Annotated in this window: 850 protein-coding genes, 27 tRNA genes, 1 other RNA gene, 16 pseudogenes and 1 riboswitch (2 of these 895 running past the window's edge); of the genes and pseudogenes, 396 read left to right on the top strand and 498 right to left on the bottom strand. The window is 66.3% G+C overall.

Annotated features, from left to right (window positions below; all coding sequences use genetic code 11):
* From rplO to JLDANKMP_RS04995, 8 genes are all read left to right on the top strand, one after another.
* Nucleotides 1-6 carry the final stretch of a 50S ribosomal protein L15 gene (gene rplO, locus JLDANKMP_RS05030; protein WP_004154498.1) on the top strand. The gene continues 438 nt to the left of window position 1, outside the view, so only the last 6 of its 444 coding nucleotides appear in the window; its start codon lies off the left edge, out of view; it ends in the stop codon at nt 4-6.
* A gap of 7 nt (nt 7-13) precedes the next feature.
* Nucleotides 14-1,381, top strand: coding sequence for a preprotein translocase subunit SecY (secY, locus tag JLDANKMP_RS05025; protein WP_005408215.1), 1,368 nt, complete (start codon nt 14-16; stop codon nt 1,379-1,381).
* A 347-nt stretch (nt 1,382-1,728) separates the two neighbouring features.
* Nucleotides 1,729-2,085: a 30S ribosomal protein S13 gene (gene rpsM / locus JLDANKMP_RS05020; protein ID WP_004154500.1), complete on the top strand. Its 357-nt coding sequence runs from the start codon at nt 1,729-1,731 to the stop codon at nt 2,083-2,085.
* 11 nt (nt 2,086-2,096) lie between these two features.
* Nucleotides 2,097-2,486, top strand: coding sequence for a 30S ribosomal protein S11 (gene rpsK, locus JLDANKMP_RS05015; protein WP_004145443.1), 390 nt, complete (start codon nt 2,097-2,099; stop codon nt 2,484-2,486).
* 15 nt (nt 2,487-2,501) lie between these two features.
* Nucleotides 2,502-3,131 (top strand): 30S ribosomal protein S4, encoded by a 630-nt coding sequence (gene rpsD / locus JLDANKMP_RS05010; protein ID WP_004145446.1) that lies wholly within the window; start codon nt 2,502-2,504, stop codon nt 3,129-3,131.
* Nucleotides 3,132-3,186: 55 nt separating this feature from the next.
* The gene (gene rpoA, locus JLDANKMP_RS05005; RefSeq protein WP_005408216.1) at nt 3,187-4,185 is read left to right on the top strand and encodes a DNA-directed RNA polymerase subunit alpha; all 999 of its coding nucleotides are present in this window, start codon (nt 3,187-3,189) and stop codon (nt 4,183-4,185) included.
* Between the two features lie 191 nt (nt 4,186-4,376).
* Nucleotides 4,377-4,760 carry a 50S ribosomal protein L17 gene (rplQ, locus tag JLDANKMP_RS05000; RefSeq protein ID WP_005408217.1) on the top strand — a complete coding sequence of 128 codons (384 nt, stop codon included), beginning with the start codon at nt 4,377-4,379 and terminating at the stop codon, nt 4,758-4,760.
* 241 nt (nt 4,761-5,001) lie between these two features.
* The gene (locus tag JLDANKMP_RS04995) at nt 5,002-5,508 is read left to right on the top strand and encodes a disulfide bond formation protein B (protein WP_212560648.1); all 507 of its coding nucleotides are present in this window, start codon (nt 5,002-5,004) and stop codon (nt 5,506-5,508) included.
* 121 nt (nt 5,509-5,629) lie between these two features.
* Here JLDANKMP_RS04995 and JLDANKMP_RS04990 read toward each other — a convergent pair.
* Nucleotides 5,630-7,755: pseudogene (locus JLDANKMP_RS04990) on the bottom strand (TonB-dependent receptor).
* 221 nt (nt 7,756-7,976) lie between these two features.
* On the opposite strand from JLDANKMP_RS04990, the gene JLDANKMP_RS04985 reads away from it, so the two are divergent.
* Nucleotides 7,977-9,368, top strand: a complete 1,392-nt coding sequence (locus tag JLDANKMP_RS04985; protein WP_012479239.1) for a 3-deoxy-7-phosphoheptulonate synthase class II — start codon at nt 7,977-7,979, stop codon at nt 9,366-9,368.
* Between the two features lie 850 nt (nt 9,369-10,218).
* Nucleotides 10,219-11,403 (top strand): mechanosensitive ion channel family protein, encoded by a 1,185-nt coding sequence (locus tag JLDANKMP_RS04980; protein ID WP_219627547.1) that lies wholly within the window; start codon nt 10,219-10,221, stop codon nt 11,401-11,403.
* Nucleotides 11,404-11,494: 91 nt separating this feature from the next.
* On the opposite strand, the gene JLDANKMP_RS04975 is transcribed toward JLDANKMP_RS04980, so the two are convergent.
* From JLDANKMP_RS04975 to typA, 3 genes are read right to left on the bottom strand one after another with little or no spacing between them, the layout of a single operon-like run.
* Entirely contained in the window at nt 11,495-13,117 is a 1,623-nt protein-coding gene (locus JLDANKMP_RS04975; RefSeq protein ID WP_043033752.1) for an amidase, read from the bottom strand.
* A 41-nt stretch (nt 13,118-13,158) separates the two neighbouring features.
* Entirely contained in the window at nt 13,159-13,626 is a 468-nt protein-coding gene (locus tag JLDANKMP_RS04970; protein ID WP_005408223.1) for a DUF2127 domain-containing protein, read from the bottom strand.
* A gap of 11 nt (nt 13,627-13,637) precedes the next feature.
* On the bottom strand, nt 13,638-15,485 hold the full coding sequence (gene typA / locus JLDANKMP_RS04965) for a translational GTPase TypA (protein ID WP_005412346.1): 1,848 nt from the start codon (nt 15,483-15,485) through the stop codon (nt 13,638-13,640).
* A 273-nt stretch (nt 15,486-15,758) separates the two neighbouring features.
* Between typA and JLDANKMP_RS04960 the strand changes: the two genes are divergently transcribed.
* From JLDANKMP_RS04960 to JLDANKMP_RS04935, 6 genes are all read left to right on the top strand, one after another.
* Complete coding sequence (locus tag JLDANKMP_RS04960; protein ID WP_005408225.1) at nt 15,759-16,250, top strand: peptidylprolyl isomerase; 492 nt, start codon at nt 15,759-15,761, stop codon at nt 16,248-16,250.
* Nucleotides 16,251-16,368: 118 nt separating this feature from the next.
* The gene (locus JLDANKMP_RS04955; protein ID WP_004153634.1) at nt 16,369-17,355 is read left to right on the top strand and encodes a malate dehydrogenase; all 987 of its coding nucleotides are present in this window, start codon (nt 16,369-16,371) and stop codon (nt 17,353-17,355) included.
* A gap of 122 nt (nt 17,356-17,477) precedes the next feature.
* On the top strand, nt 17,478-18,092 hold the full coding sequence (locus JLDANKMP_RS04950; protein WP_212560647.1) for an RluA family pseudouridine synthase: 615 nt from the start codon (nt 17,478-17,480) through the stop codon (nt 18,090-18,092).
* Between the two features lie 625 nt (nt 18,093-18,717).
* Nucleotides 18,718-20,598, top strand: a complete 1,881-nt coding sequence (gene prpE / locus JLDANKMP_RS04945) for a propionate--CoA ligase (RefSeq protein WP_043033750.1) — start codon at nt 18,718-18,720, stop codon at nt 20,596-20,598.
* A gap of 215 nt (nt 20,599-20,813) precedes the next feature.
* Complete coding sequence (locus JLDANKMP_RS04940) at nt 20,814-21,317, top strand: hypothetical protein (RefSeq protein ID WP_005408228.1); 504 nt, start codon at nt 20,814-20,816, stop codon at nt 21,315-21,317.
* Between the two features lie 46 nt (nt 21,318-21,363).
* Nucleotides 21,364-22,419, top strand: a complete 1,056-nt coding sequence (locus JLDANKMP_RS04935) for a suppressor of fused domain protein (RefSeq protein ID WP_212560646.1) — start codon at nt 21,364-21,366, stop codon at nt 22,417-22,419.
* 67 nt (nt 22,420-22,486) lie between these two features.
* Here the strand turns inward: JLDANKMP_RS04935 and JLDANKMP_RS04930 are convergent, their stop codons facing one another.
* The 5 genes from JLDANKMP_RS04930 to JLDANKMP_RS04910 form a co-directional block, all read right to left on the bottom strand.
* Entirely contained in the window at nt 22,487-23,098 is a 612-nt protein-coding gene (locus tag JLDANKMP_RS04930) for a glutathione S-transferase N-terminal domain-containing protein (RefSeq protein WP_005408230.1), read from the bottom strand.
* 84 nt (nt 23,099-23,182) lie between these two features.
* Entirely contained in the window at nt 23,183-23,641 is a 459-nt protein-coding gene (locus tag JLDANKMP_RS04925; RefSeq protein WP_004154513.1) for a cell wall hydrolase, read from the bottom strand.
* Between the two features lie 298 nt (nt 23,642-23,939).
* A complete protein-coding gene (locus tag JLDANKMP_RS04920) occupies nt 23,940-25,970 on the bottom strand; it encodes an NADPH-dependent 2,4-dienoyl-CoA reductase (protein WP_212560645.1) in 2,031 nt (676 codons plus the stop codon).
* Nucleotides 25,971-26,209: 239 nt separating this feature from the next.
* On the bottom strand, nt 26,210-26,839 hold the full coding sequence (locus JLDANKMP_RS04915) for a membrane protein (protein WP_005408232.1): 630 nt from the start codon (nt 26,837-26,839) through the stop codon (nt 26,210-26,212).
* 209 nt (nt 26,840-27,048) lie between these two features.
* Nucleotides 27,049-28,068, bottom strand: coding sequence for a zinc-binding alcohol dehydrogenase family protein (locus tag JLDANKMP_RS04910; RefSeq protein WP_088431111.1), 1,020 nt, complete (start codon nt 28,066-28,068; stop codon nt 27,049-27,051).
* Between the two features lie 357 nt (nt 28,069-28,425).
* Between JLDANKMP_RS04910 and JLDANKMP_RS04905 the strand changes: the two genes are divergently transcribed.
* From JLDANKMP_RS04905 to JLDANKMP_RS04890, 4 genes are all read left to right on the top strand, one after another.
* A complete protein-coding gene (locus JLDANKMP_RS04905; RefSeq protein WP_005408234.1) occupies nt 28,426-29,526 on the top strand; it encodes an OmpA family protein in 1,101 nt (366 codons plus the stop codon).
* 219 nt (nt 29,527-29,745) lie between these two features.
* The gene (locus JLDANKMP_RS04900) at nt 29,746-30,252 is read left to right on the top strand and encodes a hypothetical protein (RefSeq protein WP_005408235.1); all 507 of its coding nucleotides are present in this window, start codon (nt 29,746-29,748) and stop codon (nt 30,250-30,252) included.
* A 20-nt stretch (nt 30,253-30,272) separates the two neighbouring features.
* Nucleotides 30,273-31,082, top strand: a complete 810-nt coding sequence (locus JLDANKMP_RS04895) for a pseudouridine synthase (RefSeq protein WP_212560644.1) — start codon at nt 30,273-30,275, stop codon at nt 31,080-31,082.
* An 85-nt stretch (nt 31,083-31,167) separates the two neighbouring features.
* A complete protein-coding gene (locus JLDANKMP_RS04890; protein WP_005412356.1) occupies nt 31,168-31,503 on the top strand; it encodes a hypothetical protein in 336 nt (111 codons plus the stop codon).
* 84 nt (nt 31,504-31,587) lie between these two features.
* Here the strand turns inward: JLDANKMP_RS04890 and kbl are convergent, their stop codons facing one another.
* Nucleotides 31,588-32,796 carry a glycine C-acetyltransferase gene (gene kbl, locus JLDANKMP_RS04885; RefSeq protein ID WP_005408238.1) on the bottom strand — a complete coding sequence of 403 codons (1,209 nt, stop codon included), beginning with the start codon at nt 32,794-32,796 and terminating at the stop codon, nt 31,588-31,590.
* Between the two features lie 198 nt (nt 32,797-32,994).
* On the opposite strand from kbl, the gene JLDANKMP_RS04880 reads away from it, so the two are divergent.
* The gene (locus JLDANKMP_RS04880; protein WP_005412357.1) at nt 32,995-33,690 is read left to right on the top strand and encodes a TorF family putative porin; all 696 of its coding nucleotides are present in this window, start codon (nt 32,995-32,997) and stop codon (nt 33,688-33,690) included.
* A 132-nt stretch (nt 33,691-33,822) separates the two neighbouring features.
* On the opposite strand, the gene tdh is transcribed toward JLDANKMP_RS04880, so the two are convergent.
* Nucleotides 33,823-34,845 (bottom strand): L-threonine 3-dehydrogenase, encoded by a 1,023-nt coding sequence (gene tdh, locus JLDANKMP_RS04875; protein WP_010483949.1) that lies wholly within the window; start codon nt 34,843-34,845, stop codon nt 33,823-33,825.
* A gap of 478 nt (nt 34,846-35,323) precedes the next feature.
* On the opposite strand from tdh, the gene JLDANKMP_RS04870 reads away from it, so the two are divergent.
* Complete coding sequence (locus JLDANKMP_RS04870) at nt 35,324-37,486, top strand: S46 family peptidase (RefSeq protein ID WP_212560643.1); 2,163 nt, start codon at nt 35,324-35,326, stop codon at nt 37,484-37,486.
* 126 nt (nt 37,487-37,612) lie between these two features.
* Here the strand turns inward: JLDANKMP_RS04870 and JLDANKMP_RS04865 are convergent, their stop codons facing one another.
* Nucleotides 37,613-38,236, bottom strand: a complete 624-nt coding sequence (locus tag JLDANKMP_RS04865) for a hypothetical protein (RefSeq protein WP_212560642.1) — start codon at nt 38,234-38,236, stop codon at nt 37,613-37,615.
* 226 nt (nt 38,237-38,462) lie between these two features.
* Between JLDANKMP_RS04865 and JLDANKMP_RS04860 the strand changes: the two genes are divergently transcribed.
* From JLDANKMP_RS04860 to JLDANKMP_RS04835, 6 genes are all read left to right on the top strand, one after another.
* Complete coding sequence (locus tag JLDANKMP_RS04860) at nt 38,463-39,107, top strand: histidine phosphatase family protein (RefSeq protein WP_212560641.1); 645 nt, start codon at nt 38,463-38,465, stop codon at nt 39,105-39,107.
* A gap of 40 nt (nt 39,108-39,147) precedes the next feature.
* A complete protein-coding gene (folC, locus tag JLDANKMP_RS04855) occupies nt 39,148-40,419 on the top strand; it encodes a bifunctional tetrahydrofolate synthase/dihydrofolate synthase (protein WP_059033280.1) in 1,272 nt (423 codons plus the stop codon).
* Nucleotides 40,420-40,500: 81 nt separating this feature from the next.
* Nucleotides 40,501-41,544 carry an SPOR domain-containing protein gene (locus JLDANKMP_RS04850; RefSeq protein ID WP_212560640.1) on the top strand — a complete coding sequence of 348 codons (1,044 nt, stop codon included), beginning with the start codon at nt 40,501-40,503 and terminating at the stop codon, nt 41,542-41,544.
* Between the two features lie 46 nt (nt 41,545-41,590).
* Nucleotides 41,591-42,370 (top strand): CvpA family protein, encoded by a 780-nt coding sequence (locus JLDANKMP_RS04845; RefSeq protein WP_012479253.1) that lies wholly within the window; start codon nt 41,591-41,593, stop codon nt 42,368-42,370.
* A gap of 30 nt (nt 42,371-42,400) precedes the next feature.
* A complete protein-coding gene (purF, locus tag JLDANKMP_RS04840; RefSeq protein ID WP_005408246.1) occupies nt 42,401-43,867 on the top strand; it encodes an amidophosphoribosyltransferase in 1,467 nt (488 codons plus the stop codon).
* A gap of 9 nt (nt 43,868-43,876) precedes the next feature.
* Entirely contained in the window at nt 43,877-44,701 is an 825-nt protein-coding gene (locus tag JLDANKMP_RS04835) for a ferritin-like domain-containing protein (protein WP_212560639.1), read from the top strand.
* A 68-nt stretch (nt 44,702-44,769) separates the two neighbouring features.
* Here JLDANKMP_RS04835 and JLDANKMP_RS04830 read toward each other — a convergent pair whose 3' ends face one another.
* Nucleotides 44,770-46,227, bottom strand: a complete 1,458-nt coding sequence (locus JLDANKMP_RS04830; RefSeq protein WP_212560638.1) for a DUF2235 domain-containing protein — start codon at nt 46,225-46,227, stop codon at nt 44,770-44,772.
* Nucleotides 46,228-46,452: 225 nt separating this feature from the next.
* On the opposite strand from JLDANKMP_RS04830, the gene JLDANKMP_RS04825 reads away from it, so the two are divergent.
* Complete coding sequence (locus JLDANKMP_RS04825) at nt 46,453-47,706, top strand: zinc-dependent metalloprotease (RefSeq protein WP_212560637.1); 1,254 nt, start codon at nt 46,453-46,455, stop codon at nt 47,704-47,706.
* An 87-nt stretch (nt 47,707-47,793) separates the two neighbouring features.
* On the opposite strand, the gene lpxH is transcribed toward JLDANKMP_RS04825, so the two are convergent.
* From lpxH to JLDANKMP_RS04805, 4 genes are all read right to left on the bottom strand, one after another.
* Entirely contained in the window at nt 47,794-48,540 is a 747-nt protein-coding gene (gene lpxH, locus JLDANKMP_RS04820) for a UDP-2,3-diacylglucosamine diphosphatase (RefSeq protein ID WP_005408250.1), read from the bottom strand.
* Between the two features lie 94 nt (nt 48,541-48,634).
* Nucleotides 48,635-49,174: a phosphatase PAP2 family protein gene (locus tag JLDANKMP_RS04815; RefSeq protein ID WP_005408251.1), complete on the bottom strand. Its 540-nt coding sequence runs from the start codon at nt 49,172-49,174 to the stop codon at nt 48,635-48,637.
* Nucleotides 49,155-50,300, bottom strand: a complete 1,146-nt coding sequence (locus JLDANKMP_RS04810) for a glycosyltransferase family 1 protein (RefSeq protein WP_005408252.1) — start codon at nt 50,298-50,300, stop codon at nt 49,155-49,157. Before JLDANKMP_RS04810 ends, JLDANKMP_RS04815 begins: the two co-directional genes overlap by 20 nt.
* Before the next feature lie 142 nt (nt 50,301-50,442).
* On the bottom strand, nt 50,443-53,367 hold the full coding sequence (locus JLDANKMP_RS04805; protein ID WP_212560636.1) for a TonB-dependent receptor: 2,925 nt from the start codon (nt 53,365-53,367) through the stop codon (nt 50,443-50,445).
* Nucleotides 53,368-53,510: 143 nt separating this feature from the next.
* Here JLDANKMP_RS04805 and JLDANKMP_RS04800 point away from each other — a divergent pair, with 143 nt between their 5' ends.
* Entirely contained in the window at nt 53,511-53,684 is a 174-nt protein-coding gene (locus JLDANKMP_RS04800) for a hypothetical protein (protein ID WP_154213985.1), read from the top strand.
* A 77-nt stretch (nt 53,685-53,761) separates the two neighbouring features.
* Here the strand turns inward: JLDANKMP_RS04800 and ppx are convergent, their stop codons facing one another.
* The 5 genes from ppx to JLDANKMP_RS04775 all read right to left on the bottom strand — a co-directional run bounded on the left by ppx (nt 53,762) and on the right by JLDANKMP_RS04775 (nt 61,596).
* On the bottom strand, nt 53,762-55,288 hold the full coding sequence (gene ppx / locus JLDANKMP_RS04795) for an exopolyphosphatase (protein WP_005408255.1): 1,527 nt from the start codon (nt 55,286-55,288) through the stop codon (nt 53,762-53,764).
* A gap of 271 nt (nt 55,289-55,559) precedes the next feature.
* Nucleotides 55,560-57,647, bottom strand: coding sequence for a polyphosphate kinase 1 (gene ppk1 / locus JLDANKMP_RS04790; RefSeq protein ID WP_005408256.1), 2,088 nt, complete (start codon nt 57,645-57,647; stop codon nt 55,560-55,562).
* A gap of 4 nt (nt 57,648-57,651) precedes the next feature.
* A complete protein-coding gene (phoR, locus tag JLDANKMP_RS04785; RefSeq protein ID WP_005408257.1) occupies nt 57,652-58,983 on the bottom strand; it encodes a phosphate regulon sensor histidine kinase PhoR in 1,332 nt (443 codons plus the stop codon).
* A gap of 106 nt (nt 58,984-59,089) precedes the next feature.
* The gene (phoB, locus tag JLDANKMP_RS04780) at nt 59,090-59,779 is read right to left on the bottom strand and encodes a phosphate regulon transcriptional regulator PhoB (protein WP_005408258.1); all 690 of its coding nucleotides are present in this window, start codon (nt 59,777-59,779) and stop codon (nt 59,090-59,092) included.
* Between the two features lie 116 nt (nt 59,780-59,895).
* Entirely contained in the window at nt 59,896-61,596 is a 1,701-nt protein-coding gene (locus tag JLDANKMP_RS04775) for a M48 family metalloprotease (protein ID WP_012479259.1), read from the bottom strand.
* A gap of 88 nt (nt 61,597-61,684) precedes the next feature.
* On the opposite strand from JLDANKMP_RS04775, the gene grxC reads away from it, so the two are divergent.
* The 6 genes from grxC (at nt 61,685) to JLDANKMP_RS04745 (ending at nt 66,416) form a co-directional block, all read left to right on the top strand.
* On the top strand, nt 61,685-61,975 hold the full coding sequence (gene grxC, locus JLDANKMP_RS04770) for a glutaredoxin 3 (RefSeq protein ID WP_004154541.1): 291 nt from the start codon (nt 61,685-61,687) through the stop codon (nt 61,973-61,975).
* Nucleotides 61,972-62,364, top strand: coding sequence for a carboxymuconolactone decarboxylase family protein (locus JLDANKMP_RS04765; protein ID WP_005412372.1), 393 nt, complete (start codon nt 61,972-61,974; stop codon nt 62,362-62,364). The genes grxC and JLDANKMP_RS04765 overlap by 4 nt, the downstream gene beginning before the upstream one ends.
* A gap of 321 nt (nt 62,365-62,685) precedes the next feature.
* Nucleotides 62,686-63,690 (top strand): isocitrate dehydrogenase, encoded by a 1,005-nt coding sequence (locus JLDANKMP_RS04760; RefSeq protein WP_024956065.1) that lies wholly within the window; start codon nt 62,686-62,688, stop codon nt 63,688-63,690.
* A 245-nt stretch (nt 63,691-63,935) separates the two neighbouring features.
* Nucleotides 63,936-64,679, top strand: coding sequence for a cysteine hydrolase (locus JLDANKMP_RS04755; protein ID WP_111117983.1), 744 nt, complete (start codon nt 63,936-63,938; stop codon nt 64,677-64,679).
* 53 nt (nt 64,680-64,732) lie between these two features.
* Nucleotides 64,733-65,641 (top strand): LysR family transcriptional regulator, encoded by a 909-nt coding sequence (locus JLDANKMP_RS04750; protein WP_212560635.1) that lies wholly within the window; start codon nt 64,733-64,735, stop codon nt 65,639-65,641.
* A 25-nt stretch (nt 65,642-65,666) separates the two neighbouring features.
* Complete coding sequence (locus JLDANKMP_RS04745; RefSeq protein ID WP_212560666.1) at nt 65,667-66,416, top strand: sulfite exporter TauE/SafE family protein; 750 nt, start codon at nt 65,667-65,669, stop codon at nt 66,414-66,416.
* A 59-nt stretch (nt 66,417-66,475) separates the two neighbouring features.
* Here JLDANKMP_RS04745 and JLDANKMP_RS04740 read toward each other — a convergent pair whose 3' ends face one another.
* Nucleotides 66,476-67,234, bottom strand: a complete 759-nt coding sequence (locus JLDANKMP_RS04740; RefSeq protein WP_005408265.1) for a Bax inhibitor-1/YccA family protein — start codon at nt 67,232-67,234, stop codon at nt 66,476-66,478.
* 180 nt (nt 67,235-67,414) lie between these two features.
* On the opposite strand from JLDANKMP_RS04740, the gene JLDANKMP_RS04735 reads away from it, so the two are divergent.
* From JLDANKMP_RS04735 to JLDANKMP_RS04715, 5 genes are all read left to right on the top strand, one after another.
* Nucleotides 67,415-67,491, top strand: a tRNA-Pro gene (locus JLDANKMP_RS04735).
* 39 nt (nt 67,492-67,530) lie between these two features.
* Nucleotides 67,531-67,607 (top strand) — tRNA-Arg (locus JLDANKMP_RS04730).
* A 180-nt stretch (nt 67,608-67,787) separates the two neighbouring features.
* On the top strand, nt 67,788-68,519 hold the full coding sequence (locus tag JLDANKMP_RS04725) for a hypothetical protein (protein ID WP_088431033.1): 732 nt from the start codon (nt 67,788-67,790) through the stop codon (nt 68,517-68,519).
* A complete protein-coding gene (locus JLDANKMP_RS04720; RefSeq protein ID WP_141098029.1) occupies nt 68,512-69,036 on the top strand; it encodes a hypothetical protein in 525 nt (174 codons plus the stop codon). The genes JLDANKMP_RS04725 and JLDANKMP_RS04720 overlap by 8 nt, the downstream gene beginning before the upstream one ends.
* Nucleotides 69,037-69,057: 21 nt before the next feature.
* Nucleotides 69,058-70,182, top strand: a complete 1,125-nt coding sequence (locus tag JLDANKMP_RS04715; RefSeq protein WP_141098030.1) for a hypothetical protein — start codon at nt 69,058-69,060, stop codon at nt 70,180-70,182.
* Here the strand turns inward: JLDANKMP_RS04715 and JLDANKMP_RS04710 are convergent.
* From JLDANKMP_RS04710 to JLDANKMP_RS04690, 5 genes are all read right to left on the bottom strand, one after another.
* Entirely contained in the window at nt 70,144-71,355 is a 1,212-nt protein-coding gene (locus JLDANKMP_RS04710; protein WP_249336785.1) for an integrase, read from the bottom strand. The two genes, JLDANKMP_RS04715 and JLDANKMP_RS04710, sit on opposite strands and share 39 nt — an antisense overlap.
* An 18-nt stretch (nt 71,356-71,373) precedes the next feature.
* Nucleotides 71,374-71,595, bottom strand: a complete 222-nt coding sequence (locus JLDANKMP_RS04705; protein ID WP_088431035.1) for a hypothetical protein — start codon at nt 71,593-71,595, stop codon at nt 71,374-71,376.
* A gap of 422 nt (nt 71,596-72,017) precedes the next feature.
* Nucleotides 72,018-72,380 carry a hypothetical protein gene (locus JLDANKMP_RS04700; RefSeq protein ID WP_212560634.1) on the bottom strand — a complete coding sequence of 121 codons (363 nt, stop codon included), beginning with the start codon at nt 72,378-72,380 and terminating at the stop codon, nt 72,018-72,020.
* Nucleotides 72,373-73,197: a hypothetical protein gene (locus tag JLDANKMP_RS04695; protein ID WP_088431043.1), complete on the bottom strand. Its 825-nt coding sequence runs from the start codon at nt 73,195-73,197 to the stop codon at nt 72,373-72,375. The genes JLDANKMP_RS04700 and JLDANKMP_RS04695 overlap by 8 nt, the downstream gene beginning before the upstream one ends.
* Nucleotides 73,194-73,433: a hypothetical protein gene (locus JLDANKMP_RS04690; protein ID WP_043402317.1), complete on the bottom strand. Its 240-nt coding sequence runs from the start codon at nt 73,431-73,433 to the stop codon at nt 73,194-73,196. Before JLDANKMP_RS04690 ends, JLDANKMP_RS04695 begins: the two co-directional genes overlap by 4 nt.
* 12 nt (nt 73,434-73,445) lie before the next feature.
* On the opposite strand from JLDANKMP_RS04690, the gene JLDANKMP_RS22450 reads away from it, so the two are divergent.
* The 3 genes from JLDANKMP_RS22450 (at nt 73,446) to JLDANKMP_RS04680 (ending at nt 74,987) form a co-directional block, all read left to right on the top strand.
* The gene (locus tag JLDANKMP_RS22450) at nt 73,446-73,676 is read left to right on the top strand and encodes a hypothetical protein (protein WP_088431045.1); all 231 of its coding nucleotides are present in this window, start codon (nt 73,446-73,448) and stop codon (nt 73,674-73,676) included.
* 303 nt (nt 73,677-73,979) lie between these two features.
* Nucleotides 73,980-74,717 (top strand): BPL-N domain-containing protein, encoded by a 738-nt coding sequence (locus tag JLDANKMP_RS04685; protein WP_212560633.1) that lies wholly within the window; start codon nt 73,980-73,982, stop codon nt 74,715-74,717.
* 193 nt (nt 74,718-74,910) lie between these two features.
* Nucleotides 74,911-74,987: transfer RNA gene (locus JLDANKMP_RS04680), tRNA-His, on the top strand.
* A gap of 62 nt (nt 74,988-75,049) precedes the next feature.
* Here the strand turns inward: JLDANKMP_RS04680 and JLDANKMP_RS04675 are convergent.
* The 56 genes from JLDANKMP_RS04675 to JLDANKMP_RS04410 all read right to left on the bottom strand — a co-directional run bounded on the left by JLDANKMP_RS04675 (nt 75,050) and on the right by JLDANKMP_RS04410 (nt 117,792).
* Nucleotides 75,050-76,288, bottom strand: coding sequence for a site-specific integrase (locus JLDANKMP_RS04675; protein WP_212560632.1), 1,239 nt, complete (start codon nt 76,286-76,288; stop codon nt 75,050-75,052).
* A gap of 66 nt (nt 76,289-76,354) precedes the next feature.
* Entirely contained in the window at nt 76,355-76,726 is a 372-nt protein-coding gene (locus JLDANKMP_RS04670; protein ID WP_109337022.1) for a hypothetical protein, read from the bottom strand.
* Nucleotides 76,727-77,302: 576 nt separating this feature from the next.
* Nucleotides 77,303-77,431, bottom strand: a complete 129-nt coding sequence (locus JLDANKMP_RS22400; protein WP_283246287.1) for a hypothetical protein — start codon at nt 77,429-77,431, stop codon at nt 77,303-77,305.
* A gap of 149 nt (nt 77,432-77,580) precedes the next feature.
* Entirely contained in the window at nt 77,581-77,718 is a 138-nt protein-coding gene (locus tag JLDANKMP_RS04665) for a hypothetical protein (protein WP_212560631.1), read from the bottom strand.
* The gene (locus JLDANKMP_RS04660) at nt 77,715-77,903 is read right to left on the bottom strand and encodes a hypothetical protein (RefSeq protein WP_212560630.1); all 189 of its coding nucleotides are present in this window, start codon (nt 77,901-77,903) and stop codon (nt 77,715-77,717) included. The genes JLDANKMP_RS04665 and JLDANKMP_RS04660 overlap by 4 nt, the downstream gene beginning before the upstream one ends.
* Nucleotides 77,904-78,038: 135 nt before the next feature.
* Complete coding sequence (locus tag JLDANKMP_RS04655) at nt 78,039-78,542, bottom strand: hypothetical protein (protein WP_212560629.1); 504 nt, start codon at nt 78,540-78,542, stop codon at nt 78,039-78,041.
* Between the two features lie 10 nt (nt 78,543-78,552).
* Entirely contained in the window at nt 78,553-79,020 is a 468-nt protein-coding gene (locus JLDANKMP_RS04650) for a hypothetical protein (RefSeq protein ID WP_212560628.1), read from the bottom strand.
* A gap of 64 nt (nt 79,021-79,084) precedes the next feature.
* A complete protein-coding gene (locus tag JLDANKMP_RS04645) occupies nt 79,085-79,345 on the bottom strand; it encodes a hypothetical protein (protein WP_212560627.1) in 261 nt (86 codons plus the stop codon).
* Nucleotides 79,342-79,524 (bottom strand): hypothetical protein, encoded by a 183-nt coding sequence (locus JLDANKMP_RS04640; protein ID WP_212560626.1) that lies wholly within the window; start codon nt 79,522-79,524, stop codon nt 79,342-79,344. The genes JLDANKMP_RS04645 and JLDANKMP_RS04640 overlap by 4 nt, the downstream gene beginning before the upstream one ends.
* On the bottom strand, nt 79,521-79,961 hold the full coding sequence (locus JLDANKMP_RS04635) for a hypothetical protein (RefSeq protein ID WP_212560625.1): 441 nt from the start codon (nt 79,959-79,961) through the stop codon (nt 79,521-79,523). Before JLDANKMP_RS04635 ends, JLDANKMP_RS04640 begins: the two co-directional genes overlap by 4 nt.
* Nucleotides 79,961-80,284, bottom strand: a complete 324-nt coding sequence (locus JLDANKMP_RS04630; RefSeq protein WP_005412384.1) for a hypothetical protein — start codon at nt 80,282-80,284, stop codon at nt 79,961-79,963. The genes JLDANKMP_RS04635 and JLDANKMP_RS04630 overlap by 1 nt, the downstream gene beginning before the upstream one ends.
* Nucleotides 80,285-80,348: 64 nt before the next feature.
* A complete protein-coding gene (locus tag JLDANKMP_RS04625; RefSeq protein WP_004154558.1) occupies nt 80,349-80,519 on the bottom strand; it encodes a hypothetical protein in 171 nt (56 codons plus the stop codon).
* 68 nt (nt 80,520-80,587) lie between these two features.
* Nucleotides 80,588-80,749, bottom strand: a complete 162-nt coding sequence (locus JLDANKMP_RS04620; RefSeq protein WP_155029018.1) for a hypothetical protein — start codon at nt 80,747-80,749, stop codon at nt 80,588-80,590.
* Nucleotides 80,750-82,208: 1,459 nt separating this feature from the next.
* A complete protein-coding gene (locus JLDANKMP_RS04615; protein ID WP_212560624.1) occupies nt 82,209-82,661 on the bottom strand; it encodes a hypothetical protein in 453 nt (150 codons plus the stop codon).
* Nucleotides 82,658-82,966: a hypothetical protein gene (locus tag JLDANKMP_RS04610; protein WP_111174102.1), complete on the bottom strand. Its 309-nt coding sequence runs from the start codon at nt 82,964-82,966 to the stop codon at nt 82,658-82,660. Before JLDANKMP_RS04610 ends, JLDANKMP_RS04615 begins: the two co-directional genes overlap by 4 nt.
* Nucleotides 82,963-83,373 carry a lysozyme gene (locus JLDANKMP_RS04605; RefSeq protein WP_249336784.1) on the bottom strand — a complete coding sequence of 137 codons (411 nt, stop codon included), beginning with the start codon at nt 83,371-83,373 and terminating at the stop codon, nt 82,963-82,965. Before JLDANKMP_RS04605 ends, JLDANKMP_RS04610 begins: the two co-directional genes overlap by 4 nt.
* Before the next feature lie 32 nt (nt 83,374-83,405).
* On the bottom strand, nt 83,406-83,597 hold the full coding sequence (locus JLDANKMP_RS04600; protein WP_049434054.1) for an LPXTG cell wall anchor domain-containing protein: 192 nt from the start codon (nt 83,595-83,597) through the stop codon (nt 83,406-83,408).
* An 8-nt stretch (nt 83,598-83,605) separates the two neighbouring features.
* A complete protein-coding gene (gene terL / locus JLDANKMP_RS04595; protein ID WP_249336783.1) occupies nt 83,606-85,270 on the bottom strand; it encodes a phage terminase large subunit in 1,665 nt (554 codons plus the stop codon).
* A gap of 8 nt (nt 85,271-85,278) precedes the next feature.
* Nucleotides 85,279-85,503 (bottom strand): hypothetical protein, encoded by a 225-nt coding sequence (locus JLDANKMP_RS04590; protein WP_005412392.1) that lies wholly within the window; start codon nt 85,501-85,503, stop codon nt 85,279-85,281.
* Between the two features lie 17 nt (nt 85,504-85,520).
* The gene (locus JLDANKMP_RS04585; protein ID WP_005412393.1) at nt 85,521-85,790 is read right to left on the bottom strand and encodes a hypothetical protein; all 270 of its coding nucleotides are present in this window, start codon (nt 85,788-85,790) and stop codon (nt 85,521-85,523) included.
* 26 nt (nt 85,791-85,816) lie between these two features.
* Nucleotides 85,817-86,302 carry a hypothetical protein gene (locus JLDANKMP_RS04580; RefSeq protein WP_126411773.1) on the bottom strand — a complete coding sequence of 162 codons (486 nt, stop codon included), beginning with the start codon at nt 86,300-86,302 and terminating at the stop codon, nt 85,817-85,819.
* Entirely contained in the window at nt 86,302-89,106 is a 2,805-nt protein-coding gene (locus JLDANKMP_RS04575; protein WP_212560622.1) for a tail fiber domain-containing protein, read from the bottom strand. Before JLDANKMP_RS04575 ends, JLDANKMP_RS04580 begins: the two co-directional genes overlap by 1 nt.
* A gap of 25 nt (nt 89,107-89,131) precedes the next feature.
* Nucleotides 89,132-91,669 (bottom strand): phage tail fiber protein, encoded by a 2,538-nt coding sequence (locus JLDANKMP_RS04570; protein ID WP_212560621.1) that lies wholly within the window; start codon nt 91,667-91,669, stop codon nt 89,132-89,134.
* A 39-nt stretch (nt 91,670-91,708) separates the two neighbouring features.
* On the bottom strand, nt 91,709-94,810 hold the full coding sequence (locus JLDANKMP_RS04565) for a hypothetical protein (RefSeq protein WP_343237737.1): 3,102 nt from the start codon (nt 94,808-94,810) through the stop codon (nt 91,709-91,711).
* A gap of 69 nt (nt 94,811-94,879) precedes the next feature.
* Nucleotides 94,880-97,054, bottom strand: coding sequence for a hypothetical protein (locus JLDANKMP_RS04560; protein WP_212560619.1), 2,175 nt, complete (start codon nt 97,052-97,054; stop codon nt 94,880-94,882).
* A 3-nt stretch (nt 97,055-97,057) separates the two neighbouring features.
* Complete coding sequence (locus JLDANKMP_RS04555) at nt 97,058-97,456, bottom strand: hypothetical protein (protein ID WP_049397861.1); 399 nt, start codon at nt 97,454-97,456, stop codon at nt 97,058-97,060.
* A gap of 32 nt (nt 97,457-97,488) precedes the next feature.
* On the bottom strand, nt 97,489-97,962 hold the full coding sequence (locus JLDANKMP_RS04550) for a hypothetical protein (RefSeq protein ID WP_212560618.1): 474 nt from the start codon (nt 97,960-97,962) through the stop codon (nt 97,489-97,491).
* Nucleotides 97,959-100,103, bottom strand: coding sequence for a hypothetical protein (locus JLDANKMP_RS04545; protein ID WP_212560617.1), 2,145 nt, complete (start codon nt 100,101-100,103; stop codon nt 97,959-97,961). The genes JLDANKMP_RS04550 and JLDANKMP_RS04545 overlap by 4 nt, the downstream gene beginning before the upstream one ends.
* On the bottom strand, nt 100,091-100,681 hold the full coding sequence (locus JLDANKMP_RS04540) for a hypothetical protein (protein ID WP_005412402.1): 591 nt from the start codon (nt 100,679-100,681) through the stop codon (nt 100,091-100,093). Before JLDANKMP_RS04540 ends, JLDANKMP_RS04545 begins: the two co-directional genes overlap by 13 nt.
* Nucleotides 100,682-100,780: 99 nt before the next feature.
* On the bottom strand, nt 100,781-101,734 hold the full coding sequence (locus JLDANKMP_RS04535; protein WP_088476075.1) for a capsid protein: 954 nt from the start codon (nt 101,732-101,734) through the stop codon (nt 100,781-100,783).
* A gap of 26 nt (nt 101,735-101,760) precedes the next feature.
* Nucleotides 101,761-102,546, bottom strand: a complete 786-nt coding sequence (locus tag JLDANKMP_RS04530; protein WP_212560616.1) for a hypothetical protein — start codon at nt 102,544-102,546, stop codon at nt 101,761-101,763.
* Nucleotides 102,546-102,689, bottom strand: coding sequence for a hypothetical protein (locus tag JLDANKMP_RS04525; protein ID WP_212560615.1), 144 nt, complete (start codon nt 102,687-102,689; stop codon nt 102,546-102,548). Before JLDANKMP_RS04525 ends, JLDANKMP_RS04530 begins: the two co-directional genes overlap by 1 nt.
* Nucleotides 102,690-102,705: 16 nt before the next feature.
* On the bottom strand, nt 102,706-104,262 hold the full coding sequence (locus JLDANKMP_RS04520; RefSeq protein ID WP_212560614.1) for a portal protein: 1,557 nt from the start codon (nt 104,260-104,262) through the stop codon (nt 102,706-102,708).
* Nucleotides 104,255-104,407 carry a hypothetical protein gene (locus tag JLDANKMP_RS04515; RefSeq protein WP_005412406.1) on the bottom strand — a complete coding sequence of 51 codons (153 nt, stop codon included), beginning with the start codon at nt 104,405-104,407 and terminating at the stop codon, nt 104,255-104,257. The genes JLDANKMP_RS04520 and JLDANKMP_RS04515 overlap by 8 nt, the downstream gene beginning before the upstream one ends.
* Before the next feature lie 20 nt (nt 104,408-104,427).
* A complete protein-coding gene (locus JLDANKMP_RS04510; RefSeq protein ID WP_049434071.1) occupies nt 104,428-104,607 on the bottom strand; it encodes a hypothetical protein in 180 nt (59 codons plus the stop codon).
* Between the two features lie 64 nt (nt 104,608-104,671).
* Complete coding sequence (locus JLDANKMP_RS04505) at nt 104,672-105,208, bottom strand: adenylate kinase (protein WP_004154581.1); 537 nt, start codon at nt 105,206-105,208, stop codon at nt 104,672-104,674.
* A gap of 297 nt (nt 105,209-105,505) precedes the next feature.
* Nucleotides 105,506-106,414, bottom strand: a complete 909-nt coding sequence (locus tag JLDANKMP_RS04500; protein WP_249336782.1) for a phage exonuclease — start codon at nt 106,412-106,414, stop codon at nt 105,506-105,508.
* Between the two features lie 205 nt (nt 106,415-106,619).
* On the bottom strand, nt 106,620-106,769 hold the full coding sequence (locus JLDANKMP_RS04495) for a hypothetical protein (RefSeq protein ID WP_212560613.1): 150 nt from the start codon (nt 106,767-106,769) through the stop codon (nt 106,620-106,622).
* Complete coding sequence (locus tag JLDANKMP_RS04490; RefSeq protein WP_212560612.1) at nt 106,766-107,077, bottom strand: hypothetical protein; 312 nt, start codon at nt 107,075-107,077, stop codon at nt 106,766-106,768. The genes JLDANKMP_RS04495 and JLDANKMP_RS04490 overlap by 4 nt, the downstream gene beginning before the upstream one ends.
* The gene (locus JLDANKMP_RS04485; RefSeq protein WP_212560611.1) at nt 107,074-107,298 is read right to left on the bottom strand and encodes a hypothetical protein; all 225 of its coding nucleotides are present in this window, start codon (nt 107,296-107,298) and stop codon (nt 107,074-107,076) included. Before JLDANKMP_RS04485 ends, JLDANKMP_RS04490 begins: the two co-directional genes overlap by 4 nt.
* Nucleotides 107,295-107,420: a hypothetical protein gene (locus tag JLDANKMP_RS22395; RefSeq protein ID WP_275426988.1), complete on the bottom strand. Its 126-nt coding sequence runs from the start codon at nt 107,418-107,420 to the stop codon at nt 107,295-107,297. The genes JLDANKMP_RS04485 and JLDANKMP_RS22395 overlap by 4 nt, the downstream gene beginning before the upstream one ends.
* A gap of 28 nt (nt 107,421-107,448) precedes the next feature.
* Nucleotides 107,449-107,814, bottom strand: a complete 366-nt coding sequence (locus JLDANKMP_RS04480) for a hypothetical protein (RefSeq protein ID WP_212560610.1) — start codon at nt 107,812-107,814, stop codon at nt 107,449-107,451.
* The gene (locus JLDANKMP_RS04475; protein WP_050483582.1) at nt 107,811-108,149 is read right to left on the bottom strand and encodes a hypothetical protein; all 339 of its coding nucleotides are present in this window, start codon (nt 108,147-108,149) and stop codon (nt 107,811-107,813) included. Before JLDANKMP_RS04475 ends, JLDANKMP_RS04480 begins: the two co-directional genes overlap by 4 nt.
* Nucleotides 108,131-110,005 (bottom strand): DNA polymerase, encoded by a 1,875-nt coding sequence (locus JLDANKMP_RS04470; RefSeq protein WP_049417451.1) that lies wholly within the window; start codon nt 110,003-110,005, stop codon nt 108,131-108,133. The genes JLDANKMP_RS04475 and JLDANKMP_RS04470 overlap by 19 nt, the downstream gene beginning before the upstream one ends.
* A gap of 12 nt (nt 110,006-110,017) precedes the next feature.
* The gene (locus JLDANKMP_RS04465) at nt 110,018-110,668 is read right to left on the bottom strand and encodes a hypothetical protein (RefSeq protein ID WP_212560609.1); all 651 of its coding nucleotides are present in this window, start codon (nt 110,666-110,668) and stop codon (nt 110,018-110,020) included.
* A 10-nt stretch (nt 110,669-110,678) separates the two neighbouring features.
* Entirely contained in the window at nt 110,679-110,927 is a 249-nt protein-coding gene (locus tag JLDANKMP_RS04460) for a hypothetical protein (protein WP_005412417.1), read from the bottom strand.
* A 165-nt stretch (nt 110,928-111,092) separates the two neighbouring features.
* On the bottom strand, nt 111,093-112,724 hold the full coding sequence (locus JLDANKMP_RS04455) for a toprim domain-containing protein (protein ID WP_343237736.1): 1,632 nt from the start codon (nt 112,722-112,724) through the stop codon (nt 111,093-111,095).
* Complete coding sequence (locus JLDANKMP_RS04450) at nt 112,711-112,890, bottom strand: hypothetical protein (protein ID WP_004154591.1); 180 nt, start codon at nt 112,888-112,890, stop codon at nt 112,711-112,713. Before JLDANKMP_RS04450 ends, JLDANKMP_RS04455 begins: the two co-directional genes overlap by 14 nt.
* Complete coding sequence (locus JLDANKMP_RS04445; RefSeq protein ID WP_004154592.1) at nt 112,887-113,273, bottom strand: helix-turn-helix domain-containing protein; 387 nt, start codon at nt 113,271-113,273, stop codon at nt 112,887-112,889. Before JLDANKMP_RS04445 ends, JLDANKMP_RS04450 begins: the two co-directional genes overlap by 4 nt.
* Nucleotides 113,274-113,284: 11 nt before the next feature.
* Nucleotides 113,285-113,647, bottom strand: a complete 363-nt coding sequence (locus tag JLDANKMP_RS04440) for an N-acetylmuramoyl-L-alanine amidase (protein ID WP_004154593.1) — start codon at nt 113,645-113,647, stop codon at nt 113,285-113,287.
* The gene (locus tag JLDANKMP_RS04435) at nt 113,648-114,085 is read right to left on the bottom strand and encodes a RusA family crossover junction endodeoxyribonuclease (RefSeq protein ID WP_049444495.1); all 438 of its coding nucleotides are present in this window, start codon (nt 114,083-114,085) and stop codon (nt 113,648-113,650) included.
* On the bottom strand, nt 114,069-114,734 hold the full coding sequence (locus JLDANKMP_RS04430) for a hypothetical protein (RefSeq protein ID WP_004154595.1): 666 nt from the start codon (nt 114,732-114,734) through the stop codon (nt 114,069-114,071). Before JLDANKMP_RS04430 ends, JLDANKMP_RS04435 begins: the two co-directional genes overlap by 17 nt.
* On the bottom strand, nt 114,734-114,892 hold the full coding sequence (locus JLDANKMP_RS04425) for a hypothetical protein (RefSeq protein WP_154267700.1): 159 nt from the start codon (nt 114,890-114,892) through the stop codon (nt 114,734-114,736). Before JLDANKMP_RS04425 ends, JLDANKMP_RS04430 begins: the two co-directional genes overlap by 1 nt.
* Nucleotides 114,892-115,176 (bottom strand): hypothetical protein, encoded by a 285-nt coding sequence (locus JLDANKMP_RS04420; RefSeq protein ID WP_005412421.1) that lies wholly within the window; start codon nt 115,174-115,176, stop codon nt 114,892-114,894. Before JLDANKMP_RS04420 ends, JLDANKMP_RS04425 begins: the two co-directional genes overlap by 1 nt.
* On the bottom strand, nt 115,169-115,312 hold the full coding sequence (locus tag JLDANKMP_RS04415) for a hypothetical protein (protein WP_005412422.1): 144 nt from the start codon (nt 115,310-115,312) through the stop codon (nt 115,169-115,171). Before JLDANKMP_RS04415 ends, JLDANKMP_RS04420 begins: the two co-directional genes overlap by 8 nt.
* A 44-nt stretch (nt 115,313-115,356) precedes the next feature.
* Nucleotides 115,357-117,792 carry a DNA-directed RNA polymerase gene (locus JLDANKMP_RS04410; protein WP_212560608.1) on the bottom strand — a complete coding sequence of 812 codons (2,436 nt, stop codon included), beginning with the start codon at nt 117,790-117,792 and terminating at the stop codon, nt 115,357-115,359.
* Nucleotides 117,793-118,238: 446 nt separating this feature from the next.
* On the opposite strand from JLDANKMP_RS04410, the gene JLDANKMP_RS04405 reads away from it, so the two are divergent.
* The 15 genes from JLDANKMP_RS04405 to JLDANKMP_RS04335 all read left to right on the top strand — a co-directional run bounded on the left by JLDANKMP_RS04405 (nt 118,239) and on the right by JLDANKMP_RS04335 (nt 128,814).
* A tRNA-Lys gene (locus JLDANKMP_RS04405) sits at nt 118,239-118,314 on the top strand.
* A 197-nt stretch (nt 118,315-118,511) separates the two neighbouring features.
* Nucleotides 118,512-118,587 (top strand) — tRNA-Lys (locus JLDANKMP_RS04400).
* Between the two features lie 220 nt (nt 118,588-118,807).
* Nucleotides 118,808-119,107: a hypothetical protein gene (locus tag JLDANKMP_RS04395; RefSeq protein ID WP_033835465.1), complete on the top strand. Its 300-nt coding sequence runs from the start codon at nt 118,808-118,810 to the stop codon at nt 119,105-119,107.
* 139 nt (nt 119,108-119,246) lie between these two features.
* A tRNA-Leu gene (locus tag JLDANKMP_RS04390) sits at nt 119,247-119,331 on the top strand.
* 190 nt (nt 119,332-119,521) lie between these two features.
* Nucleotides 119,522-120,817 carry a trigger factor gene (gene tig, locus JLDANKMP_RS04385; protein ID WP_005408268.1) on the top strand — a complete coding sequence of 432 codons (1,296 nt, stop codon included), beginning with the start codon at nt 119,522-119,524 and terminating at the stop codon, nt 120,815-120,817.
* A 75-nt stretch (nt 120,818-120,892) separates the two neighbouring features.
* Nucleotides 120,893-121,519, top strand: a complete 627-nt coding sequence (clpP, locus tag JLDANKMP_RS04380) for an ATP-dependent Clp endopeptidase proteolytic subunit ClpP (protein ID WP_004146318.1) — start codon at nt 120,893-120,895, stop codon at nt 121,517-121,519.
* A gap of 126 nt (nt 121,520-121,645) precedes the next feature.
* Nucleotides 121,646-122,935 carry an ATP-dependent Clp protease ATP-binding subunit ClpX gene (gene clpX / locus JLDANKMP_RS04375; protein ID WP_004154600.1) on the top strand — a complete coding sequence of 430 codons (1,290 nt, stop codon included), beginning with the start codon at nt 121,646-121,648 and terminating at the stop codon, nt 122,933-122,935.
* Nucleotides 122,936-123,078: 143 nt separating this feature from the next.
* Nucleotides 123,079-125,526, top strand: coding sequence for an endopeptidase La (gene lon / locus JLDANKMP_RS04370; RefSeq protein ID WP_049452184.1), 2,448 nt, complete (start codon nt 123,079-123,081; stop codon nt 125,524-125,526).
* Nucleotides 125,527-125,743: 217 nt separating this feature from the next.
* A complete protein-coding gene (locus tag JLDANKMP_RS04365) occupies nt 125,744-126,016 on the top strand; it encodes an HU family DNA-binding protein (protein ID WP_005408270.1) in 273 nt (90 codons plus the stop codon).
* An 11-nt stretch (nt 126,017-126,027) separates the two neighbouring features.
* Nucleotides 126,028-126,102: transfer RNA gene (locus JLDANKMP_RS04360), tRNA-Val, on the top strand.
* 26 nt (nt 126,103-126,128) lie between these two features.
* Nucleotides 126,129-126,205: transfer RNA gene (locus JLDANKMP_RS04355), tRNA-Asp, on the top strand.
* Nucleotides 126,206-126,289: 84 nt separating this feature from the next.
* Nucleotides 126,290-126,366, top strand: a tRNA-Asp gene (locus JLDANKMP_RS04350).
* Between the two features lie 86 nt (nt 126,367-126,452).
* Nucleotides 126,453-126,529, top strand: a tRNA-Asp gene (locus tag JLDANKMP_RS04345).
* Nucleotides 126,530-126,635: 106 nt separating this feature from the next.
* A tRNA-Asp gene (locus JLDANKMP_RS04340) sits at nt 126,636-126,712 on the top strand.
* A gap of 146 nt (nt 126,713-126,858) precedes the next feature.
* Entirely contained in the window at nt 126,859-128,814 is a 1,956-nt protein-coding gene (locus tag JLDANKMP_RS04335; protein ID WP_005408271.1) for a peptidyl-prolyl cis-trans isomerase, read from the top strand.
* A 211-nt stretch (nt 128,815-129,025) separates the two neighbouring features.
* Here JLDANKMP_RS04335 and JLDANKMP_RS04330 read toward each other — a convergent pair whose 3' ends face one another.
* Nucleotides 129,026-130,225 (bottom strand): lytic transglycosylase domain-containing protein, encoded by a 1,200-nt coding sequence (locus JLDANKMP_RS04330; RefSeq protein ID WP_043033713.1) that lies wholly within the window; start codon nt 130,223-130,225, stop codon nt 129,026-129,028.
* Entirely contained in the window at nt 130,222-130,986 is a 765-nt protein-coding gene (gene gloB, locus JLDANKMP_RS04325) for a hydroxyacylglutathione hydrolase (RefSeq protein WP_005412427.1), read from the bottom strand. The genes JLDANKMP_RS04330 and gloB overlap by 4 nt, the downstream gene beginning before the upstream one ends.
* A gap of 11 nt (nt 130,987-130,997) precedes the next feature.
* Between gloB and JLDANKMP_RS04320 the strand changes: the two genes are divergently transcribed.
* Genes JLDANKMP_RS04320 through dnaQ form a run of 3 tightly spaced genes read left to right on the top strand, consistent with a single transcriptional unit; the run spans nt 130,998 to nt 132,850 of the window.
* Nucleotides 130,998-131,648, top strand: coding sequence for a hypothetical protein (locus tag JLDANKMP_RS04320; RefSeq protein WP_005408274.1), 651 nt, complete (start codon nt 130,998-131,000; stop codon nt 131,646-131,648).
* A 13-nt stretch (nt 131,649-131,661) separates the two neighbouring features.
* Complete coding sequence (gene rnhA, locus JLDANKMP_RS04315) at nt 131,662-132,114, top strand: ribonuclease HI (RefSeq protein WP_005408275.1); 453 nt, start codon at nt 131,662-131,664, stop codon at nt 132,112-132,114.
* A 4-nt stretch (nt 132,115-132,118) separates the two neighbouring features.
* Complete coding sequence (gene dnaQ / locus JLDANKMP_RS04310) at nt 132,119-132,850, top strand: DNA polymerase III subunit epsilon (RefSeq protein WP_005408276.1); 732 nt, start codon at nt 132,119-132,121, stop codon at nt 132,848-132,850.
* A 111-nt stretch (nt 132,851-132,961) separates the two neighbouring features.
* Here the strand turns inward: dnaQ and JLDANKMP_RS04305 are convergent, their stop codons facing one another.
* Nucleotides 132,962-133,666 carry a PP2C family serine/threonine-protein phosphatase gene (locus JLDANKMP_RS04305; RefSeq protein ID WP_005408277.1) on the bottom strand — a complete coding sequence of 235 codons (705 nt, stop codon included), beginning with the start codon at nt 133,664-133,666 and terminating at the stop codon, nt 132,962-132,964.
* Between the two features lie 165 nt (nt 133,667-133,831).
* Here JLDANKMP_RS04305 and JLDANKMP_RS04300 point away from each other — a divergent pair.
* Nucleotides 133,832-133,922 (top strand) — tRNA-Ser (locus tag JLDANKMP_RS04300).
* A gap of 420 nt (nt 133,923-134,342) precedes the next feature.
* Here the strand turns inward: JLDANKMP_RS04300 and JLDANKMP_RS04295 are convergent.
* Nucleotides 134,343-137,357, bottom strand: a complete 3,015-nt coding sequence (locus JLDANKMP_RS04295; protein ID WP_212560607.1) for an autotransporter domain-containing protein — start codon at nt 137,355-137,357, stop codon at nt 134,343-134,345.
* A gap of 290 nt (nt 137,358-137,647) precedes the next feature.
* Here JLDANKMP_RS04295 and JLDANKMP_RS04290 point away from each other — a divergent pair, with 290 nt between their 5' ends.
* Nucleotides 137,648-138,052: a DUF6165 family protein gene (locus JLDANKMP_RS04290; RefSeq protein ID WP_005408281.1), complete on the top strand. Its 405-nt coding sequence runs from the start codon at nt 137,648-137,650 to the stop codon at nt 138,050-138,052.
* A 78-nt stretch (nt 138,053-138,130) separates the two neighbouring features.
* Here JLDANKMP_RS04290 and JLDANKMP_RS04285 read toward each other — a convergent pair whose 3' ends face one another.
* A complete protein-coding gene (locus JLDANKMP_RS04285) occupies nt 138,131-139,177 on the bottom strand; it encodes a glycosyltransferase family 9 protein (protein WP_212560606.1) in 1,047 nt (348 codons plus the stop codon).
* Nucleotides 139,178-139,197: 20 nt separating this feature from the next.
* On the opposite strand from JLDANKMP_RS04285, the gene JLDANKMP_RS04280 reads away from it, so the two are divergent.
* Genes JLDANKMP_RS04280 through JLDANKMP_RS04270 form a run of 3 tightly spaced genes read left to right on the top strand, consistent with a single transcriptional unit; the run spans nt 139,198 to nt 141,100 of the window.
* Nucleotides 139,198-139,947 (top strand): 3-deoxy-D-manno-octulosonic acid kinase, encoded by a 750-nt coding sequence (locus JLDANKMP_RS04280; RefSeq protein WP_012479275.1) that lies wholly within the window; start codon nt 139,198-139,200, stop codon nt 139,945-139,947.
* A complete protein-coding gene (locus JLDANKMP_RS04275) occupies nt 139,947-140,714 on the top strand; it encodes an MBL fold metallo-hydrolase (RefSeq protein WP_212560605.1) in 768 nt (255 codons plus the stop codon). Before JLDANKMP_RS04280 ends, JLDANKMP_RS04275 begins: the two co-directional genes overlap by 1 nt.
* Complete coding sequence (locus JLDANKMP_RS04270) at nt 140,711-141,100, top strand: nuclear transport factor 2 family protein (protein WP_212560604.1); 390 nt, start codon at nt 140,711-140,713, stop codon at nt 141,098-141,100. Before JLDANKMP_RS04275 ends, JLDANKMP_RS04270 begins: the two co-directional genes overlap by 4 nt.
* 75 nt (nt 141,101-141,175) lie before the next feature.
* Here the strand turns inward: JLDANKMP_RS04270 and ffs are convergent.
* Nucleotides 141,176-141,272, bottom strand: an RNA gene (ffs, locus tag JLDANKMP_RS04265) — signal recognition particle sRNA small type.
* Nucleotides 141,273-141,572: 300 nt separating this feature from the next.
* Between ffs and sugE the strand changes: the two genes are divergently transcribed.
* Nucleotides 141,573-141,890, top strand: coding sequence for a quaternary ammonium compound efflux SMR transporter SugE (gene sugE / locus JLDANKMP_RS04260; protein WP_212560603.1), 318 nt, complete (start codon nt 141,573-141,575; stop codon nt 141,888-141,890).
* Between the two features lie 358 nt (nt 141,891-142,248).
* Entirely contained in the window at nt 142,249-153,156 is a 10,908-nt protein-coding gene (locus tag JLDANKMP_RS04255) for an autotransporter-associated beta strand repeat-containing protein (RefSeq protein ID WP_212560602.1), read from the top strand.
* Nucleotides 153,157-153,212: 56 nt separating this feature from the next.
* Here JLDANKMP_RS04255 and JLDANKMP_RS04250 read toward each other — a convergent pair whose 3' ends face one another.
* The 4 genes from JLDANKMP_RS04250 to JLDANKMP_RS04235 form a co-directional block, all read right to left on the bottom strand.
* Nucleotides 153,213-153,656: a GNAT family N-acetyltransferase gene (locus JLDANKMP_RS04250; RefSeq protein ID WP_212560601.1), complete on the bottom strand. Its 444-nt coding sequence runs from the start codon at nt 153,654-153,656 to the stop codon at nt 153,213-153,215.
* A 38-nt stretch (nt 153,657-153,694) separates the two neighbouring features.
* Nucleotides 153,695-154,138, bottom strand: a complete 444-nt coding sequence (locus JLDANKMP_RS04245; RefSeq protein WP_088429185.1) for a hypothetical protein — start codon at nt 154,136-154,138, stop codon at nt 153,695-153,697.
* Between the two features lie 68 nt (nt 154,139-154,206).
* Nucleotides 154,207-155,316 (bottom strand): DUF3667 domain-containing protein, encoded by a 1,110-nt coding sequence (locus JLDANKMP_RS04240; RefSeq protein ID WP_212560600.1) that lies wholly within the window; start codon nt 155,314-155,316, stop codon nt 154,207-154,209.
* A 508-nt stretch (nt 155,317-155,824) separates the two neighbouring features.
* A tRNA-Ser gene (locus tag JLDANKMP_RS04235) sits at nt 155,825-155,917 on the bottom strand.
* A 162-nt stretch (nt 155,918-156,079) separates the two neighbouring features.
* Between JLDANKMP_RS04235 and dnaX the strand changes: the two genes are divergently transcribed.
* The 4 genes from dnaX (at nt 156,080) to JLDANKMP_RS04215 (ending at nt 159,578) form a co-directional block, all read left to right on the top strand.
* Nucleotides 156,080-158,113, top strand: a complete 2,034-nt coding sequence (gene dnaX / locus JLDANKMP_RS04230; protein ID WP_212560599.1) for a DNA polymerase III subunit gamma/tau — start codon at nt 156,080-156,082, stop codon at nt 158,111-158,113.
* 6 nt (nt 158,114-158,119) lie between these two features.
* Nucleotides 158,120-158,440: a YbaB/EbfC family nucleoid-associated protein gene (locus JLDANKMP_RS04225; RefSeq protein ID WP_019659509.1), complete on the top strand. Its 321-nt coding sequence runs from the start codon at nt 158,120-158,122 to the stop codon at nt 158,438-158,440.
* A gap of 111 nt (nt 158,441-158,551) precedes the next feature.
* Complete coding sequence (gene recR / locus JLDANKMP_RS04220) at nt 158,552-159,151, top strand: recombination mediator RecR (RefSeq protein ID WP_212560598.1); 600 nt, start codon at nt 158,552-158,554, stop codon at nt 159,149-159,151.
* Nucleotides 159,152-159,218: 67 nt separating this feature from the next.
* Nucleotides 159,219-159,578 (top strand): histidine triad nucleotide-binding protein, encoded by a 360-nt coding sequence (locus JLDANKMP_RS04215; RefSeq protein ID WP_005408300.1) that lies wholly within the window; start codon nt 159,219-159,221, stop codon nt 159,576-159,578.
* A 77-nt stretch (nt 159,579-159,655) separates the two neighbouring features.
* Here JLDANKMP_RS04215 and JLDANKMP_RS04210 read toward each other — a convergent pair whose 3' ends face one another.
* From JLDANKMP_RS04210 to JLDANKMP_RS04195, 4 genes are read right to left on the bottom strand one after another with little or no spacing between them, the layout of a single operon-like run.
* Complete coding sequence (locus JLDANKMP_RS04210) at nt 159,656-160,183, bottom strand: Slp family lipoprotein (RefSeq protein WP_005408301.1); 528 nt, start codon at nt 160,181-160,183, stop codon at nt 159,656-159,658.
* The gene (locus JLDANKMP_RS04205; RefSeq protein WP_212560597.1) at nt 160,180-162,129 is read right to left on the bottom strand and encodes a DUF3488 and transglutaminase-like domain-containing protein; all 1,950 of its coding nucleotides are present in this window, start codon (nt 162,127-162,129) and stop codon (nt 160,180-160,182) included. The genes JLDANKMP_RS04210 and JLDANKMP_RS04205 overlap by 4 nt, the downstream gene beginning before the upstream one ends.
* On the bottom strand, nt 162,122-163,066 hold the full coding sequence (locus tag JLDANKMP_RS04200) for a DUF58 domain-containing protein (RefSeq protein ID WP_088436032.1): 945 nt from the start codon (nt 163,064-163,066) through the stop codon (nt 162,122-162,124). The genes JLDANKMP_RS04205 and JLDANKMP_RS04200 overlap by 8 nt, the downstream gene beginning before the upstream one ends.
* A gap of 2 nt (nt 163,067-163,068) precedes the next feature.
* Nucleotides 163,069-164,022, bottom strand: a complete 954-nt coding sequence (locus JLDANKMP_RS04195) for an AAA family ATPase (RefSeq protein ID WP_212560663.1) — start codon at nt 164,020-164,022, stop codon at nt 163,069-163,071.
* A 42-nt stretch (nt 164,023-164,064) separates the two neighbouring features.
* Here JLDANKMP_RS04195 and JLDANKMP_RS04190 point away from each other — a divergent pair, with 42 nt between their 5' ends.
* On the top strand, nt 164,065-165,906 hold the full coding sequence (locus tag JLDANKMP_RS04190; RefSeq protein WP_212560596.1) for a glycosyltransferase family 39 protein: 1,842 nt from the start codon (nt 164,065-164,067) through the stop codon (nt 165,904-165,906).
* Between the two features lie 229 nt (nt 165,907-166,135).
* On the opposite strand, the gene JLDANKMP_RS04185 is transcribed toward JLDANKMP_RS04190, so the two are convergent.
* Entirely contained in the window at nt 166,136-166,705 is a 570-nt protein-coding gene (locus JLDANKMP_RS04185) for a Maf family nucleotide pyrophosphatase (RefSeq protein WP_212560595.1), read from the bottom strand.
* Nucleotides 166,706-166,818: 113 nt separating this feature from the next.
* Here JLDANKMP_RS04185 and JLDANKMP_RS04180 point away from each other — a divergent pair, with 113 nt between their 5' ends.
* The 15 genes from JLDANKMP_RS04180 (at nt 166,819) to JLDANKMP_RS04110 (ending at nt 178,964) form a co-directional block, all read left to right on the top strand.
* Nucleotides 166,819-167,328, top strand: a complete 510-nt coding sequence (locus tag JLDANKMP_RS04180) for a YceD family protein (protein ID WP_012479287.1) — start codon at nt 166,819-166,821, stop codon at nt 167,326-167,328.
* Nucleotides 167,329-167,435: 107 nt separating this feature from the next.
* Entirely contained in the window at nt 167,436-167,630 is a 195-nt protein-coding gene (gene rpmF, locus JLDANKMP_RS04175; protein ID WP_005408308.1) for a 50S ribosomal protein L32, read from the top strand.
* A 91-nt stretch (nt 167,631-167,721) separates the two neighbouring features.
* Nucleotides 167,722-168,699: a beta-ketoacyl-ACP synthase III gene (locus JLDANKMP_RS04170; RefSeq protein WP_005408309.1), complete on the top strand. Its 978-nt coding sequence runs from the start codon at nt 167,722-167,724 to the stop codon at nt 168,697-168,699.
* A 78-nt stretch (nt 168,700-168,777) separates the two neighbouring features.
* On the top strand, nt 168,778-169,560 hold the full coding sequence (locus JLDANKMP_RS04165; protein WP_005408310.1) for a hypothetical protein: 783 nt from the start codon (nt 168,778-168,780) through the stop codon (nt 169,558-169,560).
* 256 nt (nt 169,561-169,816) lie between these two features.
* A complete protein-coding gene (gene fabD, locus JLDANKMP_RS04160) occupies nt 169,817-170,761 on the top strand; it encodes an ACP S-malonyltransferase (protein WP_212560594.1) in 945 nt (314 codons plus the stop codon).
* An 82-nt stretch (nt 170,762-170,843) separates the two neighbouring features.
* The gene (fabG, locus tag JLDANKMP_RS04155; protein WP_005408312.1) at nt 170,844-171,587 is read left to right on the top strand and encodes a 3-oxoacyl-ACP reductase FabG; all 744 of its coding nucleotides are present in this window, start codon (nt 170,844-170,846) and stop codon (nt 171,585-171,587) included.
* Between the two features lie 152 nt (nt 171,588-171,739).
* Nucleotides 171,740-171,979 (top strand): acyl carrier protein, encoded by a 240-nt coding sequence (acpP, locus tag JLDANKMP_RS04150; RefSeq protein WP_005408313.1) that lies wholly within the window; start codon nt 171,740-171,742, stop codon nt 171,977-171,979.
* Between the two features lie 143 nt (nt 171,980-172,122).
* Entirely contained in the window at nt 172,123-173,385 is a 1,263-nt protein-coding gene (fabF, locus tag JLDANKMP_RS04145; protein WP_169448897.1) for a beta-ketoacyl-ACP synthase II, read from the top strand.
* Nucleotides 173,386-173,575: 190 nt separating this feature from the next.
* The gene (locus tag JLDANKMP_RS04140) at nt 173,576-174,940 is read left to right on the top strand and encodes an aminodeoxychorismate synthase component I (protein WP_059033320.1); all 1,365 of its coding nucleotides are present in this window, start codon (nt 173,576-173,578) and stop codon (nt 174,938-174,940) included.
* Nucleotides 174,941-175,137: 197 nt separating this feature from the next.
* Nucleotides 175,138-176,199: an endolytic transglycosylase MltG gene (gene mltG / locus JLDANKMP_RS04135; RefSeq protein WP_049431471.1), complete on the top strand. Its 1,062-nt coding sequence runs from the start codon at nt 175,138-175,140 to the stop codon at nt 176,197-176,199.
* On the top strand, nt 176,196-176,861 hold the full coding sequence (tmk, locus tag JLDANKMP_RS04130; RefSeq protein WP_099605028.1) for a dTMP kinase: 666 nt from the start codon (nt 176,196-176,198) through the stop codon (nt 176,859-176,861). Before mltG ends, tmk begins: the two co-directional genes overlap by 4 nt.
* Nucleotides 176,858-177,814, top strand: a complete 957-nt coding sequence (locus tag JLDANKMP_RS04125; protein ID WP_012479293.1) for a DNA polymerase III subunit delta' — start codon at nt 176,858-176,860, stop codon at nt 177,812-177,814. The genes tmk and JLDANKMP_RS04125 overlap by 4 nt, the downstream gene beginning before the upstream one ends.
* A complete protein-coding gene (locus JLDANKMP_RS04120; protein ID WP_005412452.1) occupies nt 177,811-178,164 on the top strand; it encodes a PilZ domain-containing protein in 354 nt (117 codons plus the stop codon). Before JLDANKMP_RS04125 ends, JLDANKMP_RS04120 begins: the two co-directional genes overlap by 4 nt.
* 111 nt (nt 178,165-178,275) lie before the next feature.
* Nucleotides 178,276-178,350: transfer RNA gene (locus JLDANKMP_RS04115), tRNA-Val, on the top strand.
* 233 nt (nt 178,351-178,583) lie between these two features.
* Complete coding sequence (locus JLDANKMP_RS04110; RefSeq protein ID WP_212560593.1) at nt 178,584-178,964, top strand: tautomerase family protein; 381 nt, start codon at nt 178,584-178,586, stop codon at nt 178,962-178,964.
* Between the two features lie 30 nt (nt 178,965-178,994).
* On the opposite strand, the gene JLDANKMP_RS04105 is transcribed toward JLDANKMP_RS04110, so the two are convergent.
* The 23 genes from JLDANKMP_RS04105 to JLDANKMP_RS03995 all read right to left on the bottom strand — a co-directional run bounded on the left by JLDANKMP_RS04105 (nt 178,995) and on the right by JLDANKMP_RS03995 (nt 197,789).
* Nucleotides 178,995-180,068, bottom strand: coding sequence for a contractile injection system protein, VgrG/Pvc8 family (locus JLDANKMP_RS04105; RefSeq protein ID WP_212560592.1), 1,074 nt, complete (start codon nt 180,066-180,068; stop codon nt 178,995-178,997).
* On the bottom strand, nt 180,059-180,274 hold the full coding sequence (locus JLDANKMP_RS04100; RefSeq protein ID WP_049430174.1) for a tail protein X: 216 nt from the start codon (nt 180,272-180,274) through the stop codon (nt 180,059-180,061). The genes JLDANKMP_RS04105 and JLDANKMP_RS04100 overlap by 10 nt, the downstream gene beginning before the upstream one ends.
* Nucleotides 180,258-180,725 carry a phage tail protein gene (locus tag JLDANKMP_RS04095; protein ID WP_212560591.1) on the bottom strand — a complete coding sequence of 156 codons (468 nt, stop codon included), beginning with the start codon at nt 180,723-180,725 and terminating at the stop codon, nt 180,258-180,260. Before JLDANKMP_RS04095 ends, JLDANKMP_RS04100 begins: the two co-directional genes overlap by 17 nt.
* A 2-nt stretch (nt 180,726-180,727) precedes the next feature.
* A complete protein-coding gene (locus JLDANKMP_RS04090) occupies nt 180,728-183,175 on the bottom strand; it encodes a phage tail tape measure protein (protein WP_212560590.1) in 2,448 nt (815 codons plus the stop codon).
* 120 nt (nt 183,176-183,295) lie between these two features.
* On the bottom strand, nt 183,296-183,586 hold the full coding sequence (locus JLDANKMP_RS04085) for a phage tail assembly protein (RefSeq protein ID WP_005412456.1): 291 nt from the start codon (nt 183,584-183,586) through the stop codon (nt 183,296-183,298).
* A gap of 80 nt (nt 183,587-183,666) precedes the next feature.
* Nucleotides 183,667-184,170 (bottom strand): phage major tail tube protein, encoded by a 504-nt coding sequence (locus JLDANKMP_RS04080; protein WP_005412457.1) that lies wholly within the window; start codon nt 184,168-184,170, stop codon nt 183,667-183,669.
* A 2-nt stretch (nt 184,171-184,172) separates the two neighbouring features.
* A complete protein-coding gene (locus JLDANKMP_RS04075; RefSeq protein ID WP_024956112.1) occupies nt 184,173-185,375 on the bottom strand; it encodes a phage tail sheath C-terminal domain-containing protein in 1,203 nt (400 codons plus the stop codon).
* 106 nt (nt 185,376-185,481) lie between these two features.
* Nucleotides 185,482-186,141, bottom strand: a complete 660-nt coding sequence (locus tag JLDANKMP_RS04070) for a hypothetical protein (RefSeq protein WP_111173243.1) — start codon at nt 186,139-186,141, stop codon at nt 185,482-185,484.
* Between the two features lies 1 nt (nt 186,142).
* Complete coding sequence (locus tag JLDANKMP_RS04065) at nt 186,143-188,110, bottom strand: tail fiber domain-containing protein (protein ID WP_212560589.1); 1,968 nt, start codon at nt 188,108-188,110, stop codon at nt 186,143-186,145.
* A 7-nt stretch (nt 188,111-188,117) separates the two neighbouring features.
* Nucleotides 188,118-188,666, bottom strand: a complete 549-nt coding sequence (locus JLDANKMP_RS04060) for a phage tail protein I (RefSeq protein WP_223846484.1) — start codon at nt 188,664-188,666, stop codon at nt 188,118-188,120.
* Between the two features lie 223 nt (nt 188,667-188,889).
* Nucleotides 188,890-189,786 (bottom strand): baseplate J/gp47 family protein, encoded by an 897-nt coding sequence (locus tag JLDANKMP_RS04055; RefSeq protein ID WP_005412462.1) that lies wholly within the window; start codon nt 189,784-189,786, stop codon nt 188,890-188,892.
* A 2-nt stretch (nt 189,787-189,788) separates the two neighbouring features.
* On the bottom strand, nt 189,789-190,127 hold the full coding sequence (locus JLDANKMP_RS04050; RefSeq protein WP_005408332.1) for a GPW/gp25 family protein: 339 nt from the start codon (nt 190,125-190,127) through the stop codon (nt 189,789-189,791).
* A 52-nt stretch (nt 190,128-190,179) separates the two neighbouring features.
* The gene (locus JLDANKMP_RS04045; RefSeq protein WP_212560587.1) at nt 190,180-190,770 is read right to left on the bottom strand and encodes a phage baseplate assembly protein V; all 591 of its coding nucleotides are present in this window, start codon (nt 190,768-190,770) and stop codon (nt 190,180-190,182) included.
* Entirely contained in the window at nt 190,767-191,321 is a 555-nt protein-coding gene (locus JLDANKMP_RS04040; RefSeq protein WP_212560586.1) for a hypothetical protein, read from the bottom strand. The genes JLDANKMP_RS04045 and JLDANKMP_RS04040 overlap by 4 nt, the downstream gene beginning before the upstream one ends.
* A gap of 352 nt (nt 191,322-191,673) precedes the next feature.
* Nucleotides 191,674-192,051, bottom strand: coding sequence for a hypothetical protein (locus JLDANKMP_RS04035; RefSeq protein WP_111188996.1), 378 nt, complete (start codon nt 192,049-192,051; stop codon nt 191,674-191,676).
* Nucleotides 192,048-192,533 (bottom strand): glycoside hydrolase family 104 protein, encoded by a 486-nt coding sequence (locus tag JLDANKMP_RS04030; protein ID WP_212560585.1) that lies wholly within the window; start codon nt 192,531-192,533, stop codon nt 192,048-192,050. The genes JLDANKMP_RS04035 and JLDANKMP_RS04030 overlap by 4 nt, the downstream gene beginning before the upstream one ends.
* Nucleotides 192,530-192,880 carry a hypothetical protein gene (locus tag JLDANKMP_RS04025; RefSeq protein ID WP_005408337.1) on the bottom strand — a complete coding sequence of 117 codons (351 nt, stop codon included), beginning with the start codon at nt 192,878-192,880 and terminating at the stop codon, nt 192,530-192,532. The genes JLDANKMP_RS04030 and JLDANKMP_RS04025 overlap by 4 nt, the downstream gene beginning before the upstream one ends.
* Nucleotides 192,877-193,305: a helix-turn-helix domain-containing protein gene (locus JLDANKMP_RS04020; protein WP_223846372.1), complete on the bottom strand. Its 429-nt coding sequence runs from the start codon at nt 193,303-193,305 to the stop codon at nt 192,877-192,879. The genes JLDANKMP_RS04025 and JLDANKMP_RS04020 overlap by 4 nt, the downstream gene beginning before the upstream one ends.
* A gap of 353 nt (nt 193,306-193,658) precedes the next feature.
* On the bottom strand, nt 193,659-194,042 hold the full coding sequence (locus JLDANKMP_RS04015; protein ID WP_060380095.1) for a hypothetical protein: 384 nt from the start codon (nt 194,040-194,042) through the stop codon (nt 193,659-193,661).
* Between the two features lie 152 nt (nt 194,043-194,194).
* Nucleotides 194,195-194,833, bottom strand: a complete 639-nt coding sequence (locus JLDANKMP_RS04010; protein WP_212560583.1) for a hypothetical protein — start codon at nt 194,831-194,833, stop codon at nt 194,195-194,197.
* 41 nt (nt 194,834-194,874) lie between these two features.
* Nucleotides 194,875-195,102 carry a hypothetical protein gene (locus JLDANKMP_RS04005; RefSeq protein WP_024956102.1) on the bottom strand — a complete coding sequence of 76 codons (228 nt, stop codon included), beginning with the start codon at nt 195,100-195,102 and terminating at the stop codon, nt 194,875-194,877.
* Between the two features lie 74 nt (nt 195,103-195,176).
* Entirely contained in the window at nt 195,177-195,452 is a 276-nt protein-coding gene (locus tag JLDANKMP_RS04000; protein ID WP_212560582.1) for a hypothetical protein, read from the bottom strand.
* On the bottom strand, nt 195,453-197,789 hold the full coding sequence (locus tag JLDANKMP_RS03995; protein ID WP_212560581.1) for a VapE domain-containing protein: 2,337 nt from the start codon (nt 197,787-197,789) through the stop codon (nt 195,453-195,455).
* 486 nt (nt 197,790-198,275) lie between these two features.
* Here JLDANKMP_RS03995 and JLDANKMP_RS03990 point away from each other — a divergent pair, with 486 nt between their 5' ends.
* The 5 genes from JLDANKMP_RS03990 (at nt 198,276) to JLDANKMP_RS03970 (ending at nt 203,147) form a co-directional block, all read left to right on the top strand.
* Complete coding sequence (locus JLDANKMP_RS03990; RefSeq protein ID WP_005408344.1) at nt 198,276-198,500, top strand: hypothetical protein; 225 nt, start codon at nt 198,276-198,278, stop codon at nt 198,498-198,500.
* 11 nt (nt 198,501-198,511) lie between these two features.
* A complete protein-coding gene (locus JLDANKMP_RS03985; RefSeq protein ID WP_012479313.1) occupies nt 198,512-198,766 on the top strand; it encodes a hypothetical protein in 255 nt (84 codons plus the stop codon).
* A gap of 210 nt (nt 198,767-198,976) precedes the next feature.
* The gene (locus JLDANKMP_RS03980; protein ID WP_099527128.1) at nt 198,977-199,363 is read left to right on the top strand and encodes a DUF2946 family protein; all 387 of its coding nucleotides are present in this window, start codon (nt 198,977-198,979) and stop codon (nt 199,361-199,363) included.
* A 128-nt stretch (nt 199,364-199,491) separates the two neighbouring features.
* Nucleotides 199,492-201,630, top strand: coding sequence for a TonB-dependent receptor (locus tag JLDANKMP_RS03975; RefSeq protein ID WP_212560580.1), 2,139 nt, complete (start codon nt 199,492-199,494; stop codon nt 201,628-201,630).
* Between the two features lie 11 nt (nt 201,631-201,641).
* Nucleotides 201,642-203,147 (top strand): PepSY domain-containing protein, encoded by a 1,506-nt coding sequence (locus JLDANKMP_RS03970; RefSeq protein ID WP_212560579.1) that lies wholly within the window; start codon nt 201,642-201,644, stop codon nt 203,145-203,147.
* Nucleotides 203,148-203,156: 9 nt separating this feature from the next.
* On the opposite strand, the gene JLDANKMP_RS03965 is transcribed toward JLDANKMP_RS03970, so the two are convergent.
* The gene (locus JLDANKMP_RS03965) at nt 203,157-204,290 is read right to left on the bottom strand and encodes an MFS transporter (protein ID WP_111108618.1); all 1,134 of its coding nucleotides are present in this window, start codon (nt 204,288-204,290) and stop codon (nt 203,157-203,159) included.
* Nucleotides 204,291-204,301: 11 nt separating this feature from the next.
* The gene (locus JLDANKMP_RS03960) at nt 204,302-205,078 is read right to left on the bottom strand and encodes a DeoR/GlpR family DNA-binding transcription regulator (protein ID WP_012479318.1); all 777 of its coding nucleotides are present in this window, start codon (nt 205,076-205,078) and stop codon (nt 204,302-204,304) included.
* 158 nt (nt 205,079-205,236) lie between these two features.
* Here JLDANKMP_RS03960 and smqnr point away from each other — a divergent pair, with 158 nt between their 5' ends.
* Nucleotides 205,237-205,884, top strand: coding sequence for a SmQnr family pentapeptide repeat protein (smqnr, locus tag JLDANKMP_RS03955; protein WP_044569588.1), 648 nt, complete (start codon nt 205,237-205,239; stop codon nt 205,882-205,884).
* Nucleotides 205,885-205,887: 3 nt separating this feature from the next.
* On the opposite strand, the gene JLDANKMP_RS03950 is transcribed toward smqnr, so the two are convergent.
* Both JLDANKMP_RS03950 and JLDANKMP_RS03945 read right to left on the bottom strand, forming a co-directional pair.
* Nucleotides 205,888-206,562 carry a class I SAM-dependent methyltransferase gene (locus tag JLDANKMP_RS03950; protein WP_212560578.1) on the bottom strand — a complete coding sequence of 225 codons (675 nt, stop codon included), beginning with the start codon at nt 206,560-206,562 and terminating at the stop codon, nt 205,888-205,890.
* 87 nt (nt 206,563-206,649) lie between these two features.
* A complete protein-coding gene (locus JLDANKMP_RS03945; protein WP_212560577.1) occupies nt 206,650-207,348 on the bottom strand; it encodes a glutathione S-transferase family protein in 699 nt (232 codons plus the stop codon).
* Nucleotides 207,349-207,464: 116 nt separating this feature from the next.
* Between JLDANKMP_RS03945 and JLDANKMP_RS03940 the strand changes: the two genes are divergently transcribed.
* On the top strand, nt 207,465-208,409 hold the full coding sequence (locus tag JLDANKMP_RS03940) for a LysR substrate-binding domain-containing protein (RefSeq protein WP_212560576.1): 945 nt from the start codon (nt 207,465-207,467) through the stop codon (nt 208,407-208,409).
* Here the strand turns inward: JLDANKMP_RS03940 and JLDANKMP_RS03935 are convergent.
* The gene (locus JLDANKMP_RS03935) at nt 208,348-209,727 is read right to left on the bottom strand and encodes a PLP-dependent aminotransferase family protein (protein WP_212560575.1); all 1,380 of its coding nucleotides are present in this window, start codon (nt 209,725-209,727) and stop codon (nt 208,348-208,350) included. The two genes, JLDANKMP_RS03940 and JLDANKMP_RS03935, sit on opposite strands and share 62 nt — an antisense overlap.
* A 133-nt stretch (nt 209,728-209,860) precedes the next feature.
* Between JLDANKMP_RS03935 and JLDANKMP_RS03930 the strand changes: the two genes are divergently transcribed.
* Nucleotides 209,861-210,724: a DMT family transporter gene (locus tag JLDANKMP_RS03930; protein WP_005412480.1), complete on the top strand. Its 864-nt coding sequence runs from the start codon at nt 209,861-209,863 to the stop codon at nt 210,722-210,724.
* Between the two features lie 39 nt (nt 210,725-210,763).
* Here the strand turns inward: JLDANKMP_RS03930 and JLDANKMP_RS03925 are convergent, their stop codons facing one another.
* A complete protein-coding gene (locus tag JLDANKMP_RS03925; protein WP_212560574.1) occupies nt 210,764-211,699 on the bottom strand; it encodes a LysR substrate-binding domain-containing protein in 936 nt (311 codons plus the stop codon).
* A gap of 107 nt (nt 211,700-211,806) precedes the next feature.
* Here JLDANKMP_RS03925 and JLDANKMP_RS03920 point away from each other — a divergent pair, with 107 nt between their 5' ends.
* Nucleotides 211,807-213,324 (top strand): MFS transporter, encoded by a 1,518-nt coding sequence (locus tag JLDANKMP_RS03920; protein WP_212560573.1) that lies wholly within the window; start codon nt 211,807-211,809, stop codon nt 213,322-213,324.
* 279 nt (nt 213,325-213,603) lie between these two features.
* On the opposite strand, the gene JLDANKMP_RS03915 is transcribed toward JLDANKMP_RS03920, so the two are convergent.
* Nucleotides 213,604-214,008 (bottom strand): GFA family protein, encoded by a 405-nt coding sequence (locus JLDANKMP_RS03915; protein ID WP_212560572.1) that lies wholly within the window; start codon nt 214,006-214,008, stop codon nt 213,604-213,606.
* Between the two features lie 171 nt (nt 214,009-214,179).
* On the opposite strand from JLDANKMP_RS03915, the gene JLDANKMP_RS03910 reads away from it, so the two are divergent.
* Nucleotides 214,180-215,154, top strand: coding sequence for a DUF4105 domain-containing protein (locus JLDANKMP_RS03910; protein WP_212560662.1), 975 nt, complete (start codon nt 214,180-214,182; stop codon nt 215,152-215,154).
* Nucleotides 215,154-217,175: an alpha/beta hydrolase gene (locus JLDANKMP_RS03905; protein WP_212560571.1), complete on the top strand. Its 2,022-nt coding sequence runs from the start codon at nt 215,154-215,156 to the stop codon at nt 217,173-217,175. The genes JLDANKMP_RS03910 and JLDANKMP_RS03905 overlap by 1 nt, the downstream gene beginning before the upstream one ends.
* Nucleotides 217,176-217,263: 88 nt before the next feature.
* Here JLDANKMP_RS03905 and JLDANKMP_RS03900 read toward each other — a convergent pair whose 3' ends face one another.
* Nucleotides 217,264-218,685 (bottom strand): MFS transporter, encoded by a 1,422-nt coding sequence (locus tag JLDANKMP_RS03900; RefSeq protein ID WP_212560570.1) that lies wholly within the window; start codon nt 218,683-218,685, stop codon nt 217,264-217,266.
* Between the two features lie 29 nt (nt 218,686-218,714).
* Here JLDANKMP_RS03900 and soxR point away from each other — a divergent pair, with 29 nt between their 5' ends.
* The gene (gene soxR / locus JLDANKMP_RS03895; protein WP_012479331.1) at nt 218,715-219,149 is read left to right on the top strand and encodes a redox-sensitive transcriptional activator SoxR; all 435 of its coding nucleotides are present in this window, start codon (nt 218,715-218,717) and stop codon (nt 219,147-219,149) included.
* 72 nt (nt 219,150-219,221) lie between these two features.
* On the opposite strand, the pseudogene JLDANKMP_RS03890 reads toward soxR, so the two are convergent.
* Nucleotides 219,222-219,833 (bottom strand): annotated as a pseudogene (locus tag JLDANKMP_RS03890) (short chain dehydrogenase); the annotation flags it as partial.
* A gap of 89 nt (nt 219,834-219,922) precedes the next feature.
* On the opposite strand from JLDANKMP_RS03890, the gene JLDANKMP_RS03885 reads away from it, so the two are divergent.
* Nucleotides 219,923-220,798 carry a LysR family transcriptional regulator gene (locus tag JLDANKMP_RS03885; RefSeq protein ID WP_212560569.1) on the top strand — a complete coding sequence of 292 codons (876 nt, stop codon included), beginning with the start codon at nt 219,923-219,925 and terminating at the stop codon, nt 220,796-220,798.
* Nucleotides 220,799-220,974: 176 nt separating this feature from the next.
* Here the strand turns inward: JLDANKMP_RS03885 and proC are convergent, their stop codons facing one another.
* The gene (proC, locus tag JLDANKMP_RS03880) at nt 220,975-221,796 is read right to left on the bottom strand and encodes a pyrroline-5-carboxylate reductase (RefSeq protein ID WP_005408367.1); all 822 of its coding nucleotides are present in this window, start codon (nt 221,794-221,796) and stop codon (nt 220,975-220,977) included.
* Between the two features lie 18 nt (nt 221,797-221,814).
* Nucleotides 221,815-222,492: a YggS family pyridoxal phosphate-dependent enzyme gene (locus tag JLDANKMP_RS03875; RefSeq protein ID WP_212560568.1), complete on the bottom strand. Its 678-nt coding sequence runs from the start codon at nt 222,490-222,492 to the stop codon at nt 221,815-221,817.
* Between the two features lie 87 nt (nt 222,493-222,579).
* Between JLDANKMP_RS03875 and JLDANKMP_RS03870 the strand changes: the two genes are divergently transcribed.
* The 3 genes from JLDANKMP_RS03870 (at nt 222,580) to JLDANKMP_RS03860 (ending at nt 226,051) form a co-directional block, all read left to right on the top strand.
* On the top strand, nt 222,580-223,617 hold the full coding sequence (locus JLDANKMP_RS03870) for a type IV pilus twitching motility protein PilT (protein ID WP_004147099.1): 1,038 nt from the start codon (nt 222,580-222,582) through the stop codon (nt 223,615-223,617).
* 100 nt (nt 223,618-223,717) lie between these two features.
* Nucleotides 223,718-224,860 carry a PilT/PilU family type 4a pilus ATPase gene (locus JLDANKMP_RS03865; RefSeq protein ID WP_005408369.1) on the top strand — a complete coding sequence of 381 codons (1,143 nt, stop codon included), beginning with the start codon at nt 223,718-223,720 and terminating at the stop codon, nt 224,858-224,860.
* A gap of 207 nt (nt 224,861-225,067) precedes the next feature.
* On the top strand, nt 225,068-226,051 hold the full coding sequence (locus JLDANKMP_RS03860; RefSeq protein ID WP_212560567.1) for an aldo/keto reductase: 984 nt from the start codon (nt 225,068-225,070) through the stop codon (nt 226,049-226,051).
* Nucleotides 226,052-226,098: 47 nt separating this feature from the next.
* On the opposite strand, the gene JLDANKMP_RS03855 is transcribed toward JLDANKMP_RS03860, so the two are convergent.
* Nucleotides 226,099-226,998: a LysR family transcriptional regulator gene (locus tag JLDANKMP_RS03855; protein WP_212560566.1), complete on the bottom strand. Its 900-nt coding sequence runs from the start codon at nt 226,996-226,998 to the stop codon at nt 226,099-226,101.
* Between the two features lie 328 nt (nt 226,999-227,326).
* On the opposite strand from JLDANKMP_RS03855, the gene JLDANKMP_RS03850 reads away from it, so the two are divergent.
* Both JLDANKMP_RS03850 and JLDANKMP_RS03845 read left to right on the top strand, forming a co-directional pair.
* Nucleotides 227,327-227,539, top strand: a complete 213-nt coding sequence (locus tag JLDANKMP_RS03850; protein ID WP_046429254.1) for a DUF4287 domain-containing protein — start codon at nt 227,327-227,329, stop codon at nt 227,537-227,539.
* Between the two features lie 110 nt (nt 227,540-227,649).
* Complete coding sequence (locus tag JLDANKMP_RS03845) at nt 227,650-228,357, top strand: YitT family protein (RefSeq protein ID WP_014036228.1); 708 nt, start codon at nt 227,650-227,652, stop codon at nt 228,355-228,357.
* Nucleotides 228,358-228,424: 67 nt separating this feature from the next.
* On the opposite strand, the gene JLDANKMP_RS03840 is transcribed toward JLDANKMP_RS03845, so the two are convergent.
* Nucleotides 228,425-228,970: a DNA-3-methyladenine glycosylase I gene (locus JLDANKMP_RS03840; protein WP_212560565.1), complete on the bottom strand. Its 546-nt coding sequence runs from the start codon at nt 228,968-228,970 to the stop codon at nt 228,425-228,427.
* Nucleotides 228,967-230,754: pseudogene (locus JLDANKMP_RS03835) on the bottom strand (DUF4153 domain-containing protein). Before JLDANKMP_RS03835 ends, JLDANKMP_RS03840 begins: the two are co-directional and overlap by 4 nt.
* A gap of 91 nt (nt 230,755-230,845) precedes the next feature.
* Between JLDANKMP_RS03835 and JLDANKMP_RS03830 the strand changes: the two are divergent.
* The 4 genes from JLDANKMP_RS03830 to JLDANKMP_RS03815 all read left to right on the top strand — a co-directional run bounded on the left by JLDANKMP_RS03830 (nt 230,846) and on the right by JLDANKMP_RS03815 (nt 233,704).
* A complete protein-coding gene (locus JLDANKMP_RS03830) occupies nt 230,846-231,412 on the top strand; it encodes a YqgE/AlgH family protein (RefSeq protein ID WP_005408377.1) in 567 nt (188 codons plus the stop codon).
* Nucleotides 231,405-231,899 (top strand): Holliday junction resolvase RuvX, encoded by a 495-nt coding sequence (gene ruvX / locus JLDANKMP_RS03825; protein ID WP_005408378.1) that lies wholly within the window; start codon nt 231,405-231,407, stop codon nt 231,897-231,899. The genes JLDANKMP_RS03830 and ruvX overlap by 8 nt, the downstream gene beginning before the upstream one ends.
* A 15-nt stretch (nt 231,900-231,914) precedes the next feature.
* Nucleotides 231,915-232,865 carry an aspartate carbamoyltransferase catalytic subunit gene (locus JLDANKMP_RS03820; protein ID WP_024956074.1) on the top strand — a complete coding sequence of 317 codons (951 nt, stop codon included), beginning with the start codon at nt 231,915-231,917 and terminating at the stop codon, nt 232,863-232,865.
* 347 nt (nt 232,866-233,212) lie between these two features.
* Nucleotides 233,213-233,704, top strand: coding sequence for a transposase (locus JLDANKMP_RS03815; RefSeq protein ID WP_005408380.1), 492 nt, complete (start codon nt 233,213-233,215; stop codon nt 233,702-233,704).
* Nucleotides 233,705-233,824: 120 nt separating this feature from the next.
* Here the strand turns inward: JLDANKMP_RS03815 and JLDANKMP_RS03810 are convergent, their stop codons facing one another.
* From JLDANKMP_RS03810 to JLDANKMP_RS03735, 16 genes are all read right to left on the bottom strand, one after another.
* Complete coding sequence (locus tag JLDANKMP_RS03810) at nt 233,825-234,622, bottom strand: prolyl oligopeptidase family serine peptidase (RefSeq protein WP_212560564.1); 798 nt, start codon at nt 234,620-234,622, stop codon at nt 233,825-233,827.
* A 70-nt stretch (nt 234,623-234,692) separates the two neighbouring features.
* The gene (locus tag JLDANKMP_RS03805) at nt 234,693-234,959 is read right to left on the bottom strand and encodes a hypothetical protein (RefSeq protein WP_005412494.1); all 267 of its coding nucleotides are present in this window, start codon (nt 234,957-234,959) and stop codon (nt 234,693-234,695) included.
* A gap of 62 nt (nt 234,960-235,021) precedes the next feature.
* The gene (mgtE, locus tag JLDANKMP_RS03800; protein ID WP_005408383.1) at nt 235,022-236,383 is read right to left on the bottom strand and encodes a magnesium transporter; all 1,362 of its coding nucleotides are present in this window, start codon (nt 236,381-236,383) and stop codon (nt 235,022-235,024) included.
* A 194-nt stretch (nt 236,384-236,577) separates the two neighbouring features.
* Complete coding sequence (gene ptsP, locus JLDANKMP_RS03795) at nt 236,578-238,347, bottom strand: phosphoenolpyruvate--protein phosphotransferase (protein ID WP_059033400.1); 1,770 nt, start codon at nt 238,345-238,347, stop codon at nt 236,578-236,580.
* Between the two features lie 2 nt (nt 238,348-238,349).
* Nucleotides 238,350-238,619, bottom strand: coding sequence for an HPr family phosphocarrier protein (locus JLDANKMP_RS03790; RefSeq protein ID WP_005408385.1), 270 nt, complete (start codon nt 238,617-238,619; stop codon nt 238,350-238,352).
* Complete coding sequence (locus tag JLDANKMP_RS03785; protein ID WP_212560563.1) at nt 238,612-239,004, bottom strand: PTS fructose IIA subunit family protein; 393 nt, start codon at nt 239,002-239,004, stop codon at nt 238,612-238,614. The genes JLDANKMP_RS03790 and JLDANKMP_RS03785 overlap by 8 nt, the downstream gene beginning before the upstream one ends.
* Nucleotides 239,005-239,498: 494 nt before the next feature.
* Nucleotides 239,499-240,383 (bottom strand): RNase adapter RapZ, encoded by an 885-nt coding sequence (rapZ, locus tag JLDANKMP_RS03780; RefSeq protein ID WP_212560562.1) that lies wholly within the window; start codon nt 240,381-240,383, stop codon nt 239,499-239,501.
* Between the two features lie 27 nt (nt 240,384-240,410).
* A complete protein-coding gene (hprK, locus tag JLDANKMP_RS03775) occupies nt 240,411-241,361 on the bottom strand; it encodes an HPr(Ser) kinase/phosphatase (protein WP_005408388.1) in 951 nt (316 codons plus the stop codon).
* Nucleotides 241,358-241,810, bottom strand: coding sequence for a PTS sugar transporter subunit IIA (locus JLDANKMP_RS03770; RefSeq protein ID WP_005408389.1), 453 nt, complete (start codon nt 241,808-241,810; stop codon nt 241,358-241,360). The genes hprK and JLDANKMP_RS03770 overlap by 4 nt, the downstream gene beginning before the upstream one ends.
* Before the next feature lie 21 nt (nt 241,811-241,831).
* On the bottom strand, nt 241,832-242,149 hold the full coding sequence (gene raiA / locus JLDANKMP_RS03765; RefSeq protein ID WP_004147311.1) for a ribosome-associated translation inhibitor RaiA: 318 nt from the start codon (nt 242,147-242,149) through the stop codon (nt 241,832-241,834).
* A 58-nt stretch (nt 242,150-242,207) separates the two neighbouring features.
* Nucleotides 242,208-243,629, bottom strand: a complete 1,422-nt coding sequence (locus JLDANKMP_RS03760) for an RNA polymerase factor sigma-54 (RefSeq protein ID WP_212560561.1) — start codon at nt 243,627-243,629, stop codon at nt 242,208-242,210.
* A gap of 39 nt (nt 243,630-243,668) precedes the next feature.
* The gene (gene lptB / locus JLDANKMP_RS03755; protein WP_005408391.1) at nt 243,669-244,388 is read right to left on the bottom strand and encodes an LPS export ABC transporter ATP-binding protein; all 720 of its coding nucleotides are present in this window, start codon (nt 244,386-244,388) and stop codon (nt 243,669-243,671) included.
* Nucleotides 244,388-244,939: a lipopolysaccharide transport periplasmic protein LptA gene (lptA, locus tag JLDANKMP_RS03750; RefSeq protein ID WP_005408392.1), complete on the bottom strand. Its 552-nt coding sequence runs from the start codon at nt 244,937-244,939 to the stop codon at nt 244,388-244,390. The genes lptB and lptA overlap by 1 nt, the downstream gene beginning before the upstream one ends.
* Before the next feature lie 103 nt (nt 244,940-245,042).
* A complete protein-coding gene (lptC, locus tag JLDANKMP_RS03745; RefSeq protein ID WP_012479345.1) occupies nt 245,043-245,618 on the bottom strand; it encodes an LPS export ABC transporter periplasmic protein LptC in 576 nt (191 codons plus the stop codon).
* Nucleotides 245,615-246,163 carry an HAD hydrolase family protein gene (locus JLDANKMP_RS03740; protein ID WP_005408394.1) on the bottom strand — a complete coding sequence of 183 codons (549 nt, stop codon included), beginning with the start codon at nt 246,161-246,163 and terminating at the stop codon, nt 245,615-245,617. Before JLDANKMP_RS03740 ends, lptC begins: the two co-directional genes overlap by 4 nt.
* Before the next feature lie 66 nt (nt 246,164-246,229).
* Nucleotides 246,230-247,231 (bottom strand): KpsF/GutQ family sugar-phosphate isomerase, encoded by a 1,002-nt coding sequence (locus tag JLDANKMP_RS03735; protein WP_212560560.1) that lies wholly within the window; start codon nt 247,229-247,231, stop codon nt 246,230-246,232.
* A 54-nt stretch (nt 247,232-247,285) separates the two neighbouring features.
* Between JLDANKMP_RS03735 and JLDANKMP_RS03730 the strand changes: the two genes are divergently transcribed.
* The 3 genes from JLDANKMP_RS03730 to JLDANKMP_RS03720 are packed head-to-tail and all read left to right on the top strand — an operon-like array spanning nt 247,286 to nt 249,123.
* Nucleotides 247,286-247,516 (top strand): BolA family protein, encoded by a 231-nt coding sequence (locus JLDANKMP_RS03730; protein WP_005408396.1) that lies wholly within the window; start codon nt 247,286-247,288, stop codon nt 247,514-247,516.
* 21 nt (nt 247,517-247,537) lie between these two features.
* Nucleotides 247,538-248,809: a UDP-N-acetylglucosamine 1-carboxyvinyltransferase gene (gene murA / locus JLDANKMP_RS03725; protein WP_212560559.1), complete on the top strand. Its 1,272-nt coding sequence runs from the start codon at nt 247,538-247,540 to the stop codon at nt 248,807-248,809.
* On the top strand, nt 248,806-249,123 hold the full coding sequence (locus JLDANKMP_RS03720) for a hypothetical protein (RefSeq protein WP_005408398.1): 318 nt from the start codon (nt 248,806-248,808) through the stop codon (nt 249,121-249,123). Before murA ends, JLDANKMP_RS03720 begins: the two co-directional genes overlap by 4 nt.
* A gap of 88 nt (nt 249,124-249,211) precedes the next feature.
* Here JLDANKMP_RS03720 and JLDANKMP_RS03715 read toward each other — a convergent pair whose 3' ends face one another.
* From JLDANKMP_RS03715 to purM, 7 genes are all read right to left on the bottom strand, one after another.
* Complete coding sequence (locus tag JLDANKMP_RS03715; protein WP_005408399.1) at nt 249,212-249,895, bottom strand: DUF3108 domain-containing protein; 684 nt, start codon at nt 249,893-249,895, stop codon at nt 249,212-249,214.
* A 2-nt stretch (nt 249,896-249,897) separates the two neighbouring features.
* On the bottom strand, nt 249,898-250,719 hold the full coding sequence (locus JLDANKMP_RS03710; protein WP_005412504.1) for a DUF3108 domain-containing protein: 822 nt from the start codon (nt 250,717-250,719) through the stop codon (nt 249,898-249,900).
* Between the two features lie 67 nt (nt 250,720-250,786).
* Nucleotides 250,787-251,446 carry a phosphoribosylglycinamide formyltransferase gene (purN, locus tag JLDANKMP_RS03705; RefSeq protein WP_012479348.1) on the bottom strand — a complete coding sequence of 220 codons (660 nt, stop codon included), beginning with the start codon at nt 251,444-251,446 and terminating at the stop codon, nt 250,787-250,789.
* The gene (locus JLDANKMP_RS03700) at nt 251,443-252,105 is read right to left on the bottom strand and encodes a DUF2238 domain-containing protein (RefSeq protein ID WP_059033414.1); all 663 of its coding nucleotides are present in this window, start codon (nt 252,103-252,105) and stop codon (nt 251,443-251,445) included. The genes purN and JLDANKMP_RS03700 overlap by 4 nt, the downstream gene beginning before the upstream one ends.
* Nucleotides 252,106-252,146: 41 nt before the next feature.
* Nucleotides 252,147-252,569, bottom strand: coding sequence for a hypothetical protein (locus JLDANKMP_RS03695; RefSeq protein ID WP_005408403.1), 423 nt, complete (start codon nt 252,567-252,569; stop codon nt 252,147-252,149).
* A complete protein-coding gene (locus JLDANKMP_RS03690; RefSeq protein WP_033835548.1) occupies nt 252,566-253,054 on the bottom strand; it encodes a hypothetical protein in 489 nt (162 codons plus the stop codon). Before JLDANKMP_RS03690 ends, JLDANKMP_RS03695 begins: the two co-directional genes overlap by 4 nt.
* Nucleotides 253,055-253,077: 23 nt before the next feature.
* Nucleotides 253,078-254,136 carry a phosphoribosylformylglycinamidine cyclo-ligase gene (purM, locus tag JLDANKMP_RS03685; RefSeq protein ID WP_043034199.1) on the bottom strand — a complete coding sequence of 353 codons (1,059 nt, stop codon included), beginning with the start codon at nt 254,134-254,136 and terminating at the stop codon, nt 253,078-253,080.
* Between the two features lie 99 nt (nt 254,137-254,235).
* Between purM and JLDANKMP_RS03680 the strand changes: the two genes are divergently transcribed.
* The 3 genes from JLDANKMP_RS03680 to hda are packed head-to-tail and all read left to right on the top strand — an operon-like array spanning nt 254,236 to nt 257,248.
* Nucleotides 254,236-255,375, top strand: a complete 1,140-nt coding sequence (locus tag JLDANKMP_RS03680) for a DUF2066 domain-containing protein (RefSeq protein ID WP_005412509.1) — start codon at nt 254,236-254,238, stop codon at nt 255,373-255,375.
* Nucleotides 255,372-256,541, top strand: a complete 1,170-nt coding sequence (locus tag JLDANKMP_RS03675; RefSeq protein WP_005408407.1) for an AI-2E family transporter — start codon at nt 255,372-255,374, stop codon at nt 256,539-256,541. Before JLDANKMP_RS03680 ends, JLDANKMP_RS03675 begins: the two co-directional genes overlap by 4 nt.
* Nucleotides 256,541-257,248 (top strand): DnaA regulatory inactivator Hda, encoded by a 708-nt coding sequence (gene hda / locus JLDANKMP_RS03670; protein WP_005408408.1) that lies wholly within the window; start codon nt 256,541-256,543, stop codon nt 257,246-257,248. Before JLDANKMP_RS03675 ends, hda begins: the two co-directional genes overlap by 1 nt.
* 542 nt (nt 257,249-257,790) lie before the next feature.
* On the opposite strand, the gene murU is transcribed toward hda, so the two are convergent.
* From murU to JLDANKMP_RS03650, 4 genes are all read right to left on the bottom strand, one after another.
* On the bottom strand, nt 257,791-258,501 hold the full coding sequence (gene murU, locus JLDANKMP_RS03665) for an N-acetylmuramate alpha-1-phosphate uridylyltransferase MurU (protein WP_212560558.1): 711 nt from the start codon (nt 258,499-258,501) through the stop codon (nt 257,791-257,793).
* Nucleotides 258,498-259,523: a phosphotransferase gene (locus JLDANKMP_RS03660; RefSeq protein ID WP_212560557.1), complete on the bottom strand. Its 1,026-nt coding sequence runs from the start codon at nt 259,521-259,523 to the stop codon at nt 258,498-258,500. The genes murU and JLDANKMP_RS03660 overlap by 4 nt, the downstream gene beginning before the upstream one ends.
* Before the next feature lie 63 nt (nt 259,524-259,586).
* Entirely contained in the window at nt 259,587-259,856 is a 270-nt protein-coding gene (locus tag JLDANKMP_RS03655; protein WP_005408411.1) for a GlsB/YeaQ/YmgE family stress response membrane protein, read from the bottom strand.
* A gap of 68 nt (nt 259,857-259,924) precedes the next feature.
* Entirely contained in the window at nt 259,925-261,418 is a 1,494-nt protein-coding gene (locus JLDANKMP_RS03650) for a M20 family metallopeptidase (RefSeq protein ID WP_212560661.1), read from the bottom strand.
* A gap of 238 nt (nt 261,419-261,656) precedes the next feature.
* Here JLDANKMP_RS03650 and JLDANKMP_RS03645 point away from each other — a divergent pair, with 238 nt between their 5' ends.
* From JLDANKMP_RS03645 to JLDANKMP_RS03630, 4 genes are all read left to right on the top strand, one after another.
* Nucleotides 261,657-261,944 carry a helix-hairpin-helix domain-containing protein gene (locus JLDANKMP_RS03645; RefSeq protein WP_043034217.1) on the top strand — a complete coding sequence of 96 codons (288 nt, stop codon included), beginning with the start codon at nt 261,657-261,659 and terminating at the stop codon, nt 261,942-261,944.
* A 352-nt stretch (nt 261,945-262,296) separates the two neighbouring features.
* Nucleotides 262,297-263,382, top strand: coding sequence for a L,D-transpeptidase (locus tag JLDANKMP_RS03640; RefSeq protein ID WP_212560556.1), 1,086 nt, complete (start codon nt 262,297-262,299; stop codon nt 263,380-263,382).
* Nucleotides 263,383-263,399: 17 nt separating this feature from the next.
* Nucleotides 263,400-264,125, top strand: coding sequence for a murein L,D-transpeptidase catalytic domain family protein (locus JLDANKMP_RS03635; protein ID WP_212560555.1), 726 nt, complete (start codon nt 263,400-263,402; stop codon nt 264,123-264,125).
* Nucleotides 264,126-264,159: 34 nt separating this feature from the next.
* On the top strand, nt 264,160-264,768 hold the full coding sequence (locus JLDANKMP_RS03630; RefSeq protein WP_212560554.1) for a HutD family protein: 609 nt from the start codon (nt 264,160-264,162) through the stop codon (nt 264,766-264,768).
* A 147-nt stretch (nt 264,769-264,915) separates the two neighbouring features.
* Here the strand turns inward: JLDANKMP_RS03630 and JLDANKMP_RS03625 are convergent, their stop codons facing one another.
* The 13 genes from JLDANKMP_RS03625 to JLDANKMP_RS03565 all read right to left on the bottom strand — a co-directional run bounded on the left by JLDANKMP_RS03625 (nt 264,916) and on the right by JLDANKMP_RS03565 (nt 278,392).
* Nucleotides 264,916-266,520 carry a sulfite reductase subunit alpha gene (locus JLDANKMP_RS03625; protein ID WP_212560553.1) on the bottom strand — a complete coding sequence of 535 codons (1,605 nt, stop codon included), beginning with the start codon at nt 266,518-266,520 and terminating at the stop codon, nt 264,916-264,918.
* On the bottom strand, nt 266,517-267,488 hold the full coding sequence (locus JLDANKMP_RS03620) for an FAD:protein FMN transferase (protein ID WP_212560552.1): 972 nt from the start codon (nt 267,486-267,488) through the stop codon (nt 266,517-266,519). Before JLDANKMP_RS03620 ends, JLDANKMP_RS03625 begins: the two co-directional genes overlap by 4 nt.
* A gap of 53 nt (nt 267,489-267,541) precedes the next feature.
* On the bottom strand, nt 267,542-268,345 hold the full coding sequence (locus JLDANKMP_RS03615) for a DUF4198 domain-containing protein (RefSeq protein WP_005408419.1): 804 nt from the start codon (nt 268,343-268,345) through the stop codon (nt 267,542-267,544).
* A 122-nt stretch (nt 268,346-268,467) separates the two neighbouring features.
* The gene (locus tag JLDANKMP_RS03610; RefSeq protein ID WP_005408420.1) at nt 268,468-268,986 is read right to left on the bottom strand and encodes a DUF2271 domain-containing protein; all 519 of its coding nucleotides are present in this window, start codon (nt 268,984-268,986) and stop codon (nt 268,468-268,470) included.
* A gap of 26 nt (nt 268,987-269,012) precedes the next feature.
* Nucleotides 269,013-269,651: a PepSY-associated TM helix domain-containing protein gene (locus JLDANKMP_RS03605; protein ID WP_032129249.1), complete on the bottom strand. Its 639-nt coding sequence runs from the start codon at nt 269,649-269,651 to the stop codon at nt 269,013-269,015.
* Between the two features lie 199 nt (nt 269,652-269,850).
* Nucleotides 269,851-272,271: a TonB-dependent receptor gene (locus tag JLDANKMP_RS03600; protein WP_212560551.1), complete on the bottom strand. Its 2,421-nt coding sequence runs from the start codon at nt 272,269-272,271 to the stop codon at nt 269,851-269,853.
* A gap of 146 nt (nt 272,272-272,417) precedes the next feature.
* Nucleotides 272,418-272,819: a hypothetical protein gene (locus JLDANKMP_RS03595; RefSeq protein WP_033835559.1), complete on the bottom strand. Its 402-nt coding sequence runs from the start codon at nt 272,817-272,819 to the stop codon at nt 272,418-272,420.
* A 164-nt stretch (nt 272,820-272,983) separates the two neighbouring features.
* Complete coding sequence (locus JLDANKMP_RS03590; RefSeq protein WP_012510312.1) at nt 272,984-273,661, bottom strand: Fe2+-dependent dioxygenase; 678 nt, start codon at nt 273,659-273,661, stop codon at nt 272,984-272,986.
* A 10-nt stretch (nt 273,662-273,671) separates the two neighbouring features.
* Nucleotides 273,672-274,391 carry a tetratricopeptide repeat protein gene (locus tag JLDANKMP_RS03585; RefSeq protein ID WP_212560550.1) on the bottom strand — a complete coding sequence of 240 codons (720 nt, stop codon included), beginning with the start codon at nt 274,389-274,391 and terminating at the stop codon, nt 273,672-273,674.
* Between the two features lie 68 nt (nt 274,392-274,459).
* Nucleotides 274,460-276,766, bottom strand: coding sequence for a TonB-dependent receptor (locus JLDANKMP_RS03580; protein ID WP_212560549.1), 2,307 nt, complete (start codon nt 276,764-276,766; stop codon nt 274,460-274,462).
* A gap of 152 nt (nt 276,767-276,918) precedes the next feature.
* Entirely contained in the window at nt 276,919-277,323 is a 405-nt protein-coding gene (locus tag JLDANKMP_RS03575; protein WP_212560548.1) for a hypothetical protein, read from the bottom strand.
* Nucleotides 277,324-277,523: 200 nt separating this feature from the next.
* The gene (locus JLDANKMP_RS03570) at nt 277,524-277,856 is read right to left on the bottom strand and encodes a non-heme iron oxygenase ferredoxin subunit (protein WP_005412525.1); all 333 of its coding nucleotides are present in this window, start codon (nt 277,854-277,856) and stop codon (nt 277,524-277,526) included.
* Entirely contained in the window at nt 277,853-278,392 is a 540-nt protein-coding gene (locus tag JLDANKMP_RS03565) for a GNAT family N-acetyltransferase (protein WP_005408429.1), read from the bottom strand. Before JLDANKMP_RS03565 ends, JLDANKMP_RS03570 begins: the two co-directional genes overlap by 4 nt.
* Before the next feature lie 103 nt (nt 278,393-278,495).
* Between JLDANKMP_RS03565 and JLDANKMP_RS03560 the strand changes: the two genes are divergently transcribed.
* On the top strand, nt 278,496-279,146 hold the full coding sequence (locus JLDANKMP_RS03560) for a transposase (RefSeq protein WP_212560547.1): 651 nt from the start codon (nt 278,496-278,498) through the stop codon (nt 279,144-279,146).
* A 142-nt stretch (nt 279,147-279,288) separates the two neighbouring features.
* Here JLDANKMP_RS03560 and JLDANKMP_RS03555 read toward each other — a convergent pair whose 3' ends face one another.
* The 6 genes from JLDANKMP_RS03555 to JLDANKMP_RS03530 are packed head-to-tail and all read right to left on the bottom strand — an operon-like array spanning nt 279,289 to nt 284,920.
* Nucleotides 279,289-280,545, bottom strand: coding sequence for a cysteine desulfurase (locus JLDANKMP_RS03555; RefSeq protein WP_010483557.1), 1,257 nt, complete (start codon nt 280,543-280,545; stop codon nt 279,289-279,291).
* A complete protein-coding gene (gene sufD, locus JLDANKMP_RS03550; protein WP_043034185.1) occupies nt 280,542-281,804 on the bottom strand; it encodes a Fe-S cluster assembly protein SufD in 1,263 nt (420 codons plus the stop codon). The genes JLDANKMP_RS03555 and sufD overlap by 4 nt, the downstream gene beginning before the upstream one ends.
* Nucleotides 281,804-282,568, bottom strand: a complete 765-nt coding sequence (gene sufC / locus JLDANKMP_RS03545) for a Fe-S cluster assembly ATPase SufC (protein ID WP_024958766.1) — start codon at nt 282,566-282,568, stop codon at nt 281,804-281,806. Before sufC ends, sufD begins: the two co-directional genes overlap by 1 nt.
* A gap of 2 nt (nt 282,569-282,570) precedes the next feature.
* The gene (locus JLDANKMP_RS03540; protein WP_049403262.1) at nt 282,571-282,975 is read right to left on the bottom strand and encodes a hypothetical protein; all 405 of its coding nucleotides are present in this window, start codon (nt 282,973-282,975) and stop codon (nt 282,571-282,573) included.
* Nucleotides 282,972-284,447 (bottom strand): Fe-S cluster assembly protein SufB, encoded by a 1,476-nt coding sequence (gene sufB, locus JLDANKMP_RS03535; RefSeq protein WP_005408435.1) that lies wholly within the window; start codon nt 284,445-284,447, stop codon nt 282,972-282,974. The genes JLDANKMP_RS03540 and sufB overlap by 4 nt, the downstream gene beginning before the upstream one ends.
* 17 nt (nt 284,448-284,464) lie before the next feature.
* The gene (locus JLDANKMP_RS03530; RefSeq protein ID WP_005408436.1) at nt 284,465-284,920 is read right to left on the bottom strand and encodes an SUF system Fe-S cluster assembly regulator; all 456 of its coding nucleotides are present in this window, start codon (nt 284,918-284,920) and stop codon (nt 284,465-284,467) included.
* Between the two features lie 208 nt (nt 284,921-285,128).
* Here JLDANKMP_RS03530 and JLDANKMP_RS03525 point away from each other — a divergent pair, with 208 nt between their 5' ends.
* Both JLDANKMP_RS03525 and JLDANKMP_RS03520 read left to right on the top strand, forming a co-directional pair.
* On the top strand, nt 285,129-285,596 hold the full coding sequence (locus JLDANKMP_RS03525; RefSeq protein ID WP_012479369.1) for an SET domain-containing protein-lysine N-methyltransferase: 468 nt from the start codon (nt 285,129-285,131) through the stop codon (nt 285,594-285,596).
* Nucleotides 285,597-285,758: 162 nt separating this feature from the next.
* Complete coding sequence (locus tag JLDANKMP_RS03520; RefSeq protein WP_212560546.1) at nt 285,759-286,301, top strand: type 1 glutamine amidotransferase domain-containing protein; 543 nt, start codon at nt 285,759-285,761, stop codon at nt 286,299-286,301.
* A gap of 38 nt (nt 286,302-286,339) precedes the next feature.
* Here JLDANKMP_RS03520 and JLDANKMP_RS03515 read toward each other — a convergent pair whose 3' ends face one another.
* The 4 genes from JLDANKMP_RS03515 to JLDANKMP_RS03500 all read right to left on the bottom strand — a co-directional run bounded on the left by JLDANKMP_RS03515 (nt 286,340) and on the right by JLDANKMP_RS03500 (nt 288,603).
* Nucleotides 286,340-286,936 (bottom strand): DUF1439 domain-containing protein, encoded by a 597-nt coding sequence (locus tag JLDANKMP_RS03515; protein ID WP_005408439.1) that lies wholly within the window; start codon nt 286,934-286,936, stop codon nt 286,340-286,342.
* Between the two features lie 82 nt (nt 286,937-287,018).
* A complete protein-coding gene (locus JLDANKMP_RS03510; protein ID WP_212560545.1) occupies nt 287,019-287,549 on the bottom strand; it encodes a hypothetical protein in 531 nt (176 codons plus the stop codon).
* Nucleotides 287,550-287,600: 51 nt separating this feature from the next.
* A complete protein-coding gene (locus JLDANKMP_RS03505) occupies nt 287,601-287,909 on the bottom strand; it encodes a DUF3861 family protein (protein ID WP_005408441.1) in 309 nt (102 codons plus the stop codon).
* Between the two features lie 295 nt (nt 287,910-288,204).
* Nucleotides 288,205-288,603 carry an HU family DNA-binding protein gene (locus JLDANKMP_RS03500; RefSeq protein ID WP_005408442.1) on the bottom strand — a complete coding sequence of 133 codons (399 nt, stop codon included), beginning with the start codon at nt 288,601-288,603 and terminating at the stop codon, nt 288,205-288,207.
* A 372-nt stretch (nt 288,604-288,975) separates the two neighbouring features.
* On the opposite strand from JLDANKMP_RS03500, the gene JLDANKMP_RS03495 reads away from it, so the two are divergent.
* Nucleotides 288,976-289,407 (top strand): OsmC family protein, encoded by a 432-nt coding sequence (locus JLDANKMP_RS03495; RefSeq protein ID WP_005408443.1) that lies wholly within the window; start codon nt 288,976-288,978, stop codon nt 289,405-289,407.
* A 158-nt stretch (nt 289,408-289,565) separates the two neighbouring features.
* On the opposite strand, the gene JLDANKMP_RS03490 is transcribed toward JLDANKMP_RS03495, so the two are convergent.
* Both JLDANKMP_RS03490 and JLDANKMP_RS03485 read right to left on the bottom strand, forming a co-directional pair.
* Complete coding sequence (locus JLDANKMP_RS03490) at nt 289,566-290,444, bottom strand: PhzF family phenazine biosynthesis protein (protein WP_212560544.1); 879 nt, start codon at nt 290,442-290,444, stop codon at nt 289,566-289,568.
* Between the two features lie 131 nt (nt 290,445-290,575).
* A complete protein-coding gene (locus JLDANKMP_RS03485) occupies nt 290,576-291,448 on the bottom strand; it encodes a PhzF family phenazine biosynthesis protein (RefSeq protein WP_212560543.1) in 873 nt (290 codons plus the stop codon).
* A 75-nt stretch (nt 291,449-291,523) separates the two neighbouring features.
* Between JLDANKMP_RS03485 and JLDANKMP_RS03480 the strand changes: the two genes are divergently transcribed.
* The 3 genes from JLDANKMP_RS03480 (at nt 291,524) to murD (ending at nt 296,937) form a co-directional block, all read left to right on the top strand.
* Nucleotides 291,524-294,118, top strand: coding sequence for a bifunctional aspartate kinase/diaminopimelate decarboxylase (locus tag JLDANKMP_RS03480; protein ID WP_123958292.1), 2,595 nt, complete (start codon nt 291,524-291,526; stop codon nt 294,116-294,118).
* Between the two features lie 76 nt (nt 294,119-294,194).
* Complete coding sequence (gene murL, locus JLDANKMP_RS03475; RefSeq protein WP_043034178.1) at nt 294,195-295,547, top strand: UDP-N-acetyl-alpha-D-muramoyl-L-alanyl-L-glutamate epimerase; 1,353 nt, start codon at nt 294,195-294,197, stop codon at nt 295,545-295,547.
* On the top strand, nt 295,528-296,937 hold the full coding sequence (gene murD / locus JLDANKMP_RS03470; protein WP_212560542.1) for a UDP-N-acetylmuramoyl-L-alanine--D-glutamate ligase: 1,410 nt from the start codon (nt 295,528-295,530) through the stop codon (nt 296,935-296,937). The genes murL and murD overlap by 20 nt, the downstream gene beginning before the upstream one ends.
* A 55-nt stretch (nt 296,938-296,992) precedes the next feature.
* Here murD and JLDANKMP_RS03465 read toward each other — a convergent pair whose 3' ends face one another.
* Complete coding sequence (locus tag JLDANKMP_RS03465; protein ID WP_212560541.1) at nt 296,993-297,586, bottom strand: SMI1/KNR4 family protein; 594 nt, start codon at nt 297,584-297,586, stop codon at nt 296,993-296,995.
* Between the two features lie 132 nt (nt 297,587-297,718).
* Here JLDANKMP_RS03465 and JLDANKMP_RS03460 point away from each other — a divergent pair, with 132 nt between their 5' ends.
* Nucleotides 297,719-298,510: a dienelactone hydrolase family protein gene (locus tag JLDANKMP_RS03460; RefSeq protein WP_212560540.1), complete on the top strand. Its 792-nt coding sequence runs from the start codon at nt 297,719-297,721 to the stop codon at nt 298,508-298,510.
* 188 nt (nt 298,511-298,698) lie between these two features.
* On the opposite strand, the gene JLDANKMP_RS03455 is transcribed toward JLDANKMP_RS03460, so the two are convergent.
* Nucleotides 298,699-299,697 (bottom strand): polyprenyl synthetase family protein, encoded by a 999-nt coding sequence (locus tag JLDANKMP_RS03455; protein ID WP_012479378.1) that lies wholly within the window; start codon nt 299,695-299,697, stop codon nt 298,699-298,701.
* Between the two features lie 214 nt (nt 299,698-299,911).
* Between JLDANKMP_RS03455 and JLDANKMP_RS03450 the strand changes: the two genes are divergently transcribed.
* The gene (locus JLDANKMP_RS03450; protein ID WP_212560539.1) at nt 299,912-301,525 is read left to right on the top strand and encodes an alpha-glucosidase; all 1,614 of its coding nucleotides are present in this window, start codon (nt 299,912-299,914) and stop codon (nt 301,523-301,525) included.
* A gap of 205 nt (nt 301,526-301,730) precedes the next feature.
* On the opposite strand, the gene JLDANKMP_RS03445 is transcribed toward JLDANKMP_RS03450, so the two are convergent.
* Both JLDANKMP_RS03445 and JLDANKMP_RS03440 read right to left on the bottom strand, forming a co-directional pair.
* On the bottom strand, nt 301,731-304,487 hold the full coding sequence (locus tag JLDANKMP_RS03445; RefSeq protein ID WP_212560538.1) for a TonB-dependent receptor: 2,757 nt from the start codon (nt 304,485-304,487) through the stop codon (nt 301,731-301,733).
* A gap of 251 nt (nt 304,488-304,738) precedes the next feature.
* Complete coding sequence (locus JLDANKMP_RS03440) at nt 304,739-306,790, bottom strand: glycoside hydrolase family 97 protein (RefSeq protein WP_212560660.1); 2,052 nt, start codon at nt 306,788-306,790, stop codon at nt 304,739-304,741.
* A gap of 237 nt (nt 306,791-307,027) precedes the next feature.
* Here JLDANKMP_RS03440 and JLDANKMP_RS03435 point away from each other — a divergent pair, with 237 nt between their 5' ends.
* The 6 genes from JLDANKMP_RS03435 to JLDANKMP_RS03410 all read left to right on the top strand — a co-directional run bounded on the left by JLDANKMP_RS03435 (nt 307,028) and on the right by JLDANKMP_RS03410 (nt 313,847).
* Nucleotides 307,028-309,220, top strand: coding sequence for a Six-hairpin glycosidase-like protein (locus JLDANKMP_RS03435; RefSeq protein WP_212560537.1), 2,193 nt, complete (start codon nt 307,028-307,030; stop codon nt 309,218-309,220).
* A complete protein-coding gene (locus tag JLDANKMP_RS03430; RefSeq protein WP_005412548.1) occupies nt 309,217-310,704 on the top strand; it encodes an MFS transporter in 1,488 nt (495 codons plus the stop codon). The genes JLDANKMP_RS03435 and JLDANKMP_RS03430 overlap by 4 nt, the downstream gene beginning before the upstream one ends.
* Nucleotides 310,704-312,419, top strand: a complete 1,716-nt coding sequence (locus JLDANKMP_RS03425; RefSeq protein ID WP_212560536.1) for an alpha-amylase family glycosyl hydrolase — start codon at nt 310,704-310,706, stop codon at nt 312,417-312,419. Before JLDANKMP_RS03430 ends, JLDANKMP_RS03425 begins: the two co-directional genes overlap by 1 nt.
* A 121-nt stretch (nt 312,420-312,540) precedes the next feature.
* The gene (locus tag JLDANKMP_RS03420) at nt 312,541-312,927 is read left to right on the top strand and encodes an SseB family protein (RefSeq protein WP_024956961.1); all 387 of its coding nucleotides are present in this window, start codon (nt 312,541-312,543) and stop codon (nt 312,925-312,927) included.
* Nucleotides 312,928-313,077: 150 nt separating this feature from the next.
* Nucleotides 313,078-313,542 (top strand): GNAT family N-acetyltransferase, encoded by a 465-nt coding sequence (locus JLDANKMP_RS03415; protein ID WP_212560535.1) that lies wholly within the window; start codon nt 313,078-313,080, stop codon nt 313,540-313,542.
* On the top strand, nt 313,539-313,847 hold the full coding sequence (locus JLDANKMP_RS03410; RefSeq protein WP_212560534.1) for a hypothetical protein: 309 nt from the start codon (nt 313,539-313,541) through the stop codon (nt 313,845-313,847). The genes JLDANKMP_RS03415 and JLDANKMP_RS03410 overlap by 4 nt, the downstream gene beginning before the upstream one ends.
* On the opposite strand, the gene JLDANKMP_RS03405 is transcribed toward JLDANKMP_RS03410, so the two are convergent.
* The 4 genes from JLDANKMP_RS03405 to JLDANKMP_RS03390 all read right to left on the bottom strand — a co-directional run bounded on the left by JLDANKMP_RS03405 (nt 313,837) and on the right by JLDANKMP_RS03390 (nt 320,045).
* Nucleotides 313,837-314,238 carry a hypothetical protein gene (locus tag JLDANKMP_RS03405; RefSeq protein ID WP_343237735.1) on the bottom strand — a complete coding sequence of 134 codons (402 nt, stop codon included), beginning with the start codon at nt 314,236-314,238 and terminating at the stop codon, nt 313,837-313,839. The two genes, JLDANKMP_RS03410 and JLDANKMP_RS03405, sit on opposite strands and share 11 nt — an antisense overlap.
* Nucleotides 314,239-314,384: 146 nt before the next feature.
* Nucleotides 314,385-317,969 carry a M1 family aminopeptidase gene (locus JLDANKMP_RS03400; protein ID WP_212560533.1) on the bottom strand — a complete coding sequence of 1,195 codons (3,585 nt, stop codon included), beginning with the start codon at nt 317,967-317,969 and terminating at the stop codon, nt 314,385-314,387.
* A 12-nt stretch (nt 317,970-317,981) separates the two neighbouring features.
* Nucleotides 317,982-318,884: an ABC transporter ATP-binding protein gene (locus JLDANKMP_RS03395; protein WP_049459132.1), complete on the bottom strand. Its 903-nt coding sequence runs from the start codon at nt 318,882-318,884 to the stop codon at nt 317,982-317,984.
* Nucleotides 318,885-319,013: 129 nt separating this feature from the next.
* Entirely contained in the window at nt 319,014-320,045 is a 1,032-nt protein-coding gene (locus JLDANKMP_RS03390) for a LacI family DNA-binding transcriptional regulator (protein WP_012479391.1), read from the bottom strand.
* Between the two features lie 292 nt (nt 320,046-320,337).
* On the opposite strand from JLDANKMP_RS03390, the gene JLDANKMP_RS03385 reads away from it, so the two are divergent.
* The 5 genes from JLDANKMP_RS03385 (at nt 320,338) to JLDANKMP_RS03365 (ending at nt 325,073) form a co-directional block, all read left to right on the top strand.
* Nucleotides 320,338-320,919: a single-stranded DNA-binding protein gene (locus JLDANKMP_RS03385; RefSeq protein ID WP_024956969.1), complete on the top strand. Its 582-nt coding sequence runs from the start codon at nt 320,338-320,340 to the stop codon at nt 320,917-320,919.
* Nucleotides 320,920-321,121: 202 nt separating this feature from the next.
* On the top strand, nt 321,122-322,027 hold the full coding sequence (locus JLDANKMP_RS03380) for a TIM barrel protein (protein ID WP_212560532.1): 906 nt from the start codon (nt 321,122-321,124) through the stop codon (nt 322,025-322,027).
* Between the two features lie 27 nt (nt 322,028-322,054).
* Nucleotides 322,055-323,740 (top strand): GMC family oxidoreductase, encoded by a 1,686-nt coding sequence (locus JLDANKMP_RS03375; protein ID WP_212560531.1) that lies wholly within the window; start codon nt 322,055-322,057, stop codon nt 323,738-323,740.
* Complete coding sequence (locus JLDANKMP_RS03370) at nt 323,740-324,315, top strand: gluconate 2-dehydrogenase subunit 3 family protein (protein WP_212560530.1); 576 nt, start codon at nt 323,740-323,742, stop codon at nt 324,313-324,315. The genes JLDANKMP_RS03375 and JLDANKMP_RS03370 overlap by 1 nt, the downstream gene beginning before the upstream one ends.
* Nucleotides 324,315-325,073: a DUF1080 domain-containing protein gene (locus JLDANKMP_RS03365; RefSeq protein ID WP_212560529.1), complete on the top strand. Its 759-nt coding sequence runs from the start codon at nt 324,315-324,317 to the stop codon at nt 325,071-325,073. Before JLDANKMP_RS03370 ends, JLDANKMP_RS03365 begins: the two co-directional genes overlap by 1 nt.
* 30 nt (nt 325,074-325,103) lie before the next feature.
* Here the strand turns inward: JLDANKMP_RS03365 and JLDANKMP_RS03360 are convergent, their stop codons facing one another.
* Genes JLDANKMP_RS03360 through JLDANKMP_RS03340 form a run of 5 tightly spaced genes read right to left on the bottom strand, consistent with a single transcriptional unit; the run spans nt 325,104 to nt 329,736 of the window.
* Nucleotides 325,104-325,400: a cytochrome c gene (locus JLDANKMP_RS03360; RefSeq protein ID WP_012479397.1), complete on the bottom strand. Its 297-nt coding sequence runs from the start codon at nt 325,398-325,400 to the stop codon at nt 325,104-325,106.
* Between the two features lie 18 nt (nt 325,401-325,418).
* Nucleotides 325,419-326,282 carry a sugar phosphate isomerase/epimerase gene (locus JLDANKMP_RS03355; RefSeq protein ID WP_212560528.1) on the bottom strand — a complete coding sequence of 288 codons (864 nt, stop codon included), beginning with the start codon at nt 326,280-326,282 and terminating at the stop codon, nt 325,419-325,421.
* 19 nt (nt 326,283-326,301) lie between these two features.
* Nucleotides 326,302-327,426 carry a Gfo/Idh/MocA family oxidoreductase gene (locus JLDANKMP_RS03350; protein ID WP_212560527.1) on the bottom strand — a complete coding sequence of 375 codons (1,125 nt, stop codon included), beginning with the start codon at nt 327,424-327,426 and terminating at the stop codon, nt 326,302-326,304.
* A gap of 12 nt (nt 327,427-327,438) precedes the next feature.
* Complete coding sequence (locus JLDANKMP_RS03345) at nt 327,439-328,656, bottom strand: nucleoside permease (protein ID WP_212560526.1); 1,218 nt, start codon at nt 328,654-328,656, stop codon at nt 327,439-327,441.
* A gap of 27 nt (nt 328,657-328,683) precedes the next feature.
* Nucleotides 328,684-329,736 carry a sugar phosphate isomerase/epimerase family protein gene (locus tag JLDANKMP_RS03340; protein ID WP_212560525.1) on the bottom strand — a complete coding sequence of 351 codons (1,053 nt, stop codon included), beginning with the start codon at nt 329,734-329,736 and terminating at the stop codon, nt 328,684-328,686.
* A gap of 95 nt (nt 329,737-329,831) precedes the next feature.
* Here JLDANKMP_RS03340 and JLDANKMP_RS03335 point away from each other — a divergent pair, with 95 nt between their 5' ends.
* The 4 genes from JLDANKMP_RS03335 to JLDANKMP_RS03320 all read left to right on the top strand — a co-directional run bounded on the left by JLDANKMP_RS03335 (nt 329,832) and on the right by JLDANKMP_RS03320 (nt 335,077).
* Nucleotides 329,832-330,839 (top strand): LacI family DNA-binding transcriptional regulator, encoded by a 1,008-nt coding sequence (locus JLDANKMP_RS03335; protein ID WP_212560524.1) that lies wholly within the window; start codon nt 329,832-329,834, stop codon nt 330,837-330,839.
* A 147-nt stretch (nt 330,840-330,986) separates the two neighbouring features.
* A complete protein-coding gene (locus JLDANKMP_RS03330) occupies nt 330,987-332,039 on the top strand; it encodes a sensor domain-containing diguanylate cyclase (protein ID WP_212560523.1) in 1,053 nt (350 codons plus the stop codon).
* Between the two features lie 107 nt (nt 332,040-332,146).
* The gene (locus JLDANKMP_RS03325; protein WP_049448666.1) at nt 332,147-333,172 is read left to right on the top strand and encodes an AI-2E family transporter; all 1,026 of its coding nucleotides are present in this window, start codon (nt 332,147-332,149) and stop codon (nt 333,170-333,172) included.
* A 162-nt stretch (nt 333,173-333,334) separates the two neighbouring features.
* The gene (locus tag JLDANKMP_RS03320) at nt 333,335-335,077 is read left to right on the top strand and encodes a GGDEF domain-containing protein (RefSeq protein ID WP_212560522.1); all 1,743 of its coding nucleotides are present in this window, start codon (nt 333,335-333,337) and stop codon (nt 335,075-335,077) included.
* 9 nt (nt 335,078-335,086) lie between these two features.
* On the opposite strand, the gene JLDANKMP_RS03315 is transcribed toward JLDANKMP_RS03320, so the two are convergent.
* The gene (locus JLDANKMP_RS03315) at nt 335,087-335,593 is read right to left on the bottom strand and encodes a PaaI family thioesterase (RefSeq protein WP_024956981.1); all 507 of its coding nucleotides are present in this window, start codon (nt 335,591-335,593) and stop codon (nt 335,087-335,089) included.
* Nucleotides 335,594-335,628: 35 nt separating this feature from the next.
* Nucleotides 335,629-336,063, bottom strand: a complete 435-nt coding sequence (locus JLDANKMP_RS03310; RefSeq protein WP_005408488.1) for a hypothetical protein — start codon at nt 336,061-336,063, stop codon at nt 335,629-335,631.
* Between the two features lie 284 nt (nt 336,064-336,347).
* Between JLDANKMP_RS03310 and JLDANKMP_RS03305 the strand changes: the two genes are divergently transcribed.
* Nucleotides 336,348-336,779 carry a pyridoxamine 5'-phosphate oxidase family protein gene (locus JLDANKMP_RS03305; protein WP_005412573.1) on the top strand — a complete coding sequence of 144 codons (432 nt, stop codon included), beginning with the start codon at nt 336,348-336,350 and terminating at the stop codon, nt 336,777-336,779.
* Nucleotides 336,780-336,816: 37 nt separating this feature from the next.
* On the opposite strand, the gene JLDANKMP_RS03300 is transcribed toward JLDANKMP_RS03305, so the two are convergent.
* Together JLDANKMP_RS03300 and JLDANKMP_RS03295 are read right to left on the bottom strand one after the other, a co-directional pair.
* Nucleotides 336,817-338,211 carry a DUF2867 domain-containing protein gene (locus JLDANKMP_RS03300; RefSeq protein WP_212560521.1) on the bottom strand — a complete coding sequence of 465 codons (1,395 nt, stop codon included), beginning with the start codon at nt 338,209-338,211 and terminating at the stop codon, nt 336,817-336,819.
* A gap of 24 nt (nt 338,212-338,235) precedes the next feature.
* Nucleotides 338,236-338,547 carry a metalloregulator ArsR/SmtB family transcription factor gene (locus JLDANKMP_RS03295; protein WP_005408491.1) on the bottom strand — a complete coding sequence of 104 codons (312 nt, stop codon included), beginning with the start codon at nt 338,545-338,547 and terminating at the stop codon, nt 338,236-338,238.
* Nucleotides 338,548-338,676: 129 nt separating this feature from the next.
* On the opposite strand from JLDANKMP_RS03295, the gene JLDANKMP_RS03290 reads away from it, so the two are divergent.
* The 5 genes from JLDANKMP_RS03290 (at nt 338,677) to JLDANKMP_RS03270 (ending at nt 342,987) form a co-directional block, all read left to right on the top strand.
* Entirely contained in the window at nt 338,677-339,258 is a 582-nt protein-coding gene (locus JLDANKMP_RS03290) for a hypothetical protein (protein WP_111150155.1), read from the top strand.
* 184 nt (nt 339,259-339,442) lie between these two features.
* Complete coding sequence (locus JLDANKMP_RS03285) at nt 339,443-339,910, top strand: DUF2975 domain-containing protein (RefSeq protein WP_212560658.1); 468 nt, start codon at nt 339,443-339,445, stop codon at nt 339,908-339,910.
* Entirely contained in the window at nt 339,910-340,134 is a 225-nt protein-coding gene (locus JLDANKMP_RS03280) for a helix-turn-helix transcriptional regulator (RefSeq protein ID WP_005408494.1), read from the top strand. The genes JLDANKMP_RS03285 and JLDANKMP_RS03280 overlap by 1 nt, the downstream gene beginning before the upstream one ends.
* A 43-nt stretch (nt 340,135-340,177) precedes the next feature.
* Nucleotides 340,178-341,716: a TerC family protein gene (locus tag JLDANKMP_RS03275; protein ID WP_024956986.1), complete on the top strand. Its 1,539-nt coding sequence runs from the start codon at nt 340,178-340,180 to the stop codon at nt 341,714-341,716.
* 134 nt (nt 341,717-341,850) lie between these two features.
* The gene (locus tag JLDANKMP_RS03270) at nt 341,851-342,987 is read left to right on the top strand and encodes a metallophosphoesterase (protein ID WP_212560520.1); all 1,137 of its coding nucleotides are present in this window, start codon (nt 341,851-341,853) and stop codon (nt 342,985-342,987) included.
* 55 nt (nt 342,988-343,042) lie between these two features.
* On the opposite strand, the gene JLDANKMP_RS03265 is transcribed toward JLDANKMP_RS03270, so the two are convergent.
* The 5 genes from JLDANKMP_RS03265 to JLDANKMP_RS03245 all read right to left on the bottom strand — a co-directional run bounded on the left by JLDANKMP_RS03265 (nt 343,043) and on the right by JLDANKMP_RS03245 (nt 346,642).
* On the bottom strand, nt 343,043-343,681 hold the full coding sequence (locus JLDANKMP_RS03265) for a ferric reductase-like transmembrane domain-containing protein (RefSeq protein WP_212560519.1): 639 nt from the start codon (nt 343,679-343,681) through the stop codon (nt 343,043-343,045).
* Nucleotides 343,682-343,796: 115 nt separating this feature from the next.
* Entirely contained in the window at nt 343,797-344,531 is a 735-nt protein-coding gene (locus JLDANKMP_RS03260) for a putative DNA-binding domain-containing protein (protein WP_212560518.1), read from the bottom strand.
* Nucleotides 344,524-345,369 carry a DUF692 domain-containing protein gene (locus JLDANKMP_RS03255; protein ID WP_212560517.1) on the bottom strand — a complete coding sequence of 282 codons (846 nt, stop codon included), beginning with the start codon at nt 345,367-345,369 and terminating at the stop codon, nt 344,524-344,526. The genes JLDANKMP_RS03260 and JLDANKMP_RS03255 overlap by 8 nt, the downstream gene beginning before the upstream one ends.
* A 56-nt stretch (nt 345,370-345,425) precedes the next feature.
* A complete protein-coding gene (locus tag JLDANKMP_RS03250; RefSeq protein WP_212560516.1) occupies nt 345,426-345,902 on the bottom strand; it encodes an EF-hand domain-containing protein in 477 nt (158 codons plus the stop codon).
* A 95-nt stretch (nt 345,903-345,997) separates the two neighbouring features.
* Entirely contained in the window at nt 345,998-346,642 is a 645-nt protein-coding gene (locus JLDANKMP_RS03245) for a DoxX family protein (protein WP_212560515.1), read from the bottom strand.
* Nucleotides 346,643-346,984: 342 nt separating this feature from the next.
* Here JLDANKMP_RS03245 and JLDANKMP_RS03240 point away from each other — a divergent pair, with 342 nt between their 5' ends.
* The 6 genes from JLDANKMP_RS03240 (at nt 346,985) to JLDANKMP_RS03215 (ending at nt 352,511) form a co-directional block, all read left to right on the top strand.
* The gene (locus JLDANKMP_RS03240; RefSeq protein WP_044569642.1) at nt 346,985-347,779 is read left to right on the top strand and encodes an alpha/beta hydrolase; all 795 of its coding nucleotides are present in this window, start codon (nt 346,985-346,987) and stop codon (nt 347,777-347,779) included.
* Nucleotides 347,780-347,782: 3 nt separating this feature from the next.
* Nucleotides 347,783-348,328: a redoxin domain-containing protein gene (locus JLDANKMP_RS03235; RefSeq protein WP_049460064.1), complete on the top strand. Its 546-nt coding sequence runs from the start codon at nt 347,783-347,785 to the stop codon at nt 348,326-348,328.
* Between the two features lie 57 nt (nt 348,329-348,385).
* Complete coding sequence (locus tag JLDANKMP_RS03230) at nt 348,386-349,126, top strand: response regulator (RefSeq protein WP_212560514.1); 741 nt, start codon at nt 348,386-348,388, stop codon at nt 349,124-349,126.
* Nucleotides 349,123-350,436, top strand: a complete 1,314-nt coding sequence (locus JLDANKMP_RS03225; protein WP_212560513.1) for a HAMP domain-containing sensor histidine kinase — start codon at nt 349,123-349,125, stop codon at nt 350,434-350,436. Before JLDANKMP_RS03230 ends, JLDANKMP_RS03225 begins: the two co-directional genes overlap by 4 nt.
* Nucleotides 350,437-350,561: 125 nt before the next feature.
* Nucleotides 350,562-351,173, top strand: coding sequence for a hypothetical protein (locus tag JLDANKMP_RS03220; RefSeq protein ID WP_212560512.1), 612 nt, complete (start codon nt 350,562-350,564; stop codon nt 351,171-351,173).
* A 78-nt stretch (nt 351,174-351,251) separates the two neighbouring features.
* Nucleotides 351,252-352,511: an MFS transporter gene (locus tag JLDANKMP_RS03215; protein ID WP_212560511.1), complete on the top strand. Its 1,260-nt coding sequence runs from the start codon at nt 351,252-351,254 to the stop codon at nt 352,509-352,511.
* Nucleotides 352,512-352,515: 4 nt separating this feature from the next.
* Here JLDANKMP_RS03215 and JLDANKMP_RS03210 read toward each other — a convergent pair whose 3' ends face one another.
* Nucleotides 352,516-353,463, bottom strand: coding sequence for a nucleoside hydrolase (locus JLDANKMP_RS03210; protein ID WP_024956998.1), 948 nt, complete (start codon nt 353,461-353,463; stop codon nt 352,516-352,518).
* Between the two features lie 151 nt (nt 353,464-353,614).
* On the opposite strand from JLDANKMP_RS03210, the gene JLDANKMP_RS03205 reads away from it, so the two are divergent.
* Entirely contained in the window at nt 353,615-353,947 is a 333-nt protein-coding gene (locus JLDANKMP_RS03205) for a hypothetical protein (RefSeq protein ID WP_043034145.1), read from the top strand.
* A 71-nt stretch (nt 353,948-354,018) separates the two neighbouring features.
* Here JLDANKMP_RS03205 and JLDANKMP_RS03200 read toward each other — a convergent pair whose 3' ends face one another.
* The 14 genes from JLDANKMP_RS03200 to JLDANKMP_RS03135 form a co-directional block, all read right to left on the bottom strand.
* Nucleotides 354,019-354,738: a GntR family transcriptional regulator gene (locus JLDANKMP_RS03200; RefSeq protein ID WP_212560510.1), complete on the bottom strand. Its 720-nt coding sequence runs from the start codon at nt 354,736-354,738 to the stop codon at nt 354,019-354,021.
* Between the two features lie 56 nt (nt 354,739-354,794).
* A complete protein-coding gene (locus JLDANKMP_RS03195) occupies nt 354,795-356,162 on the bottom strand; it encodes an SLC13 family permease (RefSeq protein WP_212560509.1) in 1,368 nt (455 codons plus the stop codon).
* Nucleotides 356,163-356,266: 104 nt separating this feature from the next.
* Entirely contained in the window at nt 356,267-357,187 is a 921-nt protein-coding gene (gene mdcH, locus JLDANKMP_RS03190) for a malonate decarboxylase subunit epsilon (RefSeq protein ID WP_212560508.1), read from the bottom strand.
* Nucleotides 357,184-358,038 (bottom strand): triphosphoribosyl-dephospho-CoA synthase MdcB, encoded by an 855-nt coding sequence (gene mdcB / locus JLDANKMP_RS03185; RefSeq protein ID WP_212560507.1) that lies wholly within the window; start codon nt 358,036-358,038, stop codon nt 357,184-357,186. Before mdcB ends, mdcH begins: the two co-directional genes overlap by 4 nt.
* Complete coding sequence (gene mdcG / locus JLDANKMP_RS03180; protein ID WP_212560506.1) at nt 358,035-358,676, bottom strand: malonate decarboxylase holo-[acyl-carrier-protein] synthase; 642 nt, start codon at nt 358,674-358,676, stop codon at nt 358,035-358,037. Before mdcG ends, mdcB begins: the two co-directional genes overlap by 4 nt.
* A complete protein-coding gene (gene mdcE / locus JLDANKMP_RS03175; RefSeq protein ID WP_212560657.1) occupies nt 358,669-359,373 on the bottom strand; it encodes a biotin-independent malonate decarboxylase subunit gamma in 705 nt (234 codons plus the stop codon). Before mdcE ends, mdcG begins: the two co-directional genes overlap by 8 nt.
* Before the next feature lie 2 nt (nt 359,374-359,375).
* A complete protein-coding gene (locus JLDANKMP_RS03170; RefSeq protein ID WP_212560505.1) occupies nt 359,376-360,284 on the bottom strand; it encodes a biotin-independent malonate decarboxylase subunit beta in 909 nt (302 codons plus the stop codon).
* Nucleotides 360,281-360,601, bottom strand: a complete 321-nt coding sequence (gene mdcC / locus JLDANKMP_RS03165; protein WP_088431594.1) for a malonate decarboxylase acyl carrier protein — start codon at nt 360,599-360,601, stop codon at nt 360,281-360,283. Before mdcC ends, JLDANKMP_RS03170 begins: the two co-directional genes overlap by 4 nt.
* A gap of 10 nt (nt 360,602-360,611) precedes the next feature.
* Nucleotides 360,612-362,255, bottom strand: coding sequence for a malonate decarboxylase subunit alpha (gene mdcA, locus JLDANKMP_RS03160; protein ID WP_212560504.1), 1,644 nt, complete (start codon nt 362,253-362,255; stop codon nt 360,612-360,614).
* A gap of 212 nt (nt 362,256-362,467) precedes the next feature.
* A complete protein-coding gene (locus tag JLDANKMP_RS03155) occupies nt 362,468-364,675 on the bottom strand; it encodes a TonB-dependent siderophore receptor (protein WP_212560503.1) in 2,208 nt (735 codons plus the stop codon).
* Nucleotides 364,676-365,029: 354 nt separating this feature from the next.
* Entirely contained in the window at nt 365,030-366,718 is a 1,689-nt protein-coding gene (mqo, locus tag JLDANKMP_RS03150; protein WP_012479432.1) for a malate dehydrogenase (quinone), read from the bottom strand.
* 229 nt (nt 366,719-366,947) lie between these two features.
* Nucleotides 366,948-367,394 (bottom strand): GNAT family N-acetyltransferase, encoded by a 447-nt coding sequence (locus JLDANKMP_RS03145; protein WP_005408520.1) that lies wholly within the window; start codon nt 367,392-367,394, stop codon nt 366,948-366,950.
* 200 nt (nt 367,395-367,594) lie between these two features.
* Nucleotides 367,595-368,029, bottom strand: coding sequence for a hypothetical protein (locus JLDANKMP_RS03140; RefSeq protein ID WP_012479434.1), 435 nt, complete (start codon nt 368,027-368,029; stop codon nt 367,595-367,597).
* 158 nt (nt 368,030-368,187) lie between these two features.
* Nucleotides 368,188-369,093 carry a LysR family transcriptional regulator ArgP gene (locus JLDANKMP_RS03135; protein ID WP_059033534.1) on the bottom strand — a complete coding sequence of 302 codons (906 nt, stop codon included), beginning with the start codon at nt 369,091-369,093 and terminating at the stop codon, nt 368,188-368,190.
* Nucleotides 369,094-369,231: 138 nt separating this feature from the next.
* Here JLDANKMP_RS03135 and JLDANKMP_RS03130 point away from each other — a divergent pair, with 138 nt between their 5' ends.
* Together JLDANKMP_RS03130 and JLDANKMP_RS03125 are read left to right on the top strand one after the other, a co-directional pair.
* Nucleotides 369,232-369,867, top strand: a complete 636-nt coding sequence (locus JLDANKMP_RS03130; RefSeq protein WP_005408523.1) for a LysE family transporter — start codon at nt 369,232-369,234, stop codon at nt 369,865-369,867.
* A 167-nt stretch (nt 369,868-370,034) separates the two neighbouring features.
* Nucleotides 370,035-372,002 carry a prolyl oligopeptidase family serine peptidase gene (locus tag JLDANKMP_RS03125; protein WP_212560502.1) on the top strand — a complete coding sequence of 656 codons (1,968 nt, stop codon included), beginning with the start codon at nt 370,035-370,037 and terminating at the stop codon, nt 372,000-372,002.
* A gap of 54 nt (nt 372,003-372,056) precedes the next feature.
* On the opposite strand, the gene JLDANKMP_RS03120 is transcribed toward JLDANKMP_RS03125, so the two are convergent.
* The 3 genes from JLDANKMP_RS03120 to JLDANKMP_RS03110 form a co-directional block, all read right to left on the bottom strand.
* Entirely contained in the window at nt 372,057-373,811 is a 1,755-nt protein-coding gene (locus JLDANKMP_RS03120) for an oligopeptide:H+ symporter (protein ID WP_033833344.1), read from the bottom strand.
* A 79-nt stretch (nt 373,812-373,890) separates the two neighbouring features.
* Nucleotides 373,891-375,039, bottom strand: coding sequence for a heparan-alpha-glucosaminide N-acetyltransferase domain-containing protein (locus JLDANKMP_RS03115; RefSeq protein ID WP_212560501.1), 1,149 nt, complete (start codon nt 375,037-375,039; stop codon nt 373,891-373,893).
* Nucleotides 375,040-375,130: 91 nt separating this feature from the next.
* The gene (locus tag JLDANKMP_RS03110; RefSeq protein ID WP_249336779.1) at nt 375,131-375,673 is read right to left on the bottom strand and encodes a hypothetical protein; all 543 of its coding nucleotides are present in this window, start codon (nt 375,671-375,673) and stop codon (nt 375,131-375,133) included.
* Between the two features lie 276 nt (nt 375,674-375,949).
* Between JLDANKMP_RS03110 and JLDANKMP_RS03105 the strand changes: the two genes are divergently transcribed.
* The 3 genes from JLDANKMP_RS03105 to JLDANKMP_RS03095 all read left to right on the top strand — a co-directional run bounded on the left by JLDANKMP_RS03105 (nt 375,950) and on the right by JLDANKMP_RS03095 (nt 381,597).
* Nucleotides 375,950-377,914, top strand: coding sequence for an oligopeptide transporter, OPT family (locus tag JLDANKMP_RS03105; protein WP_005408528.1), 1,965 nt, complete (start codon nt 375,950-375,952; stop codon nt 377,912-377,914).
* A gap of 233 nt (nt 377,915-378,147) precedes the next feature.
* Nucleotides 378,148-380,226 carry a S9 family peptidase gene (locus JLDANKMP_RS03100; protein WP_212560500.1) on the top strand — a complete coding sequence of 693 codons (2,079 nt, stop codon included), beginning with the start codon at nt 378,148-378,150 and terminating at the stop codon, nt 380,224-380,226.
* Nucleotides 380,227-380,367: 141 nt separating this feature from the next.
* Nucleotides 380,368-381,597 (top strand): DUF819 family protein, encoded by a 1,230-nt coding sequence (locus tag JLDANKMP_RS03095; RefSeq protein ID WP_005408530.1) that lies wholly within the window; start codon nt 380,368-380,370, stop codon nt 381,595-381,597.
* Nucleotides 381,598-381,823: 226 nt separating this feature from the next.
* On the opposite strand, the gene JLDANKMP_RS03090 is transcribed toward JLDANKMP_RS03095, so the two are convergent.
* From JLDANKMP_RS03090 to JLDANKMP_RS03070, 5 genes are read right to left on the bottom strand one after another with little or no spacing between them, the layout of a single operon-like run.
* Nucleotides 381,824-382,303 carry a hypothetical protein gene (locus tag JLDANKMP_RS03090; protein WP_044569652.1) on the bottom strand — a complete coding sequence of 160 codons (480 nt, stop codon included), beginning with the start codon at nt 382,301-382,303 and terminating at the stop codon, nt 381,824-381,826.
* A 46-nt stretch (nt 382,304-382,349) separates the two neighbouring features.
* On the bottom strand, nt 382,350-382,610 hold the full coding sequence (gene minE, locus JLDANKMP_RS03085) for a cell division topological specificity factor MinE (RefSeq protein WP_005408532.1): 261 nt from the start codon (nt 382,608-382,610) through the stop codon (nt 382,350-382,352).
* A gap of 2 nt (nt 382,611-382,612) precedes the next feature.
* Nucleotides 382,613-383,422: a septum site-determining protein MinD gene (gene minD / locus JLDANKMP_RS03080; RefSeq protein ID WP_212560499.1), complete on the bottom strand. Its 810-nt coding sequence runs from the start codon at nt 383,420-383,422 to the stop codon at nt 382,613-382,615.
* 37 nt (nt 383,423-383,459) lie between these two features.
* Nucleotides 383,460-384,305 (bottom strand): septum site-determining protein MinC, encoded by an 846-nt coding sequence (gene minC, locus JLDANKMP_RS03075; protein ID WP_043034132.1) that lies wholly within the window; start codon nt 384,303-384,305, stop codon nt 383,460-383,462.
* Entirely contained in the window at nt 384,251-384,847 is a 597-nt protein-coding gene (locus JLDANKMP_RS03070; RefSeq protein WP_005408535.1) for a GNAT family N-acetyltransferase, read from the bottom strand. Before JLDANKMP_RS03070 ends, minC begins: the two co-directional genes overlap by 55 nt.
* A gap of 150 nt (nt 384,848-384,997) precedes the next feature.
* Between JLDANKMP_RS03070 and JLDANKMP_RS03065 the strand changes: the two genes are divergently transcribed.
* From JLDANKMP_RS03065 to JLDANKMP_RS03050, 4 genes are all read left to right on the top strand, one after another.
* Nucleotides 384,998-386,194 carry a sensor histidine kinase gene (locus JLDANKMP_RS03065; protein ID WP_005408536.1) on the top strand — a complete coding sequence of 399 codons (1,197 nt, stop codon included), beginning with the start codon at nt 384,998-385,000 and terminating at the stop codon, nt 386,192-386,194.
* A complete protein-coding gene (locus tag JLDANKMP_RS03060) occupies nt 386,194-386,835 on the top strand; it encodes a response regulator transcription factor (protein WP_005408537.1) in 642 nt (213 codons plus the stop codon). The genes JLDANKMP_RS03065 and JLDANKMP_RS03060 overlap by 1 nt, the downstream gene beginning before the upstream one ends.
* A 234-nt stretch (nt 386,836-387,069) precedes the next feature.
* Nucleotides 387,070-388,143 (top strand): SRPBCC family protein, encoded by a 1,074-nt coding sequence (locus JLDANKMP_RS03055; protein ID WP_005408538.1) that lies wholly within the window; start codon nt 387,070-387,072, stop codon nt 388,141-388,143.
* 103 nt (nt 388,144-388,246) lie between these two features.
* Nucleotides 388,247-388,618, top strand: coding sequence for a DUF423 domain-containing protein (locus tag JLDANKMP_RS03050; protein ID WP_019659313.1), 372 nt, complete (start codon nt 388,247-388,249; stop codon nt 388,616-388,618).
* Nucleotides 388,619-389,012: 394 nt separating this feature from the next.
* On the opposite strand, the gene JLDANKMP_RS03045 is transcribed toward JLDANKMP_RS03050, so the two are convergent.
* Genes JLDANKMP_RS03045 through JLDANKMP_RS03025 form a run of 5 tightly spaced genes read right to left on the bottom strand, consistent with a single transcriptional unit; the run spans nt 389,013 to nt 391,711 of the window.
* Nucleotides 389,013-389,822, bottom strand: a complete 810-nt coding sequence (locus JLDANKMP_RS03045; RefSeq protein WP_212560498.1) for a M15 family metallopeptidase — start codon at nt 389,820-389,822, stop codon at nt 389,013-389,015.
* Nucleotides 389,823-389,831: 9 nt separating this feature from the next.
* Nucleotides 389,832-390,425: a PH domain-containing protein gene (locus tag JLDANKMP_RS03040; RefSeq protein ID WP_212560497.1), complete on the bottom strand. Its 594-nt coding sequence runs from the start codon at nt 390,423-390,425 to the stop codon at nt 389,832-389,834.
* A gap of 3 nt (nt 390,426-390,428) precedes the next feature.
* Nucleotides 390,429-390,608 carry a DUF4177 domain-containing protein gene (locus JLDANKMP_RS03035; RefSeq protein WP_005408542.1) on the bottom strand — a complete coding sequence of 60 codons (180 nt, stop codon included), beginning with the start codon at nt 390,606-390,608 and terminating at the stop codon, nt 390,429-390,431.
* Nucleotides 390,605-390,784: a hypothetical protein gene (locus JLDANKMP_RS03030; RefSeq protein ID WP_005408543.1), complete on the bottom strand. Its 180-nt coding sequence runs from the start codon at nt 390,782-390,784 to the stop codon at nt 390,605-390,607. Before JLDANKMP_RS03030 ends, JLDANKMP_RS03035 begins: the two co-directional genes overlap by 4 nt.
* Before the next feature lie 45 nt (nt 390,785-390,829).
* The gene (locus tag JLDANKMP_RS03025; RefSeq protein WP_005408544.1) at nt 390,830-391,711 is read right to left on the bottom strand and encodes an SPFH domain-containing protein; all 882 of its coding nucleotides are present in this window, start codon (nt 391,709-391,711) and stop codon (nt 390,830-390,832) included.
* A 137-nt stretch (nt 391,712-391,848) separates the two neighbouring features.
* On the opposite strand from JLDANKMP_RS03025, the gene purT reads away from it, so the two are divergent.
* Both purT and JLDANKMP_RS03015 read left to right on the top strand, forming a co-directional pair.
* Nucleotides 391,849-393,036 carry a formate-dependent phosphoribosylglycinamide formyltransferase gene (gene purT, locus JLDANKMP_RS03020; protein ID WP_087802922.1) on the top strand — a complete coding sequence of 396 codons (1,188 nt, stop codon included), beginning with the start codon at nt 391,849-391,851 and terminating at the stop codon, nt 393,034-393,036.
* Between the two features lie 380 nt (nt 393,037-393,416).
* A complete protein-coding gene (locus JLDANKMP_RS03015) occupies nt 393,417-393,827 on the top strand; it encodes an immunity protein YezG family protein (protein WP_181452977.1) in 411 nt (136 codons plus the stop codon).
* A gap of 68 nt (nt 393,828-393,895) precedes the next feature.
* Here JLDANKMP_RS03015 and JLDANKMP_RS03010 read toward each other — a convergent pair whose 3' ends face one another.
* Entirely contained in the window at nt 393,896-395,113 is a 1,218-nt protein-coding gene (locus JLDANKMP_RS03010; RefSeq protein ID WP_212560496.1) for an endonuclease/exonuclease/phosphatase family protein, read from the bottom strand.
* A 38-nt stretch (nt 395,114-395,151) separates the two neighbouring features.
* Nucleotides 395,152-395,907, bottom strand: a complete 756-nt coding sequence (locus tag JLDANKMP_RS03005; RefSeq protein WP_212560495.1) for an arginyltransferase — start codon at nt 395,905-395,907, stop codon at nt 395,152-395,154.
* A 156-nt stretch (nt 395,908-396,063) separates the two neighbouring features.
* Here JLDANKMP_RS03005 and JLDANKMP_RS03000 point away from each other — a divergent pair, with 156 nt between their 5' ends.
* Nucleotides 396,064-396,624 (top strand): EF-hand domain-containing protein, encoded by a 561-nt coding sequence (locus tag JLDANKMP_RS03000; RefSeq protein WP_212560494.1) that lies wholly within the window; start codon nt 396,064-396,066, stop codon nt 396,622-396,624.
* Between the two features lie 51 nt (nt 396,625-396,675).
* Here JLDANKMP_RS03000 and JLDANKMP_RS02995 read toward each other — a convergent pair whose 3' ends face one another.
* The 4 genes from JLDANKMP_RS02995 to JLDANKMP_RS02980 all read right to left on the bottom strand — a co-directional run bounded on the left by JLDANKMP_RS02995 (nt 396,676) and on the right by JLDANKMP_RS02980 (nt 400,442).
* Nucleotides 396,676-397,893, bottom strand: a complete 1,218-nt coding sequence (locus JLDANKMP_RS02995; RefSeq protein WP_212560493.1) for an RNA polymerase sigma factor — start codon at nt 397,891-397,893, stop codon at nt 396,676-396,678.
* 209 nt (nt 397,894-398,102) lie between these two features.
* Nucleotides 398,103-398,612, bottom strand: a complete 510-nt coding sequence (locus JLDANKMP_RS02990) for a pathogenicity-like protein (protein ID WP_212560492.1) — start codon at nt 398,610-398,612, stop codon at nt 398,103-398,105.
* A gap of 4 nt (nt 398,613-398,616) precedes the next feature.
* A complete protein-coding gene (gene tesB, locus JLDANKMP_RS02985; RefSeq protein ID WP_005412623.1) occupies nt 398,617-399,525 on the bottom strand; it encodes an acyl-CoA thioesterase II in 909 nt (302 codons plus the stop codon).
* Nucleotides 399,526-399,665: 140 nt separating this feature from the next.
* On the bottom strand, nt 399,666-400,442 hold the full coding sequence (locus JLDANKMP_RS02980) for an enoyl-CoA hydratase/isomerase family protein (protein ID WP_012479449.1): 777 nt from the start codon (nt 400,440-400,442) through the stop codon (nt 399,666-399,668).
* A gap of 34 nt (nt 400,443-400,476) precedes the next feature.
* Here JLDANKMP_RS02980 and JLDANKMP_RS02975 point away from each other — a divergent pair, with 34 nt between their 5' ends.
* The gene (locus tag JLDANKMP_RS02975; protein WP_212560491.1) at nt 400,477-400,923 is read left to right on the top strand and encodes a copper chaperone PCu(A)C; all 447 of its coding nucleotides are present in this window, start codon (nt 400,477-400,479) and stop codon (nt 400,921-400,923) included.
* Nucleotides 400,924-400,995: 72 nt separating this feature from the next.
* Here JLDANKMP_RS02975 and JLDANKMP_RS02970 read toward each other — a convergent pair whose 3' ends face one another.
* From JLDANKMP_RS02970 to uvrA, 3 genes are all read right to left on the bottom strand, one after another.
* Nucleotides 400,996-401,721, bottom strand: coding sequence for a hypothetical protein (locus JLDANKMP_RS02970; protein ID WP_005412626.1), 726 nt, complete (start codon nt 401,719-401,721; stop codon nt 400,996-400,998).
* A 97-nt stretch (nt 401,722-401,818) separates the two neighbouring features.
* Complete coding sequence (locus JLDANKMP_RS02965; protein ID WP_033833359.1) at nt 401,819-402,226, bottom strand: thioesterase family protein; 408 nt, start codon at nt 402,224-402,226, stop codon at nt 401,819-401,821.
* Nucleotides 402,226-405,219 (bottom strand): excinuclease ABC subunit UvrA, encoded by a 2,994-nt coding sequence (gene uvrA / locus JLDANKMP_RS02960; protein ID WP_024957497.1) that lies wholly within the window; start codon nt 405,217-405,219, stop codon nt 402,226-402,228. Before uvrA ends, JLDANKMP_RS02965 begins: the two co-directional genes overlap by 1 nt.
* 317 nt (nt 405,220-405,536) lie before the next feature.
* Here uvrA and rplU point away from each other — a divergent pair, with 317 nt between their 5' ends.
* From rplU to cgtA, 3 genes are all read left to right on the top strand, one after another.
* The gene (rplU, locus tag JLDANKMP_RS02955; protein ID WP_005408557.1) at nt 405,537-405,845 is read left to right on the top strand and encodes a 50S ribosomal protein L21; all 309 of its coding nucleotides are present in this window, start codon (nt 405,537-405,539) and stop codon (nt 405,843-405,845) included.
* Between the two features lie 18 nt (nt 405,846-405,863).
* Nucleotides 405,864-406,127: a 50S ribosomal protein L27 gene (gene rpmA / locus JLDANKMP_RS02950; protein ID WP_005408558.1), complete on the top strand. Its 264-nt coding sequence runs from the start codon at nt 405,864-405,866 to the stop codon at nt 406,125-406,127.
* A gap of 177 nt (nt 406,128-406,304) precedes the next feature.
* Nucleotides 406,305-407,357, top strand: coding sequence for an Obg family GTPase CgtA (gene cgtA / locus JLDANKMP_RS02945; protein ID WP_005408559.1), 1,053 nt, complete (start codon nt 406,305-406,307; stop codon nt 407,355-407,357).
* Between the two features lie 203 nt (nt 407,358-407,560).
* Here cgtA and rpsT read toward each other — a convergent pair whose 3' ends face one another.
* The gene (rpsT, locus tag JLDANKMP_RS02940; RefSeq protein ID WP_005408560.1) at nt 407,561-407,830 is read right to left on the bottom strand and encodes a 30S ribosomal protein S20; all 270 of its coding nucleotides are present in this window, start codon (nt 407,828-407,830) and stop codon (nt 407,561-407,563) included.
* 117 nt (nt 407,831-407,947) lie between these two features.
* Here rpsT and murJ point away from each other — a divergent pair, with 117 nt between their 5' ends.
* The 7 genes from murJ (at nt 407,948) to JLDANKMP_RS02905 (ending at nt 417,716) form a co-directional block, all read left to right on the top strand.
* Complete coding sequence (gene murJ, locus JLDANKMP_RS02935; protein WP_032965638.1) at nt 407,948-409,552, top strand: murein biosynthesis integral membrane protein MurJ; 1,605 nt, start codon at nt 407,948-407,950, stop codon at nt 409,550-409,552.
* Nucleotides 409,553-409,627: 75 nt separating this feature from the next.
* On the top strand, nt 409,628-410,575 hold the full coding sequence (locus tag JLDANKMP_RS02930; RefSeq protein WP_212560490.1) for a bifunctional riboflavin kinase/FAD synthetase: 948 nt from the start codon (nt 409,628-409,630) through the stop codon (nt 410,573-410,575).
* Entirely contained in the window at nt 410,572-413,403 is a 2,832-nt protein-coding gene (ileS, locus tag JLDANKMP_RS02925) for an isoleucine--tRNA ligase (RefSeq protein WP_212560489.1), read from the top strand. The genes JLDANKMP_RS02930 and ileS overlap by 4 nt, the downstream gene beginning before the upstream one ends.
* Nucleotides 413,403-413,927, top strand: coding sequence for a signal peptidase II (lspA, locus tag JLDANKMP_RS02920; protein WP_005408564.1), 525 nt, complete (start codon nt 413,403-413,405; stop codon nt 413,925-413,927). The genes ileS and lspA (JLDANKMP_RS02920) overlap by 1 nt, the downstream gene beginning before the upstream one ends.
* 27 nt (nt 413,928-413,954) lie before the next feature.
* Complete coding sequence (gene ispH / locus JLDANKMP_RS02915) at nt 413,955-414,905, top strand: 4-hydroxy-3-methylbut-2-enyl diphosphate reductase (protein WP_005408565.1); 951 nt, start codon at nt 413,955-413,957, stop codon at nt 414,903-414,905.
* 265 nt (nt 414,906-415,170) lie between these two features.
* Entirely contained in the window at nt 415,171-417,054 is a 1,884-nt protein-coding gene (locus JLDANKMP_RS02910) for a M61 family metallopeptidase (RefSeq protein WP_212560488.1), read from the top strand.
* Complete coding sequence (locus tag JLDANKMP_RS02905; RefSeq protein ID WP_212560487.1) at nt 417,051-417,716, top strand: lysoplasmalogenase; 666 nt, start codon at nt 417,051-417,053, stop codon at nt 417,714-417,716. Before JLDANKMP_RS02910 ends, JLDANKMP_RS02905 begins: the two co-directional genes overlap by 4 nt.
* Nucleotides 417,717-417,798: 82 nt before the next feature.
* On the opposite strand, the gene JLDANKMP_RS02900 is transcribed toward JLDANKMP_RS02905, so the two are convergent.
* From JLDANKMP_RS02900 to JLDANKMP_RS02880, 5 genes are read right to left on the bottom strand one after another with little or no spacing between them, the layout of a single operon-like run.
* Entirely contained in the window at nt 417,799-418,518 is a 720-nt protein-coding gene (locus tag JLDANKMP_RS02900; RefSeq protein WP_212560486.1) for a hypothetical protein, read from the bottom strand.
* The gene (locus JLDANKMP_RS02895) at nt 418,515-419,471 is read right to left on the bottom strand and encodes a hypothetical protein (protein ID WP_212560485.1); all 957 of its coding nucleotides are present in this window, start codon (nt 419,469-419,471) and stop codon (nt 418,515-418,517) included. The genes JLDANKMP_RS02900 and JLDANKMP_RS02895 overlap by 4 nt, the downstream gene beginning before the upstream one ends.
* A 46-nt stretch (nt 419,472-419,517) precedes the next feature.
* Nucleotides 419,518-422,304, bottom strand: a complete 2,787-nt coding sequence (locus JLDANKMP_RS02890) for a TonB-dependent receptor (RefSeq protein ID WP_212560484.1) — start codon at nt 422,302-422,304, stop codon at nt 419,518-419,520.
* A 14-nt stretch (nt 422,305-422,318) separates the two neighbouring features.
* Complete coding sequence (locus tag JLDANKMP_RS02885) at nt 422,319-423,287, bottom strand: FecR domain-containing protein (protein ID WP_212560483.1); 969 nt, start codon at nt 423,285-423,287, stop codon at nt 422,319-422,321.
* Nucleotides 423,284-423,793: an RNA polymerase sigma factor gene (locus tag JLDANKMP_RS02880; RefSeq protein ID WP_080052359.1), complete on the bottom strand. Its 510-nt coding sequence runs from the start codon at nt 423,791-423,793 to the stop codon at nt 423,284-423,286. The genes JLDANKMP_RS02885 and JLDANKMP_RS02880 overlap by 4 nt, the downstream gene beginning before the upstream one ends.
* Before the next feature lie 255 nt (nt 423,794-424,048).
* Here JLDANKMP_RS02880 and JLDANKMP_RS02875 point away from each other — a divergent pair, with 255 nt between their 5' ends.
* From JLDANKMP_RS02875 to JLDANKMP_RS02845, 7 genes are all read left to right on the top strand, one after another.
* Nucleotides 424,049-426,919 (top strand): autotransporter outer membrane beta-barrel domain-containing protein, encoded by a 2,871-nt coding sequence (locus tag JLDANKMP_RS02875; protein ID WP_212560482.1) that lies wholly within the window; start codon nt 424,049-424,051, stop codon nt 426,917-426,919.
* A 97-nt stretch (nt 426,920-427,016) separates the two neighbouring features.
* Entirely contained in the window at nt 427,017-428,021 is a 1,005-nt protein-coding gene (locus tag JLDANKMP_RS02870; RefSeq protein WP_012479515.1) for a 2-hydroxyacid dehydrogenase, read from the top strand.
* A 50-nt stretch (nt 428,022-428,071) separates the two neighbouring features.
* Nucleotides 428,072-428,147, top strand: a tRNA-Thr gene (locus JLDANKMP_RS02865).
* Nucleotides 428,148-428,693: 546 nt separating this feature from the next.
* Nucleotides 428,694-429,248: a hypothetical protein gene (locus tag JLDANKMP_RS02860; RefSeq protein ID WP_212560481.1), complete on the top strand. Its 555-nt coding sequence runs from the start codon at nt 428,694-428,696 to the stop codon at nt 429,246-429,248.
* Nucleotides 429,249-429,591: 343 nt separating this feature from the next.
* Nucleotides 429,592-430,026 carry a lipoprotein gene (locus JLDANKMP_RS02855; RefSeq protein WP_212560480.1) on the top strand — a complete coding sequence of 145 codons (435 nt, stop codon included), beginning with the start codon at nt 429,592-429,594 and terminating at the stop codon, nt 430,024-430,026.
* A 214-nt stretch (nt 430,027-430,240) separates the two neighbouring features.
* The gene (locus JLDANKMP_RS22245; protein ID WP_249336778.1) at nt 430,241-431,254 is read left to right on the top strand and encodes an RHS repeat-associated core domain-containing protein; all 1,014 of its coding nucleotides are present in this window, start codon (nt 430,241-430,243) and stop codon (nt 431,252-431,254) included.
* Nucleotides 431,251-431,769, top strand: coding sequence for a hypothetical protein (locus tag JLDANKMP_RS02845; RefSeq protein ID WP_212560479.1), 519 nt, complete (start codon nt 431,251-431,253; stop codon nt 431,767-431,769). The genes JLDANKMP_RS22245 and JLDANKMP_RS02845 overlap by 4 nt, the downstream gene beginning before the upstream one ends.
* A gap of 26 nt (nt 431,770-431,795) precedes the next feature.
* Here the strand turns inward: JLDANKMP_RS02845 and JLDANKMP_RS02840 are convergent, their stop codons facing one another.
* The 3 genes from JLDANKMP_RS02840 to JLDANKMP_RS02830 are packed head-to-tail and all read right to left on the bottom strand — an operon-like array spanning nt 431,796 to nt 433,142.
* Nucleotides 431,796-432,122 carry a hypothetical protein gene (locus JLDANKMP_RS02840; RefSeq protein ID WP_212560478.1) on the bottom strand — a complete coding sequence of 109 codons (327 nt, stop codon included), beginning with the start codon at nt 432,120-432,122 and terminating at the stop codon, nt 431,796-431,798.
* A gap of 23 nt (nt 432,123-432,145) precedes the next feature.
* Nucleotides 432,146-432,490, bottom strand: coding sequence for a hypothetical protein (locus JLDANKMP_RS02835; RefSeq protein WP_212560477.1), 345 nt, complete (start codon nt 432,488-432,490; stop codon nt 432,146-432,148).
* Nucleotides 432,491-432,530: 40 nt separating this feature from the next.
* Nucleotides 432,531-433,142 (bottom strand): GyrI-like domain-containing protein, encoded by a 612-nt coding sequence (locus tag JLDANKMP_RS02830; protein WP_043034112.1) that lies wholly within the window; start codon nt 433,140-433,142, stop codon nt 432,531-432,533.
* 353 nt (nt 433,143-433,495) lie between these two features.
* Between JLDANKMP_RS02830 and cyoA the strand changes: the two genes are divergently transcribed.
* The 4 genes from cyoA to cyoD are packed head-to-tail and all read left to right on the top strand — an operon-like array spanning nt 433,496 to nt 437,512.
* Nucleotides 433,496-434,536, top strand: a complete 1,041-nt coding sequence (gene cyoA / locus JLDANKMP_RS02825) for a ubiquinol oxidase subunit II (RefSeq protein WP_005408581.1) — start codon at nt 433,496-433,498, stop codon at nt 434,534-434,536.
* Between the two features lie 2 nt (nt 434,537-434,538).
* On the top strand, nt 434,539-436,536 hold the full coding sequence (gene cyoB, locus JLDANKMP_RS02820) for a cytochrome o ubiquinol oxidase subunit I (protein WP_005408582.1): 1,998 nt from the start codon (nt 434,539-434,541) through the stop codon (nt 436,534-436,536).
* Entirely contained in the window at nt 436,533-437,171 is a 639-nt protein-coding gene (gene cyoC / locus JLDANKMP_RS02815; RefSeq protein ID WP_005408583.1) for a cytochrome o ubiquinol oxidase subunit III, read from the top strand. The genes cyoB and cyoC overlap by 4 nt, the downstream gene beginning before the upstream one ends.
* Nucleotides 437,171-437,512, top strand: coding sequence for a cytochrome o ubiquinol oxidase subunit IV (cyoD, locus tag JLDANKMP_RS02810; protein ID WP_005408584.1), 342 nt, complete (start codon nt 437,171-437,173; stop codon nt 437,510-437,512). Before cyoC ends, cyoD begins: the two co-directional genes overlap by 1 nt.
* A gap of 494 nt (nt 437,513-438,006) precedes the next feature.
* Here cyoD and JLDANKMP_RS02805 read toward each other — a convergent pair whose 3' ends face one another.
* Nucleotides 438,007-440,064, bottom strand: coding sequence for a bifunctional diguanylate cyclase/phosphodiesterase (locus tag JLDANKMP_RS02805; protein WP_005412645.1), 2,058 nt, complete (start codon nt 440,062-440,064; stop codon nt 438,007-438,009).
* Nucleotides 440,065-440,214: 150 nt separating this feature from the next.
* On the opposite strand from JLDANKMP_RS02805, the gene radA reads away from it, so the two are divergent.
* The 4 genes from radA to JLDANKMP_RS02785 all read left to right on the top strand — a co-directional run bounded on the left by radA (nt 440,215) and on the right by JLDANKMP_RS02785 (nt 446,481).
* Nucleotides 440,215-441,591: a DNA repair protein RadA gene (radA, locus tag JLDANKMP_RS02800; RefSeq protein ID WP_212560476.1), complete on the top strand. Its 1,377-nt coding sequence runs from the start codon at nt 440,215-440,217 to the stop codon at nt 441,589-441,591.
* 121 nt (nt 441,592-441,712) lie between these two features.
* Nucleotides 441,713-443,569: an ATP-binding protein gene (locus tag JLDANKMP_RS02795; RefSeq protein ID WP_012479525.1), complete on the top strand. Its 1,857-nt coding sequence runs from the start codon at nt 441,713-441,715 to the stop codon at nt 443,567-443,569.
* A gap of 48 nt (nt 443,570-443,617) precedes the next feature.
* Complete coding sequence (locus tag JLDANKMP_RS02790; RefSeq protein WP_212560475.1) at nt 443,618-445,924, top strand: tetratricopeptide repeat protein; 2,307 nt, start codon at nt 443,618-443,620, stop codon at nt 445,922-445,924.
* A 92-nt stretch (nt 445,925-446,016) separates the two neighbouring features.
* Entirely contained in the window at nt 446,017-446,481 is a 465-nt protein-coding gene (locus JLDANKMP_RS02785) for a hypothetical protein (RefSeq protein ID WP_005412649.1), read from the top strand.
* 99 nt (nt 446,482-446,580) lie between these two features.
* On the opposite strand, the gene ccsA is transcribed toward JLDANKMP_RS02785, so the two are convergent.
* Nucleotides 446,581-447,375 carry a cytochrome c biogenesis protein CcsA gene (gene ccsA / locus JLDANKMP_RS02780; RefSeq protein WP_005408590.1) on the bottom strand — a complete coding sequence of 265 codons (795 nt, stop codon included), beginning with the start codon at nt 447,373-447,375 and terminating at the stop codon, nt 446,581-446,583.
* A gap of 122 nt (nt 447,376-447,497) precedes the next feature.
* Between ccsA and ffh the strand changes: the two genes are divergently transcribed.
* The 11 genes from ffh to JLDANKMP_RS02725 all read left to right on the top strand — a co-directional run bounded on the left by ffh (nt 447,498) and on the right by JLDANKMP_RS02725 (nt 455,301).
* Nucleotides 447,498-448,874 (top strand): signal recognition particle protein, encoded by a 1,377-nt coding sequence (gene ffh, locus JLDANKMP_RS02775; RefSeq protein WP_005408591.1) that lies wholly within the window; start codon nt 447,498-447,500, stop codon nt 448,872-448,874.
* Nucleotides 448,875-448,965: 91 nt separating this feature from the next.
* The gene (locus tag JLDANKMP_RS02770; protein ID WP_111109002.1) at nt 448,966-450,042 is read left to right on the top strand and encodes a nitronate monooxygenase; all 1,077 of its coding nucleotides are present in this window, start codon (nt 448,966-448,968) and stop codon (nt 450,040-450,042) included.
* Nucleotides 450,039-450,821 carry an aminotransferase class IV family protein gene (locus tag JLDANKMP_RS02765; protein WP_212560474.1) on the top strand — a complete coding sequence of 261 codons (783 nt, stop codon included), beginning with the start codon at nt 450,039-450,041 and terminating at the stop codon, nt 450,819-450,821. Before JLDANKMP_RS02770 ends, JLDANKMP_RS02765 begins: the two co-directional genes overlap by 4 nt.
* Nucleotides 450,822-450,948: 127 nt before the next feature.
* On the top strand, nt 450,949-451,551 hold the full coding sequence (locus JLDANKMP_RS02760) for a suppressor of fused domain protein (protein ID WP_212560473.1): 603 nt from the start codon (nt 450,949-450,951) through the stop codon (nt 451,549-451,551).
* Nucleotides 451,552-451,737: 186 nt separating this feature from the next.
* Nucleotides 451,738-451,998, top strand: a complete 261-nt coding sequence (gene rpsP / locus JLDANKMP_RS02755; protein ID WP_005408594.1) for a 30S ribosomal protein S16 — start codon at nt 451,738-451,740, stop codon at nt 451,996-451,998.
* Between the two features lie 44 nt (nt 451,999-452,042).
* Nucleotides 452,043-452,555 (top strand): ribosome maturation factor RimM, encoded by a 513-nt coding sequence (rimM, locus tag JLDANKMP_RS02750; RefSeq protein ID WP_005408595.1) that lies wholly within the window; start codon nt 452,043-452,045, stop codon nt 452,553-452,555.
* 8 nt (nt 452,556-452,563) lie between these two features.
* Nucleotides 452,564-453,322: a tRNA (guanosine(37)-N1)-methyltransferase TrmD gene (trmD, locus tag JLDANKMP_RS02745; protein WP_123958335.1), complete on the top strand. Its 759-nt coding sequence runs from the start codon at nt 452,564-452,566 to the stop codon at nt 453,320-453,322.
* A gap of 154 nt (nt 453,323-453,476) precedes the next feature.
* Nucleotides 453,477-453,878, top strand: a complete 402-nt coding sequence (gene rplS, locus JLDANKMP_RS02740) for a 50S ribosomal protein L19 (protein WP_005408597.1) — start codon at nt 453,477-453,479, stop codon at nt 453,876-453,878.
* 82 nt (nt 453,879-453,960) lie between these two features.
* Nucleotides 453,961-454,341, top strand: coding sequence for a DUF6404 family protein (locus JLDANKMP_RS02735; protein ID WP_212560472.1), 381 nt, complete (start codon nt 453,961-453,963; stop codon nt 454,339-454,341).
* A gap of 79 nt (nt 454,342-454,420) precedes the next feature.
* Nucleotides 454,421-454,855: a DUF1801 domain-containing protein gene (locus JLDANKMP_RS02730; protein ID WP_005408599.1), complete on the top strand. Its 435-nt coding sequence runs from the start codon at nt 454,421-454,423 to the stop codon at nt 454,853-454,855.
* A gap of 38 nt (nt 454,856-454,893) precedes the next feature.
* Nucleotides 454,894-455,301, top strand: a complete 408-nt coding sequence (locus JLDANKMP_RS02725) for a DUF1801 domain-containing protein (protein ID WP_024956745.1) — start codon at nt 454,894-454,896, stop codon at nt 455,299-455,301.
* Between the two features lie 117 nt (nt 455,302-455,418).
* Here JLDANKMP_RS02725 and JLDANKMP_RS02720 read toward each other — a convergent pair whose 3' ends face one another.
* Nucleotides 455,419-456,879 (bottom strand): MATE family efflux transporter, encoded by a 1,461-nt coding sequence (locus JLDANKMP_RS02720; protein WP_212560471.1) that lies wholly within the window; start codon nt 456,877-456,879, stop codon nt 455,419-455,421.
* 62 nt (nt 456,880-456,941) lie between these two features.
* On the opposite strand from JLDANKMP_RS02720, the gene JLDANKMP_RS02715 reads away from it, so the two are divergent.
* Both JLDANKMP_RS02715 and JLDANKMP_RS02710 read left to right on the top strand, forming a co-directional pair.
* Nucleotides 456,942-457,181 carry a hypothetical protein gene (locus tag JLDANKMP_RS02715; RefSeq protein ID WP_005408602.1) on the top strand — a complete coding sequence of 80 codons (240 nt, stop codon included), beginning with the start codon at nt 456,942-456,944 and terminating at the stop codon, nt 457,179-457,181.
* Between the two features lie 9 nt (nt 457,182-457,190).
* Nucleotides 457,191-457,598 (top strand): RNA-binding S4 domain-containing protein, encoded by a 408-nt coding sequence (locus JLDANKMP_RS02710; RefSeq protein WP_111687015.1) that lies wholly within the window; start codon nt 457,191-457,193, stop codon nt 457,596-457,598.
* 38 nt (nt 457,599-457,636) lie between these two features.
* Here the strand turns inward: JLDANKMP_RS02710 and JLDANKMP_RS02705 are convergent, their stop codons facing one another.
* The 3 genes from JLDANKMP_RS02705 to mutS all read right to left on the bottom strand — a co-directional run bounded on the left by JLDANKMP_RS02705 (nt 457,637) and on the right by mutS (nt 462,736).
* Entirely contained in the window at nt 457,637-458,239 is a 603-nt protein-coding gene (locus JLDANKMP_RS02705) for a DUF937 domain-containing protein (RefSeq protein ID WP_005408604.1), read from the bottom strand.
* 108 nt (nt 458,240-458,347) lie between these two features.
* Nucleotides 458,348-459,859, bottom strand: a complete 1,512-nt coding sequence (locus JLDANKMP_RS02700) for a catalase (RefSeq protein ID WP_012479536.1) — start codon at nt 459,857-459,859, stop codon at nt 458,348-458,350.
* Nucleotides 459,860-460,180: 321 nt separating this feature from the next.
* Nucleotides 460,181-462,736: a DNA mismatch repair protein MutS gene (gene mutS, locus JLDANKMP_RS02695; RefSeq protein ID WP_005408607.1), complete on the bottom strand. Its 2,556-nt coding sequence runs from the start codon at nt 462,734-462,736 to the stop codon at nt 460,181-460,183.
* 202 nt (nt 462,737-462,938) lie between these two features.
* Between mutS and JLDANKMP_RS02690 the strand changes: the two genes are divergently transcribed.
* The 4 genes from JLDANKMP_RS02690 to JLDANKMP_RS02675 all read left to right on the top strand — a co-directional run bounded on the left by JLDANKMP_RS02690 (nt 462,939) and on the right by JLDANKMP_RS02675 (nt 467,029).
* Nucleotides 462,939-464,834: an integrase gene (locus tag JLDANKMP_RS02690; RefSeq protein WP_249336777.1), complete on the top strand. Its 1,896-nt coding sequence runs from the start codon at nt 462,939-462,941 to the stop codon at nt 464,832-464,834.
* Nucleotides 464,835-464,845: 11 nt separating this feature from the next.
* Entirely contained in the window at nt 464,846-465,619 is a 774-nt protein-coding gene (locus JLDANKMP_RS02685; protein ID WP_212560469.1) for a nucleotide-binding protein, read from the top strand.
* Between the two features lie 133 nt (nt 465,620-465,752).
* Nucleotides 465,753-466,193: a hypothetical protein gene (locus JLDANKMP_RS02680; RefSeq protein ID WP_212560468.1), complete on the top strand. Its 441-nt coding sequence runs from the start codon at nt 465,753-465,755 to the stop codon at nt 466,191-466,193.
* 374 nt (nt 466,194-466,567) lie between these two features.
* Nucleotides 466,568-467,029 (top strand): hypothetical protein, encoded by a 462-nt coding sequence (locus tag JLDANKMP_RS02675; protein ID WP_212560467.1) that lies wholly within the window; start codon nt 466,568-466,570, stop codon nt 467,027-467,029.
* Between the two features lie 2 nt (nt 467,030-467,031).
* On the opposite strand, the gene JLDANKMP_RS02670 is transcribed toward JLDANKMP_RS02675, so the two are convergent.
* Complete coding sequence (locus JLDANKMP_RS02670) at nt 467,032-467,211, bottom strand: hypothetical protein (protein WP_143566637.1); 180 nt, start codon at nt 467,209-467,211, stop codon at nt 467,032-467,034.
* 605 nt (nt 467,212-467,816) lie between these two features.
* On the bottom strand, nt 467,817-468,152 hold the full coding sequence (locus tag JLDANKMP_RS02660; RefSeq protein ID WP_249336803.1) for a helix-turn-helix transcriptional regulator: 336 nt from the start codon (nt 468,150-468,152) through the stop codon (nt 467,817-467,819).
* 159 nt (nt 468,153-468,311) lie between these two features.
* Here JLDANKMP_RS02660 and JLDANKMP_RS02655 point away from each other — a divergent pair, with 159 nt between their 5' ends.
* The 3 genes from JLDANKMP_RS02655 to JLDANKMP_RS02645 are packed head-to-tail and all read left to right on the top strand — an operon-like array spanning nt 468,312 to nt 470,074.
* Nucleotides 468,312-469,175 carry a hypothetical protein gene (locus tag JLDANKMP_RS02655; protein ID WP_212560465.1) on the top strand — a complete coding sequence of 288 codons (864 nt, stop codon included), beginning with the start codon at nt 468,312-468,314 and terminating at the stop codon, nt 469,173-469,175.
* The gene (locus JLDANKMP_RS02650) at nt 469,172-469,534 is read left to right on the top strand and encodes a hypothetical protein (RefSeq protein ID WP_212560464.1); all 363 of its coding nucleotides are present in this window, start codon (nt 469,172-469,174) and stop codon (nt 469,532-469,534) included. Before JLDANKMP_RS02655 ends, JLDANKMP_RS02650 begins: the two co-directional genes overlap by 4 nt.
* A gap of 45 nt (nt 469,535-469,579) precedes the next feature.
* Nucleotides 469,580-470,074, top strand: coding sequence for an ABC transporter permease (locus JLDANKMP_RS02645; RefSeq protein ID WP_249336776.1), 495 nt, complete (start codon nt 469,580-469,582; stop codon nt 470,072-470,074).
* Between the two features lie 85 nt (nt 470,075-470,159).
* Here the strand turns inward: JLDANKMP_RS02645 and JLDANKMP_RS02640 are convergent, their stop codons facing one another.
* The 7 genes from JLDANKMP_RS02640 to JLDANKMP_RS02610 all read right to left on the bottom strand — a co-directional run bounded on the left by JLDANKMP_RS02640 (nt 470,160) and on the right by JLDANKMP_RS02610 (nt 476,185).
* Nucleotides 470,160-470,363, bottom strand: a complete 204-nt coding sequence (locus tag JLDANKMP_RS02640) for a hypothetical protein (protein WP_057502558.1) — start codon at nt 470,361-470,363, stop codon at nt 470,160-470,162.
* Nucleotides 470,364-470,554: 191 nt separating this feature from the next.
* Nucleotides 470,555-471,226 (bottom strand): His-Xaa-Ser repeat protein HxsA, encoded by a 672-nt coding sequence (hxsA, locus tag JLDANKMP_RS02635; protein ID WP_212560463.1) that lies wholly within the window; start codon nt 471,224-471,226, stop codon nt 470,555-470,557.
* 2 nt (nt 471,227-471,228) lie between these two features.
* A complete protein-coding gene (hxsC, locus tag JLDANKMP_RS02630) occupies nt 471,229-472,398 on the bottom strand; it encodes a His-Xaa-Ser system radical SAM maturase HxsC (RefSeq protein WP_212560462.1) in 1,170 nt (389 codons plus the stop codon).
* Nucleotides 472,385-473,881: a His-Xaa-Ser system radical SAM maturase HxsB gene (gene hxsB / locus JLDANKMP_RS02625; RefSeq protein WP_212560461.1), complete on the bottom strand. Its 1,497-nt coding sequence runs from the start codon at nt 473,879-473,881 to the stop codon at nt 472,385-472,387. Before hxsB ends, hxsC begins: the two co-directional genes overlap by 14 nt.
* The gene (locus JLDANKMP_RS02620) at nt 473,868-474,173 is read right to left on the bottom strand and encodes a hypothetical protein (RefSeq protein ID WP_212560460.1); all 306 of its coding nucleotides are present in this window, start codon (nt 474,171-474,173) and stop codon (nt 473,868-473,870) included. The genes hxsB and JLDANKMP_RS02620 overlap by 14 nt, the downstream gene beginning before the upstream one ends.
* 124 nt (nt 474,174-474,297) lie before the next feature.
* The gene (locus tag JLDANKMP_RS02615) at nt 474,298-474,666 is read right to left on the bottom strand and encodes an H-NS histone family protein (RefSeq protein WP_212560459.1); all 369 of its coding nucleotides are present in this window, start codon (nt 474,664-474,666) and stop codon (nt 474,298-474,300) included.
* Nucleotides 474,667-474,787: 121 nt separating this feature from the next.
* Nucleotides 474,788-476,185, bottom strand: coding sequence for a site-specific integrase (locus tag JLDANKMP_RS02610; protein WP_212560458.1), 1,398 nt, complete (start codon nt 476,183-476,185; stop codon nt 474,788-474,790).
* Between the two features lie 357 nt (nt 476,186-476,542).
* Here JLDANKMP_RS02610 and JLDANKMP_RS02605 point away from each other — a divergent pair, with 357 nt between their 5' ends.
* The 4 genes from JLDANKMP_RS02605 (at nt 476,543) to JLDANKMP_RS02590 (ending at nt 481,432) form a co-directional block, all read left to right on the top strand.
* Complete coding sequence (locus JLDANKMP_RS02605) at nt 476,543-476,908, top strand: DUF6624 domain-containing protein (RefSeq protein WP_212560457.1); 366 nt, start codon at nt 476,543-476,545, stop codon at nt 476,906-476,908.
* Between the two features lie 647 nt (nt 476,909-477,555).
* A complete protein-coding gene (locus JLDANKMP_RS02600) occupies nt 477,556-479,199 on the top strand; it encodes a DUF6119 family protein (protein WP_212560456.1) in 1,644 nt (547 codons plus the stop codon).
* 65 nt (nt 479,200-479,264) lie between these two features.
* On the top strand, nt 479,265-479,999 hold the full coding sequence (locus JLDANKMP_RS02595; protein WP_212560455.1) for a uracil-DNA glycosylase family protein: 735 nt from the start codon (nt 479,265-479,267) through the stop codon (nt 479,997-479,999).
* A gap of 971 nt (nt 480,000-480,970) precedes the next feature.
* Complete coding sequence (locus JLDANKMP_RS02590; protein WP_212560454.1) at nt 480,971-481,432, top strand: hypothetical protein; 462 nt, start codon at nt 480,971-480,973, stop codon at nt 481,430-481,432.
* A gap of 80 nt (nt 481,433-481,512) precedes the next feature.
* Here the strand turns inward: JLDANKMP_RS02590 and JLDANKMP_RS02585 are convergent, their stop codons facing one another.
* The 4 genes from JLDANKMP_RS02585 to JLDANKMP_RS02570 all read right to left on the bottom strand — a co-directional run bounded on the left by JLDANKMP_RS02585 (nt 481,513) and on the right by JLDANKMP_RS02570 (nt 488,410).
* Nucleotides 481,513-483,693 carry a DEAD/DEAH box helicase gene (locus JLDANKMP_RS02585; RefSeq protein WP_212560453.1) on the bottom strand — a complete coding sequence of 727 codons (2,181 nt, stop codon included), beginning with the start codon at nt 483,691-483,693 and terminating at the stop codon, nt 481,513-481,515.
* 2 nt (nt 483,694-483,695) lie between these two features.
* The gene (locus JLDANKMP_RS02580) at nt 483,696-484,994 is read right to left on the bottom strand and encodes an ATP-binding protein (protein WP_212560452.1); all 1,299 of its coding nucleotides are present in this window, start codon (nt 484,992-484,994) and stop codon (nt 483,696-483,698) included.
* Nucleotides 484,991-487,954, bottom strand: coding sequence for a TerB N-terminal domain-containing protein (locus JLDANKMP_RS02575; RefSeq protein ID WP_212560451.1), 2,964 nt, complete (start codon nt 487,952-487,954; stop codon nt 484,991-484,993). Before JLDANKMP_RS02575 ends, JLDANKMP_RS02580 begins: the two co-directional genes overlap by 4 nt.
* 189 nt (nt 487,955-488,143) lie before the next feature.
* Nucleotides 488,144-488,410, bottom strand: a complete 267-nt coding sequence (locus JLDANKMP_RS02570; protein ID WP_212560450.1) for a hypothetical protein — start codon at nt 488,408-488,410, stop codon at nt 488,144-488,146.
* A 259-nt stretch (nt 488,411-488,669) separates the two neighbouring features.
* Here JLDANKMP_RS02570 and mobQ point away from each other — a divergent pair, with 259 nt between their 5' ends.
* The 3 genes from mobQ (at nt 488,670) to JLDANKMP_RS02555 (ending at nt 491,863) form a co-directional block, all read left to right on the top strand.
* Nucleotides 488,670-490,193: a MobQ family relaxase gene (gene mobQ / locus JLDANKMP_RS02565; protein WP_212560449.1), complete on the top strand. Its 1,524-nt coding sequence runs from the start codon at nt 488,670-488,672 to the stop codon at nt 490,191-490,193.
* Nucleotides 490,194-490,237: 44 nt separating this feature from the next.
* Nucleotides 490,238-490,474, top strand: a complete 237-nt coding sequence (locus JLDANKMP_RS02560) for a hypothetical protein (protein WP_065183082.1) — start codon at nt 490,238-490,240, stop codon at nt 490,472-490,474.
* Nucleotides 490,475-491,149: 675 nt separating this feature from the next.
* On the top strand, nt 491,150-491,863 hold the full coding sequence (locus JLDANKMP_RS02555; protein WP_212560448.1) for a hypothetical protein: 714 nt from the start codon (nt 491,150-491,152) through the stop codon (nt 491,861-491,863).
* A gap of 31 nt (nt 491,864-491,894) precedes the next feature.
* Here JLDANKMP_RS02555 and JLDANKMP_RS02550 read toward each other — a convergent pair whose 3' ends face one another.
* The 3 genes from JLDANKMP_RS02550 to JLDANKMP_RS02540 form a co-directional block, all read right to left on the bottom strand.
* Nucleotides 491,895-492,314 (bottom strand): hypothetical protein, encoded by a 420-nt coding sequence (locus JLDANKMP_RS02550; protein WP_249336774.1) that lies wholly within the window; start codon nt 492,312-492,314, stop codon nt 491,895-491,897.
* A gap of 246 nt (nt 492,315-492,560) precedes the next feature.
* The gene (locus tag JLDANKMP_RS02545; protein ID WP_212560446.1) at nt 492,561-493,109 is read right to left on the bottom strand and encodes a GNAT family N-acetyltransferase; all 549 of its coding nucleotides are present in this window, start codon (nt 493,107-493,109) and stop codon (nt 492,561-492,563) included.
* A 702-nt stretch (nt 493,110-493,811) separates the two neighbouring features.
* Nucleotides 493,812-494,816, bottom strand: a complete 1,005-nt coding sequence (locus tag JLDANKMP_RS02540) for a reverse transcriptase family protein (RefSeq protein WP_212560445.1) — start codon at nt 494,814-494,816, stop codon at nt 493,812-493,814.
* Between the two features lie 1,268 nt (nt 494,817-496,084).
* Here JLDANKMP_RS02540 and JLDANKMP_RS02530 point away from each other — a divergent pair.
* Both JLDANKMP_RS02530 and JLDANKMP_RS02525 read left to right on the top strand, forming a co-directional pair.
* Nucleotides 496,085-497,362 carry an O-antigen ligase family protein gene (locus JLDANKMP_RS02530; RefSeq protein WP_212560443.1) on the top strand — a complete coding sequence of 426 codons (1,278 nt, stop codon included), beginning with the start codon at nt 496,085-496,087 and terminating at the stop codon, nt 497,360-497,362.
* The gene (locus JLDANKMP_RS02525; protein ID WP_212560442.1) at nt 497,362-498,354 is read left to right on the top strand and encodes a glycosyltransferase; all 993 of its coding nucleotides are present in this window, start codon (nt 497,362-497,364) and stop codon (nt 498,352-498,354) included. Before JLDANKMP_RS02530 ends, JLDANKMP_RS02525 begins: the two co-directional genes overlap by 1 nt.
* A 29-nt stretch (nt 498,355-498,383) precedes the next feature.
* On the opposite strand, the pseudogene JLDANKMP_RS02520 reads toward JLDANKMP_RS02525, so the two are convergent.
* A pseudogene (locus tag JLDANKMP_RS02520) lies at nt 498,384-498,775 on the bottom strand (ribonuclease inhibitor).
* Nucleotides 498,776-499,055: 280 nt separating this feature from the next.
* On the opposite strand from JLDANKMP_RS02520, the gene JLDANKMP_RS02515 reads away from it, so the two are divergent.
* Together JLDANKMP_RS02515 and JLDANKMP_RS02510 are read left to right on the top strand one after the other, a co-directional pair.
* Nucleotides 499,056-501,278: a methyl-accepting chemotaxis protein gene (locus JLDANKMP_RS02515; RefSeq protein WP_212560655.1), complete on the top strand. Its 2,223-nt coding sequence runs from the start codon at nt 499,056-499,058 to the stop codon at nt 501,276-501,278.
* Between the two features lie 166 nt (nt 501,279-501,444).
* Nucleotides 501,445-501,813: a glycine zipper 2TM domain-containing protein gene (locus JLDANKMP_RS02510; RefSeq protein WP_032965667.1), complete on the top strand. Its 369-nt coding sequence runs from the start codon at nt 501,445-501,447 to the stop codon at nt 501,811-501,813.
* A 128-nt stretch (nt 501,814-501,941) separates the two neighbouring features.
* On the opposite strand, the gene JLDANKMP_RS02505 is transcribed toward JLDANKMP_RS02510, so the two are convergent.
* The 5 genes from JLDANKMP_RS02505 to JLDANKMP_RS02485 all read right to left on the bottom strand — a co-directional run bounded on the left by JLDANKMP_RS02505 (nt 501,942) and on the right by JLDANKMP_RS02485 (nt 507,619).
* Nucleotides 501,942-503,069 (bottom strand): ABC transporter permease, encoded by a 1,128-nt coding sequence (locus tag JLDANKMP_RS02505; protein ID WP_212560441.1) that lies wholly within the window; start codon nt 503,067-503,069, stop codon nt 501,942-501,944.
* A complete protein-coding gene (locus JLDANKMP_RS02500) occupies nt 503,066-504,253 on the bottom strand; it encodes an ABC transporter permease (RefSeq protein ID WP_212560440.1) in 1,188 nt (395 codons plus the stop codon). The genes JLDANKMP_RS02505 and JLDANKMP_RS02500 overlap by 4 nt, the downstream gene beginning before the upstream one ends.
* Complete coding sequence (locus JLDANKMP_RS02495) at nt 504,238-505,251, bottom strand: efflux RND transporter periplasmic adaptor subunit (protein WP_005412687.1); 1,014 nt, start codon at nt 505,249-505,251, stop codon at nt 504,238-504,240. The genes JLDANKMP_RS02500 and JLDANKMP_RS02495 overlap by 16 nt, the downstream gene beginning before the upstream one ends.
* Complete coding sequence (locus JLDANKMP_RS02490; RefSeq protein ID WP_212560654.1) at nt 505,244-506,644, bottom strand: TolC family protein; 1,401 nt, start codon at nt 506,642-506,644, stop codon at nt 505,244-505,246. Before JLDANKMP_RS02490 ends, JLDANKMP_RS02495 begins: the two co-directional genes overlap by 8 nt.
* Before the next feature lie 78 nt (nt 506,645-506,722).
* The gene (locus tag JLDANKMP_RS02485; protein ID WP_212560439.1) at nt 506,723-507,619 is read right to left on the bottom strand and encodes a LysR family transcriptional regulator ArgP; all 897 of its coding nucleotides are present in this window, start codon (nt 507,617-507,619) and stop codon (nt 506,723-506,725) included.
* A 106-nt stretch (nt 507,620-507,725) separates the two neighbouring features.
* Here JLDANKMP_RS02485 and JLDANKMP_RS02480 point away from each other — a divergent pair, with 106 nt between their 5' ends.
* On the top strand, nt 507,726-508,340 hold the full coding sequence (locus tag JLDANKMP_RS02480) for a LysE/ArgO family amino acid transporter (protein WP_212560438.1): 615 nt from the start codon (nt 507,726-507,728) through the stop codon (nt 508,338-508,340).
* On the opposite strand, the gene map (JLDANKMP_RS02475) is transcribed toward JLDANKMP_RS02480, so the two are convergent.
* The 15 genes from map (JLDANKMP_RS02475) to JLDANKMP_RS02405 form a co-directional block, all read right to left on the bottom strand.
* Complete coding sequence (gene map / locus JLDANKMP_RS02475; protein ID WP_212560653.1) at nt 508,337-509,119, bottom strand: type I methionyl aminopeptidase; 783 nt, start codon at nt 509,117-509,119, stop codon at nt 508,337-508,339. The genes JLDANKMP_RS02480 and map (JLDANKMP_RS02475) overlap by 4 nt on opposite strands.
* A 10-nt stretch (nt 509,120-509,129) precedes the next feature.
* Nucleotides 509,130-509,342: a ParD-like family protein gene (locus JLDANKMP_RS02470; RefSeq protein ID WP_005412680.1), complete on the bottom strand. Its 213-nt coding sequence runs from the start codon at nt 509,340-509,342 to the stop codon at nt 509,130-509,132.
* 67 nt (nt 509,343-509,409) lie between these two features.
* Nucleotides 509,410-509,769 (bottom strand): VOC family protein, encoded by a 360-nt coding sequence (locus JLDANKMP_RS02465; protein ID WP_212560437.1) that lies wholly within the window; start codon nt 509,767-509,769, stop codon nt 509,410-509,412.
* 269 nt (nt 509,770-510,038) lie between these two features.
* Nucleotides 510,039-510,923: an arginase family protein gene (locus tag JLDANKMP_RS02460; protein WP_212560436.1), complete on the bottom strand. Its 885-nt coding sequence runs from the start codon at nt 510,921-510,923 to the stop codon at nt 510,039-510,041.
* A 3-nt stretch (nt 510,924-510,926) separates the two neighbouring features.
* A complete protein-coding gene (locus tag JLDANKMP_RS02455) occupies nt 510,927-511,991 on the bottom strand; it encodes a GNAT family N-acetyltransferase (protein ID WP_212560435.1) in 1,065 nt (354 codons plus the stop codon).
* A 29-nt stretch (nt 511,992-512,020) separates the two neighbouring features.
* On the bottom strand, nt 512,021-513,421 hold the full coding sequence (locus JLDANKMP_RS02450) for an aminotransferase class III-fold pyridoxal phosphate-dependent enzyme (protein WP_005408663.1): 1,401 nt from the start codon (nt 513,419-513,421) through the stop codon (nt 512,021-512,023).
* A 63-nt stretch (nt 513,422-513,484) separates the two neighbouring features.
* Nucleotides 513,485-514,201 carry an MtnX-like HAD-IB family phosphatase gene (locus tag JLDANKMP_RS02445; protein WP_005408664.1) on the bottom strand — a complete coding sequence of 239 codons (717 nt, stop codon included), beginning with the start codon at nt 514,199-514,201 and terminating at the stop codon, nt 513,485-513,487.
* A 174-nt stretch (nt 514,202-514,375) separates the two neighbouring features.
* Nucleotides 514,376-515,578: a DegT/DnrJ/EryC1/StrS family aminotransferase gene (locus tag JLDANKMP_RS02440; protein ID WP_212560434.1), complete on the bottom strand. Its 1,203-nt coding sequence runs from the start codon at nt 515,576-515,578 to the stop codon at nt 514,376-514,378.
* A gap of 10 nt (nt 515,579-515,588) precedes the next feature.
* Nucleotides 515,589-515,987: a DMT family transporter gene (locus JLDANKMP_RS02435; RefSeq protein ID WP_005408666.1), complete on the bottom strand. Its 399-nt coding sequence runs from the start codon at nt 515,985-515,987 to the stop codon at nt 515,589-515,591.
* Entirely contained in the window at nt 515,984-516,343 is a 360-nt protein-coding gene (locus JLDANKMP_RS02430) for an EamA family transporter (RefSeq protein WP_012479558.1), read from the bottom strand. Before JLDANKMP_RS02430 ends, JLDANKMP_RS02435 begins: the two co-directional genes overlap by 4 nt.
* Before the next feature lies 1 nt (nt 516,344).
* Nucleotides 516,345-517,181 (bottom strand): alpha/beta fold hydrolase, encoded by an 837-nt coding sequence (locus JLDANKMP_RS02425; protein WP_005412675.1) that lies wholly within the window; start codon nt 517,179-517,181, stop codon nt 516,345-516,347.
* 79 nt (nt 517,182-517,260) lie between these two features.
* Entirely contained in the window at nt 517,261-518,640 is a 1,380-nt protein-coding gene (locus tag JLDANKMP_RS02420) for a sensor histidine kinase (RefSeq protein ID WP_005412674.1), read from the bottom strand.
* Complete coding sequence (locus JLDANKMP_RS02415; RefSeq protein WP_005408670.1) at nt 518,637-519,320, bottom strand: response regulator; 684 nt, start codon at nt 519,318-519,320, stop codon at nt 518,637-518,639. The genes JLDANKMP_RS02420 and JLDANKMP_RS02415 overlap by 4 nt, the downstream gene beginning before the upstream one ends.
* Before the next feature lie 131 nt (nt 519,321-519,451).
* Nucleotides 519,452-520,579: a metallophosphoesterase gene (locus JLDANKMP_RS02410; protein ID WP_212560433.1), complete on the bottom strand. Its 1,128-nt coding sequence runs from the start codon at nt 520,577-520,579 to the stop codon at nt 519,452-519,454.
* Between the two features lie 73 nt (nt 520,580-520,652).
* Nucleotides 520,653-521,102 (bottom strand): helix-turn-helix domain-containing protein, encoded by a 450-nt coding sequence (locus JLDANKMP_RS02405; RefSeq protein ID WP_005408672.1) that lies wholly within the window; start codon nt 521,100-521,102, stop codon nt 520,653-520,655.
* A gap of 78 nt (nt 521,103-521,180) precedes the next feature.
* Here JLDANKMP_RS02405 and JLDANKMP_RS02400 point away from each other — a divergent pair.
* Nucleotides 521,181-522,399, top strand: a pseudogene (locus JLDANKMP_RS02400) (MFS transporter).
* 95 nt (nt 522,400-522,494) lie between these two features.
* Here JLDANKMP_RS02400 and JLDANKMP_RS02395 read toward each other — a convergent pair.
* Nucleotides 522,495-523,910, bottom strand: a complete 1,416-nt coding sequence (locus JLDANKMP_RS02395) for a GGDEF domain-containing protein (protein ID WP_212560431.1) — start codon at nt 523,908-523,910, stop codon at nt 522,495-522,497.
* A gap of 287 nt (nt 523,911-524,197) precedes the next feature.
* Between JLDANKMP_RS02395 and JLDANKMP_RS02390 the strand changes: the two genes are divergently transcribed.
* A complete protein-coding gene (locus JLDANKMP_RS02390; protein WP_212560430.1) occupies nt 524,198-526,447 on the top strand; it encodes a TonB-dependent siderophore receptor in 2,250 nt (749 codons plus the stop codon).
* A 45-nt stretch (nt 526,448-526,492) separates the two neighbouring features.
* Here the strand turns inward: JLDANKMP_RS02390 and JLDANKMP_RS02385 are convergent, their stop codons facing one another.
* Nucleotides 526,493-527,419 (bottom strand): hypothetical protein, encoded by a 927-nt coding sequence (locus JLDANKMP_RS02385; protein ID WP_212560429.1) that lies wholly within the window; start codon nt 527,417-527,419, stop codon nt 526,493-526,495.
* Between the two features lie 221 nt (nt 527,420-527,640).
* Here JLDANKMP_RS02385 and JLDANKMP_RS02380 point away from each other — a divergent pair, with 221 nt between their 5' ends.
* Nucleotides 527,641-528,621 carry a cation diffusion facilitator family transporter gene (locus tag JLDANKMP_RS02380; protein ID WP_212560428.1) on the top strand — a complete coding sequence of 327 codons (981 nt, stop codon included), beginning with the start codon at nt 527,641-527,643 and terminating at the stop codon, nt 528,619-528,621.
* A gap of 38 nt (nt 528,622-528,659) precedes the next feature.
* On the opposite strand, the gene nfi is transcribed toward JLDANKMP_RS02380, so the two are convergent.
* Nucleotides 528,660-529,334, bottom strand: coding sequence for a deoxyribonuclease V (gene nfi, locus JLDANKMP_RS02375; protein ID WP_212560427.1), 675 nt, complete (start codon nt 529,332-529,334; stop codon nt 528,660-528,662).
* 94 nt (nt 529,335-529,428) lie between these two features.
* Here nfi and gpmA point away from each other — a divergent pair, with 94 nt between their 5' ends.
* Together gpmA and JLDANKMP_RS02365 are read left to right on the top strand one after the other, a co-directional pair.
* Entirely contained in the window at nt 529,429-530,178 is a 750-nt protein-coding gene (gene gpmA, locus JLDANKMP_RS02370) for a 2,3-diphosphoglycerate-dependent phosphoglycerate mutase (RefSeq protein WP_005408679.1), read from the top strand.
* 161 nt (nt 530,179-530,339) lie between these two features.
* A complete protein-coding gene (locus JLDANKMP_RS02365) occupies nt 530,340-532,433 on the top strand; it encodes a M13 family metallopeptidase (RefSeq protein WP_212560426.1) in 2,094 nt (697 codons plus the stop codon).
* Nucleotides 532,434-532,628: 195 nt separating this feature from the next.
* Here the strand turns inward: JLDANKMP_RS02365 and JLDANKMP_RS02360 are convergent, their stop codons facing one another.
* From JLDANKMP_RS02360 to rlmJ, 4 genes are all read right to left on the bottom strand, one after another.
* Nucleotides 532,629-533,246 carry an HD domain-containing phosphohydrolase gene (locus JLDANKMP_RS02360; protein ID WP_212560425.1) on the bottom strand — a complete coding sequence of 206 codons (618 nt, stop codon included), beginning with the start codon at nt 533,244-533,246 and terminating at the stop codon, nt 532,629-532,631.
* A 44-nt stretch (nt 533,247-533,290) separates the two neighbouring features.
* The gene (mfd, locus tag JLDANKMP_RS02355) at nt 533,291-536,755 is read right to left on the bottom strand and encodes a transcription-repair coupling factor (RefSeq protein ID WP_212560424.1); all 3,465 of its coding nucleotides are present in this window, start codon (nt 536,753-536,755) and stop codon (nt 533,291-533,293) included.
* Between the two features lie 149 nt (nt 536,756-536,904).
* The gene (locus JLDANKMP_RS02350; RefSeq protein WP_004150340.1) at nt 536,905-537,450 is read right to left on the bottom strand and encodes a GNAT family N-acetyltransferase; all 546 of its coding nucleotides are present in this window, start codon (nt 537,448-537,450) and stop codon (nt 536,905-536,907) included.
* 95 nt (nt 537,451-537,545) lie between these two features.
* Nucleotides 537,546-538,403: a 23S rRNA (adenine(2030)-N(6))-methyltransferase RlmJ gene (rlmJ, locus tag JLDANKMP_RS02345; RefSeq protein WP_005408683.1), complete on the bottom strand. Its 858-nt coding sequence runs from the start codon at nt 538,401-538,403 to the stop codon at nt 537,546-537,548.
* 35 nt (nt 538,404-538,438) lie between these two features.
* On the opposite strand from rlmJ, the gene creB reads away from it, so the two are divergent.
* From creB to JLDANKMP_RS02310, 7 genes are all read left to right on the top strand, one after another.
* A complete protein-coding gene (gene creB, locus JLDANKMP_RS02340) occupies nt 538,439-539,164 on the top strand; it encodes a two-component system response regulator CreB (protein ID WP_080047689.1) in 726 nt (241 codons plus the stop codon).
* 3 nt (nt 539,165-539,167) lie between these two features.
* A complete protein-coding gene (gene creC / locus JLDANKMP_RS02335) occupies nt 539,168-540,628 on the top strand; it encodes a two-component system sensor histidine kinase CreC (protein ID WP_212560423.1) in 1,461 nt (486 codons plus the stop codon).
* Between the two features lie 81 nt (nt 540,629-540,709).
* Nucleotides 540,710-542,029, top strand: coding sequence for a cell envelope integrity protein CreD (creD, locus tag JLDANKMP_RS02330; RefSeq protein WP_049397509.1), 1,320 nt, complete (start codon nt 540,710-540,712; stop codon nt 542,027-542,029).
* Nucleotides 542,030-542,039: 10 nt separating this feature from the next.
* Nucleotides 542,040-542,450 (top strand): hypothetical protein, encoded by a 411-nt coding sequence (locus tag JLDANKMP_RS02325; protein WP_012479575.1) that lies wholly within the window; start codon nt 542,040-542,042, stop codon nt 542,448-542,450.
* Between the two features lie 170 nt (nt 542,451-542,620).
* Nucleotides 542,621-544,198 carry a M20/M25/M40 family metallo-hydrolase gene (locus JLDANKMP_RS02320; protein ID WP_212560422.1) on the top strand — a complete coding sequence of 526 codons (1,578 nt, stop codon included), beginning with the start codon at nt 542,621-542,623 and terminating at the stop codon, nt 544,196-544,198.
* A gap of 154 nt (nt 544,199-544,352) precedes the next feature.
* Nucleotides 544,353-545,756 carry a glutamate--tRNA ligase gene (gltX, locus tag JLDANKMP_RS02315; protein ID WP_099479451.1) on the top strand — a complete coding sequence of 468 codons (1,404 nt, stop codon included), beginning with the start codon at nt 544,353-544,355 and terminating at the stop codon, nt 545,754-545,756.
* 34 nt (nt 545,757-545,790) lie between these two features.
* Complete coding sequence (locus JLDANKMP_RS02310; RefSeq protein ID WP_004150412.1) at nt 545,791-546,282, top strand: Fur family transcriptional regulator; 492 nt, start codon at nt 545,791-545,793, stop codon at nt 546,280-546,282.
* Between the two features lie 139 nt (nt 546,283-546,421).
* Here JLDANKMP_RS02310 and JLDANKMP_RS02305 read toward each other — a convergent pair whose 3' ends face one another.
* The 4 genes from JLDANKMP_RS02305 to JLDANKMP_RS02290 all read right to left on the bottom strand — a co-directional run bounded on the left by JLDANKMP_RS02305 (nt 546,422) and on the right by JLDANKMP_RS02290 (nt 552,233).
* Nucleotides 546,422-547,576, bottom strand: coding sequence for an HlyD family secretion protein (locus tag JLDANKMP_RS02305; RefSeq protein WP_212560421.1), 1,155 nt, complete (start codon nt 547,574-547,576; stop codon nt 546,422-546,424).
* A gap of 10 nt (nt 547,577-547,586) precedes the next feature.
* Complete coding sequence (locus tag JLDANKMP_RS02300) at nt 547,587-549,260, bottom strand: MFS transporter (protein ID WP_005408691.1); 1,674 nt, start codon at nt 549,258-549,260, stop codon at nt 547,587-547,589.
* Nucleotides 549,260-549,826 carry a TetR/AcrR family transcriptional regulator gene (locus JLDANKMP_RS02295; RefSeq protein ID WP_062607472.1) on the bottom strand — a complete coding sequence of 189 codons (567 nt, stop codon included), beginning with the start codon at nt 549,824-549,826 and terminating at the stop codon, nt 549,260-549,262. Before JLDANKMP_RS02295 ends, JLDANKMP_RS02300 begins: the two co-directional genes overlap by 1 nt.
* A 199-nt stretch (nt 549,827-550,025) precedes the next feature.
* Nucleotides 550,026-552,233 carry a TonB-dependent receptor gene (locus tag JLDANKMP_RS02290; protein WP_212560420.1) on the bottom strand — a complete coding sequence of 736 codons (2,208 nt, stop codon included), beginning with the start codon at nt 552,231-552,233 and terminating at the stop codon, nt 550,026-550,028.
* A gap of 135 nt (nt 552,234-552,368) precedes the next feature.
* On the opposite strand from JLDANKMP_RS02290, the gene JLDANKMP_RS02285 reads away from it, so the two are divergent.
* Nucleotides 552,369-552,782 (top strand): MerC domain-containing protein, encoded by a 414-nt coding sequence (locus JLDANKMP_RS02285; protein ID WP_060380373.1) that lies wholly within the window; start codon nt 552,369-552,371, stop codon nt 552,780-552,782.
* A 110-nt stretch (nt 552,783-552,892) separates the two neighbouring features.
* Nucleotides 552,893-553,072, top strand: coding sequence for a 30S ribosomal protein THX (locus JLDANKMP_RS02280; RefSeq protein WP_004150462.1), 180 nt, complete (start codon nt 552,893-552,895; stop codon nt 553,070-553,072).
* 100 nt (nt 553,073-553,172) lie between these two features.
* On the opposite strand, the gene JLDANKMP_RS02275 is transcribed toward JLDANKMP_RS02280, so the two are convergent.
* From JLDANKMP_RS02275 to JLDANKMP_RS02265, 3 genes are all read right to left on the bottom strand, one after another.
* Nucleotides 553,173-554,423: an ectonucleotide pyrophosphatase/phosphodiesterase gene (locus JLDANKMP_RS02275; RefSeq protein ID WP_024958164.1), complete on the bottom strand. Its 1,251-nt coding sequence runs from the start codon at nt 554,421-554,423 to the stop codon at nt 553,173-553,175.
* Between the two features lie 425 nt (nt 554,424-554,848).
* Complete coding sequence (locus JLDANKMP_RS02270; RefSeq protein WP_212560419.1) at nt 554,849-555,340, bottom strand: methylated-DNA--[protein]-cysteine S-methyltransferase; 492 nt, start codon at nt 555,338-555,340, stop codon at nt 554,849-554,851.
* Nucleotides 555,337-556,815 carry a DNA-3-methyladenine glycosylase 2 gene (locus tag JLDANKMP_RS02265; protein WP_049395330.1) on the bottom strand — a complete coding sequence of 493 codons (1,479 nt, stop codon included), beginning with the start codon at nt 556,813-556,815 and terminating at the stop codon, nt 555,337-555,339. Before JLDANKMP_RS02265 ends, JLDANKMP_RS02270 begins: the two co-directional genes overlap by 4 nt.
* 582 nt (nt 556,816-557,397) lie before the next feature.
* Here JLDANKMP_RS02265 and JLDANKMP_RS02260 point away from each other — a divergent pair.
* From JLDANKMP_RS02260 to ubiM, 4 genes are all read left to right on the top strand, one after another.
* A complete protein-coding gene (locus tag JLDANKMP_RS02260) occupies nt 557,398-558,561 on the top strand; it encodes a hypothetical protein (RefSeq protein WP_049454703.1) in 1,164 nt (387 codons plus the stop codon).
* 58 nt (nt 558,562-558,619) lie between these two features.
* Complete coding sequence (locus tag JLDANKMP_RS02255) at nt 558,620-559,165, top strand: DUF4019 domain-containing protein (RefSeq protein WP_005408699.1); 546 nt, start codon at nt 558,620-558,622, stop codon at nt 559,163-559,165.
* 11 nt (nt 559,166-559,176) lie between these two features.
* Nucleotides 559,177-559,566, top strand: a complete 390-nt coding sequence (locus JLDANKMP_RS02250) for an MAPEG family protein (protein ID WP_049397503.1) — start codon at nt 559,177-559,179, stop codon at nt 559,564-559,566.
* Nucleotides 559,567-559,645: 79 nt separating this feature from the next.
* A complete protein-coding gene (gene ubiM, locus JLDANKMP_RS02245) occupies nt 559,646-560,824 on the top strand; it encodes a 5-demethoxyubiquinol-8 5-hydroxylase UbiM (protein WP_212560418.1) in 1,179 nt (392 codons plus the stop codon).
* An 11-nt stretch (nt 560,825-560,835) separates the two neighbouring features.
* Here ubiM and JLDANKMP_RS02240 read toward each other — a convergent pair whose 3' ends face one another.
* Entirely contained in the window at nt 560,836-561,057 is a 222-nt protein-coding gene (locus JLDANKMP_RS02240) for an RNA-binding S4 domain-containing protein (protein ID WP_005408703.1), read from the bottom strand.
* 268 nt (nt 561,058-561,325) lie between these two features.
* Here JLDANKMP_RS02240 and JLDANKMP_RS02235 point away from each other — a divergent pair, with 268 nt between their 5' ends.
* From JLDANKMP_RS02235 to JLDANKMP_RS02210, 6 genes are all read left to right on the top strand, one after another.
* Nucleotides 561,326-563,272, top strand: a complete 1,947-nt coding sequence (locus tag JLDANKMP_RS02235) for a DEAD/DEAH box helicase (RefSeq protein WP_212560417.1) — start codon at nt 561,326-561,328, stop codon at nt 563,270-563,272.
* A gap of 218 nt (nt 563,273-563,490) precedes the next feature.
* Nucleotides 563,491-565,914, top strand: a complete 2,424-nt coding sequence (locus JLDANKMP_RS02230) for an EAL domain-containing protein (protein WP_005412713.1) — start codon at nt 563,491-563,493, stop codon at nt 565,912-565,914.
* Nucleotides 565,915-566,023: 109 nt separating this feature from the next.
* The gene (locus JLDANKMP_RS02225) at nt 566,024-567,688 is read left to right on the top strand and encodes a diguanylate cyclase (protein WP_212560416.1); all 1,665 of its coding nucleotides are present in this window, start codon (nt 566,024-566,026) and stop codon (nt 567,686-567,688) included.
* A 34-nt stretch (nt 567,689-567,722) separates the two neighbouring features.
* Complete coding sequence (locus JLDANKMP_RS02220) at nt 567,723-568,445, top strand: pseudouridine synthase (RefSeq protein WP_005408708.1); 723 nt, start codon at nt 567,723-567,725, stop codon at nt 568,443-568,445.
* A 144-nt stretch (nt 568,446-568,589) separates the two neighbouring features.
* Entirely contained in the window at nt 568,590-569,660 is a 1,071-nt protein-coding gene (locus JLDANKMP_RS02215; RefSeq protein ID WP_212560415.1) for a sensor domain-containing diguanylate cyclase, read from the top strand.
* Between the two features lie 164 nt (nt 569,661-569,824).
* Nucleotides 569,825-570,985 (top strand): AAA family ATPase, encoded by a 1,161-nt coding sequence (locus JLDANKMP_RS02210; RefSeq protein WP_024956273.1) that lies wholly within the window; start codon nt 569,825-569,827, stop codon nt 570,983-570,985.
* Between the two features lie 45 nt (nt 570,986-571,030).
* Here JLDANKMP_RS02210 and JLDANKMP_RS02205 read toward each other — a convergent pair whose 3' ends face one another.
* The 3 genes from JLDANKMP_RS02205 to JLDANKMP_RS02195 are packed head-to-tail and all read right to left on the bottom strand — an operon-like array spanning nt 571,031 to nt 573,271.
* On the bottom strand, nt 571,031-571,978 hold the full coding sequence (locus JLDANKMP_RS02205) for a DMT family transporter (RefSeq protein ID WP_005412717.1): 948 nt from the start codon (nt 571,976-571,978) through the stop codon (nt 571,031-571,033).
* 34 nt (nt 571,979-572,012) lie between these two features.
* Nucleotides 572,013-572,831 carry a DUF72 domain-containing protein gene (locus JLDANKMP_RS02200; RefSeq protein ID WP_212560414.1) on the bottom strand — a complete coding sequence of 273 codons (819 nt, stop codon included), beginning with the start codon at nt 572,829-572,831 and terminating at the stop codon, nt 572,013-572,015.
* Entirely contained in the window at nt 572,828-573,271 is a 444-nt protein-coding gene (locus JLDANKMP_RS02195; protein WP_005408713.1) for a VOC family protein, read from the bottom strand. The genes JLDANKMP_RS02200 and JLDANKMP_RS02195 overlap by 4 nt, the downstream gene beginning before the upstream one ends.
* 110 nt (nt 573,272-573,381) lie before the next feature.
* On the opposite strand from JLDANKMP_RS02195, the gene JLDANKMP_RS02190 reads away from it, so the two are divergent.
* From JLDANKMP_RS02190 to agp, 3 genes are all read left to right on the top strand, one after another.
* Nucleotides 573,382-574,941, top strand: coding sequence for a serine hydrolase (locus JLDANKMP_RS02190; RefSeq protein ID WP_212560413.1), 1,560 nt, complete (start codon nt 573,382-573,384; stop codon nt 574,939-574,941).
* Nucleotides 574,942-575,146: 205 nt separating this feature from the next.
* Complete coding sequence (gene smrA, locus JLDANKMP_RS02185; protein ID WP_212560412.1) at nt 575,147-576,979, top strand: multidrug efflux ABC transporter SmrA; 1,833 nt, start codon at nt 575,147-575,149, stop codon at nt 576,977-576,979.
* Between the two features lie 67 nt (nt 576,980-577,046).
* Nucleotides 577,047-578,279, top strand: coding sequence for a bifunctional glucose-1-phosphatase/inositol phosphatase (gene agp, locus JLDANKMP_RS02180; protein WP_212560411.1), 1,233 nt, complete (start codon nt 577,047-577,049; stop codon nt 578,277-578,279).
* A 9-nt stretch (nt 578,280-578,288) separates the two neighbouring features.
* On the opposite strand, the gene JLDANKMP_RS02175 is transcribed toward agp, so the two are convergent.
* Nucleotides 578,289-579,284: a polysaccharide lyase gene (locus tag JLDANKMP_RS02175; RefSeq protein WP_183153856.1), complete on the bottom strand. Its 996-nt coding sequence runs from the start codon at nt 579,282-579,284 to the stop codon at nt 578,289-578,291.
* 145 nt (nt 579,285-579,429) lie between these two features.
* A complete protein-coding gene (locus JLDANKMP_RS02170) occupies nt 579,430-581,238 on the bottom strand; it encodes a DUF885 domain-containing protein (RefSeq protein ID WP_005408718.1) in 1,809 nt (602 codons plus the stop codon).
* Between the two features lie 112 nt (nt 581,239-581,350).
* Between JLDANKMP_RS02170 and JLDANKMP_RS02165 the strand changes: the two genes are divergently transcribed.
* Together JLDANKMP_RS02165 and JLDANKMP_RS02160 are read left to right on the top strand one after the other, a co-directional pair.
* The gene (locus JLDANKMP_RS02165) at nt 581,351-581,707 is read left to right on the top strand and encodes a GFA family protein (protein WP_005412725.1); all 357 of its coding nucleotides are present in this window, start codon (nt 581,351-581,353) and stop codon (nt 581,705-581,707) included.
* 23 nt (nt 581,708-581,730) lie between these two features.
* A complete protein-coding gene (locus tag JLDANKMP_RS02160) occupies nt 581,731-582,519 on the top strand; it encodes a DUF4349 domain-containing protein (protein ID WP_005412726.1) in 789 nt (262 codons plus the stop codon).
* 31 nt (nt 582,520-582,550) lie between these two features.
* Here the strand turns inward: JLDANKMP_RS02160 and JLDANKMP_RS02155 are convergent, their stop codons facing one another.
* A complete protein-coding gene (locus tag JLDANKMP_RS02155; protein ID WP_005408721.1) occupies nt 582,551-582,844 on the bottom strand; it encodes a hypothetical protein in 294 nt (97 codons plus the stop codon).
* 68 nt (nt 582,845-582,912) lie between these two features.
* Entirely contained in the window at nt 582,913-583,857 is a 945-nt protein-coding gene (locus JLDANKMP_RS02150) for a LysR substrate-binding domain-containing protein (protein ID WP_197596043.1), read from the bottom strand.
* Nucleotides 583,858-583,972: 115 nt separating this feature from the next.
* Between JLDANKMP_RS02150 and JLDANKMP_RS02145 the strand changes: the two genes are divergently transcribed.
* Together JLDANKMP_RS02145 and JLDANKMP_RS02140 are read left to right on the top strand one after the other, a co-directional pair.
* Complete coding sequence (locus JLDANKMP_RS02145; protein ID WP_099490393.1) at nt 583,973-584,845, top strand: DMT family transporter; 873 nt, start codon at nt 583,973-583,975, stop codon at nt 584,843-584,845.
* 387 nt (nt 584,846-585,232) lie between these two features.
* A complete protein-coding gene (locus JLDANKMP_RS02140; protein ID WP_158488646.1) occupies nt 585,233-585,388 on the top strand; it encodes a hypothetical protein in 156 nt (51 codons plus the stop codon).
* Between the two features lie 33 nt (nt 585,389-585,421).
* On the opposite strand, the gene JLDANKMP_RS02135 is transcribed toward JLDANKMP_RS02140, so the two are convergent.
* Nucleotides 585,422-586,324 carry a peptidylprolyl isomerase gene (locus JLDANKMP_RS02135; protein ID WP_212560410.1) on the bottom strand — a complete coding sequence of 301 codons (903 nt, stop codon included), beginning with the start codon at nt 586,322-586,324 and terminating at the stop codon, nt 585,422-585,424.
* 136 nt (nt 586,325-586,460) lie between these two features.
* Here JLDANKMP_RS02135 and JLDANKMP_RS02130 point away from each other — a divergent pair, with 136 nt between their 5' ends.
* On the top strand, nt 586,461-586,826 hold the full coding sequence (locus tag JLDANKMP_RS02130) for a PadR family transcriptional regulator (protein ID WP_212560409.1): 366 nt from the start codon (nt 586,461-586,463) through the stop codon (nt 586,824-586,826).
* Nucleotides 586,823-587,812: a sensor domain-containing protein gene (locus tag JLDANKMP_RS02125; protein WP_212560408.1), complete on the top strand. Its 990-nt coding sequence runs from the start codon at nt 586,823-586,825 to the stop codon at nt 587,810-587,812. Before JLDANKMP_RS02130 ends, JLDANKMP_RS02125 begins: the two co-directional genes overlap by 4 nt.
* A 109-nt stretch (nt 587,813-587,921) precedes the next feature.
* Here the strand turns inward: JLDANKMP_RS02125 and phaZ are convergent, their stop codons facing one another.
* A complete protein-coding gene (gene phaZ / locus JLDANKMP_RS02120; protein WP_212560407.1) occupies nt 587,922-589,229 on the bottom strand; it encodes a polyhydroxyalkanoate depolymerase in 1,308 nt (435 codons plus the stop codon).
* Between the two features lie 93 nt (nt 589,230-589,322).
* Nucleotides 589,323-589,913 carry a class I SAM-dependent methyltransferase gene (locus tag JLDANKMP_RS02115; protein ID WP_005408729.1) on the bottom strand — a complete coding sequence of 197 codons (591 nt, stop codon included), beginning with the start codon at nt 589,911-589,913 and terminating at the stop codon, nt 589,323-589,325.
* A 187-nt stretch (nt 589,914-590,100) separates the two neighbouring features.
* Here JLDANKMP_RS02115 and JLDANKMP_RS02110 point away from each other — a divergent pair, with 187 nt between their 5' ends.
* Nucleotides 590,101-590,556 (top strand): CopD family protein, encoded by a 456-nt coding sequence (locus tag JLDANKMP_RS02110; RefSeq protein ID WP_005408730.1) that lies wholly within the window; start codon nt 590,101-590,103, stop codon nt 590,554-590,556.
* Nucleotides 590,557-590,729: 173 nt separating this feature from the next.
* Here the strand turns inward: JLDANKMP_RS02110 and JLDANKMP_RS02105 are convergent, their stop codons facing one another.
* From JLDANKMP_RS02105 to JLDANKMP_RS01990, 24 genes and pseudogenes are all read right to left on the bottom strand, one after another.
* Nucleotides 590,730-591,689 (bottom strand): acetyl-CoA carboxylase carboxyltransferase subunit alpha, encoded by a 960-nt coding sequence (locus JLDANKMP_RS02105; RefSeq protein ID WP_005408731.1) that lies wholly within the window; start codon nt 591,687-591,689, stop codon nt 590,730-590,732.
* Between the two features lie 113 nt (nt 591,690-591,802).
* Complete coding sequence (locus JLDANKMP_RS02100; RefSeq protein WP_212560406.1) at nt 591,803-592,672, bottom strand: hypothetical protein; 870 nt, start codon at nt 592,670-592,672, stop codon at nt 591,803-591,805.
* A 56-nt stretch (nt 592,673-592,728) separates the two neighbouring features.
* On the bottom strand, nt 592,729-596,319 hold the full coding sequence (gene dnaE / locus JLDANKMP_RS02095) for a DNA polymerase III subunit alpha (RefSeq protein WP_005412734.1): 3,591 nt from the start codon (nt 596,317-596,319) through the stop codon (nt 592,729-592,731).
* Between the two features lie 228 nt (nt 596,320-596,547).
* The gene (locus JLDANKMP_RS02090) at nt 596,548-597,219 is read right to left on the bottom strand and encodes a ribonuclease HII (RefSeq protein ID WP_005412735.1); all 672 of its coding nucleotides are present in this window, start codon (nt 597,217-597,219) and stop codon (nt 596,548-596,550) included.
* Nucleotides 597,216-598,379 (bottom strand): annotated as a pseudogene (gene lpxB / locus JLDANKMP_RS02085) (lipid-A-disaccharide synthase); the annotation flags it as partial. The pseudogene lpxB and the gene JLDANKMP_RS02090, both read right to left, overlap by 4 nt.
* A 92-nt stretch (nt 598,380-598,471) precedes the next feature.
* The gene (lpxA, locus tag JLDANKMP_RS02080) at nt 598,472-599,263 is read right to left on the bottom strand and encodes an acyl-ACP--UDP-N-acetylglucosamine O-acyltransferase (RefSeq protein ID WP_005412736.1); all 792 of its coding nucleotides are present in this window, start codon (nt 599,261-599,263) and stop codon (nt 598,472-598,474) included.
* A gap of 16 nt (nt 599,264-599,279) precedes the next feature.
* On the bottom strand, nt 599,280-599,738 hold the full coding sequence (gene fabZ, locus JLDANKMP_RS02075) for a 3-hydroxyacyl-ACP dehydratase FabZ (RefSeq protein WP_005408737.1): 459 nt from the start codon (nt 599,736-599,738) through the stop codon (nt 599,280-599,282).
* Nucleotides 599,735-600,757, bottom strand: coding sequence for a UDP-3-O-(3-hydroxymyristoyl)glucosamine N-acyltransferase (lpxD, locus tag JLDANKMP_RS02070; protein WP_212560404.1), 1,023 nt, complete (start codon nt 600,755-600,757; stop codon nt 599,735-599,737). The genes fabZ and lpxD overlap by 4 nt, the downstream gene beginning before the upstream one ends.
* Before the next feature lie 380 nt (nt 600,758-601,137).
* Nucleotides 601,138-603,501 carry an outer membrane protein assembly factor BamA gene (bamA, locus tag JLDANKMP_RS02065; protein WP_005408739.1) on the bottom strand — a complete coding sequence of 788 codons (2,364 nt, stop codon included), beginning with the start codon at nt 603,499-603,501 and terminating at the stop codon, nt 601,138-601,140.
* 74 nt (nt 603,502-603,575) lie between these two features.
* The gene (rseP, locus tag JLDANKMP_RS02060) at nt 603,576-604,934 is read right to left on the bottom strand and encodes an RIP metalloprotease RseP (protein WP_212560403.1); all 1,359 of its coding nucleotides are present in this window, start codon (nt 604,932-604,934) and stop codon (nt 603,576-603,578) included.
* Nucleotides 604,935-604,986: 52 nt separating this feature from the next.
* A complete protein-coding gene (locus JLDANKMP_RS02055; protein WP_062607490.1) occupies nt 604,987-606,177 on the bottom strand; it encodes a 1-deoxy-D-xylulose-5-phosphate reductoisomerase in 1,191 nt (396 codons plus the stop codon).
* 2 nt (nt 606,178-606,179) lie between these two features.
* Nucleotides 606,180-607,016 carry a phosphatidate cytidylyltransferase gene (locus JLDANKMP_RS02050; RefSeq protein ID WP_005408742.1) on the bottom strand — a complete coding sequence of 279 codons (837 nt, stop codon included), beginning with the start codon at nt 607,014-607,016 and terminating at the stop codon, nt 606,180-606,182.
* Nucleotides 607,013-607,780, bottom strand: a complete 768-nt coding sequence (gene uppS / locus JLDANKMP_RS02045; RefSeq protein WP_005408743.1) for a polyprenyl diphosphate synthase — start codon at nt 607,778-607,780, stop codon at nt 607,013-607,015. The genes JLDANKMP_RS02050 and uppS overlap by 4 nt, the downstream gene beginning before the upstream one ends.
* Before the next feature lie 5 nt (nt 607,781-607,785).
* Nucleotides 607,786-608,340 (bottom strand): ribosome recycling factor, encoded by a 555-nt coding sequence (gene frr, locus JLDANKMP_RS02040; RefSeq protein ID WP_005408744.1) that lies wholly within the window; start codon nt 608,338-608,340, stop codon nt 607,786-607,788.
* A gap of 96 nt (nt 608,341-608,436) precedes the next feature.
* On the bottom strand, nt 608,437-609,165 hold the full coding sequence (pyrH, locus tag JLDANKMP_RS02035; RefSeq protein ID WP_005408745.1) for a UMP kinase: 729 nt from the start codon (nt 609,163-609,165) through the stop codon (nt 608,437-608,439).
* 121 nt (nt 609,166-609,286) lie between these two features.
* The gene (locus tag JLDANKMP_RS02030; protein WP_005412741.1) at nt 609,287-610,825 is read right to left on the bottom strand and encodes a GGDEF domain-containing protein; all 1,539 of its coding nucleotides are present in this window, start codon (nt 610,823-610,825) and stop codon (nt 609,287-609,289) included.
* Between the two features lie 224 nt (nt 610,826-611,049).
* Entirely contained in the window at nt 611,050-611,925 is an 876-nt protein-coding gene (gene tsf / locus JLDANKMP_RS02025) for a translation elongation factor Ts (RefSeq protein WP_005408747.1), read from the bottom strand.
* Between the two features lie 125 nt (nt 611,926-612,050).
* Nucleotides 612,051-612,857: a 30S ribosomal protein S2 gene (rpsB, locus tag JLDANKMP_RS02020; protein ID WP_005408748.1), complete on the bottom strand. Its 807-nt coding sequence runs from the start codon at nt 612,855-612,857 to the stop codon at nt 612,051-612,053.
* Between the two features lie 220 nt (nt 612,858-613,077).
* On the bottom strand, nt 613,078-613,776 hold the full coding sequence (locus JLDANKMP_RS02015; RefSeq protein ID WP_212560402.1) for a molecular chaperone: 699 nt from the start codon (nt 613,774-613,776) through the stop codon (nt 613,078-613,080).
* Complete coding sequence (locus JLDANKMP_RS02010; protein WP_005412744.1) at nt 613,776-614,021, bottom strand: hypothetical protein; 246 nt, start codon at nt 614,019-614,021, stop codon at nt 613,776-613,778. Before JLDANKMP_RS02010 ends, JLDANKMP_RS02015 begins: the two co-directional genes overlap by 1 nt.
* A 171-nt stretch (nt 614,022-614,192) precedes the next feature.
* Nucleotides 614,193-615,227, bottom strand: coding sequence for a spore coat U domain-containing protein (locus JLDANKMP_RS02005; protein WP_212560401.1), 1,035 nt, complete (start codon nt 615,225-615,227; stop codon nt 614,193-614,195).
* Entirely contained in the window at nt 615,224-617,602 is a 2,379-nt protein-coding gene (locus JLDANKMP_RS02000) for a fimbria/pilus outer membrane usher protein (RefSeq protein WP_212560400.1), read from the bottom strand. Before JLDANKMP_RS02000 ends, JLDANKMP_RS02005 begins: the two co-directional genes overlap by 4 nt.
* A gap of 7 nt (nt 617,603-617,609) precedes the next feature.
* Nucleotides 617,610-618,359, bottom strand: coding sequence for a molecular chaperone (locus JLDANKMP_RS01995; RefSeq protein ID WP_212560399.1), 750 nt, complete (start codon nt 618,357-618,359; stop codon nt 617,610-617,612).
* Nucleotides 618,359-618,889, bottom strand: a complete 531-nt coding sequence (locus tag JLDANKMP_RS01990; RefSeq protein ID WP_005412747.1) for a spore coat U domain-containing protein — start codon at nt 618,887-618,889, stop codon at nt 618,359-618,361. The genes JLDANKMP_RS01995 and JLDANKMP_RS01990 overlap by 1 nt, the downstream gene beginning before the upstream one ends.
* 240 nt (nt 618,890-619,129) lie before the next feature.
* Between JLDANKMP_RS01990 and map (JLDANKMP_RS01985) the strand changes: the two genes are divergently transcribed.
* The 8 genes from map (JLDANKMP_RS01985) (at nt 619,130) to JLDANKMP_RS01950 (ending at nt 629,242) form a co-directional block, all read left to right on the top strand.
* On the top strand, nt 619,130-619,906 hold the full coding sequence (gene map / locus JLDANKMP_RS01985) for a type I methionyl aminopeptidase (RefSeq protein ID WP_010486307.1): 777 nt from the start codon (nt 619,130-619,132) through the stop codon (nt 619,904-619,906).
* A gap of 2 nt (nt 619,907-619,908) precedes the next feature.
* Nucleotides 619,909-622,536: a [protein-PII] uridylyltransferase gene (locus tag JLDANKMP_RS01980; protein ID WP_212560398.1), complete on the top strand. Its 2,628-nt coding sequence runs from the start codon at nt 619,909-619,911 to the stop codon at nt 622,534-622,536.
* The gene (gene dapD, locus JLDANKMP_RS01975; protein ID WP_005408756.1) at nt 622,536-623,597 is read left to right on the top strand and encodes a 2,3,4,5-tetrahydropyridine-2,6-dicarboxylate N-succinyltransferase; all 1,062 of its coding nucleotides are present in this window, start codon (nt 622,536-622,538) and stop codon (nt 623,595-623,597) included. The genes JLDANKMP_RS01980 and dapD overlap by 1 nt, the downstream gene beginning before the upstream one ends.
* On the top strand, nt 623,539-624,000 hold the full coding sequence (locus JLDANKMP_RS01970; RefSeq protein WP_227832916.1) for a hypothetical protein: 462 nt from the start codon (nt 623,539-623,541) through the stop codon (nt 623,998-624,000). The genes dapD and JLDANKMP_RS01970 overlap by 59 nt, the downstream gene beginning before the upstream one ends.
* Before the next feature lie 31 nt (nt 624,001-624,031).
* A complete protein-coding gene (locus tag JLDANKMP_RS01965) occupies nt 624,032-624,403 on the top strand; it encodes an arsenate reductase (RefSeq protein ID WP_005412750.1) in 372 nt (123 codons plus the stop codon).
* Complete coding sequence (gene dapE / locus JLDANKMP_RS01960; protein ID WP_099479633.1) at nt 624,400-625,527, top strand: succinyl-diaminopimelate desuccinylase; 1,128 nt, start codon at nt 624,400-624,402, stop codon at nt 625,525-625,527. The genes JLDANKMP_RS01965 and dapE overlap by 4 nt, the downstream gene beginning before the upstream one ends.
* A 535-nt stretch (nt 625,528-626,062) precedes the next feature.
* The gene (asnB, locus tag JLDANKMP_RS01955; RefSeq protein WP_099497543.1) at nt 626,063-627,754 is read left to right on the top strand and encodes an asparagine synthase B; all 1,692 of its coding nucleotides are present in this window, start codon (nt 626,063-626,065) and stop codon (nt 627,752-627,754) included.
* A gap of 99 nt (nt 627,755-627,853) precedes the next feature.
* Nucleotides 627,854-629,242: a cation:proton antiporter gene (locus tag JLDANKMP_RS01950; protein ID WP_212560397.1), complete on the top strand. Its 1,389-nt coding sequence runs from the start codon at nt 627,854-627,856 to the stop codon at nt 629,240-629,242.
* 82 nt (nt 629,243-629,324) lie between these two features.
* Here JLDANKMP_RS01950 and JLDANKMP_RS01945 read toward each other — a convergent pair whose 3' ends face one another.
* Nucleotides 629,325-631,652, bottom strand: coding sequence for a penicillin acylase family protein (locus JLDANKMP_RS01945; RefSeq protein WP_212560396.1), 2,328 nt, complete (start codon nt 631,650-631,652; stop codon nt 629,325-629,327).
* 123 nt (nt 631,653-631,775) lie between these two features.
* Here JLDANKMP_RS01945 and bfr point away from each other — a divergent pair, with 123 nt between their 5' ends.
* Nucleotides 631,776-632,264, top strand: a complete 489-nt coding sequence (bfr, locus tag JLDANKMP_RS01940; protein ID WP_005408763.1) for a bacterioferritin — start codon at nt 631,776-631,778, stop codon at nt 632,262-632,264.
* Between the two features lie 516 nt (nt 632,265-632,780).
* Here the strand turns inward: bfr and parC are convergent.
* Together parC and JLDANKMP_RS01930 are read right to left on the bottom strand one after the other, a co-directional pair.
* Nucleotides 632,781-635,024, bottom strand: a complete 2,244-nt coding sequence (parC, locus tag JLDANKMP_RS01935) for a DNA topoisomerase IV subunit A (protein ID WP_005408764.1) — start codon at nt 635,022-635,024, stop codon at nt 632,781-632,783.
* Between the two features lie 59 nt (nt 635,025-635,083).
* Entirely contained in the window at nt 635,084-635,965 is an 882-nt protein-coding gene (locus tag JLDANKMP_RS01930; protein WP_005408765.1) for a helix-turn-helix transcriptional regulator, read from the bottom strand.
* A 172-nt stretch (nt 635,966-636,137) separates the two neighbouring features.
* On the opposite strand from JLDANKMP_RS01930, the gene emrR reads away from it, so the two are divergent.
* Genes emrR through emrB form a run of 4 tightly spaced genes read left to right on the top strand, consistent with a single transcriptional unit; the run spans nt 636,138 to nt 640,858 of the window.
* Nucleotides 636,138-636,581 (top strand): multidrug efflux system transcriptional regulator EmrR, encoded by a 444-nt coding sequence (gene emrR / locus JLDANKMP_RS01925; RefSeq protein ID WP_005408766.1) that lies wholly within the window; start codon nt 636,138-636,140, stop codon nt 636,579-636,581.
* Nucleotides 636,578-638,071 carry a multidrug efflux transporter outer membrane subunit EmrC gene (gene emrC / locus JLDANKMP_RS01920; RefSeq protein WP_212560395.1) on the top strand — a complete coding sequence of 498 codons (1,494 nt, stop codon included), beginning with the start codon at nt 636,578-636,580 and terminating at the stop codon, nt 638,069-638,071. Before emrR ends, emrC begins: the two co-directional genes overlap by 4 nt.
* Nucleotides 638,072-638,082: 11 nt before the next feature.
* Complete coding sequence (emrA, locus tag JLDANKMP_RS01915) at nt 638,083-639,264, top strand: multidrug efflux MFS transporter periplasmic adaptor subunit EmrA (protein WP_005408768.1); 1,182 nt, start codon at nt 638,083-638,085, stop codon at nt 639,262-639,264.
* A gap of 7 nt (nt 639,265-639,271) precedes the next feature.
* A complete protein-coding gene (gene emrB / locus JLDANKMP_RS01910) occupies nt 639,272-640,858 on the top strand; it encodes a multidrug efflux MFS transporter permease subunit EmrB (protein WP_005408769.1) in 1,587 nt (528 codons plus the stop codon).
* Between the two features lie 111 nt (nt 640,859-640,969).
* On the opposite strand, the gene JLDANKMP_RS22235 is transcribed toward emrB, so the two are convergent.
* The 3 genes from JLDANKMP_RS22235 to JLDANKMP_RS01895 all read right to left on the bottom strand — a co-directional run bounded on the left by JLDANKMP_RS22235 (nt 640,970) and on the right by JLDANKMP_RS01895 (nt 642,607).
* Entirely contained in the window at nt 640,970-641,137 is a 168-nt protein-coding gene (locus tag JLDANKMP_RS22235; protein ID WP_185812461.1) for a hypothetical protein, read from the bottom strand.
* 435 nt (nt 641,138-641,572) lie between these two features.
* Nucleotides 641,573-641,657: transfer RNA gene (locus JLDANKMP_RS01900), tRNA-Leu, on the bottom strand.
* 50 nt (nt 641,658-641,707) lie between these two features.
* On the bottom strand, nt 641,708-642,607 hold the full coding sequence (locus JLDANKMP_RS01895) for a LysR family transcriptional regulator (protein ID WP_212560393.1): 900 nt from the start codon (nt 642,605-642,607) through the stop codon (nt 641,708-641,710).
* Nucleotides 642,608-642,706: 99 nt separating this feature from the next.
* Here JLDANKMP_RS01895 and JLDANKMP_RS01890 point away from each other — a divergent pair, with 99 nt between their 5' ends.
* Nucleotides 642,707-643,453, top strand: a complete 747-nt coding sequence (locus tag JLDANKMP_RS01890; protein ID WP_087803314.1) for a sulfite exporter TauE/SafE family protein — start codon at nt 642,707-642,709, stop codon at nt 643,451-643,453.
* Nucleotides 643,454-643,509: 56 nt separating this feature from the next.
* On the opposite strand, the gene JLDANKMP_RS01885 is transcribed toward JLDANKMP_RS01890, so the two are convergent.
* Together JLDANKMP_RS01885 and JLDANKMP_RS01880 are read right to left on the bottom strand one after the other, a co-directional pair.
* Nucleotides 643,510-643,594, bottom strand: a tRNA-Leu gene (locus JLDANKMP_RS01885).
* 206 nt (nt 643,595-643,800) lie between these two features.
* Nucleotides 643,801-643,885, bottom strand: a tRNA-Leu gene (locus JLDANKMP_RS01880).
* Between the two features lie 359 nt (nt 643,886-644,244).
* On the opposite strand from JLDANKMP_RS01880, the pseudogene rnr reads away from it, so the two are divergent.
* From rnr to rlmB, 3 genes and pseudogenes are all read left to right on the top strand, one after another.
* Nucleotides 644,245-646,473: pseudogene (gene rnr / locus JLDANKMP_RS01875) on the top strand (ribonuclease R); the annotation flags it as partial.
* Between the two features lie 104 nt (nt 646,474-646,577).
* On the top strand, nt 646,578-647,060 hold the full coding sequence (locus JLDANKMP_RS01870) for a GFA family protein (protein WP_005408774.1): 483 nt from the start codon (nt 646,578-646,580) through the stop codon (nt 647,058-647,060).
* A 151-nt stretch (nt 647,061-647,211) separates the two neighbouring features.
* Nucleotides 647,212-647,955, top strand: coding sequence for a 23S rRNA (guanosine(2251)-2'-O)-methyltransferase RlmB (gene rlmB / locus JLDANKMP_RS01865; RefSeq protein ID WP_005408775.1), 744 nt, complete (start codon nt 647,212-647,214; stop codon nt 647,953-647,955).
* A gap of 127 nt (nt 647,956-648,082) precedes the next feature.
* Here rlmB and JLDANKMP_RS01860 read toward each other — a convergent pair whose 3' ends face one another.
* From JLDANKMP_RS01860 to JLDANKMP_RS01850, 3 genes are read right to left on the bottom strand one after another with little or no spacing between them, the layout of a single operon-like run.
* Entirely contained in the window at nt 648,083-649,522 is a 1,440-nt protein-coding gene (locus tag JLDANKMP_RS01860; RefSeq protein WP_212560391.1) for a TolC family protein, read from the bottom strand.
* A complete protein-coding gene (locus JLDANKMP_RS01855) occupies nt 649,519-651,477 on the bottom strand; it encodes a MacB family efflux pump subunit (RefSeq protein ID WP_212560390.1) in 1,959 nt (652 codons plus the stop codon). The genes JLDANKMP_RS01860 and JLDANKMP_RS01855 overlap by 4 nt, the downstream gene beginning before the upstream one ends.
* Entirely contained in the window at nt 651,474-652,718 is a 1,245-nt protein-coding gene (locus JLDANKMP_RS01850; protein WP_005408778.1) for an efflux RND transporter periplasmic adaptor subunit, read from the bottom strand. The genes JLDANKMP_RS01855 and JLDANKMP_RS01850 overlap by 4 nt, the downstream gene beginning before the upstream one ends.
* A gap of 204 nt (nt 652,719-652,922) precedes the next feature.
* Here JLDANKMP_RS01850 and JLDANKMP_RS01845 point away from each other — a divergent pair, with 204 nt between their 5' ends.
* From JLDANKMP_RS01845 to JLDANKMP_RS01835, 3 genes and pseudogenes are all read left to right on the top strand, one after another.
* Nucleotides 652,923-653,651: a response regulator gene (locus JLDANKMP_RS01845; protein ID WP_005408779.1), complete on the top strand. Its 729-nt coding sequence runs from the start codon at nt 652,923-652,925 to the stop codon at nt 653,649-653,651.
* A gap of 6 nt (nt 653,652-653,657) precedes the next feature.
* A complete protein-coding gene (locus JLDANKMP_RS01840; protein ID WP_005408780.1) occupies nt 653,658-655,067 on the top strand; it encodes an ATP-binding protein in 1,410 nt (469 codons plus the stop codon).
* Between the two features lie 176 nt (nt 655,068-655,243).
* Nucleotides 655,244-658,188 (top strand): annotated as a pseudogene (locus tag JLDANKMP_RS01835) (two-component regulator propeller domain-containing protein).
* Between the two features lie 340 nt (nt 658,189-658,528).
* Here JLDANKMP_RS01835 and rnt read toward each other — a convergent pair.
* From rnt to JLDANKMP_RS01760, 15 genes are all read right to left on the bottom strand, one after another.
* The gene (rnt, locus tag JLDANKMP_RS01830) at nt 658,529-659,113 is read right to left on the bottom strand and encodes a ribonuclease T (protein WP_005408782.1); all 585 of its coding nucleotides are present in this window, start codon (nt 659,111-659,113) and stop codon (nt 658,529-658,531) included.
* Nucleotides 659,114-659,348: 235 nt separating this feature from the next.
* Entirely contained in the window at nt 659,349-659,870 is a 522-nt protein-coding gene (locus JLDANKMP_RS01825) for a DoxX family protein (RefSeq protein ID WP_059033839.1), read from the bottom strand.
* 26 nt (nt 659,871-659,896) lie between these two features.
* A complete protein-coding gene (locus tag JLDANKMP_RS01820; protein ID WP_212560389.1) occupies nt 659,897-660,652 on the bottom strand; it encodes a putative DNA-binding domain-containing protein in 756 nt (251 codons plus the stop codon).
* The gene (locus JLDANKMP_RS01815) at nt 660,645-661,520 is read right to left on the bottom strand and encodes a DUF692 domain-containing protein (RefSeq protein ID WP_111117838.1); all 876 of its coding nucleotides are present in this window, start codon (nt 661,518-661,520) and stop codon (nt 660,645-660,647) included. The genes JLDANKMP_RS01820 and JLDANKMP_RS01815 overlap by 8 nt, the downstream gene beginning before the upstream one ends.
* Nucleotides 661,507-661,863 (bottom strand): hypothetical protein, encoded by a 357-nt coding sequence (locus tag JLDANKMP_RS01810; protein WP_005408786.1) that lies wholly within the window; start codon nt 661,861-661,863, stop codon nt 661,507-661,509. Before JLDANKMP_RS01810 ends, JLDANKMP_RS01815 begins: the two co-directional genes overlap by 14 nt.
* 258 nt (nt 661,864-662,121) lie before the next feature.
* Nucleotides 662,122-662,829 (bottom strand): phosphate signaling complex protein PhoU, encoded by a 708-nt coding sequence (gene phoU, locus JLDANKMP_RS01805; protein WP_005408787.1) that lies wholly within the window; start codon nt 662,827-662,829, stop codon nt 662,122-662,124.
* Between the two features lie 65 nt (nt 662,830-662,894).
* The gene (gene pstB / locus JLDANKMP_RS01800; protein WP_005408788.1) at nt 662,895-663,725 is read right to left on the bottom strand and encodes a phosphate ABC transporter ATP-binding protein PstB; all 831 of its coding nucleotides are present in this window, start codon (nt 663,723-663,725) and stop codon (nt 662,895-662,897) included.
* Nucleotides 663,726-663,744: 19 nt separating this feature from the next.
* Nucleotides 663,745-664,608: a phosphate ABC transporter permease PstA gene (pstA, locus tag JLDANKMP_RS01795; RefSeq protein ID WP_005408789.1), complete on the bottom strand. Its 864-nt coding sequence runs from the start codon at nt 664,606-664,608 to the stop codon at nt 663,745-663,747.
* The gene (gene pstC / locus JLDANKMP_RS01790; protein ID WP_005412771.1) at nt 664,608-665,576 is read right to left on the bottom strand and encodes a phosphate ABC transporter permease subunit PstC; all 969 of its coding nucleotides are present in this window, start codon (nt 665,574-665,576) and stop codon (nt 664,608-664,610) included. Before pstC ends, pstA begins: the two co-directional genes overlap by 1 nt.
* Before the next feature lie 82 nt (nt 665,577-665,658).
* Nucleotides 665,659-666,747, bottom strand: a complete 1,089-nt coding sequence (gene pstS / locus JLDANKMP_RS01785) for a phosphate ABC transporter substrate-binding protein PstS (protein ID WP_005408791.1) — start codon at nt 666,745-666,747, stop codon at nt 665,659-665,661.
* Nucleotides 666,748-667,438: 691 nt separating this feature from the next.
* Nucleotides 667,439-668,455 carry a phosphate ABC transporter substrate-binding protein PstS gene (gene pstS / locus JLDANKMP_RS01780; protein WP_005408792.1) on the bottom strand — a complete coding sequence of 339 codons (1,017 nt, stop codon included), beginning with the start codon at nt 668,453-668,455 and terminating at the stop codon, nt 667,439-667,441.
* Nucleotides 668,456-668,677: 222 nt separating this feature from the next.
* Nucleotides 668,678-669,889 (bottom strand): OprO/OprP family phosphate-selective porin, encoded by a 1,212-nt coding sequence (locus JLDANKMP_RS01775; protein ID WP_212560388.1) that lies wholly within the window; start codon nt 669,887-669,889, stop codon nt 668,678-668,680.
* A 196-nt stretch (nt 669,890-670,085) separates the two neighbouring features.
* Complete coding sequence (gene nth / locus JLDANKMP_RS01770) at nt 670,086-670,775, bottom strand: endonuclease III (protein WP_012479638.1); 690 nt, start codon at nt 670,773-670,775, stop codon at nt 670,086-670,088.
* Nucleotides 670,775-671,128 (bottom strand): hypothetical protein, encoded by a 354-nt coding sequence (locus tag JLDANKMP_RS01765; RefSeq protein WP_212560387.1) that lies wholly within the window; start codon nt 671,126-671,128, stop codon nt 670,775-670,777. The genes nth and JLDANKMP_RS01765 overlap by 1 nt, the downstream gene beginning before the upstream one ends.
* 4 nt (nt 671,129-671,132) lie before the next feature.
* Nucleotides 671,133-671,915 (bottom strand): enoyl-CoA hydratase-related protein, encoded by a 783-nt coding sequence (locus JLDANKMP_RS01760; RefSeq protein ID WP_012479639.1) that lies wholly within the window; start codon nt 671,913-671,915, stop codon nt 671,133-671,135.
* A gap of 167 nt (nt 671,916-672,082) precedes the next feature.
* Here JLDANKMP_RS01760 and JLDANKMP_RS01755 point away from each other — a divergent pair, with 167 nt between their 5' ends.
* The 3 genes from JLDANKMP_RS01755 (at nt 672,083) to JLDANKMP_RS01745 (ending at nt 674,701) form a co-directional block, all read left to right on the top strand.
* Nucleotides 672,083-672,784 carry an FKBP-type peptidyl-prolyl cis-trans isomerase N-terminal domain-containing protein gene (locus JLDANKMP_RS01755; RefSeq protein WP_005408797.1) on the top strand — a complete coding sequence of 234 codons (702 nt, stop codon included), beginning with the start codon at nt 672,083-672,085 and terminating at the stop codon, nt 672,782-672,784.
* Nucleotides 672,785-672,998: 214 nt separating this feature from the next.
* Complete coding sequence (locus JLDANKMP_RS01750; protein WP_024957875.1) at nt 672,999-673,802, top strand: CoA pyrophosphatase; 804 nt, start codon at nt 672,999-673,001, stop codon at nt 673,800-673,802.
* Entirely contained in the window at nt 673,799-674,701 is a 903-nt protein-coding gene (locus JLDANKMP_RS01745; protein ID WP_212560386.1) for a sulfurtransferase, read from the top strand. Before JLDANKMP_RS01750 ends, JLDANKMP_RS01745 begins: the two co-directional genes overlap by 4 nt.
* Nucleotides 674,702-675,206: 505 nt before the next feature.
* Here JLDANKMP_RS01745 and JLDANKMP_RS01740 read toward each other — a convergent pair.
* Nucleotides 675,207-675,773 carry an N-acetylmuramoyl-L-alanine amidase gene (locus tag JLDANKMP_RS01740; protein WP_005412776.1) on the bottom strand — a complete coding sequence of 189 codons (567 nt, stop codon included), beginning with the start codon at nt 675,771-675,773 and terminating at the stop codon, nt 675,207-675,209.
* Nucleotides 675,774-675,845: 72 nt separating this feature from the next.
* Between JLDANKMP_RS01740 and JLDANKMP_RS01735 the strand changes: the two genes are divergently transcribed.
* Complete coding sequence (locus JLDANKMP_RS01735; protein ID WP_024958728.1) at nt 675,846-676,373, top strand: alpha/beta hydrolase; 528 nt, start codon at nt 675,846-675,848, stop codon at nt 676,371-676,373.
* Between the two features lie 145 nt (nt 676,374-676,518).
* Nucleotides 676,519-678,657: a bifunctional 23S rRNA (guanine(2069)-N(7))-methyltransferase RlmK/23S rRNA (guanine(2445)-N(2))-methyltransferase RlmL gene (rlmKL, locus tag JLDANKMP_RS01730; RefSeq protein WP_212560385.1), complete on the top strand. Its 2,139-nt coding sequence runs from the start codon at nt 676,519-676,521 to the stop codon at nt 678,655-678,657.
* 61 nt (nt 678,658-678,718) lie between these two features.
* Here the strand turns inward: rlmKL and JLDANKMP_RS01725 are convergent, their stop codons facing one another.
* The 6 genes from JLDANKMP_RS01725 to JLDANKMP_RS01700 all read right to left on the bottom strand — a co-directional run bounded on the left by JLDANKMP_RS01725 (nt 678,719) and on the right by JLDANKMP_RS01700 (nt 684,939).
* Complete coding sequence (locus JLDANKMP_RS01725) at nt 678,719-679,048, bottom strand: DUF3325 domain-containing protein (protein ID WP_099474821.1); 330 nt, start codon at nt 679,046-679,048, stop codon at nt 678,719-678,721.
* Nucleotides 679,045-680,682: a PepSY-associated TM helix domain-containing protein gene (locus tag JLDANKMP_RS01720; RefSeq protein WP_212560384.1), complete on the bottom strand. Its 1,638-nt coding sequence runs from the start codon at nt 680,680-680,682 to the stop codon at nt 679,045-679,047. The genes JLDANKMP_RS01725 and JLDANKMP_RS01720 overlap by 4 nt, the downstream gene beginning before the upstream one ends.
* Complete coding sequence (locus JLDANKMP_RS01715; protein WP_005412781.1) at nt 680,679-680,993, bottom strand: DUF3649 domain-containing protein; 315 nt, start codon at nt 680,991-680,993, stop codon at nt 680,679-680,681. Before JLDANKMP_RS01715 ends, JLDANKMP_RS01720 begins: the two co-directional genes overlap by 4 nt.
* Before the next feature lie 246 nt (nt 680,994-681,239).
* Nucleotides 681,240-682,526 carry a DUF445 family protein gene (locus tag JLDANKMP_RS01710; protein ID WP_024958724.1) on the bottom strand — a complete coding sequence of 429 codons (1,287 nt, stop codon included), beginning with the start codon at nt 682,524-682,526 and terminating at the stop codon, nt 681,240-681,242.
* 118 nt (nt 682,527-682,644) lie between these two features.
* On the bottom strand, nt 682,645-683,523 hold the full coding sequence (locus tag JLDANKMP_RS01705) for a hypothetical protein (protein WP_043034392.1): 879 nt from the start codon (nt 683,521-683,523) through the stop codon (nt 682,645-682,647).
* A 63-nt stretch (nt 683,524-683,586) separates the two neighbouring features.
* Complete coding sequence (locus tag JLDANKMP_RS01700) at nt 683,587-684,939, bottom strand: aspartate aminotransferase family protein (RefSeq protein WP_212560383.1); 1,353 nt, start codon at nt 684,937-684,939, stop codon at nt 683,587-683,589.
* Between the two features lie 103 nt (nt 684,940-685,042).
* Here JLDANKMP_RS01700 and JLDANKMP_RS01695 point away from each other — a divergent pair, with 103 nt between their 5' ends.
* On the top strand, nt 685,043-686,539 hold the full coding sequence (locus JLDANKMP_RS01695; RefSeq protein WP_111118094.1) for an aldehyde dehydrogenase: 1,497 nt from the start codon (nt 685,043-685,045) through the stop codon (nt 686,537-686,539).
* A 126-nt stretch (nt 686,540-686,665) separates the two neighbouring features.
* On the opposite strand, the pseudogene JLDANKMP_RS01690 reads toward JLDANKMP_RS01695, so the two are convergent.
* Nucleotides 686,666-687,096, bottom strand: a pseudogene (locus JLDANKMP_RS01690) (hypothetical protein); the annotation flags it as partial.
* 156 nt (nt 687,097-687,252) lie between these two features.
* Between JLDANKMP_RS01690 and JLDANKMP_RS01685 the strand changes: the two are divergent.
* On the top strand, nt 687,253-688,545 hold the full coding sequence (locus JLDANKMP_RS01685; protein ID WP_212560652.1) for an MFS transporter: 1,293 nt from the start codon (nt 687,253-687,255) through the stop codon (nt 688,543-688,545).
* On the opposite strand, the gene JLDANKMP_RS01680 is transcribed toward JLDANKMP_RS01685, so the two are convergent.
* From JLDANKMP_RS01680 to JLDANKMP_RS01660, 5 genes are all read right to left on the bottom strand, one after another.
* On the bottom strand, nt 688,526-688,987 hold the full coding sequence (locus JLDANKMP_RS01680) for a bacteriohemerythrin (RefSeq protein WP_004151683.1): 462 nt from the start codon (nt 688,985-688,987) through the stop codon (nt 688,526-688,528). The genes JLDANKMP_RS01685 and JLDANKMP_RS01680 overlap by 20 nt on opposite strands.
* A gap of 85 nt (nt 688,988-689,072) precedes the next feature.
* On the bottom strand, nt 689,073-690,416 hold the full coding sequence (locus tag JLDANKMP_RS01675; RefSeq protein ID WP_005408813.1) for a diguanylate cyclase: 1,344 nt from the start codon (nt 690,414-690,416) through the stop codon (nt 689,073-689,075).
* Between the two features lie 96 nt (nt 690,417-690,512).
* A complete protein-coding gene (locus JLDANKMP_RS01670; protein WP_212560382.1) occupies nt 690,513-692,066 on the bottom strand; it encodes an MASE1 domain-containing protein in 1,554 nt (517 codons plus the stop codon).
* A 198-nt stretch (nt 692,067-692,264) separates the two neighbouring features.
* Complete coding sequence (locus tag JLDANKMP_RS01665; protein WP_212560381.1) at nt 692,265-693,869, bottom strand: MASE1 domain-containing protein; 1,605 nt, start codon at nt 693,867-693,869, stop codon at nt 692,265-692,267.
* A 50-nt stretch (nt 693,870-693,919) separates the two neighbouring features.
* A complete protein-coding gene (locus tag JLDANKMP_RS01660; protein ID WP_212560380.1) occupies nt 693,920-695,197 on the bottom strand; it encodes an FAD-binding oxidoreductase in 1,278 nt (425 codons plus the stop codon).
* 161 nt (nt 695,198-695,358) lie between these two features.
* On the opposite strand from JLDANKMP_RS01660, the gene JLDANKMP_RS01655 reads away from it, so the two are divergent.
* From JLDANKMP_RS01655 to JLDANKMP_RS01645, 3 genes are all read left to right on the top strand, one after another.
* Entirely contained in the window at nt 695,359-696,120 is a 762-nt protein-coding gene (locus tag JLDANKMP_RS01655; protein ID WP_212560379.1) for a gamma-glutamyl-gamma-aminobutyrate hydrolase family protein, read from the top strand.
* Nucleotides 696,117-697,514 (top strand): glutamine synthetase family protein, encoded by a 1,398-nt coding sequence (locus JLDANKMP_RS01650; protein WP_005408818.1) that lies wholly within the window; start codon nt 696,117-696,119, stop codon nt 697,512-697,514. The genes JLDANKMP_RS01655 and JLDANKMP_RS01650 overlap by 4 nt, the downstream gene beginning before the upstream one ends.
* A 91-nt stretch (nt 697,515-697,605) precedes the next feature.
* Nucleotides 697,606-698,715: a polyamine ABC transporter substrate-binding protein gene (locus tag JLDANKMP_RS01645; protein WP_005408819.1), complete on the top strand. Its 1,110-nt coding sequence runs from the start codon at nt 697,606-697,608 to the stop codon at nt 698,713-698,715.
* Nucleotides 698,716-698,753: 38 nt separating this feature from the next.
* On the opposite strand, the gene JLDANKMP_RS01640 is transcribed toward JLDANKMP_RS01645, so the two are convergent.
* Nucleotides 698,754-700,154 carry an NAD(P)-binding domain-containing protein gene (locus JLDANKMP_RS01640; RefSeq protein WP_212560378.1) on the bottom strand — a complete coding sequence of 467 codons (1,401 nt, stop codon included), beginning with the start codon at nt 700,152-700,154 and terminating at the stop codon, nt 698,754-698,756.
* Between the two features lie 273 nt (nt 700,155-700,427).
* Between JLDANKMP_RS01640 and potA the strand changes: the two genes are divergently transcribed.
* The 4 genes from potA to JLDANKMP_RS01620 all read left to right on the top strand — a co-directional run bounded on the left by potA (nt 700,428) and on the right by JLDANKMP_RS01620 (nt 704,780).
* Entirely contained in the window at nt 700,428-701,564 is a 1,137-nt protein-coding gene (gene potA, locus JLDANKMP_RS01635) for a polyamine ABC transporter ATP-binding protein (protein ID WP_212560377.1), read from the top strand.
* Nucleotides 701,561-702,493 (top strand): ABC transporter permease subunit, encoded by a 933-nt coding sequence (locus JLDANKMP_RS01630; RefSeq protein ID WP_111687069.1) that lies wholly within the window; start codon nt 701,561-701,563, stop codon nt 702,491-702,493. Before potA ends, JLDANKMP_RS01630 begins: the two co-directional genes overlap by 4 nt.
* The gene (locus JLDANKMP_RS01625) at nt 702,490-703,332 is read left to right on the top strand and encodes an ABC transporter permease subunit (RefSeq protein ID WP_212560376.1); all 843 of its coding nucleotides are present in this window, start codon (nt 702,490-702,492) and stop codon (nt 703,330-703,332) included. The genes JLDANKMP_RS01630 and JLDANKMP_RS01625 overlap by 4 nt, the downstream gene beginning before the upstream one ends.
* Nucleotides 703,333-703,415: 83 nt before the next feature.
* Nucleotides 703,416-704,780 (top strand): NAD-dependent succinate-semialdehyde dehydrogenase, encoded by a 1,365-nt coding sequence (locus JLDANKMP_RS01620; RefSeq protein WP_212560375.1) that lies wholly within the window; start codon nt 703,416-703,418, stop codon nt 704,778-704,780.
* Between the two features lie 207 nt (nt 704,781-704,987).
* Here JLDANKMP_RS01620 and JLDANKMP_RS01615 read toward each other — a convergent pair whose 3' ends face one another.
* From JLDANKMP_RS01615 to JLDANKMP_RS01580, 8 genes are all read right to left on the bottom strand, one after another.
* Entirely contained in the window at nt 704,988-706,016 is a 1,029-nt protein-coding gene (locus JLDANKMP_RS01615) for a magnesium and cobalt transport protein CorA (RefSeq protein WP_049396223.1), read from the bottom strand.
* Between the two features lie 6 nt (nt 706,017-706,022).
* The gene (locus JLDANKMP_RS01610) at nt 706,023-707,273 is read right to left on the bottom strand and encodes a DUF4105 domain-containing protein (protein ID WP_012479659.1); all 1,251 of its coding nucleotides are present in this window, start codon (nt 707,271-707,273) and stop codon (nt 706,023-706,025) included.
* A complete protein-coding gene (locus JLDANKMP_RS01605; RefSeq protein ID WP_005408827.1) occupies nt 707,270-708,151 on the bottom strand; it encodes a transporter associated domain-containing protein in 882 nt (293 codons plus the stop codon). The genes JLDANKMP_RS01610 and JLDANKMP_RS01605 overlap by 4 nt, the downstream gene beginning before the upstream one ends.
* 64 nt (nt 708,152-708,215) lie before the next feature.
* Complete coding sequence (locus tag JLDANKMP_RS01600) at nt 708,216-708,803, bottom strand: hypothetical protein (protein WP_171974396.1); 588 nt, start codon at nt 708,801-708,803, stop codon at nt 708,216-708,218.
* Complete coding sequence (locus JLDANKMP_RS01595; RefSeq protein ID WP_212560374.1) at nt 708,803-709,411, bottom strand: hypothetical protein; 609 nt, start codon at nt 709,409-709,411, stop codon at nt 708,803-708,805. The genes JLDANKMP_RS01600 and JLDANKMP_RS01595 overlap by 1 nt, the downstream gene beginning before the upstream one ends.
* 74 nt (nt 709,412-709,485) lie before the next feature.
* A complete protein-coding gene (locus JLDANKMP_RS01590) occupies nt 709,486-710,094 on the bottom strand; it encodes a hypothetical protein (RefSeq protein ID WP_212560373.1) in 609 nt (202 codons plus the stop codon).
* 48 nt (nt 710,095-710,142) lie between these two features.
* Complete coding sequence (gene ybeY, locus JLDANKMP_RS01585) at nt 710,143-710,628, bottom strand: rRNA maturation RNase YbeY (RefSeq protein WP_005408831.1); 486 nt, start codon at nt 710,626-710,628, stop codon at nt 710,143-710,145.
* Nucleotides 710,625-711,611: a PhoH family protein gene (locus tag JLDANKMP_RS01580; protein ID WP_033834734.1), complete on the bottom strand. Its 987-nt coding sequence runs from the start codon at nt 711,609-711,611 to the stop codon at nt 710,625-710,627. Before JLDANKMP_RS01580 ends, ybeY begins: the two co-directional genes overlap by 4 nt.
* Nucleotides 711,612-712,092: 481 nt before the next feature.
* On the opposite strand from JLDANKMP_RS01580, the gene JLDANKMP_RS01575 reads away from it, so the two are divergent.
* From JLDANKMP_RS01575 to JLDANKMP_RS01565, 3 genes are read left to right on the top strand one after another with little or no spacing between them, the layout of a single operon-like run.
* Nucleotides 712,093-713,049: an HlyD family efflux transporter periplasmic adaptor subunit gene (locus JLDANKMP_RS01575; RefSeq protein WP_212560372.1), complete on the top strand. Its 957-nt coding sequence runs from the start codon at nt 712,093-712,095 to the stop codon at nt 713,047-713,049.
* A gap of 20 nt (nt 713,050-713,069) precedes the next feature.
* Entirely contained in the window at nt 713,070-713,993 is a 924-nt protein-coding gene (locus JLDANKMP_RS01570) for an ABC transporter ATP-binding protein (protein ID WP_212560371.1), read from the top strand.
* Complete coding sequence (locus JLDANKMP_RS01565) at nt 713,990-715,102, top strand: ABC transporter permease (protein WP_005408835.1); 1,113 nt, start codon at nt 713,990-713,992, stop codon at nt 715,100-715,102. The genes JLDANKMP_RS01570 and JLDANKMP_RS01565 overlap by 4 nt, the downstream gene beginning before the upstream one ends.
* Nucleotides 715,103-715,326: 224 nt before the next feature.
* Here JLDANKMP_RS01565 and miaB read toward each other — a convergent pair whose 3' ends face one another.
* Nucleotides 715,327-716,745 (bottom strand): tRNA (N6-isopentenyl adenosine(37)-C2)-methylthiotransferase MiaB, encoded by a 1,419-nt coding sequence (miaB, locus tag JLDANKMP_RS01560; protein ID WP_212560370.1) that lies wholly within the window; start codon nt 716,743-716,745, stop codon nt 715,327-715,329.
* A gap of 165 nt (nt 716,746-716,910) precedes the next feature.
* Nucleotides 716,911-717,531 (bottom strand): glutathione S-transferase, encoded by a 621-nt coding sequence (locus JLDANKMP_RS01555; protein WP_012479667.1) that lies wholly within the window; start codon nt 717,529-717,531, stop codon nt 716,911-716,913.
* 80 nt (nt 717,532-717,611) lie between these two features.
* Between JLDANKMP_RS01555 and JLDANKMP_RS01550 the strand changes: the two genes are divergently transcribed.
* From JLDANKMP_RS01550 to JLDANKMP_RS01520, 7 genes are all read left to right on the top strand, one after another.
* Nucleotides 717,612-718,580, top strand: coding sequence for a WYL domain-containing protein (locus tag JLDANKMP_RS01550; RefSeq protein WP_212560369.1), 969 nt, complete (start codon nt 717,612-717,614; stop codon nt 718,578-718,580).
* 46 nt (nt 718,581-718,626) lie between these two features.
* Entirely contained in the window at nt 718,627-719,547 is a 921-nt protein-coding gene (locus JLDANKMP_RS01545) for a lytic transglycosylase domain-containing protein (protein WP_005412804.1), read from the top strand.
* Between the two features lie 229 nt (nt 719,548-719,776).
* Entirely contained in the window at nt 719,777-720,397 is a 621-nt protein-coding gene (petA, locus tag JLDANKMP_RS01540; protein WP_004151998.1) for a ubiquinol-cytochrome c reductase iron-sulfur subunit, read from the top strand.
* Nucleotides 720,397-721,656, top strand: a complete 1,260-nt coding sequence (locus tag JLDANKMP_RS01535; RefSeq protein WP_088430147.1) for a cytochrome bc complex cytochrome b subunit — start codon at nt 720,397-720,399, stop codon at nt 721,654-721,656. Before petA ends, JLDANKMP_RS01535 begins: the two co-directional genes overlap by 1 nt.
* Nucleotides 721,649-722,398, top strand: a complete 750-nt coding sequence (locus JLDANKMP_RS01530) for a cytochrome c1 (RefSeq protein ID WP_212560368.1) — start codon at nt 721,649-721,651, stop codon at nt 722,396-722,398. The genes JLDANKMP_RS01535 and JLDANKMP_RS01530 overlap by 8 nt, the downstream gene beginning before the upstream one ends.
* 134 nt (nt 722,399-722,532) lie before the next feature.
* Nucleotides 722,533-723,168, top strand: coding sequence for a glutathione S-transferase N-terminal domain-containing protein (locus tag JLDANKMP_RS01525; RefSeq protein ID WP_005408842.1), 636 nt, complete (start codon nt 722,533-722,535; stop codon nt 723,166-723,168).
* Nucleotides 723,169-723,252: 84 nt separating this feature from the next.
* Entirely contained in the window at nt 723,253-723,705 is a 453-nt protein-coding gene (locus JLDANKMP_RS01520) for a ClpXP protease specificity-enhancing factor (protein ID WP_005412806.1), read from the top strand.
* A 46-nt stretch (nt 723,706-723,751) separates the two neighbouring features.
* On the opposite strand, the gene JLDANKMP_RS01515 is transcribed toward JLDANKMP_RS01520, so the two are convergent.
* The 4 genes from JLDANKMP_RS01515 to JLDANKMP_RS01500 all read right to left on the bottom strand — a co-directional run bounded on the left by JLDANKMP_RS01515 (nt 723,752) and on the right by JLDANKMP_RS01500 (nt 726,403).
* Entirely contained in the window at nt 723,752-724,102 is a 351-nt protein-coding gene (locus JLDANKMP_RS01515; RefSeq protein WP_005408844.1) for a DUF3301 domain-containing protein, read from the bottom strand.
* A 67-nt stretch (nt 724,103-724,169) separates the two neighbouring features.
* On the bottom strand, nt 724,170-725,171 hold the full coding sequence (locus tag JLDANKMP_RS01510; protein WP_212560367.1) for a DUF2272 domain-containing protein: 1,002 nt from the start codon (nt 725,169-725,171) through the stop codon (nt 724,170-724,172).
* 114 nt (nt 725,172-725,285) lie between these two features.
* Nucleotides 725,286-726,137 (bottom strand): carboxylating nicotinate-nucleotide diphosphorylase, encoded by an 852-nt coding sequence (gene nadC, locus JLDANKMP_RS01505; RefSeq protein WP_005408846.1) that lies wholly within the window; start codon nt 726,135-726,137, stop codon nt 725,286-725,288.
* On the bottom strand, nt 726,134-726,403 hold the full coding sequence (locus JLDANKMP_RS01500; protein ID WP_005408847.1) for a Trm112 family protein: 270 nt from the start codon (nt 726,401-726,403) through the stop codon (nt 726,134-726,136). Before JLDANKMP_RS01500 ends, nadC begins: the two co-directional genes overlap by 4 nt.
* Nucleotides 726,404-726,461: 58 nt before the next feature.
* Between JLDANKMP_RS01500 and purE the strand changes: the two genes are divergently transcribed.
* The 3 genes from purE (at nt 726,462) to JLDANKMP_RS01485 (ending at nt 728,564) form a co-directional block, all read left to right on the top strand.
* The gene (gene purE / locus JLDANKMP_RS01495; protein WP_005412808.1) at nt 726,462-726,965 is read left to right on the top strand and encodes a 5-(carboxyamino)imidazole ribonucleotide mutase; all 504 of its coding nucleotides are present in this window, start codon (nt 726,462-726,464) and stop codon (nt 726,963-726,965) included.
* Nucleotides 726,962-728,110, top strand: a complete 1,149-nt coding sequence (locus tag JLDANKMP_RS01490) for a 5-(carboxyamino)imidazole ribonucleotide synthase (RefSeq protein ID WP_212560366.1) — start codon at nt 726,962-726,964, stop codon at nt 728,108-728,110. Before purE ends, JLDANKMP_RS01490 begins: the two co-directional genes overlap by 4 nt.
* 112 nt (nt 728,111-728,222) lie before the next feature.
* Nucleotides 728,223-728,564, top strand: a complete 342-nt coding sequence (locus tag JLDANKMP_RS01485) for a carboxymuconolactone decarboxylase family protein (RefSeq protein WP_005408850.1) — start codon at nt 728,223-728,225, stop codon at nt 728,562-728,564.
* A 115-nt stretch (nt 728,565-728,679) separates the two neighbouring features.
* On the opposite strand, the gene JLDANKMP_RS01480 is transcribed toward JLDANKMP_RS01485, so the two are convergent.
* Entirely contained in the window at nt 728,680-729,258 is a 579-nt protein-coding gene (locus JLDANKMP_RS01480; RefSeq protein WP_032966020.1) for a superoxide dismutase, read from the bottom strand.
* Between the two features lie 121 nt (nt 729,259-729,379).
* On the opposite strand from JLDANKMP_RS01480, the gene grxD reads away from it, so the two are divergent.
* From grxD to JLDANKMP_RS01425, 11 genes are all read left to right on the top strand, one after another.
* On the top strand, nt 729,380-729,700 hold the full coding sequence (grxD, locus tag JLDANKMP_RS01475) for a Grx4 family monothiol glutaredoxin (protein WP_005408852.1): 321 nt from the start codon (nt 729,380-729,382) through the stop codon (nt 729,698-729,700).
* Nucleotides 729,697-730,473: an SDR family NAD(P)-dependent oxidoreductase gene (locus JLDANKMP_RS01470; RefSeq protein ID WP_212560365.1), complete on the top strand. Its 777-nt coding sequence runs from the start codon at nt 729,697-729,699 to the stop codon at nt 730,471-730,473. The genes grxD and JLDANKMP_RS01470 overlap by 4 nt, the downstream gene beginning before the upstream one ends.
* A gap of 232 nt (nt 730,474-730,705) precedes the next feature.
* The gene (locus JLDANKMP_RS01465) at nt 730,706-733,954 is read left to right on the top strand and encodes a carboxypeptidase regulatory-like domain-containing protein (RefSeq protein ID WP_212560364.1); all 3,249 of its coding nucleotides are present in this window, start codon (nt 730,706-730,708) and stop codon (nt 733,952-733,954) included.
* Between the two features lie 252 nt (nt 733,955-734,206).
* Nucleotides 734,207-735,595 carry a nucleotide 5'-monophosphate nucleosidase PpnN gene (gene ppnN, locus JLDANKMP_RS01460; protein WP_005408855.1) on the top strand — a complete coding sequence of 463 codons (1,389 nt, stop codon included), beginning with the start codon at nt 734,207-734,209 and terminating at the stop codon, nt 735,593-735,595.
* Between the two features lie 161 nt (nt 735,596-735,756).
* Nucleotides 735,757-736,272: a Tfp pilus assembly protein FimT/FimU gene (locus JLDANKMP_RS01455; RefSeq protein ID WP_005408856.1), complete on the top strand. Its 516-nt coding sequence runs from the start codon at nt 735,757-735,759 to the stop codon at nt 736,270-736,272.
* Nucleotides 736,269-736,766: a type IV pilus modification protein PilV gene (gene pilV, locus JLDANKMP_RS01450; protein ID WP_212560363.1), complete on the top strand. Its 498-nt coding sequence runs from the start codon at nt 736,269-736,271 to the stop codon at nt 736,764-736,766. Before JLDANKMP_RS01455 ends, pilV begins: the two co-directional genes overlap by 4 nt.
* Complete coding sequence (locus tag JLDANKMP_RS01445) at nt 736,763-737,932, top strand: PilW family protein (RefSeq protein ID WP_212560362.1); 1,170 nt, start codon at nt 736,763-736,765, stop codon at nt 737,930-737,932. Before pilV ends, JLDANKMP_RS01445 begins: the two co-directional genes overlap by 4 nt.
* A gap of 3 nt (nt 737,933-737,935) precedes the next feature.
* The gene (locus JLDANKMP_RS01440; RefSeq protein ID WP_005408859.1) at nt 737,936-738,457 is read left to right on the top strand and encodes a PilX N-terminal domain-containing pilus assembly protein; all 522 of its coding nucleotides are present in this window, start codon (nt 737,936-737,938) and stop codon (nt 738,455-738,457) included.
* An 11-nt stretch (nt 738,458-738,468) separates the two neighbouring features.
* Complete coding sequence (locus tag JLDANKMP_RS01435) at nt 738,469-742,257, top strand: PilC/PilY family type IV pilus protein (protein ID WP_212560361.1); 3,789 nt, start codon at nt 738,469-738,471, stop codon at nt 742,255-742,257.
* 13 nt (nt 742,258-742,270) lie between these two features.
* Nucleotides 742,271-742,696 carry a type IV pilin protein gene (locus JLDANKMP_RS01430; RefSeq protein WP_212560360.1) on the top strand — a complete coding sequence of 142 codons (426 nt, stop codon included), beginning with the start codon at nt 742,271-742,273 and terminating at the stop codon, nt 742,694-742,696.
* 47 nt (nt 742,697-742,743) lie between these two features.
* Nucleotides 742,744-742,820, top strand: a tRNA-Asn gene (locus tag JLDANKMP_RS01425).
* A 48-nt stretch (nt 742,821-742,868) separates the two neighbouring features.
* Here JLDANKMP_RS01425 and JLDANKMP_RS01420 read toward each other — a convergent pair.
* Nucleotides 742,869-743,405 (bottom strand): GspH/FimT family pseudopilin, encoded by a 537-nt coding sequence (locus tag JLDANKMP_RS01420; RefSeq protein WP_005408862.1) that lies wholly within the window; start codon nt 743,403-743,405, stop codon nt 742,869-742,871.
* Between the two features lie 129 nt (nt 743,406-743,534).
* Between JLDANKMP_RS01420 and uvrB the strand changes: the two genes are divergently transcribed.
* The 3 genes from uvrB (at nt 743,535) to JLDANKMP_RS01405 (ending at nt 745,914) form a co-directional block, all read left to right on the top strand.
* Nucleotides 743,535-745,559: an excinuclease ABC subunit UvrB gene (uvrB, locus tag JLDANKMP_RS01415; protein ID WP_059033897.1), complete on the top strand. Its 2,025-nt coding sequence runs from the start codon at nt 743,535-743,537 to the stop codon at nt 745,557-745,559.
* A gap of 107 nt (nt 745,560-745,666) precedes the next feature.
* Nucleotides 745,667-745,741, top strand: a tRNA-Val gene (locus JLDANKMP_RS01410).
* A gap of 98 nt (nt 745,742-745,839) precedes the next feature.
* Nucleotides 745,840-745,914: transfer RNA gene (locus JLDANKMP_RS01405), tRNA-Val, on the top strand.
* Between the two features lie 94 nt (nt 745,915-746,008).
* On the opposite strand, the gene JLDANKMP_RS01400 is transcribed toward JLDANKMP_RS01405, so the two are convergent.
* The 3 genes from JLDANKMP_RS01400 to JLDANKMP_RS01390 form a co-directional block, all read right to left on the bottom strand.
* Nucleotides 746,009-746,341 carry a hypothetical protein gene (locus tag JLDANKMP_RS01400; protein WP_212560359.1) on the bottom strand — a complete coding sequence of 111 codons (333 nt, stop codon included), beginning with the start codon at nt 746,339-746,341 and terminating at the stop codon, nt 746,009-746,011.
* Between the two features lie 257 nt (nt 746,342-746,598).
* Nucleotides 746,599-746,787: a hypothetical protein gene (locus tag JLDANKMP_RS01395; protein ID WP_005408865.1), complete on the bottom strand. Its 189-nt coding sequence runs from the start codon at nt 746,785-746,787 to the stop codon at nt 746,599-746,601.
* Nucleotides 746,788-746,899: 112 nt separating this feature from the next.
* Complete coding sequence (locus JLDANKMP_RS01390; protein WP_212560358.1) at nt 746,900-747,469, bottom strand: TlpA disulfide reductase family protein; 570 nt, start codon at nt 747,467-747,469, stop codon at nt 746,900-746,902.
* Nucleotides 747,470-747,631: 162 nt separating this feature from the next.
* Between JLDANKMP_RS01390 and JLDANKMP_RS01385 the strand changes: the two genes are divergently transcribed.
* Complete coding sequence (locus tag JLDANKMP_RS01385; protein ID WP_005408867.1) at nt 747,632-747,772, top strand: hypothetical protein; 141 nt, start codon at nt 747,632-747,634, stop codon at nt 747,770-747,772.
* Between the two features lie 42 nt (nt 747,773-747,814).
* Here JLDANKMP_RS01385 and JLDANKMP_RS01380 read toward each other — a convergent pair whose 3' ends face one another.
* Nucleotides 747,815-748,099: a hypothetical protein gene (locus JLDANKMP_RS01380; protein ID WP_005408868.1), complete on the bottom strand. Its 285-nt coding sequence runs from the start codon at nt 748,097-748,099 to the stop codon at nt 747,815-747,817.
* A 30-nt stretch (nt 748,100-748,129) separates the two neighbouring features.
* A complete protein-coding gene (locus tag JLDANKMP_RS01375) occupies nt 748,130-748,897 on the bottom strand; it encodes a MipA/OmpV family protein (RefSeq protein WP_212560357.1) in 768 nt (255 codons plus the stop codon).
* A 145-nt stretch (nt 748,898-749,042) separates the two neighbouring features.
* Between JLDANKMP_RS01375 and JLDANKMP_RS01370 the strand changes: the two genes are divergently transcribed.
* The 19 genes from JLDANKMP_RS01370 (at nt 749,043) to JLDANKMP_RS01280 (ending at nt 768,973) form a co-directional block, all read left to right on the top strand.
* A complete protein-coding gene (locus JLDANKMP_RS01370; protein ID WP_005408870.1) occupies nt 749,043-749,714 on the top strand; it encodes a response regulator transcription factor in 672 nt (223 codons plus the stop codon).
* Nucleotide 749,715: 1 nt separating this feature from the next.
* The gene (locus tag JLDANKMP_RS01365) at nt 749,716-751,059 is read left to right on the top strand and encodes a HAMP domain-containing sensor histidine kinase (RefSeq protein WP_212560356.1); all 1,344 of its coding nucleotides are present in this window, start codon (nt 749,716-749,718) and stop codon (nt 751,057-751,059) included.
* A gap of 59 nt (nt 751,060-751,118) precedes the next feature.
* Entirely contained in the window at nt 751,119-753,518 is a 2,400-nt protein-coding gene (locus tag JLDANKMP_RS01360; protein ID WP_212560355.1) for a DNA internalization-related competence protein ComEC/Rec2, read from the top strand.
* A gap of 3 nt (nt 753,519-753,521) precedes the next feature.
* Nucleotides 753,522-754,184, top strand: a complete 663-nt coding sequence (locus tag JLDANKMP_RS01355) for a MotA/TolQ/ExbB proton channel family protein (protein ID WP_005412819.1) — start codon at nt 753,522-753,524, stop codon at nt 754,182-754,184.
* A gap of 3 nt (nt 754,185-754,187) precedes the next feature.
* Nucleotides 754,188-754,610 (top strand): biopolymer transporter ExbD, encoded by a 423-nt coding sequence (locus JLDANKMP_RS01350; RefSeq protein ID WP_004152323.1) that lies wholly within the window; start codon nt 754,188-754,190, stop codon nt 754,608-754,610.
* Nucleotides 754,607-756,355: a lipid A export permease/ATP-binding protein MsbA gene (gene msbA / locus JLDANKMP_RS01345; protein ID WP_212560354.1), complete on the top strand. Its 1,749-nt coding sequence runs from the start codon at nt 754,607-754,609 to the stop codon at nt 756,353-756,355. The genes JLDANKMP_RS01350 and msbA overlap by 4 nt, the downstream gene beginning before the upstream one ends.
* On the top strand, nt 756,355-757,374 hold the full coding sequence (lpxK, locus tag JLDANKMP_RS01340) for a tetraacyldisaccharide 4'-kinase (protein WP_212560353.1): 1,020 nt from the start codon (nt 756,355-756,357) through the stop codon (nt 757,372-757,374). The genes msbA and lpxK overlap by 1 nt, the downstream gene beginning before the upstream one ends.
* A gap of 74 nt (nt 757,375-757,448) precedes the next feature.
* The gene (kdsB, locus tag JLDANKMP_RS01335; RefSeq protein WP_212560352.1) at nt 757,449-758,222 is read left to right on the top strand and encodes a 3-deoxy-manno-octulosonate cytidylyltransferase; all 774 of its coding nucleotides are present in this window, start codon (nt 757,449-757,451) and stop codon (nt 758,220-758,222) included.
* A complete protein-coding gene (locus JLDANKMP_RS01330) occupies nt 758,219-758,707 on the top strand; it encodes a low molecular weight protein-tyrosine-phosphatase (RefSeq protein ID WP_005408877.1) in 489 nt (162 codons plus the stop codon). The genes kdsB and JLDANKMP_RS01330 overlap by 4 nt, the downstream gene beginning before the upstream one ends.
* Nucleotides 758,704-760,116 carry a hypothetical protein gene (locus JLDANKMP_RS01325; protein WP_212560351.1) on the top strand — a complete coding sequence of 471 codons (1,413 nt, stop codon included), beginning with the start codon at nt 758,704-758,706 and terminating at the stop codon, nt 760,114-760,116. Before JLDANKMP_RS01330 ends, JLDANKMP_RS01325 begins: the two co-directional genes overlap by 4 nt.
* Nucleotides 760,113-761,957: an excinuclease ABC subunit UvrC gene (gene uvrC / locus JLDANKMP_RS01320; RefSeq protein WP_099552679.1), complete on the top strand. Its 1,845-nt coding sequence runs from the start codon at nt 760,113-760,115 to the stop codon at nt 761,955-761,957. Before JLDANKMP_RS01325 ends, uvrC begins: the two co-directional genes overlap by 4 nt.
* A gap of 18 nt (nt 761,958-761,975) precedes the next feature.
* On the top strand, nt 761,976-762,602 hold the full coding sequence (pgsA, locus tag JLDANKMP_RS01315) for a CDP-diacylglycerol--glycerol-3-phosphate 3-phosphatidyltransferase (protein WP_012510614.1): 627 nt from the start codon (nt 761,976-761,978) through the stop codon (nt 762,600-762,602).
* 235 nt (nt 762,603-762,837) lie between these two features.
* A tRNA-Gly gene (locus tag JLDANKMP_RS01310) sits at nt 762,838-762,913 on the top strand.
* A 137-nt stretch (nt 762,914-763,050) separates the two neighbouring features.
* Entirely contained in the window at nt 763,051-764,157 is a 1,107-nt protein-coding gene (locus JLDANKMP_RS01305; protein ID WP_212560350.1) for an NAD(P)/FAD-dependent oxidoreductase, read from the top strand.
* Between the two features lie 115 nt (nt 764,158-764,272).
* Nucleotides 764,273-764,348: transfer RNA gene (locus tag JLDANKMP_RS01300), tRNA-Gly, on the top strand.
* A gap of 369 nt (nt 764,349-764,717) precedes the next feature.
* Nucleotides 764,718-766,181 (top strand): efflux transporter outer membrane subunit, encoded by a 1,464-nt coding sequence (locus JLDANKMP_RS01295; RefSeq protein WP_212560349.1) that lies wholly within the window; start codon nt 764,718-764,720, stop codon nt 766,179-766,181.
* Nucleotides 766,178-767,317, top strand: a complete 1,140-nt coding sequence (locus JLDANKMP_RS01290; protein WP_005412828.1) for an ABC transporter permease — start codon at nt 766,178-766,180, stop codon at nt 767,315-767,317. The genes JLDANKMP_RS01295 and JLDANKMP_RS01290 overlap by 4 nt, the downstream gene beginning before the upstream one ends.
* A gap of 10 nt (nt 767,318-767,327) precedes the next feature.
* A complete protein-coding gene (locus JLDANKMP_RS01285; protein ID WP_012479691.1) occupies nt 767,328-768,056 on the top strand; it encodes an ABC transporter ATP-binding protein in 729 nt (242 codons plus the stop codon).
* Nucleotides 768,053-768,973, top strand: coding sequence for an HlyD family efflux transporter periplasmic adaptor subunit (locus JLDANKMP_RS01280; protein ID WP_212560348.1), 921 nt, complete (start codon nt 768,053-768,055; stop codon nt 768,971-768,973). The genes JLDANKMP_RS01285 and JLDANKMP_RS01280 overlap by 4 nt, the downstream gene beginning before the upstream one ends.
* Before the next feature lie 2 nt (nt 768,974-768,975).
* Here the strand turns inward: JLDANKMP_RS01280 and JLDANKMP_RS01275 are convergent, their stop codons facing one another.
* Together JLDANKMP_RS01275 and JLDANKMP_RS01270 are read right to left on the bottom strand one after the other, a co-directional pair.
* A complete protein-coding gene (locus JLDANKMP_RS01275; RefSeq protein WP_212560347.1) occupies nt 768,976-769,425 on the bottom strand; it encodes a hypothetical protein in 450 nt (149 codons plus the stop codon).
* Entirely contained in the window at nt 769,418-769,819 is a 402-nt protein-coding gene (locus JLDANKMP_RS01270; RefSeq protein ID WP_212560346.1) for a hypothetical protein, read from the bottom strand. Before JLDANKMP_RS01270 ends, JLDANKMP_RS01275 begins: the two co-directional genes overlap by 8 nt.
* Before the next feature lie 130 nt (nt 769,820-769,949).
* On the opposite strand from JLDANKMP_RS01270, the gene JLDANKMP_RS01265 reads away from it, so the two are divergent.
* The 3 genes from JLDANKMP_RS01265 to JLDANKMP_RS01255 all read left to right on the top strand — a co-directional run bounded on the left by JLDANKMP_RS01265 (nt 769,950) and on the right by JLDANKMP_RS01255 (nt 772,405).
* Nucleotides 769,950-770,025 (top strand) — tRNA-Gly (locus tag JLDANKMP_RS01265).
* A 142-nt stretch (nt 770,026-770,167) separates the two neighbouring features.
* Nucleotides 770,168-770,243: transfer RNA gene (locus JLDANKMP_RS01260), tRNA-Gly, on the top strand.
* Between the two features lie 227 nt (nt 770,244-770,470).
* Complete coding sequence (locus tag JLDANKMP_RS01255) at nt 770,471-772,405, top strand: integrase arm-type DNA-binding domain-containing protein (protein WP_196630777.1); 1,935 nt, start codon at nt 770,471-770,473, stop codon at nt 772,403-772,405.
* 139 nt (nt 772,406-772,544) lie between these two features.
* Here JLDANKMP_RS01255 and JLDANKMP_RS01250 read toward each other — a convergent pair whose 3' ends face one another.
* Entirely contained in the window at nt 772,545-773,852 is a 1,308-nt protein-coding gene (locus tag JLDANKMP_RS01250; protein WP_003097539.1) for a TolC family protein, read from the bottom strand.
* 206 nt (nt 773,853-774,058) lie between these two features.
* On the opposite strand from JLDANKMP_RS01250, the gene JLDANKMP_RS01245 reads away from it, so the two are divergent.
* Nucleotides 774,059-774,851, top strand: a protein-coding gene (locus JLDANKMP_RS01245; protein WP_086009121.1) for an IS5-like element ISStma16 family transposase whose coding sequence is annotated in 2 segments (ribosomal slippage) — nt 774,059-774,318 and nt 774,317-774,851 — 795 coding nt in all. Because the reading frame shifts where the segments join, the coding sequence is not laid out codon by codon here.
* Nucleotides 774,852-775,374: 523 nt separating this feature from the next.
* Here JLDANKMP_RS01245 and JLDANKMP_RS01240 read toward each other — a convergent pair.
* On the bottom strand, nt 775,375-776,016 hold the full coding sequence (locus tag JLDANKMP_RS01240; RefSeq protein WP_023657317.1) for a LysR substrate-binding domain-containing protein: 642 nt from the start codon (nt 776,014-776,016) through the stop codon (nt 775,375-775,377).
* Between the two features lie 107 nt (nt 776,017-776,123).
* On the opposite strand from JLDANKMP_RS01240, the gene JLDANKMP_RS01235 reads away from it, so the two are divergent.
* Nucleotides 776,124-776,429 (top strand): helix-turn-helix transcriptional regulator, encoded by a 306-nt coding sequence (locus tag JLDANKMP_RS01235; RefSeq protein ID WP_003097526.1) that lies wholly within the window; start codon nt 776,124-776,126, stop codon nt 776,427-776,429.
* 4 nt (nt 776,430-776,433) lie between these two features.
* Here the strand turns inward: JLDANKMP_RS01235 and JLDANKMP_RS01230 are convergent, their stop codons facing one another.
* The 9 genes from JLDANKMP_RS01230 to JLDANKMP_RS01190 form a co-directional block, all read right to left on the bottom strand.
* A complete protein-coding gene (locus JLDANKMP_RS01230; RefSeq protein ID WP_023087256.1) occupies nt 776,434-777,324 on the bottom strand; it encodes a LysR family transcriptional regulator in 891 nt (296 codons plus the stop codon).
* Nucleotides 777,325-777,555: 231 nt separating this feature from the next.
* Nucleotides 777,556-777,840 (bottom strand): CopK family periplasmic copper-binding protein, encoded by a 285-nt coding sequence (locus JLDANKMP_RS01225; RefSeq protein ID WP_003090336.1) that lies wholly within the window; start codon nt 777,838-777,840, stop codon nt 777,556-777,558.
* A gap of 128 nt (nt 777,841-777,968) precedes the next feature.
* The gene (gene copD / locus JLDANKMP_RS01220; protein WP_003097522.1) at nt 777,969-778,895 is read right to left on the bottom strand and encodes a copper homeostasis membrane protein CopD; all 927 of its coding nucleotides are present in this window, start codon (nt 778,893-778,895) and stop codon (nt 777,969-777,971) included.
* Between the two features lie 4 nt (nt 778,896-778,899).
* The gene (gene copC, locus JLDANKMP_RS01215; protein ID WP_003090319.1) at nt 778,900-779,286 is read right to left on the bottom strand and encodes a copper homeostasis periplasmic binding protein CopC; all 387 of its coding nucleotides are present in this window, start codon (nt 779,284-779,286) and stop codon (nt 778,900-778,902) included.
* A gap of 141 nt (nt 779,287-779,427) precedes the next feature.
* Complete coding sequence (locus tag JLDANKMP_RS01210) at nt 779,428-781,734, bottom strand: heavy metal translocating P-type ATPase (protein ID WP_228777907.1); 2,307 nt, start codon at nt 781,732-781,734, stop codon at nt 779,428-779,430.
* Between the two features lie 287 nt (nt 781,735-782,021).
* Nucleotides 782,022-782,294: a DUF2933 domain-containing protein gene (locus JLDANKMP_RS01205; RefSeq protein ID WP_003097518.1), complete on the bottom strand. Its 273-nt coding sequence runs from the start codon at nt 782,292-782,294 to the stop codon at nt 782,022-782,024.
* Nucleotides 782,295-782,327: 33 nt separating this feature from the next.
* Nucleotides 782,328-782,813 (bottom strand): DUF411 domain-containing protein, encoded by a 486-nt coding sequence (locus JLDANKMP_RS01200; RefSeq protein WP_003090303.1) that lies wholly within the window; start codon nt 782,811-782,813, stop codon nt 782,328-782,330.
* Nucleotides 782,814-782,850: 37 nt separating this feature from the next.
* Nucleotides 782,851-783,831, bottom strand: coding sequence for a copper resistance protein B (locus tag JLDANKMP_RS01195; protein WP_005408883.1), 981 nt, complete (start codon nt 783,829-783,831; stop codon nt 782,851-782,853).
* Nucleotides 783,832-783,856: 25 nt separating this feature from the next.
* Entirely contained in the window at nt 783,857-785,758 is a 1,902-nt protein-coding gene (locus tag JLDANKMP_RS01190) for a copper resistance system multicopper oxidase (protein ID WP_003097515.1), read from the bottom strand.
* A gap of 254 nt (nt 785,759-786,012) precedes the next feature.
* On the opposite strand from JLDANKMP_RS01190, the gene JLDANKMP_RS01185 reads away from it, so the two are divergent.
* The 10 genes from JLDANKMP_RS01185 (at nt 786,013) to JLDANKMP_RS01140 (ending at nt 794,080) form a co-directional block, all read left to right on the top strand.
* Complete coding sequence (locus JLDANKMP_RS01185; RefSeq protein ID WP_003097513.1) at nt 786,013-786,705, top strand: heavy metal response regulator transcription factor; 693 nt, start codon at nt 786,013-786,015, stop codon at nt 786,703-786,705.
* Nucleotides 786,677-788,113: a Cu(+)/Ag(+) sensor histidine kinase gene (locus tag JLDANKMP_RS01180; protein ID WP_003097498.1), complete on the top strand. Its 1,437-nt coding sequence runs from the start codon at nt 786,677-786,679 to the stop codon at nt 788,111-788,113. The genes JLDANKMP_RS01185 and JLDANKMP_RS01180 overlap by 29 nt, the downstream gene beginning before the upstream one ends.
* Before the next feature lie 947 nt (nt 788,114-789,060).
* Nucleotides 789,061-789,390 carry a helix-turn-helix domain-containing protein gene (locus JLDANKMP_RS01175; protein ID WP_003116799.1) on the top strand — a complete coding sequence of 110 codons (330 nt, stop codon included), beginning with the start codon at nt 789,061-789,063 and terminating at the stop codon, nt 789,388-789,390.
* Nucleotides 789,391-789,403: 13 nt separating this feature from the next.
* Entirely contained in the window at nt 789,404-789,874 is a 471-nt protein-coding gene (locus tag JLDANKMP_RS01170) for an ArsI/CadI family heavy metal resistance metalloenzyme (protein ID WP_003107243.1), read from the top strand.
* A gap of 12 nt (nt 789,875-789,886) precedes the next feature.
* Nucleotides 789,887-790,384 (top strand): arsenate reductase ArsC, encoded by a 498-nt coding sequence (locus JLDANKMP_RS01165; RefSeq protein WP_003107241.1) that lies wholly within the window; start codon nt 789,887-789,889, stop codon nt 790,382-790,384.
* A gap of 10 nt (nt 790,385-790,394) precedes the next feature.
* The gene (gene arsB, locus JLDANKMP_RS01160) at nt 790,395-791,480 is read left to right on the top strand and encodes an ACR3 family arsenite efflux transporter (protein WP_003109696.1); all 1,086 of its coding nucleotides are present in this window, start codon (nt 790,395-790,397) and stop codon (nt 791,478-791,480) included.
* 14 nt (nt 791,481-791,494) lie between these two features.
* Nucleotides 791,495-791,917 carry an arsenate reductase (glutaredoxin) gene (arsC, locus tag JLDANKMP_RS01155; protein WP_003107236.1) on the top strand — a complete coding sequence of 141 codons (423 nt, stop codon included), beginning with the start codon at nt 791,495-791,497 and terminating at the stop codon, nt 791,915-791,917.
* Between the two features lie 98 nt (nt 791,918-792,015).
* The gene (locus tag JLDANKMP_RS01150) at nt 792,016-792,318 is read left to right on the top strand and encodes a PadR family transcriptional regulator (protein WP_003107234.1); all 303 of its coding nucleotides are present in this window, start codon (nt 792,016-792,018) and stop codon (nt 792,316-792,318) included.
* The gene (gene chrA / locus JLDANKMP_RS01145) at nt 792,315-793,544 is read left to right on the top strand and encodes a chromate efflux transporter (RefSeq protein WP_003107233.1); all 1,230 of its coding nucleotides are present in this window, start codon (nt 792,315-792,317) and stop codon (nt 793,542-793,544) included. Before JLDANKMP_RS01150 ends, chrA begins: the two co-directional genes overlap by 4 nt.
* A 5-nt stretch (nt 793,545-793,549) precedes the next feature.
* The gene (locus tag JLDANKMP_RS01140) at nt 793,550-794,080 is read left to right on the top strand and encodes an N-acetyltransferase (RefSeq protein WP_003107230.1); all 531 of its coding nucleotides are present in this window, start codon (nt 793,550-793,552) and stop codon (nt 794,078-794,080) included.
* A gap of 207 nt (nt 794,081-794,287) precedes the next feature.
* On the opposite strand, the pseudogene JLDANKMP_RS01135 reads toward JLDANKMP_RS01140, so the two are convergent.
* From JLDANKMP_RS01135 to mobH, 4 genes and pseudogenes are all read right to left on the bottom strand, one after another.
* A pseudogene (locus JLDANKMP_RS01135) lies at nt 794,288-795,751 on the bottom strand (chromosome partitioning protein ParB); the annotation flags it as partial.
* Nucleotides 795,752-796,033: 282 nt separating this feature from the next.
* Nucleotides 796,034-796,479 (bottom strand): annotated as a pseudogene (locus tag JLDANKMP_RS01130) (efflux RND transporter permease subunit); the annotation flags it as partial.
* A gap of 92 nt (nt 796,480-796,571) precedes the next feature.
* Nucleotides 796,572-797,768 (bottom strand): annotated as a pseudogene (locus JLDANKMP_RS01125) (efflux RND transporter periplasmic adaptor subunit).
* A gap of 293 nt (nt 797,769-798,061) precedes the next feature.
* Nucleotides 798,062-799,909: a MobH family relaxase gene (mobH, locus tag JLDANKMP_RS01120; protein ID WP_003109768.1), complete on the bottom strand. Its 1,848-nt coding sequence runs from the start codon at nt 799,907-799,909 to the stop codon at nt 798,062-798,064.
* 315 nt (nt 799,910-800,224) lie between these two features.
* On the opposite strand from mobH, the gene JLDANKMP_RS01115 reads away from it, so the two are divergent.
* From JLDANKMP_RS01115 to JLDANKMP_RS01105, 3 genes are all read left to right on the top strand, one after another.
* Nucleotides 800,225-800,851, top strand: a complete 627-nt coding sequence (locus JLDANKMP_RS01115) for a hypothetical protein (protein WP_003109769.1) — start codon at nt 800,225-800,227, stop codon at nt 800,849-800,851.
* Between the two features lie 12 nt (nt 800,852-800,863).
* Nucleotides 800,864-801,496: an RES family NAD+ phosphorylase gene (locus tag JLDANKMP_RS01110; protein WP_003090219.1), complete on the top strand. Its 633-nt coding sequence runs from the start codon at nt 800,864-800,866 to the stop codon at nt 801,494-801,496.
* Between the two features lie 84 nt (nt 801,497-801,580).
* Nucleotides 801,581-801,946 (top strand): DUF3742 family protein, encoded by a 366-nt coding sequence (locus JLDANKMP_RS01105; protein WP_003090216.1) that lies wholly within the window; start codon nt 801,581-801,583, stop codon nt 801,944-801,946.
* Nucleotides 801,947-801,957: 11 nt separating this feature from the next.
* On the opposite strand, the gene JLDANKMP_RS01100 is transcribed toward JLDANKMP_RS01105, so the two are convergent.
* The 16 genes from JLDANKMP_RS01100 to JLDANKMP_RS01025 all read right to left on the bottom strand — a co-directional run bounded on the left by JLDANKMP_RS01100 (nt 801,958) and on the right by JLDANKMP_RS01025 (nt 815,997).
* The gene (locus JLDANKMP_RS01100) at nt 801,958-803,478 is read right to left on the bottom strand and encodes a conjugal transfer protein TraG N-terminal domain-containing protein (RefSeq protein ID WP_003090214.1); all 1,521 of its coding nucleotides are present in this window, start codon (nt 803,476-803,478) and stop codon (nt 801,958-801,960) included.
* Nucleotides 803,479-803,491: 13 nt separating this feature from the next.
* Nucleotides 803,492-803,851 carry a hypothetical protein gene (locus tag JLDANKMP_RS01095; RefSeq protein ID WP_003090212.1) on the bottom strand — a complete coding sequence of 120 codons (360 nt, stop codon included), beginning with the start codon at nt 803,849-803,851 and terminating at the stop codon, nt 803,492-803,494.
* The gene (locus JLDANKMP_RS01090; protein WP_003109770.1) at nt 803,848-805,242 is read right to left on the bottom strand and encodes an integrating conjugative element protein; all 1,395 of its coding nucleotides are present in this window, start codon (nt 805,240-805,242) and stop codon (nt 803,848-803,850) included. Before JLDANKMP_RS01090 ends, JLDANKMP_RS01095 begins: the two co-directional genes overlap by 4 nt.
* 9 nt (nt 805,243-805,251) lie before the next feature.
* On the bottom strand, nt 805,252-806,202 hold the full coding sequence (locus JLDANKMP_RS01085; protein ID WP_003109771.1) for a TIGR03756 family integrating conjugative element protein: 951 nt from the start codon (nt 806,200-806,202) through the stop codon (nt 805,252-805,254).
* A complete protein-coding gene (locus JLDANKMP_RS01080; RefSeq protein ID WP_003109772.1) occupies nt 806,199-806,645 on the bottom strand; it encodes a TIGR03757 family integrating conjugative element protein in 447 nt (148 codons plus the stop codon). The genes JLDANKMP_RS01085 and JLDANKMP_RS01080 overlap by 4 nt, the downstream gene beginning before the upstream one ends.
* 164 nt (nt 806,646-806,809) lie before the next feature.
* Nucleotides 806,810-807,304, bottom strand: a complete 495-nt coding sequence (locus JLDANKMP_RS01075) for a JAB domain-containing protein (protein ID WP_003090203.1) — start codon at nt 807,302-807,304, stop codon at nt 806,810-806,812.
* Nucleotides 807,305-807,479: 175 nt separating this feature from the next.
* Entirely contained in the window at nt 807,480-808,247 is a 768-nt protein-coding gene (locus tag JLDANKMP_RS01070) for a thioredoxin domain-containing protein (protein ID WP_003090202.1), read from the bottom strand.
* 24 nt (nt 808,248-808,271) lie between these two features.
* Nucleotides 808,272-811,163, bottom strand: a complete 2,892-nt coding sequence (locus tag JLDANKMP_RS01065) for a conjugative transfer ATPase (RefSeq protein ID WP_003105079.1) — start codon at nt 811,161-811,163, stop codon at nt 808,272-808,274.
* Nucleotides 811,163-811,612, bottom strand: a complete 450-nt coding sequence (locus JLDANKMP_RS01060) for a TIGR03751 family conjugal transfer lipoprotein (protein WP_003109775.1) — start codon at nt 811,610-811,612, stop codon at nt 811,163-811,165. Before JLDANKMP_RS01060 ends, JLDANKMP_RS01065 begins: the two co-directional genes overlap by 1 nt.
* Nucleotides 811,593-813,011 (bottom strand): TIGR03752 family integrating conjugative element protein, encoded by a 1,419-nt coding sequence (locus tag JLDANKMP_RS01055; protein WP_003109776.1) that lies wholly within the window; start codon nt 813,009-813,011, stop codon nt 811,593-811,595. Before JLDANKMP_RS01055 ends, JLDANKMP_RS01060 begins: the two co-directional genes overlap by 20 nt.
* Nucleotides 813,001-813,912, bottom strand: a complete 912-nt coding sequence (locus tag JLDANKMP_RS01050) for a TIGR03749 family integrating conjugative element protein (RefSeq protein ID WP_003105643.1) — start codon at nt 813,910-813,912, stop codon at nt 813,001-813,003. The genes JLDANKMP_RS01055 and JLDANKMP_RS01050 overlap by 11 nt, the downstream gene beginning before the upstream one ends.
* Nucleotides 813,909-814,601 (bottom strand): PFL_4703 family integrating conjugative element protein, encoded by a 693-nt coding sequence (locus JLDANKMP_RS01045; RefSeq protein ID WP_003105641.1) that lies wholly within the window; start codon nt 814,599-814,601, stop codon nt 813,909-813,911. Before JLDANKMP_RS01045 ends, JLDANKMP_RS01050 begins: the two co-directional genes overlap by 4 nt.
* A complete protein-coding gene (locus tag JLDANKMP_RS01040) occupies nt 814,598-814,996 on the bottom strand; it encodes a TIGR03750 family conjugal transfer protein (protein WP_003105639.1) in 399 nt (132 codons plus the stop codon). The genes JLDANKMP_RS01045 and JLDANKMP_RS01040 overlap by 4 nt, the downstream gene beginning before the upstream one ends.
* A gap of 11 nt (nt 814,997-815,007) precedes the next feature.
* The gene (locus JLDANKMP_RS01035) at nt 815,008-815,367 is read right to left on the bottom strand and encodes a TIGR03745 family integrating conjugative element membrane protein (protein WP_003090173.1); all 360 of its coding nucleotides are present in this window, start codon (nt 815,365-815,367) and stop codon (nt 815,008-815,010) included.
* Nucleotides 815,368-815,383: 16 nt separating this feature from the next.
* Nucleotides 815,384-815,617 carry a TIGR03758 family integrating conjugative element protein gene (locus JLDANKMP_RS01030; RefSeq protein ID WP_003050225.1) on the bottom strand — a complete coding sequence of 78 codons (234 nt, stop codon included), beginning with the start codon at nt 815,615-815,617 and terminating at the stop codon, nt 815,384-815,386.
* Nucleotides 815,614-815,997 carry an RAQPRD family integrative conjugative element protein gene (locus JLDANKMP_RS01025; protein WP_003105635.1) on the bottom strand — a complete coding sequence of 128 codons (384 nt, stop codon included), beginning with the start codon at nt 815,995-815,997 and terminating at the stop codon, nt 815,614-815,616. Before JLDANKMP_RS01025 ends, JLDANKMP_RS01030 begins: the two co-directional genes overlap by 4 nt.
* Before the next feature lie 203 nt (nt 815,998-816,200).
* Here JLDANKMP_RS01025 and JLDANKMP_RS01020 point away from each other — a divergent pair, with 203 nt between their 5' ends.
* From JLDANKMP_RS01020 to JLDANKMP_RS00985, 8 genes are read left to right on the top strand one after another with little or no spacing between them, the layout of a single operon-like run.
* Entirely contained in the window at nt 816,201-816,671 is a 471-nt protein-coding gene (locus JLDANKMP_RS01020; protein WP_003050245.1) for a helix-turn-helix domain-containing protein, read from the top strand.
* On the top strand, nt 816,668-817,243 hold the full coding sequence (locus tag JLDANKMP_RS01015; RefSeq protein ID WP_003109777.1) for a PIN domain-containing protein: 576 nt from the start codon (nt 816,668-816,670) through the stop codon (nt 817,241-817,243). The genes JLDANKMP_RS01020 and JLDANKMP_RS01015 overlap by 4 nt, the downstream gene beginning before the upstream one ends.
* A 17-nt stretch (nt 817,244-817,260) precedes the next feature.
* A complete protein-coding gene (locus JLDANKMP_RS01010) occupies nt 817,261-818,175 on the top strand; it encodes an AAA family ATPase (RefSeq protein ID WP_003105629.1) in 915 nt (304 codons plus the stop codon).
* The gene (cap8, locus tag JLDANKMP_RS01005) at nt 818,172-818,642 is read left to right on the top strand and encodes a type III CBASS phage resistance system CD-NTase-associated protein Cap8 (RefSeq protein WP_003105626.1); all 471 of its coding nucleotides are present in this window, start codon (nt 818,172-818,174) and stop codon (nt 818,640-818,642) included. The genes JLDANKMP_RS01010 and cap8 overlap by 4 nt, the downstream gene beginning before the upstream one ends.
* The gene (gene cap7, locus JLDANKMP_RS01000; protein WP_003090159.1) at nt 818,639-819,139 is read left to right on the top strand and encodes a type III CBASS phage resistance system CD-NTase-associated protein Cap7; all 501 of its coding nucleotides are present in this window, start codon (nt 818,639-818,641) and stop codon (nt 819,137-819,139) included. The genes cap8 and cap7 overlap by 4 nt, the downstream gene beginning before the upstream one ends.
* Entirely contained in the window at nt 819,139-820,041 is a 903-nt protein-coding gene (locus tag JLDANKMP_RS00995) for a CBASS oligonucleotide cyclase (RefSeq protein WP_003105624.1), read from the top strand. Before cap7 ends, JLDANKMP_RS00995 begins: the two co-directional genes overlap by 1 nt.
* 38 nt (nt 820,042-820,079) lie before the next feature.
* Complete coding sequence (gene nucC / locus JLDANKMP_RS00990) at nt 820,080-820,805, top strand: CBASS effector endonuclease NucC (RefSeq protein ID WP_003050273.1); 726 nt, start codon at nt 820,080-820,082, stop codon at nt 820,803-820,805.
* A 9-nt stretch (nt 820,806-820,814) separates the two neighbouring features.
* Nucleotides 820,815-823,439, top strand: a complete 2,625-nt coding sequence (locus JLDANKMP_RS00985) for an AAA family ATPase (RefSeq protein ID WP_003116812.1) — start codon at nt 820,815-820,817, stop codon at nt 823,437-823,439.
* Between the two features lie 40 nt (nt 823,440-823,479).
* Here JLDANKMP_RS00985 and JLDANKMP_RS00980 read toward each other — a convergent pair whose 3' ends face one another.
* The 24 genes and pseudogenes from JLDANKMP_RS00980 to merT form a co-directional block, all read right to left on the bottom strand.
* Nucleotides 823,480-824,229 carry a TIGR03747 family integrating conjugative element membrane protein gene (locus JLDANKMP_RS00980; protein ID WP_003105620.1) on the bottom strand — a complete coding sequence of 250 codons (750 nt, stop codon included), beginning with the start codon at nt 824,227-824,229 and terminating at the stop codon, nt 823,480-823,482.
* A complete protein-coding gene (traD, locus tag JLDANKMP_RS00975; protein ID WP_003116813.1) occupies nt 824,226-826,418 on the bottom strand; it encodes a type IV conjugative transfer system coupling protein TraD in 2,193 nt (730 codons plus the stop codon). The genes JLDANKMP_RS00980 and traD overlap by 4 nt, the downstream gene beginning before the upstream one ends.
* A 4-nt stretch (nt 826,419-826,422) precedes the next feature.
* Entirely contained in the window at nt 826,423-826,971 is a 549-nt protein-coding gene (locus JLDANKMP_RS00970) for an integrating conjugative element protein (RefSeq protein ID WP_212560345.1), read from the bottom strand.
* Entirely contained in the window at nt 826,968-827,558 is a 591-nt protein-coding gene (locus JLDANKMP_RS00965) for a transglycosylase SLT domain-containing protein (protein WP_003109780.1), read from the bottom strand. The genes JLDANKMP_RS00970 and JLDANKMP_RS00965 overlap by 4 nt, the downstream gene beginning before the upstream one ends.
* Nucleotides 827,540-828,277 carry a TIGR03759 family integrating conjugative element protein gene (locus JLDANKMP_RS00960; protein WP_003098886.1) on the bottom strand — a complete coding sequence of 246 codons (738 nt, stop codon included), beginning with the start codon at nt 828,275-828,277 and terminating at the stop codon, nt 827,540-827,542. The genes JLDANKMP_RS00965 and JLDANKMP_RS00960 overlap by 19 nt, the downstream gene beginning before the upstream one ends.
* A gap of 12 nt (nt 828,278-828,289) precedes the next feature.
* The gene (locus tag JLDANKMP_RS00955; RefSeq protein ID WP_003098888.1) at nt 828,290-828,934 is read right to left on the bottom strand and encodes a hypothetical protein; all 645 of its coding nucleotides are present in this window, start codon (nt 828,932-828,934) and stop codon (nt 828,290-828,292) included.
* The gene (locus JLDANKMP_RS00950; RefSeq protein WP_003098890.1) at nt 828,931-829,530 is read right to left on the bottom strand and encodes a PilL N-terminal domain-containing protein; all 600 of its coding nucleotides are present in this window, start codon (nt 829,528-829,530) and stop codon (nt 828,931-828,933) included. Before JLDANKMP_RS00950 ends, JLDANKMP_RS00955 begins: the two co-directional genes overlap by 4 nt.
* 138 nt (nt 829,531-829,668) lie before the next feature.
* On the bottom strand, nt 829,669-831,825 hold the full coding sequence (locus JLDANKMP_RS00945; RefSeq protein ID WP_249336793.1) for a helicase-related protein: 2,157 nt from the start codon (nt 831,823-831,825) through the stop codon (nt 829,669-829,671).
* Between the two features lie 259 nt (nt 831,826-832,084).
* Complete coding sequence (locus JLDANKMP_RS00940; RefSeq protein WP_003098895.1) at nt 832,085-832,390, bottom strand: hypothetical protein; 306 nt, start codon at nt 832,388-832,390, stop codon at nt 832,085-832,087.
* Nucleotides 832,391-832,479: 89 nt separating this feature from the next.
* Nucleotides 832,480-832,800: a hypothetical protein gene (locus JLDANKMP_RS00935; protein WP_003098896.1), complete on the bottom strand. Its 321-nt coding sequence runs from the start codon at nt 832,798-832,800 to the stop codon at nt 832,480-832,482.
* A 50-nt stretch (nt 832,801-832,850) separates the two neighbouring features.
* Nucleotides 832,851-833,984, bottom strand: coding sequence for a DUF6094 domain-containing protein (locus JLDANKMP_RS00930; RefSeq protein WP_254917107.1), 1,134 nt, complete (start codon nt 833,982-833,984; stop codon nt 832,851-832,853).
* A 40-nt stretch (nt 833,985-834,024) separates the two neighbouring features.
* The gene (locus JLDANKMP_RS00925; protein WP_003098901.1) at nt 834,025-834,672 is read right to left on the bottom strand and encodes a hypothetical protein; all 648 of its coding nucleotides are present in this window, start codon (nt 834,670-834,672) and stop codon (nt 834,025-834,027) included.
* A gap of 76 nt (nt 834,673-834,748) precedes the next feature.
* Nucleotides 834,749-835,009 carry a hypothetical protein gene (locus JLDANKMP_RS00920; RefSeq protein WP_003098905.1) on the bottom strand — a complete coding sequence of 87 codons (261 nt, stop codon included), beginning with the start codon at nt 835,007-835,009 and terminating at the stop codon, nt 834,749-834,751.
* 16 nt (nt 835,010-835,025) lie between these two features.
* Nucleotides 835,026-835,433, bottom strand: coding sequence for a hypothetical protein (locus JLDANKMP_RS00915; protein WP_003098908.1), 408 nt, complete (start codon nt 835,431-835,433; stop codon nt 835,026-835,028).
* A 106-nt stretch (nt 835,434-835,539) separates the two neighbouring features.
* Nucleotides 835,540-835,878: pseudogene (locus JLDANKMP_RS00910) on the bottom strand (hypothetical protein).
* A gap of 94 nt (nt 835,879-835,972) precedes the next feature.
* Nucleotides 835,973-836,662 carry a DUF3275 family protein gene (locus JLDANKMP_RS00905; RefSeq protein ID WP_003098913.1) on the bottom strand — a complete coding sequence of 230 codons (690 nt, stop codon included), beginning with the start codon at nt 836,660-836,662 and terminating at the stop codon, nt 835,973-835,975.
* A 94-nt stretch (nt 836,663-836,756) separates the two neighbouring features.
* Nucleotides 836,757-837,584 (bottom strand): DUF932 domain-containing protein, encoded by an 828-nt coding sequence (locus JLDANKMP_RS00900; RefSeq protein ID WP_003098915.1) that lies wholly within the window; start codon nt 837,582-837,584, stop codon nt 836,757-836,759.
* Between the two features lie 145 nt (nt 837,585-837,729).
* The gene (locus JLDANKMP_RS00895) at nt 837,730-838,635 is read right to left on the bottom strand and encodes a DUF3577 domain-containing protein (RefSeq protein WP_003098919.1); all 906 of its coding nucleotides are present in this window, start codon (nt 838,633-838,635) and stop codon (nt 837,730-837,732) included.
* A gap of 310 nt (nt 838,636-838,945) precedes the next feature.
* Nucleotides 838,946-839,396: pseudogene (locus JLDANKMP_RS22445) on the bottom strand (XF1762 family protein).
* Nucleotides 839,397-839,537: 141 nt separating this feature from the next.
* Nucleotides 839,538-839,822 carry a DUF3085 domain-containing protein gene (locus JLDANKMP_RS00885; RefSeq protein WP_031629745.1) on the bottom strand — a complete coding sequence of 95 codons (285 nt, stop codon included), beginning with the start codon at nt 839,820-839,822 and terminating at the stop codon, nt 839,538-839,540.
* 45 nt (nt 839,823-839,867) lie between these two features.
* Nucleotides 839,868-840,859 (bottom strand): annotated as a pseudogene (locus JLDANKMP_RS00880) (Tn3 family transposase); the annotation flags it as partial.
* 24 nt (nt 840,860-840,883) lie between these two features.
* The gene (gene merA, locus JLDANKMP_RS00875) at nt 840,884-842,572 is read right to left on the bottom strand and encodes a mercury(II) reductase (RefSeq protein ID WP_003098932.1); all 1,689 of its coding nucleotides are present in this window, start codon (nt 842,570-842,572) and stop codon (nt 840,884-840,886) included.
* 10 nt (nt 842,573-842,582) lie between these two features.
* A complete protein-coding gene (gene merP, locus JLDANKMP_RS00870) occupies nt 842,583-842,888 on the bottom strand; it encodes a mercury resistance system periplasmic binding protein MerP (RefSeq protein WP_003098934.1) in 306 nt (101 codons plus the stop codon).
* Nucleotides 842,889-842,900: 12 nt separating this feature from the next.
* Nucleotides 842,901-843,251, bottom strand: a complete 351-nt coding sequence (gene merT / locus JLDANKMP_RS00865; RefSeq protein WP_003098936.1) for a mercuric ion transporter MerT — start codon at nt 843,249-843,251, stop codon at nt 842,901-842,903.
* A 71-nt stretch (nt 843,252-843,322) separates the two neighbouring features.
* On the opposite strand from merT, the gene merR reads away from it, so the two are divergent.
* A complete protein-coding gene (gene merR / locus JLDANKMP_RS00860) occupies nt 843,323-843,730 on the top strand; it encodes an Hg(II)-responsive transcriptional regulator (RefSeq protein ID WP_003098939.1) in 408 nt (135 codons plus the stop codon).
* Between the two features lie 261 nt (nt 843,731-843,991).
* Here merR and JLDANKMP_RS00850 read toward each other — a convergent pair whose 3' ends face one another.
* The 8 genes and pseudogenes from JLDANKMP_RS00850 to JLDANKMP_RS00815 all read right to left on the bottom strand — a co-directional run bounded on the left by JLDANKMP_RS00850 (nt 843,992) and on the right by JLDANKMP_RS00815 (nt 851,459).
* Complete coding sequence (locus JLDANKMP_RS00850; protein WP_003098941.1) at nt 843,992-844,816, bottom strand: hypothetical protein; 825 nt, start codon at nt 844,814-844,816, stop codon at nt 843,992-843,994.
* 288 nt (nt 844,817-845,104) lie between these two features.
* A complete protein-coding gene (locus tag JLDANKMP_RS00845) occupies nt 845,105-845,383 on the bottom strand; it encodes a hypothetical protein (RefSeq protein WP_003098943.1) in 279 nt (92 codons plus the stop codon).
* A 96-nt stretch (nt 845,384-845,479) separates the two neighbouring features.
* The gene (locus JLDANKMP_RS00840; RefSeq protein ID WP_003098947.1) at nt 845,480-846,217 is read right to left on the bottom strand and encodes a hypothetical protein; all 738 of its coding nucleotides are present in this window, start codon (nt 846,215-846,217) and stop codon (nt 845,480-845,482) included.
* Nucleotides 846,218-846,430: 213 nt separating this feature from the next.
* Nucleotides 846,431-846,823, bottom strand: a complete 393-nt coding sequence (locus JLDANKMP_RS00835) for a hypothetical protein (RefSeq protein WP_003098949.1) — start codon at nt 846,821-846,823, stop codon at nt 846,431-846,433.
* A 21-nt stretch (nt 846,824-846,844) separates the two neighbouring features.
* A complete protein-coding gene (locus tag JLDANKMP_RS00830; protein ID WP_005408894.1) occupies nt 846,845-847,096 on the bottom strand; it encodes a hypothetical protein in 252 nt (83 codons plus the stop codon).
* A 298-nt stretch (nt 847,097-847,394) separates the two neighbouring features.
* Nucleotides 847,395-847,577 (bottom strand): annotated as a pseudogene (locus JLDANKMP_RS22440) (hypothetical protein); the annotation flags it as partial.
* A gap of 465 nt (nt 847,578-848,042) precedes the next feature.
* Nucleotides 848,043-848,543 (bottom strand): signal peptidase II, encoded by a 501-nt coding sequence (gene lspA / locus JLDANKMP_RS00820; protein ID WP_003098955.1) that lies wholly within the window; start codon nt 848,541-848,543, stop codon nt 848,043-848,045.
* Between the two features lie 3 nt (nt 848,544-848,546).
* Entirely contained in the window at nt 848,547-851,459 is a 2,913-nt protein-coding gene (locus tag JLDANKMP_RS00815; protein ID WP_212560344.1) for a heavy metal translocating P-type ATPase, read from the bottom strand.
* Between the two features lie 92 nt (nt 851,460-851,551).
* Between JLDANKMP_RS00815 and cadR the strand changes: the two genes are divergently transcribed.
* The gene (gene cadR / locus JLDANKMP_RS00810) at nt 851,552-851,950 is read left to right on the top strand and encodes a Cd(II)/Pb(II)-responsive transcriptional regulator (protein WP_003098965.1); all 399 of its coding nucleotides are present in this window, start codon (nt 851,552-851,554) and stop codon (nt 851,948-851,950) included.
* Nucleotides 851,951-852,404: 454 nt separating this feature from the next.
* Here the strand turns inward: cadR and JLDANKMP_RS00800 are convergent, their stop codons facing one another.
* Nucleotides 852,405-852,641 (bottom strand): hypothetical protein, encoded by a 237-nt coding sequence (locus tag JLDANKMP_RS00800; RefSeq protein WP_003098970.1) that lies wholly within the window; start codon nt 852,639-852,641, stop codon nt 852,405-852,407.
* 384 nt (nt 852,642-853,025) lie between these two features.
* Between JLDANKMP_RS00800 and JLDANKMP_RS00795 the strand changes: the two genes are divergently transcribed.
* Nucleotides 853,026-853,661 (top strand): cation transporter, encoded by a 636-nt coding sequence (locus JLDANKMP_RS00795; protein ID WP_003098972.1) that lies wholly within the window; start codon nt 853,026-853,028, stop codon nt 853,659-853,661.
* Nucleotides 853,662-854,384: 723 nt separating this feature from the next.
* On the opposite strand, the gene JLDANKMP_RS00790 is transcribed toward JLDANKMP_RS00795, so the two are convergent.
* The 11 genes from JLDANKMP_RS00790 to JLDANKMP_RS00740 all read right to left on the bottom strand — a co-directional run bounded on the left by JLDANKMP_RS00790 (nt 854,385) and on the right by JLDANKMP_RS00740 (nt 864,695).
* Nucleotides 854,385-856,415, bottom strand: a complete 2,031-nt coding sequence (locus JLDANKMP_RS00790; protein ID WP_003098974.1) for a DNA topoisomerase III — start codon at nt 856,413-856,415, stop codon at nt 854,385-854,387.
* A gap of 283 nt (nt 856,416-856,698) precedes the next feature.
* A complete protein-coding gene (locus tag JLDANKMP_RS00785; RefSeq protein ID WP_003098976.1) occupies nt 856,699-857,139 on the bottom strand; it encodes a single-stranded DNA-binding protein in 441 nt (146 codons plus the stop codon).
* A gap of 73 nt (nt 857,140-857,212) precedes the next feature.
* Nucleotides 857,213-857,740: a DUF3158 family protein gene (locus JLDANKMP_RS00780; protein ID WP_003098978.1), complete on the bottom strand. Its 528-nt coding sequence runs from the start codon at nt 857,738-857,740 to the stop codon at nt 857,213-857,215.
* On the bottom strand, nt 857,737-858,528 hold the full coding sequence (locus JLDANKMP_RS00775) for a PFL_4669 family integrating conjugative element protein (protein WP_003098981.1): 792 nt from the start codon (nt 858,526-858,528) through the stop codon (nt 857,737-857,739). Before JLDANKMP_RS00775 ends, JLDANKMP_RS00780 begins: the two co-directional genes overlap by 4 nt.
* Before the next feature lie 429 nt (nt 858,529-858,957).
* On the bottom strand, nt 858,958-860,196 hold the full coding sequence (locus tag JLDANKMP_RS00770) for an STY4528 family pathogenicity island replication protein (RefSeq protein WP_005408896.1): 1,239 nt from the start codon (nt 860,194-860,196) through the stop codon (nt 858,958-858,960).
* Nucleotides 860,197-860,199: 3 nt separating this feature from the next.
* Nucleotides 860,200-860,760: a DUF2857 domain-containing protein gene (locus JLDANKMP_RS00765; protein WP_003090097.1), complete on the bottom strand. Its 561-nt coding sequence runs from the start codon at nt 860,758-860,760 to the stop codon at nt 860,200-860,202.
* Between the two features lie 14 nt (nt 860,761-860,774).
* Nucleotides 860,775-862,454, bottom strand: coding sequence for a ParB family protein (locus JLDANKMP_RS00760; protein ID WP_003098985.1), 1,680 nt, complete (start codon nt 862,452-862,454; stop codon nt 860,775-860,777).
* Nucleotides 862,447-862,716, bottom strand: coding sequence for a hypothetical protein (locus JLDANKMP_RS00755; RefSeq protein WP_003050422.1), 270 nt, complete (start codon nt 862,714-862,716; stop codon nt 862,447-862,449). Before JLDANKMP_RS00755 ends, JLDANKMP_RS00760 begins: the two co-directional genes overlap by 8 nt.
* Nucleotides 862,700-863,575 carry a ParA family protein gene (locus tag JLDANKMP_RS00750; protein WP_003098988.1) on the bottom strand — a complete coding sequence of 292 codons (876 nt, stop codon included), beginning with the start codon at nt 863,573-863,575 and terminating at the stop codon, nt 862,700-862,702. The genes JLDANKMP_RS00755 and JLDANKMP_RS00750 overlap by 17 nt, the downstream gene beginning before the upstream one ends.
* Before the next feature lie 42 nt (nt 863,576-863,617).
* Nucleotides 863,618-863,830, bottom strand: coding sequence for an AlpA family transcriptional regulator (locus JLDANKMP_RS00745; protein ID WP_003090093.1), 213 nt, complete (start codon nt 863,828-863,830; stop codon nt 863,618-863,620).
* A 118-nt stretch (nt 863,831-863,948) separates the two neighbouring features.
* Complete coding sequence (locus tag JLDANKMP_RS00740; protein ID WP_003098991.1) at nt 863,949-864,695, bottom strand: hypothetical protein; 747 nt, start codon at nt 864,693-864,695, stop codon at nt 863,949-863,951.
* A gap of 450 nt (nt 864,696-865,145) precedes the next feature.
* Between JLDANKMP_RS00740 and JLDANKMP_RS00735 the strand changes: the two genes are divergently transcribed.
* The 3 genes from JLDANKMP_RS00735 to JLDANKMP_RS00725 all read left to right on the top strand — a co-directional run bounded on the left by JLDANKMP_RS00735 (nt 865,146) and on the right by JLDANKMP_RS00725 (nt 866,649).
* Nucleotides 865,146-865,646 carry a DUF305 domain-containing protein gene (locus tag JLDANKMP_RS00735; protein ID WP_003098996.1) on the top strand — a complete coding sequence of 167 codons (501 nt, stop codon included), beginning with the start codon at nt 865,146-865,148 and terminating at the stop codon, nt 865,644-865,646.
* Nucleotides 865,647-866,117: 471 nt separating this feature from the next.
* Nucleotides 866,118-866,191, top strand: a tRNA-Cys gene (locus tag JLDANKMP_RS00730).
* 104 nt (nt 866,192-866,295) lie between these two features.
* A complete protein-coding gene (locus tag JLDANKMP_RS00725; protein ID WP_212560343.1) occupies nt 866,296-866,649 on the top strand; it encodes a nuclear transport factor 2 family protein in 354 nt (117 codons plus the stop codon).
* 48 nt (nt 866,650-866,697) lie between these two features.
* Here JLDANKMP_RS00725 and JLDANKMP_RS00720 read toward each other — a convergent pair whose 3' ends face one another.
* A complete protein-coding gene (locus tag JLDANKMP_RS00720; RefSeq protein WP_212560342.1) occupies nt 866,698-867,102 on the bottom strand; it encodes an NUDIX domain-containing protein in 405 nt (134 codons plus the stop codon).
* Nucleotides 867,103-867,206: 104 nt separating this feature from the next.
* On the opposite strand from JLDANKMP_RS00720, the gene JLDANKMP_RS00715 reads away from it, so the two are divergent.
* The 3 genes from JLDANKMP_RS00715 to JLDANKMP_RS00705 all read left to right on the top strand — a co-directional run bounded on the left by JLDANKMP_RS00715 (nt 867,207) and on the right by JLDANKMP_RS00705 (nt 868,916).
* The gene (locus JLDANKMP_RS00715) at nt 867,207-867,704 is read left to right on the top strand and encodes a GNAT family N-acetyltransferase (RefSeq protein ID WP_049452812.1); all 498 of its coding nucleotides are present in this window, start codon (nt 867,207-867,209) and stop codon (nt 867,702-867,704) included.
* Between the two features lie 43 nt (nt 867,705-867,747).
* A complete protein-coding gene (locus JLDANKMP_RS00710; protein ID WP_108270453.1) occupies nt 867,748-868,296 on the top strand; it encodes a GNAT family N-acetyltransferase in 549 nt (182 codons plus the stop codon).
* Between the two features lie 74 nt (nt 868,297-868,370).
* On the top strand, nt 868,371-868,916 hold the full coding sequence (locus JLDANKMP_RS00705; RefSeq protein ID WP_049404158.1) for a DUF4124 domain-containing protein: 546 nt from the start codon (nt 868,371-868,373) through the stop codon (nt 868,914-868,916).
* 10 nt (nt 868,917-868,926) lie between these two features.
* On the opposite strand, the gene JLDANKMP_RS00700 is transcribed toward JLDANKMP_RS00705, so the two are convergent.
* Nucleotides 868,927-869,568, bottom strand: a complete 642-nt coding sequence (locus JLDANKMP_RS00700) for a flavin reductase (RefSeq protein WP_212560341.1) — start codon at nt 869,566-869,568, stop codon at nt 868,927-868,929.
* A 103-nt stretch (nt 869,569-869,671) separates the two neighbouring features.
* On the opposite strand from JLDANKMP_RS00700, the gene JLDANKMP_RS00695 reads away from it, so the two are divergent.
* Together JLDANKMP_RS00695 and JLDANKMP_RS00690 are read left to right on the top strand one after the other, a co-directional pair.
* The gene (locus JLDANKMP_RS00695; protein WP_212560340.1) at nt 869,672-870,376 is read left to right on the top strand and encodes a winged helix-turn-helix domain-containing protein; all 705 of its coding nucleotides are present in this window, start codon (nt 869,672-869,674) and stop codon (nt 870,374-870,376) included.
* A 124-nt stretch (nt 870,377-870,500) separates the two neighbouring features.
* Nucleotides 870,501-870,770: a hypothetical protein gene (locus JLDANKMP_RS00690; protein ID WP_005408911.1), complete on the top strand. Its 270-nt coding sequence runs from the start codon at nt 870,501-870,503 to the stop codon at nt 870,768-870,770.
* Nucleotides 870,771-871,029: 259 nt separating this feature from the next.
* On the opposite strand, the gene JLDANKMP_RS00685 is transcribed toward JLDANKMP_RS00690, so the two are convergent.
* Nucleotides 871,030-872,106, bottom strand: coding sequence for a hypothetical protein (locus JLDANKMP_RS00685; RefSeq protein ID WP_212560339.1), 1,077 nt, complete (start codon nt 872,104-872,106; stop codon nt 871,030-871,032).
* Nucleotides 872,107-872,367: 261 nt separating this feature from the next.
* Here JLDANKMP_RS00685 and JLDANKMP_RS00680 point away from each other — a divergent pair, with 261 nt between their 5' ends.
* On the top strand, nt 872,368-872,886 hold the full coding sequence (locus tag JLDANKMP_RS00680; RefSeq protein ID WP_212560338.1) for an ATP-binding protein: 519 nt from the start codon (nt 872,368-872,370) through the stop codon (nt 872,884-872,886).
* A 10-nt stretch (nt 872,887-872,896) separates the two neighbouring features.
* Here JLDANKMP_RS00680 and JLDANKMP_RS00675 read toward each other — a convergent pair whose 3' ends face one another.
* Nucleotides 872,897-873,814, bottom strand: a complete 918-nt coding sequence (locus tag JLDANKMP_RS00675; RefSeq protein ID WP_005412840.1) for a LysR family transcriptional regulator — start codon at nt 873,812-873,814, stop codon at nt 872,897-872,899.
* A gap of 103 nt (nt 873,815-873,917) precedes the next feature.
* Here JLDANKMP_RS00675 and JLDANKMP_RS00670 point away from each other — a divergent pair, with 103 nt between their 5' ends.
* Nucleotides 873,918-874,937 (top strand): aldo/keto reductase, encoded by a 1,020-nt coding sequence (locus JLDANKMP_RS00670; protein WP_049449138.1) that lies wholly within the window; start codon nt 873,918-873,920, stop codon nt 874,935-874,937.
* Nucleotides 874,938-874,957: 20 nt separating this feature from the next.
* Nucleotides 874,958-875,368 (top strand): SRPBCC family protein, encoded by a 411-nt coding sequence (locus JLDANKMP_RS00665; RefSeq protein ID WP_212560337.1) that lies wholly within the window; start codon nt 874,958-874,960, stop codon nt 875,366-875,368.
* 58 nt (nt 875,369-875,426) lie between these two features.
* On the opposite strand, the gene JLDANKMP_RS00660 is transcribed toward JLDANKMP_RS00665, so the two are convergent.
* On the bottom strand, nt 875,427-875,921 hold the full coding sequence (locus JLDANKMP_RS00660; RefSeq protein ID WP_212560336.1) for a DUF6265 family protein: 495 nt from the start codon (nt 875,919-875,921) through the stop codon (nt 875,427-875,429).
* Nucleotides 875,922-876,055: 134 nt separating this feature from the next.
* Between JLDANKMP_RS00660 and JLDANKMP_RS00655 the strand changes: the two genes are divergently transcribed.
* A complete protein-coding gene (locus tag JLDANKMP_RS00655) occupies nt 876,056-876,889 on the top strand; it encodes an AraC family transcriptional regulator (RefSeq protein ID WP_212560335.1) in 834 nt (277 codons plus the stop codon).
* Nucleotides 876,890-876,892: 3 nt separating this feature from the next.
* Here the strand turns inward: JLDANKMP_RS00655 and crcB are convergent, their stop codons facing one another.
* Together crcB and JLDANKMP_RS00645 are read right to left on the bottom strand one after the other, a co-directional pair.
* The gene (gene crcB / locus JLDANKMP_RS00650) at nt 876,893-877,285 is read right to left on the bottom strand and encodes a fluoride efflux transporter CrcB (RefSeq protein ID WP_005412844.1); all 393 of its coding nucleotides are present in this window, start codon (nt 877,283-877,285) and stop codon (nt 876,893-876,895) included.
* An 82-nt stretch (nt 877,286-877,367) separates the two neighbouring features.
* Nucleotides 877,368-877,431: riboswitch (Fluoride riboswitch) on the bottom strand.
* 22 nt (nt 877,432-877,453) lie between these two features.
* Nucleotides 877,454-877,855, bottom strand: a complete 402-nt coding sequence (locus JLDANKMP_RS00645; RefSeq protein WP_005408921.1) for a transcriptional regulator — start codon at nt 877,853-877,855, stop codon at nt 877,454-877,456.
* A 111-nt stretch (nt 877,856-877,966) separates the two neighbouring features.
* Between JLDANKMP_RS00645 and JLDANKMP_RS00640 the strand changes: the two genes are divergently transcribed.
* Together JLDANKMP_RS00640 and JLDANKMP_RS00635 are read left to right on the top strand one after the other, a co-directional pair.
* A complete protein-coding gene (locus JLDANKMP_RS00640) occupies nt 877,967-878,176 on the top strand; it encodes a hypothetical protein (protein WP_212560334.1) in 210 nt (69 codons plus the stop codon).
* A gap of 352 nt (nt 878,177-878,528) precedes the next feature.
* Nucleotides 878,529-878,765 (top strand): hypothetical protein, encoded by a 237-nt coding sequence (locus tag JLDANKMP_RS00635; protein ID WP_005408923.1) that lies wholly within the window; start codon nt 878,529-878,531, stop codon nt 878,763-878,765.
* Between the two features lies 1 nt (nt 878,766).
* On the opposite strand, the gene JLDANKMP_RS00630 is transcribed toward JLDANKMP_RS00635, so the two are convergent.
* Entirely contained in the window at nt 878,767-879,810 is a 1,044-nt protein-coding gene (locus JLDANKMP_RS00630; protein WP_212560333.1) for a 4Fe-4S dicluster domain-containing protein, read from the bottom strand.
* Nucleotides 879,807-880,094, bottom strand: coding sequence for a hypothetical protein (locus JLDANKMP_RS00625; protein ID WP_005408925.1), 288 nt, complete (start codon nt 880,092-880,094; stop codon nt 879,807-879,809). The genes JLDANKMP_RS00630 and JLDANKMP_RS00625 overlap by 4 nt, the downstream gene beginning before the upstream one ends.
* Before the next feature lie 178 nt (nt 880,095-880,272).
* Between JLDANKMP_RS00625 and JLDANKMP_RS00620 the strand changes: the two genes are divergently transcribed.
* Together JLDANKMP_RS00620 and hemN are read left to right on the top strand one after the other, a co-directional pair.
* On the top strand, nt 880,273-880,710 hold the full coding sequence (locus JLDANKMP_RS00620) for a group III truncated hemoglobin (RefSeq protein WP_049459683.1): 438 nt from the start codon (nt 880,273-880,275) through the stop codon (nt 880,708-880,710).
* A 44-nt stretch (nt 880,711-880,754) separates the two neighbouring features.
* Nucleotides 880,755-882,164, top strand: a complete 1,410-nt coding sequence (gene hemN, locus JLDANKMP_RS00615) for an oxygen-independent coproporphyrinogen III oxidase (protein ID WP_043034401.1) — start codon at nt 880,755-880,757, stop codon at nt 882,162-882,164.
* 23 nt (nt 882,165-882,187) lie between these two features.
* Here hemN and JLDANKMP_RS00610 read toward each other — a convergent pair.
* Nucleotides 882,188-882,274: transfer RNA gene (locus tag JLDANKMP_RS00610), tRNA-Leu, on the bottom strand.
* A 128-nt stretch (nt 882,275-882,402) separates the two neighbouring features.
* On the opposite strand from JLDANKMP_RS00610, the gene JLDANKMP_RS00605 reads away from it, so the two are divergent.
* The 4 genes from JLDANKMP_RS00605 (at nt 882,403) to JLDANKMP_RS00590 (ending at nt 886,532) form a co-directional block, all read left to right on the top strand.
* Nucleotides 882,403-882,837: a BLUF domain-containing protein gene (locus tag JLDANKMP_RS00605; RefSeq protein ID WP_005408981.1), complete on the top strand. Its 435-nt coding sequence runs from the start codon at nt 882,403-882,405 to the stop codon at nt 882,835-882,837.
* A gap of 142 nt (nt 882,838-882,979) precedes the next feature.
* Nucleotides 882,980-884,266, top strand: coding sequence for a nucleotide sugar dehydrogenase (locus JLDANKMP_RS00600; protein ID WP_005408982.1), 1,287 nt, complete (start codon nt 882,980-882,982; stop codon nt 884,264-884,266).
* A gap of 55 nt (nt 884,267-884,321) precedes the next feature.
* Complete coding sequence (locus tag JLDANKMP_RS00595; protein ID WP_005412910.1) at nt 884,322-885,944, top strand: FMN-binding glutamate synthase family protein; 1,623 nt, start codon at nt 884,322-884,324, stop codon at nt 885,942-885,944.
* Between the two features lie 126 nt (nt 885,945-886,070).
* Nucleotides 886,071-886,532 (top strand): GNAT family N-acetyltransferase, encoded by a 462-nt coding sequence (locus JLDANKMP_RS00590; RefSeq protein WP_024956617.1) that lies wholly within the window; start codon nt 886,071-886,073, stop codon nt 886,530-886,532.
* Nucleotides 886,533-886,585: 53 nt separating this feature from the next.
* On the opposite strand, the gene JLDANKMP_RS00585 is transcribed toward JLDANKMP_RS00590, so the two are convergent.
* Together JLDANKMP_RS00585 and JLDANKMP_RS00580 are read right to left on the bottom strand one after the other, a co-directional pair.
* A complete protein-coding gene (locus JLDANKMP_RS00585; RefSeq protein WP_111108377.1) occupies nt 886,586-887,833 on the bottom strand; it encodes a TIGR03862 family flavoprotein in 1,248 nt (415 codons plus the stop codon).
* Nucleotides 887,820-888,254: an FKBP-type peptidyl-prolyl cis-trans isomerase gene (locus JLDANKMP_RS00580; RefSeq protein WP_005408986.1), complete on the bottom strand. Its 435-nt coding sequence runs from the start codon at nt 888,252-888,254 to the stop codon at nt 887,820-887,822. Before JLDANKMP_RS00580 ends, JLDANKMP_RS00585 begins: the two co-directional genes overlap by 14 nt.
* Before the next feature lie 70 nt (nt 888,255-888,324).
* Here JLDANKMP_RS00580 and JLDANKMP_RS00575 point away from each other — a divergent pair, with 70 nt between their 5' ends.
* The 4 genes from JLDANKMP_RS00575 to JLDANKMP_RS00560 all read left to right on the top strand — a co-directional run.
* Complete coding sequence (locus JLDANKMP_RS00575; protein WP_212560332.1) at nt 888,325-888,690, top strand: DUF6164 family protein; 366 nt, start codon at nt 888,325-888,327, stop codon at nt 888,688-888,690.
* Nucleotides 888,691-889,064: 374 nt separating this feature from the next.
* The gene (locus JLDANKMP_RS00570) at nt 889,065-889,832 is read left to right on the top strand and encodes a sulfurtransferase (RefSeq protein WP_005408988.1); all 768 of its coding nucleotides are present in this window, start codon (nt 889,065-889,067) and stop codon (nt 889,830-889,832) included.
* A 223-nt stretch (nt 889,833-890,055) separates the two neighbouring features.
* A complete protein-coding gene (locus JLDANKMP_RS00565) occupies nt 890,056-891,051 on the top strand; it encodes an LLM class flavin-dependent oxidoreductase (protein ID WP_049449161.1) in 996 nt (331 codons plus the stop codon).
* Nucleotides 891,052-891,118: 67 nt separating this feature from the next.
* Nucleotides 891,119-891,152: the 5' portion of a pyridoxamine 5'-phosphate oxidase family protein gene (locus tag JLDANKMP_RS00560; RefSeq protein WP_212560331.1), read on the top strand. 464 nt of this gene lie beyond the right edge of the window; 34 of the gene's 498 nt are visible here — the first part of the coding sequence; the start codon lies at nt 891,119-891,121; its stop codon lies off the right edge, out of view.

Genomic DNA, 891,152 nt, shown 5'->3' with positions numbered 1-891,152 from the left:
GAGTAAGAAAATCATGGCGCAAGCTGGCATCGGTAACCTCGCGGGCGGAATGGGCAAGTTCACTGAACTTCGCCAACGTTTGCTGTTCGTCGTCGGGGCTTTGATCGTCTATCGCATCGGCTGCTACGTGCCGGTGCCGGGCGTCAATCCCGATGCCATGCTTGCCATGATGCAACAGCAGGGCGGCGGCATCGTGGACATGTTCAACATGTTCTCGGGCGGCGCCCTGCACCGTTTCAGCATCTTCGCGCTGAACGTGATGCCGTACATCTCGGCATCGATCGTGATGCAGCTGGCCGTGCACATCTTCCCCGCCCTGAAGGCGATGCAGAAGGAAGGTGAGTCCGGCCGCCGCAAGATCACCCAGTATTCGCGCATCGGCGCCGTGCTGCTGGCAGTGGTGCAGGGCGGCTCGATCGCGCTGGCCCTGCAGGGCCAGGTCTCGCCGTCGGGCGCTCCGGTCGTGTACGCGCCGGGCATGGGCTTCGTGCTCACCGCCGTGGTCGCGCTGACCGCCGGCACCATGTTCCTGATGTGGGTCGGTGAGCAGGTCACCGAGCGCGGCATCGGCAACGGCGTGTCGCTGATCATCTTCGCCGGTATCGTCGCAGGCCTGCCGGGTGCGATCATTCACACCTTCGACGCCTACCGCGACGGCAACATCCAGTTCATCCAGCTGCTGCTGATCGCCATCGTCGTGCTCGCCTTCACCTTCTTCGTGGTGTTCGTCGAGCGTGGCCAGCGCCGGATCACGGTCAACTACGCGCGCCGCCAGGGCGGTCGCAACGCGTACATGAACCAGACCTCGTTCCTGCCGCTGAAGCTCAACATGGCCGGCGTCATCCCGGCGATCTTCGCCTCGAGCCTGCTGGCCTTCCCGGCCACCCTGGCCATGTGGTCCGGCCAGGCTGCCAACCAGAGCAGCTTCGGCCAGGTCCTGCAGAAGGTCGCCAATGCCCTCGGCCCGGGCGAGCCGCTGCACATGATCGTGTTCGCTGCGCTGATCACCGGTTTCGCGTTCTTCTATACCGCGCTGGTGTTCAACTCGCAGGAAACCGCCGACAACCTGAAGAAGTCGGGCGCGCTGATTCCGGGCATCCGTCCGGGCAAGGCCACCGCCGATTACATCGACGGCGTGCTGACCCGCCTGACCGCAGCCGGCTCGGCCTACCTGGTGATCGTCTGCCTGCTGCCGGAACTGATGCGCACGCAGCTGAACGCCTCGTTCTACTTCGGTGGTACTTCGCTGCTGATCGTGGTGGTGGTGGTGATGGACTTCATCGCCCAGGTGCAGGCGCACCTGATGTCCCACCAGTACGAGAGCCTGCTGAAGAAGGCCAACCTGAAGGGCGGCAACCGCGGCGGTTTTGCCCGCGGCTGATTGGCCTGTTATACTTTCGTCTTCCTGACGTGATGGTCCCTCCGCTTCGCGGACTCCGGCCACACAAACGAAGGGCGGCCCCCGCAGCGGTTCCGGGTGGGGGTGTGATGAGGTGGTCCCGCGCTGGAGTAGCGCGGGCGGCCCCGGGGGAAACCCCAGGTCCAACCCCATCCGGCGCCGGAGCCTGGGCACACTCCCCAGGCCGGGTTCATGAAACCAATGGTTTCACGGGCTTCCATGTAAACCGGAACCTTGTTAGTATCGCTAGTTCACTTTTTTGATCCATCCTGCCGGATTGGCGTGCCCGAGGCGCGCTGTCGGCCATCACTCAGCTGGAGAACCGCGTCATGGCGCGTATTGCAGGCGTCAACCTGCCAGCCCAGAAGCATGTCTGGGTCGGGTTGCAAAGCATTTACGGCATCGGCCGTACCCGTTCGAAGAAGGTCTGCGAAGTCGCAGGCGTTGCTTCGACCACCAAGATCCGCGATCTGTCGGAGCCGGAAATCGAGCGCCTGCGCGCCGAAGTCGGCAAGTACATCGTGGAAGGCGATCTGCGCCGTGAGATCGGCATCGCGATCAAGCGCCTGATGGACCTGGGCTGCTACCGCGGCCTGCGTCACCGTCGTGGCCTCCCGCTGCGTGGCCAGCGCACCCGTACCAACGCCCGCACCCGCAAGGGTCCGCGCAAGGCGATCAAGAAGTAAGGGACTGAGAAATGGCTAAGCCCGCTGCTAAGACCAAGAAGAAGATCAAGCGCGTCGTCACCGACGGCGTTGCCCACGTCCACGCTTCGTTCAACAACACCATCGTCACCATCACCGACCGTCAGGGCAACGCTCTGTCGTGGGCGACCTCCGGTGGCGCTGGCTTCCGCGGTTCGCGCAAGTCGACCCCGTTCGCTGCCCAGGTGGCCGCTGAAAAGGCCGGTCGTGCTGCGCTGGACTACGGCGTGAAGTCGCTGGAAGTCCGCATCAAGGGCCCGGGTCCGGGCCGTGAGTCGGCCGTGCGTTCGTTGAACAACGTCGGCTACAAGATCACCAACATCATCGACGTGACGCCTATCCCGCACAACGGGTGCCGTCCGCCGAAGAAGCGTCGCGTCTAAAGGGAGCGATAAGAAATGGCTCGTTATATCGGTCCTACCTGTAAGCTCGCCCGTCGCGAAGGCGCCGACCTGTCCCTGAAGAGCCCGGCGCGTGCGCTGGATTCGAAGTGCAAGCTGGAGCAGAAGCCCGGCCAGCACGGCGCCACTGCCCGCAAGGGCAAGCTGTCCGACTACGCCACCCAGCTGCGTGAAAAGCAGAAGGTCAAGCGTATCTACGGCCTGCTGGAGCGTCAGTTCCGCAACTACTACAAGAAGGCCTCGACCAAGAAGGGCAACACCGGCGAGAACCTGCTGCAGCTGCTGGAAACCCGCCTGGACAACGTCGTCTACCGCATGGGCTTCGCCGTGACCCGTCCGGCTGCCCGTCAGCTGGTGTCGCACCGCGGCGTCACCGTGAATGGCAAGTCGGTCAACCTGGCTTCGTACCAGGTCAAGGCTGGCGACGCCATCGCTCTGTCTGAAAAGGCTGCCAAGCAGCTGCGCGTCCAGGAAGCCCTGACCGTCGCCGCCCAGCATGACCTGAGCCCGTCGTGGGTTGAAGTGGATTCCGGCAAGTTCACCGGCATCTTCAAGGCTGTTCCGGATCGTTCGGATCTGCCTGCGGACATCAACGAAGCGCTGATCGTCGAGCTGTATTCGAAGTAATTCACATTGGAGAGCCCCCGGCGACGGCCGGGGGTTCACTAGGAGAACCCGCAACATGACGGTTACCGCCAACCAGGTTCTGCGTCCTCGCGGTCCGCAGATCGAACGCCTTACCGACACCCGTGCAAAGGTCGTTATCGAACCTTTGGAGCGGGGTTACGGGCATACGCTGGGTAATGCCCTGCGTCGCGTGCTGCTGTCGTCCATCCCGGGCTTCGCCATCACGGAAGTCGAAATCGACGGCGTGTTGCATGAGTACACCACGGTCGAAGGTCTGCAGGAGGACGTCCTCGAAGTCCTGCTGAACCTCAAGGACGTGGCCATCCGTATGCACTCCGGCGACAGCGCCACCCTGTCCCTGTCCAAGCAGGGCCCGGGCGTTGTCACCGCTGCCGACATCAAGGTCGACCACAATGTGGAGATCCTGAACGGCGACCATGTGATCTGCCACCTGACCAAGGACACGGCAATCAACATGCGTCTGAAGATCGAACGTGGTTTCGGCTACCAGCCGGCTGCCGCGCGTCGTCGTCCGGACGAAGAAACCCGTGCCATCGGCCGCCTGGTCCTGGATGCCTCGTTCTCGCCGGTCCGCCGCGTCGCCTATGCCGTGGAAGCGGCCCGCGTCGAACAGCGTACCGACCTGGACAAGCTGGTCATCGATATCGAGACCAACGGCACCATCGACGCCGAGGAAGCCGTGCGCACCGCCGCCGACATCCTCAGCGACCAGCTGTCGGTGTTCGGTGACTTCACCCACCGCGACCGCGGTGCGGCCAAGCCGGCAAACAACGGCGTGGATCCGGTGCTGCTGCGCCCGATCGACGATCTGGAGCTGACCGTGCGTTCGGCCAACTGCCTGAAGGCTGAAAGCATCTACTACATCGGCGATCTGATCCAGAAGACCGAAGTGGAGCTGCTGAAGACCCCGAACCTGGGCAAGAAGTCGCTCACCGAGATCAAGGAAGTGCTGGCTCAGCGCGGCCTGTCGCTCGGCATGAAGCTGGAGAACTGGCCGCCGGCCGGTGTCGCCAGCCACGGCATGCTGGGCTGATATCGGTAATGCCTGAAGGCTCCACCGTTCGCGGTGGGGCCTTCAACGCAACACAACATGCCATGACGAACCGCAGGTTCGCGCGGCAGGTCGTCCAGGACGGGCGGCCAGGACCATCCGCAGTCCGCGCAGCAACGCCAGGATGGCGACAACGATCCACACAGCCACATCATTAACCAAGGAATATCACCATGCGTCACCAGAAGTCTGGCCGTAAGTTCAGCCGCACCAGCGCCCACCGCGAAGCGATGTTCAAGAACATGGCCGCCTCGCTGTTCAAGCACGAGCTGATCAAGACCACCCTGCCGAAGGCCAAGGAACTGCGCCGCGTTGCCGAGCCGCTGATCACCCTGGCCAAGGTCGACTCCGTCGCCAACCGCCGTCTGGCCTTCGCCCGCCTGCGCGACAACGAAGCCGTGGGCAACCTGTTCACCATCCTGGGCCCGCGCTACGCGAACCGTCCGGGCGGCTACCTGCGCCTGCTGAAGTGCGGCTTCCGCGCCGGCGACAACGCGCCGATGGCCTACGTCGAGCTGGTTGACCGTCCGGTCGTGGCCGAGGAAGTGGCCGAGTAATCGGACCGCTCCAACGCGACACAGCGAAAGCCCGGCCTCTGCCGGGCTTTTGCGTTTTCGGTGGGCGGATTCCTTTCAGCAGGAAAGGGCCCTGACCCCGGGCAGGCGGCACCGCGGGCCAGAGCCCTTTGCATTCGCACTGGGATCTGACCCGCACCGTTCCGACAGGCGTCACCTGTGGCGGTTCGAATGGCACGCACTCTCGGTTACGCTTGGCGCCTGATCCATTTGAGCGTTGACGATGAATCCACTGCGCTGGCCCTTCCGCGCCCAGTTCTTCCTGGGCTTCCTGATCTGCGCGGGCCTGCTTGGCTACGCGATCTTCCTGCAGTTGAAGATGGGCCTGGAGCCGTGTCCGCTGTGCATCTTCCAGCGCCTGGCCTTTGCCGCGCTCGGCCTGCTGTTCCTGATCGGTGCGCTGCACGGGCCCTCCAACCGCCCGGGACGCGCGACCTATGGCGTGCTGGCGTTCATTGCCGCCGCAGTGGGTGCCGGCATCGCCGCGCGCCACGTCTACGTGCAGATGCTGCCGCCGGAAATGGGTTCCACCTGTGGCCCGCCGCTGGCGTTCCTGAGCGAGACCATGGGACCGCTGGAAGTATTCCGCACGGTACTGACCGGTACCGGCAACTGCGGCAACATCGACTGGACCTTCCTGGGCCTGACCATGCCGATGTGGTCGGGCGGGTGGTTCGTGCTGCTGGCGTTGTGGGCGCTGGTGGTGTCGCTGGGCAAGGTCAAGCGCTGAAAGCGAAACGGGGTCGGGTCCCTTGGCATCGCAAAGGGCTCTGACCCCAATCGTTGACGAAGGGTAGTGCCGACCGCTGGCCGGCACACCGTGAGGATGCCGGCCAGCGGCCGGCGCTACCTCAGAAGTCCTGCTGCAGGCTCAGGTAAGCACCTCGGCGCGGTCCCCACTGCGGGGCGAAGACGCCGACACCGCCACCGTCGCGCAGCTGGTAGCTGCGATCCAGTGCGTTGATCACGGCCAGTTGGACGTGCAACGGATGGCCGCTGTCGGCATTGAAGTCGTGCCCGGCGCTGAGGTTCACCTGCAGGTACGACGGCAGCTCGCCGCCGTTGGGTACGCCTTCGATGTCCGAACGCAGGCCGCTGCCGAACACGTAGTTGGCACCGATCCGGTTGTGTCCGGCGAAGGCGTAGCTGAGACCACCCGATGATGTCAGCTTCTGGTCGTGGTCGAGGTGGATCCAGTGGTTGGCCACATAGGCCAGCGCTTCCGGGTCGAGGTTGTACTGGCTGGTGATGACGTCGGTACCGATGGCCTTGTTCAGCGCGGCGTTGAAGTAGGCACTGAACGGACCGTTGCTGTAGTCGGCGCTGAACTCCAGGCCGCGGATGTGGCCACGGCGGTAGTTGAAGGTCGAATAGATGTAGGCAGCGCCGAACTGGCCTTCGTCCTGCAGGCGTGCGACGCGTCGGTCATACGCGTCCAGGCCCAGGGTCAGGTGCTCGCCCAGTTGCTGCGAGACGCCGATGTCGTAGTAGTCGCTGCGCTCGGCCAGCGGCGTGTTGTTGCCGCCGCTGGGCTGCTGGTTGGTGGTGCCGTCGTACAGCGCGATGTCGCTGCTGGCAATCAACTCGCTGGCCGGTGGCGTGAAGTAGCGCGAATAGCCGGCGTGCACGGTGGTGCTGTCGCTGGCATTCCAGACCACGCCCACGCGCGGGCTGAGCTGGCCTTCGGTGCGGCCGAAGGCCTTGTAGCGGTCGCCACGCAGGCCGTAGTTCACGGTCCAGTCGTCGCCGATCTTCCACTCGTCCTGTACGTACAGTGCCAGCGTACTGGCGTGGAACGCGCTGCGGTCGGGGATCAACAGCGGTGTGGTGCCGGACTGCTGGCCGCCGTCATCAACCGGGAACACCCAGCTGTTGCTGCTGGCCCGCGCGTTCTCGTAATTGCCGTACAGGCCATAGCGCAGCGTGTGGTCGTTGCCCAACGGCGTTGAGAAGTCGGCCTGCAGGGTATTGGCGCGGTTGCTGCGCTGGACCTGCGAGGCGACGCCGCTGAACACCAGGTCGCCCACCACGTCCGGGTTGAACGCCACGTCGCTGTAGCGCTGTCCGACCGATAGCTGGTACGCGGTGCTGCCCAGCGTGCCCTGCAGCACCAGCATGCCGAAGCGGGTGGTCTCGCGCTGGGTCTCATCCAGCTGGCTGGAGTCGAAGGTGGTGGTGTCCAGATATCCGAACTGTGGCGTCTGGCCCGGGTTCACCGGGATCTGGAAGCGGTTGTTGGCGAAACCGGCGAACACACTCAGGCGGGTGTTGTCGTTGACCAGGTAGGTGAGGTCGGCGAAGGCCTTTCCCTGGTGAGATCGTCGTGCAGCGGCTTGCGCGAGTTGGTGGGGTTCTCCAGGCCGACCTCATGCTGGTCGTAGTTGCCGGTCAGGAACCAGCTCCAGCGCCCCTGGTTGCCCCACCAGGAGGCGTTCGGATTGATCTTGCCGAACGAGCCGGTGGTCAGCCCCGCGCTGCCGCCATTGCCCAGCTCGGCACCGTTGCGGGTGGTGATGTCGACCACCGCTGCGGTGCGCTCGCCGAACTGCGCCGGCAGTGCGCCGTCCATCAGGCGGATGCTCTTGATGGTGCGCGCGTCCAGGGTCTGGCCGAAGCCGGAGATCGATTCGGGCAGCAGCACGCCGTTGATGCGGTACTGCAGGTTGGCGTGGTCGCCACGCACATGCACGCCGCCATAGGAGTCCTGGACCACGCCAGGGGCCTGCAGCAGTACTTGGCTGAGTGGCGCGGAGGCAGCCAGCGGCTGCTTCTGGATGTCCTCGGCGGTGATCCGGTACTGGCTGCTGCCGATGTCCGGCGACAGCGTGTTGCGGGCCTGGTCGAGCTGGGCGTGGACGGTGACCGCATCCAGATCCTTGACGGACGAAGCGGGGGCGTCGGCTGCCGAGGCGAAGGCGGGCAGGCTGGCCAGGGCCAGGGCGAAGGTGATGCCGGTAGCGAGGGGCGAGGGCTTCATGGTGGGAGAGGTGGCGGCTGGATGTGGAAGGGGCCGGTCCATGACATTGAAGTGTTACTCCGTAACAAATCATGCGCCTGTCCCGGGCGACTGACCATGCAGGATCTGGCCGCTGGCGTCGGCCTTTCTCTGCCGTTCAGGCGAGCCGGTAGGCCGGACCGGCCCTTTGCGTCAGCGGCCGGCTCTGCGACCATGACCGCCCCCCATCCCGGAAGTCTGCAATGAGCCTGTCCGCCGTTCCGCCCGTGCCCGATCCCGCCGCGACCGCCGCCGGTGCTGCCTGGTCGCCGGAGAGCTGGCGGGGCAAGACCGCGCTGCAGATGCCGACCTATCCCGACCCGGTAGCACTGGAGGCGGCCCTGCACGAGCTTAAGCGGCTGCCACCGCTGGTCACCTCATGGGAGATCCTGGCGCTGAAGCAGCAGCTGGCCGAGGCCCAGGAAGGCAAGCGCTTCCTGCTGCAGGGCGGCGACTGCGCCGAGAACTTCAGCGACTGCGAATCGGGCACCATCTCCAACCGGCTGAAGGTACTGCTGCAGATGAGCCTGGTGCTGGTGCACGGCCTGCGCCAGCCGGTGATCCGCGTTGGCCGCTTTGCCGGCCAGTACGCCAAGCCGCGTTCGGCCGATACCGAGACCCGCGACGGCGTGACCCTGCCGAGCTACCGCGGCGATGTGATCAACGCCCCCGCTTTCACTGAAGCAGCGCGTCTGCCGGACCCGAAGCGGATGCTGCAGGCCCATGCGCATTCGGCGATGACGATGAACTTCGTGCGTGCGCTGATCGACGGTGGTTTCGCCGACCTGCACCACCCCGAATACTGGAACCTGGAGTGGGTAAGCCACTCGCCGCTGGCGGCCGAGTACCAGAAGATGGTGGCCTCGATCGGCGATGCGGTGCACTTCATGGAGACCCTGGCCGGGGCCCGCGTGCACAACCTCAACCGCATCGACTTCTACACCTCGCATGAAGCACTGCTGCTGCCCTACGAGCAGGCGCTGACCCGCCAGGTGCCGCGCCAGCAGGGCTGGTTGAACCTGAGCACGCATTACCCGTGGATCGGCATGCGCACGGCTGCGCTCGATGGCGCGCACGTGGAATACCTGCGTGGCGTGCGCAATCCGATTGCGATCAAGGTCGGCCCGTCGGTGACGCCGGACCAGCTGCTGCGCCTGATTGATGTGCTCAACCCGCATGACGAGCCGGGTCGACTGAGCTTCATCCACCGCATGGGTGCGGCGCAGATCGCCGAGAAGCTGCCGCCGCTGCTGGATGCCGTCAAGCGTGATGGCCGCCGCGTGCTGTGGGTGTGCGATGCGATGCATGGCAACACCGAAAGCACTGCCAATGGCTTCAAGACGCGTCGCTTCGACAACGTGCGTGGCGAAGTGGAGATGTCGTTTGATCTGCATGCGGCCGCGGGCACGCGCCTGGGTGGCGTGCACCTGGAGCTGACCGGCGAGGACGTGACCGAATGCACCGGTGGTGCGCGCGAACTGACCGAGCGTGACCTGGAGCGTGCGTATCGCTCAACGGTGGACCCGCGGTTGAACTACGAGCAGTCGCTGGAGATCGCGATGGCGATCGTGCGCAAGCAGGAGCAAGTGCGGTAAGGGTTTTTCGGCAGGGCTTGCAGCCCTGCACCTGCTGCAATCAACGTCAACGGCAAAAGCCGAAGCAGCGGCAACAGCATGCATTCCGTGGGCTGGCGGGGCGGTGTCGGAGTGCGGGGACGCTGCAAGTACGTCCCTGTAAGCTTGGCAGCCGCATCCATGCGGCTGACACCCCGCACTCCGACACCGCCCCACCTTCGACAGGTTCAGGTCGCTATTGGTGGGTGCCGACCGTTGGTCGGCACATCTGTCAGATGTCGCATGAATCATCCACGCATGGCGTGGATCTACTGGTAACTGCGGCGATTGGCATGCGCGGCTGTTGGTAGGTGTCGACCGTTGGTCGACACGATTTTTCTGTCAGATAGCAGTATTCAAAATGGGCTCCGACCCCGTGCCGACCAACGGTCGGCACCCACCATCAGCAGCAGGTTCCGACAGATCGCAGAAAACTGTCGAAGGCGGGGTGGGTCCGGTTGCGGGGGCGTGAGCCGCATGGGCCCGAGGCATGCCTCGGGCGGGTTGGGCAGGACGCCCAACCCCGGTCTTGCCGTGTGCGCAGGACAGCGCACACGAGCAAGCGGCGACCGAGCTTACATGGGTGAGGGCGCTTTGCTTGCGAAGCACTGCTTTGCAAGCGCCCGAACGCACAGCCGCCGGCGGCTGGGCCGGGCCCCGGAGGGGGACTTGCAGCGCCGCCCGCAACCGGACCCACCCCGCCATCCCACGGAATACCCGCTTCTGCTGTTGCTGTTGCTTCGGCCGTTGCCGTTGCGTCCGCAGGTGCAGGGCTGCAAGCCCTGCCGACCAACACCCTGCTTACGAACGGCTGACGTGACGCTCATGCGCCATGCGCGAGGCTGTCCACCTGGTTGTTCGACTGGAGGTGGCAACGGTGCACTGGCAGAGCGCACAGGCCTACGCATGGCCGTTGGGATTGGCCGTAGTGGTGGGCGGCATCGGCGCGTGGCTGATCCTGTGGATCTATCATCGATTGAAAGGGCGTGATCGCCGACGTGCGCGTATCGGTCGAGTACTCGGGTTGCCGCTGGCCACCGCGTGGCCGCTGCTGCTGCTGATTCCCGCCTTGCAGGCGACGCCGCTGCAGGATCCGTTGCTGGGCCATCTGCAGCACGGACTGCACATTGCATTGATGGCCTGCTTCGTCTGGCTGCTGGTACGCGCGGTGGCGGCGGGCGAGCGCGCGATCCTGCGCAGCCATCCCATCGATGTCTCCGACAACCTGGAGGCACGCCGCATCCAGACCCAGACGCGCGTGCTCAGCAGGGTGTTGATGGGCGGCATCATCGTGCTCGGTGCGTCGCTGGTGCTGTTGACCTTCCCGATGGTGCAGAAGATCGGCACGGCGCTGCTGGCGTCGGCAGGCCTGATCGGGCTGGTGGCGGGCATCGCCGCCAAGCCGGTGTTCGGCAACCTCATCGCCGGCCTGCAGATCGCACTGACGCAGCCGATCCGCCTGGACGACGTGGTGATCGTCGAAGGCGAGTGGGGACGCATCGAGGAGATCGGCAGCAGCTACGTGGTCGTGCGGATCTGGGATGAGCGGCGGATGGTGGTGCCCTTGACCTGGTTCATCGAGAACCCGTTCCAGAACTGGACGCGGCGTAGCGCCGATCTGCTCGGCACTGCGTTTCTGTGGCTGGACTATCGGGCACCGATCGCGGCGATCCGTGCCGAGCTGGAGCGCATCTGCCATGGCCAGGCGCTATGGGATGGGCGCGTCTGCGTGACCCAGGTGACCGAAACCAACGAGCGCGCGATCCAGGTGCGCCTGCTGGTCAGCGCGCGCAGTTCCGGTGATGCCTTTGATCTTCGCTGCCTGGTGCGCGAACGCATGCTCGATTTCCTCGCACGTGAGCATCCGCAGTCGTTGCCGCAGGTGCGTGCGCGGCTGCAACACGAAGATGAGCTGGATATGCCGCGTGGTCCACGTGCACGCACTGCGGATGTGCGTTCGCCAGGTGCTGAAGATGGTGAGGCCGCGATCGTGCCGGAGGAGCCACAGGATCGGTAGTGCCGGCCGCTGGCCGGCAACGCCGGAGCGATCGAGCTGCCGGCCAGCGGCCGGCACTACCGGAAGCAAGATGTCGCGGCGTCACCGGAGCTCAGGGTTCGCCGGCGTCGATCAGCGCATCGGTATCAAAGTGTGGCGGCCGCCGCGCACGGGTGCGCTGCTCGTAGGCGTAGGCCATTTCGATCAGCTTCGGCTCGCTCCAGGCGGTGCCCATGAACAGCAGGCCGACGGGAAGGCCGTTGATCTGGCCCATCGGCACGGTCAGGCTGGGGTAACCGGCCACGGCAGCGGCGCTGTAGCTCTCGCCGGGAAAGTCGTCGCCTTCGCTGCGGATCGGCCACGCCACACCGGTGGTCGGCGCCACCAGCGCATCGAGCTGATGGGCGGCGAGGGCTGCATCGATGCCTTCCGGGCCGGCCAACCGGCGCGCATCACTGCGCGCGCGGATGTAGGCAGGGTCTGCCAGGCCGGTGGTGGCATCGGCCTCCACCAGCAGCTCCTGGCCGAACAGGCCCAGTTCCTGCTTGCTGTGCGCCTGGTTGAAGGCGATCAGTTCGGCCAGGCTGCGCAGTGGCGCGCGGTGGGTGCTGAAGTAGCGCTCCAGCCCGGCCTTGAATTCGTACAGCAGCAGCGTGCGCTCAGCCTCGGCCCACGCACCCTGGTTGGGCAGCTCCACCGGCACCACCACGGCGCCGGCCCGACGCAGCTCGGTCGCTGCCTGATCGATCAGCGGCGGCATGCCGCGGTACTTCAGCAGCGGCGTCTGCAGCAGACCGATGCGTTTGCCGCGCAGGCCCTGCGGGTCCAGGCGCGCGGTGTAATCGTAGACCGCACGGCCGGGCATGGTCGCGGTGGCGGGATCGGCGTCATCGCGACCGGCGATCGCAGTCAGCACGGCGGCAGCATCGGCGACGCTGCGGGTCATCGGGCCGGCGGTGTCCTGGCTGAAGGAGATCGGCACGATGCCATCACGACTGACCAGCCCGACCGTCGGCTTCAGACCGACCACGCCGTTGATCGCGGCCGGGCAGACGATGCTGCCGTCGGTTTCGGTGCCGATCGCCACGCTGGCCAGGTTGGCGGCCACGGCCACCGCGCTGCCGCTGCTGGAACCGCACGGTGAATGGCTGATGCGGTAGGGGTTGCGGGTCTGGCCGCCGCGCGCGCTCCAGCCGGAGATGGAGTCATTGCCGCGGAAGTTGGCCCACTCGCTGAGGTTGGTCTTGCCCAGCACTACGGCGCCAGCCTCACGCAGCCGGCGGACCAGGTAGGCATCGTCCGGACGGAAGCCCTGCAGGGCCAGTGAGCCGGCACTGGTGACCATCGGTGCGGCGTTGATGTTGTCCTTCAGCAGCAGGGGGATGCCATGCAGCGGTCCACGCAGGCGCCCTTCGCGGCGCTCGCGGTCGCGTGCGGCGGCTTCCTTCAGGGCGTCGGGGTTGAGCTCGATCACCGCGCGCAGGCGGGGCCCGGTGCGGTCCAGGGCGGCGATACGCTGCAGGTAGGCCTGGGTCAGGGTGGTGCTGTCCAGATCTCCGGCAGTCATCCGCGCCTGCAGGTCGGCGACATCGGTTTCGGCGTACGGGAACGGCACGTTGCGGCTCGCAGGTTCGGCCGCATGCGCGCTGGGCGTGGCCGGGCTGCAGCCAGCCGAAAGCAGCGCCGGAAGCGCGGCGAGCAGGCAGGTCAGCAGAGGCGGCAAGGACGGGCGCATGGGGCGGCTTGGTCGGCTCCAATCCCCAGTGTAGCCGGTGCTCAGCGGTGGCGCTTGCGCAGGTCGCGGGCGAGGACGTAGACCACGATCAGGTTGATCGCCAGGATCGTCCATGACGGCCAGCCGGGATGGCGGATGATCGCGAAGATGTCGAAAGGCAGGTACAGGGCGGCGGTCAGGCAGCCCAGCCAGGACGCCCAGGCCTTGGCCCGCCACAGGCCCCAGGCTTCGACCAGGTGCAGCAGGCCGTAGCCGATCATCCCCGCCGCGGCCAGGTGGACCGCGTCGGGACTGATCATGTGCAGCAGCGAGGGCAGGGTGCCATGGTCCGGATCCAGGCTGAAACGCCGGATCAGGGCCATGATGCCGTGCCGCAGTGGCTGCGGTCCGAGCACTTCCAGCCCGGTGGCGGCCAACAGCGCCAGCATCGCCTTGCTCGCTTCGAGCAGGGCGATGACGTGCAGACCCGGATGCCGGTGTGGATCCGGGTTGTAGCCGCTCTGGTTCACGGGGTGCTGGCTCAGCCGCCGCGCGAAGCCTTCTTGCGATCGCTCTCGGTCAGGAACTTCTTGCGCAGGCGGATCTCCTTCGGGGTGATCTCGACCAGCTCGTCGTCTTCGATGAAGTCCAGGGCCTGTTCCAGCGAGTACTTGATCGCCGGGGTCAGCTGGATCGCATCGTCCTTGCCCGAAGCGCGCATGTTGGTCAGCGGCTTGGTCTTGATCGCGTTGACGGTCAGGTCGTTGTCCTTGGAGTGGATGCCGACCAGCTGACCTTCATACACGTTGTCGCCTTCAGCAGCGAACAGCTTGCCGCGCTCCTGCAGCGGGCCCAGCGAGTAGGCCGGCGTGGTGCCCGGTGCATTGGCGATCATCACGCCGTTGATGCGCTTGGCAATCGCGCCCTGTTCCTTCGGACCGTAGTGGTCGAACACGTGGAACAGCAGGCCCGAACCCTGGGTCAGGGTCTTGAACTCGTTCTGGAAACCGATCAGGCCACGGGCCGGGATCTGGTACTCCAGGCGCACGCGGCCCTTGCCGTCCGATTCCATGTTCTTCAGCTGGCCCTTGCGGGTGCCCAGCTTTTCCATCACGCCGCCCTGGTGGATTTCTTCGATGTCCACCACCAGCTGCTCGATCGGCTCCATCAGCTGGCCGTCGATTTCCTTGATGATCACTTCCGGGCGCGACACGGCCAGCTCGTAGCCTTCGCGGCGCATGTTCTCGATCAGCACCGACAGGTGCAGTTCGCCACGGCCGGAGACCAGGAACTTGTCGGCGTCTTCCAGCTGCTCGACCTTCAGGGCCACGTTGTGGACCTTTTCACGGTCCAGGCGGTCCTTGATCTGGCGGCTGGTCAGGAACTTGCCACCGGACAGGTCCTTGTTGCCGGCGAACGGCGAGTTGTTGACCTGGAAGGTCATCGAGATGGTCGGCTCGTCGACGGTCAGCGCCGGCAGCGCTTCCGGGAAGTCCGGTGCGCAGATGGTGTCGGAGATGGTCAGCTCCTGGATGCCGGAGATGGCCACGATGTCGCCGGCCTCGGCCGAATCCTGCTCGATGCGCTCCAGGCCCATGAAGCCCAGCACCTGCAGCACCTTGCCGTTGCGCTTCTTGCCTTCACGGTCGATGACCGCGACCTGCATGTTCTTCTTCAGGGTGCCGCGCTGGATGCGGCCGATGCCGATCACGCCCACGAAGTTGTTGTAGTCCAGCTGGCTGATGCGCATCTGGAACGGGCCTTCCGGATCCACTTCCGGCTTCGGCGCGTGCTGCATGATCGCTTCGTACAGCGGGGTCATGTCGCCGTCGCGCACGGTGTCTTCCAGGCCGGCATAGCCGTTCAGGCCCGAGGCGTAGACGATCGGGAAGTCCAGCTGCTCGTTGGTGGCGCCGAGCTTGTCGAACAGGTCGAAGACCTGGTCGATCACCCATTCCGGACGGGCGCCCGGACGGTCGACCTTGTTGACCACGACGATCGGCTTGAAGCCCATCGCGAAGGCCTTCTGGGTCACGAAGCGGGTCTGCGGCATCGGGCCGTCCATCGCGTCGACCAGGATCAGCACGGTATCGACCATCGACAGCACGCGCTCGACCTCACCACCGAAGTCGGCGTGGCCGGGGGTGTCGACGATGTTGATCCGGTTCTTGATGCCGGTCTTCTTGTCTTCCCAGGTGATGGCGGTGTTCTTGGCCAGGATGGTGATGCCGCGTTCCTTTTCCTGGTCGTTGCTGTCCATCACGCGCTCGGCGAGGACGGTGCGCTCGGACAGGGTGCCGGACTGCTTCAGCAGCTGGTCGACCAGGGTGGTCTTGCCATGGTCGACGTGGGCGACGATGGCGATGTTGCGAAGATTTTCGATGGACATACGAAAGGGGGCCAGTCGGCGCCGGATTTGGAAAAAGAAGTCCAACATTATACGTCGAACTTGACGATTCGCGAAAAGGTGGATTTCACATCGGTCGCGGGGCCCATTCAGCTGGCTGTCCGCCGCGTCGGCCGGGGCCGCCAGCGCCCGGAGACGCGGCTTCCCGTCCACGGGCTGAAGCCGGGTTCTTCACCGATGGTCGAAGCCGCCGCCGCCACGAGGCAGGTGTAAACTAGGTGGCTAGACGCGTTCCCCTCTGCATCAAGGATCTTCATGTCCCTCATCGCCACTTTCGACACCACCCAGGGCCCGATCAAGGTCGAGCTGTTCGCCGACAAGGCGCCGCTGACCGTGGCCAACTTCGTGAACCTGGTCAAGCACGGCTTCTATGACGGCCTGATCTTCCACCGCGTGATCGCCGACTTCATGATCCAGGGCGGCTGCCCGCAGGGTCGTGGCACCGGCGGCCCGGGCTACAAGTTCGAAGACGAGAAGAACGGCGTGAAGCATGAGGTCGGCTCGCTGTCGATGGCCAACGCCGGCCCGAACACCAACGGCAGCCAGTTCTTCATCACCCACATCAAGACCGACTGGCTGGACGGCCGCCACACCGTCTTCGGCAAGGTCCTGGAAGGCCAGGCCATCGTTGATTCGGTCAAGCAGGGCGACGTGATCCATTCGATCACCCTGGAAGGCGACGTCGACGCCGTGCTGGCCGCCCAGGCCGACCGCGTCGCGGAGTGGAACAAGCACCTCGCCGCCTGATCCCCCTTCGAAACGGCCACCCATGGGTGGCCGTTTCCCTGTTCCCCGCCGCTCGCCTGGCCTGCGTGGCTCTGCCCGCGGCGTCCCATCAAACGCTTGCAAGCAAGAGGAAACCCCCATGAAAGCACCCGTTCGTGTTGCCGTGACCGGCGCCGCCGGCCAGATCGGTTATGCCCTGCTGTTCCGCATCGCCTCCGGCGAAATGCTGGGCAAGGACCAGCCGGTCATCCTGCAGCTGCTGGAACTGCCGGTGGACAAGGCCCAGGCCGCCCTGAAGGGCGTGATGATGGAGCTGGAAGACTGTGCCTTCCCGCTGCTGGCCGGCATGGTCGGCACCGATGACGCCGAAGTCGCGTTCAAGGACGCCGACATCGCCCTGCTGGTCGGCGCACGTCCGCGCGGCCCGGGCATGGAGCGCAAGGACCTGCTGCTGGAGAACGCCAAGATCTTCACCGCCCAGGGTGCAGCGCTGAACAAGGTCGCCAGCCGTGACGTGAAGGTGCTGGTGGTCGGCAACCCGGCCAACACCAACGCCTACATCGCGATGAAGTCGGCCCCGGACCTGAAGCCGGAAAACTTCACCGCCATGCTGCGCCTGGACCACAACCGCGCGCTGAGCCAGCTGTCGACCAAGCTCGGCAAGCCGGTCGGTGGCATGGAGAAGCTGGTGGTGTGGGGCAACCACAGCCCGACCATGTACCCGGACTACCGTTTCGCCACCGCCGATGGTGCGTCGATCGCCGATGCGATCAACGACCAGGAGTGGAACGCCAACACCTTCATCCCGACCGTCGGCAAGCGCGGCGCGGCGATCATCGAAGCCCGTGGCTCGTCCTCGGCTGCTTCGGCCGCCAACGCAGCGATCGACCACGTGCGTGACTGGGTGCTGGGCAGCAACGGCAAGTGGGTCACCATGGGCGTGCCGTCCGACGGTTCCTACGGCATTCCGGAAGGCGTGATCTTCGGCTTCGCGGTGACCACCGAGAACGGCAAGTACACCCTGGTCAAGGACCTGCCGATCGACGACTTCAGCCAGAAGTACATCGACAAGACCCTGGCCGAGCTGGAAGAAGAGCGCGCCGGCGTCGCCCACCTGCTGGGCTGATGCAGGCGGTACCGGCTCCGGCCGGTACGTCTTCCATCAAGGTAGGTACCGACCGTTGGTTGGTACGCAGAAAACGGGGAGGCTTCGGCTTCCCCGTTTTCATTTGGAATTCCTGGAACCGCATGATCCACCTGCACTACATCGATGACGCACTGCTGGTGGCCGAGAAGCCGGCTGGCCTGTTGTCCGTACCCGGCCGCAGCGCCGAGAACCAGGACTGCGTGGTCGCGCGCCTGCAGGCGCTGTATCCGGATGCGTTGACCGTGCACCGGCTGGACCAGGTGACCTCCGGCCTGCTGCTGCACGCGCGCGGCAAGGAGACGCAGGCCGCATTGTCGAAGCAGTTCGAGCAGCGCCAGGTTGGCAAGCGGTATGAAGCGGTGGTGCAGGGGCTGCTCGAGGGTGATTCCGGCGAAGTGGACCTGCCGTTGATCGTTGACTGGCCGAACCGGCCGAAGCAGATGGTCGACCATGAGCGCGGCAAGCCGGCGCTGACGCATTGGCGCGTGTTGGCTCGTGATGTTGAAGCGCAGCGCACGCGCGTGGAACTGGAACCGATCACTGGCCGCAGCCATCAGCTGCGGTTGCACATGGCCACTATTGGCCATCCGATTGTTGGCGACGTGCTGTATGACGCGGCACCGGCGCACCGCGTGCATCTGCATGCGTGCAGCCTGCGGTTCACGCATCCGCTGACGGGCGAGGCGCTCGCGTTCGAGTCCGCGGCTCCGTTCTAGAGGGCCGGCAGGGCTTGCAGCCCTGCACCTGCCGAAGCTTTCAGGCAACAGCAACAGCAACGTCAAAAACTAAAGCGGCATTCCGCGGGATGGCGGGGCACTGTGGGTGTGCGGGGACGCCGTGAACCCATCCATGGGGGCTTGGTCGCGGCATCCATGCCGCTCACACCCCGCACACCCACAGTGCCCCGCCTTCGACAGATTTCCGTGGTCGTTGGTAGGTGTCGACCTTGGTCGACACATCTGTCAGAAATCGAATCGAATGGAATTCATCCGCGCATGGCGTGGATCGAGCGTGTCGACCAAGGTCGACACCCACCAAGAGCAGGCAATGCCAGCCCGAAAGATTGCGGGGAACTGTCGAAGGCGGGGTGGGTCCGGTTGCGGGGGCGTGAGCGCCATGGATGGCGCGACCGAGCCTCCATGGACGGATTCACGGCGTCCCCCGCAACCGGACCCAGCCCGCCAACCCTCAGGAAACCCGCTTCTGCTGTTGCTTCGGCTTCTGCGGGTGCAGGGCTGCAAAGCCCTGCAGAACAAACCCACCCCCTACCAAGGTAGGGCGGCCCGCGCGGCAGCGCCGGACTATCCTCGAACCCATGACTTTGTCTGGGAGGGCTGCGTCATGAACTACGAGGAAACCTACCGTCGCTCGATCGACGAGCCGGAGGCCTTCTGGGGCGAGGAAGCCAAGCGCATCCATTGGCATAAACCGCCGCAGCAGGTGCTCGACTACAGCAACCCGCCGTTCCGGCGCTGGTTCGTCGGCGGCGAAACCAATCTCTGCTACAACGCCGTCGACCGCCACCTGGCCGAGCGCGCCGACCAGCTCGCACTGGTCGCCATCTCCACCGAAACCAACAGCACGCGCGAGATCACCTATCGCCAGCTGTACCGCGAAGTGAACGACTTCGCCGCGGTACTCAAGCACCTCGGCGTCGGCCACGGTGACCGTGTGGTGATCTACATGCCGAACATGGCCGAGGCGGTGTTTGCGATGCTGGCCTGCGCGCGCATCGGTGCGGTGCACTCGGTGGTGTTCGGTGGCTTCGCCGCGCACAACCTGGCGCTGCGCATCGACGATGCCAAGCCCAAGCTGCTGATCGCCGCCGACGCCGGTATGCGCGGTGGCAAGCTGATTCCGTACAAGCCGATGGTCGACGCCGCCTGCGCCGAAGCGGCGTCGCCGCCACCGCATGTGCTGATCGTGTCGCGTGGGCTGGATGCCGCCGAACCCCGCGTGCCGGGCCGTGACGTGGACTACGCCACGCTGCGTGCGCAGATCGGTGAAGTCGACGTGCCGGTGCAGTGGCTGGAAGCGAGCGAGCCGAGCTACCTGCTGTACACCTCCGGCACTACCGGCAAGCCGAAGGGCGTGCAGCGCGATGTGGGCGGCTATGCAGTGGCGATGGCGCAGTCGATGGAGACCGTGTTCGACTGCAAGCCAGGCCAGGTGATGTTCTCCACCTCCGATGTCGGCTGGGCGGTGGGCCACTCCTACAATGTGTACGGCCCGCTGATCGGTGGCTGCACCTCGCTGCTGTACGAAGGGCTGCCGACCAACCCGGACCCGGGCATCTGGTGGGCGCTGTGCGAGCAGTACAACGTGCGCACGATGTTCTCCTCGCCCACCGCCATCCGCGTGCTGAAGAAGCACGACGCGGACTTCATCCATCGCCACGACCTGCGCGCGCTGAAGTACCTGTTCCTGGCCGGCGAGCCGCTCGACGAGCCGACCGCGCACTGGATCAGCGAAGCGCTCGGCAAGCCGATCATCGACAACTACTGGCAGACCGAAACCGGCTGGCCGGCACTGACCCTGTTGCCGGGCCTGGAGATGAAGCCGGTGCGTTTCGGCTCGCCCGGGTTCCCCAATCTCGGTTACCGGATGAAGGTGATCGACGAGAACACCGGCGAGGAAGTCGCACCGGGGCAGAAGGGCGTGCTGGTGGTGTCGCCACCGCTGCCACCGGGTTGCATGAGCACCGTGTGGAATGATGACAGCCGCTTCCTGCAGAGCTACTTCAGCCACTTCAAGGAACTGCTGTACAGCTCGCTGGACTGGGCGATCCGCGACGACGATGGCTACACCTTCATCCTCGGTCGCACCGATGATGTCATCAATGTAGCCGGGCACCGTCTGGGCACGCGCGAGATCGAGGAGGCCATTTCCAGCCATCCGCGGGTGGCCGAGGCCGCCGTGATCGGGGTCAAGGATGAACTGAAGGGGCAGGTGCCGCTGGTGTTCGTCACCCTCAAGCAGGGTCTGGATGGCGAGGATCCGGCGCCGGTGGTGGCCGAGATGATGGCGACGGTGACCACCTCGCTCGGCGCGGTCGCACGCCCGGCGCACGTACACGTGGTCAATGCACTGCCCAAGACCCGCTCCGGCAAGCTGCTGCGGCGCTCGCTGCAGGCGCTGGCCGAACAGCGTGATCCGGGCGACCTGTCGACGCTGGACGACCCCAGCGCGCTGGAGGAGATCCGCCGCGCGCTGGGCCGTTGATCCGGTAGTGCCGGCCGCTGGCCGGCACCCCCATCAATCCCGAGGTTGCCGGCCAGCGGCCGGCACTACCCGCGGCACTTGCGCTAAGCTCGGCCTGTCATCGACCTGCAATACGCGGCGCGCGCCGGGGAAGGCGCGTGCCGTCCGGGGATGGCACACAGGGGGGCGTGCCCGTCAGGGCGCGCCGGCATTGCGCATCGAGGGAGGGGGAGGCAATGGCATTGCTGCACGCCAAGACGGCTGCTGGCCGTCAGGAAATCGAAGACCGTGGCCGGCGCCTGCCGGCGGCACTGCGTTCGATCCTGCTGATGGTCGACGGCCATCGCGATGACACCGAACTGCGTGGCCTGTTCGAAGGCCTGCGCGCGCCGGCCGATGCACTGGAGCAGCTGGAAGCGCAGGGCCTGATCGAAGTGATCGGTGGCAATGCCGAGGTGGCACCGGTACGTGGCATCAGCACCGGCCGCGAACAGGATCCGGCGTTGTACCAGCAGCTGTACGACGCGATGAGCGAGGCGGTGCGGCGCCACCTGGGATTGAAGGGCTACTTCATGCAGTTGAAGATTGAACGCTGCACCGATGCACTTGCACTGGAACGCCTGTGCCCGGAACTGCTGGCGGCGGTGGGCAAGGCGCGCAGCCCGGCGCTGGCGCAGCGCTGGTGGCAGGAAACCCAGGCCGCCGTGGTCAATGGTGGCGGCGAGGTCGTGCAGGCCTGAGCCACCGCGTAAAGTGATCGGTTCACTTCCCCACAAGGAGTCCCGCGTGCAGGACGACCACGACGACACCGACACCCCAGGCTGGGACGCGATCAATGCGGCGCTGGCGCCGCTGTATGCCGGCCAGGAACCCCGTCACTACGGTACGGCGTTGCCGTACACGCTGGGTGGCCAGGATCCACTGGATGGCATCAGCGTGTACTGGGTGGATGCACCGGTACCGCATTGGCACTACATCACCTACGGCTTCTCCGAGCTGTACGCCAAGGAGAGCAGCGATGCCGCCGCCAGCGGCTATGGTTTCGAGCTGACCTTCCGCCTGGCTGCTGAAGCCGGTGAGCACGCCGGCAGTACCCCGCCGGTGTGGCCGATGAACCTGTTGCAGAACCTGGCGCGCTACGTGTTTGGCAGCGGCAACGTGTTCGAGGATGGTCACCATCTGAACGCCAACGGCCCGATCGCGCTGGAGACCGGCACGCGTCTGTGCCACCTGGCCTTCATCGCCGATCCGCAGTTGCCTGCGCGCGACACCGCCAATGGCCACCTGCAGTTCCTGCAGCTGGTCGGGCTGACCGATGAGGAGATGGAAGCGGTCAAGCGCTGGTCGACGCGCGGCGTGCTGCAGGCGCTGCAACCGGCGATGCCGCTGTGGATCAGTGACCTGCATCGCGGCAACCTGTTGGAGGATCCGACACTCGCCGCACAGGTGCGGGCCGGCAGCGAGCGCGAGGGCTCCAGCACCGGCATGTTGTTCATCGAGACACTGGATTGGCGGCAGGAGGCGGGCGTCACCACCCTGGTGCTCGGCGCCGGCCAGGTGGCCAGTGTGTGCGAGCTGTTGCCATTGCGCCTGCGCCACGGCAAATCGCTGGAACTGGCCAGCCGCGAGCGGCAGTGGGAATTCATTCCGGCAGCGCGCGGTGAAACCGGCGAGGTATCGGCCGACAGCGCGCGCTGGGCACTGGACGGGACGGGGCTGCAGGCCCTGGCGGGCGTGCGTGCCGAACGTGGCATCTACCCGGTGGCGGGAGCGCTGCGCATTGAAGTGGTGCCGACCTACCTGCGCGATGCCAACGGTGAAGTGATCCGCCAGATCGGCTGAGTGTGGTGATGGCGCCGGTGGGGTCAGAGCCGCCTGCTGTGCAGACGGATCCGACCCCGGGTCAGGCTCAGGCCAGGCCTTCGGCCTTCAGTGCGGCCTGCACGCCGGCATCGGCGTCCATGCGTGCCTTGTAGGCGGCCAGGTTGTCCAGGCCCGACAGGTCGACCTTGGTGCCGGCGGCCCAACGCAGGGTGATGTAGAAGTACGGGTCGGCGAAACTGCGGAAGCCGGCCAGCCAGGGCTTGTCGGCCAGCTGCCTGTCAGCGGTCTCGAACAGGCCACGCAGGCGCTTGTGTGCGGCGGCGCGGATCGCGTCGAACTGGCTTTCGTCGGCGATGAACTTGCCCGGTGCGAACAGCGGCGAGAAGGCCGGATGCACGTCGGAATTGACGAAGGCCAGCCAGCGAGTGGCTTCGGCACGCTGGCGCGCGCTGCCATCGCCGCCGAGGCCGGCCTGCGGGTAGGTGTCGGCGATATAGCCCATGATCGCGGCGTTCTGCAGCAGCACGAAGTCGCCATCGACCAGCGCGGGAACGGCGCCGGCCGGATTGATCTTGAGGAATTCCGGACCCTTGAGGGTGTCCTTGTTCAGCAGTTCGACCTCGAACGGCTGGCCGGTCCACTGCAGGGCGATGTGGTCGGCGGTGGAACAGGCACCGGGCTTGCTGTACAGCTTCATGGGAACTCCAGGTGATGCGGGCGGGAAACGCCCACTATCCCAGAGCCTGCCAGCGGGCGGCAACGCTGCCGCCAGCACGGATCGTTACGACTGCCGCGGCTTGAGGTTCTGCACCTTATAGAAGGTGTGATCGCCGATGGTGGCCACCTGGTAGGCGTTGCGCCAGTTCGGGCTGGCGATGGACAACGCGGCGAAGTGGCTGGCACCGGGCACGATCTCGCGGCGCTCGCCGGCCGGCAGCGCCCAGTTGCGCTCGGCGTCGAAGGCCACGTTCATTGCCTCGCTCCAGGCCGCGTCATTGCCCAGCTGGGTGCCGGGGGAGACGATGGTCGGCGCGAACTGCTTGCGCGCGGTGACCACCTGGCACATCGAGTCGCCCCACAGGCCACTGTCGAGGCGGCGCAGGGCGACCTCGGCAACGGCTTGCTGGCCGCGCAGGGTCTGGTCGCGGGCTTCCAGGTAAACGGTGGTGCTCAGACACAGTGAATCAGCGGCCGGCTGCGGCAACAACTGCGACAGCCAGAGAATCCAGGCCAGTTTCATATAACTCCTTGCTCCGTATGGGCCGCACTCTCCGCTTCCAGTCGCGGGGGCGACAGGATGCGGGGTACGACTTGGCGTCATGGGGAGGCGGCCATCGGGGCCGCCCCGTGGGCAGCCCCAAAAGAAACGACCAGTACCGATCGTGGGGGCTGCGCCGGCTCACCGGAAACTGGCTGGTGAGCGGAAAGATGGCGCAAGGTAGGGGGGCGTAGCCGAACGCATCGTGAACCGTCCGGCTTGACATTCAGGTTCGGGAGGGGTGACGGAAATCACATTCCGTCCCCCATTCAGGCGCTCATCAGAGCGCGGCGGCCACCCGGCTGCCCTGGTCGATGGCCCGCTTGGCGTCCAGTTCGGCCGCTACATCGGCACCGCCGATCAGCTGCGCGTTGATGCCGGCGGCCTGCAGCTCGGCCTGCAATGCGCGGTTCGGTTCCTGCCCGGCGCAGATCACCACATGGTCGACCGGCAGCAGCTGTTCGCTGCCTTCCACGCGGATGCGCAGGCCTTCGTCGTCCACGCCCAGGTACTCGACGCCGCCGAGCATGCGCACGCCCTTGGCCTTCAGCGTGGCGCGGTGGATCCAGCCGGTGGTCTTGCCCAGCCGCGCGCCGGGCTTGCCGGGGCTGCGCTGCAGCAGCCACAGCCGCCGCGGCGATGCCTCGGCCTGCGGCCTGGCCAGCGAGCCGCGGGCCTCGAATGTGCTGTCCACGCCCCATTCGGCCATCCAGCGCTGTGGGTCCAGCGAGGGGGACTCACCAGTGTGGCTGAGGAACTCGCCGACATCGAAGCCGATGCCGCCGGCGCCGATGATCGCCGCACTGGCGCCCACTTCGACCCGGCCCAGCAGCACGTCCAGGTAGCTGACCACCTTGGCGTGGTTGGCGCCGGGGAAGTCGACCTTGCGCGGCGTGATGCCGGTGGCCAGCACCACCTCGTCGAAGCCGGCCAGGCTGGCCGCGTCTGCTCGCGTGCCCAGGCGTAGCTGCACGCCGGTTTCAGCCAGCTTGTGGCGGAAATAGCGCAGGGTCTCGTGGAACTCTTCCTTGCCGGGGATGCGCTTGGCCACGTTGAACTGGCCACCGATCTCGTCGTTGGCATCGAACAGGGTGACTTGGTGGCCGCGCTCGGCGGCCACCGTGGCGCAAGCCAGGCCGGCCGGACCTGCGCCGACCACCGCCACCTTTTTCGGCGTGGCAGCCGGGCGGTAGACCAGCTCGGTCTCGTGTGCGGCACGCGGATTGACCAGGCAGCTGGCCAGCTTGTTCTCGAACACGTGGTCCAGGCAGGCCTGGTTGCAGGCGATGCAGGTGTTGATCGCCTCGGCGCGGCCGGCGCGGGCCTTGTTGGGCCATTGCGGGTCGGCCAGCAGCGGGCGCGCCAGCGACACCATGTCGGCGCCGCCGCTGGCAAGGATGCGCTCGGCGACGTCGGGCATGTTGATGCGGTTGGTCGCCACCAGCGGCACCGTTACATGCGGCTTGAGCTTGGCGGTGACACCGGCGAAGGCGGCGCGCGGCACCGAGGTGGCAATGGTCGGGATGCGCGCTTCGTGCCAGCCGATGCCGGAATTGATGATCGTCGCGCCAGCCGCCTCGATGGCCTGGGCCTGCTGCACGATCTCTTCCCAGTTGCTGCCGTCGTCAACCAGATCCACCAGTGACAGGCGGTAGATGATGATGAAGTCCGGGCCGCAGGCCTCGCGGATGCGGCGCACGATCTCCACTGCAAAACGCATGCGTTGGTTGGCGTCGCCACCCCAGCGGTCGGAGCGCTTGTTGGTGCGCGGGGCGATGAACTCGTTGATGAGGTAGCCCTCCGAGCCCATTACTTCGACGCCATCGTAGCCGGCTTCGCGGGCCAGCTTTGCGCTGCGTGCGTAGTCGGCGATATGCCGCTCGACGCCGCTGGCCGACAGCGCACGGGGGGTGAACGGGTTGATCGGCGCCTTCAGCTTCGACGGTGCCACCGACAGGGGATGGTAGGCATAGCGGCCGGCATGCAGCAGCTGCAGGCAGATCTTCGCGCCGTGCTGGTGCGCGGCGGCGGTGAGCTGCCGGTGCGGGCGCACTTCCCAGGGCCAGGACAGCTTTCCGCCAAAGGGCTTCAGCCAGCCGACCACGTTCGGCGCGAAGCCACCGGTGACGATCAGGCCGACGCCACCTTCGGCGCGTTCGGCGAAGTAGGCGGCCAGGCGTGGGAAGTCGCGGGCGCGATCTTCCAGGCCGGTGTGCATCGAACCCATCAGCACGCGGTTGCGCAGCTGGGTGAAGCCCAGGTCCAGCGGGGCGAACAGGTGGGGATAGGCGCTTTCGTTGGCTGGCGACATGATCGATACGCTTGCGTACGGAAGCGCGAAGCGTGCCGGGAAACGGCGGCTGGGGCAAGGGGCGCGGGCGGTAGTGCCGGCCGCTGGCCGGGTACGCTCGGCACATGCGTGCTGTCGCTCCCGCATTTCGCTGCGCGAACCGCGGGCCCCACTTACCGGCCTCCACCCCCCGCGCCTGCGGCGCTCCCCCCGAACTCCGGGGGCGGTAGTGCCGGCCGCTGGCCGGCATCCCGATCAGCTCAGGGTGATTGCGGTTGCCGGCCAGCGGCCGGCACTACCGGGGGACGCCCAATCCCGAACCAGCCCAGCGTTACTCCGCACAGGGGGCCGATCAGCAGGGCGAAGGCGAGGGTGCCGACACCGACGTTGCCGCCGAGCCACCAACCCAGCAGCAGCACGCTGCCCTCGATCAGGCTGCGCACCTTCCAGATCGGCCAGCCGGTGCGGGCATGCAGGCCGGTCATCAGGCCGTCGCGCGGGCCGGGCCCGAGCTTGGCGCCGATGTACAGGCCGGTGGCCAGGGCGACCAGCAGCATGCCGGCGCAGAACATCGCCAGCTGCCAGCCAAGGCCGACCGCCGGGGGAAGCAACCACAGACCGAACTGCGCGGATGGGCCGATCAACATCACGTTGAGCACGGTGCCGACGCCCGGCTTCTGTCGCAATGGCCACCACAGCAGCAGCACCAGGGCACCGATCACATTGGTGGCCAGGCCGAACGATAGCGGCGTCTGTGCGGCGATGCCCTGCGACAACACGTCCCAGGGGGCCACGCCGATCGCTGCACGGATCATCAGCGAGGCGCCGAAGCCGTACAGGAACAGGCCGATGATCAGTTGCAGCAGACGCAGGGGCAGGGCGGTGGGCATGACGGCGCTCGGGGAGAGGGGAGGGATCTGTTTCCACCGTAATCCCGATTCAGTCACTCCCATAGATACAGATGCCGGCCGATCCGCCGCTACAGGAGTCGTCGATCCTGCGTATGGGCCGTTCTGTGGAGCTGGGCCATGCTCCGGCTGCTTTGCCTGGCACCGCCAGCCGAACATGGCTCGGTACTGCACCGGCGTTCCAGCCTGGCTCAGTCGCCCCAGCCGGCCAGCGCCAGCTTGCCCACCGTGCGCCCGCTGGCCAAGCGCTGATGCGCGATGTCCAGATTCGCCGCATTGATCGCGCCCAGCGTCTCGCTGAGGGTGCCGCGCAGCTGGCCAGCGTCGATCATGCTGGCCGCGCGGCTGAGGATGCGGTGCTGTTCGATGCGGTCCGCCGTGGCGAAGCGCGAACGCGCGAACATGAACTCCCAGTGGATGCCGATGCACTTGGCCTTGTAGGGATCACCGATGCGCAGCGCGCCGCGCGGTTCGACGATGAGGCCGACATGGCCCTGTGGCGCCAGCAGCTGACCCAACGCATCCCAGTAATGGTCGGTGTCGGCCAGGTTGAGCGCGACCTGTACTGCGTCGATGCCCAATGCCTGCAGCTGGGGCAGCAGCGGCTGCCGGTGGTCGATTACATGCTGGGCACCCATCTGCCGGCACCAGTCGATCGACGATTCACGCGAGGCGGTGGCGATCACCTCGAATCCAGCATGCCGGCCCAGCTGGATCGCCATCGATCCAACACCGCCTGCTCCGCCGATCACCAGCAGGTGCTGGCCGGCATGGCGGCGATCATCCAGCTGCAATGGCATGCGCTGGAACAGCAGTTCCCATGCGGTGAGCGTGGTCAGTGGCAGTGCGGCCGCTTCGGCGAAGTCGAGCGTGGTCGGCTTGCGCGCTACCAGCCGTTCGTCCACAAGATGGAACTGCGCATTGCAGCCCGGCCGGGTGACATCACCGGCGTAGTAGACCTCGTCGCCGGACGCGAACAGGCTGGCGTCCTCGCCGATCGCTTCGACCACACCGGCGGCGTCCCAGCCGAGTACGCGGGGTGCTTCGAGCGTGGCCGGATCGGTGGCCGCCCGCTGCTTGCCGTCGACCGGGTTCACCGAGACGGCCTCGACCCGGATCAGCAGGTCGCGGCCACCCGGAGGCAGCGGCGGGGGCAGGCGGATATCGCAGAGGGCGGGGGCGGATTCACGACTCAGGGCGACGGCTTTCATCTCGGCTCCGGCTGGGTACGTGGCTCCATCATAGAGTTCCTCACGTTTCAGCAGATACGCTGAATCGGGTGGCGCAAGCTGTTGCGCAATATGTCGTATTCCGCACTTAAACCCCGTCAAACCCTTGCAGCGTGAGGGTCTTGCGGATTTTCATCATCCTGTATAGGGTTTCAACGTCGGACCGGTGGAGGGTCGGGCGCGATACTTCACATGTTACGGGACTGTTAACATGACCTTCACCCGCCTGAGCATAATGTTCGCGGCGGTGGCGTGCTGAATCGGCTGTCGAACATCGACGCACTAGTGCTGGCCCATGCCTCTACCGGTTTCATACCCCCGAAATAGGAGCTGTACTCAATGAACAAGAAGATCCTTACTGCCGCGCTGCTGGGTGGTCTGGCTTTCGCCCAGGCTGCGTCCGCGCAGGAGTTCGATGACCGCTGGTACCTGACCGGTTCGGCCGGCTTCAACTTCCAGGACAGCGACCGCCTGACCAATGACGCTCCGTTCGTCACCCTGGGCCTGGGCAAGTTCATCAGCCCGAACTGGTCGCTGGACGGTGAGCTGAACTACCAGAACCCGAACTTCGACGCCAACAAGGACATGAACTGGTCGCAGTACGGCGTCTCGCTGGACCTGCGTCGCCACTTCATCAAGGAAGGCCGCGGCTGGAACCCGTACCTGCTGGCCGGCCTGGGCTACCAGAAGTCGGAAGAAGAGTACAACCCGATCAGCGGTGGCCTGGCTGACCGCAAGGACGGCAACTTTGCCGCCAAGGTCGGCGTCGGTCTGCAGACCACCTTCGAGAAGCGCGTCGCTGTCCGTGCCGAAGTCGCCTACCGCGCTGATTTCGACGACCAGAGCGTGAACCCGAAGCGTGCCGGCAACGATGAAAGCTGGTTCGGCGACGTGCTGGCTTCGGTCGGCGTCGTGATCCCGCTGGGCCCGGCTCCGGTCGCGGCTGCTCCGGCTCCGGCTCCGGTTGCCCCGAGCTGCGCCGACCTGGATGACGACGGTGACGGCGTCAACAACTGCGACGACAAGTGCCCGAACTCGCAGCCGGGTCAGACCATCGGTCCGGACGGTTGCCCGGTGCCGGTCTCCATCGACCTGAAGGGCGTCAACTTCGACTTCGACAAGTCGAACCTGCGTCCGGACGCCGTGGCGATCCTGAGCGAAGCCACCGAGATCCTGAAGCGTTACCCGGATCTGCGCGTTGAAGTCGCCGGTCACACCGACTCGAAGGGTACCGACGCTTACAACCAGAAGCTGTCGGAGCGTCGTGCTACCGCCGTGTACAACTACCTGACCAAGAACGGCGTTGACGCCGGTCGCCTGGTCGGCCCGATCGGCTACGGCGAGAGCCGTCCGATTGCTCCGAACACCAACCCGGATGGTTCGGACAACCCGGAAGGTCGCGCCAAGAACCGTCGTACCGAGCTGAACGTCCAGAACTAAGTTCTGACGCTCTGCCAGTAGGACACAGCAGGACCCGGCTTCGGCCGGGTCTTGTTGTTTCTGCGGCCCGGAATCCGGTGCCTGCCGCTCCGGGGGTAACCGTTCGTCGGGTTTTTGTCCGTAAAACCAATGGGTTGCCGTATTCATTGAAAGTGGCGCTTGAAAGCTGTCGCGGCATTGCTAAACTCGCCGCGTCACTTCCTTTCCTGGATGCCCTTCATGCTGCGCTCTGCATCGGCCGCCGTTCTGGCGCTGGCCCTGGTTCCCGCCGCCCACGCTGCGGTCGATTGCTCGGTCAACACCAGCGCCTCGCCGCTGCCGTTGCCGGCCACGACCATCGCGCCAGTGGCCGACGAGCTCTACATCCGTGGCAACCAGCTGGGCATGCCGGCCGGCGTGCTGAGCAGCAACTACGATCCGTCGCAGTCGCTGGACCAGGTGCTGCAGCGCCTGCGCATCGATGGCTGCCAGAACATCGCCAAGGCCATTCCGAGCGCACCGGCGGTGAAGCCGAACGATCCGGCGGCCTACAAGCCGCAGACCGAATTCGACAACACGCCCTGGCGCTTCGACATGAGCCAGAACGGCAAGCGCATGACCGCCGAAGAGTTCGACGCCTGGATGAAGGCGCGTGGCGTGCGTGTGGTCAAGGCGCGTCCGGCTCCGGCCGCCACTCCGGCCCCGGCCGAAGCACCGGCTGAGACCAAGCCGGTCGACAAGAAGTAAGCGCCGCGGGGAGCAGAGGCTTGCGCACGCGCCGCCCACCTGCCGCCCCCGCCGCCCGCTCCCACGCATCGCGTGGGCGTGCGACTCCCGCTGCCACAGCCGCCGGTGTCCGTCATGGCCTGGCGCGCGTGCTGTCCAAGGCCGGCGTCTGCTCGCGCAGCGAGGCCGCGCGCTGGATTGCCGAGGGCCGCGTACGCGTCTCCGGCCGCATCGTGCGGGATCCCGAGTTCCCGATTGGCCAGCCGGCGCCGCCGATCGAGGTCGATGGCCAGCCGATGGGCGCGCCGCAGCGCCTTTACCTGATGCTCAACAAGCCACGCGGGGTGGTGACCACCGCGCAGGACGAGCGTGGCCGCGACACCGTCTACCGCTGTTTCGATGGTGCAGGGCTGCCGTGGATCGCGCCGGTCGGGCGCCTGGACAAGGCCAGTGAAGGGCTGTTGCTGTTCAGCAACGATCCGCAGTGGGCGGCGCGCCTGACCGATCCGGAAACGGGTCCGCAGAAGACGTACCACGTGCAGGTCGACCGCCTGCCAGATGACGCCACGCTGGCGGCCCTGCAGGCTGGCGTGGATGACGAGGGCGAGTTCCTCGTGGCCCAGGCCGTGCGCGTGCTGCGCAGCGGCGACAAGACCGCGTGGCTGGAGGTGGTCCTCGACGAGGGCCGCAACCGCCACATCCGCCGCCTGCTGGCGGCCTTCGACCTGCAGGTGCTGCGCCTGGTCCGGGTTGCGATCGGCGGGCTGCAGCTCGGCGATCTCGGCAAGGGCCAGTGGCGGATGCTGGAGGTCAATGACCAGCAGCGGCTGGGGGCCGCTGCACCGGGCTGATCATCGCCCGCGGCCGGCGGTTGCCGGCCACCGTTCCAGGCGTAGGGGGCGCCTGGTTGCTGAACTTCCCGAACGGAGCCTGCCCATGTACCACCCGACCCTCAACCAAACCCTGCGCTGCGCAGGCCTGCTGCTGCCGATGGTGCTACTGACCGCCTGTGGTGGCCACAAGAAGGTGGCCAAGGCAGAAACGCCGGCCGAAACCCCGGTGGTGGAAGTGAAGACCCCGGAGCTGGATGGCCGCGGCAGCTACCGCTTCCTGATGAGCAACGGCGACAAGAAGATGACCGCCGATGAGTTCGATGCCTGGATGAAGGCCAACGGCATCCGCGTTGCCAAGGGCAACGGCCAGGACGCTGCCGCCAAGCCGGTGGTGGTGGCCAGCAAGGACGAGCCGAAGGGCAAGAAGAAAAAGAAGTGATGCCGGGAAGGTGCCGACCTCGGTCGGCACGCCCTCAAGCTCCGGTAGGTGCCGACCTTGGTCGGCACGCTTTGACCGCTGGGATCAACCCTTGATCACGCCCAGCTCGACGCCAATGCGGGTGAACGCATCGATCGCGCGGTCCAGGTGCTCGCGGCTGTGCGCAGCGCTGATCTGGGTGCGGATGCGCGCCTGGCCCTTGGGCACCACCGGGAAGAAGAAGCCGATCGCGTAGATGCCTTCTTCCAGCAGGCGCTCGGCGAACTTCTGCGCCAGCGGCGCGTCGTACAGCATCACCGGGCTGATCGGGTGCACGCCCGGCTTCACGTCGAAACCGGCGGCGACCATCTTTTCGCGGAAGTAGCGGGTGTTCTCCACCAGGGTGTCGCGCAGGTCGTCAGCGGCGGCCAGCATCTCGAATGCCTTGATGCCGGCGGCCACCACATGCGGCGGCAGCGAGTTGGAGAACAGGTACGGCCGCGAACGCTGGCGCAGCAGCTCGATCACCTCGGCGCTGGCGCAGGTGAAGCCGCCCAGTGCGCCGCCCATGGCCTTGCCCAGGGTGCCGGTGATGATGTCGATCTTCTCCAGCACGCCCTTCACTTCGGCCGAGCCACGGCCGGTGGCGCCGAGGAAGCCGGTGGCGTGGCACTCATCGATGTGCACCAGCGCGTTGTACTTCTTCGCCAGCGCGGTGATCTCGTCCAGCGGGGCAATGAAGCCGTCCATCGAGAACACGCCGTCGGTGGTGATCAGCTTGGTCTTGCAGCCGGCGGCATCGGCGGCCTGCAGCTGGGCTTCCAGGTCGGCCATGTCGCAGTTGGCGTAGCGGAAGCGCTTGGCCTTGCACAGGCGCACGCCGTCGATGATCGAGGCGTGGTTCAGTGCATCGGAAATGATCGCGTCGTTCTCACCGAGCAGCGGTTCGAACAGGCCGCCGTTGGCGTCGAAACAGGCGGCGTACAGAATGGTGTCCTGCTTGCCGAAGAAGTCGGCGATCTGCTTCTCCAGCTGCTTGTGCAGGTCCTGGGTACCGCAGATGAAGCGCACCGAGGCCATGCCGAAGCCGTGGGTATCCAGCGCATCCTTGGCGGCCTGGATCAGGTCCGGATGGTCGGCCAGGCCCAGGTAGTTGTTGGCACAGAAGTTCAGCACCTTGCGGCCATCCTCGAGGGTGATCTCGGCCGACTGCGGGCTGGTGATGATCCGCTCGGACTTGAACAGGCCCTGGGCGCGGATGGCGTCCAGTTCCTCGGCGTAGTGGCGGGTCAGGGCGGAGGAGGCGTCGGTCATGGCGTGGGCACGGCTCTGAACGGGGAAACCGTTGATTCTACCGGGCTACGACGGCCTTCGACCGGGCCGGGCAGGGCACCGCCACGGGTGGCACATGTTGCATCGCAATAGCAAACGGGTTAAAAATTCGTGAACCGCGCCTGTCTGGCGCCGGTTGCCCGCTCCCCCTTCCCGCCCCCGCCACCCTCGGAGACGCCCATGAAGCACGCCCGTGCCTGCCTCGCCATTGCCGCTGCCCTGACCCTGGCCGCCCCGTTCGCCGCCAGCGCTCAGGAAAACGAATCGCCGTACAGCTGGAACGTCACCGCTGTTTCCGATTACCTGTTCCGTGGTGTGTCGCAGACCGACGAGGATCCGACCCTGCAGGCCGGTTTCACCTACACCAGCCCGGTTGGCCTGTACGCAGGCGTGTGGGGCTCGGGCGTGGATTTTGGTGCGGGTGACCCGAAGACCGAGGTCGACTACCTGATCGGCTACGGCGTGGACGTCACCGAGCGCGTCAACTTCGACGTGCTGCTGAACCGCTACACCTACCTGAAGTCCAGCCACCAGAACTACAACGAGCTGATCACCACCACCACGCTGGATGACACCTACAAGCTGACGGTGGCCTACACCAACGATGTCTGGAACAGCAGCACCGATGGCTGGTACTTCGGCCTGGGCGGCAGCTGGGGCCTGCCGAAGGACTTCACCTTGAATGCCAACGTCGGTCGCAGCACCTTCGAGGACGGCATCGCCAAGGACTACACCGACTGGAACGTCGGCGTCGCGCGCCAGTTCGGCCTGTTCAACGTCGGCCTGGGCTACTACGGCACCGACGGCAACGGCCGTGACAATTCCGGCAAGCTGGCCCACAGCCGGGTGATGCTGAGCGTCGCCGTCGGCAAGTAACGCCGCAGGCGTTACGGGTAGTGCCGGCCGCTGGCCGGCAACACCAAAGAAAAAGGCGCCCATCGGGCGCCTTTTTCAATTTCAAGGTGTGCCGAGCAAGCTCGGCACCCACCCATCGCGCACGGCGAAGGGTCAATTCCAGCTCAAAACAACCTTGCCGGCCTTGCCTTCTTCCATCAGGTCGAAGCCCTTCTGGAAGTCGTCGATCGGCAGCTGGTGGGTCATCACCTTGCCGAGCGGGAAGCCGGACAGCACCAGCTGGGTCATCTTGTACCAGGTCTCGTACATCTTGCGGCCGTAGATGCCCTGCACGGTCAGGCCCTTGAAGATGATCTTGTCCCAGTCGCAGCCGGCGCCCTTGGGCATGATGCCGAGCATGGCGATCTTGCCGCCGTGGTACATGCAGTCGAGCATGTCGTTGAACGCACGCGGGTTGCCGCTCATTTCCAGGCCCACGTCGAAGCCCTCCATGTGCAGTTCCTTCATCACGTCCTTCAGCGACTGGTTGGCCACGTTGACCACGCGGGTGGCGCCCATGTCGGCGGCCAGCTTCAGGCGGAAATCATTGACGTCGGTCACCACCACGTTGCGTGCACCGATGTGCTTGCAGATGCCGGCGGCGATGATGCCGATCGGGCCGGCACCGGTGATCAGCACGTCCTCGCCGATCACGTTGAACTCCAGCGCACAGTGCGCGGCATTGCCGTACGGGTCGAAGAACGCAGCCAGCTCCGACGGGATCTGGTCCGGGATCGGCCACAGGTTGCTGGCCGGCATCACCATGTATTCGGCGAAGGCGCCGTTGACGTTGACGCCGATGCCGACGGTGTTCGGGCACAGGTGCGGGCGGCCGCCACGGCAGTTGCGGCAGTGGCCGCAGACGATGTGGCCTTCGGCCGAGACGCGCTGGCCGATTTCATAGCCGGTCACGGCCGAGCCGAGTGCGGCGACGCGACCGACGAATTCGTGGCCGATGGTCAGGCCCGGCTTGATGGTGCGCTGGCTCCACTCGTCCCACAGGTAGATGTGCAGGTCGGTACCGCAGATCGCGGTCTTCTCCAGCTTGATCAGGACCTCGTTCGGGCCCGGGGTCGGCACCGGAACTTCTTCCAGCCAGATGCCCTTGGCCGCTTCGCGCTTGACCAGGGCCTTCATCGTTTGCTGCGCCATCGGGGTGGAACTCATCAGGGGGAAAGCGCGGATTATAGGGTGCCGCGCGGATTTCCCATGTTGCGCTGCGGGTTCAGTGGCGGAACGAAAGGCGTGCGCCGGCGGGCGTTTCGAACGTGCCGCAAACAGCAGCGCCTCCTTGATTCCGGGGGAGGGGGCGTGGTCACCCAGGCCGGGACACGCAAAAGCCCATCCATGGTGCTCGATGGCGCCTTGCTCGTGCGCGCTGTCCTGCGCACACGGCAAGACCGGGGTTGGGCGTCCTGCCCAACCCGCCAGTCGCATGCGCCCGGCCCATGGCGCCAACGGTCCCGGCCAGGGTGACCACGCCCCCTCTGGACGATTCCATGTGCGCGGCCGACGTGCGCATGGCAGCGCGAGAAGTAGGCCCATGACTTCCGGGGTTCGGGGCGGGGCAGGGCGGCGGGCTACAATCGAGGGTTCCACTACCAGGGGCCGCTCCATGCGCTCGAACCTGCTTGCATTCTCCATCGTCGCCAGCCTCGGGCTGGCCCAGGTCGCCCATGCCGCTGAAGGCATGTGGGTGCCGCAGCAGCTGCCGGAAATCGCCGGCCCGCTGCAGAAGGCCGGCCTGAAGCTGTCCCCGGAACAGCTGTCCAACCTGACCGGCGACCCGATGGGCGCGGTCGTCGCCCTCGGCGGCTGCACCGCCAGCTTCGTCTCGCCGCAGGGCCTGGTGGTCACCAACCACCACTGCGCTTATGGCGCCATCCAGCTGAATTCGACCGCGCAGAAGAACCTGATCAAGGACGGCTTCAACGCGCCGACCCTGACGGACGAACTGAGCGCCGGCCCGAACGCCCGCGTGTTCGTGCTCGACCAGATCACCGACGTCACCACCCAGGCCAAGGCCGCCATCGCTGCCGCCGGCAACGACCCGCTGGCCCGCAGCCGCGCGCTGGACGCCTTCGACAAGGCCCAGGTCGCCGCCTGTGAAGCCGATGCCGGCTTCCGCTGCCGCCTGTACAGCTTCTCCGGCGGCAACACCTACCGCCTGTTCCGCAACATGGAAATCAAGGACGTGCGCCTGGTCTACGCGCCCCCGGGCAGCGTCGGCAAGTTCGGCGGCGACGTCGACAACTGGATGTGGCCGCGCCACACCGGCGATTTCTCGTTCTACCGCGCCTACGTCGGCAAGGACGGCAAGCCGGCCGCCTTCGCCGCCGACAACGTGCCGTACCAGCCCAAGCACTTCCTGAAGTTCGCCGACCAGCCGCTGGGTGCCGACGACTTCGTGATGGTGGCGGGCTACCCGGGCCGCACCAACCGCTATGCACTGGCCGGTGAATTCAACGAAACCGCCAGCTTCACCTACCCGACCATCGCCAAGCACTACAACGCCGTGCTGAAGATGATCGCCGACGCCGGCAAGGCCGACGCCGACGTCAAGGTGAAGTACGCCGCCACCGCCGCCAGCATGAACAACGTGGCCAAGAACTACCTGGGCCAGCTGGAAGGCTTCAAGCGCATCGACGCCGCTGGCCAGAAGCAGGCTGAAGAAGCCGCGGTGCTGGCGTGGCTGAAGAAGCAGGGCGCTGCCGGCAAGCCGGCGCTGGCCGCACACGCACAGCTGCTCAAGCATCTGGATACCAGCAAGTCGACCCGCGAACGCGACCTGTTCGTCGGTCAGTTCAACAACACCTCGGCCGTTGGCGCGGCGATCACCCTGTACCGCCTGTCGATCGAGCGCAGCAAGCCGGATGCCGAGCGCGAAGCCGGTTACCAGGAACGCGACCTGACCACCATCGAAGGTGGCCTGAAGCAGATGGACCGCCGCTACGTGGCGAAGATGGACCAGCAGCTGCAGGCCTACTGGCTGGACCAGTACGTGGCCCTGCCGGCCGCACAGCGCGACAACGAAGTGCTGAACAAGTGGCTGGCCGGCAGCGATGCCGCTGCGGTGAAGTCGCTGGTGGGCAAGCTGTCGGGCACCGAGCTGGGCAGCCTGGACGCACGCTTGAAATGGTTCAAGGCCGACCGCGCCGCGTTTGAGGCCAGCAATGATCCGGCCATCCAGTACGCCGTGGCCGTCATGCCGGCGCTGCTGAAGCAGGAAGAGCAGAAGAAGATCCGCGAAGGCGAATCGCTGACCGCGCGCCCGCTGTACCTGCAGGCCGTGGCCGACTACAAGAAGAGCCAGGGTGAGTTCGTCTACCCGGACGCCAACCTGTCGCTGCGCATCACCTTCGGCAACGTCATGGGCTATGGCAAGGACGGCGTGAAGTACACCCCGTTCACCACCCTGGAAGGCGTGGCGGCGAAGGAAACCGGTGAGGATCCGTTCGATTCGCCGAAGGCGCTGCTCGATGCGGTCAAGGCCAAGCGTTACGGCGGCCTGGAAGACAAGCGCATTGGTTCGGTGCCGGTGAACTTCCTGTCCAACCTGGACATCACCGGTGGCAACTCGGGTTCGCCGGTGCTGGACGCCAACGGCAAGCTGGTCGGCCTGGCCTTCGATGGCAACTGGGAATCGGTCAGCTCCAACTGGGTGTTCGACCCGGTGATGACCCGCATGATCGCCGTCGACAGCCGCTACATGCAGTGGATCATGCAGGAAGTGGCGCCGGCGCCGCAGCTGCTGAAGGAACTGAACCTGGCGAAGTGAGGTAGTGCCGGCCGCTGGCCGGCAGCACCTGCAGATACTGCCGGGCGGTGCATCCACACATGGCGTGGATCTACTGCAAATCCTGAAACCCCGCGACGTCTGTCGCGGGGTTTTTTGTCAGCAGCCTTAAGCGGTTTCCCAGGGAACCGGGCGCCCCATTCCCGACACATCGCTGCCCGCTCCGAGCACCCGACAGTGATTCCAGTAGTCATCTTCCGAGCCCTCAAGGCTGTCGAGATGCAGGCGGACGGATGGGATAGGCCAGCTGTGTTCCATTGCAGCCAGCGCGATCAGCTGTTCGCAAACGTCTTCGTCCGGTGCATCCAATCCGGACAACAAGCGCTTGAACGCTTCATAGAACTCTTCCTCTGGATCGTTCAGGGCGGCAATTTCGTCCATTTCGATTGAAATGAACTCATACGGTGCGTCTTCAATCACCCGCTCGAGCATGTTCACGTACGGAGCAAGATCACCGATACCCTTAAGTGCCTGGACGACGCCTGTGCGGCGGCGCCGAAGGGTTTCGAGCACTTTCTGTTTGGGTGCCGAAGGTGCCTGTCCGATCACAACTTCGCCATCGACTTCGAAATCAGCCCGCTGGAAATCCTCGGGCGTGAAAAGCGCAGGCCACAGCAGCGGTATGCAGTAGACATCATTTGCCAGCGTCTGCAAGTCGGAATCGTAGTCGTCGGCAAAACTGGGATAGATGCCCGGCAAGGGGCTGCAGCACAGGTAGGAGCGATTGGACATGGATGGGCCCGCAAAAGCCCAGAGCATGGACATCGGTTGCCAGCAATACCATCAGATTGGTTGCAAATTGAGAAGTGAACGTGGCTGTCCGTTTCGACCTCGTTGGTCGCACTGTGCGCTTGGCTGACCGGCCCGGTGCGCCGAACAGGTATCATCCCTGTTCCGCGTACTTCACAGGATGTGAACGAAACGCGGAAACCTCCTCCCCCCAGGACCCCTTGCACGCATGCGCATCCTGCTTGCCCGCCACGGCGAAACGCCGTGGAACGCCGAAGGCCGCTACCAGGGCCAGATCGATATTCCGCTTTCGCCGATCGGTGAAGCCCAGGCCCAGGCACTGGGTGCCCGCCTGGCCTCGGTGGACATCACCCGTGCCGTTGCCTCGCCGCTGTCGCGCGCGCAGCGCACCGCGCAGCTGGCGCTTGGCGCCGCCCGCGCCGACATGCTGCTGACCGAGCCCGAGCTGCAGGAAATCGCCCACGGTGAATGGGAAGGGTTGCTGGCGAGCGAGATCCACGAGAAGGATCCGTCGCGCCTGCAGGCCTGGCGCGAGGAGCCGGATACGGTGTTGATGCCCGGCGGCGAATCGCTGCGCCTGGTGCTGGAGCGCAGCTGGCGTGGGCTGGCGCGTGCCACCGAAGGCCTCGGCGAGCACGACACTCTGCTGGTGGTTGCGCACGATGCGGTCAACCGCGTGATCCTGTGCAAGGTGCTGGGCCTGCCGCTTTCCCGCCTGTGGACCTTCCGCCAGGCACCGACCACGCTCAACCTGCTCGAAGGCGCCGACCTGGACAGCCTGGAAGTGGTGCGCCTGAACGACTGCGCCCACCAGACGCCGTTCTTCGGCGAAGCCAAGCACCGCGCCCTCTGATCCATCCCCCGCATCAACTGCTTCTGCTGGAACCGCTGCCGTGACGAACACCCCGACCACCCTGGCCGACTGGCTGGACTACATTGAACGCCAGCACCCGGCGAGCATCGACATGGGCCTGGAGCGCGTGCGCGCCGTGGCCGCAGCGATGGGCCTGGGCGCGCCGGCCAAGCGCACCATCGTGGTCGGTGGCACCAACGGCAAGGGCTCAACCGTGGCTTTCATCGAAGCCATTGCACGCGCCGCCGGCTGGAAGGTCGGTGCCTACACCTCGCCGCACCTGCTGCGCTACAACGAGCGCGTGCGCATCGACGGCCAGGACGTGGACGATGCCGCGCTGGTCGCCGCGTTCAATACCATCGAAGCCGTGCGTGGCGAGATCACGCTGACCTATTTCGAGTACGGCACGCTGGCCGCGCTGCAGCTGTTCGCCGACGCCGGGCTGGACCTGGCGGTACTGGAAGTGGGCCTGGGCGGCCGCCTCGATGCGGTCAACATCGTCGATGCTGACGTGGCGGTGATCACGACCGTGGACATCGACCATGCCGAGTGGCTGGGCGAGGATCGCGAGGCGATCGGGACCGAGAAGGCCGGCATCATCCGCGGCTGGAAGCCGGTGATCCTGGGCGAGACCGATCCGCCGTCGAGCGTGCTGCGCCGTGCCTACCTGGTTGGCGCCAATGCGATCCGTGGTGGCAGCGACTATTTCTACGAGCCGATCGATGCGCAGCGTTGGCGCTGGCGCGATGTCGGCCTGCGCATGGAACTGCCGACCCCGGCGCTGGCCGGCCCGATCCAGCTGGCCAATGCGGGTGCCGCCATCGCCGCGCTGCGCGCGCTGGACAAGCCGGTGCCGCGTGCGGCGTGGGCCGCCGGTGTCGCAGCGGCACGCATTTCCGGCCGGCTGCAGGCATTCGAGCGCGATGGCGTGCAAATCCGCGTCGACGTCGGCCACAACCCGCAGGCGGCGGGCCAGCTGGCGCGTGCGCTGAAGGCCGAGGTCTCTGCCGGGCGCACCCTGGCGGTGTACGCCGCGCTGCAGGACAAGGACGCAGCGGGGGTGGTGCAGGCGCTGGAGGACGTAGTGGGCGAGTGGACCCTGGCCGGGCTGGAAGGCCCGCGCGGGCAGAGCGCCGCCCAGCTGCAGGCACGCCTGGCCGGCACCGCCGCCGCCACGGCGCTGCTGGCTGACAGCGTCGAACAGGCACTGGCGCAGGTGCTGGCCCAGGCCGAGCGCGGTGACCGCGTGCTGGTGTTCGGCTCCTTCCATACCGCTGCCGCCGCCCTGCAATGGCTGCAGGGCGATGCCTGATACGCGTTCAGCCAACGCCGACGCCGTCCGGTCCGGCACCCGTATAATCGATGCCAATCTCCGGACAGTTGCCTGCCTCACGTGGATACGCCTCTGAAACAGCGTCTGATTGGTGCCATCGTGCTGGTGGCACTGGCCGTGATTTTCCTGCCGATGCTGGTCAAGGGACCCGCACCGGACAGCGGCGTGGCCAATGTGCCGATCGCCGCGCCGGATGCACCGGCCGATGGCCAGTTCGAAACCCGTGAGCTGCCCCTGGTCGCCCCGGCCGGTGGCGCCACCGGCCTGCAGACCGGGCAGGCCAAGCCGCTGCAGGACGCCGCCACGCCGGCCACTCCGCCGACCGTGGATACCTCGCCGACGGTCGCCGCCGGCAACTATGCGGTTACCTTCGGTGCCTACGGCAGCAAGGCCGACGCCGATGCGGTGATCGCCTACCTGCAGCGCTCGCAGCTGCCGGGCTTCGCCGAAACGGCGACCATCAACGGCCGCCAGGCATGGCGCGTGCGCGTGGGGCCGTACGCCGACCGTGCACAGGCCGAGGCCGCCCGCCTGCAGGCGGTGAAGATCCGTGCCGATGTGAAGGCCGAAGTGATCACCCTGGATGCCGCAGCGGACAGCAGCGCCCCGGTGGCAGCCACCCCGGCACCGGCTACGCCGAGCGCCAGTACCCCATCCGCCGCCACCGCGCCGTCGGCCAGCAGCAACCCGGTGCGCAGTGAAAACCTGCCGCCGAGTACGCCGACTGCAACGACCACTCCGGCGGCCAAGCCCGAGCCGCCGAAGCCGGCGCCGAAGCCCGAAACCCCGAAGCCCGAGCCGAAGCCGGAGGCCACCGCCAGCAACCCGGCAACGGCCCCGGCCACGCCGGCAGCACCGGCCGCCAGCGGCGTCGGCTTTGCCGTGCAGCTGGGCGCGTTCGGCCAGGCCAACGATGCCAACGCCCTGCGCGACAAGGTCCGCGCCGCCGGCTTCAGTGCTTTTGTCGAGCAGGTGCGCACCGAAAAGGGCACCCTGCATCGCGTCCGCGTCGGGCCGGTGGCCAACCGTGGCGATGCCGAGCAGCTGAAGGCGCAGGTTGCCGCCAAGGTCGGCGTGGCCGGCATGGTCCGACCGCACCCATGACCCACGCGCAGCCTCGTTGCCAGCGCCGCCGAAGGAGCGGGGCGCCATGATCGACGTGGTGCTGCTGATCGTGATCGCCGCCTCCACCCTGCTGGGGATGCTGCGCGGCTTCGTGGGAATCGTCATCGGCACCCTGTCGTGGCTGCTGGCCGCGTGGGCGGCCTTCGCCTTCGGCAATGACGCCGCCCATTGGTGGGCCGCCCCGGCGGCCCCCGGTGGCGAACACTTCGTCGGTGGCTACCTGGGGGTTGGCATCGGCGTGATGATCGTGGTTGCGGTGATCGGCATGGTCATCAAGGCTCTGGTCCACCGCAGCATGCTGACCAGCCTGGACCGCCTGCTGGGCGGGGTGCTGGGCGCCGTGCGGGGCGGCCTGATCGCCGCGATCCTGCTGCTGCTGGGCAGTTTCACCCCGCTGACTGCCGAGCCCTCCTGGCAGCGCTCTGCGGTGCGCCCGCTGCTGAACCCCACCGTTGCCTGGATGAACAGCAAGCTGCCGCACTGGGAGGTTCCCGGGGCCGATCTGCTGCCCAAGGCCTTGCCGACCGACGCGCTGTCCCCATCTGCATTGATGGAGTTGGGCAAGAACGCGGGCGCCGGGTTGGGAAAGCCGGGCGCGGCAGGCGATAATGGCATCCTCAACCAGGTAGTGGCAGGCAGCGGATGGCTGCGGCCTGCGAAAGCGGAACAGGGCGATTCCTACGATCCGGCCGAAGTGCGTCCGGACGCCCCAGCACTGCCGGACAGTATCGAGCCGGGCGATCCGGCCAATGTCGACCGCAGGCGCGGCGACCACCGCGGCCAGGTACGGCCACCTTCCTTGTAACTGGGCACAGCCCAGCGGAGACCTCGCACCATGTGTGGCATCGTCGGAATCGTCGGCAACCAGAACGTCGCCGGGCAGTTGTATGACGGCTTGACCGTCCTCCAGCACCGTGGCCAGGACGCGGCGGGCATCGCCACCGCCAACGGCAGCCGCCTGCGCGTGCAGAAGGCCACCGGCCTGGTCCGCGATGTGTTCGATGCCCGCACCATGTCCACCCTGGAAGGCAGCGTCGGCATCGCCCACGTGCGTTACCCGACTGCCGGTTCGGAAGGCATGGACGAGGCGCAGCCGTTCTACGTCAATTCGCCGTACGGCATCGCGCTGGCCCACAACGGCAACCTGATCAATACCGAGGCGCTGCGCCAGCAGGTGTTCGAACAGGACCGCCGCAACGTCAACACCGATTCGGACAGCGAAGTGCTGCTGAACGTGTTCGCCTACGAACTGGAACAGCAGCGCCAGCTCAGCCCGGAAGCGGCCATCCGCGCGGTGGCTGGCGTGCACCGCCGCTGCAAGGGTGGCTATGCAGTGGTCAGCGTGGTGCTGGGCCTGGGCCTGGTCGCCTTCCGCGACCCGCATGGCATCCGTCCGCTGGTGCTGGGCAAGCGCAGCCATGCCGAGGGCGACGAGTACATCGTGGCGTCCGAGTCGGCCGCGCTGGACGTGCTGGGCTTCCAGCGCGTGCGCGATGTGCAGCCAGGCGAAGCGCTGGTGATCACCGCGCGTGGCGAGCTGTTCTCGGAGATCTGCGCCGAGCCGGCCGAGCACACCCCGTGCATCTTCGAATACGTGTATTTCGCACGCCCGGATTCGATGATCGACAACGTGTCGGTGCACAAGGCGCGCATGCGCATGGGCATCAAGCTGGGCGAGAAGATCCTGCGCCTGCGCCCGGACCACGACATCGACACCATCATCCCGATCCCGGATACCTCGCGCGACGCTGCGCTTGAGATCTCCAACGTGCTCGGCGTGAAGTACCGCGAAGGCTTCATCAAGAACCGCTACATCGGCCGTACCTTCATCATGCCGGGGCAGGGCGAACGCGTGAAGTCGGTGCGTCGCAAGCTCAACCCGATCCACCTGGAGTTCCGCAACCGCGTGGTGCTGCTGGTGGACGATTCGATCGTGCGTGGCACCACCAGCCAGCAGATCGTGCAGATGGCCCGTGACGCGGGCGCGCGCAAGGTCTACCTGGCCAGCGCCGCGCCGCCGGTGCGCTACCCGAACATCTACGGCATCGACATGCCGGCGGCCGAGGAACTGGTCGCGCACAACCGCACCGTGGAAGAGATCGAAGCCCACCTGGGCTGCGACTGGCTGATCTACCAGGACCTGGAAGACATGGAAGCGGCAGTGAGCGAGGGCAATCCGGCGCTGCGCAACTTCGATTCGTCCTGCTTCAACGGCCACTACCCGACCGGCATTGAACCGGGCTACTTCGAGCGCATCCAGCAGCTGCGTTCGGACGACGCCAAGCACAAGCGCCGCGCCTGAGGTCCAGGCGTGGTTGACGTGCCCGACGTTGCTGGCGACCTGCTGCGCGCAGCGCAGCAGTGCCTGGCCGAAGCCGACCCGCTGCGCAAGGTGGCGCTGACCCAGGCCTACGCCGCTGCGTTCCGTGCCGGCCGCCTGAAGGTGGCTGCCGACGCGCCACCGCCAGAGCCGATCCGCATGCCGGGCCGGCCGGCGCAGCTGGTGCTGGTGCATCCGCGCGAAGTGCCGCGGCGCGGACTGGGCGGTGTGGAAGGACGGGCTGCCTTCATCCACGCCATCGCGCATATCGAACTCAACGCGATCGACCTGGCCTGGGACGCGGTGTACCGCTTCCGCGGCCTGCCGCCGGCGTTCCATGCCGACTGGGTCAGCTGTGCCGACGACGAATCGCGGCACTTCATGCTGCTGCGGGAGCGCCTGCAGGTGCATGGCCACGACTACGCCGACTTCCCCGCGCACAACGGCCTGTGGGAAATGTGCGAAAAGACCGCGCACGATGGCCTGGCACGCATGGCGCTGGTGCCGCGCGTGCTGGAAGCGCGCGGCCTGGACGTGACGCCCGGCATGATCGGGAAACTGCGCAATGTCGGCGATGGCGAGACCGCAGATGTGCTGGAAGTGATCCTGCGCGAGGAAGTGGCACATGTGGCTGCCGGTTCGCGCTGGTACCGCTGGTACTGCGACCGCGCCGGCGTCGAACCGCGTGCACGTTTCAATGAACTGCTGGTGGAGTACGCCGGCGGCTACCTGCACGGACCGTTCAACGTGGAAGCGCGCCTGCTGGCCGGTTTCGATGCGGATGAGCTCGCCAACCTGGTCGAACAGGCCGGTTGAAGAAAAGGGGACGGAGGGGATCAAGTCGTTTGTGGCACAAACGACTTGATCCCCTCCGTCCCCTTTTTTCAGGCGTTCGGCAATACCACGCGCTTGCCATCCACCGTCGGCCGGTTGATGTAGAACAGGCCGGGACCCGGCCGGTAGGGTAGTTCGCTGACGCCGGCATCGGCGGCGTAGGTCAGTGCGGTGTCGCCCAGTGCATCGAAGTTCCAGTGCGCCGACTGCATCAGGTAACGCCGGCGCAGCAGCGCCTCCTGTGTCTGCGTCAGCGGCTGTCCGGCCACCAGGCGCCGTGCGATCGGCTGCAGGGCGGACGGCAGCTCCCAGCCAGGAACCTCGGCGGCATTGGCGGTCCATTGCACGCCGGCGTCGATGGCCTGCTGCTGCATCACCTGCAGTGCGATCAGCTGGTAACGCCAGTCGATGCGCCGACGCAGCACCACCGCGGCGGTCACATACAGCACCGGTGACAACAGCACGCTGCGGCTGCCGGCGCGACGCTGCTGCTGCCACTGGTGCCAGACATCCACCCAGACCTCCTTCTCACCCACGCCCAGCTGCTGGCGCCAGCGTTCGGCATCGGCCTGCGTTTCAGCGTAGACCGTGGTGGCCCGCAGCAACGCCAGTGGAGGGACCTGGTAGTCGGCAACCGCGGGGCGGCGCAACTGTTGCCGGCGCGGGCGGCTGAGCAGCTTGGGACCTTCTTCCAGCTGGTTGTAGCCACCGCCGATATTCGCGTGTACGCCGGGTAGGGCGATCTCGGCAAACGGCGGTGCCACGCTGGTCAACGGATAGTGCTGGCGATGTTCATCGCGTGCAGTGAGCTGCACGACGCGACCGGCGATGCCGCTGTGCAGGGCCAGCTGCGGCCGCTCATCGGCGCGGCCGCCATTGACTGCGACAACGGTGTCGAACAGCCCGATGAAGCGCAGCACCGGCGTGGCCGGGGCGAAGTTCGCAGTGCAGGACAGGCCGGCGGCCTGCAGCAGCTGGCGCCAGCGCACGCTGTCCCAGCCCTGCAGTTGGTTGGCGATGTCACGTGCGGCAGCAGCACCGCGTGAATAACCGAACAGGTCCAGCTGCACGCCATGCAGCGGTCGCTGCCAGCGTGCGGATAGTCCCGACAGTGCGGCCGGCAGCAGCACCTGCAGCGCGCGCTGCACTTTCGCGCGAACGCCACTGGCACCGATGCCGAAGGCCAGCCCGATCAGATCGTCGTCGGCATCATCGCGGGTACCCACGCCTTCGACATAGATCGACAGCGAGGGAGCGGCCAGCGCATCACGGCGGCTGTCCGGATACAGCTGCTGCAGGCGCGCGATGTTGGTCAGGCCATTGTCGTAGCTGCTGGTCAGCCGGCTCTGGTAGGTCGAATCATCGTCCGCGCGCAGCTGCGCCGGTCGAGGCTGCGGAACCTGCGGACGGCCGCGCGCCAGGTTGTGTGCGTTGTTGCGGGTGCCGTCGAAGAACAGGCCGATCCGCAGCAAGCCGACATCTTCGTCCGTGTCCTTCGCTGGTGCCATGTGCATTCCCCGTCGTGGCCGCGTCACGGTAGCGCGAAAGCGGTGTATTGGCGAAGTGTAGTGACGCTTTTGACCTTACTTAACGCAGATGCGGTCGATCACAGTTCCTGATTTTCATTCCCATCTTCTATTGAATTCACACGACCCGCGCAGGCCATATGGCCAAACCCGGCAAACCCGGGCGTGCTGCATCAACGCTGTTCACATCATTCAAGGAGCGACGCAATGTTGTCCAGATCGATTGGCAAAGCGGCAGGTGGCCTGGTGTTGGGTTTGTCGGTGGCGGCAGCCGCGCATGCGGCACCGTTGTTCGAACCGGTGACGGTCATCAGCCGGGCATCGGCCAACAGCGAGCCTGCACTCGGCAAGCTGCTGGCCACCCCGTCCACGGCGACGGTGCAGGAAGTGCGTGTCGACGCGGCGGCTACGGCGCAGCCGCAGCTGGAATTCGAGCTGCTCGGCAAACGGGTGCAGGCGGTGCGCAGCAAGGTCGAGGCGCTGCCCGATGGTGGCAGCATCTGGTACGGCCAGTTCCGTTCGCCGTCCGACCGGTTGACCGCCGCCACCTCCAGCGGCCAGGACGATCCGGGCAATTCGTTGATCCTGGTACGTTCGGGCGACACCATCACCGGTTCGATCCGCAAGGACGGCAAGCTTTATCGCCTGCGTCCACTGGGTAACCGCCACGTGCTGGTCGAAGTCGACGAATCGAGGATGCCAGCCGATCATCCGGCTGACTACAACCAGCTGCCTAAGATCCCGATGGCCGACAACGACCACATCGGCACCGCGCAGGCCTCGTCCGGTAGCCCGGCCACCATCCGCGTGCTGGTGGTGGCGACCAATGCGGCGGTCACTGCCTATGGCGGCAACATGCAGTCGCTGGTGCAGCTGGCGGTGGCCGAGTCCAACCAGGGTTACGTCAACAGCAACGTTGGAATCACCATGCAGCTGGCCGGTTACGAGACCACCAGTTACACCGAGTCCGGCAGCTTCGATACCGATCTGGCGCGCTTCCGCGGCACCAGTGATGGCTACATGGACAGCATCCACACCAGCCGCAACACCACCGCGGCCGACGTCGGCGTGCTGCTCATCAACAACAGTGCCTACTGCGGCCTGGCCTCGGGCATCGGCTCGACCGCGTCGACCGCTTTCGCGGCGGTGTACTGGGATTGCGCGACCGGCTACTACTCCTTCGCACACGAGATCGGCCACCTGCAGAGCGCGCGGCATGATATCGCGACCGACTCGAGCACCTCGCCGTACGCCTATGGCCATGGCTATCGCTATGAACCGTCCACCGGCACCGGCTGGCGCACGATCATGGCCTACAACTGCACCCGCAGCTGCCCGCGCCTGAACTACTGGTCGAACCCGAACATCAGCTACAACGGCATCCCGATGGGCAATGCCAGTACCGCCGACAACCAGCGCGTGCTGGTCAATACCAAAGCGACCATCGCGGCCTTCCGCTGAGGCCAGGCGCCGACCAGGCGCGGCGTCTACCCGGGCACGTGCACCTGCCCGGGTAGATGCCAACCTTGGTTGGCACCTTCGGACCCATCATTCGCGCGCGAGCGTATCCAGCGACCAGCCGCCGGCATCCACGCGCAGCACCGATCCCTGCTCGTACCAGTCACCCAGCACGATGCGGGTGCAGGCACGGCCACCGGCCTGCAGCGAATGGATCGCCGGGCGGTGGGTGTGGCCATGGATCATCGTGTCCACGCCATGGCGCGCGAACGTGGCATCGACTTCGGACGGCGCCACGTCGGTGACGGTCTCGAACTGCGCGCGATCACCCTGCTTCATTTCCGACTGGCGGGCCTGGCTGGCTTCGCGCGCCTTCTGCGCGAACGCGATACGCGCTGCCAGCGGCTGTGACAGGAACTGTGCCTGGAACACCGGGTCACGCGTCTGTGCACGGAACTGCTGGTAGGGAATGTCATCGGTGCACAGCAGGTCACCGTGCTGCAGCAGCACCGGGCGACCGTAGAGGTCGATCATGCACGGGTCGGGCAGGATGCGCAGGCCGGCACGGCGCGCGTAGTCCTCGCCAAGCAGGAAGTCACGGTTGCCGCGGATGAAGTACACCGGCACGCCGCTGTCGGACAGCACCTTCAGTGCATCGGCCACCGCGTCGGCGGCGGGCGAGGGCGTGTCGTCACCGATCCAGGCTTCGAACAGGTCGCCGAGGATGTACAGCGCATCGGCGCCGGGCGCCTGCTCGCGCAGGAAGCGCAGGAACAGGTCGGTGATCTCCGGACGGCTGGGGTCCAGGTGCAGGTCGGAAATGAACAACGTGGTCATGCGGGCATTCTAGGGCATCAACGATGACGGTAGCGCCGCCGGCATCGTGGGGATCAGATCCCTCTCCGAAGGAAAACGGATCTGACCCCGGGGGCTACACCGGCAACGGCAACCAGGCCAGGCTGGCCGAGGCCAGCCCGATGGCGATGCCGGTGGCGGCCAGCACGTCGGACGGGTAGTGCAGGCCGAGTACCACCCGCGACAGCGCCACGCCCGCCGTGAACGGCACCAGCAGTGGCGCCAGCCACGGGTAATAGGCCAGCGCCACGATGGTGAACGACACCGCGTGCAGGGTATGCCCGGAGGGAAAGCTGAACTCGTCCAGCGGTGCCACCCAGGCACGGATGCGCAGGTCGGCGGCATACGGGCGCGGGCGCCGGGTCCAGCGCTTGAGGCCCTTGTACAGCAACAGCGCGGCCAGGCCGGTGGCGGCCATGTGCACCGATGCGCGCAGGCCATCGAAGCCATCAAGCAGCACCAGGGCGCCCATCAGCACATACCAGAACACGCCATCACCGAGCCGGCTGATGACCGCGAACAGGCGGCGCACACGGCGGCGGCGGCAGTAGTGGTTGGCCCGCCGGCACAGGCGCGCTTCGCGGTCGGCCAGCAGTTCAAGCCGCGTTGTGCGCATGGCCGGTCCTCCGCGACTGGGCCAGTTCGGCCAGCAGGGCGTCGAATTCCGCCACCACCTGCTGCGGATGCAGGCGCTTCATGGCGCGTGCGGCGTTGCTGCCCAGCACGTGGCGCTGCGCGTCATCCGCGGCCAGTTGCACGGCCGCGTCGATGAACTGCTCGTCGTTGTCCACTGCGGCGCCATTCTCGCCATTGCGCAGGTACTCGCGCGCCGCGCCGTAGTCGAAGGCCACCGTTGCCACGCCGCTGGCCATGCTTTCAAGGGTCACGTTGCCGAAGGTCTCGCTGCGGCTGGGGAACAGGAACAGATCGCCGCTGGCAAAATGACGTGCAAGCGCATCGCCACGCTGGACGCCGCAGAAAATGAAGTCGGGATTTTCATGCGCCAGCTTTTCGCGGGCCGGGCCATCGCCCACCCACACGAAGCGGGCCTTCGGACGGATCTGCTGCAACCGGCGGAAGGCCTTCACCGCCAGGCCGAGGTTCTTTTCCGCGGCGATGCGGCCGACGTAGATCGCCACCAGGCCGTTGCCGTCCACGCCCCACTCTTCGCGCAGGGCAGGGTCACGGCGGTTCGGATCGAACTGCTGGCTGTCGACCGCGCGCGCCAGCAGGCGCACGCGTTCGAAGCCCTGTTCGCCGAGGAACTGCTGCAGTTCGCGGGTAGGTACCAGGGTTGCATCGGCCTGGTTGTGGAAGCGGCGCATCCAGCGCATCGCGGCGGCCTGCAGCCAGGCCACGCCGTAGTCGGGCAGGTACTCGTCGAAGCGGGTGTGGAAGCCACTGGCCACCGGGATGCCGAGGCGCCGTGCGGTGCGCACCGCCGACCAGCCCAGTGGGCCTTCGGTGGCGACATAGACGGCATCCGGGCGTTGCTGCTGCCAATGGCGACCGAGCCGGATCGGTGCCGGCATGCCGAAGCGCAGGCCGGGGTAGCGCGGCAGGGCGGCGCCGGGAACCAACAGGGTGCCCGGTGCGGAGTCCAGCGCTTCGTTGGCCTGGCGGGGCCGGATCAGGTCGATCTCATGGCCGGAATTGCGCAGTCCCTGCTCCAACCCCTGCACGGTGAGGGCAACGCCGTTCACTTCCGGCGGATAGGTCTCGGTGACGATGGCATAGCGCATGGCGGGCCTCCGGGTTTCCGGCATGCTCGGGCCTGGCGATGTAGCCGATGTGACCGCTTTGCGACCGGCAGATGACGCGGCCGGAAGCGTACGCCATCACGGCCCCGAAGGGCCGTGGTGGGCACCGTGCGTGGTGCGTGGATCAGAAGCGCTGCTGGTATTTCATGTAGATGAAACGGCCGATGTCGAAGCCACCGTAGTAGGAGAAGTTGGCACTCGGCTGGCTGTACATGGCCGGGCCCTGGCGGCCAAAGACGTTGTTGGCGCCGATTGAAACGGTGGCGTCCCACGGCAGGCTGTAGCGCGCCTGCACGTCATGGAAGGTGACCGATCCACGACGGTTGTAGTCGCGCGTACCGCTGAACCACGGCGCGCGCTGGTCGGGGTGGGAACACTCGTTCGGATAATCCTCCGCACCCAGGCAGCGTTCCTTGACGGCGGAGAAGTAACGCAGGCCCCAGGTCAGGCCGAGGTTGCCATGCTCCCAGCCCAGCGACGCGTTGGAGCGCACGCGGAAGCCGATGCCGCCGTTGGTGGCAATGCCATTGCTGGGGATGGCCGGTACGCCGGCTTCGTTGGTGGTTTTCTCTTCGGCGTTGACCACATAGGTGGACTTCCAGTCAGCGCTCAACCTGCCCCAGCGGGTTTCGACCTTGTGGCCGATCTCCAGGTCGTAGCCTTCTGCCTGGCGGAAGCCGCTGTTGCGGTTGCCGAAGTTGAGTTTGTTGACGATGCCCAGCTCCGGGTCGCGGGTGAAGCTGCTGCAGCGCTCGGCAATACCCAGCTCGTAACAGTCGCGAAGGATGTCGTTGGGATGGTCGGAGACGATGGTGTTGTCGATGCGGATCTTCCACCAGTCCAGTGCGATGTGAAGCCCTTCGGCGAACGTCGGGCTCCAGACCAGGCCCAGAGTGCGGCTGGTCGAAGTTTCCGGCTGCAGGTCGGGATTGGAGCCGTTGGTGAAGGGCAGGGGAGTCTGCCCACTGCTGCCGGTGATGGGTTCATTGCCCTGGCCGAGCTGGCGGTAGGTGTCGGCGTTGGCGATGTCGGCAGCACAGCGCGCGCGGACCTCGGCACTGCTTGCGGCTGCGCCATGGACCGTATCGCAGGGATCGCGGAAGCCGGTGGTGAACGTCTCCGAGCCGCCGCCGTACAGGTTGGCGATGGTCGGCGCACGGAAGCCCTGTGCCCAGGTGCCGCGGACCAGCAGCTGATCGATCGGCTTCCAGGTGAAGCCGAACTTGCTGTTGAGGGTTCCGCCGAAGGTGGAGTAGTCCGAGTACCGCGTCGCCGCGCTGAGGGTCAGCTCCCGGGCACCGGCGAGGTCGCGCAGCACCGGCACGCTCAGTTCCAGGTAGGCCTCATCGACGCGGTAGCCGCCACCGGTGGGGCCTGCCGCCAGGTTGGTGGTGGCACCGGTCTGCGCAAGCGCATCGGGGATGAAGCGGCCGTCCTCGCGGCGGCTCTCGGCCCCCACGGCGAAGCCCAGCTCACCGGCGGGCAGGCTGGCAAGGCTGCCGCTGAGGTTGGCGAACAGGTTGCGGGTGGTGGTGCGGCCGCGGGTGAGTTCTTCCGGGAACAGCCAATCCTGGAGCTCCGTGTTGCCGGTCAGGCCATAGGGATCGTCCTGGCCATACGGAACCAGCGGGTTCCAGGGTTTGCAGCCTGCGATCGGCGCATCCGGCGTTCCGCATTCGACCTTGCCGGTTGCCGGGTTGTAGAACGAAGGACCGGTGGCATCGGCCACGCGCTGCTTGTGCAGGTTGCCAGTGGCACGTTGGGTCAGCTCACTGCGGTTGTACTGGTAACCCGCTTCCCAGTCGAAGTCGCGACCGCCGAATTCGAAGTTGCCCTCGAGTGCCGCGACGGCCTGCCAAGTGGTCAGATCGCTGGTGCTGACGCGAGGAATCTCCCAGGTACGACGGTTCCAGTGCACATCGCTGGGCGTGTCGTAGCCGTGATGGCTGCCGAACGGATTGAACCAGCTGTCGGCCGACATCGGGGTGATGCCGGCTGGGACGGACTGGAAGGGATAGCCGGCAATCTGGCGCGTGGTGGTGCGCCGGTTGTAGGCCAGCTGGGTGTTGAAACGGACCTGGTCGTTCAACTCCACGCGCGCATCGACGAAGATCGAATCGCGCTTGATCGGCGTCTGCAGATGCATCTGCTCGTTGCTGTTGCTGACATCGCCGGTGAACGGTGTGTTGTCGCTGAGGTGGAAGCTGTCCGGCCCGCCCGGCTGGCTGCCACGGTCGAGCGAATAGCTGCAGCCCCGGCTGTTGCTGCAGCCGGGGCCCTTGAAGCCGGTGATGCGACCCCACTGGCCGACCGTGGTCCAGCCGTCATCCGCGTGGCCGTCGGTATAGGTATAGGCACTGAAGCCGCGGTCCCTGGCCCAGACGCCCTTTTCTTCGACATGCTCGGCAGCAACGCTGATGGAAGCACGGTCATTGGACCAGCCGGCAACCACGTCGTACTGGGTACGGGCACCGTCGCCTTCACTGTATTGGCCGTGATAGACGTTGGCGGTTACACCCTGAATGTTGCGCCGGGTGATGATGTTCACCACGCCGGCCATCGCGTCGGACCCGTAGATGGCCGAGGCACCGTCCTTGAGCACTTCCATGCGTTCCACCGCAGCGGCAGGAATGCTGGAGATGTCCTGAAAACCCGAAGTGGTCATGCCCAGCCGCTTGCCGTTGACCAGCACCAGGGTGCGCTGCGCACCGAGGCCACGCATGTTCACGTAGCTGCCGCCGGCGGCTTCGCCGGCGCTCAACGGGCTGGCGCGGCTCAATGCCGGGCTGCCGGTCGCGGTCAGGTTCTGCAGGATGTCGGCAACGGAGTTGAAGCCCTGTCGCTCGATGTCGGCGCGGCTGACGGTCAGCACCGGCTGTGCGGTTTCCAGGTCGACCTGGCGGATGCGTGAGCCGGTGATTTCGATGCGGTCCAGCGTGGTGGCTTCCGGTGCCTGCTGCGCGAGCGCTGGAACGGCCAGGGTTGTGGTCGCCGTGATTGCAAGCGCACGACGGATCGCCAGCCCCAGTGCGGGAATACGGATGGTCATGGGTGTCTCTCTCTCAGTCTTCGAAGTCTTCGGTGCGCAGCCAAGCGGGCCGCGCCAACGCCACCGCAGGCGGTGGTTGTTCGAACCTAGTGAAGGAGGAGAGGGAGAGGTATGGGGAAAGGACGAAATCGCCATGGAGCGGCATGACGCTTCCGCACAAACCGGAAGTGAATCAATCGATTGATCTGATCGACGGCGGAGCGATGGACGATGCACCCTCGCCCCGACTCTGGACCGAAAGCGTCATGGCAATTGCAGGCAGCGACAACCTGCGCGGAAACAGAAAAGACCACGGCTCCGAAGGGCCGTGGTCGTAGAGCTTCAACAGCTTGTCGAACACGCGCGGAAGAGGCCTATGGCGACGCGTCATGACGTGCCGCCCTGGCCGTAGGGATCAGGCCACGAATGGCCGGAACTGGATGCCCAGCCCGGCGATGCCGTCGGTCTCGCCGATCAGGTCGGCGCGGAGCAGCGGGCGCGCATCGATGAAGGCCTGCGGCACGATCAGCGACAGGCGGTTGTCGTCCGCGGTCAATTCCAATGCCGGCAGCGGATCGTCCTCGTGGGCGCGGTTGAGCAGTACCGCCAGGCGCAGCAGGGCGGCCAACCGGCGTGCGGTCAGCAGCAGGCGCTCGGGCAGGGCGTCGAACGCGGTCTTGGTCACGCTGCGGCGATGGCTGCGTACCAGTGCGGCCAGCATCTGCTGCTCCTGCCGCGAGAAGCCGGCGATGTCCGAGTGTTCCAGCACGTAGCTGCCATGCACGTGGTAGCCGCTGTGGGCAATCATCAGGCCCAGCTCGTGCAGGCGCGCGGCCCAGCCGAGCATGCGTGCGTCGTCGGCATCGAGTTTCCAGCGCTCCTGCACCTGCTCCAGCAGCGACAGCGCGGTGTCCTGCACGCGGTCGGCCTGTACCGTATCGATGCCGTAGCGCTGGCTGAGCGCGGCCACCGATTCGTCGCGCAGGTCGTTCTCACCGGCACGGCCGACGATGTCGTACAGGATGCCTTCGCGCATCGCCGCCTTGCTGACCAGCAGCTTCTGCAGGCCCAGGGCCTGGAAGGCGGCCTCCAGCACCAGGATGCCGCCGGCGATGATCGGGCGGCGGTCGCTGGACAGGCCCGGCAACTGGATGTCGTCGATCTTCTTGGCCTTCAGCAGCTCGTCGCGCAGCTGGGGCAGGGCCTCGGCGGTGATCGCGCCCTTGCTCAGCTTCATCGTCGCGCAGATCTCGCTGATTGCCTTGTGCGTGCCCGAAGATCCGAGCGCTTCCTGCCAGCCCAGTGCGCGGTACTTGCTGGCGAAGGGCTGGAACTCGCGGCCGATCTCGGCCAGCGCGTCCTTCCAGCGCTTCTTGCTCAGCTTGCCGCCGGGGAAGAAGCGGCGGGTGCTGGCGATGCAGCCGGCCTGCAGGCTTTCACGCTCCAGGGTCTGCATGCCCATGCCGATGATGAATTCGGTGGAGCCGCCGCCGATGTCGATGACCAGCCGGCGCTGGCCGGGCTTGGGCGGTTGCGCGTGGGCCACGCCGAGGTAGATCAGGCGCGCTTCTTCGCGGCCACTGACCACTTCGATGGCATGCCCCAGCGCGGTTTCGGCCGGGACCAGGAACGACTGCGGCGAGCGCAGCTGGCGTACGGTGTTGGTGGCCAGCGCGCGTACCCGGTGCGGCGGCACATTGCGGATGCGCTGGCCGAAGCGGGCCAGGCATTCCAGCGCGCGCTGCCGTGCGGCGGAAGAGAGCCCACCTTTGCCATCCAGGCCATCGGCCATGCGCACGGTCTCGCGCAGCCGGTCGATCACCCGCAGCTGGCCGAGCGTGTAGCGCGCGATGACCATGTGGAAACTATTGGAGCCAAGGTCGATGGCGGCCAGCAGGTCGCCATCCTGCAATGCGGGCGGAGTCGTGGTGGTATGCGGCATGGGCGAATGTTAGCCGAAGGGGCGGTGTGCTCGTCACCGCGCGGCCTTCACATTTTGGAAGAGGGGAGTGCGGCAGGGCTGCGCCCTGCACCCGCCGAATCAACGGCAACAGCAAAAGCGAGCTATCCGTGGGTTGGCGGACCCACCCCGCCTTCGACAGATTTCTGCGATCTGATGGTGGGTGCCGACCGTTGGTCGGCACTGATCCTATCCCGCCCCAAATCGGTGCCTACTGCTCTTGGTAGGTGTCGACCTTGGTCGACACACCGGATCAGAGCCCCTGCATCAATGCCATCTGCGCGGAATGCGGGGCTTCGTCGTGCGCCGGGGCACGCTTGTGGTAGATGCCGTCGGCATCCAGTTCCCAGGCGTTGAGGTTGTCGTCCAGGTAGTTCTGCAGCACCTCGCGGTAGACCCGCTTGGCCAGCTCCGGGTCGAGAATCGGGAAGCAGGTCTCGACCCGGCGCAGCAGGTTGCGCTCCAGCCAGTCGGCGCTGGCGCAGTACATCTCCGGTGCGCCGTCGTTGCCGAACCAGTAGACGCGGCTGTGCTCCAGGAAGCGGCCGACGATCGAGCGCACGCGGATGTTGTCCGAGATGCCCGGCACACCCGGGCGCAGGGTGCAGGCGCCGCGGATGATCAGGTCGATCTGCACGCCGGCCTGCGAGGCGGCGTACAGCGCGCGCACCACCTGCGGTTCGTTCAACGCGTTCATCTTGGCGATGATCCGCGCGGGGCGGCCGGCGGCGGCGATGCGCGTTTCGCGCTCGATGCGACCGAGGATGCCGGTGTGCAGGGTGAAGGGCGACTGCAGCAGGCGCTTGAGCTTCATCTTCGAGGCCAGCCCGGACAGCTGCTGGAACAGCAGGTGCACGTCGTTGCCGATGTCCGCATCGGCGGTGATCAGGCTGATGTCGGTGTACGCGCGGGCGGTGCCGCTGTGGTAGTTGCCGGTGCCCAGGTGTACATAGCGGCGCAGCTTGCGGCCCTCGCGGCGCACGATCAGCAGCATCTTGGCGTGGGTCTTGTAGCCGACCACGCCGTACACCACCTGCACGCCCGCTTCCTGCAGGCGATCGGCCAGGCCCAGGTTTGCCTCTTCGTCGAAGCGTGCGCGCAGTTCAACGACCACGGTCACGTCCTTGCCGTTGCGCGCGGCCTGGATCAGCGCATCGACAATCAGCGAATCCTTGCCGGTGCGGTACAGGGTCTGCTTGATCGCCAGCACGTTGGGGTCGATCGCCGCCTGCCGGATCAGGTCCAGCACCGCGGTGAAAGCATCGAACGGGTGGTGCAGCAGCAGGTCCTGGCGCGCCGCGGTCTCGAAGATGCCGTCGCTGTCGCGCAGCGTGCGCGGGGTCATTGGCGGGTACTTCAGGTCCGGCTGTGCGATCAGGTCGTACAACTGGATGATGCGGTTGAGGTTGACCGGGCCGTCGATGCGGTACACCGCGTTCTCGGTCAGGCCGAAGTTCTGCAGCAGGGTGCGCACGATCTCGCGCGGCATGTCCTGCGCGATTTCCAGCCGCACCGCCGGCCGGTAGCCGCGATCGACCAGTTCGTCGCGCAGTGCCAGCGCCAGGTTCTCCACCTCCTCCTCGTCCACCACCAGCTCGGAGTTGCGGGTGACGCGGAACTGGTAGGCCCCCTGGACTTCCATGCCCGGGAACAGCTCATCGACGAAGGTGGACAGCACCGAGGACAGGAACACGAAATTCTGCGACCCGCCGAGCTTCTCCGGCAGCTGGATGATGCGCGGCAGCGAGCGCGGCGCACGCACGATGGCCAGATGGCCGGCGCGGCCGAATGCGTCGGTGCCCTTCAGCACCACCACGATGTTCAGCGACTTGTTGAGGATCTTCGGGAACGGGTGCACCGGGTCCAGGCCCAGCGGCGACAGCACCGGCATGATCTCGTTGCGGAAATAGGCGCGCAGCCAGCGCCTCTGCCGATCGGTCCAGGAGTGGCGGCCGAGCACGCCGATGCCGGCCTCCATCAGCGCCGGGCGCAGCGTCTCGTTCCAGCAGCGGTACTGCTGGTCGACCAGTTGAGCCGCGCGGTCGTGGATGGCGTTGAGGATGGCCTGCGGGCTCATCCCGTCCGGTGCCGGTGGCAGGCCGAATTCCTGCGCGTGGCGGACGGCGGCGGCGCGGATCTCGAAGAACTCGTCCAGGTTGGTGCAGGAGATGCACATGAAGCGCAGGCGCTCCAGCAGCGGCACCTGCGGATCCATCGCCTGCGCCAGCACGCGGAAGTTGAAATCCAGCTGCGACAGCTCGCGGTTGATGTAGAGCGCCGGGTCGCGCAACGGATCATTGTCCGGGCTCACGGGGAGGGGGAGGGATCCGAGGCTGCTCATGGCGTCATTCTTCGATGGAAGTCAGGGGGGCGGACTCGCGCGGGCGCACGTGGTCGGCATCGAAATGGCAGGAGAACACCGAGCCCTTGCCGACCTCGCTTTCAATCTCCAGCCGCGCGTGGTGCAGGCCGAGGATGTGCTTGACGATGGACAGGCCCAGGCCGGTACCGCCGCTTTCGCGGGAGCGGCTGCTGGAGACGCGGTAGAAACGTTCGGTCAGGCGTGGCAGGTGGGAAGCCGGGATGCCGTAACCGGAATCGCGCACCGCCAGCACCGCGCCCTCGCCTTCGCGGCGGAACTCCACGGCGATGCGGCCACCGGCCGGCGTATAGCGCACCGCATTGGTGACCAGGTTGGAGAAGGCGCTGTGCAGCTCCTTGGTGGAACCCTGCAGGTCGACGCCGGCCAGATCGTCGATGCTGATCTGGTGGCGGCCCTGGCTGTGCGCTTCGGCCTCGCGGCGTAGTGTGGCCAGCATCGGCTGCATGGCGACGGTCTCTTCCTCGCTGTGCTCCTGCGATTCCAGCCGCGACAGGGTCAGCAGGTCTTCCACCAGCTGGGCCATGCGCTGGCTCTGCTTGCGCATTTCTTCCAGCATCGGACCGGTGCCCGGGAAATCCTCCGGGTCCATCATGTCCAGGTAACCGTGGACCACGGTGAGCGGCGTGCGCAGTTCGTGTGAAACGTTGGCGACGAAGTCGCGGCGCACCTGTTCCAGGCGCAGCAGCTTGCTGACGTCGCGGGCGATCAGCAGCCAGTAGTCCGAAGAATACGGAATCAGTCGCAGGTTCAGGCGGATCGCAGGATCGACCGGTGAGGGCACGTCCAGGATCGGCTCGGCGTTGCGGCCGCCGGCCAGCCAGTGCGCCAGCGGCATCGGCTGCAGGCGTTCGACCAGCGCCTCGCCGAGGTCGCCCGGATGATGCAGGCCAAGCAGGGCGGTGGCCGCTTCGTTGAACCACTGCACGCGCTGGCTGTTGCGGTCCAGCACCACCACGGCATCGGGCAGCGCGGCGGCCGCGGCGCGGTAGCTGCGCAGCATGTCGAGCAGGCGGCGCTTGCGAACGCGCATTTCCACCTGGTTGCGGTACAGCAGGCGGTCCAGCTCGTTCCAGACGCCGGTGCCTTCCTCGGCGGTGTCCCAGCGCTGGCGCGCGGTCAGCCGGCGCAGCACGCTGCGCAGCCGCCAGTAATGCCAGGCCAGGGTGGCCAGCGCGCCCAGTGCGATGCACAGCCACAGGTGACCCGTGAACCACCCCACCAGTCCGGAGAACAGCAGTACCGCGGCAACGGTGGCCAGGGTCTTCAACCAGGCAGAGCGGATGTGGCGGGGCATTGCGATCTCGTCGTTGAAGTGCGGCGGTTCACTGGGGTGAACCGAGGGTTATAGCAGAGTTGCCGGCGCCGGCACCCGCGGGTGCGCGGCGTCGGCACGACGAGACTCAGGTCGCGGTGGAGAAGCGGTAGCCGGCGCCGCGCACGGTCTGCACCATGTTCTCGGCGTTGAACGGTTCCAGCGTCTTGCGCAGGCGGCGGATGTGCACGTCGATGGTGCGCTCCTCCACGTACACGCTGCCGCCCCACACATGGTCCAGCAGCTGGGCGCGGGTGTAGACGCGCTCGGGGTGGGTCATGAAGAAGTGCAGCAGGCGGTACTCGGTCGGGCCGATCGGCACCGGCTGGTCGTTGGCGAACACGCGATGGGCGGCGCCGTCGATGCGGATCGGGCCGACGGCCACGCTGCCGTCCTCGTCGTCCTCGCGGGCGCGGCGCATGACCGCACGGATGCGGGCCAGCAGTTCGCGCGCCGAGAACGGCTTGACCACATAGTCGTCGACGCCGGCTTCAAGGCCACCTACGCGGTCGTTCTCTTCACCGCGGGCGGTCAGCATGATGATCGGCACTTCGCGGGTCAGCGTTTCCTTGCGCCAGCGGCGGGCCAGGTCCAGGCCGCTGGTGCCGGGCAGCATCCAGTCCAGCAGGATCAGGTCGGGGACGCGGTCGGCGATGGCGGTCTGGGCCTCACGGGCATCGCCGGCGTGGACCGGTTCGTAATCGCCCTTGCGCAGGGCGAAGGCGACCATTTCACGGATCGCGGGCTCGTCATCGACGATCAGGATGCGTTTCTGCACGAGGACACCGTAGGGCTCGGTTACTGGAGTGGTGCCAGTAGACTACGGTTTGATGACATGTTTGTGACTACCTGGCCGGAACCGGTCGGGATTGCCATCGACCGGTCACGCAGCACTCAGCGGCGGTCCAGGTCCGGGTCCTGCACGCCCTGGCGGCGCAGCTCCAGCACGGTGGGGGTGATCGCCTCGATGCGCGCATCCACCCGCGCCCGGCCCACGTAGTCCAGCGCCGGGTTGCGCTTGAGGGCCTGCAGCTGCATCAGCGATTGCTCCGGGCGGCCGCTGAGGAAGGCGGCCTCGGCATAGGCCTCGCTGGCGCGCACGCTGTCACCGGCCAGCTCGCTGGCGCGGGCGTATCGCTGCTGGAAGACCGGATCGTTACCACTTTGCGACAGCAGGGGCCGCAGCATGGCCTGCGCGCGCTGGCCCGCCTCGCGGGTGCCCTGTTCGTTCAGGATCTCGGCGTAGGTCAGGGCCACGGGCCGGCTGTTGGGGTGCTCGCGCAGCAGCTGCTCGAAACGGGTGTTGGCCTGCGCGCCCAGCCCGGCACGCGATTCGGCCTCGCCCAGCCCCAGTGCCAGCCACAGGTTGTCCGGGCGGGTCTGCAGCAGGCTGGCCAGGGTCTGCCGGGCCTGCGTGGCACCGCTGCGGCCCCCGCGCATGACCGCCAGCGCCTGGCCATAGCGCTGGGCGTCGTTGAGACCGTCCTTCTGCCGCTTGGCCATGTCCGCGTATTCGCGCTCCAGCTCGGCGGTGGAATCGGCGCTCAGCACGCGCAGGCGCTCGCGTGCCCACTCGAAGTCGCCGCTGGCGCCACGGGCCAGCTGGCCGACCGGAACGCGCAGCACGCTGCTGGGCAGCAAGGGGTTGTTTCCGCGCAGCAGGGGCTCGGCCAGGCCCGGGTCGGCCGGATTCACACGCTCCCTGCGCTCGCCGCTGGGGGTGCTGGTGGTCAGCAGCACCGTGTCCTTCTTCATCTGCTCGGCGCGGGCCTTGGCCTCGCTGATGCGGGTGATGTTGACCGGATGGGTGCGCAGGAACTCGGGCACGCTGTAGCCGCCCTCGTTGCCGCGCATCGCCGCCGACATGCGCTCGAAGAAGCCGGCCATGGCATCCACGTCGTAGCCGCTGCGCGACAGGGTGCGGATGCCGAGGCGGTCGGCCTCCGATTCGTTGGAGCGGGTGTAGTTGATCTGCCGCTGCTGCATCAGGCCCATGCCGGAGCTGATCGCGGCCATCGTCGCGTTGCCGGAGGAGGTGCTGTTGCTGGCCTGCGCGGCCACCACCGCCGCCAGCATGCCGAGCAGGATCGGTATCTGGTCGCGCTGGGCGCGTTCGACCCCGCGCAGCACGTGCTGCTGGGTGACGTGGGCGATTTCGTGCGACAGCACTGCAGCCACCTCGTCCTCGCGCTCGGCGGTCAGCACCAGGCCGGCATTGACCCCGATATAGCCGCCCAGCGTGGCGAAGGCGTTGATCTGGCGGTCCTTCATCACGAAGAACGTGTAGGGCTGGCGCGGCTGGTCGCTGTTGGAGCCAAGCCGGGTGCCCATGGTCTGCAGCCAGTCGTTCACCAGCGGGTCGTCCAGCAGGTAGCCGTAGTTGCGCAGCTCGCGCAGCATCATCGCGCCGTACTCGGCCTGGCGCGCCGGGGTCAGCAGCTCGCCGGCCGAGGAGCCGATGTCGGGCAGCTTCTCCTGGGCCTGGGCCAGCGGCATGGCCAGGGCCAGGGTAACGGCGGTAGTCAGCAGCAGGGCTCGCAAGCGGAAGGTCCTCGGGCAGGGCGCGCCAAGCGTGGCAGGGCAGGGGGCAACCATTCGTTAACCCACAGTGTTGCGGCGGTGGCGTGGAATTTCCAGCGCACCGGTACCATATGTAGACCGTCGATCCATCGTGGAGTTTCCCGTGACAGCCCAGACCGCCGGCGGCGCCCCCGCCATCACCATCTATTCCACCGCCGTCTGCCCGTACTGCGTGGCCGCCAAGAACTTCCTGAAGAGCAAGGGCCAGCAGTGGACCGAGGTCCGCATCGACCTGGACCCGGCCGAGCGCGAGAAGATGATGGCACTGACCCGCCGCACCAGCGTGCCGCAGATCTTCGTCGGCGACGTCCACGTGGGCGGCTACGACGACATGATGGCCCTGCACCGTGAAGGCAAGCTCGAGCCGCTGCTGGCCGGGCAGGGCCAGGCATGAGCGCGGCCGACGACGGCAGCAAGGACCGCATCGCCGAATTCACCGACTTCCGCAAGCGCATGAACGAACGCATCCTGGGCGAACCGAACCAGGTGGTGCGGCGCTTCTTCGCACTGGACACGCAGACCTACCAGGCCGGCGCGCTGGACGTGAAGACCAAGGAACTGCTGGGCCTGGTGGCCTCGATGGTGCTGCGCTGCGACGACTGCATCAGCTACCACGTGGCCCAGTGCAAGGACGCCGGGGTAACCCGTGAAGAGTTCTTCGAGACCTTCTCGGTCGGCCTGGTGGTGGGCGGTTCCATCGTGATCCCCCACCTGCGCCGCGCGGTCGACTTCCTCGACCAGCTTGAAGGCGGCGCCAGCGCTCCGGCAGCGCACGAGCACTAAGGGTAGTGCCGGCCGCTGGCCGGCATCGCCTGAACTTGACCTGGCCGAGGTTGCCGGCCAGCGGCCGGCACTACCGGGCCCGCGAGGGGGCCTGTCCCGCGATCCAACAGCCCAGGAGCCCCTTCTTGTTGAAGGGGCGCGCCGACAGGCGGGGGTAGAGGAAGAATGCGCGGGCAATTATGCCTGAGCCGGGCACTGGGACCATGGTCTATTTGGGACCTCGGCCCCGTCTCAGGCATAATTGCCGGTGAAACTTCCTTTGCGCCGGCGTTTCCGGGCACGTCCGGACGGCGTTTTTCCCCCTGTTCGGAACATCGATCAATGACGCAGAAAATTACGGTCATCCGCGGCGACGGCATTGGCCCGGAAATCATGGACGCCACCCTGTTCGTGCTCGACCAGCTCAAGACTGGCCTGGAGTACGAAGACGCCGACGCCGGCCTGGTGGCCCTGGAAAAGCACGGCGACCTGATGCCGGCGGTGACCCTGGAATCGATCGCGCGCAACAAGGTCGCGCTGAAGAGCCCGCTGACCACCCCGGTCGGTGGTGGCTTCACCTCGATCAACGTCAGCCTGCGCCGCCATTTCGACCTGTACGCCAACGTGCGTCCGGCCCACACCTTCCCGAACACCAAGTCGCGTTTCGACAACGTCGACCTGATCACCGTTCGTGAGAACACCGAGGGTGCCTACCTGGCCGAAGGCCAGGAAGTGTCGGCCGACGGCGAGACCGCCTTCTCCGGCACCCGCATCACCCGCAAGGGCTCCGAGCGCATCGTGCGCTACGCCTTCGAGCTGGCCAAGAGCACCGGCCGCAAGAAGGTCACCGCTGTGCACAAGGCCAACATCATCAAGTCGACCTCGGGCCTGTTCCTGAACGTCGCCCGTGAAGTGGCCGCGCAGTACCCGGAGATCGAGTTCCAGGAAATGATCGTCGACAACTGCTGCATGCAGCTGGTGATGCGTCCGGAACAGTTCGACGTGATCGTTACGACCAACCTGTTCGGCGACATCATCTCCGACCTGTGCGCCGGCCTCGTCGGCGGCCTGGGCCTGGCTCCGGGTGCCAACATCGGCAAGGAGGCGGCGATCTTCGAAGCCGTGCACGGCACCGCGCCGGACATCGCCGGCCAGGGCAAGGCCAATCCGTGCGCGCTGCTGCTGGCAGCCGCGCAGATGCTGGACCATATCGGCCAGCCGGAAAACGCCGAGCGCCTGCGCAAGGCCATCGTGGCCACCATGGAAGCCAAGGATTCGCTGACCGGCGACCTGGGCGGTACCGGCACCACCATGAGCTTTGCCCAAGCCATCGCCAGCCGCCTGTAAGCGGCCGGTCGACCTCGGTTGGATCCACAGCGGGGCGCCTTCGGGCGCCCCGTTGCGTTGTGGGCTGACTCGTAGATCCACGCCATGCGTGGATGGCGTGGCTTTGGTCCGCAGCCACCCATGGGGTGGCTCTACAGGGGGTTGTCTGTGCGTATCTCGCACAGATCATGTGCTGTTGCACGGCTGGTTCGTGCGCCATCCGCTCCGCATCCTGTGCCCACTTTCCACTGCACAGGAGTCGCTCCATGAATCTCACCGCCTTCGGCCTGGCCAGCCTGATCGGCATGGCTGCCACCGCCCCGGTCGCCGCTGCCGAACCGTCTCATCCCACCATCCGCCACATGGCCGGCGCGCCGGTCGCGACCTCGCTGGATGCGGCGAAGACCGCCGTGCTGGTGATCGACTTCCAGAACGAGTACTTCGATGCCAAGGCCGCGCCGGGCTTTGCCGGTGGCCGCATGGTCATTCCCGATGGCGTGGCCGCACTGCGCCAGGCCAAGCGGGTGGTCGCGTTCGCCGATGCCCACGGCATCCGCGTGATCCACGTGCAGCACGTGTTGCCGGCCGGTGCACCGCTGTTCGCGCAGGGCAGCGTCAATGCCGACTTCCATCGCGACCTGCAGCCGCGCAAGGGCGAGACGGTCGTGCAGAAGGACAACGTCAGTGTGTTCGCTGGCAACTCGGCCGCGGTGCTCGACACGGTGCTGAAGGATGCCGGCATCGACACCCTGATCGTCACCGGCCTGCAGACCCATGCCTGTGTGGCCGGTGCCGCGCGCGACGCGGCGGCCGCACCCCGTGGTTACCGGGTGATCGTGTCGTCCGATGCCAGCGCCAGCCGTGACCTGGACCTGGCCGGTGGCCAGCGCATCGATCATCGCGCGCTGCACGATGCCTCGCTGGCGCAGATCGAAGACGCCTTCGGTGATGTCATGAGTACCGACGCGATCCTGGCGTTGCCGGTGCGCAAGGCCGGCGACGGCGCTTGATAAGCTGGCGGGGCCCGCATGCCGAGGGCCCCGCCACATGGAGCTGCCCGCCGATGGATCACTTCGCCGCCCTGCGTGCGCTGCGCGCCATCGTTGACGCGGGCAGTTTCACCGCGGCCGCTGAACGCCTGGGGACTACCCACTCGGCGATGTCACGGCAACTGCGCCAGCTGGAAGAGCATCTGCAGGTTCGCTTGCTCGATCGCAACAGCCGCAGGCTGTCATTGACCGAGGCCGGGCGCGACTACTACCGCGAGGCGGCAACGCTGCTGGACCGCCTGCAGGAGGCGGACGACCGTGCCCGCGCCGGGCAGGCGCAACCCAGTGGCAGCGTACGCATCAGCGTGCCGCAGGTCGTGGCCAGCCAGGAGTTGCCGCATTGGTTGCCGTCGTTCCTGCAGCGTTACCCGCACGTCTCCTTGGATCTGTCGGCCGATGATCAGCTGGTCGATGTCGTCGGTGGTGGGTTTGACCTGGCCCTGCGCATCGCGCATGCGTTGCCGGACAGCCAGCTGGTCGCACATGAACTGGCCAGCTGCCCTCGCATCCTGGTGGCCGCGCCAGCCTACCTGGCGCGTCATGGCCTGCCGCGTCAGGCATCGGATCTCGCGCAGCACACGCTGCTGGGCTTCAGTCCCACGCCGTCAATGCCGCCTTGGCAGCTGCAGGGGCCGCGTGGTGCCAGTGCGAGCGTCGAGGCCGGGCAACGCCTGCGCGTGGATGCGACGCCAGCGTTGTACGCCGCCGCGCTGGCTGGCATGGGCATCAGCCTGTTTACTGCGCTGACCGTGCAGGAGGACCTGCGTGCCGGCCGCCTGATCCGTGTGCTGCCTGCCTGGCACGCCGGACAGCGGCGCTACTTCGCGCTGTATCCGCATGCACGTGCGCTGGCGCCGAAAGTGCGCGCGCTGGTCGAGCACCTTGCGGCGCACTACGCTGCACAGGTGGGCGCGGCAGGGTAGTCGCGCGGTGGCAGCCGAGGTGGTGATGGAGTCGGTGTATCTGCTGGTCGCACTGGGCGCGATCGTCGCCGGATTCGTGCAGGGCCTGTCCGGCTTCGCCTTTGGCATGGTGGCGATGTCGTTCTGGGCATGGGGGCTGGAGCCGCGACTGGCGGCCACGCTGTCGGTGTTCGGCGCGCTGGTCGGCCAGCTGGTCGCGGTGTTCACCGTGCGCCGCGGATTCAACCTGCGCCTGCTGCTGCCGTTCGTGCTGGGCGGGTTGGCCGGCATTCCGCTGGGCGTGATGGTGCTGCCGCAGCTGGACATGGACTGGTTCAAGGCGCTTTTGGGCGGCTTCCTGGCGTTGTGGTGCCCGGTGATGCTGATGGCGCGCTCGTTGCCTGCGGTCCGCGTCGGCGGCCGTATCGGTGATGCGATTGCTGGCATGGCCGGTGGCGTGCTCAGCGGCATCGGCGGCTTCGCCGGGCCGGTGCCGACGTTGTGGAGCACGCTGCGCGGCTTCGGCAAGGACGAGCAGCGCGCGGTCATCCAGAACTTCAATCTGGCCATGCTGGCGGTGACCATGGCCACCTATGTCGGCAGTGGCCTGGTGAGCCGGCAGATGCCCCCGTACTTCGCCATCGTGGCGCCAGCCATGCTGGTGCCGACCCTGCTGGGCGCGCGCGTCTACATCGGCATCAGCGAGCTGCGCTTCAGGCAGGTCGTACTGGGCCTGCTGACCGCATCAGGCATTGCGTTGCTGGCCTCGTCGCTGCCGACGCTGCTGGCGCGCTGAGGGAGGAACGAAAAGGGCGCCACGAGAGGCGCCCTTTGTCGTCTATGGCATGTTCCGATTCAGCGCTGCTGGATCTTCGACAGCAGGCGCAGGAACTCCACATACAGCCAGACCAGGGTCACCATCAGGCCGAATGCGCCATACCACTCCATGTACTTCGGCGCGCGCTGGGCCACGCCGGTCTCGATGAAGTCGAAGTCCAGTACAAGGTTCAATGCAGCCACGACCACCACGAACAGGCTGAAAGCGATGCCCAGCCAGCTGGAGTCATGGATCACCGGCACGTTGATGTTGAAAAAGCCCAGCACGAACGATGCCAGGTAGAGCAGGGCAATGCCGCCGGTGGCGGCGACCACGCCCATCTTGAAGTTCTCGGTGGCCTTGATCACGCCGCTGCGGTATGCGACCAGGAGGGCGGCCAGGGTGCCGAAGGTCAGCAGTACGGCCTGGAACACGATACCCGGGTACTTCATGTTGAACAGCGCCGACACGGCGCCCAGGAACAGGCCTTCGACCAGCGCGTACATCGGCGCGGTGACCGGCGACCATTCCTTCTTGAAGATGGTGATCAACGCCAGCACCAGGCCGCCGATCGCGCCACCGATGGCATACAGGCTCGCGCTGCCGGAAATCTGGCCGTACTCGTCGACCGCCTGGCTCCAGGCGAACGCCGCGGTCAGCACGGTCAACAACAGCAGGATGCCGGTCTTGTTGGCGGTGCCGTTGAGGGTCATCACCTGGTCGGGGCTGGTCACCACCGAGCCGCTGGCGAGGTCGAGGAAGGTCGACTCGGAAAGAGCCGGGTTGCCGCTGCGCATGCGTGTTCTCCGTGCGGATGAGGGGCTGGACGGCCATCCGGCCGATGACCGGGAGCATAGCCGATGGCTGCACGTGGTGCCGTGCCAGGCGTCGGGTTCGAGTCGCCCGCGTTGACAGTTCATGATGCGCTTGGCCACAATGACCAGCTCCCCGGGCCTGGCTCGAGGGGATTGCAAGACCGGGGTATAGCGCAGTCTGGTAGCGCGCCTGCTTTGGGAGCAGGATGTCGGGGGTTCGAATCCCTCTACCCCGACCAATCCCACATCACGTCGGATTGGACGCCGTTCCGGTTCGGGCGCCCGTAGCTCAACTGGATAGAGCACCGGCCTTCTAAGCCGGCGGTTACAGGTTCGATTCCTGTCGGGCGCGCCATTTAAATCAACGGCTTACGCCAAAATTTACTTGAGCTCCTCAAATCGTTCCTCAAAAGTGGATCCTTCGCCAGCCACCGAATTGCTGGAGTACACGTCTTTGTCAAGCCACTGGTGCTAGCATAGACGGCCAACCCACAACCGCTGGCTGCCCGTGGCCGTTCACCAAGTTATATGCCGTTTGGATTTCAACCTCCGCCCGAAGCTGATGGATCGGCCAGGCGAGCTGTGTGAGGCGCTCGGCATGGCGAATACTTGGGAGCTAATCCGTGAAGCGTCCTCTAAGCGACAATTCAGCCTAAGTTCCAAGCCCAAACCGGGGTTTAGCAAAAATTTTACATTTGCCCCTGAGTTTGCAGTCTTTGGCGCGACTTGGGTCGACGGCGTGGAACTTTCCGCATTGTCGGAAGATCCAACGCTTAGAGATCTCTTCGCTTGCCTGGATACCGTGAGGGAGTTTGGCGATATAAAGGAACTGCGTAGATGTGGTCTGCGGTTCATCGCCTTGGATGCAGCAAGGCAGCAAGACGTTGCGGTCGATGGTGATGCTGGTCTGGTGCTGTTGGATCAGTTTCTTGAACGATCCTGCGAGTCGGTGTCAGGAGGAATCCGCAAGACCGCCGGCGATATCACTGATGCAAGTGTAAAAATCGTGGGGAAGCACAAAGACGAGATGCATTACACCATCTCTTACGGTCCGTTTGGTGATTTCGAAGCCCCTAAATTTTTCTCGGATGTTGCCGATAATTGGCCAGAAGCTAGCGGTTACGACCTTCTCTGCGATGCGGATTTCTGGGAAGCTAATTTTGCAATGACCACCTCGGCGCGGAAGTGGGCGCTACCGGTGATGAGTCGGTTTAGAGAGGTCGCGACTTCGGTGTCTAACGGAATTAGGGGGAATGGTAATGGCTGAGACAGCACTCGTCTTTTTCGGCGATGACCGGAATGTTGACCGTTATGCGTTCGGTAGTCATGGAGAGCCAGTTCGTAGCACCTTTGCTCGCCGAGAAAGCTTCGATTCTTTGACCGACGCCACGGTGGTAGATGGTGAAGCCGAGGTCTACCGGCCCTCAGCGGCTCCGCCAGAGACAGCGAAGCAAGCGATTCAGCGAATGATCGGTGCACCTCGCCGAGACTTTGTTCGCGTCGACGTTCGAGACCTGGTTGGCGCAGCTGTGGTCTGCCAGATTCCAGAATTGGGCGGAAACGACGTGGTGATCGAACTGCCATTTGGGTTGTTTCCTCCTTCGCCTCAAGGCCGCGAACCTTTCATTGGCGCCTCGTATGAGCTCAAGATGGAGGAATCTGAAGGATTTCGGCGTCCTGTACTTACTTGGTTTGAAGGCGCAGCCGGTGAAGCTCGGGATCTAAAAGAAAAAATTAACGCTAAGGTCGAGGCTTTTAAGCGTCGAGCCGAACAAAGAGCCTAGTCATTACAGGGATGGTACGGGTTGCTCAAGTTCCACTTTCTAAATGTTGGGCACGGTAACTCGACTGTTATTGAGTACACGTCGCTCAATGGTCATCGACATTTTGGGGTGATCGATTCGAATCGACGCGGCCAGGAACAGCCTGCGGCGCTGAGGCGTCTCGCCGAACTCGATGCCGGTCACCTGGCTTTCGTTGCACTTACTCATCCGCATGCTGACCACTACAAGGGATTGGCTGCCGTCATGGCGGCCTATGCGGGCAGGGTTGATAGATTCTTCTCTTTTCCGCTGGATCGAGATGTGCACCGTCTCACTAAGTGGCTCACCAATTTCCAAGACCTTGCCCTTGGCGTAACCAGCCGGGAGGTGCTCGGAGAAATAGATGAGCTTCTTGATGTGGTCCTTGGTTTTGATAACGCTGCGGATGATTGGGAGCCTTTGAGCAACTATGAGTCAGTTGCCTATGTGCCAGGGATGAGCGATGAAATGCGCATTTCTGTGCTGCTCCCCCCTGCTAAGGTTAAGGGGCCATTTTTCGAGCGCATCGCAAACAATGAATCTGCATATAAATGCCACAAGGACAACGCGTTAAGTTTGGCCTTCAAGTTTGAATATGCGGGCCGAGTAGTTGTGGTTGGAGGCGATGGCACTTGGGAAAACTGGGTTTACATCAGGCAGAGAACTCGCAAAGCGGCCTCTGCCGATGAGTTTGGTTCATTGCACGCAGATGTCGCTTGCTTGCCACATCATGGTTCTGCTAAAGATTCGGGGCCAGATGTGTTGGATTTCATATTCGGCACGGCGGCCCCGTCAGACGGGGCCAACAAAATTGCAGTTATATCTGCTGACGGTAGAAGTCACCCCGCTCCTGAGGTGCTGAAACATTTGCGCCTGCGTGGTGTGCATCCGTATTGCACTGGCCTTTCTAAGGTGTGCTCTCACGCTCAACCGCTGCCTACCGCAGATAGCAATGTTTTGGATCCTGTTCTTATGCGATACATAGCGACGAACGCAATTCCGAATGGTCGTCCCGCGCTCTGTCAGGGAAATGTAACCGTTGGTATATCTCCAGCTGGAGAGATCTCTGTTCTAAGGCAGTTTAACAATCTATGTCCCCTTAGAGGCGACCTCGATTTTGTCGCTTGATTGCTGAGTTTGATTCACAGTGGGGATTTCGTGGTCGTACAGATGCAACATTGCATTAGTTTTGTGCCCGCTTGCTAGGCGCTTGTCACCTTTAGTATCTGTCACGCCCCGGTGCTTTAAGCTATGTAGCCCAAAGCGATCCTCCTGGCACAAAATGCCATCCTTTACCGCGTTTCGCATCATGCGTCCCCAGGCAGTCTGCCAACCATCCTCGGTCAACCGCTCGCCGTCCTCGCTGACGAAGAGATAGCGGTCCTCGGCCCGGATCGGAATCACTCCCCCGTTCTTCTCCCATATCGCCGCGCGCCGTGCCCGCAGCATTGCGATGGCCGCCTCGGTCTCGGCGCCCTTGCGCACCAGGTTGTCGCGACTGCCCTTACGGCGGTTCGTCCGCAGCACCTCGCCATCCACGTGGGCGTCAGTCAGCGTGAGAACCGCGATGCCGCGCAGGCGCGCTTGGTAGGCCAACTCCATGGCTGCCCATAGGTACGCCGGCACGGCACCCTTCGCCCGGGCGCCGCGCGCGCTGCATTCCTTCGCATAGGCCTGAACCTTGCGGAATACATCGACCGCCGGCATGCGGTGGGCGCCCCTCTCCTTCACCTGCTTGATACCGGTCGCCGGGTTCGTGGTGACGTGGTCATGCTCCCGTGCCCAGCCGAACACGCGGCGCAAGTATCGCAGCCAGTGGTTGGCCTTCGTAGGGTAGCCAGGGATGGCCGGATCGCTCGGCTTCTGGCCGGGTCTACCTTGAGCGATCACATCGATCAGCCGCCGTATAAGGCCAGGAGAAAGGCGATCCACTACCGCAGCGCCTAGGGTGGTTCCGTTCTTTAGCGGATAGGCCTTGATGGCCTTGGCATAGTCGCGGTAGTGCTGCTGGGTCGACGGCTGCAGCTGGGTGAACGCAAGGCTCTTGGCATGCTGATCGATCACGTACGCGATAGTTCCGCGCTGCGCCTCGCCGCGCCGGCCCTCGGCGATGGCATGCAGGTCAGACAGGCGGGCATTCGGCCCGGCAACCGTCTTCCTCTTGAAACCGTGCCCGTCCGGGTGCGGATCCTGTACGCACCATCTGCCACGGCCGGTGCGATCCCAGTAGATACCGGGAGGCACCAAGCCGTAGTCGATGTGCGCTGGAAGGTTGGGCGGGGCCTTGCGAGGACGTGCCATGTTTCGTAGCTGTTTCCGTTAGAGCAAGTCGGTGGAATAGGTGTCGCCATTGCTGGCGGGTGCAGTCAGGCCGAGGGCCTCGTTCAATGCTGTCGTGGTGGTCCAGATTCCGCCGCAGGCGTCGTACTGAAAGCGGATGTGGCGATCGCGCGCCCAGCGCTCGACCGTTGCCAGTCGCGGGCGCTTCCCGGGCTGGCAGAGTTCCTGCAGGTCGCGAAATTGGAGGATCTCGCCGATCAAGACGTGGCTCCTTCGACCGCCCGGAATCGAGACGGCGACCAGTCACAGCTTTCGTCTGCAGGGATGTGGCCGAACATGGCGGTGCAGCGCCGGCAATGCACGCAGTCGCCGCAGTTCTTGCCCTCGGGCAGATCCATATCGTTGCCAGTGCGGCCGTACGGGTTTCGCTCAACCATGGGTGGGCTCCTTCTTGCATTGGTTGCACGGGGCACTGTGGGGCGCCCGAATCGAGAACCTGGTGCCACGCACGTGCTCCCCGGGGCGGATGACGATGTGGCCGCAATCCAGTTCACATTGGAAGTGACCCTCAAGCACGGACACTCCGGGGCTCGCGATGAACTTTGCGTTCACCACGGCGCGAATGGGACTCACGGTGAGCAGCTGGTCAGCCATGGGCGTCGCCGAGTCGGTGCTAATCGCCTTCATCGCCAGCCCCTCAGATATTCGCCGAACGTCACGCCACCGTCGTAGCGCAGGAACTGCTGGTAGCGCTGCTGCGACCTGGTCAGTTTCGGCAGCGGCGGCGTGTGTTCCTGCGCTGCGGCTCGGCCGGCCTGGGTGACGTTGAACAGGTCGCTGCCGCCGGTGATCGCGTTGCCCGCGCGCCGAACCATGAACCCGCGAGCGACCAGCGCCATGCAGTGCTGGTGGTCGGCGCCGCCAGGGCCGGTGACGAAGTGACTGCGGTAGCTGCGCTCCAAGCCGCCTTCGCCGACGCCCAGGGCGTGGCGAAGGATCTGCAGCTCGGCATCCGGCAGAGCGCCGGCGGTCGTCTGATCAGCCATTGCCCACCGCCTGGCTGTTGACCTTGGCAAGAGCATCGGCAAACTGCTGCCTCATCGCACGGCCACTGGCAGCCACCTCGTCTCGGGAGTAGCCATCGATCGCGGTGCAGATGGTTGCAAGCCCCTCAGCGGCCTGCAGGGCCTCGCGTACCGCACCCAGGTCCACGGCCTGCGCGGGCGGGGCGGCGTAGACCTCGCCCGATCCGTCTTCATCGGTTATTGCTCGGTCGGACACCATGAGCACGTCACCGACCTGCAGTTCGCCGATGCCGTTCTCCAGAAGCCAGTTGATGCTCAGCCCGTACTCTGGATGGTTGAAGATCTCGGCCACCACTTCGACCGTGATCGGCTCCCCCACCGGCTGGCGGGCGGCGAGGGAATCGCGCAGCAGGCGCTCCAGCACCTCGACGCCTTTGGCCCAGCCATTGATCCCTGCGGTCGGCAGCGCATCCTGCAGGCGCTGCAGCACTGCGCGGTCGTCGTCGCTGATGGACACGCCGACACCCTGACCACCCGGGGAGGGCTGGGCGGAGAGGGCGGCATTCTCCAGATTCAGCCTTTTGGCCTCGGCCCAACCCTCGCGCGCCCACGTTTCCCACGTCACAGGCCAGAGCGGACCGCAGCCATTCGGGCACGGCTCCGTCTTGCTGTCACCAGCACCGACAGTCCCGCTTTGCAGATACAGGTTCGTGCGGTGCAGTTGGAAAGAGCATTTCGCACAGCGCACGATGCCCGGAACCAGGTCGGAACGCTGATCCCCCAGCCTCACCCTCCCACCGGGCTGCAAGTCCGCCAGGGTCGTCTTGTCGTTGCTCATGCCTGCATGTCCTTGCTGTTGGCGGGAAGGCGCGCCAGGCGCAGCGATTCCCAGGTGAGGGGATAGGGGCCACGCTTCACCCGCGTGTCTGCAGTGGTCATCGACACGCCTAGTTCGTCTGCAATCTGGCGCATCGTGTAACGCTTGTTCTCGACCACGCGGGCGTAAAGCGCGGCCTTTGTTCTGCCAGCCTTGACGCGGTATCGGTGGTGCCGCTCGCTCAGCGTCGGGTCCATTAGGCTGCCCGGCTGACCGACAGCACGCCGATCCAATTGCCCCCGCCACTGCCTGGTCTACCGCCAACCCGCGAGCAGCAGCAACAGGCTCGGCGCCTGGCTGAGGCCGGAGCGCAGGAGGTCGAGCGGATCAAGGCAGCACTCGAACCGCGCAAGCCGCCGGCAGAGACGAAACCCCGAGCGAGGGACATCCGCAGCAAGACATGGGTGAGGGCAGGGCTTCGCGATCTACGCGGTTGGTGACGGGGGAGGTTCCCGAATACACCATGCCTGCCCCTTGCGGGACTAGGCGCTTTCCCGATGGCCTCCTGAATTGAACTCAATCTAAGTCGTTGACTACAATGCACAGTCCGCCAGCCTTCTAAGCCGGCGGTTACAGGTTCGATTCCTGTCGGGCGCGCCATTTCACCCATCTCCTGCAGGTCCTGTTGTTACCGGCCTCTGCCTGGTCCTGCGCTGTGTTGGCGCGCATTCAATCTGGTCCGTCGTGGCCGAGGCATAGTCGGCCTGCCCCATGCCGGGGTGACTGCGCTGAGCCATCCCTTGATGAACACCGTTGCGCGATCGCGCTGTCTGCTGCTGGCGATGGGCCTGGGGCTTGCCGTGCAGGCGTCCGCCAATGCCCCCGTGATTGCGGTCTACCGCGGCGAGGCCGGTTGCCCAGGGTGTTCGGAGGCCGTCGAACAGGCCATCCATCGTTCGCGTCCGGACTATCACGTGGTGTTCGTCGGCCCGGGCGAGGCCGTCGATGTCGATTCGCTGGCCACGTCGCGCTACCGGGCCTATGTGCAGCCGGGGGGCGGGCAGGACATCGACGCCGCGATGGCGGCGGTGGGCGAAGATGGGGCGGCAGTCATCCGTCGTTTCGTCGATGCAGGCGGAACCTACATCGGCCTGTGCATGGGGGCCTACCTGGCCGGTGCATCGCATCTGGGCCTGCTGGCGCAGGACCTGGACGCCGAGGCCGGCAGGCCGGGATTCCCGGTACAGGATGAAGACGATGCCGTGATTCCCGTCGTCTGGGACGGGCGTCGCCAGACGGTGTACTTCCAGGACGGTCCCTACCTGCCCAAGGCGCCACGCGACCAAGGGTTCAAGGTGATTTCCCGCTACACCAATGGCGACATTGCGGCTGCGTCGTATCGCCACGGGAAGGGCAGGGTGGTGCTGTCGGGACCCCATCCGGAAGCGCCGACGCAGTGGTTCAAGATGGCGGAAATCCCGCTTTCGCAGATGCCGTCGGCCGATCTGTTCAAGTCACTGCTGGATGAGGATCGGCGCTGAGGCGGGCGCGTGCGCAGCGCGACGCGGGCCGGAATGGCGACCGGCACATCAATGTGAAGAAATGCTTGCAATTCCTTCGCGACTCCCGGAAAATGCCGGACTCGCTTCAGGGGACGGCCTTCTGGTCCCACCCGGTCGCAACGCATCAGGTTCCATTGCTGGCAGCATCGGCAGGGGAGCAGAAGTTTCAGTGGTGGCTGTAGCTCAGTTGGTTAGAGTACCGGATTGTGATTCCGGTGGTCGGGGGTTCGAATCCCCTCAGCCACCCCACTGTTTTCTTACTACCGTCGCTAAGTTACTGAAAAGTAAGCTGGCGACGGTCAGTTTTGGTACTACAATCCCCCGTTGGCAATCAATCCCTGTCTCGGAACGTCACCTGGGGGCGTCACCTGCGGCGCAGCCCGCAATTGCTCCAGCGCAGACTTGCCGATGAGCGCCTGCTCGGCCAGCACCTTCGCGTAGGTCTCCGACGTGGTGCGGATGTCCCGATGCCCCAGCCACTCCTGCACGAGCTTGATGTTGCCGGTCGCCAGCAGCAGCCGGGTGGCGCAGGTGTGCCGCAGCGAGTGGATCACGCACTCCTTCTCCTTGGCGAGATGCGTCCCCTTTCGCGCACGATTCCAGAGCTTGTTGGCGCGGGTCTTGTTGAGCGTCGAGAAGGGGCCGGTCTGCTCCTTGCCTGCCGCCCTGCGCCGCCGCTGGACCACTTCCGACGCGCGGAAGGTCAACGGGATGGTGCGCTGCCGGCCACCTTTCAGTTCCCCGTGACGCCAGAAGCGCACGGCGGTGGGCGGGGTGCCCACCAGGTCGCTCCATCGCAGGTTGAACGCTTGGCTCAGGCGGCAGCCCACGTCGGCCAGGAACACGAACAGGTCGTGGTAGTCCTTACCGTCGCGCGTCCGCGGCCGACCGCCGTACTCGGGGTCGGGCAGGATGTCCCACGCGAGCACGCGGGAGAGGATCAGCTCCTCGTCCTCGATGGTCAGGGTGAACTGGCGCGCGTTGTCGCGCTCGTCGCTCGGCCGATACTCCGGGATGGCGGCCAGCATGCGCCCGGCCTTCGCCTCGCGGCGCAGGACGGCCATCAGGGCGTGCATCTTGCGGTTGATGGTCGCCGGGGCAGCTCCCTCGGCCTCCATCTTGGTCACCATCGCGTCCACGGCGGCCTGGGTGATGTAGTTGATGGGCGTGTCCTCGCCCAGGAAGCCCTGGACGATCTTGCAGTTGGTGCGAACGGTCTCGATGGACTTGAGCTTGCCCCAAAAGTTGCGGTCCTCCAGGGCGTCATCCATCGCGTCCTTGAGGGTGCGCTGCCGGGCCTTGGCTTTCGCCACGGCCATCTGCGCCGACCGGGACTTGCCCCGGATGAGTTCGCGCAGCACGTCCTCGGAAACGTCGGGGTCATCGCGCAGGGCGTCGAGGACCGCCTGCTCCTTGCGCTCGGCGGCCACGCGGTCACGGGTGCCGGTGGACAGGCGCACGCGGCGGTATCCCTCCTGCACGTCGAGCATGTAGTAGCGCTTATCGGGCGCGCCCGGCTTGGGCGCGGTCCCTTTGAGGCGAAGGGCCATGTGTATCTCCAGAAAAAGAAAAGGCCCGCACTAGGCGGGCCTCGGGCAATACTGCTGCTGTTGGTCTTACGCGGCGAACTTGGCCGCCATCTTCCTGCTCACCCTCTCCGCGAGAGTGGTCAGCCAATGAAGTGCCTTGGTCGTTGGGAAGATGAGGTTGCGCTTGCGATAAGCGGGGTCAGGGCGCTGCTCCAAGAAGTCAGGGCCAGGCTCACGGTTCCGCTTGATCTGCGACAGGTCGAGCACGTTCCGGCTCACAGCCGATGGAGAGAGTCCGCCGAGCACTCGCTCCAGGTCCACCTGTTGAATCCCTGGCTCATCCACAACGGCGAGCAGAGTCAGGATACGGGTGGCCGTAATGTCCTCGTCGATCTCCTCTCGAAATGCTGACAATGCGGTGGTCAGGATGACCGTCAGTTCTTTCTGCGAGAGATTCATGGCTTCTCAATTTCCAAAGGGGGATGGTTCCCACTAGGGAGCCATCAAGTTCTATCTTGACAACGCAGCGTAAGGATTACAACCCCGAGGCCGATGTTGATGGCGTTTTTGCCGATTTTGTCGATCCAGAAACCCCTCTGCCAGGGGGCGGGGCACAGGTCGAGGTCGATTTCATATCCGAATGCGTTCACGTACAGGTCCAGGCACTTCTTCCGCCCACGAGGGCTGTCCTGTCCCCCGGCAACGGCTCCGCTATGACGCCGCCATGTCCCCGGCTGCGCTCCACAAAATATTCCATTAATCAACTACTTAAAGCGGGCAGAACAAGCATTACCCCAATCGTCACGAGTGCCCCAATCACCGCGACATAGAACATCGCTTGCCCGGCTCGCACCGCGGCGGATGTCATTCTCTTTCTCCAGTCTCTCATAGGCTGAGACTGCTCCTGTCGTTAGGTGGCGGGGGTGGCGGACAGCGACCACCCACCGTCTAGCGTGCTGCGGCCGAGGACCAGCGGTCGGCCATAGAAATCACGTACCAGAACTGAGATTGATCCCACGTCCGACATTGAATTGTTCATGATTCCGCGCTCTCGTCGGGCAGCTCGTGGGCGTGCGCGGCCAGGACTTCAACCTCCTCGCGGATGACGAGGAACGGGCCGATCTGGTGTGCGCGGAAGGCCAGGTTGACGATGATGATTTTCATGATGGTTTCCTTTGGCGTGGATCAAGCGCCGCGACGGGCGAGGTAGTAGTTGGCCTGACGCATCAGGCGGTGGAACTCGGCGGCATCGGCCGGGGACAACGGCCGGGCCACCCGGATGGCTTGGGGGCGCTTAGGAGCGCGGAGGCGGATCACGGTGCGCGCCCTCCCGACAGCGCGACCCACAAGGTCACGCACGGCAGGACGTTGATGCACCAGCGGCGGTTGTAGGGCGACCAGTGCGCGCCAATCCACGCGCTGCCCCAGCGGAACAGGAGACCGGCCCTCATCGCACAGCCCTCGGTTCCAAGGGCCGCACGCGGCAGTAGTCGCTCCACCTGTCGGCCGCAGTCGCCATGCGTTCCAGTTCCTTGATGGCGAGGTGGCGACCTTCGGCGGTGCCGTGCTGGACTACGGCCAGCAGGGGCATCAGAACCTCACGCCAGCTCGGCGTCACGGTGATTTCGGTGGTCATGTGGTCAGTCCTCGGGCATGCACGCCGGGCAGGCGTTGCAGGACCAGCAGTAGCGGCAGCCACAACCGTGGCCGCCGCAGTCGCAGCAGGTGAAAGCGTCGCTGCACGGGAAGTCGGGGGTCTCGCAGGGGGCGCTCATGCGGCCACCTTCGGAGCGCGCAGGACGATGGTGCGCGCGGGCACCTCGATCACGTCGTCCCAATTGACGCGAGCGCCGATGGTCAGGGCCAGGTCATTAGCGATGACGTTGGCATGGTCGCCGTTGTCCTCCACGCCCCAGCAGGAATCGCTGTAGTCGGTTGGGTTGCCCTCGGCGTCCAGCAGCGTCACCGTGACCCCGATGTAGTTCCACTCGTCCCGACACCAGCCGCGCAGCCAATCGCACTCGCGCCTTGCCGCTTCCGCTGCGCGCTCGCCCGGCAACCCTTCTGCTCGCGCCTTAGCGACCGCTCCGGCGAAGTCGTAGAAGCGACGCCAGCCGCTCCTGTCGTGGTTGATGACGATCTCGCCAGGACGCTTGCTGCGGTTGCCGTCATCCACGCTGCCCAGCAGGTCGCATTGGTCCCAGGGAGCAGCGGCGTCGAAGTCCGGGTGATGCTCCACTTTGAAGGTCAGTCGGTGCAGCTCGAAGGTATACATGCTCGTCTCCTCAGCGGAACCAGCGCTGCGCCACACCGCGGCCCAGCTCGCGGCGCGCGGTTGCGCGGATGTGATTGCCCCAGCTCCCGTCGTGCCGCTCGCGCAGCTCGGCGGGCGAGTTCTCGCGCCAGTAGTCCCACAGCAGTTGCGAGAGCACGCGGCAGACGCCCGCGCGGAACTCGGTCGGCCAATACTGGCCGGTGCAGTAGTCCAGGCGGCCGTCGTCGCGCAGTTGCAGCCGCCCCGAGGTTTGCAGCGCCTTGCGGATGTCGTGCGCGGTGATCGACTCGCGCCAGCCAATCGCGGCCAGCATTTCCAGTGCGTCGCTGCGCTGCCGCTGGGCGGTGCGCTGGTCGCTGCGGTAGCTCGATGCGTCGCCGTAGTTGCACGGGTCGAAGCCGGGGCGCTGATTGACGAAAGCGGTCAGCATCGCCATCAGTTCCTCGCGGGTCAGCAGTGCGGCAGGCTTGCGTGCCATGTAAGTGCTCCAGAAATGCGAAGGCCCGCACTAGGCGGGCCTCGGGATCAGCGGTGGTTGTCGGTCAGTGCGCCCAATCGGGCTTGACGTTCAGCAGGTAGGCGGCGGCCACTGCGCGGGCGGTGTCCTCGTCGGCCACGTCGGCAATCCACCACCATCGGTCCTTACCGGCCCAGCGGTAGACGCCCCAAAACTGCGTGGCCATCGGTGCGCAAGGCTCGACGCTTCCATCGAACTCTTGGCGGGGACCGTAGGAGACCGATCGGTCGCCCAGGGTGACCAGCTTGTCACCGGCAGGTACAGCCAGCTCGTTGTCGTTGCTCATTGCGACAGGCCCTTTGCGTGCTCGATGGCGCGATCCAGCGCGCCGGGGATGTTGTGAAAAATGCCGTGGCGTGTCGAGTGGGTGAGGCCGATTTTGTAGACCTCAAAATGGTTCGGTCCCTTGCGCAGCACCCATGCCTTTTCGGCCTCGAACACGATGTCCTCCTCGCGGTAGCTCATCGCGCGGCTCCCATGCCCTCGGCGATCCATGCGCGGGCCTGCTGTTCGGCGCGGGCCACGCCATCGGTGGTCTCGTGGTTGATGCCGTTCCTCGACAGCCACCCGCCCAGCGGGTCGGCGATGTCGTAGGCCCAAACGCCGCTCCACTGCTCGCCGACCTCCTGCCAGAGGCGGTGCAGCATGCGCGCCACCTCGACAAGAAATTCGGAGTCCTCAATGCCCAGCGGCGCGGTGTTCATCGGCTCGGGCCACGTCCACCCGCTCGCCAACTGTGCGAGGTCGATGGGGTCGAAGTCGGTATCCCTGATTGCGCGGTTGACCACGGTGGCGAACTCCTCGGCTTGCTGCGGCGTCATCGCGGTCGCCGCCAGTTGTTCGTGATAGCGCCCCGGCTGTGCCAGGAACACGTTGCGGGTTCCGTAGGTGCGCAGTTCCATCACAGCACCCCCAGCCCGCGCAGCACCGGCATCACCAGCGCGTTGGTCTCGTCGTTGTCGCTCCAGTCGCTCGCGGCGTCGTCCCCGTTCTCCCAAATCAGGAGCACAAACCCCGCCTTTGTTGCGTCCGGGCGGTAGAACCGCAGGTGATCGTGGTCGGTAGAGGCGAGGGCCTCCAATACTTCTTGCCGGTCGCGGCTGTGCCGCACCGTGGTTTCTTCGCCGTCGTAGACGCCGAGCGAGTAACCAGCGGCGAGGGCGGCATCCACCAGCGCCACGGCTATGCGCTTCGCGCTCTCGGGGGCGTAGTTGTCGAGGTTCATGGCTTTCTCCGGGCAACAAAAAAGCCGCCTTGCGGCGGCTTCGGGGGATTGGGGTAGGGCGCGGTTAGAGGAACAACTTGGTCAGCGTGACGATGCCAGCCACAAAGGCCGTGGCGACCACCAGCGGATACCACCGGGTCTCCATCATCAGCTTGTCGCTCTCGCGGTTGATCTTGCGAATCTCAGCGGTGAGCTTGCGCACTTGCAAGTCCTCCAGTGGTCCATTGGTGCTCATGGTAGCTCCAAAAAAGACCCGCCGTCACACGTCGGCGGGGTGTGGAAAACCGGGTTGACGAAAGGGGATCAGATGACAACGGGGGATGGACAAGGCGCAACTTGGGTGCGGTTCTTGTTCGCCTGGCGCTCCCGCTCGTTGAGTCGGGCGCGGTGCTCGCGGATGCCGCGGCGGATGCAACCGGCCACGTAGTAGTCGCGGGCGGTCATATCAAACGGGATCATCGTCATGGGTTGCTCTCCAGTGAATCGGACCACCAAAACGCCCCATCACAACGGTAGGGACGCTTTGGCGGTCAGACTCATGCTTGTAAGGCATGGAATCTGACCGTCGCCAGCTTCCGGGAGCGCCTCCAGCTCGCCTAGGAATCCCGTACAGATGGCCCCGCTGTTTCTGGCGGTGACCCGGTATCCGTGGCGGCCTTCATCGGCCCTTACACTTCCCGGCGCGGCTAGTGTTCCCAGCTCCCCGCGTTCTGCCGTGGGCGGCGCTCCTGCCTGCCCCTTTCCTACTGTCCCGACCGCACCCTGCGACCGTTGTTCGATGGTGGGCATTATGCCCGTTTGCTCCCGGTTTGTCAATCACTCCCCGTAGGGGGATGGTTGAGCCGGACGTTACCTGCGGTGCGCTCAGGGGCCTTTGGGGCTAGTCCTCAGTGCTGGCGGGATAAGCTCTAGGTGCTGTCGATCCATCGGTCGCACGTCTGTCGCCGCCTTTTCCGCTGCCGCCGTGTTGCTGGCGACGGGTATAGATTAGATCAATCCCCGCATGGCTGTCAATACCCCGATGGCAACGATGTTGGATGGTCGCAGGGAGCGCCTAGCGCGCGCGTGGGGAGCTTCTATAGGCGGGGCGGTAGGGATGCCCGTGGCGGGCCTTGCGTGGGCCGTGGTGGCGCATTGGCTGGCCGTGGTGGGCGGCAGGTGGGCATAGGCCGGGGCAGGGTGCGCCGAGGTGGTCGGCAGGTGTGCCGAGGTGGTGCCGAGGTGGGCGCGTGGCGGTCAGGGCAAAAAGACAGATAGGGACAGACAGAGGCGCGAACGTTTGAGCGCGGATGTCCGCAGGTTGCCCAGGTATCGCACGGGATTACCTAGGCACTGGATACCTAATCCGGTGGTTCACCTTTGGAATCAGCAGGTTAGCCGAGGCGGTGACGCCGCAGGTGACGCGAAGGGGGCGCATCGTGCCTTTGCGCTACAGGGGGCGACCCCCTACGGGGGGTGATCGCGCGGTTCCAAGTAGTTGGATACCCCTTCGGAAATTTGCCGCAAACCTTTCGACCCCCTCAGTCGCGCGAGGAGGGAGCCTCAGTCACACCGGAGCGCTTCCGCGTCGCCACGACAGCGAACCAGGCGAGCGACCCAAGTCCCCATAGGACGCACACGGGCACGGCCCAGGTCATCCCTCGGTTGTACGCGAGGATCGCCAGGAGCGGGTTGATGGGCGTGACGCCCGCGATGAGCAGGATCAGGAGAAGTCGGTGCATGGGAGTTCCGCCGCAGTGGCACCCAAGGAGGACAGAGGAACACCCCAGGAGTGCATAGGAGGACTGTAGTTCTACTTGGTGGTTAATACCAATGAATAGAACTCTACAGTCCCACTATAGTAATACTTAGGTCTTACTATGATACCACGCTTGTCAAGGGGGCAGGGACAGGGTGGTCTCCCACCGCCGTCCCCTTCCTGGTTTCACGTCCTCAGCTTGAGGAAGGACCGCCGCTTGGTGTCGTAGGTCTGCACCGGAGCACCGCTGTAGAGGTCCGTCGAGCAGGCCATGAGGACTGCTTCGGTCGCGTTGTGGCCTGCCTTCATGGCGGCCAGGGCAATCGCACCACCACTACCGGCGACGAGGAAGTCGCGCCGGAGGTCGAGAGGGAGACCGTCGTGATAGAAGGCCACCGGGTTGTCCCGCAGGCCGACCACGAGGATCGTGTACTCGCCCTTGGTCAGTTCGTCGAATCCCTCCGACAGCTCGCGCACGGCTCGCTGGATGTGGGAAGTGGTGCCCGCGCCGAACACCACCAGGTCGCGCCCGGTGGTGTCGGTGGTGCGGTAGAACTTCTCCTCCTCGTACCGCAGATCACCAGCGGTGACCTGCGAGTCGATAGCAACGAGCCGGCCGTCAAAGGCCAGCGTGGTCACTGCTTGATGTGCTCTCGCCAGTAGCTCGGGGTGAACGCAGCCCACTCGATGTCGCTCACGTCATCCCACAGGCGCTCCGCGGCATTCCGCAGGTGCTCCCACAGGCCGCCGAGGACGACGTAGGGCAGCGCCAGGAACACCGCGACGAACAGCCAGCCGGTGTAGGTGCGACGGGAGGTCTCGCGCAGGCTCTCCAGGAGCCACTGCGAGGCGAGGGCAATGCGCAGCGCTACGTACCCCTTGGCGCGCTCGTAGGCGCGCACCAGGCGCTCGCTGGCGCGGTTGTAGATGGTCTTGATGGTCACTTGGAGTTCCAGAGTTTGGCTTCCGCCTCGCGGCGGTCGATGAGGCCGGGCAGGTCCGTCAGCACGCCCTTGACGCGACCCTTGGTCCATCGGCGGAGCTGTGCGGGCACCGCCGCGTAGTCGCCCGCGTTGAGCATGCGGAGCAGGGTGGAGCTGGCGAAGTTGCCCTCGCCAAGGTTGAACACGAAGTCGATCAGAGCGGCTTCCTGCGGCGCGCTGAGGGGCACGCGCACGTATCGACGGACGACCGTAGCGGCCTTGGAGAGGTCAGCCTCCAGCAGCTCCACAGCGCGTTCCTCGGTGATGCGGAGGCCGGGCCTCACGTCGCTGCCGGTGTGGCCGTAGCCGATGGTCCACTTGTCTGCGGGGCACAGGTAGGCCACCAGGCGCAGACCCTCCGACTTCATCGTCAGAGGGCGCGCGAGCTGGACAGCCTGGCTCACACCGGGGCGTAGGGGTTCGACTGGCCGCCCTGGGTGTGGCAGCACGGAGCGTGGTTGCAGTCGCACGGCGTTACCGGCGCGGGTGCGCTCGGGCCGTCGTTGTCGTCGTCGTTCTTGCGGCGCAGGAACAGGTACAGCAGGGCAGCGGCGGCGAGCGCCATCAGCCACGCAGCGAGCGTGTTGGACATTGGGTCTCCTACAGGATGTCGAGGTAGTTGTCGGGTGACGGCGTGCGGCCGGTCACGGACTGGATGAAGGAGGCGTACTCGCGGTCGAGCAGCTCCTCCAGGTAGCGCTGCTCCTCCTTGGACACGTCTCGGGAGAGCTGGTCGGCCCAATACTTCACGGCCATCGCCAGCGCTTCGAGGCGGTCGTCGTGGCGCAGTGCGCCGCGGTCGCGCGTGATGCGCGTGAGCTGGTAGAACAGTTGGTACTTCTGTTCGGACTTCTGATCGGCGCGGATGATCGAGGCATCGACCACCAGGCGATGCTGGTTCAGCACCGGCTCCAGCACGTCGATGATTCGGTTCTCCTTCGAGGTGCCGTAGTGCTTCACCTCCTCGATGGAGCACGGGTACACGCGCGCCAGGACGCCGGAGAGCATCTTGGCGAACATGCCGTCACCGAAGTTGGCCTCGATGAGGACTGCGGAGACCTTCTCGGCGCGCGCGATGTGCGCCAGGGTCTCCAGCGTGTCGTCGTCGTAGCCGCCCTTGGTCGCACCAGCACGGCGCGCGTAGAGCATGCCGCGAAGCATGCCGACGACCGCGTAGCCTGTTTCGTCGCCGCCTCGGCCCGAGGGGTCGATGGCGAGCACCTTGCCGGTGAACTCCTCCATTTCCGAGGCGAGGTACATGGGCCGGTACAGGCGGTCGCCGGTGAAGCCCACGGACGGGATGTCGCTGACGATGTACTCCGGGCCGCTGCTGTAGACCACGCGGATCGGGGCGACCTCGCGGTCCACGTCCATCACGATCAGGTCGGACAGCTTGAGCGGGTACTTCTCGGCGTCGGACAGCGACGCATCGAGCATGAACTGGAGCATGAAGCCGGAGCGTCCGTAGGACGCCTCGCGCTCCATCAAGTCCTCATCGGAGAAGCGGACGCTCTCGCAGTTCTTCCAGGCGAGCTTGGGGTTCGCGTCGAACGCATCGGCGATCATCGGCGCGAGACGGTCGCCGTACACCTGGCGGTGCTTGGTGTCCTTCGGGTAGCGCGCAGGCCAGATGCGGATGACGTAGCCGCGCTCGGGCAGCTTGTTGTAGAGCGACTCCTCGGTCTGCGGAGTGCCGAGGTAGATGATCTCGCCGCCCGGCTTGAGCACCGCGTCGAACTCCTTGACCAGCTCGGCGAGCTTCTCGCGCTGCACGACGGTCATGGAGTTCTTCGGGACTTCGATGTCGTCCGCGATGATGGTGTCGGCGCGGGAGCCGGTGAGCTGGCCGTTGATACCGACCGACTTCACCGAGGGCGACTGATCGGGCTGCGCGGGGCCGACATCGAACGCCAGGTTCGAGTTGCGCTGGTCGGGACGCGGGCGCAGGTGTTGCAGCTCAGGCAGGGTTTCGATCAGGCGCTTGACGAACACCGAGAACGCATCGGCGCGTTCCTTCGATGCCGAGACCACCATGATCTTGTGCTGGGGGTCTTTCCAGAGGAGCCAGCAGACGTAGGCGGCCGTCACCCAGGACTTGCCGACGCCGCGATACGCCATGATGACGCGACGGCGCGGGCCGGTTTTCAGGAACTCGCAGATGTCGTACTGGATCGGAGTGGGGCTTGGTAGCCCCAGCTCCTTCCAGACGTACCAGGCGAAGTTGCGGAAGTCCTCGAAAGGGTGACGAACGTGGAGGCTCGTCATGCCCTCCATCAGTTCAGCCGCCCATCCTCAGCGGGATCGAACGGGAACTCGGACACCTTGTCGGCCAGCTTGCCCAGCGGTGAGCCGGGCGGGGTGGCTGCAACGTCGATGCCGTTGTCCTTGAGAAACTGCCGGGCCACGTTGAGGATCGAGGCCAGGCCCTTCGCGTCCGACTCCATCGAGTCGATGGTGTCGGCGAGCTTGTCCGCGACTGCGGCGTGCAGTCGCTCCAAGGCATCCTTCGGGGCGGTCACTTGTTGACGACGCGGTTCAGTACGGTCTCCAGCGCAGACGTGCCGAGCGACGCCAGAATGCACGCGAGCGCGACCTGGGCGACGAAGGAGACGCCGGGGATGAAAATGACGATGGCACCAGCGGCAAGGCCGGTAGCGCCAGAGAGGATTGCGCGGCCGAGCGCCTGCTTCCAGGTGATCGGGTCGTTCGACGTGAGCATCTTTGCGATGCCCACGATGAGGCCGACGCCCGCGAGAGCGCCGACCAGCTTCACTTCATCGTGCATTAGGTCTCTTGTAGGTGGTGGATGCGTTAGAGCGGACGACCGAAGCTGTACTCGTAGTTGCCGGTCAGGGTGATCTGCGTGACACCATCGGTGACGACGACAGTGAACTGCCCCATGCGGGAGGTGTTCCGCCCCGAGGCGGTCACAGTGCCGCCGAGGCCGCTGCCGGAGATCGACGCGCCGCCTGTGACGGAGCGGGAGACCACAGAGTAGTTGCCGGTGCCGCCCGAGCAATAGACGCTGAACGACTCGCTGACCGTGCCGTTGGTGGACTGAGGCCAGTTACCCATCAGGTAGCTCGGCGACAGCGATGCTTGGAACGGCGTCGCCTTGACCGCGTTGTAGAACTGCGAGGCGTAGATCGGGCCGCTCGTGGGGACGCCGTAGTTGGCCGGAACGTCGGGCACCAATCCACGTCCTCGGTAATACTGGTCCGCGTAGATCGGGTAGCCGCCGCCGAACTCGGCGCGGATCATTTCCCAGGAGATCGGGCCGGAGCCGGGGAGGGCCATTAGGCACCTCCCCCAAGGTCGGCAACCCGCTTGCGCAGTGCCTGCACCTCAGCGATCAGGAAGGGAACAGCCTTCTCCCACTGGATCGTCTTGATGCCGTTCGCGTGCGTGGCAACCATCAGCGAGTAGACCTCCTCGGCCTCCTGCGCGATACCGCCGACCTCGTGATCCGCGCTCGGGTGGAAGGTGGGATTCAGCTCGGCGATTGCCTCGTCGTCCCAATCGAACTCTCGCACGCGGAAGCGGTCGAAGAAGTCAGCCACCTTGGATGCCGAGGCATCCACGATGTTCTTCTTGAGACGCGCATCGGACGCATAGGCAACGATGTTGCCCGTGGCGACCCAATTGTTGCTTGCGTCGCGGTAGGCGCACCACGAGAAGGCGTTGCTGGCGAGGAAGCCGTGATTGTTGTCGTTGCAGTGGAGCCAGTGCATCGTGCCCTGATCGGTGTCGTAGCAGGCGATGGTCGGGGCGTAGCTTTCCAGACGGAGGTCGCCTTCTGAGCCGCCGCCCGCCGAGATCAACACGCGCTTACTGCCGTAGCTGCGGATGTACGTGTTGTCCTGCATGAACCAGCCTCCGCCATGCGGCTCGGAGTACCAGCCGGTGCCGGATTGCTGGGAGCGGAACCAGCCCGCGTTGAGGTAAATCTGATCGCCAGCCGTCAGGCGGCCCGCGATATTCGCAGCGCCGTTCCAGTACAGGTTGTACCAGCTGTTCGTGTTCACGCGGGTGATCGAGCAAACGTCGTCGCCAGCGCCGTTCGTTCCGTGGATGTACGCGGTTCCCGCTGCACCCATGCCGGTCAACCGCAGCGGCGCGGCGTAGGCCAGAGTGACCTGCCCGGTGAAGGTTGCGCCGCCCAGGCTCGCCTTGCCGTCCAGTGCGGACTGGAGGCCGCTGACGTTTGCGATGGTGTGCGTGTGACCGGCGTCGGCCTTTCCTGCCGGGTTGAAGTTCGCCGAGGTCCAGATGGCGCCGCTGGCGTTGAGAGTAGCGACGCCTGCCGTGCCATCGCCGAATCGGAACTCCAGCGAGTTTGCGGCCGGGGGAACGTAGACGTAGCGGTCGAGCGCGCCCAGGTACATGACGCCGGACGTATCATTGCCGCCGAACCCCTGGGCGCGAATCTGCCCGGAGGTGAACGTCTTGACGCCGCCGACAGGCTGATCGTCGGTCACGTTGACTACATTGGCGATGTCGGTGGAGTTGTGCGTGTGTCCCACAGCCGACTTACCATCGAGAGCCGATTGCAGGCCGGTGACGTTTGCGATGGTATGAGAGTGGGATGCCGCCGCTTTACCGTCGAGCGCGGACTGGAGGCCGGTCACGTTGGCGATGGCGTGCGTGTGCGACGCCGCCGCCTTGCCGTCGAGCGCCGTCTGCGTCGCGGTGCTGATCGGCTTGTCGAGGTCGGCGGTGTTGTCCACCTTGTCGAGGCCGACCTGCGCCTTGGTGTGCGTGTGCGTGCTCGGCGGGTAGGTCGTCGGCTTGCCGGTGACGTGGGTGTTGAAGTCCACGTCGTTGCGGGTCGCCAGCGCGCCCAGCCCGCCGATGTCGCCAGCCACGAGGGTCACGTCGCCCTGCTTCCCGGCGACGCTGGTTACCTGATCGGTGTTGTCGATCTTCTCCCAGGTAGCGCCGTAGAGCGCCTGGTCGCCGACGCGCCAGTGGACGTCGCCCACAGTGCCTTCGCCGACCACCTTGTAGAAGTGGCCCTTCACCGGGTTGGCCGGGAACGCACCAGTGCCGGCATCCCACGATCCCATGTAGACCAGCGAGCCGGTGACGGCAGCCTGCGCCTGGGCGGCCCAATGCTTCGCCGAGAACTCGCCCGGCGATACCTCGGTGCCCTGTGGCGCGTTCGCGTACAGGCCAGCCTTGTCGCGGGCAGCCTCGGCAGCGGCCTTGGCCGACGACGCGGTCTGCGCCGAGGTCGAGGCGGCCGACGCCGAGCCGGACGCAGCGGAGGCATGACCGGCCGCGGTGGTCGCCGAGCCAGCAGCCTCGCCAGCCTTGGTCGCCGCGGCGGACGCCTGGGCTTCCGCCCGGTTGGCCTGGGTGGAAGCCTGGGTGACCGAGGTCGCTGCGGCGGTCGCGCTGTCGGCGGCTGCGGCAGCCGATGCTGCGGCAGCGGTGGCGTCAGCTTCCGCGCGGTCGGCCGCGTCGGTCGCATAGCCCAGGATGGTCTGCGCCTGATCCCGTGACGTGGCCGCAGCAGTCGCCGCTGCCTGCGCGTCGGAACGCGCCTGACCCGCTGCGGTGGCCGACGTGCCCGCCTGGCCTGCGGAGCCAGCCGAAGCCAGCGCCGAGGTGGCCGAGGCGCTTGCCGAAGCGGCGGCCTCCACTGCGGAGCTTGCCGCCTCGGTGGCGCTGTCGGCAGCCTCAGCCGCCTTGGCAGCAGCGAAGGTCGCCGCGTCGGCGGTGGCCTGCACGTCGTCGTCGATGCTCGCGGCGGATTCCGCAGCGCGCACGGCGGATGCTTCGGCAGCGTCGGCGAAGCCAGAGGCGTCATCTGCGGACGCCTGCGCGGCGTTCGCCATGCCGGTTGCCACGGACACCAGGTCGCGCACCTGCACGACCGATCCGGTCAGCTCGTCGGTCAGCCCGGCCACGTCCTTCTGGAGCTGCGGGAACGAGGGGAGGGTGTGGTTGTTGCCCAGGCCGTCCGTCACGACGACGGTGCCTTCCTCCTGAGTCAGCAGCGCGATCATCTGATTCTCGCGCCGGTTCCAGCGGTCTACCAGCGTCGAGAGGCGCGAGGCCAGCTCGGCGTTGGAGACGTAGCCGGGGGTAGTGCTCATGCGGTGGTTGGGTTCTCTCTGAGGGTTATCGGATGCCGAAGGCGAAGCCGCCAATCGACGTGATGAGGTAGTTCGGGTAGGCCGGGGCGTCGTAGCCGTGGACCTGCGGAGGCGGGCTGGACGCGCGGCAACGCACGCGGAATGCGCGGGCACCACCTGTCCACGCGCCGGACGCGGAGAGCGTCACCGACTGCTCGTAGGTGAAGAAGTTGGACGCGGTGAAGGTGTTGCCGTCGCCACCCATCTGCTGAATCAACGCGCGGTACATCGGCGGCTCGTGCGAGGCGATGACGACCCACACGGAGTCGCGCAGCTCTTCCAGGATGACGTGCAGCCCGTAGACGCGCGTGTTCGCTGTGACGGTCACCGACACGGAGGGCGTGTGACCCTCACCAGCCAGCACAGGAGCGCCGAGCCAGAACTCATGGATCGCCACCCAATCGCCGAGCGGGATGAAGTTGTTGCCTGCCTGGTAGCAGAGGCTCGTTGCCCCGGTCCACCACACGCCGGTCGCCGACTGGAACTGTCCGACGATGTTGGGCGCATTGACACGGCCACGGAAGAACGCGCCGCCGTTGCGGTCCACGTAGAACACCGCGTTGTTGGCGTTCTTCGCACCGGAGCCGACCCACAGGGGCCAGTCGCCGATGTTGGACATTTCCACGCGGAACTCGGCGGCGTTGACGATGTTGCCGTTGCCGTCGAGGGTGTGGGTCTTGAACGTGCCGCCGTTGATCGTGCCCGCGTTCGCCGTGAGCGCGGCCAGGGAGTTCACCCTGATCTTGTCCGCAGTGATCGTCCCGTCCACCACCAGCGCACCTTGGATACCCACGGTGGACTGGCCGCCGACCGTACCGATCACGAACGGATACTTGATGCTCGCCAGGGTGCCGCCCGAGGTGTACTGCGGGTGGACGAAGGCGAAGCGATCTGCGGTGACGATGAAGTCGCTGCCGGTCTGAGGGTTGGCGGAGAGGGCGATACCGGCGACCACGGGGACGCCGTTGATGGTGCCCGCGTTGATCTTGACCGAGTAGCTGGCCTGCCACTGCCCGTACATGCCGGAGTGCTGCCCGGCGACCACGTTGAACTCCTGCCGGATGGCGGCGAAGTCGCCGTCCTTGAACGCCTGCACCTGCGTGGCCGCGATGGCCTGTGCCTGCTCGGCAGTGATCTTGGTGGTGTTGAGCTGCTGCACCAGCGCGCCGGTCGGAGAGGTGACATCCAGGTCGGCCTTGCGCCAGCCGGTGCCATCCCAAATCTGCGTCAGGTACGCCCCGGTCTGCCCGGTCTTGACCCAAAAGGTCGGAACCTTGAAGCCGCCAGCGGGCGGGGAGGGCTGCGCGTCCGAGAAGATCGTCGGCGCGGTGCTGGTCTCCAGCGTGGATACCTGGGAAGCCAGGGCTTCGCGTGCGGACGCTTCGGTATCGATGCGCTGCTCGAAGGCAGCCGAAACCGCTGACACCTGGCCGTCGATCTCGTTGGCGATCCCCTGCGGCACGTTCGCGCCGTAGCTCGCCGCCATCTGCTGCCGGAATGCCGTGTTGGCACCCTCGGCGTCCGTCAGGGCTTCCGTGGTCTCGGCCAGGCCCGCGATGTTCTCGCCGTGGCGAACCACAGCCGTCTCAACGTCGGACACGCGGGCCTTGGTTGCGTCAACCTCGGCCATGACCGCGGTGCGGACCTGCGCCGCGCTGTCCTCGATCTCTGCGCCGAGGCGCTGCTCGGTGGCCGCACGCGCCGCTTCGGTGGTGCTCTCCACCTCGTCGATGCGCTGGTTGAGCGCAGCGGAGATCGTCTTGCCGTTCTCTACCACCTGGCCTTGCAGCTCAGTGATCGCCTCGACGCGCGCAGAGTGCTCGTCGGCGATGGCACGGTTGACCTCCAGGAAGCGGGCCTGGTTGCTTTGCTCACCGCGATCCACCCGCGCGAACAGGTCGATGATCTGCTGCGCGATGACCTTGTTGCCTTCGGTCAGCAGCCCGATCTCATGAGTGGCCGTGCTGATCTTGTCGCCGTAGTCGCGCTGCACGTCGAAGAACTCGTGCGAGCGCATGATCTCCTCCAGGATCGCCTCGGCGTTCACGTCGATGAGGTCGATGCGGGTCAGCAGGTCTTGCAGTGCTGGCGAGCGGAGGAGCTGCTCGATGATTGCATTGAGGTCCGGGTTGCCACCGGGGTTACCGGGGCCGCCACCGGGGAGGCCGCTGCCGCCACCGAACTCGGCGAGTTCCTGGTGTGCGTACAGCAATTGGCGGAACGACTTGGACAAGTCGCGCGCCGGGAGGTTTGCGCCTTCCTTGTAGTTGACCAGGAGGGCGTCAATCGGCGTGAATCGCCGGATGGTCACAGTGTAGGGTGCGTCGAGCACGCCATCCTGCGACGGAATCTCGATGGTGCTGGCGTCCACCCACGACACGGAGACAGCGCGGGCCGCGTCCGGTTCACCGACGAACGCCCGGATGTGCTCGCGGGCGATGTACGGGAACGGCACGGTGAACCGCGTAGGGCCTCCCTCGTAGGTGTAGAGCACGAAGGAAAGGCCGCGCGATAGTTCGATCATGCGTCCTCAAAAAGGTGGAGGCCCCGAAGGGCCTCCTGGTTACGGTCGATCAGTCCCGTCCTTGCGGTCGGGGAACTGCTGTAGGGCTTGATCCGCGATGTTGCGGACGCCCGTCATGTTGTTGAACCACCAAATCTTCCAGAAGTCGCGCATCTGCTTCTCGGTGATCTCCTCGTCGTCGCGGATGGCCGAACCGATCATCCGCGTGCTGCCGTAGACCTTGTTGAACAGGTCGATGGACGGGATGCCCATCACGCCGTTCTCCAGGCCGGTCGAGCGGTTGTTGGCGAACACCGGATCGTTGCCCAAGGCGTCCGCCCACACGGCGTCGGTGACCGCGGGGATCACGTTTGACCAGCTCGATTGCGCGACAGCGTTCTTGTAGAAGTTCGCCTGGGTCAGTTGCTTCTTCCGCTGCTCGGGATTGCCAGCGGTGTTGATGTACGTGCGAGCCGCCCAGCCCATCCCTGCTGCCGAGGTGGACAGCACGACCATCGCGTAGGTGCGCCAGTCGTCGTAGTGGTGGACCGAGTTCAGGAAATGGCGGGTGTAGCTGTTGACCATGAAGCTGCGGAACTGCGTGACGATGCGGCCGGTGGTGGAGTGCATCAGCTCGATGCTGTCCGAGGCGTCACCTTCGAGAACCTGGTGTCGCGTCACGCGGAACAGGAAGGCCGCCATGCGCTCGCGCGTCTGGAACGGCAGCTTGTCCGGGTCGATCTGCTCGATCTGCCGCTTGCCTTTGAGGTAGCCGAACACGTCGGCCTGGGCCTTCTCGTCGAGGCCCCAGGTGCGCAGGCGGGCCACTTCGGCGTCCGACAGCTTCTTGGCGTTCGCCATGTCCAGCAGCCGCAGCAGCGTGGCACGACCGGCGATGCGTTGGAGCATCGTGTTGATCGGGGCCATGCCGGACGCGACCGAGGTGACGTGCGTCGCCATGTTCATCGCGTTGTCGATCTTCTCGCCGTGCTTGACGTTGAACGTCTGCGGCACGAGCGCGTCCTCGTCCAGGCGCAGGAACGGTGGGTTGCGCAGCCAGTCGGTGCCGGGTGCGAACAGCCGCTCCATCACGCGCGCCTCCTGCGAGGACAGCTTGCCGTCAGCGCCGCGCACCAGGAAGTCGCGCGCGGCACCCACGGAGTTCCAGAAGTTGCGGAGACCGGCATGCGCGATGGTCGGGCCAAGCTCGGCGAACAGCGAGAAGCCGACCTGGTTCATCACGCGGGCGAAGTTCCAGTTGCGCAGGAACCGCGCGTAGCGTGCGCCACGGCTGGCGGGATCGAGTTCGGTGCTGCGGCCGAAGGTGGACTTGAGGCCGATGTCGATCAGGCGCTCGATGTCCTTCACGTCGTCGCCGGACTTGCGAGCGTCGCTCTTGAGCTTCGACACGAAGCGGTCGAGCTGCGCGCGGTTCTTGATGCCAGCCTTCGACGACAGCGCCGACCAGCCGGTGATCTCGCGCATGTAGCGGGTCATCACCGAGTCCACGTCGTTGTCGAACAGGTCGGCCATCGAGACCTGAACGTCCTCGCCAGCCTCGTTGCGGATGGTGGTGGAGTAGGTCTCGTCGAGGTCGATGCGCTTCTTTGCGCGGTCGAGCTTGCCCGACTCGTAGGTCTTGCGCTCCAGCTTGGACAGCAGCTCTTGCGACCGCACGGGCGAGACGCCCGCCTCGGTCAGCATGTTGCCGATCTCCTCGACCGAATCGCTGTCCAGCGGACGGACCAGCAGGTCCATCCCGTCGCCCTCGAAGTTCGCCTGAGCGCGCTTGAGGTAGGAGCGCGCAACCGCACCGAGCAGCTCGTCGTCGATCTCGTCGCCTTCGTCGGCGGCGGCCTCCCATGCGCGACGCATGGCGGGCTTGATGAGCTGGTCGATCACGTCGTCCTGGTGGAGCTGCATTTCGCCGAACAGGCGCTTGAAGCCCTTGCCGCTCCAGTAGCGCGGCAGGTAGTTGCCGTTCTTCGTCACGTTGGCGAAGCCGTCGAGGTTGCTGTCCTGCGCGAGCTTGAGCGCATCCCGCATCGCCTTGGCGACGCTTCCGGCAGCTTTGGCTGCTTCCGGTGACACGTCAGGCGCACCGCGCACGGCGCGGCCGACCTCCTCGTTGAACTTGGCGCGCTCGGAGAAGTTCCACCAGTGCGTGCCCGTCCGCTGCTTGTAGGCGTCCCACGCGGCGTTCACTCCGCTCCGCCATTCCGTCTCCATGACGGCCAGGTGGCGCTTGGCGAACTCGCTGGTGGACTCCTGGACAGCGACGGAGCGATCGGTGTAGCCGACGCCATCGCGGAACAGCAGACGGCCCGCCTCGCGCACCAGCGGCGACTTGGCGCTACCCATGCGGGCAGCAAGGTCGCGGCGGACGGTGGCGAAGTGGGGCGTGATGTGCGCGTTGACCAGCGCCTTGTCGGTGAACTCCTGCTCGAATGCGCTCTCGTTGCGCAGCGGGAGGACGCCTGGCGTGGGGTCGTTGGCGGCGGTACCTGCCACGCGGGCGGCGGACAGCGAGTCGTCACCGGCCAGCCGCTTCACCACGTCAGGCTTCACGTCGCCATCGAACAGGGCACCCCGGCGAGCGCCGAGGGCACCACCGAACGCGAACGACAGGGCGGCGCTCTGCACGCCATCCGCGAGCGTCTGCTCGGGGTCGTAGGTGGAGGTTGCGGCCGACATCAGCGCGGAGGTGCCCGCTGCCTGTAGACCGGAGCGCACCGCGTTGGCGAGGCGTCCGGCCTTGGCTGCGTACCCCAGGCCGCCCGTGGCGAGATCGAGGCCGGTTGCCACCGGGTCGGTGAAGCCGAGGGCGATCTGTCCGCCCAGGCCGAACTGCGCCAGGTCGTCGTCCGCCATCTGATTCATAAAGGCCACGGATTCCAGATAGGAGAGGTGCTCGTCGGACGTGGCCCGGCCGAACAGCTCCCACTGCTCCGGGCGCAGGCCCATCGACTCCCAGCGCTTGCGCGCGTCTGCGGGAATGCGATAGCCCTGCTGCGGCTCGTAGCCCAGCTCGGTGATGAAGCGGTCGATGAAGCCGATGCCGCCCTTTGCCTGGGCAGCGCCCCATCCGTCCCATACGGTCGTCTGATCCTTCCGGCGCTGCGCGGCCTCTCGCTGCTCCTTGCGCTCGCGCACGGCTTGCACGATGGGCTGCTGTGTTGCCGGCTTGACGATGTTCTCGTCTGCGCCGGGTAGGGATTCAAACATGCGGTCTTACTTCCTCGTCAGGTACTCCAGGAAGTCCTCGGGGACTGCCGGGGTGGTGGTGGTTTGCTTGGTGCCCGCGTTGGGGACCAGCGGCTTGGTGAGGTCGAACTTGGGCAGGTCGAAGGCGGGAGCCTCGGCTGCGCTGGCGTCGCGCTTGGCGATGGCCGCGGGGACTTCCGTGGTCGCCGACTGCGAGCGCAGGTCGCGGATGTTCCGGGACTGGTCCGCCCAGGTGGTGCGCTGCTCGACCCGACGACGCGCCTGGGATTCCGCAAGGTCTCCCTTCCAGCGCTGGTGCTGTGCTGCGATGGCACGCGGGTCGAAACCGATGGCGCGGCCGGTGTCAGGGTCAGGGATCAGCCAGTTGTCGGGGCCGACGATCTGCCACTGCCCCGGATTGCGGGGATTCGGTAGGGCCGACAGCTCATCCGGGTCGCGGCCGAGCTTGCGCGCGACCGTCTGGATCAGCTCGTCTACCGCTGGCTCGGCACCCTGCGGCATGCCGATGTTCGGCACGCGGCGGCCGTTGACGGTCGTGCGCTGGGCGTCGATCTGACCGACCGCTGCACGGATGGCAGCTTCGCCGGACACGCCACCGCGCGAGGCGATGCGCTCAGCTTCCTGGCGGATGCGATGCAGCTCACGCGGGTCACGCGGCTTGCCGTCGATCTCCAGGTAGTCCTTGATGCCGGACTTCCAAGTGTCGTTGATGACCGAGCGGGCCTCCTCGACTTCGCGCTTCGGTTGCGTCAGGACGCGAGCGGCCTCCTGGTGAGACTGACCGCTGCGCCGGGTGTCGTAGAGGTACTGGTCCAGCATTGCGGCAGCCTCGCCGCCAGCGACCGTATCGGCGTACTTGGGCGAGACCTTGCGGAGCTGTTCGTACAGCGTCGCGGCGTTCTGGAAGTTCTCCTGGAACGCCGGGTCAGCGCGCTTGAGGATGCGTTCGAGCTGGGGGATGACGATGCCCTGCCGTGCCCACTTCTGGAGCACCTGGCCGCGTGCGGCCTGCGGGGTTTCCTCCCACTCCTTACCTGCCTGCTTCTTGAGGTCGGCGTCGCTGATCTCGTAGGGATTGCCTCCGGCTACCAGCTTGCGGATGCGCTGCTCTCGGGCGCGCTCCTTCGCTTCCTGCTCCCAGCGTCGAAGCGTCTGCTCCTGCTGGTTGTTCCAGTAGCGCTTGAAGGACTGGAGGTCGCCGCCGCTCAGGCCGAACTTGCTGGCCCAGGTGTCGATGGTCTTGTGGGTGAGCTGGCCGCGATCCGCGAGGCCCTGGAGCGTCCACTCCGCCTCGGCCATCGCCTGCTTGCGTGCCTCGTCCTCGCGGTGTGCGATTACGCGGGCACCAGCGGCAGCCGCCGCGCGCAGCTCGTCGCCGTGCTCGGTGTTCATCAAGCCGGGCTGGCCGTCGCCGCGGTCCTTCTCCAGGAACGCCAGGATCGACTGAGGATCGCGGTTGCCCGCAGCCAGCTCCTCCTTGGCGGCTTCTACGTAGAGTTCGTCCACGTCGCGCTTGTTGAGGTAGGCGTACTCCTCCTGGTCCAGCATCGCGTACAGGCCGTTCATGCCCTCGGAGGTGAGGAACGTGCCGCCCTTGATGCCGTCGCGGATGATCGCGGTTAGCGACTCCTTCTGCCGGATCAGCATTTCCCGCATCGAGTCGGCCTGCCACTGCTGGCGGACCTGCTGCGCGGCGCGCATGGCGACCGGCATCAGGGCCTTGCGGACCTGCGGGTCTTGGAACTCGGGGTTCTGCGTCAGCGCCGCCATGCGCTCCTTGATGAGCGGCTCGATGTCGGTGCCGGGTTCGGCCTTGGCGATCTCCTTGGCCGCTTCGATCTGCCAGTCGCGGACGCGGATGATGCCGTCAGCCTTGAGGTAGCCGCGACGCCATGACTCCGACTGCTGGGCAACGAAGTCCTCGGCCTGCCGGGGCGTACCCTCGGCGTCCTCCTGCATACGTTGGGTCGCCGCGGCGCTGTATTGCTCGCGGCTGTTGGAGATCATCTGCGAGTTGACGGAATCCGAGACGCGCGTCAGCACCGCCGCTGCGGTGCGAGAGAGGGCACCGGCACCAGCGGAGGACGCCTGGTCAGCCTGCACCGCCAGGACGGGGCGCTCGGCGAGACGCTGCGGCACCTGCGCGCGGCGGATGATCTCTTGGGGTTTCGTGCGAGCCACGGGTTACTCGTCTCCGGGAATGGAATAGCGCTTGTAGGTTTGGATGTTGCTGTAGGCGTTCGCGCCTGACTGCATCACGCCACCCAGCGCCTCGGCATTGCCGGTGCGGATACGAGCGCGTGCTTCGGAGCCGCTTTCGACGACTCCGTTCCTGCGGTTCTTCTCGATGAGGGCCACGTCACGGCCAGCCTGGGCCATGATGTCGTTCGCCAGCAGCTCGACCGAGTTGCCGGACACTGCCGCTTCTGCTGCGGAGGCGCGCATCGCGGATCGCAGTGCGCGGGCCTCCTCCATGCGCTGTTGGGTGCGCTCGGCGGCCTGGTCGTTGATCTGCTCCTGCTGACGCTCCGCGGCTTCCTCGATGGCCTTGTTGTTCTGATTCTGGCCGTACATGGTCGCCATCGCGCTGACTGCGGCGATACCGACCTGGACTGCTACGGGGTTGCACATGGGGTCTTGGTTACTCGGACGAAGGGTGTCTTGGCGAAGCCGTAGGCGGACTCGACGCCGCTCTCGCGGAAGCCAAGCCAGCCGAGCCATCGCCGCGTGGTGACGGCGTGGACATCGACGAAGTTGAAGATGGTGCCGAAGGTGGCCGCCCACTCGTCGCTGATCCGCCGAGCTTCTCGGAGGAACGTGCGGCGGAACGGGGGAGCCACCAGGGCGTCGGTGCCCAGCAGCCAAACCGAGGCGATACCCTCGGCGTGCTGGGTGAAGCCGAAGATGCACACGGGAGAACCGTCGTGCATCGCGGCGAAACTGCGGTCGCTCGCGGTGACTGCGTATGCGAGCGCTTGGAGCGGGGTGTGACCATGCGAAGCCGCCACCTCCAGGATGTCCTCCTGCCGCATGTTCTCGGCGACGTGGAGGATGTCGCTGGCGGTGGGGCTTCGATAGGTCAGGGTCATACTCGGCTGCGGGAGACGAACATGCCGCGCCACTGTGCTGACTGGAACCAGCACTGGAACGGCAGGCGGTTGACGAGGTGCATGCGGACGCTGTTGGCGTCGCCCAGCACGGGGAACCGGCGAGAGCCGGAGTGGAACGTCGGGGCGCTGGTGCGGAACACCGAGTCGTTGAGGACGCGCGCGGTGTACGCACCGGAGTGCGACGCCACGTAGGTCTCGACTCGGCCGTTGCCGTGTTGCTCGACCTCCAGCTCGAAGTAAGCGCCGTCCTTGTAGGCGACCTCGATGTCACGCACCTGCGTGCGGCCCACCAGCACGGCCTGGTTCTGCCCGCCGCGAACGATGGGCTTGGTCAGCGTGAGGCGGTGCTCGTAGTCCATGCCGACGACCACGCGGCCCTCGGTGTGGTTACCGGGGAGCGCGAGGCGGGTGCGGGCGTTGTCCCAGCGCGCCTTGGTGATGTCGAGGTACGCGCCGGGGTCTTGCCAGTCGTCCGTCTTGAGGACGGTGACCGTCATGCCATCGGGCACGATGTAGGGCAGGTCGATCCAGGTCTCGTTGCCGAACTGCTGATAGGTGGGCTGCACCACCAGCATGCGGTCGAGCAGGAAGTTGTAGTCGCCCGTGGCATCCGCGTCGTGCTGGTTGAGCACCATACGGAACTTGAGCAGCTCGCAGCCGCCGCCCGGAGCTTCCGCGACGGCGTACAGCACGTCGTTGATGGCGTGCATGTGGACGATGCGGCCGACGCCGGAGATTGACCAGCGCGTCCATGCGGACTGCTGCTTCTCGTCGCCAATCCAGCGGACGAAGTAGACGTAGAGCTGCGCGTCGGTCGGCTCGTCAGGAGCGAAGAACACGCAGTCGGCACCACTTGCGCTCGCCATCGCTCGCATGCGGCCCGGCATCAGCTTGGGCACATGCGCGGTCACGTCGGCGGCGTCGCCGGTCACCGACAGGTCGTCGATGAAGTATTCGCGCACGCTGGCGTATGCGCCGCTGTCCTCGGTGAAGTACAGCGACTCGCCCATCAGCTTCGGCCGGATGTACGGCGAGCTGCTGTAGCTGTTGACCGGATCGCTCTTGACGTTCTTGGCGGCCAGGTACGGCTCGGCGGTCAGGAGGAACTGGCCGCCTGCAGCGGCAAGGAACAGGGCCGACTGGAACGGGACTGCGTGGTAGAGCGTGGTGACGCCGTTCGACCCGCTGACGCTCACGTCGATGGGGTCGGCGTCGAGCACCTGGGTCACCGAAGTGCGCCAGAGGTTGAACGGATCGGAGACCTCGGACATCAGCACGTTCTCCCCGGCCAGGAAGCCCAGGCGGTCCCGGTGCTTGAACACCTCGCGGATGCGCTGACCGTCGATGGACGGGAACGGGTTGCTTTGCTCGTCACCCGCGAGGCGCGCGGTCCACTCAGGTCCACCGAAGGAGAACCAAAAGCCGTCCGCATGCACCGGATCAGGGATGCGCTTGAGGATGTGCGGCATCGTCTTGGCATCGAAGCGGTGCTTGATGCCTGGCCGGGCGACCTCCAGGTAGACCGAGGAGGACTGCTTCTGGACGTAGTAGTCGTCGAACTGCGATTCGGACGAGCCGATGATGTTGTAGACCGCGCCGGTCGGCACAACGGCCGAGCCTTTGTCACCGGGCTTCGGCAGGTCGGACATCGTTTGCGCCGATCCGTACAGCGAACCGGGCGACAGCTCATCGCTCTGCTTCACGTCTACCAGCCGGTTGACGATGAAGGTGGTGTCGGAGAACGTCGCCAGCGCGAAGCACGACCACGCACGCTGTCCCTGGGTGTCCAGGTAGTTGAGCGCGTCGCCCGTGGCGTTGACGGTGTATTCCTTGCCGGTCTCGTGGTCGAACACGCGGATGCTGCGGTGACCCACGGCGACGATGTAGCGCTCGTTCTCATCGCGGACGATGGAGTGGAAGGCGCAGTCGTGATCGAGGGTTACGCCAAGGCCAGCAACGAACTCGGCGGGCGGGCGCTTGCCAGCGCCCATTGCGGCATGCAGCCAGGCGTTGATCGCCTTCGTGAGCTGGTTCGGCGAGCGGACGGTATCGTCCTGCTGCGACTCGCCTCCCAGGAACGAGGGATAGTCCCCCGTGATTAGCGGCATCAGCGGTCCCAAATATCAGACACGTCCGTCGAGCCACTGAGGAAGTTGTGGCCGCGGGCGTAGGTGAAGTCGGCGTGCTCCTGCGCGAAGATGAGGTATGCCTCCTCCTCGTGCTTCTCAGTGAACACGTAGAGCTGGTCGCTACCCAGCACGCTCGTCTGGAACAGACGCGCAGCGCGCACGGCGATGTAGCGGCGGGCCGACTCGGGCAGCTCCTCGTAGGCGAGGAACCAGGTCACGAAGTCGGCGGTGGGTGCCGACGAGAACGTGTCGGCGAGGGTGAGCGGGTTGATGAGGCGCGTGCCTCGGATCACCAGCGGCTCGCTTCCGCGTGCGGGGACGAGCTTGAGGATCGACTGCGGCGGCAGCACCTTGCCTTCCGCGTTGAGCGTGAAGGTGAACGACTCGCTGGTGTTGAACCACCAGCCAGCGGTTTGGACCTCGCGGCTCACCGCGCGGAGGGTGTCGCGCGCCTGCGAGGCGTACAGGTTGCCGAGCGCTTCGAGGTCGCTGATCGGCGCTTCGCCGATAGCACCGAGCAGCACATTGACAGCTTCGAGTTCCGTGGTCGGAGTGAGTTCGAGGTTCATGGATTCGGGGCAAAAAAACGGGGGACACCCATGTGGATGTCCCCCGTAGATGGAGAGAGATTGAAGCGCCGCGGGATTTGCCCAACGGCGCTGTGTTGCTTACGGGGCCTTCGACAGCTCGATGGCACCGCGCGGAGCCAGGATGCCGTGACCCAGCGCGTACTTCGCCAGCATCAGGGTGCCCTGCTTCTCGCCCTGGTACACGTCCTCCAGGGACAGGTCCAGCAGCTTGAGGGTGCCGACCGCCGAGCGGTGGAAGATCACGCCAACGGTGTCCGCGAAGTTGCCGCGGTACTTGGCCGGGATCGAGGCCAGGGACGACTCATCGACACGCGGCATCGCGTTGATCTTCACCAGCGGGATGCGGGCGACCGAGGAAATGATCGCCTGGCCGTAGGAGCCGTTCGATTCCGCGTTGATGTCGCGGTCGATCAAGTCCTTGTTCTCGGTCAGCAGATACCACTGAGCCGGGGCCAGTGCGCCAGTGAACTCCTGCGGGTTGTCCGGCAGCAGCTTCTCGTCGAACAGCATGCGGGCGTTGCGGAACGCATCGGCCAGCACGGTCGGATCAGAGGCCATCGTGGCGGCCTTGATGATGGCACCACCCGGCTGGCCTTCGACCTTGCCTTCGGTGGTACGAGCGGCCAGGATCGCGCAGCGCAGCTCGTTCTGCATGCGCTTGAGCGCCAGCTCCGCACCCTGCTGACGGGTGTACTCGGAACGCACGTCGTAGTGGTTCATCGCCTCGTCGATGTTGGCGATGAAGGCGTGCGAGATCAGCATCGGATCGAGGGTGATGATGGTCTCGTTGTGCTCGACCACCAAGCCCTTGATCTCGGTGCCCGGCACATGGTACTCGGAGCCGATGGTGCCGACGTTCGGGAACGAGGCGGACTTGCCGCTCTCGATATTGCGCACCGACACGCGGCCGTCCAGCTTGTAGTTCTCGACGAAGCTGGTGATGGTTTCAGCAGTGTAGTTCTGCTTGAACAGCGCCCAGGCGTCGCCGTTGGCCTGGGCTTGACCCAGGCGGGAGGGGATTGCGTCCGACATTTAGTCCTTGCTTGAGGTTGAGTGGATTACTTGAACAGCGGCGACACGGCCAGGCGGGCGGAGACTTCCGCGCGGTAAGCCGGATCACGGTGGTAGCGCACATCGCGCATCGCTTCGACGACCTGCGCCTGCGACTGGAACGGCTTGGGACCAGCATCGGCGTTCGCCGCGGTCTTGCCGTTCAGAAGGCGGCCGTTGCCGCCACGGAGGGCGACGAGGCCCTGGACTGCCAGCGCTGCGCGGCCGGCGTCGCCGGACTGCACCGCTTCGTTGAACGCCCGCTTCTGCTCGGCGCTCAGGTTGGTCTTGGCCCACTGGACCAGGCCGTCGTAACCGGCCTTGCCACCTGCTGGCGAGTAGACGGCGTTCTCGTAGGTCTGCACGCGAGCGCGCAGGCCATCGACGTACACGTCCACCAGCTCCTTCGGATAGCCCGCATCCTGGAGCTTCTTGTAGCTCTCCTCGGACAGCGAGCCGTTCGAGTTGAACTCGGTGGCGAAGTCGTCCAGGTTCAGGCCAGCCCGCGCCAAGGCGTCACGCGCATCATCCGCGGTGGCGTCGTCGATGGTCGCGGGGCCGCCCTTGCCACCCTTGTCGTCGGCTGGCGTGCTCAGTTCTGCGTAGGCGGCTTCCAGCTCCTCCACGGTCTTGTACTTGCCGCCGAACAGGCGCTCGCCATCGGTGCCACCCTGCGCGCCCGTTGCGGGCTGCTGGGTGTCCTGGGAGTTCTGCGGCGGCTGCTGACCTGGGGTCGGCTGGCCGTTGATGCCGTCAAGGCTGACGATCACTTCGGACTTGCCCGGCTGCGACATTACTTGTCCTCGGGCTTGTAGTTGACGATGACCAGGCCGTTCGTCTTGCGGGTGATCTCGGCCTTGCCCTTACGCTCGACGCTCGGAGCCTTCGGGGCTTCCTTGGTCGGCTTGGCGGGCTTCTCGGTGGGTTCGTTCGACATTGCGTCCTTCTCGGGGTTACGGGGTTTGGGTCATCGCTGAGGCGATATTCGGAGCGGCACGGACCATCGCCTCCTGCGCCGAGGCGTCCTGCTGCTCGGCAGCAAGCTCGTCGTCGGAGCGGATCAGGCCCTTGGTGGAAATGTCGGAAGCGGCGGCCAGTCGGGAGATCGCCTCGCCACTGTTGAGGCGGCGTGCCTTCTCCTCTGCGCCGACAAGCGCATCCACTGCCTGACCGAACTCGATCAGCTTGTTCAGGTCGTGACCGCGGCCGAGGGCGGCGATGCCAACGGTGATGCGCGGCTTGATGAGTTCCTGCGGCAGCTCGGGCAGGCGACCCTGCTTCTGGAGCTTGTGAAGGCGGCGGCGGATCAGCGGCAGCAAGAGCTGCTCGCCCGACATCGCCATGAAGCCGCTGAGGGCGTCGTCGAGTTCCTGGGTGAGCACCCGGATTTCGTAGGCGGTCACACGCTCGCCGGGGCGCTGCACGGCGGACTTCACGCCGAAGATCAGCTCCAGCGAGTTCGCCAGCCCTTCGGCCTCCTGACGCACGAAGTTCAGGTCGTAGGCTTTCTGGAGCTGGAGCGTGGTCACGTCGCTGGCCTCGCCACGCAGCACCGCGCCGGATTCGGCCTCGGTGAGCTGGCGCTCGCGGATCGTCGAGGTCGGCTTGAGGAACATGATGATCTTCGCCAGCGCGGCGGCACCCTTGCGGATTGCCTTGCGCAGCGCCTCCAGCGACTCGAACGCGCCCACGTAGTCGTAGACCAAGCCCTCGCCGTAGTCGTCCACGAGGGACGGCGGGGCGCACAGGGGAATCCACGGGCAGGCGTCGATGGGGTAGGTGCCCACGGTTTCGGGGACTTCGACGCCCTCGACCTCCTGGACCACTTCCCACTGCTTGCCATCTTCCGAGCGACGCACCCAGGTGTAGAGGTTCACGTCGTCGTTCTTGGTCTTTTCGTCGCGTTCCTGGGCGAGCTTCTGCATCACCGCCGCGCGGATCGAGTCCGGCAGCATGGCCGGGGCGATCTTGTCGAGCGTGATGATCTCCAGAACGTTGCCCAGGCCATCGCGGTCGGTCACGTAGGAGGTCAGCGGGTACAGCTTCGGCTTGCCCTCGTCGGGGTCGTAGAGCAGGAAGTTGCCGAGGACGATGGCGTGCTTGGCTGCCTCGCTGAGGACCGGGCGGACGCCGCTGGTCTCCAGGTCGTTGACGATGACCCGCTCCACGTCCACCAGCGCGGCCTCCAGCTCGGAGGTCTCCACGCCAGCCTGCTCGGCGATGTTCTCGGCGACGGCCTGGTCAGGCGCGAGCTTGAATACCGAGGCGTTCGGTGGGAGCCAGGCCAGCACGATCTTCGAGGCCAGGGCGTTGACGCACTTCGGGCCGGTGTCGATATAGGCGGAACCGGGGGTGCGCGATTTCGCGCCCTCGTCCACCCACAGGCGGGGCAGGGTGACCTTGGCGCAGCGCTTGGCGCGCGTCTCGGCTTCTTTGCGGTTGGACTTGAGATCGCCGTAGCGCTTCGCGGCCGTCTGCTTCTCGGCCGAGGTCTGCTTGGCGTCAGCCATTCGGAATGGTCAGTCCTTGGTACTGCGTTGCGTTGTTCAGGTCCAGGCGGACCTTGGATTTACGCCGCTGATCGGCCGCGTGGCCGGTCGGCTGGGTGTCCTGGCGGGTCAGCAGGATCGGGTCTTTCTCCTGCTGGTCCGGCATGTTGGGCTTGCTGCACATGGTTAGCGGGCGCGGTGATCCATCTGCTCGACCTTCCGCAGCGCCTTGAGCCGCAGGATCAGGCGACGCTCGCCCTGCCGGAGCAGGAACTCCTCCTTCGGCTGGGCGGGGTCGTAGATCACTTCGGGGTGCAGTTCGTCCAGGAGGTCGATCAGGTCGTAGGAGTGCAGAGGGATTTGCATAGAACTCCTGGGTTATGAATAGGTGGGGAAACTGTCGTTTCCCCCGATGATGACCACTAAACCCTTAGAGTCGGGCCAGCGATTCCGCGACCATCCGCAGGCGGTGGATCGGGCCGTTGTTGTCGATCACGGTGTCGATCAGGTCGCCGTGGACGCCTGCCTCGGAGGCATGCGCCGAGACCGGGGCCGCGCTGTCGCGGAGCACCTGGACCACCTGGCCGCCCCACTCACGGATGAACTGCGCCTCGTTGTCGAAGCGAACGTCCGACACCACGACGCCAGCAGCGCCGTCGCGGCGGGCCTGACGGATCTTCTGCGCGACCACCTTGACCCACAGGTCGCGGTCGATCATTTCGCGGCCCCACTCGGTGCCCACGGTCTGCATCAGGCGGCGCGGGGTCTGCCCGTTGAGCCAGTCGAGCGGCTCCTCCTTGAGCGGGCCGTCCTCCATCGCGGACACCGGCAGGCCGGTGATGTCCGCCACGAAGGCGCGGATCGGGGCCGCGAAGGACAGCTTCACGAAGCCGTGGTCGCTGACCAGGAACTCGGCCAGGGTGTCTTTGCCGCTACGGGCGCGGCCGGTGATTCCGATGATCTTCATGGGGACTCCAGAAAAGGAAAGGCCCGCACGAGGCGGGCCGGAGGGCGATGTTGCTGAGATTGGATAAGTTTGTTCATCTTTCGCACATTGCCGATTCCCTGACGTGCGTCCGTTCGGACATAATCGCCACGGCACCGGAATGCCGGGGTCACAACCAACAAGGAGAAAAGCAAATGGCTGACGAAAAGCGTCGCGTCGAGATCAAGTACGTCCACAAGACCGAGAAGGGGACATTCGTCGAGTGGGGCCGCGACGTCACCTACGACGAGGGCAACAACGCAATTCCTGTAACCCGCGCTATCGTTGAGTTGGATAACGGTCAGGTGATCCTCGCCGAGCCGCCGCAGATTTGCTTCTTGGACCGGAAGTAACCGGGGGCGACCACAGCCTCACTGTTCGATTGGAGGGGCTGTAGTCGCCGTAGCGCAGGATGCGCGCGAGGCGCGCCTGCACCAAGGCGTCATGCTCCGTCAGCGGCTCGGTGCCGCTGCGGGGGATGCGGGTGGTGTAGGTGGTGACGACGGTGTTCCACAGCGCGCCGAGGTGCTCCTCGACGGACGAATCGCGGTACGCCTCGTGGATTGGCATGAGCAGCTCGTCCGCGCCCTTGTGGCCGATGCCGGGGAAGCCGGGGTAGTTGTCCACCTGGTCGCCCGTGAGCACCTGCTTCATCCAGAACAGGTCAGCGTCGTGAGCCGAGATCGGCCGGACGCCAACGTCGGGACGGTTGGGGTTGTAGAGACGGATGCCGGGGATCGTCTGCATGTCCTTGTCGATGGACACGACGATGCGGCTGCCTGGCGCGCGCTTCGGATTCGGGTGCGAGGCCAGCAGGCCAAGCACGTCGTCACCTTCCAGGTTCTCGATCTCCACGATCTTGTCGCCGAACTCGTCGTATACGAACTCGTCGAGCACGTACCACAGGGCAGGCTTGTCCTTGCTGGCACGGTTGAGCTTGTAGGTCGGGTCGATGTCCTTGCGGAAGTTGTGTTTCTTGCAGGACAGGGCCAGCAGGTAATCACGCGCGCCGAACTTCTCGACGATCTCGTCGATGTAGTCCTCCAGCTTCGCCTTCGCGCGCTCGGGCTGGATCGCTTCGACCTTGTTGCCGTCGCCGTTCCAGTCGATGTTCGCGGTGTTCGAGAACGCGAGCTGGTAGCGCAGCACGTCGGCGTCGATCAGCAGCAGGGGGCCGCGCTTGTTCATCGGCGGCTCACCCACTCGTTGCACGTCCCCATCTTCTTCACGGCGAATCCGCCCTTGCTGCAACGCAGACGGGATTCATGGGTGTACGTTCCGTATGCCGTCTCCTCCTCACGCACCTGCGAGCTATAGAAGGCGCAGTTCCTACACACGGTGGGTGTGTGCTTGGGGGTATACCCTTGAGCCTCTCGGGCTTCGGCCTGGCGACTCATGCGTCCACCCACTGCCATCCCAGGAACGCCAGCGCGAACCAGCGGTGCAGCCAGTTCGGACGCTCCCCGACCTGCACGAAGAAGTTGCCGCCGATGGCCCAGGAACCGGCCGCCTGCGGTGGCCGATAGGTGACGTAGGAAGTCACGGCCGCTCCTCCGGGTGGCGCTCGTACCACGCCTGTAGCTCGGCGGCGTAGCGCTTCATTCCGGCCTGGTACTCCGGGCCGTCGCCGAGCGGGTACTCATGCTCGTCGCACACGAAGTCGGTGGTCGGGATGGTGTACGGAATCTGCGTGCAGGAGTTCCCCGCACACATCGACTGCCACGTGATGATGTAGGAGTACTCGCTGTGCCCTTTCAGGCACGAGCCAAAGTCCTCGCGCGGCGGCCAGGGCTTCATGTCGCACGCAGCGAGGCCAGCGCACAGCGCCAAGATCAGAAGTGCGCGCTTCATGCCATGCTCTCGTGGATGCCGACGACGCAGTTGCGGCCGACTTGGCGGATGACGTAGGTGTGGACCTTGGCAAGCACGCGGTCGGGCGTGATTTCACCCTGCCGCCACATTTCCAGCTCGGGCGCCTCAGCGACGCGGAAGCAGCCAGAGCAATCACGGACGAGGTGCTTCTGCCCGTCAGCGGGACCGCCGACAAGGTGAAGGGTGTAGGGACGGGTCACTTTCGGTTCTCCTTGAGGACTTCCAGGGCGCTCGCCTTGTCGGCGTTGCAGCGCAGGAGGCCGTCCTCGGCGTTGCCGCCGAAGCGGTAGAGGTCGTAGGTGGTGGTGGTCGGGTCAGCCATCACGGCGTCGAGTGAGGAGTGCGTGCCCTCAATGACGGTCGGCTGGAGGAACTGCTCCGGCACGACTTTCGAGGTGCGCGCGGCGCAGCTCGTCAGGAATGCGGCGAGACAGGTAATCGCCAGTTTCCGGGTCAGCATTTGCTGCAATCTCCACAGAGCGGTGGGTGGTGGCGCGGGCGTTCCGCAGCGCTGCATCGAAGGCAGAGCGGCGCACGGCTTCGCGGTTGAGGGTCTCGACGGTCTGCTTGAGGTCGGCCAGTTCCTTTGCCGACTCCTCCAGCTCCGTCACGCGCTGGGCCATTGCGGTGTACTTCCAGGCTGCGAAGCCGCCAGCCGCGAGCGCGGCAACGACCAGCAGCGCCGCGAGGGCGCGCAGGATGTTGGTTGGGTTCATCGGTTCTCTTGGACGTAACAGGCGACTCGCAGAAGCTCCGAGGGAGTCGCGTCGGACTTGATCTGATTCGCGCGTGCGGAGATCACGCGCACGTTGCCCCGGACGTAGCCGAGGTCAGGTTCGATGCGGTCGAGCGTGGGTGAGTTGGGGCCTTGGGCCTTGCGCCCGACAGCGCGATACAGCGGGATGCCCAGCGCCGGGCAGAAGTCGGGGACCACGATGTCGTCCGACGTGAGGTCGAACGGCAGTCCCTTCCTTGCTGCCCGGCGTTTCGCTTGGCGCACCAGGGCGAGTGCAATGTCCCGCTTGCCGCGGGTCAGTGCGTCTCGGCCCAATTCCTTCCGATCTTGAACTCGCCATCGAGTGGACAGCGGAAGCCGAAGTAATCGCCAGCCTTGCGGATGGCAGCCTGGGCGGTCTTGCCCACAAACTCGGCCTTGTCCTCGTCCACTTCGATCTGCCACTCGTCATGGACGTTGGCGAGGAACTCGTAGTGGACGCCCGGCACCAACCCTGCGGCTTGCAGGTCGGCGTCGAGGATCACCAGGGCTTTCTTCATCACCAGCGCACCGGCCGACTGGAGCAGGGTGTTGAGCGCGGCGTGGTCGCTGCGGATGTGCAGCTTCCGGCCGTCGAGACCGATCAGGTATCCCTTCTCGGCCGCGCGCTTCTTGACCCCGCGTACCAGCTTCTCCAGCGCAGGCAGCCCGGCCAGGAACTTCGAGCGGAGCTTCGCCCCGGCCTGGCGACCCTTACCCACGATGGAGCCGAGCTTCGCGTCGCCTGCCCCGTAGAGGAAGGCGTAGATGAAGGTCTTGGCGTTGTCGCGGGTGGGCAGTCCTGCCGCCGATTGGTTGACGGAGTGGATGTCTCCTTCGAGGATGACCTTGGCGTACTCGCCGCCGTCGTGCTTTGCCATGAAGTGCGCCAGGCAGCGCAGCTCCAATCCCGAGGCGTCCGCGCCGACCTGGAGCTTCCCTGTTGGGACGCAGAACAACGAGCGGCACTCGAATCCGTAGCCGCCTTCCTGACCTTTGAGGATTCCCTTCTCCTTCGAGTGCTGGACCTTCGGCACCTGAGCGATGTTCGGCTTCGAGTGCGTCATGCGGCCGGTCACCGCTGCGTTCTGATTCACGCTGCCGTGGATGCGGCCGTCCTTCTTGATGGCCTTGAGCCACGCCTCGTCGCCTTCGGCGAGCTGGCCGAGGCGCTTGTTGACGATGAAGTGCTCCAGCAGGAGCGGGATGATCGGGAACTTGAGCGCGCCCAGGACTTCTTCGTCGATCTTCGGCTGGCCCTTCTCGGTGAACTCCTGGGGCTGCCAGCCGTACATTGCAGTCAAGCGGTCAGCGATGTGCTGGCGGCTTGCCGGGTTGAACACCACGTCCTTGTAGGTCGTGACCTCCACGCCCTTGACGTAACCGCGGCGCTTGTCGTCGCGCTTCGGTACGAACTTGCGCTTCACCACCTTCCACGGCGGAATGACCTTGCGCAACTCGGCCTCCAGCGCAGTGCGCCGGGACACGAGGATGCACTCCAGCTCACGCGCCTTCTCCTGATCGAACAGGTAGCCGTAGCGCTGCTGACGCGAGAGGATCGGCGCGACGGCCTGCTCCAGCTCGATGGCCTCGGTAGGGAGGCCCTTGCTCATCAGCAACGCGAACAGCGCTTGCGTGACCGCAACGTCCTGGTCGCAGTAGTCGTCCATTTCCTGAGACCACTGTGCCCAGGGATCGAGGCCGCGTGCGGCCATCTGCGCCGCGTAGTCGCCTTTCCAGCGACCGAGGCGGTAGCCCCACGCTTCGAGTGCGTGGCGGCCAATCAGCTTGCCCGGCAACACCGGGTTCGCTCCCTGCTTCTTGCGGGCCTTGAAGTCGCGGTCCTTGAGGTCCGGGTAGACCAGCGTGGACATCAGCAGCGTGTCGAAGTACGCCTGGACCTTGAAGTCCGGGAACACCTTGGCGATGGCCGGAATGTCGAATCCGGCGATGTTGTGGCCGACAACGCGCTTGGCCTTCTTGAGCCTCTCGACCGCCTGACGGACTGTCATTTCGCCCGTGCCGTGATCGTTGGCGGACAGGATGGGACCGCGCGGTGCGCCGGTCTCATCTACCTCTTGGAGGGAAATGCAGTGGATCGTGTCAAGTTCGTCGAGGAGGCCATTGGTCTCGCAGTCGAATACGAGGATCAACGGCGGTCCTCCTTACGGGTAGCCGTGGTTGGTTACGGGGATTGCGCGGACGCGGCGACGGGCGCGGAGGATGTACTCCGGCTCGGGGGCCTTCGGCGGCGTGCGGACGCCCTGCGGCGCGTGGCCGGGGAAGTCGTCGTCCTCGAACAGTTCGTCCTGCTCGGGCTGGTCGGGATGCAGCGTGTAGCCGTAGTCCTCGACGTAGTGCGTGATGCGGCGGATGGTGCGCTCGGTGCCGTTGTTGTTCAGCACGAAAAGCAGCTTCTCCGATGCGTCGGCAACCGCGCCTTCGAGGGATACGACCACCACCTCGTCGGTGCTGGGTTCGTAGATGGCGACATGGGCGCAGCACCGCAGATCGAACCGGGCGCAGTGCTCGTGCTGCGTGCCGAACTCGAAGCCGATCAGGCTCACGAGGTGACCCTCGGGCGAGCGGAAGTTGCGGATGCCGTTTGGGGCGGCCTCGCTGGTCCAGTCGCTGCGGCCGCTCAGGTACGCGGCCACGTAGGTGTAGCTCGCAAGTGACACGAAGAAGCAGTCGATGTCCTTGATTTCGGTCCCGTCGTAGAACGCGCGCAGGCTTCCGCCACCCAGGATCACCAGGTGGCGGACTTCGGCCGGCAACACGTCGAACAGGGACCGAGCGTGTTGCTCGGCAGTCATGGTTGGTCCCTTAGCGGATCAGGTTGGTGAAGCGCTCGGCGACGCGCAGGGCGCGCTCGGCTTCTTCCTCGTGCTCGTCGGCCTGCGAGTGCAGGACATCGGCCTTGTCGCGCAGCGTCGAGGCGGTGGCGATGCGGTCGGCGCTGATCTTGAACAGCTTGTCCACCTGGCCCTCCAGCACCTTCACCACGTCGGTCACGGTGTCCTTGCGGAACGGAGCGGTCAGCAGGTCGATTGCGATGGCGACGATCTCTTTCATTGGGGTAGTTCCTCGGCTTTGATGTGGATGACCACGCGCCGCCCAGGCTTGCCGTACATGACACGGCAGGCTTGGTCGGAGCGCGGGAGTTGGTAGGGGAGAACGAGGCTCTCAGCGAAGGAGAGCGGCGCATCAGATGGGATGAAGCCGACGACCGAGCGGCCGTCAGTAGTCGGAGGTGGATACATCGGATGACTCGTCGGCGAAGTCGCCGTATTCGCCCGGAGCATCTGCATTGAGCAGACGGCCGGATGCGTGGTCGTAGCTGTAGTAGAGAACCTGGCCGTTCGACTGGCCGGTGAAGCGATCCTTGAGGACGCGGAAGGTCGTGCAGTTGCGCTCGGCCTCGTTCTCGGCCTGCGTGTTGCGCTCCAGCCCGAACGCAAAGTGCGTCCAGAAGCCAATCGCGCGGCTGCCCTTGAAGTGACGGAGCATCACGCGCCCGCCTTCCTCGTGGGGCTTGCCTTCCGGCGTGGCGAGGTGCGAGACCAGGTAGATGCAGATGAGGTGGCGCTGCGCGAACTGCGCGATCTTCGCCATCGTGTCCTCCAGCATCTTCCGCTCGTCCTCGGCACCGGCCGCAAACGACGTGAGGTTGTCGAGGACGATGTGCTTGACGCCCTCGGCGACGACCATGTGGGCCATCTTGGCTTCGATCACGTCCCACTCGGACGAGCCGAAGTGGTCGTAGATGAACACCTGGCCCTTGTCGAGAATCTCGAACGCGGCTTCCAGTTCCTCCTGCGTCCAGCTTCCATCGGGGACGTGGAATCGGCGGCCTGCGACCTTGCCTGCCATGCGCTTCGCCGTCTCGACCGGCTGCTGCTCCAGGAAGAACAGGCCAACGAGGTCGCCGGTTTCCTGCGCGATGAAGGCTGCTTCCTCCATCAGCCAGTCGGTCTTGCCGATGCCGGTGCCCGCGCCGAAGGTGTAGACCTCGCCGTACCGCTTGCCGTAGGTCAGCGCGGTGAGGCGCGGGTCGTGCCAAGGCATGCCCATCGAGACCGGCTTGAGTGCCTTCTCCTTGAGGGAGCCGAACGTCACCACGCCATCGGGGCGCTTGGTCTGCGCTTCGTAGATGGCGCGAGTGATCGCCTCGGCATCGCCACGCTGGAGCAGCTCGTTCGGGTCTTTCGCCGGGAGCTGTGCGATCTTGGCCTTGCCGGGAGTCAGCAGCAGCGCCACTTCCTGCGCGGCGGCCTGGCCCGGTTCGTCCATATCGAACATGAGCACAACCTCGTCGAAGCCGTTGACCCACTCCAGCTCGCGCTTGATGGACTTGGCCGCGCCTTGCGCCCCGTTCGGGACGGACACCACCGGCCAGCGGAGGCCGAGTGCCTGCGCCACGGAGAGCGCGTCGATCTCGCCTTCGGTGATGACGAGGCGTCGCCCCGGTTCGTAGAGGTGCTGGCCGAACAGCCCGCACGCCTTCGAGTCGCCGATGAACGAGAACTTCTTGTCGGGGTAGCGGAGCTTCTGCGCGACGATGCCGCCATCGCGCTTGTAGTTGGCGATCTGCACGGTCTTGCCGTGCTTGTCCTTGCCGATCCAGTAGCCGTACTTACGGCATGCTTCCTCAGTGATACCGCGCTTCGCCAGGGCTTGCGGTTCACCCTTCGCAAAGTCGCTCATGGTTTTCCTGCTGGTGGGTTGAGAGACCTCCTCGCCTTCGGCTGGCTCGTAGTGACCGCAGCCGAAGCAGTAGCCGTGCCCGTCGCTGTAGCGCGCAAGGTTGTCCTTGCTGCCGCAGTTCGGGCACGGCTCTTTGTGGAGGTATTCGGAGTCAGCGCTTTGCACGCTCCACGGACCACATGCGCTTGCGGTAGGAAATGCCGAGGCGACGATTCAGCGCACCCTTGACGGTGCGGCCCAGGCCGCGGAACGGCTTGTCGGCGCGCGCCCATGCGCGCTCGAAAGCCAGGCGCATCGCGGACGGAATGACGGTGGTGGCGGTGTTGGTCATGCGTTCTTCTCCAGCAGGAACTTGGTGAATGCAGCGACTTCTTCGGTCGCATCGTTGGCGTCGAGGCCCAGCTCGTCGGTGCAGTAGTTGCGATAGAGCTGGAGCAGCGCATCGACGCGGTACTGCTTCGGAGCGCGGCGCGCTTCCAGGAGCGGAGCCTTGCTGCGGCGCTGACGGCGCGACAGGCGATAGCGCGTGTACCGCTGCCCCGAGGCGTCCTCGCAGGTCTGCGTTTCGATCTCGAAGCCAGCAGCGCGCAGCTCATCGACGCGCGAGGCGAGGCGGCGGATGCGGTAGACGCCTTCGGCCTGCCACGAGGTCAGGTGCGAGTGGCGACGCAGGTGATCCAGGACGACCTGGGTTTGCGGGGGCAGCGGTTTCACGTTGGGTTCTCCTATCGAGGGAAGTCAGGTGCCCACACGACGGGCTTGCCGTAGGCGGCGAGCAGGCGTCGCAGCGCGGCGTGTTGGGCTTCGGTGAAGTTGTCCTCGGGCTGCATGGCGTCGTTGACGCCGCCCAGGAGGCAGACTTGGTATGCGGATTGGTTGTGCTTACCGGCGAGAGCGCCGGGCTGATTCAGCGGGCGACCGTCGTAGATCGAGCCGTCACGTTCGATGACGAAGTGGACGGCGATCTTCGAGTAGCCCTGCGAGCGGTGCAGGCGTGCGAGTTCTTCGCCGGTCGTGACCTGCTCGGGGCGGGTCATGCTGGCGAGGACGAACAGCGCCTCTACCGATTCCAGAGGTTTGAGGCGCACTTAGAGTTTGTAGAGGTGGACTTCGGTGCGTGGTTCTTCGTCCGGCTGCGCCCAGCGCTTACCGGAGAGCAGCCACATGACTTGCTTGTCGTCGGCCCAATAGCCGGTGGCTTTGGTCACAACGTCCATCGGCCCCTTGGCGAGGTTGTCCACGTCGCCCTTGGGAAACGCGGCCTTCGAGGTCTTGGCGCGTTTGCATACCGCGATGATGACCACTAAAACCGGATCGGTCGGCGACAGGTCCAGGTCACCGGCCGGCAGATGCTTCTCTGCCGCTTCCTTCCAGGTCTTGTAGGTCTTGCCGTAGTAGACGCCCCAGCGCGAAACCTTTGGGCGCGAGGCGGGCACCGGGTCAAACGGGAACGTGAGGGAGGCCAAATGCTTGGCCCCCCTCGCGGTGTCCACGATGACCGACAGCGGATCAGTAGTCGCCGTCATCGCCCTCGTCGTCGGAGTCGCTGTCGTCGTCCGAGTCGTCATCGCTGTCGCTGAACGGCGCGCTGTCGGCGGCCTCGTAGCCGTCCTCCTCGCCGAAGCCGTAGTCCTTGGCGTTGCGCTGGCCGAACTCGACCAGCTCGATCACCTGGACGGCGACCATGTAGCAGGTCAGGTAGAACTTCTTGGCCGATTCGACGAACGAGCCGCCGATCTCGTAGGAGACCTTGAGTTCGCTGCCGCCGCCGATCTGCGGCGGGTTGTCGATCTTCTTGCCGCGGGCGTCGAAGATGTCCGGGCGCATGGTGAACTTCTTGCCGGTGCGCTTGCTGACGCCGCTGGCCTTCATCTTGAACTTCACCAGCACGCGGCCGGTGTCATCGCCGTTCTCGTCGGTTTCTTCGGTGAACACCGGGGCCACTTCGGCACCCTTCTTCTTCTTCGGGTTCTCGCTCAGGAACTCCTGGAACAGCTCGTCGCGCCGGGTTTCCAGCTTCTTCGCCAGGGCCTTGAAGTCCTTGTCGTTCGGGTCGAACGCCAGGCTCACGGTGTATTCGCCTTCCGGCTTGAACTTGGTGTCCGGTTCGTTCAGGCGCGGCCACACGGCGGTGCCCTTGGGGGAGACGAATCGTTCGCGCTTCTTGGTTGCCATCAGTTGTCGGTCTCGTAGTTGGTCGGGAGATAGATGCCCGCGCGCCACAGGTCAGCGGCGGCGGTCAGCGGGGTGTCGGCGGAAATGCCGAAGGCTTCGTCGATGTCGAAGCCGATGAGCGCCTCGTCGATGAAGGCGTCGGTGATCGGGTCACGCATCACGGGTAGTGCGGTTTCAGCTCGCGCTCCGCGTAGCGGCGCACGGCGTTGAGGGTGTTGACCTGCCGGTAGCGGCAGTCCTGCTCCATGCGCGAGACGACCCGCAGCACTTCCATCGGATCGAGGCCGAGCACTTCGCAGAAGTTCTTGAAGGCGCACGCCAAGCCGATCACCTGATCGGCCGGGTGGCCGAGGGACTGCACGCTGTCGATCACGACGAAAGCGCCGCGTGCGGCGCTCTCGGCAGAACGTGAGTGCAGTCCGTCGATGACGCGATCACGCACCTGCGTGCAGCTCCGTCATGCGGTGCTTGAACTCCTCGACCGTGCCGTGTTCGGCCGGGTTGTAGATGCCGAGGACCACACCGAAGTGGTCCTGGGCAACGTAGGTGTTCAGTGCGTGCTGGTAGTTGATGCTCATGTTGATGTTCTCGCTTGGGGTATCAATTGCCAAAGGGGGATGGACTAGGCAAAGAAATAGCGCGACTCCAGCACCAGGCTGAGGTCCAGGTCGCCATGCGGCGGGAGGGGTGGGAGTTTCTCTGCCGCTTCTGGCGGGAGCTGCTCGACGAGTTGCTGTCGGAAGTCGGCCAGTACGTCGCCGCTGTACTGATCGACGAACGCCTGTCGGAGTGCGGCGGCGAGGATTGCTGCCTGGCCCGCGTGCGTACCGTAGGAGTCGTGGATCATTGCGAACGACTCGATGCCGTTCTCTGCCGCGAGGCAGGTGGTCAGCATCATGTGGCTGGCGTCGCAGGAGTGAACGAAGTTCGGGCTGATCCCGAGGGTCTGCCTGCGACGGTCGAGCTTAGTACCGCCGATGTTGACCACTAAATTCACCTCGCGGCCTCCGACGTGCGGCCGGATGCGGACGCCCTCCTCCTCGCGGTACTCCTGGAGGACCGGGAAGCCAGCGGGGGTTGTCCAGCTCACCGGCAGGTCGGCCGACGAGGCGACCTTGGAGGCGTCACGGAGCCAGTCCATTGCCGCGCGGGCTGCGATCACCACCTCGCCGATGCACTCCCACAGCAGGGTCGCCAGGTACTCGGCGGTTTCCCAATCGTCCTCCATGCCCAGCTTCTTGAACTTGGAGAGCACCTGAGCACGCATGCCCGACTTCGTGACGCCGTAGGGCAGCGTCATCACCGGCTGCTTCACGATGTCGCGGGTGAGCTGGCCGTCCAGCTTGATCGCCAACGGGTCGCCGCTCTCGGCACGGGCGCGCAGCTTCTCCTGGGCCACGTCCTTCACTCGCGAATAGATGTCGGCGGGCTTCGGCTGCGGGATCAGGTTGGTGGCTGCGCCGCCCACGGAGTCGCGCAGCATGGCCGAGAAGTTCTGGAGGCCGTTGCAGGAGCCGTCGAGCGCGATGGGGAGATGGGAGACGTGATCGCGGCCGTTGAGGCTGTAGCCGAGCCACTCGAAGCACGCGGCCAGCGCGCAGAACGGGCTGTCGGCGTCCATCCAGAAGCGTTGGCCGTCCAGCGGATCGAGGGCGCTGTCGAGAATCTGCTCCTCGTGCTCGCGCACCCAGGCCACGCGCTCCTCGAACGACACCTTGTCCACGCCGAAGCAGTTGGCGACGTGGATGGCGAGCCAGTAGGCACCGTCCTCGCCGAGCGGCACGCCTTGGGCGAACGTCAGCAGGCCCTTGGCCGCATCATCACCCTGCGGGGTCAGCGTCGGTGGCAGGGGGTAGCACCGGCCGCGGAAGTCGAGGTTGTGCGGGAAGTAGATCGCGGGGTACTCGGCGAACTTCTCCGCCAAGGCGATCTTCTGCGCGGCGGCGAGGCGGGTGGACACGCTGCGCGCGTTGGCCTCGTAGACCTTGGCGCGGTCGCGCTTCCATTCCTTGAACTCGTCGGCGTGGTGCTCCTTGAAGTAGTCCGGGTCGGTCTCCAGTAGGGCAGGGCGGCTCGGCAGGTCCAGCAGCTCGCGCTCCGGCAGCCCAGCGACACCGCCGCCTGCGTTCCACAGCTCGCGCATGACCTCCAGGACGGGCACGTTCACCTTCCAGGCGGTTGCCTGGATGGCGTTGAGGGCCTGGTAGACGTTGGGCATATCGACCAGCGCCAGCTCGCGCTTGTAGGCGCGGTTGCGGGTACGCACGAGGTCAGCCCGGCCGCCGATGTCGGTCAGGTAGCCGCCGTCGCGGGGCGTGGTCCACGGACGCGGCGGGACGACCATCGGCATCAGCACCGGCTGGTACAGGGCGGCGCTGTCGTGGGCCTTGGTCAGCCAGTCGAGCACCTTCTGATTCCCGGCGATGAGCAGGTGGCGCTTGCCGCGCTCGGCCACGGTGACCAGCTCGACCAGCCCGGTCGCCTCGACGAACAGCTCGATGAGCTTCATGCCCACCAGCAGCGCGTCCTTGTCGGACAGGTAGAGGCGCTTGTCGTCCTCGGGGGCGAACTCGGCGTCGGCGATGACGTGCCGCATGACGGCGGTGGAGTGCCGGGCCGAGGTGGACTTCTTGAGCTGCTCCTGGACCACCCGGTACAGGCCGGGGTGCTTCTCGCGGAGCAGGGAGAAATTGATCTCGTTGGCGACCTCGTGGCCCAGGGTGATCGCCACGGACACCGCCTTGCGGTGATCGGCGACCAGCGCGTTGACGCAGGTGAAGCTGGTCAGATAGGCGAGGGCGTGGGGGTTCAGGTGGCGGATGAATTTGAGGGCGGCGTGGCGCTTGCCCGGCTTGCCGGTGTCGGCTTCGGCCACGAACGCCATGATCGCGGCGGCGGTGGCGTCGATGCTCTCCATGACCAGCTTGCGGCCGGGGCCGGTCTCGGCCTCCTGGCGCTGCTCCCTGATCTTCTCGTAGCGGGCAATGCCCAGGCTGGTGCTTTCCTTCTCCAGTTCGAGCTGGGCGGCGTGCAGGTCGTTCTCTTGCCAAGTCGTCATCGTTTGCCCTCGGGGGATGCAAAAGTCAAAACGGGAGGACCGCACCGGGGGCTGCCCGGTACGGTCCTGAGTGGTTCGGTTGTTGGTCCTGGGTGGACCTATGTGGAACTGTAGTAGTCCTCGGTGGTGAACAGCAATGAGTAGTTCTGAATGGTTGTCCTAGGGGGGAGGTCCGCCGAAGATGACCACTTTATTCGGCGTCACCTCGCGTCACCTGTGACGGCACTAGGCGTCACCTAGTTGTCACCCGTGATGTCACCTGTTACGATGTGCGTCTCGTAAGTGCTTGCACTTGCTGGGGTTCAAGATCAGCGGAATCAGATTGTGATTCCGGTGGTCGGGGGTTCGAATCCCCTCAGCCACCCCACTGTTTCAACCGTATCGGCGCAGCCGGAGCGGTATTGCAATAAACAGAATGCACGTTACAATGTGCGTCTGAGTTTCACGGGCCGTTAGCTCAGTTGGTAGAGCAGTTGACTCTTAATCAATAGGTCCAAGGTTCGAATCCTTGACGGCCCACCAAGACAGAAGCCACCTGGTACGCCAGGTGGCTTTTTTCTTATAAGTGTGACCCCGTCATTTCGATGGATCACACGCTGAAGCGCTCCGCCTGGCGGGGTTCTGCAGCGGCAGCGGGACTGCGGCGCTGGTTTCAACGATGTTGAAAAAAGTGCTTGCACCCACCGAGCGGATCGGGTCATAATTCGCGCCCCGATTTCGGGCTGTTAGCTCAGTTGGTAGAGCAGTTGACTCTTAATCAATAGGTCCAAGGTTCGAATCCTTGACAGCCCACCAGACGAAAGCCACTTGGTTCGCCAAGTGGCTTTTTTCTTGCCTGTTTGCCGGGTTGCGCTTCATCCACGCATGGCGCGGATCTACTGAAGCGGTGCTGAAACCAGGGGCATGTGCGTCATCAGTGTTCTCAATGCTGTGCGCTGCTTCTCACCGCATTGCCTCTTTCATCGCACCCAATGGATCTTCCGCGCCGAGGGCGCATGTACGAAGGAAGAAGCTGATGACCGATATCAACCGACTGTCCCGGATGGCGTGGGTTCCTTTCGCGTTGCTGGCGCTGGTGGCCTGCGCACCTGGCAGTGACCCGGCGAAGACGGTCGAGCGCGATGCGGGCACCGGGGCCGTTCCGGCGCGCCCGATCGCCGGAGTCGCGCAGCCGGCATCGCTGGCGGAGGGTGGGGCCGCCAGCGAGGCTGTGGACCTGCGTCGCACCGATGATGGTGGCGTGGACAGCCGCAAGGTGGATGCGGCTGGGCAGGGCGCTGACGCATCTGCGCCTCCTGCCGCGGCGAAACACTGAGTCGCTGCCGTCCCGAACGGTCGCCTGACTTTCGGGACGGCCTTTGGCGCGGACGATGTGCCCGCCTGTCATGTTCAGTTTTGTGCAGGCCTTCCGATTCGAGCCGGCGCCTGCGACAATGAACGCCTGTGCCGGCCACGCGAAAGTGGCGGAATTGGTAGACGCCCTGGATTTAGGTTCCAGTGCCGCAAGGCGTGGGGGTTCGAGTCCCCCCTTTCGCACCAGTGCCGGCCTGTCCCCCGCCCTGATCAGGCCCCGCTGCCCCCCTTGACCGGCACGCGCTGGCAGTGCAGGCCGAATTGGGCGAAACTAAAGGGCTGCGGCAAGCAGGCGCGTCCCAGACGTCGTGTCCTTACAACCGTTTCATCCCAATCATCGAGCCGGGGGCGTGGGCCACCGGTGGCAGGAGTCAACATGCAAGCTTCGATCGAATCCACCGGCAACCTGGAACGCCGCCTGAGCTTCTCGCTGCCGGAAGACCGTCTGCAGAGCCACATCGTCGGCCGCCTGGGCGAAATCGCCCGTACCACCCGCATCAAGGGTTTCCGTCCGGGCAAGGTGCCGGCCAAGGTGATCGAGCAGCGCTTCGGCGCGCAGGTCCGTGGCGAGGCGCTGGACGGCCTGCTGCGCGAAACCTTCGACGCGGCTGTGCGCGAGCACGATCTGCGCATCGTCGGCAGCCCGCGCATCGACAAGGGCGACGAGGGTGAATTCTCCTTCGTGGCCACCGTGGAAGTGGTGCCGGACTTCGGCGACATCGACGTCAGCAAGCTGACTGTCGTGCGCCACACCGCCGAGATCACCGACGCCGACATCGACCAGATGATCGAGAACCTGCAGAACCAGCGTCGTACCTGGGCCCCGGTCAGCCGTGGCGCGCAGGACGGTGACCTGGTCGCGGTGGAAACCTGGTCGCAGGCCGGTGAAGAGCGCCTGCCGGCCGAAGGCACCGAGAAGGGTTCGATCGTGCTCGGCCAGGGCATGATGTTCGAGACCATTGAAAAGGGCCTGGTCGGCCTGGCCAAGGGCGAAGAGAAGACCCTGGACGTCGAGTTCCCGGCTGACTGGCGCGTGCCGGTGCTGGCCGGCAAGACCGTGCAGGTCACCGTCAAGGTCGCCGAAGTGTCCGAGCCGGTCGTGCCGGCGGTCGACGAAGCCTTCATCAAGAGCTTTGGCGTGAAGGGCGGCGACGTGGAGCAGTTCCGCAGCGACATCCGCGCCAACCTGGAGCGCGAGCTGAAGGGCGCGCTGATGAACCGCCTGCGCCGCGAAGTGGGCGAGCAGCTGATCGCCGCCTATTCCTCGGTGGAAATGCCGCCGCGCCTGGTCGAGAACGAAGCCCGTGCCATGCTGGCCCAGCAGGTCGAGCAGATCCGCCGCAACGGCCAGAACGTCGGCGAGATCCCGGCCGATGCCCACGAAGGCTTCAAGGAAGCGGCCGCCAAGCGCGTGCTGGTCGGCCTGCTGGTCGGTGAAGTGGCCCGCATCAACGACCTGCGCCTGGAAGCCAAGCGCCTGAACGAAACGATGCGTCTGATCGCTTCGACCTACGAAGAGCCGGAGCAGGTCATTGAGATGTACCGCAACGACCCCCAGCTGATGTCTGGCCTGCAGAACCGTGTGATGGAAGAGCAGGTGATCGACTGGATCGCCGAGCGTGCCCAGCACACCGAAGAGAAGCTGTCGTTCCAGGACGCGATCCGCCAGTAAGCCGGGCGGATCACCGGATGCCCCGCGCCTTTGCCGGCGCGGGGTTGTTGCCCCCCAAGATAGGTACCTCACGTAATGGACAACCGAACCAAAGCCCTGAACCTGGTTCCGATGGTGGTCGAGCAGACCAGCCGCGGCGAGCGTGCCTACGACATCTATTCGCGCCTGTTGAAGGAGCGCCTGATCTTCCTCGTGGGCCCGATCGACGATCACATGGCCAACGTGGTGGTGGCGCAGTTGCTGTTCCTGGAATCGGAAAACCCGGAAAAGGACATCAACATCTACATCAACTCGCCGGGTGGCGTGGTCACCGCCGGCATGGCGATCTACGACACCATGCAGTACATCAAGCCGAATGTGAGCACTACCTGCATCGGCCAGGCTGCCTCGATGGGTGCCCTGCTGCTGGCCGCGGGCGAAGCCGGCAAGCGCTATGCGCTGCCGAACTCGCGCGTGATGATCCACCAGCCGCTGGGTGGCTACCAGGGCCAGGCCACCGACATCGACATCCACGCGCGTGAGATCCTGACCCTGCGTTCGCGCCTGAACGAGGTGCTGGCCAAGCACACCGGCCAGTCGCTGGAGACGATCGCCCGCGACACCGAGCGCGACAACTTCAAGAGCGCCTTCGAGGCGCAGGCCTACGGTCTGGTCGACCAGGTCCTGGAGCGTCGTCCGGATGAGTCGATCCAGGCCGGTTGACCGGCCTTCACGGGGCCATGGAGGCCTCGTTCCTGCAGGGTCGGGCGGGACTGGTGTCCCCTCGGCCCTGTGCTATTCTCGAATCGAACCCCCGTTCAGCGGGTGGGGTAACTGGGTAAGCGAAGCATGAGCGAAGACCGCCAAGGTCGTTCCACGGACACCGGCAAGATCCTCTACTGCTCTTTCTGCGGCAAGAGCCAGCATGAAGTGCGCAAGCTGATTGCGGGTCCGAGCGTGTTCATCTGTGATGAATGCGTGGAGCTGTGCAACGACATCATCCGCGAGGAGCTTGAGGAAAAGGCGCAGTCGGCGCGCAGTTCGCTGCCGAAGCCGCGCGAGATCCTCGAGGTGCTCGACCAGTACGTGATCGGCCAGAACCGCGCCAAGCGCACCCTGGCCGTGGCCGTGTACAACCACTACAAGCGCATCGAGAGCCGGCAGAAGAACGACGACGTCGAACTGGCGAAGTCGAACATCCTGCTGGTCGGCCCGACCGGTTCGGGCAAGACCCTGCTGGCCGAGACCCTGGCCCGCCTGCTCAACGTGCCGTTCACCATGGCCGACGCCACCACGCTGACCGAAGCCGGTTACGTGGGCGAGGACGTGGAGAACATCATCCAGAAGCTGCTGCAGAAGTGCGACTACGACGTCGAGAAGGCGCAGCAGGGCATCGTCTACATCGATGAAATCGACAAGATCTCGCGCAAGAGCGAGAACCCGTCGATCACCCGCGATGTGTCCGGCGAAGGCGTGCAGCAGGCGCTGCTGAAGCTGATCGAAGGCACCGTGGCCAGCGTTCCGCCGCAGGGCGGCCGCAAGCACCCGCAGCAGGAATTCCTGCAGGTGGACACCAAGAACATCCTGTTCATCTGCGGCGGCGCGTTCGCCGGGCTGGACAAGGTGATCCAGGCCCGTTCCACCGACGTCGGCAGCATCGGCTTCGGCGCCAAGGTGAAGAGCAGCGAGCGCAAGCAGGAAGTGGGCAAGGTGCTGGCCGAAGTCGAGCCGGAAGACCTGATCAAGTTCGGCTTGATTCCCGAGTTCGTCGGCCGCCTGCCGGTGGTGGCGACCCTGGAGGAGCTGGACGAGCCGGCCCTGATCAAGATCCTGACCGAGCCGAAGAACGCCATCACCAAGCAGTTCAAGAAGCTGTTCGAGATGGAGAACGTCGAGCTGGAGTTCCGCCCGGACGCGTTGTCGGCCATTGCCCGCAAGGCGCTCAAGCGCAAGACCGGTGCCCGCGGCCTGCGCACCATCGTCGAATCGGTCCTGCTGGACACCATGTACGACCTGCCGTCGCAGGAAAACGTCAGCAAGGTGGTGGTGGACGAGTCGGTGATCGAGCACAAGTCAGAGCCGTACCTGATCTACCAGACCCCGGCGGCCCCTGAACAGAAGGCCGCAGGCGCCGAGTGATCCTTCCAGGTTGTTGATTGGAAAGGATTTTCAAGGAATGCCTTGCATCTGAAAGCCGATGGCCCCATAACGGGGCCATCGGCTTTTTTTGTCTCCGGAAGATGCCCTCCCGGAGGCGGTTTTCCCCCTTCCCTGGAGCCCCCATGGCCCGTTCCCCAAGTGAAACCCTCGACCTGCCGGTCCTGCCGCTGCGCGACGTAGTGGTGTTCCCGCACATGGTCATCCCGCTGTTCGTCGGCCGTGACAAGTCCATGCACGCGCTCGAACAGGCAATGGAGGCGGACAAGCGCATCCTGCTGCTGGCGCAGAAGTCGGCCGAAACCGACGACCCGCATGCGGCCGACCTCTACCAGGTCGGTACGCTGGCGCAGGTGCTGCAGCTGCTGAAGCTGCCCGACGGCACCATCAAGGTGCTGGTCGAAGGACTGTCGCGCGTGCAGGTCACCCACGTCGACGAGCGCAACGGCTCGCTGCACGGCCAGGCGGTGGAGATCGACGCCACTGACGAGCGCGAAGCGCGCGAGGTCGAGGCCATCGCCCGCTCGCTGATGTCGCTGTTTGAGCAGTACGTCAAGACCAACCGCAAGCTGCCGCCGGAGCTGTTGCAGACGTTATCGGGCATTGATGAGCCGGCGCGCCTGGCCGACACCATCGCCGCGCACATCAGCGTGCGCCTGGCCGACAAGCAGCGCCTGCTGGAAACCTTGGCCGTGGGCGACCGCCTGGAAATGCTGGTCGGCCTGGTCGACGGCGAGATCGACGTGCAGCAGATGGAGAAGCGCATCCGCGGCCGCGTGAAGTCGCAGATGGAGAAGAGCCAGCGCGAGTACTACCTCAACGAACAGATGAAGGCCATCCAGAAGGAACTGGGTGACCTGGACGACGCACCGGGCGAGCTGGAAGAACTGGCCCGCAAGATCGCCGAAGCCGGCATGCCGAAGGCCGTTGAAGCCAAGGCGCGCAACGAACTGAACAAGCTCAAGCAGATGTCGCCGATGTCGGCCGAAGCCGCTGTGGTGCGCAACTACCTGGAGTGGCTGCTGGGCGTGCCGTGGAAGAAGCGCAGCAAGGTGCGCAAGGACCTGAAGGCTGCGCAGGACACCCTCGACGCCGATCACTACGGCCTGGAGAAGGTCAAGGAACGCATCCTTGAATACCTGGCGGTACAGTCGCGCGTGAAGCAGATGAAGGGACCGATCCTGTGCCTGGTCGGGCCGCCGGGCGTGGGCAAGACCTCGCTGGGCCAGTCCATCGCCAAGGCCACCAACCGCAAGTTCGTGCGCATGTCGCTGGGCGGCGTGCGCGACGAGGCCGAGATCCGTGGCCACCGTCGTACCTACGTCGGTTCGATGCCGGGCCGCATCGTGCAGAACCTCAACAAGGTCGGCAGCAAGAACCCGCTGTTCGTGCTCGACGAGATCGACAAGATGTCGATGGACTTCCGTGGCGATCCGTCTTCGGCGCTGCTGGAAGTGCTCGACCCGGAGCAGAACAACGCGTTCAACGACCATTACCTGGAAGTGGACCTGGACCTGTCCGAAGTGATGTTCGTGGCCACCTCGAACTCGCTCAACATTCCCGGCCCGCTGCTGGACCGCATGGAAGTGATCCGCATCCCCGGCTACACCGAGGATGAGAAGCTCAACATCGCCACCCGCTACCTGGTGCCCAAGCAGGTCAAGGCCAACGGCCTGCAGCCGGAAGAGCTGGAGATCGGCAGCGATGCCATCCAGGACATCGTGCGCTACTACACGCGCGAATCGGGCGTGCGCAACCTGGAACGCGAGATCGCCAAGATCTGCCGCAAGGTGGTGAAGGAGATCGCGCTGGCCGGCCCGCAGCCGGTGAAGGCGAAGAAGGGCGCGAAGAAGAAGGCGCTGGTGAGCGTGTCCAGCAAGAACCTGGACAAGTACCTGGGCGTGCGTCGCTTCGACTTCGGCCGTGCGGAGGAAGAGAACGAGATCGGCCTGGTCACCGGCCTGGCCTGGACCGAGGTGGGCGGCGACCTGCTGCAGATCGAATCGACGCTGGTGCCGGGCAAGGGCCAGCTGATCCTGACCGGCCAGCTCGGCAACGTGATGAAGGAATCGGCTTCAGCGGCGCTGTCGGTGGTGCGTTCGCGCGCGGTCGGCTTCGGTATCGACAGCGACTTCCTGCAGAAGCACGACGTGCACCTGCACGTGCCCGATGGCGCCACCCCGAAGGACGGCCCGAGCGCCGGTGCGGCAATGGTCACCTCGCTGGTGTCGATGCTGACCAGGGTGCCGGTGCGTGCCGATGTGGCGATGACCGGCGAGATCACCCTGCGTGGTCGCGTCACCGCCATCGGTGGCCTGAAGGAAAAGCTGCTGGCGGCACTGCGTGGCGGCATCCGCACGGTCATCATCCCGGAAGAGAACCGCAAGGACCTGGCCGACATTCCGGCCAACGTCACCCGCGATCTGAAGATCGTCCCGGTGAAGTACATCGAAGAGGTCCTGGACCTGGCGCTGGAGCGTCCGTTGGCACCGAAGAAGGCGCGCAAGAGTGCGCAGCGTGTCACGGTGCGCAGCAAGGCCAAACCGAGTGGAAGCGCGCGCGTCAAGCATTGACGCGCGCTGTCCAATGGCCCGAAACCCGCGTCATTGCTGGCTTTCCAGCTTGCGTGGGGGTAGGGCCACTGGTATAAAAGCAGCACTCGCGAATGAGTGATCGCTGTCAGCGATGACTGAATCGGCGAACCGTTTCCACATGGTGGCCGCATGCAGAAGGCATGCGGTTGCTTCCCTGTCGAATAAGCGGAACCCACCGCCAAAGGAGTTGTAGAGAATGAACAAGACCGAATTGATCGATGCCGTTGCTGAAGCTGCCGACCTGACCAAGGCCGAGTCCAGCCGCGCTGTCGATGCCGTCGTTGCTGCCATCACCAAGGCGCTGAAGGACGGCGATGCGGTCACCCTGGTTGGCTTCGGTACCTTCCAGGTCCGCGACCGTGCTGCACGCACCGGCCGCAACCCGAAGACCGGCGACACCATCAAGATCGCTGCTTCGAAGAATCCGTCGTTCAAGGCTGGCAAGGCCCTGAAGGATGCTGTAAACTAAGCGGCTCGCTGGGGTGCTTAGCTCAGCGGTAGAGCGTCTCCTTTACACGGAGAGGGTCGGGGGTTCGAAACCCTCAGCACCCACCACAGCACCGCGGTAAAAGTTTGAGTGTGGAGCGGTAGTTCAGCTGGTTAGAATGCTGGCCTGTCACGCCGGAGGTCGCGGGTTCGAGTCCCGTCCGCTCCGCCATTCAACGAGGCCTCCGGCCAAAAGCTGGAGGCTTTGTTTTCTTCCCGGTCCAGGCCGGCTGGAAAGCAAAAAAAGCAACAATGCGGAGCGGTAGTTCAGCTGGTTAGAATGCTGGCCTGTCACGCCGGAGGTCGCGGGTTCGAGTCCCGTCCGCTCCGCCACTACATCGAGGCCCCCGGCCTGAAGCCGGGGGCCTTGTCTTCTCCCCGGAAGGCTCGGGAAGAAGGCGAAAGGTTTTTGCAAGAACGGAGCGGTAGTTCAGCTGGTTAGAATGCTGGCCTGTCACGCCGGAGGTCGCGGGTTCGAGTCCCGTCCGCTCCGCCATTGCAGAATTCTTAAGTCCCTGTGAAAAAACTTTGAAAAAAGTGTTCATCGGGCTGGGTTTCCAGGGAGTCTTCGGATATACTGGGCGCCTGCAAAGTTTCAGCGCGGAGCGGTAGTTCAGCTGGTTAGAATGCTGGCCTGTCACGCCGGAGGTCGCGGGTTCGAGTCCCGTCCGCTCCGCCAACTCTAAAAGCCCTCGGCGCAAGCCGGGGGCTTTTTCTTTGTGCCGTCGGAAGCGGTGCGCAGGCCACGCCGGTGCTGCTTTTGGTCCCTGCGACGAAGCGGGTTACACTGCCGGGCTCGCCAATCAGGCCTTGTGATTCCTCACCATGCTGCAGAAACTCCGCGACAAGACCTCAGGCTGGATCGTCACCGTGATCCTGGGGCTGCTGATGATTCCGTTCCTGTTCGTGATCGACAACAGCTACCTCGGTGGCGTTGGCGCACAGAACGTGGCCAAGGTTTCCGCGCCGCCGACCTGGTGGCGTTCGGCACCGTCGTGGTGGCCGGTGCGCATGCTGTGGCAGCATCATGAGATCAGCGCGCAGGATTTCCGCACCCGCTTCGAGCAGGAGCGCATGCGTGAGCGCCAGCAGCAGGGCGAGAATTTCGACCCGCGCGCGTTTGAAAGCACCGAAAACAAGCTGGCCGTGCTCGATCAGCTGATCGACGAACAGGTCGTGCGCCTGGTCGGCGAGCAGGCCGGTGTCGTGATCGGCGATGGCGCGGTGCGCGAGTACATCGCCACCATCCCGGCCTTCCTCGATTCGAACGGCAAGTTCAACGAGAACAACTACCGCCTGGCGCTTGCCGGTGGCAATCCGCCGCGCACGCCGACCCAGTTCCAGGAACTGGTGCGTGAGAGCCTGCAGCAGTCGGTGATCCCGTCGGGCCTGCAGAACTCGGGCTTCGTTACCCAGTCCGAGACCGAGCGCCTGCTGAAGCTGCTGGGCGAGACCCGCGATGTCGAACTGGCCGCGCTGCCGGAAGTGCCGGCCGATACCGCGCCGGTGACCGACGCGCAGATCAAGCAGTGGTACGACAGCCATGGCAAGGACTTCCGCCAGGCCGAGAGCGTTTCGCTCGAGTACGTCGAGATCAATGGTGCGAACCTGCCGGCACCGACCGCCGCCGACGAAGCCACCCTGCGCAAGCGCTATGAAGACGAGAAGGCGAAGTTCACCACGCCGGAGCAGCGCCAGGCCTCGCATATCCTGATCACCGGCGACGGTGCCGAAGCCAAGGCGAACAAGATTGCCGCCGAAGCCAAGGCCGCCGGCGCCGACTTCGCTGCACTGGCCAAGGCCAACTCGGAAGACCCGGGTTCGAAGGGCCAGGGTGGTGACCTGGGTTGGGTCGAACGCGGCGCGATGGTCAAGCCGTTCGAAGATGCGCTGTTCGCTGCCAAGGCCGGTGACGTGATTGGTCCGGTCAAGACCGAGTTCGGCTATCACATCATCAAGGTTGCTGCGGTTCGTGGCGGCCAGGGCAAGTCCTTCGAGGAAGTGCGTGACACGCTGGCTGCCGAGCAGCTGAAGGCCGACGGCGAGCGCGGCTTCAACGAACTGGCCGGCCGTCTGGTCGACGCCATCAACAAGAGCCCGAGCGATCTGGCTGCCGCGGCCAAGGAAGTGAACCTGCCGCTGCAGACGCTGGGCCCGATCACCCGTGCCACCGCCAGCGGCATCGCCGCTGACCCGGGCGTGCTGCGTGCCGCCTTCTCCGACGTGCTGGTGCAGGACGGGACCGCCAGCGACCCGATCGCGCTGGGCGGCGCGACCAACCACAGTGTGGTCATCCGCGTGGCCGCGCACACCCCGGAACAGGCCATGCCGCTGGACAAGGCGCGCGAGCAGGTGATCGCCGCGATCCGTGCCGACCGTCAGCGCCAGGCCAGCGACAAGGCGGCCGATGCCGTGCTGGCCAAGCTGAAGGCGGGCGCCACCCTGCAGTCGCTGGCGGCCAGCGAGAAGCTGCAGCTGAGCCCGATGCCCGGCCTGCCGCGCAGCCAGCCAGTGCCGACCCCGGAAATCAACCGCGCGATCTTCAGCGCGCCGGTGCCGGCCGATGGCAAGCCGAGCTACGGCAAGGTCGATGTCAACGGCCATGCGTTGCTGTTCGCGGTGAACAAGGTGAACCCGGGCGACGTGAAGGAAGTGACCGCCGAGCAGCAGAAGCAGCTGAAGGACCAGCTGAGCCAGATCGATGGCATGGCTGCGGCCAAGGCCTATGTCGAGGCGATGCGCAAGAAGTTCGTGATCCAGACCACCGAAGCGAACCTGTAAGCCTCGCGGCGTGCAGGATCGAAGAAGGCCCGGCAATGCCGGGCCTTTTTTGTCTTCGCGTCGTTTGTGGCGCGCTTGGCCTCTGGTAGTGGTCGAGCTTGCTCGACCGCCTTTTGTAAGGTCGAGTCGTGCTCGACTGCATCCGCTGGGCGCAGGCATGAAAAAGCCGAGCATGGGCTCGGCTCTATACGGGAGGCGCTTGGCCTGTGCGTCAATCCTCGACGCGCAGCACCGCGCCAGGCTTCAGCACGCTGCTGCCGCTCAGGCCGTTCAGCGACAGCAGGGCCTTGACCGGCATGCCGTAGCGGCGGGCGATGGTCCAGGCCGACTCGCCATCACGCACGGTGTGGCGGCGGCTGCGCGGACGGTCGGCGATCGCGGCGACGGTTCTGGTGACCTGCGGCGTCGGTACAGCGGCCGCCACCGGTGCGGTGGTGGCGACCAGCGCGGTCGCTGCCTCCGCTACCGTCGCATTTGCGGCCGAGACCGGCGCCAGCACGCGGGTGGTACCCGAGGGGCGGCCACCGGAGGCCAGGGCCGGGTTGAGGCGGGCGATCCTGGCAGGGTCCAGGGCGCGCTGTGCGGCCCACTGCTGCACGCTGGTGCCCGCAGGCAGGGTGTGGTCCTTCAGCACCGGCACGGTGCGGTCCAGCGAGGCCATCACGCCAGGCTGGTCTTCCACGTCTTCCAGCACGCAGGCCAGGGCATGCAGCTTCTCGACGTAGGCATGGGTGACCGGCGACAGGCCGGGCAGCGCTGAAGGCTTGGCGTTCTGCGCGTTCATGCCAGCCTTGCGCATGGACTGCAGCACGCGGTACTCGCCGGCGTTGTAGGCCATGGTGGCCAGGCGCCAGTCGCCGCCGAACATGCCGTGCAGGGTCTTCAGGTAGCGCACTGCGGCCTGGGTCGAATCGACCGCCGACAGGCGGCCGTCATAGCCGTTGGTCATCGGCACGCGGTGGTTGCGCGCGGTGGTGGCGATGAACTGCCACAGGCCGGTCGGGCCGCTGCCATTGCGGGCATTGGGCCGGTAGCCGCTTTCCACGAAGGGAATCAGCGCGAACTCGGTGGGCAGGTCGGCCTTGCGCAGCTCTTCGACCACGTAGCCGAACAGCACCAGCGCATCGTCATCCTGGTTGGCCAGGCGCGAGGGGGCGTGGGCGAACTGCTTCTGCCAGCGCGGGCTGGTGGCCTCGGCGTCGCAGCTGGGTTCGGCCAGGCCGTCGCGGAAGCTGGTGAAGATCTCCTGGCCGTTACGCACCGAGGCTGCTGGCAGCGCGGACGGATCCAGCGGCAGGGCCGCGGCAGCGGTCAGGTTCTGGCTGATGCCGGCGCCCAGCGACTGCGCGCCCGCGGTTCCGGCCAGCCCCAGGGCAAGGCCCAGGGCCAGCGGCAGACTTCGGCGCATCATGCGCGGAAGCCGTCTTTCCAGTGCCGGAGACCGGCCATCACGTCGACGTCGTCAACGACGTCACGGCCCAGGTGTGCCGAGACCGACGCACGGATCGGCGCCGCGTGCACACGCAGGAAGGGATTGCAGTCGAATTCGTTGGCCAGGGTTACCGGCAGGGTGGAACGGTCATCGCGGCGCATGGCCAAAGCCTCCTCTTGGCGCTGCCACAGGGCAGCGTTGGCGGGGTCGACATGCCGCGCGAAGACGGCATTTGACACGGTGTACTCATGAGCGCAACAAAGCAGCAGTTGCGCGGGCAAGGTACCCAGCTTGCGCATCGATGCCAGCAGCTGGGACGGCGTACCTTCGAACAGACGTCCACAGCCCAGGCTGAACAACGAATCTCCGCTGAAAAGATGTTCAGCAGTGTGAAACGCGATGTGGCTGCGGGTATGCCCGGGCACGGATAGTACGTGGAACGTCCGGCCCAGTGCCTGAACGCGTTCACCTTCGCCGACGCGTTCGGTGGCCGTGGGGATGCGCTCTTCGACCGGCGCGATGACCCGTACACCGGGAAAACGAGCCTGCAGTGCGGGCACGCCACCGATGTGGTCGTCGTGGTGGTGGGTGAGCAGGATCGTGTCCACGCGCAGGCCCTGATCGGCCAGTGCGAGCACTGGCGCGGCATCGCCGGGGTCGACGACCACGGCAGTGCCATCGTCGGCGATCAGCGTCCAGATGTAGTTATCCGCAAATGCGGGCAGGGCAGTCAGTCGCATAGAATTGGACCATGCCCGCGCTGCAGAGCACCCGTCAAGCGAGCCAGACCCCGTGGTTCGACAGTGAGCCGGCGGCGGCGCTGCGCGTTCTGGAACGGCAGTTGCTGCTTCCGCAGCTGTCGGCGCTGCCCGCGCAGCCCTGGCTGTGGATCGCGCCGAGTGCGGCCTGGCTGGAGGATGCGCAGCTGGGTGGGCGCGGCCTGCGCCTGTACCGGCAGGGGGCGGGGCCGGGCTATGACGGCGATACCCGCTGCGGGCTGCCCTTGCCCCTGGCCAACGAGAGCGTCAATGCGATCGTGCTGCAGCATGTCACCACCGGCGATGCCGACCTGCTGCTCGACGAGTGCGAGCGCGTATTGATGCCGGGCGGCCATCTGTGGCTGAGCAGCCTCAATCCGTTCAGCCCCTACCGCACGCACTGGCGGCAGCATGGGCTGGTGGTGCGTACGCCGCAGCGGATCCGCCTGCTGCTCGGCCGCCATGGCCTGGAGTGCGACGATATGCGCTACCTCGGCCCGCTCTGGCGCGGTGCCGGCAGCCGTCGCCCGGGGGGCTGGGCGCCATTGCGCGCGGCCTGCCTGTTCCATGCGGAGAAACGCACGCTGGCCCTGCCCGGGCCGAAACCGCTGCCGGTGCGCTGGCACGGCACCGTTGCTACCTGATTCTGGAGCTGTATTGAAAACCATCGAAATCCACACCGACGGATCCTGCCTCGGCAATCCCGGCCCCGGCGGCTGGGCTGCGTTGCTGCGCTACAAGGGCCACGAGCGCGAGCTCAGTGGCGGTGAAGCGCACACCACCAACAACCGGATGGAGCTGATGGCGGCCATTTCCGGGCTGGAGACGCTGACCGAGCCGTGCAACATCGTGCTCTACACCGACTCGCAGTACGTGCGGCAGGGCCTGACCCAGTGGATGCCCGGCTGGATCCGCAAGAACTGGAAGACCGCTGGCGGTGATCCGGTGAAGAACCGCGAGCTGTGGGAGCGCCTGCACGCGGCCACGCTGCGGCACCAGATCGACTGGCGTTGGGTGAAGGGCCACTCCGGCGACCCGGACAATGAGCGGGTGGATACCCTGGCCCGCAACGCGGCGATCCAGATCCGCGACGCCAGCCCGGTAAACTGAGCCCATGCGTCAGATCATCCTCGATACCGAAACCACCGGCCTGGAGTGGAAGAAGGGCAACCGCATCGTCGAAATCGGCTGCGTGGAGCTGTTCAAGCGCCGCCCGACCGGCAACAACTACCACCAGTACATCAAGCCGGACTGCGAGTTCGAACAGGGCGCGCAGGAAGTCACCGGCCTGACCCTGGAGTTCCTCGATGACAAGCCTGAATTCGCGCAGATCGCCGATGAGTTCCTGGCGTTCATCGATGGCGCCGAGCTGATCATCCACAACGCGGCGTTCGACCTTGGCTTCCTCGACAACGAGTTGTCGCTGCTGGGGCCGCAGTACGGAAAGATCGCCGACCGCTGCACGGTCATCGATACCCTGGCGATGGCGCGTGAGCGCTTCCCGGGCCAGCGCAACTCGCTGGATGCGCTGTGCAAGCGGCTGGGCGTGGACAACTCGCACCGTGCGCTGCATGGCGGCCTGCTCGATGCGCAGATCCTCGGCGATGTCTATATCGCACTGACCTCGGGCCAGGAAGAGATCGGCTTCGGCTTGGGCGATGACGATGGCGGCGGTGCCGGCGCGGCGTTGCAGGCTTTCGATACCAGCAAGCTGCTGCCGCGTCCGCGCGTGGTGGCTACGCCGTCGGAACTGGAAGCGCACGCTGCGCGGCTGGAGCGGCTGCGCAAGAAGGCCGGCCACGCGCTGTGGGATGGCCCGAAGGTGGAAGAGCCCGCCAGCGCGTAATACATCGAGGTAGTGCCGGCCGCTGGCCGGCATCGTCGTGATACGAGGTTCCCCGGGTGAGCCGGCCAGCGGCCGGCACTACCGCCTCCACGCATGGCGTGGCTCTACCGGTTAATGGCAGCGCACCAGGATCACGCTGATGTTGTCACGACCACCGCCGTCGAGTGCGGCGGCGACCAGCGTATCCACGCATTCCTGCGCGCTGGCATCTTCGAATGCCAGGGTGCGGGCGATGCCGCGGTCATCCACTTCCTCGGTGAGACCGTCACTGCACAGCAGCAGCTGCATGCCCGGACGCAGCTCCCCACTGGTGGTGGCCACGTTCAGGTGGGCTGGATCGGTCACGCCCAGTGCCTGGGTGACCACGTTGCGATGCGGATGCGCGCGTGCCTGTTCGGCGGTCAGGTTGCCCTGCGCGACCAGTTCCTGCACCACGCTGTGGTCCTGGCTGAGCTGCGCCAGCTGGCCGTCGCGCCACAGGTAGGCGCGGCTGTCGCCGACCCAGGCCACTTCATAGCGGTTGCCCTGCACGCGCGCGGCGACCACGGTGGTGCCCATCGGCAACGTGTCGTTGCGCCGGCGCGAGGCGCGGATGATCTCTTCGTCGGCAGTGCGGATGGCCTGTGCCAGCGGTGCGCCGCGGCGGATCTCGCGCACGATGGTTTCGCGTGCCAGTGCACTGGCCACTTCGCCGCAGGCATGCCCGCCCATGCCGTCGGCCACCAGCCACAGGGCCAGCTCGCTGTCACCGTAGTAGGTGTCCTCGTTGAGCTCGCGGCGCATGCCGGGGTGGGTGAGGTGTCCGAATTCGATCATGGTAGGCAGGGCGGGGTATTGCCGGGGGAGACAGGCATCATCGGGTGGCCGCAGGCATCCGGCAAGGCATGCGCCCAGGAAATTTTCAGTTCGTTGGCCGGAATGACTTGTCGTCGGCCTCACTTCCTCGTATGATGCGCGTCCCCGGTCCGCCGGGGACCACCCGGAGAGGTGGCAGAGTGGTTGAATGTACCTGACTCGAAATCAGGCAGGCGTTTATAGCGCCTCGGGGGTTCGAATCCCCCCCTCTCCGCCAGATAAAAGAAAAGGGCTGCCGAAAGGCAGCCCTTTTCTTTTATCTGGCGCGGGACACGACGCGCGTTTCGCGCGCCGCCCCACACGTTGCGTGGCAACGCGTGGGCCCCTCCCTTTGCCTGCCTCTCCCCGCCCCTGTCGGGGCAGCCCCTCAACAGAGGGGCTTGTTTCACCCGGCGATTCCCTGTGTGGCGGATGCAAGTCATTGCTTGGATGAGTTCGGTGATCATCCCCTCGACTGGATAGGGCTGCCGAAAGGCAGCCTTTCTTCTTCCATCAGGCGCGGGAACGCGACGCGCGTTTCGCGCGTCGCCCGAGACGTTGCGCCGCTCGTTGCCCGCTGGGTGCATCCACGCACGGCGTGGAAGGCAAGGCCATTCGCACAGGGTGGGGACCGATGCCCTGTGCGAATGGCGTGTGCTCAGAACGTGTAGCCCAGCCCCAGCTGTATGCCGTTCTGGGTCTGGCCGTCGCGCCGCTCGCCCACGTAATCAACCATCACCGACAGGCGCTTGCTGGCACGGCTGGTCACGCCCAGGTTCCAGGCCAGGACCTGCTCACCGACGGGCTGGCTGCTGGCACTGAACAGCAGGTCCGGGGCGGCGGCGAAGCCGTTGCTGTAGCGGGCCTGGGTATCGCCCAGCTCCTTCTGCCAGACCACGCGGGCCCGCGGGGTGATGCGCTCGCCGTTGTTGCCGTCGAAGGTCTTGAACAACTGCAGGCCGGCGCCTACGCGGATGCTCTCCAGGCTGCCACTGCGGCCGATGAGTGCGGCTGCGTCCTGGCCTTCGTTGAAGTGCGTGGCCGAGGTGCGCATGTAGTCGATCACCGGCAGCAGCGGCTGTATCACCACGCCGTTGCCGGTGGTGAACGAGAACGCATGCTCCACGCGCGCGGAGATCGCGTCGTTGCTGTACTTCGCGCGCAGCGGTGCCTGCAGGCCCTCGATCCCCTCGATGCTGCGACGGGTGTCGTGGCGAAGATCGGTGTAGCGGACAGCGGCGGACAGGTAGCCACGCGAATAGAGCGCGTCCACGTAGCCGCCGATATCCAGCGCGCGGACATCGCCGCTGAATCCTGCACCTTCACTGGACCGGGTCGACATGTCGGCCGCGGCAAGGCTCACGCCCAGTGTCACGCGGTCGTCTGCCAGACGGGTATCGGCACCAAGCGCGATGCCGCCGATGGTGTGGTTCAGGCCGGCGACGCCCGCACCACCCTCGATACGGCCATGGCTGCCGAACCCGCGTGCCCAGAAGCTGCGGTTGTGTCCGGCGTCGCCCGCATCACTGCCCGCATCTGCCGGTGCGACCAGGTGCATCGCCAGCTGGTTGAACAGGCGACTGCCGGTCGTTACCGATTGCGCCGAGGCGGTCTGTGCGGCCTGTGCAGCCAGGCCGTCCGCATCGCCACCGCTGCGTGATGCTGCCTGGTGCTGCTGCACGACGTTGCCGATGCTGCCGACCAGTGCGGAATCGGCCAGGCGCAGGCTGGCATGCGCGTCGCCGCGCAATGCTCCCGCCTGGCGCGCGATGTCATCGCGGTCAGCGAACTGCAGGGCACCCAGCAGTCCGCTCATCGAGGAGGTGCGCTGCGCAGCGGCCTGTTGCAGTGCGATGCCCAGACCGTCGCCGGATGCGGCGTTGCCGAACAGGCGTGTGTCGTCGAAGGACGGATTGGCGGTCAGCCACAGGCCGCTGCCGGTCTGGTTAACGGTGAAGCTGAGCAGTGAATTGTGGCGAGGGCGGAACACGGCGCCGGGAGCGGTGAGGTCCACTGCGCTGCCGGCCTCGCCACTGCGCTCGACGTACTGGAAGCGCCCTTCGATGAAGTCCGACACCGGCGCCGCGCGGGTCAGGGTATCGGGCGTGGCGGTGCGGCACCACAGGCCAGCGTACTCACCGTTCGACGGGCTGCAGGGGGCGATGGGCAGCTGCAGGGCGCTGGCTTCCACCTGGGTCCCCACCAGGTGGTTCTGCTGCCCAGCCGGGAAGAACGCCTGCTTGACGTCCAGCGTCAGCCTGGCGGTGGGGGCAATGCTCAGCACGGCGCGGTTGATGTTGCCGAACAGGTTGTAGTCACCCGCCTGCCGGTCCTCATCGACCAGGAAGTAGCGGGCTTCTTCCAGCGTCAGTGCCGGTGCAGTGCGCTGGCTGTCGACCTGGAAGGCCAGGTTCGCACCGTCATTGAGGTTGATGTAGCGACCCTTGCCGATCCGGAAGCGCTCGCTGGTGAACACGTCGTCGCCACCCGGCGCGAGTGCTTCCAGCGAGTAGGGGCGCATGACGATGCCGGACGGCGCGAGCGTTCCGCCCTCGTTGATGTCGATCGTGGCATTCAATGAACCGTGCCCGGTCAGCACGCCGCCGCGTTCGATCACGGTCAGGCTGCGCAGTGCGCCCTGCTGCAGTTCGATGCGCCCGCCATTGCGGGCGCCGATGGCTTCGGCGTGGTGGATCCAGCCATTCTGCTGCAGGCGCAGGGTGCCGCCATCGGCCACCACATACTGGGCGGCGGAGGCGGTATCCAGTGACCAGACACCGCCCTTGCCGATGCGGATCACACCGAAGGCGTCGTCCAGCCGGATGTCCGGGGCCGATTGCTGGAAGTAGCGCAGGTTGGCCAGCGCATTGGTGTAGCGCCCGCGCACGGCCAGGTTCGGATTGAGGTCTCCGCTCACTTCCTTGTCGACGGAAAGCACGTCGCCAGGCTGGACGTAACCGGCTTCGGTAACGACGCGATCACTGTAGAAGGTGACACCGGGATACGCGGTGCAGTTGCCTGCCGCGCTCTGGTCGCGGGTCGGGCAGAAGCGCGTGGCCACGGCCGCCACGTTCGGGTCGAAGTAGCGCAGGAAGCCCGACTGCTGGGTCAGTTCATAGTGCGCCTGGACGATGCGCGCTTCGATGACCGCGAAGTCGGTCGGGCCGAACATGTCCCGGTAATACTTGATGTACTTGTCCTGCCCCGGGTAGGGGGTAGGACCGTTCGGGCCGGATTCGCCATGGATGCCCAGCACCGTCTCCGTGTAGTTGCCGTGCGTCGGCAGCAGGCCGAACTGCGTGACCTTGCGCTTCACGCCGGCAACGAAGGCGTCGGCGCAGGCCGAGTAGCAGCCGCCGTCCAGTACGGTATCCAGCCCGTGCTGGCGGATGATGGCACCCATGCCCACGCCACCGGAGGCGGCCCCGCCGGGCGAGTTGCGGAACACCACCTGGCGGAGCGGCGTACCCCGGGCCTGCGCGGCCAGGATGTAGACCTCCAGCGTCTGCGGATCGGTCGCCAGTACATTGCCGGTGTAGTAGAGCGTGTCTCCATTCACGTGGAAGGCACTGGCATGGGCCTGCGGTGAGGCAGCGATGCCGAGAAGTGCTGCAACAAGGGCACTGCCGAGGACGGTGGCGCGACGGGTGGGGAGGGCGGGATATCGATGCATGCGGAGTTCCACGGAAAGGAGTGAAGTGCGGATGCCGCCCCTTCTTCGCTGCATGAACACGCTGATGCGGCGTGGTTTCGACACGTTGCAGCGTGGGCAGGGCGGGTCGCGCGCGCTCGGCCGTTGGACTGGCCGGGCGAGGAGGCGACAGGCCGCCTCTCCAGACCGCTAACGCAGCTGCGGGGGGATCTCCCCCAGTCATCGCGCTCGGCTGACCCTGCGGGCGACGCGGCGCAGCGTTTGCGCCGCGCGGGTTACCATGTATGCATCACCTGCTGGAGCCTTCCCCCATGAGCGCTGAAATCCTTGTCCCCGTGTCCTTCGGCGAGCTGCTGGACAAGATCTCGATCCTGCAGATCAAGTCCGAGCGCATCAGCGACGAGGGCAAGCTGGCCAACGTGCGCAGGGAGCTGTCGGCGCTGGAGCAGACCTGGATGGCGCACCCGGCGGCGGTGAAGGACATCGCCAAGCTGCGTGCCGAGCTGAAGGCGGTCAACGAGCAGCTGTGGGACATCGAGGACGACATCCGCCTGAAGGAAAAGGCGCAGGCGTTCGACCAGGGCTTCGTCGACCTGGCGCGCAGCGTCTACCTGCGCAACGACGAGCGTGCGCGCATCAAGAAGGCGATCAACCTGGCGCTGGGCTCGGCATACGTGGAAGAGAAGTCCTACCAGGATTACGCGCAGCGCGCGTAATCCCGGCGGCCAAAAGGGGGAGGTCCACGCCACGCGTGGATGAAACCGCAGGGCGCAGGCCAACGCCCGGCCGGCCCATCACCCCAGATGATCGGCCACGTAACGCTCGAAAGCCGTGATGCCGTCTTCGACAGTGATCAGTTCCATCACATCGTCGAACTCGATCTTGGTGCCCCATTTCAGATCGGCAGCCTGCTTGGCCAGGTACTTGCGTGCGGCGTCGTCGTAACGGTCCACGCAGTAGCGGCGGTCCGAGTACGGTCCGCTGCGGTTCGGGTTGCTGGCCGCATGCAGGCCCAGCACCTTGGCGCCCATCGCGTTGGCGATGTGCATCGGGCCCGAGTCCGGAGTCATCACCAGGTTGGCGCGGGCAAGCAGGGCAGGCAGCTGCTTCAAGGTGTCCTTCCCGACCAGGTCCAGCGCCGGCGTGAGTAGTTGTGCCTGGATGGCATCGGCCATGCTGCGCTCCAGTTCGCTGCGGCCACCGCACAGCACCACCTGCCAACCACGCTGCGCGGCGTGGTTGGCCACGGCTGCATAGCGGTCTGCATACCAGTTGCGGCGCACGTGGCTGGAACAGGGCGAGATCATCAGCACCGGGCGCCCATCGTCCTGCCATTGCGCAGCGGCCCAGTCATATGCGGACTGGGGCACGGCCAGGTCCCAGCTGACCTCGGTCTGGCGCAGGCCCAGCGGCTCGCAGAAGCTGCCGATGGCATCCAGCACATGGACGCCGGGGCGGTCTGGAATGCGCTCGTTGATGAAGAGCCCGTGCAGGTCCTTGGAACGGCTGCGGTCGTAGCCGATGCGGCGCTCGGCGGGAATGAACGCCGACAGCAGGTTGGCGCGGAACGCCACCTGCATCTGCAGCAGCGCTGCAAAACGCCCCGGTGGCAGCTGTTTGCGCAGCTCCTTGACCCCTGCCATGCCGCTCTTCTTGTCGTAGGCGTGGAAGGTGACGCCGGGCAGGCCATCGAGCAGTTTGTGGCCGACCTTGTCGATGATCCAGTGGATCGGCGTGTCCGGACGCGCAGCCTGCAGGGTGCGCACCAGGGGCACCACGTGGGTGACATCGCCGAGTGCGGACAGGCGCAGGAGGCACAAGGAGGAGGACGCTGATGCCATGTGTTGTTAGACTCAATGAAATGGTCGCATTCGACGCCAATGAAGCGCTGACGCCATGCCGCGAGGGTCGCGGCATCGGGGCCATTCTGTTCGACCGCGAGCGGCTGCGGCAAGCCGAGGTTGGCCTGTTCTCGCCCCAGCACTGGGGCAGCAAGGCCCGGCCGGTCGGCGAGGGCGGCCGCGGCAGCGCCTGGTTCATCGATGCGCCGTTCGGCGCCAGCGTGCTGCGCCACTACCTGCGCGGCGGCCTGGCAGCGAAGATCAGCCATGACCAGTACCTCTGGCGCGGGTCGGACCGGACCCGGAGCTTTGCCGAATTCCGCCTGATGCGCGCCCTGCGCGAGAAGAAGCTGCCGGTGCCCCGGCCGATCGCCGCGTACTACATGCGCGAAGGCCTGCGCTACCGGGCGGCAATCCTGATGGAGCGGATCGAGGGCGTGCGCTCGCTGGCCGACCGTGCGCTGGTCGCCGGACGGGGCGCGCCCTGGGAAGAGACCGGGCGGCTGATCGCCCGCTTCCACCGTGCCGGCCTGGACCATGCCGACCTCAACGCGCACAACATCCTGTTCGATGGCAACGGCCATGGCTGGCTGATCGACTTCGACCGCGGGGTGATCCGCATTCCGGCCACCGCCTGGCGCGAACGCAACCTCAAGCGCCTGCTGCGCTCGCTGATCAAGCTGCGCGGCGAGCGCAGCGTGGAGGACGTGCAGAAGGACTACGCGCGGCTGAGGCGCGCCTATGACATGGCCTGGAACCGGGGCACCTGATGGGCTGGTCGTTGCGCTTCCTCGGCGTCGGCAACGCGTCGGCGGTCGAGCTGGGGTCGCCGATGTCGGTGATCGAGCGGGACGGGCGGCCATGGCTGACGATCGACTGCGGCGGCGAAGGCCTGACCGCGTTCAAGGCGCACTACGGGCACATGCCGCAGGCACTGTTCGTCACCCATGTGCACCTGGATCACGTGGCCGGTTTCGAGCGGCTGTTCGTCGATACCTTCTTCAGCACGCAGCGCCGCGGCAAGGTGCGCCTGTATGTGCCTGCCAGCGTGGTGCCGCTGCTGCACAAGCGCATCGGTGACTACCCGAACGTGCTGGCCGAGGGCGGTGCCAACTTCTGGGATGCGTTCCAGTTGATCGTGGTGGGCGAGGCGTTCTGGCACGAGGGCGTGCGCCTGGAAGTATTCCCGGTACGCCACCACTGGCCGGAAACGGCGTACGGCCTGCGCCTGCAGGGCGCGCTGACCTGGAGTGGTGATACCCGGCCGATTCCGGAGATGCTGGCCCGCTTCGCCAATGACAACGAACTGATCGCCCACGACTGCGGCCTGCACGGCAATCCGTCGCATACCGGTGTGGACGACCTGGAGCGCGAGTACAGCGCGGAACTGCAGGCGCGGATGATGCTCTACCACTACGCCAGCGTGGCTGATGGCGTGGCGCTGGCCGCGCGCGGCCACCGCGTGGCGCAGCCGGGGCAGTGCGTGCCGCTGGCGACCCCCACTGCACCGCACGTGCTGGTGCAGGATCCGCCGTGAGCGGTGCCGGCCTGCCCGCCGACGCGGCGCTGGCCGCCGGACTGGAGGTGCTGGAGCGCGCGCTGCATGCGCCTGCGGTGCGGGCCGATCCTGAGCGCCTTGACGCATTGCTGGACGAGGATTTCAGCGAGATCGGCAGTTCCGGGCAATGCTACGGCCGTGATGCAGCCTTGCAGGAGATCCCGTTGGAGCGCGCGCAGGTGCTGATCGAATCGGAACAGTACGCGGTGTGGTTGTTGGCCGAGGGTCTGGCCCAGGTGCGTTATCGCAGCCGCCATTACCTCGACGGCCAGCCGCAAGGCTGGGTGCTGCGCAGCTCGCTGTGGCGCCGGCACGGGGATGGATGGCGGATGCTGTTCCACCAGGGCACGCCCGAGGCACGGTAGGACCGGGCCATGTCCGGCGAAGGGCGCCAACCAGGGTTGGCACCTGCCAGGGGGGCGTCGCCGGAAAAGGCGATGGCCCCGCCGGCTGACCTCGGCGCCCGCGTCGATCGATACCGTTGCTGCCTTCCGGCCCTGGCGGGGTTTTCGACCTAGCGTCGCGAGGGGCCGACGGGGCCACCATAGAGACGTCGGCCGCCCGGAGGGCAGCCAGTTCACGGACCAGGGGAAGCAGCGCGCGATGCGCCAGAGACCACAGCCGGACTGCGCATCGGCTGGCCGATGGCAGACGCGTAGTCTAGCGCAGGCAGGTGCATCGACGCCAGCTTCACGCGCTGAATCCGCTGTAACCCGTTCCCGCCCATGGCGGCCCGGGCCACCCGCCGTTGCTAGAATGCCGGCCAGGAGGAACGGCCTCCCCCACATCGGGAATCAAAGACCAGGACGGCCTGGCCCTACCAAGAGGAGGGCCGTCATGGCCTGGATCTATCTGTTGTTCGCCGGCCTGCTGGAAATCGTCTGGGCCGTGTCCATGAAGCAGTCCGAAGGCTTCACCAAGCTCACCCCCACCGTGGTCACGATCGTCGGCATGATCGCCAGCTTCTGGTTGCTGGCGGTGGCCATGCGCAGCCTGCCGCTGGGCACCGCCTATACGATCTGGACCGGCATCGGCGCGGTCGGTGCGTTCGTGGTTGGCATCGTGTTCCTCGGCGAGCAGGTCAGCCCGATGCGGATCGGTGCAGCGGTGCTGATCGTTTCCGGCCTGGTGCTGATGAAAATCTCGAGCAGCTGAATGATTTACTTATGGCGGGGAAAGGAATCTCCGCTTCCAGCAGGTATATGCATTTTCGGCAAGACCATTTTGTCCGCCCGTTTTATTTGACGTACGTCATGAAAATAACGAGCGTGATTCACATGCCGCTGGCACCGACGGTCGCACAGTGCCGCCATTCGTCGGGCGAAACCGGGGAGTTTTCGCCTTGAGGGACACGCTGTCGTACCTGTCGCCGGGTGCGACCGCGTGAAGATGTGAAGATTTTCAGGAGTTAATGCCTTCGAACCTTGTTTCCACATCGGGAGCCGGGGTGGGCCGCATTGTCTCCAAAAAACCTGCCAGCTGTGCCATCCGGTCTTTTCATGGAGATTTACCGATGAACCGCATTTACCGTCTGGTTTTCAATCGTGCCCTTGGGGTAATGCAGGTTGCTTCGGAGGTCGCCCGGAATCCCGGCGGAAGCGCGGTCAGCGCAGGGCGGGTGCCGCGATTGCGGGCGCACCAACTGGCGGTGGCTTTGGCCGCCACACTGGCCAGCGGATCGGCGTTTGCGGCCTGCACTACCGCAGGTACGACGGTGACCTGCGCCACCGGCTCCAATACCAATTCGCTGACCAACAGCATCAACGGCGTGACGCTGAATATCCAGACCGGCGCCGAGCTCAGCGTGCCGCCGATCGTTGGCGGAAGTGCAGTGAATTTGAGTGGTAACGGCATAACCGTGAACAACCAGGGCACGGTCGATCCCACCATCAACGGTGGCCTGAGCCTGGCAGCGTCGGGCATGGTGCTGGGCAACAATACCGTCGGTGGAAACACCATCAGCGTCAACAATCAGGCAGGCGGGGCGATCAAAGGCCTGGTCAACATCGGCTCCATCCTCGGTTTCGGCGGACAGGCGCTGGTGGTGCAGAACGCTTCCGGCGGTGTCAGCAACATCGTCAATGCCGGTAATGTGGACATGTCGATCTTTGGTGCAGGCCTGTTGACCACGGCCGATGCGGCATCGATCGTAAGCTACGGTGGTGCGCAGACCACTCTCAACAACACCGGCACCATTACCGGCCGCATAGGGTTCCAGGGTTCGGCCACGGCGGGGGCCGGCAATACCTTCCTCAACGCGGGAACCATCAACGGCAGTGTGAACCTGGGCAGTTCGGTCGCCGGCAACACCTTCACCGCCGTGTCTGGTTCCAGCGTCAATACCGCCGGTATCGGCGTGGCCGGGCAGGTCGGCGCGCTTGCGGTGAATCTGGCCGCGGCCGGCATCGTCGACGGTGGCTCGGCGTCCAACAACAGCCTGGTGCTGCAGAACAGCGCCACCGGCCCGGGCAGCGGTACCGGCGGAGCGGTAACCACGCTGGGCTGGAACCAGTACATCAACTTCCAGAGGCTCACCGTCAACAGCGGTACCTGGAACCTGCAGGGTGCGTGGGCGGGTGCGGGCACGACCACGCTCAACGATGGCCTGGTCAATTTCAGTAATGCCGGTTCCTTCGGCACAGGGCTGTTCACCGCCAACGGCGGTGCCATCGCCTCCGCCACGGCCGGTCTGAACCTGGCCAACCCTTTCAGCCTTGGTGGCAATCTGTCCCTGGCAGGGACCAATGCGTTCAGCCTGGGGGGCTTGCTGTCCGGTACTGGCGGGCTGACGGTCAACAACACCGGCATCGTCACGCTCGGCGGCGCAAACCTGTTCTCCGGCGGCGTCAACCTCAATGCCGGCGGCCTGCTGCTGGGCAATGCCGGTGCACTGGGCAGCGGCAACCTGACCGTGGGTGGCAGCGCTTCACTGGATACGACGGCGGGCTTCACCCTGGGCAACAATCTGGTGATCAATGGCGGGGGCTCGCTGAACCTGCTGGGCAGCAATGCGTTGTCATTGAACGGTTCGATCTCCGGTGCCGGCAACCTGACCAAGAGCGGCGCCGGCACCCTCACCTTGAACGGCGCCAATGCGCTGACCGGCAGTTTCAACCTGGCCGGAGGCGCGTTGGCGCTGGGCGCGGGCGGCAGCCTGTCACCCACCGGCGCGATCACGGTCGGCGTCGGTACCACCCTGGACCTGTCGGCGGCCGCCAACCAGACCATCGGTTCGCTGGCGGGCCTCGGCGGTTCGGTCAACCTGGGCAGCCACACGCTCACCCTCGCGGGGCTGGGCGATACCAGCTACAGCGGTACGTTCGCCGCAGGCACGGGTGGCCTGGTCAAGCTGGGCACCGGCGTGCAGACCTTGTCGGGCGTGAACAACCTCAGTGGCGGCGTGGCACTCAACGGCGGTGGCCTGCTGCTGGGCAATGCTGCTGCGCTGGGCAGCGGTGCGCTCAGTGTCGGCGGCAACGTGACGCTCGATGGAACCACGGGGGCGCTTGCACTGGCCAACGCGGTCAACCTCGGTTCGGGTGCCAGCCTCAATCTGCTCGGCAACCAGGCGTTGACGTTCAACGGCGTGATCGGTGGCGCCGGTGGCCTGGTCAAGAGCGGTGCGTCGTCGCTGACGCTCAATGGCGCCAATACCTTCGGCGGCGGCGTGGTGTTCAATGCCGGCAGCCTGGTGCTGGGCAACGGTGGAGCACTGGGAACCGGTGCGCTGAATGTTGGTGGCGTGGTGTCGCTCGACGCCAGCGCCGGCCTCACCGTGGGCAATGGCATCACGCTTGGCGCCGGTGGTTCGCTCGATGTGCTGGGCTCGAATGCGCTGACGCTGGGCGGTGTCATCGGCGGGAGCGGCAGCCTGGTCAAGAACGGCGCCTCCACGCTGACGCTGGGCGGCGCGAACACGTTCACCGGTGGGCTGGCGGTGAATGCCGGAACGGTGTCATTGGCCAGTGGTGGCAGCCTGGCGGCGACCGGCGCAGTCAGCCTGGCCGGCGCTGGCAGCGCACTGGATATCTCGCTGGGTGGCAACCAGACCATCGGTGCGTTGTCCGGCGTGGCTGGCAGCACCCTGGCGCTGGGCAGCAGCACGCTGACCTTCGGTGATGCCACCAACCAGACCTTCGCCGGCGTGATCGGCGGCACCGGTGGCCTGATCAAGCAGGGCACCGGCGTGCAGACGCTGACCAGCGCCAGCACCTTCAGCGGTGGGGTGAATCTTGCCGCCGGTGGCCTGGTGCTGGGCAACGCCGGTGCGCTGGGAGGCGGTGCGCTGACCGTCAGTGGCAACGGTTCGCTGGACGCCACTGCTGCGCTGAACCTGGGCAATGCGATCAACCTCGGCGCGGCGTTGACCCTGCCGGGCAGCCAGAACCTGGCCCTGGCCGGCAACATCACCGGCACCGGCAGCCTGGTCAAGAATGGCGCGTCGACACTGACCTTGAACGGTACCAACACCTTCAGCGGTGGACTGAGCGCAAACGCCGGCAGTCTGCTGCTGGGCAACAGTGGCGCACTCGGTACGGGAGTATTGGGCATTGGCGGCAGCGTCTCGCTCGATGGCGGCGCCCCGCTGAACCTGGCCAACAATGTGTCCCTGGGCGCGGGTGCCGCGCTGTCGCTGCCGGGCTCGCAGGCGATCACGCTGGGTGGCGTGGTGTCCGGTGCCGGCAGGCTGGTGAAGAATGGTGCCACCACGTTGACCCTCAACGGCGCCAACAGCTTCGGTGGTGGGCTGACCGTCAACGGCGGCGGCGTGTTCCTGGGGAACGCCGGCGCACTGGGCACCGGTGCACTGTCGGTGGGCGCCAATGCCACGCTGGACAGTTCGGTAGCGCTGAACCTCGCCAACGACCTCAACCTTGGGGCAGGCGCGGCGCTGGATCTGCTGGGCAGCCAGAACGTGTCGCTGGGCGGTCTCATCAGTGGTACTGGCAGCCTGGTCAAGAACGGTACGGCGACGCTGGCGTTGAACGGCGCCAATACGTTCAGCGGGGGCGTCGGCCTCAACGCGGGCCTGCTGCAGCTGGGCAATGCGCAGGCGCTGGGTACCGGCCAGCTGGACGTGGGCGGCAACGCTTCGCTGGAGGCCACAACGGCGCTGGCGCTGGGCAACAACATCGGTCTCGCTGCCGGTGCCAACCTTTCCGTGCTGGGCAGCAATGACCTGACGCTGGCCGGTCCGGTATTCGGTGCCGGTGGGCTGATCAAGGACGGCACGGCGCGGTTGACGTTGTCGGGCGCCAATACCTACAACGGCGGCACCACCATCAACGCCGGCACGCTGGCGCTGGGCGCAGGCGGCAGTCTCGCCGCAGCCGGTACGGTGAATCTTGCCGGTGCGGGCGCGACACTGGACATCTCCGCCGCCGGTGCGGCACAGACCATCGGCGCGTTGAATGGCGTGGCGGGCAGCCAGCTGGCGCTGGGCGCGCAGTCGCTGACCTTTGGCGGTGCCAGCAATGGCAGCTTTGCCGGTGTGATCGGTGGTACCGGTGGCCTGGTCAAGACCGGCACGGGCGTGCAGACGCTGTCCGGTGCAAACACGTTCAGTGGTGGCCTTGCGCTCAACGCGGGCGGGTTGGTGCTGGGCGATGCAGGTGCGCTTGGTACCGGTGCGCTGGGTATTGGCGGCACCACCACGCTGGACAGCACGGTGGCATTGAATCTGGCCAACGCGGTGAACTTCGGTGCCGGCACCCAGCTCACCCTGGGCGGAACCAGTGACGTTGCATTCGGAGGCGTGCTGAGCGGCAACGGCAGCCTGGTCAAGAATGGTGCGGGCCTGCTGACCCTCAACAACACCAATACCTTCGGTGGCGGCCTGACCTTGAACGGTGGTGGCCTGGTGGTCGGCGCGAATGGTGCGCTCGGTACCGGTGCGCTGGCGGTCAATGCCAGCACCACGCTGGATGCGGGCACTGCAGTGACACTCGGCAATGCGGTCACGCTGGGCTCGGGCGTCGCACTCACGCTGCCCGGCAGCAATGCGCTGACGCTGTCCGGCGTGGTCGGCGGCAATGGCAGCCTGATCAAGAATGGCGGCACCACGCTGACGCTGTCCGGTGCCAACACCTACACCGGCGGTACCACCATCAACGCCGGCACGCTGGCGTTGGGCACGGGTGGCAGTCTCGCCGCAGTCGGTGATGTCACGTTGGGCGCAGGCGCAGGCTTCGATATCTCCGGTGCCGGCGGCAACCAGACCATCGGCGCGCTCAACGGTGCGGGCGACAGCACGCTGACGCTGGGCGGCAATTCGTTGACCTTCGGTACCGCTGGCAACGCCGCGTTCGATGGCGTGATCAGCGGCGGCGGTGGCCTGGTCAAGGTGGGCGCGGGCGTACAGACCTTGTCCGGCGCCAATACCTTCGGTGGCGGCGTGACGCTCAATGCAGGCGGACTGGTGCTCGGCAATGACGCAGCGCTGGGCACGGGCGCATTGACCGTCGGTGGTGCTGCCACGCTGGATACCACCGGCCTGGCAACGCTGGCCAACAACATCGCGCTCAATGCCGGGCTGACCGTAATCGGGACCAATGCACTGACGCTCAACGGCGTCCTTTCCGGGGCCGGCAGCCTGACCAAGAATGGCAGCGCGACGCTGACGTTGAATGGCGCCAACACCTACACCGGTGGCACCAACATCAACGCCGGCACGCTGGCGCTGGGGGCCGGTGCCAGTCTGGCCGCTAGCGGTACCGTCAATCTTGCCACCGGCGCCACGCTGGACCTGTCGGCCGGCAGTGGCACGCAGCAGTTCGGCACGCTGGTCGGCAACGGTACGGTGAACCTCGGTGCCAACTCGATCGAAGTGGGCGGCGCCACCGATGGCACCTTCAGTGGCTCGATCGCAGGCACCGGTGGCCTGACCAAGGTCGGTGCCGGCATCGAGACGCTGACCGGTGCCAACACCTACACCGGCGGCACTTTCATCAACGCCGGTACCCTGGCGATCGGCCCCGGCGGCAGTCTGGCCGCGACCGGTGCGGTGACGCTCACTGCGGCAGGCACGGGCTTCGATATCTCCGCTGCCGGCGCCAACCAGACCATCGGCTCTTTGAACGGCGTGGCGGGTTCGACGGTGAGCCTGGGGGCACAGACCCTGACACTCGGTGGTGTGGGCAACAGCCTCTTCGATGGCGCGATTTCCGGCACCGGTGGCCTGGTCAAGAATGGCGCCGGCATCCTCACGCTGGGCGGTGCCAATCTGTTCAGTGGTGGCGTTGCACTCAACGGCGGTGGCCTGGTGGTCGGCAACAATGCTGCGCTCGGCAGCGGTGCGCTGACGGTGGGAAGCAACGCGACGCTGGATGCATCCACCGGCGTCAGCCTGGCCAACAACATCAACCTCGCATCGGGTGCCAACCTCGATCTGCTCGGCAGTCAGGCGCTGACCCTGGGCGGCGTAATCTCCGGCACGGGCGGGCTGATCAAGGACGGTGCGGCCACGGTGACCCTGAGCGGCGCCAACACCTACACCGGTGGCACCACCATCAACAGCGGCACGCTGGCGATCGGCGCTGGTGGCAGCCTCGCCGCGGCCGGCGCAGTGAACCTGGCCGGTGCCGGCACGTTCGACATTTCGGCGGGCAACCAGGCCATCGGTTCGCTGGCCGGCGTCGCCGGCAGTACGGTGGCGCTGGGCGGCAGCACGCTGACCCTGGGCGGCACCGTGGACAGCACCTTCAGCGGTGCGATCAGTGGCAACGGCGGCCTGGTCAAGAACGGCGCAGGCGTGCAGACGCTCAACGGCGGCAGTACCTTCAGCGGCGGCGTGGCGCTCAACGCCGGTGGCCTGGTGGTCGGCAACAATGCTGCGCTGGGCACCGGTACGGTGACGGTCGGAGGCGCTGCCACGCTCGATTCGAACACTGCGGTCACCCTCGCCAACAACTTCATCCTCAACAACGCATTGACCGTCCTCGGCAGCAACAACCTCACCCTCAATGGCAACCTGAGCGGTACCGGCAGTCTGACCAAGGAGGGTGCAGCGACGCTGACCCTGAACGGCACCAACACCTACACCGGTGGCACCAACATCAATGCCGGTACGTTGGCACTGGGTGCTGGCGCGAGCCTGCACGCCAGTGGCATCGTCAACCTGGCCTCGGGTGCGACCTTCGATCTGTCGGCGGGCAGCGGCACGCAGCAGTTCGGTACCCTGATCGGCAACGGTACGGTGAATCTGGGCGCCAACACGCTGACGATCGGAGACGCCACCAATGGCACGTTCAGTGGTTCGGTGGCCGGCTCCGGTGGCCTGATCAAGGAAGGTTCGGGAACGCAGACGCTGACCGGTACCAACACCTTCACCGGTGGCACCACCATCAACGCCGGCACGCTGGCGATCGGTGCCGGCGGCAGCCTTGCAGCGACCGGTGCGGTCACCCTGGCCAACGCCGGTACCACCTTCGACATCAGCGCGGGTGGTGCGCAGGCGATCGGTTCGCTGGCAGGCGTGGCAGGTTCGACCGTGGCGCTGGGCGGCAGCACGCTGACCCTCAATGGCGTGGGCAATACCACGTTCGCCGGCACCATCGGAGGGGCCGGTGGCCTGGTAAAGAACGGCGCAGGCATCCAGGGCTTGACGGGCGTCAACGTCTTCACGGGCGGCGTGACTCTCAATGCCGGTGGCCTGCTGCTGGGCAACGGCGGTTCGCTGGGCATCGGCGCGCTGACCGTAGGCGGCAACGCCAGCCTGGATGGCACCAGTGCGCTGACTCTGGCCAACACCGTGCAGTTGGCCAGCGGCACGCTAACTCTGGCCGGCAGCAACGCGCTGACCTTGAACGGACCGATCAGCGGTGCCGGTGGCCTGCTGAAGGATGGCGCGGCGACGGTCACCCTGGGCGGTGCCAGCAGCTATACCGGCACCACCACCATCAACAGCGGCACGCTGGCGGTAGCAGCCGGCGGCAGCCTGTCCGGTGCCAGCACGGTCAACCTGGCCGGTGCTGGCACACTGGATATCAGCGCCGGTGGCAACCAGAGCATCGGCGGCCTGGCCGGTGTGGCCGGCAGCACGGTGGCGCTGGGAGGCGCAACGCTGACTACCGGCGGCAACAACGCCAGCACCGTGTTCGCTGGCGTCCTCAGTGGCACCGGCGGCCTGGTGCAGGGAGGTACCGGTACGCTGACCCTGAGCGGCGACAACACCTATACCGGCGGTACCACCATCAACGGTGGCAGCACCCTGCAGATCGGCAACGGTGGCAGCACCGGTTCGGTGCTGGGCGACATCACCAACAATGGCAGCCTGGTCTACAACCTCGGCACCACGGCAACCGTGGGTGCGGTGGTCAGTGGCAATGGCGGTCTGACCCAGGCCGGCAGCGGCACGCTGGTGCTGACCGGCAACAACACCTACACCGGAGGGACCACCATCAATGCCGGCGGCACGCTGCAGATCGGCAACGGTGGTGCGACCGGTGCGATCGTCGGCGACATCACCAACAACGGCGCGCTGGTGTCCAACGTGGCCGGCAACACCACGCTCGGTGGCACCATCAGCGGTAGTGGCGGCCTGACCCAGGCCGGCAGCGGCGTGCTGGTGCTGACCGGCAACAACACCTATACCGGCGGCACCACCGTCAATGCCGGTGGCACCCTGCAGGTGGGCAATGGCGGTGCGACCGGTGCGATCACCGGCAACGTTGCCAACAACGGCAGCCTGGTATTCAACGTGGGCGGCAACACCACCGTCGGTGGCGCGATCAGCGGCAGCGGTGGCCTGACCCAGGCCGGCAGCGGCGTGCTGACCCTGGTCGGCAACAACACCTATACCGGTGGCACCACGATCAATACCGGCGGTACGCTGCAGGTCGGCAACGGCGGGGCAACCGGCGCCATCGCTGGAGACATCACCAACAATGGCGCGTTGATCTCCAACGTGGCCGGCAACACGCAGCTGGGCGGCACCATCAGCGGTACGGGGGGCCTGACCCAGGCGGGCAGTGGGTCGCTGGTGCTGACCGGCACCAACACCTACACCGGGGGTACCACCATCAACGCCGGCGGCACGCTGCAGCTGGGCAATGGCGGCGCGACCGGCTCGATCATTGGCGATGTCACCAACAACGGCACGCTGCTGTCCAACGTGGCCGGCAACACCACGCTGGGTGGCACCATCAGCGGCAGCGGCGGCCTGACCCAGGCCGGCAGCGGCACTCTGACCGTGACCGGCAACAACACCTACACCGGGCCGACCACGATCAATGCAGGCGGCACGCTGCAGGTCGGCAACGGCGGTGCGACCGGCGCGATCGGTGGCAACGTCACCAACAACGGCAACCTGGTGTTCAACGTGGCCGGCAATACCACGGTCGGTGGCGCCATCAGCGGCAGCGGTGGCCTGACCCAGGCCGGCAGCGGCACGTTGATCCTGGGCGGCAACAACACCTATACCGGTGGCACCACCATCAACACCGGCGGCACGTTGCAGGTTGGCAACGGCGGCGCCAGCGGTGCGATCGCCGGCAACGTCAGCAACAACGGCAGCCTGGTGTTCAACGTGGGCGGCAACACCACCGTCGGAGGCACCATCAGCGGCAGTGGTGGCCTGACCCAGGCCGGCACCGGAACGGTCACCCTGACCGGCAACAACACCTACACCGGCGGCACCACCATCAATGCCGGCGGCACCGTGCAGGTCGGCAATGGCGGCGCCAGCGGCTCGATCACCGGCAACATCACCAACAACGGTGGCCTGGTCATCAACACCGGCGGCACCACCACGCTGGGCGGCACCATCAGCGGTGGTGGCAGCATCGTGCAGGCAGGCCCGGGCGGCCTGAACCTGGGCGGCAACAGCGGCGGCTTCAGCGGCACCGGCCAGGTCACCGGCGGTGGCCTGAATGTCACCGGCAACATCGGTGGCCAGTGGACCATCGGCAGCGGTACCACGCTGTCCGGTACCGGGACCATCGGTGGCACGGGTGGCGGCGTGACGGTGTCCAGCGGCGGCGTGCTGTCGCCGGGCAATGGCCCGGGCAACGGCAGTGGTGCGGGCAATGGCACCGGCACGATCACGGTGGGCGGCAACCTGACGTTGTCGCCGGGCAGCACGCTGGGCGTCGATCTGGGTGCCACCGGCAGCGATACGGTACAGGTGGGCGGCAGCGCCAACGTGGGTGGCAGCATCGTCAAGGTGAATACCATCTCGCCGAACACCAGCTACCAGCAGGGCCAGCAGTACACCGTGATCAACGCGGGTGGTGGCGTCAGCGGGCAGTTCGCTTCGGCGACCTCGCCGTCGGCCTTCCTGACCATCACCCCGGTCTATACCGCCAACACGGCCAACCTGCAGATCGACGTAGCGCAGACCGCGGCATTCACCACGGCGGCGAAGACGCGCAACCAGTACAACACCGCTGCAGCGCTGGACAGCCTGCCGCAGAGTGGTCCGGCACTGGGCCTGTACAACACGCTGCTGATGTATGACGCGGGTACCGCGCGTGCGGCGTTCGACCAGTTGTCCGGCGAGGTACATGCGGCCAGCCGTGCGGTGCTGCTGTACGACAACTACCTGGAAGAGGGCATCCGCCAGCGTCTCGGCAGCGAACTGCCGACCGTGCGTGGCGAGCGTGCCTCGGCCTGGCTGGCCGGCAGCGGCAAGGTGTTCCGCCAGGACAGTGACGGCAACGGCGACGACATCCGCTCCAACCGCAATGCACTGATGGCGGGCGTGGACTGGCAGCTGGGCGAACACGTGGTGCTGGGTGCGGCCGCAGGCAACGAGCGGCTGGATACGCGTCTGTACGATCGCAGCTCGCGGGCCCGCCTGCGCGGCAACACGTTCGGCCTGTATGCGCAGGGCCAGTGGAATAACGGCTTTGCGGTCGGTGGCAGCGTATCGCGCGGTGACTACCGCACGCGTACCACGCGTGAGGTGCCGCTGCTGGGCCAGACCCTGTACAGCCGCCAGGATTCGGATGTGACCATCGCGCAGGTGGAGGGCAGCTGGACCTGGACCCATGGCAGGACCCAACTGCAGCCGTATGTGCAGTTCACCAGGCACTGGGTCGACAGCGATCGTGCGGTGGAGCAGGGCGGCACGGCTGCGCTGGTGCTGGAAGGCGGCAAGGACACGCTCAATGTCAGCACCGTGGGCGTGCGCGGCCGTTGGGATGTGGGCAGCGGCGAGCGCTTCCCGGCGCAGCTGACGGTTGGCCTGGGCTGGCAGCATGCATCGGGTGATACCGATGTGGCCAGCCGCAACCGCTTCGCGGTGGGCGGCAATGCCTTCGACGTCTACAGCGCGGTGATGGCACGCAATGCGCTGGTCAGTCAGGTGGGCGTGGCGGTGGGCCTCGGCCGCAACAGCCAGCTGTCGATGTTCGTGCAGGGCCAGCACGGCGATGGCCGCCGCGACGTGGGCGGGCAGATCAACCTGCGTGTGGGCTTCTGAGGAGAGTGGGGCGACGTTGGATCCACGCCTGCGTGGATCCAGGGCGGTGCGGAGGGCTAGACCCTCCGCTCCATCTCCACGGCATCGATCCCGGCGCCGTGGCCATTGGAAACGATCCGCGTCACCTGGAAGCCCAGGCCAGCATAGAAGCCCTGGGTGTGCTGGCTGGTACTGAGCGTGATGCGCTTGATCGAGGGATCCGCTTCGGCCTGGCGCAGGCGTGCCAGCGCCAGTTCCCGGCCCAGTCCATGCCGGTGCAGCGCGCGCTGTACCATGCCCCAGCAGAAACCGGCACTGCCGTCGCCGCGTCGCGACAGGCCGCCGCACGCCACGATGCTGCCATCTCGCTCGATGACCTGGAATGCACAGTCCATGGCCTGTTCGCGCAGGAAGCGTTCGAAGTCGCTGCGCTCTTCGGGCGCGAAGTAGGTGGGCACGTTGCTGTCGAAAATCGACAGGCAAGCGCTGGCATCGGCGGGGCGGTAGAGGCGGAGGTTCATGGGGCTGTGTTTCTCAATCCGGGGCCCAAAGGCGTAAATCAGGTGTCATAGATTCCGCTGTCCCACGGCTCGAAGAAAGCCATGTAGTTGCCCGGCTGCATTTCAACCGCCCAGATGTCGTCCTTCTCAACGGGGTGTCGCACTACGAGGCCGAAGGTAGTGCCAAAGCGTTCCAGAGCAAATGGAGCGACGTTGATCCTCTGATAGGTGACTTCGCCCAGCTCAAGCAGGCGCGCCTCGTACAGGCGCCTGCGTTCTGCCCGGTCCATGGTTGCACGCTGGCCAAGTTCGTCGATGCGGGCCTCAAGCAGGGTTCCAGCGTTGTCGAACAAATAGAGCGCAATGTACTCGCCGCCGCCTTCGCTGGAGCTGGGGACGAAGGGGGTCGTCAGGAAGAACTGCTTTCCGTCAGCGGTCTGTCCGACGTGTTCTGCATGGTAGTCGTCATGCTCAATTGCGATCAGGTCTGGGCGTTGGCTCATGGCGGCTTCCTTCAGGGGAGCGCAATTGAATACCAGCCGCTGATGTAGCTCAAGGTCGTTCGCGACATTCAGGCCGAAATTCCCGCCAGTACCGCATACATGACCACGAAGCTCACCAGGAACAGGTAGACGCCGCCGATGGCCAGGTAGCGAATTATGGTCAGCGCCTTGTTGCCGCCATACACGCGTTGCTGCATCCACAGCAGATAGACCGGGACTGACAGCCACAGCAGTGCATACAGCCATTGGCTGACGGCGCCGAATGCGGGTGATGCGAGCGCGCTGCTGATGCCGGCGACGAGGAAGGTTGCCAGCAGCACCATCATCAGCCAGCAATGGCTGTACAGCGCCACCACCAGGTGTTCCAGATACCCCATCGCCCGCGGAATGTAGGCGACGCGCAGTACCAGTGCGAACACTGGCATCAGGAAAAACAGGGCGCCGGGCAATGCGGTCAGGATCGCCTGCATGTACAGATCGGTCTTGCTTCCCATGCGCTGGATGTTGGCGTTGCCGTTGTGCAGGCGCTTGTTGAGCCAGTTGTTGGCGAACCGGGGCCAGCCGGCCACCACGATGGGGTTGGTGTCAGCGTCCCACGGTTTGCCGTTGACGGTGTGGTTGAAGAAAGTGCCGTTTTCCGTCGTGGCGGCCTCCTTGCCGGCACCGGTGAGCTCGGCGTTGCGCTGCGCGGCTGCGGCATTCACTGCAGCCCTGGCCATGGCGAAGCCGGCGTTGCCGGTGGCGGGTGAGTTGGCCTGCTGGCGATCGATCGTCGCGAGCTGTTCCGCGCGCGCTGCTTCGACCTGCTCCACGGTTGTGGCCCTGGTATACGCCGAACCGCTGCTGCCGCCCATGTCGATGTCGTCGACATGCACGAACAGCTTGCCGATGAAGAAGGTAAACAGAGTGAGGATGACGAACAGCCGCAGGGGCTGTACGTATCCCACGCGACGCCCATTGAGGTAGTTCAGTGTGATACGGCCGGGAACCCAGAGGTCGCGCAGCGTGCGGAAGATGCGCCCGTCCAGGTGCCAGAAGGATTCGAACACTTCTTCAATGGCGTGGCCCACGTGCTTGAGCGGGTTGTGCGCCGATTGCCCGCAGCGATGGCAGTAGTGGCCCTGCAGGGCGGTGTTGCAGTTCTCGCAGGCGGCGTGAGCGCTGTCGGTCGAGCTCATGGGCAATGGGCCAGGCGTCGGTTGAAGGCGCCTACCATAGCGAAATTTCAGGTTTCGTTCAGTTTTGTTTCAGGGTGCCCGGAGCGTGCGGAAGGCGACCAAGAGCATCCACGCATGGCGTGGATCTACTGATGGATCTGGAGGAACAAGCCCCTCTGCTGAGGGGCTGCCCCGACAGGAGCGGGGAGAGGCCGGCAAGGGGAGGGGCCCGAACGTTGCGCAGCAACGTTTGGGGCGAAGCGCGCGCAGCGCACTTCGCGTTCCCAGCCAGCGGCTTCTGCGAGGTACAGCCGATCAGGTATCCCCGCGTGGCGGAAACCCATTGATGGATCTGGAGCAACAAGCCCCTCTGTTGAGGGGCTGCCCCGACAGGGGCGGGGAGAGGTCGGCAAGGGGAGGGGCCCGAACGTTGCGCAGCAACGTTTGGGGCGAAGCGCGCGCAGCGCACTTCGCGTCCCCAGCCAGATAACTGAAAAAGGCTGCCCGAAGGCAGCCTTTTTCAGTTATCTGGCGGAGAGAGGGGGATTCGAACCCCCGAAGCGCGGTTTAGACGCTTACACACTTTCCAGGCGTGCTCCTTCAACCACTCGGACACCTCTCCGGATCCCTGCCATCGGCAAACGCCTCAGCAGGGGCGCAGATTCTAGCGGGCTGCGCGGCACTTCACAAGCACCCCGGCCAGGAACCCGCGAAAGATGTGCCGGAGGCGAGGGGGCTGGACAGGCATGGCACAATGGAACATCCGATGGAAAACGGTGGCCTGATGTCCTATCTCGTCCTTGCCCGCAAGTGGCGTCCAAAGCGTTTTGCCGAGCTGGTGGGCCAGGAACACGTGGTCCGTGCGCTCAGCAACGCACTGGACAGCGGCCGGGTCCACCATGCGTTCCTGTTCACCGGCACCCGCGGCGTGGGCAAGACCACCATCGCGCGCATCTTCGCCAAGTCGCTGAACTGCGAACAGGGCACCAGTGCCGATCCCTGCGGACAGTGTGCAGCCTGCCTGGATATCGACGCCGGCCGCTACATCGACCTGCTGGAAATCGACGCCGCGTCCAACACCGGCGTGGACGACGTGCGCGAGGTGATCGAGAACGCGCAGTACATGCCTTCGCGTGGCAAGTACAAGGTCTACCTGATCGACGAAGTGCACATGCTGTCCAAGGCGGCGTTCAATGCGCTGCTGAAGACGCTGGAAGAGCCGCCGGAGCACGTGAAGTTCCTGCTGGCCACCACCGATCCGCAGAAGCTGCCGGTCACCGTGCTCAGCCGCTGCCTGCAGTTCAACCTCAAGCGCCTGGACGAGGACCAGATCCAGGGCCAGATGACCCGCATCCTGGCGGCCGAGGAGATCGAGGCCGACGGCAGTGCCATCGTGCAGCTGGCCAAGGCCGCTGATGGCAGTCTGCGGGATGGCCTGTCGCTGCTGGACCAGGCGATTGCCTATGCGGGCGGCGCGCTGCGCGAGGACGTGGTGCGTACCATGCTGGGCACGGTCGACCGCACCCAGGTGGCGGCGATGCTCGATGCGCTGGCTGACGGCGATGGCCCGCGCCTGCTGCAGGTGGTGGCCGCGCTGGCCGAATTCTCGCCGGACTGGAGTGGCGTGCTGGAAGCGCTGGCCGAAGGCCTGCACCGCATCCAGGTGCAGCAGCTGGTACCGGGTGCGGCCGTTGCCGAAGGCCTGGATGCCGCCGCATTCGCCGAGCGCCTGCGCCCGGAAGTGGTGCAGCTCTGGTACCAGATGGCCTTGAACGGCCGTCGTGACCTGCCGATGGCGCCGAGCCCGCGCGCGGGCTTCGAGATGGCCGTGCTGCGCATGCTGGCGTTCCGCCCGGCCGCGGCGGTCCCGCCGGTGCCGAAGTCGGTGGAGGGGGCAGGCAATGTGCCGGGTGGCAATGCTGCCGGTGGTGGCACCGGTGGGGGTACCCACGAAGCGACGCCGGCGACTGCCGCCGCTTCGGCAAGCCCGGCCGTGGTGGCGCAGGTGGCCGCTCCGGTGCAGGCCGCGCCGCGCGAACCTGAACCCGAACCTGAGCCGGCCCCGCAACCCGAACCGGACCCGACGCCGGAGCCCGAGCCGGTTCCGGTGGAAGAGCCGGTGTCGCCGCCGCCGGTGAAGGCCGAAGCAGCGGCGCCGCCGTCCGTTGAAACAGAAGCGGGCGACGACCTGCCGCCGTGGGCCACCGACGAAGCCGAGGCACGTGACGAGGCGCTGGCGGCCGAGATGGCTGGGCCGGAAGCTGCCATGGTGGCGCCCTGGCATGAGCCGCCGGCTCCCGTCGCGGCTCCCAGCGAGCCTGCACCGCCCGAGCGCCCGTTCCGCACTGAAGGCATTGCCATCGCGCCGGTCGAGCCGGCGCCAGTGCAGGAGAATGCGCCGCTGGAAGGTGTGAGCGACCTGGCCAGCGCCGAGGACTGGCTGGATCTGGTCGCCAGCAGTGGCCTGAGCGGCCCGTCGCGGCAGCTGGCCGCCAACGCTGCCTTCATCAGTTGCCAGCACGGGACCTTGAAACTGGGCCTTTCGCCCGGATTTGAATACCTGCGCTCGGAGCGCGCGCTGGCCGCCCTGGGCGAGATGCTGGAGAAGGCCCTCGGCCAGGCGCCGAAGATCGTGGTCGAGACCGTGGAAACCGAACACGTTCCGGCCGAGACCCTGCACCAGCGTGCCGACCGCCAGCGTAGTGAGCGGCAGCAGGTGGCAGAGGCCGTTTTCATGGACGACCCGGAAGTGCAGGTGCTGATCCAACAGCACGGTGCCCGGGTTGTTTCCGATTCCATCCGTTCTTTTGACGAGTAAGACACCATGCGCGGAAACATCGCACAACTGATGCAGCAGGCCCAGAAAATGCAGGAAAACCTGCAGAAGGCCCAGGAAGAAATCGCCAGGATCGAAGTGACCGGCAGCGCCGGCGGCGGCATGGTCAGCGTGACCCTGACCGGTGCCAAGGAATGCCGCAAGGTGCGCATCGACCCGTCGCTGACCAGCGACCCGGAGATGCTGGAAGACCTGATCGCCGCCGCCTTCAATGATGCCTCGAACAAGATCGATGCCGAGTCGAAGTCGAAGATGGGGTCGGCCACCGCCGGCATGCAGCTGCCGCCGGGCATGAAGCTGCCGTTCTGATTTCCCAGGGGGCGCCTGCCGCTGCAGGTGCCCGCTCCAACCCTCGGTCGAGCATGTCTCGACTCTACAGACAGCTGTCGAGCGTGCTCGACGCCATGAAAGCATGCCGCCGTGTCCGCACCCTTGCTTGAACAATTGATCGACGCGTTGCGGGTGCTGCCTGGCGTCGGCCAGAAAACTGCGCAGCGCATGGCCTATCACCTGCTCGAGCGCGAGCGCGAAGGTGGCCAACGTCTGGCCGAGACACTGGCATTGGCGGTGGAGCGAATCGGCCACTGCGTGCAGTGCCGCGATTTCAGCGAAACCGAGCTGTGCCCGACCTGTGCCAACGGCAGCCGCGAGCGCAGCCAGCTGTGCGTGGTCGAATCGCCGGCCGACCGCCTGGCCATCGAGAACGCCACCGGCTTCCGCGGTGTCTACTTCGTGCTGCAGGGGCGGCTGTCGCCGCTCGATGGCATCGGCCCGCGCGAGCTGGGCCTGGAGCAATTGGAGCGACGGTTGGCCGAAGGCGAGGTGCAGGAGCTGATCATCGCCACCAGCGCCACTGTCGAGGGCGAGGCCACCGCGCACTACCTGGCGCAGCTGGCGCGCGCACGCAAGGTGCAGCCGAGCCGTTTGGCGCAGGGCCTGCCACTTGGCGGTGAACTCGAACACGTCGATCGCGGCACGCTCTCGCACGCGTTCGGAACGCGCAGCGAATTCCGCGATTGAATGCCGGCCGGGCATCCCCCGGCGCGGCCGGCCTACAATGCGGATGACATCCCCGCCGAGGCCGACCATGAGCAACGAAACCCTCTTCAGCAAGATCATCCGTCGCGAGATCCCGGCCACCATCGTCTACGAGGATGACGAGGTGCTGGGCTTCAAGGACATCGCACCGCAGGCACCGGTGCACGTGCTGTTCATTCCGAAGAACGAGATCATTCCGACCCTGGATGACCTGCAGCCGTCGCAGGCGCACCTGATCGGCAAGCTGGCGCTGGCTGCCGCCGAGTACGCGCGCCGCGAGGGCTTCGCACAGGACGGCTACCGCATCGTGATGAACTGCCGCGAGCATGCCGGGCAGACCGTATTCCATATCCACATGCACCTGCTGGCCGGTGCGCCGCTGGGGCATTTCGGTGCGCCTGGGCGTTGAAGCCCCTGTCCACGCCATGCGCGGATGAAAAAGGCCGCCCGAGGGCGGCCTTTTCCGTCATGCCTGTGCGGTGACGATCACCACCAGCCCCAGCGACCATAGCCGCCCCAGTACGGACCATACGGGCCCGGGCCCCACGGGCCATAGGGGTAGGGCACCACGTCGACCTGGCGCTGTTCCGGCCACAGGTAGATCACATCGGCCGACAGCTTGGGCAGGCGGTAGTCGTACTCGCCGATGCGGGTGTTCTGGTAGCCGTCGATCTTGCCGATGAAAGTCACGTCACGACCGGCTTCGAACACGGCCGGGTCGTAGAAGCCGGCACGGCAGGCGATGAAGCGGCCGTCGCTGGCGTCGGACGAGGTGGTGTTCGGACGGCCACTGCCATTGAGCGGGCGCGAGATGATCTGGAAGCAGGTCTCGCCCTGGCCGGGCTTGGTTTCGATGATGCGACCGCCCCAACGGACCGGCGTGCCGACCTGCTGGGTAGCGACCGAGTCGCGCGGGGAGACCAGGCTGAACTGTCCCTGCAGCGGCTTGGGGGCCGTGGCGCAGGCCGACAGGGCCAGCGTGGCCACAGCGGTGAGAAGGAACTTGGTGTTCATGGGGAGGCTCCGGAAGTCGGGCGATGCCTGCGCAGGTCCCGCAATAATGAAGCGAGGTCGGTGCAAGTTCCAGCGTAACGCGCGTCGGCGAAACGCTGGCTGAGTGCGAGCAGGGCCGGGTCAGGGCGCTGCCGGTGCACCCGCTGGGCCCAGTCCTGTGCGGTTTCGTGCGGTTCACGGGCCAGGCCGAGGCGGGCGTAGCGCCGTCCGAGCCGGTGCCAGGCGCGCAGCAGCGGGTCGCGTTCGCGCTCGCCACGGGCCAGCAGCCAGGCCATCCACGCCAAGGCCAGCATCGTTGCCACCACGAAGCCAGCGACAAGTTGCGTGGGGCCCAGATCATCCAGCCCGAACGGCGTGAGCAGTTGCTGCTGGCGGCGTGCATCGAACGAGAGCACCAGGTCGTTCCAGCCGCGGCGCAGCCAGTCGCCCATCTGCCCCAGCTGCTGCCAGCGTTGCTGCAGTGGCGTGTCCGTACCGGCCTGCAGGCGGTCGTCCAGTGTGTCCAGAATGCGTTCCGGTGCCACGGCTGCGGTCGGGTCGACCCTTACCCAGCCGCGCTGCGGCAGCCATACCTCGGCCCAGGCATGGGCGTCCATCCGCCGCACGACCCAGTAGTCGCCAAGGCGGTTGTAGGTGCCGCCGGCAAAGCCGGTCACCACCCGTGCCGGGACGCCGGCGTTGCGCATCAACACCACGAAGGCCGAGCTGAAGTGTTCACAGAAGCCGGCCTTGTAGCCGAACAGGAACTCGTCGATCGGGTCGCGCCCTGCCGCAGGGGTGTCCAGCGTGTACGAGAAGTCGGTGGTGATCCACTGCAGCGCGCGGCGCACGATGGCCTCGTCATCGCTGCCAGCCTGCTGCCGCCATTGCTGCGCCAACGTGGCGGTGCGCGGGTTGAAGCCACTGGGCAACTGCAGCGCGGCCCGTCGCAGATAGGGTGACAGCGTGCTGTCGAAGCGTTGTGGTGGCGCCGAATGCAACCGCCAGCGGCTCAGCGACGCCAGTGACCGCTCGCTGCTCAGGCTCATGTCCGCATCCAGCGTGCTGCCTGCAGGCGCGCGGCTGGGCAGGTCCAGTGCCACCAGCTGGCGGCGGTCGGTGGGTTCGTAGTCGATCTGGTAGTCCCAGCCCTGCGTGCCGGCCTCGACCACGGCCGCCGGCCGTCGCTCGCTGGCGCGGTCACGTGTCCAGCGCCGGCCATCGAAGGCGGTCAGTACCGGTCCTCGCCAGTAGCGTTGCATCGGCTCGGGTACCGCGCCGAAGAACTGCACGCGCAGCGCCGGGCTGTCGTCGGCCATCAGGTCCAGCCACTGGCCGGGCTCCATGCTGTCGGACAACCCCGGCGTACCCACGGCGCGCTCGGGAACACCCCACAGTGGCGTGGCCAGGCGCGGGAACAGCCAGAAGCAGGCCAATGCCAGCGGCAGGCCGATCGCCAGCAGGCGGCCAACGCCGCGCAGCTGCCCTCGCAAGGGCAGCTGCGCGGCGTGGCCTTCATCCCCGGCCAGCCGTTGCAGGGCGAGCAGCGCGCTGATCCCCGCCAGTGCGGCCAACACCGTGGTCAGTGGTCCTTGGTCGAGCAGGAACGCCGCAAACGGGGAAAACAGCGCGAACCCGAGCAAGCTGCGGGCATCGCGCCGGCTGCGCAGTTCGCTGGACTTGATCGCCAGCATCGCTGCCAGCAGGGCGCAACCGGTATCGCGCCCAGGTCGGACCATCCCCATCTGCCAGGCGATGGCACCGAGCATGGCCAGCACCAGCAGCAGGCGCACCGGCATGGGCAGCACCTTCCGCCACGACAGGACCGCAGTCACGAGCGCTGCGGCCGCGATCACGCCCGCCAGCAGGGGCGGCAACTGCAGCAGCAACGGCAACAGCGCCAACGCCGCGCTGGCCAGGGTCCAGTTGCGGGCATTGCGGTCGAGCGCGGGCGTGGTCTCAGTCATGCGGCATCAATGCCAGTGCACGCAGGCACAGGTGGTGGTGGCTGGCGCCCTGGCCTGGCCCGAATGGCGGGTGTGCAGGCAGCAGCAGGGTGTAGCGGCGGCCTTCGCGCTCGGCCATGTCGACCCATCGCGCCAAACGCGCGATGCGTGCTTCATGGCCCAGCGGAGACAGCGTGCGCCAATCGAGGATGACTTCGATGCCAACCGGCTTTTCGTACTCGCGCACCAGTAGGCTGTCGCGGCGTGCCGAGTGCTTCCAGGAAATGCTGCGTGGCGCATCGCCCGCACGATAGGGCCGTAGCTGATGCAGTTCCTCGCCGCTGGCGTGGGCCCGGGTATGCAGCGGATCGTTGCCGCTTTCCGGCAGTGCAGGGGCCAGCGCCTCGGGTTGCGGATAGACCAGCAGCGGTTGTTCCGGCCACACCCACGACCATGCCCGCACCAGGCCCAGTGGCTGGGTGGTGGAGAGGCGGATGCGCGGGAGCTCCAGCCAGCCGCGGCGTTCGCTGGGAACCTGCAGCTCCACTTCACCGCGGCCGTGTGCAGGCAGCGAGGTCCAGGCTTCGCTGTCACCCAGCTGCAGGTGCAGGCCGTGGCGTGCGCGCGGATCACGCAGTGACAGGTCCACGCGCAGGCGCAGTGGTTGCCCGGCAGGAACCGGCTCGGCGGAGATCGCGTCGATCTGTACGCCGGACAGCTGCAGGTGCGCGGCGATGGCGCTGGCGATCGCCGCTGCCGCCAGCAGCAGGGCCAGCAGCAACGCCGGGTTGTTGTTGTAGTTCAGTGCGCCCAGCAGCATCGCCGCCAGCAGCGCGGCGACGAACAGGCCGAAACGGGTGGGCAGCACGTAGATGCGATGGCGGTCCAGGCGCTGCGGCAGTGCTTCAGGCCTGCGCGGGCGTGCCAGCAGTTGCAGTCGTGCCCAGCGCGTGGCCACCCTCAATCCACCGCAACGGTCTGCAGGATGGCCCGTGCCAGTGCCGGCCCCGAGCTGGACTCGGCTTCGGCCACGAGGCGATGACCGGCCACCGCCACGAACAGGGTCTGCACGTCCTCGGGCACCACGTGGCCGCGGCCCAGCAGAAGTGCATGCGCCCTGGCCGCGCGCAGCAGCGCAAGGCCGGCACGCGGTGACAGGCCCACGCGCACGCCGGCGTGCTGGCGGCTGCGGGTCAGCAGGGCCTGCACGTAGTCGACCAGTGCATCGCTGGCATGGACCTGGCTGACGGCTTCACGCAGCGCGCGTACCTGGGTGTCATCCAGCTTCGGTACGGCACGTGCGATCAGGTCGCGGCGGTCTGTACCACGCAGCAGTTCGCGTTCGGCCTGCGCACCGGGGTAGCCCATCGCCAGGCGCAGCAGGAAACGATCCAGCTGCGAATCCGGCAGCGGGAAGGTACCGGACAGGTCCACCGGGTTCTGCGTGGCGATCACGAAGAACGGATCGGGCAGGGGATGGGTCTGCCCATCCAGGGTGACCTGCTGTTCGGCCATGGCCTCCAGCAGCGCGCTCTGCGTGCGCGGCGGCGCACGGTTGATCTCATCGGCCAGCAGCACGTGGGTGAACACCGGCCCCGGGTGGAACTGGAACTGGCGGCTGCCGGCCTCGTATACCGAAACGCCCAGTACATCGGCGGGCAGCAGGTCGGAGGTGAACTGCACGCGCTGGAAACTGAGGCCCAGGCTGCTGGCCAACGCATGCGCCAGCGTGGTCTTGCCCAGGCCGGGCAGATCCTCGATCAGCAGATGTCCACCGGAAAGCAGGGCGACGAAAGCCAGCCTGACTTCCGGCACCTTGCCCAGCACCAGTGCGTTTACCTGATCCTGTGCCTCCCGCAGGGCCTGGCGCAGTTGATCGGTTAGCATGCTGGGATTGGGGGACGAGGCTGGCATGATCGTCTCAGGTCTGGAATCCATTCGATTATCCATAGAGCAATGCAGGGCGAACAGCGCGCGCGGACAATATTTCTCTGGTTATGGACGCTGGTCACAGCGGCCAAGCTGGTAGTGGCTGCGCGGCTGCCACTGTTTGTTGACGAGGCGTTCTATTGGCAGGAAGGCCAGCATCTGGCCGCTGCGTATTCGGACCTTCCCGGACTGACCGCGTGGTTGGCGCGCCTGGGTGTGGAGATCGGTGGCCACCATGTGCTCGCGTTGCGCCTGCCGTTCCTGGCCATCGGCGCGCTGCTGCCGTTGCTGGTGGTGCGCACGGCCACGCGCTGGTTCGGCAATGTGGCCGGTTGGCAAGCGGGCAGCCTCACGCTGTTGATGCCGTTGTCGGCGACGCTGGGCCTGCTGGCGGTGCCGGATGTGCCCATGGCATTGGCCGCGGTGATCTGCCTGCACGCCGGTGCGCGGCTGCTGCACAACGTTGATGCATCGTCGGCGATGAAGCTTGCGCTGGGCCTGTCGATCGGTGCGCTCAGTCACTACCGGTTCATCGGTGTCATCGGCGTTGGCTTCATCGCGTTGCTGGCGCTGCCGCAGGGGCGGCGCATGCTGGCCGATCCGCGCGTATGGGTCGCGCTGGCGGTGGGCGTGCTGGCGTGGCTGCCGTTGCTGGCATGGAACGCGGACAACCACGACGCCGGCCTGAAGTTCCAGGTGGTCGAGCGCCATCCCTGGACGTTCGAATGGAACGGGCTGTGGTTCCTGGTGATCCAGCCCATGCTGGTCACCCCGATCCTGTGCATGGCGATGTGGAAGGTGGCGCTGGCCGGTACCCGCAGGGGCGGCGGCACGCGCGTGCAGTGGCGCTACTTCGGCCTGGTCGGGGGCGTATCCACGCTGGGCATCTTCCTGCTGGGCTTCTTCACCGACGTCGAGCGGATCAGTTTCCATTGGCCGCTGCCGGGCTATCTGGCCCTGCTGGTGGCGGTGCCGGTGGTGCTCAACGGCTGGCCACGCTGGCTGCGGCGCACCGGCTGGTGGCTGGCGGGCGCAGGCATGGTGCTGGCGTTCGGCTATTACCTGATGGCCTCCACGCCTGCGTTGCGTGAGCAGCTGGCAGGCAGCAAGTACTACCCGCGCAATTTCGCTGGCTGGCAGCCGTTGGCGATGACGGTGCGCGAAGAGTTGCAGCAGATGCCGGCGGGCACGCGGGTGCTGGCGGGGAACTTCAAGGTTGGCGCCGAGCTGGGCTTCCAGCTCGGCAATGGCGATATCGAAGTGCTGCCGCATCCGCTCAACGACAAGCATGGGCGCACCGCGCAGCTGGCGCAGTGGGAACTGCTGCATGAGGGCAAGCGCTCGACGCCGATGCTGCTGGTGCTTTCACCCAGTGACCAGCGTTACCGCGATCTGCTGGCGCGCTATCACGCCATCTGCGGACAGGTGGGGCCGCTGCCGGCGCCGCGGGTGGTCAGCAGTGACCATGGTTTCCAGCGTTTCCTGCTGTTCCGGCTGCCGGCGCAGCGCGCGCCGGGGGCGTGCGTGACTCCGGCAATGGCGTGGCTGGATACGCCTTCCAACGGCGAAAAGGTGTCTGGCACGCTGGCGATCAAGGGATGGGCGTTCAAGGATGGTGTCGGCCTGGCACGGGTTGAGGTGCTGGTCGATGGCCGCTCGATGGGGGATGCGCGCTATGGCCGCGCATTCGACGTGCGCCAGACCTGGCCGGACAGCACCGATCCGCGGCATCCTGCGGTGGGCTTCGATGCTTCATTGGACACGAGCACGCTGGCGCCGGGACGGCATTGGCTGGGCCTGCGCCTGCACGGTCGCGATGGCAGCGTGGAGGAATGGCAGGAGCAGCCGTTCGAGGTTCGCGGGCGCTGAGGCGGAGCGCGGTCCAGGTGGTCGCGCGCCAGGTTGGTTGCGTGCTCCAGGTTGGTCGGGTGCTCCACGTTGGTAGAGTCGACTGTTAGTCGACTGCTCTTCCAGCCGCCGGCAAAACCCCGCGCTGGGCGCGATGGTCGACTGACAGTCGACGTTACCCGGCTCAGGTCCTACCCGGCCCATGTCCGGCCTGTTTCCGCGATCGGTGCCGGCAGTCAGTGTGTCGCCTTCAGGGCACCGCGAACCCTGCCTGGCGCAGCAACCCGCACAGCGCGATCAGCGGCAGGCCGATCAGCGCGGTCGGGTCGCGGTTGTCGATCGCTTCGAACAGGCTGATGCCCAGGCCCTCGCACTTGAAGCTGCCGGCGCAGTCCAGGGGCTGTTCGGTGGCCACGTAGCGTGCGATCTCCTCATGGCCCAGCGCGCGGAAACGGACCTCGGTCAGATCCACGGCACTGAATGATTCTCCGTCTCGCGTGAGACTGATGGCGGTATGGAAGCGTACTGTCTGCCCGGACATCGCCGCCAGCTGCGCGCAGGCCGCCCCGGCCGTGCCCGGTTTACCCAGCGGCTGCCCGTTCAGGTCCGCCACCTGGTCCGAGCCGATCACCCAGGCGCCGGGGTGGCGGGCGGCGACTTCGGTTGCCTTGGCCGTGGCCAGGCGCGTTGCAAGGGCCAGCGGCATCTCACCGTTCAACGGGGTTTCATCCACCTCCGGGCGCGCGCAGTCGAAGGGCAGGCCCAGCCGCTGCAGCAACTCGCGGCGGTAGCGGGAGGTGGAGGCCAGGACCAGTGACATGCGAGAATACCGGGGCAGGGTGCGGCAGTCTGGCCTGTGCGCAGCGCCAGCGGCAAGTGCTGTATGGCGGGCATTTGACAGCGCGCCCCCCGATCCTTAGTATTCAGCGGCTTATGTCCGCGAACGTGCCCGAATCGCTGGATGCTTGGCGGATGGTCGTAGCGCGAAGGCGCTTCGACGGCCAGGTCTCCCTGGCTGAATTGACCCGCCTGCAGGGGCTGGTCGCAGATACCGACGGCGAGTGTTCCTACTCGCTTGAATTCGGTCGCGACGAAGTCCTGCGGGTATCCTATGTGGAACTGACCATCGACACCGCGTTGCCGCTGACCTGTCAGCGCAGCATGCAGCGATTCCTGTTGCCGGTGAAGGTGACCCAGAGGCTTGGCCTGATCCGCGACGAGGACGAGGAATCGTCCCTGCCGGAGGAGTACGAGGCGTTGCTGGTGCCGGAAGACGGCCAGCTGCGTCCGCTGGACCTGGTCGAAGACGAGTTGGTGCTGGCGGTGCCTGTGGTTCCGCTGTCGCCCGACGGTGAAGCAGTCGACAAGGACTGGGCGCCGAGCGAAGAAGAAACAAAGAAGGCCAATCCGTTCGCGGCATTGGCGGCATTGAAGAAACAATAGCAGCCGGATTGTCGTCGGCGGCTGCGGCGAAAGCGAAAGTGTGCTGGGCGCTGGCGTCCTGCGCGACGATACGACGAAGCAAAACGAACCGAGTTTGGAGCAATCCCATGGCTGTGCAGAAATCCCGTGTTACCCCGTCCCGCCGCGGCCAGCGCCGTTCGCATGACGCCCTGAGCGCCAAGCAGCTGTCGACCGACCCGACCACCGGCGAAGTGCACCTGCGTCACCACATCACTGCCGACGGTTTCTACCGCGGCAAGAAGGTCATCCAGACCAAGACCTCGGCCGTCGAAGAAGATTGATGTGCCGGGAAGGCCGCTGCCCCCGGGCAGCGGCCTTTGCCTTCTTTCCCGGGCGTGCCGGTGATCGGCGGCCCGCGCAACAGGAAACATGATGAGCAAGCGGATCTACTCGAGGATCGCGGGCACCGGTAGCTATTTGCCGGAAAAAGTCCTGACCAACGCCGACCTGGAAAAAATGGTCGAAACCTCGGATGAGTGGATCCAGTCGCGCACCGGAATTCGTGAACGGCACATCGCGGCCGAAGGCGAAACCACCAGCGACCTCGGCTACCAGGCCGCGTTGCGCGCACTTGAAGCGGCCGGTATCGACGCTTCGCAGCTCGACATGATCGTGGTCGGTACGACCACGCCCGACCTCATTTTCCCCTCCACCGCGTGCCTGATCCAGGCCAAGCTCGGTGTTGCGGGGTGCCCTGCCTTTGACGTCAACGCCGCCTGCTCGGGCTTCGTGTTCGCGCTGGGCGTGGCCGACAAGTTCATCCGTTCCGGCGACTGCAGGCACGTGCTGGTGATCGGCACCGAAACGCTGACCCGCATGGTCGACTGGAACGATCGCACCACCTGCGTGCTGTTCGGCGATGGCGCCGGCGCCGTCGTGCTCAAGGCCGACGAGGAAACCGGCATCCTCAGTACCCACCTGCATGCCGACGGCAGCAAGAAGGAGCTGCTGTGGAACCCGGTGGGCGTCTCGACCGGCTTCAAGGACGGTGCCAACGGTGGCGGCACCATCAACATGAAGGGCAACGACGTGTTCAAGTACGCCGTCAAGGCGCTGGACTCGGTCGTGGACGAGACCCTGGCCGCCAATGGCCTGGACAAGTCCGACCTCGATTGGCTGATTCCGCACCAGGCCAACCTGCGCATCATCGAAGCCACCGCCAAGCGCCTGGACATGTCGATGGACCAGGTGGTGGTGACGGTCGACAAGCACGGCAACACCTCGTCCGGCTCGGTGCCGCTGGCGCTGGACGCCGCGGTGCGTTCGGGCCGCGTCGAGCGCGGCCAGCTGCTGCTGCTGGAAGCCTTCGGCGGCGGCTTCACGTGGGGTTCGGCCCTGCTGCGCTATTGATAGTGCAAGTTACGACAATGTGAAGTTTTGTCGTTACGGCCCCTCTGGGGCCGTAACGCGTTTAAAGGAGTACACGTCATGGTTGAGCCCATCGTCATCGAAGGGCAGCGCGCCTGGCTGAAGCAGTACGGCAAGGGAAGCCGCGCAGTGGCCCTGGGCCTGCTCAATTTCGTTGCCCGCCGTTTCCATCTGGACGCCCTGCGACCACCGCCGCACCGTGGTGGTGATGCCGCGCGAGAAACCGAAGCCCGTCGCCTGGGAGAACTGCAGGCGCAGGGCGTGAACGTGCCCGACGTGCTGGGCAGCGGCCACGCCGCGCTGGTGATCGGTGACAACGGCAGCTCGTTCAATACCTGCCTGCGCCAGGCCGACGAGGCCGGCCGCGACCGGCTGGTGATGGCGGCCATGCAGGCCATCGCCGAAGCGCATGCGCGCGGCGCCTATTTCGGCCAGCCGCTGCCGCGCAACCTCACCTGGGATGGGCAGAAGGTGGGCTTCATCGACTTCGAGGAAGATCCGCTGGAAGTGATGGATCTGTCCGAAGCGCAGGCCCGCGACTGGCTGATGTTCGGTTACGGCGTGGCCAAGTACTACGCCGACCGCCCCGAGCAGCTGCAGGCGATGATGGCCGAGGCGATGGGCGAGGCCCAGGCGCCTGTGCGTGAACACGTGCACGCGGTCAGCGGCCGCCTGCGCAGCCTGGCCCGGGTCTGCATGAAGCTGGGCCGTTCAGCGCGCGCGCTGGCGCATTCGATCTTCATCGCCCATGGCGCCAGCACGGCGGGCGTGCTGATGCTGGTGGGCCTGTGCGTGGACTTCCTCGCCGACGGCGACCTGGACGTGCTGCAGCTGTTCTGCTGATGGCAGGTTCGCGCTGCTGGCAGGTTGGCGCTGCGGTAGAGTCGACTGTCAGTCGACTTCCGCGCGCAGCGCGGGTTTTCAGCGGCTGATCGAAGGGCAGTCGACTGACAGTCGACTCTACCTGAGCGGGGCACCGCACCGGATGCCGGGTTGTCCCGCGGCGGCGCTCCATACGCCTGCATACGCGCACGTACAGACGACACAGCGGATTCGCCCTTATCATGGCCCGCTTCGATTGCAACAAGCGGATGACCGCGTGACCGTATCCACCCTCGCTTTTGTCTTCCCCGGCCAGGGCTCGCAGTCTGTGGGCATGGTGGCCGAGCTGGCCGAACTGCACCCGCAGGTGCGTGAAGCCTTCACCGAAGCATCCGATGGTGCCGGCGTCGACCTGTGGGCGCTGTCCCAGGGTGGCCCGGAGGAAATGCTCAACCGTACCGAATACACCCAGCCGGCCCTGCTGGCCGCGAGCATCGGCGTGTGGCGCGCCTGGAACGCCGTGGGCGGTCCGCGCCCGTCGGTGCTGGCCGGCCACAGCCTGGGCGAGTACACCGCCCTGGTCGCCGCTGGCGCGCTGAGCCTGCATGACGGTGCGCACCTGGTGCGCCTGCGCGGCCAGCTGATGCAGGAAGCCGCACCGGCCGGTGTCGGCGCCATGGCCGCCGTGCTCGGCGCTGAAGACCAGCTGGTGCTGGACGTCTGCGCCGAAGCCGCGGGCAGCCAGGTGGTGGTGCCGGCCAACTTCAATTCGCCGGGTCAGATCGTGATCGGCGGCGACACAGATGCGGTTGACCGCGCGCTGGCGCTGCTGGCCGGGAAGGGCGTGCGCAAGGCCGTCAAGCTGGCCGTGAGCGTGCCCTCGCACACCCCGCTGATGCGCGAAGCCGCCAACCGTCTCGCCGAAGTGATGGCCGGCCTGTCCTGGCAGGCGCCGCAGCTGCCGGTGGTGCAGAACGTAGATGCCCAGGTGCATGACGGTATCGACGCGATCCGTACCGCGCTGGTCCAGCAGCTGTACCAGCCGGTGCAGTGGACCGGGTGCGTGCAGGCGCTGGCCGGCCGTGGCATCACCCGGATCGCCGAGTGCGGCCCGGGCAAGGTGCTGACCGGCCTGGTCAAGCGCATCGACAAGGCCATCGACGGCCGTTCACTGGCCACCCCGGGCGACTTCGAAGCCGCCCGCGAGGCATGGTCGGCCTGACTCCCCCTGTTCCTGCCGACCGTACCGGTGGCCGCTGCACGCGGTACGGGTACGGCGGCCGCCCCAGCCTGAGGAAAACATCATGAGCAAGCCCCTGCAGGGTGAAATCGCACTGGTCACCGGCGCCAGCCGTGGCATTGGTGCCGCCATCGCCGATCTGCTGGCCGCCCAGGGCGCCACCGTCATCGGCACCGCCACCACCGAATCCGGCGCTGCCGCGATCGGTGAGCGCCTGGCCGCCCACGGCGGCCACGGCCGTGCACTGAACGTGACCGACGCTGCCGCGCTGGACAGCGTGCTGGACGGCATCGCCAAGGAGTTCGGCCCGATCTCGATCCTGGTCAACAATGCCGGCATCACCCGCGACAACCTGCTGATGCGCATGAAGGACGAGGACTGGGCGTCGATCATCGACACCAACCTGACCAGCGTGTTCCGCACCAGCAAGGCGGTGATGCGCGGCATGATGAAGGCACGCAAGGGCCGCATCATCAACATCGCATCGGTGGTGGGCGTGACAGGCAATGCCGGCCAGGCCAACTACGCGGCCGCCAAGGCCGGCATCATCGGCTTCAGCAAGTCGCTGGCCAAGGAAATCGGTTCGCGCGGTGTCACCGTCAATGTGGTTGCTCCCGGCTTCATCGACACCGACATGACCAAGGCGTTGCCGGAAGAAGCGCGCACCGCGCTGATCAACGACATCGCCCTCGAACGCCTGGGTTCGCCGGAGGACATCGCCCATGCGGTGGCCTTCCTGGCCAGCCCGGCTGCCGGTTACATCACCGGCGAAACCCTCCATGTGAACGGTGGCATGTACATGCCGTAAGCAAGGGGCGCAGGGATTGCGCCGCAAGTGGTTGATCTGCTGAGGTTTTTGCTGCGATGCAAGGCCGCGCCGGTTTCCACTACACTATCCCACGGCCATCGCCTTTGATGGCGACCACTTTTGAACCACAACTCCATCTGGAGCGAGATCCCATGAGCACCATCGAAGAACGCGTCAAGAAAATCGTCGTCGAACAGCTTGGCGTCAAGGAAGAAGAAGTCACCAACAGCGCATCGTTCGTCGATGACCTGGGCGCTGACTCGCTGGACACCGTCGAGCTGGTGATGGCCCTGGAAGAAGAATTCGAGTGCGAGATCCCGGACGAAGAAGCCGAGAAGATCAGCACCGTGCAGGCCGCCATCGACTACGTCAAGGCCCACGTCAAGGCCTGATGTCAGACGGCAGTGCGCGTGCAGGTATTTCCTTGCCGCGCACCGCACCCCATGGGGCCGCTGTTGCGGCCCCGTGTGTTTGGGCATCACATCGAAGCAAACCGAGTTACCCGTAGAAATCATCCGGGTCAGGAGAAACAGCAATGAAGCGTCGCGTCGTCGTAACCGGCCTGGGTATCGTCTCGCCGTTGGGCAATGATCTGGCCAGCAGCTGGGAAGGCATCACCCACGGTCGTTCGGGCATCGGTCCGCTGACCAACGTTGCTGATGCCTACGTGGATCGGTTCACCACCAAGATTGCAGGTGAGGTCAAGGGATTCGACATCACCGCCGACAATGAACTGTTCGGCAAGTTCCGGGTCAGCGGCAAGGATGCCAAGAAGATGGACCCGTTCATCCATTACGGCCTCGGTGCCTCGTTCATGGCCCTGCATGATTCGGGCCTGGAGATCACCGACGCCAATGCCGAGCGCATCGGCGCCATCGTCGGCGCCGGCATCGGCGGCCTGCTCGGCATCGAAGAGCAGACCATCGAGTTCCACGAGGGCAAGAAGATCTCGCCCTTCTACGTACCCAAGACCATCATCAACATGCTGCCGGGCCAGCTGAGCATCATCACCGGCCTGAAGGGTCCGTCGTTCTCGGCGGTCTCGGCGTGCGCGACCTCGAACCACTCGATCGGTACCGCGATGCGCATGATCCAGTATGGCGATGCCGACGTGATGGTGGTCGGCGGTGCCGAGCGTGGCTCGTCGCCGACCGCGCTGGGCGGCTTCTGCGCGATGAAGGCCATGAGCACCCGCAACGATGCCCCGGAACAGGCTTCGCGCCCGTGGGACAAGGACCGTGACGGCTTCGTGCTGGGCGACGGCGCCGGCATCCTGATCCTGGAAGAGTACGAGCACGCCAAGGCCCGTGGTGCGAAGATCTATTGCGAACTGGCTGGCTTCGGCGCCAGCTCCGACGCGTACCACATGACCGCACCGAGCGAGAACGGCGAAGGCGCCGCGCGCTGCATGGTCATGGCCATGAAGGACGCCGGCGTGAGCCCAGAACAGGTGGGTTACCTCAACGCGCACGGCACCTCCACGCCGCTGGGCGACCTGGGCGAGACCATGGCGATGAAGACCGCCTTCGGCGACCACGCCTACAAGATGATGGTCAGCTCCACCAAGTCGATGACCGGCCACCTGCTGGGCGCTGCCGGCGGCGTGGAAGCGATCTTCTCGGTGATGGCGCTGCAGGACAACGTCATTCCGCCGACCATCAACCTCCAGCAGCCGGGCGAAGGCTGCGACCTGGACTACGTGCCGAACGAAGCACGCCAGGCCAAGGTGGACGTGGTGATGTCCAATGGCTTCGGCTTCGGCGGCACCAACGGCACGCTGATCTTCAAGCGCGTCTGACCGGTGCGGTAGGTTGTAGAGTCGACTGTCAGTCGACTGCCTTTCGATCCGCCGCGGTGATCGTTGATGGGAAAGCAGTCGACTGACAGTCAACTCTACCCATCGGCAATCCGACAAACGGATCAACGCCGTGCACCACGGAGCCGCCGCAAGGCGGCTTCCGTGCATCTGAATTCCCGAACTGGCTGCCATGACCCACGCACCGCTGATCCACCCGCTGCCGCACCCGATCGATCTGCTGGCCCTGCAGCAGCACGACCCGGCGCGCTTCCCGCTGCTGATGGAATCCACCGCCTCGGGCACCGCCCAGGGCCGCTGGAGCCTGCTGCTGGTCGCGCAGGGCGATGGCCTGCGGCTGGATGCCGACGGCCAGGTGCGCGACCAGCACGACGTGGTGCAGCCCGGCACGTTCCTGCAGGCACTGGATCGCGCCTGGCAGCTTGAGCGCCTGCCGCATGACGGCAGCCACAGCCTGCCGTTCCGCGGCGGTTGGGCGTTGATGCTCGATTACGAAGTGGCCAGCCAGATCGAACCAGTGCTGCCGGCGCGTGCTCGCGGGGATGGTCGCCCGACCGCGCTGGCGCTGCGCTGCCCGGCCGCGGTGCTGCATGACCATCACAACGATGCCAGCTTCGTCATCGCCGAAGCCGGCGAGCAGGCGTTGCTGGATGCGCTGGTGGCACTGGCCTCGGCCGCGCTGCCCGAAGCCGGGCAGGGCTGGCAGCCACCGCAGGCGGTCGACGAGGACGCGCCGCAGCGTTTCACCGATGGCGTGCGCCGGGTGATCGAGTATCTGCGCGCCGGCGACGTGTTCCAGGTGAACCTGTCGCGGCGCTGGAACGCGCAGTTCGCTGCGCCGGTCAGCCCGCAGGCGCTGTACGCACAGCTGCGTCGTGCCAACCCGGCGCCGTTTGCCGGCCTGTTTAGCGCGCACGGCCGCCATGTGGTCAGTTCCTCGCCGGAGCGGCTGGTGTCGGTGCACGCCGGCCATGCGCAGACCCGTCCGATTGCCGGTACCCGTCCACGCTTCGAAGGCGACGACGATGCCGCGCGCATCCAGGAACTGGTCGGTCACCCCAAGGAGCGCGCCGAGCACGTGATGCTGATCGACCTGGAGCGCAACGACCTGGGCCGCATCTGCCTGCCGGGCACCGTGGTGGTCGATGAGCTGATGACCGTGGAGAGCTACGCGCACGTGCACCACATCGTCAGCAACGTCAGCGGCCACCTGCGCCCGGAGGTCACGCCCGGCGAGGTGATCGCCGCCACGTTCCCGGGTGGCACCATCACCGGCTGCCCGAAGGTGCGCTGCATGCAGATCATCAGCGAGCTGGAGCAGGTGCCGCGTGGTGCCTACACCGGCGCGTTCGGCTGGCTGAACCGCGATGGCGACCTGGACCTGAACATTCTGATCCGTACCGCCGAAGTGGATGGCCACGAGGTGAGCTTCCGCACCGGCGCCGGCATCGTGGTCGATTCGGACCCGGACAAGGAGCTGGACGAGACCCGCGCCAAGGCCCGCGGCCTGCTGCGCGCACTGGGCCAGCAGGGGTAGTGCCGGCCGCTGGCCGGCAACCTCATTCATCCACGATCCACGCGATTGTCGGCCAGCGGCCGGCACTACCGGTACCGGCGGGTGCCGTTGTTCCGGTGGGTGCCGACCGTTGGTCGGCACGGCTGCGTGGCCCCGGTCATGACCCCAATCCACCGGCACGGTATCCTGCACGACGGAATCGAGTTCAGAGGTAGTCCATGGCGGGAGCCAAGCGCGGGTGTCTGTTCGTGGTAACGCTGGTGGTGGTGCTGGGAGCCGTCGTGGCCGGCGTGGGCGCGTGGTTCTTCTACCAGCAGACGCGTTTCGCCGATGCCCCGATCACCCCGACTGCCGAGAGCATGGTCATCGCCAGCGGCGATGGCATGAACAGCGTGCTGCGCAAGCTGCGCGATGCCGGCGTGGACGAGGGCCAGGACACCCAGTGGCAGCTGCTGGCGCGCCAGCTTGATGCCGCCGGCAAGCTGAAGGTGGGCGAGTACGCGCTCAATGGCGAGCTGACCCCGCGCGAGCTGCTGCTGCGCATGCGCGCCGGCAAGGTGCTGCAGCACCGCGTCACCATCGTCGAGGGCTGGAATATCCGCCAGCTGCGCGCCGCGCTCAAGCGCGCCGAGCCGCTGCTGCACACCACCGACAATCTTGATGATGCCGCGCTGATGCAGCGCCTCGGCTTCGGTGGCCAGCATCCGGAAGGCCGCTTCCTGCCGGAGACCTATGTCTACCAGCGTGGCGACAGCGATCTGGACGTGCTCAAGCGCGCCCATGCCGCAATGGAAAAGGCGCTGGACGAAGCGTGGGAAAGCCGCGCGCCGGACCTGCCGATCAACACGCCCTACGAACTGCTGACGATGGCCTCGATCATCGAGAAGGAAACTGCGCTGGCCAGCGAACGCCCGCAGATTGCCGGCGTGTTCATGCGCCGCCTGAAGATCGGCATGCGCCTGCAGACCGACCCGACCGTGATCTACGGCCTCGGTGCCGCGTATGACGGCAACATCCGCCGTCGCGACCTGACCACCGATACGCCGTACAACACCTATACCCGTGCCGGCCTGACCCCGACCCCGATCGCGATGCCCAGCCGCGACGCGCTGATGGCGGCCGCGCAACCCGCGGCGGGCGACGCGCTGTACTTCGTCGCCGTGGGCGATGGCAGCGGCGCGCACGTGTTCTCGCCCAGCCTGGACCAGCACAACGCCGCAGTCGCCCGCTACCTGCAGCAGCTGCGCCAGCAACGTACCCAGGAGACCCCGGCGCAATGAGTCCCGCGCTGCTTCGCCACCCGCGTTTCGTCAGCCTGGAAGGCGGCGAGGGCGCGGGCAAGACCACCGCCATCAATGCCATCCGTGACTGCCTGCGCAGCCACGGTCATGAGGTGGTACTGACCCGCGAGCCGGGCGGTACGCCGCTGGCCGAGCGCATCCGTGGCCTGGTGCTGAAGCCCGATGCCGAGATCGCCGCCGAACCGCTCAGCGCCGAAGCCGAGCTGCTGCTGGTGTTCGCCGCGCGCGCGCAGCATGTGCGCCAGGTGATCCAGCCGGCGCTGCAGCGCGGTGCCTATGTGCTGAGCGATCGTTTCACCGATTCCAGCTATGCCTACCAGGGCGGTGGCCGTGGCCTCGACCCGCAGTGGATTGCCGATCTGGAGCGCCGCGCGGTGGGCCTGCTGCCGGGCCTGACCCTGCTGCTGGACGTGGACGTGGCCGTCGGCCGGGCACGCGCCAATGGCCGTGACCTGTGGCCGGACCGCATCGAGAGCGAACAGGATGATTTCTTCCAGCGCGTGCGTGAAGTATTCCGCAGCCGTGCGCAGCAGGATCCGCAGCGCTTTGCGTTGATTGATGCGGGCCAGGAGCAGGCGCGCGTCGCCGCCGATGTGGTCGCATGTGTCGAGCGCTGGCTGCAGGACGGGGAGGGCGCATGAGCACGTTCTCGCCATGGCAGCAGCGCGCGTTCGACCAGACCGTGGCCGCGCTCGATGCCGGTCGCCTCGGCCATGGCCTGCTGATCTGCGGGCCGGCCGGGCTGGGCAAGCGTGAGGTGGCGCTGGCATTGGCCGACCACGTGCTGGCGCGCGGTGATGCCGCGCATGCCACGCGCACGCGCCAGCTGATCACCGCCGGTACCCATCCGGACCTGCAGCTGGTCAGCTTCATTCCGAACAAGAGCGGCGACAAGCTGCGCACCGAGATCGTCATCGAGCAGGTGCGTGAGATCACCGACAAGCTGGCGCTGACCCCGCAGTACGGCGTGGCGCAGGTGGTGATCGTGGACCCGGCCGATGCGATCAACCGCTCGGCGGCCAACGCGCTGCTGAAGACGCTGGAAGAGCCGCAGCCCGGCCGCTACCTGTGGCTGATCAGCAGCGACCCGGCGCGCCTGCCGCAGACCATCCGCAGCCGTTGCCAACGCCTGGAATTCAAGCTGCCGCCGCAGCACGAAGCGCTGGCCTGGCTGCAGCAGCAGGGCCACAGCGAAGCATCGGCGCGCGAAGCGCTGGAGGCCGCCCGCGGCCATCCCGGCCAGGCCGACAACTGGCTGCGCGAAGACGGCCTGAGCCTGCGCCGCGAAGTCGGTCGAGATCTGGAACAGCTGGCCGCCGGCAAGACCGGCGCGGTGGAGCTGGCGCAGAAGTGGTGTGGTGACGACAACGCGGCGCTGCGCCTGCGCTTTGCCGCCGACCTGGCGCTGGCCCAGGCCAGCACCGATGCCTTGACCACGCCGGAGCGATTGCACAAGCTTGCAGCCTGGTTCGATGCGGCCAACCGCACCCGCGACCTGCTGCGCACCACGGTGCGTGCAGACCTTGCGGTGGTCGAGTTGCTGCTGGCCTGGAACAAGGTGAACGAGCGGCCTGCCGCAAGGGGAAATCGATGAGTGCCAGCAACGCCCGCCAGGGCATCCTGTCCCTGGCCGTGAAGGACAAAGCCGCGCTGTACAGCGCGTACATGCCGTTCGTGAAGAACGGCGGCATCTTCGTGCCCACGCCCAAGCGCTACTTCCTGGGCGACGAGGTGTTCCTGCTGCTGACCCTGCCCGATTCCAGCGAGCGCCTGCCGGTGGCCGGCAAGGTGATCTGGGTGACCCCGGCCGGCGCGCAGGGTAACCGCACCGCCGGCATTGGCGTGCAGCTCGCCGACGGTGCCGAAGGCGAGGGCGTGCGCCACAAGATCGAGACTCTGCTGGCCGGGCTTACCGGCTCGGACAAGCCGACCCACACGATGTGAGGTAGCGCCGGGCCATGCGGCTGCATGCCTCGAAACGCCCGTGAACACGAATGTGAAAAAGTGTTGACGGCCTCTGAAAAGCCCCTATAATGAGCGGCTCAGCAACACACCGGGCGGTTAGCTCAGCGGTAGAGCATTGCCTTCACACGGCAAGGGTCACAGGTTCGATCCCTGTACCGCCCACCATGTTGCAGAACGAAAGAAGCCTCCAGAAATGGGGGCTTTTTTGTTGCCTGACCATCAGCGCGGCTTTCCGGCATCGTTGGCAGCGCGACTCACCGGCTCCCTCAACCGCGCGAAGCGCTCGGGGGACGCACTTCACCGATGCGGGCACAGGATTCCATCCATGCGCTGTTCCGTGGTTCACGGCCGGCGTACTCTCAAGGCAGTGCCGTGCCCCCATTCCCTGGAGTGCCACCATGCCGCTCGCCCGCATCGATCTTCGCAAAGGTAAATCCGCCGACTACCTGCAACGTGTCGGCGAAGCCATCTACCAGGCCATGCGCGCGGTGGGCGTGCCGGAGAACGACCGCTTCCAGATCTTCCAGCAGCACGACGCCGGCACGCTGATCCACGACCCCGGCTATCTGGGCGTGGACCGCACCGACGATTTCATCTGCATCCAGATCACCTGGAACGAAGGGCGTGCGCTGGAGCAGAAGAAGGCGTTGTACGCCGGCATCGCCGATGGACTGCACGCGGCGGTGGGCATCCGCCGCGAGGATGTGTTCATCAATCTTGTTGAAGTAAAGAAGGAGAACTGGTCGTTCGGTAATGGCGTGGCGCAGTACGTGAGTTGATGCGCGGAAAGCACTACGCATGGCGTGAATCTACACCTCGCTGCCGACCTGTTCGCCTTCGCTGGCCGGGGCATTGCTGGCCGCTTTCACTGCGTCGGCGCTGTTGGGTTGTTCGCATTCGATGCGGGTGACATAGCCCTCGCTGCCGATGCTGTGCTCGGCACGCTTGACCAACCACTGGCCATCCACGCCCTCGCGGAACCCCTGCATCACCACGGTGGCTTCGGCCATCAGTGTTTCGCGGCCGGGCAGGGTGTAGCTGAGCGTCCGCGTCTGCCGTGCCTGTTCGCGATGCTTGGCGCGCGCCGCCGCCTCTGCGCTCTCCCGGTCGGCATAGGCCATGCGCAGGCGCATGATCGGTTCACCGCTGCCGACCTTCACTTCCTGGCGCTTGGCACTGCGCACGTCGCGGTAGTACGCAATGGTGGTACCGGCATCTTCGCGTGCGGCGAGGGTTACCCGATAGTCGCTGCCATCGGCCGGGGTGAGGGTGACATCGGGAATGCGCTCGCCGCTGGCGCTGGTGGATTCGCCCCGCTTCACGAACACCAGGCGCCCGCCTCCGGGCTTGGCGATGGCATCGTGCTGTTTGGCCAGGCGCAGCAGCAGGTTCATGTCCGACTCCTGCGACTGCACCGTCAGCGGCAGCACGATGGACGCCAGCGATGCGCTCACCGCTGCGTTCAGCCCATGCTCGCCGGCCATGCGTCGCACCATGTCGCCGATCGTGGTGCCCTTCTTCCAGGTGCGTGTCTTCTGCGTCTGCAGGTCGCTCTTGCCCCCCTTGCTGGTCTCGAACGGTGCCGCCCGGGCGCGCAGCGTCATGCTGCCGGGAAAGCCGGAGATCTCCACCTCGTCGCAGATGTACAGGCCTACGCGCCGCACTTCGCCGTCATAGCCGATGAAGGCCTCCAGTTCCGCGCCAACCGGTGGCAGCTGGATCGGATCGGACGGATCGTGGTCGGCCAGCTGCAGTTCCAGCGTGTCGGACGTGTTGCCGGTCTCGTCGGTGATCCGCAGCGACTTGAAGCGCGACCTGATGGTGTCGGTGATGTCCTGGTTGTTGGCCACCACGCGGAATGCCGGTGTGATGTTCAGTCCCACAGGGCCACTCCCTTGCGCTCGTTTGCAGGGCGCTGCACATCCGGCAGGGTGATCGCCATGCCCGCAGGCAGTACCGCGCCGCGTGCGGCAAGGCCCGGGTTGGCGTCGAAGACCGCGCGCAGGATGGCCGGTGATTGTTCGCCATAGTGCGTGTACGCGATGCGGTCGACGACGTCGCCGTCGCGGGTGTTATACGTTCGTGCCATCGCTGTGCTTCCGCAGGGAGAGGGTGAATTCGTGCCGTTGGATTCCGGCATCGGCAGTGAAACCGGAGGCGGTGGCGTCGATCTTGTCGATGACCCACAGCCCCAGGTTCCCGCCCTTGCCGGTCAGCAACCGCTGTGGCTTGCCCTGCGCGGCCATCTTGCGCAGCTGCGAGAGCTCATTGCCGGCACCGCGGAACGCATAGTGGATGACGCCAGGCAGCGTCATGCTGGCCTTGCCGGGGCCGGTGTACTGCAGCGCAGCCATCTGGCCGATGCGTTCCTGCGCTGCCCAGCCATACTCGTTGCTCTGCTGGATGTCCTGGAACACGGCGGTGTTGAGGCTGAACTTGAAGCCGCCCAGCATCAGCAGCACCGGAGCGTTGCCGGAATCGTTGGCTTTGAACTGCGACAGCAGCTTGTCCACTGTGCCGGTTACGAACTCGCGCTTCATGCTCAATTCCTGTCTGCAAGGCCACCACGGGCGGCAACGGCGTTGCGACGCTGCAGTTCGTCGGCGGTGCGACGTGCTACGGATTCGCTGGATTCACCTGGTTGCTGGTGGATGGTGATGTTGTTGGTCTGTTGTTGCTGCACGGTGGTGGGTGCACGGGTGGTGGGCGAGGGCATGGCCGGCGCAGCGCGTCCCTGCGCACCGCTCAGCTCAGCCATGCGCCGGTTCAAGCCATCGTTGCTGTCGGTGCCGACGGCATATGCGATCCGTGCCATGTCACCAATGCCACCACCGCCGCGCGCCTTCATGCCGCTGTAGATGTTGGCGGCGCCCACTGCGGTCTGCAGCCCGCCCTCGGCGACCTCCAGCGCTTTGTCGTTGGCAGCCCCTACGCCACCACCAAGCTTGTCCATGAACCAGCCGACGCCTTCGATGACTGGCTTGAGCTTTTCCAGGATGCGGTCGAACGCTGCGGTCGCCTTCTGGCTGATCGACTCCCAGATGTTGCCAAGGGTTTCGTTGATGAAGCCGGCGACGGTGCCGAGCATCTCGCCCAGCCACACCACCGCCTCCACCACGCCGCCGATGACCTGGATCACCAGCCGGAAGTTGGTCAGCAGCGCCTCACCCACCAGCGAGCCGATCTGGGCGACGCGTGACAATTCATTGCCGGTGTACTGCGCCGGTTCCAGCATCTTCGACAGCCAGTCCCAGGCCTGGCCGATCAGCCCGCTCATGACTTCCCAGGCGGGGCGCAGTGGTTCAACCGCGCGCATCAGTTCACCCATCGCTGCGGTGCCTGCACCGCTCAGGCCTTCCCAGACGCCGCCCAGGAATGCCTTGATCGGTTCCCAGTACTTGCGCACCAGCAGGGCGCCGGCGGTGATGGCGGCGACCGCAACGGCGATGGGGCCACCGCCGATGGCACCAATGGCAGTTGCGACGATGCGGAAACCCGATGCCAGGCGCATGGCCATCGGCCCGAAGCGTCCCATCTGGGCCAGCAGGCTGCCGCCCCGGAACAGTTCGAAGGCCTTCTGCGCAGCCAGGATCGGGCCCTGCAGGAAGGTCCAGGCGTAGCGTGCGCCGAGCACCGCGGTGCGCATGCCCAGCATGCCGACCACGATCTGCGTGGTGTTGGCGATCAGCTTCGGGTTTTCCTGCACGAACGAGGTGACCCCGTTCAGCAGTTCGGTCAGCTTGACCGCGGCCTCGCCCACCGCGGGCAGCAGCGCGGCACCGAAGGCCTTGGACAGGTTGTCCACGGCGATCTTGGCGCCCTCGATCTTCTGCGGGTCGGTCTGCATCGCATCGGCATAGGCTGCATCGGTGGTGCCCGCCGATCCATTCAGCGCTTTGTCGCGGGCTCGAACATAGGTGTCCCAGTTCTCGATCATCGGCTGGACGAAGTTCTTCGCCTGGGCATCGCCGAACAGTGCGCCGATCTTCTTCTGGTCGCCCGCAGTGGCCTGGATGATTCCCTGCATGGCGGCATCGAAGGGATTGCCGCCGCTGGTCTGTGCATCGCCGATGATCTTGCGCAGATCCAGGTTCAGGCTCTTCTTGGCCTTCTCCTGAATGTCCGGCGAGAGCACCTCGGACATGAAGCTCTTCATGTTGCTGGCGGCCTTGTCGGCGCCACCTGCCGAGTCCAGCGTGGCTTCCAGTGCCGCACCCAGCGTAGCCGCCGCCGATGTGCCCTGCAGCTTCATCGCCTCGAACGAGGAACCCAGCACCGGCAGCACCTGGGCCATGTCCTTCAGGCCCAGGCTGCCCTGCTGGCTGTTCACCACCAGCACGTCCAGCGCGTTCTGCATGCGCGAGGGATCGATATCGAACGACTGCTGCAGGGCGGCCGCAGCTTGGGCCACATCATCGATGCTGGCACCGGTGACAGTGGTGGTCCGTCCAACGGCGCCGAGGCTGGCCTGCGCGGACTGTGCGTCCATGCCGGCCGCGACCATCAGTTTGATCGACCGCTGCAGATTGTCGGCGCCCTGGTTGGTTGCGCGCGATTGTTCCAGGATCGCTTGGCCAAGTGCGCTGACCTGCGCGCGGCTGAGGTTGGCTGCCACGCCGATCTGCTGGTTCTGGCGGGCGAAGCCGGAGGCGTTCTCGACCGGCTTGGCCAGTGCGGTGACGGCGGTGCCGAGTGTGCCGCGCGCTGCCTTGAACGAGGCGCCGAGTTTCTCGCGCTTCTCCAGGTTGGCGGTGCGCTTGGCTTCGACACGCTCCAGCGCTTCCTGTGAGGCGCGCAGCGCATCGGCCTGCGCGCGCAGGCGGGTGTATGCGGTGCCCGACTTCTTCATCGCGGCGAGCTTGAGCTCCAGCTTGCCGGCTTCATCACCGAGGCGCTTCACGCCATCATTGGCGAAGGACAATGCGTCCTTCAGCGACTTGGACACCTCACCGCCGATCGTGATCGTTGTCGTTTGAACGTTACTGGCCATGTACCGGCAATCCCTGAATCCACCAGATGAACTTCGACACCCGCAGTGTCATGATTTCGCGCAGGCCCCAGCCGGTATGACCGGCCAGAGCAAGCACTCCCTGCCTGATCTGTGGCAGGGTCAGGTGGTAAAAAGCGCGACGCCTGCCTGCAGTCGTGCGTAGTCGCGCAACGGCATCTTGCGCACGTCGTCCGGCGAGATCTCGCACAGGTTGGCGATCATCCGCACCTCACGCTGGGCGTCGCTGCCCTTGTCGTCCTGGTAGCGCTCCATGTCTTCCACGGTCGGCTCGCGCATACGCAGCACGGCGGTTTCCATGCCATTGACCTGGCGCGGACGGGTGAGGGTGATCTCGGCAAAGCCATCGCGCTCGATGACGGTGTCGGTGGGGGTCTTGGTCTTGCTGGACATGGATGCGTTCCTGGAATGCGATGCGGTGCGATGGATGCGGGGGCGCGAGGCGCCCCCGGGTTCTTCGGTGCGGCGTGGGCTCAGATGCCCAGCGCGCCGCGGATGCCGGCCAGGACGTCGACGCCACCCTGGCGGGCGATCATGTTGACCACGTCGATCTCCTGCACTACCTGGGCACCATGGGTCAGCTTGTAGTAGCTCAGCGCCAGGCTGACCTTGATCGTGCCCTTCTCGCCGACCTTGGTTTCGCCACGGTCCAGCAGCTTCACCTTGCCACGCATGTTGTGCACGACCTGGGTCACTTCGCCGTCGTCGCCTTCCAGTGCCTCGCGGGCGGTGAAGCCGTATTCCTTGCTTTCGATGACGTGGAACTTGCTCATGATCTCCGCGTCGTCGGAGGCGAACTCCACATCGGCGGTCAGCTTTTCATGGCCGAGCACGATCTCGGTCGGGGCCAGCATGCCGCCGGCCTGGAAGTCCTCGGTCTTCAGCGACAGCTTGGGGGCGGTGAAGGACATCACGCTGCCGGCATAACCCTTGCCGTCGACGTAGAAGTTGAAGTTTTTTCGGATCTTGCGCGCCATGCTTAGAAGATCTCCGAGACGTAGTTGTTGTTCATGTGCATGCGGAAGGTCAGCTGCTCACCCGGGTAGGTCGGAGTGAAGTCGAAGTCCCAGTAGAAGCGGCCCTGGGCCACGCTGTCCGCTGCGTTCAGTTCCGGGTCGATCCAGCAGTTGCCACCGAGGATCGCGCCCTGGGTCTTCAGGCCGCGCAGGAAGGCATTGACGCCCTCGCGCACGTCATCGACGTAGGTCTTGCTGATGCCGCGGTCGACGGCCCACAGGTGGGCGGCTTCCAGGCTGTCGGCGATGATGTCGGCGGTGCGCACCACGCACAGGAACTGCCACTTCGGATCGATGCTGGTGGTGCGGTTGCCCCACAGGCGGAAGCCCCCTTCGCGGATGACCGTGGCCACGTTGGCCTGGTTCAGCAGGTTGGCGCGGCTGGTGGCATCGGACAGGCCGAAGTCGATCGCACGCGCGGTACCGACCACGCCGTTGAGTTCCAGGTTCGACGGCGACGCCCACCAGCCGCGCTCGTTGTCGCTGCGGGCGATGGCACCGGCCACGGCACCGGAGGCATGGCGGGTGACGATGGCATCACCGGACTGCACCAGCAGCGCGGGGTCGACTACGTAGACACGCTTGGAGCCGGTCAGGGCGGCGGTGGACTTGGCAGCGTCGTCGTTGCTGTTCGGGCCATCCTTGATGATCACCGCGCGCAGCTTGTCGGCGATGCCGAGCAGCTCGGCCACGACCGGGTTGGCCAGCACGGCCTCCGGCTTGGCCGGATCGGCCGGGTGCACATGGGTGAAGCCGGGTGCGACCAGGATGCGCGGCTTGACGCCGACGATGGACTTGGCGGCCAGCAGCGCATGCACGCCTTCGTAGGCGCCGGTCTGGGCGTTCACGCCGCCCAGCACGTTGGCCAGGGTGGCGCTTTCATTGGCGCCCTTCTCGACGCGGACGACGACGACGACGGCACTGGACTGGTCGAAGATCGTGTCGAGCGCACCGGGCAGGGTGCCGGCATCGGTGCCGGTGGTGGCCGACAGCTTGGCGGCCTGCGACGGCGAGGTCACCAGCACGGGCGTGTTGATGGGGAACGCTTCGGTGTCGGCCAGCGGTGCGGTGCCGACGATGCCGATCACGCTGCTGGAGGCGATGGCAATCGATCGGGCACCGGTATCGATGTTGACGACCTGTACGCCATGGAGAAATTCGGTCATTCGGGATTCTTCCTCGGTGTGGGTGTGTGCCGGCTTGTGCAGGCGACGGGGTAATGTTCGGAGAATGTGGCGGTCGCGATAATTGCAGCGGTGGCCCGCTGACCGATCAGACCCAGCCGGAGGCGCTGACGCTTGCGCTGAAGGTGGAAACCTGGGCGATACCTCCGGCACGGCGCAGCGCGACGGAAATGCTGATGCTGTCCGATTCGTAACTGGCGGACCTGGCGGGGACACTGATCGACACGCCTGCCGACGGTGCCGCCGATGCCGGCACAAACGAGGGAGCACTCGTGCTGAAGGAGGCTTTAGCGGGCGAGGAGCCGGTGATCTGCACTTCGTACTCGGAAACGCTTGCACCTGCCGGAAGCCACTGGCCCGACGCTGCTACTGAGCTTCCTCCATTGCCGCCACCGGCGACGCCCGTGCGGATGGCATAGGTGCCGTCGGCATAGATCAGAATCGAGACGGTAGCCGACACGGAGCCGGTGGAGTTGGTCTTGGCGCCATTGCTTGCCGAGTAGCCCTTGCCATGGAACGGCAGCCTGTAGGTGGCGCTGCCGCGGGCCGCCCACAGGTTGGACACGTCCATGCCGTTGATGCGATGGCCTACGTCGGCACGCTTGCTGCCGTACTGGATGTGGGCATAGCGGCGGCTCAGGTCGCCGCCGCCGATACGGCGGCCCGAATCCTGCGCCAGTGGACCTTCAACGTACGGATCGAACAGGTCGTCAAAGTCGACACCGGAAGAGCGATATCCGCTGGGCATGTCAGCGCTCCGCTTTCAGTGCGCGCACTTCGGCGGCCAGTTCCTGGATGGCCTTGGCCATGACCGGCAGCAGCTGGTCGAGCTTGACCGATGCCACGCGCTCACCCTGGAACTCGACGCCTTCCAGGTCGACCGCTTCCGGCACCAGTTCGGCCAGCTGCTCGGCGACAAAGAACAGGCGACGGCGACCGTCGTCGTTGTACTCGGGTTTGTAGTGGCCGGCTGCAAGTTCCATCTGTTCGACAGCTGCCAGGCCATAGGGAAGTGCGCCTTCGATGTTTTTCAGCTTGCGCGAAGAGCCAGTATCGAAGCCGCCGGCCGTCCAGAGAGCCCCCGCAGCATTCAGTTGCAGTCGATCCACTTGCGCAGTGGACGACCAGATCCGGAACACGTTGTCCGTGTTGTAGATGTGGAACTCTTGATTCGCGTTCCCACGGTCCTTGATGATGAATGCGGCATTGCCACCTGCGGAAGTGACGCCGCCGACGAATGTGTTCTCCCGGTACTGGACATTGCTGAAGCTCGCGCGCTGCGTCGGAGTTCCTCCATTGAAGTCGTAGGAGTAAAGCGAAAGTGTGGCGTCGCTCTCCATGGCTGTCGCCCATCGGGTCACGTTGTTGCCCCAGCCGAACCGTTGGTGCACGACCTGGGTGCTGCCTTGACCCACATACATGTTCAGCGTGCCGTTCATGATGTCGCCGGCTTTGTTGATCTTCCCGCCGGGATCGAAGTTACCGCTGGTCCAGATGTTCCCGCCTGCGCTGAGCGTTGCGCTATAGGCACCCTCCACATTGCGGAAGGTGAAGGAGGAACCTGACTTGAAAATGTAGCTGTCACCGGTGCCGAAGTAGATGACACCATCGGTCAGCGTGCTGCCCCAGCCGGACAGGCGCAGCGAGTTGTTGGAGATGGAAACCGCGCCAGTGAACGTCCCGCCACTCTTGTCCATCTTCGCTTCAGGCGCGAAGTTCCCGGCATGCCACATCACCGATCCATTCCAGCGCGGGCCATCACCATGCTTGATGGTGATTTCGCTGCTGGCACTGCGGTCCGCGCTCCATACGCGCCACAGGCTGGAATTTCCCCAGCCGCCAATGAAGGACTGCTCGGCACCGGCGGCACCGAAGCCCAGCAACGGATACGTGCCGCTGATGAACTGCTGGTCGGTGAACGTGTTGCCGCCCCTGGACGCCTTGCCATCCAGTGCCGACTGCAGCCCGGTCACATCGGCAATCACATGCTTGTGGCCCACGGTGGCGAAGTCACCGGCCAGGGCGAACTCGGAGGCGTGCTTGCCGTCCAGGGTGTCGGCGTCCAGGCCGTTGCCTTGCCCGGTGTCCTTCAGTGCGGCGCTCTTCAGTTCCAGCGCAGTGCGCGCCGCCGCGGTGTTCGCCGCAGACAGCAGTGTCTTCGCCAGCGCGGTCGGGGCGCTGGCGCCGAAGCGCTTGTCGGTGTAAGCGCGCACGCCACGCGGGGTAACTGCGCGCTGGGTGTCGGTCGCATCTTCGGCTTCGGTGCTGGTGGCCAGCTCGACCACGCCGACGACCTCGGTGGTGGCCGGTGGATAGAGGAAGCCGGCATCGCCGAACTGGATCTGCGTCGTGTCGATCCCGCTGAAGCGGGTATCGGTGGCCAGCAGCAGCATCGATGCGGCCGACTTCTCCATGATCGGATCGGCCTGGCCGTAGCTGGCAAACAGGGTGCCGTCGGCCAGGTACAGGCCGAAACCGCGCAGCGTGTAGGAGGTGGCGCTGTCATCGCGGATGGTGACGTGCACGGTGTCATCGCCCACGGCCTGGCCGCCGAAGGTGGCGACGCGCTTGATCTCGCCGGGCAGTGCGGCGAGCCCCGCCGACGGCACGAAGGCAGTCGAGGTCAGGCCGATCTGGGTGATCAGGACGGCGTTGGTGCCGGTGTTCGGCGGATTGACCAGCTTGGCGAAGCCGGCATCGGTGATTTTCAGGCGCATGCGGGGGTTACTCTCCGATCAGTTGAAGGCGGCGGAAGGCCGTGGCGTGGGCGGCTGCAAGTGCGCCGACGGCGGCGTCGGCCTGCATGCCCTGGGTAAAGGTGAAGTGCGAGCGCACCGGCTTGGTCCGGGTGATTTCGCCGATGACGTCCTCCACGAACATCGCCGTGGCGGACTGGCCATCCTGGTTGGCGATGGTCATCACCGCTTCGAAGGTGTGCGGCGCGCCCCTGGGCTGCAGCTGCCACCACTCGCGGATCAGCACCGAGCCGCCGAAGGCGGCCACCACGTCGCGCACGCTGCCGGCGGTGCCCTTGCGGCGCTGGATGGCGATGGCCGTGCGCACCCGTGCGCGTTTCACCGCTTCGGGCCAGTAGGCCTTCCATTCGTCCACCGACAGTGCCCAGGCCAGCCAGGGCAGCAGTGCGGTCGGACAGCGGTCGGCATCCCACAGCGCGGTGATGTCCACCGGCAACGGACGCGCAACGATGGCGCGGGCAAGCGCGCGCTCGGCGTGGGTGGCGTTGGCGGGCAGCAGGTTCGCCGCCGAGGGCATCACCACCTGGGCGTCACCATCGATGACCTCGCCGGGCGCCGGTGCAGCGGCCAGGGTGACCCTGCTGCCGTCGATGACGGCGCCCTGCAGCAGTTGCCGGCTGTGCGCATCGGTGCGGAATACCGACTGCAGGCTCGCCAGCGCGCCGCCGGGGTGGCGGAAGGTGCGGTTGCGGCCATCGATCGCGCCGCGCAGGCGCGCGTTGATCAGGCGCGTGCTCGGCTCATTCATCGGTGCCGCCGTGGGTCAGGGTCACGCCGGCGCAGTGGGTGGCCTGGGTTCGGTCCACCACCACATCTGCAGCCGGATGGACGATCTCCACGCGCTGCACGCCCTCGGCATGCAATGCGGCGAACAACCCCGAACGGGTGACATCGCGGCCGAGGCGATGTGACTCGCTGATGTAGCGGTCCAGGCGGGTGCGCGCTTCGGCAAGCACGACCTGCGAATCCGGGCCGGCAAAGGTGAACAGCGTGGCGTCGACCGAGTAGGTGACGATCGTGGCCGGCTTCACCAGCACGTGGTCGGTCAGCGGTCGCACGTCATCGGCGCTCAGCTTCGCCTCGACGATGTCGAGCAGGCCCTGGGTGGCGGTTCCATCCGCTTCGCGCGACAGCACCGAGACCACCACTTCGCCCGGGGCGGGACTGGTCGCACTGGCGTCGAGCACGCGCGGGTCCGCGCTCAGCGCATGGAATACATAGGCACCTTCCGGCCCCGCCACGCTGAACCCTTCCGGGCCCAGCTGGATGCGGCGGCGGAAGTCCTCATCGCTCTCATATCGCGGTGGAATGCCTTCCTGCGGCCTGCCCGGGTCGAGCACCTGGCGGGCGACGCCGAAGATCGCGGCGAGGTGGTCCAGGTCGCTGCCACCGGCATAGGCCAGCATCACGCCACGCGCGGCGTCGTTGACACGCTGGCGATCAAGCAGGCGCAGGTAGGTGCAGACCTCCAGGATCTTGAAGGCCGGGTCCGACGGCAGCAGCGCGTCGAAGGTGGGATCCAGGGCCTGCAGTGCGGTCAGCGATTCATCGAACATGGCTTCGAAATCGAGCACTTCGATGACCGCCGGTGCAGGCAGCTGGGACAGATTGACACTGGTGAACGAGCCGGATGCCACGGTTAGCGAACCTCGATTCCTTCGATGGTGATGGCCTCGCCATCCGGCAGGTGGATCCCGGTCACTGCCAGGATCATCACGCCGGGGGCGGGGAGGGAGACGTCGACGTTCTCGACGTGGAGACGCGGTTCCCATCGCGCCAGCGCGTCGACGGTGGCCGCGATCAGGTCCATGCGCAGCGAGCGGTTGGTCGGCGCATCGATCAGTTCGAATACGCGTGAACCGTATTCGCGGCGCAGTACGCGGGAGCCAAGGGGCGTGGTGAGAATGTCACGCACGGACTGGTGGAGATGGGCGAGCCCATCCAGTGATTTGCCGGTGTTGGCGTCGATTCCTCGCATGGCCTCTATCGTCGTGGAGTGCGGTTTTTCAGGGCATTGCAGGCGTGGCCGCTCAGGCCTGGGCCGGCGTGGTCGGGGCGGTTGGGCCCTGTGCGGTGTGCGTGTGTGCCTTCAGGCCGATGGCACCGGCCTTGACCTCGCCCGGTGTGCTGATGTCCTTGCCGGCGCTGATCGCGCCGCTGACATCCAGATCGCCGGTCGCCTTGATCGAGGGTGTATCGAGCATGATCGATTCGCTGGCGATCACCTGTGCATTTGCGCAGGTGACGATGACCTTGCCGCTGCCGACATGGACGTTGAGCGTGGTGGTTTCCTGGTCGTACTCGACGCTGCTGCCGTCGGCGAACTCGATGCGCTGCCGCAGGCGCGAGTCGGCCGGCGGCGGAAAGCGGTCCTGGTACAGGCTGCCGAGTACCAGCGCCTGGCCCGGGTCGCCATAGGGGCACGCCAGTACGACCTGCTCGCCGGGTTCGGGTGCGCACCAGGTGCGTACGCCCGGTCCCGCGCCGCGTTCCAGCCAGGGAATCCAGTCGGTAAGCATGCCGTCGGCATCGACGCGAACGCGTCCGTTTGCCTCGTCCAGCTCGCGTACCACACCGATCATCAGCAGGTTGCCGATCAACCGCGCGTGTTCGGCGCTCATGGTGCGGGCTCCGGCAATGGCTGGTAGCGGGACTCATGGACGCGGCCGATCTCCGGCGCGAAGCTGTAGGACGCCTGCGGCACCACGCCACCGGCGTCGTCCCACGGGTTGTCGCCCAGCGCGACCGGCAGTGACCACTCGACGATCCAGATGCGCAGGCCCGGCTGTGCTGCTGCTGGGTCTTCGGGCAATGCCGCGATCACATCGATCGCGCCGCTGGCAACGCCGGGAAAGCGGCCGAGCTGGTGCAGCCAGGTCGCCAGGGCGAGGGCCGCGTTTCGCAGCCGCAGCGCTGTGCTTGCATCGGTTGCCGGCAGCGCAATGCGCGCTTCGAAGCGCAGCGTGGCCTGCAGCAGGCCACTGCCATCATTGTTGTCCCTGCTGCGGTCACAGCGGGTCATCGCCAGCAGGCAGGCCGGCAGGGGCATCCCCTCAGCGTTGGCGTCGCGATGGAATTCGACGCTTGCAAACCCGGGAAAGCGTGCGCGGATCGCGGCTTCGATCGCGGCAATCAGCGGATCGAGCGTGGGAGGGAAGGAATCGTTCGCCATGTCAGCTCATGCAGGGAAGGGAAGAAGGGCGTGGCCCGTGCGGCGCGCGCGGTCTGCAGCCAGTGTTGCCATCACCGCAGTGGGGTGGCATTGCAGGCGTGGCCGTATCTGGCAGGCTCAGTGCGTGGGAGTGGCACTGCTGCCGCAGTCGGCGGGTGCTGCCGGCACGGCGCCATTGATGGTGATGCCGCGCTGGCTGCCGAGGCTGCACAGCAGCGCACTCAGCTGGTCGGCCAGCGCGTGGTACTGCTGTGCGACCGCAACGTGATTGCGCAGCAGCGCGTCATCGCTGGCTGCGTGCAGGTCCGGCAGGCGGGGTGGGGGAAGCAGCTGGGCAGGTGCGATGCTGAGGTCAGCGCGGCAGGGCGTGTCCGGCGTTGGCCTCGCGCCAGATGCGCACGAACTCAGCGTCAGCGTCGCCGCGATCACGACCAGGAGTCTTGGCATGGGTCTCGATGTCCCGTTGCAGGGTGTTGAACTGTTCGGTGTGCCGGGCCTGGTGGGCCAGGCGCTGTGATTCGGCCTGCGCGCCTGCGGCGCTGTTGGCGAGGGCCTGCTGGTGCGCGCGCTGGACTGCATCGGTGCGGGCCTCCTGCTGCGCTGCCCGGGTGGTGGCAACGGCAAGGTCCGCAGTGCGGTCGCGCAGGGTCCATCCCAGCCAGGCGCAGCTCGCGTGGCTACCGGCAAGGACCAGCAGCCCGATGCCCAACCTCAGTGCCGCGGGCGTCACTGCAGGGCTCCGCCGGCGGCACGGTACGCCGCGCGCAGTGTTTCCAGCGCGTGCTCCTTCTGGCCGTAGCCGGCGCCCGGCAGCGATGCCCAGATGCGCCGGGCCGCAGTGACGGCGGCATCGAAGCGGCCCAGCCGGATCAACTCGTAGGCACCGCATTGCTTGAGCAGCGCCACGGCCGCGCGGTCCTGCGAAACCGGGCCGAAGTCAGGCAGGCCCAGTCGCGCGCGCAGGTCATCCCAGGTGCTGCGCAGGAACTGGTAGCGGCCTGCGGCGCTGGATTTGATGCCGTAGCGCGGCAGCGACACCAGCACGCGGGGATGGTCGCGGTAGTCGGTGAACAGCTGGCCACCGACGATGACGTCGTAGCCGCGGTCACGTGAGCGCTGGTTCGAAATGTCGGTGCCTTCGGATACCGCCAGCATGTCCAGGAATGCGGCGACGTTGGCGCCACCGAGGGCGCTGGCTGCAGCGGCGGTCATGCGGCGGCCCCCGGCTGCTTGCGCACCAGGTTCAACAGAGCGTCTATCTGTACGCTCTGCTGGGCGATCTGTGCACGCAGGGCGCTGACTTCACCGCGCAGCTGCCCGATCTCCTGGGCCATTGCCTCGCGCTCGTGCATCAGCCCATCGGCGCGTGTACGTTCGGCCGCGAGCTGTTCCTGAAGGGTGCGCAGGGTGTTGCTGGTGGCTTCATCGGCGGTGCGGTCGACCTTGGCCGATGACAGCCACTGGCGCAGCCACAGCGACACCGCGATCAGCACGCCCGAGGTCCCGCCCAGGTACTTGGCCCAATCCGGCACGCCGGCCAGCAGGTCGCTCTCGTTCATGCGCGTGCGTATCCCTTGAGCAGGGCCGGGTGGACAGCCGGTGGCAACGCGGTGCGCGCACCGCGCAGGGCGCGCTTGATGGTGGTCTGTGAGACGCCGAACTCACGCGCGACATGGTCGCGTGGCATGCCGCTGGCGACCGCGCGGGCAATCTGCTCGCGGCGTTCGTGCGCGCCGGCAGCGAAGCAGGATGCCAGGAACAACAGTTCGCCGCCGAAGTGCGCGACCAGCCGCTGGGCGACGTCGTGGCCAAGGATGTCGATCAGCCGGTGCTGGTCGGGCAGGGTGGAGGGTACGTAGACGATGACGCGGTGGCGGCCGGTGGTGCTGGAGGTGGTCGGCGGCCAGGCACGCACCAGCGTGAGGGCTGCGGATTCGCCGATGACCTCGGCCAGGGTCTGGATGCTGTCGGGCAGGGCGTTCATGGAGGATGTGTTCAGTGGCATTGATCTCCACTGTTGCCATCCCGCCTGTCCAGTCAACACCTTTCATCTACTTTTATATCCGCGCGCTGAAGACGTTCAGTCGTGCGTGAGGAGGGGAGGAGCACGACACGCCTGCTTGCAGTGATCCGAATCCGCTTGCTCTGGCCGCTGGTGTTTTCCTGTACAACCGTACTCGTTGTCCTCACCTGGCAGGAACAGAGGCAGATCAAGGGGATGGGGCAGGTACAGGGTGAGGACGGCCACCTGCCACACAGCCTCATGCGCCGTGTACTGGCCGGAAACGAAAAAGCCCCGGACGATGCCGGGACTTCAGGACTGCAGGGGGCGCTGGATCAAAGATCGAACACCAGGTTGCCGCCGGTCTTGCGGGGGATGTACCCGGCGTCGCGCAGCCAGCGTGCCGCGTTGACCTGGTCCATGCGCTTGACCGGGAAGCGGTTGGCGAACATCAGGAAGCGCGCCACGGTGATCGACTCGCCCTTGCCCTTCAGGGCCGCAAGGGTTTCGACGAACCATGGCGCGGGCGGTTGCTGGCTGCCCGGGCGGGCCACGGTACGCGCCTGCTGGGCGCTGCCTGCGCCTGCCCGGGCAGTGGCCAGCGTGCACAGCGAGATGAAGATCGCATCCAGGCTCACGATGTCCTTGCTGCCCTTGGGCTGGGACTTGAACAACTCGATGGCCTTCAGGCGCGTCGACGTGAACTGTTCGACCTCCATGGCGTTTCCTCTTTGCGAAATGGGTTGGGGATGCAGGGTGACGACAGGTGTCGTCGGTGATGGGGGATGACCTTACATCATTTTCGCCGATGATGGGTCGGGGCCTGCGCTGGGTTCGGGGGATGGACCGGATGGCGGGCCGGCATTCCGGATCAGATCACACCGCGCGAACGCAGCTGGTCCAGCGATCTGCGGACCAGATCGGCCGGGGTGCTGTCATTGTCGACTTCGATGTCGACCAGCTCATGCGGCAGCGGCTGCTCGCTGGCATGAGGGTCGCTGCTGCGATGGCCTGGGCGATTGACGCGGATCACGACACCACCACGACGCCGGATCGCGCGGGCCTCATTGGCGAAGCGGACATCGGGTACCAGCCCGCCCTCGGGCAGGCGTGCGAACAGCGAGCGTACCCACAGCTCGGGATGGACGCGGTCACGCCCCCACTCGGTACCGGCGGTCTGCATCAGGTGGCGCGGGGTGAGTTCGGCCAGCCAGTCGATGGCGTCCTCCTTGCGGCTGTCCAGTTCGTGCAGGGAAAGCCCGAGGAGGGAGGCGACCAATTGCCGCAGCGGGGCCGCGAAGCTGTCGCATGGCAGTGACAACGCCGACGCCAGTCCATTGGCGAGTGTGTCCTTGCCCGAGCGCTTGCTGCCGGCGATGCCGATGTAGAGCGGCACACGAGAGCGTGGCGCCGGCCGCAGGGCAACGCTGCCCAGTGCAGGGCCGGCACGGAACGCGGCCAGTGTGTCGGCAATCAGGCGATGACCGCTGTCGAGGGAGGCGGGAATCATGCGGAATCTACTCCTGGAGAAATGCGGCAGGTGCCGGAGGATCAGGAATCGCGACCGACAACGCTGCGGGCGCGGAGGATGCGCTGGGTGATGCGCCCGCCCCGGGCCGCTGCGGCGATCGGGTCAAAGCACAACATGGCGGTGCGGGTACGCCGGCCGGCAGCAAGGTGGTCGCGGATGGTCCGCTCGGACAGCACCGGTACCCGCTGGTGGATCTGCTGCACGGTCAGCTGCTCACCTTCAAAGGCATGCAGTCGGGGACGGGACATGGCGGAAGCGCTCCTGGAAGGTGGCGGGCCGATACCTGCATCTTGCCCCTGTAGATGCTCCTAGTCAACACCTTTCATCTACTTGCGTCATGGTGCGGTTGGGCGGGCGGGCTGGCGATCCACAGCCGCAATGCCGCTGCTGCCAGACGCTCACGCTCAACCGGGCCGCGTGCGGCCAGGACACCCTCGAGATACTGTTGGCGGTGCTGGCGCGGACTGACCGTCGTCCAGCGCCCGTCGGTGCCCATGCGCCGGTAGCCGTCCAGTTGCAGCAGGCGACGTGCTTCGCAGTGCAGGCGCCAGTCGTCGCTGCTGCTGTCAACGTCGCGGCCATCATGGATGCGTGGCATCTAGAACGGGCCTGCCGCATGCTCGGCGAGAGTGCGTCTGCGCTCTGGCATCAGCCAGACTTTGGCGCGTTCCTTGCCCACCACGCGGGTGCGTACGCCATGGCGTTTGACCACGTAGGCGGCGGCCTCGTTCACCTCGCGACGGTTGGGCTTGTCGATGCCCACCGCGATGACGATCTCTGTGGCGCGGTAATGCGCGCTCCACTGTTCGGCAGGGAGCGACCAGTCGAAATGGCGATCGATCAGTTCGGCGATCGGCGAGATGGGTTCGTGTTCGCTGTTGGTTGCATTCAGCGCATCCAGTTCCTCGGCACTCAAGTGCCAGGTCTCGCCGCTGCAGTACAACGCATGGGCCTCTGCCCAGACCTGCTGCATGTCGATCCGCGCCGGTTCGCCCAACGCTACGGCGTGCACGGTCCACCAGCGGGTGTTGCCGGTGGCATCGCGGAGGAAGCGTTCGTCGTTGACACTGGCAAACAGGATGGTGCGCCGCGCATAGCGGGATTCGGTGCGCGCGTAGGGGCGACGGATCTCGTCATGGCTGCGCGAGATGAATGATTTCAGCGCCGCGATATCGGTACGGCGGAAGGTGGCATCGACTTCGCCCAGTTCGACGATCCACTTGGAGATGACCTGCTTGACGCTGTCCTTGTTGGCCGGATCGAGCACCACCCCGTCAGCGATCAGTTGCAGCTCCGCCGGCGCCAGTTGCCGTGCCCAGCGTGTCTTCCCCAGGTTCTGTTTCGAGACGAACGTCAGTACGCCGCGCGCGACCACGCCATCGGGCTCAAAGGCGGCCGCCACGCCGGAGATCAGCCAGCGCCGCATCAGGACTTCCTTCAGCACGCGGCCGTCGGCCATGTGCGTGGGCTTGGCTTCCAGCACGGTATCGAAGAACGCCTGCAGGCGGGACTGGCCATCCCACGGCCGTGAGGTGATCCAGCTGGCGACCGGGTTGTAGGGATTGGCTTCGGCCACCTGGCACAGGTTGGTCTCGAAGCTGGCGGTGGCCATGCCGGCGCGGTGCATGCAATCCATCACTTCGCCCGCCGCGACCTCCTTGGCGTTGTCCACGGTCGTCTGCAGCCCAGGGACCAGAATCTCCAGATCCTTGCGGATGACGTTGTAGCGCACGGTCACACCGGTACGACGGCACAGCTCGGCCAGGTTGCGGGCGGTTGGCAACGGCCGCCCGCGCGCGTTGGTATCGGGAAACGGGGTGAAGGCATCGAATGCGGACAGGTTGCCAGGCACCTGGTAGCGCGCGCTGGCCGATGACGGCGCATCGTCCAGTGCCACGTCGTCGCCCCCTGCCGGCGGCATGGGGGGCAACAACTGGGCACGCACGGTGTCCAGCCCCTCGCGCAGATGCAGGTTGTTGAAGTCGGTAGGGCGGTCATCGTCGCCATGCAGCGTGGCGAACTCGGGCCAGACCACGCGGGCATTGATGTCCGCGGCAGCCTGCGTGGCCAGGGTGACGCCAGGGTTGTCCAGCGGCTGCCGCGTCCACTGATCGTTGTCGGCACACAGCACGAATGACGCGTCCGGCATGGCGCCGCGCCAGGCTCGGGCGACCGCGCCAAGGTTGCCTGCATCCCAGGCCACCACCACGCACCAGCCCGTGGCCTGGTGGATGGATCCGGCGGTGGCATAGCCCTCTGCAATGGCGATCGGCTGGCCGGTAATCGGCTTGCCGATGACATGGAAGCAGCCCTGCTTGCGGCCACCGGAAAGGAAGTCCTTGTCGCGGCCAAGTGCTGGATCCACGCGGGGAAAGATCGCCTGCAACGAGACGATACGGCCCGCGCTGTTCATTACCGGTACCAGCAGGGCGTTGTCGATGTGGCGGAAGACAAGGCCATCGCTGTTGCGCACCGGCCATGGCGCCACACGCAGGCCATGTGCATGGATGCCCTTGCGTACGAGATAGGGGTGGTGGGCATCGGCAGGAATGGCTCGGTTCCACAGCACGTTGGCCGCCTTGGCGGCGGCGTCCTCGCGTTCGCGCTGATGCCGTTCGCGCTCGCTGCGGGCCGCCTCCTGGCGTTGCCTGATGGCACGCTGCTCGGCGGCGCTCAACGCGGTCGGCGATTTCGCGCACCAGGCATGGCGGGTGCCGGTCCGCCAGCTGCCGAACTCGCCGGCCGGCACGTGGTCTCCAAACAACACCGCCCAACCATTGCGCGTGCCACGACGGTCGCCTTCCACATGGAAGCGCACCAGCGTGCCATCGGCGTTGAGCGCGTCGCGGCCGCGCGCGTCCGGCACGATGCCGTGCGCGTGCATGGCCTGCAGGAACGCGGGAACGATGTCCTGCGTGGGATGCGGTGTGTGCATTCGACAAGGCCCCTGGGAACGTGGATCGGTCCACGGCGGCCGATGGCGGCCAACGTGCTGTGCAGTGTCCGGCGTGCGCAGGTCACGCAGCGGCCGACCGACGCAGTGTGGTCAGGATGTGATGGGAGTGGTGATACGGTCATGGTGTCGGAACGGGGCTTCATTTGCAACACCTTCCAGTACCTTGCATCCCTGACCGCGATGGCGCCGCCCAGTACGCGTTGGATCTGCGATGGCGTTCGCAGATCACTGTGATCGTGCCGATGCGTCGCAGTTGGCGAGAACCGGTTTTCGGATGATGCGATCGCCGTCAACGACGGCCCATCGTTTCTCTCCATCGCGCCTTCGGGCGCCCGTGCACAAGGAGCCTGCATGCCTGAAATCCACTGCAACCACGAACGCCGATCCGCCGCGGAATCCGCGTCGTTGACCGTCGTTGCGACGTTCTCAACCGGTGCGACCACCCCTCGATAAAATACAACCCGCATGACGGACACCATCGACGAAGCGCAGGAAATGGAAGCGCGCCACCTGCAACGCGCCCTGGCCCAGCACGCAACGCGGGCCAGCAACGTTGCCCCTCTCACTCCCATGGGGGAATGCCACAACCCGGACTGCAGCGAGGACTTCGACAACGATCCGGCAAGACTGTTCTGCGGGCCTGCCTGTGCCGAGCGTTTCGAAGCCATCCATCAACACCGCAACGCATAGGAACAGGGGACATGTCTCTGAACAGCAACGACGCTGGCTTCACCGAACGCATCGCCGGTTTATCGGCCGAGCTCGCCGTGCTGGTGAGCCTGGTGGAGAACCACATCCATCTGCAGCTGGCTGATCTGGCCGACTCGGGTGATGTGGATGCACAGGAGCGATTTGCGGTAGCCGATCCGGAGCGCTGGTTGGAGAACGCCCGCAACAGCCTGCAGGCGGGTTTCATGTTCCTGGAGCGCGCGGTGCAGCAACCGGCGCGGTTCTAGTCATCCGGTGCGGGGGCGGAAGGGGCCGGCCAGGCTGCCTTCCGTCCCCCTCGGGCAGTGGACGATCCCCTGCGCTGGAGGCTGCGTCATAACGTCGCACTGGCCGCCGGGCAACCCTGAACGTGGTCCAAGGTTGACCGCAGGCCGTAGAATGGCCGGGTGCGTCGTTCTGTCCTCCACCGCCGGTTCCAGGCCTTGGCATGGCTAGCCATGCTGCTGGTGCTGCTTGCCCCGCTGGTGAGCCGCTGGCTGGCGCATGGTCACGTTGCAGCGGCTGTGCCGGTAGCGGCGATGGACCATTCCCAGCATGCGCAGCATGCGATGGAGGGCCATCACGACCACCACGCGATGGCGATGCAGCAGGGCGAGGTCTCAAAGAAGCCGCCCGCCGATCCACACGCCGCGCATGAGATGGGCGTGGACTGCGACTACTGCCTGATCGCCGCGCGGCTGATCACCCTGCTGGTGGCGGCATTGCTGCTGTTGGCACCGATGGTATCGATATGCCGTGCGCTGCGTGGTGCAGTGCAGGCGTTGCCGCAGCGGGTCAGCGGCACATTGGGAGCGCGCGGGCCACCGGCCTTCATGGCTGCCTGAGCCACACGCGCGGTGCATTGATCTTTTTTCATGAGGTTGCCGGCCACGGCCGGTGCCCGCACGCGCGTGTCTGTCCCTTTCTGATTGCTGCCCTGCCATTGCAGGGTGGCCTTGCATGCCGTGAACAGATGAAAACGAACCCCAACTCCGCGCGCCTGCGCCGGGCGACGCTGCCTGCCATGTGCGCGTTGCTCCTGCACACCGCCTCTGTACTTGCCGCCGATGCGGCACCCCCGACCACGCTGGATACCGTGCGCGTGGTCGATACCCGCAGCGGCGAGCTGTCTTCCACCTCCAGCGCAGGCTCTGCGTTGGGCCTGAGCGTGCTGCAGACACCGGCCAGCCTGACGGTGATTTCGCGCGAGCAGCTGGAACAGCGCGGCGACACCAACCTCAATGATGCGATCAGCCGGGCAGGCGCGATCAGCGCCATGCCGCACCCAGGCAATGGTCTGAGTGCGCTGTCCAGCCGTGGCTTCACCGATGGCGCTTCCGTGATGCGCCTGTATGACGGGCTGCGCCAGTATGGCGGCGTGGGCATCACCTTTCCGTTCGATACCTGGTCCATCGAGCGCATCGAAGTGCTGCGCGGTCCGGCCTCGGTCATCCATGGCGATGGTGCCATTGGCGGGGTCATCAACATCGTGCCGAAGAAGCCGACGCGCGGTGCCATCGAGAACGAGATCAGCGTGACCGCGGGCAGCGAGGACACCGCACGTCTGGGCTTCGGCAGTGGCGGCGCGCTGACGCCCGAGCTGGCCTACCGGCTGGATGTGAGTGGCAACTACAGCGGTGGCTGGGTTGATCGCGGGCGCAGTAGTGATGCCACCTTCTCCGGCGCACTGCTGTGGCAACCGCGTGCGGATCTGCAGCTGTCGCTCACCCATGCGGAAGGCTATCAGCAACCGATGCGCTACTTCGGCACGCCACTGGTGGATGGCCGCCAGCTGGAGGCGCTGCGCCACCGCAACTACAACGTGGAAGACAGCGACATCCGCTACCGCGACCGCTGGACCCAGCTCGATGCGCTGTGGACGCCAAACGCAAGCGTCGAATGGCGCACGCGCCTCTACCAGATCGACAGCCAGCGCGATTGGCGCAATGCCGAAGCCTACGTCTACAACCGCGCTACCGGCTTGATCGATCGCTCAGGCAATACCGAGATCACCCACGACCAGGACCAGACCGGGTTGACCTCGACGCTGAGGGTACAGGGGAACATTGCGGGCCTGGCCAACAGCTTCGCCGTGGGCCTCGATGCCAACCGCGCGCACTTCAAGCACACCAACAACACCTATGCCGGCAGCTCGGGCCCGGTCGATCCGTTCGATCCGGTGCCGGGCCAGTTCACCAGCGACGCGCCGAACCTGCCGCGCTACCGTAATCGTGCCGAGCAGTACGCGCTGTTCGTGGAAGACCGCTTGGCGCTGAGCGAGCGCTGGTCGGTGCTGGGTGGGCTGCGCCACGACCGCGCGCGCATTGATCGTACCGATCTGATCAGCGGCCAGAACGCGTTCTCGAAGACCTACCGCAGCACAGGCTGGCGTGCAGGCACGGTGTTCGCGTTGCGGCCGACGCTGAGCCTGTATGCGCAGTACTCGCAGGCGGCGGACCCGGTCAGTGGCCTGTTGATGATCAGCCCGGCCAACGGTGTCTTCGACCTGGCCAAGGGCCGGCAGATCGAGGTGGGCCTGAAGCAGGCCTTCGATGGCGGCGAGTGGACGCTGGCGGCGTACCGCATCCGCAAGACCGGGCTGCTCAGCCGCGATCCGCTGGTGCCGGATCGCCGCGTGCAGGTGGGCGCACAGACCTCGCGTGGCATTGAGGCGTCCTTGAACTGGAACTTCGCGCCGCGCTGGTCGCTCGATGCCAATGCCACGGTGCTGAAGGCCGAGTTCGAGGACTTCCTGGAAACCACCGGTTCGCCGGCGGTGCTGGTGTCGCGTGATGGCAACGTGCCACCGAACGTGGCCGAGCGCCTGGCCAATGTGTGGCTGAGCTGGCAGTTCGCACCGGACTGGAGTGCGGCGGGTGGCGTGCGTTACGTCGGCAAGCGCTACGCCGACAACGCCAACACCTTGGAGCTGCCCGGCTACAGCACCACCGACCTGGCACTGACCTGGCAGGCGGCACCGCGCACGCGGCTGTCGGCGCGGCTGTTCGACGTGTTCGACAAGGCGTACTACGCCACCGCGTACTACACCAGCACGCAGTGGCTGCTGGGTGCGGACCGGCGCGTCGAATTCACCGTCGACCATCGCTTCTGAGCAGGCTGGCGATGACGTTGCGATCCACCGCCAAGCGCTGGACCTACCTGGTGCACCGCTGGCTGGGCATCGGCGGATGCCTGCTGATGTTGCTGTGGTTTGTCAGCGGCATGGTGATGCTGTTCATTGGTTACCCGAAGCTGACACCCGGTGAGCGGCTGGCGGCGTTGCCGGTGCTGGGGGATGCAAGGGATTGGCGAGGACTGTCGGCGCTGCCGGATGCTGTACAGGCCGAGCCGGAAGCCGTGGCCCTGACCACGGTAGGCGGTGAAGCGGCGTATGTGGTGCGCAGCGGCAGCAACGTCGGTGCGTGGTCGGTACGGAACGGCCAGGCGCTGCTGCCGATTTCCGCCCAGCGCGCCGAAGCGGCGGCCGCGCAGTTCGCCGGTGGGCAGGCCTTCGTTGGTGCGATGCGCGTGGATGAGGACCGCTGGACCCATTCGCGCGCGCTGGATGCGCATCGGCCGCTGTACCGGGTTGAAGTGGGCGGTGCGCAGCCGGGGGATGTGTATGTGTCCTCGCACACCGGCGAAGTGGTGCTGGACGCGCCGCGCGTGCAGCAGCGCTGGAATTACGTGGGTGCGTGGCTGCACTGGCTGTACTTCCTGCGCATGCAGTCGGTCGATCCGGTGTGGACGTGGATGGTGATCGTGCTCTCAGCGTTGTGCACGGTGGCGGCAATCAGCGGCATCGTGGTGGGTGTGTGGCGCTGGCGCTTCCGTGGGCACTACCGCACTGGCGCGAAGACGCCGTATGTCGAGCCCTGGATGCGCTGGCACCACCTGATCGGGTTGGTGGCAGCGGCATTCGTGTTCACCTGGATCTTCAGCGGCCTGATGTCGATGAATCCATTGGGCGTCTTCAGCAGCACGCGCGAGGCGATTGACAGCGGACGCTATCGTGGCGGCGCGGTAGCGGTGGATGGCGCGCTGGGTGAACCGGCGGCGCTGCTGGCGGCCGTCGACGACGCGCGCTTCAAGCCGGTGGAGATCCAGTGGCGACGCATCGGTGGTGAGCTGTTCGCGGTGTTGCTGGATGGACGGGGCGATACCCGCATCGTGTCCAGTGCAGATGGAGAGCTGCGGGTCCTGCGGCAACTGCCTGTGGACTGGCTGCAGCAGAGGGCGCGTGCCATGTCCGATGCGCCGATGCAGGCGTTCGCGGTTCAGCAGGGGCCGGACGCGTACTTCTACCCGCGCGCACCCGAAGCGATGCACGGTGCAGCCGTACGCCGCTTCCCGGTGGCGGTGGCGGACTTCGGTGATGCCGAGGCGACGCGTGTCTATCTCGACCTGGCCACCGGCGATCCGCTGCTGACGATGGGACATCGCGAGCGCGTGGGTCGCTGGCTGTTCTACTTCCTGCACAGCTGGGACCTGCCGGCGATGCTGCGTCAGGACATCGCCCGGCTGGCGGTGTTGCTGCTGCTGAGCCTGGCTGGCGCTGCGTTGTGTGCAACGGCCACGGTGATCGGCTACCGCCGGTTGCGGATGAAGCTGCGGCGCAGGCGGCGCTGATGCCTTGGACTAAACCCGCAGCCAACGTGTGGACACGGCCACCAGCAACAAGGCCGTGGCCACACCGATGAACGCAGCAATCAGACCGAAATGATTGGCGGCAAAGCCGATCAACGCCGGTCCGGCAAGGATGCCGGCAAAGCCCAGCGTGGAAACGGCGGTGATGGCCAGCGCGCCGGGCATGCGGGTCTGGTGGCCGGCCAGCGAGAACAGCGCCGGCGCGATGTTGGCGCAACCGAGGCCGACCAGCACATAGCCCGCCAATGATGCCTGCCACGGCGTGACCAGGGTCAGCACCAGCACGCCGGCAGCGGCGAGCAGCGCGCCGAACACGATCGCGCGCTGGCGGCCAACGCGTGCCACCAGTGCATCGCCGAACAGGCGCGCGACCGTCATGGTCAGGGTGAAGGTCACATAGCCGACGCCGGCGAGGCTGGCATCGACGCGACGTACGTCGCTGAGGAACACCGCGCTCCAGTCGAGCATCGCACCTTCGCCGAGGAAGGCGACGAACGCCAGCACGCCGATGAACAGCACGATGCCATGCGGCAGGGCCAGCATCGGTGTGTCGTGTGGCATGCGTTCGCTGTGCCAGTAGGTCGCCGACAACAGCATCACCAGCAGCATGGTGCCGACACCGATCAGCACCGATGCCAAGGGCGGCAACTGTGCGGACAGCAGCACGGTCATGGTGGCCGCGCCGAGGAAGCCGCCAATGCTGAAGAAAGCATGGAAGCCAGACATCATCACCCGCCGTGCTTCGCGCTCGACGATGACGGCCTGCACGTTCATCGTGCAGTCCATCGCGCCCACGGCCGCACCGAACACGAACAGCACCACGCCCAGCGTCCAGGCCGAACCCGCCAGTGCCAGGCCGGGCACGGTCAGGCAGATCAGCAGGCTGCTGGCCACCATCACCCGGCGGCAACCGAGGCGTGCGGCCAGCACCCCGGACAAGGGCATCGCCAGCAGCGAGCCGGCACCGAGGCAGAGCAGCACCAGTCCCAGCGTGGCGTCATTGATCCCGGTGCGCGCTTTGGCGAATGGCACCAGGGTGGCCCACAACGCGGTGGCGAAGCCGGGAATGAAGAACGCAGCGCGGGTCGCGTGCTGTTCGGCACGCGCGCGGTTGGCAAGGGACATGAGCGGTACGGTCAGGGAGGCGTGGGGTGCACCGCGATACCGGCGGCGTGGAAGCGAGCCGCCAAGGCGGGCGGTGCGGTGGTGGTCAGCACCAGGTCGTCGATCTCGTCCAGGCTGGCGATCTGCCAGTTGCCGCGGGCACCGAGCTTTTCAGTGGTGGCGGCGACGATGACGCGGCTGCTGCAGGCCACCATCGCGCGCTTCAGCGTGGCTTCTTCCGAATCCATTGCCCACACACCGGTGTCGCCGTCCACCGCGCAGGGGCCGGGCAGGTACACGTCGGCACGCAGGCGCTGCACCTGGGCCAACGCCTCGGCACCGACCGCACCGCCACCGCTGGCCAGGCGCCCGCCGATCAGCTGCACTGAAGTGCCTTCGAGCATGCTGGCGGCGGTGGCGATCTGCGGGGCGTTGGTGATCACCGTCAGCCCGAGAGCGGCCGGCAGCTGCTGGGCGATCGCCAGATTGGTCGAACCGGCATCGAGCAGTACCACCTGGCCGGGTTGCAGCAGCGCGCAGACGCGGGCGGCCAGCTCGGCCTTGTCGCCGCGGTCGCGGGTCAGGCGCTCGCGCAGCGGCCGTTCCTTGGGCGGCGGCAGCACGGCGCCGCCGTAGACGCGCTGGCACAGGCCCTGGGCGGCGAGCTCGCGCAGGTCGCGGCGGATCGAATCTTCGGAGACGGCATAACGGCGCGCCAGTTCGGCGGCGACCACGCGGCCCTGCTGGCGCAGCTCCTCGAGGATCTGCCGGGTGCGCTGGGCGGGTAGGGGGCTGGGGTCGGCGCTCATGCCGCAAGTCTGCACGTTCGTGCATAATCGTGCAACAACATGCATTGGTCGGTAGGGCACAGGGCGGCTGGACTGCCGGTGAACCCGCCCGCCCCCGGGGTCTATGGATCGGCCTCGCGGCCCGGCATCATGGCGGGGCACTTGGCATGGAATCCCTGATGTCTCCCACCGTTCACCGCAAGCTGCGCATCGGCGCGGACCAGTACACCGGCCAGAAAGTGGTCGACCAGCAGTTCCACGAGTGCGATTTCTCCGGTGCGGACCTGACCGGCACCGAGTTCATCAACTGCAGTTTCTACGATGCCGACAGCCGCGCCGGCTGCCGCTTCAATGGCGCCACGCTGAAGGAAGCCAGTTTCCGCAGCTGCGATATCAGCATGTGCCATTTCAATTTCATCAAGGCGCTGGGCCTGGAGATCAGCGAGTGCCGTGCGCAGGGCGCGGATTTCAGCAACGCCAGCTTCATGAACCAGATCACCACGCGCAGCTGGTTCTGCAGCGCGTTCATCAAGAAGTCGAACCTGCGCTATGCCAATTTTTCGCGGGTAACGCTGGAAAAGTGCGAGCTGTGGGAAAACCGATGGGATGGCGCGAATGTGAGTGGCGCCAGCTTCGCCGGCTCGGACCTGTCCGGCGGCCAGTTCGAGGGCATCGACTGGAACAGCGCCAACTTCACCGACTGCGACCTGACCAACTCGGAGCTGGGTGAGCTGGACCTGCGCAGCACCAACCTGCGTGGTGCCACGCTGGACGTGCAGCAGGTGGCGCTGTTGATGCAGCGCATCGGCATCACCGTGGTGCCGTAGGCATCACCCGGCGTACGCCACCCAGCCCTTGAAGCTGAAGCCTGCGTAGAACAGCTCCACGCCGTCGAAGCCGGCCTCCTGCAGCAGCGCCACTTCCTGTTCGGGGGCCAGCAGCGGCAGCCGCTCGGCAATGGCCTCGATCGCGCGCTGTGCATCGGCGTGGGCAACGCCCGAGGCTTCGGCGAACGCTGCGTAGCGCTGCAACCAGCGCAGCTTGCCGGCGGGTTCCTGCGGCACGCTGTGGTGGGCCACCACCAGCGGCGCGCCGGGTTGCAAGCGCCTGTGCAGCTCGCGCAGCGTGTGCAGGCGCTGCGCGGCATCGAGGAAGTGCAGGGTCAGCAGGCAGCTGGCCCCATCGAAGCGCAGATCGGGCGCATCGTCGATGTAGCCTTCCAGCAGTCGCACGCGCGGCATCAGCGGACCCAGTGTCTGCTCGGCCAGGGCCAGCATCGGCGCGGCCGGATCCACGCCCAGCAGCTGCCAGCCCGGCTGCGCCTCGGCAAAAGCCTTCAGCTCCAGCCCGCCACCGGCGCCCAGCACCAGCACACGGCCCTGCGCGGGAACGCGTTCGGCCAGCAGCAGGCGGCTCATCTGCTGCAGGGCGAGGAAGCCGGGCACCTGGCGCAGCGGCGCTTCGGCATAGCGGGCCACCGCCTGCGGGTCGGAGAACGTGGACATGCGCGGATTCCTGCGGCGGGGGCCATACCACTGTAGCGCGGCGCGCAAGAGGCATTGCGCGCCGCTGCCACACGGGCAGGACAGGGCTCAGGCCGCTGCTGCCTCAAGCACGTCTTCCAGCCGCACCTCGCCGAGGAAGCCACCGCTGCTGGTTGCCGGCTGCTGCGCTTCGATGGCGTGGGCGAACTGCACGCCGGCGTCGTCCTGCAGGCGCTCGAACAGCTGCTGCACCCTGGGAAACTCGCGACGATCGACCACCTGGTGATAGTCATTCCAGCGCGCGATGCCGGCGAAGTAGGCATCGGCGAAGCTGCGCTGTTCGCCCAGCAGCCACGGGCCCGTGCCGATCATCTGCTCCAGCGCCTGGTGGGCGTGGCGCACCTTGGTGGTGCCATAGGCACGCAGCGCCTCGCCGTCATCGCCTTGCGCATGCTCCAGTGCGTGCCAGAGCGGCGCATAAGCACCGAAGAAGCTGGTGTTGAGATAGGCCAGCCGGTGGTTGAGGCGATCGAAGCCGGACGTGCCCTGTGCGAAGCCCAGTCCCTGCGCGATACCCAGCGCGGCCAGGTGGTTGAGGATGGCCAGGCTCTCGCTGAGCTGTTCGCCCTGCGCAGTGCGCAGGGTCGGTGTTTCGCCCAGCGGATTGAGACGGCGGTAGTCTTCGCCCTGCACCTGGCCGGGCATGTCGATGCGGCACAGGTGATACGGCTGGCGCAGCCATTCCAGGGCGACGATGGAGCCGAACGAGCAGCCCGAGGGCACGCCGTAGAAGAGGATCGGGGTCATGGCAGATTTCCGGTTCAAGCCGCGATGCGGCGGGTGAGGGAAGCGTGCCTTGCGTGGACATTGCCCCGGAAGCCGCTTGAATGGCATCCTGAAGTCCACATCTGTGGACGTTGCGCATGCTCAACCTCAACGATCTGGCCCTGTTCGTGACTGCGGTGGAGCAGGGCGGCTTCGCTGCAGGCGGGCGCCATCTGGGCCTGCCGCGCTCGACCCTGAGCAAGCGCGTGGCCCTGCTGGAAGAGCAGCTCCAGGTGCGGCTGCTGCAGCGCAGTTCGCGCCGCTTCGCATTGACCGAGGTCGGCCAGGAGTTCTTCGAGCGCGCACGCGCAGCGTTGTCTGAGGTCGAGGCCGCCGAGGCCATCGTCCGCGACCGCCAGGCCGAACCCAGCGGCACCGTGCGGATCAGCGCTTCGATTCCGGTGGTGCAGGGTGAGCTCGCCGCGTGCCTGCCCGCGTTGGCCCGCCGCTATCCACGGCTGCGCATCGAAGTTGAAGTGAGTGATCGTTTCATCGACCTGGCACAGGAAGGCATCGACATCGCCCTGCGCAGCCACTTCGGTCCGCTACCCGATTCCGGGTTGGTGCAACGCATGCTCGGTAGCGAGCGTATCGTGCTGGTGGCGTCCCCTGGCTATCTGGCAGCCGCGCCGGCAGTGGATACGCCCGAGCAGCTGCGCGCGCATGCCGGCCTGCTGACCGCGCGCCATGCAACGCGCTGGACGCTGCACAGCGCCGACGCCCGCACTGTGCAGGTGGAGCCACAGGTGGCGCTGGTCGGCAATGAATCGCAGCTGCTGATCGCGGCGGCAGAAGCGGGTCTTGGCATCACCGTGCTGCCACACAGCCTGTGTGCTGCGGCCATCGCCGCCGGCCGCCTGCAGCAGGTGCTGCCGGCGTGGCATGCCGGCGAAGTCACCACCAGCGTGTTGCTGCCGCATCGTCGCGGCCAGTTGCCGGGCGTCCGCGTGGTGGTGGATGCGCTGGTCGCGCATTACCAGCTCAACGCAGCGCGCGCGCCAGTACCTGCCAGATCTTCGGGTCCTGGCACTGCGAAACGTTGAAACGGACATAGTCGGCCGCGCGCTGCGACTGGCTGAACGCGTTGCCCGGCGCCAGCACGATGCCCTCGCGCAGGCATTGCCGTGCCAGTGCGGCGGCGTCGCGGCCATCGGGCAGCTGGCACCACAGGAACAGGCCGGCTTCCGGCTGCAGCCACGGCGTGATGCCCAGCATCTGCAGCTTCCGCAGCGTGTGCCGGCGTGCATCGGCCAGGCGCGAACGTATCGACTGCATGTGGCGGCGGTAACCGCTGTCGGTCAGTGCGATGTGCATCAACTGTGCGGCCAGATGGCCACCGCCGAAGCTGGTCGCCAGCTTCAGGTCGGTCAGTGCCTCGATCCAGTCGTGGCGCGCAGCGATGTAGCCGCAGCGCGACGCTGCCGACAGCGTCTTGGAGAAGCTGCCGACGTGGATCACCCGTGACAGTCCATCGAGCGCGGCCAGTCGCGGTGCAGGCTGCAGTTCAAAGTCGGCGAAGATGTCATCCTCGACGATGATCAGTTCGCTGCGTTCGGCCAGGCCCAGCAGGCGGTGTGCGGTGCTCGCGGAAAGCACCGCGCCGGTCGGGTTGTGCAATCCGGAATTGGTGATGTACAGCCGCGGCGAATGTGCCTGCAGGGCCTGCGCGAACGCCTCCAGGTCCGGGCCGCTGTGCGTGTACGGCACGCCGATGGCCTGCACCTGGTGCGCCTTGAGCAGCGCGTGGTAGTTGAAGTAGCTCGGGTCATCGACCAGCACGCAGTCGCCGGGCTTGAGCAGGAAACGACAGAGCAGATCGACCGCGTGCGTACCGGATTCGGTCAACAGGATCTGCTCCACCGGTGCATCGATGCCAAGCATGGCGCTGCGCCTTTGCAGCAGCTGGCGCAACGCGGGCAGCCCGAGCGGGGCGGCGTAGTCCACCAGTTGCATGGCATCGGCACGCGCCAGCCGGCGCAGGCCGCGGCGCACGCCATCGTGATACAGCCAGTCACTGGGCATCCAGCCGCACCCTGGCTTGAGGTCGCCCGCAGGCGTTTCCAGCGATTGCCGTGATACCCACAGCGGATCCACCGCGCGATCCAGCCGTGGCTCCAGTTCGGCCAGCGCCAGCGGTGCGGCCGGGCCACTGACGTAGAAGCCCGAGCCTGCGCGCGCACTGATCAGGCCTTCGGCCGCCAGGCGCTCGTAGGCTTCGACCACGGTGGAGACCGAAACCCCCATCGTCGCAGCCTGCGCACGTACCGAAGGCAGGCGGGAGCCGGGGCCATCCACCCGTGCACTGATGCGGGTGCGGACGGTCTGGATGACCGATTCGATGCGGGTAAGCGGGCGCGGCATGGTGGAACCGTAGTGGAAGTGTGGGCAGTACAGTTACTTGCGACTGTACTGGATTGTAGCTGGGGTCTTCCCGCGCCGGATGCTTCCATGCAGGTCCAGCCGGGCATCGTCCGGCACCTTCAGGAGTACAGGCGTGGAACGGTCGGCGAGTGGTTGGATCAATGGCTTCATCGGTGTGGTGATCTTCGCCGGCTCCCTGCCGGCCACCCGCTTGGCGGTGCTGCAGCTGGACGCCGGATTCGTCACCGCTGCACGCGCGACCATTGCCGCCGTGCTCGGCCTCGGCCTGCTCCTTCTGCTGCGCCAGCCGTGGCCGCGGCGCAGTGACCTGCCAGGCCTGGCAGTGGTCAGCCTCGGGGTGGTAGTCGGCTTTCCGTTGTTGACCGCACTCGCGCTGCGCCACGCATCGTCGGCGCACACCATCGTGTTTCTCGGCCTGCTGCCGTTGAGCACTGCGGTATTCGGCGTGCTGCGCGGTGGCGATCGGCCGCGCCCGGCGTTCTGGCTGTTTTCGTTGCTGGGCAGTGCCTGCGTGGTCGGCTATGCGGTGCGCAACGGCATCGAGGCGTCGTTGCAGGCCGACCTGCTGATGCTGGCGGCGATCGTGGTGTGCGGGCTGGGCTATGCCGAAGGTGGCCGGCTCGCCCGTCATCTCGGCGGCTGGCAGGTGATCAGTTGGGCGTTGCTGCTGGCCTTGCCGGTGATGCTGCCGCTGACGGTGCTTATGCGCCCGGCCTCGTTCACTGCGGTCGGTGCCTCGGCGTGGTGGGCGCTGGGCTATGTGGCAGTGTTCAGCATGCTGATCGGCTTCCTGTTCTGGTACCGCGGGCTGGCGCAGGGCGGCATCGCCGCCGTCGGCCAGTTGCAGTTGCTGCAACCGTTCTTCGGCCTCGCCCTGGCTGCGCTGCTGCTGCATGAATCGGTCAGCCTCAGCATGGTGCTGGTGACCGTGGTCGCGGTGATCTGCGTCGCCGGCGCGCGCCGCTTCAGCCGCTGAGCGAAAAAGGGGACGGAGGGGATTAAGTCGTAATCGGTCCTACTGTGCCTGAAACGACTTAATCCCCTCCGTCCCCTTTTCCGGGGCGCCCTGGAACAGATGCGCAACGGCGTAGTCGATGAACACCCGCAGGCGTGCACTGGGATGGCGCCCACCGGGCCATAGCAACGAGAACTGCCCCTGGTGCGTGGGCAGTGCTGGCAGCACCCGTTGCAGGCGGCCATCGGCCAGCGCGTCGGCTGCGAGGAAGTCAGGCATCCAGGCCAGGCCCATGCAACCGATCGCAGCGGCAAGCACGGCCTCCATGTTGTTGCAGGTCATCGCCGTGGGAAGGCGTGCCCCCGCATCGCCTTCGATGCCCGGCAGCTGCCACGGATGCAGCTTTCCGGTGGTGGGGTAACGGAAACGCAGCGCGGTATGCAGGCGCAGCTCGCCCACATCGCCGGGCGTGCCATGCGCCTGCAGATAGCCCGGCGCCGCACAGAGGATGAAACGAAAGCCGCCCAGTCGCCGTGCGGTCAGGCTGGAATCGGCCAGTTCACCACTGCGTATCACCGCGTCCAGGCCTTCGCTGACCACATCGACGATGCGGTCGTTGAAGTCCAGTTCCAGCTGCACCTGCGGATAGCGTTGCTGGAAGCCGGGCAGCACCGGCAGCAGGAAGCGGTACCCGATGGTGGGCAGGCCGATGCGCAGCAGCCCGCTGGGGGCGTGCTGTCGCTGCGCCAGGTCCGCCTGTGCTTCGGAAAGCTCGTCCAGTGCACGCCGGCAGCGCTGCAGCAGCAGTTCGCCTTCGTCGGTGAGATGCACGCGGCGGGTGGTGCGTTGGAACAGGCGGGTGCCGAGCTCCTGTTCAAGACGGGCGATGCGCTTGCCGACCGCCGACGCGGACAGGCCAAGTACACGCGCAGCGCCGACGATGCTGCCAGCCTCCGCGGTGCGGACGAAGGCGAGCAGGGCAGAAATGGAGTCCATGCGGGGCATGATTACGGAACAGTGGGACGCAATCAACGTCCATCGAGCCTGTTTTTCAGGGATAGCGGCCTGTCCATCATCAGTGCCCCTGATGGATGGAGGCCCGCATGGCCCCGGTTTCGATGCTCCCTGTACCTGTCCAGACGCAGCAGCGCTGGACCCTGCTTGCCGTCTGCCTGGCCGCACTTGCGTTGCCGTTGTCCTTCTCGGCCGGTGCGGTCGCGGTGCCCGCGCTGGCCCGTTCCGTGGCGTCGTCGCCGAGCGTGCTGGCCTGGGTGACCAACGCCTTCATGCTCACCTTCGGCAGCCTGCTGCTCGCTGCCGGTGGCCTGGCCGACCGCTATGGCCGGCGGCGGTTGTTCCTGCTGGGCACAGCAGGCTTCACCGTCGCCACGATCGTCGTCTGCCTCGCGCCCACGCTGCTGTGGCTGGATCTGGCGCGCGGGCTGCAGGGCGTTGCCGCCGCAGCGGCGTTGGCATCGGGCACGGCTGCGCTCGCGCATGCCTGGCAGGGGCCGATGCGTGGCCGTGTGTTCGCCCTGCTGGGCGCCACATTCGGTGCGGGGTTGGCGCTGGGGCCGCTGCTTGCGGGTCTGCTGCTGCAGGCATTGGGATGGCGCAGTGTGTTCGCCGTCGGCGGCGTGCTGACATTCGCCGCCTTCGTACTGGGCGCGCGTGTGTTGCCCGAAAGCCACGGTGAACGCGGGCGGCTGGATGTCGGCGGCATGCTGGGCTTCAGCCTGATGCTGGCAGCGTTGACCCTGGCCCTGCTGTGGCTGGGCGAGTTCGGCCTGCATACCGTGCGCGTGCAACTGGCGCTGTTGGCGACGCTGCTGCTGGGCGCAGCGTTCATCTGCATCGAACGACTGCACCGCTCACCCCTGCTGGACCTCTCGTTGTTCTCGCAACCGGCGTTCCTCGGTGTCCAGCTGCTGCCGGTCGCAACCTGCTTCGGCTACGTGGTGCTGCTGGTGGTATTGCCGCTTCAGTTGATGGGCGTGCACGGCCAGAGCGCGACCCTGGTGGGGCTGCAGATGCTGGCCCTGTCCGCGCCGATGCTGGTGCTGCCGATGCTGGCCGCGCGCTGGGCGGAGCGCGTGGGAAGTGCGCGGCTGTGCACGCTGGGACTGCTGGTCTGTGCCTCTGGCCTGTACCTGTTGTCGCGCCATGCATCGCAGCCGTCGCCTTCGCAGTGGGTGCCGTGGCTGATGCTGGTCGGTGCAGGGACGGCCTTGCCATGGGGGCTGATGGATGGGCTGTCGGTCAGCATGGTGCCGGTACAGCGTGCGGGCATGGCCGCCGGCATCTTCGGGACCGTGCGTGTAGCCGGTAAAGGCATCGCATTGGCCGCAGTCACTGCCTTGCTTGCGCTGCTGATCGGCCATCAGCTGCAGGGCGCGTCGCCGGCATCGCTGGCGCGTGCCGGTGCCTATCTGGCCACGGGGGCGCGGGAACAGGCGCAGGCACTGCTACCGGCGATGAGTCGCATGCAGCTGCAGCACGTCAGTAGTGAGGCGCTGGCAACACTGCTGCGTGTACTGGCGCTGCTGACCGCCGCATGTGCTGCGTTGTTGCACCTGTTGCTGCGGAAACGTAAAGACGCGTTGGTCGGGCGTACTGCGTAGCAGGCTCATCGCCCGCCTTCGCCGTCATCCCGTTGTCGTGTCCCGCTCACGCTGCCTATGCCCAACCGGGCCTAGGCTTGGTCGTCCCCGTCCCCCACGGAGACCTGCCATGTGGCTGCTCGATCATCTCTGGCCTGGCCGCCGACCGCTTCCTCCCCCGGCCGCGGATGCGCCACCGGCACCGCCGCGCCGGCCCTGGCTGAAACGACCCGCGCGGGCGGGGCGCAGCGGCATGGCGCCCTGGCAGAAGATCGCCACGCCACCGCGGCGCACGCGCCACTAGTCGCTGCGGTCTGACGGGTGATTGATCCCGTCGCTGACCGGGATCACCCCCAACGCGAACGGGTCGATGCCTTCCAGGCAGGCCACGTTGTAGCCGTACTGGTCGGGGTTGGAGCGGCGCCGGTGATGGGTGTAGATGCCGCACACGCCACAGAAGTAGTGCTCGGCCACATGGGTGTTGAACTGGTACTTCTGCAGGTGGTTCTGCCCGCGCAGCACCTGCAGGCCCTGGCGGGGGACGCTGGCGGCGATGGCGCCCCGGCGCCGGCACATCGAGCAGTCGCAGCGGCGGGGATCGACGATGCCGTCCGGCAGGTCCAGCAGCAGCTCGACGGTGCCGCAGTGGCAGGTTGCGCGGTGCTGGGGTTGGACCGGAACGCCGGCCACGGAAGTGATGCCCATCATTGCTCCTGTGTGATCCGTCTGGCCGCGGGGGCCGCCGCAGACGGTGCGCCGGTGTGCCTGAACGGGCCGTAGATGCCACGATGAACCCGCTTGTGGCTAACTATGCGGCTTCAGGACCGCGACAGGATGCCAGTGAAAGCCGCAGGACGATGGATGACAGGAAGTGCCATGGCGCTGCTGGCGCTGTGGGTGACCGGGCTGCTGGCCTATCAGTTGCCGGGGCCGGGCTGGCTGGCTACCGGCGTCGCCGGGCTGTGGCTGCTGGTAGCGCTGTGGGTGTCGTGGCGGGTCGCGCGTGGCCGTGCCTCGCGCCGCCTGGGCCTGGCGTTCGGGGCATCGCTGGCGCTGGCCGGCCTGTGGTGGCTGCTGCTGACCCCGCGCCAGGACCGCGTGTGGGCCGATGACGTGGCCCAGCGCCTGCACGTGGTGTCCTTCGATGGCCGCCACGTCGTGCTGGACAACGTGCGTGACTTCAGCTGGCGCAGCGAAACCGACTACGACGCCCGCTGGGTGCGCCGCGAGTACGACCTGGACCAGTTGCGCTCGGCCGATCTGGTGCTGTCGTACTGGATGGGCCCGGCCATCGCCCACACCCTGATCTCGTTTGGTTTCGAGGACGGTCGCCACGTGGTGTTCTCGCTGGAGATCCGCAAGGAGCGCGGTGAATCGTTCTCGGCGCTGGGGGGCTTCTTCCGCAAGTTCGAGATGACCCTGGTAGCTTCGGAGGAGACCGACATCATCCGCACCCGCACCAACGCGCGCGGCGAGGACGTCTATCTCTACCGCCTGCATGGCATGGACCGTGCGCAGCTGAAGGAGCTGTTCGCAGCGTACATCGCGCAGGCCCGCGAACTGGATGCCAAGCCCGGCTTCTACAACACGCTGACCAGCAACTGCACCACCATCGTCTTCGACCTGGCCCGGCACATCGCACCGCGCCTGCCGCTGGATTACCGCCTGCTGCTGTCCGGTTACCTGGCCGAGTACGCGCAGGAGGTCGGCGCGCTCGCTCCAGGTGTGCCGTACGCCGAGCTGCATGACAAGGGCCGCATCACCGAGCGTGCGCTGGACCTGGGCAGCGGCGACCACTTCTCCACCGTAATCCGCCAGGGCGTGCCCGGCACCGAGCAGGACCCGCAGTAATGACCCGATTCCTCCCAAGCCGCTGGCAGCGCCTGCTGCCGGTGTTGTTCGCTGCCTTCCTGCTGCTGGGTAGCAGCGGTTGCGCGATGGTTACCGTCAAGCAGGTCAAGTCCAGCGATTCGCTGGTCAACAAGCGTGCCGACGTGCTCAACACGGGCAAGCTCAGTCCGGCCGCGCGCGAAACGCTCAGCGCGGCAGGCCTGGACGAGTCGCAGTGCGAAAAGGACTTCCTGGTCTGCCGCAGCACGCTGCTGATGACCGACGACCTCAATGTCGAGCAGCGGTTGTCGGCGCTGTCCGAACTGTGGGTGAAGGCCGCGCTGGCGATGACGCCGAAGAAGACGGCTGCCGGCGATCCGCCGATGAGCGATGCGGCATTGGATGCCTGGTTGGAAGCCGCGCGTTACGCCTATGCGTACCTGTTCTACAGCGGCCGCTCGCCGTCCGACCGTGCCTTCGAGGATCGGCAGACGCAGGTGCGCGACTACTACAACTACGCCGCCGAGAAGGCGGCAGTGGTGCTGTTCGTGCGCGCACGCGCCGCTGCGCTGGCCGGCGAGGACTACACGAAGCCGCTCACGGTCGGCAGCTGGTCGCTGGCCTCCAATTACCAGCAGCTGAACCTGAAGAGCATTCCCGCGCAGCTGGTGCCGGCCGGCACGGTCAGCTTTGTCGGCCTGCGCAGTACCTATCGCCGCGATGGCTTCGGTGCTGAGCTGGTGATGGTGATGGACCCGCCGAAGCTGGTTGCACCGGTGATCGCACCCGAGGGCCCCAAGGCCGAGGCGCCGCAGGAGGATGAGGACGACGCACGCCGTGGCCGCCGTCATCGCCATGACGATTCGGTGCCCGAGTTCAGCGAGATGTCCTCGATCAACGTCACCGCACTGCTGCGCTTCGAGGGCAGCAACCTGGACGATGTGATGCGTACGCGCCGGGTCGAGCTGGACGCTTACTCGCCCGAAGCCACCGAGCGCATCACCCTGCATGGCGAGCAGGTGCCGCTGGCCGGCAACTTCACCGCCGCCTATGGCCTGTGGCTGGCGCAGAGCGGTTTCGCCCGGCAATCGCTGCGCACCCTGTTCGGCATGAGCGAGGGCATCGGCGAACCGCACATCTACCTGATGCAGCCGTGGGACCCGAATCGTCGCATCATCTTCATGCTGCACGGCCTGGCCAGCAGCCCGGAAGCCTGGGTGAACCTGGCCAACGAGATCATGGGCGACCCCGAGCTGCGCCAGCAGTTCCAGGTGTGGCAGGTCTACTACCCGACCAATGCGCCGATCGCGTTGAACCGCTACGAGATCGCCAATGCGTTCAACGACACGCTGAAGCACTTCGATCCCAACGGCAGCACGCGTGCATCGGAGGACATGGTCTACATCGGCCACAGTATGGGCGGCGTGCTGGCGCGCCTGCTGGTCAGTGACTCGGGCGACGTACTGTGGAATGACCTGCTGGCCAACTACGACCTGAAGGGCGAGCGCCTGAAGCGGGTGCAGAACAAGCTGGGGCCGCTGCTGCATTTCAAGGCGCAGCCGAACGTGGAACGCGCGATCTTCATCGCCGCGCCGCACCAGGGCACCGACATTGCCGGCAACAAGGTCGGGCGCCTGATCGGTCGCCTGGTACGCCTGCCGCTGACCATCCTCGGCAAATTCGAGGATGTGTTCCTGGCACTGGCGCAGGCCGAACAGCAGGTCGATGGCACGGCCAAGCCGAAGATTCCGAACAGCATCGACAACCTCAAGGCCAGCGATCCGTTCGTGAAGGCCGCCGCACAGCTGCCGATCGAAGCGGGCCTGAAGTACCACTCGATCATCGCCCAACGCAAACCGGAACTGCCGGTGGACAAATCCGATGACGGGCTGGTGCCGTACTGGAGTGCGCACCTGCCGGGTGCATTGTCCGAGAAGGTGATCATCTCCGGCCACAGCGTGCAGGAGACCCCGCAGGCGGTGCTGGAAGTGCGGCGCATCCTGCATCGGGACATCGATGATGTGGGGGCCGGTACGCGGTAATGCCGGTCCCTGGCCGTCATCATCTGGACATTCCAGCGTTCGTGAGGTTGCCGGCCAGCGGCCGGCACTACCGCGATGCGCGGCGGCGCTACACCCGTCGCGCGATCACCGTGGCCAACAGCGCAAGGCCGAAGGTGATGGCCAGGCACAGCAGGTAGCCGGTGTGCGGGGTGCTTTCCACGAACAACGCGAACAATGCGCCGGAGACCGCCAGCGCGGTGGTCACCGACAGGGCCTCGCTCAGCTGCAGTGCCGAGGTGTTGGCACCCTGCTCCCGCGGCGCCGACAACGACAGCGTCAACACCGACAGGCTTGCGTAGATCATGCCCATGCCGAAGCCGGTCACGGCCCAGCCGAGCAGCGACACCGGCAGTGGCATGCCGTTGAACAGCACGGCCAGCGTGGCGGCGATGCCGGCCGTCATCATCATCGTGCCGGCGCGCAGCAGCTGCTGGCGTGACCAGCCACGCTGCTGGTGGCCCTGCAGCCACGAGCCGGCGAACCAGCCCAGCGCACCGAGACTGAGTACGGCACCGGCCCAGCTAGGCGAAAGGCCACGTTCGCGCTGCAGCAGCAGTGGCAGGTAGGCCTCGCAGGCGAAGAAGGCGGCTGCCGCGATGCCACGCAGCGCGATTACGCTGGGCAGGCCACGGCGCAGGATCAGTGTTCCGGGCGGAAGCAGTCGATGTACGCAGAACAGCAGCGCCAGCACCGCCACACCGATGCAGAGCAGGGCAGGCAGGCCCGGTTGCTGACCGCCGAAGTACAGCAGCAACGCGGCCAGCGAGGCGCCGCTGGCCCAGCGCACCACCTTGCCGCGTCCATCGTCGGCGGTGCTGGGGGGACTGGGCTGCATGCGTGCCAGCGCGGGGCGCAGCAGCAGGCCTGCCGGAACCGCCAGCAATGGCACCGCCAGGAACACCCAGCGCCAGCCCAGGTGCTGCACGATCAGGCCGCTCAACGCCGGGCCGACCATCGAAGGCACCACCCAGCCGGCCGAGAAGGCGGCGAACACCTTCGGCCGCAGGTGCTCCGGGTAGCTGCGGCCGACCATCACGTACAGCAAGACCGAGATCGCACCCGCACCCAGGCCCTGCAGCAGGCGTCCCGCCACCAGCATGCCCATGCGCATCGCAAAGCCGGCCAGCAACAGGCCCAGCACGAAGCAGGCCAATCCGTACCAGAGCGGCCGTGCCGGACCATGGTGATCGGCCCGGCGCCCGGCCAGGGTCATGCCGATCACGCTGGTGGCCAGGGTACCGCCGAAGGCCAGTGCGTACAGGCGCAGGCCATCCAGCGCCTCGGCCACGGTGGGCATCGCGGCCGCAACGGCCAATGCCTCGAAGGCGTGCAGCGCGACCAGCGCGACCATGCCGAGGGTGGTCGCGCGATAGCGTGCGGACAGGATCGAGGTGTCAGCCGGCAGGTGGGCGGCGGCGGGCGAGAGGGTCGGGGGCATACGGGTCAGATGCGGGCCGCGCTTGTCAACCGGCGGCGAAGATAGCAGCATGACACCTCAACTGCAGTTGAGGTCAAGCAATGGTGTCCCAGGAACTGAGCGTTGGCGAAGTCTCCCAGCGCAGTGGCGTGGCGGTTTCGGCGCTGCACTTCTACGAGCGCAAGGGGCTGATCAGCAGCCTGCGCACTTCGGGTAACCAGCGCCGCTATAGCCGCGACGTGCTGCGCCGGCTGGCGGTGATCCGCGTCGCGCAACGCGTGGGCATGCCGTTGGAAGCGGTCGGCCGTGCCTTCGAAAGCCTGCCCGAGGGCCGCGCCCCGACCAAGGCCGACTGGGCCAGGCTGTCCGCGCGCTGGCGCACCGAGCTGGAAGAACGCATCCACATGCTGCAACTGCTGCGCGATGAGCTCACCGGCTGCATCGGCTGCGGCTGCCTGTCGCTGCAGCGCTGCCGCCTGGCCAACCCGGGGGATGTGCTTGGCGAACGCGGCGACGGCCCGATGCGCTGGGAGTGAACCGCGAAAAGGGGACGGAGGGGATTATGTCGTTTGTGCATTGACGACTTGATCCCCTCCGTCCCTTCTTTCTTACCAGACCGTGATCGTCTCGCCGCTCTGGATGCCTTCCACTGCACGCTGGAAGGCCAGCGCCGCGCGCTGCGCGCTCACCGCTTCAAAGCCCGGGAAGTAGGGTCCGTAGGCCGCCATCGATTCGATCAGCACGTTCGGGCTGACCACGTTGATGCGCAGGCCACGCGGCAGCAGTTCCAACGCGGCGGCACGCACGAAGCCTTCCAGCGCGGCATTCACCGAGGTGGCGTTGACGCCATCGCGGATCGGCTGTGCACTGACGATGCCGCTGGTCAGGGTGATCGAGCCGCCGGCGTTGAGATGGTGCTGCGCCGCCAGTGCCAGCCGCACCTGGCCCAGCAGCTTGTCCTGCAGGCCGAGGTTGAACTGCGCCGGCGTCATGTCCTGCAGCGGACCGAAGTGCAGCTTGCCGGCGGTGGAAATCACCGCATCAACCGGGCCGGTACGCGAGAACAGTTCGGCGACGCTGGCGTCGTCGGTCAGGTCCACCCGCAGTTCGCCGCTGCTGCGGCCGGCGGCGAGAATCTGATGCTGTTGGCCGAGCTGGCGGGCGACTGCCTGGCCGAGGGTGCCGCTGGCACCAACGAGGAGGATCTTCATGGCCGTTCCTTGCGTGAGGGAGTAAGCGCAGTCTGCGCCGTCACAGTGGGGTTAGGTAAGCGGCGTATGCTTTGCGGATTCCTAACTCTGGATTAGCAATGGATACCCTTCGCTGCATGCAGGCTTTCGTCGCGGTAGCCGAGTGCGGCAGCTTTGCAGGGGCCGCTGAACAGTTGCAGGTCTCGGCGGTGATGGTCGGCAAGTACATCCAGCAGCTGGAGGCGCACCTGGGCACCGCGGTGCTGCAACGGAACACCCGCCGTCAGCGCCTGACCGAAGCCGGCAGCGCCTACCTGGCCGGGTGCCGGCAGGTGCTGGAGCAGGTGCAGCAGGCCGAGGCCGACGTGGCCGGCCTGCAGGTGCAACCGCGCGGGCTGCTGCGGGTCAGCGCACCCACCACCTGGGGCAGCTGCGTGCTGGCGCCACAACTGGCCGGCCTGCTGCGCGCGCAGCCGCAGCTGAACGTTGAACTGGATCTGAGCAACCGCCGTGTGGATCTGATCGAGGACGGCTTCGACGTGGCGATCCGGGTCGGGCCACTGCCGTCGCAGGAGGTGGTGGCGCGGCCGCTGCCACCGTATGCGATGAGCCTGTGCGCGGCGCCGTCCTACCTGCGCCGGCGCGGCACGCCGCGTACGCCCGCCGATCTGAAAGGGCATGACTGCCTGAGCCATCTGGCCTGGCGCGGTGGCCACGGCTGGCAGCTGGCCAACGGTGAACAGGTGGACTGGGAAGCGCGCCTGACCTGCAATGATGGTGTTGCACTGCGCGAAGCCGCGGTGGCCGGGGCAGGGCTGGTGCTGCAGCCGACCGCACTGCTGGCCGGGGAGATTGCAGCCGGGCGGTTGAAGCCGCTGCTGCGCGACTACCTGCCCGAACCGCGGCCGATGCACCTGATCTACCTGCCCGACCGCAGACCGCGCCCGCGGTTGCAGTGCTTCGTCGATTTCGTCATGACCACGTTGGGGCAATGAGCATCCACGCCATGCGTGGATGATGGTAGGTGTCGACCGTTGGTCGGCACACATCGGGATCAATCATTCACCGCAGACAGCAGAGCACCGTGCATTCCAGCGGCGACAGGTATCAATAGATCCACGCCATGCGTGGATGATGGTAGGTGCCGACCGTTGGTCGGCACACATCGGGATCAATCATTCGCCGCAGACAGTTCCTGCCCACGCACCTGCGCAGCGCGCAGTGCCGTATCCACCAGGGCCTCGAAGCCACCGGCCTGGAAGCTCTCGATCGCGGCCTGGGTGGTTCCGTTCGGCGAGGTCACGCGGCGGCGCAGTTCCGCCGGGCTTTCACCAGCCTCATCCAGCATGCGCGAGGCGCCCAGCAGGGTCTGCACCACCAGCGTGCGCGCGGCGTCGGCCGGCAGGCCCTGGGCAATACCCGCCGCTTCCATGGCTTCGGCCAGCAGGAACACATAGGCCGGGCCGCTGCCGGAAACGGCAGTCACTGAATCCATCAGCCCCTCGCTGTCGATCCACACCGTGCGCCCGGCACTGGCCAGCACCTGCTCGGCCCGCGCGTGCTGCTGCGTGTCCACCGACGGTGTGGCGAACAGGCCGGTCACACCTGCGCCGAGCAGGGCAGGCGTGTTCGGCATCGCGCGCACCACTGCCAGGTCGCCCCCCAACCAACGCTGCAGCTGCGCACTGGTGATGCCGGCGGCAATCGACACCACCAGCGGTCGGCTCGCCTGTGCCAGCGCCTGCAGAGACTGGCAGACTTCGCGCAGCACCTGCGGCTTCACCGCCAGCAGCCAGGTGCCACCCTGCGCGGCGGCATCGCTCGCGTTGTCATGCACCTGCACGCCGAAGTCGGCGGCCAGCGCCTGGCGCAGTTCGGCCACCGGTTCGGCGACGTGGATGTGCGCGGCCGGCACGCCCTGGCGGATCAGGCCGGCGATCAGGCTGCGCGCCATGTTGCCGCCGCCGATGAAGGTGATGGAATCAGCTGCCATGGAAATCTCCTTGAAAAATCAGGCCGGGCGCGGGCGCGCGCCGAACAGGGCGGTGCCGATGCGCACCAGGGTGGCGCCCTCGGCGATGGCTTCGGCGTAGTCGCTGCTCATGCCCATCGACAGCGTGTCGATCTGCGCGTGCTGGGCAGCCAGCGACTGGCAAAGTGTGCGCATGCGCACGAATGCATCCCGACGGCGCTCGGCTTCGGGCCATGGCGCGGGAATCGCCATCAGTCCGCGCAGGCGCAGGGTGGGTTCGGCGGCAATCGCTGCGGCCAGTGCATCCACTTCTTCCGGTGCACAGCCATGCTTGCTGGATTCGTCGTCGATGTTGACCTGGATCAGCACGTTCAGCGGGCCTCGCGCGGCCGGGCGATGGCGTGCCAGCGCGGTCACCAGCTTGGGGCGGTCCACGCTCTGCACCCAGTCGAAATGGCTGGCCACGGCCTCGGCCTTGTTCGACTGCAGGTGGCCGATCAGGTGCCATTCCAGCGCCAGGTGCTGCAGCGCCTGCATCTTGGCCAGTGCTTCCTGCACGTAGTTCTCGCCGAAGGCGTGCTGGCCCTGCGCGGCCAGCGCGGCCACGGCCTCGGCCGGCTGGGTCTTGGACACCGCCAGCAGGCGTGGGTCGGGCCTGCCAGCGGCCTCGGCGGCGGCATGCAGGTTGCTCAGGATCTGGGGCAGGGAAGTGGCCACGTAACGCGTTCCGTTGAATCAGGAGGCTATACTGCCGCCCGGGGAAAGATCCTTCCAGTCGAAGCCGTTATTGGGGAGTAGCCGCTCATGGATATCGCCGAACTGCTGGCGTTTTCCGTAAAGAACAAAGCGTCCGACCTGCACCTGTCCGCAGGCCTGCCGCCGATGATCCGCGTCGACGGCGACGTTCGCCGGATCAACATCCCAGCCCTGGACCACAAGCAGGTCCATGCGCTGGTGTACGACATCATGTCCGACAAGCAGCGCCGCGATTACGAGGAATTCCTCGAAGTGGACTTCTCCTTCGAGATTCCATCGCTGGCGCGCTTCCGAGTGAACGCGTTCAACCAGAACCGCGGTGCCGGTGCGGTGTTCCGTACCATTCCGTCCGAGGTGCTCACCCTCGAGGACCTGGCCTGCCCGCCGCTGTTCCGCGAAGTGATCCAGCAGCCGCAGGGCCTGATCCTGGTGACCGGCCCGACCGGTTCGGGCAAGTCGACCACGCTGGCGGCGATGATCGACTACATCAACAAGAACGAATACGGCCACATCCTCACCGTCGAGGATCCGATCGAATTCGTGCATACCTCGCAGAAGTGCCTGATCAACCAGCGCGAAGTGCACCGCGACACGCATGGCTTCAATGAAGCACTGCGCTCGGCGCTGCGTGAGGACCCGGACATCATCCTGGTGGGCGAACTTCGTGACCTGGAAACCATCCGCCTGGCACTGACCGCAGCGGAAACCGGCCACCTGGTGTTCGGCACCCTGCATACCAGCTCGGCGGCCAAGACCATCGACCGCATCATCGATGTGTTCCCGGCCGGCGAAAAGCCGATGGTGCGCTCGATGCTGTCCGAGTCGTTGCGTGCGGTCATTTCGCAGGCGCTGCTGAAGAAGGTTGGCGGCGGCCGTACCGCAGCGTGGGAAATCATGGTCGGCACCCCGGCCATCCGCAACCTGATCCGCGAGGACAAGGTGGCGCAGATGTATTCGGCCATCCAGACTGGCCAGCAGTACGGCATGATGACCCTGGACCAGCACCTGCAGGACCTGGTCAAGCGCAGCCTGATCACCCGAAACCAGGCCCGTGAGTACGCCAAGGACAAGCGCCTGTTCGAGTAAGGCGGGGCAGTAGCGGGGCAGCGTGCGCCAGTGCGCTGCTGTTCCCGTGTTGTTTCCTCCACCGACCGTTACCTGGTAAACCGCTTTCCGGGAGCCTGCCGTGAACACCACCGCGACCACCATCGATTTCACTTCGTTCCTCAAACTGATGGCGCACCAGCGCGCCTCGGACCTGTTCATCACTGCGGGCATGCCGCCGGCGATGAAGGTCAACGGCAAGATCTCGCCGATCACGCAGACCCCGCTCACGCCGCAGCAGAGCCGCGACCTGGTCCTCAACGTGATGACCCCGGCGCAGCGCGAGGAATTCGAGAAGACCCACGAATGCAACTTCGCCATCGGCCTGTCCGGTGTCGGCCGCTTCCGCGTCAGCTGCTTCTACCAGCGCAACCAGGTCGGCATGGTGCTGCGTCGCATCGAGACGCGCATTCCGACGGTGGAAGAACTGAGCCTGCCGCCGATCATCAAGACGCTGGCGATGACCAAGCGCGGCATCATCCTGTTCGTCGGCGCCACCGGCACCGGTAAATCGACGTCGCTGGCAGCGATGATCGGTTACCGCAACCAGAACTCGACCGGCCACATCATCACCATCGAAGATCCGATCGAGTTCGTGCACAAGCACGAGGGCTGCATCATCACCCAGCGCGAAGTCGGCATCGATACCGACAGCTGGGAAGCCGCGCTGAAGAACACCCTGCGCCAGGCGCCGGACGTGATCATGATCGGTGAGGTGCGTACCCGCGAAGGCATGGACCACGCCATCGCGTTCGCCGAAACCGGCCACCTGGTGCTGTGCACCCTGCATGCCAACAACGCCAACCAGGCGATGGACCGCATCGTCAATTTCTTCCCGGAAGACCGCCGCAACCAGCTGCTGATGGACCTGTCGCTGAATCTCAAGGGCGTGGTCGCGCAGCAGCTGGTGCCGTCGCCCGATGGCCGCTCGCGCAAGGTGGCGATGGAGATCCTGCTGGGCACGCCGCTGGTGCAGGACTACATCCGCGACGGCGAGATCCACAAGCTGAAGGAAGTGATGAAGGACTCGGTCCAGCTGGGCATGAAGACCTTCGACCAGAGCCTGTTCGAGCTGTACCAGGCCGGCGAGATCAGCTACGAGGACGCGCTGCGTTACGCCGATTCGCAGAACGAAGTGCGCCTGCGCATCAAGCTCAGCCAGGGCGGCGACGCACGCACGCTGTCACAGGGCCTGGATGGCGTGGAGATCTCCGAGATCCGGTGACCTGCGACTCTGTAGAGTCGACTGTCAGTCGACTCTCGCGCGCAGCGCGGGATTTTCCCGGCCGGTGAAAGAGCAGTCGACTAACAGTCGACTCTACCGGGCGCGTTGGCGATTGATGAATTCCAGTCATGACCAACTGCAATGCTGCCCATTCAATCGGCGGCCCCTGCAGGCGTATCGTCAGCGTTCCCCCTCTGGAGCACCACGATGCAGACACGTGAACTCGGCCGCAGCGGCCTGAAGGTTTCCGCCCTGGGCCTGGGCTGCATGGGCCTGACCCATGCCTATGGCCAGCCGGTCGAGCGCAGCCAGGGCATCGCCCTGCTGCACGCTGCCGTTGAACGCGGCGTGACCTTCTTCGACACCGCCGAAGTGTACGGCCCGTACACCAATGAAGACCTGCTCGGCGAGGCCCTGGCGCCTTACCGCGACAAACTGGTGATCGCCACCAAGTTCGGTTTCGAGGACGCGCGCACCGATACCGGCCTGGACAGCCGCCCGGAGAACATCCGCGCGGTGGCCGAAGCCAGCCTCAAGCGTTTGCGCACCGACCATATCGACCTGTTCTACCAGCACCGTGTCGATCCGAACGTGCCCATCGAGGATGTGGCCGGCACCGTGCGCGACCTGATCGCCGAGGGCAAGGTCGGCCACTTCGGCCTGTCCGAGGCCAGCGCCACCACCGTGCGCCGTGCGCACGCGGTGCAGCCGGTGGCTGCCGTGCAGAGCGAGTATTCGCTGTGGTGGCGTGAACCGGAGCGCGAACTGCTGCCGGCCCTGCAGGAACTGGGCATCGGCTTCGTGCCGTTCAGTCCGCTCGGCCGTGGCTTCCTGACCGGCGCGATCAACGCCGACACCACCTTCGACGCCAACGATTTCCGCAATACCGTGCCGCGTTTCGAAGTGGAGGCGCGCCGCGCCAACCAGGCACTGGTTGATCGCATCAGCACGATTGCTGCCGCACGTGGCGCGACCCCGGCGCAGGTGGCGCTGGCCTGGCTGCTGGCGCAGGCGCCGTGGATCGTGCCGATTCCGGGCACCACCAAGATCCACCGCCTGGAAGAGAACCTGGGCGCGGCTGACCTGCAGCTGGCGCCGGAGGAACTGCAGCGCATCGCGCAGGCGCTGGATGAAGTGTCGATCGTCGGTGAGCGCTACAACGCCCAGCGTGCGGCCCAGGCCAAGGGCTGATCACCGGGTGCGGACCGAGGTGGGTGCGGACCGTTGGTCCGCACACCTCATCCAGCCATCGGCCCGCGCAGCGCATCCAGCACCGTGCGCATCGCCACGGTCACATGGCGGCGCGACGGGTAGTACGCGTAGTAGCCATCGAAGTGCGGGCACCAGTCGTCCAGCACCGACTGCAGGCGGCCATCGTCCAGCATCGGCTGCACCTGGTCTTCCGGCAGCCAGGCCAGTCCGCTGCCGGCCAGCGCAGCGGCGCGGGTCATGCCCATGGTGTTGAAGGTCCACTGGCCGCTCACGCGCACGCTCAGTTCGTTGCCGTCCTGGCCGAAATCCCACGGCATCAGCCCGCCATGCGTGGGCAGGCGCAGGGTCACGCAGTTGTGGCCTGCCAGCTCGTCCGGATGGCGTGGGACCACGTGCTGGTGGAAGTAGCTGGGTGCACCGACCACGCGCATGCGCAGCGGCGGGCTGATCGGCACGGCGACCATGTCGCGCGCCAGGCGCTCGCCGAGGCGGATGCCGATGTCGTAGCGCTCGGCCACGATGTCGGCCAGCCCGTAGTCGGCGGCCAGTTCCACCTTCAAATCCGGATACTGCTGCAGCAGCGGCGCCAGCCGTGGCCACGCGATGTACTCGGCGGCATGGCCGGTGGCATTGATGCGGATGGTACCGGCCGGGCGTTCACGGTATTCGGCCAGCGCGGCCAGTCCGTCCTCGATCTCGGCCAGGCGCGGGCCCAGGGTGTCGAGCAGGCGGGCACCGGCTTCGGTGGTGGACACGCTGCGGGTGGTGCGGGTCAGCAGGCGCACGCCCAGGCGCTGTTCCAGGCCGCGCATGGCATGGCTGAGCGCGGACTGGGACACGCCCAGCTGGGCGGCGGCCTTGGTGAAGCTGCCCTCGCGGGCAACGTGGACGAAGGCCTGCAGGTCGTTGAGGTTTTCGCGGGGCATGCTGGGATGATACGGCCGGGCTGCGCCCGGCACCTGCTTCAAGCCAAGGCAACGTCAACGTCAGATGCGTGCATTCCGTGGGATGGCGGGGTGGGTCCGGTTGAGGGGGACGCCGTAAATACCTCCATGTAGGCTCGGTCGCCGCATCCATGCGGCTCACGCCCCCTCAACCGGACCCACCCCACCTCCGACAGTTTCCCGTGAGCTGTTGGAACGGCATTCTGCTTTGGTGGGTGCCGACCGTTGGTCGGCACTGGGTCGGACGTGTGGGTATGTCGATTTCTGCGTCTGTGGTTCGTCGAATGAACGACTTCAACGGGAGCTGCACATGAGCACTGACACCAAGCCGAAAGGCCCGGCCTCGTATTTCCCCTCCATCGAGAAGACCTACGGGCAGCCGGTGGCGCACTGGTTCGGGCTGCTGGCCGGGAAGAAGGGCCTGAAACACATGGAACTGGTCAGCTTCCTGAAAAGTGAGCATGGGCTGGGCCATGGCCATGCCAACGCGCTGGTGGCGCACCATCTGGCCGGCAGGGGCTGAGCAGCGGCGGGCCGGAGATCGGGCGGGGCGCATTCAGCTGAACGATTTCATCTGCAACTGTCATGCAGATCGTGTCTAATACCGCTCCCCACCTGCTGTTCCCCACCCGTATGTCCCTTCCCTCCCATGGCCCCGCGCCGTGCGACGACGCTGACGGCCACCTGGTCACCGCCGGTCCGCTGACCCCGCCGCCCGACAGCGCCGGCACCACCGCCGACGAAAAAGCGCTGCGCCACTCGATCGCCGAGGACGTGCAGGGCATGGTGCTGGCCACGATGGTGGCCTCGCTGGGCCTGGCCATCTTCGCCAAGGGCGGGCTGATGATCGGCGGCATGGCCGGCATGGCGTTCCTGCTGCACTACGCGATGGGCTGGAACTTCGGCCTGGTGTTCGTGCTGGTCAATCTGCCGTTCTACTGGGTGGCGCTGCGGCGCATGGGTTGGGAATTCACCCTGAAGACCTTCGCCGCGGTCACCGCCTGTGGCGTGCTGACCGACCTGCTGCCGCGCTGGATCGACTTCTCGCACATCAACCCGCTGTATTCGGCGATCGTCGGCGGTGCGTTGTCCGGCCTGGGCATCCTGTTCTTCATCCGCCATCGTGCCAGTCTCGGCGGCATCGGCATCCTGGCGGTGTACCTGCAGCGCACCCGCGGCTGGAGCGCGGGCAAGGTGCAGATGTCCTACGACGCCTGCCTGATGGTGGCCGCGTTCTTCGTGTTGTCGCCGTCGAAGGTGCTGTATTCGGCCATCGGCGCGGTGGTGCTCAGCCTGGTGCTGATGTTCAACCACCGCCCCGGCCGTTACATGGGCGTATGACGATTCGACGGCCGGCCCCGCCGGAACCCACGCGTGATGACGCCGGGCCATGCCCGGCGGAGATGCGTCAGCGGGCGGCGGCCTGCAACCAGGGCGGCGACAGTGTCAGCAGCCGCGCATGCACCGGGCAATCCTCGGCGTGCGCGCCGGGCAGGTAGCCCAGGCTCATCAGGAATTCGCCGGTGATCTCGCCGCCGGTGAAGCGGAACGTCTTCTTGAAAAGCTTCACCCAGTCGGCCTTGCTGCGTGGGTGGTGCGCATCCAGCCACGCCGCGAAGCTGCCATGGCTGGCCCGCAGCTGCTGGATCACCTGCGCGTTGTGGATCGCCGCCAGCACCTTCAGGCGGTTGCGGATGATGCCCGCGTCCGACAGCAGGCGTTCGATGTCCTGCTCGGCATATGCGGCCACGCGGTCCACATTGAAGCCGTCGTAGGCCGCGCGGAAGCCCTCGCGCTTCTTCAGGATCGTTTCCCAGCTCAGCCCGGCCTGGTTGATTTCCAGTACCAGCCGCTCGAACAGTTCACGCTCATCGCGCTGCGGGAAGCCGTACTCGTTGGCGTGGTAGTAGTCGTGCACCGGATGGCCCGGGGCGATGAGGCAGTAGCCGCTCATGGGGAAGACTCGGTGGATTCGGATTCGGGATCGATGGCCAGCGCAGGGCGCCCGCCGATGGACAGCATCGGCCAGCGCGGTGGCACGAGAGTGAGTTCGCCACCACGCAGGGCCTGGTTGATCGCCTCGGCCTGGCCGCTGACGGTGCCGAACAGCGAACCGGCCCGGCGCCAGTGGGCATCCCTGCCACGTGCGTACAGCACGCAGTCCGGCCCACGGTGGGTGTACAGCTCGCACAGCAGCACTTCGCCAGTGCCATCGCCGTCCAGGTCGCGATGCACGATCAGGCAGTCGCGCTCGCTCTGGGCGCAGGATTCGCCATCGATCGCGCGCGTGGCCAGTGCCTGCCACCAATCGTCCGGTGGCGAGCTGGATCCCTTGGCCAGCTTCAACGCGCGCTGCAGGGCGACGACGTCCTGCGGCCCCTTGTCGAGGCGGTGGCCGTCATCCCAGCGCGAGGTACGTGCCAGCGCGGCAGCGATCACCTGTGGCGCGTTGGCATCGGCGGTGATGGCTGGATCACGCTGCAGCTCGCGCAGCGCCCGCACGCCGCGGTGGCCAAGATCGAAGCGCAGCACGTTGACGTCACTGCTGGTGATTGCAGGCGGGTCCGCACGCAGGCGCGCCAGCTGGCTGGACAGGGTCAGCCGCACCGGGTCCAGCAGCGGCGAGTTGCCCAGCAATGCCAGTGCCAGCACCGCCCAGCACATTCAGCGGTTGACCGGCTCCAGCATCTGCAACCAGCGGCGTTGCCGGCGCAGCACCGCCAGCGCGTAGCCCGCGGCATAGCCGGCCACGGCCACTGCGACGAGTACCGCCCAGAACCGGTCCACGGTCCAGCCGTACTGCACCACGCGCAGCCCCAGTGCGTACAGCGCCAGTGCGGCGTAGACCGGCAGCGCCAGCAGGCTGGCTTCAACCAGCCGGCGCAGCAGCAGCGGGTAGGGGGCGCTCTCTTCCCCCTGCTGGTAGACCGCGTTGGTGAACGTCACCAGCAGCAGCGACAGCACCAGCAGCAGGCCGGCGGCCGAGCGGGTCTTCCACAACGGTTCCAGCCCGGTAAGCGGCAGGCTCAGCACGAACAATACGGCGATGAACGAGAGCAGCGGCAACAGCCCACGGCAGATCGCGAACAGCACCTGGCGGGTGATCTGGATGGCGCGGTGCTGGGTGCGCCCGATCAGTACGCCGAACCCGGCCAGGCTGCCGGTGGCCAGTGCGATGAACGCGTCCTGCCGGAACAGGTCGCGGAAGACGGTCACGTCGAGCAGCTGGAACAGCGCCGACCACAGCCACAACAGCAGCCAGGTCAGCCCGGTGAACAGTGCCGCCAGGGCCAGGGTCAAACCATTCTGCCAGGCGCGCTCGAACAGCTCGGGGTAACTGGCACGCCAGTGCCCGTGCTGCAGCTGGAACTGCCACCAGGGCAGGACCACGAACACCGCAACGGCAATGCCCAGGGTCAACGGAAGCTGCAACGCGCCCGATTCCAGTGAGGTCTCGCCAGTGAGGTTCCAGCCGATCCAGGCGGCCAGCGCCAGCACCACCGTCGAGCCGAGCACGGCCTGCAGCCACAGGCGGCGCTGGCCCAGCTCCACCAGGCTCAGCGCCACCGCGCTGGGAATGGCCAGCACCCAGGCGTACCAGCAGTAGCGCCAGCCGATATCGCGGAACGGCCACGCATCGGACAGTTCCTGCGCGGCATACAGCATCAGGCCCTGCAGCAGGGCAAGCAGGACGATGGCGCTGCGTGCCGGCAGGGTCAGGGGCGTTGAAGACTGCATCGATGACCTTCCATGGCAAAGCACCATCCTAGCCCATCGCTGTTCGACGCCATCGCGCGACCATCCCGCCCCCAGCAGGTAGAATAGGACCATGCCTGTAACGCCGACCTCCCTTGCCGATCACCTGCTCGTCGCGCTGCCGTCGCTGCTCGACGCGACCTTCGCCCGCAGCGTCGCGCTGATCTGCCAGCACGACGAGAACGGGGCGATGGGCGTGCTGGTCAACCAGCCTTCCGAGTACACGCTGGGTGAAGTGCTTGCACAGATGGACATCACCACCGGTGATGGCGACCTGCAGGCGCGCATGGTGCTCAACGGCGGCCCGGTGCATCCCGAGCGCGGCTTTGTCATCCATGACGACGCGCGGGCGTGGGATTCCAGCCTGACCGTGGGCGACGGCCTGTACCTGACCACCTCGCGCGACATCCTCGAAGCGATGGCGCGCGGCGAAGGCCCGGCCAATGCCGTGGTCACCCTCGGCTGTGCCGGTTGGGGCGCCGGGCAGCTGGAAAGCGAGCTGTCCGAGAACAGCTGGCTGACCGTGCCGGCCGATGCCGAGCTGGTGTTCCAGCTGCCGCTGGAGCAGCGCTGGCAGGGTGCGGCCTCGCGCATCGGCGTGGACCTGTTCCGGCTGACCGACTACAGCGGCCATGTCTGAGCCCATCACGCCCGCGCCGGATTCTGCTGCCCCGGCGATCCGCCGTGATGGCACCGTTCTGGGTTTCGATGTCGGCTCGCGACGGATCGGCGTGGCCATCGGCAGTGCCTTCGCCGCGCATGCGCGCGCGGTGGCCGTGGTCGATGTGCACGGCAACGGCCCGGACTGGACCGCGATCGAACGCCTGCTCAAGGAATGGAAGCCCGACGGCCTGGTGGTCGGCGACCCGCTGACCCTGGACGGCCAGGACCAGCCCAACCGCAAGCGCGCGCAGGGCTTCGCCCGCCAGCTGCGGGAGCGCTTCAAGCTGCCGGTGGTGATGATCGACGAGCGTTCCAGCTCGGTCGAGGCCGCACGCCGCTTCGCCGTCGAGCGCGCCGAAGGGCGCAAGCGCCGCCGTGATGCGGCTGCCCTCGATGCCGTCGCCGCAGCGGTGATCATCGATCGCTGGCTGTCGTCGCCGGACGACGCCACCCCCATTCCCTGACTGCCCGACACCGCCATGACCGCCCAGCAAATCGATGCCTCCGGACGCCTGCGCCACCTGCTGACCCTGGAGGGCCTGCCGCGCGAAACGCTGCTGCAGCTGCTCGACCGCGCAGGGCAGATCCGCGATGCCGCAGTCGGCCGCGTCGGCAACAAGCGCCACGTGCTGGCCGGTTCGGCGGTGTGCACGCTGTTCTTCGAACCGTCCACGCGCACCCGCAGTTCGTTCCAGCTGGCCGCGCAGCGGCTGGGGGCGGACGTGCTGAATTTCGACGCCTCGACCTCCTCTACCCGCAAGGGTGAGACCGCCTGCGACACGCTGCGCAACCTGGAAGCGATGGGCGTGCGCGGCTTCGTGGTGCGCCACCCCGATGACGGCGCCGTGGCCGCACTGGCCGATGCGGCAGGCGAGGGCACCGCGCTGATCAATGCCGGTGACGGCCGCAGTTCGCACCCGACCCAGGGCCTGCTGGACATGCTGACCCTGCGCCAGGCCAAGGGCCCGGATTTCTCGAAACTGAAAGTCGTGATCGTCGGCGACGTGAAGCACTCGCGCGTGGCCCGTACCGACCTGCATGCGCTGCGCACGCTGGGCGTGGGCGAGATCCGCGTGTGTGGCCCGCAGTCGCTGCTGCCGGACGACGAGACCCTGAAGGGCTGCGTGGTCGGCGATGATTTCGACGCGATGCTGGAAGGCGTCGATGCGCTGATGATGCTGCGCCTGCAGCGCGAGCGCATGGAAGAAGGCCTGGTGCCGTCGCTGGAGCAGTACCACGCGCAGTACGGCCTGACCAGCGAACGCCTGGCGCGCGCGGGCAAGGATGCAGCGGTGCTGCACCCGGGCCCGATCAACCGCGGCGTGGAAGTGACCGACGAGGTGGCCGACGGCCCGCAGTCGTGGGTGCTGCGCCAGGTCGCCAACGGCGTCGCCGTGCGCATGGCCGTGCTGGAAACCCTGCTGGGCTGACCTGCCCTGGTGGGTGCCGACCGTTGGTCGGCACGGTTGATCTGTCCTTATCCGATCCGGTGGGTACCGACCGTTGGTCGGCACGGTTGATCTGTCCTTATCCGATCCGGTGGGTGCCGACCGTTGGTCGGCACGGTTGATCTGTCCTTATCCGATCCGGTGGGTGCCGACCGTTGGTCGGCATGGTTGATCTGTCCTTATCCGATCCGGTGGGTGCCGACCGTTGGTCGGCACTGAACCGTCAGTGCGGTGAAGTGCGGGCCTAGCCATTGAATGGTTCCGGGCCTATCTTTACTGACGTGATTGCCCGATAGAACAGGGGCGGCGGCAGGCGCACGCTTGGGCCCATGAGCCGCGCACGCCTACGCCTTGGCCGCCATTCCCGGATCGGACAATCCTACATCCTGACCACCGTCATCCAGGAGCGTCGACGCTACTTCGATGATGCCACTGCGGCACAGGAGGTGATGGATGTGTTCCGTCGCATTGATGCTGAGGGCCTGACGCACTCACTTGCCTATGTGGTCATGCCGGACCACATCCATTGGCTTGTGGAGATCCGTGCGTTCTCGCTGGACTACATCATGCAACGCTTCAAATCGAGCAGTGCATTGCGGATCAACCGCATGCTGGGTAGGACAGGACCATTCTGGCAATCGAGCTATCACGATCACGCCATTCGTTCTGAAGAATCACTGTTTCGCCATGCGATGTACATCGTCGCCAACCCGGTCAGGGCGAACTTGGCGAGCTGCGTGGGAGAGTATCCGTATGCCTGGTGCCGATGGGAGATCGATGAGAGGTACCAGGCAATGGATTACCCCGAAGCGGAGAGGTAGTGCCGACCAACGGTCGGCACCCACCCATACCCAAGCCGACCAACGGTCGGCACCCACCAATACCCAAGCCGACCAACGGTAGGCATCCACCAACAGGTGTTTCCCAGCAGAAGCTGCGGTTCAGCGCTTCTGCGCGAACAGCCATTCCCACATTGCCGGGGCGGCGTAGGTGGCGTCCCAGGCATTGTGGTTGCCTTCCGGGTATTCGGTGTAGCGCACGTCGCGTGCGGCGGCGCGCTGGAATGCGGCATGCAGTCTGCGGTCGTCGTCCGGCGGCACCACGTCATCCAGTGCGCCGTGGAAGATCCAGATCGGCGTGTGCTGCAGGCGCTGGGCAATCACCGCGTACGGGTCCGCTTCGTGCGCGACCTGCTCGACGAACAGGGTCGGGCGTACCGCACGCGGGGCGAGCACCGCGCCGCACACGGGGACGATCGCGGCAAAGCGGCGTGGGTCATCCAATGCGATGTTCCAGCTGCCATAGCCGCCCATCGACATGCCGGTCAGGTATTGCCGCGCCGGGTCGGCGCCGAATTCGGCGATCGTCGCGTCCAGCGCGGCCACTGCCGCACGGTTGTTGCGGCCGCTCCATTCCTCGTGGCCCGGTACCTGCGGGAACACCACCAGGGCCGGGAAATCGGGATGCGCGCGCAGGTAAGGCCCCAGCCCGGCGTGGGTCTGCTTGACGCCATCGGCGCCGCGCTCGCCCGAGCCGTGCAGGAACAGGACGACCGGAAGGTGGGTGGGAGCGGCGGCCTGCACGCCGGCCGGAATGAACACCTGGTAGTAAGCCGTTTGCCCGTCCACCTTCACCGCACGTGCTTCGAAGCGGCCACGCGCGCTGTCCGGCAGCGAAGTGCAACCGCTCATCATCAGAAGGGCCAGCAGTGGCAGCCAGCGCGACAGCAAACGGACCATGGGATTTTCCGAAGCGGCGAGATCGCCTGCATCGTAGTCCGCCGACGTCGGCCCGGCATCGTGCGCCGCGTCACTGCGGGCGCGGGAAGCTGGCGATGATCTCCAACTGCTCCTGTGCCTCGGCATTGCCTTCGGCGGCGGCGGCCTGCACCTGCGCAATGTCCGGGTGCAGGACCACCAGCAGTGGGTTCTCGCAGACCGGGCAGTCGTACTCGGTGGCGTCCTCGTCCAGCTCCATCTCCATGGCACGCGAGCTGCCCTTCCATTCGCAGGCCGGGCAGGTGTGCTGCTGGTCGCGCCAGCCGGGCTGGAAGTAGTTTTCGATTGTCGTTGCCATGGGGGGATCCAGTTGGGATCGGGTCAGAGCGCCGCGCAGTGGGGATCCGACCGTCGAGATGGTCAGTGCAGCAGCACCAGGGTGGCCAGGCCGAGGAAGGTGAAGAAGCCCATCGAATCGGTCACGGCGGTCAGGAAGATGCCGCTGGCCAGCGCCGGGTCGAAGCCGAAGCGCTTCAACGTCAACGGCACCAGCACGCCGGCCAACGCAGCAAACAACAGGTTGCAGGTCAACGCGATGGCGATCACTGCCGACAACCCGGGCGAGTGGAACCAGGCGAGCACGATCAGGCCCAGCACGGAACCCAGCATCACGCCGTTCAACAGCGCGACCCGAACTTCCTTCCACAGCAGGGTGCGGGCGTTGGAGGCGCCCACCTGGCCCAGCGCCAGGCCGCGCACCATCAGTGCCAGCACCTGGGTACCGGCGTTGCCGCCGAGGCCGGCGACGATCGGCATCAGCACCGCCAGCGCCACCAGTTTGTCGATGGTGCCTTCGAAGTGGCCGACCACGCTGGAGGCCAGGAAGGCCGTGCACAGGTTCACCGACAGCCACATCAGGCGGCGGCGCATCGCGCGCCAGACCGGGCTGAACAGATCTTCGTCCTCGTCCAGACCGGCGGCGCCCAGCGCCTGGTGCTCGGCCTGGCCGCGGATGATGTCGACCACGTCATCGATGGTGATGCGACCGATCAGGATGTTGTTGTCATCCACCACTGGCGCGGAGATCCAGTCATGGTCGGAGAACTGGCGGGCGACTTCCTGGTCGCTCTCGCCGACGTCGATGGCTGGCTGCTCGTCGTCGATCAGGCGATTGATCGGGGTGGTGTCCTCGTGGGTCACCAGTGCCGCCAGCGACACGCGGCCAAGGTACTGATGGCGGCGGCTGACCACGAACAGGTGGTCGGTGTGGTCGGGCAGTTCACCGCGCAGGCGCAGGTAGCGCAGCACGACGTCGACATTGACGTCGGCGCGCACGGTCACCACGTCCGGATTCATCAGGCGACCGGCGCTGTCCTCGGGATAGGACAGGACCTGTTCCAGGCGCTCGCGGTTCTCGCGGTCCATCGACTTGAGGACTTCGTCGATGACCGTGTCCGGCAGGTCTTCGACCAGGTCGGCCAGATCGTCGATGTCCAGGTCTTCGACCGCGGCGATGATCTCGTCCGGGTCCATGTCCGCGAGCAGGCTTTCGCGCACGTCGTCGCCGACGTGGACCAGCACCTCGCCGTCGTCTTCCGGATCAACCAGTCCCCACACCACCTCGCGCTTGCCCGGCGGTAACGATTCGAGCAGGTTGCCGATCTCGGCCGGGGCCAGGGTGTTGACCAGGCGACGTACCGGGCCCAGCCGGCCGCTGTCCAGTGCATCGGACAGCATCCGCAGTTGGCGCGCAGTCTTGTCGTGGCGTACAGCTTCAGCCATCGCAGCTCCCGCGGGGATAAGAAAAGCCGCGATCCCGGCAAGGATGCGGCAACAGGGGTGTTCAGCGCGTCATTATCGCAAGGCGATGTTTCAACGCATAGCCGCCGGGTGGCGGTAGTGCCGGCCGCTGGCCGGCAACCACTTGGTCTTCGATGGGGAGGCTGCCGGCCAGCGGCCGGCACCACCCTTGGCGCTCAGGGCGTATCCGCCACCAGTGCCAGCCAGCGTTCGATCGCGCGGCGGTCGCGCGCGGCCAGCAGCTTCGGTGCGCGCGCGCGCAGCATGGCCAGGTCGGCCTCGCGGACCGCGCGGCGTACTTCCAGCAGCGTGCCCGGGTGCAGGCTGAACTCGGTCAGGCCCAGTGCCAGCAGCAGCGGGGTCATCCGCGCATCGCCGGCCATCTCGCCACAGACCGCCACCGGGATGCGGTGGCGCGCGCCGGTCTCGATCACCATCTGCAGCAGCCGCAGCACCGCCGGGTGCAACGGCGAATACAGCTCGCCCAGTGCTTCATTGTTGCGGTCGGCCGCCAGCAGGTACTGCACCAGGTCGTTGGTGCCGATCGACAGGAAATCGACCAGGTCGATGAAGCTCTCCAGCGCCAGCGCCGCAGCAGGGACTTCGATCATCGCGCCCAGTGGCACGTGGTCGGACACCATGTGGCCTTCGCCGCGCAGCTGTTCGGTCAGCTTGAGCATGCGGCGGCGCACCGCCAGCAGTTCCTCCCGGGTGCTGACCATCGGCACCAGCACCCGCAGCTTGCCGTAGGCCGAGGCGCGCAGGATCGCGCGCAGCTGGGTGTCGGCTACCTTCGGCCGTGCCAGCGACAGGCGTACGCCGCGGAGGCCGAGCGCCGGGTTTTCTTCGTTGCTCAGGGTCAGGCCGGTGCGGTCGGCCTTGTCCGCGCCCAGATCGAGGGTGCGGATGGTCACCGGTCGCCCGCTCATGCCCAGTGCCGCATCGCGGTAGGTCTGGAACTGTTCTTCTTCATCCGGCAGCTCGTTGCGCTGCAGGAACAGGAATTCGGTGCGGTACAGGCCCAGGCCGTGGGCGCCCAGCGCATGCGCCTGGGTCACGTCCTCCAGCGACTCGGCATTGGCCAGCAGGGCAATGTCGACCTGGTCGCGGGTGCGGCTGGGCTTGCTGCGCAGGCGGCCGAGCTCGCGCTGTTCGCGCGCGTGTTCCTTCAGTCGTGCGCGGTAGTCGCGCAGATTGTCGGCCTGTGGATTGGCGGTGATGCTGCCGTCGGCGCCGTCGATGATCAGCACGTCGCCATCGGCGATGCGGCTGAGCAGCTGCGGCACGTTGACGATCAAGGGCAGGTGCAGGCTGCGCGCAAGGATCGCGCTGTGCGAGAGCGCGCTGCCGGCGGCGGTGACGATGCCGACCACGCCTTGCGCCTGCAGCTGTGCCAGTTCGGAGGGCGCGATGTTGTCGCAGACCAGGATCTCGCCGGCCAAGCCTTTCACCGCTGGCGGGCGTTCGGGCTGCAGGAAGGCATGGATGCGGCCGATCACATGGTCGAGGTCGTCCATGCGGCTCTTCAGGTAAGCATCGTCCATGCCGTCGAAGACCTTGGCCAGGCGGTCGCGCTGCAGGCGCAACGCATAGCCGGCGCTGTACGGTCCGCTGCGGATCAGTTCGTCCAGTCCATACAGCAGCTCGGGATCGTCCAGCAGCAGCGCATGCAGGTCGAGGAACTCACCCACTTCCTGGTTCAGCGCTCCATGCAGGCGCTGGCGCAGCTCGTGCATCTCCGAGCGCGCGGCGTCCACCGCGCGATGCAGGCACGCCAGCTCGGCCTCGACCTGGTGGGCGGCAACGCGCTGCTCGGCCACTTCCAGTGCATGCGGCAGGCGCACGCGGGCGCGGCCCATTGCCGTGCCGCGGGCGGCACCATGCCCGGCCAGCAGCAGTACCGGCCGCTGGCCGGAAGGGGGTTGGCCGGCGCGTGCGCGTGGCACGCTCAGCTGTCCTCGTCGAAACGGCGTTCGAACAGGCCGACCACCGCCTCCATCGCGGCGGCTTCGTCCTCGCCGTTGATCCGCACGGTGACCGGGGTGCCCTGGCCGGCGGCCAGCAGCATCACGCCCATGATGCTCTTGGCGTTGATCTCACGGCCTTTGGCGGCCATGGTCACGTTGCAGCGGAACGGCGCCAGGGTCTGCACCAGCTTGGCGGTGGCCCGGGCATGCAGGCCCAGGCGGTTGCTCACGGTGAGTTCTCGTTCAAGCATCGTCGACTATCGCTCCATTACGGGTACCCGCCGCGGCTGTGGCGGGCAGTTGATCCAGTCCCTGTTCCGGATAATTCATCACCCGCAGCAACATCGGCAGGCTCAGCGCCGACACCCGGCGAACCGGGGTCCCCAGCCGGGCCAGCTGCCCGGAAAGGTTGGCAGGGCTGGCGCCGTACAGGTCGGTCAGGATCAGCACACCATCACCCCCGTCAACCCGCCGCAGGGCGGCCGAGGCGAGCGGGAGCAGGGCGTCCAGGTCTGCGTCGAACGGTACTTCGAAAGCTTCGGTTTTCAGCGGCAACTGCCGCAGGAGCCGGGTCGCCACGTCAAGCAGGGCGGTCCCGACCCCGGGATGTGTTACGAGGAGAATGCCACAGGTCATTACTGCACGTTAACAGGTCAAGGTGAATTGGCGATAGCAGCAGGAGAGGGGCACTGTGTCCCGTATTCAGCGTTGCTCCCAGGGGAGGCCTTTTCCGTTGAGAGAGAGATCCGACCCCATCCGTTTTTCGATGCCTGACAGCGATTCATCCACGCATGGCGTGGATCCATCGTGTCGACCAGGGTCGACACCCACCGCAGCAGAAATCTGTCAGAGATGGGGCGGTGTGGGTCTGCAGGACCGTTGGCGCCATGGATGGCGCCATCGAGCCCCCAGGGGTGAGGGCGCTTTGCTTGCGAAGCACTGCTTCGCAAGCGCCCGAACGCCCAGCCGCCAGCGGCTGGGCCGGACCGCAGAGCGGGGTTCACGGCGTGTCCTGCAGACCCACACCGCCCCGCCATCCCACGAAATCCCGCTTCTGCTGTTGCTGTTGCTGTTGCCGGCCAGCGGCCGGCACTACCGGCGGGTGCCGGGCGCAGCCCGGCCGACCCCCCTCAATCCTGTTCGCGGTGGTACGTCGCCACGTCTTCCCAGCCCATCTCGCGGGCATGCCGGGCCAGACGCTCGGCCAGGAACACCGACCGGTGCTTGCCGCCGGTGCAGCCGAACGCCACGGTCACATAGCTGCGGGTGCCATCGCCCAGCTTCGGCAGCCAGGTATCGAGGAAGTCCATCAGCTGGGCCAGGTAGCGCTGCACGTCCGGCTGCGCTTCCAGGTAGTCGCGTACATCCGGTTCGCGACCGCTGAGCGCGCGCAGGTCCGGGTCCCAGTGCGGATTGGGCAGCACCCGCGCATCGAACACGAAGTCCGCCTCGGCCGGCACGCCGCGCTTGTAGGCGAACGATTCGAACAGCAGCGACAGGCCGGTGGCATGGTCCATCGTGAACTCGGTGATGATCCGCCGCCGCAGCTGATGCACGTTGAGGCTGCTGGTGTCGATCACCGCATCGGCCTCGCGGCGCAGCGGTGCGGTCAACTCGCGTTCGCGGGCGATGGCTTCAGGCAGCGACAGGCCCAGCTGGCTCAGCGGATGGCGGCGGCGGGTGTCGGCGTAGCGCTTGAGCACGGCCTCGTCGCTGGCCTCGAAGAACAGCACCTTCACGTCCACGCCGGCGTCGGCCGCCAGCTGCCGCCAGTCGCCCAGCTGGCTCAGGTCGGCCTGGCCGCGAACGTCGATGCCTACGGCCAGACGCCGTGGTGCGCTGCCGTCGTGGTTGGTCAGCAGGCTGCGCACGAAGTCGGGCAGCAGATTGATCGGCAGGTTGTCCGAGCAGTAGTAATCCTGGTCCTCGAAGGTCTTCAGGGCGACGGATTTACCCGAGCCGGACAGGCCGCTGACGATGATCAGGGTCGGGGCGGAGGGGGTGACGGTGCTCATGGACAGGCTCTTCGAAGGGCAGGGAAATCAGGGTGTTCGCCGTTCCAGCAGGTTGCTGTGGCGGGCGATGAACATGGCTGCCGGGTCGATGCCCTTGGTGCGCAGGATGTGCAGGCGGGTGGCCGCCTCGGTCAGCACGGCCAGGTTGCGGCCGGGCATCACCGGCAGGGTGATCAGCGGTACGTCCAGGTCCAGCACATGGCGGGTGCCCGAATCGCCGGTCAGGCGCTCGTAGCCATGCGGGGTGGGTTCGGTCATCGGCTTGGTCAGGTGGACGATCAGCCGAAGGTACTTGTTCTTCTTTACAGCCGTGTCGCCGAACATCTCGCGCACGTTCAACACGCCCAGGCCGCGCACTTCCAGCAGGTCCTGCAGCAGCTCCGGGCAGGTGCCATCGAGTACATCGGGTGCGATCTGGGTGAATTCGGGGGCATCGTCGGCCACCAGGCGATGGCCACGGCTGAGCAGTTCCAGCGCCAGTTCGCTCTTGCCGGATCCCGCTTCGCCGGTGATCAGCACGCCGATGGAGTAGATCTCCATGAACACGCCGTGCAGGATCACCCGCGGCGCCAGCGTACGCGCCAGGTGGTAGGACAGGTGGTTGAGCAGTTCGTGGCCGCGCTTGGGCGACAGCCACAGCGGCGTGCCGGATTCGTCCGCGGCAGCGCGTAGGTCTTCCGGGCAGGCCTGGTTGCGGGTCAGCACCAGCGCCAGCGGGTGCGACTGCATGATCTTTTCGATGGTCTCCCAACGCTGGCGCGGTTCCAGCGCATCCAGCCAGGACAGTTCCTCGGTGCCCAGGATCTGCACCTTGTTGGGATAGATGGCATTGAGGTAGCCGGCCAGCGAGGGGCGCCGCGAGACCGTGTTGCCGGCCTCCAGCTCGCGCTTCTCGCCGGACTTGCCGGCAGCCCAGCGCAGCCCCAGCCGCTCGCGCTGCTGTTCGAACAGTTCACGGGCGGTGATGCTGGTATTCATGCGGCACTCGCAGGTGGGGTCATGTCCAGCGCCTCGCGCAGCGCCCGGGCATCGCCCGCTTCGCGCAGGGCCTGGCGGATGTCCGGCGCCGAGAACAGCTCGGCCAGCTCGGACAGCAGCATCAGGTGCTGGTGGGTGTAGTGGGCGGGGACAGCCATCGCGAACACCAGGTCCACCGGCTCCTCGCCACCGAAATCGACCGGGGTGGCCAACCGCAGCAGGGCGCCGCGGGGGCGGTCCAGGGTTGGCGCGCGGCCGTGGGGAATGGCGATGCCGTGGCCGATGGCGGTGCTGCCCAGCGCTTCGCGCTGGCACAGGTTCAGATAGATCTGTTCGGCGTTGGCCTGGCGGCAGGCCAGCAACCCGGCGGCGGCCTGCAGGACGCTGTCACGGTCGGTGGCCGTACAGAGCTGGGTCTGCACGGCCGCCAGGAGGTCAGTCAGGGGCATGTCTGCGGGGAACGGTGGCGATCAGCCACCATTGTCGCCCACCGGCAGCGGTGCGTGCTGCTGTTTTTTCTCCTTGTGCTTGATCACCAGACGGTCAAGCTTGTCCGCAAGCAGGTCGATCGCGGCATACATGGTCTGGGCATTGGCCTCGGCGTGCAGGGTCTGGCCGGGAATGTTGAGGCTGGCGTCGACGTGGTGTTCGGTCTTCTGCAGCTTGAGGGTCACCCGCGCTTCGCAGTGCTGGTCGAAGTGCTTTCCGATCCGGGCCAGCTTCTCCTCAACATAGGACTGCAGGGCCGGGGTGACTTCGACATCTTTGCCAAACGTTTCGATGCGCATCGGGTTTCTCCTGTGTTCGGATGTGCCAATGAACCTCTCCGCCGGGCGCGGCGGCGCGTCAAGCGATTCTGACCCTTTCGTGCGAGGCGGAAATGTTCATGGCTTCACGATACTTCGCCACGGTGCGTCGCGCTACTGGAATTCCCGACGATTTGAGCAGGTCAGCCAGCTTGGCGTCAGAAAGCGGCTTGCGCGGGTTCTCGTCGTCGATCAGGCGCCGGATCATCGCCTGGATGGCGGTGCTGGACGCCTCGCCACCGCTCTCGGTATCGATGCCCGAGGCGAAGAAGGCGCGCAGCGGCAGGGTGCCTCGCGGGGTACGCACGTGCTTGCGGGCGATCGCGCGCGAGACCGTGGATTCGTGCAGGCCGAGCTCGGCGGCGATCTCGCGCAGGGTCAGTGGACGCAGCGCCTGCTCGCCGAATTCGAGGAAGCCGGCCTGCTGCAGGATCAGGCTGCGCACGACGCGCAGCAGGGTGTCACCACGCTGCTGCAGCCCTTTCAGCAGCCAGCGCGCTTCCTGCAGCTGGGCACGCAGGTAGCCGGCATCGGCGTCGCCACAACGTCGGATCAGCTGTTCGTAGCCGCGGTGGATCACCACCTTCGGCCCGGCATGCGCGGCCAGCGCTGCGCGCCATACGCCGTTCTGCCGCCACACCACCACATCCGGCACCACATAGGTGTCCTGCGACAGCGGCGCGATCTGCGTGCCCGGGCGCGGGTCCAGCGAACGCAGCAGCGCCACGGCAGTCTCGACCTCGTCCAGCGGCAGCTTCAACTCATGGGCGAGCCCGGCGACGCCGCTGCGCGGCAAACGTTCCAGGGGGCCTGCGGCAATCTGTCGCGCCAGCAGCAGGCCGGGCGTGTCGCCGGCCAGCACATCCAGCTGCAGCAGCAGGCATTCGCCCAGCGTGCGTGCAGCCACACCCACCGGATCGAAGCGCTGGATGCGATGCAGCACGGCGAGGATCTCGTCCTCGTCGGCGTGGATCGCCGGCAACAGGGTTTCAGCGATGGTGGCCAGCGGCTCGCGCAGGTAACCATCGTCGTCCAGTGCATCGATCAGCGCGGCACCGATGCTGCGATCACGCGAGGACAGATGCGACAGATGCAGCTGCCACAGCAGATGGTCGGCCAGTGTTTCGGTTTCGGCTACGCGCTCGGCAGCGCTGCCGTTGTCGTCGTCATCATCGAAGCTGCCACCGCTGCCGGTCGTCGTCGAGTCCAGTTCGGTCGGCGCCCAGTCGTCGCCCTCATCGCTGCGCTCTGCAGGCGCTTCGTTGTCGTTGCCATCGCTGCCTTCGTTGGCGGCGCTGCTGTCGTTGCTGTCGGCCCAGTCCAGCAGTGGGTTGCTTTCCACTGCCTGCGCGATCTCCAGCTCCAGTTCGGTGGCCGACATCTGCAGCAGCTTGATCGCCTGCTGCAACTGGGGCGTGAGCACCAGTTGCTGTCCCAACGATGTCTGCAGCCGAGTCTTCATGCCTGTGCCGAAAGGAAGGAAAGGGACCCGGCGACTGCTTCACAGCTTGAAGGAATCCCCGAGGTAGACGCGACGTACATCGGCGTTGTCCAGGATCGCCTCCGGCGAACCCTGGGCCAGCACGCTGCCCTCGGCGAGGATATACGCGCGGTCGCAGATACCCAAGGTCTCGCGCACGTTGTGGTCGGTGATCAGCACGCCGATGCCACGCTGCTTGAGGTGGGTGACGATGCGCTGGATCTCGCCGACCGAAATCGGGTCGACACCGGCGAACGGTTCGTCGAGCAGGATCAGGCGCGGTTGTGCGGCCAGTGCGCGGGCGATCTCGCAGCGGCGGCGTTCGCCACCGGACAGGCTGGCGCCGAGCTGGTCGGCGACATGGCCCAGCTGCAGTTCGTCGAGCAGGCCGTTCAATTCGCGCTCGCGGCCGGCCGAGTCCAGGTCCTCGCGCAGTTCCAGCACCAGGCGGATGTTGTCGGCCACGGTAAGCTTGCGGAACACCGACGGTTCCTGCGGCAGGTAGCCCACCCCCTGCTTGGCGCGGGTGTACATCGGGTCGCCGGTGATGTCCTTGCCGTCGAGCACGATGCTGCCGGCATCGGCGGCCACCAGACCGACGATCATGTAGAAACAGGTGGTCTTGCCGGCACCGTTGGGGCCGAGCAGGCCGACCACTTCACCCGCATCGAGGGTCAGGCCGAAGTCCTTGACCACTTCGCGCTGCTTGTACTTTTTGCGCAGGCCCTTGGCGACGAGCATTACTTCCTGCTCCCGGCCGGCTGTGCCGGCGTGGTGGCCTTGGGCTGTGCCGCAGGCGCGGCCGGGGTCTTGTTCTTCGGCGGGATGACGGTACGCACGCGGCTGCCGTCACCACCGGAGTTCATCTCGCCGGTGCGGGTGTTGTAGACCATGCGCTGGCCGGCGTTGGTGCCGCGCGCGCTGGTGACCTTGTAGTTGCCGGTCAGGGTGATGATCTCGGTCTTGATGTCGTAGTCGATGCGATCAGCCAGCGCATCCATCCAGGTGCCGTCATCAAGCTGCTGCTTCATCTTGGCCTGCTTGCCGGTGAACACCACGCGCACGGCCTCGCCGTCCTTGAGGTAGATCTCGGCCTCGGACGAACGCAGGTCCAGCGTGCCCTGGGTGATGATCACGCCCTGCGACAGCACGGTCTTGCCGTCGCCGGTGAGCATGCCGGACTGGGCGCCGGAATCGATGTGCATGTCTTCGTTGCGGTCGGTGGACTTGGCGAAGGCGGCGCTGGGGACAAGAAGACCGAGCGCGAGTACGGCGGCAAAGGGAATCTTCATCGGGGTCCGTTCTACCGGTGGGGGCCTGCCGGGCGGGCCGGGGGCGGAGGGTGGGGCTGCCGGCCCTGCGCCTGTCCGGAGACGTCGCGGGCTGGCGGCGGAATCAGCGTCTGGGCGTGTAACGGCCCTTGGACTGGCTGAGGAAATGATACGTGTTGTTCTTCGAATCCACTTCGAAGCCGACGCCGGACTGTTCCATGCCCGGGCGGGTCATTGTCACCAGGGCGTCGGTACGGGCGCGGTTCTCCTTCGGGAATACGTCCAGGTGGTCGGTGCGGAAGGTGGTCGGCACCACGCCCGGGCCCGCCGGGCTGTCGCCGGCGACCTTGCCGCGCAGCTTCATCTCGTCGCCCTTGGCGCTGAGCCAGCCGGTCTCGGCACGCAGCGTCCAGTGCTTGCCATCCTTGTCCGGCATCTCGAACAGCGGGGTGGCGATGTTGATGGTCTGGTCGCCGCGCTGGCGCTCCAGCCGCGGTGCGCGCAGGGTGGTCGATTCCTTGCCGTGCTCATCCAGGGCAACGATCTGGAAGTCATGCAGGATGTAATCCACGCCGATTTCCTGGCCCCCCGTGGCTGGACCCTTGTCGCGGTTGCGCAGCGCCGCCCAGCTGCTCAGCAGGGCGGCCAGCAGCAGGCTGATGCCGAGCACGGTGCGCCAGTTCAAGGTGGGCAGGTTCATGCGCCAAACCTCGCCAGCACCGCATCCGCGCGGCCCTGGGCGGCCAGCAGGATGTCGCACAGCTCGCGCGCGGCGCCACGGCCACCCTCGGCGCGGGTCTGCCAATGCACGCGTTCGGCGATCCACGGATGGGCATTGGCCGGGGCCACCGCAAGGCCGACCGCACCCAGCGGCGCCAGATCGGGCAGGTCATCGCCCATGAACGCCACCTGTTCCAGGCCGATCCCGTGCTGCGCGCACAGCGCCTGCACGCTGGCCAGCTTGTCGCCCACGGCGATCTGCGTATCGATGCCGAGGTCGGCGCCGCGCTTGAGCGCGGACTGGCTGTTGCGCGCGGTGATCAGCACGGGGTGGATACCGTGCTGCTGCAGCAGTTTCAGGCCCAGGCCATCCTGCACGAAGTACGCCTTGCTCTCGTTGCCGTCCTTGTCGTAGTACAGCCGACCATCGGTGAGGGTGCCGTCCACGTCGAAGCAGGCCAGGCGGATCTGGGCCGCAGCGGCATGCAGGTGGGCGGGGAAGGCGGGCAGGGGGGACCAGGGCATCAGGGCGGCAGGCTCGTTATGGGCAGGTGCGGCGTTACAGACTGAATGGGGTCTACGGACTGTCGGTTAAACCACCCGGGCCCGCAACAGGTCATGAATGTTCAGCGCGCCAACCGCGCGGCCCTGGCCATCAACCACGATCAGGCCGGTGATCTTGTGGGTCTCCATCAGGCGGGCGGCCTCGACCGCCAGCTGGTCGGCGCCGATGGTGCGCGGGTTGCGGGTCATCACGTCGGCGATCTTCGCCGTGCGCACATCCAGCGCGCTGTCCAGCGCACGGCGCAGGTCGCCATCGGTGAACAGGCCGATCAGCACGCCGTCGGCGTCAACCACGGCGGTCATGCCCAGCCGCTTGCGGCTCATTTCCACCAGCGCCTCGCTGAGGCTGGCGTCGGCGCCCACGCTGGGCAGGTCGTCGCCGGTGTGCATGACGTCGGTGATGTGCAGCAGCAGGCGACGGCCGAGGCTGCCGGCCGGGTGCGAGCGGGCGAAGTCATCGGCGGTGAAGCCACGTGCCTCGAGCAGGGCCACGGCCAGTGCATCGCCCATCGCCAGCGAGGCGGTGGTGCTGGAAGTCGGTGCCAGCGCCAGCGGGCAGGCCTCGGCCGGCACGCTCACGTCCAGATGGATGTCGGCGGCGGTGGCCAGGCTGGACTGCGGGCGGCCGGTCATGGAGATCAGCAGGTTGCCCTGGCGCTTGAGCACCGGCAGCAGCATCAGCACCTCGTCCGATTCGCCCGAGTAGGACAGGGCCAGCACGACGTCGTCCTCGGTGATCATGCCCAGGTCGCCGTGGCCGGCTTCACCGGGGTGCACGTAGAACGCCGGCGTACCGGTAGAGGCCAGGGTGGCGGCGATCTTGCGCGCGATATGCCCGGACTTGCCCATGCCGGTGGCAACCACCCGCCCGCGGCTGGCCAGGATCGCCTGGCAGGCCTGCTGGAAGGCCTCGCCGAGGCGGTCGGCCACGGCATCCAGGGCCTGCCGCTCGATCTCGAACACGCGGCGGCCACTGGCAACCAGACCGGCAGGGTCGACGGAACGGGGGGGCAACAGGGATTCGGCCATGCGGACGCCACGCAGCGGAAGTAGAATGGACCCACATTTTATTAGGAAAGCCCGTTGGACGCCGACACCATCCGCAATCTGATCGAAACCGGCCTGCCCGGCGCCCGCGCCGACGTGCAGGGCGACGATGGCGTGCATTTCGAAGCGACCGTGGTCTGCGAGGCCTTCGCCGGCAAGATGCCGCTGGCCCGCCACCGCATGGTGTACGCCACCCTGGGCGACCTGATGGGCGGCGCGATCCACGCGCTGGCGCTGAAAACCGTGACCCCGGCCGAAGCCGGCTGAACCGCAGAAGATCCCGAATACATGGCCAAGATCGTTGTGACCGGCGGCGCTGCGCTGCACGGTGAAGTGAGCATCTCCGGCGCCAAGAACGCCGTCCTCCCCATTCTCTGCGCGACCCTGCTGGCCGATGCGCCGGTGGAGATCACCAACGTGCCGCACCTGCACGACGTGGTCACCACGGTGAAGCTGCTGGGCGAGCTGGGCGCCAATGTCACCATCGACCAGGGCACGCTGTCGCGCGGCAGCGCGATCGTGGTCGACCCGCGTCCGGTCAACCAGCACGTCGCACCGTATGAGCTGGTCAAGACCATGCGCGCCTCGATCCTGGTGCTGGGCCCGCTGCTGGCCCGCTTCGGCGCCGCCGAAGTGTCGCTGCCGGGCGGCTGCGCGATCGGCTCGCGACCGGTCGACCAGCACATCAAGGGCCTGCAGGCGCTGGGCGCCGAGATCGTGGTCGAGAACGGCTTCATCAAGGCCACCGCAAAGCGCCTGAAGGGTGGCCATTTCACCTTCGACATGGTCAGTGTCACCGGCACCGAGAACGTGCTGATGGGCGCGGTGCTGGCTGAAGGCACCACCATCCTCGACAACTGCGCGATGGAACCGGAAGTGACCGACCTGGCGCACTGCCTGATCGCGCTGGGCGCGAAGATCGAAGGCCTGGGCACCGCCCGCCTGGTGATCGAGGGCGTCGAGCGCCTGTCCGGTGGCCGCCACGAAGTGCTGCCCGACCGCATCGAGACCGGCACCTTCCTGGTGGCCGCAGCGATGACCGGTGGCAAGGTCACGGTCAACCGTGCGCGCCCGAACACCATGGACGCGGTGCTGTCCAAGCTGGTCGAGGCCGGTGCGAAGATCGAGACCACCGACGACACCATCACCCTGGACATGCAGGGCAGGCGGCCGAAGGCGGTCAACCTGACCACCGCGCCGTACCCGGCATTCCCGACCGACATGCAGGCGCAGTTCATGGCGCTCAACTGCGTGGCCGATGGCGTGGGCGTGATCAACGAAACGATCTTCGAGAACCGTTTCATGCACGTCAACGAACTGCTGCGCCTGGGCGCGGACATCCAGGTTGAAGGCCACACCGCCATCGTGCGTGGCAGCGAGCACCTGAGCGGCGCACCGGTGATGGCGACCGACCTGCGTGCGTCGGCCTCGCTGATCCTGGCCGGCCTGATGGCCAGCGGCGATACCACCATCGACCGCATCTACCACCTTGATCGTGGCTACGAGAACATCGAAGAGAAGCTGTCTTCACTCGGCGCCACCATCCGGCGCGTGCCATGATCCTGCGCGGCAAGTTCAGCCCGCGTCGCAAGGCGCTGCTGGCCCTGGTGCTGATCGTGCTGGCGTGGCTGGGCTATGCCTGGTACGCCAACATCGCCATCACCCAGGGCATCGAGCAGAAGGACATGGACTGGAACGGCGACGGCACGGTCACGCGTGACGAGATCATCGAGTCGTTCTATGCGGTCGCGGTGAACGACAGCCAGGACGGCAACCGTCATTGCCGCACCTTTGTCTGGCGCAGCACCGGTGAGCAGATCCGCGTGGACTGCCGCACCGAGTTCAAGCCGGCGGCGGCCGAGGAAAAGAAGTAAGAAAAACGCCCGCGAAAGCGGGCGTTTTCTTTTCGCGGGGCCCGGGGTCAGAGCCCATCCCCGAGGGGATGGGATCCGACCCCGGCACTCAGTTCATCGCCTTGATGGTCAGGTCCAGCGCATCGCGGCCGCTCTCACGCTGCAGCATGCGCGCCGGCACCGGGAAGTCCGGCACGATCCAGGCGATCAGCTCCTTGTTGCCATCGGCGCGCGAGACCTTGGTCGCCTCGTAACTCTTGCCGGCCACGGTGATCGATTCCTTGCCGATCACGCGGTAGGTCATGTTCTTGATCCGGCCTTCGTCCACCATGCGATAGGTCAGCGGCTTGCCGGCGGCCAGGTCACGGGCGATCGCCAGGTTGATCAGCAGCGCGTCCATGTCGCCTGCTTTCAGCGCGATGGGGCCCGCACGGTCCGGCTTGATGTCGCCGGTCCAGGTGGCCTGGTTGCTGGTCCAGTTGTAGTTGGCCTGCACGTTGCGCTTCTTCACCAGCAGTGCCGAACGATCCTGGCTGCTGAGCGGGCGCAGCTGGCCACGCACTTCCTCGAACACCGTGCTCTGGCTGAGGTCGGCCAGCTGGTTCTTCACCTGCAGGCTGTAGCGCCATTTGTTGCTGCCTTCGCTGGCCAGGGTCATGGTGCCGTTGGCCTGCATGCCCATGTAGCTGGCCAGGTAATCCGCCTTGAACGGTTCCAGCGCCATGGCCGGCAGGCTGGCCACGGTCAGGGCAGCGGCTGCGATCCAGGTGAGGGGGCGGGTCAGGGTATTCATGCTCAGACTCCTTGGTATTCGATCAGGCGCAGGTCGACGCGGTCTTCGCCGTCTTCGCGTTGCAGGATGCGCACCGGGGTGGGGACACCGTTGGCGATCCAGAGAATGGTTTCGTTTCTGCCACCGTTGGTCCGGTAGACCCGCAGCGCGTTGTAGGACAGGTCGCCGACCTCGACGTTCTCGGTCTGCGGCGCGGCCTGGTAGTCGTGTTCGCGGACCTTGCCCATGTCCACGTAGCGGTAATGCATGGTGGCGCCCGGACGCGCATCGCGCATGATCGCCAGGTTGATCAGCAGCGCGCTCTGGTCGCCGGCCCGCAGCGGGATCGGCTGCGCGCGCTCCTTCTTGACGTCGCCGGTCCATTGCGCGGTGCCGGCCTGCCAGTTGTAAGTGCCCACGGCCTTCTTGCCCAGGAACAGGCCCTTGCGCACCGTGCTCTGGCTGAGCGGTGCGTAGACGCCACTGCGCTCCTCGAACACCGTGCTCTGCTCGATGTTCAGGCCGAGCACGCTGGCAAAGCCGCGGCGGCCGACCACCTGCATGTCCACGCGCCACTGGCTGCCGCCGGTGTGGGTGACCTGCATGCTGGCATCACCCGCTTCCTTGCCCTTGTAGAAGGCCTGGTAGGTGGCGGTGAACGGCTGCAGCGGCGGCGGCTCCCAGGCCAGTGCCGGCAACAGCGGCACACTGGGCTCGTTCGGTGGCAGCGCAGCGGGTGTGGGCGGCGGGGAAGCCGCAGGCGGCTGCGCCTGGCCCCAGCCCACAGCGGGAAGCACGGCAAGCGACAACAGCAGTGAAGTGGACAGCAGCGTCGTGGTCTTCATGGAGGACAGGAACCGCGGGAGGGGGCAGGATGCCAGCCCCGCAGTCAGCGGGGCGTGTGCAAGAGCGTTACCGGTTCAGGTTTCCGGCGGAATCTAGGGCCAAGGGGCTAAACAGGGGGTGACCGTCCAGCCAGGGCTGACCCTCCCGTTCAGCCAGGCGGCCCTCGCACAGCAGCTGCAGTGTGGCGATCAGCAGCGGATGCTCCACCGCAAGCACGCGTGCGGCCAGCGCCTGCGCGTCATCGCCGGGCCGCACCGGCACGCGGGCCTGCGCCAGCACCGCGCCGGCATCCAGTTCGGGGACCACCAGGTGCACGCTGGCGCCATGCTCGGCGTCACCGGCCTGCAGCGCCCGCGCGTGGGTGTCCAGGCCCTTGTGCAGCGGCAGCAGCGACGGGTGGATGTTGACCAGGCGGCCATCGAAACGCTGCACGAAGGCCGGACCAAGGATGCGCATGTAGCCGGCACAGACGATCCAGTCCGGCTGTACCGCGGCAAGCGCATCGCCGAGCGCCTGCTCGTAGCTGGCGCGGTCGCTGAATTCCTTCGGTGCATGCGCCCAGCGCAGGCCGGCATCGACACGCAGCAGGGCCTCTGCGGCGGGGCGGTCGGAGAACACGCCGACCACCGCGGCCGACAGGCGGCCGCTGCCGATCGCGTCGAGGATGGCCTGCAGGTTGCTGCCGCGGCCCGAGGCGAGCACGGCGATGCGGGTTGGGGCGGTCATTGCAGGGAACTCCGGCGGATCAGAGGCCAGGTCAGCAGGCTGCCGACGGTCGCCATCAGCATGTCGGCATGCGCATCCCACATGTCACCCTGCTGGCCGTTGTAGGCTTCGGCGGCATCCGGCGACAGCGCCAGCGCGATGGCCCATTCGAACCATTCGTAGACCAGGCTGGCACACATCACCGTCATCACTGCCAGGGTGAAGGCCTGGCCCAGGCGCAGCGCCGGCCACGCGTGACGGGCCAGCTGCAGCAGTGCGGGAGTGAAGCAGACGCCGAACAGGAAGTGGATGAGGCGGTCGAAATGGTTGCGCTGCCAGCCGAAGGCCGCATTCGGCGACCAGCCGGTCAGCATCTGCGCCCAGGCGTCGTAGGGCACGTTGGAATACAGCCAGCGCGCCGCCACGCAGTGCAGGGCGATGAAGCCGCAGATGGCGATGAAGGCGCCGTTGCCCAGCCAGCCGCCGCGGCGGTCGACCCACAGCAGGGCGGCCAGACCGACCACGGTCAGCGTGCTGTGCAGGGCCTGCTCGATGGGCCACAGCGGGTGGATCCAGCTGATCGCGAAGACCGCCAGTACGGCAGCGAAAGCCCACTTCTTCGGGCCCTGGAAGCGGCGGGTGGTGGGCGAATCAGACGTCGGGAGGGCAGGCGCGGACATGGGAAATCGATCAGGATAGGGCGCGGCGTCTGCCGCCAGGTTCAGGCACTGAGGTGATCACCGCGGTCGAACAGCGCAGCCATTTCCGGCTTGGACAGGAACACCCAGGCATAGGCGGCCAACGCCATGCCCAGTGGCCCAGCCAGCACGCCCAGCCACGCCGCGCGCTGGCACCAGGCCAGCCCGGTGCGATGTGACAGCTGGCGCGCGGTGTGCAGCTGCACGAACCCCAGCACGGCGGCCAGCACGGCGATGGACGCATAGACCGTGGTCAGCATCCAGGCATCCTCCAACCCGCGCGACTGGGCCACCCAGCCGCTGAGGCCGAGGAACGCCACTGTGGCGACCCAGTGGAAACCGGCCAGGGCGTAGAACAGCACTCTCAGTGTCTGCAGATGGCTGGTCAGCTGCAGCTGTGCCAGGGTCTGATGCGGCAGCGGCGGTGGATTGCCGGAGGCGGTCATGCGGTCGCGGCGGGAAGGTCGAAGGCGGCCTTGACCTGCGGGCGCAGCAGGGTGATCAGGCTGAACACCCCCAGCACCGTGCCGACCGGCGTGAACAGGCAAGCCAGGCCAGCCGCGATCAGGCACAGCAGATGGCGACGGCGGCGGGACAGGCAGCGGCCGGCATAGGCCACGAACGCGCCCAGCGTGATGCCACCGAACACGACGACGCAGCCGAGAACGGTGAACACCCAGCCCATCAGGCGCTGTTCCTCCAGCGAGGAGGGCTCGCCGCCGGACTTCATCGGCAGGCTGCCGGTCAACGCGGCGATGCCGATCACGATGTGCAGGATGAAGATCAGCGAGAACAGCACGATCAGGCCACCGACCACGTAGTGTGCGATGGCCAGCATGCGCAGGTGGTCGGCATCCTGCGCGCTGAACGGCGGTACCGCCGCCAGCGGCGGCGGCACGGGGGCGGGCGACAAAGGGGGCGTTGCGTCCATGCGGGGCTCCTGGGTTGCCGGCGTCAGCCGATGTGGACGCGTTCGGCGCCTTCGGCGGTGACCACCTGGCCGATGGTCCAGTGCTCCAGGCCCTGCGCCTTGACTGCATCGGAAACGGCAGCCACCTGGTCCGCTGCGACGATCAGCACGAAGCCGATGCCGCAGTTGAAGGTGCGCCACATCTCGCTGTCGGCCACCGCGCCTTCCTTCTGCAGCCACTGGAACACCGGCGGTAGGGCCCATGACGACGCCTGGATGTCCAGGCCGAGGCCGTCGGGCACTACGCGGATGATGTTCTCGGTCAGGCCGCCGCCGGTGATGTGGGCCATGCCATGGATGGCCTCGCCGTGCGACTTCAGCAGCGACAGGATCGGCTTCACATAGAGGCGGGTCGGTGCCATCAGCGCATCGACCAGCTTCACGCCGCCTTCCAGCTCCAGATCGGCCGGGCGACCGGCGCGGTCGTAGATGCGGCGCACCAGCGAGTAGCCGTTGGAGTGCGGGCCGGAGGAGGCGATGCCGATCAGCACGTCGCCGGCGGCCACGCTGGCGCCGTCCTTCAGCTCGCTCTTCTCCACCGCGGCGACCGTGAAGCCGGCCAAGTCGTATTCGCCGGGGGCGTACATGTCGGGCATTTCAGCGGTTTCGCCGCCGATCAGCGCACAGCCGGCCTCGGTGCAGCCGTTGGCGATGCCGCCCACGACCGCTGCGGCGGTGTCGATGTCCAGCTTGCCGGTGGCGAAGTAGTCCAGGAAGAACAGCGGTTCGGCGCCCTGCACCAGCACGTCGTTCACGCACATGGCGACCAGGTCGATGCCGATCGTATCGTGGCGGTTCAGCTGGTGGGCCAGCTTCAGCTTGGTGCCCACGCCGTCGGTACCCGACACCAGCACCGGCTCGCGGTACTTGTTGGACAGGTCGAACAGGGCACCGAAGCCACCCAGGCCGCCCATCACTTCCGGGCGGAAGCTGCGCTTGACCAGGGGCTTGATCCGCTCGACCAGCGCATTGCCGGCGTCGATGTCGACCCCCGCGTCACGGTAGGTGAGGGGGGAGGGGGCGGAAGACGGGGTGTTGGTCACGGGCGTCGGCGCTGGCAGGGGTTGAACGGGCGATTTTAACAGGCCGCATTGGCGCAAAGGCCGTATTCGGGCAACAATTCCCCCGGATACGTCGAGCCAATGGATGTCCTGATGCGCCGCAGCCTGATTCTGACCCTGCTCCTTGCGCTGAGCCTGCCGGTGGCCACGATGGCCCAGAGCGGCCTTCGCACCGAGGGTGATGTCGCCACCGCCAGTGGCGCGTACGAGGCCGAAGTGCCCGTCAACAGCCAAGCCGAGGCCGATCGCAACGGCGCCCTGGCCCGCGCCCTGAGCGTGGTACTGGGCAAGCTGTCCGGCGACCGCAGCGTGATGTCCCGCCCCGGCGTGGTGCAGGCGCTGCGCAACGCCAAGGACTACGTGGCCAGCTACGACTACAAGCAGGACCAGAGCGTGGGCGCCAGTGGCGCCCCCAGCTTCCGTACCCTGCTGGTGGCCCGCTTCCGCGAGGATGATGTCGACTCGCTGGTGTCGGCGTTGGGCCTGCCGCTGTGGCCGCAGCCGCGACCGAAGCCGGTGCTGTGGCTGGCCGTCGACGATGGCAGTGGCCCGCGCCTGGTCAGCGTGCAGCAGGCCAACGCCGCCCGGCCGTTGCTGAACCGCGCCATCGAGCGCGGCTACAAGCTGGGCCTGCCCAGTGGTGGCGCCGCCGAACAGGCGCTGGCGGGTGCGATCTGGCGCCAGGACAGTGCCGCCGTGGCCCGTGCCTCCTCGCGCTACTCGCCGCCGATGCAGCTGATCGGCAAGTTGTACCGCGCCAATGGCGGCTGGCAGGCGGACTGGGTGTTCGTCGACAACGGCCGTGAACTGAACAAGTGGACCAGCAAGGACGCCAACGCCATGCGCGCGATGGCGGCCGGTGCCGACGGCGCCGCCGATGCGCTGGTCAAACGCTATGCCAAGGCCGGCGCCGCCGTCGGTCAGGCCGGGACCTACCGTGTGGTGGTCACCGGCATCAACAGCGCCGACGACTACCTGCGTCTGGCCGCCGGCCTGCGCGAGGTGCCGGTGGTGCGCAATGTCACCCCGCTGCATGCCTCGGCTGGCCAGCTGGAGCTGAACCTGGAGATGACCACCGGCCTGGCCGGCTTCAACCGCATGCTGGGCGACAACGGCGTGCTGGCGCCGAGCGCTCCGCTGCCGGCCCTGCCCGCTCCGATCGACGACACCACCGGTACTCCGGTGGCCGCCCCGGTCAGCAACGAGTACCGCCTGCGATGACTCTGACCCCGGAAGCGGAAATCGCGCAGTTCCTGCGCCGCCTGAAATACATCCTGTTCGCCGGCCTGATCGGCTGGGTGGTGTGGCTGCTGGCGCCGATCCTGACCCCGTTCGTGCTGGCGCTGGCGCTGGCCTGGCTGGGTGACCCGCTGGTGGACCGCATCGAGGCCACCGGCCGCTCGCGCATGACGGGCGTGGTGCTGGTGTTTGCGGCGATGGTGCTGGTGATCGTGGCGCTGCTGCTGGTGCTGGTACCGATGATCGAGCGCCAGATCACCACCCTGATCGCGGTTGCCCCGCAGGCACAGGCGTGGCTGATGGAGAAGGGGATTCCCTGGTTCGAGCAGAAGACCGGCCTGGAAGTGATGCAGTGGCTGGACCCGGACCGCCTGATCGAATGGGTGCGCAGCCACTGGCAGCAGGCCGGCGGCTTCGCCACCACGTTCATGGGCTACGTCTCGCGCTCCGGCTTCGCGATGGTGACCTGGGTGGTCAACATCCTGCTGCTGCCGATCCTGGCGTTCTACTTCCTGCGTGATTGGGACAAGCTGGTCGAGCGCGTGGCCTCGGTGATTCCGCGCAACCACATTGGCACCATCAGCGCGTTGGCGCGTGAGTCCAACGAGGTGCTGGGTGCGTTCATCCGCGGCCAGTTCCTGGTGATGCTGGCACTGGGCGTGATCTATGCCGGCGGCCTGTCGCTGGTCGGCCTCAAGCTGGGCCTGCTGATCGGCCTGATTGCCGGTCTGATCAGTTTCATCCCGTACCTGGGCGCGACCACCGGCGTGCTGATGGCGGTGATCGCCGCGCTGGTGCAGGCACAGGGCTTCGACCTGAAGCTGCTGATCCTGGTCGGCGTGGTGTTCACCGTGGGCCAGCTGCTGGAGAGCTACGTACTGACCCCACGCATCGTCGGTGACAAGATCGGCCTGCACCCGGTGGCGGTGATCTTCGCGGTGATGGCCGGCGGCCAGCTGTTCGGCTTCCTCGGCATGCTGCTGGCGCTGCCGGTGGCGGCGGTGACCAACGTGCTGCTGCGCTACGCGCACCAGCGTTACCGCCAGAGCGAGCTGTACGTGGGCGAGAAGCCGGCGATCGTGCTTGACGGCGTGGTCGATGCGCCCCATATCATCGTTCCGAACGAAAAAGGCCCCGACCTGAAGTGATGGGTGTGCCGCAACTGCCGCTGGCCCTGCATTACCCGCGGGACCAGCGCCTGGAGACCTTCATCGGCGCGCCGGATGGCGCGCTGGCGCAGCTGCGCGCGATCGCGGTGGGTGCCAGCCACGATTGGGTCTACCTGGAAGGTGCGGCGGGCACGGGCAAGACCCACCAGGCGCTGGCGATGTGTTCCAGCGCCGAGCAGGCAGGGCGCCTGCCGACCTATGTGCCGCTGGCCAGTGCCGCCGGCCGCGTGCGTGCGGCGCTGGATGGGCTGGAGGCGCGTGAACTGGTGGCGCTGGACGGCCTGGACGAGGTTGCCGGCAACCGCGACGACGAGATCGCGCTGTTCGATTTCCACAACCGCGCGCGCGCTGCAGGCGTGACCGTGCTGTACACGGCGCAGAAGGCCCCGGAAGCGCTGGGCCTGGTGCTGCCGGACCTGCGTTCACGGCTGGGCCAGTGCGTGCGCGTGCTGCTGCAGCCGCTGGATGAGGAGGGGCGGGCAGCGGTGCTGCGCGAGCGCGCGCTGCGACGCGGCCTGGCGATCGACGAGGCATCCATCGAGTGGCTGCTGTCGCATACCGGGCGCGAACTGGGTGGGTTGATCACGCTGCTGGACTGGCTGGACCGCGAGTCGCTGGCGGCGAAGCGGCGGATCACCGTGCCGTTCCTGCGCCAGGTGCTGGAAGAAGGCCGGCCCCGCTACTGAGGGTGGGGTTTGTTTGCAGGGCTGCGCCCTGCACCCGCCGAATCAACGTCAACGTCAAAAGCTGGCTATCCGTGGGATGGCGGGGTGGGTCCGGTTGCGGGGGACGCTGCAAGTACGTCCATGTAAGCTCGGTCGCCGCATCCATGCGGCTCACGCCCCCGCAACCGGACCCACCCCGCCTTCGACAGTTGGCCGCGATCTGCCGGGACTGCGTACTGCACTGCTGACTGCTGACTGCTGACTGCTGACTGCTGTTGGTGGGTGTCGACCTTGGTCGACACGTGTCTTGCTTGTGGTGGGTGACGACCGTTGGTCGTCACCAGAGCAAGCGCAGCGACGCGACCCGCTTTTGCTTTTCTTTCTTTCTTCCGTGGCTGGACGCGCACGGAAACTGTCAGAGGCCGGGCGGGTGGGCCATGCAGGGGCGTTGGCGCCATGGATGGCGCCATCGAGCTTACAGGGACGTACTTGCAGCGTCCCCTGCATGGCCCACCCGCCCGGCCAAGCACGCGATCCGCTCTACGCGACCAGCCACGAGGGGCTCAGCCGTTCGCCGCCAACTCCACATCCAGCGCGCGCAGGCGATCCACAGTGCCGACATCGGTCCAGCGCCCGCGATGGTGCTGCCCCGTCATCAACCCCTGCGCCATGAAGTGCTTCTGCAGCGGCACCACCGAGAACTTCGGCGGCAGCCGCTCGCTGCCCGGCGCCTCGCCGATCACCGTGCGCCAGTCGGCCACGATCGAAGGACGGTACACGCCGATGCCGGCATAGGTCAGGCACGGGCCTTCGCGATCGTGGTGCAGCACCCCCTGCGTATCGAGGCGGTAGTCACCGTGCGGGTGCTGAACCGGATTGTCGACCAGCACCAGGTGCGCCTGGCCCTGCGGCTCGCGCGGCAGCGTGGCGAAATCGAAATCGGTCCAGATGTCGCCGTTCACCACCAGGAACGGGGCATCGCCCAGCACCGGCAGGGCGTTGAGGATGCCACCGCCGGTCTCCAGCGGGGTCGCTCCTTCGTACAGGAAATGCAGGTGCAGGCCCCATTGGCTGCCATCGCCCAGCGTCGCCGGGAACTGTTCGGCCAGCCATGCGGTGTTGACCACCACCTCGCGCACGCCGAGTGCGGCCAGGCGTTCCAGGTGCCAGACGATCAACGGCTTGCCAGCCACTTCCAGCAGCGGCTTGGGCGTGTGCAGGGTCAGCGGGCGCATGCGCTCGCCGAGGCCGGCGGCAAAGACCAGCGCCTTCATCGGGCCACGCGCATTGGTGCACCCAGCTCGGCCAGCGCCGGCTTGATGCGCTCGTCCAGCAGCTGCTGCAGCGGTGCCAGTTCCCGATAGCGCGGCAGCACTTCATCCAGATAGGTGATGAAGCGCGGTGCGTCGTCGAGGTAATGGCCCTTGTTGTCGCGGTAACGCAGCCGGCAGAACAGGCCCAGGATCTTCACGTGGCGCTGGATGCCCATCCAGTCGGCATCGCGCAGGAAGGTGGCGCGGTCGGGCACCGGCAGGCCGGCGTCGCGGGCGCGCTCGTGATACTGCGCTAGCCACTCGTCCACGCGTTGCAGCGGCCAGCTCAGGAAGGCGTCCTTGAACAGGCTCATCGCGTCGTAGGCGATCGGGCCGCGTACCAGGTCCTGGAAATCCAGCACTGCGGGACCATTTTCGACCGGCATCAGATTGCGCGGCATGTAATCGCGGTGGGTCATCAGCTGGGCCTGGCCCAGCGCGTTGTCCATCAAGCGGCGGTGTACCAGCTGCAGCCCTTCGATCTCGCCGCAGTCCAGCTCCAGGTTCAGGTGGCGCTGCAGGAACCATTCGTCGAACAGGCCGGCATCGCGCTGCAGCAGTGCTTCGCCGAACTGGCCGAAGTCGGTCGGCACCGGGATCGCCTGCAGACGCAGCAGCTGTTCGATCGAACGGCCGAACCAGTCGTCAGCGTTGCGCTCATCGAGGATCTTCGCCAGGGTCGGGCCACCGAGATCTTCCAGCAGCAGGAAACCGGCATCCAGATCCTGCGCGAGCAGGGCCGGCACACGCAGGCCGTGGTCGTGCAGCAGGCCGCGCATGCGCAGCCACGGCCGCGGATCTTCCAGTCCCGGCGGGGCATCCATCACGATGTGGCTGCCACCGGTGCTGGTGGTGCGCCAGTAGCTGCGCATGCCGGCATCGACCGAGGCGCGTTCGACCACCGCGTTGGCATCATCGAGCTGGGTACGGGCCCACTGCAGGCGCTGCGCGCTGCGCTGGGGATCGGAGGCGGGTTCGGTCATGCAGGCATATCCGGGCGCGCCGGGCGCGCCAACGTCGGGAACAGGAAGGGAAGGGGAGCGGGGTCAGCGACGGCCGCTGAACAGGCGCAGCACGGCCAGCACGGCCACCGCACCCACTACCGCACCGAGGAAACCGGCCGGCTCACCGGGGGCGTACCAGCCCATGTACTGGCCGAACCAGCCGGCCACCAGGGCGCCAAGGATGCCCAGCACGATGGTCAGCAGGCAGCCCATGCGGTTGTTGCCGGGCATGAAGAAACGCCCGAGCAGGCCGACGAAGAATCCGACCAGGATGATGTAGAGCCAGCTGCTGCTGCCGAACAGACCATTCATGCGCGCGATTTCCGCCAAGGGTGGACGCAGCCTAGCAAGGCCAGGCTGCGTCCGTCACGGGTGCCGGATCAGCAGCAGCCGTGGTCGCCGTGGCGGGTGCCGCTGTCGGCAGCCACCGGCGAACCGCTGGTCTCGCCGCGCAGGCTGGCCGCGTAGTGCTCGCTGATCACCTTGGACACGCAGGCGGTGACCTTCTTGCCCATCGGGATGTGCAGGAACTCGTTCGGGCCGTGCGCATTGGAGTGCGGGCCGAGCACGCCGGTGATCATGAACTGCGCGCCCGGGAACTTCTCGCCCAGCATGCCCATGAACGGGATCGAGCCGCCTTCGCCCATGTACATCGCCGGCTTGCCGAAGAAGGCCTGGCTGGCGTCGTCGATGGCCTGGGTCAGCCACGGCGCCATCGCCGGGGCGTTCCAGCCGGTGGAGGCCTTTTCCAGGTCCAGGCTGACCTGCGCGCCATTCGGCGGGTCGCGCAGCAGCGCTTCCTTCAGCAGCTCGCCGCAGGTCTTGCCATCGGCCGTCGGCGGCAGGCGCAGCGACAGCTTCACCGAGGTCTGCGGGCGCAGCACGTTGCCGGCCGATTCCAGCGGCGGCATGCCACCGACGCCGGTGACCGACAGCGCCGGGCGCCAGGTGCGGTTGAGCACCAGCTCGGTCAGGTCCTCGTTCATCGGGCGCAGGCCGTCGACCATCGGGAACTTCTCGAAGATCTCGGTATCCACCACTTCGGCGGCGCGCTTGGCCTGTTCCAGGCGTTCGGCCGGGATCTCGACGTTCATGCCGTCGATCAGGATGCGGCCGGTCTCCTGGTCTTCGATGCGCGAAAGGATCTGGCGCAGCAGGCGGAAGCTGGACGGGATCACGCCGGAGGCATCGCCGGAATGCACGCCTTCGTTGAGCACCTTCACGGTGAAATTGCCGCCGGTCAGGCCGCGCAGCGAGGTGGTGCACCACAACTGGTCGTAGTTGGCGCAGCCCGAATCCAGGCAGACCACCAGCGACGGCTTGCCGATGCGGTCGGCGAGGTGGTCGACATAGGCTGGCAGGTCGTAGCTGCCAGACTCTTCACAGGCTTCGATCAGCACCACGCAGCGCGCGTGCGGCAGGCCCTGGGCCTGCAACGCCAGCACGGCGGCCAGCGAGCCGAAGATGGCGTAGCCGTCATCGGCGCCGCCGCGGCCATACAGCTTGTCGCCGCGCAGGACCGGGGTCCACGGGCCGAGGTCGTCGTCCCAGCCGGTCATTTCCGGCTGCTTGTCCAGGTGGCCGTAGAGCAGGATGGTGTCGTCGCCGGTCTCGGCGCCGGTGGCCGGAATTTCCAGGAAGATCAGCGGGGTACGGCCTTCCAGGCGCACCACTTCAACCTTCAGGCCGGGCAGCTGCTGGGCCCTGGCCCAGTTCTCCATCAGCGTGACCGCCTGTTCCATGTAGCCGTTCTGCACCCAATTGGCGTCGAACATCGGCGACTTGTTGGGAATGCGGATGTAGTCGACCAACTGCGGGACGATCTCGCTGTCCCACTTGTCATTGACGAATTGGCCGAGCTTGGCGCTGTCCATCTGAAACTCCGGTTGCATGGGCTGATCCGGCCATTCTACGCCTGTGCCACGGGTAGGGTTTTTCCTACATCACGTCGGGTATTTGGCTGGCTTACGGAAATCCGGGAAACCGATAGGCTGTGTGCATGTGGTGACGGACACTGTTCCTACCGACGGGATTGCCGGTCGGGGCGGCCAGAATCACAGGGAGATACACGTTGTGCCTTGGTTTGTCGTGTTGAGGGCACTGGTGCTGGTCATGGGGATCGCTGGGGCGCATGCCGCCGAACCGATCGACATCAACCGCGCCGATGCCCAGGCGCTGCAGCAGGGATTGACGATGGTCGGAGCCGCCAAGGCCGAGGCGATCGTCGAGCACCGGCGCAGACACGGCCCGTTTCATCGCGTCGAGGACCTGACGCAGGTGAAGGGGATAGGGAAAGCAATCGTCGAACGGAATCGACAGCGGATCACCGTAGGCAACAGGTTGTTGCCGGCGGATCCGGTACCCGGATCGGTACCGGTGCGAACCGTACCGAGGCGCTGACAGCAGGAATCGTCGGAACCGGCAGGAAGCTGGTTCAGCGGTCACGGACAGGACGGCCGTGACCACCGACCGCCGCAGGACGCGGCACCAATCACCAGGATGGTGGCATCACAGACCTGTGGAAGGGGCTGAGATACAAACAGGACAGACGCGGCCGCGTGCAGGATGCAACGCTACCCCCACAGCGCAGGATGCGAGGGGGCGGCAGCAGGCCGACAAGGACGTAACGATTGCCCGGTACGACACATGGCTGTGTCGCCGGGCAGTTTCATTTCCGGCGCCTGGTTTTGCCGCGGCCACCACGGGCCGATGGTGTACGGTGGCCGCACCGCATGGAAAGGACCCCCGCTGGATGCTCCCGCTCCGCCCCACCACCCTGATGCTCGCCCTTGCACTGGCCCTGCCGCTGCTGGCCCATGCCGCTGCGCCGACAGCGGCTGCCAAGCCCACGGCTGCCGCAGCCAGCAGCGCTGAAGTGCGCGGGCCGACCGACCTCAAGCCGGGCGAATACCTCTGGCATCCGGAAATCTCGCCGACCGGCCCGATCGTGCTGGTGGTCAGCCTCGATGAGCAGCGCGCCTACGTCTACCGCAACGGCATTGCCATCGGCCTGACCACGATCAGCTCGGGCAAGGCCGGGCACGAGACGCCAACCGGCGTGTTCACCATCCTGCAGAAGGACAAGGACCACAGGTCCAACCTCTACAACAGCGCGCCGATGCCGTACATGCAGCGGCTGACCTGGGACGGCATCGCCCTGCATGGCGGCAGCCTGCCCGGGCATCCCGCCTCGCACGGCTGCGTGCGCCTGCCGCAGGCCTTCGCGCAGAAGCTGTTCAGCGAAACCCAGCGCGGCGATACCGTGGTCGTGGCCGATGCCAAGAGCTCACCGATGACCCTGGCCTATCCGTCGGTGCTGGCGCCGGTGAACGCGCGCGGCCAGGCCCTGCCGGAGGCCGAGGGCGGAGCCCCGGCACAGGCCTGGTGGGACGACAGCGCGGCGCCGGCCGGGCAGGTCGGCATCCTGGTCAGCCTGCACGACCAGCGCCTGTACGTGCTGCGCGATGGCGTGATGATCGGCGAGTCGCCGCTGAAGGCTGACGCCCTGCCGGCGTTCCAGGGCACCACGCTGTTCGTGATGGGGCAGGGTTACAGCGACACCCCCAGCCCGCTGGACGTGAACCAGCGCCTGCACCAGTGGACGGCCTACCCGTTGCTGGGCCAGGACCGTGCCCAGGCCACGCCGGACCTGCTGGCCACGCCCTCGCTGCCGATGGCGCTGCCGGCCGATTTCGCCCGCCAGCTGTACCAGGTGCTGGTGCCGGGCACGACCCTGCTGGTGACCTCGCTGCCGGCGGTCCGCCCAAGCCCGGCTGAATCCGGAATGCAGCCGGTCTTGGAATCCGAGCCGCCAGGGTCCACCCTCAAGGGCAACTGAGTGCCCTCGTTGTGCCCATGACTGCATCCCGCCTGTGCCGGCTGGCCGCGTTCGGCCTGCTGGCGACCTCGGCCAGCGCCCCGGCGCTGGCACAGACGCCCGCCCTTGCCACCGGCGCCGATGATCTGGCTGCCCTGCTGTCGCGCAGTGCGCCCAAGGCCGACCGCCACGTGTTGCAGCTGGCGGCGCACGCCATGCGCTGTGCGCTGCAGCGGCCGGAACTGGGCATCAATGGTGATCGCCTCAGCGTGATCGACTATTCGCGCCCGTCCACCGAGCCGCGCCTGTGGGTGTTCGACCTGGCCCACCAGCGCCTGCTGTTCGAGGAGTGGGTGGCGCATGGCCGCAACAGTGGCGAGAACCGCACCGAGCACTTCTCCAACCGCGATGGCAGTTTCATGTCCAGTCTCGGCGCGTTCACCGCGCAGGAGACCTACATGGGTGGCAATGGATATTCGCTGCGCCTGGCCGGGCTGGAACCGGGCTTCAACGACCGCGCGCGTGACCGAGCCATCGTCATCCATGGTGCGCCATACGTGAACCCGGCTGCCGCGCAGCTGCAGGGGCGGCTGGGCCGCAGCCTGGGTTGCCCGGCGGTGCGCCTGTCGGTGGCCAGGCCGCTGATCGATGCGTTGCGTGGCGGCACGATGGTGTTTGCTTACTACCCCGACCAGGATTGGCTGAAGCACTCGCAGCTGCTGGCCGGCGGGTGCGGTGGCCAGGGCACGCTCGCCACGCGGTGATGCACGACGGCGCGCGGCATGATGCAATGCGCCGATGAACATCGACTCCCTGCTGCACACTCCGAGCCAGGTGATCTCCAGCCTGGACTACCGCCGCGAACGTTGGCGCAACGGCCTGGGCTGGACCCGCGAGATCCTGCGCCTGCCCGCGCAGGGGGATGACTGGGCGCTGCGCCTGTCGGTGGCCGAAATCGAGCAGGATGCCGCGTTCTCTGCCTTCCCCGGCGTGGAGCGCGAACTGGTGTTGCTGCAGGGCAATGGCGTGCGTCTGCGCTTCGACGATGGCCGCGTGGCCGAAGTGTTGCCACCGCATGGGCGGGTGCGCTTTGCGGGCGAGGAAACATTGCACGGCGAACTGGTGGACGGCATCACCCACGACTTCAACCTGATGTGGAAGCGCGAGCTGCTGCAGGCCGAACTGCTGCACCGGCCGCTGGTGGGCGCGATGTTCTTCTTCTGCGAACCGGGCGTGGCCTGGGCGCTGCATCTGCTGGCCGGTCAGGCGGAGTTTGGTGCCGACAGCGGGCTGCCGGCGCTGCAGGCGGGCGATACCGCATGGTTGGCGGCCGGCGAACGTCAGCGGCACGCGTTGCAGGGCGGTGGCGAGTTGCTGGCGATACGGGTCAGTGCAGCAGCGGGATGATTCCTGGGCGCCGGTGGGCGCCATCCACGCATGGCGTGGATCTACAGCTGTGCGGTTGTCACCATGCCTGGGCACGCCGTCATGGTGCGGCTGTGATTGGGGTCAGAGCCCTTTCCTGCGGAAAGGACTCCGACCCCGATGGTTCGTTCAATACACATCGCGCCGGTAACGACCGGCCAGCAACAGCGCTTCCTTGCCCGCAGTACCCAACACCTGCTCGATCACCGCATCCACCGCCGGGGCCATGCCCTGCAGGCTGCCGCAGACCAGGATCGTCGTGCCTTCATCCACCCACTGCCGCAGCGTTGCCGCTTCGGCCAGCAGCCGGTCCTGCACATAGCGATGCGCGCCGCCATCTCGGCTGAACACCGCATCCAGCCGCGCCAGCGTGCCGTCGGCCAGCATCGCCTGCAGTTCTTCACCGAAATGGAAGTCGTGCGCGGCGGTGCGCTCACCAAACAGCAGCCAGGTGCGGCGCGCGCCACTCCGGGCACGTTCGTGCAGATGCGCGCGCAGGCCGGCGATGCCGGTGCCGTTGCCGATCAGCAGCAGCGGCACATCGGCGGGCACGCCATGGAAATTGTCGTTGCGGCGCAGACGCAGCTGCACCGGTTCGTCGATGGCCGCGTGGTCGCACAGCCAGCCACTGCCGATGCCCGGTGTTCCATCGGCGCGCAGTTGGCGGCGCAGCAGCAGCTCCACCGCACCGTCGGCCATCACCGAGGCGATCGAGTACTCGCGGTGCGGCAGCGGCTGCAGGGTCGCCAGCAATGCAGGCAGATCACCCGGGGGAACCAATGAGGGCAGGTGCGAGCGCGCGACGCGTGCCAGCAACGTCTGTCCGTCATCCAGCACGATGTCCGCGTCAAAGCGTTGTGTGTCCAGCCAGGCACGCACGGTGTGCGATGCGTGCTGTGGGCCGATCTCGGCGATGTCACCGGCCTGCCATTGCGCCTCTGCATCGGCTGGGGGCTGCAGGCGCAACCAATACACGGGGCCGCCGGGGCTGCCCGGGTTCAGATGCTCGCGTTGCAGCAGCGTCCACGGCTGGTACTCGGCCGGACTCCAGTCGGGCAGTTCGCTGGCGCTATCGCCGAGTTGTCCCAGCAGCTGTTGCCAATGACGCAGCGCTGCCGGATCGGCGTTGTCGACTTCGATTGCATCGAACAGTGGATGCGCGCCGTGCTGGCGCAGCCATTGGTCGAGCTGGTGACCGAATCCGCAGAAGTGGCCATAGCTGCGGTCGCCCAGTGCGAGCACGCCGTAGTGCAGATGCTGCAGGGAGGGCGGCGTGGCCATCACCCCGCGCAGGAACGGCAGGGCGTGGTCGGGCGGATCACCTTCGCCGGTGGTGCTGGCGATGAACAGCGCGCGCTGGCTGCCGGCCAGCAACACGGCGTCGACCTCATGCAGTCCGCGCACGCGCACGGGCACGCCGGCACCGCGCAGGGCCTCGGCACTGCGTTCGGCCAGTTCGCGGGCGAAGCCGGTCTGGCTGGACCAGACCAGCAGGATGGGCGCGGTGTCTCCGCTTGCGGCATCGTCGCGCGGGCGCCCACGCCACCACAATGCAGCGCAGGCCAGCGCGTACAGCACCGTGGAGAGCACCGCGATCTGCGACTGCCGCGCCGGTGGCGCGCCCTGCCACCAGGCCTCACCGAGGTGCAGGCGCAGCAGCGCCCAGCCGATCAGCGCCAGCAGAAGCAGGACCAGCGCGTTGCCGAGCCACGCGCGCGACGGCCGGGTACTCATGGGCTCTGCTCGTCGAGCAGGCGCTGGAAGGCGCTGCTGAGGAATTCCTGCGGGCCGTCTGCTGCACGCTGCAGGTAGCGTGCAGCCAGGCCTTCGCGTTCGGCCAGCGCCATGCCCTGTTCGCGGCCCAGCACGGTCAACGCAGTGGCCCAGGCATCAGCATGCATCGCGTCATCGGCAACCACCGTCACTGCCGCCGCAACCTGGCGCACCGGTCTGCCCGAACGCGGGTCCAGGCTGTGACTGTAGGCCTCGCCATCGACCTGGTACTGGTGCCAGCGATCGCCGGAGGTGGCCACCGCCTTGCCCTCCAGCGCCAGCACCCGCGGCGGGGTATTGGTGTGCGCATCTTCTTCCGGAGCGGACTCCACCAGCACGCGCCACGGCTGGCCGTCCGGTTTGCGGCCGTAGCCGGCCAGTTCGCCGCCGACTTCGACCAGCGCGGCAGTGATGCCCTGTGTGCGCAGCCACGCAGCGACATGGTCGACGCCAAAGCCCTTGGCGATCGCGGAGAGATCCAGTTCCAGCCCACCCGGTTGCAGCAGCGCATCGTCCTGCCATTGCAGGCGCTGCCAACCGCAGCGATCGCGCGTGGCCTGCAGGGTAGCGTCGTCGGGCTGGCGGCGCTCACCGGCATGTGCACCGAAGCCCCACAGGGCAACCAGCGGACCGACGGTGGGATCGAAGGCGCCGCCACTGGTGGACGCGATCGCCTGTGCGCAGGCCACAACGTGGCGGGTCTCGGCCGGCAGCACGCACCATTGGCCCGCGTCGGTGCGGTTGTAGCGGCTCAGGTCCGAACCGGGCTCCCAGGTACTCATCTGCGCGACCACTTCGTCCAGCCGCGCCTGGATGCCGGCGTGCAGCGGGTGCAGGTCGCGCTGGCGCGGCGCGACCAGCGACACGCTCCAGGTGGTGCCCATGGTGGTGCCGCCGAGGCGGGCGATGTCGAGCAGGGAGTCGGTCATTGTGATGCGTTGCGGGTGCGATGCCGGGCTGCCCGGCATCGCGGTCCACGTCATTACTGCGGCAGCACTTCCAGCGTGGCGACGTAGCTCAGGCGGCGCTTGGCGGCCTGCTTCACCGACGTCTTGTTGTCCTCGGTGCCGGTTTCCAGCCAGTACATGCCGGCTTCCGGCCAGGTCACCTTGATCTCGCCCTTGGCATCGCTGGTGACCTTCAGCTCGTCCTGCGCGTTGCGGTAGCGGGTGGCACCACGCACGATCTCGAATTCCAGGCCGGCGGCCGGCTTGCCGTCGACCAGCACGCGGAAGGTGGCTTCCTCGCCGGCGAACAGATCGTTCGGGTGGCCGACGGCGACCAGCTCGATGCCACGGTTGGTCGGCTTCAGCGCGGTATCGTTCGGCGCGCCGTTGGTGACGAAGGTCTCCACGCGGCCGACCGACTGGCTCACTTCCAGCTTCTTCGCGTCCTTGGGCAGTTCGCCGAAGGTGGCAACGCTGCCGCGCCAGCGCTTGCGCTCGCCGTTCTGCTCGTAGGTGGCGAACAGGCCATCGTTGACCGACGCGATGCGGTAGGTGCCCGGCTGCTTCAGTTCGATGTCGAACACGCTGCGGTACTTGCCGGTCGACGCGTTCTGCGGCTGCACGGTGCTGCCGTCCGGTGCGGTGATCACCAGCGATTCCAGGCGCAGCGGCACGTGGTTGAAGTAGAACAGATCGTTGGAGACCGCACCGTCGACGGTGATCCACGGCGCGTTGCCGGCGATCACGGTCTGCGAGGGCAGCAGCCAGGCCTTGTGGGCCAGGGCGGAGAAGGGAAGGGCAGCGGCCAGGGCGGCGGCGAGGACGAGCGTGCGCTTCATGCGGAAGACTCCAGTTGGAAGGGGTCGGATCCCTTTCCAACGGAAAGGGCTCTGACCCCGGGGGACAGGGCGATGGGGTCAGAGCCCTTCCTGCGGAAGGGACTCGACCCCGGCTCAGGCGATTACGGTTTGACGGCGAGGGTGACCTGGCCCAGTTCGGTGGCGCCCTGCGCCTTGCCGTTCTGCGCGGCGGTGGCCGGCCAGGTGAAGGGGATCTTCAGCAGTTCGCGGCCGCCGACTTCGCGCACCGCTTCCACCACCAGGGTGTAGTTGCCCGGGGCCAGCTGCTTCAGTGCCGGCTGCCTGTCATTGAACGACAGCGCGTGCTTGCCGGCCGGGCGGGTCGGACCGGTCACGCCGTCCACCGGCACCTGCAGGGTGCGGCCGCTCTTGCGCCACCACTGGCGCAGGTCGGGCAGCCACTTGGTGCCGTGGCCTTCGCTGTTGCTGGTCTGCTGGTACCAGACCGAGAGGTTGGCCGCGACCTTCTGGTCGGCGCCTTCCAGCCACACGGCCACATACGGGCGGTGGTATTCGGCCACGTTGAGCTTGGGCACTTCGACGTTGATGTCGAGGGTGGTGGCATAGGCCGGCGAGGTGGCCAGCAGGCCGCTGAGGGCGATGGTCAGGGTGACGCGCATGGGGCGGCTCCGGAAACGGGGAAAAGTCAGTGGATCAGCAGCAGGGCGATCAGCAGCGGGATCATCAGGCCGAGGCCGACCAGCGGCCAGGTCATGCGCCGCTGCCGCGCGTGCAGGTGCAGCAGGAACAGGCCGGTGATGCAGAACACCAGGCAGGCCACGGCGAACAGGTCCAGGAACCAGCCCCACGCCGGGCCCGCGTTGCGGCCCTTGTGCAGGTCGTTGAGGTAGGACACCGCGCCGCGCGAGGTCGATTCGTATTCCACCGCGCCGGTCTCGCGATCGATGCTCAACCAGGCGTCGCCACCCGGTCGTGGCAGCGACAGGTAGATCTCTTCGGCCGACCACTCGGCCGGTCGCCCGCCGATGGCGATGCCCAGCTGCGTGTCCAGCCATTGCCGGGCAGGGCGCGGAATCGGTGCGTTGCCGTCTTCGCGCGTGCCGAGCTGTCCAAGCAGCGCGGCCGGCAGTTCCAGATGCTGGTTCTGCACCTCGGGCTTGGCCTCGATCTTCGCGGCATGGTTGAGGGTCAGGCCGGTCACCGCGAACAGCAGCATGCCGATCAGGCACACCGCCGAGCTGATCCAGTGCCACTGGTGCAGCGTCCGCAGCCAGAAGCCACGGTTCTGTTGCTGCTGCACGGTGGAAGAGGCAGGACGGCTCACGGCAGGGTTCGAGGCGGACGGGGACTGCCCATTACATCATTGATGAGAATAGCTCGCAATTGCGTGTCGTTCTGTATCCCGGGAGCAGGTATTACGGGTTGCCGGCCAGCGGCCGGCACTACCGATCAGTAGATCCACGCCATGCGTGGATGAAGCGGTGCCGACCAAGGTCGGCACCCACCGGGGCCGGGCGCGGCGATCAGAACTTCGCGTTCAACGAAATCCAGTAGCTGCGGCGCTGGTCCTTGGTCGCGTAGTCGTCCACGCAGCTGAACTCACTGGGATTGAGCAGCAGGCACGACTGCGAAACGAAGTCCTTGTCGAACAGGTTGTTGACCCGTGCGTTGACCGTCAGCCACGGCGTGGCCTTCCAGCTGCCGCCCAGGTGGAAGATCGTGTAGTCGTCGTAATAGCGCACGTGGCGGGCGCCGGCACTGTCGATGAGGGTGTCGCGATAGCGGTCGTAGCGGCCTTCGCCGATCAGCGACAGGCTGATCGCTTCGTTGATCTGCCAGTTGAGGCTGGCGTTGGCCATGTGCTTTGCGGGCGTGGTGCCTGAGATCGGGCGTCCCTTGTCGGGGCCGCTGGTCTGCTCGCTCCTGGTCCAGGTGTAGTTGCCGCGCAGCTGCAGGGTGTCGAGCAGGTCGACATGACCGGCCAGTTCCGCGCCGCGGGTCTCGGCCTTGTCGATGTTCACGCTCTGGGTGAAGGTGCTGTAGCCCAGTGCTGCCCAGCCTGGGCCGATGTCCACGCAGTAGCCGCTGCCGGCGCGCGCCACTTCGCAGTTCGGGAACGTTCCGCCGCTGGCGATCTTGTCTTCGAACGTGTTGAAGAAGCCGGTGACGTTGAAGCCCCAGCGCTGGCCTTCGTAGTAGGCGGCCAGCTCGTAGTTGGTGCTGGTTTCAGGCTTGAGGTTCGGGGAACCGACCAGCGGCAGCACGCCCTGGCCACCAAAGCCGGTGATGCCCGGGAACAACTGGTCCGGTCGCGGGGTCTTGTAGCCGGTGCTGACGCCACCCTTGAAGGTCCACGCATCGCTGGCGTTCCACACCAGGTAGCCACGCGGACTGACGTGGCTGCCGAACACGTTGTGGTCGTCGTAGCGCAGGCCGAAGGTAGCGGTGAGGGTATCGGTCAGCGCCCAGTTGTCCTCGGCGAACAGCGCCCACATGCGGTGCTTCTGCCTGGTGTTGCTGCGATAACCGGCGCCATCCATGCCGAACACGCCGTCGATCATGTCGGTGTCGTTGTACTGGCCGCCGACGGTCAGCTTGTGCGCGCCGAAGTCGAGGTCGAGCATCGTGTCGAGCACGTAGCCTTCCAGTTCCATGGTGCGCAGCGGACGCGGCAGGAACGCCTGCAGGCGCGCCATCTCGCCCGGGTTGAGCGCGGCCAGGGCATTGCCACGGCCGGCCGCACAGTTGTTGGCGGCACCGGTGCGGCGGCAGACGTCATTCCACAGCGTCTGCAGGTTGGCGCGCTCGTCCAGGGTCAGCGGCAGCGAACGACCCAGGTTGCTGCTCTTGCTGTGGGTCAGTGAGGTCTGCCAGGTGCCGAAGCTGTAGCGGCCCTGGTGGGTCAGCGACAGCTGATCGCGCTCGTAGCGCTGGTAGGCGGTGTAGCCGACGCGCGGCTGTACCACGCGGCGGGTGACGGTGCCGCTGCCGTTCGGGTTGGGGATGACCGCATTGCCGACGCGCCACAGGCTGGCCAGGCTGTCCAGCGTGCCGGTCTGGCCTTCGCTGTTGTCGTACTTCTGCCGCGATACGTCGTGATCCAGCCACAGTTCGTGGTCATCGTTGACCCGGAAGTCCAGGCGCACGCCGGTATTCCAGTTGGTGTTGGCCACCGACTTGCCACCGCCGCCGAAGCCGATGCTGCGCTCCCACAGGCTGCCGTCGGGCAGGGTCAGTGCGTCCCACTCCGGATTGGAGGCCTTGGCGTCATAGTAGCTGCCGCGCACCGCCAGGCTGAGGCGGTCCTTCAGCAGCGGGCCGCTGAGATACAGGTCGGTGGTGCGCGCATCACCGAACTGGTCGTCCTGCTGCACGGTGAAGCCCTGGGTCACGGTGCCGTGCCAGCGGTCCTGGTTGCGTCGGGTGATGATGTTGATGACGCCACCCATCGCGTCCGAGCCATACAGCGTGGACATCGGGCCGCGCACGACTTCGATGCGCTCGATCGCGTCCAGCGGCGGCAGGTAGGCGAACTGGCCGCCACCGAAATTGTTCGGGTACAGCTGGCCGACATTGCTCTGGCGGCGGCCGTCGATCAGCACCAGGGTGTATTCGGACGGCAGGCCGCGCATGGAGATGGTGGCGCGGCCGTTCTTGTCGGTGGCCTCCAGGCCGACGTCGATGCCCTCGACGTCGCGCAGCGCGTCGACCAGGTTGGTGTACGGGCGCTTGCTGAGTTCTTCGCGGCTGACCACGCTGATGCTGGCCGGTGCATCGATCACCTTCTGCTCGAAGCCGGAGGCGGTGACCACCACCTTGTCCAGCGTCTGTGGCGCGCCGGAAGCGTCACCGTGGGCGAAGGCTGGGGCGGTCATGGCCGCCAGCACGGCGCTGGTCAGCAGGGTACGGGACAGGGACGAACGGACACGATGGCGCTGGGCCATGGCAGTAACCTCGAAGGATGCAGGGTGGTGCGATGCCAGGCGCGAACGGCGCGGCATGCACGGGGAGGCCCGGTCAGGGGCGGCAGGGATGAAGCAGGCAGCGGCGCGCGGGCGCGACCGCGCAGGCGGTCACGCTGGGCCGTGAATCAGGCGAGCGGCGGCGCCTGGCCGCGTTGCTGGCGGCGCCCGGGCGCATCGGCCCAGGGCGTGTCCGGAGCGGCCAGCGGCCAGTCCGGGCGCACGCCGGGCATGGCCGGCGTGGCGGGTACGAGTTCAAGCTCGGTGCGCAGCCATTGGCTGGCCAGCAGCAACGGCGGGCGTGCCTTCTCGGCTGATTTCACCGGAGCGGCAGCACAGCGGCGCAGCTTGGCCGGTGCCTCTTCCTGCAAGGCGCCTTCGCCGCCGCGCTCTTCCAGCGGCATCTGCACGGCCATTCCGGCCTGGCCGTGTGGCAGCAGCGGCAGGGTGCCCAGCAGCAGGGCCAGCATCGCCACCCACGCCAGCAGGCTGGCCAGCGCAGGACGCTGGCCGCGCATGGCGGTGCCCATCTTGCGATGGATGAGTGGACGAGGGCGAAGCGGGCGCAGCAAGCAGGGGTCCCCAGGGCTCTGCCGGCAGCGGCCGGCATCAACGGGGCGTGATTGTAATGAGAGCTGTTAGCTGTTGCAAATGAGAATGATTGCCAAAACGTCTCAGGCTGGCCGATTGAGGCTCAGACCTCGCTCCAGCGCCGCAGCAGGTTGTGGTACACGCCGGTCAGCTGCAGCACCGCCTCGGCGTCGCCGCCGGTCTGCCGCAGGCGCTCGATCGAGCCGTCCATTTCCCATAGCAGGCGGCGCTGCACATCGTCGCGGACCATGCTCTGCACCCAGAAGAACGAGGCCACGCGCGCGCCGGCGGTGACGGGGCGCACCTGGTGCAGGCTGCTGGACGGGTACACGATCAGGTCGCCGGCCGGCAGCTTCACTTCGTGCTCGCCGTAGGTGTCGCTGATGATCAGTTCGCCGCCCTCGTACTCGTCCGGCGCCGACAGGAACAGGGTGCAGGAAATGTCCGAACGCAGCTGTTCGCCGTTGGCCAGGTTCATCACCGCGCCATCAACATGGAAGCCATAGGTGCCGCCACCGCTGTAGCGGTTGAAGCGCGGCGGCAGGTATTTCAGCGGCAGCGCGGCGCTGAAGAACAGCGGGTGCCGGGCCAGCGCGACGAGGATGATCTCGCCCAGTTCGCGGCGCAGCGGTGAGGCCTCGGGCAGCTGCTGGTTGTGCTTGGCCTGCGCGCCCAGATGGCCGACGGTTTCGCGGCCATCGGTCCAGTCGGCGGCATCGAGTCGGCGGCGAAAGTCGGCCACCTGGTCGGCGCTGAGAATGTCGGGGATGTGCAGCAGCATGCGGGACTCCTCAGAGGGACGGCGGCGCGACCAGGGCGCGGACCTGTGGATGCGGCGACGCGGCCAGTTCCGGCGCGATGTGCGCCATGAACGCCGGGCTGCCGTGGGCCAGTGCGAGCCGCAGCCAGTGCACGGCCTGCTCGACCTGTCCGGCCTGCAGCAGGATAGAGGCGTAGTTCGCCTGGCCGCGGAAATCACCGGCTTCGGCCGCGCGCTGGTACCAGGCCAGCGCTGCCTGCGGATCGCGCTCGATCTCCAGGCCGTCTTCGAGGTGGCGGGCCAGCAGGTTCATCGATTTGGCATGGCCCAGGTGTGCGGCACGGGTGTACAGGGCCAGTGCCTGCGCGCGGTCCTCGGGCACGCCGCGGCCGGTGGCCAGCAGGTTGGCCAGGTTGTACAGGCCCCAGTCCAGGCCGGTGTCGGCCGCGCGCCGGTACCACACCGCGGCGAGTGTCGGGTCGGGGGCGGTGCCCTGGCCCAGTTCGTGGCAGCGGCCCAGCATGTTCATCGCCATCGGCGCGCCGTTGTTGGCGGCGGTCTCGTACCAGAGCCGTGCCGCCGAGGCGTCCTGTGCGGTGCCTTTGCCTTCCATGTGCATCTGCGCGAGCAGCAGTTGTGCCTCGACCTGTCCGGCCTGCGCGGCGTCGCGCACGCGTGCGAAGGCAGCCTGCGGATCGTGCTGCAGCAGCTCGGCCAGAGCATCGCTGTCGATGGGGGTACGGGTTGCCATGGGGTGAGTATCGCCGGAAACAAAAACGGCGGCAGGAGAGCCTGCCGCCGTGGTGGAGCGCAGTTACATCAGAACTTCACGTTCAGTGCCAGGGTGGCCGAGCGACCCGGGGCGATGCTCGCGTAGTGCGAGGCATAGGCCTTGGTGAAGTAGGTCTTGTCGGTCAGGTTCTGCACGTTGAGCTGCAGGCTGATGTTGTCCTGGATCGCGTAGCTGGCCATCGCGTCGAAGCGGGTGTAGCTGGCAATCCACTTGGTGTTGGCGACGTCACCGTACTGCTTGTCCGAGTAGAACGCACCGGCGCCGATGGTCAGGCCGATCGGGAAGCGGTAGGTGGTCCACAGGTTGGCGCTGTGCTTGGCGGTGTTCGGGAACACGTTGCCGTTGTTCGGCGACGGCACGTAGACGTTGGACGGGCAGGTGCGGCCCACCGGTGCGCCACAGACGAAACCGTTGTCCTTCAGTTCCGAGTCCAGGTAGGTGTAGCCGCCGTACAGGCTCCAGGCATCGGTCAGCTGGCCGGTGAAGCCCAGCTCGAAGCCGTTGATTTCCTTCTTGCCGGCGTTCTGGCTGGTGCCGTTGTCGATGGTCACGCGTGCGTTGTTCATCACGGTGTGGAAGATCGCGGCAGTCAGGTTCAGGCGCTTGTCGAACAGGTCCCACTTGGTGCCCAGTTCGAGGTTCCTGGTGTCCTGCGGCTTGAGGTCGGCCACGGCGGCGCTCAGGCCGTCCGAACCGTCGCCACCGTCCATGCCCGGCGGGGTCGAGGAGGTGCCCCAGGACAGGTAGATGCTGCCGTTGGCGGCCGGCTTGAACACCACGCCGGCCTGGTAGTTCAGGAAGTCGTTGCTGTTGCGCACGCGGGTCGGTGCCTTGCCGGCCACCGGAGTGGTCAGGGTGGTACGGAAGTCGTCGTAGCGCAGGCCGAGGTTGATCATCCACTGCTCATTGAGCTCGATGGTGTCGAACACGTAGGCCGAGGTGGTCTTGGTGCGCTGCTCGACGTCCAGTGCCTTGTCGCTGCGATAGACGATCTGACCGGCCGCCCACGGATCGTTCGGGTTCGGATTGTTGAAGTCGGTGCAGTTGTAGCCGGTGGCCGCGCCGGACACCTGGCAGCGAGTGCTGTTGGCGCTGTTTTCAAGGGGATTGGCGGTGCCCGGCGACATCAGGTAGCTGCCACGGGTCATCTTCTCGTCGCTGTACTCCACGCCCGCGCTGTAGCTGTGCTTGAGCGCGCCGGTCTGGAACGCACCGGTCAGGCCCAGCTGGTCGGCGAAGCTCTTGACGTCGACCGCACGGGTGTTGGTGCGACGCCACAAGGTGCCGTACAGGTTGGGGTTGCCCTTGCTGTCGTCCGGCTGGGTCCACAGGTAGTCGTTGCTGGTGTTGCCCAGGCGCGCGATGTTGCGCAGCTTGTGGCCACCGAAGTCGTAGCTGGCATCCAGGGTGCTGATGTCGGCGCGGGTGCGCTGGAAATCACGGTCGACCAGGCCGTAGTAGTTGTTGCGGTCCGGCACCATCGGCCGGCCATCGCCGTTCTTGGCCACGTTCGGGCCGCTGGAGAACGGATTGCTGTAGGGGAAGCCACCCGCGTCCGGCAGGTCATCGCTCTGCATGTGGTAGTGGCTGGCGATCAGCTGCGCCGGTCCGTTCAGGCCGAACGCGATCGACGGCGCGATGCCCCAGCGGCTGACGTTGGCGGCGTCGCGGCCGGCGATGTCCGATTCGTGCTTCATCAGGTTCAGGCGGGCGGCGATGCCATCCCCCAGCACGTAGTTGGCGTCCACGATGCCGCGCGCGTAGCTGTCGGTACCGATGCCCATGCTGGCGCTGGTCTCGTTCTTCAGCTTCGGCGTCTTGCTCACCAGGTTCAGGCTGCCACCACCGGAGTCACGGCCGCCGTAGGCCGAGCTCGGGCCCTTGACCACTTCCACCTGCTCCAGGTCGAAGATCTCCCGGGTCTGCGAGCCGACGTCGCGCAGTCCGTCGACGAACACGTTGCTCTGCGAATCGAAGCCACGGATGAAGGGGCGGTCACCGGTCGGGTTGCCGCCTTCGCCGGCACCGAAGGTGATGCCCGGCACCATGCGCAGCGCATCCTGCAGGTTGGTCGCACCGGTTTCGGCGATCAGCTTCTCCGACACGATCGACACCGACTTCGGGGTGTCCAGCAGCTCGGCGGTGAACTTCGGCGAGGACGGGTTGAACCAGCTGCCGCGCACCTGCACCTTGTCCAGCTCGGTGGCGTTGCGGGAACCGGCGTCGGCGCCGTCGGCAGCCTGCGCAGCCAGCGGAGCAAAGCCCGCGGCCAGGGTGGCGGTGGCGAGCAGGGAAACGCGCGGGGCGTGCTTGCGGGACGTGATGTGGGTCATGACTGTGGGTAGTGGCTTGGATCGGGAAAGGGCGAGCGCGAGCCGGCGCAGATGGGCATGCGGCGACAGGCGGGAAGTGGGTGCTGTAGAGCCGAGCCAGGCTCGGCTGGCGGGAAACGCAATCAGGCGCACGGCAACGGCCGCAGGGCGCCTCAGCTGGCGTGCGGTGCGGGCGGTGCGTGGCCGGGGTTCAACCGCAGCGCGGGATCATGCAACTGCCAGCGCAGGGCATCGGAGCGCCACAGCGGGATACGCGCGACCAGAGCGGCGCGTGCAGGGACCAGACCGGTGCAGGGCGAGGTGCCCTCGCCATCGAACGGAGGCTCCGGTGCTGGTGCGGGGTGCTGCGGGCATTCGTCGGCTGGCGGTTGCGGCAGCGGCATCGCCTGCAGCAGATCTTCAGCGTGTGCCTGCCAGCCGTGCGCGGCCGGATCGCCGCCACGCCCTTCGTGCAAGGCCGACCAGCCCAGCAGCAACGTCAGCAGCACGGCCACGAGCAGTGGCCACCCTTGGCGGGCGAGCTGGCACAGCGTGGCGGTGGGCGCGGGCGAAGCCATGGCGCAGGAGCGATGTCGTTACGAAGATGTTACGTAGAATAACATCAACGATAATGATTCGCATATGCGCAATCCGGCGGGCGGTCCGGATGGTCTGGAAGGGCCCTGGAAGGCCCCTCAGTGCACTCCAGTGGATCACCCCATGGGTGGATGCTCTCCCGCGAGGCGCCCTCTGGGGGCTCTCCGGGCCGAGCGCCGCCTCAATCCCGGTCGTCGCGGGTCCAGACCGCGTCGTGCTCGCGCTTCACCGGGAACTTGGGCACAGGGCTGTAGGCCGGGGCGCACAGGGCGCGGCCATCGCGCACGTCGAAGCGCGCGCCGTGCAGCACGCACTCCACGCTGCCTTCGGTCGTGTTGAACTCGCCCGAGGACAGTTCGAACTCTTCATGCGTGCACTGGTCTTCCAGTGCGTACAGCTCGCCGTCGAGGTTGAATACCACGATCGGCGTGCCGGTCACTTCGTCGAACACGCTCTTCATTTCACCCGGCAGCAGCTCGTTGCCGGCACAGACAAAGGTCCAGGCCTCACTCACGCGGCGGCTCCGTTCAGCGGCTTTTCCAGGATCTCGAAGCGCAGGTCGTCGCGCTTCGGGATGCCGAAGCGTTCGTCGCCATACGGGAACGGCTTCTTGATGCCGGTACGGCTGTAGCCGCGGCGCTCGTAGAAGGCGATCAGCTCGTCGCGCACGTCGATGACGGTCATCTGCATCACCGGTACGTTCCATTCGCGCGCGGCGTGTGCTTCGGCGGCATCCATCAGCTGCTTGCCGACGCCGCCGCCCTGCTGGGCCGGATCGACCGAGAACATGCCGAAGTAGCCCTTGCCGTCGACATCGGCGACGTGGGCGCAGGCCACCAGCTGGTCCCCGCGCTCGGCCAGCAGGATGGTCGAGCGCGGGCGGTCGAGGTCGGCCTGGATGCCTTCGGCGTCGATGCGGGCGCCATCCAGCAGGTCGGCTTCGGTGGTCCAGCCGACGCGGCTGGCGTCGCCACGGTAGGCCGAGGTGACGAGGGCGATCAGGGCGGGGATGTCGGCCGGCGTGGCGGCGCGGAAGGTCAGGGTGCTCATGGCCCCATTCTAGGTGGGGCGTGGGCGGGCGCAAATGGGGGGAGGGGTCAGATCCCTTTCGCAACGCGGAAGGGATCTGACCCCCTGTTACCAGGAGCTGCCCATGCCGAGGCCACGACGGGTCGATGCGCCCGGATACCCGCAACATGTCGTCCAGCGCGGCAACAATCGCCAGCCCGTGTTCTTCACCGATGGCGACCGCGCCGCCTGCCTTCGCCTGCTGTGTCATCACGCGCACCAGCAGCATTGCCGGGTTCACGCCTATGTGTTGATGGGCAACCACGTCCATCTTCTGGCAACGCCTGATGTCTGCGGCGGGCTGTCACGGATGATGCAGGCCGTGAGCCGGACCTACGTACGTCGGGTGAATGATCGGCAGGGCCGCATCGGCACGTTATGGGAGGGGCGCTTCCACTCCACGGTGGTGGATTCGGATCGCTATCTGCTGGCCTGCCAGCGCTACATAGAGCTCAACCCGGTTCGGGCGGGGAAGGTGGCGCATCCCGGCGACTATCGTTGGTCCAGCTATCGCGCCAATGCGCGTGGCAGGCCCAATGCGCTGCTCGAGCCGCATTCGGCATTCGAGCTGATGGGTTCTGATGCGGATGAACGGCGCAGGCGCTATGTGGAGTTCATCGAGGCGGGCATTCCGGCGGGGGATCTGCTGGCAATCCGGCGGGCATTGCAGTCGCAACGGCGGCTGTCGGGAATGCTGATGGGGTCAGAGCCCTTTCGCGTCGCGAAAGGGATCTGACCCCGGTGTGCTACGGGCGGTATGCCGGGTTCATCTGGTCGCGATCCGGCGGGCATTGCAGTCGCAACGGCGGCTGTCGGGAATGCTGGTGGGGTCAGAGCCCTTTCGCATCGCGAAAGGGATCTGACCCCGGTGTGCCGGCTCAGCCCAACAGCTTCCGTACCTTGGTCAGCGCGGTCATGAAGCGCTCGATCTCGGCGTGGGTGTTGTAGAACGCCAGCGAGGCACGGCAGGTTGCCGCGACGCCGAAGTACTGCAGCAGCGGGTGCGCGCAGTGCTGGCCGGAGCGCACCGCCACGCCCTCCAGGTCGAGCAGGGTTGCCAGGTCGTGGGCATGCGCGCCGTCGATCAGGAACGAGACCACGGCGGCCTTCTCCGGTGCTTCGCCGATGATGCGCAGACCGTCGACGCGGCGCAGCTCTTCGGTGAAATGCGCCAGCAGTTCAGCCTCGCGTGCTTCCACGTTCTCCTGGCCAAGCTGCTGCAGGTAGTCGGCGGCCACGCCCAGGCCGATGAAGCCGGCGATGTTCGGGGTGCCGGCTTCGAACTTGTGCGGGGCATCGTTGAACACGGTGCCGTCGAAGCTGACTTCCTTGATCATCTCGCCGCCGCCAAGGAACGGCGGCATCGCATCCAGGTGCTCGCGGCGGGCCCACAGCGCACCGGTGCCGGTCGGACCACACATTTTGTGGCCGGTGATGGCGTAGAAGTCACAGCCGATCGCGGCCACGTCGACCTTGCGGTGTGGCACGGCCTGCGAGCCGTCGACCACGGTGATGATGCCGCGCTTGCGCGCTTCACGGCAGATCTCGCGCACCGGGTTGACCGTGCCCAGCACGTTGGAGACATGGGTGACCGCCAGCAGCTTGACCTCCGGGGTCATCGCCGCGCGCAGCGCATCCAGATCGAGTGCGCCGTCAGGCGTGATCTCGGCCACGCGGATGGTGGCGCCGGTACGCTGTGCGACCAGCTGCCACGGCACGATGTTGGCGTGGTGTTCCATGCGCGTGATCAGGATCACGTCGCCGGCCTTCAATCGCGGCAGGGCCCACGAATACGCCACCAGGTTGATGGCGAAGGTAGTGCCGCTGCACAGCACCAGGTCGCTGGGGCGCACGTTGAGGAAGCGTGCCAGCGTGTTGCGCGCGCCTTCGTAGGCGTCGGTGGCTTCGCTGCCCAGTGCATGCACCGCGCGGCTGACGTTGGCGTTGTAACGGCGGTAGAACTCGTCCACCGCGCCGATCACCTGCACCGGCTTCTGGCCGGTGTTGGCATTGTCGAAATAGACCAGCGGCTTGCCGTGCACTTCACGCATCAGCAGCGGGAAGTCGAGGCGGACGCGATCCCAATCGGGCGCGCCGGTGCGTTCTTCGATCGGGCGCGGGGTGGACAGGTTCATGCCACACCCGCCTCGGCCAGGGCCTTGTCCAAACGGCGTGCCAGCTGCTCGCGCAGGGCTTCCGGCAGGATCTTCAGCGGCTCGTGGCAGAACGCGGCGCTCAGCAGTGCCTGCGCCTGTGCCTGCGGCAGGCCGCGCGAGCGCAGGTAGAACAGCGCGTTGGCATCGAGCTGGCCGACAGTGGCACCATGCGCGGCCTTCACTTCATCGGCGTCGATGACCAGCGTCGGCTGGGTATCGATCTCGGCGTCGGCCGACAGCAGCAGGTTCTTGTTGGACAGGTTCGCATCGGTGCCGTCGGCGCCTTCGCGGATCTGGATGCCACCATGGAACACCACGCGGCTGCGGTTGGCGGCAACGCCACGCCACAGCAGCTCGCAACTCGTATCGCGTGCGATGTGGTCGATGCCCAGGCGGGTTTCGACGTGGCGGCGGCCATTGCCGAGCAGCACGCCGTTGGCGGTCAGCTGGGCATTGTCGCCTTCCAGGCGCACGTTCAGTTCATGGCGGCTGAGCGCGGCGCCCAGTTCCAGATCGACGCGGTGGTACTGCGCGTCGCGGGCCAGCACGGCGTCGGTGCGCAGGAAGCTGGTCTGGCGCGCGCTGCCGGCCTGCACGCGGGCGTGCTTGAGCACGGCATCGCGGGCGACATGGGCGTGAAGCACGGTGTTGTCCAGGTGCGCCGAATCGCCGACGCTGAGGCGGTGCTCGACCACGCCCAGGCTGGCGCCGGCACGCAGTTCGATCAGGTGGCGGTGGTGCCAGGCCAGGTCGGTATCGCCGGCGACGCTGGCGAACACCAGCTGCAGCGGCGCTTCGACCTGCACGCCTTCGTCCACGCGCAGCACCACGCCTTCATCGGCCAGCGCGGCATTCAGGCGGGCGAAGATCTCTTCGCTGCGCTCGTAGCGGCGGCCAAGGAAACGCACGGCGTCTTCGCCGGAGGCCAGTGCGGCCGACAGCGGCTGCAGCTGCACGCCGTCCGGCAGGACCTGCACGTCGCTCAGCGCGGCATCCAGGCGGCCGTTGACGAACACCAGGCGCGGTGCCGGGATGTCCTCCAGCAGCGCGGCGTCCAGCGCCGGGCCCTGCAGCGGTGCAGCCGCGAACGCACGGCGCTCCAGCTGGCGCAGCGAGGTGTACTTCCAGGCTTCGTTGCGGGCGGCAGGCAGGCCGTCACGCAGGGCCGCGTCCAGCACTTCGCGGCGCGCGTCGCTGCCGCAGAAGGCCTGGGCCATGGAGTCGAGCAGGGCGCTCATCAGACCGCCGCCTCGCGCACCACGCGATCCTTGAGGAAATCGTAGCCGTGCGCTTCCAGTTCCAGCGCCAGTTCCGGGCCACCGGTCTTGACGATGCGGCCATCGGCCAGCACGTGCACCACGTCCGGCTTGATGTAGTCCAGCAGGCGCTGGTAGTGGGTGATGACCAGGAACGAACGGTCAGCGGCACGCAGCGCATTGACGCCGTCGGCCACGCTCTTCAGCGCGTCGATGTCCAGGCCCGAATCGGTTTCGTCCAGGATCGCCAGCTTCGGCTCGAGCACGGCCAGCTGGAAGATCTCGTTGCGCTTCTTCTCGCCACCGGAGAAGCCTTCGTTGACGCCACGGTGCAGCAGTTCGTCCTTCAGGTGCAGCACGGCCAGCTTCTGGCGCACCAGCTTGAGGAACTGCATGGAATCGAGTTCCTCCTCACCGCGTGCCTTGCGCTGGGCGTTCAGTGCCGCGCGCAGGAAGTAGGTGTTGTTCACGCCCGGGATCTCCACCGGGTACTGGAACGCCAGGAACAGGCCGGCAGCGGCGCGCGCTTCCGGGTCCTGCTCCAGCAGGTCGACGCCGTCGAACTGCACGCTGCCTTCGGTCACTTCATAGCCGTCGCGGCCGGCCAGGACATTGCCCAGGGTGGACTTGCCGGCGCCGTTGGGGCCCATGATGGCGTGCACCTGGCCGGGCTTAACATCCAGCGACAGGCCCTTGAGGATTTCCTTGTCGCCGATGCGGGCGTGGAGGTTTTCGATCTTCAGCATGGTCATGGCTTGGTAGGTTTCGGGGCTGCGGGGTCGATGCGGACGATCTGCACCGTGCCGTTGCCGGGCTGCCCAGGTTGAGCGGGAAGGGCGGAGAAAACCACGATGATCTCTTCACCGGGTTCTTGCAGGCAGGAGACTGCGAGGGAGGCCTGTCGGATGGATTCGGCAGCGGCGCGATCCAGCTCACGGTTGCCCGAGCTCAGGCGAGCCCGGATCGCGCCGAAGCTGCCGTCCTGCCCCGTTGTCAGCACTATCGAGAATTCTTTCGGCGCGGAGATGACCGTGCTGGCGGGCAATCTGACCGGGGTGGCACCCACCAGGTCTTCGGGGGTGCAGGACGCGTTGGCCAGGGCCCAGGGCGAAAGGCCCAGCAGCAACAGTGCGGGCAAAGACGTACGCATCATCCGACGCTTCCTTCCAGCGAGACTTCCAGCAGCTTCTTGGCCTCCACCGCGAACTCCATCGGCAGTTCGCGGAACACCTGCTTGCAGAAGCCGTCGACGATCATCGACACCGCGTCTTCCTGGCTGATGCCACGGGCGCGGCAGTAGAACAGCTGGTCGTCGGAAATCTTCGAGGTGGTGGCCTCGTGTTCGACGGTGGCGCCCGGGTTCTTCACCTCGATGTAGGGGAAGGTGTGCGCGCCACACTGCTTGCCGATCAGCAGCGAATCGCACTGGGTGTAGTTGCGCGCGCCATCGGCGTTGCGGTCCACCCGCACCAGGCCGCGGTAGGTGTTCTGGCCACGGCCGGCACTGATGCCCTTGCTGACGATCTTGCTCTTGGTGCGCTTGCCGACGTGGATCATCTTGGTGCCGGTGTCCGCCTGCTGGCGGTGATGGGTCAGCGCCACGGAGTGGAACTCACCGACCGAGTCGTCGCCGAGCAGCACGCAGGACGGGTACTTCCAGGTGATCGCCGAGCCGGTTTCGACCTGGGTCCAGGTGACCTTGCTGCGCGCGCCACGGCATTCGGCACGCTTGGTGACGAAGTTGTAGATGCCGCCGACGCCGTTCTCGTCGCCCGGGTACCAGTTCTGCACGGTGGAGTACTTGATCTCCGCGTCTTCCAGCGCGACCAGCTCGACCACCGCCGCGTGCAGCTGGTTCTCGTCGCGCATCGGCGCGGTGCAGCCTTCCAGGTAGGACACGTAGGCCTTGTCCTCGCACACGATCAGGGTGCGCTCGAACTGGCCGGTGTGGCCGGCATTGATGCGGAAGTAGGTGCTCAGTTCCATCGGGCAACGCACGCCCTTGGGAATGAACACGAAGCTGCCATCGGAGAACACCGCCGAATTGAGCGCGGCGAAGTAGTTGTCGCCTACCGGCACCACGGTGCCCAGGTACTGGCGGACCAGTTCCGGATGTTCCTTGATGGCCTCGGACATCGAGCAGAAGATGATGCCCTTCTCGGCCAGTTCCTTGCGGAACGTGGTACCGACGGACACCGAGTCGAACACCGCGTCCACCGCCACGCCTGCCAGCTTGGCACGCTCGTGCAGCGGCACGCCCAGCTTGTCGTAGGTGTCGAGCAGTTCCTTTGGCACGTCATCCAGCGAGGCGTACTTCGGGCCCTTGGGCGCGGAGTAGTAGCTGAGCGCCTGCAGGTCGATCGGCGCGATCTCCAGCTTGGCCCAGTCCGGCATCGGCATGGTCAGGAAGTGGCGGTAGGCGTCCAGGCGCCACTGCGTCATCCACTCCGGCTCGTCCTTCTTGGCCGACAGGGCACGGATGGTGTCCTCGTCCAGGCCCGGCGGCAGGGAGTCCGATTCGATCTCGGTGATGAAGCCGGCCGAATACTTGCGGCCGAGCTGCTCGTGGATCTCGCGGTTGGGGGTGTCGTCGTGGGCGACGTTTTCGATGGTTTCGGTGGCCATGGGGGGCTGCCTGTGGATCAGGAGACGACGTCGACAGCGATGGTGCGGCGCTGTTCGTCATCGGCAAGGGGAAGAGGGGGCAGGATCTGGGCGAGGGTGACATCGCGCAGGGCCTCGGAGACCACGTCGTTGATCAGCCGCCAGCTGCTGCGCGCGCCGCACTTGGGCGCCATGCCGCACTGGTGGTGGTCGTGGCTGCATTCGGTCAGGGCCAATGGCCCTTCCATCGCTTCGACCACTTCGAACAGCGAGATCTCGATGGCCGGGCGGGTCAGGCGGTAGCCGCCACGGACACCGCGCAGGCCTTCGACCAGGCCGGCCTGCGCCAGCGGCTTGAGCACCTTGCTGACGGTGGGCGGCTCCAGGCCGGTGAATTCGGCCAGCTCAGTGGCACTGAGCACCTCGCCCGGACGGGCGGCAAGCACGGTCAGCACCACGGTGGCGTAATCGGTGAGCTTGGTGACACGCAACATGGGAATGCGAGCGGTTCTTAAAGCGGACTGAAATTGTACGCTTTTATTCGCCGGCATCCAACCCGGGCATTCAGCCGGCGCTGGGACGGACCGGGACGACGCACCGGGGCCACCGCCGGGGCGCCATGCTGCGCCAACGGGGTGATTTTCGCAATCACCCGGAATGGGCGAGAATCCCGGTTCCATCCGCTGCAAACAGCCCGTGCCGATGCCGAAGAAGATCCAAGCCCGCAAGTCCGCCATCCATGGCAACGGCGTGTTCGCCGTGGCCCCGATCAAGCAGGGCGAGCGCGTGATCCAGTACAAGGGCCTGCTGCGCAGCCACGGCGACGTTGATGCCGATGACAGCGGCGACGTTGAAAGCGGCCATACCTTCCTGTTCACCCTCAACGATGACTGGGTGATCGATGCCAACTACAAGGGCAACGATGCGCGCTGGATCAACCACAGCTGCGACCCGAACTGCGAGGCGGTGATCGAGGAAGACGAGGACGGTGACAGCCGTGGCGACAAGGTGTTCATCGAGGCGCTGCGTGACATCAAGGCCGGCGAAGAGCTGACCTACAACTACGGAATCACCCTGGCCGAGCGTCACACCGCCAAGCTGAAGAAGATCTGGGAGTGCCGCTGCGGCTCGCCCAAGTGCACCGGCACCATGCTGCAGCCCAAGCGCTGACCGGTACCGGGTAGTGCCGGCCGCTGGCCGGCAAGGCGCAATCCAGGTGCCGGCCAGCGGCCGGCACCACCCGGAGGCTCTCCACCTGCCGTGCACGGCAGGGTCACCGCCGTGCAAGGGCCGTTCTTCCATTCTGTCGGCACCCCCAACCGGAGTGCACCCATGGCAGAACGATTGAAGGGCAAGCAGATTGCCATCCTTGCCACCCACGGCTTTGAACAGTCCGAACTGACCGAACCCAAGCGTCTGCTGGAAGCCGAAGGCGCGCGCGTCAGCGTCGTGTCGCCTGCAAAGGAGGCGACGATCAAGGGCTGGAAAGAGAAGAACTGGGGCGACGCCGTTGCAGTGGATATTCCGCTGGATGAGGCCGATCCGGTCAGCTTCGATGCCCTGGTGCTGCCGGGAGGGGTCATCAATCCGGACACGCTGCGTACCGACGAGGCTGTACTCGGCTTCGTCCGCGCAGTAGACGAAGCCGGCAAGCCTGTGGCGGCGATCTGCCATGGCCCGTGGCTGCTGATCAACAGTGGCCTCGCCGATGGCCGCGAGCTGACGTCCTGGCCGTCCCTGCAGCAGGATCTGACCAATGCGGGGGCGAAGTGGCGCGATGCCGAGGTCGTGGTCGACGGCAACGTGATCACCAGCCGCAAGCCGGACGACATCCCAGCCTTCAGTGAGGCGGTGGTCAAGGCACTCGCCGCCTGATGCGCTGCCGGTAGTGCCGGCCGCTGGCCGGCACCACCTTACTTGCCCAGCACGCCTGCCGGCACCAGGTTGCCCAGGTTCTGGTTGAAGGTGACCACCAGCTTGCCGTTCTTCACCTGTGCCGATTGCACCTGCAGCGCGCCAAGAACGCCGGCCACGGCCGGGTCCAGCTTGTAGATCGGCTCCCGCTGGGCGTAGTCGCTCAGCCAGGCGTTGAGCAGGCCACGGGTACGGGAGTCGAGACGACCGCCCTGGTTGGCCGGTGTGAAGTCATCCACGCTCGGCTGCTGCAGGTGGAATCCCTGGGTCTGCGCGTCGTAGCGCAGGCCGCTGCTGAGCTTCACCGTACCCAGTTTGGCCGGATTGCCACCGGCAGTGGCCAGTGCCACGTCCATGCCAAGGTTCAAGCGCTCGCCGGCCGGGAGGCTCAGCTGGGGGTGGCTCATGGTGAGGGCGATCAGTCCGCCCAACGCGTCCTGGGTGCGCGGGAAGCTGCCATCGAGATACTGCTGCACATCGCTGGCGCCGACCGACAGTTCGCGGCCGGAAATGGATGGGGCGGCCTGCGCGCCGATCGCGGCGGCGATCAGCACGGTGGAGGCGGCGAGGCGGGTCATCAGGGAACGCAGGCGCATGGCGGTGACCGCTGGACTGGGAAAGGATGGAGGAAAGAGTAGCCGGGACGGCTGAATCGCGCGTGCATGCCGCTGCAATGGTTCAGTCCAGCGTTGGCCGCAGTTGCGCCGACTGGATCTGCCAGCCGCGGCCATCAGCACTGGGCTGCACGCGGTACCAGCCGCCGAAGCGGAAGGTCCCTTGGGTGGTGACCGCGCGGATCCGCACCGGCACCTCCAGCAGCTGGGGAGGATGCTGGCCGTCGCGTGCCACCGGGGGCTCGCTGTCCAGCCGCAGCGTACGCACGCCCTGCAGCTGGCGTATGGCAGCGTCATCTGCGCGGTGCGGGTCGGCCGGTGGAATCGCCCATGCCGCGTCGCTGGCGCTGCGGTTGCGGTTGAGCAGCGCGATCACGTAGCGGTTCAGCATCACCGATGGTGGCTGGGCGTCGGCAGAGACCGCAGCGAACAGCGGATCGATCGCCGGTGTCTGCAGGGACGCCGCTTCGGTGCCGGCGATGCCCTGCGTTCCGGCGCTGGCGACAGCCGGCGCTGGCGCAACATCGGGCGCTGCCGCAGGCCTGGAGCAGCCGAGCAGCGCCAGGGGCACGATCAGGAAAAGCGTCCTGCGCATGCCTCCTCCCCGAGGCGATGTGGGGGAGACAGTGTATCGGCTGCGCGGGAATCAGCGGGAGGAGGGCAACTGCTCCAGCGCATCCAGTGCCGGCAGCACCTGCCCGGCGATGGCGGCCAACGCATGTCCATCGGTCTCTGCGTGGCGCTGCACGATGTCGCGCAGCAGCTGGGTGGCGATCACCAGGGTCGCGCGTTCATCACCGCTGATGCCAGCGGTGCGTGGCGCCGCTTCCAGCAGGCGCATCAGGTCGCGGCTGGCGCGATGTTCCAGTTCGATGGTGCAGCGCCCGGTGCACTGCAACCCGTCCTTTTCGATGGGGGTCACCGAGATCCGGTAGCGGGTGGAGGGGCTGGCCATGAGGGGATGCTCGCCGTAGCTGTGGAGGATGTGCCCACCTTAGGCAAGGCCGTGCCCGGCGGCGATGGCCGGGGCTGCACGCAGTGTTCCACCCGGTACGTTCCAGGGCCTGCCCAGGCCGCGCATGGCTAATGGCGACGGGCTTGAACGGGGATTTTCCAGTATGCGGCAACGCTGTGTTGCGGATGCCCCGGGGCGGCGCATCCACCCGTGGCGTGGACCTGCTGCCGGGAACGTGCAAAAGAAAACGGGACGGCCAGAGCCGTCCCGTCGGAATCCGCGTTGGGGCGCGCGCTTACAGCGCGGCGTCCTTCAGCTTCTTCAGCGGACGCACCTTCAGCTTGGTGGTGGCCGGCTTGGCAGCGAACCACTGCTCTTCCTTGGTGAACGGGTTGATGCCCTTGCGCTTCGGCTTGGCCGGCACATTGACGGTGGTGATCTTCAGCAGGCCCGGCAGGGTGAAGGAGCCAGCGCCCTTCTTGTGCACCGAGGAGGCAACGGCGCTTTCCAGCGAGGCCAGCACAGCGCGGACGTCCTTGGCGACGACGCCGGAGGCTTCAGCGATGTGTGCAACCAGGCCGGACTTGGTCAGCACTTCCTTGATCGGCTTCGGAGCGGCCGGCTTGGCGGCTGCCTTCGTCGCGACTTTCTTCACTGCCTTCTTCGGGGCAGCCTTCTTAGCGGTCTTTGCCATGGTTTCCTGTTCCGTGAACGGTTGGTTGTTTGGTCGGCGCCGAACCCCGTCGGCAAGCGCAATGTAGGGCAACTCTTGGGCGCCGCCAATAGCCCGAAGCGCGGAAAGTGCATGTTTTTTCATATCCAGGCCGATTCAGTACATGGCGCGCAGTGGGGGACGGGGGTGTGGCAGCGCGCGCGACGGCCCACGCCCGCCCATCGGCGGAATGCGCGAAACCACTGAAAACAAGAGAAAAATGCGTTTCCGGCTGGTGAGAAAGTGTCCACGCGCCGGGTTCGGAAGGCGACCTGCGGCGTGCGGCGGAGCGACGCAGGGCTAACGCCTCCCGTGCGAGGGTGACCGTTCATCACCGTCACGCAGGAGCAGCACATGGGAATCTCGCGACACGCCACCGCGCACTGGGAAGGCGATCTGAAGTCGGGCAAGGGGCAGCTGAGCACGCCGCAGAGCGGGCTGCTGGACAAGACACGCTACGGCTTCAACAGCCGTTTCGGCGACGAAAAGGGCACCAATCCGGAAGAGCTCATCGCTGCTGCGCACGCCGGTTGCTTCACCATGGCGCTGTCGGCCAAGCTCGGCGAAGCCGGCTTTACCCCGACCTCGCTGGATACCGAAGCCAAGGTCGATCTGTCATTGGAGGGCGGCCCGCAGCTGTCGCAGATCCGGCTGAAGGTGAAGGCAGTGGTGCCGGGTATCGACGCGACGCAGTTCCGTGCGATTGCCGATGACGCCAAGCAGAACTGCCCGGTGTCCAAGGCGCTGAGCGCGGTGCCGATCAGCCTGGAAGCCGAGCTGGGCTGAGGGTAGTGCCGGCCGCTGGCCGGCAACCGCATGATGTCGAGGTCCAGGTAACAGCCGGCCAGCATTATGGCGGCCTTCCTGGCCGCCACCCTCCGGGCCGTCGCGTCCGACGTTGGCAGCGGCTCCTGCCGCTGCCTTCGGCTCCACCTCGATGGTGTTTACCAGTCGATGGTGCCGCTGATCACCGTCTGCACCTGGCCGCCCGACCAGACCTCGTCGTCCTGGTCGACCAGCAGGGTCAGGCGCGCGTCATGGCCGACTTCGCGGCCCTGGCTGACTTCAAACGGCGTCCGTCCACGCGGCAGCGCGTCACGCAGGTCCAGCCACGCGGCCAGCACCGCATTGGCCGCACCCGAGGCGGCGTCCTCGAAGCGGCGTCCATTGCCGACGAAGGCACGTACGGCCAGGTCGAAACCCTCGCTGCCATCGCTGAAGGCATAGGCGAACACGCCCATGCTGTCGGTGGATTCAGCCAGTGCGGCCACTGCATCCCAGTCTGGCTGCAGCGCGCGCAATGCGGCCTCGTCGGCCACCTGCACCACCCACCAGCTGCGGCCGCCCTGCATGCGTGCCGGCGGCAGTGTGCCCAGCGGCCAGTCCTTCAGCGCGGCCTGCAGGCGCGGATCGGTGGCCTCAGCGGTTTCGGCCAGCTGCGCGCGCGGGGTGCGGATGGCGATGCGCTGCTGCGTACCCTCACCGCTGACGCGCAGCGGCAGCGCGCCGGCAATGCCGTCCTGCACCAGCACGCCGTCGACCGCTGCGGCCAGGCCCGCCTGCAGCACCGCGTGCGCGGTACCGACGCTGGGATGGCCCGCGAACGGTACTTCCTTCTGCGGGCTGAACATGCGCAATCGATAGCTGGCGCCCGGCACCTGCGGCGGGAACACGAAGGTGGTTTCGGGCAGGCGCGTCCAGCGCGCGATGGCCTGCATGCTGGCGTCGTCCAGGCCCTCGGCATCGAGTACCACGGCCAGCGGATTGCCAGCGCCGGCGCGCGGGGAGAACACGTCCAGCTGCAGGAAACGGCGGGTGGTCATCAGGCGGCACTCCAGTAAACAGGCCGCATAGCGTAGCGCGGGGCACCAAAAAGGGGACGGAGGGAATTAAGTCGCTTTTGCCCCATGTGCCATAAGCGACTTAATTCCCTCCGTCCCCTTTTTTCCGTGGGCTACCAGCGGATGCTGCCGTCGATCACGCACTGCACCTGGCCGCCGATCCACACCGTGCCCTGCGCATCGACCTGCACCTGCACGCGACCATCGCGACCGACTTCGCGGCCCTGGCTGGCGACGTAGCGGCCCTCGCGGCCGGGCAGGGCATTGCGCTGGCGCAGCCAGGCACCGATCAGCGCATTGGCGCTGCCGGTCACCGGATCTTCGGGCACGGCGGCCGCATCAGCGGGGCAGAAGGCGCGCACCACCCGGGTGTGGTCGTCGCCGGCCTCGTCGGCGAACACGGCCACACCGGTCGCGTTGGTGGCGAGGCTCCAGTCGGCCAGCGTGGCCATGTCCGGCACAAGGTTGCGTACGGCGGCGGCGTCGCGCAGCGGCAACAGCCACCAGCGTGCGCCGTTGTCCCACAGTTCGGGCACGTGCCCGCTGTCGGCCAGCGCCAGCAGCGCTTCGGGCGCTCCGTCGGCCGCTGTGTCCAGTTGCCGCGCCGGTGGGCTGGCCAGCTGGATCTGCAGTGCCTCGGCCGGGCCGCTCACCCGTACCGGCAGCAACCCCGCCGCGCATTGCTGCAGCAGGGCACCGTCGTGCGGTTGCGCCAGGCCGCAGGTCACCGCCGCCCAGGCGGCGCCGACGCTGGGGTGGCCGGCGAAGGCCAGCTCGCGGGTCGGGGTGAAGATGCGGATGTGGTAGTCGGCGCCCGGCGTGCTGGGGCGCAGGAAGAACACCGTCTCGGACAGATTCAGCCAGGCGGCCAGAGCCTGCATCTGGCTGCTGGAGAGCCCGTCGGCGTCCAGGATGACGCCCAGCGGGTTGCCGGTGCCGGGGTGGGGGGCGAAGACATCGAGCTGCAGGTAACGGAGGACGGCCATCTACGGGGATATTGCGCTTAGAATCAAAGGTTCCGCCCCCGAGGGCGGCTTCCCCACATTCTACATAGCCAATCCATGTCAGCTTCCCCCCTTGTCGATCGTTGGATCGTACTGAAGTTCGGCGGCACCTCGGTGTCGCGTCGTCACCGCTGGGACACGATCGGGAAGCTGGCGAAAAAACGCGCGGAAGAGACCGGCTCGCGCGTGCTGGTGGTGGTGTCGGCGCTGTCCGGGGTCACCAACGAACTGACCGCGATCGCCGATGGCGCGCCCGACAGCCGGGACCGCGTGGCGGCGCTGGTCGAACGCCACGAGGCCTTCCTGGTTGAACTCGGCCTGGGCCGCGAGGTGCTGGCCGATCGCCTCGCCGCGCTGCAGGGCCTGCTCGACGACACGCGTGCAGCCACCCGTCCGCTCGACTGGCAGGCCGAAGTGCTGGGCCAGGGCGAGCTGCTGTCCTCCACCCTGGGTGCGGCCTACCTGCGCGCGTCGGGCCTGGACATGGGCTGGATGGATGCCCGCCAGTGGCTGGACGCGATGCCGCCGCAGCCGAACCAGAGCGACTGGTCGCAGCGCCTGTCGGTGAACTGCCAGTGGCGTGCCGACGCGGAATGGATGCAGCGCTTCCGTGCGCAGCCGACCCGCCTGCTGATCACCCAGGGCTTCATCTCGCGGCATGCCGATGGCGGTACCGCCATCCTCGGCCGCGGCGGCTCGGATACCTCGGCGGCGTACTTCGGTGCGCTGCTCGGTGCCAGCCGCGTGGAGATCTGGACCGATGTGCCGGGCATGTTCAGTGCCAACCCGAAGGATGTGCCGGACGCGCGCCTGCTGACCCGCCTGGACTATTACGAGGCGCAGGAAATCGCCACCACCGGCGCCAAGGTGCTGCACCCGCGCTCGATCAAGCCGTGCCGCGATGCCGGCGTACCGATGGCCATCCTCGATACCGAGCGCCCGGAACTGCCGGGCACCAGCATCGACGGCAGCGCCGCGCCGGTACCAGGGGTGAAGGCGATCAGCCGCCGCAACGGCATCGTGCTGGTGTCGATGGAAGGCATCGGCATGTGGCAGCAGGTCGGCTTCCTGGCCGATGTGTTCAATCTGTTCAAGAAGCACGGCCTGTCGGTGGACCTGATCGGTTCGGCCGAAACCAACGTCACCGTGTCGCTGGATCCGTCCGAGAACCTGGTCAACACCGATGTGCTGGCCGCGCTGTCGGCCGACCTGTCGCAGATCTGCAAGGTGAAGGTGATCGTGCCGTGTGCGGCGATCACCCTGGTGGGCCGTGGCATGCGTTCGCTGCTGCACAAGCTGTCGGACGTGTGGGCCACCTTCGGCCGCGAACGCGTGCACATGATCTCGCAGTCGTCCAATGACCTGAACCTGACCTTCGTCATCGACGAGGCCGATGCCGATGGCCTGCTGCCGGTGCTGCACGCCGAGCTGATCGACAGCGGCGCGATGCCGGTGGAAGAGACCGAAGTGTTCGGCCCGCGCTGGCGCGAGATCGCCGGCACCGTGCGCCCCCGTGGCACGCCGTGGTGGCGCGGCCAGCGTGCGCACCTGCTGCAGCTGGCCGATGCCGGTACGCCGCGCTACGTCTACCACCTGCCGACCGTGCGCGCCCGCGCCCGCGCGCTGGCCGCGATCAAGCCGATCGACCAGCGCTACTACGCGATCAAGGCCAACAGCCACCCGGCCATCCTGCAGCTGCTGGAAGCCGAGGGCTTCGGCCTGGAATGCGTGTCGCATGGCGAGCTGAAGCACGTGTTCCAGCACCTGCCGGAACTCTCGCCCAAGCGCGTGCTGTTCACCCCCAGCTTCTGCCCGCGCAGTGAATACGAAGCCGCATTCGCGCTGGGCGTGACGGTGACGGTCGACAACGTCGAGGCACTGCAGCGCTGGCCGGACCTGTTCCGCAACCGCGAGCTGTGGCTGCGCGTCGACCTGGGCCGTGGCGAAGGCCACCACGCCAAGGTCCGTACCGGTGGCAAGGAGTCCAAGTTCGGCCTGCCGATCGCCCGTGTCGACGAGTTCGTGCGCGCAGCCACCGATCTGGGCAGCCGCGTGGTCGGCCTGCATGCGCACCTGGGCAGCGGCGTAGAGACCGCGCAGCACTGGCGCCTGATGTGCGATGAGCTGGCCGGTTTCGCCCGCCGCATCGGCAGCGTGCAGACCATCGACATCGGCGGCGGCCTGCCGATTCCGTATTCCGCCGAGGACGAGCCGTTCGACCTGGATGCCTGGGCCGAAGGCCTGGCTGAGGTCAAGGCGCTGCATCCGGCGTTCCGCCTGGCGATCGAGCCGGGCCGCTACCTGGTGGCCGAATCCGGCGTGCTGCTGACCCACGCCACCCAGGTGGTGGAAAAGGACGGCGTGCGCCGCGTCGGCCTGGATGCCGGCATGAACGCACTGATGCGCCCGGCGCTGTACGACGCCTGGCACGACATCGAGAACCTAAGCCGCCAGGGTGGGTATGCCGAGGCGGCGTTCGATGTGGTCGGCCCGATCTGCGAATCCAGCGATGTGTTCGGCAAGCGCCGCAAGCTGCCGGTGTCGACCGCGCCGGACGACGTGATGCTGATCGCCGATGCCGGCGCCTACGGCTATTCGATGGCCAACACCTACAACCAGCGGATGCTGCCGCGCGAAGACGTGATCGAATGATTGCCACGCGCGCCCCGCACCCGCCCACCGACACGCCCCGCGCCATCGCGCGGGCCCGTGCCTGACCGGATACACCATGACCGCTTTCGATAAACACCAGGTTTCCCGCTTCCGCTTCGTCCGCTGCGAATTCGCCGCGGAGACCGGCGTGGCCAGGCTGGTCTATGCCTTTGATGACGGCCCGGAGATGGTGGAAACCATCACCGTGCCCGGCGCCCCTTTCGTGCTGGACGAGGCGCGTGCCGCCGCCGTGCAGCGTGCGCTGCAGCTGCTGCACCTGATCGCCGGTGTCAGCTACTACAAGGCGGGCGTGCCGGAGACGGTCAGCATCGACAGCTACAGCATCGATGCCGATACCGCCGCACTGGTGGAGACCATTTACCTCAACGGCCTGGGCGAATTCGCCTACCGCAATGGCCTGAACCTGCGCGGCCGCTTCCGGTTGCCGGTGCAGGGCGAGGCCGTGCAGGCGCCGTCGCTGGGCCTGCAGCCGCACGCGCTGGTGGCCATCGGCGGCGGCAAGGATTCGCTGGTCAGCATCGAAGCGCTGCGCCGTGCCGGCGTGGACGAGACCGTGACCTGGATCGGTGGCTCGCAGCTGATCCGTGCGTGCGCCGAGCGCACCGGCCTGCCGACATTGAACCTGGGCCGCACGCTGGCACCTGAACTGTTCGAGTTGAATCGCCAGGGCGCATGGAACGGCCATATCCCGGTGACGGTGGTGAACTCGGCGATCATGGTGCTGGCCGCGTTGCTGCACGGCGTGGACCAGGTGGTGTTCTCCAACGAGCGCTCGGCCAGCTACGGCAGCCAGATTCCGGGCACCGGCGAAGTGAATCATCAGTGGTCCAAGGGCTGGGCCTGCGAGCAGGCGTTCGGCAGCCATGTGCAGAAGTACGTGGCGGCGGACCTGCAGTACTACTCGCTGCTGCGCCCGATGTCCGAGCTGGCGGTGGCCCGCCAGTTCGCCAAGAGTGACTTCTACGACGCGCATTTCTCCAGCTGCAACCGCAACTTCCACATCCTCGGCGAGCGCCCGGTGAACCGCTGGTGCGGCGTCTGCCCGAAGTGCCATTTCGTGTTCCTGGCACTGGCCCCGTTCATGCCCAAGACGCGCCTGGTGCGCATCTTCGGCCGCAACCTGCTGGATGATGCCGAGCAGGCCGGTGGCTTCGATGCGCTGCTGGAATTCCAGGACCACAAGCCGTTCGAGTGCGTGGGCGAAGGCCGCGAATCGCGTGCGGCGATGGCGACCCTGGCGCAACGCCCGGAGTGGAAGGAAGACGTGCTGGTGAAGCGCTTCTGCAACGAGATCCAGCCGCAGCTGGATGCCGCCGAACTGGAACTGGCACCGCTGCTGCAGCTGCAGGGCGAGCACCGGGTTCCGGCTGCGCTGTGGGAACGGGTGCGTGAAGATTTCGAAGCTTGACGGAAAGCGCGTTGCGCTGTGGGGCTGGGGCCGTGAGGGCCGCGCCGCGTTTGCGGTGCTGCGTGAGCGCCTGCCCACGCTGCCGCTGAGCCTGTTCTGCCCGGCGGCTGAAGTCGAGGCCGCGCGTGCGGAAACGCAGGGCGTGCTGGACGTGCGTGGCGAGCCTTCTGCTGAAGCGCTGGCCGCGTTTGACGTGGTGATCAAGTCTCCCGGCATCAGCCCCTACCAGCCAATCGCGCTGGCGGCGGAAGGGCAGGGCACCCGCTTCATTGGTGGCACCGCGCTGTGGTTCGCCGAACACGCGGCCGACGATGGCATCGTGCACGACACCGTGTGCGTGACCGGTACCAAGGGCAAGAGCACCACCACCGCGCTGGTCGCGCACCTGCTGCGTGCCGCCGGCCACCGTACCGGCCTGGTCGGCAACATCGGCCTGCCGCTGCTGGAAGTGCTGGATCCGCAGCCCGCGCCCGAGTACTGGGCGGTGGAACTGTCCAGCTACCAGACCGGTGAAGTGGCACGCAGTGGCGCCCGCCCGCAGGTGGCGGTGGTGCTGAACCTGTTCCCGGAACACCTGGATTGGCACGGCAGCGAACAGCGTTACATCGAAGACAAGCTGCGGCTGGTGACCGAAGCTGCGCCGCGCATCGCCGTGCTCAATGCCGCCGATCCGCATCTTGCCGCGCTGTCGTTGCCTGACAGCGAGGTGGTCTGGTTCAACCAGCCGCAGGGCTGGCACATGCGCGGTGACATCGTGCACCGTGGCGAACAGCCGGTGTTCGATACCCGCGACACGCCGCTGCCGGGCCGCCACAATCGCGGCAACCTGTGCGCGGTGCTGGCCGCGCTGGAAGCGCTGGGGCTGGACGCGGTGGTGCTGGCGCCGGCGGTGCAGCACTTCCGTCCGCTGCCGAACCGCCTGCAGCGCATCGGCGTGGCCGATGGCCTGACCTACGTCAACGATTCGATCAGCACCACGCCGCATGCCAGCCTGGCTGCGCTGGAGTGCTTCGCCGGCCAGCGCATCGCGCTGCTGGTGGGCGGGCACGACCGTGGCCTGGACTGGACCGATTTCATGCAGCACATGGCCCACGATGTGCCGCCGGTGGAGATCGTGACCATGGGCAGCAACGGCCCGCGCATCCACGCCATGCTTCAGCCGCTGGCCGATGCCGGTCGCTTCGGTCTGCATGCTGCGGGCGATCTTGCCGAGGCGATGGCGCTGGCGCGCGCCGCGCTGGGGGAGCAGGGGGGGGTGGTGCTGCTGTCGCCGGGCGCGCCGAGCTTTGGTGCGTACCGCGATTACGTGGCGCGTGGCCGTCATTTCGCCGAGCTGGCCGGATTCGACCCGGACAGCATCAGCGCGATTCCGGGCCTGGGCATCGGGTAGTGCCGGCCGCTGGCCGGCAACCCTCCGGAGAAATCCATCCACGCATGGCGTGGATCTACTGTTCCTCGTCGATGAACGCGTAGCCGCCGTCGATCAATTGCTGCAGATACGCATCGAAGCTGGGCGCGATCACTGCGTAGCTGTCCGGGTCGTGCAGGTAGCGCACCACCTGGCCGACCGTGCCGCCCGGTGCAGGGTTGAAATCCAGGTAAAGCATCGACGTGCCGCCGTTGTTCATGCAGTGCGAGAAGCACAGGCGGCGGTTCATCGGCAGATCCGCGTCGATGCCTTCACCCAGAATCTCCGGCTCGTCATCCAGCCACTCTTCGTAGATGGAACGGATGCTGTCGTCCCATTGCTGCTGGTCCTCGAAGACCTGCGCGACCGAACGCAGGTAGTACGGGTAGCCGCCGTCTTCCACGTCCGACCCGAGCATCAGCACGCAGACCCCGCCGCCGGGGTACTCGCGGAAGTGGGTGCCATCGACGCGGGACAACAGTTCCACCAGGCTGTCAGGCACCTGCGGCCATTGCATGCGCAGGCGCTGCAGGTCTTCTGCGCTGGCGCCCTGGACGTGAGCCCATTGCGGGGCATCGTCGGCAGGCAGGCGTGGGATCAGGCCAGACAGAAAGCGGTCAACAAGGTTCATGCGAAAAAGGGGACGGAGGGGATTAAGTCGTATCCAACCACACCTGCGTCACGTCGCCAATGCAGAATGCGACGCGGGAGGGGCGAATACGGCTTAATCCCCTCCGTCCCCTTTTTCTTGCGGAGCAGGCGCATGAATCGTTGGCGATGCGGTGTGGCGGTGATGCTGGGGCTGGCGGCGATGCCGGCGTGGGCGGCGATGAAGACGCAGCCGGTGGAGTGGAAACACCAGCGCACGACCTTCAGTGGCGTGCTGGTCTATGACGACGGCGACAACGACAAGCGCCCGGGCCTGGTGATGGTGCCGAACTGGAAGGGTGTGAACGAATCGGCCATCGAGAAGGCCAAGCAGCTGGCCGGCGATGACTACGTGGTGCTGGTGGCCGATGTGTACGGCAAGGGCGTGCGGCCGAAGACCGATGCCGAGGCCGGGCCGGTGGCGACCAAGCTGCGCAACGACCGGCCGTTGCTGCGGGCACGTGCGCTGGAAGCGGTGAACGTGCTCAAGGCGCAGGCCGGCAAGGTGCCGCTCGATGCCAGCCGGATCGGTGCGGTGGGCTTCTGCTTTGGCGGCACCACGGTGCTGGAGCTGGCCCGTGCAGGTGCGCCGTTGGCCGGTGTGGTCAGCCTGCACGGCGGGCTGGGTTCGCCGCTGCCGGCGCAGGCCGGTGGCAGTCACCCGTCGGTGCTGGTGCTCAACGGTGCCGACGACAGGAGCGTGACCGCCGAGGATATCGCCGGTTTCCAGAGGGAAATGAACGCGGCCAAGGTCGACTGGGAGTTCACCAACTACAGCGGGGCGGTGCACTGCTTCGCCGAGCGCGATGCCAACAGTCCGCCGGGGTGCCAGTACAACGAGCGGGCGGCCAAGCGCGCGTGGAAGGCGCTGGATGAGTTCTTCGAGGAGCGCTTCGAGAAACGTTGATCCGCGCAGCGGTAGTGCCGGCCGCTGGCCGGCAACCTCATGATGCTACGGATGTCATCGGGAATGCCGGCCAGCGGCCGGCACTACCGGATGCGGTCAATGCGGGCGTTTCCGTGCCGACCAACGGTCGGCACCCACCGGAATGCCGGTGGGTGGGTGCCGACCGTTGGTCGGCACACCTCAACCCATCAATGCGAACGCTGCACCGCGTAACGCGCCAGGCCACGCAGGGCCGCTACGGCATCGTTGTCGCCCAGGCCATCGAGCGCGCGCTCGGCGGCTTCGGCATATTCCTCGGCACGCGCGCGGCTGTACTCCAGGCCGCCGGTGGAGCGGATCGCGGCCAGTACTTCCGGCATCGCCGAGGCGTCGCCGTCCTGCACGATGGTGCGCAGGCGTTCGCGGGTAGCGTCGTCGGAGTGGGCCATCGCGTGGATCAGCGGCAGCGTGGCCTTGCCCTCGGCGAGGTCGTCGCCCAGGTTCTTGCCCAGTTCCTCGGCATTGGCCGAGTAGTCCAGCACGTCGTCGGCGATCTGGAACGCATAGCCCAGGTGCATGCCGTAGTCGAACAGGGCCTGCTGGGTGGCTTCGTCCACGCCGCTGGCCAGCGCACCCAAGCGGGTGCCGGCGGCGAACAGAACCGCGGTCTTGCGCTCGATCACACGCAGGTAGGCGGCTTCGTCGGTATCCGGGTTGTGCACGTGCAGCAGCTGCAGCACTTCACCCTCGGCGATGCGGTTGGTGGCGTCGGCCAGGATCTGCATCACCGGCATGCGCTCCAGCTCGACCATCAGCTGGAAGCTGCGCGAGTACAGGAAGTCGCCGACCAGCACGCTGGGCGCGTTGCCCCACAGCGCGTTGGCGGTGCTGCGGCCACGGCGCAGGCTGGATTCGTCCACCACGTCATCGTGCAGCAGGGTCGAGGTATGGATGAACTCGATGATCGCCGCCAACTGGTGGTGCTCCGGACCGGCCTGGCCGACCGCGTGGCCGGCCAGCATCACCAGCATCGGGCGCAGGCGCTTGCCGCCGGCGGAAATGATGTGGTCGGCGATCTGGTTGATCAGCACGACGTCCGAGGACAGGCGGCGCCGGATCAGGGCGTCGACGGCGGCCATGTCGGCCGCGGCAAGCGACTGGATCTGGGGCAGGCCCAGGGCGGGACGGGTGTCTTCGGTGATGGTCATGCGATCAGGCTTTCAGGCTCACCACCGATTATAGGCGCTGGCCGTGAATTCGGGCGCAAACGGGGCTGGCCGGCGTTCCCGGCCCCGCAAACGCTGCCGCCTGCGTGAATACGTATGCAGGTTGCGCCATGCCCGCGAGGCCGCCGCTAAGCTTGCCGGAACAGGATTTCGGCCCGCTTCTGGCGGGTCCCGCATGCCCGGAGGGGGGCTGTCGATGTCGCACTATCCATGGTGGCGCGGAGCCGTCATCTACCAGATCTACCCGCGCAGCTACCTCGATGCCAACGGCGATGGCGTGGGCGACCTGCCGGGCATCATCCAGCGCCTGGACCATATTGCCGCGCTGGGCGTGGACGCGATCTGGATCTCGCCGTTCTTCAAGTCGCCGATGGCCGACTTCGGCTACGACATCGCCGACTACCGCGACGTCGACCCGCTGTTCGGCAGCCTGGACGACTTCGACCGCCTGCTGGCCAAGGCGCACGACCTGGGCCTGAAGGTGATGATCGACCAGGTGTTGAGCCATACCTCGATCGAGCACGCCTGGTTCCGCGAGAGCCGCCAGGACCGCGGCAATCCGAAGGCCGACTGGTACGTCTGGGCCGACCCGCGCGAGGACGGCACCCCGCCCAACAACTGGCTGTCGCTGTTCGGCGGCGGCGCCTGGCAGTGGGAACCGCGCCGTGAGCAGTACTACCTGCACAACTTCCTGGTCGACCAGCCGGACCTGAACTTCCACAACCCGGACGTGCAGCAGGCCACCCTGGACAATGTGCGGTTCTGGCTGGACCGCGGCGTGGACGGCTTCCGCCTGGATGCGATCAACTTCTGCTTCCACGACGCGCAGCTGCGCGATAACCCGCCCAAGCCGGCGGACAAGCGCGTGGGCCGCGGCTTCAGTCCGGACAACCCGTACGCCTACCAGTACCACTTCTACAACAACACCCGACCGGAGAACCTGCCATTCCTGGAGCAGCTGCGCGCGCTGCTGGATGAGTATCCGGGCGCGGTGAGCCTGGGCGAGATCTCGTCGGAAGACTCGCTGGCCACCACCGCCGAGTACACCCAGGACGGCCGCCTGCACATGGGCTACAGCTTCGAGCTGCTGGTGGACGACTACAGCGCGGCCTACATCCGCGACACGGTCTCGCGGCTGGAAGCGGCGATGACCGAAGGCTGGCCGTGCTGGGCGGTTTCGAATCACGATGTGGAACGCGCGGTCAGCCGCTGGGGCGGCTATCCGGCCGATCCGCGCCTGGCGCGGATGCTGGTGGCGATGCTGTGCTCGCTGCGCGGCTCGGTGTGCCTGTACCAGGGCGAGGAGCTGGGCCTGGCCGAGGCCGAGGTGCCGTTCGAGGCGCTGCAGGACCCGTATGGCATCACCTTCTGGCCGAATTTCAAGGGCCGCGACGGTTGCCGTACCCCGCTGCCGTGGACCGACGCTCCGCTGGCTGGCTTTACCTCCGGCACGCCCTGGCTACCGATCCCGGCCGAGCACCGGGCGGCGGCGGTGGCCGTGCAGGAGCGCGACCCGCACTCGGTCCTGGCGGCGTTCCGCGCCTTCCTGGCCTGGCGGCGTAGCCAGCCGGCGCTCCTGCATGGCAGCATCCGGTTCATCGAAAGCGCCGAGCCAGTGCTGCTGTTCGAGCGTATGCTTGCAGATGAAACCCTCCTGCTGGCCTTCAACCTGTCGGCCGAAGCGGTGAGCCATCCGCTGCCGCCGGGCAACTGGCAGCAGGTGGCGGTGCCGGGCCCGGATGCGGGCACGGTGCAGGGCAATGAACTCCAGCTGCCGCCGCGCGCGGTGTATTGCGCCCGACGCAGCTGACCGTTTTCTCCGGTGGCGGTACTTGCGGGGACGGGGCCGAAGCGCCCCGTCCCTTTTTTGTGGGTGGGATTGCGGTGAAGGGCATCCACGCAAAAGAAAACCCGCTGCCTGCGCAGCGGGTTTCCGGTCCTGCTCCCTGTTATCTGTTGCCGGCCAGCGGCCGGCACTACCGGGTCCGGGCTGCCGGGCAGGGCCCGGCGCTACCTCAGAACTTGTAGTTCACGCCCAGCATGTAGGTGCGGCCCCATTCGATGTACTCCAGCGGGCGGTCCTTGCTGCCGGCGTAGGTGCGGTACGGCTCGTTGGTCAGGTTGCTGCCCTGCAGCAGCAGGGTGAGACCGCGCAGGGTGCTGCTGTCGCTGAAGGTGTAGCTGATCTGCGCGTCGGTCACGTTTTCGCCCACCACGTAGCGCAGGCTGCGGTTGCCGTTGAAGTTGCCGATCTCGCCGATGAAGTCCGAACGGCGGCGCTGGCTGACGCGTGCTTCAAAGCCACTGCGCTCGTAGTAGGCGGTGAAGTTGTACACGCGCTTGGACAGGCCCGGCAGGCTGATCGGGTCACTGCCCACGCTGGACGCGCTTTCCGGATCCAGGATGGTGATGTCGCTCTTGTTGAAGGTCGCGCTGGCCTGCACGCCGAAGCCACGCAGGCTGTCGGTCAGCATGTCCAGCGGGAACGATGCGGTCAGCTCCAGGCCCTTCAGCGTGCCGCCCTTGCCGTTCTGCGGCGCGGAGAAGGTGCCGGTGGTCAGCACCGGTGCGGTCATGCCCGGCGGCGGTACGTAGCTGCCCAGCAGCGCGGTGAAGTCGTAGTTGTCCACCGACTGGGTGTAGACGTAGCTCTTCAGGTCCTTGTAGAAGATCGCGGCGGCCACGTAGGCCTTCTCGCCGAAGTACTTCTCATAGGACAGGTCCAGTGCGGTGGCGCGCCACGGGTCCAGCAAAGGGTTGCCGCCACTGCCACCGGGGCGGCCGGTGCCGGTATCCACGCCGAACTCCAGGCCGGCACGCATCTGGTCCACGCGCGGCCGCGCAACCTGCTTGGCGGCGGCAAAGCGCAGCGTCTGCTGGTGCGGGAACATGAAGGCCAGGTTCAAGCTCGGCAGCCAGTCGTTGTACTTGCGGCCTGCGGAGTAGGGCTGGATGTTGCTGCCAGCCGGCTGCGAGCTGTCCCAGTAGCGCGAATCCGAGCTCTGGTCGGTGTGCTGCATCTGCACGCCGATGTTGCCGCGCACGCCTACCACGCCGATGTCGGTGTTGATGTTCAGGCGCGCCCACGCGGTGGTGATCTTTTCCTGCACCGTCCACGACTTGGGAATCAGGTAGTCCAGGTTGTCGACCGGGTTGAAGGTCATGTAGCGACCGACCGCGGCCGGCACGTTCCAGGCCGGGATGGTGCCGAGGCCGGCGAAGCTCAGGTCGACCGGGCGGTACTGCAGGTCCGAGGCGATGTTGGCATCACCCTGTGCACCGAGCAGGATGTTGCCTTCGGACTGGGTCTTCACCTTGCGGCGGTCGGCATAGTTCACGCCGATGTCGAGGTCTGGCGCCCACGAGGCAATGGCCTCGGGCAGCGCAATCGTCGCGGCCAGCTTGCCGCCCTTCAGGCGGTCTTCCACCTGCGGCACCTTGCCGTAGCCGGAACCGTAGATGGTGTTGGTCAGGAACAGCGCGTCGGGATTGGAGTAGTTCAGGCCCGGGCTGATCTGCGAGAAGCCGTTCTGACGGATCGACACGCCGACCGTGTCCAGCTGCGGCATCGGGGTCAGCTGCAGGTTGTTTTCCAGGTTCAGCTCAGCGCGCGTGGCCTTGGAGTAGTTCAGGTCGGCGACCAGCTTGACGCCGCCGAAGTTGAACTCGTTGTTCCAGCCGAACGCATCGATCTTGTCCTTGCGCTTGTTGTACATGCCGCGCACCAGCGGATACACGCCGCTGGCGGTGCCGCCGGTGAACGAGCCGTTGGCGTTGATCTGCGGGTTGCTGACCAGCAGGCCCGGGGTGTAGTTGCCGTTGTAGTTGCTGAGGTTCAGCTCGAACTGGTTGGCGGTGTCGATCTGCTCGGCTTCGGTGTGGAACGCATCGAAGGTGCTGGTCCAGCTGTTGTTCGGCCGGAACTGGATCGTGGCCATCACGCCGTCGCGCTTGTTGTTGCCGGTGCGGCGCAGCGCCTTGATGCCATCGGAGAAGTAGGTGCCGGCGCCCACGCCCGGGCGCTCGCCCTTGTCGGTGTGTTCGGTGGTCCACGGTTCGTACAGGCCGACCTGGTTCTCCTGGATCGGCATGTCGCTGTGCGCGTAGCCGATGGCAATGCCCAGGGTCTTGTCCAGGAACTGGTCGATGTAGCTGGCGCTGAAGCGGTTGCCGTACGGATCGACGTTGGCGGCGCGGCCCAGCGAACTCTTCTGGTAGCGGCCGCTGACCGCGATCACGCGCTCGCCAAAGCTGAGCGGGCGTGCAGTCTGCATGTCGATGGTGCCCGACAGGCCCTGGCCGACCAGCGCCGCGTCCGGGGTCTTGTAGACGGTCACGCCGTTGACCAGCTCGGACGGGTACTGGTCGAACTCGACACCGCGGTTGTCGCCGGTGCTGACCACTTCACGGCCATTGAGCAGGGTGGTGGCGAAGTCCGGCGACAGGCCGCGCACGCTGATCACCTGCGCACGGCCGGCCACGCGCTGGGCGGCCAGGCCGGGCAGGCGCGAGATGGATTCGGCGATGCTGACGTCGGGCAGCTTGCCGATGTCTTCGGCGGAAATCGCCTCGACCACCGAGGTGGCGTCCTGCTTGACCGCGATCGCGTTCTCGATGCCGCGGCGGATGCCGGTGACCTGCACCGTATCCAGGTTGGTGGCGGCGGTGGTGGCCGGCGTGGTGGTGCTCTGCGTGGACTGTGCCGACGCCAGCGTTGGCGCCAGCACAACGGCCAGCGCGAGACTCAGCGCACTGCGCTTGTGGTTCAACATTTTCCCCTCCCAGGCAATGTTGCAGATCGATTCGTGAACGTCCCGGCGGTGCCGTGAACGTGCGACGCGGTGGCCGCTGTCGTCGCCGCTATGGTAGGCAGCGCATTCTTCGCGGGAATCACCCTGCATACGTATTCAATGGCGTTTGCAGGGGTGTAATCGCTTTCAGATCCTGCTTGCGGTGGTGCCGGCCAGCGGCCGGCAATCACGTTCACCGGCTTGCCGGCCAGCGGCCGGCACTACCGGGGCATTCAAAGCGGTGTGAAACGAATGGCCTGCCCACCGCCCGGTGCCAGCACCAGCGTCAGTGCATCGGCGCTGGTCACCTCGCGGGTTTCGCGCGCGAACGCGAACGGATTGCTGCGGAAATCGGCGCCTTCGCCATCGCGGTAGATCTCGGCGCGATAGCGCACGCCTGGCTCCAGGAAGCCCAGCGATACCGGCAGCACGCGGCCGTGTTCGTCGGTGATGCTGCCGAGGAACCAGTCGCGGCTGTTGCGGTCACGGCGCACGATCGTCACGTAGTCGCCCACTTCGCCATCGAGCACGCGGCTCTGCTCCCAGTCCACCGCCACGTCCTCGATGAAGCGGAACGCCTCGCGGCGCTGCAGGTAGTGCTCGGGCAGGTCGGCGGCCATCTGGATCGGGCTGTACAGCACCACGTACAGCGCCAGCTGGCGGGCCAGCGTGCTGGGGATGGCCTGGCCGTGGCGGCCCTTCAGGCTGAGGATGCCGGGGGTGTAATCCATCGGCCCGGCCAGCATGCGGGTGAACACCAGGTTGACCTCGTGCTCCGGCGGGTTCGGCGGCTGGCCCCAGGCGTTGTACTCCATGCCGCGCGCGCCTTCGCGCGAGATCCAGTTGGGGTAGGTGCGGCGCAGGCCGGTGTCCTTGATCGGCTCATGCGGGTTCACCGACAGGTGCCGGCGCGCAGCCTCCTGCACCACCTTCAGGTGATGGCGGGCCATGAACTGCCCGTCGTGCCACTCGCGCCACAGTGGGCCCCCCGTGGGATTGCGGCGGTCGACCTGGCCATCGTCGCAGACGTAGCCGGTCTTGAACTGGTCCACGCCCAGCCGTGCGTACAGGTCCAGCGCGGCGCCCAGCTGGTCCTCGTAGTGCTCGATGGCGCAGCCGGTTTCATGGTGGCCGATCAGGTGCACACCCTTTTTCAGGCCATATGCCGACAGCGCTTCAATGTCGAAATCGGGCGTGGCCCGGGTGAAATCGAAGTCGTAGCCGTTGCCCACCCACATGCCGTCCCACCCCGGGTTCCAGCCCTCCACCAGCACGCCGCGGAAGCCATGCGCGGCGGCGAAGTCGATCACCTTCTTCGTCTTGGCGGTGGTGGCCGCGTGCTTCGGCCCTGTCGCCCAGCTCTCGTTGTCCAGGTGCATCGACCACCACACGCCGAGGTACTTGGCCGGCTTCACCCAGCTCACATCACCCAGCGCATTGGGTTCGTTGAGGTTGAGGATCAGGTCCGATTCGACCAGGCCACCGGCACGGTCGGCGATCTGCAGCGTGCGCCACGGCGTGGCGAAGGGCAGGGTGCGGCGCACCTTCCAGCCTTCGGCCGAGGGCGACAGCTGTGCGCGCAGGCGCTGGCCTTCGGTACGGCGCAGCCACATGCCGGCGTAGTCCACCAATGCGGCCTCGTGGATCGCCAGGTGCAGGCCATCGCGACTGCGCAGGGTCATCGGCGTATGCACCAGCGGCACCTCGCGCAGCGGGGTGCGCTGGTACAGGTATTCGTAGTGGATCGGCTCGCCGGCGGGAATCCACCAGGCGGTTGATTCGGGCGCGATGGCGAACTCGGTCAGTTCGTCTTCGATGATCGCCTCGTGCAGGTTCGGCTGTTCGGGGAACACATAGCGGAAGCCGAGGCCATCGTCGTAGACGCGGAACACCACATCCAGCCGCCGCTTGCTGCCGGTGGTTTCGGCCAGCTGCACGGTCAGCTCGTTGAAGTGGTTGCGGGTGAGCCGGCGCTCGCCCCACGGCTGCTCCCAGCGGTCATCGACGCTGCGCCGCTGCTGGCCCAGCAAGGCGAAATCGCGGTCCAGGCGACCGTCACGCAGGGCGAAGCCGAGCTTCGAATCCTCCACCACGGGCTCGCCGAAACGCTCGACGCGATAGCGGGCGGTGCCGCCGTCCAGCACGAGGCTGACCTTGAGTATCTTGCCCGGTGACTCGACGCTGGCCACCTGTGGCGCGGCCTGTGCCAGCGTGGCCAAGGCCAGCAGGGCCAGGCCGAGCAGGTGCGCGATTGCCGCGCGTACAGCAGTGGGTGACATCGGCAGTTCCCCTCCCAAGGCGCCGTTGGCAGACCCGGACCATAAGCCAGTGCGGCAGGCGCGCTACCGCGTGGCGCCATGAATACGTATGCAGCTGGACGCAGCCGACAGCCCCGCGTCTACCATGGGGCCAAGGCACCTTGAGGGAGGGGCCGCGCCCGCCCGCCGGCAACGACGGTGCGGACCTACAACGCGTGCAGAGAGGGAGGGAGGCCGACGGGCGCAAGCCGGTCCGCCGCTTCGATGCTGAAGATCATTTGCCTGACCGCTGCCCTGGGGGCAGCGCTGGGATCGACCGCGCAGGCGGCCGACCTGCAATTCGACGGCCGCCATGCGCGCGCCGAAGCCGCTGCCAACGGCGGCTTTGTTCTGCATGCGCCGAAGGGCGCAGTGCAGATCGCAGCCGCACCGATGCGCAGCCAGACCGGCAGCGTGATGTTCGACGCGTTGTTCGCGCTGGCCCAGCAGGAGATGGACCAGGACCGCGTGGACGCGATTCGCGATCCCGCATTCGACGAAGGCCGACCGGTGCCGTGCGAGTGCTTCCAGACCGGCGCGCGCTGGCCCTATGTGTGGACCCGCGATGTCAGCTTCGCCGCCGATCTGGCGCTGGCGCGGCTGGACCCGGAGCGCACCCGGCAGTCGCTGCAGTTCAAGCTGTCGGCGGCGCGCGACGGGCACACGCCCGGCCTGTTCGTGGCGCAGGACACCGGTTCCGGTGGCAGCTGGCCGATCAGCAGCGATCGCGTGGTGTGGTTCCTGGCGGCACGTCATCTGCTGGAGGATCGCGCGTTTGCCGACCAGGTCTGGCAGGCGTTGCAGGGCACGCTGGCGCAGGACCGCGCAATGGTGTTCGACGCGCAGGTGGGCCTGTACCGTGGCGAGACCTCCTTCCTGGACTGGCGCGAGCAGACCTATCCGGACTGGACCCGCGAGGACGTGCGCTTCATCGGTGATTCCTACGCACTGTCCACCAACGTGCTGCACTACCAGGCACTGCGCCTGGCCGAACGCCTGGCCGGCCAGCACGGCGACGCCCGCGCGGCCGACTACAAGGCGTGGGCCGATGCGTTGGCGCAGCAGATCGATGCGCGCTTCTGGCGCGAGGATATCGGCCAGTACATGAGCTACATCGGCGAAGCCGCGCACCCGGTGCCGTACGCCAAGGTCGATCTGCTTGGCCTGTCGCTGGGCATCCTCGCCGGGGTGCTGCCGCCCGAGCGCGCGCGGCGTGCACTGGCTGCCTACCCGATGGGGCCGGCCGGCAGCCCGGTGGTGTGGCCGCAGGAAGCGCAGCAGCCGATCTACCACAACCGCGCGATCTGGCCGTTTGTCAGCGCCTACTCGCTGCGTGCGGCGCGGCAGCTGGACGATGCGCCGCGCATCGCCGCCGAGATCCGCTCGCTGATGCAGGGCGCCGCGCTGGCCGGTTCCAACATGGAGAACTACGAGCTGGTCAGCCAGGCGGTGCATGTCGAGGAAGGTGCGCTGAGCGGCCCGGTGGTCAATTCCGAACGCCAGCTGTGGTCGGTGGCCGGCTATCTGTCGATGGTGGTCGAGGGTGTATTCGGCGTGCAGGATGATGGCCGCGTGCAGCCCAAGCTGCCGGCCGCGCTGGTGCCCGAACTGTTCGGCACGCAGCGCAGCATCAGCCTGGAAGTCACTGGCAAGCGCTATGTGCTGGAGCGTCCGCAGAGCGTGGGCGATGGCTTGCTGGTGGCGGGCAGGACCACCACGCGCGGCACGACCACCACGGTGCAGCTGGTGACTGCCCCGGCAGCAACAGGCTTCGCTGCCACGACTGCGGATGCCAACGCGCGTGCGCCCGCAACACCGGCGGCACCGCAGGCCCTGCGCAGGGGCACGGGTTGGAACGTTCCGGTGCAAGCCGGGCAGGTGCTGTGGAAGGACGGCAGGGCCGTCGTCGCCAGCAATGGCCAGGTGCAGATCAGCGACGATGGGCTGCAGCATTGCCTCAGCCTGACCCGACGCGAAGGCGCGTTGGAATCGCTGCACAGCCCAATGGTCTGCGTCGGTCCGCAGCAGGTGCTGAAGGGTGCGCAGCGCTGGCAGTTCGCTTCGGCCAAGGCCGGGCAGGTGCGCCTGCGCCTGCAATATCGAAACCCGAACGGGCCGATCAACACGGGTGTGACCACCGCGGTGAAGCGGCTGGTGCTGCAGTGCCCGGGCCAGCCGTTGCAGCGGCATACGGTCACGCTGCCGCACAGCGTGGCCGTGCAGGACTCGACCTCGACAACATTCATGGTGCCAAAGGGGCAGTGCACGGTCGCGCTTGAAGAGGGCTTCAACATGAGCGCGCTTGAACATTTCGCGCACTACACCGGTGGCAAGGGCGGCCGCGAGGGCGTGCTCAACCAGGCCCAGGTGCAGGCGCTGACGGTGGCGCCGGTGGCGATGGAAGAGGGTGCACGATGAATCGTCCCGCCAAACCGCAGCTGTCGTTCTGGCAGATCTGGAACATGTGTTTCGGCTTCCTCGGCATCCAGTTCGGGTTCGCCCTGCAGAACGCCAACGCCAGCCGCATCTTCGAGACGCTGGGTGCGGACATCGACGCGGTACCAGGGCTGTGGATTGCTGCGCCGCTGACCGGCCTGCTGGTGCAACCGGTGATCGGTTACCTGTCCGACCGCACCTGGACCCGCTGGGGTCGTCGTCGTCCGTACTTCATGATCGGTGCGGTGTTGACCACGCTGGCGCTGCTGGTGATGCCGAACTCGCCGACGCTGTGGATCGCGGCCGGCACGCTGTGGGTGCTGGACGCTTCGATCAACGTATCGATGGAACCGTTCCGTGCCTTCGTCGGCGACCAGCTGGCGCCACGCCAGCGTCCGGCCGGCTACGCGATGCAGAGCTTCTTCATCGGCGTGGGCGCCATCGTCGCCAGCTTCCTGCCATTCATCCTGGCCCACTTCGGCGTTGCCAACACCGCGTCCGCCGGGGAAGTGCCCGACACTGTGCGTTATGCGTTCTACTTCGGCGCGGTGGTGCTGCTCGCGGCGATCACCTGGACGGTGGTCAGCACCCGCGAATATTCACCGGCGGAGCTGGCCGGGTTCGATGATGCCGAGCCACCGGAACATCACGCGGCGGCCGCGATCAACGGCCCGGCTTCATGGACGCGGGTGACCCTGTGGCTTGGGTTGGGTGTGTTGTTGGCGCTGCTGATCACCTGGCGGCAAGGCGACAGGATGCTGTACGTGCTGGCCGGCCTGTGCGCCGGCTACGGCCTGCTGCTGGCGGCGGCGCGCGCGCTGCCGGCCACGCATATGCTGGCCGCCATCGTCGGCGACCTGCGCGCGATGCCGGTCACCATGCGCCGCCTGGCGTGGGTGCAGTTCTTCTCGTGGTTCGCGCTGTTCGCCATGTGGATCTACACCACCGCTGCGGTGGCCGGTACCCACTTCGGTTCGACCGATCCACAGTCGGCCGCCTACAACGAAGGTGCCAACTGGGTGGGCGTGCTGTTTGGCGCCTACAACGGCTTCGCTGCGCTGGCGGCGGTGCTGATTCCGCCGATGGTGCGTGCGATCGGCCTGCGCTGGAGCCACCTGGTCAACCTGTGGCTGGGCGGTGCCGGCCTGGTCTCGCTGATGTTCATCCGCGACCCGCACTGGCTGCTGCTGTCGATGGTGGGTGTGGGCTTTGCCTGGGCCTCGATCCTGTCGTTGCCGTATGCACTGCTGTCCGACAGCGTGCCGGCGTCGAAGATGGGTGTGTACATGGGCATCTTCAATTTCTTCATCGTGATTCCGCAGCTGGTGGCGGCCAGTGCGCTTGGCTTTGCCCTGCGCGCATGGCTGGGTGGCCAGCCGATGCATGTGCTGGTGCTGGGCGGCTGCAGCCTGTTCCTGGCCGGCCTGTGCGTGCTGCGGGTTCCGTCCCGTCCGGAGGTGGTGTGATGCGTGGTGTCCTGGCTGTTGCTGTTTCCCTTGCCCTGTTCGCCGGCGAGGCCGCGGCCGCGCCGCGCCCGGACTACGTCGGCACCACCGAGCCGTTCGCCAGCGATGCGGTGTACTTCGTGGTCACCGACCGCTTTGTCAACGGTGATCCGTCCAACGACCATCGTGACCAGGGTGGCGCGCACCGCACCTTCGATATCCCGGTGCCGTGCCCGGACAAGGTGGACGGCAACATCGGCTATCTCGGCGGCGACTTCCGTGGCGTGCTCGACAATGCGCAGTACATCCGCAACCTGGGCTTCGGTGCGGTGTGGATCACGCCCATCGTCGACAACCCGGACGAGGCCTTTACCGGCAGCAAGCCGATCAGCTGCACCAGCACGCTGACCGACCGCGGCAAGACCGGTTACCACGGCTACTGGGGCATCAATTTCTACAAGCTCGACGAGCATCTGCCGAGCAGGGACCTGGACTTCGCCGGGCTGACCAAGGGCCTGCACGGTGCTGGCCTGAAGGTGGTGCTGGATATCGTAGGCAACCACGGTTCGCCGGCCTGGACCATGCCGACACGGCAGCCGCAGTTCGGGCAGATCTTCGACAAGGACGGAAAACTGATTGCCGACCACCAGAACCTGCCGCCGCAGAAACTGGATCCGAAGCACAACCCGTTGCACGCGTTCTACAACAACATCGGTCCGGTCGACAGCAAGGACGGCTCGATCTTCGACGGCAACCTGGCCGAGCTGTCGGACTTCAACCAGGACAATCCGGCGGTGATGGACTACCTGGTCGGCGCCTACCTGCAGTGGACCGCGCAGGGCGTGGACGCGTTGCGCATCGACACCATCGGCTGGCTGCCACACCCGTGGTGGCATGAATTCGTCAAGCGCATCCGCGCCGAGCATCCGGGCATGTTCATGTTCGGCGAAGCGTTCGACTACGATGCCGCGCGCATCGCCGAGCACACCTGGCCCGCCAACGCGAACGTGAGCGTGCTCGATTTCCCATTGCGCGGCGCGCTGGAGCAGACCTTCGGCACCGCCGCCAAGGGCTTCGAAACCCTGGCCGAGCCGCTGCACCTGAGCGGCGGACCGTACGCCAACCCGTACGAGCTGATGAGCTTCTACGACAACCACGACATGCCGCGCCTGCAGGCCAGCGACGATGGCTTCATCGATGCGCACAACTGGCTGTTCACCGCGCGCGGCATTCCGGTGGTCTATTACGGTTCGGAGACGGGCTTCATGCGTGGCCGTGCCGAGCATGCCGGCAATCGTGCGTACTTCGGCCAGCCGCGTGTGGATGCGGCGCCGAAGAGCCCGATCTTCGTGCCGCTGCAGCGTATCGCCAGGCTGCGCGAAGCCACCCCGGCGCTGCAGCGCGGCCTGCAGGTGAACGAGCGCCTGCAGGGCGATGAGGCAGTGTTCTTCCGCGTGCTGCAGCATGGCGAGGTGGCGCAGACCGCGCTGGTGCTGCTGAACAAGGGCGACCAGGCCAGGACTCTCACCGTGGCGCGTTTCGTCCAGTCCGGCCGCTGGCGCGATGCGCTGGACGGCGGTTCGTTGCAGGTGAACGGTCCGCTGAAGGCCGACGTGCCCGCGCACGGCGTGAAGGTCTATGTGCTGGACGCTGCCGTGCAGCAGCCGGCGCTGCAGGCCGAGCTGGACAAGGCGATGGCCGACCAGAAGGCGCGGGACCAGCGTCTGGGGCGGTAGTGCCGGCCGCTGGCCGGCAGCCCCGGATTCCGGGTATCTGCAGGTGCCGGCCAGTGGCCGGCACTACCGGGTTTGGCCGCATCCGGCACAATAGGCACCCCTCACGCCCCGCCGTATCGCCATGACCGACCTCGCCCCGCAGACCCCGATCGAAACCCTGCTGAAGGCGGCGATGGACGGGGCGGTGCCGATCCGCGCCTTCATGGAGGCCTTCGTCGCTTCCGAGGTAGTGCTGCTGACCGGCAGCCTGGTCACCCCGGACGGCAGCGGCTTCGACCCGCTGCTGTTCGACAAGCAGGGCACCCTGCATGTGGCGGTGTTCACCGAGCCGTCGCGGGTGGGCGTCTACAGCCAGCAGGCCGAACACCAGATCCGCTGGCTGATGCTGGACGTGCTGCGCCGCGTGCCGGGTGGCTACGGCGTGGTGATCAACCCGGGTACTTCGCTGGGCTTTGAGATCTCGCCCAGCGGCGTTGGCGAGATCCTGAAGGACTTCGCCCAGGGCTGAGTTGCCGTCGCGCCATTTGTAGCGTCGAGCCATGCTCGACTGCCTTTCGCGCATGGCCTGATGTGTCGAGCATGGCTCGACTTTACAGAAGGCTTCCCTTCGGGCGCCGTCCATGATCCCCTTGGGTGACATCGGGATCGAGGCATTGCCATGGAATTCAGGGGACTACCCGCCGACGCACCGGAACGGCAGCAATTGGCCCAGTGGTACCACGCGGAATGGGGCCAGGACGCCGGCCTGACAGTGGAACAGGAACTGCAGCGGCTCAATCCGCCACAGGATGCCGAAGGTTTCCCGCACCTGATCGCCGCATTCGATGACGGTCAGGTGGTTGGCGCAGTCCAGCTCAAGCGGCGGGAAATGCAGGCGTTCCCACAGTACGAACATTGGCTGGGCAGCGTGTTCGTGGCCGACAGCCATCGCGGGCGTGGGCTGGCTGGCGCGCTGGTGGAGCAAGCAGCGGCGCAGGCGGTGCGGATGGGGGTTTCCGATCTCTACCTGCAGACCGAGGCCCTGGATGGTGGGCTGTACGCGCGGCTGGGCTGGAAGCCGCTGCAGGAAGCCGACAACCGCAGCTATCGCGTGCTGGTGATGGTGCGCAGGTTGGCCGCATGAGCGTATCCACGGCACGCCATTCCCGCTCGGCCCTGATCTTCCTGATCGCGGCGATCGCTGCCGCGCTGGTGTCCATGCCCCTGCTGCGCGCGGTGGGCATGGTGCTATGGCCGGTGTTCGTCATTGCCTGGCTGATCAACCTGGGCGCGGCCTGGCATCTGGCCAAGTGGGCGCGCCAGCAGCGCCGTTCGGCATGGGCGTTCGGGTTGCCGGCGGCGCTCGGTACCGTCGCCTCGATCGTGGTCTTCGTGCTGCTGGCGTTGCTGGGGCCGAAGGCCAGGCCTCAGCCGGAAATCACCGGCTGAGTGCTTCGTTCCACTCGTTCCACAGGACACCATCCACGGCGGTGAGCAATGTCTGCTGGACCTCGATCAGCGTGTTCATCTCATCCAACACCGCCTCCAGGTCGGTGATTGAGATCTCGAATCTGGCCGCGCACTGGCTCATGGCATGTACGTGTTCGGTGCCATGCGCTAGCTCGATGGCTTCCTGGAGGACATGGGGCGCGTCGTTGAGAGAGAGCCGCAGGCGAACGTCTTCATCGCCCGTAATGAGAACACTGTTCCCACCCAGCTCCAATTCGAGCTCAAGACCACAGTCGGCCAATACCTCGGCTGCCCAGTTCAGTGATGCGGAGATTCCGTGTGCGGCGAAGTAGATATGGCTGGATGTCATCGCGGCCTCTCGAAGGTTCACGGAGAGTATCGCTTGCCTTGAAATGGAATCTGGTGGTGTCCCTGCATCTCTGGCCAATCAGGACTTTAAATGACGCAATTGGGCGTGGCATGTCGTTTCTGTCTGCAGCAGTGATGCCAGCCATTTGACCGGCACCACCGCATACCTCACATCGTTACCTTGCGCCGGTTGTCATCGCTCACCCGGTCGATCAGCTTGTTGTACGGGTCGAAGCCCGCTTCATCCGGCTTTTCGTCCACCGTTACCGTGATCTTCGGATCGGCGCTGGTGATGTGGTGGCGCTGCAGGTACAGCACCTTCTGGTCGCGCTCCTTGCCGGACGGCCCATTGGCGAACACGCCGACCTCGACCCAGTCATCCATCTTTCCGTCGCTCTCCTTGCCCTTGCCGTCGGCGTACTGCTTGGCGGCGTGCAGGTCCAGGGTCACGTCGTAGCGGCCGTCATCGCGCTTGCGGGCGCTGGCGGCCATCACGCGGTTGTCGTAGAAGCTGATCTTCTCGAACAGGTCGGTGACCAGCTGCTGGCGGTCGGCCGGGGTCTCGGCACGGAGGTAGTCCAGCAGCTCGCGTGAGGTGGTGTACGGCGGTTGCTGGTACCCCTTGTCCTGCAGGAAGCGCTTCAATGCGCGGTTAAGCGCCTGCTCGCCGATCTCCTCGCGCAACCGGTAGAACACCAGCGAACCCTTCTGGTAGTGGATGTACTGCTGGTTCTCCACACGTTCCAGCGGCTGTTCCTCGATGGCCTCGCCGCCGCGGCCGGACAGGTAGCCGTCCAGCTCGCGCTTGAGGAACTGGCGCATGTGCTGGCGGCCGTACTCCTGCTCCATCACCATCAGTGCCGAATACTGCGACAGCGATTCGGACAGCACCGTCGCGCCCTGCACGTTGGCACCGATCACCTGGTGCGCCCACCACTGGTGTGCGATCTCGTGCGCGGTTACGTAGAAAACGTAGTCCACCTTGTCCGGGTCACGCAGGTCGGCGATGAAACCGATGGCCTCGGAGTAGGGGATGGTGTTGGCGAACGACTGCGCGAAGCGCGCATAGCCCGGGAACTCGATGATGCGCACCTGGCGATGCTGGTACGGGGTGAAGTTCGCTTCGTAGTAGGTCAGCGACTTCTGCACCGCTTCGATCATACGGTCCACGTTGTAGCCGTGCGCCGGGTCGAAGTAGACCTCCACCGGGATGTTCTTGTACTTCGCCCTGCGCACCTCCCAGCGTGCCGACAGGTAGGCGTAGAAGTTCAGCATTGGCCGGTCCATGGCGTAGCTGAAGCAGCGCCGGCCATTTACCGTGGTCTCCTTCAGAAGGTAGCCCGGCGCCAACGCCACCTGGTCCGGTGCCGTGCAGACCGTGGTGCGGAAGTCGAGCCAGTCAGCATCGTTGGCTATGTACGTGTTGGCACGCGCGGCTTCGTCTTCCAGCTTGGGAATGCGCCGCGGCTCACCCAGGTTGCGCTTGCGCCGCTCGTTGCGGTCGCTGATCTCGGCGCCTTCGTTGTAGCCGAACGACGGCAGTACACGGCTGTTGAAGAAGGTGCCGTTGTCGACGATGTTGCTTGGTGCCTGGCCCGCGGTGATGCCGTTGGGCTTCTGCACCACCCGGAAATGCACGCTGCGGGTTTCACCCGGTTGCAGCGGTTTCTGCAGGCGGTAGATGCGGTAGCCGAGATCGGCGTCATGCATCGAAAGTGTCTGCCCACCCAGGTCGACCGCGACCAGCTGCTTGTCATCGCCCATCGAGACGTGCACGTCCTGGATCGGCGTGGCTTGGGTATTGCGCACCGTCCAGTTCGCATCGATCACCATCGACTGCGATTCGGGGAACAGGTCCACGCGGTTGTCCACGGCGACGATGCGCGGCTGCGGCAGGTTGCGGTACTTCGACAGCTCGCGCTCGTAGCGGGCCTGCAGGTCCAGCTGTTGATCCGGGGAAAGGAACTCGTTGCGGATGTTGGTGCTCCAGTACAGCCAGCCGCCCACGCCGACGAACGCCACTGCTGCCAGCGCTGCAAAGGCACCGGTCGGGCCGCGCAGGCGACGGCCGGCCAGGGCCAGGCGCTGGCGCAGGCTCTGGCTGACACCTCGTACCCAGAAGGCCGACGCCAGGCACATCAAGGTCAGCAGGAACAGCGCCCAGTAGCCCTGGAACGCCAGCTGCCCGGTCAGGAAGTGGCCGTAGCCGTTCATGTCCGAATAGGGCGCGTTGGGCCAGCTGCCGAAGTTGTACAGGTTCTGCGTGTAGTCGAGCAGGCCGAGCACGCCCTGGCCGATCATCACCACGATCAGCAGCGCATAACCGACGAACTTGTTGTTGGTGAGCACCTGCAGCACCAGCGCCAGGCCCCCCATCAGGATGTAGACCACCGAATCCAGCGCCAGGCTGCGCAGGTAGAGCAGCGGCTCCAGATGCGTGTAGCCCTTGGCCAGCTGCACGCCCATTGCCGCCAGCGCGCCGGCGGCCTGGAAGCAGACGATTACCGCCAGCAGTGCGGTGAACTTGGCCAGCAGCGGCACCCAGTTCGGCACCGGCATGGCATCGGTCACTTCATTGATGCGCGCACTGCGTTCCTTCCAGACCAGCTCACCGGCGAAGAACAGCACGATGATCACCAGCAGCCAGCTGAAGGCCCCCTGCAGGCCCATGATCATCTGCGAGGTGACCGGCCAGATCGAGGTGCCGTACAGGGTCTGCCGGAACAGCGCGCTGGGCAGGAAGTTGGCCAGGCCCAGTACCAGCAGCACGATGAACGGCACGCTTCGCAGGACGCCGCGTGTATCGAAGCGGACCTGGCGCAGGAACTGCTGCCACGCGGTGGCGGCAGTGAACGCCGGTACCACGCGCGGCAGTGTCGCGCGGCTGGGGCGGACCACGCTGGCATCGGCAGCCGGTTGCGCCTGTCTGCGGCCCCAGCGCCGACGGCCACTGCCGCTGCGTTCGGTGCGGAACAGCGCGAAGGTGGCGGCGAACAGTACGGCAGCCACGCCCAACCACAGGGCGCGGTTGGCCAGCAGGTAACCGGCCAGCTCGGGAATCCCGTTGTTGCGCTCGGCGGTGGACCAGTAGCGGATCGTGCGGCCCAGTGCCCGCATGCCCAGCGGTTCGCTCAGCACCGCGATCCACGTGTTGTCGATGTCGCGCAGCAGGGCCGCGCTGGCGCCATACAGCACCAGGTAGGCCACCAGGCCGATGTAGACCCACAGGATCGAGCGGGTCAGCGCCGCCAGCAGCGACAGCAGCGCGGTGGTGAACAACAGGTTGGGAATGACGATGACTGCGAACGTCCACGCATAGCCCTGCCAGCTGATCGGGCCCATGCGCTCGGGATCGACCCAGGGCATGAACGGCGCCAGCCACAGGCCGAACGCGATCAGGATGTAGACCAGCAGCCCGGCCGCCAGGGCGGCAGCGATGCGCCCGGCCAGGTAATCGCGGCGCTTCACCGGGCTGGCGAAGATCAGTTCGGCAGTGCCGAGTTCGAAGTCACGCAACAGCGCGTTGCTGACGAACAGCGCGGTGACCAGCATGCCGAGCAGGGTGAAGATGCCCAGCATCTGCGCGATCACGGTGGGCGCGTTGCTGTGCACGTTGCCGGTGCCGCCACCGATCTGCACGGCGTCGCTGGACGCGGCGGCGAAGGCAAGCAGGGCGAACAGCCCGGCCAGCAGCCACAGCAGCGGGGATCGCAGCTGCTCGCGCAGCTCGAAGCGGAAGAAATTGAAGATCATGGCGTGCTCCGCTCAGGCTGCCGCGCGGGCACGGGCCTGCAGGCGCAGGCGCTGGAAGTACACATCCTCGAGGTCGGGAGCCACGGCCGCGAAGCCGTCGCCAGGGTCGTTGGCGCTGTGCACGTGGATCACCGGGCGACCACCGACCAGGCGGGTGGACAGCACCACGTAGCGTGCCTCGTGGTCGGCCAGTTCCGAAGGATCAACCTGCTTGCGCCAGACCTGCTGCTGCAGGGCGTCGATGGCATCGGCCGGGCGCCCGGTCAGCAGCACCTGGCCTTTGTTCATGATCGCCATCGTCGGGCACAGGTCGGTCACGTCCTCGACGATGTGGGTGGAGAGGATCACCGCCACGTTCTCGCCGATCGCCGCCAACAGGTTGAGGAAGCGGTTGCGTTCTTCCGGGTCGAGGCCGGCGGTGGGTTCATCGACGATCACCAGCCGCGGGTCGCCCAGCAACGCCTGGGCAATGCCGAAGCGCTGGCGCATGCCACCGGAGTAGGTGCCCAGCTTGCGCTTGCGCGCGTCCCACAGGTTCACCTGCTGCAGCAGCCCATCGACCACCTCGCGGCGCTGCGCGCGCTGGGTCAGGCCCTTGAGCACGGCGAAATGTTCCAGCAGGTCCAGCGCGCTGACTTTCGGGTACACGCCGAAATCCTGCGGCAGGTAGCCCAGCCGGCGGCGCACCGCGTCCTTGTCGCGCAGCACGTCGATCGGCGCCTCGCCTGGAATGCTGAGCGTGGCCGTTCCGCTGTCGGCCTCCTGCAGGGTGGACAGCGTGCGCATCAGCGACGACTTGCCGGCGCCGTTGGGGCCGAGCAGGCCGAACATGCCGCGCGGGATATCCAGGTTGACGTTGTTGAGCGCATGCACGCCGTTGGCGTACGTCTTGGACAGCGAATCGATCTTCAGCATGTGACGTACACCTTTCCATGGGCGATGTCTGCGCGTTATCCGCGCATCAGCCTCCGTGCGCATCCGCCGTTGGTCATGGGGGGAGAATCCGGCCGTCGTGCGTTGGTAGGGGCGCCGGCCCTGCGGTGCCTACCCGCGCAGCGACGATTCCCGCACCACCAGCTTCACCGGGATGCTCTGGCTCTCCACCGGCTGCCGGCCGATCAGCGCCAACAGGCGTTCCACCAGCAGCTGCCCAGCCTGCTTGGTGTCCTGCTGCACGGTGGTCAGCGCCGGGGACACCGAAGCCGCCAGCGGGATGTCGTCAAAGCCGGTCACCGCCACGTCCTGCGGCACCCGCAGGCCGGCCTCGCGCAGGGCGCGCATCGCGCCGATGGCGATCAGGTCGCTGGCGGCGCAGATCGCATCGATCGGTTCACCGCGTGCCAGCAGCGCCTGGCAGGCTTCCTGGCCCGACGCCTCGGTGGTGATCGCATCGTGCTGCAGTGCCGGTTCGGCGGCCAGGCCGTGGTCCTGCAGGGCCGCGACATGGCCGCGGTAGCGCTCCTGGAATTCGGGGTAATGGCTGGAGGCATGGCCGAGGAAGGCGATGCGGCGGCAGCCCTGCTGTAACAGGTGGGTGGTGATGTCATGCCCGCCCTGGAAGTTGTCGCTGCCGATCGACACGCCCGGCTGGCCGGGCAGGGCGGCGCCCCAGCGCACGAAATGCGTGCCCTGTTCAACCAGCCGCTGCAGGCGATCGCGCGATTCGTGGTAGTCGCCGTAGCCGAGCAGGATGATGCCGTCGGCTTTGTTGCTGTCCTCGTAATCGGCCTGCCAGTCGGTGGACAGCTGCTGGAACGAGACCAGCAGGTCCTGCCCGTGCAGGGCGCAGGCGCGGGTGATCGAGCCGAGCATCGAATGGAAGAACGGGTTGATCAGCGAGTCGTCGTTGGTCGGGTCCTCGAAGAACAGCAGGGCCAGGGTGCCGGCATTGCGCAGGCGCAGGCTGGAGGCGTTCTTGTCGACCTTGTAGTTCAGCTCGCGGGCGATGCGCAGGATGCGCTCGCGGGTCTCGGCGTTGACCATCGGGCTGCCACGCAGGGCCCGCGACACGGTCGGCTGGGAGACCCCGGCCAGGTGGGCGATGTCCAGGGAGGTGGCTTTGCCTTTGATCGTCATGGGAACGCGGGAGGGGGCAGGGGGAGGAGCTTGGGCATGATGCCATGGGCAGACGCCAATGCCCCTCCGGATGTCCACCGAAGCGAGGGTAAGTCATTGCCGGACAAGGAAATCAGTTCAATCCTCCTGCGCGGCCGGGGTCTTCTGACCGGGCGGATGGCGGCGGCAATGCTAAGATGCATCGTTCTCGCATTCCCCCAAATTTCAACAGGGGCGGCCTCGCCTACTGCACCCCCGCCCGGGGCTGTGCTATCACTGGCGGTCTGCCCCTGGACAACGGACGAAGGTACCTATGGCGCGCGGCATCAACAAAGTCATCCTGGTCGGCAATCTCGGCAACGACCCGGACGTGAAGTACACCCAGGGCGGCATGGCGATCACCCGCATCAGCCTGGCCACCACCAGCGTCCGCAAGGACAAGGATGGCAACCAGCAGGAGCGCACCGAATGGCACCGCGTGGTGTTCTTCGGCAAGCTCGGCGAGATCGCCGGCGAGTACCTGCGCAAGGGCAGCTCGGTCTACGTCGAAGGCAGCCTGCGCTACGACAAGTACACCGGCCAGGACGGCGTGGAGAAGTACTCCACCGACATCATTGCCGATGAAATGCAGATGCTGGGCGGCCGCGGTGAAGGCGGTGGCGGCGGCGGTGGTGGCAACTACGGCGGCGATCGTCCGCAGCGCCAGCAGGCTCCGCGCCAGGAGTATGGCGGCGGTGGTGGCGGTGGCGGCCAGCGTGGTGGCCAGGGCGGTGGCTATGGCAACCAGGGCGGCAACCAGGGCGGCGGTTACGGCAACCAGGGTGGCAACCAGCGTCCGCAGCCGCAGCAGGCGCCGCCGATGGATGACTTCGCTGACGACGATATTCCGTTCTGATCGAACGCTCGTTCGCAGCAGAAAAGAAAGCCCCGCTCATGCGGGGCTTTTCTTTTTGCGCGATGCCATCTGCGTTGTGCCTCGCACCATCAGTTTTTCGTGCACCGCGACTTGCAAACAGACAATTTCCTCCCCTATGGTGCAATCGATTGCATTGCTGTGAATCGTTGCGTTTGATACCGGTTGGGAGGCCGGAAGGTGGATGTCCATCCATTCGATCAGACCGGCTCCTTCGAGGGGGCTCACGCGGCGCGATGCGCTGCGCATCGCAGTTGCCGGCAGCATTGGCCTGGGGGCCGCGACAATCGCGGGCGCATTGCCCGCATTCGCCGCCACGGCGCCACTCAAGGGCAACCTGAAGCATTCCGTCGCACGCTGGACCTTCCCGCAGCTGTCCGTTGCCCAGCTCTGCACGACGGTGAAGGACATCGGCTTTGCCGCGATCGACCTGGTCGGCCCGGAAGACTGGCCCACGCTGAAGGCGAATGGCGTGTACAGTTCGATGTGCAACGGCGCGGAACTGGGCCTGACCAAGGGCTTTGCCGGCCGCGAGTTCCACGACCAGCTGGTGGAACGCTACACGCGGCACATCGATCTGGTCGCCGATGCCGGCTATCGAAACCTCATCTGCTTTTCCGGCAACCGCAACGGTATGGACCCGCAGGACGGCATGGCCAATGCCGAGGCCGGGCTCAAGCGCATCCTCGGGCATGCAGAGAAGCGCGGCGTGGTGCTGGTGATGGAGCTGCTCAACTCCAAGGTCGATCATCGCGACTACCTGTGCGACCACTCCGCGTGGGGTGTGGAGCTGTGCCAGCGGCTCGGCTCGGACAATTTCGGCCTGCTCTACGACGTCTACCACATGCAGATCATGGAGGGCGACATCATCGCCACCATCGGCAAGCATCACGCCTGCTTCAAGCACTACCACACCGCAGGCGTGCCCGGCCGGAACGAGATCGGAGACCAGCAGGAGCTCCACTATCCAGCCATCTGTCGCGCGATCCGCGACACCGGTTTCAAGGGGTATCTGGCGCAGGAGTTCACGCCTGCAGCGCCCGATCCCGTTGCCTCATTGCGCGAGGCGATCCGCCTCTGCGACGTCTGAAACGATATCCACCCAGGTGAGAAACCCATGGCAGATAATCACTACGACGCCATTGTTGTTGGCTCGGGAATCAGTGGCGGTTGGGCGGCGAAGGAGCTGACCGAGAAGGGCCTGAAGGTCCTGATGCTGGAACGCGGGCGCAACATCGAGCACGTCAAGGACTACGTCAACGCGATGAAGGAGGCGTGGGATTTCCCGCACCGCAACCGGCCAACGCAGGCGATGAAGGCCGCCTTCCCGGTGCTGATGCGCGACTACGGCCTGGCCGAGAACCTGGAAGGGATGTGGGCCAACGAGCAGGACTCACCCTACATCGAGACCAAGCGCTTCGACTGGTTCCGTGGCTACCACGTCGGTGGTCGTTCCTTGATGTGGGGGCGGCAGAGCTATCGCTTCTCCGATCTGGATTTCGAGGCCAACCTCAAGGACGGCATCGCCACCGACTGGCCGATCCGCTATGCCGACATCGCGCCGTGGTACGACCATGTAGAGAGGTTCGCCGGCATCGCCGGCACGCGCGAAGGACTGGACGTGCTGCCGGACGGCGAGTTCCTGCCGCCGATTCCCTTGAACATCGTCGAGAAGGACGTGGCCGCGCGCATCAAGAAGGCCTTTGGCGGAACGCGGCACATGATCCACTCGCGCACCGCCAACATCACCCAGCCGATGCCCGAGCAGGGGCGCGTGAACTGCCAGTACCGCAACAAGTGCATCCTGGGCTGTCCCTTCGGTGCCTATTTCTCGACCCAGGCGGCGACGCTGCCAGCGGCGATGAAGACCGGCAACCTGACCTTGCGGCCGTTCTCGATCGTCAAGGAAGTGCTCTACGACAAGGATCGCAAGCGTGCGCGCGGCGTGGAGGTCATCGATGCCGAGACTGGGCAGACCTACCAGTACACCGCCAAGGTCATCTTCCTCAATGCATCGTCGTTCAACTCGACCTGGCTGCTGATGAATTCGGCCACCGACGTCTGGGACGGCGGGCTGGGCTCTTCGTCCGGCGAGTTGGGGCACAACGTGATGGACCATCATTTCGGTGCGGGCGCCTCGGGCCGGGTCGAGGGCTACGAAGACAAGTACTACTTCGGCCGCCGTCCGTGCGGTTTCTACATTCCGCGCTTCCGCAACGTCGCGGCCGACAAGCGCGGCTACCTGCGCGGTTTCGGTTACCAGGGCGGTGCCAGCCGCACCGGCTGGTCGCGCGAGATCGCCGAGCTCAACATCGGCGCCGATCTGAAGGAGGCACTGACCGTGCCGGGTGACTGGCGCATCGGCATGACCGGGTTCGGTGAAATGCTGCCGCACCACGACAACACGATCCGCCTGGACCACGACCGCAAGGACAAATGGGGACTGCCGGTGCTGGCGATGGACGTGTCCATGCGCGCCAATGAACTGGCGATGCGCAAGGACATGGCCGCCGACGCGGCCGAGATGCTGGAGGCGGCCGGCGTCAAGGACGTAAAGATGCACGACAACGACTATGCCCCGGGCAAGGGCATCCACGAGATGGGGACCGCACGCATGGGACGTGATCGGAAAAGCTCGGTATTGAATGCGCACAACCAGGTCTGGGATGCACCCAATGTCTATGTGACCGACGGTGCCTGCATGACCTCCAGCGCCTGCGTGAATCCCTCGCTGACCTATATGGCGCTGACCGCGCGCGCGGCCGACCATGCGGTACGCGAACTGAAAGCGGGGAACCTCTGATGGATCGCCGCGAACTGTTGAAGATGATCGTTGCCGCTACCGGAGCGGCCATGGTTGGCCTGCCTGCGCTGGTGCATGGCAAGGTGCCGGCTGCCGGGGCGATGCCCGCGTTCTCCGATGCCGACATCGGCATGCTGGACGAGATCGCCGAAACCATCCTGCCGCGGACAAGGACGCCCGGGGCCAAGGACGCGGGTGCCGGTGCGTTCATGGCGACGTTCGTCAGCGACTGCTACACCGCCCGGCAGCAGGCGACGTTCCGCGCCGGCCTGGCCGACATCGACACGCGCGCCGGTGGCCGTTTCGTATCGCTCACGCCGGAAGCCCGCACCGGGTTGCTGCGAACGCTGGACGCCGAAGCCAAGGCACGCAATGCCGACGTGACCGAGACCGGCACTCCCGAGGAAGGCGAGGCCATGCCGCATTACTTCACGATGATCAAGCAGCTGGCCATCTTCGGCTTCTTCACTTCAAAGGTCGGGGCGACCGGTGTGCTGCAGTACGTCGCCGTGCCGGGCCGCTACGATGGTGACCTGTCCTATGTCCCCGGTACGCCCGCGTGGGGGACCAGCTGATGGACGCCACCCTGATGATCCGCCCTGCGTTGATCACGGCCGGCCTGCTGGCCGCTGCATCTGCATTCGCTCAGGACGGCGCCGACGCTGCGCGTGACCCGAAGAAGACCGAAGTGTGGACGCCCGTGCCCGCAGTCGTGGCCACGCCGGCAGGCAAGGCGCCGTCCGACGCCATCGTGCTGTTCGATGGCCAGGATGTCTCGGCGTGGGAGGCAGAGCAGGGCGGGCGCGTGCCCTGGACGGTTGCCGATGGCGCCATGACCGTCGTTCCGGGCAGCAAGGGCATCCGCACCCGGCAACGCTTCTGCGATGTCCAGCTGCATGTCGAATGGCGTACCCCCACCGAGACGAAGGGCTTCGACGGCCAGAACCGGGGCAACAGCGGCATCTTCCTGCAGGAACTGTATGAGCTGCAGGTGCTCGACAGTTACAACAACCCGACGTATGCCAACGGCCAGGCGGGTTCGATCTACAAGCAGGCCATGCCACGGGTGAACGCCTCGCGCGCACCGGGCCAGTGGCAGGTCTACGACATCATCTGGAAGGCACCGCGCTTCTCGCAGGGCGGCGGCCTGACGTCGCCCGCGCGCATCACCGTGCTGCACAACGGCGTACTCGTGCAGGACGACACCGTGCTGGCAGGCAGGACCGAGTACATCGGTGCGCCTTCGTACGCACCCCATGCGTGCGCGCCGCTCTATCTGCAGGAGCATGACTCCAGAGTCAGCTACCGCAACATCTGGGTGCGCGAACTGTAGCGGCACGCGGCCGGCGTGGTCGCCGGCCGCCTACTTCGCCAGATAGCTGGCGAGGTCGTCGATCTCCTGCTGCGACAGCTGGGCAAAGGGCGGCATCAATCCTCCGCCCTTCCTGATCTTGTCCTTGACCTGGGCGGGCTGAAGCCGCTTGCCGACGTCGGTGAGCGCCGGGAAGGTAGGCGGTACGCCGGCGCGTTCAGCACCGTGGCAGGCAGTGCAGTGCTGGGCATAGAGTTTCGCGCCGGCGGCAGGATCGTCCTTGGCCCGGGCTGCCGTTGAAGTGCTCATGCCGCCCAGAGCCAGGGCCAGGGCCAGGATCATCTTCATGTGGGGCTCCTTGATGCGTCAGCGCCGTGCACGGGTGGGCACGTTGGCGGGCAGGTGTTCACGCAGGTAGTCCGCGCCGGTCTGGATGACCTTGGCCGGGTCGCGTGGCTGGTCGTGTTCGACGATGTACCACTGCACCTTGGCCGCCGCAGCGGCGGGCAGGATCGCGTTCCAGTCCAGCACGCCCTGGCCCACCGCGGCGAATCCGCCTTCATCCTGGGCCTGGCCCTTCGGCGCATTGTCCTTGGCGTGCACCGCAAACACGCGTCCACGGAATTTTCCCAGCATCACCGCCGGGTCCAGGCCCGCGCGTGCAACCCAGGCCAGGTCCAGCTCGGTCTGCAGGTCGGGCCCGGCCGCTGCGAACAGCAGCTCCAGCCCGGTCTGACCGTCGAAGTCGGCCAGCTCGAAATCGTGGTTGTGATAGGCCAGGCGCATGCCCTTGCCGCGCACCTGCTTGGCGATGCGGCCCAGCTCCTTGCCCAATGCGGTCCAACCCGCGGCATCGGTTGGGCGGTCCTTCTGGTCCAGGTAAGGCACCACCAGCGTGCTGTTGCCGATCGAGCGGTTGAAGGCCACCACGCCATCCAGGTTGTCGCGCAGCTCGGCCAGTGGCACGTGCGACGAAACCGCCTTGATCGAATACCGGTCCAGCAGCTGCTTGAGTTCGGTGGCGCTGGTGTTCTGCGTACCGACCGTTTCCACCGCACGGACGCCCGCGTCGTGGACGATCTTCAACTGCTGATCGAGCGAGCCTGCATTGCGCAGGGTGTACATCTGCACCGCGATCGGCTTCTGCGTGGTGGCGGCTTCGCTCGCGAAGGCGGGCAGGGCAGCGAGCAGCAGGATGAGACTTGCACTTCTACGGAAAAGAGCTTTCATCAACAGATCCTCCCGGAATTCAACCGATGGTGGTCCAGGCACGTGACCTGGCTGATGCAATGACGCGATCGACGATCCGTGCCGAGCGCAGGCCGTCTTCGAAGGTAGGCAGGCCCTGCGGCCGCTCGCCTTCAATGGCGCGATAGGTGTCGGCCACAAACGCCTCGAAACACTGGGCGTAGCCCTGTGCATGCCCGGCCGGCAGCACGGAAAGGCGGCGTTGTTCGGCGCTGCCGGCACCGGGGCCGCGCATGAAGGTTTCCTCGCGCTGATCGGGCAGGCCGATCCAGAGTCGTTCGGCATCCTCCTGGTTGAAGACCACGCTGGCCTTGGCGCCATCGATCTCGAACCAGAGGCGGTTGTGGCGTCCGGCCGAGACCTGGCTGACCGTCAATGACGCCAGCGTGCCGGCGCCGGTCCTGAACATCGCTGCGGCCACGTCTTCGCTGGTGACAGCCTGCATCGCGCTGGCGGCCGTTGGCGTGCTGAAGCTCTGCCCGCTGACGGCGCCACGCTCGGCGATTACCGTGGAGAACGCCGCGTTCACTTCGGCGAAGCCCTCGCCACTGACCCATTCGACCAGGTCGCACCAGTGCGAACCGATGTCGGCGAACACGCGCGACGTGCCTCCCAGCGCGGGGTCCACGCGCCAGTTGTTGCTGGCCGGATCCAGCAGCCAGTCCTGCAGGTAGCTGCCGTGGATCAGGTGCAACGGCCCCAGATCGCCCTGGGCGATGCGTGCGCGCGCCTCTCGGACCACTGGGTGGTAGCGGTAGACGAAGGGCACCGTGGCAACCAATCCGGTCGATGCGGCCAGCGCCGCCAGCGCCTGTGCATCGTCCAGCGTCGTCGCCAGCGGTTTCTCGCAGATCACGTGCTTGCCGGCTTCCAGCGCAGCCTGTGCCATGGCGCGGTGCAGATGGTTGGGCGTGCACACGTGCACCACCTGTACCTGCGGATCGGCGATCACCTCCTCGATATCCCGGTAGGCGCGCGGGACATTCCAGGACTGCGCGGTCTCATGCGCGCGCTGCGGTGACGAGGCGGCTACGCCGCGCACCTCGGCACCGGCCAGCAGTGCGGCACGACGATGCACTGCACCGATCATGCCAGCGCCGACGATGGCGATTCCAAGCTTGGGCATCGACGGGGATCCTCAGGGTGTGGAGGGCGCGGCCGTGACCGTCGGCCGGTCGCGGAACAGCAGCAGGAAGGCGATCAACACCACCAGTGCAACGCCGGCCGGGAACAGCCAGATCTGCTGCCAGTCGGGGCCGGCCTCGGTGGTGAAGTGCTCCACCACCGCGCCGGACAGGAAGGTGCCGATCAGCATTCCGACGCCGTAGGTAGCCAGGGTGATGAAGCCCTGCGCGCTGCTGCGCGCGGCGGGGCCGGCATGCGCATCGGTGTAGATCTGGCCGGTGACGAAGAAGAAGTCGTAGCAGATGCCGTGCAGCACGATGCCGATCACCAGCAGCGAGAAGCCGCTGCCCGCATCGCCGAAGGCGAACATGGCGTAGCGCACCACCCAGGCGGCCATGCCGACCGCCAGCATGGTCTTCACCCCCAGCCGCACGAACAGGAACGGCATGGCCAGCATCAGCAGCACTTCGGAGACCTGGCCCAGCGACTGCAGGCCTGCTGCGCCGCGCACGCCCAGGTCGTTGAGATACGGATTGGTGAAGTTGTAGTAGAACGACAGCGGGATGCAGATGGCGATGGACGCCAGGAAAAACACCAGGTAGGCGCGCGACTTCAGCAGTCGCAACGAATCCAGCCCCAGGATCTGCCCCAGTCCGGCATCGCGCTGCTGCGCCAGCGGTGGCGTGTGCGGCAGGGTGAATGCATACAGGCCCAGCACCAGCGATGCCAGCGCGGCCATGCGGAAGGTGAGTTCAAGCCGATGGGCCTGTTCCCAGCCCAGCCAGCCGATCAGCACGCCTGCGACGATCCAGCCGATGCTACCGGCCACGCGTACCAGCGGGAACTGTTTCTCGGGCGACTGCATGTGCCGCATCGCCACGCTGTTGGCCAGTGCCAATGTCGGCATGAACAGCAGCATGTAGCCCATCACGCAGGCGGAGAACATGCTGAAGCTGGTGGCGGTGGACGCCAGCCACATCAGCACCGCCCCGGCCAGGTGCAGCACCGCGAGGATGCGCTGCGCCGCGAAGTAGCGGTCGGCGATCAGCCCGACCAGGAACGGCGCCACGATGGCGCCGATGGACTGGCTGAGGAAGGCGGTGGCCACCTGGCTGGCGCTGGCCTGCAGCGGGCCCTGCACCAGGTAGGTTCCGAGGGTGACGAACCACGCCCCCCAGATGAAGAACTGCAGAAACATCATCGCGCCCAGGCGCGACATGGCGTGCGTCATGGCTTGCCCTCCCGGGGCGGTCTTGGCTCAAATTCCCAGCATGCGGTGCAGTGATGCGGCGTCCGTGCCACTGTCGGCAAAGTCGTCGAAGTCGCGTTCGGTCACGCGGATGATGTGGTCGCGGATGAAGGCGGCACCCTCGCGTGCGCCGTCCTCGGGGTGCTTCAGGCAGCATTCCCATTCCAGTACCGCCCAGCCGGGGAAGTCGTATTGGGCGAACTTCGAGAAGATCGCCTTGAAGTCGATCTGGCCATCACCGAGCGAACGGAAGCGGCCCGGACGCTCGATCCAGTCCTGGTAGCCGCCATACACGCCGCTGCTTGCGCTGGGGCGATACTCCGCGTCCTTGACGTGGAAGATGCCGATGCGCGCGTGGTAGCGGTCGATGAAACCCAGGTAGTCCATCTGCTGCAGCAGCAGGTGGCTGGGGTCGTACAGGATCTTGGCGCGGGGGTGATGATCCACCACATCGAGGAAGCGTTCGAAGGTCGCGCCATCGTGCAGGTCCTCGCCCGGGTGGATCTCGAAGCAGAGATCCACGCCGCAGGCATCGAAGGCATCGAGGATCGGGCGCCAGCGGCGGCCGAGTTCGGCGAAGGCTTCTTCCACCAGTCCCGGTGGGCGCTGCGGCCAGGGATAGAAATAGGGCCAGGCCAATGCGCCGGAGAACGTGGCATGCGCGGTCAGCCCCAGCCGCTGGCTGGCTTTGGCGGCCAACAGAAGCTGCTCCACCGCCCAGGCCTGGCGGGCCGTGGGATCGCCACGTTTGTCCGCGGGTGCGAATCCGTCGAACAGGCTGTCGTAGGCCGGATGGACCGCGACCAGCTGCCCCTGCAGATGGGTGGACAGCTCGGTGATCTGCACGCCATGACCGGCCAGCATGCCGGCGAGGTCGTCGCAGTACGCCTGGCTGCGCGCGGCCTCGGCCAGATCGAACAGGTGGGGCGCGGAGGTGGGGACTTGTACGCCAGAATAGCCCAGACCCGCGGCCCATCCGGCCAGCGTGTCCAGCCGATCAAAAGGAGCCGTGTCGCCGATGAACTGCGCCAGGAACAGCGCTGGACCCTTGAGCGTCTTCAACGTGATTCGCCCTCGATGCAATCGATTGCATTATCCTAGCAGGGGCTTACGCAGGACCTGTTGTGCAGTGCACAGCGGGCGGGAGAACTAACGCCATGGCCACCATCTACGACATCGCAAAGCACGTCGGCGTCTCCGCCGGCACCGTGTCGCGTGCACTGTCGCGGCCGGACAAAGTGCTGCCGGCCACGCGCACGCGCATCGAGCAGGCCGCCGCGGCGTTGGGCTACGTGCCCAACACGGTCGCCCGCACGCTCAAGACCCAGCGCAGCGGCAAGATCCTGGTCACGGTGCCGGATATCGCCAACCCGTTCTTCGCGCAGATCCTGCAGGGCGCGGAAGACGCCGCGCAGGCTGTCGGCTATGCGGTGCTGCTGGGCGATACGCAGGACCAACCCGACCGCGAGGAGCGCTACGCGCAGATGCTCCGGCGCAACGAGGCCGACGGCATGATCGTGCTTGGCCATCGCCTGCCACCGACGGCGTGCGAGATTGTCCAGCAGAGGGGGGCTGCCGCGCCGGTGGTCAACGGCTGCGAGTTCGATCCCGCGCTGGGCCTGCCCAGTGTGCACATCGACAATACCGCCGCCGCACGCGCCGTCATGGAGCACTTGTACGCACTGGGCCATGAACGGATCGCCGTGGTCGGTGGGCCGCCGGACAATCCCCTGCACCAGCAGCGCCTGGAAGGGGTGCGGGCGGCCGGCAAGGCGCGCGGCCGCCTGCGCCAGCTGAGCATCGTGCCCGGGGATTTTTCAGTGGAATCCGGCCATGCAGCTGCCATGGCGCTGCTGGACGGCACGTCCGCACCAACGGCGATCTTCTGCTTCAGCGACCAGATGGCGCTGGGCACCCTGGCGGCCTGCCGGGAGCTGGGCATCCGCGTGCCGGAAGACCTGTCCATCGTCGGCTTTGATGATCTGGCGTCTTCCCGCTACCTCACGCCGCCATTGACGACCATCCGGCAGCCGATGCGGGAAATCGGCGCGCGCGCGGTCAACCTGCTGCTCGCCATCATCGAACAGGTGGATGTTCCGCTTCAACAGACGCTGGATTTCAGCCTGATGGTGCGGGGATCGACGGCTGCGCCCCGACGCAGGTGACCACGGGGTGGGGCCGCGGGAGGGTGGCAGCCGGCCCGCGCGATATCGTGCAACCTTGATCCCGAATTGACGCAAAGCTGTCAGACTCATCGCAGGCAGCCCGGCAAGGGCCGTAGCAGCAGGTGCGATCGCGCAAGGGGGGCGGCAATGCCATTCTTCACCGATTCGGCGGAAGGCGCGGTCGAAGGCATTGGCGCGGCACGTCGCATCGGCTGGATGCGTTTCGTCGGCAATGGACTGGGAGCGATCCCCATCGCCTCGATCATGCTTGAACGCCAGGATGGCGGGCTGGCGTGGGTCCTGCTGCTGCTCAACGCGCTGGCGTGGCCGGCACTGGCATTGCTGCTGACCCAGCGCTCCCGCCAGCCGGCGGTCGTCCAGTTCCGCTGCATGGTGGCCGACTCCTTCTTCGGCGGTGGCTGGATCGCCTTCATGGCGTTGAGCGCGGTGCCCAGCGCACTGTTCGCCGCGCTGCTGGTGGCCGACAAGATCGCCGCCGGTGGCGTGCGCCTGGCGATGCGCGCCACGCTGGCCCTGCTGCTGGGCTTCGCACTCACCTGGTGGCTGCTCGGCTTCCCTTACCAGCCGGTCACCTCGCAGCGCACGATCGTGCTGAGTGTCCCGTTCCTGTTCGTGTATGGCATCGGCCTCAGCATTCTCAGCTGGCAGCTGGCGCGCCGGGTCAAATCGCAGAACCGTCAGCTGCAGCGGCTCAGCCGGATGGACCCGCTGGTCGAGCTGGCCAACCGTGGCTTCCTGATCCTGCGTGCGCAGCAGGCGCTGGACAAGGCACAAGGGCAGGGCAGCTTTGCCTGCCTGCTGATGCTCGATGTGGATGATTTCAAGCGCATCAATGACTCGCATGGCCACCGCGCCGGTGATGAGGTGCTGCGGCATATTGCGGCGACATTGCGCACCTTTGCCCGGCCCGGTGATACGCCCGCGCGGCTGGGGGGCGATGAGTTCGTGGTGCTGCTGCGCGACTGCGCGCCCATCGATGCGATGCATGTGGCCGAGCGGGTGCGCCTGCACCTGCTGGAGGCCGCGCGGCAGGCCACGCCGGGCGTGGAGTTCAGCGTGAGTATCGGCATTGCCGCGACGCCGCGTGGCGGTAGTGTCGAGGACTGGTTGGCACTGGCCGACCGCGCGCTCTACCACGCCAAGCGGCAGGGCAAGAACACAGCCAGCTACGGCGAGTGAGTGCGGCACGGCTGCCGCCGAACGAGGCCGAAACGCCCGTTCATCCTGCACGCGGAATCGGCACGCCAATCCTCTACCATGGGCCACCCCGCCCGGACGCGCCGCCCATGCAAGACGCCCTCGTTGCCCAGCCCAAGCCCCCCGTTGCGAGGATCGCGGCCTGGCTGATGATGCTGTTGGGCATGTGGCTGGCGCTGAAGCTCGGCCTGGTGGTGACGCTTCTGTCGGGCCTGCTGGTGTTCCAGCTGACCCATGTGCTGGCGTCCACCGTGGAAGGCAAGCTGCCGCCGGGACGGGCGCGGGCGATCGCGGTGATCGTGCTGTCGGCGATCATCATCAGCGCGCTGGTGCTGGCCGGCATCGGCGTGGCCTCGTTCTTCCGCAACGAGACCGGTGGGCCGGACGCGCTGCTGGCACGGCTGATGGATATCCTCAATTCGTCGCGCCACCAGGTTCCAGCGCTGCTGCAGCCGTATATCCCCGAGGACATGCCGGCGCTGCGTGCGGCGCTGAATGACTGGGCCGCCGAGCACCAGCGCCAGCTGGGCGTGGCCGGTACCTCGGTGGTTCAGGTGGGTGTACGCGTACTGATCGGCATGGTGCTGGGCGCGATGATTGCGCTGTACGACGAACTGCCGCTGCCGACGATGGGGCCGCTGGCGCAGGAGCTGATCGGGCGCACCAGCCGCCTGGCCACCGCGTTCCGCCAGGTGGTGTTCGCGCAGGTGAAGATCTCCCTGCTCAACACTATTTTCACCGCCATCTTCCTGCTGGGCGTGCTGCCGTTGTTCGGCGTGCACCTGCCCCTTTCCAAGACGCTGGTGCTGATCACCTTCATCGCCGGCCTGCTGCCGGTGGTGGGCAACATCATCTCCAACACCATCATCAGCATCGTCGCGTTGTCGGTCTCGTTCTATGTGGCTGTGGCCGCGCTGTTGTACCTGATCGTGATCCACAAGCTGGAGTACTTCCTCAATGCGCGCATCGTCGGTGGCGAGATCCAGGCGCGTGCCTGGGAGCTGCTGCTGGCCATGCTGGTGATGGAGGCGGCCTTCGGCCTGCCGGGCCTGGTCGCCGCGCCGGTGTTCTATGCCTACGTGAAGCGCGAACTGGTCGACCAGCGCTGGATCTGACGCGGCTGGGCATGACGTATTTGTCCCGGTTCGAATGTTCGCGCGGCCTTGTCGGTGCGTTCGCGGTCGGCAGGGTATACCCACCGCCACGGTTGGCCCGCGAGTGGCTTGGCGCCTGTGTAGCCGGCCGTTACAGTGTTCGGCACTACAGGGGAAATGTGCATGGCCCGCAAGGCGTCGCCCATCGGATTGCGGACCTGGGTCTGGATCCTGGCTGGGCTGTTCGTAGTCTGTACGCTGCCGCTGATGGCCATCGCACTGGTGCAGGGCACGCTGCGCTTCACGGCCGCCGAGGACAACCTGGCCAGCCTGCGCCAGCTGCGGCAGACCTTCGACCTGGCCAACCTGGTGTCGGCCGAACGCGGCCCCGGCAACAGCCTGCTGGGGGCCGACCCGGCCGATGCGGCCGAGCAGGCACGGCTGGCCGCGCAGCTGGCGGCCGCGCGCAAGCGGGTCGACGCTGCCCTGCTGCAGCTGGACACCGTGTTCAAGGCTGATCCGGGAGTGGTCGACGAGCAAGGGCTGCTGGCCGACGCGCAACGTCGCCTGCAATCGGCGCGGGCTGCGGTCGACCGGGTCGTGGCGCAACCCCATGACGCACGCCGCGTGGAGGAGGTGGAGCGTGCGATCAGTGGCATGTTCGCCGTGGTCGATCGCCTGCACCTGCTGACCTCGGCACAGATCAACGTGCTGGTCAGCGCCGACCGTGAAGCAGCGATTCCGGCGATGCAGGGCCAGGTGCTGATCGATCTTCGCGAGCATGGTGGCCGCCTGGCCTCGAATGTGATGGCGCCGGTGGCGGTGCCAGGGGCATGGCGGGAGGAACAGGTACGCGCTGCACTGCAGACCGAGGGTCGCCTGTTGGAGCTGTGGCGGTTGGCGGGCAGCCACGAGTCGGTGTTCCGCAGTGACCCGGAATTGTCATGGCACTGGGACATGGCGCGTCGGCAGTTCTTCGGCGAATCGCTGCCGATGATCGAGCAGTTGATCGAAGATGGCCGCCGAGGCCTGCCGCCGCCATGGACCGCCGCCGAATTCACCACGCGCTACGTGCCGACCCTGCAGTCGCTTGAGGCGCTGCGTGATGGCTACCTGAGCGTGTCCATCGCCCGCTTTGAACGCACCCGCAATCGCGAGGCCATGCGCCTGGCCGTGCTGGTGGCGACCGCGCTGGGCACACTGGTGGTGCTGGGCGTGGCATTGCGCATTGCCCATCGGCAGATCCTGCAGCCGTTGCTGCAGGCGCAGGCGCAGGTGATCCAGCTTGCGTCGGATGCACCCGGTCCGGAGCAGCATGTCACCCACCCGCTGGCCGAGATGCAGCGCTTGTTCGACGCCATCGAAGTACTGCGTGGGAAATCGCGCGAGCGCTCGGCACTGACCAGCGAGCTGCGCCAGCTCGCTGGCACCGACGAGCTGACCGGATTGTTGAACCGGCGCGCGCTGGATGAGGTGGTGCAGCAGAGACACGCGGGGGGCGATGCAAGCGCCGTGGTGATCCTGCTGGACGTGGATCGCTTCAAGGCGATCAACGATGGCCATGGTCATGATGCCGGCGACGAAGTGCTGGTGCGGGTGGCGCAGTTGTTGCGGCATCAGCTGCGCCGCAGCGACAGCATCGCCCGTTATGGCGGCGAGGAATTCCTGGTGCTGCTGGCCGACGGTGATCTGGCCGGTGGCCGCCAGCTGGCCGAGTCATTGCGATTGGCCCTGCAGCAGATGGACATCGCGCTGGCCGGCGGCACCGTGCTGCGGGTGACCGCCAGTTTCGGCGTGGCCGAGGGCGGCACCGACGCGCTGGGCTGGCGCACCCTGCTGCGTGCCGCCGATGCGGCCATGTACCGGGCCAAGGCGCAGGGGCGTGATCGGGTACGGGTGGCGGGTGGCGGTCGCATCACGCGCTGATGGCACGCCTCAGCCGATGCGTGCATGCACCCGCCGCAGCGTCCGCGCGATCATCCGGCGCGCGATCGGACGTGGTACCGATAAGCCACGCCAGCGCAGCGCACCCACCCGGAAGGTGGCGGTGGCGGTGGCCAGTACGTTGCCTGCCGGGTCAGTCAGCCAGCCACGCGTGAAGGCGATGCTCCCCTTGCTGTGCTCGACTTCGCCCCAACCGATGATGCGCCCGGGTCGTGCCGGACTGACGAAACTGGTCTTGGATTCCACCGTGACCGCGATGCGGTTGGCGGGCAGTGTGGCGTAGATCGCCGGCCCCATGCAGTCATCCAGCATCGCCGACAGGAAGCCTCCCTGCACGTTGCCCATCGGGTTGGTCAGCATCGGCCCGGCGTCGAACTCGACATGGATGCGGCGCAGTGCGTCGTCGTAGTCGACGAATCGCCAGCCGAGCAGGGTGCCCGCCTGGGAGGGCGGCAGATCACCGTTGACCACGCTGTAGAAGATCGATTCGGGATTCATGGGAGCCTCGATGGAGGGGGAGGAGGGAGCACGCATCAGGACAGTGCCAACAGGGACAGCACGAATCCGATGACCGACAGCAGCACCACCGCGGCGCCGGCGGGCACCGGTGTACGCGCACCGGTGCGTCGCCGCACGCCGGAAGCGACCAGTACCGGCGGCACGGTGGCGACCAGGCAGAACAACTGGAAGGCCAGCAGTTGCGGCAGCGCGAAGTGTCCGCCGAAGAAGATCAGCCAGGCCAGCATCACGCCGGCGCCGGCCAGTGCGATCCAACCGGCGCCGACCACGCGGATGAGTGCCATCAGCAGCAACTGCATGCGCGGTTCGACCTCCTTCCATGGCAGGCCCACGGCCTGGCCGTGGTAGGGCATGAAGTCGGAGCGTTTCAGGTAGGCCGCAGCAAACAGCGAGACAATGAAGAACGCCAACAGGTAGCAGCCGAACGCGAGCCAGGCGAACAGGTCCATGTGGGGGCCATGCGGTTGCGGAGGGGAGCCCCGGTGATGCCGGCGGCCATGCCGGATGCATCGCGAGGTTGCGCGATTCTCGGGCAATGCCCTGTTAGAGGCGTGTCGCGGCGTGGAGGACCGTTCCTCCATCCGCTTTTAACGCGGGTGTGGTGGTGAGGAATGCGTCACACACGTGCCATGCGCCCTATCGCGTTTTCTGTGAAGAGGTCGCAACTGCCCATCCACGCTTCGGTCACCGCCCTGCGCAGACGCTGGGATTCCATCCGACGAGGGACGACGACATGACCCAGCTCACCCTGCCTGAACTGTCCAGGAAAATGGCCGGCATCGATTTCACGATGCTGCAGACCCACGCCGGCGGAGAGATTGCCGGTCGTCCGATGAGCAACAACGGCGACGTGGACTATGACGGTGACAGCTGGTTCTTCACCACCGAAGACACCGACATGGTGCGCGAGATTGAAGCTGACCCCGCCGTCGCGTTGGGTTTTTCCGGCAGCAAGTCGCTGCTGGGCAAGCCACCGTTGTTCGTCCACGTGCAGGGCAGGGCAGCGCTGGTGCGCGACCGGGCCACGATGAGCCAGCACTGGGTGAAGGACCTGGAGCGATGGTTCGAACAGGGCGTGGATACACCGGGACTGGTGTTGATTCACGTGCGCGCCAGCCGCATCCACTACTGGGATGGCGAGGACGAGGGCGAAATCGTGATCTGAGCGGAACCGTGCAGCGCCCGGCCATCGTGTTCCAGGGTCAGCAGTGCGCAGGGTGTGCTGCCGGATCCCCAACATTGGCCAGCTCCGGTGCCAAGGCGTGTTCCACCGCACGCCGCAACAGTGCCGGCGCGACATAGTGCCGGTGCCCGGCGTCGATCAGTGCCATGTACATGCTGCCGAACGCATTGAGGGTCTGCACGCGAGAGCCCAGGCTGATCTCGACATGTCCATCGCTACGCCGCTGCACACGCACGCTGCTGCGGAAACGCAGGTGCCGATCGTCGGCGCCGAGCAGGACTTCGGCGTCGTTGTCCTGCGTATCGATGTGCGAATCCAGCACCGGAAATCGACCAGCGAACAACCGGCTGCGATCGGTGGACAGCAGTGACGACACCGGGCATCCCAGCGGCGACGTGCGCAACCGCAACGGCGCCACCAGTCGGTTTCGCAGCGCCATCAGATGGCCTACGCCGCTGGGCGGATTGCGCAGGAAGCCGTCCAGTACATCGGCCAGCAGTGCCGACGCGGAACGGTGGACCACCTGCGAGGGGTCCAGGCACAGGGTGGTCAGGTCCTGGTAGTGGCTGTGCGGCAGCGCTGTGGGCAGCATGCCATCGGTGGCGGCGGGCCGCGAACGGATGGGATAGGCCGGTGTGGCACGTTCGACGAACCCGCGCAGCGGCCGCATGGGGATGCGGCGCAGCGGGCCGAGCAGGGCACGGGTACGCGCGCAGAGGTGTGCGCACAGGCTGGGAGGCGCCGCCTGCAGCGACAGTTGCAACAGCGGTGCCGCCGCAAGCGAAGTGCCCGAAGGCCAGTGCGATTCCGGAAGCACCTCGGTCAGGCTGGGGATATCGGCGGCATTGCGTTGCACCTGTGCACGCGCCTGCTCGCTCATCGCGCCGGCCAGTTCATTGCTGTGGCAGGACAACGCGAACAGCGCTGGATGTGCAGGATGGTTCGACGCGAACTGGTGCCAGGTGCCGCCGCCGAAGCGCACGGTAAACAGGCAGTCCGGTGGGATGCGGATGCGCCGAAGCGTGCGCGCGAAGGCACCGGGATCTGCCGCCAGCTGCGTGTCGGAGGCGGTGGCGAAACGCAGCTCGGCTCCCGCGCTGCCGGCGATGGCGGTGAACATGCGCGGGCCTGCATGGCGATGAAACGGGTGGCCATCGGCACCGACGGTGAAGCTGTACAGCGAGGAGGCATCCCCGTGCTGCAGGTGCATGCCACCCAGTCGCGCCGAAGGTTCATCCAACGCATCGATGAACGCCGGGTGGTGGCGCTGACGCTGGCCGGCGTCACTCACCAGCGCGTCACCGGCACCGATGCCGAGCTGCGCGATCAGGGTGACTTCGGTCGGACTGCCGCCGTCCTGTGCCGGAAGCTGCACTGCTGGAAACGAACGGCGATCGCGGGTCGAACCAGGCATCGTCATGCTCCTTGGCGGGGCGGATCAGCGGGCGGGGGCCTTGCGACGGGCGCGGGCTTCACGCTTGAGCGGGCCGCCTACCGGGCAGACTTCGGCCGCCCACGAGAACAACGTGTTGGCCAAACGGTCGGGTACCTGCCTGAAGTACACGAACTGGCCGCGTTTTTCGCGTTCGATCAGTCCGGCTTCCTCGAGGATGCGCAGGTGGCTGGACAACGCCGGCTTGCTGAAGTCGAAGCGCTCGGCCAGCTCGCCCGCGCTGAGTTCGCCGGCGCTGAGATAGGCCAGGATCTGCCGGCGGGCGGTGGAGGCAAGGGCTTCGAAGATGCGGTCCATGGCGAGCTAATTAACTAATTCGTTAACTGATACTCCTCCCGCCGGTGGCGGCTGTCAAGCCATGACCCATTGCGCGGCGCGCCCGGGCTTTGCCATCCTCCCTGCTGTTCTCCGTAGCGTGGAATCCCGATGCGTCCTGCGTTCTGGCTGGCTTTGGCCCTGCTGCCCACCCTGGCGGCGGCGCAACCCGCGCGCACGCCCAAGGCCAAGGCTCCGGCGCAGGATCCCTTCAGCGAGTTGTTCGATACCGCCTGCATGCAGCACATCGGGGCCCCGGCGCGGTTGCAGTCGCTGATGGAATCCAATGGGCTGTCGCCGCTGCAGCCCGCCGAAGCCGCCACGCTGTTGCAGGGGCAATCGGGTGTGGCCTGGATGGTGCCCCTGGCCAGTGGCCGTTATGCGGTGAGCTGGGCTGACGATGGCACGTGCACGGTCTACGCCGAGAAGGCCGACGCGGCGGTCGTGCAGAAGGGATTCGCCCGGTTGGTGCAGGCCGCGCCGATGCCGTTGCAGGTGCGCTCGCTGCCGGGACGTGGGCCGCTCTCGGCCGATCAGGTGGCCATCCAGTACGGCTGGGCCACCCCGGGGCAGGGCAAGCTGCAGGTGCGCTTCCGCCTGGTCACGCGGCAGGCCGCCGATGCCGGCGTGCAGGCGATGGCCTCTGCGACGCCGGGTGAAGCGATGCTGGAGCGGGACGCGCCCGGGCCCTGACAGGAGCCACGCCTGCGGTTCAGCCTTTCACGGGGCGTGTGATATATCGTTTATCGATAAATCCATCCCGGGGCGGCGCGTCCACCCCAACACCGGAGGCCGCTTGACCGCTCGTCCCGCCCGCGCCAGACCCGCGCGAGGCCTGTTTGCCCTGGCCCAGGCCGCCGTACAGGCCGTCCGGGCGATGTGCTGGCTGGGCATCCTGGCCGCACTGCTGGCGGTGCCGCTGGTCGCCCACAACCGTCGCTGGCTGCTCGACAGCGTGCATGACGCCGAGGCCGCTGCCGCGCACGGCAATGATCTGTTCCTGCACTTCTGCCTGGGCCTGGGCGCGATCATCGCGCTGCTGGTGCTGTGCCTGCTGTTCCTGCGCCATCTGCTGAGGCTGCTGAAGTCGGCGGCGCGCGAGCGGCCGTTCACCCACGCCAATGCACGGCGGCTGCAGCGCATGGCCTGGCTGATGCTGGCAATGGAACTGCTGTCGATCCTGATCGGTGCCTATTCGGCCTGGATGGGCCCGGATTTCACCTGGATGGAGGTCGGCGGTGGCATGTCGATCACTGGCCTGGTGGCCGTGCTGATGCTGTTCGTGCTGGCGCGCGTGTTCGCCGTGGGCGCAGCGATGCGCGACGACCTCGACGGTGTCATCTGATGGCGATCGTCATCACCCTGGACCGCATGCTGCAGGAACGCGGCATGACCTTGTCCGAGCTGGCCGGGCGCATCGACATCACCCTGGCCAATCTGTCGATCCTGAAGACCGGCAAGGCGCGCGCCATCCGCTTTTCCACCCTTGATGCGATCTGCCGCGAGCTGCAGTGCACGCCCGGCGACCTGCTCGGGCACGACCCGGCGCAGGCACAGGACGCTGACTGAGCGGTCGCTCTTTTCCCTTACCTACTGACGAAACGGACCTGAAATGGAATGGTTGGCTGACCCCTCGATCTGGATGGGCCTTGCAACCCTGGTCGTGCTGGAGATCGTTCTCGGCATCGACAACCTGGTGTTCATCGCGATCCTTGCCGACAAGTTACCGCCGCACCAGCGTGACCGCGCGCGGGTAATCGGCCTGGCGCTGGCCTTGCTGATGCGGCTGGTGCTGCTGGCGGCGTTGGCGTGGATCATGAAACTGACCGAGCCGCTGCTGACGCTGTTCGACCACAGCTTCTCCGGGCGTGACCTGATCCTGTTGGGCGGTGGCCTGTTCCTGCTGTTCAAGGGCACCATGGAGCTGCACGAACGGCTGGAAGGCCGCGAACACCACGAGGATGGCAAGAAGGTCTACGCCAGCTTCGCAATGGTGGTGGCACAGATCGTGGTGCTCGACGCGGTGTTCTCGCTGGACTCGGTGATCACCGCGGTGGGCATGGTCGACAACCTGGGCGTGATGTATGCCGCCGTGACCATCGCGATGGCGCTGATGCTGTTGGCCAGCAAGCCCCTGACGCGCTTCGTCAACAAGCATCCCACGGTGGTGGTGCTGTGCCTGGGCTTCCTGCTGATGATCGGTTTCAGCCTGGTGGCCGAGGGCCTGGGCTACAAGATTCCGAAGGGTTACCTGTACGCGGCGATTGCCTTCTCGATCCTGGTCGAGGCGTTCAACCAGTGGGTGCGTTTCAACCGTGAGCGCAACGAACGCCGCCAGCCGTTCCGCCAGCGCACCGCCGACGCCGTGCTGCGCATGCTGGGCGCGCGCCCGGCCAATGGCCACGACGACGAAAGCGCGGACGAACACGTCGATGCCGAAGAGCGCCTGCAGCCGGCGGAGCACGAGATGATCCGCAGCGTGCTGGGGCTGGCCGATCGCCCGGTGTCGAGCGTGATGACGGTGCGTGCCGACGTGCAGTGGATCGACCTGGCCCGTGGGCAGGAGGATGTGGTGGCACGCCTGGTGGCGTCGCCGCACACCCGCCTGCTGGTGGGTGATGGCGACCTGGACAGCCTGCGCGGCGTGGTGCAGAGCCGCGACCTGCTGGCCGACCTGTTGCAGGGCAGGCCGCTGCAGCTGGAAGGCAACCTGCGCGAGCCGCAGTACGTGCTGTCCAGTGCCAGCGCGCTGCAGGCGCTGGAACTGATCCGCCAGCACCCGGTGCCGTTGGCGGTGGCGGTGGACGAGTACGGCAGCGTGGAAGGCCTGGTGACCGCCAATGACCTGCTGGCGGCCATTGCCGGTGACCTGGTCGATACCCAGGACGAGCGCTATGGCGTAGTCGCGCAGGGCGAGGACCAGTGGGAGGCCGATGGTGCGCTGACTCTGGACGACCTGCAGCGGCTGGCCGGCGTATCGCTGCCGCGCAGTGCCGACTACATGACCATCTCCGGCCTGGTGCTGGAGCGTCTGGGGCGCCTGCCGGACATCGGTGACGCGGTGGAGATTGCGGATGTTCGCATCACCGTACTGGCGATGGAGAAGCGTCGCATCGCCCGCCTGCGGGTGGAGCGCCTGGGGCATCCGTAGCGTCGAGCCATGCGCGATCGGGGTTCTGTAGCGTCGAGCCATGCTCGACGGCTTCCTGAGCAGCCGGGCATGGGCCCGGCTCTACACAACACGACCCGCAGCCGTCACCATGGCGGGCCCGATTTCTGTCATGGATGGTTGCAGTGCTGAGTACGATCGGTTTGTTGATGGGCCTGTATGTGGCCTGGCGCCTGTTCTGGCCACTGCGCATGCCCATCTGGATGAAGGTCGTGCTGTCGTTGCTGCTGGTGGGCGTGGCCGTGCAGCTGCGCATCGTCGCCACCTTCTGGGGCACGATGGCCTCGCCAGAGATCCCGAAGCTGGCCATCGCCGTTCTGGCCACCGGCTCCACGGCGGTACTGCTGCTCGCCTTGATGATGCTGGTACTGGATGCCGGCCTGCTGCTTTCGCGCCTGCTGCGTTGGCCGCGCATCGTATCGGTCCTGCGCGCCTCGAAGCTGCGGCCGTTGGCCGGCCTGCTGGCGCTGCTTGTGAGTGGCTATGGCATCAGCCAGGGCATGGCCGTGCCCCAGCCTCGGCAGATCGACGTGGCGATCAAGGATCTGCCTGCTGCATTCGACGGCTATCGCGTGCTGCAGCTGACCGACATCCATGCCAGCCGCCTGCTGACCGGCGACTGGGTGCGCAGGGTTGTGGACGAGAGCAACGCACTGACACCGGACCTGATCGTGATCACTGGCGATCTGATCGACGGCAGTGTCGAGGCCCGCCGTGACGACGCGCGCCCGCTCGCGGACCTGCGGGCGCCGGACGGCGTCGTCGCCATCACCGGCAACCACGAGTACTACGCGCAGTACCAGGCGTGGATGCAGGCGTTCCGCGCGCTGCACATGCAGGTGCTGGAGAACAGCCACCTGCAGGTGCGGCGCGGCGATGCTGCGCTGACCATCGCCGGCGTCACCGATCCGGTGGCGGCACGCTATGGCCTGCCGCTGCCGGATCTGGAGACCGCGCTGGCCGGTGCCGATCCGTCTGCACCGGTGATCCTGCTCGATCACCGCCCGCGCAATGCGCGCGAGGCGGCCGCGCGCGGCGTGAAGATGCAATTGTCCGGGCATACCCACGGCGGGCAGATCTTTGGTATGGACCAGCTGGTGAAACGAGCCAACGGCGGCTATGTCTCCGGCCGCTACGACGTGGACGGGATGACACTGTACGTGAGCAACGGTGCCGGTCTATGGGCAGGTTTCCCGGCGCGCATCGGTGTGCCGTCGGAGATCACCCTGATCACGCTGCGCCGCGCGCCTTGACCTGAAGTGGGGTCAGATCCCATTCCCGCAGGTAAAGGCATCTGGCGCCAGCCCCTCAGGCCGCCCGCAGCGGGGGCCGCACATGCACACTTCGGCGCAGCGCCTGCGCCCGCTTGGCGATCCAGCGCACCACGAAGGCGGTGAACAGCAGCGCCGACGGCACCGCATACCAGAAGTTGCCCGGAACGCGCTTGAAGTACGAGTAGGTAAACACCGCCGCAATGATCCACATACCGGTGACGTGCAGGCGACGCCAGGCGGTGGGTCCCATGCGCCGGGCGAGCCCCCGGTGCGAGGTGATGGCCATCGCCAGGATGGCAATGTAGCCCACCGTGCCCGGGAGGTTGGCCAGCGCGGATCGTGCTGGCCAGAACGCCGGGTTGAGGACGCCGAAACTGGTGATCGCGACTGCATGCAACAGGTGCGAGAACGCGAAGGACAGGCCGATGATGCGCCGTTCGCGCAGCAGGAAGCGGGTGAACGGGCCGGGCAGAAGGCTGGCGAACGACGATGCCGTGAACGCTGCCAGGAACAGCAGGAACGATGTGCGCGCAGTGACCCGGATCGCGGCTCGGCTGCCTTCGGCTGCATCGGGATACAGGGCGAAGGCCGCCAGCGCGAAGGCGATCAGGACCACGGCGATGGCCACGAACAGGCGCCAGCCGTGCAGGAAGGGAGTATTGGATGCAGCCATGGTGAGACCTCGAAGTAGGGGGCGGGTCGTGCCGGCCGCCGGCCGGCCAAGGAACGGGTAGTGCCGGCCGCTGGCCGGCCAAGGAACGGGTAGTGCCGGCCGCTGGCCGGCAACCTCAGAAATCAGGCAATGCAACCAGCACGCCCGCCGCGCACAGCTCGCCCAGAACAGGCACGCAGGCCATGCGCAATGCGTCCGCTGCCACGCCATGTGTTTCGGACAGCAGCTGCAGTGCTTCATCCACCGACGCGCTGTCGTCACCGAACACCGACAGCAGCGCGTAGGCCAGCGGTGACAGTTCCTCGGTCTGCAGGCTGAAATCGGCGAGGCGCCGGATCACCAGCAGCGTGGGAGCCGTGCTCAACACCGGCTCCAGCGCCCCGTCCTCATGTACTGGCCACTGGTAGCCAAGCACCCGCACCAACGGCGAAACCGCCAGCACATCATTGCCTGCGGGAGCGCGCTGCAGCGGCCGCCCGCCGTCACGCGCTTCAATGTGCAGCGACTGCTGCGTGCTCTCGTAGTGCGCCAGTTCCGCTGCCCAGCCCGGCAGCGCCAGCGTGTCCTGCACCGCCAGCCAGGCCGCGAACTCGCCCGCGATCTGCGGGAACAACGGCGTGCGGCAGGCGTGCCTCGCGTAGTAGTGCTCGACGGTGTTGCGCCAGCAGGCATCGCCCAGCTGCGACTTCAGCCGCGGCAGGCTGCCCGCCAGCAGGCTGTCCAGACTGTCAATGCACAGGCGGCAGTAGACCGCCATCCGCCGCGCCTCGATGCCATCGGGTGCGGTCTTTGCAGGGTCGCGCACATGATCGGCCCAGCGCCGTTGCAGGGTCGCCAGCGACTCAGCCATGGGTCACCTCGGGCCAACGTGCCTCGGCCTGCGCCTGGCGGATCTGCCCGACCTCGGCCAGCAATTCGGCAAGCGGGGGGAAGTTGAAGTCGCGTTCGAGCAGCGTGGGGCGCACGCCCACCCGCTCATAGGCCTCGCGCAACAGTGCCCAGACCACGCCTTTCACCGGTGCACCATGGGTATCGATCTTGAAGCCATCGTCTTCATCGAAGTGGCCCGCGACGTGCAGCGAGGCGACGCGGTGGGCCGGCACGCGGGCCAGGAATTCGAAGGCGTCGTAGCCGTTGTTGCAGGCGTTGACGAAGACGTTGTTGACGTCCAGCAGCAGGTCGCAGTCGGCTTCGGCGAGCACGGCGTTGATGAAGTCGATCTCGCTCATGTCCGCGCCGGCAACGGCGTAGTAGGAGATGTTCTCCACGGCGATGCGTCGGCCCAGCATCTCCTGCACCTGGGCGATGCGACCGGCGACATGGTGAACGGCCTCGGCGGTGAACGGCAGCGGCAGCAGGTCGTAGACATGGCCGCCGGCGGCGCAGTAGCTCAGGTGTTCGCTGTACAGCTGCACCTGGTGCAGGTCGAGGAAGGCACGGGTCTGTGCCAGCAGGGTGCGGTCCAGCGGATCAGGACCGCCCAGCGACAGCGACAGGCCATGGCAGGTCAGGGGGTGGCGTTCGCTGAGTTGGCGCAGCGCAGCGCCGTGTGCACCGCCGACGCCGATCCAGTTGTCAGGGGAGACTTCGAGAAAGTCGATGGCTCCGGCCGGCATGGCCAGCAGTTCGTCGATCAGCCCACGGCGCAGGCCAAGACCGGCGGCATGGGTGGGCAGGGGCAGGGACATGGCGGATGCTCCAGAGAGAGGGCGCCGCCTTGAAGGCGGCGCCGGGTGAACGTCGATCAATCGGCAACGCGGGAGAACAGGCCCTTCGGCATCGGCTTGCCGTTGGCGGTGTAGACGCTGCGCAGGTAGTCGTGCGCTTCCTGCTCGCTGATGTAACCGTCGTGGTCGGTGTCGATGCGGTCGAACTCGGCGGCGCGCTTGGCGGCCACAGCGTTGAACTCGGCGCGCGAGACCTTGCCGTCGTGGTCACGGTCGGTGCGGGCAAACGAGGCGTCGCCGCACTTGCCTTCGCCACACTGGCCCTCGGCCACCTTGGCCTTGCTGGCGGGCGTGCCGGTGGTGGCCTTGTTGGCCCCGCACTTGCCTTCACCGCACTTGCCTTCGGCGGCGGCGCTCATGGCCGCCGCGCTGATCGCCAGCGGTTGGATCGCGGCGGCCTGGCCGGCCAGCAGCAGGCCACCGGCCAGGGCGACGCCGATGGCACCGATGCGCGGCAGGCGGGAGGAGGGGGTGTTCTTGGTCGAGACGGACATGGTGGTGACTCCTTGGGAAAGCACGCGGGGCGTGCGGGATGGACGCCGCCGAAGAGGCGACGGAAAGAAAAACGCTCGGGAACAGGGGAATCGGCTCAGGCCGCGCGGCGACGACGCAGCAGATAGCCCAGCAGCAGCACGCCGCCGAGCAGGGCACCGCCGAAGCCGATGCCGGGCAGCAGCGCGGCAACCGGCAGCAGCAGGGCGATCAGGCTGACGCCCCAGCCCAGGCCGTCATTGCCGACAGGGGCATGCTGTGAGCCGGCCAACAGCCGGTCCACGCTAAGCGCGCCACCACCGTTGAGGATCAGCGGCAGCAACATGGCCAGGAACAGCAGCGGCAGCTTGAAGTTGCCGTAGCCCTGGTCGGTGATCGCGTAGCCCTGCCAGAGTTCACCCAGGCCGTTCCATTGGTCGGGCCAGTGCACGGCGGCGATGGCAACGATGGTGAGGACCCAGAAGACGTAGGCCACCGAGCGCGTGGCCAGGCCGAGCAGCAGCATCACCGCGCCCACCAGTTCCAGCCAGGTCGCCAGCTGCCAGTTCAGCGACGCGGGCAGGGCGGAGAACGGGAACGGGAAGCGGCCTTCCAGGTCGGCGAACCAGTTCTGGCCGCCCAGCTTCTCGCGGCCGGATTCAAAGAACTCCCAGGCCAGCAGGGTGCGCAGCGCCAATGGCGAGAGCCAGCGGCCGACGGCGTCCAGGCGGGGGGTATACACGGAAGAGGCGGTGCTGATCATGGTGGTGTCCTGCGGGCCAGTGGTCGATGGAGGCCATTCCAGGCGGCGCAGGTATCGGCAACGTGTGCCGTTGCCCGGGGTTTTGTCAGCGACTGTGGTCGCGGCCGGGGTTTCGTACAGTCAGATACAAAGACGATGCGTTGACGCACATCGGGGCGTTGCGCGCCCGCGTGCGGGGAGCGATATCCACCCGGTAGCGCCCAGCCAGGACCGGCGCGCGAATGTATCCCACTGTAGAAACCCGCCTGCGCCCTACAGTCCGGTACAACTCCGCGCAGCGGAGAAACAGCGGTGATACACCGGCAGGCGGAAATGGCCATTCCCAACACCGGAGTGCCACCCATGATCCGTACCTCGTTGCTTGCCGCTGCTCTCGCCCTTGCCGGCGCAGCCGTCCCCGCCTTCGCTAGCCAGGTCGATACCGCTGCACCGCCCACCGTCATCCTGGTGCACGGCGCCTTCGCCGATGGCTCCAGCTGGAGCAAGGTCATCAGTACCCTGCATGACTGGAAGCTGCCGGCGGTGGCCGTACAGAATCCGCTCACCTCGTTGGCCGACGACGTCGCCGCCACCCGTCGTGCGATTGCCGCTGCGCCTGGCAAGGTGGTGCTGGTCGGCCACAGCTGGGGTGGCACGGTCATCACCGAAGCGGGCAATGACCCGAAGGTGCAGGCGCTGGTGTACGTGGCGGCGTTCGCACCGGATGCAGGGCAATCTTCGGCGCAACAGGGCGAAGGTTTCCCGGTCGGTCCGGGTCTGGCCCGACTGCAGGAAAGGGACGGCTACCTGACCTTGCCGGCTGATGCCATCGCCCAGGACTTCGCGCCGGACGTGATGAAAAAATCGGCCGCACTGCTGTACAGCACGCAGGTCCCGTTGAAGGCCAGCGCTCTGGGCGAGGTGGTGAACGTTGCGGCGTGGCGCAGCAAGCCGAGCTGGTACGTGCTCAGCCGCGATGACCGCATGCTGTCGCCGCAGCTGCAGGCCGCGACCGCACGTCGCATTGGCGCGCAGCTGCAATCGATCGGCAGCAGCCATGTGTCGCTGCTTTCGCATCCGGCGCAGGTGGCCGACAGCATCCTGGAAGCGGCGGGGGTGAAGCCGGCGGAACTGCCGCTGGCCGAGCAGGGGGGCTGAGCGATGGCCGCACTGCGAGGGTACGCATTGCCGCTGTTGCTGGCCCTGCTGGGCGGAGCGGCGTTGTTGCTGGCATGGCCCGGCGCGGATGCCGGCGCGCAACCGCTCGATGCAGAACCGATGGCCGGGTTCGACGGTGGCGGGCCCTGGCACAACAGCCCACCGCTCACACTGAAGCAGTTGCGGGGGCAGGTGGTGCTGGTCGAGTTCTGGACCTACACCTGCCGCAACTGCCTCAACGTTGCGCCGCATGTCCACCAGTGGCATGCACGCTACGCGTCGCAAGGCCTGAGGGTGATCGGCGTGCATACGCCGGAGTTCGCCTATGAAGGGTTGCCCGGCAACGTGCGCAAGGCCATCGCACGGTTGGACATCACCTGGCCGGTGGTGCAGGACAACCAGTACCGGATCTGGAACGCCTGGCGCAACCGCTTCTGGCCCGCGCTGTACCTGCTCGACCGTCAGGGGCGGGTGGTCTACCGCCATTACGGCGAGGGCGACTACGCACGTACCGAAAGCGAGATCCAGCGCCTGCTGGCCAACCCCTGAGCCGCGCTACCATGGCCGCGCAGCGCGGCCCTGACCTCCGTCTTCATCGAGAACGCAATGAACCACGTACCGCATATCCTGGTCGTCGACGATGACAGCGAGATCCGCCAGATGCTGGCCGATTACCTGCAGCGCAACGGCCTGCGCGTGAGCCAGGCCGACGGTGGCCGGGCCATGCGCGCGCTGATGGATACCCATGCCGTGGATCTGGTGGTGCTGGACGTGATGATGCCGGGCGAGGACGGCCTGAGCCTGTGCCGCAACCTGCGCGCCGGCAAGCATCGCGCGGTGCCGGTGGTGCTGCTGACCGCCCGCGACGACGAGACCGACCGCATCATCGGCCTGGAACTGGGCGCTGATGACTATGTGACCAAGCCCTTCTCTTCGCGCGAACTGCTGGCACGCATCAATGCGGTGATCCGCCGCACGCAGATGCTGCCGCCGAATCTGCAGGTGAGCGAAGCAGGTCGCCAGCTGGCCTTCGGCGAGTGGCGCCTGGACACCACCGCACGCCATCTGCTGGATGCGCAGGACACCGCGCATCCGCTCAGTGGCGCCGAGTTTCGCCTGTTGCGCGTGTTCCTCGATCACGCCAATCGGGTGCTCAGCCGTGACCAGCTGCTCAGCCTCACCCAGGGCCGCGATGCCGAACTGTTCGACCGCTCGATCGATCTGCTGGTCAGCCGCGTGCGGCAGCGCCTGGGTGACGACGCACGCGAGCCGACCTACATCAAGACCGTGCGCAGCGAAGGCTATGTGTTCAGCGAGCCGGTGCAGTTGCTGGGGCCGGACGAATGAACACCGGCGCACGCCGTCCACGCTGGCCGCGCACGCTGTCGGCGCGGCTGCTGCTGGTGCTGCTGGGTGGATTGGCGCTGGCCCACGCACTGTCTTTCGGTTTGCTGTTCTTCGAACGCTACCAGTCCACGCGCAGCATGATGCTGCGCAACCTGGACGAAGACGTGGCCGTGAGTGTCGCGCTGCTGGAACACCTGCCCGCAGGCCAGCGCGCAGCCTGGGTGCCGCGGCTGGAGCGGCGCACCTACCGTTACCTGTTGCGCCCGGTCGCCGCAGGCCCCGGGCTGCAGACCGATCGTGCACGCCAGGTCACGGCGATCATCGACGACAGCCTGCAGCACCGCTATCCGTTGCAGGCACGCCAGGTGGCTCGCCTGCCGGAGCGGTTCGAGGTGGAACTGCGCCTGCACGACGGCACCCCCTTGACCATCGAAGTCACCCCGTCGGGCCTGCCGCTGGCGCGCTGGCTGCCCGCCGTGTTGCTGGTGCAGCTGGCGCTGCTGCTGGTGTGCGCGTGGCTGGCGGTGCGCCTGGCCATGCGCCCGCTGCAGCAGCTGTCGCATGCGGTGGAGCATCTGCAGCCGGGCAAGGACGGGCCCGAACTGCCTGAAGATGGCCCGGCGGAAGTGGGCGGCGCGGCGGCCGCGCTCAACGCACTGCAGGCACGCATTCGCGGCCATGTCAGTGAGCGTCTGCAGATCCTGGCCGCGATCTCGCATGACCTGCAGACCCCCATCACGCGCATGAAGCTTCGGGTGGAGACCCTGCCTGAAGACAGCACTCAGCAGCGGTTGCTGGACGACCTCGACCACCTGGGTCAACTGGTGCGTGAGGGCGTGGCCTATGCGCGCAGCAGCCACGTCGCCAGTGGCGCACCGGTGTCGATGGACCTGGGCGCGTTCCTGGCCAGTGTGGTCGGCGATTACGAGGATATGGGCAAGCCGGTCAGTGGTGGTGCGCCGGCTGGACTGGTCGTGCAGACCTGGCCGCAGCCGCTGCGCCGGGTGGTCGGCAATCTGGTCGACAACGCGTTGCGTTACGCGGGTGCCGCCGAGGTCGAGGCGGGCCGTGATGACGCCGGCAGAGTGTGGATCAGCATTTCCGACCGTGGCCCTGGCATTCCCGAGGGCCAGCTGCAGGCAGTGCTGGCGCCGTTCCATCGGCTGGAAAGCTCGCGCAACCGCGATACCGGCGGCACTGGCCTGGGCCTGGCCATCGCGGTGCAGCTGGCACAGTCGCTGGGCGGCTCGCTGAGGTTGCACAACCGCGAGGGCGGCGGCCTGCGGGCGGAACTGCAGCTGCCGGGGTAACGGGCGGGGTCGGATCCCTTTGCGGGAGCGAAGGGCGCTGACCCCGATGTGGGATCTGCGACGTTCCTGCACGGCCTCGGGATCGGCGATCATCTGCAGGGAGTGTCGAAACCAGGAAACACGCAATGCAGGGAACGCAGCATTCAATCCGGCGCCCGCGCCACGTCGCGCTGCTGGTCGGTCTACTCGCGCTGGCGGCCTGCCAGCGCGCACCAGACGTACCGGCCGACGCGCCCGCAGTGGGCACACCGATTGCCGCACCGGCCAGCCACGACGTGGACAGTGAGGGAAGCATCAGCTATTCCGGCATGAACCTGCCCTACGACCACGACGGGTGCAGCTACCGCTACAGCTCGGTCGACTTCTGCGATGCGCGGCACCGCGGAGCCATCGAAGATGCCCTCCAGCATCAGAAACCCAATTTCAACAAGCACTACCTGCTGGTGCAGGTCGATGATCGACCCGAGTACTTCCAGCGCACGCTGGTGCTGGTCGACACCCGCACCGGACGCGCCACGCCATTGCCGATCGATGCCTTCACCGGCCCGGCGGGGAAGGGCGGAGAGGCCACCGGCTACGGGACACTGGAGACGAGCGTGGACCAGCAGCAGTTCTGCCTCAATGGTGCGCTGCTGGTCTACCGCGTGTTCGAGGAAGGCCGCTTCTGCTTCGGCTTTGACGGTGAGCGCTTCACCGGCCATGAAACCCAGTACATGCAGGCAGAGGACAGCCGATGACCGGTATTTCACCCCGGCCATGACATCCTGCCCCGAACCTGTGAAACCGGGATCGAGGCTGTTGAAGGCGAATACGCAATGACCGCGGCGCGGCAGCGCTCGATGTGGGTGGCGGGCCTGTCCACGGTAGTGGAGTGGTACGACTTCACCCTGTACCTGTATTTCGCCACGGTGCTGTCGCGGGTGTTCTTCGGCGGCGGCGAACAGGCGCTGCTGGTCACGCTGGCAGGCTTCGCGGTGTCCTACCTGATGCGCCCGCTGGGCGCGCTGTGCTTCGGCCACCTTGGCGACCGCCTGGGCCGGCGCTGGATGCTGCTGGCTTCGATGGCGTTGATGGCGGCGGCAATGCTGGCCACCGCGCTGCTGCCAACCGCGGCCACCGCAGGCACCACGGCGGGCGTGCTGCTGCTGGTACTGCGCTGCGTGATGGCGTTTTCGGTGGGCGGTGAGTACACCGGGGTGGTGGCGTACCTGCTGGAAAGCGCACCGGCGCAGCGACGTGGCCTGGTGACCTCGCTGGCGTCCGCAGCCAGCGAGGTGGGTGCGCTGCTGGCGGTGGCGATCTCTGCGGTTACCGTGGCGCTGCTCGCGCCCGCGCAGCTGGACAGCTGGGGCTGGCGTATTCCGTTCTTCGTTGGCGCGGCGCTGGCACTGGTGATCCTGGTCGCGCGCTCGGGCATGCACGAGTCGCCGGAGTTCGAGCGGCAGCGCCGCGAGGGCAGCATTCCCGCGACGCCGCTGAAGCATGTGCTGCGCAACCATCCGCTGGCGGTGGCGCGCACGTTCGCGATCTCGGCGCTGGGCTCGATTACTTACTACGTCGGCATCACCTATGTGCCCGCATTCCTGCATGCGCGGGGCCACGATGAGGGCGATGCGCTGTGGCTGTCGACGATTGCGGCCGTGGCGGTGATCGCGATCACGCCCCTGTGCGGCGCATTGTCCGACCGTGTCGGACGACGGCCGGTGCTGTTGGGCCTGACCGTGCTGGCAGCGCTGCTGCCGCTGTCCTTGTTCGCGTGGATGGCGCAGGCGACGCCGCTGGGCATCGCGCTGGCCGCGGTGTTGCTGGCCTGCGTGGCCGGTGGCGTGAGCGCGGTGGCGGCCCCGGCCACGGCCGAGCAGTTCCCCGGCGAAGGGCGGGTGAGTGGGCTGGCACTGGGCGTGACCATGGCCACGGCCTTCTTCGGCGGGGCAACGCCATGGCTGGCGCAATGGTGGGTGGAACGCAGCGGCTGGGCGGCGGCGCCGGGCGCGATGATCGCGCTGGTGGCGGTGCTGGTGCTGCCGGTGCTGTGGACCCTGCCCGAGACGGTCCCGGGCAGGGCCAAGCGCTAGCGGGTCAGACCTTCAGGGTCTGCTCGATGTCGGCCAGCACGGCGGCCGCATCCACGCCGATGGCAATCGACTGCACCACGTGGCCGTCCCACACGCTGGGGCCGAACGCCAGGCCTTCCGGCTTGGGAATGGTCATGCCGCGGGCGACGCCGTCGGTGGCCACGCGCACGCTGGCGCGCTCGAACTGGAACAGCTCCGGACGGGTCAGCGCGATGCAGGCGCAGCAGTCGTGCACGACCATGCCCTTGTGGCCGGCCTGCAGGTAGAAGTCCACGTAATCCTGCGACAGCGCACGCACCAGTTCGGCATCGGCACCGCCGATCGCAGCCAGCTTGTCCAGGCCGTCACGGTCCATTTCCACGCGGGTGGTCACGTCCAGGCCGATGGCGGTGACCGGCCAGCTGGCGGTGAACACCACGTCGGCCGCTTCGGCGTCGCCCCAGATGTTGGCCTCGGCGGCCGGGGTGATGTTGCCGTTGACGTGGAAGGCGCCGCCCATGATCACCACGCCGCGCACCAGGCCGGCGATGTCCGGCGCCTGCTGCAGGGCAAGGGCCAGGTTGGTCATGCGGCCGACCGCGACCAGGGTCACCTCGCCCGGATGGGCGCGGACCAGGTCGATGATCAGCTGGTGGGCGGGGCGCGCGTCGGCGGCCACGTCCAGTTCGGCCGGTACCGGGTGGTTGCCCAGGCCGTTGTGGCCATGGATGTGAACCGGCCAGGCTTCCGGGGTGGCTTCCGGCTGCAGCGGGCCGCCGGCACCGCGTGCGACCGGAGCGGCAAAGCCCCAGGCCTGCTTCAGGTACAGCGCATTGTGCGTGGTCGACTCCACCGAGGCGTTGCCGAAGGTGGTGGTGACGCCGATCAGGTCGATCTGGGCGTGCTTGTGCAGGTACAGCAGGGCCAGGGCGTCGTCGACGCCCGGGTCGGTATCGAAAATGACTTTCAGCATGTTGTTGTTCTTCTTCTTCCGTGTGGTGCGGGGGGCGCCGGCGGCCCGGAAGCAGGCCGGCGCGCCCTACATTGTCCCATCTTCATGACAGGCAGGGCCATTGCCGGGGAGGCAGGCCATAATGCCCCCAGTCCAGGCACGGAACCGCCGAATGCTGATCGTTGCCCTTCTGCTGGTCCTGCTGGTGCTGGGCCTGAACGTGGTGGCTACCGTGGTGATCGTCAGGCGCGATGGCCTCTCGGCAGGCGGCCGGACGGTGCAGTTGCTGCTGGTCTGGCTGCTGCCGCTGGTCGGCGCCATCCTGTGCATGGCGGTGGCCACGGCCGATGGCTCGGGCAGCCGGGGGGATGGCGGCGGAAGCCATGACACCTCCGTTGGCTATTCCAGTGACAACCACAGCCATCACAGCTACAGCAGCTCCGACTGCGGAAGCGGCGACAGCGGTGGGGGTGGTGACGGCGGCAGCTGCGGTGGTGGCGATTGACGAGACGTTCCGGGGTGCCGGCCAAGGTCGCGTCCTGGTAGTGCCGGCCGCTGGCCGGCAACCTCATCCGCTCAACCGCCGCCTTCGGTGGGCAAGGGCGCCGGCACGTTCAACAGCCCGCCTGCTGCCACATAGGCGGCCAGAGCCTGGCCCTGGCTGAGCAGATGGCGCTCCATGGTGCGTTCGGCAGCCTGCGCGTCGCGGCGGCGGAAGCACTCCATCAGTTCGCGGTGCTCGGCCAGCGACTGCGCGGTGCGGCCCGGGGTCAGCAACTGGCGGCCGCGATGCATCTTCAGGATGCGGTGCAGGTCGTGGGTGATGCGGATCAGCCACGGGTTGCCGGCGTAGTGCTGCACGGTTTCGTGGATCAGGTAGTTGTTGCGGTAGTACTCGGCAATGTTGCCCTCGGCCGCCGCGGTTTCCATCGCCGCATGCAGGTCTTCCAGCTGCTGCACGCCGGCATCGTCGATGTGCCTGACCGCCTCGTGCGCACAGCGGCCTTCCAGCATGGCCATCACCGGGAACAGTTGGTTGAGGTCTTCCAGCGTCAACCGGGTGACCCGGCAGCCACGACCGGCGTCGATCTGCACCAGGCCTTCGGCAGCCAGCAGCTTCAGGGCCTCGCGCAGCGGCGTACGGCTGATGCCCAGTTCTTCGCACAGCGCGGGCTCGTCGATCCACTCACCCGGGGGCAGGCGGTAGTCGTAGATCCGCTCGCGCACATGTTCGGCCACCTCTTCGTACAGAGGGGCACGCTTCTTCGGTGTACGTGGAGCGGGAGCGATGGCCATGCGCAGAGTGTAACGCCAGGTCGTGCCGACCAGTGGCCGGCACGACCGTTCGGCGGTTACATCCAGCCCGGCACCACGAACACCAGCCAAGCCAACAGCGGGCCGAATGCCACCACCAGGCCGCTGTAGACCAGGAAGCGGCGGAACAGCGTTTCGCGCTCTTCCTTCGCGGCCGAGGCCACCACCAGCGCGCCGTTGGTCGAGAACGGACTGACATCGACGATGGTGGAGGAAACAGCCAGCGCGCAGATCACGCCGGCCGCGCTGAGGTGACCCTGCATCAGGAACGGCACCGCCAGCGGAATCGTGGCGCCCAGCACCGCAGCCGACGAGGCGAATGCGGAGACAATGCCGCCGACGTAGCAGACCAGCAGCGCGCCGAGCAGCGGAATGCCGATGTCGGACACGCCATTGCCGATGAAGTCCACCGCGCCGGCATGTTCCAGCACGCCGATGTAGGTCACCACACCGCAGATCAGCAGCACGGTGGACCAGCTGATGCCATCCACCGCGCCCTTCTGGCTTTGTGGCGACAGCAGTGCCAGCGCGACAGCCACGGTGATCGAGACCAGGCCGACGTTGAGGTTGTAGATCAGCGCGGCCACGCCCAGGCCGAGCAGGCCGATCAGGGTGAACAACCGCTCGCGGGTCAGGCTCACCGCATCCAGTGCTGCCGGATCATTGCTGAGCGTGCCACCGCCCGCCGCGACCAGCGCACCATGGCCTTCGATCGCGAACTGGCGCGACGACGCCTGCGGGCCACCGGCCATTGCCAGCTCCGCATTGCCGATCGTTCCGGTTGCGGTGATCGAGCCGCGGCGAAGCAGGGCGATGCCACCGAAGGCGAAGAAGCAGATCGTCGCCATCATGAAGTTGAAGCCCAGACTGGTCAGGAACACCGCCATTTCGGTTACTTCCAGCCCGGCCTTCTGCACCACGCCATTGGTGATGCTGCCGTACACGCTGATAGGCGAAAAGCCGCCCGCCTGGGCGCCATGGATGACCAGCAGGCCCATCATCAGTGGATTGATGTTGTACTGCTTGGCAAAGCGCAGCGCGACCGGACCGATGATCGCAACCGCCGCCGGGCCCAGCGCACCGAACGCGGTGAGGACCGCGGTGATCACGAACATTACCCATGGAATGGCCACGATATGGCCACGCACCGCTTTCACTGCCCAATGCACCAGCAGGTCGATGGTGCCGTTCTTCTGCGCGATGGCGAACAGGTAGGTGATGCCGACCAGGGTCAGGAACAGATCGCCGGGAAAGCCGGCCAGGACCTCCTTGCCGCCCATGTCGACCCACAGCCCGCCGATGATGAAGGCCAGCGCGAAGGCGACGGCACCCATGTTGATTGGCATCGCCGTGGCAACAATGAACATGATCACCAGACCGATGATCGTTGCGATTTGTGGACTCATGCGCCCTCCCAGACACGTGACTCACGTACAGCGCGGATGGAGACCCGCCATCCCGGGGTAAGGCGACGTACTGCGTGTTGCGTGATACGTACTGCTCGAACCCGTTACTGCAGCCGCTCCAGCGCGCTGCGGACCCAGGCCGCGGCGCCTTCAAGGCTCTGGAACTCTTCCACCGCGCGCACCTCGCAGCACGGGTAGGCCGGCGCGACCATGCGCGCCAGCGCGTTGCCCGGGCCCAGCTGCAGGAACACCCGCGCGCCGCGCTCGAAGGCCTGGCGCATCACCTGCGCCCATTCGATGGTCTGCGCGAGCTGCGCCGACAGCGTGTGGACCGCCGTTGCGCGATCCCGCACCGGTCGCGCATCGATGCCGGCCAGCAGCGGCAGGCGTGGGGCCTGCAGTAGCGAGGCATCGAGTGCGGCAGCGAACGGTGCGACCGCCGCCGCCAGCAATGGTGTGTGTGCGGGCACGCGCACCGGCAGCAGACGGATGTCCGCGCCCTGCGCCCGCGCTGCATCGGCCAGCCGCTGCAACGAGGCGTGCGTGCCGCCCACGATGAAATGGTCCTGCCCGTTGGCGATGGCCACGTGCGCACCGTGCAGATCACAGAGCGGCTGCAGGACATGGCGTTCCAGGCCAAGCACCGCCTGCAGGCCTGCATCGGCGGGGCTGGCGCTGTCCATCAACTGCGCACGCTGCGCAGCCAGGGCCAGGCAGGTGGTGGCATCGAAGCTGCCGGCGATGGCATGCGCGGCGAGCTCGCCGATGCTGTAGCCGGCCACCAGCACCGGTGCAGGCACCGCTTCGCGAAGTCCCTGCCAGTGCGCAAGGCTGGCTGCAGACAGCAAGGGCTGCGCCACAACATTGTCGAAGCGCGATTCGTCAGCAGCTGCCGCGAACACGTCGCGTCCAAGCACTGCGCTGGCGGTCTCCAGTACGTCGCGCACGGCGGGCAGATCGCGTACGCGGTCGAACATCGCCGCATGCTGCGCACCTTGGCCGGGGCAGAGCAGGGCAAGGCTCATGCGACCTCCTGCTGCAGCAGGAACCAGGCACAGGCCAGCAGGTCGGCACTGCCGCCGGGGCTCAGCCGGCGTGCGACGAATCCATTACCGATGCTGTGCAGGCGTGCCTGCCAGCCGGGTACGAAGACGCCGCCGGCATCGAGGAAGCCTCGCGCCTGTTGCTGGGCCCAGCGCAGGCCGTTGGCGCCGCCACGGTGCAGCAGGTTGAGGTCATCCACGCACGCGATCAGCTGCATCAGCGTCTGGCACATCGCGGCCTCGCGTGGCAGGTCGCTGGCCAGCGCGTGGCGCAGGGTAGGCAGTGCCACCTCGCGCAGCAGCGGGTAGCCGGCGGCCGCTTGTTCGCGCACACCCTGCACGCCGTGCCGTGCGCGCGCGCGCTGGCCAGGGCTGTTCGCATCCAGCGGTGCGCCGGCGAGCTCGGCAGCCCATCGGCGCGCTTCCTGGCAGACCTGCTCGGCTGCGATGGCACCGCCCGCGCGGCCCCGACAGGCAGCGGAAGCCGCCACCAGCAGGCCAAGGCTGAAGATCGCGCCGCGATGAGTGTTGATGCCGGCGGTCGCGCGCAGCATCGCGATTTCGGCGGAGATGCCACACCGGCGCAAGGCATTGAAGTCCGTCTCGGCTGCACCGAGGCAGGCCACGGCGATGAAGTAGTGGCGCAGCGTGAACAGGCTGCGCAGGAACGTGCCGGCGTCCATGTCGTGGTGGCTGCCGCTGTCGAAGGGGGTGACCAACCCTGGCTTGGGTGCAAGGGCCAGTTCGGCGTGCAGGCTGGCGATGGCGAGGCGCCCCAGACGCGCGCTGTCCACGGCAGCTGGCCTGACCGCCGGTTGCACGACGGCGTTCATGCGCTCACCCCGGTGGAGGCGAGCAACGCATCACGTAGTTCCAGTGCGGCACCATCGAGGCGCTTGACCAGTACCTCGCGGCTGCTCCCGGCGTATTCGCGCCAGTTCACCGCGCCACCATCCACCAGGCACAGTTCGCCATCGACCCGATGCCCGAAGGCGCTTTCCCAGTGCTGCAGGCGCTCGACCAGCAGGTCGGCCTGGCGTGCGTCACCCACCTGCCACAGCAGGTCGATGTCCGAGCGTGCGTGCACATAGGGCAGGCCGCTGAGGTGCTGCCAGGCGAAGGCGCCGAACACGCGGGCCGGTGCAAGCCGCAGCATTGCCTGCAGTGCCGCCTGCCAATCAGCCGGAACGCCGCCGGCGAGAATCTCATCCAGGGCAGGGGGAGGCTGCAGGTGCTGGATGTCCTGCAGGGCCACGCGCAGCGCCAGCCGTTGCTTGCCTTCGCCTGGCGGCAGCGGCACCCCCAGGCGCAGCCGCGGGTCGGGATCATCCGCCGCACTGCGTGCCACCATGGCTGGCAGGCCCTGTGCGAACCATGCTGCCAGGCGCGGTTCGTGTGCAGTCACATCAGCCCGCCAGTCGGCATCGGCCGACAGCCAGGCCAACGTGTGGCGGGCAGGCCGCTCAGGCATCGCCGTGGGCCACCGCAGTCGAAACCCCTGCCGCCAGGGCGCGGCCGCCACGCTGTGCGCCGCGTGCGGCACGCAGGTCGCCTTTGGCGGGCGTGCGCAGGGCCTGCAGCAGGTGCTGGGAAAGATCGCCCTCCCACAACGAGTCCACCGCACCCATCGCCACGTAGTTGGCGACGCCCGGCGCGAATACCGGCGAGCTCTGGCTGAGCGCCTGCAGCTTCTCCAGCGGTTGCTTGGTCACCCGCGCCATTGCGCGCAGGTCCATCACCCGCACCTGTGCATCGGGCAGGGCGTGGATGTGGTCGGCCATCAGGCCGAATGAGAGGAAGCCGCCACTGACGGATTCGCCGTAGACCAGGGTGATCAGGCGCGCACCACGGCGGCGTGCCAGATCGAGCGTCTGCGCGAGATGCGCAAAGTAACCATTGATGCCCAACAGTTCGTCGCGCCGCGCCAGGCGCTGTCCGGAGGTATCCACCAGCATCACGATCGGTTGCTGCGGATGCGCGGCGGTGCTGGCCAGCACCGTTTCGGCCAGTACCAGTACGTGGTCCACGCCCACCTCGAGCCTGTCGGCGGTGCCGATCAAGGTCACGTCGCCGTCGTCGGTGGTGGCGCTGCCGGTCAGCACCGAATCGTTCACCGCAACGGCATGCCCATGCGGGAACAACGCATCGAGCAGGGTCTGCAGCGGCATGCTCATGGCAGGCTCCGGTCGGCGGTGGCGATGAGGAACTCATCGGTGTCGAGCAGCGGTAGTCGCTCGGGGGCTGCGATGCCTTGGCGGGCCCAGATCTCCAGGCCATCGCGGCAATCGCCCCAGGCCTGCACGCGCGCCTTCAATGCCGCATGGCGTTCCTGCAGTGCAGCCAGTGCAGTATCCGGATCGGTGCTGCTGGTCTCGGGCTGCAGCGCGTTGCTGGCCGCCTGCGCGAAGGCCTCGATGGCATCGGGCACCAGCACCTGTGCCTGGTCGATCAGGTAGCGGTGCTTGCCTCCCGTTACGCGCCAGACCAGCGCGCGATCGCGGGAATCGAACTCTTCCACGCCGCGCACGGTCTCGATCACTTCCGGGCCGGACAGCGACAGGCGCCCCTCTTCGGACATGATGACCGTGCTGCAGCAGCGGGCGACGATGCCCATGCCGCCGAAGGCGCCGTTGCCGCTGCCGATCAGCGCGATCACCGGCACACCCGCTGCACGCGCGTCCAGGGTGGCGCGCATGATCTCGGAAATGGCGATGAGCCCTGCATTGGCTTCGTGCAGGCGCACACCACCGGTGTCCAGCAGCAGAAGCACGCCTTCGGGATGTGTTTCGGCTGCGCGGCGCAGCAGCCCGGTCAGTTTGGCACCGTGCACTTCGCCCACGCCGCCGCCCATGAACTCACCCTGCTGCGCGGCCAGCAGCACGCGTCGGCCACGCAGCGTGGCTTCGCCGACAACGATGCCGTCGTCGAACGCCGCGGGCTGGTCGAGCTGTGCCAGGTGCGGGCTCATCATCCGCCGCGCCGGGCCGAGGAATTCCCTGAAGGAACCGGCATCGACCAAGCTGGCGATACGCTCGCGCGCATCGGCTTCGTAGTAGCTGTAGCGCTGCGTCCGGTTCATCGTGGTTCTCCAGCACGCAGGGTTTCCACGGCCTGGTCCAGGCGCAGGCTGACTACCGCCGGGGTCGCACCGGCATCGTTGATCGAGATGCGTACATCGCGCAGCGGATGACGCTGTGCGAAGTCGCTGATCACCGCTTGCCACACGCTGCCGAAGCCCTTCGCGGCGGTGATGATGCGCACCGTCATCGCGCCGTCCAGTGCGGCCGGCTCCAGCAGGATTTCCAGGTTGCCCGAGGCCAGCACGCCGACCAGCACCGCATCGCGCGGAAACTGCACCGCAGTGTGTCCTTCGAATCGATAGTCGAGGGTTTCCATGCTCAGCCCCTTACCAGTTGCGGAAGCGCTTGGGCGGGTCGTACAGGCCGCCGGACCAGCGCACCAGGTCTTTCACCGAACGCGCCGCCAGCAGGTCGCGGCTGGCATCGCGCACGGAGATGCCGAGGTCATCGGGACGGCGGATCACGCCGCGGTCGCGCAGGTTCTCCACCATCGCGCGGTCGCGCCCCATGCCCACGGCGGTATAGCCGGCCACGCCACGGATCGCCTGTTCGCGCTCCTCAGGGGTTCGGCACAGCAGCAGGTTGGCAATGCCTTCCTCGGTCAGCACATGGCTGACGTCGTCGCCGTAGATCATCACCGGCGGCAGCGGCATGTTCGCGCGGTCGGCCAGGTCCCAGGCATCGAGGCGATCGACGAAGGCCGGCGCCATGTGCTCGCGGAAGGTTTCCACCATCTGCACCACCAGCTTGCGCCCACGCGGCATCTCACCCGGGCGCGCGGCCTGCTGGCCGGCCTTGATCCAGGCCTCGCTGGCATGGCGCCGGCCGCGTGCGTCCGAGCCCATGTTCGGTGCGCCACCGAAGCCGGCAATGCGGTCGCGGGTGGCGGTGGAGCTGTTGCCCTGCAGGTCGATCTGCAATGTGGAACCGATGAACATGTCGCAGGCATACAGGCCGGCGGTCTGCGAGAAGGCGCGGTTGGAACGCATCGAGCCATCGGCGCCGGTGAAGAACACATCGCCTCGCGCGGCGATGTACTTCTCCATGCCCAGTTCCGAACCGAACGAATGCACCGATCTGACGAAGCCCGATTCGATTGCCGGAATCAGTGCCGGGTGGGGGTTCAACGCCCAGTGCTGGCAGATCTTTCCCTTCAGGCCGAGCGATTCGGCGTAGGTGGGGAGCAGCAGTTCGATGGCCGCCGTGTCGAAGCCGATGCCATGGTTGAGGCGGTTCACGCCGTACTCGGCGTAGATGCCCTTGATCGCCATCATCGCCATCAACACCTGGATCTCGGAGATCTGCGCCGGGTCACGGGTGAACAGCGGTTCGATATGGTTCGGCTTCGGCGCCTGCACCACGAAGTTGACCCAGTCAGCGGGAATGTCGACGCGGGGGAGGGTGTCGACGATCTCGTTGACCTGGGCGATGACGATGCCGCCACCGAAGGCGGTGGCTTCGACGATCACCGGCGTGTCTTCGGTGTTCGGCCCGGTGTACAGGTTGCCGTGCCGGTCTGCGGCCTGCGCGGCGACCAGGGCCACGCGCGGAGTCAGGTCGATGAAGTAGCGGCCGAACAGTTCCAGGTAGGTGTGGATGGCACCGATCTGGATGCGCCCTTCAGCCACCAGGTTGGCCAACCGCACCGACTGCGGGCCGGAGAACGAGAAGTCCAGCTTCGACGCGATGCCACGCTCGAATACATCCAGGTGCGACGGCAGCGACAGCACCGACTGCACCATGTGCAGGTCGTGCACGCGGGCCGGGTCAAGATCGGCCAGGGCCTGGGCGAGGAAATCGGCCTGCTTCTGGTTGTTGCCCTCCAGGCAGACCTTGTCGCCTGGCTCCAGCAGTGCATGCAGCAGCTCGCCTACGTCGCCGGCGGCGACCTCGCGTCCCCGGGCCCACGGCGCGGCACGTTCCAGGCGGGCCTGGCGGCTGCGTTCCAACGTATCCCAGCTCGGGTTCATCGACCGGCTTCCGATTGGTGTCGATGTAATTACGGCATAATTACGAAGGGCGCCGCAACCTGCAGTGCAGCAAAAGGAAGGGCCCGCGCGGAGGCGGGCCCATTCAGGTAGGCCGCGACGGTGGGTCGTCGCTGAGGACGTGCCGACCAACGGTCGGCACCCACCAGGCACCCACCAGGCACCCACCAGGCACCCACCGGTTCGCGGGTTGCTCAGAACTTCCAGCGCAGGCTGGCCGACACGAAGCGCGGTTCGCCGTAGTTGTTGTAGTCCAGATTCGCCCAATAGGTCTTGTCCAGTGCGTTGCGCACGCTCAGCGTTGCGGTCCAGCTGTCGCTGATGCGGTAGTTGGCATTGAACTGCACCAGCATGTAGGCCGGCTGGTTCACCGTCACCGTGCCGCCCAGCGGGTAGGCGATGTTGTAGCCCTGCACCTTGCTCTGCCACTGCACGCCACCGCCAACGCTCAGGCGTTCCAGCGCGCCGCGCAGCTGCAGCTGGGTGTTGAGCTGCAACAGGTCCTTCGGCGGGTTGGCGTACAGCAGGTCGGTAGCCGCGCGGGTGACCTTGACGTGGGTGTAGCCGGCATTGACCGTCCAGCCCGGCAGGATCTCGCCGTTGACGTCCACTTCCCAGCCGCGTGCCTTGGTGCCGTTGACGCCGATGTAGGCGGAGGTGCCATCGCTCAGCGAACCTTCCGGCACGCCCATGTCGCGCACGGCGTAGTTGTCCTGCTTGGCCTCGAACACGGCGGCGTTGGCGGTCAGGCGGCCGTCCAGCCACTGGGTCTTGATGCCCGCTTCCAGGTTCGAACCCTGCACCGGTGCCAGCAGGTTCTCGTTGCGGTCCTTGAAGTTCTGCGGGTTGAAGATCTCGGTGTAGCTGGCATAGGCCGACACGTTCGGGGTGATGTCGTAGACCAGGCCCACGTAGGGAGTGACTTCATCGCTCACCTTGTATGCGCCGCTGGTGCCGGTGTAGGCGCCAGCGGCGTTGTAGGAGCGGGTGAGGGTTTCCCAGCGGCTCAGGCGTGCGCCGGCAATCAGCGACAGCGGATCGGCCAGGCGCAGGCGGGTGGCCAGGTAGACGCCACTCTGCGTGGTCTTGGCCACGCGGCGCGCGCCGGTGCGGCGGTAGGTCACCTCGGAGATGTCGCCGTTCCAGTTGTACACGTTGGGAATGTAGTAGCAGCGCTCGCGTGCACCCGTGGCGCTGACACACGTTGCCCAGTCGCTCGGGAAGTTCAGTGCCAGGGTATTCGTCGTGCCTTCCAGGTCCGACCACTGTGCGCCGAGGGTCACGTCGTGGTCGCGGCCGAACAGATCGAAACTGCCGGTCAGGTAGGCATCGACGTTGCGCCGGGTGTCCTTCGAATCACCGGCGGCCGCGCGCAGGTAGATGCCCGCGCCGGTCACCGGGTCCGGGTTGCCGGTGCCGTACAGGCGCACGTTCTGCACGTTGCCGCGGGTGTAGGCGGTATTGATCTTCAGCAGCCAGTTGTCGCCGAAACGCTGTTCCAGGTTGGCGAAGGCGGTGTTGCTCTCGCGCTTCCAGTAGCTCCATTTCGGCGACAGGTTGGTCGAGCGCGGCAAGTGCGCGAAATGGCCCTGGTTGTCGAAGAACGGCACGGTGCCCCAGGTCGAGCCGGTGGGGTTGTTGTCCTGGCTCTGGTAACCGAGGGTGATCGTGGTGCTGTCGGTGACGTCGCCTTCCAGCACCGCCATGCCGGCCATCTTGTTCTCGTCGTAGCGGTCGTAATACAGGCCACGATCGGTGTAGGCGGCGACCACGCGGCTGCGGAAGCGGCCGTCGGCGGTCAGCGGCGCGGTCACGTCGGCTTCCATGCGACGGTAGTCCCAGCTGCCGGCGCTGACCGCGAACGACGCATCGAATTCCTTGCCCGGGCGCTTGCGCAGCAGGTTGACCGTGGCCGACGGCACGCCGGCGCCGCTGAGCAGGCCGTTGGCGCCGCGGATCACTTCGATACGGTCGTAGAAGGCGGTGTCGTACTCCTGGTTGGTGGAGCCGCTGTAGGTGGGAATGCCATCGACCTGGAAGTCGGTGATGGCGAAGCCGCGCGCGTAGTACAGCGGGCGCTGCGTGTCATAGAAGGACACGCTCACGCCGGTTACATTGCGCATCACATCGTTGATGCTGAACAGTGATTCGTCCTGCAGGCGCTGCAGGCTGATGGCGGTGGCGGACTGCGGGGTCTCCTGCAGGGTGATCGGCAGGCGCGTGGTGCTCGACGGTGGTGCGGACTGTTCGGCGCGGACGCTGACCCGGTCCAGGGTCTTGGCATCGGCAGTGCCATCGGCGGCGGCGAACGCGCTGGGCGCGGCCAGCAGGGTCAGCGACGAAAGCAGGGCAGCCGGCAGCAACGCGCGGCGGGGCAGGCGGTTACGGAGGATCAGGGACATGGTGGGCTCGAGGCTCGGAAGCGGGGAAGGGCGGCAACAGTCGTCCAGCACCCGGGGCGGCGGCTTCGGGCGCGGTCAGGTCCATCTGGGGAGGTGCGATCACTGCACAGGACGCAAATGTAAATAATTCTTAACAACATTACAATTCGCGTCATTCGCAGGGGCTTTCCGGCGCAGAGCAGTGGCGGGCCGGGGTCGGATCCTGTTGCCGCAGGCAATGGGCTCTGACCCCATCATCGGCGCCCAGGTGCAGGTCAGAGCCCTCCCGTGCGGGAGGGATCCGACCCACCTCGCACAAAAACAAACGGCCACCCGAAGGTGGCCGTCCGTCTGCATCGAAAGCAAACTGCGGGCTTACAGCGCCTGCAGTTCCTCGTTGGCGTTGCGCTTTTCCTTGGCCGCTGCCGGCACTGCAGCCGCAGCGGGCGATGCCGCGTTCGCATCCACCGGCACCTCCAGATACGGCAGATGCAGGGTCTGGCTGGTCAGCGTACGGATCTCGTTGACCAGCGCGGCGCTGTCGTTGAGCTTGCGCCCGTACGACGGCACGATCTCGCGCAGGCGGGCTTCCCAGCCGGCCTTCATCTGGTCCGGGAAGGCCTTGGCCATCAGGTCCAGCATGATCGGCGGCGAGGTCGACGCACCCGGCGAAGCGCCGAGCAGGGCGGCGAGGGTGTGGTCCTTGTCGGTCACGATCTCGGTACCGAACTGCAGCACCGGGCCCTTCAGCGGATCACGCTTGATGATCTGCACGCGCTGGCCGGCGGTCACCAGCTTCCAGTCACCGGGCTTGGCAGTGGGGAAGTACTTGACCAGCTCGGCCTGGCGGTCGGCATCGTTCAGGCGCGCCTGGCCCATCAGGTACTGCACCAGGTCCAGGTTGTCCTTGCCCACTTCCAGCATCGGGCCGACGTTGTTGTGGTTCACCGACGAGTACAGGTCCCACCACGAGCCGTGCTTGAGGAACTTGGTGCTGTACAGCGCGAACGGCCCGAACAGGACCACCGGCTTGCCGTCCAGCTTGCGCGCATCCAGGTGCGGCACCGACATCGGCGGCGAGCCGGTCTCGGCCATGCCGTAGGCCTTCACGCCGTGGCGCGAGGTCACGTCCTGGCCCTGGAAGGCGAGGAACTGGCCACCGACCGGGAAGCCGGCGTAGTCCTTCGATTCCGGAATGCCGGACATCTGCAGCAGCTTCAGTGCAGCGCCACCGGCACCGATGAACACGAAGCGGGCGTGGGTGGTGGACTCGGTGCCGGCCTTGAGGTCCTTCACCGTCACGTTCCAGCTCTTGTCGGCGTTCTGCCGCAGCGCGCTCACTTCGTGGTTGAGGTGCAGGCTGAAGTTCGGGCTGCGCTGCAGGCCGGCGGTCAGCTGGCGGGTGATCACGCCGAAATTGACGTCGGTGCCCAGCGGCATCCAGGTCGCGGCAACCTTCTGCTTCGGGTCACGGCCTTCCATCAGCAGCGGGGCCCACTGCTTGATCTGAGCCGGATCCTCGGAGTACTGCATGCCATAGAACAGCGGATTCTTCACCAGGGCCTGCTGGCGCTTGTGCAGGTAGGCAATGTTGTCATCGCCCCAGACGAAGCTCATGTGCGGGGTCGGGTTGATGAAGTCGCTGGGCTGGCTCAGCCGGCCTTCCTTCACCTGGTGCGACCAGAACTGGCGCGAGACCTCGAACGATTCGGCGATGCCGACCGCGCGCTTGGTCTCGATGCTGCCGTCGGGCAGTTCCGGGGTGTAGTTCAGTTCGGCGAAGGCCGAGTGGCCGGTGCCGGCGTTGTTCCAGCCGTCGGAGCTTTCACCGGCGACGCCGTCGAGGCGTTCGTAGACCTGGATGTTCCAGTCCGGCTGCAGTTCCTGCAGGTAGGTGGCCAGGGTGATGCTCATGATGCCGGCGCCGACCAGCACAACGTCGACGGGCTTGTCGTTGCTGGCGGCGGGCACCGAGCGCTGGGTCAGCGGCCAGTACAGGAACAGCGCGGCGGCCAGCAACAGCAGCACGAGCAGGGCGAGAAGAGCCTTGCCAAATTTCTTCATGGGGGCGGGATCGTTGGCGGAGGGGAAGGGGTCAGGATGCGCGTGGGACAGGGAAAGGGCGTGAAGAAACAACGCCTTGCAGCATCCGTATGCGATTCTAACCGGATCCGGTCTGTTTTTGATGCAACGCAGCATCCGGCGTTTCGCGCCATCCTCACCCGCTAGCGCCGGGTGATACCCGGCGAACGAAGCCTTGCCAGCGTCAGGCCATCCCTGGCGACAGCTTCACTCAGACCAGCTCAAGAATCTCGTCACCGGCCTCGTCGACCTGCCCGGTCGGGCGCCAGCCCAGGCGCCGGTAGAAGCCATGCGAGCGCGAGCGTGGGTCGGCCGAACAGGCCAGGAACAGGCGTTGGTGGCCGGCATCGCGGGTCAGGCTGACCACGTCCTGTAGCAGCTGGCGACCGATGCCGCGGCCTTCATACTCGGGCAGCAGGGCCAGCACCAGCACTTCGCCGCTGTCGCGGTCGGCGAAGCAGTAGCCGGCCATGCGCTCGCCCTCCCAGGCGACGCGGCCGATCGAATCGCCCTGGGCGATGCCGGCCGCCCAGCTGTCCTCGGTGATGCCCAGCTCTGCCAACTGCGCGGCGCTGAAGGCGTTTTCGCGGGTGCGCCCGCGCAGGTCGATGCAGGCGGCGGCATCTTCGGGGCGCGCATCGCGCACGGCTATCGGCATACCGGACACCCTTGTAGTGATTGGCCCGCCAGTATCCGCATCACGCATGGACCCGGTGTGGAGGGTTGATGGAGATTGGATGGAGCAAAAAGGGGACGGAGGGGATTAAGTCGCTTTCGACCCGACTTCTCCATGGCCCGGGCTCGACAACTCCTGACTACCAAGCGATGCATTCCGAACGCTTGGCTGCCCTGGTGGTATCAGGTCGCAGTGAGGCCCTCCTGTCGCAGCAAGGCAAGGTACCTTCCACCTTCATCGTCAGCGTCGAATATGTCCTCGCCATCCAATGCATACGCCCTGAGCAGGTACTCAAGGGCCCGATCCCGCTGCCCCAGAAGTTCGTTGCATTGGCCAACGCGATACAGGATGAAGGGATTGGTATGCCCGTCCGGACCATTCAATGCATCCATGAAGTACTTCAGGGCGGTCACTACGTCACCAGAAAGAAAGCTCGCGTCTCCAAGTGAAGCACAGAGCCACGTGTAGGCCTCCCAATCCTTGGCAGGAGCTGGCAACGCTTCTAAAGCCTGCAGCCAACACCGAGTCGCGCCAGCATGGTCATCGGCATCCATGAGGACGTTTCCCTGCTCTGAGAGGTCAGTGACCCGCTCATAGATTTCGTCAGGAAGTTCCATTCGGTTTGACTCACAATTGGCAAGCTTTCCAGCCTACGTAAAACAAGTACATCTGTCGGCTGGCAATTGAGCTATTCGGTGTCGCAATTGCCTCGAATTTTGGCCGCGTGAGCCGAAAGCGGGTGCCGACCAAGATCTACATCCCCTGGGAGGCCAGCTCAGCGCTTGCGCCGGATCAGTGACGAGGAGGCATCCAGCACCGCGCGGGTCAGCAAGGCCATGGTCTGCACGTCGCCCTTCCAATGCTGCCAGTACAGCGGCACGTCTTCCCACGCGCGCTGGCGCACGTAGACCAGGCGGCCCGCGTCCAGGTGCCGCTTGACCAGCGGCAACGGATTCATCGTCCAGCCCATGCCGCCAAGGTTGGCCTGCACGAAGGCGCGCGTGGACGGAATCCACCAGGTCGGCGCGGTGCTGGGCAGGTCGTCGCCGGCCATGCGCCGGGCGAAGCGCGACTGCATGTCGTCCTTGCGGTTGAACACCAGCACCGGGGCCTGCGCCAGCGCCTGCGCGGTCACGCCCTTGGCGAAATGACGCTCGCGGAACTCGGGGGTACAGGTGGCGGCGTAGCGGATGCTGCCCAGCGCATGGATCTGGCAGCCCTGCACCGGCTCGTCCAGGGTGGTCACCGCGCCCAGCACCGTGCCCTGGCGCAGCAGCTCCACGGTGTGGTCCTGGTCCTCCACGCGCAGGTCCAGCGTAGTGCCGGTGGTCTGCGCGAACTGGTAGGCCGCCTGCGGGAACCAGGTTTCCAGGCTGTCGTGGTTCACCGCCACCGGAATACTGGCTTGCGGCAGGTCCTCATCGGCCAGGCCCATCCGGTGCAGCGCATCGTGCTCGAGCAGGGCGGTCTGCTCGGCCAGCTGCACCAGCAACTGCCCCTCGGCGGTGGCGGTGGCCGGGGTGCCGCGCTTGACCAGCAGCCGGCCGATCCGGTCCTCCAGCGCCTTGACCCGCTGCGAGATGGCGGACGGGGTGACATTCAGCGACTGCGCGGCGCGGTCGAAGCTGCCTTCGCGGATCACTGCGGCCAGGGCACGCAGCTGGGCATGGTCGATACGCATCGAATTAAGTTCCGCTAATGTTGGTTTAGGAAGTTTAGCTCGTCTTTTTCATGTTGCGGCGCGACAATGGCGCCCGTTCCGGTGCTGTCCGCCTTCGCGAGGCACCGTCCCCCCAAGCAAGTAAAGGCAGTGAATCCCATGTTCTCGGTCATCTCCGCCAGCACCGGCCTCGGTGCCTGGTTCTCTGGTGCAGCTACCGGCATCGGCCTGTTCGCCGTGGTCGGCGCCCAGAGCGCCTTCATCCTGCGCCAGGGCATCCTGCGCAAGCACATCGTGCCGGTGGTCGCCACCTGTGCGGCCATCGATGCGATCTTCATCTTTGCCAGCGTGGCCGGCCTGCGCACGCTCACTTCGGCGCTGCCGTGGCTGACCACCGCCGTGCTGTGGACCGGCGTGGCGTTCCTGGCCTGGTACGCGATGAAGTCGGCGCGCCGCGCGATCGCCGGTGGCGGCGGCATGGGCGAGGCTGACAGCGACGACGGCAGCCGCCGCGCGGTGCTGATGGCCGCAGTCGGTTTCTCGCTGATCAACCCGCACTTCTGGCTGGACATGATGGTGATCGGTTCGATCGCCGAGAACTTCGGCAACGCCCGCATGGCCTTCGCTGCCGGTGTGGTCACCGCCAGTTGCCTGTGGCTGACCGCGCAGGGCCTGGGCGCGCGCCTGCTGGCGCCGCTGTTCACCAAGCCCAGCACCTGGCGCGTGCTCGACGGCACCATCGCGGTGATCCTCAGCATCCTGGCCCTCACGTTGGCGGTGCGCGGGGTCCACTGACCCGGCGCACGCCCCCCGAACCCACGTCCTGACTCTCTCTCCAAGGTAGTGGTAACGACGGCACCGGCAACGGTGCCGTCGTTTTTTGTGCGCCACTGGCGGGCCGGACACTGGCCTGCCTAGAATCGGCCAGCCGGGACAAGGGGTCCAGGCAGGGGGAGAGAAGGATGCACAAGCGCTGGCTGGCCGCCATCATCGTGGCGGGATTGTGGTGTGGAACCGCTGCTGCGATCGATCTGGGCGCCTATGTGCGAGCGGACAAGTTCGGCGATGTCATGCTGTCTCCCGGGGGCGATTATCTGGCCGCGACCGTGCCTGCGGACGGCTTCACCGCTGTGATCATCCTTCGTACGGACGACAACACGCCGGTGGGCAACCTGCGCCCACCACTCAATTCGCATGTCTTCGGCCTGCACTGGGTCAACAACGATCAGGTGATGTTCGGTCTGGCGCAGAAGTTCGGTACCCGCGACGCGCCGTGGGCCACCGGCGAGCTGCTGACACTGGATGCACGCACCGGACGACCGGAACTACTGGTGGGCTACCGCGACCTTGGCCTGCGCGTGCGGCCCAAGTACCGGACGTCGGCCGCGGCGTTCCTCAGTGACGCCCTGCCTGGCGACGATGCGCACGTGGTCATCGCGGTAGGCGGATCGCGGCTGGATGCCAACGGTTATGCGGCCCAGCTGGAACTGGCAAGCGGCAAGCAGCGGCTGCTGGCCCGCGCGCCGATGCCGGGTGCCTCCTATGTGGTGGATGCCCGCGGCGACGTACGTTTCGTACAGGGCGCCGGTACTGACAACGTCCATCGGCTCTACCACCGCAACGGTGGCGACTGGGCGCTGGTCAACGATGAGAAACGGAGTGGTCGCAGCGAGGCGGCGCTGGGCTTTTCCGCCGACGGCCAGCTGGCCTACCTGCTCAGCGAGCAGCCCAGCGGCCCCGATGCCATCGTCAGCTGGAACCCGGCCACGCAGGAGCGCAAGGTCGTGCTGCGCGATGAGGTTGTCGATCCGGCGCGACTGATCCGCAGCCCGGGCAGCACCGTGCCGGTCGGCGCGCTGTTCCTGGGAAACACGCCGCATACCCGGTTCTTCGACGAAAGCTCGGACGAGGCACGGTTGTACCGCAGCCTGGAGGCGGCCTTCCCCGGGCGTGCAGTATTCATCACCTCCAGTACCCGCGACGGTCGCCGGCTGCTGGTGGAAACCGGGTCCGGTTCCAATCCGGGCGAGTTCTACCTCTACGACCGCGACCGCAACCAGGCGCGCTTCCTGATGGCGCGCAGCGAATGGATTGATCCGGAGACCACTGCGTCGGTGCGGCCGGTCCTGCTGAAGGCGCGTGACGGGCTGGAGCTCCATGGATTCCTGACAGTCCCGCATGGCAGCACTGGCCGTGACCTGCCGATGGTGGTGGTGCCGCATGGTGGGCCGATCGGGATATTCGACAACGGCAGTTTCGATCACGAGAACCAGTTGCTGGCCGCTGCCGGCTACGCCGTGCTGCAGATCAATTTCCGCGGCTCGGGCAACTACGGCCGTGCCCACAGCCGGGCAGCACTGAAACAGTGGGGGCGCGCGATGCAGGACGACGTGACCGACGCCACGCGCTGGGCGATCAGCGAAGGCATCGCCGATGCCCGGCGCATCTGCATCTACGGTGCCAGCTACGGCGCCTACTCGGCGATGATGGGCGCCGCGCGCGAACCGGGGCTGTACCAGTGCGCGGCCGGCTATGTGGGCGTCTACGACCTGCCGCTGATGTTTACTGGCGGCGATATCCAGGACCGCGATTCCGGAATGAGCTACCTGCGCGAGTGGCTGGGTGATCCGGCCACGCTGGGCGCGGTCTCGCCGGTCAACCTGGCCGAGCGGATCAGGGTGCCGGTGTTCCTGGCGGCCGGTGGTCAGGACAAGCGCGCCCCGATCCAGCACACCGAGCGCATGGAAGCGGCGCTCAAGCGTGCCGGTACGCCGGTGGAAAGCCTGTACTACAAGACCGAAGGGCACGGCTTCTATACCCAGGCCCATCGCAGCGAGTACTACGGCAAGCTGCTGGCGTTCCTGTCGCGCAGCCTGGGTGGCAAGACCGCCACGACTGCGGCTGCGGACGGCAAGGGCAGGGCGCCGTAACGCAAGGGCGGCGGATGATCCAACCGCCGCCCCGGTTCCTGCCTGTGCGTGGGCTTACTTCACCCCGTGCATCATCTTCTTCAACAGTGGCGCGGCAATGAAAGCGGCCAGCGCACAGCCCAGGCCGATCCACATCAGCAGCCAGAACAGGTGCGCATAGGCACCGGCGGCGGCCACCATGTCCAGCGATTCGCCTTCCGGCACCTCGATCGCGGCCAGCTTGCCGAACAGCGCGGCCAGCGTCTCCGAGAAGGCGGTGGCCAGAAACCAGGTGCCCATCATCAGGCTCATCACCCGCGGCACGGCCAACTGGGTCACCGCCGACAGGCCGACCGGCGACAGGCACATCTCGCCACTGGCCAGCAGGAAGTAGGCCAGCACCAGCCACCACACGCTGGCCATCTCGCCGGTGGCGCCAACCTGCTGCGCGGCCAGTGCCAGCGGCACGAACGACAGTGCGCCGATCACCAGGCCCCAGGCTGATTTGACCGGCTTGCCCGGTTCCCAGCCGCGGCGGTCCATCCACGTCCACAGTGCGGCGAAGGCCGGTGCCAGCAGCACCAGGAACAGGCCGCCGAGATAGGTGAGCGAGCCGGCGGTCTGCGGAATCACCAGGCAGTCGCGCACCAGCAACACCAGCATCAGCACGACGATGGCGGCGAAGAACGTGCGCGGCGCAGCCGAACCCGGACGACGCTCGGACAACCGTGCGCTGACCACGAAGCCCAGCGGAGCCAGCAGCAGCGAGAGGATCGACCACGGCAGCGGCGTACCGCCGGTGATCACCAGCGAGGGCACGATGTCCTTGGTCAGCAGCCGGTCGGTGAAGGTCACCCACGAGCCGTAGGACTGCTCGTACATGGTGAAGAACACCAGCGCCATGAAGATCAGCACCATCAGCGCGATCATCTGCTGGCGCTGTACCGGCGTGCACTTGCTGCCGGTGAACCAGGCGAACCAGACCAGCACGCCGCCCAGCACCACCACCATCAACATCAGTGCCAGGCTGATTTCACCGCCCAGCGCGAACGCGCCGTTGCCGGCCGCCCACATCAGCCACGCCACCGGCAACACACCGAGCACCGCGCACAGATAGATGAGCCATTCGCGCGGCAGGCCCAGCACCTTCTGCTTCAACGCCGCCGGTTGCGGCGGCTCGGCGTGGCCCTGCAGGTACTTCTGGCCCCACAGGAACATGGCCAGGCCGGCCAGCATGCCGATGCCGGCCGCACCGAAACCGTACTTCCAGCCGTAGGCCTCGCCGAGGAAGCCGCACACCAGCGATGAGAACAGCGCGCCGAGGTTGATGCCGGCGTAGAACAGCGAGAAACCCGAATCGCGGCGCGGATCGTCCTTGGCGTACAGCTTGCCGACAATGGTGGAGATGTTCGGCTTGAGGAAGCCGACGCCCATGATGATCAGCGCCAGCGACAGGTAGGTCACCGCCAGTGCCGAGGTGTCGCGCACCACTTCGCCGTTCACCCGGTACGCAGCGTGGCCTTCGAAGGCCATGCCGAGGTGGCCGAGTACCAGCAGGATGCCGCCGAACAGCACGGCCCGGCGCATGCCCAGCCAGCGGTCGGCCAGCATGCCGCCGAATACAGGGATGCAGTACACCAGGCCACCGTAGGCGCCGAGCAGGTCCAGGCCGGCCTTGTCGCCGAACAGGTGGTACTTGGTCAGGTACAGCAGCAACAGCGCCTTCATGCCGTAGAAGGAGAAGCGCTCCCACATTTCGGTGAAGAAGCAGACATAGACGCCCTTGGGGTGACCCAGGAAGTCGTCGGAAGCGATAGCGGTGGAATTCATCGCGGAATTATAGGCCTGTGGCCCGATCCGCTTTCAGTAGATCCACGCCATGCGTGGATTGCCGGACTGGCCTGGGCGATCACAGGTACCGCAACCACGCCAGGTCGCGCCTTCGCGCCTTGAACCGCGCGAATGCCCGGGTCGGCGGGTACAGCACCACCGCCAGCGCACAGGCCACCAGCAGCAGGCCGCTGACCGAATCCAGGGCATACAACTCGCCATGGGTAGGCCCCCAGGCCGCCAGCGCGCCCAGGTACAGCGCCTTCAGCACATACAGGTGCAGCAGGTAGAAGAACATCGGCGCGGCGCCGATATCGGCCAGCGGGCGCAGCGCACGCGCCAGTGGCGGCCATTCGTACAGGCGCAGCAGCAACAACCCCACGCCCAGGGTCAACAGCAGGAACTGCAGCGACGGCGGGTACTTGGTGATGTTGAGGATGCTCAGCCAGGTGCGCAGTGCTGTGGTCTGGTACTGCCAAGGGGCATCCCCGTACTCGTTGGCGAATCGCAGTAAGGCGAACAGGGCCAGCGCGCCGACGCCTGCCCACAGCAGCCAGTGATGACGCTGCGCCGGCGCGCGCTCGCGGGCGAACCAGGGCCCCATCAGATAACCCACGGCGATCACCCCGATCCACGGCAGCACCGGATAGGAGGTGCGCAGGCGCAGCGCGCCGGCCTCGATCCAGTCGCGCTGGTGCAGCACTTTCCACAGCACCGCCAGCAGGCCATTGCCTTGCACCCGTAAGCCGTCGAACAGGTTGTGCCCGGCCACCACCGCGATTGCCAGCACCAGCAGGGCCGGGCGTGGCAGCCAAAGCAGCCCGGCCAGCGCGATCATGCTCAGCCCGATGGCCCAGATCACCTGCAGGTACAGGGTTTCCGGCGGCAGCTGGAAGGTCCAGGCGAAATTCACCAGGGTCAGTTCCAGCACGACCAGGAACAGCCCGCGCTTGAGCAGGAACGCGGCCGTGGCCCGGCGCGGATCCGCCTGGCGCTGGCCGTACAGCCAGGCCGACAGGCCGGTCAACAGGACGAACACGGGTGCGCACAGGTGGGCCAGCAGACGGCAGGCGAACAGCGCGGGGGAGACCGTCGCCGCGTCCATCGGGTCGCTCACCTGGTGCTGCAGGAAGAAGGTCTCGCGCACGTGGTCGAGCAACATCAACAGCATCACGGTGCCGCGCAGCTGGTCGATGGAGGCCAGGCGGGTAGTGGGGGAAGGGGCCACGTACGAGGTTCGGTCGGCGTGACAGGATATAACATTACAATTACGTCTTTCCAGCATGTGCTGGGCGGTTCCGACGAGCGCGCGCGTCGGCTCAGGGCAGGCAAACCGAGGGGCTCCAGCCCAGCGCCTCGTCGTAGTGGACCTGGATCGCTCGCAGGCTCCCGTCGGGGTTGGCCTTCAAGCAGAATCGGGCGCTGTGGTGTTGCGTGGCGCCGGTCCTGGTGGCCGACAGCGAAACGTCGTACAGGCGTCCGGGCTGCAGCGGCATCGCCGTCTGCCTTGAAATGGCGTTGGCTGGCACTTCTCCGTAGACCACGCAGGCTCCGGGTGGAAGTGGGATTGATGCGGGATGGGCAAAGTAGAACGACCATTGCCGCCGCAGCGGTGGAGTAATTGCGTCATGCACCTCCACACCAAACACCTCCGGAGTTTTACCGATACGCTTGCGCTCCTTCCTGGGTAGTCCGAAACAAGGTTTGCCGGCGTGGTCGGTGATCTCGACTGCGCCAATGCGGCTCCAGGCAGATGCGTAATCGCAAAGCGGCATCAGGCAGGTCAGGGTCACGACAGCCACGACCGATGATTTGATCGGGCGGATCTGCAGTGGGTTGTTCATCGGGCGGCTCAGCGTCATCGGTTCAGATCATGAACACGATGCACGGGGCGTTGAGGCACTTCAAACGATGATGGCTGGAATGCTGCAGTACTGGTTGGCCTGGCCCCTGCAGGACATGAGACAGCGAGGCCCGGCAGCCGTCCGGGATGTGCCCCATGCGCTTGATGCGTTGGCCGAGTTTGGCCGGAAGCGACTATCTCACTGCCGACCTGGCCGCAACCCTCCCGAACCGCACTGGACTTGCCGCCTCCTGAACGCTAGCGTGCAAGGGATTTTTTGCCAGCAGGGGCTTCCATGAACCACGACGCTGCGCCCAAGCAGCTCACCTTCCGCGCAGTGGCCCTGGCCATCGTGCTGGCGGTGGTGCTGTCGGCCGCAAACGCCTACCTCGGTCTGTTCGCAGGCCTGACCATCGCCACCGCCATTCCCGCCGCGGTGATTTCCATGGGCGTGCTGCGCCTGCTGGGCGGTGGCTCCATCCTTGAAAACAACATCGTGCAGACCGGCGCATCGGCCGGTTCGTCGATCGCCGCTGGTGTGATCTTCACCATCCCGGCGCTGGTGATCATGGGCTACTGGCCGGACTTCAAGTACTGGTGGGTGCTGGGCATCGCCGGCCTCGGCGGCCTGCTGGGCGTGTTGTTCTCGGTGCCGCTGCGTCGTTCGATGATCGTCGAAGACCCGCTTCCGTTCCCGGAAGGCAAGGCTGCGGCCGAAGTGCTCAAGGCCGGTGAGAATCCGGGCCCGGGCCTGAAGATCCTCGGCCTGTCGGCGGTGATCGGTGCCTTCGTCAAGCTGGCCGCGGAAAGCGGCATGCGCCTGATCCCGGACGCCTGGGCCACCTCGGCCTACGTCGGCAGCTCCAAGGTCACCGCCTTCATCGGTACCAACCTGTCGCCGGCACTGCTGGGCGTGGGCTACATCGTCGGCCTCAACGTCGGCATCGTGGTGGTGTCCGGTTCGATCCTGACCTGGCACATCGCCATTCCGATCTACCAGGCGTTCTTCATGAACACCGATCCGGCACTGGCCGCGTCGGTTGCCGCGGCTTCGTCCACCGAGGCAGCGTTCGCCATCTGGGGCGCGAAGATGCGCTACCTGGGTGTCGGCGCGATGCTGATCGGTGGCATCTGGACGCTGATCTCGCTGCGCAAGTCGCTGCTCAACGGCGTCAAGAGCGGCTTTGCCGCCGCCCGCAAGAGCGGTGGCCCGGTGCTGGCGCACACCGAGCGCGACCTGCCGATGAAGTGGATGCTGGTGGCCCTGGTGGTCTTCGTGCTGCCGCTGCTGGCCCTGTACCAGGCCATCGTCGGCCAGTGGCACGTGTCGATCCCGATGACCCTCATCATGATCGTCGCCGGCTTCCTGTTCGTGTCGGTCTCGGCCTACCTGGCCGGCCTGATCGGTTCGTCCAACAACCCGGTCTCGGGCATCACCATCTCCACCATCCTGTTCGCCTCGGCCGTGCTGGTCGTGCTGCTGGGCGCCGACGGCCTGAAGCCGGTCGGTGCCGGCGGCGCGCCGCTGGGCGCCGTGGCCGCCATCATGATCGGCGCGGTGGTGTGCTGCGCCGCTGCGGTTGGTGGTGACAACCTGCAGGACCTCAAGGCCGGCTACATCGTCGGCGCCACCCCGTGGAAGCAGCAGCTGATGCTGGGCATCGGTGCCTTCTCGTGTGCGCTGATCATGGCGCCGGTGCTGAACCTGCTGGCCACCGCCTACGGCATCGGCGTGAAGTCCGAGCTGCACCCGAACGCGCTGGCCGCACCGCAGGCCAACCTGATGGCCTCGGTGGCCAAGGGCCTGTTCGGTGGTGAACTGCCGTGGACCTTCATCGGCATCGGTGCCGTGGTCGGTGCCGCCATCATCGCCTTCGACAGCTGGCTGAAGGCGCGCAACGCCCGCTTCCGCGTGCCGGTGCTGGCCGCCGCCATCGGCATCTACCTGCCGCTGGAGCTGATGGTGCCGATCTTCCTCGGCGGCCTGATCGCCCACCTGGTCGAGCGCTTCCACAAGGTGCGCGCCGATGACGAAGAAGGCCGCGACCGCGTGCACAAGCCGGGCGTGCTGTTCGCCGCGGGCCTGATCACCGGCGAAGCGCTGATGGGCATCGCCATCGCGATTCCGATCGTGGTCAGCAGCCGCGCCGACGTGCTGGCCGTGCCGTTCCACCTGCCGGGCGCGCAGTGGATCGGCCTGGCCGTGCTGTTCCTGGTCGGCTGGCTGATCTACCGCACCGGCAAGTACGCCAAGGCGTAAGGGGGCTCTGCCCCTGGGTTCAACGGGTAGTGCCGGCCGCTGGCCGGCAATCCCGGAATCCCGTGATACCCCTGGTTGCCGGCCAGCGGCCGGCACTACCGCAGACCGCGCTACGGCGCGGTTTGCTGTTTCTGGCGACGGGGCCAACCCCGCAGGCAGCCATGACCGATGGCCTTGGCAGCCCCGGCCGCACGGGCCTACCATCGGTTTTTTGCCGTCCTGCGGAGACCCCGATGAAACTGCGTCATGCCCTGCTGCCACTGAGCCTGCTGGCCGCCCTGCCCAGCGTCGCCGCTGCCCGTGGCCTGGAAGTCCGCGACATGGTGGCCATGGACCGCGTCTCCGCGCCGGTGCTGACCGCTGACGGTGGCACCGTGGTGTTCGCCAAGCGCAGCGTCGATGCCAACCTGAAGGCCTCCACCGCGCTGTTCGCGCGCAACCTGCGTACCCGCGATGCGGCGCCGCCGAAGCAGATCACCCCGGCCGGCTGGAACGTCAATTCCGCTTCGCTGTCGGCCGATGGCCAGACCGTGTATTTCCTCAGTGCCAGGAACGGCAGCCAGCAGCTGTACGCGCAGCCGATCAGCGGCGGTGCTCCGCGCCAGCTGACCGACTTCCCGGTCGACGTGGACAGCTACCACGTGTCGCCGCAGGACGACCGCGTGCTGTTCAGCGCCGGCGTGTTCCAGGACTGTGCCTCGGACCTGGCCTGCACCGAGAAGAAGCTGAAGGAAAAGAAGGACGCCAAGGCTAGCGGCCAGGTGTGGGATTCGCTGTTCGTGCGCCACTGGGACACCTGGAACGACGGTCGCCGCAACACCCTGTTCGTCGCTCCGCTGCCGACGGCCAAGGCCGGTGCGGTCAAGGGCGCGTCGGCGCTGAGCGCGACCATCGATGGTGATGCGCCGTCCAAGCCGTTCGGCGGCAATGATGACTTCGCGTGGTCGCCGGACGGCGCCAGCGTGGTGGCCAGCATCCGCGTGGCCGGCAAGCAGGAGCCCTGGTCGACCAACTTCGACCTGTACCGCTTCGACGCCGCCGGCAAGCAGGCACCGGTCAACCTGACCGCCTCCAACCCGGCCTGGGATGCCGGCCCGGTGTTCAGCGCCGACGGCAAGACCCTGTTCTACCGTGCGATGAAGCGCCCGGGCTTCGAGGCCGACCGCTTCGGCCTGATGGCGATGGACCTGGCCAGCGGCAAGACCCGCGAAATCGCGCCGCAGTGGGATCGCTCGGCGGGCGGCATCACCCTGTCCGCCGATGGTGCCAGCATCTACACCACGGCCGATGACCTTGGCGAACACCCGCTGTTCCAGATCGACGTGGCCAGCGGCAAGGCCACCAAGCTGATCGGCGACGGCAGCGTGACTGCGGTGGATGTGGCCGGCAACAGCGTGGCGATCACCCGCAACAGCCTGAAGAGCAACGACCAGGTGCTGGTCGGCCTGCTGCCGGCTGCCGGCCAGCCGATCGGCGAACTGCGCGCGCTGACCCCGGCCGCTGGTGAGGTGCTGAAGGAGGTCAGCTTCGGCGACTACGAGCAGTTCGAGTTCAAGGGCTGGAACAACGACACCGTGCATGGCTATGTGGTCAAGCCGCACAACTACCAGGAAGGCAAGTCCTACCCGGTCGCGTTCCTGATCCACGGTGGCCCGCAGGGCAGCTTCGGCAATGGCTGGAGCTACCGTTGGAATCCGCAGACCTACGCGGGCCAGGGCTACGCCGTGGTGATGATCGACTTCCACGGTTCCACCGGCTACGGCCAGGCCTTCACCGATGCGATCAGCCAGCACTGGGGCGACCGCCCGCTTGAAGACCTGCAGAAGGGCTGGGACGCGGCGCTGAAGAAGTATTCCTTCCTCAACGGTGACAAGGCCTGTGCGCTGGGCGCCAGCTACGGCGGCTTCATGGTCAACTGGATCGCTGGCAACTGGAACAGCCCGTTCAAGTGCCTGGTCAACCACGACGGCGTGTTCGACCAGCGCATGATGGGCTACGCCACCGAAGAGCTGTGGTTCACCGAGTGGGAGCAGGGCGGCACGCCGTACCAGAAGGCCGCGAACTACGAGAAGTTCAACCCGGTCAACCACGTGGCGGACTGGAAGAAGCCGATCCTGGTCATCCACGGCCAGCAGGACTTCCGCATTCCTGTCGAGCAGGGCCTGGCCGCGTTCACCGCTGCCCAGCGCCAGGGCATCGAATCGAAGTTCCTGTACTTCCCGGATGAAAACCACTGGGTGCTGAAGCCGAACAACAGCATCCTGTGGCATGACACCGTCAATGCCTGGCTGAAGCAGCACATCGGCAACTGATGACTGCAGCGCCGCCCTTCGGGGCGGCGCTTTTGTTTCACCATCTGCTTTACCGGTGGGGGCCGACCGTTGGTCGGCACACCCTCATGATCCGCCGCCAACAGCAGCCGGCCAGCGGCCGGCTCTACCCAGAGCACCTGCATGATCCAGAACGACATCGTCGTCTTCGGTTTGATCGCCGCCACCCTTGGCGCCGTGTTCTGGACCGCCTCGCGCGAGCAGGGGCTGTGGAAGCGCTTCTATACGTTCGTGCCAGCGCTGCTGCTGTGCTACCTGATTCCCGGCATCTACAACACCGTCGGCCTGATCGATGGGCAGAACACCAAGCTCTACAACCCGATCGCCCGCGACATCCTGCTGCCGGCAGCGTTGATCCTGTTGACCCTGGCGGTGGACATCAAGGGCATCCTGCGGCTCGGCCCGAAGCTGGTGCTGATGTACCTGGGCGCCTCGGCCAGCATCATGCTCGGTGCGGTGGTGGCGTTCCTGGCGATGCGCGCGCTGCATCCGGAAACCGTGGCCGGTGACACCTGGGCCGGCATGGCCGCATTGGCAGGCAGCTGGATCGGTGGCGGTGCCAACATGCTGGCAATGCGCGAAGTATTCGACGTCAATGCGACCACGTTCGGCCAGTTCGCGGTGGTCGATGTCGGTGTCGGCTACGTGTGGATGGCCGCGCTGATCTTCCTGGCGGGGCGGGCAGCGAAGATCGACGCGCGCAGTGGCGCCGATACCTCGGCCATCGATGAACTGAAGGAGCGCATCGCGCGCTTCCAGGCCGAACACGAGCGCATTCCCAGCCTCACCGACCTGATGCTGATCGTGGCGGTGGCCTTCGGCGGCGTGGGCCTCTCGCACGCCATCGGCGCGCCGCTGGCAGCATGGTTCAAGGCCAACGTCAGCTGGGCCTCGCAGTTCAGCCTGGACGCGCCGTTCGTGTGGGTGGTGGTGCTGTCGACCACGCTGGGCCTGAGCCTGAGCTTCACCCGTGCGCGCACGCTGGAAGGCGCGGGCGCATCGCGCCTGGGCTCGCTGCTGCTGTACTTCCTGATTGCCTGCATCGGCATGCAGATGGATCTGCTGGCGCTGCTGGATCGCCCGTGGCTGTTCCTGCTCGGCCTGATCTGGATTGCCGTGCACATCGTGCTGCTGTGGTGCCTGGGCAAGCTGCTGAAGGTGCCGTTCTTCTATTTCGCCATCGGTTCGCAGTCGAACATCGGTGGCCCGGCCTCGGCGCCGGTGGTGGCCGCGGCGTTCCATCCGGCACTGGCGCCGGTGGGGGTGCTGCTGGGCACGATGGGCTACGCCACCGGCACGTACCTGGCCTACATCGTCGGCATCACCCTGCGCGCGCTGGCAGGGCAGGGCTGATGGGGTAGTGCCGGCCGCTGGCCGGCAACCCGGTGATGCTTCACGGGTTCATGAGGTTGCCGGCCAGCGGCCGGCACTACCGATGCGTTACGCCACCGGCAACCCGCGTTCGACCAGCCACGCCTTCGCGTCTTCGGCGTCCTGCTCGAACCGCGCCGAGTGAAAAGAGGGGCGCCGCAAGGTCCGACGCGTCGCCACGCGCCCGTGGCCAACCGCGCCCGCGGCTTTACGCAACCGGCAAGCCGCGTTCGACCAGCCACGCCTTCGCGTCTTCGGCGTCCTGCTCAAACCACGCCTGTGTCGACCCCAGCCGATACGTGTACCCCCAGGCATCCATGTCGGCCATCAACCGCGCACTGCCGACACCAGGCAAACGCCCAGCCAGCACGATCTGCAGGTAGCAGGTGGCATCTTCCTCGGCCACCGAATCGGTGGCGTCGGTGTGCACCTGCGCGCGCCGCTCCGGCGGCAATACGATCAGGTGGCAGGCTTCATGCAGCATCGAATGCACCGGGGTGTCATCGCGCACATAGACATTGCTGGCGATGATGCCCGCCTCGGGCTCGCCCCAGTAGCTGCCGGGAATCGGTTCGCCTGCGGCCACGTGGTGCAGGCGAAGGCCATGCGCGGCGAGCAGGCACTGCGCGTCGGCGAAGGCGATGTCGCCCACGCAGGTGATGTCCACGGCGGTTGTCGTATCGGTCATGCAGGTCACGCGGCCCCGCCCATGCAGGCACGGGCGGGGCGGGGCATCAGGGTTTGTCCGGGCCTTCAGGCAGCGCCACGGAGATGTCCAGCACATCGTGCTGGCCATCCTTCACCAGGTCGACCTTGACCGCATCGACGTCGATGTTCACGTACTTCTTGATCACTTCCAGCAGCTCGCGCTGCAGCAGCGGCAGGTAGTCCGGGCCACCGCGGTGGCTGCGTTCCTGCGCGATGATGATCTGCAGGCGGTTCTTTGCGGTTTCGGCGGTGGTCTTCTTCGCTTTGAGGAAATCGAACAGGCCCATGCTTACCCTCCGAACAGCTTGCTGAAGAAGCCCTTCTTCTCGACGCTGGTGAAGCGCATCGGGCGATCTTCGCCGAGGATGCGCGCGACGGCGTCGTCATACGCCTGGCCGGCAGCGGATTCGACATCCAGGATCACCGGTTCGCCCTTGTTGGACGCATTGAGCACGTCGCCCGATTCGGGGATCACGCCGATGGCCTTCAGCCCCAGCACTTCCTCGACGTCGGCGATGCTGAGCATCTCGCCGGTTTCCACGCGCAGCGGGGTGTAGCGGGTCAGCAGCAGGAAGGCAGGCACGTTCTGGCCGGATTCGGCCTTGTGGGTCTTCGAGTCCAGCAGCCCGATGATGCGGTCGGAGTCGCGCACCGAGGACACTTCCGGGTTCACCACCACCACGGCGCGGTCGGCGAAGTACATCGCCAGGAATGCTCCCTTTTCGATGCCGGCCGGCGAGTCGCAGATGATGTAATCGAAGCCATCGGTGGCCAGGTCCTTCAGGACCTTGCCCACGCCTTCCTGGGTCAGTGCGTCCTTGTCGCGGGTCTGCGAGGCGGCCAACACATACAGGTTGTCGAAGCGCTTGTCCTTGATCAGGGCCTGCTTGAGGGTGGCTTCGCCATGCACGACGTTGACGAAGTCGTACACCACGCGGCGTTCGCACCCCATGATCAGGTCGAGGTTGCGCAGGCCGACGTCGAAGTCGATCACCGCCACCTTCTTGCCGCGCCGCGCCAGGCCACAGGCCAGGCTCGCGCTGGAAGTGGTCTTGCCCACGCCGCCCTTGCCGGAGGTGACTACGATGATTTCAGCCAAAGGACTTCTCCTGGTTCTGCATTAGTTTGGGGCTGCGTCAGTCCAGCGCAGCGATCTTGATCTGGTCCTGTTCCAGCCACACCTGCACGGCCTTGCCGCGCAGGTTGTCCGGAACATCGTCCAGTACCTTGTAGTGGCCTGCAATGGCCACCAGTTCCGCATGGAAATCACGGCAGAAGATGCGTGCCGCGGTGTTGCCCTGGGCCCCAGCCAGCGCACGGCCGCGCAGGGTGCCGTAGATATGGATGCTGCCATCGGCGATGACCTCGGCGCCGGCGCCGACGGTGGCCATCACGGTCAGGTCGCAGTTCTCCGCGTACAGCTGCTGGCCCGAACGCACGTTGCCCAGCTGCATGCGGCCTGGCTGCGGCGCGGCTGCATCGGCGATCTTGGCCACCGGTGCGGCCGGGGCTGGCTTCGGTTCGGCGCGCGCGGCGCGGCGCGGTTCCGGTGCGGGCGGCGGCGGAGCCGCTTCGGCCTCGGCACGTTCGTACTGGGCGCGGAACTTGGCCAGCAGCGGCAGGCCAAGCTGCTGCGAGAGCAGGTCGACCGCGCTGGTGCCATAGGCCAGCGCCACCGGCAGCACGCCGGCGCTGCGCAGGCCATCGACCAGCGCCTGCGCGGTGGCCACGTCCGGAACCTGGCTCAGGCCGCCGAAATCGAGGATCACCGCCGCGCGGCCGAACAGCTTCGGCGCACGGGTCACGCGCTCGCGCATTTCCTGCACGAGGCGTTCGACATCAAGGGTACGGATGCGAAGGTTGGCGATGCCCACCTGGCCGATCTTCAGTTCACCGGCCTGTTCGTAATCGAAATTCACCGCCACGCTCAGGTCCCCGTCGGCCGCTGTGCCTGCGCCGGCAGCTGCCGGGCGCGTGTCCATGCCACATCCGGCAGCTTGCCGCCGTAGGTCTCCTGGACCCACGGGTAGCTGCACAGTTCCTTGGCCAGCATGCTGGCACGCACATCGACCTGGGCCATGGTGTTCTGGCCCAGCTCGCGGAAGCCGAAGCTGCCGTGGAAGAGCAGGGCGGCATCGGCGCCGTGGTCGAGGAAGACTTCGCAGGTCATCTGCGGGTAGCGCAGCTCGGCAAAGCTCTGCGCGTCGGCATAGAACGCACGGCCGACGCCACCGCCGCGGCGGCGGCTGGCGACCACAATGCGGTCGATGTAGAAGAAGGGGGTGTCCAGCTGCTGCTTGAACCAGGCGAAGTTGCTGCTGTCGTGCTGGCTGTCGCTGCCGAAGCCGATCAGGAAGCCGGCCAGGTTGCCGTCGCGCTCGGCGACGCGGAAATACTCAGCGGTTTCATAGAACAGGCGCAGGCGGGCCGCATCCAGGGGAAGGATGGCCAGGCCAGCGTTGTTGTTCAAAGCCAGGACGGAATCGAGCTCGTGCTCGCGCACGTCGCGGATGACAATCGACATTGTGACTCCGTGGGGTAACGCGGTTGGTCCATCAAGGGACCCTGCGCACGATTATTGCATGCCCGGGGTGGGCTGCGGCATGAACAGGCGACCGGGCAGGCATGACTTCCGTGGGGTGCGGTGTGCAGGCCGGGCCCGTAGAGTGCTGGCATGTTGGGAGTCCTCAGCCATACCCGCGTCCTTCGCCTGGCCGGCCTGTTCACCTGGGTCATGGTCGGTCTGCCCTTGGCGTACTCGCAGTTCGAGAACCTGCACAGCCGCGGTGACATGGGCGGCTGGGCGGTCCTGCTGTTCGTCGCCTACCTGTCCTTCGGCACCTCCTATTACTGGCTGACCCGCATCCTGCGCAGCGACAGCCCCACCAGCTGGCTGGACCGCGGCCTGCTGCTGCTGCTGACGATTTCGGCGCTGGGCGTCAGCTTCCTCAGCGGCTCGGGCCTGGGCAGCATCCTGATGATGGTGGCCGCCGGGGTCATTCCGTGGATGCTGTCGGTGCGGCTGGGCGTGCTGTGGCTGCTGGTCAGCCAACTGGCGGTGGCCCCGGTCTACTACTTGCTGCTGCGCTTCCCGTTGTTCGAAGCGGTGATGCAGTCGCTGCTGTACGGCGGCTTTTCCATGTTCATCTTCGTGACCAGCCTGGTTGCCCGGCAGCAGACCGAGGCGCGCGACGAACAGCGCCGGCTCAATTCAGAGCTGCGTGCCACCCGCGCCTTGCTTGCCGAGAGTGCCCGCGTCAATGAGCGCACCCGCATCTCGCGCGAGCTGCATGACCTGCTGGGCCACCAGCTGACCGCGCTGACTCTGAACCTGGAAGTGGCCGGGCACCTGGCCGAAGGGCAGGCGCTGGAGCACGTGAAGCGCTCCCACACCTTGGCCAAACTGCTGCTGGGCAACGTGCGCGAGGTGGTCAGCCAGCTGCGCGAGACCGGCGCGATCGACCTGGCCGCGGCGCTGCGCCCGCTGACCGAGAACGTGCCCTCGCTGGACATCCAGCTGGAGATCGAGGATCCGCTGAACGTGGAAGATCCCCAGCGGGCCCACGTCCTGCTGCGCTGCACGCAGGAGATCATCACCAACGCGGTGCGCCACGCCGGTGCGCGCCACCTGTGGATCAAGGTGTACCGTGAAGCCCCGGACCGGGTGGTGGTGGAGGCCCGCGACGACGGTGTCGGCGCGGACATGGTCAATGTGGGCAATGGCTTGCGCGGCATGCGCGAGCGCCTGCAACAATGTGGTGGCCAGCTGCAGATCGAGACCCGTCCCGGTGAAGGCTTCCGCCTGCGGGCAACGGTGCCGGCAACGGTGCTGGTGGCCGCCCTTACCAAGGTTCCTGAAGGAGTACGTTGATGATTCGCGTCTGCCTGGTCGATGACCAAACCCTGGTGCGGCAGGGAATCCGCTCCCTGCTGGCGCTCGACGATGGCATCGAGGTGGTGGCCGAGGCCGGCGATGGCCGGCAGGCGGTCGAGCTGATCCCGCAGGTGCGCCCCGACGTGGTCCTGATGGACATGCGCATGCCGGTGATGTCCGGACTGGAAGCGCTGCAGGTGCTGTCGCGGCAGGAACAGCTGCCGCCGACCATCATCCTCACCACCTTCGATGACGATCAGCTGGTGCTGGCTGGCCTCAAGGCCGGTGCCAAGGGTTACCTGCTCAAGGATGTGACCCTGGCACAGCTGGTCGGTGCCATCCGTACCGTGGCCGAGGGTGGTTCGCTGGTACAGCCGGCGGTGACCCAGCGCCTGTTGTCGGGCCTGGAGCACATGCGCAACGAGTTCGTCAGCCTGGACCGCCCGGACCCGCTGACCGACCGCGAGACCGAGATCCTGCGGCTGATGGCCAGCGGCTTCTCCAACAAGGAGATCGCCAACTCGCTGGGCGTGGCCGAGGGCACCATCAAGAACCACGTGTCCAACATCCTCTCCAAGCTGGGTGTGCGCGACCGTACGCGCGCGGTACTGAAGGCGTTCGAACTCCAGCTGGTCTGAGGAAAATCGTTTCGGTACAAAGACTTGGGTGGCGGAAGGGGGTTCCGGCCAAGGTGCCCCCCTACTTGCCGGGCAGCGGTATGCGTTACCCTTCGAATTCTTTGTCCATACAAATACGCAGCCGGCAGGGAAACCGGTGCGCCAATCCCGATAAACAATGCCCGCGAAGCCTGCTAGGATTGGCGCTTCGCTTCAATCAACCCGGCCGTGGGATCGGCCCCGGAGACTCTCTGAATGACCCGTATTATCGAGTTCCTGATCGCCTTGGGGATCGTGGCTGGCCTGTTCGTCATCATTGGCGTATGTCTGCCGGGCGAGCGTCACATCACCGAAAGCATCGAGACCAACCGCAAGATGACGATCGTGTACGACACGGTCAGCAGCCTGCGCCGCTTCAAGGACTGGAACCCGCTGGTACTGCGCGATCCCGCCGTTGAACTGAAGCTGTCCGGCCCGGCCTCCGGCAAGGGGGCCACCCTGGACTTCACCTCCAAGGACCTGGGCACCGGCTCCTGGAAGATCACCGACGCCGAAGAGAACAAGCGCGTTGCGATCGCCATCGAAGACGCCACCAAGGGTCACGACAAGGTCACCACCTTCACCCTGGAGCCGACCGGCAAGGGTGGCCGCAACGTGAAGATCACCCAGGACTACTCGGTGAAGTACGGCTTCGACCTGTTCGGCCGTTATGCAGGCCTGTATGTCAGCCGCCAGATCGGCGACGACATCAAGATGGGCCTGTCGCGCATGGCCAACATGCTGGCTACCGTCCCGAACGTCGACTACCGCACGCCGGAAGCCCCGCTGACCGATCTGGCCATCGTCGATGTGCCGGCTGAGGATCTGCTGGTCGTCAACGCCGGTAACGTGGACCGCGGTCAGGACACGATCACCAAGTCCATCAAGGACAACCAGGAGTGGATCAAGCGCGTGATGGAGGCCAATGGCCTTGAAGCCGCCGGTCCGTTCCGCATCATCACCACCGACTTCGGCCAGGAGAAGTACGCCTTCGACATCGCCCAGCCGGTGAAGAAGAAGGGTGCTGAAGGTGCCACCGCTGAGGCCCTGACCGTCAAGATCGATGGTGGCGCTCCGGTGAAGTACGTGCACGTGGCTCCGCACCGCTCGGCACATGCGGCCTACACCGGCCACATGGCGGGTCTGGACGTTGCCCGCAACGGCCTGCGCGCCTGGGCTGTGACCTCCGGCAACGAAGTGATCGACCGTCCGTACGAAACCTGGAAGGATGGCATCGACAAGTCGTTCACCCCGGAAGGTACCTACGACATTTACTGGGCCGTCAAGTAAGCCTCGGCTGACCCATGTAGTGTTGGACACGAAAACGCGCCGCTCATTGCGGCGCGTTTTTTTTCATCTGGCGCCCGGAAAGGGCGCTGTGCAAGGAGCCCCCATGTTCAACCTGGAACGTCGCGCACGTAAGCCTTCCCTGCTGGCCTGCCTTGGTGCGCTGCTGGCGGCGGCCTCGATCGGCCTGTCCGCCTACGCATCGCACGGTGTGGCCGACCCGCTGGCGCAGCAGCACCTGAACATGGCGGCACTGTATGCGTTCGCGCATGGCGCGGTGCTGGTGGCGCTTGGCCCGCGTGCGCAAGGGGCGATCGCGCACCTGGCGCTGTACGTGCTGCTGCTGGGCGTGTTGCTGTTTTCCGGCAGCCTGGTGGGTGGTGCGTTGTGGCAGTGGCCGACGCGGATGGCGCCGATCGGGGGCACCAGCATGATGGCCGGATGGGTGTTGCTGGCGATCAATGCGTTGAGGCGGTGACTGAGTCCAGGTTGTTTCTTCGATCCATGCTGATGCGATCTGCACCGTCCATGGGCGTTACTTTTCTTTTCGCGCGAAAAGAAAAGTAACCAAAAGAAACGCGCCGCCGGCCGCGAGCCGGTGCTGCGCACCGGTCCCCTGCGCTCCTCGGCCCGTCGAGGGGCGGTGCGGGAACTCGCTGCGCTCAGACACCCGCACCTCTTCGCCCTCGCCGGACCTGCGGTGCTCGGCTCGCTTGAAGGCGGACCCAACAGCCGCGCGCTGATCCGTTATAGAGGCTTCGAGCGAAGCGACCGGCTTCTGTCTTTGCCTTCTTGTTCCATCTCGTGGTGGGCGCGCGCGGAATCCGCCCGGACAGCTCCATGAATTTCGCCCTGCGGCCGCCACGAGGGGCTCAGCCGTTGGCCGGTCTCCAGCACCAGTGCCACGGTTCGTAGACGATGCCGTGCGGGTTGTCGCGCGGGTAACTCAGATGGAAGCCGTGCCCGCCGGCATGCGCCTGCAGCCACGCGAACGCGTTGGTGGCTTCGAACGATTCTTCAGCCGGCGCGTCGCCCGGTGTGCCGATGTCCAGCGCGTGGCCGCTGTGGTGTTCGCTGAAACCCGGTGCGGCATTCACCTTCAGGATCTCGGCCACGCTCAAGCCGCGCGCCAGCTTCCGTTCGAAGATGCCCAACTGGTAGGCATGGCTGCGGAAGCCGGAGATTGCGTCCAGCGCAATTCCATCCTGTGACGCGTGCAGTCGCATCCGCCGCCAGCCCTGCGCGGCGCCACGGCGCAGCCACAACGGGCGTGCGAAGCGGTCGGGACCGGCGAAGTGCAGCAGGCACGGCTCGGATTCCAGCGGCAGGCAGCTGTCGTCGGCATAGCGCTGTGCATCCAGGCCAAGCTGCTGCAGGCGCTGCTGCAACCCGGCCAGCGGCAGCCACTGATCTTCCAGTCCGGCGCCGAAGGGCCGTGCAGCCGCGGCATCCAGCAGTGCCAATGCTTCCTCGACCCCGGGTTCGCGCGGCAGGCGCGGCACCATGGCGTGCACACCCTGCGCCAGTACCACCGCCAGATAGCGGCCATCACGCTTGCGCCGCAGCACCCACTGCGCCTGCGACAGCAGGCGTGCATCCAGGTTGCTGCGTGCGCGCAACAGGTGGGCGGGCCACAGCTCGATGGCCTCGGTATTGATCAGCAGGGGGGCGCGTCGTTGCATCGCCGCAGCTTACTGCCGTGGCGCCGACGCGGCTACCTTGCGCAGCGCATCGAGCAGCGCCTGCGGCCGGTCCACACTGAGCAGCAGCGTGCTGGCATCACTGACCGGCAGGGCGAGCACACGCGCACGGTCGGTGACCAGGGCGAAGCCCTTGCCGCCTCCCTGCAGGCGAAAGTGGCCCGAGTAGAAGCCCGGCATTGAATAGCCATTGGTTTTGACACGAATGCCGTAGCGGCGGTCACGCTGCAGGTCGACCACCTCGGCCTGGTCCAGCCGCAACTGCGCCACCGGCACCCGCCGCCGGTACATCGTTGAACGGACGTCCAGCACATCGCCGGCCAGTTCCACCCGGCGGCGGAAGAAGGCCGTGCCCAGTCCAATGCCCAGCAGGGCAATCACCAGCAGGCTCCATGCCGCACTGCCGCCCATCCGGAACCAGGGCGGCGACAGCGTTACTTCGATCCAGGGTGCGCTCGCCGGTGCCTTGTACAGCTGTGCATACAGGCAGGCCACGAAGGCAGCCAGCAGCGGCAGCACGATCCAGAGCACGCGCAGCGGCGAGCTCTCGGCCACGTCAAAGGGTTTCGGGTCGCTGCCGCCCATGGTTCAGGCCTCCTTCTTGAACACCAGCATCGCCGGGCGCATCGGCGCCGGGATGATGATGTTGACCAGTTCCCAGCCCAGTTGGCCCTGGCGGCTGAGTTCGGCCTGGACGTCCTCGGGCTTGAGTACACCCATCATGGACGTCTTGACCTCGATGGTCTGGTAGCTCCAGCGCTTGCTCATTCCTTGTCCTCCGGCGATGGCGTGGGTTTCGGCAGGCGTCCTGCCTTGCGCAGGGCGTCGCGCAGTACGTATTCGATCTGCGCGTTGAGGCTGCGCAGCTCGTCGTCAGCCCAGCGCTGTGCCGCGGCCAGGACCTCGGCATTGATGCGCAGCGGATAGGCTTTCTTCTCACTCATGAAAACTCCTGGCGGGGCGGTGGGGCGCCCCGTTGCGAGGATGGCTCAGTAAAGCGAACCGGCGTTGACGATCGGTTGGGTGCCGCGGTCCGAGCACAGCACGGTCAGCAGGTTGCTGACCATGTGCGCCTTGCGTTCCTCGTCCAGTTCAACCACGCCATTCTTCTGCAGTTCGGCCAGGGCCATTTCGACCATGCCGACTGCACCGGCCACGATGCGCGTTCGAGCGGCGATCACCGCGTTGGCCTGCTGACGCTGCAGCATGGCCTGTGCAATTTCAGCGGCGTAGGCCAGGTGGCTGATGCGTGCGTCGATCACCTGCACGCCGGCGTCGGCCAGACGCTCGGCCAGCTCGTTCTTCAGGTGCTGGGAAATCTCGCTGGCGTGGCTGCGCAGGGCCAGCTGGCCATCCTCGTGCTGGTCGTAGGGGTAGCTGGTGGCCATCGCGCGCAGCGCGGATTCGGACTGGATGTGCACGAAGCTCTCGTAGTCGTCCACGTTGTAGACCGCTTCGGAGGCGTCGACCACCTGCCAGACGATCACTGCGGCAATCTCGATCGGGCTGCCGTCCAGCTCGTTGACCTTCAGCTTGCCGCTCTCGAAGTTGCGCACGCGCTGGCTGACCCGGCGCTTGGCATAGAAGGGGTTGTTCCAGCGCAGGCCGTTGTCCTTGACCGTGCCCACGTACTTGCCGAACAGGCTCAGCACGGCGGCCTGGTTGGGCTGGATGGTGTACAGGCCTGCCAGGATGAACACGCCCAGCGCCACCAGCAGGGCGCCTAGCAGCATCAGCAACAGATTGGGCGAGCCGGCACTGGCCTTGGCTGCCACTCCCAGTACGAACAGGGCGGCGCCAGCGAGGGCGACGAGCAGGGCGCCGGCCAGCGTGCCGAGGCCGTTGAGGGAAGACAGCGACTTCTCTTTCATGGCGGTACGTCCTTGAGGGTTCGGAATGAAGATATCAAAGTGATATCACTTGTCGGCTACCGTTCGTCGGATGCCATGGCCGGGGTGCCCGGCCAGCTAGAATGCCCACCCGCCTTCACATCGCTGCTGGAACCGCCATGGCCAAGCTTGGAACTCCGTTGTCCCCCTCCGCCACCCGCGTGCTGCTGCTGGGCTCGGGCGAACTCGGCAAGGAGGTGGCCATCGAGCTGCAGCGGCTGGGCGTGGAGGTGATCGCCGCCGATCGCTATGCCGATGCGCCGGCCATGCAGGTCGCGCACCGTTCGCACGTGATCGACATGCTCGACGCGATGGCCCTGCGTGCGCTGATCGCCCAGGAGCAGCCGCACCTGGTGGTGCCGGAGATCGAGGCCATCCACACCGAAACCCTGGTCCAGCTGGAACAGGAACAGGGCCTGCGGGTGATCCCGACCGCGCGTGCCGCACGCCTGACCATGGACCGCGAGGGCATCCGCCGCCTGGCCGCCGAGACCCTGGGCCTGCCGACCTCGCCGTACCGCTTCGTTGATACCGAAGCCGAATACCGTGCTGCCGTGGCCGCCATCGGCCTGCCGTGCGTGGTCAAGCCGGTGATGTCATCCTCGGGCAAGGGCCAGAGCACCCTGCGCAGCGAGGCGGACATCGCCCCGGCGTGGGAGTACGCGCAGACCGGTGGCCGTGCCGGTGCCGGCCGCTGCATTGTCGAAGGCTTCATCGATTTCGATTACGAGATCACCCTGCTGACCGTGCGCCATGCCGGCGGCACCTCGTTCTGCGCGCCGATCGGCCATCTGCAGAAAGATGGTGATTACCGCGAAAGCTGGCAGCCGCAGCCGATGTCGAGTGCTGCGTTGGCGCGTGCCGAAGAGATCTCGCGCGCGATCACCGACGACCTTGGCGGCTGGGGCCTGTTCGGCGTCGAGCTGTTCGTGAAGGGTGATGAGGTGTGGTTCAGCGAAGTGTCGCCGCGCCCGCACGACACCGGCCTGGTGACGCTGGTATCGCAGGAACTGAGCGAATTCGCGCTGCATGCGCGCGCCATCCTTGGCCTGCCGATTCCGGTGATCCGCCAGAGCGGCCCGTCGGCATCGTGCGCGCTGCTGGCGCACGGCGAGGGCGTGCCGTACTTCAACAACGTCGCCGCCGCGCTGCAGGTGCCGGACACCGCCGTGCGCCTGTTCGGCAAGCCGAGCGTGCATGGCCACCGCCGCGTGGGCGTGACCCTGGCGCGCGCGGAAAGCATCGACGAAGCACGCGCCATCGCGCGTGATGCCGCCGACGCCATCGGCGTCGAACTGCGCCCCTGAAAAAGGAGCGACGACCAACGGTCGTCGCCTACCGAAACCCGGTGGGTACCGACCGTTGGTCGGTACAGATTTCTGTGCGGTAGCGCCAGGCTGCACCCGCCGGCTTGCCATGAGCTGTGTGAGTCTTCTGTAGAGCCGAGCCCACGCTCGGCTGCTTTTCCATGTGACGCTTTCAGCCCGACAATGGATTCACATCTTCAGTCATGCGCGACGGCCTGCTGGGGCTATTGAGTGCCAGATGCTGCCGTTAGAGGGTTTGCTGCAAAGACGTAGAGCGCTAGGCCGCAATTGCGAGCTGAAAGCGACATCTGGTTGAGCGTCAAAATCCTGCGTGTTTTATCTTCTGACGGATGAATGCCAAAGACACCTCAGGAGAAGGCTTGGACGAGCGGCTTACATCAGCGCTACCTGCCTTGCATCACCGAATTGGCCAATCACTGATTGATGCCGTGCCTACCGACCAATGCGGGATCTGGCTGAACTTCGAGATCATCAAGAATGCCTGGTCGGGTTGGGCGTTCTACCGCAAGCCGTCAGGCTCATACGGCTATCTAGAAATTCCAGATGATGCGGAAGCAGCGCTTCTGGAGATGCATCAGCTCTTTGCGCAATGGCACCATGCACTCTGGACGAGTTTGACGTTTCATCTGGATCCAGAGAACAAGATGGAAATCGAGCTCGGATATGAGCAGCTTTCCGAGGATGAGTTCATCGATTCCCTGGGCCGGGAGCAGGCTTGGCAGGACCGGTATCTCGGGGCTGACGCTCAGATTGACTGGCAGAGCTACTAAGCTTGGTTGGTTGCAGTAGCCGAGCATGGGCTCGGCTCTACAACATCTTCAGCAATCGGCCATTCCGGTTACTGCTTCACGTCCACCCACACCAGGTGGTGATCGCTGCCGTTGGCGATCTTTGCTTCCGGGCTTTCATTGGCTGGCCAGAAGATGCCGCTGCCGACGTATTCGAAACCGGTCGAGGGCAGTACGTAGTCCAGGCGCATGGTGCCGGACTTCGGGCCGAAGTCGCCGGTGGCGTGGAACGGTGCGCCCTTGCGCTCGATGCCCTTGGCCGCATAGGCCAGGCTGGTCTGCTCGCCGCCGACGCTGCGCGGGGTGGGGTAGCGCAGCACGCGGGCGTTCTCGATCAGTTCGACGATCGCCTCATGGCGGCCATCGCCATCGACCGGGTCGTTGTTGAGGTCGCCGAGGATCACGAAGCGCGCGTCCTGTGCCAGGCCGCCGCACTGGCCCTTGTCGTCGCACAGCCACGGCTTGTCACCCTTGGACAGGTATTCCTGCCACAGGCGCAGTTCGTCGTGATTGCGCGCTGCGTTGCGCTTCTCCGGACCGTCGAACACCGGCGGGGTCGGGTGCGAGACCAGCGCATGCACCACGCCGGCCGGGGTCTTCACCGGCACGTCCCAATGCGACTTCGACGACAGGCGCAGCTGCGACCACACGTGGTCGTTGTAGAAGCTCTGGCCGGTACGTGGATCGACCGGGCGGATCGCGCCGGGCATCGCGCTCCACTTCAACAGCTGGAAGCTGCGCACCTTGGCTTCGTCGATCGGATAGCGCGACAGCACCAGCATGCCGTACTGGCCCGGGTGCAGGCCGTAGCCCCACGCGTCATTGCCACGGCTGCGGCCTTCGCCACCGACCACGCCGTTGTTGTCCAGGTCCAGCCCGCTGGGCACGCCGGTATTGACCGGTGCCAGGTAACGGTAGGCGAAGTGCAGCGGCTTGCCGCCGCCAGGCTGGGCCACTTCCAGGTAGCGCTTCTGGAACAGGTCGGCGGCGCGATGGGCGTCGTCGAAGTCGAACTCATTCAGCAGCACCAGGTCCGGGCGCACCTGCTGCAGCACCGCGGCGATCTTGCGCGCGTGCTCGCTGTCGCCTTCCAGCTCCTTGATCAGGCCGCCGGCGTCATCGGAGTACAGCGAGGTGTTGTAGGTGGCCAGGCGCAGCGCAGCGGACGGCTTTTCGGTCATCGCAGGGGACGTGGCGAAGGCGGGGGCCGTGGCGCCGCAGAGCAGGGCCAGGGCGAGGATCAGGGAATGGCGGCGGGTCATGTTCATGGGCCGTATTGTGCACCCGGCCCGGTGTCAGCGGTTTGTCAGCGCCCGCCCAGATCGTTGTCGAAATCATGCCAGCGGCGGCCATCGTAGGCTTCCAGCGGATGGAAGCGACGCTTGTAGTCCATCTTCTGGTGGCCGCGGATCCAGTAGCCCAGATACACGTGCGGCAGCCCCTCGCGGCGCGCCCATTCGATCTGCTGCAGGATCGCGAAGGTGCCCAGCCCGCGCGCGGCGTGGTCCGGGTCGAAGAAGGTGTAGACCGCCGACAGCCCGTGCTCGGTGACGTCGGTCACCGCCACCCCCAGCAGCTGGCTGGGCTGGCCGTCGTGGCCGGGCAGGCGCATTTCCATGAAGCGGGTGTGCGACCAGCTGCCGATCAGGAACTGCTCGAACTCGTGCGGTCCATGGTCGTCCATGCCGCCGTTAGCGTGGCGGTGGGTGAGGTAGCGGTGGTACAGCGCGAACAGGTCGTCGCGGGCGGTGGCGGCGGTGATCCGCACCTCCAGGTCGGCATTGCGGGCGGCGCAGCGGCGCTGGCTGCGGTCCGGAGCGAAGCGCGCCACCGGGATGCGCACGGCCACGCAGGCCTGGCAGTGCGCGCAATGCGGCCGGTAGACCAGGTCGCCGCTGCGGCGGAAGCCCCAGCTCAGTGCCAGCGGATAGAGCGCACCGAGGCGGCGGTCGTTCGGGTCCAGCACCAGGTCGCGTGCCACCCGGTCCGACCAGTACCCGCAGGGGTGCTCGCCGGTCTGGAAAAGTCGCAGTTCGTCGTCTCTGTCGCCATGTATCGCCATGGGCACAGCATAGCCCCAGGTTGTCGCAGTGGCGGCGACTGTCCGGCGGATGAATGGAATCGGCAGTAGCGTCAACCGACGTCGCGCCCGGGCGTTGTTGTCCCCCGAGGGTGAAGTGATCACCCCGACGCTGTTCCCATCCCCAGGAGTGACCTCATGATCCGTACCCCCCTGCTGCTGGCCCTGCTGCTGGGCGCCTCCGCTTCCGGTATCGCGCTCGCGGCCGACACCCCGACCACGCCCGCGCCGCGCCCGGCCAGGCTGGACACCAACGGCGACGGCGTCATCGACCGCAGCGAGGCCGCCGCCAACCCGCGCCTGGCCGCGAAGTTCGACGAGCTGGACAAGAACAAGGACGGCAAGCTCTCGCGCGATGAGCTGCCGCGCTGGCAGCATGGGCGACGTGGCCACGGCGGTGAGCGCTGGGCCAAGCTGGACGTCAACAAGGACGGCCGCATCAGCCGCGAGGAAGCCAAGGCCGATCCGCGCCTGGCCGCGCGCTTCGACCAGCTTGATCTGAACAAGGACGGCTACCTGGACAAGGCCGACCGCGAGCTGCGCATGAAGCAGCATCGTGATGCCTGGTTCGCTGCCGCCGACACCAACAAGGACGGCCAGCTGAGCAAGGCCGAGTTCGACGCCGCCAAGGGCCCGATGCACGGTGGCCCGCGCCATGGCGGTCCGCGTGATGGCGCTGCGCCGAAGCCGCAGCGCTGAGGTTCAACGCAGTGAATGACGACAACGCCGGCAGGCTGCCGGCGTTGTCCGTTACACGTTTCCGTTGCGCATCAGCGCATATACCACCAGGCCGATCACGAATACGTTCGCCCCGATGATGCCGGTGCGCCCGTACACGGATTCGTATTTCCAGTTGGTTCCGCTGCGGCCGCGCCGCGCTGAATCGCGCGCGATCATGGGTGCCATCACGCGCTGCAGCGGCACCAGGCACTGGTAGTTCACCGTACCCAGGCCGATGACGAGAATCGCAAGTTGCAGCCAGATTGGCACCTGCAGCATCAGCGAGATCAGCAGGCTGGTGCAGACGACCATCGCGGTGAACGTATTGAGGTGCACGAAGCGTCGCACTGCTGTTCGTTCCTGCTGGGTGTCTGCGAAGCGCAGCAGGAAGCGGCCACCCAGGTAGCTGCCGATGATGCCGCCGACGACGCCACCGGCAACGGTGGCCCAGTCGCTGGCGGGTATCAGGTGCAGCTGGCTGGCGGCGGCCGTCAGTGAACCCATGGCAGCCCCGCCTGCGGCACTGACGCCGCCCAGGCCCAGCTTGCTGCCGCCCACGCCGACACCGGTGCCGAGCAGGATCGCTGCGCTGGCCGTGCCGGGCGCGGCCACCAGTACCATCGAAGCCACCGCCGTGGCGAATGCGGCGCTCGGCGCGCTGCTGCGCGCGAACTCACCGAAGCGCTGCAGCAGGCCGTCGCGCACCAGGGCACGTGCACGTGACAGGCGCTTGCGCACGGCTGCGTCGCTGAGCCCGAGCAGGTCGGCCACCTGCTGCGAGCGTTGGCCTTCGCGGTAGTACAGCAACAGCACCTCGCGGCTGTCGGCGGGCAAGGCGGAAATGATGTCCTCGGCGGCGATCTCTTCCTCCACCCGCTGCAGGCGGTCAGCCGCGTCCGGCGACGGGTCGGCGGCCATGCCCATCGCTACCTCGGCCGCCTCGCCGGTCAGCGGCCGCCCACGCTGGGCACGCAGCCAATCGCGGGCCAGGTTGCGGGTGATCTGTCGAAGCCAGGGCAGGAAGCTGGTCGCGCTGCGCAGCTGGTGCAGCTGCTGCCAGCCCTTGACGAAGGCTTCCTGGGCGATGTCCTCGCTGGCCTGGCGGTCGCGGGTGATGGCCAGAGCGATGGCGGTGACCGTGTTCTGGCAGGCCAGCACGATACGGCCATAGGCGTGCTGGCAACCGCTGGCGGCGGCCGGCAGTTCGCGTTCCAGGGTCTGGTCGATCGATGTGGCGAACGTCGTCATGGCGGCGGCTCTCCTGCTGGGATTGTGTCCCATGACGGAGCCGCGCGCCCAATGTGACCGACTTTCTGTGCGGTAGTGCCGGCCGCTGGCCGGCATCCTCATGACAAAAAAGGGGACGGAGGGGATCAAGTCGTTTGAGGCACAAACGACTTGATCCCCTCCGTCCCCTTTTTTGCGGCTGCCGGCCAGCGGCCGGCACTACCCGTGCGTCATTTCGACGGCTGGATGCGGACCCGCACTTCTTCCTCTTCCGGCGCGGCCTGCGGTGCCGGCTGTACCTGCTGCGGCTGGGCCTGCGGGGCAGGGGCCGGTGCGACCGGTGCCGGGGCACCACGATGGCGCAGGCCGATCACCAACGCCACGCCGGCGATCACCACCAGCAGGGCGATGCGGATGCGCCAGGCCCAGCTGCGGCCGTCGCTGCCCGGTTCCGGCGCGTCGCGGAAGGCGAACTCGGCGGTCGGGTGGTCGCGACGGGTGGTGTCGAGCAGGCGCGCCTCGCGCAGGATTTCACGCGCGCGCGGCTGGTCGTCGGCGCGTACGATCCACACCGCCGGATAGGCGTTGGCGTTGCCCAGGTCGGTATAGCTGAACTGACCGCGGCGGCGGGTCTTGTACGAGCGCCCGTTGGTCACCTTGACGTCGATGCCATGCTCGCGCAGGAGCTCGGCCACGCCTTCGACGGTTTCCACGCGCTGGCTGCTGAAGATCTGGCGCATGGGGTTACTCCTTGGCTGGCACGGCAGCGGCCGCGGCCTGGTCGGGAACGACGCGGATCAGGCCTTCCTGCGCGGTGCTGGCCACCAGCACGCCATTGCGGGTGAAGAACTGGCCGCGGGCCAGGCCGCGCGAATCCTGCGCGCTGGGGCTGTCCAGCGAATACAGCAGCCAGTCGTCGGCACGGAACGGGCGGTGGAACCAGATCGCGTGGTCGAGCGAGGCCATCTGCACGTGCGGGTGGTAGTAGCTGATACCGTGCGGGAAGGTCGCCGTGCCCAGCAGGTGGAAGTCGGAGGCGTAGGCCAGCAGCGCCTGGTGCAGCTCCGGCGCATCGCCCACCGGTTCGCTCAGGCGCAGCCACACCTGGTGGTAGGGCGGGCGCTTGGGTGGGTTCAGTTCGTCGCGCGGGTACACGTGGCGGAACTCGAACGGGCCACCGCGCGACAGCCAGCGCTGCACCTTGATCGGCAGGCGTTCGAGCACTTCCGCCGGCAGCGGACGATTCGGCTCGATGTCTTCCGGCTGTGGCACTTCGGGCATCTTGTGCTGGTGCTCGGCGCCGGTCTCGGCCTGCTGGAACGAGGCTGCGCAGAAGAAGATCACCTTGCCGTGCTGGATCGCGGTGACCCGGCGCACCGAGAAGCTGCCGCCATCGCGGGTGCGGTCCACGTCGTAGACGATCGGGTGGTCGATGTTGCCAGCGCGCAGGAAATAGGCGTGCAGCGAGTGCACGTGGCGGCCATTGTCGACCGTGGCCTGCGCTGCGGCCAGCGCCTGGCCCAGCACCTGCCCGCCGAACACGTACTTGGTGCCGATGTCGCGGCTCTGCCCGCGGAACAGGTTGTCCTCCAGCCGCTCCAGCGTGAGCAGGTCGATCAGCTCGGAGACGACGGGTTCGGGCGTGTCGTTCAAGGGGGGCGGCCACAGCAGTGAAGAGGCCCCGATTATACCGGTGCAGGCCAGCCCATCATCGGTAGTGCCGGCCGCTGGCCGGCAGCCACAGGCGTCCCGGAAGGATTGCCTGGTTGCCGGCCAGCGGCCGGCACTACCGTTTACTTGCCCAGCCGGGCTACCAGGGCCTGCAGGGCGTTCTGTGCGTCCGGGGCGAACCAGGCCTCGACGAAGCGGTCCAGCTGGATCAGGTCCGGGTGCAGCGCCTCATGCAGGTCGGCACGGGCAATCGCGCGGGTCAGCAGCATCGGCTGGCGCGGCTGCTTGAGCAGGTTCTGCAGCCAGGCAATGGCGCGTGCCACCACCAGGTCTCCCTCGGCCAGCTCATCCACCAGGCCGATCTGCAGCGCCTGTTCGGCCGGCACCAGCGAACCGGTGGTCAGCAGCACACCGGCGCGGTGCACGCCCACCGCACGGCGCAGCAGGCGCTGGATGCCCTCCGGCGCAATCAGGCCGACCTGCACCTCGTTCAGGCCGATGGCATACGGCCGCGACGGATCGGCGCTGCGCGCCATCACCCGGTAGTCGCAGCACAGGGCCAGCACGCAGCCACCCGCCGGGGCGTGGCCGGTGATCGCCGCGACCACCGGAATGCGGCTCTCGGCCAGCGTGCGCACGGCGCCAAAGAAGGCGTTCCAGGTGTCCAACAACTTGTGCTTGTCATCGCCATGCGAGAGCAGGTGCGGCACGTCCATGCCGCCGGTGAAGACGCGCTCGCTGCCCGACAGCACGATGCCATGCGCGTCTTCGGCCATGGCCAGCTCGATGGCATGGATCAACTGCCGGCACAGTTCGGTGTCCAGTGCGTTGACCGGCGGCCGTGCCAGGCGCAGTTCGCGGATGGGGCCATGGTTGATCACCTCGATGAGCGTCGTCATGCTGCGGTCTCGTTGCGAAGAAGGAACCTGGGCGATGATAACCAAACCATTCGTTGGCGTACTGTGGGTCCTGTGTGCGACCGCAGCATCGGCCTCGGCCGCCGAACCGGCGTGCGTCACGGTGGAGCAGGGCTGGGCGCGGTTGCCTCCGAATCCGGCAATGCCGATGACCGCCGGCTACGGCGTCATCCACAATCGCTGCAGCAAGGCGGTGGCGATCACCGGCGCGGCCAGCAGCAGCTTCGGTGATGTGTCGCTGCACGAGACCACGATTGTCGACGGGGTCAGCCGGATGCGCGCGATCGAGCGCCTGCCGCTGGCAGCCGGCGCGCGTGCCGAGCTCAAGCCCGGCGGCCTGCACCTGATGCTGATGCAGGGCAAGGGCGCGCTGAAGGAAGGGCAGGTGCTGCCGCTGCGGCTGCAGCTGGAAGGGGGTAGCGAAGCGAGTGCGACGTTGACCGTGCGCAAGGCCGCGAAATGACGGTCGGGTAGTGCCGGCCGCTGGCCGGCAGCACGGGCAATGCCGGCCAGCGGCCGGCACTACCAAACAGGCTTACGACCAGTCGTACGAGAACAGCACCGTGCGGCTGACCGGCTCGTACAGCATCACGATCGCGTCGGCACCGGTGGCGCACCAGTTGTAGCCGGCTACGTCGGCCACGGCGAAGAATTTGTTGCCATTGCGGGTGATGATCACCGTTTCGGCATCGTCCGCAGCATTGGGGTCATCGGCCGCCTCGGTGAAGCCCAGTTCGAAGGCTGCGGGAATCTCCGCGGTCTCGGTCCAGTTGCCGAAACCAATGGGGCCACCCAGCGTATCCAGATAATCGCGCTCGCTGGCCTCACCCTTGCCGTAGCGCGAGTAGCAGGCGAGGCGGCCGTGCGTGGCATGGTAGTCGCGGGCCTTGGCGTAGCTCTCGCGCATCTGCGCGATGTGTTCCTGTGCGTCCTTGTCCTGTACCGCATCGCCGATGAAATAGCCCTCGTTGCCGAGGAAGCGCATCTGGTTGCCGGCGGTCAGTTCGAAGGCGATCCAGTTGGTGCCGGTGAAATCGTTGTGGTGTTCTTCGGTGGTCTCGCCGATGCAGCCGTCGTACGGCTCGATCGGGCACAGCATCGTTGCCACCTGGCCAGCCAGTTCCGGGCGCAGCACGCCCAGGTCGATCTTCAGCAGCGGCAGCAGGTGCTGGCCGAGCCAGGCCTGGTCGGCGGGAAAGACGTCGGTGGGGAAGGGGACCATGCCGGGCAGCAGGTCGCGCAGTTCGGTCTTGTGGATCATGTCAGTCCTTTGATCAGTGTCGGTCGTGCCGGCCGCTGGCCGGCAACCTCATTGCAGCCAAAGCGTGCCGACCAAGGTCGGCACCCACCAGGGCGCGTCAGGTGGAAGCGCTGCGGATCGCCTCCGGCAGCGGTGCGCTCTTGCCGGTCTGGGTATCCATCCAGACCACCACCACGTTGCCATCGGAATACAGCTTCGAATCGTCCTGCTGGTCGACGATGCGGTGGCCGATGGTCACGCTGCTGTTGCCCAGGCGCTCGACGAACAGTTCGACCACGATGTCGTTGGGCCACACGATCGGCAGCCGGTAATTGACGTTGGTCGCGGCCACCACCGGTGCGATGCGGTCGGTCATCGATACGCCGTCCACGCCCAGCATCCAGCGCACGCGCGCTTCCTCCAGGTAGGAAATGTACTTGGCGTTGTTGACGTGACCCATGCTGTCCATGTCACGCCAGCGCACGCTGATCGGGATGCGGGCCAGGATCTTGTGTTCGCTGCTCATCAGGCGTCCTTCTTCTTGGTCGTGCTCTTGCTGGCCTTGCCGGTGCTCTTGGCAGCCACCGCCTTCTTCGCCACCTTGGCCGGCTTCTCAGGCTTCACCTTGCGCGGCGGGCGGGCATCGGGCTTGTTGGCCACGGCGGCCGGCTGTTCCGGGCGCGCGCTGGTGGATGGCAGCATGCGGGCCAGGAACTGGCCGGTGTACGACTGCGGGCAGGCCGCCACGTCTTCCGGCGTGCCGGTGACCAGGATGGTGCCACCGCGATGCCCGCCTTCCGGGCCCAGATCGACGATCCAGTCGGCGGTCTTGATCACGTCCAGGTTGTGCTCGATCACCACCACCGTGTTGCCCTCGTCGCGCAGCTTGTGCAGCACGCCCAGCAGCGCTTCGATGTCGTGGAAGTGCAGGCCGGTGGTCGGCTCGTCGAGGATGTACAGGGTGCGGCCGGTATCGCGGCGCGACAGTTCCTTGGACAGCTTCACGCGCTGCGCTTCACCACCAGACAGCGTGGTCGCGCTCTGGCCCAGCTTGATGTAGCTCAGGCCGACGTCGACCAGCGTTTCCAGCTTGCGCGCGATCGACGGCACCGGCTCGAACAGCTTCAGCGCATCCTCGACGGTCATTTCCAGCACGTCGTTGATGTTGAAGCCCTTGTACAGGATCTCCAGCGTTTCGCGGTTGTAGCGCTTGCCATGGCAGACATCGCACGGCACGTACACGTCCGGCAGGAAGTGCATCTCGACCTTGATCAGGCCGTCGCCCTGGCAGGCTTCGCAGCGGCCGCCGCGCACGTTGAAGCTGAAGCGGCCCGGCGAATAGCCACGCGCGCGCGCTTCAGGCACCTGTGCGAACAGTTCGCGCAGTGGAGTGAACAGGCCGGTGTAAGTGGCCGGGTTGGAACGCGGGGTGCGGCCGATCGGCGACTGGTCGATGTCCACCACCTTGTCGAAGAGGTCCAGGCCATCGATCTCCTTGTACGGGGCGATCGGGTGCGAGGAACCGTTGATCTCGTTGGCGGCCAGCGAGAACAGGGTGTCGTTGATCAGGGTCGACTTGCCCGAGCCGGACACGCCGGTCACGCAGGTCAGCAGGCCCGACGGAATCGCCAGGTCCACGCCCTTCAGGTTGTTGCCGCTGGCCCCGCGCAGGTGCAGGGTCATCTTCGGGTTCGGTTTGTGCCGGCGCGCCGGAATCTCGATCGCGCGCTTGCCGGACAGGTACTGGCCGGTCAGCGAGCGCGGGGCTTCCAGGATGTCCTGCAGGGTGCCCTGGCCGACGATCTCGCCGCCGTGCACGCCCGCGCCCGGGCCGATGTCCAGCACGTAGTCGGCCAGGCGGATCGCATCCTCGTCATGCTCCACCACGATCACCGTGTTGCCCAGGTCGCGCAGGCGGGTGAGGGTGCCGAGCAGGCGTTCGTTGTCGCGCTGGTGCAGGCCGATGGACGGCTCGTCGAGCACGTACATCACGCCGACCAGGCCGGCGCCGATCTGGCTGGCCAGGCGGATGCGCTGTGCCTCACCACCGGACAGGGTGTCGGCCTTGCGCTCCAGGGTCAGGTAATCCAGGCCCACATCGACCAGGAAGCCGAGGCGTTCGCCGATTTCCTTGACGATCTTCGCGGCGATCTCGCCACGCCAGCCCGGCAGGCTCAGTTCGCTGAAGAACTTCAGCGCCTCGTCGATCGGCAGCACCACCAGGTCCGGCAGCGGGCGGTCGGCCACGAACACGTTGCGAGCCGCCTTGTTCAGGCGCGCGCCGTGGCATTCCGGGCACGGCTGCTCGCTGATGTACTTGGACAGTTCTTCGCGCACCGCCGGCGACTCGGTTTCCTTGTAGCGGCGTTCGAGGTTGGGAATGATGCCCTCGAAGCGGTGCTTGCGCTGGGTGCGGCCACCGGCTTCGGTGAAGTAGGTGAAGGTGATCGCTTCGTCGCCGCTGCCGTACAGCACGGCCTGCTGCACCTTGGCCGGCAGCGAGTTCCACGCCGCGTCGACGTCGAACCGGTAGTGCTTGGCCAGCGAAGCGATCAGCTGGAAGTAGTAGGCGTTGCGGCGGTCCCAGCCGCGCACCGCACCGGCGGCCAGCGACAGTTCGGGATGCACCACCACGCGCGAGGGGTCGAAGAACTCGGCCATGCCCAGGCCATCGCAGCCGGGGCAGGCGCCCATCGGTGCGTTGAACGAGAACAGGCGCGGTTCCAGCTCCGGCAGCGAGTAATCGCAGACCGGGCAGGAATACTTGGAGGAGAACAGCGTCGGCGCGGTTTCGGTGTTGTCCAGGCTCTGCACCGAGGCCATGCCGTCGCCCAGCTTCAGCGCGGTCTCGAAGCTCTCGGCCAGGCGCTGCTTGATGTCCTCGCGCGGGCGGAAGCGGTCGATCACCGCCTCGATGGTGTGCTTCTGGCGCAGTGCCAGCGGCGGCACCGCGTCGATTTCATGCAGCTCGCCGTCCACGCGCACACGGACGAAGCCCTGCGCACGCAGCTGGTCGAACACCTGCGCATGCTCGCCCTTGCGGTCGCGGATGACCGGCGCCAGCAGCATGTAGCGCTGCTCCGGGTCCAGCGTCAGCACCTGGTCGACCATCTGGCTGACCGTCTGCGCTTCCAGCGGGTAGCCATGGTCCGGGCAGCGCGGGGTGCCGACGCGGGCGTACAGCAGGCGCAGGTAGTCGTAGATCTCGGTGATCGTGCCGACGGTCGAACGCGGGTTGTGCGAGGTCGACTTCTGCTCGATCGAGATGGCCGGGGACAGGCCTTCGATGTGGTCCAGGTCCGGCTTTTCCATCACGCTCAGGAACTGGCGCGCATAGGCCGACAACGACTCGACATAGCGGCGCTGGCCTTCTGCATAGATGGTGTCGAACGCCAGCGAGGACTTGCCCGAGCCGGACAGGCCGGTGATCACGATCAGCTTGTCGCGGGGCAGGTCGAGGTCGAGGTTCTTCAGGTTGTGCGTCCGCGCGCCGCGGATGCGGATGAAATCCATCGCCATGGGGGATCCGGTTGTGGGGGCGTTGGCTGGGTGCCGGGCCAGCAGGGAACGGCAATCGGTCAGCCTACCGAGGTGACCAGATGGGGGCAATGGGCGACAATGCCAGCCCGGCGTCTCACCTTGTGAGACAGGCCGTCATCCAGGGGTCAGATCCCTTTTCACGGCGTGAAAATGCTTCTGACCCCTTTCCGGTGCCGTCTCCTTCGACGTTCAGGGGTTGACTTGACCCGCGCCCGCTGATCTGCGTACAATTCCGCTCCTGTCCGCCCTCGATGGCGGCAGCTCAGACCACAATAACTACAGAGGAAGGCCTGGTCATGTACGCAGTACTGGTCACCGGCGGTAAGCAATACCGCGTGGCGCAGGGCGAAAAGCTCCGCATTGAAAAGCTCGAAGTCGAAGTCGGCAGCGAGATCAAGTTTGACAACATCCTGATGCTGGGTGACAGCGACGGCGTGAAGCTGGGCGATGCGCTGAAGGGCGCTGCCGTCACCGCCAAGGTCCTGTCCCAGGGTCGTGCTGACAAGGTCCGGATCATCAAGTTCCGTCGCCGCAAGCACCACATGAAGCGTCAGGGTCACCGTCAGTACTACACCGAAATCGAGATCACCGGCATCGCCGGCTAAGCATCAGGAGAAGCAGTCATGGCACATAAAAAGGGCGTAGGCTCCTCGCGCAACGGTCGCGACTCCAACCCGAAGTACCTGGGCGTCAAGATCTTCGGCGGCCAGGCCATCGAAGCCGGCAACATCATCGTGCGTCAGCGCGGCACCCAGTTCCACCCGGGCACCGGCGTTGGCCTGGGTCGTGACCACACCCTGTTCGCCCTCGTGGACGGCAAGGTGGAGTTCTCGGTCAAGGGCGCCAAGAAGCGTCGCACCGTCAGCATCGTCTCGGCCGACGCCTGATCCAGGCATCGCCGGCGCCCGTGCCTCGGCATGGGGGTGCTGCATGAAGAGCCCCGCTTCGGCGGGGCTTTTCGTTAGAGTTGAAGCAAGACCGGCAAGGCCGGGCTGCCGGCCATCGGCAGGCATAACATTCAAGGTGACGGCCGGCAGGCCGCGCCCATCGCAGGCATCGAAACAATGAAACTGGTAGACGAAGCAGAAATCGAAGTGTTCGCCGGCAACGGCGGCAACGGCTGCATTGGCTTCCGTCGCGAGAAGTTCATTCCGCTCGGCGGCCCGGACGGCGGCGACGGCGGTGCGGGCGGCAGCGTGTACATCCGCGCCGACGAAAACCTGAATACCCTGGTCGACTTCCGCCATGACCGCATCTTCAAGGCGCAGCGTGGCGAGAACGGCATGGGCCGCCAGGCCTACGGCAAGGGCGGCGAAGACCTGACCATCACCGTGCCGGTCGGCACCGTGGTGATCAACGTTGCCACCGATGAAGTCATCGGCGACCTGACCCAGCACGGCGACCGCCTGCTGGTGGCCAAGGGCGGCCGCGGTGGCCTGGGCAACATGCACTTCAAGAGCTCGACCAACCGCTCGCCGCGCCAGGCGCTGCCGGGCGAGCCGGGTGAGGAGCGCACGCTGAAGCTGGAGCTGAAGCTGCTGGCCGACGTCGGCCTGCTGGGCTTCCCCAACGCCGGCAAGAGCACCCTGATCCGTGCCGTTTCGGCGGCGACGCCGAAGGTGGCCGATTACCCGTTCACCACGCTGTACCCGAACCTGGGTGTGGTGAAGGTGGAAAACTACCGCAGCTTCGTGATTGCCGACATCCCGGGCCTGATCGAAGGCGCGGCCGACGGTGCCGGCCTGGGTGCGCAGTTCCTGCGCCACCTGCAGCGCACCCGCCTGCTGCTGCACCTGGTGGACATCTCGCCGATGGAGGGTGGGGTGGAAGGCATTTCTCCGGTCGAGCAGGTGCGCGCCATCGAGCGCGAGCTGGAAAAGCACGATCCGGAACTGCTGCAGAAGCCGCGCTGGCTGGTGCTGAACAAGGCTGACCTGATGTTCGAGGATGAAGCGAAGGCTGCGGCCGAGCAGATCGTCGCCGAGCTGGGCTGGAAGGAGCCGTGGTTCCTGGTCTCCGCGCTGGGTCGCGAAGGCACCTTCCCGATCATGAGCCGGATCATGGCCTTCTTCGATCGCCAGAAGGAAGAAGAGCAGGAAGCCCGTAACGCGCAGTAGAGTCGACTGTCAGTCGACTGGCGTTGGCAAAAACCCGGCTTCGGCCGGGTTTTTCATTTTCCGGTAGTGCCGGCCGCTGGCCGGCATTCCTCGGGGTTGCCGGCCAGCGGCCGGCACTACCGGACCGCAGGCAACAAAAAACCCGGCCGGGGCCGGGTTCTTGTCTGCTGCCCGGCCCCTAAGGGCAGGGCGGCAACGCCGGATCAGGCGGCCTTGAGGGCCTTGATGCGGTCGTTCAGGCGGCTCTTGTGGCGAGCAGCCTTGTTCTTGTGGATCAGGCCACGCGCGCTGAAGCGATCCAGGATCGGCTGGGCAACGGCGAAGGCGGCTTCGGCGCCGGCGGCATCGTTGGCGTCCAGCGCCTTGATCACTTTCTTGACAGCGGTGCGCAGCATCGAGCGCTGAGCCACGTTGCGCGCGTTGCGCACGACGGTCTGCTTGGCGCGCTTCTTGGCGGACTTGATATTGGCCACGGTGGTGGTTTCCTGAAAAAATCGGTGTTATGGGAACAGCAAGCTAGCTAGTATGATGGCGTAAGAAATGCACGTCAAGTCGATTGTCAAGAGGGACGCTGAGTGAGTTCACCCAAGTTGTTGCGGGGCCTGCTGTCGTTCAGCAGCATGACCATGGTCTCGCGCGTTCTCGGACTTGTCCGGGACTTCGTGGTGACCACCACGTTCGGCACCAACGCCATCACTGATGCTTTCTGGGTCGCCTTCAGGGTACCCAATTTCCTGCGGCGTTTGTTCGCCGAAGGCTCTTTCGCCACTGCTTTCGTGCCCGTGTTCACGGAAGTGAAGGAGACCCGCAGCCACGCCGAGCTGCGTGAACTGATGGCCCGCACCGCCGGCACCCTGGGCGGGGTGCTGATGCTGGTCACTGCGCTGGCGCTGATCTTTGCGCCGCAGCTGGCCTCGGTCTTCTCCAGTGGCGTTGATACCGATCCGGTCAAGCAGGGCCTGCTGGTCGACCTGTTCCGCCTGACCTTCCCGTTCCTGTTGTTCGTGTCGCTGACCGCCCTGGCCGGCGGCGCGCTGAACAGCTTCCAGCGCTTCGCCATGCCGGCGCTGACCCCGGTCATCCTCAACCTGTGCATGATCGCCGGTGCACTGTGGCTGGCCCCGCGGCTGGGCGGCACCCCGGAGAAACAGATCCTGGCGCTGGGCTGGGCGGTACTGGCTGCCGGCATCCTGCAGCTGCTGTTCCAGCTGCCCTCGCTGAAGGGCATCAACCTGCTGACCCTGCCGCGCTGGGGCTGGAGCCATCCGGGCGTGCGCAAGGTGATGACGCTGATGGTGCCGACCCTGTTCGGCTCCTCGGTGGCGCAGATCAACCTGCTGCTGGACACCGTCATCGCGGCCAAGCTGACCGATGGCTCGCAGTCCTGGCTGTCGCTGGCCGACCGCTTCCTGGAGCTGCCGCTGGGCGTGTTCGGCGTGGCGCTGGGCACGGTGATCCTGCCGGCGCTGGCCCGTCACCACGTCAGCACCGACCGCGAGGGCTTCTCGCGCTCGCTGGACTGGGGCCTGCGCATGACCCTGCTGATCTCGGTGCCGGCCATGCTGGGCCTGCTGCTGCTGGCCGAACCGCTGATCGCGACCATCTTCCAGCACGGCCAGTTCAGTGCCTTCGATACCCGCATGACCGCGCTGTCGGTGTACGGCCTGAGCTTCGGCCTGCCGGCGTTCGCCCTGCTGAAAGTGGTGTTGCCGGCGTTCTACGCACGCCAGGACACCAAGACCCCGGTGCGCGCGGGTGTGGCCGCGCTGGTGGCCAACATGGTGTTCAACTTCGCCCTGCTGGCGGTGCTGTACCAGGTCATGGTGCCGGACGAGCTGAAGGCGCAGGGCGTGATGGCGGCCATCGGCAAGCAGCCGGGCCTGCATCTGGCGCTGGGCATTGCCAGTGCACTGTCCAGTTACCTGAACCTGGGCCTGCTGTGGTACTGGCTGGGCAAGACCGACGTCTACCAGCGCCGGCCGGGCTGGGGCGGCTATCTGCTGCGACTGCTGCTTGCCTGTGCGGCCATGGTTGGTGTGCTGCTGGCCCTGCTGCACTGGCTGCCAGGCTTCTCGGCGATGAGCGTGTGGGAGCGGATCGGCAGCCTGTCGCTGCTGGTCGGCGGTGGCGGTGCCACCTACGCGGTAGCCATGCTGGCGATGGGCTTCCGCCCGCGCGATCTGCGTGGGCATTGATCGCGGCTTGTGGCGGCTATACTTCAGGGTTACACCATTGAAGCGGCGGCCCCGGTCGGGCCGGAACGAGAGTTGATGAGCAGGCTGTTCAGAAGCGTCGAGGGCGGGGAGCTGTTCCCCAACGGAAGCGTGGTCTGTATCGGTGCATTCGACGGCCTCCACCTGGGCCATCGTGCGCTGGTCCGCCATGCGGTTGCCCGCGCGCGCGCCTTGGGCGTGGCCGCCGTGGCCGTGGCGTTCGAGCCGCTGCCGCGTGAGTTCTTCGCCCAGGGCACACCGCCGCCGCGGCTGACCCTGGCGCGCAGCAAGGTCGAGATCCTGCGCGAGCTCGGTGTCGATGCGGTCGGCCTGCTGCGATTCGACGCGGCGATGGCAGCGATGCCGGCCGAGACCTTCGTGCGCCAGTTGCTGGTCAAGCGCCTGAGTGCGCGTGAGGTCTGGATCGGCCCGGAGTTCTGCTTCGGCAACCGCCGTCGCGGCGATCTGGCCCTGTTGCAGCAGCTCGGTGCCGAGCTCGGCTTCAGCGCCGACCAGATCGAAGCGGTCGACCTGCATGGCGAGCGCATTTCCAGTACCCGCATTCGCCAGCTGCTGCAGGAGGGTGACTTCGCTCGCGCCGGTGACCTGCTCGGGCGTCCGTACGCGATCAGCGGGCGGGTGGTGCGCGGGCGCCAGCTCGGCCGTACGCTGGGCTTCCCCACCGCCAACCTGCGTTTCCCCAAGACCCCGGCGCTGTCGGGCATCTACGCGACCTGGGTGCATGGCGTGTTCGACCAACCGTGGCCGTCGGTGTCCAGCTTCGGCACCCGCCCGACGGTGGAGGGCGTGGAGCCGCTGCTGGAAGCCCACCTGTTCGATTTCCAGGGCGACCTGTACGGGCGCCACATCGATGTGGAGTTCGTCGCCAAGCTGCGCGACGAAGAGAAATTCAATGATCTGGCGGCGCTGACCGACCAGATGCACCGCGACGCCGAACAGGCGCGCGCCATCCTTTCCGAACATAGATTGCGAGCCACTGCGTGAGCCAGGACTACAAGACCACCCTGAACCTGCCAGCCACCGAATTCCCGATGCGCGGCGATCTGCCCAAGCGCGAGCCGGGCATTCTGGCGCGGTGGGAAGCGCAGGGGCTCTACCAGCAGCTGCGCGACAACGCCGCCGGCCGCCCGCTGTTCGTGCTGCACGATGGCCCGCCGTACGCCAACGGCCGCATCCACCTGGGCCACGCGGTCAACAAGATCCTGAAGGACATCATCGTCAAGTCGCGCTATCTGGCCGGCTTCGATGCGCCCTACGTGCCGGGCTGGGATTGCCATGGCCTGCCGATCGAGATCGCGGTGGAAAAGAAGTGGGGCAAGGTGGGCGTGAAGCTCGACGCCGTCGAATTCCGCCAGAAGTGCCGCGAGTTCGCCGAAGAGCAGATCAACATCCAGCGCGTGGACTTCAAGCGCCTGGGCGTGACCGGTGACTGGGACAACCCGTACAAGACCCTGAGCTTCGACTTCGAAGCCAACGAGATCCGTGCGCTGGCCAAGATCGTGGCCAACGGTCACCTGGTGCGCGGCGCCAAGCCGGTGTACTGGTGCTTCGACTGCGGTTCGGCGCTGGCCGAGGCGGAAATCGAGTACCACGAAAAGGAATCGCCGGCGATCGACGTGGCCTACGCCGCGCGTGACGCGCAGGCCATCGGCCAGGCGTTCGGCGTGAGCGTGCCGGCTGACGTCGAGGTGGCGGTGCCGATCTGGACCACCACCCCGTGGACGCTGCCGGCCTCGCTGGCGGTGTCGCTGGGTGCGGAGATCAACTATGTGCTGGCCGAAGGCCCGGCCCACAACGGCAAGCGCCGTTGGCTGGTGCTGGCCGCGGCCCTGGCCGAGCGCGCGCTGCAGCGCTATGGCGTGGACGAGGTGGTGCTGCACGGTGAAATCACCGGTGCGGCGCTGGAAAACCAGCTGCTGGCGCATCCGTTCTACCCGGAACGCGAGATCCTGGTGCTCAACGGCGACCATGTGTCCGACGAGGACGGTACCGGTGCGGTGCACACCGCCCCCGGCCACGGCCAGGAAGACTTCGTGGTCAGCCAGAAGTACGGCCTGCTGGACAAGTACAACGCCGGCCAGATCACCCCGATCGACGGCCGTGGCGTATACCTGGAATCGACCCCGCCGGCCGGTGACGTGGTGCTGGCTGGCCAACATCTATGGCAGGCGCAGGAGGCAATCGTCGGCGTGCTGCGTGACAACGGTGCGCTGCTGGCCTTCCATCCGATCCGCCACAGCTACCCGCACTGCTGGCGTCACAAGAAGCCGGTGGTGTTCCGCGCCACCCCGCAGTGGTTCATCTCGATGGACAAGGCCAACCTGCGCAACGATGCGCTGGCCGCCATCGACACCGTCGGCTGGTTCCCGAGCTGGGGCAAGGCGCGCATCCAGAGCATGGTCGACGGTCGCCCGGACTGGACGATCTCGCGCCAGCGCACCTGGGGCGTGCCGATCGCACTGTTCACCCATCGCCAGACCGGCGAGATCCACCCGCGCTCGGTGGAGCTGATGCAGCAGGTCGCCGACCGTGTCGAAGCCGAGGGCATCGACGTGTGGTACTCGCTGGATGCCGCCGAACTGCTGGGCGCCGAAGCGGCCGACTACGAGAAGGTCACCGACATCCTCGACGTCTGGTTCGACTCGGGCGTGACCCATGAGGGCGTGCTTGCCGCGCGTGGCTTCGGCAAGCCGGCCGACCTGTACCTGGAAGGTTCCGACCAGCATCGCGGCTGGTTCCAGTCCTCGCTGCTGACCGGCGTGGCGATCGACAAGCGCGCGCCGTACAAGCAGTGCCTGACCCACGGCTTCACCGTGGACGAGCAGGGCCGCAAGATGTCCAAGTCGCTGGGCAACGGCATCGAGCCGCAGGACATCATGAACAAGCTGGGCGCGGACATCCTGCGCCTGTGGATCGCCTCGGCCGACTACAGCAACGAGATGTCGCTGTCGCAGGAGATCCTCAAGCGCAACGCCGATGCCTACCGCCGCCTGCGCAACACCGCACGCTTCCTGCTCGGCAACCTGGACGGTTTCGATCCGGCCCAGCACCTGCGTCCGCTCGACCAGATGGTCGCGCTGGACCGCTGGATCGTGCATCGCGCGTGGGAGCTGCAGGAGAAGATCAAGGCGGCCTACGACGGCTACAACATGGCCGAGATAGTGCAGTTGCTGCTGAACTTCTGCAGCGTGGACCTGGGCTCGCTGTACCTGGACGTGACCAAGGACCGCCTGTACACGATGCCGACCGATTCGCACGGTCGCCGTTCGGCACAGAGCGCGATGTACCACATCGCCGAAGCGTTCACCCGCTGGGTTGCGCCGATCCTGACCTTCACCGCCGACGAGCTGTGGGGCTACCTGCCGGGCGAACACGCCGGCCACGTGCTGTTCACCACCTGGTACGACGGCCTGGCGCCGCTGCCGGCCGATGCCCAGCTCAACGCCACCGACTTCGACCAGTTGCTGGCTGTGCGCGAGCAGGTGGCCAAGGTGCTCGAGCCGATGCGTGCCAACGGCGCCATCGGTGCCGCGCTGGAAGCGGAGATCACCATTGCCGCCAAGGAGGAGCAGGCCGCGAAGTGGCAGCCGCTGGCCGATGAACTGCGCTTCCTGTTCATCAGTGGCGACGTGCAGGTGCGCCCGGCGACCACCGACGAGGTGTTCGTCAGCGCCCAGCCGACCACCAAGGCCAAGTGCGTGCGCTGCTGGCACCACCGCGCCGACGTCGGCAGCAACGCCGATCATCCGGAACTGTGCGGCCGTTGCGTGAGCAACGTGACCGGCGCCGGCGAAGTGCGGAGCTGGTTCTGATGGCCGCGCCCCGTCCGCATCCGAACGCCCTGGTCTGGCTGCTGCTGTCGGCCGCCATCATCGGCCTGGACCAGTGGTCCAAGGCCTGGGTGCTGTCGAGCCTGCCGGAGTTCCAGCCGGTGGTGGTCATCGACGGCTTCTGGAACTGGTACCGCACCTACAACACCGGCGCCGCGTTCAGTTTCCTGAGCGACGCCGGTGGCTGGCAGAAGTACTTCTTCACCGCGCTGGCGATCGCCATCAGCGGCCTGATGGCGTGGTGGCTGCGCGGCACCGCGCGCGGCAACTGGAAGGCTGCGGTGCCGTATGCGCTCATCATCGGCGGCGCCATCGGCAACGTGATCGACCGCCAGGTGCACGGCCATGTGGTCGATTTCATCCAGTGGTACGTGGGCAGCTACACCTGGCCCTCGTTCAACATCGCCGACTCGGCCATCGTGGTGGGTGCCATCGGCATCGCCCTGTTTGGCCTGTTCGACGGCAAGTCCGCCAAAAAGGCGGATAATGCCAATCCGAAACCGTAAGCCGGCCGCTGCCGGGAGATTGAACTGATGGATGTGCTGCTCGCCAACCCGCGTGGTTTCTGTGCCGGTGTCGATCGTGCGATCGAGATCGTCAAGCGCGCGATCGAAACGCTGGGCGCGCCCATCTACGTTCGCCATGAAGTGGTGCACAACCGCTTCGTGGTCGACGACCTGAAGCAGCGCGGGGCGATCTTCGTCGAGGAACTCGACGAAGTGCCGGACAACAACACGGTGATCTTCAGCGCCCATGGCGTGTCCCAGGCCGTGCGCCAGGAAGCCGAGCGCCGTGGCCTGAAGGTGTTCGACGCCACCTGCCCGCTGGTGACCAAGGTCCACTTCGAAGTCGCCCGCCACTGCCGTGCCGGCCGTGACGTGGTGCTGATCGGCCACGCCGGTCACCCGGAAGTGGAAGGCACCATGGGCCAGTGGAACCGCGAAGCCGGCACCGGCCAGATCTACCTGGTGGAAGACGTGGAGCAGGTTGCCACGCTGCAGATCAACCAGCCGGAAAACTTCGCCTACACCACCCAGACCACGCTGTCGGTGGATGACACGCGCGGCATCATCGATGCGCTGCGCGAGCGTTTCCCGGCGATGCAGGGCCCGAAGAACGACGACATTTGCTACGCCACGCAGAACCGCCAGGATGCCGTGCGCGATCTGGCCAAGCGCTGCGACCTGGTGCTGGTGGTCGGTTCGCCGAACAGCTCCAACTCCAACCGCTTGAGCGAGCTGGCCCGCCGTGAGGGCGTGGAGTCGTACCTGATCGACGGCGCGCACGAGATCGACCCGGCATGGGTGGCAGGCAAGCAGCACATCGGCGTGACCGCCGGCGCCTCTGCACCGCAGGTGCTGGTCGATGGCGTGCTGGCGCGCCTGGCCGAACTGGGCGCCACCGGCGTGGGCGAGCTGGACGGCGAACCGGAATCGATGGTGTTCGCGCTGCCGAAGGAACTGCGCCTGCGCCTGGTCGACTGACCGGGAAGCGCCTCATCCACGCATGGCGTGGATCTACTGGAACTGCTCTGGCGGGTGCGAACCTGCACACGGTGGGTGCGAACCAGCACAAGGTGGGTGCGAACCAGCACAAGGTAGGTGCGAGCCGGCACAAGGTGGGTGCGAACCTTGGTTCGCACGCTTTTTCGCACGCAAGGATGGGCGGCCCGCCCATGACCTTTGGCCATGGGGCAGGGCACGTTACAGGCCTAGCATCGGAAGATTCTCCGCTGTTGGAACCTGCCCGATGAAGACCCGAGCCTTGGCGATGTCGTTGCTGTTCGCGCTGGCGGCCACGCCTGCACTGGCGCAGACCTCGCCACCGGCGAACGCGGTGGCCCCCGGCCTGCTGCGCATCGATGTCGACGCGCGCGATCTGGCCCGGCGCATCTTCAAGGTGACCGCTACGGTGCCGGCCAAGCCCGGCCCGATGACCCTGCTGTACCCGCAGTGGATTCCCGGCAACCATTCGCCCACCGGCCCGATCGACAAGTTGGCCGGCCTGCGCGTGACCGCCAACGGCAAACCGCTGGCCTGGCAGCGTGACCAGTTCAACGTCTATGCGTTCAAGGTGAACGTGCCCGAGGGCGTGAGCGAGATTGTCGCCCACTTCGACTTCCTGTCCTCGCAGGGCGGCAGCCAGGGCCGGGTGGTGATGACCCCGGAAATGCTCAACCTGCAGTGGAACGCCAATTCGCTGTATCCGGCCGGCGTCGATGCGCGCAACCTGCAGGCGCAGGCCAGCGTGACCCTGCCCAAGGGCTGGTCGTTCGCAACCGCGCTGGAAACCGCGCGGCGCGACGGTGACACCGTGGTGTTCAAGCCGATCTCGTATGACCATCTGGTCGATTCGCCGTTGTTCGCCGGCGAGCACTACCAGCGCATCGATCTCGATCCGGGCGCGAAGGTGCCGGTGCACCTCAATGTGTTTGCCGACGACGCCAAGTCGCTGAAGCCGAGCGAGGCACAGATCACCATGCATCGCGCGCTGGTGCAGCAGGCCGACAAGCTTTACGGTGCGCGCCACTACAACCACTATGAGTTCCTGCTGGCATTGACCGACCGCCTCGGTGGCATCGGCCTGGAGCATCACCGTTCCAGCGAGAACAGCGCCGATCCGGGCTACTTCACCGAGTGGGACAGCAACGCGTGGATGCGCGATCTGCTGCCGCACGAGTACACCCATTCCTGGAATGGCAAGTACCGTCGCGGCGCCGACCTGGCCACCGCCAACTTCAACGTGCCGATGGGCGACAGCCTGCTGTGGGTGTACGAGGGCCAGACCCAGTTCTGGGGCCAGGTGCTGGCGGCGCGTTCGGGGCTGTGGTCGACCGCGCAGGCGCGCGACATGCTGGCCAATGTGGCCGCGACCTACGACCGTGGCCGACCGGGCCTGGCCTGGCGGCCGCTGCAGGACACCACCAACGATCCGACCATCGCCCAGCGCCGCACGCTGCCCTACCGCAACTACCAGATGAGCGAGGACTACTACTCCGGCGGCCAGATGCTGTGGCTGGAAGTGGAGGGCAAGCTGCGCGAACTGAGCGGCAACCGCCGCAGCCTGGACGACTTCGCGCGTGCGTTCTTCGGCGTCGGCAATGGCGACTGGGACGTCAACCCGTACACCTTCGATGATGTGGTCGCGACCTTGAACGGCATCGCGCCGTACGACTGGGCGATGTTCCTGCGCGGGCGCCTGGACGGCCACGGTTCGTTGACCGGCGGCCTGGAGCTGGCGGGCTGGAAGCTGGTTTACCGCGATACCCCGAACGACGCCTACAAGGCGCAGGAAAAACGCGCCAAGGCGGCATTGCTGGCCTATTCGCTGGGCGCGACCGTGCTCGACAGCGGTACGGTCGGCGATGTGATCTGGGACAGCCCGGCGTTCAACGCCGGTCTTGCACCGGGCATGAAGGTGATCGCGGTTGGCGGCCGTGAGTACAGCAGCCAGCGCTTGAAGGACGCGGTGGCTGCGGCAGCGAAGGACAAGGCGCCGATCGTGCTGCTGGTGAAGCAGTTCGACCGCATCGAAACGATGAGCATCGCCTACCACGGTGGCCTGCAGTACCCGGTGCTGGAGCGTATCGCCGGCAAGCCTGACCGCCTCGCAGAATTGTGGAAGGCGCGATGAAGCCGCGCGCCCGCGATGGCGTGATCCTGCTGATGGCGATCCTGGCCATCATCGGTGCCTTCCTGCACGGTGACGGGCGCTGGCTGCATTGGCTGGCCAAGCCGACCACCATGCTGCTGATCGCTGCCATCGTCTGGCGCGTGCATGATCCCGCGCAGCCGTTCTATCGACGCGCGGTGCTGGCCGGCATGCTGCTGTCGTGCGTGGGTGACATCGCGTTGATGCTGCCGATGGATGCGTTCGTGCCGGGCCTGGTCGCGTTCCTGCTGGCCCACCTCTGCTACATCGTGGCCTTCCACGACGGCCTGCGTGCGGGGCGTGGGCTGTTGGCGGCCAGCGTCCTGCTGGCGACGTTTGCCGTGCTCAACGTACTTGGCCTGTGGCCGCACTTGCCCGCACCGATGCGCATTCCGGTGCTGGCGTATGTGGTGGTGCTGGCCTCGATGGCGGTGCTGGCACTGGCACGCCAGTGGCGCCGGCCACAGCCCGCTGCCGTGGAAGCCGACAGCGCGCGCTGGGCTGCCGCCGGTGCGCTGCTGTTCGTCGCCAGCGATTCACTGCTGGCCTGGGACCGCTTCGCCGGCGGTCTGCCGCTGGCCAGCGTGCTGGTGCTGTCCACGTACTACGCTGCGCAGTACGCCATCGCCCGCTCGGTGAAATAGAAAAAGGGGACGGAGGGGATTAAGTCGCAATCCGCACCAAGGCACGTACGACTTAATCCCCTCCGTCCCCTTTTTGTGTGGCCTATCGGCGGTTCACGCCGCGCAGGGTGCCCTGCGCATCGAACTGCAGGCGCACGGATTCGCGGTCACCGGCGACGTCATCCGGCAGCCACACCAGCTTGCCGCCTTTGCGCACGATCACGTAGACGTGGCCGACTTCGGATGCGGGGTTCTGCAGCGCGTTGCGTTGTTCCTGCAGTGCCTGCGCCACGCGCGGCACGGCCTCGAAATCGATGCTGGCCAGGGGTGTGCTGCTGCGCTGCAGGCTGATGGTCGGCGCGAACTGCTGCGGGTTCACCGGATTGCCCTTGCGCCACTGGCCACGTTCGAAGTGGTAGCTGTCGACGTGGCCCGGCTGTTGCGGGTCGACCAGATCGAGGTTGATGCGGCCATCATCATAGAAGTGGATGCTATGGAAGACCGTCAGCCTCTGGCCGGCCAGTGCCGGCAGCTGCCCCAGTGCCTGGCGCGCAGCCTGCAGGTAGTCCGCATCGAACAGGCGATTGTTGCGCTCGGGTGCCGCAGCGGTACTCGCCGCGGGGAAGGCGGCCGGGGACGGCACAAGCGATACAGGTTGTTCGCGCGGCGACTGTGACGAGACGGAGAGTGGCAACCGGTCCGGCTGTACCGAATGCCCCAGCGTTTCGCTGATGGTCTGCAGGGCGCCGCCGGCAACGGCCACGCCCGCCAGAACCAGCAGCAGTACGAGGAACACGGCGCGGGTAGAGGGCGGCTGTTTCATACGCCCTCCAGGCGCACGTTGCCACGGTCATCCGGGTCGTACAGCAGGGTCACGTTTTCGTGCGGGATGTTGGCTAGATCGATCAGCGGGATGAAGCGGCGCACGCTCACCTGCTGTACGCGGCCGTCGCGATCGGTGTACTCCAGCTGGAACTCCACCTGCGGCTGTTCGTTGAGGTAGGTGCCGGTCTGACGCACCTTCAGCACCCTGGCCTCCACGCCGATGCCGCGGTACTTCAACGCCTCGCCGCGCGCATCAGCCTGCAGCAGGCGGCCAAGCAGGCGCAGCCCCAACATGTACCCACACAGCACCAGCGGGCACACCAGCAGCGGGTGGCCGAAGGACAGGAAGGTCCAGCCAAGGCCCTCGCTCTGCAGCCGGTAGGCCGCCACATAGGCAGCGGCTACCAGGACGATGCCGAGCGCTGCGCCGATGCTTCGCCGCCACAGGCTGGCGACATCCAGTTCGGGCTGGGCACCGTCCAGTACCACGTTCGGGAACGCGCCCGGCACCCGGCTCAGGCGTGCATCGACGTGCCTGCCGACGCCGAAGCGCTGCAGTTGCGGCTTGCTGTCGACCACCAGCAGCTGTTCGCGGATCGGCGTGCCGGACAGGTTCTTGAAGGACAGCTGCAGTTTCCATTGCGCGAAGCCACGCACCTGTACGCCGGTCTGTTCAGCGTGTTCGATCAGCGCATCGCGCGGTTCGCCATCGGCGAGGATCGAGCGGACGCGATGCAGGGCGCGCGGTGGGCCGAGCAGCAGGAAATGCAGGAACGCGAACAGCAGAGAGAGCCATGCAGCCAGCGACAGCACAAGCAGCAGCAGGGACAGCCATGGCGCGCTGCGATCAGCCAGCGCCACCGGCCAGGAGGTTCCGAAATAGAGGATGCAGGGGAAGGGCAACGCGAAGAACAGCAGGAACGCGCCCCAGAACCAGAGATAGGCTTTCATGGGGAAGGTGGCAGACCGGTGGAACAGGCCGCGTAGCGTACTACGCTCAGCGGAACTGCAGGGTAAGCAGGTAGTAGCGACCCAGTGGATCGTCCAGCCCCGGCATCTGCCCGCCATTGCCGACCAGGTAGTTCACCGGTTGCGCATCAAGCACGTTGTGCACGTCCAGCGCCGCGATGACGCGTATGCCCAGGCGGCGCGCCAGGTGCAGGTTCCAGCGCAGCTGGCGCGGATTCATGCAGTGGTTCTGTTCGATCTGCCGCTGCGGGCACTCGGCGCCGGGCAGCCATGCGCGGGTGCGGCCCACCTGGTTGCCGCGCAGGGCGATGTCCCAGTTGCTGTTCTGCCATTGCACGTTGAGGACCGCCGCCATCTCGGGCGTGACATGCCCGCGCAGGTCGATCGCCGGCTCGTGGTCCCGACGGCGGCGCAGCTCCTGCTGCTTCAGCGCGTCCAGCGAGAACAACCACTGGCCGGTGCTGCCGGTGTCGATCCGGTATTCGCCACGCAGCACCCAGTTGCGGGAAGTGGTGCGGCCGATATTGTCGAACGACAGGCGGAGGCTGCTCAGGTTGCCATTCTCATCCAACTGCCAGGTGTCACGGTTCCACACGGCATCGGCCGGCTGCAGCGCGAGGATCTCGTTGCGCAGCTCGACGATGTTGTGGGTCAGCGAAAGCGAGAACGCATCGCTGGGTGACCAGGTCGCCGCCAGCGAATGGCTGCGTGAGCTCTCGGCCTTGAGCGCGTTGTTCTCCTCCACATCCGCAGTGACCACGCAGCGGCCGTCCGGCTCGCTCTGTGCACAAGGTGGCAGTGCGCTTGAGACGGGCAGGGTAAGGGTGCCGAACTGTCCTGGCGGGCGGCGCTGTTCGAACAGGCTGGGCGCGCGATAGCCGCGGCCGCTGGCCAGCAGGAACGACCAGTGCGGTGTTGGCGTCCAGCGCAGGCCGGCACGGGGCGAGAATGCCGTGTAGTCGCCGTCGTAGTCCCAGCGCGCGGCCAGGTCCATGCGCAGTTCCGACGTGAGCGGCAGGCCCAGTTCCGCATACGCACCGCCACTCTGCCGCGACAGGCGCCGCTGCTGCTGCGGCAGCCCCAGTGCCAGATCGCCCTGGCTCAGCAGGGTGTCCGGGTGCGACGTCCAGCGTTCATGGCGCAGATCGATGCCGGTAGCCAGCTGCGCATTGCCGCCCCGCATCGGCATCAATGCGCGTTGTATGCCCCACCAGCCCTGCCACTGCTCGGTAAGTCCACGGTTGCGGATCGATGGGAACAGCGAGGTGGCTTCATCGGCGGGCAATGCATCGAAGCCTGGCAGGAACCTGAGCGACTGCGCCGCCTCGATGAACCGTTCGGCGCGCACGGTGCCCGGCGTGGCCAGGGTGACGTCGCTGCGCTGCGCGCTGATGCCGGCGTCCCAGCTGTGGCTGCCCTGGTCCCGGCCGATGCCCAGGGTGAGATCGGCGTCGGTGGCACGGACCTGGGGACGCACATTGCCGGCTTCGCGCAGGACACTGTTGAAGGTGTAGCCGTACAGGCCGAGGGCGACGGCGGTCGGGCCCAGGTCAAAACGCTGCCGGTTGTGGCTGGCGCGGGCTTCGGCATAGACGTAGCGTCCCTGGCCACGCTCATGCCGGTAGCGCAGATAGGCCGAGGCGGTATCGGAGGCCGGTTGAAGCGAACGAGGGCGCGAACTGTCGAACCAGCAGGCGCCATTGCGTCGTTTCAATGGTCCGTCGCAGCGCGTAGCGGGCCAGTAGTCGCCATCGCGGAAGGCGCCGATCAGGTACTGCGACGTCTCGGCGTGCCAGTCACGCTGGTCCCCCGCCAGGTGATCGACGCGATGCAGGTCGATGCCTGCGAACCAGCGGTCGCCGCTCCCGCGCAGGCCTCCGGTGGCGGCCTGCACGCGGTACTGGCCGGCGTCGCCACGACTGCTCAGACCGGTCTGCAGCGTTGCCTCCGGGCCGTCGGCCTGGTCGCGGAGGATGATGTTGACCACGCCGGACATGGCATCGGCACCGTAGATGGCCGAAGCACCGCCGCGCACCAGTTCGATGCGTTCGACAAAGCTGAGTGGAATGCCGCCCAGGTCGGTGAGCCCGCCCTGTTCCAGGGACACCATCGGATAACGGGGCAGGCGCCGGCCATTGACCAGGAACAGGGTGGCGCGCGGTCCCATGCCATCCAGGCTGGTGGTGGCGGCTGCACCGACAGGCAGGTACTGCGAATCGCCACTGCGTGCGCTGCTCATCGCTGGCAGCCCGTTCATGCCGGGCAGGTGTCGCAGCAGGTCGAACAGGCTGCCGTAGCCACTGCGCAGGATGTCTGCGCGATCGATCGTGGTCACCGGCAGGGTGGTCTGCACGGAGGTGCGCGGCAACCGGCTGCCGGTGACATGGATCGGCGCCAGGTCCACCTGGGGGGGCGACTGCGGGGGCATGCGCGGGCGCGGCGTCACCGTTGCCGGAACCGGCGGCGCGACGGCGGGCGCGACGCGGATGCGGCGGACCACGAAGCCACCGGACGGTGTTCGAAGGATGGTCACCGGCATGCCGGCGACCAGCTGTTTCAGGGCCGATGCTGGATCGGCCCGGCCATGGGTGTCGTTGGCATGGAGCCCCGCCAGTTCCCGGGCATCGAACACCAGAGCGATGCCGCTTTGCCGTGCCCATTGCTGCAATGCCGAGGGCAACGGGCCAGCGTTGATGCGGTAGTCGTGGGTGGCAGCCGGATCGCCTGCGAGGGCGGCAGGCGGCGCGGCGACCAGCAGCGCCAGGCACAGCAGGGGGCGGAGCAGCCCCCACTGCAGCGCGCCTGGTCCTGCCATCACCGCAGGCCTCCTCAGTACGTGCGGCGCAGTTCCAGCGCGCCATCCGGGCGCGTCTGGCCAGCAATGGACCAGCCAAGTTCCAGCGCGGACAGCAACTCCTGTGCGTCGCCTGCGCGGAACGTGCCGCTGACTGCCAGATCGGTGATCTCCGGGTCGGCGATCACCAGCGGTGCATGGCCATAGCGGTTCATGCGTTCGACCACGATCGACAGCGGGGTGGCATCGAAGATCAGCTGCCCATGCAGCCAGCCCTCGGCGGCTGCCGTGGAGGACAGCGCTGGACCGGGCTGGATGCGCCCGGAGGGGAGTACCTGCAGTTGCTGGCCAGGGGCCAGGGTGTGCTGGGCGGCGCCGTTGCTGACTTCCACCGCACCCTCCAGCAGCGCGACCTCGACCAGGCCGTCGTGCAGGCGCTCGACCTGGAAGGTGGTGCCGATATCGCGGATGGTGCTGGTGCCGGCGCGCAGCTGCAGTGCTTTGTTCGATGGCGCGACCTGCAACTGCAGGCGGCCGCGTTCGAGGTCCAGCTCGCGGTGGCGCCAGCCAAAGCGTGCGTGCAGCGTCGTGCCGGCATCGAGCATGGCTACGCTGCCATCGGGCAGGGTCAGCCGCTGCGCCTGATGCGTGTCATTGGCAAAGCGCTGCGGGGCTGGGTTGCCATCCACCGCTACCATCCAGCCCACGCCGATGGCCAGGCAGATACCAGCGGCCGCGGCCGCGGCAGGCAGCCAGCGGCGTCGGGCAGGCCGTGCCGCACGCGCCGCAGCCGTCCGCAGCCATGGGTCCGCAGCCAGGCCCTGGCCCTGCTGGAAAAGATCTTCGGCCTGCGCCCAGGCTTTGACATGGGCAGGGTCTTCAGCCAGCCAGTCTTCGAACGACTCGCGTTCGGCAGGGGTGCAGTCCGGGGCCTCCAGCCGCGCCACCCAGGCGCTGGCGCGTGCGAACAGCGAGGCGTCTTCCGTGTGCCGGTGGCTGTTCATTCGGTATCCCCGTCGTTGTGCAGCGGATCCGGTCCCAACTCCTGGCGCAGGCCCTGCAGGGCGCGGGCGATGTGTTTTTCCACGGTCTTGGCTGTAATTCCACAGTGCCGCGCGATCTGCGTATAGCTCATGCCGGTGATCCGGTTGAGCAGGTACACCTCGCGCGCGCGCTCGGGCAATTTGAAAAGGGCCTGCCGCAGCAGGGACAACATCTGCCCGGACTCTGCCTGGCGCAAGGGGTCCGGCGACGGGCTGGTGGGCTCGTCGTGACCATCATGCTCGGCCAGTGACAGGTGCGGTCGCGACTGCGGCGATCGGCCGCGATCGGCCAGGCGATTGCGCGCGATACGATACAGCAGCAGGCGCAGTTCGTCGGTGCCGTGCGCGCGATAGCGGATCAGCCGCTCCATGCAGTCCTGCGCGATGTCCTCTGCATCCTCCGGCCCGACGCCCCGTGTGCGCAGGAACGCGCACAGTGGCGCGCGTTCCTCGCGTACGAACGCGATGAAGGCGTCCGCAGGCGCGGGTGGCTCCGGCGCGTGGTGGATCAGGGGGGACGGAACGGACAGGGCTGGCCTCGGCTGACGTTGGCGGGTGCGCCTTCGAGTTTTACGCGACGATGACCGGATGGGGAAGAGTGTGTGGTGCCCCTCTCTCATTGTGAATGCATTCATTTTTTCCGGCCGACCGGGCTGGGGGAGATTCCGGCGCTTTGCCGTTTGACTCCTTACCCGCGTGTTGCGGGTGGAGAGAGAGAACGTATGAAGCATTCGAAGTTGAGCCTGGCCCTGGCCGGGCTGATCGCCGTTGGCGCCATCGCGGCGGCTGATGACGTCATGGCAATGAGTTATCACGTGCAGGGGGATCGCATCTTCCTGAGCGGCGGGGTGACCTACGCCGATGTGGTGTCGTTGCCCGCGTTGCTGGCCAAGGCACAGGCCGAGGGCCGGCCGATCCGCGAAGTGGTGCTGCGCACCTCCAATGGTGGCGCGCTGATCGCCGGCGAGTGGCTGCAGGGCGTGATCCGCACGTCCGGCCTGAACACCATCGTGTCCGGCCACTGCATTTCGTCCTGCTCGATCATGCAGTCCGGTGGCGTCGAACGCTATCTGGCCGGTGATCTGCCGATCGTCGATTCGGTACAGATCCACGCGGCCAGCAACAGCGGCAAGGTGATCTACACGCCGTCGCCGCGGATGACCCAGATCTATACCGGCAACTACGGCGGTGGCATCGATGCCGGGCTGCTGCACAAGGCCATGTATGAAGTCGTGCAGCCCAACGGCCTGCTGGTGTTCCGCGATCCGGCGCGCACCACGGGTGCCTCGGTCACTTTCGATCCTGATGGCAGCGGCAGCAAGCTGGAGTCGTTCCCGGGCCAGGACATCTACAGCAACAGGGTCATCACCGCCAAGGGCTACCGCGATCCGGGCGATACGTTGAATGTCACGGCCAACGTGAGCGGCGACATCAACCCGGGCTACCTGCGCACCGGTCGCCAGCTGCAGACCTTCGTCGATGATGACTTCGCGCGCTGGAACACCAACTGGCAGTCCAGCTACATCAACCTGGCGCAGAGCATCTACAACGCGTCCAGCAATGGTCCGCAGGGCATCGGCGCGAACTCGGTACAGGACTACCAGAACGATCCGTACTACAAGGCCCTGCTGCTGTCGAAGCTGCGCCTGGGTGACCTGGATGTGTCCACGCTGGACAACTCCATGGGCGTGATCCGCGTGACCAACGGCGCGACATGGCGGACCTCCGCGACCACCGGTGCCGACTTCATGCTGGTCGACAACGGCACCATCGCGCTGGAAGGCGGCGCCCTGCGCGCTTCGGAGGTGCGGGTAATGGCCGCAGGCATGCTGGTCGGCAATGGTGACGTGGCCGGCACCGCTATGGATCTCAGTGCGTTGGCCAGCGGTACCCGCCCGTCCTGGCGCGAGGATGGCTTCAATCGCCTGCGCGTGTACGGGACCCTGATGCCGCGCGGCGGCGATCTGGTCACCCATGGCTACGTCAACATCATGCCGGGCGGGAAGGTGCTGTTCGATGTGACCGAAAACGGCGGGGCTGGCAGTGGCCGCCTGCGTGTAGGCAGTTTCTTCGACAGCAAGCAGACCGACGGCGCGCTGGTGATCTCCAAAGGGGCCTTCCTCGAACTGAACGTGGCGCAGGGTTACTACGGCCAGGACTTCCGCCGTGACCTGGTGCAGGGCCCGATCTACCAGGGCGGCTTCGAAGAGGTCGTGCGCCTGGGTGACACCGGCTACAGCGCCAGCATCACCGGCGGCGAAGTGTTCCGCCCGCGCCACAACTCGCTGCTGAGTTTCAACGTGAAGCAGGCCGCTGACGGCCTGTGGCTGACCGCCAACCCGGGTTTCGACCAGCTGGGCCTGTTCACCAACGGCACTTCCGGCGATGGCTTGGGCCGCGCGCTGGAGACTGCTTCCGATCGCAGGGATGGTGGCCTGCAGTCGCTGCTCGGCGCCCTGCAGTTCGCCGACCGTGATGTAATCGCACAGCAGGCCGGTGCCCTGCGCGGTGACGCGCACGCGACCCTGCGCCTGGCCGACAACGCATTGGTGGGCAGCATCGGCAACGTGGTGCAGCAGCACCAGGCCGCGATGCGCAGTGGCGGTGATGCCGACGGCCTGGCCTCGCAGGCCGCGCAATCGGTGTCGGCGCAGCCGGGCATGCGCCACGGCAGCCTGTTCAACCAACTGGCCATGCATCTGGTCGAGCCGGCGGCGGGTGGCGGTGAAGGCAGTGGCTTTGGTCGCAACCACGGCCTGTGGGCGCGCGGTTTCGCCAGCCACGGCCGCATCGATGCCGACGGTGGCGTGGCAGGCTTGAGCCATAACATCGGCGGCATCGTCGTCGGCGCCGATACCCGCGTTGCCGATGACCGCGTCACCCTGGGCGTCAGCGTGGCAGCGGCGGATATGTCGACCAAGGGCCGCGACGGCTCCGACTTCAGTGGTGACGTGCGCGCGCTGGACGTGGGCGGCTACCTGGACGCGACCTATTCGCGCGGCTATCTCTCGGCGGCGGTGCGCTACACAGACCTGCGTCACGACACCCGCCGCAGCGTCAGCGGTATCGATGGCCTGCAGCAGCCGCTGCGTGCCAAGTACAGCAACGATGCGATCTCCGCGCGGGTGGAGCACGCGTTCTCATTCACCACGGGCAAGGGCCTGGTGATCCAGCCGCTGTTGCCGGTGGTGGACTACGCGCGTACCTCGGCCACGCGCTTCAATGAAGGGCAGGGCGCGGGTGCACTGGTCGGTCGCAGCGGCAGCCTGGAGAGCATCCGCGTGGGCGCCGGCCTGCAGCTGTTCAGGACCTTCGAAGGCAACAACGGCGAGCGCATTACCCCGCGTGCCCGCGTGGTCTGGCAGAAGGAACTGGGCGACTCGCAGGCGCGCTACAGCACCGGCTTCGCCGCAGCACCGGATCTGGTGTTCGGGGCAAGCAGCCAGGCCGTGGGCGAGCAGGTGCTGGCCTGGAACCTGGGCGTGACCAGCCGCGCCAGCGAACGCCTGTCGATCATGGCCGACTACGTGGGCGAGCGTCGTGACGGGCAGATCCAGAACGGCGTGATGCTGGGGCTGGGTTACAAGTTCTGAGTGGCACAGGGCACCGGCGATGTTCGCATCGCCGGTGCCATCCCCACGGATGCGTGGCTGCGGTATGGTCGGCATGGCATTCAATCCAGGTTCTTCCATGCAGATCGCCGTCTTCAGCGCCCGACCCTACGACCGTCGCTTCCTGGACGAAGCCAACCTGCGTGAGGCGGCGGGGCAGGGTTACACGTTCGTCTACTTCGATGCCGCGCTGGATGTGCATACCGCAGCGCTGGCACAGGACTGCGCCGCGGTCTGCGTGTTCGTCAACGATCGGCTGGATGCGCAGGTGCTGCGCGCGCTGCACGCGTTGGGTGTGCGTGCCGTGCTGTTGCGCTGTGCGGGCTTCAACAATGTGGACCTGGCCGCTGCGAAAGCGCTGGACCTGTTCGTCGCCCGGGTGCCTGCGTATTCGCCCGAGGCCGTGGCCGAGCACGCGCTGGCGCTGGTGATGACCCTCAACCGGCAGACCCATCGCGCCTACAACCGGGTGCGCGAAGGCAACTTCATGCTCGATGGCCTGCTCGGGCGCACCCTGCATGGACGCACGGTCGGCATCGTCGGCACCGGCAAGATCGGCCTGGCCACCGCGCGCATCTTCAAGGGTATGGGCTGCACGGTGCTGGGGCACGACCCGTACCCGTCGCCGGCCTTCGCGGGTATCGGCGAGATGGTGGCGCTGGATGAACTGCTGGCGCGCGCTGACATCGTCTCGCTGCACTGCCCGCTGACGCCCGATACCCAGCACCTGATCAATGACGCCTCGCTGGCGCGGATGAAGCCGGGCGCGATGCTGGTCAACACCTCGCGCGGCGGATTGGTGGATACCCATGCAGTGATCCGTGGGCTGAAGTCGCGGCGACTCGGCCACCTGGCCATCGACGTGTACGAGCAGGAAAGCGCGCTGTTCTTCCAGGACCTGTCCGGCGAGATCATCGACGACGAGGCCTTCCAGCGCCTGATGACCTTCCCCAACGTGCTGGTGACCGGCCACCAGGGCTTCTTCACCGTGGAGGCGCTGCAGGAGATCTCGGCGATCACGCTGGGGAACCTGCAGGATTTCGCGGCTGGGCGGGTGTGTGCCAACCGGGTAGAGGCGGACTGAGCCGGGTGGATTGACCGCCGGGGCGCCCAGCCCGTAAAATCGCGGGCTCCGCCGGAATAGCTCAGTTGGTAGAGCGGCGCATTCGTAATGCGTAGGTCGCAGGTTCGACTCCTGTTTCCGGCACCAGCTGTAATGAAAAGCCCCGGCCTTGGCCGGGGCTTTTTTGTGCTCTGGTAGTGCCGGCCGCTGGCCGGCAACCCCAGGAGTGCCAGCCCATGGCTGGCAGGTCGCGATTTCCAAATCTCGGGATCAGCTCGCCCCTCCAGCGTCCCAGGTGCTTAACTCCTCGCGACCTCATACGAATAGTCGGAAGGAACCCGGGGGAGTATGAGGGGGCAGCAAGCACCTTGGAGGTAGCCCTGACCTTGCCAGAGGCATCACTCGTGCGGCTGATGCGGAGAGCGCCCACATGCATCACCATTCTGGCCTCGCTCTGTGGTTTTCCCAGCCAAGCCCTCGGGTGACACGGCGTGGCGCAACGAACAACTAGGCCAGGTTTCGCCGATGTTCCGCGAAAAGGGGCTTTTGCCGAGGAGTGAGCCGGCCCTTGATCCTCATCTTCCTGTTGATGCCCAGGGCAGATAGTTCATCGTCGAGCGTATTGGATATCAGGATCAGGCCGTCCCGTTGAAGGAAACAAGATGTCGATCAAACAGGGCATCGAGCGTTGCAGTGAGTGGCAATCCGTTCTCGGGGGCCAGTCGCTCCCGATCGTCGCATACGCCACGGCTTGATGTGGGATGCCCTGAGGGCCTCAAGGGCGGTGCATCCGGTTACTGCACACCCCTGATTCCATCGCTTGAGAACGCCCCTGCGGAATCGACCCTGGCCGATCCTGGCTTCGATGAGCGCTTTGCGCTTGGTGGCCGGAAGATGCGTGGAGGACAGGATGTCGTTGATGTCCTTTTCGATACTCTTCGCTGGGCCACTCCCCCTGAGGGCATGCACGGGATCCCGCAGCTTCTTCTCTACGACCTGGAAGCCCAGTGCTTTGAATCTTCTGTGCCACAGTCCGTCCTTTGCGCCGGCAAATTCGGAAGTCGGGAGGTATTGGCCCGTTGCGAGGCCATGGGCACAGCTGGCAATTGCCTTCGGAGGATAGGGGCGCCCTCCAATCAGGACATCAAAATGATTCGAATTCCTGAAATTGTGCTTGAAGAACGGGTGATCGCTGCCGCCATGCGCATGGCGCGTGTCCCATATGCCCGCTGCTTCGAGAACATGTGACAATCCCGTACGCCCATGTGAGTCATCATCCTTGTGAACTTGGAGCGTGGAGCCCCGGCATCTGCCTATCGGCATGAGCTGGAAAAGGTTGAGCACCAGGAACGTGATTCGACCGCAATGTGCGTGTCGGCCTCATCAGGCTCTGGACGATGGGCATCCATGTATCGCTATCTGCGGAGATCTACCGCCTGTGGTGCCCGTAGCAATGAACGCGGGCGCAGGCGCGGGGATGGCTTGATCAACGCACGGGCCATATACGTACCCTGCCGGGGTTATTACCATTGCTGCGCGGGATGCATGCTGTCTTCGGCAAGAGCGCCTGCTTCAATCAACAGGGGATGCAATGAAGAAGATCCTGATGTATCTGGTTGCGACCATCGTCCTTGCCGGTTGCGCGACCCGCCAGATCAGCGCCGACCAGGCGCAGCCGGTGCCTACCGACCGCGTGTTTGCGTTCAACACAGCCGGGGGCAGTGCTTCCGGACAGGTAGTGGTGACGCGGGACGTCGGCGCGATCGGTGGCGCATGCCCGCTGGCACTGTATATCGATGGCACCTTGGCAGCGCATCTGCGGCGAGGTGAGTCGGTGACGTTGACCGTTCCCGCCGGGAATCGAATCGTCAGCGCAAGTTTTGCTGGCAAGGGGCTCTGCAAGTGGGGCGATGAGTCGGCTCACAGGCGCGAGATTTCCCACATGGTGGCCGCAGGCAGCAAAACCAGCATCCGCCTCGCTCTGGCCCATGACGGACTTATCCAGGTCAGCCCGACCGCGTTCTAGCGCGTTATGGGCGGATCTTCTCTGGTCATCGGCGGCTCAGTATCGCTCAGCTCGCACTTCATGTTTCAGTTGAAGGCGCGCCAGGCTTCAGTGCATGGGGCTTGGGTGAACAGCTGCCCTTCGATCTCAAGACTTGGGGGGTCGATTTCCCAGGCATCCTTCCTGTGCTATCAATACCCGGCCTTGCTTCAAGGCACTTTCAGGAATTGCGGGGATGCGCAGGTTCGGGGGAACAGGCGGTGTGTCGATGCGCATCGGAGGACTTGAAGTTTGGATTCGAATGCAGAGTGTGGCAGGCATCTGGCCGTGCTGCGTGCTGCTGATCGGGCTTGGCCTCTCACCAATTGCAATCGCCCAGACGACCATCACGTACATCCATACCGATGCCCTGGGATCGGTCGTGGCTGAAACAGATGCCAGCGGCAACGTGACCAGGCGCAATGACTACGAGCCCTATGGAGCCGTGGTCGGTGGTCAGGTCACGGACGGGCCGGGGTATACCGGGCATGTGAGCGACTCGGCTACCGGGCTGAGTTACATGCAGCAGCGGTACATGGACCCGCAGTTGGGGGTGTTCCTGTCGGTGGATCCGGTAACGGCGCAAGAGCAGCAGGTTGGGCAGTTCAACCGGTACCGGTATGCCAATGGGAATCCTTACAGATTCACGGATCCGGATGGGCGAGTGGCTTACCAGGCCGGTAGTACCGTCTACATTCCCATCTACTATCAGGGCGCAGGGGCGACCCCCGACTTCATCGCTGGCCAGGTGAAGGCGGCCGCCGGTTTGGTTACTGAAGACGGTACCCGGTTCGTCATCGTTCCGCTTCGCAATAACATGTATCCCCGTGGCAACATCATGGACGTATCGCCAGGACAGAATTCAAATACGATCCGTGGCGAAGGCATCGTGAGGGGATACAACGGATCGGTGGCCCATATCGACTCCACCCGCAGTGATGCCAAGGGGGCGACCCTGCATGACTCTCTGCACTTTGTGCCGGGTTTGGGGGATGGTCGGAAGTCCGATGGCTACCTTGAGGCGGCGGGCAAGGGCGGGGGGCGTGAATTCACTGGTTACAAGCCTGGATTCGGCAAGGACCAGATCATGGCCAATACCGGTGGCAACCTGCTGAAGTCGTTTGAAACAAGCTTCATGAACCACGTATACAACGGCAACGGTAGCGAGCAGCAGTTCAAGACGCTCGTTGAGGATGACAAGAGAAAATGATCGCGCGGATTGCTTCTTCGGGTGTCGTGCTAATCGCCTTGTTCCCGGCGGTGGCATCCGCTGCGCCGCCGCCCTCTGTACCGCAGGCCTGCGCGCCGACCTACTGCATTGAGGTCGGCGCCACGTTGCCCGACCGGCCGGTGACGATCCGGGTTGAATCGACGGTTCCCGCAGACGCCTCGACGACAACGGTGGACATGGGGCGTGGATTTTCAATTGCCTTCCATTCCCGGTATGTCGAATGGAAAGCCGGGCGAATGGGCCTTCCGCCCGCGCGATGGACACCAGGCAAAGCCAAGGCGAGCGCGGCAGCTTGCCTGAAGTGTGGCGCGCCGGGCTGGAATGAAGTCATGGGCATTGCCATGACCGGCATCCCCGAAGACTATGGCAATGACCTTTCCGGTATCAGTGTCTGCTTTTGGCCGCTTGATCGTTCATCGGCAGGGCACGGGGATGGCAAGTCCCTGCGCCTTGGGGAGAAGGTCTGCATCGCAGATCCAGCCCCGAAGCGCTGAGCAGCACGTCTGCGCGGAGTGCCGCCTTAATAAGCAAGATCGAAATAGTAGATCTTCTTTGCTCCGAACACGCCGCAACCTTCGCTGGTGAGTGCGTGGAAGCCGATCGGTGTCCGCGATGACGCCGCCGACAGGATGGCCGCGTACTTTTCCCGTCCGGATTTGTCGCTGGTCAGATCGATTGTCCAGCGCCCGTCGGAAGCACACTCGTTGTTGGTGGGCTGGCCTTCCAGCCATACGGAAACGAACGTGGATTCGACAACCAGTTTGGTGATTTTTCCGGTCTGGTGTGTATCGGCCCATGCGCTGCCGGACAGCAGCAGTGCACCGAGCGTGATAGCGAGCTGTTTCATGTCTTCCCTGCAGGCCCGGAGGATCAAGCCCTATATATAGCGCAGCAGGTGCCGGATCTGATGAGCACGAGCATCACCAGTTGCCGCAGATAGCCGCCGATCACCCCGGCCAGCACCCCGACCGTGATCCGCATGGCCAGCCGGAACCATCGCCCGGTGCGTTCCCGCAGCCAGGGCAGTACCACCGTTACCTGTGCGGCCAGCAGCAACACCACCACATCCATCCCCAGTGCATCGATCAGCGACAGCAGCGGCAGCAGGTCGGGATTGCAGGCCAGTACAAGCAACAACTCGCTGCACAGCAGCGCGAAGGCGCGGCGCCCGGTGGGCAGGGTGGTCCAGCGCAGTAAACGATCAATCAGGGGCATGAATCTTCTGCTCCCTTGTCAGAGCGGTGCTCGCAGGCGGTCATTCCGCGCGGACGGGCTGCCGCAGCACAGTCTTCAACCGCGTCGCGTCGGTCCTGCGCGGGTCGCTCAGGTAGATCTCATGATGGGGGCCGGCAAAGGTGTAACCCAGTGCGGGCATCAGTTCGTCGTGCAGATGGGCCAGGGCCGGACCCTCGTCATCGTAGGCGCCCACGTGAAGCGTCTGCAGGCAGAGGCCCTCTTCAAGAATGTCGTGGCGAAGGCTGGCCGGAACGTCGCCCAGTTTCTTCGCCGCCTTGGCAATGGCAGCCTCCAACTGCGCTGGACGGATCCCATCCGGCGTGCGGATCATCGCCGTCCACCTCCACTCATCCTTGCGGCGTGCCACAAAGCTCGACGGATCCTCGGCGGTCCAAAGCGCTTCCAGCGGTGGCACCACGTAGTCCTGGCCCCCGGCCTTCAGGGCGAACTTCAGTGCATAGCTCACCGAGTACAGCCATTGCACCGCCTGCAGGTAGGCCGGGGCGGTGTTCGGGTCGCCGCGACCATCGACCATCAGGTAGGGCAGGGGCGGTACATCGACCGGTACGAACTGGCCGGCGGGCGGGTGATAGAGTGCCCGGTCGCGCTTCTTGAAGTCGATCTTGTCCATCGGGGTCTTCCTCCTGTGCCGAGCATCCCATGCCAGGCACCCGTCAGCACGCCTGAACCGATTCAGGTGACTTTGCCGAACGAGGGCGAACGGCCCGCGAACGTCCAGGGCCGGAATGCCGCCCTGGGCCATGCGTCCCGTCACGCCCGCGCGGTGCGACAACGTGTCGCAGCCAGAATCGGGCCTTTCCTGCGCTCGATCAATGTCAATGCCTTTCTTAAATGGTGGGTGACGGCCTAAAATTGAAAGGCTGACTCGACCCACCTCCCTACCTGTCTTCCGGACCGGTGGGACCGGCTTTGGCCGGAACAGGCAGGACGGGGAACGGCATTCCCTCGCAATTGGATCGACCGATGATTCCGTTGAAAACCCTTGGGCGCTGGTTGCGCCCGGGCCTGCTGCTGTCGTTGCTGGTGATGCTCACCGGCTGCGATGCCGTGGCCATCCTCAGTCCGAAGGGCCAGATCGGCCAGGATGAGAAGACCCTGCTGATCACGGCCACCGTGCTCATGCTGCTGGTCGTCATCCCGGTCATCATCATGACCCTGACCTTCGCGTGGAAGTATCGCGCCTCCAACACCAAGGCCCGTTACGAGCCGAAGTGGTCCCACTCGACGGCGATCGAGGTGGTGGTGTGGTCCATTCCCTGCATGATCGTGCTGGTGCTGGCGGTCCTGACCTGGCGTTCGTCGCACGCGCTGGACCCGTATCGTCCGCTGGAATCGGACGTCAAGCCGGTCACCATCGAGGCGATCTCGCTGGACTGGAAGTGGCTGTTCATCTATCCGGAAGAGAAGGTGGCGGTCGTCAACGAAATCAAGTTCCCGGTCAACACGCCGCTGAACTTCAAGATCACGTCCGATTCGGTGATGAATGCCTTCTTCATCCCGCACCTGGGCAGCATGATCTACTCGATGGCTGCGATGGAGACCAAGCTCCACCTGATCGCCAACGAGACCGGTGAATTCCCGGGCATGTCCTCGCACTACAGTGGCGCAGGCTTTGCCAAGATGCACTTCACCGCCTACTCGGTCACCGATGCCGAATACCGCCAGTGGCTGGACCAGGTCCGTGCCGGTGAGCAGACCCTGGACAAGGCCTCGTTCAAGGCCCTGGGTGAAGCACGCAACGCCGAGTGGTATCCGGTCACCTACTTCGGCAAGACCGAAGAAGGCCTGTTCGACTGGGTCATCGCCAAGCACATGGGCGACAACAAGCATTACGGCATGAAGCACTCGCACGCCGGTGCCGCCGCTGCCGATGCCGCCAGCCATGAAGCGCACGAGGGGCATGCCCCCAGTGACGCGCATGATTCCAAGGAATCGGGTGAAAACCTGGATGCCACCGAACACGAACACGCTGGCCATGCTGGCCACGCGGGTTCGGGAGAATGAACATGTTGGGAAAACTCTCTCTTGAGTCGATCCCCCACGATCCGATCGTGCTGACCACCCTGGTCGGCGCGGTGCTGGGTGGCCTGGGCGTCATGGCCCTGATCACCAAGTTCAAGCTGTGGGGCTATCTGTGGAAGGAGTGGTTCACCTCGGTGGATCACAAGAAGATCGGCGTGATGTACCTCATCGTCGCCTTCGTCATGCTGCTGCGCGGCTTCTCCGACGCGATCATGATGCGTACCCAGCAGGCGCTCGCCGTCGGCGGGTCCGAGGGTTACCTGCCGCCGCACCACTACGACCAGATCTTCACCGCCCACGGCGTGATCATGATCTTCTTCGTGGCGATGCCGCTGATCACCGGCCTGATGAACCTAGCCGTGCCGCTGCAGATCGGTGCGCGCGACGTCGCGTTCCCGTTCGTCAACTCGCTCAGCTTCTGGCTGTTCGTGTCGGGCGCTGTGCTGATCATGCTGTCGCTGTGGATCGGTGAGTTCGCTGCCACCGGCTGGCTGGCGTTCCCGCCGTTGTCGGGCATCGAATACAGTCCAAGCGTCGGCATGGACTACTACATCTGGGGTCTACAGGTCGCAGGCCTGGGTACCACGCTGAGCGGTATCAATTTCTTCATCACCATCCTGAAGATGCGTACCCCCAGCATGAAGCTGATGCAGATGCCGGTGTTCACCTGGACCGCCCTGGTGACCAACGTGCTGATCGTCGCTGCCTTCCCGGTGCTGACCATCACCCTGGTGCTGCTGACCCTGGACCGTTACCTGGGTACGCACTTCTTCACCAATGACGGTGGCGGCAACGCCATGCTGTACATCAACCTGATCTGGATCTGGGGTCACCCGGAGGTGTACATCCTGGTCCTGCCGGCGTTCGGTGTGTTCTCCGAAGTCATCGCGACCTTCTCGCGCAAGGCGCTGTTCGGCTACAAGGGCATGGTCTACGCCACCGCCTGCATCGGCGTGCTGTCGTTCATCGTGTGGCTGCACCACTTCTTCACCATGGGCTCGGGTGCCAACGTCAATGCCTTCTTCGGCATCACGACGATGATCATCTCGATCCCGACCGGCGTGAAGATCTTCAACTGGCTGTTCACCATGTTCCGCGGCCGCGTGCACTTCACCACCCCGGTGCTGTGGACCATCGGCTTCATGGTCACCTTCGTCATCGGCGGCATGACCGGCGTGATGCTGGCGATCCCGGCCATCGACTTCGTGCTGCACAACAGCCTGTTCCTGATCGCCCACTTCCACAACGTCATCATCGGCGGCGTGGTGTTCGGCATGTTCGCCGGCATCACCTACTGGTGGCCGAAGATGTTCGGCTTCCGCCTCAACGAGTTCTGGGGCAAGTGCGCGTTCTGGTGCTGGTTCATCGGCTTCTACGTGACCTTCATGCCGATGTACGTGCTGGGCTTCATGGGCATGACCCGTCGCCTGCAGAGCACCGTCAACCCGGCCTACGAGCCGCTGCTGCTGATCGCCGCCGCAGGTGCCTTCATCGTGGGTGCCGGCATCCTGTGCCAGATCATCCAGGTGGCCGTGTCGATCCGCGACCGCAAGAAGACCGTCGACCTGACCGGCGACCCGTGGGATGCCCGTACGCTGGAGTGGGAAACCTCTTCGCCGCCGGCCTTCTACAACTTCGGCACCCTGCCGGAAGTCACCGAACTGGACGATTTCTGGGAGCGCAAGCAGCGTGGTGAAGCCTGGCCGAAGCCGGCCAAGTACACCGACATCCACATGCCGCGCAACACCGGCACGGGCGTTGTCATCGGTGCCTTCAGCCTGGTGTTCGGCTTCGCGATGATCTGGCACATCTGGTGGCTGGCCATCGTCGGCTTCGTCGGCATGATCGCCACGTTCATCTACCGCACCTTCGACCAGGACGTGGACTACTGGGTCCCGGCCGCCGAGGTGGAACGCATCGAGAACGAACACCGCAAGCACCTGGAAGCCCAGGGCCTGGTGAAGTCGGAGCTGAAGGCATGAGCACCAATACCTCGACCCTGAGCCACGGGCACGCCGCGCATGCGGCGGCCCATGGCCATGACGACCACGAGCACCACGACACCGGCGGCAACACCGTCTTCGGTTTCTGGGTGTACCTGATGAGCGACTGCCTCATCTTCGCCTCGCTGTTCGCCACCTACGTGGTGCTGGCAGGCGGCACCGATGGTGGCCCCACCGCGAAGGACCTGTTCGAACTGCCGTTCGTGGCATGGGAAACCGCGCTGCTGCTGACCTCGTCGCTGACCTTCGGCCTGGGCATGATCGCCATGCACCGCAAGCAGATGGGCCAGATGTACCTGTGGCTGGGCATCACCTGGCTGCTGGGCTTCGGCTTCATGTGCATGGAAGTGTGGGAGTTCCAGCACCTGATCCACCAGGGCTACGGTCCGGACCGCAGTGCCTTCCTGTCGGCGTTCTTCGCCCTGGTCGGTACCCACGGCCTGCACGTCAGCGCCGGCCTGCTGTGGCTGCTGGTGATGTTCGTGCAGCTGAAGAAGTACGGCCTGACCCCGACCAACAAGACCCGCATGGCGTGCCTGAGCCTGTTCTGGCACTTCCTGGACCTGATCTGGATCGGCGTGTTCTCCGTCGTCTACCTCAATGGAGCGCTGTAATGGCACATGACAACCATGCACACGACCACGGCACCGGCGGCGAAAGCCATGGCACCGTGAAGTCGTACCTGATCGGCTTCGTGCTGGCGGTGGTGCTGACCGTCATCCCGTTCTGGATGGTGATGTCGGGTGATTTCTCGCGCACCGTCAACGGTGTGGTGATCGCGATCACGGCAGTGCTGCAGATGCTGGTCCACCTGGTGTTCTTCCTGCACCTGGACCGTTCTTCGGAAAGCCGCTGGAACGTCAACGCTGCGGCCTTCACCGTGGTGGTGATCGGCATCATCGTGGTCGGTACCCTGTGGGTCATGCACAACATGAACGTGCACATGATGCACTGACGTCCGCGCGACGTTGCCACGCAGAAAGGCCGCCCTCGGGCGGCCTTTTTTTGTCGCGCCCACCGGGAATGGCACGCGCGGTGGTAGTGCCGGCCGCTGGCCGGCAATTGCGGGAAGCCGGCCAGCGGCCGGCCCTACCAGGAGATCCACGCTGTACGGGGATGGGGTCAGAGCCCTTGCCTGCGGCCAGGGATCCGACCCCAAAGCCATCGGCCTTATCCCACCTGGCATGGCTGGCACAGGGGGTAGTGCCGGCCGCTGGCCGGCAGTTGCGGGAAGCCGGCCAGCGGCCGGCTCTACCAGGAGATCCACGCCATGCGTGGATGGGGTCTGAATCCTTGCCTGCAGCAAGGGATCCGACCCCAAAGCCATCGGCCTCATCCCAACTGGCATGGCCGGCACAGGGGGGTAGTGCCGGCCGCTGGCCGGCAATTGCGGGAAGCCGGCCAGCGGCCGGCTCTACCAGGAGATCCACGCCATGCGTGGATGGGGTCTCACCCCACCCGGCGCAGGAACTCCTCGGCGTCCATTGGTCGGCCCAGGTGGTAACCCTGCAATTGATCACACCCCAGTTCGCTCAGGTACTCGCGCTGTGCCTGCGTCTCCACACCCTCTGCCACCACCTGCAGCTGCAGGGTGCGCCCCAGCGCGATGATCGACGAGACGATGGCGGCATCCTCTTCATTGCATTCCAGATCGTGCACGAACGCGCGGTCGATCTTCAGTTCGGTGGCGGGCATGCGCTTCAGGTAGAGCAGGCTGGAATAGCCCGTGCCGAAGTCGTCGATGGCAATGTGCACGCCCATCGCGGTCAGGTCGTTGAGAATCGCCAGGCTGGCGTCCACGTCCTTCATCGCCGTGGTCTCGGTGATCTCCAGGGTCAGGCACGCCGGCTCGATGCGGTGCCGTTGCAGCACCTCGCGCACACTGTCCAGCAGCGCCGGCGAGGCGAACTGCAACGGTGACAGGTTCACCGCCATCGACCATTCGGAATGTCCGGCATCGTGCCACGCGCGCAGCTGTGCACAGGCACGGTCCAGTACCCAGTCACCGATCGGCAGGATCAGACCGCTGCGTTCGGCGATGGGAATGAACACATCCGGCGCCAGCAGGCCCAGCTCGGGATGCTGCCAGCGCAGCAGCGCTTCGGCGCCGGTGGCCGGTGCGCCGGCGGCAGGGAACTTGGGCTGGTAGTGCAGCACCAGCTCGTCGCGGGCGATGGCCTTGCGCAGGTCCTGCAGCAGGCGCAGCTGGCGGTTGGCACTGAGCTGCATCGAGGGGGTGAAGAACGTATAGCCGTTCCGGCCGGTCTCCTTGGTGTGGTACATCGCCGCATCGGCGTGTGCCATCAGCTCGCGCTCGTTGCCGGCATCAGCCGGATACAGGGCGATGCCCAGGCTGGCGCTGACCTGCAGCTCGGCTGCATCCAGCAGGAACGGTTCGCCCGCCGCCGCGATGATCCGCTCGGCGACCACCACTGCATCGTCGGGAACATCGATGGCCAGCACGATCACGAACTCGTCGCCGCCGAGGCGGGCGAAGGTGTCCTGTGGCCGCAGCAGGCCGCCGATACGCTGCGCCACCGCCACCAGCAGGCGATCTCCCAGCTGGTGTCCGTACGCATCATTGACCGCCTTGAAGCCGTCCAGGTCGCAGAACATCACCGCCACCGCCTGGTTGCGCCGCCGCGCCTTCTCGATGGCCTGCTCGATGCGGTCCTGCAGCAGCATGCGGTTGGGCAGCTGGGTCAGCGGGTCGTGCAGGGCGGCCTGGATCAGCCTGTCGTTGGCGTGTGCCAGTGAATCGGCCAGCAGCCCGGTGCGCACGCGCATCTGCCGGTCGAACAGCGAGGCCACCAGGGCGATGCCCAGGGTCGCCACCGTGGTGACGATCACCAGCACCGCCAGCCAACGCGTGTCGATGCCGCCGCTGCCGACCGCGCCGCAGATGCTGCCCTCCGGGAAGCGCGCCGCGGCCATGCCGGTGTAGTGCATGCCGACGATGGCCAGGCCCATCACCAGTGAGGCGAGCAGGCGCAGGCGCGTGGTGTTGCGCTGCTCGGCACGCAGGCGGAAGGCAATCCACAGCGCCGCACCGGCGGCGCCGATGGCAACCGCGATGGAGGCAGCGAACCAGCCCGGGTGATAGTCGATGCCCGGCTGCATGCGCATCGCGGCCATGCCCAGGTAGTGCATGGTGGCAATGCCCAGGCCCATCAGCACGGCGCCGGCCAGCAGACGTCGCCAGGGCAGGCTGGACCGCGACACCAGCCACAGCGCATAGGCCGAGGCGCCGATCGACACGGCCAGCGAGTACAAGGTGATGCCGAGGTCGTAGCCGACCGGAATCGGCAGGTCGAAGGCCAGCATGCCGATGAAATGCATCGACCAGATACCCAGGCCCATCGCCGCCGCGCCGCCGGCCAGCCACCAGCGGGCCACGCGGCCTTCGGCGGTGGCCAGGCGGCCGGCCATGTCCAGCGCCGTGTACGAAGCAAGAATGGCCACCAGCAGGGAGATGGCGACCAGGCTCTGACTGTAACTGCCAGTCATGTTGAATCCAGAGGGGGAGGGAGGGGGCGCCCGCAAGGCGCACGCCCGCGACAGCTATCGGCGCGGGCAGGCGGGACTTGAGCGGTCGCAGCACCTGCGACCCGGCTCGGCTATCCTGCCACGCCTGTTCCCGTTGCTGGAAATCATCCGATGGCCAAAGCCCGCACCGCCTACGTCTGCAATGAATGCGGCGCCGAATTCAGCAAGTGGCAGGGCCAGTGCACCGAGTGCAACGCCTGGAACTCGCTGTCGGAAATCGTGCTGGAGAGCGCGGCGGCGGCCAAGGCGCCGGCGTCGCGCTGGGCGGGTTGGGCGGGCAAGATCGATCCGCCGAAGATCACCGCGCTGAAGGACGTGGAGCAGACCGAGCACCGCCGGGTCAGCACCGGCATCGGCGAGTTCGACCGCGTGCTCGGCGGTGGCCTGGTCGAGGGCGCGGTGGTGCTGGTCGGCGGTGACCCGGGCATCGGCAAGTCGACCCTGCTGCTGCAGGCAGTGGCGAAGATGGCGGCCGAACTGCCGGTGCTGTACGTCACCGGCGAGGAGTCGCTGGCTCAGGTGGCCGGTCGTGCGCACCGGCTGGAACTGCCACTGGATGGGGTCAACGCGCTGGCCGAGACCGGCGTCGAGTCGATCCTGCAGCATGCCTCCAGGGCGGGCCCGCGGCTGATCGTGGCCGATTCGGTGCAGACCCTGTGGACCGAGAGCCTGACCGCCGCACCGGGTTCGGTCAGCCAGGTGCGCGAGAGCGCAGCGCGGCTGGTGCGTTTCGCCAAGGAGACCGGCACCGCCGTGTTCCTGGTCGGCCACGTGACCAAGGAGGGCGGCATCGCCGGCCCGCGCGTGCTCGAACACATGGTCGATGCGGTGCTGTACTTCGAAGGCGAGAGCGGCAGCCGCTTCCGTTTGCTGCGCGCGTTCAAGAACCGCTTCGGTGCGGTCAACGAACTGGGCGTGTTCGCGATGGGGGACAAGGGCCTGAAGGAAGTCTCCAATCCATCGGCCATCTTCCTGTCCGGCGGCAGCACCCATCAGCCGGGCAGCTGCGTGATGGTCACCCGCGAGGGCACGAGGCCCCTGCTGGTGGAGGTGCAGGCACTGGTCGATGCATCGCCGCTGTCGAACCCGCGCCGTGTCGCGGTCGGCCTGGAGCAGAACCGCCTGGCCATGTTGCTGGCCGTGCTGCACCGTCACGGCGGCGTGCTGGTCGGCGACCAGGACGTGTTCGTCAATGTGGTCGGGGGTATCCGCGTACAGGAGACCGCGGCCGACCTGCCGGTGCTGCTGGCGGTGCTGTCCTCGCTGCAGGACCGGCCGCTTGCGGAAAAGACGATTGCCTTTGGCGAGGTTGGCCTGTCCGGCGAGATCCGCCCGGTGCCCAACGGCGAGGACCGCCTGCGCGAGGCGGCCACCCATGGTTTCAAGCGCGCCATCGTGCCCAAGGCCAACGCGCCCAAGGGCGGCTCGGTGAAGGGCATGGAAGTGATCGCGGTGGAGCGCCTGTCCGAGGCCATCGACGCGGCGTGATGCGCGCGGCCCTGCCTCTACAAACGTCGTATACGGCAACGGTCAGCCTGCCTGTGCTAGTTTTTCCCGCTCGACGAAGGCGCCCTCTGGCGTCTTTCCGTGCCCAGGAGTAAACGATTACATGCAGGACACCACGCTCACCGCCCCCAACGCCGAAATCCGTCGCGCAGGGGTCGATCTCAATGGATTGATGACGGTGCTGGGCAAGCACCTGTATTCCACCCCGGTGGTGGCGCTGCGTGAGCTGGTGCAGAACGCGCATGACTCGATCATCCGTCGCCGCATCGAGCAGCCTGGCATCGAAGTGCCGTCGCGCATCTCGGTGCAGGTCGATGCCGCTGCCGGCGTGCTGCGCATCACCGATACCGGTGCCGGCCTGACCCGCCAGGAAATCCATGACTACCTGGCTACCGTGGGCGTCGGCTACACCCGGGGCCTGCGCCAGGGCGGGGAGGACGATGAAGGCCTGATCGGCATGTTCGGCCTCGGGTTCCTGTCGGCCTTCGTGCTGGCGCGCAGGGTCAGCGTGCGTACCACCTCGTACCAGACGCCGGAACTGGGTCATCTGTACGTGTCCAGCAATGCCGAGCAGTACACCGTCAGCGAAATGCCGGCGCGCGCGGTTGGCACCGAGGTGGAACTGGAGCTGCATCCGGATTTCCTGCCGCTGGCCAACGAGGCGCGCCTGCACGAGGTGCTGGGCCGCTATTGCGCGCTGCTGTCCGAGCCGATCTTCATCGGTGCTGCGGCCGAGGCGCTCAACCCCGAGCCGCCGCCATGGCGCAGCCAGGGTGACGTCGTCGTGCATCCGGTGCAGGCGCGTCGCCAGGCGCTGCAGTTCGCTGCGCGCTTCGAGCACGATTTCGAGCCGATCGTCACCGTGCCACTGCGCGCGGATGGCGACAGCGATGCCACCGGCCTGTTGTGGGTCCAGGACGGCGCTACCTACGGCACCAGTGACAACCGCAATCTTTCGGTGTTCGTGCGCGGCATGCTGCTGGATGACGATGCGCGCGACCTGCTGCCGCCGTGGGCCGGTTTCATCGGCGGGGTGATCGAATCCTCGCGGCTGACGCCCACCGCCAGCCGCGAAGACCTGCAGCGCGATGACCAGTACCGGGCCGTGCAGCACGCGCTGCTGGAGGCGCTGATTGATGGCCTGGCCGACGTCGCACGGCAGCAGCCGGAAGCCTGGCGACGCGTTCTCACGCGCCATAATGAGGCCTTGCTGGGCGCGGCGCTGTGCGATGACCGCCTGTTCGACCTGCTGCTGGAGCACGTGCGCGTGCCGACTTCGCAGGGCGACCTGCCGGCCAGTGCGCTGCCGGCGCGTGGTGCCGTGCATGTGATTCTCGACAATGGCGGTGGCTTCGAGGAGATGCTGTTCCGCGCGATGGGGGTACCGGTCGCGCATGGCCACCGCTATGCAGTCGTGCCGTTCCTGCGTCGCTGGGCCCAGGCCAAGGGACTGCGCCTGGTTGAACTGGGGACCGAGCAGGGTAACCGTGCACTGTTCCGAAGCGATGACAGCCTCGACGAGGCGCAGCTGGCATGGCTGCGCGAGCAGCTGGGCGACGGCGAGCAGTTGCTGCCGGCACGCTTCAGCCCCGAGTCGCTGCCGGTGGTGGTGGTGCCCGACCGCGAAGCCGAGCTGAAGCAGCGCCTGGAAGACGACGAGAACGACAAGCGCGTGTCGATGGCCGCGCTGCGCCTGGCCCGGCAGTTCACCGCACGCATCGAGTCGCGCGCGCCGTCGCGGCTGTACCTCAATCTCGACAACCCGGCAGTGCAGGCGCTGCTGCGCGCCCAGCGCGAGGGGCATCCACAGGCCGAAGCCGCAGCCCGTCTGCTGCGCTCACTGAAGATCATCGTCGCCGCGCAGGGCCGCCCGCTGGCACGCGCGAACGCTACGCCCGGCCCGGATCTCAACGGTGCCTTTACCGATATTGCCGGTGCCCTGCAGCAGATGCTGCGCTGAGCACCGTACCTTCTCATCCAGCCTTCGCTAGACAGGAGCACTTACCCCATGGACATCTGGAACTGGGTCGAAAAACTGCAGGGTGACCTGCGCCAGGCCGGCCAGGCGCAGAACGCGCACCTGCTGAACCGTCTCGCCGACGAGGTGAGTGAACTGCAGATCGACCGCGTCGATGCATTGCTGCCCGAAGCGCGTGCGCTGGGCAAGGCGCTGGACAACCCGTGGGTCGACGTCTATGTCGGCCACTGGGCGCTGCGCAACCGCGTCGGCAACCGCGTCGAAGGCGAGAGCGCGCTGGGCGAAGCGGTGGCGCTGTTCGAACGTGCGCACCGTGAGGACACGCTGGAATGCCCGCAGTCGATCTGCGTGACCCAGGATCTGGCTGCCTGCTATGGCAACATCGATGGCCCGGGCTGGGTGCCCGAGCGCATCGAGGTCTGCGATGAAACACTGGGTCGCATCGACCCGAGCTGGGCCTGTTTCCAGTGCCTGAGCTGCGAGAAGGCCGATGCGCTGCTCGATGATGGTCGTGGCCAGGCGGCGCTGGATTACCTGCAGGCGCAGGCCGATGCCGTGGAGGCCTGTGGCAAGGAAGTGTTCGACAGCTTCCCGGAGATGCAGATCAAGATCCTGCTGGGAATGGGCCGTGCCGATGAGGCACTGGCGCTGATCGAAAAGCGGGAGGCCGAAGTTGCTGCGTCCGGAGAGTACGAACCGGCCAACTGCACGGTGCCGCGCCGCCTGTCCAAGGCCTGGGCGCTGGCCCAGCTGGGCCGCGACGAAGAGGCGCTGCAGCAGCTGGTGCCGTGGAGCGAGCTGACTCCGAACTACTGGCGCCTGTGGGCCAACACCGCCGCCGCGCTCTGCCAGCGGGATCCTGCGCGCAACACCTGGGATCTGGGCACGCGATTCAACACGATCATCGAGCACTTTGCCCGGATCGGATCGCATCGCCTGCTGATCGAAGTGGCAGCGCTGAGCCTGGAGCTGGCACTGCAGCGTGGCTCGCGCTGGGTGGCACTGCGGCAGCTGGAACTGGCCCGCACCCATCTGGCGCAGCTGCGCCAGGATCGTGGTGCTGCGGCGCTGGTGGCCGGCCTGGCCGCGCGCATCGACGCGTTGCCGGATGTCGCACCGCTGCCGGCGCCGGCGGGCGAGCTGCTGGCATGGCTGGACGCGCAGGGCGAACAGAACCAGTCGCGCGATCCCGAGCGCGAAGCGCAGTGGTTGCTGCAGGCGCATGCCGAGTTGCCCGATGACGAGGCGCTGGCCGAGATGGCGGCCAGCGCACTCAATGCCTGCGGCGCGCAGCCCGAGGCGCGCGCGCTGCTGTGGCGGTTCGTACGCGGCCATGCGCAGCACGATGGTCCCGCGGCCTACACGCTGATGCGCTGGCTGGCCGAGCAGGGCGACGACGATGGCCTGCGCCAGCTGGCCGATCTCTACCGTGGCAGCGTGCCGGTGTTCGCGCACTGGTGCGAGGTGCAGCGTGCCCGCCGCGTGTCCGACTGGCCGGCGCTGGAGCAGGCGGCCCGATCCCTGCTGGAGCTGTCTCCCGGCTCGCACGGCGCGCGCGGCACGCTGGCGCGCATGTACATGGAAACCGGCCGCTTCAGCGAAGCACAGGCCTGCTATGCGCAGCTGGTTGAATTGCTGGAAGAGCCGAATGCCGCGCATTGGGACCACATGAGTGCCGCCAGCGCGGCGCGGGATTGGGACGCCGTGCGTCGCTCGGCGAAGGCGATCGGCATGGAGCTGTCCAGCCAGGGAGGCGTGGTCGAAGAGCCGTGGGGCTGGGTGATCATCCGCAGCGAAGAGAACGGTGAGCCGATGGAGTACTACGCCCGTCGCAGCGGGCCGGTGACCGCGCGTATCGTCGAGAACGCGCCGTCCAACCGCGCCCAGCAGGTGGGCGACTGGGTGGTGTTCGATGCCGCGCTGGTGCATCCGGCACCCGAGGAGGAGGAAGCACGCGAGCATTTCATCCCGACCTATGCGCAGGTGCATGTGCTGGAACGCGGCGGCTACGCCCGCAGCTGGATGATCGATGGCGCGCACCCGGGCGAAGAGGCCTGGAATGCCTTCGTCGAGGCGGCCGAAGCACAGGGCTGGAAGGTGTGGTCACATAGCCGGCCGGACTACACCGTCACCGACCCCGATGTGGAAGAGGGTACGCTGCCCGGCCTGCTGTTCACCGTGGCCCAGCCGCAGGACCATGCACCGCTGGCGCTGCACCGCTTCCTCCAGCAGCAGACCGAGACGTGGCCGCATCCGCATTGCTGGCTGCGCCTGGCCGAAGCCTGCGACCAGGATCGCCAGTCGCACCTGGACGTGATCGAGCGTTACGGGTTGTAAGCCGGGTATCGGGTAGTGCCGGCCGCTGGCCGGCAGCGCCGGGATATCCTGTAGTGCCGGCCAGCGGCCGGCACTCCCTCAAGGAGAAATACATGCGAAAGACAGGGATGTTCGTGATCGCCGGGCTGCTGCTGGCCCCCACCGTGCAGGCTGCTCCCGCCTGCCGGGAGCCTGCGGCTGTGGCCCGCGCCTTCTACGAGGCGACGACCGGCAACGGTGATCTACTGGATCCGCCGGCCGCGCTGGTCAGCGCGGCCTTCGGCAAGGCGCTGCGTGATGAGCGTGCCTGCCAGCAGCGCGAGGAGGGCATCTGCACGATCGATTCCGATCCGTGGCTGGATGCGCAGGATGGCGACATCGACAGCCCCGTGCGTTACAGCTGGAAAGAGGCCTCGGCGACCACTGGCCAGGTAGAAATGCGCTATTTGGTCTGGAAAAAGGCCTACGTGACCCGGTTGCCGATGGTGCGCCAGGGCCAGGGCTGCTGGCAGGTCGATGACATCCTCACCAACAGCGGCCGTTCGGTGCGGAAGATCCTGGCCCAGCCGGTGCCCTGACCGGCGGCAGCATCCACGCAGGGTGCGGTCCAGTTGCCGGCCAGCGGCCGGCACTACCAGGTGATGTTGGGTGGGTGCCGACCGTTGGGCGGCACGCTTCTATCGCGTATGCCCGAACACCAGTTCGATCACGAACTGGCTGCCGAAGAACGCCAGCAGCAGCAACAGCATTGCCGCCAGCGTCCAGTGCACCGCCTTCATGCCGCGCCAGCCGTAGCGGCGGCGGCCGACCAGCAGCACGCCGAACACGACCCACGACAGCACGCTCAGCACAGTCTTGTGCACCAGCTTCTGTGCCAGCAGGTCATCGACGAACAGCACACCGGTGACCAGGGTCAGGGTCAGCAGCGCGAAGCCGACGGTGATCACCCGGAACAGCAGTGATTCCAGGTCGGCCAGCGGCGGCAGCGCCCGCAGCCACGGCCGGAACTCGCGGCGACGCAGTGCGCGTTCCTGCAGCCACAGCATGATTGCCAGCAGCGCGGCGATGCTCAGCGTGGCGTAGGCCAGCAGCGCCAGCCAGGCGTGGCTGGCCAGGCGCCAGCCCAGCACTTTGCTCGGTTCGTGGCCGTAGCCGTGGTAGGCCAGCAGCAGCACGGCAGCCAGCGGGAACACCACCACGCCCAGCGCCGACATCCGCCCGCGTGCGCCGACCAGCGAGGTCAGCCAGGCCATGCCCAGGCCGACCAGCGACAGCGCGGCGAAAAAGTGCATGTCCGGCCCGCCGTTGGTGCGCATCGCCACCATCACGTGGTAGCTGCCATGCAGCAGCATCGCCGGCAGGGCCGGCCACAGCCAGGTGGGCGAGCCGGTGGTTTCATCGCGGCCGAGCGCGCGCACCAGCAGGGCACTGGCAGCCAGGTAGAGCAGGACGGCGATGAGAACGATTGTCATCGTTGCAGTTTCGCACACCCCTGCGGTGGTGGCGACGGCCTCGTGGTCGCAGCCCGGGCAGACAGCCGGACCCGTTATACTGTCTGCCTTATTGTCCCCCGCTTTCAGACAGGTTGCGCCGCATGTTCGAGTCCCTGACCCAGCGCCTTTCCGGCACCATCGAGCGCCTGCGTGGCCGTGGCCGCCTGACCGAGGAGAACATCCGCGAAGCGACCCGCGAGGTGCGCATCGCGCTGCTCGAAGCCGACGTCGCGCTGCCGGTGGTGCAGGCCCTGATCGAGCGCATCAAGGTGCGCGCGGTCGGCCAGGAAGTGCTGAAGTCGCTGACCCCGGGCCAGGCGCTGATCAAGGTCGTGCGCGACGAGCTGACCGCGGTGATGGGCGCCGAAGCCAGCGACCTGAACCTCAATGTGCCTGCTCCGGCCATCATCCTGATGGCGGGCCTGCAGGGCGCCGGCAAGACCACCACGGTGGGCAAGCTGGCCAAGCACCTGAAGGAAAAGCGCAAGAAGAAGGTGATGGTGGTCTCGGCCGACGTCTACCGTCCGGCCGCGATCGAGCAGCTGAAGACCCTGGCCGAGCAGGTGGGCGTGCTGTTTTTCCCGTCCAGCGCCGACCAGAAGCCGGAGGCCATCGTCCGCGCCGCCATCGACGATGCACGCAAGTCGTTCGTCGACGTGCTGCTGGTCGATACCGCCGGTCGCCTGGCCATCGACGAAGCGATGATGGCCGAGATCAAGGCCCTGCACGCGGCGGTGAACCCGGCCGAAACCCTGTTCGTGGTCGACGCCATGACCGGCCAGGACGCGGCCAATACCGCCAAGGCCTTCGGCGACGCCCTGCCGCTGACCGGCGTGGTGCTGACCAAGACCGACGGTGACGCCCGTGGCGGTGCCGCACTGAGCGTGCGCTACATCACCGGCAAGCCGATCAAGTTCGTCGGTGTCAGCGAAAAGCCGGAAGGCCTGGACGTGTTCCACCCGGACCGTATCGCCAGCCGCATCCTCGACATGGGCGACGTGCTGTCGCTGGTCGAGCAGGTCGAGCAGCAGGTCGACAAGGACAAGGCGGCCAAGCTGGCCGAGAAGGTCGCCAAGGGCAAGAAGTTCGACCTGAACGACATGCGTGACCAGCTCGAGCAGATGCAGAACATGGGCGGCATCGGCGGCCTGATGGACAAGCTGCCGGGCCTGGGCAACATCCCCGACCATCTGAAGCAGCAGGTCAGCCAGGGCAAGGAAGTGCCGCGCATGATCGCCATCATCAGCTCGATGACCAAGAAGGAACGGCGCAACCCGAACCTGCTGAACGGCTCGCGCCGCGCGCGCATCGCCAAGGGCTCGGGCGTGACTCCGGCTGACGTCAACAAGCTGATGAAGCAGTACATGCAGATGGAAAAGATGATGAGCAAGATGGCCGGCGGCGGCATGAAGGGCATGCTGCGCAGCATGAAGGGCATGATGGGCGCCATGGGCGGCCGCGGCATGCCGTTCCGTTGATGCAGCGACGGGGCCGGCGCGCATTGCGACGCGGGCCCGGTCACAATGACTGGCGTATGCTGGATGGCGACTTCTCCAACAGGTATGTCGCGTGAATGCATCGCCGATTCTTGAACGCGCCGACACCTTCTGTCGGCGTTTTTCATTGCAGCTTCCGATCCTGCTGGCACCGATGGCCGGTGCCTGCCCGGTGCCGCTGTCGGCTGCGCTGGCCAATGCCGGCAGCATGGGCGCGATGGGCGCGGTGCTGTCGCCGGCCGCCGATATCGGCCGCTGGATGGATGACTTCCGCGCCGCTTCCAATGGCCCGGCGCAGGTGAACCTGTGGGTGCCGGATCCGGTGCCGACCCGTGACGTTGCCGCCGAGGCTGCCAGCCGCGCCTTCCTGGCGCAGTGGGGCCCGGACGTGCCGGCCAGCGCCGCCGATGCCACGCCCGCCGACTTCGAAGAACAGTTCGCCGCACTGCTGGCCGCACGCCCGGCGGTGGCCTCGACCATCATGGGTGTGTTGCTGCCGCGCCACGTGCAGCAGTTGAAGGATGCCGGCATTGCCTGGATCGCCTGCGCGACCACCTTGTCCGAAGCGCGTGCAGCACAGGACGCCGGTGCCGATGCGGTGGTGGCGCAGGGCATGGAAGCGGGCGGCCATCGCGGTGCGTTCGATCCGGCGATGGCCGAGCGCCAGCTGGTCGGCCTGTTCGCGCTGCTGCCGCGCCTGGCCGATCACCTGCAGATCCCGGTGATTGCCGCCGGCGGTATCGCCGATGGCCGCGGTATCGCGGCCGCGCTCACGCTGGGGGCCAGCGCGGTGCAGATCGGCACCGCGTTCCTGCGCACGCCCGAAGCCGCGATCGCCTCGGCGTGGGCCGATGGGCTGGCCGCCAGCGAACCGGAAGACACCTGGCCGACCCGCGCTTTCAGCGGCCGCCTGGGCCGCGGCCTGGCGACCGCCTATGTGCGCGCCGCTGCCGCAGAAGGCGCCCCGCCGCCACGTCCGTATCCGGTGCAGCGCGGCCTGACCGCGCCGATGCGCAAGCAGGCCGCGCAGGAAAACCGCCTGGCGGCGATGCAGGCCTGGGCCGGGCAGTCGGCGTGGATGGCGCCGGCACAGCCGGCCGCCGACGTGCTGCGCGGCATGTGGAGCCAGGCGCAGGCGCTGCTGCGATGACGGTGACCTGCAACGGCCTGCCGGCACAGGTCGAGGATCTGCTGCCGACGCTGGTCAACTACGGCCATTTCACCTCGCTGCAGGTGCGCGACCACGCGGTGCAGGGACTGGACCTGCATCTGGCGCGGCTGTCACAGGCGACGCGTGAACTGTTCGGCAGCGAGCTGGATACGGTGCAGGTACAGACCTGGATGGCACAGGCCCTGCAACAGGCCGGCCTGGCCGATGCCTCGCTGCGGGTGACGGTGTACTCGCGCCGGTTCGATTTCCGCAACCCGCTGGCGGCGGTGCCGGTGGACGTGCTGGTGGCAGTATCAGCGCCGGTGGCCCTGGTCGCGCCCAAGCGCGTGCGCAGCGTGGTATGGCAGCGCGAAATGCCGCAGATCAAGCACGTGGGCACGTTTGGCCTGTTCGCCGAGCGCCGCGCGGCGATGGCCGAAGGATTCGACGATGTGCTGTTCGTGACCGCTGATGGCGACGTGAGTGAAGGCAGCACCTGGAACCTGGCCGTGCACGATGGTGAACGGCTGCTCTGGCCGCAGGCGCCGGCCCTGCGCGGTACGGCCGAAGCGCTGCTGAAGCGGCATTGGCCCGATGCGCAGTTGACGCGGCCGTTGGCGCTGACTGAACTGAGTAGTGTGAAGGCCGCTTTTGCCTGCAACGCCAGCGGCCTGTGGGCGCTGGAGGCCATCGACGGGCATCTCCTGCCAAGCTCGCAGGCGCTGGCTGAACAGGGCAGGGCGGTGCTGGCGGCGGTGGCTTGGCAGGGGCTTTCCTGAACGAGGCGCGTGGTTGCCGATCGCTGGGCATGGCCGGACGCTACCTTGAAGCGTTGCAGCCGGTAGCGCCGGGCCATGCCCGGCGGATGCGTCCGCAGCGAACAACACTCAGGAGTTCCAATCAGATATGGGTACGGTCACCGAGCGGCATCGCGCGGTAGCGATGCACGCAATCAAGGTCATGGGCGCTGAGGGGCGGCCCAAGGTCCAGGCCTTTCACGATGATCATCGCCTACGTTCGGTCGATATCCTCACGACGTTCAGCTCTCCGGAAGCAGGGCTGAAGTCCATCTCGTCCATCGGCCTATCGGATTCTGTGTTACGTCATGCGGAGGGGCACGAACTGGAAACGCGCGTCGAGCTGTGTGCGTGCGCAGAACAGGACGCGCTGCATTGGGACAACGTCGTCGCCTCGACGGCTTTCGCGATCATGCGCGATCGTGCGGCGGTGCAGCCCGGTAGCGTGATTCCCGACATCCTGCGGGACTACTTCCCGTCGACCCGGCTGCCGCACGTCTATCTGGTGCCGCCCTTCTTCTGGAATGACGCCAGGTTCCCGGGGCTGCAGTTCCCGCCGGTGGCCATCAACTGGCTGCAGTGCATCGCCATCCACGAATCCGAGCGGCAACTTGTCGAGCGGATTGGCGGCGATGCATTTGACGACCTGCTGCAGCGGCACGAGGTAGATGTGCTGGACATGCATCGGGCGCCGGTAGCTGGAGCGCTCTGACGCTATCGCCCCGGGACTCTTGGAGGGGCGGTCGGAGGTTGATCACTTTGCTGAACGAAAGTGGCGAGGCATAGCACTGCGCTACCGTGAAGATGGATACAGCCCGGGGTTGGCTCGGCCGGGCTCTGCCGCTATAATCGCCCGCTTACCTCGCCATCCTGGCGACTGGGCAATAGGAAAAACACCATGGTCAAGATTCGACTGACCCGCGGCGGCGCCAAGAAGCGTCCGTTCTACCACATCATCGTCACCGACGTGCGCAGTGCGCGCGACGGCCGCAACATCGAGCGCGTTGGTTTCTACAACCCGGTCGCCCAGGGCGGCGAGAAGCGCATCGAGCTGGACCTGGCCCGCGTTGACCATTGGGTCAAGAACGGCGCCCAGCCGACCGACAAGGTCCGCAACCTGATCAAGGAAGCGACCAAGTCCCAGGCCGCTGCGGCCTGATCCTGACGGGCCACGCTTCGGCGTGGCCCTCTTGGTTGAAGCAGATGAAAGATATCGAGCGCCGCATCCTGCTGGGCAGGGTTGTCGGCGCTTTTGGTGTGCGCGGCGAGATCAAGCTCGAGTCCTGGACCGAGCCACGTTCCGCCATTTTCCGTTACCAGCCGTGGATCGTGCGCAGCCCGTCCGGCGTGGAAACCACGATTGAAGGTGTGCGTGGCCGCGACAGTGGCAAGCACCTGGTCGCCCGTTTCCCCGGCGTCGAGGACCGCGATACCGTCGAAGCGATGCGCGGCACCGAGATCTACGTGGCCCGCAGTGCCCTGCCACCGCCGAAGCCCGATGAGTATTACTGGGTGGACCTGGAAGGCCTGGACGTGAAGACCACCGAGGGCGTTGCCCTGGGCCAGGTCTCGCACCTGTTCAGCACCGGCGCCAACGACGTGGTGGTGGTCCGGGGTGACCGCGAGCGGATGATCCCGTTCGTGCAGCCGGACTTCGTCAAGTCGGTCGATTTCGAGGCCAACCTGGTCGTGGTCGACTGGGATCCCGAGTTCTGAGTGTGAGCATGCGTTTCGACGTCATCACCCTGTTCCCCGAGTTCCTCGCCCAGTCCGCTGGACTGGGCGTGGTCGGGCGCGCACAGGAGAAGGGGTTGTTCAGCCTGCATGGCTGGAATCCCCGTGATTACGCCGAAGGCAACTACCGCCGGGTGGACGACCGTCCGTTCGGTGGCGGCCCGGGCATGGTGATGCTGATCGAGCCGTTGCAGGCCTGCCTGCAGGCGATCCGCGATGCTGATCCGACCCCGGCGCGGGTGATCTACCTCAGCCCGCAGGGGGCGCCGTTGACCCAGGCCAAGGTGCGGGAACTGGCGGCATTGCCGCGCATGGTCCTGCTCTGTGGCCGCTACGAGGGCATCGACGAGCGTTTCCTGGAAGCCAATGTCGACGAGGAAATCTCCCTCGGCGACTATGTGTTGTCGGGTGGCGAGCTGGGTGCGGCGGTCATCATCGACGCCGTGGCCCGCCTGCAGGACGGGGCCCTGAATGACGCTGAATCAGCGGCCCAGGACAGCTTCGAAGGTGATCTGGGCCTGCTCGACTGCCCGCACTACAGCCAGCCGGCCCAGCACCCTCTGGGCGACGTGCCGGACGTGCTGCGCTCAGGCAACCATGCGGCCATCGCCGCGTGGCGCCGCCAGCAGTCGCTGGTCCGTACCGCCCAGCGGCGCCCGGACCTGCTGGATGAACAGGCGCTGGGCAAGGCCGACCGCGCGCTGCTGGAACAGGGCCGTCAGGCCCAGAAACAGAAGGCCGACCCCTAGCGCAGGGCCGGCTTTATCGGCTATCATGGCCAATTACCGCCAGCCCAGGCCGGCGCGCGCAGTACCCACAACAAACGTGCAGCACAGTCCGGTGACTGCATGAGCCCACGTTGTCTACATGACACGCCCACCCGAACAAGAATCGGTGTAACCCATGAGCAAGCTGAACAAGTCCATCGTCGCGGAATTCGAATCCGCCCAGATCACCCGTGAACTGCCGAAGTTCAGCCAGGGCGACACCGTTGTCGTCAACGTGAAGGTGAAGGAAGGCAGCCGCGAGCGCGTGCAGGCCTACGAAGGCGTCGTCATCGCCACCAAGAACGCCGGCCTGAACTCCTCGTTCACCGTGCGCAAGATCTCGCACGGCTACGGCGTCGAGCGCGTGTTCCAGACCCACAGCGCCATCATCGACTCGGTCGAAGTGAAGCGTCGTGGTAAGGTCCGCGCCGGCAAGCTGTACTACCTGCGTGGCCTGGAAGGCAAGGCTGCCCGCATCAAGGAAGACTTGGCTGCCGCTGCTGCCGCCAAGGCTGCCCGTCTGGCCGAAAAGGCCTGATAAACAACTTCGGTTGTTGCCGCGACGGCCACCTTCGGGTGGCCGTTTGCGTTTCCGGCATCGCATCGGCCACGATCAGGTGATGAACGACATCAACCCGCGCTATCCCGCCGTGATCCAGTCGGCGTTGCGCTTTCTCGACGGCAAGGGGCTGGCGCGTGTGCAGTCGGCGCCGTTGCTGCATCGCCTGCTGTGGCGCGTGGGCATCGCACTGCCACCGCCGATCCTGGCCGGCTTCGGTACCAATGCGCTGGTGCAGGGCCTGTTGTTCGGGCTGTTCTGGACCGCGCTGATGTGGCTGATGCTGTGGCAGGGCAGTGAGCGTCCGCTGGCGCTGCTGCTGGTGGCCGGGCTGTTGGCCGGAGCGCTGTTCGGCATGGTGATGGCGGCGCTGATGCGCTCGCTGCGCCGTCACCGCAAATTGCCGGAGTGGCGCCAGTTCCGCGCGGGGCAGGCGGACTGAGCCGATGGCGCACTGCGCCGTGACCGCCCGGCACAGGCCGCGGTAGGCTGCAGTGTCATCCCGATGGACGTGCCGTGCGATGCCTGCCAAGCGAACCGCACCTTCCGCTGCGCCCAAACTGTTGTCAGGCGGCAATCCGCAGATCGCCAAGGGCGAGGGCGATGCCACGGTACAGGCCTATATCGCGGCGATGCCGGACTGGAAGCGGCCGATCGGCGCACGGCTGGATGCGCTGGTCGAACAGGCCGTACCCGGGGTGCACAAGGCGGTGAAGTGGAACTCGCCGATGTATGCGGTGGCCGCGGGCGAAGGCTGGTTCCTCAGCTTCCATTGCTTCACCCGCTATATCAAGGTGGCGTTCTTCCGCGGCACTGCGCTGAAACCGGTGCCGCCGGAGCCGTCCAGGAGTGCCGATACGCGCTACCTGCACATTGCACAGGATGGCGTACTGGATGAAGCCCGGTTTCTTGACTGGGTGCGCCAGGCCGCGGCATTGCCCGGCGAACACATGTAAGCCCACCGTTCTGATCTCCTTGCCGACGAGAGCCGCTGATGGCCACGCATGCACCCAACCCGGCTGATGCCGGAACCCCGGCCGCCGAACTGATCGATGCGCGCATCGCCGAACTGGGCGACTGGCGTGGCGAAGCGCTGGCACGCGTGCGTGCGTTGATCCATGAGGCGCTGCCCGACGTGCAGGAAACCTGGAAATGGCGGGGTACACCGGTGTGGGAGCACAACGGCATCCTGTGCACCGGCGAGACCTACAAGCAGGCGGTGAAGCTGACGTTTGCCAATGGCGCGACGCTGGCCGACCCCAAAGGCCTGTTCAACGCCAGCTTGGAGGGCAACACGCGGCGCGCGATCGATATCCATGAAGGCGCGATGCCGGATGCCGCCGCGTTCAAGGCGTTGATGCGCGCGGCGGCCATGTTCAACGCGGCGAAGAAGAAGCGGTAGAGCCGGCCGCTGGCCGGCTGTGCCGCGATGCTGCTGGAGAGGTGTGAGGTTGCCGGCCAGCGGCCGGCACTACCGTGGCGTTCACTGGCCCATGAGGTTGCCGGCCAGCGGCCGGCACTACCGCAGCGGTGCGGCATCCGGGTCGGCCACCGGCGACGGCGGGCAGGCTGGAATTTCCGACGGCGTGGCCAGTTCCTCGGCGTGCGAGGGCTTGCTGATCATCTTCGCCTTGCGCCAGCCGCCCCAGCGGTAGTACGCCAGCGACAGCAGCATCGACACCAGCGAGCTGACCGGGAAACTCCACCAGATCGCATCGGCGCCCCAATACGGCTGCAGCAGCTCGGCGAACGGCACGCGAACGCCCCACAGCGAACCCGCCAGGATCAGCAGCGGCGGGATCACCGCACCGGTGGAGCGCACCACGCCGGAGATCACGAAGCTGACGCCGAAGAACAGGAACGAGCCGATCACCACGTGGTTGAGGTGACGGGCAATGTCCAGCGCCTGGCTGGCCGGCGGCAGGAACAGGGCCAGCAGCTGGCGATCGAACAGCACCAGCGGCAGGATCAGCGCGCCGGTCAGCAGGAAATTGAACAGCACGCCCTGGCGTGCGGTGCCGCGTACGCGGTCCCAGCGCTGCGCGCCGACGTTCTGCGCCGCCATCGAAGAGCACGCCGCACCGATCGCCATCGCTGGCATCTGCAGGTAGTTCCACAACTGCAGGGAAGCGCCGTAACCGGCGGCGGTGTCGGTGCCGTACTGGTTGACCATGGTCATCAGCAGGATCACCGACAGCGAGATCAGCACCATCTGCAGACCCATCGGCACGCCCTTGACCACCAGCGCCTTCAGGATGGTCAGGTCGAGCTTGAACAGGCGCATGTCGGCGCGGCCCAGCCACAACGTGTGGCGCTTGTGCCGCATGTACAGCAGCAGGCCGGCCAGCGACAGCGTCTGCGCGACGAGCGTGGCCCAGGCCGAGCCGGCGATGCCCAGCGCGGGGAACGGCCCCATGCCGAAGATCAGCACCGGGTTCAGCACGATGTCCAGTGCCACCGACACCATCAGGAAACGGAACGGCGTGCGCGAGTCACCGGCACCGCGCAGCGCGGCGGTGAGGAAGGCGAACGCATACAGCGTCGGCATCGCCAGGAAGATGATCTGCAGGTAGGCCTCGGCCAATGGCAGCGAGGCGGCCGGCGTGCCCATCGCCGCCAGCAGCGGATGGGCCATGAACCAGCCGGCGATGGCGATGATCACCGACAGGCCGATGAAGAAGGTGGCGCTGGTACCCACCACGCGCCGCGCCTGCGGGATGTCGCGCGCGCCGATCGCCTGGCCGATCAGGATGGTCGAGGCCATGCCGAAGCCGAACACCGAGCCGATCAGGAAGAACATGATGTTGTTGGCGTTCGCGGTGGCGGTCAGTGCCGCCTCGCCGAGGAAGCGCCCGACCCAGACCGCATTCACCGAACCGTTCAGCGACTGCGCGATGTTGCCGGCCAGGATCGGCAGGGAAAACAACAGGAGATTGCGGCCGATCGGGCCGGAGGTCAGGTCAAGCGGCGCCTTGGCCATGGAGTGGTGATCGAATCCCGGGAGGCGCACACTAGCACCAAGCCGGTTTGCGGGATGTGGCAATGCGTCAACGACTGCAGGTGAAGCGAAGGCTGGCGCTGGCCTTGATCGGCGCCGCGCTGGCCGCATGTTCGACAGGTGACCGGCTGGGCGATACCCAGGTGCGGCCAACCGACCGCCCCGAGTGCCTGGTCGGCAGCCAGCGCCAGGATCTTTCCGCCGGCGTTCCCACCCTGATCGGGGGCAGTGGCTGCCGCACCGACCCCGACAACCCGCGTCCCCTGAACAAGCGAACGGAGTAGTCCCTGCCGATGACCGAGCTTTCCCCGCTGTCGCCCAGTGTCCGCCTGGACATCTGGCTGTGGGCGGCCCGTTTCTTCAAGACCCGCAGCCTGGCCAAGCAGGCCATCGAAACCGGCAAGGTCAGCGTCGCCGGGCAGCGCCCGAAATCCTCACGCGCAGTGCGCGTCGGTGAGCAGCTGCAGGTCGACCGCGGCGAGGAGCATTTCGAGATCCAGGTGCTGGGCCTGAGCGACCAGCGCGGGCCGGCGCCGACGGTGCAGCAGTTGTATGCCGAGAGTGAGGCCTCCAAGGCGCGCCGTGCCGAACAGCGCGCGTTGCGCATCGCGGCGCGCGATGGTTTCCAGCCGCCGGAGCACAAGCCGGACAAGCGCGCACGGCGGTTGATCCGCGCGCTCGGCGATATCGACGCGTTGTAAGCAGCAGGGCGCCAGACCGGATCCGGCGCCCCCTTGGCTCAGCGCTTGCCGCCCAGCAGGCTGCCGCCGATCTTCAGCAGATCGCCCACGCCGAGCTGGCCGTCACCATCCTGGTCCAGCAGGCTGCCGAGCAGGCCGCCGGCAAGACCGCCCTGCTGCTGCACCTGCTGCTTTTCCTGGCCGAGTGCCTGGCTGAGCGAGCCGGCATCGGCCTGGCCGCCACCGAGGCGCTGGGCGAGGAAAGCCATCACGATCGGTGCGAGGATCTGCAGCAGCTGGCTGGTGCGGCCACTGTCGAGCTGGGTGGCCTGGGCCAGGCCCGTTTCCACCTTCTGCTGGTTGCCGCCGAAGATGTGGCCGAGGATGCCGGCGCCATCGCTGGCGGCACCACCGCCACCGCCGCCCAGTACCGAACCGAGCACGCTGCCCAGGTCCAGCCCACTGTGGTTGTTCTGCAGCGCGCCGAGCAGCGCCTGCGCGCCCTGCGGCTGCGAGGCGTTGTTGCCCAGCGCGCCCATCAGCACCGGCAGCGCGGCACTGATCGCACCGGAAGCCTGGGTGTCGCTGATGCCGAGCTGCTGCGACACCTGCTGCAGCGGGGCGCCCTGCAGTTTGGCGAGAAGTTCGTCGGTGAGGCTCATCTGCGGAATCCTTGATTGGGGTGGGGCGTGCAGAAGGTACGACGCGGACCGTTAAAACGGCGACGCCGCCTCACGGGGAGGCGGCGTGCTGTTCACGGGGCAGGGCGATCAGAGCTCGATGTCTTCGGCGCCCGGGGTCGCGGTGGGGAAGTCCGCTTCCGGCTGCGCCGGCTTGAACGGATCCGACGGCTGGCTGGCCAGCGCCTTCAGCGCTGCGGCAACGCCAGCGCCATAGGCCGGGTCGGCCTTGCTGCAGTTGTCGATGTGGCGCTGCTTGATGAAGTCCGGCGCATCGCCCAGGGCGCGGGCGGTGTTGGCGAACAGGCGGTCCTTCTGTGCCTGGTTGTAGCTGCGGAACAGGGCCCCGGGCTGGCTGAAGTAGTCGGCGTCGTCCTCACGGAAATTCCAGAAGTCGGCGTCACCGCGGATCTTCATCGGCGGCTCGCGGTACTGCGGCTGTTCCTGCCACTGGCCGTAGCTGTTCGGCTCGTAGTGCGGCAGGCCGCCGTAGTTGCCGTCCACGCGCATCGCACCGTCGCGGTGGTTGCTGTGCACCGGGCAGCGTGCGGCGTTCACCGGAATCTGGTGGTGGTTCACGCCCAGGCGGTAGCGCTGCGCATCGGAATAGGCGAACAGGCGTGCCTGCAGCATCTTGTCCGGCGACGGGCCGATGCCCGGCACCAGGTTGCTCGGTGCGAACGCAGACTGCTCCACGTCCTGGTACCAGTTGACCGGGTTGCGGTTCAGTTCGAACTGGCCGACTTCGATCAGCGGGTAGTCGCTCTTCGGCCACACCTTGGTCAGGTCGAACGGATGGATGCGGTAGGTTTCCGCCTCCAGCTCGGGCATGACCTGGATGAACAGCTTCCACTTCGGGAAGTCGCCCTTCTCGATTGCGGCGAACAGGTCGCGGCCGTGGCTTTCGCGGTCATGGCCGACCAGGATCTGCGCCTGCGCGTCGGTCAGCGATTCGATGCCCTGCTGGCTGACGAAGTGGAACTTCACCCAGAAGCGCTCGCTGTCGGCGTTGGTGAAGCTGTAGGTGTGCGAGCCGAAGCCGTGCATGTGGCGGAAGCTGCGCGGGATGCCGCGGTCGCTCATCACCACGGTCACCTGCAGCAGGGCTTCGGGCAGTAGCGTCCAGAAATCCCAGTTGTTGCGCGCGCTGCGCAGGTTGGTATGCGGGTCGCGTTTCACGGCCTTGTTGAGGTCGGCGAACTTGCGCGGGTCGCGCAGGAAGAACACCGGCGTGTTGTTGCCGACCAGGTCCCAGTTGCCTTCTTCGGTGTAGAACTTCAGCGCGAAGCCGCGGATGTCACGCTCGGCGTCGGCGGCGCCACGCTCGCCGGCCACCGTGGTGAAGCGCGCGAACATCTCGGTCTGCTTGCCGACCTTCTCGAACAGCTTGGCACGGGTGTACTTGCTGATGTCGTGGGTGACGGTGAAAGTACCGAACGCGCCCGAGCCCTTGGCGTGCATGCGGCGCTCGGGAATGATCTCGCGGTTGAGGTTGGCCAGCTTCTCCAGCAGCCAGACGTCTTCCATCAGCAGCGGGCCACGTGGGCCGGCGGTCTTGCTGTTCTGGTTGTCCACCACCGGTGCGCCGAAGGCCGTGGTCATCGGCGTGACCGGATCATCGCCGTGCTTCTGCTTGGGCGTGGTGCTCAGTTCACGCTGCTGCTGGGCGCCTTCCGCAGGCGACGGCGCGGTGTGATACGGGCACTTGGGGCTGTTGTTATCGGACTGGCTCATGGCTGGCTCCTGCGGGTGAAGACGGGGTGGAACATCTTCACTCGACTTTAGCTATGGCCAGATGAAATGAATAATCGAATGATCCATTCAGGTTGATAGTTTCTGTCAATTGAAACGTGGAATAAGATTTGCGGGACCTTTCGATGGGCCTCCCGCATGGCGACGGGAAGCCACGGGTCCGCTCTGCGGTTACAGCAGCGTTTTCAGCCGGTACAGCGCTTCCAGCGCCTGCTTCGGCGTCAGTTCGTCCGGATCGATCGCCGCCAGCGCTTCCTGCGCCTTGCTGGACGGTGCCGCGAACAGCCCGAACTGCTGCGGGGCATCCAGCGCCTGCGGCGCCAGCTCGGCGGCGTGGCTTTCAGCGCCGCGCTGTTCCAGCTCGGCCAGGCGACGCCGTGCCTGCGCCACAGTGGCGCGCGGCAGGCCGGCCAGTGCGGCCACCTGCAGGCCAAAGCTGCGGTTGGCCGGGCCGTCCTTCACTGCGTGCATGAACACCAGCGCTTCGCCGTGCTCGACCGCGTCCAGGTGCACGTTGGCGATGCCGCTGCGGCCGCCCTCGTGCTGTTCGTCGGCCAGCGCGGTCAGCTCGAAGTAGTGGGTGGCGAACAGCGTGTAGCAGCGGTTCTGGTAGGCCAGGTGGCGGGCCACCGCGTCGGCCAGCGCCAGGCCATCGTAGGTGGAGGTGCCACGGCCGATCTCGTCCATCAGCACCAGCGAATGGGCGGTGGCGTGGTGCAGGATGTAGCTGGTCTCGGCCATCTCGACCATGAAGGTTGACTGCCCGCGGGCGAGGTCGTCGCCGGCGCCGATGCGGGTCAGGATGCGGTCGATCGGGCCGATCACCGCCCGGCTGGCCGGCACGAAGCTGCCGATGTGGGCCAGCAGCACGATCAGCGCGTTCTGCCGCATGTAGGTCGATTTACCGCCCATGTTCGGGCCGGTGATGACCAGCATGCGACGGTCCGGATGCAGGTCCAGGTCATTGGGTTCGAACGGCTGTTCGCGTACCGCTTCGACCACTGGATGGCGGCCGCGTTCGATCTTCAGGCACGGCTCGGCCTGCAGCTCCGGGCGCGCCCAGTCCAGCGCCTGCGCGCGTTCGGCGAAGGCGGCCAGCACGTCCAGTTCGCTCAGCGCAGCGGCACACTGCTTCAGCGGTTCCAGCTGGTCGCCAAGGGTGTCCAGCAGCTGCTCGTACAGGTACTTCTCGCGCGACAGCGAACGGTCGCGCGCGGACAGCACCTTGTCCTCGAATGCCTTCAGTTCTTCGGTGATGTAGCGCTCGGCATTGGTCAGCGTCTGGCGGCGGGTGTAGTGCACCGGCGCACGATCGGACTGGCCCTTGCTGATTTCGATGTAGTAGCCGTGAACGCGGTTGTAGCCCACCTTCAGGGTGGGAATACCGCTGCTCTCGCGCTCGCGCAGTTCCAGGTCGACCAGGAACTGGTCGGCATGGGTGGACAGCCGGCGCAGCTCGTCCAGCTCTTCATCGAAGCCATCGGCCAGCACGCCGCCGTCGCTCAGCTTCAGCGGCGGCATCTCGGCGATGGCGCTGGCCAGCAGCTGCGCGCACGCGTCGTGTTCGCCCAGCGCCGCATGCAGGGCCTGCAGGCGCGGCGAGTCCAGCGGGGCCAGCACTTCGCGCACCGCCGGCAGCAGGCCCAGGCCGTCACGCAGGGTTGAGAAATCGCGCGGACGCGCCGAGCGCAGCGCGACGCGGGTGAGGATGCGTTCCAGATCGCCGAGGCGGCGGAACTGCTCGCGGATGTCGGCGTCCGCACCGCGATCGATCAGGGTTTCCACCGCGTGGTGGCGCTGCACCAGCACCTCGCGCAGGCGCAGCGGGCGGTGCAGCCAGCGGCGCAGCAGGCGCCCACCCATGGGTGTCACCGTGCTGTCGAGCACGCCCAGCAGAGTATTGCGGGTATCACCGTCGACACGCGTGTCCAATTCCAGGTGGCGGCGGGTGGCGGCGTTCATCGCGATCGCCTCGCCGGCGGTTTCCATCGCGATCGAAGTCAGGTGCGGCAGGCGCTGCTTCTGGGTTTCCTCGACATAGCCGAGCAGGGCGCCGGCGGCGGCGGTGGCACGGGGCTTGTCATCGATACCGAAGCCGCTCAGATCGTGCAGCTTGAAGAAGTTCAGCAGCTGGCGGCGGCCGCTGTCCGCGTCGAACAGCCAAGGCGCACGGCGGCGCACGCCGGTGCGCTGGCGCAGGAACTCCGGCCAGTTCTCCTCGTCGGGCACCAGCAGCTCGGCCGGCTCCAGCCGTGCCAGCTCGGCTTCCAGGGCGTCGTCGGTCTCCACTTCGTTGACCAGGAAGCGGCCACCGGCCAGATCGGCCCAAGCCAGGCCGTAGCCCTGCTTGCTGCGCGACAACGCCATCAGCAGGGTGTCGCGGCGCTCGTCCAGCAGCGCTTCGTCGGTGACCGTGCCGGGGGTGACGATGCGCACCACCTTGCGTTCGACCAGGCCCTTGGCGAGCGCCGGGTCGCCGATCTGCTCGCAGATCGCCACCGACTCGCCCAGCGCCACCAGCCGTGCCAGGTAGCCTTCGTAGGCATGCACCGGCACGCCGGCCATCGGGATCGGTGCGCCGCCGGAGCTGCCACGCTGGGTCAGGGTGATGTCGAGCAGCCGCGCGGCCTTGCGCGCGTCGTCGTAGAACAGCTCGTAGAAGTCGCCCATGCGGAAGAACAGCAGCAGGTCCGGGTAGTCGGACTTGGCTGCGAAGAACTGCTTCATGAGGGGCGTGTGCTCTGCGCTGGACTTCGACGCAGACGGTTTCGCTTTTGAATCAGTGGTTTGCAAGAGAACTTCCTACGGTTTGTAGCGGTCGATCCCGGCGGCTGACGGCGAGTAACGGGGTTCTTGGTTGCGCCGCGGTTGCGCTGATCAATCAAAGAGGATCAAATCGATGTTGCGACGGACAGACGGCGGATCGACCATGGATACGGTTGTTGCGGCGCAGGCAGAAGCCCCGCGCCGCCGAGGCACCAAGTTTAAGCTGACCTACCGCCAAATCTGCGAACTGAGCGTGGCCAAGGGCCCGGTCGAAGGCAAGCAGGGCAGGGTGGTCATTGCCCCACGCCCGTCGGCAGACGCCGGCAAGCCTTACCGCGTCTTGGACGGCAACCAAGGTGCTCCGACGGGGTTCGGGTTTTACGTGGGCACCACCCGCACCACCTACGAAGTCGTGGTCCGTGGCCCAGCCGGTGTTCGTCGATTCTCCCTGGGCAGCGTCACCGACATCGGCCCGGAGCAAGCCTACGAGCTGGCCCGGCGGAAGTTGGCCGTGGTCCGAGAAACGGGCGAGCATCCTTCGAAGGAAGAGGCCCGCGCCGAGCAGCTGGTGGAGCTGAAGGGGCTCACGCTGGCGGACTGCTTTGCGGCCTACGTTGAGGACCTGCAGAAGCGCGTTCGCAACAAGAAAGCCGAGCCCGCCAGCATCCGGGCGATCCAGGACAGCTTGGCGCGGTTCGCTCGCCCGGAAGTCGGGCTGGCGGACAAGCCGATCCTTCAGCTGTTGGACAAGGACATCCACCGTGCGTTCGACAGCTTGCGGCGATCGTCCATGGTGCGCTCCAACCGGATCCCCACCCCGATGCGCCAAGCGCTGGCTGATCAGCCGGATTGGGCCGCACTTTCCACGCAACAGCTCGAGGCGTTGGGCGTGACCGGGAAGTACATCCAGCGAGTCAAAGCGGCGGGTCTAGCATCGACCGAGCACGCGTTTACGGACGCCAAGAGAGCGATCGACCTGGTGCTGAAGCGGGAACGCAAAGCGGCGGCTCAGCAGCAGCGGGAGCCGATGCTGCGTTACAACCCGTTCCAAGTCATCCACGACGACGACATGCTGCGGGACTCGCAAGCACTTCGCCGGCACTACGAGCGCGCGGAAGTGCGCAATCCGTTGGGGGACGAGACGCTGCCCACGGTCCTCAAGGTGATCTTGGCGCGACGGGACGAGCAAGGCGGCTTGAACGCGACCGGCGCGGACTACTTGCTGCTGACCTTGCTCTGGGGCACCCGCCGCGGCGAGGCCGCTCCCCTGCGCTGGTTTGACCGGTGCTCCCCGGGCGAGCTGCGCCAGTCGGAAGTGTCCTGGGTCTGGTTGGCCGGGCGGGATGAGGTCAACCCTTACACGAGGCGAGCGGGCTCTCAAGTCTACCTGTTTGACACCAAGAACGGCGAGGAGCGCTACCTGCCGGTCGCTTACTTTGCTGAAAAGATTTTGCAGCGGCGTTACGACGAACGCGCGGACGAAACTAAGCTCAAGCAAGACTTGGCGGACGCGGAAGAAGTGTTGGGCGCAGCTCGAGCCAGGCGTGCACGCCGGGATCTGCTGGACCGGCTGGAGAAGGAAGCAGAGCGGGCACGCCGCGCGCTGGCCAAAACCATGTTCGTTTTCCCCGCCCGATCGGACCGAAGCACGACGGGGCATTACTCGGACAGCAAGAGCATCGTGGCAAACGTGCGCCGGGACGCGGGGTTGCTCGATCTGCGGGCAGAGGTCGACATTGGTCTGACCCTCCACGACCTGCGCCGGACGCTCGGCCGTTACGCCGCCCTCCTGTTCGGCGAAAGCCGAATCGTGTCCCAACTGCTCCACCACAGAACGTTGGGGCGAGGCGAGGATCGAATGGCCGCTGTCTCGGAGCGCTACACCGAGCAGGAGTGGTCCAAGCTCCGCGAGGCCATGGGCCGGGTTGAAGAGCACATGGTGGCCACGAGTCCCCGTGTTTGGAATCGATTGAAAGGCACGGACAAGCCCCGGCTGGACGAGTCCGGCGATGCCCCAGTCTCCATTTTCTCAGCAAGAAACCGACGCGACGCCCAGTAAGGAGCGACCCAATGGAATGCCAGCGTAAAGAAGAGGACTACCTGGAGCAGCGCTCTGCGGCACTGGATGCTGAGCTGAACAAAGCCGCCGCGGGCCTCCCGCCTCCGACCATCAGCAGCAAGGCAGCGGCGCGTTACCTGGGAGTGCACTTCGACACGCTGGGGGAGTGGCGCCGTCGAACGCCTCCGGCCGGGCCGCCTTTCGTCAAAGGTGCCGGCCGCGCTGCTGGAGGAGCCAACGAGCACGTTCGTTACCCTTACATCGAACTCGTTGCTTGGCAGGCTTCACGCGTGGGGCGCAGCGTCAAAGAGCGTCGCCTTATCGACGAACTGGACGCAGCCCACCAACGGGTCCGCGAGCTCGAAATCGAGTTGGCCCTGCGGCAGGCGCGGGACGACGCAAGCCGGCTGCAGAAGAAGTTGGGCCGCATCGCATCGCTGGCCACGCTCGATGACATAGCCGGGTTGTCTCACGAGTGGGTGCTGGTGGATGGCCGGGTGGCTGGGCATGTCCTGGTGGTGAGCGACGACGTGCTCAGCAGTGCGCTTGAACGGGGTGACGTGTGGGATGCCACTATCGAGGTGGCCCTGCAGGTGCCCTGGGTCGACGGGGAGACGCGTGAGCCCTACCACGCCGCTTACGAAAGGGTGTTGCAGGTGGCAATGCATGAACTCTGCGAAGCGCAAGCCGCCCAGCGAGCCAATGATCTGGAGGCCCGTTGGGCGCTAGGGGATGCGATGCGTGTGTCCGTGCGGCCTTTTGCCCGAGACGAAGAAGTGTCGTGACGCGGCAGACGGGCCCGGGGGAGGCGACTACGGGCATGTTTTACAGACAGCGCGCAGTTGGTTCTAGCGGATGTCGCAGCGTGTAGCACCTGCTTGGATAGGTGATGGTCCTACAAACTCAGGGGGAAAAGATGTGAACAAGAGCATTGCAGCGGCCATGGGCTTCGACGACCTCTACGGGGCCGGTGAGGCCTTCCGTGAGCGCTTCGATGAGATGCTGGACGCGGTGAAGGCGCTGCCAGAAGGCCTGCAGGAGCGGGGGCGGTCACTGATGTATCCCCAACTACACAACGCTTGCGTGATGGGGGATGTCGAACTGTTGACGGCGCTCTTAGCTACCGGCCTGGACCCCGATGCGTATACCTACACAAACGACGATGAGGATCAGCCTCCATTGGTCTGGCTGGCCCGTGACTTGGAGCTCGATTTCGAGGTTAAGTGTCAGGTCGCCGAGGCACTGCTTGGTGCAGGGGCGAGCGTGGAAGAGGGGGATCCAGAAGAGGAGGCTAAGGACGTTGGCGACGACGATTTCGCCAGTTTCTTGCATGCGCGGAGTCTGTCTGGCCTGAGCTAGTGCGTCGCTATCAGCCTTGCCGCCCGCCGTCATTGCTCACGCTTACTGAATCGTTCCAGCGGAGAGAGGGGGATCGGATAGACCCGAACCTAACCTCTTGACCCTGCAACAGATCGCAAACCAGGATGTGTCCTGTGTTGTCTCCGGCCATTGTAGCGGGTCTGTAGACGTATAGAGTAGCTTTGCGCATAGGAGGCGGTCGTAGACGCGTCGTCGGGGCGGGAGGCTGCGCCAACGAAAAGACCGCATTTGTTGGCCGGTTGAGTTCTTCAATTGGCATGTTGTATGGCGTCAAACTTGGAAGCGAGGCACCTTAGCTGGCAGCAACATACTCCATTAGGAGCTGGTCATTAAATGAGAACGAGGTGAGATCAGTGCAAGATATCGACCTAAAAGACAGAGAAGTGATTCTGGTGCAGCTTGTGTATTTCACTACGGCCACACGTGCGTCTGAGTTCCGCTTCTTCGCTCCTTCAGACGGATGGATGTCTGATGGTTTCCGAAGCATTGGCAGGCTGGTAGCAAAAATTCCTGACGGCGAGCCTCTAGTTCCTATCCCTGATCGGAAGAAGTGGTCGCAAGCGACGCGAATCGGTCAGGTTAGTCTCGACGCTGAAAAATTGGATATCGTCCGCGCGGTTGTTTGGACGGCGCCTAGCCAAGGGTTTTCCAGATGCGATGAACTCCTTGCACTGGAACCATACGAGGATAAAAAGCAGTTGCTTGAGCCATTTTGGCTGGTAGACAGGGGGACGAGCTACGTTCTCGCATCTGCCGACAGCCTGGATGACATAAGAGCCGAATTCAATGACGAGATTGAGCGACTGAAGATGTGATGTCAGAAGATCTTCTGATCTTTCCAGCGGACCACCTTGCTGGAAATGGACTTGCTTCTCGCCAATTCAAAGTGCTTTTTACAAAGTTCAGTAGCCTTGTCTGCCTCTAGCTTTGCTTCCTCAGCGGGAAGCCTAGCTAATGCGGATAGGAAGGCCTTAGTCCAAAATTTTTTGTTTTTCATGATTTGGCTCTTGCATGGCGGCTCTTATTAGCATCGAGCGAGGGATTGTCAACACCAGGCGGCAATTGTGTCTGGAACAACTTTATGGGCTCGCCGACTAAGCTCACCGTGCTCCTTCGAGAAAAGGTCGATAATTAACGAGCAAACCCACCCTAGACTCGATCGCCACCGCCACCGCCACCGCCACCGCCACCGCCACCGCCAAGGCCAAGCTAGAGGAAGAGCTCCGGCAGCTCGAGGAGCAAAATAGCCAACTCCGCCAGCAACAGGTAGCCGATGCCTTCGCCGAGGTCATGAACTTGCTCGGCCAATACGGTCAGCACTTCAGCACTTCAGCGCTAAGCAGAAAGCGGAGCTCGTGACGGCCGCGGGGGCCAGTAGCCCGATCTGTGTCAAGGCGCCGGCAGCGACCGAAAAGAAGGAAGTCGCTCCCAAGTATTGGCTCCCCCACTCTGGCGAGACCTGGGCGGGGCGTCGTAGCCATCGGCCACGAACAGCAGGCCGCATAATCCAAGGTCCCAGCAGATTGCTGGCGTCCTTCGACGACCTGCATCCTCGGCGCCCCAGCCTCGGCCGCCTGCTCCCGGCAGGATGACTGCGATCGCCTATTCGCGATGCGCCAAGAGACGCTCAATGGCTTGCTTCCGCTTGGCCGGTGGGAGCGCGACCAGACCTTCAAGGGCTTGAGAAAGCTTGGCCTGCTGGGCCTCGCTTTGAACGCCCAACGCCAAAATGGCGTCCGCCATTGCTGGTGTTGTCGCTAGCAGGTAGGCCGGCGGCACGTCCAGTGCTTGCGCCAGCTCGAACAGTGCTTCCAGGCTCACCGTCATCGATTCGCTCTCGTAGCGACTGATGCGAGCCGATGCGGTGTCTTTGTCCAGGCCCATCCTGACCCCCACTTCGCGCTGGCTAAAGCCTCGAAGGATCCTGGCTTGGCGCAAGCGCGCGGCCACGATCGCTCGCGGAGTTGTCGGCGTAGTCACGGGCTGAACGGATGCAGTGCAGGCATGCACCGATGATGACCCAAGCCCTACGTCACGGGTAGACTCTACGTGCCACGTAAGCATGTGGCAAGTCCATCCAAAGGAACGAGGGGCTGTATGAAGAACGGGGCAGTTCTGGCTGGCGCGCTCGCGCTGGCCGTATCGACGGGCGCCAGCGCCCAATCCATGACCCCATCGGGTTTGCTACGGCAGATTGGAGGGGCCCTTTCTGGAAAGTCCGGATCACAGGCCAAGGTATCCCATCCCCTGTACGCCGAGCCGGCCGGCATCTACTGGGACCTGGACGGGGACACCCTTGAGGGTGCTCAGCACCTGCGCGAAGGGCTGTCCTCCACGGGCGCGCAAGGGATCGACATGTGCGACATGGGCCTGCTGGCCATGGCCCATTCCGCCTACCAGTTGCGGCCTGACAAACGGCAGTGGTGCTTGCGGCAAGCGTGGGTGGCCGCAAAGAGGACGACGGGTAGCAAAGTGGCGGAGCCCTCTGCGGCGGTGATCGAGCAGCGCTTCGGGCCTGCTTTCGACGCCCGGCTGGAGCGGTTCAAAGGGATTCGGCGGTATGCCGTCCGCCCGAACTTCAAAGCGCTGGGTGGGGTCAGTTACAACCCGGATCGGGGCGTCATGGAAGTGTTCGTGCCGATGCCGCAGATCTCGGTTGCTGGCTTGAGTGTCACCGGAAAGAACTTCGTCCCCTGGATCCATAAGACGCCCATCGGCGTGTCCAGCCCTCCGAACGCGGGGCGCTACCGGTTGCTGATCCGGATGGACCCCGCTGAAGCAGCCAACCTCGCGCGGCAAGGGCGCTCTTTCCAGGACGACCGCGTGGTGTTCTCGGTCAATCGGGTTTGGGTCGACGGCACGGAGCCCAAGATGGACGTGACCGTTGAGAGGGTGAGCTTGGGCTACCGGAACGAAACGATCGAAGTGGACGTCACCAAGAACCAAGGAGAAGGTGCATGAAGCGTGGAATCGTGGCCGCTGCAGTAGCCGCTGTCGTCTTAGCTGCATGCAGCAAGGCCGACCAGGGGCCGTCGGTGGAGCAGGTGGCGAAGGGTTATGAGCAGTATTTGAAAGCGAACTTGGTGGCCGAGCTGGGGCAGCGCGTGGAAGTGCGTGGCTGGGATGACCTGAACGTCGATTGCAATCAGAGCGGGCCCGAGCGAACGACGTGCGTCACCCGCGGCACCCTCGATGTGATCGGTTTCCAAGGCGGTCGCCAACTGAAGGAGGCTCCTACACCTGTGCCTGCCCGGGCAGATCTGGTGTTTGAAAAGCGGGCAGCGCAGTGGGTGCTCATCGACGCTCAGAAGAAGCCTTAACCGGCCCCTGCAACCCGCCCAAGGTCTCGCTCATTTGGAGGTTCCATGAATGCCCATGCCCGCTCTCACTCAACCACGTCCCATATGCAGTGGGGCTTGCTCGCACCCGCAACGGTCCTCCTGGGCGGCGCTGGCCTCCTCGCCTTCGCAGGCGGTGCAGAAATTTCTGGAGAGCTGGGGCTTGCTTGGCAGGCTGTGGCGGCGTTCTCGGCTGGCGTTGGCGTGCTGGCGCTCCTCCTGCTGCTTTACGTGCTGAACTGGCGGGCGGCGCGCGTTAGGGCAGCCAGGGCGGCCAACCCCTTCCTGGAACCGAAGCGCGGGGGCTTTTGGAAGGGGGCATTGATGGGCACGTTGGTTGTGGTGGCCGTGCAGATCGGAAGCATCGGGGTGGGGATCTTCTACCCTGGTCTGATTGAATCGGAACGCAATTTCTTCGTTTCCGTCCCGCCGCTGGCGTTGGCCGCCCTCTACACCGTCTTCCCGATTGCGCCACTGGTGGGCGGGTTGATCGGGCGCGTGTGGCGCGCCACCAGCCTGTAGGGCGGGCCGGGAGCTCCTGACAACCATCAAAGGGGGCAAGTTCCCCTTTCAGCGGTTCGCGAAAGATGCCGGCGACGATGGCCGCCTACGTCCTACGATGCTCGATCAAAGCCGTCCGGTAGTTCTCGCAAGCGTCCCGGAGGCCCGTTTTGGCCGCAGCGATCAACGCATCGGTGCTCATGATGGAAGCTTGGTTCCGTTCGACGATCAAAATCGGAAGGGCATCGATGGCCTGTTGCCAGTCGTGCTCCGAGCCTCTGTGCTGCTTGTTGTTGTAATTGTGGTCCATGGTCTCTGCTCCCCTTAAAGATGGAAGCATCTAACCATGTGCGCAAAGCTGCGCAAGTTCTACATAGGAGCGGATCTACAGATGTGTCGAGCCGTTCGCGATTCGGTCCTTAAATGCCACGGGTGTCTCACTCTTCTGGAGGCCGGTCGCTTTTTGGCCTCCCGCAGTCGCGGGATTAAAGGTGTTGAGGGCTAGATCCGCACGCCAAGCGCGTCCAGGGTGGGAGTCGTCATCGTTCCGGTCGCCCGGATGCCGTGGGCCAATTGGAACATTCGCAGCGCCGATTGGGTCTCAGGAGTGAGGACCCCGTCGATGGCACCTGGATCGTAGCCCTTGGAATAGAGCGCTGCCTGGACACGCATGATCAGCAGCTTGAGCGCATCGGCGTCCCGTCCCTCCGTGACCGGCTTGTCGTATGTGCCGGGCTCCAAGGTCAGGTTGTTCGTGGATCTCGAGTTTGCTCGGGTGGCTGGATCCAGATTCTGGGTCGGGTAGCTATTCAAATGGCTGCCGCCACTGCTGCCCGTGCCAGTGGTTCGCGGGGCTGCTGGGGCAACCGGTGCTGCTGGCGCGGTGTAGCGGGTGGGCGGTGGGGTATAGGTCGCCGGTGGCGGGGTGTAGGAGCGATACGAGCTTCCCGACCCGGACGAATGGGATCGATGGGAACTGTGTGATCGGTGAGAGCTGTGGCTGCGGTGCCCTGCATACAGGTTGTGCCGGCCTGCATTCAACGAGGTGCTCAGGACGGTCGCGTATTTCCCGTCCAACTCGGAGAGCCTGGAAAGTTCGGACTGGCCCTTGGGCGGCTCCGTGCCCAGGGTTCCCAAGGTGGCGGCGCCGACGATCATAAGTGCGTTGGACATGATCAGGTTTCCAGGACAGGAGAGATGGACCGGCTGGTCCAAGCCGGTGTGACCCACGAGAAGAAGCCGCCGCACCGCTGTCGAACCGAGCAGGTTTCGCAGGCGGGTAGGTAGTCGTTCTTCCAAGGCGAAATGCTCTGCACGGCGTAGGGCCAAAGCGATCGGTCCAACGCGCACAAGGGCAGGTTGTAGAGCGAGACCGGAATTCCGCCCTCGGCCAGCAGCCCTACCGCTTCGGACAGGACGTCACCGTAGTCCGCTGGATCGGCCCAAAGCTCACGCTGATGCGCTTTGGCAAAGCCGATGGGCTCGATGCCCATCAGTGCGACGTGTTCGACGAAGGGTAGGTTGCGCCAGATGTAGCGCGCCAGCTGGATCAACCGCTCCACCGTGGGTTTGACCAACACGACTCGGATCTCCACCCGCTGCTGGGCGGCTTCCAATGCGTAAAGTCCACGAAGGGTCTGAGCGAACGCCCCCTCGCTTTGCACCACGTAGTCGTGCAGGGCATAGCGGTCGCCGTAAAGCGGAATGCCCCAGCTCAGGTTGGGATGGAGGCCCGCAAATTTCGCGTGCAGGCCGGGCTCACGCAGTCGGCCGTTGGACAGGATGTGCAGGTGGGTGTTGGGCAGCACTTGCGCGCATTTGGCCACCACGTCGACCAACCCGTCACCCAGCAGGGTCGGTTCCCCGCCGCTGATCGCCAGCGAAGGTTCCTCCGGATCGATGAGGTCGATCAGGTCCAGGAGGTGCCTCACCCGCCAATCGTCTTGAACGTCTCGGGGCGGCTGAGAGCACATCAGGCAGTAGCTGTTGCAGCGCTCGGTGGCGAACAACACATTGCCGGTGTCTCCACGCCGATATCGGATCGCCACCTTCTTCTGCAGGGGATTGAGCTCCACCACGTCTCCAGGCTTGCAAACACCCAGCGGACCTTCCAAGTGAACGAGAGGGGCCTTACCGGGTGAGCGCAACCCGCTCGAGGGCAAGACTGCACCCCAAGGCAGGTTTAGCAGCTCATTGCTGGCGTGGTCCGCTGGGACGTCCCGCAGGTCCAGGGCCAAGCGCTCGAAGGGAAGTGCTGATTGGGCAAACTCTGCCAGCGACACGACCTTGAGCAGGCTGGCCTTCGCCGACGGAGCCAGCTCGGCTCTGGTTTCAAGCGGCAGCATGGACGGCGTCCTCTACCGATGGCTTCGGATTGGCCCAAGAGCGCATCAACGCTTGGATGTTCCGGTCAGCCTTCTCGTATCGTTCCAGCAGAAAATCAAAGAGCCCCATGTTCCGTTGGCAGAAGTCGCTGCTGGGCCGATGGCCGATGGGATCCCCCTGGCGGGCGTAGTGCTCGATCGGATCGGCGCCGCACATCGGCACAAACGCGCAGTCGGAGCACGTGGGTAGGGCCTCGGCGACCCCGGCGTCCAGCAAGCGGGCCATGGCGGGCGAGGACAGCCATTGGCTGACCGGTTGGCTGACGTGGCCCAAGGCAAAGGCATCGTCCCCCATTGCGGCCAGCATGCGTGCCTCGTCCGACGGATAGACCCGCCCGTCGTGGTCGTAGATGACGGCGCCCAACCCGGCTCCGGAGGGCGATCGGAGATCGACGTAGCCGTGCCCGAAGGACGTGAAGAGCTGGGAGAGGAGGAGAGACGCGTAGGACTCTTCCATGGCGTAGCCGGCCAGGTTCACCGACAGCAAGTGGTCGAATGCGCGTCGGTAGAAGGCCAGGAAGTCTTCCGTGGGGTAGCCGGTGCGGCGGGCCGTCTTGGTGGCGAACCCGTAGGGGCTTAATGGACGCAAGGAGATGCTGTGGAAACCCAGCTTCCGGTATTCGTCGATGATGGCCTCAGGAACCTCGAGGCTCTGGCGGGTCAGCGTCGTCAGCGCCGAGACGCCATCGTCTCCGAGCCAACGGCGCCCGCGTTCAATCCCCTCCACAGTCCGCCGGTAGCTGTCGCGGCCGGGCCGGGGGCGGTTGGCGTTGTGAAGCCATTCGGGACCGTCCAGTGACGTAGACAGCTTGAAGCGATGTTCGGTCAGAAACGCCAGCTGGTCGTCGGTGAGGTCATGCAGAGTGGATGCCAGCACGAAGCGCAGGGTGCGTCGGGCGCTCCGATTGCGCTCGACGATCCGCCGGGTGATGGCCTTCACTTGCTCAAAATTCAGCAGGGGCTCACCCCCTTGGAACTCGATCGTCAGTTCTTGGCTCGGCCATTCGAACAACCGTTCCACCGCCTGTTCGGCATGCGCACGTTCCATGTCGAACGCCGTGGCGCTCGTTTCCTGCCGGGACACTTGGCAATAGTTGCAGGTGTGGTGGCAACGCAGCGACACCACGAAGATGTGGAGAGCGGGTCCCCCCATCAGGTAGGACTTTCGGCTGCGAATTTGACTAAGTAGGGGCGCCAAGCTGCTTCGGTCGGTCCCGGCGATGGCCAGGTGCCGGGCTTCCAAATCTGCAAAGAGGGCTGAGTTGGTCGGCAACTGGTGGGCCACCAGGCACTGTACGTCCTCCATCTGCATCAGGAGCCAGTCGCCCGCCATGGAGGAGACAAATGCCCGGTCGTGATCCCAAGGCAGGCGCCGGAACCGTAGGGGCAGCAATTGGTAAGCCGATGGGCCGGCGAAAGCCTCCGCGGACCTAAACCTCGACATGGGAGACCAGCGGCTGTGCCTGGTTTAGCGCTGCGCGAAGCAGCTCCTGCTGCAGCCCGCTCGTCTCTGCTCGGACAGCCGCCCGCAGGCGTTCGTCCAGCAAGTCTCGGGAAAACCGGGGCCAGAGGTTCTCTGGCAGGTCGGAGCCGTCCAGAGACCAAAAGCCAACGGTGAGGCTGGCGCCTTGGCTGCGCACCTCCACACCAAGCTCGCCGGTATGGCGATGCACGGCCCGAGCCACGACGTCGTCTGAATACAGTGCGCGATCAATAGTGAATTGCGAGCGTTCCATTGCTCATCCCCCCCTGGATGAGTGAACTTTGCTCCTGAGTAGCCCATGTTGCAAGTCGCCAGAAGTCGAAATTCTCCTCTGACTCGAGCCTGCCTTGAGTGCGTTCGGAGCCCGACGCTGTCGACTATTTGATCAGGAATTCACTGGGCTCTTTGCCCTTCTGCACCAGTGCAGCCAGCCACCTTGGTTGGCGGCCACGGCCGGACCATGTTTCGCTAGGGTTGGCCGGATTGCGGTACTTGGGAGCGACCTTGCTTCCGGCCGACTTTGTGGATTTGCGGCCGGCGCGCTTTTTGGAGGTCTCGGAAGAGGCCGTTGGAACCGCTCCGTAAAGCTCCTCAATCGTGTATCCGTGGTCTTTGACATACTGATCGATCTTGGCTCGCATCGCGGCAGCCTTGGGGCGGCTCAGAACCTTGGTTTGTTGCTTTTCTGCCTGAGCAATCAGGGCTTTAAGTTCTTTGGCCGACAGGCCGCTGACATCAATGGTCATCTGTTAGGTCCGAGCGGTGAGGGCTTTAGGGTAATTCCAAATGGAATCCGATGCGAACGCTCGCTGGGGAGCCCAAGCCCTCCTTCAAAATTCGGTAAGGCCCAGGCAACAGCTGCCGATCTTACGGGTAGAACTTGCCTGGGTCGCTTAGTTGTTTCGCAAACTGTCCCCGCTGGTAACGCGGCAGCTCCACCGGTGGTGCGTAGCGGCCCAAGAGATCGATCTGCTTCTTTCTGGCAAGCTCTGGCTTCTTGTGGAAGTAAGCCTCATGCAGCACCGGGACCCTTTTGCTGATGCTGTGGCCGGTCAGCAAGGCAATGTCTTCGTCGGGCACGCCTTTGTGATGGAGCTCTGTGGCGATAGTGTGCCGGAACGCGTGCAGCCCGATTCCCTTTCCGAAACCGAGGCTCTTCAGGTAGGCGCTGAACTGGTTGAGCGCCGCTTGGCTGTAGCGCTGGTTCGATTCACCCGTCTTGCGGTTCACGCCGGCGGTGAGGTGGGGGAACAATCGAGGATGGCCGCACGCGCGAATATCTGCCACAAAATCTAGGAAGCCTGCGTCGACCACCGGGGCGGGGATGGGGAGGGTCCGAATGGCTGCCTTTCCCTTCAGGCGTTGCCGGCTCCGATCGCGGGTCTTGTGCGCAAGGTCGGGATCGACAGTCTTCTGGATCCGGATGCACCAGACGCCGGCCTCCTGCACCACGTCCGCCAGTTTGAGCTGGGCGATCTCGTTGATGCGTGCTCCCGTGCAGAGGCCAAGGATGGGAATCCACCAGCGGTGAGGGTACTTGCTAGCCCAAGGAACATATGTCTCCAGGTCGAAGATGCGCCTGAGTTCTGCATCGTCAAAAAGGCGCTCGGGCTTGTTCGGATCCACGACCAAGTCTTTCTTGATCTCGTCGAAGGCGACCATCGGCGAGGCGCCGATGGCCTTCGATTTCTCAAGCTTTTTGAAGAAGGTCGATAGGAAGCGCCGGTGCTTCTCAAGCGTGGCTGGGGCGGGCGGAGACACGTTGAGTTGCTTCCCGCGCGCGACCGCTTGGTCGTAGGTAAACCTGCGGTACTCAGGGTCGGACAGCAGACGGTCTGGGGCCCAGCGAATGAGGTCCCACAACTTGTAGATATGAGCGTGGTCGATGCGGGTGACAGGGATGTCACCGCACGTCATTAGAAGCAGCCGTAGGGTTCGAGAGGTCGCGTCGACCGTTTCTCTGGCCAGGCAGCTGTAGTCGCCTCGATTGCGGATGTAGTCGTCAATCTCTACGGAGAGTGACCGTCCGGGTGTGGCGACAGGCAGCGGCTCGGGATATCGGGTGCCATTGTTCGTGGAGCGTGCGCGGCGGGTGCGCTCATACGCGGCATTGAGAATCTCTTGGGCCTGAATCGCGGCCTCTCGGTTGGTGACCACCAGCTTTCCGATCCGAAACCTGCCGATGCGAATGTCGGACATCTCCAGCGAGCCGCTGGGGTCGTCCAAGTAGGATTGGAGGGGGTTAGAGGGCTGAGTCGGCGGCATTGCGGGTTTCCATCGTTTCGATGGAAGTACAGATAAACCAGCCTCAGCAATCGTCAATGGAAATGGGTCGGCTGCGTACCGACCGTAGGCATCTATTGTGAGCGCCCATTACTGCTTCTTCAGGAAAAGAAAATTACGCAGGAAGTTGCGTGCTTTAGTTCTTGAAAATCAATGGTTTGCGTGGATATAAGTAGTGTTGAATTGCAGTCATTACTGTACTGTTTAATTTCTACAAGCTAACAGCTCCCTCTGAGAGGTTAGTTTAGTTCTGTACGGCTGTTAAACGGTGCGGCCAATTGATGGCTGAGAAATTACCTTGGAAGTGGAGCTGTGGCGCGACGACTCTGTCCATTGTTAGTGATTGCGATCCTCTTCGCGCCGCTGGCTGCCAGCGGTGGGACGCCCACTGACCCCGAGCTGCGCGGTCAGCTCCTGCGGATGAAGGATTCCGATCAGGCGGTGCGGGACCTCCCGCTGACCACCGAGGGTGAGGAGAGGGTGCTCAGTGCTGTCGATGCGGTACACACCGCTCGGCTGAAGGCGATCGTTGCGGCCCATGGCTGGCCGACCGTGGCGCAGGTGGGCCAGGACGGGGCGGACGCGGCCTGGCTGATGGCCCAGCATGCCGAGAAGGATCTGGCGTTCCAGCGCTCTGTTGCGGAAGCCATGGAGCCCTTGGTAGCCACTGGGCAGATCAAAGCGTCCAGTTGCGCCTACCTTTAGGACCGCACCCACGACCTCCAGCGCTATGGAACGCAGGGGCGTTGTGCGGATAAGGGGCGTTGGGTGCCCGCACGGTCGAGGCACCTGAGAAACTTGAGGAACGTTGTGCTCAAATGGGCCTGACGCCTATGGCGGAGTATCAAGCGATGGTCTCCAAGCACTGCGAGCAGTTTGGGCGTTAAGATCGAGTCAGCAGCTGCTGCGCTGCACGGGGAAAGGCAGGGGTGAGGCCGGTTCTCCGGCATGTGGTGTTGAGAGTCACAAGCAGTCCCGGCGGGCGGCAGACGCCATGGCGGAGATTCAGCGCGGGATTGCGAGGTCCGCCGGCAGGTTGACGTGGGTCGTGGTTGGGGACTTGTCCCGTGTCGAGGTGTCAGTGCGTGCCTTGGGGCTGGGAGAGGTGATCGTGATTGATTCGCAAGGTGCGCCCCTGCAAAAACGGGAAGCCCCGGTCGCGCGGGAGTGGAGTGAACTAGGCGTGGCAATCGGGTCTAGATCGCTTGCAAAGCTCTCAGGTAAGAAGATTTGTGTGTAACGCGTCTTAAGTGTTCCGGCGGGCGAATGGGCTGATCTAAGTAATCAGTGACATTGGTCGCCTGGCCACGAGTGGTGGCACGAAAGTCGAATTGTTTGTCCAAGGGAGGGGTATGAACAATTACACGGTCTACTTGCTGCGTGAGGACATCAAGACGGACTGCGATGCGATCGCCGTCCAGGTCGCTGGCATTCCTATAGTCGATGGTGCGTCCCACTACGGGACACTGTTCGTAAAGCCGACGGCACCACGGGAGCCGAAGTGGTCTCCTTTGTTCACGCCCTTTGTGGACAAGAAGAAGCTTGGACATGTCCAGTCCTCCGCAGCGGTCCTCATCGTCCCCGTGGACAAGCGCCTTTTCGCCGTTACGTTTGGTCAAGGAAGGCATCTACTAAAGCCCGAGGCTTTTGAAGAGCGGTTTGGGCTGCTCGTAACACTGAACTCCGTGCGGCAGGATGCTCTACGTAGTGTGGATAAGCGCGCCTTCGTGGATGACCAAAACAGCCGTGTGCAAACCAGTCAGGCATCTGCTGCGTTGGAGTTCGGCATCGATATCGAACGCGACCTTATTCGGGGCATCGTTGGCTATCCCGATGCGCCTGAGATGGGGCGCCGGTTGTCCGGATCGGATGCCCTCAACTTCACCAGCAAAGCGGATATCCCGGAGCTGAGAAGGCAGCTGCGCCGCTATCTACGGGCCTACTCTTCCACCGATTACAAGGAGAAGTTTCCTTGGGTTGATCAGGTTCGCCAGCTAAGGCCCAAGGGTCAACGTGCAGTCGAGCTAGATGCCCTGCTGGTGGAGAAGCTAAAGATCGCTTGGCAGCAAGGTGGGCGGGTAGAGGGTTGTTGGCTTGCTATTCCGGATGTGGTGGACTGGACCCGCATCGCAGGCTTCAAGTTCACCCGCAAGAAGAACGAAGGCATGTCTTCGGATCTCCAGCTGCCTGGCCTCGTGCAAGCATATCCGGATGCAGAGCCGAACATTGAGTTCTTGCGATCCCGGCAGGCATTCGCGGTGGATGAGGAGCAATGGACCGTAGAGGACTGGCAAATCTACCGTTGCATCCACTGTGAGCTGGAGGATGGTGGGAAATCTTACGTCCTATCCGCAGGGAACTGGTTTGAGGTCCATGATGATTTTGCCGCAAGCATCGAAGAATTCTATGCGAACATCGCCAAGTTCCCCTTAGAGCTGCCGATCTACAACCACGACGATGAGGCGGCTTACAACCAGGCCCTTGTAGACGAGGGCAATGGGGCCTGGTGTTTGATGGACCGCAAGCTTCTAAATGTGGGCGGGGTGCACGACAAGGTTGAGTTCTGCGATGTCTATGGGGCTAAGACTCTATTGCACATAAAGCACTACGGCAGCTCCAGCGTGCTCGGTCACCTGTTCAATCAGGGATTGGTGTCAGCCGAGTTGCTTAAGTCAGACAAGAGCTTCGTGCAACTCGCCAACGAGAAGATCGATCCGGCTCATGCGCTTGACCTTCCGTTTGACGTCCCGCGTGACGTCACAGATTACAAGGTGGTGTTCGGTGTGATAAGCCAGTCTGAAGCGCCAGGACTGCATCTGCCATTTTTCGCCAAGGTTGTGCTCAAGTCTGTATGCACGCGCATCCTCGAGCGTGGCTTTGGAGAGGTCATGCTTGCCAAGATCTCCGTCGATCAAGACAAAGTTAAGGTGAAGAAACTGCCGCCAGGTAAGAAGCCAGCGAAGCGCGGGCAAAGGATGGCACGGGGCGGCCACTGAGTCGCTTCAGCTGCCAGTGTTGCCCTGTTCGGGCCTATTCGGAGTGCATTGTTCGAGGAGCGATTATGACCAGGGGAAACCAAGCTGTGCAGAGGTATACCGGCCCACCTGAAACGAATCTCGAGGGCCATCAATGGCCCGATGAAGTCCGTTTCATCCCGTATTGGGGTGACCTCTACTGGGGCGGGCTGGGTGGCCGGCGGGTGCTCTTGCTTGGCGAGTCGCACTATCGGAGGGAGGGGGCGAGCGATTCGCTGGAAGTGACCCGTCCTTTCACTCAAGACCATTTCCGAGAGATGGCCTTGCCCGCCCGGAACGGTCGCGACGGACCCTTCTTCAAGGCGCTCGATCTGATCCTTACCGGGCGGCAGGACTTCCGACTCCAAGATGCCGCCGAGACTTGGAGACGAGTGGCATTCCTGAACCTTTCCCAGGCGTTCGCAGGTTCCCAGGCAAATCACCGGCCGCGAAATCAGGCGCTGCGCGACGGCGGGGACGTATTGGTTCGAGACATTCTGCCGGCGCTTCGGCCGGATGTGGTGCTAGTGCTCGGTCGCACCGCTTGGCGGTTCTTTCGTCACGGCGAACCGCGACCGGGCTTGGAGCCCTTCATCGCCCAACAGGTGAATCGAGGGGCGGGCAAGCGACGCTACATTGAATCTCGGGAAGTCTGGTCGCTGGACTACACGGGAGGGTCTGTCCTGATGACGTGGGTCTACCATCCATCGTGGAACGTGGATACGTGGCAGGATCGGGCGCGTGCGCTGCGCCACCTCATCTCACTTGCGAAACAGAACTGAGGCTGTCGGGCCTCTCTGGGCAGAATAGGGAAGGGCAGGCAACGGCAATCTCGAATGAGTTATTTTATCTCGTTAGGGTGTATTGACAGTTGTGGTGCGATGCTGCAGCTTTGTGTGGCTGTTCCCTCTTAATGAAGGAGTCAAGTTATGTCGATAAAGCCTGGCCCGAAGCCAATAGCTCCGTCCACCGGAGAACCGGATAAGCGTCGACGGGATAACAAGGATACCCCAGGGAATACTCCGGGCTTGAAGCCTCACAAGCATAAGCCCGGCAAATGACTTAAAGCGGAGCTGTTCTTGGGGCAAGAAAGCAACAGGACAGAAACGTGACATAACGGCCGACGCCGCTGTGGCGTCGGCTTTTATCACTGCGGCCGGATTCGTCGAACTGGATAGCCGAGCTGATCAGAGCTGCGCGGCGATCTCTGCGTGCAAAGGATGCCATTAGGTTGCCCGAGCCTTCTGGTAATCGACGAGGGCTTGGAGAAAGCGCTCAGTGGCACTGACACGGTGCACGCCACTGATGCGACAAAAAATGCGCGAATGGGGACGCTAGTCTGTTGGTGTGTGAGCTCCGAGCCCGGCACCAGGTAGAGGTGCGCCGGAACCTAAGCTGGTGGCGAGCGGGACGAAAGGGCCGTCTGGGTCTTCGTGGAAGGGACTGATACGTTCCGGCGAACGGCTAGGGAAGTGCGGCGATGGACGTGGCATTGTGCGGCGAAGTCCTAGAGGAGACGCAGCCTTTCAGCGTCCGGCTCCTAGGGTCAACCTTGAAGGTACTAAATTTTCTCCGACACCCGCCGCTCTGTTAGAAATGGGCATCGACTTTCAACGAGGCTAAAGGCTCCTTGCGCCCGCGAACAGGGACGCTGGGGGCTGGCATAGTTGTGGCCAAGCATTGCACGGATCGAACTATAATCCGGAGCATCAGGTGCCCATAGCCCACCCACACTCTATGAATGAGACAAAGTATGGAAAACTGGCTGGCACAGGGGCTCGCTGTTGTTGTCATCTCGAGCATCGTTACGTCACTAGCGAAATGGGCCTATGCCAAGGCCGGCTTCTGGAATGAGAAGTTAGGTCTTGCTATGAACAGGGCCGAGCTGAGGAAGGTTCAGCACCTAGCTTCGGACAGGTCGAATCTCCTGCAATTCTTGCTGACCCAGCTTCTGTGGTGCTTCTGCTTCCTGGCAATTGCCGCGATGGTTGCGCCATTGGCCTATGCGACCGGCGGGCTTCACTGGTTGGGTGTGGTTGTCACAATTGGGGCTCTTGCGATCTACGGTTGCGTGATCTTTCCGTTGGGTATGATTGTTCGCATTCGCAAGGGAGATTCGTATATTCAGCGGCAGATAGCGCGGATTGAGCGTGGCGAAAAATTCTTTGAGACAAGAGGGTCGAGTCATAGGTCATCAGATGACTCCACAACCTAGTCTCTGAGCCGGCCTAACAACGGAAGGGCGCGTGCGGGGCGAGTAGGCGCCAATGCGGAAGCTTCGCTAGAACTGGAACACTATCCGAACCTGAGAGCGAGCCAAGCGGTAGCCTCTTCCAGGTCCAGCTTTAACGATGCATAGGAGCGTCGCAAAAGGCGTGGAGGAAGGAGGCCGTCCCACTTCTGCGTGACCAAGTTGTTTGCAGAGTGAAGAAGAGTCTCTGGCGATGGCAATGGCATCTTTGCCACCCGCCCGAGCACCTTGATCACGTCATCGAGACTTCTAGTCCCCCTGGAGATTTCCACGCCCAGCCTACCGGCCTGAGAAGTGAATCCCTGAGCGTTTAGGAGGCAGGCGATGGCTTCATTTGAAGAGTCTCCCAGCCACGTCAGCAGCAAGGCATCGCTGCCCTGGTCGAGGAGAACCTTCCCGTCCAGGCTCAATTGACGGTAGGCGCTCTGCGCCTCCTGCAGGAAGCGAGAGGCAGTGGGATCCAAGAAGTCTGGTTTGATCTCTTGCTGATACAGCCCACGCATCTTTTGACGGACCTGGGTGTGGACCTGCCCGCCTGTTCCATTGAAAAGAGGCGGGGTGCCGCCCTTCGCTGCGGCCACGTAGATCGTCTTTTGGGCGTCGTCGATCTGCTCGACAAGCCAAGTGCGGCCGCCAAACAATATTCGCTGGCCGACGGTCAGCAGTTGGGAAACGGGGAGCGTGCCTAGTGCCTTGCCGGCGGCCACGATCCGGAACTCTTCGTCGACGCTGAAAGCGGCGTAGAAGGTGTAGTGGTTGACCAACTTGTCGCCGACCGGGCCGTGGAGCAGCAAGCCGGAGCCATCCTGAATTAGCACCTGTTCTTGGCCGAGGTGGCGAAGCAACTCTGCGAACGCGTCTTGGGACAGGCCGTGGAACGGTCCTTGATCTGCGCAGAGCAGCTGATACGCTTGAGCTGCCTTAAGCCCGCCGTATTGGGCAATGGAAGAAAGCAACTGCTGGACGAGCGTTGAAAGGTGTAGGCCGTTGACCGAAGGCGGTTCAAACCACCTCTCCAGCAATAGCAGCACGCAAGCAGTGGACTGAACTGTGTCCAGTCGAAGCCTTGTCTTCAACGTCGACTCAGCGTCGATTGAGTCCTCGATAACGTAGCCGCGCAACACCGCTGGCTCTCCACGGCGGCGCCCGGAGCGACCAAGGCGTTGGCGAAGGCTAGCCACGGAAGGTGGTGGGCCAATTTGCGCGATGCTCTTCACCGCTCCGATATCGATGCCCAGTTCCAGGGTGTTCGTGCAAATTGCGCTCGCTGGACGACCCTTTTGTTTCAGGGCCGCTTCCGTGTTCGAGCGTATTTCCTTGGACAGGCTCCCATGGTGTGGCCAGAACTCTCTCGGCCGGCCGTCCTGCTCGCTCAGCAGGTTGAGGAGGTGCGTGTAGCGTTCAACCTCCCTTCGGCTATTGGGGAAGATCAGGTTGTTTGTCCCTGAAAGCACCCGGTAGAGGTGCTCGGCCACCGCAGCGGGAGCCGCGGGATTCTCGTCGGACCCGGCGTCAGGTGCGGGTTGTTCGTAGCCTTTGATGATCAGTTGGAGATCATTTCCGGCTGATGAGGCGTTGACCAACGCGGGGGCAGCTCCAACACCCGGGCGTAGGAAGGCCCCGGCGCTCGAAAAGTCACCCAAGGTTGCCGACAGGCCCAGGCGGGGAGTCCGCCGCCGTAATAGCACGTCCATCCGGTGCATCAACGATTGAAGCTGCTTCCCGCGCTCGCTTCCAATGAACGCATGGAGTTCGTCCACGACAACGTAGAGGAGCTTTGAGAACGCTGCCGCAACGGATGTCCCGCGGTTGCAGAGCATCGCCTCCAAGGACTCCGGCGTGATCAGGAGTACGCCACGGGGGTGCTTAAAGAATCGCTGCTTCGTCGAGCCCGATATGTCTCCGTGCCAAGGCCACACGGAGACTTCAAGGTCCTCGCAAAGCCGTTGCAGCCGTTCAAACTGGTCGTTGATGAGCGCCTTTAGGGGGCTGATGTAGACAATCAGGCCCTCTTCGTCGGTGTTCAGAAGGTGCGTGAGCGCAGGAAGAAAAGCGGCCTCGGTTTTTCCCGAGGCGGTGCTGGCGGCGATGATCACGTCCCGGTCGGCGCTCAGGACGAGGGGAATCGCCAATTCCTGGACCTCACGCAGCGCCTCCCACTGTTCGGTCCAGAGGTAGCGCTGGATTCGAGGGTGCAGCGATTGGAAGGCGCTGGAGGCAGTCATCGTTAGAGCCTGAACGACGCCAGCTCGTCGTCCTCTTGCACGACCAATTCGCCGTCGCCCCCGTGGTCAGCTGCCACCTCGACCGATCCAATCAGGTCCTGCCAGTCCACGCCCGGGTTCTGCTCCAAGACGGCCAAGAGGTTGATAAAGGCGGTGATCGTCGTGCGCGGGGTGCGGAAGAAGCTGTCGCCGATTCGATTGGCGCAATGGGTCATGAACTGGTGAATGGCATCGTCGGGCAAGAGATACTTGCCCGCGTCGCCGGCAGCGTAGACATGGCGAATCTTGGTGAGCAGGACGTAGAAATCTTCGGCTGTCAGGCTCGACAGTCGAACCACAGGACCGCTGAAGTCCACCAGTCCGTTGGTGGCAAAGGTATTCTGAGCCAGGCGGCTCTGAAGAGCTTCATAGCTGTAGACGCCGCGGCGGGTATCCATCAGGAAATCCGGGGTGCCGCCCAGAACAAAACCAAGGCCAACCGCAGTGCCCTGCAGGGAGTCATTGAGCATGCGCAGGAGCTGCTCGTAGTTTGCATTCCGGGCCTGGGCGTTGGCCAACTTGTAGAGGTTGACCAGTTCGTCCAGGCACACCAGCAGGCCGCTATAGCCCGCCAGCCGAACAAAGCGGCCCATGAGCTTGAGCTGGTCGTAGACCGATGCGTCGTCCACGATGGTCCGGACGCCCAGCGCTGCACGCGCATCCGTCCGGGTGGCAAATTCGCCACGCAACCAACGAATGGCATCGGACTTGAGCTGCTCGTTGCCTTGCTCGAACCCTCTCCAATAAGCGGCGATCACGTCGGCAAAGTCATAGCCGTTCACCAGTTCGCTCAGCTGCTCGAGCTTCGCGCGAATGACCTGCTCGGTGGATACGCCTTGCGACTTGGACTCGGCCACTGCGGTCGAAATGAACTTCTCGACCACCCCGGGCAGGGCGCCTCCGTCGGGCTTGGTCCGAGTGGCCAAGTTCCGCATGAGCTCCGCGTAGAGCGACCGGGCCTGCCCCCCTGAAGCATGCAACCGCCTGTCGGGATTCAGATCCGCGCTGGCCACGACGAGCTTCCGCTCCATTGCAATGGCGCGAACGAGGTTCAAGAAAAAGGTCTTGCCTGCGCCGTACTCACCCACCACTAAGCGGAAGGACGAGCCGCCATCGGCGAGCCGATCGATGTCACTGACAAGGGTTTGCACTTCACGGGCGCGCCCGACCTGGATCAAATGCTGACCGGCGCGTGGAACGACGCCGGCGCGCAGCGACTGGATCACCGCATCGCGGTCCTTGGAACGGATTGGGCTGCTCATTGCTCGATCTTCTCAATGAATTCGGGGTTGATCTCCAACGGGTCGTCGCCGTCGGAAAATGGGATGTCGTAAGCGTCGAACGACGCATCGTTGATTTGTTCAAGCGCGCCGTCGAGCATCAGCTCCATGTCTGCCGCGCCATCTTCCAGTTCCGCACGGGTCCAGACGGGGCGCGACAGCATTAGCCGCAGCAACGCGCTGTGTGCCTGATCAAGCCCGAGCAACTGACCAGCACTCTCCACCTCGGCACTCACCGCTTCCGCCGGCGCAAGATCAGGGGGACTCGCTTCCTCGTCGGTGAAAATGTTGGCGAGCAACGCGGAGACTTGAGCTGTGTCCCGCTGAAGAGCAGCGATCCGGTCGGGATCGAGTTGGAATGCGCCAGACGCAGCCTTGGGCAATGCGCTTGGGGCTTTGGCCGGGCGTGGGGCATGGACGTCGCTGAACACACGAGTGGGATCCACGCCCAGCGCTTTGTAGACGCGCTCCAAGAACCGGACCTCCTCTGGAGAGACCATCCCGTCGACCTGGGCGAGGGTGGCCATGGACCCGGCGATGGCGTCCTTGATGTCCTCGCTGAGCGGATCCAGCTTCTTGCGCAACGTAGGCAAGGAAAGCGGTGCCATCGCCAAGAGATCAAGGTGCGCGCGCAGCCGCCGTCGGTCACCCTCGCTCAGATGCGTCCAGCTTTCGATTTCGCGTGAAAGGTGCTCAACTTCGTGGGCGCTGAACGTGCCATCAGACTGAGCGACCGTCGAGGCGAGTTGCAGGGTCAACTGGGCCGTTTGATAGGCCTGAGCGTCGGTTCGATGGGTTTGGTCGGGAAGCAGGGGGAAGAGAACGATCGGGTCGTTCTCGCCAGGCACCCGCGCGCCTTCGAGCACATTGGGTTCCATGCCGACCTTGGACTGCTCCAGTGCTCGTGCGAGTTCCCGAATTTTGTCCTTGCCCAAGGTGGTTCCGACTGCCCCAAGCCTTCCCAATAGGTCGGTCAGCTTGATCGACAAATTGGCGGTTTGAACATCCGAAGCGACTTCGGCCAATGCGGTCCGGGTGGCCAGCGGCCAGATCTCTGACGGAAGCAGCAAGGTGCCCTCAATGGATTGGCGGGCCTCAGGGTTCTTGCCCACGAGCCGGCTGAAGGCTCCGAGGTCCTCCGTGCACTGAGAAACAAGTTCCTGCAGCGCCTTTAGGGGCGCTCGCAATGCGGTGACATCGGGAATGTCACCGAAAGTCCTGGTGCCGGCGTCAGTTCGGTCCAGGGCCGGGTTAAAGGGGCGGCGGGTGAACTTAAGCTTGGTGCGGTTTTTGGGCAGCACCATTCCAGGGCCGAACGTTTCTTGATACCGCAGAGCGAAAAGGCGATCGAACTCTTCCGTGCAACGCGTTGCGGCGGTTCGCAGAGGAATCTCTGGATTGAGTCGCACCCACGCCGTGGCCAGCGCGGGGGGCACGGGGACTCGATCCAAGGAGCATTGCCCCAGGGCCAAGCGGATGTAGAAAGGAAGTTCGTAAGTTCGTTCGAACGCTGGAAGAGGCGCGTTGTAAAGCTGTTCGCCTGCTTCGGTCAGAGCCATCCAGTCGAGCAGGCTGTTGACATGACCGTGGACGTTCGGAAGCACAGCAGCATAAGCAGACGACAAACGGCGGAGCATCGCCTTGATAGCGGGCCAGTCTTGCTTGGAATCCGGATCGTTCACCGAATCCAGCAAGATGCGACGCTCCAATCCAAACAGGAACAATCGAACATACTGGATTGCGCAGCCGGGATCGGTACGGTCCGAAGCGAGCCACTTCAGATAGGCGTGGCGTTCAGCGGGTTCAAAGTCTGCGTAGCCTCCCCAGTAGCGCGTCGTGGACCGGTAATCCCCGTATCGCCCAACGGCAAGAACGCCATTGACCAAGCTGGGCTCGTTCTCACGCGTGCCAGGGGTGGCCAGCCGCGGGCCTGTGTAGAACAGGCCGCCCCGGATAACGATGCCCCCGATCTCGATCTCGTCCTGAGCGCCAAGCCAGCGGGTTTTGTCCCAGCCCTCGGGCGGTCGGGGCACTGTGTACTGCTTTGCCGGCTTTTCGGAGTCCATGGTCACCTGCCGGAGCTCATCGGGCAGGGAGGGAGGCGAAGGCCGCGATGGAAGCGGGGGCGGCGGCGTCATTGCACCTGCGTCGCGGGTTCCGTTCGTGTGGGGAGGGTTAGTCTGCTCCGCGGCTCTTGAGTCCGAGTGCGCTCGCCCATCTGTGGTGCCCGTCAAGGTTTCTCCCGAGGCTGTATCCGCGTTTGTGGCGGACTGGATCAGAGGCTCGACCAGCTCATCTTGCGAAGTCGCGGCCAAGCGCTGGGTCACGGCAAGTTTCGCCGCAGAGAGGTTGCCCGGGCGCGCGCGCTCAATGTGTTCCTCGTGAGGTTGGTAGGGGTAGGGGGTAGAAGTGTTCGCGGAGCCCACGGCCGTCAGCACCCGTGCGGCGGACTCAATGGCAAGGCGCATACTCACCGCGGCCTTGGCCTCTTCCAAATTGCCAGGACGGGGCGGCGAAAGAGTCTCTGGGGGCGCTCTGCTCGGGGCCTGCGCCGCAGGCAGCGCCGAGCGACCCTCAGAGCCGACCGGGCGCGCATCTTCTGACACGGCAGCGCCGACCGATCCCGAGGACGTGCCCGATTCAATATTCGCGGGTCTCGCCGGTTGGGCAGCTTCTGGGCGGGGCTGTCTCTGTGCCGCCTGTTCAGATGGAAGAGCGGATGCCTTGATCAACTCGGCCAAGGTCGGCTCTGGAGCGGGGACCGGCTTGGCGGGAGAGGGTGTCCTTTTCGGGCGCATTGCCTGCCACTTCGCCCAGAGCCAAACGGCGGTGGTCACCGCAAGGACGATCCCCAATCCGATCCAGACTTCCTTTGGTACCAATGCTATGACGACCAGGATTGCGACGATCCAGCCGCCTGCGGTTTGCTTCCTTCTCGCCATATGGCCCCCTGCCTTTGGCGCTTCCTTTGGGGCATTGTAGCTCGCCAGCCCCACGTGAGACGCGCATGGCGAGGACGGGGCGAGGCTCTGGGATGGCCAGGGTTTCACCCATTCAGCATTGGCGTTCAGGGCACTGGAGTGCATGCCCCAGCCCTTGACGTTGATGGCCGTACGAGTGAGCTGGGATGATCAGTGGGGCGGTGAGAGGCGTGTTTCGTTCACCGTAAGCATATGCCGCTGCAGGGCTGCGACGATCTCGTTGTCTGGCAGGTTCTGGGCTCCGGCCAGGAAAACGAGTTCGGCCACTTGTCGTCTGCGCTTGGCGTCGTCGCGGCGCTTGATGGCCTTCTCCCTGGCATCCTGCCGCTGATGCGCCAGAAGCTCCCTGGCTTGAAGCTGGGCCAACCGATGGGTGGCCCGTTGGATCTGATCGCGGTAGTGATTGGTGGACGACATGCTCTTCTCCTTGTGAAGTCCTTTTCAGTGAAGCAATGATTTCTCGTTCGTCAACCTTCTGATGGCGACGTCGTTTCCGCGCTTCAAGAGCGTCAGAAAACCAGAAAGAAAGATGCGGAAGCGAAGAGCAAAAAGCGCACTTAGGCATCACAAGTGATGCGTGCGCAAAGGGCTTCGCCCCTTGAACCCCAAGCCGCTTTGCGACTTGCCAACGGCAAATTCAAAGGCATAAAGAGCCCAAAGAACTAGAGCTCTCTGCATGGCGATCTACCACACCCGCGTCAAAACTTTCTCCCGTGCCAAAGGCCATTCGGCCGTTGCCGCCGCGGCCTACCGGGCCGGACTGTCGCTCGTCGACGAGCGTACGGGAGCGCGACACGACTACTCCCGCAGAGGGGGCGTGGTCGAGAGCCGGTGGGTGGTGCCCTTGAAGGCGCCCGACTGGTCGCTCGACGCCGCAAAGCTCTGGCAAGCGGCCGAGGCGGCAGAGAAGCGAAAAGACGCGACCGTGGCCCGCGAGTTTGAGATTGCACTTCCGCATGAGCTTAACGGGCCGCAGCGCTCGGCCCTGACGGCGGACATCGCCCGGGCATTGGTTGATCGCTATGGCTTTGCAGTTCAAGCCAGCATTCACTCGCCGGGCAGCAACGACGGACTGAATTGGCACGTGCACATCCTGGCTACAACGCGCCGCTTGGACGCCGAAGGGCTTGCGGAAAAAACGCGCGAGCTCGACGGTGGACCCTCTGGACGTAGCGAAGTGGAGTGGCTCCGAGCGATGGTGGCCCAGCTGACAAACCAGCACCTGGCCGCTGCCGAGATCCCAGTGTCCGTCGATCATCGAAGTTTGGAAGCGCAAGCGGAGGACGCGCTCGAGCGCGGCGACATCGTCGAAGCTGCGGTTCTCGGGCGGCGCCCAACGATCCACTTAGGCCAGCAGGCCTCAGCGCTCGAACGGCGGGGAGTGGAGACCGATGTCGGGAAGGTTCTGGCCAACATCGTTGCGGACAACCAGGGTGCTGTGCATCAGGCAGCGATACGGTTTGAGAGGGCAGCGACGGATACAGACCGTGCCCGCGGACATGCATCGATGCCGCCGAACCGTGTCGAGCTGGGGGCGAAATCAGGTGAAAGCTACATCGAGGACGTAAAGGGATTCGGTCGGCGAGGAGTTCTGGCCATTCGCACTCTTCCCGACACACCAGAACCATCGCTGCGATCGCTGATGGAGAGCGCGTGGGGACTTTGGCGTGACGTGGCGGCGGCCGGTCTCGAGGGCGCGCTTCGGTCCACGCGCCTGCTTCTAGGTCGCCTGGACTTGGCCGTTAGCAACGGGAGCGTGGCGACAAGGGTGCGCAAGGATATCCACCGAGCGCTAAGGGGATTGGCCGCAGTGAGGCGACGAGCGACGGAGTGGCTGCGACGGGTGGAGGCAGAACGACGGGCTGCATCGCTTCTGACGCGCGCGGAGCGGTCGTTGGAGGACTTCATCGAACAGCAGCCCCGGCCGGCAGGCGCTGCACTGGTGGCCTGGGCCCGGCGTCGCGGACGTCGCTTGGCCGCAATCGAGCAGCGTTTGGATGCCCTGAGAAAAGCTCGTACAAAGATCGAGGACGGTCAGGAAGAGGCCTGTGCGAATCAGCTGTCAGCCGCCGTGGCAGAGTTGGAAGCCGGCAGCAGGGTAGCCCTGGATCAGTTGGAGGATCCGCTTCACGAAACGGGAGACCCCGCAAAGCTGACTGTATCCATGCCGCAGGCCACGCCTCGGCCAGGGCTTCACTGACAGCAATGAAGAGCCCCCGCTGTGGCGGGGGCTCTGGACGTTCAATGAAGCGTTGGCCGCTTGGTCGTTGGCCGCTTGGCCGGGGGCCTGATTCCCCGCCGATCAGCGAGCAGTTGGTCCAACGGAGCCAGATCCTCTTTTACCTCGACGCGTTCCTTGGTTGTAGGAGCGGGCCGTGGCTGAAGGTGAGGCCTGTCATGAATGAGGTCGACTGGGTTTCCGCCTGCGCGCTGGCGCAAAACCTCGGCGGCGATCTCCAAGGCCACTCGAACATCTTCTGAGCGCTCTTGCTGTGTACGGCGGGCCGCTCGTTCGATGGTGCCGCTTAAAACCAGCGCGGCGATTCTGGTTTGTGGATCAGTCATGGTTCCTCCGTCGTTGGTGTGTGCCCGTCGTCGGTCAACTGAGCATCGATGGGTTGGATCGGACTTTTTCCTGAAGACCTGCCCAGGACGCGCTCCGCGAGCTCCAGAGCGGCTTGAATGTCTTTCAAGCGCTCTTCGCGAGTGCGATGGACGGTGGGATTGAAGCTGCCGCTCAGAAGTAGCGCGGCGACTTGGTTTCGTGGATGTAGCAATGTGCGTCCTCGGTTGGTGTGTGATCGTAGCCAACCAGTTAAGTGAAAATTAGCAAGGGCACGTAGCAGGGAATCGCGCACAGAATTGCTAGTTAGTCGGAAAGAATTTCCTGGCGGGGAAGCGACCCCTGGAAAGTCACGTGCAGTCGCGCAATCGGCCCCAAAAGCGGGGCTGACTCCGCCGGCGTTGGATGACGATGGCCCCAAGTTAGCTCTCTAAAGAAATTCGCAACGGGGTCGATAGCCGCATAATGGGGAGTTTCCCAACCTTTGCGACGAGGACAGGATGTCAATGAAAAAAATGGTTCTAAGCAGTGCGTTCTTGCTTCCTGCGCTCGTAGGATGCGGGAAGGCCGGAGCGCCGGAGTGCGGCGATGAGATGACCCTGGACCTGGTTCGCAGCATCATCCAGCGGGAGCTGGGGGCGGCAAGTGCTGCTGCCAACTTGAGCGCAGAGCAGCTTCGCAGTGTTCTTCCCATCTCTTTGGCTCATCCGACGAGCTTTGATGAGAAGATCAGCCGCTACAGTTGCGAAGCTGACCTGGCCGCGCCATTCAACAACCCTGGGCAGGACGTTTACAAGCTACGGCTTGAATACACCTCTCAGGCGGTCAATGGACAACACTTGGCCGAGGTCCAGGTGCTTCCTGGAGATCTTATTGGCATCGGAGCGGCTATCAGCTCCAATGTCCGGAGCCAAACACAAGCCATGGCTCCCGCAGCTGCGGCCCCAGTGGAAGAGTCACAGGCAGTGGACGTTGATGCTGCTTATGATTCAGCGATGTCGACGAAGGCGGACGATTACCAAGAGCCCAACTCGGACGAGCCGCTGGCGGATGGCGCTTCGACTGGGCCCAGCTTTGACTGTGGGAATGCGTCGTCGGCCGTAGAGCAAATGATCTGTGCCGATCCGGACCTGGCCCGGTTGGACAAGCAAACTGCAGAGGCGTTTGGTGTCTTCCGGACCCGCTCGATGGACCCGGGCCAGGTTACGGCGAGTCAAGGACGGTGGCGCAGGACAGTACGGGATATATGTGCCGACCAAGCCTGTATAGAGCAGGCCTACCAGACGCGATTGGCTGAGTTGAACTGACCCCTGGGATGTCGCTTCGAGCCAATCCTGCTCAGGGCAGGGGCCGGAGCCTTCCATTCACGACCAGATCAAGAACGCCCCGGGCGACATCGGTTGCGGCCGATATCCACTCGTTGTCATCGCCCGGAAACGCCTCTTCAAGTGGATCTTCCTTCCCTCCGTGAAAGAGGTTGTTACGAAGCCGGCGGGCGGCTTGCATCAGCGCCCTCGGGTCTGACGCGCTCAGGGCTTCGGCCCGGAAGGAGGCGATGTTGTGGCCTCCGTGCACGATCACCATCTGGACCATGGGACGATCCCGGTTCCCGCCCAGGATCTTCTGCTTGGTCGCCTCAGACACCGTCGACGTGAGTAGCTCTGGTTGCATCACTTCGAGTGCAGCGTCTACGCCTTGCCAATTCACCTTGGCGGATCCGTTTGAGTAAGCGCCGGTAAACTCGGGGACTTGTTTCAATGCGAACTCAAGCGCACCAAACGCTCGGAGCAGGCGAAAGGCACGGAGTGGGGAGGCGGGCATGTTGGACCTATTTTGACGGGCTACTTGGAATCGCCGAAGACAGGGCCGGGCGCTAGGCCAATCGACCAATTTCCGCCCGGCTCCTGCTGCGCGTGACAAAGTTGTGCGGCGCCTTCGAGGCAACTTCTCGAATAGCTACGCCGAGTCGTAGGGCGCCGTCGCCGAATCGCACAGAAGAAGCGATCATCCCCTATCGCTCCCTGTTTCGTATTTGCGGAGATATTGGAGGGCTGGCTTTCCCGAGGCTTGATCTGTGACGCGCTTTGGCTCAACCGCCAGGACAGCTGACGCAACATGCTGCGAAGCAACGTTGTCTAGGTCGATGATTGCCTCAACAAAGAAGGGCGGATGACCTCTTAGCCCGTTTCTAAGCTCTTCAATGCCTGCTGCGAAAATCTTCTTCGCCAACCCCTTGCCCCGGTGCTTCACCGGGACGGCGTAGCCTGCGGCAAAGACCGGCGAACCGTCCTCATACTCATAGGGGATTAAGCAGAGGTAGGCGTTCAGCTCTCCGGATTCCAGATACGTATACACGAACCTAGGTGCGCCAGTTTCCCTGTCGGAATAGAAGGAGACATTAGGGTCCACACGACCTTGCTGCACCTGTAGCCCATCGCGGAGCACCTTTTGAAATGATTCCATTGCAGGTGTCGGATCTACGAAATCTGGCACGTCACACCTAACCTTTGCTACGCGGGATCTGAAGTGATATTGGCGCATTTTGATCAACATTTCACCTGGCTGGCATCTGGTGCTGACGGTATGCTGCCCTGTCGCGTGGAGGCTACACTCAGTTGAATCGGAACGCCGCATGAGCAATAACCTCCACAGATTTTAAAGATGGTGAATTCTTCCTCTAGGAGGGGGCACTTGCCCGGCGAACGGCGTGGTCTTCGAGAGCCTGGATCGATTGCTTTCCACGGCTTGATCCAAGCCATAAGTTGGCGGGTCTCCCACTCGCTTGGCCGACCAGACGCGCCCCACCAAGTCCGGCCCGAACGCGGCGTTAGCCCGTTGCATGACCTTCGGGGGTGTCTCAGGGCCGGGATCAACGCAAGCGAACAGGTCGCCTTGTCGGACTCAACGTATTGCCGTGGCCAGCAAGCCGATTCCTGCCCTCTTGTAGAGGTGGCTGTGCCGCCGCATCGTCTTAGTCAAGCCTTGGACTGTAACCGGCGCCTCGCGCGTGTCCATCGTCGGACAGAGAAGCTGAGCGCTTTGCTGGGGTGGCATTAGGCCGGTCTTAGTCTGAAAGTGGGTGCTTCCAGAAACACCCAGAGCCTGTGGCGGGAGGGAGAGCGCTCACGCAGCTTCTCCGCCACCTGCGGCGCTGGAAAAAGATGTCCACGACCTGCTGGACCTTTTACGGTATCGTGACTTTCGTGCCAACCCTCCGGGACACGGTGATATTTTGACGTTCCCGCGCGCTTTACTTTATGCTTTTTCTGCCGCGGAAATAGCGGTCGGCAGAGCGGCCGATCGGCGACGGCGTCGTGCGGGAGGGAGAGTGCTTCGTAGCTTCTGAGCTTCCGCTTTCAGGGCCTTGCCGCGCTGCTGGTCCAGATTGCCAATGTTCTCAAGTTGGCCAACCAACCCGCGTTTGACCTTGGTGCTGGCACTGGTCCCTTTAACCAGATTTCGAGACTCGTGCATCTCCTTGTGTTTCCTGTTGGGCGCCCTGCTGATCCCATCGCGAAAGGCTCGTCCGGTAACCACTTTGGCGCTCGCCTTCCTAAAGACTTTTGCTTTCTCCACTTTCGAGGCAAAGCCGAACCTTCTTAGGACACGATCCAGCCACCGAACGTCACCGTGTCCGATGGTGTTGCCTGTGATTGCAACGTCATCCACATAGAGCGAGAACGTGCCTCCTTGGTCCGCAACACGCTTGGCGATCAGGTCGAACATGTCACGGCAGGCCCAAAATGACAGCAGTACACTGGCAGGGGAGCCGGTCGCTAGCTTTCCGTTGTAGCAGACCAAGTCGGCCATCGCATCAGCAATATCCCCAGGGCATTGGAATACGTTTCTGAAAAGCTTGAAGACGCGTTGGCGCGTGATGCTAGGGTAAAAATCGGAGACATCCACAGTCACCGTTGCGCCTTCCGCAAGCATGTGGCATTCGGAATTGGTGAGGTGAGAGCGCTTCGGGATACCAGAGTGCAGATAGTCCGGAACGCAGATCTGCTTGAGCAGTACGTTAAGTCGCTTCTGAAGCGGCTTAACGACCGCGTTTGGAGCCTGAATTAGACGTTTTTTACCGGTCCGGCGATGAGTTTGGTAGAACTCGCTGAAGTTATCGGGCCGTTTGCACAGTGCTCGCAGGGCGCTTGGGGTTCCATCCCATTGAAGCACACGCGCGAGTGCTTTTAAGGTCGGTAGCCGAAAGAACGCGGACGACGTGATGTCATAGCGGTTAGCGCTTTTTCGGGGGAGCGTCATCGTTAGAATCCAGTGTCCATTCCAAGATTTTCATCAGCCTCTTGGCGTTCTTCTGACGTCGCTCCGAGGAGCCTTCAAGGGCTTCGGCGAAGCTTAGGAACGTTGAAGGCGGCACATCGAATACTTCTGCGAACTTGTGTAGAAGCTCGACTGACGCAGCCTTCTTTCCTGACTCGATCTCAGATAGATGAGAGCGTGATATGCCTAGGCGCTCCGCCAGCTCACCTTGTTGCATTCGGTGAACCTCGCGGACCGTCTTTAAAGCCTTGTGAAGCATTTCCTCTCTTCCTGCATGTGTAGATAAAAAGGAGGGTGCTACTGATGAGTCTTAGAGTCCGAATGTCCTGCGCCGTGCTTAGCGGTCAAAGTGGTCATACAACTTCCACACGACCATCAAGAGACGGAACAACCAAGGACCACCAAAAACTCGTTTGAACCATTTCAGCAGCAGCTGGCGCTTGTCATCTTTCCTGTCAACAGGTGAGACCATGTTGGTGTCCTCGATGCACCTTTCCGGGATTGGAAAGGCTCCGTTGCTACATCGAGAATGGGGAACGCCAGTTACTACCCTCCTCCAATCTATGGCTGCGAGCCGTTGCCGCAGCCACCTGACCCTTCCCGATGGTCCCGGCCGTGGCCGGCCGCTGACGCGTCGCTCGGGGTGTTTTGGGCTATTCGCCCTCGAGTAGTCGCCCACTCACACCATGGCACGGATTGTTGCTCCCCGCGATGACGACATCAGCCTAACAGCTAAGCACCCGTTTTGTCGCTCAGAGCGACATCGTTTCGCTATCTGGCGTTCAGTTATTGGTCATAGACCTGTTGCGGCGATGTTGCGTCGGAGCATGGGTCTCGCGGGTGATGCCGAAGATCCTTGCAGCACAAGGTTCTTGGTGATTACGATCTTCTTTTAGCCGTTTTGCTTCATCAGCGGGGTGTGATCCTTGGACGCCTTGGCGTTGCTGGCGTTGTCTTTTGTATCAGTCACTTGGGGCGTTTCGCGTCTTGGGCAGGGCGTCGGGGCGTGACCACGCGCAGGCATGGCCGGAGAGGTCATTAGTGTAGCGACCTGGGGCGGTCGATGATCCGCGGCACCCGCGCTGGGCCCGGAGGCTGTCCGTGTGCCAACGCCTGCGCCTCTGCCCCGGCACTTTGGTTGATTTCCCCCGGGTCCCACGGTAGTGTCAGCCCCGGCGATCTCCGCCAAGCGGCCTCCATGGAAAACGGGGCGACTTGTCCCCGGGTGGGCGTTGATGGAAAGAACAAGCATGACTGCAGCCTGCATGGCCGCCGAACCTAGTTACACTTGGCGTGCCGTCCTGCTGAGCATCCTGGTCGCCATCGTTCCGCTTGCCGGCTCCGCACCCAACACCTTGCTGAAGGCGGTGCTGCTGCTGGCCCTGCTGGTCACCGGCGTGGTTCTGATTCGCCGCCAGCCCGATGTCCGCCTGCGCTACCGCATCGCCCGGTTCATCGTGATCGTCTGCTTCCTGCGCCTGGCCTATGCCTTCTACAGCATCCTCTGGCACGGGCTGCGCTGGAACGAGCTGGATCTGCCGGCGCAGACACTGCTCTACCTGGGTACCGCTGCTGTGTTCGCCACTGCGCTGGACTGGCGCCTGATCTGGAAGATCTTCGCCGTGTCCACCCTGGTCTTCGGCGGGTCGTGCATCGTGCAGCACCACGTGATGGGTCTTGAACGCGCGCACGGTTTCAGTGGCGGCGAATGGACGGCCATCGAGTTCACCATGGTGACGCTGTGCATGGCGTTGTTCTCGGTCATCCGGTTGATCCAGCCCAATGTGCATCCGGCCGAACGCTGGCTGCACGGCGTGGCCATCGCCGTCGGCGTCTACGGCTCGATCCTGGCGCAGAGTCGCGGGCCGATCCTGGCGTTCATTCCCGCCATGCTGATGGTGATTGTGGTGCACGTCCGGCGAACCCGGCGCTGGCGGGGGGCACTGGTCTTCGTCGGTGCCTTGGCCATCGGCGTGGTCGGCGCCACCTCGGTGCTGAACCACGAGGTGATCCAGCGCTTCGGTGAGGTCAGTGGCGAGATCTCCGGCTTCAACCAGGAAAACGAGGTCGGCTCGGTCCGCGAGCGCATCGCCATGTGGGGCGTGGCGGTCGACGCCTTCGCCGAGCATCCCGTGGCGGGGGTGGGCCTGAACCAGTTCGGTACCTATGCACGTGAGGGCATCGCCCGCGGCGAGGTGTCCGAGTCGATCTTCCGCTACAACCACCCGCACAACGAGTACCTGGAAGCGGCGGTGACCGGTGGCGTGCCGTTGCTGCTGATCATGCTGCTGGTCTTCATCCTGCCCGGCATTCATTTCGTGCGGCGCCTCGGCCACGCCGACGACATCACCGCGACGATCGCCATCGCCGGACTTGCCGTGGTCATCGTCTATGCGCTTTCGGCGTTCACGGACAACGTGTTCTACCGGGCGATGCCGCATTCGTTCTATTTCTACCTGGTGCTGGGCTTCATGATGGCGACCGCCTTGCCGGCGCGTAACCTGCATCGGCCAGGGAGTCCGTCCTGATGGCGCATATCCATCTACTGGCCGCCGACAACCAGCGTGGCCTGTCCCATGACATCCAGGTGATCGAGCGCTCATTGCAGCAGCTCGGGCACACGGTGACGGTTAGCCGTCTGGACGCGGTGCGCAATGGTGGTGCCTGGAAACTGCGCGGGATGCGCCTGCGCAGGCTGCTGGCCTCGTGGCTCAGCTTGGGGCGCACGCCGGCCCGGTTCGACATCAACATCTCGCTGGAGCATGTCCGGCCGGCAAGCTTCGGACTGGCCGAGGTCAATCTGTTGATTCCGAATCCGGAATGGGTGTCCGCACGCAGCCTGCGGATCCTGCCGCGGTTCGATGCGTTGTTGACCAAGACCGAAGAAGCCACGCGCATCTTCAACGCACTGGGCATGCGCGCGCTGGAAGTCGGTTTCTGCAGCCGTGACCGCTACGACCCAGCGGTGCCGCGCAGACCGCGCAGCTTCCTGCATGCGGCCGGTACCAGTCGCATGAAGGGGACGGCTGCACTCGTCAATGTCTGGAAGCGGCACCCTGAGTGGCCCTTGCTGACCATCCTGCGCGGCGGCCCTTCGGACGAAGATGAGGGCGGGGCCGCGAACCTGCGGATCGTCCGCGAGCGGCTGCCCGACCAGGAGGTGCAGCGCCTGCAGAACGAACATGCGTTTCACCTGTGCCTGTCGCAGACCGAAGGCTGGGGCCATTACCTGGTGGAAGCGATGAGCTGCGGCGCGGTGGTGATCACCTGCGACGGCGCGCCGATGAACCAGATGATCGACGACAGCCGCGGTATCCTGGTCGCCGCGCACGAGGGCGAGCCCTGCCATCTGTCCAGAATCTGGCATGTGGATGAGAAGGCGCTGGAACAGGCCGTCGAGCGTGCGCTGGCGATGGATGAGGCCGAGTGGACCCGGCTGGGCGCCAATGCACGCGCATGGCACCTGGCCAGCGAAGTGGCGTTCCCACGCCGTCTGGGCGAGGCCCTGGCCAAGCTTTGAGCTGATGGGGTCTAGTTGCTGCAGAGTGCTCAGCCTGGCACCAGGGTGATCTGCGGACGGCTGCCGAAGATCTCCATGACGATCTCGAAGTAGGTCTGTCCCTGGCCAATCGACAGTGCCGTCAACTGAGGCCGGATGACCGGACCGTTGAACCTGCCGTCCTGATCGAGTTTGGACCGCAGCCAAGCGCGCGTGGTCTCGCGGCCAGTGCCTCGCGGCTGTGGGCGATGTCACGCCACACCACCGTGGTGGCGGCATGACCGGCGAGCGCGCCGTAGCTGCCGTGCAGCGGGTCATCAAGCGCGTCCAAGCTTCCGCCCAGCTGTCAGTCTTCGTCGGCCATGAACACGCGATTGATTTCCACGTAGACGCTGGCGATGTCGTTGATGGACGCGCCTTCGATGTGCAGGATCCGTGTCATCTGCAGACTGTAGCCCGCCCGGGCGACGGTTGTGTCCGGCGCAGATAATCCGGGTCGCCTTGGATGGGGCAGGCGTGATTATGGTGTCAATCTGTGTAATTTTCATCGGGCGCTGGCGTGTCAGTGGCATTCGGTAATGATGTGGCGCCATTATTGGTCGCTGCATTTTCTGACTGCCTGCACAGTTCCATATATTTGGATCGGTCCATATATAAAGTTCCGTAAAGTTTCCCTCCGCTGCGCCGCCATCGATCATACGGCCATGATCAAGGGAATTGAGATGCTCGCCTTACGCAACCTTCGAGTGGGATCCCGGCTGGGTGCCGGGTTCGGTTTGCTGCTGCTGTTCATCGTGGCCATCGTTGGCCTCGTGCTGTACGGAAACCACCTGAAGTCCGCCCAGTTCGAGAAAGTGGTGGACGTCAACATGGTGAAGATGCGGCTGTTGAACGACATGCTGGATACCAACAACGCGGTGTTGATGCATCGCCGGCTGATGGTGATCAAGCGCGGCGAGGATTTCGACAAGGATTATCAGAAGGCGCAGGAGCTGTCGCAGACCTACGACGGTATCTGGGCCAAGTACATCAAGATTCCGCGCGACGCCACTGGTGATGCCCTGGTGGCGAAAATCGACGCGGCACGCAAGGCCACCGACGCCTCCACCCAGCATCTGCACGAGCGCATGAAGGCCGGTGATTTCGACGGCGCGGCCAAGGAACTGCTCGCCGAGCACGGCTTGGCCACCGCATGGAATGAGGCGATCTCGACCCTGCTGCGGCATCAGGAGACACTGACCGAGCGCAGCCGCGAGGAATACCGTTCAACCGAATCCTGGACCGGCACGTTGTCGATCGTGTTCGGCGCGTTGAGCCTGCTACTGGGCTCGCTGGCCGCGTGGGCCATCACCCGCAGCCTGACCCGCCCGCTGGAAGGTGCGGTGAAGCTGGCCGACGGCATCGCCAACGGGCGGCTGGACAACAGCATCGACGCGTCCGGCAACGATGAGGTGACGCAGCTGCTCAGGTCGATGCAGCGCATGCAGGCGCAGTTGCAGTCGGTGATGGCGGCGCAGGGCGAGCTGGCCCGCCAGCACGACGCGGGCAGCCTCAGCTATCGCATGGACGAGAGTGCTTTTCCTGGCGACTACGGGCGCATGGTGCACGAGACCAATGCGCTGGTCGGCTCGCATGTGCAGGTGCAGAACCGGCTGATCGAAGTAATGAAGCATTACGCCCGCGGTGATCTGTCAGTGGACATGGATCCGTTGCCGGGCGAGAAGGCCGCAATCTCCCAGGCCATGGACGAAACCAAGACCAGCCTGTCGGCGATCAACGGTGAGATCCGCCGCCTGGCGACGGCCGCAGCCGCCGGCGACTTCAGCCTGCGCGGCGATGAAGATCGCTTCGCCTATGATTTCCGCGACATGGTGGCCGGGCTCAATCGCCTGATGCAGACCACCGACGAGAACCTGGTGCAGGTGTCGACCCTGCTGCAGGCGATCTCGCGCGGTGACCTCACTGTACGCATGCAGGGCGACTTCCACGGCGTGTTCGCCCGCATGCGTGATGACTGCAACGCCACCGTCGATCAGCTCAAGCAGATTGTCGGCCGTATCCAGTCCAGCGCGTCCAGCATCAACCTGGCGGCAGGCGAGATCGCTTCGGGCAACACCGATCTGTCGCGGCGCACCGAGCAGCAGGCGGCGAACCTGGAAGAGACGGCTGCGTCGATGGAGGAACTGACCTCCACCGTGAAACAGAACGCCGAGCACGCACGCCAGGCCAACCAGCTTGCCATCGGTGCGCATGGCGTCGCCTCACAGGGCGGCGAGGTGGTCGGCCAGGTGGTCACCACGATGTCGGCCATCGAAGCCTCGTCGAAGAAGATCGCCGAGATCATCAGCGTCATCGACGGCATCGCGTTCCAGACCAACATCCTGGCCTTGAACGCGGCGGTGGAAGCTGCTCGTGCCGGCGAGCAGGGCAGGGGCTTTGCGGTGGTGGCCAGTGAGGTGCGCACGCTGGCGCAGCGCTCGGCCGGTGCGGCCAAGGAGATCAAGGGCCTGATCGAGGATTCGGTCGGCAAGGTCGCCGATGGATCGGCGCTGGTTCGTCAGGCCGGCACCACGATGGGCGAGATCGTGGCCTCGGTGCAGCGCGTGACCGACATCATGGCCGATATCTCTGCCGCCTCGCAGGAGCAGAGCTCGGGTATCGAACAGGTGAACCAGGCGGTGGTGCAGATGGACGAGACCACGCAGCAGAATGCGGCGCTGGTGGAAGAAGCCAGCGCGGCGGCACGCTCCATGGAGGAGCAGGCCAACCTGCTGGCCGAAGCGGTGTCGGTGTTCCGCACCGGTGCAGCCGCGGCAGCCGTATCGGTCCCGCGCGCGCTTGCGGCGGTAGCGGCCTCGGTCACGCCGGTGAGACGCCCGGCGGTGCTGTCACCGCGCATCGAGCCGACGTTGGCTGCCAATGCGGGTGGCTGGGAAGAGTTCTAGCAAGGCAGCACGCCGGTAGGGAGACGGCGCCCATCACGATGGCTGATCGTGATGGGCGCGGATTCTCTTCCTGAACGCGCGATGGCCGATGAGGCGGCGGACACGCGCATTTCACTTCCGGTTGCCAACCGCAGGAGGACACTTGCGCCATACCGGAACTCAGGAGATGGCCATGAAGACCTCGACCCGATTGCTTGTGCTGGGCACGCTGCTGGCGGCTTCGTCGGTGGCCGGTGCGCAGACGTATGGGCCGCGCGATGAGGGACGCAAGTTCAATGACGGCAGTCGCGTGGTCTGCAAGAACGTGGAAGTGCAGCGCAACTCGCGCGATCCGAACCGCATCACGGGTACCGCCACCGGCGCAGTGATCGGCGGCCTGCTGGGCAACCAGGTGGGCGGCGGTAACGGCAAGAAGCTTGCAACGGTGGCCGGCGCTGTGGCCGGTGGTGCGGCCGGCCGCCAGATCCAAGGCAACCAGCAGCAGAAGAACGGTGACCGCGTGGTTGAACGTCGCTGCGAACGCGTCTACCGGTGATCGGTCACAGCCAGACCTCGTTTCCCCTTCCACACCGCAGTACCCGAACGCCGGCCCCACGCCGGCGTTCTTCGTTGCAGGAAAAAGGGGACGGAGGGAATTAAGTCGCAATCCCCCAAGCCGGCCGTTTACGACTTAATCCCCTCCGTCCCCTTTTTTGCGAGGAGGCGCCAGGTGGCGAGGCTGCCGTAGAGCAGCAGCAGGACGGTGAGGGTGATCAGTTCGTGGCTGACGTCGGCCAGGCTGGCGTCCATCTGGTTCAGGCGCACCATCAGGTTGATGCCGGAGGTGGTAGGCAGCAGCTGCGCCAGCCAGACCAGCGGTTGCGGCGTCATCACTGCCGGCCACGACAGGTTGGCCAGGAAAAACAGCGGGATCGAGGTGGCGATGATGTACTGGAAGGCGCGTTCGCGGGTGCGGAAGAAGCTGCCGACGAACAGGCCGAAAACCACGGTAGCGGCGATGAACAAGGTGCCGCCCAGCAGCTGCCCCAGCGGATTGCCGCCGCGCGGGTAGTCCTGTACCCAGGCGGTGAAGCCGGCGTAATAGAACAGGCCGAACAGGCCGATCAGGCCGAAGCCCATCGCCATGCCGGCCAGGGTCGGGAGGTCGAAGCGCAGGCGCCGGCCGAGTGCAAGACGACGACCACCGAGCAGCACGCCGATGCCCATCAGCAGGGTCTGGTGCACGATCAGCTCGGCCACGCCGGGCACGATGGCGCTGCCATAGCCTTCCTGGGTGTTGTACAGCGGGCGCTGCACCAGGGTGACCGGCGGCGCCTGTGGCGCGCCCATGAAGGCGGCCTGGCCGACCACGGCGTCACGCCCGAACGCGCCCAGTGCATCGGCCACGCTGCCCAGCACCCAGCTGGCACGGCCCAGGTAGGCGCCGTTGCCGAGCAGCACCAGTTTGGCCGGGTGGCCGCGCAGGATGTCGCGCTCCAGGTTGGCCGGGATCAGCACGATGCCTTCGGCATGGCCGGCTTCCAGCTGCTGACGCGCACTGTCGATGTCCGCCGGTTGCCCGACCACGCGTGCAACGCGGAGCGCATCGAGCTTGCGCAGCAGCTCGCGGCTGGTCGCGCTGTGGTCTTCGTCCACCACCAGCACCGGCAGGTTGCCGGCCACCTGGTGACGGTACGCGGCCGGGTAGAAGAACGAATACAGGATCACCGCGCCGACCATCACCACGATCGCGTAGCGGTCGCACAGCACCGCCATCAGGGTCTGCCGCAGGCTGCGCCACAGTGCGCTCATGCGTCGGCTCCCTCAGGCTGCGCGGCTTCCGGCGTACGCGCGAAGGCGATCAGGCGCAGGCCGCCAATGCCTCCTGCCACCACCGCCATCAGCAGCAATGTGGCCAACGGCCACACCGAAACCTGCAGCGGCGAACCGATGAACTGCTGCTGGGTCTGCAGTTTGATGTAGGCGCTGAGTGGCAGCAGCTGATGCCAGATGCGGGTGAACAGGGGGCCATCCAGCACCGGGAAGGTAGCGCTGGAGAACGCCAGTGCGGTGCCGATGCTGAGGCCGACCGCGGACAGCGCGGTACCCATATCGCGGGTGACGCCGACGAAGAACAACGCGTAGGCGGCCGTGGCCAGGTAGAACAGTGGCTGTGCGAGCAGCAGCAGGAGCACGCTGCCGGCCACACCATCGCCGCGCAGCCAGGCCAGGTAACCGATGCCGAGCGCGCCATACAGCGAAAACAGCAGGATGTACGGCGCGACCTTGCCGGCAATCGCCGACCACGGCGTTCGACCCAGCCAGGCGGGCAGGGTGCCGTCGCGGATCTCGCGGCCGAGGCTGCCGGCGACCGCAAGTGCCAGTACCAGCGACAGCACGGCAGGGAAGATCAGCGGCAGCAGGAACAACTCGTAGCTGCGCGCAGGGTTGTACAGGATGTCCGACTGCACCGCGATCGGTGCCGCACGCAGCTTGCCGGGGCCGACCTGCAGGCCGATGCGTTCGCGCAGCAGGCGTGCGTTCCAGGCCGAGACTGCGTCGGCGATATCGCGCGACGCAGATTGGCCGGTGGTCATGTAGGTGGCGTTGTAATAGGCGAACACCGTGCCCTGGCGTCCACGCAGCGCCTGCCGGGTGACATCGCGCGGCACCAGTACGATGGCAAACACGTCCAGCCTGCGCAGCTGCGAACGCGCGTCCTCCAGGTCCGCCGGCTGGCTGGCGATGCGTACGCCGGGACTGGCATCGAGCATGCGCAGCAGCAGGCGGCTGTCACTGCTGTGGTCGAGGTCGACCACGGCAATGGGGATGTCGCGCATCACCGACGGCGAGAACATCCACGCCATCACCGCCAGCATCAGCAGGGGCAGCACGGTGACCAGCAGCAGGTCGGCACGGTTGCCGCGCAGCGACTGCAGCTCGCGCCGCCACGAAGCAGCGAAGCCGTTGCGGTCCGGGCTCAGTGCTGGGGCCATGCGAACAGCACGCTCATGCCGGGGCGGAAGCCCTCGATGCGGCGTACCGGGCGCACCCGCACCTCGAAACTGCGGACGTCGTAGCCGGACGACTGGCGGGTGGTACGCCAGGTCGCATAGTCGCCGGCAGGGTTGATGAAGTAGACCTCGAACTCGCCGTCCAGGCCGAGTGCCGGCACGTTGCCCTGCAGCTTGCTGCCGACCTTCAGGCCCTGCATCTGTGATTCGCGCAGGTTCATCGCCACCCACATGCGATCGATGTCGACCAGGGTGAATACCGGGTAGCCGGCCGGCACCAGCTCGCCCGGGTCGGCCATACGCTTGTTGATCTCGCCCGCCACCGGCGCGCGTCCTTCGACTTCGGCACGGGCGGCGTTGACTTCGGCCACCGCGCCCTGCGCCTGCTGCACCTGGCCCTGCGCGGCACGCTTGTCCTGCTCGCGTGCGCCGGCCAACGCCATGTCGTACTGCGCGCGCGCGGCACGGGCCAGTTCGCGCGAACTGGTGGCCTGGGCATGCGCTTCATCGCGCTTCTGCCGGGTCATCACCCCTTCGTTGAACAGGTTCTGCACGCGCTGGTAGGTGGCTTCGGCCAGCGTTGCACCGGCTTCGGCGCGCTTCCAGTTCGCTTCGGCGGCGCGGATGTCTTCGCTGCGCGCGCCTTCGTCGGCCTTGTCGGCCACCGCCTGTGCGGCGGCCAACGCGCCGTGGGCCTGCTGTTCCTTGGCGGCCACTTCGGGGCTGTCGAGCAGGAACAGCACCTGCCCGGGCTGCACGCGGTCGCCCTCGCGCGCCTTCAACTCCGCCACGCGCGCGGTGATCTTGGCGGCCACGTTGATGGTGTCCGCGTCGGCCATGCCCTGGATCTGGTCGGCCGGGCTGCGCCAGGCCAGCCACAGGCCGAGCACCACCGCGACCAGCAGCACCACTACCAGGATCGGGCCCAGGCGGCGCTTGGCCGGGGGTGTTGTCGCATCGTCGTGCAGCACATCACTCATGGTCGATCACCTCGTCCGCACGGCGCCGGAATTCTTCAAAACGGTCCATCTGTCCACTGACCTCCAGCAACTGTGCCAGCGCAATATCGTATTGGTAGGCGGCCTGTGCGCGCTCTACACGGGCACCGCCCAGGCCGAGCCGCGCGTCGATCACATCCAGCGAGGTGGCCTGGCCCTCGCGGAACGCCAGCTCCTGCAGGCGCAGGTTTTCCTGTGCCTGGGCAATGCTGCTGTCGAGCAGCACGTACTGCTGGCGAGCGGTTTCCAGTTCGTTCCAGGCCTTGCGCACGCCCAGCGCGACCTGGTTCTCGGCCTCGCGCAGGCCCGCTTCGGCCTGGTCCTGCTGCGCACGCGCGGCGCTGATCTGCGCCGGCCGCGAGTTCGGCGACAGGAAGGTGTACTTCAGGCCGACGCCAAACGCCCAGTCCGGATCGGTCAGCATTTCGTCTCGGCGGCGGAAGTCGTACTGGCCGAAGGCAAAGATCTGCGGTTTCAGCTTGGCCTGCTGCACGCGCACGCCCTGTTCGGCCTGCGCCACCATGGCCCGCAGGCGTGCGATCTGCGGCTGGCGCGCCTGCGCAGTACGCTCGAAGCTGGCCACCGGTTCCAGCGGCACGCGCTGCACGAACAGCGGCGAAACCGGCTGCACCTCGCCACCACTGCGCAGCAGCGTGGCCAGCGCGGCCTTCAGCGTGGCCAGGTCATTCACCGTCTTCTGGTATTCGCGCTCGGCCTTGTCGCGGGCCACGGTGGCCTGCAGGCGCTGGGCGCGGGTGGCGAAACCCTCGCGTTCCAGCTTCTCTGCATCGGACAGGTGGCGGTTGAGGCCATCGCGCACGTCACGGCGCACGTCCACCGCCTGCTCGGCCAGGCGCTGCCCGAAGTAGGCCTGGGCCAGCTGCACGGTCAGCGATTGACGTTGTGCTTCGCGCTCGGCGCTGGCCTGTTCGTGGGCGGCACTGGCCGCACGCTGCGCGGCCGGAATCACGCCGCCGGTGTACAGCGGCAGCACCGCAGTGACCACTGGACGGGTGCGCCAGTCGCGCTCGGTGAACGACAGCGGCGAATCGATGCCGAAGGCTTCAGCCACCGGCGCCAGTGAGCCCAGCGGCAGAGTGAGCGTCTTCTGGAACTGCAGGCGGCGCACTTCGCCGGTGATCTCCGGCAGGCGCAGCAGCCGGGTGGCGTCCTGCAGGTCCTGCTTGTTGCGAACGGCTGCATCGGCAGCGGCCAGCGCATCGGAGACCTGCTCCAGGCGTTGCCGCGCCTGTTCCCAGTCCAGTGCGGGTGCATCGGCACTGCTCTGCGCTGCCGCCGCAAGCGGCAGCCAGGCTGCCAGGGCCAACGCGACTTTCGCGCGGTGCATCCTTGTACGTCGGCCGATCACGCCCATGCCGTCCCAGTGGTAAAGAAGTGCGCAAACGGTAGTGCGCATGGTGTGAAGCCCGGGTCTGCGGTCATCGGTCTTTCCTCAACGAAGGGTGCCGCTGGCCGCAGTACGCAGCGCCTGGGTGATGTGCTGCAGCGTGCTTGAGCGCACCGCGGCATGCTGCCAGTACAACGGCACATCGAGCCAGCGGCGGGGTTCCAGTACCACCACGCGGCCGGCGCGCACAGCGGGCGCGGCCAGGGTTTCCGGGGCCAGGCCCCAGCCGAGTCCGCACGCGGCGGCTTCGACGAAACCGGTGGAGGAGGGCAGGTAGTGTAGCGGCGGCTGCAGCCTCGCGCGGGTCAGGCGACGCACGAAGCGCCACTGCAGTTCATCTTTGCGGTTGAACACCAGCATCGGCGCGCGTGCCAGTGCTGTGGCGTCCATGCCATCGCTGAAGTACTGGCGGGCGAAGCCGGGCGAAGCAATCGCTTGGTAGCGCATGGCGCCGAGCGGATGCACGTTGCAGCCCTTCACCGGCTGGCTTTCGGCGGTGACCGCACCCAGCACGCTGCCGTCGCGCAGCAACCGCAGGGTGTGGTCCTGGTCGTCCATGCGCAGGTCGAACAGGTAGCCATGGCGCTGGTGCAGGTCGGCGATGGCCGGCACGAACCACGTATCGAGCGAATCATCATTGACCGCCAGTGGGATCGGGGTGCGCGCAGCGTCGCTGCTGCCACGCTCGGGTAGCAGCTCGGCCAATGCCTCGGCCTCCAGCGCCTGCATCGGTCGCACCCGGCGCAGCAGCGCCTCACCGGCGGCGATGGGGCGGCACGGCGCCTGGCGCACCACCAGCACCTGCCCGAGCCGGTCTTCCAGAGCCTTGATCCGCTGCGACAGTGCTGATGGGCTGATCGACAGGCGGCGTGCCGCAGCCTCGAAGCTGCCTTCCTCCAGCACCGCGGCAAACGCGGCCAGTTGCGGGTGTACCAGGTCCATGCCGGTGCCTCTTCAGTTTTCCTGCACAGGATAAAGAAAAATCAGTTTGTCTAAACAAGGCTGTTGGCCGCACCCTGCGCGTCCCCTCGCTGCCTGGCCTGTCCCGATGTGGATTGCCGCTACCGTCGCCGGCCTCTTCGCGGGCGCCGGCCTGATCATCGCCATCGGCGCACAGAATGCCTTCGTGCTGCGCCAGGGCCTGCAGCAGCGCCATGTGGGGAGGGTAGTGCTGGCCTGCGCAGGTGCGGACATCGCGCTGATCCTTGCCGGCGTTGGCGGCATGGGCGCGCTGGTGCTGCAGTGGCCGTTGCTGCTGCAGGTGCTGCGCATCGGTGGTGCGGTCTTCCTGCTCTGGTATGGCCTGCAGGCCGGGATGCGTGCGTGGCGCGGTGGCAGTGCACTGGCGGCGGGGGACGTGGACGGTGGCGATCGACGGCAGGTGCTGCTGACCTGTCTGGCCTTCACTCTGCTCAATCCGCACGTTTACCTGGATACGGTGGTGCTGCTGGGCAGCCTGTCCACGCGCTACGCGGGCGATCTGCGCTGGGCGTTTGCCGCCGGCGCCTGCGCAGCCAGCGTGATCTGGTTCTGTGCACTGGGCTATGGCGCGCGGCTGCTGCAGCCGGTGTTCCGCAGGCCGTCTGCGTGGCGGGTGCTGGATGCAGGCGTGGCGATGTTCATGCTCTGCCTTGCCATGCTGTTGCTGTTGCGCCCGCTCTAGGCGGCATCCACCGCGCACAACGGTGTTTCGCCCGGGCGCAGGGTCAGCACGCGCACGCCGCTGCCGGTGACCGCCACGGTGTGCTCGAACTGCGCCGACAGCTTGCCATCGCGGGTGTAGACCGGCCATTCGTCCGGCTGCTGGCGGATGGCCGGCTTGCCCTGGTTGAGCATCGGCTCGATGGTGAACACCATGCCTTCTTCCAGCACCATGCCGGTGTTGGGATGGCCGTAGTGCAGGATCTGCGGTTCCTCGTGCATCTCCTGGCCGATGCCGTGGCCGCAGTACTCCTTCACCACGCTGTAGCCGTGGCTGCGCGCGTGGCGGGCGATGGCGTGGCCGATGTCACCAAGGCGCGCGCCGGGGCGGACCGCAGCGATGCCTTTCCACATCGCCTGGTAGGTGGCCTGCACCAGCCTGCGCGCGGCGTAGTCGACCTCACCGACCAGGTAGGTAGTGCTGGAGTCGGCGATGTAGCCGTTCTTTTCCAGGGTGATATCGAGGTTGACGATCTGGCCGTTGCGCAGCACGTCGGTGGTGCTGGGAACGCCGTGGCAGATCACGTTGTCGATCGAGGTGTTGAGCACATACGGGAAGCCGTACTGGCCCTTGCTGGCCGGCCGCGCCTGCAGCTCATCGACGATCATGCGTTCGACGAAATCGTTGATCTCCATCGTGCTGCGGCCCTGCAGCGGCAGCCGGTCGAGCGCGGCGAACACCTGCGCAAGCAGGCGGCCGGATTCGGCCATCAACGCGATTTCGTCGGGACGCTTGATGATGCCCATCGGCTCAGACCTGGCCCGGGGGCAGCAGGGGCGGCTGCACACCGGCCGCGCGCAGCTCGCTGGCGACGATGTCCTGGAAGCTCAGCGTGGGGTTCAGCTCGCAGAGCATGCCGACCCGGATCCAGAAGTTGGCCTGGGCGTTGATCGAGCGGCTGGAGACGGTGCAGGCACGGCGCAGTTGGTCGTGCAGGGTGTCATCGATGTTGACGATGCCCATGGATGGCCTCGAAGTGTGAATATACGAATCGTATATGTTTCGTATATCCATCTCAAGCCGACGTCATTCAGTCCGTGTGGGTGGCGAAGCGCAGCCGGTTGCCATCCGGGTCGCGCAGCAGCATTTCCCGGCTGCCCCATTCGGTGTCATGCGGAGGCTGCTCGATTGGGACGTTGGCGGCACCGAAGGCGCGGTGCAGGTTGTCGACGTCGTCGACGATGAAGTACACCGCGCCGCCGACCTCGCAGTCGCCGCTGTGTTCGGTGAGGAAGATCGTCTGGCCGTCGCGGGTGAGCTGGGCGAACAGCGGGAAGCCGGGTTCGAAGCGGTGTTCCCAGTCGACCACGAAACCCAGCCCCTGCACGTAGAACGGCAGGGTGGTATCGGCGTGGCGCATGCGCAGCTGCGGGATGACGGTCTGGGGCATGGCGAGGGCTCCGGGACGGGTGCCCAGTGTAGTGCCGGCCGCTGGCCGGCATTGGTCTGGTAGATGCCAACCTCGGTTGGCATTGCCGGCCAGCGGCCGGCACTACCGAAGCCACGCCGGCCAGCGGCCGGCACTACCGAAGCCACGCCGGCCAGCGGCCGGCACTACCGAAGCCACGCCGGCCAGCGGCCGGCACTACCGAAGCCACGCCGGCCAGCGGCCGGCACTACCGAAGCCACGCCGGCCCGCGGCCGGCATTACCGACGCGGTCAGCAGGCCGTCGGTACGGCGGCCATCGCCGCCAGCAGTTCGCGATTCACCTGCTGGTGACGCGCCTGCCAGGCAGGAAGATCTTCGGCGCTGATGTCCGGTTGGCCATCCAGCGACGACAACCAGCGCTTGAAGCGGCTCTGGTAATTGGCCAGCGACACTTCCCCGGTGATGTCACTGCCGACCAGGCCGCCGGCACGCAGCGCTTCGATCACCACCAGCGCGTCTTCCAGCTGGAAACGGCCCTGGTCCCAGTTGCTGCGGGCGACGTCCTCGGCAAACACATCCTTGTCGATCGACAGGTAGGTGGGTTGTGGCGACTTGGCCTGTTCGGCAGCGAACGCAGCCACCAGCGCTTCGGGGTGCTCGAAGCGGCGGAACGCGTGGCCCATGCCGAGGCGATGGCCCCAGCCGACATCCACGTCCATGCACCAGTACGTCAGGCGGCCGCCCAGCAGCGGGCGCCAGTGGTTCTCCCAGGCATGGCCGAGGCCGATGTCGCTGGAGGTGATGCCGAGCACATGAATGTGCGAGATCTGCGGCAGCTTGCTGGCGGCATTCACCCATGAACCGCAATGCATGCCGAACGGAAAACGCATGTTGTCCGGATGGTTGTCCAGCACCACCAGCTGGAACGGCGCCTGTGCACGCATGCGGCGCAGCAGCGGCAGGCTGAGATGGTGGAAGTCACCACTGCCGAGCATGACCGTGCCGGGTTGCGCGGGCAGCGACGTGAGCACTTCGGCGCCGAAGCGATCCAGGGTGCTGTTGCTGCAGGCGAAGCGCAGCGGGTCGTGCCACTGCGGCAGCGCCAGGGTCTGTGCCTGGGGCAGTGGCAGCACACCACCGTCCAGGTCGAGGATCAGCGGGGAACGCAACGGCATCGCTCAGCCGCCTCCATCAGGTTCGCCCTGCAGGTACGGGGCCAGGCGGCGCAGGGCGGCACGCAGCAGCGGGGAGCGTGCGTGGATCGCGTGCCGGGTGGAGGTGAAGCGGGCGCCCAGCTCGGCTTTGATCCGCGAGTCAGTCCAGCCGGCCACATAGTGGCTCAGGCCGTGCTGCAGCGCGTACTCAAGGTTGTGCATCCAGCTGACCGCGTACAGGTTGTGCTCGCGCGACTGCGGATAGGCCAGCCCGATGTACTTGTCCACCAGCTTTCCGGCGTGGATGTAGCACAGGTTCCAGCCGATCAGCTGGCCCTGGTGGCGATACAGGAACATCCGTCCCTGGCCCTGGCTGTCGGCCAGCAGGTACTGGAAGTAGGGCAGGCCGAGCTGGTCGAAATGCACCGCGCTCTGCGCGAACACGCCCAGGTACAGCGCATGCAGTTCGGCCTGCAGCTGCGGGTCGGCCAGGGCCGGATCACCGGTGGCGATGCAGTCGATCTGCAGGTCATCACGCGAACGGAGCTTGCGCCGGATGTTCTTGCGGCGCGAGGACGACAGGCGGCCGAGGTAGCCATCGAGCGAATCGAAATCGATCGCCACCCAGGCAAGCGGCATGCCTTCCAGTTCAACGAAGCCGCGCGCCAGCAAGGCCTGCAGGAACGCCGCGCTGTGCGCGTTGGCCGCGTCGTCCAGCAGCGGTGAATCGATGGCCAGGTCCTTGACCACCAGCAGGCGCGTATCGCCGATCGCGTGACGCGTCACGTCCTCGGCCAACGCCTCCGGCGCCACGTGCGCCGGCAGCGGGGTGTACTCGGTGCTGGTGGCACCGATGAAACGGGTCTTCCAGGTGATCCATGGCCGCCACAGGCGCGACAGCGGCAGGCCGACCAACTTGCCGCGCAGCCCGTCATCCATCGTCGTGGTCAGGTCCAGCGGCGCACGGAAGGTCGGTAGGCCGCTGGGAAGGCGGCCTGCCTCGAATCCGAGCGGCGGGTGGGCCAGGAAGCCCTCCAGCAGCGCGGCCGGTTCCAGCGCGGTGCTGGATGCACGTGACGTCATGTCCATCGGCACGGGAACCGGCAGCGCATCCAACCTCAGCCCTTGGCCTTGGTCAGTGCCTGGTCGAGCAGGGTGATCGCCAGGTCGATCTCTTCGTAGCTGATGTCCAGCGACGGCGCGAAGGTGATCACGTTCTTGTACCAGCCACCCACGTCGAGCACGAGGCCCATGCGCTTGCCGTCGTGCAGGAGGTCACCGGCCAGGCCGATGTCGACCATGCGGTCCAGCAGTTCCTTGTTCGGGGTGTAGCCGTCGGCCTGGCAGATTTCGGCGCGCAGGGCCAGGCCCAGGCCGTCGACGTCGCCGATTTCCGGGTGGCGCTTCTGCAGGCCACGCAGGCCGTCGAGGAAGTACGCGCCCTTTTCCGGTACGGTGCGCTCGTAGTCCATTTCCTTGCCCAGCTTCAACACTTCCAGGCCCAGGCGGGTGCCCAGCGGGTTGGAGTTGAAGGTGGAGTGGGTGGAACCCGGCGGGAACACGGTCGGGTTGATCAGCTCTTCGCGTGCCCACAGGCCGGACAGCGGGTTCAGGCCGTTGGTCAGCGCCTTGCCGAACACCAGCACGTCCGGGGTCACGCCGAAATGCTCGATCGACCACAGCTTGCCGGTACGCCAGAAGCCCATCTGGATTTCATCGACGACCATCAGGATGCCGTACTTGTCCAGCACGCGCTTGAGGCCGGTGAAGAAGTTGCGCGGCGGGATGACATAGCCGCCGGTGCCCTGGATCGGCTCGACGTAGAACGCAGCGTACTCGGCTTGGCCGACCTTGGGATCCCACACGCCGTTGTATTCGCTTTCGAACAGGCGTTCGAACTGCCATACGCAGTGGTCGGAGTATTCGTCCGGGGTCATGCCCTTCGGGCGACGGAAGGGGTACGGGAACGGGATGAACATCGCGCGCTCGCCGAAGTGGCCGTAGCGGCGGCGGTAGCGGTAGCTGGAGGTGATCGACGAGGCACCCAGGGTACGGCCGTGGTAGCCGCCTTCGAAGGCGAACATCAGGCTCTTGCCGCCGCGCGCGTTGCGCACGATCTTCAGCGAGTCTTCAATGGCCTGCGCGCCGCCGACATTGAAATGCACGCGACCGTCGAGGCCGAACTTCTCGTGCATGTCTACGGCAATGGTCTTGGCCAGCTGCACGCGGGTCGGATGCAGGTACTGGCTGGCGACCTGCGGCAGGGTGTCGATCTGGTCCTTCAGCGCGTCATTCAGGCGCTTGTTGCTGTAGCCGAAGTTGCAGGCCGAGTACCACATCTGCAGATCGAGGTAGGGCACGCCCGCACCGTCGAACATGTAGCTGCCTTCGCCGCGCTGGAAGATCTTCGGCGGGTCGACGTAGTGGACGGTATCGCCGAAGGAGCTGTAGCGGGCTTCGTCGGCCAGCAGCTGCGCGTCGGAGGCAGCGGCGTCGGCGTTCTTGTCAAAAATGTTCATGCAGTTCGGTTCCGTGAAGGACGTTCGAAAGGGGCGACGGGGGAGCGTGCCTGGAGGGAGTGCTCAGGCGGTGGCCAGCAGCGGGGGCAGTGCGGCGGGCTGCGGGCGGGCGTCGATGCGACGTGGCTGCAGCAGGCTGCCATCGAGCAGGCGCGGCAACAGTGCGACTGCATCGTGGAAGGTGTCGATGGCGGCATGCTCGATGCCGGCATTCGTGCAATGGGTAATCAGGCGGCGCTTGGCGAACACGAAGTCGGCGTCTTCGGACACGCAGAAATCCGAGCTGCCGTCACCGATCATCAGCACGCGCGGTGCTTCGTTGGCGCGCGCCTGCGCGGCGCAGGTGCACTTGCAGGTGCCACTGCGGCAGCCTTCGGCCTGGTAGGGCGACTCCAGTTCCCAATGGTCTTCGCACCAGCGCAGGTGGTTGGCCACCACCGGCAGCTGCGACAGGCCGTGGTTGGCCAGGATGCGGTGGATCGCATAGTCCAGGCCGTCACTGACGATGCGCAGCGGCAGGCCCAGCTGTTCGGCACGGCTGACAAAGGCGGCGAAGCCCGGATCGATCTGTACCTGGTCCAGATGGGCGTCGAGCGTGGCCGGGTCCAGCTTCAGCAGCCGCACCTGGCCCTGCATGCATTCACGCGAGCCGATCTTTCCCGCTTTCCACTGGTCTTCCAGTTCCTGCCAGCCCGGCTGGCCGTACTTTTCCAGCAGCGAGTCGATGACATCTTCGAGGCTGATGGTGCCGTCGAAGTCACACAGGATGCTCCAGTGCATGGGCAGGTCCGTCGATGAAAGAAACGCCCGGCCCGATGCCGGGGCAGGCTCAATGTAGGCAGGCCGCCTTTCTCGTTCCTTTCCTGTTGAAAGGCTCTTCTGACAGGCTGGGAAAACGTTCAGGAAGGTGCTCGGATGAATGCGCGGAGGGCAGGCCACGCGTGCACGTTCGGGTCAGGCGCGGGCCAGGACCTGCAGTATTTCGGCAGTCTCTTCGCGGGTCTGCCAGGCGCTGTTGCCAAGGGTCAGCATGCGTGCGGCGAAGTCGCGTGCATTCGGCATGTCGTCCTGCGGCACGATGCCGCGCAGGTACGCGTAGCCGGGCAGGGCATGGATGAACATGCGGCTGGCGCCGAGACCGCGTGGCCACAGGTCCTTCAGCACGGCATCGCGGGCGCGCTGGCTGGGCAGCAGCAGCATCAGCAGTGGCCAGGTGCCACCGCTGCCGGCGAGGCCGTCGACCACCTCAACGGCTGGCAGCTGTGCCAGCTGCACGCGCAGCTGCAACGCACGCAGGCGACCGGCCTGCAGGAACGCCGGCAAGCGCCGCGCGGCATGCGCGCCGATGTTCTGCCGCCAGTGGCTGACCCGGTGCTGCGATATATCAAGCGGGAAAATGTCACCGACCGCTTCTTCCAGATCGTCGCGTTGAAGCGCACTGCGCAATGGATTGCCATACACCAGCGACAGCAGCGAAGGGCGATAGCAGGCAGCAAGGCCGATCAACTGCACGCTGCGCAGCAGCTCCCAGCGCAGGCTGGAGCGAACGTGCTGGACGGCATGTTCGGCCAGCCCAGCACGCAGTTCGTCGTCACGGCTGACCAGCAGGCCGCCTTCATGCAGGCTCAGGCCCTTGCCAGCAGCCAGGCTGAAGAATCCGATATCGCCACGCAGGCCGACACTGCTGTTGCCGACCCGTGCGCCGAGTGCCTGTGCGGCGTCCTCGATCACCCAGGCGCCGGCGTTGCGGGCGACTTCGCAGGCCAGTTCGACATCGGCGATGCGCCCGCCCAGGTGGGTCGGCAGGATCGCCAGCGTGCGCGCATCGGCCAGACGCCTGAGCTGGCCGGGATCAAAGTCGAAGTGGCCACGACGGGTATCGCACAGTTGCACGCGCAGGCCCAGGCTGTGCACCGCGATCGGCACCAGCGGGCAGGTATAGGCCGGCATGATCACGGTGTCGCGCCTTGGCGCGCGCTTGCGCAGCGTACGCAGCGCGATCAGCAGTGCGTGCGTGCCGGAACAGGTCAGCTGCAGTGGCGGTGTGCCGAGCTGGCTGGCCAGGACTTCGCGCAGGTCGCCACCACCGGGCAGGAAATCGCTGGCCTGAATCGGCAGGCCAGCGGTAGGTGGCAGTTCGCGCGCGAACAGGCTCATCGCAGCCCGCTCACGACGCGCTTTCGGCGGGACTGTGCGGGTCGTCCGCTTCAGCGCGGCCGAGGCAGACGATGCCGGCCACGATCAGTACCGCACCGAGCAGATGGTGCAGGGTCAGTGGCTCGTTCAACAGCCACGCCGACAGCAGCAGCACGCTGATCACTTCCAGGTGCGAGGCCGCGAACGCCGGGCCGATCGGCGCATGGCGCAGCAGGCTCATCCAGGTGAAGAACGCACCCACGTAGCCGAGGATGGCGCCATACACCCACGGCTGCGACAGCACGCGCAGCAGCCAGGCGGTGTTGGCCTCGACCGGCAGCGCGGCGTCACCGGCGTACTTGAAGCACAGCTGGGCCAGCGTGTCGAAGGCCATCAGCAGCGGGAAACCGATCACATACAGGCGCCTCATGAGCCGGCCCCCACCACCGCCACGCCCGCCGTGACCAGCAGCATGCCGGTCACCCGCAGCGGCGTGAGCTTCTCGCGGAACAGGAAACGACCGGCGATCATCAACGCAACGATGTTGATCGAGCCCAGCAGCACGCCCTTGGACAGCGGCACCAGCGACAGGAACGCAATCCAGGCCACGAACTCGAGCACGTAGCAGGCGATGCCGATCCACAGCCAAGGGCGGCTGAGCATGTGTTTCCAGCGTTGCAGTCCTTCGCCTTCCTGCGGATCGCTGGCGGCGGCCTTGAAGGCGAGCTGGCCACCGGTATCGAGTACCACATTGGCCAGCCACAGCAGGGTGGCGAGTGCCCCCATCTCAGGCCACCGCCTTGAGCACGCCCGTGCGTTCACCGATCTCGGTGAAAAAACGCGCGCTGCGACGGATCACATCGCGGCGTTCGCGATCGATGGTGATCATGTGGTAGCTGTCTTCCAGCACCACCAGTTCCTTCGGGCCGCTGACCCGCGACATCACCAGCTCGGCGTTGCCCATGCTGGCCACATCGTCTTCGCGGGCGTGCATCACCAGGCACGGTGCGGTGACCTGATGCAGGTGGCGGCGGGTCCAGTTGCTCAGCGCACGCATCTCGGCCAGCGCATGCCAGGGATTGCCCGGCAGGCCGGCGGCGGCGCTGTCGCCGGACAGCATGGCCGCGCTGACCTGCGCGCGCAGGCGCTCGTCGCGCAGGCCGTACGGCGGTTCTTCCATGAACATGCGGTCGCGGCCGATGTTGAAGCGCTTGAACCACGGCAGGAGGAACGAGAAGCGGGCCACGGCGGGAATGTTCCAGCCGTCGTAACGGAAAGTGGCGCCGTACACGCCCACGCCGGACACCCACTCGGGGCGGCGCGCAGCCAGCGCCAGTGACAGTACCGCGCCCATAGACAGGCCACCCACGAACAGCTGGTCGACCTTGCCGCGCAGGGCGGCCGCCGCATCTTCCACGCCCTGGTACCACTGTTCCCAGGTGGTCGCCAGCAGGTCATCCACGGTGCCGCAATGGCCGGGCAGCTGCACGCCGTGGACGGTGAAGCCGGCATTGTTCAGCCCCTTGCCCAGCATGCGCATTTCCGCCGGGGTGCCGGTCAGGCCATGGACCAGCAGCACGCCCTGGGGGCCACCGGGGAGGAAGAAGTCGTGCGATTCGGTCACCTGGCGGCTCCGGGACGGCAGTGGGGATGGCAGGATCGCAAGCGCGATTTTCACCAGCCTTTCAGCGCGCCGGGCCGGGTCAGGGGGCCTTCAGCAGCGGCAGCGTGATGGCGACCTTGAGCCCCCCGCCCGGGCGGTTGAGGAAGCTCAGGCGGCCGCCGAAGTGCTCTACCGCCTCGTGCGCGATGGCCAGGCCGAGGCCGGTGCCGCTGGCAGCGGTGCCCGGCGCCCGGAAGAAGCGCTCGCCCAGCCGTGGCATCACGTCGTCGGGCACGCCGGGGCCGTTGTCTTCCACATAGAGTTCGACATCATTGTCGTCCAGCGCGTGCACGCCCACCGTGACGGTGGCATTGCGGCCGGCATAACGCAGGGCGTTGTCGATCAGGTTGTCCAGGGCCTCCTGCAGCATGGCGCCGTTGCCGAGCACACGCAGCGGATGGGGGCTGCCGCGGTAGCCGAGGTCGATGCCATCGCGGATCGCCTCCGGCACGCGCATGCCAACCCACTGCGGCACCAGCTCGCACAGGTCCAGTGCTTCCACGGTATCGGGCACGGTCTGCGCCCGGCTCAGCGCCAGCAGCTGGGTGCTGACCCGGGCAGTGCGCTGGTTGAGCCGGCGGATGTGCTGCAGCGCCTCGCGCACCGTATCGGGGTCACCGTGTGCCAGCGCCTGGTCCACGTGCAGGGCCATGCCCGCCAGCGGCGAACGCAGCTGGTGCGCGGCATCGGCGATGAAGCGGTTCTGCAGGGTGATCATTTCCGCCTGGCGGGCAAACAGATCGTCGATGGTGCTGATCAGTGGCTGGATCTCCTCCGGTACGTCGGCATCGGAAATCGGTGCCAGTTCGCCACGGCGCTGCGCCAGGCGGGTCCTGAGCGGCGTGAGGATGCGCAGGCCGTAGGTCACGCCGAACCAGACCAGTGCTGCGGTGCCCAGCGCCAGCATGGTCATCAGCGGGATGATGATCATCAGGATCTCGCGCGCGCGCTGTCGGCGGTCGGCCATGCTCTCGGCCACGGTCACCGCCAGCTGGTCCTGCGGATCGTTCATCGCCTGCGTGCAGACCGTGGCCATACGCACCTGCTGGCCATTGAGGTTGCCGTCGTACAGCGCCGGATGCACGCCGGTGCAGTCCTGCGAAGGGGCATACGGGCTGAAGTCGGCATTGCCGCTGAGCGTACCCATGCGGCTGCTGTCGACGTTGAAGTAGCGATGGCCGTCGGGGTCGTACTCGATCAGGAAGCGCGCCTGCGGCGACAGGTCGCTGGTCACCGGCATGGTGCTCAGCATCTGCGCGAACGAATGCGTGTCGTCGATCAGGTTGCGGTCGTGGATGCGGTTGGAATAGTCCAGCGCAACGTAGTAGGCCAGGATCGTGTTGAAGGTGAGCAGACCCAGCATCGGCAGCGCCAGGAAGGCGAGCAGGCGCCGGCGCAGGCTGGGCGGTCCACTGATCACGGGGTGCTGTCGTCCTGCGCGTCTTCCAGCATGTAGCCCAGCCCGCGCACGGTGCGGATGCCCATGCCGCCGGGCTGCAGCTTGCGGCGCAGGCGGTGCAGGGCGATGTCCAGGCCGTTGTCGGTCAGGTCCTGGCCCCAGTCGCACAGCGCTTCCACCAACTGCGCGCGTGACACGATGCGCTCGGCGCGCACTGCCAGTGCCGACAGCAGGCCGAACTCGCGTGCGGTCAGTTCCAGCGACTGGTCGTCGATCCACACCCGATGCCCGGCCAGGTCGATGCGAAGGCGGCCGATGCGCAGGTCCGGGTTGCCATTGCTGGTGACCCGGCGCAGCTGGGCCCGCACGCGCGCTTCGAACTCGTCCAGCGCGAACGGCTTGACCAGGTAGTCATCGGCACCCAGGTCGAGCACACGCACGCGCTCGGCCAGGCCGTCACGGGCGGTCACCACCAGCACTGCGAGGCCATCACCGCGCTGGCGCAGGCGCTGCAGCACGTCGCGGCCATCCAGCTGCGGCAGCCCCAGGTCCAGTACCAGCAGCGCGTACTGCGTCGAGCCCAGTGCAGCATCGGCGTGCGCACCGTTGTCGACGTGGTCGACCACGTGCCCCTGCCGGCGCAGCGAGGCGCACAGGCCAGAGGCGATATCCGGGTCGTCTTCAGCAATCAGAACGCGCATGCGCGGGGCTCCTGTAACGGTCAGGCCCACCGGATGGACGGGGTGGGCCTCTCGGCTGCCGAGGGTAGCCGCAAACCGGCTGCAGGTGGAGCGCGCCGGCACCTCCCGGCACCGTCGCGCTGTCCCTCCATTCAGTCCTGCAGGCCCGGCTCACCCAGCGCCAGCGGCACCCGCGAACCATCCAGCAGGCCACGGCTGAGCTTGCCATCCTCGATGAACAGCAGTTCGCCGTTCTCGCCGTTCTTGATGCTGCTGTCGATGGCGATCACGCGGTCGCCGTGGAAGCTGCTGACGTGCGGCATCGAGGTATGGCCAACCACGATGCGCTTGAGCTGCAGGCGGTCGAGCACAGCCTGCACACCCGCGGTGTCGAGGCGGCCATCGAAATAGCCGCGGTACCAGATCGGGCTGGTCTTGCCGTCATACAGCGGTGCGGTGGCCGGGTCGGCCTTCACTTCGGCCTTGGGCAGGCCCAGCGAGGCCTGGTAGGCCGCGTTGGTGCGTGCCGGGTCCAGCGCCAGCTGCACCGCCTCGGGCGAGATGCCGCCGTGCAGGAACAGGGTGTCGCCGATCTTCAGCAGCACCGGGCGGGTGCGCAGCCACTGCCCGATCACCGAATCGGCACCGTACAGCTGCGGGTAGCTGCGGCCGAGCAGCTGGGCGCTGCGCAGGTACTTCGGGTTGACGTAGCGCAGGTCGTCGTACAGCACCATGGTTTCGTGGTTGCCGAGCACGAAGTGCACTGCGCCACCGGCGGCGGCCGCCTGCTGCTGCAGGCCGTACAGCAGCCAGAAGGCTTCGGTCACCTGCGGGCCGCGGTCGAATACATCGCCGGCGATGACCAGGGTGTCCTTGCCCAGCGCCCAGCGGTCCTGTGCGTCGATGACCTGGTGGGCGCGCAGCAGGCGCACCAGCAGCCCGTACTGGCCGTGGATGTCGGACAGCGCCACGATGCGCGGCACGGCCGGCAGCACGGAGACCGACGGAGCATTCGGGGCGGCCACGTGCACGCTGTGTTCGTAGCCGCAACGCGGGGCGATGTCGGTGCCTGCGGCCTGCGTGGCAAGTGTGTGCGACTCGACCTTGTCGTCGCAGATCCATCTGGCCTGCAGCTGGTTGCCCTGGCGGAACACATAGGGTCCATCGGCCTGTACGTGGTCGGCGGGCGCGGCAACCTCACGGGCCTGCGTGCCTGCTGTGGCGCAGGCCAGCAGCGGTAACAGCAGGGCGGTCAGCAGGGAAGGGCGACAGCGCGACATCGGCGGCATCCAGCGGCGGAAAGATCCGATGCTAACCGGCGCGGGCGTCCGTCGGTGTGCGCGAATGGGCGGATCAGGTGTCGCGCCCGTCGTCCTTGAGCTTGCGCACGCGGGTGGCAGTGGGCTGAAGCGGCTGGCCATCGCGCCCGCGCGGCTGCATGTAGGGCAGCGGCCGCCGCGTCGCCAATTCGATCAGCTGCGAATGGGCTTCGCCTGCACCGAAGCGATGGCGCTCCCCCCACTGGCGCAGTGCGACCAGCAGCGGGAACAGTTCCAGGCCTGCGGCGGTGAGCACGTACTCCTGGTAGGCCGATCCATCGGAGGCTGGCTGCAGCTGCAGGATGCCGGCCTCGACCAGCCGGCGCAGGCGGTCGCTGAGGATGTTGCGCGCCGCGCCGAGGCTGCGCTGGAAATCACCGAAGCGGGTGATGCCGTCGAACGCGTCGCGGATCACCAGCAATGCCCAGCGGTCACCGAGCAGGTCGGCACTGCGGGCTACAGGGCAGGGGCTGTCGGCGTGCATGCTGGGTATCTCCGAATGTGGTTGCAGTTTAAAACCAATGGCGATAGCCTGCATCTGGTTTCAAATTGCAACCATATGATGAGTGCCACATCGCTTCCCCGCCCGCTGCTGGTCCTGCTTGCGGCTGCCGCCGGCGCCAGCGTCGCCAACGTCTACTACGCGCAGCCGCTGCTGGATCAGCTTGCACGCGCCTTTGCGCTGGACCGGGCCGTGGCCGGCGCAGTGCTGGCTGCCACCCAGGCCGGCAGCGTGCTGGCGTTGCTTGGCCTGCTGCCGCTGGCGGACCGCGGCGACCGGCGACGCCTGCTGCGGCTGCAGTTGATCGCGCTGGTGCTGGCCCTGTTGTGGCTGGCGGCGTCACGCACGGCGAGCTGGCTGTTGTCGGGCATGCTGCTGGCAGGCTTGCTGGGCACCGCGCTGACCCAGGGCCTGATTGCCTATACCGCCATGCTGGCACCGCCCGAGCAGCGCGGTCGCGTGGTTGGTGTGGTGCAGGGCGGCGTGTTCATCGGCCTGCTGCTGGCGCGCGTGGTGTCCGGTACGGTGGCGGCGGCCTTTGGCTGGCAGAGGGTCTACCTGCTGTCAGCGGTGGTGATGGCGGCGTTGGCGGCGCTGCTGTGGCGGCGCCTGCCCGCAGTACCGGTGCCGTCGGTCCCTCCACGCTGGCGCGAGCTGCTGGGCTCGATGCTGGGCATGCTGCGCCGCGATCGAACGCTGCGCGAGCGCGGGCCGCTGGCATTGCTGCTGTTTGCCGGCCTCAATGTGTTCTGGGCGGCGGCACCCTTGCCGCTGTCGGCACCGCCGCTGCACTGGTCGACCGCAGCCATCGGCGCGCTCGGCCTGGCCGGCGTGGTCGGTGCGCTGATGGCGGCGCGGGTCGGACACTGGATGGACCGTGGTTTCGCGCATCGGGTCAGCCTCGGCGGGCTGTTGTTGATGCTGGTCGCGTGGTGGCCGCTGCTGGGCCTGCCGCATTCGCTGTCCCTGCTGTTGCTGGGTGTGGTCGTGCTCGACCTGGGCGGCCAGGCACTCCATGTCTCGAACCAGGCATCGTTGCTGCGTGCACCGGCAGAACAGCATGGGCGCCTGGTGGCGTTGTACATGCTGTTCTATGCGGTGGGCAGCGGTGCGGGAGCGGCGGCGGGGCCCTGGACGCAGGTGCGGCATGGCTGGCCCGCTGTGTGCCTGCTGGGGGCTGGCATCGCGTTGCTGGCGCTGCTGTGGTGGGCAGCGTGGCGGGTGGGGGCGGTGAAAGCAGCGGCTGGGCGCGCGAACCGGTAGAGTCGACTGTCGGTAGAGTCGACTGTCAGTCGACTGCTCTTCGCCCCGCGTGCGAAAAATCCCGCGCTGCGCGCGATAGTCGACCAGCGGTCGACTCTACCTGTCCTGCCGTCATCGCTGCAGTGCACGCCGCCCCGGGGCTTCCTGCAGGTCCGCGCTGGCGACCACCACGCGGTTGCGGCCGCTGCGCTTGGCCTCGTACATCGCGGCGTCGGCACGTGCCATCAACCGCTCGTAGTCCGGATGACCATCGTGACCGGCCACGCCGATGCTGGCGGTCAGCTCCAGCACCTGGCCGTTGGCCAATGCCACCGGCGACTGCGCGATCTGCCGGCGCAGGCTCTCGGCGATCACCGCGGCCTGTGATTCGCTGGCCGCGACCAGCACCACCACGAACTCCTCGCCGCCATAGCGGAACAGGTAATCACTGCCGCGGGTCAGCTGGCCGAGCAGGCCGGCGACGTGCTGCAACGCGCGGTCGCCGGCATCGTGGCCGTGGCCGTCGTTGATTGCCTTGAAATGATCCAGGTCGAGCAGCAGCAGCGAGAACGGCGTGCGGTTGCGTGTGGCCAGCTCGATTTCCCGGCGCAGCACGGTGGGCAGGAAGCGGCGGTTGAGCAGGTTGGTCAGCGCGTCGCTGCCGGCATCCAGTTCGCCGATGCGCTCGAACAGCAGCGTCATCAGGGTGCGGATGGCGGCCAGGTCCTCGCGGATGGCCGGCAGCACCGCCAGTCGCTGTGCCGGAACATCGTTGCTTGCCCGCTGCAGGTTGCTGTCGATGCGGGCCATCAACTGGCCGACCTGCTGGGTCTCGCTGCTCTCGCCGAAGCTGGGGATGCCCTTGTGGGTGAACCACAGGCCGAACTCGGAAGTGGCCAGGCTGGCGCTGTCGCTGGCCTGCACGTGGCCAGCGAGCGCGTAGAGCAGGGCGTTCTCCCAGTCCAGCAGCAGCGCGCGCTGGCGCTCGCGTTCGGTGCCGACGTTCTGCACCAGCGAGAACAGCCGGTACGCAGCATCGGCACGGGTGGAGCGCTCGCGTGCATGGGTGTAGGCCAGGGTCATGCCTTCCATGGCGATGTCCATGATCGCGCTGAGGCAGTCGATGGCGGCGAACGCAGTGGCACTGTCGGGCGCGTCGTCGCGCAGGCGCACGAACAGTTCGTGCTTGAGCACGCGCGCGCCGCGGGTGACCAGGTCGACCGGAATGCCGACCCGGGCATGCACATCGCCGATCACCCGTTGCGAGGCGACGGTGGCGGCAATGCCGTCGGTATCGGTGGTCAGCAGCTGCGCCAGCCAGCGCTGCATGGCCGGCTGCAGGCGCTGCTTGACCTGGTCATGGGACAGGAAGCGACGTGCACGCGCGTCCTGCAGCAGTACTTCGTAGAAGCGTTGGGCCAGCGCCGGCGGGGCATCGGCGGCGGCGGCATGCAGCAGCGCGGTGGCGGCAGTGCCGGCCTGTTGCAGGCAGTGCTGCCAGGCCTCGGCCAGCGGCTGGCTGGCATCGTCCAGTTGGGGTGGTTCCACGTCGATCTCTGACTGCGTACGGCAAACCACGGGTATCGGCCGCGGCGGCATACGGTTGATGGCGGGGTAGCCGGCCAGTTTACGCGCGGTGCAGGCTTGCACGGTGCGCAAAGCACATCGACGCCGCTGCGGCAATGAGTGAACGCATTTGAGAATCACTCGCATTGATGGGAGAATGCGCGCACGGAGCGGGCTGCAGGTGCCTGCAGGACGGCTCCGCCTCCCCCCTCGTCGTTGCCTCAAGCCCTTTGCCAGAGGCCCCGCAGCCCTGCCAGAAGGTCCTGATCATGTCTCCTGCCGTTGTCCATTCGCCGCGCCCGCTGGCGCTTGCCGTTGCCGCCCTGCTGGCGGGCAGCGCCCTGACCGCCCAGGCCGAAACCGACGCCACCGATATCGACACGGTGCACGTCACCGCCTCGCAGATCGCGCGCCAGGCACTGGGTACCTCGACCATCACCGCCGAGGATATCGCCCGGCGCCCGCCAGCCAACGACATCGCCGAGCTGTTGCGGACCATGCCGGGCGTCAACCTGACCGGCAACAGCGCCTCGGGCCAGTACGGCAACAACCGCCAGATCGACCTGCGTGGCATGGGCCCGGAAAACACCCTGATCCTGGTCGATGGCAAGCGCATCGGCGCACGCGATGCCGTGCGCATGGGACGCAGCGGCGAGCGCAATACCCGCGGTGACACCAACTGGGTGCCGGCGGAAATGATCGAGCGCATCGAAGTGCTGCGCGGCCCGGCGGCGGCACGCTATGGCTCCGGTGCCTCCGGCGGCGTGGTCAACATCATCACCAAGCGCCCGACCGGCGACCTGACCGGTGCGGTGGACCTGTATGGGCTGGTGCCCGAACACAGCGCCGAAGGTGGCAGCGAACGCGTCGGCCTGCAGCTGAGTGGGCCGATGACCGACACCCTGTCGTTCCGCCTGTACGGCAATCTCAACAAGACCGACGCGGACTCGCTGGAGCTCAACCGCCAGTACGCTACCAACCCCAACGCGGTGCCACCGGCCGGCCGCGAGGGCGTCAAGAACCGCGATGTCAACGCGCTGCTGCGCTGGGACGTGACCGCCAACCAGGTGGTGGAGTTCGAAGCCGGCACCAGCCGCCAGGGCAACATCTACGCTGGCGACCGCGCGGTCAGCACCACCGGTACATCGACCGGCGTTGACCTGGCGGCACTGGCCGAGGGCGAAGCGGAGACCAACCGCATGTACCGCAACACCGGCGCGATCACCCATCGTGGCCGCTGGGGCGATGTGACCTCGCGGGTGACGGCCGCGGTGGAGGCGGTCAACAACTCGCGCATCAACGAAGGCCTGGCCGGTGGCCCGGAGGGCAGCTTCAACGGCACCGACTGGTCGACCTCGCGCCTGCGCAACTACCAGCTGGATGGCGAAGTGAGTTTCCCGACCACGCTGGGCGGCGCCGAGAACATCTGGACGCTTGGCTTTGAATACCTGGACAGCCGCCTGACCGACCCGTACTCGATGAGCCAGTCCAGCAGCAGCGGCGGCGGCATCCCGGAGCTGTCGGCCGATCGTGCGCGGGGCAAGGCCGATGCGCAGACCACCGCCGTGTTCGTCGAAGACAACATCTACCTGGGTGAGCGCTGGATCGTTACCCCGGGCCTGCGCTTCGACCACCACAGCCAGTTCGGCAACAACACCAGCCCCAGCCTCAACGCGCAGTTCCGCATCAACGGCGACTGGGTGGTGAAGGGCGGCATCGCCCGGGCGTTCAAGGCGCCGAACCTGTACCAGTCGAATCCGGACTATCTGTATTACACCCGTGGCAATGGCTGCCCGAATGCATTGCCGAGCCTGGGCGCCGGCTGCTACATGCGCGGCAATGCGGACCTGAAGGCGGAAACCAGCCTGAACAAGGAACTCGGCATCGAGTGGGCACCGCAGAGCGGCTGGCAGGCCTCGTTGACGTACTTCCATAACGACTACAAGGACAAGATCCAGGCCGGCTACACCCAGATCGGCCTGACTGCCGACACCAGGGGCCGCATCTTCCGCTGGGAGAACGCGCCGAAGGCGATCGTGCAGGGACTGGAAGGCAACCTGGTGATCCCGCTGCTGGGCGAGCAGGGCAACCGCCTGAAGTGGAGCAACAACTTCACCTACATGGTGCAGAACGAGAACAAGCGCACCGGCCAGCCGCTGTCGGTGATTCCGAAGTACACCGTCAACACGATGCTGGACTGGCAGGCCACCGACAAGCTGTCGCTGCTGCTGACCGGCACGTTCTACGGCAAGCAGAAGCCGGCCACCACCAACATCAACAATGATCCGCGCTGCACCGGCACCTGCGACCCATCGATCGCACTGCAGGATCGCGCTGCGTACAACATCTGGGGCGTGAGCGCGCGCTACAGGGTGACCGAGACGGTCAGCTTCGGCTTCGGCGTGAACAACCTGGCCGACAAGCGCCTGTTCCGCGAGGCCAACAGCAGCGATGCCGGCGCGGCGACCTACAACGAGCCGGGCCGCGCGTACTGGGCCAGCCTGCGCTTCGGGTTCTGACCCGATGAGGCCTGCGCCGGGGCGTTCCCCGGCGCAGCCTGAAGGCTACTTCACCTGCCGGCAATCGCGCAGGTGGACGCCACCGGTGTCCATCTTGTCGACCACGCCTTCCAATTTCACCCAGTCGTTCTCGCGCAGGGTGGCGCCCAGCGCCATCTGATCCGGCGCGAGCGCACAGTGCACAGTGAAGTTGGCGTTGTTGTCGTCGTTCGACTGGCGCCCGCCGATGCCACCGATGCCCTTCATCTTGGTGACCAGATAGCCCACCTCGAAGGTCTTGGCAAAGCGGTTGGGCTGGGCGGTGTAGACCTGGCCATCGATGATGAAACGACGGCCGAAATACTTGACGAGCAACGGCTGGTACATCGCATCGGTATCCGGCGGGGTGCTGGTGCCGGAGAACAGCGCCCTGAGCGGTGCGGTGTTGATTTCCCGCTGCAGCCGCTTGGCGTCCTTGCCCATTTCGGCGGACATGCCGACCGCAGTGGCCTGGATCGGCTTGTCGAAACCGCTGGAGACACGCATGGCTTCCGCGATCGCCTCGCCTTCGGGGCCGGTCTTGAGCTTGTCCAGCCAGCCACACAGCGCGCTGCGTGCGTCCTCTTCCTTGGCGGTCTGCCCGCGTGACAGCTTGGTGCCGACCACCACGTTGCCGCCATTGGAGGCGGTGATGATGCTGACCAGCGGCATCTTGGTGTCGGTCTGCAGCACGTACATCTGGCCTTCGGTCTCGGTGATGACATCTCCGCTGACGAAGTTGTTGCCCTCATCAAGCGCTGCCTTGCGCAGCTGGCCCAGGGCGCTGCGGGGCTTCAGGCCGGGGAGGGTGACTTCGGAGGTGAAGAACTGGCCATTGCGGGGATCGCCTACCGCCTGGAAATTCTGCTGGCAGGTCTTGGCCGAGGCGCTTGCGGCCGTGCCCAGCGCGCAGGCCACGGCGACGGCGACCCAGGGGGTCTTGGTAGTCCACATGTTCCGGATTCCTTGTGCTTGGGTGTCCATTGCGGGCAGCAACGCCGAAGCGATCCGGCTGCCCGTTCCCCATCCAGAGGGGATGCGGTCATCATAGTGTGGCCCGGCACGGGCGCAAGCTGCGGCGAGCCGCGACGTGCAGTCTGCAATGTTATAAACACCGTGATAGTTTCCCCACGGCCGCCGGCGTAGCCTGCCTCCATCGCAAAGGAGCTGTTGCCATGGGCCACGACCACGATCACCTGCCATCCGAGATCCGCCACGAGAAACCCTTGTGGTGGGCGCTCGGCCTGACCTCCACCTTCCTCGTCGTCGAAGTGGTGGGCGCGTTCTGGACCAACAGCCTGGCGCTGTTGTCCGACGCGGCACACATGGCCACCGACGCGCTGGCCCTGATGATCGCGCTGGTCGCGGTGCGGCTGAGCCGGCGCCCGCCGGATGCGCGTCGCACCTACGGCTATGCGCGCCTGGAAGCGCTGGGCGCAATGATCAACGGCGCGATGCTGTTCGTGGTTGCCGGCTACATCCTGTGGGAAGCCGTCGGGCGCTTCAGCAAGCCGCAGGAGATCGCCTCCACCGGCATGCTGGTGATCGCCTCGGCCGGCCTGGTCATCAACCTGATCTCGATGCGCCTGCTGCAGGCCGGCAGCGGCGAGAGCCTCAACGTGAAGGGCGCCTACCTGGAAGTATGGGCGGACATGCTCGGCTCGGTGGCGGTGATTGCGGGTGCGGTGCTGATCCAGTTCACCGGCTGGAAGCCGATCGATCCGATCCTGGCGGTGCTGATCGGCCTGTGGGTGTTGCCGCGCACCTGGGTGTTGATGCGCGAAGCGATCAACGTGCTGCTGGAAGGCGTGCCCAAGGGCATGGACGTGGCCAAGGTGCGCGACAGCCTGTCCAGCCATGCCGCAGTGCTGGACGTGCATGACCTGCACGTGTGGGCGCTGGCCTCCAGCACGCCGGCGCTGACCGCGCATGTCGTGATGCGCGACGGCACCGAAGCCGATGCGCTGCGCCGTGAGCTGAGCGGGCGCCTGCACGATGACTTCGGCATCGAGCACGTGACGCTGCAGCTTGAAGCGGACCACTGCGGCGAAGCCTGTGGTGAGCCGGCGCCGGTGAAGGGCGGCGAGCACGAGGCCCATGAACGCCATGACCACGGCGAGGACGCGCAGGGCCATCGCGGTCACGTGCATCGCTGATCGAAGATGACGCGCGTGCCGGGAGATGCCCGGCGCAGCTATTCGTCCCGACGTGAAGCCAGCCGATCCGCCAGCCGGGTCGGCTCCGGCAGCCGGTAACCGCGCAGGGTGCGCTGCACCCAGTCCAGCGCGGTATCGGCACTGACCCGATGGCCACCGGCCACGAACAGCGGCTTGCAGCGCAGCTTGCTGCGCAGCACCCAACCCAATTGCTCATCGCCATCGAGCAGCGGCGTATGCGCGCCGGCCTCGGCGCCCGGTTCGACGAACCGGCCCACCAGTTTCGACTTGGCCACGCCGATGCTCGGCAGGTCGGTGACCACGCCCAGATGCGCGGCCACGCCCAGTCTGCGCGGATGGCTGATGCCGTGGCCATCGACGAACACCAGTTCCGGCGTGCGTGGCAGCAGCGCCAGTGCGGCCAGCAGAGCTGGCAACTCCCGGAAGCTGAGCAGGCCGGGGATGTACGGCATCACCGTGGGAATGCGCGCTATTTCCTGCGCCACGGGCTGCAATGTCTTCGCATCCAGCAGGACCGCTGCGGCGCGGGTGGTGGCACCGTTGTCCTCAAAGCCCACATCCAGCCCGACCAGCCAGCGCACGTTGCGTGGCAGGCGGTTCTGGCGTTCCACGCGGCCGGCCAGTTGCAGCTGTTGCGCGCGGGCGGCGGTGACGCTGCCTTCCCAGCGCCCGGGGTCGATCACCGTATTCATTGGCTGCAGCATCGCATGCGCGGCGCCACGGCACGGTGAGCGGCCGCCGGGGCTACAATGGCGGCCTGCCTTTCCTCGCGTTGGAGACCCTGCAGTGACCCGTAAACTCGTACTGTTGCGCCATGGCCAGAGCCAGTGGAACCTGGACAACCGCTTCACCGGCTGGGTCGATGTCGACCTGACCGAGCAGGGACGCCGGGAAGCGGCCGCCGCCGGTCGCCTGATGCGCGAGGAAGGCCTGCAGTTCGACGTCGCCCACACCTCCGTGCTCAAGCGTGCCATCCACACCCTGCAGGGTGCGCTGGCCGAGCTGGAGCAGGACTGGCTGCCGGTGAACAAGTCCTGGCGCCTCAACGAGCGGCACTACGGCGGCCTGCAGGGGCTGGACAAGGCCGAGACCGCGGCCAAGCACGGCGAAGAGCAGGTCAAGGTCTGGCGTCGTTCGTACGACATCCCGCCGCCGCCGATGGAACTGGAAGATCCGGGCCACCCGATCCATGACCGCCGCTACGCCGGCCTGGACCGCAACGCGCTGCCGGGCACCGAGTCGCTGGCCACCACCCTGGACCGCGTGCTGCCGTACTGGCACGACGCCATTGCGCCGCAGCTGAAGGACGGCAAGACCGTGCTGGTCACCGCCCACGGCAACTCGCTGCGCGCGCTGTACAAGTACCTCAACAACGTCTCGCGCGAGGAAATCCTCGAGCTGAACATCCCGACCGGCATCCCGCTGCTGTTCGAACTGAACGATGACCTGACCGTGCAGTCGTTCCGCTACCTGGGCGACCCGGAAGCGGCGCGCAAGGCTGCTGAAGCCGTGGCCAACCAGGGCAAGGCGAAATAAGTAGATACCCACCGTTGGTGGGTATTCTTCTGCTGGGTGTGTGCGGACCAACGGTCCGCACACACCCGCTTGCGACCACGGGCGTTCCCCCTGTGACCTTTGGCCGGTCCCTGTGGAGGGCCTCCCCGGCTACCCTGTGAAATTACCCGCAGGAGAGCCTCATGAACGTCCGCAACCTGGTCCCGCTGGGCCTGACCATCGCCATCGCTGCCTCGCTGGCGGCCTGTGGCAAGAACGAAACCGCACCGGCGGCCGGTGCCGACGCCAAACCGGCCTTCGACCTGTCGCAGGTCAAGACGCCGCTGATCTCGCTCAACAGCGCCGACCTCGATCCGGCCATCTCGGCCTGTACCGACCTCAATGGCTTCGTCAACAGCAAGTGGCTGAAGGCCAACCCGGTGCCGGGTGACCAGACCACCTGGGGCAGCTTCGAGATCCTGCGCGAGCGCTCGCTGGAAGTGCAGCACGCGCTGGTGCAGCAGGCCGCCGCCAGCCAGGCCAAGGCCGGCTCGGTGGAAGCCAAGATCGGTGACATCTGGAAGACCGGCAACGACGAGGCCAAGATCGAAGCCGCCGGCCTCGCGCCGCTGCAGCCGCAGCTGGACAAGATCACCGCGCTGAACGATACCGCCGCCATCACCCAGTACCTGCGCGACAGCCAGGCCGAGGGCAAGGGCGTGCTGTTCTCGCTGTTTGCCAATGCTGATTACAAGGATTCGGCCAACGTCATCGCCTACGTCGGCCAGGGCGGCCTGGGCCTGCCGGAGAAGGGCTACTACTTCGACGATGCGCAGGCCAAGATCCGCGACGCCTACATGGCCTACATCGCGCAGGTGCTGACTCTGTCCGGCGTGGACGCCGCGCAGGCCGCCGAGCAGGCCAAGGCCGTGATGGCCTTTGAAACCCGCCTGGCCAAGGCCTCGATGTCGCGCATCGAAATGCGTGACCCGGCCAAGCGCTACAACCCGCTCAGCGCCGCAGACGCCGACAAGCTGACCCCGAACTTCAGCTGGACCGCGCTGTTCGACACCCTGAAAGTGCCGGCCGCGCAGAAGTTCTCGCTGGCCCAGCCGGGCTTCTTCGGTGAAATGGACAAGATGCTGGCCGATGTGCCGGCCAGCACCTGGCAGGCCTACCTGCGCTTCCACACCATCGACGACGCCTCGCCGTACCTGAGCAGCCAGTTCGAGAAGGCCAACTTCGAGTTCTATGGCAAGACCCTGCGCGGCCAGCAGGAAATGCAGCCGCGCTGGAAGCGCGTGCTGGAGTCGGTCAACGGTGGCATGGGTGAAGCCCTTGGCCAGCTGTACGTCGACGCCGTGTTCCCGGCCGAGTCGAAGGTGGCCATGCAGCACCTGGTGGAGAACCTGTCGCAGGCATTGAAGGCGCGTCTGGAGCAGCTGCCGTGGATGGGCGAGGAAACGAAGAAGAAGGCACTGGAAAAGTGGGCCAGCTTCACCCCGAAGATCGGCTACCCGGACAAGTGGCGTGACTGGGCGGGCCTGCAGACCAACGGCGACAGCTACCTCGGCAACATGCAGGCAGCGCGTGCGTTCAACTACCGCTACATGCTGGACAAGATCGGCAAGCCGGTGGACAAGACCGAGTGGGGCATGACCCCGCAGACGGTCAACGCCTACTACAACGCCACCAAGAACGAGATCGTGTTCCCGGCGGCGATCCTGCAGGCGCCGTTCTTCGACGCCAAGGCCGATCCGGCGCTGAACTACGGCGGCATCGGTGCGGTCATCGGCCACGAAATGATGCACGGCTACGACGACTCGGGCAGCCAGTTCGCCGCCAACGGCAATTTCGACAACTGGTGGACCGACGCCGACCGCAAGGCCTTCACCGAGCGTACCGACCAGCTGGTTGCACAGTTCGATGGCTACGAGTCGGTGCCGGGCGTGTTCGTGAAGGGCAAGCTGACCCTGGGCGAGAACATCGGCGACCTGGGTGGCCTGACCGTGGCCTACGACGCACTGCAGATGGCGCTGAAGGAAGACCCGAAGGCGAATGTGGAAGTGGATGGCCACAGCCAGGACCAGCGCTTCTTCATGAACTGGGCCACCGTGTGGCGCCGCAACTTCACCGACGGTGAGCTGCGCGTACGCCTGAACACCGACCCGCATGCGCCGGCCAACTTCCGAGCCAACGGTGCACCGTCGAACATGCCGTCCTTCGCTGCGGCGTTCCAGTGCAAGGCCGGCGACGCGATGGTGCGTGCCAACGACAAGCGCGTGGTGATCTGGTAACCGATCACCCGTGATGCGTGATGCGAAAGGCCCGGCGAACGCCGGGCCTTTTGTTTGCCGGCACGATGACACCGGATCGGTAGAGTCGACTGTCAGTCGACTATCGCGCGCAGCGCGGGAATTTCGCGATCTGGTCGAAGAGCAGTCGACTGACAGTCGACTCTACCGGCGGGTCGTTTCGCGTGCGGGAAGATCTCAGGCCAGCTCAGGTTCCTGCGCCAGCAGGCGATGGAAGCGTTGCAGAACGTAAGGATCGATCAGGCCACCGGATTGCTCGTCGATGATGCGCAGTGCCGTCTCGTGTTCCATCGCGGCACGGTAGGGACGCACGCTGGTCATCGCGTCATAGGCATCCGCAACGGTGACGATGCGTGAGCCCAACGGAATGCTCTCGCCGCGCAGCCCATCGGGATAGCCACTGCCATCGAACGCCTCGTGATGGGCGCGGATCAGCCGCGCAACCGGTGCCGCGTCGCTGCGGCCGGTGGCCAGGAAGATGTGTTCACCGCGCACCGGATGCTCGCGCATGATCGCGCGCTCCTCATCCGTATGCCGGCGCGGGGCCAGCAGCACCTCATCGGGAATGCCGATCTTGCCGATGTCATGGAAGCGTGCGGCCAGGCCGATCTGCGCACTGGCCTCGTCATCCAGATCGCAGTGCGTGGCCAGGCGCTGCGCGAGCAGGCCAACGCGGTCGCAATGGTGGCGGGTGTAAGCGTCGCGCATCTGCAGCGACATCGAGAGGGCATCGATCAGGCAGGCCTGTGCATGCAGCAGGTCGGGGGCGGGTGCGGCGTCAGGAAACATGGTCATCCGCCCGCACCGGGTGGGGACCGGTGCGGGGTGTTCGGGGGCGATCAACCCGGGGCGAGGGTGGTCAGAAGGGCGCGGGCCGCGTTGAAGCGGTCCTCCGGCAACGGCAGCGGATGCTTGATGCGAAGCTTGTCGGGCCCTTCCATGGCATAGAAGTTTGGCTGTTTCTGGATCAGCTGGATCACCGCCATCGGATCGATGTTCGGCTTGGACTCGAACACGATGCGGCCACCGTTCTCACCCAGGTCCAGCTTGCGGATGCCCAGCGCGTTGGCTTTCAGCTTCAGCTCGGCGATGGCGAACAGGTGCTTGGCCGCATCCGGCAGCAGGCCGAAGCGATCGATCATCTCCACCTGCAGTTCGCGCAGCGCATCGCTGTCGCGCGCGCTGGAAATACGCTTGTACAGGGTCAGGCGGGTATGCACGTCCGGCAGGTAGTCTTCCGGGATCAGTGCCGGCACATGCAGCTCGACCTCGGCACCACGCACTTCCTCGCCGGCATCCAGGTCGGGCAGCTTGCCCTGCTTGATGCTGCGTACCGCGCGCTCCAGAAGCTCGGTGTACAGGCTGAAGCCGACCTCGGCCATCTGCCCGCTCTGGTCCTCGCCGAGCAGTTCGCCGGCACCGCGGATCTCCAGATCGTGCGTGGCCAGGGTGAAGCCGGCGCCCAGTTCGTCCATCGAGGCGATCGCTTCCAGGCGCTTCTCAGCGTCGGGGGTGATCGCACGGCGGTCGGGCGTGATCAGGTAGGCGTAGGCACGGTGGTGCGAACGGCCCACGCGCCCACGCAGCTGGTGCAGCTGGGCCAGGCCGAAGCGGTCGGCGCGGTTGATGATGATGGTGTTGGCATTGGGGATGTCGATGCCCGATTCGATGATCGTGGTCGACAGCAGCACGTTGAAGCGCTGCTTCTGGAAGTCCAGCATCACCTTTTCCAGCTCGCGCTCGGGCATCTGCCCGTGGGCGATACCGATGCGCGCTTCCGGCACCAGCTCGGACAGCTCGCGCTGCATGCGGCCGATGCTTTCCACGTCGTTGTGCAGGAAGTACAGCTGGCCACCGCGTGCCAGCTCGCGCTGGAAGGCTTCGCGCAGCAGCGCGTTGTCCCACTGGGTGATGAAGGTCTGCACCGCCAGCCGGTTCGGCGGCGGCGTGGCGATGATCGACAGGTCGCGCAGGCCGGCCATGGCCATGTTCAAGGTGCGCGGGATCGGCGTGGCGGTCAGGGTCAGCAGGTGCACGTTGGCGCGCAGCGCCTTCAGGGCTTCCTTCTGGCGCACGCCGAAACGCTGCTCTTCGTCGACGATGACCATGCCCAGGTCCTTGAACTTCACGTCGGGCTGCAGCAGGCGATGGGTGCCGACGATGACGTCGATGGTGCCGGCAGCGACCTTTTCCAGCTCGGCCTTGATCTCCTTGGTGCTCTTGAAGCGCGACAGCACCTCGACCTTCAGCGGGTAATCGGCGAAGCGGTCGCGGAAGTTGCGGTAATGCTGTTCGGCCAGCAGCGTGGTCGGCACCAGCACGGCCACCTGCTTGCCGGCACTGGCGGCGGCGAATGCCGCACGCACCGCCACCTCGGTCTTGCCGAAGCCGACGTCGCCGCAGACCACACGGTCCATCGGCTGGCTGCTGGCGAGGTCGCGCAGGGTGGCGTCGATGGCGGCCAGCTGATCGGGGGTTTCCTCGAACGGGAATCCGGCTGCGAACGGCTCGTACATCGCACGGTCCACCTGCAGTGCCAGGCCGGCACGCGCCTGGCGACGGGCCTGGATCTCCAGCAGTTCGGCAGCGACGTCGCGCACCTTTTCGGCAGCCTTGCGCTTGGCCTTGCTCCACTGCTCGCCACCGAGCGAATGCAGCGGCGCGGTTTCCGCTGAAGCGCCGGAGTAGCGGCTGATCAGGTGCAGCTGGGCGACCGGCACATACAGGCGGTCGCCCTTGGCGTATTCGATTTCGAGGAACTCGCCGGGCATGCCGCCGACGTCCATTGCGATCAGGCCACGGTAGCGGCCGACGCCATGGTCCTCGTGCACGATCGGTGCACCCTCGGTCAGTTCGCCGAGGTCGCGGATGATCGCTTCCGGCTCGCGGCCGGCACGGCGCGTGCGGCGGGTGCTGCCGGCGCGCTCGGGGAACAGCTGGCGCTCGGTCAGCACCGCGATGCGCGGATCGTCCAGTGCGAAGCCATCTTCCAGCGGTGCCACCGCGATCGCGAAGCGCGCATCCTCGGCGAGGAAGCTGGGCAGGTCGGCCACCACCGGCGGCTTCAGCTCGGCGGCCTGCAGCACTTCCAGCAGGGCCTCGCGACGCCCGGGCGAATCGGCGGCGATCAGTACCCGGCCCGGATAGTGGCCGAGGAAGGATTTCAGCGCGTCGCCAGCGGGGGCCTCGCGCGCGGCCACCGGCAGCGGCGGCAGCGGCTGGTCACCCAGCGCATGGGCATCGGCGATGCGCGCGTGGTCAGCCGACCACACCTCGATGCGCGGGGCATCGTTCAGGCGCTCGCGCAGCAGCTCCGGCGACAGGTACAACGCCGAAGGCGGCAGCAGCGGGCGCTCCACATCATGGCGGCGCTGCTCATAGCGGTCCGCGGTCTGCGCCCAGAACGCGACGGACGCTTCATACGCACCGGTACAGACCACCGGCAGGCTGCCGTCGGGCAGGTAGTCGAACAGGGTTGCGGTGCGTTCGAAGAACAGCGGCAGGTAGTACTCGACGCCGGCCGGGGCCAGCCCGGACTTCAGATCCTGGTACAGCGAACTGCGCCGGGTATCCACATCGAAACGCTCGCGCAGCGTGGCCAGCACGCGTGCGATGCTGGCCTCGTCCATCGGCACTTCGCGGCCGGGCAGCATGTGCACCGCCTCGACCTTGTCCAGCGAACGCTGGCTTTCCGGATCGAAGGCACGGATCGAGTCGATGTCCTCGTCCAGTAGTTCTACCCGCAGCGGCTCGTCGGCGCCCATCGGGAACACGTCGAGCAGGCCGCCGCGCACCGCGAAGTCACCCGGGTCCATCACCTGCGGCACGTTGCGGTAGCCGGCGCTTTCCAGGCGACGCTTCTCGGCTTCCAGGTCCAGGCGCTGGCCGACTTTCAGGTCGAAGCTGCCACCGATCACATAGCTGCGCGGGGCCAGCTGCTGCAGCAGGGTCTGCACCGGCACGATCACCAGGCCGCGCTTCAGCGCCGGCAGGCGGTGCAGGGCGGACAGGCGCTGCGAGATGATGTCCGGATGCGGGCTGAAGCGGTCGTACGGCAGGGTTTCCCAGTCCGGGAAGGCGACCACCGGCAGGGCCGGGTCACCGCCAAGCAGGGTCTGCAGGTCGGCTTCGAGCTGGTTGGCACCGTGGTTGTCACGGGCGATCACCAGCAGCGGGGCGTCATGCGCACGCGCGGCCTGGGCCAGGTACCAGGCCAGGGCGGTCGGCGAGGCGGGGGCGCGCCACCAGGCGCGGAGCTGGCCGGCGCGCGGCAGCGGCGGGGCGGGGTATGAGGTACGCGACATGGACCCCGGATTTTAGCAGAACCCCGATCGAAGCCCGGTGGGTCGTGCCGGCCGTTTGCCGACGGCCTCACGTGCCGTTGGGGGAACACAATGCCGGCCAGCGGCCGGCACTACCGGGAGGCATGGCCGGGCAGGGCCCGGCGCATCCGTCAGTTGTCCAGCTCCAGCACCATCCGCACCAGGCCTTCGGCACCGGTCGGGTGCGGCACCGGCTTGAAGCCCAGCGAGGCGGCCAGCTGCTTCATCGGCTCGTTCTCGGCGGCAACGTCGCCGTACAGGCGGTCGAGGTACTTGCCGCGGCCCCACTTCACCAGCTTGCGCATCAGCTGCCGGCCCAGGCCCTGGCCAATGAGGAAGCGGCTGATCAGGATCGCGTACTCGGCTTCACGGGTACCAGGGATGATCGAGGCCCGGGCGACCGCGCCGACCACCGCTTCGCCAGCGGGCAGGGATTCGGCTGCGACCAGGGTGATCTCGGTCTTGGGATTGGGGTGGGTCAGGCGCTGGGTGGTTTCCGGCGACAGCTCGGTCACCGCCTGCAGGAAACGATCACGGATTTCTTCCGGCCCGAACAGGCTGAACGCCGCTTGCAGCGGTGCGCCATCTTCCGGGCGGATGGGGCGGATCAGCAGCTCGTGGCCGCTGGGAGCCTTGAAGATCTCATGCCAGGGCGGCATGCGGTTGCGAGTGGCCATACCGGGTGATTCCTTGGTGGTCCATCGATTGTGGCATCACCGGGGCTGCATTCCGTGAACGAAAGGCTCACGGCGGTACAGCCTCGTGAAGGCCGTTATTCGGGGGCTTTGAGCCAATCCAGGCGGGTGCTGGCCCCCGGTTCGCCCAGGTGCTGGCGCAGCGCCGGCAGGGCCGGGCCGACCACCCGGTCGAACTGCCACGGCGGGTTGAGCAGCAGCATGCCGCTGCCGTTGAGGCGCAGCGGCGAGTCGTCCGGACGCACCAGGAACTCGATCGTCATCGCCGACTTGACCGGCAGGGCAGTGGCCTTGCGCAGGAAATGCAGGATGGTGCGGCGCTGCTTGATCGGGAACCAGACCGCACAGGTGGCCTGCGGCCAGCGTGCCAGGGTCTCGGCCAGGGCAGCCAGGATGTTCTGGTATTCGGCGTCCTGCGCCTCGTACGGCGGATCGATCAGCACCAGGCCACGACCGATCTTGCTGCCGTTGAACTTCGGCGGCAGCAGCGAGCGCAGCAGGGCATAGCCATCGCCAGCGCGCACATCGACGCGGCTGTCATGGGCGAACAGGGCCTTCAGCGTGGCCGTTTCGGCTTCCTGCAGCTCACAGACCGCCATCCGGTCCTGCGCGCGCATCGCCTGTGCGCTCAGCAGCGGCGAGCCCGGGTAGTTGGTCAGCGCGCCGACCGGGTTGTCGGCCTGGACCGCCTTCAGGTAGCGCTCGACCACCTCCGGCAGCTTGGGCTGGGCCATCAGCCGCATGATCCCGGATTCGGCCTCGAGGGTCTTGCGGCTCTCTTCGCTGGCCAGCAGGTAGCGGCCGGCACCGCCGTGGGTGTCGAGCACGAAGAACGGGCTGTCCTTGCGCTTGAAGCTGTCGATCAGGGCCAGCTGCACGATGTGCTTGAGCACATCGGCGTGGTTGCCGGCATGGAAGGCGTGGCGATAGTTCATGGCCGGCAGTGTACGGGGCGGCGGCCGCAGCGGCTATGCTGCGCGCCATGACAGCTCCCGTTGCCCATGTCCTGGTAGTCGAGGACGAAGCCGCCATCGCCGAAACCGTGCTCTATGCGCTGCGCAGCGAGGGCTATGCCGCCAGCCACTGCCTGTTGGGCGGGGAGGCGCTGCAGCGGCTGCAGGCCGGGGATATCGACGTGGTGGTGCTGGACGTGGGCCTGCCCGACCTGGGCGGCTTCGAGGTCTGCCGGCGGCTGCGCGCGCAGCCCGGGCCGGTGGCGCAGCTGCCGGTGATCTTCCTGACCGCCCGCAACGATGAAGTGGACCGGGTGCTCGGCCTGGAACTGGGCGCCGACGACTACATGACCAAGCCGTTCTCGCCGCGCGAGCTGGTGGCGCGGGTGCGTGCACGCCTGCGCCGTGCGGCGCCGGTCATCGCAGCGCCCAGCGCCGATGCAGGCTGGCAGGAACATGGCGCGTTCGCCATCGACCGCGAAGGCCGGCGCATCCGCTTCCGTGGCCAGGCACTGGATCTGACCCGCTACGAGTACGCGCTGCTGGAGGCGCTGCTGCAGCGACCCGGTGCCATCCTCAGCCGTGCCCAGCTGATGGACCGTGGCTGGGACAGCAGCGCCGACAGTGCCGACCGCACCGTCGATACCCATGTAAAGACGCTGCGTGCCAAGCTGCGCGCGGCCGGTGCCAGCGACGACCCGATCCGCACCCACCGTGGCCTTGGCTACGCGCTGGAGGTCTAGCCGATGCGCCTGGTGCTGAAGCTGTTCCTGGGCTTCTTCCTGATCACCGGCATCGCGGCCTTCTTCGTGATGCGCGTGTTCGTCAACGAAGTGAAGCCGGGTGTGCGCCAGGCGATGGAATCGACCCTGGTCGATGCGGCCAACGTGCTGGCCGAGATGGCCGCCGCCGACGTCAAGGACGGCACCATCCGCAGCGGCAGTTTCACCCGCAACCTGGCCAAGGCACGGCAGCGCGACCTGAAGGCAATGGTCTGGCGGTTCCCGAAGCGCTCGCTGGATTACCGGGTGACCATCACCGATGCCAAGGGCATCGTCATCTACGACTCGCTGGGCCGTGACCTTGGCCGCGACAATTCGCGCTGGAATGATGTCTACCGCACCCTGCGTGGCGAATACGGTGCCCGTTCCAGCCCCGAGATTCCGGGCGAGGAAGGCGATACGGTGATGCATGTGGCGGCGCCGGTATACGACCCGGCCGATGGCCGCACCCTGATCGGCGTGCTCAGCCTGGCCCAGCCCAACCGCAGCATCGATCCGTTCATCGCCGCCAGCCAGCGCGCCATCATCGAGCGCGGTGCCTGGCTCATCGGATTGTCGGCGCTGGTCGGCGTGCTGGTGACGATGTGGCTGACCACTGGCCTCGGCCAGCTCAGCCGCTATGCACGTGCGGTCAGCGCGGGCGAACCGGTGCCGCCGCCACGGCGTCGTCGTGACGAGATCGGCGATCTCGGCCAGGCGCTGGAAACGATGCGCCGCAAGCTCGAAGGCAAGGCCTACGTCGAGCAGTACGTGCAGTCGCTGACGCACGAGATGAAGAGCCCGCTGGCGGCGATCCGCGGTGCCGCCGAACTGCTGCAGGAGCCGCTGCCCGAAGCGGACCGCGTGCATTTCGCGCGCAGCATTGTCGATCAGCAGGAACGGCTGACCGAGACCATCGACAAGCTGCTGGCGCTGGCCGAAGTGGAACAGCACGGCTGGCTGCAGACCCGCGATCCGATCGCGCTGCAGGCATTGCTGGCCGATGCGGCCTCGGCCGCGCAGGTGCGCGCGCAGGCGGCCGGTGTGCGGGTCCACATCGGCAACGTGCCCGACCTGCGGGTGCAGGGCGACGGCTACCTGCTGCGGCAGGCGCTGCACAACCTGATCGACAACGCGATTGCCTTCTCGCCGTCCGGCGCGGAGATCGCGCTGCAGGCCGAGGTGGACGGGCAGGGCGTGCGCCTGCAGGTGGCCGACCGCGGCGCCGGCATCCCGGACTATGCGCGCGAACGGGTGTTCGAACGCTTCTATTCGCTGGCGCGGCCCGGCAGCGGGCGGCGCAGTTCCGGCCTGGGCCTGCCATTCGTGCAGGAAGTCGCGCGGCTGCACGATGGACGCGCCAGTGTCGACGTCCGCGAGGGCGGCGGCACCGTGGCCAGCCTGTGGCTGCCATCGGGTGCGCCGGGCCAGCGCCCGCGCCGCTGACTTCACACTCGCTTCAAATTCGCCACAAACCCTGCTCACCCCAGCGGTCCATCCTGCAGCCCTCTCCAACGAGGATGGACCATGAAATCCCTGAAGATGCTGCTGAGGTTCGCCATTGTCGGCGGGCTGATCCTGCTGCTGCTGGTGCCGCTGACCATGATCCGCGGGGTCATCAACGAGCGCAGCGCATACCGCGACGAGGCGTTCTCGCGGGTGGCCGACAGCCGCGCCGGTGCACAGCAGCTGGTGGGCCCGGTGCGGGTGGTGCCATGGGTGGAACGCAAGCAGGTTGAACTGGTCGACCCGCTGGGCGTCAAGAAGACCGAGATACAGGTCACCGAGGGGCACTGGCTGCAGATGCCGGCGTCGCTGGAGGTGGGCGGCGAGATGCTGCCGAGCCAGCGCGAAGTGGGCCTGTTCAAGGTGCCGGTGTACAGCTGGAACGGCCAGATGAAGGCGACCTTCGCCGCAGACGACTATCCGGTGAAGGCCGGCCGCAGTTACGGCCAGCCGTATGTCGCGGTTGGTGTATCCGATGTGCGGGGCCTGGTGGGTACGCCGAACCTGCGCGTGGATGGCAAGCAGCTGCGGTTGCTGCCGGGCGTTGGCGCGGCCAGCGAGGTGGGGCGAGGCCTGCACGCACCGGTGGCCGGTTTCGCTGCGGATCAGGGCGGCACGCTGGCTGCCAGCACGGTTGAACTGGAGCTGCGCCTGGATGGCAGCCGCATGCTGTCGGTGGTGCCGGTGGGCGATGACACCCACATCGCGCTGCGTTCGAGCTGGCCGCATCCGTCGTTCAGCGGTGCGTTCCTGCCCAATGAGCGACGCGTCGATGCGCAGGGCTTCGATGCACGCTGGGCGGTGTCCTCGCTGGCCTCCGATGCCCAGCGCCAGCTGCGCAATGATGGTGCGGTCGAATCGCAGGCGGTGACGGTGTCGCTGGTCGATCCGGTCGATACCTACACCCAGGCCGACCGTGCCTCGAAATACGGCGTGCTGTTCGTGCTGCTCACCTTCGTCGGCTTCATCCTGTTCGAGCTGATCAAGTCGCTGCGCATCCACCCGTTGCAGTACCTGATGGTGGGCCTGGCGCTGGCGATCTTCTTCCTGCTGCTGATCAGCCTGTCCGAGCACATCGCGTTCTGGAAGGCCTACCTGGTATCGGCCGTGGCCTGTATCGGCCTGCAGGCGGTGTACCTGGCCAATGTGCTGGGCCACTGGAAGCGCGGCCTCGGCTTCGCTGCGCTGCTGACCGTGCTGTACGGCGCGCTGTATGGCCTGCTGGTGTCGGAGAACAACGCGCTGTTGATGGGTTCGCTGCTGCTGTTCGTGATCCTGGCGCTGGCGATGTGGGTGACCCGCCGGGTCGACTGGTACGCGCTCGGCGCGGAACTGAAGTAAGGAGCAGGCCATGGGCTGGCGCCAGGGATTGCGGCAACGGGCACGGCAGGGCATTCCGGCCCTGCTGGAAGTGGATGCGCTGCTGCAGGCACATGGCGTGCTGGCGGCCCTGCCGGGGGCACGGATCGCCCCCGGCCTGGTCCGCTTCCAGCTGGCGGCGGTGACCTGCGAAGGATTGCAGGGGCAGGGATTGCGCTGGCTGCAGGGCGCGCGGCAGGGACGCGGCGCGGTGGCTGGCCGGGTGCCGCGCTACCGGCCATGGAAGGCCGGGGCGGAGGCGCTGGCCGAGATCGGTATCGGTGGCCTTCCGGATGACTGGCCGGCACACGCGGCGGTGTACGGCTGCAGCAGCATCGACCGGCGGCACTGGTTGCTGCTGCTGCCCGAGCGGGCGCAGTTGTGGCTGGGATGGAGTGGGTGATGTGGCGTGGCAGGTGCGAACCAACCACTCTCCTGTGGGTGCGAACCTTGGTTCGCACGCTTCCATCCCGCCCATGACCGATGGGACGGTATCCCCGCGCCCCCGCTGGCTAGACTCGACGAGTTGATGATCGAGCCGAAGGGCAGGGGTGCGATGTGTTGAAGTGGGGCATGCTGGCCGCAGCGCTGGCGATGGGTGGCAACGCAGGAGCGCAGCAGCGCGAGACGGTGGACCTGGACATGGTCAGCCGCATCCGCCAGGAGGCCTTCCACCGTTCGCAGGTGATGGACACCTTCAGCTATCTCACCGAGCGCATCGGCCCGCGCCTGACCAACTCGCCGGCCATGGGTCGCGCCAACGCCTGGACCCGCGGCAAGTTCAACGAATGGAAGCTGGACAACGTCCACGACGAGGCCTTCGACGACTTCGGGCGCGGCTGGGAGTTCACTTCGGCGAGCGTGGAGATGCTGGGCGACCGCGTGCAGCCGCTGCATGCACTGCCCAAGGCCTGGACGCCGGGCACCAAGGGGCCGGTTGAAGGCGAGCTGGTCCAGGTCGAGATCAAGAAGCCCGAAGACATCGAGAAGTACCGCGGCAAGCTGCGCGGCAAGATCCTGCTGCAGGGCGAGGCCCGCGAGTACAAGCGCGGCACCGAGGCGGATTCGCATCGCCACGACGCCACCTCGCTGGAAGGCCTGCAGGAGTTCACCCTGCCCAAGGACAAGGACGCCACCGCCGAGCGTGCCAAGCGGGTCAAGGAGTACCAGGAACGCCAGCAGCTGGCGACCAAGGTCAATGCGTTCTTCGTGGAAGAGGGCGCGCTGGCCTCGATCAGCATCAGCAGCTGGGACAACGGCATCATCCGGGTTGCCGGTGGTGGTTCGCGCAAGGCCGGTGAGTCGGTGGGCATCCCCGAGCTGGCGATGATCAGCGAACACTTCAACCCGCTGGTGCGCGCGCTGGAGGCCAAGCAGACGGTGCGCCTGCGCGTGGATGTGGCAGCACGCTTCACCGATGAGGCCGACCAGCCCGGTTACAACACGCTGGCCGAGATCCGTGGCAGCAGCAAGCCCGATGAAGTGGTGATGATCGGCGCGCACCTGGATTCCTGGCACAGCGGTACCGGTGCGGCCGACAACGCGGCTGGCGTGGCGGTGATGATGGAGGCGATGCGCATCCTCAAGGCCACCGGCGCCAAGCCCAGGCGCACCATCCGCGTGGCGCTGTGGAGCGGTGAGGAACAGGGCCTGATCGGCTCGCAGGCTTATGTGGCCAAGCACTTCGGTCGTTTCCCGGAACCCACCGACCCGGCGCAGAAGGCGCTGCCTGCCTCGCTGCGCGAGCCCACCGGCGCGCTGCAGAAGACCCGCGATTACAGCAGGTTCCAGGTCTACTTCAACATGGACAACGGCTCGGGCCGCTTCCGCGGCATCTATGCGCAGGAAAACCTGGCGGCGATGCCGATCTTCGAAGCCTGGCTGGCGCCGTTCCATGACGTGGGCGCCACCACCGTGGCCACCCGCAACACCGGCAGCACCGACCACATCAGCTTCGACCGCATCGGCCTGCCGGGCTTCCAGTTCATCCAGGACCGGCTGGACTACTTCACCAATGTCCACCACAGCCACCTGGACACCTGGGACCACGCCGAACCGGAAGACCTGAAGCAGGCCGCAGCCATCGTCGCCTCGTTCGCCTACAACGCCGCGATGCGCGAGCAGCCGTTCCCGCGCAAGGTGGAACCGTAAAAGGGGACGGAGGGGATTAAGTCGTTTCTCCCCTCCGTTTCCCGGTTGCAGGCCCAGCGGCTGGGCAATCGCGACTTAATCCCCTCCGTCCCCTTTTTTCCGTCGGGGGCGGCGGGCTGGTAAAATCGGGGGATTCCCGTTCCTCGAGCCGTCCATGACCTGCCGCACCCGCTTCGCCCCCAGTCCCACCGGCTACCTGCACATCGGTGGTGCCCGCACTGCGCTGTACTGCTGGCTGGAGGCCCGCCACCGTGGCGGCGAGTTCGTGCTGCGCATCGAGGACACCGACCGTGAGCGCAGCACCCAGGGCGCGATCGACGCCATCCTGGAGGCGATGGAGTGGCTGGGTCTGGACTATGACGAAGGCCCGATCTACCAGACCGACCGCGTCGCCCGTTACCTGGAAGTGGCCGAACAGCTGGTGGCCGACGGCAAGGCGTATTACGCATACGAGACCCGCGAAGAGCTGGACGCGATGCGCGAGGCCGCCATGGCCAGGCAGGAAAAGCCGCGCTACAACGGAGCCGCGCGTGACCTGGGCCTGCCGCGCAGGGATGATCCGAACCGCGTCATCCGCTTCAAGAACCCGCTGGAAGGTACGGTGGTGTTCGACGACCTGATCAAGGGCCGCATCGAGATCGCCAACAGCGAGCTGGATGACATGGTCATCTTCCGCCCGGACGGCTACCCCACCTACAACTTCGCGGTGGTGGTGGACGACTGGGACATGGGCATCACCGAGGTCATCCGCGGCGACGACCACATCAACAACACCCCGCGCCAGATCAACCTGTACGAAGGCATCGGCGCGCCGGTGCCGAAGTTCGGCCACATGCCGATGATCCTGGACGAGCAGGGCGCCAAGCTGTCCAAGCGCACCGGCGCGGCCGACGTGATGCAGTACAAGGACGCCGGCTACCTGCCGGACGCACTGCTGAGCTATTTGGCCCGCCTGGGCTGGTCGCACGGTGACCAGGAGCTGTTCAGCCGCCAGGAACTGATCGATCTGTTCGACGTGAAGGACTGCAATTCCAAGGCCTCGCGCCTGGACATGGCCAAGCTGGGCTGGGTCAACCAGCACTTCCTGAAGACCGAGGACGTGTCCGCGATCGTGCCGCACCTGGTCTACCAGCTGCAGAAGCTGGGCCTGGACGTGGCCGCTGGCCCGGCCCCGGAGGACGTGGTGATCGCCCTGCGTGAACGCGTGCAGACCCTGAAGGAAATGGCCGAGAAGGCCGTGGTCTGGTACCAGCCGCTGACCGAGTACGACGAAGCAGCGGTGGCCAAGCACTTCAAGGCCGGTGCCGAGGTGGCGCTGGGCAAGGCCCGCGAGCTGCTGGCCGCCCTGCCGGAATGGACCGCCGAGTCGGTGGGCGTCGCCCTGCACGACGCGGCCGCAGCGCTGGAAATCGGCATGGGCAAGGTTGCCCAGCCGCTGCGCGTGGCCATCACCGGCACCCAGGTCAGTCCTGACATTTCCCATACCGTATACCTGGCCGGCCGCGAGCAGGCCTTGAAACGCATTGATGTGGCCATCACCAAGGTAGCAACGGCCTGAGGCATCCTTGCCAGGCCCGAACCGGAGAACACGCATGCCCGCCAAGACCGCCACTGCCTGTACCGCCCCGCACCACCACGTCCACGACGCATCGGATTTCGTGGCGGTGGTCGAGCGCGTCTCGCGCGAACGCGGGCTGCGCCTGACCCCGATCCGCGCCAACGTGCTGAAGCTGATCGCCGAGGCCGGCAAGCCGGTCAAGGCCTACGAGCTGCTGGAGTGGGTGCGCAACGGCAAGGGCGTGGGTGCTGACGCCCCGCCCACCGTGTACCGCGCCCTCGACTTCCTGATGGCCAATGGCTTCGTGCACAAGCTGGAATCGGTGAATGCCTTCGTGGCCTGCCACCATCCCAGCAGCGCCGCGCATTCGGTGCCGTTCCTGATCTGCAACAGCTGCCACAGCGCGGTGGAGCTGGAAGACCGCGAGATCGTCACCCAGCTGGAGAAGCGCGCCAAGGAGCTGGGTTTCCAGCCGCAGGCGCAGACCCTGGAAGTGCACGGGCTCTGCGCGCGCTGCGCGGGTTGATCGTGTCGGCGGTAGAGTCGGTCGGCGGTAGAGTCGACTGTTAGTCGACTGCTCTTCCGTGAAGCCCACGAGTACCCCGCGCTGCGCGATAGTCGACTAACAGTCGACTCTACCCAGCCGAGTCCTGCAGGGTCGCGCCCTAGTCCATGGGCTTGCTTGCCGTATCCACCCGCACAATCACCGACATGCCGGGCCGCAGCTGCTTTGCCAGCTTCTGATCCCTGTTGATCGATATCCGCACCGGCAGCCGCTGCACCACCTTGGTGAAATTGCCGCTGGCGTTGTCCGGGCGCAGCACGCTGAACTCCGACCCGGTGGCGGGCGCGATCTCCTGCACGCGGCCCCGCAGCACCTGGCCCTGGAACGCGTCCACCGAGAACGTGGCCGGCTGGCCGATCGCCATCCCCCAGGTCTGGCCTTCCTTGTAGTTGGCCACCACCCACAGCGTGTCAGGTACCAGGAACAGCAGCTGCGAACCGGCGGCAACGTACTGGCCCACGCGTACGCTGGCTTCGCTGATCTGGCCGTCGCGTGGTGCGTGGATCACCGTGTTGGCCAGATCGATGCGCGCCAGTTCCAGCTGCGCCTGCGCGCTCTCCACCTGGGCCTCGAGGCTCTTGCGCGCTACCTGGGTCGATACCAGGGTCTCCTCGGCGATGCGGATCTGCGCCTGCGACTGCTGTACGCTGGCCTGCGCCGAGGCCTGCGCGGTGCGGAACTTGTCGCGATCGTTGATCGATACCAGCTGCTGCGCGGCCAGTTCCTCGTAGCGCTTGGTCTCGTTGCGTGAGCGTTGCAGCTCCGCCTGCCCGGCCGACAACGTGGCGCGGGCGGAGGCAATCTGCGCACGGTTCTGCGCCTGCGACTGGTCCGAGTTGGCAAGGGCCGCGCGTGCGCTGTCCAGCGTCGCCTGCGCCTGGGCGACCCGCTGCGCATAGATGCGGTCATCGATGCGCAGCAGCGGCTCGCCTTCCTTCACGTGCTGGAAGTCCTTCACCAGCACCTCGGTCACATAGCCGTTGACCTGTGGCGCCATCACCGTGATCTGTCCGCGCACATACGCGTTGTCGGTCACCATCACGCTGCTGGTGAACGGCCACAGGTGCCAGGCGCGCAGGATCAGCGCAATGCCCAGCAGGGCCACCACCACCATCACCACTACGCTGCGCGCGCTGGGCTTGAGGTACTTCGGCGCGACAGCGGGTTCTACCGGCGTAGGGGCAGGCGCCGCGTCGGTCGGCGGCGGTGGGGTTACGTTGTCGGCGTCGTCGGGTCGGGGCGGGACGGGAGGCATGGTCGAGAACTCAGCGGGGCGCGGCCGGCGTGGCCACAGCGGGGGAAGTGGGGTGGCGCTTGCGCCATTGCTTGAGCACGGCGGTGCGCAGCGACAGCAGCAGCAACCAGCACAGGAAGCCGATGGCCAACCAACCGCTCAGCGTGAACACATCATTGAAGCCGCGTACGTTGGCTTCGCGGCGCGTCGTCTGCGCCAACTGCGCGCTGCCCTGCGCGCTGCGCAGCACCGGATCGGTGATCTGGGCGACGTACAGCTGCTGTTGGATGCGCAGGCGCTGTGCCACCACCGGGTCGGCTGGGTCGAGCTGGCTGGTCAGCGCGCTGGAATACAGCTGCTCGCGATGCAGCTGGAAGGTCCCCAGCACGGCCGAGCCGGCCAGGCCGCCCAGCGTCTGCGTGATCGACAGCGTCACCAGGAAGGTGATCATGTGGTCCACGCCCTGTTTCAGCGCGGCGGAAATGCCGAGCATGATCAACGGGCCCATGAACATGCCGGCACCGACCGAGGCCAGGAACTGGCTGGCGTAGAAGTCGTGCGGCCGATCCATGCTGGTGCGGTGCTGGTCGAAGAACGCGGCGGCGCCCAGCAGCAGGATCGCCATCAGCAGCTGCGGGATCAGCCGTTTGGGCCCGAAGGTCAGTGCAGTGCCGGCGATACCGGTGATCACGCCGGCAAGAATCACCACGAACAGCGGCCGCAACTGATCAGGGCCCATGCCGAGCGTGCGCATCAGGTTGACCACGCCGTAGGACTGCTCGGTGGTCAGGAAGCGGATCAGGAAGGCGCCGACGATGAAATGCAGTACGGGCAGGCTGGCCAGCCAGCGTGTCTGCAGCAGCGGATTGCGCCGGTAGTGCTCGATGATGAAGGCGGTGGTGGACAGCACGATCGAGGCGACCAGGGCCCAGCCCAGCCACGGCGTGTTGAGCCACCAGCGGGTGTAGCCCTGCGCCAGCACGATCACCAGCAGCGCGACGGCCGGTGCGAGCAGGGCAAAGGTGAGGAAGTCCAGCGGTTCGAAGGCCTTCACCTGGATGCCGGGCGGCAGCTTCAGCACCACCACTGCCGCGAACGCGCACAGTGCCAGCCCGGCTTCGAATGAGTAGAGCTGATGCCATTGGCCGGTATCGACCAGGCCTGGTGAAACGATCCAGGCGATCGGCACCGCCAGCTGCGAGAGGCCGACGCCGACCACCAGCAGGTTGCCGGTAAAGCGGCGCGGCAGCGCCTGCAGCATGTACAGCGTGCCCAGTGTCGAACAGGCCGCACCCGCGAAGCCGCTGGCGGCGCGGGTCAGCATCGTGGTCTCGAAGCTGCCGACGAACAGGTGCAGTACCGCCAGCGCTGCGTACAGGCCCAGCCCGATCTCGGCGAACAGGCGGATGCCGTACTGCTGGCGGAACTTGAAGGCCAACAGGTTGGCGGTGACATTCACCATCGCATATGCGGCCACCAGCCAGCTGCCCTGGGTCGGGGTCAGTGCCAGCTGGCCCTGCAGGAACGGCAGGTTGGCGGTGACCAGCGCATTGCCGAGGCCGCCGGTGATCGCCACCAGCAGTGATACCAGCGCATAGGCCGCGCGCCGATACGGCGGGTGCCAGGGCATCGATGCCGAACCGGGCATGGTCGGCTTTTCGTGCTCCTCCCAATCCGGAACCGGCTTCAGATACGGCTGGACCATCAACGGGCCTCGTTGGCAGCTCCCTGGAGACCCCCACGCAGCAGCTGCAGGGCGCGCCCGGCCAACTGAGCACGCTCGTCGCGGGTCTTGCCGCGCAGGGCCGCACCCAGCATGCCCGAGATCAGTGAAATATCCGTCTTTTCCAGGTCGGCACGGCACAGCCCGGCGGCCTTGGCGCGCGCGATCGGTTCCTCCAGCAGGTCGCGCACGGTCTCGCGCGCGGCGCGCATGGACGGCACGTCCGAATCGACCGCACGCCAGTAATCGGCCAATGCCGGCGAATCAATGATGCGCTGGGCCATGCCTTCGAACACCTCGAACAGGGCGTCGTCGCGGTCACCGAGCTGTTCGACCTGGCGCCGGATGCGGTCGACCGTGCGCTGCAGCAGCGCCTGGATCAGTGCGGTGCGGTCGGGGAAGTTGCGGTACAGGGTGGCGCGGCCTACCTGGGCGCGTTCGACCACCAGGTCCAGCGGGGCGGTGACACCGTGTTGGCCGAACACATGATCGGCGGCGTCGAGGATGAGGGCACGGCGGGCGGCGGCATCGGCACGTTGGGCAGTCATGGAATTATTTTCGGACAAAAATGTCCGATTGGCGAGACATTGGGTGACGGGATTGTCCGCTTGTTGTGGTACGCACATCTTTGTGACGAATGTGTGATGGCGTGGGTCGAAATGAAAACGGGGCCCGAAGGCCCCCGTGGAATGGCGTGGGGGGCAGAGCCCTTTCCTTCGAAGAGGGCTGCGACCCCGCCGTGCGTGATCAGAAGAACGCGCGGATGCCGAATGCGACACCACGGCCTGGCAGCGGCGAGTAGTCGCGCAGCAGCGAGGTATGCGGACGCACTTCGCGGTTGGTCAGGTTGCTGCCATCCAGGAACACCTCGTAGCTGTTGCTGGCGTTGCGATCCCAGCGGTAGGCCAGGTGCGCGTCGACCAGGGTGTAGCCGTCGCTCGGGGCTTCGTTCTGGGCGACGTCCTTCTGGCGGCTGTAGCGCACCGCACCGACCGAGGCGCGCCAGCCGTCCTTCGACCAGCGCAGGTCGGCGCCGACGCGGGCCGGGGCAATACGCGGCAGGTAGCCGGTGTTGGCCAGTTCCACGTTGTAATTGTGGTTGTGGTCGCCGTGCGGCACGGCGATGTCGAGGTTGCGGCTGCCGCTGCCATCCAGCTTGGCCTTCACGTAGTCACCGAACAGGCGCAGATCCCAGTCACCGGCGCCACCCTCGAACAGGTGCACCAGCGCTTCGGCCTCGGCACCGCGGAACACCGCGTCCTGCTGGGTCCAGGTGCGCACCGGCAGGCCCTCGGTGATGCCGGTGTCGGCCAGGTAGATGAAGTCCTTGAACCTGGTCTGGTAGACCGACGCGGAGAAGTCCAGGCGCTCGCTGTGGGTGTGGATACCCAGTTCCACGCGCTGGCCGCGCTCGGTCTTCAGGTTGGCGTCGCCGATTTCCAGCGAACGGGTGGCGATGTGCGCGCCGGCGGCATACAGCTCTTCGTTGGTCGGTGCACGCTCGGAGCTGTCCACGCCGATGCGCAGGTCAACGGCATCGTTGAGCTTCCAGATACCAGCGGCAGACAGGTTGGTGGCGCCGAACGTGCGGCGGCGGTAGTCACCGCTCGGGTCCAGCTTGACCTGATCGTGGCGGCCGCCCAGTTCCAGCTTGAACGGGCCGAACTGCTTTTCCTGCAGCACGAACAGGCCGATGTTCTTCGTGCCGGTATCCGGAACGAACGCCTCTTCGCCCTTGGCACCGAAATCACTGTTGCCGAACTGCAGGCCGAAGGCGCCGTCCCAGCCGCCGATCTGCTGCTGCACCGCTTCCAGGCGCGCTTCGATGCCGCGGTTGGTGAAGCGGGTGGACGGCGTGCCGGCCTCCAGCTCTACGTGCTCGTAGTCGGTGTAGGCCACGCGTGCGTTGATGTTCTTCAGGAACGAGACCGGGTTGTAGATGCCGGCCTTGGTTTCGAAGCGGTTCTGCACCATGTCGATGCGCACGTCGTGCTCGTCGCCGCCTTCCTCTTCGTCGCCATGGTCGTGACCGTGGTCATGGCCATGATCGTCACCATCGGCGTGCACGTGCGCGCCATTGGGAATGCCGTAGTTGGTGCGGTAGGTACTGGCCGATACGCCGAAGTAGCCGCCGTCGCCCAGCCACGTTGCGCCGACGCCACCGGCGCGGGTGCGGATCGAGCTGTTGTCGAGGCGGCCGCGGCGCGGTTCTTCGCCTTCCTCGCTCGCGTGGTCATGGTCGTGGTCGTCGTGGTGGTCTTCAAGGCTGTCGATCACCGCGTAACCGGGAATGCGGTAGTCGTCGCCGTTGCGGACCAGGCCATCCACATGCAGCACGACGTTGCCGCTGACGCCATCGAGGCGGAACATGCCGCTGCGCTCGTTGTTCACCGAATTGCCGCGCAGTTCGGCACGACCGCTGAGCGGCCGCTCAGGCAGCTCGCGCGCGATGCGCCCGTCGACCACATTGACCGCACCACCAATGGCGCCGCTGCCGAACAGCAGCGTGGCCGGGCCCTTCAGTACTTCGATCTGGTCGGCCAGGAACGGTTCGATGCTGGTGGCGTGGTCGGCGCTGACCGTGGACGCATCCATGTTGCCCATGCCGTTGGACAGCACGGCCACGCGCGGGCCTTCCTGGCCACGGATGATCGGGCGGCCGACGCCGGGGCCGAAGAAGGTGCTCTGCACGCCGGGCAGCTTGGCCACGGTATCGCCGAGGGTGCCAGCCTTCTGCTCGTCCAGGCGTTCACCGGCCAGCACCTCCACCGGGCGCGCCAGCGATTCGGCATCACCCTGCAATGGCGACGCGGTGACCTGCACCGACGACAGCTCGGTCAGGTGGCGGTCACGATGGGCGGTGTCCTGGCCGGCTGCAAAGGCGACGGACGGCAGCAGGGCGGCGAGCGCCAGGGCCAGGGAATGCGGCTTGAGCCGAGGGATGTGGGCGGGCATGGACGGGTCCTTTGTTACAATGTATCAATCGCGGGGCGCACGAATCCCGTCGATGGGACAGGGGGAGGGAAACCGTGCGGGTCGGAGAGGGATGTTATATTATTCCATAACGATTCGCCGACCCTGCTGGAAGTCATGTCCCTGTCCTCACGCCTGCGCCACCTGCTCGACCGTTTCGGCGCCACTGGTTCGATGCTGTGCGCGGTGCACTGCGCGGTGATCCCGGTGCTGCTGGCCGCAGCGCCTTCATTGGGTCTGTCGTTCTGGCTGAGCGACGGCGTGGAACAGGCGCTGGTGGTGTTCGTGACCCTGCTGGGGTTGTTCAGCCTGGTCTGGGGCTACCGCCGGCACGGTGCGCTGCGTGCGCTGGGCTTCCTGGTTCCCGGCCTGGTCGCGTTGTGGGCCGGCGTGCTGTATGACCCGCTGCACCACAATGCGGTGCCGCACGCGGTGGTGATGACCATCGGTGGCCTGCTGGTGGGTGTGGCCCATCTGGTCAACCTGCGCCTCAACCACGGTCACGTGCACGACGCCAGCTGCGCGCACTAGGCGCTCCGTGATAGGATTTTCGATCGTGCGCGGGGGCGCCCAGCAAGGCGGCCCCGCCGAACCCGTGTCAGTACGGGGTAACCAGATTTCACATTTGAGGAGTTGAAGACATGGGTAAGGGTGACCGCAAGACCGCCAAGGGCAAGCGCTACAACGCCAGCTATGGCAACGCCCGTTCGCACACCGCCAGCAAGGTCGCCGTAGGCGCCGCCGCTCCGGTTGCCAAGAAGACCGTGGCCAAGGCTCCGGCGAAGAAGGCTGTGGCGAAGAAGGCCGTCGCCAAGGCCTGATCCGGTCGAGCGACCGGTTCAATGAAAAACGCGGCGCCTGGCGCCGCGTTTTTTTATGCCTGTCCGGTGAGCCGAGCGTGGGTTCGGCTCTACAACCGCATCAGCGCAGTGTCTTCTTCAGCGTTTCCGGATTGCCATCGTTCGGCGCGGCCGGTACCTGCAGCAGGTGGGCCAGCAGCGGATAGACATCGACGTTGTCGAAGCCATCGATCACCAGGCCCTGGCGGAACGACGGACCGCCGGCCACGAACACTGCGCGCATGGAAGGCAGTGCGTTGTCGTAGCCATGCGAACCTCGATCCTGCTTCGCACGCTTGGCGATCTTTTCCTGGTGCAGGGCATCCCAGCCTTCATCCATGACACAGACGATGGCCGGAACCCGCGGATGCGTGCCGTAGTGCCAGCGTGCCGGCAGGTTCTCCTTCTTCCAGCATTCGTAGTGCGCGTGGCGTCCGAGCAGGGCGCGTTCGGCTTCCGCTTCGCGGCCGGCGACCGGCGCAAAACCCACTGACTGGCCTTGGCTGATATTGCGTGCAATGGCCGGGTCGGCCATCGACTCGGTGGCGATCACGTTGCCGTCGGCGACGCTGGCCATGCCGTGGTCGGACACGACGATCACGTTGGTGGTCTTGGCTAGATCGCGCTGCTGCAGCCCGTCGAGCACCTGGCCGACGATCTGGTCGGCGCGCACGATGGCGTCGGCGTACTGCTTCGACCCGGGGCCGTAGTTGTGGCCGGCCTTGTCCACGTGTTCCATGTACAGCGTGGTGAGGCGCGGTGCATCAGCATCGGTCCGCGCCAGCCAGTCGAGCACGATGCCGGCCCGCTGCTCCAGCGGTTCCTTGCCGTCGTATACGCGCCACTTGCTGGGGCGCACGCCGCGGATTTCAGACTCACTGCCCGGCCACGCCGTGGTGGCCGAACGTACGCCAGCGTTCTCGGCACTGACCCAGATCGGTTCGCCACCCCACCAGCCGCTGGTGGTGACCGCGTCGCGGTTGCTCAGTTCGAAACGGCCCAGGGTTGCATCGTCCATGCTGTTGTTGACGATGCCGTGGTGGTCCGGACGAAGGCCGGTGACGATGGTGTAGTGGTTGGGGAAGGTCAGCGACGGATAGGACGGCGTCATCCAGCGTGCACGCACGCCGCCGTCGATCAGTCGCTGCAGGTTCGGAGTGAGCCCACGGTCCAGCGCATCGGCGCGCAGGCCGTCGATGGAGATCAGCAGCAGCTTCGGAGGCGAAGCCGCAGCGGCGGAACCGGGAACGGAGGCGGAAGGGGCGGGCGCGGTGGTGCAGGCCGCCAATGGCAGCAACAGCGCCAGCGCGCAGGTCAGGCGTACGGAAGTCATCCACGCATGATAAGCCCGCGCAATGACGCGCCCAAGACACGGCGCGCTATCGCGCGCCGTGTCCGCGCATTTTTCCTTATCCCCGCGCCTGTCGGCGCGCCCCCTTCAACAGGAAGGGGGCTTTTCTCCAGACATGTCCCTGATGATTCCATCCACGCATGGCGTGGATCTACCGTGTCGACCAAGGTCGACACCTACCAACAGTTGCGCAGTGCGCCGTCCCGACAGATCGCAGGAATCTGTCGAAGGCGGGGTGGGTCCGGTTGCGGGGGTGTCCGCGGCATGGATGCCGCGGCCAAGCCCCCAAGGACGGGTTGACGGCGTCCCCCGCAGCTGGACCCACCACGCCATGCTTCGGAATGTTGCTGTTGCTTCGGCCGTTGCGGTTGCCTCTGCGGGTGCCGGGCGCAGCCCGGCCAGCCCTCTCAGGTGAACAGCGGGGCCTGGCGTTGTTCCAGCCGCAGCAGCGCGGCCTTGGTTTCCAGCCCGCCGCCGAAACCGGTCAATGCGCCGTTGCTGCCGATCACGCGATGGCAGGGCAGGATGATCGGCAGCGGATTGCGCCCGTTGGCCGCGCCGACCGCGCGGGTCGCACTGGGCTGGCCAAGGTGCTGCGCCAGCTGCAGGTAACTCCAGGTCTGGCCGAACGGAATCAGTGCCAGCGCCTGCCATACGCGCAGCTGGAACGGCGTGCCACGTGGCGCCAGCACAAGGTCGAAGCTGTTGCGCTCGCCGCGCAGGAACTGCAGCAGCTGTTCGCGTGCTTCCGGCAGGGCATCCGGTGCGTAGTGCCAGTCGTCGCGTCCGCGTGCCGGATGGCGATTTTCCGGGAACAGCACATGTGACAGGCCACGCTCATCACCGGCGATGGTCAGCACGCCGATGGGGCTGTCGAAGCGATCAAACAACAGGGTCATGTCGGTTCTCCAACGAACGTGCCGGACAGGTGCCACAGGTGCAGCACGGCGTAGGCGCGCCACGGGCGCCACGGTTGCGAGCGCGCTTCAGTTGCACGTTCGCTCAGGCGCTGGCCCTGTGCGTGGCCGAGCACCTGCTGCAGCACCAGGTCGCCGGCGGGGAAGGCATCGGGCTGGCCGAGCCCGCGCAGGGCGATGTACTGCGCGGTCCACGGGCCGATGCCGGGCAATGCCACGCAGCGCGCAACAAAGTCTTCCAGGGCCTGCCCGGGTCCGAAGTCGAGCTGGCCGCTGGCACATGCAGCAGCCAGCGCACGCACCGTGGCGGCGCGGCTGCGCGGCAGGCCGATCGATTCCAGCGGCGCCTCGGCCAGCACCTCGGGCGCTGGGAACTGGCGATCGAACTCGGACGGCATGCCCGGCAGATGCGCCCCATACGCATCCACCAGACGCCGCGCAAAGGTAGTGGCGGCGGCGACGCTGACCTGCTGGCCGAGCACGGCGCGTACGCCGACCTCGAAGCCATCCCAGCCGCCCGGAACGCGCAGCCCCGGGCGTTCGGCGATTCCGCGTGCCAGCAGCGGTTCCTCGCCCAGGGCGGCATGGACCTGTTGCAGGTCGGCGTCCAGATCGAACACACGACGCACACGGCGCACGATGTCGGGGATCAGGCGCGGGTCGACCGCACCCAGCTGCAGACGCAGTTCCGGGCGCTTCGGGTCGGCGGTGACGCGCAGCAGGGTGGGGCGCTCGGGTGTGCCGAGCACGCGCTGGTAGCTGTCTTCGCCGATCAGTTCGATGCCAGGCAGGCTGCGCTTGCGCAGGAAGGCCAGCATGCGCGGGAAGTCCAACGGTGGGCGGTACACGAGCCGCAGTACCAGGCCGCCGTCATCGGCGGCAAGCGGCTGGTGCTGGCGACGCAGCGCCGTCGGTGCCATGCCGCAGCCCTGCAGGAAGGCGGTATTGAAGCGGCGCAGACTGTTGTAGCCGGCGGCCAGCGCAACATCGGTCACCGGCAGCGTGGTTTCGGTCAGCAGTTGCTTGGCCAGCAGCAGGCGGTGGGTGGCATGGATCTGCCCGGGTGTTGCGCCGAGATGTTCGACGAACAGGCGCTGCAGCTGGCGCGCGCTGAGGCCGATCTTCTGCGCGAGGTCTGCAACGGGCTGCTCCTGCAGGAAGCCGCCGTGGATGATGGCGAGGGCGCGCTGCACGGTCTGCCCGGCCAGTGCCTGCTGGGCCTGCGGTGCCAGTTCGGGGCGGCAGCGCAGGCACGGCCGGTAGCCGGCGGCGGCGGCTGCAGCGGCGGTCGGGTAGTAGGTGATGTTGCGTGGCTTCGGCGGCGGCGCCGGGCAGACGGGGCGGCAATAGATGCCGGTGCTGCGCACGGCGGTGAAGAAAACGCCGTCGAAGCGTGCGTCACGGGCCAGGCGGGCGCGGTCGCAGGCGGCGGTGTCGAGGGCGAGGGCGGTGTCCATGGCGCCAGTCTAGGCCTCTGGCGACGGCGATACTCGCCACATTCGGACATGGATGCTGAAGGGGGTTGGGCAGGGCTGCGCCCGGCACCCGTGGTAGTGCCGGCCGCTGGCCGGCAACGGCAACAGCAGAAGCTGGTTTCCTGCGGCAGGGCGGGGCGGGTCCGGTTGCAGGGGACGCTGCAGGTACCCCTCCGGGGCCCGGCCCAGCCGCTGGCGGCTGTGCGTTCGGGCGCTTGCGAAGCAGTGCTTCGCAAGCAAAGCGCCCTCACCCATGTAAGCTCGGTCGCCGCTTGCTCGTGTGCGCTGTCCTGCGCACACGGCAAGACCGGGGTTGGGCGTCCTGCCCAACCCGCCCGAGGCATGCCTCGGGCCCATGGCGCTCACGCCCCTGCAACCGGACCCACCCCGCCTTCGAGAGGTTCCTGCGACATGTCTTGCGGGCGTTCTGCGCTGCTGTTGGTGGGTGTCGACCTTGGTCGACACGCTTTTCCCAAGGGTCAGAAGGGGTTCAGTGCCACGCGCTGAATGCGTGCCCCGGACGGGTAGACTGTGACTCTTGCTCACGTGAAGACTGGTTGCCCGATGTCCGCCAAACTCCGCTGGTTGCCCCTGTTGTGCCTGGCCCTGGCGGGCTGCAGCCAGCTGGAGAATCCGGGCAATGTGACCGCCGCCGACAAGGCCGCGCGGGCGCCGGCCAGCGATGGCGAGAACATGGTGTCGATCAATGCGGCTGACGCACCGCCACCGCCGGCGCCGCCGCGCAGCCGGGCGGATCGGCCGTGGCCGCAGGCGCAGTTGGAGAATGGCCGCGCCTGGGTCAGCTGCAGTACCGAGTACGCCGGTGAGGCGGGCGATGGCGTCGAGCTGGAGGGCCTGCAGCGCGAACAGATCACCCAGGCGCTGACGCCGTGTGCGGAACGTGGCCTGATGCGCGTGCGTTACGCCGGCAAGATCAATCCGGGCTTTGCCGAGATGATGTGGCGGTTGGCCGTGGTCGCTGACGAGCAGAAGATCCACAAGCGCATCCTCGATCTGGATTCCAGCGGCGGCCAGGTGGAATCGGCGATCGTCGCCGGTGACAGCATCGGTGAGTCCGGCTGGACCATCTGGGTGCGCGAAGGCTCGATCTGCCACAGCGCCTGCGTGTTCGTGCTGGCCGCCGGTGACAACCGCCTGCTGTCGGGCAAGGTCGGCATCCACCGCATGATGCGGATCAGCTCCAAGGCCACCTCGCGCGCGGAACTCAACCGCGAGCTGCACGAGGTCTACGACAACGTGAAGGACTACCTGCAGCGCAACGGCGTGGCGGTGGGTGTGGCCGATCTGATGATGACCGTGCCCAACCGCAGCCTGCGCCTGCTGACGCAGGATGAGCTGCGCCAGTACGGCCTGGACGGCACCAACGCGGTGCAGGACGATCTGGAACGGATCAAGCAGATGCGGGCCTGTGGTGATGACTTCGTGCAACGCAAGGACGCGTTCCTGATTGCCTTCGACCAGCAGTGCAAGCGCGAAGGCGCCGACATGGAATCGATCAACAGCTGCGGCCAGGCGCTGAAGCAGCGCTTCGGTTTCCCGGACGCGGTGTGCCCGGAAGAAAGCCCACTGTCGGAGATCGATGTGGCAACGCTGCCACCGGCACCGTCGGAGCCGCCGCCGGTGGCCGAACAGGCGCCAGTGAACACCGCCGCGCCCGCCGCGCAGGCTGATGCGGCTGCGGTGGAGGGCAACGCCCCGGCACGCTGACGGCATAGTCACCGCGCTGGCGTAGACTGCGGTTCTCTCCAGAAAACCGGCGGTGTCCATGAAGCGTGTGCTCCTGCTGCTGTCCCTGCTGCCCCTGACCGCATTGGCGCAGGCACCTGCGCCGGCCACGCCTGCACCGGCTCCGGCACGCCCGGCCCCGGCCTCGCCAGCGGCTGCGAAGCCAGCCACCGCCGGTGCCCCGGCGTTGACTGCTGCACAGCAGGCCCAGGTGCAGAAACAGGATGCCGAGATGGGCGCTGCTGCACTGAAAGCCGCGCAGCTGGTCGATGCCAACCGCGCCGGCGAACTGTGGGATGGCGCCTCCGCCGTCGCGCGCCGTGCAGTACCGAAGGCCGCATTCGTCAGCCAGCTGACCACCGAGCGCACGCGCCTGGGTGCGCTGGCCGGGCGTGGCCAGCCCACCATCACCCGGGTCAAGTACAGCGCAGGTGCCGCAGTGCCGGAAGGGCTGTACATCAACGTCAGTTTCCCGACCCGTTTCGCCAACAGCGCGCAGCCGGTGCGCGAGCTGGTCTCGTTCCGTTTCGACGAGGACCAGGTGTGGCGTCTGGCCGGTTACAGCCTGCGTGCGTCGGCACCCTGAGGAGATGAATGATGGCAACTGAATTGACGATGCTGGCCTGGTCGACCGTGCTCGGCTTCGTTTACATCTTCGCTACCTCCACCGTGGTCACCCGCGAGCGCGGGATGAAGTGGAATGCCTCGGCACGCGATGGCGACGCAAAGCCGGTCAGCCCACTGGCCGGGCGCCTGCAGCGTGCGCAGGCCAATTTCCTGGAGACGTTCCCGTTCTTCGCCGCCGCCGCCATCGCGGTGGTCGTGGCCGGTCGCGGCAACGACACCACTGCACTGGCGGCGCAGGCCTACTTCTGGGCGCGTGTGGTCTATCTGCCCCTGTACGCCGCAGGCGTGCCCTACGTGCGCAGCCTGGTGTGGCTGGTGTCGCTGCTGTCGATCCTGGCGCTGGTGTTCGCACTTCTGTAAGTCGGCCTGATCCAGATCAAGGCCGCTCAGGTGCGCGGCGCTATGCTGGCGCGGACTGAATCAACGGCAGGAGGCGCGCATGCGCAGGATGGACGTGGTGGTGGTCGGCGCCGGACCGGCAGGTCTGTGCTTCGCGCGCGCGCTGGCCGGCAGCGGGCTGCAGGTCGGGCTGGTCGAAGTGCAGCCGCGCCAGGCCCTGGCCGAGGCCGCCTTCGATGGCAGGGAGATCGCGTTGACCCATGCCTCCCGGCAGAGCATGGAGCAGCTGGGTCTGTGGCAGCGCCTGCCGCAGGCCGAAGTCGCTGAACTGCGCGATGCCAAGGTGATGAACGGCGGCTCGCCGTTCGCGCTGACCTTCGCCAGCAGCCAGGTCGACGGCCAGCCGCTGGGCTGGCTGGTACCCAACCATCTGATCCGCCGTGCCGCATGGGATGCGGTGCAGGGCCAGGACGGCGTGGAACTGTTCGACGGGCGCAAGGTGCAGGGCGTGCAAGCCGATGCACAGGGCCATGTGGTCAAACTCGATGACGGCAGCCAACTGCATGCGCGGCTGCTGGTGGCCGCTGACAGCCGCTTCTCCGCCACCCGCCGCATGCTCGGCATCGGTGCGCAGATGCGCGACTTCGGCAAGTCGATGCTGGTGTGCCGCATGCAGGTCGAGCGCGACCATCGCCACACTGCCTGGGAATGGTTCGGCTACGGCCGCACGATGGCGCTGCTGCCGCTCAACGAGGGCCAGGCATCGGCGGTGATCACGCTGCCGCCGCGGCAGATCGAGGCGCTGCTGGCGATGGACGAGGTGGCCTTCGGCGAGGCCATCAGTGCTTGCTTCGAACATCGGCTGGGCCGGATGCAGCCGGTGGCCACGCCGCAGGCGTATCCGCTGGTGGGTGTGTACGCGCACCGTTTTGTTGGCGAGCGTTCGGCGCTGATCGGCGATGCCGCCGTCGGCATGCACCCGGTCACCGCGCATGGATTCAACCTGGGCCTGGCCAGCGCACAGCGGCTGGCGCAGGGCCTCGTCGCGCAGCAGCGTCGCGGTGCCGACATTGCCGCCGCCGGCATGCTGGCCGGCTACCAGCGGGGTCATCGGCTGGCGTCGCGGCCGCTGTACGAGGCCACCAATGCGATCGCCAGCCTGTACACCGACGATCGCCGCCCCGCGCGGCTGCTGCGGGCGGCCGGCCTGCGCCTGGCGCAGGGGGTGGCACCGTTCAGGCAGCTGATTGCCTCGCACCTGACCCAGCGCGTAGCCTGAGCAGCCTCACATCAGCCGGCGGCCAGCACCCGGATCTGGCTGTCGGCGAACTCGACCACCTGGCCTGCGCGGATCTTGCAGGCCTTGCGCAGTTCGACTTCGCCGTCGACCCGCACCAGGCCTTCGCTGATGACCATCTTGGCTTCGCCGCCGCTGGTGACCAGGTCGGCCAGCTTGAGCAGCTGCTTGAGTTCGACGTAGTCGCCGTCGAGGTCGAATTCGAGAATCTGCATGGAGCGGGGTTCCTGGGAAGAGGGGCGCAGGCCAGCGGCCGGGCCGGGAAGAGGGCGCGTATTGTGCGCCAGCACGGGGCATGACGGCACGCGCACGGAAAGCTGTACGCCTCGTTCAGGATCAATGCGGTATCATCCCGCTCTGAGCGAGTGAAATCTCCTCCGACCGAGCAGCGCCAGGGCACGCGATAAGAAGGGCGCCCAAAGCGCGGACCATCCCTTTTTTTATCGCACTGCCAGGAAGACGGCAGTGCCTTCGGAGTTCCCCATGTCCCAAGATTCCCAAGCGCCGCTGCAGTTCGCGCAGCTCGGCCTGTCCGAGCCCGTGATGCAGGCGGTCACCGCCATCGGCTACGAAACCCCATCGCCGATCCAGGCCGCCACCATCCCGGCGATGCTGGAAGGCCGCGACGTGCTGGGCCAGGCCCAGACCGGTACCGGCAAGACCGCCGCGTTCGCGCTGCCGGTACTGTCCAACATCGACCTGCAGCAGATCAAGCCTCAGGCCCTGATCCTGGCGCCGACCCGCGAACTGGCCATCCAGGTCGCCGAGGCGTTCCAGTCCTATTCGTCGAAGATCCCGGGCTTCCGCGTGCTGCCGGTGTACGGCGGCCAGCCTTACGGGCAGCAGCTGTCGGCGCTGCGCCGTGGCGTGCATATCGTGGTCGGTACCCCCGGTCGCGTGATCGACCACCTGGACCGCAGCACCCTGGACCTGTCCGAGCTGAAGACCCTGGTGCTGGACGAAGCCGATGAAATGCTGCGCATGGGCTTCATCGACGACGTTGAAGCGGTGCTGAAGAAGCTGCCGGAGCAGCGCCAGGTGGCCCTTTTCTCGGCCACCATGCCGCCGCAGATCCGCCGCATCGCGCAGACCTACCTGCAGGACCCGGTGGAAGTGACCATCGCGGCCAAGACCACCACCTCGGCCAACATCCGCCAGCGTTACTGGTGGGTGAGCGGCATGCACAAGCTGGATGCGCTGACCCGCATCCTGGAAGTCGAGCCGTTCGACGCGATGATCATCTTCGCGCGCACCAAGGCCGGCACCGAAGAACTGGCCAGCAAGCTGCAGGCCCGTGGCCTGGCCGCTGCCGCCATCAACGGCGACATGCAGCAGGCCCAGCGTGAGCGCACCATCGCCATGCTGAAGGAAGGCAAGCTGGACATCCTGGTCGCCACCGACGTGGCTGCGCGCGGCCTGGACGTGGAGCGCATCAGCCACGTGCTGAACTACGACATTCCGTACGACACCGAAAGCTACGTGCACCGCATCGGCCGTACCGGTCGTGCCGGCCGCAGCGGCGAGGCGATCCTGTTCGCCACCCCGCGCGAGAAGGGCATGCTGCGCCAGATCGAGCGCGCCACCCGCCAGCCGATCGAAGAGATGCAGCTGCCGAGCGTGGAAGCGGTCAACGACAACCGCATCAACAAGTTCACCACGCGCATCAGCGAAACCCTCGGTGCCGGCGGCCTGGACTTCTACCGCCAGCTGCTGGAGCGCTTCGAGAACGAGCAGAACGTGCCGGCCATCGAGATCGCCGCCGCGCTGGCCAAGATGCTGCAGGGTGACACCCCGTTCCTGCTGCAGCCGCCGGTGCGTGCCCCGCGTGAAGAGCGCGCCCCGCGCGAGCGTTTCGACCGTGGCGACCGTCCGGAGCGTGGCGATCGCTTCGACCGCAACGAGCGCGGTCCGCGCTTCGAGCGTGGCCCGCGTCGCGACGACGCCGAAGGTGGTTTCGAGCAGCGTCCGCGCCGTGAGGTTCCGCCGCGTGGTGCACCGGAGCAGGGCATGGAGACCTACCGCATTTCGGTGGGCCACCAGCATGGCGTGAAGCCGGCCAACATCGTCGGCGCCATCGCCAACGAAGCGGGCCTGGAAAGCCGCTTCATCGGCCGCATCGACATCCACGACGACTTCTCGCTGCTGGACCTGCCGGCACAGATGCCGCCGGACGTGCTGTCGCACCTGCAGAAGGTGTGGGTGTCCGGCCAGCAGCTGCAGATGCGTGCGCTGGCTCCGGGTGAAGACAGCAGCCCGGCCCCGCGTCCGTTCAAGCCGCGCTTCGACAAGCGTGGCCCGGGCGGCCCGGGTGGTCCGCGTCGTGGTGGCCCGGGTGGTCCGGGTGGCCATGGTGGCGACCGCGGCGGTGACCGCGACAGCCGGCCGCCGCGTCGTGACGGCTTCAAGCCGCGCGGCCCGCGCAGCTTCTAAGCCGCACCTGCAGCCGTCCATAACAACGCCAGCCCCCGGGCTGGCGTACAGGAAAAGGGGACGGAGGGGATTAAGTCGTAAATGGCAGGCCATGCGCTTATGCCGAAAACGACTTAATCCCCTCCGTCCCCTTTTTCGCATGGCCCACACATTGCCGGTCATAGGCTGGGCCGGTTCCAAGGCAGGTTGTCACCGCAGCACATTCGGGGGGATCCGGGATGGGTAGAAGTGGCACGGACCAGCAGAGCCGGCGGGTGCCGATGACCCGTGGGCTGGGATTGCGCTTTGCGTTGTTGACGGGCATGGCGATCGGGTTGGTCGCGTTGTCCGCGTTGATCCAGGAACTGCAGGCAGCCTCGACGGCCTGGATTGCCGGCCAGGGGTACTGGTCACGAGGGCAGCAGGATGCAACCGCTGCGCTGAGCCGCTACCTGGCGCGTGGCCATGCCCAGGACCTGGATGACGCGCGCCAGGCGCTGCGGATTCCATTGGGCGATCTGCAGGCCCGGCTGGCGCTGGAACAGGCGGTACCGGACGAGGAAAAGGCCAGGCAGGGCTTCCTGCAGGGTGGCAACGCGCGCGCCGATATCCCGCGCCTGGTGTTCTCGTTCCGCTATGCACGCGACATCGGTGCATTCCGGGAAGCAACCACGCTGTGGCGACAGACCGACGATGATCTGTTGGCCGTGCAGCGGCTGGTTGCCGAGCTGCAGTCGGGGCACGCCCAGGGCGTGCTGCCAGCGGCGGACCGCGACCGGTACCTGCAACAACTGCGTGATCTGGACCGGCGGCTGCAGGTGCAGGCGCAGGCATTTTCGCAAGCGTTGCTGCGCATGGCCACGATGGTACGGATCGCCACGCTTGTGGTCGGCGGGTTGTCGGTGCTGGCGATCAGCCTGATGGCGGTGGCCCTCGCGCGCCGCGTCGGCAAGGACCTGACCGAGCATGAAAGCCGCTTCCGTGCGGCCTTCTACCAGGCCAATGTCGGCATGCTCAAGCTCGACACCGACGGCAAGGTGATCGAAGCCAACCAGGCGATGGCCGACATCCTCGACTACCGACGCGACGTGCTGCTGCAGATGTCGCTCGGTGATCTGTTGATGGAAGGCGAACTGGTCATCGATGGCGTCGGCCGCATCGACTGGGACCGGCAGCTGCGGCCGAGTGAACTGCGCTTCTGCCGCCGCGATGGCAGCCTGGTGTGGGGGCGCTGGAGTGGCACCGGCGTGCGCAGCGCGGGAGGCGGCCTGTCGGTGTTTGCGATCATCGAGGATGTCAGCCAGAACCATGCATTGGCACGTGAGATCGAGCATCACGCCAGCCACGATCCGCTGACCGGCCTGATCAACCGCCGCGAGATCGAGCGGCTGCTGGAGCGTGCGCTGCTGCAGGTGCGCAGTGATGGCGGTACGCATGCGCTGTGCTACATCAACCTGGACCACTTCAAACTGGTCAACGACAGCTTCGGCCATGCCGCCGGTGACCAGATGCTGCGCAGTTTCGCCGACTATCTGGTGGCGGCCGTGCGTGACGGTGACTGGGTCGGCCGCCTGGGCGCCGACGAGTTCGCCGTGTTCCTCGCCCATGCCGGGCAGGACGAAGCCAAGCGGGTGCTGCAGCGGGTGATCCGCAACCTGGGCCAGGCCACGTTTCCGATCAGCGAGGGCAGCCCGCAGCTGAGCTGCAGCATCGGCGTGGTCGAGGTCAGTGCAGATGCGCCGGACGTGAACTGGTTGATGAGTGCTGCCGACAGCGCCTGCTATGCCGCCAAGCAGGCCGGGCGCAACCGCGTGCACTGCTTCAATGAGAACCGCATGGCGCTGGAGGAGCGGCGGCAGGAGGCCGAGCGCCTGCAGGGCGTCAGCCTGGCGATGGCCGAGAATCGCATGCTGCTGTATGCGCAGCGCATCGCCCGCGTGGGCGATCCGTCCTACCTGCACTACGAGGTGCTGGTGCGCATGCGTGGTACCGATGGCAGCCTGCATCTGCCCGGCCAGTTCATGCCGGCGGTGGAGCGCTATGGCATGGCAGTGGCGCTGGACCGGCACGTGCTCGGGCTGCTGTTCCGCCACCTGCAGGTGTGCCCGGCGCACGTGCGCCAGCTGGGCCTGTGCAACGTCAACGTGTCCGCGCAGTCGATCGCCGAGCCGGGATTCCTCGCCTTCGTCTGCGACCTGCTCGAGCGCAACCGCGCGCTGGCCTCCAAGTTGTGCTTCGAGATCACCGAGACTGCGGCGATCAGCAACCTCAGCCAGGCCCGCGCCTTCATCGATGCAGTGAAGGCACGGGGGTGCCGGATGGCGCTGGATGACTTCGGCTCCGGCCTGTCTTCCTTCGGCTACCTGCGCCAGTTGCCGGCGGACATCCTGAAGATCGACGGCGCCTTCGTGCGCGACATGGATACCGACCCGGTCAGCCACGCCACGGTGCGCGCGATCAGCGAGCTCGGGCGCGAGCTGCAGATGGAAGTGGTGGCCGAGTGGGTGGAGACCGCCGAGGTTGCCGGTGCGCTGACCCGGCTTGGCGTGCAGGGGCTGCAGGGCTATGCCATCGAACGGCCGCAGCCGCTGGAGCGGCTGACCCTGGTCGATCTGCGCCCGGTACGGCTGGTCGCGGTGAAGGGGCCGCCGGCGGCTGGCTGAACCGCGGGCGCCGACTTTGGTCTACACATGCGTGGCGTGCCCGGCTGCGATAATGCGCGCCAGGGGCGGCGCGCAGTGGGCGCGGACGTAAGCAGGAACAGGACGTGGCGTGGGCGGCAGGCAGTGGCGGTATGGAACAGGAGCGGTGCTGGCCGTCCTGATGGTGTGGTTGGCGTTGCCGTGGCCGCTTCAGGCTGCAGAGGCCGTGTCGGGCCATGATTATCTCCTGGTCGGCGGCGCTACCGACGAGCCGACGCCGCACCGCGCATGCACGCCGCAGATGCTGTCCGGCGCCCGCCAGCAGGTGCTGGTACCGGCTCCGCCGCAGGGCTGGTCAGGGCAACCGCAGGCGCTGGACGTGTTCAACGTCTTTGCCGGTGAAGTGCGCGTCCAGCACGGCGACCGCGAGATCTGCGGCAACATGCACGACGCGCGCACCCGCGATTCACGTTTCCGGGCTGGCATCGGCCTGGTGGCGGTACCGCCGGCCGGCAGCCATGAGCCGTTCCTGGTCTCCTGGCAGACACCGCTGAAGACACGTTGGGTACCGACCCTGCGGCTGGGCGCGCCCAGCCCGGTGCAGCAGAACGACACCGCCCGCCTGCTGGTGCGTGCGGCCTGCATCGCGGTGGCGATCGCGCTGGCGCTGTCGGCGTTGATGGCCTTCCTGACCACCCGGGACCGCAGTTTCCTGGTCTACATCGCCGGCACCACCGTGATGGTGCTGTGGCAGGCCATCCTCGGCGGGCTCAGCGGCTATCCGGAACCCTGGCTGCCGGTGGGCGAGCACGGCGCCTGGTGGCTGCTGGCGCTGACCGCTGCGACCCAGGCACTGGTGCTGCCGGCGCTGTGGCGGCTGAACGGAGGCGATCGCGTGCTGCCTCGATCGCGCCCGGCCCAGCTGGCGGTGTTGTGGGCCCTGATGGCGCTGGCCGTGCTGGTGCCGTGGCTGCGCTGGGAGCATCTGGCCTGGGTCGCGAAGGGCTTGCAGGTGTCCTATCTGTCCGGATGTGGCCTGGCACTGATGGTCGGCGTCTGGGCACGCTGGCGCGGCGACCGTTGGGCACAGGCGGGTCTGGCCGCGCTGGCACCGATGCTGGTACTGATCATCGCCGATGCCTGTGGTGCGGCGTGGCTGCTGGAATACCGGGTGGAGGCGCTGCAGCTGGCGGTGACCTGGCTGTTGATGATGGCCGCGTATGCGTTGAACCAGCGGCTGGGCCGGCTGCGCCAGCAGCGTGATGAACTTCGCCAGCTGGCCGAGACCGATGGCCTGACCGGGCTTCCCAACCGTCGCGCCGGACTGCAGCAGCTGGCCCGCCATCTGGAACGGGTGGACCGTGAGCGCGGCCCGTTGGTGATCGGCTTCCTCGACATCGACCTGTTCAAGGACATCAACGACCGCCACGGCCACGCAGTGGGCGACCAGGTGCTGGTGGCGGTGGCGCGTGCCCTGCGCGCGGCGGTGCGCAGCCAGGACGAAGTGGTGCGGATGGGCGGCGAAGAGTTCCTGCTGCTGATGCCCGGCATGCCGCGCGAGGCGGCGTCGGCGCGGCTGGACCGCCTGCGCCAGCGCATCACCGAGGCTGGCCAGGCCCTGCAGGTGCCGGGGCTGGAGGTGACCGCCAGCATCGGCCTGGCGCAGTGGCGACCGGGCGAGGACGATCTGGCCGGGCTGCTGCGGCGCGCCGACCATGCCATGTACGTGGCAAAGCGGGCGGGCCGCAACCGGGTCTTCGACGGCGAGGAGCTCGATCCGCCCGCCCTGGCATGAAGCGCAGCGGGCGGCGATGCCGGATAATGGGCCGATGACCACCCGACTCAACAAACATATCGCCGACACCGGCTTCTGCTCCCGCCGCGAGGCCGATCGCCTGATCGCCGCGCGCCGCGTTACCGTCAACGGCCATCCGGCCGGTACCGGCGCGGTGGTGGGCGAGGAAGACCAGGTGCTGGTCGACGGCCAGCCGCTGCGCGCCCGCGTGGCACGCAAGCCCGGCGCCCGCCGCCACGTCTACATCGCACTGAACAAGCCGGTAGGCGTCACCTGCACGACCGAAACTTCGGTCAAGGGCAACATCGTCGACTTCGTCGGCCACGAACAGCGCATCTTCCCGATCGGCCGCCTGGACAAGGAATCCGAGGGGTTGATCCTGATGACCAGCAACGGCGACATCGTCAACCAGATCCTGCGCGCCGAAAACGGCCACCAGAAGGAATATCTGGTGGCGGTGAACAAGCCGGTCACCGATGAGTTCCTGCGCGGCATGGCGCGCGGCGTGCGCATCCACGACCAGATGACGCTGCCGTGCAAGACCTCGCGCATCGCCAAGTTCGGCTTCCGTATCACCCTGCAGCAGGGCCTGAACCGGCAGATCCGCCTGATGGCCGCCGAATTCGGCTATCGCGTGACCCAGCTGCGCCGCGTGCGCATCGACAACATCAAGATCGGCGCGCTGAAGCCGGGCCAGTGGCGCAACCTGACCGAGCAGGAACTGCAGGGCCTCCTGCCGAAGCAGCTGGACTGGTAACGCGCGGTAGTGCCTGCCGCTGGCCGGCTGCTCCAGGCATCGAATGAGTGCGGGATGCCGGCCAGCGGCCGGCACTACCCGTTGTGCGGATTACGCGCGGGCATCAGCTAGACTTTGCAGTGACCTGCCGGAACGTGACGCTGCATGATCAAGCCCGACAAGCCTGCCAACGAAGCCCTTCGGCTCGAGGCGCTGTACCGCTACCGGATCCTTGATTCGCAGCGCGAGAAGTCATTCGACGACCTGGTGGCGATCGCCAAGGCGGTCTGCGGTACCTCGATGGCAGCGGTGACCCTGATTGACGTCGAACGGCAATGGTTCAAGTCGATCCAGGGCATCGACGCGGCGGAAAACCTGCGCAGCGAATCGATGTGTGGCCACGCCATCCTGCAGCCGCACGAAATCATGGTGGTCGAGGATGCGTTGCAGGACATCCGCTTCCATGACAACCCGGTGGTGACCGGCGACCCGCACATCCGCTTCTACGCCGGTGCGCCGCTGATCAGTTCCGATGGCCTGCCGCTGGGTACGCTATGCGTGTTCGATGCACAGCCGCAGCACCTGCCCAGCGACAAGGCCGAGGCGCTGGCCGCGCTTTCACGGCAGGTGATGCTGGTGATGGAGCTGCGTCGTTTCGCGCTCGACATCCAGAAGCACATGCTGGAACGCGATGACTACGAGCGCCTGCTGTCGGAGTACCAGGACGTGCTGCTGGCGCAGAATGCCGACCTGGCCGAACAGAGCCGCACCGATGCGCTGACCGGCCTGCCCAACCGCCGCGCGATGGCAGCGGCACTGGAAGAGGCGGTTGCGGAGATCGATGGGCAACCGGGAGTAGCCTGCGTGGCCCTGCTGGACATCGATCATTTCAAGCACATCAATGACTTCCAGGGCCACGCCACCGGCGACCGGGTACTGGCCGAGCTGGGCGTGCTGCTGCGTTCGCATTTTGCCGGCCGTGGCATGGCCGCGCGCTATGGCGGCGAGGAGTTCGTGGCGGTGATGCCGGGCACTGATCTGCGCACGGCCGAACTGCAATGCGAGTTCCTGCGCCTGGCCGTGGCGGATCTGCCGCTGGGATTCCCGGTCACGATCAGCATTGGTGTGGCCCAGCACCAGCCCGGTGAAAGCGTGGATGAGATGCTGGCGCGCGCCGACAAGGCGCTGTACCGGGCCAAGGGCAACGGTCGCAACCGGGTGGAGCTGGCGGGCTGAAACACCGGCGGTTCGCGCGCTGAATGCATGCGACGCGTGGATGATTCGATGCCGCTCCAGTAGATCCACGCCATGCGTGGATGCTCTTCCCGTTTCACTTGGCGTCGCAGCTCCTGCGATCAGAACCGGCCAGCATGACGTCCTTGTTTCCACGGACACCAGCCATGCTGCAGACCCTGGCCATCGCCCACTATCGCTCGCTGCACGGGCTGGTACTGCCGCTGCAGCCGTTGAACGTGGTCACCGGCGACAACGGCAGTGGCAAATCCAGCCTGTACCGCGCGCTGCGCCTGCTGGCGGAAACCGCCCAGGGCGGCGTCGCGGCGGTGCTGGCCCGTGAAGGGGGACTTGGTTCGGCGCTGTGGGCCGGCCCCGAATCCATCGATCGCCGGGTCGCGGCCGGCGAGATCCCGCTGCAGGGCGGGCCCCGGCAGGCGTCAGTGGGGCTGAAGCTGGGATTCACCACCGACGAGTTCGGCTATGCCATCGACCTGGGCTACCCGCCACCCAGCCGTTCCGCGTTTGCGCTGGATCCGCAGATCAAGGCGGAGGCGATCTGGGCCGGGCCGTTCCTGCGCAGCGCCAACCTGCTGGTCGATCGCCGTGGGGCAATGGTTCGGCAACGCCATGCGCACGGCTGGGATCTCGTGGATGACCGGTTGTCACTGTTCGACAGCCTGTTCACCCAGGTCGGCGATCCGCAGCGCATGCCGGAAACCATCGCCCTGCGTGAGTACATCCGTCGCTGGCGCTTCTACGATCATTTCCGCAGCGACGCCGATGCCCCGGCGCGACAACCGGCGATGGCAACGCGCACGCCGGTGCTGCATCACGACGGACGGGATCTGGCGGCGGCCTGGGTGACCATTCTCGAGATCGGAGATCCGGTTGCGTTGGCACGCAGTGTCGATGATGCCTTCCCCGGCGCCACGGTCGGCTTCGAAGAGCTGGACGGTCGACTGGCCCTGCGATTCCACCAGCCCGGGCTGCTGCGGCCGTTGTCGATGGCCGAATTGTCTGACGGTACCTTGCGATTCCTGCTGCTGGCCGCGGCACTGCACACGCCGCGGCCACCGCCGCTGCTGGTGCTGAACGAGCCGGAGACCAGCCTGCATCCGGACCTGCTGCCGGCGCTGGCGCGGCTGATCATCGCCGCCAGTGCGCGCAGCCAGGTGTGGGTGGTGTCACACGCCAGCCGGCTGATCGCGGCGTTGGAGCAGGCGCCGGGCTGCCACTCGCTGCATCTGCACAAGGAACAGGGCCGCACGCTGCTGAGCGGGCAGGGCCTGCTGGATGCGCCGGCCTGGCATTGGCCGCAGCGTTGAGACATCGATCCGGATCCGGCAGATCCACGCCATGCGCGGATGCACTCAATCGGCGATGTTGCGTGCTTCGGCCGTGCCAAGGATTTCCGGGTGCTGCACCGGCTTGCGGCGATTCAGCAGCGGATGCAGGAACACCGCGCCGACGATGATCGCCACGCCCAGGTAGAACCACGGGGTGACCTCGTGCTGCTCGCGCAGCAGCACCACCGCCAGCACCACCGCATAGACCGGCTCCAGGTTGGTCACCAACTGCACCGTATAGGCGCTCAGGTGGCGCAGTGCGACCAGGGCCAGGGCGAACGGCAGCAGCGTGCAGAACCCGGCCAGCACCAGCAGCAGGATGCCGTCGTGCAGATTCGGGAGCACCCACAGCGGGCTGGCCAGTGCTGGCAGCAGGTAGGGCATCAGCGGTGCCAGCAGGGTCAGGGTGAGGGTGCCGGCCCCCAGCTCCAGTGCGGTGACCGTGAGCGGGTCGGCGTGGCTGACCATGCGCTTGTTGAGCGAGCCGAACACCGCCACCAGCAGCGCCGATATCGCCCCGATCAAGACACCCAGGCGCATGCCATCGGGCACGCCACCGACCACCAGCGCAACACCCGGCAGCACCGCCAGGCCGAACGCCAGTTCACGTAGCTGGAACGGCCGCTTGGCGACCCAGGGTTCGATGATCGAGGTGAACACCGGGGCCAGTGCAATGCAGGTGGCGGCCACCGAGGCATTGGCCAGTTTCACCGCGCCGTAGAAGGTCAGCCAGTGCAGGGCGACCAGCGCACCGATGCCGGCGTAACCGGCCACCAGCCGCAGGGGCAGGGTGCGCAGCCCGCGCCAGACCCGCGGCAGCAGGGCCAGCATCGCCGTCACCAGCAGCATGCGCCACCACACCAGCGGCAATGCGGGCAGGGTGATCAGCTTGCCGAGGATGGCGGTGACGCCCCACAGCAGGACACAGAAGTGGATCTGCCACAGCGCTTTGCGGGTGTCGGGTGTGCTCATCCGCCTATTGTGAGGCAAGGCGAACGTCGCAGCGCTACCCGCGTGTGGGATCGCTGCCCTGGTCAACCCGCCGCTGCAGTGCCATCGCCGCCGCCGGGTTGCGTGCCTTGCCCGCGCCGATGCACAGCAGGTAGACCTCGCGCGGGGTTTCCGGAGCTGGCGCGGCCAGGCAGGGCAGGTCATCCACCGGTTCGCCGCGTGACCAGCGGCGTGCGCGTTCGGCCCAGCGCTGCTGCACGGGCGCCGGCAGGCCCTCGTTCAAGCGGGCCTGGCTGCGCTTGATCCGCGCATAGACGAAGCCGGCACCGACATCGCCGTGCAATGGCGCCTCGTCGCTGTCCTCGATCACCAGCGCCACGCCGTGGCGGCGGGCGGCGTCGACCAGTGCCGGGCCATGTGCCTCGGCGTTGCGGACCTCCAGCGCATGCTGCAGCGGCACCCCGTCCAGCTGCTTCGGCAGCTGTGCCATCAGCCGTTCCAGTGCTTCGGCGCCGGCCGGATGCCGTGGATCGAACTGCCACAGCAGCGGGCCCAGCCGGTCACCGAGCGCGGTCGCCGCCTGAAGGAAGGGCGCGGCCGCCTCGACCGTGCTGGACAGGTCGCGGCGCTGCACCAGGTAGCGTGGCGCCTTCATCGAGAACCGGAAGCCTTCCGGCGTCTGTGCGGCCCACTGCTCGCACTGCGCCGCAGTGGGCGTGCGGTAGAAGGTGCCGTTGATTTCGATGCAACGCAGCGCACGGCTGGCGTGGGCCAGTTCTTCACGCTGTGGCAGGCCCACGGGGTAGAAAACGCCGCCGCGCCATTCGGGAAACACCCAGCCACCGATGCCGCAGCGGATCGCTCCGGCGGTCACTGGCCGTGGTCCGCGCGCCACGGGTCGTAGCTGCCGAACCACCACAGGTAGCCTTCCGGGTCGGCGCAGGCATAGCCACGGCCGCCGTAGTCCTGGTCGGCGATGTCGATGACGATTCGGGCACCGGCGGCCTTGGCCCGGGCGTAGTGCGCGTCGGCATCGGTGACGATCACGCAGGCACTCTGCGTCTGGCGGCCGCCGACCTCATCAGGCATCGCCGCATGCTCGCTCCACGCGCTCTGGTTGCTGGCCGAGCCCAGCATGATCATGCCGGTGCCGAAGGTCAGCTGCGCATGGAACACCGTATCGCCATCGGCGTAGACGGCCTGGGCATGGAAGCCGAAGGCGCGCTGCAGCCAGTCGATGGCAGCCTGCGCATCGCGGTAGCGCAGGCACGGAATGATGGTGGAGCCGCTGCTCGGTTGGCCGTTCTCGCCCATGACACCCCTCCTATGGCACAGGGCAGGGTGCAACGCAGAACGTTACCATCCCGCGAAACCCCGGTGACGGCCTGCACATGGCCGCCACCCCTGTTCGGAGATCGTGCTGGATGAAACCCTGGATTGGAGGAGCCGTGCTGCTGGCGTGCACGACCATGGCGAGCGCTGCCACCCCGGCGCAGCTGCAGGAGCTGGATGCAACCGTCGAGCGCGTGCGCGCGCAGTTCGACGTGCCCGGTGTTGCGGTGGCGGTGGTCAAGGATGGCGAGGTGGTGCTGGAGCGCGGCTGGGGCGTGCGCGAGCAGGGCAAGCCGGAACCGGTGCAGGCCGATACGCTGTTTGCCATTGCGTCCAACACCAAGGCGTTCACCGCCACCTCGCTGAACCTGCTGGCCGAGGACGGCAAGCTGAAGATGGACGACAAGGTGATCGACCACCTGCCGTCGTTCCGCATGTCCGATCCGTTCGTGACCGGCCAGATGACGATCCGCGACCTGCTGTCGCATCGCAGCGGACTGAGCCTGGGCGCCGGTGACCTGTTGTTCTGGCCGACCACCTCCTACAGCAATGCCGAAGTGGTGGAACGGCTGGGCAAGGTGCCGCTGAAGGGCGGATTCCGCGAGGGCTATGCGTACGACAACATCCTGTACGCGGTCGCCCAGCAGGTGATCGAGCATGTTTCCGGCATGAGTTACCAGCAGTTCCTGCAGACCCGCATCTTCGACAAGGTGGGCATGGCCGGCACGCGCTACAACGCCGATCACCTGAAGCCGGGCGACAAGGCCGCGGTCGGCCACGCCAAGTACGATTTCAAGGACCTGCGCACCGTCGCGCCGCTGACCTGGTCGAACAATGCCGGCGCCGGCGGCATCTATTCCAGCGCGCACGACATGGCGCGCTGGATGCAGGTGCAGCTGGCCGAAGGCAAACTGGCCGACGGCACGCCGTTGTTCACCGAGAAGAGCCAGCAGCAGATGTGGCGGATGATCACGCCGCAGTCGATCCCGGCGCCGAGCGTGCCGGAGCTGGCACCGGCGCGGGCCAACTTCGCCGGCTATGGCGAAGGCTGGAGCCTGAGCGACTACCGCGGGCAGAAGCTGGTCTGGCACACCGGTGGCTGGCCGGGCATGGTTTCGCGGCTGACCCTGGTACCGGGAGAGAAACTGGGCGTGGTGGTGCTGACCAATCAGGAAGTGGGCGCGGCGTTCAATGCGATCACCCTGAGTGTGCTCGATGCCTACCTGGGCGGTGAAAGGCACGACTGGGTGGATGCCTATGCCAAGGCCGTGGCCAAGGGACAGGACAAGGCCGACGAGGCGTGGGCCAAGCACCAGAGCGCGCGCGACAAGGGCAGCAGGCCGTCGCTGGCGCTGGCCGGCTATACAGGCACGTTCCGCGACCGCTGGTATGGCGACATGCAGGTCAGTGCCGAGGGCAAGGGACTGCGCCTGCGCTTTGCCAAGACCGCGCAGCTGAGCGGACGCCTGGAGCACTGGCAGCACGACACCTTCATCGTGCGCTGGGACGACCGTTCGCTCAACGCCGACGCGTTCGTGAACTTCAGCCTGGACCCGGATGGCAAGGTGCGCGAGGTGCGCATGCAGCCGATTTCCGACCTGACCGATTTCAGTTTCGATTTCCAGGACCTGCTGTTCACCCCAGTGAAATGACGCCGCCGAGCGTGGCCCGGCGCTGACGTTTGACGAATCCGATGGGTCGTGCCGGCCGCTGGCCGGCAACCTCATGATCCCCGGATGCGTCGCAAGGGTGCCGGCCAGCGGCCGGCACGACCGCAGCCGCAGCCGCAGCGATCGTCGGCCGGCGTACACATGCGGCATGGGATACTCCGCCAGCTAAAGATGGCGAGGGAATGCGATGTTCCGTTGGTTTGAATCCCTGATTCCGGTGTTCCCGCCCGTGGACGGGCGGATGCCTCCGCGCAAGGTGCTGCCGTTCTACCTGCACTACCTGCGCCCGGTGTGGCCGGTGCTGCTGGCCACGCTCATCGCCGGCCTGCTGCTGGCGCTGGTGGAAGTGGCGATGTTCGATTACCTGGGCCGCATCGTCGACATGGTCGCCGAGCAGCCCGGTGCCGACTTCTTCAAGCGCCATGCCAACGACCTGGGCTGGATGCTGTTCATCACGGTCATCGCGCGTCCGATCCTGGTCGGCCTGCACAACCTGCTGGTCAACCAGGCCATCGTGCCCGGCCTGAGCAACCGCTCGCGCTGGTTGATGCACAACTATGTGGTGCGGCAGAGCCTGAGCTTCTTCCAGAACGACTTCGCCGGCAGCGTCGCCAACCGGGTGATGCAGACCGGTACCTCGCTGCGCGAGTCGGCGGTGCAGATGGTCGATTCGCTCTGGTACATCGTGGTCTATACCGGCACCGCGCTGTACCTGTTCGCGCAGGCCGACTGGCGGCTGATGGTGCCGCTGATCCTGTGGCTGCTGGCCTATGCGGTGATCATGGTCTACTTCGTGCCGCGCGCGAAGGAACGGGCCTGGATTGCGTCCGAAGCGCGTTCCAAGGCGATGGGCCGCATCGTCGATGGCTACACCAACATTCCCACGCTGAAGCTGTTCGCCCATGGCGGGCGCGAGCAGGCCTACGTGGCCGAGTCGATCCAGGAACTGGCGGTCAAGCACCGCGCGCAGACCCGGGTGACCACCGGCATGGACCTGACCATCGCCATCGTCAACGGTTTCCTGATCGCCGGTACCTGTGGGCTGGCGCTGTGGCTGTGGAATGGCGGCCACATCACCGTCGGTGCGATCACGCTGGCGACCGGCCTGGTGATCCGCATCCACAACATGTCCGGCTGGATCATGTGGACCATCAACGGCATCTTCGAGGACATCGGCACGGTGCAGGATGGCATCACCACCATCGCCCAGCCGCTGACCGTGCAGGACCGCGAGGATGCAGTGCCGTTGCAAGTGACCCGTGGCGGCGTGCATTTCCAGGACATCCACTTCCACTACGGCAAGAAGGGTGGCGTGATCGCAGGCCTGGACCTGGTGGTGAAGCCGGGCGAGAAGATCGGCCTGGTCGGCCCTTCGGGGGCCGGCAAGTCGACCCTGGTCAATGTGCTGCTGCGCCTGTACGACCTGGAAAGCGGCCGCATCCTGATCGACGGCCAGGACATTGCCTGCGTCACCCAGGAAAGCCTGCGCCAGCAGATCGGTGTGGTCACCCAGGACACCTCGCTGCTGCACCGCTCGATCCGCGACAACCTGCTGTACGGCCGTCCAGACGCAACCGATGAGCAGCTGCGCGCTGCGGTGGCCAAGGCACGTGCCGAAGCCTTCATCGATACGCTGGTGGACGGGCAGGGGCGTCGTGGCTACGACGCACATGTCGGCGAGCGCGGCGTGAAGCTGTCCGGTGGCCAGCGCCAACGCATCGCCATTGCCCGCGTGCTGCTGAAGGACGCTCCGATCCTGGTGCTGGACGAAGCAACCTCGGCACTGGACTCGGAAGTGGAAGCGGCCATCCAGGACAGCCTGGATGAGCTGATGGGCGGCAAGACGGTGATCGCGATCGCGCACCGGCTGTCGACCATCGCGCGCATGGACCGGCTGGTGGTGATGGACCAGGGACGCATCGTGGAGACCGGCACCCATGCCGAGCTGATTGCGGCCGGTGGCCTGTACGCACGGTTGTGGGCGCGGCAGACCGGTGGATTTGTTGCTGCCGATCAATGATCGCTTCGGGGTCGGATCCCTTTCCGCAGGAAAGGGCTCTGACCCCAGCGTGTTTCCGGAGACCTGCATGATCCGCCCCCTGCGCTCCCTGTTGCTGGCACTCAGCCTGGTTGCCACGGTTGCCACGGTTGCCACGGCTGCGCCGGCACCCATGGACGGCGACCAGCTCGAGCAGGTCGTCCTGCTCAGCCGTCACAACCTGCGCGCGCCGGTGGTAGCCTCCGGCGCGCTCGCCAACGCGACGCCCGAGACCTGGCCGCGCTGGGAGGTGGCACCGGGCGAGCTGACTACCAAGGGAGGCGTGCTGGAGGTCTACATGGGCCGCTACATCGCCCAGTGGCTGCGCCAGGCGCAGCTGTTGCCGGTGTCGGGTTGCCCGCAGGAGGATGACTTCCACGCGTACGCCAACAGCCTGCAGCGCACCCAGGCCACCGCGCAGTTCTTCGTTGCCGGTGCTTTCCCGGGCTGCCATGTTTCGGTCGAACAGCGCATGCCGCTGGGCTCGATGGATCCGTTGTTCGATCCGGTGATCCACAACGGTGACACGACCTTCCGCACGCGCGCGCTGGAATCAATGCAGCGAGCGCTGGCCGCAGCGGACCTGGCACCGGCTCTGTCCGTGGTGGAAGAGATCACCCGCTATCCGCAGTCGGCGGCATGCAAGGGGCACAGCGACTGCCATCTGGCGCTGGCCGATACCACCTTCAGTACGGAACCGGGCAAGGAGCCTCGCGCATCCGGATCACTGGCGCTGGCCAGCGGGCTGGTCGATGCCTTGTTGATGGAGCACTACCAGGGCAGTGGCATCCCCCGCGAAGGCTGGGGCCGGTTGACCACCGAGGCGCAGTGGCAGGCGTTGGCGCAGATCCGCAACCGCTACCAGGACATCCTGTTCGGAACGCCCGAGGTGGCGCGGGATGTGGCCGCTCCGCTGCTGACAAGAGTGAATGCGTTGTTCGACGACCCGGCGTCGCCGAAGGTGACCCTGCTGGTCGGTCACGATTCCAACATCGGCTCGGTGCTGGCGGCGTTGGGAATCAGCGACTACAGCCTGCCGGGGCAGTACGAGAAGACACCGATCGGTGGCCTGCTGCAGTTCGAACGCTGGCGTGATCGCCACAGCGGGGTGGAACGGATCCGCCTGGCCTACGTCTACCCGACCACCGCGCAGCTGCGCGATGCGCTGCCGCTGGCCAACGCGCAGCCGCCGGGCCGCGTCGTGCTGCGTGTGCCGGGGTGCGCGGCTCAGGGGTGCACCGTCGCCGAGTTCCAGCGCCTGCTGCATCCGAAAGCCCGCTGAGGCGCGCTGCTAACGCAGCGGCGTGCGCACGATGCCATGCGTGGCCATCAGCGTAAGGTCGCCGCCCAGCCGTGGCGAGTGGAACGGTCCGCGCGCATGCGCGGCGTCGAACACGCCGCCGTCAGGTGAGCGCAGGCGGTAGAACTCGACCCAGCCGCTGGCCTGCAGGGGCAACTGGGCAACGCCGGTGTGCTGGTTGAACCATGCAGGGTCCCTGCTGCCTTCGATGACCCGCCGCGCCAGGCGGTCGATCGCGTGGTTCCTGCTGGCATACCAGTCCTGGCCGCGCAGACGCGCCAGCTCGGCCATCATCACCAGTGGCGCCAATGCGTAGTCGTGGTAGTGCAGGGCCCGTTGCCCGCGGGCCATCTCCAGCGGCAGGCTGCCATCGTCCTGGATGTCATCGATGCCCTTCTGGAACGCGGCGTGGCCGGCCTGCCACAGGGCATCGTCGTCGGTGGTCAGGCCGGTGGCCAGCACGCCCAGCCCGCCCCAGTAGTAGTGGTTGTTGCGGCGCCGTTTCGGATTGTCCCAGTACGCCAGATTGGCCCGTGCCAGCTTCTGCAGCCACGGATCGATACGCGCACGCTGCTGCGGGTTGGCCTGGTCATGCACTTTCAGGTAGGCCATGGCTACCGCATCGAGCATCCACTGCCGCATGTAGAACGACTGATCGTTATTGACCCGGATCATCTGCCCGAGCATGGCGCCGTCGTCGGCCCACGCACCCAACCAGCTCAGCGTGCACTGTGCCGCTGCCGGGTCACCGTTGCGCAGGTAGTCATCGCTCATGCGCGCCACGTCGGCGGCATAGCGGTCCAGCGGTGCAGTGGCGTCCTTGTTCTGCTGCTGCAGTGCCGGGTCGATCACCGAGCCGACCTTGTCGGTGTAGTAGCCAATCGCGCGGATGTCCGGCTGGCCGGGCGGCGGCGCGGGGCAGGCGGCGAAGGCACCCGCACTGGCCAGCAGCGTGGGCAGCAGGGCGAGGCGCAAGGGGAGAGACATTGGAAACCGGCGGAAGGGGGAATCCGGCGAACGATGCGCCTGGCCATGTTGCCGGCATGTGATGCGGAGATGGCTTGGCGATCCCCCACATACAGATCGGCCCGGGTTTCCCCGGGCCGCTCCGCTTCAACTCACACCACCCCGATCACTCGATCGGCTGGTCCAGCATCAGCTGGCGTGCGAAACGCACCGGGGGTGCGCCGTAGGACAGTACCTGGTCGTGGTACGCCTTCAGGTTGAACTTGTCGCCCAGCTTCTCCTGCACCGCCTTGCGGGTGTCGAAGTGTTCCTGCGCACCGACGAAGTAGGTCGGTAGCTGCGCCGAGGTCAGCTGTGCACGCACCCACTTGCCCGCCGCTTCGCTTTCCTGCTGGAACGCGTCGTGGGTCATCAGGTGCATTGCCTTCTCGCGATCCCAGTTGTCCACGTGCACGCCCTGGTCGAGGATCGCGTTGGAGATCGTGCGCAGGTAGAACTTCAGCTGCACCAGGTGGAACAGCGGGTCGTTGTTGAGGTAACCCTGCTCCTGCATCATGCGCTCGGTGTAGACCGCCCAGCCTTCGGCGAACAGGCCCGAACGCAGCACCGCACGCAGGGTGGAGGGGAACTTGGCCGAATGCCAGCCTTCCAGGTAGTGGCCCGGGGTGCCTTCGTGGATGCTCAGCAGGTGGATCATGCGTGAGTTGTACTCACGGAGGAACGAGTCGACCTGCTTGTCGTTCCAGTCGTCTGGAATCGGCGACACGGCGTAGAAGGTCTTCAGATTCTTGTCCAGCGGACCCGGTGAATCACAGTAGGCCACGGCCACGCCACGCTGGAATTCCGGCATCAGGATGATGTCCACCGGCGCGTCGGGCAGCGTCATCAGATCGTGCTCGCGCACGAACGCAGTGGACTGCTCCAGTGCGGCCTTGGCATCGTCGACGACCTTGTCGCGTGCCGGCTTGTCGGCGTAGGCCAGTTCCAGCGCAGCTTCGATGGCCTTCTGCTGCTGCTCGTCGGTCGGCTGGGCCGGCATCTCCGGCGCACCCGGCTTGTCCTTCAGCACGGTCTGCGCGATGCCGTACATGTCTTCGCGCACGCGCTTGAGTTCGGCGCGTGCACGCTCACCGATCTCCTGGCGCGACAGCGAGGAGCTCAGCGCGAACTTCAGCTTCTGGTCGTACTTTTCCGCACCGATGCGGAAGTCGCCCTTGGCATTCGGCACCAGGGTCTTGTCCAGCCAGGTCTGCTGCTCGTCCACCGCCTTCTTCAGGCCGTCGATGGCGGCCTGCAGGCGCTGCTGGTCGGCCTGCGGCAGTTCACCGATGTGCGGGGTGATGAAGGTATCGACGATGCTGAGGATGCCCTTGTTCTGCTTGGCCACCGTTTCGGCGTGGATCTTCGGCACCCGTGCCGGATCCAGGTTCTCGCGGGCCTGGGCGAAGATCGCCGGCAGCTTTTCCATGCGCGCGGTGGCCGACTTCAGGCGCTCCGGCAGCGGCGCGAACTCGCGCGCCATCAGGCCGTAGATCGCGCTGCCGGCAATGCCGTTGTACAGCTGCGGATCCCACTTGCCGGACTGCAGCACTTCGGCGTTCCATATTTCCGACTGCAGCTGGTTGCGCAGGATCGCCGCGTCTACCTGGTTCTCGCGGCCCAGCTTTGCCACCTCGATCTTGTCCAGCTCGCCCAGCAGCGCCTTGTAGGCTGCCAGGGTCTTCTGCTGGCCGGCGGCACTGAGGTCGTCCAGCTCGCTGTCGTAGCGGTGGTCACCGATCTGGGTAGCGCTGACCGGCGACAGCTGCATCCAGGTGTCCAGGGCGCGCTTGGACAGGTCGGCGAAGGCGGCATCGACCGCCGCGTCACCGGCCTGCTGGCTGGTGGCCGGGGTGGAAGCGTTGGTCGGGGCGTCGGCCGGCTGGCAACCGGCCAGCGCGGCGACCAGGGCGAGGGCAAGAAGATGCGGGCGCATCGGCGTTCCTGTACGGGGTCAAACCCTGAGCATAGGGCCGCGTGGCTGCTTTGTCCCCGTGCCATAGGATTACCATGGGCGCAGACAAGGACCCTCCAAAGGAGCGCAGAACATGGAATACCAGGGAAGCTGCCATTGCGGCAGGATCGCATTCACCGTACAGGCCGGGGCGCCGATCAGCGACGTCATCGACTGCAACTGCTCGATGTGCCGCCGCCGTGGCAGCCTGCTGTGGTTCGCCCCGCGCGAAGCGTTCCAGCTGAGCACCGATCCGGCGGACGTGGCCACCTACCACTTCAACAAGGCCCACATCGACCATCACCATTGCCGCGAATGCGGCATTGCCCCCTACAGCGAGGCGGTGGATCCGCGCAGCGGTGTGCCGATGGTGGCGGTGAACGTGCGCTGCGTGCCTGCAGTGGATCTGGCCACGCTGGCGGTGACCTCCTACGACGGGGCCGCACTGTGAGGCCGGTGCGCGCGTGGACGTGCATGGCAGCAATGCCGGTGCTGCTGCTGGCGCTGGGCGCCTGCGCCAAGCAGGGCGACATGGCGGCGGATGCGGGCGCCACGGCGGCCGAGGCTGCCATCGCTTCACCGGAAGGCGCATTCCTCGCCTACGAACACGACGTGCAGGTGCAACTGGAAGCGGCGCAGATCGCACCGCGCATCCAGCAGGTGGCACAGGCCTGCCAGAGCGCGAAGTTCGGTGACTGCGCGGTGCTGCAGGTAGACCAGCGCAGTGGCGAGCAGCCCAGCGGCGAGGTCAAGGTGCGGATTGCACCGAAGGGCACCGAGCCGTTGATCGCGTTGGCCGGTGAGGGCGGCACGCTGCAGTCGCGCAACACGCGTGCCGAGGACCTCGCGCAGGCCGTGGCCGACACCGCGCTGACCAAGGCGCGGCTGGAAAAGGAACACGCGCGGCTGCTGGCCTACCAGGACCGCAAGGACCTGAAGATCGAGGACCTGATGGCGATCACCACGCGGCTGTCCGAGATCGAGGCGGGTGTCGAGCAGGCCAGCAAGGATGCCGCGCAGCAGCGCCGGCGCATCGATACCCAGCTGGTGACGATCCATTTCGATACCACGTCCGGCCAGCGCAGCCGCAGCGAGATCGGCGAGGCGCTGAGCGAGTCGGGCAGCATCCTCAGCACCAGCGTTGCGTTCCTGATCCGAGCCGTTGCCGCGCTGCTGCCGGTGGCGGTGCTGGCCTTGATCGCGGCCTGGGGTGTGCGGGCATGGTGGCGCCGCCGCCGTCGCAAGCTGCCGCCCAACCTCTGAGGTGGAGGCTGATGCCGGCAGCCCGCCGGCATCAGCCCTCGTCGGTCTCGTACTCGACGAACACATCCAGCTCCAGCGCCAGTTCCTGCACTGCGTCGCGCACCTTCTGCGCGGTGCTTTCATTGCCGACTTCCACTTCCAGCTCATGGATGCCCGGGCCGATGTCGTCGGACAGCCCGGCCGAGCTGGAATCGTCGTCGTCCATGTGCGGCATCAGATCGTCGGTTTCCTCGACATGCTCGATGCCCTCCAGGCCGAGCAGCAGGTCGCTGATGGCACGGGCGTCGTCTTCAGTTCCGGTGATGCGCAGTCGCAGCATGGCCATGGCGTAGGTACGTTGTGGAGTTGCCTGCAGCCTAGCCAGCGCCGGGCAAAGAACGGGTGAGGGTGCAGTCAGGCGCGTGTGGCCGGACGCCCGAGCAGGCTGTCCGGCAATGCGGGAATCGGTGTGCGTTCGTCCTGCGCCTGCTCCAGCAGCCAATCGATGAACAGGCGTGCGGCCGGGCTGGGCGGTTGTCCTTCGGCATGCACTACGTGATACGCATAGCGCGCCTTCAGCGCCGGGCCGGGCAGGCGCACCACCTCGTAGCGCTGCAGATAGGGCTGGGCGATGTGGGTGCGCGCCAGCACCGCGCCCATGCCATACACCGCTGCACGCATCGCATCGGTGCTGTCGGCGAAGGTGTGCATCGGCGGCAGCGGCGACGGTGGGCGTACACCCGCGTGGCGGAACCAGTCGCGCCAGCCCTGCGGCGACAGGTCGGTGAGCAGCGGCAGGTCGGCGATGCGCGCCGGATCGACCAGCGTTTCGACCCCGGCCAGTGCCGGTGAGGCGACCGGGAACAGGTAGTCATCCATCAGGTGCTGCGCACGCAGGCCGGGCCATTGGCCCAGGCCGTAGCGGATGCCCACTTCCGGGCCGTTGTCGTCATAGCGATCCAGCCCGCTGCCGGTATGCAGTTCGATGCGGATGTGCGGATAGGCCTGGGTGAAGCGTGGCAGCCGAGGCAGCAGCCAGCAGTAGGAGAGCGAGCGCAGCGTGGTGATACGCAACGGTACGCTGTCGGCATCCGGCTGCAGGTGATGGGCGACGGCCGCGACATCGGTGAAGGCAGCGCTGGCGGCGTCGGCCAGCTGCCGGCCCTCAGCGGTCAGGCGCACCCCGCGGGCGTGGCGCAGGAACAGGCGCACCTCGAGCACCTCTTCCAGGCGGCGCACGTGGTGGCTGACCGCGCTGGCGGTCAGGTGCAGCTCCTGCGCGGCCTGGGCGAAGTTCTGGTGGCGCGCGGCGACCGCGAACACGGCCAGTGCGGGTAGCAGGGAAGGGCGTAGCAGCATGTCGAGCCTCAAACCATATTTGTGGCTGGCAGCGATACTACGCGCTTGTGCGGCGGGCGTCTGCGCCTGATCCTATCCGCCTTGGCGAGGAATTGACGATGTACGGAGGCAAGGCATGAATGCGGTCCCACAGGCGGCCGAGCGCGATTGGCGCACGCCGCTGGAATTGACCCTGTTGGGCGCCATCTGGGGCTGCTCGTTCCTGTTCATGCGGGTGGCGGTGCCGTCGTTCGGCCCGTTCGCGCTGGTCGAGGTGCGACTGGTGCTGGGCGCGCTGGTGCTGCTGCCGTTTCTGTGGCGCGCCCGCGCGCAGTTCCCGCCGCGGCGCTGGCTGTGGCTGGCACCGATCGGCCTGATCAACTCGGCGTTGCCGTTCGTGCTGTTCGCCTATGCAGCGGAACAGGCGCCGGCGGCGATCGGCGCGATCTGCAATGCGATGACCGTGCTGTTCGCCGCGCTGATCGCCTTCCTGTTCTTCGGCGAGAAGATCGGCATGCGCCGCGCCGGTGCCTTGCTGGTTGGCTTCGCTGGCGTAGTGGTGCTGGCCACCGCCAAGGTTTCCGGCCTGAGCATCGGCACCGCGGTGCTGGCCGGTGCGGCGGCTTCGCTGCTGTACGGCCTGGGCGTGAACCTGGTGAAGCGGCACATGACCGGCCTGCCGTCGGCGGCAGCGGCGGCGGCAACGCTGTCGTGTGCCTCGCTGTGGATGCTGCCGATGGCGGTGAGCCACTGGCCGCAGGCGGCGATTCCGCTGAAGGCCTGGGGCGCGGCCGTCGCACTGGGCGTGGCCTGCACCGGGCTGGCGTTCCTGATGTTCTACCGCCTGATCGGCCGTATCGGCCCGTCACGGGCGTCGACGGTGACCTACCTGATTCCGCTGTTCGGCGCGGCGTTTGCGTGGTTGTTCCTGGGGGAGGCGGTGACGGTGCAGATGTTGATTGCGGGTGTGTTGATTCTGGGCAGCGTGGCGGTGAGCCAGAAGGGCTGAGGAATTGGCGTTTTGCGCGTTGCGCGTGCTGAAGGTGCTTCACTGTTCATGGGCGTTACTTTTCTTTGTACGCAAAGAAAAGTAACCAAAAGAAACGTTCCGCCGGCCGCGAGCCGGTGCTGCGCACCGGTGCCCTGCGCTCCTCGGCCCGTCGAGGGACGGCGCGGGAACTCGCTGCGCTCAGACACCCGCGCCTCTTCGCCCTCGCCGGACCTGCGATGCTCGGCTCGCTCAAGGCGGATCCAAGATCAAAGGCAGAAGCGGTCGCTTCGCTCGCCGGGCCCGGCCCGGCACTACCATGCATCGTCGTGCAGCTGTGGCTCTTGACCTTGGGTCCGCCTTGAGTGAGCCGAGCATCGCAGGGGAATCAGGGGCGAAGAGGTGCCGATGTCTGAGCGCAGCGAGTTCGGCACCGTCCCCCTGATTCACCGAGAAGCGCAGGGGACCGACGTGCGAAGCACGGCGGCTCGCGACCTGGCGGCGCGTTTCTTTTGGTTACTTTTCTTTTCGCGCGAAAAGAAAAGTGACGCCCATGAACAATGAAGCGCCTTCAGCACGCGTAACGTGCGGAAACCATCACCGCACCGGCACCGGAATATTGCAAAGATCGATATGCCCCGCCGGGCGCTTGTAGAAATCATCCACGCGATTGCGGCGTGCCTCCACCGTATCGGCGAAGGTCTTCGAATCGGTACGCAGCACCTGGATCGGCGTGCGGTCTGCGGCCGGCAGGTCGCTGGCACGGCGGATCGACATGATCGGCGTGCGCAGCTTCGGGTCGGTGTAGAAGCCCATCGGCGCCGGGCCGCGGGGCGTCGCGCTGAGCAGCTCCATGCCCTTCAGCACGCGGCCGACGAGGGTGATGTTGCGGTCCAGCTGGCGCGGCGACTGGCCGGTCACCACGTACAGTTCGGCGCCGATGCTGCTGTCTTCCTCGTTGCTGCGGCCGGCGCCGAGCATGCCGTAGCAGTGCGCCAGCCAGGCCTTGCCGGCCTGCGGGTCCTGGCCGATCGGGAAGCCATCGACGAAACCGGTCTGCGCAGCCCAGCCATCGCGGTCCGGCAGCACGCTGACCTTCAGGCCGGCGCTGGCGCGTTCGAACTCGGCCGGCAGCTTGCGCGCGGCGCTGCCGAACGGCTTGGCCTTGGCTGCGTCATCGGCGTCTGCATCGCCGAACTGCACCACGAAGTTGTCCTGTGAGCGGTAGATGCTGGTGCCGTCCCAGAAGTGCTCATGGGCGAAGGTCTGGATGTTGGCGACATGGCGCGGGGCGAACTGCGGCGCCAGCTCGATGATCACCCGTCCAGCCGGCAGGTCCATGTACAGCAGGTTGGCCGGGTCCGGGGTACGCCAGTCGCTGGCCGCGGAGGCATCAAGGATCTGCTGCGGGCTGCGGTAGGGCGTTGCCGCGCTGGCCAGCGAGGGCAGCAGGCAGGCCAGGGCGAGGGCGGTCAGGGCAAGGCGACGACGGTGCGGCATGGGAACCCCGGAACATGAACGAGGCCTCGATTCTGCGCGAGCGGCCCGGCCACGCCAACCGGCACGATGACTAACGACACATTCGCTATACCGGACTTCGCACTACTGTGGACTTCAACGTAGTGGAGGGCCGGTCATGTCCGAGGACGATGTCCAGCTGAAGAAGTTCCAGAAGGAGCTCAGCGCCGGAACGGTGTCGCTGGCCCTGCTGGCGGTGCTGGCCCGGGCCGGGGAGCCGCTGTACGGCTACCTCATTGCCAAGGAGCTGGAACGGGTGGGCGAGGGCGTGCTGAGCGGCAAGCAGAGCGCGCTGTACCCGGTGCTGCGCAACTTGGAGGGCGCCGGCCTGCTGGAAAGCCACGTGGAGCCGTCCCGCAGCGGGCCACCGCGGCGCTACTACCGCATCAACGAACGTGGCCGCGAGGTGCTGGCGCAATGGCGCCAGGCCTGGCAGGCCACCCGCGATTCCGTCGATTCCGTGTTGGAGGGGGTACCGCAATGAACGACCCGAGCCTGGCAGGCCGAGCCCTGCCCACGACCATCCCGCAGTACCTGGCGCAGCTGCGTGTGGCGCTGGAAGGTGCCGACCCGGCGATGGTGCAGGACGCCCTGTACGACGCCGAGGAATACCTGCGCTCGGAGCTGGCGGCGCAGCCCGGCCGCAGCGAGGCCGAGGTGATCGCCGACGTCGCTGGCAGCTATGGCGCCCCGGACGAAGTGGCCGAGATCTATCGCGAGACCGAAGTGGCGGTGAACCGCGCGCTGCGTACGCCACGTGCAGATACCGCGCCGGTGCTGCGCGCGGCGGCGGAAGCCAGTGGCGTCGAGCCGGCCGCACCGCCGCCGGCGCCGGTGCAGCGTTCGCTGCTGGCGCGCTTCTTCGGTGTGGTGACCGATCCGCACACCTACGGTGCGCTGTTCTACATGCTGCTGTCGCTGGCCACCGGCATCTTCTTCTTCACCTGGGTGGTGACCGGCCTGTCGCTGTCGCTGGGCCTGCTGATCCTGATCGTGGGCATTCCGCTGACCGTGCTGTTCTTCGGCTCGGTGCGCGGGCTGGCGCTGCTGGAAGGGCGGCTGGTGGAAGCGCTGCTGGGAGAACGCATGCCGCGCCGTCCGCGTTACACCGATCGCAGCCGCACCTGGCTGCAGCGCATCGGCGACATGTTCACCGATGGCCGCACCTGGCTGACCCTGCTGTACTTCGTGCTGATGCTGCCGCTGGGCGTCATCTACTTCACCCTCGCGGTGACGCTGCTGTCGTTGTCGCTGAGCCTGATCTGGGCGCCGGTCGCGGCGATCTTCAGTGGCGACATTCCGGGCGTGTACGTCGATGGCGTGAATGTACTGCCGATGGCTGCATCGCCGCTGGTGGCGATCACGGTTGCTGCGGCGGGCGCGCTGCTGCTGCTGCTGACGATGCATCTGGCACGCGGCATCGGCAAGCTGCACGGGCTGATCGCCAAGAACCTGCTGGTGCGGTTGTAACAGGCCAGGGGTCGGATCCCTGTTCGCAGAACAGGGCTCTGACCCCGGATCCCATCATGCTGGGGTCAGAGCCCTTTCCGTTGCAAAGGGATCCGACCCCTGCCGGGAATCAGCCCGCCTTTCGCCGCAACGGGGTGACGTTGCTCTTCTTCTTCGTGGCCTTCGCCGCCGGTGCTTCGGCATGCGCGGCGAAGAAGTTGCGCACCTTCGGGTACACCACTTCGCGCCAGCGACGGCCGCTGAAGATGCCGTAGTGGCCGGCACCTTCGACGATGAAATGCTCACGGCGGTCCGCAGTGATGCCGGTGCACAGCGCCTGTGCGGCTTCGGTCTGGCCGAGGCCGGCGATATCGTCCAGCTCGCCCTCGATGCTCAGCAGCGCGGTATCGCGGATCGCCGACGGATCGACCTTCTCGCCGTTGACCACCCACTCACCACGCGGCAGCAGGAAGTCCTGGAACACCACGCGGATCGTATCCAGGTAGTACCTGGCCGGCATGTCCAGCACCGCGTTGTACTCGTCGTAGAAACGACGGTGCGCGTCGGCGTCTTCCAGGTCGCCCTTGACCAGGTCGGTATAGAAATCCCAGTGCGAACTGAAGTGGCGGCTCGGGTTCATCGACAGGAAGCCGGCGTGCTGCAGGAAGCCCGGGTACACGCGGCGACCGGCGCCGGGATAGCTGGCCGGCACGGTGTGGATGACGTTGTTCTCGAACCACGACAGCGGGTTCTGCGTGGCCAGGTTGTTCACTGCGGTCGGGCTGCATCGCGCATCGATCGGGCCACCCATCATCACCAGCGTGCGCGGCGTCGGTTCGCCACGGCTGGCCATCAGCGAAACCGCGGCCAGCACCGGTACGGTCGGCTGGCACACGCTCACCACGTGCAGGCGCTCCACGCCGAGGTGGCGGATGAATTCCTGGATGTAGGCGATGTAGTCGTCCAGGCCGAATTCGCCTTCGCTGGCCGGCACCATGCGCGCGTCCACCCAGTCGGTGACGTACACGCGGTGGTCGCGCAGCAGCGTGCGCACGGTATCGCGCAGCAGCGTGGCATGGTGGCCTGACAGCGGCGCAACGACCAGCACGAACGGCTGGTTGAGCATCGTGTGCAGCTGGTCGGCTTCATTGCTGTGGCGCTTGAAGCGCAGCAGCTTGCAGAACGGCTTGCTTACTTCTTCGTGCACGACGATCGGCACGCGTTCGCCATCGACGTCGATTTCGTTGATGCCCCACTCGGGCTTCTCGTAATCCTTGCCGATGCGGTGGAAGAGTTCATTGACCGCCGCCAGGCGATCAGCGCCGGGCATCTGCGACCACCAGTGGCCCTGGTTGGCGAAGAACCTGGCGTTTGCCTGGGCCTGGTGCACCCAGGGGGCGAGCAGGTTGCGGGTCAGTTCGTGCAGTTGATAGAGCATGACGACCGAATATGTATGGTCATATGTTGCCGCGCAGCATATCCCATCCGGGTGTCCCGCAGGTTAAGTCGGCTGAAAATAATGAATCTGGATTCACATCCGTTCCAGCGCCGCCGCATCGCCTGCCAGGGCGGGGCCGAGCCAGCAGTGCGACCCCACCGGCTGCAGGCCATGCCGGGCCAGCGTGCGGCGGTACCAACGCGCTGGGCGCGCCTGGAAGCCGTCGTGGTCGCCTTCGAACGCGTCCTCGGCGGCGAAGGTCTCCAGGAAGGCCACGCCGCCCGTCAGCTCTGCCACGCCGGCCAGTCCGGCGCGCAGCTCGCGGTCGGGCACGTAGTGCATCACGTCCGAGCAGACCAGCAGGTCGACCGGGGCACAGGGCCGCAGCCAGGCGAAATCGCCGAAGCGGGCCATGTGCAGGTTGCGGGTCCTGCCGTAGCGGCGCACAGCGTACTCGCTGCTGTCGAAGCCGAGGTATTCGACCTTCGGACGCAGCTTCAGCAGCGGTGCGCGCCAGGCGCCTTCGCCGCAGCCGATGTCCAGCACGCTGCGGATCGGTCGTTCCAGGTAGTACTCGGCACTGGCCACGGCCAGGGCGACCTTTCGCGCCAGGCGGGCGCTGCCGCCGATGTCGGCACGGCGGTACCAGCGTTGGAAATAGGCGGCGTCGTAGGTCTTGTCCATGGGGCGGTGCGTGATCGGGGAAAACGGCGCCTATCGTACGGTGTTGCGCCCCCGGGTGTGGCGGACCTGCAGTAGAGCCACGCCATGGGTGGCTGCCATGCTGCGGCGATTGGACGCGGCAGCCACCCATGGGGTGGCTCTACTGCGACAATAGGTACCCATCTACGCCAGCCGCCGGAGCGAGCGCATGCAGAGCTACTACTGGGTCAAGACCTTCCACATCGTGTTCGTGGTGGCGTGGATGGCCACGGTGTTCTACCTGCCGCGCATCCTGGTGAACCTGGCCGAGACTGCGGGCCAGCCGGCGGTGACCGAGCGCCTGCAGCTGATGGGCCTGCGCCTGTACCGCTTCGGCCACTCGATGTTCGGCCTGGCGTTCCTGCTGGGCCTGGTGCTGTGGCTGGGCTACAAGGTGATTCCCGATTTCCCGACCATGGTCGCGCCTGGCGGCGCCGGCTGGCTGCATGCCAAGCTGGGGCTGGTGGTGCTGCTGCTGGTGTACTTCGGCTGGATCGGCCGCCTGCTCAAGGGCGTGGCCAAGGGCAGGGCGCTGCCGTCGTCGCGCGCGCTGCGCTGGATCAACGAGATCCCGCTGCTGGCCTTCATTCCGATCGTGTGGCTGGTGCTGGCCAAGCCGTTCTGAGGCGGGGGCATCTGCACCCGGTAGATCCACGCCATGCGTGGATGCCGTCAGGGCGCAAACGAAAGCGCCGGGCATTTGCCCGGCGCTTTCGTTTCTGCAATCACCTGCGTGTTGCCGGCCAGCGGCCGGCACTACCAGGCCTACCTGCATGCCGGCCAGCGGCCGGCACTACGTCAGGCTGCTTCGTACGTGCCGTAGCTGCGCAGGCGCGCGTAGCGCTGTTCCAGCAGCTGTTCGGTGGACAGCTTGTCCAGCGCATCCAGCTCGTTCAGCAGCACCGCCTTCAGGCGCTTGGCCATCTGCGTCGGGTTGCGGTGGGCGCCGCCGGTGGGCTCGCGCACGACCTTGTCGACCAGGCCCAGGCTCTTCAGGCGCGGGGCGGTCAGGCCCAGCTGTTCGGCCGCGTCCTTGGCCTTGCCGGCGTCCTTCCACAGGATCGAGGCGCAGCCTTCCGGGGTGATGGTCGAGTACACCGCGTATTCCAGCATCACGGTGCGGTCGCCCACGCCCAGCGCCAGCGCGCCGCCTGAGCCGCCTTCACCGATCACGGTGCAGATGATCGGCACCTTCAGTTCGGCCATCTCGATCAGGTTGCGCGCGATCGCTTCGGACTGGCCGCGCGATTCGGCATCGATGCCCGGCCAGGCGCCAGCGGTGTCGATCAGGGTCAGCACCGGCAGGCCGAAGCGCTCGGCCATCTTCATCAGGCGCAGGGCCTTGCGGTACCCCTCCGGCTTGGGCATGCCGAAGTTGCGCTTGATCTTCTCCTTGGTGTCACGGCCCTTCTGGTGGCCGATCACCATCACTGCACGGCCGTTGATGCGGGCCAGGCCACCCATGATCGCCTTGTCGTCGGCGAAGGCACGGTCGCCGGCCAGCTCCTGGAACTCATCGAACATGACGCGGAGGTAGTCGGCGGTGTACGGGCGCGACGGATGACGGGCCAGCTGCAGCACCTGCCACGAGGTCAGGTTGCGGAAGATCTGCGCGGTGCGCATGCGCAGCTTGTCCTGCAGCGCGTGCACTTCCGCCTCGACATTGACCGCCGGCCCGGCACTGGCGTTGCGCAGTTCCTGGATCTTGGCTTCCAGGTCGGCGATGGGTTGCTCGAAGTCGAGGTAGTTCGGATTCATCGGAAGCCGTCGTGTAAAGAAGAGGGGAATTCTAGCCGAATGCGCGCAAACCACCCGTACGCCTTCGTCTGGAAGGCGACGGTAGCGCAGCCGGGCGGGGCGCGCCAGTCAGCTCAGGGCACCACCAGGGCGCTGCGGCCCATCAGCTGGCTGCGCTGGGAAACGAAGTCGTTGTAGGCCTCGTTGGCGTCACGGCCCAGCCCGCTGCCCAGCGTGGCGGTGGCCGAGGTGAAGGCCATCTGCGCGGCGAAGTCCTGCTTGCGCAGGGCCTTCTGTTCATCGGCGGTGGTAGCCTTCAGCCAGCGCGAATAGACCTCGCGCAGCGGCGCGGCGTGGGCCTCGAAGGCCGGCACCAGCGCCGGCAGGCTGGCCGGGGCCGGTTCCAGGCTGAACGCCGGGGCCACGTAGCCGGCCGGCTGCTCGCGCTTGAACGCGCCGGGCTCGCCCATGCCTTCTTCCACGTATGCGATGAAGTCTGGCGCGGTGAACACCTTGGCCACGATCTGGCCACCGCTGGCGTCGACGTGGGCCACCACCTTTTCCTTCGGGAAGGGTTCGCGCACGCCGTAGGTCCAGGTCTTGTCGATGAACAGGTCGTGGCTCTTTTCGAACGGGCCTTCGAAGTCGACCCCGCCAAGTTCGATGCCGGCCTTGCCGGTGCCGAAGTTCTTCAGCTTGCTCTCGTCGGTGACATAGACCTCGCGGGCGATCACGTACTCGCTCAGGGTCGGGTTGATCAGGCCGCCACGGCCATCGACGTAGACGATGAAGCGCACGTCGCCCAGCTTGTCGGTGTGCAGGCGGTGCTCACCGACAGCGAGCGAGATCGGGCGCGAGCCCTGTGCGGCCACCGGCAGGTCCTTGCCATCGATGCTCAGGGCCAGCGGCGCATCGGTCGGGTTGTCGATCTGGAACTCGACCTTCGATGGCGAGCAGGCGGCCAGGGCCAGCGCGGCGGCGAACGGGAACAGCAGGGTCTTCATTGGCAATCGTCCTTGATGACTGGAACGGGAAAAACAGGAATACGGAGGAGCCGACCTCAGCTGGCCCACGGTGGGCTGTAGCGCACTTTCAGCGTGCGCACGGCGGGGTCGGCGCGCAGCGCCTCCATCAACTTGGAATCGATGCGCACCGCGCTCTGCCCGGAAACATCGAGCATGCCGGCGACGCCGCCGTGCGGGCCCTTCAGCAGCAGGTCCAGGCGCAGCGGCGTGCGCCCCGGGCGATGGCGGTCCAGCAGCGCATTGACGCGCTCCCAGACCGGGCGCTGCTGGCGCAGGTCCAGGCGCAGCGACAGCCGCGTGGCGTAGTTGGCGCAGACTTCGTCGAAGTCCCAGCACTGGCGGATGCGCAATGCGTAGCCGCCGTTGAACTCGTCCTCGCGCAGGCCGCCCTTGACCACCAGGATGCGGTCCTTGGTCATCAGGTGCCCGAACTCGGCCATCGCGTCGGAGAAGGCGCTGCACTCGACGCGGCCGCGGCCATCTTCCAGCTGGATGAAGATCTGGCTCTCGCCCTTGCGACGCACACCGACCACCTGGCCGGCCAGCACGGTCTGTACTTCCGGGCGCCAGCGCTTTTCGCCGCCGCCGCCACCACCGCTGTTGGCGCTCCAGATCTTCTCCACCGAACCCAGGTCGTTGCCGACCAGATCGCGTACATCGTCGCGCCATGGATCGAACGGGTGGCCACTGAGATAGAAGCCCAGTGTGTCGCGCTCGCCGTTGAGGCGCTGCAGCAGCGGCCATTCTTCGGCTTCGGGCAGGTCCAGCTGGATCGTGGTCGCGCTCGGGTCCGGGCCACCGAACAGCGAGTTCTGTCCCGAAGCGCGCTCGCGGGCCATCTGGTCGGTAGCCTTGATCACCTCCGGCAGCTGCAGCATCAGCGAGGCACGGTTGCGGCCAAGCTCGTCCAACGCACCACAGTTGATCATCGCTTCCAGCGTGCGCCGGTTGAGCTTGGCCGAGCCGACGCGGGTGCAGAAGTCGAGCAGGTCCTTGAACGGGCCGCCCTTCAGCCGCTCCTCGACCACCGCCTCGCAGGCACCCTGGCCGACGCCCTTGATCGCACCGAGGCCGTACTGGATGGTGTCCGGGGTCACCGCTTCGAACATGAAGGCCGACTGGTTCACCTTGGGCGGCAGCACGGTCAGGCCGAGGTTGCGCACCTCGTCGAGGAAGCCGACCACCTTGTCGGTGTTGTCCAGATCGGACGACAGCGTGGCCGCCATGAACTCGGCCGGGTAATGGCGTTTCAGCCATGCGGTCTGGTAACTGACCAGTGCGTAGGCGGCGGCGTGCGACTTGTTGAAGCCGTAGCCGGCGAACTTCTCCATCAGGTCGAAGATCGCGTCGGCCTTGGCTTCGTCCACGCCGTCCTTGGCCGCACCTTCGCGGAAGATCTCGCGGTGCTTGGCCATTTCTGCCGGCACCTTCTTGCCCATCGCACGGCGCAGCAGGTCGGCGCCGCCCAGCGAGTAGCCGCCGACGATCTGCGCCATCTGCATCACCTGCTCCTGGTACACCATGATGCCGTAGGTGTCCTTCAGGATGGCTTCGGTGCGCGGATCGGGATAGATGATTTCTTCCTGGCCGTGCTTACGCGCATTGAAGGAGGGAATCAGGTCCATCGGGCCGGGGCGGTACAGCGACACCAGCGCGATCAGGTCTTCGAAACGGTCGGGGCGCGCGTCCTTCAGCAGGCGGCGCATGCCCGAGGATTCGAACTGGAACACTGCGCCCGTATTGCCGTTGGCGAAGATGTCCTTGTAGGTGGGCGTGTCGTCCAGCGGAATCGCGGCGATGTCCACCGGCGGGATGCCGGCGCGCTCATGGCGCTTGTTGATCGCCTTCACCGCCCAGTCGATGATGGTCAGCGTGCGCAGGCCGAGGAAGTCGAACTTCACCAGGCCCACTTCTTCCACGTCGTTCTTGTCGAACTGGGTGACCGGGTTCTTGCCGAGGCCGTTCTCGTCGTGTTCGGCGTACAGCGGGCAGAACTCGCTCAGCGGCTCGGGCCCGATCACCACGCCACCAGCGTGCTTGCCGGCGTTGCGGGTCAGGTCTTCCAGCTGCAGCGCCAGGTCGATCAGGTCGCGGACATCGTCCTCGGTCTCGTAGCGCTGGATCAGTTCCGGCGACGCCATTTCCGAGCTGGGGCCTTCCTTGCCCTTGCCCAGTGCATCCTTCAGGTGGATGCCGAGGATGTTCGGGATCAGCTTGGAAACACCGTCGACCAGGCCGTACGGGAAGCCGAGCACGCGGCCGGAGTCGCGCACCACCGCCTTGGCGGCCATGGTGCCGTAGGTGATGATCTGGCTGACGCGCTCGCGCCCGTACTTGCGCGCGACGTAGTCGATCACCTCGTCGCGGCGGTCCATGCAGAAGTCGATGTCGAAGTCGGGCATCGACACGCGTTCCGGGTTCAGGAAGCGCTCGAACAGCAGGTTGTACGGCAGTGGGTCCAGATCGGTGATCTTCAGCGCCCACGCCACCAGCGAACCGGCACCCGAACCACGGCCCGGGCCGATCGGGATGCCCTGGTTCTTGCCCCACTGGATGAAGTCGGCCACGATCAGGAAGTAGCCGGGGAAACCCATCTTGATGATGGTGTTGAGCTCGAACTCCAGGCGCTCGAAATAATCTTCGCGGGTCTTGCCCGGCGCCAGCGGATTCTTCTCCAGGCGCTCTTCCAGGCCGTCGCGCGACATCTTCTGGATCCAGGTGTCCAGGGTCTCGTCGTCGGGCACCGGGTAATTGGGCAGGAAGTAGGTGCCCAGCCGCATCTCGATGTTGCAGCGCTCGGCCAGCGCCAGCGTGTTATCGATGGCATCGGGAATGTCGGCGAACAGCGCACACATCTCTTCGGCCGATTTCAGGTACTGCTGGTCGCTGTACTCGCGCGGGCGCTTGGGGTCGTCCAGCACGCGGCCGGTGGAAATGCACACGCGCGCTTCGTGCGCGCTGAAATCGGTGGGCGCCAGGAAGCGCACATCATTGCTGGCCACCACCGGCAGGCCACGCTGGCCGGCGGCCATCAGCGCGAACTGGTTGAAGGTTTCCTCGCCCTCGCGGCCGGTGCGGGTCAGCTCCAGGTGCAGGCCATCGCCGAACACGCGCTGCCAATCGGCCAGCTGCTGCTCGGCCAGTTCATGCTTGCCGTCCAGCGCCAGGCGCCCGGCCAGGCTCTGCCGGCCGGCCAGCGCGAACAGGTTGGCGTTGCCGGCCTTCAGCCAGTCCGGATGGATGGCCACGCCGCCTTCGGGGCGATGGCCTTCCATCCACGCGCGGGTCAGCAGCCGCGACAGGCTCAGGTAGCCCTCGCGGTCGCGGCACAGCAGGGTCATCCGCCACGGATCCTGCCCTTCCTCGGCGATCAGCACGTCGGCGCCGGCGATAGGCTTGATGCCCACGCCTTCGGCCGCCTTGTAGAACTTGACCAGGGCGAACAGGTTGTTGAGGTCGGTCACCGCCAGCGCGGGCAGGCCGAGTTCGACCGAGCGTGACAGCAGGTTGGCCTGCTTGGCCTTCTTCGGGTCCGCCTGGTCCGGCTTGGCCGGCACACGGATGGTGGAGTCCGCCAGCGAGAACTCGGTGTGGACGTGGAGATGTACGAAGCGGGAGTTGGACATGCCGGACCAGGTTGGAGCGCGCGGGCCCCGGGTGCTGACGGGGGAATCGTCGCCGGGGTCGGGAAGCGCTGGAGTGCCCGGTCAGGGTAGCGAGGGCTGGAGGGCGCGACAAGCTCTTGACGGCATGCGATATCGCATCCGCGCTATCGCTCCCCACGGTTCGCTGGCAAACCGCGGGCCCCGCCTGACCCTGCTTTCGCAGCCGGGTGCAGCGACCGTTCAGGCGACTCAGGCGATTGCGATGTCTGCTGTCACAGCTGCCGGGTTTTCCAGGCACTCGCGCACCGGGGCGAAGCTGCGCCGGTGCTCCATGCAGGGGCCGTGCTCGCGCAGGGCGGCCAGATGGGCCGGGGTGCCGTAGCCCTTGTGCTGCTCGAAGCCGTATTGCGGGTGGCGGGCATGCACGTCCTGCATGTAGCGGTCGCGCGAGACCTTGGCCAGGATCGAGGCGGCCATGATCGCGCGGTCGATGCCATCACCGCCGACCAGCGCCTGCGCCGGCAGTACCAGGCCCTTGGGCACCACGTTGCCGTCGATGCGGGCGAAGCCGGCCACGTGGGCGACCGCTGCAACGACGTCACGCATGCCCTGCAGGGTGGCCTGGTAGATGTTCAGGCGGTCGATGGTGTCCACGTCCACGAGCACCACGTGCCAGGCCAGGGCACGTTCGATGATGCGGTCATGCAGTTGCTCGCGGCGGGCTGCGGTGAGTTGCTTGGAATCGTCCAGGCCGTTGATGCGTGGCCGTGCCGGGTCGAACACCACCGCCGCCACCGCGACCGGTCCGGCCAGCGGACCGCGGCCGGCTTCGTCGACGCCGGCGACCAGACGCTCCGGCTCGACCACGGCAGCACCGTCGAACAGGGCCAGGCTGGCCGCTGCGGCATGGCGGCGGCTCATGCCTGGGCCTGGTCGCGCATCAACAGCTCGCCCACAGCGTCGGCCGCGCGGGCCGAGGCATTGCGGCGCAGTCGTTGATGCAGGCGGGCATAGGTGTCCTGCAGGTCGGTCACCCGCTGCGGGTGGTCGAACCATTGCTGGATGGCCGCCGCCAGCTTGTCCGGCGTGCAGTCGTGCTGCATCAGTTCCGGTGCCAGGTCCTGGCCCGCCAGGATGTTGGGCAGGGCAAAGCGGTCGACCTTGATCAGGCCCAGCGCCTTGACCAGGCGGTAGGTCAGCTCGTTGACGCGGTAACCGACCACCATCGGCCGCTTGACCAGCATCGCCTCCAGCGTCGCGGTGCCCGAGGCCAGCACCACCACATCGGCGGCGATCATGGCGTTGCGCGCCTCACCGTCGAGTACATGCGAGAAGGCTACCGGCAGCGCCGAGCGTGACAGCTGTTCTTCGATCAGGCGCTTGCAGGCCGGGTTGGCGGCAGGCACTACCACGTGCAGGCCGGGGATGCGCTCGGAGACCTGCCAGGCGGCCTCGAAGAACGGTTCACCGAGGCGCGAGATTTCGCCCAGGCGGCTGCCTGGCAGCACCGCCAGCACCTTGGCCGAGGTCGGCAGCCCAAGCGCGGCGCGCGCTTCCTCACGGTTGCCCTGCAGGGGGATGTCATCGGCCATCGGATGGCCAACGAAGCGCGCGTCGATGCCGTGCCTGGCATAGATCGGGGGTTCCATCGGGAACAGGCACAGCACCAGGTCGGCGCTGCTGCCGATCTTCTCGGCGCGCTTCTCGCGCCAGGCCCAGACCGAGGGGCTGACGTAGTGCACGGTGCGCACGCCGCGGTGCTTCAGCCAGCGTTCGATGCCCAGGTTGAAGTCGGGCGCGTCGATGCCGATGAACACGTCCGGCTGCCATTCCAGTGCACGCTGGCGGAACGCGGAACGCAGTTTCAGCAGGCGTGGCAGGTGGCGCAGCACTTCGGTCAGGCCCATCACCGCCAGCTCGCTGGCATCGTGCCAGGTCAGGCAGCCGGCGCTGCGCATGGCATCGCCACCGATGCCGGCGAATTCGGCATTCGGAAAGCGTGCCTTCAGCTCGCGCACCAGGCCCGCACCCAGCAGGTCACCGGAGGCCTCACCGGCCACCAGAGCGATCCGCAACGGGCGCTCGCTGAGCACCCGCTGCGCGGGGACGCTGCCGGCCATCGAGGCCAGCGGAATCACGGCGGCGCCGGCCGGCGCCTGGCCGGTCGTGCTGCTCATCGCAGCAAGGGCCTCTCAGCGTGCTCGATGAAGTCCAGCATGGCCTTCACGTCATCGCTGTCGCGTGCCTGTTCGGTCAGCTGCACCTTGGCTTCGGCCAGCGGCAGGCCCGCCACGTACAGGGTGCGGTAGGCGCGCTTGATGGCGGAGATGCGCTCGGCGTCGAAGCCACGACGCTTCAGCCCTTCGCTGTTGATGCCGCGCGGGCGGCCCAGCGAATCGGTGCCGACCATGGTGAACGGCGGAACGTCGCCGTTGGTCAGCGCGCCCATGCCGAGGAAGGCGTGGGCACCGATGCGGCAGAACTGGTGGGCACCGGCGAAGCCGCTGATGATCACGTAGTCGCCCACGGTCACGTGGCCGGCCAGGGTGGTGTTGTTGGAGAACACGCAGAAGTTGCCGACATGGCAGTCGTGCGCCACGTGCGTGTAGGCCAGCATCCAGTTGTCGTTGCCGATCGTGGTGATGCCGCCGCCGCCGCCGGTGCCACGGTTCAGGGTGACGAACTCGCGGAACACGTTGCGGTCGCCGATCACCAGTTCGGTGCGCTCGCCGGCAAACTTCTTGTCCTGCGGCTCGCCACCGATCGCGGCGTGGCCGATGAAGCGGTTGTCACGGCCGATCCTGGTCGGGCCGTGGATGCTGCAATGGGGGCCGACCACTGTGCCGGCGCCGATTTCCACATCGGCACCGATCAGGGTGAACGCGCCGACCTGGACGTCGTCGGCCAGGCGCGCGGCCGGATCGATGACGGCAGTCGGGTGGATCCGTGGTGCGTTGTCAGTCATTGCTGCCTCCCGTGGATCAGCCCTTGGCACCGGCGCACATGACCTCGGCCGAGGCAACGACTTCACCGTTGACCTTGGCCTCGCCGTAGTACCAGCCCATGTTGCGGATCAGGCGCTTCATCTGCACATCCAGCATCAGCACGTCGCCGGGCACGACCTGCTTGTTGAAGCGGGCGTTTTCCACCTTGACCATGTAGAACAGCTTGGACTGCGCATCGCGGCCAAGCGTCAGCTGGGTCATCACGCCACCGGCCTGGGCCAGCGCTTCGATGATCAGCACGCCGGGCATGATCGGGCGGCCCGGGAAGTGACCCTGGAAGAACGGCTCGTTGATGCTGACGTTCTTCTGCGCCAGGATGCGCTTGGCGTCGATGTCGAGCTCAAGCACCCGGTCCACCAGCAGGAACGGGTAGCGGTGCGGGAGCAGTTCCTGGATCTGGCAGACGTCGATCGGAAGCTGCAGCGTGTCGTTCATTCTTTCTCCTTGCCAGCAGCCAGGACGCGGCGAGCCAATGCGTCCAGCTGCTTGAAGCGCGCGGCGTTCTTGCGCCACGTGCGGTTGTCGGTCAACGGGGTGCCGGACGAGTACTCGCCCGGCTCATGGATGGAATTGCGGACCACCGACTTGCCGGTGATCACGACCTTGTCGCAGATCTCGAGGTGGCCGACCACGCCGACGTGGCCACCGAGCAGGCAGTAGCGGCCGATCCTGGCGCTGCCGGCGATGCCGGTGCAGCCGGCGATGGCCGAGTGCGCGCCGATCTGCACGTTGTGCGCGATCTGTACCAGGTTGTCCAGGCGCACGTCTTCGTCCAGCACGGTGTCTTCCAGTGCACCACGGTCGACGCAGGTGTTGGCGCCGATTTCGCAATCGTCGCCGATGCGCACGCCGCCGAGCTGCGGCACCTTGATCCACTTGCCGGCGTCCATCGCCAGGCCGAAGCCATCGGCACCGAGCACGGCACCGGGGTGCACGCGCACGCGCTTGCCGAGCTTGACCCGGGTGACCAGGGTGACCCGGGCGATCAGTTCGCAGCCGCTGTCCAGGCTGCAGTCTTCGCCGATCACGCTGCCGGTGCCGATGATGCAGTTCTCGCCGACCACGCTGCACGCGCCGATGGAGACGAAGGGACCGATGTGGGCGCTGGCGGCGACCTGGGCGCTGGGATCGATGACGGCGCTGGGGTGGATGCCCGGTGGGCGCGTGGGCGCGATGTCGAACAGCGCGGCGATCTTGGCGAAGGTGGTGTACGGATCCTTGGCCACGAGCGCGGCGCCGGGGGCGGCCTCGGCGTCGTCGGCGCGCAGCACGACCAGCGAGGCCTGGCTGTCGGCCAGCTGGGCGCGGTAGCGTGGATTGGCGAGGAAGGTCAGCTGGCCAGGACCGGCATGGGCGAGGGTGGCCACGCCATGGATGGCGGTGGCGGGGTCGCCATGGACCTGCAGGCCGAACTGCTCGGCGAGTTGCTGGGCGGTGTAGGTGGGAGTATTCACGGCGGGAGTTTAACGTGTGACGCCATTGCGGTCATGCGGGGTCAAAAGCGGCGCCTGCCTGATGTCCCGGGGTGATGGCGCAGGGGGCTGCCCAGGACACGCCGTAGACCCATCCCTGGGGGCTCGATGGCGCCATCCATGGCGCCAACGGTCCTGGTCAGCCCCCTGCGCCATCACCAGATGATTTCACGCGAGCGCGGGAAGTAACGGTGGTGAGCAAGTAAAACGAAAACGCCGGGCAGAGCCCGGCGATTCGCACCCCGTCTGGTGGAGAGCCCCCCTTCTGTTAAGGGGGGCGCGCCAATGGCGCGGGGGACAGGAGGTAGGTCGGGACCCGCTGCTTGCGCAGCAAGCCGTGGCGCACCTTCGGTGGTCAGTTCTTAGAACTGACCGCCGAAGGTGAATTGCAGGCGTTCGATCTTGTCGCCGTCTTCCTTCTTCAGCGGGAACGCGTAGCTGATCGAGATCGGGCCGACCGGGGCGCGCCACAGCAGGGCGACACCGGTGGAGACGCGCAGTTCGTTGGCCTTGAAGTTCTTGGTGCCGTTGTAGACGTTGCCGAAGTCGACGAAGGCCGACACGCGTGCAGACGGGCTGTCGAACAGGCGCGGGAAGTAGGCTTCGACCGAACCGACGGTCTTCAGCGAACCACCCAGCGGCTGGCCTTCCGGGTAACCGTCGGTGGCTTCGCGCGGGCCGAGGGTGTTGTCCTCGAAGCCGCGTACCGAGTTGGTACCACCGGCATAGAAGTTTTCGAAGAACGGCAGGCCGCTGGCGGTGACGGTACGGGTGGTGCCATCGGCATTGGTGATCGTACGGGTGTAGTCCTTGCCGTAGGCGTCGCCGTAGCCCACTTCGGCGCGGGTGTTGATCACCAGCGACGGCATGATCGGCCAGTACTTGCTGATCTGGTAGTTCAGCTTGTAGTACTCGATGGTCGAACCCGGCAGGGTGGTTTCCAGGCCGACGCGCTGGTAGGTGCCGCGGGTCGGCATGAAGTAGTCGTTGCGCGAGTCGCGCGCCCAGCCCAGTTCCGTGCGCCAGGCATGGAAGGTGCGCGAACCGACCGCATCGATGTAATCGATGATCGAGGGCGGGGTCGAGCCACGGTAGGTCGTGATCTGGTTGCTGTCGATGCCGAACATCAGCGAGACGGTGTCGGTCTCGGTCAGCGGCACGCCGAATACCACCTGCGCAGAACCATTGGTGCTGTTGTACTGCGCGGTGTTGAAGTCGGAGTAGTCCAGTTCACGCCAGGACAGGTTGTAGCCCAGCGAAACGCCGTCGTCGGTGAAGTACGGGTTGGTGTAGCTGAAGCCGTAGCGCTGCAGGTAGCTGCTGCGCGAGGCTTCGACCGACACGCGGTTGCCGCCGCCGAGGAAGTTGTTCTGCGACAGCTGCACCGAGGTGGTCATGCCGTAGGACTGCGAATAGCCCAGGCCGAACACGAAGCTGCCGGAGGTGGTTTCCTTGACGTTGTAGACGACGTCGACCTGGTCGTTGCTGCCGCTGACGGCCGGGGTCTCGACGTCCACCGACTCGAAGTAGCCCAGGCGCTGCAGGCGGATCTTGGAGCGGTCGATCGCGGCCTGCGAGTACCAGCTGTTCTCGAACTGGCGCATTTCGCGACGCATCACTTCGTCGGAGGTGCGGGTGTTGCCACGGAACAGGATGCGGCGCACCGACACGCGCGGGCCGGGCACGACCTGCATGTTGATCCCTACCGTCTGTTCGGCACGGTTGGTGGTCGGGATCGGGTTCACCTTGGCGAACGCGTAGCCGATGTTGGACAGCGAGTTGGTGATGGTGTCCGAGCTGAATTCCAGCAGGGCACGCGAGAACGTGTCGCCCGGCTTCTGGATCACCATGCGCTCGACGTCCTCCTGCGGAAGGATGGTGTCGCCGCTGACCTTGATCTCGGAGATCTTGTACTGCGCACCCTCGGTCACGCCCGCGGTGAGGAACATGTCGCGCTTGTCGGGGCTGATCGAAACCTGGGTGGAATCGATGCTGAAGTCGACGTAGCCGCGGTCCAGGTACCACGAGTTGAGCTTTTCCAGGTCGCCGGACAGCTTTTCCTTGGAGTACTGGTCGTCACGGCGGTACCACGACGCCCAGTTGTGCTCCTTGGACTCCCAGGTCTCCAGGATGTCCTTGCTCTCGAACTTCTCGGTGCCGACCAGGTTGACGTGGCGGATCTTGGCCGCCTTGCCTTCCTTGATGGCGATCGCGATGTCCACGCGGTTGCGGTCCAGCGGGCTCACGGTCGGGGTGATCTCGACGGTGTACTTGCCGCGGTCGTTGTACTGGCGGCGCAGTTCCTGGGTCACGCGGTCCAGGCTCAGGCGGTCGAAGGTGCCACCCTCGGTCAGGCCGATGTCGGACAGACCCTTGAGCAGCTGCTCGGACTTGATGTCCTTGTTGCCGGTCACGGTCAGCTTGTTGATCGCCGGGCGTTCCTTGACGGTCACCACCAGGATGCTGCCCTGGCGGTCCAGCTGCACGTCTTCGAAGAAGCCGGTCTTGTACAGCGCGCGGATGGTCTCGCCGACCTTGTTGTCAGTGATGGTCTCGCCCCGTTCCACCGGCAGGTAGGTGAACACCGTGCCCGAGCTGATGCGCTGCAGGCCATCGACGCGGATGTCGCTGACAGTGAAGGGCTCGGCTGCCTGGGCCAGGGCGGGAGCGCCGGTGACGGCGGCGAGGGCGAGGGCCAGCAGGCGGCGATTGGGGAGTCGCGTCATGTCACGTCCGGTAGGAAGGTCGATTTCATTGGTGCGGGATGCCGACGCTGTAGACGGCAACAACGTGGAAAAGTTCATCGCGGGACCAGGCCGAGGATGTCGTTGTAGAACGCCAACCCCATCAGCCCGGCCAGCAACGCCAGGCCGATGTATTGGCCGGCGGCGATGGCACGCTCGCTCAGCGGGCTGCCCTTGACCAACTCGATAAGGTAATACAGCAGGTGCCCGCCGTCCAAGATCGGGATCGGCAACAGGTTGATGATGCACAGGCTGAGTGACAGCAGGGCAAGGAACTGCAGGAACCAGTCGAGGCCGCGTTTGGCCGAGACATTGGCCACGCGGGCGATGGTGACCGGCCCGGAAACGTTCTGCAGCGAGGCTTTGCCGGTGACGATGCGGGCCATCATGCCCAGCGAATCGGCGGCAAGCCGGCCGGTTTCACGTACGGCGACGGTCACTGCATCCAGCGGCCCATAGCGCAGCAGGGTGTCGTAGGAGGGGCTGTAGGTGGTGGGGAAGCCGACGCCGATCTGCCAGACCGGGTTGCCCTTGCCATCCTTGCCCTGGCGGGGCGTGACTTCCAGTGCAAGGCGTTCACCGCCTCGCAGGACCTCGATCATGCCGGGGCCTCCGGCACGGCCGAGGGCCTGGATCTCGCCGATCACCTGGTCGACGCTGTCGATGCGCTGGCCGTCGATCGCCACGATCAGGTCGCCCGGCTGCAGCAGCCCGGTGACCACCGAATCGGCGGTGAGCGAGTCGACCAGTGCCGGCTGCAGCCACGATTGCCAGTACAGGCCGGCCAGGATCGGTACCCGTCGTTCATCGAAGCCGGCGGGCAGCTGCGACAGCGGCAGGGTGCGCACGCGCACCTGGTCCGCAGGGTCGAGTACCTCAAGCGTGACGTCGCGGCGATCCATCGCGGCGGCGGTCAGCGCCATGCTGGCCTCGCCCAGGGTGGCGACGTGGCGCTCATCCACCCGCAGAACGCGGTCACCGCTGAGCAGTCCGGCGCTGGCGGCGATGCCGTCAACCCGGCCGATCGTCGGCGAGTAGTCCTGCTTGCCGATCACGAACATCGCCCACAGCAGCAGGATGCACAGCAGCAGATTGGCGATCGGCCCTGCAGCAACAATGGCGATGCGCTGCCACACGGTCTTGTGGTTGAAGGCCTGGCCGCGCTCGTGGGGATGGACCTCGACCTCACGTTCGTCGAGGAACTTCACGTAGCCACCCAGCGGGATGGCGGCAATGGCGAACTCGGTGCCGTGCCTGTCGCGGCGCGACCACAGCGGACGGCCGAAGCCGACCGAGAAGCGCAGGATCTTGACCCCGCAGAGGCGGCCGACCCAGTAATGCCCGAACTCGTGGAACGTGACCAGCAGCCCGAGGCTGACAATCATCCACCAGACCGATCCGAGGAAGTCAGTCATGCAGGCTCACAGTGGCGGGCAGGGGCGGCGTCATGCTGGGCGAGGCGGTCGTTCAGGCGGCGTCGATGGCGTTCAGGGTGAGCTGGCGTGCCCGCTGGTCGGCGGACAACAGGACCTCCAGTGTATCGGCTGGCTGGGTCGGCAGTGTTGAAAGAGCGTTAGCAACCAGCTCCGGGATGGTCAGGAAACCGATCCGGCCCTGAAGAAATGCTGAAACCGCCTCTTCATTGGCGGCGTTCAGCACCGCCGGGGCAGTACCGCCGGCCTGCATGGCCTGCCAGGCCAGCGCCAGGCAGGGGAAGGCGTCGGTGTCAGGCGCCTCGAAATCCAGCCGGCCCTGCGCCAGCAGGTCCAGCCCGGCCACGCCCGATTCGATGCGCTGCGGCCAGCCCAGGCCGACCGCCAGGGTGGTGCGCATGTCCGGCAGGCCCATCTGGGCCAGGGTCGAGCCGTCGACGAATTCGACCAGCGAATGGACCAGGCTCTGCGGGTGCACCAGCACCTCGATGCGCTCGCCGGGCACCGAGAACAGATGGTGCGCCTCGATGACTTCCAGGCCCTTGTTCATCAACGTCGCCGAATCGACCGAGATCTTCGGGCCCATCGACCACTTCGGGTGAGCCACGGCCTGGGCCGGGGTGACCTCGGCCAGCTCGGCGCGGCTGCGGCCGCGGAACGGGCCGCCCGACGCGGTCAGCAGGATCCGGCGCACGCCGGCGCCGTCGATGCTGGCGTCGCGCGAACGCAGGCACTGGAAGATCGCGCTGTGCTCGCTGTCGATCGGAATGATCTCGGCGCCGGCGCGCTCGGCGGTGCGGGTCAGCAGCTCGCCGGCCAGTACCAGCGATTCCTTGTTGGCCAGCAGGATGCGCTTGCCGGCCGCAGCGGCGGCGAGGGTCGAGGACAGCCCTGCAGCACCGACAATGGCCGCGACGACCGTGTCGCAGGCATCGCTTGCTGCCAGCTGGTCCAGTGCGGCATGACCGGCGTGGGCCTCGGTCGACAGCCCGGCATCGCGCAGGCCGTCGCGCAGTTCGGTGAACAGCGCTTCGTCGGCGATGACCGCGTGCGCCGGCTCGTGTTGGCGGCACAGGGCCAGCAGTGCCTGCACCTGGCGGCCGGCGGCCAGCACCGTGGCCTGGTAGCGCTGCGGGTGGCGGGCGATGACGTCCAGCGTGGAGGCACCGATCGAGCCGGTGGCGCCGTATACGGCGACCCGGCGCAGGTCTGCGACAGCATTCATGGTCAGAACCCGAAGATTTCCTTGCCCAGCGCGAACACCGGCACGGCGGCGAGGACGCCGTCGACGCGGTCGAGCACGCCACCATGGCCCGGAATCAGGTTGCCCGAGTCCTTGGCACCGGCGTGGCGCTTGATCAGGCTTTCGAACAGGTCACCCAGCACCGACGCGAATACGGCCACCACCGAGGTGATCAGCAGGCCCGGCAGGTGCGCGATGTCGATGCCGGCCAGCCAGCCCAGTCCGAGGGCCACGGCGACACCGGCCAGCAGGCCGCCGAACAGGCCTTCCCAGGTCTTGTTGGGGCTGATCCGCGGCGCCAGCTTGTGCTTGCCGAAGTGACGGCCGGCGAAATAGGCGCCCGAATCGGCTGCCCAGACCAGTGCCAGTGCCGCCAGCAGCCACAGGTGGCCCTGCTTGCCTGGCGGGTCACCGCCAGCGTGGATCAGCACCAGCGCTGCCCAGGCAGGAACGATCGCCAGGGTGCCGGCCAGCATCTTCACGATCCGGGAGGGGGCCGTCGGCTGGGCGCCAAAGTTGAAGAAGCGCAGCCAGGCCAGCGCCGCCAGCCACCAGGCAACACCCGCCAGTGTGGTGATCTGGAACAGCACCAGCGTGCTGCCATCGGCCCACACCAGCAGCACCATCAGCAGCAGGTTCAGCACCAGCAGCACGGTGCGCGCGAGGGTGTCTTCGATGCCGGCCAGCTTCAGCCATTCCCACAGGCCGATCAGCAGCACGGCGGCGGCGGCGGCGGCCAGCCATTGCGTCGGCAGCAGCAGGATCGCGGCAATGGCGAGCGGCGCCATGATCAGCGCGGCGAGGACTCGGGTCTTGGTCATGGGCTGGAGGTCTCGGTGGCCAGTGCGGCGATCTGGGCGCTGGTCAGACCGAAACGACGCTCGCGGCTGCCATAGGCATCCAGCGCCTGCTGCAGCAGGGCGGCATCGAAGTCCGGCCACAGCGCCTCGGTGAACCACAGCTCGGTGTAGGCCAGTTGCCACAGCAGGAAGTTGCTGATGCGGGTGTCGCCACCGGTGCGGATGAACAGATCCGGCGGCGGCAGGTCGGCCAGGGCGACCTGGCTGCCCAGCAGCGATTCGTCGATCTGTTCGGGCAGCAGGCGTCCTGCGGCGACTTCAGCGGCCAGCGCGCGCGCGGCGCGGGCGATGTCCTGGCGACCGCCGTAACTGGCGGCGATCGACAGGGTCAGGGTGGTGTTGTCGGCGGTCCGCTGCTCGGCCAGCTGCATGCGGCTGACCAGGCCGGCACCAAAGCGCTCGCGTTCGCCGATGAAGCGTACGCGCACGCCGCGTCGGTGCAGTTCGTCCACTTCGCGGTCGAGCGCGCCGAGGAACAGCTTCATCAGGGCGTCGACTTCTTCCTGCGGCCGGCCCCAGTTCTCGCTGGAAAACGCGAACAGGGTCAGCGCCGGAATGCCCAGTTCAAGGCAGCGCTCGATGGTGCGGTTGACCGCGCGCGCGCCGGCACGATGGCCGATCACGCGCGGGCGGCGGCGCTGCTGTGCCCAGCGCCCGTTGCCATCCATGATGATGGCGACGTGGCGGGGCAGGGTGGCCGGCAACGGAGGCGGGACTGAAGGCATCGACTTCAGACCGACAGCAGTTCTTTTTCCTTGTCGGCAACGACCTTGTCGACGTCCTTGATGTTGGTGTCGGTCAACTTCTGGATGTCGTCCTCACCGCGCTTCTTCTCGTCCTCGCTGATCGCCTTGTCCTTGACCAGCTTGGCGATTTCCTTGTTCGCGTCCTGACGGATGTTGCGGATCGCGATCTTGGCGCCTTCGCCTTCCTTCTGCACCTGCTTGACCAGCTCCTTGCGGCGCTCTTCGGTCGGCGGCGGCATGTTGATGCGGATCGCGGTGCCCAGCGTGTTCGGGGTGAACTCGGCGTTGTAGAGACCCTTCTCGATCTCCTTGATCATGCCCTTGTCGAACGGGGTGACCAGCAGCGAGTGCGCATCGGCGTTGGAGATCGAGGCAACCTGGTTCAGCGGGGTGCTGGCGTTGCCGTAGGCATTGACCGTCACGCGGTCCAGCAGGGCCGGCGTGGCACGCCCGGTCCGGATGGAGGTGAGGGTGTGCTTCAGAGCGTCGATGCTCTTGGCCATGCGCGTCTGCGCGTTGTTCTTGATGTCGTTGAGCATCGCCCGGTCCTGGATGTATCTGGAATCGGGCGATTATAGGCGAATACGGGACGCTGCCGGGCCTGAATCGGCCCGGTTGTCGCCGCGCGCTCAGGCTCAGGCCGGATCGCGGCCCTGGACCAGGGTGCCGATGTTCTCGCCGTTGAGGATCTTCAGCAGCTCGCCCGGCTGGCCCATGTCGAACACGCGCATCGGCAGGTCGCTGTCGCGGGCCAGTGCGAAGGCGGCGGTATCCATCACTTCCAGGCCGCGGCGGATCACTTCGTCATAGCTCAGGCTGTCGAAGCGGACCGCATCGCTGTGCTTGTTCGGGTCCTTGTCGTACACGCCATCGACCTTGGTGGCCTTCAGCAGCAGGTCGGCACCGATCTCGATCGCGCGCAGGGCGGCGCCGGAGTCGGTGGTGAAGAACGGGCTGCCGACGCCGGCGGCGAAGATCACCAGGCGGCCCTTTTCCAGGTGGCGGATGGCGCGGCGGCGGATGTAGTCCTCGCACACGTCGTTGATCTTGATCGCGCTCATCACGCGCGCCTTGGCGCCCAGCTTCTCCAGGGCGTCCTGCATGGCCAGGGCGTTGATGACCGTGGCCAGCATGCCCATCTGGTCGCCGGTGACCCGGTCCATGCCGCCTGCGGCCAGGCCGGCGCCGCGGAAGATGTTGCCGCCGCCGATCACCAGGGCCACTTCGGCACCGGCCTGCTGGGCTTCGATGACCTCACGGGCCAGGCGGTTGATGATCTTCGGGTCGATGCCGTAGTCCTCATCTCCCATCAGCGCCTCCCCGGACAGTTTCAGAAGGATGCGGCGATAGGCGAGCTTGGACATGGGGACCTCGGGTGCGTGGAAATCGCGGGCGATTCTACGCGCATGCGGCGTCGGGCCATAGTGTTTTGTGCACTGCGGCGTAAAATCCTGGCGTTCGCCCCGGTCATCCGGGGCTTCCGGTTCAGCCCAGCTCGGCGCCCGCGGTCGCTGACAGCTCGTCGTGGCCGAGGGCGCCGGGGGAGCGCGCGATCACCCGGTTGCGGCCGAGGTTCTTGGAGCGGTACAGCACGTCGTCGGCGGCGCGCAGCAGGTCCTGCACGTCGGCGAAGCGTTCGTAGCCGCCCTGGGTGGCCACGCCGGCGGAGAAGGTGACGAACAGCGGGCCGCCTTCCAGTTCGGCCATCGGCGTGGCAACGATGTTGGCCAGCACCCGGCGGATCACGTCCAGTGCTACCGTTTCGCTGGTGTTGGGCAGCAGCGCGACGAACTCCTCGCCGCCGAAGCGGGCCACGGTGTCGCTGTGGCGCAGCTGGCCCTGCAGTTTGCCGGCAAAGGCCCGCAACACCTCGTCACCGGTCAGGTGGCCATGGGCGTCGTTGATCTTCTTGAAGTCGTCCAGGTCGATGAAGGCCACCGACAGCGGCCAGCCCTGGCGGCCGGCGCGCAGGAATTCCTGCTCCAGCACGGCTTCCAGCTGGCGCCGGTTGAGCACGCCGGTGAGGGCATCTCGATGGGCCTGGTCGGCCAGGCGCTTGGCCCGGGCTTCGAATTCGTCGGCGCGGCGACGGGCCTGGTCGGCATCCTGCAGTTCGCGCAGGTTGCGCAGGGTGGCCAGCTCCTGCGCGTGGTCGATCAGCTCGCGCACCCGCGAGGGGGAATTCAGGCCGGCCTCGAACAGGCTGGCGATGTCCGGCAGGGCCTCGCTGATGCGGGTCAGGACCTGGTCGAAACGGGCGCTGTCCAGTTCAAGGCGGTCATGCACCTGCTGCAGGGCGCGCTCGCGGGCGGCATCGGCGTCATCGTCCAGCCAGATGTCGGCCACGGCACCGGACAGCTGCACGCAGGCCTGGAACGGCGATTCCGCGGCGTCCAGGTCTTCGCTGTGGCTGATGCTCTCCACCAGGTAGCGCGGCAGGCCCCACTGCTCGGCCACCCAGGCGCCGACCTCGGCGTGGCTGCAGCCCAGCTCGTCGCGCTCGCGCGCGACCAGGTCGATGTTGTCGCGTGCTTCGCGCAGCAGCGGCAGGTAGCGCTCCGATTCGGCCTGGGCCAGGCACAGTACGCCCAGGTCCTGCAGCAGGCCGGCCAGCATCAGTTCTTCCAGCCGGCGCAGGCCGCGGGCCTGGCCTAGCTGGCTGGCAGCCAGCGCGCTGAGGATGCTGCGCTTCCAGGCGCGTTGGCGCAGGTCGTGGTCGGCGCCGGTGCCGCCGGTCAGCCCCTGGGTGACGGTGAAGCCGAGGGCCAGGCTGATCGTGGCATTCAGGCCGAGCATGGTCAGTGCCTGGCCGAGGTTCTCGATCCGGCGGCGGCTGGCGTACAGCGGCGAATTGGCGATGCGCAGCATGCGAGCGCTCAGCGCCATGTCGATGGCGATGATGTCGGCGGCGGTGGCGATATCCGCTTCCGGGTCCTGTGCCAGTTCGATGATGCGCAGGGCAATACCGGGTGGCGAGGGCAGGTTGCGGCAGAGCGCCAGGGCAGCTGTCAGCTCGGGAGGCATGTCGGGTCGTTCAATTCCATTGGGACAAGAATACCTAGGAATGCATCACAGTCCGCGATTTTCGTTCCTGCTAAATGACTGTTGATTCCCTGTGCCGAGTATCGGCTTGATTCGCGCGCAACGCAAAGGTGCCGCTGTGCGCACCCCACAGGGCCGCCGGCATAAAAAAAGAGCCGCGGTCTCCCGCGGCTCCTTCTGGTTGCTTCACAGCCGGAAGGCTGGAATCAGACCTGCATCGCCTTGGCAACTTCGGCGGCGTAGTCTTCCACCACCTTCTCGATGCCTTCGCCGACGATCAGCAGCTTGAAGCCAGCAACATCGGCGCCAGCGGCCTTGACCACCTGCTCGACGGTGGTGTCGCCCAGCACGTAGGTCTGGCCGTACAGGGTCACGTCGCTGACGATCTTGTTGATCTTGCCGCTGATGATCTTTTCCAGGATGTCGGCCGGCTTGGCCTTGTCCTTTTCGGACATCTTGGCCAGCTCGATTTCCTTTTCCTTCTCGACGAAGTCGGCCGGAACGTCCGCAGCCTTGTTGTGCGGCGGCTTCAGCGCAGCCACGTGCATGGCCAGGCCACGGGCCAGCTCGACGTCGCCGCCGATCAGATCGACCAGCACGCCGACCTTGCCGTTGGTGTGGACATACGCACCGATGTTGCCGGTGGTGTCGACATTCACCATGCGACGGATCTGGATGTTCTCACCCAGGGTCTGCACGGCGGTGGCGCGGGCTTCTTCAACGGTGCGGCCATCGGCCAGCTTGGCAGCCTTCACGGCTTCGACGTCGGTGGCGCCCGATGCCAGGGCGGCAGCGGCAACGGCATTGACGAAGGACTTGAAGTTGTCATCGTTGGCGACGAAGTCGGTTTCCGAGTTGACTTCGACCAGCACGGCCTTGCCGCCATCCTGGGCCAGGCCCAGACGGCCTTCGGCGGCCACGCGGTCAGCCTTCTTGTCGGCCTTGGCGGCGCCGGACTTGCGCATGGCTTCAGCAGCAGCGTCGATGTCGCCGTTGGCTTCGGTGAGCGCCTTCTTGCATTCCATCATGCCGGCGCCGGTGCGCTCGCGCAGTTCCTTGACCAGGGAAGCAGTGATTTCCACGGGATTACCTCACGAAAGAAAGGGGTTGGGCCGGCATGGTGGCCGGCCCGTGTGACACGGTCCTGTCACGCGCCAAAGGCTGCGCGCAGGGAGGGTGGACGCCGGGCGTCCACCCCGGGCCTGGATCAGGCCTGGGCGTCGTCGCCCTTCTTGGCAGCCTTCTTGGCCGGAGCGCGGCGGGCCGGCTTCTCTTCGCCTTCAGCAGCGGCTTCAGCGAACTCTTCCTCACGCACCGAAGCAGCATGCGGAGCAGCAGCCTTGCCTTCCAGCACGGCGTCGGCAGCGGCGCGGGCGTACAGCTGCACAGCGCGGATGGCGTCGTCGTTGCCCGGGATGGCGTAGTCCACCAGTTCCGGGTTGTAGTTGGTGTCGACCACGGCGATGACCGGGATGCCCAGCTTCTTGGCTTCCTTGATCGCGATGTCTTCGTGGCCGATGTCGATCACGAAGATGGCGTCCGGCAGGCGGTTCATGTCCTTGATGCCGCCCAGCGAGGCTTCCAGCTTGTCGCGCTCGCGACGCAGGCCCAGCACTTCGTGCTTGACCAGCTTCTCGAAGGTGCCGTCGGTTTCACCGGCTTCCAGTTCCTTCAGGCGGGCAACCGACTGCTTGACGGTACGGAAGTTGGTCAGGGTGCCGCCCAGCCAGCGCTGGTTCATGAACGGCATGCCGCAACGCTCGGCTTCTTCCTTGATGGTTTCGCGGGCGCTGCGCTTGGTGCCCAGGAACAGGACGGTGCCGCGCTTCTGGGCAACCGACGAGATGAAGTTCATCGCATCGTTGAACAGCGGGACGGTCTTTTCCAGGTTGATGATGTGGATCTTGCCGCGGGCGCCGAAGATGTACGGAGCCATCTTGGGGTTCCAGTAGCGGGTCTGGTGGCCGAAGTGGACGCCGGCTTCCAGCATCTGACGCATGGTGACCTGGGGCATTGCAATACTCCTGATATGGAACCAGCGATTCCGCCCGCGGGGATAGGTATGCGGGACGCGTGGAAGCGCGATCGGTTCCGGGGTTGGGCTTCCCTGTTGCCTCCGTGGCCGAACTCCTTGCGGAGCACCCCGGCACGGATGGGGGCAGCAGGTGTGGATTCACCGGTGACGTCCGGTGTGGACGGGTTCCCGCGCACGCAGGCGGCAGGAATCCGGTCGATTATAGCCCGCTCGGTGCGCTGGCTGCAATTGCCGGGCCTGGAGCGACCAGATCGACCATCCGGCCATCCTGCAGCCGGGCCTGGAAATGACCGCCGGCGTAGCCATCAGCGCGGGCGGGCAGGGCCCAGCGGCGCTCATGGCCGGCCAGCAGATACCCGGCCAGACCGGGCAGCAGCAGGATGCGCTGACCGCCGCTGGTGATGTACGCGAGATCGTTCAGGCGTGCGTGCAGGGTACCGGTGTTGCTCAGTCGCAGGAAGGTATGTGACTGGCCGGGTTCGATCCCTGCATGCAGCCGCGATTGGGCCATTGGTGTGGCGTGCCCGCGGAACAACGGCAGCGAATAGCGCTGCAGGCCTGGCGTAGCGGGGGCCAGGACGACCCGATAGGCCTGTTCGCCGACAGCGGATGCCGGCTGGCGTGGCAGCAGCCAGATGCGCTGTCGGACGCCTGGCGGGATGTCGAGCAGGGTGGGGCTGGCGAGCACCTGGTCGGTGGGACGCAGCACGTCGGCGTCGGTCTGCTGGTCCCACGACAGGATCTGTACCCGGCCCTGCCAGCGGCCGGGGCCGGGGTTGAAGAGCCAAAGTTCGCCCTGGCCACCTTCGGCGGGCAGCTGCAATGTGGTCGGCAACAGGTCCAATGCCGCGGCAGGCAACGCCAGCAGCATCGCCAGCAGGGTCAGCAGTGCCCGCATCAGTAGATGACGGTCACCGCGGACGTTGTGTCTTCGCCGTCGGCGGGAGGCGCGAGCTCGCGGACCTGGGGCGGAAGTTGCGGTGTGTCGCTGCGCTGGTGGGGGGCGGGGCAGTGGGTGCTGCCGGGGTCATCGCGGCAGGCTTCGACCACGGTCAGGCGGATCTGCAGGTTGCTGGGGCCGGGTTCGGCCCACGCCGATGTGCTGGCGAACAGTATCGCCCCGATCAGAAATGCGCGAGCCACCTGGCAACCACCGTGCTGAAAGATCTCGCTGCGCGGTATCGGCTGGATCGGCCGAATCTGTAGCGTCGATTGTCAGTCGACTGCTCCTGGCACAGGAATGATGCGCGCATCCACGCATGACGTGGATCTGCCGAAACCCCGGTGGGTGCCGACCGTTGGTCGGCCCGCCGGTCAATAGGTGATGGTCACCTGCACCACATCGTTGTAGATGCCGGCCGGGGGCTGGCCGGTGACCGGCGGCACCCGGCCATAGATGGTCAGCTGCTGCGCGCTGCCACTTCCGGTGCCGCCAACGGTATCGACGTTGAGGGTGTTGCCCCAGCGCAGGCTGCGCGCGGCATCGCGGTACAGCTCGTAGGTGAGGTAGTAGGTGCTGCCGCCGATGGTGGTGGCCATGCGCCGCGTGCTGGTGGCGGAGGGGTTGTTCTGGCCGTTGTTGAGGCTGACCTGGTAGGCCGTGTTCTTCAGGCAGGTCAGGGTCAGGGTGGCGGTCCGGTCGATGTTGGCGGGAATGCCGCCGGTGACGTTGCCGAAGTCCATGTTGGTGGTGACGTAGCTGCCGCACTGCGGCAGCACGTTGGCGGTGGCGGTGAAGCTGAAGGCGTTGCTGATGCTGTCGGTGCCGGTGGCGCCGCCGTTGCAGTTGGCGGGCACCGTGGCATTGCCGAGCAGGACCTCGTTCCAGGCCCAGGTCAGCACCACGTTGGCGCCGTTGAAGGTGCTGCTGTAGGCGCCTGACGCCAGGATCTGATTGGCGGGGATCTGTGCGGACAGCTGCGTGGTCTGCGTGCCGCTGCCGCCGGTCAGGGGCACGTTGTAGGTCAGGGTCAGCTCCTGCGCCGGCGGCGAGCCGCGCGGGGTCAACCCGGTTACCTGGCTGAAGTTGGAGGTGTTGTAGAGCTGGAAGTTCATGCTGTCGCTGGTGCTGGTCTTCATCGTCCGCCAGCTGGAGCTGCTGCCGCCGCCGCTGCCGGCGCCGATGCCCACGCAGACCCGCACGCCGGTAGTGGCCAGCACGCTCAGCGCGGCAGTGGTGCAGGTCACGGTGATGTTGAGCGTGCCGGTGGTTGCACCGGGGGCATTGCTGTTGACGTTGCCAAACGGCAGCGTCGGGTCGGCGACGGCGACGCACACCGCGACGGCGCGGGCCGGTGCCGCCGCCAGCAGGCCGGCGACCAGCAGCAGGCCGAGCAGCAACGTCCTCATGGCGCTACCTCCGGGATGCACGCCAGCGGTGCCGGCTTCGGCCGCGCGCCGGAAGCCACCACCTTGGGCACGTCCGGTACCTTCACCCTGCATTGCCCGCGGCTGGTGGTGATGTACAGCACGCTGCCGGCGGACACGTCTTCCAGGTACAGCAGCCCGTCATAGCCCACCAGCGCCTGTCGCCCGTCCGGCAGCTGCACCTCGCTGCCGACCTCCAGCGGTTGCCCGTCCATGCCGTGCAGGGTCAGGTTCAACGACGGCCGCGAACGCAGCGCGAAGGTCACGCGGGTGCCGGCGCGTTGGCGGGGTGTCACCCAGTCTTCGATGCGATCGGCGCGCATGTCCTCGGGCAGGTCCAGGGTGTCGATGGAGACGCGGTTGCGCTGCCAGGACAGCAGTGGGCTGACCAGCAGCAGGCCGCGATCATCGGTCACGCCGATCAGCCGGTTTTCCAGCCGCACCGGCACGCCGCCCACGCCGTTGGTGCTGATGACTGCGAACGCGTCGGAGACTTCGCGGGTGGCGAAGGCATGCCCGCCCATCCACACCAGGCTGCCACTGGCGCTGGCGTAGGCATAGTTCAGGCCGCCCTGGCGCGAGGCGCCGAATGAGTAGCGACCGACGTCATTGAGGATGCCGACTTCGGCCAGGCCGCCATTGCCGTCCTCGCCATGGCGCACCTGCGCGCGCCAACCGACGCCGCCGGCGCTGCCGTCGCCGGGTACCGGCTGGGTCACGTCCGCTACCCAGCTCTGGCTGTCGCCGTTGCGCTGGCTGGAGAGGCTGGCCTGGCGGTTGTTGCCCAGGCTGGCGGTGACCGACAGGTAGATGCTGCGGTCATCGCTCTTGTCCAGGTTCTGGTTCACCGACAGGTAGGCCGACCACCGCTGGCTCCAGGTGCGTGACCAGAACAGGCTGGCGTAGCGGTTGTCGTCTCCGTCGGGATAGCGCAGGCGCAGGTAGCTGGCGCTGAGCGTGCCCAGCCGCAGCAGATCGGCGCCGACCGTGGCCTGTTCACTGATGCTCGGCGGCAGGTTGCCCTGCAGTGCGCCCAGGTCGCGGTAATCGCCATGGCTGCGCACGCTGCGCAGATTGAAGTTGAGTCGGCGGTTGTTCCAGCTGTAGCCCAGTGCCCATTGCCCGCCCTGCAGGCCGTGATAGTCACTGTGCGCATAGGCGGCGTTGAACACGCCCGCGCCGCCGAGCAGCCACCAGCCGCCGATGCCGGCCTGGGCCAGGCCGCCGCCGCCTTCGGCATGTGCTTCGCCGGTAAATGTGTCGCTGATACCGCCTCGCCAGCTGGCACTGGCCACGGTGCGATCGTCGTAGGCGAAGGAACGCTGGCCGAAATCCTCACGCAGGCGGCCAACGCCGGCCGACCAGTCCGACAGGCCCTTGGCCAGCAGCTGCTGGGTGCCATAGAAACTGAAATCCAGCGTCTGCATGCGCCCGAATGCATCGGTCACCACCACCTGTGCGCTGCCGGTGCCGCTGATGCCGGGTTGCGCGGCCAGCTGGAACGGACCGACCGGCACCTGCCCGCTGTACTGGCGCAGGCCATCAACGTACAGCTCGACCGTGGACGGCACCACCGCCTGGCCGAGGAAGCTGGGCGTGGGGGTGAGTACGCGATACGGCTGCAGGCCGTAGTTGCGGCCGATCTGCAGGCCACCCAGGCGCACCGGACGGGTCCAGTCGACGAAGCCGCTGTAGAAATCGCCGACCTCCAGCGTCATCGCCTTGTCGGGGAAATCCAGGCTCCAGCGCGTATCCAGACGCACGCTCTCACCGCGCCAGCGACGGTCGCCGGGCTGCTGGTAGCGCCGGCTGATCGCTGTGTTCTCGACGGTGCCGTTGCCGATCCCGAACAGGCGCAGCTCCGAGCTGAGGCTGAGGTTGCCGAGCATGTCGACCCGGCTGCCATACAGGTCGTAGTTCAGCAGCAGGCCGGGCGAGGCGGTGCTGGCCGGTGCCCGGGTCTGCGGCTGGCTGAGCACGGTGGTCGGCAGGGTCAGCTGGTCCAGCGGCACGTCCAGGGCCAGGGTCTGCATATGCGCGTCGTAGCGCACAACGGCCCCGCTGATCTGGTCCAGATAGACCGGCGCATCGCCGCGGGCGCTGAAGCCGAGCTGGCGCAGCACTTCCGGACTGGCCTGCAGCCGGCCAAGGGTTTCAGTGAATGGCAGCAGGCCGCGGGGCGTGCTGTTGAGCGAGACGTCCAGGTACAGGGTCTGGCTGGCGGTCAGGGGCGTGGGGGCGGGCAGGATCGCGTCGGCCGACACCCCGGAGACGTCCGCAGCCCCGGCGGCAGCCACGCCGGACACATCGGCGGCTTCGGTCGCCGCAGGAGCCAGGGCAGCAAACAGCGCGCCCATCAACGCCTCAGCGAGCCGGTGGCGGCGACAGCGGCGTCTGTTCCGACTCGCCATTGAGCTTGGCCGTGATCTGGTCGTTGTCGCGGTCGATGGCCGTGCGCTCGATCGGCCAGCGCATCACCTGCCCGGGCAGTACATAGCCCAGCAGACCGGGGTGCACGATGCGCGGGCGCTGGACGCTGCCCAGCGCCAGGTCGGCGATCTGTGCATAGCTGTTGCCGGTGTTGGCCACCTCCACGCCGTTGCGTCCGTCCTGCAGCCGCACCAGGCTGGCCTGCAGGCGCGGCGCCAGCTTGCCGCCCGAGGGTTGCACGAACACCGGTATCGAATAGCGCAGCACGAACTGCATGCCGTTGGCGCGGGTCGCCAGATCAGGCACCTCGTCGACGATCAGCCGGTAGTACTGCTGTGCCGCAGGCGGTTCGTGGTTCGGGCGCATGACCCGCACCAGCTGCTGCTGGCCCGCCCCCAGTTCCTGCATCGGAGGGGTGGCCAGCAGTTCCTCGGTGGGCAGCAGTTGTTCCTGGCCATCCTGCTGTACCCAGCGGAAGACCCGCACCTGCAGCGTGACCGGCGAGGTGCCACTGTTGGTCAGCCACAGTTCGCAGGCGCGCTGGCGGGCCTCAAGCTGCAGGCTGGTGGGGGCGACCTGGAGGCTGGTGGCACCGGCAGGGGCTGCGGCCAGCAGGGAGAGGGCGAGCAGCGCCACGCCGGTGGCGCGCCACGGGCGGGGTCCGGCCATGCGGGCGTGCTCCATCAATAGGTGATCGTGGCGGTGACCGTATCCAGGTAGTTGCCGGTGGCCGGGTTGTTGGTGCTCAGGTTCAGGATCTGGCCGTAGACGATGTAGGGCACGGCCAGGCCAGTGCCGATGCCGGCCTGGGTGTTGGTGCCCGAGGTCGCACCCCAGACCAGGGTATGAGCGGCGTCCTGGTAGAGCTGGTAGCCAACGAAGTTGTTGGCGGTCACCGCGGCGTTGGTGTTCTTCATCCGGCGGGTGGTGACGTCGTTGGCGGTGCTGGCATTGGCGCCCGCGTTCAGCGAAATCGTGTACGGGGTCAGGGCCGAGCATTGGGCGGTCACCGTGCCCTGGCCCAGGGTGGGGGTCGCCGTGGTCGAGGCCGCCGTGCCGAAGTCAACGTTGGTGGCCGCCGCCGCCGTGATGGTGCAGGCCTTGGTGACCACCAGGGTCACGTTGAAGGTCGTGGTGTCGGCGGCCAGTGCGGGGCCGGCCAGCAACAGTCCGGTCAGGACCCAGGCGAGCGGTGAGCGGAACGTGGATCGCATGGACAACCTCCCTGACCCGAAGGTCTGTTGAACAAGGCGAAGGCGGCAGGTTCGGGGCCGCTTTGACAACGGTCGTGGCCAGCTTCTGCGGGTAAGTGTCTGTAATCCGTGATAAACAGGCGTGCGAAAGGGTGGAGATCGTCACGCTTTCACTTTCCTTGCCGGAACCGTGCATGCCCCCGGATCGCCAGTTGGGTGGCGTTCGTTCAGATTGCAGCGGGATCGGCGATAATGGGCGCCATGAGCGTGAATCTGAAAACCCCGCAGGAAATCGAGATGATGCGCATCGCCGGCCGCCTGGCCAGCGAAGTGCTCGACATCGTCACCCCCCACGTCAAGCCCGGTGTCACCACCGAGGAGCTGGACCGCATCTGCCACGACCACATCGTGAACGTGCAGGGCGCGATTCCGGCCAACGTCGGCTACCGCGGCTTCCCGAAGACCGTGTGCACCTCGGTCAACAACGTCATCTGCCACGGTATTCCCAGCGAAGGGAAGGTGCTGAAGGATGGCGACATCATCAATATCGACGTTACCGTCATCAAGGACGGCTGGCACGGCGACACCAGCCGCATGTACTTCGTCGGCACGCCGTCGGTGATGGCCCGCCGCCTGGTGGAAACCACCTACGAAGCGATGTGGCGCGGCATCCGTGCGGTGCGTCCGGGCGCAACCCTGGGCGACATCGGCCATGCCATCCAGAGCTATGCCGAAGGCGAGCGTTTCAGCGTGGTGCGCGAGTACTGCGGCCACGGCATCGGCAAGGTCTACCACGACGAGCCGCAGGTGGTGCATTACGGCCGCCCGGGCCAGGGCCTGGTGCTGCAGCCGGGCATGACCTTCACCATCGAACCGATGATCAACGAGGGCACCCGTTACAACAAGGTGCTGCCGGATGGCTGGACCGTGGTGACCAAGGACCGCAAGCTGTCGGCGCAGTGGGAGCACATGATCGCGGTCACCGAGACCGGCGTCGACGTGCTGACGCTGTCGCCGGGCGAGTCGCAGGTCTCCTGAGGATGCTGCCGGCGAGTTCGCTGCTGGACACGCCGGCCGCGTCGCTCAACGACCCGGACTGGGCTGCTGCCGCGCGCCAGGCGCTGCAGCAGGCTGACGCGCGCCTGTACCGCCGTTTCGACCAGGGCGACAACATCGAGCGCCTGCTGGCGTTGCGCGCGCGTGCCGCCGACCATCTGATCCGCCTGGCGTGGCAGCGCTGCCTGCCAGTCGATAGTGGCCTGTCGCTGTTCGCGGTGGGCGGCTATGGGCGCGGTGAGCTGTTCCCGCGCTCGGACATCGACCTGCTGGTGTTCGGCGGCCCGTCGGCACAGCTGGCGCACGAAGCGGCACTGGCGCGCCTGTTTGCGCTGCTGTGGGATTGCGGTCTGGCGGTCAGCCATGCGGTGCGTTCTGCATCCCAGTGCCGCGAGGCGGCGACGGACCAGACCGTGCTGACCGCGCTGATCGAGGCGCGCCCGATCCTGGCCGATGATGCGGCGCGCCGCGCGCTGCGCGAGGCCATCGACGACCGCGAACTGTGGCCGGCACGCGCGTTCTTCCTGGCCAAGCTGGAAGAGCTGCGCAACCGGCACCAGCGTTTCGGCGATACCGCCGACAACCTGGAGCCGGACCTGAAGGATGGCCCCGGTGGCCTGCGCGATCTCAACACGCTGGGCTGGATGGCTCTGCGTGCCTTTGGCGTGCGCGACCTGGAAGCCCTGGTCGGGCTAGGCCATCTGGGTGCCGACGAAGCCGCGGCGCTCAAGCGCGAACGTGCGGTGCTGGCGCGGTTGCGCTTCGGCCTGCACCTGGTAGCACGTCGCCCGGAAGAGCGCCTGCGTTTCGATTACCAGAAGACCCTGGCCGCGCGCCTGGGCTTCGAAGACGATTCCGAGAACCTCGGTGTCGAGAAAATGATGCAGGGCTTCTACCGCGCCGCGCTGGTGGTGCGCCGGATCAGCGACCGCCTGCTGCAGCGCTTCGAGGAACAGTTTGATGGCGAAGCGCAGCCGGAACCGCTGACCGTGGGCTTCTCGCTGCGCCGCGGCTACCTGGCCGCCAACGAGGCCGACTGGCCGCGTGGCGATATCGGCCAGGTGTTTGCGCTGTTCTCCAGCTGGGCCAACAATCCGCAGGTACGCGGCCTGCATTCGCTGACCGCGCGCGCGCTGGCCGAAGCGCTGCCGCTGCTGCCGGCCTACGACCAGGCCGACACCGACGCGCGCGAGCAGTTCATGACCCTGCTGCGTGGCCAACGCCCGGTCGATACGCTTTCGCGCATGGCGCGGCTGGGCGTGCTCGGCCAGTGGATTCCCGCGTTCGCCCAGGTCAGCGGGCGCATGCAGTTCGACCTGTTCCATGTCTATACCGTCGACCAGCACACGCTGATGGTCCTGCGCAACATCGGCCTGTTCGCCAGCAGCCGTGCCGACGAACGCTTCTCGATCGCCCATGAAGTCTGGCCGCGCCTGCGCAAGCCGGAACTGCTGCTGCTGGCCGGCCTGTTCCATGACATCGCCAAGGGCCGCGGCGGCGACCATTCCGAACTGGGCGCGGTCGATGCGCGCGCGTTCTGCCAGGCGCATGCGCTGAGCACGTCCGATACCGAACTGGTGGCGTGGCTGGTCGAACAGCACCTGCGCATGTCGGTGACCGCGCAGAAGCAGGACATCGCCGACCCGGTGGTGATCCATCGCTTCGCCACCCTGGTGGGCAGCCGCGACCGCCTCGACTATCTGTACCTGCTGACCTGCGCTGATATCGCCGGCACCAGTCCGAAGCTGTGGAACGCGTGGAAGGACCGCCTGCTGGCCGATCTGTATTTCGCCACCCGGCGCGCGCTGCGCGAAGGGCTCGAGCATCCGGTACCGGCGGCCGAGCGCGTGGCAGAGGCGCGCGACAGCGTGCGCGCACTGGTGCGCGAGCAGGGTTACGACGACGCCACCATCGACCGCCAGTTCGCCGTGATGCCGGATGAGGGCTTCATTCGCCTGCGCCCTGAGCAGCTGGCCTGGCAGGCCGCCGCGCTGGTACCGGTGAAACAGGGCCAGACGCTGGTGAAGGTGCGCCGCATCAGTGTCGACGACCCGGCACTGGAAGTGTTCGTGCATTCGCCGGACCGCGACGGCCTGTTTGCCGCCATCGTGATGACCCTGGACCGCAAGGGCTACGGGATCCATCGCGCGCGCGTGCTGGATGGCCCGGCCGACACCATTTTCGATACCTTCGAAGTGAACCCGGCCGACAGCTTCGCCGATGGCAGCAGCGCCAACCTGGAGGCCGCGCTGCGCGAGGCGCTCAGTGGTGACCTGTCGCGCCTGCGCCCGTCGCGTCGGGTGGTGCCACGCCAGCTGCGCCATTTCCGCTTCGCGCCGCGCATCGAGTTCCGCGATGAACCGGGCGCAACCCGTTTTGCCCTGGTCGCACCCGACCGCCCCGGCCTGCTGGCCGACGTGGCGTTCGTGCTGCGCAACCAGGGCCTGCGCGTGCATGATGCACGCATTGCCACATTCGGCGAACGCGCCGAAGACACCTTCGTGATCAGTGACGAACACGACCTCCCCCTGACTGAACCTGCCCGGCAGCAGCTGCATGACGCGATGCTGGCCTGCCTGGACCCTGATCGAAACGCCGGAGACCCCGCCTGATGGCCACCAAGCCTGTTAAGAAGACTGCTGCCACCGCCAAGAGCGCAGCGGCCAAGAAAACTGCCGCCGTGCCGGCCGCGAAGAAGGCTGCCGCGCCGAAGAAAGCCGCGGTGGTGAAGGCGCCGGCGAAGAAGGTGGCGGCACCGAAGAAGGCCCCGGCCAAGAGCGCAGAAGCCGCACGCGCCGAAACCATCGCCCGCAAGTCGCTGCGCAAGCCGGCCGCGCCGGGCGTGGAAGAACTGAAGTTCGGCATCGAAAGTGCCTTCGAACGCCGCGCCACGCTGACCCTTCACGAACTGGAAGGCTCGACCAGGCCGCTGGTCAACCGTGTGATCGATGGCCTGGAAAGCGGCGAATTCCGCGTTGCCGAACCGGACGGCCACGGTGGCTGGAAGGTCAACGAGTGGCTGAAGAAGGCCGTGCTGTTGTACTTCCGCGTCAACGACATGGCCGTGGTCGACGCACGTCCGGCGCCGTTCTGGGACAAGGTCGAATCGCGTTTTGCCGGTTATGACGAAGCGAAGTTCCGCCGTGGTGGCGTGCGCGTGGTGCCGGGCGCGATTGCCCGCCGCGGTACGTACTTCGGCAAGGACGTGGTGCTGATGCCGAGCTTCACCAACATCGGTGCCTATGTCGGTGAAGGCACCATGGTCGATACCTGGGCCACCGTGGGTTCGTGCGCGCAGATCGGCCAGCACTGCCACCTGTCCGGCGGTGCCGGCATTGGCGGCGTGCTGGAACCCCTGCAGGCCAGCCCGACCATCATTGAAGACCACTGCTTCATCGGTGCGCGTTCGGAAGTGGTGGAAGGCGTGGTGGTCGGACACCACAGCGTGATCGGCATGGGCGTGTTCCTCAGCCAGAGCACCCGCATCTACAACCGTGCCACCGGCGAGATCACCTACGGCTACATCCCGCCGTACAGCGTGGTGGTGTCCGGCTCGCTGCCGAGCAAGGACGGTACGCATTCGCTGTACTGCGCGGTGATCGTCAAGCAGGTTGATGCCAGGACCCGCAGCAAGACCAGCGTCAACGACCTGCTGCGCGGCCTGGCCGACTGAAGGTGGCTGCGCCGGAGGATCTGGCGCAGTCCGCGATCTACCGGCATCCGTCCGACACCCTGTTGGGGCGGATGCTGCCGCGCCCGCTGCACGCCATGCGCTGGACCCGACTGCGCCGCGCACTGTCGCGGCGCTGGCCGATGCCGGCGCCGCCTTCGGTGGCCATCAGGCCCTCCTGCGTTTCCTCACCTGCCAGGACGAGGCCATCGCCCGCACCTGCGACTGTCGCTGGGCCAGCACCCGCGTCGCGCTGCCGGTAGACCTCGACAACCTGCAGCCGCTGCGCCTGGAACGCGAGCTGCAGTGCCCGCGCCTGCAGGCGATGGGCGTGGCGCTTGCATCGGGCCTGGCCTTCCGCTTGCCGAGAGTGCCGTTCCGGGTCGTGTCCGAGCGCCTGTTGTGAGATTCTGGCCCTCTGTTTTCCAGCATCACAGATGGCCATGAGCACCACTGTCTACGGTTTGAAGAACTGCGATACCTGCAAGAAGGCGACCAAGTGGCTGGACCGCTTCGGCGTGCCGTACACCTTCGTCGACTACCGCGAGAACAAACCCAGCCCGGAAATGCTGCTGGAATGGGCCGCGCAGCTGGGGGGGCTGGCGGCGATGGTCAACAAGTCCTCCACCACCTGGCGGCAGCTGCCGGACAACCGCAAGGCTGCGGACTCCGAGGCCGAATGGAAGCTGCTGCTGCGCGAGTATCCGCAGCTGATCAAGCGCCCACTGGTGGTCACCGCCGATGGCAAAGCCAGCCAGGGTTTCAGTGACAATGGTTTCAAGGCACGCTTCGGCGTGGGCGACGCATGAGCGCGGTCCTCGACCTGACCTGCGAGCTGATTGCGCGACCTTCGGTAACGCCGGACGATGCTGGTTGCCAGGCGCTGTTGGCGGCGCGGCTGAAGCAGGCCGGATTCCAGTGCGATCATCTGCGCCTGGGCGACGTTGACAATCTGTGGGCGACCCATGGCCAGGGCGCGCCGGTGCTGGTTCTGCTGGGCCACACTGACGTGGTGCCCACCGGCCCGCGCGAGTCCTGGACCAGCGACCCGTTCACCCCACAGATCCGCGATGGCGTGCTGTATGGGCGCGGTGCCGCCGACATGAAAGGCAGCGTGGCGGCGTTCGTGGTGGCCGCCGAGCAGTTCGTCGCCGACCATCCCGACCATCCCGGCACGCTGGCGGTACTGCTGACAAGCGACGAGGAGGGCGATGCCATCGATGGCGTGCGCCACGTTGCACGCCTGTTCGCCGCACGCGGGCAGCGCATCGACTGGTGCATCACCGGTGAGCCGTCGTCGACCGCGACGCTGGGCGATCTGCTGCGCGTGGGACGTCGCGGCAGCCTGTCGGCCAAACTGCGCGTCCAAGGCGTGCAGGGCCACGTGGCGTATCCGGAAAAGGCACGCAACCCGATTCACCAGGCGGCGCCGGCCCTGGCAGAACTATGCGCGCGGCGCTGGGACGAAGGCTACGAGAGTTTCCCGCCGACCAGCCTGCAGATCTCCAACATCCACGCCGGCACCGGTGCCAACAACGTGATTCCCGGTGAGCTCGACGTGGATTTCAACATCCGCTACAACCCGCACTGGGATGCGCCGAAGCTGGAGGCGGAGATCACCGCACTGCTGGAACGGCATGGCCTGCAGTACACGCTGAAGTGGCATCGCAGCGGCGAGCCGTTCTACACCCCGGAAGGCACGCTGCGCGCCGCCGCGCGTGCGGTGCTGGCCGAGCACATCGGCCGCGCGCCAGAAGAAAGCACCGGCGGCGGCACCTCCGATGCACGCTTCATCGCGCCATTGGGCGCGCAATGCATCGAAGTAGGCCCGGTCAATGCCAGCATCCACCAAGTGGACGAGAACGTGCGCGTGGACGATCTGGAAGCGTTGCCGGGGCTGTACCAGCGGCTGGTGGAACGGCTGCTGGTGTGAGGAGGGTGGATGCCGATCGTCGGTCGGCACACCTTCCGCAGGACTGCAGCCGGGCCCTGGTCCGAAAAGATGAGTAACGGCGGCATGATCGCCTTTTCCCAGTAGCTTGGCGCGGCCATGTAGAAGCGCTGCGCCTGGGGCCTGGCGAACAAGCCGGCCGCCGCTGGCAGGGCCGAAGGCGGGTGAGGGTCTGGCAGGCGCCAGGCCCAGGCAGGGCAGGGCAACCAGTGCCCTGGTGCCTCGGTTGCCGCCGCAACTGTTGCGCCGCGCTGGAAACCGGGGTAGGGTCGATGCCATGTCGATCCGCCTGGCCACCGCCGTCAACAACAACAACCGCAATAATCTGCGCGCGAATAATCGTGCGCGGCCGATGCGGGACTGCGCCCTGGGTAGATAGACAGCAACACACGCCCGGACACCAGAAAACCCGCATCAGCCGATGCGGGTTTTTTTGTGCCCGGGCGCAGCCTACCCGGGCCTGGATGGCCGGTCGAACACCTTCCCACCCGTGAAATTCCCCAACAGGAGCTCCCCCATGTGTTCGATCTTCGGAATCTTCGGCCTGCAGGCCGGTGACGATCTTCCCACCCTGCGCCGCCACGCGCTGGAACTGTCGCAACGCCAGCGCCACCGTGGCCCGGATTGGAGCGGCGTGTACCTCGACGAAGGTGCGCTGCTGGTCCATGAACGGCTGGCCATCGTCGATCCGGCCGGTGGTTCGCAGCCGCTGCTGTCGGCCGATGGCCAGCTGGCGCTGGCGGTGAACGGCGAGATCTACAACCACCAGGCGTTGAAGGCGGCGCTGACCACCACCTACGACTTCCAGACCGGCTCGGACTGCGAGGTGATCAACGCGCTCTACCGCCAGGGCGGCGCGCCGGCGCAGTGGCTGGAACAGCTCAACGGCATCTTCGCCTTCGCGCTGTGGGACCGTGACAGTGGACGCGTGCTGGTGGCGCGCGACCCGGTCGGTGTGGTGCCGCTGTACTGGGGCCACGACGCCCAGGGGCGCTTGCGCGTGGCCTCGGAAATGAAGGCGCTGGTCGATACCTGTGCCGATGTCGCGCAGTTCCCGCCGGGCCACTATTTCGACAGTGCCAGCGGTGAGCTGGTGCGTTACTACCAGCAACCGTGGCGCGACTATGCCGACGTGCAGGGTCGCCAGGCCGATCTGGCCGAACTGCGCCAGGCCTTCGAGCACGCGGTGGAACGCCAGTTGATGAGCGACGTGCCGTACGGCGTGCTGCTGTCCGGTGGCCTGGACTCGTCGCTGGTGGCGGCGGTAGCCGCGCGCTATGCACGTCGCCGCATCGAGGATGGCGGGCAGACCGAAGCCTGGTGGCCGCGCCTGCATTCGTTCGCGATCGGCTTGAAGGGCTCGCCCGATCTGGCTGCCGCTGCCATTGCTGCCGAAGCGCTGGGCACCGTGCATCACGGCTTCGAATACACCTTCGAGGAAGGCCTCGATGCACTGCCGGAAGTGATCCGCCACATCGAGACCTATGACGTCACCACCATCCGCGCCTCGACGCCGATGTTCCTGCTGGCGCGGCGGATCAAGGCGATGGGGGTGAAGATGGTGCTCTCCGGCGAGGGCAGCGACGAGATCTTTGGTGGCTACCTGTATTTCCACAAGGCACCGGATGCGCGTGAATTCCACGAGGAGCTGGTGCGCAAGCTCGACGCGCTGCACAACTACGACTGCCTGCGTGCCAACAAGTCGATGATGGCCTGGGGCGTGGAGCCGCGCGTGCCGTTCCTGGATCGTGAATTCCTCGACGTGGCGATGCGCTTCGATGCTGCGCACAAGATGGTCGGTGCCGGGTTCGGTGGCCGTCGCATCGAGAAGGCGGTGCTGCGCGAGGCATTCGACGGCTACCTGCCGGACAGCATCCTGTGGCGTCAGAAGGAGCAGTTCAGCGATGGCGTCGGCTATGGATGGATCGACGGCCTGAAGGCGCATGCCGAGGGGCAGGTGAGTGACCGCGTGCTGGCGGCGGCCGACAAGCGCTTCCCGCACAACCCGCCGCAGACTAAGGAGGCGTATTACTACCGCCACCTGTTCGAGCAGTTCTTCCCCAGCCGTGCGGCCGCGGAGACCGTGCCGGGCGGCAAGTCCATCGCCTGCTCCTCGCCGGCGGCCATTGCCTGGGACGCCAGCTTCGCCGCCGCTGCCGACCCTTCGGGACGCGCGATCGCCGGCGTGCACGAGCAGGCACTGGCCTAAGCCCCAAAAAGGGGACGGAGGGGATTAAGTCGTAAGTGGCATAAACGACTTAATCCCCTCCGTCCCCTTTTTGTATGATCGCCCCCTGCGCATTGGGGAATGTTCATGGACGTACAGGCAGGCGGCAACGCGCCGCCCACGAAATGGGGATGGCGTTATCTGGCGTGGGCCGGGGTGCCGTTGCTGGCCGGGGTGCTGCTGGCGCGGTATGCCGGGCCGGCGGCCCCCGAGATGGTCGCCCGTGCCACGGTTGCTGCCGAAGGCAGCTGGGCGCAGCATCTGGCGTCTCCGCTGGGCCTGTTCCTGCTGCAGCTGCTGGTACTGCTGCTGGTAGCCAAGGGCGCCGGTGCGCTGCTCAAGCGCTTTGGACAACCGGCGGTGATTGGCGAGATGGCGGCCGGCCTGATGATGGGCCCGCTGGTGCTCGGCAGCCTGCTGCCGCAGTTGCATGGTGCGTTGTTCCCGGCCAGCTCGTTGGGGCCGCTGGGCATGCTCAGCCAGCTTGGCGTGCTGATGTTCCTGCTGGTGGCCGGTGCCGAGCTGGACCTGGCGGCACTGCGCGGCCGCCGGCGTTTCGCCTTCACGGTCAGCCATGCCGGCATCGCGGTGCCGTTCGTGCTCGGCGTCGCGTTGGCGATCTGGCTGTATCCGCAGCACGGCCCGCAGGGCGTGGGCTTCACTGCCTTCGCACTTTTCGTCGGCATCTCGATGAGCATCACCGCGTTCCCGGTGCTGCTGCGCATCCTTGCCGACCGCGGCATCGCGCAGACGTCGCTGGGGCAGACCGCCATCGCGTGCGCGGCATTGGGCGATGCCACCGCATGGTGCCTGCTGGCACTGATCGTGGCGGCTGCACAGGCCAGTGGATGGCTGTCGGCCAGCCTCAACCTGCTGTGCGTGGTTGCCTTCGTGGCGCTGATGCTGGGGCTGGTGAAGCCGTGGTTCGCCCGCCAGCAGATCGCGCCGGGCCGTGAGGGGCGCTGGCTGCTCGGCATCCTGCTGCTGTCGTTGGGTAGTGCCCTGATCACCGAAATGCTGGGCATCCACGCGCTGTTCGGTGCCTTCGCTGCGGGCGTCGCGGTATCGTCCAACGTGCAGCTGCGCGACCTGTTGATGGCCCGCGTCGAACCGTTTGCGGTGACCCTGCTGCTGCCGTTGTTCTTCGCCATGACCGGCCTGCGCATGCGTGCCGATTCGCTGCAGGCCAGCGACATCGTGTTGTGCGGGGTGGTGATCGTGGTGGCTACGGCCGGCAAGCTGCTGGGCACCTTCAGTGCTGCACGCAGTGCCGGCATGCCCACGCGCGAGGCGTGGCGGTTGGGCGCGTTGATGAACACCCGTGGCCTGATGGAGCTGATCGTGCTCAACCTGGGTTACGAGCTGGGCCTGCTCGGCGACCGCCTGTTCGCGGTGCTGGTGGTCATGGCGCTGGTGACCACGGCGATGACCGGGCCGCTGCTGAACCTGATCGAGCGTCGCAGGGCTTGAGCGTTGAACGGTGGTGCCGGCCGCTGGCCGGCATCCACGCAGGTGTGCTCAGCAGCAAGAGGTTGCCGGCCAGCGGCCGGCACTACCGCGCCGGCACCAGTGTCATCACGTGCTGTGCCTTGCCAGGCAGGAAGGGCGTCGGCCGTCCATGCACCCAGTCCTCGTGGCCGGCGCCCCAGTAGGGTGACAGTGGATGGCCGCTCTGGCCGCCCGGCATGTGCACGATGCCGTCGGCCTCGTGGCCGGGCGAGACCACCATGCGCTCGGAAGCACCGAAGTTCGGCGTCTGCACGCGTGGCATGTCACGGTCGCCGGGCAGCTGGTCGGCGGGCATGCACAGCCAGCGCTTGGCGATGCCCGGCAGCGCCCGTGCGATGGGGTGGCAGATCGCCGCAGTGTTGCGTTCGCCCCAGGTGCGCTTGGACAGCGGTCCCTGCTTGGCCAGCTCGCTCTCGGTACGGCGTGCCGCGTCGATCAGCAGCGCATCCCAGCTGTCGAAGGCCGGTGGCAGCAGATGGGCCGGACGCTGTTGCAGCATCGGCCAGGCCACGCCTTCCAGCTGCGCCAGTCGCGGGTCGAGGTAGTCATCACCCAGCTGCGCATTGGCCGGTGCCAGCAGTGCATCGGACAACGTCTCCATCACCTGGGTGCGGAATTCACGTACTACCCGGTAGCTGACCGAACTGGCCGCGGCACGACCGCCCCATTGATGGCTGACTTCCTTCAAACGCTTCAGTGCAGGGTCGTCACTGCGCTCGATGACGTCGTGCAGCAGGGCCCACCAGCGCTGCAGGAACACCGCGCGATCGTCGAGCTGGATCGCCAGCAGATCGTGCTCGTCGAAACGGTCCTGGATGGCGAGCAGATCGCGGATCTGCCGCGCGCGGGCGCCAAGGTCATAACCACCGTTGCCGACATTGGCCAGTGCCTCGCCGTCGAGGACGCGGCCGTTGGCGGTCCACAGGCGATGGTTCGGTGGGTCGATCAATGCCGGCGATGCGTCGCTGCGGATCGGCCAGGGGGCGCAGTCCTGGTTGTTGGCGGCGGTGAAGCCGGCCGGTGCACAGCCCGGACCGCGGTCGGGGCGGGCGCCGATCAGGCGCCAGGCGATGCGTCCGCTGCGGTCGCCGACCACCAGGTTCTGTGCGGGGATGCCGGCGTGGTCGGCGAATTGCAGGGCACTGTCCAGGTCACCGGCGCGGGCCAGGTCACCGAAGTCCAGGCGCACCGCGCCGGGCAGGTGGGCGACCCAGCGCAGCGCATCGCCACTGCCATCGGCATGCGTGTGCAGGATCGGCCCCCAGGCGGTTTCGCGTACCGGGAACCGCACATCGCCCTGGCCGGCCACGGCGATGCGTTCTTCATGCACGGTCACCGTGGCGTTGGCCGGTTCAGTGCGGTAGTCCGCGGTGTCGATATAGCTGTTGGTGAAACCCCAGGCGACGTGCCCGTTGCTGCCGACGATCACCGCCGGCAGGCCAGGCAGCGAGAAACCGGTGACGTCGACCTGGCCGCCAGCGGCCTGTGGATCGGGGTAGCGCAGGCGCACACGGAACCACAGGCCCGGCGCGCGCAGGCCAAGGTGCATGTCGTCGGCGACGATCGCGCGACCGTCGGCGGTGAGCGCGCCGGCCACGGCGAAGTTGTTGCTGCCGATGACATCGGCCTCTTCCTGCTCGGTGCCCGGTTTCGCCTGCAATGTGCGCAGATCCAGCTGGCTGGCATCGGGCAGGGCAGCGTTGCCGGTGGGTTCGCCGAACAGCGGTGAATCCCATTCGGTGCCGTCGTGGGCGATCAATGCGTACAGCGCCGGCGGCACCACTGCGCGGATGCGGCTCAGTGCAAGCTCGGTCTGGTTGCCGGGGTCCTGCAGGTCGGCGTATATGGCCAGCCCGGTCAGCACGCTGTCGCTGGCCTGCCACGGTTGCGGCGACTGCCGCAGCAGCAGGTAGGCCCATGGCCGCACGGAGAGGCCGGCCAGGCCCTCATTGACCCCACCGACATAGGCGCTCACGGCTTCGACGTTGTCGCCCAGCGCAGCCTGCATGTTCGCCTCGGTGCGCGCGCGCAGCCGATGCACGCGCATGCGCTTGTCGGCATCGATCGCCTTCGGGCCAAACAGTGCGGACAGTTCGCCGGCGGCGCTACGGCGCATCAGGTCCATCTCGAAATAGCGTTCCTGCGCATGCACGCGGCCCAATGCGCGCATCGCGTCGGCCTGGCTGGTGGCGGTGATGGTGACCACGCCCAGCGCATCGCGCTCGATGGTGACCGGCCTGGCCAGGCCGGGCAGCGCATGCTCGCCGTCCAGGTCGGCCAGGCTGCCGCGCAGCAGCAGCCACAGGACCAGTGCGGTGACCAGCACGATGGCGACCAACACGCCCAGCACCCAACGCCATGTACGTCGCATCGCACGTCCTTTCCGAACTCGTGGGCCGATTGTAGCCGCAGGCGCAACTGCGACTGATTCCGATTAGATCACCGTATTTTGAAATGCGGCACCCTATGCCGCATCGATTCACAGGAGCCCCCCATGAAAGGCAACCCGGACGTCATCGCCTGCCTGAAGGAACTGCTGCGCGGCGAGCTTGCTGCCCGCGACCAGTACTTCATCCATTCCCGCCGCTACGAGGACCAGGGCCTGTTCGCGCTGTACGAACGCCTGAACCACGAGATGGAAGAGGAAACCCAGCACGCCGATGCGCTGCTGCGCCGGATCCTGTTCCTGGGCGGCGACCCGGACATGCGCCCGCATGCCACCGAGCCGGGCAAGACCGTGGAAGAGATGCTGCAGAAGGATCTCGACACTGAATACGCGGTTCGGAACAATCTCGCCGCCGGCATGAAGCTGTGCGAGGAGAAGGGTGACTACGTGAGCCGCGACATCCTGTTGGCCCAGCTGAAGGACACCGAGGAAGACCACGCCTGGTGGCTGGAGCAGCAGCTGGGCCTGATCAAGCGCATCGGCCTGGAGCTGTACCAGCTGAGCAAGATCGACGGCAACGGCGCCCCGGCGCACTGAGCCGGCACCGCGCTTCGGTAGAGCCGACCCGGTAGAGCCAACTCGGTAGAGCCGACTGTTAGTCGGCTGCCTTTCGGCAGAGCAGCCGACTAACAGTCGGCTCTACCAGGAGCAAAAGAGCAGCCGACTAACAGTCGGCTCTACCAGGAGCAAAAGAGCAGCCGACTAACAGTCGGCTCTACCAGGAGCAAAGGAGCAGCCGACTGACAGTCGGCTCTACCAGGAGCAAAAGGCAGCCGACCAGCGGTCGGCTCTACCAGGCGCACAAAGCAATGTCGCCCGCCAGCACCGGAGCACCGCCAGCCAGCCTTCGCCAGCCAGCTGCTCCACCGCCCGCCAGCCGACAACGAAAAAGCCGGGGAATTCCCCGGCTTTTTCGTGTCCGGGGTCGGATCCGTTTTCAACGAAAACGGCTCTGACCCCATTGGGATCGAAAACGCCAACCGAGGTTGGCGTTTGCCGGGGGTAATGCGTGTCAACCAAGGTTGACACCCACCAGGGGCAGGGCCCCAGCCCTCATTCCACCGACAACCCTTCCACCTTCTGCCAGCCGCGCGGCAGCAGGTGGCCGCGGGTGGCGCGGGCGCCGAGGTAGGCGTCGAGCTCGTTGAACTTCAGCCCCATCGTGCGCTGACCGCTGCGCACCTGCAGGGTCTGCCCCGGGCTGATCGCCACGATGGCGACCACGCGTTCAGTGGCGAGCTTGGCCTTCGGGATCTCGATGATCTTGTTGCCCTTGCCCTTGTCCAGTTCCGGCAGGTCGTTGGCGGCGATCGCCAGCAGGTTGCCGGAACTGGTCACCGCCACGATGCGGTCGGTGGCCACGTTGGCGACCATCGACGGGGTGAGCACCGACGAGCCGGACGACAGGTTCAGCATCGCCTTGCCGGCCTTGTTGCGACCGATCAGGTTCTCGAAGCGGGTGACGAAGCCGTAGCCATGGCTGGAGGCCAGCACGAAGCGGGCATCCGGCTCGGCACTGGCCAGGGTCACGAAGCTGGTACCCGCTGCCGGCGAGAAGCGGCCGGTCAGCGGCTCGCCGTTGCCACGCGCGGAGGGCAGGGTGTGCACCGGCGTCGAGTAGGCGCGGCCCTCGCTGTCGAGGAACGCGACCTGCTGGGTGCTGCGCGCACGCACCGCGCCCTGCAGGGCATCACCGTCGCGGTAGGAGAGGGCGGACGCATCGACGTCATGGCCCTTGGCGGCACGGATCCAGCCCTTTTCCGACAGCACCACGGTCATCGGCTCGCTCGGCACCAGCTCGGTCTCGTCGATGGCCTGCGCGGCCTGGCGCTGCACCAGCGGCGAACGGCGCGCGTCGCCGAACTTCTTGGCGTCGGCCGTCAGTTCGTCGCGGATCAGCTTCTTCAGCTTGGCCTTGCTGTCGAGGATGCCGAGGATCTTCTCACGTTCCTTGGCCAGCTCGTCCTGCTCGCCGCGGATCTTCATCTCCTCCAGGCGGGCCAGCTGCTTCAGCTTGGTTTCCAGGATGTACTCGGCCTGTTCCTCGGACAGGCCGAAGCGCGCGATCAGCGCCGCCTTCGGTTCGTCCTCGGTACGGATGATGTGGATCACCTCGTCCAGATTGAGGAAGGCGACCAGCAGGCCTTCCAGCAGGTGCAGGCGGCGCTCGACCTTCTGCAGGCGGTGCTGCAGGCGGCGGGTGACGGTGTTGCTGCGGAAGGTCAGCCATTCGCTGAGCAGCATCTTCAGGTTCTTCACCTGCGGACGGCCGTCCAGCCCGATCACGTTGAGGTTGACGCGGTAGCTGCGCTCCAGGTCCGTGGTCGCGAACAGGTGGCCCATCAGCTGGTCGGCGTCGACGCGGTTGGAACGTGGCACCAGCACCACGCGCACCGGGTTGGCGTGGTCGGATTCGTCGCGGATGTCTTCCAGCCACGGCAGCTTCTTGGCGCGCATCTGCGCGGCGATCTGCTCGATCACCTTCGACGGCGACACCTGGAACGGCAGCGCCGTCACCACGATGTTGTTGGCTTCCTTGTTGAAGGTCGCACGCGCACGCACGCTGCCGTTGCCGGTCTCGTAGATGTTCCGCAGATCGTTGGCGGCGGTGATGATCTCGGCGCTGGACGGGTAGTCCGGGCCCTGCACGTGCTCGCACAGGTCGCGCACGGTCGCATCGGGGTTGTCCAGCAGGTGCAGCAGTGCGCTGACGATCTCGTTGAGATTGTGCGGCGGCACGTCGGTGGCCATGCCCACGGCGATGCCGGTGGTGCCGTTCAGCAGCAGGTGCGGCAGCCGCGCTGGCATCCAGGTCGGTTCCTGCAGGGTGCCGTCGAAGTTCGGTGCCCAGTCGGTGGTGCCCTGGCCCAGTTCGCCCAGCAGTACTTCGGCGATCGGGGTCAGCTTGGATTCGGTGTAACGCATCGCCGCGAATGACTTCGGGTCATCGCTGGAGCCGAAGTTGCCCTGGCCCTCGATCAGCGGGTAGCGGTACGAGAACGGCTGCGCCATCAGCACCAGCGCCTCGTAGCACGCGCTGTCGCCGTGCGGGTGGTACTTACCGATGACGTCACCGACGGTGCGCGCGGACTTCTTCGGCTTGGACGCAGCATTCAGGCCTAGCTCGCTCATCGAATAGATGATGCGGCGCTGCACCGGCTTCAGGCCGTCGCCGATGAACGGCAGGGCGCGGTCCAGGACCACGTACATCGAGTAGTCGAGGTAGGCGCGTTCGGCGTACTCGCGCAGCGGCAGTTGTTCGAATCCGTGGAACACGGGGCGGGCAAGTTCGGTCATGCGGCGTTGTTACCTATGTCGGGAGGCGGCGACGGCGGTCGCCGCTCGCAATCCTGTGATTATCCGGATGCGGCGGGGGATGCCAAGCCACGTGCAGGGTCCAGCCCGGTTTCCAGGCCGTGGCCGGCCCGCGCCAGGTAGCGCCCCGGTGGCAGCCCGAAGTGGCGGCGGAACACGGTGACGAAGGCACTGGCGCTGCTGAAGCCCAGTGCATGGGCGATGTCGGCCACGCTGCGGCCATCGGTCAGCTGGCGCAGGGCTTCGGACAGGCGGGCCTGTTGCCGCCACTGGGCGAAGCTGAGCGTGGTCTCGTCGCGGAAGTGACGGGTCAGGCTGCGCGGCGACAGGCCGGCCCAATGCGCCCATTCGGCCAGGCTGCGCTCGTCGGACGGGTCGGCCAGCAGCTGCGAGGCGATCTTCAGCAGGCGCCGGTCGTGCGGCATCGGCAGGTGCATGCGCTGGCGCGGCGCGGTGCGGATCTCGTCCAGCAGCACCTCGATGATGTGCTGGCGCTCGGGCGTGGTGTCATAGCCCAGCGGCCATTCGCAGATGCGGTCGGCCAGCGCCTGCGCCAGCTTGGACAGGCCCAGTACGCAGGGATCGGCGGGCAGGGTGGCGCAGGCCGGCGCGGCCAGCGCCATGCCCCAGCCGCGCAGCGGACCGTCCAGGGTCACCGTATGCGGCTCCAGCGGCGGCATCCAGCCGGCCGAACCCGGCGCCAGCGACCACGTCCCGTGCGAGGTGCGGGTGGTCAGCAGGCCACGCTCGACACAGATCAGCTGGGCGCGCTGGTGGTGGTGCCAGTCCACTTCCCGGACCAGCCCCTGCGGGCTGTCGAAGCGGAAAGCGACCACCGGTGGGCCATCGTTGCGCTCGAACCAATCCAGTGCGTCGTCCCTGAGCAGGCGCTTGGGAGCGGGAATTTCTGCCTTGTTCATCATGTCCGCTGGCTGAAATGTGTCATCCATTGGCTGAATTGTACTACCGGGCCACCTGACCAGATCATTAAGGTAGGCGCCTTCATTGATCCAGCCCACTGCTGCAACACAGCATTCGATGCCAGATCGAATATTTCCATTGAGAAATATTTTTTTTGGAAGAGAATGCTCCCCCATGATCTGTCCTGCAACCACTCCCCCCAGTTTCGGCCTGCTGCTGCGCCAGGTGCGCGACGGCCTGGTCCGGCAACTCGACGCGTCCATGGCTGAAGAAGACCTGGGTATCGGCTTCACCCACTACATCGGGTTGAAGGTGCTCTCGCACATGGCCCCGTGCACGGCCAACGAACTGGCCCAGGCCATCGACCAGGTACCCAGCGCAGTCACCCGCCTGCTGGACAAGCTCGAGGCACTGGGCTGCGTCCGCCGCGAACCGCATGCGCAGGACCGGCGTGCGCTGCAGATCGTGCTGACCGATGAAGGCCGCGCATTGTGGGCGCGGTTGAAGCTGCGTGGCGACGCGGTGATGGATTACGCCCTGCGTGATCTTTCCGCCGACGAGCGCACGCTGCTGCTGTCCCTCCTTACCCGAATCCGCGATTCCCTGACGACCCCATGAACCCGATCCCGCATTCCACTCTCCGCCGGTCCGGGCGCGCGCTGCTGGTGTCAGCGCTGGCCCTGGCCCTGGCCGCCTGCGCCAGCAGTCGTGGCCTCAACCCGCAGGGCCACGTGCTTGACGTGGACAGTCTGCACAGCGAACGCACCCTGGCCGACACCGACCTGAGCGCCACCGGCTTCCCGGCGCAGGACTGGTGGAAGGCGCTCGGCGATGCGCAGCTGGACGCGCTGGTCGCCGAGGGCCTGGCCGGCCACCCGAGCCTGGACGCCGCCGACGCGCGCCTGCGCCAGGCCCAGGCCCAGGTCGGCACCGCACGTGCCGATGAGCTGCCCAGCCTGTCGGTGTCGGGTGGCTATACCGGGCTGCGCCTGCCTGAGTCGATGGCAGGCAGCGAGATCGGTGGCCATTACGCCGGCAGCAGCCAGGTCGCCTTCGACTTCAGCTATGGCGTGGACCTGTGGGGCGGCAAGCGCGCCGCTTGGGAAGCGGCGGTGGACGGCGCGCACGCCGCCACCGTTGAAGCGCAGGCCGCGCGCCTGAACCTGTCCACCGGCATCACCCAGGCCTATGCCGACCTGGCCTACGCGTGGCAGCTCAACGACGTGGCCGAGGAAGAGCTGAGCCGCTCGCAGAAGTCACTGGAACTGACCCGCCAGCGCCGGCGCGCCGGCATCGACAGTGACCTGCAGGTGCGCCAGGCCGAGGCCCGCGTGCCGGCCGCCCAGCAGCAGGTGCAGGCTGCGCAGCAGCGCATCGATGCGGCGCGCACCGCGCTGGCCGCGCTGGTCGGCAAGGGTCCGGACCGCGGCCTGTCGATCCAGCGCCCGCAGCCGCTGAACCCGCTGGCGCTGCAGCTGCCGGGCGTGCTGCCCAGCGAACTGCTGGGCCGTCGCCCCGACATCGTTGCCGCACGCTGGCGCGTTGAAGCGGCCGACAAGCAGATCAAGGTTGCCAAGACCAGGTTCTACCCGAGCTTCAACCTGACCGCGCTGGCCGGCGTGGTCGCCCCGAACGTGGGTGACCTGCTGAAGAGCAGCTCCACCTTCGCCTACATCGGCCCGGCGCTGAGCCTGCCGATCTTCGAAGGTGGCAAGCTGCGCGCCAACCTGGCCAACACTGATGCGCAGTACGACCTGGCGGTGGCCAACTACAACCAGACCGTGCTCGACGCACTGCGCGACGTCGCCGACCAGGTCAACGCGGTGCGCTCGCTGGCGCAGCAGGCGCACTCGCAGCAGCAGGCGGTGGATACCGCACGCTCGGCCTTCGACCTGGCCCAGCAGCGTTACCGCGCCGGCATCGGCAGCTACCTGGACGTGCTGGCCGCGCAGTCCACCCTGCTGCAGTCGCAGCAGCAGCTGGCCGGCCTGCAGTCGCAGCAGGTGCAGTCCTCGGTGCGCCTGAGCAAGGCGCTGGGCGGTGGTTTCCAGCCCGCTGACGCCGACCGCGCACCGATCGCCTCCCATTCCGATTCCTCGCATTCCTGAAGACGCCCGCCATGAGCCAGACCCAAGACACCGCGGCCCCGGCCGCCCCCAACCGCCGCGGCAACCTGCTGCGCGGCCTGTTCGTGATCGTCGTGCTGCTGCTTGCCGCACTGGCGCTGTGGTACTTCATGTTCGGCCGTTGGTTCGAAGAGACCGACGATGCCTACGTGCAGGGCAACCAGGTGCAGATCACCCCGCTGGTGGCCGGTACCGTGGTCGCCATCAACGCCGATGACGGCATGCGCGTGGAGCGCGGCCAGCTGCTGGTGCAGCTGGACCCGTCCGACACCGCGGTGGCACTGCAGCAGGCCGAAGCCAACCTGGCCAAGACGGTACGCCAGACCCGCGGTCTGTACCGCAGCGTGGAAGGCGCCCAGGCGGACTTGAACGCCCGCCAGGTGACCCTGAAGCGCGTGCGCGAAGACTTCGCCCGCCGCAAGGACCTGGCCGCCACCGGCGCCATCTCCAACGAAGAACTGGCCCACGCCCGTGACGAGCTGGCTGCCGCCGAAGCGGCCGTGGCCGGCTCGCGCGAGACCGTCGAGCGCAACCGCGCGCTGGTCGACGACACCGTGATCGCCACCCAGCCGGACGTGCAGGCGGCTGCCGCGCAGCTGCGCCAGGCCTTCCTCAACAACGCCCGCGCCGGCATCGTCGCGCCGGTCACCGGCTACGTCGCCCGTCGTTCGGTGCAGGTCGGCCAGCGCGTGCAGCCGGGCAATGCCCTGATGGCCGTGGTGCCGACCGAGCAGATGTGGGTCGAGGCCAACTTCAAGGAAACCCAGCTGCGCCACATGCGCCTGGGCCAGGAAGTGGAGCTGAAGTCGGACCTGTACGCCGGTGACGTGAAGTACAAGGGCCGCATCCAGAGCCTTGGCCTGGGCACCGGCTCCGCGTTCTCGCTGCTGCCGGCGCAGAACGCCAGCGGCAACTGGATCAAGATCGTGCAGCGCGTGCCGGTGCGCATCGCCATCGATGCCAAGCAGCTGGCCGAACACCCGCTGCGCATCGGCCTGTCGATGAAGGCTGAAGTGAGCCTGCGCGACCAGAAGGGCGAAGTGCTGCCGAGCACTCCGGCCAAGGGCACGGTGTTCGACACCGACGTGTATGCCAAGCAGCTGCATGATGCCGACGAGGTGATCCACACGATCATCCAGGGCAACCTGCCGCAGCAGCAGGCGAAGGTGGGCTGAGGTCGCCATGTCCGCACAAGCTCCAGCCGCGCCCGGCGCTCCGGGCGCACCGGCGGCGCCGGGTGCGGCCTCCGGGTTCCTGCCGCCCAGCGTCGCACTGTGCACCGTGGGCCTGGCGATGGCCTCGTTCATGCAGGTGCTCGACACCACCATCGCCAACGTCTCGCTGCCGACCATCGCCGGCAATCTCGGCGCCAGTTCGCAGCAGGCGACCTGGGTCATCACCTCGTTCGCGGTCAGCACGGCCATCGCGCTGCCGCTGACCGGCTGGCTCAGCCGCCGTTTCGGCGAACGCAAGCTGTTCGTCTGGGCCACGCTGGCCTTTGTCATCACCTCGCTGCTGTGCGGCCTGGCGCAGAGCATGGGCATGCTGGTGCTGTCGCGTGCGCTGCAGGGTTTCGTGGCCGGCCCGATGTACCCGATCACGCAGTCGCTGCTGGTCTCGATCTATCCACGTGAGAAGCGCGGGCAGGCATTGGCACTGCTGGCGATGATCACGGTGGTTGCGCCGATCTGTGGCCCGATCCTCGGTGGCTGGATCACCGACAACTACAGCTGGGAGTGGATCTTCCTGATCAACGTGCCGCTGGGCATCTTCGCTGCGCTGGTGGTGGGCAACCAGCTGAAGGGCCGCCCGGAGCAGATCGAGAAGCCGAAGATGGACTACGTCGGCCTGGTCACCCTGGTGATCGGCGTCGGTGCGCTTCAGCTGGTCCTCGACCTGGGCAACGACGAGGACTGGTTCTCGTCGATGAAGATCGTGGTGCTGGCCTGCGTAGCGGTGGTGACGCTGACGGTGTTCCTGATCTGGGAGCTGACCGACAAGGATCCGATCGTTGACCTGAAGCTGTTCCGGCACCGCAACTTCCGCGCCGGTACGCTGGCGATGGTGGTGGCCTACGCGGCGTTCTTCAGCGTGGCGCTGCTGATCCCGCAGTGGCTGCAGCGTGACATGGGCTACACCGCGATCTGGGCGGGCCTGGCGACGGCGCCGATCGGCATCCTGCCGGTGATCATGACCCCGTTCGTGGGCAAGTATGCGTCGCGCTTCGATATGCGCATGCTGGCCACGGTCGCGTTCATCGTGTTGTCGATGACCAGCTTCCTGCGATCGAACTTCAACCTGCAGGTGGACTACATGCACGTGGCCGGCGTACAGCTGATCATGGGCATCGGCGTCGCGCTGTTCTTCATGCCGGTGCTGCAGATCCTGCTGTCGGACCTGGATGGACGCGAGATCGCGGCGGGCTCCGGCCTGGCCACGTTCCTGCGTACGCTGGGTGGCAGTTTCGCGGCGTCGCTGACGACGTGGCTGTGGGCGCGGCGCACCCAGGTGCACCATGCCGACCTGACCGAGCATATCTCGGCCTATCAGCCGGGCATGCAGGACCAGGTCACGGCGATGGGGCAGGGCGACCTGCAGCACGGCGCAGCGGTACTGAACAACATGATCAACCACCAGGCATCGCAGATGGGCTTCAACGACATCTTCTTCCTGCTGGGCTGGATCTTCCTGGCGATCATCACGTTCCTGTGGCTGGCCAAGCCGCCATTCGGCGCAGGCGCAGGTGCGGCCGCCGGTGGTGGACACTGAAACTCCCTGGAAACACCGTGCTGTATTTTGACCCCGCCGCGAGGCGGGGTTTTTGTTGGGGCGACGCTGGTCGCGCGGGCATTGCCATCAGGGTGGTGCAACGGCGCAGGTTCAGCGCGTGCGATAGACGCGTTTGAACACCACCCGGTCGGAAGACAATCGGGAAATGGCCCAGATCCCCGCCACAAGTACGGCGCCGCATGCGAGCCAGCCGGCAGTGGCCTGAAGTCGGCTGCCGACAAGTGCGCCGCAGATGATGGCGGCGACAAAGACAAGCATTACGGCCTCCTTTGATGGGCCGTAGTGGACCTCGGCCTGGCATCCCACGCATACGCTTACGCCGTGGTTCGAGCCGGTATGGCAGTGTGGGCAGATGATGCTGCGCTGCATTGGTGCGTCCTTTTGGGGAGAGGAGGGGCGCTGGTCAGGTCGTGGCGATACACCTGCAACCGGCTCCCGCAAATCTGCCTCCCACCGAAAAGGAATCGGGTGGATCTCGACTAGGAAAAGTACGAATTGAACGGGGAACGTGAAATGCGCCCCAAAAGGGGGCCGTTCAAGGTCTGGTGACGACGCGCCGGGAGGAGGTATGCACCCGCAGACGACGCCCGGGCGGTGCGAGATACGACAGTCCGAGTGGCGGTTGCGATGCCAGGATCGCCAAACCCCGGAAACGAAAAAACCCGCTTTCGCGGGTTTGATCATCTTGAGTCGTGGTGCCCAGGAGAGGACTCGAACCTCCACGGTTTTACCCGCTAGTACCTGAAACTAGTGCGTCTACCAATTCCGCCACCTGGGCGACTCAGGAGATGAATTGTGCGGGACGGCAGAGAGTGTGTCAACAACATTTCACACATTTTTCTGCGGCTGCACGCCCAGGTGAAGCAGCAGGCTGCGCATCGCCGGTGACAGCTGCGCCCATTCGGCGAAACAGGCGCACAGGCGGCGCTGTGCCCACGCATCTGCAAGCGGAACCGCAACAGTACGGGTATTGCGTCGATGCTGGCGGGCGATGGTACGCGGCACGATGCCGACACCAATGCCGTGGCCGACCATGATGCACACGCCTTCGAACGTCTTCATGCGGATGCGCACGTCCAGGCGTCGCCCGAGGTCGCGTGCCTGGTCTTCGATGTAGGCCTGCAGTGCATTGCCGTCGGCCAGCGCGACGAAGGTCTCGCCGGCAACATCGGCGAAGGCCACGCTGCGCCGCGATGCGAAGCGGTGTTCCGCGGGCAGCAGCATCACCAGTGGATCTTCGGCGACCACGTGCTGCTGCAGGCCGGCAGCGTCGACCGCATCACTGATGATGCCGGCTTCGGCCTGGCCAGCATTGATCGCACGCACGACTTCGGGGCTGGTGCGCTCCAGCAGTTCCACGTGCAGGCGCGGGCGTTCGGCCAGCCACGGTGCCAGCCGCGAAGGCAGGTAGTTGGTCAGTGCTGCGGTGTTGGCATACAGATGCAGTGTGCCGCGCGCGCCGTGCGCGAACGCCTGCAGTTCACCGCGCAGCTGCGCCTGCTGCTGCAGGATCAATCGTGCATGGTGGGCGAGGGCGGCGCCGGCTTCGGTCAGGCTGACGCCGCGGGGGTGCCGGTTCACCAACGCGGTGCCGGCATCGGCTTCGATCGTGCGCAGGCGTTCGCTGGCCGACGCCAGTGCCAGGTTTGCCTGCGCTGCGCCGGCCGTGATGCTGCCCGCCTCGGCAATCGCCAGGAACAGGCGCAGGTCGGCGATATCCATCCGCATGTGATGCCCTCATCGCAACGGCTGCGCCTTCGGGTCAGCCGAAGGCAAGGCCGGAAACACCGCATTGTGCGCCGAGCGGCCGGCCGATCCAATGAAGGCATGAATGAATCGATGTACTTCTACGTGCTGCTGGTGGTGGTGTTCGTGCTGGCCGGTGTGGTCAAGGGTGTGACTGGGATGGGGTTGCCGACGGTGGCGATGGGGCTGCTGGGCAGCACACTGTCGCCGGTGTCGGCGGCGTCGATGCTGTTCATTCCCACTTTCGTCACCAATGCGTGGCAGCTGTTGTCCGGGCCGTCACTGGACCGCATCGTGCGGCGCCTGTGGCCGATGATGCTGGCCGTGGTGGTGGTGACGCTGGGCTCGGCGGCGCTGCTGGTGCGGGTCGATCGCACCTGGTCGCGCGTTGCGCTGGGCGTGGCATTGGTGGTCTATGCCGCCTATGCGTTGCTTGCGCCGGTGTTCCGCGTGCAGCAGCGGCGCGAGCGTTGGCTGGGGCCGCTGGTGGGGGCGTTGTCGGGCGTGGTGACCGGCGCCACCGGCGTGTTCGTGATGCCGGCGGTGCCGTACCTGCAGTCGCTGGGGTTGCAGCGCGAGGAGCTGGTGCAGGCGCTGGGGCTGGCGTTCACGGTGTCAACGATTTCGCTGACCGCCGGCCTGGTGCTGCACGGCGCATTCGGCATCCAGCAGCTGGGGCTGAGTGCGCTGGCGGTGCTGCCGGCATTGCTGGGCATGTGGCTGGGGCAGGTGATCCGGCAGCGCATCAGTGCGCGGGTGTTCCGGGGCTGCTTCCTGGGTTTCCTGCTGCTGCTCGGGCTGGAACTGGTGCTGCGGCCGCTGCTCTGATGCCGGATTCCGGGCATGAAAAAACCCGCTCTCGCGGGTTTTTCTCATTCTCGACGTGGTGCCCAGGAGAGGACTCGAACCTCCACGGTTTTACCCGCTAGTACCTGAAACTAGTGCGTCTACCAATTCCGCCACCTGGGCGTCGAGGAGCGAGATTATGGGGTGTTGTTACGGGGGTGTCAAACACTTTTTCTGGATCCGGTGTCGGACCTCGTTTCGCGTGCGGAGCGGGCTCTGACCCCATCTCACTCGCTTGGGGTCGGAGCCCTTTCCTTCGGAAAGGAATTCGGCCCCGTTGCTGGATTGCAGGCAAAAAAAATCCCCGCCGAAGCGAGGAGTTTTTTCGTTGGTGCCCAGGAGAGGACTCGAACCTCCACGGTTTTACCCGCTAGTACCTGAAACTAGTGCGTCTACCAATTCCGCCACCTGGGCGTTCCAGAGGCGCAATTGTGAAGATGAATCCGCAGGCTGTCAACGACTTCCTGAATATTTTTCACGCAAGGCCGTCAAGACGGCCACTGACCCGTTCTGCACGCCGTCAACGGCTACCATGGAGGGCGATGACTACCAAAAAACCAAGCAAGGGCGGGAGCACCTCCCGCGGCCAGGCCCCGAAGAAGGGCGCCAAGGCGGGCACGGCCCGCACCACCAAGCCGGGCAAGCCGTTGCCGGGCTGGTTCCCCGAATTGAATGAAGGCGGCGCACCGCCGCGTGGCCGCAAGGTCCGCAGCAGCGACGCACCGGGCCCGGCCCCGGGCCGCAAGTTGCCGCCGACCGGCAAGGTGATCGACGATCCCTATGCCGCCCGCGAAGCAGAGAAGTACGAACAGCCCATCGCCAGCCGCGAAGCCATCCTGGCCCTGCTGGAGCGTTGCGAAGGGCCGCAGACGGCAGAGGAACTGGGCGCACGCCTGGGCCTGACCGCCCCGGACCGTGCCGAAGCACTGTCGCGCCGGCTCGGCGCCATGGTCCGCGACGGCCAGCTGGTGCAGAACCGCCGCGGCGGCTTCGCCCCGATCCAGACCCTGAACCTGGTCACCGGCGTGGTGATCGCCAACCCGGAGGGGTTCGGCTTCCTGCGCCCGGTCGAGGGCGGCGACGACCTGTTCCTGCCGCCGTATGAAATGCGCAAGGTCATGCACGGCGACAAGGTGCTGGCCCGCGTGACCGGCATCGACCACCGTGGTCGCCGCGAAGGCAGCATCGCCCGCGTGCTGGAGCGCGGCATGACCCGCCTGATCGGTCGCTTCAGCATCGAGATGGGCATCAATTACGTGGTGCCCGACGACAAGCGCGTGCAGCGCAACGTGCAGGTGCCGCCGGACCAGACCGGCGGCGCGCGTGACGGCCAGCTGGTGGTCTGCGAGCTGACCCAGGCGCCGGACAGCCGCCGCCCGCCGATCGGCCGCATCATCGCCGTGCTCGGCGACAAGCTGACCGCCTCGCTGGTGGTGGAGACCGCCATCCACGGCCACGAACTGCCGTTCGAGTTCCCGCAGGAGGTGCTGGACGAAGCCGCCTCGGTGCCGCTGGTGGTCGAGCCGGCGATGATCGGCGGCCGCGTCGACCTGCGCAGCACGCCGCTGGTCACCATCGATGGCGAAGATGCCAAGGACTTCGACGACGCGGTGTACTGCGAGCCGAACGCCGATGGCTTCCGGCTGGTGGTGGCGATTGCCGATGTCTCCAACTACGTCCGGCCCGGCACGCCACTGGACGAAGAGGCGCAGAAGCGTGCCACCTCGGTGTACTTCCCGGGCTTCGTGGTGCCGATGCTGCCGGAGACGCTGTCCAACGGCATCTGTTCGCTGATGCCGAAGGTCGACCGCATGTGCTTCGTCTGCGACATGCAGATCGACCGCGACGGTCTGGTCACGCATTCGCGCTTCTACGAAGCGGTGATGAACTCGCATGCGCGCCTGACCTACACCCAGGTGTGGAAGGCGGTGGGCGAGGACGATGCCGATACCAAGGCCTGGATGGGCGACCTGCTGCCGCAGGTGCAGCGCCTGCACCAGCTGTACAAGGTCCTGTCCAAGGCGCGTGCCAAGCGTGGCGCCATCGAGTTCGAAAGCAGCGAAGTGCGCTTCGTGCTGGACAACCGCGGTGAAGTGACCCAGGCCGGCATGCTGGTGCGCAACGACGCGCACAAGCTGATCGAGGAATGCATGATCGCGGCCAATGTGGAGGCGGCGAAGTACCTGCTGTCGCGCCATGTGCCGGCCCCGTACCGCATCCACGAGAAGCCGCCGGAAACCAAGTACGCCGACCTGCTGGAATTCCTCAAGGAGTTCAAGCTGAGCCTGCCGCCATGGTCGAAGGTGCGCCCGGGCGATTACACCAAGCTGCTGAAGAAGATCCGCGACCGCCCCGATGCCACGCTGCTGGAATCGGTGCTGCTGCGCAGCCAGAGCCTGGCGATCTACAGCCCGGAAAACCACGGTCATTTCGGTCTGGCACTGGAGGCGTACGCGCACTTCACCTCGCCGATCCGTCGTTACCCCGACCTGCTGGTACACCGCGCGATCAAGCACGCGTTGTCCGGCAAGCCGCTGGACAAGTTCACCTACAACGCGCGCGAAATGGCTGCGCTGGCGCTGCAGTGCTCCGAGCGCGAGCGCCGTGCCGATGAAGCCGAGCGCGAGGTCGACGAGCGTTACCGCGCGGCGTGGATGGAAAAGCACGTGGGTGGCCAGTTCGATGGCGTGATCAGCGGCGTGACCAGCTTCGGCCTGTTCGTGGAGCTGGATGAGTCGAAGGTGCAGGGCCTGGTGCACGTGACCCAGCTGCCGCAGGACTATTACAAGTTCGACGCCACGCGCAAGACGCTGACCGGCGAGCGCCGCGGCAGCAGCTACCGGCTGGGTGACCGCGTGCGGATCCTGGTACTGAAGGCCAGCATGGAAGAGCGCAAGATCGACTTCCGCCTGGTCGAACACAAGGGCGAGGACGAAGGCGATGGCCTGCCGCCGCTGCCCGAGCGTGGCAAGCCGGCCAAGCGCACCAAGAAGCAGTATTGAAAGACGTGCCGACCAACGGTCGGCACCCACCTTACCCGGTCGGCACCCACCTCACCCGGTAGGTGCCAACCTTGGTTGGCACGACGTTCCGGAGGAACCCCAGCATGCAAGGCCAACCCGAATACAGCGGCGGCTGCCAGTGCGGCGCGATCCGCTTCCAGGTGCGTGGCGCGCTGACCGACAGTTCGATCTGTCATTGCCGGATGTGCCAGAAGGCCTTCGGTGCCTACTACGCACCGCTGGTGTCGGTGCGTGGCGTGCAGTTCAGCTGGACCCGTGGCCAGCCGCGCTATTTCCAGTCCTCCAACGTGGTGCGCCGGGGCTTCTGTGCCGACTGCGGTACGCCGCTGAGCTACGAGGCGCCGGACGGCGTGGCGGTGGCGGCCGGCGCCTTTGACGAACCCGAGCGCCTGCCGCCGACGATCCAGTACGGGGTCGAGCGCAAGCTGCCGTTCGTCGATACGCTGGCCAGCCTGCCGGCCCGTCGTACCGAGGAAGACATCGCGGCGCTGGAGTTCCTGGCCACCATCGTGTCCCATCAGCACCCGGACCACGACACGCCGCACTGGCCGCCGCGCAGCCGGTAACGCCCCTGTAGCGCCGAGCCCAGGCTCGGCTGGCAGGTCGCCGCGGCCTCAGCCCGGCAGCGAGCGCAGGCTCGGCTCAACAGGGGCCCCGCCGCAGCGCCCGGCCCGCCGATGCTCTACCATAGCCACCCCCTTTCCGGTCCCCGCCCGCATGAGCAAGAACAGCCAGTGGATCGTCGGCGTCAACGCCGTCGCCTCCTCCATCGAGAACGACGCCGAGAACGTCCGCGAAGTGCTGGTCGAGGCCGGTGCGAAGAACCCGCGCCTGACCGAGATCGAGGAAAACGCCCGCCGCAAGGGCATCGACGTGCGCAAGGTGAACAGCCAGGCGCTGGACGGTGTCGGCGGTTCGGTACGCCACCAGGGCGTGGCCGCTCGCTATGCCGCCGCCCGCACTTACAGCGAGAACGAGCTGGAGGGCCTGGTCACCGCAGCCGAGGGCAAGGCCCTGCTGCTGGTGCTGGACGAAGTGCAGGACCCGCACAACCTGGGCGCTTGCCTGCGCTCGGCGGCTGCCGCAGGCGCCACTGCCGTGATCATCCCCAAGGACAAGTCGGCCACGGTGAACGCGACCGTGCGCAAGACCTCGGCCGGTGCCGCCGATCTGATCCCGGTGGTGGCGGTGACCAACCTGTCGCGCTGCCTGAAGGACCTGCAGAAGCAGGGCGTGTGGATCTACGGCCTGGCCGGCGAAGCCACCGCTTCGCTCTACCAGCTGGACCTGAAGGGCAACATTGCCCTGGTGCTGGGTGGCGAGGCCGATGGCCTGCGCCGCCTGACCCGCGAGAACTGCGATGGCCTCGTCAAGATCCCGATGCCGGGCGAGATCGAGAGCCTGAACGTCTCCGTTGCCGCCGGCGTCAGCCTGTTCGAGGCCGTGCGCCAGCGCGGTTGATTTCGGGGTCGGATCCCTTTTCCATGTGCCGTGTCGACCAAGGTCGACACCTACCGGGCCGTTGCCGTGTCGACCAAGGTCGACACCCACCGGGCAGTCGCCAACCTGGGTTGGCGCCCTTGCCGCCTCACCCCGCGCTGCCGCCCAGCGCCTTGAACAGGGTGACGTCGTTGTTCAGCTGGCCCTGGCGCACGCGCGCCAGCGACAGCTCGGCATCACGCCGGGTCTGCTGCGCTTCCAGCCAGGTGCGCAGGTCGGTGGCACCTACGCGGTAGCGCACTTCCTGCGCGCGCTCCACTTCCACTGCTTCGTCGTACGACGCCTGCGAGGCCGCCACCTGGCGCGCCAGCTGCTCGCGTGCCGACAGCGCGTTGTCCACTTCCGACAGCGCGGTGTACAGCGTCTTGCGGAAATTGGTCGCGGCGATCTGATAGCTGGTGCCGGCGATGTCGGTATCCAGCTGCGCGCGCTGCAGGTTGAGGAACGGCAGCGACAGGCCGGCGCCCAGCGTGGCCACCGGGTTGCGCAGCACGTCACCCAGCGACGTTGCACTGGAGCCGAGGCTGCCGGTCAGGCTCAGCGCCGGGTAGTACTGGGTAGCGGTCACCTTGATGGTCTTCAGGCTGTTGCGCAGGCGAAGTTCGGCCGCGCGCAGGTCGGGACGGCGGCCGAGCAGCTCGGCCGGCAGGCCTTCGTTGATCCCGGGGCTGCGTGCGCCCAGCAGGTCCTGCGGTTCGTCCTGCTGCGGCCAGGGCGTGCCGTCCAGCAGCACGGTCAATGCATTGCGCACCTCCACCCGCTGCTGTTCCAGCGCGCTCTGCGAGGAACGCTGCGACTGCAGGTTCTGCAGCGCCTGGCGCACTTCCAGGCGCGATACCGCACCAGCGTCGAAGCGGGCCTGCACCAGGTCGCGGGTGCGCTCCAGCCGCTCCAGGTTGGCCTGGCCGGTGGCGATGGACTGGTTGAGATAGGCCAGGTTCCAGTACTGGGTGATGGTGTCGCCGATCACCAGCAGCGCGGTGTTCTGCCGGTCTTCCTCGCTGGCCTCGGCTTCCCAGCGGGCGATGTCGCGCTGGGTGCGCAGACGGCCCCACAGATCGACCTCCCAGCCCAGCGAGACGCCGGTGGAATAGCTGCGGCGCCAGTCGTCGGCCTGATCGGTGGCGCGGCTGGCATTGCCGCTGACGCCGGACGACGAAGGCTGCGGCCACAGCGCATTGCTGGCCAGGCCGGCCTGCAGGCGCGACCGCTGCACGGCCAGGCCAGCGGCGGCCAGATCGCTGTTGGCGGCCAGCGCCTGCGCCACCAGGCGATTCAGTCGTTCATCGCCGAAGCCCGTCCACCAGCTGTCCTGGCGGATGTCGCGGCCCAGTGTATCCAGGCTGCTGCGCGGGTCGTCGGCCGGTGCGTTGAGGGTGGCATCGCCACGGCCGTAGCTGGCCGCCACGTCGGGGGCCTGCACCGGGTAGCGGCCCACCGAGGCACAGCCTGAGAGGGCAAGCAGAACAGCGCCCACCAGCAGCAGGCGCGAGGGAGCAGGGAAGGGCAGTCGGGTCATCATCTTCATTCGCGGGCCAGGGCCTCCACCGGGTCCAGCTGCGCGGCGTTGCGCGCGGGCAGGAAGCCGAATGCCACGCCGATCAGGGTCGAGCAGGCGAACGCGGCAACGATCGAGGCGGTGGAGAACAGCACCTGGAAGTCACTGGCGAAGCGGCCGATCATCGAGCCCAGCAGCAGGGCCAGGCCGATGCCGAGCAGACCACCGAGCAGGCACACCAGCACCGCTTCGATCAGGAACTGCTGGCGGATGTCACTCTGCCGTGCCCCCACCGCCATGCGCACGCCGATTTCGCGGGTGCGCTCGGTCACCGAGACCAGCATGATGTTCATCACGCCGATGCCGCCGACCAGCAGCGCGATGGCGGCGATGGCGCCGATCAGCAGGGTCATCGTGCGCGTGGTCTGCTCGATGGTCTGGCGGATCTCTGCGCTGTTGCTGAGGAAGAAGTCCTCGGTGCCGTGGCGCAGGGTCAGCAGGCGGGTGATCGCTTCCTGCGCCGCATCCATCGGCGTGTCGTCGTCCACGCGCACGGTGATGCTGGAAACGTGGCTCTGGCCGAGCATGCGCGACATCACCGTGGTGTAGGGCACCCAAACGCTGAGGCTGGTGCTGCCACCAAAGCCGAAGCTCTGGCGCTTGGCCACGCCGACCACGCGTGCCGGTACGTTGCCGAGCAGGATCACCTGGCCGACCGGATCGACATCGGGGAAGAACTGGGTCTGGGTATTCTCGTCGATCACCGCCACCTGGCCGAGGCCCTTCACCGCGTCGGTATCGAAGAAGCTGCCGCTGAGCAGGGTCACGCCCTTGACCCGGAAGAACTGCTCGCCGACGCCACTGACCTGGGCGGTGGAGGACTGGTTGCGGTAACGCGCGGTGACCGAGGTCGACACGCTGGGGGTGGCGCTGTCCACGTAGCTCTGCTTTGACAGTGCATCGGCATCGCTGGCCTTGAGCGTCTGTACCCGCGCCGAGCGCATGTCACCGAAACCACGGCCGGGATAGACGTCGATGGTGTTGGTGCCGAGCGCGCTGATGTTCTGCAGGATCTGCTGCTGCGAGCCATTGCCCAGCGCCACCACCGAGACCACCGAGGCGATGCCGATGATGATGCCGAGCATGGTCAGGAAGGTGCGCAGCCGATGTGCGTTCATCGCCAGCAGGGCCATGCGGAACGCTTCGGTGAAGCGGTCACGGGCCGCCCGCCAGCTGTTGCCGCGGGCCACGCCGGTGCTGGCCTCGCGCTGCGCGCGGTAGGTCGGTGCGTTCGGATTGGTGCGGTCGGCGATGATCTCGCCATCGCGGATTTCGATGATGCGCTGCGCGTGTTCGGCCACGCTCATGTCGTGGGTGACGATGATGATGGTGTGGCCTTCGGCGTGCAGCTCGCCGAGGATCGCCATCACTTCCTCGCCGGATTTCGTGTCGAGCGCGCCGGTCGGTTCGTCGGCCAGGATCACCTCGCCGCCGTTCATCAGCGCACGTGCGATCGACACGCGCTGCTGCTGGCCACCGGACAGCTGGCCCGGCTTGTGGTGCATGCGGTCGCCCAGGCCCAGCCGCTGCAGCAGCTGCTCGGCACGCGCGTTACGCACCGGGCCGGGGCTGCCGGCATACACCGCCGGCACCTCCACGTTGCCGCGCGCATCCAGGTCGCCCAGCAGGTGGTAGCGCTGGAAGATGAAGCCGAAATGCTCGCGGCGCAGTTCGGCCAGTTCATCCGGCGCCATCCTGCCGGTTTCGCGGCCGGCCACCTGGTAGCTGCCGCGGGTAGGGCGATCGAGGCAGCCGAGGATGTTCATCAGCGTCGACTTGCCCGAGCCGGACTGGCCGACGATCGCCACCATCTCGCCGGCGTGGATATCCAGGTTGACGTCGCGCAGGACGGCGATCACATCATCGCCCGCCGGGAATTCGCGTCGCAGGTCGCGCAGGCGCAGCAGCGGCGCCTTCGTGCTCATCGGCGCGGACCCATGCCCGGGCCGCCGACCCGCATCTGCATGCCGCCGCGGTTGCCGCCGCCGGCGCTGGCACCGGCCGCACCGGCTTCGCCCACCACCACGCGTTCGCCTTCCTTCAGCCCGGACAGGATTTCGGCCGAGGCGCCGTTGTTGATGCCCACGGTGACCTTGCGCGGTTGCGGCTGGCCCTTGTCGTCCAGCACCCGCACCATGCGCTCGTCGCCGCGGCGCTTCGGTCCCAGCGCCACCGCCGGCACCATCAGCACGTCCTTGGCCTGCTTGAGCAGTACCGAGACCTGCGCGGTCATGTCGATGCGCAGGGTGCCGTCCGGGTTTTCCACGTCGAACAGCGCGTTGTAGTAGACCGCGCTGCTGGAACTGGAGCTGGACGAACTGCTGGAGCTGGACGAGTTCTCGTTGGCGATCGAAGCCGGCGCCGGATTGATCTGGCGCAGCGTGGCGTGGTACTTGCGGTCGGGGTCACCCAGGGTGGTGAAGTACACCGGCATGCCGGCCTTGATCTTGACCACGTCGGCCTCGGAGATCTCGGCGTTGACCGTGACCACGTCCAGCCGCGCCAGCATCACGATGGTGGGCGCGGTCTGGTTGGCGTTCACGGTGCGGCCTTCCTCGGCCACCACCGCCACCACGGTGCCATCCATCGGCGCGGTGATGCGGGTGTAGGCCAGGTTGGCGCGGGCGGTGCCCAGCTCGGTCTGGCGGCCCTTGATCTGCGCCTCGTAGGACTGCAGCTGGGCGCGGGCAGTTTTCAGCTGTGCTTCGGCGGCATCGTATTCCTGGCGCGAGGTGGCCTCGGCCGCCAGCATCTGCTGCTGGCGCGCGAACTCCAGTTCGGCCTGGCGCAGGGTGGCCTGCTGCACGGCGCGCTGGGCGGTGACCTGGTCCAGCGAAGCCTGCGCGTTGAGCACCTGGTTCTGCTGGGTGGTGGCATCGATCTCGGCGATCAGGTCGCCTTCCTTCACGGTATCGCCCAGCTGTACCTTCAGCGACTTGATCTGGCCCGAGGCCTGCGCGCCGACGCTGACCAGCTTGTAGGCGTCGATCACGCCGGTGGCTTCCACGGTCTGCTCGATGTCGCCGCGGCTGACCGGAGTGGTCGCCACCGCCGGGGCGGCGGGTTTGCGCAGCAGCCACCAGGCGGCGACGGCCACGATCAGGGCGAGCAGGGCGATCAGTATCAGGCGACCACGGCGGGTCGCGGGCAACAGGCGGAACGTCACGTCGTGGCTTCACTCTCGGGGCCGCGGCGGCGGCGTTGGTGGGCATTGTGAAGACCGGGCGACAGGCGGCTCAATCCTCGGGGTATGTCTCTATGTAACACTGTCGGTGAATACGCGTAACCACAGGTATCCCGCTCATGGCTGGATACACTGGTACGCATTGCCCCGGATGCGGTTCAGCTGCCGACACGGGATGATCGCGACATGGAGACTGAAAACACGATGCATCGATTGCTGATCGTCGACGACGACAACGACATCCGCACCCTGCTGGCCGAGCAGCTCGGCCGCGCCGGCTACCAGGTGAGCACGGCCGCAGACGGCACTGCCATGCGCCAGCTGCTGGACCGCGAACACGTGGACCTGATCGTGCTCGACCTCAACCTGCCGCGCGAGGATGGCCTGACCCTGTGCCGCGACCTGCGGGCGCGCTCGAACACCCCGGTGATCATGCTGACCGCGCGCGCCGAGCCGATCGACCGCGTGCTCGGCCTGGAAATGGGCGCCGACGACTACCTGGCCAAGCCGTTCGAACCGCGCGAGCTGCTGGCGCGCATCCGCAACGTGCTGCGCCGGACCGAGGCGCTGCCGGCCAACCTGGAGCCGCTGGCGGTGCGCCGTGCGCGTTTCTCGCGCTGGGTGTTCGACCTGGAGCATCGCCACCTGGTCGATCCGGACGATCGCGTGGTGGTGCTGTCCGGTGCCGAGTTCCGCCTGCTGCGCGTGTTCATCGCCCATGCCAACAAGGTGCTGTCGCGCGAACAGCTGGTCGCGCTCAGCAGCGGCCGCAACTACGAGGCGCAGGATCGCGCGATCGACCTGCAGGTCAGCCGCCTGCGCAACAAGCTGGGCGATGACGGTGGGCCGGATGGCCTGATCAAGACCGTGCGCAACGAAGGCTACGTGCTGGCCTCCTCGGTGAACCTGGAATAAGCCGTCATGAAGCGCCTGCGCCATTTCCTGTCCTCGATGGTCGGGCGGTTGTTCGTCATCCTGCTGTTGGGCATGAGCGTGGCTGCGATCGGCGCGACCATGCTGGCCACCTCCAAACGCCAGCAGGAGTTCGAGCGGCAGAACCTGAACCGCATCGCCGACCGCCTGCAGGGCTACGTCAACCTGCTCGATGGCAATCCCGAACTGCGCGAGCGACTGCTTGAGATCGGTGGGCCCAGCGTGCGTGCGCTGCAGCCCGGCGCGCGTCTGGGGCGGGCGGATACCGCACTGATGGAAGTCCTGGATGACCGGCCCGGCCCGGTGTCGCGCGCGCATGTGCATTTCACCTCGTTCCGTTCCTGCATTCCCAAGCTGCAGGATCTGCTGCCGCCACCGCCGCCGGGGCACCGACGGCATCCGCGTGAGCGCGATCCGGCCTTCATTCCGCCCAAGTGCCGCGCGGTCGATGTGACGCTCAACGACGGTACGCTGCTGAAGCTGGCGCTGGATTCGCCAGCAGTGGCCCACAACGGCATTCTGGCCGTGGACCCGTGGTTCCTGACCCTGCTGGTGCTGGCCATCGCGGTGCTGGCCTACATCGTCGCGCGCATGGCCAGTGCGCCGCTGCAGGAGCTGGCGGCAGCCGCGGAGGATCTCGGCGACGATCTGCAGCGCGATCCACTGCCGTTGCGCGGGCCGCGCGAGGTGCAGCGCGCCGCCGAGGCCTTCAATGCCATGCAGCACCGCCTGCAGCGGCACCTGGCCGAACGCACGCAGATGCTGGCGGCGATCACCCATGACCTGCAGACCCCGTTGACCCGCCTGCGCCTGCGCCTGGAGAACGTCAGCGACGAGGTGCTGCGCGAGCGCCTGATCGGCGATCTGGCGGCGATGCAGGCACTGGTGCGCGAAGGCCTGGAGCTGGCCCGCAGTGCCGAGAGCGCCGAGCAGCGCGCCGCGCTGGATCTGGATTCGCTGCTGGAAAGCATCGTGGAAGACGCCGCAGAGGGTGGTGCCGACGTGGTCTTCGAGGGCGGCACCGGTGCGGTGCTGATGTTGCGCCCGCTGGCCATGCACCGTCTGTTCTCCAACCTGGTGGATAACGCCGTGATGTATGCCCACCGCGTGCGCGTGCGGGTGGAGCGCAGCGGCGGCACGATCACGGCGATGGTGTCCGACGATGGCCCGGGCCTGGCGGAAGACCAGCTGGAGGCCGTGTTCGACCCGTTCGTGCGGGTGGAAACCTCGCGTTCGCGGGAAACCGGCGGCGCCGGGCTGGGCCTGACCATCGCGCGCGCCCTGGCCGAGAAGGATGGCGCGCGGCTGTGGCTGCGCAACCGTGCCGAGGGCGGTCTGGAGGCGGTGGTGCAGTGGCCGGCCAGTGCGCAGGTGGTGCCGCCTGGCCGGCCCGGCTGACCCCGCCGTCCGCACGCGATGACGCCGGGGCCAGGGTTTGGCCTATCATCTGCGCATCTCCCCAGTTTCTCCCCGATGAGTCAGCCCGTTCCTGACGGCACGCCGTTCCGCGTTGCCCGGTCGTTCCCGCTTGCCGCCATGCCCTGCAGCCGCTACCGGCCACTGCCGCCGAGCTGATGGGCAGGTCAGGGGACAACGGGTGCTGGGTGGAGCGCCGCGTTTCGAAGGCCAGGCAGGCACTGCAGCGCGGTCTGCTGTGGCTGTTGCTGGTGCTGGCGCTGCCGCTGGCCGCGCAGGAGGGCGCGCCGCCGCTGCGCGACTACGCCATCGACGTGTGGACCTCGCGCAATGGCCTGCCGCACAACTCGCTGCGCGATATCGCGCAGACTCCCGAGGGGCACCTGTGGTTTGCCACCTGGGAAGGCCTGGTCCGCTACAACGGCCTGGATTTCACCGTGTTCGACCGCAGCACCCGCCCGGGGCTGCGCGACAACGGCATCGGCGCACTGCTGGTCGATCGGCAGGGAGGGCTGTGGATCAGTGATTCGCGCGGTAACGTCAGCCATCGTGGCAACGACGGCCAGTGGCGGGTCTGGGAGCATCAGGCCGACACCCCGCAGGTGCTGATCCAGTCCATGCAGATGGACAGCCAGGGGCGCCTGTGGCTGCTGTACGAAGGCAAGGGCATCGGCTATCTCACGCCGGACAAGGGCATCGTCTACCAGGCGCCGGCGGCCGACCTGCCGATGGCGATGAGCTTCACCAAGCTGGTGGTCGATGCGCAGGACCGGGTCTGGGTTGGCACGCTTGACGGGCTGGTGCTGCGCGACAACGACGGCGTGCTCAAGCGCGCGCCCGCGGCGTGGGGCCTGGGGGCCGGCACCGGCCTGTCCTGGCCGTACCGGGCTCCTGATGGCGCGCTGTGGATCGTCGCTGGCGAGCGCCTGTACCGCGTGGAGGACGATCAGCTGGTGCTGGTGCACCGGCTGCCGGGACAGCTGCACATGACCTCGATGCTGCAGGACCGGCACGGCGACCTGTGGCTGGGAACCGAGAACCAGGGCCTGCTGCGGATCTCGGCGCATGGCCTGGAACGATTGCCGGCCGGCCTGAACCTGCCGGGCGGGCGCGTGGTCAGCCTGCGCGAGGATGCCGAAGGCAGCATCTGGGTGGGGGCCAACGGTGGCCTGTATCGCCTGCGCGAAACACTGTTCAGCAGCTACACCGAGCGCGATGGCCTCAGTGGCGACTATGTGCGCACGGTGCTGGAGGACCGCGACCGCCAGTTGTGGGTCGGTAGTGCCAGTGGTCTCGATCTGCAGACACCCGATGGCCGCTTCCGCGCGGTTCCGCTGCACAACCGCGGCGGCAAGGCGCCATCGGTATTGAGTCTGGCGCAGGGGCCGGACGGCGACCTGTGGGTCGGTACGTTCGGCGACGGCGTTTACCGGCTGGACCGCGATGGCAGTCTCCGCCACAACTATGCGGCAGCCGACGGCATGCCGGGTGGCAACATCCGCGCGATCAGTGTCGATCCGCAGGGCAGGGTCTGGGCGGGTACGCAGAAGGGCGTGGTACGCATCGACGGCGACCGGGTGCAGGTGTCGACTGCCCCGGGCACGCCCGGTGGCCTCATCACCGCACTCGAGCATGACCACCAGGGCAACCTGTGGATCGGCACCATCGAGGGCATCCGCGTGCTGCGTGGCGACCACGTGCAGTCGATCGACCTGGCACCGATGGGCGGGGGCCGCAGTGTGTTCGGTTTCCACCAGCTGGGCGACGCGATGTGGATCAGCAGCGACCGCGGCCTGTACCGTTGGCTGGACGGAAAGCTGGCGCGCGTCGGCCTGGAGCAGGGCATGCCGGTGGATGCGGTGTTCCAGCTGGTGCCGGACCGTCTTGGCAACGTGTGGATCAGCAGCAACCGCGGCGTGCTGCGCACCGACATGGCGACCCTCAATGCCGTGGCCGATGGCCGCGCACCACGAGTGGTGGTGGAGCGCTACAACGAGATCGACGGCATGGCCAACGCGCAGGCCAACGGCAGCTCCGGGCCATCGGCCATCCTGCGCCAGGACGGCACCTTCTGGGTGGTCACCGCCGGAGGCCTGAGCACCGTCGACCCGCAACGCCTGCAGCGCTTCCGCGAGCGCCCATCACCGCCGGCAGCGATCGAGAGCGTGCAGGTGGATGGCGCACCCGTGCATTGGGGATCCGCTATCGCACGCGGCTGGATGGCCTGGACACCGGCTGGGTCGAGCGCGGCCCGCAGCGCAGCGTCGAGTTCGTCGGCCTGCCTCCGGGTGACTACACCCTGCACGTGTCGGCGGCGCATCCAGGCGGGGCCTGGGGCCAGCAGGAAGCCGTGTGGAGCTTCACGGTGGAGCCGTTCTGGTGGCAACGCCGCAGCGTGCAGCTGCTGGGCGGGTTGTTGCTGCTGGCTGGGCTGGTGGTGCTGTACCGCCTGCTGCTGCAGCAGCTGAAGGCCAGCAACCTGCGCCTGGCACGGCGCGTGGACGAGGCAACCTTCGACCTGCAGGCCAAGACCGTGCACCTGCAGGCGCTGAACCAGGAAAAGACCGAGCTGGCCGAGCGCCTTGCACGGCAGGCCGAGGCCTTTGAACGGCAGGCGCGCGAGGATGCGCTGACCGCGCTGGCCAATCGCCGTGCCTTCGATGAAACGCTGGCGCGCGACTTCGCCCGTTCACAGCGCAGCGGCCACCCGCTGTGCCTGGTGGTGCTGGACATCGACCACTTCAAGGACGTCAACGACCGCCACAGCCACAGCATCGGCGATGCGGTGCTGGTGCAGGTGGCCAGGCTGATCGCCGCGGCCTGCCGCGATTCGGACCTGCCCGCGCGTACCGGTGGCGAGGAGTTCGCGCTGCTGCTCAACGACACCCGCCTGGAAGAAGCCGCGCAGCTGTGCGCGCGCCTGCGCGGCCTGTTCCATGACCACCCCGACTGGGCCGGTGTAGCGGGCCTGCGCGTGACCTTCAGCGCAGGCCTGGTGGAACTGGATGCCGATGACCGCACCCCGGCGCTGCTGTACCAGCGCGCCGACCGCGCGCTGTACCGCGCCAAGAGCGACGGCCGCGATCGTACGAGTATTGGTTGATCGCATCCACGCATGGCGTGGATCTACTGGTGTTGCCGTACCAACCGGCGGTGCCGACCAACGGTCGGCACCCACCAGAGAAGTGATCCACCCCAGAGGTGATCGGCAGCCCCCAACGAGCGCAGCGACCCGCTGTTGCTCCCGCTTTTCTGATCTTCCCGTGGCGCTCGCTGGAAACTGTCCGTGGCCGGGCGGGTGGGCTGCGCAGGGGCGTGAGCCGCATGGATGCGGCGACCGAGCTTACAGGGACGTACTTGCAGCGTCCCCTGCGCAGTCCACCCGCCCGGCCCTACCAGGAATCGCTGTCAGCCCGCCACGAGGGGCTCCGCCGTTGGCCGCGTCACCGCGGCCAGGCGTTGGCAATGGTGCAGAACAGCCGTGCGGTCTGTTCGGTGTCATACACCGCGCTGTGTGCTTCGTTCGCATCCCAGCCCAACCCGGCGGCCGTGGCCGCACGCGCCAGCACCGTCTGCCCGTAGGCGATGCCGGCCAGGGTGACGGTGTCGAACACGCTGAACGGATGGAACGGATTGCGCTTGTGGCCGGTCCGGGCCACGGCGGCGTTGACGAAGCCCAGGTCGAAATGGGCGTTGTGGCCGACCAGGATCGCGCGCTGGCAGCCGTACTTCTTCATCGCCGCGCGTACCGGGGTGAAGATGTGGTCCAGTGCGGCCTTCTCTTCCTTGGCCAGCCGGAACGGGTGGTCGAGGATGATGCCGGTCACTTCCAGCGACTTCGGGTCGATCTCCAGGCCCTCGGCCGGCACCACATGGGCACTGGCGGTCTGGCCGGGGTAGAGCAGGCCGTTCTCGTCCATCTCGATCGGCACCGCGGCGATTTCCAGCAGGGCGTTGCGCTGGCTGTCGAAGCCGCCGGTTTCCACGTCCACCACCACCGGCAGGAAGCCGCGGAAGCGTTGTGACATCGCGCGCTGCGCCTGGGGGATTGCGGAATCGGAGGCGGCGGCAGGTGCGGGAGTGGGGTCATTCATGCGTGAATTCTATCAGAGCGACCCTGAGCGCCCGGCCAGCCTGTGGCGCACGGGTTCCCTGCGCAGGAGCGTGTCGACCAAGGTCGACACCCACCGGTGCACCGCGCGCCCAGGATTCCGGTAGGTGCCAACCTGGGTTGGCACGGTGCGCGCCGACCAGGGTCGCCATCTACCGGACTGCGGGCCGTGCCGTCGTGCCCGATGGCTGCCACCGTGCCAACCACGCATCCACGCTCAGCCTGCCGGCGCCGCTGAAAATCAACGGCAGCAGCATCGCCATGAACAGCACCGGCAGCTTGAAGTTGCCGAAGCCCTGGTCAGTGATCGCATAGCCCATCGCGAGGTCGCCCAGCGAGTCCCATTGCATCGGCCAGTGCACGGCGTAGGTGGCCACCACGGTCAATACCAGCAGGCTGGCGGCGGCGAAACGCGTACCGAAACCCAACAGCAGGCAGGCCGCGCCGACCAGTTCGAACCAGGTCGCCAGCTGCCAGTTCAGCGTGCTCGGCAGCTGATCGAACGGGAACGGAAAGGCATCCTGCAGGTCGGCGAACCAGTTCTGGCCGTGCAGCTTCTCGCGGCCGGATTCGAAGTATTCCCAGGCCAGCAGCAGGCGCAGGCCGAGCGGGGCCAACCAGGGGGCGAGACGGTCCAGCTGGCCACGCGCGGTGGCCAAGGTCGGAAGGTTCATCAGGGGGTCTCCGCGAATGATGTGTGTCAGGGAGGGGGTGTGAGCGGGCCGATCACGCCGGCCTGCAGGAACTGCCGCAGCAGCGCGGCGCCGGGTCCGGCCAGCGCGTCCTCGGCCAGGCCGTGCGCGGCGGCCAGACGCTGCAGGTAGGCCTGACCATCAAGGCCAGGCTGTTCGCCGATGCTGGACAGCAGGAACACCGCCAGAGGGCTGAGCGCGGCGAATCGCACCTCGCCGTCGGCATCGCGGCGCACCAGAAGGCCAGTCGGCTCGGCCGGCGGCTCGGTCGGTGCGTCCTCGGCGCCGAGCCTGTGCACGGGCCACTGGTACAGCAGCGGCCATGCCAACGGCGAGCGCTGCAGCGGTAGCCGCAGCGGGTCAGTGTCGTCCTGCGCCGGCAGCGGTTCGGCATCCAGCTGGTACAGCGCGGTTTCCACCCACTCGTAGTGGGCCAGTTCGGCCAACGCCGGATGCGGCAGCTGTGGCTGCGCCTGCAGCCACTGCACGAATTCGGCGGCCAGTTCGGTGAACAGCGGTGTCTGGCAGCGATGGGTCGCGAAGTACTGGCGCACCAGTCCGCTCCAGGTCGGTTCGCCGAGCAGGCGCACGCAGACCGGGAAGCCGTTGCTCAACAGGCCGAGCAGGTTGTTGAACAGCAGTCGTTGGTATACCGCGACCCGGCGTGATTCCAGCCCGGCCGGTGGCGGCACGCCCTGTGGATCACGCAGATGGGCAGTGAATGCGTGCTGCTGCGCGCGTAGCGTGTCGGGAGCATCAGCCATGTGCGCCCCCGGCGTGCGTCGCCTGCAGGCGCCGGATGGTCTGCAGCTCGCCCTGCAGTTCGGCGTAGGGTGGGAAGTTGAAATCGCGCTCAAGCAGGGTGGGGCGCGGGCCGATGCGCGCATAGGTGCGTGCCAGCAGCGCCCAGACCGGGTCGATCACCGCACTGCCATGGGTATCGATCTTCAGGTCCGGTGCCTCGTCCAGGTGCCCGGCCACGTGCAGGCAGACGATGCGATCTGCGGGCAGCCCGGCAATGAAGGTGTCGGCGTCGTAGCCGTGGTTGCAGGCGTTGACGTAGACGTTGTTGACGTCCAGCAGCAGGTCGCAGTCGGCCTCGGCGAGCACGGCGTTGGTGAAGGCCAGCTCGTCCATCGCCGGCTCCGGCGCCAAGTAGTAGGACACGTTCTCCACTGCGATGCGGCGACCCAGCAGGTCCTGCACACGGGCGATGCGTGCGGCGGTATGGCGCACCGCTTCGTCGGTAAATGGAATCGGCAGCAGGTCGTACAGGTGGCCGTCGTCGCTGCAGTAGCTCAGGTGCTCGCTGTACAGCGGCACGCGGTGCTTTTCCAGGAACTGGCCGACCTGTTCCAGCAGCCGGGTATCCAGCGGCGCACTGCCGCCCAGCGACAGGGACAGGCCGTGGCAGCTCAGCGGATGGCGCTGTGCCAGCTCGGTCAGTGCATCCCCGGCAGGACCACCGACATGGATCCAGTTCTCCGGTGCGCATTCGAGGAAATCGAAGTCGCCCGCCGGTGCATCACGCAGCTCCTGCAGCAGCGCCCGGCGCAGCCCCAACCCGGCGGCCGCCGCACGAAGCGGCGACCGCGGGCTGACGACGCTGGCGCGGACGTCAGTGCTTGCCACCGCACTTGCCTTCGCCACACTTGCCTTCGGCCGCCTTCTTGTCGCCGGACGTGGCCTTGGCGCCTGCCGCAGCGCCGGCAGCCTTGCCCTTGTCGGCGCCGCACTTGCCTTCGGCGGTCTTGCCGTCGGCGCCACACTTGCCTTCGGCATGCTTGGTCGCGTCAGCGGCCATCTTGGTGTCTGCGGCCTTGGCGTCGGTACTGGCCTTGGCTGCCTGCCCGGCAACCAGGTAGCCCTGGGCGAGGTCGCTCATGCTCAGGGCCGAGGCACTGGCGGTCATGCCCAGGCCGGCGGCCAGGGCGGTAGCAGTCAGCAGGGACAGGGTCTTGTTGGAACTGCTCATCGGTCGTGCTCCTGGGTGGTGTGGGCGGGTGCCCGGATGGCCGGCAGGGATGCCGGTGGAAACGATGGTGCAGCGATCCTACTCAACGAATCCTCGCCAAGAACTCAAATTTTCGTGAGGTTTGTTACAGAAGCATCCGGAAGGTTCGCACCGGGCACGCCCGGCGCCCACAACGCGGGTGGAACACCCCAAAAAAGAAGGCCGCTGTCACCAGGACAGCGGCCACCTTGGAGTCAACTCCGGTGTTGCAGTGCAGCGTCAGGGCTGGCCGGTGCTGGAGGTCTCGTCGCGCTTCTCGCGCGGCGGCAGCGGCTGCTCCCCGTGCACCAGGAACCATACGTTCTCGGCGATGTTGGTGGCGTGGTCGCCCACGCGCTCCAGGTTCTTGGCCATGAACAGCAGGTGCGTGCACGGGGTGATGTTGCGCGGGTCTTCCATCATGTAGGTCAGCAGCTCGCGGAACAGCGCGGTGTACTGCGCGTCCAGGCGAGCGTCGTCCTCGCGCAGTTCCAGTGCGGCGTCGGCGTCGTTGTCGCGGTAGGCGGCAATGGCACGACGGACCTGCTGCGCGGCCAGGCGGCCCAGCGCACGCAGGCCCTGGATCTGCGGCAGCGGCGGCACCTTGCCCAGCGCGATCGAACGCTTGGCGACGTTGGCCGCGTAGTCGCCGATACGCTCGATGTCGGCCGGGATGCGCAGGCCGGCGAGGATCTCGCGCAGGTCGCGCGCCATCGGGCCGCGCAGGGCCAGGCGCATCACGTCATGGCTGATCTGCTGCTCCAGCGCATCAATGGCTTCGTCGTTGGCGATGATGCGATGGGCGGCGTTCTCGTCGCGCTTCTCGATCACGTCCATCGACGCTTCGAGCTGGGCGACGGCCATCTCGCCCATGCGCACGATCTCGGCCACCAGGCGCTGCTGCTCTTCGTCGTAGCTCTTGACGATGTGGTCGTTGGGAAGGTTCATGGTCTGCAATCCGGGTAGAGCCAGGCCGTGCCTGGCTGGGACATGTGGCGAAGGATCAGCGTCGATCAGCCGAAGCGACCGGTGATGTAGTCCTCGGTCTGCCGCTGCGACGGCTGCGAGAAGATCACTTCGGTGCGGTCGTGCTCGATCAGGTCGCCCAGGTACATGAAGGCGGTGTAGTCGGAAACGCGCGCGGCCTGCTGCATGTTGTGGGTGACGATGACGATGGTGTACTCGTGCTTGAGCTCCTCCACCAGCTGCTCGATGCGGCTGGTCGAGATCGGATCCAGCGCCGAGGTCGGCTCGTCCAGCAGCAGCACCGACGGGCGCAGCGCCACGGCACGGGCGATGCACAGGCGCTGCTGCTGGCCACCGGACAGGCCCAGCGCGCTCTGCCCCAGCTTGTCCTTCACTTCGTCCCACAGTGCGCCCTGGCGCAGTGCCTGCTCGACGCGGTCGGCCATGTCGGCCTTGCTCAGTTTCTCGTGGTGGCGGATGCCGTAGGCCACGTTCTCGAAGATGGTCATCGGGAACGGCACCGGCTTCTGGAACACCATGCCGACCTTGCTGCGCAGGCGGTTCATCGGGTACTTCGGCGACAGGATGTTCTCGCCGTCCAGCAGCACTTCACCGCGCGCTTCCAGCTTCGGGTACAGCGCGTAAATGCGGTTGAAGATGCGCAGCAGGGTCGACTTGCCGCAACCGGAGGGACCGATCAGCGCGGTCACGCGCTTTTCCGGAATCTCCAGGTTGATGCCCTTCAGGGCGTGGAACTTGTCGTAGTAGAAGTCCAGTCCACGCGCAGCCAGCTTCACCGGCGACGGCGTGTGCAGGCTCTCGTGCGAGGACGGCACGGCGATGCGCTGCATCGGCACGGCGTTGGAAAGGTCGTTCATGGCGTTGTCCACGGAAAGGTCAGTCATGGGAGATACGGTTGCGCAGCAGGATGCCGCGGGCGGCAAGGCTGACCAGCAACACGAAGACAGTCAGCACCAGGGCACCGGCCCAGGCCAGCACCTGCCAGGATTCATACGGGCTGCCGGCGAACTGGTTCATCACCACCGGCACCGAGGCCATCGGCTGGAAGATGTTGTTGTTCCAGTACTGGTTGCCGAAAGCGGTGAACAGCAGCGGAGCGGTCTCGCCGGAGATGCGGGCCAGCGCCAGCAGGATGCCGGTGATGATGCCGGCCGACGCGCTGCGGTACAGCACCTGCACGATCACCTTCCACTGCGGGATGCCCAGCGACAGGGCCGCTTCGCGCATCTGCGAGGGCACCAGCCGCAGCATCTCGTCGGTGGTGCGCACCACCACCGGTAGCACGATGAAGGCCAGCGACAGGGCACCGGCGAACGCCGAGAAGTTGCCGCCGGTCTGCATCACGTACAGGGTGTAGACGAACAGGCCCAGCACGATCGACGGTGCCGACAGCAGGATGTCATTGACGAAGCGGACCACGGTGCCGGCCTTGCGGGCGTTGCCGTACTCGGCCAGCCAAGTACCGGCCAGCACGCCCAGCGGCGTGCCGATGCCGATCGCCAGCGCACACATCACGGCACTGCCGAAGAAGGCGTTGGCGAGGCCACCGTCCTGCATCGGCGGCGGCGTCATCTTGGTGAACAGGTCCCAGTTGATGCCGGCCAGGCCTTTCGAGGCCAGGGTGAACAGGATCCAGCCCAGGAAGAACAGGCCGAACAGCGCGGTGGCGCAGGAGGCGGTGATCGCAACGACGTTGCCGATGCGGCGGCGCAGGTACAACGAATCAGCGGTGGTGGACATCAGTTGCCCTCCTTGCGGGACAGGCGCATCAGCATCAGGCGGGCGATGGCCAGCACCACGAAGGTGACGATGAAGAGGACGAAGCCGAGCAGCAGCAGGGCCGAACGGTAGGTTTCAGTGGCTTCGCCGAAATCGTTGGCGATCAGCGCGGCGATGGTGGTGCCCGGCTCCAGCAGCGACGGCGACAGGCGCACGCTGTTGCCGATCACGAAGGCCACCGCCATCGTCTCGCCCAGGGCGCGGCCGAGGCCGAGGAAGATGCCGCCGATCACTGCCGAGCGGGTGTAGGGCAGGACGATGTCCCAGCTCACTTCCCACTTGGTGGAGCCCAGCGCGTACGCCGACTCCTTCAGGCGGGTCGGCACGGTCAGGAACACTTCGCGCATCACCGAGGAGATGAACGGAATGACCATGATGGCCAGCACGAAACCGGCGGTGAGCATGCCGATGCCCAGCGGCGGGCCCTGGAACATCGGGCCGATGATCGGCCATTCGCCCAGGGTCTCGTTGAGGAACGGGGTGACGTACTCGGTCATCACCGGCACCAGCACGAACAGGCCCCACATGCCGTAGATGATCGAGGGAATGCCGGCCAGCAGTTCGATGGCGGTACCGACCGGGCCACGCAGCCAGCGCGGCGCGACTTCGGTGAGGAAGAAGGCGATACCGAAGCTGACCGGCACGGCGATGACCATCGCGATGACGGCGGTGACCAGGGTGCCGTAGATCGGGGCGAGCGCACCGAACTTGTTTTCGACCGGATTCCAGTCGGCGGAGAAGAAGAAGCTCAGGCCCTGCATCTGCAGGGCATGGCGGCCGCCCCACAGCATCGACAGCGCGGCGCAGGCCAGGGCGATCAGGACGAAGATGACGGTGCCGACCAGCACCCATCGGAACAGTTTGTCGTTGCGGGCATCACGCGCATCACGCGTGGACGGGGCGGCTACAGGCTGGGCGATGGCATTCATGGGGACGGCAGGGCCAGGAAGGGGCGGGGCGGCACGGCGTGGAAGAAGCGGTGCCCGCGTGGGGCGGGCACCGTCGTGTCCATCACTTCAGGTCGGTCGCCCAGTAGGCCTCGATCTGCTTGACCAGTTCGGCCGGCAGCGGCACGTAGTGCAGCTCGTTGGCCTGCGCCTGGCCGTTTTCGAAGGCCCACTTGAAGAAGGCCAGGGTGTCCTGGTTGCGCTTGGCGTCCTTCGGCTTCTTCTGCATCAGCATGAAGTTGGTGGCGGTGATCGGCCACGCCTGCTCGCCCGGAGCGTTGGTGATGACCAGGTTGAAGTCCTTGGCGCTGGCCCAGTCGGCGCTGGCGGCCGCGGCGGCGAAGGTTTCCGCGCTCGGCTCGACCCAGTTGCCGGCCGCGTTCTGCATGGCGGTGTACGGCATGCCGTTCTGCAGCGCGTAAGCCAGTTCGACGTAGCCGATCGAGCCCTTGATCTGCTTCACGTAGGAAGCGACGCCTTCATTGCCCTTGCCACCGACGCCGTCCGGCCACTGCACCGAGGTGCCTTCGCCGACCTTGCTCTTCCACTCCGGGCTGACCTTGGACAGGTAGTTGGAGAAGTTGAAGGTGGTGCCCGAACCGTCCGAACGGTGGACCAGGGTGATCTTGCCGTCCGGCAGCTTCACGCCCGGGTTGGCGGCGACGATGGCCGGGTCGTTCCAGGTCTTGACCTTGCCCAGGAAGATGTCGGCCAGCAGGGCGCCGCTCAGGCGCAGCTTGCCGGCTTCCAGGCCTTCGATGTTGACCACCGGCACCACGCCGCCGATGGCGGACGGGAACTGCGCCAGGCCGGCCTGGGCCAGCTCTTCGCTGCTCAGCGGCTTGTCGGAGGAACCGAAGTCGACGGTGCCGGCCTTGATCTGGGCAATACCGCCGCCGGAGCCGATCGACTGGTAGTTGATCTTGGCGCCGGTGCTGGTGTTGTAGTCAGCCGACCACTTGGAGACCAGCGGGAAGATGAAGGACGCGCCCGCGCCGGACACTTCGGCGGTCACCTTGGCACCGGCAGCGGCCGGGGCGGCGGCGCCGTCGGCAGCCGGCTGCTGCGCGGCCTGCTTGTCGCCACCGCAGGCCGACAGGCCCAGGGCGATGGCCAGGGAAAGGGCGGCGAGGCCGGCCGAGTGCAGTTTCATGGTCACTCCATAGCGGGGAAGAGCCGACGTGGTCGGCGGATGCGGCTATGAAATGATGTTTTTGTTACAGCCGTATTACGACCATGACAGGGGTGTCCTGGATCACGTTCTGACAAGGGTTTCACAGGATTGGCGCCGATCCGGCAGGTGCCCGGAAACCCCCGATCTGCGCACCGATATGACGGTCGGTTGGCCCTTGTAGAGTTGAGCCATGCTCGACTGCTCCCTGCTCTCGGTAGGTGCGGACCGTTGGTCCGCACGCTCCAGCACCCAGCCGAGCGTGGGCTCGTCTCTACAAACGCTCCTGCCTTTGCTCCTGCCTTCCATGACCCCACCGCGCCCCCGATGAACAGTCGAGAGGCGGTGGGCTAGGGCGTGCAGGACCGTCCACGGCATGGATGCCGTGGACGAGCCCCCAAGGGTGAGGGCGGTTTGCCTGCGAGGCACTGCCTCGCAAGCGCCCGAACGCACAGCCGCCAGCGGCTGGGCCGGACCGCGGAGCGGGGTTTACGGCGTGTCCTGCACGCACTGGCCCACCGACTCCCCCATGGATCAGCGAAGGCGCAGCGCTCTTCACGACCCATCCCCCAAAAACAAGAAGAGCGCGAGATCTCGAGGATCTCGCGCCCGGGTGGGAGCGGCGGGGGAGAGAGGACCCGCCGCCCCCGTTCCTGCGGGGGAACGCGCTTGCTTACTTCAGGTTCTGCGACCAGTAGGTCTCGATCTGGCGGACCAGGCTGTCCGGCAGCGGCACGTAGTCCAGCTGGCGGGCCTGGGCGTCGCCATTCTTGTAGACCCAGCGGAAGAACTCCTGGGTCGCCTTGCCATTGGCAGCATTCTTCGGCGTCTTCTGCACCAGGATGAAGTTGGTGGCGGTGATCGGCCAGGACTCGGCGCCCGGCGCGTTGGTCATCACCAGGTAGAAGTCGCGGGCGTTGGCCCAGTCGGCGCTGGCGGCAGCGGCTGCGAACGAGGTGTCGCTCGGCTGCACGAACTTGCCGGCGGCATTCTTCATCGCGGTGTAGGAGAGCTTGTTCTGCAGCGCGTAGGACAGTTCGACATAGCCGATGCCGCCCTTGATCTGCTTCACATAGGCGGCAACACCTTCGTTGCCCTTGCCGCCGATGCCGGCCGGCCACTGCACCGAGGTGCCTTCACCGACCGAGCTCTTCCACTCCGGGCTGACCTTGGACAGGTAATTGACGAAGTTGAAGGTGGTGCCCGAGCCGTCCGAACGATGCACGACGGTGACCTTGGCGTTGGGCAGGGTCACGCCCGGGTTCAGCGCGGCGATGGCCGGGTCGTTCCAGGTCTTGATCTTGCCCAGGAAGATGTTGGCCAGCACCGCGCCGTCCAGCTTCAGCGCGCCCGGCGCGATGCCGGCCACGTTGACCACCGGCACCACGCCGCCGATCACCGACGGGAACTGCGCCAGGCCCGCAGCAGCCAGGTCTTCCGGCTTCAGCGGCGCGTCGGAGGAGCCGAAATCAACGGTCTTGGCCTTGATCTGGGCAATGCCGCCGCCGGAACCGATGGACTGGTAGTTGACCTTGTTGCCGGTTGCGGTGCTGTAGTCGGCCGACCACTTGGACATGACCGGGTAGATGAACGATGCGCCCGCGCCGGTGATATCGGCGGCGTTGGCGGCGAACACGGACGATGCGGCCAGGATGGCGACAGCGGCGCGCGACTTGAAGGCGTGGATCACGGGGAGACTCCTGGGGTGGTGGTCGAAGGGCGGTTGCCCGACGTTTCGGTGCACATTCCATAACGGTTGCGTGACACCCCCGCGTCTGTCATATGACGCGGGCGTGACACGCGTCATTAGCGATGTCACGTCCGCTGCGCCGGCAGGGCAGCGCGGCTACCGATGCAACGACGAAGGCACGGCCGGGGCCGTGCCTTCGCGGGTCAACGCAGGGGGCTGGACTTACCAGAAGAACTGCGCGCGGGCTTCCAGGATGTTGGGATCGTCGTTGACGAAACCGCGCGCCGTGGAGCTGTACTTCTTGCTGTCGACCATCACGTAGTTGAGCATCAGCTTGAAGTTGGAACGCAGGTACCAGTTGGCGCCCACGGTCCAGATGTCCATCTTGCCACCCAGCACGCCATCGACGATCGGCGGGCGACCGGCAACCGGGTTGGCGGCGAGGTTGCCGTCATTGAGGTCCATGTGGTCGTAGCGCACGCCCAGCTGCCACTGCCCGCCGGCCGGGTTGTTCGGCAGGCCGGTGCCCGGGGTGCCGCCCTTGTAGCTCCAGGTCTCGCCGGTGACGTTCCACACGCCGCTGATGTAATAGCCGTCGCTGGTGTAGTTGTCGTGGTCGTAGCGCTTGGCCTTGCTGGTGTAGTACTCGGCCTGGGCCTTGAACGGGCCCTGGAAGTACATCGCTTCGGCACCGATGGTGCTGACGCGGTCGGTGTCGGTCAGGTTGCCGCTGTCGACCAGGCGGGCCGTGGCGAGGTCGGCATTCGGACGTGCACGCACGCGCAGGGTGTCGGCGTCGGTGTCGTAGTTGACGTAGCTCAGGCCGAAGTGCAGGACCTGGCCCTTTTCATTGATCGGGGCCCAGGTGCCACGCGCGCCGTAGCCGCTGCCGTGGGCCAGGTTGCGGGTCAGCTCGCGGCCGAAGGCGCTGGCAGTCACCGACCAGTTGTCCTGGCCGTAGCTGTACGCGCCGCCCAGGCGGCGGGCGATGGCATAGGTGTTGGTGACCGCTGCCTTGGAAATGAAATCGTTGTTCTTGGTGCTGGACAGTTCTTCCAGGCTGTTGGGCTGCTTGAACTGGCCCAGCTGCAGGAAGTGGTTGGCGTTGCCCAGCAGCTTGTACTTCACGTTGGTGTCGAGGAACTTGTCGGCCTTGGCGTCATAGCCGACCACCCACTCCACGTTGCCCGGGCCCTTGCCCTTCAGCACCAGCTCGGCGCGACGCAGTTCGAATTCGCTGTTCTTGCCATTGCCGGCGTCGCCACCGTTGAGGTCGGCCACATCGTTGTGGAACCAGTTGCCATCGGCCTGGACCAGGCCTTCGAAGGTGATTTCCGAACCGCCGATCACGTCGATGGCGACTTCGGCGTGTGCAGCCGGCACATACAGCGCAGCAGCCACGGCCACCGTCAGGAGTTGGTGATGCAGTTTCATGGAGAGGAGCCTTGCAGGCAGGTGGGAAGATGCGCGCAGGCTAGAAGGTAAAGATTGCGTAAATGTGACAGTTCACGCGCGGCAGACATCCACCGCAGGCCCCGTCACGGCAGGGCCTGCCATTGAACCCGCTTGCGTATGACGCCCGGATTGCGCCTTGGTTGCAGTCGATCCACGCCCTGCATGGATGCGGCCGTCACTCGGCCGGGGTCTTATCCTTGAACCGGCACAGATCGGCGATCACGCATCCCGGGCAATCCGGCTTGCGCGCCTTGCACACATAACGTCCGTGCAGGATCAGCCAGTGATGCGCGTCGAGCAGGAATTCGGCGGGGATCACCTTCACCAGCTTGTCTTCCACTTCGCGCACATTCTTTCCCGGGGCCAGGCCGGTACGGTTGGAGACGCGGAAGATATGCGTGTCCACCGCCATCACCGGCTCGCCGAAGGCGGTGTTGAGCACCACGTTTGCGGTCTTGCGGCCCACGCCCGGCAGTGCTTCCAGCGCATCGCGATCGCGCGGCACTTCACCGCCATGCTTTTCCAGCAGGATCGCGCAGGTGGCGATCACGTTTTTCGCCTTGGCGTTGAACAGGCCGATGGTGGCGATGTACTGCTTCAGTCCTTCTTCGCCAAGCGCGAGGATCTTCGCCGGGGTGTTGGCGACCGGGAACAACCGGCGCGTGGCCTTGTTGACGCCGACGTCGGTGGCCTGCGCCGACAGCGCCACCGCCACCAGCAGCTCGAACGGCGAGCTGTACTCCAGTTCGGTCTTCGGGTGCGGGTTGAGTTCGCGCAGGCGAGTGAACATTTCCACCACGTCGGCGCGCGGCATCGTGCCGCCACGCCGCGCCGGGGCGCGTGCGGTTTTCTTCGTGGTCGCCATTACTGCTCCTTGCCGCTGGCGCGGGCCTTGGCCCGGGCGAGGATGGCGGCCGCTGCGGCGGGCAGGGCGGGCTTCACGTCCGGCGCCGGGGCGGGCGTGCGCCGCGCGTCGCGTTCGGCTTCGCGGCGGGCCAGTCGCACCGCACGCGCGCGGTAGCGTTCGCGTGCCGCCCAGGCGGCCTGAAGCTGCTGCTGGGCCTGCTGCAACCGCTGCGGGAGTTCCGGGTGGCCGGGCAGCAACTGCGCGTCGTCGGCGCCGGCGACATAGTCCATCAGCCCGGCCTGCAGGGCGCCGTCGAGATCGTCTGCCTGGACCCGGGCAAACAGCTGCGCGGGGTTGGGTCGGGATGCCATGGCGTCAGCGGTTCTGGAAGGCCGGCGGGCGGCGCTGCAGGAAGGCGCTGGTTCCCTCGCGCATGTCCTCGGTGGCGAACAGCAGGCCGAACTGTGCGCTTTCGTATTCCAGCCCGGCTTCCAGGCTGCATTCGCCGCCCACGTGCACCGCATCGAGCAGGCCGCGCAGGGCCAGCGGCGCCGAGCGTGCCAGCTGCCGGGCGATGTCCTGCACGCGGTTGTCCAGCGCGTCGGCCGGTACCACCTCGTTGACGATCCCCAGTTCCAGCGCACGTGCGGCATTGATCGGTGCACCCAGCAGGCATAACTCCAGGGTGGCGGCGCGGCCGCACAGGCGCAGCAGGCGCTGGCTGCCGCCGAAGCCGGGAATCAGCCCGAGATTGATTTCCGGTTGGCCGACTTTGGCGGTATCGGCGGCAATGCGCAGGTGGCAGGCCATGGCCAGTTCCAGGCCGCCGCCCAGGGCAAAACCGTTGACGCGGGCGATGACCGGTTTGGGCATGCGCTCGATCTGGCGCATCAGGGCCTGGCCCAGCAGCGAGAAATCACGTCCCTGAACCGCGCTGAGTGTGTTCATCTCGGCGATGTCAGCGCCAGCCACGAACGCCTTCGGGCCGGCACCGGTCAGCACCACCACGCGGATCTCCGGGTCTGCGGCGGCGGCGCTGAAGGCCTCGGCCAGGGCCTGCAGGGTCGCGGCGTTCAGGGCGTTGAGCTTGTCCGGGCGCTGGACGGTCACGGTGCGGATGGCGCCGTCGTCGGTGACAGCGATCAGGGCATCGGCCACGGGGAAACTCCTGGAACGTTAAAAAAAAGTGATATTGAACTCCGCGAACGCAGACGGGTCATAGCCTGCATCGTGAGTAGCGGTTACACGTTGCGCCCGTTATCCTAACCCGTCGCCTCAGGGCGGCGCAGAACGTCCCTGAGTTACCACCCCTGGAGAACTGTTTGATGAAGTTGCGTTCTATCGCGGTCGCCGTCGCGGCCCTGGCCCTGACGGGCAATGCCTTCGCCCAGGACGTCTCGTCCGAAAAGGGCAAGCTGAGCTACTACTTCGGTTACGACTACGGCAACAACCTGGCGGAGCTGACCGGTCGTGGTGAGCAGCTGGACATCAACTCGGTGGTGAAGGGCCTGCAGGATGCCTACGCCAAGAAGCAGCCGGCGATCACCGCCGAGCAGCTGAAGCCGGCCGTTGAAGCGTTCCAGAAGCGCGAGCAGGGCCGTGCCCAGGCTGCCAAGGCCGAGTACGAGAAGGCTGCTGCCGAAAACAAGACCAAGAGCGATCAGTTCATCGCGGCGAACAAGGCCAAGGCCGGCGTGCAGTCGCTGCCGAGCGGCGTCCAGTACCGCGTGATCGAAGCCGGCAAGGGTGCCAAGCCGACCCAGGCCAGCACCGTGCAGCTGGAAGTGGCCGGCCCGTTCCCGTACGGCCAGCGCCCGACCGAAGCCCGCCCGGCCCAGCAGATCCCGTCGATCAAGGTCAGCGAAGTCGAAATGAAGGCCATGCGCGAGACCCTGCTGCAGATGCCGGCCGGCTCGAAGTGGGAAGTCACCCTGCCGCCGGACCAGGCCTACGGTGCGGACCCGCGCACCCCGTTCCCGCCGAACGTGGCTGTGCAGTTCGAGATCAAGCTGGTCAGCGTCAAGTAAATCGAAGCAGTAAACCAAACGCGCCGGTGATTCCACCGGCGCGTTTTTGTTTGCGCAGTGCCTGACGGTAGAGTCGACTGTCGGTCGACTGCTCTTGGGTCACATCGGGAAACGCCCGCGCTGCGCGCGAGTCGACTGACAGTCGACTCTACCGTCCGACCGGCCCACCCGCGCAAATTCAGCCCGTTCGCGCTACTGTTGCCGGGTGCAAACAATGGAAGAAACGGCGCGTGTTGTCGCAAGTCCCTGCATCGGCGTGTGCACGCTGGATCCGCACCGGCAGTGCACCGGCTGCGGGCGTCATATCGATGAAATCGCACGGTGGTCGTCGATGAGCAACGACGAACGCAGTCGCATCCTGCATCGCGTGCAGCCTTTGCGGGCGCAGCTCCAGCAATCACTGCGCGGCTCGCTGGCCGACCACGAACGTTTGATGCGCGCGCTGCATCCGTTGGCCGATCCGCCGGCCGGCGATGGCTGGAACCGCAGCGAACTGATCGATCTGCTGCCGCCCGGGCCTCCGGTGGAAGCGGCCGTGCTCGCGGGAATCGTGCCGCGCGCCAGTGGCGCGCAGGTGATCCTCACCCGTCGCACCGAAACCCTGCGCACGCACGGTGGCCAGGTCGGATTCCCCGGCGGCCGCACCGAGCCCGACGACCGCGACGCCCTGGCGGCAGCATTGCGCGAGAGCCAGGAAGAAATCGCCTTGGCTCCGGGCCAGGTGCAGGCGCTGGGCTATCTCGATCCCTTCGTGACGATCACCGGCTATCGGGTCACCCCGGTGGTGGCGGTGGTCGATCCGGACTTCGTGCCGGTGCCGCAGCCCAGCGAAGTGGCCGAGGTGTTCGAGGTGCCGCTGGACTACCTGATGGCGGCGGACAACCTGCGCCAGGTCGAAATCAACCATCGCGGCCGCATCCGTCACGTCCTTGAGTACAGCTGGCCCGGCCAGCGCATCTGGGGTGCCACCGCGGCCATTCTCTACAACCTGCGTCGCCGCCTGGAGCAAGTGCAATGAACCCGATCGATCCGCCGTGGACCACCCTGGTCGATGTCGCCACCCTGGCTGCCGCGTTGGGCGAGGGCATCCGCGTGGTCGACGCACGCGCCACCGCCAGCACCGCGGTGCGCGTGGTTGATGCGCGTTCCTCGCTGGCCGATCCGCAGGCGGGTAGCGGCCAGTACCTGGCAGGTCATATCCCGGGTGCGGTGTATGCCGATCTGAATCGTGACCTGTCCGATCTGTCGCGCGTCGGCCATGGTCGCCATCCGCTGCCGGACAGCGATGCCTTCGCCGCGAAGCTCGGCCAGTGGGGTATCGGTCCTGACACGCAGGTGGTGGTCTACGACGGCAGCGACGGCAGCATGGCCGCCTCGCGCCTGTGGTGGCTGCTGCGCCTGATCGGGCACAGCAAGGTGGCTGTGCTCGATGGTGGTATCGCCGCGTGGCAGGCGGCTGGTCATCCGCTGGCAACCGGGCAGGGCGAAGTCACCGCGCTGCCAACTTACCCGGGCCGTTTTGACACCACCCAGATCGCCAATGCCGAGGAGATCAGCGCACGCCTGAAGCACGCGCCGGGCTGGCTGGTCGACGCACGCGCGAGTGAACGCTTCCGTGGCGAAGTGGAGCCGCTGGACCCGGTCGCCGGCCACGTACCCGGCGCGGTCAACCGTCCGTTTGCGTTGAACGTCGCCGACGGCCGGCTGCGCGATGCACAGGAACTGCGCGCCGAACTGCAGGGTGTGATCGGCAACCGTGATCCGCAGCAGGTGGTGCTGATGTGCGGCTCCGGCGTGACCGCCTGCCACCTGCTGCTGGCGATGGAAAGCGCAGGCCTGAGCGGCGCACGCATCTACGCCGACTCCTGGAGCGGTTGGGTGAGCGACAGCAGCCGCCCGGTGGCGACCGGCACCTGAGAAGCGCGGGGTCGGATCTGTTTTCCAACGGAAAACGGCTCTGACCCCATCGAGCGTAAATCGGGGCCAGAGTCCGTTGCGTCGCCATGGGATCGACTCCGTGCCGACCAACGGTCGGCACCCACCAATTCGTGGAGCGGGTGGGTGAGCGACAGCAGCCGCCCGGTGGCGACCGGCGCCTGAGAAGCGCGGGGTCGGATCCGTTTTCCAACGGGAAACGGCTCTGACCCTATCGAGCGTAAATCGGGGTCAGAGCCCGTTGCGTGGCAACGGGATCCGACTCCGTGCCGACTAAGGTCGGCACCCACCAACAGCGGCAGAAATCTGTCGAAGGCGGGGTGGGGCCGGTTGCGGGGGTGTCCGCGGCATGGATGCCGCGGCCAAGCCCCCATGGACGGGTTTACGGCGTCCCCCGCAACCGGGCCCACCCCGCCATCCCCGGAATGCCAGCTCTTGACGTTGCCGTTGACGTTGCTTCTGCGGGTGCAGGGCGCAGCCCTGCCACTTACCCAACCGGCTGCAGTGGCACCTTCGCCAGCACCCGCGCCCACGGGAACAACGGCCCCGGATCACGCTTGCGCGCCACCATCAGCGTCGGATCATCGCTGGCCGGCACCTGCTCCCGATCCAGCTGGTCATGCCCGGCAATCCGCTGCAGCGACGGATAGCGTGCCACCAGCGCCAGCAGCAGCTGCTCCAGCGCTTCCAGCTGCGCCTCGGTGTAGGCCTCGTCCATCGCCTGGTGACGGCTGTCGAACCAGTGCGGGTAGCGCCCGGTATTGACCAGTTCGATACCCAGCGTATGCGCGTTCATGCCGCGCACGTGGTGGGCCACCCGTTCCGGTGCCACGTACTGCACCACGCTGCCATCGCGGTCGATGTAGAAATGCCCGCTGTTGCCGGCACCACTGTCGTACAGCACACGCTCGCCGTACTCGCGGGCCATCGCCAGGTCGGGCAGCTCGGTGCAGTGGATCACCACCATCTCCAGCGTGGCCGGGTCGCGCAGTGGCAGGCGGTCTTCGTAGGGCAGGGGCTGCAGCTGCAGGCCGGGCAGGAGCGGGTTGGGCATCCGGCGATGCTAGCATTGCGGCATGAACCTGCCTTCCCTTTCCTTGTCGGCCCGTTCGTGCGTAGCGCACGCATGAGCCGCGGCCACTGCATCCTGTCCCACGGCTTCGAGAGCGGCCCGGAAGCGACCAAGGTCACCGCGCTGGCCGAGGTGGCACAGCGCCTGGGCTGGACCCACGAGCGCCCCGACTACACCGACCTGGACGCGATGAGCGAGGTCAGCCGGGTGGGCGACGTGCCGACCCGCCTGCGCCGCCTGGTCGAGCGCGCCGCCATCGCTGCCCGGCAGGGGCCGGTGGTGCTGGCCGGCTCCAGCCTGGGCGCCTACATCTCCGCCATCGCCTCGTTGCAGGTGCCGGTGGCCGGCCTGTTCCTGATGGTGCCGCCGACCACCATGGGCCCGATGCCGGCGCTGGATGCCGCCGCCGTGCCGACCACCGTGGTGCAGGCCTGGCATGACGATGTGGTCCCGGCCGCCGGGGTCATCGCCTGGGCGCAGGCGCGTTCGGCGCAGCTGCTGCTGGTCGACGACGGCCACCGCCTGGAACGCCACGTGGAGGCCTCCGCGCAGGCCTTTGAGCGCCTGTTGCGGCAACTGTGAAGCCCGGGCGCACGGCGCGCCCGCCCGCATTGACTACAATGGCAGCCCTGCCGCCCCCGGCGCGGGCCTGCCGGCCGTGCCTACGGCCCTCCTTTCCGACCGGCCCGGCCCCTGTGCCGCGCCCGACCACCTGCGAACCGACCCCGTGAAATTCTTCGTCTCCTGCGCCAAGGGCCTGGAATACCTGCTTGCCGATGAACTGTCGGCCCTGGGCCTTGGCAAGGCCACTGCCACCATTGCCGGCGTCAACGCCGAGGGCGAACTGGAGCAGGCGCTGCGGATCGTGATGTGGTCGCGCCTGGCCAGCCGCGTGCTGTGGCCGATCGACGAGTTCGACTGCCCGGACGAGCAGGCTCTGTACGACGGCGTGCGTGCGCTGCCGTGGCATGAGCACATCAAGCCGGAGATGACCCTGGCGGTGGACGCACACGTGTCCGGCGACAAGATCACCCATGCCCGCTTCGCCGCGCAGCGGATCAAGGACGCCATCGTCGATCGCATGCGCGATGAAGGCCTGGAGCGTCCCTCGGTCAACACCGACCTGCCTGATGTGCGCGTCAACCTGTCGCTGCGCAAGGGCCGCGCCTCGCTGTCGATCGACCTCGGCGGTGGCCCGCTGCACCGCCGTGGCTGGCGCGGTGCTGCCCACGAGGCACCGCTGAAGGAGAACCTGGCCGCCGCGCTGCTGCTGCGCGCGCAGTGGCCGCGCCTGCATGCCGCCGGTGGCGGCCTGCTGGACCCGATGTGCGGCAGCGGCACGCTGCTGATCGAAGGCGCGCTGATGGCCGCCGACGTCGCCCCGGGCCTGATGCGCCATGGCAGCCTGCCGCCGAGCCGCTGGCTGGGCTTCGACAAGGCGGCCTGGAAGACTATCCAGAGCGAAGCGCGCGATCGCGAGGCCGCTGGCCTGGCCGCGCTGAAGCCGGTCATCCACGGCAGCGACATCGACCCGACCGCGATCCAGGCGGCACGCGAGAATGCCGAGGTCGCGGGCGTCGCCCACGCGATCCGTTTCACCCGTGCCGACGTTGCCGACCTGGCCGCGCCCGAACAGGAGATCGGTGCGGTGGTCTGCAACCCGCCGTACGACGAGCGCCTGGCCGCCGATCCGGCGCTGTACCGCGCACTGGGCAACGCCCTGCAGAAGGCGGTGCCGCAGTGGCGTGCCAGCCTGCTGTGCGGCAACGACGAGCTGGCCTTCGCCACCGGCCTGCGCGCGGGCAAGAAGTACCAGATGTTCAATGGTGCGCTGGAATGTGCGCTGATCGTCTGCGACCCGATCGCCGTGCCGGGCCGTGATCCGGCACAGCTGCGCGAGCTGAGGGAAGGCGCGCAGATGGTGGCCAACCGCCTGCGCAAGAACCTGAAGAAGTTCAAGAGCTGGCGTGCCCGCGAAGACATCACCTGCTTCCGCGCCTATGACGCCGACCTGCCGGAGTACGCGGCCGCCATCGACGTCTACGAGGAAGACGGCGGCAAGCGCCGTACCTTCCTGCACGTGCAGGAATACGCCGCACCGGCCGCGATTCCGGAGAACGACGTGCGCCGCCGCCGCAACGAGCTGCTGGCTGCCGCGCGCGAAGTGTTCGGCGTGCCGCCGGAACAGGTCTCGATGAAGTCGCGCGAGCGCGGCAAGGGCGGCAGCAAGTACGGCCGCTTCGAGCAGCGAGATGAGTTCATCGTAGTGCGCGAGAACAACGCACTGCTGCAGGTGAACCTGTTCGACTACCTCGATACCGGCCTGTTTCTCGACCATCGTCCGCTGCGCCGGATGATGGCCGAGCAGGTGCGTGGCAAGCGTTTCCTCAACCTGTTCTGCTACACCGGCGTGGCCAGCGTGCAGGCCGCCGTGGCTGGTGCCGCCAGCACCACCAGCGTCGACCTGTCGGCCACTTACCTGCAGTGGTGCTACGACAACCTGGCGTTGAACGGGCAGGGCGGCAACCAGCACCTTCTGGTGCAGGCCGATGCGATGGCCTGGCTGGAAGGTGACCGTGGCCAGTACGACGTGATCTTCTGTGACCCGCCGACCTTCTCCAACTCCGCGCGTGCCGATGACTTCGACGTGCAGCGCGAACAGCTGAAGCTGCTGCGTGCGGCGGTGGCGCGGCTGGCCCCGGGCGGCGTGCTGTATTTCTCCAACAACTTCCGCCGCTTCAAGCTGGAAGAGAACGCCATCGCCGAATTCGCCCAGTGCCGCGAGATCACCGCACGCACCATCGGCCCGGACTTCGAACGCAACGCGCGCATCCATCGCGCGTGGGAGCTGAAGCGGTTGGGGTAACGCGACGCCCGGGGTCGGAGCCCTTGCGCTTCGCGAAAGGGATCCGACCCCGGTGGCCCGGTTACAGCAACGCCACCACCAGCCCCAACACCGGCAGCGCGATCGCCAGTGGCACGATCCACTTCGGCTGGTACGGATACAACCCGAACGACAGCGCCAGACCGCCCAGTGTCATCGTTCCCAGCCACAGCACCGGGCCAATCGCCCAGCCGTGGTCGGCCACGCACAGTGCGAACGCTACCGCCAGCAGTACCCAGCCCAGTACCCGCCAATGCGTGCGCCGTGCCGGGGGGGCTGCAGCCTTGCCGTGCAGATCGTGCTGGTGCTTTTCCATCGCCAGCGACAACGCGGTGAACGCAGAGAACGACAGCGCCAGTGCCAGCAGCATCATGCGCTGGCCTCCGCTTCGGCCGCGTCTGCAGTGTTCACCGATGCCTTCGGCGCAGCCGCAGTGGCTGCACGCTTCTTCTTCTCGGCCGCACTCAGCGGTGGCGTCCAGCGCTGCATGCGCCAACCGCACAGCGCCAGCATCGCGCCGAACGCGATCATCGACAGATCGAAGCCAGCCAATACCCAGTCGCCGTTGCGCAGGGTGTTGCCCAGGTGCGCATGCGTGGTCAGCGCATTGACCACCGGTACCAGTGCGAACGCGGCCGCGCCCAGGTAGAGCTGCCACGCCCACATCGTCCGCTTCGGCCAGATGAAGGCGGCCAGCAGCGCGCCGGCCCAGGCGTAGAAGAACACGTTGGCCTCCGCACTCGAGCGCTCGGCGATGTCCAGCGGCAGCAGGCGGTTGCCCCAGAAGTAGGCGGCGAAGGCGATCGGCAGGCCGGCCACGGTGCCGATGTTCAGCGCATCGACCAGGCGCAGGCCGAAGCCGGTGCGGCCACTCTTGGCGTGCCTGGGCCGTTCCTTCACCGCCCACAGCACCACGCCGCTGGCCACCATCAGGCAGCCGACCAGGCCGGACAGGAAGAACAGTGCACGCAGGCCCCAGTCGGCAAAACGCGCCAGGTGCAGGCCGTACAGCACGCCGCGGGTGGCGGTGGCACCGCCGGAAGGCGGCGTTTCCTCAAGCAGAGCACCGCTGACCATGTCGTAACGCACGGCCGGGGTGTCGATGGACAGGCGCTTGCCGTCGCGCTGGCGGATGTCGATCACCGCATTGGCCGCGCCCGGATTGGACACGGTGAAGCCGGCCACCTCCACGCCGTGCCAATGCGCGCGCGCGCTGTCCAGCAGTTGTGCGATCGGCAACGGCGTGGCGTGGCCCTCGGCGGGCGCGGTCACTTCCGGGAGGCCGCCGAAGGCCTCGAAGAAGAACGCGTCCTCGTCCTGCGGGTAGGCCACCTTCACCCCCCACGGCAGGTACATGATCATCAACGTCACAATGCCGGTGTAGGTGATCATCGCGTGGTAGGGCAGGGCCATCACCGCGCTGACGTTGTGGAAATCAAGCCAGGAACGCAGGCCCTTGTCCTTGCGGAAGGTGAAGAAGTCCTTGAAGATTTTCTTGTGGGTGATGACGCCGGTGATGATCGCCACCAGCATGAACATCGCGCAGAAGCCGACCAGATAGCGTGCCCACAGCACCGGGATGTAGTGCAGGTCGAAGTGCAGGCGGTAGAAGAAGTCGCCGCCGCGGGTCTCGCGCGCCTTCAATGCCTGGCCGGTGTTGGGGTCCAGCGTGGCGTCGCCGAAGCCACCGCGGCGGCCACGGCTGGGATCGGCCAGTTCCGGCGGCAACCGCCAGAACATCTGCATGGCCGGGTTGCGCGGCTGCGGCAGTGTGACGAACCAGGTTTCGGCCTGCGCGGCGTTGGCCTGCAGGTAGTCCACCGCGCGCTGTGCGGCGACGTCGATTCTGACGTTGCTGGACGGCAGTTCCGGCCGCATCCAGCGGCTGATTTCCTCGCGGTAGTAGCTGGCCGTGCCAGCCATGAAGATCAGCAGCAGCAACCAGCCAACCAGCAGCCCGGTCCAGGTGTGCAGCCAGGCCATCGACTGGCGGAATCCGTTCTTCATGCCCAGGCCCCCATCAGGCGCGCAATGGCGGCCATCAGCAGCGCGGGCGCGAGGATGCCGACCCAGGCGCGCAGCGCGCTGCGGGTGGCGAATGCCCACAGTGCCGCACAGGCGGCGACCAGGATGGCCAGCAGCATGCCGGTCAGCACGGTCTGGCCACGTGCGCCGGGCAGGGCCACGGCGCAGAACACGCTGGTCATCGAGGCCAGTGCGTAACCGCCGAAGATCGCGGCCAACGAGCGTGACAGCACGCCCCAGCGCGGGTTGGAAAAGAAGGTGCGGGGGCTGGCGGTTGCGGGCGAGCGGTCCACGGCATTCCTGCAGGTAGGAGAGGGGATGGAACGCGTCCGCGGCCCCCTTGCGCCCTGCGCATGTCGCCCAGCGTGTCCCATCGACAAAGCACGGCCCGCGCAGACGGGCAGTTCAGAGGTCGGGGATGTACACGGGCGATGGGTGCGTCTTCCGCACCCGATTGGCTAAGCGTACAACCGATCAGTAAATGATAGGCATTCGCATTTCATGAATCAAGCGTGATGACCCGAGGGGCGCGTTGAGGCCTAGAACCTGAACACCACTGTCGCCGCATGCAGCAGCAGGCCGATCAGGCCACCCACCAGGGTGCCGTTGAAGCGGATGAACTGCAGGTCGCGGCCCACGCTCAGTTCCAGCTGTTCCACCAGATGGCGCTCGTCCCAGCCCTTCACGGTCTGCGCGATATGCGTGGTCACGCCTTCGCGCAGGCGGCCGGTCAGGCGTTGCGCGCCTTCCAGCAGGTGCTGGTTGAGGGCCTCGCGCAGCGCCGGGTCGGCCTGCAGGCTGGCACCGAGCGAACCCAGGCTGCGCTGCAGGTGGCCAACCAGCGCCGAGTCCTCGCGCTGCAGGTCCGCGCGCAGGCTGGCGTGGATGCGCGCCCACAACCCCTGCACGTAGTCCTGCAGGGCCGGATGGTCGATCATTTCCTGCTTGAGCTGTTCGATGCGCTCGGCCAGGGCCGGGTCCTCGCGCAGGCGCTGCACGTAATTCTGCAGCCAGCTCTCGTAGTCCTGGCGCAGCGGATGCTGCGGCTCGGCCAGTACCTGCTGCAGCTCTTCCAGTACCGCGCGGGCCAGGCGCTCGGCCAGGCTGTCGCCGATCTCGTCAATCGGCTTGACCCAGTTCACCGTGCTCGACAGCGTCGGCCATTCGCGCTGGATGTAACGCACGATCAGCTGCGAGGCGCGTTCTTTCACCTCGGGCTGCTCGAGCCAGCGGCCCAGCCGCTGCAGGCCTTCGTCCAGCACGCGTTGATGGCGACCATCGGCGGTCAGCAGGGCCAGCAGTTCACCGGCAGTGGCAGCGGCATTCCACTGCCGCAACTGCTGCACAACGAAGCCGTGCAGTTGCCGGCGCACGGCGGTTTCGTCGAAGAAATCCAGTGCCTGCAGCGCCCAGCCGCGGGCCATGTCGGCCAGCATGCGCGAGCGTGCCGGGTCGGCCAGCCAGCTGCCGAGGCGGCTGGCCGGATCGAACACCTGCAGCTTGGCCAGCAGCACGCCCGGCTCCAGGAACTGGTCGCGCACGAACAGCGCAAGGCTGTCGCCGATGCGTTCCTTGCTGCGCGGGATGATCGCGGTGTGCGGGATCGGCAGGCCCATCGGCCGCCGGAACAGCGCGACCACGGCGAACCAATCGGCCAGTGCGCCCACGGCTGCGGCCTCGCAGAACGCCGAAACCCAGGCCCAGATGCCGCGCTCGCCCTGCCAGTGGCTGACCGCGAAACCGGCCAGCATCAACAGCAGCAGGCCCAGCGCGAGGGCTTTCAGGCGCCGCAGCTGAGCGCGGCGCGGATCGTTGGCAGACGTCATGCCGGAAGTCTAACCGGCACGGCATGAGCATCTGGTAGTGCCGGCCGCTGGCCGGCGTCCTCAACGCACCCGATACGTTCATGGCGTTGCCGGCCAGCGGCCGGCACTACCCCTTGGTTCAGAGCGCTTCCAGTTGCTTGCGCAGCGCGGCCAGTTGCGCGCGCAGGGTGTCGTTCTCGCGGGTCAGCGCGACCACCCGACGGCGCAGCGCCGGTGCGTCCTCGCCCAGCTGCTCCAGCGCCGACAGCACCTCGGCATCGCGGCTGGCGATCTCGTCCTCATTTGCCTCCTCGAAATCCATCTCGGCTGCTTCCGGCTTCGGCGCACGCGGCTTGCGCTTGGACTCGCGCACGCGCTTGGCGGCCTGCTTCAGCTCGTCCTTGCCACCGGCGGCGGCGGCGCGCTGCTCTTCTTCCGGCAGGTCAGCCACGGCGGCGGCGGCGCTGATCGAGATCACGCCGGCCTTGACCGCTTCCACCACCTCGGCCGCGGCCTGGGCGTGGATGCGCTCGATCATGCCAACCTGGCTGGTGCTCAGCTTGGCTTCGCGGGCCAGTTCGGCGCGGCTGATCTTCGGCGCCGGTTCCCACGGCGGGCTGTCTTCACCGGCCTCATCGGTGACGTCGGCAGTGCCATCGCTCTCGCGCTGCAGCTGCGCCTGCTCGATCTGCTTGCGGGCGGCCAGGATGTCGCGCTTGCGCAGCGCCAGCACGCCGCGCTGGAAGTCGGACACGCTGCGACGGCCCAGGTGCTGCTCGATCATCCACAGGTGCACGTCTTCCATGCTCTGGAAGCGGGTGTTCTGTACGGTGTTGAAGGGCAGGCCATGCTTCTGGCAGATGCCGAAGCGGTTGTGGCCGTCGACCAGTACGTTGCCCCACAGGACCAGCGCGTCACGACAGCCCTCGGCCAGGATGCTGCGCTCCAGCGCGTCATGTTCGTCCGCAGTCAGCGGGTCGATATAGGCCTTGAGTTCTTCTTTGACGACGATATCCATGGGCACGGCAGCGAGCAGGAGCGGAACCGCCCATTGTACCCGCTCGCCGCCGCCGGCCAGGGCTCAGGCAGTGGCCCGGATCATCTCGCCCAGCGTGCCGGTGATCTGGTCGATCTGCGCCTTGTCCACGATCAGCGGGGGCGACAGCGCGATGATGTCACCGGTACAGCGCACCAGCAGCCCGCCGTCGTGGAAGCAGCGCCGATAGACCTCGTAGCCCCGGCTGCCCGGCGCATCGCGGCGAGGCGCCAGCTCGACCGCGCCGACCAGACCGAAGTTGCGGATGTCGATCACGTTGGGGAGGCCCTGCAGCGCATGCAGCCGTTCCTGCCAGTACTCGCCCAGCTCGATGGCGCGCTCGAAAAGGCGCTCCTCGGCGTAGAGCTCCAGCGTGGCCAGTGCGGCCGCGCAGGCCAGCGGATGCCCCGAATAGGTATAGCCATGGAACAGCTCGATGGCCTGTGGCGGTGCCTGCATCAGGGTTGCATGCACGGCGTCGCTGGCCAGCACGCCGCCCAGCGGCACTGCGCCGTTGCTGACCGCCTTGGCGAAGGTCAGCAGGTCGGGGGTGACCCCGAAGCGCTGTGCGGCGAATGGCATGCCGACCCTGCCGAAACCGGTGATGACCTCATCGAACACCAGCAGGATGCCGTGGTGGTCGCACAGCTCGCGCAGGCGCTGCAGGTAGCCCGGCGCCGGCAGAATCACCCCGGCGGAACCGGCAATGGGTTCGACGAAGACCGCCGCGATGGTTGAGGCGTCATGCAGTGCGATCAGTCGTTCCAGGTCATCGGCCAGCTCGGCGCCCTGGCGCGGCAGGCCTTTGCTGAACGCATTGCGCTGCAGGTCCAGGGTGTGGCGCAGGTAGTCCACGCCGCCCAGCTGCAGGCCGAACGCCCTGCGGTTGTTGGGCAAGCCGCCCAGCGCCATGCCGCCGAAGCCCACGCCGTGGTAGGCCTTCTCGCGGCTGATGAAACGCGTGCGCTGGCCCTCGCCACGCTGGCGGTGGTAGGCCAGCACGATCTTCATCGCGGTATCCACCGCCTCCGAGCCGGAGCTGGTGAAGAACACATGGTTCAGTGGCGTCGGCGCCAATGCGGCCAGTCGCTGCGCCAGCACGAAGGCCGGCGGTGAGCCCATCTGGAAGGCCGGCGAGTAGTCGAGCGTGCGTGCCTGCTCGACGATGGCCTCGACGATGCGTGGGCGGGCATGGCCCGCGTTGCAGCACCAGAGGCCGGCGGTGCCATCGAGGATCTGGCGACCGTCGACGTCCTCGTAGTGCATGCCTTCGGCGCGTACCAGCATGCGCGGCGCGGCCTTGAACTGGCGGTTGGCGGTGAACGGCATCCAGTACGCCTCCAATGACTCCGGGCGTTGGGTAGCCAGATCGTGCAGGTCGCTCGCGGGACGTTTCATGCCAGCTCCATCGGGTCCGATGGGGGAAATGTAGCGCAGCCACGTCACGGCGGAGTCGCGGCCGCGCCGGTATAACCGGGGAAACTGTTCCGAGGAGCCCGACATGGCCGACTTTCCCGACCGCAGCCACTGGCAGGTGCTGGCCCAGCAGCTTTCGATACCCGCACAGGCCTTCATTGATGGTCGTTACACCGACGCTGCCAGCGGCGCGCGCTTCGACTGCATCAGCCCGATTGATGGGCGCGTGCTGGGGGTGGTCGCCGACTGCGATGCAGAGGACGTGGAGCGCGCAGTGCGGTCGGCGCGGCGTGCCTTCGATGCGGGCCACTGGTCAGAGGCCAGCCCGGCCCATCGCAAGCGGGTGTTGCTGGCCTTGGCGGCATTGGTGGAAAAGCACGCTGATGAGTTGGCCCTGCTGGAAACCCTGGACATGGGCAAGCCGGTGCGCGACGCACGCCGTATCGACCTGCCCGGCGTGGTGCGCTGCCTGCGCTGGACCGCCGAAGCGGTGGACAAGCTGTACGGCGAAGTCGCACCGACTGGCCCACACGAGCTGGGCCTGGTCACGCGCGAGCCAGCCGGCGTGGTCGCAGCGATCGTGCCATGGAACTTTCCGTTGCTGATGGCCTGCTGGAAGATCGCGCCTGCGCTGGCCATGGGCAATTCGGTGGTGCTCAAGCCTTCCGAGCGGTCGCCCTTGAGTGCGTTGCGATTGGCCGCGCTGGCCGCTGAGGCGGGCCTGCCGGACGGCGTGCTGAACGTATTGCCAGGCCACGGTACGCGCGTCGGTGAACCGTTGGCGCTGCACATGGATGTGGACGTGCTGGCCTTCACCGGTTCCACCGCCACCGGCGCGAAGCTGCTGGAGCATGCGGGACGGTCCAACCTCAAGCGGGTCTGGCTGGAATGCGGTGGCAAAAGCCCGCACCTGGTGTTCGCCGACGCACCGGACCTGGACGTAGCAGCCAAGGCCGTGGCGCAGGGCATCTTCTTCAACCAGGGCGAAGTCTGCACCGCCGGCTCGCGGCTGCTGGTGCAGCGCTCGATCCGTGAGGACTTCGTGCACCAGGTGATTGCCTACGGCCAGCATATGCAGCCGCAGCATCCACTGGAGGCCGATGCACCGATGGGCGCGCTGGTCGATGCCGCGCACGTGGACAAGGTGCTGGCCGATATCGCACGGGCCGAAGGCGAGGGCGCCCGCCTGCTGCTCGGCGGCCATCGGGCCGAGGTGGAGGCCGGCGGCTGCTATGTGCAGCCCACGGTGTTCGACCAGGTGCGTCCGGACCACGCGTTGGCACGCGAGGAGGTGTTCGGCCCGGTGCTGGCGGTACTTGGTTTCGAGGATGAAGCGGAGGCAGTGCGCGTGGCCAATGACAGCCGCTATGGGTTGGCGGCGGGCCTGTGGACACGCGACCTCGGCCGCGCCCATCGTGTCGCACGCCAGCTGCGCGCCGGCAGCGTGTGGGTGAACGGCTGGGATGGTGGCGACATGACCGCACCGTTCGGTGGCTACAAGCAGTCCGGCAATGGGCGCGACAAGTCACTGCATGCGTTCGACAAGTACAGCGAGATCAAGGCCACCTGGATCCAGCTGTAACGACGTGGCTGCTTGACCGCTGTTCGCTCTTTGTAGCGTCGAGCCCTGCTCGACTGCTTCTCGCGAAGAGCAGTCGAGCCTTGCTCGACTCTACAGAAGGCAGACAGCCATCGAGCTACCGGCAGCACGGCGAGGCCCGAACGCAGGATGGACCTCGCGCCGACCGATCAGGCGCGGCGCCACGCCCGCTGCGCTGATGCCGTCACCACCGTCGATGCTGCCCGCAGGCTCAGGATCAGTGGCGCCACTGCAGCCACGTTCCCCGCGGCAGGCAGGGCGCTCTCTGCCTGTGCAACCGGGGCAGGGCGGGGCATCATCGATGCGGCCGGACGCGTCATCTTTGCGGAGGGCAAGGCGGGCTGTTGAGGTACCGGCGCCGGCGGTTCCGGTGGCAGCCAATGCAGCGAGATCCGCGGGCCCTCACCGCTACGCAGTTCGATCCGGCCGCTGTCCAGCAGCCACAGAGCGAGCCCGCCATGCACCAGCAGTACCACCAGCCATGCCGCCATCCGCGGCAGCTGCGGCGAATCGGAGCATGACAACGCAACTGCAGCCATGGGCAAGGCATCCATGCAGGGACCGGTGGCGCAGCCTAGCCGGCGGCCGGAAAAATTCCGTTGGCATCGGTGTCGGCTGAAACCATCGTCCCGTGCGGCCATCGGCCCGTGGCAGAATCGGGCGATCCGCCGTTACCCGTGTTGCCGATGTCGACGATCACTGCTGCCGCGCCGCCCGTGAATTCCCCCCGTCGTGTCCTGCTGGCCAGCCTGATCGGCACCACCATCGAATTCTTCGATTTCTATATCTACGCCACGGCCGCCGTGCTGGTGTTCCCGCACCTGTTCTTTCCGGACAGTAGTGAGCAGGCGGCCCTGCTGCAGTCACTGGCGACCTTCGCGGTGGCGTTCATCGCGCGTCCGGTCGGCTCGGCGGTGTTCGGCCATTTCGGCGACCGCATCGGCCGCAAGGCCACCCTGGTCGCCGCGCTGCTGACCATGGGCCTGTCCACGGTGCTGATCGGCCTGCTGCCGACCCATGCGCAGATCGGGCTGTGGGCGCCGGCGCTGCTGGCGCTGTGCCGTTTCGGCCAGGGCCTGGGGCTGGGCGGCGAGTGGGGTGGGGCGGTGCTGCTGGCCACCGAGAATGCGCCGCCGGGCAAGCGCGCCTGGTACGGCATGTTCCCGCAGCTGGGCGCACCGCTCGGCTTCCTGCTGTCGGCCGGCATCTTCCTCGTGCTCGGCCGCTGCCTGAGCCAGAACGACTTCCTGCAGTGGGGCTGGCGCATTCCGTTCGTGGCCAGCGCGCTGCTGGTCGGCCTTGGCCTGTGGGTGCGCCTGAACATCCACGAGACGCCGGTCTTCAAGAAGGCGCTGGAGCGCAAGGCGCCGGTGCGGTTGCCGATGTGGACGGTACTGCGTGACCACCCGGTACCGATGCTGCTCGGCACGCTGGGCGCCTTCGCCACCTTCGTGCTGTTCTACCTGATGACGGTGTTCAGTCTCGGTCATGGCACCGCGGTGCTGGGCTACAGCCGCGAGCAGTTCCTGCTGATGCAGATGGCCGGCATGCTGTTCTTCGCGCTGGGCATCCCGCTGTCGGCGCGCTATGGCGACCGTTGGGGCACGCGGCGCACGATGATTGTCGCCAGCGTACTGATCGTCGGCTTCGGTGTGCTGTTCGCACCGCTGTTCCAGCCGCACAGCCCGTGGCTGGTCACCGCCTTCCTGTGCCTGGGCCTGTTCCTGATGGGGCTGACCTATGGCCCCTGCGGCACCTTCCTGGCCGAGATCTACCCGGTGGAAGTGCGCTACACCGGTGCTTCGCTGTCCTTCAATCTGGCCGGCATTCTCGGTGCGGCACCGGCGCCGTACCTGGCCACCTGGCTGGCCGAGCGCTTCGGCCTGGTTGCGGTGGGTTACTACCTGTGCCTGACCGCGGTGGCGACCCTGTGCGCGCTGGTGGCACTGCACCGGCGCGCGCTGCGGCTCAACCAAAGAAGCGCTTGAGCGTGCGACCCAGCCAGCCGCCGCCCTGGTGTTCGCGGGCGAACTGGTTCAGGTGCGCCTTGACCTGTTCAGCATAGGCCTGGTCGTCGCCACGGATGTGGTTGAACAGCCAGCGCGAGAGCATGGTGCGCAGCTCGTCACTGATGTCCTCGCCGGCCTGGAAGCGCATGCGGTACTCCGAGACACGCTTGATGAAGACCTCATGCACGCGTTTGTGCGCGGCACAGAACGGGTAGCCCGCTTCCTCCATCAGCTCTTCCTCAAACGCGAAGTGCGACATGGTGTAGTCCACCACCTCGTCGATCACTTCACCCACTGCGGCACGCTGCATGCTGGCCTGGGCCACGTGCAGGTGGTTGAGCATTTCGATGATGCGGCGGTGTTGTTGGTCGATCACATCGATGCCGATGTTCAGATCGTCCTGCCAGACCAGTAGTGCCATCCCCGGCTCCCCTTCATGCGTATGTCGGGGCCGACTGTAGAGCCGCCCGGCGCGGGCGGCGTTGATCTGGATCAAAGCGTACCGGTCAGGGCAGCGCCGGTTCGCGTGGGCGCAGCGGGCTGGCGACCGTGGTGCAGCTGACCCGGTTGCGGCCACCGGCCTTGGCCAGGTACAGCTGGCGGTCGGCTTCGGAGATCAGCCGGTGCAGTGCATCGCGCTGCGGGCGCAGGCAGCACAGCCCGATGCTGACCGTCATGCGCAGCGTGGCGGTGCCGATGTCCACCTCCAGCGCGGCGATGCGCTGGCGCAGCTCCTCGAAGTACAGCAGCGCCTCGTCCTGCTCCATGTCCGGCACCAGCAGGCAGAATTCCTCGCCGCCGAAGCGCGCGATCAGGTCGTGGCTGCGTGCATGCGTGGCCACCGCGCCGGCCACCGCGCGCAGCGCATCGTCGCCGGCTTCGTGGCCATGGGTGTCATTGATGTGCTTGAAGTGGTCGATGTCGATCATCGCCACCGCCACGCACTGGCCGTGCAGCTGCAGCTGCGGCAGCTGGCGCTGGCTCTGCTCCAGGAAGCAGCGGCGGTTGGGCAGGCCGGTGAGGAAATCGCGGGTGGCCAGGTCCTGCAGGGTGCCGATCAGCTCCAGCTGGTCCACATTCTGCGAGACCCGGCAGAAGAATTCCTCGCGCGAGAACGGCTTGCGCAGGAAATCGTTGGCGCCGTTCTTCAGGAAGCGCGGAATCAACGATGCATCGGTATTGCCGGAGATGCCGATCACCGCCACCTTGTCGCGCGAGCGCAGGGTGCGCAGGCGGCGGGTGAACTCCACGCCCTGCATGCCCGGCATTTCCTGGTCGACCACGGCGAGGCGGATTGCCGGATGCGCCTCGATCGCGGCCAGGCCTTCGTTGCCATCGGCCGCTTCGTGCACCTCATGGCCGTACATGCGCAGCAAGGCTGCGGCGTAACCGCGCGCGGACGGTGAGTCGTCCACCACCAGCGCGGCGATGCGCCGGTTGCGCTCCAGCCGCTGCACCAGCCACACCAGGTAATCGATGCTGCCGGGAGTGTTCTTCAGCACGTAGTCGATGATCTGCTGCTGCAGCACGCGCTTGCGCAGGTCCTCGTCGTAGACGCCGCTGACCACCACGGTGGGCAGGTCGCGCTTGAGGAAGAACTCGACCACCGCGTCGCGGTCGCCATCGGCCAGGACCAGCCCGGTCAGTACCAGGAACCAGCCGCCACCTTCGCTCAGTAGGCGGTCGGCCTCGGCCAGGGTGGAGGCGATCACCACCGGCAGTTCCAGGCGCTGCTCGATGGCCTCGCGCAGCATGCCGGTGAAGGCGCGGGAGTTTTCGACCAGCAGGATCCGCTGCGGCAGCGGATCGGCCAGGTCGCCATCGACGGCGGCCTGCGGCAGGACGGGCATGATGCGGTGGCTCACAAGGGAGGGGCTCGGCACGGATAACGGCGGTTTCGGGTGTAACTTTAGCGGCGAACGTTGCGCGCCGGGCCAGATTCCGCGTCAGGCCGCCGCTGGCGACGCGTGGGTGATCGGTTCATGCAGGACCAGCCGCAGCCGATTGCCGCGGCAGTGGACCGTTCCGCCGTAGGCAAGCATCCGTCCGGCCAGGCGCTCGACGGCCTGTTGGGTGGTACGCGTGGAAAGCGGGCAACCACGGTCGAGCAGGCTCACCACGGCAACAATGCCGCGATGCTTGCCTGCCCGACCGCTTCGGGCGCGCACGCAGACCTGCCCGGTTTCCAGCTCCAGCAGAAGGGAAACCGCCTCGATCAGCGAGCGATAGATGGCCAGTTGCAGATCCACGGTCAGCAGGCAGGGATTGCCCGCCAGCCTGGGTGGAATGACGCGATCCGTGTTGTTCCAGATTTCGCATGCACCGCCGGCTTGCAGCGCGATGTAGAGCCCGACCTGCTCCAGTCCGGTGGGATAGACCAGGCTGGCCTGTTCGCGAAACAGCCGTGAATGTACCGACGACGCGTGCTGCAGGCTGTTTGCGACCGCATGGTGGCCTTGGGACTTCAGCCAGCTGACCATCTCGCTGAGCGAATTGTCCATGCCCTCGCCCAGGTGCTTCAGGTGGACGGCCCGTTCATGCAGCTCACGCTCGCTGGTCTGAAGCGAGCCGCGTGCCAGGCGCAGCGTGGTTGCCTCGGCCAGGCCGCGGGACCGGGCGCGCTGATGGTGATAGCTGATGCTGGAACCGAGTGCCAGCAGTGCGACACTCATCACCGCCATGTTCTGTTGGGTGGCGAACGTGCCCAGGTCGAACGAGGAAGGCAGGCCAGTGCTGGGCGTTGCGCCGTGCAGGGGGAGGTTCAACAACGGAATCGCGATGGCTGCGCCGCGCCACCCGTGCATGAAGGTCAGGGCGATGGCGGGCAGGGCGGCCAGCAGCACCATGTGTGTCCGCGTCGTGTGGGCGTCGGCGCGTGTCAATTGCATGCACAGGCCCAGCACCAGCATCACCAGGATCGCCGAGGCGGTAGGGGCGACGAAACGGTCTGTCCAACCGGGGTCGGCCTGCCGCCGCGACCAGAGGAATGCCAACGGCACCAGGGTGATGATGGCGGCGAAGTGGCCAAAGATCGTCCGGTCGACCGCGTCCAGCAGGTTGCTGGGTGGTGGGTTCGACCATAGGACATATGAAATGCCCAGGTTGAGACCCGGCACGAACAACGCTGTGCAGAACGACAGCGACAGCAGCCACAGACCGGTGGCTGCTTCGGACGGCATTCTCATCCGATGCAGGTAGACCACCAGCATCGCCATCGGCATCAGCAGCGTCGAAGCCAGGATGACCCAATCCAGGCCGTAGGTGTCGATCATGGGGATGCGCAGCGTTGCAAAGTACGCGTACTCGCCCAGCAGCAGGTAGGGCCACAGGCGGGTCGGGACGATCAGCAGTGCCGCTGCGCGGATGCCCGCCGGCAGGAAGAACTGATCCAGCGAAAACTGACGCGAGCCGAGACAGCTCAGCGCATAGACGGCCGCGAGTGCGATGCCGGCTGGCCGGATACGGAAGCTCAGTTCAACCGCCTTCTTGAATCGGTCCAAACCCGAGCCTCCCTTGCTCGTGACATGGCAGCGGCCGTGCGGGTTGCTTGAACGCGCCATGACGCGCCATTGGATGACAGTATCGATGGAAGCAGGGGGGCGCAATTGCACGCCGGCGCCAGATCCTGACGGGGTGGGTTCGGCGCCGACCAAAGATCACTTTCGCGCAATGATCTGCAGCTCCTTTCACGGGGATAGTCAGATCGCGGCCCGGGGGGCGCCAGTGTCCATGGAGCGTGTGCTTTCCCTCAAGGCTTCAGTAGTGCCTGCCTGGCGGGGAGCGTCCCGTGCTTCGGTCAACACCATCCTGAGCCTGTTGCCACTCAGGTCCATGTGGCCAGCGTGTGCGAGCACTCGGCCCAGCAGCTGCTCGTTTGCCAGCGCCTTTGCACGGCTTCCCAGTGATGCGTGGCGGTCCAGAAGAGCCACGCAGATGAAGGCACCACGCTTCCGGATGGAGCTTCCGCAGCGGATACTGACCGAGATCTGTCCACACTCGCACTTCAATAGAAGCGAGACCGCATCGACCACGAGTCGATAGGCAGCAAGCTGCAGGCCGACCCCGAGTGCACAGGGGTCACCCGTCAACCTCGGCTGGCCGATGCGATGCGTAGCATTCCATGCCTCGCGCACCCCGCCAGCCTGCAACGCCACGTACAGGCCCAGCTGTTCCAGGGCGGCGGGATAGATCATGCTGGCCTGGGCCCGGAACAGGCGCGAATGCACCTCCGAGGTATGCCGCAGGCTGTCGGCCACGGCGTGATGACCCTGCGCATGCAGCCAGTTCACCATTTCGTTCAGCGACAGGTCCATGCCATCGCCCAGTTGGCGCAGGTGTGCCGCCCGTTCGCGCAGGTCCATCTCGCTGGCCAGGTGTGAACTCCGCGCAAGCTGCAGGGCCGCTCTGCCATCTTCCTCGCGCAACCGGTGCTGGTTCTGGAAGTGGGTGATGCGCGCGCCCAGCAACAGCAGGGCGATGCTGGCGATGGCCATGGCCTGCTGGGTAGCGAAGGTAGCCGGGTCGAATGCCGTCGGATGGTCGGCGGGGGTGCTGAGGCCAAGAATCATGTTGACGGCGGCGACACCGATGGCCGCACCGCGCCATCCCAGCAGGCAGGTCAGGGCGATCGCGGGAATAGGCAGGATCAACAGCAGCTGCAGCGAGCTGGGGGCCGTGATCGAGGCCGGTACCGGCGTCGCCTGCAGGCCAATGACCAGCATGGCGCCGAGTGCTGCGACCGTGGCCGCGACAGACCCGGTTGTCCATTTTTCCTCGGCGCGGCGGATCCACAGCAATGCCAGGGGTGCCAGGATCAGGATGCCGGTGAAGTCGCCCAGCGCATAGCGCAATACGTTGGTGATGAATGACGCGTTCTGCAACGGCTCCCAGAGCAGGTACGAGATTCCCAGGTTGAGCAGACTGATGACCGTCGCGGCGCATACCGCAATGGAGATCACGCCGACGATCGTGGTGCGTGCCAGCAGTTTCCGGTGCAGGCGCACGATCAGCATCACGGCAGGCATCAGGAACACCGAGGCCAGGATTACCCAGGTCAGGTTGTATTTGCTGATCAGTGGGATGCGCAGATGCGCGAAGTAGGCGTATTCACCCATCAGCAGGTAGGGCCAAAGACGGGGCGGGCACAGCAACAGCGCGGCCACCCGCACGCCGGCAGGCAGGAAGAACTGGTCCAGTGACAGCTTGCGCGCACCCCAGCAGGCGAGGGCATAGAGCAGCGCCAGCGCCAGCCCTTCGGGGCTGACCCGTATCCTCACCAGCAGGCCGTCCTTCCACCACTGCATCCACGTGCTCCCCAGCTCCTGCGCCGATTATGTGGCTGGGAAGGGCCCCGCTACCACAACGCATCCCGCAGCTTGTACCACGACATCGCCGCCACCAGCAGGGGCGTGCGCAGCAGCCGGCCGCCGGGGAAGGGTGCATGCCGCAGGCGCTGGAACACGTCCAGGCGCTCGCTCTGGCCGGCGATGGCGGCGGCGATCACCTCGCCGGCCAGTCCGGCGGCGGCCACCCCATGGCCGGAGAATCCCTGCGCGAAGTACAGGTTGCCGTCCAGCCGGCCCCAGTGCGGGGCGCGGTTGCGGGTGATGTCCACGTAGCCACCCCAGACCTGGTCCAGCACCACGTCGGCCAGCTGCGGGAAGACGTCGTGCATGCGTCGCTGCATCACCCCGCGCAGGCCGGGCGGGGGCAGTGCCGAGTAGCTGGCGCGGCCGCCGAACAGCAGGCGGTGGTCGTGGCTGAGGCGGAAGTAGTCCAGTGCCCAGGCGGTGTCGGCCACGGCCATGTTGTTGCCGATCAGGGCGCGGGCACGTTCTGCGCCCAGTGGCTCACTGGCACCGATATAGGTGCCCACCGGCATGATCCGCCGTTCCAGCTCGGGCAGCAGGCCCTGCAGCCAGGCATTGCCGGCCACCACCAGATGCGTGGCGCACACGCTGCCCTGGGCAGTGTGCAGGCTCGGCCGTGGCCCGCGCTGGATGCGCACGACGGGCGAATCCTCGTGGATGACCACACCTGCCGCGCGCGCTGCATCGGCCAGACCGCGTGCATACGCCAGCGGGTGCAGGTGTGCGCTGAGCGGGTCGAACATCGCGGCGCGGTAGCGCGGGCTGTCCAGCTGCGCGCGCAGAGCGTCACGGCCCCACCACTGCATGGGGTAGTCGTAGTGGCGTTGCAGGTGCTCGCAGTTGGCGCGCAGGCCACGCTCGTGGCGTTCTCGGATGGCCACGCTGGCGTGGCCTTCAACCCAATGGCAGTCGATGCGGTGGCGATCGATGCGCGTGCGCATCGCCTGCACCGCGTCGCGCGACCAGTCGAACAGGTGGCGTGCATCATCACGACCCAGCTGACGCTCCAGTTCGTCCACCTCGCAGCCGTAGCCGACCAGCGCCTGGCCACCATTGCGGCCGGACGCGCCCCAACCGATCCGCTGCGCCTCCAGCACCACCACGCGCTGGCCACGTGAGGCCAGTTCCAGGGCCGCGGTCAGGCCGGTGTAGCCCGCACCAAGCACTGCGACATCGGCCTGAACCTCGCCCTGCAGCGGGGGCAGCGCGGGTGGTTCGGGCAGGCTGGCGGCATACCAGCTGGGCGGGAACGCGGCACTCACCGCAGGCCTCGCGGGCGCAGTGCGGTGGAGGAGAGCGGGGGAGGACGATCAGCATTCACCCGAGTAGTTTCGCCGATGCGTGACAGCCATGGTGTGACGGCGACGACTTGCCGCCTTCGCCGGACGGCGGGTAACGTGTCGGCACGCCAAGGAGTTTTCCCATGCGCCGCCTGCCCTGGGTGGGCCTGCCCACCGACAGCACCGTGCTCGGCCATCACCGTTTCGCGGTGGCCGGCGAGAAGTACGTGCGCGCGCTGGCCGAGGCCGCCGAGGTGACCCCGGTACTGTTGCCGAGCATGCAGCCGCCGCTGCCGGCCGGCGACTGGCTGCAGGGGCTCGATGGCCTGCTGTTGACCGGTGCGGTCAGCAACATCGAACCGCAGCATTACGACGGCGGTCGCAGCTGGCCGGGCAATCCGCATGACCCGGCCCGTGACGCCAACGCGTTCGCGCTGCTGCACGAGGCGCTGGCGCTGGACCTGCCGGTGCTGGCGATCTGCCGCGGCCTGCAGGAGCTGAACGTTGCGCTGGGTGGCACGTTGCATCCGCAGGTGCACGCGGCGCCCGGTCTTTCGGATCATCGTGAAGACCCGAAGGCGCCGGTTGATGTGCAGTACGGGCCGGCCCATGCGGTCGCCCTGGCGGCGGATGGCTGGCTGGCGCAGTGGCAAGGCGGTGACCGCGCACAGGTCAATTCGGTTCACGGGCAGGGCATCGACCGACTGGCACACGGGCTGCAGGTCGAGGCCGTGGCCGATGATGGACTGGTCGAGGCAGCGCGCAGCCCACGCCATCGTTTCGTGCTCGGCGTACAGTGGCACCCGGAGTGGCGTGTCATGGACTCGCCGTTCTATCACGCTATTTTCCGTGCGTTCGGCCAAGCTTGCCGGCAGCACCAACAGAACCGACTGGATTCCCGATGAGTTCCCGAACGCGCCCGCGCAAGACGGCTACGCCCCCCGCACCGCAGGAAAGCAGCCTGCTGCGCTGGCTGAAGGAGCGGCGCATCACCGAGGTCGAATGCCTGGTCCCGGACATCACCGGCAACGCGCGCGGCAAGATCATTCCCGCCGACAAGTTCTCGCATGATTACGGTACGCGGCTGCCCGAAGGCATTTTCGCCACCACCGTCACCGGCGAGTTCCCTGATGACTACTACGAGCTGACCTCGCCGTCGGACTCGGACATGATGCTGCGTCCCGATCCGGACACGGTGCGCATGGTGCCGTGGGCGGCCGACGCCACCGCGCAGGTCATCCACGACTGTTACACCAAGAACGGTGAGCCGCACGAGCTGGCGCCACGCAACGTACTGCGCCGCGTGCTGGCGGCCTACGCCGAGCTGGGCCTGCGCCCGGTGGTGGCGCCGGAGCTTGAGTTCTTCCTGGTGCAGAAGAACACCGACCCGGACTTCCCGCTGCTGCCACCGGCCGGCCGCTCCGGGCGCCCGGAAACCGCGCGGCAGTCGTACTCGATCGATGCGGTCAACGAATTCGACCCGATCCTCGACCTGATGTACGACTACGCCGATGCGATGAAGCTGGATGTGGACACGCTGATCCACGAATCCGGTGCGGCGCAGCTGGAGGTCAACTTCACCCATGCCGATGCGATGGACCTGGCCGACCAGGTGTTCCTGTTCAAGCGCACCATGCGCGAGGCGGCGATGCGCCACGGCGTGTATGCCACCTTCCTGGCCAAGCCGATGGAGAACGAGCCGGGCAGTGCCATGCACATCCACCAGAGCCTGGTGCGGGTGAGCGACGGCAGCAATGTGTTCGCTGGCGATACCGATGCCGAAGGCGAGTTCAGCCCGGTGTTCGGCCACTATCTGGGCGGCCTGCAGAAGTACGCGCCGCAGGCGATGGCGTTCTTCGCGCCGAACGTGAATTCCTACCGCCGGCTGGTGTTCGGCGAAGTCTCGCCGAGCAACGTGCACTGGGGCTTCGACAACCGCACCTGTGGCCTGCGCGTGCCGCTGGACACGCCGGAAAACATGCGCGTGGAGAGCCGCTTCGCCGGTTCCGACGCCAACCCCTACCTGGCGATGGCGGCGACCCTGGCCTGCGGCCTGCTGGGCATCCGCGAGCGGTTGGCACCGGATGCGCCGGTGACCGGCAGCGCCAAGGAGCTGGGCTACAACCTGCCGCGCTCGCTGGGCGAAGCGCTGGATGGGCTGGAGCAGTGCAGCGAACTGCAGGCCCTGCTGGGCGAGCGCTTCTGCCGCGCCTATATCTCGGTGAAGCGCAAGGAATACGAGACCTTTTTCCGTGTCATCAGCTCGTGGGAGCGCGAGTTCCTGCTGCTGAACGTCTGAGCATCCGGAATAGAAAAATCCGCCGCCGGGGGGTAGGCTGGCACCCGTCGCCGGCCCCGCCGGCCCCCCTTCCCGCATTCTGGAGCACCCGATGAAGCTGCGTATCCTCACGCTCGGCCTGGCCTCCGCCATGCTCGCCGCCTGTGGCGGTGGCAATGGCGGCGCGCAGGACAGCCAGGTCCTGAACGTCTACAACTACAGCGATTACATCGCCGAGGACACCATCCCGACCTTCGAGAAGGAGAGCGGCATCAAGGTGACCTACGATGTGTTCGACAGCGATGAGATGGTCGAGACCAAGCTGCTGGCCGGCAACAGCGGCTACGACGTGGTGGTGCCGACCCTGAACTTCTTCGGTCGCCAGATCCAGGCCGGTGTGTTCCTGCCGCTGGACAAGAGCAAGATCCCGAACCTGGCCAATCTCGATCCGGCGGTGATGAAGCGCATCGCCACCCAGGACCCGGGCAACCAGTACGGCGTGCCGTACATGATCGGCACCACCGGCATCGGCTACAACGTGGAGATGCTGAAGCAGCGTTTCGGTGGCAGCACCGACATCGCCAACAGCTGGGATCTGGTGTTCAAGCCGGAGAACATCAGCAAGATGAAGGACTGCGGCGTGACCATCCTGGACACGCCGGCCGACATGATCCCGATCGCGCTGCATTACCTGGGCCTGGACCCGCACAGCGGTGACCCGGCCGAGCTGCAGAAGGCGGCCGACCTGCTGAAGTCGATCCGACCGTACGTGCAGAATTTCCACTCCTCGCAGTACGTGGGTTCGCTGGCCAATGGCGGCACCTGCCTGGTGGTCGGCTGGTCGGGTGACATCATCCAGGCCCGCGACCGCGCCGAGGAAGCCAGCAATGGCGTGCACGTGGCCTATTCGATCCCGAAGGAAGGCGCCCCGCAGTGGTTCGACATGCTGGCGATCCCGAAGGACGCCAAGCATCCGGAGGCCGCTTACGCCTTCATCAATTACCTGCTGCAGCCGAAGGTTGCCGCAGCCAACACCAACTTCATCCACTACGCCAACCCGGTGCCGACTGCGACCCCGCTGGTGGATGAGGCGATCCGTACCGACCCGACCATCTACCCGCCGGCCGACGTGGCCGCGAAGATGTTCACGTACTCGATCAACACGCCGGAGACCGACAAGCTCTACACCCGGCTGTGGACCGAGGTGAAGACCGGCCGTTGAGCCGGCCTGGTGCCGTCGGGTCATGCCCGGCGGCTGCCTTACCCAGGGTCGATGCCGGTACTCCCGCTTCGGCCCAGGTGCCGCAGGATGGCAGGCAGCAGGTCGCGTGCATCGCGACCGCCGTTGCACAGGAACGATGAACTCATCCGCTGCAGGTTGTGCATGCCGATGAAGAACAGCCCCGGTTGCGGGGAAACACCGAAGTCGCCGAGCGGGTAGCCATGTGCATCCAGCGCGCCCGGTACGTCGAGCCAGGGCCATTCGGCGACGAAGCCGGTGGCCAGCACCACCGAGCGGATGCCTTCCGCCTGCAGATCCAGTTCGTGCGGGGATGCGTCCGGTTCCCAGTGCAGATAGACCTCCTCCGGAATGTAGCGGGCATCGTCGGTGCGTGGTTCGGGACGCGTGGCGTAGTACGCGCTGGCCAGCGAATCAAGATAGGCGTACTCGGCCTGCGTGGCCTCGATCGCGGTACGCAGCTGCGGGCGCACATCGGCGAAGCGGGCGACGTTTCCATCGAAGCCCTGCAACCGGCCCAGCAGCCTGATGCCCGCGCGGTGCATCGCCAGCAGGCTGATCGAGCTGCCCAGGCCACCGTTTCCCTTGCCGGAAATAAGCGGGAACTCCGCGGTGCGGGCCTTGCGCAGTGCATCCGGTTCTCCGGCCAGTACGGCGGCCGCTTCACTCACATGCTGGTGGATGCGCCCGGCCATGTCCCACCAGGTCATCGAGTCCTTGCCGCGCAGCCGGCGGGTATGCGAATGACGCTGGGCCAGTGACCAGTGCACGCTGCGACCGCTGTCGCGCAGGTCCTGGGCGATCTGCGCGCCGGACTGCCCACCCCCGATGACCAGCACGGCGCCATCGGGCAGCTGGCGGGCACTGCGGTAGTCGCCCGAGTGCAGCACGGTCAGGCCTGGCGCGGGCGCGAACGGGACCCGGGGCATCCGTGCGCGGCGGTATTCACCGGTGGCGACCACCACCGCGCGGGCATGGATCAGCCCTTGGCTGCTGTGGATGGCGTAGCCACCGGGCCCAGGCCCAACCCGATGCACCCCGCATCCCTCGTTGATCGGCAGGGAACGCTCGTGGGCATAGTCGCGGAGGTGCCGGATCACCTCCGGGGCGCCCATGAAGCCATCCGGGTCATCGCCGGAATAGGCATGACCATGCAGGGCCATCGTCGCGTTGGCGGTGTTGGTCTGGAACGACTCCCAGCGCCGCTGCCAGCTGGCGCCCACGGTTTCGGCCTCCAGCACGCGATGCTCGACGCCGGTCTCCTGCAGGAGCGCGCTGAGCGACAACCCGGCCTGGCCGGCACCGATGATGACCAGCGGCAGCCTTGCAGGCAGGGAGCCCGGCAGGCGGGGCGGGAATGGGGAGGGGCTGTCCGGGGAAATCACCAGTGTGGGTCCATGCAAGGCCTTGATCCGGGGCATTGCGCGGGTAATGGCCCGAGCCTTCAACAGATCCGGTTCTGAAAAGCGTTGCAGATCGGGCCGTCGCCCGCGGTGTCTGGCCGGGACGACCGCAGGGTCGTCCAGGGGAGCCCGGGCCTTTGCGCGGACAGGCCACCATGGTGGGGGAAAACCGACACCGCTCCGGGCCCAGGGGCTGGCCAGCGGCGGCTTCCGCCTGTCGCCGTCATATCCCCTGCGGCCCCCGGCCGTTAGAATGGCGGCCGCTGTCCACCGCCCGCTCCCGGAGCCCCCATGCCCGTTGAAGCCCAGCCGGTAGCCACCGTCGTCGACACGACCGGTGCGCCCGGCTATCTCTCCATTCGTGACCTGCGCAAGGAATTCGACGGTTTCGTCGCCGTCGACGACGTCAACCTGGACGTGCGCAAGGGCGAGATCTTTGCCCTGCTTGGTGGCTCCGGCAGTGGCAAATCGACCCTGCTGCGCTGCCTGGGCGGCTTCGAGACGCCCACCAAGGGCAGCATCACCCTCGATGGCCAGCGCCTGGACGCGCTGCCGCCGTACCAGCGGCCGGTCAACATGATGTTCCAGTCCTATGCGCTGTTCCCGCACATGACGGTCGAGCAGAACATTGCCTTCGGCCTGAAGCAGGATGGCCTGGACAAGGACGCGATCGGCAAGCGCGTCGGCGAGATGCTCGACCTGGTGCAGATGGGCCACCTGGGCAAGCGCAAGCCGCACCAGCTGTCCGGCGGCCAGCAGCAGCGCGTGGCGCTGGCGCGGTCGCTGGCCAAGGGGCCGAAGCTGCTGCTGCTGGACGAGCCGATGGGCGCGCTGGACAAGAAGCTGCGCTCGCAGATGCAGCTGGAACTGGTCAGCATCATCGAATCGTCGGGCGTGACCTGCGTGATGGTCACCCACGACCAGGAAGAAGCGATGACCATGGCCACCCGCATCGCGGTGATGGATGCCGGCTGGATCCAGCAGGTCGGCAAGCCGGACGAGGTCTACGAGCAGCCGGCCAACCGCTTCGTCGCCGAGTTCATCGGTTCGGTCAACCTGTTCGACGGGGTGATCGACGAGGACCTGCCGGAGTACGTGACCGTACGCTCGCCGCTGTTCCCGGCGCCGATCTACATCGCCCATGGCATCACCGGTTATGAAGGGCAGCCGGTCGCGTTCGCGCTGCGCCCGGAGAAGGTGATGATCGGCAAGGATGAACCGGAAGGGCACACCAACAAGGCCCAGGGTGTGATCGAGGACATCGCCTACTTCGGCAGCCATTCGGTCTACCACGTGCGCCTGCCCAGCGGCGCCAAGGTACTGGCCAACTTCGCCAATTCGCAGCGCTGGGCCAGTGATGGCCTCACCTGGGGCGACGAGGTGTGGGTGCACTGGCGCGACAACGACGGCGTGGTGCTCACCTCATGAGCACCGCCGGCCTGAAGCGCTGGCTGCCGGGGCTGCGTGCCACGGTGATCGGCATTCCGTACCTGTGGCTGCTGCTGTTCTTTGCAGTGCCGTTCCTGATCGTGCTGATGATCAGCTTCTCGCTCAGCCGGGTCGGCTCGCCGCCGTACACCTGGCTGCTGCAGTACGCCGACGGCGGTTTCTCGCTGAAGCTGAACCTGGAAAACTACCTGGCGCTGTTCCGCGATTCGATCTATGCCCAGGCGTTCCTGAGCTCGATCAGGATCGCGGCGATCTCGACCTTCCTGACTCTGCTGATCGGCTATCCGATGGCCTATGCCATCGCGCGCCTGTCGCCCGCCGCGCGCAACGTGGCGATGATGCTGGTGGTGCTGCCGTCGTGGACCTCGTTCCTGATCCGCGTGTATGCATGGAAGGCGATCCTGGACCGCAACGGCCTGCTCGACCAGTTCCTGCAGTTCACCGGCCTGCAATCGCTGATGACCAGCATGGGCCTGCCCAAGCTGCAGCTGATCGACACCCCGACCGCCGCCTACATCGGCATCGTCTACTGCTACCTGCCGTTCATGGTGCTGCCGCTGTACGCCAATCTGGTCAAGCATGACCACCGCCTGCTGGAAGCGGCCTACGACCTCGGTGCCAGGCCGTGGCAGGCGTTCCTGCGCATCACCCTGCCGTTGTCCAAAGCGGGCATCATCGCCGGCTGCATGCTGGTGATGATTCCGGCCATTGGTGAATTCGTGATCCCGGAAATGTTGGGTGGCTCGGAGACGCTGATGGTGGGCCGCCAGCTGTGGAACGAGTTCTTCAACAACCGCAACTGGCCGGGCGCCTCGGCGATGGCGGTGGCGATGATCCTGTTGCTGCTGGTGCCGATCCTGCTGTTCAACCGTTCCCAGCAGCGCCTGCTGGAAGGGAAGCAGGCATGAGCCCGCGTAGCGCAAAGGGCCTGGGGCTGGGCGTGCTGCTGCTCGGCTTCGCCTTCCTGTACCTGCCGATCCTGCTGTTGATGTTCTATTCGTTCAACAGCTCGCGGCTGGCGATGGTCTGGGCCGGGTTCTCCACCCGTGCCTACAGCGACCTTTTCGCCGACCGCGCGCTGATGGATGCGATGTGGACCAGCCTGGTGGTGGCGTTCTGGACCGCCTGTACCGCCACCGTGCTGGGTACGCTGGCGGCGATGGTGATGACGCGCTTCAAGCGCTTCCGCGGCAAGCCGCTGTTCGGCGCGCTGGTGACCGCGCCGCTGGTGATGCCGGATGTGATCCTGGGCTTCTCGCTGATGGCGCTGCTGGCCTCGATGGGCGCGATTCCCGGCTTCCCGGCACGCGGCCTGGCCACCATCTGGATCGCCCACGTCACCTTCACCCTGTGCTTCGTCACCGTGGTGGTGTCCTCGCGGCTGCAGGAGATGGATCTGTCGCTGGAAGAAGCGGCGATGGACCTGGGTGCCAGCCGGCTGACCGTGTTCTGCCGCATCACCCTGCCGATCATCGCGCCGGCGCTGGTGGCGGGCTGGCTGCTGGCTTTCACCCTGTCGCTGGATGACGTGGTGGTGGCCAGCTTTGTCGCCACGCCGGGCTCGACCACGCTGCCGATGAAGGTGTTCGCCTCGGTGCGCATGGGCATCAGCCCGAAGATCAACGCGTTGGCCACGCTGCTGGTGTCGGCGGTGTCGATCGCCGCGGTGATCGGCTGGTACATCAACGCCCGCGCCGAGAAGCGGCGCCAGCGCGACCTGCAGCTGGCGCGGCAGGACAACGGCTGAGCACACGGTCTGCCGACAACGCCGGCAACACCCGGCTCACAGCCTGCGGCGCACAATGGGGGTCTTCCAGATGGAGATCCCTCATGACCGTCGAGATCGTCGACCCGGCCACCGGACAGGTGACCTACCGCCATGAACTGATGGGCGCAGCCGACATCGAGCAGCGCCTGCAGGCCGCTGCCGATGCGTTTCCGGGCTGGGCAGATCGCTCGCTGCAGGACCGCGGCGCCATCCTTCGCCAGATCGCCGCGCAGCTGCGCACGCGTCGCGACGACCTGCAGCAGGCGATGACCCACGAGATGGGCAAGCTCAAGGCCGAGGCGCTGGCCGAGGTCGACAAGTGCGCTGCCGCCTGCGAGTACTATGCCGACCACGCGGTCGACTATCTCAAGCCGCAGCTGATCGATACCGAAGCCCAGCGCAGCTACGTGCGCTACGAGCCGATCGGCTGCGTGTTCGCGGTGATGCCGTGGAATTTCCCGATCTGGCAGGTGTTCCGTTTCCTCGCCCCGGCGTTCATGGCTGGCAACGTCGCCCTGCTCAAGCACGCCAGCAACGTGCCGCAGTGCGCCGACCTGATCCTGGCGGTGTGCCGTGACGGCGGCCTGCCTGATGGCGTGTTCGACGTGCTGCACATCGACAACGACCAGGCCGCCGACGTGCTGCGCGACGCACGGGTGAAGGCGGTGACGCTGACCGGCAGCGAGCGGGCAGGGCGCTCGATCGCCTCCAATGCCGGCAGCCAGCTGAAGAAGTCGGTGATGGAGCTGGGTGGCAGCGATGCCTTCGTGGTGCTCGACGATGCCGACCTCGACAAGACCGTGGCCGCGGCAGTGAAGTCGCGCTTCGACAACAGCGGGCAGACCTGCATCGCGGCCAAGCGCTTCATCGTGGTCGAGGCGGTGGCCGATGAATTCACCCGTCGCTTTGTGCAGGCGGCGGGCGAGCGCCAGTATGGCGATCCCGATGAGCGGGGCACCACGCTGGCGCCGATGGCTCGCGCCGACCTGCGTGACGAACTGCACAAGCAGGTGCAGGCCAGCGTGGCCAAGGGCGCTCGGGTGCTGATCGGTGGTGAGCCGATTGCCGGCACCCATGCCGGCTATCCGGCCACGGTGCTCGACCAGGTCGGCCCGGGCATGCCAGCGTATGACGAGGAGCTGTTCGGGCCGGTGGCCGCGGTGATCCGGGTCAAGGATGAGGCCGAGGCACTGCGCGTGGCCAACGACACCCGCTTCGGCCTGGGCGGCAGCGTGTGGACCGGCGATCCGGTACGCGGCGAGCGCTTCGCGCAGCGCATGGAATGCGGTGCGGCGTTCGTCAACGCCATCGTCAAGAGCGACGCGCGGCTGCCGTTCGGCGGCAGCAAGCAGTCAGGCTTTGGTCGGGAGCTGGCTGACCATGGCATCCATGAGTTCATGAACATCAAGACCGTCTACGTGGCTTGATCCCGAACGGTAGTGCCGGCCGTTGGCGGGCATTGCCGGGTTGCCGGGTTGCCGGGTTGCCGGCCAGCGGCCGGCACTACCAGAAGCGGGGCATGTGCCACGACCAACGGTCGTGGCCTACCGGATTGCAGGGTATCGACGCCCCCCGTGCATGGTGGGTATCGACGCCCACGTGCATGGTGGGTATCGACCGTTGGTCGATACGCGCTACAACCACTTCGCGCGCTTGAACAACCGATACAGCCCCACGCACACACCGCCCACGCCAACGATCATCAGCGGGTACGACCAGGGTTCGCTCAGCTCCGGCATGTGACTGAAGTTCATGCCGTACCAGCTGGTGATCAGCGTCGGCGCGGCGAGCAGGGCAGCCCAGGCGCCCAGCCGCTTGACCGTCTCGCCCTGCGCCAGTGTCACCAGCGAAAGGTTCACGCTCAGCGCGGTGCCCAGCATCTCGCGCAGGGTGTCGATCACATCGCTGATGCGCACCGCATGGTCATGCACGTCACGCACGTAGAGCTTCACTTCATCGGGAATCAGTTCGCCCTGGTAGCGGCGCAGCTGCGCCAGCACGTCCTGCAACGGCGCCACCGCCATCCGCATCTTGTTCAGTTCGCGCTTGAGCTCGTACAGCCGCACCACCGTGCTGCGCTTGTAGGTGTCGGCGAAGATGTCCTTTTCCAGCAGGTCCAGGGTGTCGCGGAAGCGGTGCACGATCGGCAGGTAGTTGTCGACCACGAAGTCGGTCACCGCGTACAGGCAGTACGACGGGCCCATCTTCAGCAGCTGCGGCTCGCGCTCGACGCGTGCGCGCACCGGCGCGTAGGAAAGCGAGGCGCCGTGGCGGACCGTCACCAGGAAGCGCGGGCCGAGGAAGGCATGGGTTTCGCCATACTGGATGCGTTCGTCGACCATCTGCGCGGTGGTCACCACCACGAACAACGAGTTGCCATAGGTCTCGACCTTGGGCCGCTGGTGCGCGTTGCGCGCATCCTCGATGGCCAGGTCGTGCAGGCAGAATTCTTCCTGCAGTTTCAGCAGCACGTCTTCGTTGGGGTCGTACAGGCCGACCCAGACGAAGCCGTTGCCGCTGGCAATGACATCGCTGATGGCATCCAGGCTGATGTCGTGGCGCTTGCCCTCGTCATCGTAGTGGACGCAGTTGATGACGCAGGTAGGGTTGGCCGAAGCGGGGGCGGAAGCGGAGGCGGAGGCGGGCAATGACATGCCCGCCATCGTGCGTCAGGGCCGTGTTTCGGACAAGTGAGGACGACGCGCCAGCACCCACGCCAGTGCCATGTGCACCGGCAGCAGCAGCACGATCCACTGCACGTTGTACTGCGCCTGCAGGCTCAGCCAGTGCAGCACCAGCGCGGCCACCGCCTGTACCGCCAGCAGCCACAGCACGATCCTGAACATGCGTCCCGGCACGCGCCGGCGCAGCAGTGCGATCGCGCCCGGCAGCAGCAGCACGGCCAGTGGCGAAAGCAGCAGCAGGTTGCGGTTGGCCCATGCGGCGTAGTGGATGCTGAAGCCCCACAGGAACACCAGCACGCCACCGAACAGGGCGCACAGCAGCCAGAACGGCAGGGCCAGCCCGGCCAGCAGGCGCGGGCGGTTGCGCAGCGCCAGCACGCCAGCGGCGATCACCAGGCCACACAGCAGCCACGGCCACCAGCGGCGTGCGAACTCCTTCGGCTCCGGATCGATACGGTGCGGCAACAGTTCCTGTTCGGACTGCACCAGCGGCCGGCCATCGCTGTTGCGTGCCTGGCGCAGGGCATCGGCCAGGCGCATCGGCACGAACGCTTCCTGCCAGCGCGACAGCGGCTGGTCGGCGAACGGTCCGAGGCCTACATCGAAGCCCAGCCACATCCACGGTGCCGGCGAGGCCAGACGGACCGATTCACTTCGATAGGTGTTGCCACGCGAGCGCCCCGACAGCTGCGACTGCAGGCCGCCGCCGAGCGCCTTGTCCAGCGTGTCGCGCACCATCGTGGCGCAGTTGGCGGTGTAGTAATCGTAGTGGTAACGCGCGTTTTCCGGCTTGGCCCGCTCGGCCAGGCCGGCGGCCAGCGAGCGCGCCTGGTCCGGGCGCAGGTCCAGCCATTGCACGCTGGCGCCACGGCCGGTCTCGTCGTAGTACGACAGGTCCTGCTGCAGCGGCAGCGCCACCAGGTAGTACATCATGTCGCCGCGCGCGAAGCGGCTGATGAAATCGTCCTCGGACGGATCGAAGTAGCCGAAGTTGTACGAGGTCGCTTCACCGCTGAGCGGATCGACCACCACGATGGCGTCATGGCCGAAGCGTTCGAAGAACACCGTGCCCGGCTGCATGGTCACCACGCCGATGCGCGGAGCAGGGGCTTCAGCGCTGGCCGCGGGCACGGCAGGTGTGGCCGGCGCCGGCTGCGCGAAGGCGGCCAGCGGCAGGGCCATGGCCAGCACGTAGAGTGCCAGCCACACCATGAGGATCAGGCCGCGGCGCTTCAAGCGTCGTCCTGCGCGTCCGGCGGCAGCACGGTCACGTGGAAGGCCTGTACCCGGCGCGCATCGGCGCGGGCCACGCGGAACATGAAACGGTCCAGCGCCAGTTCGTCACCGACTTCCGGCAGGTGGCCCACGGCCTCGGTGACCAGGCCGCCGATGGTGTCGTAGTCCTCGTCGGAGAACGTCGCGCCGAAACGCTCGTTGAAGTCGCCGATCGGGGTCAGCGCGTCGACCACGTACTGGCCGTCGGACTGGATCGCGATCTGCGCCGAGGGATCCTCGGCCTCGTCATGCTCATCGTCGATCTCGCCGACGATCTGTTCCAGCACGTCCTCGATGGTGACCAGGCCGGCGACACCGCCGTACTCGTCCACCACGATGGCCATGTGGTTGCGCGACAGGCGGAATTCCTTCAGCAGCACGTTGAGCTTCTTCGCTTCCGGGATCAGGACCGCCGGGCGCAGCAGCTCGCGCACGTTGGCCGGACCGTTGTCGGCGACCACGCCGCGCAGCAGGTCCTTGGCCAGCAGGATGCCAAGGATGTCGTCCTTGTTCTCGCCGTGCACCGGGAAGCGTGAATGGCCGGATTCGACCACCTGCTTCATCAGTTCCAGGAAGGGCGCTTCAACCGGCAGCGAGACCATCTGCGAGCGCGAGATCATCACGTCGCCCACGGTCAGCTCGGCCACCGAAATGGCGCCTTCCATCATCTTCAGGGTATCGGCGGCGATCAGACCCTCTTCCTGCGCGGTGTGCAGGACAGCGACCAGCTCGTCGCGGGTATGGGGTTCGCCGGAGAAGGCGGAGGTCAGGCGTTCAAGCCAGCCGCGCTTCTTTTCACTGTGCTCCGCAGGGGAGCTACTACTGTCGTCTTCTGACATCTCTGGAAAAAAGGCACCCGGCAGGCCGGGCGTTGACCCAAGTCTAGCAGGATGTGACGGCCTGTCAGTGACTGCCGGTGACCGGGGCTGGGGCGGCCGCGGCCGGCTTCTCTTCGGGCAGGTCCAGGCTGTAGGTGCAGCCGGCCAGGGTCTTGCCCGGGTGGGAGGCCACGGTGGAGACGCTGAGGATGATCGACTCGATCTGGGCCTCGCCGGTCTTCGGGTCGGTCACGTCGCGGCTGACCAGCTCGCGGCCGGCCATGAACTTGCCGTCCTGGTCGTAGCCGGTCTCCAATTCCAGCCGTTTGGCCAGCGGGCGTGGGTCGGCCTGGTCGAGGACGGCCATGACGCTGGCGCCGGCCACCGCCACCCGATCGGTCTGTTGGCCGAAGACGGTGATCGGGCTGGCCAGCCGGAACTCGCTCATGAACTGGTTGCCCTGCGGCAGCGGCTGCAGGCCCTGGGCCACGGCCTTCAGCGGATCGGCCAGCAGCGGCGCCAGCGCGGCCTGCTCGGCCACGCCCTGGCGGCATTCGATCAGGGCCGGCAGGTCCAGGCGGGTGGCGAAGGCGGAGGGAGCGGCGAGGGCACAGAGCAGGGGCAGACAGCAGCGCAGTGACACGGTCGGTTTCCGCAGGCGAGGGGCAGCCATCATAGCCCCGGCGAGCGTCGGAACAGCCCGCTGAGAAGGCGCAGGAAACCGGTCATCGCCAGCCGTACGACCATCAGTGAGAGAGTCAGCACGACCGCAAGCATGGCGACCTGCATCGATTGCCCCGCGATGCGCACCACCGCCGGCCACAGGCCCGGGCTGGTCAGCCAGGGCATCAGTTCCGCCGCGGTTGTCCTGGCCACTTTCATGTACATCACGGCCAGCACGAACAGCACCAGCAGCGAGGTGCGGCTGGCGTGGAAGAACGGGAGTGCATTGGCCGGCCTGCCAAGCCACTGCTGCAGCAGCGTTCGCCACAGCACTGGCAGGGTCAAGGCACCGACCAGTATCAGCACCATCGACGTTTCCGACAGCCCGGGCAGGTGGGCGGGTTCCGCTCTACCTGTGAGGTGCGGGCCGATCATGCCGATCGCCAGCCCGGCCAGCAGGCACACGGGCGACAGCAGGGCCAGGCTGCGCGGCAGCCAGTGCCTGCCGCCGGGGTCGCGGGCGCTGATGCGGCGCACGGTGTGAGCGCCCAGCACCAGCAGGCCCGCGAGCAGGCCGGCGGCCATCGCAAACGTCGTGAAGCTGTTCCCTGGGTTCATCCTTTTTCCTTCCGCGTCCTGGCCGGTGTTGAACAGTAGCTCAGCGCATGGCTGGCACTCCAGCCGTGGTGCAGTCAGGGCGGACTCCAGCGCGTGGCCGCTGGGTACCAGCGCAGCCTGACCGGGTAGCCCAGTCGCGCCTGCAGGTGGTCACGCACGGCCGCCGCCGTCCCGCGGTTGGCTGGGGTATCCCGCAGCTCCACCTCCAGCTCCCCGGTCTTGACATCCAGGCCATGGCCGAACAGGTCGGGCAGCTGGGCCCGCAGCCAGTCCTGCTGTGCGTGCAGGCGGCGCGTCATCTCCGCTTCGGTCATCGCGGCGCCGGTGATGTAGCGCACACGTTGCGGGCCATCCGCCCCTGGATGTGTCTCATCGGCCTCGGGTGCGGCGCCTGTCAGTCGCACGACAACGTTCCAGCCCCTCGCATTGTCCACCCAGATGCCGGCCAGACGTGCCGCGTGCCGCGCTTCCAGGCGCTCGATCAGTGCCCGTTGCTGGGCAGTGGCGACGATGTTGCGGGTGTCGCGCTCGCTGCTGCCGAAGAACGCCCGTAGTTCGGCGATCTTTGCGGCGATGTCGGCCTCGCTGTCGCTGGCGGGGAACGGCGAGGGACGGTCAGGATCGGGCATCAGGCCTGCCCCGGACCGCAGTAGCGCGGCAAGCACAAGTGCGGGCAGGGTCATGCTGCGCTCCTCTTCCGTGAGTGCGTGGGCTCGGAACAGGGCCCGATGTCAGCGCTCGCCCGCGTAGGGGTCGTCGATGCCCAGCTCGGCCAGGATCTCCCGTTCCAGCTGTTCCATCGCTTCGGCTTCCTTGTCGTCCTCGTGGTCCCAGCCGAGCAGGTGCAGCACGCCGTGCACGGTCAGGTGCGCGTAGTGGGCGTTGAGCGCCTTGCCCTGTTCGTCGGCCTCCCGCGCTACGACCGGTGCACAGATCACCAGATCGCCGAGCAGCGGGAACTTGACGCCCTTGGGCAGGCCTTCGGGCACTTCGGCCGGGAAGCTGAGCACGTTGGTGGCGTAGTCCTTGCCACGGTAGTGGCGGTTCAACGACTGGCCTTCCTTGGCGTCGACCACGCGGATGGCCAGGTCGGCCTCGCGGATGCGGCCCTTCAGCGCGGCAGCCACCCACTTGCGGAAGCTCACTGCCGCCGGCAGGCCGGCACGCGGCAGGGCATAACTGACGGCGACGTCCAGTCGCACGGGACCACGGGTCATGGAGTTGCTCCAGGTTGGATCTGATGCAGGTCGCGGCGGTCGTAGGCGCTGACGATACGCGCCACCAGCGGGTGGCGGACCACGTCGCGGGATTCGAAGAAGGTGAAGCTGACACCCTCCACGTCGCGCAGCACATCGATGGCATCGCGCAGGCCCGACTTCACGTGCTTGGGCAGGTCGGTCTGGGTCAGGTCACCGGTGACCACCGCGGTGGAGCCGTAGCCGAGGCGGGTCAGGAACATCTTCATCTGCTCGATGGTGGTGTTCTGTGCTTCGTCCAGGATCACGAACGCATCGTTGAGCGTGCGGCCGCGCATATAGGCCAGCGGCGCGATCTCGATGACGTTCCTTTCCAGCAGCTTGACCACCTTTTCCACGCCCATCATCTCGTACAGGGCGTCGTACAGCGGTCGCAGATAGGGATCGACCTTCTGGCTCAGGTCGCCGGGCAGGAAGCCCAGCTTCTCGCCGGCTTCCACCGCGGGACGGACCAGGATCAGCCGCTGCACCCGCGATTCGTTCAGTGCTTCGACCGCGCTGGCCACGGCCAGGAAGGTCTTGCCGGTGCCGGCCGGCCCGATACCGAAGTTGATGTCGTGGGTTGCGATCTGGTGCAGGTAGCGGGCCTGGTTGGCACCGCGCCCGCGTACCGTACCGCGCTTGACCTTGATCGCCACTTCCTGCGCTTCGTAGGAGCGCTCGGCGATCTGCTCGACATTGGCCTGCGCCAGGCGCAGGTGGATGGCGTGGTTGTCGAAGGTCGTTTCGCCGGCTTCGGCGTACAGCGCTTCAACCAGCTTCTGCGCCTCGACGATGGCTTCGTTCGGCCCGCTGATGCGGAACACGAAGCCACGGTTGGCGATTTCCACGCCGAGTTTCAGTTCGATCTGCCGCAGGTGCCCGTCGAACGGGCCACACAGGTTGGCCAGCCGTTCGTTGTCTTCCGGCGACAGGGTGAAGTCTCGATGCTCGATGCTTTTCATTGCTTCGGGTGGGGCGGACGCCTTCCACCGCAGTGTATTCAGGGGAGACAAGGGTAGCGCGCGTGCGGGGCACACGGCCAGCAGACGGTCGATACAGCGTTTTCCACACCCGGTGTGGACGGGGGGCGCGAAAACCTGTGGATAGACCTTCGCAATGCTTGTGCCACAAGGCCCATGAGGTCCTGGTGAAAAAAACGTCATGGTCGCTCGTCGCTTCGGCAGCACTGCCACGGGGGCCTGCACGGGGGCATTCATCGTGACGACAGTGCAGGTTTCGTTGCCGGGCGAGCAACAAAGCCGCGCGCTGGCGGATTTCCACAACGGTTGTGGAATGATGCCGAATCAACCTGTGGATAGGTGGTGCGGAGCCTTGCAGCAAAAGGCGTGCCGGCGCGTGGCGAAAAAACCGCCAGGGCTGATCGGAATCATTGAGGGTGCACGGGGCACATGGCACCGTGTCGCCGTCGCAGGAGGGGATGGCATGGGCATCGGCAACGGGATGCGAGGAATCGGGCTGGCGGGCATCGGCCTGCTGGCCGGGTGTGGGCAGTCAACACCGACTGCACTGGGCACGCTGGAGTGGGACCGGATCACGGTGCCGGCGCCGGCGGCCGAAGTGATCGCCACGGTGGAGGTGCGCGAGGGACAGCAGGTCAAGGCCGGCGCCGTGCTGATGCAGCTCGACCCGGCCCGCGGCGACGCGCAGTTCGCCGCAGCGCAGGCTGATACGGCGCGTGCGCAGGCGCAGCTGGAAGAACTGAAGATTGGCCCACGCCAGGAGCAGATCGCGCAGGCCCAGGCGCAACTGGCCGCGCTGCGCGCACAGGCTGCCGAAGCAAGTGCCTATTACCGACGGGTCCAGCCGTTGGCACAGCAGCGCTTGATTGCCGCCGCTGAGCTGGATCGTGCACGTGCCGCCGCCGGCAATGCCGAGGCCAGCGTGCGTGCTGCCGAGCAGGCCTGGCTGGAGCGGGTGCACGGCAGCCGTGTGCAGGATATCGCCCAGGGCCAGGCCGCCGCCGATGCCGCGCAGGCGCAACAGGCAGTGCAGGCCGTGAGCCTGCAGAAGCTGCAATTGCGTGCGCCGCGCGACGGCGTGGTCGATGCCTTGCCTTACCGGCAGGGCGACCAGGCGCCGGTCGGCGCGCCGCTGGCGGTGATGCTGGTCGGCGAGCGCCCCTATGCGCGCGTCTACCTGCCGCAGCCATTGCGGTTGCAGGTCAAGGTCGGGCAGGTCGCGCAGGTGCACCTGGAAGGGCAAGGCGCTGCGTTGAAGGGGCATGTGCGCTCGATCCGCAGCGAGCCTTCATTTACTCCGTACTACGCACTGACCGGTGACGACGTCGCGCGCCTGAGCTACCTCGCCGAGATCGAAGTGGACGCTCCCTCCGACATGCAGAAGCTGCCGGCGGGAATGCCGGTGCAGGTGAGCTTCTGAACACCGGCAACGACATCGCGGTGCATGCCCAGGGCCTGACCCGCCGCTTCGGCGATCTGCTGGCCGTGGACAATGTCGACCTGACCGTGCCGCGTGGCCAGGTCTATGGCTTCCTGGGCCCGAACGGGTCGGGCAAGTCGACCACCATCCGCATGCTGTGCGGCCTGCTGGAACCGAGCGCCGGCCAGATCGAGGTGCTCGGCCTGGCCGTGCCGGAGCAGGCCGAGGCACTGCGCCGGCGCATCGGATACATGACCCAGCGCTTCTCGTTGTATGAAGACCTTTCGGTGCGCGAGAACCTGGAATTCCTCGCCGCCATCCAGGACCTGCCGCGTACGCGGGCCCGGCAGCGGGTCGACGAACTGCTGCAGCAGTACCGTCTCCTGGACCGGCAGCCGCAGCTGGCCGGCACCCTCAGTGGTGGCCAGAAGCAGCGCCTGGCGCTGGCCGGCGCCGTCGTGCACGCGCCCGAGCTGTTGTTCCTGGACGAGCCGACCAGCGCGGTCGACCCGGAGTCACGCCGCGATTTCTGGGAGGCCCTGTTTGAACTTGCCGACGCCGGTACCACCGTGCTGGTATCGACCCACTACATGGACGAAGCCGAGCGCTGCCACCGGCTGGCGATCCTCGATCGAGGCGCGCTGGTCGCCGATGGCACGCCGGCCGAACTGTGTGCACGGCTGGACGGCCGCACGCTGCAGGTCACGTCGGCGCAGCCGCGGCAGGCCAGCCGCGCGTTGTCTGAGCTGCCCGGCGTGCTGAGCGTGGCACAGATCGGCACGCAGCTGCGCGTGCTGTGCAGCGAGGCGGCCGGCGATACGCCAGCGTTGCGGCGCGCGCTGGCCAGCGCCGATCCGCAGGCCCGCATCGAGGCGGTGGCGCCGAACCTGGAAGACGTCTTCGTCGCCGCCACCCGCGGCCGTGGCCGGGAGCCAGCGGCATGAACCTGCGCCGGCTGTGGGCGATCATGCTCAAGGAATTGCGCCAGCTGCGCCGCGACCGCATCACGCTGGCGATGATCGTCGGCATTCCGGTGATGCAGCTGCTGCTGTTCGGCTACGCGATCAATCTCAACCTGCGCCACCTCGACGCCGGTGTCGCCGACCAGGCCAACAGTGCGGCGTCACGCGCGCTGGTGCAGGACATGGTCGCCACCGGCGTGATCACGCCGCGCAGCGAAGCCTATACGCCCGACCAGTTGATGCAGGCGCTGCGCCGTGGCGAGATCAGTGTCGGCATCGTGGTGCCGGCCGACTTCGAGCGCCGTCGCTTCGATGGACGCGAGGCGGTGCAGGTGCTGGTTGATGGCAGCGACACCGTGGTGCAGAGCGCGGCGATCCAGCTGGCGCAGGTGCCGCTGGAGACGCGACCGACCAGCAACACGCGGCCGCTGCGCGAAGGCAGCATCGCCGGTGGTCCAATCAGCGTGACCAGCTTCTACAACCCGCAGCGGCGTTCGGCGGTGAACATCGTGCCAGGCCTGATCGGGGTGATCCTGACCATGACCCTGGTGATGTTCACGGCGGTGGCGGTGGTGCGTGAACGCGAGCGCGGCAACATGGAGCTGCTGATCGCCACGCCGGTGTCGCGCAGCGAACTGATGGTGGGCAAGGTGCTGCCCTATGCAGCCATCGGCCTGCTGCAGACCACGCTGGTGCTGGTGCTGGGCACCTGGCTGTTCCAGGTGCCGATCCGCGGCAGCCTGCTCGATATCTACCTGGCCGCGGTGCTGCTGGTGCTGGCCAACCTCGCACTGGGGCTGCTGATTTCCACGCGCGCGCGCTCGCAGTTCCAGGCGATGCAGATGACCCTGTTCCTGTTCCTGCCGTCGATCCTGCTGTCGGGCTTCATGTTCCCGTTCGCGGGCATGCCGCGGCCGGTGCAATGGCTGGCCGAAGTACTGCCGCTGACCCACTTCCTGCGCCTGGTGCGCGGCATCATGCTGCGCGGCGCCTCGCTGTGGGAGCTGTGGCACGACGCGCTGGCGCTGCTGGCCTTCATCGCGGTGATGATGACCCTGGCGATCCTGCGTTTCCGCAAGCGTTTGGATTGAGGCATGCCGACCAACGGTCGGCATCCACCCCGGCAGGTGCCGGCTGCCGGCCGGCATCAATTCCGGCAGGTGCCGGCCACTGGCCGGCATCAACTCCGGTGGGTGCCGACCGTTGGCCGGCATCAACTCCGGTGGGTGCCGACCGTTGGCCGGCATCAACTCCGGTGGGTGCCGACCGTTGGTCGGCATCAATTCGGTGGGTGCCGACCGTTGGTCGGCGCACCTTATTCCGCCACCACGCGCGCGCGCAGCGAATTGGTCAGCGCCTCGGTGATCACCACATCCACGAACTGGCCGATCAGCCGCGCCGGCGCCGGGAAGTTCACCGAACGCATGTTCTCGGTCTTGCCGGTCAGTTCGTTCGGGTTCTTGCGCGAAGGGCCTTCCACCAGCACGGTCTGCACGGTGCCGACCATCTTCGCGGAGATGCCGGCGGCGTGCGCATTGATGCGCTCCTGCAGGCGCGACAGGCGCGCGTGCTTCTCGGCATCGCTGATCGTGTCCTCCAGGTCGGCCGCCGGGGTGCCCGGGCGGCGCGAATAGATGAAGGAGAAGCTGTGGTCGAAGCCGATGTCCTCGATCAGCTTCATGGTCTTCTCGAAATCGGCATCGGTTTCGCCGGGGAAGCCGACGATGAAGTCCGAGCTGATCGAGATGTCCGGGCGCACCGCGCGCAGCTTGCGGATCTTCGACTTGAATTCCAGCGCGGTATAGCCGCGCTTCATCGCCGACAGTACGCGGTCGCTGCCGGCCTGCACCGGCAGGTGCAGGAAGTTGGCCAGCTGCGGCACGTCGCGGAACGCATCGATCAGCGAGTCGCTGAACTCCAGCGGGTGCGAGGTGGTGAAGCGGATGCGGCCGACGCCGTCGATCTCGGCGATGGTCCGGATCAGCAGGCCGAGATCGGCGAACTCGCCATCTCCATAGGGGCCGCGATAGGCATTGACGTTCTGCCCGAGCAGGTTGATTTCGCGCACGCCCTGCGCGGCCAGCTGCGCCACTTCCACCACCACGTCCTCGAACGGGCGGCTGACTTCGGTGCCGCGGGTGTAGGGCACCACGCAGAACGAGCAGTACTTGGAGCAGCCTTCCATGATCGACACGAACGCCGAAGCGCCTTCGGCGCGCGGCTCGGGCAGGCGGTCGAACTTCTCGATCTCGGGGAAGCTGATGTCCACCTGCGGGCGCTTCTGCTCGCGGCGTGCGCGGATCAGTTCCGGCAGCCGGTGCAGGGTCTGCGGGCCGAACACCAGGTCCACGAACGGGGCGCGCTTGATGATCGCTTCGCCTTCCTGCGAGGCGACGCAGCCGCCGACGCCGATGATGACTTCGCGGCCCTTGTTCTTCAGGCCCTTCCACACGCCGAGCTGGCTGAACACCTTCTCCTGCGCCTTCTCGCGGATGGAGCAGGTGTTGACCAGGATGACGTCGGCGTCTTCCGGGGTATCGGTCAGTTCCAGGCCATCGCTGGCGGCGAGCACGTCGGCCATCTTGGCCGAGTCGTACTCGTTCATCTGGCAACCGTGGGTCTTGATGTACAGCTTGCCTTTCACCTGGTCGGGCTTGCGCGGACCGGCGGGCAGGGCAACGAGCGGGGCACCGCCCGGCGGGGCGGGCGGAAAGACGTCTGGCGTCCCGGTCATGGCGCTTAATCCATTCGGGTGGCGGGAAAGCCGGCAATTCTACCTGCATCCCGGCGCGTACGCCGGCCCAGTAGAGCCAGGCCATGCCTGGCTGTATTCATCCACCCATGGCGTGGATCTACTGGAACTGCGGGTCCGCCCCCCGGCCGCGCCCGGCGGCACGCCTCAGGCCGCCACCAGCTCCGCATCGATCTGCCGCGAACGGTCGAACGCGGTCATCGCGCTCATCCGTGCGATGTAGTCAGCCGTGGCCGGCGCCGGCTGTACCAGGCCAAAGGCCGTGGTCCACGCCAGTGCATTGCCCCACAGCACGTCGGCGGCGCTCATGACCTCGCCCAGCAGGTACGGGCCCTGCGCCAGCTGGGCTTCGACCACCTGCAGCACGGTCTCGGCATCGTTGTACGGCGACATCAGGCGCGGCGGCGGCTCGCGGTGCATCGCCTTGTCGATCATCGCCGGCTCGAAACAGGCGCCATAGAAGGCCATCCAGCGCAGATAGGGCCCGCGCAGGGCGTCACCGATCGGCGGCGCCAGCCCGGCTTCCGGATACAGGTCGGCCAGGTACAGGTAGATCGCCACCTGCTCGGTCACCAGTGCGCCGTTGTGGACGATGGCCGGCACCTTGCCCATCGGGTTGATGGCCAGGTAGGCCGGGGCCAGGTTGGCGCCGGCTTTCAGGTCCAGCACCTGCATGCGGTAGTCGGCACCCAGCGCTTCGAGCAGGGCCACGGCGCCGCTCGAGCGGGAACGGGCGGCGTGGTACAGGGTGATCTGGCGTGAATTCATGGCATTGCTCCTTGCGGTGCGTGGTGAACTGGAGGCCATCCTGGGGCACTATTGCGGACGACTTCTGTCCTCGATCCTTCATGCGCCATACCGCCCATCGTCTGCTGCGCCTGATCGCCCTGCTGCAGGCCCGCCGCCAGTGGTCCGGGGCCGAGCTCGCCGAGCGCATGGGCGTGGACCGGCGCAGCATCCGCCGTGATATCGAGCGCCTGCGCGAGCTGGGCTATCCGGTGCAGGCCTCGTCCGGGGTCGGCGGCGGCTACCAGTTGGGGGCCGGGGCCCCGGTGCTGCCGATGCTGCTGGACGAGGAGGAGGCGACCACCCTGGCCATCGCCCTGCGCGCAGCCTCGGCCACCGTTGCCGGGATCGACGACACCGCGCGTGGCCTGTTGTCCAAGCTCGATCCGCTGGTGCCGACCCGTCGTCGCCAGCAGGCCGGCGAGGTGCATGCAGCGACGGCCACCCTGTCCGACCTTCCGTCCACCGACGCACGCCTGCTCGGGCGGCTGGCCCAGCACTGCCGACAGGCGTCACGGCTGGCCTTCGAGTACCGCAGCGCGCAGGAAGCCGTCACCCAGCGCGAGGTCGAGGCCCAGCACCTGGTCAATTACGGGCGACGCTGGTATCTGCTTGCCTGGGACCTGGGGCGGCAGGACTGGCGCACCCTGCGCGTGGACCGGATGGGCGCGGTGCGCGAATGCACCGAGCCGGGCCTGCATCGGCGCACGCCAGCGCCCCCGGACGTGATGGTGCGGCAGGCGGTCAGCCAGGCGCCGTTCGCGCTGCAGGCCATCCTCCGCCTGGCCGGCAGCCATTCCGAGCTGGAAGGCCGCATCCCGCCGTGGTGTGGAGTGCTGGAAGCGGATGGCCCCGACCACTGCCTGCTGCGCATGGGCGCCGAGAGCCGCGGCATGATGCTGGCGCAGATTCTCAGCCTGGACCGCCTGCCCGTGGCGCTTTGGACCACCCCGCCGGGCCTGCGCGACGAGCTGGCACAGCGCCTGGCGGGCCTCGGCCAGCTGCTGGCTGTGCCGCCGGTCACAGGCTGAGCCACATCGCTTGGCAAGCCCCGGCGAAGCTGGGACACTCGCCGCCATGAAGGGGATACTGGGGACAACGGCGATCATCATCGCTGCGCTGACCGCTGCGCCGGCCAGCGCTGGAACCCTGTACAAGTGCCAGGGGCCTGATGGCGTCACCAGTTATGTGAGCAAGCGGGTGGCGGGTGCGCGCTGCAGCACCATCAGCTACACCCGTGACACCCGCCCGGCACCTCGACCGGTGGTGGCCGCGCCCAGGCCGGCACCCACCACGGTGGCCAGCATCGAACGCAACCCGGTGGCCGTTGCTGCGAGTGCCGCAGCGCCGGCAACGGTCGCGCCTGCGTCCGTGCCGGCATCCGGTCCCGCACAGCCGGTCGCCTCGCGCAGCGGGCGCATGGTCAGTGGCCAGGTGTATTCCTTCATGAAGGATGGCGTGCGCCACTACACCAGTGCACGCCCGACACAGGTGGCCAACCTCGGCCCGGTCCGGACCATCCGCTACAGCTTCATGGAACGTTGCTATGCCTGTGGGGTCAATCCACGCGTGGACTTCGGCACCGTGCGCCTGAACACCTCGGCCTTCCAGGCCGAGATCACCTCGGCCGCGCGCGAGTTCGGCGTGGAGGAGGCGGTGGTGCGCGCCATCATCCATGCCGAGTCGGCCTACAACCCGACCGCGCTCAGCCGTGCTGGCGCGCAGGGCCTGATGCAGCTGATGCCGCCGACCGCCGCGCGCTTCGGCGTAAGCGATTCCTATGACGCCGGGCAGAACATCCGTGGCGGCGTGCAGTATCTTGCGTGGTTGCTGAAACGCTTCAATGGCGACCTGACCCTTGCCGCAGCCGGCTACAACGCTGGCGAAGGCGCGGTCGACCGCCACGGTGGCGTGCCGCCCTACAGCGAGACCCAGTACTACGTGCGCCGGGTCGGGCAACTGGCCGAGCGTTACCGCACCGCTCTGAGTCACCAGTAGGTGCCGACCATTGGCCGGTACTCCTTGAACGGTAGGTGCCGACCGTTGGTCGGCACTCCTTTGAAAGGTAGTGCCGGCCGCCGGCCGGCAACCCCGCAATCAATGTTGTTGCAATGCGTTGTGTGGCGCGCGACGGTTCCGCTACACTCGACCGTGATTCAATGCGGCTCTGGCCCCCACCGGATCCGCTGGCAGCCTTAAAGCTACCTAATCAATATCGGAGTGCCGGATGGCCAACGATGGGGTACACGATCCAGTCAACACCGGACGTCGGCGTTTTCTTTCTGCCACCACAGCCGTGGTGGGCGCCGTCGGCGTCGGATTCACCGCAGTTCCTTTCATCAAATCCTGGAACCCCAGTGCCCGCGCCAAGCTTGCCGGCGCACCGGTGGTGGCCGACATCAGCGCCCTGCAGGAAGGCCAACGCCTGATCGTGGAATGGCGTGGCCAGCCGATCTGGATCGTCAAGCGGTCCAAGGCCATCCTCGATGCGCTGCACGGGCTGGACGGCCGTCTCAAGGACCCCGAGTCCGGCGAGAAGGACCAGCAGCCGGACTACGTGCTGAAGCAGAACCCCGAACTGCGCTCGATCAAGCCGGATATCTCCGTACTGGTCGGCCTGTGCACGCACCTGGGCTGCTCGCCGGAAATGGTCGCCGAAATCCGGCCTGAGCCCTACGATCCGCAGTGGAAGGGCGGCTACTTCTGCCCGTGCCACAAGTCGCGCTTCGACATGTCCGGACGCGTCTTCAAGGACGTGCCGGCGCCGATCAACCTGAAGGTGCCCGCGCACCATTACCAGGACGATAACACCATCATCATCGGTGTCGATCCGCAGGGGGCTGCCTGATGGCCAATATCCTCAGCCGTACCGCCAGCGGCGTGGCCGACTGGGTCAACGCCCGCGCGCCCGGCCTGATGCCGGTCTACCGGAAGCACGTCAGCGAGTACTACGCGCCGAAGAACTTCAACATCTGGTACTACTTCGGTTCGCTGGCACTGCTGGTGCTGGTCAACCAGATCGTCACCGGCATCTTCCTGACGATGCACTACAAGACCAGCGCCGCCGAGGCGTTCGGCTCCATCGAATACATCATGCGCGATGTGGAGTGGGGCTGGCTGATCCGCTACATGCACTCCACCGGTGCCTCGCTGTTCTTCATCGTGGTCTACCTGCACATGTTCCGTGGCCTGCTGTACGGCAGTTACCAGAAGCCGCGCGAGCTGGTGTGGATCCTCGGCATGCTGATCTACCTGGTGTTGATGGCCGAAGCCTTCATGGGCTACGTGCTGCCGTGGGGCCAGATGTCGTTCTGGGGCGCCAAGGTGATCATCTCGCTGTTCGGCGCGATACCGGTCATCGGCAACGGCCTGACCGAATGGATCATGGGCGATTACCTGCCCAGTGACGCCACGCTCAACCGCTTCTTCGCGCTGCATGTCATCGCCCTGCCGCTGGTGCTGTTGCTGCTGGTGGTACTGCACCTGGGCGCGCTGCACGAAGTGGGTTCGAACAACCCCGATGGCGTGGAGATCAAGAAGGGGCCGAAGGGCAACCGCTGGTCGCCGAACGCACCGGCCGATGGCATTCCGTTCCACCCGTACTACACGCTCAAGGATGGCGTCGGCGCCGGTTTCCTGCTGATCATCGCCGCCTTCATCATCTTCTTCGCGCCCGGTTTCGGCGGCCTGTTCCTGGAGCACGACAACTTCACCGAGGCCAACCGCCTGGTGACCCCGGAACACATCAAGCCGGTCTGGTACTACACGCCTTACTACGCGATGTTGCGCGTGGTGCCGAACAAGCTCGGTGGCGTGGTGGTGATGTTCTCGGCCATTGCGATCCTGTTCCTGGTGCCGTGGCTGGACAAGGCCAGGGTGAAGTCGGTGCGCTACCGCGGCTGGATCTCGAAGGTGATGCTGGGCGTGCTGGCGGTGTGCTTCGTGTGGCTGGGCGTGATTGGTTCCGGCCCGGGCACCGACGTGCACGAGACCTACATCGGGCGGGTGCTGACCTTCCTGTACTTCGCGTTCTTCATCACCATGCCGCTATGGACACGGTTGGACAAGACCAAGCCGGTACCGGAGAGGGTGACCACCCATGACTGATCGCTGGATGGTCCGGTTGGCCCTGATGGCCACCCTGATGCTGGGCAGTTTCCTGGCCTCCGCCGCCGAAGGTGGCACCAAGCTGCTGCAGGCCGGCAACGATCTGGGCGACCGCGCTTCGCTGCAGCGCGGCGCGCAGCTGTACATGAACTACTGCTCCGGCTGCCACGCGCTGAAGTACCTGCGCTATTCGCGGATGGCGCAGGACCTGGGCCTGACCGAGGAAGAGGTGATGAACAACCTCAACTTCACCGGCTCGGCGATCGGCGACCCGATCCCGGTGGCGATGCCCAAGGAGAACGCGGAGAAGTGGTTCGGCAAGATGCCGCCCGATCTCAGCCTGATCGCGCGCGTGCGGGGCAGTGACTGGGTCTACACCTACCTCAAGTCGTTCTATCTGGACAGCAGCCGGCCGCTGGGCTGGAACAACGCGCTGTTCGCCAATGCCTCCATGCCCAACCCGCTGTGGGAGATGCAGGGCCTGCAGCATGCGGTCCATGGCAAGGCGGAAGCGCCCGGCATGGACCCGCCGGTGACCGGCCTGAAGATCGAAACGCCCGGGTCGGTCGATGCCGGCCAGTACGACCAGGCGGTGCGGGACATCACCAACTTCCTCGAGTATGCCGGTGAACCGGCCGCGCTCAAGCGCCAGCAGCTGGGCGTGTGGGTGATCCTGTTCCTGGCCCTGCTCACCTTCCTGCTGTACCTGCTGAAGAAGGAATACTGGAAGGACGTTCACTGAATCTGCCGCCGGCCATCGCACGGGCCTATTGGCTTTTGTGATGGTCGGTTGCACACTCGGGGAGGAGTCGACCGCCGGCACGGTGCCGGCGGCGCCGATGCGGCAGGCGGTCTCCTGTCGTGGGAGAGCCTTTGATGGCGGCGAGCGTACGCATGCGCAATACACTGACGCTGTTTTCCTCGAACGACGATGTACTGTGCCACCGTGTACGCCTGGTGCTGGCGGCCAAGGGTGTGACCTTCGACTTCGTTCCGGTCGATCCACAGAACCCGCCTGAAGACCTGATCGACCTCAATCCGTATCACTCGGTGCCGACCCTGGTCGAACGCGAGCTGGTGCTGTACGCCGCATCAGTGGTCAGCGAGTACCTGGACGAGCGTTATCCGCATCCGCCGCTGATGCCGGTCGATCCGCTCTCGCGTGCGCGCATCCGCCTGGCGATGCTGCGCATCGAGCACGACTGGGTGCCACAGGTGCAGGCCATCCAGCTCGGCAACAAGACCCAGGCCGAGGCTGGCCGCAAGCGCCTGAAGGAGCTGCTGACCGCCTCGCTGCCGCTGTTCAAGGCCAGCAAGTTCTTCCTCAACCCGGAAATGAGCCTGGCCGACTGCGCGATGGCGCCGATCATCTGGCGCCTGCAGTCGCTGGACGTACCGCTGCCGAAGGACGGCAAGGCGATCGAGGACTACGGCAACCGCATCTTCCGCCACCCCGGTTTCGTCCGCAGCCTGACCGATCAGGAAAAGAAGCTGCGCGATCTGCCGGTCTGATCCGGGCCTGAGTTACCCGTCTGCACGCCGACCGGCGTGCAGGTGATCCGCCCCGGCGGGGCGCCGGGCGCGTACACTTCACGCATGACCGAAGACTTTTTCCACATGACCAGCCACCGCCCGTACCTGCTGCGGGCGCTGGTGGAATGGATCAACGACAACCAGCTGACCCCGCACATCCTGGTCGACGCCGGCGTTCCCGGCGTGCAGGTCCCGCCTTCGGCGGTCAAGGATGGCCGGGTCGTGCTCAACATCGCCGAACGTGCTGTCGTGCGGCTGATGATCGACAACGAGATGGTGAGCTTCTCTGCGCGCTTCTCCGGTACCAGCTACCCGGTGCAGGTGCCGATCAGCGCCGTGCTGGCCGTCTACGCCCGCGAGACCGGGCAGGGCATGGCGCTACCGGATGACATCCCGGGCAACGAGACCGCTCCGACCAGCGATGAGCTGCTGCACGAGGAAGGCACGCCGCCGGACGATACGCCGCCAGCCAGCCCGCCGCCGAAGGGGCGCCCGAACCTGCGCGTGGTCAAGTAACCAGGTAACGGTGGGTGCCGACCGTTGGTCGGCACGCCTTCAGCCCTTACACATCCTCGGCATCGTCCACATCCGCGCGGATCTGGCTGATCCGCGCCGCGCCCGGACCAGTGAATGAGATCAGCTGGTCGCCGCGCAGCACCATGCGGCCCACGTGGCGATCGATGCCGTCGTAGGAATACTCGAACTTGAAGGTACGTTCGAAGCCGAGCCGGCCATCTTCGCCGCGCGACAGGCGCAGGCCGGTGGCGTGCACCGCCTGATCCAGCCATTGCACGTCGGCAGCACGGCAGGCATTGCGCCCCAGTTCGACCGCGCGCTCGGCGGCCGAACGCGCCGCGTTCCAGAAGAAATAGATGATTCCGCCGGCAATCAGCAACAGCAGGAGGGTGGGCATGGCGTCAGCCGTCAGGGGTCGATCCCGCAAAGATGGCGGCGAACGCGCGCTGGATCAAGCGCTGCACTCACCGCCGCGGCTGCGGTTCGCTGGACATCGGCTGCGTGGGTACGATGACCGGTTGCGGTGCCGGAGTGGGCTGCATCGGCGTCGCAGTGGGCGAAGGCATCACCAGCGGTGAGGTTGCAGTCAGCTGCAGCAGCGCTGCCCAGTCCTGCCGGTTGAAGCTGCATTCGTCCTCGCGACCTGGTGTGCAGCTGGGGTCGATGCCGGTGCTGTTGCGTTCGCGTGCCGGAGGCAGCTTGATCAGCCCCGTACGATCCAGCTGCAGCAACCGCATCGCTACGGTGTTCATCACGTTGCCACCGACCAGGTACAGGGTCTGGTCGCCGCCGAGGTTGGCCGCCACCACCACTTCGCAATGCGATTTCCAGTGGCCCACCGAGCCATTGCCCAGTGCCTGCACCAGCCCGCTGTAGCTGAGCGTGGTGCTGCGGTCGCGCAGGAAGCACAGCAGGTCGCCCGGTGCGGGTTTGGCCGTGGCCGGGTCGACCAGCCGGTACGGCACGCCCGAGGGGCCGCCCTGGTAGGCGGCGCGGATGTAGTCGATGTGGCGTGGCGACGTATTGAAGCCAGGAACGCCGGACTGCACCATCACCCAGGAAATGAACGCGGCCGACCACGGGTTGTCGATCAGGAAGGCGCGGCAGTCGCTGTCGGTGTAGCGCGTGCCCAACGGCGCCAGGCAGCTGCTGGCGCCCGCGATGCTGCCCATCGCATTGAGCGTGCCGCTGTTGCGCCAGTAGCCGGCCACGCGCTGCCAGGCGATCAGGCCATTGTCTGCCAGGTGATCGCTTTCGGCTTCGGTGACGCTGAGGCTGGCGGCACGGCCTTCACGATCAATGAAGGGCCGGTACCAGAGCCGATGCTCATTGCAGGCGGTGTTGCGGATGGCCACCGCCAACGGACTCAGGCCGAAGCGGGGCGGAACATCGCAGGCTTCGGCGGCCGCTGCGGACAACGGTGCCGCGGCCAGCAGCAGGCAGGCAGGCAAGAGCATCCGGCGCATGCGCGGCTCCTGTGGGGGATACCTCAGCGTCGCAGCGCTGTCGTGAACGCCGGGTGTGAGAACGGGGTCAGATCCCTTTTCCCATGGACAACGGATCGGCCCCCACGCCAGGCCTCAACCCGGCGGCGGGCCCAGCTTCAGCGACAGATCGATGGCCTGCACGTGCTTGGTCAGTCCACCGATGGAGATGCAGTCAACGCCGTCCTCGGCGATCGAACGCAGGCCGCCCAGGCCCACGCTGCCTGACACTTCCAGCGGAATGCGGCCGGCCGTGATGCGCACTGCCTCGCGGCGCAGGTCGGGGCTGAAGTCATCCAGCAGGATGCGCTCGCAACCGGCTTCCAGCGCCTGGCGCAGCTGGGCCAGGTCCTCGACCTCGACCACCAGCGGCAGCGCGGGCCATTGCCGGCGCGCGGCGGCCACCGCCGCGGCCAGCGAACCGGCGGCACGGATGTGGTTTTCCTTCAGCATCACCGTGTCATAGAGGCCGAAGCGGTGGTTGTCGCCGCCGCCACAGCGCACTGCGTACTTCTGCGCCAAGCGCAGGCCAGGCAGAGTCTTGCGGGTGTCGAGGATGCGCGTGCCGGTACCGGCCACCGCCGCCACGTAGCGGGCAGTGGTGGTGGCGGTGCCAGACAGCGTCTGCAGGAAGTTCAGCGAGGTGCGCTCGGCGCTGACCAGGCTGCGGCTGCGCCCGTGCAGCAGGGCCAGCACGGTGCCTGCGGTGACCGCATCACCTTCGGAGACACGCCATTCGATGCGCACGTCCGGGTCGAGTGCGCGGTGGGTGGCGTCGAACCACGGACGGCCGGCAATCACCCCGTCCTGCTTGCACAGCAGGTAAGCGCTGTCGGCCTGGTCGGGCAGCAGGGCGGCGGTGACGTCGCCGCTGCCCAGGTCCTCGGCCAGCGCCCGCGCGACATCGGCGGCGACAACGGCCGCATCCGGCGTCGGCAGCGCGCTCATGCGGCCGGGAAGTCGGCGATCTGGGCGGTCGGAATGGCTTCCTCGGCCAGCAGCACCGGGATGCCGTCGTCAACGCGGAACACCTGCTTGCGGTCGCGGGTGACCAGCGCTTCGCGCAGCGGCTGCGCCAGCGGGTTGCCATCGGCCTTGTTCACCGCGCCGGCGGAAATGGCCTTGTTGAGGGCTTCCAGGCCCTTGCCATCCAGCAGGGACAGGGGCTGGCGGGTGTCCGGCGACACCAGCAGGTCGAGCAGCTTGCGATCCATGGTTCTTCGTCTTGCGTGGAAGATGGCTAGAATACGTCTTTAAGGCAGGTGACGGCCAATGACCCCCAATCCGATCGCGCCGCTTGTCGGCATCGTCATGGGTTCCCGTTCCGACTGGGAAACCATGCAGCACGCCGCCCAGAAGCTTGAAGCCCTGGGTGTTCCGTTCGAAGTGAAGGTGGTGTCCGCGCATCGGACGCCGGATGTGTTGTTCAGTTACGCCGAGCAGGCGGGCCCGCGTGGCCTGCGCGCGATCATCGCCGGTGCCGGCGGTGCCGCGCACCTTCCGGGCATGATCGCCGCCAAGACCGCCGTGCCGGTGCTGGGCGTGCCGGTGCAGTCCAAGGCCCTCAACGGCATGGATTCGCTGCTGTCGATCGTGCAGATGCCGGCCGGCATCCCGGTCGCCACCTTCGCCATCGGCAATGCTGGCGCGTCCAACGCGGCGCTGTTCGCTGCTGCGATGCTGGCCAGCGACCAGCCGGCGATCGGCCAGGCGCTCGACGCCTTCCGTGCACGCCAGACCGAAGACGTGATGGCCCACGACGATCCGCGCCAATGAGCCTGACCGTCGGCATCCTGGGCGGCGGCCAGCTCGCCCGCATGATGGTCCTGGCCGGTGCGCCGCTGGGACTGCGCTTCCAGCTGTACGACCCGGCGGCCGACGCCTGCAGTGGCCCGCTGGCGCCGCTCACCGTCGGTGCCTTCGATGACCGCCACGCGCTGGTGGACTTCGCCGCCAAGGTCGATGTGGTCACTTTCGATTTCGAGAACGTGCCCGCAGACAGCGCGCAGTTCCTGGCCGACCGCGTGCCGGTCTATCCGCCGCCGGCCGCGCTGGCGGTGGCCCAGGACCGGTTGAGCGAGAAGACCCTTTTCCAGCAGTTGGGCATCCCGCTGCCGGCCTTCGCTGATATCCGCAGCCGTGACGAGCTGGCTTCGAAGGCGGCTGAGTTTGGCCTGCCGTGCATCCTCAAGACCCGCCGCCTTGGTTATGACGGCAAGGGCCAGTTCCGCCTGCGCAGCGAGGCCGACATCGACGCCGCGTGGGATGCACTGGGCGCGCAGGTCGAGCGTACCGGCCTGATCCTGGAAGGCTTCGTGGCGTTCCAGCGCGAGGTCAGCGTGGTCGCCGTGCGTGGCCGCGATGGCAGCTTCGAAGCCTGGCCGGTCACCGGCAACTGGCATGTCGACGGCGTGCTGTCGGCCAGCGTTGCACCGGCTGTGCTGTCCGATGCCGAGCAGCAGGCCGCGATCGGCTATGCCCGCCGTGTCGCCGAGCACCTGCAGTACGTCGGCGTGTTCGCGCTGGAGCTGTTCTGTCGCGATGGCGAACTGTTGGCCAACGAGATGGCGCCGCGCGTACACAACTCCGGCCACTGGACCATCGAGGGCAGCGAGACCTCGCAGTTCGAGAACCATCTGCGTGCCGTGCTGGGCCTGCCGCTGGGCAGCACCCGCATGCTCGGCCACGCCTGCATGCTGAACTGGCTGGGCGCGATGCCGGACCCGGCACCGGTGCTGGGCCAGGCCAGCGGCCATTGGCACGACTATGGCAAGGAGCCGCGCGAAGGCCGCAAGGTCGGCCATGCCACGTTGCGCGATGACGATGCTGCCGCGTTGGCCGATGCGCTGGAGCAGGTCGGCCTGGAGCTGGATCGCCAGGCCCAGGTGGCGCCGGCGGTGCACGCGCTGCGCAATCGCTGAGCCCGGTAGTGCCGGCCGCTGGCCGGCAGTGCAACGCTGTGAAGCGCCCGTGCGGGCATCGGCGCAACATTCCCGGTGGTAGCGTGGAGCTCCTTTCACAGGAGTCACCCCCATGCTCGACTGGAATGCCTACCGCAAGGAACTGAAGGGCCGTATCGGTGAGATCGGCAAGCTCTCACCGGATACGGTCAAGGGCTACGCCACCCTGGCCAACGCTGGCGCGCAGACCAACCACCTCGATGCGAAGACCCGGGAGCTGATCGCGCTGGCGGTGGCGGTCACCACCCGCTGCGACGGCTGCATCACCGTGCACGTGGATGCCGCGCTGAAGCACGGTGCCAACCGCGAGGAAATCGCCGAGGCGCTGGGCGTGGCGGTGTCGCTCAACGCCGGCGCCGCGCTGGTGTACTCGGCGCGGGTGATGGATGCGGTGGCCGCGCACGAGAACGCGTGAAGCCACGCTCTGCTTTCCGGTAGTGCCGGCCGCTGGCCGGCAGATTCGCCATCTCTTGTACACCGATGGGGATGCCGGCCAACGGCCGGCACTACCCCGGGGCGGAGCCGTTGCCTCAGCGTAGCTGGCTCTCAGCGAATTCCCAGTTGACCATCTGCCAGAACGCGTCCAGATAGCGCGCGCGATCATTCTGGTAGTCGGTGTAGTAGGCGTGCTCCCAGACATCGCAGCACAGCAGCGGCGTGCTTTCACCCGTCAGCGGCGTGCCGGCATTGCGGGTCGCCTGGATGCCCAGCTGTCCGCCCGGATGCTGCACCAGCCACACCCAGCCGGAGCCGAACAGGCCCAGCGCGGTGCGGTTGAATTCCTCGCGCAGGCGCTGCACGTCGCCGAACTGGCGCTTCACCAGCTCGCCCAGGCGACCCTGCGGTTCGCCACCGCCACGCGGCCGCAGGCACTGCCAGTAGAAACCGTGGTTCCACGCCTGGGCGGCCGCATCGAACAGCTTGCCCTGGGCCTGGCGGACGATCTCTTCCAGTGACGCGTCTTCCCACTCGGTGCCGAGGATGCCGGCATTGACCGCATCCACGTAGGCGCGATGGTGGCGGCCGTGGTGCAGCTCCAGGGTCTGTGCGGACAGGTGCGGCTGCAGGGAGCCGGAAAGGTAGGGCAGGGCAGGCAATTCGACAGGCATGGACAGGTTCGTGGCCAGAGGGGCGGCGGCAGCCGGTTCCATCCGCTTACAATGGCGGCTACCGTGGGCAGTCTAGCCGACCACCGCGGTCGGTTTGTCCGGCGAAGCAAGGAGTGAGGTTGTGGCGGTAATGCAGCAAATCCAGGCCGAGGTCGATCGTTACCCGCTCGTGCTGTTCATGAAGGGCACCCCGCAATACCCGATGTGCGGTTTCTCCAGCCGCGCCGTACAGGCGTTGATGGCAGCCGGCGCGGTCACCCTGCGCACCGTCAACGTGCTGGAAGAACCCGAGATCCGCGCCAACCTGCCGCGGTTCTCCAACCTGCCGACCTTCCCGCAGCTGTTCATCAATGGAGAGCTGATCGGCGGCTGCGACATCGTCCTGGAACTGTTTGAAGCCGGCGAGCTCAAGCGCATCGTCGAAGAGGCGACCCAGGGATGAGTGCCTGGCCATCGACGTCACCGACCAACGGGGCGCTCGATGGTCGCCCGTTGCAGGATCGCGTGGTGCTGGTTGCCGGCGCCGGCGGTGGGCTGGGCAGTGCGGCGGCCGTTGCCGCCGCCGCCGCCGGGGCCACCGTGGTCCTGCTGGGCCGCAAGCCGCGCCGCCTGGACCGTGTCTATGCCCAGGTCCAGGCCGTCGGCCCGGAACCGCTGCTGTATCCGCTGGATCTGGAGGGTGCGGGCCCCGACGACTATGCCGAACTGGCCCAGGCCCTGCAGCGCGAGCTGGGGCGCCTGGATGGAGTGCTGGTCTGTGCCGCCCATTTCCCCGGATTGACCCCGTTCGAACTGGCCGACCCGGCCAGTTTCGCCCGTGCGGTGCATGTCACCCTCACTGCCCCGGCGTGGCTGGCCCAGGCCTGCCTGCCGCTGCTGCGGCTGCGCGAGGACGCGGCCCTGGTGTTTGCGGTCGATGCCTCCGAACGGGTGGGGCAGGCCTATTGGGGTGGATACGGTGTGGCCCAGCATGGCCTGCGCGGGCTGATCACCAGCCTGCATGACGAACTCGGCCGCAGCCCGGTGCGGGTCAGCGGCCTGTATCCGGGCCCCCTGCGCACGGCGCTGCGCGCCAGGGCCTATTCCGTCGACCAGGACCCGGCCGCCCGGGGCCCGGAGGCCGCCGCTGCGGCGGCCGTGACCCTGCTGTCCAGCGCTGGGCTTGCCTGGCGGGGCCGGATTCTCGACGCCAGTGAGGCGCCCCTGCCGGAATGAGGCCGGGGGAAAGGCGGAGTGAAGAACCCGTCACGATTGCGTTGCGATCCGGTGCCGTTTGTCGCACAACCGTCACATTGATGGCGTAGCGTGTTAATCTAGTGTTAACCGTTGTGGCTGCCTTCAGCCAAGCGGTAGGGAACCCCAGATAAATCTCCGACCAGCCACCCGCAGGGCTGTTTGGATGCGCTTTTTTTCCGCCATCGCCAACTCGCATCGAGGCTACCGAAAAATGACCCACCCACTCCGGATGTCCAAGCTCACCCTTGGTCTCGTGGCCGCACTTGCCGCCGCTCCCGCCTTTGCCCAGAGCACCTCTGCAGGTGTCGGTGGCCAGGTGATGTCCGCCGCAGGCCAGCCTGTCGCCGGCGCTGAAGTCACCATCACCCACACCGAGTCGGGCACCGTTTCGCGTGCCACCACCGATGCGTCGGGTCGATACAACGCGCGCGGCCTGCGCGTGGGTGGTCCGTACACCATCACCATCACCAAGTCCGGTGAAGGTACCAAGACCGAAGAGGGTGTCTTCCTGAACCTGAATCAGGTCAACACCGTCAACGCCAGCCTCGGCGGTGACCTGGCTGCGACCAACCTGGACGCGGTGAACGTCGTCGCCACCGCAGGTGGCCTGGACCTGTTCAGCGCCACCAAGATGGGCAGCGGCAGCAACGTGACCCGCGAAACGATGGATGCGCTGCCGTCGGCCAACCGCAACATCCAGGACTACATCCGCCTGGACCCGCGCATCTCGCAGGTCAGCAAGGCTGACGGCGCGATCTCGGCCGGTGGCCAGAACACCCGCTACAACGCCATCCGCATCGACGGCATCAGCGCCTCCGATCCGTTCGGCCTGGGCTCCAACAACCTGCCGACCGAGCGTCAGCCGGTGTCGATGGACGCCATCCAGGAAATCAACATCGACCTGGCCAACTACGACACCACCATCGCCGGTGGTACCGGTGCGGTGATCAACGCCGTGACCAAGTCGGGTACCAATGAATTCCACGGCACCGTGTACGGTTCGTACCGCGACAAGGACATGGTCCGTTCGCGCCTGGAAGGCGACAAGTCGGACTTCAATGGCTTCAAGGACGAGAAGACCTATGGCATGACCTTCGGCGGTCCGATCGTCAAGGACAAGCTGTTCTTCTTCACCAACTATGAAAAGTACGAGCGTAGTGGTGGCGGTGTCAGCCTGAGCGACAGCCCGTACAACAAGGATCCGTCCAAGGGCGGTATCAGTGATGCCGACATTTCGGCTGTGCAGAAGCGCATGGCGGAATTGGGCCACCCGGTGGGCGGCGTCAGTGACTTGAACAACAAGACCGAGATCGAAGAGTACGCCGTCAAGCTGGACTGGAACATCAACGAGAACCACCGTGCGGCCCTGCGCTACAACAAGATGAAGCAGGACGTCGTCCGCTTCCCGCAGGTCAGCAGCAGCGCACTCTCGCTGAGTGACTTCTGGTACACCCAGCCGACCCAGTACGAAACCTGGATGGGTGAACTGTTCAGCGACTGGTCCGAAAACTTCTCGACCGAGTTCAAGGTCTCGCACAAGGACTACTCGTCCAACCGTGTCGCAGCCTCGCACCTGCCGCAGATGCGCGTCCGCTTCGGCAACAACTCGCTGTACCTGGGTACCGAGCAGAACACCCACACCAATCTGGTTGAGTCGAAGGAACTGAGCGCCTTCGGTGCCGGTACCTGGTACATCGGTGACCACACCGTCAAGTTCGGTTTCGATTACACCGACAATGACCTGATGAACTTCTACGGCCGTAACCTGTACGGCGCATATGACTTCCGTGACCTGGCCTCCTTCCTGACGGGCACCGCGAACGGCTACCAGCTGCGCGTTCCGCGCCCGGGCGGCAGCTTGGATGACATTCCTGCCAAGTTCCACCTGAAGAACACCGGTCTGTTCATCCAGGATACCTGGGCGGTCAACTACAACCTGAGCCTGATGTTCGGCGTCCGCGTGGACATTCCGGACTTCACCAGCCAGACCAAGTACAACGCCGACATCCAGGCTCGTTACGGCTACGACAACACCAAGCTGGTCGACAAGAGCCTGATCCAGCCGCGCGTTGGCTTCAACTACACCTTCGACAGCGATCGCCCGACCCAGCTGCGCGGTGGCGTGGGCCTGTTCGGCGGTGCTGCGCCCAATGTGTGGCTGGCAGGTGCTTACCAGAACACCGGCCTGAACTACGTCGAGTACAACGTTCCGGGTAATCCGGGTGGCTTCAGCGTCGATGCCGATAATCCGTTCATTCCGGACCCGTCGCGTATCGTTGCGCGCCAGAACGTCGACATCATCAACCCGGGCACCCGCCTGCCGTCGGTGTGGAAGGCGAACCTGGCCTTCGATCATGAACTGCCGTGGTACGGCATCGTGGCGTCGGCCGAACTGCTGTTCACCAAGGTCAAGGATGGCCTGTACTTTGAGCGCCTGGACCTGACCAATGGCAAGGGCAATGGCCCGACCTTCGTGTCTGCACAGGACGGTCGTGAGATCTACTGGAACGACAAGGGCCTGAACCAGGCCAACAGCAAGATCGACACCCGCACCGGCGACAACCTGGGCATGGAGAACGGCACCAACGGCGTGCTGAATCGCAACTACCGCCCGAACAACATCGGCGATGTGCTGCTCCTGCGCAACACCGACAAGGGTCGTGGCAGCCAGGCTACCTTCTCGCTGGCCAAGCCGCTGACCGAGAACTGGGGCTGGTCGCTGGGTTACACCTACACCCAGTCGAAGGAAGTGAGCCCGCTGACCAGCTCGCAGAACACCTCGAACTGGAACAACACCCAGATCCTGAACGCCAACGAGAACATCGCGTACAACTCGCGCTATGCGATCAAGGACCGCATCACCGGCACTCTGGAGTGGAAGCACAACTTCTTCGGTGACAATGCTACCCGTGTCGGCCTGTTCTACGAGGGTCGCTCGGGCCGTCCGTACAGCTACGTGTTCTACAACGATGCCAACGGCGACAGCGCCATCGGCAACGATCTGTTCTACGTGCCGAAGGGTGTGGGCGACGTGCTGTTCACTGGCGGCGCAACGATGGAGAAGAAGTTCTTCGATTGGCTGGCGCAGAACCCGGAACTCGAGGCCTACCGTGGCAGCGTGGTCCCGGCCAACTCGCACCGCGCCAAGTGGGTCAACAGCTTCGACGTTCGTATCAGCCAGGAATTCCCAGGCTTCGTGAAGGGTCACAAGGGTGAAGTCGCCCTGGACATCATGAATGTCGGCAACCTGCTGAACAAGAAGTGGGGCCTCATTGACGACTACGGCTTCTATGCAACCCGCCGCGTGGGCAACTTCGCAGGTATCGATCCGGCCACCGGGAAGTATGTGTACTCGTTCACCGGTGCGGATGATTCCTCGATCCAGGAAAACAACAATGACAAGGGCAACACTGCCGTGTCGCGTTGGTCCATGCAGCTGACTGTGAAGTACAAGTTCTGATCCGTCAGAGCTTGATGATGTAAGCGGAAACGGCCGGGGAAACCCGGCCGTTTTCCGTTCAGGCGAAAGTCCTTGCAGGCCACTCTGCATCGGCGTAGCATCCAGAAATGTGCGCGGTGCCAACGCCGCCGATGCGGTCCCGGAAAGGCGAACGCGGGGAGCACACATCCAACGGTCGGGCTTCCCGGCCGTTTTGCTTTTTAAGGGGGCGGCAGTACAGTCGGAAACCTTGAAGGAAGCAAAAAATTGGACATGACCACGAACGAAAAATCAGCCCGCGCACTGCCGGTGCAGGACGCGCGGATCTACCCGCGCGGTGGGCTGGATGTGCTGTCGCGGGCCGAAGTGGCCCGCCTGCGCGATGCCTCTGCTGGCGGCATGCACGAGCTGCTGCGCCGCTGCGCGCTGGCCGTGCTGACCAGCGGCAGTGCCTCTGACGATCCGCGGGCGGCGCGCGATCTGTATCCCGATTTCGACATCCAGGTAGCGCAGCAGGATCGCGGCGTGCGCATCGACCTGGTCAACGCACCGGCCATGGCCTTCGTCGATGGCGAGATCATCCGCGGTGTTGCCGAACTGCTGTTCGCCGTGGTGCGTGACCTGGCCTACATGGCCATCGAGATGGGCCCTGCCTACGCGGCCGAGCTGGAGTCGTCCGAGGGCATCACCAACGCGGTGTTCGGCCTGCTGCGCAATGCGCGCATCCTCAACCCGGGTGACCCGAACCTGGTGGTGTGCTGGGGCGGCCACTCGATCTCGCGCGACGAGTATCTGTACACCAAGCAGGTGGGCTATGAACTGGGCCTGCGCGGCCTGGACATCTGCACCGGCTGCGGCCCGGGCGCGATGAAGGGTCCGATGAAGGGTGCCACGATCGCCCATGCCAAGCAGCGCCGTACCGTGACGCGCTACATCGGCCTGACCGAGCCGGGCATCATCGCCGCCGAGTCGCCGAACCCGATCGTCAACCACCTAGTGATCATGCCGGACATCGAGAAGCGCCTGGAGGCCTTCGTCCGCATCGGCCACGGCATCATTGTGTTCGCCGGTGGCGTCGGTACCGCCGAGGAGATCCTGTACCTGCTCGGCATCCTGCTGCGCGAGGAAAACAAGGACCTGCCGTTCCCGCTGATCCTGACCGGACCGACCGTGGCGGCGCCGTACTTCGAGCAGATCGACCGCTTCATCCGCCTGACCCTGGGTGACGCGGCCGCCGAGCGCTACGAGATCATCATCGGCGACCCGGTGGCGGTGGCGAAGAAGATGGCCAATGGCATCAAGCGCGTGCGCGAGCACCGCCTGGCGCAGAAGGACTCGTTCTTCTTCAACTGGTCGATCGAGATTCCGTGGGAGTACCAGCAGCCGTTCGTGCCCACCCACGAGGCGATGGCCGCATTGGACCTGCACCACGGGCGTGCGCCGCATGCGCTGGCGGCCGACCTGCGCCGCGCGTTCTCGGGCATCGTCGCCGGCAACGTGAAGGAAGACGGCATGCGTCGCATCGAACAGTTCGGACCGTTCCAGATCCATGGCGACCCGGACATGATGCAGGCGCTGGACGCGTTGCTGCGCGCTTTCGTCGAGCAGCGCCGGATGAAGATCTCCGGCGAATACCAGCCCTGCTACCAGGTGCTGGCCTGAGCCCGGGCCGGTGCGATGGGGATCGCGCCGGCCGGGGTGGGAAGGTGCGGGTCGTCAAGGCTTTGACGCCCATCGCCCTGGATTGACCGTTCATCCTGCCGCCGCTTGCCGGTGGCGGGACGATGGCCCATCGTGGCCATCAACACGCTGGGGAGCGTCCAATGTCTTTGCGCCGGCAAAACGGCTTCACGCTGGTCGAGTTGATGATCACGCTGGTCATCCTGGTCATTCTGGCCAGCATCTCCTATCCCAGCTTCCGCACCGCGATGCGCTCGAACCGGCTGACCACCACCAACAACGAGGTGATCGGTCTGTTGTCGCTCGCTCGCAGCGAGGCCATCCGCAACCGCCATGGTGGCGGGGTGTGCGGCAGCAGCAACGGCACGTCCTGCGATGGTGAGTGGAGCAAGGGCATGCTGGCCTGGGGCGACGCCGATGGCGATGGCTCCGTCAGCGGCAGCGAAAGCGTGCTGCGCTTCTCCAAGGGCAGCAGCAGCCTGGCGGTCGAGGCTCCCAGCCCAACCGTCATCACCTTCGATTCCCAGGGACGCCGCCGCGCGTCCGCCGACCAGGTCGTGAGCCTGGTGCCGCAAGGCTGCAAGACGGGTGACCCCATGCGGACCCTGACCGTCCTGTTCTCCGGCCAGGTCCGCTCCACCGCAGGAACCTGCAAATGAAACGTCGTTCCGGCATGGGCGGGCCTGCCCGCAGTCGTGGCTTCAGCCTGATCGAGGTGCTGATCGCGCTGCTGGTGCTGGCGTTCGGCCTGCTTGGCTTTGCGCTGCTGCAGACCATGAACGTGCGGTTCGTGCAGAGCGCCAGCCAGCGCACCCAGGCCACCAGCCTGGCCTACGATCTGATCGAGCTGATGCGCGTGCAGCGCAGCGAAACCCTCAACGGTGGCGAATACACCAAGGCCTCCTTCACTGCCGGCTCGGTCACCGCGCCGGCTGGCCCCTGCACCTGGCCCAACAGTGCCGACGTGACAGCCTCCAAGGCGAACGTGGCGCGCTGGCAATGCCAGGTCGTCAAGGTGCTGGGAGGCAAGGCCAGCGCCAACGTGACCGTCAATGATGGTCTGGTCACGGTGGGCATCGGCTGGGGAGACGAGCGATGGAACGCAGCCAATCCCGACAGCATCACCACGTTCACCCTGGTTACCCGTCTATGAAGCGCGCGCCTTCCGCTGCCAGCCATGCGGCTGGCCTCTCGCTGGTTGAACTGCTGATCTCGCTGGTCATCGGCCTGGTGCTGATGCTGGGCGTGACCCAGATCTTCATGGCTTCGCGGGCGGCCTCGCAGCTGTCCGAAGGTGTCGCGCGCACCCAGGAGAACGCCCGATTCGCGTTGGAGTTCCTCGAGCGCGACATCCGGATGGCCGGGCACATGGGGTGCGTGAATGACCAGGCGCACCTGGTGCGCGCCCAGGACAGTGTCAAGGTCAACATTGCCGGCGTGAAGTCGGGTGATGGCAGCCCGATGGACTTCTCGGTGCCGATCCAGGGTTACGAGGCGCAGGGCACCGCGCCTGGCAACAAGCTGACCCTCGGCGCAAGCTGGGGGGCTGCCGGCAGCACGCCGTCGGCGATCACCAATCTGAAGCCCAAACCGCTTGGCGGCAGCGACATCATCGTGATGCGCTACCTGTCGCCGGAAGGCTCGCCGGTGCTGTCCATCGGCTCCGGTACTTCGCCGGACATCACGATCGCCAGTGACGCGGCGGCCCGCCTGTCGGCCGGTGCCGTCACCACGCCCTCGGCGTTTGCCGTGGCCGATTGCAGCAAGGTGGACGTGTTTGCCGGAAAAATCGCCGGCAGCACGATCACAGCCAGCAAAGCCGATCTCTCGGCGTATTCGGCCAACAACGCGGTGACCATGGTCTATCGGGTGGAATCGATGGCGTACTACGTGGCAACCAATACCGCCGGCGAACCCGCGCTGTACCGCGCGCGTGGCGCTGGCGACAACACGTTCGCCACCGGTGAGGAGCTGGTGGAGGGCATTGAGAGCCTGCAGTTCCTCTACGGCCAGGATACCGAGACGGCGATCAGCAGCACCGCGCCGCCGACCGGGGTAATCGCCTTCCAGAAGACTGCCAGCGGGGTCAGTACCGGTACCGATGCCGCCGCTGTCGCTGCGTGGCGACGGGTTGGCCTGGTGCAGTTTGGACTGCTGGTGCGCAGCCCGCAGCGCGCCGCGGCCGAGCAGGCCAATACGGCCGTGGCCCAGCTGGGCGTGCTCGGCGTTGGCTTCAATCCGCCCACGACCTACGACGATCGCTACCGTGCCTCCTACGAGGTGTCCGTGGCACTGCGCAACCGACTGTTCGGGAACTGACCCATGAAGCCCTCCGTCTCCCGCCGATTCCAGGGGCGTACTCAGCAGCGCGGTGCGGTGCTGTACGTGGCCCTGATGCTGTTGATCCTGCTGTCGCTGATCGGCGTGGTCGGCATGCAGGTGGCGAGCATGCAGGAGCGCATGTCCTCCAATTACCGGGCCGCCAACGTGGCGTTCCAGGCCAGCGAGCGGGCGGTCCGTGACGCCGAGCGGTCGATCGAGGAGATCGACAACAATACCGGCGATGGCGGCTCGTTGAAGGCTGACGCCATCAAGCGCATCTGCGATGACGGCTTCGATCCCACCCGCTGGGTGGGTGAGCAGAAACTGTCGGCGGCGCCGGTGGTCAGCGTGCGCCGCATCGACGCCTGCATCCAGGGCGAATCGACGCTGGGCATGGGCACGCCGGAAAGCGAAGAGCCCACCCGCGTCTACCAGATCACCGCGTTCGGCTCCGATCGCGATGCCGCCACCAGCAACGAGGGTACTTCCTCGGCGGCGGTCGACACTGTTTTCAAGCTTTGAGGAACCCGGTCATGGCGACCCGAAAGATCAAGATCCTGGCCGGCTCCGGGCTGTTGCTGGCGGTGGCTGGCGGCACCTGGCTTGCGATGAACCTGTTCGCGGCGCAGGCGCAGGGCACATTGTCGCAGCACCCGATGAACCTGAAGGTCTCCGCGCCGCCGTCATTCATCATGGCGGTGGACGATTCGGGTTCGATGACCTTCCAGACCCAGTTCCCAGGGCAGGATGGAACGGCGTGCTGGCACTACGGGAGGAAGAGTTTCTTCCGGTCGGCCGGTGTTCTCAACACGCCCGATGACGTACTCCCCACCTATGATCGGTGGGGCAATGCCATCCAGACCGGCGAGTGCAGCTATTTCTACGTGTTGCCGGGCGCCCGGATCAACAACTACAACGGCATCCCCGCTCTGGATGTCTTCGGGTTCGCACGATCAGCGGCCTACAATCCAACCTACTACGACCCCGCAATCAAGTACGAGCCCTGGTTGCGGATCGTAAATGAAGAGGTGCAGTCGTATCCGGACGCGAGCACGTCGGCCACCCTCATCGATCCTCGTGAGACAGATACACTCGCGATCGCCAGCAGCTATCTGGGTACTTCGTCCTGGGACGTCCAGAGGATGCAGGAAGGGATGACGGTACCGGCCGGGCAGTCCTACAGGACTGCAAGCAGGGCCAATGGTAATTTTGGCAACGAGAACGCCAATACGAGAGGCACGACCTGGAGCTCGGCGGGCTATGCGTCGCTGCGCTATGTGCCCGCAACGTTCTACATGCCGTACACCAGCGATGGTGACGCCTATCCGCAGTTGCCAGGCACTGCCAATGCGTATGCAGGTATCCAGCGAACCAAGGTCACCGGCGCCTGCGGTTCCGGATGTGACATGTGGAAGTACGTCATCGGGACCGGTGATGCTGCCGCATTGCAGAACTTCGCCAACTGGTACTCGTACTACGGTAACCGCAACCGGGCGATGATCGCCGGCATGACGCGCGCATTGAATGTCAATGACATGTATGTCGGGTATTTCCGGATCAACGATTTCCAGAATTACAACAGTTCGACAGACTCCAACAAACGGCTTGCGATCCGGGACATGAGCGTGATCGGGCAGAAGTCCGCGCTCTACAGCAGCATGATCGCGCTGACGGCCAGTGGTGGCACGCCGAATCGACATGCCGTCAACGCTGCGGGCCTGCAGTTCATGCGGACCGATGACAATGCCCCCATCAAGCTGTCCTGCCAGAAGAATGCGGTGATGCTGTTCACCGACGGCTACAGCAACAATGGCAACAACCTTTCGTCATCCCTCGCACCTGCCCCGGGCAACGTGGACGGGGACATGGGGACTCCCTTCTCGGATGGCAATTCCAACACCATGGGTGATATTGCCGCGTACTACTACGTGAACCCGTTGCGAACCGATGATCGGATGCCCCGGGGACAGGTGCCGGTGCCGGAGCAATGTGCGACCAGCACTGACAAGTCGCTGGACTGCAAGAAGGACCTGCATATCAACTTCTACGGGATCACGCTGGGCGCGCGTGGCAATCTGTTCGATCCGAACAAGCAACAGAACCCGTATACCGATTCGGCGGTCTACAGCAACTGGCCAAGTCGCCAGAACGACAACCCCAGCACCGTGGATGACATCTGGCACGCCGCGACCAATACCCGCGGTGAGTACATCAACGCGCGTACTCCGGCAGACATCACCACGGCCATGCGCCGGGTGCTCTCGTCGGTCACCTCCGGGCCAGCGCCTTCGGGCAGCCAGGGTCTGACCGGCGCGCGTATCGGTACCGGGTCGCTGGCGGTCACGCCCCAGTTCGAAGTGGCCAACGAGGAAACCGATTGGTTCAGTCGCCTGAAGGCATCCAAGCTTGCGGTGAACGACAAGACGCAGCAGACCGAGTACACGCAGGTGTGGGAAGCGGCGGAGAAACTGGGGGCGCAGCGTTCGCGCACCATCGTTGCCACCAAGGGTAATGCTGCAGTTGACTTCAGCAGCACCAACATCGCGTTCACCGACCTCTGCAACAAGGATGAGAAGCAGTATCCGGGCATTGCGCGCTGTTCCGCGACCGAGGCTGAAAAGCTGGGCGGCGACATCGCCACGGCCATGGCTTATCTGCGCGGCGACGCATCGCGCGAAGTACGCAACTCGGGGGGCATCTATCGCACCCGTACCACCGTGCTGGGTGACATCGTCAATTCCAGCCCGGTGATCAGTTCGCCCCGCGACGACTATGGCTACCAGCGCATCAGCACCGCTATGGCGACCTCGTATGCCACGTATCTGACCCGCAAGCGCGACAATGGCCGCTACATGGTCTATGTCGGTGCCAATGACGGCATGCTGCATGCCTTCGACGGTGGCATGAACGGCAACGGCGTGAGTGACAGTGCCGGAGGCAGCGAGACCTTCGCCTACATCCCTGGAACCGCGCTGGGGCACATGGCCAACCTGCTGTATCCCTACGTGGCGGCCAACAAGTCCGACCAGCGCTTCCGTCATCGCTACTACGTGGATGGACCGATCGCGGTGGCGGACGCGCAGATCGGTGGCAACTGGGCCACGGCACTGGTCGGTACGGCCGGCGCCGGTGGGCGCTCGGTGTTCGCGCTGGATGTAACCACGCCGTCCAGCTTCGGCACCGGCAATCGCCTGTGGGAAATCAGTGACGTGGCGCCGGGGCTCGACAGCACCATCAAGGCGAACATCGGCCATGTCCTTGGCAAGCCGGTGATCGTGCCGGTGAAGGAAGGGACCGGGGTGGCGTGGAAAGCGATCTTCGGCAACGGTTACAACAGCCTCAGCCGCAAGGCCGTGCTGTTCGTGGTCGACCTGGGATCGGGCGCGGTGCGGATGATCACTGCTACCGAGGCCGCAGCAACCGCACCCGCCGGTGACAATGGCCTGGGCAACATCGTGGCTGTCGACCGTTGGCGCGCCGACAGCGCCGGTGGGACGGGGCGTGTACGTGGCCGTGACGGCCTGGCGGACACGATCTATGCGGCCGACCAGCGCGGCGCGCTGTGGAAGTTCGACCTGGAAAGCACGGCAACCTCGGTCACCACGCCGGTGTTCACCACGGCGCGCCAGACCAACAACAACAACCAGGTGTATCGCCAGCCGATTACCGGTGGCATGACCGCCGTGACCGGACCCGGTGGTGGCGTGATGCTGGTGCTGGGTACCGGCAGCTTCTCCTTCGACAATGACCCTCAGGATCTCACCGCGCAGTCGCTGTACGGTGTCAACGACACCAGCAAGGACCAGCCGGAGGCCACGATCGTGCCCGCCAATCTGGTGGCCTATACAGTGACCACCACCAACAAGTTGCGCACGGTCACGGCCACACCCTTCTCCGGGGCGGCGCGCGGATGGAGCATTGCACTGCCCGGCGCAGGTGAACGCTTTGTTGGTAATCCTGCCGTGGCGTCGGGAACGGTGTTCATGCCGACCTACATGCCCACCGCGGGTGGCCGTGGCTGTTCGACCGAGGGAAGCAACTGGCTGTTCGGCCTCAATCCGATCTCGGGTGTTGCATCGCTGGAGCAGGCGCGGGTCGGGTCCATTACCGGCACGCCCTACGGAGCGGGCACGGCTGGCGTGAGTCTCGACACCGGCGGCACCGCACCGGTGAAGGACGTCAATGTCTCGGTGATGCCGCGCCTGGCAAAGGGTGCCGATCGAGGCGGACGTGCCTGCTGGATGGCGGTCAACGTGGCGGGTGCTCCGACGATGTACGTGCCTTATCCCTGCGGTCGCCAATCCTGGCGCCAGATCCAGTAACGAAGACATGCCCATGAGCCTGAACACTCTTTCCCGTACCCTGCGTCGTCCCGGCAACCAGCACGGTTTCTCCCTCATCGAACTGATGATCGTGGTGATCGTGCTCGGTATCCTGGCCGCGATTGTCGTTCCGTCGTACCAGCAGTACATCCGCCAGTCGCACCGGGGCGTGGCCAAGGCGGACCTGGTGGAATACGCGCAGCGTGCTGAGCGCTACTACTCGGTGAACAACACCTACTCGGGCTTCGCGCTGCCCAGCAAGGTGTCGCCGCGCGAGGGCGGGACCACACGGTACGCGATCACGTTCGATGGCAAGGCGTCCTCGTTCACGCTGACTGCGACGCCCCAGGGCAACCAGACCAAGGACAGCTGCGGGACGCTGAGCGTGGACCAGGCCAACCGCAAAACGGCCAGCGGCACGGTTTCCGATTGCTGGTAAATCAGGTGTTGATCTTCCTCTGAACGCCCAGTACAATGCGCCTCCCCGCCCGAATAGCTCAGCCGGTTAGAGCACTTGACTGTTAATCAGGGGGTCGTTGGTTCGAGTCCAACTTCGGGCGCCAGATACTGCAAAAGCCGCGAGAAATCGCGGCTTTTGTCGTTTTGGCCCGTCAGCAGGGAAGGGTGCGGTCGACACGCTCGCTGCGGATGCGGCCGCCGTTGTTGATGACCAACCTGCCATGCAGCCGGTCTCCTGCGCAGATGCGCAGCGTCAGATTGGCACCGGGACTGCGCCCGTCAGGCTGGAAGAACAGCAGCGGCCGTCCGCCGCTGGCCTGGGCGACGATGGCGATGTCGGTCCGGCCTTGATGGTGGATCAGGATGTCCTGGGCGGATGCTGGTGTCCCCCGGTGCCTGCCGCTGCGATAGATGATCCACCCTGCGCTCCAGTCGCGGGAGCACTGCTCACCGTCGTCGCTGGCGCACAGCCCGATCAGTTCGCGGCGCTTCAGGGCCTCGCTTCTGGCGCTGGAAAGACTGGCATGCAGGGTCAGCTGCAGGGCGTCGGCGCGTTGCCGCAACAGCACCGGGCGCAGGGCCGGCCAGCCCACGGCCAGCAGAACGGAAAGGATGGCGATCACCACCAGCATCTCGACCAGATGCACGCCGCGTGATGCTGAACGACAGTGGGCGGGAGTGCGATGCATGGCATCAAGCCTCGCGCCGCAGCGGGACGGCCGCCATCAGGCACTGCCGCGCCCGCCTGCCCGGAAAGCCCTCAGCCGGCCGTCACCCCTTGCCCCGTATACTTGTCCTTCCCGGGAACTGGCAACACCATGAGCGACCGTTTCGAACTCGTCTCGCCGTATTCGCCGGCGGGCGACCAGCCTGATGCCATCGCGAAGCTGACCAGCAACTTCGAGGCGGGCATCGCCAAGCAGACCCTGCTGGGCGTCACCGGCTCGGGCAAGACCTACACCATCGCCAACGTCATCCAGAACGTGCAGAAACCGACGCTGATCATGGCGCCGAACAAGACGCTGGCGGCGCAGCTGTATGGTGAGTTCAAGGCGTTCTTCCCGCACAACGCGGTCGAGTATTTCGTCAGCTACTACGACTACTACCAGCCGGAGGCCTACGTGCCTTCGTCGGACACCTTCATCGAGAAGGACAGTTCGATCAACGAGCACATCGAGCAGATGCGGCTGGCCGCGACCAAGACCCTGCTGTCGCGCCCGGATGCGATCGTGGTGGCCACGGTGTCGGCGATCTATGGCCTGGGTGCGCCGGAGGACTACCTGTCGCTGCGCCTGATCCTGTCCAAGGGTGAGCGCATCGACCAGCGCGACCTGATCAATCACCTGACCCAGCTGCAGTACACGCGCAATGAGTACGAGCTGCAGCGCGGCACGTTCCGCGTGCGTGGCGAAGTGATCGACGTGTTCCCGGCCGAGTCGGACAGCGAAGCGCTGCGCATCGAGCTGTTCGACGGCGAGGTCGAGAAGATCACCCTGTTCGACCCGCTCACCGGTGAGACGGTGCGCAACATGCAGCGTTTCACCGTCTACCCCAAGACCCACTACGCCACTACCCGCGAACGCGTGCTGGCCGCGGTGGAAACGATCAAGGTGGAGTTGAAGGAGCGGCTTGAGCAGCTGTACGCGGAAAACAAGCTGGTGGAGGCGCAGCGCCTGGCACAGCGCACCCAGTTCGACATCGAGATGATGGCCGAGGTCGGGTTCTGCAACGGTATCGAGAACTACTCGCGGCACCTGACCGGCAAGAACGCCGGCGAGCCGCCACCGACGCTGTTCGACTACCTGCCGCCGGACGCGCTGCTGGTCATCGACGAATCGCACGTGACCATTCCGCAGATCGGCGCCATGTTCAAGGGCGATCGCTCGCGCAAGGAGACCCTGGTCGAGTTCGGATTCCGCCTGCCGTCGGCACTGGACAACCGACCGCTGCGTTTCGAGGAATGGGAGGCGCGTTGCCCGCGCGCGATCTACGTGTCCGCCACGCCGGGCCCGTATGAGTACCGCGAGGCCGGCGACGAGATCACCGAGCTGGTGGTGCGCCCGACAGGCCTGATCGATCCGGTGGTGGAGATCCGCCCGGTGGGCACCCAGGTCGACGATCTGATGAGCGAGGCCAACGCGCGCATCAAGGCCGGTGACCGAGTGCTGGTCACCACGCTGACCAAGCGCATGGCCGAGAACCTCACCGAATACCTGACCGAACACGGTATCCGCGTGCGTTACCTGCACTCGGACGTGGATACGGTCGAGCGCGTGGAGATCATCCGCGACCTGCGCCTGGGCAAGTTCGATGTGCTGGTGGGCATCAACCTGCTGCGCGAAGGCCTGGACATGCCCGAGGTGTCGCTGGTGGCGATCCTCGACGCCGACAAGGAAGGCTTCCTGCGCTCCACCGGTTCGCTGATCCAGACCATCGGCCGCGCCGCCCGCAATGTGCGCGGCAAGGCGATCCTGTATGCGGACAAGGTGACCCGCTCGATGCAGGCAGCGATCGACGAGACCGACCGCCGCCGCGCCAAGCAGGTCGAGTACAACGAAGAACATGGCATCGTGCCGCGCTCGGTGGCGCGCCCGATCGTCGACGTCCTCGAAGGTGCGCGTTCGGATGCGGCGGAGAAGGAAGCCAAGAAGGGCAAGGGCAAGGGCAGGGCGGGTGTTGCCGAGGACGGAGCCGATTACCGTTCGCTCGGTCCGGCCCAGCTGGCGGCGCGTCTCAAGGCGCTCGAACAGCAGATGTACCAGCACGCCAAGGACCTGGAATTCGAGGATGCCGCACGGGTGCGTGACCAGATCCGGCAGCTGAAGGAAGCGAGTCTGGGCTGAACGCGGCGGTGCAGCATCTTCTTCACAAAAGTGTTGCGCTTCACGGCCGGCATCCGTAATATACGCGGCCTGCACCGACGCAATCGCGGACGTTCAGAAGCAAAAACGGGCGGTTAGCTCAGCGGTAGAGCACTACCTTGACATGGTAGGGGTCACAGGTTCGAACCCTGTACCGCCCACCACGAAGTCTCCGGAAGGGGGCTGTCGTGAACTGAAGAGCCCGGCCCTGGCGCCGGGTTTTTACGTAGCAAGGCCAGCTTTCGGGCGGCAGGAACAAGATGGGCGGTTAGCTCAGCGGTAGAGCACTACCTTGACATGGTAGGGGTCACAGGTTCGAACCCTGTACCGCCCACCACCTGGCTCCCGGCATTGCCGGTGCAGCGGTGGATCACGATGAAAGCCGGCCCTGGGCCGGCTTTTTCGTTTACGACGGTTGCCGGTGTCGAGCGTCAGCGCTGGGCAACCCATTCGTCGATGCTGATCATGCGCTGCAGCCGCCAGTGCCCGTCCACGCGTTCCCAGACCTGCGCGAAGCGCGCCGAGCCGGCTTGCCGCTTAGGGGCGTCGGCCTGTGGCGGCTGATTGCCCACGCGCAATACGCGATCCTGGCGTAGCCGGTACAACTGCAGGGTGGCCGGGGCCGCTTTCCGATCCGGCACCGACGATGTTTCTGCCTGCCCGGCGTCGGCCTGCAGGATCTGGCTGCGCAGGGAGGCATCCCCGGCGTCGGCATCGCGGCCGAACAGGCCAGCGCACAACAGCAGCAGGGCAAGCATCGGCATGGCACGGTGCTCCGGAGAAGGGAGTCCAGCGTGGCACTGCCCCCTGCGCTGTGAAACCGGTATGCGACGAAAGCCGGAAAAGCGCCCGCCAAGTCGCTGCGGGAAGGATGAATCCGGGCCAGGAAGTGCCGGGCCGCGCTTCAAGGCGGCCCGGCGTGGTGGGCCACTGCGGGGTGGCCCGGTCATGGCCGCGGCGCTGGCTCAGCTCCGCGGCGGGTGTGGCAGGTCAGCGATGCCGACCCCATGCACGGATCCGGTTACAACGGATCGCAGCACAGCAGCTGGCCGTGCTTGCCCGCGTTGCCGAACGGGCACTGCGGGTGTGGTTCGCAGCCCGGTGCATATCCGGTCTTGGGCGAGACGGCGAAGGCCTGGCTGGCGCCGAAGGCCATGGCCGCGACAACGACGATACCGGCGACGGACGAAAGCACTTTCTTTCCGATCATGTGTATCTCCTTGGTTGGCGTTGTGGAGTTGCAGTTGCCGAAGGCACGGGAGTGCCGGTTGTGGCGCGAATGCGGTAACAGGGGGCCGCGACGTGATGCGCGGCACGCGGGATCAGGGCAGCGCCGGCTTCGGTGCGAGCGACGCGACGGCAGCCTGCACGACCTGGGCGTCGAGCTGGCCGACATGCTTGTAGGCAACGCGGCCATCGGCAGCCAGCACCATCAGCATCGGCGTGACGGTGGCGCGATAGCGCGTGGACGCGGCGGCTTCGTTGTCGATGGCGATCGGGAAGCGCAGTGCATGTTTGCCGGCGTACTCCGCCAGCTGGTCGTATGGCGGCATGCCGACACCGACCAGTTCGCTGTTGCCGCGGGCCGCGGCGATCTGTTGCAGCTGCGGTACCGAGGCCAGGCAGTAGCGGCATGCGGTGGAGAAGAAATAGAGGATCTGCGGAACCTCGCGGGCACCGCCGATATCGACGAAGGTCTGCTGCGTGGTGCGCAGCGCCAGCGCATCCGGGCGACTACCCAGTTCGAGGCCATGTGCTGCAAGACGCATGTCCTGCAGCTGCGTGGCCATCTGCTCATTGATCTGCCGCAGCTGGCGGTTCTGCCATCCGAGCGCGATGACCAGCACGGACAGCAGCAGGGCGACAACGGGGAACAGGACGCGCTTGAGCATCGATCATCCTTGAACACAGCGTTGGGTCGAACATACCCGAACTGGCGCGCAGGTTGTTAAGCGGATGTTCCCGGCACATCCTCCGACGGAGCGCATGTACTAGAGTTGTGCCCGCGCAGGCATGCGTGCATGCCCTCCACCCATCCCCAGGATCTTTCAACGATGAGCGATCATGTGCCGGTTTCCAGGCCCAATCCGTTCTTTGAACTGCTGTTCGGCGGCAACATGCTGGAAGGTACGTTCAAGGCAGTGATCTGGGTCGCCCTGTTGTCCGCTGTGCTGGCCTGGACCACGTTCCGCTGAGCGGCTGCGCGGCACTGCCGCCGCGTTGCGGCTGGCCGGTGCTCAGGCGCTGAAGGCCTGGCGCAGGCTGCGCAGGGTGGCCTGCCGGTGCTCTTTCGCGCTGGCCTCGCCCATCTCCAGTTCCTGCAGGCGCAGCCCGACCAGGGTCATCGAAAGCGCGTATCCCCGGGCTGCGTCGGCAACGCGCGACTGGCCGAGCGCGCGACGTGCAAGCGCGCTTACGTGCTCAAGGTCGGGCATCAGGCCAAGGTAGACGCGTTCGGCGCTGTCCAGATCGGGGGCTCGCAGGATCGCGTGTGCTTCGGAGGTGGGGGAGACGGAGGCCATGGGGAGTCCTTGTCCGTAGCGGGTGCTCGTTCAGAACGAGCGCATCAGGGAAATGAAGGCCGATGACTGAGTGCCGCGTCGTGCCATCGGGCTGTCCTTTACTGCATCGCCGAACCACTGGTTGGCGACCACGCCGGTCGCGCGCCACTTCGTGCCCAGCGGCGTGCTGACCGCGATCTGCAGGCTCGGTGATGTCGCGCTGCCCGGGTTGTAGGCGGCAAGTCCCGAGCGCAGCGCTTCCTCATCGCTGATGCCGTAGTAGTAATCCAGCAAGCGTGCGCTGGAGTGGACCACGCCGACCTTGGGCACCCAGGTGAAGCGACCAGCCTGGATCGGATAGCTGTAGTGCAGGCGCGACTCCATGCCACTTCCGTGCCCGGTGACCTCGCGCATCACGCTGGCCTCGACGATGCCCCAGTCGGCGCTGTATTCACCATTGATGCCGGCCATGGCGGACATCTGCCGGCTGTGCAGGCGGCGCAGCTGAGGATCGTTCACGTCGTCGGTCTTGAAGCGCAGCGTGTAGGGCGTGACCGCCGCCGACAGGCGCAGGCCCTCGCGCTTGTACAGGTACATGCCCAGCGAGCCCGGGCTGGCGAAGAAGCGCTGGCCCTGCCAGGCAATGGACGGGACCACCAGTGGCTTGACGTCGTAGTGCGCATACGCGCCCGAGGTCGCGCCAGCACTGATGCCGGCCTGTACGCCCGGGTTGCTGTCGGCGGCCTGCGCGAACACCGGCAGGCCAAAGGCAGCGGAGAACAGCAGCGGGCGCAGCAGGGTCGAGGGCAGTGGCGGCATCGGTCAACGACGTTGCGGAGGATGGCTGCGCATGATGGGGGAGCAACATTGTCAGAACATTGCGTCGGCGCATCCGCCAGGCCGAAGCGGAAAAAGTGGGCGCCAGGCACTATGATCGGCACCGTTTCCGGTAGCCGAGCCCCCGATGCGCATCCTCCTGGTCGAAGACGATCCTGACCTGTCCCGTGCCCTGCAATCGGGGCTGGAGCGGCAGGGCGTGGTCGCCGATGTGGTTGGTTGCCTGGCCGAAGCGGCCATCGCGCTGCGCGAACCGGTGCACCAGTTGATGCTGCTCGACCGCCAGTTGCCTGATGGCGATGGCGCTGGCTTCGTTGCCGTTGCGCGGGCCCTGCGTCCGAACCTGGCGGTGATCATGCTGACGGCCAAGGGCACGCTGTCGGACAAGGTCGAGGGCCTGGATGTCGGCGCCGATGACTATCTGGTCAAGCCGGTGGCGATCGAGGAACTGATGGCGCGCATCCGTGCGGTGTCGCGACGGCCCTCGGCAATGGTGACACCACGCTTGCGACTGGGCCGGCTGGAGTTCGATTTCGAATCGCTGCAGGCGCAGGTCGATGGCCAGCTGCTGGCGCTACCCCGGCGCCAGGTGCTGGTGCTGCAGGCGCTGGCGATGCGGCAGGGGCGTACCGTCACCCGCAGTGCACTGGAGGCGGCGGTGTACGGCTTCGATGACGAGATCCAGTCCAATGCACTGGACGCGCATATCTCCAAGCTGCGCAAGGCGCTGCAACAGGCCGGGGCCGGCGTGGAGATCCATGTGATCCGCGGCGTCGGCTACCTGCTGGCGGAGGCCTGAGATGGCACGCCCGATCCGTTCCATCACCCTGGGCCTGGCCTGGCGCCTGTTCCTTGCGCAGGCGTTCACCGTGCTGTTCGCGGTGGTCGCGCTGATCCTGACCTGGGGTGACAAGGACTCCTGGGGCATGGACATGTTCACGGCCGAGGCGGTGGCCAAAGCCGTGCACAGCGAAGGCGGCCGGCTGGAACTGGACCAGGCGCGCTGGGACAAGCTCAATGCCGGGGCCGGCGGCAACCTCTGGTTCGCGGCGGTTGATGACAGGGGCACGTGGCTGGAGCGCGGCACGATTCCTGCGGTCCACGCGCCATTGCTGGCACGCTTGCCGACAGTGGGCGCCACCGAACTGGGTTCACTGGTGCCACCCTATCTGGACGTGGCGCGGGTGATGATCCGCAACGAGGATGGACGCCGCATCACGGTGATGGTCGGTGGTGCTCCAAAGGGCGGGTTGCTGGATGGCGCGCTGATGGTGCTGCGCCTGATCGGCCTGTGGTTCTTCCTGCCGTTGATCGTGGTCACGCTGCTGGTGATGCCGACGGTGATCCATCGCGCGATGCGCGGCGTGCGCCGCTCCGCGCAGCAGGCCAAGGAACTGGACATCGGCCAGCCGGGCGCGCGCCTGGATGCGCAGCTGGTGTCCACCGAGGTCGCACCACTGGTGGAAGCGTTCAACGATGCGATCGACAAGGTGCAGCAGGGCTATGCAGCGCGCGACAAGTTCCTCGCCGATGCCGCGCATGAGCTGCGCGTACCGATCGCGGTGGTGCTGGCGCGCCTGTCGCAGCTGCCGCAGGGTGAACTGAAATCGCAGTTGCTGACCGACGTCGCCCGCCTCGGCAACGTGGCTGAGCACCTGCTCGACCTGCAGCGTCTCGATCGCAATGTCGGCGCGCTGCAGCGGCTGGACCTGGCGTTGCTGGTGCGCGAGGCGGCCGCCGATCTGGCGCCGCTGGTGGTCGGCGCCGGTTATGGCTTCGAGGTGGATGCGCCGGAGTCGCCCGTGTGGATCCATGGCGACAGCCTGGCGCTGGGGCGGGTGATCGCCAACCTGGTGCACAACGCCATCGTCCATGGCGGCGGGCGCGGCACGATCTGCGTGCGCCTCTATGCACGCGGCCTGCTGGAGGTCAGCGACCAGGGCGCCGGCATTCCGGTCGGCGACCGCGAAGCGATCTTCGAGCCCTTCCACCGCCTGCGTGCAGCCGGCAGCGGCAGTGGCCTGGGCCTGCACCTGGTGAAGGAAATCGTGCAGCACCACGGTGGCTCGGTCAGCGTTGGCGAAGCGGCTGGCGGCGGCGCCAGCTTCAGAGTCAATTTCCACCGCGGTACCGTACGGCGCTGACAGGCGCACGGGGAAAGGCCCGATAGGCAGCCTGCGGCCTCCAGCGGCAGGCTGGGGAAATGGTTCCCGATCGATCCGCTCCGGCCCTGTTTGGCTTTGGCTGCGCTGCAGGCCTGGTGCTGGGGGCGCTGGCCTGCGTGCAGATGCCGATGTTGCTGCCGCTGTGGCTGAGTGTGCCGATGTCTATCGCCGGCGTCGGCGGCTGGCTGTTGCCCTGGCGCGGCCGTGCCTGGGCCGCGGCCCTGCTAGGCCTGGCCTGGGCAACGGTGCACGGGCACTGGGTCCTGCATGGCCAGCTGCCACCCGGCGCCCCACCGCAGGATGTGCAGGTGCGGGGCCGGGTTGCCGACCTTCCCCAGCAGGGGCCCGGCTACACGCGTTTCGTGCTGCATGTCGAAGATGCCGGCGCGCTGCCATCGCTGCGTGGCAAGCGCCTGCAGGTGACCTGGAACGATCCGTGGCGCGGATCGCCGGCGCACGAGGCGGAGGGCGGGCGCCATGCGGTTCGCGCAGGATCGCATTGGCAGTTGTCGCTGCGCGTGCGCGCGCCACGCTCGCGGATCAATCCCGGCGGCTTCGATGGCGAGCGCCACGCCGTGCTGCGGGGCATCTCCGGCAATGCCTCGGTGCGTGATCCGGCCGGTGCGCGGGAGTGGCTGCCGGCGCAGGGCCTGCAGGCCTGGCGGGAACGCAGCAGTGCAGCGATCGCCGTGCAGGTGGCACATCCTGCCGCGCGGTTCGTGCAGGCGCTGGCACTGGGCGATACCCGTGGCCTGTCCGATGCCGACTGGGAACACCTGCGCGCGCTGGGCCTGACCCATCTGGTCGCCATCTCCGGTTTCCACGTGGGCGTGGTGGCTGGCTTCGGTGTACTGCTGTGCCGCTTGTGGTGGTGGCTGTGCCCGTTGCTGGGACGGTACTGGCCACGGCCGCAGGCCGCCGCATGGGGAGCGGCGCTGGCCGCAGCCACCTATGCCGTGGCGGCGGGTGGTGCGCTGCCGACGGTGCGCGCAGCGCTGATGATCGGGCTGGTCGCACTGGCCAGGGCCGGGCGTCGCCCGGTGGGCGCAGGGCAGGGGCTGGCGTTGGCCGCGATGGTGATGCTGTTGCCTGCGCCGCTGTCGGTGCTCTCGGCTGGATTCTGGCTGAGCTTCGGTGGCGTGCTGTGGCTGCTCTGGTGCCTGCCGAGGACGGGGCCGGAGGGAATCGGTGGCGGGCTGCGCGGGTTCCTTGCCGCGCAGGGTGTTGCCAGCCTTGGGCTGCTGCCGCTGTGCATCGCCTTGTTCGGCGGGACCGCGCGGCTGGGGCCGCTGGTCAACCTGCCGATCATCCCGTGGTGGACAATGCTGGTTGTTCCGCTGTCGCTGCTCGGTACCGGCCTGCACGTGCTGCATGACGGCGCGGGGCGTTGGGCCTGGCGTGCCGCGGCCTGGCTGTTCGAGCTCAGCTGGGGGGCCCTGCAGCCGTTGGCGCTGCATCCGCAGGCGATGTGGTGGCTGGCCGAGGCGCCGCGCTGGGCGCTACCCGTGGCCTTGCTGGGCGTGTTCTGGTGGCTGCTGCCGCGCGGCGCCGGCGGTGGCCTGGCGGGCCTGCTGCTGTGCCTGCCGCTGCTGTGGCCGGCCCGGCATGCACCGGCCGCGGGGGAGCTGGAGCTGCTGGTGCACGATGTCGGCCAGGGCACGGCGGTGCTGGTGCGCACGGCGCGGCACGCGCTCTGGTACGACGTGGGGCCGCCGACTGGAGGCGAGGGCAACGAACGCATCCTGGTCCCCGCCCTGCGCGCGCTCGGCCAGGGGCCGCCCCGGCAGGTGATGCTCAGCCATGACCACCTGGATCACACCGGCAGCCTGCCCAGCCTGCGACGGCAGTTGCCCGGGCTGCAGCTGCTGGCGCCACCGGGCAGCACCATCGGCGGCGCCACGCCCTGCCAGCAGGGGATGCGCTGGGAGTGGGACGGGGTTGATTTCCAGGTCCTGCACCCGGCGCCGGGCAGCCGGCAAGCCGAAAACGAGGACAGCTGCGTGCTGCGCATCGCCAGCCGTCACGGCGTGGTCCTGCTGCCGGGTGACATCGGTCGACCGGCCGAGGGGGCGCTGCTGCAGGCGTACCCGCACGCGCTGAGGGCGGACGTGGTACTGGTGCCGCACCATGGCAGCGGCGGCAGCTCCAGTGCGCCGTGGGTTGCGGCGGTGGCGCCGCGGCTGGCGGTGGTCTCGGCCGGGCACCGGAACCGCTTCGGCCACCCGCGCCAGGAGGTGGTCCAGCGCTGGCAGGCGCAAGGCACGGAGGTGCTGGCCACGGCCGACTCCGGGGCGATCCGCGTATGGCTTGGCGCACAAGGCCTGCAGCTGCGTGAACAGCGCATCCATGCATCCCGGTGGTGGGATGCCGCTGGGCGGGCGCGGTCGGCTGCTATCCTATCGCCGATCGAACAAGCGGCCGTTGGGCCGGAGGGTTGAAACGTGTGGGAACTGGTCAAGGCCGGTGGCTGGCCGATGGTGCCGCTGCTGCTGTTGGGCGTACTGGCTTTGGCGATCATCCTGGAGCGTTTCTGGTCCCTTCGGCGGACTGAAGTGCTGCCGCCCGGCCTCGGCCAGGAAGTGCGCAACTGGGCCGCTCGCGGCAAGCTCGACCCGGCCCACCTGCAGACCCTGCGGGCGAACTCGCCGCTGGGCGCGCTGCTGGCTGCCGCACTGGAAGCCCGCAACCGCCCGCGCGACCAGATCCGCGAGCGCATCGAAGACACCGGCCGCCACCTGGTGCACCGCATGGAGCGATTCCTGAACGCACTGGGCACCATTGCCTCGGCCGGCCCGCTGCTGGGCCTGCTCGGCACGGTGATCGGCATGATCCAGATGTTCCTGGGCATCCTCGACCACGGCGTGGGCGACGTGAACCAGCTGGCCGGCGGCATCGGCAAGGCGCTGGTGTGCACCGCCACCGGCATGATCGTGGCGATTCCGGCGCTGATGTTCCATCGCTACTTCAAGGGCCGCATCCACGGCTACGTGGTGGAGATGGAGCAGGAAGCCAGCGCCCTGCTGGATACGCTCGACGGCCGCCCCGGGGTGATGAACCCGGCCCCGGCCGCGCGCCAGTCCGGCGCCGCCACGGCGAAGGCCTGATCGATGCGTATCGGCAACGACCGATCCCAGGATGAGCCGCATATCGACCTGGTGCCGCTGATCGACGTCATCCTGGTGCTGATCATCTTCTTCGTGGTCACCACCACCTTCGACGCGCGTTCGACGCTGCAGGTGCAGTTGCCGACCGCCAGCCAGCAGCAGACCAACGAGCCGCCGCGCTCGCTCAGCGTGCTGATCAACGCCGAAGGCCGTTACTTCATCAACGACCAGGAAGTGCTGCGCAGCGACGTAGAGTCGGTCAAGCAGACCATCGCCGCCGTGGCCGGCAGCGATCGCGAGCAGACCGTGCTGCTGCGTGCCGACGCACGCACTCCCTACCAGGCCGTGGTGACCGCGCAGGACGCGCTGGGTCAGCTCGGCTTCCGCCGTATTGCCATTGCAACAGCACCCGAGGTGCGTCCATGAGTTCCAATCACGCGCCGGTATGGCCGATCTACAAACGTCTGCTGGGGTACACCCGCGCCTATTGGGTGTTCATGGTGGCCGCGGTCATCGCCATGGTGGTCGAAGCCCTGGCGGGCTACCACTTCACCAAATTGATGGAGCCGCTGGTCAACCGCGGTTTCGTCAACCCGGAACCGCGCATGGCGGTGATCCTGCCGCTGACCATCCTGGGCCTGTTCCTGATGCGCAGCGTCGCCACCTGGGTGAGCGACTACGCGCTGGCCAAGACCGGCCGCAGCGTGGTGCGCGACCTGCGTGAGCAGGTGCTTGCCAAGTACCTGCACCTGCCGTCCTCGCACTTCGATACCGAAGCGACGCCGGTGATGGTCAGCCGCCTGAACTTCGACACCGAACAGGTCACCCAGGCCAGTGCCGACGCACTCAAGACCGTGGTGGCCGACACCCTGACCATCATCGCCATGCTGGCGGTAATGCTGCAGATGAGCGTGAAGGTCACCGTGGCCATGCTGGTGGTGGTGCCGCTGATCGGCGTGATCGTGTCCTACGTGGGCAAGCGCTACCGCCGCATCAGCCGCGGTATCCAGGACGGCATGGGCTCGATGGCGCAGACCGCCGAACAGTCGCTGGCGGCGCAGCAGGAAGTGAAGGTGCATGGCACCCAGCAGCATGAAATCTCGCGCTACTCGCGCCTGGCCAACCGCATGCTGTCGCTGAACATGAAGGTGGAAGTCACCCGTGCGGCGGCGTCCAGCGTGGTGCAGTTCCTGGCAGCACTGGCGCTGGCGGTGATCGTCTGGGTATCGACGCGCGAAGCGCTGGCCGGCCGCCTCAACGCCGGCCAGTTCATGGGCCTGATGACCTCGATGATGGCCATCATTCCTTCGCTGCGCCGCCTGACCAGCGTGCAGACCTCGATCTCGCGCGGCGTGGCCGCCGCAGAGCGCCTGTTCGGCATCCTTGACATGCAGGTCGAGCGTGACGAGGGCCGCAACAACGTGCAGCGCGTGCGCGGCGAGCTGGCCTTCGACCACGTCATGCTGCGCTACCGCGAGGACAGCGGCATTGCCCTGGACGACATCAGTTTCGTGGCGAAGCCGGGTACGGTCACCGCCATCGTGGGTCGTTCCGGCAGTGGCAAGACCAGCCTGATCCGGCTGGTGCCGCGCTTCTATGAGCCCAGCGGTGGTGTGATCACCCTCGATGGCGTCGCGCTGGATGACTATCCGTTGGCCGACCTGCGTCGGCAGGTGGCGATGGTCGGGCAGAAGGTCATGCTGTTCGATGACACCATCGCGGCCAACATCGCCTATGGCATGGAAGCGAGCGAGGAACAGATCCGTGCGGCGGCCGAAGCGGCCAATGCGTGGGAGTTCATCGCGCGCATGCCGCAGCAGCTGCAGACCCCGGTCGGCGAGAACGGCGCGCTGCTGTCCGGTGGCCAGCGCCAGCGACTGGCGATCGCCCGCGCGATCCTGCGTGACGCCCCGATCCTGATCCTCGACGAAGCCACTGCCGCGCTGGACAACGAATCCGAGCGACTGGTGCAGGATGCACTGCAGCGCCTGATGCCCGAACGGACCACGCTGGTCATCGCGCACCGCCTGTCGACCATCGAGCATGCCGATCTGGTGCTGGTGATGGACCACGGCCGCATCGTCGAACGGGGCACCCACAAGGAGCTGCTTGCCATGGGTGGCCTGTACCAGCATCTGCACAGCATGCAGTTCCGCGAAAGGCAGGACTGATGGCTGGCAAGGGTACCCAGACCCCGCCGTACTGGTACGACGGCGGCCCGGTTCCGTGGGCGATGCGCCTGCTGGCACCACTGTATGCCGGCGTCACCGCGCTGCGCCGCCGCGCCTACCGGCGTGGATGGCGCAAGCGTTACACGCTGCCGGTGCCGGTCATCGTGGTTGGCAACATCACCGCCGGCGGCACCGGCAAGACGCCGCTGACCATCGCCCTGGTCGAGCGCCTGCGTGCGGCCGGCTGGAAGCCGGGCGTCGCCAGCCGTGGCTATGGCCGTGAAGACGCTGACAAGCCGCTGTGGGTGCAGGCCGACACGCCGACCGCCAAGGGCGGTGACGAACCGGTGCTGATCGCCTGGAAGACCGGCGTGCCGGTGCGCGTGGATGCTGACCGCGTGGCCGCAGGCAGGGCACTGATCCAGGCCGGCTGCGATGTGATCGTCTGCGATGACGGCCTGCAGCATTACCGGCTGGCGCGCGACATCGAGATCGAAGTGGTCGATGCCCAGCGGCGCTACGGCAACGGCCGGATGATTCCCGCCGGACCGCTGCGCGAGCCGGTCAGCCGTGCCGGCGAATGCGATTTCCGCGTGGTCAACCTGGGCCAGGCCGATGAGGAAAGCGCGGCACAGGCCTGCGGTTTCGGCCAGTGGCCGATGGCCCTGCACATCGACAGTGCGCAGCCGCTGGCCGGTGGCCGCGCGCGCCCGTTGTCGTACTTCAAGGGCCAGCGTGTTCATGCGGTGGCCGGCATCGCCCATCCGCAGCGCTTCTTCGACATGCTGCGCGCGCGTGGCATCGGCGTGGTGCCGCACGCCTTTGCCGACCACCAGGCCTACCAGCCGCAGGACCTGTCGTTCGGCAGCCAGCTGCCGGTGCTGATGACCGAGAAGGATGCGGTGAAATGCCGCGCGTTCGGCAACGATTGGCATTACGCGGTGCCGTTGCGTGCCGAGCTGCCTGCCGCGTTCTGGGTGGCGCTGACCGACCGCCTGGACAAGCTGCGACCGAACTGAGCGGCGTGGCGGCGCTTGCATTCACGCGCCCCCGGCCGCATCCCCGTTGTAACGAGCCTGCCGAGTATCGCCCCATGACCGAATTCGTCGTCGCCATTCCGGCCCGCTATGCCGCCTCGCGGCTGCCGGGCAAGCCGCTGCGCCTGCTGGGTGGTGAGCCGCTGGTGCTGCGCGTGGCGCGCCGCGCGCTGCAGGCCGGCGCTGGCGAGGTCTGGGTCGCTACCGACGATCAACGCATCGCCGACGCGCTGTCCGGGCTGGCCGAGGTGAAGGTGGCCATGACCGCCACCTCGCATGCCTCCGGTACCGACCGCTTGGCCGAGTGCGCGCGCATCGCCGGCTGGGCCGACGACACCGTAGTGGTCAACCTGCAGGGTGATGAACCGTTCGCGCCGGCTGCGGGAATCCGTGCGGTGGCCCAGGCGCTGGTTGAAGGCAATGCGCCGATGTCGACCCTGGCGACCGCTGTGGAGGATGCAGAAACCCTGTTCGATCCGAACGTGGTCAAGCTGGTGCGCAACGTGCGCAACGAGGCGATGTACTTCAGCCGCGCGCCGATTGCCTGGCACCGCGATGGCTTCGCGCGCAGCCGCGAGGTGCTGCCGGAAGGGCATGCCTGGCTGCGCCACATCGGCATCTACGGCTACCGCGCCGGTTTCCTGCAGCAGTTCGCGGCGATGCCCCCGGGCCGGCTGGAGCAGGTCGAATCGCTGGAGCAGCTGCGCGTGCTCGAGGCCGGCTACCCGATCAGCGTGGCGATCTCGCCTGAACCATTCCCGGCGGGCATCGACACGCCCGAGGACCTGGAGCGCGCCGAAGCACTGCTGCAGACGCTGGCTGCCCGATGAAGCTGCTGGTCGTCTGCCTCGGCAACATCTGCCGTTCGCCGATGGCCGAAGGCGCGCTCCGCGCACGCCTGGACGCTTCGCCACTGGCGGGGCGCGTGCAGGTGGATTCGGCCGGCACCGGTGACTGGCATGTGGGCGAGCCGCCGGACCGGCGTGCGATCGCCTGCGCGGCCGGGCACGGCGTGGACATCGGCGGCCTGCGTGCGCGCCAGCTGCACGCCGCTGATTTCGACCGCTTCGACTGGATCCTGTGCGCCGACGAGGCGAACCTGCGGGACGCGGGACGCTTGGTGGCACCCGCCCAGCGTGAGCGGCTGGCGCTGTACCTGCCCTGGTCGGGCGGGGAGGGGCAGGCGGCCATCCCGGATCCCTACACCGGCGGCAGTGATCACTTCGAACAGGTCTGGACGCTGGTCGACAATGCTGCAAAACGTGCAGTGGCACGACTGTTGCATGACGCCGACTCCGGCATAATCGGGCCATGAACGTCCAGCCCGTCCCGGACCTGCCCGAGTTCGCCACCTGGCTCAATGCCGCCCCCTGTACCCTGACCGAACTGCGCGGTCGGCCGGTGGCGCTGTTGTTCGTCAACGCCGCTTCTGCCTGGAGCGCGCAGCGCCTGGCCGAGTTCAGTCAATGGCTGTCGCGTCACCCTGGCATGCTGCAGCCGCTGGTCCTGCAGGTACCCCGCTTCGATTTCGAGCGTGACGCCGGCGCCGCACTCAAACTGCTGCGCCGCCAGGGGCTGTCAATGCCGGTCCTGCTCGATGCCGACTGGGATGGCTGGCGTCGCTTCGGCATCACATCGTGGCCGACCGTGGTGCTGCTGGACGCGCAGGGCCGCGAGCAGCAACGGCTGGTCGGGCTGGGGGCTCCGGGAGAGCTTGAGCGTGCGTTGAATGCGCTGTGCCACGGCGCGCCGTCGGCACCGCCGCGCGGCGGTACCGAGCTGCATCCGGAGCCGCGGCAGGCCCTGCGTTTTCCGCTGGGCCTGGCGGTCAGTACCGAACGCCTGTACATCGCCGACAGTGGCCATCACCGCATCCTCGAATGCAGCCACGGCGGCCGCATCCTGCGCCAGTTCGGGCTGGGGACGGCCGATTTCATGGACGGCAACCTCGCCGAAGCGGCGTTCCATCGCCCGCAGGCGCTGGTGCTTGAGCGCGACGCACTGTACGTGGCCGACACCGGCAACCATGCCGTGCGCCGCATCAACCTGCTGACCGGCATCGTCGACACGCTGTGCGGCAATGGCCGCCCCGGTGCGCCGGTGGAGGGCCCGGTAGCACAGGCGCGGCAGGTCTCGCTGGACCACCCGGTCGGCCTCGCCATCGCCGATAACCAGCTGCACATCGCCATGGCCGGCGACAACCGCATCTGGAGCTACCACCTGGGTCAGCGCCGCCTGCAATGGCGTGCCGGCAGCGGTGCCATCGACGAGCGTGACGGCAGCGGCCATCTGGCCGCGTTTGCTCAACCGACTGCACTGGCCGTGGTGCAGCAGGTGCTGTACGTGGCCGATGCGCTGGGCTCCTCGATCCGTGCACTGCAGCTGCGCGGGGATCTGGTGCAGACGCTGGTCGGGCAGGGCCCCTGGCGTTTCGGTGACGAAGATGGCCCGCGCGCGCAGGCCAGCCTGCAGTTCCCACAGGCGATCGCGCTGAGTCCGGATGCGCCGCTGCTGTGGATTGCCGATACCGGCAATGGTCGCCTGCGCACGCTGCGGCTGGGCGGTGGCGAACTGACCACCCAGCCGCTGCCGCGCCGCCTGCACGGCCCGGCCGGGTTGGCCGTGGGTGCCGGTGCGGTGTGGATCGCCGAGACCGATGCCCACGCCGTGCTGCGATTCGATCCCGACAGCGGCGTGCTCAGCGAAGTGCCGATCAGCGAATGACCGACGTTCCCGCCCCGGCCTTCGACGGCAAGGCCTTCGCGGCCCAGCTCAGTACCGCCCCCGGTGTGTACCGCATGTACGCGGCCGACGACACCCTGCTGTATGTCGGCAAGGCGCGTGCGCTGCGTAACCGAGTCGGCAGCTATTTCAACGGCAGCCCGAAGAATGCGCGGATCATGTCGATGATCTCGCAGATCGTGCGCATGGACGTGACGGTGACGCGCTCGGAAGCCGAGGCGCTGCTGCTGGAAAACCAGCTGATCAAGTCGCTGTCGCCGCGTTACAACGTCTCGCTGCGCGACGACAAGACCTACCCGCATGTGCTGCTGACCCGCGAGGACTGGCCGCGCATCGCGCTGCATCGCGGCCCGCGCGCCATTCCCGGCCGCTACTTCGGGCCGTATCCCGGCGTCACTGCGGTGCGCGAAACGCTGAACCTGATGCACAAGCTGTTCAAGCTGCGCAGCTGCGAGGACAGCGTGTTCCGCAACCGCTCGCGGCCGTGCCTGCAATACCAGATCGGGCGCTGCAGCGCGCCCTGCGTGGAGCTGGTGGCGCCTGCCGAGTACGCCGAATCGGTGCGTCGCGCTGCATTGTTCCTGGAAGGCAAGAGCGACGAACTGACCCGCGAGCTGGGCGAGCAGATGCAGGCCGCCAGCGAGGCACTGGAATTCGAGCAGGCCGCGCGCCTGCGTGACCTGATTTCCTCGCTGCGCAGCATGCAGACCCGCCAGTACGTGGATGGCCGTGCTGCCGACCTGGACGTGCTGGCGGTGGCCATGCAGGGCTCGCAGGCCTGCGTGCTGCTGCTGGCCTTCCGTGATGGCCGCAATCTCGGCACCCGCCCGTTCTTCCCGCGCACCAATGGCGAGGAGAGCCCGGAGGAAGTGCTGGCCGCGTTCGTCTCGCAGTACTACATCGAATTCGAGCCACCGCGCGAGATCCTGCTGGACCGCGAGATTCCCGACGCCGACCTGCTGGTCGCCGCGCTGTCGGCCTCGGCCGAGCGCAAGGTGCAGCTGAAGTGGAACGTGCGCGGCGAGCGTGCCGGGTACGTGGAGCTGGCCAGCCGCAACGCGCAGCTGACCCTGGCCACCGAACTCAACAGCCGCAACGCGCAGCACGCGCGCAGCGATGCACTGCGCGACATGCTGGGTCTTGCCGAGCCGGTCAAGCGTGTCGAATGTTTCGACATCAGCCACACCCTGGGCGAGGCCACCGTAGCCTCGTGCGTGGTGTTCGACGCCGCCGGTCCGGTGCGCGCGCAGTACCGCCGCTTCAACATCAGCGGCATCGAGCCGGGCGATGACTACGCCGCCATGCGCCAGGCCATCGATCGCCGCTTCCGCCGTGCGGTGGAAGAGCAGGGCGTGCTGCCGGACGTGCTGCTGATCGACGGTGGCGCCGGCCAGCTGGCGCAGGCCCAGGCCGCACTGGCCGACCTGGGCGTGGAAGGCGTGCTGCTGGTGGGCGTGGCCAAGGGCGTGGAGCGCCGCGCCGGCCACGAAGCGCTGGTGATGCCCGATGGCCGCGAGCTGCGCCCGGGCGCGGCCAACCCGGCGTTGCAGTTCATCCAGCAGGTGCGCGATGAGGCGCACCGCTTCGCCATCACCGGCCATCGTGGCCGCCGCCAGAAGGCGCGGATGACCAGCAAGCTGGAGGACATTCCCGGTATCGGGCCGCGCCGCCGCGCCAGCCTGCTCAAGCATTTCGGCGGCCTGGTGGGCCTGAAAGCCGCTGGCGAAGCTGAAATCGCCAAGGTGGAAGGCATCAATGACGCCCTCGCGGCACGTATCTACGCTAACCTGCACGGGTTGGCCACGCCTGATGCGGCCGAGTAGAGAGAGAAGCACGCAAGCATGAAGTTGACCCTGCCCACCTGGCTGACGTTGTTGCGGATCGTGATGATCCCGGTGCTGGTGCTGGTGTTCTACCTGCCCTACACCTGGACCAACTTCGCTTCGGCGGCGATCTTCGGCCTGGCCGCGATCACCGACTGGCTCGATGGCTGGATCGCACGCCGTTACCAGCTGGAGTCGGCCTTCGGCGCCTTCCTCGACCCGGTCGCGGACAAGCTGATGGTGGCAGTGGCACTGTTCCTGATCGTGCAGGGCCATCCGACGCCGTGGATGGCGTTCTGGGCGGCGGTCATCGTCGGCCGCGAGATCGCGGTGTCGGCGCTGCGCGAATGGATGGCCGAGCTGGGCCAGCGCGCGAAGGTGCGCGTGGCGATGATCGGCAAGGTCAAGACCACCGCGCAGATGGTCGCGCTGCTGTGCCTGCTGTACTCGGTGGCCCCGAACGTGCCGGTGGAAGACATCTGGATGGGCTGGCCGGTGTTCCATATCGGCGACTGGACCCTGGCCATTGCCGCGGTGCTGACCCTGTGGTCGGGCCTGCAGTACCTGCACGCCGCCTGGCCGAGCCTGCGCGATGACGAGCGCGCTGCGCGCGAGCGTGCGCGGCAGAAGAAGCTGGGTAACTGAGCCCGGGGTCGGATCCCTTTCCGCAGGAAAGGGCTCTGCCCCCACGGTTGCTGCCATCCACGCATGGCGTGGATCTATTGGAAATGCCGCATCCACGGAGGGGGCGGATCCATCAGTTTGCGGAGACGCTGTAGTAGATCCACGCCATGCGTGGATAGGCAGTGCAAGACGCCTCGCAGACCCTGAAAAAAGCGCTTGACGCCATCCTTGGAATAGGTAGAATTTCGCCTCCCAAGCGGGAATAGCTCAGTTGGTAGAGCGCAACCTTGCCAAGGTTGAGGTCGCGAGTTCGAGTCTCGTTTCCCGCTCCAGATTCAAGAGAAACGCTCCCGCAAGGGAGCGTTTTTCGTTTGCGTGTTCCACGCTTCATCCTCACTTCACCGCCACTCCTTCGCCTCACCACGCGGCAGTTCGAAGCTGCATCTCCGCTCCCCACGGCGATGTCGCAATGTCCCAAACTCCTTCCGCCTACGACCACGACGTGGTCATCGTCGGCGCCAGCTTCGCCGGTGCCGCCTGCGCACTGGCTGCCGCCCAGTACGGTCTGCGCGTCTGCGTGCTTGAACGCAAGGCCGACCCCGGCGAGCGCCTGCACACCACCGGCATCGTGGTGAAAGAAGCGATGGAGCAGACCTGGTTGGGGCGCATGCCCGAGCATCTGGTGCAGCGCGTCGCCAACGTGCGCCTGTATGCGCCGAACCTGCGCAACGTGTTGCTGGCCGCGCCGGGCTATTACTTCCTCACCACCGATACGCCGAACGTGATGCGTTGGCTGGCCAGCGAACTGCGCGCGAACGGTGTCGACCTGCGCCTGCAGCAGTCCTTCACCGACGCTCGTCGCTGTGGTGACGGCTGGCAGGTGGAAGGGGCAGGGCGCTGCGCCTATCTGGTCGGCGCCGACGGCGCACGCTCACGCGTGGCCCAGCGCACCGGCCTTGGCCAGGTGCGCGACACCCTCTACGGCGTCGAGCGCGAGTTCGCCGGCCTGCAGGTGCCGCAGGGCGACGCGCTGCATTGCTTCGTCAGCAAGCACTACGCACCGGGCTACATCGGCTGGGTCGCGCAGAATCCGACCGGGCTGCAGGTGGGATTGGCGCTGCGTCATGACCCGCAACAGGTGCGGCCGCCGGATATCGATGGCTTCCTCGACCACGTGCGCGATGTGGTCGGCATTCCGCCTTCGGCGCGTCCCTCGGCCATCCGCGCCGGCTTGGTCCCGTGCGGCCGGCCGGATGGGCCGTTCACCGGCCAACGCGTGATCCTGACCGGCGACGCGGCAGGCATCATCTCGCCGCTGTCCGCCGGGGGCATCCACTCCTCGTGGCGGCACGGCTGGGCGGTCGGCGAGGCGATTGCCCGCCATCTGCGTGGGCAAGGGCCGGAAGCGGAACGGGTGGCGCGGTGGGTGGCGCCGGCATTCCATGGCAAGCGCCTGCTGCGCTGGGCGATGGACCATCTGCAGGCCGACTGGCCGCTCAATGCACTGCTGCATACGGCGGCCACGCGGCGCATCGCCGAGCAGGTCTACTTCCACCGCCGTGGCCTGCGGACCTGAGGTGTCAGTCCTGGGGGCCTGAACGCCTCCCCACAATGCAGGCGAAAATTCCTGTTGACGCCGTGCAGCAATATCGACACAATAGCGCTCCTTCGACGCAGGTCGAACGAAATCTGCGGGAATAGCTCAGTTGGTAGAGCGCAACCTTGCCAAGGTTGAGGTCGCGAGTTCGAGTCTCGTTTCCCGCTCCAGATTCAAGAAAAACGCTCCCGCAAGGGGGCGTTTTTCGTTTGTCATGACGTTGGCGGCACGGGGCGCTACATTCGCGCCATGGCATCGTCATGGCGGGCGTGATATCGACGGCCTGGCGGGACGATTCCAGCGTCAGTGTCGCAATCGGAATGGCGGGGCGTATCGGTCGTGGGGATGACCGCAGGCGCGGGGCTCGGGGAAGTTGGCAAGAAGACGCAATGGCCCGGATGTCGCACCAGCGTTCCGTGCGTCGCATGCAGTGAAAGGCTGGCGAAAGGCCAACGCCATCGTTGCCTGAACCGCACGCGTGCTGTGACCTTTTTCGGACCATTTCTCCATGTTCGCTCCACAATCGCACGGTAGCCTTCATGCTCCTTCTACACGTTGGCGGGCTGGTGGTCAGGCGTATCACTTCAGTGGCAGTGCCCAGGACAGGGCGCGGACTCTCCCTGCAGGCAGTGCTGCGCCCCGGTGCGTTGTTGGCAACCCTGGCCCTGGCCGGCTGCATGTCGGTGCCCGTCCCGGACCTGCCTGATCGCACACCCAGCGCCTGGACCCAGGTACCGCAGGGCCAGGGCGTGGCGGTGGACGCCAGGCAGTGGTGGAAGGTGCTGTCCGACCCGGCGCTGGACGGCCTGGTCGACCAGGCCATCGCAGGCAATGTCGACCTGCAGCAGGCCACGTTGCGCCTGCAGGCCGTTCGGATCGTCGCTGGCACGTCCGACTCGCGTTTCCTGCCGGAAATCTCCGCCAGCGCCAAGCAGGTGCAGGACGCCGCCGCTGTCGATACCTACTTCCATGCCGGCATTGAAGCGATCTGGGACCTGGGCCTGTTCGGCGCCGCCGAGAGCGCGCAGTTGAGCGCGCAGGCCTCGGCCGGCAATGCCGAGGCGCTGCGCAATGCCGCGCAGGTCGCGGTGATCGCCGACGTGGTGCGTAGCTATCTTGACCTCACCGTGGCACAGGCCCAGCAGGACCTGCTGGCCCGGCAGCAGACTGTGGACGACCGCGGTGAACAACTGGCCCTGGTCCGCCAGCGCCTGCGCCTGGATGAACCCGGCGAGCTGGACCGCCTGCGTGCGCGCCAGGCGACGACCCGCGCAGCCACGGCGCAGGCCCGCGAAAATGCTGACAACGCGGCCCGCGCGCTGGCATTGCTGCTGGGCCGCGAGCGTCCGGATCCGGCCTGGCACGCCTACCGCACCCCGCCGACGCTGGGTGCGTTCACGCTGCAGCAGGTCCCGGCTGACCTGCTGCGACATCGACCGCAGATCCTGCTGGCCGAATCGGAAGTGATGCAGGCCGCCGCCAGCAAGGGCGCGGCGCGCGCTGCGATGTATCCGCGGATCAGCCTGGGTGGCTCGATCCTGTACGCCTACAACCTCACCCAGAACGCCCGTTCCAATTCCGACTCCAGCCCGTCGATCGGCCCGTACATCGATATTCCGCTGTGGGACTGGGGGCAGCGCCGAGCGCGCTTCCATGCCGATGAGAAGCAACTGGATGCCGCCTTGCTGGGCTACCGCAAGGCGGTGCTGGAAGGCGTGAGCGAGGTGGAGGGCGCGTTGGGCAGCCTGGCGCGCCAGGACAGCAGCATCCAGTCGCTGCGTGCGGCCAATGATGTTGCCAGCCAGCAGGTCAAGCGCCAGGCGCGGCAGGTGCAGCTGGGCCTGTCCAGCGAGTTCGAGGGTCTGGACACGCAGCGTGCCGCACTGGCCTCGCAGGCCGATCTCATCGGTGCACAGGGCGCACGCGTGCTGGCGTTCGCCTCGCTGTACCGCGCCCTCGGGGGCGCGCCGCTGCCGGCCGAGGCTGAGGGCGAACAGCAATGATCGCGCTGGCCCGCAAGACCCTGGCCTACGAGTGGCGCCGGTTCCTGCCGGTGGTGCTGGCGATGTGCTTCGCCGGCGTGCTGTTGATCGTGCAGGCCGCACTGGTGCTGGGCATCTTCGGCACCGCCGCGATCTACGTGAAGGCGTCCTCGGCCGATATCTGGGCCGGTTTCCCCGGCACCCAGAGCGTCAACTACGGGCATGCGATCAGCGCGGATGTCGAAAGCCACCTGCGCATGGACCCGGATGTCACCCGCGTCGAACCTTACGAATGGGTCGATGGTGAGTGGCGGTCCGGCGCGCAGGGCACCGGCAACGTGTCGGTGTACCTGTCCGGCATCTCCACCCAGGACGACGCAATGATGTTCGCGCGCATCCTGCCTGCCGACCTGCGCGCGCAGTTGCGCGAGCCGGGTGCGGTGATCGTCGACAGTGCCGATCTGGATACGCTCGGCGTGGACCTGCAGAACAACCGTGCCTGGATCAATGGCAAGGCCGTGCGCGTGGTTGCCGCGCAGCCGGGCCTGCGTGGCCTTGGTGGTGTCAACGTACTGGCTTCGCTGGATACCGCGCGCGCCATCGCCGGTACCGACCCACATGAGGGCAGTACCTACTTCGTGGCGGGCCTGCGCTCGCCGGACCTGGCCGACCGCGTGCGCGATCGCCTGGCCGCGTCAATGGGCCAGGCTACGCCGGTCGAGTTCTGGACCGCGCCGGAGTTCGCCAGCCGCTCGCAGCAGTACTGGCTGTTCGACACCGGTGCCGGCATCGCGGTGTTGTTCATGGCCGTCATCGTCTGCTTCGTCGGCGCGGTGATCACCAACCAGTCGTTCGCGTCGGTGGTGGCTGGCTCAGTGCGCGAGTACGCCACGCTCAATGCACTCGGTGCAGGCCGCTATGCGCTGGCACGGGTGGTGTTCGAGCAGGCGTTGCTGATCGGTGGCGTGGGCATGTTGCTGGCGGCGGCCTTCAGCACCGTGGTGCTGTTGATCGCGCAGACCCAGCGCGTTCCGGTGCAGCTGACACCGATGGTGATCCTCGGCTGCGTCGCGCTGGTTGCGGTGATGGCCATGCTCTCCAGCATCATGGCGGTGCGCAGTGTCGTCCGCTCCGATCCATCGTTGCTGCTGCGTTGAGGACCGGCCGATGACTTCCACACGCGCCGTCGCCCCGACCCTGCGGGCCGATGCACTTGAAAAGGGCTTCATGTCCGGCGACGTGCAGGTGCCGGTGCTGCGCGGCCTGTCGCTGGACATCTATCCTGGCGAGCTGACCCTGGTATCGGGCCCGTCGGGTTGCGGGAAGAGCACGCTGTTGTCGCTGCTGTCCGGCCTGTCCGCGCCCGATGGTGGCCGCGTGCACGCACTTGGCCAGGATGTGGGGCACATGACCCGAAGCGAGGTGGAGCGCTTCCGCCTGCACCATGTCGGTTTCGTGTTCCAGGGCTTCAATCTGTTCCCGGCACTGACTGCGCTGGAGCAGGTGCAGCTGCCGCTGGGCTACCGCGGCATGCGCAATCGCGAAAGCGAACCGCTGGCGCGCAAGGCGCTGGAAGAAGTGGGCCTCAGCCACCGCAGCCACATGCGCCCGGCGCAGCTGTCCGGCGGCGAGAAGCAGCGTGTGGCCGTTGCCCGCGCCTTCGCCAAGTCGCCGACGCTGATCTTCGCAGACGAACCCACCAGCGCGCTGGACGCCGAGAACGGCCAGCGCGTGATCGACATCCTGCATCGCTACGCACGTGCGCATGGCGCCACCGTGCTGTGCGTGAGCCACGATCCGCGCCTGATCCGGCATGCCGATCGGGTGATCGCCATGGAAGACGGCATGGTCCGTGATGACCGCCGCCAGAACGAAACTGTAGAGTCCGCCCCATGACCAAGACGTCGCACCTGCTTCCCCTCAGCCTGGCCCTGTCCGCGGCACTGCTGCTCGGCGCCTGTTCCAGGGACGCGCCTGCGCCTGCACAGTCGCCTTCGGGCAAGGCCGGTGCAACCGCCGTCGGCAAGGTCGCGGTGGCGCGCGGCATCATCGACGTCGAGGGTGGCCTGATCGCGCTGGCACCGCCGGTGGATGGCTCGATCACCGCCGCACCGGTGAAGGAAGGCGCCACGGTGAAGAAGGGGCAGCTGCTGCTGTCGCTGGATGGTGCCTTGCTGCAGCAGGAGGTGGCGATGGCCAGCGCCGATCTCGCCTTGGCCAATGACCGCCTGAAGGGCAGTCAGGCGCAGCTGCGCGAACTGGAGCGCAACGCTACTCGCCTGTCCACGGGGGCCAGCGAAGGCGTGTCGTCCAATCAGCAGGCCGATGCGGCCAAGCAGCAGCTGGCGGGTGTGCGCGCCGATGTCGACGTGGCCAGTGCGCAGGTCGACCTGGCCCAGCACAAGCTGGAACACGCCAGGCTGAAACTGCAGCAGATGTCGCTGAGCGCGCCGGAAGCCGGCACCGTGGTCGGCCAGGTGCCTGGCCTCGGAGCTTTCGTGCAGGCGGGCAAGCCGGCGATCTCGCTGCTGCCGGCGCGCCCGCTACAGGTACGTGCCGAACTCAGCGCGGCCTACGCCGATGCCGTGCAGGTCGGCATGAAGGCTACCGTCGTGCCGGATAGCGATGGCGCCGAAAACACCAGGACACTGCCGTCTGCACGCGTGGTGCGCATCAGCCCGGTATTCGCGCAGGCACGCCTGCCTGAAGACGCAGGGCGTGGCGTGGCCAAGGTGGTGCAGTGTGTACTGGAGTTCGATGGCGAGGCCAAGGCGCGCTTCGGCCAGCATGTGCGGGTGGAATTCCGGAAGTAAGCCTAGTGCTGCGGCGGGGGCGCATCCGCGCGCCCTCGACGCCTGAGCACCCGCCATGCGCTCACCGCCGACACCATGCACAGTGCCAGCAGCAGTCCCACGTCCAGCAGCAACAACCACAGCAGATGCATGCCGTGTACAGGTGGCTGGTGCATGGCTGACAGCATCCACGGCACCGACCATGCCAGCAGCAGGGCGAAGGCGATCAGCAGGCGCAGCCACAGTCGCTTCAGTTTCCACGGTCGCACAATCAGGGCCGCCACGACCAGTTCAACCGTGCCCAGCAACGCGAACACGATGACGGTGCTGGTCGGGTAGGGCAGCTCGGCACCTTCCAGGCGATGCAGCAGCCAGTAGTCCGGGGTGAAGCCGGCATTGACCAGTGCGGCGATCAGCGCCAGCCAGGTCAACGCAACCAGCAACCAGAACAGGCGGACGTAGCGTCTAGGCATCGGCGGTGTCCGTGGCGGCAGGCAGACGCTTGCGTGATGCATACCACGCGGAAATAGCGATCGCGGCCAGTGCCAGCAGGCCGGGCCCGAGGGTGAAGTACAGCAGGCGCAGCGGATGGTTGTGCATCAGTGTCCAACTCGCGAACGCCAGGGGAATCGCCAGCACCAGCAGCTTGGCAAACAGTGGCCGCAGCACCGCGATCAGCGGCTGGGCGCCAATGAACATCCAGAACAGATGGAACTGGGCGATGCCCAGGCCGATGTCACGATGTGAAGCAAAGCCGAAATGGTCGCGATACCAGTTCATTCCCATCGGCATCAGCGCCCAGTACAGCAGGGCCACCAGCAGATGCAGCAGCAGGGCGATCAACAGAGGCGTGCCGCGAAGGAGCATGGGCGAACGGGGCCGGGCGGGGCAGCGTACCCCAGTGCGGACGCGCGTGACCGCATGATGTGAAGACTGTTGACGGCGTGAAGGAATTTGGACACAATAGCGCTCCTTCGACGCAGGTCGAACGGAATCTGCGGGAATAGCTCAGTTGGTAGAGCGCAACCTTGCCAAGGTTGAGGTCGCGAGTTCGAGTCTCGTTTCCCGCTCCAGATTCTACAGGGCCCCGGTAGGGGCCTTGTTTTTCTCCCGCCACGGCAAGGTGGGGCACGTTGGGCGACAAGGCTTTGCGCGCAGTCAGAAAGGTGAAATCGCTGGTGTGTGTCCCGGATTTCCGGTACCATGTCAGCTTACGCGGGAATAGCTCAGTTGGTAGAGCGCAACCTTGCCAAGGTTGAGGTCGCGAGTTCGAGTCTCGTTTCCCGCTCCAATTTATGATCTACAGACTTCCACTGACGTCTGTAAGTCATTGAAAAGAGGAGCTTCGGCTCCTTTTTTCATTCCAGCGAAAGCCACGAAAGTCCACTGACAGCCACCATTTTTGAGGCCAAAAACAAGGCCAAAGAATGCGGGTCGTGCCGGTTCCGGGTTGTTGCTGGGGTTGGATCGGGATGACAAGCAGCATCGGGCCTAAGTCCAAGACTTAGGAGCTTGATGATGACACTCTCTGATCTGACCGTGCGGCAAGCCAAGGCCGCCGAGAAAACCTACAGCATCCCCGACACCAATGGCCTCGGCCTGGTGGTCGCCCGCACCGGCGGCAAGTCGTGGCATTTGCGCTATTACTGGCTCGGCAAGCAAAAGCGCATCTCCCTGGGGAACTACCCCGAGATCGGTTTGCGCGAAGCGCGCACCTTGCGCGACGAAGCCCGGGCGCTTCTGGCAAAGGGCGTCAACCCCCATACCGATCGGAAACAGAAGCGACACGCGGTCAAGCTTGCGGCCGACTACACCTTCAAGGCCGTCTTCGATGCGTGGGTCGAGCATCGCCGCAAGGAAATCAAGGAGGGCAGGAACAGCACGCTGTCGCAAATCCTGCGGATCTTCAACAAGGACGTGCTGCCTAGCCTCAAGCAGATGTCGATCTACGACATTCGCCGGCCCCAACTCCTGGGCGTCCTGGCGAGGATCGAGGAGCGCAAGGCGTTCACCACTGCCGAGAAGGTCCGCACCTGGCTGGGGCAGTTGTTCCGCTATGCCCTCGTCATCGTGGAGGGGCTGGAAGCCAATCCGGCCTCCGACCTGGACGTGGTGGCCGAGCCCAAGCCCCCGGTGAACCACAACCCCTACCTGCATCTTCCGGAGCTTCCCGAGTTCCTGCACAAGCTCAGGCTCTACAACCCTCGTGGTTGGCAGACCCAACTCGGCATCCGGCTGCTGTTCCTGACCGGCGTGCGTACCGGCGAGCTGCGGCTGGCGACCCCGGACCAGTTCGATCTCGACCGTGGCCTGTGGATCATCCCGCCGCAGATCGTCAAGCAACTCCAAGACGAGATGCGCAAGGCCGGCAAGCGCCCGCAGGACGTTCCGCCCTACATCGTGCCGTTGTCCGTGCAGGCCATCGAGATCGTGCGCTACCTGTTGGGTGTGATGAGGCCGGCCCAGGTCCATCTGCTCACGCACCGCAGCGAACTCAAGAAGCGCATCAGCGAGAACACCCTCAACGCGGCCTTGAAACGAATGGGCTACGAGGATCAACTGACCGGTCACGGCATCCGCGGAACCATCTCGACGGCGCTCAACGAGATCGGCTATCCCAAGATTTGGGTGGACGCGCAGCTTTCGCACTCGGACCCGAACAAGGTGAGTTCGGCCTACAACCACGCCAAGTATGTTGAGCCGCGCCGCCGGATGATGCAGGACTGGGCGGATCGTCTCGATCTGCTCGAACAGGGCCAAGTGGAAGCGGCCAGCGCGCACCTCACGATCCATATCGAGGGCGTGCCGGCCATGGCAGAGGAGGACAAGCCCAACACCATCGTCGCTGCTGCTTCTGCGGCATCCGTTCCGCCTGTGGTGGCCGAACCCATCGTCGTGACGCCAAACGACGGGGGAATCACATTCCAGCGACTGTCGCAGGTACCACCGCCCCCGACGCATGCGCCAGAGCCGGAGGTGTCTGTCATCCAGCGCGAGCGCGAGGAAATGCTGGTCATCTACGAATCGCCGAGCAGTCTGCCGGTCCCGCTGTTCGGCAAGTTGGCCGGGAAGTCCAAGGACCAGATCAACCGCGAGCTGAAGGCGGGCAAGCTGCTGTCCATCAGCTTGGGCAACCGCGGGCAACGCGTGCCCGACTGGCAGCTGGTACCCCTCAAGCACAAGCTGGCACAGGTGCTCATGAACCAGTGCCCGCATGCGGATCCGTGGGACCTGTACCGGATGCTGACCCGCCCACATCCGGACCTGGGTGATCGCGCAGCCATCGACATCGTGACACCAGGAAATTTGGGCATGGTCGTGCGGGTCATCGCGGGCACCCAGCAGCAGCCAAACAGGCCCGGACCTGACTCGTCTGTGCAAGGTATTCCAGAGGAGACTCGCCAGCGCATTCAACGGTTGCTAAATGATGCGGCAATGCTCGAAAGTGCCTGACGCTGTTGGCAGCGGGGGAGCCGCTGAGGTGGCCGGCGCGCCATTGGGCGACGCCCCATCCAACGGCAATACCGGCAGCAACCAGCGTCAAGCCGGCAAGGATGTTTCTCGAAGAGGTATTCATGGCGAGGGTCTCCACTCAGTCCGCGATCAGGCTGTTCAGTCGGGCGACGAGGCTGTCGCGCTGCGCTCCAAGGTCGATCAGACGCATGCGCGTCTCCAGCACCTGGGCGCGTGCACTGAGCACAGCGCTCAGGTCCCCCTTGGCGGATCGGTAGTTGCTCAATGCAAGCGCCGCTCGGTTCCGTACCAGTTGCAAGCCGGCGGTCTGCAGGCGGTCGATCTGGCTGTTCAACGCTTGGAGTTCGGCGGCGCTGTCGTCCAGCTCCTGCAAATGCCGCCGCGCCACGTCTTCGCGTTCGGCGTCCAGACGTTCCAACTCGTGCCGTTTTGCCTCGATCATGGGCACTTGGCGTCGATCCTTCTGCCAAGGCAGATCGAATGTCACCTGAAATGACACCATGTCGCCCCATCGGCGATCACGCCGGCTATAGGCTATCTCCCAGGCCCAATCGCCGCGGGTCTCTGATTGGGCTTCGCGGGACTCGGCCCGGGCCATGCTTTGCATCGCCGGATAGAGTTCAAGCTCCGCGTGATTCGCCAGTTCTGTGCGCAGTTGCGCGACGGGGCGAGTGAGCGGGCCTGGATCGCCTTGCAGTGCTTCGTCGGCCCTGGAGCCCACCCAGCGCCGCAACGCGGCCCTGGCCTTGGCCCGGTCCCGCTGTAGATCGTCACGGCGGTCCGTGAGTGTCAGCGCCTCCTGTTCCGCGACCAACAGATCGCCAGCCTGGGCGGTGCCGCCGGCGACGCGAGCGGGGAGACTGTCTTGCAGGCGCTGGTTCTCCGCGAGCAGTTCCGTCAGCAGTATCTCCCGTTGCTCCACCGCCTGCGCGGCGATCCACGCCAGGCTGAGTTCCTGGCGGATCTGCAATCGCTGCAAAACCAGCGCCGCGCGTTCTCGATCCACACGCGCCTGCGCGCTGGCGACCTGGGCGTCGCGCTTGGCCCTGTTGGGCACTTCCTGCATGAGCGCCAAGCGCTGCATCGTCATGGATTCGCGCGTCATGCTCCAGCGATCCATGCCGCTGATGGGGTAGTTTTCGATGCCGAGCGAGAGCTTGGGGTCGGGCAGCGAGCCTGCTGCCTTCTGCACGGATTCGGCGACGTTAACCTGCAACTGCTGCGCGCTTATGCGTGGGCTCTGCTGCTCCGCGATAAGGCGTGCCTCAGCAAAATCGAGGGCGTAGGCTACAGGCGAGACAAGCGCACTGCCCGCCAACGCGATGCTGATAGCTTTCAGACGATGCACTCGCATCGAGGCCGGCGTTGTGCCTCGGCCGTACGCCGACGGGCGCCCCTCGGGGGCGCCAAAAAAGGGAGTAAACATGGTTGTCCTCGGAATTGGTATTCACGAAATCACGTGGTCTGCCGCATCGGTGCGCGGCGAGCACGGACACATAAATCAATTCCGCAGGACTTGGAACGTGAGGTAGATCGGCGGAAAGCCCGCGCGGGGATTGGGAGGAATGTAGGTAACGTGCCGCCTGAGAACGTGTTCAAAGTCTCGCCCTCTTGATGTGAGAAGCTCGCTGGGTGAGAAAAGGCTACCCCAGCGACATCAAGCGCGAGCAGTTCGAGGTGATCCGGCCATTGCTGGAGAGTGCGCGCAGAAAGACTGCCCCACGCAAAGTGGAGCTGTACGAGGTGTTCTGCGCCGTGCTGTACCTGCTGCGCACGGGCTGTCAGTGGCGGGCACTGCCCAGCGACTTTCCCAAATGGCGCACCGTGCACTCGTACTTTGCCATCTGGAGCGAGCCACGCGAGGGTGGCAGCCTGCTGGAGCAGGCATTAAAAAAATCAGGTTGGCGCGGCCCGCGAGAAACTGGGGCGCAACGCCTGCAGCACGCTCTTGATCGTGGACGCGCAGAGCGTGAAGAACACGGACACGGCGGGCTTGAAGGGCTATGACGCAGGCAAGAAGGTCTCGGGCATCAAGCGCCACATCGCGGTGGACACCCAGGGATTGCCGCATGCGATAGCGGTGACCACGGCCGAGGTGACGGACCGCAAAGGCGCACTGCAGGCGCTACAGCGCTGCAAGCCCCGGTTGAGCCGGCTACAAAGCCTGCTGTGCGATGCAGGCTACATCGGTCGGCCGTTCGCGCAAGGCGTGCAGCAGATTCTGGGAGGGCATGTGACGGTGCAGATCGCCAAGAGAAGCGAGCTTCACACTTTCAAAGTGATGCCCAAGCGCTGGGTCGTGGAACGCAGCTTTGCCTGGCTGGACAAGAACAGGAGGCTGTGGAAGAACTGCGAGCGATGGCTCAACACCAGCCTGCAGTTCGTCCACTTGGCATTCTTGGTGCTCTTGCTCAAAAGACTTTGAACACGCTCTGAGGGCTACCCGGTCGAGAACCAACCCGGGCAGCGAGTTGGCGAGCCACATCACGTGCGCCGCGAGAAACTGAATGTCCAGCCCCTGCCATGAAAGCGCCGACTCCCGATCGCCACTGCAATGAGCGTGGCACAACTGTGGCGCTTCGCTGTCCATGGAATCAGGCATGCCGGTGCAATCCGACATTGGCAACTTGTCAGCCTGCTGCATCGAGATCGTGGCACGCATTTGCGTGGTTTCCACAGATGCCCTCGGGTCTGGCTTGGGACAGACGTACATCGCCATCGCAACCTGCGAGAAAAGCAAGGTTACGACTAGGCCGCTGGTAATCCAGCGGCTCCATCTTGCGAGAAGGCGCCTTAAGCCGATCATGCGGACATACTATTGGAAGTTGTAGGGAGTTGAATTGATCAAGGTCAGTTTCCAGGATGAATTGATGCGTCTGGACGGCGCCTTGGCCCGAACCGGCACCCGCTGCAAATCCACCGGCAAGGGCGGGCACCGCACGTGGTTGTCATGCTTTACGCGCCTCGGCAACTCGCAAGGCTCTAAGCTCAAATCGATCAGCTACAAGATTCGTCTGTCCCGAGAGTCGCTGCAGGTGCGTAATGACCTCGTAGGGGCCATCGGCTATTGGGCGCGTGCAGATTCCGCACTGGCTAGCGGTTTCGATGCGTGATCGCGAGGAAATCCCTACGCCATATCCAGCTGCGACCCAGAGCAATAACATCTCAAAAGAACTGACATGCTGGACATTCGGCCTTTCCGTTGATGACATGGAGGACAGGTACTGGTCCAGCGAAGGAGAATATTCGGCCTTCCATCGAAACACGGAGTGCTCCTTAAGTTCGTCTATTCTGATTGACTGCTGCCGGAGCAGTGGGTATCGCAGCGGCGTGGCAAGAGCTGTCGCCTCGAACCAAATAGAAAGACTCTTCAGCGAAGAATCGCTCACCTGCTTCAGAGAAAGGCCGACGTCGAAGCGCCGTTTGTAGAGGCCCGTAATGAGATCGCTCGCCGTAACCTCATTAAATTCCATAGAAACTTCGGGCTCCTCCGCGCGCTGCAGGGCAAGCAATGCAGCTAGGTACGAAGAGGCCACACCAGGCGCTATGGCGAGCCTGAGCTGTGGGCGTGGGCTGGTGGCGTCGTGCATGAGAGGCCCCAAGAAGCGATAAGACAAGGATGGAAAGTCTTCATGATAGCTAGTTTGAGTTAAACTTAACGTGGTTAAATTGTTTGGACTGTTCGACGCTTCCAAGGATGGAGAAGCGAACTGTCCGACGAGGCCGTCCCCCAGGAACTACCACTTTCGACGCCGAGCCAGCGTTGGCATTCGGAGCGGCCGTTCGTGTCGCCCGCCTGACGCAAGGTGTTGCTCAGGAAGAACTGGCTGCGAAAGCAGGGATCGAGCGATCGCACATGGGCAAAATAGAGCGTGGGGAGCACATGCCCACTCTCGCTCTGATCTTAAGAATCGCCGCCGGACTCAAGCTCAGTGCTGCGGAACTCGTCAGCGCAGCCGAACGCAATCTTCGTGCCGCGGCGCACGATTCAGATAGGCATTGACGCTTTAGTCATCCGGAGGTCCTCGCAGACGTTCGATGAAGCGATCCAGCGAAACCGATGAGTTGCTGCTTTCTGGCCGAAGCAGATAGGTTGTGATTACCGCCGTGTCCTGCGCCAGAGGGCGAATCACCACGTCCGGCCTCTGGCTGATGGGAATCTTGGTCGCCGTCATGAAACCAATCCCATAGCCTGCGCCGACGAGCGTTAGCATCATGTCCAGCGACGACACTTCTTCGACAACGTTGAGTCTGTGTTCCAGAACCTGTAGCAGCCGATTTAGTTCTCGGCAGTAGCCTTCGCAGGCCAGTTTGTCGCACAGAACCAGTGGGTGACCCTGAAGTTCGTTCAGCGGAACTTGCTTGTGCGCAAGAAGCGAGTGCCGCGCTGGCACGGCGATCACAATCGGGTCTCGCCAGATCGGTTCAGCCACGATGCCTTCGCCAACATCCGCCGCGTGTGCAAATCCGATCGTGAAGTCGCCAGACCGTAGGCCCCGTATCTGCTCGGTCAGCGGTACCTCGGAGAGACGTATCTCGACCTCGGGCTCTTCCGCGCGGCAACGAGCTAGGAACGCCGATAGTCGTGGGTCCATCGCACCATCGGAAATTGCAATGCGCAGGCTGCCCCTCAGGCCCGCGGCAATGGCTCTGGCATTTTCACGCGCTTGCTCCAGGACAGTGAAGAGTCGGCGGGTGTCCTGCAAGAATGCCGCCCCCGCCACGGTCAGCCGTGTGCCCCTGCGGTCGCGGTCAAACAGCGTGACCCCAAGCTCATCTTCCAATTCCTTGATCGCGCGAGACAAGGGGGGGTGCTCTATATGCAGCCTCTCGGCCGCCCGCGTGAAATGCAACTCCTCTGCCAAGACGACAAAGCATCGTAGATGACGCAACTCCATAAATCGGGCTCCTCGCAAGTTCTCATTCGCGCCAGATGTCCCGTGGACGAATCACGGTGGACGGGGAGGCTGGATCCATTTCAGGGAAGTTGATGCGCTTGACATCGCAAAAACTGGCACCTTGAGCGCTCGTGGTTGCTCGTGACGCGTCCCAAGCGCGCGCGCCCAATCGGGGCGCGCGTCTCTGTCACACTGTGCAGAAGCTTTGAAAAGCACCGCACACCCGCGGCGTCATCCGCCGTGCTCTTTTTGTAGCAGCGACCCGAGGCGAGCGACTTCATTGCTGGTGATCGCGATGTTGCGCCCATCCTTCGTCGACACCGAAGCTCCGACATTGAGATAGACGGCGCGCCCGAAGCGGCTTTCCTGTGCCATCTTTCCGTCCTTGAAGATGTACAGCGTTCCCCCGTCAGCCAAGGGAACCATTTCCTTGGCTGCTTGGGCTGCTGCATGACCGGCGAAGGCTGGCACGGAGAGAGCGCTCAACAGGGCGGCAATGACAATTTGCGATTTCATGATCGACTCCTTTGTAAAAACGACGACAACTTGCGCCGCGTCGTTAAATGTAGAAGCAGGCGGTCTACAGAGCGCTTACCCGTGCATTACATTCAATTCATGTGCTGTCATCTGCCGCCCATGAAGGACTAGGTTCCAGTGGGAGACAAGATGCCAAGCCATGCAACGCTCGCCAGAACCAAAACGGCCAAGGTCGCCTCCGTGAACAGACTCTGTCTAAGCTTGATGACTGCCTGTGCGCGATTGCCTGCCTTCAAAGCAGCCTCCAGGCTCGGGCTCAACCGATACCGATTGGCAGCAGCCAACGCCAGCATGCCTGCGAAAAGCAAGAGCTTTACCATCAGCAGCCGGCCATACAGCGTCGAGATGAGCGGATCAAACGATGGTCCGGCGATCAACAGGTAATTGAGAATTCCACTCACGACGAGTGCAGCCACGATCGCTGTACCTATGCGAGCAAAGCCATTCGACGTCCGACTGAGGACCGCTACCGGGTCTTGCGCGACATCCTGCTTGTGGGATGCCAGCATCAAGAACGCCACCAATGCGCCCACCCAAGCGCCCGCTGCCCAGAGGTGCGTGATATCCGACGCAAGATGGATGTAGCCGCGAACGCCGTCGTCCATCGCGCCGTGGCCTGCCCACGCAAGGGTCGCCAGCGCCACGCCGGTGGAGAGCGCCATCACTGCAAATCGCAAGGTAGCGTTCAATTTCAACATTGCGACGAGCACACACACCAACAGCGCGAGGATGCGAATGCACCAGGCGATGCCCATGTGCGTGCCCGTAATGAGCATGTCGAAGACGTGCGTTGACAGCTCCGCGTAGCTCTGGGCACCGGACATGGCCTTGGCCATGACCGTCATGCCCCACATCGACAGGGCAATGCCGATGGCAGCGGATGCGCCAATGAGGACGCGATAGCGGCGCGAGATCGTCGAGGATCGCTCGTCGTTGCCCAAAGCATAGAGACCGAACATGGCGACGCCAAACGCCGCCGCCAGGTCCAGATACAGCGCCAGGCGCAGGACGATGGTCAACCAATCCCCGGCCATGGGCTTACTTCACCTTGAAGGTGACGTTACCCGTGATCGGATGCGTGTCCGAGGAGACGGCACGCCATTCGACGCGATAGTCACCGGGCTGGAGCGCCTGTGCCGGCGTGATGACCATGGTCTTGCCGTCGCCGGCAGCCGCGACGCTGGCGTTGATCTTCATCGGGCCATGGCTCGCCATTCCCGGCATGCCAGTCATGACAAGGCTCGCGGCGGAGAACTGCGGCACCAGCGTCTCGGAGAACTTCAGTTCGATGGTGGCTGGCGCAGAAACCTGCGACTTGTCGGCCGGCGTTGAAGACACCAGCGAAGGATGCGCGAATGCGGCGGTGGCGAACAGACCAGCAGCGATCGGCGCGACGAGCTTGGCGATGAAATGTGAACGGGTCATAGAAGTTTCTACCTGGATGTGTGAGGTGTGGTTTAAGAACGAAATGCCGAGATAAGGCTTGCACCTTTGCAACGGCGTGGAACGAAAGAAACGGTTTGCTGGGCGATAGCAGGCTCCTGTAGTTTCAGAAAGAAAATCCGGTCACAGTCGGCTCGCTCTCAGGCGCAAGGCGTTGCCAACGACCGACGCCGAACTCAGGCTCATCGCCAATGCTGCGATCAGCGGCGACAGCAGCCAGCCCGTGAGGGGATAGAGAACCCCGGCGGCGATGGGGATGCCCAGCGCGTTGTAGAGGAAGGCGAACATGAGGTTCTGCTTCATGTTGCGCACGGTACTCACCGAGAGCGTGCGAGCGACAGCGATGCCACGCAGGTCACCCTTGACCAGCGTGACCTGGGCGCTGTTCATCGCCACGTCGGTTCCCGTTCCCATGGCGATGCCCACGTCTGCCTTCGCCAAGGCCGGCGCGTCGTTGATGCCGTCTCCGGCCATGGCGACGATGCGTCCTTCTTTCTGCAGTCGCTCGATCAACATGAGCTTGTCCGCCGGCTTGACCTCACCATGCACCTCGTCGATGCCTAGGCGTGCACCGACGGCTTTGGCGGTGGTCTGCCCGTCCCCGGTGGCCATGATGACCCGCAGGCCCGCAGCCTTCAACGCGGCCAGGGCCTCGGGGGTGCTGCCCTTGACCGGATCGGACACGGCGAGCAAGCCCGCGAGCTGCCCGTCCACCGCCAGGTACATGACGCTGGCCCCTTCGCCGCGCAGAGCTTCGGCCTGGGGTACGAGCGGTTCCACCGATACGCCAGACTGTTCCATCAGCACTGTGTTGCCCAACGCCAGTTGCCGGTGCTCAACCTTTCCGCGCACGCCGATGCCGGTTCCCGATTCAAAGCTCTGAGGCTTCACGAGTTGGAGGCCCTGGGCACGCGCGGCCTGCACGATGGCGTCGGCCAGGGGGTGTTCACTGCCCTGGTCCAGGCTGGCCGCAAGACGCAGCACCTCATCGTTCGTAAAGCCGGGGGCTGCGACGACCTGATCGAAAGCAGGTCGGCCTTCGGTCAGGGTTCCTGTCTTGTCGATGACGAGGGTATCGACCTTGCGAAGATTCTCGATCGCCGCGGCATCGCGGAACAGCACGCCCTGCGTGGCGCCACGGCCCGTTGCGACCATGATCGACATCGGCGTGGCCAGACCCAGCGCGCACGGGCAGGCGATGATCAGGACGGCCACCGCATTGATCAGTCCATAGACCCAGGTGGGCTGTGGCCCGAAGAATCCCCATACAAGGAGCGTCGTTACCGCAATGGCGACGACGGCCATCACGAAGTAGCCGGCAACGACATCGGCCATGCGTTGCATCGGTGCCTTGGAACGCTGCGCCTGGGCGACCATCTGGACGATCTGCGATAGAACGGTGTCCGAGCCGATCCGCTCCGAACGCATGACCAGCGCGCCGCTGGTGTTGAGTGTGGCCCCGATGACCTTGTCGCCCACGCGCTTGCTGACGGGCAGCGGTTCGCCGGTCAGCATGGATTCGTCAATCGAGCTGCTGCCCTCGTGCACGATGCCATCCACCGGCACCTTCTCGCCGGGTCGGATGCGCAGCAGGTCGCCGACGTGCACATGGCTGAGTGGCACGTCTTCCTCGCTGCCGTCCGCATTGATGCGCCGCGCCGTCTTGGGTGCCAGCCCCAGCAGCGACTTGATGGCTGCCGAAGTCTGGGAGCGGGCCTTGAGTTCCAGCACCTGGCCGAGCAGTGTCAGCGAGATGATGACGGCGGCGGCCTCGAAATACACGCCGACCCGTCCCATGGACATGAAGGAAGCTGGAAACACTTCCGGCGCAACGGTTGCCACAACGCTGTAGATGAATGCCGCACCCGTTCCCAGGCCGATCAGTGTCCACATGTTCGGGCTGCGGTTGACCACGGACAGCCAGCCGCGGGAGAAGAAGGGCCAGCCGGCCCACAGCACGATCGGCAACGACAGCACCAACTCGACCCAGCTCTGTGTAGCCATGTCCATCAGGTGCAGCCGCTCGCCCAGCATCGCCAGCGCCAAGACCACGAGCGTCAGCGGCAAGGTCCACCAGAAGCGACGCGAGAAGTCACGCAACTCCGGGTTGTCGTCATCGAGGTCGGGCAGCAGAGGCTCCAGCGTCATCCCGCACTTGGGGCAGGTTCCCGGATGATCCTGGCGGATCTCCGGGTGCATCGGGCAGGTGTAGATGGTTCCGGGCGCGGTTGGCGATGCCGCCGGGGCCGGTGAAACTGCGGTGCTGGCATGGTGATGCGGTGCATGGCCGCTGCCTGTGCCTATGCCCGCGTCACCGCTGGCATATCGCGCCGGATCGGCGTCGAATTTGGCCTTGCATCCGGTGCTGCAAAACAAGTACGTGTTCCCCAAGTGCGTGGAACGGTGCTCCGACGCCGCCGTGACCGCCATGCCACACACCGGATCTCGCGTCGCGGCATCGGGCTGCGTGTGGCTTGAGGACCCGCCCGCGTCGTCACTTCCAGCATGGCTGGCGTGATGGTGGTGCGTATGCGGGCCGGACGTTGTGGCACCCGCCGCCATGCCTGCGTGCTCATGTCCTGAAGACTTGCTGGGTGAATTCATAGTGACAAGTGCCCTCCGCCGTTAACCTTTGGTGTCTGGTGATCGCAGCAGGCCGCAGGCGCGCAAGGAGACAAGCGCGGCGTCGCGTGCTCGCACGGTGCGAGTGCCTCGACTCATTGCTTCTGCTCCTTGGAGGCTGCGGCACCTTCCTTACCCTGACGCGCGGCATGATCGTGTCCGCCGTGGCCGTGACCACGGTGCATGAACAGGTGCATCAGCGGACAAGCCGCCAGCAGCAGGAAGGGGAGATAGCCGGCAACATGTGCCGTATGCTCCTTGAGCAGGAAATACGCGGCGACAGCGGCGATGATGAGGAACGCCACGCCGTAGCGCGATCGCCAGAACCGGGGGCGATCGCTGGGGGTCTGTGTGTGCTGATGCTGCATGGCATATCTCCACGGAGAAGGGTTGATGGATGGTCAGCGATGCGACTGATAGACCGTGCTGCTACCGTTTTTCCCAATCAGCAGCACGTCGTAGGCGTCCTTGCGTCCACCATAGGCCGGACCATCCATGCCGGGCGAACCGACCGGCATGCCGGGCGCCGCGAGGCCGATGGCCTGCGGGGCTTCGCGCAGCAAGCGTTGAATGTCCGAGGCAGGCACATGACCCTCGATGGCATAGCCGCCGATCTGCGCCGTGTGGCAAGAACCGTACTTCTGCGGGATGCCCAGCCGCGTGCGCGCTGCGGTGTTCCCGGTGTCGAGAACCTGCACATCGAAGCCTGCGCCTTGCAGGTGTGAGACCCAGTCCTTGCAGCATCCGCAGCTCGGGTCCTTCCAGACCTTGGCAATCGGTCGGCTCTGCGCCAGGCTCGGTCCTGCGAGTGCCATCACCAACAAGCCAGCGATCAATGCCTGGCGTCTCGGCACTTTGCCCTGGCTTCTGTCGTAGTGCATGTTCATGGATCGCCTCTCATCAGATGATCAAACCCGCTAGGTTCTAGAACCAGAATCGCACGCCAGCCACCCAGCGCGTCTGCTGCGCACGGCCGCCTTCGGCACGCACATAGTCCGCGGTGCGTCCGAAGCTGCCCGCCCGTTCCACGCCGATATAGGGGGCGAACTGGCGACTGAATTCATAGCGCAGGCGCAAGCCAGCAGACGCTTCGGCCAGGCCCTTGCCGATACCGCGTTCCGGGTCGTCCTTGCCATAAAACTGCAACTCGGCGCGAGGCTCCAGAATCAGTCGCTGGGTCAGCAGCAGCTCGTAGCTGCCTTCGACACGCAGCGCCGTACGTCCACCACTTCCCACGTAGCCCGTCGCCTCCAGCTCGAACCAGTAGGGGGCGAGGCCCTGGATGCCGAAAGCCAACCATTGACGGCTCGGGCCTTCCCCGTTATCCACCCGAACGCCGAGCTGGGTGTCCCAGTACGGTGCGACGGCGTGCCCCCAGAGAAGCTCGGTACGCGATTCTTCGAGCTTTCCTTTGGCGATATCGCCTTCGGCCTTCACGACGGCCTTGTTGTAGGTCGTCCCATACCACGCCTGGAGGTCGTAGGCCGTGGAGTCGTCTCCTTTGCGCGTGAAGCGGCGTTCCAGAGTTTCGCCGCGCAACGAAAAGAACCTGTGTTCGTCGGCCAGCATCAGCCGCGGCACACCGGGTACGGCGTAGTCGCCCGATCCCAATGTCAGGCCATTGGAGTAGCCATGCGGATCGCGGGCGTCAGGAGGCGCCGACCCGCCCTGCATCTGCATGTTGCCGTGATCCATGGCCGGGGCCGCGGTCGAGCCGCTCGCCGACGTCGCGTGACCCGCGTGCGGGTCGGCGGCAGGAGCCACGGTCTGAGTGGATGGCGCGGCCGTTTGAGCGTCGGCCTGGCCGTGCGCTGCATGGTCGTTCTGTGCTTGTGCCTGGGCGGCGACGCTTACCAGGGCCAGAAGCGTCGTGGCCAGTGCGCGAGTGGGGAGTGCTTTGGACATTCTTGGTCTTCCTTGTGCGCTGGGTTCAAGACACCACGACTTCGCGGAACATGCCGGCATCCATGTGGAACATCAGGTGGCAGTGCCACGCCCAGCGGCCGAGCGCGTCGGCTGTCACCAGGAAGCTGATGCGTTGTGCCGGCTGCACCGGCAGGGTGTGGCGGCGCGCAAGGAAGCGACCGTCGGGGCTTTCCAGCTCGCTCCACATGCCGTGCAGGTGCATGGGATGGGTCATCATGGTGTCGTTGTGCAGAATGACCCGCAGCCGCTCGCCGTGTTTGAAGTGCACCGGCGTGGACTTTCCGAACTCCAGCCCGTCCAGGGACCATGCGTAGCGTTCCATGTTGCCCGTGAGGTGCAGTTCGACCTCCCGGCCGGGGCCTCTCTTGTCCAGCGGCCCCGACGGGGTATGCAGATCCGCGAGGGTCAACACGCGCCGACCGTTGTTGCGCAGTCCGATGCCGGGGTCATCGAGGTTGGTGCGCGCCATGTCAACGCGCATGTCCGTGCTGGCACCATACTCGGTGCGAGCGTGGCGAGCAGTAGTGCTGGGCACGGCCAGTCCCCCCGCCGCCGCGGCGTGTTGGCTGTGATCCATCGCCATGCCACCGTGGTTCATGGCGCCGTGATTCATGCCTGCCATCGCCCCATGATCCATCCCGGACATCGAACCCGAGCCCATCCCGGTCATCCCGGTCATGCCCGTCATGCCCGTCATCCCGGTCATCTCCATGGCCTGGCCGGACCCGCCATGGTCCATGCCCCCCATCATGCCGCCCATCATGTCGTTCATGGTCAGCCATTCGACCGGATCGAGGGCAGGCACGGGAGCTTGAAGACCTTCACGCACGGCCAGCGTGGCACGCGCGTAGCCTGTCCGGTCCATCGCCTGGGCGAAGATCGTGTAAGCGTCATCCCGTGGCTGGACGATCACGTCGACGGTTTCGCCAGGACCGAATCGGAACTCATCGACGGTCACCGGCTCCACGTCAACACCATCGACGTGCACCACCGTGAGTTTCAGTCCTGGAATGCGTACGTCGTAGAAGGTGTTGCCCGCACCGTTGACCATGCGCAGCCGCACGCGCTCACCCGGTCGGAACAGCGCCGTCCAATTGCCGGCGGGGGTGACGCCGTTGGCCAGATAGGTCAGCGTGGCGGCAGACAGATCTGCGAGATCCGTCGGATTCATCCGCATCTCGTTCCACATCTTGCGCTTGTCGATCGCAGCGGCCGTGCCTTCGCGCGAGGCGTCCCGGAAGAAGTCGAAGACGGTAGGTTGGTTGTAGTTGTAATAGTCGCTTTGGGACTTGAGCTTGGTGAACACCCGCATCGGGTCTTCGTCGGTCCAATCCGAGAACAGCAGCACGTGGTCACGGTCGGCGTGGATGGTCTCGGCGCCAGCGGGGTCGATGATGATCGCCCCGTACATGCCCGTGAGTTCCTGGAAGCCGGAGTGCGAGTGGTACCAGTAGGAGCCGCTCTGCTGAACCTTGAAGCGGTACGTGAAGGTCTCGCCGGGAGCGATGCCATTGAAGCTGATGCCCGGCACGCCATCCATCTGATACGGCAGGATGATCCCGTGCCAGTGAATGGATGTGGCTTCACGCAGCTTGTTGGTTACACGGATTGTGACGGTGTCACCCTCGCGCCAACGCAATGTCGGTGCCGGCAGCGAGCCGTTGATGGTCGTAGCCACGCCTGGCTTGCCCGTGAAGTTCACGGGCGATTCGGCGATCACCAAGTCGAACTCGGTGCCCTTCAGCACAGGGGCGGCACCGCGCGTCGCGGAGCCTTGCTGGGCAAATGCCTTGAACGCCGGCGTGGACAGCCCAGCGAGAACGCCGCCGGCGGCTAACCCTTGGACGAAACGCCGACGAGAAAGGCCCTGTGTGGGCACGATAAAAAAGGGTGAACGAGGCGGCATGGCCTGAAATCCTCCATAGATGACTCGGAAGTCGTTCTAAACGCCACCCCATCCTGAGCGGCACAGTTCGACGCAATGCAGGTCATGCTATGGGTTGGGCACTTTCCATCGAATGACCCCTGAATTACATTCATGTAATGTTCGTGTCATGTTCGTGGAAGCTGGCAACCAGTAAATTGCTGATTGAAAGTGGATGAATGCGTACATCGTGAGCGGCTATTTTTCCGCGCCGTAGCGATTTCATGGGACATGCGATGAAACTGCTGGTCGTTGAAGACGAGAACAAGACGGCGGATTACGTCCGCCAAGGTCTCATGGAGGCGGGATTCGTCGTGGATCTGGCGCGCAACGGATTGGACGGACACCACCTGGCCATGGGCGAGACATACGATCTGGTGGTCTTGGATGTCATGCTGCCGGATGTCGATGGCTGGCGCATCGTGCGTGCCCTTCGAGATGCCGGTAAACAGGTCCCTGTGCTCTTTCTGACGGCGCGTGGCGGTGTAGACGACCGTGTCAAGGGATTGGAACTGGGAGCGGACGACTACCTCGTCAAGCCATTCGCGTTCTCTGAGTTGCTGGCGCGGGTGCGGACGCTGCTGCGACGCGGAAGCGCTCCGAGCCAGCCTGATCGCATCCAGGTTGCCGATTTGGTGCTGGACTTGGCGCGCCGGCGCGCAACGCGCGCTGGCCAACGCATCAATCTCACCAGCAAGGAGTTCGCGTTGCTTGAGCTCCTGGCCCGTCGCCAGGGGGAGGTCCTTCCACGGTCTCTGATCGCGTCGCAGGTATGGGACATGAATTTCGACAGCGACAGCAACGTCATCGATGTAGCCATCCGCCGTCTACGCGCGAAGATAGACGATGCGTTCAATCCGAAGCTCATCCACACCGTGCGTGGAATGGGATACACGCTCGATGCGCCCGATGATGCCCCTGCGCCATAAGCCGCGGCAAAGCCGTCCAGCGTCGCTTGCATTGAGGGTCACGGCCCTCGTTGGTATCGCCACGACCTTGGTGTTTCTTGTGTTCAATTGGGTCATTCTCCGGTCGTTGGAGCACCACTTTGCTCAACAGGATGCCCACGAACTGGAGGCAGTGACAACCGCTTTGGCTCAGCCCTTGCACCAGCTTGCAAGTGACATCGCAAGCGACGAACTGAAGCAACACTTGGCCAACGCAGTCGCAGGACATCATGGGATGACGTACGGCGTCTACGATGGGGCTGGCAATAGCATCTATGCCACGCCCGGTCCTGACCTGTCTAAACTTGCCAGTAGCAAAAAGTTGGTCAACCGCATCACCGCTGACGATTTGATCGTGTGGCAGGAGGATCAGAGGTCATATCGAGGTGTGGTGCTGCAACTGCCTGCTGACGATTCAGCGGCGCCCGGCTACCGCATCGTCGCTGCCATGGACATCGGCTTTCATCTCGACTTCCTGGCGGAGTTCAAGCGCATGCTCTGGTGGGCAACCGGCTTGGTCATGTGCCTGGCGCTCGGTGTGGCTTGGCTGGCGGTGCAGTGGGGCCACCTGCCGATTCGCAAGGTCAATGAAGAGATTCGGGCGATTCGCTCTTCAAAGCTGGATGTGAGGCTGGATCCTCGGGATGTGCCGATCGAACTGGCGGAACTGGTATTCGCCTTCAACGATATGTTGGCGAGAATCGAGGAAGGCTTCACCCGGCTATCACACTTTTCCGCAGACATCGCGCACGAGTTGCGCACGCCCGTCACCAACCTGGTCACGCAGACTCACGTGGCGCTTGGCCAGCCGCGCAGCAACGAGGAATACAGAGAAATCCTCTATTCAAATTTGGAAGAGTTTGATCGGATGGGACGCATGATTGGTGACATGCTGTTTCTTGCCCAAACGGAAAATGATCCCCGCAACTTGCGTCTGTCTACCATTGATCTGTCCGAATTGGTGCGGAGTCTGTTCGACTATTTCGAGGCGCTGGCAGAAGATAGCGGCATTACGCTTGGTGTTAAAGGGGCGATCGGCAGCATAGCGGCGGATCGGGAAATGCTCACCCGGGCGCTGAACAATCTTCTCTCGAATGCAATTCGACACACGCCTCGCGGCAAGAGCATCACGGTCTTGCTTTCGCAGGACGAGCAGTGGACAACGATCAGTGTGGTCAATCCCGGTGAGAGAATTCCTGAGCGCGATCTACCAAAGCTCTTCAACCGCTTCTACCGAGTTGATCCGGCACGGCAACGAAATACGGCGGGCGCCGGTCTTGGCCTTGCCATCGTGAAATCGATTGCGGAGGCACATGGTGGCTCCGTTGCCGTGACCTCCAGTGAGCTTGTCACCAGGTTTGACTTGGTATTGCCCCATCTGCGGCAGTAGTCCGAGGGCGCTGCGGTCCGTCCAGCCAACTGGCGTATCTCTTTGCCTGATTCTGGGATCTACCCGGCCGGCCACGTTGCTACGCGAGCGGGACATTTTTTCTCCGTGACTGCCACGTGCCCAGTCCTAGCGGCAGGCGCCGACATCATGCGCTTGTGTATCCCATCGCTACGTCCACACCGCGCGCGGGGGCCTTTGCTCGGTCGTGATCCGGTCACCGATCGTCGATAGCCTCAGCGGTCAGTGCCGAACGTCTGCCTGCTCGGCGCCTCGATCGCGCGCAGACCTGGCTGTGTGCGCTGAGCCCCTGAGGTGAGTTGGAAGTTGGTCTGCTGGTTCGTTGCGCGGGTATATGTACCCGTAGCTGGGTACAGAGAGTCTTATTGATCAAGATCAAGGTACTGCTATCAGGCGCCGGCTGCATATGAACGCAGCCAACCGCCAAAACTACCTATGCAGGTGTCCACTAAAACTTGACCACTGCACCCCGCCCGAAGGCTTCTCCGACTCGCCCGCTGACGCGGGCCAGGTCAACCCCACAACGACAGGCGAGAACGCCCCGCCATGCCTTGCAGCGCCGGTCTTGAGGCGTGGCGTGGAAGCTCCATAGCGATGCCGGGCGGGTTGTCCCTGAACCGCGTTGAGGACGGCACGCACCTGCACAACCTGCCGCAGCAAGCGCCAGCGTGTTCGCCAGCGTCCCGTCCATCGCGGCGGGGCGCTGGCCGGGCCGATCCGGCGCAGCCGGTTCGGCGGCATCGAGGGGCGCCAAGCATCGCGCGGCGGGGATAGCCCGCAGGGCTTTCCCCTGGAGGCAAGCGAAGCGCGCAGCGCCGCAGGCGCGAAGGCGTGAGCAACTGTCTTGAAAGTCAAGCCTCGCAAGCGCGCAGGCTCCATTCAATTGAAGCGTTTTGCCAATGATTCAATAAATGTTGTATTATCGAATCATGAACGAGACCCAAGCCATTTCCGCCCTCGGCGCCCTGGCCCATACCCAGCGGCTGCGCGTGTTCCGCGCCCTGGTGGTCGCCGGCCCCGAAGGGCTGACACCCAGCGTCCTCGCCGACCAGCTCGACGTGGCCCGCAACTCCCTGTCCTTCCACCTGAAAGAACTGGCCCATGCCGGCCTGGTCACCATCGAGCAGCAGGGCCGCAACCTGATCTACCGCGCCGACTTCACCCAGATGAATGGGCTGCTCGGCTATCTGACCGAGCACTGCTGCCAGGGCGGCGCGTGCGAGGTCACCGAATCCTCCTCTGCCTGTACTTCCTGCTGAAAGGATCACCCCCATGAAGCGCTTTCACGTCCACCTGCACGTCGATGACCTGAACCGCAGCATCGGCTTCTATTCCCAACTGTTCGCCGCGCAGCCCGCGCGCGTCGAAGGCGACTACGCCAAATGGATGCTCGAAGACCCGCCGGTCAACTTCGCCATCTCCACACGTGGCAACAAGCCGGGCATCGACCACCTGGGTATCCAGACCGACGATGCCGAGGAATTGGCGGTGCTGAAGGCCCGCGCCGAGGCGGCCGACATGACGCTGCTGGACGAGGGCACCACGACCTGCTGCTACGCGCGCAGCGAGAAGCACTGGATCACCGATCCGCAGGGCGTGGCCTGGGAGCACTTCCACACGCTGGGCAACATTCCGGTCTTTAACGAAGCGGCGCCTGCAGCGACTTCCGCCGCAGCGTGCTGTACCCCGGTGCGCGGCAAGCCGGTGGGCGTTGCGGTGAAGCCGGCTTCCTCCTGCTGCTGATGTGAGATACCCATGACCACCGACAAGACCTACAACGCCCTGTTCATCTGCACGGGTAACTCGGCCCGCTCCATCCTGGCCGAAGGCATCCTCAATGAATTGGGCCAGGGGCGCTTTCGCGCCTACTCGGCGGGCAGCCACCCCAAGGGCGAAGTCCACCCACTGGCGCTCGCCACGCTGGAGCGGCTGCACATGCCGACCGCCGGCTACCGCAGCAAGAACTGGGACGAGTTCGCGGCGCCCGGTGCGCCGGAGCTGGATTTCATCTTCACGGTCTGCGACAACGCCGCCGGCGAGGTCTGCCCCGTGTGGCCGGGGCGCCCGATGTCGGCGCATTGGGGTGTGCCTGATCCTGCAGCCGTTGAAGGCACCGACGAGCAGAAGCGCAAGGCGTTCACGGATGCGGCGCTGACGCTGCGCCGACGCATCGAATTGTTCCTGTCGCTGCCGATTCAGCGCCTGGATGCCATGTCGCTGCAGCACGAGCTGCGCAGCATTGGTACGAAGTGAGGTTGGCGCGATGAGTGTTGGAACCCAAACGGCCGGCCGCGTGCCGGCCGCCCCCACCATGAGCGTCTTCGAGCGCTACCTGAGCGTGTGGGTGCTGCTGTGCATCGTCGCCGGTATCGCGCTCGGCCAGTTCGCGCCGGGCGTGTTCCAGGCCATCGGCCGCACGGAAGTGGCTCAGGTCAACCTGCCCGTGGGCCTGCTGATCTGGGTGATGATCATTCCCATGCTGCTCAAGGTGGACTTCGGCGCTCTCGGCCAGGTCAAGCAGCACTGGCGCGGCATCGGCGTGACGCTGTTCATCAACTGGGCCGTCAAACCATTCTCGATGGCGTTGCTGGCGTGGATCTTCATCCGCCAGGTCTTCGCGCAGTGGCTCCCCGCCGACCAGCTCGACAGCTATGTCGCGGGCCTGATCTTGCTGGCCGCCGCACCTTGCACAGCCATGGTGTTCGTCTGGAGCCGGCTGACCGGGGGCGATCCTGTGTTCACGCTGTCGCAGGTCGCGCTGAACGACACCATCATGGTGTTCGCCTTCGCGCCCATCGTCGGCCTGCTGCTGGGCCTATCGTCCATCACGGTGCCGTGGGCCACGCTGCTGGTATCGGTCGGCCTGTACATCGTGATTCCCGTCATCCTGGCCCAGTTCTGGCGCCGCGCCCTGCTGAGCAAGGGCCAAGCCGCCTTCGACCGGGCGCTGGAGCGCATCGGGCCGCTGTCCATCGCGGCGCTGCTGCTCACGCTGGTGCTGCTGTTCGCCTTCCAGGGCGAGGCCATCATCCGCCAGCCACTGGTCATCGCCATGCTGGCCGTTCCGATCCTGATCCAGGTGTTCTTCAACTCCGGCCTGGCCTACTGGCTCAACCGCAAGGCGGGCGAGCAGCACAGCATCGCTTGTCCTTCGGCGCTGATCGGCGCCAGCAACTTCTTCGAGCTTGCCGTAGCCGCCGCCATCAGCCTGTTCGGCTTCCAGTCCGGCGCCGCGCTGGCCACCGTGGTCGGCGTGCTGATCGAGGTGCCAGTCATGCTACTGGTCGTTCGGATCGTCAACCAAAGCAAGGGCTGGTATGAGTGCGGCCCGAACCCTGCCCGCGGATAACCAAGACACGACTCATGAGCAACATCACCATTTACCACAACCCCACCTGCGGCACGTCGCGCAACGTGCTGGCTCTGATCCGCAACAGCGGCGAAGAGCCGAACGTTATCGAATACCTGAAGACACCGCCTGACCGCGAAACGCTGCAACGCCTGATCACGGACATGGGCGCGCCAATGCGCGCCGTGCTGCGTGAGAAGGGTACGCCCTATGCGGAATTGGGCCTCGATGACCCGAAGTGGGGTGACGAGCAGTTGATTGGCTTCATGCTCCAGCACCCCATCCTCATCAACCGGCCCATCGTGGTGACCCCGCTGGGCACGCGCCTGTGCCGGCCCTCAGAGGCCGTGCTGGACATCCTGCCGCAGCCGCAGCGCGGCGCGTTCCGCAAGGAAGACGGCGAAGCCGTGGTGGATGCGGAGGGTCGCAGGGTCTGAGACCTCCCGCACAAGCGGCAGGCAATCTGAAGTGAGGCTGGTATTATCGAATTTCGTTATCGATATTCGATATGAAAGAGAAACCTACTCCACGTGCCATGGAGCACCACGACCTGCTGTCGGGGCTGATCCGCCTGCATGTGCTGCACCACGCAGCCGAGCAGGAGATCTACGGGCAATGGATGATCGACGAGCTGGCCCACCACGGCTACCGCCTCTCCCCCGGAACGCTGTACCCGATGCTGCACAAGATGGAGCGCGACGGCTACCTCGTCTCCCGCCAGGAGCGTGAAGGGCGCACCGTGCGCAAGCTCTACACGATCACGCCCAAGGGCAAGGAAGGCTTGGCGCTGGCCAAGGACCGCATCCGGGAGTTCACCGGGGAGGCGATGCACAAATGACAGATTCCACCAACACCTTGCAGCATGAGGCCGCTGCCGCGCGCGGCTCACCCGTCGAAGTCTTCGGCGCCTTCCTCAAGCTGGGGCTGACCTCCTTCGGCGGGCCGATCGCGCATCTGGGCTATTTCCGCTCGGAGTTCGTCGAGCGTCGCCGCTGGCTGGATGACCGCAGCTACTCCGATCTGGTCGCCCTGTGCCAGTTCCTGCCGGGGCCGGCCAGCAGCCAGGTCGGTATGGCGCTGGGGTTGGGCCGCGCGGGCTGGCTGGGGCTGCTGGCGGCCTGGGCCGGATTCACCTTGCCATCGGCGATTGCGCTGATCCTGTTCGCCTTTGGCATCGCCGAGTACCAGGGGCTGGCCCAGTCCGGCTGGGTGCACGGGCTCAAGGTCGTCGCCGTGGCCATCGTGGCGCAAGCGGTCTGGGGGATGGCCAAGTCGTTGTGCCCGGACCGGCCGCGCGCCGCGCTGGCCATTCTGGCGGCGCTGCTGACCATGGTCCTGCCCTCGGCCGCGGGACAGCTTGCCGCCATCGCGGTGGCAGGGCTGCTGGGCTGGTGGACATTGAAGATCGCGCAACCCGGCGGCGGCCACGCCCACAGCTACCCCGTCTCGCGCAAGCTGGGCATCGTGGCGCTGCTGCTGTTTGCCGCACCGCTCGTCGGGCTGCCCCTGTGGGCGGCAGCCACGGACTCGTCCACGATAGCCCTGCTGGAAGGGGTGTACCGCTCCGGTGCACTGGTCTTCGGCGGTGGACACGTTGTGCTGCCGCTGCTGCAGGCCTCGGTGGTGCCCAGCGGCGTCGTGAGCAATGCCGACTTCCTGGCCGGCTACGGTGCGGCGCAGGCCGTGCCGGGGCCGCTGTTCACTTTCTCGGCCTACCTCGGCGCGGTCGCCCACGGACCGCTGCATGGCTGGATCGGCGGGCTGGCACTCCTGGGCACGATCTTCCTCCCCGCTTTTTTCATGCTGGTCGGTGCACTGCCGTTCTGGGAAGGGCTGCGCCACCGCGCGGGCATCCAGACGGCCATGGCCGGCATCAACGCCGGCGTGGTCGGTATTCTGGTGTCCGCCCTCTATGACCCGGTATGGACGAGTGCCATCCACAGCAAGGCGGATTTTGGGCTGGCGCTGCTCTCGTTCGGACTGCTGACGGTGGGGCGCGTGCCGCCGGCGCTCGTGGTGCTGTTAGCCGGGCTGGTGGGCTGGGTCATGGCGATGGGCGTCTGAATCTCATGTGGCACACCCTGACCATCCAGCTCCGACACGAAACCGCCGACGACATTGCCGCCATCGAAGCGGTCACGACCGCCGCCTTCGCTGATGCACCACACACCAGCCACACCGAGCAATTCATCGTGCGCGCCTTGCGTGCCGCCAACGAACTGACGCTTTCCATCGTGGCCGAAGAACATGGGCGCGTCGTCGGTCACGTCGCGCTGTCGCCAGTAACGATCACCCATGAGCACAGGCGAAAGACCGAGGGCTGGTATGGGTTGGGGCCGATCTCCGTCCTGCCGCCAAGGCAGGGGCGAGGCATCGGTTCGCGCCTGATGGAACAGGCGCTGTCTGAACTGCGGGCTATGCAGGCCGCAGGCTGCGTGCTGCTGGGAGATCCAACGTACTACACGCGCTTTGGCTTCCAGGCCCATGCGGGCTTGCAACTGCCGGGCGTGCCGCCCGGCTATTTCATGGCGCTGGCCCTGCATGGGACAGTGCCGGAAGGCATCGCGCACTACAGCGATGCCTTCAACGCCGCCGCCTGAGCCAGCGCGAAGGCGGCGGCGTTTTAATTCGGCTATTGGCCTTGAACACCGGGCGCGGCCACTGTCGCACCCGGATTTCGCGTCCACCGCGCCCAGGGCGGAACGGCCTGGGCGCGGTGCTGATCGCGGTTATTCCTTCGTCTCGATGCGCCACCACACAAAGCGAAGCGCCCCGGTCGAGGCCGGGGCGCTTGCCTTCGGCGCGGGTCAAGCGGCCAGTGCCTCGGCGGGTTCATCCGCCATTGCCTCGGTATCCTCCGGGGCGTCCTGCTCCGGGCCTTCTTCCTGCGCGGCCTCCTGCGGGCCTTCGGCCTTGAAGATGGCGGGCATCCAGCCGGTGCCATCGGCCAGCCGCTCGGCCTCGCTGGCAATGTCGGCCTTCTTGAGCTTCGCCAGCCGGGTGACGAATTCCGGTGCAAACGCGCCCACGGCATCCAGAATCACGGCCTTGGAAACGTGCTTGAAGTAGCCTTCTGCGGTCGGCTTCCACCATGCGGCCATGTCGAGGCCCACGGCCTGCGCCAGTTCTGCGCCGGGCTGGTGCGGCGTGGCACGGGGCGTCACCACGTCCACCGTGGAAGCCACGCACACGGCCAGCAGCCGCACCAGTTCGTCTTGCGACTTCGCCAGCAGCGCGGCGAACAGTTCGGCGCTGTCCTCCGGCAAGGCTTCCCCGGCTACCTGTTGCAGTTCGCGCAGCGCCACAGCGGCGGGCGACTCCGGCCAGTCCGGGGCCATGCCTTCCAGCCGGTCTTGCACTTTCAGGCTCACGCCCAGCGGCAGGTCGTGGCCGTGGTAGCTGTCCTGCAAAACCTTCTGCACCATGCCATGCACCAGCGCGGCCAGCGCGACGTGCGGATGCCGGGCCACTTCGATTTGCAGCGCCGCCGTGCGGTGGGCGCTCAACCGCTGCGCCAGCTGGTCGGACAGGCTCGCGGCCTTGGGCGGGTCGTCGGCGTCCTCGTGCTCCTCGTTGGCGGCTTCGCCTTCGGTGCTGCCGAAGCCGCGCCGCAGCTTTTCCAGCGTGCGCAGCGCCTTGGCCTCGGCTTCGCGCAGCAGGCCGCGATGAATAACAGCCTCGCCGTTGCGGTCGATGGTGACGATGGCACCGGCCACCTCGCGCACTTCGGGGGCGTAGCCTTGCAAGGCATTCTCCGCGTCTTGCAGTTCTCCGACCACCTGATCGCGCCGCTGTTCCAGCTTCTCGGCCTTGGCCTCGTCCTCGGCGTCGCAGGCTTCTTCCAGTTCGGCGTCGATCTTTTCGAGGCGGGTTTCCAGCGAGGCGATGCGGCGGGCCTCGCGGGTGGTCGGCTCGCGGCGGTGGCGCGGGGCGTTCTGGAACGCCTGCCGTTCCTCGTAGGCCAGATGCGGCACGGCCTCCACCCATGCCCAGCCCTCGGCGCGCACGTCCTCGGCCAGCGTTGCCAGCTTGTCGCGCACGAGCGTTTCCAGCACTGCGGTATCGGTGAGGTAGGTTCCGGCATCGCCTTCCGCGAACAGGTCGCGGCGGATGCCGCCGCCTGCCTGCCGGTAGGCGTCCAGCCCGACGAAGCGCACCAGCGCGTGCGCGGCGTCGATTTCGCGCTCGGTCAGGCGCTCGCGCAGCTTGGACGGGCTGCGCTGCCATTCCGGCGCACCATAGAACGTGGCTTCCTGCGCGGCGTGGTCGTCGGCGAAGGGACACAGCAAGACCGCCCCCTCACGCCACCCACGCACGCCGGTTTTCGGCAAGCGGAGCGCGCAGGCACGGATCAGCGAGCCGGGCCGGAGGCGCCAGCGATGGAAGCCCGACAGGGGCGAGACTCGCGCAGCGAGGCTCAATGCGCAGCACGACAGCGCGACGGCGGCACGCCGGGACGCCCGACTGCTTGGGACAGGACTACTCGTTGTCGGTCTTGCGCGGCTCGATGTGCAACTGTCCTTGACGTGCAGCCGGGCGTAGTTGCGAAGGTACAGCGTGTCGTACTGCTTATCGGGCGATGTCAGGTGCACCACCATCAGGAAGGCGGGGGACTGCTTTTGGACGGTGATGCCCTGGCGCACCACATCGCGGGCAGCCGGGCCTGAGCCTGGGCGACGCGGTTTTGTACCCGCACCGTCGCGTCATCGGCGTTGATGCCAGAACGGAAGGTGACCGTGGTCACCAGCACGCCGTCGGAGCCGGCGACAGACTTGATGTACATCATGCCTTCGACGCCGTTGATCTGCTCCTCCAGGGGTGTCGCCACGGTCTCGGCAATCACCTTGGGGTTGGCGCCCGGATACACGGCGCGCACCACGACCTTGGGATATTCGCTGATCGGCAGCGCCGGGATCGCGAGCAGGCCCGAGACGAAGATGACGATCGACAGCACAGCCGCGAAGATCGGCCTGTCCATGAAGAACTTGGAGAGGTCCATGGGCTAATACCTTGAAAGGAGTCCAGGGGGAAGCGCGCCGCGCCGCTCGTTGTGTGATACGTCCGATCGGTGGCGCGCTCCGGCGTGGTGCTTCATTTGGTGGCGGACGCGGGCGCCGCAGCAGCCACCATGGGCACCGCCGTGGCCTGCACAGGCATGCCCGGCAAGAACACCTTCTGCGCGCCGTTGACGATCACGCGGTCGCCCGCCGCCAGCCCCCCTCGCACGATGCGCAGCCAATGGGAACTGCCACCCAGTTTCACATCACGTCGCTGCGCCAGTCCATCCTTGTCTACGATGTAGACGTAGTTACGGTCGTGGTCGGTCAGCACCGCCTTGTCGTCGATCAACACGGCCGAGAATTCGCCGCTGCCGACCAGTCGCACGCGGGTATAGAGGCCCGGCGTGAAAACGCGATCCTTGTTGTCCAGCACCGCGCGCACGGCGATCGTGCCGCTGCCCCGGTCCACCTGGTTGTCGAGGAAGTCCACCGTGCCGGTGTGAGAGAAGTCCGCCTTGTCCGCCAGGGCGATCTGGACCGGCAGCTGGCCGCCTCGCTCGCTGGGGCGCTCTCCCTTGCGCGCCATGCGCGAGTAGCGCAGGAACGCCTTCTCATCGGCCTCAAAGTAGGTATAGACCCTGTCCTGGAACACGATGGTGGTTAGCACACTGGCTGCATCGCTGGCGGCCACCAGGTTGCCTGCGGTAAGGCGGGCACGGCTGGCGCGCCCGTTGATGGGCGAGCGCACTTGGGTCCTCTCCAGGTTCAACTGCGCCGTCTCCACCGCAGCCTGCGCGGCCTGCACCTCAGCCTGCGCGGACTCGTCAGCGGCGCGGCGCTGCTCCCAGGCCTCGGTGGAGACAGCCTGCTGCTCGACCAGCACCTTGGCACGTTGCGCCTCGCTTCTGCTGCGGCCGGCTTCGCTGCGCGCCCGGGTCAATTGCGCCTGGGCCCGGGCCAGTTCCGCGCGGTAGCTTCGGGCATCGATCATGAAGAGCACATCGCCCTTCTTGACCTCGTCTCCTTCGCGATAGGCGACCCGCTCGACGTAGCCAGACACCCGTGGGCGCAGCTCGACGCTCTCGATGGCTTCGATGCGTCCGTTGTATTCGTCCCATTACGTGATGGGCTTGATCTCGACCTGCGCGACGCTGACTTGCGGCGGCGGTGGATGGCCTCCGGCGCCAGCTCCGGCGTTCTCTTTACAACCTGCGAGCGCCATCGCGCTGAGGGAGATCAGTATCCAAAGCAGGCGCACGCCGCGAGGGTCGGAGCTGGAAGTCGTCATCTGAACAGGTTCCGTGGTCAGGTCGTAAAGCGAATGAAGCGAGCGCGATCGCGCTGCACGCTGTCCCCTGACGCTGCTTTCTTGGCAGCGCAAGACCATGAGCGACAGATGCGGCAGAGATCGAATCCCGTTGGTTGTCGGCTTCTCGTCTCGTCGCAGAACGCGCGCGCAAACCGACCTCGGCGGCATTACAAAGCCTCAAAACTTGAGGTCAAGCGATATCGACGTTCTGATTCGCGCCGTTGCGGATTGGTCCGCCGCGTCGCATTTTTGGACGGCTCTTGAGCCGCCGGTTACGCGAGAAGTGACAAGTAAGGATTGTTCGGTGGTGGCTCTGCGAACAGGAGCCGAACATCGTGCAATAGATAGCCATACAGGCGGCGGGACTTCCTGGGGCCTGTGACATCGCACGTCCAGATGTTCAGGCCCCTGGGCTTTTTGCGATGCAGTTGCAGGCGCTCGAAGCGCTTTTGTACCCATTGCCAATCCTGCTGGTTCTCCTGCTTGGCGAGAGTCCCGACCTGGGGGTGTTCTTGTGCGTAGCGTTGGAATACCCCGGGGCTGACCAGGTAGGCCGTGTCGCCCACCGTATGCACGAGCGCCTTCGCGTCGTTGATGACCAGCCGGCGGGTAGCGATACCTTGTTTCAGCCACGCCATGAAGTGCTCGCCCGATGGCTGCGCCGACGAGGACGTGGGCACCGGCGCTGATGACGGCACGGGCACCATCGAGGTTGGCGGTGGCGTTTGAGGGCCAGCGGCGGGTGCGTCGCCCGAGACGGCTTCCGCATCCTGTTGGGGAACAAGCAAATCGCCGATTCCTACCATCGCCAGCAGGTCCTCCATGACATCGGGTGCGGCTTGTGCGGCAGGCAAGTGAACCGGAGTCGCGGCGTCGACGCCCTCCCATGGAAGGGACTCTTGATCGTCGGTGGCTGGCTTTGCCGTCATTGCCGGCGAGGGCACCAAGGCATCGGCATTGTTGGGTGCCGGTGTCCCGTCGATTGCCACTGCCCCTGCGAAGGGCGCTGGCCGCTCTCCAGACTCCCAAATCAGCGCGGGAGCGAGACGCAGCAGGGTGAATGAGTGGGACCAGCCAGTCGTGCTGGTCACGGTCGCGCGCCAGACCGCCTTGCCGTCCGGCGTCGGTTGCAACATGCCGTGATCCTGCAGCACGTTGAAGACGGCGGTGTTGCTCGCGGGGATGCCGTCGACGCCTAGTGACAGCAGGTGCGCACGCAGCTTGTCCGAGACCGTCTTGCTTACCAGCCACAAGGCATCCTCGGTGATCCAGCCATCGGAGGCTTCCGGCTGGTTCAGCTTCAACTGTTCCTTGAGCAGGTAGCGCAGCCCGTCGAGCAACTTGCGCTGCAGCGCATGCTTGTGTGCAGCCATGGCGCGGGCCGGATCGCCGCCCAGTTCCTGGGCCACCGAAGCCCGGTCGGCCTGCACGACAAGTTCGCCCAGCACGCCGGCGCGCTCGTACTGGCCGGCCAGGACGTAGAGCAGCGGTCCCCACAGGTCGGGATAGCCACTGAGCCAGTCCAGGGCATCACGGTCGAGCAGTTGACGGTAGAGTAAACCTGTCGCGGCGCTGTGGAGCCGATATTCCCGATCGTCGCGGTAGCGGAAGCGGTATGGCTGGTGCAGCGGGCCGTGCCAGGGGTGCCACAGCGAGCCGTCGGACAGTTCGACGTGCAGATCGACGGCGATCTTGCCGATGTCGTGCAGCAGCGCGGCATAAGCGACTGCGGCAGTCCAGGCTTCAGACTGCGCCGCCTGGTCTTCGGGACTGCCGCCAATGGGCAGCAGATGGGACTGCCGCAGCTTGAGCGCATAGGCGACGATCTCCAACCCGTGATCCAGCATGCCGCCGGGGTAAGCGTGGTGATGGCTTTCCGATGCGGGGAATTGTTGGACCAACTCGGCGTAGTGCTCCAGCGGCGTGCGGTATAGGGTGGCGAACTGCCGCCGCGACAGCGACGTGCGCTGCCAGATGTGTTCCAGCAGCTTCTGCCGGCGCGGTGTTGCCAGCAGCGATGCGGCCGATTCGGGCCGCAGCAACCCTTTCGGGAGGTCGGTGGCGGGCGCTGGCGACGGGGCAGCGACCGGGGGCCGTTTTCGCTGGAACAGGGAGAGCATGCGGGTGTCCTCTGGGGGGCCGGCCGGGAGGCCTTTTCGCCTTTTCGAGGTAGGGCCTTTCCCCTTGCACCCCATTCCCTTGCCGTTTCGGCCCTTTGGCCTTTAACCGTTTCGGTATAGCCGGGCCTGGGTTGCGTCTCCAGCGTCAATGTGGAACCCGCACGAATGGATTGGACGGAGACCTGGCGCTGGCCCCTGCCTATGCTGCGGGGACGCTACCCCCGGCAGGTAGGCTCTCGCTCAGGCGACTAAGTTGACAAATGCGACAAGGGCGACTAGAGTGAATCCTGTCTCAAACCTGCTTGGGAGATGACCATGCCCACCGCCATTGAATTCATTGCCGATCGTCTGCCGCGCGTCACCGTGGAGGACGTGCGCCGTTTCGCGGATACCGTTGAAATCCGGGATGCGCCGGCTTTCGCGGCCGAGTTGCAGGCGTTCATTCACGAGCGCGTGGAGGCGGTAAAACTGCCAGCCAACCTCGAAGGCGAAACGGTGGAGCAGGCCCTGGCGCGCAAGGCGGCCGCGCTGCGCACCGAAACGCGCTGGACCCCGACTGAAACCGACGTCCAGCGAGGCCGCGCCGTGTTGCTGGAATCCTTCAACCAGCCGCACAACCTGCCGATCCCCGAGTACGCCAAGCTGGCGGACAAGTCGCGCCAGCAGATCTACAAGGACATCCTCGCGCGCCGGCTGCTGGCGCTGAATGTGGGGCCGCGCGGCCAGAAGCTGCCCGACTGGCAGCTCGACCCGGTGAAGCAGCAGTTGACCCAAACCGTGCTTCAAGAGGTCGAGGGCATCGACCACTGGACGATCTACCGCGCACTATCCGAACCGCTCGAAGGCTTGGGCGGACGCTCGCCGGTGGATGCGGTGACGCATGGCACAATCGATGACGTGGCCGAAGCGGTGTTCAACGTGCTGGGCGTCCAGGTGCATTGAGGCAAGACCGCCATGAGCCGCGAACTGCCCTTGTTCTTGATCGATGCGGGTGAACTGCTCCAGCATGTGAGCCGCGTCGTCTATCGGGGCAGCCCGCTGTACTATGGCCGCAGCGGCACCAATCGCTACGACGACCCGGCGCGGACCTACGGCGTGCTCTACCTGGGCCGCGACCTGTCCACGGCGCTGATGGAGTCGGTGTTTCACAAGCACCAGTGGCTGGCGGACGAGAAGCGCTCGATTGCGCTGAAGGAAGTCGAGAGCCGGCTCGTGCGGGCCGTGGGGGTCCTGGACGACGTGCGCTTGGCCGATCTCACGGCCGAGGGTGTCATGGCGGGTTACTTCGGCCTGAACCTGGAACAGTTGGCCAGCCGCGACTACACGCACACGCAGCAGGTGTCCGCCCAGGTGCATGCGATGCTCGGCGATGATGGCCAGCCGCTGTTCGACGGGGTGCTCTATCCGTCGCGCAACAACTATCCCGCCAAGAGCATCGCCCTGTTCGAGCGTGCGGCAGCAAGAGTCGGCGTTGTCGATGACATCGACCTGGTGGACCATGTGGACTGGCCGCGCTTCGTTGCCACGTATCGCGTCGGCGTGGAGCCTGATCCCGGGCCGGTGGAACCGGATGACGAAGCGTCCTGAAGCGGCAAGAGAGCACATTGAAGCCCCAAACAGAATGAAATGGACCAAACTGGAATAGGCATCCCTCTGTAGCAGGAGACGACCATGAACACCACGACCCGCATCAGCACCGCAGAACGCCTCGGCCGCACCTTTGGCCGCGGATGGCGCGCCTACGCGCGCGGCGAACGTCGGGCGTCGAACTGGTTGGTGTCCAAGGGGGTGCCGGCGGCCGTTGCCACCGCGCTCGTGTGGGTGGTCAAGCTGTCTGTGGTGGGATTGCTGCTCTACGTTGCTTTTTGGTTCGCACTCGTGTTGTTGGGCGTCGTGGCGGCGGCGTGGGCTGCTGCTGCCAATACCTCTGACGAGGACGAGTGGCCTTTCACCGATCTCACAGAACTGCGCAAGACACCGGGCTACGATCCCAATCTGTACAACGATACGTCGCACGAGTTGTACACCGACGACTGACGGACTCCGGGCTACTTCAGCTTGCCTCCCGTGAGTGCCCCAGCCCCCTTGCCCCCGGCTTGGCCGGCGCTCTTGCTGCCGTCCGACAACCCCTGAATGGCATGTCCCGCCCGAATTCCAACCCAGGTCAGGCTTGCCAGCCAGAATCCTGGCAGCACCAGGAACATCGTGCCCGCGACGAACATCAAGAGCATGTCGCCGAACGCATTGTTCAGCCCCACCAGCGGGTCGAAGTTCGTGTGTGGCCGGTTCCAGCCAAAGCCCCAGCCATAGAGCGCATCGAGGATAGTGCTGTCGATCCAGCGAGCGAGCTGGAACCAGAAATCCACGAAGAACAGCGCGAATTGCACGACGCTGACCGTGACGACCGTCTTCAGGTCATAGGTGCCCACGACCAGCACGAGCGGGATGCAGATGACCAGCGCCATCTTGAGCAAGGCGAGGACCATGGGTAGAGACTGTCTCACGACGTCCATGGCGGGAAACGCGGCAATCGCGCCGACGGCCATCCCAACGTCTCCCGTGGCCCGTGTCACGATGTTCGGCAAGGTCTTGTCGATCTGGCCTCCGTAGTCCGTATAGACGCTGCCCTGGTTCAACTTCTGCTGCCGCGGTGACGCGATGGCTCGGATCACCGAGTCGTCCACCTCGGCCCGGCTCAGGAACCCGGCCCAGCCCGCCAGGCGACTCAACAGGCTCGGGTCCACCTGACCCAGCAGGCGTGCCCGCAGGCCGTTACTTCCATCGCTCCACCACTGGCGGCAGGTCGGGTAGCCGCCACCGCTGGCCACCTGCGCAAGCCCTGCGTCGCGGGTGCTGTCATAGGGCCAGTCCTCGCGTGGGGTGCTGGAACGGTATGTGTCGTAGTAGCCGTTCGTGTCGGTGAAGAACCGCGATCCGATCCAGGTCACGTCGTGCATCTGCTGCTCATCGAGCTGAGGGCGCTGCATGAACAATTTGGCCCGTGCAGGCCCATAGCAATCCCGCGAGAAATCCGCTACTTCCTGAGCCAGCACCGGGTCATCGATGCGCGTAGCGTCGATCTCCATGCGCATCTGCCGCAGGTCCGTGCCGCACGGGATCGCTGCCACCGAAGCGCCCGTGACGGCGCGCGAGAGCGCGTGCATGAACGCCCACCACACCGGCACCTTCGCCGACTGGTTGTTGATGGTGCTGAAGGACTGCGACCAGCCGGTATCCCCGGGCTGCGCCACGCTGACCTGGCACTGGGCCGAGCGCGAGCTGTCGTACTGGATGGTGTTCAGGTCCACGTCGATGAACGGAATGCCGGCGAACATCACCACCACGATGGCGACGAAGACCCGGTTCTCGATGCGGGCGGCGCTCAGCACGCCTTTGTTGCCCTCGTCGGCGCCTTCCGCACGGGCCTTCAACCACTCCTGCACGATGATGGCGACGAAAGGCAGCGCGAATACCCCGCTGGATACGAGGACCGCCCAGATGCCGTTGTTGACGATCCAGGACACGAGGGTTAGGTAGTACTCCAGGTAGTCGGTCGTGAAAAGCGTCATGGCCTCGATCCCCTCAAGCGGCCTGCATCAACAGGCTGGCTTCCAGCGCCACGATGGCAACAATGCCGGCGACCTCAGCGCGAATCAGCCGGCGTCGGGCCAGCGTGCTGTCCTCGCGCGCCAGCAGCCGCCGCCGCATCCAGACCCAGCCGCAGGCCGTCGCCCCGTACAGGAACAACCGCCACACGAAGAAGTAGCCCGATGCGGCCGCGAGCCACCGCTCCCAGCCGGCCACGCTGCCAACGAGATAGATGCCGGCGATGTTGGCGCCCACCGCAGCGGCGACGATCACGGCCGCCCACAGCAGTGCTTTCGCCGCACGCCGGCTGATGAGCCAGCGCAAGGGGCGCCAGGCCATGCGCTCCGCGCTCATGGCCGGCCTCCCGGATTGCCCTTCTGCAACTGGTCGAGGCGGTCGGGCACCGGATCGCCCTCATAGATGCCGCGCGAGCCTGCCGCGCGCGTGCCATGGCGCTGGATGATGGCCATCGGCGAGTTGTTCGCCAGCTCGCGCCGCAGTTCAAGTTCGGTCTTGAGGTTGCGGATCTCCCGGTCGAGCGTGTCGCTCTCGTGGTTCACGGCCTCGACTGCCAACTCGTTGGCTGCCACGTTGGGCTCTTTCTTGCCGGTGAGCAGCGTGCGCTGGAGCAGCAGTGCCTTCTCCAGCACCGACGAAAGCGCCACCTCGGACGCGAGGCGCCGCGCCAGCAGGTCCTGGTCCGGCTCGTCGCGCAGCGCCTCGATGACGCCGCGCGTGATCGGCAGCGACGTGCTGCCGGCCTCGCGCAAGTTCTCGAAGGTGGTGTTGCGCACGCCGGAAACCAGTTCCTGCAAGACTTCCAGCTTGGCTTCGTACTCCTCCTGGATCAGCGGCGTCAGCCCGACGCCGGGCACCGTCTCGGTCTTGGTGCAGGAATCGCACGTGCGCTGCACCTGTTCCCCGAGGACCCGGGTGGCCCATTCGGTCGCCTGCTGCGGCGACGTCCAGGTCTGGCAGGACAGGCTCGCGCAACTGGTGGACGCGATGGAGGATGTGTCCGTCACGCCGCGCCCGTTGACCAGGTTGTAGCCCGCGCGGGTGACGTCGCCGACCACGCGGATGGCGGACTGGCCTGCGCCACCGGCATTGCTGCCGCCCACCCAGGGAAGGCCGTCGTTGCCGCGGCGCGTCTCGGCCTGCTCGACGGCCGACACGGCATCGTTGCTGCCAACCGCGTCACGCAAGGCCATGCCTTCGGCCATCTGGCTCCAGCCAAGCTGGCCACCCGCAGTCTCGGCCATCTTCTCCGCCATGGCGCGGCACGTCAGCTTGGAGCGGTCGAAGTCCAGCCGCGCCTGCAGCACGCCGTTGGTCAGCAGGTTGTACAGGCCCGGATCGGCGCGCTGAATGATCAGCGCCGGCAGCGATGCAACCGCGCTGGTCGCGCTCTGGATCACGTTGCTCATGATCTGCTGAAAGCCGTTCGTGATGCCGTTGAGCTGATTGCGCAGCGTGGTCTGGATGCTCATGTCGCCGCAGATCAGGTTGCTGTTCCACCCCACGCCGACCCCGATGGAGCGCATGCCGGCCGCGCGGCCCATGGACACCGCACTGCCACCGCCGATCGAGTACATGACGTCATCGCCGAGGACGGGGCCGCTGTTCTGGTATCCGACCTGCGCCCACGCCAGGCCGCAGACCAGAGCGAGCGGGCCGGCCAGCGCCTTCGGGCGCAGCAGGCGGCACGCCTTGGCGGAAAGGTTCATCGATTCAGGACGCTTCATCGTGGCACCTCAGAGGAAATCGACGCTGCCCAGGAACACCTGCCCGCGGCGTTCGCAGCACGCATAGGGACGCCACAGCGCCCAGGCGTAGTCGCCTTGTTGGGCCTGGGTCAGCGTGCCGCTGTGCGGGAACACCACGCAGGTGTTGGACAGGCGCGGCGTCAGCTCCTGCCACTTGCCCGTAGAGGCATCACCCTCCATCAGCGCGCCGGCCGGCCAGTAGCCGTCGCGGGCGTTGGCAAGCAGCGGCTGGTACACGTGGATCTGCCCGCGGCGCGTGACGACATCACCGGCGCGCTGGGCCACGACGGCCCCGGATTTGTAGTCATCGGTCTGATGCAGGAAGCCGCCGCGCGGATAGACATTGCCCCAGAGGTTCATCGTGGTGCGCGCACCGACCTCGCGCATGCCCGGAATCAACGCCTCCGGGTAGGCCATTTCAGGCACGTTGTAGCGCCAAGCCAGCGTGTCCAGGGTGCTGAGTAGATACGGCATGAAGGCCGTGCCCGCGCCTTGGCAGAAATAGCCCGACGACGATGCGAACTGGTTGAATACCTCGCCGCCAGGATGGCCGATGACATCGCTGTTCTTGAATTTGGCGAGGTTGTTGTCGTGGTCTTCGTTCGTGGTCCCATCCCCACCTGCCTGTGCGGATGGGTTGGGCGTGCTCATCGCCTGCACCTCGACCCAGGGGTTCTCTCCGGTGTTGCTGTAGCTGGAGACGACCGCATCGGGCACGTAGTGCCGGACCTTGGTGGATGTGCGCACCGTGCAGCCCGTCCAGGTGCAGTAGAGCCAGTAGCAGATGCCCACCACCCGGTACTCCAGGCAGTCCGGCGACATGACGGAGGACACGATGGTGGCGGTGTTCAAGGCGTAGCTGCCCGTGGCGCTGATCAGCAGCAGCGAGGCCACGGCGACGCGCAGGCGGCGCAGCAGGTCGAATGGGCGATGGGTCACGGCTGCGTCCTCCGGTGTTGCTCGATGCGCGCGACGGCCCGGGCCACGTCCGGCTCGCCATAGACCACAAAGCGTTGATCCACCACGACGGCCGGGATGGTCGTGACACCCAAACTCCATGCGTCGGTGACGCCCTGGTAGGCGGTGCCGATGCGGCGCTGAAGATCGGTGCCGCCTTGCTTCAGGCGTTGCCGGACGATGGCTGCTGCCCGCTCAGGGTCGGCTGGAAGATTCGCGGAAAGCTCGGCCTCGATCCGGGGCGTTTCGCCCAACTCGATCAGTCGCTCGCCGCCCATGGTCTTGACCGGGTGGCGGCTGTCGGTGACGACCACCACGTCGGCGGCGAAGGTGGCCGGGCTGAACACCGCCAGAGACGTCGGCAGCGCCACGGCCAGGCCAAGGGTTCGCCAGCCTGGTGCGAACCGGGTAAAAGCTGCTGGCATGTCATGTGCCCCGGAAGTTGATCAGGGCCATAGTCAAACGCCGAACCCCAGGCGGCCCCAACAAACAATGCGCATCGCGGCCACCCCGCATACCTGCTTGCGTCGCCGCAAAGAAAAAAGCGGAGGCCGAAGCCTCCGCGCTGATCAACGAAGCAGTGCAACCCTTACAGCAGGCCGGACTCCGCAAAGGAGAACGGGGCACCCTGGCCGACGATGATGTGGTCCAGTACCCGCACATCGATGAGCGCCAGCGCGGCCTGCAGTTGCTGGGTCAGCATGCGATCCGCGCTCGACGGCTCGGAAATGCCCGAGGGGTGCTGGTGCGCGAAGACCACCGCGGCGGCCTTCAACTCCAGCACACGCTGCACGACGACACGCGGATAGACCGAAGTCGAGTTGATCGTGCCCCTGAACAACGGCTCGTAGGCCAGCACCTGGTGCATGCTGTCCAGGAACACCGCGGCGAATATCTCATTGGGCTCGGCGACCAGCTTCACGCGCAGGTAGTCGCGCACGGCCGTGGGGTCGAGGAGTTTCGCACCCGCTTTGAAAACCCGCTTCTCCAGCAGTGCAATGGCTTGCTGGATGATCCAGTCCTCGTGTTGGGCAGCGATGGCGGAAAGCGACTCCAGGCAGGAGTCATTGACGACGAAAGACATGGCGAACCTCCAGACGGTGAGATCGGAGGGCGCGCGCCCTGGGAGGGCAAGCCCTCCTGGGGAACGAACAAGGTGCATCCATCACCGCGGCAGCGGTGATCGTTCGCGGCCAGGATGCGAGGCGAACGGGTTTCGGTCAGCGCAGTGGACTGCGCCGTAGCCTTGAAGACCGGGGCTACCTGGGCATGTCGCCGACGACGTCGGCAGGCATTTCCGATGTAGTAGGTGTGGCGGCGGGATCGCCGGCCGCGAGCATGTCCATGGCCGACAGCAAGGCATCGCCCTCGATCGGACCCTGCAGTAGGATCGCCTTGCCGGTTTCGCGATCGTGCAGCCGCAGCGACGGCGTGGCGGTCACGCCGCTGCTCGTGGCTTCCGCCGTCTGGGTGCGGATCGGCGCCTCGGGCCGTTCGCTCGCCAGACACTGCTCGATGGCTGGCGTAAGGTCGGGGTACCGCAGGTCCTCGGGCAAGCCCTGGCCGTCGCTGCGCGTGTGGGCATAGACCCACTCGACAGCCTGCCAGAAGGCGGCATGGCCGCCAGATTCGCCGGCGCACTCCGCCAGGCTCGCTTCGGCAGACGCGGCCGGCTCATGCGCGGCCAACGGGAGGTGGTGCCATTGCAAGGCCACGTCCGCGTTGCCGGCCACCCAACGCTTGAGCACTGGGAAATAGGATCGGCAGAACGGGCATTCGAGGTCCGCGTAGAGCGTCAGCGTGAAACGCCCTTCCGGATTTCCCATCTGCCACGGAGGCCCGGCCACCTGCGTCACGCTGACCGGCGTTGAAGTCTGGGGAGTGGACTTGCCAGAATAGCGGGACACGAGCCAGATCAGCAGCAGCGCTACCAGCACGGCGGCCAACACCCAGGGCCAGCTGAGCCTCCAGCGCCGACGGCGGAACGCCTGTACCTGCATCGGAATGGATGGGCGTTTCTGTTCCATGGCGTTCTCCGGTGTACGGCAGATTCAGGGCAGGTCCAGGGTCGGCGACTCGATGCCACGTGCCCGGTCGATCTTCTCAGCCACCTTGAAGGCGGCATCCAGCTCGCTGACGCCGTGCTGCTGCATGAGCTGGTAGCGTTCTGCCTTCTCCTCGGGCTCGGTTTGCGCGAGCGCGAGGTAGAGACTTGGCGGCACGGCGCGGAACAGCACTTCCATGCTCTTGGAGAGGATGACGCCCTCGGTGAACTTGCCCGCTTCCTTGCGTGCGGAGAGCATCAGCGCCTTCTGCGCCGGCGAGAGTTCGCGGAACCTGGCGATCTTCTCCACTTCGTCCGGCGGCATCGACAGGCACACCCACCACTCGATCATGTTGAGCATGGGCTCTGCGGCGCGCGGCAGATCGTCGATGTTTTGCGTCGCCAGCCAGAACCAGGCGCCCAACTTGCGCCACATTTTTGTAATTTTCACGACATAGGGCGCGAGCAGCGGGTTCTTGGTGATGATGTGACCTTCGTCGGTCACGTTGACGATCGGCCGGCCCAGGTACTGGTCGCGCTCGGCGATGTTGTTCACCGTGCTGATCAGGCTGATGTAGGCGATGGAGAGCTGCGCGTTGTAGCCCTCGCGGGCATAGGTCGCCAGATCGACCAGCGTGATGTCGGCCTCGGGCCACGGCGTGCCGTCACGGTCGAACATCTCGCCGTCCGTGCCTTGGCAGAACATGTCCATCGCGTCCGCCATCTCCAGCAGCCGCACGCGCCGCATCTCGGGCAGCGTCGGGTCCTGGCCACGGGCGCGCAGCGCGTTGCGCACGTCGCGCGTGAGCACGGTGCGCTTTTCGGCCACGCAATGTTCGGCGGCGTCGAGGATGCACTGGCGGATCAGCGAGCGGTCGGCCCGCGTCATCCGCGCTTCTTCCTTGTCTTCGCCGCCCGTGATCATCAGCCGCGCTGTGATCTCCAGTTCGCCCAGCACGTCGCGCTGCTCGTCCGCTTCCATGGCCGAGGCATCGGGGGGCAGGTCTTCGTCCAGCGCGTCGGCATCGAGCGTCTGTACGTCGCTGGGCGTTTCGATCAGCCGGCGTGCGTCGGCGAACGGCGCCAGGCTGATGCCCGATCCGGGGGCCAGCTTGACCCGGTTCACGGTCAGGCCCAGGCGCCTGGCGAAGTCGCTGAACAGGCCGAAGCTGTTGCCGGCTTCCACGATGAAAAGCCGCGGCCGGTAGATGGCCGTCACCTGGTTCAGCAGGTTGTTGAGCGTGGCGGACTTCCCCGAGCCGGTGGGGCCAAATAGAAACAGATGGGCATTCATCTGCCGATCCAACCTGTTCAAGGGGTCGAACGTAATCGGGCCGCCGCCGCGATTGAACATCGTGATGCCGGGATGCCCCGTGCCCTGGGCGCGGCCCCATACTGGCGACAGGTTCGCCGCGTGCTGGGCGAACATCAGTTGCGTGTACCACCGGCGCCGGTCCTTGCCGGGGTTGTAGCAGCACGGCAGCCAGCGCAGGTAGCTGTTGAGCGGCGCCACCTCGTCGTCCTCGCGCACCGGCTGCAGGCCGGCGTTGAGCATCACGTTCGCGAGGTCCAGGCCGCGCCGATCCAGTTCCGCCTCGTCGCGCCCGCGTAGGTAGAACGCCAGAGTGCCCCGGTAGAGCTTGTGCGCGCTGCCGATCAGGGAGCGGGCTTCATGCACGTCCTTGAGCGTCTGCTCCGACGCCAGCGTCTCGCCCACAGCTTTCTTCGCCAGATGGTTGAGGTCCGATTCGAGGACGTCCTGCGGCGTGGCCACCATGGTGAGACACATCAAGGTGTCCTCGGGCATCTGGTCGAACAGCGTGTTGATCGCGTCCCCCTTGCGGGTCTCGCCGGTCAGGTGCCCGGTGCCGGGCGGCATGCGCAGCCGGTCGGTGATCAGCACGCGGTGCGGCATGCCGTCGAAGTACCAGGCCCCTTGCGCCACGTCCGAGCGCGGCTGCCCAAAGAACAGCCGCTGGCTGAAATCCCGCCCGCTCGCCAGCTCGATCTCGCCGGCCTCGCTTTCCTCGGTACTGTCCGGATAGCGCGCCAACGCGTAGAAGCGCTCCCGGTCCTCCACCCCAGGCCCGAGCAGCGTGGGGCGCGGGTTGAACCACCGCAGCAGCCAGTCGTGGACGTCGGCCGCGACCATGCGCCGGGCCTGGATGCCGGCGTTCGCCAGGCCGCCGCACAGGCGGTCGCAGACGATGCCCAGCATCTGCTCGGGTGTCTGGCCGCGGCGGTTTGCCTGTCCCTGTCCGCTCGCGCGGCGGTACACCACCATGCGCACGCGCCGCGTCTGGCCGCGCCAGCGCAGCCGCGTGACCACCGTGTCCTCGAACAGGCCGCCGGGCTTGGCCACAGCGCGCAGGTGGTGGCCGAAGAAGCGCAGGTAGAACTCGGTGAACGCCGAGCCGCGCGCACGTGGCTGCACGTAATCGCGCAAGGTCTGCATGTACTGGTCGAAGCTCGGTTCGTCCTGGGCATAGAGCTGGAGCACCCACGGGTTCTCGTCCAGTTCATCGAAGCTGTCCTGAAGCGCGTTTTCCAGGGCGTCGCGGGCATGCGCGAGCCAGCCGGGTTCCCGGCCTTCGGTGCCCAGCGGCACCAGCTCGTAGAAGGCGGCCACCGATTGGCCGTCCTCCAGGAGCATCGATTTCGACTCGGGCAAGAACTCCACCCAGGGCAGCAGTTCCACGAAGGACGGTGCGACGTCGTACAGCGCCTGCTCGTCGGCCACGGTCGCCGGCTTGCGGCCCTGGACCGCGGCGCCGGGTTCGGGGATGCCGGCTTGCTGCAAGGCCTCGACGTGGCGCTGCCAGCCGTCCGGCTGCTCGTCGGCGGCGGTGTCTTCGGCGCTGACGGCAGCCAGCTTCGGCCATGGAAGTTTCCACCGCATCAGTAGTCCTCCGTCCTCTCGCCAGGCATCGCGTACTGCACGCGCTGGTACAAGGGGAAAACCGTCGTGTAGCCCGGCACGGGAACGGGGTCGGTGCCGGCCAGGTGCGGGTACACGTACATCACGAGATCGGGATTGGGCAGACGCTGGAACTGGCGGTGAACCTCATTGCGCGCGGTGCGCGTGTAGCGCATCTGCTCGACAGGTGCGGCCTGCACGTCGGCGTCGGTCAGGGGCCGACGCAGGCTCTGGCGCGCATCGAGCAACTGGCGGCCGGCGTTCCGTCCGGCTGCGCCACCGCCGTCGCCGGCCTCCTGCTGCCAGATGTCCATCATCGTGCGGTCACCGTGGGTCAACAGCTTTTCCTTGCTGGTGGCGCAGCCGGCGAGCACCGCGACGGCGAGGGCCAGTGCTAGGCCACGGGCCAGGTTAGTCAAGTTCAAGGGCATGGCTTTCTCCTGCGCGGTGATCGACCTTGCGGCCTTCGGGATCGAAGTCGATGGCGAGCGGCTTTTCGAGGTGGACGGCAACCTTGGCGCCGGGTTGGACATAGACGGCGGCGAAGGCTTGGCCGTAGAGCTTGTTGACCCAGGCCGACATGTCCCGGACACCGCCCGCGAGAATCTGGCCGACCGCTTCTTGGCCGGTGATGCCCACGGTGCCGATGGAGCCGTCCGAGCCGACATAGGACATGCGGCCGCTGCCACTCTCGATGAGCGAGGCCACACCGGCACCGGCCGCGGTGATTAGGGCCTGCGAGCCGAGGTATTGCTGGGCGTTGCTGCGCCGCTCGCCGCTGACGCAAGGAATGCCGTGGGGATCGCTGATCCAGCCCAAGCCGTCGCGCTGTTGGTTGTTCTGCTGGTTGCCCTCGCGGTCTTCGGGGATCGTGCGAATCGTGCCGTCGTTGAAGACGAACGTGATGCTGCGCACCTGACCTCGCACGCACGAGAGCGTCCAGTCGCCCGAGGCGGTGCCGCTGAACACGGCGCCGGCCACGTCGGGAATGTCGATGCCATTGGCGGTCAGGTTGTCCGGCCCGACCAGAACTTTGAACGGATAGGGATCGTTGACCGTGCCGTCGATCGGCACGCGGCCGATCAGGGCCGTCATCGCCACCGATCCCATTAGCGTCGAGTTGGTCGGCACGGTATAGACCGGCTTGGCATTCTTGACCCCGGCGGCGCGGGCGCCCGCGTTGGCCACGGTTTCAGCGGTGGTTTCGAGCGTGCTCTGCGCCGGGCCGAAGCTCGTGGGGAAGCTCATGCCGCCGCTCGCGCCACGCCCCCCGTTGCGCCCCTCGGCGGGCTTTGCGTCGTCCGGCTCGACCCACCGCACGCCGCCCTCCATGCCGGCCTCGTCGCCGCCCTGCAGCCCCAGGCCCACGGGCAGGTCCGCATGGCCGCCGCCGCGCCCGCCGATGCTGTCCAGGCGCCGCTGCAGGTCGGCGAGCAGCCCTTCGGTCTGCTGGCGCGCGCTGGCCGCCTGCTCTTGGTCGCGGCGCAGGTTGGACCGCTCGGATTCGAGCGCCGAGTTGATGCGCTGGTCGATGGAGTTCTCGCGCTGGCGCAGCCGCTGGTTCTCTTCACGCTGCGACTTGTTGTCCGAGAGCGCGGTCTGAAGCTCGGTGCGCAACTGCTTCACTTGGGCAACGAGCGTCGCCACGGTGTCGCGCGGGGTGTCGCCTTCGATGCCCAGCGCCTTCATTTCCTCGGGCGTGAGCTGGGCGCCGTTGTCCGCCGCGGGTGGCGCCGTGCCGCCTCCACCCGAGAACAGCCGGATACCGGCGAACAGCACCAGGATGGCGACAGGGATCATCAGCCACTTGAGCAGGCCGTTACTGCGCATGGCGGGCCTCCTTGGCGTTCTCGTCGCCGTCCGGCTGCGGCAGATGCACGGCAGGGTCGAAGCGGTGAATCGCCGGCAGCAGCGACTGCGCGAGGCCGCGGCCGCGCGTGACCAGGTACAGCACGGTCGTGTCCTCGGTCGTGCCGCGCGGGCCCAGCGCCTCGTGCTGGAAGGTGGCGGTGAGGAAATCGCCTTGCAGCACGCGCGGGTCGAGCGCGACCCAGTCGGCGCCGGTGTTGGTGAGGCGCACGGCAGTCACCCATTGGTCTTCCAGGCGCCACGACGCGAGCACGGCCGCGCGCACCGGCAGCGTTGGCATCAGTGTGTCCAGGTCGAGGTCGCGGGGAAGGTTGACCCGCATGACGCCCGGAAGCGGCTCGACGGTGCGCAGCGGTGCGTAGAGGTTCTGCGCGGCGAAGCGCGTCAGCACGACAGGGACCGGAGTTTCGCGCCGCGCGGTCCGCGCACCTGCCTGGCCCTGGGCGCGTGCCGGGGCCTCGGCACTGTCGGCCTGCTCGCCATAGCGTCCCGGTGCGCTGTCACCCTCGACGATGCGCACCGGCTCCAGCTCGGCTTCCCCGTCCTTGGGCGGTTCGGCTGCGATGTCCAGCAGGATCAGCGCGCCCGTGTCGGCGTCCTGCAGTTGCAACCGCGTGGGCTCGATCGGCTCGCTGGCACGCAGGTACACCGCGCCGCCCGCACTCTGCACGCGCAGGCGTTTGCCCACGCCTGCGGGCACGCCCACGCGCACGTTCCGGTCGATGAATACGATGCGTTCCTGACCGACCTTCAGCGGCACTGCCAGTGGCATGCGTTCCCAACGCAGGATCTCCACCGCCTGGGCGACGGGTGCCGCGGCCACGGCCAGTAGCCCCAGCAGCGCGAGTACAGGATGCTTCATGGGGTGTTTCCTCCTTGAGGCGCTTGCGGATTCAGGTCACTCGGCGCCGGGCGCGCCGGCTCCGGTGCACTGATGCGCTGGGGCGCGCCTTCGTAGCAGTCCAGCGCCAGGCCGAACGGGTTGCGGGCGGGATCGACGTCCACCCGCGTGACCTTGATCGGATAGCGCACCAGGGCGCGTTTGACCTGCTCGGCGCCGTAGTACTCGTCCGCCGTGATGTCCAGCGTCACCACCCAGTCGCGATCGGATACGGTGCGCACGCGCGCCGTGGGGTCGTCGCCATAGCCGCGGCCGGGAATCTCGTAGATGCCGCGCACGCGCTGACGCAGCTCGCCCGTGGAGCGGCGGTAGTCATAGTCCGCCCGCAGGAAGGCCTGGCAGGACGGGGTGAGGTACGGCGAGAGCGTATGGAGGTTGCGCGAGTAGTCTTCTTCGCCATTGGTCGGCCAGCGGTTCAGCGTCTGGAACACGTAGAACGTGAACGCATAGACCGATTCGGGCGGCACTTCCCACCACTTGCGGGTACTGCCAGAGCGCAGGTCGGGCGGGACGTGGATGGTCAGGTCGCGCGGCGCGCTCCACCAGCCGCCGCCCATGACCAGGGCGACAATGACCAGCGCGCCCGCGCCCAGGCGCAAGGTCTTGATGTGCGCCTGCAGGTGGGCGATCTCGTTCTTGAAGCGGCTCATCGCATGCTCCTGCGGGTGGACCAGAAGCCCGAGCGCGAGATCAGCACGTGGCCGCCCACCCAGCCGGCCATCAGCGGATGGCGCGTTGCGATGCGCCACTGCAACTGTCGATACAGCCAGGTGTCGGGGCGCCCACGCTTGAGGCGGCGCAGGATGCCGCCGCCGATGAACACGCCCAAGGCCACGCCCAGGACAACGAACGTCGGTGCGATGGCGATCGTGCGGAACACCCACGAAAGCGGCGCGCCGACCAGCAGGCCGGCCGCGCCGGACAGGCCGCAGCAGATCCACAGCTCGTCGGCGGTGAGGCCGCGCACGACCACGGGATGGCGGTTGAGCCGGTGCGGAAGGAACGTGACCGTCCCGTCCGCACGGACGTGCTGCTGCTCGGACATACCGGCCTCGCTTACAGGATGCCGGTGGCTTCGGTGAGCAGCCAGATGCCGATCACGAGCAGCACGGCGCCGATGGCGACCGTGAGGCCGAATTGGCCCCACGTCTTGCGGCCGGTGTGGATCTCCGCGTAGGTGCCGTAGGCGTGGTAGCAGACGCCGATGAACATCGACGCCACCACCAGCAGGGCCACGAGCATGATGATGTCGTAGCCGTAGTTGCGGATGGTCTCCATGATGCCGTTGCCGGTGCCGCGCGTCGGGTTCTCCAACTGCGGCAGACCTTGCGCGAACGACAGTGCGGGCAGCGCGGCGGCGCCCAGGGCCACGGCGGCGCGCTGGGCAAAACGGGAAGTGAGGTTGCGGTTGTGCATGGTCGGGCCTTTCATGTCAGGACAGGAGGAAGAAACTCAGGACGAGGTACATCGCGACGAAGCGGATGCAGACGCCGAGGAACTGGCGCTGGTTGAGGCGGCTCTCGGACCACCCCACATAGGCCGTTCGGATGGCCCAGACGCCCCACACGAGCAGGACCGCGAACACGACGCCGACCAGGACGGTCGCCATCGCGGAAGGCGCGATACCGCTGTTGGCTTGAAATGCCGAGACCTGGGCGCCGTTCATTGCTCGCCCTCCGCAGTCGTCTTCGGCGATGGCGAAGCGGCCCGCTCGGTGCGGTAGTCGCCGGCCAGTTCGGAGGGGTCGCGCGGCTGAGCGCGTGATGGCGTCAGGTGGAACTGGATGCCGGCGCGCACGCGCGCCAGGTCAGCCAGCAGCCGTGGGTAATCGAAGTGGTAGCGCTCGCCCGGCTGGATGGGGGCATGCGCGGCGCTGTCCGCGACGGTGCGTTCCAGCGCGTCGAGCTGGCGCAGCGCGGCGACCAACTCCTGGCGCTGCGCCGGGGACTCGGCCAATGCCATCGGGGACTGGCCCAGCACGAGGGCCGTCACGAAACAAGTGGGCACGCCGCGATGCGCGGCGCGCAGCCAGATCGAAGCCACCATCGCGCCATTCCTGTGTGATCAGCAATGGGTTGATCGTGGAGATCAGGGCTGTTTCAGGCCGCAAACAATAGGAACTGGCGGACGACCGGATTGGGCATGCTGCGAGCGAACCTACAAAAGCACGGGTCGCGCTTCGATTATTGCGTTTTTCGAGTATTTCGAATATGATCGGCTCTGCAACCGTTTTCGCTTAGGAGCTACCCATGACCACCGCCACTGCCCAATCCAAGATGACCCTTCCCGCCGCGGGAGAGGTGAAGGCAGCCGTCCAGGGTCAACGTGCCTTGGCGGCTTACCTCGCAACCCAGTTCGAGACGCAGCACATCCAGATCTTTGATGACCACAAACAGGCTCATCAGGTGGAACTGCCTACCTCGGCTTTACGCCTGCTGGTCGACATCCTGGCCGAGTTGGCCGATGGCAATGCAGTAAAGGTGGTGCCCGTCCATGCAGAGCTGACGACCCAAGAGGCGGCGGACTTGCTCAACGTGTCCCGTCCCCATTTCGTCAAGCTGCTCGAAGATGGGGTGTTGGCATTTCATCGCACCGGCAAGCACCGCAGGGTGAGGTTCGCCGATCTGATGCAGTACAAGGAAGCGCGCGAGCGCGCCAGTGAGCAGGCGATGGCCGAACTCGCTCAGCAGTCGCAAGAGTTGGGAATGGGATACGAATGAGGCATTCCCCATTCACCGCCGTCTACGACGCGTGCGTTCTATATCCCGCGCCACTGCGGGATTTCCTGATGTGGCTCGGCCTGTCTGGCCGCTTCCGGGCGCGGTGGAGCCAAGCCATTCATGAGGAGTGGAAACGCAACCTGTTGATCAACCGCCCCGATCTCACCCGGGTTCAGGTCGACAGGACGTCGGATCTCATGGACCGGGCAATTCCGGACGGCTTGGTGGAGGGCTACGAAGCGCTCGTGGCAGGCCTGACATTGCCCGATCCGGACGACCGGCACGTCCTGGCTGCGGCGATTCGCTGCGGTGCGAGCGTGATTGTGACGTTCAACGAACGGGATTTCCCGAACGATCTGCTGGCTCCGTACGGCATCGAATCGCAGCACCCCGATGAGTTTGTGGACAACCTACTGGATCTGGACGCGGCCGCCGTGGTGTCGGCTGCGCAGCGCCAGCGTGCCCAACTCAAGCATCCGCCGATCGAGGTGGACCGCTATCTCGAAATCCTGCTGCGCCAGGGCCTTGTGCAAACGACCAAGGTGCTGGCGACCTATCGCACCATTCTCTGACCCGCCGAGAGCCACGGATGACCAAGAATCCTTCATCAGACGCCACTTTGCCGAAAGGCATCCATCGAAGCTGGAAGCTGCCGGACACGTCGCTGGGCGCCCTGTGGGATTCCATCGTCATGGACGAAGCTCTCAAGAAGCAGTTGCTGTCACAGGCGATCGTCAACTTCACGGTGCGCCCCAAGGTGGAGCGCACGGTACTCCCCCTGCACGGCGTGATCTTGTTGGTCGGCCCGCCGGGGACTGGGAAGACCTCCTTGGCACGGGGCTTGGCGCATCGTGTGGCCGAATCTTTTTCTTCTGCGAAGTTTCGATTGCTGGAAGTAGAGCCTCACACGCTGACGAGCTCTGCAATGGGAAAGACTCAACGCGCCGTGGCAGACCTGTTCTCGCAATCGATCGCAGAATCCGCAGCGGCGGGCCCGACGATCGTCCTTCTGGACGAGGTCGAAACGCTTGCGGCTGATCGAGCCAAGCTCAGCCTGGAAGCCAACCCGGTTGATGTGCACCGGGCCACCGACGCGGTGTTGGTGCAGTTGGACATGTTGGCCGAACGCAACCCGCATCTGCTGTTCGTGGCCACCAGCAACTTCCCACAGGCCGTCGACAGTGCCTTCCTATCTCGTTGCGACATGGTGATGGAGGTGCCACTGCCCGGCAAGGATGCCTGCAAGCAGATCCTGGTGGACTGCCTGAATGGCCTGGCAAAGACATTTCCGGGGATTGGCAAGCTTTCCTCGGCTCACCAGTTCGACGCGTGCGCTGGCGAGTGCGTCGGATTGGATGGTCGGGCCATTCGCAAGGTCGTAGCCAACGCCCTCGCGGCCGACCCGCAAGTGGCTATCGATCCGAACAAGCTTTCCGTAGAGCACCTGCGCAGTGCGATACGACAGGCAACGCAAATGCGCCTTCAAGGAGGGAAGCAAAAATGACCACCGTTGTCAGCCGGACGTTTCGCAGCTCGCCGCACCGCGATGCGTTGCAGACGTGGGATGCCATTGTCGAACTGCTCACTCAGGGCAAGGACGGCACGGCTCGCTCTGAACTCAGGGCCGTGGCGGGCGTGGCCGCCAGCTTGATCGCCGACCAGGCACCCAAGAGCGCGCCCATCGTTGCGACATGCGATGGACCACGGACCAGGATCTACTGCCTCTTCGACGAAGACGCGATCGATGGTGATGATGCCAACGAAGAAGTCTTGGGGTTCGAGCCGTTGAAGGGAGACTGGGGAGTCTCGCTGCCGTGTCCGAAGGAGCAGCTCGGCTGGGTGCAAACCGCGCTCAAAAAGCACAGTTCTCGCATCATTGCACGGGACTTGAGCCAAGGAATTGCCACGCAGGCGCAGGCCGATGCTGGACAAGCGCTGTCGCTCGACCTCGGAGGTTTCCTCAAGTCATGAGCACCGTCGCCACCTACTCGTACACGCACTCGGTTACCTATGTGACCGACAACATCCTCAAGAGCTTGAAAGACATCATCCTGCTCAGTGGGCTGGACCCCGAGCACTTCGCGGATCGCTGGGAGAGCAATACCCGAGCCATCAAGACGTGGCTCGGGACCGGTGATCTGCGCAAGGTGATTCTGGAGATCTACAACCCGGCAACCGACAAACTCGTGACCCGATGGGATATCGACATCGTGTATGGGTGGTCCGATGGCGACGGCAGCTTCTGGACGGATACCGAGCAGTTGAAGTACGCGATCAAGAAAGCTGGGCTGCTGCCATCGCAGGCCAAGTACAAGTTAATGCTCGATACAAAGCCAGGGCGGCCTGATGTGGAGGGGTGGAGCAAAGGAAGTTATCGCTCGACGGATGGAATGGTCAAGCAGAGCCTAGGCTCGACTGTCGAACACAGCGGCCTGGCGGGTCAGGCCGGATATTGGAGGCAACGCTGATGCTGTCGATCGATGAAGCTTTTCGCAAGTTCAAGTCGCGTCTGGAACTCAACGAACGCGAACAGAAGAATGCCTCGCAACGCCAGAACGAAGTGCGGGACTACCTGCAGACCAAGTTCGGCATTGCGCGCAGCTTCCTGACCGGGTCCTATGCTCGATACACGAAGACGAAGCCGCTCAAGGATATCGACATCTTCTTCGTGCTGAAGGACTCGGAGAAGCATTACCACGGCAAGGCCGCATCGGTAGTGCTGGATGATTTCCACTCTGCATTGGTGGAGAAATACGGTTCGGCGGCCGTGCGCAAACAGGCGCGCTCGATCAACGTGGATTTCGGTGTTCACATCGACGCGGAGGACAACACGGACTACCGGGTGGTCAGCGTGGATGCGGTGCCCGCATTCGACACCGGCGACCAGTATGAGATCCCCGATACGGCGTCCGGAAAGTGGATCAAGACGGACCCGGAGATCCATAAGGACAAGGCGACCGCAGCGCACCAAGCCTATGGCAATGAGTGGAAAGGTCTCGTGCGCATGGTGAAGTACTGGAACAACAATCCCAAGCACGGCGATCAGAAGCCGGTGAAGCCCTCGTTCCTGATCGAGGTAATGGCCCTTGAGTGTCTTTACGGCGGCTGGGGAGGATCGTTCGATCGCGAGATCCAGTCGTTCTTTGCCACGCTTGCCGATCGTGTTCATGACGAGTGGCCGGATCCCGCCGGACTTGGCCCGGCGATCAGCAACGATATGGATGCCGCGCGCAAGCAGCGCGCGCAGCAGCTGCTGTTCCAGGCGAGCCAGGACGCAAGCATCGCCATCGACCACGCGCGTCGTGGTCGCAATATCGAAGCGCTTCGCGCCTGGCGCGCACTGTTTGGCCCCAAGTTCCCACTGTCCTGATTCCATCGGCTTCCATACACGTCCCATCGAGGTACAGCATGTCCCAGTGGTCGCTTTCCCAGCTCCTGTCGTCCCTGCATGAAGACATCCAGCAGCGCTTGTCCGTAGTACGCAAGACCTTCGGTCACCCGGGTACGAAGGGGGATGCGAGCGAGAACGTCTGGATCGACATGCTGGATACCTATCTGCCCAAACGGTACCAGGCGGCGAAGGCGCATGTGGTGGACAGCCTGGGGAACTTCAGCCAGCAGATCGATGTGGTGGTGTTTGATCGGCAATATTCGCCTTTTATCTTCACCTACGAGAACGAGACGATCATTCCAGCCGAAAGCGTGTACGCCGTGTTCGAGGCCAAGCAGACGGCTGACGCGGGGCTTGTGGCCTATGCCCAGGAGAAGGTCGCCAGTGTGCGCAGGCTGCACCGCACGAGCCTGCCGATCCCGCACGCTGGCGGGACCTACCCAGCGAAGCCGTTGATTCCGATTCTGGGTGGCTTGCTCACCTTCGAGAGCGAATGGAGTCCTGCATTGGGCCCATCCATGGACAAGGCGCTGAACGCAAACCTCACCGAGGGGCGTCTGGACATCGGATGCGTTGCCGCCCACGGGCACTTTTTCTATGACCAAGCCAGCGGCGCGTACAGCTACACCAACGAAAACAAGCCGGCGACCGCGTTTCTTTTCAAGCTGATCGCGCAGCTTCAGTTCAGTGGAACGGTCCCCATGATCGATGTGGAGGCTTACGGTCAGTGGTTGACCAAGTGAGGGGTCGCTGTGGCAAGCATACGTTCGGAGTACCACCGGTTCCTGGCGCACTTGACGCAGCGGCACGTGCACGACGACGTGCGCCGGCTGGCGCACCTGGTGCTCGATCACCTGCAGCCACTGGCCGAGGTCGGTGCTGCACGCCGGGGGCGCTCCACGCGCTTGGCGCCGCTGGCCATCGCGCATCTGGCGCAGATGCCTGTCGCCTACGACGGGGACGCGCGCGGCCCCGAAAACGGGCCGGCGCTCGGGCGACTGCACCAGCTCGAAGTCGGGCCGTTTCGAGGATTCATGCGGCAGGAGACGTTCGACCTCAGCCATGACATCACCTTGGTCTACGGTGCCAACGGCACCGGCAAGAGCAGCTTCTGCGAAGCCTTGGAAGTGGCGATGCTCGGTTCGATCAGCGAAGCGCAGGCCAAGCGGGTCGACCAGCGGACGTACTGCAACAACGCTCGCCTGCGCCGCCACATCGCGCCAGTCCTGTCGTCTACGGCGGCGGGCGAGGCGCAGGCCGTCCAGCCCGACGAAGCTGAGTATCGCTTCTGCTTCATCGAGAAGAACCGCCTCGACGATTTCGCCCGAATCGCCGCGCGGACCCCGAGCGATCAGCGCCAGCTCATCGCCACCCTGTTCGGCGTGGACCAGTTCAGCGAGTTCGTGCGCGGCTTCAACCCCTCGCTCGATCAGGACCTGATGCTTGCCGGCGTGCAGGCGGCGCAGCTGGCGCAGCGTCGCCTGCAGTTGGCGAACTCCGAACAGACCATCGCCGCCTACCCGCAGAAGATCGCAGCGGTCGAGGGCCTGGAACAAGCTTTGGCGCAGCGCATGTCACCTGGCGCGACCTATCAAACCTGCGTGGACTGGCTGCTGGGTACGCCGCAGCAGCAAGGACGGCTACCGTATGTCCAGGCTCAGCTGGACGCCAACCCGCCTGCCATTCACGAGGTGACCCAGGCCCGCCTGCAAGCGTTGCTGGCAGAGGCCTACCGCGTCCAGGGACTGTGGCAAGCGTCTTCCGCGCAACTCGCGGCCCGCGCCGGCGAGGTGTCGTACGCGAAGCTCTACGAGGCCGTGCAAGCGTTGGCGGACGGGGCGACCGCGTGTCCGGCATGTGGAACCGAACTGGCCGCCGTGGCGCAGGACCCGTTCGCCAGGGCGCGAATGGGCCTGGAGCAGCTCGCGCAACTGGCCGTCCTGCAGCAGCAGGAGGCCGGGCATCGGACACAGTTGAGCGAGGCGGTCCGAGCGCTGTGTGACGAAATGCGCCGCGTGGTGGCGGCGGCTGGGGTCGCTTGTCCTGCCGAATCGCAGGCCGCGGGCCTGCCACTGCTGCCTCCCACGTCGGCGGGCAATTGGCTCGGCGGCGGGGTGAATGGGGACCAGCGCGCCTGGCAAGCCCTCTTACGGATCGCACAGATCATCGAAGGCTTCGACGCGCAGGCGCGCGACGTGAATGCCCAGCGCGGCGCGATGGCCCAGGAGCGGGACCGCCTGCAACAGCATCAGCTGGAGATCGAACGGCTGCGGACCATGCGCACGACTGCGGATCAGGAGCTGGCGGCCGCCCGCCAAACCGTGGCCCAATTCGACGACGCGAACCGCGGCCTGATCCAGGCGGCCACGGACGAAATGCCGGTGGTGGTGCACCATCAGCGGGTCAAGGCCGCCTACGACGGTTTCCTGCCCGAGATTCAGGCATACCTGACCGCTCTGCCGGGGGTTCTGCTACAGGGGCTGGGAGACCAAGCCCGCCATCTCTACAACGCATTCAACCGGGCCGATCCGCCCGGCGATCTGCTGCACGCGCTGTGGTTGCCCGTGGCCGAGAACGGCAAGATCGAGGTGGAGTTCGCCGGCGAGCCGGGCGCGCGCTACGACGCGTTGATCGTCTTCAGCGAAGGGCACATCAAATGCCTGGGCCTGGCGATTCTGCTTGCCAAGAACCTCGCGCAGGGCTGCCCCGTGGTCATATTCGATGACGTCGTCAACGCGATCGACGACGACCATCGCGATGGCATCTGGCGTACCTTCTTCGAGGACGGTTTGCTCCACGGCAAGCAGGTTATCCTCACCTCGCACGCAGAGGAGTTCCTGCACCGCATCCAGCAGGAGTTGGGCGTGCGCCGCGCCGCGGCCATTAAGCGCTACAAGTTTCTCCCGCATCAGGGAGAGCACGAACTGCGGGTCGACAGCGACCCGCCAGCGAAGAACTATGTTCTTCTGGCCCAGCAGGCGTTGGCGGCTGACGAGAAACGCGAGGCACTGCGTCAGGCCCGGCCGGCGCTGGAGAGTCTGACGGACCGCCTGTGGACGTGGCTGGGTCGGCGGGCGGACGGCCGGATCGACATCAAGCTGAGCGGGCCCCGCGCGCCTTGGGAGCTGAACAATAAATGCACCAAGTTGCGGTCGGCCGTCGAGCGTATCGCGGCGCAACATGCGGGTGCGCCGGATGCCGTAGGGGCGTTGGTCCGGCTGCTCAATGTCAGCGGTACGAGTATTGAATGGGGTTACCTCAATAGCGGTGTGCACGACGCTCAGCGCGATCATGAGTTTGATCGGGCGACGGTAAGAACGGTCGTCGAGGCGGTTACGGCGTTGGATGCTGCTCTTGATACCCTGCAGAACCGATGAACGGCACACGGCTTTGCAGAGCCGTGCCGCCCGTGTCACCTCATAAGTACTTCTTGAAGCTGCCTGCGGTCAGGCTGACTGCCATCCCCAGCAACGCCGCGCTGGGCAGCAGGATGACCAGAGGATGCACCGATATGGGCAGAGCGAGATAGGTGGCCCAAGGCAGCACGGCCAACGGCATCAGGCTGGCCTTCGCGCGGTGGTAGATGAAGCCGGATTCGCGGCCCGCGCCGAACCGGCGCACATCCCGTCGCACCAGGCCGTCAATCAGGCCGACGAATGCCGCCGTGAGGATCAGCGGCAGCGTGAGCACCAGGACCAGCAGGCGCACCAGGAAGGTGAGCGTCGTGAAGGCCGCAGCGATCAGGTAGCTTTCGGCCCAGACATAGACTTGGCTGATGTAGTAGCGGAAGTTGCGGCTCTGCCCGTGGCTGGGCGCGCGGACGCGCTCGGCGGTCTGGCTCATGCGCTCCAGCAACCCCGAGCGCACGAACACCCACTCGTACCCGGTATCCACCAACTCGTGCGCCGTGCGCCCGGGCTCCTGTACCACCACGCTGCGCGTGAAGTGGTTGGACAGGTGCCCGAGTTCGTACCGCAGCATCTGCTGGGAGTGGCGCCAGCCCTGGTCCTTCCAGAACAGGTGCATGCCGGCGCACTCCACCACGATCGAGAACAGCAGCGAGCCAATGAGCACCCCGAGCAGCCGGAACGGTAAGGTGATGGTGCCGACGATCAAGCCTTGGCGATGGTTCTGCTCCCGCTGCGCGGTCGAGGCGGCATCCTTCATGGCACGGCCTCGTTGCCCGCGCCATCGTCGGCGCCGGTGGCCACCGCGCCGGGCTCGGCCGCAGCGGCATCGTCCAGCAGGTCGTCGGGCAAGGCCGCATCCTGCAAGGCCGACGAGCTGGTGAACTCCCACCACTGCGTGGCCTCGCTGTAGCTCTGGCGCATGTACCCGGCCAGTTGCTGCAGGTCCGCCGGCATCACTTCATCCGGGTCCGGCGCCGGCAGCGGCATACGCACCTTCCAGAGCTGGCCGCCCTGCAGCAGCGCGAAGCACTGGCCCTTGGGCAGGCCGACGACGTGTGACGGCTCGATCATCGGCACGCTGGCCATGCTGATGCGGTCCTGGGTGTTCGACGTGAAATCCGTCGCGCCGCGGATGTCTGAGCTGTCCGTCGCGCCCGAGACGATGGTGGTTGTATAGACCTCGACCTTCGGCAACTGCCTCGTCAGCAGTTCCGCGGTGGCCGTCTCGCGCACGCGCAACATGAATAAATTGTTGAAATTCCCGATCACTTGGCCGGCCTTCGCGCGATTTCCGATGCGGGCCTCGATGTCCGAGAGCGTCTGCGTGTACGCCGTGACTTGCAGGCCGGCACCGCCGCCCTTGTTGATGAGCGGGATGAATTCATCGCCCATCAGTTCATTGAATTCGTCCGCGTGCACGTTGATCGGCACGCGAGCGCCAGCCACTGCGCCGGGCAGGCCATCGTCGATTCCGTGCTTGTAGATGTGTCCGGCCACCGAAACCAGGTCAGAGAACATCGAATTGCCGACCGCTGCGGCGACCTCGGCGTCAGACAACGCATCCAGACCCACATAGACGATGGCCCGCTTTCGGATGACCTGCATCCAGTCGAAGATCGGGCGCGGGTCGGCCAGGTCGGAGTAGTTCGGCGCCAGGAGCTGGGCGATCTTGCCGCTCGTGAGCTTTTCCAGCAGCGGCAGCAGCGATGCAACGATCTTGTCGAAGTAGGTCTTGTCGTAGCGCACCGCCGAGCGCAGGCCATCGAGCACAGGGTCGTAGTTGCGCGCCTGGGAGAGGTATTGCTCCAGCGCCACCACACGCTTCTCGCGCCCGATCATGTTCCTTGGGATGTTCTTCTCGTTGAGCTTGGCCTCGATCTGGACGATCACCTCCCAGGCCTTGGGCTCCGTCTTGGCAAAGTAGTGCTGGGCGTACTCAATGAACAGCGCGTCGATGTTGATGACGTGGCGCTGGATCAGCATGTAGTCCGGGCGCTGCCCCAGTTCCACCAGGGCGCGGGCGATGATGTTCACGAAGCGCCATGCGAACTCGCGGAACGCCGCGCTGTTGCCTTCGCCGGAGAGCTGCCCCGCGATGCGTGTCGCCACTTCCGAGATCCGACCGAAGCGGCCCACGGCGTTGTAGCGGGCGCTGATTTCCGGCCAGCCCAAGTGGAAGATGTAGAACTCGCCTTCGCGGCCAGCGCGCTGGGCTTCGACGTACATCCGTTTCAAGAGATCGGCATCCCCCTTGGGGTCGATGACGATGACGACCTCATGCTCGCCGGCAGCATTCCTGCGGCGGATGTCCTGCGTGACGAACAACTCGGCCAGGCGCGTCTTGCCCACCCGCGTGGTGCCCAGCACCAGCGAGTGCCCGACGCGCTCGCCCAGCGGCAGGCTGACGTCCACTTCGTCGGGCTCGATGCCGTGCAGCCTTGGCAGGCCGCCGACAGGCGGCAACGGGCGCACGGGGTTGAAAGGCGCGTCCCAGCCGGTGAGCTTCGGCAGGCGCGAGAGCGGCAATGGCGCGAATTCCAGCCGTTCCTCCAGGCGCCTGGTCAGCCGGTAGGCCGGCGTCGGCTCGACGTAGCGGCGGAACTCGGGCCGGTACGTCTGCATCAGCCGATGCGTGTGCTTCTGCTCCCAGAGAAAGCCGCGCCCCACGAATAGGCGCTGCTGGCTGACCGGCACGTCCTTGCTGGTCATCACGTAACGCGGCAGACGGCGGATGTTGCGCCGGTAGCGCAGGATGATGCGGGCATCGCGGTAGCGGATCGCGCCGTAGGCGCCGAACGCCAAGGCGCTGCCGATGCCCATGGCCGGGCTCAGCGCGAGCGACCATGGGGCCACCAGGCACAGAAACGCGGCGCCTGCACACGCCGCGACGGTGTATAGCTCCACCGCTGGGCGTAGCAGAACCTCGACCGGCTGTTTGCCCGACATGGCTTCATTGCGCGATGCCGGTGGCCGTGATCAGCGCCGGGTAGTGCCGCAGGCCCAGGCGATCGGCCAGGTCGTCGCCGGCCACGGGCGCGAGCGGCACGCCCGGCACCAGGGCGCGCAGCCGCGCCAGGCCCTGCGCGGTCTCGACGTTGACGACCAGGCCGACCGCGCCACGTTCGCGCAAAGCGGCGGCGCGGCGCTGCAACCAGGCCCGGGAAGCCTCGTCGTCGCCGATGACCACGAACGGCCGCAGGCCGGGCGCTTCGATCACCCGTCGCGCGACGGTGCCGGGCGTGAGCTTGGCGCTGCGCACCGGCAGCATCGCGGCTTCGTCCGCCCGTGTGGCAGGAACCTGGGGCGTCGGGATGGACGGCCGCGCCGGTGCGTTGGCGCGCGGCTGGAGATTCAGGGCTTCGTAGTACGGCAATGCCGACGTGCCGCCACGGTCCTCGACAACGATCAGTGGCTCGCCGGCACGCGAGGCCAGCGGCAGGCCTGACAGCAGCATGAGTAGGCCCGTGAACGCGAGATGGGCGGGATGGGGTTTCGTCATGGGGAGGTCTCCTGGCGCGCCGCGAGGACCGCGGCGGCTGGTCGCGTGCCCTGCACGCGGGCAAGGTGGCGCGACACGCTGCGCCGATAGCGGGCGGCGGGCTCGCCGCCTGCGGGGCGGTGGTAGCGGCCGATCGCCAGCAGCCAGTCCTCGCCGGGGGTGTGCTGCTCCTTCAGGATCTCGGCGGCAACGGCCAGGTTGCGATACGGATCCAGCAGGTCGCACGCGCCGGTAAAGCGGTGCTTGTGGTAGCCGAGGTTGATCTGGCCCAGGCCCGCATCAATGCGCGTGTGCGGCGTGGCGCGCATCGCCTGCTGCAGGCCAGCGCAGGCGTCGGCGCGCGTGGCGAAGCGGCGCGACTGGCCGGCGACGTTGAGGGACCACGGCCACGGCACCAGGCGCCCGTTGCGCCGGATGCCGCTCTCCTGCAAGGCCACGGCGTAGAGCACGGTCGAGGGGATGCCTGCGCGCTGGGCGGCAAGCTGGTAAGCCGGTGGCGGAACCTCCTGGGCCAGGGCGGCAACGGCATACAGGCCGGCAGTGAGCACCAGTGCGCGCAGGGGCATGGCTACGGCTGGCGCTGCCATTGGCCGTTCACTTCGCGCACGGCGGCGGGCAGATCGCCGGGCAGGCCCAGTGACAGCCAGCGGCCGCCGTCGTGGTTGAGCGTGATGCTGCCGGCGCGCACGCGCGCCGGGTCGATCTGCGCGCGCTTGGCCCAGTCGCGGATGCGCGCGTCATCCTGGCGGCTGCCCACCATGTACAGGTCGAACTCCGCGCCCGAGGATTGCAGGCGCTGCACGAGCTGTCCGCAGGCTGCGCAGCCGTCCTTGACGAACACCGCCATGCGGCCGCTGCCGCGCAAGGGACTGCTGGATGGGCCGGCGCCCGGCTTGTCGTCGGGCAGGTTCACGCGCTGCATCCCCGGATTCAGGCGCTGCCAGGCCTCGTCGTAGGCGCGCTGGTAGGCGAGCAGCTTCTCGACGCGGCGCGCTTCCACCTGCACCTGCAGTTCCGCATAGCGGCGCCGTTCTTCGTCCGTGCGAGCTTCGATGCCCAGGGCGGACAGCGGGTCCAGGTTGGGCGAGTAGATACCCAGCGGCCCATCCATCAGCTCGCGGTAGCGTGCCCATTCTTGTGGCTGCAAGCCCCATTCGGTTGCCACCCGGTCGTCCAGCACGCGGGCGGCCAGCGGGCGCTCCTGGCTCTGTGCGTTGCGCGCCGAGGTCGTTGCGGGCTGCTGCGCCCAGGCGGGCCATTGCGACGACGCCACCAGGACCGCGAAAAGGAGGATCGACGGCTTCATGGGGTGCTCCGGTCAGGGAATCGCCACGCGGCGGGTCTGGTTGCCGGCCTGGAACACTGCGGTGTTGCCCTCGATCGCCTGCAGGCGCCACGGGCCGACCGCATCCCCGGGCAGCAGCACCTGAAGTTGGGCGGGCGTGAAGTCCCCGATGCTCGGCGCGACGGACACGCTGCGCTGGCCGGCGCGCAGTTCGGCGCCGACGACGCGGAATGGCAGCGGCGGCAGCTCGGTCTTGGAGGCGGCGGACGTGCGCGATGCGCGCCGCTGGGCGGGTGCGGTGGCACGCGCGGCGGCTTGGCGCGCCTTGATCTGCTCGACCTCCGCGCGCAGCGCCTGGAGGTCGTCGGCCGCTGCGTAGCCACTGAGAGATTTCTCGACCTGGGCCGCGCGTGCTTCCAGAATCTGGCGGGTGTCTTTGAGGTCAGCGTCCGTCGCGACGGCCGGGCGCTGCTGGATGGCCTCGATCGTCTCGGCCAAGCCAGTTGCCTGCGCTTCCAGGCGTTGCAGGCGGGAATCCAGCCGCTCCTGGTCGGCCTGGTCGCTGAGGGCCTGGTAGCCCAGGGCCGCCAAGACGCTGAGGAAGATCAACCAGAGCCACATCAGGCTCTGCACCACCACGGCGGCGGTCGATCGCTGGGCAGGTTGCGGGGCGTTCATGGCTGGCCTCCCGAAACCATGGGTGCCAGCGGGAACGTCTGCACCGCCTCGGTGGCGGGTGGCTCGGATGGGGACTCGGCGACCGCGCGATCGCCGGGCCGCTCGAAGCAGATTTGCCGTGCGCGGTCATCCGCGTGCAGTTCCCAGGCCGGGCCAGCCAGCGTGAGCAGCGCATCGCGCAAGGTCATGGGGCCGAGGTGCAGGTGTACCGCCGGCAACGGCAGCGCGTACAGCTCGATCACGGCATGCGCGGTCTGGCACAGGCCATAGCCGCTGCGTTTGAGCACGTGCCGAAGCCCATCCCCGACCGTGGCGCGGGCATCCTCGGGCATGGACACGTCGATGGTCTGCAACAACAGGTCGCGCTGCGCCGCCATGGGTGCCAGTTCGACCAGTGTGTAGCGGGCGTAGCGCACGACCGGGATGTACTCGGAAGCCTCGGGTTCAGGCGCGGCCAAGACTTCCGCGATGGTGTCGGGCGCGACCGGCGCAGTCGTCGTCGCGCAGCCACCGGCCAGCACCGACCACAGCAGGCCGAGAAATCCCGCCAGAAGGCGGCGTTCGGGATAGTGAAACCACGGTGGAGAGGGGCACATAGCTCGGCGTCCTGAAACATCCAGCCCTCACCATCGCCGCTCAGGCCGCGAGCGGCAGCAAACAATGCGAACCAGGCAGCGTCCGATTTACCGGGAGCGGCAAAAAAAACGGCCCCGAAGGGCCGTAAGTGGAACGTGTCATGCGGCGACAAGCTGCCGGGCCAGTGCGACCTCGACGGAATCACCGTCCTGGTTCAGGACATCGAGCCCGGATTCGGGCACGTCGCCCGAGGTGGACTGCGAGACCATGATCTTCTTGGCCATCAGCTCCAGGCAGGTCATCTGCGAGGAACCGGCGTAGCCGAGGTAGATCACACGCACGGGCTGCTTCTGCCCGATGCGCCAGGAGCGGCGTGCCGCCTGCTGGAGCGAGTACACGTTGTAGCCCGACTGCATGAACACGATCGTCGGGAACTCCAACAGGTCCAGCCCCGTCTTGACCAACTCGGGGTTGGTGATGAGCACGTCGATGCCACGGTCCAGTTGCTCGGCGATCCAGTCTTCGCGGCGGCTGGCATCCACGCTCGCGCGCAGCACCGCCACCTTGAAGCCTTCCTGCTCCAGCAACACCTTCAGGCGCGACGTGGTGTCGCGCGTGCCGGTATAGACCGTGTAGGCCAGGACCTTGCGGCCCTGCGCCTTCTCCTCTTTGCAGATGTCGATCAGCTCACGCTCCTTGGGGCTGATCTCGAACTCGTTGAACTGAGCCGGGACAAACGCCAAGGTGTTGCGCGTGCGCGGATGCACCACGGTCTCCGACCGGAAGCAGCAATCCGGCCAGGCCAGCAGCACGTTGAGGACCACACCCAGCAAGGTCGTATCGCGTCGCGCCAGAGCCTGTTTCAGCTCGGCGGTCAGCCGACCCGCCAGATCGCGGTAGGCCGCGGCTTGCGCCGTGTCCATCGCGACTTCACGGAACTCCTCGTCATACGGCGGCAGGACGTTGCCGCCGATGTCCTTGAGCTTGAGGAAGATCGTGAATGGCAGGATGCAGCGCAAGACGCCCTTGGGGCCGAAGCCCGGGGCCTTGACCGTGCGCACCGATACCTTGGTGCCCTTGGCCGTCTTGTGCGCCGTGCCGGTGCTCTCGGAGTAGATGTCCTTCAACACCCCGTGATCGCGCATGAACGCCATCGCAGCCGAGGTCATGCTGCCGCTCGTGGTCGGGCGGTAGCCGTCTTCGATCATCCGCCCCGGAAGGGCTCGGAACAGCAGGTGAAAAAGATCATCACCGTAGCCGCCCATCAGCGTGCCAGTCAGCAGCAAGGTCTTGCGAGCCTTCGCCGCCAGCACGCCCATGGCCTGGCCCTGGGCACTGCCCCCGTTCTTGTACTCATGCGCTTCATCAGCGATGAGCAGGTCGAACGTACCTTGCGGCAAGTACCTCTTGATGAACTCCGAGGGTTGATAACCGCCCTCGCGAAAGCCGAACTCCATGTTGGCCATCGCACGTTCCATGCGCGTGGCTTGACGGTCGGAAAACACCAGCTCGCCGTTGCCATCCATGAGGTTGATGAACTCGTGGATGTTGTCGCCCAGCATCGAGGCCAGGAAGCCGTCACCGAACTTCTGCATCAGCTTCTGCGCAGTGACTTCCCCGATGGTCGGGATGCGCTTCAGGGCTTTGAGGACGGCCGAGGACTGGTCGCTGCCGGACAGGCTGCGCGGGCGGATCAGCGTCCACAGGGGCGCAGCGCAATGGCTGCACTTCCTGCGGTACTCCTCGGCTTCGAGCGCGACCGGGTTGACCGGCTCGCCGTCGAGGTCGGTGATGACCGTGCCGCAGTCCGGGCAGGCCGCCACGTCGCCGTGGCGGGTGCGCCGCTGGGTGAAGACGGGCTTCCAGTGGAAACCCATCCGCATCCTGACGCGCCCCAGGACGAAGAACTCCTGGCCCGTGGGCTGCACGCCCAACTGCTCACGCAGCTTGAGGAGCTTGACGAGCGTATCCGGCCCATTGAGCACCCATACCTTGGCGCCGGCCACCGTCTCCTGGATCTCCCGCCGCCACTTGTAAACCAAGTGCGGTGGCGACAGGACCAGAGTGCGGCGGTAGCCTTCGGCGTTGAGCACGGCGGCCGCGGCGATGCCAACGGTCGTCTTACCACAGCCCATCTCGCCATTGACGATCGCGGCGCGTTCGCCACGGTCGATCAGCAGCTCGGCGGCGGCGTGGACGACTTCGGCCTGGGCCGGGAACAGCTTGCGTTTGAGGCTGGCGACGATGAGCTGCCGGTGCGCCTGCGGTTGGCCGGTATAGACAGGCGGGTTGGCGCTGTTGAGGGCGTCGAGCAGTTCGTCGCCGAACTCGCCGACGAAATCCTAAAGGCTCAGGGTCAGAGGGGATGATTCCGCGTCGAGCAGTTCGCCCTGTACGGGCGCGGCGTCAGCGGCAGTGGTTTCGAGATCGAAGGACATTGTGATGCTCCAATGAAAAATGGGGCATGCACCACCCCCAGCGGGGCAATGGCATGCCCCGTGGTGGGAAGGAAATCGGCGCGCGGCCGAAGGTGGTTGAAGATGCTGGCCTGAGTGGCCTGCGGGTGAACCGTGCTCAGTCTTCGGACGGCAGCACGATGGCAGTGACGCTGCGCCCCGCATCGGTGATGATGCGAATGGCGAGTCCCGGGTGGATCACATAGTGCGATTCCAGCGACGCGCCCGATTGAAGTGCAACGCCGTTGGCGTGCCATTGGCAGACGTTGACGTCACCCCAGTCGCCACGGGTGTGGCGCCTGAAGTACGGAATCGGGTCCAGGCGACCCGCGCGGACAAGGCGATCAATGCCTCGGCTGAAGATGAGCGCCCCGATGGGGAACGCCAGCCTCTGGCAGTAGGTTTCGATGCGATGCGATGCCATGGGCTCCTCCTTGAAAGGCTATTGAGCCACGACACCCCTGGCGGAGTGAAGTGGCTCCGTCAAGTGGATGGGATGACGAGGCGGCGCCTTCAGATCAGGTCGCGCTCTTCGGGAAGCTGGACCACCGTGGTCTGGTGGTCTTCGCTGGTCTTCACGAGCAACACCAGTTCCGGCGTGATCCGGTACTGGGAGATCATCAGGTTGTCCTGTTGGATTGCGACGTCGTTGGCTTGGCGGGTGGCCTCATCGATCTCGCCCCAGTCCCCGCGCACATGGCGCTGGACATAGGCCAAGGGGTCGATCAGGCCTCGCCGAGCCAGCCAATGCACCTTCTCGCTCAACTTCAACGTACTCGGTGCGAACAAGGGTTGCTTGCGCGGCGCAGGCCGCTTGAACGGATTGGGGAACATGGTGTTTCTCCTTCGATGTGGTACAGCAGGACGGCAGCGCGTCCGGTGGATCAGCGAATGGTCAGCACCTCGCCCCTTGTCGGGGAGCCAGGCGTCATGTCCCACGCGCGGATAACGGGCACAAACTTGTCGGTGAGGATGCGTGTCTCGGCGATGGAGCCGTCTTCGCGTTCGGTGAATTCCCGCTGGAGCGTCTTGTCCTTGTGGGTGTCACCTTTGACGACGAGCACGCGCCCCGTCTGGGAGCGCACGACGCCGGAGATCGCGCCCGCGGCCAGAGCCAGGGCGAGATGCCAGTGGGACAAGGCCCGCGCCGGTGGACGCAGCGACTGCTGCGCGGTCCCCAAGTGCGTGTCCAGCGACGGCCAAAGGCCTTGCAGCCGGCCAACCTCGTCGGCGAACTGTTCGGGCTCCATCGTCACGCGGAAGAAATGCTCCGGCTCGGCCGGACTGGCGGGGACGATGTACGGCAGGAACGGCCATTCGCTCGGCAGTTCCTCGGCTTCGACTTCGCCAAGCCCAACCTGCAGCAGCAGATTGCGCACGGCCTTGACGCCATCGGGTGCCAGCTCCCGCTGACGGACCCGGCGGCCGAAGATCACCACCTGCTTGAACTGCGTTTCCACCGCTCGGTAGATACGCAGATCGGTGTAGTGGCGCGTCAACCAGCCGACCAGCTCCGCGTCGAGCACGTAGCCGGGGACGATGAAGACCAGCACGCCGCCGTATTGCAACAGCGACAGCGAACGCTGATAGAACAGCTTTTCGAGGCGGGCACGGCCCTGGCCCTGATAGCCGATGTTGCCGTTGACGTCCTTGGACAGGTCGCCATACGGTGGATTCAGCCACAGTAGTCCGAAGGACTGCTTGGAGATCATCGTGTCCATCAGGTCCGCGTGCAGGCAGTGATCGACCAGGCCGCGGGCATGGCGCGCCCGCTCGGCGTCGAATTCGACGGCGAACGCCTTGGTCTGTTCGCGCCCGAGGGCATGAGAGGCTTCGGCGATTGCCACGCCTTCACCGGCGCAGGGATCGAGGATGCACATCGGCCCGTCGCTGGGCATCAGTGCGTTGAGGGCTCTTTCGAGCGTGGGTTCGTCGGTCGGGTAGTACCCATTTTTGGCGAAATTGCGGGCGAGCCGCGGGAACATGAGAGCCATGGAAGTCTCCTGGTTGGCGGGGATGAATGACGGAAGCACGCCAAGGCGTGCCTCCGAGGGTGGGTCAAGCCGCTACCGCTTCCGGCGTCCAAATCTTGGCCGGATAGGGATAGGCGGTGAGCGCGTCACTGCGGATCAGGGAGCCCAGCGCCAAGCTCAGCGCCGGCACGTCGATGGCGAGCCGATGGCCTTCCAGCGGCCCGAGGGCGAACGGAAGGCGGGCCAGCATCTCGCGGCTTTGCAGCAGTTCCAGCACGGTCTCGCGCCAGTGGTCGAGCAGCGGCAACGGGCAGGTGTCCCGCACCAGCATCCACAGGCGGTCAAGCCGGTGGGCGCTGTCACGTGGCAGCAGTGCCAATGCGCTGGCGTTGGCCTTGTCGGGCTTGACGCAGCGCCGGTCGAACAGCCACACGTTGGACAGCGAACCGAACAGCGTTCGCCGGTAGGCGCGCGTGATGCGCTTTTCCAGGCGATCGACGTTGCCGATGAATACCGGGACGCTGCCGCCCTGGTCGGTGATGACGTGGAACTGGTCCAGTCCCTGCTCGTCGCGCCCGAGGGTCAGGCGTGCAAGGAACTGCTGGACGGCGGTGTCCCGCGCCCAGATGGACAGGAAGATCAGGTTGCCCTGGTCATCGCCGACGCAGGCGTCGGCCATCACGTCCGGGCATTCGTCGATGCGGTACAGCGTGGAAGAAGTGTTTGCGGGCATGGTGGTGTCCTCGGATGAACGGGAACAGCACCGCCCGCTGGGGCAAGTACTGCCCCAGGGGGTGGAAGAAAACCGCTCAGTCCGGCTCGAACTGTTGGGTGTGCGGATTGAAGTGAAGCGCCTCGTCCACCGCGGTGATCGGCGTGAAGCCGTCCAGGTAGATGTTGTTGAGGTACTGGTCGCGGTAGGTCAGCGCCTGCCGTGCCTGCTCCTCGGTGAGGCCGTTGTCGATGAAGTACCCCAGCATTTCCTCGTCGGAGGAAACTTCGTCGTTGGACAAACTGCCTTCAACGAGCTTCAACAGCGAGAGCGGGAGTGCAGCCAGGATCGGGTCCATGTCGGTTCCTCCTGGCTCAGGCCAACAGCGCCGCGGCGGGTGCCGTGACAGCCGTGGGTGTGCGCCGCCGTGCGTGGTAGGCGCGAACGCCTGCACGCCAGTCGGCGGACTGCTCCGGTGCGAGGTCCAGATAGGACAGCGGGCACGAGTAATAGTACGGATGCATGGACTCTTCCAGCGGCTTGTAGCCCCACTGGTTGCCGCTTCGTTCCAGCAGATCGCAGCGGATGTAGCGCAGGGACTGGCCCGGCGCGAGATCACGATGCACACCTTCGACCTTGGCGGTCAGTTCGACCACGGACCACAGCACGTTGCTGCGCAATGCGTGAGCGATAACCTTCGCGCTGACGCGCTCGGTCTGCTGTGGTGCGATCAGTTCCGCGATCAGTTCAGACCGCGATTGGGGAGAGAAATACCAGCCCATGAGAGGCCTCCTCGAAAAGTTGAGCTGGAGGCCTCCCCGTGGGGAAGAACCCCCAGTGGGTGATGGAATGCCGCAGGTGCAGCGAAGGAAAACCTATGCCTTGCCCTTAGTCCCAGTCGTCATCGTCGCGATCACAACCAGCCGGGCAGCTGCCGAACTCGATCCCATGCGAGCAATAGCCGTGCTCCGCATTCCAGTCCTGGGTTTCCTGCCGTTCGGCCGGTGTTGCGTAGTCTCATTCCTGTGCGATCTTCAGCGCCTGTGCGCGCTGTTCTTCGGGCAATCGACCGAGTTGCGCGTCGATCGCCGAACTGAAGCGTTCGACGTAGTAGTCGTGAGACAGTCCGCAACCCTTGGTGGCTTGTGCGGCTGCCGTCTCGCAGAGAGCCCGCCACGCGGGTTCATCCAGCGCGGAGCGGGGGATATCGCAAGCGATGGTGGACATGATGAAGACCTCCAGAAGATGGCCAGGGCCTCCCCCGCATGGGGAAGGAACCCCGGCGGGTGGATGAAGAACACCGCGCATGCGGCGTCTGCGATCACGCAGGTTGCAGTTCGGCCTGGCGGCTCCACTCCTGCGTCTTGAAGTCCAGCGCGTAGCCCAGCTCGCCCAGGCGGACGATCTGTGCACGCAAAGCGCGGCGGTCGATGGTCGAATCCAGTTTCACGGACTCGCCCAGCGGCCACAGCAGGCCGAAGAGCGCGGGGTCACCGTCTTGGGTGCTGCCGGGGGCAGCAGCCTCAGCAGGTGGCGGCGCATCCACGCCAAAGGGCGTGGTATCGACCATCGGGTCCGCGGACGCCTGCACGGGTGCGGGCTTGGCGGGCCTGGACGCTTTGGTGGGCTTGGCCGGCGTTGCCGCAGGCTGCGCCCCTTGCTCTTCATCGAGCGGATCGACGTCCTGGGTGGCGAAGCTGCGGGCTTCGTCGCGGCTGAGTTTGTCGATGCCGTTGAGCGTCATGCCGTCGAGGCTGGCACGGATCTCGAACCGCATGCCGCCGCCGACCGGATAGGACTTCGGGAAGATGTACCTGATGATGAATTCCCCGTCGTACTTGCCTTCGGGGTACTGCTCCAGCTCCGGGTCTTTGACCTCGAACGTACCGAGGTGCGTGGCGAGGCGGCCAACCGTGAACGGGCCGTTCTTGCCGCGGATGGTACGCAGCGTGAGCTGGCCGGGGACGACGATGGGCGCAACCGATTTCTCGGGTGCCAATGGGGTTGCCATGATGGTTCTCCTGATGATGAATGACGGGCCGCCGACGGCACCCGGTGGATGAGAGGAAATGGCTTCGCCCGAGGTGGGCGAGGTCCGCGTGGCATCACGCCTTGAGCTGGCGCATGCCTTCGGCCAGCAGCCACAACGCCCGGTTCAGGCGCAGGTTCTGGTCGATGCCTTGCACCGGACGGGTGCGCTGATTGCGGCCGTTGGCCGTGCGTCCGTTCAGGCCCCCTTTGACGAGGTTCTCCTGGACGCGGTTGAAGACGGCCCACAGGTCGTTCTTGCGGTCGTCCCATCGCCGGGGTGCCAGCAGTTGGCACTCCGTGACAGGCGTGGACTTGGCTGGATCGTCGTACTTGAGTGCGAGCGCGGAGTTTGCAAAGACCTCCGCTTCGCCCTCATCGAGGGTGATGGTGCGCATCGCATCGCGCGCGTTCTGCACGCGCTCGAAGCCGTCGAGGACTCCGTAGGCACCTTCGATCACCTGGCTGACCACGTCGCCCTTGTGGGGAACGCGGATGTCGGCGGTGGTGTCACCGCAAACCAGGCCGTTGTGGCAGACGAACCGGAACATGCCGGCGAGCATCTGATAGCTGCTCGTGCCGTCATGGCTGTTGAGCAGGATGATCTCGTTCGCCTCGTCGCCGTTGATCTGGCTTGCATGGCGAAGTCGGATGAGGTGCTTCGTGTACTCGCGCCGGTCTTCGTTGCGCACGCGCGTCTGACACACCATGAAGGGCTCGAAGCCCTCCTGGCGCAGCTTGGTCAGCACGGTCGAGGTCGGTATGTAGGCATACCGATCGGACCGGCTCCCATGTGGAGCGTCGGCGAAGATCGACGGAACGACGGCACGAATGCGGTCGTCCGAGAGTGGGCGATCAGAGCGCAGGATCGGGGATTGCGGAGCAAAGCGGGATACCAGAGACATGGCTGATCTCCTTTGAGAAATTCGACAACCGCGTGGCCGTGAGACCACGCGGAACTCGGGGGATGAAATGCGCAAGCACGCGTCCTGGGGACGCGGCGTACGTGGGGAGGAAAAGCGACAAGGCCCCGTGAGAGGCCGTGCCGGATCAGAACGAAGCAGCCAATGCCGGCTCCTGCTCCTGGACTTGCGCCTCGGGCTCGCGCTCGGCGGGCTCGGTGGCCGTGTCGATGGCATCGTCGGCTTCGGACGCGGATGCGTCTTCGGCCGGCGGCGCCTCGGCTTGCGCCTGGCTCGTCGGATAGACCTGGGTGCCGTCGATCTTGATGAGACCGATGTGGACCAGCGTCGATTCCAGGCTGGCGGCCGGTTCCCCGGCGTGCTCACCCTTGGTGCGGATGTACGGATCGATCTTCATGTCGTTCAGACGGAAGGCGATCAGCACCTTGCGGTCACCCTCGATGGCCTGAACGCACCGGCGAACCAGGTGCTCGGCTTCCGGGGTGGCGACGATGGTGTCGAAGTACCGATACTCCGGTTCATCGACAGGCCCGGCCAGTGCCGCGACGGTGCAAGAGAGGAACGAGTCGCCAGCTTTTGGGGTGACGTCCTTCACACGATTGAGATAGCCGATGCCGCGGGTGATCAACTCGTGCTGCTCGATCGAAGCCAGTTCGGCCCGGTCGATCAGTTCGGCCTTGAGCAGTCGCGCCTTGAGGGACGCGGCGGCCTGACCCTTCTGCTCACCCTTGTCGCGGATGTACACATCGCCCCACAGGTCACCGAGGCGAAAGCGCACCAGCGGGCGCTGCTTGGGATCGTCAACGCCGATGTAGCGCTGAACGAGCTTCTTGGCCTCGGCACCCGAGACCTTGACGTCGAAGTAGCGGTAGCTGGGGTCCCGGGCGGGGCCGACCAGCGCGGCGATGGTGCATGCCAGGAAAGGCTGCGCACGGCGGCCGCCCCGGACGGGCACTTCACGGACACGCTGGATGTAGCCGATGCCCGAGGTGTGGAGGTCGAAATACGATTTCTCGTTGGACGTGGTGTTCATGGTGAATCTCCATTGGGATGAAGCGGAGACACACCGGCCCACGCATGCGGGGAAGGTGCGTGACCCCGCGGTGGGTTGATAAGGCGAAAGCATCCGCCACCAGAGGCTGGTGGCCGCTCGCGGAAGGATGCGGTGCGAGCTGGCTCGGTCACGCAGTGGGAACTGCGCCGCAACCTCGAAGACCGATGGTTGCCTGGCATGTCGCTGACGACGTCAGCAGGCATGGGGCCAGCATGGCGGGGCCTCGCGCGCGCGGCAGCAATCAATCGGCACCCGGGCGCTTCCCTTTGTCCGCGCCACCCGGCGCCTGTCACAGGCACTTGGCGCCGCGCAGGTGCTCGGGGGTATCGGCGCGCGGACGGCCGGGACGGCTCCAGGCGCCGCCACCGCGCGCGCCGATCAGCCGCCAGCCGGCGGCGCGCAGGCTGGCGCCACCTTCGTCGGGCATGGTGTAGGTGAGCAGGCGTATGTAGCCCAGCGCCCTTGCCGCCTGCCAGGCCGCGCCGTAGAGCTTGCTGCAGGCGCTGGGTGTGCCGTCGGTGCACAGCCGCGTGACTTCCAGCGTCCAGGTGCCGCGCGACCGGGCGGCCGACAATGGCCACGCCGTGGATCAGGTCGCTGTCGCTCAGCGTGACGGCCAGGGCGAACTTCGCGCCCTGGACCGGGCGGTGGTGGCGATGGTGCGACAGAACGAATGCATTGGCCGTGCGCAGCGACACCGGTAGGAGGTGCAGCCTCGGCGAGGTCGATGGCGTGTTCATGCGGTTGTCTCCGGTGGCATGCCGGCGTTGTGGCCGGCGGGGCGTGCCTCGGCGGCTGGAGACAAACGCGCACGCGCGGCGATGGCGGCGGTGCGAACAAAAGAAGGCCCCCGATGCGGGGGCTGCGAGGCGGTTGCCGCGTCAGGCGGGAGGCACCACTGCTAAGGACAGGTGCGTGGCGGTGGCGGAAAGCACGAGATCGTCCGCCGAGTGCTGGAGGCGCGTGAACAGGCCGTCCTTCGGGTCGAAATACTCCGCGAAGTCATCGCCGCCCAGCTCGCGGCCGGCGAGGTGCCACCAGTCATCGAACGGGTCGGTGTCCGGGTTGCATCCGACGGCGTAGGCGAGCAGTGCCTGGCGCCCATCCGGGCGACGCTCCCCACGCTCGGCGAGGAAGTACACGCCCTGATCCTTGACCAGGACAATGCGGCACTGATTGGGGACGTCTCAGAAAACGGAAAAAATCGTACGCTAAGCCGGTTGCAGCGGTCGTAGCGGCCTGAACTTGCCCGCGCCGATCTTGGCGCTGCTGCGCCAGAGGTAATCGCCGGTCAGGTTGATGTGCTCCCAGCCCAGCGGCGACAGGTACTGCAACAGGGCGTCATCGACAGTCTGGCCGTGACCGCGTAAGGCGTTTGAGGCCCGTTCCAGATAGACCGTGTTCCACAACACTATGGCCGCCGTCACCAGGTTGAGGCCGCTGGCCCGGTAGCGCTGCTGCTCGAAACTGCGGTCGCGGATTTCGCCCAGCCGGTTGAAGAACACGGCGCGGGCTAGCGCGTTGCGGGCTTCGCCCTTGTTCAGTCCGGCATGCACGCGGCGGCGCAGCTCGACGCTTTGCAGCCAGTCCAGGATGAACAGCGTTCGCTCGATGCGGCCCAGCTCGCGCAGCGCCACGGCCAGGCCGTTCTGGCGCGGGTAGCTGCCGAGTTTCCTGAGCATCAGCGAGGCCGTCACCGTGCCCTGCTTGATCGAGGTGGCCAGCCGCACCTTGGCGTTGATCGCCTTGCCGGACGCCTGGAACTGCTGCTGATGCTTGTGCTTGGCAGCGTTGAACAGCTTGCCCAGGATGCGGTCGTGCAGGTCGATGATTTCGTCGGTGACGGTGGCCATGCCCTCGATGGCGAGCGCACCAGGGTCGCGTAGCGGCGCTGTGCCTCGAACTTGGCCAGATCGGCGGGCGTCATCTGGCCGCCTTCGCGGGCGATCTTGAGCAGGCGGTTCTGGTGCACCGACCGCTCGATGCCGGAAGGCAGGTCGAGCGCCTGCCAGGCTTTGAGGCGCTCGATGTGTTCGAGTATGTGGCGCGAGTTCGGCTTGACGGGCGACTGGCGCAGCCAGGCCAGCCAGGTCGTCTTGCCGTTGTCGTGGCGCTTGAGCAGATCGTCGAGGCGGTGCCGGTGGGTGGCCGACAGGGGATCGGACAAGGCCGCGTAGATGCGGCGGTTGGCGCGGCTGTAGGCGTTCATCGAACACCTCCCTTTTCCTCATCCGGCGCAACAGGACAGTTGCTTCACGTCCTTGTTGAAGGTCTGCGCCGCGAGCTTCAGTCCCTCGACCATGGTCAGGTAGGGGAACAACTGGTCGGCCAGCTCCTGCACGGTCATCCGGTGGCGGATCGCCAGCGCGGCCGTCTGGATCAGTTCGCCCGCTTCCGGCGCGACCGCCTGTACGCCGATCAGCCGCCCTGAGCCAGCTTCCGCCACCAGCTTGATGAAGCCGCGCGTGTCGAAGTTGGCGAGCGCCCTCGGCACGTTGTCGAGCGTCAGCAGCCGGCTGTCGGTCTCGATGCCGTCGTGGTGCGCTTCCGCCTCGCTGTAGCCCACGGTCGCCACCTGCGGATCGGTGAACACCACCGCCGGCATCGCCGTCAGGTCCAGCGCCGCGTCGCCGCCGGTCATGTTGATCGCGGCGCGCGTGCCGGCCGCCGCCGCCACATAGACGAACTGCGGCTGGTCGGTGCAGTCGCCGGCAGCAAAGATGTGCGGTGCGCTCGTGCGCATGGCGCGGTCGATGACGATGGCTCCCTGCGCATTGACTTCGACGCCTGCCGCTTCAAGGTTCAGGCTGCGCGTGTTCGGCGCGCGACCGGTGGCGACCAGCAGCTTGTCGGCGCGCACTTCCCCCTGCCCGGTGGTGAGCACGAATTCCCCGCCCGCATAGGCAACGTGGCTCGCCTGGGTGTGGTCCAGCACCTCGATGCCCTCGGCGCGGAAGGCGTCTGTTACGGCTTCCCCGATGGCCGGGTCTTCTCGGAAGAACAGCGTGCTGCGCGCCAGGATCGTGACCTGGCTGCCCAGCCGGGCGAAGGCTTGCGCCAACTCGACCGCCACCACGGAGGAACCAATCACGGCCAGCCGCTCGGGGAGCGAGCTGCTTTCCAGCGCCTCGGTGGAGGTCCAGTGGGGTGTGTCCGCAAGGCCCGGGATTGGCGGAAGCGCCGGGCTCGCGCCGGTGGCAATCAGGCAGCGGTCGAAGTTCACCTCGTGCGTGCCGCCGTCAGCGGTCGCCACGGTCAGCGTGCGCGTGTCCCTGAACCGGGCCTCGCCGCGCAGCACGGTGATGGCCGGAGTGCTTGCCAGGATGCCTTCGTACTTGGCATGGCGCAGCTCCTCGACGCGGCCTTGTTGCTGGGCCAGCAGCCGCTCGCGCAGTACAGCGGGCGCTGCGGCCGGCAGGCCAGCATCGAACGGGCTTTCGCGGCGCAGGTGGACGATGTGCGCGGCGCGGATCATGATCTTGGACGGCACGCAGCCGACATTGACGCAGGTGCCGCCGATGGTGCCGCGCTCGATCAGCGTGACGCGGGCGCCTTGCTCCACGGCCTTCAAGGCAGCCGCCATCGCCGCGCCGCCGCTGCCTATCACAGCCACGTGCAGCGCTTGTTCACCGCCAACATGCTTCGTTTCGCCACCGAGCCAGCCCAGCGCCTTGTCTAGCAGGCCGGCAGGCTTGTTCGGCGTGTCGGTAAGCCGTGCGCGATAGCCGAGCGTGGCCACTGCGGCAACCAGCGGGGCCACGCTCACGCCTGCATCCGCCTCGATTTCGGCCTGCCGCTGCGGATAGGACACCGAGGCCGCGCGCACGCCGGGCACGTTCGTCAAAGCCTGCTGGACGTGCTCGGCGCACGACGTGCAGGTCATGCCTTCGATGTGGAGGGTGATCGCCTCGGCCATGATTACGCCCTCACTGCTTGACGCTGGACGGGTAACCCGCGTTTGCGGTGGCCTTGGTCAAGGCGTCGGCATTGGTCTTGGCCTCGTCGAAGGTGACGACGGCCTCCCGCTTCTCGAAGCTGACTTCGGCCTTCTCGACGCCGGCGACCTTGGACAGAGCCGTCTTGACCGTGATCGGGCACGCGGCGCAGGTCATGCCGGGCACCGACAGGGTGACGGTCTTGGTGGCAGCCCAGGCGGGCGCGCTTAGAGCGGCGGCCAGGGCGATGAGGGTGGTGAGGGTGGTGAGGGTGGTGAGGGTGGTGAGTTTCTTCATGGTGATCTCCTTTCAGTAGAACAGCGGCAGGACGTAGGGAAACGCGAGGGCAACCAGAACCAGGGCGGCCACGATCCAGAAGATCACCTTGTAGGCAGTCCGCACTTGGGGCACGGCGCAAACGTCGCCGGGCTTGCAGGCATGGGCTGGTCGGAAGATGCTGCGCCAGGCGAAGAACAGCGCGATGAGCGCTGCGCCGATGAAGATCGGCCGATACGGCTCCAGCACGGTCAGGTTGCCGATCCACGCGCTAGAGAAGCCGAGCGCGACCAGGACAAGGGGGCCGAGGCAGCAGGCCGAGGCGAGGACGGCCGCGACGCCGCCGGTCGCCAGTGCGCCGCGGCCGTTCTTGGGTTCCGACATAAGGTTCTCCTTCCGGGACTTCGCTTGATGCTGTAACGTTACTTCCGTAGTCAACTACGGAGTCAAGCGCCATGGAGAACGCTCAAGAGAATCTGACCATCGGGGCCTTCGCCAAGGCAGCCCGGGTCAACGTGGAGACGATCCGCTTCTATCAGCTCAAGGGCTTGCTACCCCAGCCGGAGCGGCCCTACGGTCGCATCCGCCGCTACGGGCAGGCGGACGTGGCGCGGGTGAAGTTCGTGAAGTCAGCCCAGCGCCTGGGATTCAGCCTGGATGAAGTCGGCCAGCTCCTGAAACTGGAGGACGGCACCCATTGCAGCGAGGCGGCCGAACTGGCTGCTCACCGGCTGGCCGATGTGCGCGCACGCATGGCGGACCTCACGCGGATGGAAGAGGCCCTGTCGACGCTAGTGAGAGAGTGCAACGCGCACCATGGCAATGTTTCCTGCCCGTTGATCGCAGCTTTGCATTGCTGCTAAAGGGCCCACTTCGGCTCTTAGCGTACGATTTTTTTCCGTTTTCTGAGACGACCCCTGATTGGCGATGGCTTCGGTCAGCACGGGGCGCAGGTCAGCGCCTTTGAATCGCAGTGACATGGATGAAATCTCCTGTGTGGAAGAATGAGAAAGGCCTCCATCCGATGGGATGAAGGGCCTGTAGTGCACGCGGCCGGAACGGCTGGAACGCCGTGGCGGATGCCTCGGGTCAGCCGCAGGACCGCCCGGTTTCGCTGCGGGGCGTCATGCCGGGACGGCCTGGCGCTTGCGGGCCGCTTTCGCGTCGAGGATGCTCACGTCGATCTGGCGCCAGCGCCCGTCGTCGATGAGCCTCTCCAGCACTTCGCCGAGCATGTCGAAATACACCTCGTCGTGCCGATCGACCAGTTCGACCGATTCACCGTTCTGACGGTGCAGTTCCACCACGTAGGTGTCTCCGCCGCGGTCGTAGAGGATCGTCACCCGGCCCTCGAACTTCGCGGTCGAGACCGTGAAGCTGATCGCCGGCGGGGTCTCGATGATCTTGGAGGGCGTGGGATCGACCCAGGTGAAGTCGCGGGCACCGGCATCCACCAGCATGTGGGTGATGCGCCGGAAGCGATCGGGGGCCGGCATCTCCTCCAACTGCTCGATGAGCTGGCCCAACTCCATGCACTGCGGCGTGGGAATGGGCAGCTTGGCCGGCGCCGAGCCGAGGATGTGCCTCGTGATGGTGTACGGCGTGCCGTCCGAAGTCTCCTCGGTGATGACCTCCGGCGTGTCCGCGCGCAGTCCGTCGAAGCGACGACGGGCATAGGGTTGGACATGCACCTTGGCGCCTTCGGCAGGAACCGTGGTCACCAGGCTGGGATCGAGCACCGCGAACTCGGAAGGCTTGAGCTTGACGACGATGGCATCGTCGGTCGCGGCGACCACCTTGCCGTCGAAGGGTTGGGGGTCGATGGCGAAGCCCAGCGTTGAGGACAGCGGCTGATCATCGAACACGCGGTACTTGAACGACCGCACGTTGCGGGGCACATGGCCTGCGACCAGCGAAGGCATCATGGATTTGATGAGGGAACGATCCATGGGGAAACTCCTTGAGGAAAAACAAGGGATTCCCCGCCCGCAAGGGAGAGGTCCCTTGTGGGTGGCGTGGATGGACGCGGTAGGTCCGTAGGAAGAAACGACCAGCACGGTTTCCCGCGCTTGCAGCCTCGAAGGTCTCGACTGCCTGGGCATGTGCCGGCAACGCCGACGAACATGGGGCAAGCATGGCCCTGGGGCGGTCTGCCTGCCCGCAGGAAACGGCACCGCACCACAACCGTTTTCCTGTGCTGCGGGCAAGAAAAAGCCCCTCGAAAGGGGCTGGAGGAATCAGGCTTGGTACACGAAGTAGTGCTCGCGCTGACGCGGAAAGAACACGTGTTTCCACGTGTCGCCGCTTGTGTTGCCACCGTCGAAGACGACCATTTCGTAGTCGTCAATGTCGGTGTCCACCAGATCGGCGCTGTCGATATGGCGCATGTGCAGCGTACCGCTCATGCGCTCGAACACCAGGATCTGGCCGATGGCGTCGTCCTGGCTCATGGCGTTGACGCAGGCTCCAAGCTGATTCTCGAAGTCGGGCGTGGGCAAGATGAGATCGGGGAACATGAGATTGCTCCTATGGAATTGAACCAGCCCGGCTCCTGGTGGGAGGCGGGCTGGCATATGGGGGATAAAGGGGAAGGCTTGCGCGTCGCGTGTCTGCTAGGTCTCGGCCAGTGGCAAGCCCAGTAGCGCGGGTGCGTCGGCATCGAGGATGAGGATGCGCACATCTGCCTGGCCGGCCAGTTCAAGGATGTTCGCCAGGTCGTCAGGCATGCCCTTGTCGCGGTGCTCCTGTCGAAGCTGCTCAGCACTGATGCCCTCGGCATATTCCAGGTTCTTGTCTGTCCAGGGCGTGGAGATCAGCTTGACGCCAATCGCCGGGCTGTACGGAACCCGAAAGGCGATGAACAGAAAAGCCTCCGGCGTGGCGAGGTCTGCCAGGTTGGCGAGGTACTGGCCGGTTTCCTGGCAGATGTGCGCGCTGCTGACTTCCCAGCACCGGCTGTAATAGCCGGTCTCGAAACTCAACCGCTGCACCACGTCTCGCGCGGCTTCGGCCGAATAGGTATCACCGACATGGACCGGGCGGCCGTCGAGGTCGTCGCCATGGATGGCATAGACCACGGCGCCCACCACGCCTTCGCCGTTGATGCCTTCAACAGCATCACATTCAGCAATCAGCTCGTCGCTGATGGCGTCAGTGCCGCTTTTGATCAACGCGAAGTCGCTGGTGACGATGCAAGGCGATGAGATCAGGTCGTTGTCGGAAAGATGCGCTTGGCTCGTGTGGATGGATCGCCAGACATGCGGGCTTCCGTCCCCGTAGCAGATGCACAGCGTTCGGACGACTCTCAGATTCCAGTAGCCGCGTACAAAGGGATTGGGATTCTGGGTCATGGAATTTCTCCAGATTGAATAATGGAGCCAATTCCCGCCACCGGGAATTGAACCCCGGTGGGTTGAAAGTGGAAAAAGCGTCAGGCGGCACTGATCGAGGGCTTTGGGCCAATCGGCGCAGGCTGACGGAAGAAAAATCGAGGGACATGGCCGCGTGGACGCATGTCCCTCATGGGCAGTGAACAAAAAGACGGTGGTATGCCGCAGACCGGCTCACCAACCGCTGTAGTTCACCAACAGATCGGCGATGACCTTGCGGCGTTGCAGATCGAGACCATCGAAGTCCGACAGTCCTTGGAAGTGGCAGCGCTTGAGCATGGCACCGCCCTCGCGCGCGTTGTAGAAGCTGAACATGGCGGACAGGAACATGCGTTCCCCGCTGCTCAGGACGCCGAGTGCGTCGTTGGCACGCAGCATGTCGGGACGCAGATCCCACTTGCTCTTTGCCTGGTTCAGGCCTTCGCGCGTGCCGTCGCCAAACCATTGCGGGCCTGCGATCTCGACGCCGCGCTTCCAGACCTCGAAGAAGGCTTGGGGCGCGGCGGCGAAATGCTGCTCTTCCCGCATGATCTGATCGACGACTTCCTGGGGCAAAAGCTGGTTCATGACGTGGTTCCTCCAGTTGGATCAGGGTGTGGCGAGCTGGGACCCGCCGCCTCTTTCGAGGGCACGTTGAGCCGCGGCATAGCTGCGGAAGTACTGGCAGGATTCCCGCGAAACGGGACCTTCTGTATCGCGCGTGCCGATGTAGTGGCCGGCGGCGCTATGCAGGATTTCGAGCGGCAGGAACTTGCCGCAATGGATCAAGGCCAACTGGCCGAAAGAGGCTTGCTGGGACGTGGACGGGCTCCTTGGAAAAAGCGGGGCCTCGTCCCTCACGGGATGGCAGCTCCCGCACGCGGTTGAGAAAAAAGCATCGGCGTCACGGGTGACGCGCGTCCGCAGACTCGATGCGATGGCGGACTGGCGGGTAGCGCGGAAAGAATCCGCGGCAGCCTGGAAACTCTGGCTGCTGGCATGGTGCTGACGAATCAGCGACACATGCGGGCAGCTTCATGCGCGAGGCGAGCCGCGTCAGCCGGAAATCGGCATTTGCAACAGCCCCGATTGGCGAACGCGGAAAAAAGAAAGCCCCGCAATAAGTGCGGGGCTGTCAGGAGGATGAGGCGAAACTGGGTCAGCGAGGCCTGTCGCCCAGTACATGCTGCTTCCACAGGGCGAATGCCTCGTCCGGTCCCAGCTCTGCGAGGATGACGATGGGCTGGCCCCGACGGGCACGCAGCGATGCGAAATACGCTGGCCGGTCGGCGATGGCGTTGAGCTTGATGCCCTTTAGGAACAGCAACTGGCGGGGGCGAACTTTGGTGGTAACGCAGGCATGATTGCGCTTGTTTGGGGCAAAAGGGCCAGCGAAGCGGGCGGACACGGCCAGAAAACCGCGACGAACTACTTGTACTTGCCAGGCGAGGCGAACGGGTGACATCAGCATATCGCTATGCGGTAAAGAAGACCGTCCTAAAGCTTGCAGGATCCCGGCATAGCTTCATCATCACCTCTCCGTGACGGCTCATTGGAACGAAAAAGGCCAGCATCGCCGTGATGGACTTTCATAATTGCCAGGTCAACTGGCTTGCGTGCTGTTTATTCACAGCAAGGCATTGCGACGTCGTTGCAGCAATCGCCGCCATCGCAACAGGGCGTTGCAGCAAAAGCGGCGGTGGGCGCTAGCATGAGGGCCAAGCCGCGGCCGCTCATGCTGGGGGCCGTTCTCTTCAGATTGGTGTCCTGCACCGTGTGCATTGCGAATTTCCGGATCGTCCCAATGTCACTGGGACTCCTTTGTGGCGGCCGGGTTCTCCACGCTCATGAACGACTGGGCCACCAGCGCGATCGCCCCGCCCACGATGGCCATGTCAGCGATGTTGAAGGCGGGCCAGTGCCAGCCGTGCAGGTGAAAGTCGATGTAGTCGATAACGTGCCCGCGCGTGGCGCGGTCGAACGCGTTGCCCAATGCGCCGCCCAGAATGAGGCTGTACGAAAGGCCTTCCGTTTTGCGCAGCGGCCGGGAGAGCAGCCATGCGAGCCATGCCGATATTGCGAACGCGATCGCCAGAAAAAACCACCGCTGCCAGCCGCCCGCGCCAGCAAGGAAGCTGAACGCCGCGCCGGGATTGAGAGCGTGAACTAGGTTGAAGAATGACGCCACCTCGTGCGACCAACCCAAGGGAGTTGTCGCGTCAATGTAGCTCTTAGCTGCCTGATCGCCGGCGAATATAACGATCGCGAGTGAGTACCACTGCGTCTTGCGAAGAGATGGTTCATCCATTGTTCATGCCGCCTTGAACTTCAGGAGGCGCAGCCCATTGACGACAACCAAAAGACTTGCCCCCATGTCAGCGAACACAGCCATCCACATGGTGGCATGCCCTGTGAACGTCAACGCAAGGAACACCGCCTTGATGCCAAGGGCCAGAACGATGTTCTGCGTGAGGATCGCCGCAGTGCTACGCGACAGCCGGATGAAGGCGGGGATCTTGCGCAGGTCGTCGTCCATCAGGGCGACGTCGGCTGTTTCGATCGCGGTGTCGGTGCCGGCCGCGCCCATGGCGAAGCCGATGTCGGCACGGGCGAGCGCGGGCGAATCGTTGATGCCGTCGCCCACCATGCCCACCTGGCCCTCGCCGCCGACCAGGCTTTCGATGGTCTTGAGCTTGTCTTCGGGCAGTTGGTCACCACGGGCTTCAGAGATTCCGACCTGGGCAGCGATGGCCGCGGCCGTGTGCTGGTTGTCCCCCGTCAGCATCAGCGTGCGCACACCCAGCGCCTGCAGGTCGGCCACCGCCTCACGGCTGGTTTCCTTCACGGTGTCGGCCACTGCAAAAATGCCGAGCACGGTCGCATCGTCCATCAGCAGGATCGCTGTCTTGCCTTGGCGCTCCAGGGTCTCCAGCCGAGCCTGGAGCGTCGCTTCGCTCAGGCCCAGCTCCTGGGCGAGCCTGTGGTTGCCCATGTGCAACATGCGCCCGGCGACGCGGCCGCGCACGCCGCGGCCAGGCAGCGCCGCGAAGTCGTCGACCTCGTGCAGCGCGATGCCGTCACGGTTCGCCTTGCGGGCGATGGCCTGAGACACAGGATGGTCCGAGCGTGCCGCGAGGCTTGCGGCCCAGGCGGCAACTTCCTGCGCCTCGCCGATCAGCGGCACGAAGTCGGTCTGCTCGGGCTTGCCATGTGTGAGTGTGCCGGTCTTGTCCAGGGCCAACGCCTTGAGCTTGCGCCCGCCCTCCAGGTAGACGCCACCCTTGATCAGGATGCCGCGTCGGGCGGCAGCGGCCAAGCCGCTGACGATGGTGACCGGCGTGGAGATGACCAGAGCGCAGGGGCAGGCGATCACCAGCAGTACCAGGGCCTTGTAGACCCAGTCAAACCATGCGCCGCCGAAGGCGAGCGGCGGCACGACGGCAACCAGCACGGACACCGCGAACACCGCCGGCGTGTAGACGCGGGCGAACTGGTCGACGAAGCGCTGCGTGGGCGCACGGCTGCCCTGCGCGGACTCCACGGCATGGATGATGCGCGCGAGCGTCGAGTCGCTGGCGCCTGCGGTCACCTTGTATTCGAAAGAGCCGGTCTCATTGATGGTTCCGGCGAAGACCTGGTCACCTTCGGCCTTCTCGACGGGCAGGCTCTCGCCGGTGATGGGCGCCTGGTTGATGGCCGATCGACCCGAGGTGATCAGGCCGTCCAGTGCGATGCGCTCGCCAGGACGCACGCGGACCACCGCGCCCTTTGCGACCTCCTTGGCCGGCAGCTCTGTCCATGAGCCATCGGCCTGCCGCACGGTCGCGGTCTCGGGCGCCAAGTCCATCAGCCCCCGAATGGCGTTGCGGGCGCGGTCCAGCGACTTCGCCTCGATCACTTCCGCCAACGCGAACAGGAACATGACCATGGCGGCCTCCGGCCAGTGGCCGATCGCCATGCCGCCGGTGACCGCGATGGCCATCAGGGCGTTCATGTTCAGGTTGAGGTTCTTCAGCGCGATCCAGCCCTTCTTGTAGGTGCTGAGGCCGCCGGTGAAGATCGAAACCAGTGCCAGCACGATCACGGCCCAATGATTGCCGTCGTTGACCCAGTACACGCCTTCGGCGGCCACCGCCGCAACGCCCGAAACCGCCATCGGCCACCAATTGGTCTTGTGCGCGGCCACCGGGGCATCGCGCGGCTCATCAGTCCTCTGGACCTCGGCTTCCATGCCCAGCGATTCGATGGCTTCGACTGCCGGCTTGATCGCGTCGGGTGTGTGCCGAACCGTGAGCGTGCGCTGCATCAGGTTGAAATCCATTCCCTGCACGCCCGGCATGCCTTGCAGCTTGCCGCGGATCAGACTTTCCTCGGTCGGACAGTCCATCTTCGCGATGCGAAGTACCGTGGTGGCTGTCTGCATGTCCTGCCGCGCAGCCTGCATTCCAATGGAAGCAAGCGCCTTCTCGATCGGCGCTGAGGTCGCCAGCGTGTGCTGGACTCCCAGCACACGCTGCATCAGATTGAAGTCGAGCGCGGTCACACCCGGCAGCTTGCCCAGCCGGTCGCGGATCAGCGCTTCTTCCGTCGGGCAATCCATGTTCTCGATCCGGTACGTCACCCGCTCGCCGATCGGCGGCGCGGAAACGGCAGCGGTTGGTTGCTGCTGCAGGGCCGAGGATGGGATCACAGCCGCGGCTTCGATCGGCCCCGTGTGGCCGAAGGTCTGCTCCTTGGCGCGCATGGCGATCGAGGCCAGGACCTGCTCCATCTGCGCGCGTGCCTGAGCGAGGTGTTTCACCGACAGGGTGCGCTCAGCGAGGTCGAAGTCGAGGTCCTGAATTCCCTCGACTGCCCCGAGGTGCGAGCGGATGAGTTTCTCCTCGCTCGGGCAGTCCATGTTCTCGATGCGGTAGGTGGTCGACACGGCGGCGTCTCGGACAGCCTGAGCCTTCATGCCCACCGAATTCAGCGCTTGCTCCAAGGCATCGGCCGAGACTTCGCGGTGCGAAATGGTCAACAAACGCTGCGGAAGATCGAACAGGAGCCGCTCGACACCGGGCATGCCCTCCAGCGTTCGCCGCACCAGTGCTTCCTCATTGCGGCAATCCATGTTGCTCACGTGGAAAACGGTGGTTTCAGTGCTGGCCTGCTCACTGGCGCACGCCGTCTGTTGGCCATTGCCGCCGGAGCAGGCGCATGGGCTGGAAGGTTCTTTGTTCATAGATCGCTCTTCATTGACAAGGTTTTCCCCGGATGCCATCATTAGAAAACCTCTAGTAGATATAGAGTCAAGTTTTTTTATAGGAAGCAACCATGATGCGGATCGGTGAACTGGGCAAGAAGGCAGATTGCTTGGTGCAGACCGTGCGCTTTTACGAGTCAGAAGGCTTGCTGCCCGAGCCTGCACGTAGCGAGGGCAACTTCAGGCTCTATGACGAAGTCCATTTGCAGCGCTTGCTGTTCATCCGCCGCTGCCGGGCGAAGGACATGACGCTGGATGAGATCCGTCAACTGCTGAACTTACGGGATCGGCCAGAGTTGGGCTGCGGCGAGGTGAACGCGCTGGTCGACGCTCATATCGCGCAAGTGCGGACCAAGATGAAGGAATTGCGCGCCTTGGAGCGCGAGTTAATGGATCTGCGACGCTCCTGCGATAGCGCCCGAACCTCGCGCGAGTGCGGCATTCTCAACAGCTTGGCCGAGCCCGCCTGAAGCTCGAGCGTGTCATCGGTGCTGGAAGTGATCGGGTCCAGTTCTGAGAGCCACGTGCCGCGCTCCATCATGCGAAAGCGCGCGGTTCTGACGTTTTGAGACGGCGTGCGACCGAGGGCGTGGCCCACAGGAGCCAGCGCGAGCCGGACGACCTGCGCGCCGCAATCTCCGCCACCTTACGGGTTCTCCAGGCCAGACCGAGCATCGCGGCGTGGCTGCGCAGGTGCAGGTGCAGGCCAAGGTAGCAGTGCGCCACGACGCGGCCCGACTCATGGGCACGCCACGCAACTCGCGATCGCTTCGCAAGAAGCCGCAAGGCCCGACTCGCGCAAGAATGCGACGTGGGCAAGATCGTATAGCCAGCAGCGCAAGCGTTTGCCGCTGCTGGCCGGCTCCGGAAGGGATAGACAAGCTGCGGGCCGTAGTCCATTGGAAAGTCCATCTTTCTTGAGTGTCACTCTTTGGCGCCCAGCGTGTGCTTTTGCGACCGGAAAGCGCTGAACAAGTGGCCCCCGGGCATCCAGAAATCGCCGTAGTTGACTTGGGCGTCTTCGTGCTCACGCTTGTGATGCCAGCGATGGGCTTCAGCCACCCCGATCAACAATCCCAACGGCCCGACCCGGTATCCCAGATTGGAGTGCTGGAAGGCCAGATGCACGACCAAGAAGCCGAGCCATGCGCCGACGGCCAACCACAGCTTGGAACGCCGCTACTGGCTCAACGGGGAGTGGAAAGGCCGCCCGCCCTCTAGCAAGGCGGCACAAGCGAGCGCGACGATCACTGTGAGTAGCTCCGTCGGAAAAGACGGCCGGCCGGTCGCGAGCTCGCCGAAGAGCACAACCGCAGTGGCGCCACGGATCAGTGGATAGCAGCCATACCGGATGACAGTCGCAATGAAGGGGGCGCATTGGTGCTCATCTGTTCTGTCCTAAAGCTCTGACTGGATTGGAAAACCTTCTAGCTACGGTAGAGTCAAGGGCGTCCGGGAAGACCCTGTGGCAAGTTCGTTGCATCTGCGCCTTGACTCTCCAGCCGCTACAGGCTTCAGCATCCATCGATTTGGAAGGAACAATGCATGGCTGAAAACCACAGAAATCACGAAAACGACGAGTTGGGCCGCCTAGATGCGAGCGATGCGAAGGACCGAAAGATTCTTCTGACTGTGTTGCTGATCAACCTGACGCAGTCCGCCGCCGGCATTGCCCTTGGCATCTGGGCTGGCTCTACGGCGCTGATGGGCGCCGGGTTGGACAACCTCGCCGATGCGTCGGTCTATGCGGTTAGCCTGTATGCCGTCGGTCGTGCGGCAACGGTCAAGGTGGGCGCGGCCCGCTTGTCGGGTTTCTTGCTAATCGGCCTGGCCGCGCTGCTGCTGTTGGAAGTCCTACGCCGCTTCGCTGGAGGGGAAGAGCCTGTCGGCCCAGCCATGATGGCCATGGCCGCGCTGAACGCGGCTTTGAACCTAGTGTGCCTCAGACTACTGCGCCGCCATCGCGGGGAAGATGTGAACTTCAAGGCGTCAGCGATCTTTACCAGCAACGACTCCATCGTCAATGGTGCGATTGTGCTGTCCGGGGTGCTGGTGATGGGGTTCGGGTCGAACATCCCGGATCTGGTGCTGGGCGTCATCGTGGCCGCAATCGCAGCGAATGGGGGGCGGGAAATCCTGCGCGAAGCATCGGAAACAGCTCGCCGTAAGGCGGGCACATAAGGCATGTTTTCGCCCAGTTCATCCCGAGGTTTACCTCTGCAAAAGAGGTAGTCCAGCCTTTGGGCTACGGCCTCGGCTGCAGCCGAGCGTACCATTGGCGATGGCCGCGCGATAGGCGGGCATGCCGTTCTCGACCTCCGTCTGCCGTACAGCAGCGGTGCGCAAGGTTGAGGGTGCATGTCGTCTCTCCTGTTCGTGTGGCCCAGGCCAATGGCCGGGCCGGGACGTTGATGGGCAGGAGAATGGCGCCGAAGGCCCAACGGCCTTCGGCTCGGGAGAAAAGAGGAACCACCCGTGGGCTGATTGGCAGGCCCGGTCGTCGCTAGAACCATCTGCTCATCAAGCAATCACACCCGGCCCATGTCGTGGCTGGGGCCGGCATCGTCTGGCGCACATCCGCGCACAAAGGGAGCCCGTTTTTGCACCGGCGGGCACCGGCACCGATTACCGCTGACCACGAAGGGTCTCCCGGTGGCTCGTGCAGCCTGGCAAGCCACCGGGAGACCCTTCGCAGAGGGCGGAAGAAACGCAGATCAACAGAACGCGCGTGGTGCGGCTCGCAGAGAAGCTACCTTCAGGTCCCGCGGCCGGGGACGGCTGGGCGGGACGCGCACACGGATCAAGAAGGCGTTGCGCGCTGGGCGTCCCGCAGGGCATGCGGCGGAGTGCGGGACAGGGGCCACGCCGCCGAAGGCGGGCACGGCTCACGGGGAACGGGGGCGGTCAGGAGCCTTTGCGGCCGCTACGGCGCGGGCGCGAGGCGCCGCGCTTGGAGCTGCCGGATTCGACTGGCAGCGTGCCTTTGCAGTCCGGGTAGCGGCTGCACGACCAGAACGGGCCGCTCTTGCCGCTGCGCTGGCGCGTGGGTGCGCCGCACTGCGGGCATGCCGGCCCTTGGGGAACCTTGATGGACAGGGAGGCGCTGCCGTACTGCGCAATCAACTGCGAAATCCACGCGGCCTGCTTGCCGATGAACACGTCCAGGGTGAGCTGTCCGGCCTCGATCATGTCGAGCGCCTGTTCCCAGACGGCGGTGGTGCCAGGGTCGGCAATCGCCGCAGGCACGGCATCGATCAAAGTGAAAGCCGCATCCGAGGCGCGGATGGCGCGCCCCTTCTTCACGAGGTAGCCGCGAGCGATCAGGCCGCCGATGATGTTGGCCCGCGTCGCTTCGGTGCCGATGCCAACCGTATCCTTGAGCTTCTGCTTCAGGCGGGGATCGGACACCAGCTTGGCGACGCCTTTCATGGACTTGACCAACTCGCCTTGCGTGTACGGTTTGGGCGGCAGCGTCTTGAGTGCCTTGAGATCGACGTCGGCCACCTGGCATGCCAGGCCCTCATACAGTTTCGGCAGCGCGGGCAGCACCTGGGCGCGGACCGCAGTATCGCCCTCGCCATCACCGTCTTCGGCCTGCGGCTCGGCGAGCACCTGGCGCCAACCCGGGATGACAACCTGCTTGCCCGTGGCCGCCAGGTTCTGCCCCCCGCACGAAAACTTGGCCACAGTGCGGTCGAACTCGTGGTGAGGGAGGAACTGCGCCAGGTAATGCGACCGGATGAGCCTGTACACGGCCAGTTCCTTCTCGCTCATGGCGGAGAGCTTCGCCGGTTCGAGCGTCGGGATGATGCCGTGGTGCGCCGTGACCTTGCCATCGTTCCAGGCGCGCGAGCGCTGCGAGCGGTCGAGCTGGCCCATGATCGAGCGCAGCGAGGGATCGGTCTTGAGCAGGCTGTCGAGAACGGTGGGCACTTCGGCAAACATGCTCTCGGGCAGGTAGCCGGAGTCCGAGCGGGGGTACGTCGTGGCCTTGTGCGTCTCGTACAGGGCTTGGGCAATCTCCAAGGTTTCCTGCACGTCCAGCCCAAGCTGCTTGGAACACACTTCCTGCAAGGTGCCCAGGTCGAACGGCAGCGGCGGGCCTTCGCGGACACGCTCAGTCTCCACCGACACGACGTGGGCACTGCCCGCAGCGCGGATCTGCTGCATGGTCTGCTGTGCGACCGGCTGCCGCAGGCAGCGGCCTGCGTCGTCGGTGCACGCATCGGGTGGAACCCATTGCGCGGCGAAAGTCGAACCGCCTGCGAACAGGGACACGGCGATGGCCCAGTATGGTACGGACACGAAGCGCGCGATCTCGCGGTCGCGGTCCACAACGAGCTTGAGCGTCGGGGTCTGTACGCGGCCGACCGACAGCACGCCGTCGTAACCCGCCTGTCGCCCCAGCACCGTGAACAGCCGGCTCAGGTTCATGCCCACGAGCCAATCCGCACGGGAGCGCGCCAGCGCCGAGTGGTACATCGAAAGCGTCTCGGCCGAAGGCCGCAGCTGGCCCAGTGCCGCCCGAATGGACGCATCGTTGAGCGCCGACAGCCACAGGCGTTCGATGGGGCCGCGGTAGCCGCAAAGCTCCACGATCTCGCGGGCGATCAATTCGCCCTCGCGGTCGGCATCGGTGGCGATAACCAGGTGAGTCGCCTTCGCCAAGAGCGCCTTGACGACCTTGAATTGCGTGGCGGTCTTCGGTTTGACCTCGACCCGCCAGTGCTGGGGAATGATGGGCAACTGCTCAACGGACCATCGTTTGAGCTGCTCGTCGTAGGCCTCGGGCGGCGCCGCCTCCACGAGATGGCCGATGCACCAGGTGACCGTGACGCCGGAACCGTTGAGGCAGCCTTCACCGCGCTGCGTGGCGCCGAGAATCCGGCCAATGTCTTTGCCCTGGGAGGGTTTCTCGCACAAGAACAGCCGCATATCCGTCCATCCCGATTCCTGTTGTTCATGGAGTTGCTGGGATCGAGGATGCCGAGCGCAGCCCCTGGCAGCAGCAAACAAGCCGCATGCGGCAGCGACCGCTTTCACGCCGATGAAATGGCGAGTGCGGGGAAGGTGCGTGGCCGGAAGTGTGCGGGCCGAGAGCCGCGATTTCCGGGAGCGCGCGTGGAACTCGGTGGACGTTGGTGGAGCTATCCCCTGGGGATAATTCGCAGCGCATGGAGGGCGGCGAAGCACTGCGGCAGCCGCCCTCCATGCCCGATCACTTCCTGCGCTTGGTCTCTTTCGGCGCCGTCGATTCCTGGGTGGCCTGGGGCTTCGGCTCTGCCTCCTGTGGCTTCGGGCTGAGGGCCACAGACTCGATGCGGTACGGCAGGATGCCGACACTGCGCGCGTTGACCTGCCAAGTCTCACGCGGCTGATCTTCGTTGTCCGTCCAGGGGTCGCGCTCCATGCGGCCGACGACCAGCACCCGCATGCCCTTCTGGTAGAGCTGCTGCCAGCGGTCGGCGTCGTGGTGCCAGAGTTCCACCGGCGCCCAGAAGCCGCCGCGGTCCTCGAACTCGCCGCCCTTGGTGGGGACGGGGTTGTCGAAGTACACGTTCAGCCGGAGCAACCGGCGAGGATCGTCGTTGCCATTGGGGAATTCGCGGTACTCGGGAGGCGATCCGATGTTGCCCTCGCCGATGAATTGTGTGCTCATGTTGGAATCTCCGTGGTGGTTGAAATACCCGTGCCTCGTTGGGCTCGGGCGCGTGCTCGGATGGCAGGCGCAATCACCGATCGCGCACTGCGGCAGGAACGGACGCGAGCCGGCGCAGGTAGGTGTTGTCCGCCTGCGCGGCCTTGCTGGCGCATTCCTGTGCTTGCCTGCCCAGGGTGTGCAGCAGGCTGATCTGCATGTTCAGCATGACGCGCTGCAGTTCGATCTCGTGCAGGTCGTGCAGCAGGTTGACCGGCGTGCTGGGGCTCGCCATCAGCTCCTGCCACAACGCCACGCCCATGGCCGATCGATCGTGCTTGCGCCAGCGAAGAAAGGTCGTGCCTGCGCCAGTGGTCTGCTGGGCCAGCTCGACGGGAAGCAGGTGGAAGGGATGCCCGCACGCCTGTGGCAGCACCTGTCGCTGCGCCAGGGCAATCAACTCGTCGCGCATGGCGAAGCACTGGCTGGCCCAGGCCTCGAAGTCCCCTTTACCTTTAAAAGGCTTTAAAAGGCCTTTTAGAGAGGCCGCGTGTTCCAGCCGCATGAAGGCTGGCTGTTCCAGACGACGGAAGTAGCGCGGTTCGCGGTTCGGGTCGCTCATGCCGGTTCGTCCTCGCCGGCGGCTGTGGACTTGGCCTCGGCCGAATCGGCGGCAGCGCCTTCGTCGGTGGGAGATGCGGCTGCGGCAGCGCTATCACCACGCTGTTGCAGACCACGGCGCACGACGGGCGGCGCAAACTTCGAGCGGCGCATGCCTTCGAGCACGTCCTGCGGCAGTTCGCCGAACTTCTCCAATGCTGCCCGAGCTGCGGCGTTCTTGGCCGCGAAGTCGTCGCGGGTGCAGCCCGAGTAGCGGTATTGCTGGGCCAGGCTGAACAGGCTGCGCAGCGCGTGGGCACCTTCGTTGAGCCAGCGCTCCAACGTCGAGCGATCGATCAGCGCGGTGTGGTGGGCGAGGATCAGCTTGCGCGCGATGTCGTCGTAGTCGGCCAGGAGATAGACGGCGGCAAAGCCCAACTGCGCATTGACGAACAGCGGAAGCTTGACGGGCTGCACGTTGAGGTTCTCGCCCAGGGTCAACGCGGCGGGCACGCCGGCCAGGGCCTGGTCCACCTGGTCGCGCAGCGTCTGCAGCGTGGTCCTGGTCTGGTCGAGCTTGTCTTCGATGCGAAGCATCCACCAGTCGCTGTATGGGTCGTCCTGCTCCGAGCCGCGCTTCATCTTGTTCATGACGGCGATGTAGCCGTTCAGGCCGACGATGCCCGGTCGCCCCTCGGCGGCGGCGCGGCCATGCCAGATGCGCGAGGCGTGGTGGGTGTGCAGCGTCAGCGACATCGCGCTGCGCAGGGAGCCGAGGTTGAGTTGCAATGGTTCGTTGCTGGTTGCCATGGTGATCGCTCGCTGGTGGACAGGGAGCCGCCAGCATCCGCATGCAGCGGAAGGCAGTCAGTCAACAAACCGAAATGAGCCGACCCCCGGTTCTGTGCGCGCTGGCGGCGCAGCGCGCAACGGTCCCCTGGGGACCGCTCCGCAGATGGGCACTCACATCGGCGTTCCCGTCCTCGGTTGTTGACGGTATGCGTGCTGCACCGCACGTCGCGCTGCCGTTCGACACGATCCTTCGCCGCGCAGCCGTCCCCAGGGGACCGTTCCGTTGAGCGCCATGGAGGTCTGCTTCATGGTCTTGCATGCGCTCTACTCAGGTTTTGCGCAGCATGTCGCGCCGTCGCCCGGCGCTTCACCGCACAGCCGTCCCCAGGGGACCGTTTCTGCCGACCGCCATGGAGATCTACTTCACGGCTTTGACAAGCCCTGTGCTCAGGATTTGCGCAGCAGATCGCGCAGGCGCTCGATGTGCTGCCGGGCCACCTCGGGCGGCACGACGTTGCGCGGCGGCTCGGTTGGTGGCGCTCGCGCCGCCGATGGTGTTGGCGGTGCCGGGCCGGTCTGCTTGGCCCAGGCATTGAACTCGCCGCGCATGGCGCGCTGGATGATGCCGAACAGATAACCGGCGGGGTTGCGGATGCCATGCTTGCCGCACCGTGCGGCCCATTCGTCCAGCACGGCCTGCCGCAGGGCAGCGTCCACCTGCTGCAACGCCATCTTGGCTCCGGCCTGCTGTTCCGCCTTCAGTTCCGCGAAGCGCTTGGGCCATTGCAGGTCGCCCAGCGCACGCGCCTGCGCGGTAGTACGTACTTCATCAATATGACTACTACGTACTGTACGGTCCTGCTTCGAATTCCGAAGAGCGCCGTCTGGCGCGGGTTTCGGCCCTGCTTCGGATTCCGAAGATGGGCGATCGCCATTCCGAAGAAGGCTCGCGGGCCCTTCTTCGGAATCGTGGACCGCATCCTCCTGTGGATAACTTTCGGAGGCGGTGATGCCCTGGTCGGCCAGGCGCTCGGCGAGCACTTGCAGCCGCGACGGCAAGGTGCGTCCGGACAGCATCGGGTCGTCCGCGATCTCCTGGAGGGTGTTGAGTCCCACCACCTGGACGGCCTTGGCCGAATGCCCCAGCGACTGGCTGACCAGGGCCAGGTAGTCGGCGTCGAGTTGCATCGCCTCGAACGGCGTCAGCGGTTCGTCGTGCAGGACGTAGAGGTTGCCGAGGATGCGACCGGTCTTGGGGTCGCGCCGTCGTCGCACGAGGCTCAGCCAGCGCGTCAGGCGCAGCAGCGTCAGCGCCCGCGCCACGGTCTCATGGGAGGCCTGGCCTGCGCAGGGCATCGACGCCAGCCAGGGGCGCAACTGCTCATAGGTGGGAAATGCCGTGACGCCATCGTCGTTGAGCATCAATCGGAACACCTGCCAGGCGTTGCGCTCCAGCGGTGTCAGGCGGCGGTCGAGGAACAGCCGCCGCGGCACGCTCCCGTGCCGATTGCCACTGAACAGGAAGGCGTCGCCGGACGTAGGAGGCGTGGGCGTTGGAGCAGGCAGGGACGCGGGAGCGCCAGAGCTGGACTTGGGCGCGAGGTCCTTCAGCGCAGCGTCGAACAGGTCGGCGAGTGCGATGGGGCCAGGGCGCTGGGCTCGTGGGGCGGTGTCGTCCACGGCCATGGCCTAGCCCAATCCCTGATCGACCCAGTTCCTGATCGCGGCCCAGACCACCGAGAGCGGCAGCGACATGCCCTCGGCCAGGTCCATGGCCGCATCGAGAATCGAGGTCTCGTCCTCCAGATCGACGTTCCTGCTGCTGGTCACGGCTTTCCATTGCCGCCACAGTTCGGTGTCCTGGGTCTCGTCCAGGACGGGGTGGCGCCCCTTGCGCTTGGGCAGGCCGAGGATCTCCCGCCGCAGGGCGACTTCCTGATGGGTCAGGCCATAGAAGCGGCTGACCATCTCCGTGCTGGCCCCCAGCCGCAGCATGCGATCGACCGTGGCGATTTCCTTCTCCACGTCCTGTGCCTGGTTGAGCAGGCGCTGCAGCACTTCGCGGTTGACCGTGACCGAGCACCACGAGACGCTGGCGTTGGCCAGCACGCTGATCAGCGCGGGGTGCTTGAGCGCATCCAGCTCGGCCTCGCCGAAGCCCATGGCCTTGCAGCGGCGCAGTTGGCCGTTGCGAAGGTCATACAGCGCCTGGGCAATCACGGCCTGGTTGAGCGGATGCGATGTGGACATGCGGCCTCCCTCGCTCACGTCCCGGGCGCCGTGGTGCCGGCTTCCAGGTCCAGCAGACGCCGGGCGAGGCGCAGCAGCCGAAAGAGCTTGACCAACGCCGTGTCGCTCAAGCGCCTTGCGCCGCTGCCATGGCCTTGGCTCTGGCCGTGCAACAGGGTCGGCAGGTCGGCGGCGAGCTGCGCGCCGTCCAGGCCCGCTTCGGCGACGGGCTGACCCGTCAGGGAAGTGAGCAGCGTCAGCACCGCGCGGCCGAGCGGCGACGGGGCTTGGCCGCGGGCGCGGCACGCAAACCCGATGCCATCGGCGCGATCCTCGATGCACTCGTCCAGGCCTGCCTCCCCGGCGATCTCGCGCGCGAACTGCGCGATGTGGATGCGCAGCCGATCGGGCGTGTCCAGGCCGGCGTCGATGTACCAGACGTCGGAGATCGGATAGAGTCCGCCGAGTTGCACCGGGATGGACTGCAGCACGCTCGCCGAGAAGTCGGGCGGCAGCGCATCGCCCAACTGGTCGGCGACCATGCGCTGGATCGATTGGAGCCGTTCTGTCGTCGGTGCTGGCGAGACGATGTGCTCGCGAAGCAGATCGCCCGGTGCGGCCGGCTGGCTTCCCGTGGCCGCTTCGCCAACCGCCGTGTCGTCGTGGCGCAAGGTGGGCTCGGACGCCGGAGGGCTGGCGGGTGGAGGACCGGCCGCCGCTGCAGGCGTGGCGATGGACGATGCTGCGCCCGGCGGAGTCGGCGTGCCGGCGGTGGGCGAAGGCAACGCCGGCTGCGCCGCAGGTGGCGTCGGGTCACTGACCAGCGCCCGGTGGCGGCTTTCCGATTCGGTCAGGTCCAGCGCCAGCACGTCGTAGCCGATGCCCAGCAGCTCGGACATCTGGCCGATCAGCTCGTCTTGCACGCGCTGCGGCGCGAACTCGTCGCCCTGCGTGTCGAACTGCGCCAGCACCTCCTGAAAGAAACTGTCGAAGTCCAGCGGCAGCGAACGGTCCTTGGCGTAGTGCTCCCAGGTGCGTTTGCAGGCCGTGCGCATGACCGACAGCCGCTCGACCTGGTGGCGCCCCAGGCCGCCATAGAGCACAGTGGGAATGGCGGGCAGCAGGTAGCGCACCGCGTCGGCCATGCGGGTGATGTGCGACCGCTGGACGGGGAAGCCATCGGCCGCCAGGCGGCGGGCCAGTTCCGACTGGCTCAGGGCGGCGCCGCTCTCCTGCTCGTAGAACTCCCGTGCTTTCTCGACGCCGAGCGCGCGCTCGATGAACGTGAGGCCGCCGCGCAGTTCGTTCTCGGCAAGATGCCCGGTCAGCGCGACGATTTCACCGCGCTCCGGCCATGGTCGGAACAGGCACGATATGCGGAAGAAGCGTTCTTCCTTGGTCTCCGACCAGAGTTCGCGCAGGATCGCCAGTCGCGTGTTGCCGCCGTTGCGGATGATGTAGTGGTCCTCGCCGGGCCTGCGCGTGATGGCCGGCGCCGCGTCCAGGCCGCGCTCGCGGATGGATGCCTTGATTTCCTCGTAAGCCGGGTTGCGCTTCATGCGCGGGTCATGGTCGTAGGGCCGCAACTGGTCCAGCGTCACGACCATGGGCGTGTCCGCGATCGGGTCGCTCAAGGCCGTAGCCGCTGGGCCGCTGCGCTCGAAGCCGGCCGCGAGCAGCTTGCCTGCCATGTCCTGCGAGGTCATGTCAGCCATGGCCGCACCCCTCGCAGTCCCCACGACCGCCGGCCGGCGCCATGCGGGCCTCTCGCTCGGCGCGGCGGATCTGCGCACGGGCGTTCAATTCGGCCCGGTGGTCACTCGCTGTCGAACTCGTGTAGATCGCCGCGCAGCCGGCCTTGGTGAACTTGAGGTGCCCGCCCGGCGTGCGCTTGACGTGCCAGCCCTCACCGACCGCGAACTCGATCAGGGCGCGCAGCCGCTTGTGGCCGCGGGCCAGCTCATGTGCGTTCGCCATGGGGCCTCCCAGGATCAAGAGGTCGCTGCGGGCGGCCGGATACTTGAGCCAGTCGGTCCTGCCATTGCGGGAACAACTCGCTGGCGAGCGCGCGCATCGTGTCGAGCGCGGCAGGGGCGACTCTGCCGGGCGGCTGGCGGTGCTCGACCCGATGCACCGGCAGGCCGCGCGTTGCGGCACGTGGATACGCTTCTATGGCCGGCACGTCGGTGGCGAGCACGCGGATGCCGGCGCTGTCCTGGAACAGGTCGCGCAAGGCCTGCTGGATCAGCCGTGCGTTGGCGGACACCGGGTGGACGCGGTTGATGAGCAAGTGCAGCGGCGGCGGTTCGATGCCCAGGTGCCGGTACGGCGCAATGTCTTCGAGCAACTGCATGGTGCCGCGCCGCAGCTCGCGTGCCGCGAGGATCTCCGGCGTGACGGGCGACAGCGCGAGATCGGAGGCGAGCACCGCCATCTCCAGCAGCACGGAACGCGCGCCCTGGGTGTCGATCAGCACCAGGTCGTAGAGGGGAGCAAGTGCTGGCAGCAGATGCCGCAACCGCAGGCGGCCATCCGGCGCATGCAGCAACAACGTGTTCAGCTCGCCCCGGTGGTCGTCGGACAGCACCAGGTCCAGGCCCGCGATGATCGTGCGGGACACGAGCTGGCCAAGGTCGCGCTCGTTGAAGGCCAACAGCTCATAGATGCCGCCCGGCGCGCGCTGGGTCAGTTCGTAGTAGGAGGACAAGGTGGGCTGCACGTCGAGATCGAGCAGCAGCACGCGCAGGCCCGCGTCCGCGGCGAGCCCGCCCAGGTTGGCGGCCGTCGTGGTCTTGCCGACGCCGCCCTTCGTTGAAATGATGGACACGACCTGCATGGCGCTCTCCGGCTGGGAATGGGAAGTCCGCGGGAGAGCGGGTCAGGTCCGGTGGTTGAGGCGCTCGGCGATCCACTGGTCGATTTCGATCGAATCCCAGCCGACAGCGCGCACGCCCAGGCGCAGCGCCTGAGGGAACTGGCGCTTCTTCATCAGGTTGTAGATGTGGGCGCGTTTGAAGCCGGACTTCGCTTCGACTTCATCGAGCCGCAGGATGCGGCGCTCGTTCGGCGGGAGTACAGGGGTCTGCGACATGGCGGTCACTCCTGAACGCTCGGTGGCGTTTGTTGGCGTGACCTCTATTCAATAGACCTGGCTGCGGAAAGACATTGCAAATGCAATCTCCGCGATTGCACATACAAGCTGGATAACCTCATGCGCTTGCGCTACGAACGTACCTCTTAGCGTTGGCGAACTTTCCGTTTAAGGTGCGCTCAGTGATGCCCATGGTGCCGCCGTAGTGGGCGACCAATGCAGAGACAAGGGCCTCCTGCGTTTTGAAGCTGGAATAGGGCACGCCTGAAGGCGACTGGCTCAGCATCAGCGTCAACATCCCTCCAATGATGTTGAGATAGGTCGTTTCCGCCCGTTCGCTGATCTCGCATTGCTTGGATGCCAACAGCACCGAGGATTGCTTGAGTAGCGTGTCGTGCTGCTCCTGCAGTTCTCGCATCTCACGTCGGGCTTGTTCAAGCGCGGCCTGAAGGGCCAGCCGCTCCACGAGGATCGCCTGTCCTGTTTCCATGGTGATGAAAGGATGCGCCATGCGTTCGCCACGGCTGAACAGAAATCCTGGCCGGTGCTCGGGATAGTGGGTGCGCATCCAGCGTTTTAGATCGACATGGCGAACAGTCAGATCCAGAGAATTGAGCAGGTTCGGATCATTGAGCGTGATCCCGTTCTTGCCGTAGGGCAGCTCTCCGTTGAGGATGCCGTCATAGATACGTTCCGAGTGCAGCCGGCACTCATTCCATCGAGGGCAGTTCAGCGACCGAGGCAGGACACGCGGTGACGCGATCGTGGCCAGGATCATCGGGAGATACCGCAGCAACCCAGCCCATCGGATGGCCGCCTCGATGGGACGATAGAACACCTTTGATGTTGAAATGTCCTTGTGCATGTCTTCGTCTCCTTTCGGGTGCGCTACATCACCGGCTCCTTTCTTGCCCAAGGGCTGTTGTGTCGTTATGGCCTGCGACGGACGCTTGAGGCGATGCCCTAAGCGAAGGCGGAGGAGGCCATTGGCGTCCGCCGCAGGTGGCCTTGTCTTGCTTGATATGCAAGAATCGATCAGTTGCCGGCCCATCGAGCGATGAGGACGCAAGCTCGATATTGGCGCTCACGGTACCAGCGTCATAGGTGGCGCAAAGCCCATCAAGACCGATTTGGTATGGTCTGATATCCAGACGGTTCAAGACCAGCGAGTTGAAGCGTTCGACGCCCCTACGTCCAGTTGGGGACTGGAAATCAGCGGTTAGTGATGCATCGCTCCACATGCTGATATATCGACAAAGTATCTGCCGCAGTACCAGTGACCCTGCCAGGTTGCCCCAGCACATAGGAGACGGAGATGGCTGAACATTCCCATGAACATCAACATCACACATCCGGTCAGATGGGTAAGCACGGCCGACCATACGCCAAGTTCTGGGTGAACATGGTGTTGGGCCTCGTCGTCATGTACTTCGTAATGTTCAGCATGATCGACGGCGCCAGGGACTTCAGAAACAATCTCAACATGCTCTACATGGCGGTCACTATGTGGGCGCCAATGGGCATCTTCATGCTAGCGACAATGCCCGGCATGTTTCCAAACCGGCGGCTCAATCTCGTGCTGTACGGCTTGTTTGCCGTTCTCACACTCGGTTCTTTTGCCGCTACCCGTGCTCAAACCGGAATCGGCGATCGACAGTTCATCGCGTCTATGGTCCCGCACCATTCGGGAGCGATCCTCATGTGCCGCGAGGCGCAGCTCTCAGATCCGGAACTCGTCAACCTATGCCAAGCGATTTCCGATGGCCAGCGCGCGGAGATCGAGCAGATGAACCGGATTGCTGCACGCCTTCGTTGAGGCTGGCTGCCACTACACTGGCGCCGCGTTGCGCTCCGGCGAAGTTAGCCGCAGCGATGTAAAGATGAGTACTTGCGGTGTTCCGATGCCGGCGGTTGTGTCCTACAGCCGTCCAGGTGCCAGGTAGTCCACGCGACACCACCCCGCGCTGCCTGCGGAGCGAGCGCAAGTCATGATCGTCGCAAGTTGGAGTTCGATAGCGAACCCGCTCAGCAGCTGGACGCATCAGGCGTAACGACGGGTGGATGGATCATCCTTGGACGCTGGTGGAAGTGGTTGGATGAACTTTGTTGCCGAGGGCGAAAAACAAGGCTATAATTGAGTTCTTCGCTGATCACCACAGTGGAGAAAGTGATTGGGAAACAGAGACTTAGCGCTCTAGTGCATGACTCGTTTCCCGCTCCATGTTCCGACAGGCCCCATCTTGGGGTTTTGTCTTGTCAGGGCCCAGTTCCTGGCGCGCAGTACGTTGGCCTCATGGCAGAGTGGCTATGCACCGGATTGCAAATCCGTTTACAGCGGTTCGATTCCGCTTGAGGCCTCCAATTGAAAAGCCCTGACTCCGGTCAGGGCTTTTTGTTTTTGTGCGGTCTGGAATGTGCTGTACGAGCGCTATGATCGGGTCTGGACCTTGGCGGACTGTACGCAGATGACTCCCCGATACATCGTGGAAACCTGGATCGAGCGCTTCAATGCAGGCGATGATGCTGGCTTGGCGGAGCTGTATCACCCCGACGCGATCAATCACCAGGTCACCCAGGACCCGATCAAGGGCCGCGACGCGATCCGTGCCACCTTCGAGCGTGAATTCAACAACGCCGAAATGGTCTGCATTCCCGAAGTCATCCATGAGGCCGGCAATGTCGCTGCGCTGGAATGGCGCGACCCTCTTGGCCTGCGAGGATGCGGTTTCTTCACGGTTGAGGAAGGATTGATCACGTTCCAGCGCGGCTACTGGGACAAACTCTCGTTCCTGAAGATGCACGGTCTTCCGATCGAGTGAGCCGCAAGGCCGGGCGGCATCCGTGCCGCCTTGGTCGTGCCTGATGGGCTACAGCCTGGCCAGCGCCTGCACCGTGGCCTGCGTCAGCGGCTGGGGCAGAGCATCCACGGCAAACCAGCCCAGCCCGGTCTGCACACCCGGCTCCTGGATGGAGGCCTCGGCACCCGCAAGTGCCCGTGCCTCGTAGATGGGCGCGACCCAGTGCTGCGCAAGCGCCGGCTCGAAATGATCGGCCACGCACAGCAGGCGCAGCAGCTGCACTTCCAAGGCGGTCTCCTCGCGGACTTCGCGGACCACGGCAGCCTCCACCGTTTCCATCCAGTCGACTTTGCCGCCGGGCAGGCCCCAATGCCCGCGCTCCGGATCGCGTCCGCGCTGGATCAGCAGGATGCGGCCGCCGGCATCACGGACGACGGCGCCGCATCCAACGCGGGGAATCTGCAGTTCAGTCATGGCGGTGAATGAAGGAGGATCGGTTTTCATTCTTGCATGCACGCCGCATCAGGCGAACCCGCGCTAGGCTGGGCACCTGTGCATCAACCACCTCGGTGTGTCGCATGGTCATCCGGCAACTTGGCGCTGACGACGCCGACATTCTCTGGCAGGCGCGGTTGCAGGCGCTTCGCGAGTCGCCCGCTGCGTTCCTGTCTACGCTGGCCGAGGCGCAGAATGAGACGGCAGACGTGATGCGCGCCCAGCTTGCTGATCCCGGCACGCGTTATTTCGGCGCTTTCATCGACGGCAAGCTTGCGGGCTTCCTGCGCTACGTACGCCCGATGCGGATGGCGCGACGGCATACGGCGGAAGTGCACAGTGTCCACGTGGGCACCGGCCACCGTGGCCAGGGTATCGCCCGCCAGCTTCTTCTTGCTGCGTTTGCATCTGCGCGCGCCGAGGGCATTGAATCGCTCACCCTCACGGTGCTGGAGGACAATGCTGCTGCGCGCGGGCTGTATGAATCGCTGGGTTTCAGCGTACTCGGCAGGGAGCCGCGCGCAGTCAAGCGCGAGGGCATCTACACGGATATCGTCTCGTACTGGATCACATTGCACTGACAGTGAAACGTTACTGCGAGCCCGGTCATGTTTCCTTGGCACGATGGGCCTGGACACACATTCATTCGACGAAGATAGGGCAATGCACGTTCAGGTATGCCGCTGGCAAAGCGTAGCGCCGCAACACCGTCAGCAGGCGGTGGATCTGCTCCGCCAGGCTTTCCCGGACATGCAGGGCGAGGGCTACGCCATCCCGGGGCCGGTCGCTCTGGTCCTGGCGATGGGAGGTGATCACGTTGTCGCACATCTCGCGCTGTACGAACGCAACGTACTGCTGGACGGCGAGCCGGAACGCATGGGCTTGATTGGCGGCGTGGTGGTGCGTGCCGACGTTCGCCGGCAGGGCATTGCCTCGCGGTTGATCGAAGCGGCCCATGCAGAGCTGCGCCGGCACGGTATCGATTTCGCCGTGCTGTTCGCCCTGGATCATCGGCACTATGCCTCTGCGGGCTATGTACCGATGCAGAACGAGACCTGCTTCATTGAAGACGGCCACGTACGCAGGTTCGTCTACCGCGGCGGCATGGTGGCCACGCTGGGAGCGCGCCGCTGGACCACGGCCTTGCTCGATCTGCAGGGCGAAACGGTCTGAACGGCGCCAGCGTGCAGTCGCCACCAAACCACCGTATCGTGGCGGTTGTCCAATGAACCAGGGAGCGGTGCAGGATGAAGGGGAAGGTAGTGATGGCGATGATGCTGCTGGGGTGTTTCCCGCTGGCATCGGCCCAGGTCTACAAGTGCAAGGGCGCTTCCGGTGAAACGGTATACAGCCAGAATCCCTGTGCTGCCGGCGCTGAACCCATGAAGCTGCGTTCCAGCCGTTCCTCCACGGAAACGGCGGGGGAGGCATCGAACCGCGCGGCGGTGTACCAGAACACCGAACTGGCCGACGCCGGTATCGCCGAGCGCAACTGCGTGCAGGGCGAGCGCTCGCGCATCTACGGTCCGCTGGAGTCGCGCAGCCAGCAGATCGGTCGGCAGATCGCCGAGTTGAACCGGCAGATGGCCGCGTCGAGCAACAACCTGGCCGGCGCAACCCGTGACTCGGGCATCCGTACGCAGATTGCCAGCCTGCAGCAATCGTTGAGTGCCGAGCGGATGGCGGCGGATACACAGATGGCGAGTGCGCGCGAACAGTGCGCCTCGACCCGGCGTGAACGCGAGCGCTCGGTGCGCGACAAGTTCAGCAACGTACCCGCGGGTACGCCATGAGTGGTTCCCGCTAGGCGGGAGGGCGCAGGGGTGTCTCCGCACGGAAGTTGCGCCCGACCGGCGCGCTTACGCCCAGGTAGTGCCGGAACAGGTAGATCAGCGGTTTCCAGCGCGCCACATCGATGTGCTGGGTGCCGTCCACGGTGATGTCTTCGTGCGCATGCACGCAGCGGATGCGGCCTTCGACGATCACGAAGCCCTGGCCATCATCCTCGCCGGGTGGATGCATCGCCATGACGGTGGCCTCCACCTGCAGCGGGCACTCGGCAATGGCCATCGGAGCAACGTGCGTCGACACGACGGCAGTGAATCCGCCCAGTGCGAACTTGTCGCGCACGTGCATGTAGCCCATCGCCTGCTTGGCGGTCGGCACCGGGTTACAGCCGGTTGCCCGCGCGATTGCCTCGACCTGTGCGGCCTGCGCGGATGAGGGGAAGTTCAGCACGCACTCGTTGCGCAGTTGCAGGTTGCGATAGCCCTGGCCCTGCGTACCGAGACCCAGTACTACCCGGTTGCCCAGCGCCCAGAACGAAGAAAGCGGGCTGATGTTGCTGCTGCCATCGTCATTCAACGTGGTCATCAGCAGCACGGGCGTGCCTGGGTACAGGACCGAAGGGGTGATGCGGCGGCGATGGATCGAAGCGGTCTTCACGGCAGGTCTCGCGGTTGCGGGCGAGCACTGTGCCGCGCAGTCGGCTGCTGACGCTTCGGCCTGCATCGAACTGTTGGCAGATGACGGCATGCCACAATGGGGCATGGTCCACACCTCCGGTTCCCTTGTCAGTGTCGGTGCCCTGGTCGGGGACCAGGCGCGTGCTGCCATGCTGCTGCAGTTGATGGATGGACGGGCCTACACCGCGATGGAGCTGGCGCGCGTGGCCGGGGTAACGCCGCAGACGGCGAGCACGCACCTGCGCAGGCTGGTCGAGGGCGACCTGCTGGTGGCGGTGGCGCAGGGGCGTCATCGCTACCACCGGCTGGCATCAAACGAGGTGGCAGAGATGCTCGAAGGCATCCTGCGCGTGGCCGACCGTACCCCTTCCTGTACCGCTGCGGCCGCGCGCAGCATGCCTGCACTGCGCGAGGCGCGTTCCTGCTATCGGCACCTGGCCGGCGTGCACGCGGTCGCCATCACCAATCGCCTGCTGCAGGCGGGGCATGTACTGCCATGCGAAGGGCATTGGCAGATCAGCGCTGGAGGCGCCGCATTCCTTGCCGGACTGGGCCTGCCGTTGCGCGAGCTCCTGCAGCAGCCGGTGGCGGCCAAGCCGGCGCGCTACTGCCGTGGCTGCCTGGACTGCACCGAACGGCGGCCACACCTGGCAGGGCTGGTCGGTGAGGCGATGCTGGACAGTTTCGTGAACAACGATTGGCTGCGGCGCGTCGAGGGCCGGCGCGAACTACGGCTGACGCCACCCGGGCGCGAGGCGTTGTGGCGGCTCTTCAACCTGGCGACCTGAGCGGCGCGGCCAGTCTCAGTCACCCGCGACATGGCAAGGCGTTATGGTCGAGTTCCACGTCTCAGGGAGCTGCAATGGCGAGCAAGGACATCACGGGTCGCTTCGGGCACGGAGCGAATCGGAAATGAGCAAAATCATGGCAGATGTGCGTTGGCTGACCTTTCGGTTGAAGAACGGGCAATCCATCGGGCCGGAGCGGCTGAAGGACGGATGGGTGATAGCCTCGGAAACCGCCCGCTGCGAGGTCCGCCGCGAACATATCGAGGGATCGGGCCTGGTGTATGCCCTGTATGCGCCGGCCAACCTGGCCTCACCGCGGCGCGCGGAAATGCGCATGCGCGAATTCCTGATGAGCTCGGGCTACACCTTCACGATGGGCACGCTGGGCGGCTGATCCCCGCCTGCTGCGGCCACGGGCGCACGGCCAAGACCTGGCCGAGCGCGCCGATCTGACCGCGCGCATCGAGCAGCACTGTGCTGGTCGGCCGACACCGGGGTGGCCAAACGGCACCGACATGTCGAAGCCCAGCCACTCGCCTTCGGGCATGCCGAACAGGTGCGCGGTCAGATCGAGGGGAGGCGGCACATGCTGCGCGGGTTCCTGCACCGTAAGCGTTGCCAGCCTGGCGGACACGTTTCGCTACGCGATGGACTCAGCGTTGCACTGTCTTCAAGGCATCGACAACCTGTGCTTCAGAGAAGCCACAATGTCCTTCGCCCACCGATGGCAGTACCCGTGGCGCTGGCCGCGCACCGGCGTGTGCGGCCAACTGCGGATACACCGTCTGCATGTGCGGCACGATGGTCGGGTCGTTGTGGTTGAACTGGATCACCAGCGGGCGCTGCAGTGCGCCGGTCAGCGCCAGCGTCGCGCGCACCCTGGCCTGCGCGGCAGGTACGGCATCGATGCGCCGCACCCCGGCGTTGAATGCGGCGTCATCGCCGAAGCCGCTGTAGACCGTGCCCCTGTTGCCGACCGGCATGCCACCGCTGCGTGTGGCCAGCTCGTGCAGGACCAGGGCGTGCAGGCTGATCGTGCCGGCCACTTCATCGGGGGAAACCTGCAGCCGCTGCGCCAGCAACGCGGCATGCGCCGGGTCGCGTTGCAGCGCGGTGGCGATGCCCTGGTAAAGCTCGCTCTGGGCCAGCATGGCTGCTTCGCGCGACGCCAGCCCGGTGACCGGCAGCCCCTCAGCCTTGGGGAAGAAATAATCGAACGCGACCAGTGTGGTCAGCAGGTCGGCCGCGATCTGTTCGCCACTGAGATTGGCGCCGCACAGCGACACACCACCGGCATAGTGCTGCGGGAAACGCTCGAGGCTGCCAATGGTTACGGCACCACCCATCGAGAAGCCCAGCATCCAGGTGTGTCGCACGCGCTTGAGTTCACCCAGGGCATGCTGTCGCAGGTGTTCCATGTCGGTGATCGCCTCGGCCACCGCCCAGCCTTGGCTGGAATACGCGCTCTGCGCGACGGCGTAGCCCGCGCCCAGCAGTGCTGCGGTGCTGTCACCGGCGGCCATTGGCGTGGTGCGTGGCACGCCCACGGGCTCATAGCCATGGGCCAGCATCACCAGGTCGCCGTTCCAGTCTGCCGGTATATCCAGCCGCCAGGGGGCGCCCTGCAGCTCGCCGCTGAGCGTGCGTGGTGCCGTGGTTGGTGCTGCCAGCGATGCCGTCGAAGCATGCAGCAGGCCAAGGGCGAGGGCACATCGAAGCAAGGGGCGCATCGTGGTCATTCCATGCGGGAATGGCGCCGAGCATAGATGCCAGCGGAATGTTGCGCGCGCTGCACTGCCGCAGGGGATTGCGGGCCGTACAGGCGGCGCTCTACGCTGGTGGCATGGCTCCGCACGTCACCGCGTCGATTATCCGCATTCCCCAAGGGAAGGCGGGGTAGCGCGCGGTCGTCACGGCCCTGCAACCCGCCCGGGAAGGCGGATTGCATGCAGCGCTCTCCCGGGAACTGGAATCCACCGAGGAGATCGCAGATGCAACACTCTTCATCCGCCGATGGCGGCGCAACCCTGCACCTGCTGTGCGGCAAGATCGGCGCAGGAAAATCGACGTTGTCGCAACAGCTGGCGGCCAAGCCTCGCCACGTATTGATCAGCGAAGATGCCTGGTTGGCTACGCTGCACCCGGGCGAAATCCACTCCGTCGCCGATTATCTGCAGCGCGCAACCACGCTGCGCAGCGTGCTGACCGATCATCTGCGTGCGCTGCTGCAGGCCGGCGTCTCGGTGGTGCTCGATTTCCCCTTCAACACGCCCGCCACCCGCGGGTGGGCACGTGAGGTGTTCTCGCCAGTGGGCGCCGCGCATCAACTGCACTTCCTCGATATCGCCGACGAGGTCTGCAAGGCGCGGCTGCGTGCACGCAATGCATGCGGCGAGCATCCCTTCCAGGCCAGCGATGAGGAATTCGAGCAGATCACCCGCCACTTCGTTGCACCGGCCGCAGAAGAGGGTTTCATGGTGATGCGCTACACCGAGGCAGGCCCGGCATAGCGCAGTCGGCTCAGTCGCCGAATGCCGGCTTGCCTTCGGTGGCGGTGCGCACGAGCGTCCTGCGGAAGGTCTCGACCAGGGGGCGCAGGTTGATGCGGTGCCAGGCCGCCCACAGCGGTGTGCGGTAGCTGAACCACGGCAGCTCGCGCAGCACCACGCCGTCCGGCGCCTGGTGATCCAGGCTCTGCTGGACGGTGGTCAGGCCCAGGCCGGCGGCAACCAGGCCAAGCGCGGCCAGTGGCTCGGTCGCTTCCATGGCGATGGTCGGGGTGAACCCGGCTTTCGCGCACGCGGCGATGAAGGTGTCGTGGCGCAGGGCGTTTTCCCTGTGCATCACGCCGATCCACTGCTGGCTGGCCAGATCCGCGGGCGTGATGATTTCTGCGCTGGCCAGTGCGTGCGCTGCCGGCACGGCCAGCAGCATCGGGTCGTTCAGCACCTGCGTGGCTTCCAGGTCCGGATCGTCGAACGCCGGTGGTTCGCAGACCAGGGCGATGTCCAGGCTGCGTTGCCGCAGGCCTTCCAGCTGCACGTCCGACTGCTGGTTGTAGAGCGCGATATGCACCGCCGGGCGATCGCCGCGCAGTTCGCGCAGCGCGGTGGGCAATACGCCGGAGTGCATCGCGTACTCCAGATAGCCGATGCACAGGCCGCCTTCGTCGCCGCGGCCGAGCCGGCGCGCCAGCGATTCCAGCCGGTTGGCATGGGTCAGCAGGGCCCGCGCCTCGGCCAGGAAGGTACGGCCATCGGCGGTCAGCCGGATGCGCTGCTGCGAGCGTTCGAACAGCTGCAGTTCCAGCCGTTCCTCCAGCTGGGCGATCTGCCGGCTGAGCGGGGATTGGGAGATGTGAAGGCGCTCGGCAGCGCGGCCGACGTGTTCATCTTCGGCGACGGCCACGAAGTAGCGCAGTTGGCGGAGGTCGAGCATAAGACCTTTCGGGACTCAAGATAATTAAATTATGTCTTGGACAGTCTTATCGGGCAAGCCTAGCCTGTGCGTCAACTTCAACAACCTCCCCAAGGGGGAACCCATGAGCATCAACACGCTGCTGGCTGGCAAGACCCTCGGCTTCGGTACCGCGCCGCTGGGCAACATGTTCCGTGACATCCCGGAAGCCGAGGCCCAGGCCACGGTGGACGCGGCCTGGGAACAGGGCACCCGCTACTTCGATACCGCCCCGTTCTACGGCGCCGGCCTGGCCGAGATCCGCCTTGGCGACGCGCTGGCCAAGCGCAACCGCGACGACTTCGTGCTCAGCACCAAGGTCGGCCGCCTGATCCTGGACGAAGTGGAAGACACCAGCGCCCGCGACCTTGGCGAGAAGGGCGGCCTGTTCGTCGCCGGCCGCCCCAACAAGCTGGTCAACGACTACTCGGCCGATGCCACCCTGCGTTCGATCGACGACAGCCTCAAGCGCCTGAAGACCGATCGCCTGGATATCGTCTGGGTGCACGACATCGCACAGGACTTCTACGGCGATGAGTGGCTGTCGTACTTCGAGACCGCACGCCGCGGCGCCTTCAAGGTGCTGACCCGCCTGCGCGAGGAGGGCGTGATCAAGGCCTGGGGCCTGGGCGTCAACCGTGTCGAGCCGATCGAGCTGACCCTGGACCTGGACGAAGCCCGTCCGGATGGCTTCCTGCTGGCAGGCCGCTACTCGCTGCTCGACCACGAGCGTGCGCTGCAGCGGGTGATGCCCAAGGCGGCCGAGCGCAACACCGGCATCGTGGTCGGCGGTCCGTACAGCTCCGGCGTGCTGGCCGGTGGCAGCCACTTCGAGTACCAGAAGGCGTCGCCGGAGATCCTGGCCAAGGTCGAGCGCATCAAGGCCATCGCGGCCGAGTACGGCATCAGCATCAAGGCGGCCGCGTTGCAGTTCTCGCTGGCCAACCCGGCAGTGGCTGCGGTGATTCCGGGCGCCAGCCGTCCCGAGCGCATCGCCGAAGACTACGCCGCACTGAAGGAAATCATCCCGGCCGGGTTCTGGCAGGCGCTGCGCGCCCAGGGCCTGGTCGCGGCCAACGCCCCGCTGCCGATCGACAACATCTGAGTCCCGAAGGAGACATTCCCATGGCAACTGCTTCTGTATCCATCACCGTGCCGACCCCGGCCGACCAGGTCTGGAACCTCATCGGCGGCTTCAATTCATTGCCCGACTGGCTTCCGTACATTCCCCAGAGCACGCTCAGCGAAGGCGGTCGCGTGCGCCATCTGGCCAACCCCGATGGCGATGCCATCGTCGAGCGCCTGGAAGCCTTCGACCAGGCCGATCGCAGCTACACCTACTCGATCCTGCAGGCCCCGTTCCCGGTCAGCGGCTATCGATCCACCCTGCGTGTGGTCGAGCAGGGCGACGGTTCGCGGATCGACTGGTCCGGTGAGTTCACTCCGGTGGGCGTCAGCAACGAAGAAGCGTCCGCGCTGTTCGAGGGCATCTATCGCGATGGCCTGAAGGCCCTGGAAACCACGCTGGCCGGGTGAATGCCCGTGTGGCGTTGACCGCATGCAGGCGCCCCGGCCGGTCCGGGGCGCCTGCGTGTCAGGGTGCGGGCGTCGGTGCACCGCAGGCGACGCGATGCATGGGAAAGTCCATTGCCTGCTTCGGATTGTCCTGCGCGATCTCGATGCGCGCATGTGCGCGCTGGTCGTCGAGGCGCCGGTAGTGGATACGTTGTGGGAAGTCGTTGGCAGGATTCTCGAAGACCGCCTCGTTGGCATCGACCCGGGTGGCCTTGAAGTCCGTGGCGTTCTGGCCAGAGGGCAGGGCAGTCAGCACCAGGCGCCCATCATCGTGTTGGCGCAGTTGCATGAACTCGAAGCCGACGGTTCGCCCTTCACGCAGGCTGCGGCTGCTGCCGAACAGGGTGTTTCCAGCCAGGCTGGTCCATTGCTCGCCGGCACCGGGTGGCTGCCCATCAAGCTGCCAGCAACCGGCCAGCCAGGCCAGGTGTTCGATCTTCGAGGGTGAGGCGGATAGCGCGTGCGGGGTCGCGAGCAGCAGCGGCAACAGGGCCAGGGCGATGCGGAGTGACATCGGTGCCTCCATGCGCGGGAATGTGCGGCCTGTATAGCGCCCGCCAGATCACGCGGCCAGTGCCGTCCTTTCCAGTGCTGATTCCGATACGATCTGTCACATTGAGCTTATCTCGCTTGACCCGGAGTCCCGTCATGGTCGACCGTCTCGCCATTCTGCTTGAACGCTTCGCGGTCACCGCCTCGGTGTTCCATGCCGGTGCGCTGTGCGGCATCAACACGCTGGAGGGTGAGGATGAAGCCGGGCAGCTGCACCTGGTGCGACGTGGCCCGCTGCGGGTCAGTCATGCCCAGCAGACCGTACAGGTGGATGTGCCCAGCCTGCTGCTGTATCCGCGGCCGATGCCGCACCGCTTCAGTACCGACCCACAGCAGGGCGCCGACATGGCCTGCGCGAACCTGCATTTCGAAGGCGGCCGGCTCAATCCGATCAGCGCCGCGTTGCCGGATTTCATCTGCCTGCCGCTGGCTGGGCTGTATGGCGGCAACGCAGCGCTGGAGTTGCTGTTCGAAGAAGCGTTCGAGCAGCGTTGCGGGCGCGCGGCGATGGTCAACCGCCTGTTCGAGGTGGTGATGATCCAGGTGCTGCGCCAGCTGATGGAAGGTGGCGAAATGCGCGGCGGTCTGTTCGCTGGGCTTGGCCACCCGCGATTGCGGCTGGCGCTGGTGGCGATGCACGAAGCCCCGGCGCAGGGGTGGACGCTGGAGGATCTGGCCGAGGTGGCCGGCATGTCACGCAGCGTGTTCGCCGCCAGCTTCCGCGAAGCGATGGGGACCACCCCGGGCCAGTACCTGCAAGGCTGGCGGGTCGGGTTGGCACAGCAGGCGCTGCGCCAGGGCCGGCCGCTGAAGCGGATTGCCGACGAGGTGGGCTATGGCAGCGAGGCGGCACTCTCGCGCGCGTTCAAGGCGCACACGGGGCAGTCACCACGCGAATGGCGCGGACAGGCGCGTGCTGGCACGGCCTGAGCCTCAGCCCAGCACCAGCCGGGCCAGTTTCATGCCACCGAACAGGCCGGCCAGGCCCAGCGCCACCGAGCCACCGGCATACAGCGCGGCCAGTCCGTGCTGGCCGCGCTGCAGCAGCAGGCCGATCTCCAGCGCATAGGTAGAGAACGTGGTGTAGCCGCCAAGGATGCCGGTGGCGAGCAACAGGCGAAGCTGCGGCGAGGCACCATTGCGCATCGCGAAGACCTCGACCACCACGCCCATCAGCAGGGCGCCGCTGATGTTGATCAGGAAGGTCGACCATGGCCAGGGGCTGCCGACGGCCACTCGGGCGCCGATCAGGTTGCAGGCGTGGCGCAGGCAGGCACCGATGCCGCCGCCGACGAAGACCAGGAAATAGTTGTTCAATGCTTGCATGGCGCGCCTCGAATGCGGGTTCGCAGGGTCAATGGCGAACGCCGAGGGCAGGCACGACCTGCCGTCGACGAACACCGGGTTCGTCCTGGCAGGAGCCATCAGCCTTCTCAGGCGGTTATCGGGGGAGCCCCATCCCCATCGCGGTCCATGCTACCAGCGGCGGTGCATTCACGTCATCGAGGTCGTCAGCACGCGGGCCACCTTGCTGCGGCTGAAGCCATCCATCAGCAGTTCGAACGCGAGCAGGTCCAGCGCCGCGTGGCGGCGGTGGTCGATTTCCAGGCCATTCTCGGCCACCAGGTGACTGACCAGCTCGTAGGCGTCCTGCCAGACGTCAAGGTGGGCCTGGCTGGGAATGTAGGCGTTACCCGGCTCCCCGACGCCGCGCCCGTTCACTCCATACAGCAGCTCGCGTGCGTCCAGCTTGGCCGCATCGGCGATGCGGAACAGCTGCTCGGCTTTCACATGGGACGCACTGACATGGTCGTTGAGCCAGTTGCTGATGGTTGCCGTGGTGGATTTGGCGGCGCGGGCCAGATCGGCCGGGCGGGGGTGCCCGGCTTTCTTCATGGCGGCGGCGAGTCGTTGGCCGAGAGTATTCATCTATGCAAGCCAGCTTAACGCGTGGAATGCGAAGAATCCTTGCCGCAAGAATAAGTCTGGTTAACAGAAGGGCAGACCATGACCGAATTCTGGAACAAGCGGGAGGTGCGTACGCGGCTGGGGTTCCAGACCGATGCGGAGCTGGCGCGCTTCTTCGGCATCAGCCGTTCCGCGGTATCGCAATGGCCGAAAGACTTCCCGATCCCCGCTCTGCGGCAGTACATCCTGCATCAGCGCTACCCGAACCTGTTCCCCGCAACTGGCGCCGCCGAAGTCGAATCCGCCTGAATTACGCCGCCTTTTGTCGCATTTAGCGTGCTAAGCGCATTCTGTTAAGTACACTTAGCAAAATAGGAAAAACTGATCGTTTTGGCAGTACCTATTGTCGAGGCCTACCGGCTGCCGGACAGGTGCCTTGGGCGCGTTGTCGGCTTCACCCCATCCGGGAGGGGCGGGGTCCCGTATGTGGTTTCGTGAACGATTAATAATTTCAATCGCGAAAGTCGCTGCATGTAATTGACCTGTCGTGAAATCTGTGACTAATTTGGATCAACCGGGCGTGAAGCCTGGGAGTCTTTCAGTAGCACGCAAGTGAGTCGGTAGACCGTCAACGATGCAGAACAAGTCCAACGGAGGTCGTATGGAATACGGCATGCATGGCTTGGCTGAACGGGTACGCCGCGAACTGGAAGCCAGCTATCACAAACACGGATGCGGTCCGGCGTTCTGGGATACCTACCAGCAGGTGCTGGACCGGCTCGTCCCGCAGGGGACCGAGCGTACCGAGTTCACCAACGAAATGGCGCTGATCATCGAGCAGCTGGGCATTGTCCGACGCGCGCAGCTGGTACCACCGCACGCCGACGGGCCGCGTTGATTCAGAGCAGGCGCCAGGCGCCGCAGGCAAGCAGCGCCAGCAGCAAAGACAGCAGGGCCAGGGTCCGGGGGCGCCACCAGCGCTTCGGTTGTCCGGCCATCGCCTGCGGACTGCAGTAGCGCACCAGCCCCGGACCGAACCCGGCCCGGTGCTGTTGCTGTGCGCAGGCCTCCAGACAGGCGCCGCAGGCCAGGCAGTCGGCCTGCGGCCCCTGGCGGATGTCCAGCTGCATCGGGCAGGCGCTGATGCAGGCCGCGCAATCGGTGCAGTCGCCAAGACGGTCGGCGCTGAAGGTCGGCATCGGTCCGGCCAGCAGCGGATGCGCGGCGCGGAACACGTAGTCCTGTGCAGTGGTCGGGTCGAGCAGGCCGCGGCCGCGGCCCAGCACGCCGCCCAGGCCGGATGGGCGAGGCCCACGTGGCTCGCCGCGGCGGGCGTCGTACAGCATGCGCGGCGTATGTGGATCGGTCAGCAGCGGCTGCATGCGTGCGAACGGGCACAGCGAACGGCAGACCTGCTCGCGCAGGAAGCCGGCGTTTGCCCAGGTGGCGGCGGCATAGAACAGCACCCAGAACGTTTCCCAGCCGCTCCAGCCGGCACGCGGCGCTGCGATCACCAGCTCGGCGATCGGACTGAACAGGCCCACGAAGATGATGCCGGTCCACAGCGAGAGCAGCCCCCAGGCCAGCTGTGTGGCCGCGCGCGCAACGCGTGCCGGAAGCGTGCGGGCCATGCCGTCGGCGATCCAGTCGAAGGCACGGCGCCACAGTGTCTGCGGGCAGGCGTGGCCGCACCAGATGCGCCCGGCGAGGTGGGTGAGCAGTGCCAGCCCCACCGCGAGCACCGCCAGCAGGCCGACCAGCACCCCGACGTCTCCCGGCCACAGCGTCCAGCCGAACAGATCGAAGCGGCGGGCGTTGATATCCAGCAGCAAGGCCTGGCGGCCGTCCCAGTGCAGCCATGGCAATGCGTAGAACAGCACCAGCAAGGCGGCGCTGAGCGTGCCGCGCCAGTGCCGTGGTCTCGGTGTGCAGGTCGTACTCATCCCAGCGGCAACTCGTCGTCGTCGCCGCTGGGCATCGGTCGCTGCAGGTACCAGGTGATCGCGCTGGACAGCGCCGTCACCGTCCAGAACATGAAGAAGCCTGCCGTGTAGCCCATTTCACGGCTGATCTGCGTGCCCGGGAAACTGATGGCCTGCAACCGCAGCGGGTCGACGAAGGCGAAGAACACCACGCTGGCCAGGCCGGCAGCGATGAAGCTGGGCCAGAGGATCGCGCCCCATTGCTGGATCAACTGCTGGCGACGGTTGGGAGAGGGTCTGTTCATGCTGTCCCGGATCGAAAAGTGGGCGGCGCGTATACTCGCCTGGGTTGGCGCGGCATCCGCAGGGCATGCTTCCTGCAAGCGTGCCAGCCTAGGTGCAGCGGACTGCGCCGACATTGATCTGGATCAACGGTGGTGCCGGCCGGCTGCGGCACACTGCCGGCACGCTTTGGGTACCCCGATGAACGCAACGCCGCCTGTCCTTCCTGTCGCCTCGCCCGAGCTGTGCACCGAGCAGGAAGTGACCCGCCTGGTCCACGACTTCTACGCCCGCGTGCGCGGGGAGGAGCGATTGGGGCCGGTGTTCGAGGCCCACGTCCACGACTGGCCGGAGCATCTGGCCCAACTGGTCGACTTCTGGTCGGCGATGCTGCGCGGCACCCGGCGCTTCAAGGGTTCGCCGATGTCCAAGCACATGGCCATCGAGCTGGACAAGGATCTGTTCGACCGCTGGCTGGTGCTGTTCCGGATCACCACCGCCGAATGCAACAACCCGCCGATGCAGGAGCTGGCCAACGACGTGGCCGCGCGCATCGGTGACACCTTCTGGAAGCGCTACCAGATGCTGCGATGGCCGCAGGTCGGCCTGCCGGTGCTGGCGATGCCCGCCAAGGATTGATCTGGGTCAAGGCGGCGCAGGCCGCCCGGCGCGATGCTGGCGCCATGGACACGTTCTCTCCCGCCGCTGGTGGCCTGGCCTGGACCTTCGACCCCGACCTTCTGCGCCGGCACGACCGGCCGGGCCCGCGCTACACCTCGTACCCGACCGCGCCGCATTTCCATGATGGGTTCGACGCGCCGGCGCTGCGCCAGGCGATCGCCGACAGCAACCAGCTGGCCCGCGCGCTGTCGCTGTATGTGCATGTGCCGTTCTGTTCCAGCCCGTGCTTCTACTGCGGCTGCAACCGGGTGATCACCCGCGATCGCGGCCGTGGCCACAGCTATGTGTCGCGCGTGCTGGCCGAGGCCGATCTGCTGGCACCACAGTTCGAGGACGGTCGCGAGGTCATCCAGCTGCATCTGGGCGGTGGTACGCCGAACTTCCTCGATGCCGAGGCGATGACCACACTGGTGGAAGGGTTGCGCCGGCGCTTCGATTTCAGCGATTCACCGCAGCGCGATTTCTCGATCGAACTCGATCCACGCTTCATCGACACCCGTGACGTCGCCATGCTGGCGCGCCTGGGCTTCAACCGGGCCAGCCTGGGCGTGCAGGATTTCGACCCGCAGGTGCAGGAATCGATCAACCGCATACAGGGCGTGCAGCAGACACTGGACATCCTGCGCGCCTGCCGCGACAGCGGCATGCGTTCGGTCAACGTCGACCTGATCTACGGCCTGCCCGGGCAGAGCCTGGAAGGATTCGGCCGCACCCTCGAACGGGTGCTGGCGCTGCGCCCGGACCGCCTGGCGGTGTATGGCTACGCGCACCTGCCGCATCTGTTCCGGGCACAGAAGCAGATCGACGAAAGCCGGTTGCCGTCGCCGGAAGACAAGCTGGCGCTGCTGGGCCTGGCGGTGGAGAAGCTCTCCGCGGCTGGCTACCAGTACATCGGCATGGATCATTTCGCATTGCCGGAAGAGGATCTGTCACGCGCGCAGCGTGCCGGCCAGCTGCATCGCAACTTCATGGGTTACACCACCCACGCCGATACCGATCTGCTCGGCCTGGGCGTAAGTGCGATCAGCCATATCGGCGCCACCTACAGCCAGAATCCACGTGACCTGGCGTCCTGGGAGGACGCGGTGGACCAGGGGCAGTTGCCGGTCTGGCGCGGTGTCGCGCTGAGTGCCGACGACCAGCTGCGCGCGGAGCTGATCCAGCAGCTGATGTGCCAGGGCGAGGTGGATGGTGCGGTGCTGGGGCAGCGCCACGGCGTGGATTTCCAGCAGTACTTCGCCGAGGACCTGCGTTCGGTACAGCGGCTGCAGGAAGATGGCCTGGCCGAATACCGCGATGGCGTGGTGCGTGCGAGCGAACCCGGGCGACCGTTGCTGCGGTTGCTGGCAATGTGCTTCGACCCGTATCTGCGTGCCGCACATGAGCAGCCACGTTACTCGCGGGCGATCTGAAAGCCGGATGTGCTGCGTGCGTGTGGTGCCCGGAGCCGGAATCGAACCGGCATGGGGTTGCCCCCGGCGGATTTTAAGTCCGATGCGTCTACCAGTTTCGCCATCCGGGCCTGCAGCGCGGCGCCGATTGTAGCCTACCCGTGTCGCTGCAGCCGGATTGCGCGGGAGCGACGTGCTTAACTGTTATCCCTGTTCATGTCATAGTCCCAGCCACCGTTCCCAGGGGGGGAGCCACCCGATGTCGCTGCACGCGATTGCCTATGCCAGTGAGGCCCGCGCCGATCTGCGGACAACCGATCTTGATCGCCTGCTGGCCGACGCCACGGCATTCAATCGTGTAGCCGGTGTCACCGGTGTCCTGATGTTCGACGGCAGCCGCTTCCTGCAGTATCTGGAAGGCCCCGAAGATGGCATCGATTCGGTGTTCCAGCGCATCTTCAATGCACGCAGCCACGCGCAGATGAGGCTGTTGTGCCGCGCGCCGGTGGTGCAGCGTGCGTTCCCGCGCTGGTCGATGGGGACGCGGCGGATCGATGCGGACCTGCTGACCCAGATCGTTGACGCGGCGTGGCCGGGTTTCCTGCTTGGCAGCGGTGGTTTCGAGCGCCTGCTGCAGGCCTGGACCGGTGCCGACGGCGAGCTGGAACCCGCTGCGGTCGCGCTGGGTTCCTGAGCCCGCCTTGGCGGCGGGGTACCGGGGCCGGTAGGCTGTAGCCTTTCTGGTGCGGGTTTTCCGGAGTGGTACAGCGAATGAGTGGGTTGGCCCAAGCCATGGCGGCACGCATCCGGTTTCACCCGGTGCGCGGGATATGCCGATGAGCGTGCCCGTTGCGGCGGCGGTGACGCCGCGTTTCGCCGTGATCGGCCTGGGTTACGTCGGCCTGCCATTGGCGGTGGCGTTTGGCCGGCACTGGCCGACACTGGGCTTTGACATCGATGCCGGCCGCATCGCGGAGCTGCGCGGTGGCCGCGATCACACGCTGGAGATGGAGGCCGACGAGCTGGCCGAAGCCACGCATCTGCAGTACGGCAGCGATCCTTCGCTGCTCGATGCCTGCAACGTCTATATCGTCACCGTGCCGACCCCGATCGATGCATACGAGCAGCCCGACCTGGAGCCCCTGCGTTCGGCGACACGGCTGATTGCCAGTCATCTTCGCGCCGGCGATCTGGTGATCTACGAGTCCACGGTGTACCCCGGCACCACCGAGGAAGTGTGCGTGCCGCTGCTGGAACAGGGTTCGGGCCTGGGCTTCAACGAAGACTTCTATTGCGGCTACAGCCCGGAACGGGTCAGTCCCGGTGACCGCCAGCGGCGCCTGGCCGACATCCGCAAGATCACGTCTGGTTCGACCCCGGAAGTCGCTGCGGTGATCGATGGTCTCTACCAGCGCATCATCGACGCCGGTACGTTCCCGGCGCCGTCGATGCGCGTGGCCGAAGCAGCCAAGGTGGTCGAGAACATCCAGCGCGACGTCAACATCGCGCTGGTCAACGAGCTGGCGCTGATCTTCGACCGGCTCGGCATTGATACCCAGGACGTACTGGACGCCGCCGGCAGCAAGTGGAATTTCCTGCCGTTCCGGCCAGGCCTGGTTGGCGGTCACTGCATCGGCGTCGATCCGTACTATCTGCTGCACAAGTCCGAAAGCGTGGGCTACCACCCGGACCTGATCCACACCGCGCGGCAGGTCAACAACCGCGTCGGCGAGCACGTGGCGGCGCGCGTGCTGGCGATGCTGGCCGAGCGTGGCCGTGCACCGGCGGAGGCACGCATCCTGGTGCTGGGCGTGACCTTCAAGGAGGATTGCCCGGACCTGCGCAACAGCCGCGCGCTGGAACTGGCCCAGCGCCTGCGCGATGCGGGTGCGCAGGTGGAGGTGAGCGACCCGTGGGTCGGCCCGGCGGCATTGACCGGCGAGGGCCTGGATTGGCTGGCCGAACCCGGGGCAGGGCGCTATGACGCGGTGGTGCTGGCGGTGGCCCACGCCCGTTTCAAGGCAATGGATGAAGACGCAATCCGGGCGCTGCTGGCGCCAGGCGGCCTGGTCTACGACGTCAAATCGGCCTGGCCGCGCAACGTGGTTGACGATCGTTTGTAAGCCTTGGCAGCGAGCGGCGCGGTAGACTCGGGAACAGTTGCAACCGAGGAAAGCCATGCACCGGTACATCGTCTACCTGCTCGCCATCCTGATGTTCCCGATATGCCTGTGGCTGGCCACGATCTGGCCGGCCTGGTACTGGGGCGTCGGCCTGACTGCCGCGATGGTGGCATTGGGGACCTGGGACCTGCTGCAGAAGCGCAGCACGCTGCGCCGCAACTATCCGGTGATGGCGCACTTCCGCTACGGGCTGGAATCGATCGGCCCGGAGATCCGCCAGTACTTCGTGCAGAGTGACCTGGAGGACGTGCCGTTCTCGCGCCAGCAACGTGCACTGATCTACCAGCGCGCCAAGAACGAGATGGACACGGTACCGTTCGGCACCCTGCGCAGCACCTATGCGGTGGACTACGAATGGATCAACCATTCACTGGCGCCGACTGCCATCGCCAAGCATGACTTCCGCGTGCTGATCGGTCCGAACTGTGCCAAGCCCTATTCGGCCAGCGTGTTCAACATCTCGGCGATGAGCTTCGGTTCACTGTCGGCCAATGCCATCCGCGCACTGAACGAAGGCGCACGGCGTGGTGGTTTCTACCACGACACCGGCGAAGGTTCGATCTCGCCCTATCACCGTGAGATGGGCGGCGATCTGGTCTGGGAAATCGGCTCGGGCTACTTCGGTTGCCGCGACGAGAAGGGTGGTTTCAGCGAGGAACGCTTCGTTGCCAATGCCACCCATGACCAGGTCAGGATGATCGAGATCAAGCTGTCGCAGGGTGCCAAGCCGGGTCATGGCGGCGTGCTGCCAGCGCCGAAGGTGACTGCCGAGATCTCGGTGACCCGTGGCGTGCCGATGGGCGTGGACTGCGTGTCGCCGTCGCGTCACTCGGCGTTCTCGACACCGGTCGAGCTGCTGCAGTTCGTCGCCCGCCTGCGCGAGCTGTCCGGTGGCAAGCCGGTCGGTTTCAAGCTGGCGATCGGCCACCCGTGGGAGTGGTTCGGCATTGCCAAGGCGATGCAGGAAACCGGGTTGCTGCCGGATTTCATCGTGGTGGACGGTGCCGAAGGGGGCACCGGCGCGGCGCCAGCCGAGTTCGTCGACCATGTCGGCGTGCCGATGCACGAAGCGCTGCTGCTGGTGCACAACACCCTGGTCGGCCTCGATCTGCGCGAGCGCATCCGCATCGGTGCAGCCGGCAAGATCACCAGTGCGTTCGACATCGCGCGCACCATCGCGCTGGGTGCCGACTGGTGCAATGCCGGCCGCGGCTTCATGTTCGCGCTGGGCTGCATCCAGTCGTTGAGCTGCCATACCGACAAGTGCCCCACCGGCATCGCGACCCAGGACCCGGCGCGCTGGAAGCATCTGGATGCACCGGACAAGGCCACCCGTGTGTACAGCTACCACGAGCACACGCTGCATGCCTTGAAGGAACTGCTGTGTGCCGCGGGCCTGAACGACCCGGCGGAACTGGGCCCGGAGCATATCCTGCGTCGGGTTTCGCCTGTTGAGATCCGTTCGCTGGCCTCGCTGTACCGTTACCTTGAACCGGGCGAGCTGCTGCACAAGGTGCCGGACCACGCCGTGTTCCATGCGTTCTGGGCCGATGCGCGCAGCGATTCCTTCCAGCCGCCGCCGAAGATCCAGGCGCTGCGGGCCAGCAAGTCGCGATAACGTGTTGCTGTAGATACCGTGTCGCCCTCGCCTAGGCAAGGGCCGAGCCCATGCTCGGCTGCTTCTCTCATCGCGATGTTGGAACGAAGAACAGTCGAGCATGGCTCGACGCTGCAAGGAGATGCCATGCGGTTCCGGATCGGCACCACGGATGACGTGGCCACGCTGTGGGCGTTGCGCACGCGTTGCGTGCGCGAGACCTGCAGCAGCCATTATCCGCCCGAAGTGATTGCGCCCTGGTCGGCCTCGCCGCCGCCGTCGCAGTACGCGCGGTTGCTGGGGCAGGGCGGCTGCGTGGTGGCCGAGGATGGGCAGGGCGGCCTTCTTGGCTTCGGTGTGTTCGATGCCGATGCCAATGAAGTCGACGCGTTGTTCGTTGATCCTGATCGTGGCGGCCAGGGAATCGGCCAGGCGCTGATGCAGCGCCTGCTGGCAATGGCCGATCGTGAGCGTGAGGTGGTGCTGTCGGCCTCGCTCAACGCGGTGCCGTTCTACCAACGGCAGGGATTCATCAGCGTGCGCGAAGAGGTCTATCCGCATCCCAGCGGCGTGGCGCTGGCTTCGGTGAGCATGCGCAGGCCATGGTGAGCGCCCGGGGACTGTAAGGCAGTCGAGGATGGCTCGACTCTACAATGCAGGCGTCACCGCCCGGCCAGCCACCTGATTACGCCCTCGGCGGCACGCAGGCCACTGGCGTAGCACGCGGTCAACAGGTAGCCACCTGTCGGCGCCTCCCAGTCCAGCATCTCGCCGGCGCAGAACACGCCGGGCACGGCCCGCAGCATCAGGCCATCATCCAGCGCATCCAGGCGCACGCCGCCGGCGGTGCTGATCACCTCGGCCATCGGCCGGGGACGCAGCAGGCGCAGCGGCAGGCGCTTGAGCGTAGCCGCCACGGCAGGCAGGTCGTTGCCGGCTTCCTTACCCAGAATCTCGAACACCAGTGCGGCCTTCACCGCATCAAGGCCCGCCTGGCGACGCAGGTGCTCGCCGAAGCTGCGGCCCTTGCGCGGGCGTGACAGATCGGCCAGCAGGCGCGCCTCGTCGCGGCCCGGCACCAGATCCAGCCACAGCATCGCGTGGCCATCGCGGTTGATGGTCTCGCGCAGGTCCGCCGCCAACGCATAGATCAGGCTGCCTTCGATGCCGTACTCGCTGGCCACGCATTCGCCCTGCAGCGACTGTGGCTGTCCGGCCAGGTCGATCCAGTGCGCGACCACCGGCTTCAACGGTGCACCGGCATTGCGCTGGGCGAAGAACGGGGTCCAGTCCACGTCGAAGCCGCAGTTGGCTGACTGCAGTGGCGCGATGTCCACGCCACGGGCCTGCAGTGGTGCAACCCAGGCGCCGTCGCTGCCCAGCTGCGGCCAGCTGCCGCCGCCCATCGCCAACACGGTGGCATCGGCGTGGACATCGATCTCGCCGGCTTCGGTGGCGAAGCGCAGCGCGCCGTCGTTGCTCCAGCCGATCCAACGGTGGTTGGCATGCAGGCGCACGCCCTGTTCCTTCAGCCGGCGCACCCAGCCACGCAGCAGCGGCGCGGCCTTGCGGTCGACCGGGAACACGCGGCCGGAGCTGCCCACATAGGTCTCCACGCCAAAACCGCCGGCCCAGTCGCGCAATGCCTGCGCATCGAAGCCATCCAGCCAGCGGCCCACGGTCGTGGACTGCTCGCGGTAGCGGCTGTCGAACAGCGGACGCGGATCGGAATGGGTGAGGTTGAGTCCGCCCTTGCCGGCGATCAGGAACTTGCGGCCGGGCGAACCCTTGGCCTCGTACAGGTCCACCTCCAGACCGGCGGCGCGCAGGCGCTCGGCGGCGAACAGGCCGGCCGGGCCGCCGCCGATGACGGCGACCCGCGGAAGCGGTGCGGCATTACGGTTTGACATCGAGCAGCTCGACATCGAACACCAGCGACGAGCCGGCCGGAATCGGGCCAACCCGGCGGTCGCCGTAGCCGTAATCCGGCGGGATCATCAGGGTGCGCTTGCCGCCGACCTTCATGCCGGCCACGCCCTCATCCCAGCCGCGGATGACCTGGCCGGCGCCGAGTGCGAAGGTGAACGGTTCGCCGTGCTTGAAGGAGCTGTCGAAGGTCTTGCCGTGCTTGGTTTCGGTGCGGTTGTCGTAGATCCAGCCGGTGTAGTGCACGGTGACCTTGCTGCCGGCAACGGCTTCGGTGCCGGTGCCGGGCACGGTATCGATGCGCTCGAAGGTGGTCAGGGTGCCGCCGGGCGGTGGGCCGGACGGTTCGGTTGTGCAGCCAGCGGCGGCGAGGGACAGCAGCAGGGGAAGCAGCAGGCGGCGCATCGGGCGTCTCCGGAAGGGCGCAGGGCGAGGGCGGCAAGGGTAGCGCATCGGCGCCGGGTATCATGGGGGCATGGCAAAACTCCTGCTCAATCTGCGCAATGTCGGCGACGACGAATATGCCGATGTCTGCACGCTGCTCGACCAGAACGGCATCGCCTGGTATCGCACCGAACCCAGCCCCTGGGGCATCTCCAATGGTGGCCTGTGGCTGCGCGAGGACGCCGATCATCCACGTGCGAAGGCGCTGATGGCGGAATACCAGGCCGAACGCGGGCCGCGCATCCGTGCCGAGCGTGAGCAGGCATTGCGTGATGGCACGGCGGAGACCTTCGGCAGCCTGTTCCGGCGGCGGCCGGTCTACGTGGTGCTGGTGCTGCTGGGGATGGCCGGTGCGGCGGCGCTGGTGCTGCTGCCGTTCGTGCTGTTGCGGGGGTAATGGGGCTTCTGGCCGGGTTGCACCCGGCACCCGCAGACGCAACGGCAACAGCAACGTCAAAAGCCGGGCTTCAGTGGGAGGGCGGGGCGGTGTGGACAGGCGGGGGACGGCAAAAGCTGCTCCTGCGTGCCGCGTAGAGCGCCTTGCTCGTGTGCGCTGTCCTGCGCACACGGCAAGACCGGGGTTGGGCATCCTGCCCAACCCGCCCGGCGCATGCCCTGGGCCCATGGCGCTCTGCGCCCCCGCCTGCCCACACCGCCCCACCCATGACAGATTCCGGTTGTTTGCCGGGCTTGGGGTCGGGTCCCTCTGCTGCGCAGAGGGCTCTGACCCCTGAATCTGCCCGGAGGGGCGGGAGGCGCTAAAATGCCAGGATGATCGCCAATACCGCTGCCTATCATTTCGCCGTCATCGACGCTCCCCAGGCCCTGTGCGACCAGTTGCTGGCGCGTGCCGAGGCGGCGCAGCTGCGGGGCACGATCCTGGTGGCGGGCGAGGGGCTGAACCTGTTCCTGGCGGGTGCGCCGGAGGCGGTCGAGGGTTTCTACGCGGCGCTGCGTTCTGACGTGCGGTTTGCCGATATGCGGGTCAAGACCAGCTTCAGTGAACATCAGCCGTTCGCGCGGCTGAAGGCCAAGGTGAAGGACGAGATCATCAGCTTCCGCCGTGACGACGGTCAGCCGCTGGACTATCCGCGCGCGCCGGCGGTCGATCCGGCCACGGTGCAACGCTGGTTGCGGCAGGGGCATGACGACGCCGGCAAGCCGGTGGTGATGCTCGATACCCGCAACCTGCAGGAAGTGGAGTACGGCACCTTCAAGGATGCGCTGGTGCTGCCGATTCACAAGTTCACCGACCTGCCCGAGGCGCTGGCGCCGCACCGCGAGGCGCTGAAAGACAGCACCGTGGTCAGTTTCTGCACCGGCGGCATCCGCTGCGAGAAGGCGGCGCTGTGGATGGTCAACGACGGCATGGACAACGTGCTGCAGCTGGACGGTGGCATCCTCGGCTACTTCGAGGAGGTGGGCGGCGAAGGCTACGAAGGCCGCTGCTTCGTGTTCGATGAGCGCGTGGCGCTGGATGCCGAGCTGAAGCCGATGGTCGACCAGCCGCTGCCGGAGCCGCGCCCCAGCGCGTTCTGACGCTTCCGCGGTAGAGCCGGCCGCTGGCCGGCTGCGAAGCCATCTACCTGTATGCCGGCCAGCGGCCGGCACTACCAATCGCGCTTGGCGCGCATCAGGGCACCCCGGATCGGCCCGGTCAGCCCTGAACCCGCCACACGGGAATCAGCATCCCGCCACCGTCACTGGCCGCGGCGCCTGGCCGACCCCATGCATGGGGGATCCTGTGACGGAAAAACGCCTGATGATCCCGTTGTCGATCCTTGACCTGGCCCCGGTCTGCGAGGGCAGTGACACCACCGCCGCTTTCGCCAACATGCTGGAACTGGCCCAGCACGCCGATGCGCTGGGCTACCGCCGCTACTGGCTGGCCGAACACCACAACATGCCGGGCATCGCCAGCGCGGCCACCGCCGTGCTGATCGGCCACGTGGCGGGTGGCACAAAGCGCATCCGCGTCGGTGCCGGCGGCATCATGCTGCCCAACCATGCCCCGCTGCAGGTGGCCGAGCAGTTCGGCACGCTGGCTTCGCTGTATCCGGACCGCATCGACCTCGGCCTGGGCCGTGCACCCGGTACCGACCAGCCGACCGCGCGTGCGCTGCGCCGCTACTTCGACAGCGCCGACCAGTTCCCGCAGGACGTGCGCGAGCTGCTGCATTACTTCGAGCCGGTACAACCCGGGCAGGCGGTGCAGGCGGTTCCGGGTGGCGGCCTGCGGGTGCCGACCTGGATCCTCGGTTCGAGCCTGTTCGGTGCGCGCATGGCCGCCTCGATGGGCCTGCCGTATGCGTTCGCCTCGCACTTCGCACCCGACGCGATGGATGAAGCCCTTGCCGTGTACCGCCGCGAGTTCCGCCCCTCGGCCACGCTGAAGCAGCCGCACGCGATGCTGGCCCTGAACGTCGTTGCCAGCGACAGCGAAACCGAATCGCGGCGCCTGTTCACCAGCCAGCAGCAGAGCTTCGTGAACCTGCGTCGCGGCCGACCGGGCAAGATTCCGGCACCGATCGACGACATCGAGTCCTTCTGGGAGCCGCACGAAAAACTGGGCGTGGAGCGGGCGCTGGCCTGCACCGTGCTGGGCGATCCGCAGCAGGTGGCGGAGGGCATCGCCGCGTTCGTCGAACGGCACAAGCCCGACGAGCTGATGCTCACCGCCAACCTGTACGACCACCGCGCGCGCCTGCGCTCGTTCGAACTGACCATGCAGGCCTGGCACGCCCGCCACGCGGGCTGAACAATTGCGTCACGGCCCATTGCGGCCGAACCGCGTCTGATGGGGGCTCATATCGAAGGAGCCCCCCATGGCCGACACCCGTGCCGAACACATCGCCCAGC

Origin of the sequence: Stenotrophomonas sp. PE591 (assembly GCF_018320795.1) — a bacterium.
Taxonomy (GTDB): Bacteria; Pseudomonadota; Gammaproteobacteria; order Xanthomonadales; family Xanthomonadaceae; genus Stenotrophomonas; species Stenotrophomonas maltophilia.
Note: the sequence above shows the minus strand (reverse complement) of the source record. Positions and strands in the feature narration are given on the sequence as shown.

Coding starts and splice junctions, on each gene's coding strand:
- secY (WP_005408215.1), top strand. CDS start 14: ATGGCGCAAGCTGGCATCGGTAACCTCGCGGGCGGAATGGGCAAGTTC.
- rpsM (WP_004154500.1), top strand. CDS start 1,729: ATGGCGCGTATTGCAGGCGTCAACCTGCCAGCCCAGAAGCATGTCTGG.
- rpsK (WP_004145443.1), top strand. CDS start 2,097: ATGGCTAAGCCCGCTGCTAAGACCAAGAAGAAGATCAAGCGCGTCGTC.
- rpsD (WP_004145446.1), top strand. CDS start 2,502: ATGGCTCGTTATATCGGTCCTACCTGTAAGCTCGCCCGTCGCGAAGGC.
- rpoA (WP_005408216.1), top strand. CDS start 3,187: ATGACGGTTACCGCCAACCAGGTTCTGCGTCCTCGCGGTCCGCAGATC.
- rplQ (WP_005408217.1), top strand. CDS start 4,377: ATGCGTCACCAGAAGTCTGGCCGTAAGTTCAGCCGCACCAGCGCCCAC.
- JLDANKMP_RS04995 (WP_212560648.1), top strand. CDS start 5,002: ATGAATCCACTGCGCTGGCCCTTCCGCGCCCAGTTCTTCCTGGGCTTC.
- JLDANKMP_RS04985 (WP_012479239.1), top strand. CDS start 7,977: ATGAGCCTGTCCGCCGTTCCGCCCGTGCCCGATCCCGCCGCGACCGCC.
- JLDANKMP_RS04980 (WP_219627547.1), top strand. CDS start 10,219: ATGCGCGAGGCTGTCCACCTGGTTGTTCGACTGGAGGTGGCAACGGTG.
- JLDANKMP_RS04975 (WP_043033752.1), bottom strand. CDS start 13,117: ATGCGCCCGTCCTTGCCGCCTCTGCTGACCTGCCTGCTCGCCGCGCTT.
- typA (WP_005412346.1), bottom strand. CDS start 15,485: ATGTCCATCGAAAATCTTCGCAACATCGCCATCGTCGCCCACGTCGAC.
- JLDANKMP_RS04960 (WP_005408225.1), top strand. CDS start 15,759: ATGTCCCTCATCGCCACTTTCGACACCACCCAGGGCCCGATCAAGGTC.
- JLDANKMP_RS04955 (WP_004153634.1), top strand. CDS start 16,369: ATGAAAGCACCCGTTCGTGTTGCCGTGACCGGCGCCGCCGGCCAGATC.
- JLDANKMP_RS04950 (WP_212560647.1), top strand. CDS start 17,478: ATGATCCACCTGCACTACATCGATGACGCACTGCTGGTGGCCGAGAAG.
- prpE (WP_043033750.1), top strand. CDS start 18,718: ATGAACTACGAGGAAACCTACCGTCGCTCGATCGACGAGCCGGAGGCC.
- JLDANKMP_RS04940 (WP_005408228.1), top strand. CDS start 20,814: ATGGCATTGCTGCACGCCAAGACGGCTGCTGGCCGTCAGGAAATCGAA.
- JLDANKMP_RS04930 (WP_005408230.1), bottom strand. CDS start 23,098: ATGAAGCTGTACAGCAAGCCCGGTGCCTGTTCCACCGCCGACCACATC.
- JLDANKMP_RS04925 (WP_004154513.1), bottom strand. CDS start 23,641: ATGAAACTGGCCTGGATTCTCTGGCTGTCGCAGTTGTTGCCGCAGCCG.
- JLDANKMP_RS04920 (WP_212560645.1), bottom strand. CDS start 25,970: ATGTCGCCAGCCAACGAAAGCGCCTATCCCCACCTGTTCGCCCCGCTG.
- JLDANKMP_RS04915 (WP_005408232.1), bottom strand. CDS start 26,839: ATGCCCACCGCCCTGCCCCTGCGTCTGCTGCAACTGATCATCGGCCTG.
- JLDANKMP_RS04910 (WP_088431111.1), bottom strand. CDS start 28,068: ATGAAAGCCGTCGCCCTGAGTCGTGAATCCGCCCCCGCCCTCTGCGAT.
- JLDANKMP_RS04905 (WP_005408234.1), top strand. CDS start 28,426: ATGAACAAGAAGATCCTTACTGCCGCGCTGCTGGGTGGTCTGGCTTTC.
- JLDANKMP_RS04900 (WP_005408235.1), top strand. CDS start 29,746: ATGCTGCGCTCTGCATCGGCCGCCGTTCTGGCGCTGGCCCTGGTTCCC.
- JLDANKMP_RS04890 (WP_005412356.1), top strand. CDS start 31,168: ATGTACCACCCGACCCTCAACCAAACCCTGCGCTGCGCAGGCCTGCTG.
- kbl (WP_005408238.1), bottom strand. CDS start 32,796: ATGACCGACGCCTCCTCCGCCCTGACCCGCCACTACGCCGAGGAACTG.
- JLDANKMP_RS04880 (WP_005412357.1), top strand. CDS start 32,995: ATGAAGCACGCCCGTGCCTGCCTCGCCATTGCCGCTGCCCTGACCCTG.
- tdh (WP_010483949.1), bottom strand. CDS start 34,845: ATGAAGGCCCTGGTCAAGCGCGAAGCGGCCAAGGGCATCTGGCTGGAA.
- JLDANKMP_RS04870 (WP_212560643.1), top strand. CDS start 35,324: ATGCGCTCGAACCTGCTTGCATTCTCCATCGTCGCCAGCCTCGGGCTG.
- JLDANKMP_RS04865 (WP_212560642.1), bottom strand. CDS start 38,236: ATGTCCAATCGCTCCTACCTGTGCTGCAGCCCCTTGCCGGGCATCTAT.
- JLDANKMP_RS04860 (WP_212560641.1), top strand. CDS start 38,463: ATGCGCATCCTGCTTGCCCGCCACGGCGAAACGCCGTGGAACGCCGAA.
- JLDANKMP_RS04845 (WP_012479253.1), top strand. CDS start 41,591: ATGATCGACGTGGTGCTGCTGATCGTGATCGCCGCCTCCACCCTGCTG.
- purF (WP_005408246.1), top strand. CDS start 42,401: ATGTGTGGCATCGTCGGAATCGTCGGCAACCAGAACGTCGCCGGGCAG.
- JLDANKMP_RS04830 (WP_212560638.1), bottom strand. CDS start 46,227: ATGGCACCAGCGAAGGACACGGACGAAGATGTCGGCTTGCTGCGGATC.
- JLDANKMP_RS04825 (WP_212560637.1), top strand. CDS start 46,453: ATGTTGTCCAGATCGATTGGCAAAGCGGCAGGTGGCCTGGTGTTGGGT.
- lpxH (WP_005408250.1), bottom strand. CDS start 48,540: ATGACCACGTTGTTCATTTCCGACCTGCACCTGGACCCCAGCCGTCCG.
- JLDANKMP_RS04815 (WP_005408251.1), bottom strand. CDS start 49,174: ATGCGCACAACGCGGCTTGAACTGCTGGCCGACCGCGAAGCGCGCCTG.
- JLDANKMP_RS04810 (WP_005408252.1), bottom strand. CDS start 50,300: ATGCGCTATGCCATCGTCACCGAGACCTATCCGCCGGAAGTGAACGGC.
- JLDANKMP_RS04805 (WP_212560636.1), bottom strand. CDS start 53,367: ATGACCATCCGTATTCCCGCACTGGGGCTGGCGATCCGTCGTGCGCTT.
- JLDANKMP_RS04800 (WP_154213985.1), top strand. CDS start 53,511: ATGACGCTTCCGCACAAACCGGAAGTGAATCAATCGATTGATCTGATC.
- ppx (WP_005408255.1), bottom strand. CDS start 55,288: ATGCCGCATACCACCACGACTCCGCCCGCATTGCAGGATGGCGACCTG.
- ppk1 (WP_005408256.1), bottom strand. CDS start 57,647: ATGAGCAGCCTCGGATCCCTCCCCCTCCCCGTGAGCCCGGACAATGAT.
- phoR (WP_005408257.1), bottom strand. CDS start 58,983: ATGCCCCGCCACATCCGCTCTGCCTGGTTGAAGACCCTGGCCACCGTT.
- JLDANKMP_RS04775 (WP_012479259.1), bottom strand. CDS start 61,596: ATGGTTGCCCCCTGCCCTGCCACGCTTGGCGCGCCCTGCCCGAGGACC.
- JLDANKMP_RS04765 (WP_005412372.1), top strand. CDS start 61,972: ATGAGCGCGGCCGACGACGGCAGCAAGGACCGCATCGCCGAATTCACC.
- JLDANKMP_RS04760 (WP_024956065.1), top strand. CDS start 62,686: ATGACGCAGAAAATTACGGTCATCCGCGGCGACGGCATTGGCCCGGAA.
- JLDANKMP_RS04755 (WP_111117983.1), top strand. CDS start 63,936: ATGAATCTCACCGCCTTCGGCCTGGCCAGCCTGATCGGCATGGCTGCC.
- JLDANKMP_RS04750 (WP_212560635.1), top strand. CDS start 64,733: ATGGATCACTTCGCCGCCCTGCGTGCGCTGCGCGCCATCGTTGACGCG.
- JLDANKMP_RS04745 (WP_212560666.1), top strand. CDS start 65,667: ATGGAGTCGGTGTATCTGCTGGTCGCACTGGGCGCGATCGTCGCCGGA.
- JLDANKMP_RS04740 (WP_005408265.1), bottom strand. CDS start 67,234: ATGCGCAGCGGCAACCCGGCTCTTTCCGAGTCGACCTTCCTCGACCTC.
- JLDANKMP_RS04720 (WP_141098029.1), top strand. CDS start 68,512: ATGGCTGAGACAGCACTCGTCTTTTTCGGCGATGACCGGAATGTTGAC.
- JLDANKMP_RS04710 (WP_249336785.1), bottom strand. CDS start 71,355: ATGGCACGTCCTCGCAAGGCCCCGCCCAACCTTCCAGCGCACATCGAC.
- JLDANKMP_RS04700 (WP_212560634.1), bottom strand. CDS start 72,380: ATGGCTGATCAGACGACCGCCGGCGCTCTGCCGGATGCCGAGCTGCAG.
- JLDANKMP_RS04695 (WP_088431043.1), bottom strand. CDS start 73,197: ATGAGCAACGACAAGACGACCCTGGCGGACTTGCAGCCCGGTGGGAGG.
- JLDANKMP_RS04690 (WP_043402317.1), bottom strand. CDS start 73,433: ATGGACCCGACGCTGAGCGAGCGGCACCACCGATACCGCGTCAAGGCT.
- JLDANKMP_RS04685 (WP_212560633.1), top strand. CDS start 73,980: ATGAACACCGTTGCGCGATCGCGCTGTCTGCTGCTGGCGATGGGCCTG.
- JLDANKMP_RS04675 (WP_212560632.1), bottom strand. CDS start 76,288: ATGGCCCTTCGCCTCAAAGGGACCGCGCCCAAGCCGGGCGCGCCCGAT.
- JLDANKMP_RS04670 (WP_109337022.1), bottom strand. CDS start 76,726: ATGAATCTCTCGCAGAAAGAACTGACGGTCATCCTGACCACCGCATTG.
- JLDANKMP_RS22400 (WP_283246287.1), bottom strand. CDS start 77,431: ATGAAAATCATCATCGTCAACCTGGCCTTCCGCGCACACCAGATCGGC.
- JLDANKMP_RS04665 (WP_212560631.1), bottom strand. CDS start 77,718: ATGAGGGCCGGTCTCCTGTTCCGCTGGGGCAGCGCGTGGATTGGCGCG.
- JLDANKMP_RS04660 (WP_212560630.1), bottom strand. CDS start 77,903: ATGACCACCGAAATCACCGTGACGCCGAGCTGGCGTGAGGTTCTGATG.
- JLDANKMP_RS04655 (WP_212560629.1), bottom strand. CDS start 78,542: ATGTATACCTTCGAGCTGCACCGACTGACCTTCAAAGTGGAGCATCAC.
- JLDANKMP_RS04650 (WP_212560628.1), bottom strand. CDS start 79,020: ATGGCACGCAAGCCTGCCGCACTGCTGACCCGCGAGGAACTGATGGCG.
- JLDANKMP_RS04645 (WP_212560627.1), bottom strand. CDS start 79,345: ATGAGCAACGACAACGAGCTGGCTGTACCTGCCGGTGACAAGCTGGTC.
- JLDANKMP_RS04640 (WP_212560626.1), bottom strand. CDS start 79,524: ATGAGCTACCGCGAGGAGGACATCGTGTTCGAGGCCGAAAAGGCATGG.
- JLDANKMP_RS04635 (WP_212560625.1), bottom strand. CDS start 79,961: ATGGAACTGCGCACCTACGGAACCCGCAACGTGTTCCTGGCACAGCCG.
- JLDANKMP_RS04630 (WP_005412384.1), bottom strand. CDS start 80,284: ATGAACCTCGACAACTACGCCCCCGAGAGCGCGAAGCGCATAGCCGTG.
- JLDANKMP_RS04625 (WP_004154558.1), bottom strand. CDS start 80,519: ATGAGCACCAATGGACCACTGGAGGACTTGCAAGTGCGCAAGCTCACC.
- JLDANKMP_RS04620 (WP_155029018.1), bottom strand. CDS start 80,749: ATGACGATGATCCCGTTTGATATGACCGCCCGCGACTACTACGTGGCC.
- JLDANKMP_RS04605 (WP_249336784.1), bottom strand. CDS start 83,373: ATGAAGTCGGAGGGTCTGCGCCTGGTGGCCTACCTGTGCCCCGCAGAC.
- JLDANKMP_RS04600 (WP_049434054.1), bottom strand. CDS start 83,597: ATGTCCAACACGCTCGCTGCGTGGCTGATGGCGCTCGCCGCCGCTGCC.
- terL (WP_249336783.1), bottom strand. CDS start 85,270: ATGACGAGCCTCCACGTTCGTCACCCTTTCGAGGACTTCCGCAACTTC.
- JLDANKMP_RS04585 (WP_005412393.1), bottom strand. CDS start 85,790: ATGCACGATGAAGTGAAGCTGGTCGGCGCTCTCGCGGGCGTCGGCCTC.
- JLDANKMP_RS04580 (WP_126411773.1), bottom strand. CDS start 86,302: ATGGCCCTCCCCGGCTCCGGCCCGATCTCCTGGGAAATGATCCGCGCC.
- JLDANKMP_RS04575 (WP_212560622.1), bottom strand. CDS start 89,106: ATGAGCACTACCCCCGGCTACGTCTCCAACGCCGAGCTGGCCTCGCGC.
- JLDANKMP_RS04570 (WP_212560621.1), bottom strand. CDS start 91,669: ATGATCGAACTATCGCGCGGCCTTTCCTTCGTGCTCTACACCTACGAG.
- JLDANKMP_RS04555 (WP_049397861.1), bottom strand. CDS start 97,456: ATGGCGACCATGTACGGCCAGAATCAGAACAACAAGGCCATCGAGGAA.
- JLDANKMP_RS04550 (WP_212560618.1), bottom strand. CDS start 97,962: ATGACCCTGACCTATCGAAGCCCCACCGCCAGCGACATCCTCCACGTC.
- JLDANKMP_RS04540 (WP_005412402.1), bottom strand. CDS start 100,681: ATGAACCTCGAACTCACTCCGACCACGGAACTCGAAGCTGTCAATGTG.
- JLDANKMP_RS04535 (WP_088476075.1), bottom strand. CDS start 101,734: ATGTCGGACGCAATCCCCTCCCGCCTGGGTCAAGCCCAGGCCAACGGC.
- JLDANKMP_RS04530 (WP_212560616.1), bottom strand. CDS start 102,546: ATGTCGCAGCCGGGCAAGTCCGAAGTGATCGTCAGCCTTGACGGCATC.
- JLDANKMP_RS04525 (WP_212560615.1), bottom strand. CDS start 102,689: ATGTCGAACGAACCCACCGAGAAGCCCGCCAAGCCGACCAAGGAAGCC.
- JLDANKMP_RS04520 (WP_212560614.1), bottom strand. CDS start 104,262: ATGGCTGACGCCAAGCAGACCTCGGCCGAGAAGCAGACGGCCGCGAAG.
- JLDANKMP_RS04515 (WP_005412406.1), bottom strand. CDS start 104,407: ATGCCGGACCAGCAGGAGAAAGACCCGATCCTGCTGACCCGCCAGGAC.
- JLDANKMP_RS04510 (WP_049434071.1), bottom strand. CDS start 104,607: ATGCAAATCCCTCTGCACTCCTACGACCTGATCGACCTCCTGGACGAA.
- JLDANKMP_RS04505 (WP_004154581.1), bottom strand. CDS start 105,208: ATGAAGATCATCGGAATCACCGGCCGCGCCCGTAGCGGCAAAGACACC.
- JLDANKMP_RS04500 (WP_249336782.1), bottom strand. CDS start 106,414: ATGAACAAGCGCGGCCCCCTGCTGCTGATCGACGCCGACGTGCTGCGC.
- JLDANKMP_RS04490 (WP_212560612.1), bottom strand. CDS start 107,077: ATGAAGCGCGCACTTCTGATCTTGGCGCTGTGCGCTGGCCTCGCTGCG.
- JLDANKMP_RS22395 (WP_275426988.1), bottom strand. CDS start 107,420: ATGGCTGACCCGACCACCACCACCTACGACCTCTACCGCTTCGGCGGC.
- JLDANKMP_RS04480 (WP_212560610.1), bottom strand. CDS start 107,814: ATGAACCCAACCAACATCCTGCGCGCCCTCGCGGCGCTGCTGGTCGTT.
- JLDANKMP_RS04465 (WP_212560609.1), bottom strand. CDS start 110,668: ATGACTGCCGAGCAACACGCTCGGTCCCTGTTCGACGTGTTGCCGGCC.
- JLDANKMP_RS04460 (WP_005412417.1), bottom strand. CDS start 110,927: ATGAAAGAGATCGTCGCCATCGCAATCGACCTGCTGACCGCTCCGTTC.
- JLDANKMP_RS04450 (WP_004154591.1), bottom strand. CDS start 112,890: ATGACCAACACCGCCACCACCGTCATTCCGTCCGCGATGCGCCTGGCT.
- JLDANKMP_RS04435 (WP_049444495.1), bottom strand. CDS start 114,085: ATGACGGCGACTACTGATCCGCTGTCGGTCATCGTGGACACCGCGAGG.
- JLDANKMP_RS04430 (WP_004154595.1), bottom strand. CDS start 114,734: ATGGCAACCAAGAAGCGCGAACGATTCGTCTCCCCCAAGGGCACCGCC.
- JLDANKMP_RS04425 (WP_154267700.1), bottom strand. CDS start 114,892: ATGCGTGACCCGATCACCGACGCCTTCATCGACGAGGCGCTCATCGGC.
- JLDANKMP_RS04415 (WP_005412422.1), bottom strand. CDS start 115,312: ATGAGCATCAACTACCAGCACGCACTGAACACCTACGTTGCCCAGGAC.
- JLDANKMP_RS04410 (WP_212560608.1), bottom strand. CDS start 117,792: ATGACGACTTGGCAAGAGAACGACCTGCACGCCGCCCAGCTCGAACTG.
- JLDANKMP_RS04395 (WP_033835465.1), top strand. CDS start 118,808: ATGACCGATATCAACCGACTGTCCCGGATGGCGTGGGTTCCTTTCGCG.
- tig (WP_005408268.1), top strand. CDS start 119,522: ATGCAAGCTTCGATCGAATCCACCGGCAACCTGGAACGCCGCCTGAGC.
- clpP (WP_004146318.1), top strand. CDS start 120,893: ATGGACAACCGAACCAAAGCCCTGAACCTGGTTCCGATGGTGGTCGAG.
- clpX (WP_004154600.1), top strand. CDS start 121,646: ATGAGCGAAGACCGCCAAGGTCGTTCCACGGACACCGGCAAGATCCTC.
- lon (WP_049452184.1), top strand. CDS start 123,079: ATGGCCCGTTCCCCAAGTGAAACCCTCGACCTGCCGGTCCTGCCGCTG.
- JLDANKMP_RS04365 (WP_005408270.1), top strand. CDS start 125,744: ATGAACAAGACCGAATTGATCGATGCCGTTGCTGAAGCTGCCGACCTG.
- JLDANKMP_RS04335 (WP_005408271.1), top strand. CDS start 126,859: ATGCTGCAGAAACTCCGCGACAAGACCTCAGGCTGGATCGTCACCGTG.
- JLDANKMP_RS04330 (WP_043033713.1), bottom strand. CDS start 130,225: ATGATGCGCCGAAGTCTGCCGCTGGCCCTGGGCCTTGCCCTGGGGCTG.
- gloB (WP_005412427.1), bottom strand. CDS start 130,986: ATGCGACTGACTGCCCTGCCCGCATTTGCGGATAACTACATCTGGACG.
- JLDANKMP_RS04320 (WP_005408274.1), top strand. CDS start 130,998: ATGCCCGCGCTGCAGAGCACCCGTCAAGCGAGCCAGACCCCGTGGTTC.
- dnaQ (WP_005408276.1), top strand. CDS start 132,119: ATGCGTCAGATCATCCTCGATACCGAAACCACCGGCCTGGAGTGGAAG.
- JLDANKMP_RS04305 (WP_005408277.1), bottom strand. CDS start 133,666: ATGATCGAATTCGGACACCTCACCCACCCCGGCATGCGCCGCGAGCTC.
- JLDANKMP_RS04295 (WP_212560607.1), bottom strand. CDS start 137,357: ATGCATCGATATCCCGCCCTCCCCACCCGTCGCGCCACCGTCCTCGGC.
- JLDANKMP_RS04290 (WP_005408281.1), top strand. CDS start 137,648: ATGAGCGCTGAAATCCTTGTCCCCGTGTCCTTCGGCGAGCTGCTGGAC.
- JLDANKMP_RS04285 (WP_212560606.1), bottom strand. CDS start 139,177: ATGGCATCAGCGTCCTCCTCCTTGTGCCTCCTGCGCCTGTCCGCACTC.
- JLDANKMP_RS04280 (WP_012479275.1), top strand. CDS start 139,198: ATGGTCGCATTCGACGCCAATGAAGCGCTGACGCCATGCCGCGAGGGT.
- JLDANKMP_RS04275 (WP_212560605.1), top strand. CDS start 139,947: ATGGGCTGGTCGTTGCGCTTCCTCGGCGTCGGCAACGCGTCGGCGGTC.
- sugE (WP_212560603.1), top strand. CDS start 141,573: ATGGCCTGGATCTATCTGTTGTTCGCCGGCCTGCTGGAAATCGTCTGG.
- JLDANKMP_RS04255 (WP_212560602.1), top strand. CDS start 142,249: ATGAACCGCATTTACCGTCTGGTTTTCAATCGTGCCCTTGGGGTAATG.
- JLDANKMP_RS04250 (WP_212560601.1), bottom strand. CDS start 153,656: ATGAACCTCCGCCTCTACCGCCCCGCCGATGCCAGCGCTTGCCTGTCG.
- JLDANKMP_RS04245 (WP_088429185.1), bottom strand. CDS start 154,138: ATGAGCCAACGCCCAGACCTGATCGCAATTGAGCATGACGACTACCAT.
- JLDANKMP_RS04240 (WP_212560600.1), bottom strand. CDS start 155,316: ATGAGCTCGACCGACAGCGCTCACGCCGCCTGCGAGAACTGCAACACC.
- dnaX (WP_212560599.1), top strand. CDS start 156,080: ATGTCCTATCTCGTCCTTGCCCGCAAGTGGCGTCCAAAGCGTTTTGCC.
- JLDANKMP_RS04225 (WP_019659509.1), top strand. CDS start 158,120: ATGCGCGGAAACATCGCACAACTGATGCAGCAGGCCCAGAAAATGCAG.
- JLDANKMP_RS04215 (WP_005408300.1), top strand. CDS start 159,219: ATGAGCAACGAAACCCTCTTCAGCAAGATCATCCGTCGCGAGATCCCG.
- JLDANKMP_RS04210 (WP_005408301.1), bottom strand. CDS start 160,183: ATGAACACCAAGTTCCTTCTCACCGCTGTGGCCACGCTGGCCCTGTCG.
- JLDANKMP_RS04205 (WP_212560597.1), bottom strand. CDS start 162,129: ATGACTGAGACCACGCCCGCGCTCGACCGCAATGCCCGCAACTGGACC.
- JLDANKMP_RS04195 (WP_212560663.1), bottom strand. CDS start 164,022: ATGCCAGCCTCGTCCCCCAATCCCAGCATGCTAACCGATCAACTGCGC.
- JLDANKMP_RS04190 (WP_212560596.1), top strand. CDS start 164,065: ATGCAGGGCGAACAGCGCGCGCGGACAATATTTCTCTGGTTATGGACG.
- JLDANKMP_RS04185 (WP_212560595.1), bottom strand. CDS start 166,705: ATGTCACTGGTCCTGGCCTCCACCTCCCGCTACCGCCGCGAGTTGCTG.
- JLDANKMP_RS04180 (WP_012479287.1), top strand. CDS start 166,819: ATGTCCGCGAACGTGCCCGAATCGCTGGATGCTTGGCGGATGGTCGTA.
- rpmF (WP_005408308.1), top strand. CDS start 167,436: ATGGCTGTGCAGAAATCCCGTGTTACCCCGTCCCGCCGCGGCCAGCGC.
- JLDANKMP_RS04170 (WP_005408309.1), top strand. CDS start 167,722: ATGAGCAAGCGGATCTACTCGAGGATCGCGGGCACCGGTAGCTATTTG.
- JLDANKMP_RS04165 (WP_005408310.1), top strand. CDS start 168,778: ATGGTTGAGCCCATCGTCATCGAAGGGCAGCGCGCCTGGCTGAAGCAG.
- fabG (WP_005408312.1), top strand. CDS start 170,844: ATGAGCAAGCCCCTGCAGGGTGAAATCGCACTGGTCACCGGCGCCAGC.
- acpP (WP_005408313.1), top strand. CDS start 171,740: ATGAGCACCATCGAAGAACGCGTCAAGAAAATCGTCGTCGAACAGCTT.
- fabF (WP_169448897.1), top strand. CDS start 172,123: ATGAAGCGTCGCGTCGTCGTAACCGGCCTGGGTATCGTCTCGCCGTTG.
- JLDANKMP_RS04140 (WP_059033320.1), top strand. CDS start 173,576: ATGACCCACGCACCGCTGATCCACCCGCTGCCGCACCCGATCGATCTG.
- mltG (WP_049431471.1), top strand. CDS start 175,138: ATGGCGGGAGCCAAGCGCGGGTGTCTGTTCGTGGTAACGCTGGTGGTG.
- tmk (WP_099605028.1), top strand. CDS start 176,196: ATGAGTCCCGCGCTGCTTCGCCACCCGCGTTTCGTCAGCCTGGAAGGC.
- JLDANKMP_RS04125 (WP_012479293.1), top strand. CDS start 176,858: ATGAGCACGTTCTCGCCATGGCAGCAGCGCGCGTTCGACCAGACCGTG.
- JLDANKMP_RS04120 (WP_005412452.1), top strand. CDS start 177,811: ATGAGTGCCAGCAACGCCCGCCAGGGCATCCTGTCCCTGGCCGTGAAG.
- JLDANKMP_RS04110 (WP_212560593.1), top strand. CDS start 178,584: ATGCCGCTCGCCCGCATCGATCTTCGCAAAGGTAAATCCGCCGACTAC.
- JLDANKMP_RS04100 (WP_049430174.1), bottom strand. CDS start 180,274: ATGGCACGAACGTATAACACCCGCGACGGCGACGTCGTCGACCGCATC.
- JLDANKMP_RS04095 (WP_212560591.1), bottom strand. CDS start 180,725: ATGAAGCGCGAGTTCGTAACCGGCACAGTGGACAAGCTGCTGTCGCAG.
- JLDANKMP_RS04090 (WP_212560590.1), bottom strand. CDS start 183,175: ATGGCCAGTAACGTTCAAACGACAACGATCACGATCGGCGGTGAGGTG.
- JLDANKMP_RS04085 (WP_005412456.1), bottom strand. CDS start 183,586: ATGTCCAGCAAGACCAAGACCCCCACCGACACCGTCATCGAGCGCGAT.
- JLDANKMP_RS04080 (WP_005412457.1), bottom strand. CDS start 184,170: ATGGCGCGCAAGATCCGAAAAAACTTCAACTTCTACGTCGACGGCAAG.
- JLDANKMP_RS04075 (WP_024956112.1), bottom strand. CDS start 185,375: ATGACCGAATTTCTCCATGGCGTACAGGTCGTCAACATCGATACCGGT.
- JLDANKMP_RS04070 (WP_111173243.1), bottom strand. CDS start 186,141: ATGCCCAGCGGATATCGCTCTTCCGGTGTCGACTTTGACGACCTGTTC.
- JLDANKMP_RS04065 (WP_212560589.1), bottom strand. CDS start 188,110: ATGCGCCTGAAAATCACCGATGCCGGCTTCGCCAAGCTGGTCAATCCG.
- JLDANKMP_RS04060 (WP_223846484.1), bottom strand. CDS start 188,666: ATGCCCTCGGCGGCGAACCTGCTGCCCGCCAACGCCACCCACGCCGAG.
- JLDANKMP_RS04050 (WP_005408332.1), bottom strand. CDS start 190,127: ATGCGAGGAATCGACGCCAACACCGGCAAATCACTGGATGGGCTCGCC.
- JLDANKMP_RS04045 (WP_212560587.1), bottom strand. CDS start 190,770: ATGAGCGCCGAACACGCGCGGTTGATCGGCAACCTGCTGATGATCGGT.
- JLDANKMP_RS04040 (WP_212560586.1), bottom strand. CDS start 191,321: ATGGCGAACGATTCCTTCCCTCCCACGCTCGATCCGCTGATTGCCGCG.
- JLDANKMP_RS04030 (WP_212560585.1), bottom strand. CDS start 192,533: ATGACCGCCGCTGCAGCCAGCGCCCTCGGTGGCGCCAACGTCGCCGCA.
- JLDANKMP_RS04025 (WP_005408337.1), bottom strand. CDS start 192,880: ATGAACGAGAGCGACCTGCTGGCCGGCGTGCCGGATTGGGCCAAGTAC.
- JLDANKMP_RS04020 (WP_223846372.1), bottom strand. CDS start 193,305: ATGAACGCCCTGCCCGACAGCATCCAGACCCTGGCCGAGGTCATCGGC.
- JLDANKMP_RS04015 (WP_060380095.1), bottom strand. CDS start 194,042: ATGGAGGTCGAACAGTTCACGTCGACGCGCCTGAAGGCCATCGAGTTG.
- JLDANKMP_RS04010 (WP_212560583.1), bottom strand. CDS start 194,833: ATGATTCCCGCCTCCCTCGACAGCGGTCATCGCCTGATTGCCGACACA.
- JLDANKMP_RS04005 (WP_024956102.1), bottom strand. CDS start 195,102: ATGTCCCGTCCCCGACTGCATGCCTTTGAAGGTGAGCAGCTGACCGTG.
- JLDANKMP_RS04000 (WP_212560582.1), bottom strand. CDS start 195,452: ATGCCACGCATCCATGATGGCCGCGACGTTGACAGCAGCAGCGACGAC.
- JLDANKMP_RS03995 (WP_212560581.1), bottom strand. CDS start 197,789: ATGCACACACCGCATCCCACGCAGGACATCGTTCCCGCGTTCCTGCAG.
- JLDANKMP_RS03990 (WP_005408344.1), top strand. CDS start 198,276: ATGACGGACACCATCGACGAAGCGCAGGAAATGGAAGCGCGCCACCTG.
- JLDANKMP_RS03985 (WP_012479313.1), top strand. CDS start 198,512: ATGTCTCTGAACAGCAACGACGCTGGCTTCACCGAACGCATCGCCGGT.
- JLDANKMP_RS03980 (WP_099527128.1), top strand. CDS start 198,977: ATGCTGCTGGTGCTGCTTGCCCCGCTGGTGAGCCGCTGGCTGGCGCAT.
- JLDANKMP_RS03975 (WP_212560580.1), top strand. CDS start 199,492: ATGAAAACGAACCCCAACTCCGCGCGCCTGCGCCGGGCGACGCTGCCT.
- JLDANKMP_RS03970 (WP_212560579.1), top strand. CDS start 201,642: ATGACGTTGCGATCCACCGCCAAGCGCTGGACCTACCTGGTGCACCGC.
- JLDANKMP_RS03965 (WP_111108618.1), bottom strand. CDS start 204,290: ATGTCCCTTGCCAACCGCGCGCGTGCCGAACAGCACGCGACCCGCGCT.
- JLDANKMP_RS03960 (WP_012479318.1), bottom strand. CDS start 205,078: ATGAGCGCCGACCCCAGCCCCCTACCCGCCCAGCGCACCCGGCAGATC.
- smqnr (WP_044569588.1), top strand. CDS start 205,237: ATGTCTCCCACCGTTCACCGCAAGCTGCGCATCGGCGCGGACCAGTAC.
- JLDANKMP_RS03950 (WP_212560578.1), bottom strand. CDS start 206,562: ATGTCCACGTTCTCCGACCCGCAGGCGGTGGCCCGCTATGCCGAAGCG.
- JLDANKMP_RS03945 (WP_212560577.1), bottom strand. CDS start 207,348: ATGACCCCGATCCTCTTCTACGGCGTGCCCTCGGGCTGCTCGTTCGGC.
- JLDANKMP_RS03940 (WP_212560576.1), top strand. CDS start 207,465: ATGCTCAACCTCAACGATCTGGCCCTGTTCGTGACTGCGGTGGAGCAG.
- JLDANKMP_RS03935 (WP_212560575.1), bottom strand. CDS start 209,727: ATGCCGCGCCCGCTTACCCGCATCGAATCGGTCATCCAGACCGTCCGC.
- JLDANKMP_RS03925 (WP_212560574.1), bottom strand. CDS start 211,699: ATGGACTCCATTTCTGCCCTGCTCGCCTTCGTCCGCACCGCGGAGGCT.
- JLDANKMP_RS03920 (WP_212560573.1), top strand. CDS start 211,807: ATGGCCCCGGTTTCGATGCTCCCTGTACCTGTCCAGACGCAGCAGCGC.
- JLDANKMP_RS03915 (WP_212560572.1), bottom strand. CDS start 214,008: ATGGGCATCACTTCCGTGGCCGGCGTTCCGGTCCAACCCCAGCACCGC.
- JLDANKMP_RS03910 (WP_212560662.1), top strand. CDS start 214,180: ATGGCGCTGCTGGCGCTGTGGGTGACCGGGCTGCTGGCCTATCAGTTG.
- JLDANKMP_RS03905 (WP_212560571.1), top strand. CDS start 215,154: ATGACCCGATTCCTCCCAAGCCGCTGGCAGCGCCTGCTGCCGGTGTTG.
- JLDANKMP_RS03900 (WP_212560570.1), bottom strand. CDS start 218,685: ATGCTGCTATCTTCGCCGCCGGTTGACAAGCGCGGCCCGCATCTGACC.
- soxR (WP_012479331.1), top strand. CDS start 218,715: ATGGTGTCCCAGGAACTGAGCGTTGGCGAAGTCTCCCAGCGCAGTGGC.
- JLDANKMP_RS03885 (WP_212560569.1), top strand. CDS start 219,923: ATGGATACCCTTCGCTGCATGCAGGCTTTCGTCGCGGTAGCCGAGTGC.
- proC (WP_005408367.1), bottom strand. CDS start 221,796: ATGGCAGCTGATTCCATCACCTTCATCGGCGGCGGCAACATGGCGCGC.
- JLDANKMP_RS03870 (WP_004147099.1), top strand. CDS start 222,580: ATGGATATCGCCGAACTGCTGGCGTTTTCCGTAAAGAACAAAGCGTCC.
- JLDANKMP_RS03860 (WP_212560567.1), top strand. CDS start 225,068: ATGCAGACACGTGAACTCGGCCGCAGCGGCCTGAAGGTTTCCGCCCTG.
- JLDANKMP_RS03855 (WP_212560566.1), bottom strand. CDS start 226,998: ATGCCCCGCGAAAACCTCAACGACCTGCAGGCCTTCGTCCACGTTGCC.
- JLDANKMP_RS03850 (WP_046429254.1), top strand. CDS start 227,327: ATGAGCACTGACACCAAGCCGAAAGGCCCGGCCTCGTATTTCCCCTCC.
- JLDANKMP_RS03845 (WP_014036228.1), top strand. CDS start 227,650: ATGTCCCTTCCCTCCCATGGCCCCGCGCCGTGCGACGACGCTGACGGC.
- JLDANKMP_RS03840 (WP_212560565.1), bottom strand. CDS start 228,970: ATGAGCGGCTACTGCCTCATCGCCCCGGGCCATCCGGTGCACGACTAC.
- JLDANKMP_RS03830 (WP_005408377.1), top strand. CDS start 230,846: ATGCCTGTAACGCCGACCTCCCTTGCCGATCACCTGCTCGTCGCGCTG.
- ruvX (WP_005408378.1), top strand. CDS start 231,405: ATGTCTGAGCCCATCACGCCCGCGCCGGATTCTGCTGCCCCGGCGATC.
- JLDANKMP_RS03820 (WP_024956074.1), top strand. CDS start 231,915: ATGACCGCCCAGCAAATCGATGCCTCCGGACGCCTGCGCCACCTGCTG.
- JLDANKMP_RS03815 (WP_005408380.1), top strand. CDS start 233,213: ATGAGCCGCGCACGCCTACGCCTTGGCCGCCATTCCCGGATCGGACAA.
- JLDANKMP_RS03810 (WP_212560564.1), bottom strand. CDS start 234,622: ATGGTCCGTTTGCTGTCGCGCTGGCTGCCACTGCTGGCCCTTCTGATG.
- JLDANKMP_RS03805 (WP_005412494.1), bottom strand. CDS start 234,959: ATGGCAACGACAATCGAAAACTACTTCCAGCCCGGCTGGCGCGACCAG.
- mgtE (WP_005408383.1), bottom strand. CDS start 236,383: ATGGCTGAAGCTGTACGCCACGACAAGACTGCGCGCCAACTGCGGATG.
- JLDANKMP_RS03790 (WP_005408385.1), bottom strand. CDS start 238,619: ATGCTTGAACGAGAACTCACCGTGAGCAACCGCCTGGGCCTGCATGCC.
- JLDANKMP_RS03785 (WP_212560563.1), bottom strand. CDS start 239,004: ATGACCTGTGGCATTCTCCTCGTAACACATCCCGGGGTCGGGACCGCC.
- rapZ (WP_212560562.1), bottom strand. CDS start 240,383: ATGAGCACCGTCACCCCCTCCGCCCCGACCCTGATCATCGTCAGCGGC.
- hprK (WP_005408388.1), bottom strand. CDS start 241,361: ATGAATACCAGCATCACCGCCCGTGAACTGTTCGAACAGCAGCGCGAG.
- JLDANKMP_RS03770 (WP_005408389.1), bottom strand. CDS start 241,810: ATGCCCCTGACTGACCTCCTGGCGGCCGTGCAGACCCAGCTCTGTACG.
- raiA (WP_004147311.1), bottom strand. CDS start 242,149: ATGCGCATCGAAACGTTTGGCAAAGATGTCGAAGTCACCCCGGCCCTG.
- JLDANKMP_RS03760 (WP_212560561.1), bottom strand. CDS start 243,629: ATGAAGACTCGGCTGCAGACATCGTTGGGACAGCAACTGGTGCTCACG.
- lptB (WP_005408391.1), bottom strand. CDS start 244,388: ATGCTCGTCGCCAAGGGCCTGCGCAAAAAGTACAAGCAGCGCGAAGTG.
- lptA (WP_005408392.1), bottom strand. CDS start 244,939: ATGAAGATTCCCTTTGCCGCCGTACTCGCGCTCGGTCTTCTTGTCCCC.
- lptC (WP_012479345.1), bottom strand. CDS start 245,618: ATGAACCTGCCCACCTTGAACTGGCGCACCGTGCTCGGCATCAGCCTG.
- JLDANKMP_RS03740 (WP_005408394.1), bottom strand. CDS start 246,163: ATGCCCTGGTCCCCCCTGCCCGCCTTCCCCGCCCACCTGCATGCCGCT.
- JLDANKMP_RS03735 (WP_212560560.1), bottom strand. CDS start 247,231: ATGGCCGAATCCCTGTTGCCCCCCCGTTCCGTCGACCCTGCCGGTCTG.
- murA (WP_212560559.1), top strand. CDS start 247,538: ATGGCCAAGATCGTTGTGACCGGCGGCGCTGCGCTGCACGGTGAAGTG.
- JLDANKMP_RS03720 (WP_005408398.1), top strand. CDS start 248,806: ATGATCCTGCGCGGCAAGTTCAGCCCGCGTCGCAAGGCGCTGCTGGCC.
- JLDANKMP_RS03715 (WP_005408399.1), bottom strand. CDS start 249,895: ATGAATACCCTGACCCGCCCCCTCACCTGGATCGCAGCCGCTGCCCTG.
- JLDANKMP_RS03710 (WP_005412504.1), bottom strand. CDS start 250,719: ATGAAGACCACGACGCTGCTGTCCACTTCACTGCTGTTGTCGCTTGCC.
- purN (WP_012479348.1), bottom strand. CDS start 251,446: ATGACCGCCCCAACCCGCATCGCCGTGCTCGCCTCGGGCCGCGGCAGC.
- JLDANKMP_RS03700 (WP_059033414.1), bottom strand. CDS start 252,105: ATGTCCGCGCCTGCCCTCCCGACGTCTGATTCGCCCACCACCCGCCGC.
- JLDANKMP_RS03695 (WP_005408403.1), bottom strand. CDS start 252,569: ATGACCGCCTCCGGCAATCCACCGCCGCTGCCGCATCAGACCCTGGCA.
- JLDANKMP_RS03690 (WP_033835548.1), bottom strand. CDS start 253,054: ATGGACGCAACGCCCCCTTTGTCGCCCGCCCCCGTGCCGCCGCCGCTG.
- JLDANKMP_RS03680 (WP_005412509.1), top strand. CDS start 254,236: ATGGATGTCCTGATGCGCCGCAGCCTGATTCTGACCCTGCTCCTTGCG.
- JLDANKMP_RS03675 (WP_005408407.1), top strand. CDS start 255,372: ATGACTCTGACCCCGGAAGCGGAAATCGCGCAGTTCCTGCGCCGCCTG.
- hda (WP_005408408.1), top strand. CDS start 256,541: ATGGGTGTGCCGCAACTGCCGCTGGCCCTGCATTACCCGCGGGACCAG.
- murU (WP_212560558.1), bottom strand. CDS start 258,501: ATGAAGGCGCTGGTCTTTGCCGCCGGCCTCGGCGAGCGCATGCGCCCG.
- JLDANKMP_RS03660 (WP_212560557.1), bottom strand. CDS start 259,523: ATGACCGAACCCGCCTCCGATCCCCAGCGCAGCGCGCAGCGCCTGCAG.
- JLDANKMP_RS03655 (WP_005408411.1), bottom strand. CDS start 259,856: ATGAATGGTCTGTTCGGCAGCAGCAGCTGGCTCTACATCATCCTGGTC.
- JLDANKMP_RS03650 (WP_212560661.1), bottom strand. CDS start 261,418: ATGGACAGCGCCAAGCTCGGCCAATTCGTCAATGACAAGTGGGACAGC.
- JLDANKMP_RS03645 (WP_043034217.1), top strand. CDS start 261,657: ATGGGGATCGCTGGGGCGCATGCCGCCGAACCGATCGACATCAACCGC.
- JLDANKMP_RS03640 (WP_212560556.1), top strand. CDS start 262,297: ATGCTCCCGCTCCGCCCCACCACCCTGATGCTCGCCCTTGCACTGGCC.
- JLDANKMP_RS03635 (WP_212560555.1), top strand. CDS start 263,400: ATGACTGCATCCCGCCTGTGCCGGCTGGCCGCGTTCGGCCTGCTGGCG.
- JLDANKMP_RS03630 (WP_212560554.1), top strand. CDS start 264,160: ATGAACATCGACTCCCTGCTGCACACTCCGAGCCAGGTGATCTCCAGC.
- JLDANKMP_RS03625 (WP_212560553.1), bottom strand. CDS start 266,520: ATGAGTACCCGGCCGTCGCGCGCGTGGCTCGGCAACGCGCTGGTCCTG.
- JLDANKMP_RS03620 (WP_212560552.1), bottom strand. CDS start 267,488: ATGACCGACTCCCTGCTCGACATCGCCCGCCTCGGCGGCACCACCATG.
- JLDANKMP_RS03615 (WP_005408419.1), bottom strand. CDS start 268,345: ATGAAGCGCACGCTCGTCCTCGCCGCCGCCCTGGCCGCTGCCCTTCCC.
- JLDANKMP_RS03610 (WP_005408420.1), bottom strand. CDS start 268,986: ATGCGCGTCACCCTGACCATCGCCCTCAGCGGCCTGCTGGCCACCTCG.
- JLDANKMP_RS03600 (WP_212560551.1), bottom strand. CDS start 272,271: ATGGCCCAGCGCCATCGTGTCCGTTCGTCCCTGTCCCGTACCCTGCTG.
- JLDANKMP_RS03595 (WP_033835559.1), bottom strand. CDS start 272,819: ATGGGCACCGCCATGCGCGGCCAGCGTCCTGCGCTGGCCAGCCTGCTG.
- JLDANKMP_RS03590 (WP_012510312.1), bottom strand. CDS start 273,661: ATGCTGCTGCACATCCCCGACATTCTCAGCGCCGACCAGGTGGCCGAC.
- JLDANKMP_RS03585 (WP_212560550.1), bottom strand. CDS start 274,391: ATGGCAACCCGTACCCCCATCGACAGCGATGCTCTGGCCGAGCTGCTG.
- JLDANKMP_RS03580 (WP_212560549.1), bottom strand. CDS start 276,766: ATGACCCACATCACGTCCCGCAAGCACGCCCCGCGCGTTTCCCTGCTC.
- JLDANKMP_RS03575 (WP_212560548.1), bottom strand. CDS start 277,323: ATGGCTTCGCCCGCGCCCACCGCCACGCTGTGCCAGCTCGCCCGCCAA.
- JLDANKMP_RS03565 (WP_005408429.1), bottom strand. CDS start 278,392: ATGAGCACCCTGACCTTCCGCGCCGCCACGCCGGCCGACATCCCCGCC.
- JLDANKMP_RS03560 (WP_212560547.1), top strand. CDS start 278,496: ATGCCGAGGCCACGACGGGTCGATGCGCCCGGATACCCGCAACATGTC.
- JLDANKMP_RS03555 (WP_010483557.1), bottom strand. CDS start 280,545: ATGAACCTGTCCACCCCGCGCCCGATCGAAGAACGCACCGGCGCGCCC.
- sufD (WP_043034185.1), bottom strand. CDS start 281,804: ATGAGCGCCCTGCTCGACTCCATGGCCCAGGCCTTCTGCGGCAGCGAC.
- sufC (WP_024958766.1), bottom strand. CDS start 282,568: ATGCTGAAGATCGAAAACCTCCACGCCCGCATCGGCGACAAGGAAATC.
- JLDANKMP_RS03540 (WP_049403262.1), bottom strand. CDS start 282,975: ATGATGCGTACGTCTTTGCCCGCACTGTTGCTGCTGGGCCTTTCGCCC.
- sufB (WP_005408435.1), bottom strand. CDS start 284,447: ATGGCCACCGAAACCATCGAAAACGTCGCCCACGACGACACCCCCAAC.
- JLDANKMP_RS03530 (WP_005408436.1), bottom strand. CDS start 284,920: ATGTTGCGTGTCACCAAGCTCACCGATTACGCCACCGTGGTGCTGACC.
- JLDANKMP_RS03525 (WP_012479369.1), top strand. CDS start 285,129: ATGCCGAAGAAGATCCAAGCCCGCAAGTCCGCCATCCATGGCAACGGC.
- JLDANKMP_RS03520 (WP_212560546.1), top strand. CDS start 285,759: ATGGCAGAACGATTGAAGGGCAAGCAGATTGCCATCCTTGCCACCCAC.
- JLDANKMP_RS03515 (WP_005408439.1), bottom strand. CDS start 286,936: ATGCGCCTGCGTTCCCTGATGACCCGCCTCGCCGCCTCCACCGTGCTG.
- JLDANKMP_RS03510 (WP_212560545.1), bottom strand. CDS start 287,549: ATGCGCAGGACGCTTTTCCTGATCGTGCCCCTGGCGCTGCTCGGCTGC.
- JLDANKMP_RS03505 (WP_005408441.1), bottom strand. CDS start 287,909: ATGGCCAGCCCCTCCACCCGCTACCGGATCTCGGTGACCCCCATCGAA.
- JLDANKMP_RS03500 (WP_005408442.1), bottom strand. CDS start 288,603: ATGGCAAAGACCGCTAAGAAGGCTGCCCCGAAGAAGGCAGTGAAGAAA.
- JLDANKMP_RS03495 (WP_005408443.1), top strand. CDS start 288,976: ATGGGAATCTCGCGACACGCCACCGCGCACTGGGAAGGCGATCTGAAG.
- JLDANKMP_RS03490 (WP_212560544.1), bottom strand. CDS start 290,444: ATGACCACCCGCCGTTTCCTGCAGCTGGACGTGTTCTCCCCGCGCGCC.
- JLDANKMP_RS03485 (WP_212560543.1), bottom strand. CDS start 291,448: ATGGCCGTCCTCCGTTACCTGCAGCTCGATGTCTTCGCCCCCCACCCC.
- JLDANKMP_RS03480 (WP_123958292.1), top strand. CDS start 291,524: ATGTCAGCTTCCCCCCTTGTCGATCGTTGGATCGTACTGAAGTTCGGC.
- murL (WP_043034178.1), top strand. CDS start 294,195: ATGACCGCTTTCGATAAACACCAGGTTTCCCGCTTCCGCTTCGTCCGC.
- JLDANKMP_RS03465 (WP_212560541.1), bottom strand. CDS start 297,586: ATGAACCTTGTTGACCGCTTTCTGTCTGGCCTGATCCCACGCCTGCCT.
- JLDANKMP_RS03460 (WP_212560540.1), top strand. CDS start 297,719: ATGAATCGTTGGCGATGCGGTGTGGCGGTGATGCTGGGGCTGGCGGCG.
- JLDANKMP_RS03455 (WP_012479378.1), bottom strand. CDS start 299,697: ATGACCATCACCGAAGACACCCGTCCCGCCCTGGGCCTGCCCCAGATC.
- JLDANKMP_RS03450 (WP_212560539.1), top strand. CDS start 299,912: ATGTCGCACTATCCATGGTGGCGCGGAGCCGTCATCTACCAGATCTAC.
- JLDANKMP_RS03445 (WP_212560538.1), bottom strand. CDS start 304,487: ATGTTGAACCACAAGCGCAGTGCGCTGAGTCTCGCGCTGGCCGTTGTG.
- JLDANKMP_RS03435 (WP_212560537.1), top strand. CDS start 307,028: ATGCTGAAGATCATTTGCCTGACCGCTGCCCTGGGGGCAGCGCTGGGA.
- JLDANKMP_RS03430 (WP_005412548.1), top strand. CDS start 309,217: ATGAATCGTCCCGCCAAACCGCAGCTGTCGTTCTGGCAGATCTGGAAC.
- JLDANKMP_RS03425 (WP_212560536.1), top strand. CDS start 310,704: ATGCGTGGTGTCCTGGCTGTTGCTGTTTCCCTTGCCCTGTTCGCCGGC.
- JLDANKMP_RS03420 (WP_024956961.1), top strand. CDS start 312,541: ATGACCGACCTCGCCCCGCAGACCCCGATCGAAACCCTGCTGAAGGCG.
- JLDANKMP_RS03415 (WP_212560535.1), top strand. CDS start 313,078: ATGGAATTCAGGGGACTACCCGCCGACGCACCGGAACGGCAGCAATTG.
- JLDANKMP_RS03410 (WP_212560534.1), top strand. CDS start 313,539: ATGAGCGTATCCACGGCACGCCATTCCCGCTCGGCCCTGATCTTCCTG.
- JLDANKMP_RS03400 (WP_212560533.1), bottom strand. CDS start 317,969: ATGATCTTCAATTTCTTCCGCTTCGAGCTGCGCGAGCAGCTGCGATCC.
- JLDANKMP_RS03395 (WP_049459132.1), bottom strand. CDS start 318,884: ATGCTGAAGATCGATTCGCTGTCCAAGACGTACGCCAACGGCGTGCAT.
- JLDANKMP_RS03390 (WP_012479391.1), bottom strand. CDS start 320,045: ATGACGATCAAAGGCAAAGCCACCTCCCTGGACATCGCCCACCTGGCC.
- JLDANKMP_RS03385 (WP_024956969.1), top strand. CDS start 320,338: ATGGCGCGCGGCATCAACAAAGTCATCCTGGTCGGCAATCTCGGCAAC.
- JLDANKMP_RS03380 (WP_212560532.1), top strand. CDS start 321,122: ATGTCCATCCATTCGATCAGACCGGCTCCTTCGAGGGGGCTCACGCGG.
- JLDANKMP_RS03375 (WP_212560531.1), top strand. CDS start 322,055: ATGGCAGATAATCACTACGACGCCATTGTTGTTGGCTCGGGAATCAGT.
- JLDANKMP_RS03370 (WP_212560530.1), top strand. CDS start 323,740: ATGGATCGCCGCGAACTGTTGAAGATGATCGTTGCCGCTACCGGAGCG.
- JLDANKMP_RS03365 (WP_212560529.1), top strand. CDS start 324,315: ATGGACGCCACCCTGATGATCCGCCCTGCGTTGATCACGGCCGGCCTG.
- JLDANKMP_RS03360 (WP_012479397.1), bottom strand. CDS start 325,400: ATGAAGATGATCCTGGCCCTGGCCCTGGCTCTGGGCGGCATGAGCACT.
- JLDANKMP_RS03355 (WP_212560528.1), bottom strand. CDS start 326,282: ATGAAAGCTCTTTTCCGTAGAAGTGCAAGTCTCATCCTGCTGCTCGCT.
- JLDANKMP_RS03350 (WP_212560527.1), bottom strand. CDS start 327,426: ATGCCCAAGCTTGGAATCGCCATCGTCGGCGCTGGCATGATCGGTGCA.
- JLDANKMP_RS03345 (WP_212560526.1), bottom strand. CDS start 328,656: ATGACGCACGCCATGTCGCGCCTGGGCGCGATGATGTTTCTGCAGTTC.
- JLDANKMP_RS03335 (WP_212560524.1), top strand. CDS start 329,832: ATGGCCACCATCTACGACATCGCAAAGCACGTCGGCGTCTCCGCCGGC.
- JLDANKMP_RS03330 (WP_212560523.1), top strand. CDS start 330,987: ATGCCATTCTTCACCGATTCGGCGGAAGGCGCGGTCGAAGGCATTGGC.
- JLDANKMP_RS03325 (WP_049448666.1), top strand. CDS start 332,147: ATGCAAGACGCCCTCGTTGCCCAGCCCAAGCCCCCCGTTGCGAGGATC.
- JLDANKMP_RS03320 (WP_212560522.1), top strand. CDS start 333,335: ATGGCCCGCAAGGCGTCGCCCATCGGATTGCGGACCTGGGTCTGGATC.
- JLDANKMP_RS03315 (WP_024956981.1), bottom strand. CDS start 335,593: ATGAATCCCGAATCGATCTTCTACAGCGTGGTCAACGGTGATCTGCCG.
- JLDANKMP_RS03310 (WP_005408488.1), bottom strand. CDS start 336,063: ATGGACCTGTTCGCCTGGCTCGCGTTCGGCTGCTACCTGTTGGCGTTC.
- JLDANKMP_RS03305 (WP_005412573.1), top strand. CDS start 336,348: ATGACCCAGCTCACCCTGCCTGAACTGTCCAGGAAAATGGCCGGCATC.
- JLDANKMP_RS03300 (WP_212560521.1), bottom strand. CDS start 338,211: ATGCCTGGTTCGACCCGCGATCGCCGTTCGTTTCCAGCAGTGCAGCTT.
- JLDANKMP_RS03295 (WP_005408491.1), bottom strand. CDS start 338,547: ATGGACCGCATCTTCGAAGCCCTTGCCTCCACCGCCCGCCGGCAGATC.
- JLDANKMP_RS03290 (WP_111150155.1), top strand. CDS start 338,677: ATGCGTCCTGCGTTCTGGCTGGCTTTGGCCCTGCTGCCCACCCTGGCG.
- JLDANKMP_RS03285 (WP_212560658.1), top strand. CDS start 339,443: ATGTGCTGGCTGGGCATCCTGGCCGCACTGCTGGCGGTGCCGCTGGTC.
- JLDANKMP_RS03280 (WP_005408494.1), top strand. CDS start 339,910: ATGGCGATCGTCATCACCCTGGACCGCATGCTGCAGGAACGCGGCATG.
- JLDANKMP_RS03275 (WP_024956986.1), top strand. CDS start 340,178: ATGGAATGGTTGGCTGACCCCTCGATCTGGATGGGCCTTGCAACCCTG.
- JLDANKMP_RS03270 (WP_212560520.1), top strand. CDS start 341,851: ATGGTTGCAGTGCTGAGTACGATCGGTTTGTTGATGGGCCTGTATGTG.
- JLDANKMP_RS03265 (WP_212560519.1), bottom strand. CDS start 343,681: ATGGCTGCATCCAATACTCCCTTCCTGCACGGCTGGCGCCTGTTCGTG.
- JLDANKMP_RS03260 (WP_212560518.1), bottom strand. CDS start 344,531: ATGGCTGAGTCGCTGGCGACCCTGCAACGGCGCTGGGCCGATCATGTG.
- JLDANKMP_RS03255 (WP_212560517.1), bottom strand. CDS start 345,369: ATGTCCCTGCCCCTGCCCACCCATGCCGCCGGTCTTGGCCTGCGCCGT.
- JLDANKMP_RS03250 (WP_212560516.1), bottom strand. CDS start 345,902: ATGTCCGTCTCGACCAAGAACACCCCCTCCTCCCGCCTGCCGCGCATC.
- JLDANKMP_RS03245 (WP_212560515.1), bottom strand. CDS start 346,642: ATGATCAGCACCGCCTCTTCCGTGTATACCCCCCGCCTGGACGCCGTC.
- JLDANKMP_RS03240 (WP_044569642.1), top strand. CDS start 346,985: ATGATCCGTACCTCGTTGCTTGCCGCTGCTCTCGCCCTTGCCGGCGCA.
- JLDANKMP_RS03235 (WP_049460064.1), top strand. CDS start 347,783: ATGGCCGCACTGCGAGGGTACGCATTGCCGCTGTTGCTGGCCCTGCTG.
- JLDANKMP_RS03230 (WP_212560514.1), top strand. CDS start 348,386: ATGAACCACGTACCGCATATCCTGGTCGTCGACGATGACAGCGAGATC.
- JLDANKMP_RS03225 (WP_212560513.1), top strand. CDS start 349,123: ATGAACACCGGCGCACGCCGTCCACGCTGGCCGCGCACGCTGTCGGCG.
- JLDANKMP_RS03220 (WP_212560512.1), top strand. CDS start 350,562: ATGCAGGGAACGCAGCATTCAATCCGGCGCCCGCGCCACGTCGCGCTG.
- JLDANKMP_RS03215 (WP_212560511.1), top strand. CDS start 351,252: ATGACCGCGGCGCGGCAGCGCTCGATGTGGGTGGCGGGCCTGTCCACG.
- JLDANKMP_RS03210 (WP_024956998.1), bottom strand. CDS start 353,463: ATGCTGAAAGTCATTTTCGATACCGACCCGGGCGTCGACGACGCCCTG.
- JLDANKMP_RS03205 (WP_043034145.1), top strand. CDS start 353,615: ATGCTGATCGTTGCCCTTCTGCTGGTCCTGCTGGTGCTGGGCCTGAAC.
- JLDANKMP_RS03200 (WP_212560510.1), bottom strand. CDS start 354,738: ATGGCCATCGCTCCCGCTCCACGTACACCGAAGAAGCGTGCCCCTCTG.
- JLDANKMP_RS03195 (WP_212560509.1), bottom strand. CDS start 356,162: ATGAGTCCACAAATCGCAACGATCATCGGTCTGGTGATCATGTTCATT.
- mdcH (WP_212560508.1), bottom strand. CDS start 357,187: ATGAGCCTTGCCCTGCTCTGCCCCGGCCAAGGTGCGCAGCATGCGGCG.
- mdcB (WP_212560507.1), bottom strand. CDS start 358,038: ATGAACGCCGTCGTGCAACCGGCGGTCAGGCCAGCTGCCGTGGACAGC.
- mdcG (WP_212560506.1), bottom strand. CDS start 358,676: ATGCCTGAGCGGCCTGCCCGCCACACGTTGGCCTGGCTGTCGGCCGAT.
- mdcE (WP_212560657.1), bottom strand. CDS start 359,373: ATGCCGCTGCAGACCCTGCTCGATGCGTTGTTCCCGCATGGGCATGCC.
- JLDANKMP_RS03170 (WP_212560505.1), bottom strand. CDS start 360,284: ATGAACCGGACGCAGCGCTACAGCTACTACGAAGCCGATGCGCGCGAG.
- mdcC (WP_088431594.1), bottom strand. CDS start 360,601: ATGGAAACCCTCGACTATCGATTCGAAGGACACACTGCGGTGCAGTTT.
- mdcA (WP_212560504.1), bottom strand. CDS start 362,255: ATGAACCCGAGCTGGGATACGTTGGAACGCAGCCGCCAGGCCCGCCTG.
- JLDANKMP_RS03155 (WP_212560503.1), bottom strand. CDS start 364,675: ATGTCCCTGATCCTCCGTAACCGCCTGCCCCGCCGCGCGTTGCTGCCG.
- mqo (WP_012479432.1), bottom strand. CDS start 366,718: ATGAAGAAATTTGGCAAGGCTCTTCTCGCCCTGCTCGTGCTGCTGTTG.
- JLDANKMP_RS03145 (WP_005408520.1), bottom strand. CDS start 367,394: ATGCCGATAGCCGTGCGCGATGCGCGCCCCGAAGATGCCGCCGCCTGC.
- JLDANKMP_RS03140 (WP_012479434.1), bottom strand. CDS start 368,029: ATGGAACTTCCTGACGAAATCTATGAGCGGGTCACTGACCTCTCAGAG.
- JLDANKMP_RS03135 (WP_059033534.1), bottom strand. CDS start 369,093: ATGCGTATCGACCATGCCCAGCTGCGTGCCCTGGCCGCAGTGATCCGC.
- JLDANKMP_RS03130 (WP_005408523.1), top strand. CDS start 369,232: ATGTTCTCGGTCATCTCCGCCAGCACCGGCCTCGGTGCCTGGTTCTCT.
- JLDANKMP_RS03125 (WP_212560502.1), top strand. CDS start 370,035: ATGCACAAGCGCTGGCTGGCCGCCATCATCGTGGCGGGATTGTGGTGT.
- JLDANKMP_RS03120 (WP_033833344.1), bottom strand. CDS start 373,811: ATGAATTCCACCGCTATCGCTTCCGACGACTTCCTGGGTCACCCCAAG.
- JLDANKMP_RS03110 (WP_249336779.1), bottom strand. CDS start 375,673: ATGACGCTGAGCCGCCCGATGAACAACCCACTGCAGATCCGCCCGATC.
- JLDANKMP_RS03105 (WP_005408528.1), top strand. CDS start 375,950: ATGAACCACGACGCTGCGCCCAAGCAGCTCACCTTCCGCGCAGTGGCC.
- JLDANKMP_RS03100 (WP_212560500.1), top strand. CDS start 378,148: ATGAAACTGCGTCATGCCCTGCTGCCACTGAGCCTGCTGGCCGCCCTG.
- JLDANKMP_RS03095 (WP_005408530.1), top strand. CDS start 380,368: ATGATCCAGAACGACATCGTCGTCTTCGGTTTGATCGCCGCCACCCTT.
- JLDANKMP_RS03090 (WP_044569652.1), bottom strand. CDS start 382,303: ATGACCGATACGACAACCGCCGTGGACATCACCTGCGTGGGCGACATC.
- minE (WP_005408532.1), bottom strand. CDS start 382,610: ATGGGCCTGTTCGATTTCCTCAAAGCGAAGAAGACCACCGCCGAAACC.
- minC (WP_043034132.1), bottom strand. CDS start 384,305: ATGGACACGCGCCCGGCAGCTGCCGGCGCAGGCACAGCGGCCGACGGG.
- JLDANKMP_RS03070 (WP_005408535.1), bottom strand. CDS start 384,847: ATGTCGATTGTCATCCGCGACGTGCGCGAGCACGAGCTCGATTCCGTC.
- JLDANKMP_RS03065 (WP_005408536.1), top strand. CDS start 384,998: ATGTTGGGAGTCCTCAGCCATACCCGCGTCCTTCGCCTGGCCGGCCTG.
- JLDANKMP_RS03060 (WP_005408537.1), top strand. CDS start 386,194: ATGATTCGCGTCTGCCTGGTCGATGACCAAACCCTGGTGCGGCAGGGA.
- JLDANKMP_RS03055 (WP_005408538.1), top strand. CDS start 387,070: ATGACCCGTATTATCGAGTTCCTGATCGCCTTGGGGATCGTGGCTGGC.
- JLDANKMP_RS03050 (WP_019659313.1), top strand. CDS start 388,247: ATGTTCAACCTGGAACGTCGCGCACGTAAGCCTTCCCTGCTGGCCTGC.
- JLDANKMP_RS03045 (WP_212560498.1), bottom strand. CDS start 389,822: ATGCAACGACGCGCCCCCCTGCTGATCAATACCGAGGCCATCGAGCTG.
- JLDANKMP_RS03040 (WP_212560497.1), bottom strand. CDS start 390,425: ATGGGCGGCAGCGACCCGAAACCCTTTGACGTGGCCGAGAGCTCGCCG.
- JLDANKMP_RS03035 (WP_005408542.1), bottom strand. CDS start 390,608: ATGAGCAAGCGCTGGAGCTACCAGACCATCGAGGTCAAGACGTCCATG.
- JLDANKMP_RS03030 (WP_005408543.1), bottom strand. CDS start 390,784: ATGAGTGAGAAGAAAGCCTATCCGCTGCGCATCAATGCCGAGGTCCTG.
- JLDANKMP_RS03025 (WP_005408544.1), bottom strand. CDS start 391,711: ATGAAAGAGAAGTCGCTGTCTTCCCTCAACGGCCTCGGCACGCTGGCC.
- purT (WP_087802922.1), top strand. CDS start 391,849: ATGGCCAAGCTTGGAACTCCGTTGTCCCCCTCCGCCACCCGCGTGCTG.
- JLDANKMP_RS03010 (WP_212560496.1), bottom strand. CDS start 395,113: ATGAACATGACCCGCCGCCATTCCCTGATCCTCGCCCTGGCCCTGCTC.
- JLDANKMP_RS03005 (WP_212560495.1), bottom strand. CDS start 395,907: ATGGCGATACATGGCGACAGAGACGACGAACTGCGACTTTTCCAGACC.
- JLDANKMP_RS03000 (WP_212560494.1), top strand. CDS start 396,064: ATGATCCGTACCCCCCTGCTGCTGGCCCTGCTGCTGGGCGCCTCCGCT.
- JLDANKMP_RS02995 (WP_212560493.1), bottom strand. CDS start 397,893: ATGACGACGTTCGCCACATCGATCGACCAGACCCTGGAACGCGAACTG.
- JLDANKMP_RS02990 (WP_212560492.1), bottom strand. CDS start 398,612: ATGCGCCAGATCTTCAGCAGCCAGCGCGTGGAAACCGTCGAAGGCGTG.
- JLDANKMP_RS02980 (WP_012479449.1), bottom strand. CDS start 400,442: ATGACGACGCTCATCGAGGTGATCAACCATGGCCCCATCCGCGAACTG.
- JLDANKMP_RS02975 (WP_212560491.1), top strand. CDS start 400,477: ATGATAACCAAACCATTCGTTGGCGTACTGTGGGTCCTGTGTGCGACC.
- JLDANKMP_RS02970 (WP_005412626.1), bottom strand. CDS start 401,721: ATGATCCACAAGACCGAACTGCGCGACCTGCTGCCCGGCATGGTCCCC.
- JLDANKMP_RS02965 (WP_033833359.1), bottom strand. CDS start 402,226: ATGAGCAGCGAACACAAGATCCTGGCCCGCATCCCGATCAGCGTGCGC.
- uvrA (WP_024957497.1), bottom strand. CDS start 405,219: ATGGCGATGGATTTCATCCGCATCCGCGGCGCGCGGACGCACAACCTG.
- rplU (WP_005408557.1), top strand. CDS start 405,537: ATGTACGCAGTACTGGTCACCGGCGGTAAGCAATACCGCGTGGCGCAG.
- rpmA (WP_005408558.1), top strand. CDS start 405,864: ATGGCACATAAAAAGGGCGTAGGCTCCTCGCGCAACGGTCGCGACTCC.
- cgtA (WP_005408559.1), top strand. CDS start 406,305: ATGAAACTGGTAGACGAAGCAGAAATCGAAGTGTTCGCCGGCAACGGC.
- JLDANKMP_RS02930 (WP_212560490.1), top strand. CDS start 409,628: ATGAGCAGGCTGTTCAGAAGCGTCGAGGGCGGGGAGCTGTTCCCCAAC.
- lspA (WP_005408564.1), top strand. CDS start 413,403: ATGGCCGCGCCCCGTCCGCATCCGAACGCCCTGGTCTGGCTGCTGCTG.
- ispH (WP_005408565.1), top strand. CDS start 413,955: ATGGATGTGCTGCTCGCCAACCCGCGTGGTTTCTGTGCCGGTGTCGAT.
- JLDANKMP_RS02910 (WP_212560488.1), top strand. CDS start 415,171: ATGAAGACCCGAGCCTTGGCGATGTCGTTGCTGTTCGCGCTGGCGGCC.
- JLDANKMP_RS02905 (WP_212560487.1), top strand. CDS start 417,051: ATGAAGCCGCGCGCCCGCGATGGCGTGATCCTGCTGATGGCGATCCTG.
- JLDANKMP_RS02900 (WP_212560486.1), bottom strand. CDS start 418,518: ATGAAACAGCCGCCCTCTACCCGCGCCGTGTTCCTCGTACTGCTGCTG.
- JLDANKMP_RS02895 (WP_212560485.1), bottom strand. CDS start 419,471: ATGAAAGCCTATCTCTGGTTCTGGGGCGCGTTCCTGCTGTTCTTCGCG.
- JLDANKMP_RS02890 (WP_212560484.1), bottom strand. CDS start 422,304: ATGGCAGGACCAGGCGCGCTGCAGTGGGGGCTGCTCCGCCCCCTGCTG.
- JLDANKMP_RS02885 (WP_212560483.1), bottom strand. CDS start 423,287: ATGAACAGCCACCGGCACACGGAAGACGCCTCGCTGTTCGCACGCGCC.
- JLDANKMP_RS02875 (WP_212560482.1), top strand. CDS start 424,049: ATGAAGCATTCGAAGTTGAGCCTGGCCCTGGCCGGGCTGATCGCCGTT.
- JLDANKMP_RS02870 (WP_012479515.1), top strand. CDS start 427,017: ATGCAGATCGCCGTCTTCAGCGCCCGACCCTACGACCGTCGCTTCCTG.
- JLDANKMP_RS02855 (WP_212560480.1), top strand. CDS start 429,592: ATGAAGAAGATCCTGATGTATCTGGTTGCGACCATCGTCCTTGCCGGT.
- JLDANKMP_RS22245 (WP_249336778.1), top strand. CDS start 430,241: ATGCGCAGGTTCGGGGGAACAGGCGGTGTGTCGATGCGCATCGGAGGA.
- JLDANKMP_RS02845 (WP_212560479.1), top strand. CDS start 431,251: ATGATCGCGCGGATTGCTTCTTCGGGTGTCGTGCTAATCGCCTTGTTC.
- JLDANKMP_RS02840 (WP_212560478.1), bottom strand. CDS start 432,122: ATGAAACAGCTCGCTATCACGCTCGGTGCACTGCTGCTGTCCGGCAGC.
- JLDANKMP_RS02835 (WP_212560477.1), bottom strand. CDS start 432,490: ATGCCCCTGATTGATCGTTTACTGCGCTGGACCACCCTGCCCACCGGG.
- JLDANKMP_RS02830 (WP_043034112.1), bottom strand. CDS start 433,142: ATGGACAAGATCGACTTCAAGAAGCGCGACCGGGCACTCTATCACCCG.
- cyoA (WP_005408581.1), top strand. CDS start 433,496: ATGATTCCGTTGAAAACCCTTGGGCGCTGGTTGCGCCCGGGCCTGCTG.
- cyoB (WP_005408582.1), top strand. CDS start 434,539: ATGTTGGGAAAACTCTCTCTTGAGTCGATCCCCCACGATCCGATCGTG.
- cyoC (WP_005408583.1), top strand. CDS start 436,533: ATGAGCACCAATACCTCGACCCTGAGCCACGGGCACGCCGCGCATGCG.
- cyoD (WP_005408584.1), top strand. CDS start 437,171: ATGGCACATGACAACCATGCACACGACCACGGCACCGGCGGCGAAAGC.
- JLDANKMP_RS02805 (WP_005412645.1), bottom strand. CDS start 440,064: ATGACTGGCAGTTACAGTCAGAGCCTGGTCGCCATCTCCCTGCTGGTG.
- radA (WP_212560476.1), top strand. CDS start 440,215: ATGGCCAAAGCCCGCACCGCCTACGTCTGCAATGAATGCGGCGCCGAA.
- JLDANKMP_RS02795 (WP_012479525.1), top strand. CDS start 441,713: ATGCAGGACACCACGCTCACCGCCCCCAACGCCGAAATCCGTCGCGCA.
- JLDANKMP_RS02790 (WP_212560475.1), top strand. CDS start 443,618: ATGGACATCTGGAACTGGGTCGAAAAACTGCAGGGTGACCTGCGCCAG.
- JLDANKMP_RS02785 (WP_005412649.1), top strand. CDS start 446,017: ATGCGAAAGACAGGGATGTTCGTGATCGCCGGGCTGCTGCTGGCCCCC.
- ccsA (WP_005408590.1), bottom strand. CDS start 447,375: ATGACAATCGTTCTCATCGCCGTCCTGCTCTACCTGGCTGCCAGTGCC.
- ffh (WP_005408591.1), top strand. CDS start 447,498: ATGTTCGAGTCCCTGACCCAGCGCCTTTCCGGCACCATCGAGCGCCTG.
- JLDANKMP_RS02765 (WP_212560474.1), top strand. CDS start 450,039: ATGACGGTGACCTGCAACGGCCTGCCGGCACAGGTCGAGGATCTGCTG.
- JLDANKMP_RS02760 (WP_212560473.1), top strand. CDS start 450,949: ATGGGTACGGTCACCGAGCGGCATCGCGCGGTAGCGATGCACGCAATC.
- rpsP (WP_005408594.1), top strand. CDS start 451,738: ATGGTCAAGATTCGACTGACCCGCGGCGGCGCCAAGAAGCGTCCGTTC.
- rimM (WP_005408595.1), top strand. CDS start 452,043: ATGAAAGATATCGAGCGCCGCATCCTGCTGGGCAGGGTTGTCGGCGCT.
- trmD (WP_123958335.1), top strand. CDS start 452,564: ATGCGTTTCGACGTCATCACCCTGTTCCCCGAGTTCCTCGCCCAGTCC.
- rplS (WP_005408597.1), top strand. CDS start 453,477: ATGAGCAAGCTGAACAAGTCCATCGTCGCGGAATTCGAATCCGCCCAG.
- JLDANKMP_RS02735 (WP_212560472.1), top strand. CDS start 453,961: ATGAACGACATCAACCCGCGCTATCCCGCCGTGATCCAGTCGGCGTTG.
- JLDANKMP_RS02730 (WP_005408599.1), top strand. CDS start 454,421: ATGCCTGCCAAGCGAACCGCACCTTCCGCTGCGCCCAAACTGTTGTCA.
- JLDANKMP_RS02725 (WP_024956745.1), top strand. CDS start 454,894: ATGGCCACGCATGCACCCAACCCGGCTGATGCCGGAACCCCGGCCGCC.
- JLDANKMP_RS02720 (WP_212560471.1), bottom strand. CDS start 456,879: ATGGCCAAGGCGCCGCTTGACCTGACCTCCGGCCCGATCGGCCGCAAT.
- JLDANKMP_RS02715 (WP_005408602.1), top strand. CDS start 456,942: ATGCGTCAACGACTGCAGGTGAAGCGAAGGCTGGCGCTGGCCTTGATC.
- JLDANKMP_RS02710 (WP_111687015.1), top strand. CDS start 457,191: ATGACCGAGCTTTCCCCGCTGTCGCCCAGTGTCCGCCTGGACATCTGG.
- JLDANKMP_RS02705 (WP_005408604.1), bottom strand. CDS start 458,239: ATGAGCCTCACCGACGAACTTCTCGCCAAACTGCAGGGCGCCCCGCTG.
- JLDANKMP_RS02700 (WP_012479536.1), bottom strand. CDS start 459,859: ATGACCACGGCCTTCGGCGCACCGGTGGTGGACAACCAGAACAGCAAG.
- mutS (WP_005408607.1), bottom strand. CDS start 462,736: ATGAAGCAGTTCTTCGCAGCCAAGTCCGACTACCCGGACCTGCTGCTG.
- JLDANKMP_RS02690 (WP_249336777.1), top strand. CDS start 462,939: ATGGATACGGTTGTTGCGGCGCAGGCAGAAGCCCCGCGCCGCCGAGGC.
- JLDANKMP_RS02685 (WP_212560469.1), top strand. CDS start 464,846: ATGGAATGCCAGCGTAAAGAAGAGGACTACCTGGAGCAGCGCTCTGCG.
- JLDANKMP_RS02670 (WP_143566637.1), bottom strand. CDS start 467,211: ATGAAAAACAAAAAATTTTGGACTAAGGCCTTCCTATCCGCATTAGCT.
- JLDANKMP_RS02655 (WP_212560465.1), top strand. CDS start 468,312: ATGAAGAACGGGGCAGTTCTGGCTGGCGCGCTCGCGCTGGCCGTATCG.
- JLDANKMP_RS02650 (WP_212560464.1), top strand. CDS start 469,172: ATGAAGCGTGGAATCGTGGCCGCTGCAGTAGCCGCTGTCGTCTTAGCT.
- JLDANKMP_RS02645 (WP_249336776.1), top strand. CDS start 469,580: ATGAATGCCCATGCCCGCTCTCACTCAACCACGTCCCATATGCAGTGG.
- JLDANKMP_RS02640 (WP_057502558.1), bottom strand. CDS start 470,363: ATGGACCACAATTACAACAACAAGCAGCACAGAGGCTCGGAGCACGAC.
- hxsA (WP_212560463.1), bottom strand. CDS start 471,226: ATGTCCAACGCACTTATGATCGTCGGCGCCGCCACCTTGGGAACCCTG.
- hxsC (WP_212560462.1), bottom strand. CDS start 472,398: ATGCTGCCGCTTGAAACCAGAGCCGAGCTGGCTCCGTCGGCGAAGGCC.
- hxsB (WP_212560461.1), bottom strand. CDS start 473,881: ATGTCGAGGTTTAGGTCCGCGGAGGCTTTCGCCGGCCCATCGGCTTAC.
- JLDANKMP_RS02620 (WP_212560460.1), bottom strand. CDS start 474,173: ATGGAACGCTCGCAATTCACTATTGATCGCGCACTGTATTCAGACGAC.
- JLDANKMP_RS02615 (WP_212560459.1), bottom strand. CDS start 474,666: ATGACCATTGATGTCAGCGGCCTGTCGGCCAAAGAACTTAAAGCCCTG.
- JLDANKMP_RS02610 (WP_212560458.1), bottom strand. CDS start 476,185: ATGCCGCCGACTCAGCCCTCTAACCCCCTCCAATCCTACTTGGACGAC.
- JLDANKMP_RS02600 (WP_212560456.1), top strand. CDS start 477,556: ATGAACAATTACACGGTCTACTTGCTGCGTGAGGACATCAAGACGGAC.
- JLDANKMP_RS02595 (WP_212560455.1), top strand. CDS start 479,265: ATGACCAGGGGAAACCAAGCTGTGCAGAGGTATACCGGCCCACCTGAA.
- JLDANKMP_RS02590 (WP_212560454.1), top strand. CDS start 480,971: ATGGAAAACTGGCTGGCACAGGGGCTCGCTGTTGTTGTCATCTCGAGC.
- JLDANKMP_RS02585 (WP_212560453.1), bottom strand. CDS start 483,693: ATGACTGCCTCCAGCGCCTTCCAATCGCTGCACCCTCGAATCCAGCGC.
- JLDANKMP_RS02580 (WP_212560452.1), bottom strand. CDS start 484,994: ATGAGCAGCCCAATCCGTTCCAAGGACCGCGATGCGGTGATCCAGTCG.
- JLDANKMP_RS02575 (WP_212560451.1), bottom strand. CDS start 487,954: ATGGCGAGAAGGAAGCAAACCGCAGGCGGCTGGATCGTCGCAATCCTG.
- JLDANKMP_RS02570 (WP_212560450.1), bottom strand. CDS start 488,410: ATGTCGTCCACCAATCACTACCGCGATCAGATCCAACGGGCCACCCAT.
- mobQ (WP_212560449.1), top strand. CDS start 488,670: ATGGCGATCTACCACACCCGCGTCAAAACTTTCTCCCGTGCCAAAGGC.
- JLDANKMP_RS02560 (WP_065183082.1), top strand. CDS start 490,238: ATGAAGCGTTGGCCGCTTGGTCGTTGGCCGCTTGGCCGGGGGCCTGAT.
- JLDANKMP_RS02555 (WP_212560448.1), top strand. CDS start 491,150: ATGACCCTGGACCTGGTTCGCAGCATCATCCAGCGGGAGCTGGGGGCG.
- JLDANKMP_RS02545 (WP_212560446.1), bottom strand. CDS start 493,109: ATGTTGATCAAAATGCGCCAATATCACTTCAGATCCCGCGTAGCAAAG.
- JLDANKMP_RS02540 (WP_212560445.1), bottom strand. CDS start 494,816: ATGACGCTCCCCCGAAAAAGCGCTAACCGCTATGACATCACGTCGTCC.
- JLDANKMP_RS02530 (WP_212560443.1), top strand. CDS start 496,085: ATGACTGCAGCCTGCATGGCCGCCGAACCTAGTTACACTTGGCGTGCC.
- JLDANKMP_RS02525 (WP_212560442.1), top strand. CDS start 497,362: ATGGCGCATATCCATCTACTGGCCGCCGACAACCAGCGTGGCCTGTCC.
- JLDANKMP_RS02515 (WP_212560655.1), top strand. CDS start 499,056: ATGCTCGCCTTACGCAACCTTCGAGTGGGATCCCGGCTGGGTGCCGGG.
- JLDANKMP_RS02510 (WP_032965667.1), top strand. CDS start 501,445: ATGGCCATGAAGACCTCGACCCGATTGCTTGTGCTGGGCACGCTGCTG.
- JLDANKMP_RS02505 (WP_212560441.1), bottom strand. CDS start 503,069: ATGAGCGCACTGTGGCGCAGCCTGCGGCAGACCCTGATGGCGGTGCTG.
- JLDANKMP_RS02500 (WP_212560440.1), bottom strand. CDS start 504,253: ATGGCCCCAGCACTGAGCCCGGACCGCAACGGCTTCGCTGCTTCGTGG.
- JLDANKMP_RS02495 (WP_005412687.1), bottom strand. CDS start 505,251: ATGAGTGATGTGCTGCACGACGATGCGACAACACCCCCGGCCAAGCGC.
- JLDANKMP_RS02490 (WP_212560654.1), bottom strand. CDS start 506,644: ATGGGCGTGATCGGCCGACGTACAAGGATGCACCGCGCGAAAGTCGCG.
- JLDANKMP_RS02485 (WP_212560439.1), bottom strand. CDS start 507,619: ATGGACCTGGTACACCCGCAACTGGCCGCGTTTGCCGCGGTGCTGGAG.
- JLDANKMP_RS02480 (WP_212560438.1), top strand. CDS start 507,726: ATGTGGATTGCCGCTACCGTCGCCGGCCTCTTCGCGGGCGCCGGCCTG.
- JLDANKMP_RS02470 (WP_005412680.1), bottom strand. CDS start 509,342: ATGGGCATCGTCAACATCGATGACACCCTGCACGACCAACTGCGCCGT.
- JLDANKMP_RS02465 (WP_212560437.1), bottom strand. CDS start 509,769: ATGCCCCAGACCGTCATCCCGCAGCTGCGCATGCGCCACGCCGATACC.
- JLDANKMP_RS02460 (WP_212560436.1), bottom strand. CDS start 510,923: ATGCCGTTGCGTTCCCCGCTGATCCTCGACCTGGACGGTGGTGTGCTG.
- JLDANKMP_RS02455 (WP_212560435.1), bottom strand. CDS start 511,991: ATGGACATGACGTCACGTGCATCCAGCACCGCGCTGGAACCGGCCGCG.
- JLDANKMP_RS02450 (WP_005408663.1), bottom strand. CDS start 513,421: ATGAACATTTTTGACAAGAACGCCGACGCCGCTGCCTCCGACGCGCAG.
- JLDANKMP_RS02445 (WP_005408664.1), bottom strand. CDS start 514,201: ATGCACTGGAGCATCCTGTGTGACTTCGACGGCACCATCAGCCTCGAA.
- JLDANKMP_RS02440 (WP_212560434.1), bottom strand. CDS start 515,578: ATGAGCCTGTTCGCGCGCGAACTGCCACCTACCGCTGGCCTGCCGATT.
- JLDANKMP_RS02435 (WP_005408666.1), bottom strand. CDS start 515,987: ATGAGGCGCCTGTATGTGATCGGTTTCCCGCTGCTGATGGCCTTCGAC.
- JLDANKMP_RS02430 (WP_012479558.1), bottom strand. CDS start 516,343: ATGGGGGCACTCGCCACCCTGCTGTGGCTGGCCAATGTGGTACTCGAT.
- JLDANKMP_RS02415 (WP_005408670.1), bottom strand. CDS start 519,320: ATGCGCGTTCTGATTGCTGAAGACGACCCGGATATCGCCTCTGGCCTG.
- JLDANKMP_RS02410 (WP_212560433.1), bottom strand. CDS start 520,579: ATGTCGCGCTGTCGCCCTTCCCTGCTGACCGCCCTGCTGTTACCGCTG.
- JLDANKMP_RS02405 (WP_005408672.1), bottom strand. CDS start 521,102: ATGCACGCCGACAGCCCCTGCCCTGTAGCCCGCAGTGCCGACCTGCTC.
- JLDANKMP_RS02390 (WP_212560430.1), top strand. CDS start 524,198: ATGTCTCCTGCCGTTGTCCATTCGCCGCGCCCGCTGGCGCTTGCCGTT.
- JLDANKMP_RS02385 (WP_212560429.1), bottom strand. CDS start 527,419: ATGTGGACTACCAAGACCCCCTGGGTCGCCGTCGCCGTGGCCTGCGCG.
- JLDANKMP_RS02380 (WP_212560428.1), top strand. CDS start 527,641: ATGGGCCACGACCACGATCACCTGCCATCCGAGATCCGCCACGAGAAA.
- nfi (WP_212560427.1), bottom strand. CDS start 529,334: ATGAATACGGTGATCGACCCCGGGCGCTGGGAAGGCAGCGTCACCGCC.
- JLDANKMP_RS02365 (WP_212560426.1), top strand. CDS start 530,340: ATGAACGTCCGCAACCTGGTCCCGCTGGGCCTGACCATCGCCATCGCT.
- JLDANKMP_RS02360 (WP_212560425.1), bottom strand. CDS start 533,246: ATGACCATGTTTCCTGACGCCGCACCCGCCCCCGACCTGCTGCATGCA.
- mfd (WP_212560424.1), bottom strand. CDS start 536,755: ATGTCGCGTACCTCATACCCCGCCCCGCCGCTGCCGCGCGCCGGCCAG.
- JLDANKMP_RS02350 (WP_004150340.1), bottom strand. CDS start 537,450: ATGGCCACTCGCAACCGCATGCCGCCCTGGCATGAGATCTTCAAGGCT.
- rlmJ (WP_005408683.1), bottom strand. CDS start 538,403: ATGAACTATCGCCACGCCTTCCATGCCGGCAACCACGCCGATGTGCTC.
- creB (WP_080047689.1), top strand. CDS start 538,439: ATGCTGCGCGCCATGACAGCTCCCGTTGCCCATGTCCTGGTAGTCGAG.
- creC (WP_212560423.1), top strand. CDS start 539,168: ATGCGCCTGGTGCTGAAGCTGTTCCTGGGCTTCTTCCTGATCACCGGC.
- creD (WP_049397509.1), top strand. CDS start 540,710: ATGAAATCCCTGAAGATGCTGCTGAGGTTCGCCATTGTCGGCGGGCTG.
- JLDANKMP_RS02325 (WP_012479575.1), top strand. CDS start 542,040: ATGGGCTGGCGCCAGGGATTGCGGCAACGGGCACGGCAGGGCATTCCG.
- JLDANKMP_RS02320 (WP_212560422.1), top strand. CDS start 542,621: ATGCTGGCCGCAGCGCTGGCGATGGGTGGCAACGCAGGAGCGCAGCAG.
- gltX (WP_099479451.1), top strand. CDS start 544,353: ATGACCTGCCGCACCCGCTTCGCCCCCAGTCCCACCGGCTACCTGCAC.
- JLDANKMP_RS02310 (WP_004150412.1), top strand. CDS start 545,791: ATGCCCGCCAAGACCGCCACTGCCTGTACCGCCCCGCACCACCACGTC.
- JLDANKMP_RS02305 (WP_212560421.1), bottom strand. CDS start 547,576: ATGCCTCCCGTCCCGCCCCGACCCGACGACGCCGACAACGTAACCCCA.
- JLDANKMP_RS02300 (WP_005408691.1), bottom strand. CDS start 549,260: ATGGTCCAGCCGTATCTGAAGCCGGTTCCGGATTGGGAGGAGCACGAA.
- JLDANKMP_RS02295 (WP_062607472.1), bottom strand. CDS start 549,826: ATGACTGCCCAACGTGCCGATGCCGCCGCCCGCCGTGCCCTCATCCTC.
- JLDANKMP_RS02290 (WP_212560420.1), bottom strand. CDS start 552,233: ATGCCCGCCCACATCCCTCGGCTCAAGCCGCATTCCCTGGCCCTGGCG.
- JLDANKMP_RS02285 (WP_060380373.1), top strand. CDS start 552,369: ATGTCCCTGTCCTCACGCCTGCGCCACCTGCTCGACCGTTTCGGCGCC.
- JLDANKMP_RS02280 (WP_004150462.1), top strand. CDS start 552,893: ATGGGTAAGGGTGACCGCAAGACCGCCAAGGGCAAGCGCTACAACGCC.
- JLDANKMP_RS02275 (WP_024958164.1), bottom strand. CDS start 554,423: ATGACTTCCGTACGCCTGACCTGCGCGCTGGCGCTGTTGCTGCCATTG.
- JLDANKMP_RS02270 (WP_212560419.1), bottom strand. CDS start 555,340: ATGACCCTGTTGTTTGATCGCTTCGACAGCCCCATCGGCGTGCTGACC.
- JLDANKMP_RS02265 (WP_049395330.1), bottom strand. CDS start 556,815: ATGGACACCGCCCTCGCCCTCGACACCGCCGCCTGCGACCGCGCCCGC.
- JLDANKMP_RS02260 (WP_049454703.1), top strand. CDS start 557,398: ATGTCCGCCAAACTCCGCTGGTTGCCCCTGTTGTGCCTGGCCCTGGCG.
- JLDANKMP_RS02255 (WP_005408699.1), top strand. CDS start 558,620: ATGAAGCGTGTGCTCCTGCTGCTGTCCCTGCTGCCCCTGACCGCATTG.
- JLDANKMP_RS02250 (WP_049397503.1), top strand. CDS start 559,177: ATGGCAACTGAATTGACGATGCTGGCCTGGTCGACCGTGCTCGGCTTC.
- ubiM (WP_212560418.1), top strand. CDS start 559,646: ATGCGCAGGATGGACGTGGTGGTGGTCGGCGCCGGACCGGCAGGTCTG.
- JLDANKMP_RS02240 (WP_005408703.1), bottom strand. CDS start 561,057: ATGCAGATTCTCGAATTCGACCTCGACGGCGACTACGTCGAACTCAAG.
- JLDANKMP_RS02235 (WP_212560417.1), top strand. CDS start 561,326: ATGTCCCAAGATTCCCAAGCGCCGCTGCAGTTCGCGCAGCTCGGCCTG.
- JLDANKMP_RS02230 (WP_005412713.1), top strand. CDS start 563,491: ATGGGTAGAAGTGGCACGGACCAGCAGAGCCGGCGGGTGCCGATGACC.
- JLDANKMP_RS02220 (WP_005408708.1), top strand. CDS start 567,723: ATGACCACCCGACTCAACAAACATATCGCCGACACCGGCTTCTGCTCC.
- JLDANKMP_RS02215 (WP_212560415.1), top strand. CDS start 568,590: ATGATCAAGCCCGACAAGCCTGCCAACGAAGCCCTTCGGCTCGAGGCG.
- JLDANKMP_RS02210 (WP_024956273.1), top strand. CDS start 569,825: ATGCTGCAGACCCTGGCCATCGCCCACTATCGCTCGCTGCACGGGCTG.
- JLDANKMP_RS02205 (WP_005412717.1), bottom strand. CDS start 571,978: ATGAGCACACCCGACACCCGCAAAGCGCTGTGGCAGATCCACTTCTGT.
- JLDANKMP_RS02195 (WP_005408713.1), bottom strand. CDS start 573,271: ATGGGCGAGAACGGCCAACCGAGCAGCGGCTCCACCATCATTCCGTGC.
- JLDANKMP_RS02190 (WP_212560413.1), top strand. CDS start 573,382: ATGAAACCCTGGATTGGAGGAGCCGTGCTGCTGGCGTGCACGACCATG.
- smrA (WP_212560412.1), top strand. CDS start 575,147: ATGTTCCGTTGGTTTGAATCCCTGATTCCGGTGTTCCCGCCCGTGGAC.
- agp (WP_212560411.1), top strand. CDS start 577,047: ATGATCCGCCCCCTGCGCTCCCTGTTGCTGGCACTCAGCCTGGTTGCC.
- JLDANKMP_RS02175 (WP_183153856.1), bottom strand. CDS start 579,284: ATGTCTCTCCCCTTGCGCCTCGCCCTGCTGCCCACGCTGCTGGCCAGT.
- JLDANKMP_RS02170 (WP_005408718.1), bottom strand. CDS start 581,238: ATGCGCCCGCATCTTCTTGCCCTCGCCCTGGTCGCCGCGCTGGCCGGT.
- JLDANKMP_RS02165 (WP_005412725.1), top strand. CDS start 581,351: ATGGAATACCAGGGAAGCTGCCATTGCGGCAGGATCGCATTCACCGTA.
- JLDANKMP_RS02160 (WP_005412726.1), top strand. CDS start 581,731: ATGGCAGCAATGCCGGTGCTGCTGCTGGCGCTGGGCGCCTGCGCCAAG.
- JLDANKMP_RS02155 (WP_005408721.1), bottom strand. CDS start 582,844: ATGGCCATGCTGCGACTGCGCATCACCGGAACTGAAGACGACGCCCGT.
- JLDANKMP_RS02150 (WP_197596043.1), bottom strand. CDS start 583,857: ATGCTGCTACGCCCTTCCCTGCTACCCGCACTGGCCGTGTTCGCGGTC.
- JLDANKMP_RS02145 (WP_099490393.1), top strand. CDS start 583,973: ATGAATGCGGTCCCACAGGCGGCCGAGCGCGATTGGCGCACGCCGCTG.
- JLDANKMP_RS02140 (WP_158488646.1), top strand. CDS start 585,233: ATGTCTGAGCGCAGCGAGTTCGGCACCGTCCCCCTGATTCACCGAGAA.
- JLDANKMP_RS02135 (WP_212560410.1), bottom strand. CDS start 586,324: ATGCCGCACCGTCGTCGCCTTGCCCTGACCGCCCTCGCCCTGGCCTGC.
- JLDANKMP_RS02130 (WP_212560409.1), top strand. CDS start 586,461: ATGTCCGAGGACGATGTCCAGCTGAAGAAGTTCCAGAAGGAGCTCAGC.
- JLDANKMP_RS02125 (WP_212560408.1), top strand. CDS start 586,823: ATGAACGACCCGAGCCTGGCAGGCCGAGCCCTGCCCACGACCATCCCG.
- phaZ (WP_212560407.1), bottom strand. CDS start 589,229: ATGCTCTATCAACTGCACGAACTGACCCGCAACCTGCTCGCCCCCTGG.
- JLDANKMP_RS02115 (WP_005408729.1), bottom strand. CDS start 589,913: ATGGACAAGACCTACGACGCCGCCTATTTCCAACGCTGGTACCGCCGT.
- JLDANKMP_RS02110 (WP_005408730.1), top strand. CDS start 590,101: ATGCAGAGCTACTACTGGGTCAAGACCTTCCACATCGTGTTCGTGGTG.
- JLDANKMP_RS02105 (WP_005408731.1), bottom strand. CDS start 591,689: ATGAATCCGAACTACCTCGACTTCGAGCAACCCATCGCCGACCTGGAA.
- JLDANKMP_RS02100 (WP_212560406.1), bottom strand. CDS start 592,672: ATGAAGACCCTGCTGTTCCCGTTCGCCGCCGCGCTGGCCCTGGCCGCC.
- dnaE (WP_005412734.1), bottom strand. CDS start 596,319: ATGTCCAACTCCCGCTTCGTACATCTCCACGTCCACACCGAGTTCTCG.
- JLDANKMP_RS02090 (WP_005412735.1), bottom strand. CDS start 597,219: ATGAGCCGCCGCCATGCCGCAGCGGCCAGCCTGGCCCTGTTCGACGGT.
- lpxA (WP_005412736.1), bottom strand. CDS start 599,263: ATGACTGACAACGCACCACGGATCCACCCGACTGCCGTCATCGATCCG.
- fabZ (WP_005408737.1), bottom strand. CDS start 599,738: ATGAACGACACGCTGCAGCTTCCGATCGACGTCTGCCAGATCCAGGAA.
- bamA (WP_005408739.1), bottom strand. CDS start 603,501: ATGACGCGACTCCCCAATCGCCGCCTGCTGGCCCTCGCCCTCGCCGCC.
- rseP (WP_212560403.1), bottom strand. CDS start 604,934: ATGACTGACTTCCTCGGATCGGTCTGGTGGATGATTGTCAGCCTCGGG.
- JLDANKMP_RS02055 (WP_062607490.1), bottom strand. CDS start 606,177: ATGAATGCTGTCGCAGACCTGCGCCGGGTCGCCGTATACGGCGCCACC.
- JLDANKMP_RS02050 (WP_005408742.1), bottom strand. CDS start 607,016: ATGACCAAGACCCGAGTCCTCGCCGCGCTGATCATGGCGCCGCTCGCC.
- uppS (WP_005408743.1), bottom strand. CDS start 607,780: ATGCCTTCAGTCCCGCCTCCGTTGCCGGCCACCCTGCCCCGCCACGTC.
- frr (WP_005408744.1), bottom strand. CDS start 608,340: ATGCTCAACGACATCAAGAACAACGCGCAGACGCGCATGGCCAAGAGC.
- pyrH (WP_005408745.1), bottom strand. CDS start 609,165: ATGTCCAAGCTCGCCTATCGCCGCATCCTTCTGAAACTGTCCGGGGAG.
- JLDANKMP_RS02030 (WP_005412741.1), bottom strand. CDS start 610,825: ATGCCTCCCGAGCTGACAGCTGCCCTGGCGCTCTGCCGCAACCTGCCC.
- rpsB (WP_005408748.1), bottom strand. CDS start 612,857: ATGCCCCAGGTCACCATGCGTCAGATGCTGGAAGCCGGCGTCCACTTC.
- JLDANKMP_RS02015 (WP_212560402.1), bottom strand. CDS start 613,776: ATGCGGGCACTGCTGACCCTGCTGGCGATGCTGCTGGCGTTGCCTGCC.
- JLDANKMP_RS02005 (WP_212560401.1), bottom strand. CDS start 615,227: ATGAGGACGTTGCTGCTCGGCCTGCTGCTGGTCGCCGGCCTGCTGGCG.
- JLDANKMP_RS02000 (WP_212560400.1), bottom strand. CDS start 617,602: ATGGGCGCGCTGTTTGCTGCCCTGGCTCCTGCGGCGACCGAAGCCGCC.
- JLDANKMP_RS01995 (WP_212560399.1), bottom strand. CDS start 618,359: ATGGAGCACGCCCGCATGGCCGGACCCCGCCCGTGGCGCGCCACCGGC.
- JLDANKMP_RS01990 (WP_005412747.1), bottom strand. CDS start 618,889: ATGCGATCCACGTTCCGCTCACCGCTCGCCTGGGTCCTGACCGGACTG.
- map (WP_010486307.1), top strand. CDS start 619,130: ATGAGCGTGAATCTGAAAACCCCGCAGGAAATCGAGATGATGCGCATC.
- JLDANKMP_RS01980 (WP_212560398.1), top strand. CDS start 619,909: ATGCTGCCGGCGAGTTCGCTGCTGGACACGCCGGCCGCGTCGCTCAAC.
- dapD (WP_005408756.1), top strand. CDS start 622,536: ATGGCCACCAAGCCTGTTAAGAAGACTGCTGCCACCGCCAAGAGCGCA.
- JLDANKMP_RS01970 (WP_227832916.1), top strand. CDS start 623,539: ATGCCAGGACCCGCAGCAAGACCAGCGTCAACGACCTGCTGCGCGGCC.
- JLDANKMP_RS01965 (WP_005412750.1), top strand. CDS start 624,032: ATGGCCATGAGCACCACTGTCTACGGTTTGAAGAACTGCGATACCTGC.
- dapE (WP_099479633.1), top strand. CDS start 624,400: ATGAGCGCGGTCCTCGACCTGACCTGCGAGCTGATTGCGCGACCTTCG.
- asnB (WP_099497543.1), top strand. CDS start 626,063: ATGTGTTCGATCTTCGGAATCTTCGGCCTGCAGGCCGGTGACGATCTT.
- JLDANKMP_RS01950 (WP_212560397.1), top strand. CDS start 627,854: ATGTTCATGGACGTACAGGCAGGCGGCAACGCGCCGCCCACGAAATGG.
- JLDANKMP_RS01945 (WP_212560396.1), bottom strand. CDS start 631,652: ATGCGACGTACATGGCGTTGGGTGCTGGGCGTGTTGGTCGCCATCGTG.
- bfr (WP_005408763.1), top strand. CDS start 631,776: ATGAAAGGCAACCCGGACGTCATCGCCTGCCTGAAGGAACTGCTGCGC.
- parC (WP_005408764.1), bottom strand. CDS start 635,024: ATGACCGAACTTGCCCGCCCCGTGTTCCACGGATTCGAACAACTGCCG.
- JLDANKMP_RS01930 (WP_005408765.1), bottom strand. CDS start 635,965: ATGATGAACAAGGCAGAAATTCCCGCTCCCAAGCGCCTGCTCAGGGAC.
- emrR (WP_005408766.1), top strand. CDS start 636,138: ATGATCTGTCCTGCAACCACTCCCCCCAGTTTCGGCCTGCTGCTGCGC.
- emrC (WP_212560395.1), top strand. CDS start 636,578: ATGAACCCGATCCCGCATTCCACTCTCCGCCGGTCCGGGCGCGCGCTG.
- emrA (WP_005408768.1), top strand. CDS start 638,083: ATGAGCCAGACCCAAGACACCGCGGCCCCGGCCGCCCCCAACCGCCGC.
- emrB (WP_005408769.1), top strand. CDS start 639,272: ATGTCCGCACAAGCTCCAGCCGCGCCCGGCGCTCCGGGCGCACCGGCG.
- JLDANKMP_RS22235 (WP_185812461.1), bottom strand. CDS start 641,137: ATGCTTGTCTTTGTCGCCGCCATCATCTGCGGCGCACTTGTCGGCAGC.
- JLDANKMP_RS01895 (WP_212560393.1), bottom strand. CDS start 642,607: ATGCGGATGGATATCGCCGACCTGCGCCTGTTCCTGGCGATTGCCGAG.
- JLDANKMP_RS01890 (WP_087803314.1), top strand. CDS start 642,707: ATGAATGAATCGATGTACTTCTACGTGCTGCTGGTGGTGGTGTTCGTG.
- JLDANKMP_RS01870 (WP_005408774.1), top strand. CDS start 646,578: ATGCAAGGCCAACCCGAATACAGCGGCGGCTGCCAGTGCGGCGCGATC.
- rlmB (WP_005408775.1), top strand. CDS start 647,212: ATGAGCAAGAACAGCCAGTGGATCGTCGGCGTCAACGCCGTCGCCTCC.
- JLDANKMP_RS01860 (WP_212560391.1), bottom strand. CDS start 649,522: ATGAAGATGATGACCCGACTGCCCTTCCCTGCTCCCTCGCGCCTGCTG.
- JLDANKMP_RS01855 (WP_212560390.1), bottom strand. CDS start 651,477: ATGAGCACGAAGGCGCCGCTGCTGCGCCTGCGCGACCTGCGACGCGAA.
- JLDANKMP_RS01845 (WP_005408779.1), top strand. CDS start 652,923: ATGGAGACTGAAAACACGATGCATCGATTGCTGATCGTCGACGACGAC.
- JLDANKMP_RS01840 (WP_005408780.1), top strand. CDS start 653,658: ATGAAGCGCCTGCGCCATTTCCTGTCCTCGATGGTCGGGCGGTTGTTC.
- rnt (WP_005408782.1), bottom strand. CDS start 659,113: ATGTCACAACGCTTCCGCGGCTTCCTGCCGGTGGTGGTGGACGTGGAA.
- JLDANKMP_RS01825 (WP_059033839.1), bottom strand. CDS start 659,870: ATGAACCTTCCGACCTTGGCCACCGCGCGTGGCCAGCTGGACCGTCTC.
- JLDANKMP_RS01820 (WP_212560389.1), bottom strand. CDS start 660,652: ATGGCTGATGCTCCCGACACGCTACGCGCGCAGCAGCACGCATTCACT.
- JLDANKMP_RS01810 (WP_005408786.1), bottom strand. CDS start 661,863: ATGAGCAGTTCCAACAAGACCCTGTCCCTGCTGACTGCTACCGCCCTG.
- phoU (WP_005408787.1), bottom strand. CDS start 662,829: ATGAACCTTCCCAACGACCACATCGTCAAGAGCTACGACGAAGAGCAG.
- pstB (WP_005408788.1), bottom strand. CDS start 663,725: ATGAACGACCTTTCCAACGCCGTGCCGATGCAGCGCATCGCCGTGCCG.
- pstA (WP_005408789.1), bottom strand. CDS start 664,608: ATGTCCACCACCGCTGATTCGTTGTACCTGCGCCGCCGCATCGGCAAC.
- pstC (WP_005412771.1), bottom strand. CDS start 665,576: ATGAATGCCATCGCCCAGCCTGTAGCCGCCCCGTCCACGCGTGATGCG.
- pstS (WP_005408791.1), bottom strand. CDS start 666,747: ATGAAACTGCACTCGGCCGGCCTCGCCGCCCTTTCCCTGGCCATCGCC.
- JLDANKMP_RS01775 (WP_212560388.1), bottom strand. CDS start 669,889: ATGAAACTGCATCACCAACTCCTGACGGTGGCCGTGGCTGCTGCGCTG.
- nth (WP_012479638.1), bottom strand. CDS start 670,775: ATGGCGACCACGAAGAAAACCGCACGCGCCCCGGCGCGGCGTGGCGGC.
- JLDANKMP_RS01765 (WP_212560387.1), bottom strand. CDS start 671,128: ATGGCATCCCGACCCAACCCCGCGCAGCTGTTTGCCCGGGTCCAGGCA.
- JLDANKMP_RS01755 (WP_005408797.1), top strand. CDS start 672,083: ATGAAGTTGCGTTCTATCGCGGTCGCCGTCGCGGCCCTGGCCCTGACG.
- JLDANKMP_RS01750 (WP_024957875.1), top strand. CDS start 672,999: ATGGAAGAAACGGCGCGTGTTGTCGCAAGTCCCTGCATCGGCGTGTGC.
- JLDANKMP_RS01745 (WP_212560386.1), top strand. CDS start 673,799: ATGAACCCGATCGATCCGCCGTGGACCACCCTGGTCGATGTCGCCACC.
- JLDANKMP_RS01740 (WP_005412776.1), bottom strand. CDS start 675,773: ATGCCCAACCCGCTCCTGCCCGGCCTGCAGCTGCAGCCCCTGCCCTAC.
- JLDANKMP_RS01735 (WP_024958728.1), top strand. CDS start 675,846: ATGAGCCGCGGCCACTGCATCCTGTCCCACGGCTTCGAGAGCGGCCCG.
- JLDANKMP_RS01725 (WP_099474821.1), bottom strand. CDS start 679,048: ATGATGCTGCTGGCACTGGCGCTGTCGTTCTCTGCGTTCACCGCGTTG.
- JLDANKMP_RS01720 (WP_212560384.1), bottom strand. CDS start 680,682: ATGAAGAACGGATTCCGCCAGTCGATGGCCTGGCTGCACACCTGGACC.
- JLDANKMP_RS01710 (WP_024958724.1), bottom strand. CDS start 682,526: ATGACGTCTGCCAACGATCCGCGCCGCGCTCAGCTGCGGCGCCTGAAA.
- JLDANKMP_RS01705 (WP_043034392.1), bottom strand. CDS start 683,523: ATGGATATCGTCGTCAAAGAAGAACTCAAGGCCTATATCGACCCGCTG.
- JLDANKMP_RS01700 (WP_212560383.1), bottom strand. CDS start 684,939: ATGAAACGTCCCGCGAGCGACCTGCACGATCTGGCTACCCAACGCCCG.
- JLDANKMP_RS01695 (WP_111118094.1), top strand. CDS start 685,043: ATGGCCGACTTTCCCGACCGCAGCCACTGGCAGGTGCTGGCCCAGCAG.
- JLDANKMP_RS01680 (WP_004151683.1), bottom strand. CDS start 688,987: ATGGCACTACTGGTCTGGCAGGACGATCTGAACATCGGCATCGATGTG.
- JLDANKMP_RS01675 (WP_005408813.1), bottom strand. CDS start 690,416: ATGCCCGTCCTGCCGCAGGCCGCCGTCGATGGCGACCTGGCCGATCCG.
- JLDANKMP_RS01665 (WP_212560381.1), bottom strand. CDS start 693,869: ATGCAGTGGTGGAAGGACGGCCTGCTGGTGAGGATACGGGTCAGCCCC.
- JLDANKMP_RS01655 (WP_212560379.1), top strand. CDS start 695,359: ATGCGCCGCCTGCCCTGGGTGGGCCTGCCCACCGACAGCACCGTGCTC.
- JLDANKMP_RS01650 (WP_005408818.1), top strand. CDS start 696,117: ATGAGTTCCCGAACGCGCCCGCGCAAGACGGCTACGCCCCCCGCACCG.
- JLDANKMP_RS01645 (WP_005408819.1), top strand. CDS start 697,606: ATGAAGCTGCGTATCCTCACGCTCGGCCTGGCCTCCGCCATGCTCGCC.
- JLDANKMP_RS01640 (WP_212560378.1), bottom strand. CDS start 700,154: ATGCCCCGGATCAAGGCCTTGCATGGACCCACACTGGTGATTTCCCCG.
- potA (WP_212560377.1), top strand. CDS start 700,428: ATGCCCGTTGAAGCCCAGCCGGTAGCCACCGTCGTCGACACGACCGGT.
- JLDANKMP_RS01630 (WP_111687069.1), top strand. CDS start 701,561: ATGAGCACCGCCGGCCTGAAGCGCTGGCTGCCGGGGCTGCGTGCCACG.
- JLDANKMP_RS01625 (WP_212560376.1), top strand. CDS start 702,490: ATGAGCCCGCGTAGCGCAAAGGGCCTGGGGCTGGGCGTGCTGCTGCTC.
- JLDANKMP_RS01620 (WP_212560375.1), top strand. CDS start 703,416: ATGACCGTCGAGATCGTCGACCCGGCCACCGGACAGGTGACCTACCGC.
- JLDANKMP_RS01615 (WP_049396223.1), bottom strand. CDS start 706,016: ATGGCGGGCATGTCATTGCCCGCCTCCGCCTCCGCTTCCGCCCCCGCT.
- JLDANKMP_RS01605 (WP_005408827.1), bottom strand. CDS start 708,151: ATGTCAGAAGACGACAGTAGTAGCTCCCCTGCGGAGCACAGTGAAAAG.
- JLDANKMP_RS01600 (WP_171974396.1), bottom strand. CDS start 708,803: ATGGCTGCCCCTCGCCTGCGGAAACCGACCGTGTCACTGCGCTGCTGT.
- JLDANKMP_RS01595 (WP_212560374.1), bottom strand. CDS start 709,411: ATGAACCCAGGGAACAGCTTCACGACGTTTGCGATGGCCGCCGGCCTG.
- JLDANKMP_RS01590 (WP_212560373.1), bottom strand. CDS start 710,094: ATGACCCTGCCCGCACTTGTGCTTGCCGCGCTACTGCGGTCCGGGGCA.
- ybeY (WP_005408831.1), bottom strand. CDS start 710,628: ATGACCCGTGGTCCCGTGCGACTGGACGTCGCCGTCAGTTATGCCCTG.
- JLDANKMP_RS01580 (WP_033834734.1), bottom strand. CDS start 711,611: ATGAAAAGCATCGAGCATCGAGACTTCACCCTGTCGCCGGAAGACAAC.
- JLDANKMP_RS01575 (WP_212560372.1), top strand. CDS start 712,093: ATGGGCATCGGCAACGGGATGCGAGGAATCGGGCTGGCGGGCATCGGC.
- JLDANKMP_RS01565 (WP_005408835.1), top strand. CDS start 713,990: ATGAACCTGCGCCGGCTGTGGGCGATCATGCTCAAGGAATTGCGCCAG.
- miaB (WP_212560370.1), bottom strand. CDS start 716,745: ATGACCGGGACGCCAGACGTCTTTCCGCCCGCCCCGCCGGGCGGTGCC.
- JLDANKMP_RS01555 (WP_012479667.1), bottom strand. CDS start 717,531: ATGAATTCACGCCAGATCACCCTGTACCACGCCGCCCGTTCCCGCTCG.
- JLDANKMP_RS01550 (WP_212560369.1), top strand. CDS start 717,612: ATGCGCCATACCGCCCATCGTCTGCTGCGCCTGATCGCCCTGCTGCAG.
- JLDANKMP_RS01545 (WP_005412804.1), top strand. CDS start 718,627: ATGAAGGGGATACTGGGGACAACGGCGATCATCATCGCTGCGCTGACC.
- petA (WP_004151998.1), top strand. CDS start 719,777: ATGGCCAACGATGGGGTACACGATCCAGTCAACACCGGACGTCGGCGT.
- JLDANKMP_RS01535 (WP_088430147.1), top strand. CDS start 720,397: ATGGCCAATATCCTCAGCCGTACCGCCAGCGGCGTGGCCGACTGGGTC.
- JLDANKMP_RS01530 (WP_212560368.1), top strand. CDS start 721,649: ATGACTGATCGCTGGATGGTCCGGTTGGCCCTGATGGCCACCCTGATG.
- JLDANKMP_RS01525 (WP_005408842.1), top strand. CDS start 722,533: ATGGCGGCGAGCGTACGCATGCGCAATACACTGACGCTGTTTTCCTCG.
- JLDANKMP_RS01520 (WP_005412806.1), top strand. CDS start 723,253: ATGACCGAAGACTTTTTCCACATGACCAGCCACCGCCCGTACCTGCTG.
- JLDANKMP_RS01515 (WP_005408844.1), bottom strand. CDS start 724,102: ATGCCCACCCTCCTGCTGTTGCTGATTGCCGGCGGAATCATCTATTTC.
- JLDANKMP_RS01510 (WP_212560367.1), bottom strand. CDS start 725,171: ATGCGCCGGATGCTCTTGCCTGCCTGCCTGCTGCTGGCCGCGGCACCG.
- nadC (WP_005408846.1), bottom strand. CDS start 726,137: ATGAGCGCGCTGCCGACGCCGGATGCGGCCGTTGTCGCCGCCGATGTC.
- JLDANKMP_RS01500 (WP_005408847.1), bottom strand. CDS start 726,403: ATGGATCGCAAGCTGCTCGACCTGCTGGTGTCGCCGGACACCCGCCAG.
- purE (WP_005412808.1), top strand. CDS start 726,462: ATGACCCCCAATCCGATCGCGCCGCTTGTCGGCATCGTCATGGGTTCC.
- JLDANKMP_RS01490 (WP_212560366.1), top strand. CDS start 726,962: ATGAGCCTGACCGTCGGCATCCTGGGCGGCGGCCAGCTCGCCCGCATG.
- JLDANKMP_RS01485 (WP_005408850.1), top strand. CDS start 728,223: ATGCTCGACTGGAATGCCTACCGCAAGGAACTGAAGGGCCGTATCGGT.
- JLDANKMP_RS01480 (WP_032966020.1), bottom strand. CDS start 729,258: ATGCCTGTCGAATTGCCTGCCCTGCCCTACCTTTCCGGCTCCCTGCAG.
- JLDANKMP_RS01470 (WP_212560365.1), top strand. CDS start 729,697: ATGAGTGCCTGGCCATCGACGTCACCGACCAACGGGGCGCTCGATGGT.
- JLDANKMP_RS01465 (WP_212560364.1), top strand. CDS start 730,706: ATGACCCACCCACTCCGGATGTCCAAGCTCACCCTTGGTCTCGTGGCC.
- ppnN (WP_005408855.1), top strand. CDS start 734,207: ATGACCACGAACGAAAAATCAGCCCGCGCACTGCCGGTGCAGGACGCG.
- JLDANKMP_RS01455 (WP_005408856.1), top strand. CDS start 735,757: ATGTCTTTGCGCCGGCAAAACGGCTTCACGCTGGTCGAGTTGATGATC.
- pilV (WP_212560363.1), top strand. CDS start 736,269: ATGAAACGTCGTTCCGGCATGGGCGGGCCTGCCCGCAGTCGTGGCTTC.
- JLDANKMP_RS01445 (WP_212560362.1), top strand. CDS start 736,763: ATGAAGCGCGCGCCTTCCGCTGCCAGCCATGCGGCTGGCCTCTCGCTG.
- JLDANKMP_RS01440 (WP_005408859.1), top strand. CDS start 737,936: ATGAAGCCCTCCGTCTCCCGCCGATTCCAGGGGCGTACTCAGCAGCGC.
- JLDANKMP_RS01435 (WP_212560361.1), top strand. CDS start 738,469: ATGGCGACCCGAAAGATCAAGATCCTGGCCGGCTCCGGGCTGTTGCTG.
- JLDANKMP_RS01430 (WP_212560360.1), top strand. CDS start 742,271: ATGAGCCTGAACACTCTTTCCCGTACCCTGCGTCGTCCCGGCAACCAG.
- JLDANKMP_RS01420 (WP_005408862.1), bottom strand. CDS start 743,405: ATGCATCGCACTCCCGCCCACTGTCGTTCAGCATCACGCGGCGTGCAT.
- uvrB (WP_059033897.1), top strand. CDS start 743,535: ATGAGCGACCGTTTCGAACTCGTCTCGCCGTATTCGCCGGCGGGCGAC.
- JLDANKMP_RS01400 (WP_212560359.1), bottom strand. CDS start 746,341: ATGCCGATGCTTGCCCTGCTGCTGTTGTGCGCTGGCCTGTTCGGCCGC.
- JLDANKMP_RS01395 (WP_005408865.1), bottom strand. CDS start 746,787: ATGATCGGAAAGAAAGTGCTTTCGTCCGTCGCCGGTATCGTCGTTGTC.
- JLDANKMP_RS01390 (WP_212560358.1), bottom strand. CDS start 747,469: ATGCTCAAGCGCGTCCTGTTCCCCGTTGTCGCCCTGCTGCTGTCCGTG.
- JLDANKMP_RS01385 (WP_005408867.1), top strand. CDS start 747,632: ATGAGCGATCATGTGCCGGTTTCCAGGCCCAATCCGTTCTTTGAACTG.
- JLDANKMP_RS01380 (WP_005408868.1), bottom strand. CDS start 748,099: ATGGCCTCCGTCTCCCCCACCTCCGAAGCACACGCGATCCTGCGAGCC.
- JLDANKMP_RS01375 (WP_212560357.1), bottom strand. CDS start 748,897: ATGCCGCCACTGCCCTCGACCCTGCTGCGCCCGCTGCTGTTCTCCGCT.
- JLDANKMP_RS01370 (WP_005408870.1), top strand. CDS start 749,043: ATGCGCATCCTCCTGGTCGAAGACGATCCTGACCTGTCCCGTGCCCTG.
- JLDANKMP_RS01365 (WP_212560356.1), top strand. CDS start 749,716: ATGGCACGCCCGATCCGTTCCATCACCCTGGGCCTGGCCTGGCGCCTG.
- JLDANKMP_RS01360 (WP_212560355.1), top strand. CDS start 751,119: ATGGTTCCCGATCGATCCGCTCCGGCCCTGTTTGGCTTTGGCTGCGCT.
- JLDANKMP_RS01350 (WP_004152323.1), top strand. CDS start 754,188: ATGCGTATCGGCAACGACCGATCCCAGGATGAGCCGCATATCGACCTG.
- msbA (WP_212560354.1), top strand. CDS start 754,607: ATGAGTTCCAATCACGCGCCGGTATGGCCGATCTACAAACGTCTGCTG.
- lpxK (WP_212560353.1), top strand. CDS start 756,355: ATGGCTGGCAAGGGTACCCAGACCCCGCCGTACTGGTACGACGGCGGC.
- kdsB (WP_212560352.1), top strand. CDS start 757,449: ATGACCGAATTCGTCGTCGCCATTCCGGCCCGCTATGCCGCCTCGCGG.
- JLDANKMP_RS01330 (WP_005408877.1), top strand. CDS start 758,219: ATGAAGCTGCTGGTCGTCTGCCTCGGCAACATCTGCCGTTCGCCGATG.
- JLDANKMP_RS01325 (WP_212560351.1), top strand. CDS start 758,704: ATGAACGTCCAGCCCGTCCCGGACCTGCCCGAGTTCGCCACCTGGCTC.
- uvrC (WP_099552679.1), top strand. CDS start 760,113: ATGACCGACGTTCCCGCCCCGGCCTTCGACGGCAAGGCCTTCGCGGCC.
- pgsA (WP_012510614.1), top strand. CDS start 761,976: ATGAAGTTGACCCTGCCCACCTGGCTGACGTTGTTGCGGATCGTGATG.
- JLDANKMP_RS01305 (WP_212560350.1), top strand. CDS start 763,051: ATGTCCCAAACTCCTTCCGCCTACGACCACGACGTGGTCATCGTCGGC.
- JLDANKMP_RS01295 (WP_212560349.1), top strand. CDS start 764,718: ATGCTCCTTCTACACGTTGGCGGGCTGGTGGTCAGGCGTATCACTTCA.
- JLDANKMP_RS01290 (WP_005412828.1), top strand. CDS start 766,178: ATGATCGCGCTGGCCCGCAAGACCCTGGCCTACGAGTGGCGCCGGTTC.
- JLDANKMP_RS01285 (WP_012479691.1), top strand. CDS start 767,328: ATGACTTCCACACGCGCCGTCGCCCCGACCCTGCGGGCCGATGCACTT.
- JLDANKMP_RS01280 (WP_212560348.1), top strand. CDS start 768,053: ATGACCAAGACGTCGCACCTGCTTCCCCTCAGCCTGGCCCTGTCCGCG.
- JLDANKMP_RS01275 (WP_212560347.1), bottom strand. CDS start 769,425: ATGCCTAGACGCTACGTCCGCCTGTTCTGGTTGCTGGTTGCGTTGACC.
- JLDANKMP_RS01270 (WP_212560346.1), bottom strand. CDS start 769,819: ATGCTCCTTCGCGGCACGCCTCTGTTGATCGCCCTGCTGCTGCATCTG.
- JLDANKMP_RS01255 (WP_196630777.1), top strand. CDS start 770,471: ATGACACTCTCTGATCTGACCGTGCGGCAAGCCAAGGCCGCCGAGAAA.
- JLDANKMP_RS01250 (WP_003097539.1), bottom strand. CDS start 773,852: ATGTTTACTCCCTTTTTTGGCGCCCCCGAGGGGCGCCCGTCGGCGTAC.
- JLDANKMP_RS01240 (WP_023657317.1), bottom strand. CDS start 776,016: ATGCACGACGCCACCAGCCCACGCCCACAGCTCAGGCTCGCCATAGCG.
- JLDANKMP_RS01235 (WP_003097526.1), top strand. CDS start 776,124: ATGGAGAAGCGAACTGTCCGACGAGGCCGTCCCCCAGGAACTACCACT.
- JLDANKMP_RS01230 (WP_023087256.1), bottom strand. CDS start 777,324: ATGGAGTTGCGTCATCTACGATGCTTTGTCGTCTTGGCAGAGGAGTTG.
- JLDANKMP_RS01225 (WP_003090336.1), bottom strand. CDS start 777,840: ATGAAATCGCAAATTGTCATTGCCGCCCTGTTGAGCGCTCTCTCCGTG.
- copD (WP_003097522.1), bottom strand. CDS start 778,895: ATGGCCGGGGATTGGTTGACCATCGTCCTGCGCCTGGCGCTGTATCTG.
- copC (WP_003090319.1), bottom strand. CDS start 779,286: ATGACCCGTTCACATTTCATCGCCAAGCTCGTCGCGCCGATCGCTGCT.
- JLDANKMP_RS01210 (WP_228777907.1), bottom strand. CDS start 781,734: ATGGCGGTCACGGCGGCGTCGGAGCACCGTTCCACGCACTTGGGGAAC.
- JLDANKMP_RS01205 (WP_003097518.1), bottom strand. CDS start 782,294: ATGCAGCATCAGCACACACAGACCCCCAGCGATCGCCCCCGGTTCTGG.
- JLDANKMP_RS01200 (WP_003090303.1), bottom strand. CDS start 782,813: ATGAACATGCACTACGACAGAAGCCAGGGCAAAGTGCCGAGACGCCAG.
- JLDANKMP_RS01195 (WP_005408883.1), bottom strand. CDS start 783,831: ATGTCCAAAGCACTCCCCACTCGCGCACTGGCCACGACGCTTCTGGCC.
- JLDANKMP_RS01190 (WP_003097515.1), bottom strand. CDS start 785,758: ATGCCGCCTCGTTCACCCTTTTTTATCGTGCCCACACAGGGCCTTTCT.
- JLDANKMP_RS01185 (WP_003097513.1), top strand. CDS start 786,013: ATGAAACTGCTGGTCGTTGAAGACGAGAACAAGACGGCGGATTACGTC.
- JLDANKMP_RS01180 (WP_003097498.1), top strand. CDS start 786,677: ATGCGCCCGATGATGCCCCTGCGCCATAAGCCGCGGCAAAGCCGTCCA.
- JLDANKMP_RS01175 (WP_003116799.1), top strand. CDS start 789,061: ATGAACGAGACCCAAGCCATTTCCGCCCTCGGCGCCCTGGCCCATACC.
- JLDANKMP_RS01170 (WP_003107243.1), top strand. CDS start 789,404: ATGAAGCGCTTTCACGTCCACCTGCACGTCGATGACCTGAACCGCAGC.
- JLDANKMP_RS01165 (WP_003107241.1), top strand. CDS start 789,887: ATGACCACCGACAAGACCTACAACGCCCTGTTCATCTGCACGGGTAAC.
- arsB (WP_003109696.1), top strand. CDS start 790,395: ATGAGTGTTGGAACCCAAACGGCCGGCCGCGTGCCGGCCGCCCCCACC.
- arsC (WP_003107236.1), top strand. CDS start 791,495: ATGAGCAACATCACCATTTACCACAACCCCACCTGCGGCACGTCGCGC.
- JLDANKMP_RS01150 (WP_003107234.1), top strand. CDS start 792,016: ATGGAGCACCACGACCTGCTGTCGGGGCTGATCCGCCTGCATGTGCTG.
- chrA (WP_003107233.1), top strand. CDS start 792,315: ATGACAGATTCCACCAACACCTTGCAGCATGAGGCCGCTGCCGCGCGC.
- JLDANKMP_RS01140 (WP_003107230.1), top strand. CDS start 793,550: ATGTGGCACACCCTGACCATCCAGCTCCGACACGAAACCGCCGACGAC.
- mobH (WP_003109768.1), bottom strand. CDS start 799,909: ATGCTCTCCCTGTTCCAGCGAAAACGGCCCCCGGTCGCTGCCCCGTCG.
- JLDANKMP_RS01115 (WP_003109769.1), top strand. CDS start 800,225: ATGCCCACCGCCATTGAATTCATTGCCGATCGTCTGCCGCGCGTCACC.
- JLDANKMP_RS01110 (WP_003090219.1), top strand. CDS start 800,864: ATGAGCCGCGAACTGCCCTTGTTCTTGATCGATGCGGGTGAACTGCTC.
- JLDANKMP_RS01105 (WP_003090216.1), top strand. CDS start 801,581: ATGAACACCACGACCCGCATCAGCACCGCAGAACGCCTCGGCCGCACC.
- JLDANKMP_RS01100 (WP_003090214.1), bottom strand. CDS start 803,478: ATGACGCTTTTCACGACCGACTACCTGGAGTACTACCTAACCCTCGTG.
- JLDANKMP_RS01095 (WP_003090212.1), bottom strand. CDS start 803,851: ATGAGCGCGGAGCGCATGGCCTGGCGCCCCTTGCGCTGGCTCATCAGC.
- JLDANKMP_RS01090 (WP_003109770.1), bottom strand. CDS start 805,242: ATGAAGCGTCCTGAATCGATGAACCTTTCCGCCAAGGCGTGCCGCCTG.
- JLDANKMP_RS01080 (WP_003109772.1), bottom strand. CDS start 806,645: ATGCCAGCAGCTTTTACCCGGTTCGCACCAGGCTGGCGAACCCTTGGC.
- JLDANKMP_RS01075 (WP_003090203.1), bottom strand. CDS start 807,304: ATGTCTTTCGTCGTCAATGACTCCTGCCTGGAGTCGCTTTCCGCCATC.
- JLDANKMP_RS01070 (WP_003090202.1), bottom strand. CDS start 808,247: ATGGAACAGAAACGCCCATCCATTCCGATGCAGGTACAGGCGTTCCGC.
- JLDANKMP_RS01065 (WP_003105079.1), bottom strand. CDS start 811,163: ATGCGGTGGAAACTTCCATGGCCGAAGCTGGCTGCCGTCAGCGCCGAA.
- JLDANKMP_RS01060 (WP_003109775.1), bottom strand. CDS start 811,612: ATGCCCTTGAACTTGACTAACCTGGCCCGTGGCCTAGCACTGGCCCTC.
- JLDANKMP_RS01055 (WP_003109776.1), bottom strand. CDS start 813,011: ATGCGCAGTAACGGCCTGCTCAAGTGGCTGATGATCCCTGTCGCCATC.
- JLDANKMP_RS01050 (WP_003105643.1), bottom strand. CDS start 813,912: ATGAAGCATCCTGTACTCGCGCTGCTGGGGCTACTGGCCGTGGCCGCG.
- JLDANKMP_RS01045 (WP_003105641.1), bottom strand. CDS start 814,601: ATGAGCCGCTTCAAGAACGAGATCGCCCACCTGCAGGCGCACATCAAG.
- JLDANKMP_RS01040 (WP_003105639.1), bottom strand. CDS start 814,996: ATGTCCGAGCAGCAGCACGTCCGTGCGGACGGGACGGTCACGTTCCTT.
- JLDANKMP_RS01035 (WP_003090173.1), bottom strand. CDS start 815,367: ATGCACAACCGCAACCTCACTTCCCGTTTTGCCCAGCGCGCCGCCGTG.
- JLDANKMP_RS01030 (WP_003050225.1), bottom strand. CDS start 815,617: ATGAACGGCGCCCAGGTCTCGGCATTTCAAGCCAACAGCGGTATCGCG.
- JLDANKMP_RS01025 (WP_003105635.1), bottom strand. CDS start 815,997: ATGGTGGCTTCGATCTGGCTGCGCGCCGCGCATCGCGGCGTGCCCACT.
- JLDANKMP_RS01020 (WP_003050245.1), top strand. CDS start 816,201: ATGACCACCGCCACTGCCCAATCCAAGATGACCCTTCCCGCCGCGGGA.
- JLDANKMP_RS01015 (WP_003109777.1), top strand. CDS start 816,668: ATGAGGCATTCCCCATTCACCGCCGTCTACGACGCGTGCGTTCTATAT.
- JLDANKMP_RS01010 (WP_003105629.1), top strand. CDS start 817,261: ATGACCAAGAATCCTTCATCAGACGCCACTTTGCCGAAAGGCATCCAT.
- cap8 (WP_003105626.1), top strand. CDS start 818,172: ATGACCACCGTTGTCAGCCGGACGTTTCGCAGCTCGCCGCACCGCGAT.
- cap7 (WP_003090159.1), top strand. CDS start 818,639: ATGAGCACCGTCGCCACCTACTCGTACACGCACTCGGTTACCTATGTG.
- JLDANKMP_RS00995 (WP_003105624.1), top strand. CDS start 819,139: ATGCTGTCGATCGATGAAGCTTTTCGCAAGTTCAAGTCGCGTCTGGAA.
- nucC (WP_003050273.1), top strand. CDS start 820,080: ATGTCCCAGTGGTCGCTTTCCCAGCTCCTGTCGTCCCTGCATGAAGAC.
- JLDANKMP_RS00980 (WP_003105620.1), bottom strand. CDS start 824,229: ATGAAGGATGCCGCCTCGACCGCGCAGCGGGAGCAGAACCATCGCCAA.
- traD (WP_003116813.1), bottom strand. CDS start 826,418: ATGTCGGGCAAACAGCCGGTCGAGGTTCTGCTACGCCCAGCGGTGGAG.
- JLDANKMP_RS00970 (WP_212560345.1), bottom strand. CDS start 826,971: ATGACGAAACCCCATCCCGCCCATCTCGCGTTCACGGGCCTACTCATG.
- JLDANKMP_RS00965 (WP_003109780.1), bottom strand. CDS start 827,558: ATGGCAGCGCCAGCCGTAGCCATGCCCCTGCGCGCACTGGTGCTCACT.
- JLDANKMP_RS00960 (WP_003098886.1), bottom strand. CDS start 828,277: ATGAAGCCGTCGATCCTCCTTTTCGCGGTCCTGGTGGCGTCGTCGCAA.
- JLDANKMP_RS00955 (WP_003098888.1), bottom strand. CDS start 828,934: ATGAACGCCCCGCAACCTGCCCAGCGATCGACCGCCGCCGTGGTGGTG.
- JLDANKMP_RS00950 (WP_003098890.1), bottom strand. CDS start 829,530: ATGTGCCCCTCTCCACCGTGGTTTCACTATCCCGAACGCCGCCTTCTG.
- JLDANKMP_RS00940 (WP_003098895.1), bottom strand. CDS start 832,390: ATGGCATCGCATCGCATCGAAACCTACTGCCAGAGGCTGGCGTTCCCC.
- JLDANKMP_RS00935 (WP_003098896.1), bottom strand. CDS start 832,800: ATGTTCCCCAATCCGTTCAAGCGGCCTGCGCCGCGCAAGCAACCCTTG.
- JLDANKMP_RS00925 (WP_003098901.1), bottom strand. CDS start 834,672: ATGCCCGCAAACACTTCTTCCACGCTGTACCGCATCGACGAATGCCCG.
- JLDANKMP_RS00920 (WP_003098905.1), bottom strand. CDS start 835,009: ATGGACCCGATCCTGGCTGCACTCCCGCTCTCGCTGTTGAAGCTCGTT.
- JLDANKMP_RS00915 (WP_003098908.1), bottom strand. CDS start 835,433: ATGGGCTGGTATTTCTCTCCCCAATCGCGGTCTGAACTGATCGCGGAA.
- JLDANKMP_RS00905 (WP_003098913.1), bottom strand. CDS start 836,662: ATGGCAACCCCATTGGCACCCGAGAAATCGGTTGCGCCCATCGTCGTC.
- JLDANKMP_RS00900 (WP_003098915.1), bottom strand. CDS start 837,584: ATGTCTCTGGTATCCCGCTTTGCTCCGCAATCCCCGATCCTGCGCTCT.
- JLDANKMP_RS00895 (WP_003098919.1), bottom strand. CDS start 838,635: ATGAACACCACGTCCAACGAGAAATCGTATTTCGACCTCCACACCTCG.
- merA (WP_003098932.1), bottom strand. CDS start 842,572: ATGGCCGAGGCGATCACCCTCCACATCGAAGGCATGACCTGCACGTCG.
- merP (WP_003098934.1), bottom strand. CDS start 842,888: ATGAAGAAACTCACCACCCTCACCACCCTCACCACCCTCACCACCCTC.
- merT (WP_003098936.1), bottom strand. CDS start 843,251: ATGTCGGAACCCAAGAACGGCCGCGGCGCACTGGCGACCGGCGGCGTC.
- merR (WP_003098939.1), top strand. CDS start 843,323: ATGGAGAACGCTCAAGAGAATCTGACCATCGGGGCCTTCGCCAAGGCA.
- JLDANKMP_RS00850 (WP_003098941.1), bottom strand. CDS start 844,816: ATGGATCGTTCCCTCATCAAATCCATGATGCCTTCGCTGGTCGCAGGC.
- JLDANKMP_RS00845 (WP_003098943.1), bottom strand. CDS start 845,383: ATGTTCCCCGATCTCATCTTGCCCACGCCCGACTTCGAGAATCAGCTT.
- JLDANKMP_RS00840 (WP_003098947.1), bottom strand. CDS start 846,217: ATGACCCAGAATCCCAATCCCTTTGTACGCGGCTACTGGAATCTGAGA.
- JLDANKMP_RS00835 (WP_003098949.1), bottom strand. CDS start 846,823: ATGAACCAGCTTTTGCCCCAGGAAGTCGTCGATCAGATCATGCGGGAA.
- lspA (WP_003098955.1), bottom strand. CDS start 848,543: ATGGATGAACCATCTCTTCGCAAGACGCAGTGGTACTCACTCGCGATC.
- JLDANKMP_RS00815 (WP_212560344.1), bottom strand. CDS start 851,459: ATGAACAAAGAACCTTCCAGCCCATGCGCCTGCTCCGGCGGCAATGGC.
- cadR (WP_003098965.1), top strand. CDS start 851,552: ATGATGCGGATCGGTGAACTGGGCAAGAAGGCAGATTGCTTGGTGCAG.
- JLDANKMP_RS00795 (WP_003098972.1), top strand. CDS start 853,026: ATGGCTGAAAACCACAGAAATCACGAAAACGACGAGTTGGGCCGCCTA.
- JLDANKMP_RS00790 (WP_003098974.1), bottom strand. CDS start 856,415: ATGCGGCTGTTCTTGTGCGAGAAACCCTCCCAGGGCAAAGACATTGGC.
- JLDANKMP_RS00785 (WP_003098976.1), bottom strand. CDS start 857,139: ATGAGCACACAATTCATCGGCGAGGGCAACATCGGATCGCCTCCCGAG.
- JLDANKMP_RS00780 (WP_003098978.1), bottom strand. CDS start 857,740: ATGAGCGACCCGAACCGCGAACCGCGCTACTTCCGTCGTCTGGAACAG.
- JLDANKMP_RS00775 (WP_003098981.1), bottom strand. CDS start 858,528: ATGGCAACCAGCAACGAACCATTGCAACTCAACCTCGGCTCCCTGCGC.
- JLDANKMP_RS00770 (WP_005408896.1), bottom strand. CDS start 860,196: ATGGCCGTGGACGACACCGCCCCACGAGCCCAGCGCCCTGGCCCCATC.
- JLDANKMP_RS00765 (WP_003090097.1), bottom strand. CDS start 860,760: ATGTCCACATCGCATCCGCTCAACCAGGCCGTGATTGCCCAGGCGCTG.
- JLDANKMP_RS00760 (WP_003098985.1), bottom strand. CDS start 862,454: ATGGCTGACATGACCTCGCAGGACATGGCAGGCAAGCTGCTCGCGGCC.
- JLDANKMP_RS00755 (WP_003050422.1), bottom strand. CDS start 862,716: ATGGCGAACGCACATGAGCTGGCCCGCGGCCACAAGCGGCTGCGCGCC.
- JLDANKMP_RS00750 (WP_003098988.1), bottom strand. CDS start 863,575: ATGCAGGTCGTGTCCATCATTTCAACGAAGGGCGGCGTCGGCAAGACC.
- JLDANKMP_RS00745 (WP_003090093.1), bottom strand. CDS start 863,830: ATGTCGCAGACCCCTGTACTCCCGCCGAACGAGCGCCGCATCCTGCGG.
- JLDANKMP_RS00740 (WP_003098991.1), bottom strand. CDS start 864,695: ATGCACAAGGACATTTCAACATCAAAGGTGTTCTATCGTCCCATCGAG.
- JLDANKMP_RS00735 (WP_003098996.1), top strand. CDS start 865,146: ATGGCTGAACATTCCCATGAACATCAACATCACACATCCGGTCAGATG.
- JLDANKMP_RS00725 (WP_212560343.1), top strand. CDS start 866,296: ATGACTCCCCGATACATCGTGGAAACCTGGATCGAGCGCTTCAATGCA.
- JLDANKMP_RS00720 (WP_212560342.1), bottom strand. CDS start 867,102: ATGACTGAACTGCAGATTCCCCGCGTTGGATGCGGCGCCGTCGTCCGT.
- JLDANKMP_RS00715 (WP_049452812.1), top strand. CDS start 867,207: ATGGTCATCCGGCAACTTGGCGCTGACGACGCCGACATTCTCTGGCAG.
- JLDANKMP_RS00710 (WP_108270453.1), top strand. CDS start 867,748: ATGGGCCTGGACACACATTCATTCGACGAAGATAGGGCAATGCACGTT.
- JLDANKMP_RS00705 (WP_049404158.1), top strand. CDS start 868,371: ATGAAGGGGAAGGTAGTGATGGCGATGATGCTGCTGGGGTGTTTCCCG.
- JLDANKMP_RS00695 (WP_212560340.1), top strand. CDS start 869,672: ATGGTCCACACCTCCGGTTCCCTTGTCAGTGTCGGTGCCCTGGTCGGG.
- JLDANKMP_RS00690 (WP_005408911.1), top strand. CDS start 870,501: ATGAGCAAAATCATGGCAGATGTGCGTTGGCTGACCTTTCGGTTGAAG.
- JLDANKMP_RS00685 (WP_212560339.1), bottom strand. CDS start 872,106: ATGCGCCCCTTGCTTCGATGTGCCCTCGCCCTTGGCCTGCTGCATGCT.
- JLDANKMP_RS00680 (WP_212560338.1), top strand. CDS start 872,368: ATGCAACACTCTTCATCCGCCGATGGCGGCGCAACCCTGCACCTGCTG.
- JLDANKMP_RS00675 (WP_005412840.1), bottom strand. CDS start 873,814: ATGCTCGACCTCCGCCAACTGCGCTACTTCGTGGCCGTCGCCGAAGAT.
- JLDANKMP_RS00670 (WP_049449138.1), top strand. CDS start 873,918: ATGAGCATCAACACGCTGCTGGCTGGCAAGACCCTCGGCTTCGGTACC.
- JLDANKMP_RS00665 (WP_212560337.1), top strand. CDS start 874,958: ATGGCAACTGCTTCTGTATCCATCACCGTGCCGACCCCGGCCGACCAG.
- JLDANKMP_RS00660 (WP_212560336.1), bottom strand. CDS start 875,921: ATGTCACTCCGCATCGCCCTGGCCCTGTTGCCGCTGCTGCTCGCGACC.
- JLDANKMP_RS00655 (WP_212560335.1), top strand. CDS start 876,056: ATGGTCGACCGTCTCGCCATTCTGCTTGAACGCTTCGCGGTCACCGCC.
- crcB (WP_005412844.1), bottom strand. CDS start 877,285: ATGCAAGCATTGAACAACTATTTCCTGGTCTTCGTCGGCGGCGGCATC.
- JLDANKMP_RS00645 (WP_005408921.1), bottom strand. CDS start 877,855: ATGAAGAAAGCCGGGCACCCCCGCCCGGCCGATCTGGCCCGCGCCGCC.
- JLDANKMP_RS00640 (WP_212560334.1), top strand. CDS start 877,967: ATGACCGAATTCTGGAACAAGCGGGAGGTGCGTACGCGGCTGGGGTTC.
- JLDANKMP_RS00635 (WP_005408923.1), top strand. CDS start 878,529: ATGGAATACGGCATGCATGGCTTGGCTGAACGGGTACGCCGCGAACTG.
- JLDANKMP_RS00630 (WP_212560333.1), bottom strand. CDS start 879,810: ATGAGTACGACCTGCACACCGAGACCACGGCACTGGCGCGGCACGCTC.
- JLDANKMP_RS00625 (WP_005408925.1), bottom strand. CDS start 880,094: ATGAACAGACCCTCTCCCAACCGTCGCCAGCAGTTGATCCAGCAATGG.
- JLDANKMP_RS00620 (WP_049459683.1), top strand. CDS start 880,273: ATGAACGCAACGCCGCCTGTCCTTCCTGTCGCCTCGCCCGAGCTGTGC.
- hemN (WP_043034401.1), top strand. CDS start 880,755: ATGGACACGTTCTCTCCCGCCGCTGGTGGCCTGGCCTGGACCTTCGAC.
- JLDANKMP_RS00605 (WP_005408981.1), top strand. CDS start 882,403: ATGTCGCTGCACGCGATTGCCTATGCCAGTGAGGCCCGCGCCGATCTG.
- JLDANKMP_RS00600 (WP_005408982.1), top strand. CDS start 882,980: ATGAGCGTGCCCGTTGCGGCGGCGGTGACGCCGCGTTTCGCCGTGATC.
- JLDANKMP_RS00595 (WP_005412910.1), top strand. CDS start 884,322: ATGCACCGGTACATCGTCTACCTGCTCGCCATCCTGATGTTCCCGATA.
- JLDANKMP_RS00590 (WP_024956617.1), top strand. CDS start 886,071: ATGCGGTTCCGGATCGGCACCACGGATGACGTGGCCACGCTGTGGGCG.
- JLDANKMP_RS00585 (WP_111108377.1), bottom strand. CDS start 887,833: ATGTCAAACCGTAATGCCGCACCGCTTCCGCGGGTCGCCGTCATCGGC.
- JLDANKMP_RS00580 (WP_005408986.1), bottom strand. CDS start 888,254: ATGCGCCGCCTGCTGCTTCCCCTGCTGCTGTCCCTCGCCGCCGCTGGC.
- JLDANKMP_RS00575 (WP_212560332.1), top strand. CDS start 888,325: ATGGCAAAACTCCTGCTCAATCTGCGCAATGTCGGCGACGACGAATAT.
- JLDANKMP_RS00570 (WP_005408988.1), top strand. CDS start 889,065: ATGATCGCCAATACCGCTGCCTATCATTTCGCCGTCATCGACGCTCCC.
- JLDANKMP_RS00565 (WP_049449161.1), top strand. CDS start 890,056: ATGATCCCGTTGTCGATCCTTGACCTGGCCCCGGTCTGCGAGGGCAGT.